Source organism: Herbaspirillum sp. Her4, from assembly GCF_057961335.1.
The window spans coordinates 5,030,394-5,702,389 of the sequence record NZ_CM176330.1 but is presented as its reverse complement, the minus strand read 5'-3'; the positions used below and the strand labels follow the sequence as shown (position 1 = coordinate 5,702,389).

Sequence of the window (671,996 nt, the reverse complement as noted above, 5' to 3'; positions counted from 1 at the left end):
TGTGCGCTCGATTTATGATTACAGCGCGGTCGATGCGAAAGACGGTTCGATGGGAGTAAAAAGTTTCGAACGGTCCGAGGATCGATAATCTGCGTTTCATCCTTGCCGCTGCGTGGTGCCGGGCGCTTCGTCCTGCTGGCATTCAACGTCTATTCTTAGTTTTATTCACAGACGGAAATCACTGCGCTCGGTCTCTGTGCATTTTCTTATACACAGACATTTAGGATCTGAAAGGTCAATTGACTCCAAACACCCGTAATAAGGCACTCCGGGAAATCCAAACCTTAGATTTATACACAGCCTGCGCTAACAACCCCAGTAGCAGTTAATTTATGCACAGGCAAAAATCTAACATTCAGGAGCAGGTCAGTCCCCCCTGATATGCAATAGCAGTCATTCACCACTCGCGACCCTCTCTCAAAACACCAGACAATAAAAAAGCCGGCAAAGCCGGCTTCTTCATTTTCAGCAGTACAAGCTCAGATCATCAGAACTTGTAAGCCACACGTGCCACGGCAAAGTTCACGCCGCCGTTGGGTTGCTTGATGCCACCGTTGGAGAAGTGCTGCAGGCGGATGCCCAGGTCCAGGCCATTGCTGAACACATAGCCGGCACCGATGTGGTCACCGAACTGGAAGGCGGTCGACAACACCTTGTCATTGTTGCGGTAGAGCTTGGAGAACAGGTGCACGCCGATACCGGCTTCACCGTAGAAACCCTTGCCGTCATCGCGCTGGAAACGCAGCACCGGGGTCAGACCCAGGTCGATCAGGTTGCCGCTGTCATTGGTGTTGTTGTAGTGGTTCATGCGCCAGTTGGCCAGCGACAGATCCCAGTAACCACCGACGTGGGTGCCGTTGGACTGCCAGAAATTCCAGTTCGGACCCCAGTTGAACTGGGCACCGATACGGGCCAGCTGGGTGTTGTTGCCAGTACCGTACTCCAGCGACATGCCGTCGATGGCGTAGCTGGGCGACTGGATGGCAATGGCGGCAACGCCAGCAAAAGCGATCTTGGCGACCAGGCTCTTCAATTTAGTCATGGATTCTCTTTCAGCGCGTAAATGGTTTTGAAGGATCTTTGCTTGTATTCGGCGCGGCGCAAGGGCAGCCGCGGGGACGCGATATTCTCTCATAATCATCACAAATGCATACTCGCGTGAAATATTGTGCCGCGTCCTTACCACAGACGGCGCGCAGCCTCATGGGCGATAGCTGTACTCAAGTCTTCCCGCCACCTCCACGCGAATGGCCAGCACATGTCCAGACAGCGGATATTGGGCAAGCTCCGCCTCGCTGCGGCCATTGCGTCCGGTCGTGATGAAGAGCGTGCGCAGATCCTCGCCCCCAAATGCCACCATCGTCGGACAGCGCGCCGGCACGCGGATCTCCTGCAGGATCTCGCCCTGTGGCGACAGCCGCAACACCCGCCCTCCTTCGAACATCGCACACCAGTACGCACCTTCGCTATCGACCGCGGCACCATCCGGACGTCCGCCGTAATCGGGCGCAGTCTTGTCGCTGTCGAACTGGCGCAGCAGGCGGCAATTGCTGGTCTGGCCGGTAGCCAGATCATAGTCATGGACGTTGATGCGGTGCGCCGGCGTATTGGCGTGATACATCAGGCGCTGGTCCGGGCTGAACGCCACGCCATTGGAAGTGACCACGGCATGATGCGCATCACGCAAGGCATTACGTTCGAAGCAATACAAGGTGCCGCCATCCCGATCACGCGGCTCATAGATGGTGCCGCACCAGAAGCGGCCAGAGGCATCGCAGCGCCCGTCATTGAAGCGGATGCGTGCCATATCGTAGGGCGCTTCCAGCAGCGCCGTCAGCGCGCCATTGCCAGTATTGAGATGGAACATGCCCGACCGCAACGCCACCACCAGCCCGCCTTGCGCATGCTTGACGATACTGCCGGGTTCTTCCGGCATGTCCCAGCGCTGGTGCTGCTGCGTGGCCAGTACGCGCTTGTGGACGGCCTTGCCGGGAATGTCGATCCAGTAGAGTGCTGCTTCCTCCGCGTGCCACAGGGGCGATTCGCCCAGCAGCATCGGTTCGGGAGAAACGGTGGTGAAGGTGTCAGCAGTCAATGCGGGAGATGCCTGGGACATGGAGCTTGCCTGTAAGCATGAATGAGTAAGCGCTCATTATGCCGCGCGGATCTGGTTTGATAAACCTGATCCGCAACATCCCTTACACCAGCAGGAGGATCAGCGCGCAGCGCGCCAAAAGAAAAACGGCATGCGCGCAGCATGCCGTCCTGATCTGGCGGACCGTTCGTATCATCCGCATCGTCCTGATGCGAGACCCTCGAACGATCCTCCCATCCCCTGCTTAGTTGGACCACCCACCATCAATCATGTGGATCGATCCGGTAGTGAAGTTCGACTCGTCCGATGCCAGGTACAAGGCCAGTGCCGCCACTTCCTCGGCCTTGCCGATGCGGCCCATGGGCTGGCGTGCCACGAAGGCGGCGCGGACTTCGTCTTCGCTCTTGCCGGTCTCCTTGGCTTGCGTGCTGATGCGCTGGTTCAGCGAAGGCGATTCAATGGTGCCCGGGCAGATCGCATTGCAACGGATGCCCTGCGCCACGAAGTCCGCCGCCACCGACTTGGTCAGCCCCACTACGGCCGCCTTGGAGGCTCCGTAGGCAAAGCGATTGGCCACGCCCTTCACGCTCGATGCGGCCGAGGCGATGTTGACGATGGAGCCGGCCTTCTTGGCCAGCATGCCCGGCAGCACCGCACGGATGGTGTGGAACATGGCCTTGGCATTGAGATTGAAGGAGAAATCCCAGGCCTTGTCATCGCACTCCAGAATGTTGCCGGCTGCCACGTAGCCCGCGCAGTTGAAGAGGACATCGATGGTGCCGACCTTGGCCACCAGTGCCTTGATGGCGTCGTCGTCGGTGACGTCCAGCAGATGTGTCTCCACACCAGCGATGGAGGCGAGCTCCTCCAGATGCGTCTTGCTGATATCGGTAGCGATCACGCGCGCGCCTTCACGCGCAAACAGTTCAGTGGAGGCGCGGCCAATACCTTGGGCCGCAGCAGTGATGAGAACGGTCTTGCCGGCGAGGCGGCCAGTGGATGCGGACATGCTTGTTCCTTTGCGATTAAACGAGTTTGCGATTGGCGAGATTCTTGTACAGCGCGGTGAGCCCGAAAGTCCACGGTGCGGTCTGGTCGCTGAAGTTCACGGTGTTCACCAGCGCACCCAGCTTGGGGGTGGAGATCGTCACGATGTCGGCGACCTGGTGGGTGAAGCCCTGGCCGGGACCAAAACGGTCCTGGGTCGGTGCGAACATGGTCCCCAGGAACAGTACCAGTCCATCCGGATACTGGTGATTGGGACCGATCGCATGCTCCACCAGCTGCAGCGGATCGCGGCTGATCATGGACATCGAGCTGCTGCCCTTGAGCGTGAAGCCTTCCGTACCATCGACCCGCATTGTAAGTTCGGCGCGACGCACATCGTCAATTGAAAAGTTTGCATCGAACAGGCGAATGAAAGGCCCGACTGCGCAGGAAGCATTGTTGTCCTTGGCCTTGCCCAGCAGCAGGGCACTGCGGCCTTCGAAGTCGCGCAGGTTCACATCATTGCCCAGGGTCGCTCCCACCACCTTGCCACGGCTGTTGATGGCCAGCACGATTTCCGGCTCGGGATTGTTCCAGGCCGACTTGGGGTGAATGCCGACTTCATCGCCCAGGCCCACCGACGACATCGGCTGTGCCTTGGTGAAGATTTCCGCATCCGGGCCGATGCCCACTTCCAGGTATTGCGACCACACGCCTTGCTCCAGCAGCACTTCCTTCAGGCGCGCAGCTTCCGGTGAGCCCGGCACCACGCTGGAGAGGTTGTCGCCGATCACCGCCGTGATCGCCTTGCGCACCGATTCCGCCTTGCCGGCGTCACCGCGCGCCTGTTCCTCGATCACGCGCTCCAGCATGCTGGCCACGAAGGTCACGCCGCTGGCCTTGACGGCCTGCAGATCGATGGGGGCCAGCAGCCAGGGGCGCGAGGTATCACGATGGGCGGCGTCGGCATTGTCGAGCAACTCCTGCAAGGTCGCGATGCGGGTCATGTTGGTGGCGGCGCGCACGGCGGCGGCCGGGTTGTCGAGTTCCAGCAATTCGCTGGAGGTGGCGGCGATGAGCGTGAGGTCATACGCACCGTCGGCGTCGATCCGCACCAGCACCGGGCCCACGCCCGGTTGCCAGAGGCGGCCGATCAGCGTGGCCTGCGCGTGGTCTTCAGGCAGGTGGGCCTGAAGCGAATAAGTGTGTGCCATGTTCTTGATTCCTTATGTTGGAGGCGGACCCGGATGACTCGGGAAGCGGGCGTCGCCACGATGTCGTGTTCTGCAAGGGGGAAGACTCACTGCGGGCGAAACATCCTCTTCCCCGTGGATGCCCGAAGGCAAGGATGCTTGGCCGGCAGTCCGTATTACGCGACCCGGGCCGGCGTAATACGGATCACCATGATTCACTGCGGGATAACACTAGCCCGGCCGCAGCCGGGCCTTCATGATCTGCATCAGCATCAGGTATAGACACCGATGTGCCAGGGCACGAATTCATCCTGTCCGTAGCCATGCAGCTCGCTCTTGGTCTTCTTGCCCGATGCCGTATCGAGGATCATCTGGAAGAAGCGTTCACCGACCTCCTGCGGGGTGACATTGCTGTCGGCAATCTCGCCGCAGTTGATGTCCATATCTTCTTCCTGGCGTTGCCACAGCGCAGTGTTGGTGGCCAGCTTGAGCGACGGTGCCGGTGCGCAGCCATAGGCCGAACCGCGGCCCGTGGTGAAGCAGATCATGTTGGCCCCTCCGGCGACCTGGCCGGTGGCCGAGATCGGGTCGTAGCCCGGCGTATCCATGAAGACGAAGCCGCGTGCGGTGACCGTTTCCGCATACTTGTAGACATCCACCAGATTGGTGGTGCCGCCCTTGGCGACCGCGCCCAGCGACTTCTCGAGGATGGTGGTCAAGCCACCGGCCTTGTTGCCCGCTGAGGGATTGTTGTTCATCTCGGCATCGTTCTTGGCGCAATACTCCTCCCACCAGGCGATGCGGGTCAGCAGCTTCTCACCGACTTCCGGCGAGACCGCGCGGCGGGTGAGCAGGTGTTCGGCGCCATAGATTTCCGGCGTCTCCGAAAGAATGGCCGTGCCGCCATGCCGCACCAGCAAGTCCACTGCCGCACCCAGCGCAGGATTGGCCGTGATGCCCGAATAGCCATCCGAACCACCGCACTGCAGGCCCAGCGTCAGGTGCTTGGCCGACACCGGCTCGCGCTTGATGTCATTGGCCTTGGGCAGCATCTTCTTGATCTTCTCGATCCCTAGCGCCACGGTCTTGGCGGTGCCGCCGGTGCCCTGGATGGTGAAGGTGTGGAAGTATTCGCCTTCCTTCAGGTTGTGGCTTTCCATCAGGCCCGAGATCTGGTTGGTCTCGCAGCCCAGGCCCACCACCAGCACCGCAGCGAAGTTGGGATGGGTGGCGTAACCCGCCAGCGTGCGGCGCAGGATCTGCAGCGGCTCGCCTTGCGAATCCGTGGCGCAACCCTGGCCGTGGGTCAGGGCCACCACGCCATCGATGTTGGGATAGTCGGCCAGCACTTCGGGATGGATGTCGCGGCGGAAGTAATCGGCGATGGCGCGTGCCGCGGTGGCCGAGCAGTTCACCGAGGTCAGTACGCCGATGTAGTTGCGCGTGGCGACGCGGCCATCGGGGCGCACGATGCCCATGAAGGTTGCGGGCTCGGCAACGAAGTCGACCGGCTTCACGTCAGCGCCGAAATGGTGTTCACGCGAGAACTCGGCCATGGCCAGGTTGTGCGTGTGCACGTGCTGGCCGGGCGCGATGTCCTGGCTGGCCGTGCCGATGATCTGGCCATAGCGCTTGACCGGCTCGCCCGCAGAGATGGCGCGGGTCGCCATCTTGTGGCCGGCGGGAATGAGGCCCTGGACTTTGAGGCCGCCTTCGTCCTGCAGCACGGTGCCGGAGATGAGCTGCTGGCGGGCGATGACGACATCATCGACCGGGTTCAGGCGGATGACGGGAGAGTTGGCTTTCATGTTGGTCTCGGAGAACGTGGATGCTGCAGGCTGGCCGCTCAGGCGGCGGGCGCATGCCGCGCTTTCTGGCGCGGCATGCCGGAAACGACGGTCTTACTTGGGCGCGAACTGCGCCAGGTCAGGCATGGGGCTGCCTACCCATTGCTGGTAGATGCCGGGCAGCTTGCCATTCTTGAGGTTGGCGGTGATCCATTCGTTGAGCCACTTTTCCAGTGCCGGCTCGCCCTTGCGCAGGCCGATGGCATAGGGAATGTCCTTGATGGCGAACTTGGTTTCCAGGTTCTTGGACGGGTTCTGCTTGGCAATGGCCGAGGCCAGCGAATTGGGCGTGCACAGTGCATCGACCTGGCCCGAGATGATGGCCGCGGTCACGGTGGCATCGTCATCGAAACGCACGATGTTGGTTCCCTTGGGGGCCAGCGGGGTCAGCAGCGAATCCTGCATGTTGCCGCGAACCACGGCCACGCGCTTGCCGACCAGGTCATTGAGGCCCTTGATGTTCTCGCCCTTGGGCGCGGCCACCACGAACTGCGAGGCACCGTAGGGCTGGGTGAAGGCCACCACCTTCTGGCGTTCCGGCGTGATCGAGAAGGACGAGATCACCATGTCGGCCTTGCCGGTCATCAGGAAGGGAATGCGATTGGGGCCGGTGACCTGCACGATCTCCAGTTCCACACCCATGTCCTTGGCCAGCAGGCGCGCGGTTTCCACATCCGAGCCCTGCGGCTCCAGCTTGGCGTTGGTCATGCCGAAAGGCGGCGCGCCGAGGTCGATGGCGATCAGCACCTTCTTGCGCGCCTTGATGTCGGCCAGGGCATCGGCATGCGCGGTCTGGGCAAAACAAGCCAGGCCCAGCACGACGGCGGCGGCCTTCCTGGTGAAGTTGAACAGTTTTTTCATTGATGTCTCCTGGGTGATTGTAGGGATGCTGCTGAAAACAAAATCCATACAAGATGGATAGGCGATCTTTTACAGATCGCTTGATACGAACTTCTGCAACTCGGCGGTTTTCGGATTGCTGAAGAGTTCGTCGGGCGGGCCGATCTCCCACACCTGGCCCTGGTGCATGAACACCAGTACATCGGCGAGCTTGCGGGCAAAGGCCATCTCGTGCGTGACCAGCACCATGGTCATGCCGCCGCGGGCCAGGTCTTCCATGACCTTCAGCACTTCGGCGGTCAGTTCCGGATCCAGCGCCGAGGTCACTTCGTCGAACAGCATCAGTTCCGGCGCCATCGCCAGCGAGCGGGCGATCGCCACGCGCTGCGCCTGGCCGCCCGAGAGCTGCTCGGGGTAGGCTTCCTTCTTGTTCTCCAGGCCCACCAGCTGCAGAACCTTGTGGGCGATCTTCTTCGCTTCCTCGGTGGACATCTTCTTGATGGTGGTCAGCGCCAGCGTGATGTTGCGCTCCACGGTCAGGTGCGGGAACAGGTTGTAGCTCTGGAAGACGATGCCGACCTGCTTGCGCAATTCGCGCAGGTTCAGCTTGTCCGGATGATGGATATCATGTCCGCATACATGGATGTTGCCGCCATCCACTTTCTCCAGACCGTTCAGGCAGCGCAGCAGCGTGCTCTTGCCCGAACCGCTCTTGCCGATGATGGCCACCATCTGGCCCTTCTGCACATCCAGCGAAACACCGTTCAATACCTTGTTGCTGCCGAAGCTCTTGTGCAGATCATTGATCTTAACGATGGCTGACATTCAATTTCCTTTCAAAGTGCTTGGACAGCGCCGACAGCGGGAAGCACAGGCAAAAATAGATGAGTGCGACGCAGCCGAATACGGTGAACGGCTGGAAGGTCGAGTTGTTGATGATCTGGCCGGCGCGCGAGAGATCGACGAAGCCGATCACCGAGGCCAGCGAGGTGTTCTTGACGATCTGCACCATGAAGCCCACGGTGGGTGGCGTGGCGATCTTGACCGCCTGCGGCAGGATCACCTTGGTGAGCTGCTCGAAGCGGTTGAAGCCCAGGCATTCCGAGGCTTCCCACTGGGTCTTGGGGACCGCCTGGATGCAGCCGCGCCAGATCTCGCCGAGGAAGGCAGCGCAGTAGATCGCAAAGGAAATCCCGGCCGCCACCAGCGGGGTGAGCTTGAAGCCGGCGATGGCGAGCCCGAAGTAGGCCACGAACAGGATCACCAGCAGCGGGATGCCCTGCACCACCTGGATGTAGGTACTGGCGATCCCCCGCAGCAGGGCATTGGGCGAGACCCGCCACAGGGCGATCACGAAGCCGGCCACGCCACCGAAGACGAAGGCCACCAGCGACAGCACCACGGTCCAGACGGCGGCTTGCAGCAGGTATTCCACGTGCAGGAAACTGAATGCGTTCATCGCGCCTCCTTACAGGTTGGTGCCAAGCTTGCGCTTGCGCACGAAGGCCATCTGGCTGATTGCCCAGAATGCGCCACGGAACAGGAAGGACAGGGCGAGATACGCCACCGCGATGACCGCATACACCTCGAAGCTGCGGAAGGTTTCCGACTGCACCAGGTTGGCGGTGGCGGTCAGCTCTTCGGCCGAGATCTGCGAGGTGATGCTGGAAGCCAGCATCAGCAGGATGAACTGGCTGGTCAGCGAGGGATAGACGCGCTCCACCGCCGGCAGCAGCACCACGTGCCAGTACACGTGAAAGCGCGACATGCCCAGGCATTCGGCCGCCTCGATCTGGCCCGGATGAATGGAGTTGATGCCGGCGCGCATGATCTCGGTGGTGTAGGCGCCGACGTTGACGGTGAGCGCAATGACGGCAGCGGTCTCGGCGGTGAGCTTCCAGCCGATGCTGGCCAGGCCGAAGAACACCAGGAACACCTGCACCAGCAGCGGCGTATTGCGGATGATCTCGACATACGCCTGTACCAGGCCGCGCACCAGCGCCAGCCGGCTCTTGCCGGCAATCGCACCGAGCGTGCCGACCACGAAGCCCAGTGCGATGGACAGGGCCGAGAGCTGTATCGTCAGCCAGGCACCCATCAAGAGGCGATCCCAGTTGGCGAACACGCTCATGAAATCGAAGGTGTAATTCATCGACGCTCCGTCCGTGCAGCGTCAGGGGAAGGGGGATACAGCAGCATGAGGGTGGTCTCCTTTTTGATTTTCCTGGGGGCGGCCTCTTGTTGGGTGACCTTGAGGTCGGGGCCTTGGCATGATTGCCGGTACTGCTGCGCCTTGCGGCGCGCCTGGGTCCGGGCGGCGCGGCTACAGCTGCCTGACGCCACCCGGTCGCAAGTTCGATTGCACGTGCTGGATGCCATTGACCAGCGGTGCGCCGAAATCGGGAATGCTGATCTCGATGCTGTCACCATCCTCGGTGCGCACGCTGTAGGCGAACGACAGGTTGGCCGCGCCCATGAAGTGCGCATGCACGTCGCCCGCATGCAGCAGGTGCGCGTACTTGAAGGTGTGGTATTCGAGGTTCTCGATGGAGTGGCACATGTTGTCCGGGCCGGTCAGGAATTCCTGTTCCCAGATCACGCGGCCACGGCGACGGATGCGTGTCATGCCGACCAGGTGCGCCGGGGGCAGGCCCACCAGCAGCTCCGGACCGAAAGCGCAGTGGCGCAGCTTGGAGTGGCCTTGATACAGGTAATTGCTGCGCTCCATCACGTGATCCGAAAACTCGTTGCCGATGGCAAAGCCGAGGCGGCGCGGACAGCCTGCGTCATCGATCAGGTAGAGCCCGACGATCTCCGGTTCTTCGCCGCCATCGAGGGCAAAGTCGGGACGCGGCAAGGGCTGGCCGGGCGCGACGATGCAATGGCCATCGCCCTTGTAGAACCATTCGGGCTGCACGCCCACGGTGCCCGGCGCGGGGCGGCCGCCGGCGATGCCCCATTCGATCATCAGTTGCGTATCGGTCTTGTCGAGCTCATCGCCTTCGATGCGGCGATGCATCTTGTCGCGCGTGGTGGCGCTGCCCAGGTGCGTGGTACCGGCACCGGAGACGCGGCAGTGGGCCGGGTCGGGATGGTCCAGCGGGGCCAGGATGCGGCCCTCGGCCAGGATCGCGGCATAGTCTTCGGAGCGGTCGGTATTGAGCAACTGGGCCAGGCGTTCCAGCCCGGTATGGCGTTCGATGGCCAGCAAGCCGAGTTCGCGCATGGTGTCGACCTCGCCCAGCACCTGGATGCTGGCGCCATTGACGATGCCGACGCGGCGTTGGCCATGCAGATCGCGATATTGAATCAGCCTCACCAGGTCTCCTTTGCCGTCGTCATCCATATGGCCGCCGGTCAGGGGCGGTCAGGGTCCAGGGGAGCGACGTGCAGAACAGGGGCTGCGATTCGCACGCGGCAGGAAACTGCCGCCAGGCGAAGCCACCTGTGGATCAATCTGCCCGTCGTCTCCTGAGCTTTTTTCACGCATCGCCGTGGGCAGGGGGCAGATGCGCTAGCATTGTGTTTTTTCCGGGACGACTATAAGAGGCTGAACCAAGGATGTCTAATGAGCTTAATTCATCGGGTGATAACCGACTCGGCGAGGAGGGCGCGGCAGGCGATGCACTGCCTTCGGTCGGTTCCATCGTCAGCCGCCTGCGCTTTCGCCAGGTCGCGCTGCTGACGGCGCTCGACGAGCAGGGCTCCCTGCACAAGGCAGCCGAAGTGATGCACATGACCCAGCCGGCCGCCACCAAGGCCTTGCATGAAATGGAAGATGCGCTGGGCGTGACGCTGTTCGACCGCTCACCGCGCGGCATCGAGGCCACCGAGCTGGGCCGCTGCGTGATCCGCTATGCGCGCCTGATCCAGAGCGATGTCGCCAACCTGCGCGAAGAATTGCAGAACATGATCAGCGGCCGCGGCGGCCGCTTGTCCATCGGCACCATCATGGGGGCGGCCCCCTTCGTCACGCGCGCGCTGTCGCGCCTGCGCGAGATCCAGCCGGACGTCTCCATCGAGATCAGCGAAGACACCAGTGCCCGCCAGCTGCTGCTGCTGGACCAGGGCCGCATCGACCTGATGATCGGCCGTTCCTCGGTCAGCTCGCAGCCCAACCTCTACCATTACGAAATGCTGCGTGGCGAGCCCATGTGCATCGTCAGCGGCATCGACCATCCGCTGGCCACGGCGCAGAAGGTGCGCCTGCAGGAGCTGGCCGATGCCTCGTGGATTCTCTATTCGAGCAACATGCCCATGCGCATCTGGATCGAGCACGAGTTCAAGCTGGAAGGCGTGAAGGTGCCGGGCAACGTGATCGAGACCGCCTCGCCCTTCGTCACCATCACCCTGCTGGCGCAATCGAACATGGTGGCGGTGATGCCGCTGGACATCGCGCATTTCTTTGCTGCGCGCCAGATGCTGGGGATCCTGCCGGTGAACCTCAAGACCCGCATCGAGCATTACGGCATCGTCACGCGCAAGAACAGTACCTTGTCGTCGCTGGCCAAGATGTTCATCCAGATCCTGCGGCAGCAAAATTGAGCCAACCGCCGCGTTGCGTTCCTGACGTTTTTTTTACAGGCTAGGGTTTTTCCGGATGCCGTCAGGCGTGATTTTCCTGTTAGTGTTCGTCTGCGGTCGGGGTGGCCGCAGACTTTCCCTCAGAATCCGCTTTCTCCGGTTGGCCTTCATGAATTTGCGTCTTACGCGTGCGCGCACGCGCCTTGCTGCTCTCGGTCCTGTTTCCCCTCCTGCCTCTGCCGCTCGTGCCGTGCTGGCCGCGCTCTGCGTGACCGGCGCCCTGCTGCTGGCAGGCTGCGCCGCACAGAAGCCCGCACCGCTCGACGAGGCCGCCCGGCAAGCCAAACAGGCCAAGCTGGACCAGGCCCTGGCACTGTTCTCGGCCAACCCGCCGGAAGGCTTGCCGACCGGTTGGGAGCCGCTGGTCTTCACCCGCAAGAAGATTCCTACCGAATACCGTCTGGTGCAGGACAATGGCCGCAGCGTGCTGCACGCCTTTGCCGACCGCGCCTCATCCGGCCTGCGCCATGCGGTCGACATCGACATCAACAAGAAGCCCTGGCTGACCTGGAGCTGGAAAGCCGCCGGTCTGATTCCCACGGCCGATCTCACCCACCGGGAAACCGATGATTCGCCGGTGCGCATCGTGCTGGCCTTCGATGGCGACCACGACAAGCTCTCGCTGATGGATACCATCCTCTTCGATACGGCCAAGCTGCTGACCGGGCATGAGCTGCCTTATGCCACGCTGATGTATGTGTGGGATCCCAAGGTGCCGGTCGGTACGGTGATCGCCAACGGCCGCACCGGCCGCATCCAGATGCTGGCGGTGGAAAGCGGTGCGGAGCATGTGGGGCAGTGGCGCAATTACCAGCGCAACGTCGCGGAAGACTACGAGCGTGCCTTCGGTGAAAAGCCCGGCCGCCTGATCGGCGTGGGCGTGCTTACCGATACCGACAACACCGTGCAGAAGATGGAAGCCTGGTATGGCGACATCCGCCTGATGCGCGATGCGCAGGCGGTGCCGGCTCCCTGAGGATTGACGTGCCGCGGGCTCAGACCCCACGCCACCAGGCGGCAACGTGGCCCCAGAAACCCTTGGGGCCGGTCTCGAAGAGCCAGGGCTTTTCGCGCTTGAGCTTGTCCATCATGTCCTGCTCGGCCTTCTCCGAGACATTTCCATAGGCGCGCCCGAGTTTCAGCAGGGTGCGCAGGGCTCCCAGCTTTTCCCGCGCCACCATGCCCGAGGCATGTTCGATGGCGATATGGGTCTCGCGCAATTCCTGCACCATGGCATGGGCCAGTTGCGAGGCCGGTGTCTTCAGGCGTTCCTGCACTACCGCGATATTCGTGGCGGACGCCTTGATCTGCGAGGCCAGCACGTCGATCTGCGTTTCATCGCCCTTGGCCTGCTTGATGATGGCGCCGGCCCAGGCGCGCGAGGCATTGACCAGTTCCTCGGTGCCCCAGTCGTGGCGCACCGCAATCCAGAACCCGTAATTGGCCGCCTGTTCGATCAGGATCTGCACCACGTCCGGGAATTCCTTGTCCATCGCCCGGCGCGCCCACGCATACTGGCCCGAGAGCATCAGGTGCTGCACCGCCTCTTCGGTGAGGAAGTTGGTGTTCTCGGAGAGCTTGGCCAGCAGGTAGCTGTCGAAGGAAGGTTTGACGAAACCCGAATCGATCTTGGTCGAGAGCCGCACGAAGTTGTGATAATCCCGCTCCAGCGAGTCGTAGATATCGTCCTTGAGGATGAGTTTGATCTGTTTCATGCGGCTTCCCCTCGGACCGTGTCCGATGTTGTTGTTGCGCCGACAAGGCCATGCGGCATGCCGGACTGGTTGTGATGACGCGGTGTCAATGCTGATGCTGCCAGGAAACTTGTTATCGGCAGCTGTCGTGCCAAACTTTACGCCGCCCCTGCGGCGCGGACCTCAATAACTGCGCAAGCCATAGCGCTGCCGGGTTTCCCCGTCCGGCAACAATTGGTCGCGATATAGCGCCCAGGCGGGATCGGCCAGGATGGCGGTGCTGGTCTTGCAGCCCTGGCAGAGCTGGGCATGCACCCCCGCCACCACTGCTTCGAGTCCATTGGGATCGGTCACGTAGAACCAGGATTGCTGCTGGCCCTGGCTGAACGCGGTGCCGGCATAGATGCTGCGGGTCTTCTTGCCGATGGCCGCAGCCATCTGATCGGACAGGGCTTCCAGCCGGTCCTGCTCGGCCAGCGCCGGCAAGCCATCGGGCGTGCCCGGCGCATAACTCACCCGCGTGACCACCACATACGGAAACCCGGACAGCGGGAAGCTGCGCCGCAAGCCCATGTCCAGTTTGACCACCGTGAGGCGATCGCCGCGCTGGGCCTGGTAGTTCCACCACTCGGGCTCAGGATCCTGCGCCAGCCCGTGGCGCGCCAGCAGGAGCAGCAGGGTCAGGAGCAGGGCGCGCTTCATGATCGTCTCGCCGTATCAGCTGGCCAGCAGGGCCAGCAGCGCCAGCAGGGCGGGCAGACCCTGGATGTAGAGGATGGAGCGCTTGGCGGTGAGTCCACCGTAAATGCCGGCCACCAGCACGCAGCTCACGAAGAAGATTTGCACCGCATGGTCGCCCGTGGCCAGGCTCCAGAACAGGCCCGCGGCCAGGAAGCCGTTGTAGAGGCCCTGGTTGGCGGCCAGCACGCGGGTGGCTTCGGCGGCTTCGCGCGACTGGCGGAAGGTCTTCAGGCCCAGCGGCTTGGTCCACAGGAACATTTCCAGGATCAGGATCCAGACATGTTCAAGGGCGACCAGCAGGACCAGGATGGTGGCGAGCGTGTGCAAGGTTTCTCCCTGTTGTCGTTATACGTTCTTGCCGCACCTTCGCAGCGCGTTGCAGAGTGCGCCGGGCGGCGGGCTTTGGCGATCATGCCTGAAATGCGCCCGCGCGCCAATGCCCTGCACGCCGCTGCGGCGCTTACTTCGCCTGCAGGAATTTCTCGGCCAGCCGCACCCAGTAAGTGGCACCGATGGGCAGCAGTTCGTCGTTGAAATCGTAGCTGGGGTTGTGCAGGTTGCACGGACCGAGGCCATGCCCCTGGTCGCGGTGGCCGCCATCGCCATTGCCGAGGAACACGTAGCAGCCTGGCTTGTGCTGCAGCATGAAGGCGAAGTCTTCCGCGCCCATGGTCGGTTCGGTCTTGGCATCCACATGGTCGGCACCGAACTGTTCGGTCAGCACTTCGACGGCGAAGGCAGTTTCCTCGGGATGGTTGATGAGCGGCGGATAGTTGCGGTTGAAGCGGAACTCGACCGTGGCATCGAAGGCGGCGGCGGTGTGCTCGGCGATCTCCTGCATGCGGCGCTCGATGAGGTCCAGCACCGGCAGGCTGAAGGTGCGCACGGTGCCGACCATCATGGCTTCGTCGGGGATGACGTTGGTGGCGCTGCCGGTGTGGATCTGGGTGATCGACACCACCGCCGGATCATTCGGATTGACGTTACGCGCCACGATGCTCTGCCAGGCCTGGGCAATGTGGACCGCCGTCATGACCGGGTCGATGGCCTTGTGCGGCTGCGCCGCGTGCGAACCCTTGCCCTTGACGGTGACGTGGAACTCGTTGCTGGAGGCCATCTGCGGACCCGGCGTCACGCCGAAGTGACCGGCCGGGATGCCGGGCCAGTTGTGCATGCCGAAGACGGCATCCATCGGGTACTTGTCGAACAGGCCATTCTGGATCATGCGCTCGGCGCCACGGCCGCCTTCTTCTGCGGGCTGGAAGATCACGTACACGGTGCCATCGAATTGGCCATGCTGCGCCAGGTAACGGGCCGCGCCCAGCAGCATGGCGGTATGGCCGTCATGGCCGCAGGCGTGCATCTTGCCGGGATGGCGCGAGGCATGGTCGAAGGTATTGATTTCGGACATGGGCAGCGCATCCATATCGGCGCGCAGGCCGATGGCACGCGGGCTGTCGCCCTTCTTGATGATGCCGACCACGCCCGTCACCCCCAGGCCGCGTACGACCGGAATCCCCCACTCGGTCAGCTTTTGCGCCACCACGTCGGCGGTGCGCACTTCTTCGTAACACAGCTCGGGATGGGCGTGGATGTCGCGGCGGATCTTCTGCAGGTCGGCGTGGAACTGGACGATGGGGGCGATGAGTTTCATGGGAGTCTGGTGCGATGGCGTTGGTAACAAGTGTGCCTATCTTACCGCGCCTTGGCGGCGCAGAGCGCCTGTGCAATTTCGTTCAATACAGCGGCCGCGAGCCTGCCTAGCATGCGCATTTTCAACAGGGGGCGCCGGGCAGGCGTCGACACACATGATGCTTTCTTCCGAATTCTTCCTGCTGGCGGGTGCGCATTTGCTGGCGCTGGCCAGTCCCGGTCCGGATTTCCTCTTGCTGCTGAGGGGCAGCCTGCGCCATGGGCGGGGCTATGGGCTGGCTGCAGCCCTGGGGATTGCGCTGGCCAACGGGCTTTACATCGCGCTGGCCATCGGCGGCTTCAGTCTCCTGCAGCGAGCACCACTGCTGCTGGCGGCCATGCAGTGGTTGGCAGCGCTCTACCTGGCCTGGTTGGGATGGGTCTTCTGGCGCGCCGGGCGGTACCCGGCCGTCTTGCCTGCTGCCCCCGTTTCGGCCGCCAGGGTCGCGCCATGGGCCGCACTGGGGACAGGTTTTCTTTCGGCCGCACTCAATCCCAAGAATGGCGTGTTTTACTTTGGCCTGTTCACCGTTATCGTATCGGCGCAAACCGGCGCGTCGACCAAGCTCTTCTATGGCGTCTGGATGTTTGGAGCCGTGCTGGCCTGGGATGCCGGGCTGGTGTATTTCATCGCGCAGCAACGTGTGATGCGGGCGCTCACGCGCGTGCTGCCGCTCATCGAGCGGGGCGCGGGCCTGCTGCTGATGCTCGCTGCCGCCGCACTGGTGGCCAGCCGCAGCTAGGCCCGGCGATATTGCAGCGGTGTGGCCGCCACCCGCGATTTGAAGGCGCGATGGAAGTGGCTCTGGTCGGCAAAGCCGGTATCAAGCGCGGTATGGACGGTGCTGGCACCCTGCTGCAGCAGGGTGCGCGCCTGGCGGATCTTCATGTCCAGCTGCAGGGCATGCGGGGTCAGGCCGAAGCGGCGGCGGAACTGGCGGATCAACTGGTAGCGGCTGGTGCCGGCGAGTTCCGCCAGGGTTGCCAGCGAAACGCGGTCGCGGCAATGCGCCAGCAGGAAATCATGGGCACGCTGCAGGCCGTCGTCTTCGGGCACATCGCTGGCCTGCGCGGGCGGGCAGGCATCGGCGCACGCACGCATCACGTGCTGCAGGCAACGTATTACCTCGCGCTCCAGGTCCGTGTGGCCATGCTCCAGCGTATGCGTCATGCGGTCCAGCCATTGCAGTGCCTCCGGCGAGCGCACCACCTGTGACGGCATACCCGCGAGCAACCCGCATGTGGCCGGGGTTTGCGCCAGCAGGGTGGCCAGCCAGCTGGAGTCCAGATGGAACATGCGATAGCTCCAGCGCTGCAGGTCGGCCGGATTGCAGCTGTGCACATCGCCTGCCCGCACGAGGATCACGTCGCCAGGGAAAATGGGCTCGCTGCGATCGGCCAGCGTAAAGATGCTTTGCCCGCCGTCGACGACGCCGATGGAAAAACTGTCGTGCGTATGCGGCGCATAGCAGGACAGGCTGCCGGTGGCGCGTCGGCCTTCGAAGAAGGGCAGGGCGGGAGGACGCCAGAAGTGCGGTGAAGGAGACATGGCGGCACTACGGAAGAGTCGTGACGCGCCATTTTAAGATAAAGTAGCTGCCTGCCTCGCGTGCGCCGAGGGCTTCCCTGTTTTCTTTCCCCGCTTTCTTCTCTGCCATGACCACCACCATCGTCCGTGCCGCCTGTCCCCATGATTGCCCTGATACCTGCGCCCTGCTGGTGACCGTCAAGGACGGCGTCGCCACGGAAGTGCGCGGCGATCCGGAGCACCCGCCGACGGCCGGCGTGCTCTGCACCAAGGTCTCGCGCTATGCCGAGCGCACCTATCACCAGGACCGCCTGCTGCATCCCATGCGCCGCGTGGGCAAGAAGGGCGAGGGCAAGTTCGAGCGCATCAGCTGGGACGAGGCCATCGCCACCATCGCACAGCGCCTGGGCCAGATCGCCTTGCGCGATCCGCAAGCCATCCTGCCCTACAGCTACGCCGGGACCATGGGTCAGGTGCAGGGCGAATCGATGGCTGGCCGTTTCTTCAATCGTCTCGGTGCCTCGCAGCTGGACCGCACCATCTGTGCCTCCGCCGGTGGCGCAGGCTATCGCTACACCATTGGTGCGCGCATCGGTACCGATCTGGAACAGGTCGATCACGCCAAGCTCATCATCATCTGGGGCGGCAATCCGATTGCCTCCAACCTGCATTTCTGGACCCGCGTGCAAGCGGCCAAGCGCAACGGAGCGCGCCTGATCGCCATCGATCCATATCGCTCGCTGACGGCCGAAAAATGTCATCAACACATTGCGCTGCTGCCTGGCACCGATGCCGCATTTGCGCTCGGCCTGATGCATGTCCTGATCACGGAAGACCTGCTGGATCACGACTACATCGCACGTCATACGCTCGGCTTCGAGCAACTCAAGGAGCGCGTGGCCGAATGGACGCCGGCCCGCACCGCTGAAGTGTGCGGCATCAGTGCGGAGGAAGTGCAGAGCCTGGCGCGCGAATATGCCCGAGTGGCGCTGGCCGGTGAGGGTACCTTCATCCGCGCCAACTACGGCCTGCAGCGCGTGCGCGGCGGCGGCATGGCCGCGCGCAACGTGGCTTGCCTGCCAGCGTTGGTCGGCGCCTGGCGTCATGCTTCCGGGGGCATCCAGCTGTCGGTATCGGACAGCTTCCCCAAGGACACGGCCGCCTTGAGCCGTCCCGACCTGGCCGCGCGTCACGGCAAGCCTAGCCGCATCATCAACATGAGCACCATCGGCGATGACCTGTTGAGGCCGGCCTCGCCCGACTTCGGTCCCCGGGTGGAAGCGCTGATCGTCTACAACTCCAACCCCGTGGCGGTGGCCCCGGAGTCCGGCAAGGTAGCGCAGGGCTTTGCGCGCGAAGATCTGTTCACGGTGGTGCTGGAACATTTCCAGACCGATACCGCCGACTACGCCGATATCCTGCTGCCTGCGACGACCCAGCTGGAGCACATCGACGTGCATGCGTCGTATGGCCACGTCTACATGATGGCCAACAATGCCGCCATTGCGCCGCTGGGCGAGGCCAAGCCCAATACCGAGATCTTCCGCCTGCTGGCGGCCGCGATGGGATTTGAAGAAGACTGTTTCAAGGACAGCGACGATCAATTGGCCGCCGTGGCCTTCAAGCGCGATGATCCGCGCAGCGCCGGCTACGACTGGCAACAGTTGAAGGAGAAGGGCTGGCAGCGTCTTTCGGTGCCGGTCGCGCCCTTTGCCGATGGCGGGTTTGCCACGCCCTCGGGCAAGTGCGAGTTCTATTCCGAACAGATGAAGGCCGCGGGTCTCGATCCCTTGCCGGCCTATATCGCGCCCTATGAATCTGTGGCCAGCAATCCGCAGCTGGGCGCGAAATACCCGCTGGCGATGATCTCGCCGCCGGCACGCAATTTCCTCAATTCTTCCTTCGTCAATGTACAGAGCCTGCGTGATACGGAGGGCGAACCGCACCTCGACATGCATCCGCAGGACGCCGCTGCACGCGGCATTGCGCAGGGAGATACGGTGCGCATCTTCAATGATCGCGGCAGCATGCAGGCACGCGTGCGCGTGACCGACAAGGCGCGCGTGGGGCTGGTGGTGGGCCTGTCGATCTGGTGGAAGAAATTTGCGGCCGATGGCAAGAACGCCAACGAAGTCACCAGCCAGCGCCTGACCGACATGGGCAATGCGCCGACCTTCTATGACGTGCTGGTGCAGGTGGAAAAACTGCAGCCGCCGGTCGTGGCCGCCTGAGGTTTTTCATGCTGCGCCGTGGCTTGCGTCGCTCTGTGCGCTGGGGGCTGACCTTGGCGGTGCTGGCGTCGCTGTGCGGGCTGTCGGCTTGTTCTGCGGTCTCGTATTACGCCCAGGCCGCGCACGGGCAGTTCTCGCTGCTGGCGCAGGCAAAACCGCTGGAGGAGTGGCTCGATGACCCGGCCACCTCGCCCGCGCTCAAGGCCAAGCTGCAGACGGTGCGCGAGATCCGCCGCTATGCCGTCACCGAACTCGATCTGCCCGATAACGGCAGCTATCGCAGTTACGCACAACTGGACCGGCCCTTCGTGCTGTGGAATGTCGTGGCCGCACCCGAGTTGTCGTTGAAGCCCCGGCAGTGGTGTTTCCCCATTGCCGGCTGCGTGGACTATCGCGGCTACTATCACCTCAGCGATGCGCAGACCTATGCCGACACGCTCAAGGCCGAAGGTTATGATGTGCAGGTCGCCGGTGTACCGGCGTATTCCACGCTGGGCTGGTTCGATGATCCGGTGATCTCCACCTTCATCCAGTATCCCGATGGCGAACTGGCGCGACTGATCTTCCATGAGCTGGCGCACCAGACCGTGTATGCGCCCGGTGATACGTCCTTCAATGAAGGGTTTGCGGTAGCGGTGGAAGAGCTGGGTGTGGAACGCTGGCTGGCGGCGCGCCACGATCCGGCGATGGTCCAGGCCTACCAGCGTTTTGCCGCCCGCAAGCGTGAGTTCCTGGCCTTGCTGGACAAGTACCGCGACCGGTTGAAGGAGAACTACGACAGCGACGCCAGCGATGCCGACAAGCGCCAGCGCAAGGCGGCCATCTTCGATGCCCTGCGCGCTGAATATGCGCAGATCAAGGTCACCCGCTGGAATGGCTATGCCGGGTATGACCGCTGGTTCGCGATGCCGCTGTCCAATGCGCATCTCGCACTGGTGGGGGCGTATCACGACCTGGTCCCTGCCTTCCGTCAGTTGTTTGCCCGCAGCAGCGGCTTCCCCGATTTTTATGACAAGGTGCGCGCACTGGCACGCATGGACAAAGCCGCACGCCATGCTGCGCTGGGAGACGCGCCCTTGACCACGGGCAAGGCGGAGGCGGAAATGTTTCCCGCCTGCACCATGGAACGGCCCAAGAGCAACGACCCGGCGTATCATGCCGGATGAATTTCAATGCAATACCGGTTTGCCGAGCCGTGCAATACGCGCTGACTGACCGCCATATCGCAGCCGTTGCCAACCTTTTTGCAAAAAATCTCAAATTTGGGGCGCAAAAAGCTTGCCCCGCAGTCGAATGCTGGATAGCATCTGCGATAAATAAAAAAACACTCGTGCTTTTTTTGCTGTGCGCGCCAACGCGGTGGCCTTGCATCACCGCCCAGCCCCAGCGCACGTTATGACCGGAGACAGAGGACACACTATGGAAAGATTCTGGCTTGCATCGTATCCCGCAGGCGTTCCCGCTGACATCGACCCCAGCCGTTACGGTTCGCTGGTGCAGATGATCGAAGAGGCTTTCGCCAAGCATGCCGATCGCAACGCTTACGTCTGCATGGGCAAGTATCTCCGCTATGGCGAACTCGATGCCATGTCGCGCGCGATGGGGGCCTGGCTGCAAGGCCTGGGCCTGCAGAAGGGCGCGCGTGTGGCGATCATGATGCCCAACGTGCTGCAATACCCGATCGCCATCGCCGCCATCCTGCGTGCGGGCTACACGGTGGTCAACGTCAATCCGCTCTACACGGCCCGCGAGCTGGAACACCAGTTGAAGGATTCCGGCGCCGAAGCCATCTTCGTGCTGGAGAATTTTGCCTGCACGTTGCAGAAGGTGGTGGCGCATACCCAGGTCAAGCACATCGTGGTGGCCAGCATGGGCGAGCTGCTTGGCACCCTCAAGGGCGCCATCGTCAACCTGGTGGTGCGGCACGTCAAGAAGATGGTGCCGTCTTGGTCGCTGCCCAATGCGATCTCCTTCAGCCGCGCGCTGTCGCAGGGCGAGGGCAAGACGTTGCAGAAGGTATCGCTGACGCCCGATGACGTCGCCTTCCTGCAATACACCGGCGGTACCACGGGTGTGGCCAAGGGGGCGGTGCTGACCCATCGCAACCTGATCGCCAACGTGCTGCAGGCCGAAGAATGGCTGACCCCGGCGCTGAAGTCAGGCAAGCCCATCGACCAGCTGGTGTTCGTCTGCGCGCTGCCGCTGTATCACATCTTTGCGCTCACCGTCTGCAACCTGCTGGGCACGCGTGAAGGCGCGCTGAACCTGCTGATCCCGAACCCGCGCGACATTCCCGGTTTCGTCAAGGAGCTGGCCAAGTACAAGGTCAACACTTTCCCGGCGGTCAATACGCTCTACAACGCGCTGCTCAACAATGCCGATTTTGCCAAGCTGGATTTCTCCGGCTATCGCTGCTGTGTGGGTGGCGGCATGGCGGTACAGAAGAGCGTAGCGGACAAGTGGAAGAAGCTGACCGGCTGTCCCATCATCGAAGGTTACGGTTTGTCCGAAACTTCGCCGATTGCCAGCGCGAACCCCTGCACCATCGATGAATACACCGGCACCATCGGCCTGCCGCTGCCATCCACCGAAATCGCCATCCTCGATGATGACGGCCAGCCAGTACCGCTGGGCCAGCCGGGCGAGATCGCCATTCGTGGTCCGCAGGTGATGCCGGGCTACTGGCAGCGTCCGGATGAGACGGCCAAGGTCATGACGCCGGATGGTTTCTTCAAGACCGGTGACATCGGTGTGATGGATGCGCAGGGCTACACCAAGATCGTGGACCGCAAGAAGGACATGATCCTGGTCTCGGGCTTCAACGTTTATCCGAATGAAATCGAAGGCGTGGTGGCGCAGCATCCTGCGGTGCTGGAGTGCGCCTGTGTGGGCGTGCCCGATGAACACACCGGCGAAGCGGTCAAGCTCTTCGTGGTTCGCAAGGACAAGTCGCTGACCAGTGAGCAGCTGATGACTTACTGCAAGGAGCAGTTCACCGGCTACAAGAAGCCCAAGTACATCGAGTTCCGCGATGAGCTGCCCAAGACCAACGTGGGCAAGATCCTGCGCCGCGAGTTGCGGGATGATCCTGCGAAGGCGCCGCAGAAACAGGCAGCATGAAACGAGCGCTGCCGTAATCTGATCTTCTTGCGTTCGTCAGTCAGTTTCTGCATCAAGGCCTGAGTTCGGTATTGCACCGGACTCAGGCCTTTTCAGTTTGGGCTCACATGACATGGCGGGGGGTGAGTCGTCATTTTCCTGGACAGATCGGATTCTCGGGAGGGACAGGCCGGCTCCTTGCCTGAAGAGGTATCGCACCTTGGGGCGAAAATTCATGCAGTCGCCCGCCATCGTCATTCAGGAGTTGTGTGTTTCCATTGGGAAATATTAAAATGCGCGCCGGTGTTACATCAGGGAGGGAAACTTGATGAACACAGGAATCCTGCATGCGCAAAACCCTCCGGGGTCTGGAGCAACTGCTTTCAGACTATCAGCACGCCCGCATTCTGCGGCTCACTTTCCCACACAACGACGCCCCCCTTTCTGAACTGCTCGTCAACAAGCTTGACGCCAGCGAAGGGCTGTCACGCAACTTTGCTCTCAATCGTTGGCGCCGGGCGGATATGCCAATGGACTCTTTTGCACAGTTAACCCTGATGACTATGCAGGTCTCGTCGATGACTGGCTCGCGGACACCGAATTGGAGGGGGTTGACGTCTTCCACGTCATTGCGAGGTCTGCATTTGGCAAACTTTACGTGTGTGGTGAGAAGACAGGCAGAAGCGTTTCGATGAACTGCGTGATCCATAGCGTCTCTGCTTTCGAAAATGAACTGAAGCCCAAATCCAAGGAAGACTTGGATTTTTCGATTCGTTCGCTATTTGCGTGCCTTGAGCCAGCTCAGCTTGACCTGAAAGACGAGGATGGACAGCCCCTCTTCGAACGTGCGCGATCCAAACTAGGTCCGCTTGATCCGCATGAAATATATGGTTTCCAGCCCGCCATCGTCCTGGGCGGGAGTTTCCTGCTCGAAAATCTGGTGAAAGTGAAGGCCAATGTGCACCTGACGCTTCTCCGCATGTTCGGCGAACCGACATTCCCATTCTCGGGGATCGACATTGAAGAGTGGCTTGACGAGGCAGACACGCAGTAGTGATAGCACACCCCAAGTCATCACCCAAGCATGGAATGACTCAGGACAAGACTCCTTGGACTGAACCGCTCTCCCTGCACCCATCGGCAAAAAGCCGCTGTCCGTGCCCCCCTCCGGCAGCGGCTTTCCCCCTGTATGAAGCTTCAATCAGGTACCGGCGTCACAACCGGCTTGCCAGAAAAATGCGCCTGCAAATTGGTGAACGCAAGTTCCGCCATGGCCGTCCTGGTGACCAGCGTGCCGCTGGCCATGTGCGGCGTCAGCACCACGTTCTCCAGCGCGGCCAGCTCGGTCGGAATGTTCGGCTCATTCTCGAACACGTCCAGCCCCGCACCGGCAATCGTCCCAGCCTGCAGCGCCGCGATGAGCGCCTTTTCATCCACCACCGAACCGCGCGCCACATTGATGAGGAAGCCCTTGGGGCCCAGTGCCTCCAGCACCTCGGCATTGACCAGCGCCCGCGTCCCGGCACCACCCGGTGTGATCATCACCAGGAAATCGACTTCGCGCGCCAGCGAGACGATGTCTTCCACATAGGTGTAGGGCACATCCTTGCGCGAACGGTTGTGATACGCAATCTGCATGTCGAACGCCGCCGCCCGCTGCGCAATGGCTTGCCCGATGCGGCCCAGGCCGACGATGCCCAGGCGCGCGCCGCTGACCTTGGTGGTGAAGGGAAAGGGCCCCTTCTTCCATTCGCCGCTGCGGGCAAAGCGATCGGCCCGCACCACGTTGCGCGCCACGGCCAGCATCAGGGCAATGGCCATGTCGGCCACATCCTCGGTGAGCACGTCAGGCGTGTGGGTCACATGGATGCCGCGCTCGCGGGCAGCCGGTACATCCACCCCGTCATAGCCGACCCCGAACACCGAGACAATCTCCAGCGCCGGAAAGCGCGCCATGAACTCGCGCCCGACCTTGGCTTCGCCATTGGCGGCAATGCCGCGCACCTGTGGCGCGATGGCAGCGAGCGCTTCCTCGGTGAGCGGATCGAGGATGAGGTTGTGGCAGGTGAAGTTCTGTTGCAGCAAGTCCAGCAGGTGCTGCGGCAGGCGGGCGACGATGAGGACGACAGGGCGGCTGGAGGAGGTCATGGGCAGTATGAAGAAGAGGAAGAGGAAGACAGTGAGGGAGGCATAACGATACGTCTGCGCTGCACCCTGCGGGCTGAAAAATTTTCAAGCCCGCAGGAGGGGAAGGGCGGCGCTCAGACCGCCGGGCTGGCCCCCGCTTCGCGCACCGGATCCAGCGGCGGCAGCGGGCGCGGCTTGCGGTTTTCATCGGTGGCCACGTAGGTGAGGGTGGCTTCGGTCACCTTGACGATTTCGGTCTGCAGGCGATTGCGCTCGGCATAGACTTCGACGTTGACCGTGATGGAGGTATTGCCGACCTTGACGATATCGGCATAGAAGGACAGCAGGTCTCCCACGAACACCGGATTCTTGAACAGGAAGGAATTGACCGCAATGGTCGCCACTCGCCCGTTGGCGCGGCGCGTGGCCGGCAGCGAGCCGGCGATGTCGACCTGGGCCATGATCCAGCCACCGAAGACGTCGCCATAGACATTGGCATCCGACGGCATGGGCATGACGCGCAGCTGCGGTGCCTTGCCCGGCGGAAGTTGGGAAACGGTGGATGACATGGAAGGCTCCTTTGCAGGTGATGTCCGGCGGCGCGCCGGGATGGCTCTTATAATTCGGTTTTGCGGCTGTGCGCCCGCAGGCGCGGCAACGGCCTAGTGTATCGGATGTTGCCCTCCTGCTGTGTTGCCGTGCCCGACCCCTTTCAACCCGACCCGCCCATGCGCCGCTACCCCAATTCCGCCTCCTCATCGCAAGTCCCCATCAAACGCCAGCGTGGCGACTGGGAAGTCGTCCGCACGCTGCTGCCGTACCTGTGGACCTACAAGTGGCGCGTGATGCTTGCGCTGGCCTTCCTGGTCGGGGCCAAGCTGGCCAACGTGGGCGTGCCGCTGGTGTTGAAGAGACTGGTCGATGCCATGACCATCACGCCCGCGCATCCGCAAGCCCTGCTGGTTTTGCCCCTCGGCCTGCTGGTGGCCTACGGCGCGCTGCGGCTGGCCACGGCGCTCTTCACCGAATTGCGCGAACTGATGTTTGCCCGCGTCACGCAGCGCGCCGTGCGCACCATCGCGCTGCAGGTCTTCCGCCACCTGCATGCGCTGTCGCTGCGCTTCCACCTGAACCGCCAGACCGGAGGCATGACGCGCGATATCGAACGCGGCACGCGCGGGGTCTCCACGCTGGTGTCCTATACGCTGTTCTCGATCCTGCCGACCATCATCGAGATCGTGCTGGTGCTGGCCTACCTGAGCACGCATTACGACATCTGGTTCTCGCTCATCACGGCCGGTGCGCTGGTGCTTTACATCCTCTTCACCATCACGGTGACCGAGTGGCGCACGCATTTCCGCCGCACCATGAACGAGCTGGATTCGCATGCCAATACGCGCGCCATCGATTCGCTGCTCAACTACGAGACGGTGAAGTATTTCGGCAACGAGGAATTCGAAGCGCGCCGCTATGACGAAGGCCTGCAGCGCTATGAACGCGCGGCCGTCAAATCGCAGAGTTCGCTGTCGCTGCTCAACACCGGGCAGTCGGCCATCATCGCCATCGCCGTCACGCTCATCCTGTGGCGCGCCATCGCCGGCGTCATCGATGGCAGCATGACGCTGGGCGACATGGTGCTGGTCAATGCCTTCATGATTCAGCTCTACATTCCGCTCAACTTTTTGGGCGTGCTCTATCGCGAGATCAAGCAGAGCCTGGCCGACATGGAACGCCTGTTCTCTCTGCTGGAAGAAAACCGCGAAGTGGCCGACCGGCCCGGTGCACAGCCCTTGAAGACGCAGGGCGCGGAGCTGCATTTCGAGCATGTCGACTTCAGCTACGAGCGCAATCGCCAGATTCTCTTCGATGTGGATTTCAAGGTGCAGGCCGGTACCACCACGGCAGTGGTCGGTCATAGCGGTTCGGGCAAGTCGACGTTGTCGCGCCTGTTGTATCGCTTCTATGATGTCGACCAAGGGGCCATCCGCATTGATGGCCAGGACCTGCGCAATGTCACGCAAGCCTCGCTGCGCCAGGCCATCGGCATCGTGCCGCAGGACACGGTGCTCTTCAACGACACCATCGAATACAACATCGCCTACGGCAAGCCGGGGGCCACGCGCGAGCAGATCGTGGCGGCGGCCAAGGCGGCCTACATCCATGACTTCATCGAATCGCTCCCCGATGGCTACGCCAGCATGGTCGGCGAGCGCGGACTGAAATTGTCCGGCGGCGAAAAGCAGCGTGTGGCGATCGCCCGCACCCTGCTCAAGGATCCGGCCATCCTCATCTTCGACGAAGCCACCTCGGCCCTCGATTCTCGCGCCGAGCAGGCCATCCAGCAGCAGCTCGAAGAGATCGCGCGCGAGCGCACCACGCTGGTCATTGCGCATCGCCTGTCCACCATCGTCAATGCGCAGCAGATCCTGGTGATGGATCACGGCCGCATCGTCGAACGCGGCACCCACGCCGGGCTGCTGATGGCCGATGGCCTGTATGCGCAGATGTGGCTGCGTCAGCAGGCCGGCGCGGAAGAGGAGGGCGGTTCGGTGGTGCCGCAGCCGGAGGACGTGGCACCGGGGGCCGAGCCCGGTGCCGAACCGACGGTGCTGATGCCGGCCGAGCGTCGCTGAGGCCCTCGCCCGCGCGCGCAGCTTGCGCCGGCGCGGGCACAGCGGCACAATTCGCGCATTCGACCTAGAACGGGAAGTGGGCGGGCAATGGAAAGCAAATGGCTTGAGGATTTCGTCTCCCTGGCGGAAACGCGCAGTTTCAGTCGCTCGGCGGAGCTGCGGCATGTGACGCAACCGGCCTTCTCGCGGCGCATCCAGTCGCTGGAAGCCTGGCTGGGCACCGACCTGATCGACCGCACCTCCTATCCCACGCGCCTGACGGCCGCCGGTGAAGTCTTCTACGAACAGGCCGTGGCCATGCTGGGCCAGATCAACAACACGCGCGCGCTGCTGCGCGGCAAGCGGCCCACGGCGCAGACCACCATCGACTTCGCCGTCCCCCATACGCTGTCGCTGACCTACATGCCCAAGTGGCTCAGCGCCCTGGAGTCGGGCTTCGGCTCCATCAATACGCGCCTGATCGCCCTGAACGTCCACGATGCCGTGATGACCATCGTCGAAGGCGGCTGCGACCTGCTGCTGTGCTATCACCATCCGCGCCAGCCGGTCCAGCTCGATGCCAGCCGCTACGACATGCTGACCATGGGCACCGAAACCCTGCGCCCGTATTCGCGTTGCGACCGCAACGGCAAGCCGGATTACGTTTTCCCGGGCAGCGCCAAGGCTCCCGTGCCCTTCCTCTCCTACACCAGCAATGCCTACCTGGGCCGCATGGTGGAGCTGATGATGGCCGACACCAAGCGTCCGCTGCACCTGATGAAACACTACGAGACCGACATGTCGGAAAGCCTCAAGATGATGGCGCTGGAGGGTCATGGGGTGGCCTTCCTGCCGGAATCCTCGGTGCTGCGCGAAGTGCGCAACCGCCAGCTGGCGCGCACCGACGGGCCCACCGGGGAGTGGGAAGTGGAGATGGAAATCCGCCTCTATCGCGAGCGCCCGACCGCCCAGCGTACCGGCAAGGCGCTGGTGGCGCGGCTGTGGGAATACCTGGTGGAGATGGATGCGCAGCGGCAGGAAAAGGCCGAGCGCGGCGAGCGTGGGGAGCGTCCCAAGGGGGCTGGCGGAAAAAGTCCGCGCACGGCTGAAAAACGCGATTCCTGATCAAAAATTAACAGGTGAAAATGGCGCAATCCCTTGTCCATCAAGGGATTTCAAAGGTTATGCATGCGCTGCATAATTGCATGCTCACAAAGCATTAGCCTTGTGCTGAGCGGCTGGCTACGATGGCGGCGCTGAATCGGACAGGCACGAATTTCCAGCAGGCGCACCCCGCGCCGCGCTGGCGGGCGCGCCTCCGTCGCCGCCTTCTTGCGCGCCTTGTGGTGCGGCTTGCAGGCCGCTGCCGACGGAGTAACATGCCTGGCGGACTTTCGGAATTTGCAGGCCTTTTGTCTTTGAACAGCACGGCTATCCAAAGGAGCGATTGCATCATGTCGAACGTACCTAATCACGAAGTGCCTTCCTATCTCGTCCCGCACGGCATCGGTCCGTGGGGCGTCTATCTCGAACAGATCGACCGCGTCACGCCCCACCTGGGCTCGCTGGCCCGCTGGGTGGAAACCCTGAAGCGTCCCAAGCGCATCCTGGTGGTCGACGTGCCCATCGAGCGCGACGACGGCACCATTGCCCACTTCGAGGGCTATCGCGTGCAGCACAACACCTCGCGCGGTCCCGGCAAGGGCGGTGTGCGTTTCCACCAGGATGTGACGCTGTCCGAAGTGATGGCCCTGTCGGCCTGGATGACCATCAAGAATGCCGCCGTGAACGTGCCCTATGGCGGTGCCAAGGGTGGTATCCGTGTCGATCCCAAGACGCTCTCCCGTGGCGAGTTGCAGCGCATGACGCGCCGCTACACCAGCGAGATCGGCATCATCATCGGCCCCAACAAGGACATCCCGGCTCCGGACGTGAACACTGATTCGCAGATCATGGCCTGGATGATGGATACCTACTCCATGAACCAGGGCAGCACGTCCTCGGGCGTGGTCACCGGCAAGCCCATCTCCCTGGGCGGCAGCCTGGGCCGCCATGAAGCCACCGGTCGTGGCGTCTTCGTGGTCGGTTGCGAAGCCGCTGCCAAGCGCGGCATGGACATCAAGGATGCCAAGGTCGCGGTGCAAGGTTTCGGCAACGTCGGCGGCATCGCTGCGCGCCTGTTCGCTGAAGCCGGTTCCAAGGTGGTGGCGGTGCAGGACCACGTGACCACCGTCTTCAATGCCGGTGGCCTGGATGTGCCGGCACTGCAGGCTTACGTGGCCAGGAATGGCAGCGTCAAGGGCTTCGAAGGTGCGGATGAAATCACCGACCGCGCCCAATTCTGGTCGGTCGACTGCGACATTCTGGTGCCTGCCGCACTGGAACAGCAGATCACCGAAGCCAACGCCAATCACATCAAGGCCAAGATCATCCTGGAAGGCGCCAACGGCCCGACCACCCCGGCCGCCGATGACATCCTGCGCGACAAGGGCGTGCTGATCGTGCCGGACGTGATCGCCAACGCCGGTGGCGTGACGGTGAGCTACTTCGAATGGGTGCAGGACTTCTCCAGCTTCTTCTGGACCGAAGATGAAATCAACCTGCGCCTGACCCGCATCATGCGCGAAGCCTTCGCCGCCGTATGGCAGCTGGCCGAAGAGAAGAACGTGTCGCTGCGTACCGCGGCCTTCATCGTGGCGTGTACCCGCGTGCTGCAGGCGCGTGAAATGCGCGGCCTGTATCCGTGATGCAGTGATGCTGTAAAAAAAACGGTCCGGCGAGCACCGGACCACCACGGCCAAAGACGGCGGCGCACTGCGCCACAGACCGTCGGCCGCATGATTCCAGAGCACTCTGGTTCGGAGGAGACGTGGTTGCTGTGCGCATGCGCACCGCAGGCCAACCAGCCTTGCGGCGCAAGATCTTCAGTGACGGACCCGGCATCAACATGCCGGGCGCTGCCGCATGTGCGGTTGATTCGGCACATGCGGCAGCCTGCCATGCCGATGTCGTGCACGTTATCGGACGGTGTGGTTTTGACCTGTCTCTTCACGTTTGCCGCACTCGCATTCGCCGCACTGGCGCTGGCTTCCATTCTTCCCTGCACGTTCCTGCATATCGCCCCGCAAGCGGCGTCCCCACTGGCTCTGCGCTGGTGCCTCCGGCTTCTGCCCATTCCCCGATCACCACTGTCATGATGCTGCCTGCCGCAGTACGCCCATGCGCTCGCGTGCTGCGTGCGGATGGCGTTTCTGGCATGGATATTGCTGAAAGGAATGGGGTTGCTGCCGTGCTGCCGACGTCCTCTTCAGGGCTTCCTGCGAGGTGCGAAACCCTCCTCATTGCGTCGGATCGTGGTACCGCCGCCATGAGGGTTTCTGCGGATTGCCAGACCGGGCGGCATATGTCGTACAATGCGCCCGCCGACAGTTGCGCTCGGGTAATTTGCCAGTCTGCGCTTCACCGAGGGGGTGGTCATCGCCAGAGATCGCCAGTGGTGGAGCAAACAAAGCTGGCAAAGAACTGTGTTAGCACACAGAATAGGCGACACGGCAGAGAACAATAACAGGCTCGTCAATACGGCCGGCCAGCCCGGTAGGGGCAGCGCGCAAGCGGATTCGCTACCAGGCCATTTGAACCGTTACGTAAAAAATTTTTCCAGGAGGTCACACAATGAAGTTATTGAAGCTAGCAGGGGTTTTGGTTGGGGCAAGCGTACTGATGAGCTCGGTGCATGCTGAGGAATTCACCGGCCGTCTGAAGAAGATCAAGGACTCGGGCACCCTGACGCTGGGCGTGCGCGATTCGTCAATTCCCTTCTCCTATCTGGACGACAAGCAGTCCTACCAGGGCTACTCGATCGACCTGTGCCTGAAGGCCGCGACCGCGATCCAGAAGAAGCTGGGCCTGACCTCGCTGAACATCAAGATGGTGCCGGTGACCTCGGCCACCCGCATCCCGCTGATCGCCAACGGTACCACCGACATCTCCTGCGACTCCGCGACCAACAACCAGGAACGTTGGAACCAGGTGGCCTTCTCGGTGACCGAGTTCGTGACCGCCAACAAGTTCCTGTCCAAGAAGTCGGCCAACCTGAAGACGCTGGATGACCTGAAGGGCAAGACCGTGGTCTCGACCTCCGGTACGTCCAACCTGAAGCAGATCACCGCACTGAACGCCGAACGCAACCTGGGCATGAACATCCTGGCTGCCAAGGACCACGCCGAAGCCTTCCTGATGGTGGAAACCGGCCGTGCCGCGGCCTTCGTGATGGACGACATCCTGCTGTCCTCGCTGGCCGCCAACTCCAAGGCCCCGGCTGACTACCAGGTTTCCTCGGAAGCCCTGTCGGTCGAGCCGTACGGCCTGATCCTGCCGAAGGGCGACAACGACTTCAAGAAGGTCGTCGACGAAGCCCTGACCGTGGTCTACAAGGGTGACGACATCAAGAAGATCTACGCGAAGTGGTTCCAGTCGCCGATCCCGCCCAAGGGTGTCAACCTGAACGTGCCGATGAGCCCGCAGCTGCAAGCCGTTCTGGCCAAGCCGACCGACTCCTACGATCCGGCTGCCTACGCTGTCGTGCCGGAAGCGCAGAAGAACCTGGGCAAGAAGAAGTAAAAGCGCATTGCTTCGTGCAATCGAACGAAACGGGGGCCTGTCCCCCGTTTTGTTTAGCCGGAACTGTCCCGCTTGCCTTGCGGCAATGCCGGGGCGGCCAAGGCGCTGAACCAACAAGAAGCGGCGCGGCATTTGCCTGGTGACCGCGCCCGAGAACACAGACTTCGAACCACAGACGAGGCCATTTATGCATTACAACTGGAATTGGGGAATCTTCTGGGAGATGTCTCCCGATGGCATCCCCTACATTGACACGCTGCTGGCGGGCCTGAAATGGACCCTGGCCACAGCCGCCTGCGCCTGGATCATGGCACTGGTCCTGGGCACCATCTTCGGTACCCTGCGTACCACCACCAAACCTTGGGTGGTGCGCATTGCCAACGGTTATGTGGAACTGTTCCGCAACATTCCGCTGCTGGTCCAGATGTTCCTGTGGTACTTCGTGGTGCCGGAACTGCTGCCCAGCGCCATCGGTGACTGGATCAAGAGCCTGCCGGATGCGTCCTTCGTGACCGCGACCCTGGCCCTGGGTTTCTTCACCTCTTCCCGTGTGGCCGTGCAGGTGACCACCGGCATCCAGGCGCTGCCGCGCGGCCAGCGCATGGCGGGTGCCGCCCTGGGCCTGACCCCGGTGCAGACCTATCGCTACGTGCTGCTGCCGATGGCCTTCCGCATCATCATCCCGGCACTGACCAACGAGTTCGCCGCCATCATCAAGAACAGCTCGGTAGCACTGACCATCGGCCTGGTGGAACTGACTGCCGCAACCTACTCGATGCGCGAATTCACTTTCCAGACCTTCGAGGCGCTCAGCGGTGCCACGATCATCTATCTGATCATTTCCGTGATCGCGCTGTTGATGGCGCGCCTGCTGGAAAAGGTCACCGCCGTTCCGGGCTACATCACCGGCGGCAGCACCAGCGCAGGAGGGCATTGATCCATGTTCAGCAATTTCGATTTCGACGTCATCCAGCGCTCGTGGGTCTACCTCTTCACGACCGGCCTGAAGTTCACGCTCATTCTGACCTTCTCGGCCATGCTGGGCGGGATCATCCTGGGCACGCTGCTGGCCATGATGCGCCTGTCGTCCAACAAGCCGCTGTCGTTCATCGCGACCACCTACGTCAACCTGATCCGCTCCATTCCGCTGGTGCTGGTGATCTTCTGGTTCTACTTCCTGGTGCCCTTCATCGGTGCCTGGATCATTGGTGCCTCCGAACCCATCCAGGTCGGTGCGTTCCAGTCGGCCCTGATCACCTTCATCCTGTTTGAAGCCGCGTATTATTGCGAGATCATGCGTTCGGGCATCCAGTCCATTCCGCGCGGGCAAGTGTTCGCCGGCTATGCGATCGGCATGAACTACTGGCAGATGATGGGCAACGTGGTGCTGCCGCAGGCCTTCCGCAACATGACCCCGATCCTCCTGACTCAGACCATCGTGCTGTTCCAGGACGTCTCGCTGGTCTACGTGCTGGGCTCGGTGCCGGACTTCGTGACCAGCGCTTCCAAGATCGCGCAGCGTGATGGCCGCCTGGTGGAAATGTATCTCTTCGTGGCCGTGGTGTATTTCGTGCTGAGCTTTGGCCTGTCGCAACTGGTCAAGCGCTTCCAGAAGAAGATCGCCATCATCCGCTAAATGTTTTTGACGGCCGCCGCCCGCGCTTTGTGGCGCCAGGCTGGCTGCCAGTGAATCCAGAATTCAGAAATCCAGGAGAATCAAATGATCGAACTCAACAATGTCAGCAAGTGGTACGGCAGCTTCCAGGTCCTGACCGACTGCTCGACCTCCGTCAAGAAGGGCGACGTGGTGGTGGTGTGCGGCCCGTCCGGTTCCGGCAAGTCCACGCTGATCAAGACCGTCAACGGCCTGGAGCCGTTCCAGAAAGGCACCATCACCGTCGATGGCGTCTCCGTCGGCGACCCCAAGACCAACCTGTCCAAGCTGCGCGCGCGCATCGGCATGGTGTTCCAGAACTTCGAACTGTTCCCGCACCTCTCCATCCGCGAGAACCTGACCATCGGCCAGATCAAGGTGCTGGGCCGCTCCAAGGAAGAGGCCACTGAAAAGGGCTTGAAGTACCTGGACCGCGTGGGCCTGCTGGCGCACAAGGACAAGTTCCCCGGCCAGCTCTCCGGCGGCCAGCAGCAGCGTGTGGCGATTGCCCGCGCGCTGTCGATGGACCCGATCGCCATGCTGTTCGATGAACCGACCTCGGCGCTGGATCCGGAAATGATCAATGAAGTGCTCGACGTCATGGTCGGCCTGGCCCAGGAAGGCATGACCATGATGGTCGTGACCCACGAAATGGGCTTCGCCCGCAAGGTCGCCAACCGTGTGGTGTTCATGGACAAGGGCCTGGTCGTGGAAGATTGCGCCAAGGATGAGTTCTTCGCCTCGCCGCGTTCGGAACGCGCACGCGACTTCCTGGCCAAGATCATCACCCACTGATCGCACGCATTCGCATCGCGGCAAGGGCTGCCCCGGCAACGGGGCGGCCCTTGTCGTTTGTGCCAGGTCAAAAGCGGGTCAGGGCTTGCCCTCCGGGGTGCTTGACGGCTACGGTAGAATGTCGCCCTTGAAGACATCGCGGCTGGCTCTCCACAGCCCGCATCGGCCGGGATGCCTTGCCTGATCCGTAATCCTCAGACCGACACCACTCCAAGACCGAAAGATCCGCAATGAGTAACGTACTGACCATCACCCGCCCGGACGACTGGCACCTGCACCTGCGCGACGGCGCCACCATGCAGGACGTGCTGCCGCATACGGCACGCCAGTTCGCACGCGCCATCGTCATGCCCAACCTGAAGCCGCCGGTGACCACCACTGCGCAGGCCGGTGCGTATCGCGATCGCATCCTGGCCGCCTTGCCCGCAGGCATGTCCTTCGAGCCGCTGATGGTGCTCTACCTGACCGACAACACCCCGCCCGAGGAAATCCGCCGTGCCAAGGAAAGCGGTTTCGTCAAGGCCGTGAAGCTCTATCCGGCCGGTGCCACCACCAACTCCGACGCCGGCGTGACCGACCTGTCGAAGTGCTACAAGACCCTGGAGGTGCTGCAGGAAGTGGGCATGCCCTTCCTGGTCCACGGTGAAGTAACCGACCCCGAGATCGACCTGTTCGACCGCGAAGCCGTCTTCATCGACCGCATCATGAAGCCGCTGCGCCAGGCCATGCCGGAACTGAAGGTGGTCTTCGAGCACATCACCACCAAGGAAGCGGCCGACTACGTGCTGGCCGGCGAAGGCCCGACGGCCGCTACCATCACGGCGCACCATTTGCTGTTCAACCGCAACGAGATCTTCAAGGGCGGCATCCGTCCGCACTACTACTGCCTGCCGGTCCTCAAGCGCGAGACTCATCGCAAGGCGCTGGTGGCGGCAGCCACTTCGGGCAATGACAAGTTCTTCCTCGGTACCGATTCGGCCCCGCACGCCAAGGGTGCCAAGGAACACGCCTGTGGCTGCGCCGGTTGCTACACCGCGCTGCATGCACTGGAGCTGTATGCCCAGGCCTTCGACAGCGCCGGTGCGCTGGACAAGTTCGAAGCCTTTGCCAGTTTCAACGGTCCGGACTTCTACAACCTGCCGCGCAATACCGGCACCGTCACCTTGCAGCGCGAGACCTGGGCCATTCCCGCCGAGCTGCCCATGGGCGATGCCACGGTGGTGCCGCTGTCGGCAGGCGAACAGATCCACTGGAAGATGGTCTGATCCGTTTCAGGGATCAGCCGTATTCCTTCGTCCCCGGTCCGCGCGCCCAGGCGGCGCGGCCGGGATGTCCATCACAACGAGAGAAAGGCGAGCTGTATGCAAGTCGTCGATGAACTGATTACCGATTTCGACAAGGCGCTGCGCGTGATCAGCGGCGTGGTGTTCGAGAGCCGTCCCAACCCGGGACGCGGCCTGCCGGACGGTGTCATGAACGAGGCCGAGAAGCGCCACGCGGCCGGGCTGATGCGGGTCAACAACGTGGGCGAGGTCTGTGCTCAGGCGCTCTACGATGCCCAGGGCCGCTTCGCCCAGACGGAAGATATCAAGGCGGCCTTCAAGCGCGCCGGCATCGAGGAAGAGGATCACCTCGCCTGGACCGCCGAACGCCTGCGCGAACTGGGGTCGCATACCAGCCTGCTCAATCCGCTGTGGTATGGCGGCGCCTATGTGCTGGGCAGCATCGCCGCACGGCTGGGCGATGCGCGCAATCTTGGCTTCGTCTCCGAGACCGAGCGCCAGGTCGAGCACCACCTGCTGGGCCACCTGGACAAGCTGCCGGCCCAGGACAACCGCTCGCGCGCCATCGTCGACCAGATGCGCCTGGATGAGATCGAGCACGGCCAGGCCGCACGTGACCTGGGCGCAGCCGAAGTGCCGGCACCGGTCCGTGGGCTGATGAAGGCCATGGCCAAGGTCATGACCACGGTGGCTTACCGGGTCTGAACCCGGACGGCAAGCGGATCGCCGGACATGAAAAAAGCGGCCTCGGCCGCTTTTTTTTCTTGCTGCATCCTGCCCCGAAACTTACTGCTGCTGGGCGGCTGCAGAGGAGATATCGGTGAGGTCGTCGATGATCTCGAAGGAGTGCGTGATCTCGGCCGTCTTCTCCAGCATGATCGAGGCCGAGCAATATTTGTCGTGGGACAGCTTGATGGCGCGCTCGACCACGTTGGTCTTGAGGTTGCGGCCACGCACGACGAAGTGGAAATGAATCTTGGTGAACACCTTGGGATCGGTCTCGGCGCGCTCGGACTTGAGGGTCACGTCGCAGCCGCGCACGTCCTGGCCGCTCTTGCGCAGGATCACCACCACGTCATAGGCGGTGCAGCCACCGGTACCGGCCAGCACCACTTCCATCGGACGCGGGGCCAGGTTGCGGCCGCCGCCATCGGGCGCGCCATCCATCGTCAGCAGGTGGCCCGAACCGGTTTCCGCGGTGAAGGTCATGCCGGACAAGCCGGTCCAACGTACTGTGCATTCCATCTGTCTCGTCCCAATCGGTTCAATGAAGCTGCGTATTGTAGCTTTTGACGCGCATACCTGCAGCCGGTACAGGGGAGGGCATGTGAAGCTCCGTGATTTTTGCGCTGCGGAAAAATTGTCGAATGAATATTCATCTATCGCGTTTCCACTGTGCTTTCAGCAACTTGTAACCCAGCAGTGACGCCGCTTGCAGACAGTTACAAATTTATTCGCCTCGCGTTATTGCGTTGCACAAACCGCTTTGCTATATTGAATTCAACGGAAGTTTTTGCAGCACGTAACGATGTCTCCTCCACCCTCCTCATTGGTGTGGATTAAACCCGGAACCTCAGTGTCCGGGTTTTTTTTGTCCTTTTTTCGCCAAGCTTGGCCAAAGTGCGACGCAAAGTTGTGCCACCGGCAATGAAATGCAGTCTTCCAGCGATAAAACCCCGGCAAATTGCCGGATTGACGCCACAATCCCCCGAAACCTTTTGACGCTAAGTCCTTGAAAAGGCTATACTTGCCGGCTTTCCCATGCGCTCGGGAAGATAAAAGGATGAGTCCGCGAAGCGAAGTACCCAGGACAGCAGGCATCCGCCGGCTGGCCCGCATGAGCGGAACCGCCATTTGAGCGTTTATATATTGATAGAGAAAGTCAAACATGAAGACCTTTTCCGCTAAAGCCCATGAGGTTCAGCGCGAGTGGTTCGTGATTGACGCGACGGACTTGGTCCTCGGACGTGTTGCCAGCGAAGTGGCACTCCGACTGCGCGGCAAGCACAAACCCGAATTCACTCCGCACGTCGATACCGGTGACTTCATCGTCGTCGTCAACGCAGGCAAGCTGCGCGTGACCGGCACCAAGGCCACTGAGAAGACCTATTTCCGCCACAGCGGTTATCCGGGCGGCATCTACGAAACCAACTTCCTGAAGATGCAACAGCGTTTCCCCGGCCGTGCGCTGGAGAAGGCCGTCAAGGGCATGCTGCCCAAGGGTCCGCTGGGCTACGCCATGATCAAGAAGCTGAAGGTTTATGCAGATGGCAACCATCCGCACGCCGCGCAGCAACCGAAACCCCTCGCCCTCTAAGGAACAGACATGATCGGTAACTACAATTACGGAACCGGCCGTCGCAAGAGTGCAGTGGCGCGTGTTTTCATCAAGGCAGGTTCGGGCAACATCATCGTCAATGGCAAGCCCGCCGCTGAGTACTTCTCCCGCGAAACCGGCCTGATGGTGATCCGTCAGCCGCTGGAACTGACCGGCAACGTCGAACGTTTCGACATCAAGGTGAACGTCCACGGTGGCGGCGAATCCGGCCAGGCCGGCGCTGTTCGCCACGGCATCACCCGCGCCCTGATCGACTACGACGCCGGCCTGAAGTCGGCTCTGTCGAACGCAGGCTTCGTCACCCGTGACGCGCGTGAAGTCGAACGTAAGAAGGTTGGTCTGCGCAAGGCACGTCGCGCAAAGCAATTCTCGAAGCGTTAATCGTTTCTTGCATTACGGAAAGCCGTCGGCATCTGTGCCGGCGGCTTTTTGCTTTTATGCGTTGTCGCTGCAGGTGTGGCTTGCTTGCGCAACGTCTCGTAGTGTGACGATAATTTCGGCTATTTGCGGAAATTACTGTCCGAGCGGAAATCAGCGGGAAATATTCTCCTGCTAAAATTGACCGCTTTTCAGCGTGCCATGCACGCGCGTCCGGCGCTCGTCCGCCACGGCGTTTTCTCTTCGCCTTTTCTCGCAAGGAACAGACATGATCAAGGTAGGTATCGTTGGCGGAACCGGTTACACCGGCGTCGAATTGCTGCGTATTTTTGCGACTCACCCGCAAGCCCGGGTGGAGGCCGTGACCTCGCGCAAGGAAGACGGCATGCCGGTATCCGAGATGTATCCCTCCCTGCGCGGCCGCGTCGATGTGGCCTTTTCCTCGCCCGACAAGGCGCGCCTGACCGACTGCGACGTGGTCTTCTTCGCCACCCCGCACGGCGTGGCCATGGCCCAGGCCCCGGAACTGGTGGCCGCCGGCGTGAAGGTGATCGACCTCGCCGCGGACTTCCGCATGCAGGATGTGGCCGCCTTCGAGAAGTGGTACAAGCTGCCGCACAGCTGCACTGACCTGCTCAAGGAAGCCGCCTACGGCCTGCCCGAACTGAACCGTGAGGCCATCCGCAAGGCGCGCGTGGTGGGCAATCCGGGCTGCTATCCGACCACCATGCAGCTTGGCTTCGCACCTCTGCTGAAGGCCGGCGTGATCGATGCCTCGCACCTGATCGCCGACTGCAAGTCCGGTGTCTCCGGTGCCGGCCGCAAGGCGGAACTGAGCCTGTTGTTCTCGGAAGCCTCGGACAACTTCAAGGCTTATGGCGTCTCCGGCCATCGCCACTCGCCCGAAACCATCGAATGCCTGTCGCACCTGACCAGCGACAAGGTCGGCCTGCTGTTCACGCCGCACCTGGTGCCGATGATCCGTGGCATGCATTCCACCCTGTACGCCCGCCTGACCAAGGACATCGACAACGCCGCCCTGCAGGCCCTGTTCGAAGACGCCTACAAGGACGAGCCCTTCGTCGACGTGCTGCCCTTCGGTTCGCATCCCGAGACCCGCACCACGCGCGCTTCCAACATGCTGCGCCTGGCTGTGCATCGTCCGGACAATGGCGACACGGTGGTGGTGCTGGTGGTCCAGGACAACCTGGTCAAGGGCGCTTCCGGCCAGGCCGTGCAGTGCATGAACCTGATGTTCGGTCTGGAAGAAACCAGCGGCCTGCAGCAGGTCCCGGTCCTGCCGTGAAGTACCGCTTGTGGCGTCGGCGCATGACGATTTCTGCGCCGAAGATGACCATCAAGCGCCATCTGCCGCTGCCGCTGCTGATCCTTCTGTGGGCAGCGGTGGTGGCCGTGGGCGCGGCGGCGGCGGTCTGGACTTACCAGCTTGGCCGCAACAACCTGCCCGGTCTGCATGGCGATGCCGGCGAGCAGATCGAGCAGCTGAGCGAACAGGTCAAGAAGCTGACCGCAGAAAATGAGCGCTTGCAATCTGCCTCCAACGCGTCGCAAAATGAACTGAAGATTGCCCAGACGGCGCAAGCCACGCTGGCGACCCAGGTCAAGAACATGGAGGCGGAAATCAACCGCCAGAAGGAAGATCTGGCCTTCTTCGACAGCCTGCTGCCGACCAACCTGGGCGCACCCGGCATCACCATCCAGCGCTTCAAGGCCGAACAGGCCGCGCCCAACCAGCTGCGCTATCGCGTGCTGGTCATGCAAGGTGGTGGGGGAACGCAACAGTTTGCAGGAAACCTGCAGCTTAGTGTCAATATGGTGCAGGGCGGCAAAGGTGTTACCATCAACTTCCCGGAAGGCAATTCCGCTGACCAGGCGCGCTATCGGCTCGCATTCAAGTATTACCAGCGGGTCGAAGGCCTGCTGACCATTCCCGAAGGTGCCATCGTGAAGTCGGTGGCAGTCCGAGTTCTCGACCGCGGCCAGGTGCGTGCCCAGCAGTCGGTAGATCTGTGAGGTGATTCCATGTTTACACGCAAGACCAAAAGCACGATCGACAGCCTGATCGGCATGTCCACCAGCATCACGGGCGATGTCGGCTTCAAGGGCGGCCTGCGCATTGACGGTGCCATCACCGGCAACATCAACGCCGAAACCGGCCAGCCCAGCGTGCTGGTCATCTCGGAGCACGCCAAGGTGGTCGGCGAGGTGCGCGCGGCTCACCTGATCGTCAACGGCGAGATCGTCGGCGATGTCCACTCAACCGAACTGCTGGAGCTGCAGCCCAAGGCTCGCATTACCGGCAATGTCTTCTACAAGGCGCTGGAGATGCATGGCGGGGCACTGGTCTCCGGCAAGCTCAGCCATGACCAGCAGGTCGAGACGCCGGTGCTGAAGCTGGCTGCATCGTCGGAAGCATGAAAATCCGCAAGCGCTTATAATGGCTTTATCGATCTAATGTATTGATCCGCCTCAAGCCCAGCAGGAGCCCGAAATGAATGCCGTAGCCGAACTGCAACAAACCGACATGCCCGCCCCGATCAACTTCAGCGACAGCGCAGCCGCCAAGGTGGCCCAGCTGATCGAGGAAGAAGGCAATCCCGACCTGAAATTGCGCGTCTTCGTGCAGGGCGGCGGTTGCTCGGGTTTCCAGTACGGTTTCACCTTTGATGAAATCGTCAACGAAGACGACACCACGATGAGCAAGAACGGCGTCCAGCTGTTGATCGACTCGATGAGCTACCAGTACCTGGTGGGCGCCGAGATCGACTACAAGGACGACCTGGAAGGCGCGCAATTCGTCATCAAGAACCCGAACGCCACGACCACTTGCGGTTGCGGCTCCTCGTTCTCGGTGTAAGCGCCGCCAGACTCCCCGCCTGGTGCAGCTTTGCGGGGAGATGAAGAAAAAGGACGCCTCGGCGTCCTTTTTTCATGTCCTGAAGCTTCATATCGCCCTGGACCCACCGCGCGGCGGGCGTTTCCGGGAACGGCCAGGCGCCACCGGAAATGCCCGCACCAGCGTCAGCCCAGTTCGGTGAAGGCCTTGGCCGCAGCGGCGATGGTTTCCTCGATGATGGCATCGCTGTGCTGGGCCGAGACAAAGCCGGCTTCGAAGGCCGAAGGCGCGAAGTACACGCCCGCATCCAGCATCTTGTGGAAGAAGCGGTTGAAGCGTTCCTTGTCGCCCTGCATCACCTCGGCATAGCTGGTGGGCACCTTGGCATCGAAGTAGAGGCCGAACATGCCGCCGATGGCATCGGCGGCGAAGTTCACGCCGGCTGCCTTGGCGGCAGCGGCGAGGCCATCGGCCAGCTTGCGGGTCTGGGCCGTCAGATGGGTGTAGAAGTCCGGCTGCTGGATGATCTTCAGGGTCGCCATGCCGGCCGCCACCGTCACGGGGTTGCCCGAGAGGGTACCGGCCTGGTAGACGCCACCCAGCGGTGCCAGATGCTTCATCACCTCGGCGCGGCCACCAAAAGCGGCCACCGGCAGGCCACCGCCGATCACCTTGCCCAGCGCAGTCAGGTCGGGAACGATGCCGTTCAATTCCTGGGCGCCGCCACGTGCCACGCGGAAGCCCGACATCACTTCATCGAAGATCAGGATGGCGCCGTATTCGGTACACAGGCGGCGCATGGTGCGCAGGAATTCATCCGAAGCACGCACCAGGTTCATGTTGCCCGCCACCGGTTCCACGATCACGCAGGCGATCTCGTTGCCGGCATTCTTGAAGGCCTCTTCCAGCTGGGCGGCGTTGTTGTAGTCCAGCACCAGGGTGTGCTTGGCGAAGTCTTCAGGAACCCCGGCCGAGGTCGGATTGCCGAATGTCAGCAAGCCGCTGCCAGCCTTCACCAGCAGGGAATCGGCGTGACCATGGTAGCAGCCTTCGAACTTGATGATCTTGTCGCGGCCGGTGGCGCCACGGGCCAGGCGCAGCGCGCTCATGGTGGCTTCGGTGCCGGAGGAGACCAGGCGGATCTGCTCGATGGAGGGCACCAGCTTGATGATCTCTTCCGCCATCTCGATTTCAGCCTCGGTCGGTGCGCCGAAGGACAGGCCGCATGCAGCTGCCTGCTGTACCGCCTTGACCACTTCCGGATGGGCGTGGCCGACGATGGCGGGGCCCCAGGAGCCGATGTAGTCGATGTAGCGCTTGCCTTCGGCATCCCAGAACCAGGGGCCTTCGGCGCGTTCGATGAAGCGCGGGGTGCCGCCTACCGAGCGGAAGGCGCGTACCGGGGAATTGACGCCGCCCGGCGTGCTTTGCTGGGCGCGGGCGAACAGGGATGCATTGGTCTTGGTCATGAGTGTGCGGACGATACCGTCCGGATGCAGTGAATCAGTTGATGGAAGGCGGCGCGTCCAGATCGGCGGGATCTTCCGATTCGCGCGCCCAGAAATAGCGGTCGGGCAGCAGCTTGCCCATGCCGATGCGCTGCGCATTGGCCAGCGCGGCCAGCGTGAACTCCTGCGCTTCGGACGCCGCCAGCGGCACTTCCAGGTCATTGGCCAGCATCGCTGCCATGGCCGCCGAGAGCGTGCTGCCGGCACCGACGAAGGAGCCCGGCAGGCGCGGCCAGGCATCCTGGCGCACCAGGCCGGATTCGTCGAAGAGCGAATTGGCCACTTCCTGCAGGTCGGTCTGGGTATTGGTCACCAGCAGGTATTCGCAGCCCATTTCGATGATGCGCATCGCATCCAGCTCCAGCGCATCGCCCGGCACTGGCTCGCGCCAGGTTTCGGCCAGGCGGGTCAGTTCGCTGGCCGAGCAGATCAGCACCGTGGCCTGCGGGATCAGCAGTTCGCGGATGGCGATCAGGCGATCATCCTCGTCTTCCTGGTTGGCCAGGGCACTGATGAAGGGATCCAGGATCAGCGGCACGTCGGGATAGTCGGAGACGATCTCGGCAATCACCGAGATGTTCTCGATGCTGCCCAGCGCACCGACCTTGAAGGCGGCTACTGCCATGTCTTCCAGGATCACGCGGGCCTGGTCGGCGACCCAGTCGACGTCGACCACCTGCACGTCTTCGACGCGGGCGGTGTCGCCGATGAGCAAAGCCGTCACCACCGACAAACCGTGGCAGCCCATAGCGGCGAAAGTGGCGAGATCGGCCTGGACGCCCGTGGCGCCGACCGGATCAGCTGCGCCGAAGCTGAGGATGAGGGGAGGAGTTTGGTTTTGCACGTCGAGTAGATTAAGATAGCTGACTTAGCATTTTACTTGATTGATTTTAGGGATAGTCAGCCGTGACGAATAGCAGCCAAACCGAATTCAAAACCTGGATGTGCCTGATCTGTGGTTGGATCTACGACGAAGAAGCAGGCCTGCCCGAAGAAGGCATCGCCCCGGGCACCCGCTGGGACGACGTGCCCATCAACTGGACCTGCCCGGAATGCGGCGCCCGCAAGGAAGATTTCGAGATGGTTGCCATCTGATCGCTTCCTGATCGCCTGCACCGCCGCCGACGGCTTCGGCATTGCGTCCCGCGGCCATCTGCCCGGCAGTACGCTGGCGGCGCTTCCTTAGCCGGGAGTTGCCGCCCACCCTCCTGTTTTCCTGCCTTACGGGATTTGATCTACATCAAACTCTCGCTTTGTCACGGTTTTCGTCGCGTTTTCCCATCATTTTTTTCTGCCTGCTGGTGCCATGTCTTTGCCGGGCGGAAAAGCAGCGAACTTTTCTGGGTAAAATCGTGAACAGTACCAGCTTTGCCCGCATGACCGGATAACAGGACGCACAGACGTCCGCCCGGTCCCTGTGCGGCATCTCCCCCGACGGTCTTGTCCATTGAGCCCAGCCCCGCCAACGCGCCGCTGGCGCGCTTCGGCGTGCGCGCAAGCGTGCGGCGGCATGGCCTTTCTTAACCGTTTCATGAGGGCTGGTATGCCACACACCAAGGATTTCGTCATCAATGCGCCGGCCGCCCGCAGCTCTCCCGGCCTGCCGGAGCGCGAGGGACTGGAGCAGTTCCAGGCTTCGCTGCTGGCGCGCATGGCCGCTTCCGACAACGAAAGCATGCGCTCGCGCCGCCTGGCGGTCGCCATGGGCGAGCACTGCTATCTGGTCCCGCTGGCCCAGGCTGGCGAGATCGTTCCGCTGTCCGGCCTTGCCATCACCCCCGTACCCGCCACCCGCGACTGGTTTCGCGGCCTGCTCAACATCCGCGGCAGCCTGATCGGCCTGGCCGATCTCATGGGCCTGGCCGGTGCCGTCCCCCAGGAAATCGGCCGCAGCAGCCACGTCCTGCTGCTGGCTCACGGCCTGGCACCGCAATGTGGCTTGCTGGTGTCAAGGGTATTGGGACTGCGTGACATCACAGAAATGACAAAAATATCGAAAAATTACGATGCGGAAATTCCCTTGCTGGGCCTTGCCGGACGTTATAAAGACAGCGGTGGTCAGCAATGGGATGAACTGGACCTGTCGCTGCTGAGCCAGGACAGCCGTTTTCTGCAGATCGGCCGCTAGCAGCCGTGTCGCAAGCGACGCCGAGGCGGCCTCTGCAAGCCACTGCAGCTGCAGGCCTGAAAATCAGAAAAACCTGAGAAATCCAGAAGATCTGCGAGATCTGTAAAGAGGGAATAGGAACGCCGGCCATGGAACCGACCTTGCCGTATCTGTCGAAAAAGAAGCTCCCGGCCGCCCCTGGGGCCGGCACCGGGAGCGCTGCCGTGGCCGGAGGCGATCCAGGCCGGTCGGCCGGGCAGGGCGGCACTGGCCTGCGCCTGCCCTGGCTGCACCGTTATTCCCTGCGTACCCAGACCCGGGTGCTGCTGGGCGTGCTGGCGCTGTCGCTGGCGGCCCTGTGCCTGTTCATGTGGCTGGGCGCGCGCCTGTACCTGCTGGCGACCCTGCAGACCAACCTGGCGTCGGACCTGGTGATGCATTCCCAGCGCATCGGCAAGGCCGTGCCCAATGCCATCCAGGGCAATCCCCAAGCCTTCGTGCAGTTGGCGCAAAGCCGGCTCGAATTCAATCGCGGCCTGCTGCTGCTGAGCAGCGGCGGTCCGTATCAAGGGCAGAACATCGGCCTGCCCGATCCTGCGCTCAAGCCGGCGCTGGACAACGTGGCCCGCATGTGGCGTCGTACCGATCTGGCCGCCGAGACCATCCTCGGCATGGAAAAGGAATTGACCGGTTTCGGGACCACGCTCAAGCGCCTCAACCAGCTGCTGCCCGTGATGCTGGACCTGAGCGAGCAGATCGCCATGCTGCAGTCGCAGGGCCGGCCCACCACGCGCGAGATGGCCGCCGCCAGCCAGCTGGTGATGCTGACCCTGCGCCTGGGCCGCAGCTCCAATGAGTTCCTCACCTCCGACGGCGTCAATGCGGAAACTGCCTTCATGCTCGGCAAGGACATCACCGCTTTTGGCGACCTGTTGAAGAGCCTGCTGGAAGGCAATGAGATGCTGCGCCTGCGCGCAGCCACCGATGCCGACCTGCGCAGCAAGCTGCAGGAACTCACGCGGGTCTTCGGCGAGTACCAGCCGCAGATCGCCGGCATCCTCGGCAACCTGCAGAATTTCATCGCGGCCAAGCGCTCCGAGCAACTGGTGTTCATGGAAAACGAAACCTTGAAACGCCACCTCACCGAATTGCAGGAGGCCTACCGCGTCGCCCTGAAGGCGCGCTCCTGGACCTTCTGGGCCATGCTGTGCGCCATGGCAATGGCCCTGCTCAGTGCCATCGGCATCGCCCTGGTGCAATTGCAGAGCAGCCGCAACAATGCCGCCGCCGCCGAAGCCCGCCGCCAGGAAGCCGAACTGCAGCGCCAGCTGGCCCAGCAGGAAGAAGAAAAGGCCATGCGCGCCAATCATCTGACCCAGGCTGCCGTGCTGCGCCTGATGACCGAGCTGCAGCGCGTGGCCGATGGCGATCTGACGGTGCACACCACGGTCTCGGACGACGTCACCGGTGCCATTGCCGATTCCGTGAACTACACCGTGGAAGCCCTGCGCGGGCTGGTCGAACAGGTCACGCAGATGGCCGCCAAGGTGGCCTGGAGTTCCGAACACGTGCGCGGCACCACCACCGAGCTGGGGGCCGCTGCCCGTGCGCAGGCCCGGCGCATCCAGCGCATCGCCCAGGCCATGCTGGAAATGTCCAACCAGATCACCGGCATCTCGGTGTCGGCCGATGAATCCGCTGATGTGGCCCGCCACGCCGTGGTGGTGGCCGAGCGCGGCGCGCGTGCCGTGGAAGATGCAGTCAAGGCCATGGATGGCATCGGCGAGCAGATCCGCGAGACCTCCGAGCGCATCAAGCGTTTGGGTGCGTCCTCGCAGATGATCGGCGAGATCACCGACCTGATTTCGGATATCACTGAACGCACCAATGTGCTGGCCCTCAATGCCGCGATCCAGGCCGCCTCGGCCGGCGAGGCCGGGCGCGGCTTCTCGGTGGTGGCCGAGGAGGTGCAGCACCTGGCCGAGCGCTCCAGCGCCGCCACGCGCGAGATTGGCGCGCTGGTGCGCATGATCCAGGCCGATACCCGCGACGTGGTGGTGGCCATGGAAAAATCCACCAATGGCGTCACCGATGGTGCCGTGCTGTCGGACGCGGCCGGCAGCGCCCTGGCCGATATCCGCAGCGTCTCCAAGCGCCTGGCCGACCTGATCCAGGGCATGGCGGTATCGACCCGCGAACAGGCGGTCTCGGCCAATGGCGTGGCCCAGCAGATCCAGGGCATCCTGAGCGAGAACGACATCATCGAGCAGAGCCGCGAACAGGTCGCCACGCTCTATGAAGAACTGTGGGATGCGGCGCGCCAGCTGGAAAGCTCGGTCTCGCGTTTCCGCGTCAAAGTTTCCTGAGCCGGTGCTGCTGCCATGATCCTCGGTACCGACAACGCAGCAGTCCAGACTCAGGCCGGATCCGGCATCCGGTCCGGCGCGGGCGATGAGCGTCTGCGCGAGACCCTGCGTCCGCTGCTGGCCATCGTGCGCCAGCAAAGCGCCGCCTGGTGTGCCCGCCTCGACCAGCAGCAAGCGCGTCCCGGCCTGCCGGCACTGGTCCTGCGTACGCTGGCAGCGCTGCGTGACTATGCCGGTGCCAGCGGTGCTGCTGCCTTTGCCTCCTCCGCCTCGGCACTGCTGGAGACCTTGCAGCAGCAGGGCAGCGATGGCAGCTCACACGCAGGCACCCGCAGTCTGCTGGAAGCCGGCATCCATTCCCTGACCAGCCAGCTGGAAGGCCCGCTTGCCCCGGCCAGCGAACCGCAGGCACCGGAGCTGATCGATCCACTCCTGCTGCCGGTCTTCCTGGAAGAAGCACAAGAGCTCATCGCCGGTATCGGCGAGACCTTGCTGGTGCTGTCGGAGGGCGGACAGCCTGGTGCGGTCGATGCCAGTCTGCTGGCCGAACTGGCGCGCCCGCTGCATACGCTCAAGGGCAGTGCGCGCATGGTGGGGGCCTTGCACCTGAGCCGCTGCCTGCACGACATGGAAGGAGCCCTGCAGCGTCTCGGCGAGGGCAGCCCGGCCCCCCGGAGCGTGGCGGCGCTGCTGGCCTTGTATGACCAGGCCGTGGAGCATTTCAGTACGCTGGAACAAGGCATGGCCACGTTGTCGGCAACCGGCACACAGGCCGCTCCTTCCACCTTGCCCGGCACCGCAGCGGCAGAGGGGCGGCTGACCGCGCCCCTGGTCCGTATCCGTACCACCGTGCTGGACAAGCTGCTGAATCAGGTAGGTGAAGTTTCCATCAGCCGTGCCCAGCTGGACAACGAAATCGGGGCCCTGCAGGGCGACGCGCGCCTCTTGGGTGAAGAGTTGGACGCCATGGCACAGCAGCTGCAGCGATGGCAGCGCAGTTGGGAGCAGAGCAGCCTGCAGCCCCGGGACGAGGCCGCGACCGGCCTGACCGAACTGGCCAAGGCCATGGAAGCCGCCCTGGGTGCGGCCGTGGCGCGCCAGAAGCGGCTGCTGCAACGGGTGGTGAGAACCCGCGAAGGCCTGCGCCAGCAAGGCCGCACCACGCGCGAGCTGCAGCAGGAGCTGATGCATGCGCGCATGGTCAAGTTCAACAGCATGGAGCCGCGCATGCAGCACCTGGTGCGCCAGGTCGCGGCCGAAACCGGCAAGCCACTGGTACTGGACCTGTCGGACTGTCGGCTGCAAATCGACCGCGCCATCTTGGAACGCCTCATGGGCCCGCTGGAGCACCTGTTGCGCAATGCCGCCGTGCATGGCATCGAAGAAGCGCCGGTGCGCCGCGCGGCCTCCAAGCCGCCCAATGGCTGCCTGCGCATCCAGGCGGGGCACGAGGGCAATGAAGCCGTCATCCGCGTCAGCGACGACGGCCGCGGGCTGGACCTCGCCGCGATTCGCCACAAGGCGATGCAACGCGGATTGCCGGGCGTGGAACTGTGGAGCGAAACGCGCCTGGCCGAGCTGATCTTCGAACCCGGCTTCAGTACGCAATCGCAAGTCTCTGCCCTGGCCGGACGCGGCATCGGCATGGATGTGGTGCGCGCCGAAGTGGCGGCACTGGGCGGGCGCATGACGGTGCATTCGCGGCCCGGCCAGGGCGTGCTCTTCACGCTCTACCTGCCGCTCTCGCTGGCGGTGCAGCAGGTCTGCCTGCTGCATCACGGGCAGCAGCAGTACGCCATTCCTTCCACCCTCATCGACAGCGTCATCCAGTTGCGCAGCGACCAGGCGCGCCAGGCTCTGGCGCGGCGCGCGCTGGAGGTCCATGGCCGCGAGCTGCTGCTGCATCCGCTGCACGTCCTGCTGGACGAGCCGCCGCCGGTGCCGCTGCCGGGCACGAGTGATGCCGGTTCGGCCTTTGCCTTGCTCATCAAGAATGGCGATGAACTGATGGTCATCATGGCCGACCACGTCAGCGGCAACCGCGAAGTGGTGGTCAAGCCGGTCGGGCCGCAGGTGGCGACCTTGGCCGGCATGGTCGGGGCTACCGTACTGGGGGATGGGCAGATCGTGCTCATCATCAACCCGCTGCTGCTGGCCGGCTCGCGCCGCGTCGATGGCAGCGGCCGGGCGGCGGGCGTACAATAGCGGGCTTTGGCTGCGCGGCTGGCACGCCTGCCATTTGCCCCTGCATCGTCTTTCGCCCGAGGTCCGTCATCGACTCCACACTCGTCTCCATCCTGCTGGCCACCACCCTGGCCGGCGTGGTCAGCATTACCGCTGCGGCGGTGTTCTCCTTCGCGCTGCTGTCGAAGGTGGTCGAGCGCATGGTCAGCCTGTCGGTGGGCATCATGCTGTCGACCTCGCTGTTGCATGCGCTGCCGGAAGCCTTTGAATCGCAAGCCGAACCGCATACGCTCTTCGCGGTGCTGCTTGGTGGCCTGCTGGTGTTCTTCCTGCTGGAGAAGACGGCCATCCTGCGCCACTCGCACCACCACGAAGACGATGGCCACGGCCATCACCACGGTCACGACAAGAAGGAAGCCGGCAAGGCCGGCTGGATGATCCTGGTCGGCGACGGCCTGCACAATTTCACCGATGGCATCCTGATTGCGGCGGCTTTCCTGGCGGATCCGCACCTGGGCCTGGTCACCGGACTGGCCATCATCGCGCATGAGATCCCGCAGGAAATCGGTGACTTCATCGTGCTGCTCAATGCCGGTTTTTCGCGCACCCGCGCCTATGTCTACAACCTCATCTGCAGCCTGATGGCGGTGGCCGGCGGCGTGCTGGGCTACTTCATGCTGGAACGCGGCATGGAGTGGATTCCCTTCGTGCTGGTGTTTGCCTCCTCGGGCTTCATCTACATCGCCGTTTCCGATTTGATGCCGCAGATGCAGCGCCGCGCCACGCTGCGCGAGACGATCCCGCAGGTGATCCTGATTGCAGCGGGCGTGCTGATCGTGCTGGCACTGACGCATCAGGCGCACGTTCACTGAGGGCATCCGGCCGCGCGGACGTATCGCGTTGCCGGCGCAATATCCAGCGCATGCCCACGCTGCAGACCAGGCCCAGCAGGCCGAAGAACAACAAGAGATCCTGGAGCACGATCCATCCTTTCATCGCCTGAAGGCGGGGTTGCGGATGGCTTCACTGTAGGGGTGCCGCGCGCGGTACGCCAATATCAAATCAGCCGGCCCGCCATCTCGAAACGAGATGGATGCGCCGGCGAAACCGGGCAGGGGAGAACAGCATGATTTCCATCCGGCAGTTGCGCTACTTCGTCGAGATCGTCGAGGCACGCGGCTATACCCGCGCGTCCGAGCGCCTCTTCATCGCACAATCAGCGTTGAGCCGCCAGATCAAGGAGCTGGAAGCAGACCTCGATGTGCTGCTCATCAAGCGCGAGGCCAAGGCCTTCGAGCTGACCCAGGCGGGCCAGGATTTCTATGAACGCAGCCGCCGCATCCTGCTCGACCTGGACCGCGCCGTAGCGCAGGCACGCACCATCGGCAAGGGCGAGCACGGGGCCTTGCGCCTGCTGCACTCCAGCTCGGTGCCGCTGTCGGCACCGCTGGGTCCGACCCTCAATGCTGCGTTGAAGGATTTCCCCGGCATCTCGCTGGAAATCTCGCAGGCTCCCTCCGAATACCAGGCCCGCGAGATCGTCGAAGGCAGTGCCGATATCGGCCTGGCGCGTTTGCCCATCCTGCGCGCGCATCCGAATCTGGAGAGCACCGTGCTCTACCGTGAGCGTCTGGTGGCGGCCGTACCTGCCACCCATCGACTGGCCGCGCGCAGCGAAGTGGAGATTGCGGAATTGCGGGATGAATTCTTCGTGACGGTGCCGCACCGCGATCGCGGCGGGCTGAGTTATCTGGTGGCCGAGCGCTGTATTGCGCACGGTTTCTATCCGCGTGTGGCGCGTGCCACCTCGCGCAAGAATTCCTTGCTGAGCCTGGTCAATGCGGGCTTCGGCATCGCTGTCGTACCGCAGAGCATGGCCAGTATTTCACTCTCGGCGGGCGTCAGTTTTCCCGCGCTCAAGGATGCCGATTTCCATTCGGAGGTGGCCCTGCTGCGCCGACGCGATGCGCCGGCCATGGTGCAGCAGTTCGTGGAAGCTTTCGTGGCCCGCCTGCAGGAGGCGGGGATCACGGGAATGACAGGTAGCGTGGCACCCGACCTGCCATAGGGTGCCGCACGCCTCCCTGCAAGGATCAGTTGCCGGTGGCTACCGGACGCTGCGGATCGGAACTCCATTCGCTCCAGGAACCCGGATACAGATGCGCCCCCGGCATGCCCGCCACTTCCAGTGCCAGCAGGTTGTGGCAGGCGGTCACGCCGGAGCCGCACTGCATGACCGCAGCCTGCGGATCACCCACTACCGACAGCCATTCCTCGCGCAATTGCGTGGCACTCTTGAAGTGGCCATCGGCCTGCAGGTTGTCCTTGAAGAAGCGGTTCTTCGCGCCCGGAATGTGCCCGCCCACTGCATCGATGGTTTCGTTCTCGCCACGGAAGCGATCCGGTGCGCGCGCGTCGACCACTTGCAGGGTTTGGCTCTTTAGATTGTCGAGCAGGGCTTGCGCATCCACGGTCTTGACCAGCGAGGACAGATCCTGGATGTTGCCCGGCGCAGCCGGTGCCGGCGTCTCGCTGGTCAGCGTTTCACCCAGCGCCTGCCAGGCCGCCATGCCGCCATCGAGCACGGCCACGTCGCTGTGGCCGATCCAGCGCAGCAGCCACCACAGGCGTGCGGCATACATGCCACCGTGGGCGTCATACGCCACCACTTGGGTGTCATTGTTGATGCCCAGGTCGCGCATCGCCTGCACGAACTGCTGGCGGTCCGGCAGCGGATGGCGGCCATGGAAGCGGCCGGCGGCATCGGTCTTGGGACCGGAGAGCAGCTCATCCAGGTGGGCGAAGCGGGCCTGCGGCAGATGGCCGGCCGCGTAAGCTTCACGGCCGTAAGCGGGGTTGGTCAGGTCGTGACGGCAGTCCACGACCACAACGTTCAGATACTGCGCACGCGATTTCAATTCGCTGGCGCTGATGAGGGTCTGGTAGGTCATGCGGCTCTCCTTTTGTTCATAAGCCCTGCAAGCGGGCAGGATTCAGGGATTCATGGATTCCTGGATTCAGACTTCGGTGGCGATCGGGTCCACCTTGGGTACGTTCTTGGCCACGGCCTGGCTCTTGCGCTGGTTGCGATACGTCGCCAGCATGCCGCTGGCCAGGATGATCGCCATGCCCAGCCAGCCGATCCAGCCCGGCGCATCATCCCAGATCAGCACGCCGAAGAGGCTGGAAAAGACGATGCCCGTGTATTGCAGGTTGGCCGTCACCAGGGTATTGCCGAGCCGGTAGGCGCGCGTCATGGCGATCTGCGCCGTGGTGGCCGTCAAGCCTATCATGAGCACCAGCAGCGCACCGATCCACGAATGGCTGTGCCACAGCGGCACGCGTCCCGTTACCACGCTGCCGACCAGGCCGGCCAACACGCCCGTGGCAGAAAAGTAGAACACCACGCGGTACTCCGGTTCCCCCAACAGGCCCAGCTTGCGCACCTGCAGGTAGACCAGTGCCGAGAGCACGCCCGAGGCCAGCGAGATGGCGCCGCCCAGCAACTGCTCGGCATTGAGCGATGGGCGCATCAGCAGTGCCACCCCGAGGAAGCTCAGCGCCACCGTGCCGGCCAGGCCCCATTCGAATTTCTTGTGGCCCTGCCACCAGCCGGCCACGAACAGCATCACCGCAATCCAGATCGAGGACATGTAGTTCAGCGTGGTGGCCGTGGCAATGGGCAGCAGGCTGAAGGAATAGAACCACATCCACAGCGAGACCACGCCCACGCCGCCACGGATGAGGTGGTCACGCGGGAAGGGCGTGCGCAGCGTGCCCCCGCGCAGGCGGATCAGGCAGAGGATGAAGAGCACGCCGATCACGCCGCGGCAGAGCACGATCTCGGAGGTCGTGTAGTACTGGCTGGCGAGCTTGACGCACACGCCCATGACGGCAAAGAGGAATGAGGCGACGAGCATCCAGAGCGATTGCATGGCGGCGGTTCAGTAGTGGGAGGGGAGAGTGGGGAAGGTGCACGCGTCACGAGCACCAAATAAAACGGCAGCCCCGGCGTGAACCGGGGCTGCCGTCGTGCAGCTGGAGCGGGAGGGGCGGATGCGGGAGGGTGGGCGACAATGACGGCGCAGACTACGTCCGTCGTGAGCTTGCCGCATTGCCTGCATCTGCTTTCCCCCTGCGCGGCCTGTTGGCCTGGTTATGGTGTGCTGGTTCCTTGCGGCACGTCCAGCTGCTGGCGATACCACTCGTGGAAGTGCTGCATGCCGTCTTCCATGGGCGACTGGTAGGGACCGACTTCGCTGGTGCCGCGATCCATCAGTATACGACGGCCGGCATCCATGCGCAGGGCGATCTCGTCATCCTCGACGCAGGTCTCCATGTAGGCGGCGCGCTCGGCTTCCACCAGCTCGCGCTCGAACAGGGCGATCTCTTCCGGATAGTAGAACTCCACCACGTTGGTGGTCTTCTGCGGACCGGTCGGCCAGAGCGTGGACACGACCAGCACGTGCGGATACCACTCCACCATGATGTTGGGGTAGAGCGTGAGCCAGATGGCACCGTATTTGGGCGGCTTGCCGTTGGAGAACTGCAGCAGCTTTTCCTGCCACTTGGCATAGGTCGGCGAGCCGGACTTGATCAGGCCGTGGTTCACGCCCACGGTCTGGACGCTGTAGTCGCGGCCGAATTCCCACTTCAGGTCGGAGCAGCTCACGAAGTTGCCCAAGCCAGGATGGAAGGGCTCGACGTGGTAATCCTCCAGGTAGACCTCGATGAAGGTCTTCCAGTTGTAGTCGCACTCGTGTACTTCAGTGTGGTCGTACAGGTAGCCGGAGAAGTCCAGGTCGCGCGTCACGCCCAGATGCTTGAGCTTGTCGGCGATGTTGACGCCGTTGTTCTCGAACAGCAGGCCATTCCAGCTTTGCAGCGGGGTCTTTGACAGGTTCATGCACGGCGTCTCGCCGAAATGCGGCGCGCCGATCAATTCGCCCTTCAGATCATAGGTCCAGCGATGCAGGGGGCAGACGATGTTGCTGGCGTGACCGCGGCCATCGAGCATCTTGGCCTGGCGGTGGCGGCAGACGTTGGACAGCAGTTCAATGCCCTGCGCATTGCGCACCAGCATGCGGCCTTCGTTTTCCCAGGGCAGCGTGGAGTAGTCGCCAGCTTCGGGCACCATCAGCTCATGGCCGACGTAACGAGGTCCCTGCTGGAAGAGTAGTTTCAGTTCCCGCTGATGAAGCGGTTCGTCAAAGTAGACGTGGACTGGAAGTTGCGCGTTTGAACGCGCCAATTTGGCAAAAGTAGCAAGATCGGACATTTCCGCCCCCAAATTAATTTGCACCAACCTAAGGAAGAAAATCCGCAAAAACCTATGTTCAAATAATATGAAGAGGAAATTTTGGACAGAACCGAGGATTATGCCACAAAACCCCCATAAGGGGCCGGGTTTTGTGGCCAAAATGCCAGTAAATTGGCCGAATTTACAAGCTCGGCTCGAAATCCGCTGACATTTCCACGCCCTTGATTGACTTGGGCATCGCCGGTTTGTTCTAAAATACCGGGTTGGAATTTTGAATGGGTCGATATGCCTAGAACCTCTGCCGCTGCTTCCTCTGCTGCCGCCTCTGCGGCCGCCGTCGCCTTGCCTGCTTCTTTCGAGGAAGCGATGGAAGAGCTGGAGCAGCTCGTGGCCCGCATGGAAGCCGGCGAACTGCCGCTGGAAGCCTCGGTGGCTGCCTACAAACGCGGCTCCGAACTGGTGAAGTTCTGCGCCGGCCAGCTCGACAAGGTGGACAGCCAGGTCAAGCTGCTCGAAGGCGACATGCTCAAGCCGTTCAATGCGGCGGACGCTGCTGGCGGGGACGACTGATGAATGCACAGATGCCGGCCGCCAGTGCGCAGGCCCCGCTGACGTTTGCCGACTGGATGCGCCAGGTGCAGGGCGGCATGGAAGACGTGCTGGACCGATTCCTGCCCGCGACCTCGGTGGTGCCGGCGCGCCTGCACGAAGCCATGCTCTATACCGCCATGGATGGCGGCAAGCGCGTGCGTCCGTTGCTGGTCTATGCTGCCGGGGACATCTTCGACACCCCGCGCGCGCTGCTGGACCGGGCTGCGGCGGCCGTGGAGATGATCCACGTGTATTCGCTGGTGCATGACGACATGCCCTGCATGGATGATGATGCCCTGCGCCGTGGCAAGCCCACGGTGCACGTGCAGTATGACGAAGCCACGGCGCTGCTGGTCGGCGATGCCCTGCAGGCGCAGGCCTTCGATACCTTGTCGGCCCCGCTGGAGGCCGAGCTTGGCAAGAGCGATGCCGGCGTGACGGCACGCCAGCTGCGCATGGTGAACCTGCTGGCCCAGGCGGCCGGTTCGGTGGGCATGTGCGGCGGCCAGGCCATCGACCTGGCCAGCGTGGGCATGACCCTGTCGCTGGCCGAGCTGGAACAGATGCATCGCCTGAAAACCGGTGCCCTGCTGCGCGCAGCGGTGCTGCTGGGCGCGCTGGGCGGCAAGGCGCTCAGCGCCGACGAGAGTGCAGCGCTGGACGAGTATGCGCGGGCCATCGGCCTGGCCTTCCAAGTGGTGGACGACATCCTCGATGCCACGGCCGACTCGGCCACGCTGGGCAAGACGGCCGGCAAGGATGCGGCGGACAACAAGCCGACCTATGTTTCGATCCTGGGCCTGGCCGAATCGCAGGCGCTGGCCGAGAAGCTGCGCGGCAATGCCCACGCGGCGCTGGCACCCTTCGGCGAGAAGGCGCGCCGCCTGCGCGAGCTGGCTGACCTGATCGTGCAGAGAAAGACTTAAGCGACGTAACCCGGCATGAAGACGGACCGCGCGGCATGTGCCAGGCGCGGCCTTCAGACCCCAACACGGTAAGAACAGATGCTCCTCAATACCATCAACGACCCGGCCGACCTGCGCCGCCTGTCCCGCCATCAATTGAAGCCGCTGGCCGAAGAGCTGCGCGGTTTCCTGCTGGACTCGGTCTCCAAGACCGGCGGCCACCTGTCCTCCAACCTGGGCACGGTGGAGCTGACCATCGCGCTGCATTACGTCTTCAATACGCCGCAGGACCGCATCGTCTGGGATGTGGGCCATCAGACCTATCCGCACAAGATCCTCACCGGCCGCCGCGAGCGCATGGCCTCGCTGCGCCAGCAGGAGGGCATCTCGGGCTTCCCGCGCCGCATCGAAAGTGAATACGACACCTTCGGCACCGCCCACTCCTCGACCTCGATCTCGGCGGCGCTCGGCATGGCGCTGGCGGCCAAGACCCAGGGCTCGGACCGCCATGCCATCGCCGTCATCGGCGACGGCGCGATGACCGCCGGCATGGCCTTCGAAGCGCTCAACAATGCGGGCGTGCACGAGGACATCAACCTGCTGGTGATCCTCAACGACAACGACATGTCGATCTCGCCGCCGGTGGGAGCGCTCAATCGCTACCTGGCGCGCCTGATGTCGGGCAAGTTCTACGCCAAGGCGCGTGACGTGGGCAAGTCGGTACTGCCCGGCCCGGTGCTGGAACTGGCCAAGCGCCTGGAAGAACATGCCAAGGGCATGGTGGTCCCGGCCACCATGTTCGAGGAATTCGGCTTCAACTACATCGGCCCCATCGATGGTCATGACCTCGACTCGCTGGTCCCCACGCTGCAGAACCTGAAGCACCTGAAGGGACCGCAATTCCTTCACGTGGTCACCAAGAAGGGACAAGGCTACAAGCTGGCCGAGGCCGATCCGGTGCTCTATCACGGTCCCGGCAAGTTCAACCCCAGCGAAGGCATCAAGCCCAGCGCGGGCGGCAAGCTGACCTATACCCAGGTTTTCGGCGACTGGCTGTGCGACATGGCCGCCGCCGACGAGAAGCTGGTCGGCATCACCCCGGCCATGCGCGAAGGCTCGGGCATGGTGGGCTTTGAAAAGAAATTCCCGAACCGTTACTACGACGTCGGCATCGCCGAACAGCACGCCGTCACCTTTGCCGCCGGCATGGCCTGCGAGGGCATGAAGCCGGTGGTGGCGATCTACTCGACCTTCCTGCAGCGCGCCTACGACCAGTTGATCCACGACGTGGCCCTGCAGAACCTGGACGTGACCTTCGCCCTGGACCGTGCCGGTCTGGTCGGTGCCGATGGCGCGACCCACGCCGGCAATTACGACCTGGCGTTCCTGCGCTGTATCCCGAACATGGTGGTGATGGCGGCTTCCGATGAGGATGAGTGCCGCAAGATGCTCTCGACCGCTTATCAGTATCCCGGCCCGGCCTCGGTGCGCTATCCGCGCGGTGCCGGCATCGGTGCAGCGGTCGAGAAGACGCTGGAGACCCTGCCGCTGGGCAAGGGCGAGATCCGCCGCCAGGGCAAGGATGTCGCGATCCTGACCTTCGGCAGCCTGCTGGCACCGGCGCTCGGCGCGGGCGACAAGCTCAACGCCACGGTGGCCAACATGCGCTTCATCAAGCCGCTGGACGTGGAACTGGTCAAGCAGCTGGCCGCCTCGCACGATGCGCTGGTGACGGTGGAAGAGGGCTGCATCATGGGCGGCGCCGGTGCTGCCGTCTCCGAGGCATTGGCCGCCGCCGGCATCAACAAGCCGGTGCTGCACCTGGGCTTGCCGGACCGCTTCATCGATCATGGCGACGCTGCGCAACTGCTGGCGCAGTGCGGCCTGGATGCCGATGGCATCGCCCAGTCCATCGTGCAGCGCTTCGGCAAGGACCAGCCCCGTCTGGTCGTCAACAACGGCTAAGCGCCGTCTTCCCGCACCACGCCTCACCCCGGCGGCCCGCGCTGGCCGGGGGATGCGGCGTGTTTTCTCATCCGTTGAACATCCTGCGGCCGCGCCGGTCCAAGACCTCATCAATTAAAATAATTTCCTTTTGGAAATAATTTGTGGGGTGGCCGGCGGCTTCGCATGGGCGCTCCTGAAATCTTCCTGCAAGAATTCAAACGAGGAGAGACCCATGAGATGGGTGACGGCGATAGTCGGTGGTATGACGGGCTTTGTGCTGGCCTTGGCCAGTGATTGGTCGATCGGTTCTACGGTGGCCATCATGGCGGGGCTGGGCTTCTGGCTCGGCAATGTGCTGTTTGCGGGTAGCCAGCAGGAGGAGCCATCCGCCGCATTCACCGGTACGGCACCTTCCGCGTCCCTGGCCGCCCGCGTGAAGCACCTGGAAGACCGGGTCGCGATGCTCAGTGAAGAAGTGGAGCGGCTGCGACAGGAATCACCGCATTACCTTGCGCCCCCTGAGCCGCCTGTCGAGGTGGAGCTCCCTGCAGAAGTACGCTCCCACGATCAAGTCCGCATCCCCGTCACCGCCACCTTGCCGCCAGCGCCCGTCCCGGCGGCCTCGGCTGAGGCAGAACCACAGACCTCGCACGAACAACCAGCCGCTCCGCTGGCCACTGGCGCTGCAGGGAGCGAGCCTGAATTGCCGCCATCCCTCCCTGCCAAGCCCGCTGCGCCCGCGGCACCGGACCTGCTGGAGCGCGCCTTCAATGCCGCGCGAGACTGGCTGCTGGGCGGCAACACGGTGGTGCGGGTGGGGATCATCGTGCTGTTCTTCGGCGTAGCCTTCCTGCTCAAGTACGCCGCCAGCAACAGCCTGCTGCCGATCGAATTCCGCCTGGCCGGTACTGCCCTCGGTGCTGCCGTCCTGCTGGGAGCCGGCTGGCACCTGCGCGAGCGCCGCACCGTGTACGGACTGGTGCTGCAAGGCGGCGGGGTAGGGGTGCTGTATCTGACGGTGTTTGCTGCCGTCAAACTGTATGCGCTGATTCCTTCGGGCATGGCCCTGCCGCTGATGGTGGTGATCTGCGCCCTGAGCGCTTTCCTGGCGATCCGGCAGGATGCGGCGGTGCTGGCCTTCATGGGCAGTACAGGCGGTTTTCTGGCCCCGGTGCTGGTCAGCGGCGGCGGTGGCAGCCATGTCGCGCTCTTCAGCTATTACGCCTTGCTCAATGCCGGCATCTTTGCCATCGCCTGGTTCAAGGCCTGGCGCGCGCTCAACCTGCTGGGATTTTCCTTCACCTTCGTGATCGGTTCGATCTGGGGCGCGACCGCCTACGCACCGGAACACTTCGCCAGTACCGAAGCCTTCCTGGTGCTGTTCTTCCTCATGTACGTCGGCATCTCGCTCCTGTATGCCTTGCGGCGCGAGTGCGAGGTCCGGCACTACGTGGATGGCTCGCTGGTATTCGGCACGCCCATTGCGGCCACCGCGCTGCAGGCGGCCCTGGTCAAGTCCATGCCCTTCGGCCTGGCGTGGAGTGCGGTTGCCTTGTCGGCCTTCTATCTGCTGGCCTCAGCCGGACTGGTGCGCTGGCGGCAGCGGCTGGGTTTGCTGTTCGATGCCATGCTGGTCCTGGGCGTGATCTTCGCGACGCTGGCCATTCCCTTCGCCTGCTCCGGCCAGACCACGGGAGCCGCATGGGCGATCGAGGGCGCGGCTCTGGTGTGGATGGCAGTGCGCCAGCGTCGGCTGCTGGCACTGCTGTCCGGCTTGCTGATGCAGCTTGTGGCGGCGCTGGCGTTCCTGGCGTCTTGGGGCGAGCCGCCTGGTGCGGTGCTGATGCCGGTCGTCCATACCGGCCTCCTGGCGATGTTGATGATTGCGCTGGCGGGCCTGTTCATCGGCTGGTGGCTGCAGGTGCGCAGCGATGCGGGCCGCTGGCATGCATCGCTGCCCGAAGTGGGCATGGCCGCTGCAGTCTGGGGCCTGTGCTGGTGGGCCGCTGCCGGCCTGCGCGAAATCCAGGCGCACGCCGCCACGCTGGCACCGGACGCGCTGGTCCCGTTCATCCTGCCTGCGCTGGTGCTGTGGGCCATCCTCACCGCCTGGCTGGCCCACGCCGCACGCCGCCTGCTGGCCTGGCCGCTGGCCCGGCGCGTCGAGCAGGCCTTGGCACCGGTGCTGGGTCTGCTGACCCTGGGCTTGTTCATGACGCAAGCTGCGCCGCTGACCGGATGGGGCTGGCTGGCCTGGCCGCTGGCACTGGTCTCGACCTATGCCATCCTGTGGCACCTGGAAGGCGAGCACGAACGCGGCCAGGCCTCACCCTGGCCACCCTATGCCCTGCAGCACCTCCTGAGTTTCTGGATGCTGTGCGCCTTGCTGGCCTTCGAGGGCTACTGGCGCTTGCGTGAGTTCGTCCCCGAAGGCGCGTGGAGCTGGAGCGCCTGGGCCTGTGGAGTGGGACTGTGCCTGCTGGCAGTGTCGACCCTGGGCACTCGCCTGCGCTGGCCGGTCGCCTTGCAGGCCTGGTCCTATCAGGTCTGGGGCGCGGCACCGCTGGCGCTGCTGCTGTGGGTGTGGAGCATCGGCAGTGCGCTGAGCGACGGCGATGCCTCGCCGTTGTTCTGGCTACCCCTGTTGAACCCCCTGGATGTGGCGCAATTATTGGGTTTTTTGGCCGTGGCCGCATGGATAGGGCGTTTGCGCCAGCTGGCGGTGGGCCAGCCGCCGCTGGAAGTGAATTATCTGGCGTTCGCCACGGTCTTCCTGTGGTTCAACGCACTGCTGCTGCGGACCTTGCATCACTATTTCGGCGTGGAATATGAAGTAGCTGCCGTGCTGGCCTCGTTCCGCTGGCAACAGGTCTTCATGCTGGGCTGGGGTGTTTTCGCCTTTGCCGCGCAGTGGCTGGTCCGCAGCGAACGCCTGCAGAAGCTGTGCGTGCTGGCCTCGCTGCCGCTGATGCTGGTACTGTGGCTGTGGACGATCAACATCAACCTTACCGAGGCCGGTGGCGACTGGATGCGGCTGCCCTTGCTCAATCCGCTGGATGCGGTCCTGCTGGCCATCTATGCACTGATCGCTTTCTGGCTCGCGCGCCTGGCCAGCCTGACCAGCTTGCTTGCGCCGTATCGCACGGCGCTGATGAGCGCGGTGGGCGCGACGGCCTTCCTCTGGCTCAACGCCATGCTGCTGCGCACCCTGCATCACTGGACCGGTCTGCCTTACACGCTGGCTGACATCTCGCACTCGACGCTGGCCCAGGCGGCGCTGACGGTGTTCTGGGCCTTGTGTGCCCTCACTACGCAGGTCATTGCCACGCGTCGCGGCCTGCGCATGCTGTGGTTCGTCGGCGGCGCGTTATTGGGCGTGACCGTGATCAAGCTGTTCCTGTTCGACCTGTCGCGCATCCAGGGCCTGGAGCGCATCGTCGCGTTCATCGGGGTCGGTGTGCTGCTGTTGCTGGTGGGGTATTTCTCGCCCTTGCCGCCCAAGCGCGCTGCCGCCGAGGAGGTCACGCCATGAAATCGATGCTGATGAGTTTGTGCGCGGGCTTGCTGACGTTCAGCGCCCACGCCAGGGAAGCCGCGCCGGTGGCGGCTGTGCAATGGTACGAAGTGAATCTCAGCGGCAGCGGCCCGTATTACCGCATGCGCTTGCCGTCCGAGATCTACGCGGCCAGCCAGCGCAGCGATCTGGGCGATGTGCGCATCGTCAACGGTGCCGGAGAACGGGTGCCGTTCTCGCTGGAGGCGGCCACCGTTCCCGCTCCGGTCAAACGCGTGGTGCCGGCACCGGTGACCTGGTTTGCCGTGCCTTCCGCCAACCGAGCCGGCGGCCAGCCTCGCCTGGGTGTCTCGATTGCGCCCGACGGCAGCTTGCGTGCCGAGGTCGGGGCACCGGCCGCGCCGCGCGGCGCTGACGAGTCGGTGCTGGTCGATCTGGGGCGGGAAGCGTCGGTGAGCGGCTTGCGTATCCATTTGGGCGGGACGCATTATCAGGGCCGTGTCCAGGTCGAGAGCAGTGCCGATCTGACGCAATGGCACAGCGTGGCGGAAGCCGACTTGCTGAAGGCGTCCTCGAATGGCAAGCAGTTGCGCCAGGAGCGGGTGCCACTGGACGGATTGCGGCAGCGCTACCTGCGACTGAGTTGGCCGGATGGCGTGCCCGAGATCACGGCGATCGACGCCGAGACCGTTGTGGTGGAAGCGGCCCCCGGGAACGATGCGCCTGCTCTGCGCTGGCAGGCTGCCGCGCAGGTACGCACCGGCAGTCTGGCGGGCGAATATCTGTTCGAGAGCGGCGGAGTCTATCCGGCCGAAAGCGTGCGCATCGATTTGCCGCAGCCCAATACCATCGCCAAGGTCAGCCTGCAAAGCCGCAGCGAGGCCCAGGCACCCTGGCGGGAAGTCGCTACGGGCAACGTATTCCGTCTGCAAGGCAAGTCAGGCGAGGAGCGTTCCGCACCGCTGCAGTTCCAGGTCACGCCCGAGCGCAACTGGCGGATCATGGTGGACATGCGCAATGGCGGTCTGGGCAGCGGCTTGCCGCAAGTGAGCCTGGGCTGGCGGCCGGCGCAGCTGACTTTCGTGGCACGGGGATCTCCGCCCTTCAGAATAGGCGCGGGCGATGCAGCGCTGGCACCGGTGGCGCAGCCGACAGCGGAATTGCTGATGGGGGCAACCCCCGAGATGGGCAACGCCACGCTGGGAGCACGGCTGCCGATGGCACAGGAAAGCGCGGCGGCCGCTTCGGTCAGTACCCGCAACATCGTGCTGTGGGTGGGTTTGATCATTGCCGTGGCGGCTTTGGGTGCCATCGCCTGGCGTCTGGCGCGCAGCAAGCCGGTGGACGGCTCCCGTTAGCTGTCGCAGGCAGAAGGCGGTGTTGCTGCAGCGCTGCCTTCACTGCCCGCAGTGAGAACGCGATCAGCGCTCCCGCCCCTTCTCCCACAACACATCCTGTCCACCCGCCTCCCGGTTGAGCACGCGCGCCAGCACGAAGCACAGGTCGGAGAGGCGATTCAGATACTGCCGCGCCGGCGCATTCACGCCGGCCTCGGCCTTCTCCAGCATCACCACGCTGCGCTCGGCGCGACGGCACACGGTGCGGCATACGTGCGCCAGCGCGGCCGTGCGCGAGCCACCCGGCAGGATGAATTCCTTGAGCGGGGGCAGGGTGGCGTTGTACTTTTCCAGCAGGGCGTCCAGCCGGGCCAGGTGCGCATCGGCCAGCACCGTATAGCCCGGGATGCACAGCTCGCCGCCGAGGTCGAAGAGGTCATGCTGGATCGACACCAGTTCCTCCCGCAGAGCAGCCGGCAGCGTCTCGCACAACAGCAGGCCCAGCTGCGAATTGAGCTCATCCACATCGCCCAGCGCCTGGATGCGCAGGTTGTCCTTGCCCACGCGGCTGCCATCGCCCAGTCCGGTACTGCCATCATCGCCGGTGCGGGTGGCGATCTTCGAAAGTCGGTTGCCCATCATTGCTCCTTGTTGATCCGCCGGGGAGCTTAAGCGCAAGGCCCGTCCAAGGCAAGCGCTTCCCATGCGCTGCGAGCCGTGACGCGTCTGCTGGAAAAAGGCGTAAACAATTCACTTGATTTGTCCGATCACGCAGCATGGAGGGGGACATTTGCGCAAACTAAAGTCGGCAAGAGAGTAAAATTCATCGATTGGATCAGTGGTCAGTCCACTGGAGCGGCAGGGGACGCCGCTTCACCGGCCCTGCATCTTCCCCGCACAACACCATAAGAACACCGAGACACCAGACCCCTGAGAGACATTGCATGAACCACCTAGTTGACGCCCGGAAACTGAAACGCCCCGTGCCCCAGGCCCTGCTCGACGAGCTCAAGGCCCTCTTCGGCGAGCGCTGCTCCACTACCCTGGCCATGCGCGAGCACCACGGCCGCGACGAATCCTCCTACGATCCCATGCTGCCGGACGCAGTGGTCTTCGCCCACAGCACCGAGGAAGTCGCCGCCTTCGTCAAGCTCTGCAGCCAGTATGACACCCCCATCATCCCCTACGGCGCCGGCACCTCGCTGGAAGGCCACGTGCTGGCCCTGCAGGGCGGCGTCACAGTGGATCTGTCGCAGATGAACCAGGTGCTGGCCGTCAACGCTGAAGACCTGACCGCCACCGTCCAGGCCGGCGTCACCCGCAAGCAGCTGAACCAGGAGATCAAGGATACGGGCCTGTTCTTCCCCATCGATCCGGGCGCCGACGCCTCGCTGGGCGGCATGGCCTCGACCCGCGCCTCGGGCACCAATGCCGTGCGCTACGGCACGATGAAGGAAAACACGCTAACCCTGACCGTGGTCACGGCCCAGGGCGAGATCATCAAGACCGGCACCCGCGCCAAGAAATCCTCGGCCGGCTACGACCTGACCCGTGTCTACGTGGGCAGCGAAGGCACCCTGGGCATCATCACCGAAGTGACCGTGCGCCTGTATCCGCAGCCGGAAGCCATTTCGGCCGCGATCTGCTCCTTCCCCAGCGTGGCCGATGCGGTCAACACCGTCATCCAGACCATCCAGATGGGCGTGCCGCTGGCGCGTGTGGAACTGCTCGATGAAAACGGCGTGCGCGCCATCAATGCCCACGACAAGTTGAGCCTGCCGGTCAACCCGCTGCTGCTGTTCGAATTCCATGGCAGCGAGAACGGCGTCAAGGAACAAGCCGAGCTGGTGCAGGACATCGCCAAGGAATTCCATGCGCTCGGTTTCGAATGGGCTACCCGCCCCGAAGACCGTACCCGTCTCTGGACCGCCCGTCACAACGCCTACTTCGCGCTGCTGCAATTGCGCCCCGGCGCCCGTGCGATTTCCACCGACTGCTGCGTGCCGATCTCGCGCCTGGCCGAATGCGTGCTGGCCACCAAGGCCGATTGCGAAGAGCAGGGGCTCATTCACGCCATCATCGGCCACGTCGGCGATGGCAACTTCCACGTGCAGATGATGGTGGACCCCAACGACCCGGCCGACATCGCCCGCGCCGAAGGCGTCAACGCCCGCATGGTGGCGCGGGCCCTCGGCATGGATGGCACCTGCACCGGCGAACACGGCGTCGGCCTGCACAAGATGGATTTCCTGATCCAGGAACACGGTGATGGTGCCATTGCCGTCATGCGCGCCATCAAGCATGCGCTCGATCCGAAGAACATCATGAACCCCGGCAAGATCCTGCGCTGGGAACAGTGAGGTCGATGTATCACGCAGGCCAGGGGAGAAAAACTTAGTTTTGCGCACCTGGCCGTTTAGTTTTTCGGCAACGCAATGTTAGTCATCAGTTTTGCTTGAACCGCAGCAGGAATCCACCATTCATGGCCACCCGCCTTCCCCCCGTTCACGCCCTGTCCGCCTTTGAAGCGGCAGCCCGTCACAACTCGTTTGCGATCGCCGCCGAGGAACTGTGCATCACCCCGTCGGCGCTGTCGCACCGGATCCGCCTGCTGGAAGATTTCGTGGGCGAGCGCCTGTTCTATCGCGATGGCCGTTCCATCGGCCTGTCCGAATTCGGCCGCCGCTATCTCGATGTGGTGCGCAGCGCCTTGCGCACGCTGACCGATTTCCCGATGCCCCACCGCAATGCGGCCGTGCAGCCCAAGATCAAGGTGATGCTGCCGCCGACCTTCGCGCGCCACCTGCTGATGCCGCGCATCGCCGACTTCACCCAGCGCCATCCGGAGATCGTGGTCGAACTGTATCTCTCGGTACCGCTGTATGACCTGTCGCTCTCGGAGAGCGATGTCGAGATCCGCTTCGGTGCCGGCAACTATCCCAACATCATCACCGAGAAGTTGTTCGAGGAACCGGCCTTCGCCGTGGCCAGCCCCGGCTACCTGAAGACCCTGCCGCCGATGAAGTCGCCCACCGACCTGCAGCATGCGACCCTGCTGCGCTCGGCGCTGGAACCCTGGCAGCCCTGGTTCGAAGCGGCTGGCCTGAAGGACTGGGTGGAACCCTCGTCCGGCCTGCGCGTGGACGACCTGGGCCTGCTGCTGGAAGCGGTGCGCCACGGCTACGGGATTGGCCTGACGCGCCAGCACTTTGCCGAAGAACTGCTGGCAAGGGGCGAGATCGTGGAATTGTTCGACGTGCGCCTGCGCACCCCGCCACATGCGTATTACGTGGTCTACGAGCGCGCCGTGCGCGAGCGGCCCGAGGTTGATACCTTCATCAGCTGGATGCAGAACGCCTTCCGCAACATCTGACCCGGCTTTGTATCGCCCATCCCGTCCGGCCGCCCTGAAAATAATTCACGGCGGCCGGAAATTCTTTTCAGTGGGCCGCCAGGCAACACGGCACCGTGCAGGGCGGCAAAATTCGTTACACTTGTCGGACTGAAAAAGCCCGCCCCATGCGGGCTGACAACAAACGAGACAGCGTGAGCCGCAGCACCGGATGCAAGAAGAGGGACATCCAGCGCCGCACGCCTGCCTAGCTTACCGCCGAGGTCCAGCATGAATGCTCCCGCCCAACCGTCCTTCGCGCCGGCCCGCCAGCGCGAAGTCGTCGATGCCCTGCGCCGGGTCGTCCCCGCGCACTGCGTGCTGTTCGACGAGGAAGACACCCGCCCCTACGAATGCGACGGCCTGGCCGCCTACCGGCAGTTGCCCATGGTGGTGGTGCTGCCCGAGAACGAGGCGCAGGTCATCGCCATCATGAAGGCCTGCCACGCGCTGCAGGTGCAGATCGTGCCGCGCGGGGCCGGCACGGGCCTGTCGGGCGGGGCCATGCCGATCGCTGATGGTGTGGTGGTCTCCACCGCCAAGTTCAACCAGATCCTCAAGATGGACAAGTACTCGCGCACCGCGGTGGTCCAGCCCGGCGTGCGCAACCTGGCCATTTCCGAAGCGGCCGCCCCGCACGGGCTGTATTACGCGCCGGACCCGTCCTCGCAGATCGCCTGTTCCATCGGCGGCAACGTGGCCGAGAATTCGGGCGGCGTGCACTGCCTGAAATACGGCCTGACGGTGCACAACGTGCTGCGCGTGCGCATGGTCACCATCGAAGGCGAGGTGGTGGAACTGGGCAGCGGTGCATTGGATGCGCCGGGCCTGGACCTGCTGGCCGTCTTCATCGGTTCCGAAGGCATGCTGGGCGTGGTCACCGAAGTGACCGTCAAGCTGGTGCCCAAGCCCCAGGCCGCGCGCGTGATCATGGCCTCCTTCGACGATGTGGTCAAAGGCGGCAATGCAGTGGCCAACGTGATCGCCGCCGGAATCATCCCGGCCGGGCTGGAGATGATGGACAAGACCAGCTCGCGCATGGTCGAGCCCTTCGTCAAAGCCGGCTATGACATCGATGCCGAAGCCATCCTGCTGTGCGAATCCGATGGCACCGTGGAAGAGGTGGAAGAAGAAATCGGCCGCATGACCGACGTGCTCAACGCCAGCGGCGCGACGGCCATTGCCTGCTCGCAGTCGGAAGCCGAGCGCCTGCGCTTCTGGTCCGGCCGCAAGAACGCCTTCCCGGCAGCCGGCCGCATCTCGCCCGACTATTACTGCATGGATGGCACTATCCCGCGCAAGAAGCTGGCGCAAGTGCTCTTGGGCATCGCCGAGATGGAAAAGAAATACGGCCTGCGCTGCGCCAACGTCTTCCATGCGGGCGATGGCAACCTGCATCCGCTGATCCTCTTCGATGCCAACATCGCTGACGAATTCCATCGCGCCGAACTGTTCGGTGCCGAGATCCTGGAGCTGTGCGTTGAAGTGGGCGGCACCATCACCGGTGAACACGGCGTGGGCATCGAGAAGATCAACTCCATGTGCGTGCAGTTTTCACCCGCCGAGCGCGAGGCCTTCTTCAAGTTGAAGCGCGCTTTCGACCCGGCCTTCCTGCTCAATCCGGACAAAGCCATTCCCACCCTGCATCGCTGTGCCGAGTACGGCAAGATGCACGTGCAGCGCGGCCAGCTGCGCTTTCCCGATCTGCCGAGATTCTGACCATGCAAGCACAACAAGACATGGACGCCGTGCTGGCCTCCTTCCGCGAACGCATCCTCTCCGGCCGCGCCCTGCAGATCCGTGGCGGCGGCACCAAGGACTGGTACGGACAGGAGCCCGCCGGCGACCTGCTCGACACACGCCCCTACAGCGGCATCATCGACTATGAACCGACCGAGCTGGTCATCACCGCCCGCTGCGGCACGCCCCTGGCCGAGATCGATGCGGCCCTGGCCCAGCACAACCAGATGCTGGCCTGGGAGCCGCCGCGTTTCGGCGGTGCGGCCACCGTCGGCGGCATGGTCGCGGCCGGCCTCTCCGGTCCTTCGCGCGCCAGCGCAGGTGCCGTGCGCGATTTCGTACTGGGTGCGGTGCTCATGGATGCACAGGGCGAGCAATTGCACTTCGGCGGACAGGTCATGAAGAACGTTGCCGGCTATGACATCTCGCGCCTGCTGGCCGGTTCGCTGGGCACGCTGGGACTGATCCTGCAGGTCTCGCTGAAGGTCCTGCCGCGTCCCATCGCCAGCAGTACCCGCGTCTTCGAGATCAACCAGGAAGGGGCGCTGCGCCTGCTGAACCAGAGCGCAGGACAACCCCTGCCGCTGGTGGCCAGCGCCTGGGTCAACAATGTGCTCACGATCCGTTTGTCGGGCGCACAGGCGGCCGTGGATTCAGCAATCAAAAAGATGGGTGGCACCGAATTAAGCAATCCGGAAGATTACTGGACCGACCTGCGCGAGCAGACTCACCCCTTCTTCGCCGATCCGCAAGCCCCGCTGTGGCGTCTGTCGGTGCCGTCGGTGGCCCCGCCCGTCGACCTGCCGGGCCGCCAGCTGATCGAGTGGGGTGGGGCGCAGCGCTGGCTGCGGCCTGAGGGAAATGTGGATGCCGTGGCCATCCGTGCCGCTGCACTGGCCGTGGGCGGACACGCCAGCCTGCATCGTGGCGGCGACAAGGCCATCGGTGTCTTCCACCCCTTGCAGCCGGCCGTGGAAACGATCCATCGCCGTCTCAAGCAGCAATTCGACCCGCAGGGCATCTTCAATCCCGGCCGCCTGTACGCCAGCCTGTAAGCGCCTCTTTTCCAAGCGATCATCATGCAGACCAACTTGGCTGATTTCATCCGCAACACCCAGGCCGGCGAGGAAGCCGACAGCATCCTGCGTTCCTGCGTGCATTGCGGTTTCTGTACCGCCACTTGTCCCACCTATCAACTGCTGGGCGATGAACTGGATGGCCCGCGCGGCCGCATCTATCTCATCAAGCAGGTGCTCGAAGGCAAGCCCGCCACGGCCGCCACGCAATCGCACCTGGACCGCTGCCTGACCTGCCGCAACTGCGAATCCACTTGCCCCTCCGGCGTGCAGTACGGACGCCTGGTCGACATCGGCCGCAAGGTGGTGGAAGAGCAGGTACAGCGCCCCTTCGGCGAGCGTGTCTTGCGCACCGCCTTGAAGGAACTGGTACCGCGCAAGTGGATCTTCCGTCCGGCCATGAAGGCGGGGCAGATGATGCGCCCGCTCTTGCCCAAGCTGTTGCAGAACAAGGTGCCGCTGCCGCAGGATGCGGGAAGCTGGCCCACGCGCACGCATGCGCGCCAGATGCTGTTGCTCGAAGGATGCGTGCAACCCTCGATGGCCCCCAACATCAACAGTGCCACCGCGCGCGTGCTTGATGCCCTCGGTGTGCAATTGTTCGCGCCGCCCAAGGCCGGCTGCTGCGGGGCCATCCGCTATCACCTCAATGACCAGGACGGCGGCCTCGACGACATGCGCCGCAACATCGACGCCTGGTGGCCCTACATCGAAGGACGTGACGGCGTGCGTGCCGACACCATCGTCATGAATGCCTCCGGCTGCGGTGCCACCGTCAAGGAATACGGCCACCTGCTGCAGCATGATCCGGATTACGCCGAGAAGGCGCGCCGCATCTCCCGCATGACGCGCGACATCAGCGAGATCCTGCCCGAGTTCGAAGAGCAGCTGCAGCACAAGCTCAAGGATTTCGACGGTAAGCGCGTGGCCTATCACCCGCCCTGCACCCTGCAGCATGGCCAGAAGATCCGCGGCAAGGTCGAAGGCATCCTGCGCGCCGCCGGCGTCGACGTGCAGCTGTGTGCGGACAGCCATCTCTGCTGCGGTTCGGCCGGCACCTATTCGGTATTGCAGCCGGAACTGTCCTATCGTCTGCGCGACAACAAGATCAGCAAGCTGCAGGCTACCGATCCGGACATGATCGTCACCGGCAACATCGGGTGCGTCACGCACCTGCAATCCGGGACCGACACGCCGGTGCGGCACTGGATCGAATTGCTGGACAGCGCCCTGCAACAGGTCTGAGGGCGCGGATAGTCCGGATGACATCGTGATGCGTCTCACGATGTCATTGTCCTGTCAGATCAAAAACTTAGACTTTCGCCTTCACCGATACCAGCGGTGTAGTCAGGCGAAGCCCGCAAGGTCTTGTTGCGCCTGGCTGCCTGCACGAGGACCAGGATCATGGGCGGAACCAGTCGACGCGATTTCCTAAGATTGTCGGCCAGCGTGGCCGGTGCCGCCAGCGCCGCCGCACTGCTGCCGGCCTCGATCAGCAAGGCCCTGGCCATCGCGCCCCAGGTGCGCACGGGCAGCATCGAGGATGTCGAACACATCGTGGTCTTCATGCAGGAGAACCGGTCCTTCGATCACTATCTGGGGCATCTGTCCGGTGTGCGCGGCTACAACGACCGCTTTCCGGTGACGCTGCCCAATGGCCGTCCGGTCTGGTTCCAGCCACGTCAGGAGGATCCCGCCGCCGTCATCGCACCGTTCCGTTACGACACCACCGATCCGGCGATGAATGCGCAATGCGTCGGCAGCCTGCCGCACACCTGGGCCACCACCCAGGGGGCCATCAACGGCGGACGCGCCGATCAATGGGCGCAGCAGAAGGGCAATCTGTGCATGGGTTACCACGTGCGCGAGGACATTCCCTTTCACTATGCCCTGGCCGATGCCTTCACCGTCTGCGACCAGTATTTCTGCTCGATTCCCGGCAACACCCATCCCAACCGCATGTACCTGATGACGGGCATGATCGATCCGCTGGGCAGCGGAGGTGGACCGCTGCTGGACAATACCGACTACATCGACAACCAGTTCAGCAGCACCAAGCTGCCGCCCTTCACCTGGACCACCTATCCGGAACGGCTGGAGCAGGCCGGCATTTCCTGGCAGGTCTACCAGCAGGGCACTGACTTCGACAAGTTCAGTGGCAACTACGGTACCAACATGCTGGCTTCGTTCGAGAACTTCGTGCATGCCCCCATCGGTTCCTCCCTGCACGCGCGCGGCATGAGTACCCGCAGCGTCGCGCAGCTCAGGGCCGATGTGGAGCAGGGCAAGCTGCCGCAGGTGTCGTGGCTGCTGCCGCCGGCGGTGTATTCCGAGCATCCGGATTACACGCCGCTGTATGGCGCGCGCTATCTCTCCGACATCCTCGATGCGCTCACCGCCAATCCCGAGGTGTGGAGCAAGACCGTGCTCTTCATCATGTATGACGAGAACGATGGCTTCTTCGACCACGTGGTCCCGCCGCAGGCCCCCACGGTGCCGGGTTCCGGCAAGAGCACGGTGGACATCGCGCTGGAGCGCCATGCCGTGGTGGCCGCGAGCCAGCAGGGCAAGTTCACTGCCGACCAGCTGCCCTACGGGCTGGGCCCGCGCGTGCCGATGTTCGTGGTCTCGCCATGGTCGCGCGGCGGACGGGTCAATTCGCAGGTGTTCGATCACACGTCCGTACTGCAATTCATCGAGCGCCGCTTCGGCGTCATCGAGCCCAACATTTCTCCCTGGCGGCGTGCGGTGTGCGGCGACCTCACATCGACGCTGGATTTCAGCCGGCGCGATACCTCGGCACCGCGCCTGCCCGATACCACCCACTACCTGGCCGATTCCGACCTGCAATGCAAACGTCCGGTCGCCATCAGCGCGCCCGCACCCGGCGCCGCGCTGTCCGTCGCGCCGCAGGAAGCGGGCGTGCGGACTGCCTGTGTCTTGCCCTATGCGCTGCACGTGCATGGCAGCCGCGAGGGCGACCGTTACATCCTGCGCTTCGACAATGTCGGCCGGCAGGGCGCGCATTTCCAGGTCCACGACGATGTCCTCGGTAGCGCACCGCGCGGCTATACCGTGGAGGCCGGCAAGCAGCTCGGTGACAGTTGGCCGCTTGCTGCCGGAGGCCGTTACCAGTTCAGCGTGTGGGGACCGAACGGCTATTTTCGCCGTTTCGCAGGGCAGGCCGGAAGCACGTCGCAGCCGGAACCGGAACTGCGCAGCCATTACGATGCGGCCCGCGGCGTGCTGAACGTCAGCTTGCTCAATCCCGGCCCGGCACCCTTGATCGCCACGGTCACCGATCTGGCCTACGGCCACCCCCCGCGCGTGCTGCACGTGCCGGCCGGGCAGAGCGTCAGCAGCGCCTGGGATCTGGCGGCCAGCCACCACTGGTACGACCTGCAGTGGCAACTGCAGGACCGGCCGCACTGGCTGCGCCGGCTGGCGGGCCATCTGGAAACCGGTCGCCCCAGCATGAGCGATCCGGCCGCCACGGCACCGGTGACGACCGCACTCTGAAGCCCCTGCAGGCGGGTGTTTCGTGGCTGACAAAGCGCTGACAAGTTGGCCTCAGGCATGTTGGCAAAATCGCCACATTCCGGTTCCTGTGGACGGTTTGCTGCGTTTTGGGGCAGTTTTACCTGCTTAGCCTTGACGGCGGGGGGCATAAGTCAATAAGCTTCGTCCTTTTTTCCGCGCGGCGGGAAAAAACGGTCAGAGTTTCTCATCAGAAACTGACGCTTTCTGACCATCCAAAAGCATGGCGCCCCTGTCACCGCACCGGCCGGCGCCGCCCGCAAGCCTTACATCATCGTCCTCTCACCGGTGCCTGGTGCCGGTGGCGAGCGAGGGCAGGAGAACACATGAAGAAACGCATTCCACAAGCCGCCTACATCTTTGCAGCCATGCTGCTGGGCATCCTGGTCGGCTACCTGATTTTCAATCACTACGACAAGGGCGAGGCCAAGGAGCTGGCGGGCTATATCTCGATTGCCTCGGACCTGTTCCTGCGCCTCATCAAGATGGTCATCGCACCGCTGGTGTTCTCGACCCTGGTGGTGGGCATCGCCCACATGGGCGACGCCAAGTCGGTGGGCCGCATCTTCGGCAAGTCGCTGGCCTGGTTCTTCATCGCTTCGCTGGTGTCGCTGGCGCTGGGCATGATCATGGCCAACCTGCTGCAACCGGGCGCCGGCGTGGCGCTGCCTTCGCCGGATGCTGCCGGTGCGGGCCTGGCCACCAGCAAGTTCACGGTCAAGGAATTCTTCAACCACCTGGTACCCAAGTCGATTGTGGAAGCCATGGCGCAGAACGAGATCCTGCAGGTGGTGGTGTTCTCCATGTTCTTCGGCATCGCCCTGGCGGCGCTGGGTGAACGCGGCAAGCACCTGCTGCTCGTCATCGACGACCTGTCGCACACCATGCTGAAGATCACCGTCTACGTCATGAAGTTCGCGCCGGTGGCGGTGTTTGCCGCCATGGCCGCAACGGTGGCCGTCAACGGTCTGGACATCCTGGTCAGCTTCGCGGTCTTCATGCGTGACTTCTACTTCTCGCTGGTGCTGCTGTGGGTGATCCTGATCGCGGTGGGCTTCGTGTTCCTGAAGAAGCGCATCTTCCACCTGCTGGCGCTGATCAAGGAAGCGTTCCTGCTGGCCTTCGCCACCGCCAGCTCGGAAGCGGCCTATCCGAAGCTGCTGGACGCGCTGGACCGCTTTGGCGTCAAGCGCAAGATCTCCAGCTTCGTCATGCCGATGGGGTATTCCTTCAACCTCGACGGTTCGATGATCTACTGCACCTTCGCTACGCTCTTCATCGCGCAGGCCTATGGCATCCACATGCCCATCTCCACCCAGATCACCATGATGCTGGTGCTGATGCTGACCTCCAAGGGCATCGCCGGCGTGCCGCGCGCCTCGCTGGTGGTGATCGCCGCCACGCTGCACCAGTTCAACATCCCGGAAGCGGGCCTGCTGGTGATCCTGGGCATCGATACCTTCCTCGACATGGGCCGTTCGGCTACCAATGCGGTGGGCAACTCGATCGCTTCGGCCGTGGTGGCCAAGTGGGAAGGCGGCCTGCTGAGCGAAGAAGAAGCCGCGCGCGCCGAAGTCGAGATCGAACAGGAAGCCGAAGCCACGCTGCATACGGAAGCCTGATCCGATAGTTAGTCCAAGAATGAAACAATGCCGCCCGGTGATGAGCCGCGCGGCATTTTTCATGGGTGAAAGGAAAGTGATTCAGGCCGGCAGCGCCTCGGATTGCTTGACCGCAATCCATTCCTGCAAGGTGATCTCGATGGTGATGAAAGAGAGATTGGCCCCGCGCACGAAGCGTCCGGCAAAGATGCGGCCCTCGGTATCGGCCACCACGCCTTGCAGCGGATGGGCGCTGCCCGCGCCATCGGCAAAACCGATTTCACCGAAGACGTTGAGGATTTCCACGCCCGGCCCGTTGATCTCCATCGCACGCACGCCGGACGGGGTGGCGTATTGCAGATGGGCATCGATGAGGCTGCCGATGGCGCCCCGCACGATGGCCTTGTCCATGTCGTGCTGTCGGCACAGCGCTTCCACGCTTTCGGTGAGGTCCTGGTTGGGTTTGAGCCGGGCCATCACCAGCTTGCCGAGCTGGCCCTGTTCTACGTGGATGTGGTCGTCAAGGGAGTCGCTGTCATGGGCGGGGAGCGTCATCATCATTCCATGGGTGTCGGATGCAATAGACTGAAGTGCGTCTCTTCATCGCTGTTGACGACGAAGGCGCTGCGGGAGAACAGGCACAGGCGCAGGATGAGCGGATCGTCGCCCACCTCCACCGTGTCGAGCAGCAGATGGCCGCCATGCAGCGTGCCATCGCCATCGATGAAACCTGAGTGGCAATGCAGTAATACTTTTCCATCGGCGTTCTGGCCGATGGTGATGGCGCCGGTCACGAAGCTGATGACGCCTTCCAATACATGCGGTGGTCCGTAGTCATAAGGCCGGTCGGGATCGCCGGTCTGTTCGATGCGGTGGTAATGCAGGCGCCGCGCGGTACCGCCGCACAGTCGCCCGACGCCGCCGCGCTGGCCGTAGCGTGCCAGCACGCGGCGCAAGGCCGGGCCGACCGGGGTGCCCGGTTGCAGCGTGATACGAAGTTCCTCGGCCGGGTCGGCCTCCAGGTCCAGCGTGCGCGGATAGCTTGGCTGGCCTGCATGAAGGAACTTGCGCACCGCCAGGAAACCGGCGCTGGCCGTGGTCTCGCCTGGTTGGCTGGAGAGTTTCATAGGCGGTAGTCGCCTTGCTCTTCCAGCAGCGCCTTGATCTGTTTCTTGACGATCTTGCCGTAGCCCGACTTGGGCATGCTGTCCCAGTAGACGAAGCGGCGCGGCCACTTGTACTTGCCGATGCGGGTTTCCAGATGCGCCAGCAAGGCCTCGCCATCGACCTGCTGGCCAGCCTTGCAGACGATCACCGCCAGCCCGCTTTCGCCCCACTTGGGATCGGGCACGCCCAGCACCGCCACTTCGGAGACGGCCGGATGCGTCAGCAGGGCTTCCTCGATCTCGCGCGGATAGACGTTGGAGCCGCCCGAGATGTACATGTCAGAGGAACGTCCGGTGATGTAGAGGAAGCCATCCTTGTCCACATGCCCGAGGTCGCCGGTATGGAACCAGTCATGCTTGAAGGCCTTGGCATTGGCCTCCGGATTGTTGTGATAGCCCATGAAGACGGCCGGTCCGCGCACGCAGATTTCGCCGGTCTCGAAGGGCGCCAGTTCTTGTCCATCCTCGTTCAGGATGGCGATCTGCATGCCGGTACGCGGCATGCCGCAGGAACCCACGCGCGCCTGCGGATGGGCGTCATCCTCGAAGTGCAAATAGGACGGCAGGAAGGTGATATTGCCGGTCACTTCACCCAGGCCGTAATACTGCACCAGCACCTTGCCCAGCTTCTTCAATGCATGGACCTGGTCGGCGCGATACATGGGGGCGCCGGCATAGATGACGTGTTTCAGCGAGCTGTGGTCGTAGCGGTCCACCGACTCATCCTCGACCAGGATCTTGACGATGGTGGGCACCGTGAAGAGATTGTCCACCTTGTATTTTTCCACCAGCTGCCAGGCTTCCTCGACCACCAGCCGTTCGGAAGAGAGCAGGATGCTGGCCGCACCTCGCGCGGTATTGACCACGGCATGCACGCCTGCGCCGTGTGACAGCGGTGCCACCACCAGCGAGCGCGATTGATGCGTGAGTCCCGGCATCAGGTCGGCCAGGTGATTGGTCACCACGAAGGCCATCTGGCCGTGCGAGAGCATGCCCGCCTTGGGATGGCCGGTGGTGCCGGAGGTATAGAAGAACCACAGCGGATCGTCGTAATCGACTTCGGCCTCGCGGAAGGTTTCGCCGCTGCCATCGGCCACCAGGGTTTCGTAATCGAGTTCGCCCGGCCGTGCGTCGGCCAGGGCCACCACGTGTTCGAGCGTGGGCGAGGCGGATTTCACCGCGTCGACATACGGTGCGAAACCGCGGTCATACAGCATCACGCAGGCGCCGCTGGACTGGCCGAGATAGGCGGCCTCGGGCGGCGTGATGCGGAAATTGGTCGGCACCCAGACCACGCCCATCTTGAAGGCGGCCCAGGCACTCTCGAAGATCTGCTGGTTGTTGCGCGAGTGGACCAGCATCTTGTCGCCCTTCTTGACGCCGCGCCGGGTGAGGGCGTGGGCCAGCGCATCGACGCGGGCATTGATCTCGCGCCAGGGGATCAGGCGGTCGCTGCCATCGGTTGCGCCTTGCGCCAGGATCAGGCCCGGCTCTTCCGGAAAGCGGCGCGCCACGTCCGAGAGCAGGCGGCCCAGGTTCATCACTTTGCTTAACATCGTCTCACTCGTCCCGATTCTTCTGATGGAATTCTGATGGAAATTGGCGTGCTGCCTTGTTCTGTTTTTTTTGCACATCACTTCATATGGCGCGCCATCCTTCAACGCCAGGATGGCGCGCCGGGGCTGCTACCGCATTTTCAGTTCACACGCTCCAGAATGCTCACATAGTTGGCCACCGCCGCACCGCCCATGTTGAACACGCCGGCATAGCGCGCATTGGCGATCTGCATGTCGCCCGCATCATGGGATGCCTGCATGGCCGCCATCACGTGCATCGAGACACCGGTGGCACCGACAGGATGGCCCTTGGACTTCAGCCCGCCCGAGGGATTGACCGGCAGCTTGCCGTCCTTGGCGGTGATGCCTTCGGCAATCACGCGCGCGCCCTGGCCGTGCGGGGCCAGGCCCATGGCTTCGTATTCCAGCAATTCGGCCACGGTGAAGCAGTCGTGCGTTTCCACCAGCGAGAGATCATCGAGGCTCAGGCTGGCTGCGCCCAGCGCCTTCTTCCAGGCCAGCTCGGCCGCTTCGAAGCGGGTCGGATCGCGGCGCGACAACGGCAGGAAATCATTGACGTGGACCGCCGCACGGAACTGCACTGCGCGCGGCATGGACTTGGCCACATCGGCAGCGCTGATGACGAGGGCAGCTGCACCATCGGAAATGAGCGAGCAGTCGGTGCGCTTGAGCGGACCGGCCACGTACGGGTTCTTGTCGGAGACCGTGCGGCAGAAATCGAAACCGAAATCCTTGCGCATGTGCGCATAGGGATTGACCATGCCGTTCTTGTGATTCTTGGCCGCGATCATCGCCAGCGCATCGGACTGGTCGCCGAAGCGATCGAAGTAGCTCTGCGCGATTTTGCCGAAGACCCCGGCAAAGCCGCCCGGAATGCCCGCCTCTTCCTTGGCGTAGCAGGCCTTGAGCAGCACCTCGCCCACTTGCGCGGTGGCCAGCTCGGTCATCTTCTCGAAGCCGATCACCAGCACGTGTTTCGATTCGCCGGCCTTGATCGCCTGCAGGCCCGAATGGATGGCCGCCGAACCGGTGGCGCAGGCATTCTCCAGGCGCGTGGCGGGTTTGAAGCGCAGCTGCGGCAGCGTGTTCAGGACCAGCGAAGAAGGGAAATCCTGGTACAGGAAACCGGCATTGAAGGTGCCGAAATGCACCGAGTCGATGTCTTCCGGTTGCAGTCCTGCGTGCTCGATGGCGGCCTTGGCGACCTGGCCGATCAGCACTTCCGGATCGATGCCGTCGAGCTTGCCGAACTGCGAATGGTTCCAGCCGGTGATGCAGGGTGAGGATGCAGAAACAGTCATGGGGTTGTCCTTGTGTCCGTAATCACGGGGTCAATGGAGCGGGGTCGCTCCGTTACACACAGGGGCAATATGCAAAATCGGTGCCACGCGCAGGACCGCTTGCGCCACCGCATGCAGCCGGTGTCGAAGGTCCCTTGCCTCGGCATCGCGCAGCCGGTGATGGCGCCATCGCGCCAGGTGCCGGCCTGCATCTTGCCCGTCTCCTGAGAGTGCCGGCGCAAAGCCGCGCCGGGTCTCGCTTTGTTGTTGATGTTGATGCGTGCTGATGTGTTCGGCAGGCGGCCCGCTCATTCCCGATATGCAGGAAAAAATGGAACAGGGCAGGGCCGTGCCCGCCGACCGCATGAAGATAGCACGTACTTTACGTTAACGTAAATCATTGCGCTGCAGCAGCCGGCAGGCATCACTATTGCCGGTGAGCAGCATGAACAGGTGTCGATTCCTGCGACAGTGCAGCGACACTCCTGCGACAGGTGTCGCAGCCCCGCTGCACGTAAATAAATGAGGGCGGCGATGATTGCGTGCTTGTACAGGCCCGCCCTTATCGCAGAGAATACAGGCGCAGTGCCGTTGAGGGAGCGGGGCGAGGCCATGCCGACCAGGGAGGACCGGGGGCTTGGCATCCAATTTGCTCTGTCGAGGCACAGGCAGTGTTGACCACCCGGGACAGGGAGCTGCACGCCCGATCCAGCAAGCCCTGGTAGCGCCGGATTCAGCAAATTTCAAAATTACAAACAGACAGACAGGAGACAAGCAGATGGAACAATCCACTGGCAAGATCACGCGCCGCCATTTTCTGAAGACGGCTTCGGTGGCCTCGGCTGCCGCCGCTACCGGCCTGGTATCGACCTCCGCGCATGCGGCCGAATTCACCTTCAAGTACGCCAACAATCTGCCGGTCACGCACCCGATGAATGCGCGCGCCAAGGAAATGGCCGCGGCCATCGCGGAACAATCCAAGGGCCGCATCGAACTGCAGCTCTACCCCAACAACCAGTTGGGCACCGATACCGACATGCTCTCGCAGGTGCGTGCGGGCGCGATTGATTTCTTCACGCTCTCGCCGCTGATCCTGGGCACGCTGGTGCCGGCTGCGCAGATCTCCGGCATCGGGTTTGCCTTCAAGGATTACAGCCAGGTCTGGCCGGCCATGGATGGCGAGCTGGGTGCGCACGTGCGCAAGCAGATCGAAGCCAAGTCCACACTGTTCGCCTTTGAAAAGATCTGGGACAACGGCTATCGCCAGATCACCAACAGCACCAAGCCCATCAAGGCGGCCGACGACCTCAAGGGCATGAAGCTGCGCGTGCCGCCCAGCCCGCTGTGGACCTCCATGTTCAAGGCCTTCGATGCGGCACCGACCTCGATCAACTTCGCCGAAGTCTATTCGGCCCTGCAGACCAAGATCGTGGAAGGCCAGGAAAACCCCATGGCCATCATCTCCACCGCCAAGCTCTACGAAGTGCAGAAGTACTGCTCCATCACCAACCACATGTGGGATGGCTTCTGGTTCCTGGGCAACAAGAAATCCTTCGAGCGCCTGCCCAAGGACCTGCAAGACCTGATGGCCCGCATCATCAACGAAGCCGCCATGAACCAGCGCGCCGACGTGCGCAAGCTCAACGATTCGCTGGTCGATGAAATGAAGGGCAAGGGTCTGGCCTTCAACAATGCCGATGCCGATTCCTTCCGCGCCAAGCTGCGCAGTGCCGGTTTCTATGCCGAGTGGAAGAAGAAGTTCGGCGACGAGCCCTGGGCCCTGCTGGAAAAGTACACCGGCAAGCTGGCCTGAGCGCTTCGTTTGCCGGGGCTCATGCCTGCATGAGCCCGTGCGCCGGAGTGCTGCCCTCGCCGTGAGGGCAGCGCTCCCGCCCTGAATCCATTTCGCTGGAGCTTGATGATGGAAGCTGCAATGACTTACCGCGCCCCGGTCAACATGAACCCGGCTGCGCGCGCGCTGGTCGCATTCAATCGCATGGTGATGCACGTGGTCGGTGCCGTGGCGGCCGCCCTGGTGGTGGCTGAAACCGTGGTGCTGCTGACCGGCGTGATCTACCGCTATGCGCTGCATGACCCCCTGGTATGGTCGGATGAACTGGCCTCGATTCTGTTCATCTGGCTGTCGATGCTGGGGGCCGTGCTGGCGCTGGATCGTGGCGAGCACATGCGGCTCACCGCCATCATCAACAAGTGTTCCGAGAAAGGCCGCGTGTGGCTCGAAACGGTGGCGGCACTGGTGGTCTGCATCTTCGTGCTGATGGTGATCCATCCGGCCGTGGACCATGCGGTGGAGCAGATGCCGATCACCACGCCGGCGCTGGAAATCCCCGATGGCCTGCGCGCTGCGGCCCTGCCGGTCGGCGCGATCCTGATGCTGCTGGCGGCGGTCTCGCGCATGGCGGCCATGACGACGATGCGACTGCTGCTCTCGGCACTGGCCGTGGTGGCCGTGATTGCGGGCGCGCTGTGGCTGGCCAAGCCCATGCTGCTGGGCATGGGCAATTACAACCTGATCGTGTTCTTCGTGCTGCTCATCGGCGTATGCGTGGCCGGTGGCATTCCCATCGCGTTCGCTTTCGGTACGGCCACCATGGCCTATCTGGCCCTGGCCACCACGGCACCGCTGATGATCGTGGTCAGCCGCATGGACGAGGGCATGTCCAGCCTGATCCTGCTGTCGGTGCCGCTGTTCGTGCTGCTGGGCTCCTTGCTGGAAATGTCGGGCCTGGCCAAGACCCTGATCGACTTCATGGCCGCGCTGCTGGGCCACGTGCGCGGCGGCCTGCAATACGTGCTGCTGGGGGCGATGTTCCTGGTCTCCGGCATCTCCGGTTCCAAGGCAGCCGACATGGCCGCGATTGCCCCGGCGCTGTTCCCCGAGATGAAGAAGCGCGGTTCCAAGCCGGAAGAACTGGTGGCCTTGCTGTCCTCCTCCGGTGCCATGACCGAAACCATTCCGCCGAGCCTGGTGCTCATCACCATCGGTGCGGTCTGCAGCGTGTCGATCACGGCGCTGTTCATTGGCGGACTGATGCCGGCGGCCATTGCCACCATTGCCATTGCGGTCGTGTGCTGGATGCGGGCGCGCCGCGAGCCGATGCCGGATGTGCAGCGCGCGCCGGTCTCGCTGATCGTCAAGACCCTGATCGCGGCCATTCCGGCGCTGGCGCTGCCCATGCTCATCCGCGTGGCCGTCATCGAAGGCGTCGCCACGGCGACCGAAGTGGCCACCATCGGCGTGGCCTATACGGTGGTGGTCGGGCTGATCATGCACCTGTTCCTGAAGCACCTGAACTTCAAGCGGCTCTATCCCATGCTGATCGAATCGGCGGCCTTGTCGGGCGCCATCCTGCTCATCATCGGCATGGCTACCGCGATGGCCTGGGCGCTCACGCAATCGGGATTCTCGGCCAAGCTGGTGGCGCTGATGCAGGGCGTGCCGGGCGGCGGTGCCGGGTTCCTGCTGATCACCATCGTCATCTTCATCGTGCTGGGCAGCCTGCTGGAAGGCATTCCCGCCATCGTGCTGTTCGGGCCGCTGCTGTTCCCGGTGGCGCGTTCGCTGGGCGTGCATGACGTGCACTATGCGATGGTGGTGATCCTGGCCATGGGCATCGGCCTGTTCGCACCGCCTTTCGGGGTCGGCTTCTATGCCGCCTGCGCCATCGGCAAGGTCTCGCCGGATGGCGTGTTCAACCGGGTCTGGGGCTACCTGGCCGCGCTGGTGGTAGCGCTGCTGGTGGTGGCCTTCGTGCCCTGGATTTCCATCGGTTTCCTCTGATCCCCGCATGAGTCTTGCGAGCGATCGGGAAGCTTCCTTGATTGACCTGCCAACGACGAATTAAAAACGGCGGCCCCACCTCCTTGCGGGGCCGCCCACATCCACGGAGACAATATGAATCGCAATGATAGCGGCGCCCGCGTGGCGCTCGTGACGGGCGGAGCCATGGGCATCGGCGCCAGCATTTCTGCACAACTGGCCGCCAAGGGACACACCGTCCTGGTGGCCGACATCAACCTGGAAGCGGCGTCCAAGACCGCCGATGCGCTGGTGGCTGCCGGCCATCGCGCAGCCGCGCTGCAGATGGATCTGGGCAGTCCGGAGGCGATTGCCCAGGCCTTCGCCCACATCGAGAAGGATTACGGACGCTGCGACGTGCTGGTCAACAATGCGGGCGTGGCGCGCACCTATTCCTTCCTGGACTATCCCCTCGACAACTGGCTGCAGACCATGAACGTCAACGTGACCGGCGTGCTGCTGGCGGGCCAACATGCGGCGCGGCTGATGGTCAGCAAAGGCTGGGGGCGCATCGTCAACATCTCTTCCATCTCGGGCATCCGCGCCGGTGCCGGCCGCACGGCCTATGGCACCTCGAAGGCCGCGGTCATCGGGCTCACGCGCCAGATGGCCATCGAGCTGGCGCAGTACGGCATCACCGTCAACAGCGTCGCCCCCGGTCCTGTCGACACGCCCATGACCCAGGCCATGCATTCGGAGCAGACGCGCGAGAGCTATTACCGGCTGGTCCCGATGCGCCGCTATGGCACCACCGATGAAATCGCCTCGGCGGTCTGCTACCTGGCGGCGGAGGAATCGGCCTACATCACCGGTCACGTGATTCCGGTCGATGGCGGCTTCGTTGCCGGTGGCGTGCTGGAAATCTGAGAGGGCATCGATGGACAAGCTCATGCAAGACAAGGCCATCATCGTCACCGGTGCCGGTTCGGTGGGCGAGGGCTGGGGCAACGGCAAGGCCGCTGCCGTGCTGTATGCGCGCGAGGGCGGCCGGGTGCTGGCGGTAGATCGCAGCATCGAAGCCGCATTGGAGACCCAGGAGATCATCCGCCGCGAAGGTGGCGTGTGTGAAGTGCTGGCGGCGGACGTCTCGCGCAGTGCCGATGTGAAAGCCATTGCGGAGGCGGCCATGGCGCATTTCGGGCGGGTCGACGTCTTGCACAACAACGTCGGCATCGCCGAAGTCGGCGGGCCGGTGGAGACCAGCGAAGAAAGCTGGAACCGGCTGGTGGCGGTCAACCAGACCAGCCTGTTCCTGACGCACAAGCATGTGCTGCCGATCATGGAAAAGCAAAGGAAGGGCGCCATCGTCAACATCTCCTCGATGGCGGCTTTGCGCTGGATCGGTTTTCCCTACCTGGGCTATACGGCGACCAAGGCGGCGATCCTGGCCTTCACCAAGAACGTGGCGATGCAGTATGCGCCCATGGGCATCCGCGCCAATTGCGTGCTGCCCGGCATGATGGACACGCCCATGATCCGCGAGCCGCTCAAGGCTTCCTATGGCGGCGACATCGAGGAGATGCGCGCCAAGCGCAATGCGCAATGTCCGATGGGCTTCATGGGGGATGCGTGGGACGTGGCGCATGCCTCGCTGTTCCTCGCTTCCGACAACGCGCGCTACATCACGGGGCTGGACATGATCGTCGATGGCGGGCTGTCGCTGCGCTGTGTCGGCTGAGTGCCGCTTGTTGAACCTTGTTTGTTGACCGCGGCCAGGCGGGCGTGGAAGCCGACCTGCTGCGGTTTGATGCCCGGACGTGCAAGAACGTCCGGGCTTTTTTTCACGAGATGCCCTTTAAATAACGGACGTTGCTTTTGCACTACTTCAACGTTCCCACGCTTACAGTTTTAATAGACCATAGTCACGGCATAGATGTCACCTGTTACGGGCGGATTGATGATTCAGGCTACGCCGTGGATGCTTGTGTTGCACGGTTTTTCATCCGCTTCCGCTTGGTCAGCTCCTGCTATATCCTCTCACCCATCGTGGAAGCCACATCTGTCAATCTATTCATTAAGCGGCTTTTGTCCGCACAAGATCGTCATCTAAAAAGAGTTTTCAATTCATTTTCATGTTTTCTAAAAGACTCTTTCCCTCGCCGATATAAAAGATTGAGCTTGGCGACATCGCGCTCAGTTAAATCAGCAGCCATGTCCAATGTATTATAAGTCTCGTTGATTCGGACAATTGGGACGTCCTTAAATAGGACATCTGAGAGCTGTTCCATTGAATGAGTATTGATGCCCAATGTTTTGCGTAGAAGTCGAACAAGAAAAAATTTCGAAATGAACCAGTTATGCCAATACTTAGCAGGCTCTGGATAGCTGCCAACGCCAATGCTGACAACCCGAAGTTGAGAGTATTTAAAATTTAATGCCCGAACCGCATCTGCGATTGCATATAGCGTCGGATTATTTGCGCAGTACCCTCCGTCCAATAACTCAATATGATCGCCATCCTCAGTTACGACAATTTTGCGATTGAAAATTGGATATGCTGAGCACGAGGCGACTACAGCATCTGCGATAGTGCATCCGAACCCTGGCGAAAATGTAGCCTGCATCGCATGAGCTTGATCTACATTTGTTTTGAATATCATCGGAGTTTGTTCGACCCAACGGGTGGAAACTAGACCGACACGAGTTTTCATCGCGTCAAATTTAAGATCACCATAGACTTCAGTGGCCAACCCTTCTAATGCTTGTGTCCTCTTTTTTGCGGTGTGCGAACCCATAATAGTGGGTACATATTTTTTATATAATTCATGGATGTCTGCGACCGATTTCCCCATTGCGAGCAGTGACGCGATAATTGCGCCTGTGCTGGTTCCATAGATTAAATCAAATTGGGTGCAAAGCAGTTTGCCTTCCAAAAGAGCTTCGAGTTCACTCAATACTCCAATTGTATAAAAGCCTTTTGCTCCCCCGCCATCAAGGGTGAGAATCCGAAACTTCTCATTTTCAAAAGGCTTTTCACCTGACGTCGAATTTTGATTCATCATCAATGAGAGCCTCGAATTATCGCTCTTGGAATTGTTAATCTTGGGATGCCCAAACCGCCCAGTTTATATTTCAAGAAAGCAATCTCCACTTGCGTAAAAAGAAATATGCCCGTCAGAACTTACTTTAATTGCGACCCCTTCTTTACTAGCGCCAATAGCGGCGCGTGTACGAGCACCTTGGGCCGCTCCAGCCGACGCCTTGGTCATGGCACCAAAGGCAAGAATTTCCCCTTTGGCATCGACGATAATTGCGCCGTCCATTGATGCCACATCAGTAAGAACTCGACGATCTAGATTTTGTATCTTTTTACCACGTAGAAAACCGTCGATTGCCCTTTCGGCAGGACCCCGTTTTGTACCATCTATGCGATCTGTCGCACTAACCAGTAAACTTTTCAACGACGACCTGTTCCAAAGGATTATGAGCAATCCTCCTGTTCGTCGAAATGCCAGATCTAAGGCCACCTGATATAGATGGCTTAACGGTAGGCCTTTGCCTGCGACAGCCCCATTTACTGACCAAGCATTACGTAGCCGAGCAATGATCGCGGTGTGATTCCATGTTTTCCAAATTCCTGACTTAAGCGTAAATCTCAGTTCGCCGCCTTGAACAACAATAAGGTCGCCGCTTCGAATCAGAGCAATACCTATTCCATTCAGCTCATCGCTTGCATTTGCAATGCTGGCACACCACCAAGGTCTGCGCATTAGCTTTTTACTCTCTCCCGAAGGGGTTTCTAGCGGCAGATATCCGGCTATTTGGACGTGCTGATCAAGTAGAAGCGCGGTAGAGAACCCATCTGTAAGACACGCTAATCGTTTGCTTTCATACGCTTCTGAAATAGGTACTTCGCCTCTTATTCTAGGAGCGATGATTAACCCATAAGAAATATTCTTACTTTCATAAGTTTTATAGCTCAAAGAGCGAATAAAACGCAGTGCTCCGACTAGCGGTCCAGCTAAGTTGGCGGTTCGTTCAAGCTCTTTAGCAACTGATAGAGTGCCGAAATCGACGAGGGAAAGCGCATCTCCTAATTCGGAGTCAACCATTTGTGTTGCCTCTAAAGCCAAACACAGCAAGAACTCATAATCCGGCTTGCTAACAGCGCCAGAGTATCGCTGGCATTTTGCTTGAATCCTTAAGCCACTTTCAAAATTTATTGATACCTGCACGCTACTTGGAGGTTTCCATAGGACTTCGCCTTCTGTACTCGTTGCTCCATCAACTAACGCTGTCCAGGGTTCGAATTTCAAATGAGGTACCGACTCCTCAAGGCGCGTCAAAACGGAACGGATTTCCTCTGGATCCTTCAATCGCTTACGGATCCTATTTGCCGATTTCGGTGCAAATTTCACTTGGCATCCCAATGAAAAAATTCAGGCGCTTGCTGCGCTACTTTGTGTGGCGTGCATGCTTAACAAAGTCATCAATCACCACAGCGGCGCCCAGCGTGTGTTGATCAATTAATTTTTGAACGTGAATTGCCGAAAGCGAAGAGAAATCTTGAGATTCGAAGGACTTATAAAACGCCTGAACCCGCCTAGTGAATTTCCTTAGCTCAGTGGCTCTCATGACTTCAACTTCCTGCAAAAAGTTGGCTGAGCTTGCGACAACGTTTGAGGGATGAATTAGAACGTTCTTTACATACATGCCCGCATAGTGTTTTTTAAACCAAGCATATGAGCGATTAATTTGTTCTGCTTCTTTTTTATTAATTTCGGCTCGCTCTAGCTCGACTTCGTTTTTGCACTCCCAGAGAATATAGTGAGTGTCATCTAGAGCCCACAAATTATCTGGGCCTTCTTTCCACTCCTTATCAGGCCGCTCCCCTGCAAAGCCAAGGGCCTCGCTCAACTCGTGTAGCGCCTGTTCGAACTTATCGGCTTTAACGCCGAATGACAAGCGGCTACATATATCTGAAAGGGATACATCAAGTTCGTGATAATTGCCGAATCTCTTTACCCATGATATCAGTCGCTCGACTCTGCTGTGACTGACAACAGTAAGCTTAGCTACGCTCACGCCCGCTGGTGGGAGTAGAAGTAAGCGATTTGATTTATGAGCCTCAATTTGAAGGCGCGTAGATTCTATGCGATCCCATCTATATAGATAACGTGCCATGTCTTGAAGGTACCAGCCAGTATCTACTCTGTCTATTACGCCACTATCCAGCGATTTCTGTAGAGTTTCGGCCGCATCTTGATAGTTTCCACGGTTAAACGCCAACTCGGCCTGCAGTTCGGCAAGATATGACTTAAGGACTCGGTCGTTCGGTGGTTTAGAGCTCGTCGAGTCCATTTTTTCGGTATAGAAAGCCTTCCAACTCGGGTCTCTACGCAAGCATTGATTAATCAGTGCACTCAACGCCTCTAAAGGAGCAGTTCCGCCTGAGATATCCTCACTTCCAAACTCTGCTACTTCTAATCCGATCTCTATTTGCTTCGCCATTTGAGACGATAGAAATTTGCTAGATTTTCTCTCCCGAAGTAATCGTATTAGATCGGTGCCGATGACAATTATTACAGAGTAGTCCTTTTCGCCACGCACGCTCCGTCCCATTCCTTGCTCAATAGTTCGGATAGTACGCATTAAGGTTACTTCGCTATCAGGGCGGCAAGATTCCTGATACAAGTCGATTAGGCTCTCTGAATATGGAGTGCCATCGAAGATCAACACTCGACACGCGTCATCTGCCAAATCAATTCCGTCATATCGATTGACCAACACAACACATTGCTCGGCCTTTCCTGCTTTTAGATTTTCTACAATTGCATCAACGGTGTCGGATTTAGCGATGTTGGCACCATAAGATTCCCAGTCTCTAGAGGCATTGAAGCTGGGGGCTAATGCCACAACCCCTATCTTCCTACCTACAGCTGGCTTTGCAAGCCATTGCACCATAGCCCCTCTTCCCAAAGTGGAGTCCATTACGCTAGGAAGTAGAATCATTTTTTCACCAGACCAGCTTTCCAGATCATAAGTCAGCGGGTTGGTAATCGTTTCTGGTGCAAGCTGAAGTCCTTTTACGAGGAACGCATCGTCAGTGACTGTCGCCGACATAAAAATACGGTGCGGTGCCTTCCAATATGTTCCGAATGCGTCGAGAGGAGCTATATAGGGTTCGATCTCAATTGCGCTCCCTGAAATGACGCATTGGCATTTCTATAAAATATTTTTAAGTAAAGGCCAGGAATATTTTACGGTCGCCCTTGAGGATGACGCAGACAGTATTTTCGCCACTTCTGATTCTCGTTCTATCCAAGACCAGTATGGGACGGGAAGGAATGCCTCTCGTTTTTCATTCTCTATATCGGCAAAGGTACCCACTCCCTGATTTTCCAGATCAGTTTCGAATAGTGCTTTAACGCTTTGATAAGCAGGGTCGTCCCGAGGAATTCTGATGCGGCATTGTGAACGGATGGCATCAGCACAAGCGTGCGCGTCATCCATTAATAAGGTGCCTACCTCTGTTGAATCTCGATAGATGCCAAACCGCGTCATGCCATTGAACAGCTTTTGTATTGACGTTACCAAAATTGCTTTGGAATTGGCAAAGTCATCAGGCAGATCGGGATCTGCAACACAGGTCCTAATGCCGAATTGCTTTGCCTGCTCGCAAGTCTGAGCAATCAGGAAATTGTTTGGACACAAATACACGGCGGGCCCCGATCCGCTATTTAGTCGCGACTGAAGCATCAGCAGACCTATTAGCGTTTTTCCTTGACCGGTATGTAGTTTGACAATTACATCTTTTTTGGAACGCCGCTTGTCAAACCATTCGGTGAGAACAGCATTTTGTGCTGGTCGTAACGGCCCTTTGTCTACTGCTCGGTCAAGGGTGTCGTACAACTCAACTGGATTCACCGGATTTGCCGTAGCTGCTCCAGAAAGCCGCTTTCTGAAATCTACCATTCCCCCTCCTCTTCTTATTCTCTAAATTTTCTGTAAGCATATATTTCCGGCTGGAATCTGCTCTCATGTCGGAAATCAGGCTCGACGACATATGCAATTACTTACGTGATCAATTAGATTGCTAGACCTCGCCTTCCTTTGAAAGGCACGTCTTTAAGCCAATATTCACGTAAGTGATATGTACTGTCAACAATAAACTATAGCGTTTTAAGCGGTTGATCAAACATCTCTTTTTGAAGTTATTTTGCGCTCACAAGTAGCGTGGTTTGCTTTCTGGAAATTTCCCCACACCTCCACCGCCGTCTCCGCAAACGTCCGTATGCAGGGATTGGTATTCTCCCGGTTCCAGATCACCGCCACCTCCACCGTCGGCGCACCGATGAGCGGCTTGAAGACCGTGGTGTCCAGATGCATGGCCTGCATCGAGGTCGGCACCAGGGCCACGCCCAGGCCTTCACCGACCAGGTTGACGATGGTCTGCTGCAGGTTGGTCTCCAGCACGATGCGGGGACGGAAACCATGCAACTGGCAATGCTGCTGGATCAGGTCATACACCACCGGCGCAATCGGACGCGGAATGCTGATGAAGGCATCCTCGGCCAGCTCGGCGGCCGAGATGTCGGGCTTGTGCGCCAGCCGGTGCCCGCGCGGCAGCACCGCCAGCAAGGGTTCGGCATAGATGGTGTGGCTGTCGAGCCGGCGGCAATCCTCGGGGCGATACATGATGCCCACGTCGATCTTCTCATCCTCGATGTCGGTGGCCAGCAGGTTGGGCACGTATTCGCTCAGGCGCATGTCCACCTCCGGATAGGCCGCCGAATAATGGCGCGTCACCGCCGGCAGGATGTTGTAGGCCGAGGACATCATGAACCCCACCTTCAGCGCACCGCTCTGCCCGGTGCTGGACGAGGCCGCATTGCGCTTGGCCCGCTCCAGTGCCTTGAAAATTTCTGTGGTGTCGCGATAAAAATATTTGCCCGCTGACGTCAGCTGGATGGCGCGTTTGCTGCGGTCGAACAATTGCGCCCCCAACTCCCTCTCCAGCGCCGCAATCTGCCGTGTCAGCGGCGGTTGCGAGATATGCAGCAACTCTGCCGCGCGTCCGAAATGCAGGGTTTCTGCTACGGTGCGGAAATAGGTGAGGTGTCTCAATTCGATCATTTGATACCTTCAAGGTATTGATTCTGTCTGTACATTGTATTGGAAGTCATGGATCGGACTGGCTATTCTTTGCCGCAGACGTGCCGTTGCGACACGTCTCCGGGCCCGCCCCAGGCGGCTTCCCGCGCATAAAGAACCGGTCCCGAGGGAAGCCGGCTCGATAAAAAAAGCAGTCCAAGACAGGAGACCATCATGCCGACCACCCCGGTAGCGCAGCCCTTGCCTGACAGTGACGTTTGCCTCACCCCCGCATCCCTTTCGGCTTCCCCGCGCCACGCGCCACGCTATCGCGACATCGGCCAGCTCGCCGCCGGCGACGAGCTGATGCGCGACCTGGTCGAGCGCGGCAAGCGCCTGATCGATCGCGGCATTCCCGTGCTGATCCTGGGCGAGACCGGTACCGGCAAGGAATACCTCGCGCGCGCCCTGCATGACTACAGCGCACGCCGCCGCGCCAGCTGGATCGCCATCAACTGCGCCTCCATCCCCGAGAGCCTGGCCGAAAGCGAATTGTTCGGCTACGCCAAGGGGGCCTTCTCCGGTGCGCTGCCCGGCGGCATGAAGGGCAAGGTCCAGCAGGCCGATGGCGGCACGCTCTTCCTCGATGAAATCGGCGACATGCCCTTCGCCCTGCAGACACGCCTCTTGCGCGTGCTCTCCGAGCGCGAAGTGATTCCGCTGGGCGCATTGCGTCCGGTACCGGTGGACGTGCAACTGATCTGCGCCACGCACCAGGACCTCAAGACCCTGGTCGCCGAAGGCCGCTTCCGCGAAGACCTGTATTACCGCATCGCCGGTGGCGTGCTGCGCCTGCCGGCCCTGCGCGACCGCAGCGACCGGCGTGCGCTGGTGATGCAGATGATCGCCGATGAGCTTGGCCATGCGGCCGACGAGGGCATGCTCGATCCCGCCGCCCTGCAGCGCCTGCTGGCCTATCCCTGGCCGGGCAATCTGCGCCAGCTGCATGCGGTGATCCGCTACAGCTGTGCCGTCATGAATGACGGCCGCATCACCCTGCGTGATCTGCCGGAAGAACTGATGCAGTTCCAGCCCGCCACGCTGGCGCAGGTGCTGCCGCTGCACCGTCCGGCATCGCGCATGGCTGCCGGGAGCAGCAGCCAGGCCAACGCCGCCGATCCAGGGCGTGATGAACGCACCCGCGTCATCGAAGCCCTGAACGGCAGCCGCTGGAACATCTCCGCCGCCTCGCGGCAACTGGGCATGTGCCGGGCCTCGCTGTACCGCAAGCTGCGGCAGCTGGATATCCCGCATGTGCGCGATCAGGCCATGCCTGCGCATGCTGCCTATGCGGTTGCCTGAAACGGTCTAAATCATTTATATCCACTCCGGCGGGCCAGGAGCGCTCCCGGTCGCGTTCTTGCCAGCATTAAATTTCTGTTAATGCTCGTGCGTTTGTCATTCACTTGAAATAAATGCCCGCTACCCTCAGCCAGTCAAAAAGGGACAAGCGAAGGTGCCGGTCTCGGCACCATGATCAGGCGGGTGGGGATTGCGTAAGCCGTTATCGTTCGAGCCACAAGGGCTGCTGACCAGACTGCTCGCGGGCAGGGGCGTGTCGGCGGGGATGGTGCTGCTCGCCGCCGGCGCGTTGTCGCTGTTGTGGTATTTCACGCTGATCCGCATCGAGAATGAAAAACAGCTGGCCATCGCCGGCTCGGTGGCCGACAGCCGCAACGTGGCCGCCATCGTCTCGGCCAATCTGGATGAAGTGCTGGGCAAGACCCTGCTGTATTCGCGCATCGGGCAATCCATGCTCAATGGCGAGCAATCATCCTCGGCGTATTTCAATCCGCTCTTCAATGGCGATTCGGCCTACCTGCGTGTGGCCATGTTCGATGCGCGCGGACGGCTGGTCTATTCCTCGGCACGCCAGAAGAGCGAGCCGGAACTGAGCCGTCTCATCAATGCCGGTTTCATGAGTACGCTCACCAGTACCGGCGAACAGAACCAGATGATCATCAAGCCGCCCCTGAACCGCGACGGCTACAGCTGGCGCGTGCCGCTGCTCATTCCCTTGCAGGATGGCAAGGGCACGTTGCAGGGATTCTTCGCCGCCATTCTCGATCTGGGCTATTTCCTCAAGACCTATGAAGAGGTCAGCGTGGATGGTGCCAGCCGTATCGAGATCATCAACACCGCCGGGCTGCAACTGGCCGAGCTGGCCGGGGGCATCCTCTCGGGCGGCTCCAACTACGCCGGGCAGGAGTACGCCACCTTCCTGCTGACCGGCAAGGGCGATGGTCTCATCCATGCACTGCGTCCGGGTGATGCGGCCCAGCATGTGGGCGTGCAGCGCCGGCTGGCGCATTACCCGCTGGCGGTGGTGGTCAGCCGCGACCAGCAGGTATTGCTGGGCAAGCTGTGGCCGGCGCACCGGCAGTATTACCTGCAGGCGATCCTGATTTCGCTGCTGGTGGTGGTGCTCTCGGGCGGCCTGATCGCGATGGCGCACCGTCGCCGTTTCCTGTACGAGCAACTGCTGTATTCCGAGCGCGAGAAGAGCGGCCTGATCCAGCAGCTGGAACAGGAAAAGAGCCGCGCCTACCAGCTCGCCTCGCACGATTACCTGACCGGCATCCCCAACCGCATGCTGTTCTACGAACTGGCCGCCACCGAACTCTCGCGGGCGCGGCGCAGCCGCAACCTGTATGCGTTGTTCTTCCTCGATCTCGACAAGTTCAAGCTCATCAACGACACGCTCGGCCATGCCGTGGGCGATGCCCTGCTGCAGGAAGTGGCACGCCGCCTGCGCGCGGCCGTGCGCGAATACGATCTGGTGGCGCGCCTGGGCGGCGATGAATTCGTGGTGCTGGTGTCCGAGATCTGCAGCGAGGAAGTGGTCGCCGAAATCGCCGACAAGCTGGTCGAAGCCCTGCGCGCACCGTATCCCGACCTGCTGGGCTGCGATGTCGAAACCGCGCCCAGCATCGGCATCGCGCTGTATCCGCGCGATGGCCAGAGCATCACCACGCTGATGACCAATGCCGACTCGGCCATGTACACCGCCAAGAGCGCCGGCAGCGGCCTCTATCGTTTCTATGACGCTTCGCTCAATGCGATTGCGGTGCGCGGGCTGGAGTTGCTGGGACGCTTCCGCCAGGCCCTCAAGGAAAACGAATTCTGCCTGCACTACCAGCCCAAGGTCGCGCTGCAGGATTATCGCGTGGTCGGCATGGAAGCGCTGATCCGCTGGCAGCATCCTGAGCATGGCCTGATCTTTCCCGGCGAGTTCATCGGCCTGGCCGAAACGCATGACCTGGTCCAGCCGCTGGGCCACTGGATCATCGAGGCAGTCTGCCGGCAACTGGCGCAATGGCGTGCCGACGGGCTGCCGCTGGTGCCGGTGGCCATCAATGTCTCGGCCAAGCAACTGAATGACGAGCGCCTCATCGCCACCGTGCGCGAATCCCTGCAGCGCCATCAGCTGAGCGCGCATTGGCTGGAGATCGAGGTCACCGAGAGCTGCTTCATCGCCGACCTGGAACAGGCGCGCCAGACCCTGGAAAAACTGCGCGACGAGGGGCTGCGCATTTACCTGGATGACTACGGCACCGGCTATTCCAGCCTCAGCCACATCAAGGCGCTGCCGGTGTATGCACTCAAGATCGACCGTTCCTTCGTGCGCGACATCCGCAACGACAACAGCGACGGCATGATCGTCGCTTCCACTGTCACGCTGGCCCGCAATCTCGGCTTGAAGGTGGTGGCCGAGGGCGTGGAAACCCGTGAACAACTCATGCACCTGAAGCTGATGGGCTGCGACGAAGTGCAGGGGTTCTATCTGCAACGCCCGGTCGCCGCCGCACAGCTGGTGCCGCTCCTGCAGAAAGGCAGCTTCGATTTCTCATGAAGACCCGCATCGCTTCCCTGTCCCTGGCCGCCGCTGCGCTTTGCGCCCTGCTGATGGCCATGCCGACAATGGCCGCCAACCGCAGCGCCTGTGAACGGCCGCAGCGGCTGCGCTTTTCCTTCGTGCCGCAGGGGCGCGACGTCGACCAGCAATCGGCCCTGGCCCCCCTGGTGGAAGAATTGCGCGAACGGTTGAAGATGCCGGTGGACGTGATCATCCCGACCTCCTACGGCGGTGTCATCGAGGGACTGATCGCCGGTGCCATCGATGTCGCGCGGCTGGGGCCGGCGTCCTACGTGACGGCGCGCAAGGGCGATCCGCAGATTACGCCTTTTGCCTCAATGGAGCAGGTGGAGCCCAATTTTGCAGCGCAGGGAGGCGTGTCGTCGGTGTATTACGCGCTGTTGATCACGCGCCAGCAGGGACCGTATGACAGCGTGGCCTCGCTCAGGGGCAAGGTGCTGGCGCTGGCCGATCCCGACAGCACGTCCGGCGCGCTGATCCCGCGCCACCTCTTTGCGCGCCAGTACAAGCTGCAGTTCGACCAGTATTTCTCGCGCATCGGCTATTCAGGCAATCATGAGAAATCGGTCTTGGCCGTGCTGAACCACAATGCCGATGCGGCATTCGTGGCCAGTACCAATCTCTCGCGCATGATCAGCGACGGCCAACTCAAGAAGAGCGATGTGCGGGTACTATGGCGTTCGGGGCCGATTCCTTTCGACCCCTTCGTCTATCGGGGCCAGCTGTGCGCCGATATTCGCAACAAGATCCGCGAAGTGTTCCTGGACAAGAACGCGCTGCGCGTGAAGCTGGCTCTGGACAACCTGCGTGCCACCCACTTCGTGCCGGTGCACGACGCGGCTTACCAGATCATCCGTGCATTGCCGTAACGGCGGGCTGCACGGCGCTTTGCAGGAGAGAAGCTGTGCCCAAGGTGTTCGTCTATGGTTCGCTCAAGCGCGGGCAATCCAATGCTTTCATGATGGATGGTGCGCAGTTCGTGGCCCCGGCCCGCAGCGTGCAGTGCTGGCGGCTGGTGGCCTTGCCGCATTATCCGGCGCTGGTGTGGCAGCAGGGGCCGTGCCGCATCGCCGGTGAAGTCTGGGAAGTGCCCGAGACGATGATGGCGCAGCTGGACCGCTTCGAGGAAGTGCCGGTGCTCTACACGCGGCAGGAGATCGAGGTGGAGCTTGAAGCGCCGGACCCTGCGCAGCCGGGCCGCTTGCTGATGGCCCATGCGTATTTCATGCCGGCCGCGCTGGCCGCTGCCGGGCGCGAGCTGCACGAGGGCTGCTGGCCGGCATGAAGAGTGGACTGGTTTATTCGGCCAGCAGCGTTTCGATATCGGAAATCATTTCCTCAGGGCGCGTCTGCGGCGCGTAGCGCTTGAAGACGGTGCCGTCACGGCGCACCAGGAACTTGGTGAAATTCCATTTGATGGCCTTGCTGCCCAGGAGGCCCGGTGCTTCCTTCTTCAGGTACTGGTAGAGCGGATCGGCCTGGTCGCCATTGACATCGATCTTGGCGAACAGCGGAAAGCTCACGCCGTAATTCTTTTCGCAGAAGGCACCGATTTCCTCGGCATTGCCCGGCTCCTGCGCCCCGAACTGGTTGCAGGGGAAGCCCATCACTTCCAGCCCGCGTGCGTGGAACTGGCGATGGATGGCTTCCAGGCCGTTGTATTGCGGGGTGAACCCGCACTTGCTGGCGGTATTGACGATGAGCAGCACCTTGCCGCGCAGCTGTTCCAGCGGGAAGGGCGTCTGGTCGGCCAGCTTGGGCTGGAAATCGTAGAGAGTGGTCATGGATCGTTCCTTGAGGCTAGCATCGGTGTGGCCGCCATTCTAAACCGCTGCGGGCGGGCTTGCTCGGGGCCGCCCGTACCGGGGATCAGGCCTGCAGGCCGTGTTCGCGTGCGCTCGCCGCACTGATGCGGCCCTGTTGCACCAGCAGCGACAGGCTCGCCGGCAGTGTCTGCATGCCCTGCGCGGCACCGGCCTGCATGGCCGAAAGCAGTTGCGCGCTGCGTCCCTCGCGGATGAGGTTGCGCACCGCCGCCGTGGCCACCAGCACTTCATGGGCCGCCACCCGTGCGGCACCGTCAGCGGACGGCAGCAGGACCTGCGCGACCACGCCCTGCAGTGCCTCGGCCAGCAGGGCGCGCGCGGTGTCCTTCTCGCCTTCGGGGAAGGCATCGATGATGCGATCCACTGCCCGCGCGGCCGAGGCCGCATGCAGCGTGGCCAGTACCAGATGGCCGGTCTCGGCGGCGGTCAGGGCCAGGCGGATGGTCTCCGTATCACGCAGCTCGCCGACCAGCAAGACATCCGGATCCTCGCGCAGCGCCGCCCGCAGGGCCTGCGCGAAGCTGGCGACGTGGGTGCCGATCTCGCGCTGGCTGACCAGGGCGCGGCTGGGCGCGTGCAGGAATTCGATGGTTTTGCTTTTTTAACGGAAAAAGATAAAAACATATCCATTTCCCAAGAGTGTAGTTGGCACTTTGCAACATTTGAGGTAAATAGAGAGATTTTCACTTTCACTACATGATTGCAACGCTGGTCAGGGTATTTGGTATTGTTTTGACAATTCCTTGCAATATTTTCTACATGGAACATGTTCGGGTCAGTTGCTGTCGCGAGTGATCGTAGTTAGCCCCCTCCGCAAACGTTTAAATTTGTTTTAGCCACCACTTTGTTGATTTGCTCGCGGATTTGACCCTTTCCATTTGACCCACCTTCCATTGCCTGCTGAAGGCAGCTACGCAGTCATACGACCATTCATATCCCAGCTCTTTTAAGTCCAGGAACATCCATTTCAGGGTCCTTCTTTGCTTGCGAGATTTGATCGCCTCTGCGCATAACCAAGTGGAAAGTTTGGGGGGCGATGGGATCAAGAGATCTTGGCGAATGCCTTGGTGGATAAGAGGGTTCGCTTACCTCGACACAAGTGTAGGGACGAACTGTCTTGCGGGAAATTTCGAGCCTGCGGGCGATTTCCCGAATTGAGATGTGGCCTCTGATGTACCAACGTCGAATAATTCCAAGTAGGGCCACGTCTATCACTCCGTTCTCCCGCTCGCTATCATGAGCAGGATTACGGTCTAAACATGGGTCAACTTAGGATGCAAATTTCCTGGAAAATGCAGTGACCCCCTCGCGCTGGACCAAGGCCCGGAGCTGAAGTGATACGCTTGTCGAGCCTTCTCAGGAGGAGCGACATCATGGCATCACGAGGTCCATATCGGCGGCACAGCCCGCAATTCAAGATACAGATATGCAGCGATATTCGCAGCGGCAAGATAGGGCGACGCGAGGCGCTCAAGACTCATAACTTGTCGGCCAATCTCATGCAGATGTGGCTAGTGCAGTTTGATCGCGGTGAGCTGGATGCAGAAGATGCTGCTGCGTCGAAGGTTGCAGAGTACGAGGCACATATTGCCGCGTTGGAACGGAAGGTAGGCCAGATGACGATGGAGTTGGATCGCCTTAAAAAAACGCCACGCCTACGACTCGTCAGCAATAGCGAGAACTCAGCGATCATCAGCGGCCCCAAGCCTGCTCCTCCGACGAGGATGCCAAATGGTCGATCTGCCGCGCAGCACCTACTATTATCAGCCCAGGCCGGCTACTGCCGCATTCGGTGATGCTGAGCTGGCCCATCTGATAGAAGACATCCACGATGTATTCCCGGGCTATGGCTATCGTCGAATCACGAAGGAATTGAGGGCACGCAGGCATATGGTCTATCACAAGCGCGTAGTCAGGATCATGCTTGAGCAAGAGGTATACGGCCATCATCGGCGCAGGTTCAAGCCGGTGGCCGGCTCTGAAACTGACGTCGCCGTCTTTCTTAATCACTATCAGAACATCATTCCAACTGAGCCAGATCGTGTCTGGGTTGCCGATATCACCTACATCCTAATAGCATCCGGCTTTGTCTACCTGGCCGTTGTTTTGGATGCTTGCAGCCGCAAGGTAATCGGCTACGCTCTATCTAAGCGGATCGACACGCCTTTGGCACTGGCCGCGCTGACGGTCGCTTACAGAATTCGCAAGCCGGCGCCCGGCACTTGCATTCACCATACGGATCGTGGGCGCCAATATGCCAGTGCCTTATAACCGGGATTCTTTGGAGGAATTTGGTCTGATAAGATCGATGAGTGCGCCAGCCAATCCATATTACAACGCGCAGGCGGAGAGCTTCATGAAGACGCTTAAGGTCGAAGAGGTTTGTCTGGCCGGATATGAAAAATTCGATGACGTGGCAGCGAGACTGCCGTACTTCATCGAAGAGACTTACAACGCACGGCGTATGCACTCGGCGCTGGGCAATCAATCACCTAACCAGTTCGAAGCACTACTTGCTCGGCAAGCGGCTTCGTTTATCGATAAACCTTGGTCCAGCCCGAGGGGTTCACTCCAAAAGTGATTCAGTTTTTTCAAACAGAGAGGCTGCTTATTCGCAATGACGCCTTGGGATATAGTCAGAACGTGCGCATATCTAGGAATAGTCGCGCATATCATGGAATTTCACACATGAAAAATCCAATCACACGAAAAAAATCTCCTGAAATATCAGTCTGATCGCAGATCGCCTGTTTCTCCGAGAGCTTCCCTAAGATATGAGGTCAATTTTTTCAAATCATCCTTCGTAAGCCTCGCGGCTAATAGGACAAATTCGGCCAATTGTTCATTTGGCTCGAAAAGGTAGCTGAGCGGCACATCCAAGGCCTTCGCTAGGCGGAGGGAGGTTCCCTGATCAGGTATATGAACTCCCCGCTCGTACTGATTGATCCTCGGGCTTGCAGAATATTCATCTATACCAGCCGACACTCCCAAATCAAATTGGGTGAGACCAGCAGCCTGCCTAGCGCTCTTTAGCCGCCGCGGGAAAACGCCAGAAGTGTCTTTTTTCGAAACCATCCTAAGAGTGTCTTAGGATGCTATTGACGTTGTACTAAGACTTCCTTAGTATCCGTTCTTCCCTTCTTCCACGAAGAATACAGAGCTTCATGATTTTCCTGTGACTCTCAGTTAGCCGTATTGTCTGATTACTGTACCCAATGAATGTCTGCGATATTCGGCCACTATCAACTTACATCGGAGTTGGTGGTGCCTCTAAGAAAGTTAAAGCCATCTCCATGAAGGTCGATGGTAGTTTGACGGTGGAGTGGCGTCGAGCCCCTGGAAACCGAAACAATCGCAATATCCCGCTGCGAGGAAGTGAACCCATAGAGCAATTTGCACATTGGGCAAAATTACTAATCGACACATGGTCTCACGACCTGGAGCATTACCTTTTTGAATCTGACATGACTTCTCCGCATCAGATCATTGGCAACGCTGTAACAGGATTCCCAATTCATCCATCCTTGCCGGCGACCGAGCTTTGAGCACTATTGCCATTGACGTTGATGGAGTCCTGCTGAACTATAACGCCGCGTATGCCGTTGTTTGGCAGCGTGCATTCGGTGTGCTGCCAGCTATACGAAATCCTGATGCCTATTGGCCCAGAGAACGGTGGCGAGTCGAACATCTTACGGGTTCCAGATTGGAGTACTTTCGATCCCATTTCGATGAATCATTTTGGAGTTCTCTACCGGCCTATGACGGTGCAATCGAGGCATGTTTGCGATTAGAAAACGCAGGATTCAACCTAGTCTGTATCAGCGCCATAGATCCCTGCTTTAGACAAGCCCGGGAAAGAAACCTACGTGAACTGGGCTTTCCTATTGAGCGGGTATTTTGCACCGAGGGAATTGATGGCCTAGTTAGTCCAAAAGCTCCAGTGCTGTCTGAAATAGCCCCTGTAGCATTCGTTGACGACTATTTGCCCTTCATGCGGGGAATTCCATCGCAAATTCATGCTGCTTTAATTTCACGTGATTCTGCCGGTAGCCCAAACGTCGGTGAGGATTTAGGTTTAGTGGATTCTAAGCATACGTGTTTTGCCGAATTTGCTGATTGGTGGTTAGCACGTCGCATCTATCTGCAGAGATAGCTAATGTGGCTGACATTGATGCCGCCATCGACTCCGGCCTCACTATTTAATATAGACATCAAAATCTCAATCTGGACGCTGCTCTTTCAGGGCCTGATCAGATTCAAATTTCCGGATTCACGTGAATAAGACACTATCGCCTCGCTATCTGGAGATATGGCTTCATAGTGTTCATGTTGGTTGGCTCTGTGAGCTTGAGGGAACTAGCAGATTCATTGCCACCGAGGACTATCTAGATGATAGGCATCGAGCCACCTTATCAGCGTCTATCGTAATGCCTGGTGGTGAAGCACTTTGTCGTAGCTCAGTAGATAGCCATACTGATCCACCCCTATATCGCGAACTTAAGCAGATGCCTCCGTTTTTTGCAGGGTTAATGTCCGAGGGGGCATTGCGCTTAAGGCTGGCAGCAACGCGAAGGGAGGATAAGGACAAAGATGACTTTGGAATATTGGCCGCCGCAGGTCAAGACTTGCCGGGAGCGATAATCGCAGTTCCGGCAGATCTCACCAAGCTCCCGCCATCCCTATCAAAGATGGAAATTGATGGCTACTCCAAAGTATGGGCCCCGATCGCTCCGGAGGGGGCTATTGCCGGAGGAGCCTTGCTTTCTGGGGTTCAAGATAAGCTTGCGCTTCTCTACTCTCACGACGACCAGCTTTACCGAACACCTCAGACAGGAGAACTTTCGAACGTTGTCGCGAAGTTACCAAAGGTTGAAGACGACTCCCAGGTAAGAAACGAGTATCTGTGCATGACATTGGCTCGATTAGCAGAAATAAACGTCGCCCAATGCCGACTAGTTCCCATGAGCGAAATAGTCGGATTGCCTGATTTAGTCCGGCAACTTGGACCGAATACACATTTCCTTGCAGTGGACCGTTTTGACCGTAGCCCGGAAGGACCAGTGCATATCGAAGATGCTTGTCAATTCCTTGGAATGTTGCCTGGTCAGAAGTACGCAGGTGTCAGTAAATTTGTTTTGTTCCTTCAGATGCTAAATCGACTGGGCACAAAAGGTATCTCCGATATTCAGCAGTTTTTTATGCGTCAGGCCGTCAACACGCTCATTGGAAATTCTGACGCGCATTTGAAAAACCACAGCGTTCTATATCGACACGGAATCTTTCCAGAACTCTCTCCGGCCTACGACATTGTTTGCTTATCCGCGCTTCCAAATTTCAGGTTGCTACACAATAACGTTGCGATAGACAAGTTTCAACGCGAGGAAACTTTAGATTTATATTGTGCCGTAGCTCAAGAGGCCGGAATCGCTCAATTGGCTGTGAAGGTGGCGGTAAAGCGCGCAGTGGAATTGGCGCTCGATCGCTGGCCCACTGCACTTCAAACTTCGGATGTTCCAGATAGGATCAGAAATGAGATTCTCGGCCGCTTGCGCACATTGCCTTTGGCCGTCAGCCTCAATTAACCATAGGCGGGACTGACGGGATCTGTGAATTTCGGAGATGAGGTAACTGCATTGTTGATTTGCTCGCGGATTTGACCCTCTCCATTTGACCCACCTTCCACCGTCTACCAAAGGCGGCCACACGGTCGTACGACCCCTCATATCTCAGTTCTCTCAGATCCAGGAACATCTGTTTCAGGGTTCTTCGTTGCTTGCGAAATTTAACGGATTCAGCGCTCAGCCAAGCGGAGAGCCTGGGAGTAAACTCATCAAGAGAACTAGGCGAATGCCTTGCTGGGTATGCTGGTTCGATCGCGGCTGACCGAATATAACGTCGAACCGTATTGCGGGAGATGTCCACACAGCGCTCTGTAGACCCGCTGGCCCGCCAGGCCTCTGATACCTCCCGCTGTACCCGATGAGGGCGTTCCTTGGCATCGCATGATGAGAGCGCTACCTTCATATCGCGCCCCATGCACTGGTGTACGCCTTGATGGGGGGGGGGATAGCATTTTCTCGAACGGATGATGAAAGGGGCTGTCAGGGGCCCCTCTGCGTCCTGAGGATGCTCGAGCCGGGGCGGAGAGGGAGGGGTGAGGATGTTATCGAAAATATAATTTCCTTGTTCTTTTTGGCTCGGCGCGCGCGGTTGCCCCCACCCCGCGCCTGCCCGCTACATAGATCGGTTTTGACTCAAATTTGCGCCACGTGCGAAATCCCGCCCAGCCTGGCCCAGCAAACTATTTCGCGAACATTAAATTTGACGCATTTTGACGCACCCAGTAGTCGGCTTTGATCGACACAATGGAAAATCCGAACCATATAAAAAAAGCTTACTGCCCTGCTAATACCATCCAAAATTTGGCCTTGGCATGGGGCCCTATCGAAAGTGTTCATCATGCTGAGAGAAGAACTTTGGCTCGCAAGAAAAAGCACCCCATCAGTGGTTGACGTTCTGCGAACTGCCGTCCGCTAATGCTTGCAGTATGTTCGTCAAGTCGTCTAAAAGTAGCTGCATATTGTCGACGACGTTGTTGATTTCCTTGGCAGATTGGGCCGACTCGCCTGCAAGTGACCGAACTTCTTGGGCAACGACCGCGAATCCTCTGCCTGCTGACCCTGCTCGCGCGGCTTCAATCGCAGCGTTCAGCGACAGGATATTGGTCTGAAAAGATATTTTGTTAATCATGTAAACAAAATCACGGATACGAGTGCTTGACTGCGCGATCTTCGCCATAAGATCTTGCATTGTTTGTCGGTGGGCAACTTCGATCGTCACGTCTTTAATGAAACCCGTGTAGAAGGTTTCGGAGCCAATCTTTACTCTGGATAGCGAGAGGTTCCCCCATTTTTGGGAACCGTCGGATTGTTCAATGGGAACTTCCCGCGTGGTGCCAACAATCTTATCTTGGCCCGTCGAGCGGTTGGCATTCACGTAGTTGTCATGTTTCGATTGAATGGCTGCGGGAACAAGTTTTTTGACATTCGTTCCTAGGACTTCGCTTCGCTTTATTCCCCATAGAGTTTCAGCGGCCTTATTGAAAAAGGTTACGCAGTTATTGTGGTCAATCGTGACTACCGCATCAATAGTTTGTTCCAGTGTTTGGTTAATGACTTCTCGGGCGTCTCGTTCGGCAGAAATGTCCCGAATAAATGCCGTGTAACCAAGCCCGGCTTGTAGCTCGATCCTTGACAGGGCCAGGCTGACCCAAACTTTTTTGCCGTCTTTTCGTTCAAGCTCAACTTCACGGCTTGAGCCAACAATTTTATTATGACCAGTGTTCCGGTTAGCATTGACGTAGCTATCATGTTTCGACTGGATCATTTGCGGAACCAGCATTTTCACATTTTGGCCTAGTACCTCGGAGCGGTTATAGCCCCATAGTTTTTCCGCAGAGTAATTGAAGAAGATGACGTTGTTTTTTTCATCAATTGACACAACTGCATCAAGGGCTTGTTCCAAGGTTTGATTGATAATATCGCGGTTAGAAACCTCGTCGGAAATGTCACGAACAAAGGCCGCATAGTAATCGCCACCATTTGCAGCGATACGGGACAACGCCAAATTGACCCACAGGACTTTTCCGTCTTTTCTTTCTAGCTGAACCTCGCGGAAGGTGCCAACGATTTTATCGTTGTGCGTTTGACGGTTGCTGTTCACATACTTGTCGTGTATGGACTGAATCATGTGCGGAACCAGCATTTTCACATTCTGGTCCAACACTTCGGCTCGTTCGTAGCCCCATAGCTTCTCTGCGGCGTGGTTGAAAAATATCACTCGGTTTTGACCATCAATAACCACAACGGCATTTAGAGCGAGTTCTAGAACTTCACGCTCAAGCAAAATTGTTTGCTGAGTTACCGCCGTGAAAGCGGCTGAGCGATTGGACTTCGCTCGAAATAGTTTAGGCAGCATCATTTTCTCGTTAGCTTGTGTCGGATTATTGAATTCACTGTCAACCTCGCTTGTGATGCAGGCTACAGAGCTTTAATTAATTCAATTCTCCGAATAGGCGGTCTTTGCGCCCTCATTTTTAACATTTTTTTTCGGAAGAAATGTTAAAAATATGACTTTATCTGAATGAGAAGCATTAATTTAAGCTAGCCAAACCGGTGTTTATGCTGGTAGAAGAGTCAGCCCCCGAGTGGGCATTGGCAGCTGTAGCAAACATTCGCACCTGCGAACCAAAATTCCGCTTCGCAATTTGGAAATGATCGCTGCCCAGAAAGGGCTTGCGCGGTGCTAAATTTCCCAATTGCGAAGCAAAAATTGAGCTAAGTATTTGATACAATTGAGCTTCGCGCCGGACTTGTAATCAGGGGGTGGCGGGTTCAAGTCCTGCAGCCAGCATCAGTATTTAAAAGGCTCTCCGAACGGAGAGCCTTTTTCTTTTGCTTCGCAATTCTGTTTTTGCTTCGCAATTTTTACACTTAGCGGATGTTGTCAAAAAACAATCGCTTAATTTCACACGACATCCTGACGTTTTCGTGAGATTATTTTTGCAAGAAAGTTGAGCGTTTGGCTCACCATTGGTGTCAGGAAATGCAAACTCAAATCTTCGAGCTGAAAAGTTCGACCTCTGAAAATTGCTATCGTGTGACCGTCTCGTGCGCTGAGGACGGTAAATGGCACCCCGAAGAAATTGTGGTCCAACGCGGTGAGGTGACAAAATTGGTCGAGTCGCTTGACGGGATTTATACATCGGCCGAGGGGGCTATTGCGCACGCAATAGCCAAGGGAATTTTGCAAGTCTGGAAATTGGAGAACCTTGATAAAAAGGTGCCTGCCCGAAAAAAGTAAGCCGCCAATCATGGCGGCTTACTTATTTGGTAGGTGAGACTTTTTGACCTCGTCGCTTTCTGATGTACGTTTCTGTCATTGTGACGCTAGAACCCATTTCATAAATAGCGTCGCATGAGGATGATGGAGAAAGCGAGATGAACGAAGCCTGTGTAATGATCGGCCTCCTGGGCATAGGTTAACGTAGAACGAACTCAATCCAAGGGTATTATCGGTTGCTTTGATGTCAATCGAAAGCGTTCAGATCGGCTTACTGTAGCCATCTTGTAATTTCTTGCCATATTGACACTTTTGCACAAACTCTTGGTAAGAAATTACTAATCACCGAGAAATCCTTGGAGCTCACTTCGACGCGAACTCGCTCGTGGGCATCAGCTACCAAATAGCGCGGCCATAAACCTCGCCGAGGGCAATTCTATTACCCACGTAGAGACCTGTTACCCAAATCGGTTTCCGGCATAAGCCGGAAACCCTTATGTGCTGGTGCTGATGGGCTGAATCGAACCGTCGACCTACTGATTACAAATCTGCGAGGAAAACGATAAAAATCAGAGGGTTAAGGTAATTATTGCTCCGCAATTCAAAAATCCGGCGGGTCGCAGGGCCAGTTAGGACGCGGCTCGATTTGCAGTTGCCGAGCGAAATTTTTGCAGCCAATTGCGAATGCCGAGCCGCTTTTAAGAGCCGCTTGCGACAGCCGTAATCTCGGGTAGTGGGCAATCCCGATAACGCTCATCCGCGAATCCATCGACCTCAACGACCGATATCGCTCAATCATCTTGCAATTTTTGCAAGCTCGGACGATTAGGCACCCGGGAAATTCCTGACCTGTCTGAGTGCTTGCTGGGGGAAACCACTACAGCCACCAGGGAGGAAGCTGCCTAAGATGAACTCATTCTAGGAGATCATCATGTTGACTACCTTCCTGCTGACCGTCATTGCCTCTGCCTTGATCGCTGTTCTCATAGCTTCGCTTAGGTTTTAGATGTCTGGAAGTGGTGCCATCAATTAGAGCATCGGATCGGGAGGCATTTGGATAGTCTGACGGTGACCATCCTGTGATGAGTTGCCGAAGCATAGCGATAAGCTTAAGTCCAGTTCTTCTTACTTTTCAGGTTTTTCCTTAACTAAATTTCTAGCGCGGTAGGGAATTCCCGGATGTTAGGTGAGCTCTTTAGAAATTACAGTATCTCCATACCACCGCTGCACGGGGAAGTTCTTGCAAGGGGCGAGGACGGGGCAGCCAGACCAGGAGAAACAAAATGTTCTTCATCAAGAAAAATCGCATCGTCGCTGCTTCCATCGCCGCTGTCGTCCTGGCTTCCAGCGCACCAGCTTCCTTCGGTGCTACCGCCAGCGGCACGCTGACCATCACCGCCTCGGTGGTCGCCGCTTGTACCGTGGTCGGTTCGGCCATTGCCTTCGGTGCCTACACCCAGAGCGTGGTCAACCAGTCCGGCACCATAACCGTGCTCTGTACCAACGGCACGGCCTACAATGTCGGTCTGGACGCCGGTACCGGCACCGGTGCCAGCGTGAACAACCGAAAGATGAGCGCAGCCGGCGGCGGCACCCTGAACTATGCGCTGTACCGCGACTCGGCCCGCAGCAACAACTGGGGTTCGACCATCGGCACCGATACCCTGACCGGCACCGGTTCCGGCCTGACCCAGACCCTGACCGTCTATGGCCAGATCCCGGCGGCTCAGACGCCGCTGGCCGGTGCCTACTCGGATACCGTGACTGTGACACTCACCTACTAAATCGTAAATCGCGGCACCGAGCCGAATGACGCTTTGCCGCGGATTGAACGTCTCACTAATCGCCCGTTGAGCTGTTCCCAAATTATCGGGCACCGGTAGCAGCCGGCATGCAGCAGATGTCAAAAATGCCCGTATTTAACCTAGTGGAAATATATGAATGCGCTCAAGAATATGAAGATCGGGACCAAACTGGCGTCGGCTTTCACAGCATTGGTAACGCTAGCGGTTCTACTGGCGGGAATAGCATTAGGTAGCATCAATTCACTCACCGTATCCATCAGGGCGGCCGATGCGGTACAGGATCAGCGCTTGGTGCCACTCTATCTCGCGAGAGAAGCTTTAGATCAAACGGGTCTCGCCGCTCGCAATGCCTACGTCTTCAGAAGTGATGCAGATGCGCAAAAGGAGCTGGCGATCGTTGATGAACAGAAGCAGATCTATCTCAAGGCGCTCAAAGACATGGAGCCGCATTTCGCCGGCGACAAGGGCTTTGAGAAGGTCCGTGTGGGCCTTTTGCAGATGGCTGAAGAGTTGAAACGTCCACGTATCTATCGTGAAGGCGGAAAGTCGGAGCAGTTTCGCGATTTTCTGGTTAATGAGTGTAGCCCACTGCGCCGCCAGATAGTAATCGATATCAACAAGGTTATCGACGAAGTAGACGCAGAAAATGCTAAGGCACATGACGCCACCATCGACCTCGCAGCGAAGGCCTCTGTGGTAGTAGCCGTGTTGACAGCCATAGTGGCCCTCATTTCTGTACTTGTTGCGTTCGCAATCACACGGGGACTCTTGAGGCAGCTTGGCGGAGAGCCCGCTTACGCTGCAGATATTGCTCAGCAGATCGCAGCTGGCGACCTGACCTCCGAAGTAAACGTGAAAGACGGCGACACGACCAGTTTGCTGTTCGCCATCAAGAAGATGCGCGATAGCTTAGTCGGAATCGTGGGGAGGGTAAGAGAAGGCACACACGCCATCGAACAGGCATCTACCGAAATCGCAACAGGCAACTTGGATTTGTCCTCGCGCACGGAACAGCAGGCAGGGGCATTGGAAGAGACAGCTTCAGCGATGGAAGAACTGATGTCCACCGTGAAGCAAAACGCTGATAACGCCAAGCAGGCGAGTGAGCTGGCGGTCTCCGCTTCTAACGTTGCCACCCAAGGTGGTGAGGTGGTCGGCAAGGTAGTTAGCACAATGGCAGGTATTAATGCTTCCTCACGAAAGATCGTCGATATCATTAGCGTGATTGACGGAATTGCGTTCCAGACAAATATCTTGGCATTGAATGCAGCCGTTGAGGCAGCAAGAGCCGGTGAGCAGGGGCGTGGTTTTGCGGTCGTTGCATCGGAGGTCCGTAGCTTGGCGCAAAGGAGTGCGACGGCGGCAAAAGAAATCACCGAACTGATCAACGATTCCGTGGCGCAGATTGACCAGGGTAGCAGCTTGGTCGAGCAAGCTGGGATGACCATGGAAAATGTGGTCACCAGTGTCAAGCGGGTGACCGATGTGGTGGCGGAAATTTCCCATGCGAGTCAGGAGCAGAGTCACGGAATCACTCAAGTCAATCTCGCAATTACCCACATGGACGAAGCAACTCAACAGAATTCTGCGTTGGTCGAAGAGGCCGCTGCTGCTGCGAATGCGATGATGGAGCAGGCGGGTGAATTGGCTGGCTTGGTCTCTACATTCAAGCTCGATAATGCGCAAAGCTTCGCGACTGTCGCCGGCGTTGGAAGAAACACGGGGATGGGTGCTAGAACCTTGGCACTAGGTTGAAAAGAACAGAATCATGGCAAATAGCCCGCTTCGTGCGGGCGATTTTTTTGGGGAGCTGCTGATTACGAAATAGCGTTACTGGTGGCTTAAAACATATAAAATTCAAAGGATTAGGGCAGGGCGGGCGGGTTATTGGTTCGGTCGATACGTGTCTGTAAGTACTTGATTTCATTAGACCGGCGTCTGTCCGATAACCCACTTTTGCCAGGCGCGGCGGGCGGTGACAGAGTGCCTCGCATCGTGTCCGCAATCGGCCAGCGGACCTCATCTTATATACTGCGCATTTTGGAAGGGAGCTGCCATGGAAAAGGAAGAGCCAGATAGCAACGCCGCCGCTATTCGATACATCATAACGATACTGCTTCAACGATTAGACGCGACTGGCGCTGTTAAACTTGATGAGATGATTGCAGGAATCCAGAGCGATCAACTGGCGTGTGTTAATCCGTCTCCAGCCGTTCAGGAGACTTTTCAGTAAACACTGAAAATTCTTCGGTTCGCAAAGAATTGCGGCAACTGAAAGAACAGACAGCGGCGATCGGCCAGAAGCAGAAATCGCCCATCCAACAAAAACGCCCGCTGATCACGGGCGTTTTTTAGTTGCAGCACCTGATTACAAGTCCGGCGCGATCTTCAATTATATCGAACACTTAGCCCGGTTTTTGCTTCGCAATTACAAATTTCATCGCCTCGCGAACCCTTATTGAGCCTGAGTCGTTTGAGAATTGCGAAGCGGAGTCATCGCTTTCATGTACAAGTAAGGACAAATCAAGAGTTGACACCTCAAGGCAGCGATCTTTCGGGCTTAACCGCCGACTTTCGTAAAGGGAGCTCTGCAATAAGTTGTTGACTTGTCAGGATTTTCCTGATTTCCTGAGATAGCGCTTAGTCAGAAAATTCAAGATACACAATAAAAATGAATAACTCTGATGGTGCTGGCGGGAGGGCGAATATCCAGCACTTCCCTAACCTTTTTAGTGTGAGTACGCACCCGTATCTATGATTCGCCTTGCCCATAGGAATTTTTTCACTTTTAATCGCGCGCCAAACCAGTCGAAAGTTGACCGTGAATAACGCACTTTTCCAAGGGCTTCAACGGCCTATCGACCACGTCGACTATGAAGAGGAGCATTTCTACTGCGCTCATTCAATTCAGAGTCACGGGGCGCTACTGTGTCTAAATGAGGAAGGTGCCTTAGTCTCGCGCAGCGCCAACGCTGAAGCATATCTCGGAGTACTTCCGCAAATTGGGGAAATCCTTACGGAGCAGCATTTAGGAACTCCAATTTGCGCATCTGTTCAACTGGCATTGAGGGACCGCAGCGGTTACGTGGAATCTCTAGTGGTCACACTTCCAACCGGAGTGTTCGATCTCGTCATGCACAAAGCAGGCGGCCTGCTCTTCGCTGAGTTTGAACATCGTCCTGCTGAATCGATATCCCTAGAAACACTTGCGTTAGCGGCGCATAATTCCTTCAAACGCCTTCAACGAAAGCAAAGCATCGACGATCTGATTACATGCGTAGTCACTGAGATGGCACTCATCACCGGTTTTGACCGGGTCGTGGCATATCGCTTCATTGATGATGGCAGTAGCGAAGTAATTGCTGAGTATCGACGAGAGGACCTCCAGCCTCTTTCAGCTACAGGCCATGCAGCGATGAATCCTCCCAGGCAAGCTCTCTACATGCAAGCAGTCAATTCGGTAAGTGTAATTGCCGACATCAATTCTCCGGCAGTTCCGCTAGAGCCCCCCCGCTCTGTGACTGGCGAGATGCCATTGGATCTGAGCGTGAGCTTTCTGCGCTGCGCCTCTCCGAAAGAATTGGATTATCTGGTCAAATTGGGGGTAAATGCCTCAATGAGTTTTCCCATCGTCTGCGGTGAACACCTGTGGGGCCTCATTTCCTGCTATCACATAAAACCCCGCCTGGCTCCTCATCCTATGCGGATGTCATGTCAGTTAATCGCCCAATTTGTGAGTACCATGGTGGAACGCAATCTCAACATTGAGCGAGCACAAGCGACGGAGCGCAATATGGCGATTACGAGCCGAATCGTTGCTCATGCCATGGAGCACGAAGACATCGTATCCGCATTGGGGGCGGAAGGCGAATCTTTACTCTCCCTCGTAAATAGCTCTGGCGGTGCAATTTCATTAGACCGCAAAACGCAAACTCTAGGACGGTCACCAGCGCAAGAAGATATCAATTCTCTTATCAATTGGTTTAACGAAAAGAATCCAGGAGACGTCTTCTATACCTCTGATATTGCGGCCGCCGTGCCCTCGCTCAAGGAACGTTTTGAGAACGTACGCGGCATGCTAGCGGTACGTTTCTATCGCGAACGAAATGGTTTCGTCTTTTGGTTCCGGAATGCTCGGGAGATGGAACAACTTTGGAGCAATGATTCTGAAAAGATTTTTTATAAAAATCGATTGTTACCGCACTCATCACCTAAAAGCTCCTTCGCAATTCCGCAAGAGATAAAGTCGGACAAGAGTTTGCAATGGACGCAGATTCAATTAGAGGCGGCACTAAATCTACGCTTGGCTTTGCAAGAGGTGGCTCTATCCAATGAAAACATGCTGAAGCGCGCACGCGAAAATCTTCTAGCTACTCTCGGGCACGATCTCCGTGATCCGCTGCAAGCTATTATGATGGCGGCTCGTATGATGGAAGTACGTGAAGGCAGTGGCGTTTCTTCCAAGCTGAGCCAGCGAATCTCCGCATCATCCAGTCGAATGCATCGGCTAATTTCACAGATTCTCGATCTAAGTCGGCTACAAAGTGGCTTGGGGTTACAGATTCATCGCGCACCGTTGGATGTACGCAGGATGACAAGCGAGATAGTTAGCGAAGCACGAGTGGCCTATCCTGACAACGAGATCATCCTCGAGGCCGAAGATTGCGGAGACGTCGAAATTGATGGCGACCGGATAAGCCAGGTGATTTCTAACCTCCTCTCCAACAGCCGTCATCATGGTGAGCCAGGTAAGCCATCAACTCTGATGGCATTTCGTCGCGGACCGACGCTTATCATTTCCGTTTCCAATTATGGCGCGCCAATTCCGGAAGCCCTCCGCCGGGATTTATTCAAGCCCTATAAAAAAACTTCTTTAGGAAATCGTCGCAACAGTCGCGGACTAGGTCTTGGACTTTATATTGTTGGCGAGATCGTGAAGGGTCACAAAGGGCAAATCCGCGTTGAATGCGAACACAATATCGTCACTTTCATTGTTGAATTACCTGCAAAGTAACCAAAACGCCCGCATTGCGCGGGTGTTTTCGCGTCAAATCCTAGACAGGATTTGTCCGTGATTTACCGTTCAGAATAAGTTAATCTCATTTTGAACTTTCAACTTCCAATGTCGCATCGACTCGGTGCGCGGCAACTTCTCAGTGGCATGTAAGCTAGTTACAAGAAGATCGAGGGCGGCCGCTGAATCATGACATCTTCACCTAAAATTGCTCCCAGCTACCGCTGTCATGGGAGTCGGCGTGAAGTGTCTTCCTAGCAACTGATTTGATAGTCGACTTGGCCGTCGAATCTACTTTATGCGCAGCCGCCGTCGCGTGAATCTTGTTTGATGCTGGGGCTCGATCGGTCACGATTGCCATCAAGCGAGCTGCGGGTGCTTGTCGTGGCATGGTAGGTGTATCGTCGCGGTTGAGTTTGAACACGCTTACCGTGCCGGTCAACTTCTCTGCCTGCTCTTGAAGCGACTGGGCGGCGGCGGCCGCTTCTTCCACCAGTGCGGCGTTCTGTTGGGTCACTTCGTCCATCTGAGAGATTGCGATGTTGACCTGCTCAATACCTTGACTCTGCTCTTGGCTGGCAGAGCTGATCTCAGCGACAATATCCGTCACGCGGCGCACGCTGTTGACCACTTCGACCATGGTGCTCCCGGCTTCTTCCACCAGCTTGCTCCCCACGTCAACCTGCGCCACCGAACCAATAGCGGAGTAGTATCAGATAAAAAGCCCATATTATCGATCTCCACTGCGTATCGCTTCTAGGTCGCTACATGCGCTGTTCAACAGAGAACTAAACGACTGAATACAATTGTTTAATGTTGATTTGGTCGTAATCTTTTTTAATTCTTCTTGAATCTCGGAAATAGAGCGCAGCACATTCTTTATGACACTTGCTGCCACTAATGTGTCGATCGCGGAGGAATGGTCGCTCGTTCCTTCAAATGCCAAGTGGAGATAGATTTCAAGAGATTGCAGATTGCTATGGCCAGTCCATTCCGCGATCTCTCTTTTCAATTTCTCTCCGTCGAAAAGATAATTACGTAATTCTTCTGTTCTTCCAAAGTTGTGCTGTTCTACGAGCGCTTTGAACAGGCGCGTAATGAATGTGTGCCTGAACATGTGCGGATGAGCGCGGCCTACGAGCCCAGCTGCTTTGCGCAATAGGTAAATCTCTGTTGTTATCGTGTTTGCCGTTAAACGAGATCCGTCTGTTTCACTGACTAGAACTACACCGGGATCATCTCGCGTCTTTCCGAGGCGGCGCATCAGTGGTTTCCGATTTTTTTCAACAAACTCTACAATTTGGTTGAATACGCTCCGTTGAATAGGTACGAATCTTGTTGGTGGTGCGGATGCGCCTTTCTTTTTGGTTGGAAGTTCAAGAAAAGGTTGTTCCATAGAGGCTGCTTTTTGTACGCTTTCAATCGTAAGCGAAGCGATTTCTGAACGACGGCCACCTGTTGCTTCGAGTAACGTAAGCATCAAGTATCGGCGCTTTCTCAGATAGGTTGTTGAGCTAACTTTATAAACGACTTGGTGAAGACTATCGATTGCGTCAGCCGAAATAGGTAGCCTTCGCTTCATCGGGCCTGCTACAGGGAGTGCGCGGTGATGCCAATAAAACCGGCTGCGAATAGCTATCTTGCCTGCAGTGCGTATGTGTGTAACTTTTTTCTCGGCTACTATCTGCCCGCCAGGGCCAATAAAATTTTCTATACGATGGAATTCTCCCACGAACTCCAGGAATTCCAGACAGCGTCGGCCGATATTGATATTCGAATTTGATTGTCGTTTTGCCGCACCGGATTCACTTTTTTTCTCTGCGATTAAAGTTGATATGAAGGTCGAAAAATCATTATCTGTCAATTCATGGAGGCAGATTTTGGTGCCGGAGAAGCTGCTTTCACTCGAAAAATATGGCTTCTTGCTTTTAAGACCGAAACAGAACCGGAGCAGGTGACTAATTTGAGTTGCATAAGTATGTAAAGTGCCACCACGTTCATCTCTGGATAAGCCCGCATCAAAAAGTTTGGCCATATATAAATTAGCCTCCAAGCACCATCTGCCATCCGGCCAGAAAATCATAGGAATGTTATCTGCTGGCGTCGTTAGAATTTTTCCATCATGTGTTAGCGAGGAGTACGCTTTGAACTCCGAGTCGGTCAAAGAATAGAGTTTTGGAAAAGATTTAGTGGACATGATTTCCTATTTTTCCGGGCGAGTCACGAGAGAGAACATTGCCTTCAATTCCTTTTGTTCTTTTAGACAGAGCGCGATGATGGTTTTGTCGCCACTGCTATATGCATACCTACGGCCTTGATTCATGGCTTTATTGAATGCGACCGTTAGTCGCCAACAATCTTGTTGGCTTTGTTGGAGTTTTTCTAAAAGTTTCGATTTCTCTTCAGCTAGTTGTTCTCGTGTATTCCGCCTCTGAATTTTGGTAGTCTCCTTTAATTCACTAATTGCTCGTTTTGCGCTAATTCTTAAAGCATCCAATGTGGAAAATCCGCCCTCGATTTCGCTGTCAGATATCCGTTTTAGTGTGTTGGTCGATGTAGAGAAGATTCCTTCCTCAGCTATACATAATTTAGACAGAGCTCCTTGAGAGGAAAGGGCGCTAATAACTCTGTCGTCGTGCGCATACTTTTGAGGATTCTCAGAAACAGAATCAAGAAATTGTTTTAATTTTTTTATAGACTTGGTATTTTTTAGCAGGCGTGAATCCGTCCTCATTTTTCTATCCTTTTTACGTGTGTTATTACATTAAAGTCAGTGCCTTCGGATGTTCTGAAAAACTGGGGTTCAATGGTAACTGTGCTATCTTCGATGAGATCGTGAATGTATTCCTCAAGCTCTTCAAAATCGAGAACAGAAAAATTTCTTGTGCCAAAATGTTCTTCGATAAGGTCAGCTAGATCTTCGCTGTAAGAAGGATCCTCTTGCAGCATCTGAGCACCGTATTTTGCTTTGCTCCATTTAAGTACGTCCCCTGGCGTGGAATCGAGGACATATCTGTATATCTGCTCAGAATCGCTTTGTCCAAGGAACCAAGTCAATGTGTCGAGCCCCTTATATGAGCGATGCCAGAAGAAGAGCATGGGAAAGCCGCGGCGTAATTGATGTTGCCGAATGTAGTATCTTCGGCCTTCTTCATCAAGGGGTGCTTCGAAGTAGTCGCAGAACAGATCTGTAGCGTCTACATATGTACGTGGGGAGTGGTCAAATTCGAAGTTAAATCGGCTTGGTCGGGCGAAGAGTGGTCGGGTGGATTCATATACGCCATGCTTACGTAACTCTTCCTGGAATCGCTCTAGCATTCCTATCATCGTATCGACGATGGGAGGTGCCGGCCGTGCGGTCATTTCTCGCATTCCATCGGCGCCGGTTTTCATATTGCCAAAAACCAAGTTCTGCCGTGTCTTATCTAACGCCAGCCCAGGTAACAGATTCAAAAGCTCAGAAATTCGCCTCGCACATAGGAGACCGACGCAAATCTCAATACATCCATACAAAACTTGTATCAATTCATACAATCCCTCGTTTTTCCGAACACGCTCAAAATACGCACTTTTTGATCCAGATGGAAAGTCTCCCGCCTTCGAAAACGGTGGACGAATTAGCCCCTCACTACTTCCAACATCCCAGACCTTGACTCCCAATTCCCTGAGCTTGGGTGTTAGGTGCGCTTCAATTCCATGCTGCTGAACAAATTTGAGAAGGCTGAGGCCACTCTTAATTGCGGTAGAGACGAGGTTGACGTAGCTATTCAAGAGATCTTCACCGTAGGCTAGGGTGAATTCAATAGACTCTCGCAAGGAGTCAAGGTACCACTCAGCTGGCAAGGTTCGGAAGCGACCTGGTGACCCGAGGTTCAGATGCTTGATTGCACCTGATTGCCATCCTTCCGAGATAGGCTCGCGAGGCACTTGATGGCCGAGTTCGGAGAGCGGGAGCAGGGAGAAGACAGTATCTCTCCAATAGTCGACAGTTTGCGAGGACGGTAGCTCTCGATCATACGTAGCAACGGGGACTCCAGCATATTCGCGGAAATAGCAATTCGAGGCCAAGAGCCACAGTTCGTCGGGGCGTGAGTTTATCGAGCGGGTGGCCCAAAGTGCGTTCGGATAGAGCTTTTGTATTAGGCGTTTGAAATTCCTGAATGCTATGAACCTCTGTTGGGTATGGGGGTGGTAATGGCCACTTACTTGTAAGTAGCATCGAGCGCTGATCAACTCATTATCGTCCGGAAAGAGAAGCCGGTCGCTGGCTGGAACACAAAGTTCCTCAACTAACGGTTGATCGGAAATCGCTTGATTTATCTGATCGGCGGAAAGTTTTCGACCTTCCTCAAGAAGGTATTTGCGTAGGGTTTCATTGAAGTCATAAATTGACTCTGAGGTTTCGCATGAGGAGGCAAGGGTGACGTAAAGTGTACGGACGTCGGAGCTCGTGACTAGTGAAAGGCCGTGCTGGCCAAGCTGAAAGTACTCTGTCCTAATTAAAAAATAATCTATGATTCGGCCGACACGTCCCACTTTCTTAGCAATAGTGCCCCGAGAATATATGCTTCCGCCAGTCAGAGAGGTGTGACCTTGGATGCACATCCAGAGTTTGAATAGCTCAAGTAGCGAGTGATTTTTTGAATCGGTCAGTCGACTGCCATCTTCTAGGGGGACGTTCCAGTCCAGTGCAATCTTCTTACTGCCTAAGGCAAGTTCCCACAGCGGAGCATCAAACTCCGATGTAAGCCAATATGGTCGCTTATAGTCGATGGTAGTTGTCCCCGATAGCCATTTTTGTAGTTCGTCGTCAACGGGGGATTTGGTGCGCGAGTATTTACTCATGGATGATTTTGCAGAAAGTGTCGGGACTTGCTGCGGCCCTTGCGCGCGAAAGAAAGTCTCTAAGGTCTGAGCGATGGCATTCCTTGCTCTCAATGAAGGCAACAAGCCTTCGAGTGACATTCGCCCAGTATTCAGCAAGCAGATTTGGGGGCCGTACTGCGGCAGAAACTGCGGATTCGAGACTGACTAGGGCGGTAAGAATCGCTGTATTAACGCTGATGATTACTTCATCAGCGGTTGGTGTAGTGATTCGACTTGCTTTGCGCGTGGTGCTGTGTCCGCGCATATTTAGAGCATGGTTGGAAAGGAATTCATTGAGTTCATTCATGTTTGAAAAGCGTGTGGCCTTCAGAACATATTCGCTGTCTTGTAGCGCCTCAACGACCAACGCTTGTTGAAATACTCTGATCCATCGTTCTTGAAAAAAGTCTCGGATAGGGCGAGGAAGATAATGATCGAGCAGGTTGGGGGACAGTTTTTTGTGGCCTAATGCTTCCGCCATCTTCCGCATGTCCCCAGTTCTCAAAAAAACTAACAATCCAGAGCTCGCTCGTACTTTGGCTACAGAGAAGTGCTCTAATAGTTCGTTTGCATATTCGCGACTTGCACCGGTTGATGTCATGAAGCTGTCGAGTAATGGTTCATGGCGCTCAGGCCTGCTAGCGTAGGCACTCAAGGGAGGTACTGAGCATGGCCGTCCAAATCCCTCTCCGCAGCTCAGGAGAAGAAAGCGCCATTCATCTTTTCCCTTTTTCTTTAAATATGTTCTAAGTGGCATGGTCAATTCGATAATTTGTCGGACGACCTCATTGCTCTCTGCAGTAAGTTCTATTCGTTGTTCTTTGAGAGTGTCATCACGAATTCTCGGCTTGACGGAGACTAGATAATGCGTGTCGTTGGTGTGTTCATGACCAATCATTTGTCCTGATGGCGAATACAGCTCGAGCCTCTCCAGAAAGCTCGATGTTATTTTGGGGTGCAAGGCCGTCAAGAGAGCGCAATGCGGGAAAAGCGCTATTGTCGTTGGTAGCGCAAATAGTCGGGCCATTTCGGATGAGCCTAGCGGATAGATGCGATGTAGAGCGGCTATATCGTCGATGTGAAGGTACCCATGCTTCTCAAAAGTGGCGCAAGCATTGGCTAAGTGCATTGGATTCTCCAGCGCAACAAGAGATTCCTCGCTTTCAACTATCTTGTATCGCTTGTCCAGATTGATCGTTCTGGCAGTACCTAACTTGGCAAGTTGGATTCTGTTGGTGTATCTAGCCCATATGTCCGATATTTCGTGCCTTGCCCATTGAATGACAGTGTTGAGGTCCTTTTCGATTCTCTGGAACAGAATCTCCATGGCTTGTGTATCCGTCACATGCAATGGGACCGGGGTTAGTAGCTTTGTTTTAACTTCCGCGCCAGATGGATCTATTTTGATATGTGTATGGGCGGGGACGGGATGTCGCTTTGGGGGGCAGGGAAAATCACCCAAAGTGCGGGCAACAATCCCAGGGGCTTCCAAATAGTTTTTCGCGAATGAAACAAATCGGCGACGCCAGGTGGAAATGGCAACTACGACGCTTTGGCCCTTTTCGGCAACTTCACTGACAAAAAACAGTGCAAATTTCCTCCAAAATTCCGTCATGAAACTAGGAGACTTGAAGTGAGCAGGGGTAAGTTCGCCTTCGTAGGTTGAGATAAAACGAGCGAGTTCCTTAACCAAGAGCGGAGGGCTGTCACGACGTCCGTTGACAAAAAGTCGGTAGGCCGAATGCAACTGATCCGTGAACTCGCGTCCAAGTCTAAGATATATGGGGTGAAATTGAAAAAATGAGAGACGGCCGTTTCCATTCTGCGCCGCCCATCCATGCCAAACATACGCCCTTTCCTCAACCCACTCTATTTCTTCAAATTTCGCAACACACTCGATGAGGGACTGAGTAAGTGGGGCACGATATGTTCTCTTTATTTTCACCGTTGGAATCGTCGGATATTGTTCTCGTAGCGCGCCAACATACCGTTCGAAGATCCGAAAAATAGCCGTACTTCGGCTGATTCGTACGCTTAAGAATCGCTCCGAATAGAGGGCTCCTGCGAACAAAACATAGATGCGCGCGAAATCTGGTGTCTGGAGTCGCGCAAGCGAGAGTTGACCACTTCCTGTCACCTGCAAAAAGCAGTCTAGAAGTCGAAGTACAACCTCGCAGTCTAGATGTCTATTGGGGTCTAGGCGTTCTGCGCAATCGTGGAATGCTGATGCCACTTCGTCATCAATGTTGCATCTTGGCATGTCTTTGGATGCGGGAATGAAACGGATGAGGGGGTGATAATTATTCATATTGTCCATTGTGAAATATCCTTATTTCATAAGGATCTTAAAGCTATGGACAAGTTATATCACAAAGCAAAAAGTATGGATCTTCGAGGGTGAGGATGTGGACCGGGCGCGTCTCATTGATGAGCCTGACCATGGCCGCCAGCGTGCTGCTCTTGCCCGACCCGGTCGGCCCGCTCACCAGCACCAGGCCATGCGGGCGGGTGGCCAGTTCGGCACAGGCGGGCGGTGCGTGCAGTTCGGCCAATGCCGGCGGCTGCTGGCCCAGCGGGCGGATGGCGGCGGCCGGGCCGCGTTGCTGGTGGAAGGCGTGGATGCGGAAGCGGCCCAGTCCCGGCAGCGCCAGGGCGAAGTCGCAATCGGTCCCGGCGCGGTAGTGCGGCTGCAGGGGCGCGGGCATCACCGCCAGCAGGGATTGCTGCAGGTGAGCGCCGTCCAGCGGCTGCAGGTTGATGCGGCGAATGGCCCCGTGGACCCGCAGCAAGGGGGGTAGCCCCGCACAAAGATGCAGATCGGAAGCCTGATTCCTGACGGCAAATGCCAGTAGGGTGGCAATGTCCATTTATAATCCCGGCAAGGTTGGACCAACAATATCGTTATCTCCCTGCAGGCTGCCCCTTCCGGCTCCCGGATTATGTCGTCAATCGCTCAACACTTGCAACACGTGCAACAACAGATCGCCCAGGCTGCCGGCCAGGCCGGGCGGGCTCCATCCTCGGTGCAACTGCTGGCCGTTTCCAAGACCTTTGGACCGGAGGCGGTGGCCGAAGCAGTGGCCGCCGGCCAGCGCGCCTTTGGCGAAAATTATTTGCAGGAAGCGCTCGACAAGATCGCCGCGCTGCCCGCCCTGGTGCCGGATACGCCACTGGAATGGCATTTCATCGGCCCCATCCAGAGCAACAAGACCCGGCCCATCGCCGAGCACTTCGACTGGGTGCATTCGGTGGACCGTCTCAAGATCGCCCAGCGCCTGTCGGAACAACGGCCTGAGGAACTGGGCGCACTCAACATTTGTCTGCAGGTCAACATCAGCGCCGAAGCGAGCAAGAGCGGCCTGACCCCGGAGGAATTGCCCGAGGTCGCGGCCCAGGTGGCGCAATTGCCCCGGCTGCGCCTGCGTGGCCTGATGGCGATCCCGGCCCCCAGCGACGATATGAAGCAACAGCGCGCCGCCTTTGCGGCGGTTCGCGGCCTGTATGAACAATTGCGCACAGTCGGACTGCCGTTGGACACTCTGTCCATGGGCATGTCGGCCGACCTGGAGGCAGCGGTGGCCGAAGGGGCCACCATCGTGCGGGTCGGCAGTGCCATCTTCGGGGCAAGGCATTACGCGTGATGGCCCGTGAGGGGGCTCGCGATTTGGCCCCTGTGAAGTTTTTTACCCAATCATCAAGCCTCAACACAAGACACAAGGAGCGGAAGTGAAGATAGCGTTCATCGGCGGCGGCAACATGGCAGCGGCATTGATCGGCGGACTGGCCGGCAAGGTCGCGGCGGCAGAAGACATCCACGTGGTCGATCTCAATGCCGATGCGCTGCAGGCGCTCAAGGACAAGTTCGGTGTAACGACCGCGCAGTCCATCGATGGCACCCTCGCCAACGCGGACGTGGTGGTGCTGGCGGTCAAGCCGCAGCAGATGCGCGAGGTGGTGGCCAGCTTGAAGCCCTTCATCGGGGCCCAACTGATCGTCTCGATTGCCGCCGGCATCCGCATGGTGGACCTGTCGCGCTGGCTGGATGGCCACCAGGCCATCGTGCGCGCCATGCCCAATACCCCGGCCCTGATCGGCAAGGGTATCTCGGGCGTGGTACCGCATGCGCAGGTCTCGACCCTGCAGCGCGCCCAGGCCGATTCCATCCTCAAGGCCGTGGGCGAGACTCTGTGGCTGGACAGCGAAGAAAAGCTCGACGCCGTCACCGCCGTCTCCGGCAGCGGTCCGGCCTACGTGTTCTACTTCCTCGAAGCGATGGAGCAGGCGGCAGCGCAATTGGGCCTGTCGCCGGAAGACGGCCTGCAACTGGCCAAGGCGACCTTCGCCGGTGCCACCGAACTGGCGCGCCGCTCCGATGAATCCGTGGCCACGCTGCGCGAGCGCGTGACCTCCAAGGGCGGCACCACCTATGCCGCGCTGACCAGCCTGGAGCAATCGGGCGTGAAGGGGGCCATCGTGCAGGCCCTGCAAGCCGCCGCCCATCGCAGCAAAGAGCTGGGCGACGAGTTCGGCAAGGCCTGATGGGACAGGCTGACCGCTTCTTGGGCCTGCTGGCGGCCTTGCCGCTGGCGTCGGTGCTGCTTCTGTCCGGCTGCGCCTCCACGGCCGACAGCGAGGGCTATTACACCGTCAAGCGCGGCGACACGCTCTACAGCATCGGCCGCGATTTCGACCAGAGCCCGGCCAACCTGCGCACCTGGAACCGCCTGCGCAATCCGGATGATCTCGAAGTCGGGCAGCGCATCCTGGTGCGCCCGCCGGCTGGCGTGGTGGCCCGTACCGGTGCCGGGCAGACGCCGCGTGCGTCCGCCTCTTCCGGTGCGGAGAGTACACCGCGCAAGAATGCCGGCAAGCCCGCCGCCAAACCAGCGCCCAAGTCGCAAGATGATGACGATGCCCCGGCCCCGGCCGATGCCAAGCTGGACTGGATGTGGCCGACGCAGGGCAAGTCCGCGCCCAGCGCCGACAGCTACAAGAAGGGCATCGACATCACCGGTACCCAGGGCCAGACGGTGGTGGCCGCTGCAGCGGGCAAGGTGACGTATGCCGGGCATGGCATTCGCGGCTACGGCAACATGGTGATCATCAAGCACACGCCGCAGCTGCTGTCGGTGTATGCGCACAATGCGACGATCACGGTCAAGGAAGGCCAGATGGTCACGCGCGGCCAGCAGATCGCCACCATGGGCAACAGCGATACCAACAAGGTCAAGCTGTATTTCGAAATCCGCCGCAACGGCAAGCCGGTCAACGTGATGGCGCTGCTGCCGGCGCGTTGAGGCAGCGGCACGCGCATCTACGCGTGCCGCCCTTGACGCCATCTCAAGAATCAGGAATTCACATGGCCAAACTGGAAGACATCGTGCGCCGGCAGAAGACCGGCGCCACCTTCGTCATCAGCGCACAGATGCTGCAGATGACTCCGCGCGAATTCGACGCCTTGGCCCAGGTCTGGGACGACGAGGGCGGCCCCGGCTTCAATGTGGCCGGGGTGCCGTTTCGGGTAGTGGTGGAGGGGGAGTTCCTCATCAGCCGGGTGACGGTGGTGAGGACGACGGCTGAGGTCTGAGGGAAGCTCAGCCCTTGCGCTGCAAGCGATACACCACCGTATCCAGCGCCCGCAATCCGCGCTCCATGAACTTGGGTTCCTTCTCCAGGATATCGCGCCGGTCGATGGCCACCGCCTCGCTGTGCGATGCGTAGAGGCGCAACACTTCTTCCTCGGCCACCGAGAACGGCGGGCCTTCCATTTTTTCCTGATCGTATTCCAGCGTGATCAGGAGGCTGCGTGCCTGGGCTGGCAGCCGTCCATAGATCTCTTCCACGTAGCGCGCACGCATGTCCGGGGGCAGGGCGATGAGGGCGGCGCGGTCGTAGGCACCCGCACAACTGGCCAGGGTGGCATCCTCCAGCGCGAAGATGTCGCCGCAGATCAGTTCGATCTGTCCCGCCACGTAATGGCGGCCCTGCGCGCTGTCATGCACCAGCGGGGACAGTTGATGTTCGCTGAAGAACTGGGTAATGGCCAGTTCCGACAACTCCACCCCCAGCACGCGATGGCCCTGTTCGGCCAGCCACAGCATGTCCAGCGACTTGCCGCACAAGGGCACCAGCACCGTGCTGCCGGCCGGCAGCGCCAGTTGCGGCCAGTATTTCTGCAGCAGCGGGGTCACCCGCGACTGGTGAAAGTGCGTCCGTCCGTCGCGCCAGCGTTCGAGCCAAAATTCCGCTTTCATCCCGTTTCCTTTGAATTTTCGCCAAGCAGCCGCAGGGCCTGCCTGGCATCAATGCATCAGCACATCAGCGCATCAGGTAATCGAGCGCCACACCGGCGAAGATCGCCGCACCCAGCCAGTTGTTGTTGTTGAAGGCCGCGAAGCAGCGCATGCGGTCGCGCTCGCGGATCAGGGTGTAGTGATACACGGCAAAACCGCAGGCCACCAGCATGCCCGCCGTGAACCACAGCCCCAGTCCGTATTGCAGGCCGACCACCCAGATCAGCGCCAGCGCCGCCACGTAGCACAGCATGATGGCTGCGACATCGTAGCGGCCAAAGGTGATGGCCGAGGTCTTGATGCCGATCTTCAGGTCGTCGTCCCGGTCCACCATCGCATACTCGGTGTCATAGGCCACTGCCCAGAAGATGTTGGCCACCAGCAGCACCCAGGCCGCCAGCGGCACGCTGCCGGTCACGCTGGCAAATCCCATGGGAATGCCGAAGCCGAAGGCGATGCCCAGGTAAGCCTGGGGGATGGCGAAGAAACGCTTGAAGTACGGATAGCTGCCCGCAATGATCACGGCCGCCACCGACAGTTGCAGCGTCAGCGCATTGAGCGGCAGGATCAGCAGGAAGGACACCAGCGCCAGCACCCCGGCCACCATCAGCGCTTCCCACGATTTGATCTTGCCGGAGGTGAGGGGGCGCTGTTCGGTGCGCTTGACGTGCCGGTCGAAGTCGCGGTCGGCATAGTCGTTGATGGCGCAGCCGGCCGAACGCATCAGCACCGTACCCAGCACGTAGATCACCAGGATGCGCCAGTCGGGAACGCCGCCCGAGGCCAGCCACAGCGCAATGAGCGTGGGCCACAGCAAGAGCAGGATGCCGATGGGTTTGTGGGCGCGCACCAGCAGCGCGTAAAGCCTGAGCCTGTCCATGGAATGTCCGCAAAATCGAAAGTCCGCATTATAATTCGCGTCGCCGTTTCCGCACCGTCGTGCTTTTCAAGGCTTGTTTGCGGATGAGCTGACAAAGTGCTGACAGTGGAGGCTGTGTGCTACACATCAGCAAAACTTATAAAAACGAATTCTTATATTCCGAGACATCCCCGGGTTTCGTGCTGCAAGGCCACATGCATTTCTTTTGCCCAAAGCCGGCAGTACGGCTAATGTAACGCGGCTGTCATGGAGCGTTGTTAGCATCAAAACCCCTTTTTTCGAGAGGTCCCCTCTGATGAACATGATGAAAACGCTGATCGCGACCGGTGTCCTGGCGACGATCACTTCCTCTGCCTTCGCTGCAACCGAGATCACCTGGTGGCATTCCATGACCGGCGCCCTGGGCGAACGCGTCAATGCCCTGGCCGACGACTTCAACAAGACCCAGGGCGATTACAAGATCGTGCCGGTCTACAAGGGGACCTACGACGAATCGATGTCGGCCGCCATCGCCGCCTATCGTGCCGGCAATGCGCCCAGCATTCTGCAGGTGTTCGAAGTGGGCACCGCCACCATGATCTACGCCAAGGGCGCGGTCAAGCCGGTGTATGAAGTGATGCAGCAGGCCGGCGAGAAGTTCGACCAGAACGCCTACGTGCCTGCGGTGGCCGGTTACTACTCGACCCCGAAGGGCATGATGTCCTTCCCCTTCAACAGCTCCACCACCATCATGTTCTACAACAAGGACATGTTCGCCAAGGCCGGTCTGGATCCTGAAAAGCCACCCGTCACCTGGCAGGAATTCGTCGGCATGGCCGCCAAGATCAAGGCCAGCGGTGCCTCGTGTGCTTACACCACGACCTGGCAATCCTGGGTGCATTTGGAATCGTTTTCAACCTGGCACAACGTTGAGCTGGCCACCAAGAACAACGGCTTCGGCGGCCTCGATGCCCGTCTGAAGATGAACAGCCCGCTGCACGTGCGCCACATCGAGAACCTGTCGAACTGGGCCAAGCAGGGCTACTTCACCTACGCCGGCCGCAAGGACGAGGCCAATGCCAAGTTCAATGCGGGCGAGTGCGCCATCATCACCGGTTCGTCCTCGGCCTATGCGGATATCCGCAAGAACGCCAAGTTCAAGTTCGGCGTGGCCACCCTGCCGTATTACAACGACGTGCAGGGCGCACCGCAGAACACCGTCATCGGCGGTGCCTCGCTGTGGGTCATGAACGGCAAGAAGGGCGAAGAGTACAAGGGCGTGGCCAAGTTCTTCAGCTACCTGTCCAAGCCGGAAGTGGCCGCCAAGTGGCACCAGGACACCGGCTACCTGCCGGTCACCAAGGCCGCCTACGAGCTGACCAAGAGCTCCGGTTTCTATGAGCGCAACCCGGGCACCGACGTCGCCGTCAAGCAGATGATCGTCAAGACCACCGAGAAGTCGCGCGGCCTGCGTCTGGGCAATTACGCCCAGGTCCGTACCGTCTTCGACGAGGAACTGGAAAACGTCTGGACCGGCAAGAAGACCGCCAAGGAAGCCCTGGACTCCGCCGTCAAGCGCGGCGACGAACTGCTGGCTCGTTTCGAGAAGGCCAACAAGGGCAACCAGTAAGTCTCATCAACAACACCTCCCGTCCTGCCTGAACGCGGTGACGGGGCAGGAACCGGCGTTGTACTTCGTGATCGCGGAGGGCAGCGCCGGCTTCCGTTTTGAGATGTCGGCAAGCTGACATCCGTTTTCGATTCATTCAACTTCTGCGGCCAGGCGATCCCTGGCTGGAACGATCGTGGAAAAACGCGCGCGATTCACTTCGAAGTGGTTGCCTTATCTGCTGGTGGCACCGCAGATCATCATCACTTTGCTGTTCTTTTTCTGGCCGGCCATCCAGGCCTTGTATCAGTCCATGCTGCTGCAGGATGCCTTCGGCGGCTATTCCGAATTCGTCTGGTTCGACAATTTCAAGACGCTCTTTGGCGATCCGACCTATCTCGAATCCTTCCGCACCACTGCGCTCTTCTCGGCGCTGGTGGCCTTCTTCGGGCTGGCGCTCTCGCTGCTGCTGGCGGTCTTCGCCGACCGCGTGCGCCGGGGCGCTTCGGTCTACAAGACCTTCCTGATCTGGCCTTATGCGGTCTCGCCGGTGGTGGTGGGGGTGCTGTGGATGTTCCTGCTGAGTCCCTCGCTGGGCATCCTGTCGCACGTACTGGCCTGGCTGGGCTTGCCTTGGGACTACATGATCAATGGCACGCACGCCATGATCCTCATTGTCATTGCCGCCATCTGGAAGCAGATCAGCTACAACTTCCTGTTCTTCCTGGCCGGCCTGCAATCGATTCCCAAGTCGCTCATCGAAGCGGCGGCCATCGATGGTGCGGGTCCGGTCAAGCGCTTCTTCACCATCGTCTTCCCGCTGATCTCGCCGACCACCTTCTTCCTCTTCGTGGTCAACGTGGTCTATGCCTTCTTCGATACTTTCGTCATCGTCGATGCCACTACCCACGGCGGTCCCGGCAAGGATACCGAGATCCTGGTCTACAAGGTCTTCACCGATGGCTTCAAGGGCGGCGACCTGGGCGGCTCGGCGGCGCAATCGGTGGTGCTCATGGCACTGGTGATCCTGCTGACCGTGGTGCAGTTCAAGTACGTTGAAAAGAAGGTGCAATACGCATGATGCCCATCCTCAACAACGCTTTCCTGATCTTCCTCACTGCAGAGGTGGCCGCATGATCGAACGCCGTCCCGTCCTCGATTTCCTCAGCCACGTGGTCCTGGTGCTGGGTGTGCTGATCGTGTTCTTCCCGCTGTATGTCGCCTTCGTGGCCAGCACCCAGACCGCCGAGCAGTCGGCCCTGTCGCCGCTGTCGCTGGTGCCGGGCGGGGAATTCATCAACAACTACAGCGCCGTGCTCTTCAAGGGCGCGGCCGGGCAGGTGACCGCACCGCCGGTGCTCAACATGCTGTGGGTGAGCCTGGCCACGGCGCTCATCATCGCCATCGGCAAGATCTCCATCTCCATGCTGTCGGCCTTTGCCATCGTGTATTTCCGTTTTCCGGGGCGCGGGCTGTTCTTCTGGATGATCTTCGTCACGCTGATGCTGCCGGTGGAAGTGCGTATCACGCCGACCTACCAGGTGGTGTCCGATCTCGGCATGCTCAACAGTTACGCGGGCCTGAGCGTACCGCTGATTGCCTCGGCCACGGCCACCTTCCTGTTCCGCCAGTTCTTCCTGACGGTGCCCGATGAGCTGGCCGAAGCCGCGCGCATCGACGGGGCCGGGCCGCTGCGCTTTCTCAAGGATGTGCTGTGGCCGCTGTCGCGCACCAATGTCATCGCGCTGTTCGTGATCATGTTCATCTATGGCTGGAACCAGTACCTGTGGCCGCTCATCATCGCCACCGACACCAGCATGTATCCCATCGGCATCGGCATCAAGACGCTGATCTCCGGCGGTGATTCGGCGGTGGAGTGGAACCTGGTGATGGCCACCATGATTCTGGCCATGCTCCCGCCGGGGCTGGTGGTGGTGGTGATGCAGAAATGGTTCGTCAAGGGCCTGGTTGATTCCGAGAAATAATTTATATCATTCCGAGAGTTAGAGACTGACAATCATGGCAGCAATCCATCTCAAGCAAGTCCGCAAGACCTATGGCGCCGGCGCCAAGGCCGTCGACGTGATCCATGGCATCGATGCCGACATCGCCGATGGCGAATTCATCGTCATGGTCGGGCCCTCGGGCTGCGGCAAATCCACGCTGCTGCGCATGGTCGCCGGGCTGGAAGAGGTCAGCAGCGGGCAGATCGTCATCGGCAAGCGCGTGGTCAATGACCTGGAACCCAAGGAGCGCGACATCGCCATGGTGTTCCAGAACTATGCGCTGTATCCGCACATGACGGTGTACCAGAACATGGCGTATGGCCTGAAGATCCAGGGCCTGTCCAAGACCGAGATCGACGAGCGCGTGCAGCGTGCCGCCGCCATCCTGGAACTGGGTGCGCTGCTGGAACGCACGCCGCGCCAGCTCTCGGGCGGCCAGCGCCAGCGCGTGGCGATGGGGCGCGCCATCGTGCGCAAACCGGCCGTGTTCCTCTTCGACGAACCGCTCTCCAACCTGGACGCCAAGCTGCGCGTGCAGATGCGGCTGGAAATCCAGAAGCTGCATGCCAGCCTGCGTACCACCAGTCTCTATGTGACCCACGACCAGGTCGAGGCCATGACCCTGGGCCAGCGCATGATCGTGATGAATCGCGGCGTGGCCGAACAGATCGGCACCCCGGCTGAAGTCTATGCCCGTCCGGCCACCACCTTCGTGGCCAGCTTCATCGGTTCGCCGCCGATGAACCTGCTGCAGGGCAGCCTGTCAGCTGACGGGGCCAGCTTCGAGGCCAGCAAGGACGAGGCCACCGCTACCGTGCGCCTGCCGCAGCCGGTGGCTGGTGCGGCCGGCCAGGAGCGCATCCTGGGCGTGCGGCCGGAACACCTGCTGCCCATCCTCGATGGCTCGGCTGCGCAGCTGTCACTGGAAGTGGAGCTGGTCGAAGCGCTGGGTGCGGAATTGCTGGTGCATGCGCGCTGCGGCGGACAGTCGCTGGTGCTGCGTTGCCCGGCCAATGTGCCGGTCAGCACCGGTCAGCGCATCGGGGCGTCGTTCGGGGCGGGGGATGTGCATTGGTTTGATGTGACGACGACCAAGCGTTTGGTTTGAGCTGGTGGGGCGTTGTGGCGCAGCGCAGGGCCGGTTGCCTCTGCTCCGGGCTTCACCTATGATGAACGCCTTACCGAGGAAGATCACACCATGAAACCTTCTGAAGCCCTTGCCTCTCATCGCGCTGCCATCCGGCAAGTCGTGGAAGCGCATCACGCGCGCAACGCCAGGATATTTGGTTCGGTCCTGCATGGAGAGGATACCCAGAGCAGTGATCTCGATCTCCTCATCGATCCGACGCCGGAGACGACGCTCATGGACGTCGCCGCCATTCAGGTAGAACTGCAGCGCTTGTTGGGGGTGACGGTCGACGTACTGACGCCCAAGGCACTGCCCGAGGCTGCTCGCAACCGGATTCTGGCGGAGGCTCGGCCGGTATGAACAGGTCCGGGCGTGTGCCCGATTACCTCGACCACATTCTTGAGGCCATTGCGCGCATCGAGCGCTATACGGCCGATATGGTGGAAACGGTCTTCCTCGACAGCGAGCTGGTACAGGATGCCGTCATCCGCAATATCGAAATCATCGGCGAGGCCGCCAACAACGTCATGCGGGTTGATCCGGAGTTCGCCACCCGCAACGACCATATTCCGTGGATGATCATGTACACGATGCGCAACCGTGTCGCGCATGGATATGACAAAGTGGATGTCGGTGTCGTCTGGAAAACCATACAGCGCGATCTACCCCCGCTGTATCGTGACGTCCATGCCTTGAGGACGGCGTTGTCAGCGCCCTGATGGCGCTGACATCTGATGGCGTGTGCGTGACAGCTCCTAGTTGGCCGCCGCCGCTTCGCCCACCAGCATCTCCACGCCATTGAGCTTGCACGCCAGCACCGCCTGATGCACGGCATCGATGGCCGCCTGCCGCGTGAAGCTCTTGCGCCAGGCGATGACCACGCGGCGCGAGGGGGCCGGTGCCACGAAGGGCACATAGCGCACCATGCCTTCGCGCGTATCGGTATCGGGAATGGAGGCGCGCGGCAGCACGGTCACGCCGATGCCGGAGGACACCATGTGACGGATGGTCTCCAGTGACGAGCCTTCGAAGGTGCGGGCGATGCCATCGCCATTGGTGGAGAAGCGCGACATCTCCGGGCAGACTTCCAGCACCTGGTCGCGGAAGCAGTGGCCATTGCCCAGCAACAGCATGGTCTCGCTCTTGAGTTCACGGGCATCGATTTCCTTGCGCTCGGCCCACTTGTGCTGGCGCGGCAATGCCACCATGAATTCTTCATCGTAGAGCGGCAGCACATTCAGTCCGTGCTCGGGGAAGGGCAGGGCCATGATGGCCGCATCGAGTTCGCCCTGGCGCAGCAGTTCGATCAGGCGCGTGGTGAAATTTTCCTGCAGGATCAGCGGCATCTGCGGCACGCGCTCGATCATGGTCTTGACCAGCGAGGGCAGCAGGTAGGGGCCGATCGTGTAGATGATGCCCAGGCGCAAGGGACCGGAAAGCGGGTCCTTGTTCTGGTTGGCGATTTCCTTGATGGCGGCGGTCTGCTCCAGCACCCGTTCGGCCTGGGCCACGATCTGCGCGCCCAGCGGCGTGACCGAGACTTCGGTGCCGCCGCGTTCGAAGATGACCACGCCCAGCTCATCTTCCAGTTTCTTGATGGCCACCGACAGCGTGGGCTGGGCGACGAAACAAGCTTCTGCTGCATGGCCGAAATGCTTTTCCCGCGCGACGGCCACGATGTATTTGAGTTCTGTAAGTGTCATGCTGTTATGCCGGAATCGTTTTCGGGACTATAGCCTATTTTCGCGCCCGCGGTTCTGCACGGCATCATGGCGTTTTCCCGCAGGATGGCGCAGGATGCAAGGGGATCGGCCGGTCCCGGCCACCTTTGACTCCAATGTTATCCGCCTGTCATGTCTTGGTCACAATGGGCAGGTATGTTGTCACGCACTTTTCAGGCGAAGGGGAGTGCAGCGTTCGCCACTTTATCTTGGATACGAGGACATGATGGATAAGGAAGAACTGGTCAAGCGCGTCCACCGCGAACTGGCCGACAGCTACGACGAAGAAATGGAACTGGAGCTGGAAGACCGTACCGTCGATCCGGTCACCGGCGAATTTTCCAGCGCGCACGGCAGCGAGGAAAAGGAATACCGCCGCCTGTATTTCCGCGAACTGTTCCGCCTGCAGGGCGAACTGGTCAAGCTGCAGGACTGGGTGGTGCAGACCGGCCACAAGGTGGTGATCGTCTTCGAGGGACGCGATGCGGCCGGCAAGGGCGGCGTCATCAAGCGCATCACCCAGCGCCTGAACCCGCGCGTGGCCCGCGTGGCCGCGCTGCCGGCACCCAATGACCGCGAACGCACGCAATGGTATTTCCAGCGCTATGTGTCGCACCTGCCGGCCGCCGGCGAGATCGTGCTGTTTGACCGCAGCTGGTACAACCGCGCGGGCGTGGAGCGCGTGATGGGTTTCTGTACCGACGAGCAATACGAGGAATTCTTCCGCTCGGTGCCCGAGTTCGAACGCATGCTCACGCGTGCCGGCATCCAGGTCATCAAGTACTGGTTCTCGATCACCGATGAAGAGCAGCACCTGCGCTTCCTCTCGCGCATCCACGATCCGCTCAAGCAATGGAAGCTGAGCCCCATGGACCTGGAATCGCGCCGCCGCTGGGAGGAATACACCAAGGCCAAGGAAGTGATGCTGGAACGCACCCACATTCCGGAAGCACCATGGTGGATCGTGCAGGCGGTGGACAAGAAGAAGGCCCGCCTGAACTGCATCAGCCATCTGTTGCAGCAGATGCCTTACGCGGAAGTGCCGCATCCGCCCGTGCAGTTGCCCGAGCGTGAACGCCATGAGGATTACGAGCGCCATCCGGTGCCCGATTCCATGATCGTGCCGGAAATCTACTGATCGGCAGAGCAGGGCGCCGCAATGAAAAATGGCCCGAGACAGAGCTCCGGCCATTTTCATTTGGAGAGTGCGGCGGGTTGCGCCGCGACTATCCCGAAGTGCGATCAGTCTCAGTCGAAGTACTTGGAAATGACTTCGCCGAAAGCCTGTTCCGCCGACATGCCATTGAGCATCAGCTTGCTGATCTCATCGGAATGCTGGTTGATTTCATCGGGCAGCATGTGGCGGTTGGCCTTGAAGTAAGCGTACTTCTCGCCATCGACCGCTTCGCGCGCACGGGCGGCGGCGGTGGTCGGGCGGGCGCTGCCGGCGGCGCTGCGGGCCGAGGAGGCACGGGCCGAACGCGGCGTGCTGCGGGTGCCGCTGCCGCCGGTGGCGACGATGCGCTTGATCTGGTCGAGGGTGAAGATGGGCGTCACGTTGCCGGGACCGAATTCGGTCTCCTCGGCGCGGTGCAGGTGATGGTTGCCATCGAAGGCCATCTTCTTGTCGAAGCTGTTGATGACTTCATAGTGCGGCTTCTGCACCGAACCGAACATGCTGAAATGGACGCGGTCGCCGTAGGAGCTCATCTGGGTAATCACGCCGTTGAGGAATTCGGCCTTGATCGCCTCGACATTGCCATGCCAGCGTTTGGTTTTGCTTGAACTCAAAATAACTCTTCCAATGATGCAGGCGCGGCCTGGTGTCGATGCTCTTGCCATCGATGCGGCTGTCGCCGCCAAGGTCGCGCGAATTAAAAACGGGGGGATAGAGGCAATATTATCCTCCTCCGCGCGTCTTCTTGCATGCCTGTGGCGTACTTTTTCTTCATCTGGCCATTTCTGCTGCCTGCCGATGAGCCATTTTGGGCAGGATTTACGAGGTTTTTCGCAGAAATTGCTTGAAAAGCATGTCTCAAGCCTTCATATGCTTGCTTTCCGGCAAGCTTGGTCCGGCCCCCGCAGTCCCGGGCGATGTGTCCTCTTTCAAAGGTTTTCCATGCGCCGTAGCCTCTTTTCGCTGTTGACCGTCCTCGGCCTGCTGGCCGCGCTTCATGCCTGGATAGGCTGGCAGCTGTTGCCTGCCCTGACCACCCACGCGGGCTGGATCACGTTGGGCGCAGCGGTGCTGCTGCTGTCTTTCCTGCTGATGCCGGTAGCGCTGGCCGTGCCCTACCTCAAGCGGCGCGGCCTGTCCGAAATCGCCGCCGACCGCGTGGCCTGGGCCGGCATGCTGGCCATGGGGGCGTTCTCTTCGGCGCTGCTGCTCACGCTCTTGCGCGCGCTGGCGCTGGCCGCGCTTCCGTGGCTGCACCTGCCGCCCATCCAGCAGCACGAGATGGTGGAACTGAGCGCCTGGCTGGTGCTGGCCCTCACCGCAGCGGCCACGGTCATCGGCTATCTCAACGCCCGCCGCACCGCTGCCGTGGTGGAGGTCAGCGTGCCCATCGCCAACCTGCCCGCGGCGCTGGAGGGATTCACCATCGTCCAGATCAGCGACATCCACGTCGGCCCCACCATCAAGGCACCGTATCTGCAAGCCATCGTCGACAAGGTCAACGCCCTGCAGCCCGACGTGGTGGCCATCACCGGCGACCTGGTCGATGGCAGCGTGCGCCAGCTGGCCCCCCACACGGCACCGCTGGCGCAACTGCGGGCGCGGCATGGTGCCTACTTCGTCACCGGCAACCACGAGTACTACTCCAATGCCCACGAATGGATCGATGAAGTCCGTCGCCTGGGCGTGACCGTGCTGATGAATGAACACGTGGTCCTGCGCCATGAAGGGGCGGGTCTGGTGCTGGCCGGGGTGACGGACTACACAGCCCATCATTTCGATGAAGCCCATCGCAGCGATCCGCATGCGGCCATTGCCGATGCGCCCAGCGGCCATCCTCGCGTGCTGCTGGCGCACCAGCCGCGCAGCGCCACGGCGGCCGTCGAGGCCGGTTTCGACCTGCAATTGTCGGGCCATACGCATGGCGGCCAATTCTTTCCGTGGAATTTCTTCGTGCCGCTGCAACAGCCCTATGTCGCCGGTCTCAAGCGCCTGCAGGGTCTGTGGATCTACGTCAGTCGCGGCACCGGCTACTGGGGCCCGCCCAAACGGCTGCTGGCCCCTTCCGAAATCACGCGCGTGCGCCTGATCACCGGCTGAACCGAGTCACTCCTCGTCCAGCCGCGCCAGCCGCCGCATGGCTTGCGGCGGTTGGCCGAACAGCCGCAGGCAGGCGCGCCGCATGCGCTCGGCATCGCCAAAGCCGGTGGCGCGGGCGATGCTCTCCAGGCTGTCCTGTGATTGTTCGATGCGCAGCCGCGCCGCTTCCGCGCGCATCTGTTCGATGGCGCGCGCCGGGGTCTGGCCGGTCTCGGCCGCAAAGCTGCGATCGAACTGGCGGCGACTGAGACAGGCCACTTCGGCCAGCGTGTCGACGGTCACTTCCTGATGCAGATGCGCGCGCGCAAAACTGAGTGCGCGGCGGATGCGCTCCGAGCCCCCATCCATTTCCTGCAAGGCCGAGAATTGTGACTGGCCGCCCGGACGGCGGTGATACACCACCAGTTCGCGCGCCACCGATTTGGCCAGTTCCGCACCGTGGTCTTCCTCGATCAGTGCCAGCGCCAGGTCGATCCCGGCGGAAATGCCGGCCGAGGTCCACACCTTGCCATCGCAGGAATAGATGCGGTCGCTGTCCACCTTTACCTGCGGATGCATCTGTTGCAGCTTGGCCGCCATGCGCCAGTGCGTGGTGGCGCGCTTGCCATCGAGCAGTCCGGCGGCCGCCAGCACGAAGGCCCCGGTGCATACACCGGCGATGCGGCGCGAACGGGTGGCTGCGCGCAGGATGTAGCGACGCAGTGCCTCGGACACCAGCCCCTCGCGCGGCGCACCGCCCCCCGCCACCACCAGCGTATCGAAACTCGCGCGGCCAATGCGCTCGGTCTGGATCATCGCCCCGGCCGAACTGCGGATCAGGCCGCCCGGCTCGGAATGCAGCGTGATCCGGTAGAGCGCGCGTCCGCTCACGCGGTTGGCGGCATCGAAGGCCGACAGCGGGCCGGTGAAGTCGAGCATGCTGCAATCGGCAAAAATGAGGAAGGCGATGTCGCGCGCGGGCATGGTGCAGAAAACGTCAAATGGCTGGAAATGCCGGAATTATGACATTCAAGCCATGCGGCTGCACGCCACACTGCAAGGTCTGATCCCTACCGGAGACTGCCTTGTCCACGCTATCCACCCATCCCGCCACCATACCCGGCAGCCCGTCAGCCCATCGCTGGAAGGTCCTCGCTGCAGGCGTTGCCGCCAATGCCAGCTTCTCGGCCGTGTTCTCCGGCCTCCCTGTGACTTCACTGGTGCTGCGCAGCGACTATCACCTGAGCAATGCGCAATTGGGCCTGGCGCTCGGATTGCTGAGCCTGGGCGTGGCCTTGGGCGAACTGCCCTGGGGCGTGCTGACCGATCGCCTGGGGGACCGCAAGGTGCTGCTGGCCGGACTATTGGGGACCAGCGCCGCGCTGTGCCTGTTGATGGCGATGGCGCGGCCGGGGCAGGGCGGTTCGGCCTTCGTGTGGCTATGCGTTGGTCTCACGCTGGCAGGCTTGCTGGGCGGCAGTGTCAACGGCGCCAGCGGACGCGCCATCATGGCCTGGTTCGCAGAGGGCGAGCGGGGACTCGCCATGAGCATCCGCCAGACGGCAGTGCCGCTCGGCGGCGGTATCGGCGCCTTGCTCTTGCCCACGCTGGCTGCGCGAGCCGGCTTCGGTGCGGTGTATGGCTTCCTGATGGCCCTGTGCCTGGCCAGCGTCACGCTGGTGTTGCTGTGGCTGCGCGAGCCGCACAAGGCATCACCCTCGCACACGGCAATTTCTCCTGCGATGCCGGCCTTGCGCAGTCCGTTGGTCTGGCGGCTGGCGCTGGGCACCGGCCTCTTGTGCGCGCCGCAGGTGGCGCTGATCAGCTTCGGCGGCATCTTCCTGCATGAAGTGGGGCAGGCCGGTCTGCTCCTCATCAGCGTGTTGCTGACGCTGGTGCAAGTGGGCGCGGCGCTGGCGCGCATCGCCAGTGGCCGCTGGACCGACCGGCGCGGCCAGCGCCGTCCTTATCTGCGTGCTTGCGCATTGGGCAGTGCGCTGCTGTTCCTGCTGCTCGGCGTGTCTTCGCTCAGCAGCCTCTCCGTCTCGCTGCAATGGCTGGGCGGCGTGCTGTTGGTGGCGGGCGTGGTGGTCTCCGCATGGCATGGCGTGGCCTATACCGAACTGGCGGTGGCTGCGGGTCCGGCACAGGTTGGCACCGCGCTGGGGCTGGGCAACAGCTGCGTGTTCGGCGTCTTCTTCCTCACCGCCCAGGCCGTCCCGCTGCTGCTGCACTGGCACGGCTGGCCCGCCGTGTGGATAGTCACGGCAGCGGTGGCCTTGCTGGTGTGGCCGCTGTTTCCACCTGCGCGCAAGGCACCGGCATCAAGCTGATCCGGCGAAAAAGACGGGTCTTAGACGACCGGTCTAATTTTCCGTTAGAATGGGCCGCATGCGAGAACACTACGACCACAACAAGCGTCACATCCTGCAAGCCGGCCATGCGCTCATTGCGCAGAAGGGCTACACCGGCGTCGGCCTGGCCGAGATCCTGGCGGCGGCGCAGATTCCCAAGGGTTCCTTCTATCACTACTTCGGATCGAAGGAACAATATGGCCGCGAACTGATCGAGCATTATGTGGCAGGCTATCTGGACCGGCTGGATCACGTCCTGTCCGACCGCAGCCAGGGCGGCAGCGCCCGCGAGCGCCTGCTGACCTACTGGGGATACTGGCTGGAAAGCCAGTGCTGCGAAGAAGCCGAGCAGCGTTGCCTGGTGGTCAAGCTCTCCGCCGAAGTGGCCGATCTCTCCGACGACATGCGCCAGGTATTGCACGGCGGCACGCAGCGTTTCATCGAACGCATCGCCGCCTGCATCGAGGAAGGCATCGCCGAAGGCTCGCTGCACACCGTGCTGCAACCGCTGGCCACGGCCACCATGCTGTACCAGCAGTGGCTGGGTGCCAGCCTGCTGTCCAAGCTGGGCCGTGACCGCGCACCGATGGAAGCGGCCATGCTGGTCACGCGGCACGTGCTGGTCGCACCGCAGTAATCAAGCCAGATCAGGCCAGAAAGATTCGATGGCGCGCCGCGCCTCTCAATGAACCGAATACGGAAAGGATTTCCATGACTCAATTGCCCAAGACCAACCGCCGCATCGTCCTCGCCTCGCGTCCCGCTGCCGCCCCCACCGCCGAGAATTTCCGCCTGGAAGAAGTGGCCATTCCGGAAGTACAGGAAGGCCAGATGCTGCTGCGCGGTGAATGGCTCTCGCTGGACCCCTACATGCGCGGCCGCATGAGTGATGCGCCTTCCTACGCACCGCCGGTGGAAATCGATGGCGTCATGACCGGCGGCGTGGTGTCGCGCGTGGTCAGCTCGCGCCATCCCGATTTCAAGGAAGGCGACCTGGTCATGGCCTATACCGGCTGGCAGGAATACGCCATCTCCGACGGCAGCGGTGCCAACAAGCTGCCCGCCGATTTCGCCCATCCCTCGCATGCGCTGGGCGTGCTGGGCATGCCCGGCTACACCGCCTACGCCGGCCTGATCGACATCGGCCAGCCGCGCGCCGGTGAAACCGTGGTCGTGGCCGCCGCTACCGGTGCGGTCGGTTCGCTGGTCGGCCAGATCGCCAAGCAGCGTGGCTGCCACGTGGTCGGTATTGCGGGTGGCGCACAGAAGTGTGAATCGGCGGTCAAGGAACTGGGCTTCGATGCCTGTATCGACCACCGTGCGCCTGACTTTGCCGAGCAACTGAAAGCGGCTTGCCCGCGCGGCATCGACGTGTATTTCGAAAACGTTGGCGGCGCCGTGCTCGATGCCGTCATCCCGCTGCTCAACATCCATGCCCGCGTGCCGGTGTGCGGCCTGATCGCCCACTACAACGGCGGAGGCTTGGCCACCGAGAGCAGCGCCATCCTGCGCCGCCTGCTGACGCAGCGCATCCGCGTGCAGGGCTTCATCATCTTCGACTACTACGTCAATCGTCCCGACCTGTATGCGGCCTTCCAGAAGGAAGTCGGCACCTGGCTCAAGGAAGGCAAGCTGCACTACCGCGAAGACGTGGTGCAAGGCCTGGAGAAGGCCCCTGAAGCCTTCATGGGCCTGCTGCAAGGCAAGAACTTCGGCAAGCTGGTGGTGAAGCTGGACTGAGTCCGCTCACCGTCCACAGCACGCCTCTTCCGGGGAAGCTACCCGGCCACCGGCACGGCCTGCGAAGGCCGTGCCGACTCGACAAGGATTCCTGCATGATTCCGTTTTCCGTCCTCGATCTGTCGCCGATCAACCAGGGCAGCACCGCCGCCCAGGCCTTCAACAACAGCAAGGAACTGGCACAGCGCGCCGAAGCCTTGGGCTACAAACGCTACTGGCTGGCCGAGCATCACAACATGCCCGGCATCGCCAGCGCGGCCACGTCCCTGGTGATCTCGCATGTGGCGGCCAACACCAAAACCATCCGCGTCGGCTCGGGCGGCATCATGCTGCCCAACCACTCGCCGCTGGTCATCGCCGAGCAGTTCGGCACGCTGGAGTCGCTCTATCCCGGCCGCATCGACCTGGGCCTGGGCCGTGCGCCAGGTTCCGACCAGCGCACCGCGCGCGCCCTGCGCCGCCACATGGGCGGGGATACGGCAGACAACTTCCCGCAGGACGTCATCGAACTGCAGGAATATTTCGACGAGCCCTCGGACTACCAGAACCTGCGCGCCGTTCCGGGCAGTGGCCTCAAAGTGCCAATCTGGCTGCTGGGTTCCAGCATGTTCAGCGCGCAGCTGGCGGCAGAACTGGGTTTGCCGTTTGCCTTCGCGTCGCACTTCGCGCCGGGCTTCATGAAGTCGGCCGTGCAGATCTACCGCGAGCGCTTCAAGCCCTCGGCCACCTTGAAGAAGCCTTACGTGATGCTGGCCCTGAACGTCTTCGCCGCCGATACCCAGCGCGAAGCCGAGCGTCTCTTCACCTCGCTGCAGCAGCAGTTCCTCAATCTCATCCGGGGCACGCCCGGCCAGCTGCGCCCGCCGGTGGATGACATCGATGCGCTGTGGCAGCCGGGAGAACAGGCCCATGTCGAGCGCTCGCTCTCCTGCGCCGTGGTCGGTGACCGCGAGACCGTGGAAGAAGGCCTGCAAGCCTTCATCGATGAACATGCGCCCGATGAGCTCATCATCACCGCGCAGATCTACGATCACGCGGCGCGCCTGCACTCCTTCGAGATTGCAGCGCAAGCGCGCGAGGCGTTGAAGGAATCGGTCACGATCTGATTGACGGTATGCACGTAAAAATGGCGGCAGGGACTTCAGTCCTTGCCGCCATTTTTTCATCCCTGCGAGGTGATGCAGGTGATGCGGGTGATGACCCTATTCCATCCCCAGCATCCGTGCCAGGCTGTTGCCGCTCTTTTCGCTGACCAGGTGAATGTGTTCCTCCAGCGAGACCAGATGCGCTTCCATGGCCGCCACCGCACCCTCGCTGTCGCCGCGCTCGATCAGGTCGACGATATGGGTGTGTTCATCATGCTCGCAGGCCGCATACCCGGCCGGCTCATGCAGCGCCACGATCAGCGAGCAGCGTGACACCAGTTCGCCCAGATAGCGCTGCAGCGTGGCATTGCGCGACAGCTCGGCCACCCGCATGTGGAAAGATGAGGCCAGGCGCGCCCAGTGGGTCTGCGCATAGCTGTGCATGACCTGGTGCTCTTCCTTCAGTTGGCGGCGCAGCTTGGCCAGGTCGGCGCGCGTCGCATTGCGGACGGCCAGCCGCATGATGGCCCCTTCCAGTGCGCGCCGTGCCTCGAAGATCTCGCGGGTCTCTTCCGGTGTCGGCATGGCCACCACCGCACCGCGATTGGGCCGCAACTCCACGATGTGTTCGTGCGCCAGTTTCTGCAGCGCCTTCTGCACCACCGTGCGCCCCACGCCGAACAGTTCGCACAGCGCCGCCTCCGGCAGCTTGGTGCCAGGGGTGAGGCGCTGGCTCATCACGCTGTCGAAGACGGTCTGGTAGATGCGCACGATGATGTCCTCGCCCGCTTCGCCTTCCAGTACCAGGGGCGCGGTATCGGCCAGGTCGTCGTGCCGCACGCGCGGACGGCCGGCGCGGCTCTGGCGGGCCGGTGCCGCTGCCGGTTTGGTGGCGTGCTCCTGGGACTTGCCAGTGCGGGAAGTCGGCTTGGCCGTCTTGCGGGGAGAGAGGTCGCTCATCGTCTAGTCATGGGGTGGATCATGCCCGGTCTTACTGCGCTGCCTGCAGGCTGCGCCACAGGCGCGTCGCCAGCCCGATCAGGGCCAGGTCGCTGCCGGCCGGGCCGAGCAATGATACGCCGATCGGCAGTCCGGCGGGAGTGGTGAAGGGCATGCTCACCTGCGGCAAGCCCGCCAGTCCGGCCACGCAGGTCAGGCGGAAGGTGCGCGCACGCACCTGGTCGATCTCGGCCGCCGTGGCGTCACGCAAGGGCGCCACGCTGGATGCGGACGGCATCACCGCCACTCCGTCGGCGCCCAGCAGGGAGCGTACACGATGCCGCACCAGATCCTGTTTCTCGCGCGCGGCGCGGGCGGTGTCGGCGCTGATGTTCTGCGCCATGTCCCAGCGCGCCTGCACCGCCGGACCGAACAGCGGACGCGCCGAATTGATCCACGCTCCGTGGCATTGCCAGGCATCGAAGGCCGAGGCATGGATGTAGGCCTGACGCCACCTCTCCAGTTCGCCTTCGTCGCCCGACAGCCGCATGTGCTCGCCGGGCAGTTCGCTGCGCAGTGCGTCATAGACCCGCTGCACGACCGGATGGAAGTCGGCCTCGGCCAGTTCCAGCAGATCGAACGGCAGCAAGACCTTGCGCAGTTGCGCGGATCCGGTCTTGGGCAGCAGCACCTGCCCGACCCGTTCGAAGGTCCCCGCATCATGCGCCAGCCAGGTGGCCGTATCGAAGCTGGGGCACAGCGGCGCCATGCTGGCCGTGGAGAGCAAGCCGAAGCTGGTACGCAGGCCCCACACGCCGCAATAGCTGGCCGGTACGCGGGTCGAGCCTCCGGTGTCGGTGCCCAGCGCGAAGTCGCACAGGCGCGCCGCCACCGCTGCGGCCGAGCCGCTGGAGGAGCCGCCCGGCACGCGCTCCGGTGCGGCGCTGTTGACCGGCGTGCCGTAATGATGGTTGTCGCCGTGGATGCTGTAGGCCAGTTCATCCGTCAGGGTCTTGCCGACCAGCGTGGCGCCGGCCTGCAGCAACTGCTCCACCAGCGCATTGCTGCGCGTGGGGATGGGATGGCTGCGCAGCCAGTCCGGGTTGCCGGCGCCGGTCGGGTGGCCGGCCACGTCGAACAAGTCCTTGGCAGCGAAGTGCAACCCGGCCAACGGGCCGCTGGCAGCGCCCGGCAGGGTGAAGCGGCCATGCGGCACGAAGGCGCCCACGTGGTCATTGATCTCGAAAGCGGTGGTGCGGGTGGCCGTGGCCTGGGCAGTGCTCAATTCATTCTCCTGATGCGTCATGCCGGCTCAGAACGGCTGGCGTAATTGTTCGAGGCTGTCCACGTGGTCGCAGATCGCGCCGGGTGTGGTGAACCAGATCTCGCCGCGATCGCGCGCCGCCGCCAGGTGCTGCAGGGCGGTGCGCAGATGGCGCAGGCGATAAGGCTGGCCGACCAGGTAGGGATGCAGGGCAATGCCCATCACCAGTGGCTGGCGCAACGCCTGTTCGCGCATCTCGTCGAAGTTGTCCACGATCATGCGGGCGAAGTCGCGGCCATCCATCTGGCGCGCCACGATCATGGGGATGTCGTTCAATTCCTGCGGATAGGGAATCGACCACAGCGTCTCGCCGGTGCGGGTGCGCATGCGTACCGGCTGGTCGTCATGGGCCCAGTTCAGGTTGTAGCGATAGCCGGTTTCCTGCAGCAGGTCGGGCGTGACCAGACTCTCCGAAATCCAGGGCGAGAGCCAGCCCGTGGGCTGTACTCCGCTCTCGGCCTGGATGCGGGTGCGGCAGTGACGCAGCAGGGCCGCTTCGGCTTCCTCGTCCAGCGTGCCTTGCTGATGTGCATTGGTGTGGCCGTGGCCGATCAGTTCATCGCCGCGCGCAGCGAAGGCTTCCACCAGTTCCGGGCAATGATCGTAGAGCGCGGTGTTGATGAGCACGCCGGCCGGCAGGCCCAGTTGTTCGAACAGTTCCAGGCAGCGCCAGGCGCCGACACGGTTGCCGTATTCACGCCAGGCATAGTTGAGGACGTCGGGCTCCGGACAGACCGGCCCCAGCTTGGCCCCCAGCCCCTCTCCGAAAGCGAAGTGCTCGATGTTGAAGCCCAGGTACACCGCCAGTCTCGCGCCATTGGGCCAGCAATAGTCGGGCCGGCGATGGATGGGCGAATAGCCGAAACGGCCATGCGAGCGCAGCACGCCATAGGCATCCCGTCCATCATCATGGCCCAGCGCTTCGCCCGCATTGGGCGGCAGAATCGTCGCTTGCATGCGGCCTCCTTACAGCTCGGCCAGGCCGGCGCGCACCAGCAGGCGTTCGGCACTGTCGTTCCATACATCCATCTGCACGATCAGCCCGTGGCGGATCACGTAGCGGTCCACGTAGCGATTGCCTTCGAAGGCCTCGCCATCGGGCCACACGCCAAACAGCGTGCCACGGTTGTAGACGATGGCTTGTTCGACCGTGGCACCGGCTACCACTTCGGTGCCCTCGAAACGCTTCTTGACCCAGCCATAGCGCGTGGCGTTGAAGGCTGCGCATTGCGCCGGGTCGATCATTTCCCGGCCGCCGGTAAAGCGGATCTTCAGCTCCGGCGAGACGAAGCGGCGCGCGGCCACCGGGTCGGGAATCATCAGCACGCGCAGGTATTCGTCCACCAGGGCGGCCGGATCATAGGGCAGGGGAGGCAGGGTTGTTCCCTGTCCGGTGATTGATGATGGTGCGGCGTGCATCATTTTCTCCATGGTTTGCACAAGCATTGTGCATTATTGAATGCAAGTTAAATATCCGATCAGCAGCAATATGCCGTATTTAATGCCGTCACTATTAGAGAGATATTGTCGGCAAAAATTAATGCTTCCTGCTGCGCTTGGCATAGCCCTTGCATAAGTCATGCCGGGCAAAGCCACACACTCACTTCTCGGAACCTTATGGAGGCAACACCATGATTCGCCTGACCCGCCGTACCCTCATCGCCGCCGCAGCCGCCACCCTCGCCGCCGCGCTGTCGCCGCTGGCACTGGCCGCCGACCCCATCAAGATCGGCCTGGTCACGGCCCTTTCCGGCCAGTCGGCCCAGGCCGGCGAAGCCTTGACGCGCGGCATGAGCATCGCCATCGACGAGATCAACGCCAAGGGCGGCCTGCTGGGCGGGCGCAAGCTGGAACTGGTGCGCCGCGATGACGAAGGCAATCCGGCCAAGGGCGTGGTGGCCGCGCGCGAACTGATCTTCAAGGAAAAGGTGGCGGTGCTGTTCGGGGGCCTGGATACGCCGGTTTCGATGGCCATCGTGCCCATCATCAACCAGGAGAAAGTGCCTTTCGTCGGCCCCTGGGCAGCCGGCACCGGTGTGACGAAGAATGGTGCCAATCCCAACTACGCCTTCCGCGTCTCGGCAGTGGATGAACTGGTGGACAAGGCCATGCTCAACTACGCGCAAAAGACCTTCAAGAGCAGCAAGGCCGGCCTGATCCTGGTCAACAACCCGTGGGGCGAATCGAATGAAAAAGGCATCGTCGCCGCGCTCGCCGAGAAGGGCCTGAAGCCCGCCGGCATCGAGAAATTCGAAGCCAGCGACGTCGACGTGGTGCCGCAACTGAGCCGCCTGAAGGCGGCCGGTGCCGATACCTTGTATCTGGTCGGCAACGTCGGTCCCTCGGCCCAGGTGGTCAAGTCGCTCGACCGCATGGGCTGGAAGGTGCCGGTGGTCTCGCACTGGGGACCGGCCGGCGGCCGCTTCACCGAACTGGCCGGACCGAACGCGAAGAACGTGCACTTCATCCAGACCTTCAGCTTCTTCGGCAAGCTCTCGCCGGTGGGCGAGAAGGTGGTGGCCGAACTGAAGGCCAAGTACCCCGCCATCAAGGGCCCGGACGACATCACCCCGGCCGTGGGTGTGGCCAATGCCTATGACGGCATGCAGCTGGCCGCACTGGCCATCGCCAAGGCCGGCTCCACCAACGGCGATGCGGTGCGCGAAGGCTTCTACAAGATCGACCGCTATGAAGGCCTGATCAAGACCTACGTCAAGCCCTTCAGCCCGACCGTGCATGACGCCCTGCAAGCCGATGACTACGTCTGGGCGCAATTCATCGACAACCGCATCCTGCCGGTTGGCCTGGCCCAGTAAGGCCGACATGAGGATCCGTGATGTAGTCAACAAAAGGGCTGGCGCATCACTTCCCGTTCGGACTGAGTAGGCCCGCCGGGGCCGTATCGAAGGCGCGACGCCTCTGCGCCTTCGATACGCGGTGCTACCGCTACTCAGTCCGAACGGGCGGAGTTGGATTCAGGTATTTCCTACACGAGAAGTTTGCGCGCACGGCCGAGCCCGGTTGGGGCGCGCATCAGGAGAACGCGATGCTGCTGTTGTCGGCACTGATCAGCGGATTCGGACTGGGCAGCATGTACGGTCTGATGGCGCTGGGTTTTTACATGACGTATGCCGTCTCCGGCACCGTCAATTTTGCGCAGGGCAGCTCCATGATGCTGGGGGCCGTGCTGTGCTTCACCTTCGCCCAGACGCTGGGCTGGCCGATGTGGCTGGCCATCGTGCTGGCGCTGGCTGCCTGCGCGCTCTACGGCATGCTGGTCGAGGTACTGGCCGTGCGTCCCTTTGCGCGCCAGGGTTCCAATGCCTGGCTGATGTCCACCGTGGCCCTGGGCATCGTGCTGGACAACCTGGTCATGCATACCTTCGGCAAGGAACCGCGCAGCCTGCCTTCGCCGCTGGCGCTGTCCTCCATCGAACTGGGCGGCATGGGGCTGGGCGTGTATCCGCTGCACCTTCTCATTCCCGCCATCGGCCTGGCGCTGGCCGCACTGCTGCACACCATCTCGCGCCGCACGCGCTGGGGCACGGCCCTGCTGGCCGTGGTGCAGAACCGTGATGCGGCGCGCCTGATGGGCATCCCGATCACGCGCGCCATCGCGGTCGCCTTCGCGCTCTCGACACTGCTGGCCGGCGTGGCGGGCGTGCTGATTGCGCCGCTGTTCAACGTCAATGCCGACATGGGCACGCTGTTCGGCCTCAAGGCCTTTGCCGTGGCCATCCTCGGCGGCATCACCAGCGCCTGGGGCGTGATGATCGCGGGCCTGCTGTTTGGCATGGCCGAGGCGCTCATCACGGCCACCCTCGGTTCCGGCTATACCCAGATCATCACCTTCGCGCTGGTGATCGCGGTGCTGGCCATTCGTCCCAATGGCCTGTTCGGCCGCGCACAGGTGAAAAAGGTATGAATCGTTTACCCCATTCCATCGCCCGCAGCCTGCAGGCGGCGGCCCATCCGGCAGCGGCTCCTGCGCCAGGCAGGGTCAAGCTCGGGCTGGGCACGCCCGCTGCCCTGGCGTTTTCTGCCGTCGGCCTGATCGCGGCCATCACGCTGGCCTTGTCGATCAACAGCTACTACGTCTTCGTGCTGGCCGGCATCGCCCTGGTGGCCATCGTCGGCATAGGACTCAATGTGCTCATCGGGCTGACCGGCCAGGTTTCCTTCGGCCATGTCGGCTTCTACGCCGTCGGTGCCTATACGGTCGCCATCCTCACCACCAAGGCCGGACTCTCCTTCTGGCTGGCCTGGCCGCTGGCCGCCGTGGTGGCGGGGGCGCTGGGCGTGCTGCTGGCCTTGCCGGCGCTGCGCGTGAAGGGGCCGTACCTGGCGATGATCACGATTGCCTTCAGCTTCATCATCCAGCACGCCATCATCGAACTGCGCGACCTGACCGGCGGACAGAACGGCATCATGGGCCTGGCGGCCCCTGCCTTCCTGGGGTTGCAGGCAGAGCGAGCAATTGCGGTGCTGGGCTTGATCACCGCTGCTGCAGTGCTGGCTGCCTACTGCTGGCTCTCGCGCGGCAGCTGGGGCGCGGCCATGCGCGCGGTGCGCGACAGCGAGACGGCTGCCGAATCCATCGGCCTGAATCCGCTGGTCATCAAGACCGTGGCCTTTGCACTCTCGGCGGCACTGGCCGGTCTGGCCGGCGGTCTCTTCGCGCCGCTCTCCACCTTCGTCACACCGGACACCTTCAGCTTCATGCAGTCCATCCTGTTCGTGCTGGTGGTGGTGCTGGGCGGCTCGGGCTCCATCCTCGGTCCGGTGATCGGTGCCGTCATCGTGGGGGCCTTGCCGGAATTGCTCTCCAGCCTGGAAGACTATCGCCTGCTGTTCTTCGGTGCCTTGCTGCTGCTGGTACTGTGGGTGGCGCCCGATGGCGTGACCGGCCTGCTGGGCAAGCTGGCGGCACGCCTGCGCAAGCCGGTGGAGGCCGTTCCCGCTGCCGCCTTGCAGGAGGATGCGGAAGAGGTCGCGCTGCCGGTACGCGCGCGCCGCACCCTCGCTGCCGACGGCCTGACCATGGTATTCGGCGGTGTGCGGGCCGTCAGCGATCTCGGCTTCGAGGTCCCCGGCGGTGCCGTCACCAGCCTCATCGGTCCGAATGGTGCAGGCAAGACCACGGCGCTGAACATGCTCTCCGGTTTCTATCGTCCCAGCGCCGGACAGTTCACGCTGGGCCAGACGCCGCTGGCAGGGCTGCCCGCCTTCCGCATTGCGCGCCACGGCGTGGCCCGCACTTACCAGACCTCGCAACTGTTCGGCAGCCTCACGGTGGCCGACAACGTGGCCCTGGCCTGTGGCCGCGGGCGTCTGGGCGGACTGCTGTCGGCGCGGGGTTTCGTCTCCGGCGAAGTGCGTGCGCGTTGCCGCCAGCTGCTCGATTTTTGCGGCTATCGCGGTGCGCTCGATATCCCCAGCGCCGATCTGGCCCACGTTGACCGCCGCCTGGTGGAAATCGCGCGCGCGCTCGCGGCCGATCCCGATGTGCTGCTGCTGGACGAACCCGCTGCCGGTCTCTCGCGCGAAGACAAGACCCTGCTGGCGCAATTGCTGACCCGCATCGCCGAGGCCGGCATCAGTGTGGTGGTGGTCGAGCATGACATGGAACTGGTGATGCAGATCTCGCGCCGCATCGTCGTGCTCGATGCCGGCCAGCGCCTGGCCATCGGCACGCCGCAGGAAGTGCAGAACGATCCGGCGGTGCGCAAGGCCTATCTCGGCGAGGGCACGCAACAGGCCGTGGCGGCCGTGCGCAACGCCGTCACTGGCGCGGACGAATTGCTGGGCGTGGGCGAGCTGGTCACCGGCTATGGGGCCGAGCCGGTCCTGCACGGCATCAACCTGCAGGTGCGCCAGGGCGAGATGATTGCGCTGCTGGGCGCCAACGGTGCCGGCAAGTCCACCCTGATGCGCTCGCTGGCCGGGCTGCATCGGCCGGTGCAGGGCGGCATTCACGCCGGTGGCGTGAACCTCATGCACCTGCGCGCCGAACAGATCGTGCGCCACGGCGTAGTGCTGGTGCCGGAGGGACGGCAGGTGTTTCCCGAACTCTCGGTACTGGACAATATCCGCCTCGGTGCCTTCCTCTATCCGCAGGATGTGGAGGCGCGCGTGGAAGACATGCTGGGCCGTTTCCCGCGCTTGCGCGAGCGCCTGCATCACCGTGCCGGGTTGCTCTCCGGTGGCGAGCAGCAGATGCTGGCCATTGCGCGCGGGCTGATGTCGCGTCCGCGCGTGCTGTTGCTGGATGAACCTTCGCTGGGCCTCGCCCCCAAGGTGATCGCCGAATTGTTTGCCGCCCTCGATCAACTGCGCCGCGAGAACATGACCATCGTGCTGGTGGACCAGATGGCGGCACTGGCGCTGTCACTGGCCGACCGCGCCTACGTCATCGAAGGCGGACGCGTGGTGGCGCAAGGTACGGCCGCCGAGATCGCCGCCAATGATGCGCTGGCCAAGGCCTATCTCGGCGCGCACTGACACTGAGTCACAGCAAGGATTGCACATGGAATCGACCCGTCCTTACGCCATCAACCTGCCCGACGTGGTGGCCGAAGTACGCCAGGCGTTTGCACGCTACGAAGTCGCGCTCACCACCAACCAGGTCGAAGTTCTCGATGAACTGTTTCTCGACGGCCCGCACACCGTGCGCTACGGTGCCACCGAGAATCTGGTCGGCACCGAGGCCATCCGCGCCTTCCGTCAGGGACGTTCACCGAAGAACCTGATGCGCAGCCTGCGCGCCACCGTCATCACCACATATGGCCGGGACTATGCGGTGGCCGATACCGAATTCACGCGCGAGGGTGAACCGCGCATCGGCCGCCAGAGCCACACCTGGCTGCGTTGCCCGCAAGGCTGGCGCATCGTGGCCGCGCACGTATCGTGGATGGATGCGCCCAAAGCGCCGGCCGCCTGAAAGCCCGGCCATCCGCAGGTATCATCCTCGCAGCAGTTTTTTCATCTCGACAAGAACATCAGGAGTCAGCCATGTTGTACAGCAAGACCTGTCTGGGCGGAATGGTCACCGCTCCCCATCACCTGGCCGCGCAGGCGGGTGCGCAGATCCTGCGCGAGGGTGGCAATGCGGTCGAAGCGATGGTCGCGGCCGCGGCCGCCATCGCCGTGGTCTATCCGCACATGAACGGCATCGGCGGCGATGGCTTCTGGGTCATCAGCGAACCGGGGCAGGAACCGGTGGCCATTCGTGCCTGCGGTCCCTCGGCGGCGCTGGCGACCAAGGAGTTCTATGCACAGCACGGCCACAGCGCCGTGCCCACGCGCGGGCCGCATGCGGCGCTGACGGTGGCCGGTGCGGTCGGTGGCTGGGCCGCGGCACTGGAGCATGCGCGCCGCTACGGCCGCGCGCTGCCGCTGCCGGTGCTGCTGGCCGATGCCATCCGCCATGCGAAGAACGGTGTGCCCATCACCCGCTCGCAACATGAACTGACCCGCGACAAGTGGGACGAGCTCAAAGACCAGCCCGGCTTTGCCGCCACCTATGCCGCCGACGGCATCCCGGCCCAAGGCAAGGTGCTGAAACAGTCAGCCCTGGCGGACAGCCTGTCGCGCCTGGCCGAGGCCGGTCTGGATGATTTCTATCGCGGCGATCTCGCGCAACGCCTTGCTGCAGGCCTGGAAGCGGCGGGCAGCCCGGTGCGCCGCAGCGACCTGGAAGCCTTCCGCGCGCAAGTGGTCAAGCCGCTGATGGTGCAGTTAACGTCAGGCCGCGTCTACAACCTGCCACCACCGACACAGGGCGTCTCGGCCCTGATGATCATCGGCCTGTTCGATCGTCTCGGCATCACGCAGGCCGAAGGCTTCGACCACATCCACGGTCTGGTGGAAGCCACCAAGCGCGCCTTCATTCTGCGCAACCAGCACGTCACCGATCCGGCCCACATGAGCGTGGATGCCGCGCACTGGCTGCTGGCCGAGGCGCTGGACCGGGAAGCCAAAGAGATCGACATGCAGCGCGCCGCCCCCTGGCCGCATCCGGCCAAGCCGGGCGACACCATCTGGATGGGCGCCGCCGACGCGCAAGGCCGCGTGGTGAGCTACATCCAGAGCATCTTCTGGGAATTCGGCAGCGGCGTGGTGGTGCCCGACACCGGCATCGTGTGGCAGAACCGGGGGGCCAGCTTCACCCTGGATGACGGGGCCAACCAGCTGCAACCGGGCAAGCTGCCCTTCCATACACTGAACCCCTCGCTGGCACGCCTCAACGATGGCCGCACCCTGGCCTACGGCACCATGGGCGGTGAAGGGCAGCCGCAGACCCAGGCAGCGGTCTTCACGCGTCACGTGCTGTTCGGCCAGAACCTGCAGGCGGCCGTGAGCGCACCGCGCTGGCTGCTGGGCCGCACCTGGGGCGATGTCTCCACCAACCTGAAGGTGGAAGGGCGGGTGCCGGCCGCCACCATCGACGCCCTGCGCCAGGCCGGCCATGAAGTGCAGGTGGTGGAGGACTACACCGACATGATGGGTCACGCCGGTGCCGTGTGCGTGCATCCGGACGGGCTGATCGAAGGGGCGACCGATCCGCGTGCCGATGGCGTTTGTGCCGGGGTCTGACGGGCTGCTCGTCCTTTCTGCATTGCCATCCTCTGCGCTGCCGGCACTGCGGGTGTGCGCGCCGCCACTGGCGGAGGGCGAAGATCCTCACCAAGCCTCGCCCTCCGTTGTCTTTTTGCATTTCCCGTTTGACAGGAAATGAGGCTTATTGCGCTCTTTTATCGCTTTTGTCTCCACTTTGAATCGAGAGGATTGATGAGTTTTTTGCCGTAGAAAAAAATTCTCGAAGTTTTTCTGGAAATGCGATGAAAAACCATAGCTGTTCTGGCAAGATGCCGTAAACCTATGCGGTTCACAGGGGAGCCGTCATGCATCAAGCCGCGTCGCAATTTTGTCTGAATTGAACAAGAATAAAGCCCCATCCCCGCCCAATCTGTCGTCGCTGATTACGCTGGGGGTGGTCATTACCGTGCTCATCACGACCGTGTCGGTACTGATCCTGGTGGATCAGTTCACGCGCGGCTATGCGCGTTCCGAAAGTGAAACGCGCATGAAGCAGCTGGCCTGGCAGATGCAGGATGCGCTGGAGCGCGGCATGAAGGAGCGCGAAATCGACCTGCGCCTGCTGGTACAGCGGCCGTCGGTCCGTTCCGGCCGCGATCTGCCGCGCATCCGCCGGGTCTTCAACGAACTGCAGGCCAACGTGCCGCATTACGCCTGGATCGGCCTGGCCAATCCCGAGGGCATCGTGCAGGTGGCCACCAACGGCTTGCTGGAAGGGGCCAGCGTGGCGCAGCGCCCCTGGTTCCAGGAAGGCAGCAAGGGCGAGTACAGCGCCGACTTCCATCCGGCCGTGCTGCTGGCGCAGAAGCTGCCGCCGCAATCCAATCCCTGGCGTTTCGTCGACCTCTCGGCCCCGGTGCATGATCTGAACGGCCATTACCTCGGCGTGGTCGGCCTGCATCTGTCGTGGTCCTGGGCGCGCGACATCGCCGCCAAGCTGCTCGACCCGGCCGGCAACCGCTATGACGTCGACGTCATCATCGTGCGCGACGATGGCACCGTCATCCTCGGCCCCAAGGGCATGGAAGAGACCAAGCTCGATACCGCCAGCGTGCGCGCTGCGCAAGGCAGCGACAATGGCGGCTCGCTGATCGAGACCTGGCCCGATGGCCGCCGTTACGTCAGCGGCTATGCCCGCACGGGCGACAAGGGCGGCATGAAGCTGCACTGGAGCGTGATCGTGCGCCAGCCCGAGACCGTGGCGCTGCAGGCCTTCCGTGATCTGGAAAAGCGGGTGATCGTGGTCGGTGCGCTCTCCGGGGCGATCCTGGTACTGCTGGCCTTCTTCCTCGCGCGTCGTCTGGTGGCCCCCATCAACGCGCTGTCGGCCGCGCTGGAGCAGCGTGCCGCGGGCCGTGGCGACGTGCCCATTCCGCAGGTGAACAGCTACCGCGAGATCCAGCTGCTGTCCTCGACCCTGGTCAACATGGTCGAGCGCGAAGAGACCTACCTGCGCGAAGTGCGCTCCCTCAACGAAAGCCTGGAGCAGCGCGTGGCCGAGCGCACCAGCCGCCTGCACGAGACCGCCAGTGCCTTGCAGGAAGCGCTGGACCAGCAGCAGGCCAACCAGATCCAGCTGGAAGAGAGCGCCGCCGAACTGCGCGCCATCCTGGAAAACGCCCAGGATGCCTTCATCGCCGCTGACGAACAGGGCCGCGTGGTCGAATGGAACCGCCAGGCCGAACTGCTGCTGGGCTGGCCGCGCGACCAGGCCATGGGACGCGACATGGCCGAACTGATCATTCCGCCGGACATGCGTGCGGCCCACAATCGCGGCATGGCGCAATTCCTCAAGGATGGCACCAGCGTCGTCATCAACAACCGCATCGAGCTGCAAGCCCAGCATCACGATGGCCACGAGCTGCCCATCGAGATCACGGTCGGCCACGTCAAGCGCCAGAGCGGCCACCTGTTCATCGCCTTCCTGCACGACATCACCGAGCGCCTGGCCTTCCGCGACCAGATGCGCGAGCTGGCCCTGACCGACGTGCTGACCAGCCTGCCCAACCGCCGCGCCTTCAGCGACCGCCTGCCCGAGGGCATGATGCGGGCGCGCCGGGCCGACCAGTTGCTGGCGCTGTTCTTCATGGACATCGATGGTTTCAAGGGCGTCAATGACCGCTACGGCCACGAGGCCGGCGACGAACTGCTGGTGGAGTTCGCACGCCGCCTGCAACGCTCGGTGCGCGATGTCGATACCGTGGCCCGCCTGGCCGGTGACGAATTCGTGGTGATCCTGGAAAACCTGCAGACCCAGGAAGACGCGCTGATGGTGGCGCAGAAGATCCTCAATACCATCCGCGAACCCTTCCAGCTGACGCACTCCACCGTCAACATCTCCAGCAGTATCGGCGTGGCGGTCTACCAGCCCAACCTGGACGGCGAAGTCGGCCCCGAGGAACTGCTGTCCATGGCCGACAAGGCCATGTACGCCGCCAAGCGCCTGGGCAAGAACCGCGTCGAGCTGGGACGCGCGGGAGACGTCTGATCCGCCGGGCGCGATCGCGCCCGGTTTCCGCTTTCCTTCCTTTCCCTTCTTTCTCTCTCCGGACTCGTCATTGCTGACGAGCCGCTCCGTCTCATTTACGGTTTGTTTACGCTCCTGCGCCAAACATTTACCGGGATTTGATGCTGCTTTCCCTATCGTTCGACTGTCTCGTTTTCCGTCCCTGGAAGCGAACAACAACGTCAACAATGGAGTGGGAAATGTTGCAAACGGATTTTCTCTACATAGGCATGCTGCTCGTCTGCGGCCTCTCGATGTGGGCCTTCATCGCCCTTTGCAGCCGTCTGGAACGGCAGGAAGGGGAGAAGAAATGAACCTCATGTATCTGCTGGGGCTGGTGGTCTCCATCGCCCTCCTGCTGTACCTGGTCTACGCCCTGATCAAGCCGGAGGATTTCTGACATGGACAGCAACAATTATTTCCAGCTCGGCCTCTACCTGGCCGTCCTGCTGGTCCTCTCCCTGCCGCTGGGCTGGTACATGGCCCGCGTGATGGAAGGCAAGTCCCGCGTGAACCGTCTCTTCGGCGGCATCGAGCGCGTCTTCTATCGCCTCTGCGGCATCAGCCGCGAGCACGAGATGGACTGGAAGCAGTACGCCATCGCGGCCGTGCTGTTCAATTTCCTGGGCCTGATCGTGGTCTACCTGCTGCAGCGCGTGCAGCAATGGCTGCCGCTGAACCCGGCCGCGCTGGCCAACGTCAGCCCGGACTCCTCCTTCAACACGGCGCTCAGTTTCGTCACCAACACCAACTGGCAGGGCTACGTGGGTGAAGCCACCATGAGCTACCTGACCCAGATGGCCGCACTGGCCGTGCAGAACTTCCTGTCTGCCGCCACCGGGATCGCCATCGCCTTCGCCCTGATCCGTGGCTTCGCCCGTCACAGCAGCAAGGGCATCGGCAACTTCTGGGTCGACATGACCCGCAGCACGCTGTACGTGCTGCTGCCGCTGTCGGTGGTGTTCGCGCTGGTACTGGTGCAGCAGGGCAGCATCCAGAACTTCCGTGCGTATCAGGACGTGAAGACGCTGGAAGTGACCAACTACACCGTGCCCAAGCTGGATGCCGCAGGCCAGCCCCTGAAAGATGCCAAGGGCGAACCGGTGACCGAAGCGCAGAGCACCGACAAGCAGACCCTGCCCATGGGCCCGGTGGCATCGCAGGAAGCCATCAAGATGATCGGTACCAACGGTGGTGGCTTCTTCAACGCCAACTCGGCGCACCCGTATGAGAACCCGACGCCGCTGACCAACTTCCTGCAGATGCTGGCCATCCTCATCATCCCGGCAGCACTGTGCACCAGCTTCGGTGTGCTGGTCGGCGACCGTCGCCAGGGCTGGGCCATCCTCGCCTCGATGACGATCCTGTTCGTGGTGTTGACGCTGGTGCTGATGTACGCCGAGTCGCAACCCAATCCCATGCTCGCTTCGCTGCACGCTTCCGGCCCCGGCATGATGGAAGGCAAGGAGACCCGCTTCGGCATCCCGGCCTCGGCGCTGTTCGCCTCCATCACCACGGCCGCGTCCTGCGGTGCGGTCAATGCCATGCATGACTCGCTCTCGCCGCTGGGCGGACTGGTGCCGATGCTGCAGATGCAGCTGGGTGAAGTGGTGTTCGGCGGGGTCGGTTCGGGCCTGTACGGCATGCTGATCTTTGCGGTGCTGGCGGTGTTCATCGCGGGCCTGATGATCGGCCGTACGCCTGAATACCTGGGCAAGAAGATCGGCGTGTTCGACATGAAGATGATGTCCATCGCCATCCTCATGACCCCGGCGCTGGTGCTGATCTTCACGGCCCTGTCGGTGATGGTGGAGGCAGGCCTGGCCGGTATCGCCAACCCCGGTGCGCACGGATTCTCGGAAATCCTTTACGCATTCAGCTCGGCCGCCAACAACAACGGCAGCGCCTTCGCCGGGCTCTCGGCCAACACGCCGTACTACAACATCACCACCGGCATCTGCACCTGGCTGGGCCGCTTCGGCATCATCGTGCCGGTGCTGGCCATGGCCGGTTCGCTGGCCGGCAAGAAGCGCCTGGCCGCCACCTCCGGCACCCTGCCCACGCATGGCCCGCTGTTCGTGGCGCTGCTGATCGGCGCGGTGATCCTGGTCGGTGCCCTGACCTATGTGCCGGCGCTGGCGCTGGGACCGGTGGTCGAGCACCTGCAGATGATGGCGATGTAAATGATTGGATGGATTCCGCCGGGCACTGCGCCCGGTGGAGCAACCCGCAACGGATACCCTTATGACTACCCCTTCCAGCAATACTCCGGCCAGCAGCACACAAGCCGTGCCGGCCGATGCCATTCCTTCCGCCGCGCAGACTGCGCGCTGGATGTTCGATCCCAAGATCGTCAAGCCGGCCCTGGCCGATTCCTTCCGCAAGCTGTCGCCGCGCGTGCAATGGCGCAATCCGGTGATGTTCGTGGTCTACCTCGGCAGCATCCTGACCACGCTGCTGTTCATCCAGGCCATCACCGGCAAGGGTGAAGCCCCGGCGGGCTTCATCTTCGCCGTCGCTGCCTGGCTGTGGTTCACGGTGCTCTTCGCCAACTTCGCCGAAGCCCTGGCCGAAGGCCGCAGCAAGGCGCAAGCCGCCGCCCTGCGTGGCGTCAAGAAGAGCGTGATGGCCAAGAAGCTGCGCAGCAGCGACCAGACACGCGGTGGCGTGGCCGCAGCCGCCGCCCAGTGCGAAGTGGTCGAAGGCGGCAGCCTGCGCAAAGGTGACCTGGTGCTCATCGAAGCAGGCGATACGGTACCCGCCGATGGCGACGTCATCGAAGGCGTGGCCACTGTCGACGAGAGCGCCATCACCGGTGAATCGGCCCCGGTGATCCGCGAATCCGGCGGCGACTTCTCGGCCGTCACCGGCGGCACGCGCGTGCTGTCGGACTGGATCGTGGTACGCGTCTCGGTCAATCCGGGTGAAGCTTTCCTGGATCGCATGATCGCCATGGTCGAAGGCGCACGTCGCCAGAAGACCCCCAACGAACTGGCGCTGACCCTGCTGCTGGTGGCACTGACGCTGGTGTTCCTGCTGGTGACGGTGACCCTGCTGCCGTTCTCGATCTTCTCGGTCACTGCCGCCGGTGCTGGCTCGCCGGTCACGGTGACGGCGCTGATCGCCCTGCTGGTGTGCCTGATCCCGACCACCATCGGCGGCCTGCTCTCGGCCATCGGCGTGGCCGGCATGAGCCGCATGATGCAGGCCAACGTGATCGCCACCTCCGGCCGCGCGGTGGAAGCCGCCGGTGACGTCGACGTGCTGCTGCTGGACAAGACCGGCACCATCACGCTCGGCAACCGCCAGGCCGCCGCCTTCATGCCGGCACCGGGCGTGGCCGAGCGAGAACTGGCCGATGTCGCCCAACTGGCCTCGCTGGCCGATGAAACGCCGGAAGGCCGCAGCATCGTGGTGCTGGCCAAGAACCGATTCAACCTGCGCGAACGCGAGATGGCCAACCTGGGCGCGGAATTCATTCCGTTCTCGGCCCAGACCCGTGTCTCCGGCATCGACATCGGCAACCGCCGCATCCGCAAGGGCGCTGCCGACGCCATCCGCAAGCTGGTGCGCTCGGCCGACCAGCGCCTGCCGGCCCAGGTGGAAAGCGATGTGGAAGCCATCGCCCGCCGTGGCGGCACACCGCTGGTGGTGATCGAATGGAACAACGAGGCGGCCGTCATCAACCAGGGCGCACCTATCCGCATCCTCGGTACGGTGGAGCTGAAGGACATCGTCAAGGGCGGCATCAAGGAGCGCTTCGGCGAACTGCGCCGCATGGGCATCAAGACCATCATGATCACCGGCGACAACCGCCTGACCGCCGCGGCCATCGCCGCTGAAGCGGGGGTCGATGACTTCCTGGCCGAAGCCACGCCGGAACAGAAGCTGGCCCTGATCCGCCAGCATCAGGCCGAAGGCAAGCTGGTGGCCATGACCGGCGACGGCACCAACGACGCCCCGGCGCTGGCTCAGGCCGACGTGGCCGTGGCCATGAACAGCGGCACCCAGGCGGCCAAGGAAGCCGGCAACATGGTCGACCTCGATTCCAATCCGACCAAGCTGATCGAGATCGTCGAGATCGGCAAGCAGATGCTGATGACCCGCGGCAGTCTCACCACCTTCAGCATCGCCAATGACGTGGCCAAGTACTTCGCCATCATTCCGGCCATGTTCGTGGCCAACTATCCGCAGCTGGGCGCGCTCAACGTGATGCGCCTGACCAGTCCCGATTCGGCCATCATGTCGGCGGTGATCTTCAATGCGCTGGTGATCGTGGGACTGATCCCGCTGGCCCTGCGTGGCGTGCGCTATCGCGCGCTGGGTGCGGCCGTGCTCCTGCGCCGCAACCTGCTGATCTATGGCGTGGGTGGCTTGCTGGTGCCGTTCGTGGGCATCAAGCTGATCGACCTGCTGCTGACCGCCTTCGGTCTGGTCTGAACCCGATTACGACTCTCAAGGAAAGTCACATGAAAACCTCGACTCCCCATCCGCTGCGTCCGGCCATCACGCTTTTCATCCTGTTGGGCGTGTTGCTGGGCGGCCTGTATCCGTTGCTGGTGACCGGTCTGGCGCAAGCCTTCTTCCCGCAGCAGGCCAATGGCAGCCTGATCGAACGCCAGGGCCAAGTGGTCGGCTCGGAACTGATCGGCCAGAACTTCACCAGTCCGGCTTATTTCTGGGGCCGCCCCTCGGCCGCTGGTACCTTCCCCAACAATGGCATGGCCTCCGGCGGCAGCAACCTGGGTCCGACCAACCCGGCCCTGAAGCAGGCCGCTGAAGACCGCGCCAAGGCCTTGCAGGAAGCCGATCCGGACAACAAGGGTGCGATTCCCATTGACTTGCTGACGGCCTCGGCCAGCGGCCTGGATCCGCACATCAGCCCGGCCGCGGCCGAGTACCAGGCCGGTCGCGTCGCCCGTGCGCGTGGCATCACGGTGGAGCAGGTGCGTGCGCTGGTGCGCGTCAACAGCGAGGCCCCGCAGTGGGGTCTGTTCGGTGAACCGCGCGTCAATGTGCTCAAGCTGAACCTGGCGCTGGATGCGGCCGCACCCATGCCCAAGACGGAAGCGGCCAAGTAAGCCCTTCGCTGTCTGCAGGATGGCCGGTGGCACGCAACCCGCGTGCCACCGGCTTTTTGCCACTACAATGCAGCAACCCTGAACGCCCGATATGAACACCCGCCCCGATCCCGACGACCTGCTGGAACGCGTGATGCGCGACGAAGAGCGCCAGGCGCGCGGCCGCCTGAAGATCTTCTTCGGCTTCTCGGCCGGTGTCGGCAAGACCTTCGCCATGCTGGAAGCCGCCCAGGCGCTGGTCGCGCAAGGCACGGACGTGATCGCCGGCGTGGTCGAGACCCATGGCCGCGCCGAGACCGAGGCCCAGCTTGCCGGCCTCGCGCGCCTGCCCATGCGCATGGTGCCCTACCGTGATCGCCAGCTGCCCGAGTTCGACCTGGATGCCGCACTGGAGCGCAAGCCCGGCGTGATCCTGGTCGACGAACTGGCGCACTCCAACGTGCCCGGCTCGCGCCATGCCAAGCGCTGGCAGGACATCGACGAACTGCTGCGTGCCGGCATCGATGTCTACACCACCCTCAACGTGCAGCACATCGAAAGTCTCAACGACGTGGTCGGCCAGATCACCGGTATCCGCGTCTTCGAGACGGTGCCCGATCATGTCTTCGATGACGCCGACGATGTCATGCTGGTGGATATTCCGCCCGATGAATTGCTGGCCCGCCTGCAGCAGGGCAAGGTCTACCTGCCGCAGCAGGCCGAGAAGGCCGGGCGCAACTTCTTCCGCAAGGGCAACCTGATCGCGCTGCGCGAGATTGCCTTGCGCCGGACGGCCGACCGCGTCGATGCCGACATGCGCCAGTACCGCGCCGACCGCTCCATCGCCCAGCTGTGGCAGGCGCGCGAGCGCATCGTGGTGGCGGTCGGCAGCGGTGCCGGCGAGGAACGCCTGATCCGCGAAGCGGCCCGCCTGGCCGCCAAGCTGCAGGCCGAATGGCTGGCGGTTCACGTCGACCTGTCGGGCCAGCGTCAGGCGATGGAGGCGCGCGAACGCGTGGTCTCCTATCTGAAACTGGCGCAATCCCTGGGCGCGGAAACGGCCAGCATCAGCGGTGAGGAATTGTCCGCCGCGTTGCTGCAATTCGCCCGCAGCCGCAATGCCGGCAAGCTGGTGATCGGCCAGGAGGAGGGCGGCCTGCGCCACTTGCTGCGCTGGCCGCGCGGCACTCTGGCCCAGCGCATCGCGCGTAGCGGTGGCGAGATCGACCTCTACACCATCGCCCGCAGCCGCACCCGCGTGCAGCAGGAACAGGCCCGCACCGACAGTGCGGCCAGCGCCGCCGAAGCCCTGCTCACGCGCCGCCGCCGTACGCGTGGCACGCTGTGGGCCGTGGCCAGTTGCATGGCCACCACGACGCTGGCCTTCGTGCTCGATGGCAAGCTGCATCCGGCCAACGTCATCATGCTGTACCTCGTCGGTGTGATGCTGGTGGCGATGCGCTATGGCCGCGCGGCTTCGGCGCTGGTGTCGGTGCTGTCCGTGTTGTCCTTTGATTTCTTCTTCGTCGATCCGCGTTTTTCCATCACGGTGTCGGACGCGCAGTACCTGCTGACGCTGGCCGTGATGCTGGCGGTGTCGCTGTTCATCAGCTCGCTCACGGCGCGCCTGCGCCGCCAGGCCAGCGTGGCCATGCAGCGCGAAGGACGCGCCGCCAATCTCTACATGCTGGGCAAGGAATTGTCGGCGCTGCTGACGCTGGACCAGATCCTGGAAATCGGCCGCCGCCATCTGGCCGCCGTGTTCGGGGCGCGCATCGCCTTCTTCCTGCCCGACAGCGCCGACCAGTTGCGCCTGGCCGAGCCCGAGCAGGACAGCGGCGGTCCGCACGTCCTCAAAAGCGTGGACGCGGGCGTGGCGCAATGGGTCTACGACAACGGCCAGGCCGCCGGCAAGGGCACGGCCACCTTGCCCTCGGCAGCGGCGCTGTACCTGCCGCTGACGGCCACCATGCGCACGCGTGGCGTGCTGGCCTTTGCCATCGAAGGCGCCAGTGAAGAGGAGCGCCAGCTGGCTGCCGCGCAACTGGCCCTGCCCGAGAACCGCCAGATGCTGGAAATTTTCTGCTCGCAGATCGCCATGGCCATCGAGCGCCTGCACTATGCCGAGGTGGCCCAGGATGCGCTGGTGACCATGGAATCGGAACGCCTGCGCAATTCGCTGCTCTCGGCCATCTCGCATGATCTGCGCACGCCGCTGACCTCGCTGGTGGGCAGTGCCGACGTGCTGGCCGCCAACGAGCGCCTGGATGAGGATGCCCGCGCCATGGCGCGCACCATCAGCGAACAGTCGCAGAAGATGGTCGGGCTGATGAACAACCTGCTGGACATGGCGCGCCTGCAGGCAGGCGTGGTGACCTTGAATCGCCAATGGAATGCATTGGAAGAGTTGACCGGCTCGGCCCTGCGCCTGCTCTCCAAAGCACTGGAAGGACGCCAGGTGGAAACGCGCATCGCACCCGACCTGCCGCTGTTGCGCGTCGATGCGGTATTGCTGGAACGCGTGCTGGCCAACCTGGTGGAAAACGCCATCAAGTATTCGCCCGCCGGCAGCCCCATTGCCATCAGTGCGCATGTGGAAGAAAGCGATGGCCAGCCCCAGGTCAAGGTGTGCGTGAGCGACCATGGGCGCGGCTTCCCGCCGGCCATGACGCAGCACGCCTTTGAAAAATTCACGCGCGGCGACAATGAATCGTCCACCCCCGGCGTCGGCCTGGGCCTGGCGATCTGCCGCGCCATCATCGAGGCGCACCAGGGCCGCATCTGGATCGCGCCGCAGGAAGCCGGGCAGGGCGCGACCGTCTGCTTCATGCTGCCGGTGGAAACGCAACCCGCCCTGCCGGAGGAATAAGGACACCCCATGCAAGAACACGCAGGCAACATCGTCTTCATCGAAGATGATCCGCACATCCGCAAACTGGTCAGGAGTGCGCTCGAACAGGAGGGCTTCATCGTCCACGAAGCCAAGAGCGCACGTGAAGGCGTCACCGAAGCCGGGACCCGCAAGCCCGACCTCATCATCCTCGACCTCGGTCTGCCCGATGGCGACGGCAAGCAGGTCATCAGCGAGATCCGCAACTGGAGCAGCGTGCCCATCGTGATCCTCTCGGCCCGCACGCAGGAGTCCGAGAAGGTGGAAGCCCTCGACGCCGGTGCCGACGACTACCTGGTCAAGCCCTTCGGCATGCCCGAGCTGCTGGCCCGCATGCGCGCGCAATTGCGCCGCCATGCGCGCGCCTCAGGCGCAGGGCAGTCCAGCGGGCGCTATCGGCTTGGGGATGTGGTGGTGGACCTGCCGGCCCGCAGCGTGAGCCGCAACGGCGAGGCGCTGCATCTGACGCAGATCGAATATCGTCTGCTGGCCACCCTGCTGCGCGATGCCGGGCGCGTCATCACGCACCGCCAGTTGCTGGTGGCCGGATGGGGACCTTCGCATGCGGAGGATGGCCACTACCTGCGCATCTACATGCAGCGCCTGCGCCAGAAACTGGAACGCGATGCGGCCCAGCCTGTACACATCCTTACCGAGATCGGCGTGGGCTATCGGGTAGCCGATGTGGTGGCCGAATGAAACTGCAGTGAACCGGCCTCAGGGCCAGTTCAGCAGCGGCAGGGCCAGTACCACCATCACGATGCAGCCCAGATTGAGCAGCAGACGCTGGCGCTTGAGCACGAACGAGAGCAGCCACGCCCCGGCCAGAAAGACGATGAAGTTGGCCAGGTATTGCTTGCCCGCAGCGGCCACCGGCAACTCCGGCGCATCGGCCAGTCCCGAGAATTTCCAGGCGCAGACCAGGGCGGCCAGCACGGCGCAGTTGAAATAGGTATTGACGGTCGGGAAGCTTTCTTCCAGATGATCGGAAACCTCCACGCTCTCGCAGCGGCCTTCGCGATAGAGCGCTTCCAGCCAGTGCCGCTCACCACGCCAGCGATAGAGCAGGGTGCCGTCTTCGCGCGTCTCCTGGGCATGGGGTGTACCGAGCCGCGTGTTCATGAAGTCAGGTGCGGTGTTGCGCCATTCGGCGGTCTGCGCAGCGCGGAAGCGCTGTTCCAGCGCGCGCGCCTTGCGGCGTCGGCCCAGTTGCTTCAGGGCCAGCTGGGCCAGGGAATTGAACAGGTAGATCCACTGCAGGATGGTGGCGTAGTCGGCTTGCATGGGCAGGTCGGTCAGTAGGGGCATCGATAAGGATGCCGCATCTTGCCGTCAGCCCGCCTGATTGTCCAGCCCGGCTGTGCGCTCAGCAAGGGAATGCCCGCCGGACGGCGGTTCTAGCGCGATATGAACCTAAAGATCCCCCCAGATATCAATCTGGCGGCGGATCTGCCCGGTGCGTGCATCGCAGATGAAGAGAACTTCCCGCAGGGCATGGCGCACCACGTAGCGGAAGTATTCGTGGTCGGTGCGAGCCACGAATTCCTCGCTCTCGATCTTGCCGGGCATGAAGGCACTGATCTGCTGTCGGCACTCGTCGCGATGCTGCAGGGCCTGCCGCGAGGGGCCGTAGTCTTCGGGCGCGCGGTAGGGCGCGACGGCCTGTGTGAGCGGCGCGATGCTGGCGCACAGCACGAAGATCAGCAGCGCCACCAGCACGCAGCGATAGCGGCGGCGCTGTGCGGTACGCAGGAACAGATGGCGTGGCGAGAGCGGGTGGAGGCGATCCTCGCCACGTTTCCAGTGCAGACGGCTACGCATGATGATGCACCTCCTTGTGATGTTGTCTTGTCAGAAGACGGACAGGGCTCAGAAGCTCTTGTTGACCGAAGCGATCCACTGGTTGCTGCCGATGTTCTTGCCACGCAGGGTGTAGCCGGCGTCGGGCGCATTGCTGCCGGTCCAGGCCAGCCCCAGCACGTAGCCGGAGAAGTCGCGCGTGAGGCCCAGCTTCCAGTCGGTATAGGAGAGGTTGGAAGCATTGGAGCCGGTATAGCGCTGGCGGCCGATGTGGGCCAGTCCGGTGATGCCGGCGAAGAGTTCATGTGTCACGGACAGGTCGGCATAGGTGCTGCCGCGCGTATCGGCATTGCCGAAGGTATTGCCGGTGCTGTACGAATACTTGAAGGCGATCCACTTGGCATCCACGCCGAGGTAGACCTCGGTGGTATCGGGTTTGGTCATGCCGGCCGGATAGCTGCCGGGATAGGCGTAGTGCAGCACGCCGATGTCGCCGGTGAGCCAGTCGGTGAGTGCCGGTTTCCAGCCGCCGTAGACATCGGCTTCGAGGCTGGCGGAGGCGGCCGGGTTGGTATCCGAGATCCAGCTGATGTTGGACATCCAGACACCGGCATAGAGGCCATTGTCATGGGTCAGGTCGAAGCCGCCTTGCAGGGCCGGTTTCTGGTTGGTCTGGGTAGTGCCACGGAAAACGTACTGGCTGACGATGCCGATGTTGCCGGCCAGGTGCAGCGGGGAGGCGCTGGCCTCCGGGGTGGTGGGTGCGGCTTCCTGCGCCTGGGCCGGAGCGATCACGGCGATGGCCAGCAGCGCGCCGGCGGCGGCCAGGGTGGCGAGACCGGCCAGTTGCGCATTGCGCAGTCGACGCTGGCCCAGCGGTGCCATGTCTTGCTTTGCGGGATCCTGGATGTGTTGTTGGGTGCGGCGATTCATGATGCTGGTGGCTCCGTGGGTTGAAGAGCCGCAAGCTTAGAATCGCCGGCGTTTAATCCTGGTAAAACTTGAACCCGGTCCCGTAAACTTCACATAAAGAAGCGCCAGCTCATTCCCACCGCGGCGGCCGCTTCTCCAGAAACGCCTGTATCCCCTCCATCGCCTCCGCATCCATGATGTTGCAGGCCATCACCTCGGCTGCATGCGCATAGGCATCGGGCAGCGCCATCATCTGCTGGCGGTACGCCATGGCCTTGCCGCGCGCAATCGAGATGGCAGGCTTGCTGCAGATCTCGCGCGCCAGCGCTTCGGTGGCCGCATCGAGTTCATCCGCACGCACCGCCTGGTTGATGAGTCCCCATTGCGCGGCGGTGTCGGCATCGATGAATTTGCCGGTCACCAGCATCTCGAAGGCGCGCTTGATCGGCAGGTTGCGCGTCAAGGCCACCGCCGGGGTGGAACAGAACAAACCGACGTTGATGCCCGAGACCGCAAAGCGCGCGCCCTCGCTGGCCACCGCCAGGTCGCAGGCGGCCACCAGCTGGCAGCCGGCCGCCGTGGCCAGTCCCTGTACCTTGGCGATGACCGGCACCGGCAGCGCGCGCAAGGACTGCATCAGGTGGCTGCAACGATCAAACAATTGCTGGTAATACGCCTGCTCGGGCGTGGCGCGCATCTCGCGCAGGTCATGGCCGGCGCAGAAGGCGCGGCCGTTGGCGGCCAGGATCACGCAGCGTACCTGCGGGTCCTGCGCCAGCGCATCGAGCTGTGCCTGCAAGGCCTCCAGCATCGCTTCGGAGAGCGCATTGAATTGCGCCGGCCGGTTCAGGGTGAGGGTGGTGATGCCCTGGGCGTCATGGCGCAGCAACAGGTCCTGGCTTGCGTCTTGCATGGTGTCTCCTCCATTGGTGATGGGCGCCGTGTGTTGCCTTACACCATGCCCAGCAATGCCTCCAGATCTTCGTCCTCGCCCTGCGGCGCGGACATGTCGAGCACGCTTTCAATGTGGTGCAGGTGCGCCAGCATGGTCGCCACGGCGTCTTCGGTGCGGCCGGCGGAGATGGCGTCGATGATGTCGCCATGGTCGTCGTGGGTGCAGGCCGGCACCGTCGGCGAATCGTACAGCACGATGATGAGACAGGTCAGCGATGCCAGCTCGCGCATCATCTTGCTCATCACCGGGTTGTCCACCATGTCGGCGATACGGATGTGGAATTCGCCCGAGAGCCGGATGATGGCGCGCCGGTCATTGCTGGCGCGGGCCTGCGCTTCTTCGGCCACGTGGGCGCGCAACAGCGCGATGTGCTCGGGCCGCGTGTGCTCGCACAGGTGGCGCAGCAGCGCCGGTTCCAGCAGGCGGCGCGCGGCAAAGATGTTGCGCGCCTCTTCCGGCGTGGGGCTGGCCACGAAGGCGCCGCGATTGGGGATGGTCGTGATCAGGCCCTCATGCGCCAGCCGCGCCAGCACCTCGCGCACCCGCGTACGGTTCACGCTGAAGATGCCGGCCAGCTTCTCCTCGACCAGCTTGGTGCCCGGCGTGAGGCGGTGTTCCATGATGGCCCCGACGATGCGCTCATAGATGGCGTCGCCGGCCAGCGGGCGCACGCTGAAGGCCTGGCCGGGCAGGGGGCTGGTGTCCGGATGCTCGTGCTTGCTGGTTTTCTTGCGGGGGCTGCTGGCGGAAGTCGGGCGCATGGGTCTCTGTGATGACATGGGTTTGCCCGCCATGATAGCGGAAAATTGTGGGAATGGATTGTCACAAAATGGGGTAATGAATGTTGCACTCTTGCGGGGCGGATTTGTGCTCCGGCTTGGCTGGATTGGATTGCTTTGGTGCGTGCGCTCTCGTTTCTCGTCGGCAATTGAAGTCGGAAAATTCTATGGAAAAGCCCGTTGCAAAAGGGATTTGGGACGATTTCCCAAACCGTGCGACGGGCGTTTTTCAAGCTGGCACAGGCTTTGCATAAACGGTGGCAATAGAAAACAGGATTGTCACAAAATAATTCGTTCCGATTGTCCACCTGGGAGAAAACCATGCAACAGCAAGTCCGCAAGTCCCCCTCCGGCCTGTTCTTCAAGGCGCTTGCCCTGGCCAGCCTCGTGGCCTGCAGTACCTTGGGCGCCGGTTCGGCCATGGCCCAGGCCAAGCCCAAGATCAAGCTGGCCTATGCCAAGTGTGCGCATTGCATGTCCATGGCCATGGTGCCGGGGCTGGCGCAGAACGTGGAGATCGAAGGCATCAACTTCACCGCCGGCAGCGATGCGCTGACTGCGCTGGTCTCCAAGAGCGTGGACATCGCCCAGGTCACCTACCTGGCCTACGTCAGCGGTCTGGACAAGGGCTTTGACCTGGTGGCCGTGTCGGGCCAGGTCAACGGCGGTTCGGAGATGCTGGTCGGCAAGGACAGCAAGCTGGCCTCGGATGACTGGGCCGGCCTCAAGAAGCTGATCGCGCAATACAAGGCCGAAGACAAGCCCTTCCGCATCGCCGCCTCGCGCGGCAATGCGCAGGACCTGCACATGCGCGGCGAACTGGCCGGCCACGGCATCGATCCGTCCAAGGACGTGCAGTTCGTCAACATCCCCAATCCCTCGGACCACGCCGCCGCACTCTCGCGCGGCGAGGTGGAACTGATCTGCTCGGTCGAACCCTTCGCGTCGCAGATCCGCATGACCGGGGTTGGCAAGCATTTTGCGTATCCGTATGACCAGGCGGCGGGGCGTCTGACCAACCTGATCGTCACCCGTTCGGATGTCATCAAGGAGCATCCGGCCGAGGTCAAGGAAACCGTGGCCGCCGTGGTCAGGCTGGTGGATGGCCTGCAGAAGGACAAGCAGGGCTGGATCAACAGCATCGTCAAGGGCACCGGCCTCGATCCCAAGATCGCCACCGAAGCCCTCAACAATGCCTATCCCGACTACCGCATGTACCGCACGCAAACCAAGGCCATCGCCGGGATGATGAAGGACCTGAAATACGTTTCTACCGATGTGTCTGCGCTGGCCGAGAAGAACATGGACTACAGCTTCCTGATGAGCGTGACCGGCAAGCCCAAGACCGAACTGGGTTATTGATCCAGCACCCCACAGCATTGAAGGAATCATCATGAGCGGATGGAAACAATCCCTGTCGGAAGCCAAGTGGCGCTTTGCGGTGCCGCTGTTGCTGGTGCTGTTCTGGGAGGCCTTCTCCCGCTCGGGCGTGATTCCGGCGTCGCTGCTGCCGGCACCCTCGCGGGTGTTCGCCACCTGGATGGACTGGATCTTCGGCATCAATGAAGCGGCCCAGGACAGCAGCGGCAAATGGATCTACGACGCCATGGCCAGCTGCCTGCGCGTGACCGCCGGCTACCTCATCGCGGCGCTCTCGGGCATCGCCCTGGGCGTGGCCATCGGCTGGTGGCGCTGGGTCGAGCGCACCATCGAACCGACGGTGCAGATGCTGCGGCCGATTCCGCCGGTGTCGTGGATTCCGCTGGCCATCATCTGGTTCGGCATCGCCAACAAGCCGGCCATCTTCCTGGTGTTCCTGGGGGCCTTCTTCCCGATCCTGATGAATACCGTCCACGGCGTCAAAACCGCCGACCGCAATCTGCTGCGCGCAGCCGCCATGGCCGGTGCAAAGCAGAGCCAGTTGCTGCGTTTCGTGATCCTGCCGGCGGCCATGCCCAGCATCTTTGCGGGCCTGCGCATCGGCATCGGCAGCGCCTGGATGCTCACCGTCACCGCCGAGATGGTGGCCGTCAAGAGCGGGCTCGGCTATGCGCTGTGGGATTCGTATTACTTCCTGCGCTATGACCTGGTGATCGCTGCCATGATCAGCATCGGCCTGCTGGGTTTCCTGGCCGACTGGATCCTCAAGCAGATCATGCATTCCATGCTGCGCTGGCAGCACGTGGCCACCGTGCAGGGCAAGGCCTGAGCACGCATTCAACCATCAAGGACATCGCATCATGGCATTCATCGAATTGAACGATATCGTCAAGGTCTTCAAGGACCGCAAGCGCGGCACCGACATGCTGGCCATCGACCACGTGAGCCTGCGTCTGGAGAAGAAGGAATTCCTCTGCCTGCTCGGCCCCTCCGGTTGCGGCAAGTCCACGCTGCTGAACATGATCGCCGGTTTTGAATTCCCGACCAGCGGCGTGGTCACGGTGGCCGGCAAGCCCATCACCGGCCCCGGCGCGGATCGCGGCATGGTGTTCCAGCAGGCCAACCTCATGCCCTGGCTGCCGGTGTGGGACAACGTCGCCTTCTCGCTCAAGCTGCAGGGCAAGAGTGCGGCCGAGCGGCGCGCGGCGGCCCAGCCCTTCATCGAGACGGTCAAGCTCAAGGGCTTCGAGAACCACTATCCGAGCGAACTCTCGGGCGGCATGGCGCAGCGTGTCGGCATTGCCCGCGCGCTGTTGCAGAACCCCTCGGTGATCCTGATGGACGAACCCTTCGCCGCCCTCGATGCGCAGACCAAGATGGAAATGCAGGAAGAACTGGTGGCCCTGTGGCAGCGCTACGAGGGCACCATCGTCTTCGTCACCCACAGCGTCGACGAAGCCCTGATCCTGGCCACCAAGGTGGCGGTGATGACGCATCGTCCGGGGCGCATGCGCGAGCTGATCGACATCGATCTGCCGCGTCCGCGCGATACCACCACGCCCGAATTCAACCAGTACAAACGCCACGTGCTGAGCCTGATCCGCGAGGAATCGGCGCTGGCCCATGCCGACGCTGCACTGCTGGCAGCCTGAAAGGAAACAAGATGATCCCACGCACCCTGCTCGGCATGCTCACGCCGTCCTCCAACACCACGCTGGAGCCGGTCACCACCGCCATGCTGGCCGATATCCCGGAAGCCAGCGCCCACTTTGGCCGCTTCCGCGTGACCGAGATCGCGCTGTCCAACCAGGCGCTGGCGCAGTTCGATGACAGCGAAATCCTGCGCGCCGCCGAACTGCTCTCGCATGCCAAGGTTGGCAGCATCGCATGGAATGGGACGTCCTCGGGCTGGCTGGGTTTCGATGCCGATGAGCGCCTGTGCCGCCGCATAACCGAAGCCACCGGCATCCCGGCCTGCACCTCGGTACTGGCCCTGAACGAGATCTTCGATCTCACCGGGGTGAAGCGCTTCGGGCTGGTCACGCCTTACCTGGACGACGTGCAGGCCGCCATCATCAAGAACTATGCGGCCTCGGGCCTGGAGTGCGTCTCCGAACGCCACCTGCGCAAGCAGGACAATTTCTCCTTCTCCGAAGTGGGCGCGCAAGAGCTGCGCGCCATGGTGCATGAGGTGGCCAAAGACAAACCGCAGGCCATCACCATCTTCTGCACCAACCTGCGCGGCGCACCGCTGGTGGAAGAACTGGAGCGCGAGGTCGGCATCCCGATCTACGACACCATCTCCACCGTGGTCTGGAAATCGCTGCAGCAGGCCGGTGCCGATCCCTCGCGCATTCGCGGCTGGGGCAGCCTGTTCCGCGACGTGCGCTAACGCTCACGCCGGCGCGGGCACCGGCCGCACCGGCGGCCTCTTCCATTTTCAACTTCAGTCTCACGCCCCGGCGCATGCCGGCGGCGCGGGGTGAACCACGCTTGTTCGAAAGGAATACGGATGGACAGCTTTGACCTGGTGATCCGCAACGGCACTGTTGCAACGGCCTCCGACATCATGCAATGCGACGTCGGCATCAAGGACGGCAAGGTCGCCATGCTGGGACGGGGCCTGCCGCCCGGCCGCGAGGAGATCGATGCCAGCGGCAAGCTGGTGCTGCCCGGCGGCGTGGATGCGCATTGCCACCTGGACCAGCCGATGGAAGAGGGCCTGCGCATGGCCGACGATTTCCGCAGCGGCACCATCTCCGCCGCCTGCGGCGGCACCACCACGGTGATCCCGTTTGCGGCCCAGGCGAAGGGCGGCTCGCTGCGAGCGGCCGTGGAGGATTATCATCGCCGCGCCGAGGGCAAGGCGGTGATCGACTATGCCTTCCACATGATCGTCAGCGACCCCAGCGAGGAGGTCCTCAAGAACGAACTGCCGCAACTGGTGCGCGAGGGCTATACCTCCTTCAAGATCTACATGACCTATGACGATCTCAAGCTCAATGATCGCCAGATCCTCGACCTGCTGGCGCTGGCCCGCAGGGAGGGTGCGCTGGTCATGGTGCATGCGGAAAATGCCGACTGCATCGGCTGGCTCACCGAGCAGCTGGAAGAGGCCGGCCTGACCGCGCCGAAGTATCACGCCCACTCGCGCCCGATGATGGTCGAGCGCGAAGCCACCCATCGCGCCATTGCGCTCTCGGAGCTGGTGGATGTGCCCATCCTGATCGTGCATGTCTCCGGACGCGAGGCCATCGAACAGATCCGCTGGGCGCACGGCCACGGCCTGCGCATCCACGCCGAGACCTGCCCGCAGTACCTGGTGCTGACGGCGGATCACCTCGATGACGGCTACCACGGTGCCAAGTGCGTCTGCAGCCCGCCGCCGCGCGACAAGGCCAACCAGCAATACGTCTGGGATGGCCTGGCCAGCGGGCTGTTCACGGTCTTCTCTTCGGACCATGCGCCTTTCCGCTACGAGGATCCGCAAGGCAAGAAGCCGGGCGGCAAGGAGGTGCCGTTCCGCTACATCCCCAATGGCACGCCGGGACTGGAGACGCGCATGCCCATCCTGTTCTCCGAAGGCGTGGGCAAGGGCCGCATCGATCTCAACCGCTTCGTGGCCCTGACCGCCACCGACCCGGCCAAGATGTATGGCCTCTATCCGCGCAAGGGCACCATTGCCATCGGCAGCGATGCCGACATCGCCGTCTGGGATCCGCATCGCCAGGTCACGGTCAGCAACAGCATGCTGCATCACGACGTCGACTACACCCCCTATGAAGGCATGCAGCTGACGGGCTGGCCGGTGCTCACGCTCTCACGCGGCGAGATTGTCTGGCGCGATGGCGAGGTGCTGGGCACACCGGGGCGCGGGCAATTCCTTCCTTGCGGCTTGCCGGATCCGGCTCGGCCCAAGGTGCAGATTCCTGAATAACAGGAATTTATAAATAATTTATCGATTAATTGTCAGTTTGGCCTTTAGCGCGCGTGTTGCAAGCCGTAATCTGCATGGGGGGAGGATCGCCATGCATTGCCTGGCGGCAAGCTGGGGCCGCATGGTCGTGTCATTCCCGCCAATGACGTTCCGTTCGACATTTCCGACAACGACCACGCCTCCACGCCCATGATGAATCGACTCTCGCTGAAGAAAAAACTCTGGCTACCTTTGGTGTTTTCCTGGATAGCCTTGCTGTTCCTCTCCGTCTGGCACGCCTACCAGACCCGTGATTTGCAGATCGCCGAGCGCCAGCGCGGCCTGGAGGACGTGACCGAAATGGCCTATACCACCGTGGCCGGCTTCGCCAAGCTGGAGGCCGACGGCAAGCTCTCCCGCGCCGAGGCGCAGCAGGGCGCCATCGCCCGCGTGCGCGACCAGCGCTATACCGGTGACGGCTACGCCACCCTGGTGGGTGCGGACTCCACCATCGTCATGCATCCCATCAACACCAAGCTCGATGGCCGCAACATGCTCTCCTTCAAGGATGCCAAGGGCAACGAACTCTACAAGATGATCGCCGCAGCCGGTGCCTCGCCGGCCGGCAAGGGCTTCCTCGAATACTGGTGGCCGCGCCCCGGCAGCGACAAGCCCAGTCCCAAGATGGGCTTCGTCAAGCGTTTCAAGCCCTGGAATTGGGACCTGATCTGCAGCGTCTATTCCGATGACATCGAGGCCGACTTCCGCCGCGCCCTGGTACAGGCCGTCGTGGTACTGGTGGCCTTGGGCGTGCTGCTGTCCATCATCGCCGGACTGGTCTCGCGCAACATCTTCCGCTCCATCGGCGGCGAGCCCGCCGAAGCCGCCGAGATGGCCCGCAAGATCGCCGGCGGCGACCTCACCGGCACCATCCGCACCAGCGGCGGCGACCAGCACAGCCTGGTGGCGGCCGTGGCCTACACGCGTGACCGCCTGGTCGATACCGTGCAGGGTATCCAGGGCGCGACCACCTCCATCAAGACCTCGGTCGATGAAATCGCCAATGGCAACATGGACCTCTCCAACCGCACCGAGCAACAGGCCGGTTCGCTGGAGGAGACTGCCTCCGCAATGGAAGAACTGACCTCCACCGTCAAGCAGAACGCCGCCAATGCCCAGCACGCCAATGAACTGGCCTCGGGCGCCGCCAAGGTGGCGATCCAGGGCGGCGAAGTGGTGGGGCAGGTAGTGCAGACCATGGCCTCCATCAATGCCTCCTCGCGCAAGATCGTGGACATCATCAGCGTCATCGACGGCATCGCCTTCCAGACCAATATCCTGGCCCTGAATGCCGCCGTGGAAGCGGCGCGCGCCGGGGAGCAGGGGCGCGGCTTTGCCGTCGTCGCCTCCGAAGTGCGCTCGCTGGCCCAGCGTTCGGCCGCTGCCGCCAAGGAGATCAAGCAGCTGATCGATGACTCGGTCGGCAAGGTCGATGCCGGTACCCACCTGGTGCAGCAGGCCGGGCAGACCATGCAGGAAGTGGTGGCCAGCATCCAGGGCGTCTCCACGGTCGTCAGCGAAATCGCCACCGCCAGCCACGAGCAGAGCGCCGGCATCGAACAGGTCGGTGAAGCCATCACCCAGATGGATGAAACCACCCAGCAGAATGCCGCCCTGGTGGAACAGGCCGCCGCCGCCGCGCAGTCGCTGCAGGAGCAGGCCGACAAGCTGGTCAATCTGGTCGGGGTCTTCACCCTGGATCGACCGGGGCAGGGGGGCTTGGCCGTGCGTTGAGGCTGGGCGGCCGCCTGGCCGCTTTTTCTTTCATATCGACCAAAAGCGGGGCGGTTGCTGCGGGACGGCAGGCCGCCCCTTTTACATGGGGCGGTCGGCGGCCCGCAGTGGTGCATGCTGCACCAAATGCGTTATCGCGGATAAATAATTTTCAAAAATGCGATTTGGCAGCAGGAAGTGCTGCCAGGACCGTTTCCTGCCATCAAATACGGCAGCACTATTGGCCGCCTCTTCTCTACCATGGGAGCCGTTTGGATGCGCTGCAGCATGCCTGCTGCAACGCGCCGTTTCCCCTCTGGAGCCCCTGATGTCCACCGCCATTGCCGCACCCGCCCGATCCGCCAGCCCCGCTTCCTCCCGGCCGCAGCCGATGAGCCGGCTGTTCCTGGTGTGCGTGGTGGTGGCGATCTGCATCTGGGGCGGCAACTGGCCGGTGATGAAGTTCGGCAGCCAGTTCATCCCGCCGCTGTGGTTTGCGGCCAGCCGTTTCCTGTCGGCGGCCATCCTCAGTTTCATCATCGCCGCCGCCCTCGGCAAGCTGCGCCTGCCCACCCGCCAGGAGTGGCCGGTGGTGGCCGGGGTGGGCGTGCTGCAGATGGGCCTGTTCACGGCGCTGGTGACCGGCGCGCTGCACTTCGTCATGCCGGGCCGCGCTTCGCTGATCGCCTATGCCACCTCGATCTGGGTGGTGCCGGGCGCAGCCCTGGTGTTGAAGCACAAGCTGAGCACGCAGCAATCGCTGGCCACCGTCTGCAGCTATGCGGGCATGGCCGTGATCGTGTTGCCGGCACTGCTGCATGCGGACATGCACAGCATGATCGGCTACCTGATGCTGGGCGCGGCGTCGCTGTCCTGGGCCATGAACATCCTGCAGATCAAGATGACGCCGGGCGTGAAGCTGGACTTCGACCTGCTGCCCTGGCAGACCCTGGTGGCCGCGGTACCGCTGTGCGTGCTGGCGCTGCTGGTGGATGGCGCGCCGACCTTCCTGGCCGATCCGCACTCCTGGGGCGTGATTGCCTACACCGGTCCGCTGGCTACTGCGCTGACCTTCCTGATCGTGCTGCAGATGACCCAGCGCCTCTCGCCGGTGACGGTGTCGGTGTGCATGCTTGGGGTGCCGGTGGTGGGCCTGACGCTGTCCTCGCTGATCTTCGGCGAGACGCTCTCGGCGGACCTGCTGCTGGGCATGGGCCTGCTGTGCCTGGGCCTGGTGTTGCCGGCGCTGCCTTCGCTGGGTTTGCGTCGCGTGCTCAGCAAGGCTTGATGTTTTCTACTAGCGATCGGTGAGATAACGCGCAACGCGCTCACCGAGCAATTCACGCAGGGCACGCACGGTGGGCGAGAGGCTCATGCGATGCGTGCAGACCAGGTTCAGCGGTGACGCCTCGCCCTGGTAATCCTCCATCAGCGCTTCCAGTTTTCCGTTGCGCAGGTCGGCCAGCACGTCCAGCCGCGACTTGTAGGCAATGCCCCGGCCTTCCACGGCCCAGCGATGTACCAGTTCGCCATCGTCGCAGACGCGGTCGCCGCTGACCTGCACTTGTACCGGCGTACCGTCCTTGAAGAAGGTCCATTGCGAATGCAGCATGTCCGACAGCAGATAGCGCAGGCAATTGTGCTGGCGCAGGTCGGCCGGCATGCGCGGGCGGCCGTGGCGAGCGAGGTAGTCGGGCGAGGCGCACAGCACGCGGCGGTTGTCCGGGGCCAGGGGCAGGGCTACCAGGCTGGAATCTTCCGGCGGGCTGTAGCGGATCGCCACCTCTACCGGCTGGCGGAACATGTCAGCCACGCGGTCGCTGATGCGTACCTGCAGGCTCACTGCCGGATGCTGGGCGAGGAATTCATCGAGCCACTGGCACATCAGATTGCGCCCGAGATCGGAGGGCACCGACAGCGAAAGATTGCCGCCGACCACGCGCCGGCCATGGGCCACGGCATCGCGTCCGGCATTGACTTCGGCCAGCACGTTGCGGGCGTATTGCAGGTAGCGTTCGCCGTCGGGTGTCAGGCGCAGGCTGCGGGTGGAGCGCGCCAGCAGGCGGGCACCGAGTTCGCCTTCGAGGCGTTTCATGGCGGCACTGGCCACGGCCGGGGTGACATCGTGTTGACGGGCGGCAGCGGAGAGGCTGCCGTTGTCGGCGGCACAGACGAAGATGGCAAGGTCTTCCAGGCGGATCATGAGCGGGAACGATGAAGAAGACGAATCAAAGCGCTCATTCTACTTTCAATTTATTTTTGAAAATGTTTCTGCCACGCTCCGCTTTTTTGAAACCGCATCCTGCCCGATGATGTCATTCAAGCCGCAGTCGATCATTGATGCGCATTTCAGAGCATTAAGCAAAATTGAATGCTCAACGCCAACACCATTAAACGCAAGGAACCCCCATGAGCCTGCTCCACGCCGCCCGCAAACGCCACTCTACCAAGGCCTTCGATCCCAGCCGCAAGGTCCCCGAGAACATCATCGCCGAACTGCGCGAGCTGCTGCGCCTGGCCCCGTCTTCGGTGAATTCGCAGCCCTGGCATTTCGTGGTGGCTTCCAGCGATGCCGCCAAGGCCCGCATCGGCAAGGCTGCCGAAGCCGGTTATCCCTACAACCTGCCCAAGATCCTGAATGCCTCGCACGTGCTGGTGCTGTGCGCCCGCACCGGCATCAGCGAACCGCACCTGGAAGCCCTGCTGGAAAAGGAAGAAGCCGACGGCCGTTTCGTCAACGCCGAGGCCAAGGCCGGCCAGCGCGGTTCGCGTCTGCTCTACAGCAACCTGCATCGCTATGAACTGAAGGATGCCCAGCACTGGATGGAAAAGCAGGTCTACCTGGCCCTGGGCACGCTGCTGCTGGGCGCGGCCGAACTGGAAGTGGATGCGGTGCCGATGGAAGGTTTCAATGCCAAGGTGCTGGACGAAGAATTGGGCCTGCGCGAAAAGGGCTTCACCAGTGTCGTGCTGGTGAGCCTGGGCTACAGCGGTGCGGAGGACTTCAACGCCAAGCTGCCGAAGTCGCGCCTGGCGGCCGAGACCGTCTTCACCGATCTGTAATCGGCAGCACGCGCTGGTCCCTCACACCTGATGGATCAGCGCATTGGCTGCCTGCTGCAAAGCGGGCAGCACGCGCGCCAGTGTTTGTTCCTGCGATTCCACTGCCAGCGGAAAACTGAGACTGAGTGCGCCCACGACCTTGGCATGCCGATTCTTGAGCGGCACCGCAATGCCGCGCACACCGGTCTGCAATTGCTGCTCCACCAGCGCATAACCCTGCTGGCGCGCCTGTGCGATCAGCTCGTAGAGACGATCCGGATCGGTGATGGTGTGCGGCGTGAAGGGCGTCATGGCACAGGTGGCCAGCCACTCGCGCACCTGCTGCTCGGGCAGCGCGCCCAGCATCACGATGCCCGGGGAGGCCAGTTGCGCCGGCACCCGTGCGCCCAGCACGAAGCCGGTGGTCATTACGCGTGAAGTACCATTGCGCGCGATGAAGACCAGGTCCCAGCCATCGAGCACACTGGCATAGACGGCCTCGCCGGTCTGACCGGTGATCTGCTGCAGGTGCGGCTGCAGGATGCGCGGCAGCGGTGCCGAATCGAAATACGACCAGCCCACTTTCAGCACCCTGGGCGTCAGGGCGAAGGTCTTGCCTTCGCTGTGCAGGTAGCCCAGGTGTTCCAGCGTGAGCAGGTAGCGCCGCGCGGCCGTGCGCGAAAGCCCGGTGCGGGCCGCGACTTGCGCCGAGGTCATGCGCTGGTTGTCGTAGTCGAAGGCTTCCAGGATCAGCAAGCCCTTCTCCAGTCCGGCGATCCAGTCGCGCCGGGCCAGGCCGCCTTCGCCGGCCTCGCTGCCATCTTCCGGCGCGTCGATTTTCTCCACATCGCTCATCGCGGATTCCTCTTGTGCATGGTCCTCATACCCACATCATCAGCGTGTTGGCCGTGGTCTGCAGGGCCGGCACGCCGCGCGCGATGGCGTCCTCGCGCGAGCAGGCGGCGATGTTGGAGGTCACGCTCAGGGCACCGATGACGCGGCCATTGCGGTTCTTGACCGGAATGGCGATGCCGCGCATGCCCATCTCGAACTGGTTCTCGGTAATGCCGTAACCCTGCTTGCGCATGGTGACGATCTCGGCAAAGAGCGCGGCCTTGTCGGTCATGGCCATGTGGGTGTGCGGGATCAGGGTCACGCGGTCGAGATAGGCGGTGATCTCCGCATCCTCGCGCATGCCCAGCAGCACCCGGCCGGCCGTGGTGGTGTAGGCCGGCAGGCGCGTGCCGGGTTCGAAACCGGCATTGACCAGCTGCGCGGCCGTGACGCGGGTGACATAGACGATCTCGTCGCCATCGAGCAGCGAGAAGTTGGTGGACTCCTGCAGCTGCTGCGTCAGTCGCTGCAGGAAGGGCACCACCGCGCGCGGCACCCGCGCCGATTCCAGATAGGACTGGCCCAGGTTCAACAGGCGCGGCATGAGCCAGAATTTCTTGCCGTCCGAGGCCGCCATGCCGGTATGCACCAGCGTCAGCAGATAGCGGCGCGCAGCGCTGCGGGTCAGGCCCACGCGCTCGGCCACTTCGCTGGCGGTCAGCTGCGGCGACTCGCTGGTGAAGGCCGTGATGACGTCAAAACCCTTCATCAATCCTTCGATCAGGTCTCGCTTCTGGATGTCCAGTTCTACCGAGTTTTGGTCGATCATCGTAAAAAAAGTCCAGAAATGAGTGATTGGCGAACAAGTTGCGCGATTATCGCACGCTTTGCTTCATATCGGCCTTTTTGCAGGGGGTGGGCTTGGCTATACTCGGCTCCGAGACAAATCATCGGGATCATGATGAACACCATAGAAAACAATCCTGTCCCCACCAATCCGCTGGGCATCGATGGCATCGAGTTCATCGAATACGCCACCACCGAGCCGCTGGCGCTGGGTGCCGTGCTGGAGCGCATGGGCTTCGAACAGGTCGGCCGCCATCGCTCGCGCGAAGTGGTGCTCTACACGCAAGGCGAGATGAACGTGATCGTCAACGCCGACGTGTCGGCCTGGTCCGGTTTCGACCATGAGGTGCAGGCCACCAACCTGAGCGCCATCGCGCTGCGCGTGCGCGACGCCAACGAGGCCTATCGCCGCGTGACCGAACTGGGGGCCTGGCCCATTCCCACCCGCGCCGGGGCGATGGAACTGAACATCCCGGGCGTGCATGGCTGTGGCGACTCCATCATCTACTTCGTCGACCGCTATCGCGACTTCTCCATCTACGACGTCGACTTCAAGCCCTCCAGCCAGGAGCGGCGCAAGACCACGGCGCTGTCGGGCATGCATTTCTTCGGCCTGGTGCAGGCCGTGGGGCCGGAGCGCACGCGTGAATGGATCGACTTCTATTCGTCATTGATGGGATTTTCGGTGCTGCCCGAGGGGCAGTTCTTCGGCATCCTGCCCAAGGGCAACCTGCTGGCCAGCCCCTGCCGGCAGTTCTACATCCAGCTGGTGGAACCCCCCGAAGGCACCGAAGACATCCAGTGGGAAGAAGAGTGGCTGCGCCTCGGCCTGGGCACGCCCGACGTGCTGCAGGCGGTGCGGCAATTGCAGGAGCGCGGCGTGATCTTCGTCGACCGCGCGCCTACCCAGATCAGCGAGCGCGGTGCGCTCACCCAGCTTTACAAGGGCGGCGTCAGTTTTGAACTGGTCCGCAGCCAGAAAGACAAGAACTGAGACCATGAAGGAAATCACAGGCACCACCCGCATCTTCCCCGTCATCGGCTGGCCGGTGGAACAGGTGAAGGCACCGACTCTGTTCAACGCGTATTTCAAGCGCCACGGGCTGGATGCGCGCGTGATCCCGTTCAAGATCGAACCGGAACGCTACTGCGAAGCCGTGCGCATGTTCATGAAGACGGAAAACGTGGGCGGCATCTTCGTCTCCATTCCGCACAAGCCCATGACCCTGGAGGCGGTCGAACAGGCCACCCTGCGCGCCCGTGTCGCCGGTGCCTGCAATGCGGTCTATCGCGATGCCGAGGGCGTGGTCTGGGGCGACCTGATCGATGGCGAAGGTTTCATCCGCGCACTGGCGCGTACCGCTGCCGACCGTCCGCTGGTGTGGAACAAGACGCGCGCCCTGGTGGTCGGCACCGGCGGCGTCGGTTGCGCCATCGTCGCCTCGCTGGCCGCGCAGGGCATCGCCGAGATCAGCGTCTTCGATACCAATCGCGCCGGGGCCGAAGCCTTGCTGGCGCGCGTGGAAGCCGCCTATCCGGCGACCCGCGTGCGTTTCGCGCAGCCGGATGCCAGCGGTGTCGACCTGCTGGTGAACTGCACGCCGCTGGGCATGCACGTGGGCGACCCGATGCCCTTCGCGCTGGAAGGCGTGAGTACGGAGGCCATCGTCGCCGACTGCGGCATGAAGATCGAGATGAGCCAGTTGCTGGTGGAGGCGCAGGCCAAGGGCTGCCGCATCCAGAAGGGCAAGGAGATGCTCATCGAGCAGGCGCCGCTGTATCTCGAACTGTTCGGCTGGCCGGGCGTGGCCGCGGACGACTTCCGTCATCTGGAGGCATTGTGAACCTCGACAATTTCGGCATGGATACCATCACCCTGCCGGGTGGACTGGAATCCAAACTGGCCGCCTCCAAGGCGGCTGGTTTCTCGCAGCTCATGCTGTGGTCCAAGGACCTGGTCGGCTATCCCGGCGGGCTGGAGGCGGCCGTCAAGCTGGTGCGCGAAAGCGGCGTGCGCGTCACCGGCATCCAGGTCATGCGCGATTACGAAGGCCTGCAGGGCAGCCTGCACGACTACAAGGTGGACGTGGCCCGCAACCTGCTGCAGATCTGCAAGGCGGTCGGTGCGCCGCTGCTGATGGTGTGCTCCTCGACCTCGCAACACGCCAGCGGCGACACCCGCCACATCGCGCGCGACCTGGCCAAGCTGGCCAACCTGGCGGTGCCGCTGGGCATCCGCGTGGGCTTCGAAGCCTTGTCCTGGGGACGTCACATCAATCAATACATGCAGGCCTGGGAAGTGGTGGAGATGGCCGATCACGCCAATCTCGGCGTGGTCATCGATTCCTTCCACATCCTTGCCAATCGCGGCGCGCTGGAAGACCTGGATGCCATTCCCGGCCGCCGCATCGTCATGGTCCAGTTGTCCGATTTCATGTGGCGCGAGATCCGTACGCCCGAAGAACGGCTGGAGACGGCGCGCCATCTGCGCGTCTTCCCCGGTGAGGGCGAGCATTCGCTGGAGCTCTCCGACATGGTGCGCCGCCTGCATCGCGGCGGTTATCGCGGCGACTACAGCTTTGAAGTGTTCAATGACGATTACCTGCAGATGTCGCCGGCCGTGGTGGCCGAGCGGGCGCGGCGATCGGCCAAGTGGGTGACCGACCAGGTGCTGCGGCGCGGCCTGCGGGTGCGTGAAGCGGTGGCGGCGTAGACGCATAAAGCGATCCTTAACCTGCAGTCAACAATCAGAAATCAGCATCAGCATCAGCATCAGCATCAGCATCAGCAGCACCACCGGCTCGCCACAACAAAACCATAGCGAGCGGGTTTGACGATGCGACACCGTCCCTTCAGGGGGCGGGCCGCATGATCACAACAGAGGAGACCCCATGACACCGCAGCGCCCTTCATCCTGATCCACCGGCCCCTTCCCTGAACACGCCAGGGTGCAGCGGGCCCACCGTTTCCTCCCGTTCGGAACATGCCGCGCAGCGCGCCGGCAGGGGACGCATTGCGTGTGCCGGGAGTTACGCTCCACCACCATCATCACAACCATAACCACAAACACAACAGAGATCCGAGACATGACACCACGATCCACCCGCCCAACAAGCGCACTGCGCAGGCCCGTCGCCATGGGCCTGCTGCTGGCCGCCTCCACCACGGCCCTGGCGCAGAGCACCGGCAACGTCACCCTGTATGGCACGGTCGACCAGTACCTGGGCTACATGCACAGCAGCAGCGGCAAGAGCCTGTGGGCGCTCAACGATGGCGCGATCCTGCGCAGCCGCATCGGCCTCAAAGGCTATGAGGATCTGGGCGGTGGCTATGCCGCCACCTTCACGCTGGAAAACGGATTCGCCGGCGACACCGGCGGCCTGGCCGACAGCACGCGCCTGTTCGACCGCCAGTCCTGGGTCGGCATCAAGACCCCGGCCGCCGGTGAATTCCGCGTGGGCCGCCAGAACAGCGTGCCCTTCTTCATCGGCGGTGCCATCGACTATACCGAGCGCACCACCTACGGCTCCATCATCAATACCTTCGGCGTGCCTTCGCGCTTCGACAATGACCTGTCGTGGAAGTCGCCGCGCTGGGCCGGTTTCCAGTTCGATATCCACTACGCCATGCCGGAGACCGCGGGCGAGGGACTGGGCCGCCGTGGTGTCTATCAGTTCGGTCTGGATTACACTAACGGCCCGTATCGCGCAGGCTATGCCGGTCTGGTGGCAAAACCCAATGCCGGCGGCCTGTACAGCAATACGGTGCAATACCATAACGTGTATGCCGACTACGACTATGGCCCGGGCAAGATCTACCTGGCCTACGTACGGAGCAACAACACCACCGCCAACGCCAATGGCAACAATGCCGCGACCATCCTCAACAATGTCAGCAATCCCAACAATTTCTTTGCCGGTAACGATCCGAATATCCAGCGTTTCTACAACGTCTACCAGGTCTCGGCGGACTATCGCCTGACGCCGCAGCTGCGCATCGGCGCGCTGTATGGCGTGATGGTCGACACCTCCCACAAGGATGGTGGTGCACAGGGCGGCAACGTGGGCGCCTACTATGACCTCTCCAAGCGGACCACGCTCTATGGATTCGCCAACTACATGAAGAACCAGGCCAATGCCGGCTGGCGCTTCAGCGGCTCGGCCGGACCGGGCAGCAACCTGGCCGGGGCCGACATCAATGGCAAGAGCCTGATCGGACTGCAGATGGGCATCCTGCATCGCTTCTGAGTTCGCCCCTGAGCCAGCCATTTCTTAATATCGGCAGGCCGTCATCGCATCAGCATGACGGCCTGCCCGGCAACACCACGGAGACACCATGCAATCCTCTCATTCCAGCGATCACTCGCAGCAGAGCAAGAAGGCCGCCGCCAGCGGCTGGATCGGCTCGGCGCTCGAATACTACGACTTCTTCATCTATGCCACGGCCGCCTCGCTGATCTTCCCGCAGCTGTTCTTCCCCAAGGGCGATCCGACCACCGCCATCATCGCCTCGCTGGCCACCTATGGCGTGGGCTATGTGGCGCGTCCCATCGGTGCCTTCGTGCTGGGCCACCTGGGTGACACCCACGGCCGCAAGAAGGTGCTGCTGTGGTGCATGTTCCTGATGGGTTTTTCCACCATCGGGGTCGGGCTGTTGCCGACCTATGACCAGGTCGGCCTGTGGGCACCTGCACTGCTGGTCATCATGCGCCTGGCCCAGGGCTTTGCCGTGGCCGGTGAAATTTCCGGGGCCAGTTCCATGATCCTGGAGCACTCACCCTTCGGGCGGCGTGGCTACTACTCCAGCTTTACCCTGCAAGGGGTGCAGGCCGGACAGATCCTGGCGGCCGCGGTGTTCCTGCCGCTGGCGCATTACATGCCGGCCGAACAGTTCAATGTGTGGGGCTGGCGCATTCCCTTCCTGCTGAGTTTCCTGGTCATCATCGCCGGCTGGATCATCCGCCGCACCGTGGATGAGACCCCGCTGTTCAAGGCCGCCGACAAGAATGAACTCAAGCGTCGCTCGCCGGTGGTGGAAGCCTTCCGCGACAGTTCGCCCAACATGCTGCGCGTGGTCTGCATGGCGCTCATGAACGTGATCCCGGTGGTGGCCACCATCTTCGGCGCGGCCTATGCGGTGCAGCCGGCCTATGGCATCGGATTCGCCAAGGATGTCTACCTGTGGATTCCGGTGGTCGGCAATATCGTGGCGGTGCTGGTGATTCCCTATGTGGGCAAGCTGTCGGACCGCATCGGCCGCCGTCCGCCCATCATCGTCGGTTCGCTGCTGGCCGGCCTGTTCGCCTTCGCCTACCTGTATGCGATCAGCATCCGCAACGTCGAACTGGCTTTCGTGATGTCGATCCTGATGTGGGGCGTGGTCTACCAGGGTTACAACGCGGTCTTTCCCAGCTTCTATCCGGAACTGTTCCCGGCCCGTTCGCGTGTCTCGGCCATGGCCATCGCGCAGAACGTGGGGACCGCCATCACGGCCATGCTGCCGGCACTGTTCACCGCCGTGGCACCTCCGGGCTCCAGCAATATCTGGCTGACCGTGGGCAGCATCGCCTTCGGCATCACCATCGTGTCGGCACTGGCAGCGCTGTCCGCCCGCGAGACCTATCGCATTCCGCTGGAAAAACTGGGTGAGCGTGATGCCCAGCCGATGCCGCTCAACGAGTATGAGCGTCTGCGTGCGCAGGCTGATCTGGAAGGACGTTACGCCAAGTCCTGATCCGGTCTGACTGTAGAAAAGAAGTAAAAAAAGCGCTGTTCCTTGTTGAGAGGAACAGCGCTTTTTTGTATGGCGCGTAAATTATTTCCAGTCGTGCTCGGGATCGATGCGCTTGCGCCGCAACAGCATCAGTGCCCCCAGCAACAGCAGCAATACCACCACCACCGCGCCCACGCCCATGCCGATGCGCGCCACCAGCAGCAGCGGCGAACGCGGGCCGCCCTCGCGGATCACGGCCACGTCCTCGGGTTTTACCTTGAGGTCGGGGTTGCCGTAATACTTCAGCAGGTAATTCGACAGCGCTGCCACATCCTCGTTGGAAAGCTTGTTGAGCGCATTGGGCTGGTCGCCGAAGGGTGGCATGAAGACATGGCCACCGTCTTCGGTCTCGCGCTCCACCCCATAGAGGATGGTGGCGATCAGGTTGTTGGCATTGACGCCCGCCGTGGCCGAGTTGTGGAACAGCGAAGGATAGTAGCCATCGCGCGTACCTTGTCCGTTGTAGCCATGGCAGGAAGCGCAGCTGGCCGAGAACAGGCGCGCACCGCGGATCTCCTCGGAACTGTCGGCGGCCAGCGTGCGGCCACGGAACTGCGCCAGCGCATTGCCGGCCTTGCCCTGTTCGAAGCGCGTGCCCAACGTGGGCGGCGTCGACGAGTCCGGGCCGATGGCCGGGGTCTCCTTGAGGTAGACGGCGATGGCGCGCAGGTCCTCGTCGGTCAGTTTGGAGAAGCTGTGCGTGATCGCCTCGGCCATGCTGCCGGCGGCCTGGGCACGGCCTTCCACGCGGCCGGTCTTGAGATAGGCGACCAGCTCATCCTGGCTCCAGGTGCCGATGCCGGCCGTGGGATGCGGCGTGATGTTGGGCGCATACCAGGGGCCGACCTGGGCACCGGAGAGCGCGAGATTGGTTTTCTCCTGCATCAGGAAGCCGCGCGGTGTATGACAGCTGCTGCAATGCGCCGGGCCTTCGGCCAGGTAGCGTCCGCGCAGCCATTGCGGAGAACGCTGCGGGGCCGGGGCCAGCGGCTGGTCCTTCAGGAACAGCGCATTCCACACCTTCATCGACGCCCGGATATTCATCGGGAAGGGCAGGGCGGTCTCGCGCGTCGGGGTATCGACCGGTGCCACTCCCTTCATGAAATACGCATACAGGGCATGCACGTCTGCATCGTTCAATGCGGCATACGCGGTGTACGGCATGGCCGGATACAGGTTGGCGCCATCGGCGCGCACGCCGCGCCGCAGGGCGGCGGCGAATTGCGCTTCGCTGTAGTTGCCGATGCCGTGCGACTTGGAGGGCGTGATGTTGGTGGCGATGATCTCACCGACCGGCGAGGCGATGGCCAGGCCACCGGCCATGGGTTTGCCGCGCGGCGCGGTGTGGCAGGCGATGCAGTCGGAGGCCACCGCCAGGTAGCGGCCGCGCTCGATCAGTGCCGCTTCGGGCGAGACGGCCGGGGCCGGTGCTGCGGCGGGCACATCAGGTGGCGCGCTCGCCGGCTCGGGTGTCTGCGCCATTGCAGACGTGGCCAGCAGGGCAGCGGCGAGGGCGAGGAGGTTCAATGGTCGCATGCTCGTCCTCAGGCTTTCTGCAGTTGGCGCACGATGGCATCGGCCGCCTTCAGGCCCAGTGCCGCCATGCTCAGGGTGCTGTTGCCGCAGGCGGTGCTGGGCATGGCACCGCCGCCGGGCAGGAACAGGTTGTCGTGATCGTGCGCGCGGCAGTCGGGATCGACCACCGAATTGGCCGCATCCAGTCCCATGATGGTGCCGCCCATGATGTGCTTGCTCTGCGCAAAGGCGGGGCTGACCTTGATGTCGGTGGCACCCATGGCTTGCGCGATCTTGCGGCCGATGGGCAGCGAATACTGTTCGGCCGACTTGCGGGTGTAGTCGCCCACGTCGTAATGGATGGACGGACGCGGCAGGCCCAGCCAGTCCTTCTTGGCCGAGAGCGTGAGGCGGTTGTCGGCATCGGGCAGCACTTCATGCGCCAGCACGACATCGGCGGTGCAGGCGGTCATGCGGCGGATTTCTTCGTCCAGCGCCTGGCCGACCAGTCCCTTCTTCAAGGCGGCGAACGTGACGAAACGATTGCGCGCGAAATTGTTGTAGCGGAAATAGGCCCCCGCATGTTCCGAACGGAAGCTGCCCTGCGAGGTTTCCATGATGCCGCTGTTGACCACCGGACCGACACCGGACCAGTAGGGTTCGGACAGCGTGAGCGTCATGGTCAGTTGCGGATGGTCCATCATGTTGCGCCCGACCTGGTCGGAGCTGTTGGCCAGTCCGTGCGGGCTGCGGCTGTTGGCCGACATCAGCAGCAGCTTGGGCGTTTCGATGCCGTTGCAGGCCAGCACGAAGATCTTGCCGGTGACGCGATGGCTGACCTTGTTGGCATCGAAGTAGTTGACTGCGTTCACGCGGTTGGCCTCATCGGTCTCGACCCGGTACACCACGGCATCGGTGAGGATGGTGGCACCCTTGGATTCGAGGCGCGCCAGTGCGGTGGCGGCGTCGTACTTGGCACCGACCGGACAGACCGGCACGCAGTTGTTGTTGGCGCAGCAGGCCGGGCGCTCATCGTAGGGCATGCCGCTGTTGCGCGCCTGGGCCGTCGGGATGTTGTGGTAACCCAGTTCCCGGACCACGTCGGTGAAGCGCTGCTCGCCCGGGCTGAAGGGCAGGGCCGGCATGGGGTAGGGCGCCGAGCGCTGCGGCGGCCATTGCAGGGCCGGGTCGGACGGACCGCAGATGCCCAGCTTGTGTTCGACGCGGGTGTAATACGGTTCCAGCACGTCGTAGCCGAAGGCCCAGTCGCGGCCCACGCCGTAGAGCGTGTGCAGCTGCATGTCTTCCGGCGTCAGGCGCCAGCAGGTACCGGCCCAGTGCCAGGTGGAGCCGCCGGCATAGCGGATGAAGGTCTGGGCGTATTTGTCGGGACCGGAGAGTTCCAGGTAGTGATCGTCCGGATTCTCGCTGGAGGGCATGGGATGCGGTGCCCACGGACGCGGCGGATAGCAGGAGGACGGATCGCCCTTGAGCGCCAGCGGCAGGTTGCGGAAGTTTTCCACCACTTCGGCGCGCGCCACGCGCGGACCGGCTTCCAGCATCAGTACGGGGATGCCGGCATCCAGCAGTTGTTCGGCGATGAGCACGCCCACCACGCCGGTGCCGACGATGACCACCTCGGCCTTGTTGTTGCTGTTCATACGTTGATTTTCCACAGGTTGCAGGGATCAGAAGCGCGGCATGTCGGCCAGCGGCACCGTGACCTGACGCCAGCGGTTGGGACCGCTGATGCCGTAGGAGGGGATGGCGACCACGTCCAGCGTGGTCTGGTAGGTCAGCGCTTCTTCATAAGTGAAGACCGTGGCATTGCGCTTGGGCGAAGAGCAGCCGGTATACCAGGCGAAGATGATCCAGTAGGCCAGCGTCTGCTGCGGGCCGGCGGGGATATCGGCGAAGAAGTCTTCCACCTTGCGGGCCTGCTTCTGTTCGGCGATGGCCAGCAACTGGCGCATCAGGGTGTCGAGGTCGGCGTGTTCGCGCGCGGCCACTTCCAGCATGCGCGCACCCACCGCCGGATTGAGGCGGTGATTGACCAGCAGCGCGGACAGGCGCATGAAGGGGGCCAGTTGCGGGCTGTCAGGCTGCGGGATGGCCCAGGAGGGCAGGCTGGACAAGGCGACGTAGCTGCCCAGCAGGCTCACGCCGGTCAGCAGCAAGCTGCGCCGGGACATGGTGACTTGACGGGGAAATCGGTTCATTGGCGGCGTTGGCATGTGCCTGGTGCGAGGAGGGCCCGAAGGCGGCGGCCTCGATGGCCAGGACGATGCGGTTTGTGGTGGAGGATGCGTGCAGCTGTCTTTCAGCTGTATTGCTGGTGGTTTGCTACTGTATCGGTGCTGTATTGGTGCTTCGTTGCGACTGTATTGCTCACTGATGCCTGACTATTTGCTGACTGTTTGCTGACGTGATGCTGCAGCATGAACGCTGCGCATGTTAACAGGGTTTGCCCCGGCGTGCAGGAAGGTGTTGCAGCAAGGCATCTGCGCCATAAAAGCGCTTCTCTTCCGGCGATCGGTGCAGGGGAGATTTCATGATAATTCTCGCGGGGAACGGTACGCCACTCAGAAGAACAACAGGCGCGCCGTTGCGACATGGGTGACATTCAATTCGATCAGGGGCGGGTGATGATGGGGTGGTTCAAGAATCTGAAGATTGCCAGGAAACTGCAGCTGGCATTCCTGGCGGTGCTGGTGCTGATGGCCATACTGGGGATCTTTTCGATCAAGCAGCTGGCCAAGGTCAAGAATGCGTCTTCTGAAATCTCGCGCGACTGGATGCCGGCACAGAAGAAGCTGGGCGACATCAAGCTGTATTTCGTGCGCCTGCGCGGCACCGAATCGCAACTGGCGATCTACGACGGCGATGTCGAGGCGATGAATGGCCTGGTCTCGCGCAGCCAGGCCATCCTGACCGGTCTGGACAAGACCATGAAGGATTACGCCGCCACCCTCGATACCCCGCAGGAGCGCGAGATCTATCCCAAGGTCGCGGCGCAGATAGCGGAATTCCTGGCCGAGCACAAGAAGATCGTGGCCGCCTTCCTGGCCAAGGACAATGCGCAGGGGCGAGATCTCTTTCTCGGCTACTCCAACAAGCTCTATCCGCAGATCCTCGCTGATCTGGAAAAGCTCATCAAGATCAACCAGGAGGGCGGCGATGCCGCCACCGCCGGTGCCGATGACACCTTCAGCCAGTCGCGCGTGGGCGTGCTGGGACTGCTGATCGCGGCCCTGGCCATCGGCATGGGCCTGGCGATCACCATGGGGCGCATCATCGCCGCCCCCTTGCAGGATGCCGTGGGCATCGCCCGCCGCGTGGCCGGGGGTGACCTGGGGGCCGAGATCAGCGTGCACAGCAAGGATGAAACCGGCCAGCTGCTGCAAGCCTTGCAGACCATGAACGAGGGCTTGCGCCAGGTGGTGGGCCAGGTGCGCAATGGCACCGACAGCATCGCCACCGCCTCCACCGAGATCGCCACCGGCAACCTGGACCTGTCGCGCCGTACCGAGCAGCAGGCCACTGCCCTCGAAGAAACCGCTTCGGCCCTCGAAGAACTGACCTCCACCGTCAAGCAGAATACCGACAACGCCCGCCAGGCCAACCAGCTGGCCATGGCCGCCTCGGGCGTGGCCGCGCGTGGCGGCGGCGTGGTGGGCGAGGTGGTGCAGACAATGGAAGCCATCAACGATGCCTCCAACCGCATCGTCGAAATCATCAGCGTGATCGATGGCATTGCCTTCCAGACCAACATCCTGGCCCTGAACGCCGCCGTGGAAGCGGCCCGTGCCGGCGAGCAGGGGCGCGGCTTTGCGGTGGTGGCCTCCGAAGTCCGTTCGCTGGCCCAGCGTTCCGCTTCCGCTGCCAAGGAGATCAAGCAGCTCATTGACGATTCGGTCAGCAAGGTCGGGGCTGGTACCACGCTGGTGCGCCAGGCCGGGTCGACCATGTCGGAAGTGGTGGAGAGCGTCAAGCGCGTGACCGATGTGGTCTCCGAGATCTCGGCGGCCAGTACCGAACAGAGCGTGGGGATCGACGAGATCAACCGCGCCGTCTCGCAGATGGACGAAGTCACGCAACAGAACGCGGCCCTGGTGGAGCAGGCCGCCGCCGCCGCGCAATCCATGCAGGAACAGGCGGCCGGCCTGGCCAATACGGTCAGCGTCTTCAAGCTGCGCTGATTGCCCGCAGTCCGTGGCCGGGCCTGGGTGGCCGGCCACGCGTACTGATGAGCTTGCGGCCAGCCCCCCTACCTCCCGCCGCCTTCCCGGCCCCTGCGGCCTTCTTCCCGCGCCTGCGCGCGGCGCAGGTATTTACCTCCCCAAGGTGCAACTTTTGCGGTGTATGACAACCTTAGTCATACCGTGGGGAATCGTATAATGACGAAAAACTCATTAAATCTTTGCACAATAATAAGCACCGAGCCTTCATCCACATGAGCCATCTCCCGCAGTCTCCCTTACCTGCTGCCGCTGCGACGCTGCGGCCCAGCCGCATTTCGTTGATCAGCACGGGCATTGCCGGTTTCGACGAAATCCTGGGCGGCGGCCTGCCGGCGGGCAGCCTCTATCTGATCCAGGGACTGGCCGGGAGCGGCAAGACCACGCTGGCCTCGCAGGTCGGTTTTGCGCAGGCACGCAGCGGCAACAAGGTGATGCTGCTGACGCTGATCGCCGAATCGCACGCCAAGATGCTCAATCATGTGAGCAATTTTGACTTTTTCGATGAGAGCCTGGTCGGCGACCAGATGCAGATGTTGAGCGGCTACGGTGCGCTGGCCAGCGAAGGCCTGCGCGGCCTGCTGCGCCTGATCAGTGCCGAACTGAATCGCCATCGCCCGGCCATGCTGATCATCGACGGTTTCCGCTCGGTGCGGGATTCCGGTCCGTCGGACCTGAACCTGTCCGAATTCATGCATTCCCTGAATGCGCTGGTGTTCACCATGAATTGCACCACCCTCCTGCTGTCGCCGGTGGAAGGCAACATGCCCGAGTCCGAAAACACCCTGGTCGATGGCGTCATCGAACTGAGCCAGCACGAGTCCGGCATGCAGCTGGAGCGCGAGATCAAGGTCTTCAAGCTGCGCGGGGCCAATCACCTGCTGGGCAAGCACGTCTTCGAGATCAACCAGAGCGGGGTCGAGATCTTCCCCCGCTTCGAAGCCACCGCCACTCGCGCCGGCAAGGTGCCGGGTACCTCGGATCGTTATGTCAGCGTCGGTATCCCGTCCTGGGACAAGTGCATCGGCGGCGGCGTGGTCAGCGGTTCGCTGACCTGTCTGCTGGGCAGCCCCGGCGTGGGCAAGACGCTCATGGGGCTGCACTTCATCGAACAAGGCTTGAAGGACTGCCAGCAATGCCTGATCCTGGGCTTCTACGAATCCCCCGAACGCCTGCTGGCCAAGGCCCGCAAGGCCGGCATGCAGCTTGATGAACATATCGACAGCGGCGCGCTGCAGGTGATGTGGCAGCTGCCGCTGGAAATGCTGTGCGACGACCTCGCCAAGCGCATGCTGGACAACATCGCGCGCCGTGGCGTGACGCGCCTGTTGATCGATGGCGTGGATGGCCTGCGCAGCATCGTGGTGCAGCAGCAGCGCATGCGTCCCTTCCTGGTGGCGCTGACCAATGAACTGCGCGCGCGCGGTGTGACGACTTTCATCACCGAGCAACTGCCGTACTTCCGCGAATCGCAGCCCCAGGTCGACCCCAATTCCTCGCAGCTGTACGAAAACATGATGCTGCTGGAATACGTGGTGAAGGACAGCGTCAACCGCCGCCAGATTTCCGTGATGAAACTGCGCGAGAACGGCTACGACGGTGCCAGCCGCCTGATGAACATTTCGGATGCCGGCATCGAGATCGATGGCCTGGTGACCCCACTTGCCGCGCCGGTTGCGGATGGACGTTGACCATGTCCGGAGCGTCACCCCCACAGCAGGCGGCACTGCCCCTGCTCCTGATCGTCGACGATGAGATCGATATCACCGATACCTATGCCATGCTGCTGGAGCTGCACGGCTATCGGGTGGTGACGGCCGTGCACGGGGCCGACGCGCTGGCCAAGGCGCAGCAGGCCTGGCCGGACCTGGTCATCTCGGACTGCATGATGCCGGTGATGAACGGGCTGGAGCTGTGTGCGGCCCTGCGCGCGTTGCCGGGAGGCGCCACGCTGCCCATCATCCTGTGCAGCGGTGCCCCGGAACGTCACGATCTGTCGCAATCCAGTCACAACCTGTTCCTGCGCAAGCCGGTCTTCTTCGAGCAGATGCTGGCCGAAATCCAGCGCCTGCTGACCGCACGCCCCTGATCCTTCCCCCCGCCTGAGTCCGCCTGCAGCCAAGCTCTGCCTTGGCCGGGCGCGGCCTTGCGTCTTGCTTCCCTTCGCTTTTTTCCAGGTGCACATCCGTGCGTGCGCACCCCGCTTGTGCCTTGCGTTTGCGCAATGTTGTCCAAGTTTCAGGAATTTCCTGATATCGCGTTTTGTCGCCAACCATCACCATCAGTCACAACAAGTCACCGTGACATCTGGTGCGGGACAGAAGGCAGGAGGGAGACGCGGTGGCAACTATCAGCAAGGCACCGACCGTGATGGTCGTGGAAGATCATCCCGAGTCGCGCGAGATGCTGTGCGGCATCTTGCAGCAGGGCGGACTGCAGGTGGTGGCGGCGGCCGATGGCGTGGATGCCATCGCGCAGATGCAGGAGCAGGCCCCCAGCCTGGTGCTGACCGACCTGCGCATGCCGCGCATGGATGGCATGGAGCTGGCGCGCTACATCAAGTCGCATGAACGTTTTTCCCCGATTCCGGTGGTCCTGATCAGCGCCCACCTGCCGGCGGCCAGTGCGCGCATTCCCACGATCGCCGCTTTTCTGCTCAAACCCTGTTCGGTCGACCACCTGCTCGGGACGGTCACCGGCCTCTTGCGCCAACATGCGCAAAGCCAGGCCCAGTGGAGTTTTCAGGTGTAAGGCATCTGCGAGTTTTTATGATTTTATCCGCAGATATTTTCTGTATAACGTTGTGATTATGGAAAGCATTTCCACGCCTGCAGCTGGCTCCGGGGTCAGGTTCCGGAGGGGGAGCGGGGATGCTCCGGCAGTCATAAAAACAGGTTTCGTCCGGAACACAAGAGTGATGAAAGTACTTATCGTAGAAAGCGATCTCGACTGGCGTAACACGTTGAGCGCACATGTGGGGGAATTGGGTTACGAGATCTCGGTCTGCTCGGCACTGGGCCAGGCCAGGGACATCCTCAAGAGTCGTCAGCCCGACATCCTGTTATCCGACATCGGCTTGCCAGACGGCAGCCTGCTGCCCGAACTGGCATCGTTGCGGCAGAATTTCCCGTCCATGGGCATCATCATCCTGACCGCTGCTACCCGCAGCGAGGAACGGGTGCGCTGCATGAGCGACGGGGCCGATTATTACCTGGTCAAGCCGGTCAAGCTGGAAGAAGTCTCGGCCACGCTGACCGCCCTGGCGCGCCGCATGAAGACCGCGCCGCACCAGAGTTCGCCGCAGTCGGAGAAATGGGCCTTCAACCGCCGATCGGGACGCCTCTCCAGCAATGGCTCGGTGGCACTGCAATTCACCGACAAGGAAAGCACTGCCCTGGCGGCGTTGCTGCAAAGCCCCAACTATCCGGTCTCGCACGCGCAATTGTTCGACCTGCTGCGTTCCGGCGGCGAGGAATACGATGCGCATCGCATCGATGCCCTGATCTACCGCGTGCGCCAGAAATTGCGCTCGCTGGAGGAAGCGCCCATGCAAATCCGCAACATCTATGGCGAAGGCTTCCTGATGCTGCGCCGGTCCTCGGCAGTCGATATCGTGCTGGAATCCTGAGGCTGCGCTGCCGCTGCCGGCTCGCATGGGCGGGGGCGGGCAGGGCGCTCCCGGATTTTGGTCAGTTGCTTCACATTGTCATGAAGCTCGCTTTGCAGCAGTGGCTGCCTGGCGGGCTTCTTTGCTTTTCCAGGTCAGGAAACTTCATCTCGGCCCGGAACCGGCAGGGATGCTGCCAGCTCCTGCCCGGGCAGCAAGAAATGCTGCGTTGCGGAAGCTTTGCCGGTTTTTGGGGTATCATTAAGCAAGTTTCGACGCTAAATCGTATTTCTTCGCTTTACGTTTTCCGCTGAATCTGTCCTTCGCAGACATGTCCTGATCTTTCCTGGCATGCCCTCTGCGGCCACCCGAACGAACAAGTTGAAGCAGGCCATCCGGCCCGCTGCGGCATTGCCATGGGCGTCATTGTCCCGGGGCGATGTGGCGGCGGACCGGGTCGCCGCTTTGCCGTTAGTGAACCATCATGACCACTTCCGCTGAATCCGCTGAATTTACCGGGGCTCTGAACGAGTCCCAGCACCGACCGCTCACTTCCTCCGACTACCGCACCCTGGGGCTGTCCGCCCTGGGCGGCACGCTGGAGTTCTACGACTTCGTCATCTACGTGTTCTTCGCGGCGGTGGTCGGCAAGCTGTTCTTCCCGGCCGACATGCCGGAATGGCTGCGCATGCTGCAGACCTTCGGCATCTTCGCCGCCGGTTACCTGGCGCGTCCGGTGGGCGGCATCATCATTGCCCACTACGGCGACGTGATCGGCCGCAAGCGCATGTTCACGCTGTCCATCTTCCTGATGGCGGTGCCCACGCTGGTCATCGGCCTCTTGCCGACCTACGCCAGCATCGGCGTGGCTGCGCCCATCCTGCTGCTGTTGATGCGTACCCTGCAAGGCGCTGCCATCGGCGGTGAAATGCCCGGTGCCTGGGTCTTCGTGGCCGAACACGTGCCGGCCAACCGCTACAGCTTCGGCGTCGGTTCGCTGACCGCCGGCATCACCGGCGGCATCCTGCTGGGTTCGCTGATGGGCATCTTCATCAACAGCGTCTACGCACCGGCTGAAGTGGCCGGCTACGCCTGGCGCATTCCCTTCATCCTGGGTGGCGTGTTCGGACTGGTCTCGGTCTACCTGCGCCGCTATCTGGAAGAAACCCCGGTGTTCCGCGAGCTGGCCGCACGCCGCAAGGAATCCAATGAACTGCCGCTCAAGACCGTGCTGCGCGAACACCGCGCCGCCAGCGTCCTGACCGCCGGCATGACCTGGTGTCTGTCGGGCGCGGTGGTGGTGGTGATCCTGATGACGCCGTCCTACCTGCAGACCGTACACCACTTGCCGGCCAAGCTGGTGATGCAGGCCAATTGCGCCGGCACCCTGATGCTGACCATCGGCTGCCTGGCCATCGGCTGGCTGTGCGACCGCATCGGTACCCGCGCCAGCATGATCATCGGCTGGGGTGGCCTGGGCCTGTCGACCTGGTGGTTCTACGGCCAGCTGCCGGGTTCGCCCGAGTCGCTGATCTGGGGCTATGCACTGGTGGGCCTGTTCGTGGGCAGCATCTCGCTGACCCCCATCGTCTCCACCCGCGCCTTCCCGCCGCCGGTGCGCTTTACCGGCCTGTCCTTCGCCTACAACATGGCCTATGCGGTCTTCGGCGGACTGACGCCGGTGCTGATCTCGCTGTGGATCAAGGCCGACCCGCAGGGCCCGGCGCTGTACGTGATCGGCCTGTCCATCCTGGGCGTGCTGCTGGCCTTCGTGCCGATGAGCAGCAAGGGCTACAAGGCCTGATCGCGCCCCGCCTGCAAGGCTGACCAGGCCCGGTGACCGCAAGGTGCCGGGCCTTGGTTTTTTGGGCGTCGGCTCGCGTACAATGCCGCCCAACCGGAACTCCACCTCGCCGACGACCATGCCCCTCGCCTTCCTGCCCGCGCGCTTTGCCAGGCGCAGTTGCCTGTGTCTGACCTGGATGCTGCTGGCTGTATTGCTGGCGGCGTGTTCCCGCCATCCTGTCCCTGCCGAAAAGCTCTCCCAGGACGTCTACATCTGGCAGCGCCAGTGGACCCCCTCCCTGCGCACGGCGCTCTCTGCTTCCAATGCCCAGGTGGCGCGCTGGCACGTGCTGGCGGCCGAACTGGGGGCCTCCGGCCGCTGGATCGACATCACGCCCGACGCCGAGGCGCTGGCCAATACCGGCCGCCCGCTGCTGATGACGGTGCGCATCAACGGCCAGCTGGCGCGCTTCGATGCGGCCGCGATCCAGGATCATCTGCTCGCACTGCTGGCCGCCTGGCGCCAGCGCGGCCTGCAACCGGCTGCGCTGGAAATCGACTACGACTGCGCCACGGCGCGCCTGCCCGAATACACCGCCTTCCTGCGCAGCCTCAAGGCCCGGATTGCACCGACGGATCTGACCGTGACGGCCTTGCCGACCTGGCTGGCCAGCCCGCAGCTGGCGCCACTGCTGGCCGTGGCCGATGCTTCGACACTGCAGGTCCACGCCGTGCTCGATCCGCGCCTGGGCCTCTTCGATGGCGAGCGCGCCCGCGACTGGATGCGCCAGTACGCCGCGCAGACGCGCCGCCCCTGGCACGTGGCGCTGCCGGCCTATGGCTCGCGCGTGAGCTGGGACAGCCAGGGCCGCATCGCCGCAGTCGAAAGCGAACGTCCGCTCCTGACCGGCGGCCTGGGGCGTGAACTGATGGCCGAACCGCAGGTGATGGCGCGTTTCGTGGCCGAGGTGGAAGCGGCGCCTCCGCCGGGACTGGCCGGGCTGATCTGGTTCCGCCTGCCGACCGGCGATGACCGCCGCGCCTGGAGTCTCTCGACCTGGCTGGCCGTGCTGGAACGCAAGCCGCTCAAGGGCGGCCTGGCGGTGCAACTGGTCGCCGGGCAGGGCAACGACGCGCCCGCCGATATCCGCATCGACAATGCCGGCAATGCCGACGCGCCCTTGCCGCTGCGCGTGCGGGTGAACCTCGCGCCACGGGATGCAGCGTCTTCAGGGAACGTCTGCAGTGGTGACGGCATCAATGGCTACACCCTGGAAAGCGATGCCCGGGGACGCTACCTGCGCCTGGGCCAGGCCGGCCTGCTGCGCGCCGGCAGCAGCCGTACCATCGGCTGGCTGCGCTGTGCCGACGGCACGCCGGCCCCCGAACTCACACTGGAAACGGGATCCTGATGACAAATATGAAGTGTTCTGCCGCTGCCCCCCGCGCCACGGGCCAGCGCAGCCTGCCCCGCCTGGGCCGCATGACCAAAATCGCCTGCGCCGCCAGCAGCCTGCTGGTGCTGGGCGCGGCCACGGTGGTGGCCTGCGGGCCGGATTTCCCGCTGCAATTGCTGGATGACCGCGCCGGTACCCTCAGCAATACGCCCGCCAATTCCTTCGCCTGGGAAGCTGCGCACCTGGTGACGCCGGCCGACAAGCTGCAAGCCGATGAACGCAGCGGCTACGAACAGGCCGCCGGCCAGCCTGACGATCCGCGCTCGCTGCGCATGATCGAGAAGGGCCAGCTGGAGGGCTCCCAGTGGGCTGCCCTGCAGGCCATGCGCGCCGCTTCCGATGGCGAGTCCGCCTATGCGGCCGGTGCGGCCTTGCCGCCGGCCATTCGTCTCTACACGGCAGGGGCGCAGGACTTTCGCGCCAATGCCCTGGCAGCGGCGAGCCAACGTTTCGAAGCGGTACTGGCACTGCCGCCGCAGCAGGCCAGCGAACGCGCGGTATGGGCGGCCTTCATGCTGGGTCGTCTGCACGCCATTGAGGGGCGGCGTGCCGAGGCGATTGCCAGTTTCACCAAAGCGCGCACGCTGGCCGTGGGCGGCGCGCCCGATCCGCTGGGACTGGCCGTGGCCAGTTACGGCGAGCAGGCGCGGCTGATGCTGTCGGGGCAGAGCGGTCCCTGCAACTGGTCCGATTTCAATGAAGGGCGGGATTGCGGCGAGACCATCCCGCCGGCCGATTTCAAGCAGGCGATTCGCTTGTATGCAGAGCAGGCGGCACGCGGGTCAACCAACGCGCAGGATTCGCTGACGGCGCTGGCCTCATGGAGCCTGGGGCACGCCGACATCAGCGCGGCGCTGATCGATGATCCGGTCGCACAGCGCCTGCTGGTGGCCTATGCGCTGGCGCGCGTGGGCGACATGGCCGAAGGCAGCGGCAACGGCGACAGTTACTACGATCCGTCCGCGCCCAACAGCGGTTCTTCCGGCTACCCTGATGCGGCGCGCAGTGCCAAGGTCAAGCCCAACAGCGTCCTGGTGACCCTGGTCGATGCCCTCAAGCGGCGCGGCCTGGAAAAGATCGAAGGCGCCGACCGCGTGGCCGCGCTGGCCTATCGCACCGGCCGCTATGACCTCGCCGCCACGCTGGCGAACCGGCAGGAGACCGCCTTGTCCTGGTGGGTGCGTGCCAAGCTGGCGCTGCGCAAGGGGGACACCGCCGCCGCCGTGCAAGCCTACGCGCGCGCTGCGCAGGCATTCCCGCGCAATGACGCCAGCCTGGACCCATCCAATGCCAGCCTGCTCATGGGCGAACAGGGCGTGCTGACGCTCTCGCGCGGGCAGTATGTGGAAGCGCTGGCGCAGTTCCACCAGGCTGCCAGCGACAGCGCGCGCCAGTCACGCGGCGGTTATTACGGCGACTATGCCTACGCCAATGACATGGCTTATGTGGCCGAGCGCGTGCTGACCACCGATGAACTGAAAACCTACGTCGATGCCCATGCCCCAGCCTCGCCCATGCCGGCACCGGAAGCCGTGGCCAAGGCGGTGCAGAAGCAGGGTGGGGGACCGCAGTCGGTGCGCTGGGTGGCCGTGGGCCTGTCGGCCATCACCGTCGAAGACAACCTGCGCCAGCTGCTGGCGCGGCGCCTGGTGCGCGACGGGCGCGTGGAAGAAGCGCTGCCTTACTTCCCGGACGACCGCGACGAGCGCTTCATCCAGAGCACCTACGATGCCGATGGCCACGAAGTCCCGGCCGGCTGGCGGATGCGCGCCAAGGCGCGCGAGTACGGCCAGGCACTGGACCGCGGGCAGCACGCCTGGCGCGCCAGCAGCCGCGCCCAGGGCTGGTACGAGGCCGCCGTCATTGCGCGCCGCCAGGGCATGGAGATCATGGGCTATGAACAGGGACCGGACTATGCCGTCTACGGCGGCAGCTATCCGGGCGGTGCGGGACGCGGCATGGGTATGTATGGCAACGAGGACAAGCCGCTGCCGGACAACCCGCAAGCCAGAGCCCAGGCCGATCTCCCCGGTCCGCTGGTGACCGACGGCGAGCGCCAGCGCTATGCCGCCACTGAAGCCAAGCCCTACAAGCGTTTCCATTATCGGGATATCGCGGCGGACTACGTCATGCAATCCGCCGATGCCTTGCCCGCGCGCTCGCAAGCCTTCGCGGCGGTGCTGTGCCAAGGGGTGAATTTCGTCTATTACGATCAGCCGCGTGCAGAACAACTCTATCTGCGCTACGTGAAGGAAGGGGCGGCCGTGCCGTTCTCGGCCGACTTCGGCCAGAACTGCGTGGAGCCGGATTTTGCTGCCGCCGCCCGCTTCCCGTACGTACAGGCATGGCGCACCACGCGCCGCTGGGTGGTGCAGCATCGCGCGCTCAGCGCGGCGCTGTTGCTGGCGGCCGTGGCGGGCGCAGGCTTGGGCGTGGCGCAATGGCGCCGCCGCCGGCGTGCGGCAAAGACGGTCGCCTGAGTTTCAGTTGACCAGTTCGCGCTTCAATTCGGAAATGAGGGCGGGATGCAGCGAGCCGGCACAGAGAAAAGCCGGCCACTTGCCCTTGACCAGATCCATCTCGCGCTCATCGCGGCACAGCAGGATCACCGGCACGTCGGCCAGCTGCTCCTGCGCCTTGAGGTAATGCGCCAGACGCAGGCCGCTCATGCCTTCCATGGCCAGCTGGGCCAGCACCACGTCAGGGCGGTCCAGGGCAATGTGCTCGATGGCGTCAGTGCCGCTGCTGGCGATCTGGATGTCGATGTCGTTGATGGCCAGCCATTCGGTCAGCGCACGGCTGACTTCCGGCTGGGTGGTGGCGATCAGGGCGGTCTTGTGCATGAGTGGACTCTCGCGAAGTCATGGGGCAAGCTCATCATGCACTGGCAGCAACATGGCTGCCATCGGGGTTTTCCTGAGGCAAGCTGCCGCGCCCGGATGTATGGACAGCGTAATGCAATGCCTGCAGACAAGCTCAGGTATTGACGATCTCCCCGCCATTGGGATGCAGCACCTGCCCCGTCATGTAGGAGGCGCCTTCCGTGGCAAGAAAGACATAGGCCGGCGCCACCTCATCCGGTTGTCCCGGCCGGCCCAGCGGCACGTTCTTGCCGAAGCTGGCCACTTCTTCCTCACTGAAACTGGCGGGAATCAGGGGCGTCCAGATCGGCCCCGGTGCCACTGCATTGACGTGGATGCCGGCCGGGGCCAACTGCTGCGACAGCGAACGCGTGAAGGCCACGATGGCGCCCTTGGTGGCGGCATAGTCCACCAGATGCTTGCTGCCGCGATACGCGGTCACCGAGGTGGTGTTGATGATGCGCGCGCCCCGCGTGAGGAAGGGCATGGCTTCCTTGACCAGATAGAACATCGAGAAGATGTTGGTGCGGAAGGTGTGCTCCAGCTGCTCGGCCGAGATCTGCTCGATGCTCTGGGCCGGATACTGCTGGGCCGCATTGTTGACCAGCACGTCCAGCCTTCCATAGGCATCCATCACGGACCGCACGGCGCTGCGGCAGAACTCCGGCGAACCGACGTCGCCGGGGATCAGCAGGCAGGGTGCATCCAGGGCCTGGATGTCTTTCTGGGTCAGTCGCGCATCCTCTTCCTCATCCAGATAGACGATGGCCAGCTTTGCCCCTTCGCGCGCATACGCCAGCGCCACGGCACGGCCAATGCCGCTGTCGCCGCCCGTGATGAGCGCGACCTTGCCTGCCAGCCGCCGTCCGGGTTGGCCGGCCGGTGCGCTGTGCGGGCGCGGGTGCATCTCTTGTTCGCTGCCGGGTTGATGGGTCTGGTGCTGGGGCGGAAGGCCTTCGGGTTTGTGATCGCTCATGCTGTCCTCCTTGTATGGATCACTTATGTTAGAAAGTCCATACGAGCCGGTCTGTAGTCCCGCACCCTGATGTGGGTGCGGTCGCTCACTGACGGCGGTGACGGAGAGGCTGAAGATGAGGTCAATGCCTATCTTGTGCACAGCGCTTCGTTGACGGAGGGGCGGGGCGGTCACGCACTGTCAGGCCCAGGGAAAGCGCTGCAAATGATTGATGGTTGTGCCTTGAACCGGCGCAGATCGACCGCTGCGGAGCGACAACATCCGTTGTCTGCAGAGAGACGGACATGTCCACACTCCATTCAGTCGCCGTCCCTATGAAGGGGCCGACAATCCGGCCAGCGCCATGCAGGCTTATCTCGATTGGGAATTCGGCTTGTGGAACAATCGGGACGGGATGCATGGGTTCTTCGTGATCCAACAAGACGCATCGTGTCGCGTAATTGGTTGATTGTCGCTCAACAGCGTCACATTGTTGTCACAGGAATGAAATATGATCCGCGGTCTATCCAAAAATCACGACGCGGGCGAGCACGGTGGAAAGTCATTTCAGTCTGACTCCGGCGACAGGGAGCAAGTTGTTCCAACCGACAGCGGGAGCGCTGGCGGTCCAGGTGCCGGTGGTCCAGTTCGATGAGAACAACGCTACCGTCCTGGAGATCTTCGGCCAGCACAAGGAGCTGGTGAGCCTGCCCGTGGTGGAGCGGCAGCGGCCCATCGGGCTCATCAGCCGCCACATCTTCATGTCCCAGATGTCCAAGCCGTATCACCGCGAGCTCTACGAGCGCAAGAGCTGCATCGCGTTCATGGACAAGGACCCCCTCATCGTCGAAGCCGATACCCCCATCGAAACTCTGGGTGCGCTGGCCGTGGCCTCGGGCGACAAGACCCTGGCCGATGGTTTCATCATCGTCGACCAGGGCCAACTGGCCGGGCTCGGTGCGGGCCTGGCCCTGATGCGCGAACTGGTGGCGATGCAGGAAGAGAAGAATCGCCAGGTCATGCAAAGCATCGACTACGCCAGCGTGATCCAGCGCGCCATGCTGAGCGCCTCGCGCGCGGCCATGACCGAGGCGCTGGCCGATGCCTGCCTGGTGTGGGAGCCGCGTGATGTGGTCGGCGGCGACTTCTATCATTTCGAACCGCATCCCGGCGGCTGGTTTGCTGCGGTGGCGGACTGCACCGGCCATGGTGTGCCGGGCGCCTTCCTGACGCTGATCGCTTCGTCGTCGCTGAAGCAGGCGCTGGAACTGCACGGCCCGCACGATCCGGCGCGTCTCATGCGTGAAGTGAACCGCAGCATGAAGCGCGTGCTGGGACAGCACGGCCAGTCCGGCAAGCCCTCCGAATCGGACGACGGCATGGATGCCTGCTTCTTCTGGTTCGACAGCGCCACCCGCACCCTCACCAGCAGCAGCGCCAAGATGCCGCTGTTCCTGCTGGTGGCCGATGGCACCGAGGTGCTGACCATCGAAGGCAAGCGCGTCGGCCTGGGCTACGTCGATACGCCCGACGACATGCAGTGGGACAACCACAGCCAGCACCTGGCACCGGGGTCCATGATCTTCGTCTGCACCGATGGCGTGATCGACCAGATCGGTGGCCCCAAGCACATCGCCTTCGGCAAGCAGCGCCTGCGCCGTACCCTGCTGGAACACGGCAGCTTGGCCATGCCGGCACTGGGCCGCGTGGTGATGGACATCCACGGGCATTACCAGGGCACGCAGCGGCGGCGTGACGACATCTGCTTCTTCGGCGTCCGCCTGGATGCCGCGCAGCCAGGCTCTCAACAAGACTCTCAACACGGAACACACGCATGAACGGTATCCAGCAGGAGTGGGCGGAGTTCCACAGCTATGTCGCACGGCGCGACATCGTCTTCTACTACGTCGGCTATTTTTCCCAGACCATCATCGCCGCCATGGCCGAGGCCGTGAAGCTGCGCGCCGAGCATACCGGCGCGCTGGCGCAGACCCGGCGCAAATTGTTCTCTTCCTTCATCGAGATGGCGCAGAACATCGTGCACTACTCGGCAGATCTGCATGAGAAGGAAGGAAAAGTCACAGAGCCGCCAATGCGCCACGGGGCGGTCTACATCACCCAGACCGATGGCCGCTACTTCCTGCATTGCGCCAATCCGGTCGATGCCGAGATGGCCGACAAGCTGCGCGAGAAGCTGGAACACCTGCGCTCGCTGACCAATGAAGAAATCAAGGCGGCCTACAAGGAAATGCTGCGCGCCGAAACACCGGCCGACAGCAAGGGGGCGGGCCTGGGTTTCCTGACGGTGGCACGCGATGCCAGTGCACCGCTGGATTTCGAATTCTCCCAGCCCGCCGCCGATGGCGCGCAGACCTTCTATCTCCGGGCCACCATCTGAGGGCCCGCTGCCTCTGACACACGACACCATGGACAATTTATTCATCGCCGCCAGCGCCAGCTCTCCCGAAGTGGACTTCCGCTTCGACCAGCGCACGCTTTCGCTGAAGGGCGAATCCTATCCCGAGAATGCCGCCCAGTTCTGGGGCGAGATCATCACCACCTTGCGCCGCTTCCTGGCCGACGATGAGCAGGGCAGCACGATCACCGTCAACGTGGCGCTGGCCTACTTCAACAGCTCCAGCACCAAGATGCTGTTCTCGCTCTTCGATGCTCTGAACGAGAAGGCCGAGAGCGGCACCGAAGTGGTCCTCAACTGGTACCACGACGAGGAAGACGACACCATCTTCGAATTCGGCCAGGAGCTGCAGGAAGATTTCGCCGCGCTGGTCTTCCACGATCACGCGGTCCAGAGCTGATGGACGGCGGCGACCTTTTCGCGGCCGAAGCCGAAGCCCTGCACCGCGCCAATGCGGTGCTGGCCGATCCTGCCAGCGACCCGGCCAGCCATCGTGCAGCGCTGGAAGAGCTGGTGCAGCACTATGGCCAGCTGATGCGCCAGAGCCGCCGCCTGATCTCGCGCAGCGACCGCACCGAGCGCGAACTGAACCTGCTCAATGCGCGCCTGAAGCAACTGAGCGATGAGCTCGATTACAAGGCGCGCCATGACAATCTCACGGGTGCGCTCAATCGCGGCGCTGTGTTCGAGCAGGCGCACCAGATCCTGCAGCAATCTCCGATGTCCCTGATCGTGCTGGACATCGATTTCTTCAAGCGCATCAACGATGAATTCGGCCACCCGGCCGGTGATGCGGTGATCCGCGAGCTGGTCGCGCGCCTGCGCACCACGCTGGCAGGCAATGGCGTCATCGGGCGCGTCGGCGGCGAAGAGTTCACCATCCTGCTGTCCGGCGTGGCGCTGGAGCAGGCCGTGATCCTGGCCGGACGGATCCGCCAGGCGATTGCCGGTGACCGTTTCCAGTGCCTGCCGGCGCGGCCGGTCACCTCCAGCTTCGGCGTGGCCTGGGCCGCCGCCGGCAGCGATTTCGAGGAAGCCTACGCGCGCGCCGACCAGGCCTTGTATCAGGCCAAGCGCGGCGGACGCAATCGGGTGGAGTCAGAGGAATCGGTCACCGGCTGAGCTCCGGTGACCGTGATGGAGCAGGGGCAGGGCAAGTGGGCGGCATCGGCCGCCCCGTCAGTTTTCTTCACTCAGTAGCGCGTCATCGCCGCTACCAGCGCGGCCAGCGAGCCCGCGTTCATCTTGCGCATGACCTGCTGGCGATGGGCCTTCACGGTCCGTTCCGAGGTCCCCAGTTCGGCGGCGATCTGCTTGTTCAGCCGTCCTTTCACCAGACGTTCCAGCACTTCGCGTTCGCGACGGGTGAGGGTCTTGAGGCGCTGGTGATGCTCCTGCCGCTGCTGCATCTGCGGGCCCGATTCATCGAAGGGCATCAGCGCCCCGCGGAAGGCTTCCACCAGCTGCTGGCGCACCATCGGCTGCATGGCGGTATCGATGGCCGGGCCGGTCAACGAGCGCTGGCCGAGGTCATGCGGGCCGTAGCGTTTCTCTTCCGGGGCGTTGGCCGGCGGTGCGCCGGTGATGACGATCAGCGGCCGGCCCAGTTCACGTTCATCCAGCAGCGAGCGCAGACGTGGCGCGTCGAGGTTCTGCATGTGGACTTCCAGAACCAGTCCGCCGCGTGCGGTACCGGTGGTGTGCTGCAGGAACTGGTCGGCCGAGGGGTGATGGGCGACATGGAATCCGGCGGCTTCCAGCAGCCGGACCAGCGGTCCGCCGTGAGAATCTTCACCACCGACGATATGAGCGAGATGTGCAGTTGTCATGTTTTTCTTCCTTGACCGATAGGGACGCATCGAACGGGTTCAATGGGCTTCACCGCTCCCTTGCCGGGGAAACTGTTGCAGTTGACAAGGACATGCGGGAAGAAAAACGCAGTTTTACCGGGATGTCGAAAATAGTCGACGAAGCTTGAAATTCAGGCCGGTAAGTTCAAATTTATTCGGAAATTTCCTCGTTATTTTTCGAGATCGCGTTGCGGCGCAGCGACCGCTGGGGACGGGCGGCCGGCACACCGGTCGGATCGCGATCAGGACGGCGGCCATCTCTCTCCTGCCTTGCGGCTGGATGCGCATCTCCAGCGCCAACGCCGGTAGCCGGCTCAGGGCCGGCTGTGTTGTTCGGACGGTGCTGCAGCGGGGATCAGGACGCTGAGGACTGCAAGGCAGCGTCCTCGACGGGGGTGGCGCAATACACCTGCGCCCGGCCGTGCGCTTTGGCCTGATACAGGTTCTGGTCGGCCAGGGCGATCAGCGCAGCCGGCGTGCTGCTGTGACCGGGTACCTCGACCGAGGCCACGCCGATGCTGAGCGTGACGAATTCGCTGGCTTCGGAGCGGGCATGCGGCAGGTGCAGGCGGGCCACGGCGTCGCAGACGTCGCGGGCCAGTTTCAAGGCCTGCTCGCGGCCTGCCATGGGCAGGATGCAGGCAAATTCCTCGCCGCCGTAGCGCGCCACGCAATCATAGCTGCGGTGGAAGTTGCTGCGGATGGCGTGCGCCACTTCGGCCAGGCAGTGGTCGCCGGCCTGGTGGCCGTAGTGGTCGTTGTATTTCTTGAAGTAGTCGATATCGATCATCAGCAGCGACATGGCCTGGCCGGAGCGCTTGCACAGCTCCCATTTCTCGGCCAGCTCGCTGTCGAACTTGCGGCGGTTGAACAGGCCGGTGAGCGAATCGGTGACGGCGATGTTGCGGTAGAAGTCGGATTGCAGCTTCAGCGTCAGGTGCGTCAGCACGCGCGCCTTGAGCACCGTGCCGTTGATCGGTTTGCTGATGAAATCCACGCCGCCCGCATCGAAGCCCTTGACCTCGTCTTCCTCGCTCTGCAAGCCGGTCAGGAAGATCACCGGAATGCCCAGCGTGGCGGTGTTCTGCTTGAGCCGTTCGCAGGTCTCGTAGCCGTTCAGACCGGGCATGTTCACATCCATCAGGATCAGGTCCGGCACTACCTTCTCGGACAGCTCGATGGCCTGCAGGCCGCTGGTGGCCATGAAGATCTCGTAGTCGCCCTTGAGCAGGGCATTGGCGAGACGGATGTTGATGGGCTGGTCATCGCACAGCAGTACGCGCGGACGGCTGCCGCGCAGGGATGAGAGTTCTTCCAGGATGCGTTTCAACGAGGTTCTCCGAAATGGTCATCGAGATGGGCCAACGCCGCCGGGAAGTCGAGTTTCTCGATCAGTTCCCACAACTGCTGGTAGCGCGTCTGCTGCATCAGCCCATGGCGCTTGCCGATGGCTTCGGCCAGGTCCAGCGCTTCGAGGTTGCTCGACAATAGCAAGGCCCGCAGCGCCTGCCTATCAGGAAAATCGGAAGCCTCTGCTGTCGCTGTCGCCGGCTCCGCGCCGGCCTGCGGCGCAGCCGGTCCCGGTGAGCCGGAAACCCCCTGCAGCGCCTGCATCGCCAGTTGCTGCAAGACCACACCCGCATCGCGCCGCACCGCGACCAGTTCTTCGCGCCAGGCAGTAAAAAGGCGATCGGACGGCACTCCTTCGCCAGCGCGGCACACGCGCTCGATCCCGGCGAAATAAGCAGCCAGGCCGCTGGCCCCGATGGTGGCGCACAAGCCCTTGAACGCATGGGCGGCCTGCTCGATGCCGCCCGGCGAAGCCTGCGCCAGCGCCGCGTCGTAGTCCGCGAAGAGGCGCTCCAGTTCCGGCCCGGCGGCATCCAGTGTGGTGCGATAGACGTCGCTGGCCTGACGGTAGCGGCGCATCAGGTCAGCGTAGACGTCGACCTGCTGGCGGTCGGCGGGCTGTACGTCCACGCGCGTGGCCTCGGCGGGCAGCGTCTCTTGCGCAGCGATGCTGCGGTCATGCTGGAGATGCGACAGCAGTGTCGGCACCAGCGTACTTACGTCGATGGGCTTGGCGATGTGTCCCGCCATGCCGGCATCGATGCAGCGGCGGCGGTCTTCCGGCGAGGCATTGGCGGTCATGGCCAGGATAGGAATGTGGCGCAGGTCCTGCTGGCGGCGGATGCGACGGGTGGCTTCGATACCGTCGATGCCGGGCATCTGCAGATCCATCAGGATCAGGTCGTAGTGGCGCTCGGGATCGCAGGCCATGGCCACGCCGGTGCTGCCATTCTCGGCGCAGCTGATGTGCGCGCCATACAGGGACAGCAGGCCGGTGGCGACCTGGCGATTGACGGCATTGTCTTCCACCAGCAGGATCTGCACCCCTTCCAGTTCGCGCGCGGTCTCGCCGGCGGGCGCATGCTCGGCCTGCGTGTGCTCGTCCGCTGCACGCGCCTGCGACAGCGGCGTGGCGTCCTCGATCTCCATGGGCAGGTCGAACCAGAAGCGGCTGCCGCGTCCCGGTTCGCTGCTCACCTGCAACTGGCCGCCCATGAGCTGCACCAGATGGCGGCTGATGGCCAGCCCCAGCCCGGTACCGCCATAGCGGCGGGTGGTGGAGGCTTCGGCCTGGGTGAAAGCATCGAAGATGTCCTTCAGACGTTCCGGAGCAATGCCGATGCCGGTGTCGCTGACCTCCACCCGCAGCATCACTTGCCGGGTGTTGTCCGCCGCCAGCCGCCGCAGTGCCACGTCGATGCGGCCCAGGTGCGTGAACTTGAGCGCATTGCTGATCAGGTTCACCAGCACTTGCTGCAATCGATAGACATCGCCCACCACGCGCTGCGGCAGGTCGCCATCCAGTTCGATGTGCAGGCTCACGCCCTCCTGCGGCGGGTTGCCGGCCAGGATTGCGGTCAGGTCGTGGCGGAAATGCTCCAGCGAGAACGCCTGCAAGTCCAATTGCACCTGCCGGGCATCCATCTTCGAGAAATCCAGCAGGTCATTGAGCAGGTTGAGCAGGGACTTGGCCGAGATCTCGGCCTTGTTCAGGTAGTCGCGCTGGGCCGGCTGCGGTTGCGTTCTCTGCAGCAGCTGGATCATGCCCAGGACGCCATTCATGGGGGTGCGGATCTCGTGGCTGACGCTGGCCAGGAACAGACTCTTGGCGGAGTTGGCCTGTTCGGCTTTCAGGCGGGCCTCGACCAGGTTGTTTTCGAATTCGATGCGCTGGGTGATGTCCAGGTTGATGCCGATCACGCGCACCGGCGCGCCCATGCCGTTGCGGTCGACGTGGGCACGTGCCTGCACGAAGCGGATGCTGCCGTCGGCGCGCACCACACGAAACACCGGTTCGAACTCCCCGGTACCGGCCAGCGCCGCCTGCAGGGCCGATTCCACATAGCCGACATCGTCGGGATGCACGCGCCTGCGCCAGCCCTCATAGGTGGTCACCTGCCCGCTGCGGCCATCCCCGATGCCGTAGATCTCGGCGATCTGGCGGTTGAATTCAAAGGTGTCGCCGGTGCGGTCCCAGACCCACACGCCCAGCTTGGCCACTTCGGCGGCCAGCATCAGCTGGTCGCGGGCGGCTGCCAGTTCGGCTTCCTGCTGGCGCTGCAGGCTCATGTCCACGGCGATGTAGAGGTCCCCGATGTGGCGCTGGCGGTGATCCAGCATGGAGGTCTGCTGACGCGTGACCGGCAGCGTCACGCCATCCTTGCGGCGGTAGCGCAGGTCACTCACGGCCTTCTCGTCCAGTATCGCCTGGGCGCGGATGGCGGGATTGTTGAGGCGGCCCGAGAAGGCTTCCTCCTTCATCTGCCCGATCACGTCCTCGGCGCGATAGCCCAGCATGCGTTCGGCCCCGCGATTGAAGAGCGTGATCACGCCGTCCGGTGCCGTGGCGATGATGGCTACGCCGGTGGCCGAACTGAGCACGTTGTTGAGCAGGGCGTTGGACTGCTGCACCTGGTCCAGCAGCGACTGGTTCTGGGCCAGTGCCTCGCTGAGCTGGTTGCGGTTGTGGGTGATCTCGGTGACGTCGTGCGCCACGACATAGAAGCCGTTGACTTCGCCTTGTTCGTTGACGTCCGGGATGTAGGTGGTGAGGACATGCTTGTAGCCGTTGACGGCATCGGTGAAGGTGCGCTCGAAGGTTTGCTTCTCTCCGGCCAGCACCGCGTCGATATGGGGCAGTGCGCTTTCATACAGTTCCGTCCCGACCAGATCCAGCATGTACATGCCGGTGATTTCCCCATGCTCACGCCCGAAGACACGCTCGTAGGACGCATTGGCGAAGCGGTTGATGAGATGCTTGTCCCAGTAACCGACCAGCGAGGGCATGACGTTGAGCACGGTCTGCAGCATGGTCTTGGCCTGGTGCAGCGCATGGGTGCGCTGCTGCACGGTCAGTTCCAGTTCCTCGTTGATGCGGTGCAACTGGCGTTCGATGCGCTTCTCGCGGGTGACGTCGCGCAGCATGAAGGCCTTGCCGATCTGCCGGCCTGCACCATCTCGCAGCGGGAACATCAGGGCCGAGGCGTAGCGTATCGACTCGCCCTGCAAGCTGATCACGTGGGGCTCCTCCTGCTGGCCGTTGCCGGGACTGAAGCCTGGGGAAGTGGAGCGTGTACTGCCCTGCTGGTCCAGCTCGCGCAGCGCTGCGTGGGTGGAGAGGGCAGTGCCCAGTGCGCGTCCTTCGGGCAGGTCCAGGGTGTCGCTGGCCCCCCGGTTCCAGGAAGTGATCAGTCCCCGGGCATCGGTGGTGACGATGGCGTCGGGCGAGCTGTCCACCACGGCAGCCAGCAGGGCACGGGCTTCCTGCAGCTTGCGTTCACGGGTGGAGAAAACCTGATAGGCCAGCGCGCTGGCCAGGATCAACATGGCCAGCGTAATGCAGGAAAGCAGCGTGGCACGATCACTGATGAACTGGTGGGCCTGCGCGTATTCGGGGGCGGCGCGGAGGCTCAGTTTCCAGGCCCGGCCATAGAGGGGCACGGCCGTTTCCAGACTGACGGCATCCTCGATCTGGTCAAAGCCGCCGCTGCGGAACAGTTCGACGGCCGTGGTATTGCTGGCGACGTCCTCCACCAGGATTTCCAGCGCATGCATGTTCCAGCGCCGGCTCAGTTCGGAGAGGATGTCGTGCACCGACAGCGGCGCGTAAGCCCAGCCGAGGATTCTTTCCTGACGCTGCTCCATGGTCGGCGGCGTGACCGAGCCGGCATAGATGGGCAGCAGGAACAGATAGGCATTGGCCGTTCGCCCTTCCTTCTGCACCAGCCTGATCGGTGTGGTCAGTTCCGCGCGGCCGGTCAGCATGGCGTGATCGGCGGCCGAGCGGCGTTCCGGCGACGAGGCGATGTCCAGGCCCAGGGCCGGCCGGTTGGGGGCGAGGGGCTCGATGTATTCGATTACGTAGCGGTCGCCGGGGTTGTCGGCGAGCTGGGTGATGCCGGAAAACAGCAGGCGGTCTTCGCGCATCTTCTTCTCGTAGGCGGGCAGCGCCGCGAGCGGAACGTGGCGGATGAAGCCGAATCCGCCGGCCCAGGGAAATTCCTGCGCCAGATCGCGGCTGTCCATGTAGCGCAACAGTTTTTCGCGGCTCAGGTCGTCCGCACCGATGGCCAGGATGGCCCCCCGGGTACCACGCAGGCCGTGTTCGTAACGGCGCAGCAGGGATTCGATGTCGTCGCGGATCCAGCGGCTGTCCAGCGCCAGGCTGTCGCGTACCTCCTTCTGGTTCAGGTGCGACAGGCCGGCCACGCCGGCCAGCAAGAGGCTGAAGGCGATCAGCAGGAACAGGCAGGTATTTCGGGTGATTCTGGTCATGGTGTCATTTTTTATAGTGGAACAGCATCGCGTCCCCCAACGCGAACGGGCGCAACGCGCCCGGTCATGCTGATTGCACCAGCCCTGAGGCGGCCGGGCAATCGGGAAATTCCCGGGTCCGCCTGCCGGCTGACAGGTTTCCCCTCAAGCCTTTTGCGGACCGACAAGCACCGGTTGCATCAGTGCAACACGATCCTGGCCTTCAGCGGCATCTCATCGATCTGCTCAAAGCGCCGCAAGCGTGCCAGGATGGCTTCGTCCAGCACGTGTTCCTTGTTCAGCAGCAGCACGCCGGACTTGGTGCGCAGGTCCTCGGCCAGCTTCATGCCGACCCGCAGCTCGGCCGGGGACAGCAGGCGGGTCTGCTGTTCCAGCGCCATGCGCTGCTCTTCCATCATGGCGATGAAGGTGTTGACCACCACCGGGTCATAGCGATGGCCGGCATGCGTGCGCAGCATGGACAGCGCTTTCTCGGGACTCACGTTGTGGCTGGTGATGCCGCCATTGCACAGACCCTCGAAGTCGCGCACCACGGCCAGGATGCGCGAGCCCAGCGGGATGGCGTCGCCTGACAGGCTTTCCGGCACGCCCCGGCCGTCATAGCGCTCGTGCTGGTGGCGGATGATCTCGCCGGTCTCGGCCAGGGTCGGGATGGGTGTCAGCAGCATCTGGCCCTTGACCGGATGCCACAGGAACCGCTGCAATTCATCGCTGCTCATCTTTTCGATGGGCTTCTTCACCAGTTCATCGGACAGGTCCAGCTTGCCGATGCCGTGCAGCATGCCGGCCATCATCATCTCCTTGGCGTGATGGGCGGTCATCCCCATGCGCAGCCCCAGCTGTTCGCACCAGCGTGCGATGCGGGCGGACTGGCCGTTGGCCAGGCCGGCGCGCAGTTCGCTGATGTCGGAAAACACATGCAGCATGGAGAGGAAGGCTTTCTGTTCTTCTTCCTGGGCGTTCTCCAGGAACAGCACGGTCTGGCGCAATTCTTCCGTACGCGCCTGCACCTGGCGTTCCAGCTGGCGATTGAAATCGGCCAGTTGCAGGTTCTGTTCGCGCACCTTGCGTTCCAGCGCCATCTTCTGCTTGCGCAACTGCTGTTCCTCCAGCGCGTGGGTCACGACCATGAGCAGCTCGCGGTCTTCCCAAGGTTTGGAGAGGTAATGGTGGATGCCGCCATCGTTGATGGCCGAGATGGTGCTGCCGATCTCGGAATAACCGGTCAGCAGGATGCGCATGGTGGCCGGCCATTGCTGCTTGACCTGGGCCAGGAACTGGGCGCCGTTCATGCCGGGCATGCGCATGTCGGAAATGACCAGGTCGACATCGGCGCTGGCCAGGATGTCGAGTCCGGCTTCGGCGCTGGTGGCCGTCAGCAGGCGATAGCCCTGGGGCCGGAAGGTACGTTTCAGGGCCGACAGGATGCTCTGTTCATCATCGACCAGCAGCACGCAGGGCGGCGGCAGGGCGAACGGGTCGGCTTGTTGCAGGGTCTGGAGCTCCTGGCTCTGGATGGCGGTCATGATGCTTCTCCTGGTTCGCCCGAGGCCTTGCTCGGCGGCTGGGCGCTGGCGGGATCGATGGGCAATTCGATCCGGAAGGTGGTGCCTTTGCCCGGTTCACTGCTGACATGAATATCGCCGCCATGCTTCTTGATGATGCCGTAGGACAGCGACAGTCCAAGCCCGGTCCCGCTGCCGACCGGCTTGGTGGTGAAGAAAGGTTCGAAGATGCGGTTGATGTGTTCCGGCGCGATGCCGTGCCCGGTATCGCTGATGCAGACGGCGACGCGCTGGTCGCAGCGTTCGGTGCGGATGGTCACGCTGCCGCGCTCCTGGATGGCCTGGGCGGCATTGACCAGCAGGTTCATGAAGACCTGGTTCAGTTCCGAGGCCAGGCACTTGATCATGGGCAGCTCGCCGTATTGCTTGATGATGGTGACCTTGTATTTCAGCTCGTTGTTGGCGATGTTGAGCGTGCTGTCCAGGCCACGATGCAGGTCGGCCATCTGCCAGTTGCTTTCGCCGGTGCGCGAGAAATCCTTCAGCGACTGCACGATGTTCTTGACGCGTTGCAGACCCTCGTTGGATTCGGCCAGCAGCTCGGTCACGTCTTCGCTGAGGAATTGCAGGTCGGCGCGGTCCTCGAAGGCCTGCACCTCCGACTGCGCCACGCTGGAGGGCAGGCTGCCGTTGGTGACGCACTGGTACAGCTTGATGCCTTCGAGCAGCGTGGCCACGTAGTTGCCCAGGGTGTTGAGGTTGGCGTTGACGAAGCCGATCGGATTGTTGATCTCGTGCGCCACCCCGGCGGCCAGCTGGCCAATGGAGGCCAGCTTCTCGGACTGCATCAGCTGGGCCTGGGCCATCTTGAGCTGTTCGATCAGGGCGCGCTGCTCCTCGGCCTGGCGCTGCAGGGTGTCTTCCATCTGCTTGCGGCCGGTGATGTCGGTCATCAGGCCGATGACTTCCAGCGGCGTGCCCTCGGCATCGCGGATCAGGCGCAGGGTGTCGTGCATCCACAGGTAGCTGCCGTCGTGGGTACGGAAACGGTATTCGTAGATCTTCTGGTCTTCCACGAACAGCATGGCCAGGCTGGAGAAGATCGCGGCCGTGTCGTCGGGGTGGATGTGGTTGAACCAGAAGTTCGGGTCGTCCAGCATTTCCCAAGGCTCGTAGCCCAGCACGCGGGAGGCGTTTTCGCTCACGAAGGTGAGCTGGAAATCGCCCGAGGGCACGCTGCTGTAGATGATGGCGGGGGTGTTGCCGATGATGTGGCGATACCGTGCATTGGCCTTGACCAGCGCCCGGGTGTCGGGCGCGTCATCGGCATGGGTGCGTTGGCTGGCGCACTCGTTGGCCATCAATGCTTCGCTGTGTCCCATGTTCGCCTCCTCAGCGATGGCTCCGGATCAGGGGCTGGAGCCGCGCCCTCCAGGTCAGGCAGCGCGGGGCAGGGCCACACGCTTGTGGTCGTGCGTGGGCAAGGCCGCGGCCGTAGCTGCCATGCCGTCCAGGTTGAACACGCTGATGGCCTGGATCATCTGCTGCGTCGACTCCTCCAGGCTGCCGGCGGCGGCCGCTGCTTCTTCCACCAGCGCTGCATTGCGCTGGGTCACTTCATCCATCAGGACCACGGCTTCGTTGACCTGCTGGATGCCGGTCTGCTGTTCGCCCGAGGCGGCGGTGATCTCGGCCACGGCGGTAGCGGCCTGCGTCACCGAGCGCATGATGCCGCCCATGGTGTCGCGCATGTCACCGGCCAGCTTCACGCCGGTACCAACCCGCTGCGAGGATTCGTCGATGAGCAGTTTGATTTCCTTGGTGGCCTGGGCCGAGCGTTGTGCCAGGTTGCGCACCTCACCGGCGACCACTGCAAAGCCGCGTCCCTGTTCGCCGGCGCGCGCTGCTTCCACCGCCGCATTCAAGGCCAGGATATTGGTCTGGAAGGCAATGCCGTCGATCAGTCCGGTGATCTGCTTGATCTGCTCGGCGCTCTTGTGGATGGCATCCATGGTGTCGTTGATGTGGTGGATGGAGGCTTCGCCATCGCGCGTGGTGGCCAGCGCTTCTTCTACCAGGCGGTTGGCCTGGCGCGCGTTCTCGCTGTTCTGGGTCACGGTGGAGGCCAGCTCTTCCATGCTGGCAGCGGTTTCTTCGAGGCTGCTGGCCTGTGATTCGGTGCGGGAGGACAGGTCCATGTTGCCGCGAGCGATCTCGCCGGTGGCCTGGGCAATGTGCATGCCGCTGCGGCGCACGTCGCCTACCGATGCCACCAGATTGACCCGCATCTGCTCCATGGCCTGCAGCAGGGAACCCATTTCATCGCGGCGCGCCTGCAGGTCGGCGGCCGACAGATCGCCGCCCGCGACCCGGCGCGCCTGCGCCACGGCACGCCGCAAGGGGGTGAAGATGCGCGTCGCCAGGGTCATGCGCAAGAGTGCCAGGCTGCCCAGGGCGACGCCGGTAGCGGCCAGGGTCGGCACACTGCCCGTTGAGGAAGGCCAGCGCACAGATGCCGGCGGCCGCAGTGCCCAGGCCCAGATCCAGCCGTGTCTTCAGCGATACCTGCGAGACCTGGCGCAACTTGCCGCGCAGGCCGGTCGGCACCACTTCTCCGCGATGCACGGCGATGCGGGCGCTTTCCTTCTTGAGTTCCTTGTAGGCCTGCTCGGCGGCGGTGATCTCGGCGCGCGTGGGCTTGGTGCGTACCGACATGTAGCCGGTGCATTTGCCGCGCTCCCAGATCGGCGTGACGTTGGCCTTGACCCAGTAGAAGTCGCCGTTCTTGCAGCGGTTCTTGACCAGTCCGGTCCAGGGCAGGCCGGCCTTGAGGGTGCTCCACAGGTCGGCGAAGGCCAGCTCGGGCATGTCGGGATGGCGCACGATGTTCTGCGGCGCACCGATCAGCTCTTCTTCCGTGAAGCCACTGATGTGGATGAAGGTCGGGTTGACGTAGGTGATGCGCCCCTTGATATCGGTCTTGGAGACGATGGAGGCATAAGCTTCGATCTCACGCTCTTGTTGGGTGACGGGCAGGTTGAGGCGCATGATCGATTCCTGAAAAATTGATTGGTGGAATCATTAAAACATAAATTCATTGAAATCGCTAAAAAAATGATTCTTTTTGGGAATAAACGGTAAATTCGTTGCTTGGACCCCACTGTATTGTCAAGACGAAAAGCCCTTCTGCGCGCCGGTGATTGATGTCTTTTGTCTTTGATTTATAAAGAAAAAGTGAGATCCGTGGCCCCTGTGCGGAGCTCTTTTCTCAAGCATCGCAAAGACGCTTCATCAATTTATAAAATGATTAAATTGATTTAATCGGTTAATCGCGGTCTAATGATGAGCATCAGACAGAAATTCCGGGGCAAATTGGCCGCGAAGCAAGCGGCAGCACAAGGGGGCGATGTGAACAACAAGAGCAAGGTGGTGGTCCTGACCGTCATTGCCACCATCGTGGCGGCTACGGCGCCGGTGATCAGCATGCTGTGGCTGTCGCGCCAGGCGGTGATCGATTCCGAGCACGAGCGCCTGACGCGCTATGCCGAGTCGGTCGTGGATCGCGCCGAAGCCGCTTTCCAGAATACCCAGCGGGCGCTGAAGTCGATGTCGCCGCTGCTGCTGTTTCCCTGCTCCGATGAGCACATCGCGCAGATGCGTCTGATCGCCGTCACTTCCGGTGCCATCGAGGAAATGGGCTACTACGAATACGGCCAGCTCAAGTGCACCTCCTGGGATCGCCGCGCGCAGGCGTTGCGCCGTCCGCAGCCGGAGGCGGTGTTCACCACGGCGGACGGCGTCGGTGTGGCGCTGGAACAGGTTTCCTACATCAGCGATGGGCCCAGCATGATGTCCATCCAGTACGGTGCCCATGCGGCGCTGGTGCATCGCGAACGCTTTGTCGACGTGGTGCTGGAAGATGGCGTGCATGTGGTGCTGGCGCGCAACGGTTTCGGCCTGGTCGCGCAGTACGGCATGCCCATCGCCAGCGGCATGGCCGGTCGCGCCTTGCGCGGCGTCGGCAACCAGGATTTCGATGGGTTCTTTGTCTCCACCATCAGCCGCGACGGCTGGACCGCCGCCGCCATCATTGATGGCCAGCATGTGGTGGAGACCATGACCAGCGAGCAGCGCTGGTTCCTGCCGGTGGGCGTGCTGCTCGCGCTGGGACTGGTGATGCTGGTGCTGCGGATATCGCAGGCGCGCCTGTCGCCGCTGGCGGATTTGCAGCTGGCGGTGCGCAAGAAGGAGTTCATTGTCTTCTACCAGCCCATCATCGAGCTGGCCAGCGGCCGCTGCATCGGTGCCGAGGCGCTGATCCGCTGGCGACGGCCGGATGGCAGCATCGTGCGGCCCGACCTGTTCGTGCCACTGGCCGAGGAGAGCGGACTGATCCTGCCCATGACCGATCAGGTCATCGCGGCCGTGGTGCAAGAACTGGGCGATACCCTGCGCGCCGACCGGGCCCTGCACGTGGCGGTCAACGTCGCTGCCAACGATATCAAGACCGGCCGCATCATCGACGTGGTCAGCCAGACGCTTGCCGGAACCGACATCCGCACCGAGCAGTTGTGGATGGAAGCCACCGAACGCGGCTGCATGGACATTGCCTCGGCCCGCGTGACGCTGGCACGCGCGCGCGAACTGGGGCATTCGATGGCGCTCGATGACTTCGGGACCGGCTATTCCAACCTGCAATACCTGCAGGGCCTGCCCATGGACGCGCTCAAGATCGACAAGTCCTTCGTCAGCACCATCGGCACGGGCGCAGCCACCAGCGCCGTGATCGATCACATCATCGCCATGGCCAAGAGCCTGAATCTGTTCATCGTCGCCGAAGGCGTGGAAACCCTGGAGCAGGCCGCCTATCTGGGCCAGCACGGGGTCGACTTCGCCCAGGGCTGGCTGTTTGCCAAGCCCTTGCCGGCAGGCGAGTTCATTGATTTCTACCGGGCCACGCTGGCCGATTACGGTACCGGGCCGGAGAGCATTCGCTGCGACCGCACGGACCTTGCGTCCACCCCCTTGAATGCCTGAGCGCCACAGGGTGAATTTTCCGGCCTGATCCGTGCCGGGCCGTGCTCAGTTCAGCATGGCCCTGCTGCAGTGGCACGCACGCGCAAGGCCAGCGCCAGTGCCTGATCCATTCCCGCCATATGGCGTACCAGCATGGCCGGGATCATGCCCATGACGATATCGGCCAGCGGCGCGTTGCCATCGTCCAGATAAGGCCGCAGCCGGTGCAGCAGCGCCAGCAGTTCCGCATGGTCGCGGCGATGGGCACGCAGATCGCTGTAGCCCATCTCATCCATCATCTTTTCTTCTTCCCGGAATCCTGCCTCGATCTGCGCCACCAGGGCTGCATAAGCGCTGGCAAAACCGGCCGGCGGCACGATCGCCAGCGCGGCCACGCTCTCCAGTACCTCACGGTGCTCGGCATCCATCTCCGCCAGCAGGGCCGGGATGCGCTGGGCCAGTCCGTTGCTGTCGGCAGACGGGGCGAGGGAAACGACACGATCGGCAGCGGGAATCATGGCCAGCCTCCTGATACAGGGCGCGACCGTACGCGGGTCGGGGCGGAGACATCCGCATCGCCGGCAGGGCGCGGGCGTGCCGGAGGGATGTTCACTGCCGATTCTAGGAGCCTGGCCTCGAAATAATTTGAGATAGCTCAAGCCAGCCCGGATTGGCGGGGTGCTGCACCGCGGCCATATGAAGAAAAGCCCCACGGCACCGTGAGGGTGGCGTGGGGCCGGTCTTGCCGGCCGACGGGGTGTCGGCCGTGCGCTTGTAAAAAGCGCCGTTCCTGGCTCTGCAAGTAGGTGCCGTCAGGGGGGCAGCACCTTGCGCAGCATTGCTGCCAGTTCAGGCGGGGAAAACTTGGCGACATAACCATTGGCGCCCACCGAACGCACATGGTCTTCGTTGGCGGCACCGGTCAGTGAAGAATGGATCACCACCGGCAATTGTTTGTAGAGGTCCGAGGCCTTGATCTTGCGGGTCAGGGTGAAGCCATCCATCTCCGGCATTTCGAGGTCGGTCAGCACCATGGCGACCTTGTCGGTGAGCGGCTTGTGTTCCTGTTCCGCTTCGCGGGCCAGCTCCTGCAGTTTCTTCCAGGCTTGCAGGCCGTCGGTGGTCATCACGTAGGGCAGCTTGAGATCGGTCAGGCACTGCTCGATGAGGGCGCGTGCCATGCGTGAATCGTCGGCGGCCAGTACGACCGATCCGGGCTTGATCTTCAACTCGTTGCTGCCCGGCGTCGGCGGCTGCATCTGTTCCTTGACCGGCGAGACCATGTTGAGGATCTGTTCCACGTCCAGCACCTGCACCAGTCGGCCACCGTCCTGGGCCGAGTCGAGGCGGGCGATGCTGGTGACCACGTTGCCGGAGGCATTGGAGTCGGCCGGCAGGACCTGGCTCCAGTCCAGGCGCACGATCTCTTCCACCGATTCCACCGCGAAAGCCTGGGTGTGCCGGGCGAACTCGGTGATGAGCAGGATGTTCAGTCCATGGCCCGGCTTGCAGCCGGCCACTGCCGGCAGGTCCACCACCGACATCACCTGGCCGCGGATGTTGACCATGCCCAGCATCGGGGAGCGCATGCCGGCGGCGGCGGTGATGTCCATCATCGGGACGATCTCGCGGATCTTGAAGACGTTGATGCCATACAGCTCGCCCGGCTTGTCGGTGGTCCCTTCCGGGTTGCCGAGGCGGAACAGCAGCAGTTCGAACTTGTTGCTGGAGGTCAGGTTGGTGCGTTCGTCGATTTCTTTTTGAAAGGCGTCCATGTCATCCCCGAGGTTCAGAATTGTTCCCAGTCGCCGTTGTCGGCGCTGTCGTGTTGGCTTTTGGCCGGTGTGGCCGGGCGTGCCGCCGGTGCCGTCTGACCCAGGCTTCTGGCACGCGGTGCGGCGACTGCCGGGCGGGCCGGAGTGATGTTGCGCGCTGCGGCGGCGGCCATCGCCGGCTTGGCATGCACCGTGGCCGGAACGTCGCTGGCATCGAGGCGGAACACGCCGACCGTCTGGCTCAGGCGCGTTGCCTGTTCCTGCAGGGCCTTGGCGGCGGCGGCAGCCTGTTCGACCATGGCGGCGTTCTGCTGGGTGTTTTCATCCATCTGCACCACCGCATTGTTGATCTGCTCGATGCCCTGGCTCTGCTCGGCACCGGCGGCGGTGATTTCGGCCACGATGTCGGAGACGCGCTTGACGCTGGCCACCACCTCGTTCATGGTCTGGCCGGCTTCACCGACCAGCTTGGTGCCGGTGTCGACCTTGGCCACCGAGTCGTCGATCAGGGCCTTGATTTCGTGGGCGGCCGAGGCACTGCGCTGGGCCAGCGAACGGACTTCCGATGCGACCACCGCGAAGCCGCGTCCCTGCTCCCCGGCACGGGCCGCTTCCACGGCGGCGTTCAGGGCCAGGATGTTGGTCTGGAAGGCGATCCCGTCAATGACGCTGATGATGTCGGCGATTCTGCGCGACGATTCATTGATGGCATCCATGGTATGAACAACCTTGCCCACTACCTGGCCTCCGGCCTGGGCCACCTCCGACGCGGAGACCGCCAACTGGTTGGCCTGGCGTGCATTGTCGGAGTTCTGGCGCACGGTGGAGGTCAGTTCTTCCATGGCCGAGGCGGTTTCTTCAAGGGCACCGGCCTGTTGTTCGGTACGGGAAGACAAGTCCATGTTGCCGGTGGCGATTTCGGCCGAGGCGGTGCTGATGGTGTCGGTGCCGGTGCGGACTTCCTGCACGATGTTGAGCAGGTTGTCGTTCATCTGCTTCAGGGCGGCCATCAACTGGGCGGTCTCGTCGCGGCCGGTGTTGTCGGGAATGCGGGCGGTCAGGTCGCCTTCAGCCACCTGGCGGGCGATCGAGACGGCGTGGGTCAGCGGACGGGAGACCAGGCGGGCAATCCACCAGGACAAGGTCAGGGCCAACACGACACAGATGGCGATCAGGGCAAAGATGGCCATGCGGGCCTGCTCGTAGACAGTGGTCGCCTGCTGCTCCGAGACGGCTGCGCCTTTGCTGTTGACCTCGCTCAGTTCGTTGATCTGGTCCTGCAGCTTGCGATAGACGGGCGTGGAGTCGGCGGTGAGGACGGCATAGCCGGCTTGCTTCTGGCCATCAATGAACAGCTTTTCCATGCGCTCGTGGGCGGCCTTGTAGGCGGCGATGTTGCGCTGGATTTCCGGGAACAGCTCCTTTTCGCGCGGCTCCGACACCAGGGTGGCGTAATGCGCCACTTCCTTTTCCAGCACGGCCATCTGCTTGTTGCCACGCTCACGTGCAGCCTGCTCTTCCTTCTTGTCTTCAGTCAGCACTTGCTGCATGTCGAAACTGCGCGAGCGCGCCAGTGCCAGGCTGATCTTGGACAGGGTGTCGATGCTGGGCAGCCAGTTTCGCGCGATGTCGGTGGACCTCTGGTTGACCTGCGCCAATTGCGCAATGGAGAAGCCGCCCAGCGCCACGATGAACATCAGCACGACCAGGAAGCCGGCATTGAGTTTGTGGGCGATCTTCAGATCGTAGAACCATTTCATGATGACACTCCTGATCAATGCGCAGTGTTGGAATATTCATGTGCGCTCAGGAACCATCATAAGACGGCTAAACAAATAAATCAAATAAAACGATTTAATCAGTTGTTTTATTTCCGCAAGGATTTTCCTGAATTCAACTCAGGTTTATCGATCTCAGGTTTTTTGCAGCCACTTTTCCACGGCATTCATCAGGCCGACCTGGGTGAAGGGCTTGCTGAGGTAGTCGTCCATGCCGGCATCGAGGCAGCGCTGGCGGTCGCCTTCGATGGCGCTGGCGGTGAGGGCGATGATGGGCGTGCGCGGACGCCCGTTGGCCTGTTCGAAGGCACGGATTTCGGCGGTGGCCTGGTAGCCGTCCATGACCGGCATCATGCAATCCATCAGCACCAGGTCATAGTTGCCGCTGCGCAGGGCATCCAGGGCCAGTTGGCCGTTTTCCACCTCTTCCAGGATGCAGCCGCGGCGCGCCAGCAGAATGCGCAGTAGCTGGCGGTTGATTTCGGTATCTTCGGCCACCAGGATGCGCGCACCGGTGAGGGCGGAAGAGGCAGGCGCAGGCGACGGAGCAGGTGCAGGCGCAGGGGTGAGCGCGGACAGCGGGGGCATCTGCGCGGGAGGTGCTGGCGGGAAGGAGGCCGCACTGGCGGTGGCTTCCGGTGCAAGTGAAGCCTTATTCTTCATTACCGTCTCCGGGGCCGCGTCCGGGCGGGCTTCCGCCACCCCTTCCGGGCAGAGGATGTCGAAACTGAATTTGGTGGACTGGCCCGGCACGCTCTGGCAGGCGATCTTGCCGCCCATCAGTTCCACCAGATTCTTGCTGATGGCCAGGCCCAGCCCGGTGCCGCCGAAGCGGCGCGAAATCGAGGTGTCGGCCTGGGTGAAGGGCTGGAACAGCTGGGCCAGCGCTTCCGGGGCAATGCCGATGCCGCTGTCGGCGATGGCGAAGAAGAGCCGCCAGCGCTCCGGACTTTCTTCTTCACGTTGCGCCGACATGCTCAGCCGCACATAGCCGGCCTGGGTGAATTTGATGGCATTGCTCAGCAGGTTGCCCAGCACCTGTTTCAGGCGCGAGGGGTCGCCGACCAGACAGAGCGCGTCGTCGCAATCGATGCGCACATCCAGCTGCACGTCCTTGTTGTGGATCGAGGGCCGGTACAGTTCGGCCACCTCGCGCACCAGCCGCGCCGGGTGGAAGGCCACGCCCTCCAGATCAAGCTTGCCGGATTCGATCTTGGAAAAATCGAGGATGTCGTTGATGATGCGCACCAGTCCGCCGGTGGCGTTGTGGATGCTGTCGGCATAGTGCTGCTGTTTGCTCGACAGGCCCGATTCCATCAGCAGTTCGGACAGGCCCAGGATGCCGTTCATCGGGGTGCGGATTTCATGGCTGACCATCGCCAGGAAACGCGACTTGGCCTCGTTGGCATGGTCCGCTTCTTCCTTCAGTTCCAGGGCCAGCTGCGCATCCTGTTCGCGCCGCTGGACCTGGCGCAGGGCCACGCCGAAGCCGCCGATGAGGCCGACCAGACTGATGGCAGCCACCAGCATCAAGGGATACATCGATTCCAGCCATTCGCTGAAATAGACCTTGTCGGTCACACCGATTTCCAGATATATCGGCGCATTGCGCACCGGCCGGTGGATGCCCAGCCAGTGGGCTTGCATGAAGTAATAGGGTTGCTTGGCGTCGGTGCCGGGCGGGCGCGGCAGGTGCAGGTCGGCCAGCGGTTTGATGTCGCGCCGCACGGTGTTGTCGTGCACCAGGGCGGTGGCGATCAGGGGTTTCTCGTCCTCGCGCGCGAGCAGGATGGAAAAGGGTTTGTCCTTGGTCACCGCACTGAAGAAATCTTCAAAGAACGCGCAGGGCAGCGCCACCACCACGATGGCCAGCATGCGGCCCTGGCGATCATTGATGCGGCGGGTGAGATAGAAGGTGGGTACGCCCGCCGCGCGCGAATTGACCGTTTCGCTCAGGAAATCCTCGGTCGAGGCATTCTGGCTGTGATGAAAGAAGTAGTCGCGGTCGGTGAGGTCCAGCGGTGGCGGCGGAAATACGCGGGACAGGCTGATGATGCGGCCCTGCGCATTGCTGATGCCGATGCCCGAGATGAAGGGCAGGCCGCGGATCTTTTCGCGCATGGTCCGGGAGTACTCGGGCGTGCTGACGTGTTCGCGCAACTGGGCGTCATCGCTGACGTTGGCGGCTTCGATGTCGGACTGGATGCTATCCAGTACCAGCCGGGCCGAGGAGATGGTCTGGGCGGTGCTTTCGGCCAGCACCGTGGACAGCGTGGCCAGATCGTTGCGCCAGTCGTTGAGGCTGGCGCGGTACAGCAGGCTGCCGGAAATGATGACGGTCGCCGTCAGCAGCCCCAACAGCAGGGCACCGAGCGTGACGGCGGATTTGCGGATGCGCGGCGGTGCGGGCGGCGAGCCGGGAGCGGGCGTGGATGGCGTCATGGGCAGGGCGGGCAGGGAAGATGCGCCCGTGCAGGTCAGGACTGGGGGAGGGAGCGCGCGCAGCGCCCGATTTCATCCAGCACCAGCGCGAAGCTGGCCTGCAATTGCGCCAGTTCTTCCGGACGCGGCGTCTGGCCGTTGCGGGCGGCCTGTTCGGTCTGCTGCAGCAGCATTGTCAGTACCTGGGCCTGAAACATGGCACTCATGCCTTTGAGGCTATGGCTTTCGTGCCGGCTGCGCTCGGCATCGCCATCCCGGGCGGCCTGCTCCAGCCGGGCAAAAATGGCCGGCGCGCTGTCGGCGAAGGTGCGCGCCAGTGAGGCGACGGTGCCGGTGTCCCCGCCCACCGCTTCCAGCAGTTGGCTCGGGTCGATGTGGTGATAATCGGTCAGTGACTGGCCCAGTTGCACGGTAATCCCCTCTGTTCTCATGGCTTGGCGGCCGATTTACTTCGGCTCTTGCAGCGGCAATGTGAAGCTGAACGTCGATCCTTGATGTTGTTTGGACTGTAACATGAGTTGGCCCCCCATGAGCGTCACCAGCCGTTGCGCGATGGTCAGCCCGAGGCCCGCGCCGTCCTTGGCGCGGCGCTCACTGTCATCGGCCTGGGTGAACTTCTCGAAGATGGTATCGACTTGCCCGGCGGGAATGCCGATGCCGGTGTCTTTGATACGGATGTCCAGCTGGTCGCTGCTGCGATCGACTTCGACCAGCACGCGCCCGGTGTCGGTATAGCGCACGGCATTGCCGATCAGGTTTTCCAGCACGCGCAGGACCTTGCGCTGGTCGCATACGATGATCTGCGGGACGTCGTCGCTGATACGGCATTCCAGCTGCAGGCCCTTGGTCTGGGCTGCCTGGTAATGGCGGGCGATGGCATGGCTGACCAGTTCGCGGATGTTCTCCGGTTCCCGATGCACGGCCACGCGGCGGTCTTCCAGGGCGGTCACTTCGAGGATGGACTCGACCAGTTCCAGCAGGCGGTTGCCGCTGTCATGGATGGCGGTGGCGTATTGCGCCAGCGGCGACTCGCCCAGTTCCTCACGCAGCGCATCCGAATAGCCCAGCACGCCGTTGAGCGGGGTACGGAATTCATGCGACATGTTGGACAGGAAGCGCGACTTGGCCTGGCTGGCCTGCATGGCTTCCTGGCGGCTCCGCACCAGCGAGCCGGCCATCCAGATCAGGACGGCATTGAAGATCAGCACGGCCAGGGTGATCAGGGTCGCCAGCGTCAAGGTCCGGTTGCGTTCACGGTAATAGGGGGCCAGGCGCTCTTCGATATCGATGCCCACCGAGGCGTAGAGCGGATAGTCGCGCAGCTTGTGGAAGGCGTAGATGCGCTCGCGCCCGTCGACCCGGCTGAACGCGTCGATCACGCCGCTTCCTTGCGCCAGCATGGCCGCATAGACTTTGCCGCCGTTGACCTGCTCGCCCATGGCGTCCATGTCGCCGGTGCGGCGCACGCGCGCGGTGCCATCGGCCCCGACCAGCGTGATCACGCCATGATGACCGACATCGATCTGGTGGTACAGGCTGGTGAAGTACTGGGGATCGATGGACACCACGATCACGCCGCCAAAGCCGCCGTCAGGACGGTTGATGCGGCGGGTCAGCTGCAGCGACCATTTCTTGGAGACGCGCCCGAGCACCGGCTTGCTGATGAACAGCTTGTCCTCGCCACCCTGCATGTGCACCTGTACGTGCTCGCGGTCGGCCAGGTTCAGCGGCGTGAAGGGCTTGCTGGAGAGCACCACGTCACCCTTGGCATCGACGATGGTGAAGAGGTTGTAGACATTGCGCGCCACCAGGCCGTTGGAGATCTCGGTAGCCAGGTCCAGCGACTGGCCGCGCTCTGCATAGCGATAGCGCAGGTAGAGGGCGGCCTGGTCGGCGGCCTCGATGGTGCGGTAGGCGTGTTCGAGGAACAGCCGCGACAGCGACTGGGCATCGCGGCGGGCATCCTGCAGATGGTTCTCGCGGCTGGCGTTGAGTTCCTTGAACGCCCCCAGCCAGAGACCGCAGATCAGCAACAGCGAAAACAGGCCCAGGGCCAGGCGCAGGTCGATGCGCGCGAACCGGAGGGGGAGAGGGGGGTGTTTCCGGTCATCCATGGCACTGCGGGCCTTTCCTGGTTGATCCCTTAGCGGGTCTCGCGCTCCCTGCGGGCACAGCAGGCCCGCATGTAACCGCGCAATTCATCAAAATTGACCGGTTTGGGGAAGAACACCACCCCGGCCGGAATACCGCCGCGCATGGCCATCTCTTCCGCATCCAGGCTGCTGACGATGGCGATGCTCACATCCTGCAGCTCCGGATCGTGGAGGATGGTCTTGACCACTTCGTAGCCATCCATGCCTTCCATTACGATATCGGCCAGCACCACGTCGGGTTTGCTGCGCGCGATCTCCAGCAGCGCCTTGTAACCGTTGTCGCAATACACCAGATCCAGCGGCAAGCCCCAAGAGCCGAGGGCACCGGCATACAGCTCGCGCTGCAGGCGGTTGTCCTCGATCACCAGCACGGCGGTGCGGCCGTTGCCGGGACGCGCTGCCGGACTGCTGCGTCCGTGCTCGGCCGTATCGCCGGACGACGAGGAGCCCGGCGTGGACTTGTAGGCATGCACCGCCGCCAGCGGAATGCGGCGGTGCCCGCCCTTGGTCTTCCAGGCCTCAATGATGCCGGCCTCCACCAACTGCTGGACGGAGGACACCGAGATGCCCAGGATGTGCGCCGCTTCCTGCGTGGTGCACACCTCGGAGCTGCTTGTCTTTGCGGTTTTCATAAATTCATTATCGGTATTTTACACAAATAAATCAAATTCATTAGATAGAATTTGAATTCGGTATAATCGGTTTTCGACGAAAAGCAACAGTGCTGCCCATGGGCAAGCCTTTGACGGCCCATTATGCAGAGAATTTCGTGAGTTCGTCAGATTTTGTGTATTTTGCCTGCGTTTACCGCAGCCGGCAGCAATTATCGCGCGCCGGGAGCGCCTGCCGGTGCGGGTTCAGAGGGTGTCGAGTTGGCTGCGCAGGTCGGCCGCGCGTTGTTGCAGGGCCTGGACATCGTCGGGCTGCATTTTTTTGATCTGCTGATAGGCCATGCCCATGCGCGGGTTGTTGCCGAAGGTGGATTGATGGCGCAGGAAGAAATCCCAGTACAGGGCATTGAAGGGGCAGGCGTCGGCGCCGGTTTTCTGCTTGGGATCGTAGGCGCAGCCCTGGCAATAATCGCTCATGCGGCCGATGTAGGCGGCGCTGCTGACATACGGTTTGGTGGCGATGATGCCGCCATCGGCCCACTGGCTCATGCCGAGGGTGTTGGGCAGTTCCACCCACTCGAAGGCATCGATGTAGATGCCCAGGTACCAATGGTGCAGTTCCTTGGGATCGAGCCCGGCCAGCAGGGCGAAATTGCCGATCACCATCAGGCGCTGGATGTGATGCGCATGGGCCGTCTCCAGCGACTGGCCGATGGCGTGGCGCAGGCAGTTCATGCGGGTTTGTCCGGTCCAGAACCAGGCCGGTAGCGGCAGGCGGTGCGCCAGTGCGTTGCGCTCGTCATAGCCGGGCATCTGCGACCAGTAGATGCCACGCACATATTCCCGCCAGCCGATGATCTGGCGAATGAAACCTTCCACCGCCGCCAGCGGCGCTTTGCCTTCCCGCCAGGCCTCCTCGGCGCGGCGCACCACTTCCAGCGGATGCAGCATCTTCACATTGAGCGCGAAGGACAGCAGCGAGTGGAACAGGCGCCGGGCCTTGCTGCTCATGGCATCTTCATAGTCGCCGAAGTGCGGCAGCACGGTGGTGATGAAGTGATCCAGGTGCTGCAGGGCTTCGGTACGGTCCAGCGGCCAGCGCAGCTGCGTGGCCTGGGGCTCGCCGAAGCTGCGCACACCTTGTGCCTGCAGCATCTCCCACAGGACGCCATGGTCGTGCGGCTGGCGCCAATCCCGGGGCTCGGGCGGATTGCCGGGCCAGCGCTTGCGATTGTCGTGGTCGAAATTCCATTGGCCGCCTTCGGGCTTGCCATCGGCATCGAGCAGCAGTTCGAAGCGGCGGCGCATCTGGCGATAGAAATGCTCCATCAGCCATTGCTTGCGGCCTTCAAAGAGGCGCGGCAATTCATTGCGCGCAGTGAGGAAGTGTTCACTGTCGACCACGGCGGTCTGGCCCTGATGGGCCTGCGCCCAGGTGTCGCCCCATTGCTGCAGGGCCTGGTCGACGCGCCATTCATCCGGTGCCTGCCATTCAACGCGGGTGGCCTGGTAGTGCGCGGCCAGGGCATCGAGATTGTCCACGAGCGACTGGCGGTTGCTGGGATCATCCAGACGGATATAGCGCACCCGGTGGCCGCCCGCGCGCAACTGCTCGCCGAAGGCCCGCATGGCCGCGAAGATGGCCAAGATCTTTTGCGCGTGATGCAGCACGTAGTCGGTTTCGGAACGCACTTCCATGAGCACGTAGACCACCTCGGGATCGGCGTGGTCGAACCAGGAATGCTGTGCATTCAACTGATCGCCCAGGATCAGGCGCAGGGTGGAGGCGGGAGAGGCTTGCGCATCGGTCTTTTTCTTCATGATCAGCGAACGGGAAATTGCTCAGGCAGCGTGCTGACGGCCATAGCGCCCCAGCGCCAAGAACGCCGCCAGTTTCAGCACGCAAGGCAGGGCCGCGTAGACCAGCGGCAGGCTGCTGCTGGGCCCTTGTCCGGGTTGGTAATCGAGGGCTGACAGCAGTGGCAGGGCGATGCCCGCCAGCGCCAGGGCCAGCTTGCCCAGCATGGTCAGGATGCCGAAGGCGGCGCCCACCGAAGCGCGCTGCGTGACCACGCGCGCCAGCAGGACGGGGGGCAGCAACAGGTCGGCACCCAGTGCAGCACCGGTGGCCAGGCACACCAGCAGAAACGCCCAGCGGTCGCCCGGCCCCAGCAGGACCGCACCGACAAAGCCGGCAATGGAGAGCAGCATGGCCTGACGCCAGCAGGCGATGGTGCCGAAGCGGCGTGCCAGCGCGCTCCAGAGCGGCAGTCCCAATGCGGCGGCACCGAAGTAGGCTGCAAGAAAGCCGCCAGCCAGCGCACGTTCCTGCAATTGATCCTCGATGAAGAATAGCGCCAGCGTAGCCGGGATCGCGGCCGACAGGGCATTGAGCAGATAGGGCGGCAGCAGCGAACGAAACGCCCGGTTGGCCCACAGCCCGCGCAGCGATACGACCCAGCGCTCGCCCTGCGCCATCATCGGCGGAGCCGGCTGGCGCAGCAGCAACAGCAGCGCCACGCCCAGCACTGCGCCGAAGAACAGGCAGTACCAGGTAATGCGCTGGTCGATCAGCGCCGGATCTGCAGCCAGGATGCCGACCGGCACCACACTGGCCAGGATCACGCCGGCCAGCCCCGCACCTTCACGCCAGGGAACGGCGCGCATGCCTTGCTCCGGCAGGCGCGAGCCCCACGACAGATAGGCGATGCTCAGCATGCTGTGCGCGCCATAGGCCAGCACCAGCATCGCCACCAGCCACACCATGGCCGCCTGCGGCGTGGAGGGTGGCTTCCAGAGACAGATGAAGGCAACTGCAAGCACCACCCCGGCAGCCGCCATCCAGCGCTTCTGGCGTTGCGCCGAGCGATCCAGCAAGTGACCAAACAGGGGATCCTGCAGCATGTCCAGCAGGCGCGCGGCGAACAGCACCCAACCCAGCGGTGCCAGGGCCACGCCGACATGGCTGGCGTAGTAAGCCGGGATCTGCACGAACAGCGGCAGCGCGGCCATTGCCAGCGGCGCGCCCAGCAGGCCGTAGGCGGCATTGCTCAGGCGCGCGGAGGGGGGCGTTGCGGGCTGCGGGGCTGTGCTCAAGGCGTTTCCCCGAGCAGGCGTCGGCGCAGGCTTTCATCGCGGCTGGGCTGGCCCAGCCAGATGTTGAAGAAAGAGCGGGCCAGTTCGGGATCGGCGATCTCGGCCAGCATCTTGTCGCGGTCATACAGGCGCATGCCGCGCTGGGGCAGGTAGACACCGACCAGCTCGTCGCCGTCGGCGACGTCGACGAAGGCGCGGTTCAGTTCGCTTTTCCAGCGCGCCAGCTTCGGCCCGGCGATGGGGGCCGGGCTCATGCGCTGGATCTCTTCAATGGAGGTGGAGGCCAGCTTGTCGCGGCTGATCTTGACCTTGTAGTCGAGTTGCAGGGCAAAGGGCTGGCTTTCATCCAGCGGCTTCTGCGCTGCCCACAGCGTGGCCTGATAGATGCGGAAACCCAGCCAGGTCATGGTGCCGCTGCCCACGGTCTGGATCTGCGCGGGCAAGGCTTCGCGCCAGGGTTGTGCAGCGTGTGCGGCGCGGCCGGGCCAGAGGGTCAACAGCGCCATCAGGAACAGCGCGCAGCAGGTCAGACGCAGGTGCTGCTGGCGCAGACCCTGTTGCAGATCAAGGGAGCGAACGGTGGCATCGGGCATCGGGGGTCTCCTCATGGGCAAGAAGCGGCATCACAGTCTTGTCAGCGAGCAATACAGTGCGCTGCATGCCGCCAATACAGTCGGCGGTGTTCTTCAGTACACGCTGAGAGCCTTGGCAATACAGTCTGCAAGGCGATCAGCAATACAGTGACGAGGTGTCAGCAACACCTCGGGCAACAAGATTACTACCAGTATAAGATAAAAGATACTGATCGGTATTTAATATTTACCAATCGGTATTGGCGGTGGGGTGTACGGAAAAAATCGTGCGCAGCGCTGCTCATCGTGTCCACTTGCGCTCATAGTCCATTTCCTCGAAATGCTGCAGCAGGAAGTCGACGAAGACGCGCACTCGGGCCGGCAGATGCTTGCGGCCCTGGTAGGCGATGTTGATGGTCAGGCGCGGCAGGTCCCATTCGTCCAGCACTGGCACCAGGCGGCCCGCGACGACGTCGTCATAGATGATGTAGTTGGGCTGGATCAGGATGCCCAGGCCTTCCAGTGCTGCCGCGCGGATGATCTGGCCATCGTTGGACTGCATCAGGGCAGTGATGTCGAGCTGCCGTTCGCGGCCATCGCGATGGGTGAAGTGCAGCAGGTTGGGATGGTTGGAGTGGCTGTACACCAGCAGGTCGTGCGCGGCCAGGTCATCGAGCGCGCGCGGCACGCCGCGAGCGGCGAGATAGCCGGGCGAAGCCGCCAGGATGCGGCGCGTGGCGGCCAGCCGGCGCACGGCGATATTGGAATCCGGCTCGAACTCGCGGGTGCGGATGGCGACATCGATGCCGCTGTCGAGCAGGTCGACGTAGCGGTTGGCCGCGACCACCTCCAGCGTGATGTCCGGATAGAGACGATGAAAGCGAGGCAGCAGCGGGCTGATGTGCTTCATGCAGAAGGACAGCGAGGAAGTCACCCGCAGCAGGCCGCCGGGGGCGACGCTGTTGGCATTGACCAGGGCTTCGGCTTCCTTCATCTGCGTGAGCGCCGCCTTGCAGTGGCGATAGAAGGCCTCGCCCGCCTGGCTCAGCGCCAGCCGGCGCGTGCTGCGTTCCACCAGGCGCGCGCCCAGGCGCTCCTCCAGCGCGGCCAGGCTGCGGCTGGCGGCAGCATTGGACATCCCCAGCGCCTCGGCGGCGCGCGAGAGGCTGCCCAGCTCGGCCACCTGCACGAAGAGTTCGAATTGATTCCAGCGGTCCATGGGACGGGCTTTCCGGGGAAGGGAGCGGGCCGAAGTGGAAAACAGTTTTCCACTTTCGTCATATATCTGCGAAAAGATAAGACCTATATTACCGCTCAGCGGAAAAATCAGTCCAATCACAACACACACGCACAACACACAACAGCGACGAGGAGACCATGCTCAATCTCAATGAAGACACCATTACCCAGGCCGTGCTGGCGCGCCATGCCGGCATGCCCGATGAACGGCTGCGCCAGATCATGACCAGCCTGGTGCAGCACCTGCACGCCTTCGCGCGCGAGGTACAACTGACCGAGGAGGAATGGTTCGAGGGCATCCGCTTCCTCACCGAGACCGGGCAGCTGTGTTCCGACAAGCGCCAGGAATTCATCCTCCTGTCCGATACCCTGGGACTGTCGGCGCTGGTGATGGCGCAGCAGAATCACAAGCCCGCCGGCTGCACTGAGGCGACCGTATTCGGTCCCTTCCACGTGGAGAATTCGCCGGTCTATCCGCTGGGTGCGGATATCTCCAACGGCGCCAAGGGCCAGCCCTGCTTCGTCAGCGGCAGCGTGCGCGGGCGCGATGGCCAGCCCGTCGCGCATGCCAGGATGGAAGTGTGGCAAGCCGATGAGGATGGTTTCTATGACGTCCAGTATCCCGACCTCGACCAGTTGCAGGCGCGCGGCACGCTGCATACCGATGCGCAGGGACGCTACCACTTCCGTAGCATCCTCGCCAATTCGTATCCGATCCCGCATGACGGACCGGTCGGCAAGATGCTGGAGACGCTGGGTCGTCATCCTTGGCGGCCGGCGCACCTGCATTTCCGCATCCAGGCCGAGGGCTATGAGACGTTGATCACCCATGTCTTCCGCCGCGGGGACGCGTATCTGGAGTCCGATGCCGTTTTCGGCGTGCGCTCCACGCTCATCGCCGACTGGCCGCGCCATGAGGCCGGACGCGCGCCCGATGGCAGCACCTGTGAGCAACCGTTCTACACGCTGGACTATGATTTCATCCTCAATCCTCAGCGCACCTGATCCTGCCATGTCCCTGCCTGCCAACAACAGTTTTACCTATACCAGTTCCGCCGCCCGTGTGATCTTCGGTGCCGGCAGCCTGCAGCACCTGGTGCGCGAAACCGACCTGCTGGGCGCGCGTCGCGCCCTCGTGCTGTGCACGCCCGGCCAGCGCGCCGAGGCCGAGCGCGCCGCCGCCCTGATCGGTGAGCGCTGTGCCGGGATATTCGACCAGGCCGTCATGCACGTGCCCATCGAGACCGCGCGCCATGCCCGTGAAGTCGCACGCGAACTCGGTGCGGACTGCGCCATCGCCATCGGCGGCGGTTCCACCATGGGATTGGGCAAGGCGATCGCACTGGAATCCGAACTGCCCATCCTGGCCATCCCGACCACCTATGCCGGCAGCGAGATGACGCCCATCTATGGCATCACCGAAGCCGGCCTCAAGAAGACCGGGCGCGATGCGCGCGTGCTGCCGCGCACGGTCATCTACGATCCCGAACTGAGCGCGGGTTTGCCGCTGAAGCTGTCGGTGACCAGCGGCATCAATGCCATGGCGCATGCAGCCGAAGGCCTCTATGCGCCGGATGCCAACCCCATCATGTCGCTGCTGGCCGAAGAGGGGTTGCGCGCACTGGCGGAGGGCTTGCCGCAGCTGGTGGCACGCAGCGCTGATCTGGCCGCGCGCAGCCAGTGTCTGTATGGGGCCTGGCTGTGTGGCACGGTGCTGGGCAATGTCGGCATGTCACTGCATCACAAGCTGTGCCACACGCTGGGCGGCAGCTACAACCTGCCGCATGCCGAGACGCATACCGTGATCCTGCCGCACGCGCTGGCCTACAACGCACCGGCGGCACCGGAAGCCATGCAGCGCATCGCGCGCGCCCTGGGGACCGACGATGCCGCGCAAGGTGTGCATGCATTGGCTGCCCGGCTGCAGGCACCGTTGTCCCTGCGCGAGCTGGGCATGCCGCATGAGGAGCTGGATCGCTGCACCGACATCGCCCTGCAGAATGCCTATGCCAATCCGCGCCCGCTTGAGCGGACGGCATTGCGGGCCTTGCTGGAGAATGCCTGGCAGGGGCGTGCGCCTGAGTGACGTATAGTGTGGCGGTGCAAGCGTTACGTAGACAACGTTGAGACCATCAGGAGACCGCCATGCCACGAACCACCCGCAGGCCCATGCTGTATCCGGCCTTGTTGAGTCCTTGCCTCATCGCGCTGCTGGCCGCATGCAGCAGCGCGCCCGAGAAGCCTGTCACCGACACGCCGGCGAGCACGCCACAAAGCTGCGCCGCCTTGCGTACCTTCACCCTTCCGGCCGCAGCCATTGGCCTGCCCACGCGCGGCGCACGCGTGACGGCCGCCGAGAGCGTGGCTGCCAGCGGCGAGGGCGCCAAGGCTGTTGGTGCTTACTGCAAGGTGAGTGGCGAGATCAGCCCGGTCGATCCCGCTGCACCGGCGATCCGCTTCCAGGTGGACCTGCCGGCGCAGTGGAATGGAAAGGCCCTGATGTTCGGTGGCGGCGGCTATGACGGCACCATTCCGGACGTGGCCGCCAACGTCCCTGCCGGCGCGGCCACGCAGCCCGGTCCCTTGGGGCGCGGCTATGCCACCTTTGCCAGCGATTCCGGCCACCAGGCCAATGCCACCACGTCGCGCGATGGTTCGTTTGGCAGCAACGACGAAGCCTTGCGCAATTTCGCGGGCGATGCCTTGAAGAAGACGCGCGACGCGGCGCTGGCCATCGTCACCGCCCATTATGGACAGCGGCCTGCACGGGTGTATTTCGCCGGCGGCTCCACGGGCGGACGTGAAGCCCTGGCCATGGCCAGTCGCTGGCCGTCTGATGTGGATGGCGTGATTGCCTTGTATCCGGCCTGGAATGCCGTCGCACTGAACCTGCAGTTTGGCCGCATGACGCAGGCCATGGCGCAGCCGGGGGCTTATCCCGATGCGGCCAAGCGCAAGCTCCTGTTCGATGCCGCCATGGCGGCGTGTGACCGTCTTGATGGCGTGGCCGATGGCGTCATCAGCAACGTTGATGCCTGCAATGCGCGTTTCGATCCGGCCACGGCCTCGCTCAACGGCAAGCCCTTGCGTTGCGAAGGCGGAGGCGAGGGCGGCGACGGTTGCCTGTCGGACGCACAGATTGCTGCCTTCAAGGTCTTCAGCACGCCGCTGGAGTTGCCTTATCCACTGGCCAGCGGCGAGACGCGCTATCCCGGATTCAACACCTGGGGCACGGATTGGGGCATGGGCACGGGCAGTCCTTTCCAGGCCATCATCCAGACACTGGGGCTGGGCACCGAGCAGCCCGCCAATCCGATGCCGGGCGTGAGCAGCAAAGGCAGTCCGCCGTATCACAGCACCTTCTGGGATCAGTGGGTGCGCTACTTCGTTACGCGCGATGTTAACTTCAATCCGCTGGCGTTGGATCCGCTGCGGCCGGGCGGGTATCAGGCGCGGGTGGTGGCGTTGAACGGCTTGCAGGATGTGAATCAGACCGATCTTTCGGCCTTCCGCAACAAGGGCGGCAAGATCCTGATCGCGCATGGCACGGCCGATGCGCTGGTCAGCACGCAGGCCACGCGGCAGTATCTGGGGCGCTTGCAGAAGGCGATGGGGGAACAGCAGCTTGAAGGCTTCGTGCGTTATTACGAGATCCCCGGCTATGGGCACGTGTTTGGTACGGCTTTCAATGCGTCCTGGGATTCACTGACTGCGCTGGAGCAATGGGTGGAGCAGGGGAAGGCACCGGTGGATCAGATCGTGGTGGATACCACCGTGGTACCGGGCCGCAGCCGGCCGCTGTGCCGGTATCCGGCTTGGCCGCAGTATCGGGGGAGCGGGTCCGTGAATGAGGCGGGGAGTTTTGTTTGTGTGGGGCGGTGAGGCATTGATGTGCGTCTTGCGGGAGCGTCTTCAGGCGCTCAGCAGGCGCGCCGCCAACACGGATTGCATGTCACGGCGACCGTCTGCGATCACGTAAATCAGGACCTGCTGCCCGGCCACGCGGTAGATCACGCGGTAAGGCTTGAAGAGAGTCTGACGATATTCTTTGATGCCAAGACTGACCAGCTCCTTTGGAAAGCTGCCACGTTCAGGGAAGCTCGACAGACTCTCTACAACATGCATCAACTGATCGAGGACATGGTCGGCGTTGGCCACACAGTCGAATTCAGAGATGTAGTCATGGATGGCTTCCAGGTCCCGCTCTGCCCCTTTGGTCAGCAGGACTTCGAATCTGGCAGACTTGCTCTTCTTCATTCAGCCGTACGCTTGGCACGCAGCCTGGCAACGACATCGCCTACCGGTGTGAGCTTGCCGGCAGCCACATCCTGATTGCCAAGCGCCAGGATTTTCAGCAAGGCGAGCGTTTCCTGAGTTTCTTCATAGGAAGCAAGGTCTTGCAGAACGGCCTTGGCTTCGCCATTTTGGGTGATGACCAACGGCTGACGCTGCTCGGCTAAATGTGTCAACACGTCGGCGGCATTGGCCTTGAGATAGCTGATCGGTTTGACTTGGGATGAGTAGCGCATGGACGTGCTCCTGATTGGGGTGGACTTAATATAGTCTTTTTATGGTCCTTGGGCAAGGAGGGGCAATCGTGCCCAAGGATTTCCCGCACCGCGAAAGCAGTTGACCGGCCGCGGCCGGGCGTCCTGCTGCGTTATCGAATCAATGAACCACCTGTGCATCGCCGCCCAGGCCCGCGCTGTATATATGGGAGAACACCGCTTCCGCCTTCATGTTGATTTCGTTGGAATCGTAGGCGCCGACTGGCAAATGCGCGTACAAGTGCTTGATGATCTCAGCCCTCATTTGGGCCTGCACGGTCGCCATACTACGCAATCGCTCCATTGCGAAACGCTGATCGGCCAATTTGGCCAATAAGTGTTGAATTGCACTAAAAACTGACCCACTTTCCCCGGAAATTTGCATCCTAAGTTGACCCATGTTTAGACCACAATCCTGCTCATGACAGCGAGCAGGAGAACGGAGTGATAGACGTGGCCCTACTTGGAATCATTCGACGCTGGTACATCAGAGACCGCATATCGATTAGGGAGATCGCCCGCAGGCTCGACATTTCCCGAAACACTGTTCGTCGCTACATTCGAACGGAGGCGATTGAGCCTTCCTATCCCAGCAGGAAATCATCCAGTTCGCTGGACGAATTCGCGCCCCAACTCACCGCCTGGTTGAGCGCTGAGGCAGTCAAATCTCGCAAGCAAAGACGAACCCTGAAACAGATGTTCCTGGACCTTAAGGAGTTAGGCTATAAGGGGTCGTACGACCGCGTCGCAGCCTTCGGAAGGCGGTGGAAGGTGGGTCAGATGGAGAGGGTCAATTCTGCGAGAAAATCAACAAGATGTCTTTATCAGGTTTGAATCTGATAGCGCTCTAGGCCTGAGATGGTCGAATGAGCTGTATATCGAAGTTCATCATACCAACGCAGTGCATGCAGCCAAACAAGATCAACTACGTCAGGCTGATGTGGCAGTGGTAGAGGTCGATGTCCCCGAAACGTTTAACTATCCCTTCAGCGATGGGGAAACTAACGGCGAACGCGAATTTAACCATGTTGAAAGAATCAAGCGGGTTTTGTCCGGAGGGTACTTGGCCGGACGAGTAATCAGCGATCCAAGTTCTCGCGCTTTTCTGGCGAAGCTAAATAAAGAGCTAATGGCTCGTAACGCTGCGTTGGAAAAGTCTCTCGTTGAGCAGCGCGATACTGCGGACGTACAACGGAAAAGTCTGCAAGATCAAATTGAAGAACAAAGGCAGAAGATCCAGTCGGAGAGCGAACGTGTTAAATCGCTTCGAATTCAATTGGACAATGAGAAAGAAGCTGTTCGTAAAGAAGAGCGAAAACATAAAAATCTCTTGGCTCAACATGAAGTTCTTTTGCAAACAGCTGATTCTCAGAAAGCTTGGATGATCACCCTTGGGATATTGTTCGCAGCGGCAGTCATTACGATAGTCGGCATCATGATAATTATTTTCAGATAATTCGCAGTCTAGTAATGATGGGAAAGCTTTAGTCGAGAATCGGCACACATGGCGCTTCGGATTGCAATATCAGTAAGAGGCATTGGAGGTAGGTTTTTGGGCGCTAATGAGATACCCCGGAACTTACGCCCGCTATATGTCGGATGTCAACGAATGTCGATTGACGTCCTGGAACGAAAAAACCGCCTAGAACGTGGGTTCTAGGCGGTTTTTGTACATCCCAGGATCTCCTGGAACTAGTGTTGGTGGAGCCGGCGGGAATTGAACCCGCGTCCAGAAGCACTCTACAGACAGTTCTACATGCGTAGTGCAGTCAATTGGTTTTGATCCTGGCGACGCGGACGCACACGCTTCGACAGGACGAGTTACCTTGGATTTAATGACGTATGAAGTAACCCCATACGCCACGATTCCCTGTAAATGACTCTACCGCTGTTGCCAGCACACCCCAGGGAAGAAGTGCTGTAGAGCTAGAAGTTTCTTAGGTTTCTAGGTGCGATTTACGCTGCGAGAGCGTAAGATTCGTCGTTTGCATTTAAGCAGTTCCGGATGGATTAACGAGGTAACCAGTCCTCGGCATGCCCTGTTCCGCTTTGCAACCCCTGTCGAAACCAAGTCGGCCCCGTGGTGTTGAAGCTTCGCAAATCCCGCTGGGCGCGTGAACTTGCGTATTACGCTTGCCTCTCTCCGAGTCTCTTCAAGAGGCGCCCGCTTGTTCAGCGGGAGGTGAATTATAACCTACTCCCTACTGTATGGGCAGCGCATGGCTTTTCAAGAGCCGCGCCGCCCGCTGGCGCATCGCCTGCTCACTGGATGGTCAGCTCGACCCGCGCCTTCGGTTCCTTTTCAGGAATGCCCGCGCCATCCAGCTTGGGTGCGATCAGGAAGATGCGCGCCGGATCGATCACGCTCTGTTCCTGCAAATAATTTCGCACCTGGTCGGCCCGGCGCTGGGCCAGGTTGCGCAAGTCATCCTTGGTCACCTCGGTGTGCTCGAGGATCAGCTTTTCCATCTCGGCCTCGGGCAGGCTCTTGCTCAGGCCGATCATGTTGCGCGGCTTGTCGAACTTGGCATCCTTGTAGACGCGCTCCAGGTACTTGGCGCGCTCGGCCGCGCTCACGCGCACCGGCCCGGCCGGCTGGCCTTCCTTGGCGATCAGGTCGGCACGCTTGAGGCTGCGCATGGCACGTTCCAGCGCTTCGCGGCGCAGGCCCTGGTCATCGACCTGGGGATCGACGCGGCCGGTGATGTCGAGCTTGATGCCCGGACGCTCATGCAGCGCGTAACCCAGCGCATCCAGTTTCTTGCGCACCTCGTCGGTGACTTCCGAGGAGCCCGGCGAGAACTCGATGTAGCGCAGCTCGCCAATGTGCTCGTCCGCCCGGAACATCGACCCGATCAGCGCGAAGGGCGAGGTGACGGCCTTGACGATCAGGTTCACGAATACCCGCACGATGATGCCGCCGACCGAAAACTCCGGATCCGACAGCGAGCCGGAGATCGGCAGGTTCAGGTTGATGTTGCCATCGCGGTCCTTCAGCAGCGACACCGCCAGCATCACCGGCAGATTGGTGGCATCCGGGCTGTCCACGCGTTCGCCGAAGCTCAGCTGTTCAATGCGCAAATCGTTTTGGGCCACCAGCTTGTCGTTCTCGATCTTGTATTGCACATCCATCGAGAGCTTGCCCTTGGTGATCGGATAACCGGCGTACTTGGCCGAGTAGGGCGTCAGGCGCGGCAGCTGCACACCGTTGGCGCTGGCCTTGAGATCCAGGTACATGGGCTTGAAGAGCGGATTGAGCGAGCCCGAGATCTGCAGCGGCGCATCGTTGTCGATCTTGCCGCTGATGTTGACCGGGGCCGGTTGCGGTTTCTCCGAAGAGATCTGGCCGATGCTGCCGGACAGTCCCGTCATGTTGGCGGTGTAGTTGGGTTTGACGAAATTGTCGGTGTAGTTGATGTTGCCGCCTGCCAGCACCACCTGGCCGATCCGCACGATGGGCGCATCCGCGGGCGCGGCAGCGGGCGTGACCGGGGTGGCGGAGACGGTCTTGCGCGCGCTTGCCGTGCTGGCAGGCTTGCCGCCCTTCTTGCCATCATCCGTGATCGAGCCCTGTTCCTGCGCATCGGCCACCACGATGTCCTGCAGGTTCAGGCGGCCCTTCTCGGAAAGGATGGCGCGAGCGTAGAAGTTGGACAGCGTCACCTTCTCCAGCGCCACCTGCGCACGTCCGCCCAACTTGGCCTGGATGCCGGCCAGTTGCAGCGTGCGCCAGCGCAGGAAGTCGGTGGAAGTCAGCTTGTCCTGCATGCGCAGGTTGGTGATGGCGGCACTGCCCTTGTAATCCAACGCCAGCTTGCGTTCGTCCAGCGGGGGCGTCAGCTCCAGCTTGCCCTTGGCGCTGGCCAGGCCGCTGCTGATGGTGACATTGAGTACATCGGTGAAATAGTGCTGGAAGGGCGTGATGGGCAAATCCTTCACATCCAGATCCAGCGCCACACTCCTGAAGTGCGCTGCAGCCTGTCCGGCCAGATCGGCGCTGCCGTTCTTGTCGAAGCGCGCCTGCAGCTTGAAGGGAATGGCCTGGTCCAGCGTATCGGTGAGCGTGGGTGCCTGCAGCGAGAGCGATTCCAGCGCCAGTGGCTGTGCGCCCTTGCCCGGGGGCGTCAAGCGCAGGTCGGCCAGTTGTACCTTGCTGTCGTCGAGCTTGAGATGGCCGTCACGCAGCTGCAGTGTGGTCTGCCCGGAGAGTTTGCCGGCTACGCCGCTGATGGGGGCGCGTGACAGGTAATTCTGGTAGCCGGCGAGGTCGATGTTCTCCAGCGTGATCTTGCCTGCCACCCCGGGTTTGAGCGGCTGCAGCTGGCCGTCGAAGGCCAGCTTGCCATGGCCGTTTTCCACCGCCGACAGGGTCAGGTGCGCGGGCTTGGCATCAGCGGCGGTAGAGAGCTGGGTGGCGTTGATGTCGATCTTGCTCAGCTTGATCGATTGGGCAGGCGCCGCATTGGCTTCGTCGCGCCAGTTCACTTCTCCGCCGCGCACGGTCAGTTGTTGCAGCACGATGGGGGGCGCCGGCTGGGGTGCGCTGGCCGCAGGAGCGGGGACATCCTTCTTCGCGGTACCTGCGCTGTTCTTGCCGCCGGCACTGCCGCCACCGGCCAGCGCACGCTGCCAGTTGATCTCGCCACCCGCATTCATGCCGGCCCAGACTTGCGGCTGCTCCAGCGTGAGCTGGTTCAGTTCGCCGCTGGCGGCCAATACGTCAAATTGCTTCACCTGCAGCGCTACCGACTTGGCTTTGAGCAACGGTGCGCGGGTCTTGTCCTGCAGAGCGACGTCATCCAGGCGCACATCGCCTGCCAGGGTGACGGTCGGCTTGTCGTCCTTGCGGGTAAAACCCAGATCCAGCTTGGTGCTCAGCTTGGCACTCTGGATGACGACCGGTAATTCGGCAGGGACGAAGGGCAGGTAGCCCACCAGGTCGAGCTGGGCGATATCGATGGCGAAGGCCGATTCCTGTGTCGAGGCGAAGGGTTTGCTGCGGCCCTTCAGGTGCAGCGGCGTACCGTTGATGGTGGCCGACAGTTGCGGCTGCACGAAGCTGTCGATGTTGCCCGGCAGGTTGGAGATGAAGGGCAGGCCCACCTGCAGCGCGGCGATGTCGATGTTCTTGCCGCTGACCTTGTCCTCGAAGCGGATCTGTCCATCCTGCAGTTGCACGTTGGCCAGCGAGAAGCGCGCCTGACCTTCGCTCTTGGGCTGCGCGGCCAGGCGATCAAGGATGTCGGAGAAGTTGTAATGGCCACTGCCCTCGGCATCTACCCGCACCACGTGCAATTGCGGCGTAGTCAGCCTGATCTCGTCCAGCACCGGTGCCAGGCGCAGCAGCGAGGCGGCCGAGAGGTCGGCCAGCAAGCCCTTGGCGCTGAAGAAGGGCTGCGTGCCATCGGCTTCATAGAGTGTGATGTCGGAGGCGCGCAGGGCCAGCTTGAAGGGGTTGAAGGCGATCTCGCCGATTTCCAGCTTGCGGCCGATCTGGGCCTGGGTCTGATCGACGGCGATCTTGCGCACCAGAGCAGGCAGGGCGGCCCAGCTCAACGCGGCAAGGACCAGCAGGACGGCCAGCGTCCAGCCGGCCCAGCGCAGCGGGCGTCTCATTCGTTGCCAGGCGAGGTGCTGGGTGAGTGAGGCGCGATCCGGCTTGCTCATGACGGTTTCCCTTGTCGGTGCCGGTCCGTCCTGGGGCGATGCCTGCGCAGGTGGCCGGTTCTGGTTGTGATGGTGTGTGGTGCTGCGGCGTGCGCCGGGTTGTCGCCATTCTAATGCGAGGCGACATGGCACTGCTAGGAGGGAAATGGCGCGCTCAAGTTTCCTTGCGCGCGCCAGCAAAGGCGGGAAAGCGGATCAGTCCAGCAGGGTCAGGATGTCCAGCGGTGCATGCAGCAGCGCATCGGCCTGCCACGCAGCCGGTTCGGTGTGGCCGCAATAGCCCCAGGCAGCGGCAATGGTCGGCATGTTGGCGGCGCGCCCGGCCTGGATGTCGCGCAGGTCGTCGCCGACGTACCAGCAATCCTCGGCTGGCAGCCCCAGGCGCTTGGCAGCTTCCAGCAGCGGCGCGGGATGCGGCTTGGGATGCGGGGTGGTGTCGCCGGAGACGATGCATCCGGCATGGCCCAGCCCGATCTGCGGGGCCAGCACGTCGGTGAAGCGTGCCGCCTTGTTGGTGACGATGCCCCAGGCTATGCCGCGCGCTTCCAGTTGCGCCAGCAGTTCCGGGATGCCGTCGAAGAGGCCGCTGTGGGTCGTCATGTTGGCCTGGTAGCGGTCCAGGAAAAGTACGCGCAAGTCTTCATACTCCGCATCGCCCGGATGGATGCCCAGCGCTGCACCGATGAGCCCGCGGGCACCGGCCGAGGCGACCGGACGCAAACTTTCATAGGGGGCATTTTCCAGGCCCCTTTGCTGGCGCAGGTAGTTGGCGGCGGCCGCCAGGTCGGGAGCAGTGTCGGCGAGCGTGCCGTCGAGGTCGAACAGGATCGCGCGGGGAGGGCGGAGTGGCATGGGCTTCAGGATGGCAGGAAGAAAAGCGCCGCAGCGGACAGCTGCGGCGAGGGGAACGAACCGGCGAGGCGCGAGCGAGGCCGCTCAGCCCAGCTTGGTACAGGCCACCAGGTAGTTCACGCTGGTGTCGTCGTTGAGCGAATAGATCTTGGTCAGCGGGTTGTAGCCCATGCCCTTGAAACCATCGATCTGCAAACCGGCTTCGCGCGTGTAGTGCGCCAGTTCGGCCGGGGTGATGAACTTGGCATAGTCATGCGTGCCCTTGGGCAGCAGCCGCAGCACGTATTCGGCACCGATGATGGCCATGACGTAGGACTTCATGTTGCGGTTCAGCGTGGAGAAGAAGAGCTTGCCGCCCGGCTTGGCCAGATTGGACGCAGCGCGCACGATGGCGGCCGGATCGGGGACGTGTTCCAGCATCTCCATGCAGGTCACGACGTCGTACTGGCCGGCTTCACGCGCGGCCATGTCTTCGGCGGCGATCTTTTCGTAGCGCACCTGCACGCCGGATTCCATGCTGTGCAGGTCGGCCACTTTCAGGGCCTTGTCGGAGAGGTCGATGCCGGTGACGTCGGCCCCTTTCTTGGCCATCGATTCCGCCAGGATGCCGCCACCGCAGCCGATGTCGATCACCTTCTTGCCGGCCAGCGGGGCGCGGGCGTTGATCCACTCCAGGCGCAGCGGGTTGATTTCGTGCAGGGGCCGGAATTCGGAACCCGGGTCCCACCAGCGATGGGCCAGTTCACTGAATTTCTGGATCTCTTGGGGATCGGCGTTCATGGTCGCATTGGTCGTATTCATGGGGCCTAATGATAGCCCAATCCGACGCAGCGGGTAGCCTGCGCCAAGTCAAGATGCGGCGCAATGAAGGGGCAAGTGCTTGCAAAAGCCTGCATGACCAGCAAATGAAACAGGAATAAAAAAACCCCGCCGAAGCGGGGTTTTCATAACAGCCTTGTAGCGGCAATCGATTACTTGCGGGTACCCACAACTTCGATTTCCACGCGACGGTTCTTGGCGCGGCCAGCAGCGGTCTTGTTGTCAGCGACCGGTTGCGACTTGCCCTTGCCTTCGGTGTAGACGCGGTTGGCTTCAACGCCCTTCGAGACCAGGTAGGCCTTGACGGACTCAGCACGGCGAACCGACAGCTTCTGGTTGTAGGCGACGGAGCCGATCGAGTCGGTGTGGCCGACGGCGATGATGACTTCCAGGTTGATGGCCTTCAAATTGCCAACCAGTTCGTCCAGCTTGGCCTTGCCAGCCGGCTTCAGGGTTGCCTTGTCGAAATCGAAGAAGGCGTCAGCAGCGTAGGTGACCTTTTCCGAGGTCGGGGCAGCGACAGGAGCAGGAGCCGGAGCAGGAGCAGCAGCGGCAACCGGAGCCGGTGCGGGCGGTTCTTCGCACGGACCGTTCACGTAAGCGGTTTGCCAGCACAGACCGTAACCGCTGCGGGTCACGACGTCACGGCCATCTTGCAGGTACAGGCTGCCGGGACGAACCTTGATGTCCTTGGTTTCCTGAGCGGTGGCAGACAGTGCGATGGCTGCGGACGCAGCAGCGAAGACGAGTTTTGCTAATTTGTTCATGTTTCTCCTCTCGGGTGAGATATCCGCAGATAAACTGCGCTACAAGATTACGACATCAAAAAAATGAATAATATCATGTGTTCAGGTCGTCACAGGCCCTTGTTCCATGGGGCTAGTAATGAACTTAGCCGCCATTCTGCCACACGGATTGACCTTCAGCGATGCTTGCCAATTGGTCCAGACAACGTTTTTGGGACTGTGTTGTTTCTTCGCAACGCGATATTTTCGGGCCGTTTTTGTTCCTTTAAGGCTGAAAAAAGCCGGATTTTTTAAAGAAAATCCTTATATTTCATACAGTTCGCGCATTTTCACTCGGGCAAGTAGTTGCCATTTTCTCCGCAGCATCGCTATTCCCGGGCCCTCCGAATTCTCCTGATGGCGTGCACCGGGAAAGTGAGTTTCGGAAAATTTTCCCCAAATTGATCATTTGACAGCAACCTGCGGCGGAGAAACATTCGATGCCGGGCGGCAATGCCGGTCGCTGAGTTCGGGCGCTCTAATATATATAGGCGTTCGGACCTGGCATTTCGTCGCTCCCAGGCGCTGGGAGGAGCTTTGCGGCGCATGCGGTGCGGGCCTGCGAGGGTCCGGGTGTCCTCGCGAAGCATGCCGTTGCAGGGGCATTGAGGGCGTTTGACGGGCTTTTGACCCTCCTGGCGTGCTAGAATGCGCTGTTCTGATCAGTCCAAGGGCCACGCCCGCCCGGCACGATTTTCTGGCCGGGAAACATCTTTCGACTCTCCAATGGATCAATTCGCTAAAGAAACCATCCCCATTTCCCTCGAAGAAGAGATGCGCAAGAGTTACCTCGATTACGCCATGAGCGTGATCGTGGGTCGGGCACTGCCGGATGTGCGCGATGGCTTGAAGCCGGTGCACCGCCGCGTGCTGTATGCGATGCACGAGATGAACAACGTCTGGAATCGTCCGTTCGTGAAGTGCGCGCGCGTGGTCGGTGAAGTCATGGGTAAATACCACCCGCACGGCGACGCCTCCATCTACGACACCCTGGTGCGCATGGCCCAGGACTTCTCGCTGCGCTACACCTTGGTCGATGGCCAGGGCAACTTCGGTTCCATCGACGGCGACGGCGCTGCGGCGATGCGTTACACCGAGTGCCGCCTGGACAAGATCTCCAACGAATTGCTGGCCGATATCGAGAAGGAAACCGTCGATTTCGTGCCCAACTACGACGGCAAGGAAAAGGAACCCTCGGTCCTGCCGACGCGTATCCCCAACCTGCTGGTCAACGGCTCCTCCGGCATCGCCGTGGGCATGGCCACCAACATCCCGCCGCACAACATCACCGAAGTGATCAACGGCGCGCTGCACCTGCTGGCCAATGAACACTGCACCATCGATGAACTGATCGAACTGGTGCCGGCACCGGACTTCCCGACCGGCGGCATCATCTATGGCGTCTCGGGCGTGCGCGATGGTTACCGCACCGGCCGTGGCCGCGTCGTCATGCGCGCCAAGACCCACTTCGAAGAATATGGCCGCGAAGGCCGCATCGCCATCATCGTCGATGAGCTGCCCTACCAGGTCAACAAGAAGGCGCTGCTGGAACGCATCGCCGAGCTGGTGCGCGACAAGAAGCTCGAAGGCATCTCCGACCTGCGCGACGAATCCGACAAGTCGGGCATGCGCGTGGTCATCGAACTCAAGCGCGGCGAAGTGCCTGAAGTGGTGCTCAACAACCTCTACAAGCAGACCCAGCTGCAAGACACCTTCGGCATGAACATGGTGGCGCTGGTCGATGGCCAGCCGCGCCTCTTGAACCTGAAGCAACTGCTGGAATGCTTCCTGTCGCACCGTCGCGAAGTGGTCACCCGCCGCACCGTGTTCGAACTGCGCAAGGCGCGCGAACGCGGTCACGTGCTCGAAGGCCTGGCCGTTGCATTGGCCAACATCGATGACTTCATCGCCATCATCCGCGCCGCACCGACTCCGCCGATCGCCAAGGCAGAACTGATGACGCGCGCCTGGGATTCGTCCATGGTGCGCGAGATGCTGGCCCGCACCGGCGAAGGCAACCCGGGCGGCATCGAAGCCTTCCGTCCGGAAAGCTTGCCGGCCCATTACGGCATCCAGTCCGACGGCCTCTACAAGCTCTCCGATGAACAGGCCCAGGAAATCCTGCAGATGCGTCTGCAACGCCTGACCGGCCTGGAGCAGGACAAGATCGTCAACGAATACAAGGACGTGATGGCGCAGATCGCCGACCTGCTGGATATCCTCTCCAAGCCGGCCCGCGTCACCGCCATCATCACCGACGAACTCAACGCCGCCCGCAACGACTACGGCATCGGTGCCAAGGACGAGCGCCGCTCCACCATCGAGCACAACGCCACCGACCTGGCCACCGAAGACCTGATCACCCCGCAGGACATGGTGGTGACGCTGTCGCACACCGGCTACATGAAGTCGCAGCCGGTCTCCGAGTATCGCGCGCAGAAACGCGGCGGCCGCGGCAAGCAGGCCATGGCGACCAAGGATGACGACTGGATCGACCAGCTCTTCATCGCCAATACGCACGACTACATCCTGTGCTTCTCCAACCGTGGCCGCCTGTACTGGCTGAAGGTTTGGGAAGTGCCGCAGGGTTCGCGCAGTTCGCGCGGCAAGCCCATCGTCAATATGTTCCCGCTGCAGGATGGCGAGAAGATCACGGTGATCCTGCCGGTGTCGGGTGCCAATCGCAGCTTCCCGGATGACCGCTATGTCTTCATGGCGACCAGCCTGGGCACGGTCAAGAAGACCCCGCTGTCGGACTTCTCCAACCCGCGCAAGGCCGGCATCATCGCCGTGGACCTGGACGAAGGCGACTTCCTGATTGGTGCTGCTCTCACCGATGGCGCGCATGACGTGATGCTGTTCTCCGACGGCGGCAAGGCCGTGCGTTTCGATGAAAACGATGTGCGCCCGATGGGCCGTACCGCCCGTGGCGTGCGCGGCATGAATCTGGAAGAAGCCCAGCAAGTCATCGCCTTGCTGGTGGCCGAGAACGAACAGCAGTCCGTGCTCACCGCCACCGAAAACGGCTTCGGCAAGCGTACCCCGATCACCGAGTACACCCGTCACGGCCGTGGCACCAAGGGCATGATCGCCATCCAGACCAGCGAGCGCAACGGCAAGGTCGTGGCCGCCACGCTGGTCGATTCCAGCGATGAGATCATGCTGATCACTACCGGTGGCGTGCTGATCCGCACCCGTGTCTCGGAGATCCGCGAGATGGGCCGCGCGACCCAGGGCGTGACCCTGATCGCGGTGGAAGACGGCACCAAGCTGTCCGGCCTGCAGCGCGTGGTCGAGTCTGATGTGGAAGACGTGATCGAAGGCGAAGGCGCAGAGGCGGCCGGCGGCGAAGCACCAGCCGCAGGCGAGTAAAGCAAGTCCAGGGCGGCGGGCCGCATGCCTGCCGTCTTTTTTGATGGCGAACGCAGACATGGTTTATAACTTTTCCGCCGGTCCGGCGGTATTGCCCAAGGAAGTGCTGCAACAGGCAGCCGACGAGATGCTGGACTGGCATGGCAGTGGCATGTCGGTCATGGAGATGAGCCACCGCGGCAAGGAATACATGTCCATCATCGAAGCCGCGCTGGCTGATGTGCGCGCGCTGATGAACATTCCTTCCAACTACAAAGTGCTGTTCCTGCAGGGCGGGGCCATCGCCGAGAACGCCATCATCCCGATGAACCTGGCGGCGCTGCGTTCGCCGGCAGGCAAGCATGAAGCCGGTGTGGCCGACTACATCAACACCGGTTCCTGGTCGACCAAGTCGATCAAGGAAGCGGGGCGCTACTGCAGCGTGAACGTGGCCGCCTCCTCGGCTGATCACAAGTTTTCCAGCATCCCGGCACGTGCCGACTGGAAGCTCTCGCGCAATGCCGCCTATGTGCACATCTGCAGCAACGAGACCATCGACGGCGTCGAATACCAATACACGCCGGAAGTCGCGGCTGACACCGATGGCGCACCGCTGGTGGCCGACATGTCCTCGCACATCCTCTCGCGTGAGGTGGATGTCTCGAAATATGGCGTCATCTATGGCGGCGCCCAGAAGAATATCGGCCCGGCCGGCGTGACCATCGTCATCGTGCGCGAAGACCTGCTGGGTCACGCGCTGCCGTTCTGTCCCTCGGCCTTCGACTGGAAGATCGTGGCCGACAACGATTCCATGTACAACACCCCGCCGACCTACGCGATCTACATCGCCGGCCTGGTGTTCCAGTGGATCAAGCGCCAGGGTGGCGTGGCCGCGCTGGAAGCGCGCAACATCGCCAAGGCCGAGCTGCTCTACGGCTACCTGGACAGCACCGATTTCTACAGCAACCGGATCGCAGCGGACTGCCGTTCCCGCATGAACGTGCCGTTCTTCCTGCGCGACGAGGCGCTCAATGACACTTTCCTGGCCGGCGCCAAAGAGCGCGGCCTGCTGCAGCTGAAAGGCCACAAGTCGGTCGGCGGCATGCGTGCATCGATTTACAACGCGATGCCGATCGAGGGCGTACAGGCTCTCGTCGATTATCTGAAAGACTTCGAACAGCAGCACGGCTGAGGCCGCATCTGGCCGGGCGTATCATCGCCCGCGCAGTGCTGGCCGTGGCCGTGCGCCAAGCCAACGCCATGCCCGGTGCGCCGCCGGCCGCTCGTAGCGCCCGTGCGCCGTGCAGAACCTGAAAGAGCAAGATGAGTGACGACAAGTTGCTGCCCCTGCGCCAGAAGATCGATGCCATCGATGCGCAGATCCTCGACCTGCTGAACCAGCGCGCCCGTGTCGCGCAGGAAGTGGGCCACGTCAAGGCCGAGACCAATGCCCCGGTGTTTCGTCCCGAGCGCGAAGCGCAGGTCCTGCGCCGCGCCGCCGACCGCAATCCCGGGCCCTTGCTGGGCACCGATATCCAGACCATTTTCCGTGAAGTGATGTCGGCCTGCCGTGCGCTGGAAAAGCGTGTGGTGGTGGCCTATCTCGGCCCCGAAGGCACCTTCAGCGAACAGGCCGTGTACCAGCAGTTCGGCCATGCCATCGAGGGCTTGCCCTGCGTGTCCATCGATGAAGTGTTCCGCGATGCCGAAGCCGGTACCGCCGATTTCGGCGTGGTGCCCATCGAGAATTCCTCCGAAGGCGTGATCAACCGCACACTCGATCTGTTGCTGCAGACCACGCTGACCATCAGCGGCGAAGTGGCGATCCCTGTGCATCACAGCCTGATGACCGCCAGCGGCAAGATGGAAGGCATCACCCGCATCTGCGCGCATTCGCAGGCCCTCGCCCAGTGCAATGCGTGGCTCAATCAGAACTATCCTGCCATCGAACGCCAGGCGGTGGCCTCCAACGCCGAGGCCGCGCGCATGGCAGGTGAAGACAAGAGCGTGGCGGCCATTGCCGGTGAAATCGCGGGCCAGAAGTACAACCTGCAGACGGTCAACGCCCACATCCAGGACGATCCGCACAACCGCACTCGCTTTGCGGTGATCGGCCGCCTGCGCACGGCACCGTCGGGGCGCGACCAGACTTCCATCGTGCTGTCGGTGCCCAACAAGGCCGGAGCGGTCTACAACCTGCTGGCACCGCTGGCGCGGCATGGCGTGTCGATGACGCGCTTCGAGTCGCGTCCGGCCCGCATGGGCGCGTGGGAATATTATTTCTACGTCGACCTCGAAGGCCACGAGCAGGATGAGAAGGTCGCCAAGGCGCTCGAAGAGCTGCGCCAGAACGCCGCCTTCTTCAAGCTGCTGGGCTCCTATCCGCTGGGCCTGTGAGCGCCTGCCGTCCCGCCATTCTTCAAGGCTGAGTTCAACGTGTTCAAGAAAGTCGTCATCTTCGGTGTGGGTCTGATCGGCGGCTCGTTCGCCCTGGCGCTGCGCCGTGCCGGCCAGGCTGTGCACATCGTCGGCGTGGGCCGCTCGCTGGCCAGCCTGGAGCGTGCGCGCGAGCTGGGCATCATCGATGCCATTGCCACCGATGCGGCCGCCGCCGTTACCGGTGCCGATCTGATCCTGGTGGCCGCGCCAGTGGCGCAGACCGAAGCCATCCTCGCTTCCATCAAGCCGCATCTGGAGGCCCGGGCCATCGTCACCGATGCCGGCAGTACCAAGAGCGATGTGGTGGCCGCCGCCCGCAAGGCGATGGGGGAGCGCATTGCGCAGTTCGTCCCGGCGCATCCGATTGCGGGCCGTGAAAAACATGGTCCGGAAGCCGCGCTGGCCGAATTGTATGAAGGCAAGAAAGTGGTCATCACCGCCTTGCCCGAGAACAGCGAGTCCGATGTCGAAACCGTGGCCGCCGCCTGGCGCGCCTGTGGTGCGATCATCCATCGCCTATCCCCGCAGGAACATGATGCGGTGTTCGCTTCGGTGAGCCATTTGCCGCACGTGCTGGCCTTTGCGCTGGTGGATGACATCGCCGCCAAGCCGCATGCCGGGACCCTGTTTCAGTATGCCGCCAGCGGTTTCCGCGATTTCACCCGCATTGCTGCCTCCTCGCCCGAGATGTGGCGCGACATCACGCTGGCCAACCGTGATGCCTTGCTCACCGAGGTCGATGCCTATCTGGTGCAATTGCAGGGCATACGCGCGATGATTGCCGACAGCGACGGCGCGGGCCTCGAAAAGATCTATGCCAGCGCCCAGCATGCCCGCCAGCAATGGGCGGCCGCCATCGAGGCGGCCGAACGCAAGGCCAACTGAACATTCTTTCCCGGTCACATCGTCAAGGCCGCCTGGGCGGCCCGATTCCATCACCGCATCATCCACAGAAAAGCAAGCAAGATGAAACAGCCTTCCTACCCCCGCCATATCGACCTGAACCCGGTCCCGCACGTGCAAGGCACGGTCAAGCTGCCGGGCTCCAAGAGCATTTCCAACCGCATCCTGCTGTTGGCGGCGCTCTCGGGCGGCACCACCCGCATCTTCGACCTGCTGGCCTCCGACGATACGCTGGTCATGCTCATGGCCCTGCAGACCTTGGGCGTGAAGTGGGAGCAGATCGAAGGCACTCAGGATTACATCGTCCATGGCGTCAACGGCGTGCTGCCGGTGCACCAGGCTGATCTCTTCATGGGCAATGCCGGCACCGCCATCCGTCCGCTGACGGCGGCCCTGGCCGTGCTGGGTGGCGACTACACGCTGCATGGCGTGCCGCGCATGCACGAGCGGCCGATTGGCGACCTGGTGGATGCCTTGAATGCCGTGGGCATGCGCATCGAGTACACCGGCAATCCCGGCTACCCGCCGCTGCATATCCGCCGTGGCCAGCTGACATCGGCGCGCATGAAGGTGCGCGGCAACGTCTCCAGCCAGTTCCTGACGGCCTTGCTGATGGCCGCGCCCCTGATGGCGCGTGAGGAGGCCATGCAGATCGAGGTGGTCGGTGAACTCATCTCCAAGCCTTACATCGAGATCACCCTGAACCTGATGCGCCGCTTCGGCGTCGAGGTCGAGCGCGACGGCTGGCAACAGTTTACCGTCAAACCGGGCCAGCATTACCGCAGCCCAGGCAGCATCCACGTCGAGGGCGATGCGTCGTCGGCCTCCTACTTCCTGGCCGCCGGTGCCATCACCGGCGGCCCGATCCGGGTCGAGGGCGTGGGCCGCGACAGCATCCAGGGCGACGTGCGCTTCGTCGAAGCGCTGGAGCAGATGGGCGCGACCATCACCATGGGCGAGAACTGGATCGAGGCCTCCTCCAATGGCCCGCTCAAGGCCATCGATGCCGACTTCAACCACATTCCGGATGCAGCGATGACCATCGCCGTGGCGGCGCTCTACGCCGACGGCCCCAGCACCCTGCGCAACATCGCCAGCTGGCGCGTCAAGGAAACCGACCGTCTTTCGGCCATGGCGACCGAGTTGCGCAAGCTGGGTGCGCAGGTGGAAGAGGGCGCGGATTACCTCACGGTAACTCCCCCGGCCGAGATCGGTACGGCTGCCATCGACACCTATGACGACCATCGCATGGCCATGTGCTTCTCGCTGGCGGCATTGGATGGTGCATTGCGGCGTGGCAACCGCATCCGCATCAACGACCCCAAGTGCGTGGCCAAGACCTTCCCCGATTACTTCGAGGTCTTCAAAAAGATTGCCGAACAAACCTTGATCTGATAAACCCTTTATTTGACGGAATTACACTAAATTATTCACAGATAAAGGGATCAGGCCATGGAAAAAGCAAAGATACCGGTCATCACCATCGATGGTCCGACCGCCTCCGGCAAGGGCACCGTGGCCCAGAAGGTGGCCCGGGAACTGGGCTTCCATTACCTGGATTCGGGCGCGCTGTACCGCTTGACGGCGCTGTCCGTGCTGCGCCGCGGCGTAGCCCTGGATGACGAACACGCCCTGGCCAAGGCGGCCGAGCACCTGCACTGTCATTTCGATGGCGGCCACATCTTCCTGGCCAACGAAGACGTATCCCAGGCCATCCGCGCCGAAGAGGTCGGCAATACCGCCTCCAAGATCGCCGCCCTGATCACCGTGCGCCAGGCCTTGTATGGCCTGCAGTTGTCATTCAGGAAACCTCCCGGCCTGGTGGCCGACGGCCGCGACATGGGCACCGTCATCTTCCCCGGTGCCCGTCTGAAGGTGTTTTTGACCGCCAGTGTGGAAGCACGCGCTACAAGACGCTATAAGCAATTGATTGACAAGGGTTTTTCTGCTAATATCGAAGACCTCTCCAGAGATTTGAAGGAACGCGACGAACGCGACATGAATCGCTCGTCGGCCCCCTTGAAGGCTGCGGAGGGTGCATATCACCTGGATACATCCGACATGACCGCTGACGAAGCGGTGCAGCAGGTACTCAGCTGGTACGCTGCCCTGGGGCACTGAAATCCGTTGCAATCCGATTGAAACGGCCCGTTCAGCACCCATCATGGGCAAGTCCTTGTTGTACCCGTAGTGCCATTGGTGCCCGGCAGATGCAAAGTCTGACGGGTGTTGATAAACCTAACCCAGTACCCATGTCGTCGGCGGCAACGAAGACGGCAGTGCAAGTCAGCCTGATTGCATCACACGGATACCGGCCAATCTTTCTTACTTTCTTTTATGTCTACCACTACCGTTATCGCTGCAGGTGTTGATACCTCCAGCGAATTTGCTGCTCTGTTCGAAGAATCGCTGTCGCGTCAGGACATGCGTTCGGGTGAAGTCATCTCGGCAGAAGTCGTGCGCCTGGATCACAACTTCGTGATCGTCAACGCCGGCCTGAAGTCCGAAGCATTCATCCCTGTTGAAGAATTCAAGAACGACAACGGCGAAGTCGAAGTCAACGTCGGCGACTTCATCTCCGTTGCGATCGAATCCCTGGAAAACGGTTTCGGCGACACCATCCTGTCGCGCGACAAGGCCAAGCGTCTGGCATCGTGGCTCTCGCTGGAAAAGGCGATGGAGTCCGGCGAGATCGTCACCGGTACCGTCAATGGCAAGGTCAAGGGCGGCCTGACCGTTCTGACCAACGGCATCCGTGCCTTCCTGCCGGGTTCGCTGGTCGACACCCGTCCGGTCAAGGACACCACCCCGTTCGAAGGCAAGACCCTGGAATTCAAGGTCATCAAGCTGGACCGCAAGCGCAACAACGTCGTTCTGTCGCGCCGTGCCGTGATCGAAGCCTCGATGGGCGAAGAGCGCGCCAAGCTGATGGAAACCCTGAAGGAAGGCACCGTCGTCACCGGTATCGTCAAGAACATCACCGACTACGGTGCGTTCGTTGACCTGGGTGGCATCGACGGCCTGCTGCACATCACCGACCTGGCATGGCGTCGTGTGCGTCACCCGTCGGAAGTGCTGTCGGTTGGCCAAGAAATCACCGCCAAGGTCCTCAAGTACGATCAAGAGAAGAACCGCGTCTCCCTGGGCGTCAAGCAGCTGGGCGACGATCCGTGGACCGGTCTGTCGCGTCGCTACCCGCAAGGCACCCGCCTGTTCGGCAAGGTCACCAACCTGACCGACTACGGTGCATTCGTGGAAGTCGAACAAGGCATCGAAGGCCTGGTGCACGTCTCCGAAATGGACTGGACCAACAAGAACGTGGCCCCGAACAAGGTTGTCCAGCTGGGCGACGAAGTCGAAGTCATGGTTCTGGAAATCGACGAAGAGCGTCGTCGTATCTCCCTGGGCATGAAGCAGTGCAAGCCGAACCCGTGGGACGACTTCGCCATGAGCCACAAGAAGGGCGACAAGGTCAAGGGTTCGATCAAGTCGATCACCGACTTCGGCGTGTTCATCGGCCTGCCGGGCAACATCGACGGCCTGGTGCACCTGTCCGACCTGTCCTGGACCGAAGCTGGCGAAGAAGCCGTGCGCAAGTTCAAGAAGGGCGACGAGCTGGAAGCCGTTGTGCTGGCCATCGACGTGGAACGCGAGCGCGTCTCCCTGGGCGTGAAGCAACTGGAAGGCGACCCGTTCAACAACTTCGCCGCCCTGAACGACAAGGGTGCGATCGTGACCGGTACCGTCAAGTCGGTTGAGCCCAAGGGCGCCGTGATCCAGCTGACCGACGAAGTCGAAGGCTACCTGCGCGCTTCCGAAATCTCCCGCGACCGCGTGGAAGATGCCGGTACCCACCTGAAGGTTGGCGACGCCGTCGAAGCCCTGGTCATCAACATCGACCGCAAGGCTCGCAGCATCCAGCTGTCGATCAAGGCCAAGGACAACGCCGAGACCCAGGAAGCCATGCAGAAGATGTCGGCTGACTCCAACGCTGCTTCGGGCACCACCAGCCTGGGCGCGCTGCTGAAGGCCAAGCTCGACAACAAGAACTGATCTTCCGGTCACGATGACAAAGTCGGAGCTGATCGCCCGTCTGGCTGAGCGTTATCCGCAACTTGTTGCCAAGGATGCGGATTACGCGGTCAAAACCATCCTCGATGCCATGGTCGACGCGCTCGCGACCGGCCAGCGCATCGAGATCCGTGGCTTTGGCAGCTTCGCGCTCAACCGCCGTCCGCCGCGTATCGGCCGCAATCCCAAGTCCGGCGACAAGGTGATGGTCCCTGAAAAACGGGTCCCCCACTTCAAGCCGGGCAAGGAATTGCGCGAACGCGTCGATGCGATGGTCGGCCAGCCAATCCGCGAGGATTGACCCGGCTGGGCCTGTGACCAGGCAGTTCTTGCGGTGCGCAGATGAAGTTTTCTGCGCCCGCGAGCAGTAACAATGGTTGAAAGCTGCACACTCGCGCACCGCGAGGTGAACGGGTGTAAAGGCAGATCAACAAAATGAACGGCATCTTTGGATGCCGTTTTTTTTCACGTACAATCCCGATTTACCCTGGATTGACCGGGAATGCGCGCGAAATCGACGCGATTTTTCCGGCCAGCGCAATAATGCCGCGGACCGGCACCGCCCTCGCGCATCGCCTTTATCGTCATGGGTGTTGCGCATTGCTTGCCGGCGAGCTTGGCCTTCGGGCCTCCGGGCTAACCACGACCCGCCAGAAAGGATTACGCCATGAAAATACTGTCCCGATTGATCGCGGCCATCCTGTTCGTGTTCTTCTTTTTCTTCGCCCTGCGCAATACCCAGGAAGTGACCATGCATTTCTTCCTCGGTTATGAACGCACCGACCCGCTGGTACTGGTACTGCTGGCCTTCTTCGTGATCGGCGCGATCCTGGGCGTGCTGGCCATGGTGCCGCTGGTGATGCGCCACCGCCGCGAAGCCTCGCGCTACAGGAAGGCCCTGTCGCAAGTCCAGAAGCAGCAGGAAGAGATCGCCCAGGTGCAGGCCCAGCCGCCGCAGCCTGACAGCGTGATCACCGCGCAGCACATCCTCTAATTGCCCCTCACTGTTTATGGAATTTGAATTTTGGTGGTTGCTCGGCATCCCGGTCTTCTTCGGCCTGGGGTGGATTGCCGCGCGGGTGGATATCAACCAGTTGCTGTCCGAGTCGCGCACCCTGCCGCGCGGCTACTTCAAGGGGCTCAACTTCCTCCTGAACGAGCAGCCCGACAAGGCCATCGACGCCTTCATCGAGATCGTCAAGCTGGACCCCGAGACGGTGGAACTGCACTTCGCCCTGGGCAACCTGTTCCGCCGCCGCGGCGAGACCGAGCGCGCCATCCGCGTGCACCAGAACCTGCTGGCGCGTCCCGACCTGCCAGCCGAGCACCAGGGCCATGCGCTCTATGAACTGGGTCAGGATTACCTGAAGGCGGGCCTCTTGGACCGCGCTGAAGAAACCTTCAACAAGCTCATCGACACCCCCTACAGCGCCCAGGCCGGCCGCGCCCTGCTGGAGATTTACCAGCGCGAGAAGGAATGGGAGCGCGCCATCTCCGCCGCCGAAATCCTGCAAGCCACGGGTGCCGGCGGCCGCCAGCGCGAAATCGCCCAGTTCTACTGCGAATTGGCCGCTGATGAACTGGTGCGTTCCAACACCGATGCTGCCATGGCCCTGCTGGACAAGGCCCTGGCCGCCGACCGCAAGAGCGTACGCGCCACCATGCTGATCGGCGATGCGCTGCGCGCGCGCGGCGACATCGAAGGCGCGCTGGAAACCTGGCGTCGGGTCGAGCACCAGAGCGTGCCGCACACCGCCCTGGTGGCGCAGCGCCTGATGGATGGCTACATCGCCGTCGGTCGCCCGCAGGAGGGCATCAACCTGCTGCGCGCCTACCTGGCGGAAGCCCCGTCGATCGATCTGCTGGAAGTGGTCTTCAAGGCCGTGCTGGACGCCGACGGCATCGATGCCGCCAACGTGCTGGTGAGCGACGAACTGCGCCGTACGCCGACGCTGCTGGGCCTGGACAAGTTCCTGGAAGCGCGCATGATGAGCGCGCCGCAGACCGTGCGTCCCGAGCTGGCCGTGGTCAAGACCCTGGTGCACGGCTATACGCAGAAGCTGGCGCGCTACCAGTGCAGCCATTGCGGCTTCAAGGCGCGCCAGTTCTACTGGCAATGCCCGGGCTGCAGCCAGTGGGAAACTTACCCGCCGCGCCGCACTGAAGAATTGAATGTCATGAATTGAGGCCTTCGCGGGCCGTACTTGAACTCTGGATCTACCATGAAAATCACCATCATCGGCACCGGCTACGTAGGCCTGGTGACCGGGGCCTGCCTGGCCGAACTGGGTAACGACGTGTTCTGCCTGGACGTTGACCAGCGCAAGGTCGACATCCTCAACAATGGCGGCATTCCCATCCACGAACCCGGCCTGGAAGAAGTGGTGGCCCGCAACCGCGCTGCCGGTCGTCTGCACTTCTCTACCGATGTGGCAGCCAGCGTGGCCCATGGTGACATCCAGTTCATCGCCGTCGGCACGCCGCCGGATGAAGATGGTTCGGCCGACCTGCAATACGTGCTGGCGGCGGCCCGCAACATCGGCCGCCATATGGAAGGTTTCAAGGTCGTGGTCGACAAGTCCACCGTGCCGGTCGGAACTGCCGACCGCGTCACGGCAGCAATCAGGGAGGAGCTGGCCGGGCGTGGCAAGACTGAAATGAGCTTCTCGGTCGTCTCCAATCCGGAATTCCTGAAGGAAGGCGCGGCCGTCGAAGACTTCATGCGTCCTGACCGCATCGTCATCGGCCATGACCAGACCGCCGAAGGCCTGCGCGCGCAGGCCCTCATGAAGAAGCTCTACGCACCCTTCAACCGCAATCACGAACGCACCTACTGGATGGACGTCCGCTCGGCCGAGTTCACCAAGTATGCGGCCAATGCCATGCTGGCCACGCGCATTTCCTTCATGAACGAACTGGCCAATCTGGCCGATCGCGTCGGTGCCGACATCGAATCCGTGCGCCACGGCATCGGCTCCGATCCGCGCATCGGCCACAGCTTCCTGTACGCCGGCTGCGGCTATGGCGGCTCCTGCTTCCCCAAGGATGTGCAGGCGCTGGAACGCACCGCGCGTGACTATGACCAGTCGCTGCTGATCCTGCGGGCCGTGGAGCAGGTCAACGACCTGCAGAAACACGTGCTGGGCAAGAAGGTCGTGACGCGCTTCGGCGAAGACCTCTCCGGCAAGCATTTCGCCATCTGGGGCCTGGCCTTCAAGCCCAATACCGACGACATGCGCGAGGCCTCTTCGCGCGTGCTGATCGGCGAATTGGTGCGCCGTGGCGCCAGCGTGGCGGTCTATGATCCGGTCGCCATGAAGGAAGCTGCACGCGTGCTTGAACTGGACTTCGCCGACGAGTCCGACCGTCTGCAGCAGATCCGCTTTGCGGCTTCGCCGATGGATACCCTGCAGGGTGCGGATGCACTGGCCATCGTTACCGAATGGAAGGCTTTCCGCAGCCCCGATTTCGAACGCGTCAAGGCAGCGCTGAACCATCCGGTGATCTTTGACGGCCGCAACCTGTTCGATCCGCAGCTGATGGCCGACAGCGGCATCGAGTACTACGGCATCGGCCGTTCCTTGCAAGCCCGCACGCAGTAAGCTGCTGCGTCCCCTTAACATGAATACGGACAAGATCGTGAACAAGAACATCGCGGCAGCCTGGAATTCGGCACGCATCCTCATCGTTGGCGACGTCATGCTGGACCGCTACTGGTTCGGCGAAGTCAATCGCATCTCGCCGGAAGCTCCGGTGCCGGTGGTGCGCGTGGAGCGCAAGGAAGAGCGCCTGGGCGGTGCCGCCAACGTGGCCCGCAATACCGCCAGCCTGGGTGCGCAGACGGCGCTGCTGGGAGTGACCGGCGACGATGAACCGGCGCGCGTGATGGAGAGCATGCTGGGCGAGATGGGCATTCGCAGCCATCTCAACCGCGATCCTGGCATTTCCACCATCGTCAAGCTGCGCGTGATCGGCCGCCAGCAGCAGCTGGTGCGCATCGATTTTGAAGAAGCGCCTACCGATACGGTGTTGCGCGACAAGCTCACGCAATTCAATTCACTGGTGGCCGGTTACGATGTGATCATCTTTTCCGATTACGCCAAGGGCGGCCTGGTCAACGTTGCCGAGATGATCGCGACGGCCAGCAAGCTCGGCAAGCGTATCCTGGTCGATCCCAAGGGCGACGATTTCGCGCGCTATGCCGGGGCCTCCGTGCTCACGCCCAACAAGTCGGAACTGGTGCGCATCGTCGGCCAGTGGAAGAACGAGGAAGACCTCACCGCCCGCGCCCAGAAGCTGCGCGCCGAGCTCAACCTGGAAGCCCTGCTGCTGACCCGCTCGGAAGAGGGCATGAGCCTGTATCGCGACGGCGAGGTCACGCACTTCCCGACCATGGCGCGTGAAGTCTTTGACGTCTCCGGTGCCGGCGATACCGTCATCGGTACGCTGGCCGTGATGCTGGGTGCAGGGGCCTCGCTGGTCGATGCGGTGACCATGGCCAACCGGGCCGGCGGCATCGTGGTCGGCAAGCTGGGCACCGCCACCGTCACGCGCGAGGAGTTGCTGGCGGTCTGATTTGACGACTGTTTCTAGCGGAATTTCGGTCAACAGGCGGGTTCGGTTTTCGTTGAGCAAGGGCAGTCCATCTTCCGATGGACTGCCTTTTGTTTTTTCCTCCAACCGAACGTTGAAAGTCGAAAGGACACATCATGTTGAAGAAAACCCTGCTGTTCATCCTCAGCTTCTTCGCCGCCACCGCCCTGGCCTGGGCCGAGGTGGACGTCAACAAGGCCGACCAGGCCGCCCTGGATGGGGTGCGCGGCATCGGCCCCTCGATGTCCAAACGCATCCTGGAAGAGCGCCAGAAGGGCGGTGCCTTCAAGGACTGGGCCGATCTGGAGAAGCGCGTCAAGGGCATCAAGGACAAGGCCGCCGTGAAGTTGTCCGCCAATGGCCTGACCGTCAACGGCCAGGCCAAGGCGGGAGCCGCTGCACCGGCCGCCAAGGAAGGCAAAGCCTCACGCGCTGAGAACAAGGGCAAGGAGGGCTCGGCCAAGTCCGCCAAGAGCGACGACAAGCCGGCAGAGAAGGGCGCTGACAAGAGCGCTGACAAGGCCCAGGACAAGGCCGGCGGCAAGTGATGCAAAGGCAGGCCAGGGAACTGGGGAGCCTGTCGTTTCCGGCGGTGCAAGCGTCAACGAAAGTCGGTTCTCACGATTCATATTGGTATATGCAATTGTGAACAACTATTTCTTGTTTCTGCAAAAATTTGGGGTTAAAGTCGTCCGAAGCCTGTCGTTAACGTCGGCAACCACGTCCATTCTGATTCTGCGCTGATGACCATGAGAATCGCCGAGCTACCCGCCAATGAAGCCGCCCGTATCGACGCCCTGCATTCGCTGCGCATCCTCGATACGCCCCGCGAAGAGCGATTCGACCGGCTGACGCGCCTGGCGCGGCGACTGTTCGACGTGCCGATGGCGGTGGTGACCATGATCGACGTCAACCGGCAGTGGTTCAAATCCTGCGTGGGCATGGGCGACGCCTCGGAAACCTCTCGCGACATTTCTTTCTGCGCTCATGCCATCCTGCATGAAGGCATGACCATCGTGCCCGATGCCCGGCTGGATGAGCGTTTTGCCGAAAATCCACAGGTCACCGGCGAACCCTTCATCCGTTTCTACGCGGGCTGCCCCATCAAGAGTGAAAGCGGCTTCACTCTGGGTACCTTGTGCCTGGTCGATCTCAAGCCGCGCGACTTCGATGCGGATGAACAGGCCCTGCTCAAGGATCTGGCCGCCATGGTGGAACAGGAACTGGCCGCGGTGAAACTGGCCACTATCGACGACCTGACCGGTGTCTCCAACCGGCGCGGCTTCGAGGCGCTGGCGCGGCACGCCATGGCCACCAGCAAGCGCACCGGCCGCCCGGCCTGCATGCTCGGATTCGACCTCAATCACTTCAAGCAGATCAACGATCGCTTCGGCCATGCCGCCGGCGACCTGGCGCTGGCCGATTTTGCCGGCCTGCTGCTGACGACCTTGCGCGAGTCCGATGTCGTCGGTCGCCTGGGCGGGGATGAATTCGCGGTGTTCCTGACCAATACCGCCGAGACCGATGTGCCGGTAGTCCTGTCGCATCTGCAGAAGGCCGTACAGGCCTTCAACCAGAACGGTGGGCGCGAGTACCAGCTGGATTACTGCGTCGGTGTGGCCCAGTACGATGCGGCCAGCCATGCCGATCTGTCAGACCTGATGGGCAGCGCTGACCACGCCATGTATCAGCGCAAGAAGGCGCGCAGCGCCCCGGCTTGAAGGGCAGGCAGGGCGGTGGATGCAGGCAAAGGCGTTGGCGGCGGCGAAATAGCTTAAAATGCCCCCCTGAGCCAAAAAGCCCACAGCAGCCACTCCATGTCCTATCAAGTTCTCGCCCGTAAATACCGTCCCCGCAGCTTCGACACCCTGGTCGGCCAAGAACACGTCGTGCGCGCGCTGACGCACGCGCTCGAACAGCAGCGGCTGCACCACGCCTATCTCTTCACCGGGACCCGCGGCGTGGGCAAGACCACGCTCTCGCGCATCCTGGCCAAGTCGCTCAACTGCGTCGGCCCTGATGGCACCGGCGGCATCACCGCTGCACCCTGCGGCGTGTGCGAAGCCTGTGTGGCCATCGATGCCGGCCGCTTCGTCGACTACATCGAAATGGATGCCGCCTCCAACCGTGGCGTGGACGAGATGGCGCAGCTGCTGGAGCAGGCCATCTATGCACCGTCGAATGCACGCTTCAAGGTCTACATGATCGACGAAGTGCACATGCTCACCAACCACGCCTTCAACGCCATGTTGAAGACGCTGGAAGAGCCGCCGGAGCACATCAAGTTCATCCTGGCCACCACCGATCCGCAAAAGATTCCCGTGACCGTGCTGTCGCGCTGCCTGCAGTTCAACCTCAAGCAGATGCCGCCCGGCCACATCATCGGCCACCTCGACAACATCCTGAACCAGGAGGGCATCGAATTCGATCCGCCCGCGCTGCGCCTGCTGGCGCAAGGGGCTTCGGGTTCCATGCGCGATGCGCTGTCGCTGACCGACCAGGCCATCGCCTATGCCGCCGGCAAGGTCACCCTGGAAGCGGTGCAGGGCATGCTGGGTGCGCTGGACCAGTCCTACCTGATCCGCGTCCTCGATGCGCTGGCGGTGCAGGATGGTGCCGCCTTGCTGGGTGTGGCCGATGACATGGCCACCCGCAGCCTGTCGTACAACGCCGCCCTGCAGGACCTGGGCACGCTGCTGCACCAGATTGCACTGGCGCAGGCAGTGCCGGCGGCGCTGGCCGATGACCTGCCCAATCGCGAAGATATCCTGCGCCTGTCCGCTCAGTTCAGTCCGGAACATGTGCAGTTGTTCTACCAGATCGCCGTCCACGGCCGCAATGAACTGGGCCTGGCCCCCGATGAATATGCAGGTTTCAGCATGACGCTCCTGCGCATGCTGGCCTTCCGCCCGGTCAGTGCCAGCGCGAGCGGTCCGGTACCGGCAGCGCCCGCGCCGGGTGGTGCTCGTCCGGCCACGCCGCGCCAGGCTGCCCCGTTGCTGGCGCCGCAGGCGGCCGTGACCAGTGCGCCGGTCAGCCGCGCGCAACCGGCCGCTGTACCCGCTGCTGCGCCGGTCGCACCGGCCTCAGCGCCTGCCGCAAGCCCGACGGCCGCAGCGGCGCCCGCACCAGCAGCACCGATGCCTGCGGCACCTGCAGCACCCGCAGCCCCGACATCCGCCCGTGAAGCTGCACTGATGGCCTTGCGTGGTGGCAAGGGCGGCAAGGGCGCTGCCCGACCCGCCGCGGCTACGCCAGCCCCGGCACCCTCAGCGGTCCCGGCAGCAGCTGCGCCGATGGCCAGCGCGCCGGCCGCCGCTCCAGCTGCCGCAGCGGCACCGGCTCCCAAGGCTGTCCGTGCCGCCTCCGCCATGCCGCCGGACATGCCGGAACCGCCGCCGTTCGATTCCATCCCGCCCTGGGAAGATGACACCGGTGCGTCCGCCATGCCGCCGTCCGCCCCCATGCCGGAGTTCGCGGAGCAACGCATGCAGGCTGCTCCCGCCGCTGCCCCAGCGCCAGCCGCACCGGCCTCCGCAGAACCCCCCGCGCCCCAGCGCCCGGCCGCCACGCCCGCACAGCAGCAGGAAACCGCGCGCATCGCCGCCGAACTGGGCTGGGATGGCCACTGGCCGACGCTGGCTGCCAGCCTCACCACGCTGCGCGGCGTGGCGCACCAGATGGCATTTCAGAGTGAACTGGTACGCTGTGAAGCGCTCAATGGAGGCAATGTGTGCTTCCATCTGCGTATCCCGCTGGAAACCTTGCGCTCCTCGGGCAGTATCGAAAAACTGATCGCCGCCCTGTCCGAGCGTTTCGGCAAGGAAATCCGCGTCGAGACCGAGATTGGTGCCGTCTCCGATACCGCCAACGCGGTGGCCGAGGCCGAACGGGCCGAGCGCCAGCGCAAGGCCGAACAGAAGATGAAGAGCGATCCCTTCGTGATGAGCATGATGCGCGAGTTCGGTGCCACCATCGTGCCGGGGTCGATCCAGGCGTTGTGAGACGTGCACGGCGCTGCTGGCGAGATTGCCGGCCGCCGAGCCAAACGCGATAGAATTCCGTGAATTGAAACAAGGAGCAATGAGCATGATGAAAGGTCAACTGGCAGGTCTGATGAAGCAAGCACAGGCCATGCAGGACAACATGAAGAAGGCCCAGGAACAGCTGGCCAGCATCGAAGTCGAGGGCCAGTCCGGTGCCGGCCTGGTGAAGGTGGTGATGACCTGTAAAAACGACGTCAAGCGCGTCTCCATCGACCCGTCGCTGCTGGCGGACGACAAGGACATGCTGGAAGACCTGGTCGCTGCAGCCTTCAACGACGCCGTCCGCAAGGCCGAAGCCACCGCCCAGGAAAAGATGTCCGGCGTGACCGCCGGCATGCCGCTGCCCCCGGGCTTCAAGATGCCGTTCTGATGCTGTGCCGGCCCGGTGGCTGCGACCGCCGGGCGCAGGCAGCATCGCGCAGGACAGTCTGATTCTGATGGAATGCAGGATTGCTTAGTGGAGGCACCATGTTCATCGTCTCGATCACGTACACCAAGCCGGCAAGCGAAATCGATTCCTTGCTGACCGCGCACAAGAAATTCCTCAACCAGCAATATGCCGAAGGCGTATTCCTGATGTCCGGCCGCAAGGTGCCGCGTACCGGCGGCATCATCATTGCCGACTGTGCCGACCGTGCCGAGATCGAAGCCATCATGGAATCCGATCCCTTCTTCATCGGCGGCGTGGCCGAATACGAGATCATCGAATTCGTCCCCTCCATGACGGCCGAGGCACTCGAAGCCTTCCGCTATTCCGTAGACCGCAATTGAAAACGCCCTCCAGTCTCACCCTCCTGACCGAATCGCTGCGCCGGCTGCCCGGCATCGGCCCCAAGACCGCGCAGCGCATGGCTTTCCACCTGCTGCAGCACGACCGCGACGCCGCCGCCGGCCTGAGCCAGTCGCTCACCAAGGCGCTGGAGACCATCCGTCACTGCGCCCTGTGCAATACCTTCACCGAGCAGGTGGTCTGCGAGACCTGCCAGGACAGCCAGCGCGACCACACCCAGCTGTGCGTAGTGGAGTCGCCCTCGGACCAAGTCATGATCGAGCAGACCCTGACCTTCAAAGGCCTCTATTTCGTGCTCATGGGCCGGCTCTCGCCGCTGGACGGCATCGGCCCGCGCGACATCCATCTCGAAAAACTCATCACCCGTGCCACCGATGGCGTAGTCAGCGAAGTGGTGCTGGCCACCAACTTCACCAACGAAGGCGAAGCCACCGCCCACTACATCAGCGAAACGCTCAAGGCCCGCGGCCTGAAGGTGAGCCGCCTGGCGCGCGGCGTACCGGTCGGGGGCGAACTGGAATACGTGGACGCCGGCACCATCGCCCGCGCCATGCTGGATCGCCGTTCGACCTGAACCCGAGGCGACCGCAAGATCCGCACGAATCGCGGACGAGATCGTTTTCAGATGAAAAACTTGCAGGCATGACGTCGCCGATGCAGGTCAAAATGCGCGACATCGCGCGCATGCTGCAATAGAATGTGGGCTTGCCGGCGTGCACGTACGACGTCAGGCCAGGAGCCGCAAGGGGGTGACCTACCCACATACCGCGCACTGCTCTTCGCCCGCCGCGCAGCATCACCCGAATCCATCGCATTCCAGGACACTGGCCAATACCCCACAAGAGCCCGGTCCGCAGCATCGACCAAGAGGAGAACACCGGAGCGCCCGCGCAGGCCGCGCCTGCCAGGCATCCGGTGCAAGCACGATGAGCACAGCCACATCCAAGCCCGGCCCGCTGGCCGGCATCAAGGTTCTTGAACTGGGCACGCTGATTGCGGGTCCTTTCTGTTCGCGCATGCTGGCCGAGTTCGGTGCGGAGGTCATCAAGATCGAAGCGCCCGGTGATGGCGACCCCCTGCGTCACTGGCGCGTGCTCAAGGACGGCACCTCCCTGTGGTGGTCGGTCCAGGCGCGCAACAAGAAGAGCATCACCCTGAACATGAAGGATGAGCGCGCCCAGCAGATCGCCCGCCAGCTCGCGCTGGACGCCGATGTCATCATCGAGAACTATCGCCCGGGCGTGCTCGAGAAGTGGAAGCTCGGCTATGAGGACCTGAAGCAACTCAATCCCGCCACCATCATGGTGCGCCTGTCCGGCTACGGCCAGACCGGGCCGCTGCGCGACCTGCCGGGCTTCGGTGCCATCGGCGAATCGATGGGCGGGATCCGCTACGTTTCCGGCCATCCGGACCGGCCGCCGGTACGCATCGGCATTTCCATCGGCGATTCCATCGCCGCGCTGCACGGTGTGATCGGGGCCATGATGGCGCTGCGCCATCGCGATGTCAGCGGTGGCCGCTGGAACGGCAAGTCCGGTGCGGACTGCGTGGCAGGGCAGGGCCAGATGGTCGACGTGGCCTTGTACGAAGCGGTCTTCAACATGATGGAATCGATGGTGCCCGAGTTCGATTTCGCCGGCGTGGTGCGTGAACGCACCGGCGGCGCGCTGCCCGGCATCGTCCCCTCCAACACCTACACCACCGGCGAAGGCATGAACATCGTCATCGCCGGCAATGGCGATGCCATCTTCAAACGTCTGATGAGTGCCATCGGCCGCGACGACATGGCCAATGATCCGGGCCTGGCACGCAACGATGGCCGCGTGCCGCGCACCGAAGAAATCGATGCCGCGATCCAGCAGTGGTGCAGCACGCAGACCATCGATTCGGCCCTGGCCACGTTGCAGGCAGCTGACGTCCCGGTCGGCAAGATCTACTCCGTCAAGGACATGATGAACGATGCCCAATTCCTGGCGCGCGACATGTTCGAGCAGCACCAGTTCGCCGATGGCACGCCGGTCAAGCTGCCGGGCATCACGCCCAAGATGTCGGAAACGCCCGGCCAGACCCGATGGCTGGGCCCGGAGCTGGGTGCCCACAGCGATGAAATCCTGCAATCGCTGGGGTATGATGAGGCCCACATCAAGAAGCTGCGGGACGCAGGCGTGGTCTGAAGCAGCATGACAAAGGCAGGCACCGGCACGGGGTCGCCTGCAACAAGCTGGACAACAAGCAGCACCCCCCATCCACACACGGAGGAGACACAATGAAATTGAGCTGGAAGCAATTGCTGATCGCCGCTGGCCTGTTCCTGGCCGGCTATTTTTCATTCAACGGCAGCGCCGGCGCGCAGGCGCTGGAAAAACCCAAGGTCTCCATCGCCGTGGGTGGCAAGAACCTGTTCTACTACCTGCCGCTGACCATTGCCGAGCAGCTCGGCTATTTCAAGGATGAAGGCCTGCAGGTCGAGATCTCCGACTTCGCCGGCGGTGCCAAGGCGCTGCAGGCCATGGTGGGCGGTAGCGCCGACGTGGTCTCGGGCGCTTTTGAACACACCATCAACATGCAGGCCAAGAACCAGCCCATCGTCGCCTTCGTGCTGCAGGGCCGGGCGCCGCAGATCGTGCTGGCGGTCAACAACAAGACCATGCCCAACTACAAGACGGTGGCCGACCTCAAGGGCAAGAAGATCGGCGTCACCGCTCCGGGCTCCTCCACCAGCATCATGGCCAGCTACGTGCTGGCCAAGGCGGGCCTGAAGCCTACCGACGTTTCCTTCATCGGCGTGGGGGCGGCAGCCGGTGCCATCTCGGCGATCCGCTCGGGCCAGATCGACGCGATCGCCAACCTCGATCCGGTCATCTCCATGCTGGAGCAGAACAACGAGATCAAGGTCGTCGCCGACACCCGAACCCTGAAGGACACCAATGATGTCTTCGGTGGCCCGATGCCGGCGGCAACCCTGTATGCACCGGCGGCCTTCGTGCAGAAGTATCCCAACACCACGCAAGCCCTGACCAATGCCATGGTGCGCGCGCTGAAGTGGATCCAGAAGGCCGGTCCCTCCGACATCATCAAGGCCGTCCCGGAAAGCTATCTGCTGGGCGACCGTTCGCTCTACATCGATGCCTTCATGAAGGTGCGCCAGGCCATTTCGCCGGACGGCTACTTCCCGCCGGGCGGTCCGGATACGGCGCTGCGCACGCTGAAGGCCTTCGAGCCCTCGCTGGCGGACAAGCAGATCGATCTGTCCAAGACCTTCACCAATTCCTTCGTACAGAAGGCCAACGCCAAGTACAAGTAAGCACAGGCCCGGCGCTCCCGGCCCGTGCGAACGCACCGCAAATGCCCGGCAACGGGCATTTGCGCATCTTGGGCCGGGAGCGCTGAGCTTCCTTTCAAGTTCTTTCGTCTCCTCCAACCGGGCCGCAGCCGCCCGCACCACCATGACGCCAGCACTCCAGTTCGACAACATCACCTGCACCTTCGTCTCCAAGGACGACCGTTCCCAGCGCTACACCGCCGTGGCCAATACCGACCTCTCGATTGCGCCGGGTGAATTCGTTTCCGTAGTCGGCCCCACCGGCTGCGGCAAGTCCACCTTGCTCAATGTCGGGGCCGGATTGCTGCAACCGTCCTCGGGCAGCGTCAAGGTCTTCGGTGAGGAACTCAAGGGCATCAACCGCCGCGCCGGCTACATGTTCCAGGCCGAGGCGCTGATGCCCTGGCGCAGCGCGCTGCAGAACGTGATCGCCGGCCTGCAGTATCGCGGCCAGGATGAAAAGGCGGCACAAGCACTGGGTGAACAATGGCTGGCGCGCGTGGGCCTGCAAGGCTTCGGCGACCGCTATCCGCACCAGCTCTCCGGCGGCATGCGCAAGCGCGTGGCGCTGGCGCAGACGCTGATCCTGGACCCGGACATCATCCTCATGGACGAACCTTTCTCCGCGCTCGATATCCAGACCCGCCAGCTGATGGAAAACGAAGTGCTGGACCTGTGGAACGCCAAGAAGAAAGCCGTGCTCTTCATCACCCATGATCTGGATGAAGCCATCGCCATGTCCGACCGCGTGATCGTATTGGCGGCCGGCCCCGGCACGCATCCCATCGGTGAATTCAGGATCGACCTGCCGCGCCCGCGCGACGTGGCCGAGATCCGCATGCATCCGCGTTTCGTCGAACTGCACCAGCAGATCTGGGACGTGCTGCGCGATGAAGTGCTCAAGGGCTATCAACAACAGAAGCGCGCAGCGTAAGCCGTACCGAAAAGATCAGGGAAGAGAATCTGCATCATGTGGAAATTATTTAAACCGAATCACAAGAACATCCGTTTCTGGCAGTTGATGGTGTTGGCCATCGTGCTGCTGGTCTGGCACGTGGCGACGCGCAATCCGCAGACCGCCTTCTTCTTCGGCGAACCGCTGAAGGTGGCGCAGCGCATCTGGGAATGGTTCACCGTCGGCAGCGGCTCGCTGGAAGTGGGCATGGGCGACACCACCTTCTTCACGCTCAGCTTCCCGGCAGAAATCTATTCACACCTGTTGATCACGCTGACCGAAACCGTGCTGGCCTTCATCATCGGCACCGTCTTCGGCCTGGCCATCGGCCTGTGGCTGGCACTCTCGCCGACCGCTTCGGCCATCCTCGATCCCTATGTGAAGGCCGCCAACTCCATGCCGCGCGTGATCCTGGCGCCGATCTTCGCGATGTGGTTCGGCCTGGGCATCTGGTCCAAGGTGGCGCTGGCGGTGACGCTGGTGTTCTTCATCGTGTTCTTCAACGTCTACCAGGGCGTCAAGGAAGTCAGCCCGGTGGTACTGGCCAATGCCCGCATGCTGGGGGCCAATGCACGTCAGCTGCTGCGCACGGTCTACCTGCCCTCGGCCACTTCATGGGTGTTTTCCAGTCTGCACACGTCCATCGGCCTTGCCTTCGTCGGGGCGGTGGTCGGTGAATACCTGGGCTCGGCGCGTGGCGTGGGCTACCTGATCCTGCAGGCCGAGGGCAGCTTCGACATCAACACCGTCTTTGCCGGCATCGTCGTGCTGACCATCTTTGCGCTGGTGCTGGACCTGGCCGTGGGGGTGATCGAGAAACGGCTCATGAAATGGCAGCCCAAGAGCGGGGAGACCGAAAAGCTCTGACGAGCATTGATTGAAACAGGCCGGCATCTGCCGGCCTGTTTCATTTGAAGCGATGGCTCGAACTCTGGCGCAGGATCAGTTCGAAACCGACATCGACCACCTTGGTGGCGCCATCGTCACTATCCTCTTCCTGTTCTGGCGCTTCGTCGCGCTGAAGTTGCGCCAGCAGTTCTTGCGCCACGCGCAGACCGATTTCCGCTGCATGCGGTTGTACCGTGGTCAGCGGGGGGACGCAAACCTGCGAATACGGCAGGTTGCCGAAACCGGTGACGGCCAGTTGTCGCGGCACTGCCAGTCCCCGGTGCTGTGCCTCGAACAGTACCCCCAGGGCCAATACATCGTTGGCGCAGGCCACCGCCTGCAGGCCGGGTTGCTGCTTGAGGGCCTGGCGTAGCGCGAGGCCGCCGGCAGCAGGTGACACATCATTGCCGGTATCGATCACCAACGGTTTGATGCCATGCCGTGCCAGTGCCTGGCAAAATCCATCGCGCCGTTGACCGGCGCGCCGGTCGGCGTCCATGCGCGCCCCCACGAAGGCGATACGGGTGGCACCCTGCTGATGCAGGTGCGCCGCCATCACTTCGCCCACCGCCACGTGGGAAAAACCGACCTGCAAATGAAACGGCTCTTCGCCGATCTCCCACATTTCCGCCACGGGGGTATCGGCCATGCGCAGCAAGGTGCGCGTGGCTTCATTGTGATGACATCCGGTTACCACCAGCGCCGTTGGCGACCAGGAGAGGAAAGTGCGCACCAGCTCGGTTTCACGCTCCAGGTCGTATTCGGTCGCACCCAGCAGCAGTTGGTAGTCGTGGCGATCAAATTCCTTTTGCAAGGCCGCCACCGTCTCGGTGAAGAAGGCGTTGCCCAGCGAGGGCACGATCACGCCGATCGCCCGCGTGCGCGCCGCCGCCAGGCTGCCGGCCAGCTTGTTGGGCACATAGCCCAGGGTGTCGATGGCGCGCTTGATGCGCGGCGACAGGCGCGGCGAGACAGCCTCGGGATTGCGCAGGTACAGCGAGACCGAACTGGCCGAGACCTTGGCGCGCGCGGCGACATCTTCCATCGTGACGCGATTGGTGCCGCGTCGGCTGCGCGCGGCGGTCTTGTTGTTCTGGGACATGGGACGGTGAGGGCGGCCGGGCCGCAACAGTGCATCAAGCGGCCATTTTAGACGCAGCAGGTCCCCCAGTCATGCGCTGCTTGTCCGGCCACTCTCCACGGGGGGGCCGGGGAGTTCCCTTGGCCGATTTCCGCTACCCGCATGCCGGTGCCAATTCCAATTGACAAGAACAATTTCGCAGCGCTATTATTTCACAGCGCTGCGAAAGCGTGTTTCTGTGCTCATTCCCCTCACTTTCATGCAGGACACAGGATGTTGAATTCACTCGCTGCCGCAGCCGTCCCCGCTGTACCGCGCCCGCTGCAGGTGCTGCTTGAGGGCGTGCCCGCTTTCGAGCCGGTCTGCGTCCTGCCTGCCGCCGCCGCGCTGGGCGAATGCCCGCGCTGGGATGAGCAGCGTCAGCACCTGGTCTGGGTGGATATCCTGAAGCAGCGACTGCACCGCTATGATCCCGCCACCGGCGAGGACAGCTACGTCACTCTGCCGGAAGCGATTGGCTGCGTATCACTGGGTGAGCACGGCGGCTACATCGCCGGGCTGCGCTCAGGTCTGTGGGAACTGGACGGAGCAGGGCAGCTGCAGCAGCAACTGGCCGTCAATCCTGAAGATCAGACCGGCAGTCGCTTCAATGACGGTCGCTGTGATCCGGCCGGACGCTTCCTCGCCGGCACCATCGACGAACCGAAGTCCGGCGCGCGTGCCCACCTCTATCGCCTGCGCCCCTCCGGCGCTCTGGAGGTCCTGGCCGATGGCCTGCTCACTTCCAACGGATTGGCCTTCAGCCCCGACGGACGCTGGATGTACCATTCCGACACCCCCAATTTCGTCATCTGGCGGCGCAGCTATGATCCGATCACCGGTGACTGCGGGCCGCGCCAGGTCTGGGCCACCACCACTCCCACGGCCACGGACCGGGGCCGCCCCGATGGTGCTGCGGTCGATGCCGAAGGACATTACTGGAGCGCCTTCTACGAAGGCGGTCGACTTGTGCGATTTGCCCCTGACGGAAGCGTCGTGGCGCGCTATCCCTTGCCCGTGCAGTGCCCCACCATGTGCGCCTTTGGCGGTGCCGACCTGCGTACGCTCTTCATCACCAGCGCCCGTGCCGGTCGGCCCGGCGAAGAGTTGGCGCAGCAGCCGCTGGCCGGCGGCTTGTTTGCCATGCGTACCGACGTGCCCGGCTGCATCGAGCCGCGCTGGCGCGGGTGAGCCGGCAACGTCCTCCAGTATCGAACCACTTTCACTCTCCAAGGATCTTCATCACATGCTTTCGCTCCACGATCCCGACCTGTTCCGGATGCAATGCCCCATTGGCGGCCACTGGCAGGATGCCCTGGATGGCACGACCATCGCCGTCACGGATCCTGCCACCGGCCTGATCCTGGGCACGGTGCCGGCCATGGGGACGGCCGAGACCCGCGCCGCCGTGCAGGCTGCGGAAGCGGCCTTGCCCGGCTGGCGCGCGCGTACCGCCAAGGAACGCGCCACGCTGCTGCGTCGCTGGCATGCGCTGCTGATCGAAAACCAGGAAGACCTGGCTTTGCTGATGACCGCCGAGCAGGGCAAGCCGCTGTCCGAGGCCAGTGGCGAGATCGCCTTTGCCGCCAGCTTCATCGAATGGTTTGCCGAAGAGGCGCGCCGTATCAACGGCGATGTCATCGCCAGTCCCTCCAATGACCGTCGTCTGCTCACGCTGCGCCAGCCTGTTGGCGTATGCGCAGCCATCACGCCGTGGAATTTCCCGGCAGCGATGATCACCCGCAAGGCCGCGCCGGCACTGGCTGCGGGATGCACCATGGTGATCCGGCCGGCCAGCCAGACACCGTATTCGGCGCTTGCCATGGTGGCACTGGCCGAGCGCGCCGGCATTCCGCCGGGTGTGCTCAATGTGGTGACCGGCCATCCCGAAGCCATCGGTGCCGAGCTGACCGGCAACCCGGTGGTGCGCAAGCTGTCCTTCACTGGATCGACCGCTGTCGGTGCGCGCTTGATGGCGCAGGGGGCCGGTCACATTCAGAAGCTGTCGCTGGAGCTGGGCGGCAATGCACCCTTCATCGTTTTCGACGACGCCGATCTGGACGCGGCGATCGAGGGCGCCATGATTTCCAAGTACCGCAATGGCGGCCAGACCTGTGTATGCAGCAATCGCATGTACGTGCAGTCCGGTCTCTACGATGCCTTCGTCGAGCGCCTGGCCAGCCGTGCCAGCAAGCTGGTGCTGGGCGATGGCCGCGCACCGCGTACCCAGATCGGGCCGCTCATCGATGCCCGCGCGCTGGAGAAGATCAGCGAACTGGTGGAGGACGCGCGCAGCCAGGGCGCGCGCATCGTCTGCGGCGGCACCCCGGTGGTACTGGAAGGCGATGAACAGGCGCGCTACTTCGCGCCCACCGTGTTGACCGGCGTGAAGCCGTCCATGCGCGTGGCACGCGAAGAGATATTCGGACCGGTGGCACCCGTGCTGCGCTTCGAAAGCGAAGAGGAAGTCATCGGCCAGGCCAACGATACCGAATATGGCCTGGCCAGTTATGTCTACACCCGCGACATGGCCCGAGTCTGGCGCGTCGCCGAGGCGCTGGAGTTCGGCATGGTGGGCGTCAACACCGGTCTCATCTCCACGGCGGAGGCACCGTTCGGTGGCGTCAAGCAGTCGGGCCTGGGTCGCGAAGGATCGAAGTACGGTATCGAGGAGTATCTGGAACTGAAATACCTCTGCCTGCAGGTGGCCTGAATGCCAGCCCTTGCAGCATGACGACAGGGCCAGTCCGTCGAGACGGCCCGAAGAAAGAATGAAGAAACTACAAGGAGACGATCATCATTACCCTACTCAGCTTCATCCTCTTTACGGCACTGGTGGCCTATGTGTCGTACCTGTTCACCCGGCGCGCCAAGGATGTCGGCGCGCGCGGCTACTTCATGGCCAGCGGCGGACTCAATGGCTGGTTCATCGCCGGCTCCATGATGCTCACCAACCTGTCGGTGGAACAGTTGGTGGGCTTGAACGGCGACGCTTACGCCCACAATCTCTCGGCCATGGCCTGGGAGTGCACCGCTGCGGTGGCGACCGTGGCGCTGGCCATGTTCTTCCTGCCGCGCTATCTGCGCGGCGGCTTCTCGACCCTGCCGCAGTTCCTTGAAGAGCGCTTTGACGCCACCACCCGCCGCGTCGTCAGTGCCTTCTTTGTCATCAGCTACATGCTGGTGGTCAATCCCTCAGGCCTGTACCTGGGGGCTATCACCTTCAACCAGGTGTTCGGCGTCCAGCAGGCATTCGGCACCTCCTATCCGGTCACCATTACCGCACTGGTGTGGATCTCCGGGGTCATCGGTGCGCTCTATGCAGTCTTCGGCGGCCTGCGTGCGGTGGCCGTATCCGACACCATCAACGGCGTGGGTCTGCTTATCGCCGGACTGATGGTGCCGGCGCTCGGGCTGCTGGCGCTGGGCCAGGGCGATTTTTTTGCCGGCCTGCACGTGGTCGCCACCGAAGCGCCGGAGAAGTTGTCGGCCATTGGCGGGGCGCATGATTCAGTCCCGTTCGGTACCGTCTTCACCGGCATGATCTTTGCGAACCTGTTCTACTGGTGCACCAACCAGTCCATCATCCAGCGCACCTTCGCGGCCAAGAATCTGGCCGAAGGGCAGAAGGGAGTGCTGCTGTCGGGGCTGCTCAAACTGATGGTGCCCATCATCATGCTGATGCCCGGCGTGATCGCCTATCACCTGTATGCCGGCACCCCCCTGGCGCGTCCCGACCTGGCCTATCCGCAACTGGTGGCCGACCTGCTGCCGTGGTGGGCCAAGGGCTTCTTCGTGGCCGTGCTGTTCGGTACCGTGATGAGCCACTTCAATGCCGTCATCAACAGTACCGCGACCCTGATCGCCTTCGACTTCTATCGCGTCTGGAAACCCGATGCCAGCGACGAGAAGATGATTCGCGTGGGCAAGATGGCCAGCATCGCAGTGGCTGTGATCTCGCTGTTGATCGCCCCGCTGCTGATGTTCGCGCCCGACGGCATCTACACGGTCATGCGCCGCTTCAGCGGCTTCTTCAACATTCCCATCATTGCGGTGGTGCTGATGGGCTTTTTCAATGGCCGCATTGATGCACTGCCCGCCAAGATCGTGTTGTTGCTGCATGTGATCGCCTACACCCTGCTGATCTTCGTCTTCAAGGTCGACAGCACTTATGGCATTCATTTCATCCATATCATGGGCATGCTGTTCGTCACCGAAGTGCTGCTCATGCTGGTGCTGGGCCAGTTCTTCCGCCGCGCACAGCCCTACCAGGCGCATATCCGTCAGCATGGCGATCTCACGCCCTGGCGCTATGCCAGTCGCATGAGCGTGCTGCTGATGGCCCTGCTGGTGAGTGTCTACCTGACCTTCTCGCCGCTGGGCGTGGCGCGCGCCGGCGGCGTGACCCAGCAGTACTACCTGTGGATGGGCCTGACCTGGGCCGTGGCCGTGCTGCTGCTGGTGGTGCTGCGCCGTCGCGTCCATGCCGCCGATGCTGGCCGCGCCCGCGCTGCCGCGGCTATCCGCTGAACCGAACCAAGCAAGGAATGCAATGACACACACAGGAAATACCATGCGCTGGACCCAGCATGAGGATGGCCGGCTCGAACTGGACGTGGCGGGCCGCCTGCTGCTTGCCCATTCGCCACAGGCGCCGGCAGTCTTCATTGGCTATGGCCGGGAGAGCGTGGCCATGTATCGCGGCAATTTCGACATCAGCGATTACGTCGAGGAGCGCATTGCCCTGCGCTGCGCACAGCACACGGTGCAGGCCGATGGCAGCGTGCAGGTCAGCTTTGCCCGCGATGCCCACAGCGAGCCCGAGCTGGTACTGATGGCGACCCGTCAGGCCCATGGCGTGCAGTTCAGCCTGTGCGCACGGTCGGGCAGCACCGCTGGCGCCATCGCCAACCGCCTCTGGTGGCGCGTGCCGGCCCAGACCGAGGAACACGTCTGGGGGTGTGGCGAGCAGATGTCCTACTTCGACCTGCGCGGCCGTCATTTTCCGTTGTGGACCTCCGAGCCAGGCGTCGGACGAGACAAGAGTACCTACCTGACCTGGCAGGCCGACGTCACCGCCAAGGCCGGTGGCGACTACTACCACACCAATTATCCGCAACCGAGCTTCGTGTCGTCGCAGCGCTATTGCCTGCACGCCGACACCACCGCCTATGCCGACTTCGATTTTCGCGCCGGGACGTATCACGAGCTGCAATTCTGGGCCATCCCCGAGCGCATCGAATTCCTGCTGGCCGATGATTTCCCGACCCTGGTGGAACGCATCTCGCAGCGCTTCGGCCGCCAGCCGCGCCTGCCTTCGTGGGTACTCGACGGCGCCATTCTCGGCCTGAAGAATGGCCGCGAACATGCCGCCACCATCCTTGAGCAGAGCCGCAGCGCAGGCCTGGCCGTCAGCGGCCTGTGGTGCGAGGACTGGGTCGGTATCCGTCAGACCTCGTTCGGCAAGCGCCTGTTCTGGGACTGGCGCTGGAACGCGCAGCGCTATCCCGGCCACGCCGACTGGCTGGCGCAATTGAAGCAGGAGGGCGTGCGCTTCCTCGGCTACGTCAATCCCTATCTGTGCGTGGATGGCGCGCTTTATGGCGAAGCACACGCCCAGGGATTCCTGGCGACCCACGCCGATGGCAGCGACTATCTGGTCGACTTCGGTGAATTCGATTGCGGCGTGGTCGATTTCACCCAGCCGGAAGCCGCGCGCTGGTTCGAGCAGCGCGTCATCCGCGACGAGATGCTTGACCAGGGCCTGGATGGCTGGATGGCCGACTTCGGCGAATACCTGCCCACCGATGTCACTCTGGCCAATGGCCAGTCAGCCATGCTGATGCACAATGCCTGGCCCACGCTGTGGGCCGAGGTCAACGCCCGCGCCATCGCCGACGCCGGGCGTACCGGCGACGCGGTGTTCTTCATGCGCGCCGGCTATACCGGTGTACAGGCGCACTGCCCGCTGCTGTGGGCGGGCGACCAATCGGTCGACTTCAGCCGTCATGACGGTTTGCAGACCGTGATCTGCGGCGCGCTCTCATCGGGGCTGCTGGGCAATGCCTACCACCACAGCGATATCGGCGGCTACACCAGCCTGTTCGGCAACCGCCGCACGCCGGAACTGTTCCAGCGCTGGGCCGAGATGGCGGCCTTCACCCCCATGATGCGCACCCACGAAGGCAACCGTCCCGACGAGAACTTCCAGTTCTGGCAGGACCCGGCTGTGCTGGCGCATTTTGCCCGGATGACGCGTCTGTTCGTCGGCCTGAAGCCCTACGTGGAGGAACTGGCCGAACAAGCCGCCACCCGTGGCCTGCCGCTGCAGCGTCCGCTGTTCCTGCATTACGAACAGGACCGCGCCACCTACGCCATACAGGACCAGTATCTCTATGGTCCCGACTTGCTGGTCGCGCCCGTGCATGCGGCGGAGGCCAACTGCTGGAGTGCCTACCTGCCCCTGGGCGATGACTGGCTGCATCTGTGGAGCGCTCAGCGCCACGCTGGCGGCCAGCGTGTGCAAGTGGCTGCACCGCTGGGCCAGCCGCCGGTCTTCGTACGGGCAGGCGCAGCACGCGCCGAGCAATTCCTGGCGCTGGCGCGGAGTCTCTGATGCTGCTCAACGGCATCGGCAGCCATCTGCTCTTCGTCGCTTGCGTGGCGCTGGCGACCTTCGTGCAGAGCCTCACCGGGTTTGCCTTCGGGCTGGTGCTGCTGGGACTGGTGGCGATGCTGCACCTGGCCCCGCTGGCGGTGGCGGCCAATGTCGTGACCGTCATGGTGCTGGCCAATGCGGCGGTGATCGTGCGCACCGCACCGGGCCTGCCGCGTGCGCTGATCGTGCCGGCCTTCGGCAGCAGCCTGATCGGCGTGGGGCTGGGCGCCTGCCTGCTGGCCTGGATGTCGGATCATGCCATCGGCGTGCTGCGGCTGGCGCTGGGCTTGGCCATTCTGGCGTGCAGCTTGTTGCTGGTGTTGCGGACGCAGGTGCGCGAGCAGCTCTCGTCTGCGCCTTCCTTCGCCTTTTTCGGCGTGCTCTCCGGGATCATGGGCGGCGTCTTCGCCAGTGCCGGTCCGCCGATGGTGTTCCACCTGTACCGGCAACCGCTGGACCGCGTCGTCGTGCGCGACACGCTGGTGCTGCTCTTTGCCGTCAACGCCGTACTGCGGCTGGTGATCGTGCTGGCTCAGGGCCGCTTCGACCATGCATCGCTGGCGCTGAGCCTGGAAGCGCTGCCGGTGGTGCTGGGCGTGACCTGGCTGGCACGCCGCCATCCCCCGCAGTGGTCACCGCTGACGGTCCGACGCATCGTGTTCCTGTTATTGCTGGTGGCCGGCGGCAGCCTGGTGGCCCCGGCGCTTTCCCCAACCTGATTTCAACGCTTCTACATCATGCAAGAAAAACGCAAACAACTGGCTGACCTGCGCAGTCAACGCTGGCTCGCTCCGGACGACATGCGCTCCTTCGCCCACCGCCAGCGCCTGCAGCAGATGGGATTGCGCCGGGAAGATTTCATGACCCGGCCGGTCATCGCGGTGATCAACACCTGGAGCGATCTCTCGCCCTGCCACGCCCACCTGCGCGAACGCGCCGAGGTGGTCAAACGCGGCATCCTGATGGCCGGCGGCCTGCCGGTGGAGTTGCCCGCCATGTCGTTGGGCGAAGTGATGGTCAAGCCCACCACCATGATCTACCGCAACATGCTGGCCATGGAAACCGAGGAACTGCTGCGTTCGCTGCCGATCGACGGTGCCATCCTCATGGGCGGTTGCGACAAGACCACGCCCGGCCTCATGATGGGCGCGCTCTCTGCTGATCTGCCTTGCCTCTACGTACCCGCCGGCCCGATGCTCAGCGACCGCTACAACGGACAGGTGGTCGGTGCCGGCACCCACACCCGCAAATTCTGGGATGAGTACGTGGCCGGCAACATCGACAAGGAAGAGTGGATCGCTCTGGAATCGCGCATGACCCGCGCGCCCGGTACCTGCAACACCATGGGCACGGCCAGCACCATGACCTCCATCGTCGAGGCCATGGGTTTCACGCTGCCTGGTGCCACCAGCATCCCGGCCATGGATGCGGCGCATCCGCGCATGTGCGCTGCCAGTGGCGAGCGGATCGTTGCCATGGTGTGGGAGGATCTGAAGCCCAGCTGCATCTTCAGCCGCGCTGCGGTAGACAACGGCATCATCGCTTACATGGCCCTGGGGGGCTCCACCAACGCCGCCATCCACACCATCGCCATTGCCGGACGCGGCGGCGTGGAGCTGACCCTGGACGATTTCGTGAAGGTCGGGGCCGGCATCCCGGTGCTGGCCGACATCTTCCCCTCCGGCACACGCCTGATGGAAGACTTCTACTATGCCGGCGGCCTGCCAGCACTGCTGGACCAGTTGAAGCCGCATCTGGCGCTCGACTGTCTCACCGTCACCGGTCTGAGCCTGGGCGAGAATCTGGCGCGTTGTGCGGCCAGCGCCCGCACTGCCAACGAAACCGCCATCCGTCCGCTGGACCAGCCGGTGACCGAGGGCGCTGCGTTGGCCGTGCTGCGCGGCAACCTGGCCCCCAACGGCGCGGTCATCAAGCCCAGCGCCGCCAGTCCGCACCTGCTCAAGCATCGCGGGCGGGCGCTGGTGTTCGATTCGATTGCCGAGATGAACGCCAGCATCCACGATCCTGACCTCGATGTCGATGCCGATACCGTGCTGGTCTTGCGTGGCGGTGGTCCCATCGGTGCACCAGGCATGCCGGAGTGGGGCAACCTTCCCATTCCCAAGAAGTTGCTGGCCGCCGGTGTGCGCGACATGCTGCGCATCTCCGACGCCCGCATGAGCGGCACCCACTACGGTACCTGTGTCTTGCATGTCTCGCCGGAATCTGCCGTGGGTGGCCCGCTGGCCCTGATCCGCACGGGCGACATCATTGAGCTCGACGTTGCCGCCGGCAGCATCAACGTGCTGCTCTCGGAGCAGGAGCTGGCTCAGCGCCGCGGCCAGTGGCAGGCTCCGCCGCTGCCGCGCCAGCGCGGCTATATCCGCCTCTACGTGGAGCACGTCTCGCAGGCCGACAAGGGCTGCGACTTCGATTTCCTGACCGGTTTCGAAACACCGGTCGAACCTTCCATTTTCTGATCGGACCCGTATGACTACATCCACCGCCTTCACCTCGCAGCGCTGCGATCCGGCTGCCAATCGTTTCGCCGGCATGCTGGCCCGCGCGCGGCAGAGCACCGCGCGCAGCACGCCATTGGGAACCTGGCTGATGTCGGGCGGCAGCGCCAGCGCCGAAGGCCTGTCGCACGCCGGCTTTGACTGGCTGCTCATCGACATGGAACATGTCCCGCTGGAATTCACCGACGTACAGAATCTGCTGCGCGCGGTGGATTGCGGCAGCGCCATGCCCATCGTGCGCCTGGCCAGCAATGATCACACGCTGGCCAAGCGCGCGCTCGATATGGGGGCCACCACTCTGATGTTTCCCTTCGTGCAGACCGTCGAGCAGGCCCGTGCCGCTGCAGCGGCCATGCGGTTTCCACCGCAAGGAACGCGTGGCTTTGCCGCCATGCACCGCGCCAGCCGCTACGGCACATGGAGCGAATTCGGTCGCCGTGCCGATGAAGCGGTGAGCTGCATCGTGCAGCTGGAAACGCCCGAAGCCATTGCGCGCCTTGAAGAGATCGCCGCCGTCCCGGGCGTGGATGCGCTCTTCCTCGGCCCCGGCGATCTGTCGGCGGCCATGGGCAAGATCGGCAATCTGGCCGATGCCGAGGTGCGCGCGGCCATTGCCGATGTAGCCCGCCGTGCGCACGCAGTGGGCAAGCCGGTCGGCATCGTCGGTCCGACGCCGCTGATGGTGCGCGAGTTCGTGGCGATGGGATATGACTACGTCGCCATCGCTTCCGACATGGGCATGATGATGCGCCAGGCCAATGCCTTCATCGCCGAGTTCGACCAGACCGCACCCCAGGCAAATGCCGGAGGACCTTACTGATGCCGGCCCCGTTGCTCGCGGTCGATTTGGTCCGGGGCGACTGGCAGGTGCGCGTGCTGCCTGCATTGGGCGGGGCGCTTGCTTCCGCCAACTGGCGCGGCCAGCCGGTGCTGCGGCCCAGTGCCGAAGAAGCGTTGCAGCAAGGACTGGTGCGGCGCAGCGCCTGCTATCCCTTGCTGCCGTTTTCGAATCGTATTGCCGACGCGACGTTCAGCTTCGAGGGCCGGGCGTATGTGCTCACCGCCAACTTCGACAACGAACCGCACGCCATCCATGGCCTGGGCTTCCAACGACCATGGCAGGTGCGGAGCAGCAGTGCGGAATCGGTCACGATGCAGCTGGAACATGCCTCACCCGCAGCAGGCGAGTGGCCCTTCGCCTTGCGCGCCACGCAGGTCGTCACGCTGGAGGGCGATGATCTGGTGCTGCAACTGGAGGTGAAGAACCTCGACCAGCGCCGGGCTCCCTGCGGCTTGGGCTGGCATCCTTTCTTCCCGCTGATCTCGGCGGCGCAACCCACGCAGTTGCAGACGCACTGGCAGGCCATGCTGCTCAATGGTCCCGACAAGCTGCCCTGCGGCAGCGTCCCACCCCCGGACACCAGACATCTCGACACGCTGACGATCGACAACTGCTTTACCGACTGGAGCGGCCAGGCCATCATGACCGGCCCGCATCACCGCATCACGCTGACCGCCAGTACGGCGTTGCGCTGCGCCGTGTTGTTCCGTCCGTCCGGACAGCCGTTCTATGCCTTCGAGCCGGTCAGCCATCCCAACAATGCACTGCATGGCATCGCCCCCGCCATGCACATCCTAGAACCCGGTCAACGCCTGGCAGGCGAGATGCGCCTGTCACTGAGCGCGGTGCCATCTTCTGATCCCAGGAGCGCAGCATGAACACCTCTCCATCCACCCCCCTTCCTCGCGCCAGCTATCCCTGGCTGGCCGGGCAGGTAGTCTTCATTTCCGGCGGCGCGTCCGGCATTGGCGAAGCACTGGTCAAGGCATTCTGGGAGCAGGGCGCGCAAGTCGCTTTCTGCGACATCGACCCGGCCGCCGGCCAGGCCTTGTGCCAACGCCTGGCCGCTCAGCCTGGCAGCGCTCCCGCGCGCCACACGCCCTGGTTTGCCGTCTGCGACGTACGCGACATTCCGGCCTATCAGGTCGTGCTGGACCACGCCGCTGCAGCACTGGGGGCGATCCGGGTGCTGGTCAACAATGCCGGTCGCGACACCCGCCATGGTCTCGATGAGCTGTCGGTAGAGATGTGGAACGACATGCTCTCGGTCAACCTCAGCCATCACGTCTTCGCGACCCAGCGCGTCGCACCCGGCATGCGCGAGGCGGGCGGTGGCGCGATCATCAATCTCGGTTCGATCTCCTGGCTGCGCGGCCGTCCCAACCTGATCGGCTACACCGCGTCCAAGGCCGCCATCTCGGGCATCACCCGTACCCTAGCGCGTGAGCTGGGCGAGGCCGGCATCCGCGTCAACGCGGTGCTGCCAGGCGCCGTGGTGACCGAACGCCAGACCGCGCTGTGGCGCGACGCCAGCTCGGACCGCCAGTTCCTCGACCTGCAGTGCCTCAAGTTCCGCGTCGAGCCCACGCACATCGCCGACAGCGTGCTGTTCCTGGCCAGCCCCCAGGCCGCCGCCGTTACCGGCCAGAACCTCATCGTCGATGCCGGCCTGGCCCAGGTCTCGGTAGTCGGCTGAGGCAGTGCGGATCACGCAAGCATTCATCCTTTCGCAGCGCTGCACAGACCTCCAAGCATTCATCCACGCATAACAACACCAGGAGACTTCATGCAATACAAAAAAATACCTCTCGCCCAGACCGCATGTTCCAGCCTGCGTCATCGTGCCCGCCTGCTGGCCATGATGGCCGGTGCCTGTCTGCTGGCCGGCGGCGTATCGACGGCACATGCCCAATCCTCCGTGACCTTTTACGGCATCGTAGATGCCGCCTTGCAGGTGGGCAAGTTTGATCGCAACGTTGCGACCACGCCGACGGTGGCCAGCGGCAACCTGCAAGCATCGCGCTTCGGATTTCGTGGAGCCGAAGACCTGGGCGGCGGTAACAGTGCCAACTTCCAGCTTGAAACCGGCTTCTCCACCGATACCGGCGCTGGCGGCGGCACGACCCTGTTCAATCGCGGCGCGTCGGTGGGCTTGTCCAGCCGGTCCTATGGCAGCATCGATGCCGGCCTCCTGTACCTGCCGATTTACTGGGTCTTCCTGAGTTCGGATGTATCGACCTACGGACTGGCCAACCCGGCGGCCATCATGTCGCTGGAACATTCTTCCACGCTGGGCACGTCCGGGACTGGCGGCTTCTATCCCAATGCGTTGCGCTACCGTACCCCGGTGCTCTTCGGCGGACTGACCAGCGAGATCGGCTATTCCTTCGGTGCAGAAAATGTCGGCGTACAAAGTGAAGCAGGCCGCAACATCGGTGCCAATGTGCAATATGCGCGCGACCGCTACACGCTGGGCTATGGCTACAACCGCTATCGCTACTATGCCGCCGCCTCCCCTGCAGTCGCATCCTCGCAGATCACCCAGGTGGTGGCCGCTACCTACAAGATCGGCAGCAACGTCGTGGGGGCCAACTACCTGCACTCGACCCGCTCCGATGCCACCGGCTGGTTCTCCTCGGCTGTCATGCTCAATGCCAGGATTGCGGTTGGGCAAGGCGATGTCGAACTGGGGGCCGCACGCCGTCTGCAGAACGGCGATGCCCATGCCATGGCCTATGACGTGGGTTACGTGTACTTCCTCTCCAAGCGCACCCAGCTCTATACCTACGCCACGACCATCCGCAACAACAGCCGCTCCACGCAAGGGTTTGCGCTGCTGAATTCGGCCTCCGCGACGGTCTCGCCCGGCTTCAGCCCTTGGGCGATCACGGCCGGCCTGCGCACCTCGTTCTGACCGCGCTGTTGTCGACGATCTACTCCTGGCCCGGGCGCACACGCCAGGCCCCGGGCGTCGTTTTTGTACACAAGGAGCAATAAAACGGGGCAATCGTCGCGATCGGGAGTAGCATGACCGCATATTGAAGGTTTCACGCACATAAAGGTCAGCGAAGTGGACGAACAACAGTCGGAATTCAGCTGGCTCTCCGGTGGTGGCGAGATGGGGAAACTGATTCGCGCGATGGACTGGTCGTCCACCCCGCTGGGTCCCCTCGATACCTGGCCACAAAGCCTGCGCACGGCGGTCAGCCTGTGCCTGTCTTCCACCTTCCCCATCCTGATCGCCTGGGGGCCGCACGACATCCAGATCTACAACGACGCTTATCGCCCCATCTGCGGGGCCAAGCATCCCGAGTCGATGGGCCAGGATTTCCGCATCTGCTGGGCCACCGCCTTGCCGGTGGTGGGTGATGCCTTCGACCGCGCGCATCAGGGCGAGGGCACCTACATCCGCGACCAGCGCATGTTCCTGGATCGTTACGGCTATCTGGAAGAAGCCTTCATGACCTTCTCCTTCTCGCCGATCCGGGTCGAGTCAGGCGAGGTGGGGGGCGTGTTCCACCCGATCTCGGAATCCACCGACAAGGTGCTGGGCGCGCGCCGCACCGCCGCCTTGCGCGAACTGGCGACCGCACTCGGCAAATGCCTCTCCATCGATGACCTGTGCCTGGGATTGGAACAGCGCCACGCCGCCATGGAACTGGACCTGCCTTTCACGCTCTTCTACCAGCTCGAAGGCGATGTCCTGCAGCGCCGCGGCTTGGCCGGCATCGCGGCCGATAGTACGCTGGCACCGGCCAGCGTACGTCTGGACGATGCGCAAGCCTGGCCTTTCGCGCAGGCTCTGGCCGAACAGCGCATGGTGCAGGTCGACGATCTGGCCGCGCGCTTCGGCCCCTTCGTGGCCGGGCCGTATGAAGAAGCCCCGGTGCAGGCCGTGATCCTCCCGGTCACCGTGGCCGGGATGGAACAGCCCTTCGGTTTCGTGGTCGCGGGCGTGAGTGCGCGCCGTGCGCTGGACGCCGAGTACCAGGATTTCTATGCCCTGCTGGGCGGAGCACTCAGCACGGCTGTCTCCAACGTGCTGGTCTACCTGCATGAACAGCGCAAGGCCGAGGAGCTGGCCCAGATCGACCGCGCCAAGACCGCCTTCTTCTCCAACATCTCGCACGAATTCCGCACCCCGCTTACGCTGATGGTCGGCCCGCTTGATGATGCCCTGGCCGATCAGGCCGAGCCGCTGGGACCGGCGCAGCGCAAGCGGTTGGAGGTCACGCACCGCAATTCGCTGCGCCTGCTCAAGCTGGTCAATGCGCTGCTGGATTTCTCGCGCATCGAGGCCGGACGCGCCAAGGCCAGCTTCGTCGCCACCGATCTGGCCAGCCTCACGGAAGATCTGGCCAGCGTATTCCGCTCGACCCTGGAAAAGGCCGGACTGCACTACGAGGTCAAGACCCCCCCGCTGCCCGAGCCGGTCTTCGTTGATCGCGACATGTGGGAAAAGATCGTCTTCAACCTGCTCTCCAATGCCTTCAAATTTACCTTCGAGGGCAGCATCACGGTGCTGCTGGAGCCGCTGGCGCACAGCGTGCGCCTGTCGGTTACCGACACCGGCTCCGGCATTGCGCTGGACCAGCAGGCGCGCGTCTTCGAGCGTTTCCATCGCATCGACAACGCGCACGGCCGCACCTATGAAGGCACCGGCATCGGCCTGGCCCTGATCCAGGAACTGGTCAAGCTGCATCACGGCCAGATCGGCGTGCACAGCGTGCCGGGCGCGGGCTCGACCTTCTTCGTCGAGATCCCGTTCGGCACCGCACACTTGCAGGCCGATGACGTGATCCGGGCCGACGCCGTGGCGATCAGCCAGGACCGCCAGCCCGGCCAGGCCTTTGTCGAGGAGGCGCAAGCCTGGCTGCCTGCAGCCACCTCAGCGCTGCTCTCCACGACGGCCGCCGAACCGGTCACCGCGGCGGCCCCGGCCTTGCCTCCGGCAGGCGACGCGGCGCATCCGGTACGCATCGTCATTGCCGACGACAACCGCGACATGCGCGACTACCTGCAGCGCCTGCTCGGTGACTACGCCGACGTGCAAACCTGTTCCGACGGCGAGGCCGCCTGGGAAGCCGTATGCGCCGCGCCACCGGACCTGGTCCTGAGCGACGTGATGATGCCGGTGCTGGATGGCTTCGGCCTGCTGGCCCGAATCAAGCGTGATGCGCGTACGCGCGAGGTGCCAGTGATCTTGCTCTCGGCACGTGCCGGTGAAGAAGCGCGCATCGAGGGCATCGCCGCCGGTGCCGATGATTACCTGGTCAAGCCCTTCGCGGCCACCGAGCTGTTGATACGCGTCAAGAGCCAGGTGGAAGCGGCACGTCGCCGGCAAGCTGCGCGCGAGGCGCTGCAGGCCAGCGAGCGCTATTTCCGCTCGCTGGTCGATGCCTCCACGGCCATCATCTGGACCACCAGCCCGGAGGGCCGCACCAACTATTTCAGCCGTCGCTGGCACGCCTTCACCGGCCTGCCGGCCAGCGCCATCGCCGATGGCGGCCATATCGCCTGCATCCATCCGGAGGACCGCGAGGCCGCCCTCGCCGAGTTCGTCCGCTGCCAGCAGACACGCAGCGCCTTCCACGCCGTCTATCGCTTGCGCCATGCCGATGGCGGCTATCGCTGGGTGATCGATTCAGGTACGCCCTTGCAGGCAGAGGACGACCAGCCCGGTGGTTTCGTCGGTGCCATCGTGGACGTGCATGAGGAACGCCAAGCCAAGCGCAACCTGGAACTGCTGGCGCAGGACCTGACCACCATCAACCGCCGCCAGCGCGAATTCCTGGTGACGCTGGCGCACGAGTTGCGCAATCCGCTGGCCCCGATCCGCAACGGGCTGGAAGTGATGAAGCTGATGGGGGCCGGCAACGAGCGCCAGCACAACATCCACCAGATGATGGATCGCCAGATCCGCCATCTGGCGCACCTGATCGAAGACCTGCTCGACATCTCCCGCATCACCGAGGGCAAGATCAAGTTGAGGAAGCAGCACATGTCGGTCAAGTCGGCGCTGGCCAGCGCGGTCGAGATCAGCATGCCGCTGATCGAGAAGAATCGCCACAAGCTGGAACTGGAAGCTCCGGAAAGCGACCTCTTCCTGCAAGCCGATACCCATCGCGTGGTGCAGGTGGTCAGCAACATCCTCAACAATGCGGCGAAATACACGCCCCCGGGCGGTCTCATCCGCGTGACGGCGCGCATGGATGGCGACGATGTCCTCATCAGCATCAGTGACAATGGCGTGGGACTGGCCGCCGAGGATATCGGCACGGTATTCGACATGTTCACCCAGATCCAGTCCGAGGTGGATCGCGCTCAGGGCGGCCTGGGCATTGGCCTGCACCTGGTCAAGCGGCTGGTGGACCTGCATGAGGGCAGCGTCTCGGTCACCAGCCCCGGCCCCGGCCTGGGAGCCACCTTCGCGGTGCGCCTGCCGCAGACCACGGCGCAGGACCGCAGCGAGGCGACCGGCGAGCTGCCCCAGGCGGAGAGCGGCAAGGGACTGGACATCCTGATCGTGGACGACAACTTCGATAATGCCGACATGCTGGCCATGCTGCTCAACTATCGCGGCCATGCCACCCATGTGGCCGGTAACGGGGCCGAGGCCTTGCGACTGGCGCAGGAGGTCAGGCCTGATGTCGGCTTCATCGACATCGGACTGCCCGACATGTCGGGTTACGCACTGGCCACGCAGCTGCGCGCGACCGAGGCGGGCGCGCGCATGCAGCTCATCGCGCTCACCGGCCGCGGTGCCGAGTCGGATCGCCAGGAAGCGGCCGCCGCCGGCTTCGATCACCACCTGACCAAACCGGCACCGCTGGAGCGGCTGGTGGCACTGCTGGCGGAGACGGGGCAGGGCAGCTGACCTAGGTCCGGAACGCGCTTCATCGAACCGAGCCAGGCAAAAAAAATGCTCCTCATTGAGGAGCATTTTTTCTTGCACGGGCGCTGCAACTTTCAGGTTAACGCCGGCGCAGCGCAGCGACGAACTGATGCGCGGATGCATCGCCTGATCAAACGCCGATGCATCCTTGCATCATCACATCAACGCTTCAATGCAGGTTTCGAGCCCTTGCCCAGGATCAGGTTGGCGATGACGGCCACCACCACGTTCAGGGCCAGCGCAATGAGGCCGGTATAGAGCGTGTAGGTCTCGCCGCCGATCAGGAAGCTGTGGACCGGCTTGATGCCGTCACTGAAGGCCAGCCAGCTGCCGCCGACGATGCCCACGGCCCAGCCGCACAGCAGTGCGCGGGCACCGAACCAGCCGACAAACAGACCGAACACCAGCGCCGGGAAGGTCTGCAGGATCCACACGCCGCCCAGCAATTGCAGGTCCAGCGCGAACTTGGTCGGCAGGAACAGGATGAACACCAGCGCCCCGAACTTGACCACCAGCGACACCACCTTGGCCACCTTGGCTTCGCCTTCATGGCTGATGCCAGGATTGACGTAAGGCTTCCAGAAGTTGCGGGTGAACAGGTTGGAGGCCCCGATGGACATCACTGCCGCCGGCACCAGCGCACCGATGGCAATGGCGGCAAACGCGAAGCCCGCGAACCAGCCAGGGAACAATCCGTTGAACAGCGCCGGCACCACGTCGTTGTTGGCCTGCACCTTGATGCCCGCCGCATACGCCATGTAGCCCAGCAGCGCAATCAGACCCAGCAGCACCGTATAGGCCGGCAGGAACACGGCGTTCTTGCGGATGGTATTGGCATCCTTGGCCGCGAAGATGCCGGTCAGCGTGTGCGGATACATGAAGGCCGCCAGTGCCGAACCCAGTGCCAGTGAAGCGAAGGGCAGGAACTGCGTGGGTTTCAGGGTCAGGCCGGTAGCGCCGCCCTTGATTGCGAACGCCTCGCGCGCCGAGTTGAACACGGCACCATAGCCGCCCAGCTTGGCCGGCACCACCACCACCGCCACCAGCACCACGATGTAGATCATGATGTCCTTGACGAAGGCGATCAGCGCCGGTGCCCGCAGGCCGGCCGAGTAGGTGTACAGGGCCAGGATCACGAAGGCTGCCAGCAGCGGCAGTTCACCGGTCAGACCCAGGGCCTTGATGACCACTTCCATGCCGATCAGCTGCAGGGCGATGTAGGGCATGGTGGCGACCACGCCGGTCAGCGCAATGGCGAACTCCAGCGGACGCGACTGATAGCGTCCCCACACCACATCGGCGGCGGTCACGTGGCCGGCCTTGTGCGCCGCATGCCACAACTTGGGCATGATCACGAACACGATCGGGTAGACCAGGATGGTATAGGGCAGGGCAAAGAAGCCATAGGCCCCGACCGCATACACCAGCGCCGGTACCGCGATGACGGTATAGGCGGTATAGAAATCGCCACCGACCAGGAACCAGGTGATCCAGGTGCCGAAGTTGCGGCCACCCAGGCCCCACTCATCGAGATGGGCGCCCTTGTTGCTGGGACCGGCCATCCATTTGGAGGCCAGGAAGCCCATCACGGTGACCAGGACAAAGAAGAACAGGAAGACCCAGAGCGCGGTCCAGTGGATGTTGGACGTCTCCATCATTCGACTCCCTTCTTCAGGCCATCACGATAGACCAGCCAGATGATGAGCGAGGTCAGCGGTACCCAGGCGAACTGGTACCAGTAGAAGAAGGGGAAGCCAAAGAGGCTGGGCAATTCGGCGTTGTAGAAGGGGACCCAGAGCAGGCCGATGAAAGGCAGCAGAAGTAATAGCCGCATGATTGATGCTCCTCGAACTTTTGGCGGAAGAATTTTTATGTCGGCGCTGTCCCGGCCTTGCGAGCCGGGTGCGCCTTGAAAGTTGCACGGGAATTATAGGGAGAATCGGCAAATCGCGTCCGCCGGCCCCTGGCAGGCGCGGTCCTCGCGGCTGCAGGCTCGGCCGAATTCGCGTAGTCTGCCGTGTGTGATCCTCCCGCCAATCTTTGCCATGAGCCCGAGTCTGTCCGTTCCGCGTGATGCCGCTTTCCCTGGTGCAACTGACGTGATCAGCAATGCCGATACCGACCTGCTGCCCGCATTGGCGCAACTGTTGCAGCGTCATCGCCAGGTGCTGGTCCTGACCGGGGCCGGCATCAGTACCGCGTCCGGCATTCCCGACTACCGCGACGACAGCGGCGTGCGGCGCGGCCGGCTGCCCATCCAGGGCACCGAGTTCCGGCAGTCGGAAGCGGCCCGCAAACGCTACTGGGCGCGCAGCATGCTGGGCTGGCCACGCCTGGCGCAGGCCGCGCCCAATGCGGCGCACCGCGCGCTGGCGCAATTGCAGCAGGCCGGCCATCTCGGCGGCATCCTGACCCAGAACGTCGATGGCCTGCACCAGCAGGCGGGCAGCCGCGACGTGATCGAACTGCATGGCAGCATCCATGCGGTGCGCTGCCTGGCCTGCGACACCGTCTATCCGCGCGCCGAGATCCAGCAGGAGCTGGCACGCTGCAATCCCTCCTTGGTCAACCTGCAGGCCGAGGCCTTGCCCGATGGCGATGCCCGCCTGGAACCGGAGGCCGATGCCGCCTTCCATGTGCCGGCCTGCGTGGCCTGTGGCGGCATGCTGCAACCGGACGTGGTGTTCTTCGGCGATGGCGTGCCGCCCGCGCGCACGGCACAGGCCGAAGCGGCGGCCCAGGCCTGTGATGCCATGCTGGTGATCGGCTCTTCGCTGATGGTGTTGTCGGGCTTCCGCTTCCCGCGCACGGTGGCTGCGGCCGGCAAGCCGGTGGTGGCGATCAACCGCGGCGTGACCCGTGCCGATGACTTGCTGGCCTTCAAGCTGCGCGAGGATGCCGAGTCGGTGCTGCCGCGCCTGGCCACACTGCTGGGTGCGGACGGGCCCTGAGCTACTCCTGCGCTTGCCTCGGCGAGCAACGATCAACTATCGACATGCGGATTGCTTCGTTCAGTTCCGCGCCGCGCATCCCTACACTGGCGGGCGACCCTTCTTCTCCCGGAAAGCGAACCTGCCATGTTGAAGTCCCTGCAGCCGCAGCTGCAGCAGAAGGGCTACAAGATCCGCTACTACGAATTCTCCACCGGACTGGAAGCCACCAGCACGCTCAAACTCGGCAAGAACTGATCCCTGCACCTGAGCCGGACCGCGCCGTAATCAGCAGCGCGGTCCGGCTTTTTTGTTTATGTCTTCACATCGCCGGGCTCATGCTCCCCGCCTGCCGGCGCCAGCGGACGCCGCAGTCGCTGCGTTGGCTTGGGCGGCTGTGACATGCGGATTCCTCGGAGAAGACAAAGCGGGTCGTCGATTGTGGAACGCGCCCGCCGTGACGGCCACGAATGCTTTCGCATGAACTTGTGCGGACAAGGCCGCTACAATGCGGCTGGACCGAACCGAGACAAGTTGAGGATGTTGCCGATGGCTGTTGTGCATGCTGCGATGATGATGGTGCTGGGCCTGCTGGCACTGGGCCTGGCCGTATGGGGCGGGTTTGCGCTGTGGTTCCAGCTGCCGGGCGCCGCCTGGCTGCGCATCGCCGCCATCGTGCTGTGGAGCTTGCCGCCTGCAGCGACGCTGGCGCTGGTGGCCGGGGTGCCGGGCCTGCCCGGCCTGCCTCACTCCTGGCGCTGGGGCCCGGTGGCCCTGGTGCTGGCCGGTATTGCCATGGCCGGCTGGTGGAGCAGCATCCGCCCCAGCCACGCGCGCGACTGGGCCGATGATGTGGCGCGCATGCTGGTGTCGCAGGTGCAAGGCGATACCGTCACGCTGGACAACGTGCGCAACTTCAACTGGCGCACCGAGACTGATGTCGACATCCGTTGGGAATCGCGCCAATATGATCTCGCGCAACTGGTCTCGGCCGACTTGCTGCTGTCCTACTGGATGGGCCCGGCGATTGCGCACACGCTGGTGTCCTTCGGTTTTGCCGATGGACGGCGCCTGGTGTTCTCGCTGGAGATCCGGCGAGAACGCGATGAAGCCTTCTCGGCCGTGGGCGGCTTCTTCCGCAAGTTCGAGACCGTCATCGTTGCCGCCGACGAAGCCGACATCATCCGTACCCGTACCAACGCGCGCGGGGAGGATGTGTATCTGTATCGTCTGCAATTGCGCCCGGATCAATTGCGCCGCGTCTTCCTCGGCTACCTCGAACGCGCGGCGCAATTGCGGGAGAGTCCGCGTTTCTACAACACCCTCACCAGCAACTGCACCACGATCGTCTTCGAACTGGCGCGCCGTCTCTCGCCTTCGCTGCCGCTGGACTATCGCCTGCTGCTCTCCGGCTACTTCGCCGATTACGTGTTTGACCACGGCGTGCTGACACCGGGATATAGCTTCGTGCAATTGCGCGAGGCCGGGCGCATCACCGAACGCGCCCTGCAAAGCGGCCCGGAGCAGGACTACAGCAAGCGCATCCGGCAAGGCGTTCCGGGTGTGTCCATGGGCGAGCTGCGCTGAGGCACTGCTGGCTTGCTCCGACCTGGACGTGCCACCTGTCTTGCCCGAGGCTTCGACCCGTTGGAGGATGCCATCGACTATGGCCGTGAACTGATCCCGCGGACGCGTGAGCTGGTGGCGCAGCGCCTGCAGCAACGGGCAGCCCAAAAGCAGGCCGCCTGATTTATCCACTGCCTGAAACGAAAATGGCTCCGCATGCGGAGCCATTTTTTTTGAGGAAAGATCAGGTCAGGCCGATTGCAAGGCCTGTTCCAGGTCGGCCAGCAGATCGTCGATATGCTCGATGCCGATGGACAGGCGTACGGTATCTTCCGTCACGCCCGCCTTCTCCAGTTCGGCGGGCGACAGCTGGCGGTGGGTGGTGGAAGCGGGATGTGTAGCCAGTGACTTGGCGTCACCGATGTTGACCAGCCGCGTGAACAGTTGCAGCGCATCCTGGAAGCGCGCGCCGCCGTCGCGGCCATTGGCCACGCCGAAGGTCAGCACGCCCGAGGCGCGGCCCTTGAAATACTTCTGCGCCAGCGCATGGTCGGGATGATCTTCCAGCCCCGCATAGTTGACCCAGCGTACCTTCGGGTGGCGCTTCAGGTATTGCGCCACGGCCAGCGCATTGGAGGTGATGCGGTCCAGCCGCAGGGACAAGGTTTCGATGCCCTGCAGGATCTGGAAGGCATTGAAGGGCGAGAGCGCGGCGCCGGTATTGCGCAACGGGACCACGCGCGCACGGCCGATGTAAGCAGCCTCGCCCAGCGCCTCGGTATACACCACGCCGTGATAGCTGACGTCGGGTTCGTTGAGGCGCTTGAAGCGTTCCTTGTGCCTGGCCCAGGGGAACTTGCCCGAATCGACGATGGCCCCGCCCAGCGTAGTGCCATGGCCGCCGAGATACTTGGTCAATGAATGCACCACGATGTCGGCCCCATGCTCGAAGGGACGCAGCAGATAGGGCGTGGCCACGGTGTTGTCCACGATCAGCGGGACGCCATGGCGATGCGCGATCTTGACCACGGCGGCGATGTCGGTGACGTTGCCCAGCGGGTTGCCGATGGATTCGATGAAGATGGCCTTGGTGCGCTCATCGATCAGCGGTGCAAAGGACTCCGGCTGGCGCGGATCGGCGAAGCGCGTCTGGATGCCGAACTGCGGCAGCGTGTGGGCAAAGAGGTTGTAGGTACCGCCATACAGGGTGGAGGCCGAGACGATGTTGTCGCCCGCTTCGGCAATGGTCTGGATCGCGTAAGTCACGGCGGCCTGCCCGGAGGCCAGGGCCAGGGCGGCGATGCCGCCTTCGAGTGCGGCCAGGCGTTTTTCCAGTACGTCCTGGGTCGGGTTCATGATGCGCGAATAGATGTTGCCCTGGACCTTCAGGTCGAACAGGTCGGCACCGTGCTGGGTATCGTCGAAGGCGAAGGCCACGGTCTGGTAGATCGGCACGGCCACGGCGCGCGTGGTCGGGTCAGGATCGTAGCCGCCGTGGACGGAGAGGGTTTCGAATTTCCATTGCGGGTTGTCTGGCATGTTGTCTCTCTTCTTCTCGTGAATGGGATGCGGGAACACTGTCGCACCCCAGACGCTAGCGCGAGCGGGCAGGGCGCGCAAAGAAATGATTTCTCATAAGCATATGCGCCCATGCCGGTGAGATCGCATCGATGTCAGGCCAATCTCCATCCGTGTTCGAACTGCACAGCAATACTGCATCAGTCACGATGGATAGCATGCAGGGCAAGCTTCCCTGCCGGCGCTCCGGCCCCAGCCGGTTACGCACCGGCCGCGCGCCTCATTGCACCTTGACGATCACATAGGCGGTCGCAAACACCCTGCCTGCTGCCACGGCTTGTCCTGGCAGCCGTTGCAGCGTAGCGGTCAGCCGTTTTTCCACCGTGAACTGATACGCGGGGGCAGCAGGTTCCGGCGGCAGGCAGCGTGATGCATTGCTGGCGTCGAGGCGATACCATCCGGCGTTGCGACCCGCTGGCAGCGGTCTGGATAATCCTTGTCCGGCCAGCGGCGAGCTGAGGAATTGCATCGGCTGCTGGCTGTCGCTGTCGCTCAGGCTGATGCCCACACCCTTGGCCAGGGAAGGATCCAGGCCGTAGTAGTCCGAGAGCAGATACCGCACGCCTTGGTCCTGATTGACATACCCCAGCTGCCGCGCTGCCGCCAGTGCGCCCGGTGAGACCTGAATGCCAAAGGCGGTCTGGTTGTCGTCAGTACCGGCGGTGGCTGGCGGTCGGGTATTGACGCCCTCGTCACAGCGAAAGGCCAGCGTGAATTCCACCTGCCGTGTCTCGCCCTGGTTGAGTTCCTCTTCCGAGATCGTCGGAAAAACCACTTCCGGCGTCACGTTCTGCACCACGCACGAGGGCAGCACGCTCAGGGTGGCCGCCTGGCGCATGCCGAATGCGATGCCGTTGGCGGCACCGAAGAAGAGGAAGCGCGTCGCGTGATCTTCACCATCATCATCCATGTCGCCGCTGGCGCGGTTGTACCCCGGACCCCGCAACATCAGGTATCCATTGGGCTGCAGACAGCGGTAGGGAACGGCCGTCTGGAACCGGTTGTTCGGGCGGTCGCCGCACCAGTTGCTGGTGCCGGTGCCGGGACTGAGATCGGAGACACGGGCGATCTCGGCCTTGACCGGACTGAGATGCCTGGCGCGGATCAGGATCTTCTTGCTGGCTTCATCGACGTCGTAGTTCTCAAGACGGGCCGATTGGTAATAGCGCGAAAACACCTTCCCTGAGCGCAGATGCGTGAGCCGGATCGCCACACCGGGAAACCAGGTGCGGTAGAAACCCGGCAAGCCATCCTGCGTGCCGATCTCGGCAAATCCGCCCACGCGGTCATCGCCATTGGTGGAAAACACTTCGGAGATCTGTCCGGCATCGGCCAGGTCACAGGTCCACAGCAGTGTATCGCCGCTGATGCCGGAGGCCTCGGCGGCCGTCGCCACCGCACTGCCCAGCAGTGTGCCGGCCGGCTGCAGGACGGTACTGGCGAGATTGATGCGGCCGAACCAGAACTGGGCCGAGCCGCCATCGCTCAAGGGCGTAAAGGGATAGGCGATGCGATTGTTGCGCTTGCAGATGGCCTCTGCCGGCACCGACAGCAGGCATAGCGCCAGCAAGGCAAGCAGCAGGTGCAAAGGGCAGGGTAGGGCCCAGTGGGAAGGTACGCCGGGCCTGGCGTGATCGGGCGGGCGAGCAGACAAGGGAAAACTCCGGCAAGGATGGGAAGCCCTGCATGTTCGCGCAAGCGCACCTGTGCGCGACATGGGCCGGCTCTGCAATGTGCATGGGCCAAATCCCATTGTGCGGCGATGCCCGCGTTTGGGATTTTGCCTATTGCTGAATCAGCGATTGCCAACGGCTGCTTGGGGGAGCGCCGATTCTGCTGCGCCACCTGCCTGCCTATGATTCGTCTGGTGCCGGACACATCGGTTGGTGTCGGCATTCTTCGTGGATCGACCGAATTCTCCTTGGGGGTAAAAATGAAAAAGCATCTCGCAATTCTGTTGCTGGTCTCGCCGTCGGTGGTACTGGCGGCAGGCAGTACCATCAATTTCCGTGGCCAGGTCAACAGCCAGACCTGCCAGGTGATGGTCGACGGTGCGGCCAATCCAGTGGTGCTGCTGCCCACGGTGGCCACCGGCGACCTCGCGGCGGCAGGCACGTCGGCGGGCGAGACGCCCTTCGTGGTCAGTGTCAGTGGCTGCACGGCATCGGCCACCGACAAACTGAAGATCAAGACGCAATTCCTGGCCAGCGCCGCCACCAGCGGCAACAACATTCCCAACCTGGGCAGCGCCAAGAACGTGGCGCTGCAATTGCGCAAGAGCGTCGGCGGCGATCCGATCAGCCTGGTGGGCGGCAGCGGCGTGTCGGTCGAGGGGCTGGAGATAGCCGCCGGCAGTACCAGTGCTTCCCATACCTTTGCCGTACGCTACGTCGCCGAAGGCGGCGCGGCCGAAGCCGGCTCCGTGATTGGCTCGGTACAGTACGCCCTCGACTACTTCTGATGCGCCTGTCCGGGCGCGGACTTCCGTTTCCCCGTTGGTCTCACCCCTGTCGCTGCCGGGATAGCTCCCGGCGGCGCATCCCCGTTTTTGCCATGAACAGAACAAGCTTGCGCGCAGGTCTCCTCATGTTGCTGGTCTTCCTGCTGAGTGCGCACGCCAGCGCCAGCGTGACCATGCTCGGTACGCGCGTCATCTATCCGGCCGACGCCGGCGAGCAGGTGCTGCGCTTCAGCAACCCTGACGATCATCCCAATCTGGTCCAGCTGTGGCTGGATGATGGACACGCCGGCCGGCCCGATGGGCAGGCCTCGCCCTTCCTGGTGATTCCGCCAGTGTTCCGCATCGAGCCGCATGGCGGCCAGGTGGTGCGGCTCTCCTACATCGGCGCAGCGCTGCCGCGGGACCGCGAGTCGCTGTTCTTTCTGAATTTCCTGCAGGTGCCGGCCCTCAAGGCCGATTCGGTCAACGACAATCAGCTGGTGCTGACCGTGCGCAGCCGCATGAAAGTCTTCTATCGTCCCCCCGCCCTGGCCAGCGAGGCCGATGCGGCGCGCGCACCCGCGGCGCTTTCCTTCGCCATCGACAGCAGCGACGGGATGGCCAGCATGGTGGTGCGCAACGGCAGTGGCTATCACCTGATGGTGCAACAGGCCGATCTGGTCTTGGGTGACCAGGCGCAAGCGCTGGCCAGGACCACGGTGATCCAGCCTTTCCAGGAACTGCGCTGGCCGCTGGACCATGTGCCGGCCGACCGTGCAGGCATGCGCATGCGTCTGCGTCTGCTCAACGATGTGGGTGTGGAAGTGCCGCGCGACTATCCCGTGCAGTGAGGTGATCACGGTGAGTGTGCATCCCTCGCCTCTGCGGCGCGTGGCCCGGTCCGTCCTGTCGCTCGGGGCCGGGCTGCTGGCCTGGCCGGTGGCCGTGGCCGGCCCGGCGGAGAACAGCTATCGATTTCTGGAATCGCTGGAGATGGCCTCGCCCATCAACAAGGGCAGCCTGTCACGTTTCAATCGCGTGGGCAATGTCGAGCCCGGCATCTACAGTGTGGATGTGTTTGTCAATGGCAGCTACAGCCACCGTCGTGCATTGCGCTTCGACCTGGTCGAAGGGATGGGCGCGGCGGCCTGCTTCAAGGCCGAGGACGCCGTCTTGCTCGACCTGCGGCAGGATCTGGTCGCGCAGCTGGGCCAGCGCGAGTGCGCCCGCATCGACGAGCTGGCGCCCGGGGCGCAGGCCGTGTTCGATCTCTCACGCCTGCGGCTGGATGTCAGCCTGCCGCAGGCGCAACGCAACCATGTCGCACGGGGCTACATCGATCCCGCGCTCTACGATGCCGGTGACAGCATGGGTTTCCTCAACTACAGCATCAGCCAGTATTACGCCCATACCGCCCAGGCCAGCAGCAGTTCGGTCTACGGTTTTACCAACAGCGGCGTGAACCTGGGCCTGTGGCGTTTGCGCCAGCAAGGCAGCCTGGGCTATGACAGCCGCAGCGGGCTGCGCTGGAATCCGGTGCGCACCTATGCCCGCCGCGCCTTGCCCGACTGGACCAGCGAACTGACGGTGGGCCAGAGCTATACCTCCGGCAAGCTGCTGTCGGGACTGGCCTACCAGGGACTGGAACTGAGTTCGGACGAGCGCATGCTGCCCGATTCGCAGCGCGGCTATGCACCGGTCATTCGCGGCACTGCGCGCAGCAACGCTCAGGTCATCGTCAGCCAGAAGGGGCGCGATATCTACCGCACCACCGTCGCTCCGGGCAGTTTCGTGATCGACGATCTGTATCCGACCAGCTACAACGGCGATCTGGATGTCACCGTCATCGAGGCCGATGGCACCCGATCCCGCTTCAGCGTGCCTTACTCGGCGCTGCCGGAATCGATGCGGCCTGGCAGTGAGCGTTACAGCGTCACACTGGGCCGGACCCGCGATACCGACAGCAGCTTGCCGTTCGTGGATGCGCTCTACCAGCGCGGGCTGAGCAACAGCATGACCGGCAGCCTCGGACTGCGCCTGGCGCCGGCATACCAGTCGGCGGTGCTGGGCACCACCCTGGCCGGGCCGGCCGGTTCGCTGGGCCTGTCGCTGAACTATTCGCATGCCGACACGGGTGGCGGTGCGCGTGGCGGCTGGATGATGGGCGTGTCTTATTCACGGGCCTTCGATGTCACCGGCACGCAGTTCTCCATCGCCAGCTATCGCTACTCCACGTCCGGTTACCGCGAACTGGCCGACGTGATCAGCGAGCGCCAGGTGCGGCGTACCGGATTCTCTTCGCTGGCCAGTTCCACCAGCTATCAGCAGCACTCGCGCATCGATCTCTCGCTCAGCCAGCAACTGGGGAGCCTGGGCTCGCTCTATCTCTCCGGCCTGACCCAGACCTTCCACCATGACCGCAGCCGCATCACGCAATTGCAGTTCGGGTATTCGACCTTGTGGCGCAACGGCGTGAGCCTGAACCTCGCCTTCCAGCGGCAGCAGGTCAGCAGTGTGGCGCGGACCGCCAATGATCTGGACGGGCGGCTGGCAGCGGTGGCGCAACCGGGCTCCTCGTTGATGCTGTCGTTGTCGATCCCGCTGGGGCGCGAGGGCGGTGAGCGGCCTGTCGCCAGTACGTCGGTGGTCCGGGCGGCGGACCAGGACCTCTATCAGACCCAGGTGTCCGGCATGCTGGCGGGCGAGCGCCAGCTCAGCTACAGCGTGGGGGCCAGCCATGTGCCGGGCGGCCAGCAGGACAGCATCAACGGCAACCTCGGCGCGCGTCTGCCCAAGGCCAACCTCAATCTCAATCTTACGCACGGGCGCGACTACTGGCAGGTGGCCGGCAACGTGCGCGGTGCGCTCGCCGTGCATGCCGGCGGTATCACCCTCGGCCCCTATCTGGGCGATACCTTTGCCCTGATCGAAGCCAAGGGGGCGGAAGGTGCGCGTCTTTTCAACGGCCAGGGAGCGGTGATCGACAGCCACGGCTACGCCTTGCTGCCTTCGCTCTCGCCCTATCATCGCAACGTGGTCGAACTGGCGGCCAGCGGCAAGCGCCACAAGACTGAATTGCTGGAAAGCCAGCGCACCGTCATCCCGTATGCCGGGGCCACGCTCAAGCTCAGTTTCAGGACGCGCACCGGCCACGCCTTGCTGATTCGCCTGCAGCGCGATGGCGCCTCGCCCTTGCCGATGGGAGCCGATGTGCTCGATGCGCAAGGCGGCGTGATCGGCATGGTCGGGCAGGGCAGCCAGGCTTATCTGCGCACCGACCAGCTGCAGGGCGAGCTGCTGGTGCGCTGGGGCGACGGCCAGCAGGAGCGTTGTTCCGCGCGCTACGATCTGCAGGGGCAGGATCTGGCGCAGGAGCTGATCCGGCTGGAAGCGGCCTGTGTGGCTGCACCCCGCCGTGCCGAGTTCCTGCCGGCAGAGGCCGCACAACCGCGCGCAACGGGAGCCCCGCAATGAGCCGCTGCCGGATCGGTTGGCTGGCAGGCTGGCTGCTGCTGTCCATGCTGCTCTGCTGCATGCGTGCCGAGGCCGGGGTCATGCCCGAGCGCACGCGCCTCGTCTTCAGCCAAGGAGCACGCGAACTCAGCCTGCGCCTGGCCAATACCAATCCGCATGCGGTGGTGCTGCAGAGCTGGGTGGACCAGGGCGAGGGCAGCCAGGCACCGGACACGGTCCAGTCTGCGCTGTTCGTCCTGCCTGCCGTGCAGCGGCTGTCGCCGCAGGCCATCGGCCAGGTCCGCGTGCTGACCACCGGCGAGCCGCTGCCGACCGATCGCGAATCGGTGTTCTGGCTCAATCTCTACGAGATCCCCCTGCTGGCGGATGCGCCGCAGGCAAGCGCGCCGCGCTTGCTGCTCGGGCTCAATACCCAGATCAAGGTGTTCCATCGTCCCGCCGGCCTTGCCGATCCTGGGCCGCAGTGGAGCGATGCGCTGCACTTCCGGCTGCAATGGCAAGCCGGGCAATGGGCCCTGGTCTGCCGCAATGACAGCCCTTATTTTGCTTCCCTTGCCAGCCTGCAGGTCAGTGATGGTCGCCGCGAACTGGTGCCGCGCGCCGCCCCCGACCAGATGGCACCGCCCTATGGCGAACAGGTCTTCGTGCTGCCCGTGGACGATGCCACCCTGCCGTGGCAGCAGCCGCGCCTGAGCTTCCAGCTCATCGATGACGACGGGCGATCCAGCGAGCACACAAGGTCCCTGATGCCGCCCAACCTGCCATGAAGGAAATTCCCATGCATGCCGCCGCTCATTGCGCCCACTCTGCCGCCCCCCCGCCCATGGAGCGCAGGCACTTGCTGCTGGCCTTGCGTCGCCGTCAGTTCCAGCCCTTCCTGCAGCCTATCGTCGGTGAGGACGGCGACTGGCAGGGGGCCGAGATCCTGATGCGCTGGCAGCATCCGCACGCCGGTGTGCTGGCACCATCGGTTTTTCTGGAGCGCTTGTCCGAGGAGGGCCTGCTGGCCGCCACCACGCGCCAGATGCTGCAGCAGGTGCGCACGTCGTGGAGCAGCGCACCCGCCTGTCTGCGGCAGCCCTTCGTGCTGTCCTTCAATGCCTGTGGTGAGCAGTTGCAGGGCGAATCGCTGGTGGCCCAGTGCCAGGCCCTGCTGCGCCGCCTGCCGTGGCCGCAGTTGCAGTTGATGATCGAGATGCCCGAGCGCGGTGCCGACCTTGGACCTGAGCGCTGCCGCCGCCTGTTCGCCCAGTGCGAGCGGGCCGATATCGCCATCGCCCTGGATGATTTCGGCATCGGCGACGCGCGCCTGCACCAGCTGGCCTGCGGCCGCGTCAGTTGCCTCAAGCTCGATCGATCGTTTGTTGCTGCCATGCAGGGCAATTCCCTGTACAGTCGCCTCATCGAAACCATCGTCAGCCTGGCCGCCGAGTTCGATGCGACCGTCACCGCCGAAGGCATCGAGACCCGGGGGCAGTGGCAGCGCTTGCGCCGGATGGGGGTGCGACGTTTCCAGGGATATTATTTCGCCAGGCCGCTGGCGATGCCGGAGTTCTTCCGGCAGATGCAGCGCCGCCGGGGCCAGGCGGCCACCAACTGAGCAGCGCGGAAAGGGAATGCCAACATGGCGACCAAGGGGACATTGATACGGGTCGGGATCGCAGATGATTATCCGGTCGTGTTGCGGGGCATCGAAGCCATCCTGGCCACCTGCGCCGACCTGGCGCTGGCCTTCTCGGCCGAGAGCATCGCGCAGCTGATGAGCTGCCTGGAGCGCGATCCGGTGGACGTGCTGCTGTGCGACTATGCCTTTGATGATGACCCCCAGGCCGACGGGCTGGACCTGCTCAAGCGCCTGCGCCGCCAGCATCCGGCGATGAAGGTGATCTTCCTCAGTGCCCATGCCCAGCCGCAGATCATTTCCAGCGCCCTGGAGCTGGGGGCGGCCGGTTTCATCGGCAAGAACCGCAGTGATTTCGTCAACCTGCCGCAAGCCGTCTGCAGCGTCCATCACGGCCAGGTCTATCTGCCGCAGTCGCTGTCGTCGGCCTTGCTGGGCAGTCTGTTCAATGTCAACGCACGCCAGACCGGGCTGGCCCAGTTGTCCGAGCGCGAGCTGGTGGTGGCGCGCATGATCTGCCAGGGCATGTCCATCAGCGACATCGCCGAGCGCCTCAACCGCAGTCCCAAAACCATCAGCAACCAGAAGGTGGCGGCCATGAAGAAGCTGGGGGTGAGCAATGACGTCGAACTGAGCCGGATCTTCCAGAACCTGGGCCACTGAGAGCAGCGATGCCGCGCCAGATCCTTGCCCTGTCGGAGCGCTACTATCGCCGGCTCCTGTATGGCTGCGCCACGCTGCTGTCGGTGGCCATCGTCTGCGCGGTGATGTTTCTGGGCTACAGCGCCTTCACGCAATTCCGCGAACGGCAGATCGGCAGCTTCACCAGCAAGCGCGAGCAGATCAAGTCCGAGGTCGATCGCCTCACCGCGCGGGTGGTCCAGTTCGCCGAGATGTATGCCCGACTGCAGCATCTCTACAAGAAGGAACTGATGGTGCTCGATACCTACAGCGAGCGTGTCGATCCCGGCGATATTACCCGCAGTCCCGAGAGTCTGACGGTGGTGCCTTTTTCGCTCGTGATACGCGGTGACACCGCCGCCGACCGCCTGCGCCTGGCCACGCTGCTGCTCCTGCTGCGGCAGGCCTCGGCCTTGCCGATGTTCAATCCGGCCGAGCCCGGCGTCACGCTGGACGGCTTCATCTATACCGCAGAGGCCGGCTTCCTGGCGGTCTCGCCGCCGCTGTCCGGCGCGGAAGAGCAAGAGGTACGCCGGCTCGGCATCTCGCCCTACATCAGCGCCATCAGCGCGCCGGTCGATGCGGCCTTCGCCGCCGAGCGCGAACGGGCGGCGCGCGCCCAGGGCAGCACCGGGCAGCGCGTGCTGTGGATGAGTCCGGCCTTGAGCGCACCGCTGCAGCGCTCGGCCGTGACCCGGCTGGCCGTGCGCATTGCGCTGGACAAGGGCGATCAGGCAACGGCCGTGTTCTCGGTGCCGGCCAGCCAGTTTCGCCAGTTCTTCATGAAGAACGAAGAGATGCCCGGCCTGATGGTGTTTGAAGGGCAGGGCAGCACACGTTTGCTGAGCAGCCCCGATCCACACGTCAATCCGCTGCTGATGCGCCACATCCAGGAGCATGTGCGGCATGCCACCGATCCGCACGATCACGTCGGCCATTTCCACGATGACGGCAGTTTCTTCATTGCCCAGACCATCGAGGGGCCGGAGTGGGTGGTGGTGCTCACCTTCACCTGGCGCGACGTGCTGGCCGGCTTGCAGGGCGACTTCACGACGGGGGCCGTCTGGGGTTTGTTTGCGTTGCTCTTCGTCTGGGTCGCTACCCTGTATTTCGACCGCTGCGTGATCGGGCCGCTGCAGAAGAAGGCGCTGGCCATGGTGGAGAGCCGTCAGTTCAGCCAGACCATCATCGATACCCTGCCGGTCGGCATCGCCGTCTATGCGCCCGGCTCCGGCGAAGTGGTACTGCGCAATGCGGTGGCCTCGCGCATGCTGGAGCAGTCGGCGCTGCCCTGCGCGGCCTTCTACGCGCAGATCCTCACCGCAGTGCGGGTCGGCGACAATCTGCGCCAGGCCATGATCGAAGCCGAACTGCCGCTGCGCGATGGCGGCATCAGTCATTTGGGCGCGGTCTGGTCGCGCACCCGTTTCTCGGGCCAGGATGTGCTGTTGCTGGGCATGATCGACCTCAACATGCAGAAGGCGCACGAAGCCCTCATGCGCGAAGCCAAAAGCATGGCCGACCGCGCCAACCAGGCCAAGTCCATGTTCCTGGCCCAGGTCAGCCACGAGATCCGCACGCCCCTGCATGGGGCCATCGGGCATATGGAGCTGCTGGCGCGGGAAGAGCTGTCGTTGCCGCAGCGGCAACGCATTGAGCTGATCCGTCATGCCTTCGACATGCTCATGGGGCTGGTCAACGACATCCTCGACATCACCAAGATCGAATCGCAATCCATCACGCTGGCCTCGGAAACGATGCAGCTCAACGACTTGCTGGAAGAGTGCGCGCAGCTGTTCGCACCGCTGGCACTGGACAAGGGACTGAGCTTCTCCTGCCTGCCCGCCGTGGCACTGGAAGCACCGGTGCTGGGCGATCCGCGGCGGCTGATGCAGATCCTGCACAACCTGGTCGGCAATGCCGTCAAGTTCACGGCGCAGGGGCGTATCCGCTTGTCGGTGCGGCTCCTGCGCCGCGAACCGGCGCGCATGGTGGTGCGCTTCGACGTCAGCGATACCGGCATCGGCGTCTCGCCCAGCGCCCGGCAACGCATCTTCAAGTCGCTGCAACAGGCCGATGACAGCATCAGCCAGCGCTTCGGCGGCACTGGCCTCGGTTTGTCGCTGTGCCGCCGCCTGGCCGAGCTGATGGGAGGCGATATCACCCTCGACAGCGAGCCGGGCCGGGGCAGCGTCTTCGGTGCGGAAATCACGCTGGCGCTGGTGGAGGGAGGCGGCACGCTGCCGGTCTCGCGCCCCTTGGCAGGCAAGACCGTGGCATTGCATTGTCACGATGCGGACATGGCAGCTACGCTCCGCGACTATCTCGCCGCGTGGGGTGCAGCGCGGCGTGACAGCGCCAGTGCGCCCGGCGCTGTGATCCATCTGGTCGCACCGGATTGCGTGGATGATTTCATCGCCTGCGCGCAACACCAGTCCGTGCCGGCCGTGCTGATCTGTCCTGACGTGGCCATGCGCGCCAGTCTTGCGCCTGGCTGGCAACAGGTCAGCGCCTTCGACCGGCACGACTGGCTGCGCGCGCTGGCCAGCCAGCCTGCTGCTGTGGAGCCACTACCGGTGGCAGAGCTGGTCAGTGTGGCCGCCGGACTCGACGTACTGGTGGTCGAGGATGACTATGTGAACCTGACCTTGATGCAGCAACAATTGCAGGCGCTGGGCTGCGCCTCTCCGCGGCTGGCCCGCGATGGTCTGGATGCACTGGCGCAATGGCAGGCGCACCCGGCCGATGTGCTCATCACCGATCTCGGCATGCCCGGTCTGGATGGCGTGGCGCTGGCCACGCGCGTGCGCGAGCAGCAGCCGCACGCCCGCATCATCGCCACCACGGCGGCAGGGCCGGGCAGTCTGGGGCAATGGCCGCAGGCGCTCTTCGATGCCCTGCTGACCAAGCCGGCCTCGCTGCAGCAGATGCAGGAGATCCTGGCGCGCCTGGTGCGCACGGTGCCTGCGCCATCGTTGCAGGCAGTGCAGACGGTGCCGGTCGATCCGTTTGAACGGGTAGTGCGGGAGGCATTCCGGCAGAGCTGGCCGGCAGAAAAAGAGAAGCTGCAGCAAGCCATCGATCGCGGTGAGCATGAACGCGTGCTGCGCATCCTGCATCGCCTGCAAGGGGGACTGCAAGCCATGGGGCTGGATGACCTGGCAGCACGCAGCGTCGAACTCCAGCACGCCATCACGGCGGGCGAGCCCTCGGCGCTGGCGGCCTGCAGGGAATGGATGCAGGCCATGGAGTCTGCCAGTTGAGTGCGAACAAGTTCTTCATGTTCATCCCCCATTTGCTGTCGATTGAGTGTTCGGGGCTGTGCACACCACAATGGCCGCTCTGCAGATCCTGAAGCGCGGTGGTAACAAGCACGGATGAATTTCCCGACAGGCAGCGTGCGTGGACATGCGCATGCCCACGCTTGTTGCGGCGATCTTGGTGAAGGAATTGACCAAAAAATATCCGCCGCCTGCGTCATGCAGCCGCGGATTTTCCCGTTTTTTTCACAAGGGAGGCACGCGGTGTGAGCCTTGCTGCGCGCTGGTGCAAGAACGGGCGAGGATGCCGTCGCGTGGTGCAGGGCCAAAAAATCAGCGCGTGACGCTGCGCGTCTGCTTGGGCAATTCGCCAAACCGCTCGCGATAGTAAGCCGAGAACCGTCCCAGATGCCCGAAGCCGAACTCGAAGGCGGTATCGGTGATGTTGGCACCGGGATGCGTGAGCAGGCGCTCGCGCACGGCATCGAGCCGGATGTTGCGCAGCAGGTCCATCGGCGCCACGCCATATTGCTGGTGGCACAGCGCATTGAGCGCGCGCACGCTCACGCCGGCCGCACCGGCCAGGTCGGCCAGCGCCAGCGGCGCGCACAGGCGGCTGCGGATGTAGCGCTCCAGCATGTCCAGGCGCTGCAGCTTGCCGGCACCGACCAGGCTGTCGGCCGATTCGCTGGCCGCACGCTGACCGCTGCTGGAGGCATGCACGGGCTCCACCGTGGACGTCAGTTGCGAGAGCAGGAATTGCGCAGCGCTGCGTTCGAAGTGCTGCACCCATTCTCCCTGTCCGGCCCCTTGGCCGGGCAGGGCCAGCACGCGCAGCAGCGACTGGATCAGCAAGTCCCAATAAGGCGCGGCCTGCTGCGGCAGCAGGAACACCGAGGGGACCTCCATCGGGCCGCGCTGGCCGACGGCACGCAATTCCTCGAACAGGGCCAGCGGCACCTTCAGGATCAGTTGCTCGGAGCCCGCCTGCCACCACAGGCGCAGATTCTTCTTTGGTGCGATCAGCGCCGTATGGCCTTGCGGGATGCACACCTTGCGGCCATCGGATTCGATCTCGGCGCTGCCCGAGAGCGTCATGTGGACCAGCGCAAAACCATTGAACAGGCGCGGCCGCACGACGACCTCGGCACCATACTTGAGCATGAAGATCTGCAACTGCTGGATCGCCGCCTTGAAGAGCACGGTATCGACATCGTCGCCCTTCCAGAACAGGTCATGTTCCGCGAGTTCGTTGGCGACCTGGGCGTGACAGTCGACCTTGCGGGTGGAGTGAAAAACGCGGCGACGATACAAGGGCTCCAGACTGAGCGCATGGACAGTGTTGAGCATGTTAACCTCTTAACGCTGCCCTTCCGCACGGGCCGGTGGCGGAAGAGCGGTGGTACCGGGGTGGGGTGCTGCTGCGTGCAGACGGCGCGGGATCCGGTCTGCCATGCACCTTCATGGACGATGCGAACGGAGTGCGCGCTGTCTGCTTTCCCTCAGCCAGCGGCGGCTGCGTTCAGCGTCATGCAAGTGCAAGTTTCATGCCCGGGATGGAAGCTCGTCGGCGGTGCGCAGAACAAAGCGCGCCAGCATGGGCGGGGTGGATCATGTCGGTCTCCTCTACGGTCTTCTGGTCGGACCCTGCTGCCGTGGACGCGGGCCTCGTTGCTGTGGGGCACGGCTCTGCGGCCGGCTGATCGCCGATTCTATGCGCTTGGCGGGTGAACGTACAATATCAAATCAGCATCATGGTATGCCTCGGAGGTAGTGTGGAACTGCGTCATCTCAAGTATTTCAATGCCGTCGCCAGCACGCTCAGTTTCAGCCGTGCGGCCGAATTGCTGCACATCGCCCAGCCGCCCCTGAGCCGGCAGATCCGCCAGCTCGAGGAAATGCTCGGGGCCGAGCTGATCGACCGCGCCTCGCGTCCGATTGCGCTCACCATGGCGGGCAAGTTTTTCTATGAACAGACCTTGCAGGTATTGTCCCGGCTGGAACAGATCGAGGAAGGAACGCGCGTCATCGCCCACGGACAGCAGCACTGGTTCAACATCGGTTTCGTGCCCTCGGCGCTGTATGGTTTGCTGCCCGAGATGATCAAGCGTTTCCGCGCCGACATGCCGGACATCGAAATCGGATTTTCCGAGATCGTGACCATGGAACAGATCGAGGCGCTCAAGTCCGGACGCATCGATGTAGGCTTCGGACGCCTGCCCATCAGCGACCCCGACATCCTCTGCGAGACCATCGTGGAAGAACCGCTGGTGGCGGTGTTCCCGCTGGGCCATCCGCTGCTGGCGCGCAGCAAGGTGACGCTGGCGCAGCTGGCCGAGGAACGTTTCATTCTCTATCCGGCCAAGCCCCGTCCCAGCTATGCGGACCAGGTGCTGGACATTTTTTCGAGCCGCGCCCTGCGGCCGGCCATCGTCAAGGAAGCCAACGAGATGCAGACCGCCATCGGCCTGGTCGCCGCTGGCGTGGGCGTGACCCTGGTGCCGCGTTCGGTGCAGGGGCTGCATCGTTCGGATGTGGTGTACCGGCCGCTGTCCAACAAGGGCGTGCATTCGCCGGTGATCATGAATTTCCGCGCCAACGACCGCTCGCTGTTGCTGCAAACATTACGGTCGACAGCGGCCTCGATTGCGCGCATGCATGCCGAGGAGTACGCCTGATCGCAGGCCTCCGAAGGGCGAGATGCAATGCACACGGGCCATGCAATCGCATGGCCCGTGGTCGTTCAGTTCAGCGCAGGATCACGCGGCCAGACGCGGACGATTGATATCGGCCTTGGGCAGGTCCTTCTGTTCCGGCAGCAGGTTGAAGTTGAACTCGATGGCATAGAAGGGCGCATCGACTTCATGCTTGCGGATCTCGGCCGGATCGGTGACGTGCTTCAGTTCCGGCACCAGCCCTTCGCGGGTGGCGAAGGCGAAGTCATCCCACAGGTACGGATCGCCGGCGATGTTGATCTGCGTGGTCAGCTTGCGATAGCCCGGTACCGTGACGAAGAAGTGGATGTGCGCAGGACGGCTGCCATGACGGCCCAGCTTGTTGAGCAGGCGGTCGGTCGCGCCACCCGGCGGCACGCTGTAGCCGACCGGCACGCGGCTGCGGAAGCGATAGCGGCCTTGGTCATCGGTACGGATGGAGCAGCGCAGGTTGAACGGGCTCTGGTCCGGATCGAAGAAGGAATAGCGGCCCAGGTGATTGGCGTGCCAGACTTCCACCAGCGCATTGGCCAGCGGCTTGCCGTGCTCGTCGAAAACCTGGCCTTGCATGAAGAGGGTGTCGCCCGGCTGCGGATCCTTGTCCATGCGCGCAAAGCCCTTCTGCTCGGGCGCACCCGAGACGTACAGCGGTCCTTCTATGGTGCGCGGGGTGCCGCCCTGCACGCCACGGCGCGCTTCGGCTTCATCCATGCGCAGGTCGAGGAAGTGCTCGAAGCCCAGGCCGGCGGCGATCAGGCCGAACTCGCCCGACTTGCCCGCCGAGGTCAGATAATCCACGGCAGCCCAAAATTCTTCCGGCTGCACATCCAGCTCTTCAATCGTATAAAACATGTCGCGCACGAGGCGGTTGACGATGGTCTTGACACGCTGGTTGCCCTCCGCGAGTTCGGTGCTTTCGATTTTTTGCAGTACGGCGTCGATGGCTTTCTTGTCCACGTTGTCTCTCCTGTCTCTGGTTGGATATGTGTGGGGGTGAGTGCGGTTGGTCCGGGCCGATGGTTCAGGCCACGGAGACCAGCGGGGTCTTGCGGTCGCGGCGCAGCGCGTTGACGCGATCTTCATCCAGGGTGATGCCGAGGCCGGGGCCGCTCGGCAGTTCCAGGGCGAAGTCGCGGTAACGCAGCGGCGTGGCCAGGATTTCTTCGGTCAGCAGCAGCGGGCCGAACAGTTCAGTGCCCCAGGCCAGCGTGCCAAACGTGGCAAACAACTGGGCCGAGGCCATGGTGCCGATGGCGCCTTCCAGCATGGTGCCGCCATACAGTTCGACCTGGGCGGCAGCGGCGATGGCCGCGACTTGTTGCGCACCGGCCAGTCCGCCGGATTGATTGATCTTCACGGCGAACACATCGGCAGCACCCACGCGGGCCAGTTGATAAGCATCCTGAGGACCATGCAGGCTTTCGTCGGCCATGATGGCGATGCGGTTCTTCTGGCGCAGGCGGCCCAGGCCATCGTGATTGCCGGCGGCGATGGGCTGCTCCACCAGATCCACGCCGGCATCGGCCAGCAGCTGCATGCCCAGCATGGCCTCGGTCTCGGTCCAGGCCTGGTTCACGTCCACCCGCACGCTGCCGCGCTCGCCGAGGGCGCGCTTGATGGCGGCCACGTGGGCGCAATCCTGCTCTACGGTGCGCGCGCCGATCTTGAGCTTGAAGATGTTGTGGCGGCGCTGGGCCAGCATCTTCTCGGCCTCCTCGATGTCGCGCGCCGTGTCGCCGCTGGCCAGGGTCCAGGCAATCGGCAGGCTTTCCCGCACACGGCCACCGAAGAGCGTCGACAGGGGCACGCCCAGGCGGCGCGCCAGCGCATCCGACAGCGCGGTCTCGATGGCGCATTTGGCGAAGCGGTTTCCTTGCACGTGCTCGGCAATGTGATGCATGCGCGCGGCGATCTGGTTGGCATCGGCGCCCAACAGCAGCGGCGTGATGTAGGTGTCGATGTTGACCTTGATGCTTTCCGGACTTTCTTCGCCATAGGCGAGGCCACCGATGGTGGTAGCCTCGCCCCAGCCGGCCACGCCATCGTTGCCGGTGATGCGCACCAGCACCAGGGTCTGGCGGTGCATGGTGGTCATCGACAGACGGTGCGGGCGGATGGTGGGAACGTCCAGCAGCAGGACCTCGACGGTTTCGATGGAGGTGGCGGGCAGGGTGGAATTCAAGATGCAGTCCGTAGAAAAGAAGAAGGCGAATGCTGACGATGTCTGACTTGGAATGGATGATAGGAACAAAGCCGCCCGGGTGTCCAAGACCGATTCGGGCATGCTGCATACCTTTTGGGTATAACGTGGAAGGTATGCAAAAAACGGACAAGACTGCCCCGCAACTATGCAAATGGCGGATATTCGTCCTTGCACACTCTGCCTAAGATGGCTCATCGTCCAGGCCCCGCCTGGCATCCAACGATGAGGACCGTCGCATGAGCACATCCACCGAACTCGAACAGCAAGGCTATGCACCGCTGGTGCAATTCCCCCGCACCGATGGTGCACGCACTCCTTACAAGGTATTCAGCTCCAAAGAGGTCTATGACCTGGAGCAGGAACGCATCTACCGTGGCGAGACCTGGAGCTTCCTGGCACTGGAAGCCGAGATTCCCAATAACGGCGATTACAAAAGTACCTTCGTCGGCGACACCCCGGTGGTAGTCACCCGCACCGAAGATGGCAGCCTGGCCGCCTGGGTCAACAAGTGTTCGCACCGTGGCGCCATCGTCTGCCGCACGCCGCGCGGCAATGCCAGTTCGCACAGCTGTGCTTATCACCAGTGGAGTTTCGACTCGCGCGGCAACCTGCTGGGCGTGCCTTTCCGCCGTGGCCAGAAGGGTGCCACCGGCATGGCCAAGGATTTCGATCCCAAGTGCCACGGCCTGCGCCAGTTGCGCGTGGACAGCTACAAGGGCCTGGTCTTCGCTACCTTCAGCGAGACCGTGGAATCGCTGCCGGACTACATCGGCGCCGAGATGCGCCCGTGGATCGACCGCATCTTCCACAAGCCCATCGTCTACCTCGGCTGCACGCGCCAGTATTCCAAGTCGAACTGGAAGCTCTACCTGGAAAACGTCAAGGACCCGTATCACGCCAGCCTGCTGCACCTGTTCCACACCACCTTCAACATCTTCCGCGTGGGCATGAAGGCGCGCTCGCTGGCCGACAAGCACCACGGCCTGCACAGCATCATCACCGCCACCAAGAATGAAGTGGAGACGGCGGATGCCTACAAGCAGCAGGAGATCCGCTCCTTCGACGAGGGCTTCTCGCTGCAGGATCCGTCGGTGCTGGGCCAGATCAAGGAATTCGAGGAACTGACCACCAACCACATCCAGCCCATCTTCCCGCAGCTGGTGGTGCAGCAGATCCATAACACCCTGGTGGCGCGCCAGTTGCTGCCCAAGGGACCGAGCAACTTCGAACTGGTCTTCCACTTCTTCGGCTACGAGGACGACACCCCCGAGCTGCGCGCGCTGCGCATCAAGCAGGCCAACCTGGTGGGGCCGGCCGGCTACATCTCGATGGAAGACACCGAGGCCACCGAACTGGTACAGCGTGGCACCGCCCGTGACCCGGACCACTGCTCGGTGATCGACATGGCGCGCGACAACCCCGACCAGGAAGACACTTTGATTACCGAAAGCCTGATCCGCAAGTTCTGGATGGGCTACCAGAAACTGATGGGCTTCCCGTCCATCGAGAAGGCATGAGCGAGGCAAAGCAGATGCAAAACATGGAACAGATGAGCTTGTGGTTTGAGCTGCACCAACTGCAGGAGCGCTACGTGCATGCGCTCGACAACGACCGCCTGGAACAGTGGCCGGAGTTTTTTACCGACGACTGCCTGTATGAAATCGTGCCGCGCGAGAACGCCGATGCCGGCCTGCCCATCGGCATCATCTATTGCGACAGCAAGAAGATGCTGCAGGATCGCGTGCTCTCGCTGCGCCACGCCAACATCTACGAGGCGCACACCTATCGCCACATGACTTCGGGGCTGGTGTTCACGCAGAACGCCGACGGTTCGGTGGATGCGCAGTCGAGCTACGTGGTGGTGCAGACCTTGCAGAACGGCGAGTCCTTCGTCTACCAGGCCGGCCGTTATGAGGACCGCGTGGTCAGGACCGAGGCCGGCTGGCGCTATGCCCGCCGCCGCGTGATCTACGACACGCTGCGCGTGGCGACCTTGCTGGCCACCCCGATCTGAGGCGGCCATGAGCGAGTGGTTCGATGTCGGCCATGCCGATGATTTCGCCGAGGGCGAAGTGGCCGCGGCCCGCGCGGGCAGCCAGGCGGTGGCAGTGTTCCGCCTGGGCGAGGAGATTTTTGCGCTCAAGGACTTGTGCACCCACGGCAATGCCAAGCTTTCCGATGGCTATGTGGAAGATGGCTGCGTCGAGTGTCCGCTGCACCAGGGGCTGTTCGACATACGCAGCGGTGCACCGCGCTGTGCGCCGGTGACCGAGGCGGTGCGCAGCTTCCCGGTGCGTGTGGTCGCGGGGCGGGTCGAGATTGGCGTGGGCGGGGAGGGCGATGCAGCCGCCATCGTCAGCACCGAACCGGCATTGCAGTCAGTGCAGGCCACGCTGGAAAGCATCACGCGCGCCGCTCCGGATGTGGCCATCCTGCGCCTGCGCTGTGCAGCGCCGCTGTCCTATCGCGCCGGCCAGTACACCGATCTGCTGCTGGAAGACGGCCAGCGCCGCAGCTATTCCATGGCGACCTATGCCAGGGACGGCAGTGATCTGCTGGAGCTGCACGTGCGCCACCTGCCCGGCGGACTATTCACGGACCGCCTCTTCAATGGCATGCAGCCGGGCCAGCAATTCTCGCTGGAAGGACCTGCCGGCAGCTTCTTCATGCGCGAGGGCACGCAGCCGGTGATCCTGCTGGCCAGTGGCACAGGATTTGCTCCGGTCAAGGCACTGGTGGAAGAGGCCGTCGCCACCGGCAGCACGCGTGCGATGCGCCTGTACTGGGGCGGTCGCCGTGCCGCCGACCTGTATCTCGATGCACTGTGCCGCGACTGGGCGGCGAGCCTGCCCTGGTTTGATTACGTGCCGGTGCTGTCCGAGGCCGATGCCGCCAGCGGCTGGAGCGGACGCACCGGCTTCGTCCACCAGGCCGTGATGCAGGATGTACCGGCGATGCAGTCGTATCAGGTCTATGCCTGTGGCGCGCCGGTCGTGGTAGAGTCAGCGCGGCGCGATTTCACGGCCACCTGCGGCCTGCCGGGGACGGCTTTCTTTGCGGATGCCTTTGTCTCGAAAGCCGACCTGCGTAAATAGTTTTTCCAGGCCGGGCTTGCGGTGAAATCCAGGTTTCACGCGCCGCTACGCTTCCAGCTTCACACCGAATTCAAACCAAAGAATCTAGAGGGGAATCCAGGCATGAATCGACTCACTAAAGTGGCAGGTGCGGTAATGATGGCGATGGCGGCGGGCGCAAGCCTGTCCGCGCAGGCGGCCGATGTGGTGAAGGTGGGCTTCCTGACCACCCTGAGCGGCCCGGCCAGTGCCCCTGGCGTGGATGAACGCGAAGGCTTCATGCTGGCCATGAAGATGCTGGGCAACAAGCTCGGTGGCGTGCCCGCCGAAGTCATCGTGGTCGACGACCAGTTCAGCCCCGATGCCGCCAAGCAGGGCGCGGACCGCCTCATCAAGCGCGAGAAGGTCGATATCCTGAGCGGCTTCGTCTATTCCAACATCCTGCTGGCCGTGGCCCCGGCGGCCTTCGCCAGCAAGACCGTGGTGGTCAGCGCCAATGCCGGTCCGGCGCAACTGGCCGGTGCGGGCTGCAATCCGTATTTCTTCAGCGCCAGCTACCAGAACGACGCCACCCATGAAGCGGCCGGCAAGCTGATGGCCGACAAGGGCTACCAGCGCGTGGCCATCATCGCTCCCAACTATCCGGCGGGCAAGGATGCCTCGGCAGGCTTCAAGCGTTTCCTCAAGAAAGACCCTGCCGTCGAACTTTTCCCCAAGCTGGGCCAGCTCGATTTCGCTACTGAGATCGCGCAGTTGCGTGCCGCCAATATCGATGCCCTGTATTTCTTCCTGCCGGGCGGCATGGGCGTGAACTTCGTCAAGCAATACGCAGCCGCCGGCATGGACCCCAAGATCGTGCGCGTGATGCCCGCCTATGATGCGGACCAGCAGATGCTCTCCAACGGCGACCTGATCGCCGGCGTGGCCAACACCGGCCAGTGGTCGGCCGACCTGCCCAATGAACAGAACCGCGCCTTCGTGGCGGCCTACATCAAGGAATACGGCCATCAGCCCTCGATGTTCGCTTCCCAGGCGTATGACGCGGCCATGCTCATCGACAGCGCCGTCAAAACCATCGGCGGCAAGGTCGAAAATCGCGAGGCCCTTATTGCAGCCATCAAGGCGGCCAACTTCAAGTCGGTGCGCGGGGGCTTCAAGTTCGCGGCCAATCACTTCCCGATCCAGAATCAGTATGCGCGGGTGGTGACCAAGGGCGCGGACGGCAAGTACGTCAACAACATGACCCAGACGCTGCTGCCCGATCACGTCGACGCCTATGTCGGTCAATGCAAGATGCCTTGAGGACGGTGCACCTTGGGTAATCTGATCTTCGAGCAGGTGCTCAACAGCCTGCAGTTCGGCGTCATGCTGTTCCTGATCGCTTCGGGATTGACGCTGATCTTTGGCGTGATGAACTTCGTGAACCTGGCGCACGGCAGCTTCTTCATGATCGGCGCCTACGTGGCGGCGGTGGTGGCCGGGGCCAGCGGTTCCTTCTGGCTGGGCCTGCTGGTGGCCCTGCCGGCCACGGCAGCGCTGGGCTTCCTGCTGGAGTGGCTGGTGTTCCGGCGGCTCTACAAGAAGGATCACATGGTGCATGTGCTGGCCACCTTCGCCTTCATCCTGATCTTCAACGATGGCGTGCGCATGATCTGGGGCCCGCAGCCGCTGCCGCTGAACATGCCGCCGGCCTTCGCCGGGCCGGTCAATCTGTTCGGGCTGCCGTATTCCAGTTATCGCCTGCTGGTCATGGCGGTGGGCGTGGTGGTGGCCGTGGCGCTGTACTTCCTCATCAACCGCACGCGCATCGGCATGTGGGTGCGCGCCGGGGCCAACAACCTGGAGATGGTCACGGCCATGGGCATCAACATCCGCCTGCTGTTCCGGCTGGTGTTCAGCTTCGGGCTGCTGCTGGCGGCGCTGGCGGGCATCATGCTGGGCCCGCTGGTGGCGGTGCAGGCCGGCATGGGCGATGACGTGCTGATCCTGGCCTTCGTGGTGGTGGTCATCGGCGCCATTGGTTCGGTGCCGGGCGCGGCCATCGGCGCGCTCATCGTGGGCGTGGTCGATACGCTGGGGCGCAGTTTGCTGCCGCAGCTCTTCGCGCTCTTCCTCAGTGCCGATGCGGCCGCCTCGGTCGGTCCGGCGCTGGGCTCGATGATGATCTACCTGGTGATGATCGCGGTGCTGTTCTGGCGCCCCAGCGGTCTGTTCCCTGCCCGTACCTGAGGAATCCCATGCAACGTCTGTTCGTTCTCCTGCTGCTCGTCCTGGCGGTGCTGCTGCCGCTGCTGGCGCAGGCCAGCGGGATGGAGTACTACATCGGCGTGGTCACCCGCATCCTGATCTTTGCGATGGTGGCGGCCAGCCTCAATTTCATTCTTGGTTACGGCGGCATGGTCAGTTTTGGTCATGCAGTGTTCTTCGGGCTGGGTGCGTATGTCACGGCCATCGCCAGTTTCCATGGCGTGACCAGCGCCTGGCTGATCTGGCTGCTGGCCGCGCTGGTGACGGGCCTGGTCGGCCTGGTGATCGGGGTGATTGCCCTGCGCACGCGGGCGGTGTATTTCATCATGATCACCATGGCGCTGGCGCAATTGTTCTACTACTTCTTCGTCGGCTTCCGGTATTACGGCGGCGACGATGGCCTGCAGGTGACGGCGCGTCCGCTGCTGGGCTTCGGCCTCGACATGAGCGGCGACAACGCCTTCTACTGGGTCGTGCTGGCCTGGCTGGTGGCCAGCTTCGTGCTGCTGCAGCGGCTGCTGGCCTCGCGCTTCGGGCTGGCCTTGAACGCCATCCGGCAGAACGAGCGGCGCGCCCAGGCCATCGGCTATCCGGCGCTGCGCTACAAGCTGGCGGCCTTCGTGATCGCCGCCGTCATCGCGGGACTGGCCGGCAGCCTCATCGGCATGAGCAATCTCTTTGCCAGCCCCAAGCTGCTGCACTGGTCGCAGTCCGGCATCCTGCTGGTGATGGTGGCGCTGGGCGGGGTCGGCTATTTTTACGGCGGCCTGCTCGGTGCAGCGGCCTTCCTGTTGCTGGAGGAAGTGCTGTCGACCCATTTCGAATACTGGCAGATCTATGTCGGCCTGATCCTCTTGCTGGTGGTCATGGTGGCACCGCGCGGCGTGAGTTCGCTGGCCACCATCGGCAAGACACTCAAGCAGGGAGAGCCGCATGGGGCATGAACAGGCAGCGGTGGCTCTCTCGGTCAAGGGCCTGAAGAAAAACTACGGCGGCCTGGCGGCCACGCGCGATGTCGACCTGGAGATTGCGGCGGGCCACGTGCACGCCATCATCGGTCCCAATGGTGCGGGCAAGACGACCTTGCTCTCATTGCTCTCCGGGGCGCTGGCTGCGGATGCGGGCGAGGTCTACCTGTTCGGCCAGCCCATGCATGGCCACGCGGAACAGGCGCGTGTGGCAGCCGGGCTGGTGCGCTCATTCCAGATCACCAGCGTCTTCGATGAACTGAGCGTGCTGGACAACCTGCAGGTGGCCGTACAGCGCGGGCAGCATCGCAGCTATGGCTTCTTCCATGCCAGCGCGAGTGATCGCGCCGCACGCGAAGCGGCCATGACGGTGGCGCGCCGGGTCGGATTGGAGAAGGTCGTGCATCAGTTGTCGTCGCAGCTCTCGCATGGAGCGCGGCGTCGGCTGGATGTGGGCCTGGCCATCGCCTGCGGTCCGCGCGTGCTGTTGATGGATGAACCGATGGCCGGCATGGGGCATGAGGAGTCCGGCGACATGATTGCGCTGATCCAGTCCCTCAAGGAGGAACTGACGGTGGTGCTGGTGGAACATGACATGGAGGCCGTCTTCGCCCTCGCCGACCGCATGACGGTGCTGGTACAGGGGGCGGTGCTGGCCACCGGCAGCGTGGACGAGATCCGCGCCAATGCCGAGGTCAAGCTGGCCTACCTGGGCGAGGAGGAAACGCAATGAGTGCTTTGCTGGAAGTGGAAGGCCTGACCGGCGGCTATGGTGCGAGCCAGGTGCTGTTCGGGATCGACATGCAGGTCAGGGAAGGCGAAGTGGTAACCCTGCTGGGCCGCAATGGCATGGGCAAGACCACCACGCTGCGCACCATCCTCGGATTGAATCGCCCGACCGGCGGCGTGGTGCGCTTTCGTGGCGAAGCCATCCACAGCGCCAGTGCCGATGCAATTGCCCGGCGCGGCATCGCCATCGTGCCGGAGGGACGGCAGATCTTCAAGAACCTGAGCGTGGAAGAAAATCTGTCCGCCTTCGCGGCGCGGCGCAACGGCCGTGACAATCCGTGGACGCTGGAAAAGATTTATCAGCAGTTCCCGCGCCTGAAGGAGCGCCGCCACAATGGCGGCGGCCAGCTCTCCGGCGGCGAGCAGCAGATGCTGGCCATCGGCCGGGCCCTGATGACCAATCCGCATCTGCTGATCCTGGATGAAGCCACCGAGGGCCTGGCGCCGCTGGTGCGGGAAGAAATCTGGGCTTGCCTGAAAGCCTTGCGCGAATATGGGCTGACCATCATCGTCATCGACAAGTACATCAAGCGTCTGATCGGCTTTGCCGACCAGCACACCATCCTCGAAAAGGGCAAGGTGGTCTGGCAGGGTGATTCGGCGCAGCTGTCGGTGCAGACGGAATTGTGGGATCAGTATCTGAGCGTGTGAGGTGCTTGTTGCGCGGATATTGATCATTAACGCAGGTTTAATGCTGTGGCAAACAGCATTAAGGAAAACTGAATGCTCCCCAATCAAGTCGAGACGGACGCTCGCCGCGTTCTTTGCCCCATCGCCGAGTGCGAAGCGGGCTACAACCTCAAGGCCGCCTTTCCGGATTTCCCGCAGGTGCTGCAGCAGTGGCAGCAGGCGACGGCCGCCATTGCCACTACCTTGCTGACCGAGTCCGACATCGCCTATGGTGATGCACCGCTTCAGCGATTCGATTTCTATCGTGCGCAAGGGGCGCAGCGGCCTTTGCTGGTGTTCATCCACGGTGGTTACTGGCAGGGCGGCGACAAGCGTGACATCGGCTTCATCGCCGCGCCTTACGTCAAGGCGGGCATCAGCGTGGCGGTGATCAATTATTCGCTGGCCCCGCAGGCTCGCATTGAGGACATGGTGGCAGAGGTACAGGCGTTGCTTGCCACCATTGCGCAGCAGGCGGATCGCCTGGGCATCGATGTGAATCGTGTCTCGCTGATGGGGCATTCGGCGGGCGGCCATCTGGCGGCCTTCGTGGCCGCGCAGGCGAGTGCCTTGCCGGTGCAGGCCGTCTTTGCCATCAGTGGCGTGTTCGATCTGGTGCCGTTGATCCCGACTTCGCTCAACAAGGCACTGACGCTGGACGAGCAGCGTGCGGATGCGCTCTCACCGGTGCTGCAGGCCGGGCCCACGGGTACGCGCATGCATACCATCATTGGTGAACTGGAGACCGCGCAATTCCACCTGCAGGCGGCCGTGATGGCCAACTGCTGGCCGCAGGTGGTGGCGCATCACGTGGTGCCGCAGACGCATCACTACACGGTGCTGTTCCCGCTGGCTGATGGAGACACTCCGGTGTGCCGTGCGGTGATTGCGGAGATCGGTGATGCAGGCCGCCCCTGAGGACGACCTGCAGGGAGGCGTGAGGCTCAGGAAGCGTTCGAGGAAGACAGCATGCGCTCCACATAGCGCGCAATCAGGTCAATCTCCAGATTGACCTTGCTGCCCGCCTTCAAATGCTTGAGCGTGGTCACTTCCACCGTATGCGGAATCAGGTTGATGGAGAAGCGGCAGGCATCGGCCAGGTCTTCCACGCGGTTGACCGTCAGCGACACGCCATTGACCACGATCGATCCTTTGTAAGCCAGGTACTTGCCCAGTGCCTTGGGGGCATCGACGATCAGCTCGCGCGATTCACCCACGGGCTCGAAGGAATGCACCTGTCCTAGGCCATCGACGTGGCCGGAGACCAGGTGGCCGCCCAGGCGCTCGGCCAGGGTCAGGGCCTTTTCCAGATTGACTTCGCCAGGGGCGTCCAGCCCGGCCGTCAGGCGCAGGCTTTCCCGCGAGACATCGACGGTAAAGCCGCTGGCGGTCTTCTCCACTACGGTCATGCAGGCACCATTGAGCGCAATCGAATCGCCCAGGCCGACATCGGCCATGGGCAGGCTGCCCGCATCGATGGTCAGGCGCACACCGGCGTCAGGGCCGGCTGCCAGGGGGGTGACGGAGGTGATGGTGCCGACGGCGGCAACGATTCCTGTAAACATGATTCAGTCCTGATACAAAAAATCTGAAAGAAAAAGCAAAAACGCTTACGCGAAACGGGCAAGGATACGCAAATCCGGCCCGACCTGCTTGACCTCGTGGAAGTGGATGCCGATCTTGCCCGACAGGTCTTCCAGCGGCGGCAGTTCGAACATGTTGCGGCCATCGCCGATCAGGGCCGGGGCCAGGTAGACCAGCAGTTCATCCACGCAGCCTGCGCGGATCAGCGCGCCATTGAGCTTGGCGCCGGCTTCCACGTGCAATTCATTGATCTGGCGCTGGCCCAGTTCACGCACCAGGCCCGGCAGGTCCACCTTGCCTTCGGCGTTGTCCAGCAGGATGACTTCGGCCCCCTCGGCTTCCAGCGCGGCGCGCTTTTCGCGGTCATCGGTGGCGGTGAAGACCCAGGTATTGCCGCCCTGGATCACGCGCGCTTCGGGCGAGACGATCAGCTTGCTGTCGACCACGATGCGGCGCGGCTGGCGCGGGGTGTCGATGGCACGCACGGTGAGTTGCGCATCGTCCTTCTGGATGGTGCCGATGCCGGCCATGATGGCGCAGGCGCGGGCGCGCCAGATGTGGCCGTCGTCGCGCGCGGCCTGGCTGGTGATCCACTGGCTCACGCCATTGTGCAGGGCGGTTTTGCCATCCAGGCTGGCGGCGCTCTTCATGCGTACCCACGGACGTCCGGTACGCATGCGATGCAGGAAGCCGATGTTGATCTCGCGCGCTTCTTCTTCCAGCAGTCCGCAGGCGACCTCGATGCCGGCTGCCTGCAGGCGGGCCAGGCCCTGTCCGGCCACCAGCGGGTTGGGGTCGGCGATGGCCGCCACCACTCGTGCTACGCCGGCTCGGACGAGCGCATCGGCACAGGGCGGGGTGCGGCCGAAATGGCTGCAGGGTTCCAGCGTGACGTAGACGGTGGCACCGCGCACCTCGTGTCCGCGCGCGGCGGCATCGGCCATGGCCTGGATTTCGGCGTGGTTGCCGCCGGGCGGCTGGGTGAAGCCGGCACCGATGATGCGCCGGTCCTTGACGATGACGCAGCCCACGCGCGGATTGGGGGTGGTGTCGAGCATGCCGAAGCCGGCTTGCAGCAAGGCCAGGGCCATGGCTTGCTGGTCATTCTCGATGTCGAACAGGTAGAGCGGATCTGCAGTGGAAGTCATGGTGTGCTAACACGAAATAGGCGGCAAGGCCTGCCAGGGGCGAGGCCGGATGCCCGTCAATATACACGGCTTTGCCGGATCGCCCGCAAGGCCGGCGGCACCGGCGATCTACTCGGGCGCGGCCAGGCTGCACTGGTTATCGAGGACGGGATTGCAGATCCGTACCCGCCCCAGGAAGTTGATCACCACCGCACGCGAGTTCACGCCGCTGCTGAAGTACCAGCTGCCGCGCGTGACCGGCTGGCCGTCAGGCTGGTAAGCCACCAGTTCGCCGCCGGTGGTGTAGGCCACGGCGATGCCGACCTCCAGAGCGCGATGATGGGCGACCACTTGTTGTCCGACCCGGATCTCCCAGCCGCTCTGCCAGTCGCGGCCATCGCGCGGACGCATCTCGGCGCGGCGGCCGGCGCGCAGGGCTTCGGAGCGGGTCAGTTGCACGCCGTGGAAGAAATCGCTGCCGGCCGCCGCCAGCTGGTGTTCGGTGGAGAGCTGTTGCAGCGCCGGGATGCCGGCGGCCAGCACCAGGGCCGCGATCAGCAGCACCACCATGAGTTCAATGAGCGAGAATCCGGTTGCGCGCATGAGGTCACCAGCAATCCTTGCCGTCGGCGCGGCGATTGCCCCGGTTGTCGGCTTGCAGCACGCCGCATTGGGCATCTTCATAGGCGGTGTTGACGCCGCTGCCGCCCGGCGTGGCGATGACCAGCACGCAGCTGGCCAGATCCTCATCCTCGCAGGCCCTTGCGGACAGGGCATAGGCGCTGGTTTGCGGCGTGGCCCCGGAATACCACTTGAAACCCTGGGCCGCGCTGCCCGGCTGGAAGGGCCGGTAGCGATGCTGGTAGGCGTAGTGCCGTTCCTGTTGCAGCAGCACGTGGAGGATGGCCGCGCGTCCTTCGGCGCGGCTGGCTTTCTTGACGATGTGAAGGTAACCGTTCCAGCCGAGCCCGGCCAGCAGGATCACGATGGCCAGGCTGACCAGGATTTCCAGCAGTGTGAAGCCATTTGCCGGAGCGGGAGAGGAGCGCAAGGGAGGATGCATGGTCATTCCGTCAAAGGAAGATAGAGAGGACGCCAGGCCTGCAGCGGGCAACTGGCGGGCACGCTGCCGGGCCGGGCGGGCAACTGCACCAGCGCCTGCAGCGCCACGATGGCACCCTGCCGGCCGTAGCCGACGGCGCTGAGGCGATAGAGGGTGGGAGCCTCTTCGTCGCCGGGGAGCTTGCTGGGACTCTTGTCGGACTTCGGCGCCAGACGTTCGATCAGGTAACGCGGCGTCGCCACGCCGGGCAGGGCGCGATAGCGCCGTCCGGTGAACTGGCCGTAGGTGGCCGAGAGGGCGTCGGGCCCATGCAGTTGTGCAGGCTCCCAGCCGGCGCGGTCGTGATGGCCCACGCACAGGCCGGCACCGGCGGCATCGCTGCGGCAGGCGCGCCTGGCAGTGAATTGCCCGGGATCGATCTGGCGGTGGTAGCGCAGGTCGTCGCAGGCATCTTCCAGCGCCGCCTGGGCGGCCAGCCTGGCCTGGGCACGTTCGCGATGGTTGCGCGCGCCGCGTTCCTCCAGCAGGAGCAGTGAGGTGGTGGACGCACCCAGCAACAGGATCACGCTCAGCAGCATGAGCGTGATCATCAGCGTGGCACCGCGCTGGCGCGGGTGACATGGTGGCCTCTTCATTTCCCGGCCTCCGCCATGGACAGGTTGCGCAGCATGACGCTGCCTTGAAAGACCGCACGCCGCCGCTGCTCCTGCCCGGTCTCGGTGACGCGCCACGCCGGATCGCTGCGTCGGCCGGGGAGGAACAGGTCGTAGCTGCGGGTTTCACTGCCCGGCGCGGCCGGCCGTCGCTGTACGCCGCGCACCAGCAGCGCGATGCGCACCAGGATCACCCGGCCCCAGGCCTCGCCCGGCATGGCCGAGGCATCCAGCCAGCGATCTGGACGGCCATCGCCATCGCTGTCGATGGCATAGCGCAATTGCATGGCTTCCACGCCACGGGCGATGGCGTCCGAGGTCCAGTTGCCGTTTTTGCCCTGGTAGCGGCAGCGCAGCTCGGGCTCGTCGCCGGTGCCGGGTGCGATGTAGTAGATGACCCAGTGGCGCGCGGCTTCTTCCGGCTTGCCCACGGGAGCTTGCGCGCCGCTGCAGTGGCTGATTTCGGCATGGCTGCCGCGCGGGGCACCGAAGAAACCGAGCATGAGGAGATCGCTGTGGTTGACGCCGTCACCGGTGCTGCTGCCGAACAGTCCTGCGGCCGGATCGAGGGCGTCGGCCTGGCGGCTGTCATCCAGCCCGCGCAGGCCCGGCAGCAGGGCGGGCGAGCTGCCGTCGGGCAGGCTTTCCAGCGGCAGATGGCCGGCCTGGCGCAACACCTGTTGCAGGTGATCCAGGGCCACGCGGCCGGTTTCCTCGACGCGGCCGGCATCATCCATTTCCTGGTAAGCCGCACGCGCCTGCTGCAGCAGCGTACCGGCCACCAGCACCACCAGGAGGCCGATGGCCAGCGCAATCATCAGTTCGACCAGGGTCAGTCCGGTCTGATGCAGACGCATCGCGCGCGCCGGGAAGGGGGATCGCGCCGGCATCGTCAGCGGCCCAGGTTCAGGCTCACCAGCGGCGCGGCGGCAGCGGCCATCCCCTTGGCCGCGCCGGGGCGATGCCAGGCCATCTTCAGGACGGCAGGGCTGCTTTCGAGGCCGTCGCAGCGCCAGTCTTCGGGGGGCGGGCGCGGGCCGTCACGGCAGACGGTGACGCGCGCTTGCGGGAAATCGCGGACCAGCCGGCCGCTCCAGTCCGCCAGGCTGGCCCGGGCGAAATCGGCCGGGCTGCAGGCACTCTGTTCGCAATCGGCATGGGCCGTGAACGGCTTGCCCGCCGCGAGGGAAAACAACAGGGGATCGGCGACGCCAGCGCTGGCCGGCAAGGCTGCGCGCAATTCGGCCAGTTCCTGCGCCAGCAGGGTGGCACGGGCGTGCAGGCTGCTGTCCTGGCTGCTGCGCAGCGCGTGCAGTTGCAGCATGGCGATGGCCAGCGCACCGGTGCCGATGACCAGCATGGCCACCAGCACCTCCATCATCGAGAAACCTGGGGAGCGACCGCGCATGGGAAATCCTGGAAAGGAAAGCCCGCGAGTCTAGGGAAAAAGAAAATGCCGCTCCAGCAAAACCCCGAATCAGTGCGCTGCTATCGAAAACTTCAGAAGGAAGAACCCGGTTGCTTGAGGAAGTCGACTTCTTCCGGCGTGCTCTCGCGCGCCAGGATGCGGTTGCGGTGGGGGAAGCGTCCGAAGCGCGCGATCACGGCATGGTGTCGTCGCGCATAGTCGGCATAGCCGTCAAAGGTCGCCTTGTCTTCGGCGCTGGCCGCCTTGGCCAGTGCGCCCATGAGTTGCACCACGTACTCCTGGTCGTCGAGGTCTTCGGCGTGTTCCAGCGGCAGGTAGAGGAACACCCGGGCCAGCGGCGGCAAGTCTGCATCCAGGCCCATGGCCAGCGCCAGATGGCTGCACTGGCGTGCCAGTTCATCGTGGGCGAAGGCCTGGGCGGTGTCGCGGTAGATGTTGCGCGGCATCTGGTCCAGCAACAGGATCAGGGCCAGCATGCTGCGCGGGGATTCGGTCCAGTCATCGAGCTGGTTGGCGGCCGCCTGCTGCACCAGGGGGGCGAAGCGGGTGCGGCATTCGGCGTCGATGTCGGGGTTCTTGCTCCACCAGAGTTTCTTCTGGCGTTCGGCCACCTGATGCGCGGGGAGCTGCTCCCAATCGGGGCCGAACCAGAACTCCAGTACCGCGTCGACGCCGGCGTGCGGGCTCATTCGGCCAGCACCGTGATCTGCACGTCGCCCAGGGTGACTTTCTGGCCGACGGTGATCTTGCAGGTCTTGCGGGTTTCCAGCTTGCCGTCGACCTTGACCTGGCCGTCGGCCACCAGTTGCTTGCCGGCACCGCCGCTGTCGCACAGGCCGCAGAGTTTGAGCAGCTGGTTCAGTTCGACGTAGGGATGGCCCTGCAGCGGGAAGGTGATCTTTTGCATGTGCTTTCTTTCGGAAACCCCGGCCGCAACAGGCGGCACGGGGGACCGGTACGGTACGCCCGGCGCGGCCATTTGTCCAGCCGCCCCGACGTTCAGGTGGCGCTTTCCAGCGTCTGCTGCGCCTTGTCCAGCCAGGTGGAGAGGCTGTCGGTCAGGTCCTTCTGGCTGAAGGAACAGCTTTCTTCGGTGAAGAGGCTGCCCGCTTCCAGCCGGCCCAGCAGGTCTTCGGCGACCTGGCGATAGCGCGGCGGCAAGGCGGTCATGACCTCTTCCTGGGCCCGCCACGTACTGCACAGGCCGGCGATAGTGCCTTGGCCGGTGCGCAGGGCATCCAATGATGCACGCATGGCATGCAGTCGGGAAGCGGCAGGGTGACTCATCGAAGCTTCCCGTCTCAGGCGCGCGCAGCGATGACGAACAGCGCAATCACGCTCAGGTAGCCGATGATCCACACCGCCGAACGGGCCGAGGGCTTGTCCGTCAGGTACAGCACCGTGTAGAGGATGCGGGCGGCGATGAAGACCAGCGCGGCGCTATCGATCTGTCCCTGCGCTGCGCCCACTTGCTGCGCCACCAGCACGGCGGCAGCGAAGAAGGGGAAGGCTTCGAAGTGGTTGCGGTGCGCATAGTCGGCGCGGCGGCGCACGCCGGTCTGCTTGTCCAGCCAGGCGCGCGGTTCGGCATTGTCGAAGTCGCGCCGGCCATACTTGGCCACGGCGATGGTGAACACCGGCATCAGGCCGGCAATCAGGATGCACCAGTAGGATAGGGTCATGCAGGAGGTCTCCTCGTTGTGATGTCAGTTGTCAGTGAATCAAAGTTCCTTGGCAGCGAAGGTGTTGCAGGCGCTGACCTTGCCTTCGGAAATGCCGCGCTTGAACCAGGTCACGCGCTGCGCCGAGCTGCCATGGGTGAAGGAATCCGGTACGACCACGCCGCGCGCCTGGCGTTGCAGGGCATCGTCGCCGATGGCCGAGGCGGCATTCAAGGCATCCTCGATGTCGCCTTCTTCCAGGATGTGACGCGCCTGGTTGGCGTGATAGGCCCAGACCCCGGCGAAGCAGTCCGCCTGCAGTTCCAGCCGCACCGACATGGCATTGGCCTGCTTTTCGGTGGCATTGCGGCGGGCAGCATCGACCTTGTCGGAGATGCCCATCAGGTGTTGCACGTGGTGCCCGACTTCATGCGCGATCACGTAAGCCTGAGCGAAATTGCCGGACACCTTGAAGCGCTGCTTCATCAGTTCATAAAACGACAAGTCGATATACACCTTCTGGTCGCCGGGGCAGTAGAAGGGGCCAGTGGCGGTCTGGCCAGTACCGCAGGCGGTCGGGGTGCTGCCGGAAAACAGCACCAGCTTGGGCTGCACGTATTGCTTGCCGTTGTTGGCGAAGATCTGGCCCCAGGTATCTTCGGTATCGGCCAGGACGGTCGAGACGAAGCGCGCCATCTGGTCATTGGGCGAAGGCTTGTGGGCCGGTGCCTGCTGTTGCACCGGCGCAGGCGAGCCGCCGCCGGAGAGCAGGTTGAGCATGGTCAGCGGGTTGATGCCCAGGAAGTAGGAGGCCACCAGGGCCACCGCGACCGTGCCCAGCCCGATGGAGCGCCCGCCGAAGCCAAAGCCGCCGCCCCCGCCGCCATCCTCGCCACGGCGGTCTTCCACGTTGTCGCTTTCGCGATTGCCTTCCCATTTCATGATCTGTTCTCCGGTGCTGCAGTCTGCAATGGCGCGATTGTAATGGATGGCATGGGCCGCGGCATGTCGGGCGTTGTCTGACCGTGTGAGGTTGCTCTGTCCGATTCCGCCGGATGAGCTGGCGGTGTAGGTTCGGGAAGCAGGAGGGTGACAAAGCGGGGAGCGGCTTGGCGCTGTCGGCAATCGATGCCACACTGTTCCCGGCAGCCTGCATTCCTAACGCTCACAACGACAACAGTACAGGAGACGACATGATCATCTGGCTCATTCTTCTCATCGCCGGCGCGCTGGCCCTCATGATGATGCGCGCCAGCGCCTGGGTCTGGCTGGTCGCTGAAGCGGTCCTGATCTGGCTGGGCGCCCGCCTGGCCGAGATCGAGTTGCCGGTGCTGGTGCTGCTGGCCATCCTTTTCTTCACACCCACGCTGCTGGTGGCGATCAAGTCCGTCCGACAGTCGCTGATGACGCGCCCGGCGCTGGACCTGTTCCGCAAGATCGCCCCGCGCATGTCCGCCACCGAACGCGATGCCATCGAGGCCGGCACCGTCTGGTGGGATGCCGAACTGTTCTCCGGCAAGCCGGACTGGAAGCGCCTCTTCGACCTGCCCGCGCCGCGTTTGACGCCGGAAGAGCAGAGCTTCCTCGACAACGAGGTCGAGCAATTGTGCGCCATGGTCAGCGACTGGGACACCAGCGTGAAGACCCAGGACCTGCCGCCCGACGCCTGGCAGTTCATCAAGGACAAGGGTTTCCTGGGCATGATCATTCCGCGTCAATACGGCGGCAAGCAGTTCTCGGCCTACATGCATTCGCAGGTGGTGATGAAACTGGGCTCGCGCAGTTCGGCTGCGGCCATCGCGGTGATGGTGCCCAATTCGCTGGGGCCGGCCGAATTGCTGCTGCATTACGGCACCGACGCCCAGAAAAATCATTACCTGCCGCGCCTGGCGCAGGGGCTGGAGATTCCCTGCTTTGCGCTGACCAGTCCCTATGCGGGTTCGGATGCGGCTGCCATTCCCGATGTGGGCATCGTCTGCAAGGGCGAGCATGAGGGCCGTGAAACGCTGGGCTTCCGCGTCACCTGGAGCAAGCGCTACATCACCCTGGCGCCGATTGCCACCGTGCTGGGCCTGGCCTTCCGCGTGCGCGATCCGGATGGCCTCCTGGGCAGCGACGCCGAACCCGGCATCACCTGCGCCCTGATCCCGACCGACCATCCGGGCGTGATCACCGGACGCCGTCACTGGCCGCTCAATGCCGTCTTCCAGAACGGGCCGACCGAAGGGCGCGATGTCTTCATCCCGATGGAATGGGTGATTGGTGGTGCCGGGCAGGTCGGACGCGGCTGGCGCATGCTCATGGAATGTTTGGCGGCAGGGCGGGCGATTTCGCTGCCGTCCTCCAGCGTCGGCTTTTCCAAGCTGGCCGTGCGTGGCACCAGCGCCTACACGGCCATGCGACGCCAGTTCAAGATCGAGATCGGCAAGTTCGAAGGCGTGCAGGAGGCCCTGGCGCGCATGGGCGGGCATCTCTACATGATGGATGCCACGCGCCGCCTGTCGGCGCTGGCAGTGGATGCGGGCGAGAAGCCCTCGGTCATCTCGGCCATCTCCAAGTACCACGTCACCGAGCGCGGGCGCATGGTGGTCAATGACGGCATGGACGTGATCGGCGGCAAGGGTATCTGCATGGGGCCGGGCAACTTCCTGGCGCGCGCGTATCAGCAGGTGCCCATCGCCATTACCGTGGAAGGGGCCAATATCCTGACGCGCTGTCTCATCATCTTCGGCCAGGGCGCGATCCGCTGCCATCCCTACGTCCTGCAGGAGCTGGCCACCGCCGCCGATGAAGACCGCGAGCGCGCCGTGCAGGAATTCGACCGCCTGCTCTTCGGGCATCTCTCCTTCGTGGCTGCCAATGCCGCGCGCAGCTTCGTGGGCGGCATCAGCCGGGGCTGGCTGCTGCCCTCGTCCAGCCATGCCGCACGTGCCACGCGGGGCTATTTCCGTGCGGTGGTGCATCTGTCGTCGGCCTTTGCGCTGCTCACCGATGTGAGCATGGGCGTGCTGGCCGGAACGCTCAAATTCCGCGAGCGGATTTCGGCGCGGCTGGGTGATGTGGTTTCGCAGCTTTATCTGGTGTCGGCGGTACTGAAGCGGTTCGAGGATGAGGGCCGGCAGGAAGAAGACCTGCCCTATGTGGACTGGTCGGTGCAGGATGCCTTGCATCGCGCCCAGGAAGCCATCATCGATGTCTTGCACAACTTCCCCAATCCGTTCATCGCGGTACTGCTGCGGGTGCTGATCTTCCCGCTGGGCCTGCCGTATCGCAAGCCTTCCGATGTGCTCGGCACGCGCGTGGCCCAGGCCATGCAGACCCCGGGTGAGAGCCGCAACCGCCTGGTGGCCGGTGCCTACCTGCCGCGCGAGGGCGATCCGCTGGCGTGCGGCGAGAAAGCCTTCGTGCTCGCGCCGGTGGTGCAGCAACTTGAGCATCGCCTCAAGTCCGACATCAAGGAAGGCAAGCTGCCGCCGATGCCGCAGAGCCTGCTGGAAGTCCCGGCCTGGAGTGCGCTTGCGCTGGAACGCCAGCTGATCTCGCAGCAGGAGAAGGAAGCGGTCGATGCCTTTGCCCACTATGGCGACCAGAGCGTGCAGGTCGATGACTTCGGCGCCGATTTCGACCGTGCGGAGATCGTGGCGCAGCAGCGTTCATAAGGAGATGAAGGTTTGCGTTATCCTGCCGGTTCCCGCGTATTCCACAGGATGAACCATGACCCCGCAGCCCCGCATCTACATGGCCGGCCCCGACGTCTTCCAGCGCGACTATGCGCAGCACAAACTTCAGATCAAGCAGTGGTGCGCCGACCTCGGGCTGGTCGCCCTGTGCCCGGGTGATGACGAGGTCAGCGGCGACAGCAAGGCCGAGGTGGCGCGCCGCATCTACGAGATCAACGTGGCCCTGATCGACTCCGCCGATTATGTGGTGGCCAATGTGTGCGATTTCCGCGGCCATGAGCCGGACTCGGGCACGGTCTTCGAGATCGGCTATGCCGTCGGGCGCGGCAAGAAGGTGTGGTGCTACAACACGCCTGCGCAAGACTTGCTGCAACAGGTGCCACAGGCCGAACCGGGCGTCTGCCATGCCGGCATGTTCATCGAGGACTTCGGCCTGCCGCGCAACCTCATGCTGGCGCATGCCGCCGAGCTGGTACAAGGCGACGTGCATGACTGCCTGCAAAGGGTGGCGCGCTGGCATGGGGGCCAGCGCTGATCGTCACCGCTTTCCTGCTTCACTGCTGGGGCAGGCGCCCCAGCAGGTAGAACTCTTCATTGGGCCGCATGCCGGTCACATTGGCCAGCCGGTTCGACATGCCGAAGAAGGCCGCGATGGCGGCCATGTCCCACGCATCCTCCTCATTCCAGCCATGCGCCTTGAGCGTGGCGAAATCCTCTTCATTGACAGCCCAGGCGCTGGCCGAGACCTTCATGGCGAAGTCCAGCATGGCCTTCTGCCGCGCGCTGATATCGGCCTTGCGGTAATTGATGGCGACCTGGTCGGCCAGCAGCGGGTCCTTGGCGCGGATGCGCAGGATGGCACCATGCGCCACCACACAGTACTGGCACTGGTTGGCATTGCTGGTGGCCACCACGATCATCTCGCGCTCGGCCTTGGTGAGGCCGCCGGGTTTGTCCATCAGCGCATCGTGATAAGCAAAGAAGGCGCGGAATTCATCCGGACGATGCGCCAGCACCAGGAACACGTTGGGGATGAATCCGGACTTTTCCTGCACAGCCAGGATGCGGCTGCGGATGTCCTCCGGCAGGGTATGAAGATCGGGGATGGGAAAGCGGCCGATGGGCGCATCGGGAGTGGTGGCTGGGGTCATGCTTGTCTCCTTGTTCATTTGTTGTGGATGCTGCATCAAGAACTTAGCACTTCTGGCTCACAGGTAATGTCGCCGAACTGACGGTGAAGCTTTTTGCTTCAGATTTCCTTTTGGAAACCCTTCTGAAATATTATTAAGATATATCTTGAAATGCGGCGAATTAAGATATATCTTGGCTATATCGATCGACCCGCAGCGTGCGTCAGTCGCTGCCTCAGCCACCTGACAATAAGGAAATACCATGTTCAAGCATTTATTCAATCAACCCGGCGAACCCGGCCACGGCCCCAAGCACCAGCGACACGACCGCCCGCATCATGGCGGCGGCCTGTTTGAAGATGACGAGCCGCGCGGTCCGCGTGGCCATCATGGCCCCGGTGGCCGTGAAGGCGGCGGCGGACGCGGCGCGCGCATGTTCGAGCAGGGCGCGTTGCGCATCGTGATGCTGCATCTGCTGCAGGAAAAGCCGCGCCACGGCTACGACATGATCAAGGCCATCGAGCAACTGGTCGGCGGCGGCTACAGCCCCAGCCCCGGCGTGATCTACCCGACCCTGACGCTGCTGGAAGAAATGGGCCATGCCTCGGTGCAGGGCGAGGATGGCGGCAAGAAGCTTTACACCCTCAGCGCCGAGGGCAAGGCCTATCTGGAAGAAAAGGAAAACGCCGAGCTGTTGCAGCAGGTGCTGCGCAAGTTCGAATTGCGCCGCCAGGAGCGTCCCGACGCCGATTCGCCCGAACTGCGCCGCGCCGTGCAGAACTTCCGCATGGCCTTGCATACGCGTCTGGCCAAGGGCAAGCTGGCCAAGGAAGAACTGCACGCCATCATCGACATCATCGATCGCGCCGCCGTGGCGGTGGAACGCGCCTGATCCGGCGATCCGGGATTTTGGAAAGGAACTTCACATGAAAGAACATCGCTACCGCATCACCCTGGAGCATCTGGCCACCGCCTCGGAGGGACAGCCTTTGCATGCGCCCCTGAGTTTCGAGGCCGGCAACCATGACGATATCTTCAGTATCGTCGCCCGCCTGCGTGGCAACGGGCAGTTCGACAGCGACACCAGCGCGCAGCTGGCGCTGGGGTTGAAACTGTTCTCGGAGGTGATGCTCAAGAATCGCAAGCATCCGCTGTTCGAAGATATTCAGCCGGCCTTGCGCGACTTCATCATGAAGCTGAAGTCGCAGGGCAAGGCCGCTGCCGCAGCGCAGGGCGAGGCCGCCGCCGAATAAGATGCGCGCCGGACCTTACTGATTGGCCGGCGCAATCATCTCCGCATAGTCATACAACGCACCGAGGATGTCCTGGGTGCGTTCGTCATCCGCCTCCTCCTGCAACTGGTCGATCTGCTCGAACAGTTGCGCGACGGTACGCGCACCGCCAGCGCCTTCAAACAGGCGCGCGGCGCGGTGTTCTTCCCAGTGCTGTGCTTCCTCGGGGCTCAAGGTCTCGGGGAAGTTGCGTGCGCGATAGCGGAACAGGATTTCATTCAAGCGCCTATCGTCAAAGGCCACGCTGGCCCCGGCCAGCGCCTGTGGCGGCAAGGCACGCAGCTGCGTCAACAGGCGGCGGTCGCCGTTGCCGATGAAGCCGCCGTACAGATCTTCATCCACGTCCGGCGGCGCCTCCTGCTCGCGCTGGTAAACCTCGCGCCACAGCGGGCCCAGGTCGGGCAGGGCGGCGGCCTTTTCCGCGTGGCGCAGGGCCAGGTCGACATCGATGTTCAGCTGCGCGGCGCGCTCGGCAGACAGCGTCTTGAGGCTGCCCACCACCATCGGCGACTTGTTCAGGTGAATGCTCTTGACCGGCAGGCGGACCATGCCTTCCGGCATTTCGTCACGCTTGGTGAACATGCGTTCACGCACGGTGGCCGCATCCATGCCCGCCAGTTCGCTCGGGTCATAGCCGAGATCCCAGGCGATCACTTCATTCTTGTTGGTCGGATGCATGCCCAGCGGCCACATCAGCGCCAGGCAGCCATTGGCTACCGGGAACATGCCGGAGACGTGCAGGAAGGGTTTGGCGGCCGGCAAGCCGATTTCCGCTGCGGCCTTGTCCTTCTTGTGCAAGGCCAGCGCGAAGTCGAACAGGCGCGGATTGTTCTGGCGGATCAGGCGTGCCAGGGCGATGGTGGCGCGCACATCCGACAGCGCATCGTGCGCCGCCTCATGCACCAGGCCATTGGCCTTGGACAGATGCTCCAGCTTGAAGCTGACGCTGCCGTCTTCCTTGGTCGGCCACTGTATGCCCTCGGGGCGCAGCGCATAGGTCAGGCGCACCACGTCGAGCAGGTCCCAGCGGCCGCAGCCGTTGGCCCATTCGCGGGCATAGGGATCGATCAGGTTGCGCCAGAACATGAAGCGCGTGACTTCATCATCGAAGCGGATGGTGTTGTAGCCCACGCCGATGGTGCCGGGCTCGCCCAGCGCCTGCTCGATACGGGCGGCGAACTCATGTTCGGGGACGCCGTGCGCCAGGCAGTGCTGCGGGGTGATGCCGGTGATCAGGCAGGACACCGGGTCGGGCAGGTAGTCCGGCGCCGGCTTGCAGTACAGCATGATGGGCTCGCCGATCTCGTTGAGTTCGGCATCGGTGCGCACGGCGGCGAACTGCGAGGGACGGTCGCGGCGCGGCACGGCGCCAAAGGTTTCGTAGTCGTGCCAGAGGAAGGTGTGATTGGACATCGCGGACGGCTTCTAAGGGAATCGCGCGATTATAGAGCCTTGCGCTGCCCTTGCCGCCACGCAAAGGGGCAGCGGCGTGATGAAGCCGTTCTTTTTTGAAGGCCTGCGGCCCGGGAAGCGGCCGCGACCGGCCTGAACTCACTTCGCCGGCGCAGGCGCAGCGGCGGGGGCCAGCGGCGCCATGGGGGCCGCGTCGCGCTTGAGGACCTTGCGCATCGCATCCTGCAGCGTGCCGCTGCGCATGGGAGCGTTGCCGCCGGCGTACTGGATGTTGTCGATCACCCAGCCGCGCGCATCGCGGGCCAGCGTGACCTTGTCGGTCCATTTGGCGGGCGACTGCAGCTTGGCGTCACTGAAGATCAGTTCCACGGCGCAACTGGCTTCGCGTTCCTGGGCCTCGCACTGGACCACGCGGAAGGTGGAAGCGCCATTCGGGTTGCCGGTGAAGACATCGCCCTGCACCAGCGGCGGCAGGGGATCGGCATCGGGATCGGCTGCCGCTTCGGCGGCAGACTGCGTCGCACGGGCTTCGTCAGCCACCGAGACATCCTTCAACAGATCGAACAGCGGCACCGACAGGAAGCGGCGGAAGGTAATCAGTTCCTTCAGCGTCAGGGCGCCCGAGGGACGGTTCGAGGCATGGGTCTGGTAGAACTCCGTCACCAGTTCCTTGGCCTTGCCCTCTTCATTGGCCGAGCATGCTGCAAGCAACAGGCTGGCGGCGACGACGAGTGTCTTACCGATCCGCTTCAATCCGATTCTCCCTGGTCCAGCCGCGCGTGCGCACTGGCGTGTTGTTTCATGATGCCATTGTCATTTTGATATTTCCTGTCTGCCGGTGCGCAGCGGGACCCGAGGGGCGCAACACGACCAGCCTGACAGAGCGGCATCTTACGCGCTGCGGCTCAGCAGGAAGACCGGGAACACACCGCCAAAAAGCCGCCAATTCCGCAGCGCACCGGCCCCGGCGAGCCGGGCCGGCTCATTCGGCCTGCTGGATGGCGTCGGTGAGGTTGTCGCTGAGGTATTCGCGCTGGGAGGACTGGTCGTTGCCGATGAACTCGATATCGTCGATGCGCCACTGGCGTTCTTCGCGCACCAGCAGGATCTTGTCGTTCCAGGATTCATCCGCGCCATCCTTCTGGTAGCGGAAGCTGACCTGGCAGGAAGCCCGGTCGGCCTCGCTGTCGCAGGATTGCACGGCAAAGGAGGTGGCCCCTTCATACAGCGAGGTGAACAGGTCGCCCTCGATGATGGGGGCGGCCTGCGCACCGGCCACGGTGTGGTAGCGCACATCGGCGGCTTCGGCGCGGGTCAGCAGGGCGTACAGCGCACGGCTGACCAGTGGCTCGAACTGCTTGAGTTCGTCCGCCGATGGCAGGCCGGGAGCGTGGTTCTTGAGATGGATGCGGTAGAAGTTGCCGATCACCTCGGCCTGCTGCTGTTCGTCGCCGCTGAAGTTGTTGCAGCCGGACAGGGCCAGCAGCAGGCCCAGCGCACAGGCGGTGGCGCGCAGAGGGCGAGCGGAGGGGGAGGCTAAACGGAGCAGTGTGGTCATTCTGGTGTTCCTGCGCGCGGTGCGGACCGGCGCTGTTGTCATGGCGGCACATCATCGTCGTGAGGCCGGCAGGGGCGGCCGGTTCGGCCAGCCCCCCGGGCCTGCCCTTTAGTCAGGGGAAGGCCGCAAACGTTCCGCTGCGCCAGGTCGGGTGGCGCGGCGGGTCTCCGTTGTTCGGCGGGCGCGGTCAGCGCACATCGGTCTTACGCGGATTCGGTCAGCAGCGCGAAGTGTTCCACCACCGGCGCACCGGCGAAGAAGGGGCCGACGATGCCGCGCCATTCGGTGAAGGCGGGCGATTCACGGAAATCCACGGTATGGTTTTCCAGGGTGGCCCAGTACACCATGAGCAGGTAGCGCTCGGGCGATTCGATGCCTTTCTGGACCTTGTGGCCGAGATAGCCGCGCGCCTTGCTGATGGTCTGCGCCAGGCCGCGCTGGATGGCTTCGTCGAATTCTGCTTGCTTGCCGGGTTGGATGCGGATGTCCGCCAGTTCCAGGATCATGTAGGTCTCCAGTGCATAGTCGAGGGGTGCCCGGCACACACCGGGCGGCTCGATTATCACATGTTCGTCCGAAGCGGGCGTTCAACGGAATTGAACCCTGCCTGAAAAGCTTTCACTCGACCAGGATGTCGCGCTTCTCCAGTTTCTGCGCCATGTCTTCCAGCGTGATCTCGATGGCGCGCGTACTGATCATGATTTCCCACAGCGACACCAGCAGCGATGCCACCAGCAGCATCAGGCTGATGCCGAAGAACACCTCGGCCCAGCGATTAAAGTCGACGAAGATCAGGTACATCGAGACGGCGCACATGATGAAGCTGGAGACCCCCAGCGCCTGCATGTAGCGGGTCAGCACGATGCGTTTCCTGAGATTGAGGATCTGCCGGATCACCAGCCCGCGTTCATCGTTCTGGCCCTGGTTCTGCAGGTTGCGGATCAGCTGCGCCAGCACCAGGAAGCGGTTGGTATAGGCCAGCAGCAACAGCGAGGTCGCGGGAAACAGCAGGGCAGGGGTGGTGAGGTTGATCATCGACATGGCAAGGAACAATCGGGGACGTGATTCTAACCTCTCCCGAGGCGCAAGAAACATGCCCGGGAACGGTCGCCGGCGTTTGCGCAAACGGGCGGTCCGTTTTGGGGCGCCAGCCTGGTGCGGTCGCGCTTTTTGCACCGCCGGGCAGCAGCGCGCCGGGCGGCCGAAATCTTTTACGGATTTTTTTTGCGGGGCAGCGCCGCAGCAATTGTTATTTGTGCGGTCGCTCAATACACTAGCCCCCGTTCCACATCCACGTACAAATCAAAACAAATCCACAACGAAAGGGATCTCCATGTCGGGTTCGTATTTCCCCCAATGGCGGCTGCGCCAAAGCACCAACGACGGCCAGGGGGCCGTGATCGCCGCCGATGAGCGGCTGCCTGCGCCGCAGACGCTGGCCATGGGCGTGCAGCACGTGGTGGCCATGTTCGGCTCGACCGTGCTGGCCCCGCTGCTCATGGGCTTCGATCCCAACCTGGCGATCCTGATGTCGGGCGTCGGTACCCTGCTGTTCTTCCTGCTGGTGGGCGGGCGCGTGCCGAGCTACCTGGGGTCGAGCTTTTCCTTCATCGGCCTGGTCATTGCCGTGACCGGTTATGCCGGCTCCGGCCCCAACGCCAACCTCGGCGTGGCACTGGGCGGCATCATCGCCTGTGGTGCCGTGTATGCGGTGATCGGCCTGATTGTCTCCGGCGTGGGCACGCGCTGGATCGAATCCCTGATGCCGCCGGTGGTGACCGGCGCGGTGGTGGCGGTGATCGGCCTGAACCTGGCACCGATCGCGGTCAAGGGCGTCTCCGGCAGCAGCTTCGACAGCTGGATGGCGCTGGCCACCATCTTGTGCGTGGGCTTCGTGGCGGTGTTCACGCGCGGCATGCTGCAGCGCCTGCTGATCCTCATCGGCCTGTTGCTGGCCTATGTGCTCTACGCGGTGCTGACCAATGGCATGGGCCTGGGCAAGCCGATCGACTTTTCCACCGTGGCCAATGCCGCCTGGTTCGGCCTGCCGCACTTCGCGGCTCCCGTGTTCCAGGGCAGCGCCATGGCACTGCTGGCTCCGGTAGCCATCATCCTGGTGGCCGAGAACCTGGGCCACATCAAGGCCGTCTCGGCCATGACCGGCCAGAACCTGGACCGCTACATCGGCCGCGCCTTCATCGGCGATGGCCTGGCCACCATGCTCTCGGGCAGCGTCGGCGGCACCGGCGTGACCACCTACGCCGAGAATATCGGCGTGATGGCCGTCACCAAGATCTACTCCACCCTGGTCTTCGTGGTGGCGGCTGTCATTGCCATCCTGCTGGGCTTTTCGCCCAAGTTCGGCGCGGTCATCCTGACCATTCCGGGCGCGGTGCTGGGCGGCGTGTCGATCGTGGTGTTCGGTCTCATCACCGTGTCGGGTGCCCGCATCTGGGTCGAGAACAAGGTCGATTTCTCCAACAATACCAACCTGATCGTGGCTGCCGTCACGCTGGTGCTGGGCGCAGGCGACTTCACCCTCAAGATGGGCGGCTTCGCCCTGGGTGGCATCGGGACCGCCACCTTCGGTGCCATCATCCTGCATGCCCTGCTGAAACGTCGCGGATGATTGCATCCTGGCAAGACGCCGATGCAACAGCGGCAAGGCCGGTCCTGGTGACCGGCCTTTTTTGTTCTACCATTATCTGAGGAGAGTGAAGATTTCCGTTGAGCAATCCTTGGCGGCTGTCTATACTCTGTCGCGTTGCAGCGCAGCGTCGCCGCTACGGCCCCGGGGAAGGGCCGGCCGGAGGCGCATTCCGGCCGCTGCCTGTCGCGGGCCTGGCCCGCCTTTCAGGGGAATCACCGCATGAACTCCGCCCTCCGCCTGCCAGCCCTGCTGTGCATCGCCCTGCCTTTGCTGTCGGCCTGTGACGCCGTGGCCGGCAAGAAGGATTACGCCTATTTCCGCAAGAACATCGAGGAGGCCAAATCGGTCTCCGACCAGTGCCAGCTCAACGGCACTTCGGGCATGAACGAGGAACAGATCCGGGTCTGCGGAGCGGCCCGCGAAGCCTGGGGCAACCGCAACTTCAATTACTGAGCCGGCGCGGCGGCGGGCAGCGGCCGTCACGGCGCTGTCACAAATTTGTCAAAACCGGTGGTTAGAATGCGGGGTCGTCCATTGCCCCTGGCCCATTCCCGACCCGCCCGCCCATGCACAATCCGCCGGACACCCCGCAAGCCCTGCACCTGCTCTATGAGCCGGCCGGATTCATCTGCGCCTTCCGCTTCGAAGACGGCCATGCGCGCCAGATGAACTGGAATGAAGTTGTTGACTATCATCCGAGTGCGCCGGATTTCACCTGGCTGCACGTCAAGACGGCCGATGTGAAGATCCAGCAATGGCTGGCCCATCACAGCGACATTCCCGAGTACATCACTGAATTCTTGTTGAGCAGCGACACCCATCCGGGCCTGCATGCCACCCCCGAGGGGGTCTATGGCACGCTGACCGATATGAAGATGGAGATCGGCGACACCGGCACCGAGAAGGGCGCGCTGCACTTCTACCTGGATCGCACGCGCCTGTTGACGCTGCGCACCCAGCCGCTGATCTCGACCAACATGCTGCGCCAGAAGGTGCTTGACGGCGGCGACTTCGACAATCCCATGGATCTCTTCGCCGAGCTGTTGCGCTGCCTGGCTGATGGCTTCAATGCGCGCCTGGACAAGCTCAACGACAAGGTCGACGACATCGAATTCTCGGTGCTCTCGGACCGCCGTGCCGAAGACCGTGCCGAGCTCTCCGGCATCCGCCGCCAGCTGGCCGAACTGCGCCGCTTCATCGCGCCGGAACGCCGCATCTTGGCCCAGTTCCAGCGGTTGCGCCCGGCCTGGGTGCCGCGCGAGGCGCTGGAAGACCTGACCCATGCGCTGGATGAACTCAACGAACTGCATTCCACCGTGGAAGCCGTCTATGAACGTGCCAAGCTGCTGCAGGAAGAGATCGCCTCGCAGATGTCGGAGCAGATGAACCGCAACCTGATGGCACTCTCTGTCCTGACCGCGCTGCTGATGCCGGCCACGTTGGTGTCAGGGATTTTCGGGATGAACGTGGCAGGTCTGCCGGGCCTGCATGACGAGACCTCGTTCTGGATCGTGATGGGATTGATGGGCGGCCTCGGTGTCGCCACCGTGGCCTTCCTGAAGTGGATGAAGATCTTCTGATGCCCTGATCTTCTGAACCGCAGCCGGGCGGCGGCGGTGGCGGCCCGGCGCGAGGCTGCTCAGTCGCGCGTGGCCATGGCCTCTTCGCTCTCGCGAATGAGCTTGTCGATGTCCAGGTTGTCCACCGGTTCCACCTTCAGCGACAGCGGACGCCACAGGGAATACAGCCACAGGCCGATGCAGCACATGGTGCCCAGGAAGAGGGTGATGAAGGCCGACAGGAACAGGCCGATGAAAGGCGAGGCGATCAGGCCGTCATAGCCGATCAGGTGCTTGCCATCCCAGGTGATGGTTTGTGCGCCGAACAGCGAGAGCACGCCCATCAGCGTCGAAAACGGCACCAGCGAAAACGTGGTCCCCACGGCCAGCAGCTTGTAGATGGATGACATCGACAGGCGCTGGATCTTGATCTGCTCGAACATGCGTTCCCCTTGCTCCGCTTGTGGCCGGTGCCATCAAGCTGCGCCATCCCGTTGGCACGGGCGGCTGGCGCACTGCCGCCCGTGTGGCCTTGCGGCCGTATTCCCCAGCCGGACCCATACGGGGTCCGGTGTTGTCCTGCCTGCGCTGAGGCTTACTTGCCCCAGCTGTCCTTGAGCGTCACGGCCCGGTTGAAGATCGGCTGGCCCTCGGTCGAATCGACGCGGTCGGCCACGAAGTAGCCGTGGCGTTCGAACTGGTAGATCTCGCCGGGCTTGGCGGTCTTCAGGGTCGGCTCCAGGTAGGCGGTGATGACTTCCTTGGAGTTCGGATTCAAGGCGGCCAGGAAGTCCTTGCCGCCGGCGTCCGGATGCGGGTCCGAGAACAGGCGGTCGTACAGGCGCACTTCAGTGGCCAGCGCGTGTTCGGCGCTGACCCAGTGCAGGTTGCCCTTGACCTTGTAGTTGGAGCTGCCTTCGGTGCCGCTCTTGCTGTCTTCGAAGTAGTTGCAGTGCACGGCGATGACGTTGCCGTGTTCATCCTTGTCGCAGCCGGTGCATTCGACCACGTAGCCGTAGCGCAGGCGCACCTTGTTGCCGGGGAAGAGGCGGAAGTAGCCCTTGGTCGGTTCTTCCATGAAGTCCTCCCGCTCGATCCACAGTTCCTTGGTAATCGGGAAGTGGCGGTGCGCGGTGTCGTGTTCCGGATGCGCCGGCGGATAGACCGGGGCGCTGCAATCGATGGACACGCCTTCCGGGAAGTTGTCGATGATCAGCTTCAGGGGACGCAGCACGGCCACCGCACGCGGGGCCTTGGGATCGAGGTCTTCACGCAGCGCGCCTTCGAGCACGCTGAAGTCGATCCAGCTGTTGTTCTTGGAAGCGCCGGTGCGGTCGCACATCAGGCGGATCGCTTCGGGCGTGTAGCCACGGCGGCGCAGGCCGACGATGGTCGGCATGCGGGGGTCATCCCAGCCGGAGACGATCTTTTCGTCCACCAGCTGGCGCAGCTTGCGCTTGCTGGTGATGATGTAGGTCAGATTGAGGCGGGCGAATTCATATTGATGCGGCAGCGGCTTCTTGAAGAAACCTTCTTCGGCCAGGTGCTCCAGCAGCCAGTCGTAGAAGGGGCGCTGATCTTCGAATTCCAGGGTGCAGATGGAGTGCGAAATGTTTTCCAGCGCATCTTCGATGGGATGCGCAAAGGTGTACATCGGGTACACGCGCCACTTGTCGCCGGTGTTGTGGTGGGTGGCGTGGCGGATGCGGTAGATGGCCGGATCGCGCAGGTTCATGTTGGGGCTGGCCATGTCGATCCTGGCGCGCAGGATCATGGAGCCGTCCGGATGCTTGCCGTTGCGCATTTCCTCGAACAGGCGCAGCGACTCCTCTGCCGGACGGTCGCGCCACGGCGAATCCTTGCCGGGTTCGGTCAGGGTGCCGCGGTTTTCGCGCATCTGTTCGGCGTTTTGCTCGTCCACATAGGCCAGGCCCTTGCGGATCAGGGCCTGGGCACAGGCGTACATGACATCGAAATAATTGCTGGCGTAGTACAGGTGCGACTTGCCTTCATGCTCCCAGGAGAAGCCCAGCCACTTGACCGAGTCCAGGATGGTGTCGACGTATTCCTGTTCTTCCTTCTCCGGGTTGGTGTCGTCGAAACGCATGTGGCAGCGGCCGGCGTAGTCAGCGGCCAGGCCGAAGTTCAGGCAGATCGACTTGGCGTGGCCGATGTGCAGGTAGCCGTTCGGCTCGGGCGGAAAACGGGTGACCACCTGCGGCAGGGCCTCGCCATCCTGGCTGTTGCGTTCGGCATAAGTACCCGAGACCAGGTCGGATTCGATGATGCCGCGCAGGAAATTGGTGGAGGGGGCAGGGGTGTGACCGTTTTTCAGTTCGTTGCTCATGGGATGAATCGGGAGGAATGCCTGTTTATTCAGATGGCAAGCATTTTACCGCAGCTGCCCGGTTCCACGGGCGTTGCGGCCGTTCCTGCGGGAATTTTTGCTCGTTGGCAAGGCGGCTGGAGCCGATATGAAGCTTTTTTACCAGGTCTTGTTACAGAAGATACGCCCATGCATTACCTGTCAGGCATTGCGGCTGGCACTCTGCGAGCGTGGCCTGGCATCCCGCCGGGCGCAGTGAACAAAAACGCCAAAACACAAGGAGTGCATCATGAGCCGTTGGATCAAGCTGATCGTCGCCGCTGCGGTGGCCGCCGCCACGCTGTCGGCCTGCGTGGTGGTGCCGGTGGGCCCGCCGCAGCCGCATTACTACCGTCCTTATTACGGACCCGGTTATTACTATGGCCGCTGATGGCTGAGGAGGGATGGCCTACATCTGCCTGAACAGATGGGCGAACAGGCGGCTGACCGCCAGTTTCTCCGGGCGGTCGCGCAGGGTCACGAAGAGCTTGCCGCTCTCTTCCCGCAGCGCCGCCTGGATCTGCCGCACCTGGACCACGGTGCCGCGATGGATCTGCCAGAACTGGCGGCCATCGAGCTGGGGGATCAATTCCCGCAGGCTGGTCCGGATCAGCGCGCTGCCCTCGGCGCTGACCACATTCACATACTTGTCGGTGGCTTCGAAATAGATCACCTCGTCCACCGGAATCAACTTCACCTTGTTGCCGACCGCCGCACGGATGTAGTCCAGCCGGGGCGGCGCGTCTTCCACGGCGGGCGCGGACAGCGCACGCAGCTGCGCCAGCGCGCGTTCCAGATGGCTGTCCTGGTTGCTGGCGGCGCGCTGGGCCAGCAGCGCTTGCAGGCGCGCCACCGTCACCGCCAGGCGGTCCTGGCTGACCGGCTTGAGCAGGTAATCGATGGCTGCCCGCTCGAAGGCTTGCAGGGCGTAGTCGTCATAGGCCGTCACGAAGACGATGAGCGGGAAGGCCCGCCCGGCAGGCCACTCCTCGGCCAGGTCGGCGGCCACCTCCAGCCCGCTGCGGCCGGGCATCTTGATATCCAGGAACAGCACATCCGGCAGCAGGGCCAGCGCCTGCTCCAGCGCTTCATCGCCATTGGCGGCCAGGTGCGGCGCGGGCAGATCAGGCCAGCAGCGCGCCAGGGCCTGGCGCAGGGCATTGGCAAGCAGGGGTTCGTCTTCGGCGATCAGGGCAGTGGGCGCGGCCATGGGGGGACTCCGGGCAAAGCGGCAGGGGACTCAATGATGATCCAGCAGGCGCGTGTTCTTGCTGCTGCGGTGCGCCGCCTTGAGGGCCTTGAGCGGGATGGTGATCTGCGCCATCGCGCCGGCCGGTACGTTGTGGGTGATGATGAGTTCGGCCAGCGGGCCGTAGAGTGTCACCAGGCGCTCGCGGATGTTGTCCAGCCCGAAGTGCATGCCGATCACCGGTTCCTTTTGGGCGGGCGGCTGGTTCAGGCTCACGCTGGTGGGCAGGCCGACGCCGGTATCGAGCACGCTCAAGACCAGCATGTCATTGTGCACCGCGGCCCGCACGGTGCAGTTGCCGCCGGCCACCTTGGGCTCCAGGCCATGCTTGATGGCGTTTTCCACCAGCGGCTGCAGCAGCATCGGGGCCAGGCGCAGCTTGCCCAGGTGTTCCGGCAGTTGCAGGGTGTAGGAAAGGCGCAGCCCCATGCGCAGCGACATCAGTCCCAGGTAGGCCTTGATGAGGTCGAATTCCTTTTGCAGCGAGGTGCTGTCAGCCCGCGAGGCCGACAGAGTCGTGCGCAGGTAGTGCACCAGCTGGTTCAGCATCAGCTCGGCCTGCAGCGGATCGGTGCTGATCAGCGACTGCAGCGTGGCCAGCGTGTTGAAGAGCATGTGCGGTTCGATCTGGGCTTGCAGCATCTGCAGTTGCGCCTGCACCGCCTGCTTCTCGACCTGGCTGGCGTGGGCTTGCAGGGCGGCCATCTTCTGGCGGTTCCAGAAGAAGACGGTAGCGCCGAAGCACACCAGGAAGGTCAGCACGATCACAGCAATGATGTTGTCGCTCTGCTCGGGGACCATGTTGAGGATGGGCTGGTCCATCAGCAGGCTGGCCAGGATGCGCCCCAGCAGCACAGCCAGCGGGGCCATCACGGCGATGATGGCGAGGAAGCCCAGCTTGTTGGGCTCGCCATCGCCCCAGATCGCCAGCCGCGTGCCGTTGATGAGAAGCATGGCCAGCAGGCCGATGCACATCGAGACCTGCAGGTTTTCGTAGAACGTACCGCCGATGCGCATCAGGTAAGTCACGGCCAGCGCGCACAGCAGGTTGATGACCAGCGTGGGCAGCAAGGCCAGCGCCAGCTGGCGCAGCAGGACGATCAGGCGGGGCGGAAGGGCGGTATCGTGTTGGGTCATGCGTTTCCAGGGATGAAGCAAGCAAGCGGCCCGGCGTACCGGGCTCTCTTTAGCGGCGGCGCAGTTCACGGGCGATCAGCGCCTGCTTCCAGCCGGCGGGAAAACGCCCGAATACGCTCAAGGCGTGGAATAGTACCCCGATTCCCCAGCCAAGGAGAGGCCCCAGGCTCCACCAGTGGCGGTGCTGGCCCATCAGGTTCAACAGGATCAGGCCGGTGTTGACCGCCAGGTAAATGCCGAAATGATGGAAAAAGCCGACCTGGCGCGCTACCCGCCGCTCGGCATGGGCCAGCTCCTCGGGCGAGGCAGCGGTCATATGAAGATTCTGGTCAGAAAGGGAGGAGGGGGCAGTGTCGCGCATGATGGCCTCGCAGTGGTGGGGTGAACGATGGCGCAAGCATGCGCCGCCGCGCCGGCTCCGGCGAGCCACTTGCGACGGGCGGCATTCTGGCGGGTGCCAACGGCTTGTGGCGCGGCGTGATCTGCTCTACCTTATGCGCCGATCGCCTTGATCCTTCTGCAAGGCCTACCCTCGGAGAGAACATCATGTGGCCCTATCCCCGCATCCTCGCCCATCGCGGCGGCGGCACCCTGGCACCGGAAAACACCCTGGCCGGCTTTCGCTGCGGCCTGGAACACGGCTATCGCGCCGCCGAATTCGACGTCATGCTCACCCGCGACGAAGTCCCCATCCTGATGCACGACCCGCAGCGCGGACGTACCCTGCCCGGGGCCGGCAAGATCGCCGAGAGCGACTGGGCCGAGCTGCGCGACCTGGAAGCCGGTGCCTGGCTGGATGCGCGCTTCGCCGGGGAACGCCTCTGCACGCTGGAGCAGGGGCTGGATTTCTGCCTGGCCGAAGGGATCTGGATGAACGTCGAGATCAAGCCCGCCGCCGCCGAATTCGCGCGCCGTACCGGTGAGCTGACCGCCCAGGCCGTGGCGCGGCGCTTCGCAGGCAAGAGCGGGGCGGCACTGCCGGTCTTGTCCTCGTTCTCCTTCGAGGCGCTGCTGGCGGCCAAGGAAGCGGCGCCCGCCCTGCCGCGTGGTTACCTGGTGGATGTGATTCCCGAGGACTGGCAGGCGTGCTTGGAAAAGCTGCAGGCCGTGGCCCTGCACACCAATCACAAGCACCTCACTCCGGCCCTGGCGGCTGCCGTGAAGACGGCGGGCTATGGCCTCTTCTGCTACACCGTCAACGACATGGCGCGCGCCGAGGAAATCCGCCAGTGGGGCGTGGATGCCTTCTGCACCGATCGCATCGATCTCATCGCGGCCGACGCCTGGTAAGCCACGACACCCCCACGCTGCCCGCATTGTTCATATCGCGCAGCGTGGAAATGAATGGCAAATTACGCTCTTACCGGCGGACTGAATCCTCACACGCTAGATATGATTTGCATGCGGACAACAATAACTGGAGGGCAGTCGACAGTTGTTGTCAACGCGTCGCGAAAATCTTGCGTTAAGGAAGCACAAGGCCGGCGCCCGTGAGCACGCCGGTGGACTTGTGGAAGCACACAACACTGAGAGATAGAGGAAAACGATGAAGATCAACAAACTGCTGGCTGCCGTACTCGTCGCCGCCTTCGCCATGCCGGTCCTGGCCCAGCCCGCACCGGCTCCGGCTGGCGCTCCCGCCGCTGAAGCCCCGGCTGCCAAGCCTGCTCACAAGAAGCACAAGAAGCATGCGAAGAAGGCCAAGAAGCACAAGCACAAGAAGGCCAAGAAGAACAATCCGGTGCCGGCCAACAAGGGCGCCTGATCGTCCGGTCTTCTGGTGGCGGACCGCACAGCGTGGCCCGCACTTGGTTTTACCGGAAGGTTCGGCTGACGCAGTTAAGGTCCGGCGGCGCAGATTAGCGCGCCATGCCGGGTCAGCCGGGCCTGTAACCCGCGGGGATTTTTCCCGGCGGGTTTTTTTTCGCCTGCAGCGCACTGCTGCCGGCCGGGCTGGCAAGGCGTTGCGGCGGGGCGGGCAAGCCTGCGTATCCGGGCCGGGATCACGTATAATCATCGGTTCGCAATCGTTTTTTGCACCGACTCCCATCCGGGCCGGATCTGCGCGTTAGCGGCGGCATCAGGCCCATTTATCCGTCTTCGAACATGAACTCAGCCGAAATTCGCGACAAGTTTCTGAAATTCTTTGAATCCAAAGAACACACCATCGTCCGTTCCTCCAGCCTGGTGCCGGGCAATGACCCGACCCTGCTGTTCACCAATTCCGGCATGGTTCAGTTCAAGGACGTGTTCCTGGGTACCGACAAGCGCAACTACGTGCGCGCGGCCTCCGTGCAGCGCTGCCTGCGCGCCGGCGGCAAGCACAACGACCTGGAAAACGTCGGCTACACCGCGCGCCACCATACCTTCTTCGAGATGCTGGGCAACTGGTCCTTCGGCGACTACTTCAAGCGTGAATCGCTGAAGTGGGCCTGGGAACTGCTGACCCAGGTCTATGGCCTGCCGGCCGACAAGCTGTGGGCCACCGTCTACCAGACCGACGATGAAGCCTACGACATCTGGACCAAGGAAATCGGCCTGCCGCCGGAGCGCGTGGTGCGCATCGGCGACAACAAGGGCGCACCCTACGCCTCCGACAACTTCTGGCAGATGGCCGAGACCGGCCCTTGCGGTCCTTGCTCGGAAATCTTCTACGACCACGGTCCGGACATCTGGGGCGGCCCCCCGGGCAGTCCCGACGCCGACGGCGACCGCTACATCGAGATCTGGAACAACGTGTTCATGCAGTTCGACCGCCAGCTCGATCCGGCCACCGGCGAATACACCCTGACCCCGCTGCCGGCCCCGTGCGTGGATACCGGCATGGGCCTGGAGCGCCTGGCCGCCATCCTGCAGCACGTGCACAGCAACTACGAGATCGACCTGTTCCAGGCACTGATCAAGGCCGCTGCCCGCGAAACCGGCATCAGCGACCTGTCCAACGCCTCGCTGCGCGTGATCGCCGACCACATTCGTGCGACCTCCTTCCTGATCGTTGACGGCGTCATCCCCGGCAATGAAGGCCGTGGCTACGTCCTGCGCCGCATCATCCGCCGCGCGCTGCGTCATGGCCACAAGCTGGGCCAGACCAAGCCATTCTTCCACAAGCTGGTCAAGGACCTGGTGGTGCAGATGGGCGCAGCCTATCCGGAACTGCCGGAAGCCGCCGAGCGCGTCGAGATGGTCCTGAAGCAGGAAGAAGAACGTTTCGGCGAAACGCTGGAACACGGCATGAAGATCCTGGAAGCCGCGCTGGCTGCCAACAGCAGCAAGCTCGATGGCGAAACCGCCTTCACCCTGTACGACACCTACGGCTTCCCGCTGGACCTGACCGCCGACATCTGCCGCGAACGCAATGTCGAGCTGGATGAAGCCGGCTTCACCGCCGCCATGGAACGCCAGAAGAGCGCCGCCCGCGCCGCCGGCAAGTTCAAGATGGCCGCCGCCATCGAATACACCGGCGACAAGACCCGCTTCGTCGGCTACGAATCGCTGGCGCAGTCGGCCAAGGTGGTAGCCCTGTACGTGGCCGGCAGCCCGGTGCAGAAGATCGAGGCCGGCCAGGATGCCATCGTGGTGCTGGACACCACCCCGTTCTATGCTGAATCCGGTGGCCAGTCCGGCGACGCCGGTGCCCTGGAAGCAGCCAATGGCCTGTTTGCCGTGGCCGATACGCAAAAGATCCAGGCCGAGGTGTTCGGCCATCACGGTCAACTGATCAAGGGCAGCCTGGCCATCGGCGACGCCGTCGAAGCCAAGGTCGATGCCGATCAGCGTGCCCGCACCATGCGCAACCACTCGGCCACCCACCTGATGCACAAGGCCCTGCGCGAAGTGCTGGGTTCGCACGTGTCGCAGAAGGGTTCGCTGGTCGATGCCGACAAGACCCGTTTCGACTTCAGCCACAACGCCCCGATGACCGCCGACGAAATCCGCCGCGTGGAAGACATCGTCAACCGCGAAGTGCTGGCCAACGTCGCCACCGGCGCCCAGCTGATGGGTTACGACGATGCGATTGCAGCAGGTGCCATGGCGCTGTTCGGCGAGAAGTACGGCGACCAGGTGCGCGTGCTCTCCATCGGTACCTCCACCGAACTGTGCGGCGGGACCCACGTCACCCGTACCGGTGACATCGGCCTGTTCAAGATCGTCTCCGAAGGCGGTGTCGCCGCCGGCATTCGCCGTGTCGAAGCCGTCACCGGCGAAGGCGCGCTGGCGCTGGTGCAGTCGCTCTCGACCCGCGTGGCTGAAGCCGCTGCCGCCCTGAAGACCCAGCCGGAAGAACTGCTGCCGCGCATCGGCCAGGTGCAGGACCAGGTCAAGGCGCTGGAAAAGGAACTGGCTTCGCTGAAGTCCAAGCTGGCCTCCAGCCAGGGCGACGAGCTGGTCAACCAGGCGGTCGACATCAACGGCATCAAGGTGCTGGCGGCCACGCTGGAAGGCGCTGACGTCGCCACCCTGCGCGAGACCATGGACAAGTTGAAGGACAAGCTCAAGACCGCCGCCATCGTGCTGGGCAGCGTCAAGGATGGCAAGGTCAGCCTGATCGCGGGCGTCACTGCCGATGCCACCTCCAAGGTCAAGGCCGGTGAACTGGTCAACTTCGTCGCCCAGCAGGTGGGCGGCAAGGGTGGCGGCCGTCCGGACATGGCCCAGGCCGGCGGCACCGAGCCGGCAGCCCTGCCGGGCGCGCTGCAAGGCGTGGCGGGCTGGGTCCAGGCCAAGCTGTAATCCCACAGACCCTGGCCCGGAGCGCCCATGAGCGAATTCAAGTTTTGCCCGGTCTGCGCAGCATCGCTTGTGCTGCGCGCCGATGAAGGCGAAGCCGGCAAGGTCCGGCTGGCCTGTCCCGAGGGTCACTGGACGCATTGGGACAACCCCCTGCCGGTGCTGGCTGCACTGGTGGAGATCGACGGCAAGATGCTCACTGCGCGCAACGCCGCCTGGGCCGAAGGGCGCTTTGCGCTCATCACCGGTTTCATGGAACGCGACGAGACCCCGGAACAGGGGATCGCCCGCGAACTGAAGGAAGAGACCGACCTGGACGCCGAGCAGATCGAACTGATCGGCGTCTATGAATTCATGCGCAAGAACGAGCTGATCATCGCGTATTACGTGAAGGCGAGCGGCACGATCAAGCTGTCGCCGGAGCTGCTGGAATACCGCCTGAGCGAGCCCGCCGACCTGCGCCCCTGGCCGGCGGGTACCGGCCATGCGGTGGCGGACTGGATGCGCCAGCGTGGACTGGCGGTGCAATATGTCGAGTTTGCCGGTTCGTCTACGCCGATTGAAACCCCGCAGGTCCTGAAATAAGCGTGCGGTCAAGACGCAGCGTTCCATCTTGGACCGTGATTTTCTTGCTTGTGCACAAGCCTAGTGCGGTGAAAACAACAGAACTTGTGCAATGCATCAAGTCGGCGCGTTTTGCAGTAAAATCGTTTTCGTCGTGATCCATTTTGAGTCGAAGTAATGGCCATTCAATTTCACCGGGAACTTGATGCGCGCGGTCTGAACTGTCCGCTGCCCATCCTCAAGACCAAGAAAGCCCTGGCCGACATGGCCAGCGGGCAGGTGCTCAGGGTGACCGCCACCGATACCGGTTCGGTGCGCGATTTCCAGGCCTTTGCCAAACAGACCGGCAACGATCTGCTGGAGCAATCGCAGAATGATGAACACGAGTTCATCTTCTTCATGAAGCGCAAATAAGCAGCATCCCTGTCCATCCCGGAAAGATCAGGCTGGCAGCATTGAAAAACCCGCAGCTCGGATGAACTGCGGGTTTTTTGTTGTCTTTCGATTAATGAAGTTGTCGTTACAGCTCCGGATGGAAGCTCTCGGCACGTGCAATCGGCCAGAACTTTTCATAGACCCGATAGCGGTAATTGCCTTCCAGTAAATCGTTGGGCTGCAGATATTTCAGCACGTTGGACATGAGCTGAATCTCGTGGTCGTTGATGCGCCGCACGATGTGATGCGGGCGCAGCGCCGACGTATGCGGCAGCCCGGCCGCCTGTACCAGCTCCTGCAGCGCATGCAGGGTGCTCTGGTGGAAGCGGTAGACGCGCTCGGCCTTGTCCGGTACCACCAGGGCGCGGGCGCGCTGGGCGTTCTGGGTGGCCACGCCCGTGGGGCAGCGGTCGGTATGGCAGCTCTGCGACTGGATGCAGCCCAGCGCAAACATGAAGCCGCGCGCCGAATTGCACCAGTCCGCGCCCAGCGCCAGCGTGCGCGCCACGTCGAAGGCGGTGATGATCTTGCCGCTGGCACCGATCCTGACCTTGTCGCGCAGGCCGATGCCGGTCAGCGTGTTGTGCACCATCACCAGGCCTTCCTGCAGCGGCATGCCCACGTGGTCGACGAATTCCAGCGGGGCAGCGCCGGTACCGCCCTCTGATCCATCCACCGTGATGAAGTCCGGCACGATGCCGGTCTTGAGCATGGCCTTGGCGATGCTGAAGAATTCCCAGGGATGGCCCACGCACAGCTTGATGCCGACCGGCTTGCCGCCGGAGAGGCCGCGCAGCTTCTCGATGAATTCCAGCAGCCCGACCGGTGTGGAGAAGGACGAGTGCACGGCCGGAGAGATGCAATCGACCCCCATCGGGATGCCGCGCGTGGCGGCAATCTCCGGCGTGATCTTGGCCGCCGGAAGCACGCCGCCGTGCCCGGGCTTGGCGCCTTGCGACAACTTCACCTCGATCATCTTGATCTGTGGCGACTGCGCCTGGGCCGTGAATTTTTCTTCATTGAAGCTGCCGTCCGCGTTGCGGCACCCGAAGTAACCGGAGGCGATCTGCCACACCAGGTCGCCGCCGAATTCGCGGTGGTATTCCGAGACCGAACCCTCGCCGGTGTCGTGGGCAAAATTGCCTTTTTTCGCCCCCTGGTTGAGGGCGCGGATGGCATTGGCCGAGAGCGAGCCGAAGCTCATGGCCGAGACGTTGAAGACCGACATCGAATACGGCTGTGCCCGGTCGCCACCGACCATCACGCGGAAATCGTGGCTGGCGATCTTGGTCGGGGAGAGCGAATGGCCTATCCATTCATGGCCGGCCTGCTGCATGTCCAGCTCGGTGCCGAAGGGGCGGCTGTCGACATCGGCCTTGGCACGCTGGTAGACGACGCTGCGCTTCTTGCGGGAGAAGGGGCGGCCATCCATTTCGTCTTCAAAGAAGTACTGGCGCAGTTCCGGCCGGATGGCCTCGAACATGAAGCGGAAGTGGCCGATCAGCGGATAGTTGCGCAACACGGCGTGCCGCCGCTGCACCAGATCGTGGACGCCGACCACGCTCAAGACCAGGGGAATGAGCGGCCACCCCCAGCCGATACCAAGGGTCGCCGCCAGGACCACCAAGGCCAGGGTCAGCGCGATCACCGCCCAGAACACGAAATACCGATTTGCCCACATAGAAGAGTCCGCTAGTTGTCAGGATGGAACCGGCACCGGCCGAAGGCCATGGTCGGGTTTGCAAGGATTCTACCGCCCGGGCTCAACAGTCGTGCGCGACGAAGTGAAGGGTTTTTCCTGCCGATATGGCGGGACTGGCCGCGATACTGCCCGGCAAGCCCGCTGCTTGCGCAGTGGCATCCTTATTGCTTTGACGTATCTTCCTGCCAGGCAGCGTGGGGAACCGCTGCCCTGTGCATCAATGAACTCCACTATCACAGCGCGCCTGCTTGTCTGAGGCCGGAGACACGATGTCGTTATGAAAACAGTTGCTTCACGAGGCGCATCGGCGGCCTCTTCCTCCTCTTCGCGCCCTGCGGCGCGGGCGCTGTGCCGCCAGGATGCCGCGCAGAGCCAGGCGGTGCTGGCCATGGCGCGCCCGCCGCGCCTGCTGGAGACGCTGCTGGCCAATCTCGACGGCATGGTCTACCGCTGCCGCGATGATGCCCACTGGACGCTGGAATTCGTCAGCGAAGGCTGTCATGCCCTGACCGGCTATGTCCCCGAGGACCTGTTGCTCAACAGCCGCATCTCCTTCCTGCAACTGACCCATCCGGAAGACCGCGCGTTGGTGCGCAGCCATATCGACACCTGCATGCGCGAGCGGCGTCGCATCGACATCGAATACCGCATCGTTCACGCCGATGGCAGCCTGCGCTGGGTGTGGGAGCGTGGCGTCGGGCTGTACAACGCGGCCGGCAAGGTGGAGGCGATGGAAGGCTTCCTGCAGGACGTGACCGAGCGCAAGGAAGCGGCCCAGGCGCTGCAGGAGGCCGAGCGCCGTTATCGCAGCATCTTCGAGAACGCCATCGAAGGCGTGTTCCAGACCACGCCCGATGGCACCTACATCGCGGTCAACCCGGCGCTGGCGCGCATCTACGGCTATCACTCGCCGGAAGACCTGATCGTCGGCCTGCGCGACATCAGCCACCAGCTGTATGTCGAACCGGAGCGCCGTACGGAATTCATGCGCCTGATGGAGCAGCATGGCTCGGTCTCCAATTTTGAGTCTCGCGTGTACCGGCGCGACGGCGACATCATCTGGATCTCCGAGAACGCCCGTGCCGTCTATGACGACAGCGGCGCGCTGGTCTGTTACGAGGGTACCGTGGAGGCCATCACCGAGCGCAAGCTTTATGAAGCCGAAATGCGCCATCAGGCGACCCACGATGCACTGACCGGATTGCCCAATCGCAACATGCTGCATGAGCACCTGCAGCGCGCCATTCAGGTGGCGCGGCAGAAGGGTGGACTGACGGCGGTGGTATTCGTGGATCTTGACCAGTTCAAGTTCATCAATGACAGCCTGGGTCACCAGGTCGGCGACGAATTGCTCAAGACCGTGGCGCAGCGTCTGCAAGCCTGCCTGCGGGATACCGACATGGTGGCGCGCCAGGGCGGCGACGAATTCGTGCTGGTGCTGCAGAACCAGACCGGTGGCGAGCTGGGCATCGCCGAGGTGATGCAGCGCATCCTGGCCGCCGTGGCACGGCCCTGGCAGGCGGGCGACCGCGAGTTTCAGGTCACGGCCAGCATCGGCGTGAGCCGCTATCCGGTCGATGGCAAGGATGTCGAGACCTTGCTGAAACAAGCCGATTCGGCCATGTACCGGGCCAAGGAGCAGGGGCGCAACAACTTCCAGTTCTTCGCGCCGTGGATGGACACACAGGTCAGCAATCGCCTGGAGATGCTCATCAATCTGCGCCGCGCGCTGGATCAGGAAGAATTCAAGCTCTATTACCAGCCCAAGCTGAGTTTGAAAGATGGCAGCGTGATCGGTGCCGAGGCGCTGATCCGCTGGCAGTCGCCGGAGCAGGGCATGGTGCCGCCCGACCGCTTCATCCCCTTCGCCGAAGAAGCCGGCCTGATCGTGCCGATCGGAGAATGGGTGCTGCGTACCGCCTGCCACCAGAACAAGCGCTGGCAAGAGGCCGGATTGCCGCCTATCCCTGTGGCGGTGAACCTGTCGCCACGGCAGCTGAACCAGAGCCTGCCGGAATTCGTTTCCGGCGTGCTGGAGCAGAGCGGCCTGGGGGCCTCCTGCCTGGAGCTGGAAATCACCGAGAACGTGGTCATGAAGGATGCCGAGAAGAGCGTGGCTACCCTGCATGCCCTGAAGCGCCTGGGTCTGCAGATTTCTGTCGATGATTTCGGGACCGGCTATTCCAGCCTCTCGTACCTGCGCCGCTTCCCGGTGGATGCCCTGAAGATCGACAAGTCCTTCGTGCGCGACATTGCGCGCGATGCCGACAGTGCAGCTATCGTCAAAGCCGTCATCTCGCTGGCCCATATTCTGAACTTGCGTGTCATTGCCGAGGGCGTGGAGGATGAGCAGCAACATGCTTTCCTGAAGGAAAATGCATGTGACGAAGTGCAGGGTTATTTCTTCGGCAAGCCCATGGCGGTAGAGGATTTCACCGCATGGATGAGCCGGCAGGCGCAAAGCGGTCAGGCATGCAAATAATTGTCCGCAGGCTGCAACAGGCTGCATCCCCGCAAATCTTTGTGCTACACTCCGCGCAGTACTTTTGATGCCTTGCGCCCCGACCGCCGCAGCCTGTGCGGCCAACAAAGGCTCCATGACGCAAGGCCGGTAGTTGAAAAGGTGCAGGTCGGCCGTCCGCAACCCCGCGACATGACGGCTTTGCGAAAGCGCGAGTCCTCCGCGACGCCGATTTGCCCGGGTCTTAGATTCCAGCTCATTCAATCTCCAAACACCGGAAGGCAGCGCCGCCGCATCCAGCACTGCGCAAGACTTGCCGTATCTGGCCCGTTTCAGCTTTCGCTGCAGGCCGGACTGGCTGCAGCCGTAGCGCCGGAGACCAGCTGCAAGCCGAACTTTGTTAACAACAAGACGCACAAGAGTGGTACATGAATATTGCTGAGGCCAAGAAAGTCCTCGAAACTGCATTGCTTTGCACGCATGAGCCCCTGTCGATCAATGATCTGAAGAAGCTGTACGTCGATCCCGAGAGCGAAGAGAGCAGCGACATCAATGCCGAGACGATCCGGCAGATGCTCGATGAACTGCGCACCGAATGGGCCGACAAGGGGGTGGAAGTGGTCAGCCTGTCGACTGGCTGGCGCTTCCAGAGCCGCAAGGAGATGAAGGTCTACCTGGAGCGCCTGAATCCGGAAAAGCCGCCGAAATACACCCGGGCCACGCTGGAAACGCTGGCCATCATCGCCTACCGCCAGCCGGTCACGCGCGGTGACATCGAAGAGATTCGCGGTGTGGCGGTCAATACCCAGACCATCCGCATGCTGGAAGACCGGGGTTGGATCGAATCGATCGGCCATCGCGACGTACCGGGCCGGCCGGCGCTGTTTGCCACGACCCGCAAGTTCCTGGATGACCTGGGCTTGAGTTCGCTGGAAGAATTGCCGCCGCTGCAGCAGGTCAGCGGCGAAGCTGCCGCCCAGGGCGCGTTGCTGGAATTGCAGGCGCTGGAAGGCGGCGTGGCGGCCCTGGCCGAAGCGGAGCAGGAAGAGGGCGAGGACGCAGGCGCGGCCGAAGCGCTTGATTCCGCTGCCACTGTCGAAGCAACTGAAACAAATGAAATAACTGAAGCCGCCGAGGCAGAAGCGCCGGCACAGGATGATCCTGCTGACGACCTTGAAATGCCCGCGGCTGGAGAGCTCGCCGCAGAGGAGCTCCAGCAGACCGATATCGAAGCAGCCGCCGCCGGGGAAGAGCGTGCTGCAGGCAGTGAAGACGCTTCCCCAGAAGCGCAAGAACCTTTTGAACAAGACGTTGCCGTAACTGGCACGGACGCCACCGAAGCCGCCGGCGAAGCGGCAGGCGAGCACAACGACACCACCGAGCGGGCCGATCAGCGGGAAGATGACGCGCGTCCGCCACATCCAGATTCGAAGAATGAAGCCAACTAGTTCCAAAGACGAGACCCAGGTCGACCTGGCCGCGGCCGATCCCGCCGCATCCGACAAGCCGGTGAAAAAGCGCACCCGCAAGCCTGCGGCCAGCGCCGCGCCGGCCGAGGCAGTCGCATCCGCGCCGCAAGCGGCTGCTGACGAGGCTGCGCCGAAGAAGCGTGCGCCGCGAGCCAAGAAGGCTGCCGCCGATGAAGCTGCGCCGGCCCCGGCCGTCGCCGTCGCCGAGTCCGCACCCGCTCCCGAAAAGAAGCCGCGCGCCACCAAGCCGCGTGCCAAGAAGGCTGACGTGGCGGCCGCCGCCCCGGCCGCCGAGGCACCCGCCCAGATGAGCCTGGCCATGGAGCCCGCACCCGCCGCTCCGGCCAAGCCCAAGCGCGCTGCCAAGCCCAAGGCTGCAGCACCCGAGGCGGCTGCGCCTGCACCGGCTGCACCTGAGCTGCCCAAGGTCATTGTCACCGTTGGTGAAGAAGTGGTTGCGCCGCCGGTCCTGCTGGATGCGCCCGTTGATCCGAATCGCGCCAAGCCCGCCCGCCGTGGCGTGCGCGGTCCGCGCGCCCTGCGCAACAACCGCGCTGCCCAGCGCGCTGCGGCCGGAGGCGGTGATGCCGCCCCTGCACATGGCAAGCACGAGGGCGATGCCGCTCCTGTTGCCGCCGTTGAGCGCCAGCCGCGCGGCCAGTTCGGCAAGAACAATGGCCAGCCCGGCCAGCAAGGCAAAAAGAATTTCGAGAAGAACGGCAAGAAGCCCAAGGCCCCGCAACTGGGTCTGCGCTCGGCCGAACCGGTCGATGACATCTTCTCCTACGTGACCTCCGAAGCGTACGACCGCGACGAAGGCGCCAAGGCTGGTGGCCGCCAGCCGCACCAGATGCGCGGCAAGAACGGCCGCCGCGACCTGACCGCCGAGGACGATGCGCCCAAGCTGCACAAGGTGCTGGCTGACGCCGGCCTGGGTTCGCGCCGCGACATGGAAGAGCTGATCGTCGCTGGCCGCGTTTCGGTCAACGGCGAGCCGGCCCACATCGGTCAGCGCATCCTGCCTACCGATGCCGTGCGCATCAACGGCAAGCTGATCCAGCGCAAGGTGAGCAAGCGCCCGCCGCGCGTGCTGGTCTATCACAAGCCTTCGGGCGAGATCGTCAGCCATGCCGACCCGGAAGGCCGCAGCTCGGTGTTCGACCGCCTGCCGACCATGAAGGCCGGCAAGTGGCTGGCCGTGGGCCGCCTGGACTTCAATACCGAAGGCCTGCTGCTGTTCACCACCTCCGGTGACCTGGCCAACCGCCTGATGCACCCGCGCTACAACATCGAGCGTGAATACGCCGTGCGTACCCTGGGCGAGCTGGAAGAAGGCATGCGCCAGAAGCTGCTGTCGGGCGTGGAGCTTGATGACGGTCCGGCGCAGTTCTCGCGCATTGCCGATGGCGGTGGCGAAGGTGTGAACAAGTGGTATCGCGTGACCATCGGCGAAGGCCGCAACCGTGAAGTGCGCCGCATGTTTGAAGCGGTCGGCCTGACCGTGTCGCGCCTGATCCGTACCCGCTACGGTGCCATGACCCTGCCGCAGACCTTGAAGCGTGGTCGCTGGGAAGAGCTGGAAGAAAACGCCGTGCGCAACCTGATGGCCGCCTGTGGTCTGGAAAAGCAGGCCGGGGAAGCCAAGTCCGGCAACGCCGGCCAGGCCAGCCGTGGCCAGGGTAATGGTCCGCGCGGCAACGGCATGCAGAACAAGGGGCCGCAGAAGGGGCGCCAAGGCGGCAACTTCGGCCAGGGCGGCAACGGTGGTAATGGCGGCAACTACGGCAACGGTGGTGGCTATGGCGGTGGCAACAAGGGCGGCCAGCCCAAGAGCCGCCAGCCGGATCCGCTGCAGACCGCACTGGGCTTCCCGGATGCCGGCAACCAGCGGCGCGGCAATCGCCCGCAACGCGGTGGCAACACCGCTGCGAACTACATGCTGGGCGGCCTGCCGAGCATGAATCGCCGTCGCGGCGGTCGCTGACGCTTTTCCTTGCTTGTCAGCAATGCTGCTGATGAGCAAGGTCTCCCTCGCAAGGCCAGCGGCGCGTGAAATGCACCAATGACGTTTTTTATGAACGTTTTTGTCGCTGCGATCACAATTGACATCATTCCGGATTTGCTGTGAATAGCTGAATCGGTTATAATATGTTAGTTAAACGCAACCTGCCGCGAATCGCATATGTGATAAATCATTGATAGATCCGCCTGCGCCATGATGGATGGAAGTGCGGTGGTTCGCGTGATGTGTGATCTCGCGTTGCGTGGGATAACAAAAGATGGGCAGATGCCCATTTTTTTTTTGCTGATCAATTTTAGATGTCCGCCTGCCCTCGCTGGCCAGGCGGCATCCTGATGGAGAAATAGTCTTGCAATTGCTGGAACTGATCGAATCCACCCTCGCGGGCCTGGGCTACGAACTGGTTGAGTTCGAGAAGGCGCCGCGCGGTCTGGTGCGCGTCTTCATCGATTTCCCGTTCGACCCTGAAGCAGAAGAAGCGCGTTCGATCACTGTCGAGGATTGCGAGAAGGCGACGCATCAGTTGCTGCACGTCTTCACCGTGGAAAACGTGCTGTATGAACGCCTGGAAGTCTCCTCGCCCGGGCTGGACCGCCCCCTGAAGAAGTTCACTGACTTCGTGCGTTTCGTGGATTGCGAAGCCGTCGTCAAGTTGCGCGTGCCGCTGCCCGGCACGTCCAACCGCAAGACCTATGAAGGCGTGCTGCGCGAGCCGGAAGGCGAGGAACTGGTATTGGAATTTGAAGCAAACGATGGGTCGGCTGCCGTGTTGAATTTCACGCTGGCCGATGTGGATAAGGCACACCTGGTGCCGCAGGTCGATTTTAGGAGTCGCAAAGGATGAGTCGCGAAATTTTGTTGTTGGTCGATGCGCTGGCGCGCGAAAAGAACGTCGATAAGGAAGTCGTCTTCGGCGCACTGGAGCATGCGCTTGCGCAGGCTACCAAGAAGCGCTATGAAGGCGAGGTCGACATTCGCGTCTCGATCGATCGCGAAAGCGGCGAGTTCGAATCCTTCCGCCGCTGGCACGTGGTGCCCGACGAAGCGGGTCTGCAATTGCCTGACCAGGAAGTGCTGCTGTTCGAAGCCAAGGATCAATTCCCCGATATCGAAGTCGACGAATACATCGAAGATCCGATCGAGTCCGTCGAATTCGGCCGCCGTTTCGCGCAAGACACCAAGCAGGTCGTCCTGCAGCGCATCCGCGACGCCGAGCGCGAACAGATCCTGGCTGACTTCCTGGCCCGTGGCGATGCTCTGGTGACCGGCACCATCAAGCGCATGGAGCGCGGTGATGCCATCATCGAATCCGGCAAGATCGAAGCCCGCCTGCCGCGCGACCAGATGATCCCCAAGGAAAACCTGCGTATCGGCGACCGCGTGCGTGCCTACATCCTGCGCGTGGACCGCGGTGCCCGTGGCCCGCAGGTGATCCTGTCGCGTACCGCGCCGGAATTCATCATGAAGCTGTTCGAGCTGGAAGTGCCGGAAATCGAACAAGGCTCGCTGGAAATCAAGTCGGCTGCCCGTGACCCGGGCGTGCGCGCCAAGATCGCGGTCTACACCGCCGACAAGCGCATCGACCCCATCGGTACCTGCGTGGGCATGCGCGGTTCGCGCGTGCAGGCCGTGACCGGCGAACTGGGCGGCGAGCGCGTGGACATCGTGCTGTGGTCGGAAGACCCGGCGCAGTTCGTCATCGGCGCGCTGGCCCCGGCCAATGTGACCTCCATCGTGGTCGATGAAGAAAAACACGCCATGGATGTGGTGGTGGATGAAGAAAACCTCGCCATCGCCATCGGCCGCGGCGGCCAGAACGTGCGTCTGGCAGCCGAGCTGACCCGCTGGCAGATCAATATCATGACGGCCGAGGAATCGGCCGACAAGTCGGCGGCCGAGACCGCGCTGATCCGTACGCTGTTCATGGAAAAGCTCGATGTTGACCAGGAAGTGGCCGACATCCTGGTCGAGGAAGGTTTCTCGACCCTGGAAGAAATCGCCTACGTGCCGATCACCGAGATGCTCGAGATCGAATCGTTCGACGAAGAGACCGTCAATGAGCTGCGCAACCGCGCCCGCGACGCCCTGGTGACCGAAGCGATCGCCTCCGAAGAAGGCCTGGAAGGCATGGAAGAGGAGCTGATCAACTTCGAAGGCCTGGACCGTGTGCTGGCCGGCAAGCTGGGCCTGGCAGGCGTGAAGACGCTGCCGGCCTTCGCCGGCCTGGCTTATGACGAATTCGGCGCGATCCTGGCCCTGCCTTCCGAGCGCGCGCGCCAACTGATTGAAAATGCATTTGAAGATGTGACCGACGATGAAATGAAGCTCATCGATTCCAAATACGATGAGCGCGCCAAGGCCCTGCAGGCCAAGGCATGGAGCGCAGTCGAAGGCCGCTGAGAAGCGGAGCGTCTCCACATCATCTGCCGAGCCACATAGAAAAGAGGACTGAATGGCGAGTAACAACGTTGCCCAATTTGCCACCGAGCTTAAGATGCCCGCTGACCTGCTGCTGACCCAGCTGCGTTCGGCCGGTGTCGAGAAGAGCTCTGCATCCGACTCCCTGTCGAAAGAAGACAAGGACCGCCTGCTTGAACACCTGCGCCGTTCGCGCGGAGCCGCGCCGGAAGGCGAGAAGAAGAAGATCACGCTGACCCGCAAGGAAACCACCGAGATCAAGCAGGCCGATGCAACCGGCAAATCGCGCACGATCCAGGTGGAAGTGCGCAAGAAGCGCACCTTCATCAAGCGTGACGAGCCCGGTGCCGACGAGTCCGCAGCGCGTGCTGCGGCCCCTCAGCGCGACCCGGCCATCGAAGCGCAGGAACGTGAGCAGGAAGAGGCTCGCCGTCAGGCTGAACTGAAGGCCCAGCAAGAACGTCTGGCCCAGCTGGAGGCCGAACGCGCCGCCCAGGCCAAGGCTGCCGAGCTGGAACAGCAACGTGCCCGCGAAGAAGCCGAAGCCGAAGCCAAGCGCCAGGCTGCTGAAGCCGCCGCTGCGGCGGCCGAAGCCGAGAAGGCCAAGGCTGCTGCTGCGGCCAGCGCGAAGGCGCCCGCTGCGGCTGCCGCACCGGCCCCCGCCGTGGATCCGGCTGCGGAAGAAAAGAAGCGCGCTGCTGCTGAAGAAGCGAAGAAAAAGGCAGAAGCTGCCGCCAAGGAAGCCGCTGACCGTGCCGCCGCCGCTGACCGTGCGCGCAAGGCCGTGGAAGACGAAGTGGCCCAGATCAAGGCCATGATGAATGCGCCGCGTCGCGTCATCAAGGCACCGGAACCTGCACCGGCCCCGGCCAAGACCTCGGAAGGCACGCTGCACAAGCCGGCCACCGCGGCCAAGCCGGGTGAAAAGAAGGATGACAAGAAGCCCGCCGTGGCGGCAGACAAGAAGTCGATCAAGTCGGCCAATGTCTCCTCCACTTGGCAGGATGATGCCAAGAAGCGTGGTGCCGGCGGCATGAAGTCGCGTGGCGCCACCGGTGGCGGCGGCCGTGACGGCTGGCGTGCCGGCCCCAAGGGCCGTCGTCACTCGCATGGCGATGACCAGCGTGAAAGCAACTTCCAGGTGCCCACCGAAGCGGTGGTGCACGATGTCTACGTGCCCGAAACCATCACCGTGGCCGAAGTGGCCCACAAGATGGCGGTCAAGGCCTCCGAAGTCATCAAGCACCTGATGAAGCTGGGCCAGATGGTCACCATCAACCAGGTGCTGGATCAGGAAACCGCGATGATCGTGGTGGAAGAAATGGGCCACCGCGCCCATGCCGCCAAGCTGGACGATCCGGAAGCGCTGCTGGTCGAAGGCGAAGAACACGCCGACGCCGAAGCCACCCCGCGCGCACCGGTGGTCACCGTCATGGGTCACGTCGACCACGGCAAGACCTCGCTGCTGGACTACATCCGCCGCACCAAGGTGGCCTCGGGTGAAGCTGGCGGCATTACCCAGCACATCGGTGCCTACCACGTGGAAACCCCGCGCGGCATGATCACCTTCCTGGATACCCCGGGTCACGAGGCGTTTACCGCCATGCGTGCCCGTGGTGCCAAGGCCACCGACATCGTGATTCTGGTGGTGGCCGCCGACGACGGCGTCATGCCCCAGACCAAGGAAGCGATTGCCCACGCCAAGGCCGGCGGTGTACCGCTGGTGGTGGCCATCAACAAGATCGACAAGCCGGGTGCCAATCCCGACCGCGTCAAGCAGGAACTGATCGCCGAAGAAGTGGTGCCGGAAGAATACGGTGGCGATGCCCCGTTCATCCCCGTCTCCGCCAAGACCGGCGAAGGCATCGACTCGCTGCTGGAAAACGTCCTGCTGCAAGCCGAAGTGCTGGAACTGAAGGCACCGGTCGATGTGCCGGCCCGTGGCCTGGTGATCGAAGCCAAGCTGGACAAGGGCCGCGGCCCGGTGGCAACGATCCTGGTGCAGTCCGGTACCTTGAAGCGCGGCGACGTCGTGCTGGCCGGTTCGGCCTACGGCCGTGTGCGTGCGATGCTGGACGAAAACGGCAAGAACATCGCCGAGGCAGGCCCGTCCCTGCCGGTGGAAATCCAGGGCCTGACCGAAGTGCCCTCCGCCGGTGAAGAAGTGGTGGTCATGACCGACGAGCGCAAGGCGCGCGAAATCGGCCTGTTCCGCCAGGGCAAGTTCCGCGACGTGAAGCTGGCCAAGCAACAGGCCGCCAAGCTGGAAAACATGTTCGACCAGATGACCGAAGGCGAGGTCAAGAACCTGCCGATGATCATCAAGACCGACGTGCAAGGTTCCCAGGAAGCCCTGGTGCAGTCGCTGCAGAAACTGTCGACCGCCGAAGTGCGCGTCCAGGTGGTGCACGCTGCAGTGGGTGGCATCAGCGAAAACGACGTCAACCTGGCCGTCGCTTCGAAGGCTGTCATCATCGGCTTCAACACCCGTGCCGATGCCTCGGCGCGCAAGCTGGCCGAAGCCGCTGGCGTGGACATCCGTTACTACAACATCATCTATGATGCGGTGGACGAGGTGAAGGCCGCGATGTCGGGCATGCTGTCCCCGGAAAAGCGCGAACAGGCGCTGGGCCTGGTGGAAATCCGCCAGGTGTTCGTGGTCAGCAAGGTTGGCTCGATCGCCGGCTGCTACGTGCTCGAAGGCCTGGTCAAGCGTGGCTCGCAAGTACGCCTGCTGCGCAACAACGTGGTGGTGTGGACCGGCGAACTGGACTCGCTCAAGCGCTTCAAGGACGACGTCAAGGAAGTCAAGTCGGGCTTCGAGTGCGGTCTCTCGCTCAAGGGCTACAACGACATCGAAGTGGGCGATCAGCTCGAAATCTTCGAAGTCCAGGAAGTCGCCCGTACCCTGTAATGCAATACGCCGGCGTATCGTTCGCGATGCGCCGGCTTCACTGGCAAGATCCGTCGCAGCAACGCGGGAATCCTCCCGCCACGCCCTCGGCGGATTGTTTTTTTAAAGCATGGCAAAACACAGCAAATCCATTCCCGGACGCGGCTTGCGCGTCGCCGACCAGATCCAGCGGGACCTGTCGGAGTTGATCGCCTTCGAGCTGAAGGATCCGCGGGTGGGCATGATCACCATTACCGAAGTGCAGGTCACCCCGGACTACGCGCACGCCAAGGTCTTCTTCACCACGCTGGTGGACAACCCTGACGCGATCAAGAACACACTGGCCGGCCTGCGCAAGGCGGGCGGTTATCTGCGCACCCAGCTGGGCCGCAGGCTGACCATCCACACCCTGCCGGAACTGCATTTCGTGCACGACAACTCGACCGCACGCGGCATTGAAATGTCGCGCCTGATCGACGAAGCCAACGCCACCCGCGCCAAGGATTCGGACGACGAGGCTTGATGACGGGCGGTTCTTTTCCCGTTGCATTGCAGTTTTCTTCACACTTTTCACGCCGGTCTGCGTTTCCCTTCAGCGGGGCGTGGGCCGGTCTTGCATTTCATGGCTGACGATACGACGGCGGACCTTGGTTCCGCTTCCCCTGAACCGCTGCAGCCGCGCCCCAAGCGCGGCCAGCAGGCCCGCACGCCGCGCCCCCCGCGCGTGCCGGTGCATGGCGTGCTGTTGCTGGACAAGCCGGTCGGCTTGTCCTCCAACGACGCCCTGATCCGCGCCAAGCGCATGCTCAATGCGCCCAAGGCGGGACACACCGGCACCCTGGATCCGTTCGCCACCGGCCTGTTGCCGCTGTGCTTCGGCGAAGCCACCAAGTTTTCGCAGGACTTGCTGGAAGCCGACAAGACTTACGAGGCCCTGGTCCACCTGGGCGTGCGCACCGATACCGGCGACACCGAAGGCCAGGTCATCAGCGAGCGCGCCGTTGAGGCCAGCTTGTCGCAGATCGAAGCGGCGCTGGCGCAGTTCCGTGGCCCCATCAGCCAGGTGCCGCCCATGCACTCGGCCTTGAAGCGCGACGGCAAGCCCTTGTACGAATATGCGCGCGCCGGCATCACGCTGGAGCGCGAAGCCCGTAACGTCACCATCCACGCCCTGGAACTGCTGGACTATCAAGCCCCCATGCTGCGCATCCGCGTCACTTGCAGCAAAGGGACATATATCCGCGTGCTGGGTGAAGATATTGGCGAAGTACTGGGCTGTGGGGCGCACCTCAATGCCCTGAGACGCACTGGGGTCGGCGCTCTCACGCTCGATGGCGCAGTCACGCTGGAGACCTTCGACGCCGCCGCTGAGCTGGAGGCCCGCAAGGCCTTGCTGCTGCCGGTGGACGGCCTCTTGCGCAGCTTCCCGGCGGTGCAGCTCAGCGATGAACTGGCGCGCCGCTTCCTGCACGGCCAGCGCTTGCCGCTGGGCAAGGAAGGCGTGGCGGTGCCGGAGCAGACCGGCCGCGTCCGCGTCTATCGCAGTTCGGACGCCGCCTTGCTGGGCACCGGACTGTTGCAGGAATACGCCATCCTGGCCCCCGAAAGGCTGGTGTCCACCGCCTGAGGACAGATAGCGTCAAACGGCTTGCAGCCGAGCCTTGCGGGGTAGCCCGCGAGGCTCGGCAAGCCGTTGATAACACAGGTTTTTCCAAAGTTCATGCGTCGCAACATGCTATAATGCGCGCCTCCCGAGATTCGGCATTCCCAACCACATTCACCATGTCAAACAATATCCGCGCAATTCGCAACATCGCCATCATCGCCCACGTTGACCACGGCAAGACCACCCTGGTGGACCAGCTGCTGCGTCAGTCCGGCACCTTCCGCGACAACCAGCAAGTGGACAACCGCGTGATGGACTCCAACGACATCGAAAAGGAACGCGGCATCACCATCCTGTCGAAGAACTGCGCGGTGGAATACAAGGGCACCCACATCAACATCGTCGACACCCCGGGCCACGCCGACTTCGGCGGTGAGGTCGAGCGCGTGCTGTCGATGGTGGACTCGGTGCTGCTGCTGGTGGATGCGCAGGAAGGCCCGATGCCGCAGACCCGCTTCGTGACCCGCAAGGCACTGGCCCTGGGCCTGAAGCCCATCGTCGTCCTGAACAAGATCGACCGTCCGGGCGCACGCGCCGAGTGGGCCATCAACGCCACCTTCGAACTGTTCGACAAGCTGGGCGCCACCGAAGAGCAGCTGGACTTCCCCGTGATCTACGCCTCGGGCCTGAACGGCTACGCCAGCCTGGATCCGGAAACGCGCGAAGGCAACATGGAGCCGCTGTTCGACGCCATCCTGAAGTACGTCCCGGCCCGCAAGGATGACCCGGACGCACCGCTGCAACTGCAGATCACCTCGCTGGAATATTCCTCCTACGTCGGCAAGATCGGCGTGGGCCGCATCCTGGCTGGCCGCGTCAAGGGCGGTCAGGACGTGGTGTGGATGAATGGTCCGGAAGATAAGCCCACCAAGGCCCGCATCAACCAGGTGCTGACCTTCAAGGGCCTGGAGCGCGTGCTGGTCGATGAAGCCCTGGCTGGCGACATCGTGCTGATCAACGGTATCGAAGAAATCGGCATCGGCTCCACCATCTGTGCGCCGGATGCCCCCAACGGCCTGCCGATGCTGAAGGTGGATGAACCGACCCTGACCATGAACTTCATGGTCAACACCTCGCCGCTGGCTGGCCGCGAAGGCAAGTTCGTCACCACCCGCCAGATCCGCGACCGCCTGGAAAAGGAACTGAAGTCCAACATGGCGCTGCGCGTGGTGCAGGCCGAGAACGACGACTCGACCTACGAAGTGTCGGGCCGTGGCGAATTGCACCTGACCATCCTGATCGAAAACATGCGCCGTGAAGGCTTCGAGCTGGCCGTCTCGCGTCCGCGCGTGGTGTTCCGCATGGTTGACGGCGTGCGCGAAGAGCCGTACGAAAACCTGACCGTCGACGTCGAAGAAACCCACCAGGGCGGCGTCATGGAAGAACTGGGCCGCCGCCGTGGCGACCTGCAGAACATGGAACCGGACGGCAAGGGCCGTGTGCGCCTGGAATACCACATCCCGGCGCGTGGCCTGATCGGCTTCCAGGGGGAATTCATGACCCTGACCCGCGGCACCGGCCTGATGAGCCACGTCTTCGACGACTACAAGCCGGTCGACACGACCAAGGGTGAACTGGCCGGCCGTCGCAACGGCGTGCTGATCTCCCAGGACGACGGCGCTGCCGTGGCCTACGCACTGTGGAAGCTGCAGGATCGCGGCCGCATGTTCGTCAGCCACAACGACCCGGTGTATGAAGGCATGATCATCGGTATCCACTCGCGTGACAACGACCTGGTCGTGAACCCGATCAAGGGCAAGCAGCTGACCAACGTGCGCGCTTCCGGTACCGATGAAGCGGTGCGCCTGGTGCCGCCGATCGAACTGTCGCTGGAATACGCGGTGGAATTCATCGAAGACGACGAACTGGTCGAAGTGACCCCGAAGAGCATCCGCCTGCGCAAGCGTCACCTGAAGGAACACGAGCGCAAGAAGGCGTCGCGCGAAGAATCCATTTGATTCGTTGGCAGGGAAGGGCAGTCGCTGGATGGGCTGCCTGCAGTGGGGAACGGGAAATGGCAGGCTGGGCTGGTGGTGATATCTGGTTTGTGAATAACTGATATCAGCATAAAAAAGCAGACAGCCATGATGCACTGCCATATAGTTACACCTGTCTCCTCCAATTTCCTCCTAAAGAATTGGATTCAAGCCCGCAACTTCGGTTGTGGGCTTTTTTTTTGCCTTTCGGCGCGAAGGCTTGCTGCTGTGGGTGTCAGGCCTGCCGGGCGGGGGAAAATGAAGCTGTTTGCTTCCGTTCACCGGTGTGTGAGATGAACGTTTGTCCAAGATCGTTTGCGATGCGCTGTTTTTGTGCATTGCGAAATGACGGCTGCCGGATTGTGGTGCAGAATCGTGTCCGTTGTACGAAAAATCCTATCTCGAAGAGGATAGAGGGGACACCAGCCCGCAATGCGCAAGCCTTGCGGGCTTTCTATTTGCCGCTGCGGCTGATCCCGGGCGCCAGGAGGGGGATGTGAACCTTCCTTCGTCTCCTGCGCCGCATAGCCACCTGCCATCCGCTTTCCGGTGCGCATCCCAGAACCTTGAATGAAGCATTTCGTCTTTTTATGAAGAAAGCCCTGCCTCCGCGTACGCTGTCGGTCGCTCCCATGATGGACTGGACCGACCGCCACTGCCGCGTCTTCCATCGCCAGATCACCCGCCACACCTGGCTGTATACCGAGATGGTCACCACCGGTGCGCTGCTGCATGGGGATGTGCCGCGCCATCTGGATTTCGACGAGCAGGAACATCCGGTCGCCCTGCAGCTGGGCGGCAGCGAGCCGTCCGACCTGGCGCACAGCGCCAAACTGGGTGAGCAATGGGGCTATGACGAGATCAACCTGAACTGCGGCTGCCCGTCCGAGCGCGTCCAGAAGGGGGCTTTCGGCGCCTGTCTGATGGGCGAGCCCACGCTGGTGGCCGATTGCGTCAAAGCCATGAAGGATGCGGTCTCCATCGACGTGACCGTGAAGCACCGCATCGGCATCGATGACGTGCAATCCTATGACTTCGTGCGCGATTTCGTCGGCCAGATTGCTGAGGCCGGCTGCAAGACCTTCATCGTGCATGCCCGCAATGCCATCCTCAAGGGCCTGAGTCCCAAGGAAAATCGCGAGATCCCGCCGCTGAAGTATCACTACGCCTATCAGCTGAAGCAGGATTTCCCGGAGCTGGAAATCCTCATCAACGGCGGTATCAAGACCCTGCCCGAGATCGATGAGCATTTGAAGCATGTGGACGGCGTCATGCTGGGCCGCGAGGCGTATCACAACCCCTATCTGATGGCGTCCTTCGATGCCCGCTATTACGGTGATCTGGACGGCGGCCGCCAGCCCAGCCGGGCCGAGGTGATCGAGGCCATGTTGCCCTACATCAAGCGCCAGCTGGAATTGCACGGCGACAATGGCCGCGGCCTGCGCTTGAACAGCATCACCCGTCACATGCTGGGCCTGCTGACCGGCATGCCTGGTGCGCGCGCTTTCCGCCAAACCTTGTCGGATTCCAAGCGCCTGGCCCTGGGCGACCCGGCTCTGTTGCTGGAAGCGCTGCAACGCACGCAGGCGGCCCAGGCGGCACAAATCGCCTGAATGGCCTGAATCGCCGGATTGGCGTAATTGGCCAGCGGAAGAGGCCCGCAATCCTTTAAAATAGCGGGTTCCAATTGGGAAAAGAGCGCGAACATGCCACTTGCTACAACCGAAGAAATCGTCGCCGAACTCCGTGCCGGCCGCATGGTGATTCTGGTCGATGAAGAAGACCGCGAAAACGAAGGGGACCTGGTGCTGGCCACCGACTTCGTCACGCCCGAAGCCATCAATTTCATGGTCACGCATGCGCGTGGCCTGGTCTGCCTGACGCTGACCGAAGAGCACGTGGACCAGCTCGACCTGCCGCTGATGGCCACCCGCAACGGCACGCCCTACGGCACCAATTTCACCGTCTCCATCGAGGCTGCGGAAGGCGTGACTACCGGCATCTCCGCCGCCGACCGCGCGCGCACGATCCAGGTAGCCGCCTCCAAGGGCGCCAAGCCGTCGGATCTGGTGCAGCCGGGCCACATCTTCCCGCTGCGCGCACAAAAGGGCGGGGTGCTGATGCGCGCCGGCCACACCGAAGCCGGTTGCGACCTCACTGCCATGGCCGGCCTGACGCCTGCTTCCGTGATCTGCGAGATCCTGAAGGATGACGGCACCATGGCGCGCCTGCCGGACCTGCTGGAGTTCGCCGAAAAACACAAACTGAAGATCGGTACCATCGCCGACCTGATCCATTACCGCAGCCGCAACGAAAGCATCATCGAGCGCGTGGCCGAGCGCGAGATGCAGACTGCCCACGGCAGCTTCAAGGCCATCGCCTACCGCGACACCCCCTCGGGCGGTGCGCACCTGGCACTGGTGCGTGGCGACATCCAGCCCGGCCGCGAAACCCTGGTGCGCGTGCACCAGCCGGTCTCCATCCTGGACCTGCTCGAAGCCGGCGTGACCACTCACTCGTGGAACCTGGCCGCCGCCATGAAGGCGGTGCAGGAAGCCGAGTCCGGCGTGATCGTGCTGCTCAACTGCGAAGAATCGGCGCAGCAGATGTTCGACCAGTTCGGCGCACTCAACAAGGTCGGCACGCCCGAGGCTGCCAAGCCCAGCCGCGCGGACCGGATGGACCTGCGCACCTATGGTATCGGCGCGCAGATCCTGAGAGATCTCGGCGTGTGCAAGATGAAGCTGCTGGCCAGCCCGCGCAAGATGCCGTCGATGACCGGCTTCCAGCTGGAAGTGACCGGTTACCAGGCACGCGAAGGTGCGTGAGCGCACGGCTCCGGCTATCAAGAATTACGCAAGTCAACCTATCAAGAAGGAACAGCCATGACCATCGGAACCTATGAACCAGACTTCAATGGCGAGAGCTTGCGCATCGGTATCGTCCAGGCGCGCTTCAACGAAGACGTCTGCCACGGCCTGCTGGCCGCCTGCCTGGCTGAGCTGAAGCACCTCGGCGTGGCCGACGAGGACATCCTGCACGTGACCGTGCCAGGTGCCCTGGAAATCCCCCTGGCGCTGCAGAAGATGGCCGAGACCGAACAGTTCGACGCCCTGATCGCCCTGGGTGCCGTCATTCGCGGTGAGACCTATCACTTCGAGCTGGTCTCCAACGAATCCGGTGCCGGCATCACCCGCATCGGACTGGATTTCGGCCTGCCCATCGCCAACGCCGTGCTGACCACCGAGAACGACGAGCAAGCCGAAGTCCGCATGGCCGAGAAGGGCGCTGACGCGGCCCGCGTGGCGGTGGAGATGGCCAACCTGTCCATCGTGCTGGAAGAACTCGGCCAGGCCACCGAAGAAGAATAATTCACGGGCAGTGGCGGGATGCACATCCCGCTGCCGCCCCCGCCGGCCCGCGCCGGCACTCGCATTCATTTGTTTCAGTTATCCAAGGCTCAGGCCGCATTCATCATGTCGAACAAAACTCCACACGCCAATTCGAACAAGAACCGCACCCCGCGCCATCGCGCGCGCGAGTTCGCGTTGCAGGGCTTGTACCAGTGGCTGCTCAACCACGAGGACGCGGGTGCCATCGAAGCCCACATCCGCGAAGCCCACGGTTTCGACAAGGCCGACGCCGAGCACTTCGATACCCTGCTCACCGGCGCCATCCGTGACGCCGAAAAGCTGCGTGCAGCGCTGGAGCCACTGATCGACCGTCCCATCAAGGAGCTGTCGCCGGTGGAACACGCCGCGCTGCTGATCGGTGCTTACGAGCTGCAGAACCACATCGAGATCCCCTACAAGGTGGTCATCAACGAAGCCGTTGAACTGACCAAGTCCTTCGGCGGCATCGATGGTCACAAGTACGTCAACGGCGTGCTGGACCGTTTCGCGGCCCAGGCACGCGCCACCGAAGTGGAAGCGGCCGGTCGCCGCTGACCGGCTCCGTGCCGGCGCTTTGCTCGTTTTTTGGACGGCACAGCAGAGGCGGTCGCCGTCTTGTCTTTTTTTGCCCATGTTGTCTGGAATTAGCGCATGAACCTGAACCAGCTTGCTTCACGTTTGCAGCACATCGCTCCCTTCCATGTGATGGAATTGTCCAAGAAGGCCGATATCCTGGCCCAGCAGGGACGTGACCTGATCCACATGGGCATCGGCGAGCCCGATTTCACCGCGCCGCCCGCCGTGGTCGAGGCCGCTACCCGCGCCATGGCCGAAGGCAAGATGCAGTACACCTCGGCCACCGGCCTGCCGGCCCTGCGTACGGCCATCTCGCAGCACTATCGCAGCGTCTACGGCCTGGAGATCGCGCCGGAACGCATCGTCATCACCGCCGGGGCCTCGGCCGCGCTGTTGCTGGCCTGTGCCGCGCTGGTGGAGCGCGACAGCGAAGTACTGATGCCCGACCCCAGCTATCCCTGCAACCGCCATTTCGTGGCGGCCTTCGAGGGACGCGCCAAGCTCATCGCCAGCGGGCCGGAACATCGCTTCCAGCTGTCGGCGCAGATGGTGCGCGAGCACTGGGGTGACAAGACGCGCGGCGTGCTGCTGGCTTCGCCTTCCAATCCCACCGGCACGTCCATCGAGCCTGACGAGTTGCGCGCGATCCAGGGCGAAGTGCGCCAGCGCGGCGGCTTTACCATCGTCGATGAGATCTATCAGGGCTTGTCCTATGAAGGTGCGCCGTTCTCGGCGCTGTCGCTGGGCGAGGACGTGGTGGTCATCAACAGCTTCTCCAAGTATTTCAACATGACCGGCTGGCGCCTGGGTTGGCTGGTGCTGCCGCCGGCCCTGGTGCCGCAGGTCGAGAAGCTGGCGCAGAACCTGCTGATCTGTGCATCCTCGATTGCCCAGCATGCCGCCGTGGCCTGCTTTACGCCCGAGACCCTGGCCATCTACGAAGAACGCAAGGCCGAGTTCAAGCGCCGCCGCGACTACATCGTGCCGGCGCTGGAAAGCCTGGGCTTCACGGTACCGGTCGTTCCCGACGGTGCCTTCTATGTTTATGCTGATTGCAGCGCGCTGTCCGACGATGCCGACCAGCTCAGCCTGGACATGCTCAACGAGGCCGGCGTGGTGCTGGTGCCAGGGCTGGATTTCGGGCCCTTCACGGCGCGCCGCTACATCCGCCTGTCTTATGCGACGTCGATGGAAAAGCTGCAGGAAGCCGTAGCGCGTCTGCGTGTGTTCTTCGACGGACGTCGCAAGGCGGCCTGAAGCGCGAAACGAGAAGACGCAAAAAAAAGGAGCCCGAGGGCTCCTTTTTTCATGCGTTCTGAATACCGGTAATATTCACATCGCAACACGCCAAACTGCACAAACAATATTACAGGGCAGCGAGTTGTTCTTCCGTCTTGGGCTTGGCCGCCGAGGCTACGTTGTTGGCCGTTGGCTTCGGCTGATCTGCGCTGGCCGACACACCCGAGGCCGGCGGCAGCTTGACGGTGGCCGTGGTGTAGATGGAGACGTTCTTGCCCATCGCCACTTGCTTCAGGTTCTGGTATTCGGACAGCACCTTGATGCCATAGCCGCCATCATTGGCCATGTCAGCCGCACCCACGTAGCTCTTCAGGCCGGCTTCCACCGAACCGCCACGGGTGACATATTCCTTCAGGATCTGCGAACCGACACGGATGTTGGCCACCGGATTGAGGGCCGCCTTGATGCCGCCCAGTTCCTGGAATTTGTCGTGGTGCACCTTGGACATCACCTGCATCAGGCCCTGCGCACCCATCGGGCTTTCGGCGAAGGGATTGAAGCGCGATTCGATGGCGATCACCGACAGGATCAGCAGCGGATCGAGCTTGATGTCGCGCGCCGTCAGGTAAGCCGCCGACACCAGCATGTCAGCAGCATCGCTTGCTACGCGATAGCGCTTGGCCAGCCAGTTGGTCACCAGCTTCTGCTGGCGCGGATTGCCGATCAACTGGCGTTCCTCAGGCGACAGGGCCTGGGCGGGTGCGGATGCCGTAGCCTGCTGCACCGAGCTGGCAGCTGCTGCGCCCGCCAGGGCGCTCACGGTAGCGACCGGTGCGGTGGGTGCCATCAGGTCAGCCAGCGCCGGAGCGGCGGGAGCGTCGGCTTCCGCGACCTCTTCAGCAGCATCCGAGAAGGGCGACATGCTGATCAGCTTGTCGGCCAGGTCGGGGTTGAAGAACATCAGGCCCAGTACGAACAGCGCGGCGATACCCAGAATCGTCAGCAGACGATGGGCGATGCCGAAAAATTGAGCAATGCGCGGGTTCCCGGAGAGATTCCGGAAATCCACGCGGCGAACCATCTGCGAGGTGCCCGCTAAAGGCGCCTCGGAAGCTTGGTTGGACATTGAACCTCCTGCGTTATTGCGGCAAAAACAGGGCGCGCCTGGCCAAGAAGTGAAGACCAAACGGCTGAACTGTCGTCGCTGCAATCTATTACGTTACCGTCGCAAGGCGTTACGGCAAGGCCATCCGCGAGGCCTGCTGGCCCTGCCGTCGGATGGCATGTTTCGGGGGGTAGGGCTGACGCCCTGGACACACTTCTTGAGTTGCTGGGACCCCGGATCCCTGGATACCTTGCTTGGCTCGACTGTTTTCGATCAAGCCTCTACGAGCCCACGGCTCACCTCTTCGGTTTAGAGTGGGCGCATTGTAGAAGCCACTTTATATCGAGTCAATACTATGAAAATAGTTCTTTATAACTTTTGTGTATCATATTGCGCGTGGCCTTCCTTCAAAAATCAATAGAATCAAGCGTTTGCCGGGGTTACTTGAGCCGGCTGTGATGCAAAAAGAAATTTGTTAAAAAGTATGAAATACACTGATTTACGCGATTTTATTTCTCAGTTGCAACAAAAAGGTGAGCTCAAGCGTGTCTCGCACCCGGTGTCGTCGCATCTTGAGATGACCGAAATCGCCGACCGCACCCTCCGTGCGGAAGGTCCGGCGCTCCTTTTTGAGCAGGTCGACAAGAAAAATATCCCGGTGTTAGCGAATCTTTTCGGTACACCGCATCGTGTGGCCCTGGGAATGGGGGCCGACAGCATCAGCGAACTGCGCCGCATCGGCCATCTGCTGGCGCGCCTGAAGGAGCCTGAGCCGCCCAAGGGCATCAAGGATGTGCTGGATCTGGGCGGGCTGGTGAAGTCGCTGTGGGACATGGCCCCCAAGGAGCGCGGCTCGGCCCCCTGCCAGGATGTGGTGTGGGAAGGCAAGGAGGTGGATCTGTCGCGCCTGCCGATCCAGCACTGCTGGCCGGGCGACATCGCGCCGCTCATCACCTGGGGCCTGGTCATCACCAAGGGCCCGAACAAGAAGCGCCAGAACCTGGGCATCTATCGCCAGCAGGTGTTGGGGCCGAACAAGGTCATCATGCGCTGGCTGGCCCATCGCGGCGGTGCGCTGGACTTCCGTGAGCACTGCATTGCCAACCCCGGCAAGCCCTATCCGATCGCCGTGGCCTTGGGTGCCGATCCCGCCACTATATTAGGTGCAGTCACGCCGGTGCCGGACAGCCTCTCCGAATACCAGTTCGCCGGCCTGCTGCGCGGCAGCCGCACCGAGCTGGTCAAGGCCATGGGCAGCGAGTTGCGCGTGCCGGCCTCGGCCGAGATCGTGCTGGAAGGGCATATCTATCCGGATGAAAAACACGCGTCGGGATTCGAGCATGCGCTTGAAGGTCCGTATGGCGATCACACCGGTTACTACAATGAGCAGGACTGGTTCCCGGTCTTCACCATCGACCGCATCACCATGCGGCGCGATGCCATCTATCATTCCACCTATACCGGCAAACCGCCCGATGAGCCGGCCGTGCTGGGTGTGGCGTTGAATGAAGTTTTCGTCCCGCTGCTGCAGAAGCAGTTCGCCGAAATCACCGATTTCTACTTGCCGCCGGAGGGATGCAGCTATCGCATGGCCGTGGTGCAGATGAAGAAATCTTACGCAGGCCACGCCAAGCGGGTCATGTTCGGAGTGTGGAGCTTCCTGCGCCAGTTCATGTACACCAAGTTCATCGTGGTGGTCGATGAGGATGTCGACATCCGCGACTGGAAGGAAGTGATCTGGGCCATCACCACCCGCGTGGACCCGGTGCGCGATACCGTCATGGTGGACAACACCCCCATCGATTACCTGGACTTCGCCTCGCCCATCAGCGGCCTGGGCAGCAAGATGGGCATCGATGCCACCAACAAGTGGCCGGGTGAAACCAGCCGGGAATGGGGTACACCCATCGTGATGAGCGACGATGTGAAGAAACGTGTCGATGCCATCTGGCAGGACCTGGGTATCTGAGCGGGCAGGGTGCACACGCCGTTGGATGCGCCCATCGCCGAAGTGAAGCTTCAGGCAAAAAGCCGCGTAAATTGTTTAATCAATTTGCGCGGCTTTTCACTTTCTGATGCACTGCAATGATTTCTCTGGCAGCAAGTGTGTGATCTGGGATACAATGCACCCCGGCGGGCCCCTGCGCATTGTGGCATGGTCAACCTGGTCAGGTCGGGAACGAAGCAGCCACAGCCATTTCCCGCAAGTGCCGCAGACAAGGCTCGCCTCTTATCTCTCTTCTGTTTCTTCTTCTGTTGTTCCGGCAGGTCCTCCCTCTCGCTTTACCTCTTTCGTTGTCGTCCCTGTAGTGTCGTCATTGCGCGATGCCATGAAAAAAGGCTGACGCGAACTTGCCGCATCAGCCTCCCGCAAAACCTCCCGGCCTTGCCTTTGATTACTCGTGCGGATCCAGCCGGTCAGCCAGGATCGCCGACACACCCGTGAAGGCCGGATATTCCGCCGTGATCACATAGGTCGGAATGGCCTTGGTCAGCACCGACATGCGGCCCTTGTTCTCGAAGCGTGCGCGGAAGGGCGAGCGGGCGAAGTACTCGCCCAGGTGCGGTACCACCCCGCCCCCAATATAGATGCCGCCAAGCGCACCCAGCGTCAGCGCCAGGTCGGCCGCGACGGTACCGAGCATGCTGCAGAACAGGTCCAGCGTTTCCATGCACACTGTATCGCCTTGTTTGAGTGCGCCGTCCACGATCTCGGCGGCCTTCAGTTCGGCGGCGGGATGGCCATCGATGGCCAGCAGGGCGCGATGGATGAATTCGAGGCCGGGGCCCGAGACCAGGCGTTCAGCCGAGACGTGTTCATGGAATTGCCAGGCGTAGTCCAGCACGGCCGCTTCACGCGCATTGGCCGGAGCGAAGGCAACGTGGCCACCTTCGCTGGCCAGCGGCAGCCAGTGGCCATCGCCGCGCACCAGCCCGCCCACGCCCAATCCCGTGCCGGCACCAACCAGGCCGACCGGCTGGCCCGCCCTGGGTGTGCCGCCACCGATCTGCTGCAATTCATCGGCGCGCAATTGCGGCACGGCCATCGACAGCGCCGTGAAGTCATTGACCACCAGCAGCAGGTCAAAGCCCAGCAACTGGCGTGCCGCTTCAATGGAGAAGGCCCAGTCGTGGTTGGTCATCTTGATCTGGTCGCCTTGCACCGGATTGGCGATGGCCACCACCGCGTGTTTCACGGCGGGTTGGCCAGCCAGCTGGAGGTAGGCCTGCACGGCATCGGTGAATTGCGGATAGTCGGCACCGCGCAGGACCTGCACTTGCTCTATATGGCCCGGTGAAGTTTCCAGCGCGAAACGGGCATTGGTGCCGCCGATGTCGGCCAGCAGGCGCGGACCGCCGGCGTGGGGCGGCTTGCTCGAAGAGGGAGTGGGGGCGTGCATCGTCTTGTCCTTGTTTTCTTCATACCAACAGGCGGCAGGGCGCGTGGCCGTGCCGCCTGTCGAATTGCAATGGAGTTCGGGCGGATCCTGGTGCGGATGCGTTACAGGGTATGAGGCGAAGCGGCGCGCCAGGTTCCGGCGGATGAGCTGCTCATCCGCATCGGCGCGCATGGTAACAGCATCAGGCCAACTGTTGTAGCAGCGCGTTGCGCACTTCGGCGACGACCTCGCTCCAGTCGCCGGTCTGCTTCTGGCGGAACAGGTGCATGCCCGGATACCAGGGCGTATCGCTGCGTTCCAGCTGCCAGCGCCAGCAGGTGTTGGCGCGATTGAGCAGCCACACCGGCTTGCCCAGGGCACCGGCCAGATGGCAGACCGAGGTGTCGACGCTGATGAGCAGGTCGAGATTGGCGATCAGCCCGGAGGTGTCGGCAAAGTCCTGCAATTCCGCAGAACAATCACGCACATGGCTGGCCAGCGGATGGTTGCGCAGCTGGGCCACCGCGGCCTCGCCAACCTGGACGGAATAGAATTCCAGTTGTGCATGCTCCTGCGCCAGTTCCACCACGGGAGCCAGCGCCTCGAAGGGCAGGGAGCGCTCGCCGTCGATGCGTACTGCATCCGGATGTGTCTGGGCCGAGCTGCCGGCCCAGACCAGGCCGACGCGCATGGCGCGGTTGCGCGGCAGGCGCTGCAGCCAGGTGGCCCAGGCGTCGGCGTCGGGCAGCAGATAGGGAGAGCGCGGAATGTCGGCTTCGCTGAAGGACTTGCAGGCCAGCGGCAGGCTCATCAGCGGGCAGTGATAGTCGAAACCGGGACGCATGAACTGGTCGCTGCTGATGACCTGGGCCGCTCCCGGCACCTTGGCCAGCAGGCGGACCAGCGCCGGTGGCACTTCCAGAATCACGCGTGCGCCGAGAGCGGCCACCTGGGGCAGGTAGCGCACGAATTGCAGGGTGTCGCCAAAGCCTTGTTCGGCGTGGATCAGGATGGTCTTGTCCTGCAGGGATTGCTGTCCCAGCCAGAGCGGCTGCAGGAATTGGCGGACCTGCGTGCGCATCTGTTCGGTCGCCCAGCGCGACTCGTAGGCGGGCCAGCCATTGGCGAAGTCGCCCTGGCGCAGTTTCAGCAGGGCATCGTTCCAGGCGGCGGAGCTGGCATCGGGCTTGAGCTCGCGGGCGCGGCGGTAGCACTCGGTGGCTTCGCTGAAGCGATACAGCTGTTCCAGCGTCGAGCCGCGGTTGAACCACAGGTCCGGCGAGCTGTCGTCCAGCGCCATGGCGCGGTCGTAGGCTTCCAGCGCTTCCATCGGGCGTTGCATCTTGAATAGCACGAAGCCGCGGTTGGACTGAGCCTCGAAGAAGTCCGGCTGCACCTCCAGCGCGTGGTCGTAGGCGCGCAGGGCCTCGTCGAACTGGTAGCTGTCCTTGCAGGTATTGCCCAGGTTGAACCAGGCTTCGATGAAATCGGGGCGCAGGGCGACGGCGCGCTCATAGCTGGCGCGTGCATCGCGATAGCCGTAGAACTCGTGCTGGAGGTTGCCCAGCTGGAACCAGGCATCGGGGTTGTCCGGCGTCAATGCGGCTGCGCGTTCAATGTCGGCCAGGGCTTCGCGGCTGCGTTTGAGGCGGCGCAGGGCAGTGCCGCGTGCCAGCAGCGCGTCGGCGAAGTCCGGCGTCTGCGCCAGGATCTCGTCGTAGCGCTGTACGGCTTCGGCATCGCGGCCCAGGTGGACCAGCGCACCGGCATGGTCGAAATAGGTGTCGCGGTGATCGGGATTGAGTTCGATGGCATGCGCCAGCTGGGCTTCGGCCGCCTCCCAGTCCTCCTGATGGAGCTTGAGCATGCCGTAGAGATAATTGGCCTCGAAATGATCAGGAAGCTTGACCAGGACCTTCTTGTAGAGCTCTTCGGCGGGGGCCAGATCACCCTTTTGATGCAGGGCCAGGGCTTTTTGCAGCAGGATGAGGGAGGCGTTTGCTTGCTGGTGCATGATCTTGTTCTGGACAGAGAAAGGGGCCGGCGCAATACCAGCCAGTTGACCTGCAAGTGTCCCCAAATCCGCGCAGTTTTATTCAGCAGATTACAGCCCGAAATCTCACCTATATCTCTCGCTGGGGGCCGCAAGCGGAGTCGCGGCTTTTCTTTTACACTAGCCGGACATCAGACAACTGATGCGCAAGCCAAGCCGGCATTGACCGGTTCCTCATCCACCGCATGCAGTTGCATGCACGTCGCCACCACGGAGTCTTCCCGATGAGTTTCGCCATTCCCGCACCCGCCCAGGCCACCGTCCCGGTGGTCGGCGGTGCGCCGTTCCCGGTTCGCCGCATCTATTGCGTGGGCCGCAACTATGCCGCCCACGCCCGCGAAATGGGCCATGATCCCGACCGCGAGCCGCCGTTCTTCTTCATGAAGCCGGCCGACGCCGTGGTACCCACCGATTCCGTGGTGCCGTACCCGGCCGCGACCGCTGACTATCATCACGAAATCGAACTGGTGGTGGCACTTTCCGGCGGTGGCCGCGAGATTCCGGTGGAAAAGGCGCTGGAACTGGTCTACGGCTACGCCGTCGGGCTTGACATGACCCGCCGTGACCTGCAGGCGCAGGCCAAGAAGCTGGGCCGTCCCTGGGACATGGCCAAGGGCTTCGACCAGTCCGCCCCCTGTGCGCCCATCGTCCCCGTGGCCCAGTCCGGACATCCCGACAAGGGGGCCGTCTGGCTCAAGGTCAATGGCGAAGTACGCCAGCAGGGCGACCTGTCGGACCTGATCTGGAACGTGGCCGAAACCATTTCCTATCTGTCCGGCCTGGTGGAGCTGTTCCCCGGCGACCTGATCTATACCGGGACACCCGAAGGCGTGGGCGCGGTGGTCAAGGGAGACCAGTTGCAAGGCCATGTGGACGGCTTGCCGGACATCAACATCACCATCGGCTGAAGCGCTCGCGGGCCGGGTGCAGCCGGGTTCTGGCGGTCCCGGCCCGGCTCCCGCAGCCAGCTTCCTGCACCGGTCCCGGACCGGGCGCAGGGGGGGCGAAACCAAACTGTCATGAAGCCGGCGGCGATGCGGCGTATAATACGGAGTTCCGCAAGGAATGCCGGGCATTGCAAGTCGTCCGTCCGGTCAGCATCGTTGTTAGCGTTTGCATCATCCGAAGCGCCCGGCCGAGCAGGTTTGGCCGGTTCGCCCGTAACACATCAACACAGAAAGCAATCAGAACCCGTGCGCATGCACCCCATGCACCGGAGCCGCCTGGCGGCTGCCGCGGCGCTGTCGCACCGTTCGCAATAAACCATGTCCGACACCACGTCCGCGTCCGCAGCACCGGCTGCCCCTGCCGTCCGTTTTGAAGATTTCGGCCTTTCGCCCGATATCCTGCGAGCCTTGTCCGAACAAGGCTACGTCCATCCGACCCCGATCCAGGCCCAGGCCATTCCTGTGGTGCTGCAAGGCCGTGACGTGATGGGCGCCGCCCAGACCGGCACCGGCAAGACCGCCGGTTTCTCGCTGCCGATCATCCAGCGCCTGCTGGCCCATGCCAGCAACAGTGCCTCGCCCGCCCGCCACCCGGTGCGCGCCCTGATCCTGACCCCGACCCGCGAGCTGGCCGACCAGGTGGCCGACAATGTGAAGGCGTATTCACGCTTCACCCCGCTGCGCTCCACCGTCGTCTTCGGCGGCGTGGACATGGCACCGCAAACGGCCACCCTGCGTGCCGGCGTGGAAATTGTCATCGCCACCCCGGGCCGCCTGCTGGACCACGTGCAGCAAAAGACGGTGAACCTGTCCCAGACCCAGATCCTGGTCATGGACGAAGCCGACCGCATGCTCGACATGGGCTTCCTGCCGGACCTGCAGCGCATCATCAACCTGCTGCCCAAGCAGCGCCAGAACCTGCTGTTCTCGGCCACCTTCTCGCCCGAGATCAAGAAGCTGGCCGCCAGCTTCCAGAACAACCCGGTGACCATCGAAGTCGCGCGCAGCAATGCCACGGCAGAAAACGTCAGCCAGACCATCTACAAGGTGGAGGAAGCTGCCAAGGCGGATGCGGTCAGCTTCATCATTCGCCAGCGCGCACTGAAGCAAGTGATCGTCTTCTCCAACACCAAGATCGGCGCGTCGCGCCTGGCGCGCACTTTGCTGGCCGAAGGTGTGAAGGCTTCTGCCATCCACGGCGACAAGACCCAGTCCGAGCGCATGGCCGCCCTGGAGGCCTTCAAGCAAGGTCAGATTGAAGTGCTGGTGGCCACCGACGTGGCCGCACGCGGGCTGGACATCGCCGAACTGCCCTGCGTCATCAATTACGACCTGCCCTACAACGCCGAAGACTACGTGCACCGCATCGGCCGTACCGGCCGTGCGGGTGCCTCGGGCGACGCCATCTCGCTGTTCTGCGACAAGGATGAGCGCCTGCTGGTCGATATCGAAAAGCTGATCAAGAAGAAATTCGAGCGTGCAGAGCTGACTGGCTTTGCGCCGCGCATGCGCGCTGACCGGGGTGAACGCGGTGAACGTTCGGAACGTGGCGAGCGCAGCGACCGGGGCGAACGCGCCGAGCGTGGCGAACGCAGTGACCGTGGCGAGCGCAGCCGCAGCAGCCGCGACGGCGCAGCCCCGTCGGGACGCCGCGAGAAGGTCGATCCCTGGTTCCTCAAGCCCTATGAGCCCAGCGCCACCGAGACCGTCTCCACCAAGCCGGAACTGCCCAAGAACAACCGTCCCAAGCCCAAGGTCGCCGCCTTGCTGGGCGGCATGCCCAAGCGCTGATCCGGCAAGCGCTGATCCGTTTTCTCAGCGCGGACCGAAACGCGCTCGCCAGCCGGTGAGCGCCAATGTCCAGAATCCTTCCCTGTCGCGGGCCGCGCCCGTGTCCAGTCCAAGAAAGGCCGCCGCCTGCTGCAAGGCTTGCAGCGGCTGGCCCAGGTCCAGTGCCTGGGCGCCGTTCTGCTTGGAAAACTTTTCCCCCGACGCATTCATCAACAGCGGCACGTGCAGGTAGCGCGGCGTCGCATAGCCCAGCAGGCCCTGCAGGTAGATCTGCCGCGCCGTCGAGTCCAGCAGGTCGGCCCCGCGCACGATGTCGGTGACGCCCTGTTCTGCATCATCCACCACCACCGCCAGCTGATAGGCCCAGAAGCCATCGGCCCGCTGCAGCACGAAATCCCCGGCTTCCGAGGCCAGATGCTGCGCCTGCGGACCCAGCCAGCGGTCCGTGAATTGCACCATTTCGCTCGGCTGGCCGGCATCGGGCACGCGCAGCCGCAGCGTGCGTGGCATCTTGCCGGGGGCCAGTCCGTGGCGGCAGGTGCCGGGATAGAGCGCAGCACCATCGCTGGCCGTGCCGACCCTGGAATCGGCGATTTCCTTGCGGCTGCAGCCGCAGGGATAGGCCAGTGCGCCCAGATGCTCGCGTGCAAGCTGGTAGCGTGCCTTGCGCTGGCTCTGCACCAGAATCGGTCCGTCAGAGTGCATATCCAGTGCCGCCAAGGTGGCGATGATGTCGTCTGCTGCGCCGGGCACGGTGCGGGTCTCGTCGATGTCTTCGATGCGTAGTAGCCAGCGGCCATGGTGCACGCGGGCATCCAGATAGCTGGCCAGTGCCGCCACCAGCGAGCCCGCATGCAGCGGACCGGAAGGCGAGGGCGCGAAGCGGCCTACATAAGCTTTGCCGCTCATGCCGGATCCCGCATGGGTATCGGTCCGATCAGCGATTGCCGCACGTGCGGCTGTGCCAGGTGCTGAATGAACCATTTCAGTGACTTGCCCTGCTCGGCCTTGGGCCAGGCCACCATGAAATTGTCGTTGGGTTTGGCGGCCAGCGTCTGTTTTTCCACCAGCGCACCGGTGGCGAGATAGGGCTCGGCCCAGATGCGCGGCAGATGGCCGCAACCGAGGCCTGCCAGCTGGGCTTGCAACTTGTCGGCCACGGTGGCCACTGTCAGCGTTTCCTGGCCGGACAGCAGACCCATGGTCAGTGTGGGCAGGGACTGGCTGTTGTCGCCCACGGCAATGGCCCGGTGGCTGCGCACCAGCTCTGCCGACAGCGGTTCGGTGGCCGAGGCCAGCGGGTGCGTCGGGGCCACTGCAAAGACCCAGTCCACCGCCCCCAGCTCCTGCATCTGGAAGCGCCCGCTGGTGCGCACCACTTCCGGCCCGTCCAGGGTCACCCCGATGACCAGGTTGGCGCGGCCCTCGATGAGCTTTTCCCAGGCCCCGGTCAGTACACCGGGCGTGAAGCGCAGGCGGGTGCCGGACTCTTCGCGGTCAAAGGCTTCGATCACCGGCAGCATCTTGTCGAAAGGAATCAGGCTGTTGAGCACGATGTGCAGTTCCGTTTCGCGTCCGGTGGCGGTGCGCTTGACGCGCTGCTCCAGGTCGCTGGCAGCCAGCAGCAGATGACGGCCTTCCTGCAACAATTGCAGGCCCGCCGGTGTCAACTGGGCCCGGTGGCCACGGCGGTCGAACAGCAGCACATCCAGGTCATCCTCCAGCTTGCGCACGCTGTAGGTCAGGGCCGAGGGCACCCGGTCCAGGGCCACGGCAGCCGCGGCAAAACTGCCCTTGCGGTCGATCATGTCGAGGATCAGCAGGGATTCCAAGGTCAGGTTCACGTCTTGCTCCGCTTGTTTAAATTTTTTGAACGAACACTACGGATTTTAGACCTTATCTGCATAAAAGTTAGCCACTATAGTGACGCCATCGACAAACATTTTGACCAAATCAATTCCGGTTTGGTCCCACTCAAGAAAGAGGTGTTGACATGATGGAACTTCGCAAAGCGAACGATCGTGGCCACGCCAACCACGGTTGGCTGGATTCGTATCACAGCTTTTCCTTCGCGGACTACTATGATCCTAAGCACATGGGCTTCGGTCCGCTGCGGGTGATCAACGAAGACCGCGTGGCAGCAGGCCAGGGCTTTGGTACCCATGGCCACCGTGACATGGAGATCATTTCCTATGTGCTCGAAGGTGAACTTGCGCACAAGGACAGCATGGGTAACGGCAGCGTGATCCGTCCCGGTGACGTGCAGCGCATGAGTGCCGGGACCGGCGTGCGCCACTCGGAGTTCAACCACTCCCAGGATGGCACCACGCACTTCCTGCAGATCTGGATCATGCCGGACCGCGCCGGCGCCGAGCCGGGCTATCAGGAAGCGCACTTTTCAGCCGCCGACAAGGACGGCAAGCTGCGCCTGGTGGCTTCGCGTGATGGCCGTGAAGGTTCGGTCAGCATGAACCAGGATGCCCAGCTCTACGCAGGTCTGTTCGACGGCGCACAAGCGGCCGAGTACACCTTGCCGCAGGGCCGCCTGGGCTATGTGCACGTGGCCCGCGGCAAGATCAGCGTCAATGGCCAGGCCCTGCAGGCGGGCGATGCCGTCAAGCTCAGTGCGGTCGACCGCATCGAGATCAGCGGTGGCGAGAAGGCTGAAGTCCTGTTGTTCGACCTGCCGCGCTGATCTTGAGCGCGCCGTACTCAGTAATGCAGTAGGCAGTTTGCAGTAGCAACCCGCCGGTACCGATCACACCGGCGGTTTTCCCCGCGTCACTTCACTCTCTAGAGAAGGAATTTCGTCATGACCAAAGTTGCCATCGTTTACCACTCCGGCTACGGCCACACCAAGAAGCAGGCCGAAGCCGTGCAGGCTGGCGCGGCCGGCGTTGCCGGTGCCGATGTCGAGCTGATCGCCATCAGCGCCGAAGGCACCATCACCGATGCACAATGGGCCAGCCTGGATGCGGCCGATGCCATCATCTTCGGTTCGCCGACCTACATGGGTACCGTGTCCTGGCAGTTCAAGAAGTTCGCCGACGCCTCCTCCAAGCCCTGGTTCAGCCAGAAGTGGAAGGACAAGGTCGGTGCCGCCTTCACCAACTCTGCCACCATGAACGGCGACAAGCTGTCGACCCTGCACTACCTGTTCACGCTGGGCATGCAGCACAGCATGATCTGGGTCGGTACCGGCCTGATGCCTGCCAACAGCAAGGCGGCCCAGCGCAATGACATCAACTTCGTCGGTTCCTTCTCGGGCCTGATGGCGCAAAGCCCGTCGGACTCCTCGCCGGAAGAAGGCCCGCTGCCGGGTGACCTGGAAACGGCCAAGCTGTTCGGTGCGCGCGTGGTTGAAACGGCTGCCAAGTTCAAGAAATAATCTTCATCTCATCGACGCAAGTCGTGAAGATGTAAAAAAGCCGACCTCGCAAGGGGTCGGCTTTTTCGTTGCCAGAGCGCGCTGCAATCAGGCTGCTGCAGAGCTGGCTTCCTGCGCCGCCCGCTGTTTGGGCGCGCAGTGCGGACAGGACTTGCCCGGCACGTAATCCGGCGAGAGCTGTTCACGCGGGGTGACCACAGCGCGGCAGGCGAAGCATTGGGCGGTCTGGGTTTCCTTCAACTCCGGGCTCAGGGCGGTGCGATAGTCGAAGACGAAGCAGTCGCCGTTGTAATGGGCACCGCCGACATCCTCGAAATACTTCAAGATGCCGCCTTCGAGCTGGTAGACATGGTCATAGCCGATGTTCTGCATATGAATCGCGGCCTTTTCGCAACGAATGCCGCCCGTGCAGAAGGTGACGACCGTCTTGCCCTCGAAATCGGCCTTGTGCTCCTCGATCACCTGCGGGAATTCCGTGAACTTGCTGATGCGATAGTCCACCGTGTTGTCAAACGTACCCACATCGACCTCGAAGCCATTGCGGGTATCCACCATCACCACCGGACGGCCTTCGTCGTCATGACCCTGGTCCAGCCAGCGCTTGAGTTCCTTCGGCTCCACGAAAGGCGCACGGCCCAGCTCCGGCTTGATCAGCGGATGCTTCATGGTGATGATCTCGGCCTTCAGTTTCACCAGCATGCGGGTGAAGGGTTGCTTCTCGGAATAGCTCTCCTTGACCGTGAGATCGGCAAAGCGCGCATCGGCGCGCAGCCAGGCCAGAAAGGCGTCGATTTCATGGCGCAGGCCGGCCAGGAAGAGATTGATGCCTTCCGGGCTCAGGATCACGGTGCCACGAAGGTTGTTCTTCTGGCAAATTTCGAGAAAGGCCGGACGCTTTTCAGCGGTGTCATCGAAGCTGATGAACTTGTAGGCGGCGATGTTGACGTAGGGGGTCTGCGGGGACTGCATGATGGCGTACTCAACTGTAAGTCTTTGAATCGTCAGCATTATAACCGTGCACCCCGGCTCGCCGCAGTTATTTGGCCGGAGCCTGCGGCTTCTCTGATGCAGATCAAGGCACGCCGGGAGGATCTGGCAGAAAGGGCAGGTGTAAAGTCTTCATATTTCTCACAAATCGGTAGCAATCGGAATCGGTCAGGGGCACAAGCTCCGGTAAAATGGCTACCCTATGACTACCCCGCAATTTGTACACCTCCGTATGCACTCGGAGTACTCCATCGTGGATGGCCTGGTGCGTATCGACGACATCGTCAAGGCCGCCGCCAAGGATGGACAGGCCGCCCTGGCGGTGACCGACCTCGCCAACCTGTTCTGCATGGTGCGTTTCTACAAGGAAGCGCGCGGCAAGGGCGTCAAGCCCATCGCCGGCTGCGACCTCTGGATCACCAACGACGCCGACCGCGAAAAACCCTTCCGCCTGCTGGTTTTGATCAAAAGCCGTCATGGCTACCTGCAGTTATGTGAAGTCTTGTCCCAGGCCTGGCTTACCAACCAGTACAAGGGCCGTGCTGAAGTCCGCATGGAATGGCTGGACGCGCTGCGCCACCAGGAAGGCGGCAATGGATTGATCGCCCTGTCGGGTGCCGCCATGGGCGACATCGGCCAGGCCATCGACAACGGCAACCTGGCCCAGGCCGAGGCCTGCGCCCGCCGCTGGGCCGAGATCTTCCCCGGTGCCTTCTATCTGGAACTGCAACGCGCCGGCCAGGCCAACATGGAACTGCAGGTGCGCCAGAGCGTGGCCCTGGGCGCCAAGCTGGGCTTGCCGTGCGTGGCTACGCATCCGATCCAGTTCCAGAGCCCGGAAGAATTCATCGCCCACGAAGCCCGCACCTGCATCGCCGAAGGCGAGATCATGGCCAATGCGCGCCGCGTGCGCCGCTTCAACGAGCAGCAATATTTCAAGTCGCAGGCCGAGATGGCCGAGCTCTTCGCCGACCTGCCCGGTGCGATTGCCAATACCGTGGAAATCGCCAAACGCTGCAACCTGGTGCTGCAGCTGGGCAAGCCGCAACTGCCCGACTTCCCCACGCCGGACGGCATGACCATTGACGACTTCCTGGTGGCCCAGACCAAGGCCGGGCTGGAAGTGCGCCTGAAGGAATTGTTCCCCAACGAAGCCGAACGCGAGAAGCAGCGCCCGCGCTATGAAGCGCGCCTGGAGTTCGAGAACAACACCATCATCAAGATGAAGTTCCCGGGCTACTTCCTGATCGTGGCGGACTTCATTCAGTGGGCCAAGAACAATGGCGTGCCAGTCGGCCCCGGCCGGGGTTCCGGTGCCGGCTCGCTGGTGGCTTACTGCCTGTTGATTACGGACCTGGACCCGCTGCGCTACAACCTGCTGTTCGAACGTTTCCTGAACCCCGAACGCGTCTCGATGCCCGACTTCGACATCGACTTCTGCCAGGAAGGCCGCGACCGCGTCATCCAGTATGTGAAGGATCGTTACGGCAAGGAGGCGGTCTCGCAGATCGCCACCTTCGGTACCATGGCCGCCAAGGGCGCGGTGCGCGACGTGGGCCGCGTACTCGACCTGGGTTACAACTTCTGTGACGGCATCTCCAAGTTGATTCCCTTCAAGCCGGGCAAGCTGGTCACGCTGGCCGACGCCATCGAGGAAGAGCCTCTCCTGAAGGAGCGGCTGGAGAACGAGGAAGAGGTCAAGCAGCTGATGGGCCTGGCCCAGCAGGTCGAAGGCATCGCCCGCAACATCGGCATGCACGCCGGTGGCGTGCTGATCGCACCCGGCAAGCTGACCGATTTCTGCCCGCTCTACACCCAGGGTGGCGACTCCGGCGTGGTCTCGCAATACGACAAGGACGACGTGGAAGCCGTCGGCTTGGTGAAGTTCGACTTTCTGGGCCTGACCACGCTGACCATCCTCGACCGGGCAGTGCGCTACATCCGCATGCTCGATCCGGCCATGGCCGATTTCGACCTGGCCAAGCTGCCGCTGGACGACCGGCCCTCCTACGAACTGCTGACCAAGGCCAAGACGGTCGCCGTGTTCCAGCTGGAAAGCCGCGGCATGCAAGGCATGTTGAAGGATGCGCGTCCTGACCGCTTCGAGGACATCATCGCCCTGGTGGCGCTGTACCGTCCCGGCCCGATGGACCTGATCCCCGACTTCTGCAAGCGCAAGCACGGCGAAGCCTTCGACTATCCTGACCCGCGTACCGAGGGCATCCTCTCCGAGACCTACGGCATCATGGTCTATCAGGAGCAGGTGATGCAGATGGCGCAGGTGATCGGTGGCTACTCGCTGGGCGGCGCCGACTTGCTGCGCCGGGCGATGGGCAAGAAGAAGGCCGAGGAAATGGCCAAGCACCGTGAACTGTTCCGCGAAGGCGCGGCCAAGAACGGGCTGGACCAGGCCAAGGCCGATGAAATCTTCGACTTGATGGAAAAGTTCGCAGGCTACGGCTTCAACAAGTCGCACGCCGCCGCCTATGCGCTGCTGTCCTATTACACCGCCTACCTGAAGGCGCATCACCCCGCCGCGTTCATGGCCGCCAACTTGTCGCTGGCCATGGAAGACACGGACAAGGTCAAGATCCTGATCGAAGACTCGATCGACATCTGCAAGCTGGCCATCCTGCCACCGGACATCAACAAGTCCGACTACCGCTTCATGCCGGTGGGCGAGCCGGGCAAGAAGGCCACCCAGATCCGCTATGGCCTGGGGGCCGTCAAGGGGGCAGGGCAGAACGCCATCGAAGCCATCCTGGAGGCGCGCAAGAATGGTCCCTTCAAGGACTTGTTCGACTTCGCCAAGCGGGTGGACAAGAAGCAGATCAACCGCCGCACCATCGATTCGCTGATCCGCGCCGGTGCCTTCGACTGCTTCAAGGTCGATCGTGCCATCCTGCAGGCCTCGGTCAACCTGGCCTGGGAAAGTGCCGAGCAGGCCGAGAAATCGGCCAACCAGGTCAGCCTCTTCGGTGGCGACGACAGCGACCTCGAAGCGCCGCTGGAATACGTGCAGGTGCCGGCCTGGAGCGACAAGCAGCGCCTGACGGAAGAGAAGGGCGCCTTGGGCTTCTATCTCTCCGGCCACCTGTTCTCGGCTTACGAAAAGGAAGTGCGCCGTTTCGTGCGCACCAAGATCGCCAGCCTCGAACCCTCGTGGGAACCGCGCAGCCTGGCCGGTATCATCACCGGCGTGCGGGTGCAGATGACCCAGCGCGGCAAGCTGGTGATCTGCACGCTGGACGATGGCACGGGCGTGATCGAGGCAACGATTTACAACGAATTGTTCGAGCCCTTCAAGCACCTCATCAAGGAAGATGAATTGCTGGTGGTCTCGGGCAAGGTGTCGGAAGACCGTTTCAACGGCGGCCTGCGGGTGGCCGCCGACAAGGTCATGGATCTGGGCGCGGCGCGTATCCAGTACGGGGTGCGCATGGTGGTGTCGCTCAACAAGGCGATCGACCCGAATCACCTGCGCGACACCCTGGCCGCGCATCGCCAGGAGCAGGGCCTGCCCTTCGTGATGCGCTACCGCCAGGCCGACGCTGCCTGCGAGGTGGTGCTGGGCGATGCCTGGCGCGTCAATCCCAGCGACAGCCTGCAATCGACGCTGGTGGCTTCCTTTGGCAAGGAAGCGGTGGTGGTCGAATATTGATCCCGCAAGCCTGCACATGGGACCGGGGAAGGACCCGGGCGCACTCTCCCGGCCCCGGCCGCAGGGATATTTCCTCATGGACGTAAAAGAATGAAACTAAAAATCTCGCCGTATTTTCTTCGCCTGCTGCGCTTGCACATGCCTTATCGCTGGCGTCTGCTGATGGCCTTCATCGCCATGGCGGTCACGGCCGGCACCGAACCTGTGGTGCCTTATATCTTTCAGGTGTTGCTGGACAAGGGCTTCGTGGGCAAGCCGGCATTCTCGCTGTGGCTGGTGCCGGTGGCCGTGATCGGGATCTTCGTCATCCGCGGCGCCTCCACCTTCGCCAGCAGCTATCTGATGACCTGGGTCACCACCCGCATCCTCAATGAGGTACGCGGCCGCATGTTCGCCCAGATGCTCGATTTTCCGTTGGCCTTCTATGCCAGCAACAGCGTGGGCAAGGTCATCAATTCGATCATGTTCGAGGTGCAGGGCATCACCGACATGGTGACCCGAATCTTCACATCGATGATCCGTTCGGCCTTGACCGTATTGGGATTGCTGGCCTGGCTGCTATATCTGAACTGGTCGCTGACCATCGTCACCCTGATCCTGTTGCCCTTGCTGGCGACGGTAGTGCGCTTCACCAGCCGCAACCTGAAGAAGCTCAACCAGGAATCCCTGAAGGTCAATGCGGAGCTGACCCAAGTCATCGAAGAGTCCACTCGTGCCCAACAGGTCATCAAGATCTTTGGCGGCCAGGAGTTCGAGAAGCAGCGCTTTCATATGAGTTCAGAAAACCTGCGCCGCTACACCATGCGCATGACCAAGACCTTTTCCTCGACCGTGCCCATCACCCAGTTCATGACGGCATCGGCGGTGGCCATCGTGATCGTGATGGCACTCATCCAGTCGGGCAATGGCCAGATCACCGTGGGCGGCTTCGTTTCCTTCATTACCGCGATGCTGATGCTGCTGACGCCCTTGAAGCAGCTGGCAGAAGTCAATGGCCCCCTGCAACGCGGCATGGCGGCTGCCGAGGCGGTCTTCAACCTGATCGACATGCCCACCGAGCGCACCGGCGGACGCGAACTGCCCGGCCGCGCGCAAGGCAAGATCGATCTGGTCGATCTGTGTTTCGCCTATCCCGAGCGCGAGCAACTTGCACTGGATCATCTGAACCTGAGCGTGAAGGCCGGCGAGACCATCGCGTTCGTCGGCATGTCCGGTGGCGGCAAGTCCACTCTGGTCAACATGATTCCGGGTTTCTATTCGGCCACCGGCGGGCAGATCCTGCTGGACGGCGAACCCATCGAGCAGATTTCCCTGCGCAGCCTGCGCAAGCAGATTGCCATGGTCAGCCAGCACGTCGTGCTGTTCAACGGCACCATCATCGACAACGTGGCCTATGGTGATGCCCAGCCTGATCTGGCACGGGTCGAGGCCGCGCTGGAAGCGGCCCATCTGGGCGGGCTGGTCAAGGAGCTGCAGGACGGGATGCATACCGTGGTCGGCGACAACGGCTCACGCCTCTCCGGCGGTCAGCGCCAGCGTCTGGCCATTGCACGCGCCATTTACAAGAATGCCCCCATCCTGATCCTGGATGAAGCCACCTCGGCGCTGGATACCGAATCGGAGCGCGCCGTCCAGGCCGCTCTGGACTGGCTGATGGAAGGCCGCACCACCTTCGTTATCGCCCACCGTCTGTCTACGGTGGAACGTGCCGACCGTATCGTGGTTCTATCGGCCGGCAAGATCGTCGAAGTCGGAACCCACCAGCAGCTGCTGCAACAGAACGGCGCCTACGCCAAGCTGTATCACCTTCAATTTTCCGGCGACGATACTGAACAGGATGAGAGCAAATTGCAGCAACTGAAAAAGCTGGTCTGACAGGCGTACAACAAGAGCGTATATACAACGACATGTCCATGCATAACGAAGAAACGGCGCCCGGGGGGGCGCAAATCGTTCCGCAAGCTTTATTGCAGCGGGCCGACAAGATACTGTTCGTTGCCCATCTGGCACTGGGGGATTTCACTTACATGCAGGCCTGCTTCAAGGCGTTTGCGCAGGCGTACCCGCACATCAAGATGCACTTGTGGGTCGATGAGGTGCGGCGCACCTATGACTTCCGCCAGTGGAAGCATCTGCAAAACTACGTGGTCTTCGACTGGCTCGAGGCTTGCCCCATGTTTGACCGGCTTTATACCAAGACCTACAGTCCCTTCGCACTCCATAGTTCGCTGCGCCAGGCACGTCTGGAGCAGTATCCCATCGTGGTGTCCTTCGGCATCGCGCGGCGTGATTTCTACGCCCAGCTGGTGCGGCGGATCAGCCCCAAGGGTTTCGTGGTGAGCATGTCCAAGCGGGTACGTTTCTATGACCTCCGCAAGCACCTGATCTACCGCGCCCTGGATGGCAGCTATCCCTATTCGCGTCAGAAGACCCAGCACATCAGCGATATCTGCGCGGACTGGTTCCTGCAGTTGTTCGGTCTGGAGGTGCCGCTGCAGGCGCGCGTGCCGGACTTGCCGGTCCCGCCCAGCTGGCGCGGCCAGGCCCAGGCGCAGTTGGCGCAGTGGGGCAGTGCAGCCAAGGGAGAGCGCAGTCATCCCCTCATTTTCGTCAACGCTTTTTCCAAACAGAAGGAGCGTAACTGGCCGCTGGGCAACGCCATTGCGCTGGTGCAGCGCATGCAGAACGATGCCCGCTGGAAGGATGCCCATTTCGTCCTCAACGCCCCGCCCGAAGCCAGTGAGCAGGTCCGCCAGACGGTCAGGGACAGCGCATTGCCCCGCCTGCATGTGTTCAGCGCCCAGGAGCATTTCTTCCAGCTGCCGGCGATGCTGGAGCAGTGCGATCTCATCATCACCGTCGAGACCTCCATCATGCACTTTGCCAATGCCGTGCGGGTGCCCGTGGTGGCGATGATGCGCCAGATCAATCCGGAGTGGGCGCCGATCGATGCGGCGCAGACCAACATCCTCTACACCGAGGGTTTCGAGGACAGCCTCGACCGCATTCCGGTGGACAAGGTGATGCATTTCCTCGATATCCCGATGGGAAGCGCACCGCGCTTCTCCCCCGAACAGCTGAGACGGATGGCCAACTGAATGAGCGCGATACCCGCACCCCGCCTGGCTGGCGCCGACAAGATTCTCTTCATCGCCCACCTGGCCATTGGCGACTTCACCTATCTGCAGAACTTCTTCCGGGCCTTCGCCCAGGCATATCCGCACCTGCAGGTGCATCTGTGGATCGATGAGGTGCGCCGCACCGATGACCAGAGCAAGTGGCCCTATCTGAAAAACTACGCGCTCTATGACTGGGCCGAGCATTGCCCGTTCTTCGCCAAGGTCTATCGCCGCACCTACAGCCCGGCCCTCTTGGAAGAGTCGATCGTAGAAGCGCGCGCCCAGCATTATCCGCTGGTGGTTTCCTTGGCGACTTTGCGACCGGCGCAGTATGCGCGCCTGGCACGCCAGATCGGCCCCGATGCCTGGGTCGTCGGCATGCGCGGCAAGTTGCGCTGGTACGCGCCGCTGCAACAGCTGGCCTATCGCTGCCTGGATGCCGCCTTTGCGCCGCTCAAGCCCTTTGCCGGTTATCACATCACTGATGAGTATGCGCACTGGTTCGGGCAACTCGGCAACGTGTCCGTAGAGGGGGAACAGCGCCTGCCCTTCGTCGAGATTCCGCAGCAGTGGCAAGAGGCTGCCCAGGCGCAACTGCTGGAGTGGGGCGTTGACAGTCCCGTTACCGGCACCGGCAAGCCGGCATTGGTGTTCATCAATCCCTTTGCCAAGACCAGAAAACGCTGCTGGCCCGTGACCCGCGTGGCAGAACTGATCTCGGCGCTGCAGGCCAATCCGGCGTGGGCGCAGACCCGTTTCGTCGTCAACGCCACCCCCCAGGAGATCGAAGCGGCCAAGGCCGAGATCGCCGATCACCTGCCGGCGCGGACATATTGGTTCAGCGCCCAGCAGAATTTCTTCCAGCTGCCGGCCGTGTTGCAGCGCTGCGGCCTGATCATCTCGGTGGAGACGGCCGTCATGCACCTGGCCAATGCCGTGCATGTCCCGGTGGTGGCGCTGATGCGCCGCAAGAATCCGGAGTGGGCACCTATCGACCGCGCCCACAGCACGGTCATCATGGCCGCGCGCCGCAGTGACTGGGTGGATGCCATCTCCACGCAGCAAGTGCTGGAAGTGCTGCAAACACCGGAGCTCAAGCAGTGAACAGCCTGTCTTCCAATCCGGTGCCCAGTGCCGCCCAGCGCGACCAGGACACGGTGCACATCGCCTTCTGCGTCGATGATCGCTATTTCCGCTGCATGGGCGCCACCATTGCCTCCTTGCTGGTCAACAACCCGCGCCGCCGTTTCAGCTTCCACGTGCTGGCCACGCAGGTCAATGAAGACAACCGCCGCCGCTTCGCTGCGCTCGGGCAGCAGCCCGGCGTTGCCACGCAGTTGCACGTGCTGGATGCTGCGCTGTTTTCCCGCTTCGAGCACTACACCAAGTCGACCTATTACTCCTCGGCTATCTTTGCGCGGCTGGTCATTGCCGATGTGCTCAAGTCGGTCACGGATCGCGTCTTGTACCTGGATGCGGACATCCTGTGCGTCGGTAGTCTTGACGCACTGCTGGCGCTGGATCAGCAAGACACGATCGCCGCCGTCGTTCCCGACGCCGAAGCCACCACGCGGCGCCGGGTGGAGGCGCTCAAGCTCAAGCATGGGCGCTACTTCAATTCGGGGATGCTCTACATCAATATCGCCAACTGGATCGCGGAGGGCATCACCCAGCAGATCATTGATGTGCTGCTCAAGGAATGGGAGGATTTCCGTTTCCCGGATCAGGACGCGCTCAACCTGGTGCTGGACGGCCGCGCCCTATACGTCGACATCCGCTGGAATTATCTCTATGGCCTGGTGGGCGATCTGGAGAGCAGGCGCACCGCGCTGGCCATTCCCGAGGGCGCGGCCAGCCTCATCCATTTTGCCGGGTCGGTCAAGCCGTGGGGGGTATGGAGCGGCCACGACGCCGTGGCGCTGTTCCAGCGTTATCACGCCGAATCGGCCTGGTCGGATCTGCCGCTGGACCTGGCACCGGAGAATCACAAGGAATTGCGCATGCATTCCCGCTTCCAATGGGCACGCGGCCAGTACGTCGACAGCTTGCGCTGGTACTGGCGCTATTTGATGGCACGCCGCCGGTTGCATCGTTGACCGCCGCTCGCCCCAGGCAGACCCATACGGCCCCAGGACGTCAGAAAGCACAACATGACACAACAATTGATTCCCGCAGACTTGCTCGGCAAGGCGGACAAGATTCTCTTCGTCGCCCATCTGGCACTGGGCGATTTCACTTACATGCAGAATTGCTTCCGCGCATTCCGGCAAGCCTATCCGCATATCCGCATCCATCTCTGGGTCGATGAGGTCAGGCGCACCCCGGATCCGAGCCAGTGGGAGCACCTGAGCAAGTATTCGCTCTACGACTGGGTGCGCGATTGCGGGATGTTCGAGCGCATCTACGACCGCACCTACAGCCCGGAGCTGTACCGGCAATCCATCGAAGAGGCGCGCCAGGAAAACTATCCCATCGTGGTGTCCTTTGCCGTGCTGCGCCGTCATCTTTATGCCGAACTGGCCCGCAAGCTGTCGCCCCATGGCTTCGTGGTGGGACAGAAGAAACGGGTGCGCCTGCTCGATATCCGCAAGCATCTGGCCTATCGCAAGCTGGATGCGGTCATTCCTGCCTACACCACGGCCGATCTGAATGGCCGGCACATCAGCGAGATCTATGCCGGCTGGTTCTCGCAGCTCTTTGGCATGCCCATCGACCGGGATGCCTTGTTCCCCTACGTGGACATCGCGCCCGTCTGGATCGACCGCGCCCGCGAGCGCTTGCAGGCGGCCGGCGTGGCGCCGGGCAGCAGGCTCATCTTCCTCAATGCCTTCTCGAAATCGCAGGAACGCAGCTGGCCGCTGGAACGCATGATCGAACTGGCGCAGCGCATCCGCCACAGCCCGGGGGCAGGGCAGATGCATTTCATCATCAATGTGGTGCCCGAGAAGATGGCGCAGGCACAGGCCTTGCTGCCACCAGGAAATAATTTCCTTCATCTCTTCAGTGCCCAGGAGAATTTTTTCGAACTTCCTGCTGTCCTCAGTCTGTGCACGCTGATTGTCTCGGTCGAGACCGCCATCATGCATCTGGCCAATGCGGTCCATGTGCCGGTCATCGCGCTGATGCGCCAGACCAGCCCGGAGTGGGTGCCCTTCGATGCGGCCTCGACCACGCTCATTGGCGTGAAGACGCGCAAGGGCTGGATTACCGAGATTTCCGTGGATGAGGTGCTGGAGACCGTCTTGCGCCATGGCGCCATGGCACCGGCGATGGCCCCATCTGATTGAACGAACGCCGCCACTTCTTGCCGCAGGTCACCTACTTCTATTTCTTATAAGAATTCTTTCAAAATGAATCACCCCACCACGCCCCTGTGGCTGCAATGCTCGTTCTTCGGCGTCCTTTCCGTGTTCCTGCTTCTGGGGCTGAGCGTGGACAGAGTGGCGGGCGCCTGCTTTTACCTGCTGATCCTGCTGGGTCTGGCCAGCATTCTGCAGGGCGGCCGGGCCAGCCTGGTGGCGTATGCAGGATCCTGGCGCCGTTACTGGCCACTTTATCTGGCGATGACGTCGGTGCTGCTGTCGCTGGCGTTGAGTCAGTGGTTCTTCCATCAATTCTCTTCCAACGAGCTCAATTTCGGCCTGCGCTTCTTTGGCTTCGTTTTTTTCTTCTGGGGCATCTGCCAGTTGGAAAAGCGCTTCTTCCATTGGATGGGTTGGCTCTTCGCCGGGGGGGCCGTCATCGTCATGCTCAAGACATATTGGCTCACCGGTGGCGGCGTCACCCGCGATCATCCGAACTTCATGCCCATTCTCGCCTTCTCGGAACTGGGCGGCCTGCTGGGTGTGATGGCGGTCTTGTCCATCGCCTGGTCTCAGCGCAGCGAGGACCAGCGCTATCGTTTGCGCAGGTGTCATCTGCCACTGGTGTTGGCGGGCGTGTGCAGTCTCTACACGATTTATCTTTATCAGTCGCGTGGTGCGTGGCTGGCCATTCCCGTTTTTGCCATCGCCATCAGCCTGACCTTCCTGCCCGGCAAGACCGCAGTGAGGAAGATGCTGGTGGCCCTGGTTGCATTGCTGCTCATCGGCGTGATCTATGGCACCACCTCTTCGGTGCAGCAGCGGGTAGCGCAGATACAGGCCGATGTGCATGACATGAAGGTACACGACAAAAGCGATTCTTCCATCGGCACGCGCATGCAGTTGTGGAAGGCCTCGGCGCGCATATTTGCCGAGCATCCGCTGATCGGAGTCGGACTGACGGGGTATTCGCCCGCTTTGAAGGAGATGGCCAGACGCGGTCTTTTGTCCGAGCAGAGCAGCCAGTTTCCCCACTCGCACAATGAAGCACTGTTCTTTGCCGTCATTCTCGGCAGCGCCGGCATCGTCTCGCTGTTGGCCTTGTATGTGGTGCCGTTGATCTACTTCCTCCGCGCGGTGACGCGCGCGCCGCAGACCGGTGCCGCAGCGGCGATGATGGGTGTCACGCTGGTGCTGAGCTACGTCGCCTACGGTCTGGTGGACGTCATGCTGTTGTGGCGCGAATGCGCGCTCTTTTATGTCATCGTACTGGCCGTGCTGATGGGCGCGGTGGAACGGATGTCGCTCAACGGAAATGCGCGATGCGCCTTGAGCAGCGGCATCAATACCGCCAGCACGTCCGCTGCGAAGAAGTGCTGATAACGGCGCCGGCGCACTCTCCAGCCTTCCAGCGTCAGCTTTCTGACCTGTTTCAACTGGATCGTCGCCAGATTGGCTTTCAAGGGCAGGCTGTTCCAGGCCAGTGGTAGGCCCAGGGATTGCTGCACCGGCCGGTAGGTACGCTGGTCGCGGGCCATGTTCGGATAGATCGCCAGTTGCGGCTTGAGCGGGCAGAGCTGTGCAAACAGATGGCTGGGCCCGGTATCGCCGCCGATGAAGGCATCGGCCGCCAGCATCTGCGCCATCATGTCGCGATAGGATCCATTGAACTGACCCTGGGCCGGGTTGAGGATGATTACCTCGCATCCCGCTCCTTGCAGCGCCCGTGCCGTAGCCTGCGCATCGCTGCGCTGCCAGTTGCGCCGGTGATTGTAAGTGGCATCGTCAAGCACGTGCATGAGTACGCGCGGACGCTTCGGTTTGCGCTGCTTGAGCAGTTCCTGGGCGGCCACCATCAAGTCTTCGGGGATATGCTCGAAAAATCCGTTGGCGGGATGAAGGGCAAATTCATTGGTGGCATTGATCCACAGGATGGTCTGGTCCCACTGCGGCAAGGCGGTCGCGGCGATCTCTTCGCGCGAGACGGCCACGAAGGTTTCCGGGAAAAACACATCCATCGGAAACGGTTCAGGAATCAGCAGGTGCTCATCCACCATGCCGAATCGTTCCCCCGTGCGCAGGCGCCGCTGCTGGGCATACCATGCCGAGGCCATGCGGTCGCCCAACCGCAATTTGCTGAAATCGACATACGCGGACAGGGAGGGCGTGGCGGTGGATGCGCTGGAGAAGGAGTTCATGGGCAAAGCGTATAAGAGGGGGCGGACTGGGCGGACTCTGGGCGTTACATCAGAATGATGTCGTATTGTTCTTGCTGGTAATCACTCTGCACTTGCAGCGACACCGGCTTGCCGATGAAATCGCCCAGCATGGCCAGGTGTTGCGATTCTTCTTCCAGGAACATGTCCACCACTACCTGCGACGCCAGGATGCGGAATTCGCGCGGATTGAACTGCTTGGCCTCGCGCATGACCTCGCGCAGGATCTCGTAGCACACCGTGCGCGGCGTCTTGACCTGGCCGCGTCCCTTGCAGGCCGGGCAGGTCTCGCAGAGGATGTGGGCCAGCGATTCGCGGGTACGCTTGCGGGTCATCTCCACCAGCCCCAGCGTGGAGAAGCCCGAGACCGAGATCTTGGTGCGGTCGCGCTGCAGCGCCTTGCCCAGTTCGGCCAGCACGGCGTGGCGGTGCTCCGTGCTCTCCATGTCGATGAAGTCGAGGATGATGATGCCGCCCAGGTTGCGCAGCCGCAGCTGGCGCGCAATCGCGTGCGCCGCTTCCAGGTTGGTCTTGAAGATGGTGTCGTCGAAGTTGCGGCCATTGACGAAGCTGCCGGTGTTGACGTCGATCGTGGTCATCGCTTCGGTCTGGTCGACGATCAGGTAGCCGCCCGACTTCAGGTCCACGCGGCGGCCCAGGGCGCGCTCGATTTCCTCTTCCACGCCATACAGGTCGAACAGCGGACGCTCGCCCCGGTAGTGCATCAGCTTGGGCAGCACCGAGGGCGTATAGATGGCACCGAACTCCTGCAGCATATGGAAGTTCTCGCGCGAATCGACCTGGATGGTGGCGGTCTGGTCCGAGACGAAGTCCCGCAGCACGCGCTGCGCCAGCGACAGGTCCTGGTGCAGCAGAGTAGGCGCCGGCTTGGTCTTGGCTTGCTTGATGATGGTGGCCCAAGTGGTGCGCAGGTATTCCACGTCCATCTGCAGGTCGCTGTCGGAAGCATCCTCGGCCATGGTGCGGATGATGAAGCCGCCTTTTTCTTCGGGCGGCAGCAGCGCCTGCACCTTGCTGCGCAAGAGTTCGCGCTCGGCTTCGTTCTCGATGCGCTGGGAGATGCCGATGTGCTTGTCCTGCGGCAGGTAGACCAGCATGCGCCCGGCAATCGAGATCTGCGTCGACAGCCGCGCGCCCTTGGTGCCGATGGGGTCCTTGATGACCTGCACCGTGATGGTCTGACCATCGTGCAGCAGTTTCTCGATGGGAATGGCCGGCGCGTTCTGGCCGTCGTGCGGACGGGCTTCCCAGATGTCGGCCACGTGCAGGAAAGCGGCGCGCTCCAGGCCGATGTCGATGAAGGCCGATTGCATGCCCGGCAGCACCCGCACCACCTTGCCGAGGTAGATGTTGCCGGCCAGGCCGCGCGAGAGGGTGCGCTCGATGTGCAGTTCCTGCACGGCGCCTTGCAGGATCAGCGCCACGCGCGTCTCCTGCGGCGTGATGTTGATGAGGATGTCTTCGCTCATAGGATGCGAACGCCCGCTTGTTGTAATAGTTGAGCCGTCTCGAAGAGCGGCAGCCCCATGATACCGGAATGGCTGCCCACGATATGGCTGATGAAGACCGAGGCCAGCCCCTGGATGCCATACGCGCCGGCCTTGTCGTAAGGTTCGACGGTATTGCAATAGGCGGCAATGGCCTCTTCGGTCAAGGGCGCAAAGCTGACATCGGACTGCTGCACGATCTGCCAGACCTCGGTTTCGACCCCGTGGGTCACGCCCACCGCCACGCTGGTCAGGACCTGATGGGTGCGGCCGGAGAGCAGGGTGATCATGCGCACGGCTTCATCGTGATCGGCCGGTTTGCCCAAGATCAGGTCGTCCACCACCACGGTGGTATCGGCCGCGAGTAGCGGACGATGCGGCAGCTGGCGCAGGATCATGGTCTGCTGGGCGCTGTCGAGCTTGGCGCGGGTGACGCGGGCGACATAGTCCAGCGGGGCTTCGCCGGGCAGGACACTCTCGTCGACTTCCTTGTCCGAGAGCATGAGTTCGAAATCGATGCCGATCTGGCGCAGCAGTTCGCGGCGGCGCGGGCTTTTCGAGGCGAGGTAGATTTTGTGGTCCGCTTGTTTCATTGAGCCAGGGATGTCAAGAGCCGGTACCGGGAGGCCGGAATCCGGCGGTGGACGCCGTCAGGCGCGGTGATACGGATGGTTCTGCGTGATCGACCAGGCACGATAGAGCTGCTCGGCCAGCATCACCCGCACCATGCCATGCGGCAAGGTCATGCTGGAGATGCGGATGAGCGTATCGGCCCCGGCCTTGAAGCCGGGATCGAGCCCGTCAGCCCCGCCGATGACGAAGGCCACGTCGCGTCCATCCTGCTGCCATTGCTCCAACTGCTGCGACAACTGCACTGAAGTCCAGTCGCGCCCGCGTTCGTCCAGGGCAATCACGCGCGCGCCCTTGGGCAGCGCCGCTTCGATCTTCTCGCGCTCCTGCGCCATCACGGTTTCGGCCGTGCGGCTGCCGGAGCGTTCGACGGGTTTGATTTCCTTCAGGATGATCCGGCATTCCGGTGGCATGCGCTTGGCATACTCCTGGAAGCCGGTTTCTATCCACGCCGGCATCTTGTGGCCGACGGCAGCGATGACCAGCTGCATCAAGCCTTGCTGGTGCGCTTGGCGGCCGGCTTCTTGGCGGTCTCGCTCTTGGCGGGCGCCACGCGCACGGTCTTGCCGGTCGGGGTCTTGGGCGCAGCGGCCTTGCGGGTGGTGCCGGCCTTGGTGGTGGTGGTCTTGCTGCCGGCTGCCGTACCACGGGTGGTGGTGGTCTTGGCCGCCGTGGTCTTGGTGCCGGTAGTACGGGTGGTGCGGGTCGTGCCGGCAGCAGCGCGGGTACCGGTGGTGCTGGTGGTCGTCGCGCGCGGCTTGCGGGCCGGCTTCTTCGGTGCGTCCTCGTCGTCGTCCAGGGCCTGGCTGGCTTCGACGGCTTCCGCCTGGGCGCGGGTGCGGCGGGTCTTGGGGGCCGGGGCTTCGTCGACGGCGGCGCGCTTGGCGGCAGCCGAAGTGCCGGTGCGCTTGGCCGCGCCCAGCTTGACTTCCTTGTCGCCCCAGATTTCTTCCAGACGGTAGTAGGTACGGATGGCCGGCTGCATGATGTGCACGATCATGTCACCCAGATCGACCAGCACCCATTCGCCGGTGTCTTCGCCTTCGACGCTGACGACATTGCCGCCCTTGGCCTTGACCTTGTCGCGCACCGAGGCGGCCAGCGCCTTGGTCTGGCGGTTCGAGGTACCGGAGGCGATGGCCACGCGGTCGAACAGGGAGGTCAGGTGCGAGGTGTCATAGATGCGGATTTCTTGCGCCTTGACGTCTTCCAGAGCGTCCACGACCAGGGTTTGCAGTTTTTTGATGTCCATTATGAATTTCGGTACAGATGTTGTTGTTCGATATAGTCTAGCACCCTGCCCGGGATCAGCGAATCGGGTCGGGTGCCGCGTTGCAGCTGGGCACGGATTTCAGTCGACGAGATATCGACCGCCAGCCCGAGGGCCAGGTAGCCGTATCCGTGCGTGGTGCTGCGGATCTCTTGCGGCGCAGCGCTGCGCCGCTTGAATTCGTCGCGCACGGCCGGCGGCACGTGCGCATCGGCCAGCGCGAAGCCGGGCCGGGAGGCCGCGCACAAATGCGCGTACTCGAATAATTCCTGCCAGTGCTGCCAGGTGTCCAGGTGCTGCAACTGGTCAGCGCCCATCAGGAACACGATGGACACCTCCGGCCCCAGCTCCGCGCGCAGTGCGCGCAGGGTATCGATGGTATAGGTCGCGCTGGAGCGGCGGATTTCCTGCTCATCGATGACCACCGGTACCTGCTGCTGGCCGAAGGCGCGCCTGACCATTTCCACCCGGTCGGCCGCTTCGGCCTGCAGGCCGTGCTTCTGCCACGGATTGCCGGTGGGGATGACGCGCAGCTCATCGGGCTGCAGCAATTGCACGAAATGCTCGGCCAGCAGGACATGGCCATTGTGCACCGGATCGAAGCTGCCGCCGAGCACGGCAATGCAGCGCTGCGCCGCAGGCGGCACCATTACAGCCATTCCTTGTGGACCAGGAAGTCCGAATACAGCGCCGCTTCCGGGCTACCCGGTTCCGGGTGCCAGTCATAGCGCCACTTCACCAGCGGCGGCATGGACATCAGGATGGACTCGGTGCGTCCGCCGGATTGCAGCCCGAACAGCGTGCCCCGGTCGAAGACCAGGTTGAATTCCACATAGCGCCCCCGGCGATAGGCCTGGAAGTCGCGTTCACGTTCGCCATAAGGCGTTTCCCGGCGCGCCGCCAAGATGGGCAGGTAGGCGTCGAGGAAGGCATCGCCCACGCTGCGCTGCAGGGCGAAGGCCTGCTCGAAGGGCAGGGCGTTGAAGTCATCGAAGAAGATGCCGCCGACGCCGCGCGGCTCCTTGCGGTGCTTCAGGTAAAAATAGTCATCGCACCATTTCTTGAAGCGCGGATACAAGTCCTCGCCATAGGGCTGCAGCGCATCGCGGCAGGTGCGGTGGAAGTGCACTGCATCTTCCTTCACGCCGTAGTAGGGCGTGAGGTCCATGCCGCCGCCGAACCACCAGACGGCTTCTTCGCCTTCCGCATGGGTGGTGAAGAAACGCACGTTCATGTGCACCGTCGGCACGTAGGGATTGCGCGGATGCAGCACCAGCGACACGCCCATCGCTTCCCAGGCGCGGCCCGCCAGTTGCGGGCGGTTGGCCGCAGCCGAGGGCGGCAGGTTCTTGCCCATCACGTGAGAGAAGCCGACACCGCCGCGCTCCAGCAGGTTGCCTTCTTCCAGCAAGCGCGAGGTGCCGCCACCGCCTTCAGGGCGTTCCCAGGAATCAGACAGGAAAGTCTTGCCATCAGCGGCTTCCAGCGCGGCGACGATGCGCTGTTGCAGGTCCTGCAGGTAAGCCTTGACGGCAGCGGTGTTGGTGGCGGCGTTGGAATGGGTGGTCACGGCGGGTCGCTCTGGTACACGGTTACTGGACGGAAATGCGTTCCAACCCGCCATTGTACCTTGACCGCCCCCGGCTGGGGCGTCAAAAGCCGGTCCGCAGGCGATGCCGGACCGGCGTTGTGGGGCAAAGGCCTCAGTTTTGCGGCGGCTGAGCCAGAGGCACGGCCACCTGGTAAGTCGCCGGCGCCGGCCAGCCTTCCTTCAGGCAGACCTCGGCGATGGCGTTCTGCACGTCGTTGTAGACCTGCCCGAAATTGGGCGTGGGCGCATGCACGCGCAGGGCGATCAGGGTGCCGGTGGCATTGAATTCCTGGATCACGATGCCCGGTGCCGGCGTCTGCAAGACGTTGGGAATGGCCTTGATGCGTTCGGAAAGCTTGGCGATGGCCTGCTGCGGATCGACGCTGTAGGCAATCTGGCAACGCAGGTCGGTGCGGCGGGTGGCGTTGACGTTGTAGTTGATGATGTTTTCCGAGAACAGCTTGTTGTTGCCGATGATCACGCGCAGGTTGTTGTCGGTAGTGATGATGGTGGTCACCAGGCCAATGTCGGAGACCGTGCCGGTCTGGCCGGCGGCGGTGATGTAGTCGCCCACCTTGAAAGGACGCAACACCACCAGGAAGATGCCGGCCGCAAAATTGGACAGCAGGCCCGACCAGGCCACACCCAGGGCCACGCCGACCGCGCCGATCATGGCCGCAAAGGAGGTGGTCGGGATGCCGCACACTTCCAGGATGCCCATCACCAGCAGGATGCGCAGGATGACGTGCATGGCCGAGCTGGCATAGTTGATGAGCGTGGTCTCGAACTGGCGCGCGGTCAGCACGCGGCGCACGATCTTGGAGAGCGTGTTGATGAACATGCCGCCGACGATCCAGATGACGATGGCGGCAATCACCTTGAGCCCGAAAGGCACCAGGTAGAGGTTGATCAAAGTTTCAAAATTGAGCAGGTGGTCTGGCATCGATATGTCCTTTTCTTCTGGGAATGCGGGTCGTGGCGGGGGCATGCTGCCCGGAAACGCCCGTCGTGCTTAGGCTGCGGAGGCGTCATTTTGTTGCAGTGGCACGGCAAGTGCCACGCATGCCTTCCAAATGAAATCCCCCGCAACACACACGGCGTTGCGGGGGATGGAGACGGCATGCGGCCCGGCTTAGCGCTTGAGGGCGCGCCAGCCGATGTCGCGGCGCATCTGCGAACCGGCGAAGTGGATCAGGTCGGCGGCGTCATAGGCGTGCTTCTGCGCGACCTTCACGCTGTCGCCCAGACCCACCACGCACAGCACGCGGCCACCGTTGGTGGTCAGCTTGTCGCCGTTGAGGGTGGTACCGGCGTGGAAGGTGACGCAATCGGCGGTCTCGGCCGGGATGTCGGTGATGAGGTCACCCTTGCGCGGTTCTTCCGGATAGCCATGGGCAGCCATGACCACGCCCAGCGCGGTACGGCGGTCCCATTCCAGTTCGATCTTGTCCAGGGTGCCGGTGACCGCATGTTCGAACACGGTCAGCAGGTCCGTCTTCAGGCGTGCCATGATGGGCTGGGTTTCGGGGTCGCCCATGCGGCAGTTGAATTCCAGCGTCTTGGGGTTGCCCTCGGCGTCGATCATCAGGCCCGCATACAGGAAGCCGGAGAACGGGATGCCATCCTTGGCCATGCCCTGCACGGTCGGCACGATGATCTCGCGCATGACGCGCGCATGCAGCGCCGGGGTGACGATGGGAGCGGGCGAGTAAGCACCCATGCCGCCGGTGTTGGGGCCCTGGTCGTGATCCTGCAGGCGCTTGTGGTCCTGGCTGGTGGCCAGCGGCAGGATGTTCTTGCCGTCGACCATGACGATGAAGGAAGCTTCTTCACCGGCCAGGAATTCCTCGATCACCACGCGCGCACCGGCGTCGCCCAGCTTGTTGTCGGAGAGCATCATGTCCACGGCCGTATGCGCTTCTTCCAGCGTCATGGCGACCACCACGCCCTTGCCGGCGGCCAGGCCGTCGGCCTTGATGACGATGGGCGCGCCCTTTTTGGCGATGTAGTCATGCGCGGCCGCCACGTCCGAGAAGGTCTGGTACTCGGCGGTCGGGATCGCATGGCGCTGCATGAAGGCCTTGGCGAAGTCCTTGGAGCTTTCCAGCTGCGCCGCTTCCCTGGTGGGACCGAAGATCTTCAGGCCACGGGCGCGGAAGACGTTGACGATGCCGGCCGCCAGCGGGCCTTCCGGGCCGACCACGGTCAGCGCCACGTGTTCCTGCTCGACGAAGTCGGCCAGGGCCACGGGATCGGTGATGGCGATGTTCTGCAGGCGCTCGTCGAGCGCGGTGCCGCCATTGCCGGGAGCAACATAGACCGTCTGGATGCGCGGCGACTTGGCAATGGCCCAGGCCAGCGCATGTTCACGGCCACCGGAGCCAACAACTAGGATTTTCATGGGATAGGAAGATAAAAGTGGCGAATGGGGCGGAAAGGGTCGTCTTGTCCGTATCTTTATAAACCGGCTGGGTGATCGGGTGAATTATTCTTCGATCACGGCGTTGGTATAGAGCTCCTGGGTATCGTCCAGGTTCTCCAGCGCATCCAGCAGCTTCTGCATCCTGACGCCGTCCTCGCCCGCAAACACGGTCTCGGTGGAGGGCTTCATGGTGATCTCGGCGACTTCGGCCTTGAAGCCGGCGGCTTCCATGGCGGACTTCACGGCCGAGAAATCATTGGGAGCGGTCAGCACTTCGATGCCGCCTTCGTCGTCGGTGAGGACGTCTTCGGCACCGGCTTCGAGCGCGGCTTCCATGACGGCATTCTCATCGGTACCGGGCGCGTACATCAGCTGGCCACAGTGCTTGAAGAGGAAGGCCACCGAACCTTCGGTCCCCATGTTGCCGCCGAACTTGGAGAAGGCATGGCGCACTTCGGCCACGGTCCGCACGCGGTTGTCGGTCATGCAATCGACGATGATGGCTGCGCCGTTGATGCCGTAGCCTTCATAGCGCACTTCTTCATAGTTCACGCCGTCCAGGGCACCGGTGCCGCGCTGGATGGCGCGGGTGACGTTGTCCTTGGGCATGTTGGCGTCGGAGGCACGGTCCACGGCCAGGCGCAGGCGCGGGTTGGTGTCCGGATCGCCCCCGCCCATGCGGGCGGCGACGGTGATTTCCTTGATCAGGCGGGTCCAGACGCGACCACGCTTTTCATCCTGACGGCCTTTACGGTGCTGAATATTGGCCCATTTGCTGTGTCCAGCCATGTTGAATCTTTCCTGCGAGAGGGTGAGGCCAGAACCGTCCCGCCTGCGCAAGCCGCTCCTGGAGGCGCCTCGGCAAGACCGGCGGGCGCGGGCAAGGCATCGCTGCAGCAGGGGGACCCGGCGCCCAGGGTTCGATAATGCATTTCCTGACGCCATGTTCTGACTATAATCGGGCGGGCATTTTACCATACCGCCACCCCGTCATTTTTGCCTTGAAGGCCCAGTCGAGATGATTAATCCGCTTCCCATCGCTACCCATTCCGGCGGGCAACTGTGCCTGCTGCCGCAACTGGCCAACCGTCACGGCTGCATCACCGGTGCCACCGGCACCGGCAAGACGGTCACCCTGCAGGTGCTGGCCCAGGCCCTCTCCGATATCGGCGTGCCGGTCTTCATGGCTGACGTCAAGGGCGACCTCTCCGGCCTGGGCAAGGCCGGCAGCGCCTCCCCCAAGACCAGCGCGCGCCTGGCCCAGCTGGGCTTGCCCGAACCGGCCTGGGCCGCGGCACCGGTGGCGTTCTGGGACGTCTACGGCGAACTGGGCCATCCGGTGCGTGCCACCGTCTCCGACATGGGCCCGCTGATGCTGGCCCGCATGCTCAACCTGAACGATACCCAGCAGGGCGTGCTGCAGCTGGTGTTCAAGATTGCCGATGACCACGGCCTGCTGCTGCTCGATACCAAGGACCTGCGCGCCATGCTGCAGCACGTGGGCGAGAATGCGGCGCAGTTCAAGACCGAATACGGCAACATCTCGGCCGCCAGCGTGGGCGCCATCCAGCGCGGGCTGATCGCCATCGACGAGCAGGGCGGCGACCAGTTCTTCGGGGAACCGATGTTGAACATCGAGGACTGGATGCAGACCGATGCCCAGGGACGCGGCATCATCAACATTCTCGCCGCCGACAAGCTCATGAATGCGCCGCGCCTGTATTCCACCTTCCTGCTGTGGATGCTGTCCGAATTGTTCGAGCACCTGCCCGAAGTGGGCGACCTGGACAAGCCCAAGATGGCTTTCTTCTTCGACGAAGCGCACCTGCTCTTCGATGAAGCCCCCAAGCCGCTCCTGCAGAAGATCGAGCAAGTGGTCCGCCTGATCCGCTCCAAGGGCGTGGGCATCTACTTCGTCACGCAAAATCCGCTGGACATCCCCGACACCGTGCTGGGCCAGCTCGGCAACCGCGTCCAGCACGCCCTGCGCGCCTACACCCCGCGCGACCAGAAGGCCGTGCAGGCGGCCGCCGAGACCTTCCGTCCCAATCCCATGCTCAATACCGCCCAGGCCATCACCGAGCTGGGCGTGGGCGAGGCGCTGGTGTCCTTCCTCGATGAGAAGGGGCGGCCCAACATGGTCGAGCGCGGCTACGTGCTGACCCCGGCCTCGCAGATCGGGCCCATCAGCGTGGAGGAACGGCGTGCCTTGATCGCATCTTCGCTGGTGGCCGGCGTCTACGAACAGGCCATCGACCGCGAATCGGCCTATGAGCGCCTGAAGGGACGCGCGGTGCAGCAGCCGCAGGCAGCGCCTGCTCCGGCGCCGCAACCAGCCCCCGCTCCGGCCGATGACAATGCCTGGGGCGCATCGGCAGGCCGTAGCGCACCGGCCCCTGCCAGCACCTCGCGTCCCAGTGGGGGTGCGCGCATGCCGCAGCCGCAACCCGCTCCACAGCCACAGTCACAGTCACAGCAGGATCAGGGCGGTGGTCTGGGCGACCTGCTCAAGGATGCCGCCGGTGGCATCTTCGGCAGCGGCAGCGGCAATCGCCGCAGCGATTCTCCCCTGCAGGCCATGGTCAAGTCGGCCGCACGCAGCATCGGTTCGCAGGTCGGGCGCGAGCTCATTCGCGGCGTGCTTGGCTCGCTGATGAAGAAGCGCTGACACGGTGCTGAGCCCGCCCGCGCGGCGAGTGCGCAGCCCAGGGTTTACAATCGCGGCCATGACTGCCGCTCACACCCCCGTTCATTCCACCCCGCGCCAGGCCTTCCTGGGCGGGCTGCTGCTCGCCATCATTGGTGCCATCTTCTTTTCCGCCAAGGCCATCGTGGCCAAGCTGATGTACCGCTACCAGGTCGATGCGGTCATGGTGATCACGCTGCGCATGCTGTTTTCTTTCCCCATGTTTGCCGCCGTGGCGCTCTGGAAAGCGCGCACCCAGCCGCCCCTGGCGCGCGCCGACGTGCTGCGCATCGTGGTGCTGGGATTGATGGGCTATTACCTGTCGAGCTTCCTCGACTTCCTCGGGCTGCAATACATCTCGGCCGGGCTGGAACGCCTGATCCTGTTCCTTACGCCTTCCTTCGTGATGCTGATCGCCTTTTTCTTCTTCAAGCGCAAGGTCGGCTGGATCGAATGGGCGGCCTTGCTGGTGTCCTACTTCGGTACCGTGCTGGTGCTCCAGCATGACCTGCATACCGGCGGCAGCAACGTCATCCTCGGCAGTGCTCTGGTGCTGGGATCGGCCCTGAGCTATTCGATCTACCTGATCTCTTCCGGCGAACTGGTGCGCCGGGTCGGCGCGGTGCGGCTGGTGGCCTATGCCATGTGCGTGTCCAGCGTGGCCTGCCTGATCCAGTTCTTCATCTTGCGCGCGCCCACCGACCTGGTCACGCAGGTGGCCCCGGTGTACCAGCTTTCACTTTTCAATGCAGTGTTCTGCACGGTGCTGCCGGTGTTCCTGACCATGGTGGCGGTAGCCCGCATCGGCGCCCCCACGGCCGCCCAGGCGGGCCTGGTGGGGCCGGTCTCGACGCTCTTCATGGGCGCCGTGCTGCTGGATGAACCGATCACCGGCATCCAGCTGGCCGGCACCGCCCTGGTGCTGGCGGGCATGTGGCTGCTGTCGCGCAAGAAGCGCTGAGGCGTTCTATACTGCCTCTCGATATATGAATGTTCAGGCTAGAAATCCACTCACTACAAGGAGACCCAGATGGCAAAAGCAATCCGCATGAGCAAGACCGGCGGCCCCGAAGTCATGGAATATGTGGACGTGGAAGTGGGCGAACCGGGTCCCGGTGAAGTCCGCATCCGCCACGCTGCCATCGGCCTGAACTTCATCGATTGCTATTTCCGCTCCGGTCTCTATCCGCAGCCGCTGCCAGCCGGCCTGGGCCAGGAAGCGGCCGGCACTATCGAGGCCGTTGGTGCGGGCGTGGCCGGTTTCCAGGTCGGTGACCGCGTGGCCTATGCCGGTCGTCCCAATGGGGCTTATGCCGAAGCGCGCGTGATGCCGGCCGATATCCTGGTCAAGCTGCCGGATGCCATCAGTTTCGATACCGCAGCGGCCATGATGCTGCAGGGCATGACCGTGCAATACCTGCTGCGCCAGACCTATGCCGTGCAGCCGGGCGAGACCATCCTGTTCCATGCAGCCGCCGGTGGTATCGGCCTGATCGCCTGCCAGTGGGCGCGCGCCCTGGGCGTGAACCTGATCGGCACCGTCAGCAGCGACGAGAAGGCGGCCCTGGCCAAGCAGCATGGCGCGGCCCACGTCATCAACTACACCACCGAAAACTTCGTCGAACGCGTCAAGGAAATCACCGGCGGCAAAGGGGTGCCGGTGGTCTATGACGCCATCGGCAAGGACACCTTCACCGGCTCGCTGGATTGCCTGCGCCCGCGCGGCATGATGGTCAGCTTCGGCAATGCCTCCGGTCCGGTACCGCCGTTCGGCGTGTCCGAACTGGCCTCGCGCGGTTCGCTGTTCCTGACCCGCCCCTCGCTGGGCAACTACATCGCCACCCGCCCCGAACTCGATGCCACCGCCGGCGACCTGCTCGACATGGTCGAGAGCGGCAAGATCAGCATCGAGATCAACCAGCGCTATGCCTTGAAGGATGTCGGCCAGGCCCACGCCGACCTGGAAGGCCGCAAGACCACCGGTTCGACCATCCTGATCCCGTGATGGCCGCGTAATCGCCTGATGACCCTGACACAAGAGGAATGCCTATGGACCAGCCCCCGCGCGACCCCGGCCTCGACAATCCCATGGGCCATCCCCCCGAGCAGGCGGCCGGCGCCGACGGCTCGCCCAAGTTCGGGCGGCTGTTGGCGGTGCTGATCTGTGCGGTGCTCATGATCGTGGTCATCACCTTTGCCAGCGAAGCCTACTTCTCCTGATTTTCCACTGGATATCGAAATTCTTCGGTACGGATCTCGCAAGTTATCGGGGTTTACCCAAGACTATGCGTGGATCACGCATTTTTCTCCGTCTTGATCGTCAAATGCTGCCTTCGGCGTTCGGGTGAATTTCTTCACCTGAACGCCTCCAGGGAGAACATTTTTGGCGGGAGAGGGAGATGGGAAGGAACTGGCAAGCGGTCGTTGTCTGGTGCGGCCGTCTGGCCTTGGGCGTGGCGTGCGGCCTGCACGCTGCGCAGGCGGCCGAGAACGGGGTGAGCCCGCAGGAAATCGTGCTGGGCCAGTCGGCCCCCTTTACCGGCCCGGCCGCCGAGGTCGGGCGCGACTTCCAGGAAGGGGCACGCAGCTATTTCGCCCAGGTCAATGCCCGTGGCGGCGTGCATGGGCGGCGCGTGCGGCTGCTGAGCCTGGATGACGGCTACCAGCCCGAACGCACCCTGGCCAATACCCAGCAACTGATCTGGCGCGACAAGGTATTCGCGCTGTTCGGTTTTTCCGGCACGCCCACGGTGCTGGCGGCGCTGCCGGCCATCCGCGAGGCCGGCATTCCGCTGATCGCCCCGCACACCGGGGCTGCCGCCCTGCGCGAACCCTTCAATCGCCTGATCTTCCACGTGCGCGCCAGCTACGACCAGGAAACCGGTTTCCTGCTGCGTCAGCTGCAGGGCACCGGGCGCAAGCGCGTGGCGGTGTTCTACCAGAACGATGAGCTCGGCAAGGGCCTGCTGGACAACCTGCGCCAGCGCGCAGCGCAATACGGACTGACCCTGGTCGGCAGCATGCCCATCGAGCGCAACAGCGATGCCGTGGGGCCGGCTGCAGAACAGTTCATGAAGATGCGCCCCGATGTGGTGATCCAGGCCGTGTCCTACGAGCCGGCCGCGGCGCTCATCACGCGCATGCGGGCGGCGGGCTACCTCGGCGGCTTTTCCCCATTATTCCTTCGTCGGCAGCCTGTCGCTGGCCGCACGCCTCAAGCAGACCGGGGTCGGTACCGAGATCACCCAGGTGGTGCCATTTCCCAACAAGGCCAGGCTGCCCATCGTCTACGAATACCAGAAGGCCATGGAAAGCAGCCCCCGGCGCGCGCTGCAATTTCATCGGGCTGGAAGGCTACATCGCCGCCCGCGTGCTGGTCGAGGGCCTGCGCCGTGCCGGCCCGCAACTTACGCGTGCCGGCCTGATCCGGGCGCTGGAGAGCATCACCCCGGCCAACTACGATGGCGGCGGCTTCAGCCTGCAGTTCGGGCGCACCGATCACAGCGGGTCCGATTTCGTTGACCTCACCGCCATCGGCACGGGTGGACGCTTCATCAATTGAGGGCAGGGCAGCGGAGCAGCCGCCCGGCGCGGTCCTGTCCTGATCGGCTACACTGTGACGCGGCGCCCGGCGACCGGCCGTACGCCATCGCCTCCCTTGCCACCCTCATCAAGGATCCGCCGTGTCTGGTTCCCGCTCCTCTTCGCTGGCTGCGCCCGCCTACTCCGGCGTGGCCCTGATGGCCGCCTGCAGCGCCGGTTTCCTGTGGGGCACCGGAGCCCTGGTGGTCAACATCCTGATCGCGCAATACGGCTTCGCGCCGGGCGACATCTCCTTCTGGCGCTTTGCGGTCGGTGCGGTGTTCCTGTGTCTGGTATTCGGCGCACGCATCCACCTGCCGACCCTGCGCGCGCTGCTGTTGCCCGTGGTGCTGGCCGGGACCACCATGGCCGGCTACGTGCTGTTCTGGTTCTTGGGAATCGAGCGCATCGGCGCGGCCATTCCCACGCTGATCGCCCTGTGCCTGCCACCCGTGTTTTCCACCGTCATCGCGCTGTTGCGCGGGCACGAGAAGCTGGACTGGACACTGGCAGCGGTGCTGGCCGCCGCACTCGGCGGCACCGTGCTGATCGTGGCGCGGCATGAGGCCAATGGCAGCGCCGCATCAGGCCAGACGGACCTGCTCATCGGACTGGCCTGTTCGGTCGCCTCGGCCTTGCTCTATACCGGATTCACGCTGGTCAGCGGACGGCTCTCGACGGCGCTGGGAGCTGGCCCCTCCGCAACCTGCCTGACCGTGGTGGCGGCGCTGGTGATGGGACTGGCCAGCCTGGCGCGGCCGCTGCACTGGCCCAGCGGCTTGCCGCCGCAAGCCTGGTATCTGTACCTGGGGGTGGTCACGGCGGCGCTGGCGCTGCTGGTGTTCAGCTGGGGCGCCGCACGCCTGACGCCCACGGCGCTGACCGTGGCGACCCTGATCGAACCGCTCACGGCGGTCCTGCTGGCCGCCGTACTGCTGGGCCAGACCCTGAGCGCTACCCAGTGGCTGGGCGGCGCGCTGTTGTTGCTGAGCATCTGGGGCCTGGGCAAGCGGCTCGGGCGGTCGCCGCACGGGTGAGCGGGATCAGTTCTCCGGCTGGCCGTTCTTGTCCACCTTGATGCGGATGTGGCGCGTCACGCCGCTGGGACCGGGGAAATCCTCGAAGGCCGCGCGCACCATGGCCGGCATGGCGGCCGTCAGTCCGGCACGCTGGCCTTCGCTGTCGACCACGACGTCGAACAGCTTCTTGCCGTCGCTGGCCTGGCTGATGCCGATCTGCAGCCGGCGCAGGAAGACCGGATAGCTGGTGGTCTGCATCGGACCGCCATACCAGAAGGGATCATAGAACGGTCCGTAAGGGCCGTAGAAGCCGAACGGGCGCGGACCAAAGCGTCCCCAGCCCGGCCCCGGTCCGTAGAAGAAGGGATCATAGGCCGGCCGGCTCACTACCACCTGCTCGGTATTCATCCCGTAGCCGAAGCTGACCTGCAATTGCGCCGACTTCAGATCGCGCGCCTCGGTGAAGCCGAGGAATTGCAGCTCCTGGCGGATCAGCCCGGCGTAGTTCTGGTATTGCAGGTCATTCTCCTGTTCCTTGGCGGGCGCAAAGGCATAGGCGCGCTGGTTGTAGTCGGGCGACCAGGCGTGGAAAGAGGTGACGTTGCTCTCGATCACCGAGGCGCAACCGGACAGCAGCAGGCTGGCCGCTGCAAGAAGGGGATAAAGCCAGCGTTTCATGAACGAACTCCATCAGAAAAAAGCCGGGCACCGGGCAGAAGGCTGGGATGCCGTGGGAAGGGCGCTTGCGGGGCGATATGAAGCAAAATGCCAAAAACCTTGCCTCGTCAGACCTTGCGCGCGGCCATTTTGATCCCGCGTGGAAAGCGACAGCCGGAACCCCCCGCTGCGCCTGCCTGCTTCGCCCCAATCTGGGGCAAGGGCCGGTTTCGCCATTGTACCGGCCGGAGGCCGATATGAACCATGCTTCCCGCCAACAGTCCCTGATGGAGACGAGCGCGGCAAATCCGGCCGATTCCATTCGCGCAGTGCGGGATGATTGGTAAAATCGGGTTTTTGCTGCACCTGAATTGGCTTCCTGCTGTCTTAGCCTTCACTTTAGCCCTCATTTTCTGACCTCCATTTCCCTTCCCGGACAGGCCTCCATGCGCACCGATACGCCCCAGACGATCTACCGTAAAGACTACGCCGCTCCCAATTACCTGGCTGACACCGTCGAGATGGGTTTCGACCTCGATCCCGCTGACACCCATGTGGCCACCCGCATCACCCTGACCCGCAACCCGGCCGCCAAGGGCCGCGACCTGATCCTCTTCGGCGAAGAGCTGGAACTGGTGGCCCTGCGCCTGAACGGCAAGACGCTCTCGCAGGCCAAGGGCGATTTCCGCATCGCTGGCGGCGTGCTGACCATCCCCGCCGCCCCGGCCAAGGTGACGCTGGAGATCGAGACCCTGGTCCATCCGGATCGCAATACCTCGCTCATGGGCCTGTACGTGTCCAATGGCAATTTCTTCACCCAGTGCGAGGCCGAAGGCTTCCGCAAGATCACCTACTTCCCTGACCGCCCGGACGTGATGGCCAAATTCACCGTCATGCTGCGCGCCGACAAGGCACGCTATCCGGTGCTGCTGTCCAACGGCAACCTGATCGAAGAGGGTGAGCTGCCCGATGGCCGCCACTACGCCAAGTGGGAAGATCCGTTCAAGAAGCCTTCTTACCTGTTCGCCCTGGTGGCCGGCCAGCTGGTCTGCCAGGAAGAAACCGTGCGCCTGCACTCGGGCCGCGATGCGCTGCTGCAGGTGTGGGTGGAAGAGGGCAACCTCGACAAGACCCAGCACGCCATGGAGTCGCTCAAGAACAGCATCACCTGGGACGTGGAACGCTTCGGCCTGGATCTCGACCTGGACCGCTTCATGATCGTGGCGGTGGGCGACTTCAACATGGGCGCCATGGAAAACAAGGGCCTGAACATCTTCAACACCAAGTACGTGCTGGCCAATCCGCGCATCGCCACCGATGTCGACTTCGCCAACATCGAAGCGGTGGTCGGCCACGAATATTTCCACAACTGGACCGGCAACCGCGTCACCTGCCGCGACTGGTTCCAGCTGTCGCTGAAGGAAGGCCTGACCGTCTTCCGCGACCAGGAATTCTCGGCCGACATGATCGGCAGCGACAGCGGCCGTGCCGTCAAGCGCATCGATGACGTGCGCGTGCTGCGCCAGGCGCAGTTCCCGGAAGATGCCGGTCCGATGGCCCACCCGGTGCGTCCCGATTCGTTTGTCGAGATCAACAATTTCTACACCGTCACCGTCTACGAAAAGGGCGCTGAAGTGGTGCGCATGTACCAGACCCTGCTGGGCCGTGACGGCTTCCGCAAGGGCATGGACCTGTACTTCAAGCGCCACGATGGCCAGGCCGTGACCTGCGACGATTTCCGTGCCGCCATGGCCGACGCCAATGGCCGCGACCTGTCGCAATTCGAACGCTGGTACAGCCAGGCCGGCACGCCGCTGGTGCAAGCCAGCGCGGACTACGACGCCAAGCGCAAGACCCTGACCCTGACGCTGGAACAAAGCTGCCCGGCCACGCCCGGCCAGAAGAAGAAACAGCCCTTCCACATCCCGGTGGCCGTGGGCCTGCTGGATGCGCAGGGCCGTGACCTGGCGCTGACCCTGCAAGGCGAGAAGAAGGCCGGTGCCACCACCCGCGTGCTGGAACTGACCAAGGCCCAGCAGAGCTTCACCTTCATCAACGTCGATGAAAAGCCGGTGCCGTCGCTGCTGCGCGGTTTCTCCGCGCCGGTGGTCCTGCAATACGACTACAGCGATGCCGAACTGGCCTTCCTGATGGCCCACGACAGCGATGCCTTCAACCGCTGGGAAGCCGGCCAGCGCCTGGCCACGCGCCGTCTGCTGAACCTGACGGTGGCCGTGCAGGCCGCGCGCCAGTCCGGCCATGTGGTGGCGGTCGATACCGTGCTCAACAACATCGAGCACGACGGTGCCCTGGCCGAAGCGCTGCGCGCCACCCTCAAGGACGAGTCGCTGGATCCTGCCTTCCGCGAACTGGTACTGACCCTGCCGTCGGAAACCATGATCGCCGAACAGATGGAAGTCATCGACCCGCACGCCATCCACGTGGCGCGCCAGTTCCTGCGCCGCTCGCTGGCGCGCGAACTGCGCGATGATCTGCTGGCCGTGTATCGCGCCCACCAGACCCCGGGTGCCTACAGCCCCGACGCCGCTTCGGCCGGTCATCGTGCCTTGAAGAACGTGGCCCTGTCCTACCTGGCCGAACTGGATGATGAAGAAGCCATGGCTCTGGCCCAGCAGCAGGACCAGGACGCCAACAACATGACCGACCGCCTGGCCGCACTCTCGGCGGTCCTCAACAGCGCCGCCCCCGGCAAGAGCGAAGCCCTGCAGCGCTTCTACGCCGAGTTCGAACAGGAAGCCCTGGTCATCGACAAGTGGTTCACCCTGCAGGCCACGGCCCGCAATGCCGACGTGAACACCGTGCGCACCCTGACCGAGCATCCGGCTTTCACGCTCAAGAATCCGAATCGCGCACGCAGCCTGATCTTCAGCTTCTGCAACGGCAACCCCTCGGCCTTCCATGCGCTGGACGGCAATGGCTATGCCTTCTGGGCCGAACAGGTGATCGCCCTGAACGGCAGCAATCCGCAGGTGGCCGCCCGCCTGGCGCGCAGCCTGGACCGCTGGCGCAAGTACACCCCGGCGCTGCAGGAAAAGATGCGCCTGGCCCTGCAACAGGTTGCAGCTTCCCCCAAACTCTCGCGCGATGTGGCCGAAGTCATCACCAAGGCCCTGGCCGATTGATCTGTCAGACAGATAATTGACCCCTCACTCATTCATCCGATTCATTAAATAAAAACCACTGCAAGGAAGACCACCATGAAACGTATCAGCCTCACGCAACACCTGATCGAGCAGCAGCGTCTGCACAACAAGATCCCGTCCGAACTGCGCCTGCTGATCGAAGTCGTCGGCCGTGCCTGCAAGTCGATCTCGCATGCGGTCGGCAAGGGCGCGCTGGGCGAAGTGCTGGGCAGCGCCGGCAGCGAGAACGTGCAGGGCGAAGTGCAGAAGAAGCTGGACGTGATCTCCAACGAGATCCTGCTGGAAGCCAATGAATGGGGCGGCCACCTGGCGGCCATGGCCTCCGAGGAAATGGAGACCATCCACCGCATCCCCAACCGCTATCCCAAGGGCGAATACCTGCTGATGTTCGATCCGCTGGATGGCTCCTCCAACATCGACGTCAACGTCTCCATCGGCACCATCTTCTCGGTGCTGAAGGCCCCGGAAGGCATGACCGAACCCAGCGAGCAGGACTTCATGCAGCCCGGCACCAAGCAGGTCGCCGCCGGCTATGCCGTCTACGGCCCGCAGACCGTGCTGGTGCTGACCACCGGCGACGGCGTGCACTGCTTCACGCTGGACCGCGAAATGGGCGCCTGGGTGCTGACCCAGAAGGACATCAAGATTCCCGAAGACACCAAGGAATTCGCCATCAACGCCTCCAATCAGCGTCACTGGTTCCCGCCGGTCACCCGCTACGTGGATGAAATGCTGGCCGGTTCCACCGGTCCGCGCGGCAAGGATTTCAACATGCGCTGGATCGCCTCCATGGTGGCCGACGTGCATCGCATCCTGAACCGCGGCGGCATCTTCATGTACCCGGCCGATGCGCGTGAGCCGGGCAAGCCGGGCAAGCTGCGCCTGATGTACGAAGCCAACCCGATGGCCTTCATCGTCGAGCAGGCCGGTGGCGCCGCCACCGATGGCCAGCAGCGCATCCTCGACATCCAGCCGGAAAAGCTGCACCAGCGCGTGGCCGTGTTCCTGGGCTCGAAGAATGAAGTGGAGCGCGTGACCTCCTATCACAAGGAGTAAAGGCAGTCACGGCGCGGGCGAGTCCCGCGCGCGTGCAGAAAGAAAAAACGCCCGGTGTGCGCCGGGCGGAAAAAAGCCCGCGATGTGCGGGCTTTCATGTCATTTTCGAAGACGCTCCCACAATTTGTAGATCTCGTCCCCGTTTCGTTTGCCGATCAGTGCAACGTCAATCACGTCGCCAGCCACCGCATAGATAATCCGGTATTCACCAATATCGATGCGGCGATCGCCAGTCTTGCTCCCCTTCAGAATACAGCTATCGTGCGGGGCGGCATTGGACAACAACGACATGACAGCGGATCCGACTTGCTTGTACTGCTTAGCGTCGAGGTCGCTTAGGAACTTCAGCGCCTGCTTGCTTATTTTTAGCTGCATCTTGAGGGTTCCTTAACGAAGCAAGGAACGCATCGACCTCCTTGGCGCTCGCGTAGCCATCCTCGCGAGCAAGCTCGGCTCCAACGACCCAAAGCCGATCTTCAAGCTCTTCAACCTTGCTCACCAGGGCTTCATATTGGCTCTTCGAAACCACGTACGCGGTCAAGCGATCATGTTTCGTGATGCCAACCGGACTCCCCAGTGCAGTATCCAAGACCTCGCCAAACCTGGTCTTTGCGTCCCTCGCGCTGAACAACGTGAGGGTGGTTGCATTCATTGAAATCACTCCGTTAACTCAACCTGAAACTCCAGGTTGGCTCAACCGACCCGGGCGTCATCCCAAGGCGGCTGGATTATCGACATGCGACGTGCAGGCAGCCCCTTCGAAACGCCTGCTGTTATTGCGTCAGTAGTGACGCGCTGAAAAGCATAACCAAAAACGATTTGAACCACAATAACCATTTTGTACCAAAATGATCAAAATGATCAAAATGATCAAAATGATCAAAATGATCAAAATGGTCATTTTGTCTACTTTCCTCATTTTCTCCGCTGTCCCGCTTTTTTGACGTTACGGTCCTTTGTGCTTTCGCCTACGCCTCATCCCTGCGCCGATGGCGCTCCCGCCTGCGCCAGCCGCACCTGATTGCGCCCGCCATGCTTGGCTTCATAGAGGGCCGCATCGGCGCGCCCCAGCAAGTCTTCCACGGTGCGCTCGCCCTCTGGCAGCAATTCCATGGCACACACGCCCGCGCTGGCCGTGACCACGCCGCGCGGATTGCCGCGATGGGGCAGGTCCAGCGCCTGGATGCCGGCGCGGATCTTTTCCGCCACCTGCACCGCACCGTCGGCATCGGTATCGGGCAGCAGCATGAGCATTTCCTCGCCGCCATAGCGCGCGGCCAGATCGCCCGGCCGGCGCTGGCGCTCGCGCAGGACGGCGGCAATGCGGCGCAGACATTCGTCGCCCGCCTGATGGCCGTAGAGGTCGTTGTACTGCTTGAAGAAATCCACATCGATCATGATCAGCGAGAGAGCCGACTTGCTGCGTGCGGCACGCCGGAATTCCGCCGCCAGTACGGTATCGAGATGACGGCGGTTGGCCAGGCCGGTCAGGCCATCCTGATGCGCCAGCTGCTCCAGCCGCTGGTTGGCCTGGTGCAGCTCGCCCATCACCTGCAGCGCGCGATCCTCGGCCACCAGGCGCAGCTCGATCTGCCCGATCAGCCGCCACCCGAACAGCCCGATGATGATCAGCAACAGCAGCACCGCCGCACCATACACGATGGTCTGCTGCCGCCACGGGGCGAGCGCTTCATTGCTCGATGTGGTCACGGTGACGATCAGCGGGAAGCCCTGCACCGGCTGGTACGACACGTAGCGGTCGATGTCGTCCAGCGGCGAATGCAGCAGTACATGGCCGCTGGTTGGACTGGCCAGCGCTTCGCCGATGACCGGGTCCAGGCTCAGGTCGTGATTGATGTAGGCGGGATCGAAAGGCTGCCGCGTCAGGACCTTGCCGGGCCGCAGGAGCAGCAGGATGGAACTGTCGCGGCCGATCTCCACGGTCTGGTACAGGGCGTTGAAGTGATCCAGCCGCAAGGTCGCCAGCAGCAGCCCGGCGAAGCGGCCATCCGAATGATTCAGGCGGCGCGACATCGGAATGATCCACTGGTCGGTACTGCGGCTGAGCAGGGTCGGATGGATGTGCGGTTGGGGATCGTCGTGATCGCGATGATAGATGAAATACGCGCGGTCGCTGTTGTTGGCATCGCTGGGGCGCGGCGGCGAAGAACTGGCCACGCGATTGCCGTGCTCGTCGAAGATGTAGAGCCCGTCGAGCTGCGGCATTTCGCTGGCCAGGCGGCGCAGGACCGGGCTCATGGCGTGCAGTTGCGCATGGGTGGTGCCGGCATCGTCGATACGGTCGCTGATGTTGATCAGCGCGCCGTGGGTGGCCTGGAACACGTCATAGGCATGGCGCGCCAGGGCACGCGCAATGTTGCCGGAATAGGTGCGGGTGTTGTCCAGCTGCACCGTGCGCGCGGCCAGGCTTTGCCAGACGTGGCCAGCCGCGATGGTCACGCAGATCAGCGCGACGAACAGCCGTGCCCGCCGCGCCACGGAATGGCGCGCTACCCGCCCTGCCTTTGCCAGCATTGGCCGCATCGTCCGTGTCTCCCCTCCCGGCCGGTCTGTTCCCTCCCCAGGGTGGACCGTTTGAACCAGTATAAGGAGATGGCTCAGCCGTACTGGCCGCGATCAGTCCGTGAAAAAGCCCTCAATTCGTGGGCTGCACCGCCGGCCGGCGCATCAGCTTGACGCTGTGCAGTGCGGTCAGCAGCACCGACAGCCAGATCGGCACATAGGTGCCCAGTTGCGCCAGCTGCAGGCTTTCGCCCAGTACCGCCATGGCCACCAGCACCAGCAGCACCGGTTCCACATAACCGAGGATGCCGAACAGCCCCATCGGCAGCAGCTTGCCGGCGCGCAGGTAGCTGGTCAGGGCGATCATGCTGAGAATGCCCAGGCCCGGCAGCAACAGCCACATGGCGGGTGTGCGCAGCGTAGGGCCGGTGGCCGGGCTGAGCACCAGGGCCAGCAGCGAGGGCAGCGCCAGCACCATCAGTTCCACCGCGAAGATGAGCATGGAGTCGAGGCGGATGCGCCGGCGCAACATGAAGTAGGGGGGATAGCCCAGCGCCACTGCCAGCGTTGGCCACGAGAAGGCGCGCGTCATCCACAGTTCATGCGCCACGCCGACGCAGGCGCACAGCACCGCCAGGCGCTGCAGCAGGTCCATCTTCTCGCCATAGTGGAAGCGGCCTACCAGTACCATCGACAGCGGCAGCATGAAGTAGCCCAGCGAGACTTCCAGTGCCCGGCCATTGACCGATCCCCACAGGAACAGCCATTGCTGCAGGGCCAGCAGGGCCGCCATCAGCACCAGCAGTGCGATGCGCGCGGGGCTGGCCAGCAGTTCGGCCATGGCCGCGCGCAGCCGGGGCAGTTCGTCGCGCCAGGCCAGCAGGCCGAGCACGCAGAGCAGGGTGATGAGGATGCGCCAGGCAAAGATGTCCGTGCCATCCAGCGGGGCCAGCAGGCGGGTGTATCCGGACAGAAAGGCGAACAGGGAAGAGGCCAGCACGGACAAGCCGATGCCGCGGCCGACAAGTTGAGGATTCATCGCAGGACCAGGTGCGTCCGGCGCGAGGAAGAGGCACCGGCAAAAGCGCGATTCTACGGCAAGCCGGGGCTGCGGGTCGCGCGCATGCAAAAAGCCCCGGCCGGAGCCGGGGCTTTGAGGTCGACGCGAGGGAGGAAATTATGCGCCCGGGGAAGTGCCCAGCGGGCCATCCTTCTGTTCACGCGCATAGTTGTTGGGCTGGCCGTTCGGGACTTCATAGCTCTTGCGGTCCACGTACTGGCCATTCTGGCCACTTTCCTGCATGGCCGCCGGCGAGGCGGTCTGCTGGCCCTGGTAGTTGTAGTACTGCGACTGCGAGGACGAATCGTATTGCTGCTGCTGCGCGCCCTGCATCGAGCTGCCGCCCTGATCATAGGACTGGGCATAGGCACCGGTGGCGAAAGTGGCAGCGGCCAGTACGGCGGCGGTGAGGAAGGTCTTGGTCATGGCTGTTCTCCTTTATCCTTGGTTGTGCATTCGATGGCGCTGAATGCAATCGGGACTTCAGTTGCAGTGGCGGATACGATCATGCATGCATCCACAGGTTGGCCTTCGTTTCCCAAAAGCAGGCACGGCACGATAAGTCTTGAAAAAATGTGTCGGGTGGCCTGCATTGCCTGAAAACTTGGGTTCATCATAGGAAGACCGCAGCGCCGCGACAGTCGGAAAGCCCAGCATGTTCTTGTCGGACATTTCGCGCGCGTCTGACAGCCGGCTTGATCGGCGTCCGAGCGCAAATCCAGGATTTTCGATTGATGCAGAATTGAGTTCAATCCAGCTCATCCATGCACAGGCCGCATCAATCCAGCCTGTGCAAATGATCAAAGTGCGAGTCATCTTCGCGGTGACAGGCGCCGGACGTGTCAGTCTGCAAGCTGACACATCGCCCTGGTTTCGTTACAAAACGTATCACTGCCTCATTCTGGCGCAGTGGCAAAACGCTAAGTAAATGTCCTTTGTAAATGTCCTTTGCGAGCTTGTGTGAGAATGTGGGCAAATGCGTTCAGACGGACAGAGGGTCGGACCAATGTGCGCCCATCCGTCCACATCCGTACCCATTCGACCCCACGCCCGCTTGATCTGCGACAGGGAAGTGCAACTCGCTGTGGCAAAAATGCGTATCTCTCCCAAGCGGCGCGAATTGCGTTTTCGCAGGTGGCACAACCGGGTTATTCTCAGTCGCATGGGGTTGCTCAGGCCGCCTGTCCAAGGGGGCTGAGGAAGCAGAACAAGGGGGACATCATGAACAAGGCAACAAGCACTGCGATGCTGGCCGTGCTGGCAGCAGTGACTGTGCTCAGCGCACCGCTGACGGTCCACGCTGCCGAATGCAGCAAGGTCGTCATCTCGGCCGATTCCGATTACGCGCCCCTGCACTGGTACGACGGCAAGCGCCTGACCGGTGCCAGCATCGAGATCGCCACGCGTGCCCTGAGTGCGCTCAATATCCCTTATGAGGTACGCTACGTCGGTCCTTTCCACCGCGTGCTCAAGGAGGCCGAGAGCGGGCAAGTGGCGATGGTGTCCTCGCTCAAGAACACGCCGGAACGCCAGTCCTACCTGGCTTTTGCCTCGGTGCCGCTGTTTTCCAATCCGATTGCGGTCTTCGTGGCGCGCGACAAGCGCTTCGCCTACGCCGGCTGGAAGGATCTGATCGGCAAGCGCGGTGCCATTACGCTGGGCAACCAGTTCGGGGGCGGCTTCGATGAATTCCTGCGTGACAATCTCACCATCGAGACCGCGCAAAAGTTTTACATGAATTTCTCCAAGCTCGATTCGGGCCGTATCGACTACCTCATCACCGGTTACTACAACGGCGTGATCTACCTGAACCAGAACGGCCTGGCCGATCGCTTCATGCCGCTGCGCCCCTTCGTCAGCGAGAGTGACAACTACATCGCCATGAGCCGCGCCAGTCCCTGCGTGAAGCTGCTGCCCCGTATCAACGCGCAGCTGGAAGCGATGCAGAAGAGTGGTGAGCTGCGGGCGGTGCTGCAGAGTTTTGAAACCGATCTGCGCATCGACACCGCCAACCCCGACCAAAGCGGCCGTGCCAAATGAAATCCGGCCCATTCTCACGAGCCGGCGCTTGCCCCTGCAACAGCGGGAAAGAAGCGTAAAACCCTCGCTGTTCCTCACCAGCCGCATGGCATGCGCAGGATAGAGTGACAGGCTGGGGAGCAGTGCGTCGCCCGGACGCGCTGCCGCATCACACACATCACATCGTGCCGCACGCGACGACCATGCCCATCCGAGAAGGCAGGCGCGCGCGCCTGCCTTCATTCAAAAGACGGAGAGGACAATTTGAAGCTGCGAACCAAGATCATCTGGCTGTGCGCCACCACGCTGGTGGGCATCCTGATCATTGCCATGGTGTCGCTGACCACGCTCAGGCGCACCATGATGGAAGAGCGCGAAGCCCAGCTCTCGCTGCTGGTCACGCTGGCCAAGGCCGCGGCCGAGAAGGCGCAGGCGCTGGAGCAGTCCGGCAAGCTCACGCGCGAACAGGCGCAGGCCCAGGCCAAGCTGGTCATCGGCAGTTTCGTCAAGGAGCAGAATTACTACTTCGTGCGCGGCTATACGGACGACTTCAACTACGTGCATCCCAATCCCAAGCGCGTGGGCATTCAGGACAAGACCGCCAAGGAGGATGGCGACCGCTATCGCGCCGCCCTGCAGGGCAAGGAGATCGGCCTGCTGATCGCCGAAGGCACGCGGCCCAATACCACCGAGAAGGTGCAGAAGCTCTATGCCGTGACGCGCTTCGCCCCGTGGGACTGGACCATCGGTTTCGGCGCCTACATCGACGACATCAATCAGGCCTTCTATCGCAATGCCCTGGTGCTGCTGCTGCTGGGCGGCGTACTGATGGGCGCGATCGCCACCATGGCCGCCTTCATCCTGCGCTCCATCCTGCGCCAGCTGGGTGGCGAGCCGGTACGTGCCGTGCAGATCGTGGAGCAGATCGCGCAAGGCGACCTGTCCACGGCCGTCGCGCTCAAGGCCAATGACCGCCACAGCCTGCTGCATTCCATCGAGACCATGCGCCGCAGCCTCTCTGGCATCGTGCAGGGCGTGCGCCAGGGCACGGACACCATCGCCACCGCCTCCGGCGAAATCGCTGCGGGCAATCTTGATCTGTCATCGCGTACCGAGCAGCAGGCCAGCGCGCTCGAAGAGACCGCGTCTTCGATGGAAGAGCTGACGTCCATCGTGCGCCAGAATGCCGACAACGCCAGCCAGGCCAATCAATTGGCCATCACCGCCTCGGGCGTGGCGACCAATGGCGGCAAGGTGATCGAACAGGTGGTCGGTACCATGGCCGACATCAACAGCGCTTCCACCAAGATCGCCGACATCATCGGCGTGATCGACGGCATCGCCTTCCAGACCAACATCCTGGCCCTCAACGCTGCCGTGGAAGCGGCGCGCGCCGGCGAGCAGGGACGCGGCTTTGCGGTGGTGGCCTCGGAAGTGCGCTCGCTGGCGCAGCGCAGTGCGCAGGCGGCGCGGGAGATCAAGGGACTGATCGAGGATTCGGTCAGCAAGGTGGACAACGGCTCGCAGCTGGTGGAGCAGGCAGGCCGCACCATGCAGGAGATTGTCACCAGCGTGCGCCACGTGACCGACGTGGTGGCCGAGATCAGCGCCGCCAGCCGCGAACAGAGTGCGGGGATCGAAGAGGTCAATCGCGCCATCACGCAGATGGACCAGGTGACGCAGCAGAATGCGGCGCTGGTGGAAGAGGCGGCCGCCGCTGCCGCTTCGATGCAGGACCAGGCCGCGCAACTGGCACAACTGGTGTCCGTGTTCCGGCTGCAGGACGCTGCCCAGGGCCTGCGCTAAGTCCCACGGCTTGCCCGGGCTGCGGCGTTCTCGCTTTCCATTCCTTCATTCTCACATCCGCCGTCTCCGGCGCTGCACATCGCAGCGCGCAGAAGCGGCGGATTTTCTTTTGTCGCGCGCACGGGAAAATCGCGTGAGTTTCAATGAGACGCGGTGAGTTCCGGTGACACATGCAGGTTTGCATGCCAATTTTTCTTTCCGTACGGAACTCTGTCTGCACGGCCATAGTCTAGTCTGCACTCGTATTTGCATCGGGAACAGCGATGTGAGGCGAGACGGTCGGAATTGCACAACAAAACCGGACGCCACTGTTCAAATCCCTAGTGAAAACAGGGTGGCATCCGTAGAATTGCCCGACTGCAAAAAGCCGCAATGACGCGGCTTGATGGCGCAACGGAGCGTCTCGCGCAACAGCGCAAGCGGCCAACGATGGCCCTTCCTACACTCCAACACCAACAACATCATGCGCTCCTGGATCAATCATCTCAATTACTCACGCAAGTTCTTCCTCATCGGCACACTCGCTTTTATGCTGTTCATCGTGCCGACCACCATCCTGGTCCGTACCAACCTCGACGACCTGGCCACAGCCCAGCGCGAAACGCTGGCCCTGGCCCCCGGACGGGAACTGCTGCTGCTGCTCAAGCAGATGCAACAGCATCGCGGCCTGTCGGCCCTGTATCTGGCCGATGGTGATGGCGCAGCCGCCAGCCGCGCAGAGCGCCAGAAGGAAGTCGATGCCACCTTCGACCGTGTGCGCAGCGGCCTCAAGCCGTTGGAGGACAAGGCCCTCACCGATGCGCTCGACGGCCTCAATGCGGACTGGCGCGCACTCACGCAAAGTATCGCCAGCAAGTCCATCAATGGCGCGCAGAGCAATGTGCAACATGCGCAACTGATCAAGCGCGAGCTGGATCTGCTGGACGACGTGGCCAACAGTTCCGGCCTGGCGCTGGAAGCGGAGGCTGCGCTGTTCTACGTGCAGCGCGCGGTCATGTCCGAACTGCCGCAACTGACCGAAGCACTGGGTCAGGCCCGTGCGCGCGGTGCCGTGATGCTGGGACGCGGCCAGGCCGATGCGGAAGAACGTGCCCGCCTGGAAAACCTCTCCGACCGTGCCCGCCGCAGCTATGAAAGCGCCCGCCGTTCGCTGACGCTGGCTGCGGGTCGCCACCCCCTGCCGGCCGAGGTGGAAAGCGCCCGTGCAGCAGCCGTCGCGTCTGCCGACGAAGCCTTCAAACTGGCCGACAGCGCCATCGTGCGCGCAGATCAGCTGACCATGCCGGCCCCGCAATGGGTGTCCACCATGACGCGCATCATCGATACGCAATTCGTGCTGGTGACGACGTCCTTCGACATGATGCGTGACGAGTTGCAAGCCAAGATCCCGCGCCTGCGCAATGAACTGATCGTGCTGTGTGCTTCGCTGGCGGTGCTGGCCATGGCTGCGCTGTGGCTGATGGTCGCCATCACCCGTGCCACCACCAGTTCGCTGTCGGAAGCAGTGCGCCTGACCGAGGCGGTATCGGCCGGGGACCTGACCCAGCATGTCGAGGTCAAGGGCAGTGATGAAGTGGCGCGCCTGCTCATGGCGATGCAGGCCATGACGGCGCAACTGAGCATGGTGGTCGGCAGTGTGCGCAGCAATTCGGAGAGCGTGGCCACCGCCAGCGCCCAGATTGCCCAGGGCAATGCGGACCTGAGCAAGCGCACCGAAGAGCAAGCCAGCGCCCTGCAGCAGACTGCCGCTTCCATGGAAGAACTGGGATCGACCGTGCAGCAGAATGCCGACGGTGCCCGCCAGGCCGGCCAGCTGGCGCGTGATGCCGCCGAGGTGGCCAGCCAGGGTGGCGCGGTGGTGCAGCAGGTGGTGCAGACCATGCAGGCTATCCACGCCGGCTCGGACCGCATCAGCGACATCATCGGCGTGATCGATGGCATTGCTTTCCAGACCAACATCCTGGCGCTCAACGCGGCGGTGGAAGCCGCCCGTGCCGGCGAGCAGGGACGCGGCTTTGCGGTGGTGGCCACCGAAGTGCGCAGCCTGGCCCAGCGTTCGGCCACGGCGGCGCGCGAGATCAAGGAACTGATCACCGCCAGCGTCGACCAGGTCGGGCAGGGTACGCAGCTGGCCGATCAGGCCGGCAAGACGATGGAAGAGATCGTGACCTCGATTCGCCGTGTCAGCGACATCATGGTCGGCATCAACGCCGCCACGGCCGAGCAGAACACCGGCATCGCCCAGGTCGGCCAGGCCGTGACCCAGATGGACAGCACCACCCAGCAGAATGCAGCGCTGGTGGAGGAAAGCGCCGCTGCGGCCATCAGCCTCTCGGGCCAGGCCCGCGAGCTGGTGCAGGCGGTGGCCGTGTTCCGTGTCGGAAGGGCAGCACTGGCGGCATGATCGGTTTGGCTGATGGCAGTACCGGTCTGATATCGGCTGGACGGATCATCTGCCCGATCGATCAATCAAGGCAGATTGAGCGCTGCTGTCGATGAATCCCGACGGGGTGTTGTCCGATCTGCCACGCAAAAAGAAAAGTCCGCAGCATCTTGCTGCGGACTTTTTTGCATGCGGGAAAGAAATGTGATGGCGCTGACTGTGTCGCGCGGCTCAGCGGTAGAACGGTTCAACCCGCCCCTTGAGCTTGGTCAGCATGGGATTGCCCTTGCGGTCGAGTGCACGGCCGGCGGGAATCTTGATCCAGCCTTCGCTGATGCAATACTCGCTGACGTTGTTGAATTCCTTGTCGTTGAGCTTGATGCCGATGTCGTGCTCGAAGATGGCGGCAACGTAATGCGGGCTGCGGGGATCGACGCTGAGGCGGTCGGGGAGGGCGGGGCGTTGTGCGGTATCGTTCATGGGCGCGATTATCGGACATAAAAACCGCCAAGACAATGGGCCTCCGACGCCGCCCTGCTGCATCCTCCTACCGCCCGCCGGGCATTTTCCGACACCAAGGCTGGCCGCCCGCTGATAGCGCTGGCCTGTGCCGGCGCGCATGCTCCACGCATCTGACTTTGCGCGAGGATGTATGCGATCTACCGTCGAGGAAATGCAGGCCGCCCGCTCGGCCGCCCAAGCCTACCGCCACCAGCCCGGCAGCCTGCAGGCCGCGCACGTGTATGCGCAACTGTTCGTCGCAACGCCCGACGAGGCCGCCTTGGCCATGGGCCGTGACTACCTTGTTCAACAGATGCAGGAAGCGCAAGAACTGCCCTGCGACCTGCCGCAGGAGCCCTCCGCATTGGCCAGCTGGATCGAAGCGCGCGCCGCTGAAGTCGGCGTTGCCTACGAAAGCTATCTCAAGGAACGCCAGCAAGGCGCGCCGCGCCGCTACTTCAGTGGCCGCGCCCATGCGCTCAATTTCCTGCGCTGCGTGGGCCCGACCAAGATGGTCGACGGTGCCTGGCTCTACAGTGCCATCCGGCGCTGGCGTGATCCGCTGTTCCGCCCGCTGATCCTCACCTATCTGGAAGAGCTGGGCGATGGCGATGCCGCCATGAATCACGTCACCCTCTATCGCAGCCTGCTGGCCGCCAACGGCTGCGATCACGGACCGGCGCTGTCCGAAGAACATTATGTGCAAGGAGCCATCCAGCTGGGGCTGGCCCATCACGGGGCGGAATTCGAGGCCGAGGTGTTCGGCTTCAACCTCGGCTATGAGCAGTTGCCGCTGCACTTGCTCATCACCGCCTACGAACTCAATGAACTGGGCATCGACCCGTATTACTTCACCCTGCACGTCACCATCGACAATGCCGCCAGTGGACACGCCCGCAAGGCCGCCGAGGCGGTCGCGCAGGCGGCCGCCCAGGCTGCGGATCCGCAAGCCTTCATGCAGGGCGTGCGGCGCGGTTATCTGCTCAATGAGCTGGGCGCGAGCACGCTGGGCGTGATCAACTCCTTTGTCCTGCAGGATGAGGTGGTCAGGGTGCTGGCCGAGAAAGCGCCCTTCGGCCGCATGATGCACTCGGACTATTGCCGCATCGGCGGCAAGACGGTCAACCAGTGGCTGGAACAGCCTGACGACATGGCCAGCTTCCTGGCCGAGATGGAAAAGGCCAAGTGGATCACGCGCGGCAAGCCAGCCGAGGAGAGCCGCTTCTGGCGGCTGATCGATGCCGCCGGCGGCCAGATGTTCGGGGTCTTCGAGGGCTACGAAAAGCAGGTCATCCGTGAGTGGATCGAGGACGGTTGGAACGATGGCCGCCGTCAGCCGAGCTTCCGCGCACTGGCGCGCGGGCGTGAGAACGCCGCTGCCGAAGCCCCTGCCGTGCCGGCCGTGGCCTTGGGCGAGGTCGATCTCGATGCGCTCGTGGCCGAGCTGGCACCGGGGCGGCATCATTTCGTGCCCGGTTTGGAGGCGACGCGGCGCTACAGCGAGCGTTACCGGCGTGCATGTGTGGCGTGAGCGCCGCGCCACACAGCCGGTGAGGGGAGCGCAGCGGCAGTCGGCTATAATGTCGGGCCTTGGCCGCTGGCCGCCCCGCAGGATGCACGCTCGCAGCCGATGTGAAGTTGCAGGCGCGGAGGCGGCGGCCCGACCCGTCAACCCGCCGGCACTCCGCCGGCTGCTGGAGAAACCATGAACATTCGCGCAAGAAAACGCCTGATCTATCGCCGTCACCGCATCGGCATGCTGATCGCCGCCATCGAATCCCTGATCGCCCTGGAAGAGTCGATCCTGGAAGGCAAGCAGGCTGCTTGAGTCCGCTCAGGCGCGCTGCCAGCAGCGTGATCCCTTGAAGAACCGGCCTTGCAGACAGCAGGCCGGTTTTTTCTTGGGTGCAGCGGCTGTCGATGAGCGGTAGACGCTGCGCCCTTGCCATCCGCGCCAGGCCGCAGCAGACCCTCCGCCACCGCGCCCGCGCTGTGGCACAATCGCGGCTCCTTGCTGCGACCGGGATCCGTCCTGCCATGTGCGTCAACTACAAGCCCACTCCCAAATCCATCATCACCGCGCTGACCGGTGCCGACACCTCCGCCACGCCAGACTGGCCAGAGGAAACCTGGCAGGACTATGCCGCCCCCGTGGTACGGGCCGGGCTGCAGGGCGAGCCGGAACTCATCGTCGGCACCTACGGCATGATGCCCCGGCGCAAGCTGCAGGGCGGATTGCAGATCTCCACCATGAATGCCCGCGCCGAGACCATCGGCGAGAAACGCAGCTACGCCGGCCCCTGGCGGGCCTTGCAAACCTGCCTGTTGCCCATGCACTGGTTTTATGAGCCCAATTACGAAGCCGGACGCCCGCAGCGCTGGGCCATCGGCATGGCCGACGACCAGCCTTTTTGCGTGGCCGGCCTGTGGCGCGCCTGGGAGGAGCCTGAAGGAGGGTATGCATTTTCGTTTACCCAGATCACCATCAATGCCGATGCGCATCCCCTGATGAATCGTTTTCACAAGCCGGGCGAGGAAAAACGCAACCTCGTCATCATCCCGCCCGCCGACTATGCGGACTGGCTCAACGTCGGTGATACGGAAAACGCGCGCAGGATGCTGGTCAACTATCCCGCCAGCGCCATGAAGGCCTGGCCTGCGCCCAAGAGCGAAGCGCGGAGCAGCTCAGGGCAGGGGTCGTTGCTCTTTTAAGGGCCGGCCGCTGCCGTTTCGCACGCCAGATGTAAAGAATTGTTGACCTTCCCCATGATTTTCTGTGAAATTGCGCGGTGGCATCATTGCCGCGCTCAGGTGCGGCACAGGCAGGACTCACGTCATCATCACAACATCAGGGGAACGCGGCATGCGGATCAAGAGGGCGGGGACGATGTGGAGGGCGTCCGGGTGGGCTGGCCTGCTGCTGGCCAGCGCTTCGCTGCTGGGCCAGGGCAGTGCAGCTGCGCAGGAAGCCACGGCCAGCCAGGCCGGCATCGTCAAGGTCCTGCAAGGCGACGTGCGCGCCGAGCGCAGCGGCAAGACCCGCCCGCTGGCCACCGGCGAACGGCTTTATGCGGGTGACCGGGTACTGACCGGTGCCGCCAGTGCGGTCGGGTTTACCTTGCGCGACGATACGCTCATTTCGCTCGGCTCCAACAGCCAGTTCCTGCTCGAACAATTTGCCTACAACGACAAGACCGACGAGGGCAGCGTTGCCGTGCGCCTGACCAAGGGCACACTGCGCTACGTGTCGGGACTGATCGGGAAGCACTCGCCGGAGAGCCAGCGGCTGTCGACCCCGACGGCCACCATCGGCATCCGTGGTACCGACTTCATCGTGGAGGTGGCCGGTGAATAAGCCATCGCTCCATTCACTGTACCGGCCGCTGATGCGCTGCGCCTTGCTGGCCGTGGTGGCGCTGCTGGCCGCATGTGCCGGGCCGGCGGAGCGTTTCGTGCTGCTGCCGCAGGCCGACGGCTCGGCCAGCAGCATCGTGGTCAGGACGGCCAGTGGCGAGACGGCACTGACTTCGCCCTATGCAGCGGTCGAGACGCGCGGCGGCAAGCCCGCCCCGACCCAGACCCTGTCCGCTGCCGAGGTGGACCGGCGATATGCCGAGGTCATGCGCAGCCTGCCGGCGAGTCCGCGCAGCTACGATCTGCTGTTCGAGCTGGGCACTGACCGTCTGACGCCGGCCTCGCAGGAATTGCTCAAGAAGGCCATCGCTGAAATCAAGGAATTCCCCGCCGGGGAATTCATCCTCACCGGCCATGCCGACAGCATCGGCAGCGATGCCACCAACGACGCCTTGTCGCTGCGGCGCGCGCGCCTGATCGAGCGTGAACTGCAACGGGCGGAGGTCAAGGCCCTGAGCATTGAGGTCATCGGCAAGGGGGCGCGTGATCCGCGTGTGCCGCAGAAGCGCGGCGTGGCCGAGCCGCGCAATCGTTTCGTCGAAATCAAGATCAGGTGAGCCGGGCGGCCCGCTGCCGATGCAGCGCCGCCTGTCGTCCTGGCATTCTCAGGGGAATCACATGGGCAATCGCGTCTATCTCTACTGCACCGACTTCGAGGGTATGCCCACGGAGGAACAGGCCGACGAATTCTTTACCATGATCGGTACCGAATACGAGGCCACCGCGCGCCTTCCCTTGTTCTGGATGTGCCTGTTTTCCGGGGACGATATTCACGTCTCGTCCGGCCCCGCCACCGAGGGCGAGCACAGTGGCAAGCAAGGCCCTGAAGGTGCGGGGGACGATGATGAGTACGATGATGATGAGTACGAGGAGGTCGATGAGGATGCGCCGCGTCCGTTTGCCTACCTGGGGTGCGAACGTCTGGCGGGCATCGCCCGTCTGCGCCAGCGCTCGGCGATGCTGCGTCCGGTGCTGGGCGAGGAGCGCCACGCCTTGTACGAGGACTGGATCGCGCGCCTGGAAGCCGAACCCCGGCGCAACATCGTGGTGAACACGGAAGAGCTGGACGGCATGTCCGATGAGGGCCAGCTGGAGCAGCAGCTGCGCGCGGCGTATCAGGAACTGGCCGTGATGGACGAGCGGCAGGCATGGCAGATGAGCCCCTTGCTGCATGACCTGACCGGCCTGTACGAAGAGCAGGCAATCAGCGAGGTGGCCAGCTGGACATTGGCCGGTTCGGCCAACGGGGCCACGCGCTGGCCGCCCGCACTGGCGCAGCCACAGCAGCCGGAACAGTCCGCCGGGGCGACTGCTGCGTTGCCCGCGCCATCGCCTTGGTGGATGTTCTGGAAGCGTTGATCTCCGCAGACGGGTGGAGCTGAACGCAGGGATGCGCCGTCTTTCGGACATCGCTTATTGTTGAGTTTGATCGTGGACTATCGAGTAGCTCATCAATGGCGTGTGCGCGACACAACTAGGAAATTTCCTGATATTCGCGAAATGATATAAAACATAAGATCACGCCATTGCATCGACCTTTCCATCTCAAGGAAGCATGGCCATGATCCAGTCCCTTCTGCACTACGGCAGCTATCTCGCTGCGTTCTATGCGGCTTATGTCGTGGTCGGCATGGCGTTGACCGGAGTGTTTCTGTGGCGTGTGCTCTCGCGCAAGCCGGCGATGCAGAGCCTGCCGGCGAGGGTCGAGCCGACAGCGGGCGACGAATCCCACGCTGCCTTGCATTGAAATCGTAATGAAAAAGGCCCGGACGCGCGCTCCATCTCCTGGAGAGCGTGTCCGGGCCTGCCCGGGAAGGCAGCGTGATCAGCGTTGCTGTCAGCTGTTCTTGTGACTCTGCTGTCCCGCCTTCACGTGCTGTTCATGTGAACCGCCGCGGCTCGAATCGCCTTGTTGCTGGCCGGAGCCACTGCTGCTCTGGTTCTGCTGGTCGTTCTTGTGGCTCTGCTGGCCGGCTTGTACGTGTTGTTCATGCGAGCCGCCTCGGGTGTTCCCACCTTGCTGCTGGCCGGAGCCGCTGCTGCTCTGGTTCTGCTGGTCATTCTTGTGGCTTTGCTGGCCTGCCTGGACGTGCTGTTCGTGGGAACCACCGCGGCTGTTGCCTTGATTCTGATTCGACATGATGTCACTCCTTGATGAATGCCCTGCGCTTGTGCGCAGTAACTACATCATCGTCCCCTGGCTCCGCCGCAGACATCGGCCAAGCTCCCTTGATCCTGTCGGCAGTGACTGTCGGACGCGTCTCCAATGCAATACATCAGCTTGGCCGACGGGCGTCTGTCATCGCTCTGCGGGGGCAGAGCATGAGCGTGCTGCACGGACTTACTGTACGGATTCGATGGTGGACAGCAGGTGCTCGAAGGAACAGGGTTTGGTGAGCAGGGCGGAGAACACTTCAAGTGCCTGCCAGGAATTGCTCATGGGAGTGGCACTGAGCAGTACCACCGGAATGGAAGAGAAGCGTTCATCGCCCTTGATGCGGGTCGCCAGTTCCAGGCCATCCATCACTGGCATGCGCAGGTCAGTGAGGACCACGCTCACTGCGGCGTGCTCATGGGCCATCAGTGCCAGCGCCTCTTCCCCGTTGCCGGCTTCGAGCACGTGATAGCCGACGCCTTGAAAGACTTCTGCAAAAATGTTTCTGACATCCTTGTTGTCTTCAACGATCAGCAGGGTGCGAGCGTGACTGCTCGGATTCATGAAGCGATCTCCGGGTGGATGGGCTGCGTCCTGAGATCAGAACGAACGGCTCCGCGATTATGTGACCGAAAGGATCATGGTTGCATCAGTCAATTCCTGTATCGCGGGAAAATCGCGCTGACATCCTCGTAAGAATATGCGCGTCACCTGCGCGTCAGGTGGCGTGCCGCTAGAATAGCGGCTCCGGTGACGCGACGCGTCGCCCTCATCTGCCAAGGAGCCGCGATGTCTCTGGAAAGCCTGCTGCTGTTCATTCCCTCGTGTTTTGCACTGAACATGGCCTTCGGCCCCAATAATCTGCTCTCCATTACCATCGGCGCCCATCACGGTCTGCGCCCGGCCTTGCTGGCGGCGGCCGGCCGGCTGGTGGCATTCGCGCTGATGATAGGGGTGGCAGCGGTGGGCATGGGCGCACTGCTGATGGCCTCGCAGATGGCGTTCACGGTGGTCAAGGTGCTGGGGGCGGCCTATCTGATCTGGCTGGGCTGCAAACTGTTCTTCGCCAGGGTGGAGCTGGGCGGCCAGCCGCTTGAGCCGCAGCAGCGCAGTATTGCCGGTTATGTGCGCAAGGAGTTTCTGGTCGCCATCGGCAATCCCAAGGCCATCCTGGTCTTTACGGCATTCTTCCCGCAGTTCGTGGTACAGGAAAATTATTTATCCAGTTTCCTGACCCTGGGCGCGATTTTCCTGGCGCTGGAGGTGGTCGCCATCGCCGCCTATGCCTACGCCGGCACGCGCCTCTCCGGACTGATGCAGAATGCGCGCGGTCTGCGCTGGATGAACCGCATCAGCGGCGGCATGATGATCTTTTTCGGGACCTTGCTGGCATTGGCCAAGCGGCCGGCAGCCTGAGGAACTGCGGGGCGTCAGGAGAAGCTCAGCTCCAGCCCCATCATCCTGGAGATGAAAAAGGTTGCCACTCCCAGCACCAGCAGCGAGATCACGAACAGCGCTGCCACTTTCCCGCTGGCGCGCAGCACTGCGTTGCGCTCGGCCTGCTTGCCCTTCTTGCCCTGATCGTAATGCCATTTGATGGCGTAGAACATGCCGATGCCGAGCACGGCGACCTTGAAGATGATGAAGACGATTGGGACCCAATCCATGATGTCGACCATTTGAATCGCTGGAAGAAAAATCCGGTGCCAGCTTTGCGAATCTGAAAGTAGCAGAGGCGAGTCACTGTTTCCGTAACAGTGTCCTGTGCATTCTAACCAAGGCGACGCAGGCGGGTCCAGCAGACATGATCCATACAAGCCGCAGTACTGCACAGACGAGCGTGCACCAAAGCTGGCGAGCCGGCGTTAAGGGAGTCCCTTCCTCGTCGCCGACACGCCGCCATATGCCTTTCTATCGCCACAGCCCGGTGGATACCAAATCCGCTGCTTCGCAGGTCAGCCCGCCGCTTCCTGCGCAGCGCCATGCTCGTTGCGTGGCCCTCGCCGTCTCATTGATGCTGAGCATGATGCCGCTGGCCACTCACGCCGAAGCGTCCTGCCAGCCGCCGTCTGCGGCGCAACTCGGCGCGCTGCGCCGCGCTGTCGACAAGAACCTCGCGCCGCAGCCGCGCGCCATTGCGCGCGTCCATACCGAAGGCACCTTGCCCCATCAGGGAATCTGGGATGCCAGTGTCGAGGCCGAGCGTGACTGGCCGCTGATGCGCCAGCTCGCGCAGTTGTGGCAGGCCGGGCGCGCGCCCGAGGATGCGCGGCAACTGTCGCGCCTGATGCGGGCGTGGGCCGAGATCTACCAGCCTGACTTCAATCCCGTGGATGAGACCAGTCTCGATGCCTACATTGATGCCTATGTCATCGCCGGGGAGGCGCTTGATGCCGACACCCGCCAGCTGGCCGCCAGCTTCATTCGCACGCTGGCGGACGGCTATCTGCAGCAGATGGAGAGCGGCTTCCGTCCGCGCGATCCACGCTGGCAGAACAACTGGAACTCGCATCGCGTCAAGCTGGCGGTGCTGGCTGCCGCCGCACTGCAGGATGATCGCCTGTGGGGCCGTGCGCGCCGGGCCTTCGACGCCCAGGTGGCACGCAACATCCGCGCCGATGGCTCCACCCTCGACATGGAGGAACGCGACGCCCTGCACTATGTGGTCTATGACCTGGAGCCGCTGGTGCGGGCGGCGCAGGTGGCGCAGGGCAGGGGAGAACAATGGCTGACGCACAAGAGCAACGGCAGCGGCAGCGTGATGGCAGCGCTGGACTGGCTGCTACCCTATGCCGATGGCAGCAAGGCCCATGAGGAATTCGTCCATTCCCGCGTGCCTTTCGATGCCAAGCGGCGTGATGCAGGCCTGTCCGGCTATTCCGGACCGTGGCAGGCCAAGGGCGCAACCCGTCTGTTTGCGATGGCGGCTACGCTGGACGAACGTTATGCAGGCGTGGCACGGCAGCTCGATCCGGCGGGTGGCACGCTGCTGACTTGCTGGCCGAAGCGCTGAGCCAGTTGTGCGGCCTGCGCATGAGGTGCACAGGCCGCTGCTTTCTTAGCCGCGCGGCGCTTACTTCATCAGGACCTGCAGCTGCGTCACCGCTTCGTTGACCTGCCCGATCTCATTGATCTGGTCGTTCGCGGAGGTGCTGATGGTCTCGATGATGCCGGTGATGTCGTTGATGGAGTTGACCATGGTGCTCATGGTCTTGCCGGCATTCATGACCAGCTCGGTACCTTGTCTTGCTTCATTGACCGAGCCGCTGATGAGCGTCTTGATTTCGCTGGCCGAGGCCGCCGTGCGCTGCGCCAGGCTGCGCACCTCGCCGGCCACCACGGCAAAGCCGCGGCCATGTTCGCCGGCCCGGGCCGCTTCGACGGCCGCGTTCAGGGCCAGCAGGTTGGTGCGGAAGGTGATCTCGTCGATCACGCCGATGATCTCGGTGATCTTGGCGGCACTGGCGTTGATGGCGGCCATCTTGTTGACGACCTCCTGCATGACCACCCCGCCTTGTTCCGCGATGGAGGAGGTGGCCTTGACCAGATCGTTGGCCTGCTGCGCGCTGGCCGAGCCCGTGCTCAGTGCTTCGGACAGCCCGCCCACGGCGGCCTGCAGGGTCTGCGTGGCGTGGGTCTGGATGCTCACGTCGGTGGCGTACTTGACCACCTTGAAGACCCGCCCGTCCATGTCGAAGATAGGGTTGTAGTTGGCCTGCAGCCAGAGCGCATCGCCATTCTTTTTCACGCGGCGATACAAGCCGGCATCGTATTGGCCGGCCGCCAGCCGCTTCCAGAATTCCTGGTACTGCGCCGAGGCGCGCTCGGCGGGCTCGACGAAGATGGCGTGATGCTTGCCCACGATTTCGGACAGCGAATAACCGACCGCGCGCAGGAAGTTGTTGTTGGCGTGCAGGATGTTGCCATTCACATCAAACTCGATCACCGCCCGCACCTTGTTGATGGCGGTGATCTGTCCGGAGAAATCGGCGGCCTGCAGCTGCTGCTGCGTGACGTCGCGCGCGTACTTGACGATCTTGAAGGGGCGTCCAATGGCATCGATGATGGGATTGTAGGTCGCCTGGATCCAGACCTCGTGTCCGGATTTGGTAATGCGGCGATAGAGGCGCTGGTCATATTCACCGCGCCCCAGTTTCTGCCAGAACTGCGCATAGGCAGGCGCGTTGCGCTCTTCCTCGGCGACGAAGATGCGATGGTGCTGGCCTTTGATCTCTTCCAGCGTGTAGCCCATGAGATCGAGGAAATTCTTGTTGGCCTTGATGATCTTGCCATCCAGCGTGAATTCGATGACTGCCAGCGCCTTGTCGATGGCGGCCAGTTGACCCAGCATGTCGGCCTTGCGTTTGCTGAGACGTGAGAAAAACGAGAGCGAGTCGAAGAAAGCCATGATGGGCGCCTGATCCTGAAAATGTTCTTGAAACGCATCTCATCGCCGTCGTCGAGATGCTTCCGGTTTTATTGTTGGGGACGTCAGCAGAGGCAGGAATATCGTTGTCTCATGCCACGCGGGACCTGCCCCGATTCCGCTTCTCATTGTATGAGTCGCGAGGGAGAAATCCATCGGGGATTTCCTGATGAACTGGCAACAATAGTCGACTCGGGTTAACATGCCGCCAGCATGGTAACAAGACAGAAAAAGGCAGCACCCCGCAAGCGGGCCACCTCCAAAAAAAGCCGGCAGAAGGGACTGGGATCATTCAGTCGCTTTCTGATTTCCTTCACCAGCACGACGATCCTTGTCTTCGGCATCGCCAGTTGCGTCCTCAACCCGCACCTGACGGACGGCCTGCGCGAGCGCTTCAGTCTGCCGCACCTCGAATTGCCGGCGGAGAACGCGCCCGCCCCGGTGCGGCAGGCCGAGCCGGCGCACTCGGTTGCGCGTTTTGCGCAATGTCCGCAGTTCTTCCCCGGCGCGCATCCGCCGCAATTGCCTGCGGGTGCGCATTTGCGGGAATTGTGTTTCAGCGCGTTTGCGGTGCTCTACAACAGTCAGACCAAGACGCCCTTCGTGGTAGTCGAGCGGCTGAACCGGACCGCTCTTCTGCATGCGCGCGAGCAGCATCGCTCGGACCGCTTCTACCCGGAGGCGCGACTGCCGCGCGCCGAGCGCGCGGAACTGGACGACTACCGGGGATCGGGGTATGCGCGCGGCCACATGGCGCCGGCCGGCGACATGTCCACACCGGAGGCGATGGCCCAGAGTTTTTCGCTGGCCAACATGGTCCCGCAGAATCCTCGGAACAATTCCGGGCCCTGGTCCAAGATCGAACGGGATACGCGCAAGTACGTGATGCGGGCAAGCGGGGATGTTTTCGTGTTCACCGGGCCGCTCTTCGATGCGACACCGGCCACGATCGGACGGGGCCACATTGCCGTCCCGGCCCGCTTGTTCAAGCTGGTGGTTGACGCCAGCACGGGCAGGTCATGGGCGTATATACAGGCCAATCGCGCTGATACCGAGGTGGGAGCGCCGATCACTTATGAGGATTTCGTGCGGAAGACCGGGTTGCGCTTGCTGGGGCAGGGGGCGGGGCGGGGGTGAGTGGCCGGCTCCATCTCCTGCAGCTGTTCAGGTTTATCTCATATCGCCACATCGTGATCCCCAAGAAAAAGCTCCTCATCGAGGAGCTTTTTTCATGTACTGAAGTATCCGACGGGGCGACTGTCAGTTCTTGTGCAGATCGCTGTTCAGGATGTCTTCGCCATCTTCCAGCTTTTTCGCGAAGTCGATATTGCGGCCGGTACGCAGTACTTCGAGCGCACCGGTGACGTCATTGCGGCGGAACGTCGCTGCATTGATGCCGGCCAGCTCTGCGGCCTTGACTACCTTGCCGTTCAGCGGGTGGCCTTCAATCTGCACCGAGACGCGGGACGACGCCATGACCGCGGTTTCGGCCGCGACGATGACGGCATCACCGACCGGAATGCCCAGGGCGGAATTGACTTCCAGCAGGCAGTTGCGGCCCAGGGAGATGAACACGTTGTTGCCGCCGGAGAGCACACCCAGCGTGGACGCGCCGCCGCCGATATCGGTGCCGGCGCCGACCAGCACGGAGGAGCTGATGCGGCCTTCCACCATGGAAGCGCCTTCGGTCCCTGCGTTGAAGTTGATGTAGCTGGCACCCGGCATCAGCGTGGTGCCCTCACCAAGGTAGGCACCCAGGCGAACCTTGTGCTGATCGGTGATGCGCACGCCCATTTTCAGGGAATTGATGCGGTGGACATACAGGGGGAACTTGTCGACCATGTGCGGTGCGAAGCTGCCATCGCCGAAAGCGGCCGACATCAGGGATTGCTCGACTTCCTCGGCGTCCATCGGGGTATCGCCAATCCAGGCCACATTGGGCAGCTTGGTGAACACCTTGGTCAGGTTCAGCTGGTTGGGCTTGAAGCAGCGATGGCTCAGGCCATACAGCTTGAGGGTACTGTCTTCCACGCCTTGGGGATCGATGTCATCGAAGATGAAGGTGATGACGACGCGATTGGCCGGGCCGGCCTTGGTGGCTTCCAGCGCTTGTTCCAGCGCGATGACGTTGCCGTGATACTTGCCGTCGTTCTTGAACGGGGCAAAATAGGCCAGGATCTCGGTCAATTGGGCGGCGGACACCGAGATATTCTGCACGCCAGCCGGGGTAACCCCCAGCACTTTCATCCAGATCGCTGCGCTTGCCGTATTCTGGCCAGGGCCATTGACGACCGGATAGCGCACGGAGGCCAGGGTGCCATTGCCGGTAAAGACGCGGCTGCCGACGGCGAACAGCAGCGGCTCCTTGTAGCCGGCGCTGGCCTTGAACTCTTCGACGACCTGTTTGAAAGCGTCTACGGTGGCGGGATAGGTGGATTGTGGTTGGTTCATGGGTTTCTGCTGAGAAATGCTTCTTGAGTGTTATAGCGCGTTGGGAGCGCTATTTTAGCGTCGGTTCGGGTTGTGGAGGGCGTTGTTGAAGTAGGGTGGCCCGGTATTGCTTCCCATGGCCACATCCTTGCTGCCCTTTACCCTTTGTATCTGGAGCCAGAACTGCGGTCGGAGCGGGGGAGGGGCGCGCCGTGATGGCCGAGATTGGTTTGAAGTCAGTCCAACAGGAGAAGGCCTCGCATGATACGGCTGCAGAAATTGCCTGCACTAGCGAAGTGGGCCATCGTCAATCTCATTGGTATCGGGTTCTACTTGTACCTGGCTTCGACGCTTTGGCCTGCCAAGGGAGAAGAGAATACACCGGGAGGTCCCGGCGACGCCTTCTTCATTGTTTTTGCCATTTGGCCAATCCTGCTGGTATTTGCGGTGGCGAACTTTGCGACGCTTTATCTGATCATCCGGCATGTCCATGAGAAGCGGACGGCGTTCGCTGTCTGGAGCGTTATCATATTGCTCTGGATTGCCGCGGTATCGATCGACCATGGTCAGAGTGTGCATATGATCGCAATTGAGTACTCCTGATCTGATCCGTCCCAAGACAGTTGGCCTTCATCGATTCGCCCGGAAAATCACAATGTGGCGAAACATCCATTCGACCAACCATGAAGATCATATTCCTCTTTTTAGTTTTTTCGCTGACTACAGCATCTGCACAGGCGGGGTTGGATATCACCGCTTATGAAAACCTGACCATGGTGAAATCTCCCGTACTGAGCGCTGATGGCGTTCCCGTTGCGCAGAATCAAATAATATTGTTTCCGAGCGACTTCCCGGAGCGTTTTGAAGGACTGGAAGCGGGCAAAGTTTATGCATTCAAATCAGACTTCGAATTCCGGGCAAGTACTTACTCGGGGTATAACCATTGGCGCAATGAGTTGGCAAAACTGGCAGGCTACCAACAGAGTTCTCATGTGTTCAACGGGAAAACAGAGCTTCGCTACGATGCGACTGCATGGAATCTGAAGAGCGGACCGTTTTGGGAACTCATCAATTTTTCTGATGCTGAGGGAGTCATTGGTCCGGTCGTCTGCAAGAAGATTTATAAAGATTTCATGCGCTACGCCGATCAAGCCAGGGAACATGCGGAAAATTATTTCCGGGAATCGTATGACAACTGGAAGAAAGCGTTTTCCATGTGTGCGCACGATGGGGCCATTGTTTTCCATTGATGAACACATTCAGACATTACGCGTGAAACGTGCGGGGTGCGGTTTTGGATCTCTCGATCTCGTTTGATGATGGATCAAGGTGGCTGCGTGTCCGTTGAATCGTGCCGGATCCGGTTAGCTGTTGTATTCGGTTGGACCGGATGGTGCTCATTCCCACGTTTCACAAACAGAGCCAGCGAGTATAGACACATCGTCAATGAAATCGGGTTGCTACTCGCTTTATTTTGTGTATCAAACCACAACGCTACTTTCTAAGGAAAATCCCTAAATCTAAGAATTTCGGTCTACTTTATATTTCGAGGCGGTACAGATTAATTCCCATTTGGATTGATCAATTAAAAATGCTCGTATTTAACCCAAGGGGGAAACAATGACCGCGCTCAGAAATATGAAGATTGGAACCAAGCTGGCGTTAGCGTTCGCAGCGCTTTTGATGCTGACGTTTTTGCTCGCTGGAATAGCACTGAGCAGCATCAATTCGCTGACTGTGTCCATCAAGGCGGCGGACGCAGTTCAGGATGAGCGATTGGTGCCGCTGTACCTTGCACGGGAGGCTCTCGATCAGACAGGCCTTGCCGCGCGCAACGCCTATGTCTTCAGAACCGATGCGGATGCGCAGAAGGAGCTGGCCATCGTTGATGAGCAAAAACAGCTCTATCTGAAGGCGCTCAAAGACATGGAGCCGCATTTTGCGGGCAACAAAGGTTTTGAAAAGGTGCGTGCCGGTCTGTTGCAGATGGCCGAGGAGTTGAAGCGCCCGCGTATCTATCGTGAAGGTGGAAAGTCGGAAGAATTTCGTGACTTCCTGGTCAACGAATGTAGTCCGCTGCGCCGCCAGATCGTACTCGATATCAACAAGCTCATCGCTGAGGTGGACGCCGAGAACGACAAGGCACATGAGGACACTATCGCCATGGCGTCCAAGGCGTCTGTAGTGGTTGCGGTCTTGACCATCATCGTGGCACTCATCTCGGCCCTTGTCGCATTCGCGATTACACGCGGCCTGTTGAGGCAGCTGGGGGGAGAGCCTGCCTATGCAGCAGATATTGCACAGCAGATCGCGGCCGGAGATCTGACTTCTGAGGTGAACGTGAAGGCGGGCGACACCACCAGCTTGCTGTTTGCTATCAAGAAGATGCGCGACAGCCTGGTTGGCATCGTGGGCAGGGTGAGAGAGGGCACCCACGCCATCGAGCAGGCATCCACCGAGATCGCGACTGGCAATCTGGATTTGTCTGCGCGTACTGAACAACAGGCAGGTGCCTTGGAAGAGACCGCTTCGGCGATGGAAGAACTGATGTCCACCGTGAAGCAGAATGCTGATAACGCCAAGCAGGCAAGCGAGCTGGCGGTATCCGCTTCGGGCGTTGCCACCCAAGGGGGCGAGGTGGTTGGCAAGGTGGTCAGCACAATGGAAGGTATCAATGCTTCCTCACGAAAGATCGTCGACATCATCAGCGTGATTGACGGGATTGCGTTCCAGACGAATATCCTTGCATTGAATGCTGCCGTCGAGGCAGCAAGGGCCGGTGAGCAGGGGCGCGGCTTTGCTGTCGTTGCATCGGAGGTCCGTAGCCTGGCACAAAGGAGCGCTACGGCGGCAAAAGAGATCACCGAACTGATCAATGATTCCGTAGCGCAGATTGCCCAGGGAAGCAGCCTGGTCGAACAAGCCGGGATGACCATGGAAAATGTGGTCACCAGTGTCAAGCGGGTGACCGATGTGGTGGCGGAAATTTCCCATGCGAGCCAGGAGCAGAGTCACGGAATCACTCAAGTCAATCTCGCCATCACCCACATGGACGAAGCGACTCAACAGAATTCTGCGTTGGTCGAAGAGGCCGCTGCTGCTGCGAATGCGATGATGGAGCAGGCGGGAGAATTGGCTGGATTGGTGTCCACATTCAAGCTCGATGATGCAAAAGGTTTCGCTACGGTCACCGGCATTGGAAGAAACAAGGTAGCGGCTGTCAGAGCCGTGGCACTGCGCTGACAAGACCGAAAACATGGCAGATCGCCCGCTTGGCGCGGGCGAACAAAAGGCGGCCTGCATTACTGCAGGCCGCTTTTTGTTCCGGTGCTGATGGGCGGAATCGAACCGTCGACCTATTGATTTCGAATCCGCGGAGGAAATTATATAAATCAATAGTTTAGGTCGGTCCTTGCTCCGCAATTCAAAAAAAGTGCCGCCAGCAAAGCTAATTTGGCAGCGGTCAATTTAGATTTGCGGAGCGCTATTCTTCGTGCGGAATGCGAATGGCATTCGTCGTTATCCGATTGGCGACATACCCAACGCTTCCATGGCCGAGTGCTGTTGCTGAGGATCTCCATCATCCACACAGTGCAGGTCAGTGCGAGCCATTGCCAGTGGATTTTCAGGGATTTCCTGATGCTGCCAGGAAAACAGCTGTTTTATGCTTGAGCTGAAAATTCTCTTGGAGGCAACTATGAGCATCGCCGCCTTAGCCGTCAGCCATCATATGATTCTCGTCAAGAACGTTGCCTACCTGGCAGTCAGCGGATTGGATTTCACCAACCGGATGCTCCCGGTTCTTTCCAATGCGGTTGCCCATATCAGTTCTTCAGGCATTGTCAAAGAGTCTGACGCAATATTGATATTGCGGAATGCGGTGGAAGAGGAACTAGGTCAGCCTCGCTTAGAGCATCCTCGATACGCGGAGGCCCTGCGGTTCGCCAAGGAAATGTTGGCGGCTGATTTGTTGCCTGCTTAATCTCATCTCGGCTTGCCAGGCTTGGCCTGGCAAGGGGATCTAATGGCCATTTTCGCCCTTTACAGATTTCTGGCACGGCCGATCGCGGACAAGTCCTTGGGGGAAACTCGTAGATCCTCATCCATCACGCCAGGGTCTTGCGGGCTAACTTTGATCCAAATCATGTTTTGCTGCTTTTCTTCAAAGATTTTTTCCGGTTACAGGGAATTTCCTGGTCGTTGAGATAGGGTGATGCTCCTATAACTACAAGCTGCGCTTTTTCAATTCTCGTGGGGGGAGTATGAAGAATCTCAAGATCGGCCAGCGTCTTACCTTAGGACTGGCTGCTGTCATCTTTTTGCTTGTCTGTGTCGCCGGATTCGGTCTTCGGCAAATATCTTCACTGAATGACCGTATAGAATTCCTGACCTCAGTGGACGAGGGAAAACTGAAGGCGCTTGCCAAGACACAGTTTGGCATTACGTTGCGTGCCATTGCTGCGCGCAACCTCACTCTCATCACTGATCCCGCTTTGCAAAAGAACGACGCGCTGCTGGTGGCCAAGACGCAAAAGGACATCAATGACGGGCTCGCGGAATTGAAACGATTGCTGACCGAGTCGTCAGCTTCTGATGCCGAACGTCAGTTGATCGAGCAACTGGCCGATCTCGAAAAGCAGTATTACCCGGTGGCGGTAAAGGTGGTAGCGCTCGCCATGGCCTTGAAGAATGACGAGGCGCGAGTTGCCCTGAACAAGGAATGCATGCCGATTCTTCAGTCGGTCATTACGCACGTTCAGAAAATCAACGATTACCTCTATCAAAACTCTCAGGAAAACGCAGCCGCTGCGGAGCGCGCTTATGAACAGGCGAAATTGACGATGGTGGGTATCAGTGTGCTGGCATTGGTCGTCGGGATGCTGATCGCATGGAAGCTGACCCGATCGATCGCAGCACCCTTGGCGAGTGCGGTAGAGATTGCCCGCAAGGTGCGTGACGGCGACCTTACCAGCCGCATCAAGGTGGAAAGTCGCGATGAAGTGGGTGAGCTGGTCGGCGCGTTGAAGGATATGAATGAAAGTCTCGCCGCCATCGTCACCGATGTTCGCGAGGGGACACACACCATCGGCGCGGCTTCCGGAGAGATTCAACGCGGAACCGTCGACCTGTCGGCGCGGACGGAACAGCAAGCCAGTTCGCTGGAGGAAACTGCGTCCGCCATGGAGCAGCTTACGGCAACCGTCAAACAGAATTCAGAGAACGCGGTTCACGCCAATCGACTGGCCAACGATGCTTCGAACATTGCGGCCGAGGGCGGCGAAGCAGTTGCTCTTGTGGTCGATACGATGAGAGCCATCAGCGGTTCATCCCGCGAAATCGTGGAAATCATCAGCGTCATCGACGGTATCGCGTTCCAGACCAACATACTTGCCTTGAATGCCGCTGTGGAAGCCGCCCGGGCGGGCGAGCAAGGGCGGGGATTCGCTGTCGTGGCAGCAGAGGTGCGGGCGCTTGCCCACCGGTCCGCCAGCGCTGCGAAGGAAATCGAAGCATTGATCAATCAGTCGGTGACCAGGATCGCCACTGGCGAGCAACAGGTCAACCAGGCCGGCGCGACAATGGACAGGGTGGTCGAGAGCATCAAGAACGTCTCGGGCATCGTCCAGGAAATCAGCGTTGCCAGCGCCGAGCAGACCCGAGGACTTGAGCAGATCAACCAGGCCATCGCACAAATCGATGAGGCGACGCAGCGAAACGCCGCACTCGTCGAAGAAGCTTCTGCTGCATCGTCAACGATGAAGCAGGAAGCGGCCTCGCTGACGCAACTGGTCAGTACCTTCAAGCTGTCTTCGACGGCCGGCGCAGTAGTGGCCGAGATCCCGCGGCGTCAGTTCGAAACGCTGCCCGCCTGAGGACAAGCTTAACAACCTTGCCTTCATGCCTATGCTTTAGGCGGCTGTGCGTTGGTACAGCCGTCCGATAGGCATCCCTCATACGCTCATTGTTCTTCAGCAAAAGAACAAGGCATCTCCATCTTCACCAAACGATCATGGACAATTTTCAAAAAGAAATCGATGAGCGCACGAACCTGACTTCCACCAATAAATTCGAACTGCTGCTCTTCCGTGTCGGAACTCCGGATGGCTCCACCGACAGGCCGGGAGAACTTTACGGCATCAATGTTTTCAAGATCCGGGAAATCGTTCCGATGATGCCCATCACTGCGGCAGCGGGCATGACGTCGCCGATGTTGGTGCAGGTGGACGCCGGCACACCTGTCCCCAGCTGTGCTTAGAGTACGACATCAGCTCTGTGCGTGCAGGCAGGGACGCCGTTGCCGGAGACTTCACGGGAGAGATTTTTCAAGAGTAGATGCGGTGCGGCCCAGCATTAACTTGCGGCGAGAGATAGGGTGTGCGTGCGGGCGGGCAATCGGAAGATGCTGACCGTACGAGAGAGTTTTTCCGCTTGATCCTGCATGGATTGCGCTGCAGCCGCGGCTTCCTCGACTAGCGCTGCATTTTGTTGCGTCACTTCATCCATCTGTGTGACCGCAAGGTTGATTTGCTCGATCCCTTCGCTCTGCTCCCGGCTGGCCGAGGAAATCTCGCTCACGATATCGGTAACGCGCGCTACGCTTCCAACGATATTAGTCATCGTTTCCCCTGCTTGTGCCACCAGTTTGCTGCCTTTTTGCACCTGTCCCACCGAATGCTCGATGAGTTGCTTAACCTCCTTTGCGGCGGTAGCAGAACGTTGAGCCAAGGTTCGTACCTCGCTTGCGACCACTGCAAATCCTCGACCTTGCTCACCTGCGCGGGCAGCTTCCACCGCCGCATTCAGAGCGAGGATATTTGTCTGGAAAGCGATTGCATCGATTACGGTGACGATATTTGTAATTTCCTTAGACGATTCATTGATCGCATTCATCGTTTCGACCACTTCCCCCACCACTTTCCCGCCTGAGACGGCAATTTCGGACGCAGCAGAGGCCAGCTCATTTGCCTGTACAGCATTGTCGGCATTCTGTTTGACGGTGGCGGTTAATTCTTCCATTGCAGACGCCGTCTCCTCCAATGAGCTTGCCTGCTCTTCGGTTCGGGACGAAAGATCCAGATTGCCCCTGGCAATCTGATCAGAGGCCGTCGCGATTGTATCTGTCCCCGCGCGCACCTCGCCTACGATATCGGCTAGACGATCACGCATGCTGCCCATTGAGGCCAGTAGACTGCTGCTATCGCCCTCGCGAAGCGAAATTGGGCGATCCAGGTCGCCGCCAGCAATGTCGCTCGCGATATTCATGGCGTAGGCGGGTTCACCACCTAACTGTCCCGTGACGCTGCGCGAAATCACCAAGGTTGCAGCCAAACTCACCAAGACCGATAGCATTCCAACGATCACGAGCATCATCGCCGCTGTGTGGTAAGTCTCTTGACTGGTTGCTACAGTCTGGTCCATCAAAGCACGCTGATAGTCAGAGAACTCTTGTAGCGCGGTGAACATGGCATTCTGCTTGGCACGTACCGAACCAAAGAACATCCTGCGCCCGTTGTCAGTGTCGCCTGAGGCTAGCATGTTGAGCAGCTTCTGCTGCTCCTCATAATAGTCTTGACTAGATGCCTGGACTGCCACGAGGAATTTCTTTCCTGCCTCCGTGGTGATCATGCCATCAAGCTTAGCCTCCCGTTCTGCAATGGCCTTGCGTGCTTTGCTGATTCGTTCCAATTCCGCCGTTCTAACAGCTTCATCCGTGGTCAGCGCGACGTTGCGTACCGCGCGCGCGATGACATTGACATCCTTGCCGATAGCATCTACGAGCAGCGTCTTCGCATAGCGGTCATCCACCAGAAATCTGACGTCCGAGTTGAGCGCTGCCAGCCGAGTGAAGCTGAAAATGGTCATCCATCACGCAGGGCATCGGCAAGATCATAGCCTTTGGGGAGATCACTTCCAGGCTTCGCCAGAAGCTTCAGGTCCATGATGGCCGCTACTTGAGCTCCGACTTCTGAAAGCAAGTCGTTAAGAGACTTGGCATAGGCGATGCCAGCTTCATCGTTGTCCGGAGCGATATAAACGGTGCGCCCTGCAAAAGGCATCAAATCGGTCTTTTCAGGCGACTTTGCTCCATTCAAGGTGGTGACTGCCACGAAGTCGGGGAAAAGGCTCTGGGCGGCATCTGCTGCCTTCTCTCCCTCTGTGAAAAGGACAGGTGCTTCAGGTCTTGTTGCTAGCTGGTCTAATCCGTATGCGGGGCGAGGCTCTGGCGGTGCTTTCAATTGCCAGGAGGGATGTCCGGTCTTATCTTTGCAGTATGTCTGTGGGAGATATGTCTTCCCCTCTGCAGTGTCAAACCGGTTCTGGAGGAACAAGATCTCACCGGCTGCATTACGGTAGGCCCAAGTAGCGGTCGGCTTCCCAAGACGTGCACCGAAGTAAATGGGCCGTCGTGTAAGTGCGTCCTCAGGTACTGGCATGATGGCGATGAATTCAGGCTGGTCTGTACGTTTTTTGAAATCGCCCTTCGCTACCCTAGCCGCAGCGATGGCTTCGGATCCCGATGCAATGTGCTGCAAAATAAGGCGAGCGGCTTCAGTTTGGTTGATGCCTCCCTCCACGTACGCAACTAGGCTGATCAGGTCGGATCCGCTCTCGTTATTGGCCCCCGCAAAATCTTTCCAGACTCCGTTTTCTGTATTGATCGTAAAAGACCCAATGCTTCCGTCATTCCGAGTCGGATTTAATGCGGCGTATTGCTTGCCTCTGATTTCGCCATCGGGGATCCAGCGTTCGAAGATATCGTCCTGACATTCGAAGGCAAGCTCCTTGGTCAAGTCAAAATTAACTCCTCCTTCCATCGATGCGTCGAGGGTCAAAAGCTCCTTGGCACGGATTACGGGGTTTGTTTCTGCCGGTAGGAGATGTGTTTGTGACGGTGCTGCTGCGGGCGTTTTTTCGCCTTCTAATAATTGATTAAAATATGTCATATATAGTTTTTATTGTTATGTACTCCGCCAGAAATTCGTCGTTTCGGGCGGATTTTTTTCGCCGATCTTCACCATGAAGAAACGGCAAGCAGGGCATTTCTCTGTGCTTACTGCTCGAAACGAGGACGAAGCCTCGATACATCGAATCCGCTGGCCTTGGCGACGATCTCTGCCTTATCCAGGTTTGGGATGTGATTGTTGCGGATCCACTTGCCGACTGTGCTTTTTGATACTCCAAGCTTGCGGCTGACCATGGTTGTTCCACCCATGTTGTGTATAGCTTTTGCTGTATCTCCTCTCATTTTTATATTCCTTTTTTGTTATAAATGGGTGTTTTCTGGCTTACCCTATCAGTATGTTAACTTCGGTTTCGGAGGGCGATCGGGAGAAATGAAAAAAATTTCATTGCTGCGATCGCAGTGGTGTACGGAGCTCCACTCGGAAAGGCTTCTTTCGGGAGTATTTCAGGATCTGCGATGTCAGACAGCAGGAAGTTTAAGCAGGCATCCTCCCTATCTTCCCTACGGTCACAGTCCTGGTTCGCAGCTTAAGGTGTATGGCGAACCGTATGTGCGGAATTTCAGATGCGACGTTCTGACCGTAAGGGGCAGGCTAGACGGTTTTGCGCAGACATCTTCCCTATCTTCCCTGCGGCCAGTTGGCATGGTCTAACGAACTGTCCGAGTCGACCCGACCGCTCCCCACTTTTGAGGGTGGGGAGACTGACTGGGATTACATCACCTGAGCTGGCTGGCGATGTGTTGCTGGTAGGCTTGCGATATTGCTCGGGAAGTACGGTCGTCCGGCCTCACTGGGGCTGACCATCCAGACAGTTGAGCCAACCTTCCTAGAGCGGAAGCCCAGGCGACTTAGCTCCCTGCCAAACGAAATCGAGTTTCCTGCCGAGAAGTGGTGTGATCTGCACCAGCTGCTGTATGCTGAGAACAGCTCCTGAGCCTTGATACCGCTGAGACCCTGCGATGGCACAAGGCATTCTTCGGCAAAGCCCCTGGCTGGCGATAGCTCGGTACGATATGCTCGGACCTCTTGTACAGATGAGGACGGAACGGAAAACCTGCCCAAGGCCCGCAGTGCACGTGCTCCATCCACCGCCCAGGAGATAATGCCCGGCGTCTCCTGCTTCAGCTTATCAAGTAGCTTCGGATCCCGTTCGTTTGCAGAAAACTGACGATTGAAGGTCAGTACTATTATGCGACGGAAGTATCCTTCAGTTGTGTCTGCGCTATGCGGCATGCTATTGGTTGCCGTCATAAGCTTGACGTAGGGCTTGAACTTAGAGGACGGCTTGTACTTTGCCGACGCTTCGATGGAATCGCCGCCTATGATTGCCTTGAATTCTCCATCCGCCACGTGACGCAGCTTCGGCAAGTCCGGGGATTGGTTTAACAACTTCTTCTCCAGGGTTGCACGGACGTCAGGGTGATTCAGCCTGTGGAGCATAGCGCTTGTGGTATTTGCCTCACCGACGATGTGGCGTGCGATGTCCATCAGGACAGATTTGCCGTTGGATCCTTCGCCCTTCAGTATGAGCATGCACTGCTGGCTAATGTCTGCGGTTAGTATGTAGCCCATCCACTGCTGGATGAACTGACGTTTCTCCACCACATCGACATCACCAGACCAAATGCTATCCAGGAAGGCCATGAAGTTCGGGCATTGGCTACCCGATACATAGCTGTGAGGAATGCGATTGAAGAGACTGTGGGCGATGTTGTGCTCGCCCAGTCGTCCGGTCGTCACGTCCAATGTCCCGTTCACGAAGCAGATGTGATTAGGGCTTGGGTGCGCTTCAGCATCTGTAAGTTCGATGGCCAGGATCATCTTGCGGATAGCATCAGCCCTCGTGATAGTGGCGTCAGTACCCAGGTGCTTGATGATCAGATTCTGGATCTGCCTGGTATCAATAGGCTGGTATGCACCCTCGTGAGGGGCATACATCTTATCTCCAGGTGCGACAAGTAAGCCGCTGCCAAACTCGCTGGCAACGACCGATCTAGCGAGGGTGACGTCGCCGATATCCTTGTGTGCGCAATTCCACTGCAGAAGATCTTCTGGTGATTCTGCGATGCTGCCACCTGGTAAGGGACAACCACCTGGTGGGCAAGTGGTGGCGCCGTTCTCTCGGATTTCCTCGCACGAAGGCGGTCGAGTAATATCTGCGGCGGCAATGGCCGAGCCGAGCGTATCCAAGCCCTTCGATCTAGCGAGATCTTGGATACCCGCATACCTGCCGAGCTGTTTGGCCGCAGCAGTAACGAGTCCATTATTGGAGCACGCCGCTTCACCTGAGCAGCAATTGCGCAGGGTTCTGCACTTCAGCAGCTGAAGCGGTATAAGGCTGTGGTGATGAATTGCCGCCTGAGGGACGCAAGCATCCTCCATCGTCAGCAGTTCTGTATTACTGTCGAGTGCAGGTATGGTCACATCGCTCGCTGCGCTGATTAGCTCGGTTTTCCTAGTACGTTTCATTTGCTTGCTAGCCTGGTTTTCTTTTGGATTCCGCATGGGACTTGGTCTGTCTGGGCGAACTGTGGCGCAGCCATTCGATACTTTCGAACGGCTGGCGACAGATCTGGTTGATAGCTCAGTTGGCTCGTGTCGTACGCGTGCCTTCAGCCCATGCGAGGACCTCCGACAAGATCCATTGAGATTTCGTCGTGTTCAGGGTGATCGGCTGTGGGAACGTCGTGTCATTTGCCATGATTCGCCACAGGGTCGTGCGAGAGACGTTCAGTATGGACAGGATTTGCTTCCGAACAATAAGTCTGTGCGGCAGGCCGAAACGGTCAGGATTGGAGGGGGCGGCGTTAGATACGGATACAGAATGGTTCATAGCGTCGAATCTGTCTGATAGGGTAGCAATCTCGACCGGACTACTTCGCAGCGTATGGGCGTGACGAAGCCATCTCGGTTGAGCTCTCAAGTCAAAGCACAAATTTGATGACTTGGCTACGCGACGCTTGTCAGGCCGATGCCATGAGACAAGATGCGAACCAACTCTGAACTGGGTAGGGTGCTGCCGGCTCGAGCAACCAGTTAGTGCTTTAATCGAGCCTCGGCCTCGTGCTTTATTGGAGGCAAAGGACCTGACCGTATCTAAGAGGGACGGCACAGATGCAGCTTTCAGTCATCGGGCCTGGGTATCCCTCTGTAGGAAGGATATTACGACATTCGGCGACTGCGTTTCAATGGGGTAGGCCAAGCCTGGATGTTTCATGGTGTTTCATGAGGCCGAAGGTGGGAGGGGGACGGGCTTTGCGGTGCAGAGGGCTCTGGAATGCTACCCAGGATGCTACCCAGAAGGAAAAAGGGGCTAGCGGAAAATCGCTAACCCCTTGATTTTATTGGTGCTGATGAGAAGAATTGAACTTCCGACCTACTGATTACGAATCAGTTGCTCTACCAACTGAGCTACATCAGCAAAAGTCCGCGATTATAACGGGTTCTTTCCGCTTCTTCCACACCCCGGCCAGAAATTTTCGGCTTTCTGCCCCCTCGTGCAGGCCCTCCAGCCCTGCGCTAGTCCGACAACATCGCGCTCAGCCATCAATTTTCTTGTCCTCTTCCTTGGCCTCTTCCATGGCATCCGGTTCCAATTCCTCAGCAGAACGGTTGCAATAAATGAAATATCCCCACGCCGCCAGCAAGACACCGGTCCCGACCAGCAGAGCGGCAGCATAGATCATGTCCGCCGCTTCCTCATGCGCGGCACGGAAGGTCATCACCAGGCCCTCGATAGCCAGTGCCACGATCACCACCACGAAAAACCGTGACAGGAAGCGCCGCACCCGCGTCGGCGCGCTGATGTTGGCGTCGCGCACCACCTCTTCCTCCGTAATGGTCTCGGCAATCTGGAATGCCACCACCGCAGCCGCGAGGATGCCGATGGCCTCGATCAGCGCCTGGGCCTGCGGCAGTCCCAAGCCTTCGCTGACCGCCTCGTAACCCATGCTCGCCGCAATGGCGATCAGCGCCAGGGCACCCAGTGCAAACAACAGCGCGATCACCGCATGCACTACACCAAAGACCGCCGTGATCTGTTTCATTGATTCCTCCCGTCCGTTTTGTGATGAGCGATTGGACTGATGAGCCGCATAAAGGTTGTCGCCACGGATCATCGTTGTTTGTTGCTGCGGGGAATCAATATCGGCTGCGGCCGCGCGCTGCGGGCATCGGCAAGCAGGAAGCTGACCGGGACCTCCATCAGTCTTACAGCGTTTTCAGACGAAGCGGGATGCAAGGGCGGCATAGGCGAGCGCAACATCGATCCATCAGCACTGATCTTATCCCTAGCCAGTCCGTGCAGAATGTCACCGGCTGGCGCAACCGCAGAGGAGGCCATCATGCCGCAGACCGCATGGAGCAAGAAACGTGAACGCCAGTATGAACACATCAAGTCCGGTGCCGTCAAACGCGGCACCAGCACCCGGCGCGCCGAGGAGATCGCGGCCCGGACCGTCAACAAGGAACGGGCCCAGCACGGTGAATCCAAGACGGCCAGCAAGACGTCCACCCAAGATATGTCACCCTCTCGACGGGGCGGCCTGCGCTCTCATGCCGGATCTGGCGGCCGCACATTCAAGCAGTTGTATGCGGAAGCGGCAGCGCGCGGTATCAAGGGGCGTTCGTCGATGAACAAGGCTGCATTGGAAAAGGCGCTTTCCCGATAAATGGAAATGGCAACGCCACGCAAAAACTAAAAAACCGCCCGCATGCCCTGTTCAAAAACTAAGTAAACCGGCGTAAAGCGTAAACAATAAAAAAATATGCGCGAGCAGGCCGCCAAACGACAACGCCCCCGATCTGCATCGGGGGCGCTGCTTTGTTTCATGCCCTGACGTCCAGCCCGCAAGCGGGCCAGCAGGGCAGGGCGACCAAATTTACTTGGTCACCGCCAGCACGGTACGCTGTCCACCCTTGTAGGTGTACAGGGTCAGCGAACCATCCTTGACATCGCCCTTGGCATCGAAGGCGATCACGCCGGTCACGCCCTTGTGGCTGATCTTGGCCAGTTCGGGCAGGTACTTCTTGGGATCGGCGGAGCCGGCCTTGGCCATGGCGTCCGCCACGGTCATGGTGGCATCGTAGGCATAGGCCGCGTTGTAGACCACGTCGATGCCGAACTTCTTCTTGTAAGCTGCGCGGAAGTCATCCATGCCCTTCTTGCCGGAAGCGTCCACGCCACCGGCTTCGGCGCAGATCACCTGGTCTTCGCCCAGGCCATCACCGGCCAGGCCCGGCAGGGAGCCGGTACAGATGCCATCACCGCCCATGAACTTGGCGCCGATGCCCAGCTGCTTCATCTGGCGCAGCATCGGGCCGCCCACGGCGTCCATGCCGCCGAAGAAGATCACATCCGGCTTCTTGCCCTTGAGCGAGGTCAGGATGGCGTTGAAGTCGGTGGCCTTGTCATTGGTGAACTGGGTGCCGACGATGGTACCGCCGGCCGCCTTGGCGCCCTTGGCGAATTCCTCTGCCACGCCTTGACCATAGGCGGTACGGTCATCGATCACGGCGATCTGCTTGGTGCCCAGCTTCTGCACGGCATACTTGCCCAGTGCGGCGCCCAGCTGCGCATCGTTGGCGACCACGCGGAAAGTGGTCTTGAAGCCTTGCTGGGTGTACTTCGCATTGGTGGCCGAGGGGGATACTTGCTGGGTGCCGGCATCGCTGTAGATCTTGTACCTAGAACACTTAAGGAAAACAGAGAAAGAACGGCTTTTCGGCGAGTTTGAAAAGTGGTTTTGATGGACGTAAAAATGCCCGGATCAGCGCGCCAACGCTGCCGGGCTCACACAACCAATCTTTAGGGGAAATTGTGCTTACGACGAGTATAGACAAGGCTGCGGCCAATGCAAATCTTAAGGTGTCTCTTGGTTCCTATTTCCCCGGTACGGATACAAGGCGTTGGAAAACGCTGACAGTACGGAATTCCCCAAGGGCGTAGAAATGTTCCTGGACGAGGGCTACGAAACCCATAGTGATGGTCAGATATTCGACTACGCGTCAGAAGTTGAGGAGCCGACGAAACGCGGCGGAGGCGATCACGAGAAGGCGCGGATTGCTGCGGCTCGTCGCGCAAAGACAAAGGTGCGCAGGCTGGCGAAAATGCTGGAGGCTGATTGCCTGCTTACTCTGACTTACCGAGAATGCATGACCGACTATGCACGAGTCGAGGCCGACTTTAAGGCCTTCAGGGAACGTCTGCGCGGGCTGGGCGAATTTCACTATGTTGCCCCTTTGGAAGTGCAGCAGCGTGGCGCGTTGCACGTCCATATCGCCTGTCAGCAGTTCCCGGCATGGCTCAAGAACGAACACGGCATGCGCGTGAAAAGCTGGCACTTGATTCGCTCGATGTGGCGTCGAGTCGTAGGAAGGGACAATGGCAATGTTGATTTCACTAGACCGCGTGGCCGCAACTCCGCGCACCGCATCGCTAGCTATATCAGCAAGTACGTTTCCAAGAATTTGGAAGGGGCTCGTTTTAACAAGAAAAGCTATTGGGCTTCACGCGGCATCCCGAAGCCGAACCAATACAAAATCTACTTCAAGGCCGAGACTGATAGTTTCGATATTGTGGTACTCGTCGCGCAGGAATTCTCCATGCGTGGCTTCGACGACATCACGCAGTATCACGACCGTCTCAACTCCTTCTACTGGTTCGCGGCTGGCAAGAGCTAGAGTTCCGCTGTTGGGGAATTTTGAGAGTTTCGGACGGGAAATTGCGGTTAGGATTTTCGCACCAAGAAGAGATGTGGAGGGGAAAGGTGGACGGAGGTAAAACTTGGGACGACGCTGTTGAAAGGTGGCTTGCCGATAAAGCAGACAAGCGATCTTTGAAATCCGATCAGTCAAATATTCGATGGCTTGATAAGTTTCTTGTTGGGGTTCCTCTGCAGGATATTGATCGCCAGGTGATTGATTCGCTACGTGCCAAGAAGATCGCCAGCGGTGCCTCGAATGCCACAGTCAATCGCATGTTAGCGTTGCTGAGAGCGATTCTTCGGATGGCTGTGCTCGAATGGCAATGGATGCAGTCTGCTCCTCACGTACGTTTGCTACGTGAGCCCGTGCGGCGCATCCGTTTTTTGTCACAAAACAGGCTGTTCGTTTGCTTTCTGAGCTTCCTCCTCACTTAGCTGCTATGGCGGCATTTTCCCTTGCAACAGGTCTTCGGCGCGCCAACGTCACCGGTTTGCGTTGGGAGCAGATTGATATGCGGCGGCGCATAGCGTGGTTCGATGGTGTCGAGATGAAAAATGGAAATCCTCAAGCGATCCCGCTGAACGAAGATGCTATGCGTGTACTGTTAACCAGACGTGGCGCGCATCCTGTATTTGTTTTTACCTATAAGGGTAAGAAGATTGAACAGGCCAGTACGGCAGCTTGGTACAAAGCTTTAGAGCGTGCTGGAATTCAGGATTTCCGGTGGCACGATCTGCGCCACACTTGGGCCAGTTGGCACGTACAAATGGGTACTCCGCTCTTCGCCTTACAGGAGCTGGGCGGTTGGGAGTCAGTTGAGATGGTTCGGCGGTACGCACATTTTTCTGTAGCTAATCTTTCTTCGTTTGCCACTAACTTGCCCCCTCTGACGCTTTCTTAATATTGCTTAATTCTCTTCGAAAGGAGGCTGGGGGCATCGCTTGGCCTTGTGATAGGGCGTTATCGGTAGTCTGCTTCCTGGGATGGTTTGCTAGTTACTTTTCTCGGGAATTCACTCTCTCCAAAAGTTGAGTTAATATCGTATGACGAGAAAATATATAAAGTTCGGGGAAATAATGGGTGAGAAGAAGAAATCTAAAGTGGAGTTGCCGAAGGTCATTTTTCCTGTGGCAACCATAACTCAATTCAAAATCAGTGGCCTTCACGGCGAGAAAGACGCAACCGTCAATTTTTCGAACGGCGCAAAAATTGTGGTCGCAGATAACGGTAGTGGCAAGACTACCGTCTTAAATGCCCTTTACTGGCTTTTGGAAGCTAATTTCAACCGCTTAGCATGGCTGGAATTCACGAAGATTGAAATCACGTTTGCGGGAGGTGATTTACTTAGCTTTCAGAAGGACGAGCTGCCGGATCCGCTAGCATGGATTAAGGCCGATGATCCGTATATTCGGCGGCTGGGGGACGCTCTTGGTGCTTCGGGCATGCGAGAGTTTGCGGTGGTGATGGAACGTGCATCGGACGAAGATGACTTTCGCGAAATGCTTCCGGTCACATTGAGGCGAAAGATGAACATGTATTTCCCTCAACCAATTTCGAGCATCTTCCGACAGATCAGAGAGATCAAACTTCGCAGTACTGCCTTTACAAGTGGTAAGGACACCATGCGAAGAAAATGGGCGCGGCTTAAAAAGCTCTTCCCTTATTCGATCATTTACATGCCAACTTACCGCCGAGTTGAGGAGGATATTGCTGCTTTAGGGCTAGCGAGTCGCTCGCGTCCCAATTCGAATGATCGTCACATTTACTTTGGGATGAGTGATGTTCGCGAGATTTTTGACCGGGTGACAAACCAGATTCGTAATTCAACATCGGAGACGTTTAGAGCGGTTAGTTCCAATGTGATTGACCAGCTGTTCGAGGGCGGCAACTTCGCGGGGGAGCAGGCTGACTATTCGCGGTTAAAAGATCCTGAGGCTCTGAACCTCGTGTTGAAGCGGCTTGGAAAGGAGCTGTCCCCTGATCGCTTATCTCAGCTCAACAGATACATTCAAAAGCCCAAGGAGGTTGATAGCGACGCTAAGATGCTCCTTTACTTACTGGATAACTTTTTTTCCTTCTACGTTAGTCAAATCGAAAATGACAGGCGAATTAAGAACCTCATCGCTGTTGCAAATCGATACCTGGTTAACAAGGAGCTGCGTTACGACGAGGTAAGCATAAAAATCGACGTTTTTTCAACTCTCTCTGGTCGCGCAATCGATCTGGATCGACTTTCGTCGGGCGAAAAGCAGGTGGTCTCGATGCTCTCGCGTTTGTTCTTAGCGGAAGATGAGACGTTCGCAATTATCATTGATGAACCTGAACTTTCTCTCTCGACCGAATGGCAGAGGATGCTCTTGCCTGACTTGCTCCGTTCGGCGAAATGTCAGTTCCTTTTTGCCGCAACGCATTCGCCGTTTATTTTTGAGAACGAGCTGCAGAAGGTTACTTCGACCATTTTGATGAGGAAGGCATCATGATCGGGGGCATAACTGTTGAAAAGATGGTGCGGTCCCGCAGTTCTACGTCGCACGTTATTCTGAACCTATTGAAGTGCGTGCAGCGTCATGCCGGGAAAATGATCTTCGTATTCGAGGGAAAGGATATTAAGTACTACGCGCCTAGAATCCAGGTCATTTGTGGGTTTCAGGAGGCAATAATTGACGCCGGTGGGAAGAAAAATGTATTGGAGATATTGGAGTACATTCGCCTAAACCCAGACATGCAAGATCTTAGATATGCATGTTTTGTTGATCGAGATTTTGATGTTCATGATGAGCCGGAGGAGGCACTGTATGTCACCCCGACGTATTCAATTGAGAACCTTTATGCAGATCCAAAATGTCTGGCTGCCATAATTCAGTCGCATTTCGACTTTACTTCTTACCACTCCAATAAGGCATTGGCTAAGCTCATCTCTCGATATGAAAGCTGGCTGAAGAAGTTTTTGATCTCCGTTCGAGAATTGAATGCTTGGCTTTATGTCCAAAAGCAAAAGCCGGGCTATAAACTCAAATTAAATTCCGTGAAATTTAGTGACCTCATAAGTTTCTCCTGGGATAAGGGCAAGCTCATAATAAAAAAGAATTACAGCTTAAGCAGACTGCAGGCCCTGTTCCCGCATGCGGCAACCGTTACTCGCGAGGAAATCCGGCGCGTAGAGAGAACGGATTTTCAAGGTGATATTCTGCCTAAGGTTAGGGGCAAGTACCTTGTGGAGTTCCTATATGAAATCGTTCATAAGCTTATTCATGATGCCCGTAGTAAGGTTCCTTTGTTTTTTGACAAAACAAGGTCTGTGACACTAAATGTGTCCAAAGTTAATTTTTTGTCGGATGTTGGAGGGCATGCGGTTACTCCGCCATGTTTGACCGCATTTTTGCAGCGCAGGGTTTCTTGATCCGGCGTTTGAGCAATTCGTGATCCAGTTCGGTAGTCTTTTCGGATGCTGTTCCCGGACCGGCGCGCCGTGGTGATCTCGATAAAAGCAAAAAGCCCGCTTGTGCGGGCATTTTATTGGAACTTATGACGTCGTAATCGCCTTATGCGTCTCCGCACCTCAATGGGCCGAATTGCTTGATTACGAATCAGTTGCTCTACCAACTGAGCTGCATCAGCAAGAGTCCGCCATTGTAATGACCCAGTGAAACCTGCTCAACTCAAGAAGCCAATGCAAACGCCTCAGCTGGCGTCTTTATCCTTAAATAATTAAAACAATTTGCGATATCGCTGCGGCCGACCTTGGACAATATGCACGGCATACAAGCGCCTTCAAACGACAACGCCCCCGACAACCATCGGGGGCGCTGCATTTTTTAACCGACCCTGAAAACCAGCCCGCAAGCCAGCCCGCAGGGCAGGGCGACCGACCTTACTTGGTCACCGCCAGCACGGTACGCTGTCCACCCTTGTACGTGTACAGGGTCAGCGAACCATCCTTGACATCGCCTTTGGCATCAAAGGCGATCACGCCGGTCACGCCCTTGTGGCTGATCTTGGCCAGTTCGGGCAGGTACTTCTTGGGATCGGCGGAGCCAGCCTTGGCCATGGCGTCCGCCACGGTCATGGTGGCATCGTAGGCATAGGCTGCGTTGTAGACCACATCGATGCCGAACTTCTTCTTGTAGGCTGCGCGGAAGTCATCCATGCCCTTCTTGCCCGAGGCGTCCACGCCACCGGCTTCGGCGCAGATCACCTGGTCTTCGCCCAGGCCATCACCGGCCAGGCCCGGCAGGGAGCCGGTACAGATGCCGTCGCCGCCCATGAACTTGGCGCCGATGCCCAGCTGCTTCATCTGGCGCAGCATCGGGCCGCCCACGGCGTCCATGCCGCCGAAGAAGATCACGTCCGGCTTCTTGCCCTTGAGCGAGGTCAGGATGGCGTTGAAGTCGGTCGCCTTGTCATTGGTGAACTGGGTACCGACGATGGTGCCGCCGGCGGCCTTGGCGCCTTTGGCGAATTCTTCTGCCACGCCCTGACCATAGGCGGTACGGTCATCGATCACGGCGATCTGCTTGGTGCCCAGCTTCTGCACGGCATACTTGCCCAGTGCGGCGCCCAGCTGCGCATCGTTGGCGACCACGCGGAAGGTGGTCTTGAAGCCTTGCTGGGTATACTTCGGATTGGTGGCCGAGGGGGACACTTGCGGGATGCCGGCATCGCTGTAGATCTTGGAGGCCGGAATGGTGGTGCCGGAGTTCAGGTGGCCGATCACCGCGGCGACCTTCTGGTCGACCAGCTTGGTAGCGACCGCAGTGGCTTGCTTGGGATCGGAAGCATCGTCTTCACCCAGCAGTTCGAACTTGACCTTCTTGCCGCCAATGGTGAAACCCTTGGCGTTCAGTTCTTCGACGGCCATGCGCGCGCCGTTCTCGTTGTCCTTGCCCATGTGAGCATTGGGACCGGAGAGCGGGCCCACGTGGGCGATCTTGACGACTTCCTGGGCATGCGCGGCGCCTGCGAATGCCAGACCGATGGCGGCAGTTAATGGAATAATGGCGCTCTTGAATTTCATAACACTCCTCTGTAGATTGGATTGACCACTTTTAATGTTTTGTCTCACAACACAGTTATTCAGATCCTTGTTGCGGTGACCAGGCGTGCTACTTTGCTTTCGTCCCCGACTTTCTGAATAATGCGACGGTACAACATAAGAATCGGCCAAGCCAAGCAATTTTTGAATGGCCGGCCTGAACCATCATCCTCGACTCTGTCCCATGGCTGCCAAACTTCACACCCTCGACAAGGTGGATCGCAAACTGCTCAACATGCTGCAGAAGGACAACCAGATCTCCACGCGCGTTCTGGCTGAAAAACTGCACATCTCGCAACCGACCTGCCTGCGCCGCATCCGCGAACTGCGCGAGGCCGGCATCATCAGCGCCGAGGTGGCCATGGTCGATCCCTTCGCACTCGGCTACGGCATGCTGGCCTTCCTGGAGATCTCGCTGAACAACCAGTCCGACCAGCACATGCAGGACTTCGAGCAGCGCATGGCCAAGGAGGCCGAGGTGATGCAGTGCTACTTCGTCTCCGGCGAATACGATTACTTCCTGGCGGTCCATGTCATCGACATGGATGCCTACTACCAGTTCGTCAGACGTGTGATCTCGGGATCAGGCAATGTGCGCCACTTCCAGTCGCGCTTCCCGATGAAGCGGGCCAAGTTCACCACCCGCATCGCCTTCGATGAAAAGGCGGTCGAAGTACAGGTGCGCGTGCCCGGCTGAACGCTTGCCGCCTGCCCGCGCGGGATTGGCGGCCAAGCTCATCCATTGCGTTTTGTTAGATTTCGGTGCGTCCATCCCTCAGGATGTACCCGGATTTACTAACTTTTTCATTTTGCTGGCCTGCGATCCCGTTGTGCAGGAGTGTCCGCGCGGCAGGGCAGGCACGTACTTTGCATTGCAGTGCGGTTGTCAGTTGTGTTATTTTCGGGGGCATCCCGCAGTGTGCGATGAAGAGCTCCTCCCGCCACTGCGTCTTCGCTGAAGCAGTACCGTGGTCATCAGCAACAAGAGCGGACACAGATCAGCACCCAGCGCCGGGCCCGTGTGGCCGGCCCGCCAGCAGTACCCGCAATCCCTATCATCCACCGTCCGCGGCCCATGCCGCAGGGCGCAGCCTTGCCCGGTGCCGCAGGTTCTGCGAAGCCATCCAGCCACTCCTGCAGCACGCTGCAGAACACAGAAAGGAAATCCCGCACGATGCACGAAGTCGAGTTATTCATCCAGGACATGGCCATCATCATGCTCATTGCCGGCATTGTCACCGTCGTCTTCAACAAGCTGAAGCAGCCGGTGGTGCTGGGCTATATCGTGGCCGGCGTGATCATCGGCCCGCATACGCCGCCCTATGACCTGATCCAGGATGAGAAGACCGTGCACATTCTGTCGGAGCTCGGGGTGATCTTCCTGCTGTTCTCGCTGGGGCTGGAATTCAGCCTGAAGAAACTGGCCAAGGTCGGTGCCACCGCCTTCATCGCGGCCGCGGCCGAGATCCTCCTGATGATCTGGATCGGCTACGAGATCGGCCTCTACTTCGGCTGGAAGCGCATGGACGCCATCTTCCTGGGTGCGATGCTGGCCGTGTCCTCCACGACCATCATCGTCAAGGCCTTGAATGAACTGGGCATGAAGAACGAAAAGTTCGCCCAGATCATCTTCGGCATCCTGATCGTGGAAGACATCCTCGCCATCGGCATGATCGCGCTGCTCTCCGGTGTGGCCACCAGCGGCTCGGTGGATTCCACAGAAGTCTTTACGACGGTGGGCAAGCTGGTGCTGTTCATGACGGTCTCGCTGGTGGTCGGTATTCTCGCGGTGCCGCGCCTGCTCAGTTTCATCGCCCGCTTCAAGAGCAACGAGATGCTGCTGGTGGCTGTGCTGGGCGTGCTGTTCGGCTTCTGCCTGCTGGTGATGAAGCTGCAATACAGCGTGGCCCTGGGCGCCTTCCTGGTCGGCGCGGTCATGGCCGAATCGCGCCAGCTGCACCGCATCGAGCGCCTGGTGGAACCGATCCGCGACATGTTCTCGGCCATCTTCTTCGTGGCCATCGGCCTGCTGTTTGATCCCAACGTGCTGGTCAAGTACTGGATGCCGATCACCATCATCACGCTGGCCGTGGTCTTCGGCAAACTCATCAGCTGCAGCCTGGGCACCTTCGTGGCCGGGCAGGGCGGCCGCACGCCGATGCGCGTGGGCATGGGCCTGGCGCAGATCGGCGAGTTCTCCTTCATCATCGCCGCACTTGGCCAGAGTCTGAAGGTCACCAGCGATTTCCTCTATCCCATCGTGGTGGCGGTCTCGGCGGTGACGGCGCTGCTCACCCCTTACCTCATCAAGGCCGCCGACCCGCTCTCGGCCAAGGCGGTCACGCTGGTGCCGGCGCGCGTCTCGGGCCTGCTGGGCATGTACTCGCGCTGGCTGGAAAGCCTGCAGCCGACCGGTGACCGCGCCGAACTCACGCGCATCATCCGCCGCATCCTCATGCAGGTGATGGTGAACCTGGCGCTGGTGATTGCGGTGTTCCTGGCGGGGGCCTTCTTCGTCGATGGCCTCTCGCGTCAGCTCTCGGCGTGGACGCCCGATCCGGAGGTGCAGAAGGCCATCATCTGGGGTTGCGCGCTGGTGATTTCCTTGCCCTTCCTGATCGCCACTTACCGCAAGCTGCAGGCGCTGTCGATGCTGCTGGCAGAGGTCAGTGTCAAGCCCGAGTTCGCGGGAGCGTATACTTCGGGCGTGCGCAAGATCGTCTCGGAGATCTTGCCCATCATGTCCATCGTGGGCATCATGCTGCTGATCTTCGTGCTGAGTGCCAGTATCCTGCCGCCGCTGAACCTGCTGGCCTTCGTGCTGGCCGGGGCCGCCGGGCTGCTATGGTTGCTCTGGAGCAAGCTGGTCAAGCTGCATTCGCGCCTGCAGATCGCGCTCTTCGAGACCCTGGATGAACAGCCGGATGACGTGCATTGAGCATTGCCGATCCTGCAAGGTGAGAATTTTTTGCGTTGCCAAAAAGGGAACGCTCCCGGTTTTATTTACGTTGAACTGAACCATCATGACTCAAGACGAACTCAAGCAAGCCGTCGCCAAGGCCGCCATCGACTACGTGGTCGACGGCGAAATCATCGGCGTGGGCACCGGCTCCACGGCCAATTTCTTCATCGACGAACTGGGCAAGATCAAGCACCGCATCAAGGGCGCCGTGGCGTCCTCCGAAGCGACTGCCGAGCGCCTGCGTTCGCATGGCATCACCGTGTTCGATCTCAACGAGGTCGAGACCATGCCGGTCTATATCGACGGTGCCGATGAAATCAATGGCAGCGGTGCCATGATCAAGGGCGGCGGCGCTGCACTCACGCGCGAGAAGATCGTGGCGTCCGTGGCGCAGAAGTTCGTCTGCATCGCCGATGGTTCCAAGCTGGTGGATGTGCTGGGTACTTTCCCGCTGCCGGTGGAAGTGATCCCGATGTCGCACGCCGTGGTGGCCCGCAAGCTGGCCGCATTGGGCGGCGAACCGCGCCTGCGCCTGAACAAGAATGGCGACGGCAAGCCGCTGGTTACCGACAACGGCTGCTACATCATCGACGTGCTGGGCCTGGCCATCACCGATCCGGCCGACATCGAAGACAAGATCAACAACATCGTCGGCGTGGTCACCAATGGCCTCTTCGCGCGCCAAGGGGCCAATGTCTGCCTGCTGGGGACGGCCGAAGGCGTCAAGAAACTGGAGTTCTGAGAACCTCCATTTTCTTGGTCGCAAACAAAAATGCCCGTGTCGCAGGACACGGGCATTTTTTTCATCTCGATGATTTCAGGCGGATGCCTCACGGCCGGCTGGCCTTGGCCTCATCCCGAGCAATCACCACGGTCATGCGCGCCGGATCGATGTACTTGCGCACGGCCGCATTCAATTGCGCCAGCGTCAGGTCGGCCAGCTTCAGGTCCAGCTGCTGCTGCCACAGGAAGCTGCGGTTCAGGTTCATCAGCGCGCTCCAGCTGGTGGCGATGCCGCCATCACCGGCGCGCTGCTGGTTGCGTTGCTGCAGGATGCCGGACTTGGCGCGCAGCAGTTCCTCCTCGGTGAAGCCATCCTTGATGAGAAGGGCGATTTCTTCGCGCACGGCGGCATCGACCTTGTCCAGGTTCTGCGGGGCAGCGATTGCGCGCACGCTGAAGTAGCCTGCATCGCTGATGGCACCGACCTGCAAGCCGCTGTTGATGCCATAGGACAAACCATCCTTCTGGCGGATGCGATCCGCCAGGCGCGACTTCAGGCTGGAGCCGCCGAGCAGGTAATTGGCCACGGCCAGGGCCGGATAGTCGGGATCATCATCGCGCAGGCGGATGTTCTGGCGGGCCAGGTAGACACCGTTTTCCTTGTCCGGCGTATCGATGAGGATGCGCTTGGGCGGGATGTCGGCCCAGGTCTGCAGCACGCGCGCATAGGGGGCGGCACTGGTCCAGCCGCCGAAGGCTGCATCGATGGCCTTGCGTGCAGCCTCCGCATCGAAGTCTCCGACTACCGCGACTTCACCATGCGAGGCCCCGTAGAAGCGGCGATGGAAGGCCTGCACCTGTTCCAGCGTCACCGCCTGCACGGCAGCGATGCGTTGTTCCAGCGTCTGCGCAGCGCGCCAGTCGCCGTCCGGGTAATGGTTGAAGTGCAGTTGCAGCGCTTCGCCGGCACGCGCGTCCGGCTCCTTGCGCGTGGCTTCCAGCGCCGCCACGGTCTCATTCTTCAACTGCGCGAATTCAGCCGGATCCATGCGCGGATGGCGCAGCACTTCGCCTACCAGCGCAAACGCCGGGACCAGATTCTCGCGTGTGGTCTGGAAGCGATAGACGTTGCCGTTGATCTTCAGGCGCGTGAATTCGTCCGCCAGCTGGCGGCGATCCAGATCGCGCGTGCCGCGCATGAGCATGGCCGCCGTCAGCGAGGCGACCGCACGCTGGCCGAACAGGCTATCGGCATCGCCAAACTCCAGGTTCATGCTCACCGAGACCGTCTGCCCACGCGATTGCTTGGGCAGCAGTGCCAGCTTCAGTGCGGTGTGGGGCGGCTGGCCCGGCGCAATGCGGGTGGTACGCTGCTCGATGTTGCCCGGTGCCGGATCAAAGGCTTCGCCCGAGGCGATGGCCGGGCGCGGCTGGTATTGCGCCAGCAGCGATTCCACGCTCGGTGCGGGCGGGACCTCGGCACGCTGCGGATGATCTTCCGGCAGGTAGAGACCGACCGTACGGTTGTCGCGGCGGAAGTAGCGGCCAGCCGCCGCTGCGATGTCAGCGCTGGTCAGGCGCTGTTCCAGGTCGCGTTCGATGAAGACCAGGCGCCAGTCGCCGCGTGCAATCGCATTGGACATCGCCACTGCCATCTGCTGCGGATTGTTTTGCAGCGTCTCGAAGTTGTTGGCGCTCTCGCGGCGCAGGCGCGCCAGTTCCTCGGCGGTCGGCGGGGTGGTGCTGAAGGATTCGACGGCGCTGATCATGGCCTGCTTGACCGGTTCGATGTCAGCGCCTGCCTTGACCTGCGCCACGATCATCTGCAGCCCCGGCGCGTAGCCGCTCAGCGGCATCGCATAGACCTGCGTGGCCAGTCCCTTTTCCACCAGCAGCTTGTGCAGGCGGCCATTGGGCGTGTCGGTCAGGATGTCGCTGGCAAACGAGAGGGCGGTGGCATCCGGATGCAGCGCGGAGGGCATCTTGTAGCCCAGCGCCACCAGTTGCAGGTCGCCACGGCGGCGAATGGCGAACTGGCGTTCGCCGTCCTGAGTCGGCTCCACGGTCCAGAATTCAGGCAGCTTGCGCTTGGGCTTGGGCAGGCGGCCGAAGCTCTGGTTGACCCATTGCAGTACCTGTGTCGGATCGAACTTGCCGGCAATGAGCAGCACCGCATTGTCGGGCTGGTAGTAGGTGCGGTAGAAGGCTTGCAGGTTCTCGATGCGCACGTTCTCGATGTCGCTGCGCGCGCCGATGGTGTTGCGGCCATAGCTGTGCCAGTCGTAGGCCACGCTCTGCATGCGCTTCAACATCACGCGCGAGGGCGAGGTCTCGCCGGATTCAAACTCGTTGCGCACCACCGTCATCTCGCTGTCGAGATCCTTGCGTGCGATACGGGAATTGACCATGCGGTCGGCTTCCATGGCGATCGCCCATTGCAGGTTGTCCTTGCCGGCCTCGAAAGTCTCGTAGTAGTTGGTGCGGTCCAGCCAGGTGGTGCCGTTGAAGTTCATGCCGCGCTTGCTGAATTCTTGCGGGATCGCCGGGTTGTGCGGCGAGCCCTTGAACATCAGGTGTTCCAGCAGGTGCGCCATGCCGGTCTCGCCATAGTTCTCGTGGCGCGAGCCGACCAGGTAGGTGATGTTGACGGTGACCGTGGGCTTGGAATCGTCCGGCAGCAGGAGCAGCTTGAAGCCATTGGCAAAGCGGTATTCGCTGATGCCCTCGGCGCTGGGGCCTTGCGTGACGCCGGCTGGCAGCGTCGGTGCAGCGCTGGCCGTGGCCGCGTGGGCCCAGGGGGAAACAAAAGTAAAGCCGAGACTGACGGCAAGCACGGCAAGGCGCAGATGACGCAGGGACAAGATGAGCTCCAGCGGGAAGTCGGTAGGGAATCAGGGTTCGGAGTCGGCATTGTAGACGAGCCGGCTGCCGCGATGCGTCAGCCAAAACAAACGCCGCCGTGGCGAACCAGGGCGGCGTTGCGGCCTTGCTCAAGCGATCAGGGCAGCTTATTCGCTCGGCGGCACGTAACCGGCGGCGGCATCGGCACCTTCACCGAAGAAGTGCTTCTCCATCTGCGCGGCCAGATACTTGCGGGCACGGGCGTCGGCCAGCATCAGGCGGTTTTCGTTGACCAGCATGGTCTGGTGCTTGAGCCAGGCGGCCCAGGCTTCCTTGGAGACACTTTCATAAATGCGCTTGCCCAGCTCGCCCGGATAGGGCGGGAAGTCCAGGCCTTCTGCTTCCTTGTTCAGTTTGATGCAATGGACCATGCGTGCCATGTCGATTCCTTGGTTCGTTAAGTTGAAATGCCTGGGACGGGCGGGCCAGCGATGGGGGTCAGCGGTTGAGCCTGCTCACGTCCTGACGGAAAAATGATTAATACAAATTCTTGATCAATACCTGCGACTTGCGCTGCCAGTTGTAGATCTGCTGGCGATCTTGCGGCAGGTCGTTGACACCGGCCAGCACGAAGCCGCGCTTCAGGAACCAGTGCGAGGTACGGGTGGTGAGAACGAAGAGCTTGGTCAGCCCGGCTTCGCGGGCACGGGTTTCGATGTGCTTCAGGATACGGTCGCCGTCGCCCTGGCCTTGCACTTCCGGGTTGACGGTGAGGCAGGCCATCTCGCCCATGCGTTCCTTGGGGAAGGGATACAGCGCAGCACAGCCGAAGATGACGTTGTCGTGCTCGATCACGGAGAAGTAATGGATTTCCCGTTCGATCAGTTCGCGGCCGCGCTTGACCAGGGTGCCATCGGCTTCCAGCGGTTCGATCAGTTTCAGGATGCCGCCGACGTCCTCGATGGTGGCCTGGCGCAGGCTTTCCAGGTTCTCGTAGGTGACCATGGTGCCCACGCCATCGTGGGTGAACAGTTCCAGCAGCGCCGAGCCATCGGTGGAGAAGGGCACGATGTGGGCGCGCGAGACGCCGGCGTTGCAGGCCTTGACTACGCTGGCCAGATAGAAGGCCGCATCTGAAGGCAGGAAGCCGGCCGACAGCACGGCCTCGGCCTGGTGAGAAGACAGCTCGCGGATTTCAGCGCCGCCGGCATCCTTCATCAGCGGGGTTTCAGACAGGAAGATCAGTTTTTCGGCGCGCAGCGCGATGGCGGCGGACACGGCCACGTCTTCCATGGTCAGGTTGAAGGCTTCGCCGGTGGGCGAGAAACCCAGCGGCGAGAGCAGCACGATGCCGCCTGCGTTCATGATGGGCTGGATGACGTCGGCGGCGATCTTGCGCACCACGCCGGTCAGTTGCAGGTCCACGCCATCAATCACGCCCATCGGGCGGGCGGTGACGAAGTTGCCGGAGATCACACGGATGGCCGAATGCGCCATGGGTGTATTCGGCAAGCCCTGGCTGAAGGCAGCCTCGATGTCCAGGCGTAGTTCGCCTGCGGCTTCCTTGGCGCACTCGAGGGCAGCGCTGTCGGTCACGCGCAAGCCGTTCTGGAAGCGCGCCTCGACATTGCGCAGGGCCAGCTGTTCGGCCACCTGCGGGCGCGAGCCATGCACCACCACCACGCGGATGCCCAGCGCATGCAGCAGCGAGAGATCCTGGGCCAGCACCTGCAAGCCGCCGGCCGTGACCAGCTCACCCGGGAAGGCGACCACGAAGGTCTTGCCGCGGAAGGCGTGGACATAGGGCGCGACGGAACGCAGCCAGTTGACGAATTCGGTCTGTTTTTCCATGACGCGCATTATAACCAGCGTCGCGGCGGGCCGTAGGCCTGCGGGCCGCTTCGGGGCAGATTTCTTGTGCGGATGTTGCAAAGCGGAGCCAACCGGCCCGCAAGCCGCCCCCAAACCTGCACCATCGGCCGTCCAGCCGCACGCAGCCTGACCGGGCGGGCGGTGGCAGGTATAATGTCAGCCTCATGTCCGTTACCAAAGCACCCAACACTCCCCCCGGCGGCCAGGCGCAGCAGAACCCGCAACAAGATCGTCCGCGCGGCCCGCGCGAGCAGCGAGGTCCGCGTCGCACCGCCGCCGAGCCTGCCGTCCATGCCGCGCTGCCCGTGCGCAATCCGCTGCCGCCGGTCACTTTCCCCGAAGAGCTGCCGGTTTCCGGCCGCCGCCACGAGATCGCCGAGGCCCTGCGGGCCCATCAGGTCATCATCGTCAGCGGCGAGACCGGTTCCGGCAAGACCACCCAGTTGCCCAAGATCTGCCTGGAGCTGGGTCGTGGCGAGAAGGGCCTGATCGGTCACACCCAGCCGCGCCGTATCGCCGCCTCTTCCACCGCCAAGCGCATCGCCCAGGAACTCAATTCCCCGCCGGGCGAGTTGGTCGGCTACAAGGTCCGCTTCAACGACACGCTGTCCAAGGGCGCGTGGATCAAGCTGATGACCGACGGCATCCTGCTGGCCGAGACGCAGACCGATCCGCTGCTGCGCCAGTACGACACCATCATCATCGACGAGGCGCATGAACGCAGCCTCAACATCGATTTCCTGCTGGGCTACCTGAAGCAGTTGCTGCCCAAGCGCCCCGACCTGAAGATCATCATCACCTCGGCCACCATCGATGCCGACCGCTTCGCCCGCCATTTCGGCCGCGAGGTCAAGGGCGAGCTCGTGCCGGCCCCGGTGATCGAGGTCTCGGGCCGCCTGTACCCGGTGGAGATCCGCTATCGTCCCATCGACAATGCTGACCGCAGCGGCGTTTCCACCGAAGTCGCGCAGGCGCGTGCACGCGCCGAAGGCCGCGCCAGCCAGGCCCAGAAGGACCGCGAACAGCGCGACCTGATGGATGCCGTGGTCGATGCCGTGGACGAACTGGCGCGTATCGGTTCCGGTGATGTGCTGGTGTTCCTGCCGGGTGAGCGCGAGATTCGCGATGCTGCCGAAGCGCTGCGCAAGCATCATCCGCCGCATGTGGAGATCCTGCCGCTGTTTGCGCGCCTCTCCGCCCAGGAGCAGGAGCGCGTCTTCAAGACCAGCAATGCCCGCCGCATCGTGCTGGCGACCAATGTGGCCGAAACTTCACTGACCGTGCCGGGCATCCGCTATGTGGTCGATGCCGGTCTGGCCCGTGTGAAGCGTTACAGCTACCGCAACAAGGTCGAGCAGTTGCAGATCGAACCGGTGGCGCAATCGGCAGCGAACCAGCGTGCCGGCCGTTGCGGCCGGGTGGCGGCGGGTGTGTGCATCCGCCTGTATGACGAGCAGGATTTCCTGCAGCGCCCCAAGTTCACCGACCCCGAGATCCTGCGCTCTTCGCTGGCCTCGGTCATCCTGCGCATGAAGTCGCTGCATCTGACGGATGTGGAGAGCTTCCCCTTCATCGAACCGCCGCTGGGCCGCGCCATTGCCGACGGCTACCAGCTGCTGCAGGAACTGGGCGCGGTGGAAGAGCAGGGCGGCGTCAATCGCCTGACCGCGCTGGGCAAGCAGCTGGCCCGCCTGCCGCTGGATCCGCGCGTGGGGCGCATGATCCTGGCCGGCCGCGACAATGCCTGCCTGACCGAATTGCTCATCATCGCCGCAGCGGTCTCCGTGCAGGACCCGCGTGACCGGCCCATGGATGCGCAGCATGCGGCTGACAACGCGCACAAGAAATTCGCCGACGAGAAGTCGGAATTTGCCAGCTATCTCAAGATCTGGAAGTGGTTCGAAGAGGCCATCGCGCACAAGAAATCGAATCGCCAGTTGCAGGAACATTGCCGCGAGAATTTCCTCTCGCAACTGCGCCTGCGTGAATGGCGCGATGTCCATTCGCAGCTGCTGACCATCGTCAAGGAACAGGGCTGGCGTCTGAACGAAGCACCGGCCACTTACGATCAACTGCACCTGGCCTTGCTGACCGGCTTGCTGGGCAACGTCGGTTTCAAGAGCGAGGACGATGCGCAATACCTGGGCGCGCGCGGCATCAAGTTCAACATCTGGCCCGGTGCGCACCTGACCAAGAAGCCCGGCCGCTGGGTGATGGCGGCCGAGCTGGTCGACACTGCGCGCCTGTACGCGCGCTGCGTGGCCAACATCCAGCCCGAGTGGCTGGAAAAACTCGGCGGCCATCTGCTCAAGAAATCCTGGGGCGAGCCGCGCTGGGAAAAGCGTGCCGCCCAGGTCACCGCCTCCGAGCGCGCCACGCTCTATGGGCTGGTGGTGTACAGCCAGCGCCGCATCAACTACGGCAAGATCAACCCGACTGAAGCGCGTGAGATCTTCATCCGCGACGCGCTGGTCGGTGGCGACTTCGAGACGCGCGCGCCGTTCTTTGCGCATAACCAGAAGCTGGTGCGCGAGATCGAGAACCTGGAACACAAATCGCGCCGCCTCGATGTGCTGGTGGACGATGAACTGATCATCGGTTTCTACGACAAGCTGATCCCGCACGACATCTGCAATGGGGTCGATTTCGAGAAGTGGCACAAGGAGGCGACGGCCGCCGATCCCAAGCTGCTGTACCTGAACCGTGACGACCTGATGCGTCACGAGGCAGCGGGCGTAACCACCGAGCTCTTCCCCAAGACCATGAACGTGGCGGGCATCGCCATGGCCTTGAGTTATCACTTCGAGCCCGGTGCGGCGCGCGATGGCGTGACCCTCACCGTGCCGCTGTATGCGCTCAACCAGGTCTCGTCGGACCGCTGTGACTGGCTGGTGCCGGGCATGTTGAAGGAGAAGGTGCACCTGCTGCTCAAATCCCTGCCGCAGAAGCTGCGCCGCCATTGCGTGCCGCTGCCTGATTACGCCGCGCGTTTCTGCGAGCGCATGGAAGAGCGCAAGATCTTCGGCCGAGGCAACCTGATCGACGCCATCATTGCCGACATCCGCGAGCAGATCACGATTCTGGTCAAGCCCAGCGACTTCAAGCAGGAGACGCTGTCGGCGCACCATGCGATGAACTTCAAGATCGTCGACGAGCATGGACGCCAGCTGGAGATGGGCCGCAATCTCGCTGCCCTGCAGGCCGAATTCGGCGGGCAGGCGCGCCAGCAGTTCCAGAAGCTGGCCGAGCAGGTGGCCATTGCCCCGCGCGAGGATGAGGACAGCGCCGCACCCGCGCCCGCTGCCGCACCCGGCAAGCCCGGTCCGAGCGCAGCCCCGGCGGCTCCCGCTTCGGTGGGCGAGTACAGCAATCTCACCAGCTGGAGTTTCGGTGAATTGCCGGAGCTGCTGGAGATCACGCGTGGCAGCGGCAAGCAGGCGCAGACACTGATTGGATTCCCGGCGCTGGTGGATCGCAAGACGCATTGCGATCTGGAAGTTTTCGATGATCCGGCCGAGGCGGCGCGTTTCCATTACGCCGGCCTGCGTCGGCTGTTTGCCTTGCAGATGAAGGAGCAGCTGAAGTATCTGGAGAAGAACATTCCGGGCCTGCAGCAGATGGGCATGCAATTCATGGCGCTGGGTTCGCAGGAAGAGTTGCGTGAACAGATCCTCAACGCCGGTCTGGAACGGGCTTTCCTGCAGGACCCGCTGCCGCGCAACGCGGATGAATTCAATCGCCGCCGTGATGAGGGCAAGGCGCGGCTGGGTTTGCTGGTCAACGAGATCGCGCGCCTGTGCGGCCAGGTGCTGGCCGAGTATCACGCGCTGCCCAAGAAGCTGCAGGGCATCAAGGCCCATGCGGCTGCGGCGGCTGACATGCAGGCGCAGTTGGCACAACTGGTGGGCAAGCGTTTCGTGGCGGAAACGGATTACGGAAATCTCAGCCACTATCCGCGTTACCTCAAGGCCATCAACGTGCGGCTGGACAAGCTGCGCGCCGATCCGGCCCGCGATACGCGCCTGCTGGCGGAGTGGAATTCGGTGGCCTTGCCCTACCAGCGCGCCCTGAAGGACCGCGCCGGCCGCGTTGATCCCAAGATGACCGAGTTCCGCTGGATGCTGGAGGAACTGCGCGTGTCGCTTTATGCGCAGGAACTGAAGACGCCGATGCCGGTGTCGGTGAAGCGTTTGCAGAAGGTGTGGGAGAGCATGCAGCGGTGAGGATGAGCCAGACGGAGGCTTGCTCTTCGTCCTGCCGGATGTTGTGCGAAAGAAGAAAGTGCAGAATTGATGTGAGCCAAAAAGCCGCTGGTACCCGCAACACTCTCGCTGGCGAAGCAGTGTCAACACAGCGTCACACCAGAAACTTGCATCGGCCCTTCAGTCCATCACCGCTCCATCAACCCGCTCAGCAACGCATCCAACTCCGCATCCCAACCCGGCGACATGATCCGCCGCAGCCTCCGCACCCCATCCCGCTCCTGCATCAACGCGACATGCCAAGGCTGCGGACTGGTCCATCCAGCCTCCGCATTGCCCAGCCACGGTACCAGCGCGGCGCGCAGGCGTTCATCCTGACAGGGCTGACGCTCCCCGAGGCTGTCAATGAAAACGACACAAGCCACCATATCCCAGGGATGGCGCGCACAGAGCGATAGCGCCGCCGTCTGATGTCCATGCTCACGCAGCATGGTGGCGATATCCTCAAAGCGGACGTAAGCACCCTCCCGGCACAGCTGCACCGCCAGCTTGCGCACCGAGCCCGCCGCGTCCAGCAGAGCCCGCGAGGCCACGGCATCGCGTTCTTGCGGCAACACCCTGGCCCACAGGAACAAGGCCTGTCTCCGCACCCGTTCGCGCGCATCGTCCGCATGGTGGCGCAACAAATTCTCCACATCCGGCTGCCGCCACTGCACCAGCAGCGCCAGTGCGGCGCACAGCGGACGCGCGGCCAGTTGTCCATCCTGGATGGCCTGATGCACGTGGCCCTTCACATCCTCTCCCAACGCTGCCAGTTGCGCTGCCGCCGTCTGCCGGATGCGCGGCATCGGATCGAACAGCAGCGTCAGCAGCGCTTCCCGGGACAACGGCGCAGGCGCATGGTCGACCGCGAACTGGCGCACCTGTCCAAACGGCGAGCGCAGGCCCAACGGTGTATGCGCGCGACGCCTCTCGTCATCAAGCCGGGGCAGGGCGAGCAGCGCCCGGTGCGCCTGCATCAGATCGCGCGAGCCCAGGCCGAAGGCCACCAGTTCGTCCAGTCGCTGCGGCAGGTAATCCATTGCCAGCGCATACGCTGCGCGCCGCAGGGGCGCATCGCGTGACGCAAGCGCGGGCTTCAGCCAATCCGCAGTCTCATCCGCATCAAGCTCTTGCACGAATGCGGCGATCCACGCGCGGTCCGAGCGCTGCCCGCGTGCCGCGCCATGCAACGCGGCCAGGGCGGCGACGAAATCGGCCGCAGGATGCGTGCTGCGGTAATGCGCCAGTGCCTGCTGCGCTGCCTGTCGTACCGGAGCGCTCCAATCGTTGAGGCGAGCCGCCAGCAGCGGCAGGTAGCGCGTGTCATTCAACACCATCGCGCGTTCGATGCCGGCTTGGCGCAGATAGCCCGAATGCTGCGTGATGCACTCGCAGACCAGTTCCGGCTTCTCCATGGCGGCGACTCTGGGCAAGGCGCGGCGCAATGCAATGTCTCCGTGGCCCGGCAGGTGAACACGCGGACCCCAGTCGGCAGGCTCGCCACCGTCGGCGTTCGGCAGGTGGTCCCGGCTGCCTTCGCCGGTCGGGCCGGGAATGGGGCGGGTCCAGACCTTCAGCAAACGCGCAATCAGGAAGAACATATTGTTTCCTTTTGGAAATATCGCTTTATTGTCGCCGATATCCCACAAGATGGGAACCTTCGATTTGCAGCCTGCTCAAAAGTGCGCCTTGTGCCGTTCGCCGGAACGGTACGGCATGGACCCCAACAACCAGAAAGAGAGCGCCATGCAAGCCGAATCCTCCCCTGCCGTCACCCCCCTCGAAGAAGCCCTGCGCCGGGCCCACGAAGACCCGGAAGCGCGTCCGGCCTTCTATCGCATGCTGCTCGATACCACCGTGTTCGTGCGCGGCAACCTGCCGCCCGACGGCAACCGCGAGCAGGTCCAGATCATGCGCTGGCCCGGCGAAGACGGCGAGATGATGCTGCCCATGTTCAGTTCCATGGAGGAAATCGGGCAAGCCTTCGAGGAAGGCGCTTCCTGTCTGGGCATGACGGTGCGCGAGCTCTTCCGCATGTGTGGCGATGGCCGGACGATTTTCATCCTCTATCCTGACAGCCCCCTCCCCAAGTACTTCGTCCCCGGCGAAGTGGCCCATGTGCTGCAGCAAGACAACGGCGGCGTGCCGCCCTCGCGCGACATGGGCGGTGCCAATGTGCAGCTGGGTGTGCCGGACCAGCCGCCGCAGGCGATGCTGGACGCGCTGTCGGCGTTCTTTACCCGCCACGACAAGGTCAAGGCCGCCTATCTCGCCCTCATGCACAATCCTGGTCACGATCCACAGCCCACCTTGGTGATAGGCGTCGATCTTCCCGCCAGCCACATGGAACGCCTGATGCGCGAGATCACGCCCGTGATCGCCGAGCACGGACCGGCCAATGCACCGGTGGACATGTTGCGCGTGGAGGCCGGCAACAGCATCGCCGACTTCATGCTGACCGAGACCAAGCCCTTCTATGAACGCCGCCAACCCGAACGCGTGGGTTTCTTCAAGTCCCTGTTCGGCGGGGGACGATAACTGAGGCAAGCAGGCCTGCCGGGCAGCTGCGGCAGGCCCGGGCGTGCCAGGATGGCCCGCGATGGCCCAACTTGGGCCGGTTTTCGCGTAAAATGCCGGATTCTTTGAATACGTTGAATACCATGGCCATCAAGTCAGACAAGTGGATCCGCCGCATGGCGGAGCAGGAAGGAATGATCGAACCCTACGAGCCCGGGCAGGTGCGCCTGGCCGCTGACGGCAGCAAGATCGTTTCCTACGGCACCTCGTCCTATGGCTACGATATCCGCTGTGCCAACGAATTCAAGATCTTCACCAACATCAATTCCACCATCGTCGATCCCAAGAACTTCGACGAAAAATCCTTCGTGGATTTCAAGGGCGATGTCTGCATCATCCCCCCCAACTCCTTCGCCCTGGCGCGTACCGTCGAATACTTCCGCATCCCGCGCAGCGTCCTGACCATCTGCCTGGGCAAGTCCACCTACGCGCGCTGCGGCATCATCGTCAACGTCACCCCCTTCGAACCGGAATGGGAAGGCTACGTGACCCTGGAGTTCTCCAACACCACGCCGCTGCCCGCCAAGATCTATGCCGGTGAAGGCTGCGCCCAGGTGCTCTTCTTCGAAAGCGATGAAGTCTGCGAGACCTCCTACAAGGATCGCGGCGGCAAGTACCAGGGACAGCATGGCGTGACCTTGCCCAAGACCTGAAAACGATATAAACCATATCGGCAGTACAAAAAATGGCTTCCTGCGGGAAGCCATTTTTGTATCGATCAACGGATTGCCATATCTCGGCAATATGCCTGCCGACATCAGCGCCGCTTGCGTCCCGCACTCAGTTTCAGCGCCTCTTCACGCATCAGCCGTGCCGCGCTGCTGATGCTGCCGGTGCGGTAAGCCAGGTGCAGCGGTGCTTTCAGCTCGGCTGCGCCGGTCAATTTGAGGTACACCACCCCCTCCGCATTGACCCGCGTCATCGACGCCGGGATGACGGCCACCCCTACGCCCGCCGCCACCAGCGAGAGCGTGGAGAGATTCTTGCGCGCCTCCTGGATCACCTGTGGCGAGAAGCCTGCCGCATGGCAGGCCGCGATGATGGTGTCGTACAGTCCGGGGCCATTGGGCCGGCGCGTCATGATGAAGGACTCCTCGGCCAGCGCGTGCAGGGCGATGCTCTTGCGCTTGCCTTGCTCGGCCAGCGGATGGTCGATCGGCAACGCGGCCACCATGTCTTCCACCAGCATGGTCTCGATGGTCAGGCCGCCGGAATCCCCCACGGGAGAACGCACGAAGGCCAGGTCCAGGCGCTTGGCGCGCAGTGCTTCGATCAGTTCATTCGTATTGCTTTCTTCCACCGTCATCGCCACGTCCGGCGCATCGGCACGGAAGGCGCGAATGACCGAATGCACGAAGGGATGCAGCGAGGCCGATTCGGTGAAGCCCACGGCGATGCGTCCCATCTTGCCCTGAGCGATGCGGCGCACGCTGGCCACCGTCGTATCGAGTTGCGCCAGCAGGGCGCGGGCATCGTTGAACAGGGCGGTGCCGCTGTCGGTGAGCTCCATGCCGCGCGGCAGGCGGTTGAACAGCGTCACGCCCAGTTCGCGCTCCAGCAGGCGGATCTGTTGCGACAGCGGCGGCTGCTGGATGCCGATGCGCTCGGCCGCCTTGGTCAGGTGGCCCTCTTCAGCCACGGCAATGAAGTAGCGCAACAGGCGCAGGTCGATGGATGGTGACATATCGGTAAAATATGGATAAGGTGTCTGACATATATTAGACAAAAACCCTCCTCAAGCGTAGCCTTTCATGCATGCGGCAATCACGCCGCGCTTGCATGAGATGATGATGAGCACTCCTGACCTCCTGGCCGAGCAACGGCCTATCCCCACTACCAGGGAATTGTTCCTGGGCTTTCTCGGCCTGGGCATGACTGCCTTCGGCGGCGCGCTGCCGCTGGCACACCGCATGATCGTCGAACGCCGAAAATGGCTGACCGATCCTGAATTCGTCGAGCTGCTGGGGCTGTGCCAGTTCCTGCCCGGGGGCAACATCATCAACCTGTCGGTGGCGCTGGGCATGAAGTTCCGGGGCTGGAAGGGGGCCGTGGCGGGCATCACCGGTTTGATCGCCGTGCCCTCCATGGTGGTGATCCTGCTGGGGATGATCTACCAGCATTTCCAGCATGATCCCAACGTCAAGCATCTGTTCGCCGGGCTGGCAGCGGCGGCGGCGGGCCTGCTGATTCAAATGGCCGTGAAGATCGTGCTGCCGCTGCGCAAGAACCTGGTGCTGGCGGCCGTGGCGGTGATCTGCTTCATTGCCATCGCCTTCCTGCGCATTCCCTTGCTGTGGGTGATGCTGGTGATGACACCCATCAGCGTGGTCCTCACCGCACGTTACGGTGATCGCTTTGCCGCCAAGCCGCAGCCTGTGCCGGCACAGCGTGAGGGCAAGCAGGAGGGCGCGCAATGAGCCAGACCCTGATCGCATTGGCCATCATCTTCACGCAGTTGTCGGTGCTGGCCTTCGGTGGCGGCAATACCATCCTGCCGGAGATGCAGCGCCAGGTAGTGGAAGTGCATCACTGGATGAGCGCCGAGGATTTCAGTGCGCTGTTCGCCCTGGGGCAGGCGGCACCCGGTCCCAACCTGATGGTGGTCACGCTGGTGGGCTGGCATGTGGCCGGCTTCTGGGGGATGCTGGTGACCAGCCTGGCCAAGTTCGGGCCGTCCTCCCTCATCACCATCATCATGTTGCACGTCTGGGAGAGGTTCAAGGACAAGCCCTGGCGGCGGCACGTTCAGGCCGGGCTGCTGCCGGTTACGGGCGGGCTGGTCGCGGCGTCGGCGCTGTTGATCACGCAGGCGTCGATCACCCACGGCTTCCTGGCGGCGATCACGGCGGCCACGGCCATCATCGCGCTCAAGACCAAGATCCATCCGCTGTGGTTGTTGTTTGGCGGGGCTTTGGCGGGCTTCTTTTATCTCGGCACGTTCTGACGGCACGTCTGCCGGCGTGAAAACAAAACAGCCGATGCCCTCGCAGGCATCGGCTGTTTTTTTACGTGCAGCGCAGAGGTTTACTGCTTGACGCAATCCACGAAGTAATCGCGGCGGCCGTTGACTTCACGCTTGACCAGGCCATGCACGTCGGTTTCGAAGCCCGGGAATTTCTCGTTGAAATCACGCGCAAACTTCAGGTAATCGACGATGGTCTTGTTGAAGATCTCGCCCGGGATCAGCAGGGGGATGCCCGGCGGATAGGGAGTCAGCAGGATCGAGGTGACGCGGCCTTCGAGTTCGTCCAGGGGGACGCGCTCGATCTCGCGGTGCGCCATCTTGGAGAAGGCGTCCGAAGGCTTCATGGCCGGCTGCATGTCCGAGAGATACATCTCGGTGGTCAGGCGGGCCACGTCGTAGGCGCGGTAGGTCTCGTGGATCTGCTGGCACAGGTCGCGCAGGCCCAGGCGCTCGTAGCGCGGATTGCGCTGCGCGAACTCGGGCAGGATGCGCCAGATCGGCTGGTTCTTGTCGTAGTCGTCCTTGAACTGCTGCAGCGCCGTCACCAGGGTGTTCCAGCGGCCCTTGGTGATGCCGATGGTGAACATGATGAAGAAGGAATACAGGCCGCACTTCTCCACGATCACGCCGTGCTCGGCCAGGTACTTGGTCACGATGGAGGCCGGGATGCCGTTCTCGCCGAACTGGCCGTTCAGGGCCAGGCCGGGGGTGACGATGGTGGCCTTGATCGGGTCCAGCATGTTGAAGCCCGGTGCCAGGTTGCCGAAACCGTGCCAGTCGTCCTCGGCCTTGATGACCCAGTCTTCGCGCTCGCCGATGCCGTCGGCGGCGAAGCTGTTGGGGCCCCAGACCTGGAACCACCATTCATCGCCGAATTCCTGGTCGATCTTCTTCATGGCGCGGCGGAAGTCCAGCGCTTCCAGGATGCTTTCTTCCACCAGCGCCGTGCCGCCCGGCGCTTCCATCATGGCGGCTGCGACGTCGCAGGAGGCGATGATCGAGTATTGCGGCGAGGTCGAGGTGTGCATCAGGAAGGCTTCGTTGAAGGCATCTTCATCGAGCTTCACGGTTTCCGACTCGCGCACCAGGATCTGCGAGGCCTGCGACAGGCCGGCCAGCAGCTTGTGGGTCGACTGGGTCGAGAAGATCAGCGACTTCTTGGCGCGCGGACGGTCCTTGCCGATGGCGTGCATGTCCTTGTAGAAGTCGTGGAAGGTCGCGTGCGGCAGCCAGGCTTCGTCGAAGTGCAGGGTTTCGATCTCGCCGTCGAGCATGTCCTTCAAGGTCTCGACGTTGTAGACCACGCCGTCGTAGGTCGACTGGGTGATGGTCAGGATGCGCGGCTTCTTGTTCTTGGCTTCGCGGGCGAAGGGGTTGGCTTCGATCTTGCGCTGGATGCTTTCGAGGGTGAACTCTTCCAGCGGGATCGGTCCGATGATGCCCAGGTGGTTGCGGGTCGGCATCAGGAACACGGGAATCGCGCCGGTCATGATGATGGAGTGCAGGATGGACTTGTGGCAGTTGCGGTCCACCACGACGATGTCGCCGGGCGCCACCGTCGAGTGCCAGACCATCTTGTTGGAGGTCGAGGTACCGTTGGTGACGAAGTAGCAGTGGTCGGCATTGAAGATGCGCGCCGCATTGCGTTCCGAGTTGGCCACCGGGCCGGTGTGGTCCAGCAGCTGGCCCAGTTCTTCCACGGCATTGCAGACGTCGGCGCGCAGCATGCGTTCGCCGAAGAACTGGTGGAACATCTGGCCCACGGGCGACTTCAGGAACGCCACGCCGCCGGAGTGGCCGGGGCAGTGCCAGGAATAGGAACCATCCTGGGCGTAATCGACCAGGGCGCGGAAAAACGGCGGGGCCAGGCCGTCCAGGTAGGACTTGGCTTCGCGGATGATGTGGCGCGCCACGAACTCCGGCGTATCTTCGAACATGTGAATGAAACCGTGCAGTTCGCGCAGCACATCGTTGGGAATGTGGCGCGAGGTGCGGGTTTCACCGTAGAGGTAGATGGGGATGTCGGCGTTCTTGTGACGAATTTCGCTGACAAACGCACGCAGGGCCTTGAGGGCGTGGTCGGTTTCTTCGTCAGAGCCGGCACCCATTTCTTCATCGTCGATGGACAGGATGAAGGCCGAGGCGCGCGACTGCTGCTGGGCGAACTGGGCCAGGTCGCCGTAGCTGGTCACGCCCAGCACTTCCATGCCTTCGGCTTCGATGGCGTCGGCCAGGGCGCGGATGCCCAGGCCCGAGGTGTTTTCGGAGCGGAAGTCTTCGTCGATGATGACGATGGGGAATCGGAATTTCATGGATTTCTCCAGGCTTTGCGCGCGTGGGACCGGGTAGGCGGGCGCGCGCAGGGGGTGAAAAGAAAAGCGCCTGGGCTGGCAGTGCTTGCGCGCCGGAAAAATGAAAGCGGGATTGTCGCAGATATGCGCGCAATGTGCGCGCCAACTGCGCTAAAGAGGTGCGCAGTTTAAGCAAAAAAGGGAAAAAACAACAGCCTCGCGCCGAGGTGGTTCAACGTCTTTCGTATGTCACAAAAGCGTAGTCCAATCCGGAAGTTTCGGCCCGGTGGTCCTCACGTGCCGTCTCCTGCCACAGCAGCGGGTCCAGGGCCGGGAAGAAGGCGTCGCAATCAAAAGCCTGGTTGATGCGGGTGATGATGAGCCGGTCCACCAGCGGCAGGGCTTCCGCGTAGATCTGCGCACCGCCGATGATGAAGGCCGGTGCACCCTGCGCCAGCGCGGCGGCGTCCTGCAGCGAGGCCGCCGTCTCCACGCCCGCGTGTTGCCATTCGGCATTGCGGGTGATGACGATGTTGCGCCGGTTGGGCAGCGGCCGGCCGATCGATTCAAAGGTCTTGCGGCCCATCAGGATGGCATGCCCCGAGGTGGTGCGCTTGAAATGGGCCAGGTCTTCCGGCAGATGCCAGGGCAGGGTGTTGCGAATGCCGATGCCGTTGTTGAGGTCGGTGGCGACGACGATGGTGAGGGAGCCGGAAGCTGTGGTCATGCGGGAATCTGGGTTCGGACGGAAGGCCTGCAGCCCGGCGCACGGCCGGATGCAAGGGCGACAGAAGCATAATGTTACAGCAGCCATGCTGCGGCACGGAACTTTATGCGCCGCCACCTGCCCTTATACGTGAACCGGCTGGCCGCTTGCGCGCGCCGGGGCCGGGTTTGCAGGCGAATGAAGTTTCATTCAGGAAATACTGTCCCTCAGGGCGATTCCCTCTGCAAGCATGCCATCTTCATATGAACTAGCGAACAATCCCCGCCACATTTGGGTAAACTAGCGCCTGCTTTCCGGTGCGGCGCTGCTTCCAGTGTCTGCCGGGGCAATCAACCAGAAAATTGCATGTCAGACAAAACAATAATGCTGCTTCACACCACCTCCTGGCCGCGCGAGGGACTCGTTTCCCGGCGCAGTGCCGCACGATCGACCTGGTGGCGTCGCCTCGCCGCTCCGGCGACCCTGGCGGGTCTGCTGGCGTTGGCCTTGCCGCAAGCTGCCCTGGCCTTTGATTTCAATACGGTGGCCGCCCGCGCCAAGGCGCTGGCCGGCAAGTCGTACAAGAAGCCCGCCGATGATCTGCCCAAGTCGCTCAAGGACCTGAGCTACGAGCAGGCCAGCCAGATCTACTTCCGCGATGACAAGTCGTACTGGCGCGCCCAGAAGCTGCCTTTCGAACTGTCCTTCATCCATCTGGGCGCGAGCTATACCGAGCCGGTCAAGATCAATGAAGTGGTCGGCGACGCCGTGCGCGAGATCCATTTCAATCCGGCGCTCTTCGATTACAGCGCCAACCGCAGCGTCGATCCGCGCACCCTGCGCAACATCGGCTTTGCCGGGTTCCGCATCCGCTTCCCGCTCAACTCGGCCAAGGTCAAGGATGACGTGCTGACCTTCCACGGTGCCAGCTACTTCCGCGCCATGGGCAAGGGGCAGAGCTATGGCCTCTCCGCGCGCGGGCTGGCCATCGATACCGCACTCTATTCGGGCGAGGAATTCCCGCGCTTCACCGAATTCTGGCTGGAGCGTCCCTCGGGCGATGCCAAGGAACTGGTGATCTATGCGCTGCTGGATTCACCGCGCGCTACCGGGGCCTATCGCTTCGTCCTCAAGCCCGGCGTGGATACCGCCATGGACGTCAAGGCCCAGCTCTACCTGCGCAGCAATGTCACCAAGCTGGGCATCGCCCCGCTGACCAGCATGTTCCTCTTCGGCGAGAACCAGCCGGGTCCCGCCGACGACTTCCGTCCGGAAGTGCATGACTCGGACGGCCTGTCGATGCAGTCGGGTACCGGCGAATGGCTGTGGCGTCCGCTGGTGAACCCCAAGCGCCTGCTGGTGACTTCGTTCTCCTTCGACAATCCGCAGGGCTTTGGCCTGATGCAGCGCGACCGCAATTTCTCGCACTACGAAGACCTGGACTACAACTACCAATCGCGCCCCAGCGCCTGGGTCGAGCCCAAGGGCAAGTGGGGTTCGGGCCGCGTGGAGCTGGTGCAGATTCCCACGCCCGACGAGACCAACGACAACATCGTGGCCTACTGGATTCCCAACACGCTGCCCAAGCCGGGCCAGCCGCTGAACGTGGAATACCGCCTGTCCTGGCAGAAGGACAACGAGAAGCGTCCGCCACTGGCCTTCGTCACGCAGACCCTGTTCGGCCACGGCTACCGTCCCAAGCAGGAAGGCAAGCAGGATGAGGTGCAACAGCTGGCGATCGACTTCGACGGCGGCAACCTCAAGAAGCTGCCCGCCAATGCGCGCGTGGAAGGCGTGGTCGAGGCTGATGCCAATGGCAAGCTGGCCAGCGTCACCACCCGCAAGAATGAAATGACCGGCGGCTGGCGCGTGGAAGTCAAGCTGCGCCGCCTGGAAGAAAACAAGCCCGTCGAGCTGCGCGGTTTCCTGCGCAATGCCAACGGCGGCACAACTTTGTCTGAAACGTGGAGCTACATATTACCCCCCAACTAAGGCAGACTTCGGCAGCCTCGCAGACGCTGGAGGATTACCTCGCGCGTCTGCCGCTGTCGCCTGAGCAACGCCAGGACCTGGCTGCGCGCGCGGGTGCAATCGGCTCCGGCGATCCGGTGGCCGACCTGCACCGCGTGCTGGCCGAGGCCTCCGGGCGCGATGCCAGCCTGGTACCGGCCGCGGCGCAAGCTTCGGTTGATGCGCGCCTGCGTCTCATGTATCCCGCCGCGCAACCGGCGGCCGTCCCTGCTGCGCAAGCGGCACAGGCGGTGCAGGGTGCGCCCGTTCCTCCCATTGGTGAAGAGCGCGGCCAGCCGCGCATTCCGGTCGGCCCGCCGATGCATCGCAAATCGATGGTGCCGCGCCCGTGGGGCGAACTCAATCCTTTCTCGCGCTGGGTGGAAGAGGAAAACCGCCGCCTGGAACGCCGTCCCAGCCGTTGGCGCCGCGCCCGCAAGGGCCGCGCCAAGGTGGCTGAAGCCGCACCGCCGGTGGATGACGAACCGCGCTACATCGAGGATCACCTGGACCAGTCCGAGGCCCCCGATCCCAAGGGGCACTGGCAGCATACGGGCAACATCCGCCGTATTACGCTGCTGGTGCTGATGGCGCTGCAGACCTCCATGGCCACCTATTTCATGAGCGACGTGCTGCCGTATCACGGCACCAAGCCGCTGGAGATGGTGGTGCTGTTCCTGTTCGGACTGCTGTTCCTGTGGGTCTCGGCCGGGTTCTGGACGGCCATGACCGGCTTCCTGCTCCTCATGCGCGGTGATGACAAGTACCTCATCTCGCACGAGAAGGCCGGCCATACCGAGATCGCGCCGGAGGCCCGCACGGCCATCGTCATGCCCATCTGCAACGAAGATGTGGCACGCGTCTTCGCCGGCCTGCGCGCGACTTACGAGTCGCTGGAACGCACCGGGCAGATCCAGCACTTCGATTTCTTCATCCTGAGCGACAGCGGCGAAGCCGACATCTGCGCCGCCGAAACTGCCGCATGGGACCGCCTCTGCCGCGAGACCGGCGGCTTCGGACGCATCTTCTATCGCCACCGCCGTCGTCGCGTCAAACGCAAGAGCGGCAACCTGGACGACTTCTGCCGCCGCTGGGGGGCCGATTATCGCTACATGGTGGTGCTCGACGCCGACAGCGTCATGACCGGCGAATGCCTCACCAAGCTGACCCGCCTGATGGAAGCCCATCCGGGCGCGGGCATCATCCAGACCGCACCGCGCGCAGCCGGACGCGATACGCTGTATGCGCGCATCCAGCAGTTCTCGACCCGCGTGTATGGCCCGCTGTTTACCGCGGGTCTGCATTACTGGCAGCTGGGCGAGTCGCACTTCTGGGGCCACAACGCCATCATCCGCCTGCAGCCCTTCATGAAGTACTGCGCGCTGGCACCGCTGCCGGGCAAGGGCAACCTGTCCGGTCCGATCATGTCGCACGACTTCGTGGAAGCCTCGCTGATGCGTCGCGCCGGCTGGTCGGTGTGGATCGCCTATGACCTGGACGGCAGCTACGAAGAAATGCCGCCCAACCTGCTCGATGAACTCAGTCGGGACCGCCGCTGGTGCCAGGGCAACCTGATGAACTTCCGCCTGTTCCTGGCGCGTGGCATGCACGCGGTGCATCGCGCGGTGTTCGTCACCGGTGTGATGGCTTACGTGTCGGCACCGCTGTGGGGGCTGTTCCTGATCCTCTCCACGGTGCTGCTGGCAGCGCATACGCTGATCGATCCGCAGTATTTCACGGCACCGCGCCAGCTCTTCCCGATCTGGCCGGAATGGCATCCGGAGAAGGCACTGGCGCTGGTCTCGGCCACCGCCACCATCCTGTTCCTCCCCAAGATCCTGGCCGTGCTGCTGTTTGCGGTGAAGGGCGCGCGCGGCTTCGGCGGTGCGCTGGCGCTGTTCGTGAGCATGGTGATCGAGCTGCTGTTCTCGATGGCGCTGGCGCCGGTGCGCATGCTGTTCCACACCCGCTTCGTGCTGGGGGCCTTCCTCGGCTGGAATGCCGGCTGGAAGTCGCCGCCGCGTGCCGACAATGAAACCGGCTGGGGCGAGGCGGTACGCCGCCATGGCTGGCACTCGGTGCTGGGCGTGGCATGGGGTGCGCTGGTGTACTGGCTCAATCCGTCCTTCATCTATTGGCTCATTCCGATTGCCGGTTCGCTGGCGGTGTCGGTGCCGGTATCGGTACTGTCCTCGCGTGTGACGTATGGCCGTGGCTTCCGCCGTGCGGGTCTGTTCAAGATCCCTGAGGAGACCACGCCACCGTTCGAGCTGCGCGAAACCGTGCGCCATCATGAAGAGACCCCGCCGCTGCCGGGCTTCGTCGAGGCCGTGGTCGATCCGTCCTTCAATGCGCTGGTCTGTGCCACGGCGCATGCGCATCCGCACGTGCCGCAACTGACGCAGCACCTGCGCGAGAAGCTGGTGCGCACCGCGCTCAAGGATGGGCCGGACGCGCTCAACGACAAGCAGAAAAACAGCATCCTGGAAGAACCGGGCCTGCTGTCGCAACTGCACCAGGCGGTCTGGAGCGGTGCTGCCGAGGTCCATCCGGACTGGCATGCCGCGCGCCAGCAAGCGGCACCTGCCGCCGCCGTCGCATCACCGGCACTGGCCGCCTGAGGGGGCGGACCACGACCGGAACAGGGGACGGCCGAAGACATTCGGCCGTCATCTTTTGCAGGGATCATCACGCTTTGTTGACCCTGACTTGATTCAACGTTTGCCGCCTGTGACATGACCGAGCCGCACGACCCACTCCCGCACGTAGTCCCGACCACCCATGCGCCTGCCCGGCAGAAAGCCTGGTGGAGTGTCGTCGCGTTGGTGCTGGTGCTGGGCGGCGGCTATGCGCTCTATGCGCGGCAGTCGCCGCCGCCTGCTCCGCCCAAGCCGATTCCGGTGAAGCTGGAAACGGTGGCCGTCGAACGTGCCGACCTGGAGCAGGTCGTCAACGCCACCGGCAATGTGGTGGCCCAGGATTATGTGGACGTCGGCTCCAAGGTGGCCGGCCAGATCTCGGACGTGGAAGTGGTGATCGGCGAGGCAGTCAAGGCCGGACGCCTGCTGGCCACCGTCGCGCCGGCCGTGCAGAACAGCCGCATCGAAAGCAACCGTGCCACGCTGGCACGACTGAAGGCCGAGCTGGCCGGACAGAATGCGCAGCTGGACTTTGCGCAACTGCAGTTCCAGCGCCAGACCCAGCTCAAGGCCGAGAACGCCACTCGCGAAGAATCCTACGAATCCAGCCGCATGAACATGTATGCGGCGGCTTCCCGCGTGGACGCCACCAACGCGCAGATCCAGCAGACCGAAGCGGCCATTCGTGAAGATGAGGCCGTGCAGAAGCAGACCCGCATCGAGGCCCCGGTCAGCGGCACCATCGTCACCCTCAACGCGCGCCCCGGCCAGATGGTCAGCGCCAACCAGGAAGTGCTGATGCGCATCGCCGATCTCTCTCGCATGACGGTGCAGGTGCCGGTATCGGAAGAGGACGTGACGCGCCTGCAAAAGGGCATGACCGCGTATTTCACCACCCCCGGCTATCCCGGCAAGCGCTGGAGCGGCAAGCTGCGCCAGATCATGCTGCTGCCCACCGATGACTCCGGTCGCCAGGGCAAGAAGGCGTATTACACCGTGCTCTTCGATGTGGCCAATCCCAGCCGCGAACTGATGAGCGGCATGAGTGCCGACGTGTATTTCGTGCTGGCGCGGGCGGAACACGTGCCGGCCATTCCGCGCTCGCTCGTGACCAAGCCCGGCATGGATGGCACCCAGACCGTCAAGGTGGTGCTGGCCGATGGCACGCTGGAAACACGCAAGATCAAGATCGGCATTCGCGATGGCGAACGCGCTCAGGTGCTGTCCGGTCTGAAGGAGGGCGAGCAGGTACTGCTGCCGGCCAATCCGCCGGCACCGGCGGGCGATGGCAACGCCGCCGCCAAGTAATCGCGGGACGGGCGCGAGGCTTGCTGTAAAGTAACGGCTTCGCCGGGTGACCCGGTCCTCTCTGTTTTCATCTGTCGATGTTCAAGCCCATGACACTGCGTAATACACCGCTGCTGACGTCTTCTCCATGGCCCCGCATGACGCGGGTGGCGATGGCGGCCGCGCTGGTGCTGGCCATCGGCGGCTGCGTCACGCGTGAGGTGCAGCCCGATCCCATCCTCGAAATGCAGGTGCCCGACAAATGGGGCGGCGGTGCTTCTGCCGACGTGGCGCACGCCGAGCAGTTGTGGCCCGATACCGACTGGTGGAAACAGTTTGGCAGTGGTGAATTGTCTTCCCTGGTGCAGGAAGGCCAGCGCAACAATTACGAAATCGCTGCCGCCTTCTCGCGCATCAAGCAGGCCGAGGCGCAAGCCCGCATCGCCGGTGCACCGCTGCTGCCCAATGTGAGCCTGAATGCCGGTGCCAACCGCGAGATGCCCATCTCCGGCGGCACGCCCACCAACAGCGCCAATGCCAGCCTGCAGGTCAGCTACGAAATCGATTTCTGGGGCAAGAACCGCGCGGGTGTCGAAGCCGCCGAAGCGACCTTGCGCGCCAATCGCTACGACCGGGAAACGGTCGCGTTGACGGTCACCAGCGGCATCGTTTCCACCTATCTGCAGGTGCTGTCGCTGCGTGACCGGCTGGAGATCGCACGCCAGAACGTCAACAATGCCGAGCGCGTGTTGCGTCTGGTGGAGGCGCAAAGCCGCGCCGGTTCGGCCTCGCCGCTGGACCTGGCGCGCCAGCGTTCGGCGCTGGCCAATCAGCGCCAGCTGATCCCCGATCTGCAACAGCAGGAGCAGGACGCGCAGACCGCGCTGGCCATCCTGCTGGGCCGTCCGCCGCAGAATTTCAAGGTCGAGGAAAAGGGTCTGGCGAAGATCCAGATGCCGCGTATTTCGGCGGGCCTGCCGTCGGAACTGCTGACGCGTCGACCCGACATTCGCCGTGCCGAAGCCAATCTGGCGGCGGCCAATGCCAATGTGGCCGTGGCGCGGGCTTCGCTCTTCCCCAGCATCTCGCTGACCGGTTCCACCGGGGCGCAGAGCAATGCCTTGCTGTCTCTCTTCAATGGTCCGAATCTGTTCGCCAATCTCGGTACCAGCCTGATCGCGCCGATCTTCGACGGCGGCAACCTGCGCAACCAGCAGGCGCTGGCCGAGGCGCAGAAGGAAGAACTGGTGCAGGTGTATCGCCAGCGCGTGATTACCTCGCTGTCGGAAGTGGAAAAGGCCCTGGGGGCCATTCGCAGTCTGGAAGAGCGTTATCGCCTGAAGGTCAATGAGGTGGACCAGGCGCGCTTCGCCTTCGAGCTGGCGGAGATCCGCTATCGCGCCGGGGCCGAGGATCTGCTGGTGGTGCTCGATACCCAGCGCACCTTGTCGGAAGCGCAGAACCAGCTGGGCCAGATCAAGCTGCAGCGCCTGCAGGCGACCGTCTCGCTCTACAAGGCCCTGGGTGGCGGCTGGCAGGACAAGCAGGTGCCGGCGGAGCCCGGTGCTGCCAGCACCGACACCGTCTCCTGAATCCAGGCGCGGGTCAGCCCTGCGCCTGCCACTCCTGCACCAGCAGGTGCACCAGTTCCCCGACCGTATAGCCATCCCGGATGAGCGCCGCGCCCTGGCCAGCCCAGTGGGCGCCGAACTCGTGCACCTCCCTGGCGGTGGCCATGGCGTGCAACTGCTTGCCGGCGTCGTAGGCGGCGGGGTACGCAGGGATGGGGGTTGCAGGCGATATGTCGATTTCTTCCATGAAGCGGTTGACGATGCCCCGTGCGCGGCGGCCGGAGATGGCGGCGGTCACGCGCGTGTGCCGGGCACGTGAACCCTTGAGCAGATTTCTGTAGGCGGCGTTGGCACCCGATTCACGCGTGAGCAGGAAGGCCGTGCCCAGTTGCACCGCCTGCGCGCCCAGCCGCAGGGCTGCCGCAATGCCGGCACCATCCATGATGCCGCCGGCGGCGATCACCGGCAGCCGGCACTGCGTGGCCAGCAGGCGTACCAGGGCGAAGGTGCCGATTTCCTCATCCTTGTGTTCATCAAAGATGCCGCGATGGCCGCCGGCTTCAATACCCTGCGCGACGATGGCATCCAGTCCGGCTGCCTCGATCTGGCGTGCTTCGTCCAGATTGGTGGCGGTGGCCATCAGGAAGACACCGGCGTTTTTCAGTGACTGGATGACGCCCGCGTCCGGTAATCCGAAGTGGAAACTGACCACGGCCGGGGGCAATTCCAGCACCAGTTGCTGCATCCCGGTATCGACGATGAAGCTCTGGTAGATCTCTTTCAAGGGCAGGCTGATGCTGCCGCCGAATTCGTCCAGATGGCCTTGCAGGTGCCTGACCCACGCGGCATCGCGGGCGGGATCCAGGACGGCCGGCTGGTGGCAGAAGAAATTGACGTTGAAGGGTTTGTCGGTGAGGGCATGCAATTGCGCCAGCGCCTCGCGCGCCTGCGCCACCGAAGAGGCCCCCAGCGCCAGCGAGCCCAGCGCACCGGCATTGGAGGCAGCCGCTGCCATGGTCACGGTGGAACTGCCCGCCATCGGGGCCTGGATGATGGGATGGGCCAGGCCCAGTCGTTGCAGCAGCGCGTTGGACATGCGAACTCCCGAAGCGCAGGCCGGCCTTCAACGGAGCCAGCTTGCCGAGGTGGATCAGACCGCCATGGGCGCGGTCAGCGGGGCGTGGTGCTGGTAGTTGACCAGCGAGAAGTCGGTCGGCTCGACCAGTTCCAGCCATTGCGGGGCGTACTCGCGGGTCCTGGCGAATTCCGGCACGCGCTCGGCGATGGCCAGTTGCGGCAGCGGATAGGGCTCGCGCGTCAACTGTTCCTTGACCATGTCGATATGGTTTTCGTAGATGTGCGCATCGCCCACGAAGTAGCTGAACCAGCGCGGCTTGTAGCCGGTCAGGCGTGCCACCAGGTGCAGCAGCGCCGCGCCTTCGGCCAGGTTGAAGGGCGTGCCCAGGCCGATGTCGTTGCTGCGCACGTACAGGCAGAGCGAGATCTCGCCGGTGCTCTGGTTGGGCAGGAACTGGTACAGCAGGTGGCAGGCGGGCAGGGCGATTTCGTCCAGCACCGCGCAGTTCCAGCCGTGGAACAGGATGCGGCGGCTGCCGGGATTCTTGACGATGGTATCCAGGCATTCGCGCAACTGGTCCACGGCCTTGTAGAGCAGGACTTTTTCCACACCGTTGTCCTGCAGCGAGGAGACGATGGCAAAGCCCTTGGCACGGGCCGCGTCGATCTGTGCGGTGTGCGCAGCGTCGATCAGCTTGTAGGCCGGCCATTCGCGCCACTGCACGCCATACACCGGGCCAAGGTCATCGGTGCCGGTGCGGAACGGATTGGCCAGCCAGTCGGCGTTTTCGTTGGCGTTCTGGTCCCAGACCTTGCAGCCCAGCGCGCGGAAATCGGCCGCGCTGCGCGCGGCGCGCAGGAAGCCGCACAGTTCGCCCACCACCGACTTGAAGGCCAGGCGCTTGGTGGTCACTGCCGGAAAACCCTTCTGCAGGTCGAAGCGCATCATGGCGCCGGGAATGCTCAGGGTACGGATGCCGGTGCGGTTGTCTTGCCAGGAGCCGTTGGTCAGCACGTCCTGGATGAGGTCTTGGTATTGTTTCATTGCAATGTTCGGGAGGCTGGCCGGGAGGCCAAAGGATGGGGGATTGTAGCCTATCGACGGCCCGAACATCTGTCGCCACAACAGCTTGTCATCGCAGCAATATGAAGAAAAACACCGGAGGCGGTCGCCCGCTCCGCTGTCATCAATGGGGCTGCGCCTGCCTCAGAATCCGACGTTCTGCCCGCCCTTGAGCTGCAGCATCGCGCGCGCCTCGTCGGGCGTCGCCACCTGCAAGGAAAGCGCCTCGATCACGGTGCGGATGCGGCGCACCTGGTCGGCATTGCTTTTGGCCAGCTGGCCGGGGCCATCCCAGAGTGAATCTTCCAGCCCCACGCGGGTATGCCCGCCCATGGCGGCGGCCATGGTGGCAATCGGGATCTGGCCGCGCCCGGCACCCAGCACCGACCAGAAGTAGGCGTCGCCGAAGAGGCGGTCGGCGGTGCGCTTCATGTGCATCACGTCTTCGACATCGTTGCCGATGCCGCCGCGCAGGCCGAAGACCGACTGGATCAGGAAGGGCGGCTTGATCAATCCACGGTCGATGAAGTGCGCGGCCGTGTAGAGATGGCCGATGTCATAGCACTCGATCTCGAAGCGGGTCTGGTTGGCGCTGCAGGATTCAAGGATGTAGGCGATGTCCTTGAAGGTGTTGCGGAAGATGCGGTCATCGGAGCCGGCCAGGTAGGGCTGTTCCCAGTCGTAGTTGAAATCCTTGAAGCGGTTCAGCATTTCATACAGGCCGAAGTTCATCGAGCCCATGTTCAGGGAGGCCACTTCCGGCTTCAACTGCAAGGCCGGTTGCAGCCGCTCTTCCACCCCCATGGTCGGCGCGCCGCCCGTGGTGAGGTTGATGACCACGTTGGAGGCGGCCTTGATCTGCGGCAGGAATTTGCGGAAGGCGTCCGGATCCTGCGTCGGTTTGCCATTCTGCGGATCGCGCGCATGCAGGTGCACGATGGCGGCGCCGGCGTCGGCCGCCGCCAGGGCTTCGTCGCGGATCTGCTCGGGCGTGACCGGCAGGTAGGGCGACATTGAGGGGGTATGAATGGCACCGGTAATGGCGCAGGTGATGATGACTTTGCGAGGCTGGGCCATGGGGCTAGCTCCTGAAAAGATGAAGGAAAAGGAAAGAAGGCCGTTGCGCCGGCTCAGGCCAGCGTTTCCACGTTGCCGCACACCGACAGGCTCTGGCCGCTGATGGCCGCGCCCGCGGGCGAGCAGAGGAAGAGGATCTGGTTGGCAATATCCTGGGCGCTGACCATGCGCCGCAGCGAGACCTTGGAGAGCAGCCGTGCGCGCATTTCTTCATGTTCGATGCCGTAGGCCGCTGCCTTGGCCGCCACGATGCGTTCCTGGCGCGGCCCTTCGACGATGCCGGGCAAGACGGCGTTGACGCGGATGTTGGACGGCCCCAGTTCGATGGCCCAGGTCTCGGTCAGTCCGATGACGCCATACTTGGAAGCCGAATAGGGCGTGCGCAGTGCAAAGCCCAGCCGGCCGGCAACTGAAGAGATGTTGATGATGGCCCCGCCGCCGTTCTGCTTGAGCATCGGCACCGCACGCCGGGTGCAGAGGAAGGGGCCGGTCAGGTTGATGGCGATGGTCTGGTCCCAGTCGGCCGGAGCGATGTCTTCCACCGGCAGGGTGGGTCCGGCGATGCCGGCATTGTTGACCAGCACGTCCAGCCGTCCATCCCAGCGCGAGGCCAGGTCGGCGAACATGGCATCGACCTCCTCGGGCCTGGCCACGTCAGTGCGGCTGAAACTCACCGCCGCGCCTGCCAGGCGGGCACGGGCATCGGCCAGGAAAGCCTCATTGATATCGCAGACATGCACTTGAGCGCCTGCTTTGATGAACGTTTCTGTAATTGCGAGGCCGATGCCCTGGGCACCGGCGGTGACGATGACTTTCTGGTCCTGCAGATTCAGTTCCATGGGTTTGTCTCCTGAGGGGTTCATCCGGCCCGGATGCCAGCGCTGGCTGGTCTTGTCGTGGGGGGCGGTCGGGTGCGGACGACTGTAGTAGAGCCGGACCGGAGCGTCAACGACAGCATCCTGACCAGCGGCTACCGATGAAATCGGCCGATCCCGCCGCCAGAGCGCATGGGAAGCGGGCTGGCGCGCAGCGGCGACGAGGGTGGGACGGGGACAGGTGAACAGATTGCGCCGCAAGGAAAAACTTTCATCAATCGCCGGGGAAGGCAGGTGGGCAGGGCGTCGCTGCCGCGCTGCATCAAAATTCACGGGAGCGTGGCAGGCTGTTGGTACAATGCCCACTTTTCGCCACTTCCCCTCTTTCACACAGGCTTATGGATATCCTTCTGTTCCTGGTCGATTTCATCGTCCACATCGACCGTCACCTGGCCGAACTGGCCGTTTCCTATGGACCCTGGCTGTTCCTGATCCTGTTCCTGATCATCTTCTGCGAAACCGGCCTGGTGGTCACGCCCATCCTGCCGGGTGATTCGCTGCTGTTCGTCACCGGTGCACTGGCTGCTACCGGGGCTTATGACATCCACCTGATGCTGCTGACCCTGATCGTGGCCGCCATCCTGGGCGACAGCACCAACTACCAGATCGGCAAGATGCTGGGGATCAAGGTGTTCGACAAGCCGAATTCGCGCATCTTCAAGAAGGAATACCTGGAGAAGACCCATGCCTTCTTCGAGAAGCACGGCGGCAAGGCCATCATCATTGCCCGCTTCGCGCCCATCGTGCGCACCTTCGCACCCTTCGTGGCAGGCGTGGGTGCGATGACCTATTCGCGCTTCTTCCTCTACAACGTCATCGGCGGCATCGCCTGGGTGACCAGCTTCGGCTATGCCGGCTACTTCTTCGGCAACCTGCCTATCGTCAAGAAGAACCTGAGCCTGTTGATCGTGGCCATCGTGATCCTGTCGGTCCTGCCGGGCATCATCGAGTACTTCCGCCACAAGCGCCGTCCGGGCTGATCGTCCGGCCCGACTTCGAGGCAATAAAAATGCCGGTCAGCGCTGCGCAGCGCTGACCGGCATTTTTCTTTTGTTGAGCTGTCAGGCGTGGTTTAGTCCTGCTTGCCGCCATATTGCACATCCGGCCGCAACGGCGTCTTGCTGGACGCGGCCCGCACGTATTGCGGCGGCCACGCCACGTCTTCGCGCAATTGCTGCGCGGCATGCAGCGGCCAGTAGGGATCGCGCAGCAGTTCGCGCGCCAGCAGCACCAGGTCGGCCTGGCCTGTGCGCAGCACGTGCTCGGCCTGGATCGCTTCGGTAATCATGCCGACCGTGCCGGTGGCGATGCCCGTTTCGCTTTTGACACGCGCGGCAAAGCCGGTCTGGTAGCCGGGGCCGACGGGAATGGCCGCCGAGGGCAGGTTGCCGCCCGTGGAGACATCGACCAGATCGACACCCATGTCACGCAGGCGGGCCGAGAGCGCGACCGTGTCATCGGCATTCCAGCCGCCTTCGGTCCAGTCGGTGGCCGACAGGCGCACCAGCAGCGGCAGTTCGGCCGGCCAGACGGCGCGGGTGGCTTGCACCGTTTCCAGCAGGAAGCGGATACGGTTCTCGAAGCTGCCGCCATATTGGTCGGTACGCTTGTTGCTCAGCGGCGAGAGGAACTGGTGACCCAGGTAGCCGTGCGCACCGTGCAGTTCGATCACCTTGAAGCCGGCAGCCAGCGCGCGACGGGCGGCGTCGGCAAAGGCCTGCACCAGCGAGGCGATCTCGGCCACCGTCAAGGCGTGCGGCTCGGTATAGGTCGTGTCGAAGGGCAGAGCCGAGGGTGCCTGTGGCAGCCAACCACCCTCGGCCACCGGCACGCTGCCGGCCGGGCCATCCCAGGGGCGCAGGGCGCTGGCCTTGCGCCCCGCATGAGCCAGCTGGATGCCGGGGACGGCACCCTGCTGTTCGATGAAACGGGTAATACGGCGCAGCGGCGCGATGTGCTCATCCTTCCAGATGCCGAGGTCGGCGCTGGTGATGCGGCCTTCCGGCACGACCGCGGTGGCCTCCATGATGACCAGGCCGGCCCCGCCCACGGCGCGGCTGCCCAGATGCACCAGGTGCCAGTCGTTGACGAAGCCATCCTCGGCCGAGTACTGGCACATCGGCGAGACCGCGATGCGGTTGGGCAAGGTGACGCCGCGCAGGGTCAGCGGCGAAAACAATTGACTGCTCATGCAAGAACTCCTGTCATGTCGTGGCATCGGGACGATGCCGAGATGCGCAGTCTAGGGGATTTCCAAAAAGTGCGTCGGCGCCCCCCCGCGTGTTGCCTTATTGCGTCTCGAACTGCAATGCCGCCAGGCTGGCGTAAAGCCCATCGCGGGCCACCAGTTCGGCATGAGTGCCGGTCTCGACGATGCGCCCGTGTTCCAGAACGATGATGCGGTCGGCCCGCTGCACGGTGGCCAGGCGGTGCGCGATGACCAGGGTGGTACGACCGACCATGGCGGCTTCCAGGGCGCTTTGCACCAGGCGTTCGGATTCTGCATCCAGCGCGCTGGTGGCTTCATCCAGCAACAGCAGGGGCGGGTTCTTCAGCAATGCGCGGGCAATGGCGATGCGCTGGCGCTGGCCGCCGGAGAGACGCACGCCGCGTTCACCGAGGAAGCACTGATAGCCGTCCGGCAGGCGTTCGATGAACTCATGGGCTGCCGCCATCTGGGCGGCGGCAATCACTTCCGCATCGCTGGCACCGGGGCGGCCGAAGCGGATGTTTTCCATCGCATTGGCCGAGAAGATCACGGTGTCCTGTGGCACGATGCCGATCGCATTGCGCAGGTCCTGCAGGGTCAGGTAGCGGATGTCCACGCCATCGAGCCGGATGCTGCCCTGCTGCGGATCGTAGAAGCGCAGCAGCAGCTGGAACAGCGTGGTCTTGCCGGCCCCCGAAGGGCCGACCACGGCGACCGTTTCTCCTGCACGCACGTCCAGCGAGAAGCCCGACAGCGAGGCGCTGCCGGGGCGCGAGGGATAGTGGAAGTCCACGGCATCGATCTGCAGCGCGGCGCCATTGGCGGTGCGCGGCGGCAATTTCTCCGGCAGCAGCACGGACTGCACCGGCGACTGCGCCGCCAGCAGGTCGAGCAGGCGTTCGGTGGCACCTGCAGCGCGCTGGGTATCGCCCATCACTTCCGACAGCGCCCCCAGCGAACCCGCCACGAGGGATGCGTAAAGGATGAACTGGCCCAGTTCGCCGCCGCTCATGCTGCCTTGCATGACCGCATGCGCGCCCAGCCACAGCACGAAGACGATGGCACCGAACACCAGCAGGATCGCCACCACCGTCAGCAGCGAACGCGCACGGATGCGGTCCATCGCGGTCTGGAAGGCGCGCTCGACCGAGTCGCCGAAGCGGCGCGCTTCGATCTCCTCATGGGTGAAGGCCTGCACGGTCGGCATGGCGTTGAGGATTTCGCCGGCCATGGCGGCGGCGTCGGCCACGCGGTCCTGCGAGGCGCGCGATAGCTTGCGTACGCGGCGGCCATAGAACACGATGGGCAGCACCACGGCGGCCAGCATGACGATGATGATGGAGGTCAGCTTGGCACTGGTGATGAAGAGCATGCTCATGCCGCCGAGGAACAGCAGGGCATTGCGCAGGGCCATCGAAATGCTGGTGCCGACCAGGGTCTGGATGAGCGTGGTGTCGGTGGTCAGGCGCGAAAGGACTTCGCCGGTCTTGGTGGTTTCGAAGAATTCGGGACTCTGCGTCACCACGTGGGCATAGACCGCACTGCGCAGGTCGGCCGTCACCCGTTCACCCAGCCAGGAGACCATGTAGAAGCGCGCCGCCGTGGCCACTCCCAGCACGCAGGCTACGCCGAACAGCGCCACGAAATACAGGTTGATGTGCGTGGCGCTCTTGCTGCCGGCGGCACCAAAGCCGAGGTCGATCATCTGCTTGAACGCATAGGGCACGGCCAGCGTGGCACCGGCTGCCACCAGCAGCGCCAGGCCGGCCAGCAGGAATTGCTTCTTGTAGGGGGCGAGGAAGGGAGCCAGTCCGCGCAAGGCTGCCAGAGCGGATTTGCGGGCAGTGGGGGAGTCGGGGCCGGGCGGCACGTCAGGGGCAGGTGAGTCGGTGCGGAGAGGAGTCGTGGAGGACATGGAAATGGATGAGCTGTTGAGGCCGCCAGGCCAACCGGTCCGTGCATGTTGCCGCACGGTCAGAGACACTGGCCACCGCCGGAAAAATCTTGTTGCCGCGTTGAACCAACGGAGGCTGGCTTACTCGGAAGAGGCATAAGTATAGACAGTCCGCGCATGGATCGCGCGACCGCAAGCGTATCGCAATGTTGTTCGTCAGCCATTGCTTGCCTGCATCACCCTGCTAGAGTATCCGGATTCGGGCGTGGTCGGCCCGACCGGAGCAGCGCAGCAGCAGGCATCAGCATCATCCCAACCCCACACCGGCAAGGAGAGTCGCTTGGCCCAACCCGCACTGATCCCCTCCCCATGGGAGGCCGCGCCGAAAGTACGCGCACCGCACGCCGAACTGCTGGCCGGGCTCACCGCCCGCGAAGCGGTCATCTCGCCCAAGTATTTCTACGATCCGCTGGGCAGCAAGCTCTTCGAGGCCATCTGCGCCTTGCCCGAGTATTACCCTACCCGTACCGAGGCGGCCATTTTCGCCGCGTATCAGGAAGCCATCGCTGCCGCCGTCGGCCAGTCCTGTACGCTGATCGACCTGGGCGCAGGCAACTGCGTCAAGGCCGCTTCGCTGTTCGACGCGTTGCGGCCGCGCCAGTATGTGCCCGTGGATATTTCCACCGATTTCCTGCACCAGTCGGTGGCGAGTTTGCAGAAGCGCTTCCCGGAGTTGCCCATGCTGCCGCTGGCGATGGATTTCTCGGCCACGCTGGCGCTGCCGGAGACGGTGGATGCGCAGCGCCGGCTGTTCTTCTATCCCGGCTCCTCGCTGGGCAATTTCGATCCGGCCCAGGCGCTGGATTTCCTGCGCCGCGTGCGTGCAGCCCTGCCGGCCGGACCGGGTGAGGGCGGCATCCTGATCGGACTGGATCTGGTGAAGGATGCGCGTGTCCTGGAAGCGGCCTACGACGATGCCATCGGCGTGACGGCAGCGTTCAACCTCAACGTGCTCAACCACGTCAACGCCCTGGCCGGGACCGACTTCGCCCCGCGCGACTGGCGCCACGTGGCCTTCTACAACGCGCGCCAGCAGCGCATCGAAATGCATCTGGAAGCACGGCGCGACCTCATCGTGCGCTGGCCGGGCGGGCGTCGCACCTTCCACCAGGGCGAGCGCATCCATACCGAATACAGCCACAAGTTCACCGAGCAGGACATCCTCGGCCTGCTGGAAGAGGCCGGATTCGGCAATTGCCGTATGTGGTTCGATGAGCGGCGCTGGTTCGCGGTGTGCCATGCGCAGGCGCGTTGAGGAAGGTTTGGGACGCTTGCCGATGTTGATTCAATGATTCTTGCAGGAGACCGGATGCCTTCCGTCATTACCCATGATCGCGCCACCACCCACGACGACGAGCTGGCCGAACAACCCATGGCGGTGGTCGCAGCGGCCACTGCCGCCACCATCGATGCGGTCATCGACGCCGCCGTCCAGCAGGTCAACCATCGACCGCGCGAACGGCTGGGCGATCGCTACCGGCGTCTGCGCCGACAGTCGCTGCTGATCGCCGAGCCGCTTTCGGCCGAGGATTGCTGCGTGCAGGCCATGCCCGATGCCAGCCCCATCAAGTGGCATCTGGCGCATACCACCTGGTTCTTCGAGACCTTCCTGTTGGAGCGTTTCCAGAGCGGCTTCACACCTTTCCATCCGCAGTTCCGCGTGCTCTTCAATTCGTATTACGAAGGGGTCGGCGAGAAATTCCCGCGGCCGCAGCGCGGCCTGCTCACGCGCCCCTCGCTGGACGACATACTGGCCTACCGCGAGCAGGTGGACGCACGCATGTTGCTGCTGATCGATGCGCTGGAGGCCGACCCGGCCGAAGCGGAGGAGGCCCACCCGCAACTGGCGGGCTTCCTCTCCTTGCTGGAACTGGGCATGCAGCATGAGCAGCAGCACCAGGAGTTGATGCTCACCGACATCAAGATCCTGCTGTCGATGAACCCGCTGCAGCCTGCGTACCAGCCGCTGCCGATGAACCTGCAACTGGATGATCCGGCCGCGCTGGAGCTGCAGTGGCATCGCATCGAAGCCGGTGTGGTGGAGATCGGCCATGCCGGCAGCGGCTTTTGCTTCGACAACGAGACCCCGCGCCATCGCCAGTTCGTCGAGGCTTACCAGTGTGCGTCGCGGCTGGTGAACAACGCCGAATACCTGGCCTTCGTCGAGGCCGGTGGCTACGAGGACGCGGGGCTGTGGCTGTCTGAAGGCTGGGAATGGAAGAAGCAGGAGGGGCTCTCGCATCCCCTGTATTGGCGCCGTGGCGCTGATGGGCAGTGGCGCGAGTTCACCGAGTATGGCGCGCAGCCTCTGCAGCCGCATGCGGCTGCCGTGCATCTCTCGTATTACGAGGCCGATGCCTATGCCCGCTGGGCTGGTGCGCGCTTGCTGACCGAAGCCGAATGGGAACATGCCGCCGCACGCTTGCAAGGAAGCGGACGTGAATTTTTTGGCGTGGCCTGGCAGTGGACCAGCAGCAGCTATGCGCCTTACCCCGGCTTCAGCGCTGCACCGGGTGCGGTGGGTGAATACAATGGCAAATTCATGGTCAACCAGTACGTGCTGCGTGGCTCATCCTCGGCCACACCACTGAACCATGCGCGGCTGACCTATCGCAACTTTTTCCCGGCGACCGCACGCTGGCAGGTCAGCGGCATACGGCTGGCCCGCCAGGGCTGATCGGTTTTTCCAGCTTCAGTTTGTTGCCAGGGCCGCCTGGCCCTGGTCCGTGCTACGCGCAATATTTCTGAAATACGCTTGAAGTCTCAGAAGGTTTCCCACTCTTCCGATTTCTCTTCCTTGCTGCTGGCGGGTAGTGCACGTGGTGCTGGCGCAGCGGCAGGGGCGCGCACTGCCTGCGGTTTGACGGGTGCGGGCTTGCCTGGCAGGGCCGTGGCCGGTGCAGGTGCCGCGCTGCGCAGCGGTGCGGCTTGCATGACCGGTGCGGGCGCAGCGCCCCGCTCATCCAGACGGAATACGCTCACCAGTTCCAGCAGCCGCTGCGCCTGATCCTGCAAGGCCTGGGCCGCAGCGGCGGCTTCTTCCACCAGCGCGGCGTTCTGCTGGGTGGTGTTGTCCATCTGCATGATGGCCTGGTTGACCTGCTCGATGCCATCGCTCTGCTCACGCGTGGCAGCGGAAATCTCGCCGACGATGTGGCTGACCTGCTCAATGCTCTGCACCACCTCATCCATGGTGCTGCCCGCCTGCGCCACCAGTTCGGTACCGGCCGTCACTTGTCCGACGGAATCATTGATGAGTTCCTTGATCTCCTTGGCGGCAGTGGCCGAGCGTTGCGCCAGTCCGCGCACTTCCGAGGCCACCACGGCGAAGCCGCGGCCCTGCTCACCGGCGCGCGCCGCTTCGACCGCGGCATTCAGGGCCAGGATGTTGGTCTGGAAGGCGATGCCGTCGATCACCGAGATGATGTCCACGATCTTGCGCGAGGAGTCATTGATGGCCCCCATGGTCTGCACCACCTGCTTGACGGCCTGGCCGCCCTGATTGGCCACTTGCGTCGCATTGCCGGCCAGCTCGCTGGACTTGCGGGTGTGGTCGGCATTCTGCTTGACGCTGGAAGTCAGCTGTTCCAGCGAGGAGGCGGTTTCTTCGAGCGCGCTGGCCTGCTCCTCGGTGCGCGAAGAGAGGTCCAGGTTGCCGGTGGCGATCTGGGTCGAGGCGGTGACCATGGAGTCGGTACCGCGCCGCACCTCCAGCACGATGGCCTTGAGCTTCTGGTTCATGGCGGCCAGTGCCTGCAGCAGGCGGCCGGTTTCATCGGTCGAATGTGCATCGATGACCGCAGTGAGATCACCTGCTGCCACGGTCTCGGCCACTTCCACCGCGCGGCTCAGCGGACGGGTGATGCTGCGCGAGATGGTCCAGGCGATGAAGGCGGCGAACAGCGCCGCCAACACACCCGACACCACCATGATGTTGCGCGTGGTGGTGTAGGTGGCCTCGGCATCGGCGACGGACTTGTCCATCAGCTTCTGCTGCATGTCGGACAGGTCATCGAGCTGGCCGAAATACTGCTTTTGCAGCGGCACCATCTTTTCCAGCATCAGCTTGATGGCGGCATCCTTCTCACCAGTGGTGGCGAGCCGGTCGATCTCTTTGCGCAGGGCCGAGTAGCTCTTGCGGGTTTCGGTGACCTTGTCGAACTTGGCGCGTGCCTCGGGATTGGTGATCAGACGACCCAGTTCATCGTAGAGCTTGGTGTTCTCTGCAGAGAGCGTTTCGATGGTCTTCCGCTCATTCTCAATTTGCGCCGGATCGGTCATGAACAACTGGTTGCGCAGCGAGATGGCGACATCATCCACCTTGCCGGATATGGCATTGACGATGTTGATCTTCTTGTAGCGGTCATTGACTACCAGTTCCAGCGACTCGTTGATGTCGCCCAGCCGGGCCATGCTCAGCGTGACGATGGCAGCGATCACGAGGATCAGGGCCGAAAAGCCGATGGTCAGACGCGTGGAAATGTTGAGATTGTTGAAGCGCATGATTTTCCCCCCGAAAAATGTGGATGCGACTTGCATGGTAGAGATGTCACCGTGGCGTGTGTCTTTGACTGGTGTGACAACCAGAAACCTATATTAAGCCAGTTACGCGCAATCAGAACGTTTAACTCAAGTAATTTCTGCAGAGTTGTTGGCATCAAGGAAAGCCGCGGCTGGCGCGGGTTTCCGGGCGTCAACGTGGCAGCCGGACCACAGTGGCAGAAGGACAAGATCAACGGCAGAGCTTGATGCAAAGTGACGCGCCGTTAACGCAACAACGCCGCCCGGTAGGGCGGCGTTGCGTTCAGGAAATGGCCGGGATCGCCGGCCGGATTCCGTTTCAGGCAGCCTTGGCCTGTGCGGAGCCAGCCTGGTTGGCGCTCTCGCTGATGGCGATCTGACGGTTCACGGCAGACAGCACGGCCTTGAAGGAGGCGGTCACGATGTTGGCATCGATGCCGACACCGAAACCGGTCGGCGCTTCATTCAGGCGCAGCTCGATGTAGCTGGCGGCCTTGGCGTCGGCACCGGCACCGATGGCGTGTTCATGGAAGTCCATCAGCTTGATGTCCAGGCCCAGCGCATGCACGAAGGCATCGATGGGACCGTTGCCGCTGCCGCGCACGGTGACCGGCTGGCCATTGCGCACGATGTCGACTTCGATGTTGATGGACTCGGCCTTGGCGGTGTCTTCCGACATGCGGTGCGCGCGGTAGACGTAGGGTTCGACGCGCTCCAGGTATTCACGCTGGAAGATGGCGTGGATGTCGGAGGCAGCGATTTCCTTGCCGGTGGCATCGGCTTCGCGCTGGATGGCGCGCGAGAACTCGATCTGCAGGCGGCGCGGCAGGGCCAGGCCATATTCCTGTTCCAGCAGGTAAGCCATGCCGCCCTTGCCGGACTGGCTGTTGACGCGGATGACGGCATCGTAGCTGCGGCCCAGGTCGGCCGGATCGATCGGCAGGTAGGGCACTTCCCAGATGGCGTCCGGCTGTTGCTTGGCGAAGCCCTTCTTGATCGCATCCTGGTGCGAGCCGGAGAAGGCCGTGAAGACCAGGTCGCCCACATACGGATGGCGCGGATGCACCGGGATCTGGTTGCACTCTTCCACCACCTGGCGCACCACGTCGATGTCGGAGAAGTCCAGGCCCGGGTTCACGCCCTGGGTGTACAGGTTCAGTGCCAGCGTAACCAGGTCGACGTTGCCGGTGCGCTCGCCGTTGCCGAACAGGCAGCCTTCGACGCGATCAGCGCCGGCCATCACGGCCAGCTCGGCCGAGGCGACGGCGGTGCCGCGGTCATTGTGCGGGTGCACCGAGATGATGGCGCTGTCGCGATGCTTCAGGTTGCGGCACATCCATTCGATCTGGTCGGCGTAGACGTTGGGGGTGGCGCACTCGACGGTGGAGGGCAGGTTCAGGATGATCTTGCGCTCTGGAGTGGCACCCCAGGTTTCGCAGACGGCATCGCAGATGTCCTTGGAGAAATCCAGTTCGGTGGTGCTGAAGGATTCCGGCGAGTATTCGAAACGCCATTCGGTACCCGGACGCGCATCGGTCAGTTCCTTGACCAGGCGGGTGCCGGTGACGGCGATGTTCTTGATCTCCTCGCGCGACATGTTGAAGACGATCTTGCGGAAGGCCGGGGCCACCGAGTTGTACAGGTGGACGATGGCCTTCTTGGCACCTTCCAGCGATTCGACGGTGCGGCGGATCAGTTCTTCGCGCGACTGGGTCAGCACGATGATGGTGACGTCATCGGGAATGCGGTTCTCGACGATGAGCTTGCGCACGAAATCGAAATCGGTTTGCGAGGCAGAGGGGAAGCCGACTTCGATTTCCTTCAGGCCGGTCTTCAACAGCAGTTCGAAGAAGCGCAGCTTGCGCTCGGCGTTCATCGGTTCGATCAGGGCCTGGTTGCCATCGCGCAGGTCGGTGCTCATCCAGATCGGCGGCGTGTCGATGACCTTGCTGGGCCAGGTGCGATCGGGCAGGTCGATGGCAGGGAAGGGACGGTATTTGGCGGCGGGGTTGCTTAACATCATGATGGGCCTCTTGGTTTCCGGATGGCGTGGAATGCTTCAGTTCAAGTACTGGAATGCTTCAGTGCGTCAGATGTGGCGGATCGGGTTGCCTGGCTGCCACGAGCGCGTGGCCAGGCAACCCTTCATAGAGCCAGAGGCGGCATCTCCCGCAGCACACGGCCGGCCGGCAAGGGCTGCGTGCGCTGGTTGCAGATTGTGCGGATCATCGAATGCATATGCTTCGCCTGGTGGGCAGCGACGTCGGCTTCATCACGGATGGCGCGTCACTGCCTGGTTGTACTGCGAGTACTGCTGGATTTTTTGAGGTTGCCAGATCGCGTGGAGTCAGCGGAAACGGCAGGAACTACGAATTTTAGCGCGAGGCTAGTAGTAGCGACACCGATAGCAACGCTAGCAGGGCGCTGGCGCTGTTGTGGCGGATGGAGGTGATTGCTGCGGAAGTCATCCGTGCAATGTAGAAGATCGGGCCGGCGTCTGTCAAGGGCTATCTTTTTTACAAGCGTAAAAGAAGAGCGCGCTCCAATAATTTCGTTGCTAGAATCGTCTTGTTAATAACCAGCGGGTCATTTATTTTATTGCTGCTGCATCAATTCCTTGTGAGGATGGAACGCCGCCGGGTGAAAATGCTCAAAAACAAGCACTGCAGTAGTCCTTTTTCCATATAAGGCACGACGCATGTCGCGCTGGTACCGGCGCCCGTGTCTGCCACGAACAACGAACAACAGTAGGGCGAGGCCTCCGCCACCCGGGAGCGCATCGCCAGGAGCCGTCATCATCCATGCAAAAACGCACCGACCTCATCGTTTGCGAAGAATGCGACGCCGTCTACCAGCGCATGGCGCTGGGTGAGCGCGAAATCGCCCGCTGCCTGCGCTGCGGTGCTGAGCTGGAGCGCGATACCGGCCGCCGCCTGCAGCATCTGCTGCCGCTGACCATCGGTGCGCTGATCCTGTTCGTGATCGCCAATACCTTTCCCATCGTCACCATCGAACTGCAGGGCTTGTCCAGCCAGACGACGCTGATCGGTGCGGTAGTGGCACTGACCCGCGATGGCATGTCGGAAGTGGCGCTGCTGGTGCTGGCGACGACCTTGCTGTTCCCGCTGATCCAGCTCGGTGTGCTGCTCTACCTGTTGCTGCCGGGAGCGCGTGATACGCGTCCGCCGGGCTTCGTGCTGCTGCTGCGCCTGATGCAGGCAGCCCGGCCCTGGGGCATGATTGAAGTCTTCATGCTGGGCGTGCTGGTGGCGCTGATCAAACTCTCCAACATGGCCGAGGTGATTCCCGGTCCGGCGCTGTGGTCCTTCGGTGGATTGACGGTGCTGCTGACAGTGGTGGTGTCCTTCAATCCACGCTATCTGTGGCACGTATGGGAACAGCAGCAAGCCGAGCAATATGGCGACAAGGAGGCTGGCGCATGAGTGTCTTCACCCGCCAGGCTGCACCGCACGTGCCCGACCTCACTCAGGAGCCGGACGAAGACCTGCCCGTGCAGGATGCCGCGTCCCTCGGCGTGATCGGCTGCCATCACTGCGGCACCGTATGGGAAGGCGCGCAGCCCCATCAAGCCTGCGGCGTGTGCCATGCACCGCTGCACGTGCGCAAGATCGACAGCCTCACCCGCACCTGGGCGCTCCTGATTGCCGCCTGCATCATGTACATCCCGGCCAACATGATGCCGGTGATGGTCACCAGTACCCTCTTCGATGAGCAGCGCGACACCATCCTTTCCGGCGTCATCTATTTCTGGACTTCCGGCGAATGGGGCCTGGCACTGGTGGTGTTCGTGGCCAGCTTCCTGGTACCGCTGTTCAAGCTGGTGGCGCTGGGCATCCTGGTCTTCTCGGCGCGCCGCCGCAGCCGCTGGCGCCGTCTCCAGCGCGCCAAACTGTATCGCGTGGTCGAGGCCATCGGACGCTGGTCCATGCTGGACGTCTTCGTCGTCTCGGTGCTGACCGGACTGGTCAAGATCCACGGCTTCGCCAACATCCACGCCGGCATTGGCATCGCCGCCTTCGGTGCGGTGGTGGTGCTGACCATGCTGGCCTCGCTGGCCTTCGATCCGCGCCTGATCTGGGATGAGCGCGCGACCGATCCGGCTGCGGACGTCTCAAGTGAGCCTCTCCCCGAACCTGCTTCTCCCCATGACAACGCCAACAAGCCACAGGAAACCGCATGACTCCACCCGACCATTCCGATGACAAACCGGCGCTGCTGCAACCGCGCCGCGCACGCCAGCGCAACTGGCTGCCCTCGCTGGTGTGGCTCATTCCCATCGTCGCCGCCATCGTCGGGCTGACCCTGGTCGCCAAGATCCTGGTCGAACGCGGCCCGATGGTGACCGTCAGTTTCCGTTCTGCAGAAGGACTGGAAGCCGGCAAGACCAAGGTGAAATACAAGGATGTCGAAATCGGCCAGGTGCAGAGCCTGAAGCTGGCCGCCGACCGTTCGCACGTGCTGGTCGGTATTCAGCTGAACCAGGATGCCTCAGGATTCAATGCCGAGGACACGCGTTTCTGGGTGGTCCGTCCGCGCATCGCCGCCTCCGGTATTTCGGGGTTGGGCACCTTGCTTTCCGGGGCCTACATCGGCGCGGATGCCGGTGCTTCCGAAGAAACCAAGAAGAACTTCGTGGGCCTGGAACAGCCCCCCATCGTCACGCGCGATGCCTCGGGCCGCCAGTTCGTGCTGCATACCGATGACCTCGGTTCGCTCGATATCGGTTCTCCCATCTTCTATCGCCGCATCAAGGTCGGGCAGGTGGTGGCGTATGACCTCGACAGTGATGGCCGTGGTGTGACGCTGCGCATCTTCGTCAACGTGCCCTACGACAAGTTCGTCACCCAGGCTTCGCGCTTCTGGCATGCCAGCGGCTTCGACATGGAGCTCAATGCCAGCGGCTTCAAGCTGCATACGCAGGCGCTGTCGACGGTGGTGCTGGGCGGTATTGCCTTCCGCGACCGCGATGAAGAGCGCGTGAGCCCCCCGGCCAAGGAGGGCAGCGAGTATCCGCTGGTGGAAGACGAAAGCACCGCCATGAAGGAACCGGACGGCGTACAACAGACCGCACTGCTGTATTTCGACCAGTCGCTGCGCGGCCTGCAACCGGGTGCCACGGTGGACTTCCGTGGCGTGGTATTGGGTGAGGTCAAGAGCATCGGGGTGGAATACGACAAGACGCGTGGTGAATTCCGCATGCCGGTGCTGGTGCAGATCTATCCGGATCGTTTGGGCCGTCGCTTCCACGAAGAGACCGGCGAGCAGCGCCGTTCCAACGCGCAGGTATTGCGCATGCTGGTCAAGCGCGGCATGCGTGCCCAGCTGCGCAACGGCAACCTGTTGACGGGCCAGCTGTACGTCGCGATCGATTTCTTCCCCAAGGCCAAGCCGGTGCAGATCGATCCGGACAAGGTCCCGCTGGAACTGCCGACCATCCCGGGCAGCCTGGATGAATTGCAGCAGCAGCTCTCCGACATTGCCGGCAAGCTCTCCAAGGTCCCGTTCGACGAGATCGGGCGCGATCTGCAGACCACGCTCAAGACCTTGAACAAGACCCTGACCACGGCCGAGCAGACGGCGGCCCGCATCAACAACGACATCGCACCGGAGATGCAGGCGGCGATGAAGGATGCGCGCAAGACCTTGAATGCGGCCGAGCGCACGCTGTCGGACGACGCGCCGCTGCAGTCGGATATTCGCCAGACCATGCAGGAGCTGAGCAAGGCCGCGGCCTCGATCCGTATCCTCACCGATTACCTGCAACAGCATCCGGAATCGCTGATCCGGGGCAAACAGGAGCCATGATGCAAGACAAGACTTCGTTCTCCCTCAAGACCCTGACGGCCGCCGCACTGGCCGCAGCACTGCTGGCTGCCTGCGGCAGCTCGCCGCCGACGCAGTTCTACACGCTGGCTGTACCGGCCGACGGTGCCGTCGCGCGCACGGCCAGCCAGGGACCGCAGACCTTCATCGAAGTGATGCCGGTGTCGGTGCCGGAACGCCTGGCGCGGCCGCAACTGGTGGTGCGCAGCGATGCCACGCGGGTGGAGGTGCTGGAGCAGGACCGCTGGTCTTCGCCCTTCAACAATGAATTGCGCGATGCGCTGTCTGCGGGCGTGGCGGCAAAGCTGGGGGCCATTGACGTCTCGCGTGGGGGGCGACCGGCGGACCAGGCCAGCTATCGCATCAACGTGGAACTGCGTGATTTCGACGCAGCCCGCAACGGCCAGGTCCAGGCCAGCTTCGGCTGGACCATCACGCGCTCGGATGACCGCCGCGGCGCGGCTTGCCGGCTGACAGTAGTGGAACGAGTGGGCGGCGGTGCCAATTCCGACGTCGTCGCGGCCACGCAGAAGGCGGTGGAGCGGGCGGTGCAGGCGATTGCCGATAACGTGCGAGCTTTGCAGGCGGGGCAGGGTGGGCAGTGCTCCGCTTGAAGTGGTATTAAAGGCTTTCGGAAATCGCTGGCGCATTGCGATGCATGTAGAATCGCCGACGGGAGGAAATAACCCAAATCGGATTGAACCGATTTACCCGAGGGTGGCCCGTGCCGACGATCAGCATGTTTTATGGAATTGTGATCCAGATGTTTTATCGAGATCACTCACCGCCGCATTTTCATGTGCGATATGGTGAATACAAGGCAGTAATTGATGTGAGGAAGCTGGCGCTGATGGATGGCCGATTACCTCGAAGAGCCCTGCAACTGGTGCTTGATTGGGCTGAACTACATCAGGCAGAGTTGATGGAAGACTGGATGCTGTGTCAGGAAATGCAGGCTCCCAAGCCGATAGCGCCACTGGAGTGATGTCATGGAATGGGATGTCGTTGAAGTCAAACTTTCCGGCGAATATGCATTGCAGGTTCGCTTCAGGGATGGCGTGGAAGGGTCGGTCAGGTTCCTGCCGAGTTTCTTTCGCGGTGTGTTTGCTGAGCTGCAGGACCCCGCGCAATTCAGCCGGGTGCGCTTGGTCGATGGTGTGGTGACCTGGCCTGGCGAGCTGGATCTGGCACCAGACGCCATGCATGATGAGATCAAGCGCAATGGCCAATGGCTGCTTGCATGATCAAACCGCGATGAGCGCACCAAAGAAAAAGCCGCTTCCTTGGAAGCGGCTTTTCAACATCAGCACAGCTTGCAGCGATCAGCGATCGCCGTAGGAGCGACGCGGGCCGTCGGCGCGGAAGCCGCCGCCATTGCCCTTGTAGCCACCGCCGCCGCCGCCTTCGCGACGCGGGCCGTTGCCGGCCGGCTTGGCGCCGCCGAAGCTGCGGCCTTCGCGGTTGCCGCCGAAGCCGCCTTCGCGATGGCCGCCTTCACGGTTGCCGCCGAAGCCGCCTTCGCGATGGCCGCCTTCACGGTTGCCACCGAAGCCACCTTCGCGATGACCGCCGCCTTCGCGGTTGCCAGCGCCGAAGCGCGGACCGCTGTTGCTGCGGCCATCACCCGGACGCCAGCCGCCCGGCTTGCGCGGGCTGCGCGGTGCAGCCGACTTCTTCGGCTCGAAACCTTCGACCACATCCACCGGAATGGTCTGCTTGGTGAAGCGCTCGATACGCTTGACCTGCATGCCTTCGGCGTGATTGACCAGCGAGATCGCCACGCCATTGCGGCCGGCACGGCCGGTACGGCCGATACGGTGCACGTAGTCTTCAGCGAACTTGGGCAGGTCGTAGTTGAACACGTGGGTGATGCCCGGCACGTCGATGCCGCGCGCTGCCACGTCGGTAGCCACCAGCATGCGCACCTGGCCGCGGCGCAGGCTGTTCAGGGTACGGTTGCGGGCACCCTGGTGCATGTCGCCATGCAGGGCGGCGGCCGCGAAACCGGCGATGTTCAGGCGATCGGCGATGGTGTCGGCGTCACGCTTGGTGGCGGTGAAGATCACGGCCTGGTCGATGCTGGTGTCGCGCAGCAGGTGGTCCAGCAGGCGGTTCTTGTGCGAAAGGTCATCCACGAAGTGCACCCGCTGCATGATGTTTTCATGACGGGTCGACGAGCTGGCGATCTGGATGGTCAGCGGGTTGTTGGTGATGCGCTTGGCCATGTTGCCGACAACGCCGTCCAGCGTGGCCGAGAACAGCATGGTCTGGCGGGTGGCCGGGGTCGCGGCGACGATCTTTTCGATGTCGTCGATGAAGCCCATGTCCAGCATGCGGTCGGCTTCGTCCAGCACCAGGATCTGCAGCTGCGAGAAGTCGATCTTGCCCGACTCCATGTGGTCGATCAGGCGGCCCGGGGTCGCCACCAGGATTTCCGGGTTGCGCGACAGCAGTTGCATCTGCTTCGGATAAGGCATGCCGCCCAGGATGGACACCACGCGCACACGGCGCATGTAGGCACCGTATTTGTCAGTGGCGGTGGTCACTTGCAGGGCCAGTTCGCGGGTCGGGGTCAGCACCAGCATCTTCGGCTGTGCCGGCTGGTAACGCGGACGCTCGCCACGGGCACGGGTAGCCTGGCGTTCCTGGTTGGGGGTACGGGCTGCTTGCGGCGCCTGCGGCAGGTCTGCCAGCTGGTGCAGCGAAGGCAGCATGAAAGCGGCGGTCTTGCCCGAGCCGGTCTGCGAGGACACCAGCAGATCCTGGCCGCTGATGGCGGCGGGGATGGCCTTTTCCTGGACCGGGGTCGGGGAGGTATAGCCTGCTTCGGTCAGGGCTTTGATGATCGAAGGGTTCAGGCCGAGTGCTTCAAAAGTCATAATCTCTTTCGTGAAAGTGAACGCCAGGCACGAGACGGGCGCACGCAAGCGCGCCTGGCATCGAGTGCCTGAACGAAAAAAAGCAACGCCAACCGACGAAATGACTATGAAAAATACAAAGAAATTTCGGCACAAAAGCTTTGCGCCGGGACGGCATCATCAAGGGATGCCAGGGGCGGGGGGCTTTTACTGGGAACTTGTCGTAATGACAGGTAAGGCTTGCGAAGCTGCTTGGACAAATACGGCTGGAAACGCTGCAGGACAGATTTCACGTCCGATTCGCCTGTGCATTGGTTATTGCAATGCACAAGGCGAATCATACCCTAAAACATCGGAATTAGCACGAGGCTATTTCGAGAAACTGTCTCTTTATTGTGGGGGACGCTTGCTTAATCCGGCAATTACTCTGCCATTCCGCCCACCACGCGGGAGAAGCCACCGTCCACGTAGGTGATTTCGCCGGTGATGCCCGAGGCCAGGTCGGAGAGCAGGAAGGCCGAGGCATTGCCGACGTCTTCGATGGTGACGTTGCGGCGCAGCGGGGCGGTCGCGGCTACGGCGCCCAGGATCTTGCCGAAGCCCTTGATGCCGCTGGCGGCCAGAGTCTTGATCGGACCGGCGGAGACGCCGTTGACGCGCACGCCCTTGGGGCCCAGCGATTCGGCCAGGTAGCGCACCGAGGCTTCCAGCGAGGCCTTGGCCAGGCCCATGGTGTTGTAGTTGGGTACCACGCGCTCCGAACCCAGGTAGGTCAGGGTCAGCAGGGCGGCGTTGGACGACAGCAGCGGCATGGCCGCCTTGGCCATGGCCGGGAAGCTGTAGGCGGAGATATCGTGGGCGATCTTGAAACCTTCGCGCGAGAAACCTTCCAGGAAGTCGCCGGCAATGGCTTCGGAGGGGGCAAAGCCGATGGCGTGCACCAGGCCGTCGAGCTGGGTCCAGGACTTGCCGAGATCGGCGAACAGGGCATTGATCTGCTCATCGCTGCCAACGTCGCAGTCGAAGATCAGCTTGCTGTCGAATTCTTCGGCGAACTTGGTGATGCGGTCCTTGAAGCGTTCACCGACATAGGTGAAGGCCAGTTCAGCGCCTTCGCGCTTGCACGCCTGGGCGATGCCGTAGGCGATGGAACGGTTGGACAGCAAGCCGGTGATCAGGATTTTTTTGCCTTGCAGAAATGCCATGTTGACTCCGTAGGGTCCGCCGCGTGCGGTGCGCCTCTGGCTGGCAGAAGCAGGCGCGGCGCGGCCGGTAAGTAATAGCGGCAGCGCGCGGGGCGGCAGCCGGGATGGGACAGACCCGGATTGTAGGGGCTAGCGGCAGGCGGGGCAACCTTTGCAGCGCTGGCAGGGCAGGGTGTAGCGGGCCGGGCTGCATTTGTTAAGTTGCTTTAATTGCTTCCCTGTAATCGCTGCTCTCTTTACAATGCCCCGACACGGAAATCGTTTCCCGATCCCGTCCTGCAGGCTGCAGGCAGTCGGCCAGAGCCCACAGGCGCGGGACTTGCTTGCCCCCGAGACATCACCGCCCACGAGAGTGCAGACAGACAACCGCATGGTCCCGCCCCTGAAGACAGCCAAGATTTTCCTTTCCTGCCTGCTGGCCGCCGCCCTGGCCCATGGCACCCCGGCCGCCGCCGAGCCCGCCTTTTCCCTGTATGACACCCCCAAGTACGGGCCCGGCTTTACCCATTTCGACTACGTCAATCCGGATGCGCCCCGGCGCGGCACGCTGTACCTTGCCAATCCGGACCGCCGCACCAGTTTCGACAAGTTCAATCCGATGTCGATGAAGGGCGTGGCCGCCGCCAACGTCGACCAGCTGATGTTCGAGACACTGGCCGTTTCCTCGGGAGATGAGGTTGCCACCGTCTATGGCCTCCTGGCCGACGATATGAAGCTGGCTGCAGATCGCATGTCGATGACCTTCCACCTCAATCCCAAGGCGCGCTTCAACAATGGCGACAAGGTCACCGCCGAGGATGTGAAGTATTCCTTCGATACCCTGATCGCCAAGGGCGCGCCGCAATACAAATCGGTCTTTGCCGATGTGAAGGGCTGTGTGGTGGTCGATGCCGCCACGGTGCGCTTCGACTTCGCCAGCAACAACCATGAGTTGCCGCTGATCGTCTCCAGCGTGCCGGTCTTCTCAAAGAAGTGGGCCCAGGGCACACCCTTCGACCAGATCCAGCTGACGCCGCCCATCAGCACCGGTCCCTACCTGATCGAAAGCTATGACACCGGCCGCAGCATCATCTACAAGCGCAATCCGGACTACTGGGGCAAGGATGTCCCGGCCCGGCGCGGCATGTTCAACTTCGAGCGTATCGTCTACCGCTTCTACAAGGATGACCTGGCACGGCTGGAAGCCTTCAAGGCTGGCGAGTTCGACGTGGTGGTGGAATACAGCGCCAAGAACTGGGCACGCAGCTATACCGGCCCGCAGTTCCGCGACGGCCGCATCGTCAAGAAGGAATTCAAGCATTCCAACGGCGCCGGCATGCAGGGCTTCGTGATGAACCTGCGGCGCGACCAGTTCAAGGATGTGCGGGTGCGCCAGGCCATCGGGCTGGCGCTGGATTATGAATGGATGAACCGCCAGTTGTTCTACGGCCAGTACACGCGCATCTACTCCTTCTTCAACAACAGCCAGCTGGCGGCCACCGGTGAACCGCAGGGCGATGAGCTGGCCTTGCTGAAGTCGCTGCAGGCCAAGGGCCTGAAGGTCGATCCGGCCGTCTTCGGACCGGCACCGGTTCCGCCCTCGACCAATCCGCCATCTTCCTTGCGCGCCAACCTGCGCCAGGCGCGCGAACTGCTGGCCCAGGCCGGTTGGGTGTATCGCGACGGGGCCGTGCGCAATGCCCAGGGCGTGCCGCTGTCCTTCGAGATCCTCGATGACCAGAGTTCGATGTCGCGCGTCATCAGCGTCTTTGCGCGCAACCTGCGTACGCTGGGCATCGACGTGGTCCAGCGCAGTGCCGACTACGCGCTGGTGGCCAAGCGCATGGAAGACTTCGATTTCGACATGACCAGCGTGCGCTTCCCCGATACCAGCAGCCCCGGCAACGAACTGTTCGACATGTTTGGTTCGCGCGCGGCGGACGAAAAGGGCTCCAACAATGCCTGGGGCCTGAAGGACCCGGTGGTGGACCAGCTGGTGCAGACGGTGGTGGCCGCCGATACGCGGGTCAAGCTCACCGCTGCGGCCCGCGCCCTGGACCGCGTGCTGCTGCACAAGTACATCGTGGTGCCGCACTGGTATTCCTCCACGCACCGCATCGCCTACCAGAACCGCTTCGGGATTCCGGCAGTGGCCCCGCTGTATTACCAGGCCGATCCCTACGTGATCGGCACCTGGTGGGAGGAGAAGGCGCGATGAGGCAACAGATGAATGAAAAGACCAAGACCCGCGCCGCGCGCGCCGGACAAGAACGAGGATGGTGGCAGGCATGAATATCTGGTCCTACATTTTGAAGCGGGTGCTGTTGATGATCCCCACGCTCTTCGGCGTGGTGGCCATCACCTTTGCGGTCATCCAGTTCGTGCCGGGAGGCCCGGTGGAACAAGCGATGCTGGAGATGAAAGGGCGCGGCGGTGGTGGTGAAGCCTCCGGTGGCGGGGCGGCCAGTGGTGCGTCCGCCTATCGCGGACGGCAGGGCATCGACGAGCAGCGCATCGCCGAGATCAAGCAGCTCTACGGTTTCGACAAGCCACCGGTGGAACGTTTCTGGACCATGCTCAAGGGCTTCCTCACCTTCGACCTCGGCAAGAGCTTCTATCACCATGGCGATGTCTGGACCCTGGTCAAATCCAAGTTCCCGGTCTCCATCAGCATCGGGTTGTGGACCTTCCTGCTGAGCTACCTGATCTCGGTGCCGCTGGGCATTGCCAAGGCGGTGCGCGAAGGCAGCCGCTTCGATACCGCCACCACCGGCCTGGTGCTGATCGGCTATTCCATTCCCGGTTTCGTGCTGGGCGTGTTCCTGCTGGTGCTGTTTGCCGGCGGCAGCTTCGTGCAGTGGTTCCCGCTGCGCGGCCTCACCTCGGACAACTGGGCCAGCCTCTCCTTCACCGGCAAGATCACCGATTACCTGTGGCACATCACCTTGCCGGTCTTCGCCTCGGTGATCGGTGCCTTTGCCGTCATCACCATGCTCACCCGCAATACCTTCCTGGAAGAGATCCGCAAGCAATACGTGCTGACTGCGCGCGCCAAAGGACTCTCCGAGCGCAAGGTGCTGTACAAGCATGTCTTCCGCAATGCCCTGATTCCGCTGGTGACCGGTTTTCCCTCGGCTTTCATCGCTTCCTTCTTCGCCGGCAGCCTGCTCATTGAGACGCTGTTTTCGCTCGATGGCATGGGCCTGCTGGCCTATGAATCGGCGATCCGGCGCGACTATCCGGTGGTGATGGGCACGCTGTATCTCTTTACCCTCATCGGCCTGGTGGTCAAGCTGGTCGGTGATCTTTGCTACGTGTGGGCAGACCCGCGCGTCCAATTCGAAAGCCTGGCGAAATGAGCATGACGACCCCCGCCACTCCCTCCACCCGTTCCATTTCGCCCAGCCGCCGCATCTGGCTGCGGTTCCGTGCGGACCGGACCGGCTACTGGAGCCTGGTGATTTTTTCCATTCTCTTCATCGTGAGCCTGGGCGCTGAACTGGTCTCCAACGACAAGCCGCTTGTGGCCAGCTATCAGGGCAAGCTGATGTTTCCGATGCTGAAGGATTATTCAGACAAGCATTTTGGCGGCGACTTCGACTCGCCCGCCGACTATCTCGATCCCTTCATCGAGCAGCAATTCCGCAAGGACGGCAACTGGGTCATCTATCCGCTCAACCGCTACGGCTACAACACCCTGAACTACTTCGCCAAGGAACCCAATCCGGCGGCGCCTTCCGCCGAAAACTGGCTGGGCACCGATGACCGTGGCCGTGACGTCTTCGCGCGCCTGCTCTACGGCTTCCGCGTGTCGGTGCTGTTCGGGATGGCGCTGACCTTCATCGGCGTGATCCTGGGCGTGGCTGCCGGTGCGGTGCAGGGCTACTTCGCCGGTCGTACCGACCTCATTACCCAGCGTCTGCTGGAGATATGGGGATCAATGCCGGAGCTGTACCTGCTCATCATCTTCTCCTCCATCTTCCAGCCCAGCCTGGGGCTGCTGCTGGTGCTGCTGTCCCTGTTTGGCTGGATGAGCCTGTCGGACTACGTGCGCGCGGATTTCCTGCGCAACCGCAATCTCGAGTACGTGCAGGCTGCGCGCGCCATGGGTTTGCCCGATCGCCTCATCATCTGGCGTCACGTGCTGCCCAACAGCATGACCACGGTGGTGACCTTCCTGCCGTTCCGCATGAGCGCGGCCATCCTGGCGCTGACCAGCCTGGACTTCCTGGGCCTGGGCGTGCCGCCCTCGACCCCGAGCCTGGGCGAGCTGCTGGCCCAGGGCAAGAACAATCTGGATGCCTGGTGGATTGCGGTGGCCACCTTCGTGGTGCTGACCGTGACCCTGCTGCTGCTGACCAATATCGGCAACGGCCTGCGCAACGCCCTGGACGTACGGAGGAAGGCATGAGCGCCCCGCTGCTGGAAGTGAAGGACTTGACGGTGCGCTTCGGCGATACCGTGGTGGTGGACCGCGTGAGCTTCACGATTGCACCCGGTGAAAAATTTGCCCTGGTGGGGGAATCCGGTTCGGGCAAGACGGTGTCCTCGCTGGCGGTGATGCAGCTGAACCAGGATGCGCGCTACGAAGGCAGCATCCTGCTCGACGGCCAGGACGTGCTGAAGAAGAACGAGCGCCAGATGCAGCAAGTGCGCGGCAATGACGTGGCGATGATCTTCCAGGAGCCGATGACGGCCCTGAACCCGCTCTTCACCATCGGCAACCAGATCGCCGAGGTGTTGATGCTGCATGAGGGCCTCAATGCGCGCGATGCCGCTACGCGGGCGGTAGCGCTGCTGGAAAAGACCGGCATTCCGGAGCCCGCGCGCCGGGCGCTGTCGTATCCGCATGAACTCTCGGGTGGCCAGCGCCAGCGCGCCATGATCGCCATGGCCCTGGCCTGCAAGCCCAAGCTGCTCATCGCCGATGAACCGACCACGGCCCTGGATGTGACCATCCAGGTGCAGATCCTGGCGCTGCTGAACCAGTTGCAGCGCGAAGAGAACATGGCCGTGCTCATCATCTCGCACGACCTGAACCTGGTGCGCCACTTCGCTGATCGCGTCGGCGTGATGGAAAAGGGCAAACTGGTCGAAAGCGCGAGCGTTGCCGAGCTCTTCGCCAATCCGCAGCAGCCGTACACCCGCAAGCTGCTGCAGAGCCGTCCGCAGCGCAATGCGGCCGACGTGCCGGCACAAGCGCCCGTGGTCCTGCAGGCGGAAAAAGTGCGCTGCACCTATCACATCAAGCAGGGCTGGTTCGCCAAGCGCGCCTTCCATGCGGTCGATGGCATCGACCTGCAATTGCGGCGCGGCGAGACCATCGGCATTGTTGGTGAATCCGGCTCCGGCAAGTCCACGCTCGGCATGGCCTTGCTGCGGCTGTCGGCGGCCAGCGTGGCGGGCAGCATCCGTTTTGAGGGGACGCCGATTTCCGAGCGCAGCAGCCGTGAACTGCGGCCCTTGCGGGCGCGCATGCAGGTGGTGTTCCAGGATCCTTTCGCCTCGCTCTCGCCGCGCCGTACGGTGGAGCAGATCGTGGGCGAAGGGCTGGCCCTGCATCATCCCGGGAAAACGCCGGAGCAGCAACGCGAGGCCATCGTCTCCGCACTCGAGGAAGTGGGCCTCACGGCAGCCGTGCTGGAACGCTACCCGCATGAATTCTCCGGCGGCCAGCGCCAGCGCATCGCCATCGCCCGTGCGTTGGTGCTGCAGCCGGAACTGCTGTTGCTGGACGAGCCCACTTCCGCTCTGGACGTGACCGTGCAGCAGCAGGTGCTGCAACTGCTGGCCGACCTGCAGCGCCGGCATGGACTGGCCTATCTGTTCATCACCCACGATCTGGCCGTGGTGCAGGCCATGGCGCACCAGGTGATCGTGATGAAGGATGGCAAGGTGGTCGAGAGCGGTCCGGCCGAACAGGTCCTCAAACAGCCGCAGCAGGAATACACACGCCGCCTGGTGGCCGCTGCCACCTACGCTGAAGCCGCACACTGAGCGGCCCGGCAAAAAGAAAACCCGAAGTCCGGATCAGCTCCGGGGCTTCGGGTCCATGCAGACTGCAGTCGTTATTTTTCTTCCGTGCTTGGGGCGCGTCTTCTTGTTGTAGGCGGTCGAGCCGCCCGGGTCTCCTCCGGTTTCCTCCGGATTATTGCTTGCGAGCGCCGTTGCCGGAGGCCAGCGTCAGCGGCTTGCCGGCGACCTTGCGCGCCGGTGCCGGTGCCGCCTTGCGCACCGGGGCCTTGGCCGATGCCACCTGGCGGCGTGCCGGGGCAGCGTGGTGCGTGGCCGCTACGCGCGTCGGTGCGGCGTGGGCGGCGGCATTGGGCACTTGCAGCTGCAGGCTCTGGCCGGCGGCCAGGGTGTCACGCTTCAGGCCATTCCATTCCTTGATCTGCGCCACGCTCACGCGGTAGCGGCTGGCGATGCCGGCCAGGGTGTCGCGCTTGCCGGCCTTGACATAGATGCGGCGGGTTTCCGGCACATCCGGGGCGATGGCCAGACGGGCGTTGTCGGCGATTTCCGGGGTCAGGTCGGTATCGAGCGCGGCGGTCTCTTCATTCTTCGGGACCAGAATGGTCGAGCCGGCCTTCAGGACCATGCGCGGCGGGATCTGGTTGACGCTGCGGATCACTTCAGGGGTGGTGCCGAACTTGCTGGCGATGGTCTCGATGCGCTCACGGGCGCTGGAGACGGTGTGGGCAGTCCAGGTCGAGAAAGCCTGGGTCCACTTGGACATGTTGGACTTGAACTTCTCGGCATTGCTTTCCGGCAGCAGGATCTTGGTATCTTCGCCGCCGATGATGACGGGGCGGTTGAATTGCGGGTTCAGTGCCTTGAACTCGTCCAGCGACAGCTCGGCCAGTTGCGCGGCGACCTTCACGTCGATATTGCGGGTCTTGCCGATGGTGACGAAGTAGGGCTGGTTGTCCACCTTGGGCAGGGCGATGTCGAAGGCAGCCGGGTTGGCGATGATGTTCTTGACCGCCTGCAGCTTGGGCACGTAGTTGCGGGTCTCGTTGGGCATCTGCGCCGACAGCGTATTGAAGTCGATCGGCAGGCCGGCCGCGAGATTACGGTTCACGGCGCGCTGCACCGAACCTTCGCCCCAGTTGTAGGCTGCCAGCGCCAGCTGCCAGTCGCCGAACATGCCGTAGAGCTTCTGCAGATAGGTCAGGGCGGCATCGGTCGAGGCCAGCACGTCGCGGCGCTCGTCGGTGAACATGTTCTGCTTGAGGTTGTAGTCACGCCCGGTGGAGGGGATGAACTGCCACATGCCGGCTGCCTTGGCGGTGGAGAGGGCTTCCGGGTTGAAGGCCGATTCGATGAAGGGCAGCAGCGCCAGCTCGGTGGGCATGCCGCGCTTTTCCAGTTCCTGGACCACGTGGAACAGATAACGCGAGGCGCGCACCGTGGTGCGCTGGATGTAGTCGGGACGGGAGCTGTACCACTGGGTCTGGCTCTCCACCAGCGAATTGTCCAGATCAGGAATCCCGAAGCCCTTGCGAATGCGCGTCCAGATGTCGATGTCATTCATCCCCGGCAGGGCATTGCCGGCCAGTTCGGGATTGATCGCATTGAAGGGAGCGGGGTAGATCGAGATATCGTTGGCGTGGGAGAGCAGCGGGGTACCAGCGCAGAACAGGGCGGCAATGGCGAGTTGTTTCAAAGTACGCTGCATGTGGGCGATATCCTGTGCCAGAGGCAAAAGTTGGGTGCGGCGCTTCCGTTGCAGAGCTGTAATGAAGCTCGACACCTCCTGCCGGCGGAATCCGGATCAGTCCGATCACGGGCGCGTGCAGGTTGACGGTAATGCAAGGTCGGAAGCTGCGAATTTCCCCGGCGTGGTGCAGAGAGGACAGCGTTTCGTAAAAGTTCGTAAAAACACTGGTGCCCAATTTGGGGAATTGGAGGAGTGTACGGAAGACCCTTTTCGCCAGTCAAGCAAAAATTGGCCTCTGTTACAAAGCCAAGTCCTTGATTTCGCTGGTTTTTGCGTCTAACTGGCCCTCAATTTGGCGCTATCTGTAGATATTCTTCCATTCGCGCAGCGCTGCAAAGCTGCTAACTTCATTCAACTCCGTCAATCGGCCCGCCTTTTGCAGCGATTCCTGGATTACTTTTTGATTGGCGCGCAGGAAGGGATTGGTCGCGCGCTCCAGGGCAATGCTGGTCGGCACGGTGGCTTCCCCTTGGTCCCGCTTGACGCGCTCGCGCTGGAGGCGAGCGCTGAGCTCGGCATTGCCGGGCTCGACCTCGGCGGCGAACTTGAGGTTGGAGAGCGTGTACTCGTGGGCGCAATACACCTGGGTCTCACTCGGCAGGCTGCTGAGCTTGGCCAGTGACTCGACCATCTGTCCCGGAGTGCCTTCGAAGAGGCGGCCACAGCCACCGGCAAAGAGGGTATCGCCGCAGAAGACAAAACCCTGTTCTGCCGAGTAATACGCAATATGGCCCAAGGTGTGGCCGGGCACGTCGATGACCTGCAGCGAGAGGCCCAGAGAAGAGATCGTCATTTCGTCATTCCCGTGCAGCGGGACCGTCATCCCCTTGATGCGGGATTGCTCGCGCGCCGGCCCGTAGACCGGGATGGCCGGGAATTCGTCGCTCACGGCGCTGCGCGCCAGCTCGACCACACCGCCGACATGGTCAGCGTGGTGATGAGTCAGTAGAATAGCGGCCAACGTCAGGCCCTCGGCCTGCAATGCGGCCAGGACGGGGACCGCGTCGCCGGGGTCGACCACGGCGGCATGGCGCCCGTCATGGATGATCCACAGGTAGTTGTCGTCGAACGCCGGTACGGCCAGGACGTCCAATGAAGTTTTCTGATCTGCTTGAGCTGGCTTGGCTGGCTGGGTCATGAGGCGCGAAAGAAGAGATGGCTGACAAGGCTGAAACTGCTGTGACTGCGAACAACGCGGAAATTATAGACCTGGCCGCCTGGTTGCAGACGCCCATCGGCGATTACCTGCGCCAGTGGGAGCAGCACCACCTCAATGCGCTGACGGCCGACATCTTCGGCTTCAACGCGGTGCAGATCGGTTCGCCCCAGATCCACGCCCTGCAGGCCAACCGCATGCCCTATCGCTGGCTGGCTGACAACCGCATGCCGGTGGAAGGGCAATCCGAGCTGGAAATCCCCCAGGTGGTGACGCAGAATTTCGGCGAACTGCCCTTTGCCACCCAGAGCCTGGACCTGGTGGTGCTGCCCCACGTATTGGAATTCGCCGCCGAGCCGCACCAGGTCCTGCGCGAGGTGGAGCGGGTGCTGATTCCGGAAGGGCAGGTCATCATCTGCGGCTTCAATCCCAGCAGCCTGTGGGGCATGCGCCAGGTGGCCGGACGCCTGACCGGCGCGCACTTCCTGCCGCAGGATGGCGAATTCATCCGCCTGCCGCGCCTGAAGGACTGGCTGAAGCTGCTGAACATGGAAGTCAACCGCGGCCACTTCGGCTGCTACGCACCGCCCTGCGAGACGGCGCAATGGCTGGACCGTTTCGGCTTCATGGAGAAGGCGGGCGACCGCTGGTGGCCGTATTTCGGTGCGGTCTACATCGTCCAGGCCATCAAGCGGGTGCCCGGCATGCGCCTGATCGGCCCGGCCCTGCAGCGCCAGAAGCTGAAGGCGCCGCGCGGCGTGCCGGTGACCAACCGCATCCACAAAACCGATTGAAACCAGGGCGTGTCGGCGCGATCAGGTATCATCGCGGCCCGCCTGTCATGCGCAAATGCGCATACGCAACCAGATTGAAGTGAAGAGCATGGACAAAGTAGAGATTTATTCGGATGGTGCCTGCAAGGGCAATCCCGGCCGTGGCGGCTGGGGTGCGTTGCTGGTGGCCGGGGGCAAGGAGAAGGAAATCTTCGGTGGCGAGCCCAACACCACCAACAACCGCATGGAGCTGATGGCGGTGATCCAGGCCCTCAACGCCCTCAAGCGTCCCTGCGAGGTGGTGGTGCACACCGACAGCCAGTACGTGCAGAAGGGCATCAGCGAGTGGATCCACGGCTGGAAGGCGCGCGGCTGGAAGACCTCCAGCAAGGAGCCGGTCAAGAACGCCGACCTGTGGCAGGCGCTCGATGCCGCCCAGCAGCAGCACCAGGTGGAATGGCGCTGGGTGCGCGGCCACAATGGCCACGCCGGCAATGAGCGCGCCGACCAGCTGGCCAACCGGGGCGTGGACAGCATAGGCTGACCGGGCCGGCGTTTTCTTTCATATCAGTGTTTTAGCAGCAAACAACATCAGCAGGAGCAAGCATGCGTCAGATCATCCTCGATACCGAAACCACGGGCCTTTCGCCGCGCAACGGCAACCGCATCCTGGAAATCGGCTGTGTGGAGGTGCTCAACCGCCAGCTTTCGGGCAAGAACCTTCACTTCTACATCAATCCCGAGCGTGACTCCGAAGAAGGCGCGCTGGCCGTGCACGGCCTGACCACCGAATTCCTGGCCGACAAGCCGACCTTCAAGCAGATTGCCGCCGAGTTCCTCGACTATGTACGCGGTGCCCAGATCATCATCCACAACGCTCCTTTCGACGTCGGCTTCCTGGATGCGGAACTGGCCTTGCTGGGTCTGCCGCCGTTCAAGGAGCACGTCTCCGACGTGGTGGACTCGCTGCAGATGGCCAAGGAACTGCACCCGGGCCGCCGCAATTCGCTCGATGCCTTGTGCGATCGTTACGGCATCTCCAACGCCCATCGCGTGCTGCACGGCGCGCTGCTGGATGCGGAGCTGCTGGCCGAAGTTTATCTGTCGATGACGCGCGGCCAGAATTCGCTGACCATGGACCTGGGGGCGGAGGAAGAAGTCAGCGAAGGCGAGGGCAAGCTGGAGCTGGCTCCGCTGGCCGAAGTGATCGTGGTGGCGGCCAGCGAGGAAGAACTGGGTTTGCATGAAGACGTGCTCAACCAGCTCGACAAGGAAGCGCGCGGCAGCTGCGTGTGGCGCTTTGAACCGCCGCCGCCGGAAGCGGCTGCAGAGGCGGCGTGAAACGGCGTAATGGTGAGGCCGTTGTCGTTGCCCGGCAGCGTTGTCGATAAAAAATGAAGAATTATTTACGAAGCACTTGCGCAGGTCGAAAAACGTTGGCATAATCTCGCTTCTCGATTGGCGCTGCAGCAAAAAGCCAGTCAGGTACGGAAGGTTAGCTCAGTGGTAGAGCACTGCATTCACACTGCAGGGGTCGCAAGTTCAAACCTTGCACTTTCCACCAAATTCAGAAAAGCCCGCCTTGTGCGGGCTTTTCGCATTTCTGCCTTTTCTTCCGTTTTCTTTCCTCGTTTTCTCTCTCTGCATGACGGGCATGATCCGTTAAGCTAGCGGCCATCCGTCAAGAACAGGACCCGAACAGCCATGCACGACATCATCTGCCCCCATTGCGGCAAAGCCTTCAAGATCGATGAAGCCGGTTACGCCGACATCCTCTCGCAAGTGCGCGACAGCGCCTTCGAGCAGCAATTGCATGAGCGCCTGGAACTGGCCGAGCAGGACAAGCGCAACGCCATCGAACTGGCGCGCGCCAAGTCCGAAGCCGAGTTGCAGAAGGCGGCCGCGGCCCGCGATGCCGAGATCCAGGAATTGAAAGCGCGTCTGGAAGCCGGCGAGATGGCGCAGAAGATGGTGCAGCTTCTCATCGAACCTGGCCTGTAGATCCGGTACCGTCAATTCACTCAGGTCGTTAGTCATTCCCACCGGATCATTGAGCGCGGCAATGTAGCCCTTGTGATGCGGCCCATGCTCCGCCATGATCGCCCTGAAGCGTACAGCCGTGGCGAGCTTGCTTGTCTCGGATTCAGTGGGCGTGTTGCTGAAGGCGTAGGCCTTTTTCATGGCGGCTTCGTCTGCCACAAAATGCGCCACCTTGTCCGCACTCGCATTGAATTCTCCGGTATGGACCGCACTGCCGGCCAGCATCGCCGGGATGACCACATAGGCCTTGAGCCGTCCGCGCTTCTCGTCATAGGTATAGAGATAACCAGGACGCAGCGCCCGCAAGCTGTATTTCGCCGCACCGGCGGACTGCGGGGCGCCCTCGATCCTGAAATTGCCGGACAGCCCCGGTACGCCTGCCGCGCCATAAGGACTGGCCACGGCATAGCGGACCGGATAGATCAGCAAGCCTTTCTTGTCGCAAAAATTGCATCCGTTCATCATGCTGCTCCCATGGGGGCAGGCACCCGATCTGATGCTGCTTCCTTCTGCTGGGAGTCGTCGGGGGCATCGTCATTGACGAAGTGAAGTTGCAGGATGCGGTGATGCTGGCGCTGCCGGGTCAGGCTGTCCCAGCCGGTGGTGCGGGAATGCATGCGTGTCCTTCTGCGGGAAAAATGAATGTCCCGAAGAAGGCAGGGAAGACTTCAGCAAGCCGAATCGGGAAGCGCAGATGTTGCACGATGGCTTGCTTGAAGTCTGTTGAATTGCTTCGATAAATGCCGTGTATTTTTTTGCGTGAGGAGCAGGCCGGACGCCGGTGGTCCGGCCATTTCAGGACTGCGAGAACGCGATGAATTCGTCTGCGAGACTACGATAGAGGCGACGATATTGTGCCAGCCTGCGCTGCAGTTGTGCCTGCCTTGCAGCATCAGGGCGATACCATTCCAGTACCTCGGGTGGGACGCACACGCTGGCCGCATCCTCCTCCGTCCGCGCCAACCTCCCCAGCCTCGCCGCCCCCAGCGCCGCACCCACTTCCGCCCCTGCATGCCGCCGCAGAGGAATCCCCAGGGCGGTAGCACACAGCTCCCCCCAGAACGCACTGCGCGACCCGCCGCCCACAAATGCCGCACTCTCCAGCGTAGTGCCCGCAGCCTGCAAGGCCGCATAGCCATCGGCCATCGCAAAGGCCACGCCTTCCATCACCGCATAGGCCAGATGCGCAGTCTCATGCGCTGGCGTCATGCCGAACAGCACGCCCTTGGCCGTCGCATCATTGTGCGGCGTGCGCTCGCCATTCAGATACGGCAGGAACAAGGGAGCCTGTGCCTGCTGCGTCGCCGTCAATCGCTCCGCCCCTGCCACCAATTCGCCCACCGGCCGCGCCGTCACGCCCGAGAGCCAATGCAGGCTGGCTGCGGCCGACAGGATCACGCTCATCTGATGCCATTGCCCCGGCAGGCAGTGGCAGAACGCATGCACACCTTGCTGTGGATTGGGCGCATGCCGTGCCGTTGCAGCGAACAAGACGCCAGAACTGCCCAGCGACAAGAAAGCATCGCCCGCCTGGATCACGCCGATGCCCACGGCGCTGGCCGCATTGTCCCCGGCGCCGCCGGCCACCACCACCGGGCCGCTGATGCCCCATTCGCGCCGCAACTCCTCGCGCAAATGCCCCGTCACGTCACTACCTTCGACCAGGCGCGGCATGTGGCTGCGATCCAGCCCGGTGGCCGCCAGCATGCGGTCGGACCAGTCGCGCTGCGCCACATCCAGCCAGAGCGTGCCGGCCGCGTCCGACATCTCGGAGACGAATTCTCCCGTCAGTTTCCAGCCCAGGTAATCCTTGGGCAGCAAGACCTTGTCGATGGCGCGGTACACGGCCGGTTCGTATTTCGACAGCCACAGCAGCTTGGGTGCCGTGAAGCCCGGCATGGCGCGATTGCCGGTGATGGCGGGCGCATCCGGTACCAGCGCTTCCAGCTCCACGCATTCCGCATGGGCGCGCATGTCGTTCCACAGGATGGCCGGGCGCAATACATTGCCGTTGCGATCCAGCAGGGTGGCGCCATGCATCTGGCCGGAGATGCCGATGCCGCGCAGGGCCTGGAAGGCTTGCGGGGCCTCGGCGCGCAGCGCGGCGATGGCGTCGAGCGTGGCGTTCCACCAGGCCTGCGGCGCCTGCTCGGACCACAGTGGATGCGGGTTGTCCACCCGCAGGCGAGCACTGCTGGTGGCGATGACGTGGGAGTCGTCGTCGGTGAGGACAAGCTTGACTTCGGAAGTGCCGAGGTCGATGCCGAGATAGCTCAAATCATTTTCCTTTGCGTGCAAGTGGAGAGGCGCTACGCGACCGCCCGGACTTCATCGTTGAGCCGGTGCAGCGCACGGAAGCGCGAGGGCGGCATGCCCTTGTGGGCCAGGAACTGGCGATTGAAATTGGAAAGATTGTTGAACCCGACCCGGTAGCACACCTCGGTCACGCTCAGTTCGGTACACATCAGCAATTCGCAGGCTTCGTTCAGGCGCAATCCGTTCTGGTACTGGATGAAGGTGCAGCCCGTATGCCGCTTGAAGAAGCGCGTAAAGCTGCTTACGCTCATCCCCGCCAGTTCGGCCACATCGCTCTCGCGCAGGTTGCCGCCGAGATTCTGGCGGATGCAGGAAAGCACCTGGTTGATGGTGGACGACATGTGGCGCTGGGCGTCCAGGTCGTAGCCCGGGCCGGCCAGCGGCCTGCGTTCGCGGCAGGATGCCAGCTGTTCCAGCACGCTCATCATCAGCACCACACGGCGCGCACCGCCGGCCTGCGCCAGCTCCTGCATCAGCGGAATGATCGACCTGCCCAGCGCATCAGGAAACTGCAATCCGCGCGCCGCGCCCTCCAGCAGATCCTGCAAGGGCGAGAGCTCCGGGATGGCCCCCAGCATGCGGTCGGCGAAGGGCCGCGAGAATTGCAGCACCAGGTCGCGCGCGCCCACGTGCTCATCCGCGCCCAGGTTGCTGACCCAGTTGTGCGGCAGGTTGGGTCCGGTCAGCACCAGGTTGCCGGGAGCGAAGTCACCGATGAAGTCGCCCACGAAAAACTTGCCGCTGGATGCGGTGATGACGTGGACTTCGTATTCAGGATGAAAATGCCATTTGGCCACCGTGTGCGGGTAGTCATGCACCCACGCCCTGAAGGATTCGTCCTGGCGGGTATGGACCAGCTCCAGATCCGGACTCATGCTTTGTCTCCTTGCCATGCGGGCCGTCGTCTTGTCCGCCGGCCGCGAAGGCGGCGGGCGGCAGCGACAGGTTCTCTCCGCTGTGTACATCGAACACGTGCAACGCGTGCTGATCGAAGGCCAGGTGCAGGCGCTGTCCCGCCTGCGGCAGGTGCTGCGCGCTCACCAGGGCGGTCAGCGTCTGTGCGCCCCAGCGGGTGGTGAGCAGGGCATCGGCCCCCAGGATCTCCACCAGTTCCACATCGACCGCGCAGGTCAGGCTGTGGGCGGCGTCCTGCTCGCCGGCCATGCGGACATAGTCAGGACGCACCGCCAACTTTACCGCCATTCCCGGTGCCAGGCGTGAAAACCTTTCATCCTGCAGGACCCAGCGCTGGTCTTCGCAGCGCACGGCCAGCGTTGCGCCATCACGTTCGACCACGCCATCGAGGAAGTTCATGGCGGGCGTACCGATGAATCCCGCCGCAAAGAGCGTGCGCGGATAACGGTAGAGTTCGGCCGGCGAACCCGCCTGCACGATCTGCCCGCCCTGCATGAGGATGACGCGGTCTGCCAGCGTCATGGCTTCCAGCTGGTCGTGGGTGACGTAGACGGTGGTGGTGCGCAGGCGCTGGTGCAGGCGCTTGATGTCGCCGCGCAATTGCGCGCGCAGCTTGGCATCGAGGTTGGAGAGCGGCTCATCGAACAGGAACACCGACGGCGTCTTGATGATGGCGCGCGCAATCGCCGCGCGCTGCTGCTGGCCGCCGGACATGGCGCGGGGCTTGCGCTCGAGCAGGGCATCAAGATTCAACATGGCCGCCACTTCCCGCACGCGGCGGTCGATCTCGTCGGACGGACGCTTCAGGCGGCGCAGGCCGAAGGCGATATTGTCATACACGTTCATGTGCGGATAGAGCGCGTAGTTCTGGAACACCATGGCCACGTTGCGATCCCGCGCAGGCAGCGCGTTGACCACCTTGCCGCCGATGGAGAGGGTGCCGCCGCTGATCTCTTCGAGCCCGGCGATCATGCGCAGCATGGTCGATTTGCCGCAGCCCGAGGGGCCGAGCAGGACCACGAATTCGCCATCACCGATGGTGAGGTCCAGCGGATGCAATACCGGCGGGCCACCGGCGTAATGCTTGGACAAGCCCTGGCAGCGGATGTCGGCCATGGTCAGCCTTCCATTTCGATCTGGATCTTCACATCCTGCGGACGGCCGCGCGCGGCTTCCTCGAAGGCCTCGATCCCCTGCGAGAAGGGGAAGCTGCGTGAAATGAAAGGCTTCACATCGATCATTCCCGAGCTCAGCAGCGCCAGTGCGCGCGGGAAAATGTTGGCATAACGGAAGACCGATTCCAGCCGCACTTCCTTGGTCTGCATGGTCACCACGTCCAGCGCCACCGGCTCCGGCGGCATGCCCACCAGCACCGCGCAGCCACCGGGACACACCAGGTCCAGCAGGGTCTGGTAGACGCCGGCATGGCCCGACGCCTCAAACACCACATCGGCACCCCAGCCCTCGGTGACCTGCTGCACCACATCGGTCAGGGCCTGCTGTGTCACATCCACCGTGATGACGGCGGGATTGTTGGCGAAGTGGGCCAGCTTCTCGGCCACCACATCGGCCAGGATCACGCGCGCCGCGCCCCCCGCCAGCGCTGCCAGTGCAGTCATGGCACCGATGGTGCCGGCACCGATCACCACGGCCGTATCGCCCGGCTTCATGCGCGCCTTGGTGGCGGCCTGCAGGCCGATGGACAAGGGTTCGACGATGGCCCCTTCGGCAAAGCTGACGTTGTCCGGCAGCCGATAGGTGAAGGCCGCCGGATGCACCACGCTGCCGGTGAGGCAGCCGTGGATGGGCGGCGTGGCCCAGAAGCGTACCGAGGGGTCGAGGTTGTACAGGCCGCGCAGCGTGGCCGGCGAATCCAGGCGCGGGATGCCCGGCTCCATGCAGACGCGGTCGCCGACCTTCAGTTGCGTAACATCGCTGCCGACTTCGATGATGGTGCCCGAGGCCTCGTGCCCCAGCACCATGGGCGCTTCCACCTTGAAGGGGCCGATGCGGCCGTGGGTGTAGTAGTGCAGGTCGCTGCCGCAGATGCCCACGGTGTGGATGCGGATGCGCACATCCTGGGCACCGAGATCCTGCGGCAGGTCGATGTCGCGCAGGGCCAGTTCACGCGTGGCTTCGAGTACGAGGGCTTGCATGGGGTCTCCTTATTTTCCGGTGAGGATGGAATTCAACAGCCGGCTCAACACGCCGACAAAGATCAGGGGCGGCAGCGCCAGCAACACGGTGGAGGCATTGATCACGCCCCACGGCACTTCCTGCCCCATGGAGGTAAAGGCCGAGGCCACCACCGGCAGCGTGGCGCTGTTGGAGGAGGTCAGCGCCAGGGCGATCATCAGTTCGTTCCACACCAGTACGAAGCTGAAGATGATCCCGCCCAGCAAGGTGCCGGCGCAGTTGGGCAGGGCGATCTTCCAGAACACCGCATAGGGGCCGTAGCCATCGAGGGTGGCGGCTTCCTCGATCTCGCGCGGCATGCGCTGGAACACGGGGATCGACAGCCAGGTGATGGTGGAGAGCGTGGTCAGCAGGTAAGTCACGATCATCGAGAAGCGCGTGTCATACAGCCCCAGGTCGACCCAGATCGCAATGAGCGGAATGGCCACCGCCACCGGCGGCAGGAAGCGCAGCGAGAGCAGGAAGAACTGGATGTCGCGCTTGCCCGGCACGTGATAGCGCGCAATCACGTAGGCCGCCGGCACACCCATGAGCGTACCCAGCAGCACGGCGCTGCCGACGATGACGGCACTGTTGGTCACGCCCACCAGTACCTCCGGACTGCCGATGACCTGGCGATAGTTCTCCAGCGTCGGCGTGAAGAGAAAGCGCGGTGTCGGCGTGACGATATCCAGCAAGGTCTTCAGCGAATTGAGCAGCGCCCACAGCAGCGGAAACACTGCCACCAGCACCAGCAGGATGCCCACGCCCCAGACGGCGCAGCGTGCGATCAGTCTTCCCATTTGCTCACCCGTTTCCAGATCAGGGTAAAGATCAGCGTGGTCGCCACCATCATCAGCACCGCCATGGTGGAGGCATACGAGACCTTGCCGGACAGCCCGATGCCTTGGGCATAGGCATACATGTCCAGCGTTTCGGTAGCCACGCCGGGCCCGCCCTTGGTCATCACGTAGATCAGGTCGAAGGAGCGCAGCGACTCCACCATCTTGATGAAGACCAGGCTGATGAGCGGGGCCTTCAACATCGGCAGGGCGATGTAGGCATACACCTGCCAGGTGCGCGCGTGGTCCAGCCGCGCCGCCTCCAGCGGTTCGGGCGGCAGGGTTTCCAGCAGCTTCAGGACGATCACGGCGAAGAACAATCCCCACTGCCAGATATCGACGGCAGCGACTGCATAGAGCGCCAGCAGCGGGTCCGACAGGAAGGCCGTGTCATGGATGCCCACCAATCCCAGCAGCCAGCCCAGGATGCCGGTCAGCGGCGAATACATGAACTTCCAGATGAAGGCGGCCGACACGCGTGGCAGCAGCACCGGCGTGATCAGCAAGACGCACATGGCTTGCCGCCATTTGCCGTGGACGTTTTCAAACAGGTAGATGGCGATGAGGATGCCGGCCACCACCGCACCCAGCACGGTGACCACTTCCCAGATCGCCGAGACTTCGATGGCATTGAGGAAGCGCCGGTCCGACAGCAGCCGCTCGACATTGCGCAGCCAGACATAGTCGCTGTCGGGATAGCGCAGCACGCGGTTCTTCAGTGCCAGGTTGATCGCCGCCACCGTCGGTACCAGCCCCAGCACCAGCATCACCAGGAGCGACGGGCCGAGGAACAGGTAGGGCAGCGAGGTCTTTCCACGATTGAACATGCAGGACTCCGGAGTCCGCCCCGTTCCGGCAAGGGAACAGGGCGGCTACATCGTTTGACGCGGTTGAATGAAGTAAATTATTTACGCGCGTGTTCCATCGCATCCTGCGCATACTGGGCGGCTTCGTTCAGGGCGCGGGGGATGTCCTTCTGGGTACCGGTGAAGACTTCTTCCAGCGCCACGCCCAGGTTGTCGCCGATGTCCGGCCACTGCGGGCTGGGCCAGATGGTCAGCTTGGAGACCGGGGTGGTGTCCTTCAGGCCGGCGAGGATCTGCGGCTTGACGTTCTTCTGGAAGTAATCGCTCTGGATGGTGCTGGTGCGGTTGTAGTCGCTGAAGACCTTGTCGCGCAGGCGCGCCTGTTCCTGTTCCTTGCCGGTGGCAAAGGCGATGAACTTGCCGGCCGCCTGGCGCGTGCATTCGTCCTTGGCACCGATGGCGGAGATGGCCAGCCCGTGGCCGTAAGCGGCCGAGGGCAGCGGTGCCGGCGGACGGGCATAGCCGACCTTGTCGGCCACGCTGGACTTGCTGCTGTCTTCCATCCAGTCGGCGAAGGGCGTGGACTCGATCATGAAGGCCACCTTGCCCGAGCGGAAGGCTTCCAGTGCATTGCTCCAGTCATAGGTGGCCGCACCGGGAGGGCCGTACTTGAACAGTTCCGCATAGAGCTGCGTAGCCTTGACAGCCGCCGGTGAATTGAAGGCCGGCTGGTTGTTCTTGTCGGTCCACTGGCCGCCCTGGGCCAGCATGAAAGGCGCCCAGCGCCACACGTTCATGCCCGAGCCGCGCTGGCCGCGCGCCACCCAGCCATAGACGCCGGGCGGCGAATGCAGTTTCTTGATGTCGGCCACCAGTTCGTCCAGCGTGCGCGGTACCGGCAGGCCGGCCTTCTCCAGCAGGTCGCGGCGATAGAAGAGGAAATCGGAACCGCCGATCAGCGGCGCGAAATACGCCACATCCTTGTAGCTGGCCACCGCCCGGCGACCGGGCAGGAAGTCGTCATAGTCGGCCTCCTTGGGGAAGTACTTCAGCAACGGCACGATCCAGCCAGCCGAGGCGAACTCGGCTACGTTGGCTTCATCGACGTAATACACCTGGTAGGAACCGGCCTTGGTGGAAGCATCCAGGCGCGACTTGGCGCGCCGGTCGTTCTCGCCGAAGTAGCTGATCTCCACACGGGTGCCGGTGCGCTTCTGGTAATCGGCCAGCGATTTCTCCATCACCGTCAGGCCCAAGCTCTTCTGCGCCAGCACCTTCAGCACGGGGACATTGCAGGACTGCGCCGATGCCACCAAGGGCAGGGCAGCGCCAAGGACGGCGCACGCGGCGCCCAAGCAGATCTTGTTCACGGGTTGTCTCCTGGTATTTTTTATCGTTCAGGTCGGGCGCAGATGCGGGGGGATTCGCAAGCACCCTTTGCCTTCACAGGCAGGAGCAAGAGTACGAGGGCAGGGCGCGCCGCTCCACGCCAAAAGCGTGTGGCGGGCTGATACTTTTTGATCGTTTGTTGTGGGGGCTGCGCGGTTTTGTATTGCTCCGTTCCCAGCTTTTGAGATCGCGACCACTCTATCGACCGTTCGACCTGAGTAGGCCCCGTGGGCCGTATCGAAGGCGCGCCGACAGCGGTAGGCGCGCCTTCGATACGCAGCTGCGCTGCTACTCAGGACGAACGGTTCGACGATGTATTCGTCAAGACGATCAGCTCTGCAATGCAGGCAGGCTGACCGTAGCCACCAGCCCGCTACCTTGCGCCGGTGCATCGAGCCGGATCGCGCCCTGCGAAGCCTGCACGATCTCGCGCACGATGGCCAGGCCGAGGCCCGAGCCCGGCTGGTCCGGCGCGGCATTGCGATAGAAGCGCTCGAAGACGCGCTCGCGGACCTCGGCCGGGATGCCGGGCCCGTTGTCGGTCACGGTGATGATGATCTGGCTGCGCTTCTGCTCCAGTCCCACCGTGACCTTGCCGCCCGCCGGCGTATAACGCAGGGCATTGTCGATCAGGTTCATCAGCAAGCCCATCAGCTGCGCTTCATTGCCGTTGACCATGGCGCTCTCCAGGGTAGTCTCCAGCCCCAGGTCGATGCCCTTCTTGAGCGCCAGCCCGGCCAGTTCCTCCAGCACCATGGCGGCCACCGCCAGCAGGTCCAGCGGTGCGCGCGGGAAGGCGCTGCTGTTGGAAGCTTCAGCCTGCGAGAGCAGCAGCAGCTTGTTGGTGAGGTCGGTCATGCTGCGGCTGCCTTCCTGCAAGGAGGCCAGCACCTGTTTCACCCGCGCCGGATCGTCCAGCTGGCGCGCGAACTGGATCTGCGAATCGATCACCGCCAGGGGCGTGCGCAACTGGTGTGCGGCATCGGCCACGAAGCGCTTCTGCACCGTCACCTGGGCATTGAGGCGGAAGATGTACTGGTTGATGGCTTCCACGATGGGCCGCAATTCCTGCTGCAGGCCGCCTGCACGCAGCGGCGTGAGCGAATCCGGTTCGCGCGTGGCCAGTTCGTCCTTGAGCGCCAGCAGCGGCCGCAATTCCATCGTCAGGCCCAGCACCACCAGGCTGATGGCCAGCAGCAGCAGCACGATCTGACGCCGCAGCGAGGCATGCCACTGGTCGTCGATCATTTCCTGCCGTCCCTGCATGGTCTGGCCCACCGAGACCGCCACCATGCGCAGCGTACCTTCATCGAACAGCGCGCGGATATAGCTGACCACGCGCAGCGGCTTGCCCTCGAAGGTGGTCGTGGTATAGACCGGATAGAGCGCCGCAAAGTCAGGCTCGGCGGGGAAGTCGGGGCGTCCGGCCAGCAGCGTCTCGTCATCCATGCGCACCTGGTAATACACCGCATCCTGCGCCGGCGAGGCGAACAGTTCCAGCGCTGCAGGCGGGATCGAGACCACCGGCGCACCATCGTTCCAGCCGACCTGGCCGGCCATCATGCGGGCCGAGGCCAGCAGTGCCCGGTCCTGCACGAGGGTGGCGCTGGAGACGGCATTGTCATACGCGTCGCCCGTAGACAGGCCCACGTAGACCGCCATCGGAATCAGCAGCCACCACAGCAGCCGCAGGCGCAGGCTGTCAATCATCTTTCTGCTTCAGCAGATAGCCCAGGCCGCGCAGGGTCATGATGGCTGCGCTGGAGTGTTCCAGTTTTTTGCGCAGGCGCGAGATGTAGATTTCGATGGCGTCCGCGCTAGGCTCTTCGGACAGGCTGAAGACCCCCTTCATCAACGCGGTCTTGGAAACCGTCTTGCCTTGCTTCAACATCAGCACTTCGAGCACGTCATGTTCGCGCGCCGGGAGCGCCAGCGTCACGCCGGCCACCGCGAACTGGCGCGTATTGCTGTCATACACCAGGTCGCCGCAGTGGATCTCGGCGGCCTTGTCGGGTGTCTGGCGGCGCACCAGCACCTTGATGCGGGCCACCAGTTCGCGGATCTCGAAGGGCTTGACCAGGTAGTCATCGGCCCCGGCACCGAGGCATTCGACCTTTTCATCGATGGAGCCGCTGGCAGTCAGGATCATCACCGGCACGCCGTTGTGGCGCTCGCGCAGGCGGCGCAGCACGTTCTTGCCGTGCAGCTTGGGCAGCATCAGGTCCAGCAGGACGACGTCGTAGTTCTCGTCGCGCAGGACCTGGTCGGCGATCTCGCCATCGGCGGCGATATCGACCTTGAACTTGTGTTCCTTGAGGATCTGCTCCAGCCAGTGGGCGAGCTGGGGATTGTCTTCGATCAGGAGCAATTTCATGCGATGGTCTCGTGTTTCTGGAGGTTCTTTTTTGTTGCGCTGCAAAGCAGAAAGCCGGAATTTGGAAAGCTGGATGAAGGTTTCGGCTTCTTAGAATAGGCCCGCAGTCTACAAGAGATGGCGACAGACCATCCAACCAAAATGTGGAGACAATCATAATGCGTCACGACCTTCGCGTGTTCCCGCCCCTCGGAACGCCTGCCCTGCGCCGCCGCCTGCGGACCCTGGGCGCCACCGCCATCGCTGCCTGCGCCCTGGGCCTGGCGGCCCCGCAAGCCCATGCAGCCGACAAGATCATCATCATGGTCGGCGGCATCAACAAGCTCATCTATCTGCCGCCCAAACTGGCCGAAAGCCTGGGCTACTTCAAGGAAGAAGGCCTGGACGTGGAGCTGCAGTCGCAGCCGGCCGGGGTCGATGCCGAGAATGAACTGCTGGCCGGGGCCGTGCAGGCCGTGGTCGGCTACTACGATCATTCCATCGACCTGCAGAGCAAGGGCAAGGAAGTCACTTCCATCACCCAGCTGCTGCTGGTGCCGGGCGGCATGGAGATGGTGCGCGCCGACCTCGCCGACAGCGTGCGCAGCATGGCCGACCTCAAGGGCAAGACCCTGGGCGTGACCGGGCTGGGCTCGTCCTCCAGCTTCCTGGCGCAATACCTGGCCAGCCGCGCCGGTCTGAAGGCGGGCGACTACTCGATCCTGCCGGTCGGTGCCGGCAATACCCTGATCGCCGCCATGAAGCAGAAGCGCGTGGACGTGGCCTGGACCACCGAGCCGACCACCTCCATCCTGCTGGCCTCCGGTGCGGCCAAGGTGCTGGTCGACATGAGCAGCGTGGAAGGCACCAAGGCCGCGCTGGGCGGACTGTATCCGGCCTCCAGCCTCTACGTGCATCGCTCCTGGATGATGAGCCACAAGGCCGACGCACAGAAGCTGGCGCGCGCCTTCGTCAAGACGCTGAAATACATCCAGACCCATTCGGCTGAAGAAGTGGCCGACAAGATGCCCAAGGACTATTACGGCGGCAACAAGGCCATCTACGTGCAGGCGCTCAAGGCCTCGCTGCCCATGTATTCGCCCGATGGCAAGATGCCTGCCGGCGGGCCGGAACAGGTGTTGAAGGTGATGGCCGGGTTCAATCCCAACATCAAGGGCAAGAACATCGACCTCTCCAAGACCTATACCAACGAGTTTGTCGACGCGGTAAAGTGAATTTTGCCGGTTATATGAAGGCACCGTAGAATCCACGGGCTTTCGCACTGATTTCCTGGAGCTGACGTGAACAAAAATCTCCGCCGTGGCCTGCTGTCGCTGGCCGTTGCCGGCACCATGCTGGCCGCATTGCCGATCCACGCCATGGCTGCCGCCAAGGTCACCATCATGGTGGGCGGCATCAACAAGATGGTCTATCTGCCCGCCAAGCTGGCCGAACAACTGGGCTACTTCAAGGAAGAGGGCCTGGACGTGGAGCTGCAGTCGCAGCCGGCCGGGGTCGATGCCGAGAACGAACTGCTGGCCGGGGCCGTGCAGGCGGTGGTCGGTTTCTATGACCACGCCATCGACCTGCAGACCAAGGGCAAGGAAATCACCGCCATCACCATCCTGGGCCAGGTGCCGGGCGAAGTGGAACTGGTCTCCACCAAGGCTGCGCCGCACTTCCAGAGCATGGCCGATGCCAAGGGCAAGACCCTGGGCGTGACCGGGCTGGGCTCGTCCACCAACTTCCTGACCCAATACCTGGCCTCGCGCCATGGCATCACCTCCAAGCAGTTCTCGGTGCTTCCGGTGGGCGCGGACAATACCTTCATCGCCGCCATGAAGCAGGGCCGCATCGATGCCGGCATGACCACCGAACCGACCGCGTCGCTGCTGCTCAAGACCGGCGATGCCCAGGTGCTGGTGGACATGCGCACCGTGGAAGGCACCATCAAGGCACTCGGCGGGCTGTACCCGGCCTCCAGCGTGTATGTACAGCGCAGCTGGCTCAACAGCCACAAGGAGGAAGCGCAGAAGTTGGCGCGTGCCTTCGTGAAAACGCTCAGGTTCATCAACACGCACACCGCCGAGCAGATCGCCGAGAAGATGCCCAAGGACTACTACGGCAGCAACAAGGCGCTGTATATACAAGCCCTGAACAATTCGCTGCCCATGTATTCGCCGGACGGCAAGATGCCCAAGGGCGGGCCGGAGACCGTGCTGGCGGTGCTGTCGGGCTTCAATCCCAACGTCAAGGGCAAGCATGTGGACTTGTCCAAGACCTACACGGATGAATTCGTCAACGCCGTGAAATGAGGCGGCGACTGGCTGCTGGCCAGTCTTGCTGAAAACTATATAAACGATATACGCCATGATGCGCTCCGGCGCGTCAGGGGCGCGCTCAACCCGAATTCAACCCCAAGCCACGAAAGAGCCCCACGATGAACGCCATCAACCAGCAGGCCTTCACCCCCGCCGGCCAGGCCGCCCAGGCCACGCCGGCCATTGAATTGCGCAACGTGAGCTGCCGCTTCATCACGGCCGACGGCCGGGCGACGGTGGCCCTGCGCGATTTTTCCATGAGCGTGGCGCGCGGCGAATTCGTGGCCGTGGTCGGCCCGACCGGCTGCGGCAAGTCGACCACGCTTTCGCTCATTACCGGCCTGCTCAAGCCGACCCTGGGCGAGGTGCGGGTGATGGGGCAGCCGGTCAACGGCATCGATCCGCGCATCGGTTTCGTGTTCCAGAACGATGCGGTCTTTCCCTGGCGCAACGTGCGCGACAACGTGGCCGCCGGCCCGATGTTCCGTGGCCAGTCCAAGGAGCAGGCCCATGCGCTGGCCGACGAGTGGATCCGCCGCGTGGGCCTCGACAAATTCGGCGACCACTATCCGCACCAGCTCTCGGGCGGCATGCGCAAGCGCGTGGCGCTGGCCCAGACCTTCATCAACAGCCCCGAGATCCTGCTGATGGACGAACCCTTCTCGGCGCTGGATATGCAGACCCGCACCCTGATGCAGGATGAACTGCTGCGCCTGTGGTCGGCCCATTCGGGCTCGGTGGTGTTCGTCACCCATGATCTCGAGGAAGCCATTGCGCTGGCCGACAAGGTCTACGTGCTCACCGCCCGCCCGGCTACCTTGAAGAGCGTCTATCCGATCGACCTGCCGCGTCCGCGCGTGATGGAGGAAGTGCGCTACGAGCAGCGCTTCATCGATATCTCGCGGCGCATCTGGGCCGATCTGCGTGAAGAAGTTCACATCGCTTAAGCGCTTGCATCAGCCGGAGCGCCTTCGATACGCCGCTGCGCGCCTACTCAGGCCGAACGGTCAGCGGATGCATCATTGAACTCCGTTCGCTCTGAGTAGCCGCACAGCGGCGTATCGAAGAGCGCGCACGGAACTCAACTTTTTTCTGAAGAGCAGGGGAGCAACATGACACAAGCACAAGCCAGCCACAGCGCCGCGACGATGGACATCGCCGGCGTCGAAGCCGAGGCCCGGCGCAAGATCCGCGCGCGAAAACAACTGGTCATTGGCCTGCGCATCGCCATCCTGGTGATCGTGCTGGGCGGCTGGGAAGGCGGTGCGCGGCTGGGCTGGATCGATCCCTTCTTCTTCTCGCAGCCGTCGGCCATCGTGGCGCAGATCGTCGAGTGGATGGTCGAGGGCACCTCCCAGGGACCGCTCTGGACCCAGGTCCTGGTCACACTGGAAGAAACCGTGCTGGGATTTTTGATCGGCTCGGTGGCCGGGGTCATCGCCGGCATCATCCTCGGGCGCAACAAGCTGCTCTCGGACGTCTTCAGCCTCTACATCCAGATCGCCAATTCGATTCCGCGCGTGGTGCTGGGCTCCATCTTCGTCATCGCCTTCGGGCTGGGCATGGCTTCCAAGGTGGCGCTGGCGGTGGTGATGGTGTTCTTCGTGGTCTTCGCCAATGCCTTCCAGGGCGTGCGGGAAGCCGACCGCTACATGATCGCCAACGCCCAGATCCTCGGCGCCTCGCCGCGCCAGGTGACCATGGCGGTGGTGATCCCGTCGGCACTGTCGTGGATCCTGGCCAGCCTGCACGTGAGCTTCGGGTTTGCACTGGTCGGTGCGGTGGTCGGGGAGTTCCTCGGTTCCAAGCAGGGCATCGGCCTGCTGATCTCCACCGCCCAAGGGGCCTTCAATGCCAGCGGCGTGTTCGCGGCCATGATCGTGCTGGCCGTGGTGGCACTGGCGGCGGACTGGCTCTTGCATGCGCTGGAACGGCGCTTGCTGAAGTGGCGCCCGCAGGCCTTCTGATGAGAAATGCCTGAGGGCGTAAAATGACGCGGTACTGGTCGGGGACACGCCAACGTGTCCCCGCCGTGTTTTGACCCGCGCGTTTCCACTTCCTTTCCGTCATGTCAGCCAACCAGCCGCCTCGCCCGAGTGACACTGCTGCAACTCCGTCCGCCTCACCCTCCCTCAACGATCCCGTGACCCAGCGCGCGCTGCTGTGGATCGTGGCGTCCGGCTTTTTCATGCAGACGCTGGACACTACCATCGTCAACACCGCCTTGCCCGCCATGGCGCGCAGCCTGGGCGAGCCGGTGCTGAACATGCACCCGGTGGTGGTGGCCTACACCTTGACCATGGCCTCGCTCACGCCTGCCTCGGGCTGGCTGGCCGACCGCTTCGGCACGCGCCGCGTGTATTTCGCGGCGATCCTGCTGTTCGCGCTGGGTTCGGTGCTGTGCGCCATGGCGCCGACCCTGCCGCTGTTGCTGGCCGCTCGCGTGATACAGGGATTGGGCGGCTCCATGCTGCTGCCGGTAGGGCGCCTGGCCGTGCTGCGGGCAGTGCCGGGCGCGCAATACATCGCGGCACTGGCCTCGATCTCGATTGCCGGGCAGCTCGGTCCGGTGGTCGGTCCTGTACTGGGCGGGTGGCTGGTAGAAAGCCTGTCCTGGCACTGGATCTTTCTGATCAACCTTCCGGTAGGTGTACTGGGGATGGGGGCCGTACTGTACTTCCTCCCCGATGACAGCCTTACCGGTACACCTCGCTTTGATTTATACGGCTGTGCCTTGCTGTCCGCCTGCATGGTGGCCTTCTCGCTCGCGCTGGACGTGCCTTTCGATACCCACCGTACTGGCTGGAGTTTGGGACTGTTCGCTCTGGCAGCACTGACTGTACTGGTCTACTGGCGCCATGCGTCCGTTCATCCGCGTCCACTGTTCCGGCTCGGTTTGTTCAGGGAGCCCAACTTCAGCATCGGACTGGCAGGTAACCTGGTCTGCCGTATCGGTTCCTCTGCAGTGCCCTTCCTGTTGCCGCTGCTGTTGCAGGTACGGCTGGGCTATTCACCGCTGCACGCGGGCATGCTGCTGCTGCCGGCTGCCATTGCGGGCACCATTGCCAAGCCGTGGATCGCGCCGCTGGTCAAGCGCTATGGCTATGACCGATTCCTGTTGATCAATACCGCCATCGTCGGGATCTCCATCGTGTCGTTCGCGCTGATTACGCCCGGCTGGCCGCTGGCCGCGTCCATCGTGCAGCTGGCGGTGTTCGGGGCGTCCAACTCGATGCAGTTCGCGGCCATGAACAGCGTGACCCTGAAGGGCTTGCGCAAGGAAGATGCGGGCAGCGGCAACAGTCTTTTTTCGATGGTGCAGATGCTGGCCATCGGCCTGGGCGTGACCATCGGCGGGACCATGGTCAATCTCTTCAAGAGCGAGGCGGGCATCGCCACCAATGCCAGCTTCCAGATCACCTTCGTGATCGTCGGGCTCATCACCCTGGTCTCGGCCTGGGTGTTCCGCAAGATGGATCCGCGTTACTTCAGCTGAGCACGGCTCAGGTCTCGCTCCACTGGCGCAGGAGGTTGTGATAGCAGCCTACCAGCGTGCGCCGTGCGAGCGCATCGGCGTCGGTCTGGTTCAGGCGCTGGATGGCATTGTCCATGTCGAACAGCATCTGGCGCTGGCCATCGTCGCGCACCAGGCTCTGCACCCAGAAGAAGCAGCCTACGCGCACGCCGCGCGTGACCGGGGTGACGGTGTGTAGGCTGGTGGCCGGATAGAGCACCATGTCGCCCGCCGCCAGCTTGACGCTGTGCATGCCGTAACTGTCATCGATCTGCAGTTCACCGCCGTCGTAGTCTTCCGGATCGGCCAGAAACAGCGTGGCCGAGACATCGGTACGCAGCTTGCGTCCGCTGTGCGGATGGATGCGCACGCTGCCATCGACGTGGGCACCGAAGGTCATGCCTTCGCCATAACGATTGAACATGGGCGGGTAGATCAGGTTGGGCAGCGCCGCGCTGATGAAGCGCGGGTGCCGCTCCAGCGCGGACACGATGATGCGCTGGCATTGCAGGGCGACGTCGGACTGCTCGTCGATCTGCTGGTTGTATTTCACGGGCGCGCCCTGGTAGCCCGCTGTCACGCGCCCATCCACCCAGGCCGGTCCTGCGTTGTCCAGCAGGCTGCGAACGGTCTGCAGGGCTTGCGGGTCCAGCAGCTGGGGGATGGTGATGAGCATGGGCGCGTCCTCTTTCCTTACATGCGATAGGTCAGCGACAGCAGGGCGGTACGGCCCGAACCCGGGACCGAACGGCCGCCGTCGGATTGGATCAGCGCATCGTAATACATCTTGTCGGTCAGGTTGTAGAGGTTCAGGCGGATGTCGTAGGCCTTTGTGGTGTAGGCCAGCATCGCGTCGTAACGCGTGTAGCCGCCGACCTGCACCGTGTTGGTGGCATTGGCATAGCGTTGCGACATGTAGGTCGCACCGCCGCCGATCTGCCAGTGCGGCGCGACGTCATACGTGGTCCAGGTGGTGAAGGTGTGCTTGGGCGTGTTGACCGGGATCTTGCCGACCGAGGTATCGGCCACCGCACCGCCGACCACCTTGGCATCCAGGTAGGTGTAGTTGGCGGCGATCTGCCAGTCGCGTGTGATGCGGCCGGTGGCGCCCGCACGCGCGCCGTTCACGCGCACCGTGCCGGCCAGCTCATAGACGCCGGTGGCCACCTGGCTGCGGGCGTTTTCCTTGGTGATCTGGAAGCCGGCGGCGGTCAGCGCCAGGCCTTCGGCCACGTCCCACTTGCCGCCCAGTTCATAGGAGCGGTTCTTTTCCGGGTCGAGGTTCTGCTGGCCGGTGGTGCCGGTCAGCTGCTCCAGCGAGGGATTGAAGGAAGTGCCGTAGGAAACGTAATACGACTGCGCCGCGCTGGGCTGCCAGATCGCCCCCGAACGCACGCTCACGAAGTTCACGCTCTGCTGCGCATAGCCCAGTGCGGTGGAGCCGGCGGTATTGCCCGAGTTGATCGAGTTGCTGATGCTGGCCACGTAGCGGTCATAGCGCAGGCCGCCGACCAGCTTGAAGTGCGGCACCAGCTCGATGGTGTCGCCGACATAGGCGGCGATGGTGTTGGCACTGCCGCCGGCACGGTTGCCTGCGGTATCGGCCACGCTGCTGCCGGCGGCGCTGTAGGAAGGATTGACCAGGCTCACGCAATCCATGTAGCCGGTGGTGGCTCCGCTTGCGTTGAGCGAGCGGCCATTGCAGCTGCCGTTGCGGTAGTAGTTCTGGTTATCGTAACCGTCGTGACCAACTTCCACGCCCACCAGCGCATCGTGCTTGACGCTGCCGGTGCTGAACTTGGCGGCCAGTTCGGTCTGGTTGAAGATGGAGTAGTCGTTGATGTTGCGGTCATGGCTCTGACCGCGCACGAACAGGCTCGACAGGGGCAGGCTGCTGGCCGCATTGGTGAGCGCCGTGAAGCCGCTGGACGAGACCGTGCCGATGGTATTGGGCGCGGCTTCCACCGCATTGGTGTGCACGTAGTTGAACTGGGTCTGGTTGCGCAGGGTGACGTCGGGCGCGATCTTGTGCTTGATGCCGGCATTGAACGCGGCCACGTCCTGGATGGTGCGGTCGCTGTTCAAGCCATAGGCGGTGTTGCGGTCGACGTTGACGGGATGGCCGTTGAGCGGCGGCAGGCCGTAGTCGGGCTGGTCCTGGTTGTGCTGCAGCAGGGCCGAGAGCGTGATTTCAGTGGAGGTGCCGATACCCCAGACATAGGAACCGGCCAGGCCGAAGTCCTGCACATCGGTCTGGTTGCGCGTGCTGGCCGCGCCGTTCTGGGCCATGGCTTCGATGCGCAGGGCCGAAGTGTCCGACAGCGGGCGGTTGACGTCCACCGTGCTGCGCACCAGGCCATTGGTGGTCACCGAACCGGTGATCTCGGTGGCGGCCTTGAGGTTGGCTTTCTTGCTGACCTGATTGATGATGCCGCCGGTCGAGCCGCGGCCGAAGAGCATCGAGGAGGGGCCCATCAGGACTTCCACTTCTTCGATGGCGAAGGTGTCGCGGTAGTACTGGCCACGATCGCGGAAGCCGTCGAGATAGATGTCGGTGCGCGCCGAGAAACCGTTGAGGTTGATGTTGTTGCCGATCTGCCCGCCTTCGGCACCGCCCAGCGTGATGCCGGAAACGTTGCGCAGCGCATCGGCCAGCGAACTGACGCCCTGCGACTGCATCTGCGCCTTGTTGACCACCGTCACCGATTGCGGCACGTCGTGCAGGTCGGCCGGCAGCTTGGTGATGGCCGTGCCGGTGCTGGCGAAATCATCGCGGCGGCCTTCCACCGTCACCGGGGCCAGCTGGCTGCCGGTGGCTGTGGTGGCGGTCGTGCTGGTAGCGGGAGTGGCCTGCTGCGCGTGGGCGGAGAGGGGAGCGGCAAACGTGGCCACCAATGCGGCGGCGATCGGCGTGAGACGGTTCATGTTCTTCTTGTCGGTGAAGTGGAGTAGGAAACGATGAGCCGATCCTGCTCGCGCAGGACCGGCTCGAATGGCTGGCTACTCCGTCCTTCGATGTCGACAAGGAAGTCCGTTTGGCTGGCTGATGACCAGTGTTCTTTTTTTGCATGCTAATGAGTTGGATTCTCATTCGCATGGCTGGCAAGATTAAGGCGGAAGTCTGACAAATCGCTGTCATGAAGCTGACGATGAACTGAGTGTGACGAAAAAGAAACACTCTTTGCATGTCGCCGCCCGCCTGGGGGATCGCCTGATTTGCAGCATTGCCTGGGCTGCAATACGATGCAGCGGTTACGCAGATGTTTTGCGCCGTTTTTCTCTACCGAAGTCCCCTATGAATGTTCTGCTGGTCGAAGATGACCCGGTACTCACCGACGGTCTGTCGCGGGTACTCAACTCGCACGGTTTTACCGTGCATACCGTCAACAACGGCAACGATGCGCTGTCGCAGCGTTTCAACGCGGCCGTGCTGGTGCTCGACATCGGCCTGCCCGGCATCGACGGTTTCGAAGTCCTGCGCCGCATGCGCGCCAATGGCAACAACACCCCGGTGCTGCTGCTGACCGCACGCGACACCATCCCCGACCGCGTGCATGGCCTGGAGCTGGGTGCCGATGACTACCTGGTCAAGCCCTTCGCCACCCCCGAACTGGTGGCGCGCATCAAGGCGCTGATCCGCCGCAGTGCGCCGCAGCCGGCACAGCTGACCGTGGGCGGGCTGTCGCTGGACAACGCCACCAAGCGCGCCGACATCGACGGCCGCAAGATCGAACTGTCTCTGCGTGAATGGACGGTGCTGGAATACCTGATGCAACACGCTTCGCGCGTGGTCTCCAAGCAGCAGATCATCGATGCCGTCCTGCCCTGGGGCGAGGATTTCACGATCAATGCGGTGGAGGTGTATGTCTCGCGCATCCGTCTGAAGATTGCGGATTCGGGCGTGGTCATCCGTACCATCCGCGGCTTCGGCTACATGCTCGAAAAGAGCGAGAACTGAGCCGGCAGGCCGCGTCATGACGGTCATCGACCAGCAGCCGCCCGCCAGTGCGGCCAATGCGAGCAGCGCGGATAACTCGACCAGTGCCTCGCCTGCCACGCCGCCCGCAGCACCTGTCACCCACGCCAGCATCCGGCGCGATCTGCTCAAGTGGCTGATCGCGCCCTTGCTGCTGCTCAATCTGGTCGGTGCCGGCCTGACCTACTGGCTGGCCTGGCTGCCGGCCCAGCATGCGTTCGACCAGAACCTGATGGATTCCACCTGGGGCCTGTATGCCCAGGTGCGCCATCGTCAGGAACGCACCACTGCCGAGCTGACCCAGCAGGCCGAGCAGATCCTGCGCAGCAATCACTCCGACACCACCTTCTTTGCCGTGCGCAATTCGCAGGGCGAGATCCTGGTGGGCGACAAGGGCTTCCCGCAACTGCCGGAGAGCGAGACGTTCGACCGGCCCTTCAACTATGACGGCGAAATGCGCGGTGAACCGGTGCGTATTTCGGCCATGCAGGTGCGGGTCAAGAATGGCGTGATCTCGGTGGCGGTGGCAGAGACCATTCGCAAGCGCGATCGTGCGCACTACACCATCCTGCTGTCCTTCCTGCTGCTGGATGGCGGGCTGACCTTCGGGTCGCTGTCGGTGGTGCTGATCGCCGTGCGGCGCGGGCTGCGTCCCTTGAAGAGCCTGCAGCGCAATCTCGAGCAACGCGGCCACGGCAAGCTGGGGGCCATCGATGGCATTGGTGCGCCGGTGGAATTGCAGCCGCTGATCGTGGCCATGAACGAACTGATGGCCCGCATCAGCAAGGGTGAACAGGCGCAGCAGAATTTCATGGCCGACGTTGCCCATCAATTGCGCACGCCTCTCACGGGCCTGAAGCTGCAACTGGAACTGCTGCATGACAAGCACCAGGACCAGCCCGACACCGCCCGCTCGCTGGCGATGATGAACTCTTCGGTGGAACGCATGATCCGCCAGAGCCGGCAACTGCTGGCACTGGCGCGCTCGGAGCCGGGCCTGTTCGAAAGCCGCAAGCTGGAGGAGCTGTCGCTGCACAAGCTGGTGGAAGAATCGGTGCAGCACTTCATCGAAGAGGCCGACAAGAAACACATCGACCTCGGCTTCGACCTGCAGCCGGCACGCCTGCGCGGCGACCGTTTCCTGCTCGCCGACCTGATCGACAACCTCATCGACAATGCCGTGCGCTATTCCCCCTTGCACGGAACGGTGACGGTGCGCTGCCTGGAAGAAGAGGGAGCCACCGTCCTCTCGGTGGAAGATTCCGGCCCAGGCATTGCTCCCGAGCATCGCGAGCTCATCTTTGACCGCTACTATCGCGCCAATGACAAGATCGCCGGCAGCGGCCTGGGCCTGGCCATCGTGCGCGAGATTGCGCACGACCATGGCGGCGTCATCACGGTCGATTGCAAGGAGCAAGGGCAGGGCACCATCTTCACGGTACGCTTCCCGCTGGCGGGCTGAGCCCGGCGGCGATGGCCGCAGTTGCCGCACGACATCGTTTTCATGCAGAACCTCATGCCTGCCCCTGTGTCAAACGGGCTTCATCGTGAACGACTCAGGAGGCAGCATGACGGACAAGGTCTTGCAAAGTGGCACCCATATCGCCCGCTACGATGCGGTTGAAAAACCGGATGAAGGCTTCGAGGCGCAAGTCTTCGTGCGACTGTCGCGCGAGCCCGAGATCGCTGAAACCTACATTCCGGTAGGCCTCTTCCCGACCGAGGAAGAAGCCCTGGCCAGCGCCCGCGAACGCGCGCAGCGCGCCTTGAAGGAGCACGAATTTTGAGCCGCCTGCCTGCTTCCCCTTGTTTTTCCGCGCGTCGCCGCACTCTGTTGCTGGGTGCCGCCGCCGGTGCCGTCCTTGTGCTGGCGGGCTGTGCCACGGGCGGTGCCTCGGGCAGCGCGGACCATGGTCTCTCTTCATCAACCCTGTTTGAACTGCGCGGTGCGACCACCGTACCGACCCAGGGCTGGATCAAGGCGCGCCTGAGCGAACCACCGGGTGGCGACATCTATCTCGCCCCGCGCGCCGCACTCGATGCCGGCGACGTGCAGCGCGCGTCGGCGCAGAAGGATGCGGCCGGACGTGCGGTGCTGGTACTGCAATTCTCGCCCACCGGGACCGCCAGGCTGGCGGCGGCCTCGCGCGAATTGATGGGGCGCCAGCTCGCCGCCGTGCTGGAAGGCCGCGTGACCAACGTGGCCAGCGTGCAAGGCCCGATGACCATCAACACCATGGCCCTGACCGGATTGTCCAGTTTCGAGGACGCAGTGCGGCTGGCCAACCTGCTGTCCAAGGGTAACTAGGCCGCCTGCCCGCGCATGCTGAGGGAAAGCATGGCTGGCAGGGGCGGGCAGGGCATGCTAATGTCCTGCCCATTCGCGGCACTGCATTGACGCTGCCCTTACAGAAGACTCACAACATCAACAAGAACAATGTCCGTCGCCCGCCACATCGTCCAGGTCCATCCGCGCTTGCTCATCGGCATCGCCATCGGGATCGCCGCCGCCACCGTTCTCCCCGCCAGTACCTGGATCGGCCGCAGCCTCATCGGCTGGAATGCCGGCGTCTGGTTCTATTTGCTCAGCCTGTGGGTGATGATGCTGCGGGCCGATGCCAAGGCCGTCAAGCGCCTGGCCGAGACCGAGGACGAGAGCGCCCACGTGGTACTGGTGATGGTCTGCGTGGCAGCCATTGCGAGTTTGCTCGCCATCTTGCTGGAACTGGGCGGCAGCAGCCATCACGACGAGCGCGGCAGGCTGTTGCGCTATGCCTTCACGGCCTCCACCGTGTTCGGGTCGTGGGCTCTGATCGGGACCATCTTCACGCTGCATTACGCGCGCCTCTTCTATGCCGATGACGACGACCCGGAGGCCTTGCCACTGCGCTTCCCGGACGGCATACGCAATCCCGGCTACTGGGATTTCCTGTATTTCGCCTTCACCATCAGCGTGGCCGTGCAGACCTCGGATGTGGCCGTGGCCTCGCGCGCGTTACGCAAGTCGGTGCTGGCGCATTCGCTGATCTGCTTCGTGTTCAATGCCGCCATCATCGGCTTGTCCATCAATATCGCGGCCGGCCTGGCCGGCACCTGAAAGCGAGTGTCAGTGCCAGGATGACAGCGCTGCGGAACCGAACCGGCAGCGCTTTGTCCTAGCCGGGTTCAGAGGCAGGTGAGTGCGCGATCAAGCGCCGCACCGGCGCTCTGCGCAAACCGGAAGCCGCCCGTATAATCGGCGGCTTTCCCGGACGCAAGACCAAGGGGAGGGGGACACAGCGACACACAGAACCCCCGCAGCTCGACCAACGATTCGAATAACGGAGCGCACCGTGCGGGTTTATTCCAGCCAAGCTGAAGAACGTATTGCCATGTTGAAGCGCCAGGGCAAGGGCGCATTTTCCGGACCGCCGCTGCCGCTGGGGCCGCTGATCGGTTTTTCCGTCGCCATCCTCGCGGTGGTGCTCATTGCCCTGTTTACCTGGGAAGCCTCGGTCAGCCGGGGCCAGGCCGCCAATGCCGTCTCGCACACCATGAAGGTGCGCGAGCAGTTGCAGGTGCTGGTCTCCACGCTCAAGGATGCCGAGACCAGCCAGCGCGGTTTCCTGCTCACGGGCACCGAATCCTATCTGAGCCCCTACAACCAGGCACGCGCCGCGTTGCCTGGGGAGATCGCCAGGCTGCGCGAGCTGCTCTCCGACAATCCGGATCAGTTGCAGCGCCTGTCGCAGATCGAGCGCGTGGTCGCCGACAAACTTGAAGAACTGGCCGAGACCGTCAGCCGCCGTCGCAATGGCGATACGGCCGGCGCATTGGCCGTGGTGCAATCCGATCGCGGCAAGTTGTACATGGACCGCGTGCGGGTACTCACGCGCGACATGGAAGAACAGGAGCGCGACCTGCTGACCAGCCGTCAGGCCGACTGGCGCGATGCCGTGGTGTTTTCCACCGCCGTCGCCTGGGGCGGCTCGGGCTTGCTGCTGGTACTCATCATTGCCGCAGCCATGACCACTTCGCGCGATTATCGCGCCCGCGAAAAACAGACCTGGATCCGCAGCGGCCAGATGGGCCTGGCCGAACGCCTGCAGGGCGAACAACGCCTGGGGGCGCTGGGTGAAAACACGCTGGCCTTCCTGACCGCCTACCTCAATGCTCAGGTCGGCGCGATCTACCTGCGCACCGATAGCGGCGACTTCCAGCGCTTCGCCGCCTATGCGCTGGAAGAAAACGCGAGCGAACAACCGCCGCACCTGCGTGATGGCCAGGGCCTGCTGGGCCAGGCCGCCAAACTCAATCGCGCCATGCACGTCAAGGAAGTGCCGGCGCAATACCTGACAGTCTCCTCTTCCGTGGGGCGCCATGCACCGCGTGAGCTGCTGATCGTGCCCGCAGCGGCCGATGGTGTGGTGCAGGCCGTGTTTGAACTTGGCTTCCTGCGCCAGGTGCGGGCCGAGGAAGAAGAGCTGCTGGCGCGCCTGTCGGACCAGATCGCCATTGCCGTGCGTTCCTCCAAGGACCGCACCCGTCTGGAAGAACTGCTGGAAGAAACCCAGCGCCAGTCCGAGGAATTGCAGGCCCAGCAGGAAGAACTGCGCGTCAACAACGAAGAGCTGGAAGAGCAGGGCCAGGCCTTGAAGGCCTCGCAACTGCGCCTGGAAACCCAGCAGGCCGAACTGGAAGAAACCAATGCCCAGCTGGAAGAGCAGGCACAACTGCTGGAAATGCAGAAGGACGACCTGGCCAAGACTCAGGTGGTGCTGGTGGAAAAAGCCACCGAGCTGGAGCGCGCCAACCAGTACAAGAGCGAGTTCCTGGCCAACATGAGTCACGAGCTGCGCACGCCGCTGAACTCCACCCTGATCCTGGCCAAGCTGCTGGCCGACAACAAGCAGGGCAACCTTTCCGACGAGCAGGTGCGTTTCGCGCAAACCATTTCCTCGGCGGGCAATGATTTGCTGGCCCTGATCAACGACATCCTCGATCTCTCGAAGATGGAAGCGGGCAAGCTGGATATCGTTTCCGAATCCTTCGTGGTCAGCAAGATGGCCGAGGAACTCAAGGCCAGCTTCGCCATGACGGCCCAGCAGAAGGGCCTGGGCTTCAAGGTCGAGGTCGATCCGGGCGTGCCGCAGCGTATGGAAACGGACATGCAGCGCCTGGGCCAGATCCTCAAGAACCTGCTCTCCAACGCCATCAAGTTCACCGAGAAGGGCGAGGTCAGCCTGCGCATCTATGCGGATGCGGGCGGCCGCATCGCCTTTGCCGTGCGCGATACCGGCATCGGCATCGGGGCCGACCAGCATCAGTTCATCTTCGAAGCCTTCCGCCAGGCCGATGGCAGCACCCATCGCAAGTACGGCGGCACCGGGCTGGGCCTGTCGATCTCGCGCGACCTGGCGCATCTGCTGGGGGGCGATATTCAGGTGCAGAGCCGGGTAGGCGAGGGCAGCATCTTCACGCTCTCGCTGCCGCAGGTTTACAGCGGCGAGCAGGCCGTAGTGCGGATGCCGGCGGCCGTTGCCGCACCGTCGGCGGCGGCTGCGACCTTGCAGGCGGCGCAAGTCGCTACGGCGCCTGATATCCGTATCCCCAGCCCGCAGGTGGTGCCCGGCGCGCCGGCGAAACTGCAGGACATCGCCATCGATGATGACCGTCACCGCATTGAATCGTCCTCGCGCCTGATCCTGGTGATCGAGGATGACACCGCCTTCGCCATGATCCTGCGCGACCTGGCGCACGAGATGGGCTTCCAGTGCGTGGTCACGCATTCGGCCAATGAGGGCGTGTCGGCGGCGGAGATGTATCGTCCCAGCGCCATCCTGATGGACATGAACCTGCCTGACTTCTCCGGCCTGGGCGTGCTGGATCAGATCAAGCGCAATCCCAAGACCCGCCACATCCCGGTACACGTGGTCTCGGTGGCCGATTATTCGCACGAGGCACTGGAGCGCGGTGCCATCGGTTACGCATTGAAGCCGGTGCAGCGAGAAGAACTGGTAGGCGCGATCCGCAAGCTGGAGGCCAAGTTCCTGCAGGGCCTGCGCCATGTCCTGGTGGTCGAGGACGATGCGCGCCAGCTCGACAGCATCCGCCAGTTGCTGGCCGGCGAGAACATCAACCTGGTCGGCGTGCGCACGGCCGCCGACGCATTGGCCCGCCTGCGCGAGACCACCTTCGATTGCATGGTGATGGACCTGAACCTGCCCGATCTGTCCGGCTATCAGTTGCTGGAAAAGATGGCCGAGCAGGAACACGTGGCTTTCCCGCCGGTGATCGTCTATACCGGCCGTTCGCTGTCGGCCGAGGAAGAGCAGCACCTGCGCCGTTTCTCGCGCTCCATCATCATCAAGGATGCGCGCTCGCCGGAACGCCTGCTCGATGAAGTCACGCTGTTCCTGCACCAGGTGGAAACCACGCTGCCGCCGGAGAGCCAGCGCATGCTCAAGGTGGCGCGCGACCGCGAGACGGTGTTCGAAGGCCGCCGCATCCTGGTGGTGGAAGACGACGTGCGCAACATCTTTGCGCTATCCTCTGTGCTGGAACCCAAGGGCATGAAGGTCGACATCGCCCGCAACGGCCGCGAAGCCCTGGAGGCCCTGCAGCGCAGCCAGGAACAGCCGGGCGCGCCGATCGACCTGGTGCTGATGGACATCATGATGCCGGAGATGGATGGCCTGACCGCCATGCGCGAGATCCGCAAGCAAGCCGTCTGGAAGCGCCTGCCCATCATCGCCCTGACCGCCAAGGCCATGAAGGATGACCAGGAGAAATGCCTGGCCGCCGGCGCCAACGATTACATCGCCAAGCCTTTGGATGTGGAAAAACTGCTGTCCCTGGTACGCGTATGGATGCCGAAATAAACCAGGCACTGGCCAACCAGCATTTCGATATCGAGATGCAGTTGTTGCTGGATGCCATCTACCTCAAGTATCACTGCGACTTTCGCGGTTATGCCGGTGCGTCACTCAAGCGCCGCCTTGCTACCGCCATGATCCGGTTCGGCTGCGAAACACTGTCGCAATTGCAGGACAAGGTGCTGCATGATGCGACGGTATTCCCCGCGCTCATGGATTACCTCACGGTGCAGGTCAGCGAGATGTTCCGGGATCCCAGCTATTTCCTGTCGTTACGGGAGAAGGTGATCCCGCTGTTGCGTACCTATCCATCCTTGAAGATCTGGGTAGCCGGCTGCAGCAGCGGCGAGGAAGTCTATTCGCTGGCGATCCTGTTGCGCGAGGAAGGCTTGCTCGACCGCAGCATCATCTACGCCACCGACATCAACCAGGCCGCGCTGAAGAAGGCCGAGGCCGGCGTCTACGAGCTCGACCGTATCCCCGGTTTTACCAGCAACCACCAGAAATCCGGGGCGAAGACCTCGCTTTCGGATTACTATACGGCCGCTTATGGTGCCGTCGTCTTCGACAAGTCGCTGCGCAAGAACGTGGTCTTCTCCGATCACAGCCTGGCCACCGACAGTGTCTTTGCCGAGATGCACCTGGTGTCCTGCCGCAATGTGCTGATCTATTTCAATCGCCATTTGCAGGAGCGCGCGCTGGGCCTGTTCCGCGAATCGCTGGTGCGCAAGGGCTTCCTGGGACTGGGTTCGAAGGAATCGATGCGTTTCTCGACGCACGGTCCTGCCTTCGATGAAGTGGTGCGGGAAGATCGCATCTTTCAGAAGAAGGGGGAGCTATGAGCCTCGTCCCGCTGCCGGCCCTGGGTGGCCGTGCGATTGATGCAATCGTCATCGGTGCCTCTGCCGGTGGCGTGGAAGCCTTGTCGGAAATCCTGCCGGCGCTGCGGCGTGGTGCGCAGGTGGCGACCATGGTGGTACTGCACATTCCGCGTGAACGCCCCAGCCTGCTGGCCACCATCTTCGCCGATCGCTGCGGCCAGCCGGTAGTGGAAGCCCAGGACAAGGAGCCGGCGCAGCCGGGCGTGATTTACTTTGCGCCACCGGATTATCATCTGCTGGTGGATCGCAGTGATCAGGGGCCGGTGCTGGCCATGTCCAACGATGAACTGGTGAATTATTCGCGCCCGGCCATCGATGTGCTGTTCGAATCGGCGGCCGATGTTTACCGCGAGCGTTTGCTGGGCATCGTGCTGACCGGCGGCAATCATGACGGTGCGGCCGGATTGCAGGCCATTGCGCGCGCCGGTGGCGTGACCGTGGTACAAAGTCCGCAACAGGCACAGGTACCTTACATGCCGGAGCAGGCATTGGCGCTGGGACAGATTGATTATGTGCTCACGCTCCCGCAGATCGCCGATCTGCTGCGCACCCTGGGCGTATCGGGGAATGACCAGGAAAAGGAACGCAGGTGACAGAAAAATACAAAGACAGAGACCTGCCGCGGGTGAAATTCCTGCTGGTCGATGATCTCGACGAAAACTTGTTGGCCCTCTCGGCCCTGCTGCAGCGGGACGATGTCGAACTGCTGCTGGCCCGCTCGGGCCTGGAGGCGCTCGAACTGCTGCTGCAGCATGACGTGGCACTGGCCTTCCTCGACGTGCAGATGCCGGACATGGATGGCTTCGAGCTGGCCGAGCTGATCCGCGGCAGCGAGCGTACCCGCAACGTGCCGCTGATCTTCGTCACGGCGGGTGTACGTGATGAGCGCCGCCAGTTCAAGGGCTATGAGAGTGGTGCAGTGGACTTCCTCTACAAGCCCATCGAGCCGCATATCCTGCGCAACAAGGCCGATGTGTTCTTCCAGCTGTATCGCCAGAAGCAGTTGCTGGCGCTGGAGTTGAAGCAGCGCACCGAGACCCTGCGCATGAACGAAATGTTCGTGGCCATCCTCGGCCACGACCTGCGCAATCCGCTGAGTGCGGTGGTGATGGCGGCCACGCTGCTGCAGCGGACGTACAAGGAAGAGGTGGCACAGAAGGCCTCGCAACAGATTCTCAACGGTGGCAAGCGCATGGCCAAGCTGATCGACAACATGCTCGATCTGGCCCGCGCGCGCCTGGCCGGCGGCATCCCGCTGGTGCGTGCCAGTGCCTGCCTGGGCGAGATCACCGAACGGGTCGTGCAGGAATACCAGGCCACGTATCCGGGCAGTGTGGTCGAGCGCCGCATCGAGGGCGATGACAATGGCTATTGGGATGGCGACCGCCTGGGCCAGGTAGTGGCCAATCTGCTGGGCAACGCTTTGCAGCACGGCGCGGCGGACAGTCCGATCTGCATCGGCATCGATGGCCGCAGCGAGCAGGAAGTGGTCATGACCATCGCCAATCGCGGCGTCATTCCGGCGGCCTTGTTGCCGGTGATCTTCGATCCCTTCCGCGGTGGCGAGCGTGAGGTCGGCCGCAAGGAAGGTCTCGGACTGGGCCTGTTCATTGCCCAGCAGATCGTCAAGTCGCATGGTGGTAGCATCACCATGAGTTCGGATGACCAGGTGCAGACCATGGTGACGGTGAGGTTGCCTAGGCGCTGAGCGTCATTGCATCCGCAGTGAATGAATTGGGCGATGGCCACGGCGGCAAGCAGAACTACGGAGTCAACCAGATTTCTGAAGGTGAAAAACCTTCCGCTTTTCCATCGGTCTTCCGCCAACAAAGTACGGAAGCATTTCAACTTTTCGATCCGGAGCCATCGACGTCCATGCACAACGCCAATCCCGATAATTCTGCCACCACGCCACATCTGAACAAGGCGCGCTATCTGGTGGTGGCGGGATGGGTGCTGTTCATGATCTCGCTGTTCCTTCCTTTGCAGAACACTGATCTGGGATACGCGGCCCTGATCTATTCGTTCGTCTTCCTGATGTCCATCTTTGATCGACTGGAACCGCAACTGATCTGGATGGGCAGTTACGCCTTGGTCAACGCCGGCATGATCGTTTCCCTTTTCATCGCCTGGAAGGGGCCACTGATCAGCCATCCACGCTGCTCTTTGTTCTTTACGCTGGCGGCCGTGGACACCTTGTTCGCTCCCCTCTTTGCGAAAGAGTTCACCCAGTACCCGGCATTCTGGTGCTGGGCAGCTTCCGTTATATTGGTGGCATCGGGAATGAATCTGGCCCGGCTCCAACAGAACGATCTTGCGTCCTTGAAGGCCAGGCATTAGGGCCTGCTCATACTTGTCTTGTACCCGAAATGCCTGCTCCTCTGAGCAGGTTTTTTTTTAGGTGCTACGAAATCTCCTCGCAATATTCTCCTGGTCTTGCACAGGCTGGATTCAAGCTGTGCCGGCAAGACGACGTCCGTCAAGAAATCGCTTGTCAATCAAAGTTGATCGGTCTATATTGTGTGTACCGAACAGTACATACGGTACTGAAAGGTACACTAATTGGAGAAAGATCATGTCGATTCGCCCGCCGCTTCCCCCTTTCACTCGTGAAACCGCCATCGAAAAAGTCCGTCTTGCCGAAAACGGCTGGAATACCCGTGACGCCGAAAAAGTTGCACTGGCCTATACCGAAGACAGCTGGTGGCGCAATCGCGCCGAATTCGCACAGGGCCGCGAAGCCATCACCGCACTGCTCAAGCGCAAGTGGACGCGTGAGCTGGATTACCGTCTGGTCAAGGAGCTGTGGGCCTTCGACGGTGCGCGCATCGCCGTGCGCTTTGCCTACGAGTACCATGATGATTCCGGCCAGTGGTATCGCGCCTACGGCAACGAGAACTGGGAATTCGATGCGCAGGGCCTGATGCATCACCGTCACGCTTGCATCAACGAGCATCCGATCAAGCCGGAAGAACGCAAATTCCTGTGGGACAATAGTGGCCCGCGCCCGGCGGATCATCCCGGGCTGAGCGATTTCGGTATCTGAGGAAAATGAATGGCTAGAGTCATTGCGGAAAAAGACGATGTGATCCCCCTGCTGGCGGAAGTCTTCCGCACCTATGGCTTCGAAGGGGCGAGCCTGGCGCGCATCAGTGAAGGGACCAGGCTGGGCAAGGGGAGCATCTATCACTTTTTCCCGGGCGGCAAGGAGGAGATGGCGCAAGCCGTGCTGGGCCACGTGGATGCGTGGTTCCGGCAGCATGTGTTCGAGCCGTTGAACGAGCGTGACGATGCCGTGGCAGGCATCAAGGCCATGTTCGACGACGTCAGCCGCTATTTCCTCTCGGGGCAGCGTGTCTGCCTGGTCGGCGTATTTGCGCTGGGCAATGAGCGCGATCGCTTTGCCGTGATGGTGCGTGATTACTTCATCGCCTGGATCGATGCGCTCGCGTCCGCCCTGGTGCGGACCGGGCGCAAGCCCAAGGAAGCCAGAACGCTGGCCGAGGAAGTCGTGGGCGGGATACAGGGCGCGCTGGTGCTGGCGCGCGCCCTGGACAGTACCGATGTGTTTGCCGATGCGTTGAAGCGTTTCCAGAAGCGGCTGTTGGGCTGATCTCCCGTCCAGCAGGGTGAGTGCAACGGCATGGGGTTGCCGTTGTGTTCTGGGCGCTATCCGTCATCTGACAGGCCGTGTACTTGATGTTTGAGTTTCAACGAGGATGACAACTGCGGATACAAGGGGGGTACCTTGAAACACCGATTCATGAGATGGACGGCGATGTTGCTTTGGTCGACATGCCTGTTCGCCTCTGCAGAGGAAAAAACTCAACCGTCTCTGACGATGGAAAACTCCATTGGCATGCAGATGGTGCTGATCCCGGCGGGCGAATTCTGGATGGGAACCGAGGAGTCGCTGGCCGCGCTGAAGCAGGCCTATCCGAATTATGAGGAGCGGCGGCTGCGCGATCTCGACGATGAACGGCCGCGGCACAAGGTGCTGATCACCCATCCGTTCTATCTCGGGAAGCATCTGGTCACGGTGGGCCAGTTCGCGAAATTCCTGGCCGAGTCGGGCTATACCCCGGAATCCATTCGCGATCAGACCGGCGGTTACGGCTACAACCCGCATTACGATCCTGAGAAAACCGAACGCAAAGACGCATTCGAAGGCCGCAGCCCGCAATACAGCTGGAAAAACCCCGGCTTCCCCCAGGCCGATGATCATCCGGTACTCAACGTCACCTGGAATGATGCATCAGCCCTTGCAGCCTAGCTCAGTGAGAAAGAGCACGCGCACTATCGTCTGCCGACCGAAGCCGAATGGGAATACGCTTGCCGCGCGGGGACGACGACGCGCTATCCCAATGGCGATGATCCGGAGGGCCTGAGTCAGATCGCCAACACCTTTGATGCCGACGCTGCTCCCTACTGGCCACGCATGGCCGGTCGCGCGCTGAAGAGTCACGACGGCTTCGCCTTCACCTCGCCGGTGGGCAGTTTTCCGGCGAATGCCTTCGGGCTGTATGACATGGTAGGCAATGCCTGGGAATGGACCGCCGACTGGTATGGCGAAGAGACCTATGCGCGTTCGCCGCTGGCCGACCCGCGCGGGCCAGCCAGCGGTGAAACCAAGGTGCGGCGCGGTGGCTCGTGGCATACCTGGTCACTGTATGCGCGGTGTGCCTTCCGGAACTGGAATACCGTCAGTACGCGCTATACGCTGGTGGGGATCAGGCTGGTGCGGGATGTGGAAGTCCGGCATTGAAAATGGCGTCGGGCGCTGCCAGCGCGTCGGCTTCCGCATCCGGCCAGAATGGCTCAGTAGCGCAGGACGTCAGATCACTTTCACGAACAAGCCAGCGACGATGGTTGGCACGTCCGAGCAGATCAGGTCGAACGCAGAGTGGATGAAGTAGTCCATGTGATTGCTCCGGTGAGGGTGACTGCGAGACTCAGCAGTAAGTGATGTTGGCCAGCGCTTCCAGCATGTGCATGAACCAGTGGCCGTCGTCGGCACGATAGCGGCAGATGGTGGTGGCAGCGGCATTGCCGGCAGCAGCCAGGGACATGAGGGCAGCGACGAGGCAGGTAGCGTGGATGCGCATGGTGTTCTCCGGTTGGGTGAGGATCGGTGCGGCTGGTATGGGTGAAGCTTGATCCTCGGGGGTTTCAACCGGATTGCAGCGGAGCGGAGACGTGTTTCAGTTGAAATGGGGGCGTTCAGCAACGCGCGGAGGGAGTGGGTGGGTTGAGATTCTCAAGCAAGAAAAACTCTCCCTCCGGCGAAGAACGGACGAACGTTTCACCTGCTTGAACGCCGTCTGTTCATCGCACTACAGGAGTGTCATCGTTATACCCCGTCACCGGGGTTCTTCCCCTTTCCCGCTGCGAGGAAACCCAGTTTCTCCATCGCATCCTGGGTTTCCAGCAGCATCGTTGCTACTTCCGCGACAGTCACTCGCAGGCCAGTGGCACGCTCCCTCATGAATTGGTAAGCGCTTTCTTCGCTGTGCTTCTGGTATTCAACCAGCACACGAATCGCCTTCTCGATCTGCCGGCGTGACTTGATGGTCGATTCGAGCTTGTCTATCTTGGCCTGCTGCCGTTGTTGAAAACCCTGTGAAGAGCGCGCCAGCACCAGCGTACTCAGGATGCCTTGCGAGCGGAACGGACGTGTCAGCACACCGTGCGCCTTGGTGTCCAGCAACAGCTTCAAGGTGGTCGGGCTTTCATAGTCGGACAGGGCGACCAGGGCCGCATCCACGGCGCTGGCATTCCATCCGCTGCGTCCTTCGAGCTCCTGCGATATCTGGAAGAAAATGACGTCGGCTCCGGTCGGCGGCTCCGTTGGACTGGGCCAGATCACGCGCAGCCGGCAGCCGATGCGCTGCAACTGCTGGATCACTACGTCCCGGTCTTCTCCGGGCGGATAGACGACGGCTACGCAGATACTGCGCAGGTCCTCGTAAAGTCGGCGAAGGCTTTGTCCCATGACCTTACCTCAACCAGAAACCGGAAAAGCCGAAAGTGGAAAGATAGGGGTCCGGCTTGACGGGCTCCGACGCTTCCCAGGCGATGTCGAACTGTCCGTCGCTACGGCAGATGCCAATGCGCGGGGTAAGGGCGCAATGATTGTTGTCTGCGTCGACACTGATGCGCCCTTCAGGCGAATCGAATGACACCGTATGAGTGGCCTCCACCAGCTTGCGCCGGTCCAGGCTGCCTGCGCGCTGCAGGGCGCGCGCAAACAGGTGGACCTGGGCATAGGCCATCTCCGACCAGGTGCTGGTGGGCCGGTCGCCGAAACGCTTGCGCCAGAGGGCGAGGAAATGCCGGTTGCTCTCATTGTCCAGCGAACCGAAATAGGTCGCGGCTGTGATGTGGCCCGCGCAGTGCCGGGCACCGATCAGGCGGATCTCTTCCTCCGCCATCGAGAGGCTGGCGATCGGTGTGGTCGTCGGATCGAATCCGAACTCGGGATAAAGCTGGTAAAACAGCCGCGCCGATTGTCCCACCAGCGTCGAAAACACCACGTCGGGCTGGGCCGCCTTGATGTCGGTCAGCACCTCTTCCAGTTCGCCCCGGCCGGCTTCCAGCGGCAGGTAGATTTCATCGAGGATCTCGCCACCATGCTGCTCCACCATGTCGCGCATGACGCGATTGGATTCGCGCGGATAGATGTAGTCGGTACCTACCAGGAAGAAGCGGGTGCGCTTGTTCTGCATCAGGTAGGCGGCCAGCTGCACGCTGTTCTGGTTCGGGACGGCACCGGTATAGATCACGTTGGGTGAATACTCGAAACCCTCATAGAAGGAGCAGTACCACAGCAGTGCGTTGTTGCGTTCGATGACCGGCAGCACCGCCTTGCGGCTGGATGAGCGCGAGCAGCCGAATACCACGTTGATCTCGTCCTCCAGCAGCAGGCGCGTGACCAGCTTGCGATATTCCGCGATGTCGCCCTTGGGGTCGTAGGCCACCGGCACCAAGGGCCGGCCGAGCACACCACCGAGCTGGTTGATCTCTTCGATCGCCAGCGCGGTCCCGAAAAAGTGTTCAGATTCCGTGACCCCGGTTGCGCCCGACCGAGAAAACAGCACGCCAATGCGCCAGCCATCTTCCTGTCGCACGCGCGTATCCTGGAATGAAGTGGTATTCATGGTCGGTCCTTATCGGTCGAACAGCGCCTGCAAGCGGTCCGTGTCTTGCGTGGATTGCAGGGCCAGCATCAGCAGGATACGGGCTTTCTGCGGACTCAGGTCATCGGCGAAGACTGCGCCGACAGCCTTGAGGGTAGCACCGCCGCCGTCGAAACCGTAGGACGGCGATACGCGGCCATGGGGCACACGGGTGGAGATCACCACCGGGATGCCCTGTCCGGTGGCGTGCCGGATTGCCTCATACATGTCGGCATTCACGTTGCCGCAGCCGAGCGCCTGGATCACGATCCCGCTTGCGCCCAGCGTCACCGCAGCGCGCAGCAAGTCACCGCTGGCTCCGCCGAACATGGGGATGATCTCGACCCGTGGCAAAGTACCGCCGAGCAAGGGCAGATGCTGGCGGCGCATCGGCCGGCGCGCGAAAACCACGCGATCTTCATCGGCTACCCCCAGCACGCCGAAATCACCGGACTTGAAGCTTTCGACGTCGGCAGTATGGGTCTTGCTGACATCGCGGGCGGCGTTGATCTGGTTGTTCATCGCAATCATCGCGCCCAGGCCGTGCGCTTGCGCGCTGGCGCACACACGCGCTGCGTTGAGCAGATTGCGCGGTCCGTCGAAATCCGGGCTGGAGGCATTGCGCTGCGCACCGATCAGCACTACCGGCTTGTCGCTGGCCAGGGTCAGGTCAAGGAACCACGCGGTTTCTTCCAGCGTATCCGTGCCGTGGGAGACGATCACGCCGTCCACTTCCGGGCGCTCCAGCGCGGCTGCGGCAGCCTGCTGCAGGGCGATCCAGCGTGGCGGATCCATATAGCCGGACGGTACGTTGAAGAGATTGACGACCTCCAGCTGCGCGATGGCGCGGATGCCGGGCACGGTGGCCAGCAGATCATCGCCCGAGAGGGCGGGCACCGGCGCCTTTCGGACAGGGTCGATTTTCATGGCAATGGTGCCACCGGTGGAGATGTAAACGCAGAGGGGCAGGTTGGATTGGGCTGAACTCATCATGGCATCGAATGGTTGGCAAGAAATATGCCCGCGGCCGCAGCGGCCCGGCACGCGGGATGGGGGATCGCACCGATTATCGTCACAGAGCGGGTGCCGGGACAAGCGGCGCAACCCATGCCCACGTCATACGCGCAAGTGCCCGAAGACAAGTTCTGCCGCGCCGTCGCGCTTGGCGGGGCCCTCCTCGACCAGCTCGCCCTGCTTGATGATGAGGTAGCGGTCCGCCACTTGCAGCGCGAAGGGCACGTTCTGTTCAACCAGCAGCAGCGTGGTGCCGTGCTGCCTGCGCTCCTCCTGCAGCGCGTTGGCCAGGCGGTCGATGACCGAGGGCTGCAAGCCTTCGGTGATCTCGTCCAGCAGGATCACCGAGGGCCGCATCATCAGGGCGCGTGCCAGCAACAGCATCTTTTGCTCACCGCCGGAGAGGGTGCCGGCGTATTGCTGCAGCCGGCTGCGAAACACCGGGAACAGGGGTTCGACGGCAGCGAAGCGCTCTTCGAACAACGCCGGCTGCGCGAGCCCCAGGCGCAGGTTGTCGCCGATGCTCAGTTCGGCGAAGAGGGCGTTCTCCTGTGCCGCATAGGCCACCCCCTGGCGCGCGATGCGGTGCGGTGCCAGGTGCGTGATGTTGCGCCCGTGCAGGTGGATCGCACCGCCCTGCTTGCCGAGGTAGCCCATGATGGTCTTGAGCAGCGTGCTCTTGCCCATGCCATTCTTGCCCAGCAGGGCTACGGCCTCGCCTTGCGCGATGTCCAGCGACACGCCGCGCAGCACGACCGACGCACGATAGCCGCTGGTAATGCCGTCCAACACCAGTGCCGATGATCTCATTGCGCCTCCGTTGCGTGGGTACTGCCTGAATAAATGGTGTTGACCAGTTCCGAATTGACCACCTCCTCGAAACTGCCTTCCATGGCGATCGCACCTTGATGCAGCACCACGATGCGGGTGGCGATCTGCTGCACGAAATCAAGATCATGCTCCACCAGCAGGCAGCACAGCCGGTACTTGAGCGCGAGCGAAGACAGTACCCCGCCGATTTGCGTACGCTCGGCCTTGGTGAGCCCGGCGGTAGGTTCATCCAGCAGCACCACACGGGGCTCCAGCGCCAACACCATGGCCAGTTCCAGCGCCTGCTGCTGGCCGTGGGAGAGATCCCCGGCGACGCTGTCGAGTTTCTCATCCAGACCGGTGGCGCGCATCACGTGCAAGGCATAAGGGGGGAGATGCAGCACGTCCGCACGCCGGAACAGGGCCGGCCGTTCAAGCCGCGCACGGGCGATGCGCAGGCATTGCGCCACGGTCAGTGTGTCGAAGATATTGGCGTTCTGGAACTTGCGTCCCAGCCCGAGGCTGACGCAGGCCTCCGGCGGCAATTGGCCGATGTCGCTGCCGCACAGCGCGATGCTGCCGGCGCTGCGCTCGGCACCATCGCTCATGCAGCGCATCAGCGTAGTCTTGCCAGCTCCATTGGGACCGATCAGCCCGACCAGCTCGCCGGCACGGGCGGCGAAGTCGATGCCGCGCAGCACCTTCAGCGGACCGAAGTGGCGGGCCACTCCCTGCATGCGGATCGCCTCCGCCTGCGCATCGCCGCCGGTCACGCCGGCACATTCTTCCAGGCCCGGCTGATGCGCGCTTGCGCGGCCCAGGCCGAGGGGCCGCAACAGCAGCGGCACCAGGCCCTGGGGCAGCAGTACGATTACCAGGATGAACGCTGCGCCCAGGATCAATTGCCAGGCAAAGGGCATGCTGCTGCTGAGATAGGCGGTGGCAACGTTGATCAATACGGCTCCGATCAATGGTCCCCACAGGCTGCCACGCCCGCCCAGCGCGACCCAGATGATGAATTCCGTGCCCAGCGCGAAGCCGGCCAGCTCGGGTGCGACCACGCCACTGAAAGCGCCGTAGCCGAATCCGGCCAGACCGGCCAGTACTGCCATGGCCACCAGCAGCGTAATTTTCACCAGCGAGGTGTTGATGCCCAGATAGCTGCAGCGCTGCTCATTGTCGCGGATGGCGGCGAGCAGGCGGCCGGCATCGGAGCGCACCAGCAAGCAGCCGGCCAGCGCAGCCACTGCCAGCATGCCGCCCGAGATCCAATACCAGGCGTCTAGGGAAAAATCGAAGCTGTCATAACCGGTCAGCCCGGAACTGGAGCCGGTCCAGCTGCCACCCGACAGCAGCAGCTGGGTCAGCACGATGGGCAACACCAGCGAAATCACGGTGGCGAAGAACGGCGACGCACCGCGATAGAACGACAGCCATCCGGCCAGCGCCGCCACCGCTGCTGCTGCAGCGATGGTGGTGCCGATTGCCAGCATGACCGTGACAGGGCTGAAGCCGCCATGCGTGAACACCAGTCCGGCGGCATAGGCACCGATTCCGAAGAAAGCCGACTGGCCGAACGTGAGGTAGCCGGTATAGCCCCACAGAATATCGACGGTCATCGCAACGATGGCCATGAAATAGGCCTTGATGAGGATGTTTTGCAGGTAGGTGTCGAAGATCCACGGCCCGGCAGCCAGCAACAGCAGGCCCACACCGACGAACAGCAAGACGCTGCGCAGAGAATGGCGTACGCGTGCGGCACCCGCCCGTGAGGAAGGTGCGGCGGAAGAAAGAGAGGAGTTACGCACGGGCCAGCCCCTTCGGTCGGATACGCAAGGTCACTGCAGCGAGGACGGCGATGGTGAGACCGCCGAGCACAGGATTGGCGTAGGTGCTGACCAGCACCTGCGCAGCACCGAATACCATGCAGGCCAGCAGCAGGCTCAGGATGGAGTGGCCGGAGATCATTACCAGCATGAAGGCACTGATCAGCCAGGGCAGGCCCATATTGGGATCGACGCTGGAGAGCGGCGTGATCATCGCGCCGGCCAGTGTCCCCAGTCCGGCACCCAGGCTGAAGGTGACGAAACGTACGCGGCCGGAATGGATGCCCAGGCTGCTGGCCAGTTCCTCATTCATGATCACTGCGCGGGTACGCACGCCGAAATCCGTACCGTTGAGCAGCGCCGTGAGCAGCAGGCAGATGCCCAGCGCCAGCGGCACCAGCAACAGGCGGTAGGCGGAGTAGTCGACGCCGAGGATGTTCCAGGTCCCGGTCAGCGGTGCGTTGACGAACTGCACCTCGCGACCGAAGGCCATCACGATCAGCTGGCCAATCACGATGCTCAGTCCCCATGTCGCCAGGATGGCGTCCAGCGGCCGCTTGTAAAGGCGGCGAACGATCACGCCTTCGACCAGCATGCCCACGGCGATACCGGCTACCAGCGCCAGCGGCCATCCCAGCCAGGGATCGAGTTGCAGACGCGTGGTTACGTAACTGGCGTAACCGCCCACGGTCAGCAAGGCCCCGTGGGCGAAATTGACGATCTTCATGACACCGAAGATCATCATCAGTCCGGCGGTGACGACGAACAGCATCGCGGCCGTCGTCAGCATATCCAGCAATAGCGCCATGGCGCTCTCCTCTCGTTTCTCAGGCCGCCGCGGTCATGGCCGCGGCGGCGTTGTTATCGCAAAGCGGTCCTGCCTGCCGCCATCACTTGATGCTCGGGCACTGGTTGCCGGGGTCGACGCTGGCGAAGGTCTCCAGAATACGGATCGATCCGTCGGCCTGCACCTGGCCCAGGCGCATGGAAAGCGGCGCATGATGGCTCTTGTTCATCGCCACCGTGCCACGCGGACCGTTGAACGACACTTCGCCGAGCGCCTTGCTCACCTTGTCGCTGTCAGTCGATCCGGCTTTCTCGACGGCGGCCTTGTACAGATAGAAGGCTTCGTACTGGGGCTCGGACAATTCATTGGGGGTCTTCAGGTCTGCGCCGAATTTTTTCTTCAGCGCGTCCATGAATTTCCTGTTTTCCGCCGTATCGATGCTGGTCAGGTAAGAAGCCGACATGTAGAGCCCGGTGGCGGCATCGCCCATGGTCCTGGCGGTACCCTCGTCAATGGCGAGGTTGCCGTAGGGTAGCGTCAGACCGGCTCCCTTGAGCTGCTTCGCCAGCGACACATTGGGTGCGCCGCCGGCGGTGGCGCTGATCAGGGCGTCCGGCTTGCTGGCACGGATCTTCGAAACTACCGTGGTCCAGTCGCTGCCGTCGATGGGCAGGTATTCTTCGCCGACGACCTTGCCGCCTTTCTGCTCGATGTACTTCTTGGTGAATTCCAGCATGCCTCGGCCAAAGGCGTAGTCGCTGCCGACCAGGAAGAAGGTCTTGGCATTCATGGACTTGCTGAAGTAATCCACTACCGGCGCCACCTGTTGCTCCGGCACCCAGCCGTTGGCGTACATCCATTTATTGCACGAGCGACCCTCGTAGAAGGACGTGTAGATGTAAGGTACCTTGCCGCGGCTGATCACCGGCAGCGCAGCATTGCGTGCGGCGCTGGTTTCCATGGCGATGACGGCGTTGACCCTCTTTTGGAACACCAGCGTATCGAAAGCTTTCTGCGCGCCCACTGCGCCGGAGGCGTCATCGACGATTTCCAGCTCCAGCTTGCGTCCCATGATGCCGCCCGCGGCGTTGATTTCATCGACCGCCAGTTGCGAGGACTGCACTACGGCCGGTGCCACCACGCTGTTGGCACCCGATAGCCCGACCGCCACGCCGATGCGGATGGGCTCGGCGGCGTGGGCCGGCGCAGCTGCGGCAAGCAGGGAAAATGCGACAGCAAATACGCCATGGGGCAGCGCGAAAGTGAATCTGTTCATCATGAACTCCTCAGTCGGTGTGAGTGGATGGATGGAATGGATCCTGAAAGAAAAGCGGTACGGCAAACGGCAAGCGGTTCAGTGCCGCGGCAGCGGCCAACCCGTGCCCAGCATCGGGTCGTAGAGGTCGTCGCGACGGTCGCGCAGCACATGGTTGAAGGGAGTGAGATGGCGTGCCTGGCGCGACTCCTTGAGATTGAGGCTGGCATACAGTATTTGCTCGCCGTTCTCCGGTGCCGGCCCGGCCAGCGGCCAGCCTTGCGCGCCAATGATCACGCTCTGTCCGATGAAGGGCTGGCCGCGCTCGGTGCCGGTACGGTTGGCGCACACGATGGTGAGCGCGTTGCTATGGGCATTGGCCATCGCCAGTGAAGTTGCCATGGCTTGGCGGTTGTCTGGCTGCCCTGGCATCGGTACCCAGTTGGTTGGCATCGCCACGACGTCAGCACCCTGCATGGCAAGCAACCGATACACTTCCGGGAACCAGCCGTCGTAGCAGATCGCCACGCCCAGTCGTCCCCAGCGTGTGTGGAACAGGGGTAATCCCTTGTCGCCAGCTTCAAAGAACAGATGTTCGTCTCCCCACAGATGCAGCTTGCGGTAGACGCCCAGCCAGCCGTCCGGGCCAATCACCACAGCGGAATTGTAGAGCCGGTCGCCCTCGCGTTCGGCGATGCCGGCCACGACATGGATACCGTTGCGGCGCGCGGCGGCCATCCAGGCCTGGGTGGTGGGGCCGTCGGGCAGGACTTCCGCCAAGGCGAAGGCTTCGGCGCGGCTGGCGAAGACATAGCCGCTGTTGACCAGCTCGGGCAAGACCACCAGCTCGGCCCCCTCGGCGGCGGCGCGATCGATGAAGGCAATGGAACGGGCAACATTCTCTTCCTTGCGGCCAATGTGGGGCTCCATCTGGACGCTTGCCACCTTGATCAATGGAAACGAGGGCGGCGAGGTGTTTTCCTGTGACGACATGCGAATCTCCAAAACAAAAAGCCCCTGACTGCGCTTGATGCGCATGTCAGGGGCTTTCATAGCCGGTATGTATGGTCAGCAATATTGCTGGGAGTACTGCCTGGTGGCGTTCCTAGGCAGCGAGGCGATTATTGCATCACTCAAATGAATGCGTCAATACGTGTCATCATTCCTGGTCAGTGAGACATTGCGTCTTGTGAAAACGATGTTGTGGTCAGCGTCGTCCTGAACATCAGCCTAACCGAAGTGGGAAAATGCAAGAACCAGCTGAACTGTTTTTTGCTGACGTGGGTTCACTCGCAGGTCATGCATGGGCAGCGAGGAAGGTAGTTGTAGCGGTCCGGCATCGATGGAATTGAGCGCAAGCGTGTGACATCGCTCGGTGGCCTCCATTACCGGATTCGACAATCGCGGCCCGATAGCAATTGAAGCGGGCAAGCGGCGATCAACAGGCGCAGTTAACTCGGCTCACGCAAAAACGCCTGCTCCATCGAGCAGGCGTTTTCATTTCAACTCTGATCAGTAACGATCGTTACTGATTCATCAGCTCACTGCCACCCATACCGCCGGGCATACCACCCCTTCATCCCCTGGATCAGCACCGAATAGGCGACCAGGATCGCCACCAGCCACGGGAAGTACGACAGCGGCAACGCCGCCAGCTTGAAGTAATGCGCCAGCGGCGTCATCGGGATCGCAATGCCGATGGCCATGATGACCAATGTCATCCCCATCAGCGGCCACGAGGCGCGGCTCTGGAAGAAGGGGATGCGGCGCGTGCGGATCATGTGCACGATCAGCGTCTGCGACAGCAGCCCTTCAATGAACCAGCCGGACTGGAACAGGGTTTGATGTTCCGGCGTGCTGGCGCCGAAGATATACCACATCAGCGCAAAGGTCGTGATATCAAAGATCGAGCTGATCGGACCGAAGAAGACCATGAAGCGGCCGATGTCACCGGCATCCCAGCGCTGCGGCTTTTCCAGGAATTCCTTGTCGACGTTGTCGAAGGGAATCGAGATCTGCGAGACGTCATACAGCAGGTTCTGCACCAGCAGATGCAAGGGCAGCATTGGCAGGAAAGGCAGGAAGGCACTGGCAATCAAGACCGAGAAGACATTGCCGAAGTTGGAGCTGGCCGTCATCTTGATGTATTTCAGCATGTTGGCGAAGGTCTTGCGGCCTTCCAGCACGCCTTCTTCCAGCACCATCAGGCTCTTCTCCAGCAGGATCAGATCCGCCGCTTCCTTGGCAATATCCACCGCCGTATCCACCGAGATACCGATGTCGGCAGCACGCAGGGCCGGCGCATCGTTGATGCCATCACCCATGAAGCCGACCACGTGTCCGCGATCATGCAGCACGCGCACGATGCGTTCCTTGTGCGCCGGCGAGAGCTTGGCGAAGACCGTCACCGTCTCCACCGCCTGCGACAGCTCCGCATCGCTCATCTTCTCGACATACGAACCCAGCAGCATGCCCTTGACCTCCAGCCCCACTTCGCGGCAGATCTTGGCGGTGACCAGTTCGTTGTCGCCGGTCAGGATCTTGACCTTCACGCCATGCGCACGCAATGCGGCCAGCGCCGGGGCGGTCGATTCCTTGGGCGGATCGAGGAAGGCGATGTATCCGATCAACACCAGATCCGATTCGTCAGCCAGGCTGTAGACCTCCTTGGTCGGCGGCAGGTCCTTGGCGGCCACGCCGACCACGCGCAGGCCCTCGGCGTTGAGGCTGCCGGTGGTGGCGCGGATCTCTTCCAGCAAGGCCGGGGTCAGCGGTACCACTTCGCCATTGACGCGGGCGCGCGAGCACACCGAGACGATTTCCTCGACCGCACCCTTGCAGATCAGCTCGTGGTGATCCTCACGCTCGGACACCACCACCGACATGCGGCGGCGCTGGAAGTCGAAAGGAATTTCGTCGACCTTGCGATAGGCCGAGGCGATGGACATTTCACGTTGCAGCTCGGCGTGCTCCAGCACGGCCACGTCCAGCAGATTCTTCAGGCCGGTCTGGTAATAACTGTTCAGGTAGGCGTATTGCAGCACTTCGTCGTCGGGTTCGCCATGAATGTCGGTATGACGTTCCAGGAAAATCTTGTCCTGCGTGAGCGTTCCGGTCTTGTCGGTGCACAGCACGTCCATCGCACCGAAATTCTGGATCGCATCGAGCCGCTTGACGATCACTTTCTTGCGCGACAGCGCCACCGCGCCCTTGGCCAGGGTCGAGGTCACGATCATGGGCAGCATCTCCGGCGTCAGGCCCACGGCCACGGAGAGGCCGAACAGGAAGGCCTCCACCCAGTCGCCCTTGGTGAAACCGTTGATGAAGAACACCACCGGCGTCATCACCAGCATGAAGCGGATCAGCAGCCAGCTGACCTTGTTGACGCCCGCCTGGAAGGCAGTCGGCGTGCGGTCCGTGGCGGTGACGCGTTCGGCCAGCGCACCAAAATACGTGCGCTTGCCGGTGGTCAGCACCACGCCCGTGGCCGAGCCGCTGACTACATTGGTGCCCATGAAGCAGAGGTTGTCCAGCTCCAGCGGGCTGCTGGTATTGAGGTTGCTGGGGGTGACGAATTTTTCTACCGGCAGCGATTCGCCGGTCATCGCGGCCTGGCTCACGAACAGGTCCTTGGCGGCCAGCAGACGCAGGTCAGCGGGGATCATGTCGCCCGCCGAGAGCAGCACGATGTCGCCCGGCACCAGCTTGTGAATCGGTACCTCGACGCGGCGCGCGCCCTTGGGGTGCAGCATCACGTCGAAGTAACGCTGCGCTTCGGCGGCGATCTCTTCGACCTGGTCGTGGCGCATCACGGTCGCGGTGTTGCTGACCATGGCCTTGAGCTTGTCGGCGGCGGTGTTGGAACGTGCTTCCTGCACAAAGCGCAGCAAGGTCGAGACCACCACCATGGTGCCGATGACGATGGCGGCCTTCATGTCCTCGGTGTAGAAGGAGACCGCGGCCAGCAGGGTCAGCAGCAGGTTGAACGGGTTCTTGTAGCAGTGCCACAGGTGGACGTACCAGGTCAGCGGCTTTTCGTGCTCGACTTCATTGGGGCCGCTGTGTTCACGGATGGCATCGGCTTCCGATTCGGTCAGGCCGTCGGGGCGCGATTGCAGGCGCTGCAGCAGGGCCTGGACCTCGCTGCGGGAAGCTTCGCTCAATTGCTCGGCCAGGGTTTGCGGGACTTCCTTGGTGACCGGGGCGCTGCGGAACATGTCCATGCCCAGGCGGCGGAAATGACGGTCCATACCGCGTGCGCGGATGAAGCTGACAAAGGTTTCTTTCAGCAGGTTCAGATTCATGGCGTGCTTCTTTTCTTGTTGGGCCTCGTCCCGTGGACGAAGCGGTTTGCATCGCGTCGGCCTGCAGCAGGGCAGGCCGGCATCGGGGTCAGCGCCGTGGACGGCCCCCGCCAAGACGGGCGGCCGGACGCGGCGCGCTGGGTCTTCGCGTGTTCATGATGAATGTGTCTGTCGCATTGCAGCCTCCGCCTGGTTGAGCGGAGACCCTGTCATCGGCACCTGACGGCGGCAACAGACGGGCAGCCGCATGGCGGCTGGCCATGCGGAAGGCGGTGCGTCATGACGCGCGCGGCATCAGGCGAGCCGGCTGCCGGCTCGATGGAGCGGGCAATGCGGTCGCGATGCAGCTGCGTTCTGACGCCGTGTCTGCGGCGGTCGATCGTCGATCTGTCGTTGTGAGGGAATGTCGTTGTCAGCGGCGCTGCTGAAAACCGGCCTGGAAAGACCGCGCGCTGCCGACATGAATTGCCGTCATCTGCCTGGTGCAAGATGACGACAGGATGAAGTCCTGCTGAAATCCTTGCTGAGGCTTAACCCGGAATTAACCGGCAACAACTGTCACCCGAACAAGTGCCCATGAGAGGGACTCCAAAAAATGAGAACGGGCGAATTCTACGCCCGCGCGGAAAACAGGGTCAAGGCAAATTCGCCCGCGTTGCCGAAAATTTGTGCATCTGCAACAAGACGGAGCGGAAGCTTTCTGCTTCACAGCGAGGATGGTGAAGCGGTATTTCGCTGCTCTGGACGCTGCTGTGCAGCACCGATTCTCGCCGGGTGAGCCTTGTCTTCCATGGTGTACGGCCTATACTCGAAACGAGGCAAGCCCGAACAGAGTACGCGCAGCAACCCCGCGCAAAACCAATAAACTCGACCAGGAGACGCATCATGCCCAACCTCATCATGAACAATCTGATGTTCTTCATTCCCATGGCGCTGGCGGGTTTGTTGCTCTGCGGCGAGGTTCCGGTGGCGTCACGGATGGTCCGAACCAGTTTGAGAGCAGTGGGCGCGGTCTTCGGCGCACTGCTTGCGCTTTTAGTACTGGAAGCACTGCCAGTGCTAATTTAGCGGGCTTTCTGCGGCCCGCTTTGCCGCTCGTTGCGGCAGTGGCCGGGGCATCGGCGCAGGCATTTTTTTAGGGAAGTACGCCTATCATTCCGTCATGCCGATCGCCCCGCCTTGATTTCCCTAGGTCGATGTTTTCACAGTGGTCTCGTGGCGGCCCCGAAAACATCGGCCTTTTTTGCGCCCATCGTTTTCGTGGCTTCTTCACGGCATGCCTATGTGCAGCAGGGAGGCGGCGGCTGATTGGGCATGCGCGGCGCGCGCTCCAGCGCCGGATCCCAGACCACCAGGCGATCGCGCCCGGTTTCCTTGGCGCAGTACATGGCGTGGTCGGCGCGTTGCAGCCAGACGAAATGAGCGTCCATGTCCGCAGAGAAGGGCACCAGTCCGGCACTGACCGTACAACCGTATAAATTGTTTTCATCATTTCTGGTGCGCGCCGCTTCGATCACCCGCTGTGACAGCGCCAGCGCATCGGCTGGCGACACGTCGCGCAGGATCACGCCGAATTCCTCACCGCCGTAACGTCCGATGGCGTCCTGCTCGCGCAGCATGGTCCGCAGCAGGCGTGCGAAGTTGCGCAGCACCTCGTCGCCGATCAGGTGGCCCCAGGTGTCGTTGATGCTCTTGAAGTGGTCCAGGTCCAGCAACAGCAGGAAGGTCTGGTGCTGCGCGGAGCTCTGGCGGTGCAGGCGTTCGAATTCGCCCAGCAGCAGGCTCTCCCAGTAGCGGCGATTGAACAGCAGCGTGAGCCCGTCGAGCTGGCTGACGATCTCGAACTGGCGTGAACGATCGGCCAGCTTCTTCGACATCAGATAGGTCGACTGCCCCAGCGCGAGGGGATAGAGCATCATCATCGGCAGGCAGGCGAGGATGGTGGTCAGGTCCGATTGCGGCTGGAAATGCGCGCCCAGCAGCCACCATCCCAGCACGCCAGCCACCAGGCTGGCATACAGGCCGCGCATGAACAGGCGCAGTCCGCCGGCGGCGATATTGTCCATCGACAGCATCGAGATGATGACCGCACTGGGCACCAGGTTGCCCTGCAGCGCTGCAATCCAGAAGCCGCCAAAGGCGGCGTCGATCACCAGGTTGCGTCGTTCGGCACGATACGGGATCGCCGCCCTGAGGGCCCACTGGCGCGCCAGATGCGGCCACAGGTAGCCATGCACGCCCAGCAACAGCCACAGCGGCCATGGCACGGGATGCTGCAGGAAGCCGGCGGCGACGCAGAAAAATCCCACGCCAAGGCCAATCAGCCGCAGACGGTAGATGCGCTGCACGAAGCGCACGCCCTTGCCGGCCAGCGCCGTCTGGCTCGCCTCGCCGGAACGCGCGGGACGCTGGCGCAGCAGGGCGATCGGATTGAGTACGTCCAGCAGCAAGGCCAGCAGGCGTGCAGCGGGCGGTCGCGGGGTGGGACAATCGGGATTGGAGGGGGAGGACATGTTCATGTTTTTCTTTCGTCTGGTCCGCGGGTGATGTCAGCCGGGCCAGCGGTCGCCGGAGTTTCTGGTACGCACGATTACATGCAAGCGATGATTATCAGTCACGCAGCGTAACGCCATCTGGCGGCTGTTCGCAAGCCCGCTCTGCGCTTGCCTTGACCGGGATCTTGCGCACACGGGGAACCGTTTCCGCCGGGCATTGGTCAGTGTCAGGCCGGGCCGTTCACATCGCATCTTTCATCGCGCCTTTCACGCAGGATGAGAACAGACTCTAGTGTCGCATGGCAAGGTGACGCGCCGATGTCGTCATCCCCGCCTGCTGCACCGACGGCCGGTCATGCATCCCCTTATAATGCCTGCTCCTCATTTCCGTCTTCATCATGTTCCGCTTCCCCCGTCTCGTGAAGTCTCCCCGGCTTGGTCTTTCTTCGTTGTGGCTGGCGCTGCTGGCCAGCAGTGTCGCCCCTGTCGTCAATGCGCAAGGCCTGCCGCCGTCGGTGGTGGGGGCGCTGCGCGTGGCCCATATTCCGCAGCAGAATACCGGCGTCGTGGTGGTCGATGCCGACAACGGCAAGCGCATGCTGGCGGCCAACAATACCGGGCAGCCGTTCAATCCGGCCTCCGTGATGAAGCTGGTGACCACGGATGCCGCGCTCGAAATCCTCGGGCCGACCTATACCTGGAAGACCCAAGCCTACATCGATGGCACGCTTGCCGGTGGCGTGCTCAATGGCGACCTGATCCTCAAGGGCGGGGGCGATCCCAAGCTGGTGCTGGAGAATTTCTGGTTGTTCCTGCGCCAGCTGCGCGCACGCGGCATCAAGGACATTCGCGGCAACCTGGTGCTGGATCGTACGTATTTTGCGGAGTCCAGCTATGACCCCTCGCAGTTCGATGGCGATCCGCAAAAGCCATACAACGCCGGCCCCGATGCCCTGCTGATGAATTACCGCACCCAGGCTTTCCGTTTTGAGCCGGATGCCGCCAGTGGCGTGGTCAGCGTGAGCATGGATCCACCGATGGCCGGCATCACCGTCACGCCGCCGCGCTTGTCGCAGGAGCCCTGCGGCGACTGGCAGGGCAAGCTGAAGATGAACAACGACCCCAACGCCGTCAGTTTCACCGGCAGCTACAGCGCCGACTGCGGGCCGCGCGTATGGTATGTCCATCCGTATCGCATGAACAATGTGCAGTATGTAGGCGCGAGTTTTGTACAAATGTGGGCCGACCTCGGCGGCAGTTTTGCCGGGCGTGTGGTCAACGGTCAGGTCACGCCTTCGGCGCGGCTGATGGTGGAAGTGCAGTCGCCGCCGTTGCCGGAAGTCATCCGCGACATCAACAAGTACAGCAACAACGTGATGGCGCGCCAGGTGCTGCTCACGCTGGGGGCGGAGATGACCGGGCAGCCCGGTGATACCGTCAATGCCGCGCGCGCGGTGCGCGGCTGGCTCAATGACAAGGGCATCGATACCAATGGCCTGGCCATCGAGAACGGCGCCGGTCTTTCGCGCGTGGAGCGCGTCACGCCGGCGCTGCTGGCCAGCGTGCTGGTGCAGGCCTACCGTTCGCCGCTGATGCCGGAATTCGTGTCCTCGCTGCCGCTGGTCGGTTACGACGGCACCATGCGCCGTCGCCTGAAGACGCAGAGCGTGGCGGGGCAGGCCCACATCAAGACCGGCACGCTCAATGACGTGCGTTCGATTGCGGGCTATGTGCAGGCCGCCTCGGGCAAGACCTATGTGGTGGTGTTCCTGATCAATCACGCTGCTGCGCCCAATGGGCAGCAGGCGCAGGATGCCTTGTTGCAGTGGGTCTACGAAAACGGTTGAGATGAAGAACGGGCGGCTTCAATCGCAGCCGCCGCCTCCACCATCACCCCCTCCGCCGCCATCCCCGCCGCCGCAGTCGCCCCCGCTTCCTCCGTCAGAGCCACTGCCGGAGCTGCTGACGTCGCCGGCCCAGCCAGCGCCGTTGCTTGCAGGAACACCCGGTGAGCTATAGCGTGTCTTGCTGTAATAGGAGGGAGCGCGATAATGCACTGGCGGCTGCGGCCGGGGCATCACGCGGCGCATGATCATGCGCAGGAGCAGCAACAGTGCGGCAAGCGCCACCAGCCAGAACAGTATTTTCATGGCATCAAAGTAGCAAGGGTTTGTCCGAGAGTTCGTTGTGCAGCTCGTCGCGGCCCCCAGGGTCGCGCGGCAAGACCTTCGCCAGGATGGCGTGCAGGCTGGCGAGTGCCTGCAGTGTGCTGGCCTCGTATTGGCCGGCGGCATATCCGGCAGTCATCTGCTTGCACACCTGCTGCCATTGCTCCCGCGTGACGCGGGCGTTGATGCCGCGATCAGCCACGATCTCGACCTTGCGGTCGGCCAGGTTGAGATAGACCAGCACGCCGCAGTTTTCTTCGGTATCCCAGATGCGGTAATGCGAAAACAGCTCGTGCGCGCGCTGCCGCGCGCTTTCGCCGCGTCGCACTGCGCCCAGCGTGAGTGCGGCTTCGACGATCACGCGCACTTGCGCGCGATGCTGCCGCTCACCTTCGCCGATGCTGGCCTGGATCGCCTTGAGGGTGGCAGAGGGGAAGATGCGCCGTGCCGCCGCACGCGTCATGCGCAAGTGGCGCAACATGCGCGCAAACAGGGAAGGGGATGCGTTGTTGTACGCCATGTCACCAGTCTCCCGAGGCACCGCCGCCATCGAATGTGCCGCCACCGCCGGAGAAGCCGCCACCGGATGATCCGCCAAATCCGCCGCCACCCGAACGTGAACCGCCCCGTCCGGAACTGGCCTGGCGCAAAGCCTCATCGACCAGGCTGCCGATGATGACGCCGGTGGTCGTGCTGCCGCCGCGTCCCCAGTCATTGCTGTTGAGGACGTTACGGCTGCTGCGGCGGGACTTGAGCAAGACCGTGAAGAACACTACCAGGAACAGGCCGATCACCATCAGCGTGATCCAACCACCGCCATCATCGGTCTGTACCGAGCCGGAGGAACGTTTGGCCGGTGGCAGCTTTTCCTGTTCCAGCAAGGTGGTGATCGCCGTCACGCCCGCCGCCAGCCCGCCATAGAAATCGTTCTGGCGGAAATGCGGGGCGATCACGTCTTCCAGGATGCGTTTGGATTGCGCATCGGTGAGGCTGCCCTGTACCCCACGCCCTGCTTCGATGCGCAGGCGGCGCAGGGATTTGGGATTGTCCTTGGCGACGATCAGGATCACGCCATCATCCACACCCTTGCGGCCCAGCTTCCAGGCCTCGGCCACGCGGATGCTGTATTGCTCGATGGCTTCGGGGGCGGTGGAGGACATCAGCAGCACGCCGATCTGGCTGCCGGTGCGCTGTTCGATCTCGGCCAGAACGCCTTCGAGGGCCTGGCGCTGCTGCGGCTGCAGCAGGTGGACCTGGTCGATCACGTGGGCCGACAGCGGTGGCACCGGCACCAGGCCGTCATCGGCACGGGCCGGGGCGGCCAGCGCGATCCACGCCAGCAGCCAGCAGGTCAGGAGCAGCTTGCGCATGGCCAATCGGGGCTCCCGTGCTTATTTGCCGAAGTTGACCGCGGGCGCGGTCGAGATGGCTTTTTCGTTTTCTACCGTGAACGAGGGTTTGACTTCATAGCTGAACAGCTTGGCCGTGATGTTGGTGGGGAAGCTGCGCGCCAGGATGTTGTAATCCTTCACAGCGGCAATATAGCGCTGGCGGGCTACGGTGATGCGGTTTTCGGTGCCTTCCAGCTGGGATTGCAGGTCGCGGAAGCTGGTGTCGGCCTTCAACTGCGGGTAGTTCTCGGAGACCGCCATCAGGCGCGACAGCGCCGACGACAATTGCCCCTGCACTTCCTGGAATTTGGCGAAGGCCTTGGGATCGTTGAGCACTTCCGGGGTGATCTGGAAGCTGGTGGCCGCTGCACGGGCGCGGGTGACGGCTTCCAGGGTGTCCTTCTCGTGCGAGGCATAGCCCTTGACGGTGTTGACCAGGTTCGGGATCAGATCGGCGCGGCGCTGGTACTGGTTGACCACTTCACCCCAGGCGGCCTTGGTGGCTTCATCCTTGGCCTGGAATTCGTTGTAGCCGCAGCCGGAGAGGGTGAGGGCCGTCATGGCGATGGCCAGCCAGGCGAAGAGTTTTTTCATGTTGTTTTCCTCGTAGCAAAAGTGAAGCAAAGGGAGCGCATGAGACCATGCAAACCTCCTGAAGTGCCCGATGTTCCGCGAAAAACCCTGAACATCAGTCAAAAATCGAGGTCTGGGCAGGCCGGCGCGCTACAATAGCGCATCTTTCAGTTAAAGGCATCACCGTGACATTCATCGAGAAACTCAACGCTGCGTGGACTTCGCGCAATTCCCTGCTGTGCGTCGGCCTGGACCCCGACCTCAAGAAATTCCCCGCCGAGCTGCAGGGCAAGCCGGACGCCATCTTTGAATTTTGCCGCGCCATCATCGATGCCACCGCCGAAGCCGCCTGTGCCTTCAAGCCGCAGATCGCCTATTTCGCCGCGCTGGGCGCGGAAGAGCAGCTGGAGCGCATCTGCGCCTACCTGCGCAGCAACTACCCCGAGATCCCGCTGGTGCTCGATGCCAAGCGCGGCGACATTGGCGCCACCGCCGAGCAGTATGCCCGCGAAGCCTTCGAGCGCTATGACGCCGACGTCGTCACGGTCAGCCCCTACATGGGCTGGGACTCGGTCTCGCCCTATCTGGAATGGAAGGATCGCGGCGTGATCGTGCTGTGCCGCACCTCCAACGCCGGTGGTTCCGACCTGCAATTCCTGGAAGTCGATGGCAAGCCGCTGTACCAGCACGTGGCGCGCCTGGTGGCCGAGAAGTGGAATACCAACGGCCAGTGCGGCCTGGTGGTCGGTGCCACCTTCCCGCACGAACTGGCGCAGGTGCGCGCCATCATCGGCGACATGCCGCTGCTGGTGCCGGGCGTGGGTGCCCAGGGGGGCGACGTGCAAGCGACGGTCACCTCCGGCAAGACGGCCTCGGGTACGGGCATGATGATCAATTCTTCACGTGCCATCCTCTACGCCAAGCCGGAAGCGGGCGAAGATTTCGCCGCTGCGGCGCGCCGGGTGGCCATCCAGACGCGGGACGAGATCAACCGCTTCCGCTGAACCGCGCAAGCAGAGATGAAGAAAAAGGCGGCGACTCCCTGGGAGCGCCGCCTTTTTCTTCATGTTCGCCGCTTCAGTCTGCCAGAAGCTTCAGCAAGCCCTTGAGCGAATGTTCCACGGTCTGGGCCCGCACCTGCTGGCGGTCGCCCTTGAAGACCAGGCGTTCGGTATAGGTCTTGTCGCCCACGCGCCAGCCGAAGCAGACCGTGCCGACCGGCTTGCCCGGTACCGCACCGCCGGGGCCGGCGATGCCGGTGGTGGAGACGGCCACGTCCGAGCTGCTGTTGGCCACTGCCCCTTCGGCCATGGCACCGGCGATTTCCTCGCTGACTGCGCCATGCTGGGCGATCAGGGCTTCGGAAATATCCAGCAATTCGTTCTTGGAAGCATTTGAATAGGTCACGAAACCGCAATCGAACCATTCCGAGGATCCGGCGATTTCAGTGATGGCGTGGGCGATGCCGCCACCGGTACAGGATTCTGCAGTGGCCAGGAGCAGGCCACGGGCTTTGAGGGTGTGGCCGACGCGGGTGGCCAGGTCCAGGGTGCTGTCCATGAGTGTCATCCTCGGCTGTGCCGCAGTCAGCGCCGGGTGGCGCGCGCTGCGGTCGGTTGATCAACGACGTGCGTGAACTAGCATACTCCGATGTCAGGAAATGTTGTATCGGACAAGCTCCGATTGTTCACTTCCGGTTACCAATAAGTGCGCCAGAACGCAAACACCAGCAGCGTATAGAAGGCCGCCACGATGTCATCCCACATCACGCCGAAACCGCCCTTGAAGCGGCGGTCGAACCAGGCGATCGGCGGCGGCTTGACCATGTCGAAAAAGCGGAACACCACAAAAGCAGCAAACTGGGTCTTCAGGCTGGCCGGCATCACCAGCACCAGCACCAGCCAGAAGGCGATGATCTCGTCCCACACCATGCTGCCGTCATCGGGCGAATTGAGCGCCTGCCCGGTGCGATGGCAGGCCCAGATACCGATGATGAACCCGGCCGCAATGATCACCAGCCAGTTCGCCGCCGTGAAGACCTGCGGCCAGCGTGTGGACAGCACCACGTAGGACAGCCATGCGAAGAGCGTTCCGGCCGTGCCCGGCATGATGGGCGAGAGGCCGCTGCCGAAGCCCTGGGCGATCCAGTGCGCCGGATGCGCCAGCATGAAGTGCGGGGTCGGCTTGCGTTTGCGGGGAGAGGCCGAAGGCGGCGGCGGGAAGGGCGAAGAAGCTGGGTTCATGAACGGAAATGATCGAAGGAATCCGGTGTGTCCTGCAGCGGTTCACCAGCGGCATCCAGCAGCCGCAGACCGGCCTGCGCATCGATCTGGCCGATGCGGGTGACGGCGGTGCCGGCGGACTGGGCCGCCTTCAGGACCGCCTCGCGCTGGCGCGCCGGGGCAGTGAAGCAAAGTTCGTAATCGTCGCCACCGGACAAGGTAAAGCGGCGGCGCAGGTGCAGGTCGCGCTGCTGCAAGGCCGGGCCGGGCGGCAGGGCATCCACGTCCAGCGTAGCCCCCACATGGGAACGATCGAGGATGTGGCCGAGGTCGCCCGCCAGGCCATCGGAGATGTCGATGGCGGCATGGGCTATGCCGCGCAGGGCCAGACCCAGCGCCACGCGCGGGGTAGGCGCATGCATGCGCGGGGCAGCCAGCTGCAGCGCTTCGCTGTTGATGTCGAATTCCTGGCGGTAGCCGGCCAGTGCCAGACGGGCATCGCCCAGCGTGCCGGAGACCCAGATGTCATCGCCCGCACGGGCAGCATCGCGGCGCAGCGCCTGTAACGGTGGCACTTCACCGAAGACCGTGATGCTGATGGTCAGCGGGCCCTTGGTGGTGTCGCCGCCGATGAGCTCGCAGCCGTGGACATCGGCCAGTGCCAGCATGCCCTGCGAGAACGGTGCCAGCCAGTCGTCACGGGCTTCCGGCAAGGCCAGGGCCAGCGTGAAGGCGATCGGCTGCGCGCCCATGGCGGCCAGGTCGGAGAGATTGACGGCCAGGCACTTGTGGCCCAGCAGCAGGGGATCGGCATCCGGGAAGAAGTGGCGGCCTGCCACCAGCATGTCGCTGGAAATGGCCAGCTGCATCCCCGGGGCCGGTGTCATCAGCGCGCAGTCGTCACCCACACCCAAGGCCGTGCGGCTGTCAGGAGCGGGCGGGCGGCTGAAATAGCGCGCGATGAGTTCGAATTCGGAAAGCATGGCGCGATTGTAACCAATCCGTCACGGCTTCAGGCGCACAATATCCCGGCGACCAGACATGTTGCGATGCAGCGCAAATTGCCCGGATACGGCGTCACGGCAGGGTGCGCGAGAGGCGGGTGAAGGGATAGGGGTTTTCCCCAATACCGGATATGCAAGGGCAGTGTCAGCCTCTCGTACGGGAAATCAAGCTGCGCGCAACTGCGCACATCAGGCGACAACTGGTCGTCATCTGGCTCCGGAAAGGCCATGTTCGCGGTCATCACGGGTTTGGGGTGACAGGCCGCAAAGCCAGTCCGGAAAAGGCTTTGCGCGGAGCAGCATGAGCCTGGCGGCCTATGATTGAAGGCCGACCTCTGCTAGAATCGACCCCCTTCGCAAGTCAACTAGAGAATACAGAGTATGGATTCGATGATCAGTAAGAAAGAAGAAGTGCGTCAGCAACTTCGTCAGGCAGCGCTGGATTACCACGAGTTTCCGACCCCGGGCAAGATCGCGGTCACGCCCACCAAGCTGCTGACCAACCAGCGTGATCTCTCCCTCGCGTATTCTCCGGGCGTGGCGGCGGCCTGCGAAGAAATCGTCGCCGACCCGCTCAACGCCTTCCGCTACACCGCCCGTGGCAACCTGGTGGCCGTGATCACCAACGGTACCGCCGTGCTGGGCCTGGGCAACATCGGTGCGCTGGCTTCCAAGCCGGTCATGGAAGGCAAGGGCGTGCTGTTCAAGAAGTTCGCCGGCATCGACGTCTTCGACATCGAAATCAATGAAACCGACCCGGACAAGCTGATCGACGTCATCGCGGCCCTGGAGCCGACCTTCGGCGGCATCAACCTGGAAGACATCAAGGCACCGGAGTGCTTCTACATCGAGCGCAAGCTGCGCGAGAAGATGAAGATCCCGGTCTTCCACGATGACCAGCACGGTACCGCCATCATCGTCGGCGCGGCCATCCTGAACGGCCTGAAGGTCGTCAACAAGGACATCAAGAACGTCAAGCTGGTGGTCTCTGGCGCGGGCGCAGCGGCGCTGGCCTGCCTGGACCTGATCGTCGACCTCGGCTTCCCGATCGAAAACATCTTCGTCACCGACCTGGCCGGCGTGGTCTACAAGGGCCGCAAGGAACTGATGGACCCGGACAAGGAACGTTTCGCCCGCGAAACCGACGCCCGCACCCTGGCCGAAGTGATCCCGGAGGCCGACATCTTCCTGGGCCTGTCCGCCGCCGGCGTGTTGAAGCCCGAGATGGTCAAGCAGATGGCGGCCCGTCCGCTGGTGCTGGCACTGGCCAACCCGACCCCGGAAATCCTGCCGGAAGAAGTGATGGCCGTGCGTGACGACGCCATCATCGCCACCGGCCGTTCGGATTATCCGAACCAGGTCAACAACGTGCTGTGCTTCCCCTACATCTTCCGCGGCGCGCTCGATTCGGGTGCCACCACCATTACCCGCGAGATGGAGATCGCCACCGTCCACGCCATCGCCGAACTGGCCCAGGCCGAGCAGTCCGATATCGTGGCCTCGACCTATGGCATCGCCAACCTGTCCTTCGGCCCGGAATACATCATTCCCAAGCCCTTCGACCCGCGCCTGATGATCAAGATCGCGCCGGCCGTGGCGCGTGCAGCCGAAAGCTCCGGCGTGGCGGCCCGTCCGATCCAGGACATGGATGCCTACATCGAGAAGCTGGAACAGTTCGTCTACCACAGCGGTACCTTCATGCGCCCGATCTTCCAGGTCGCCAAGAAGGCCGCCGAGGCCAAGAAGCGCATCGTCTACGCCGAAGGTGAAGAAGAGCGCGTGCTGCGTGCCGTCCAGGTGATCGTCGATGAAAACCTGGCCAAGCCCATCCTGGTGGGCCGTCCGGAAGTGCTGGAACAGCGCATCAAGAAGTTCGGCCTGCGCCTGCGTGCCGGCACCGACTTCGAGGTCATCAACCCCAACTTCGACAACCGCTACCGCGATTACTGGCAGAGCTTCCTGGAGATGTCGCGCCGCAAGGGTGTCACCGAGCAGTACGCCAAGCTGGAAATGCGCCGCCGCCATACCCTGATCGGCTCCATGGCCATCCACAAGGGCGATGCCGACGGCATGATCTGCGGCACCTACGGCACCACCCAGCTGCACCTGCACTACATCGACCAGGTGCTGGGCAAGCGTGAAGGCGTCAACGTTTATGCCGCGATGAATGCGGTGATCCTGCCCAATCGCCAGCTGGTGATGGTGGACACCCACGTCAACGAAAACCCCAACGCCCGCGAGCTGGCCGAGATCACCATGCTGGCCGCTGAAGAAATGCGTCGTTTCGGCCTGCATCCGCGTGCTGCACTGCTGTCGCACTCGAACTTCGGTTCCAGCAACAGCGAATCGGCCCGCAAGATGCGCGAAGCCCTGGCGATCCTGCGCGAGATCGCGCCGGACCTGGAAGTCGATGGCGAAATGCACGGCGATACCGCGCTCGATTCCAAGCTCTTGAATGCGGTGATTCCGGATTCGCCGCTGAAGGGTGACGCCAACCTGCTGGTCATGCCCAATATCGATGCCGCCAACATCGCCTACAACCTGCTCAAGACCGCATCGGGCAACGGTGTGGCCATTGGCCCCATCCTGCTGGGTTGTGCCAAGCCGGTGCATATCCTGACCCCGTCGGCGACGGTGCGCCGCATCATCAACATGACAGCCTTGTGCGTCATGGATGCCTTGTCCGAACGCTGATCGCAGCCTCTGTCGGACCGTAAGACCGTAGACCGCAAGACCTTGAAAGCGGCGCATGTCGAAAGACATGCGCCGCTTTTCATTGTCTGCGTGGCTGGATTCCCGGACATGCCGCGCAGCAGCATTCCGGGAATCCGCACCGGCTTGGCGGGTTCTTTTTGGGTGATTTTGATAAAACCGTTTGCAATCAATGGCTTGCGATCTGCTTGCCCAGCTTTTCGTGCTGGCACGAAGCCTGCAATATGAACATCAAAACAAAAAAGCAAACACGGAGACAGACACCTGATGCGCTCCCTGCATCGTCTTCACGCGCCTGGTCCCGCTGGCCTCTGCGTTATGCCTTGTTCCGGTTCAATCAAAGCAAGATGACCCGCCGCACGTCGCGTCCATCGGACGGGCCTGTGGCCATAACAGGAGATCTCCATGAGTGTCACCCCGCAAAGCAGCGCGCCCAGCACCACCAGCACGCCCTTGAGCGCCACCGAATACCGCAAGCGCATCTTCGCCATCCTTGGCGCCTCCTCCGGCAATCTGGTGGAATGGTTCGACTTCTATGTCTATTCCTTCTGTGCGATCTACTTCGCGCCGGCCTTCTTCCCCAAGGGTGACGCCACCAGCCAGTTGCTGAACACGGCGGGCGTATTTGCCGCCGGTTTCCTGATGCGTCCCATCGGCGGCTGGCTGTTTGGCCGCATTGCTGACAAGCACGGCCGCAAGACCTCCATGCTGATCTCGGTGCTGATGATGTGCGGCGGCTCGCTGGCCGTGGCCGTGCTGCCGACCTACGCCACCATCGGCGCCTGGGCTCCGGCGCTGCTGTTGCTGGCACGCCTCTTCCAGGGCCTGTCGGTGGGCGGTGAATATGGCACCTCGGCCACCTACATGAGCGAAGTGGCGCCCAATGGCCGCCGTGGCTTCTTCGCCTCCTTCCAGTACGTGACCCTGATCGGCGGCCAGTTGCTGGCCGTGCTGGTGCTGTTTGCCATGCAGCAGTGGCTGACCAAGGCCGAGCTGATGGCCTGGGGCTGGCGCATTCCCTTCGTGCTGGGCGCGGTCGGTGCGCTGGTGGCGATGTATCTGCGCAGCTCGCTGGCCGAGACCTCCTCGGCCGGTGCCCGCAAGAAGAAAGAGGCCGGTACCCTCAAGGGCTTGCTGCAGCACAAGCGCGCCTTCCTGAACGTGGTGGGCTTCACCGCCGGCGGCTCGCTGATGTTCTACACCTTCACCACCTACATGCAGAAGTACCTGGTCAACACCGCCGGCATGGACCCCAAGGTCGCCAACGGCGTCATGACCGGCGCGCTGTTCGTCTACATGATCCTGCAACCGATCTTCGGTGCCATCTCCGACAAGATTGGCCGCCGCAACTCCATGCTGTGCTTCGCCTTCTTCGGCATGGTCGGCACCTTCCCGATCCTGCACTTCCTCAAGGACGTTTCCAGCCCCGGCGTGGCCATGGCGCTGGCCATCCTGGCCCTGACCATCGTCAGCTTCTACACCTCCATCAGCGGCCTGATCAAGGCCGAGATGTTCCCGCCTGAAGTGCGTGCGCTGGGCGTGGGCCTGTCGTATGCGGTCGGTAACGCCATCTTCGGTGGTTCGGCTGAATTCGTGGCGCTGTCGCTGAAGTCGGCGGGCGTGGAATCGGCCTTTTACTGGTACGTGAGCGCACTGTGCCTGGTGGCGCTGATCATCAGCCTGCGCATGCCGGATCCGCAACGTGACGGCCACCTCAAGGGCGATGTCGCCATGAACCCGGACGATGAGCACGGCGAGGCCGATGCCGCTGCCGGCAAGCTGCACAAGCCGGCCTGATCGGTCCTTGTCCGCGCGCGGCTGCCTGCGGTGGCGCGCGGCGCGTTATCATGACGCCTCCAACGCGGCGCCCTGCGGGGCGCCGCGCTGCTTTTGACCCTATCCTTCATGCGCGCGCGACGAAACCTGCTGATCCTGACCCTGTTCCTGGCGGCCACCCTGCTGGTCTGCGGGCTGACCTATCGCATCGCGCTGGGGCGCGCCGAGAGCGATCAGCAGAATCAGGCCGCCGCGCAATTGCAGATCGCCGCGCTGGACCTGGAGTCGATCCTGCAGAAATATGAAGCTTTGCCCTTTGCCCTGGGCTTCCAGTCCGATGTGCGGCAGGTCTTGCAGCATCCCGAGGATGCGCTGTCGGTGGATCGGCTCAATCGCGCGTTCAAGACCATCCAGCAGCAGTCGCGTGCGGTCAATATCTTCATGCTCAACCGCCAGGGGGTGACGCTGGCTTCCAGCAACTGGGATGAAGAATTCAGTTACGTCGGCCGTGACTTCGGTTTTCGTCCTTACTTCCGCGAAGCCATCCTGGGCAGGGCGGGGCGCTTCTACGGCATCGGCAACATCTCCAGCGAGCCGGGCTATTTCATCGCCCAGCCCATCTATCGCCGCCAGGACCAGGCCGAGGGTGACCTGCCCATCGGGGTGATGGTGGTCAAGGTGGACCTGGCCGAGTTCGAACATACCTGGCGCAGCAGCAGCGATCCGATCACGCTCACCGATGCCGGCGGCGTGGTGTTCCTCAGCAACCGGCCCGAATGGAAGTACCACAGTCTGCAAGCCCTGAGCGCGCCGGTGCAGCGCGAGCTGGAGGGCACCCATCAGTATGCGGACCTGCCCATCACGCCGGTCTCGACCTTGCCGCCGGCCTTGCAGCGCGGCTTCGGTACCCACGTGTCGCGGCCTGTAGGACGGCTGGGGTGGCAGCTGATGCTGTTTCCTTCTCAGGCGCGCATGCAGCGTTCGGCCATGCTCTCGGCGATGGCGGCCGCGCTCTTCATGGTGGCGCTGGCCATCTCGCTGCTGGCCTGGTACCAGCACCGGCGTCGACTGCAGGAGCGGCTGGCCTCGCGCAACGCCTTGCGCCGCGCCGCCGAGGAACTGGACCAGAAGATCGCCCAGCGCACCCAGGAACTGACTGCGGCCAACCAGGCCATCGCCGCCAAGTACGCCAAGCTGCAGCAGACCGAGAGCCTGTTGCGCACCACCCAGGACGAACTGGTGCAGGCTGGCAAACTGGCCATGCTGGGCCAGATGGCCGCCGGCATGACGCATGAACTGAACCAGCCGCTGGCCGCCATCCGCGCCTTCGCCGACAACTCGGTGAAGTTTCTGGCACGCGGCCAGACCGCGCAGGTGGCCGAGAACCTGGAACACATCAGCCACGCCAGTGCCAGCATGGGCAAGATCATCGGCCAACTGAAGGGGTTTGCACGCAAGAGCGGGCAAGCCGTGGCGGCCGTCGACTTGCGCCACGCGGTGGAGGCATCGCTACGGCTGCTGTCCAGCGACTTCGAGAAGCAAGAGGTCGAGACGCACATCGCCATGCCGCTGGCCGTGCATGTGACCGGCGACGCCGTGCGCACCGAGCAGGTCATCGTCAATCTCTTGCGCAATGCGCTCGATGCGGTGGAAGAAGCGCCTCGCAAGTGCGTCTGCGTGATCCTGGAGGTCGACGCAGAGCGCCAGCAGGCCGTGCTGCGGATCCGCGATTCCGGTGCCGGCATCGCTGATGAGGTAGTGCCGCACCTGTTCGAGCCTTTCTTCACGACCAAGTCGTCGAGCAAGGGGTTGGGACTGGGGCTGGCGATTTCCTCGTCCATCGTCCAGGCCATGAACGGCCAATTGAGCGCACATAATCATGAACAGGGCGGCGCTGAATTCGTGGTGCGCCTGCCGCTGTTGAAGACGGAGAATGAATCTGATGGATAACCCCGCCGCTGCCCCCAGCGCCTTGCTGATCGAAGATGAACAGGCGGTGCGCCGCGCCACGGCCCAGGCCCTGGAGCTGGAAGGTTTTACGGTGACCGCCTGCGCCAGTGCCGAAGAGGCGCTGCCGCTGCTGACCCGGGATTTCCCCGGCGTGCTGGTGACCGACGTGCGCCTGCCGGGCTGGTCGGGTTTGCAGGTGCTGGCCCATGTCATGCACATCGATCCGGATTTGCCGGTGATCGTGGTCACCGGCCATGGCGATGTCAGCATGGCGGTCGAGGCCATGCGCGCCGGGGCCTATGACTTCGTGGAGAAACCGTTCGGCTCGGACAGCCTGTTGGAGATCGCCCTCCGGGCCCAGGAGAAGCGGAGCCTGGTGCTGGAGAACCGTCGCCTGCGCGAAGCCTGGGCACATGATCCCGAACTGCCGCCGCTGGTGGGCCAGTCACCGGCTATCGAGCGGGTGCGCACGCTGATTCGTAGCCTGGGGCCGGCCGATGTGGATGTGCTCATCAATGGCCAGACCGGCAGCGGCAAGGAAGTGGTGGCGCGCCAGCTGCACGCCGCCAGTGGCCGCAAGGGGCCGTTCGTGGCATTGAACTGCGGGGCCTTGCCGGAGACGGTGTTCGAGAGCGAAATCTTCGGCCATGAAGCGGGGGCCTTTACCGGTGCCCAGAAGCGCCGCATCGGCAAGCTGGAATATGCCAACGGCGGCACGCTGTTCCTGGATGAAATCGAAAGCATGCCGCTGGCCCTGCAGGTCAAGCTGTTGCGCGTGCTGCAGGAACGTCGTCTGGAGCGGCTGGGAGGCAATGAATCGGTGGCCATCGACTGCCGGGTGGTAGCGGCCAGCAAGGCCGATCTGCTCAAGCTGTCGGCCGAGGGGCAATTTCGCGAAGACCTGTATTACCGTATCGGTGTGGTTTCCATCGACCTGCCGGCGCTGAACCAGCGCAGCAGTGACATCCCGGTCCTGCTGGCGCATTTCTGCCAGGCCGCAGCGGTGCGCTACCGGCGCGAGGTGCCGCCGTGGACGGCGGCGCAGATGCAGCAGTGGCAGCAGCGCGACTGGCCGGGCAATGTGCGCGAGCTGCGCAATTTCGCCGACCGCTGGGTGTTGGGTGTGGAGCAGATTGCTACCGCTGGTGTACTGCCATCGCCGACGCTATCGTTGCCGGAGCAGGTGGAGCAGTTCGAGGCCGGGCTGATCGCCGCCGCGCTCAAGGACAGCGAGGGCAGCGTGGCGCAGGCGGCCGAGCGGCTGGGCATTCCGAAGAAGACGCTCTACGACAAGATCCGCAAATATCAATTGGCCGGGTCTTGATCGTCCTGTGAGCAGGTAAAAAAACGCCGCTGCGGTGAGGATCCGCAGCGGCGTTGTGCTGTTCAGCAGAGCTTGCGACGCAAGCATTGCGAGCAGGGTCCTGCTCAGTCCTTCTGGTATTGCGGCGAACGCGGGCCATACAGCAAGCCGTTGTTGCCACCGGCACGCAGCAGGCGGTTGCTGGTCACGCTGGCCATCTTGTAGCTGGCGTCGGTGGTGGTGCTGATGATCTGGTTGACCACGGCCGAGAGCAGTACACCCAGCAGACCATTGTTCTGGTTCTGACGACCTTCCGCACTGGAAGCGCTGGCCGACCCCTGCCACAGGGTCTTGCCGGAACGCAGGTCGACCAGTTTGGCCTCAGCCGACACCACCGTATCGCTCTGCACCACCTTGTAGGAGGTGCCATAGTCGGTGATGTTGATGTAGAGCCCGGCGTCGGCGCCGAAGATCTCACGCAGCTTCTTGACCGGCACCTCGTGAATGTCGGCCGCGTTCGCCAGGCCGTTCTGCTTGAAGGTCTCGTTGGCCAGCGACACCGGGATCACGTAGTAGCCCGATTCGGCCAGCGGCTGGGTGGCCTGCGCCAGCATGCCGTAGGGGGCGATGACTTCGGAAGAACTGTTCATCGGCGGCAATACCAGGATCGAGGCCGGACGCGCCGCCTTGAACTCGGCATAGTCATACGGCTTTTGCTTGGTGGCGCAGCCCGAAGCCAGCAATGCCAGCAATACGGCGCCAAGCGCCTTGAATTTGTTCAGCATCATTTGCTCAATCCCTTCTTGTAGTTGCGCATCAGGAAGTCCATGTAAGGCGCCGATTCCGGGAACAGCGTCTTCTCGGTCTGCAGCTCCTGGATCAGCTGGTCTTCCTTGCCGATGGAGGCGTACAGCATGCCCAGGTGGGCGTGGTAGCCGGGGGGCACGGCGTCGTTGTTGGCGCGCATCTTCTGCAGGTTCTCTTCAAGCGCGGCGATTTCGGCGGCATTGCCGTTGCCTTCGGTCTTGAAGTGTTCGTACAGCTGGTCCTGGTAATTGCCCCAGCCATAGAGGGATTTCTGCTGGTGATTGGCGCAGCCGGAGAGGGCCAGCGCCAGGCCGAGGGCGAACCCGGCAGCGAGTTTCTTGTTCATCATGGTCGGTCTCTTGCGTTCGTGGGAGGGGCTCAGGGCTTCCATGCGCCGGAATCGATACCGGTCACCAGGTTCTGCACCGCTTCGCGGATGGCCAGGTCAAGCACCTTGCCATTGAGCGTGGAGTCGTAGCTGGCGGTGCCGCCGAAACCGACGATCTCGCGGTTGTCCAGGCTGTATTCGCCTGCGCCTTGCGCCGAATACACCACCTGCGCGGTGTTCACGTCCACGATGTTCAGGGCGACCTTGGCATAGGCCACCTGCGACTTGCCACGGCCAAGGATGCCGAACAGCTGGCGGTCGCCGGTTTCCTTGCGGCCGAACTCGGTGACGTCACCGGTGACCACATAGTTGGCACCCTTGAGGGTTTGCGTCTGTTTGTTCAGCTTGGCTTCCTGCGCCAGCTCGCCCATGTTGTCACGGTCCATCACGGAGAAGCGGTTGCTCTGCTGCAGATGGGTGATCAGGATGGTCTTGGCCTGGCCGCCCAGACGGTCCACGCCATCCGAGAAGATGCCGCGCAGATAGCTGGAACGGTTGTCGAACTTGCCGACGGCGATCGGGCTGCGCGCTCCCTGGTAGGCCTGTTGCGCGCTGGCCACCTGGGCCACCGGCAGACTGCGTGAATTCTCCGTGGCGCAACCCCCCAGCGCCGTCACCATGGCAACTGCCGCCACGGTCGTGACATACCTGCTAAACATAGTCTTTTCCCCGAATTGTTGATGTCGACAAGGGCAGCCCGACTGCCCTTCGATTCATGTTGATGCTCTCGAAAGTGTCGCACCTTGCGTGCTGGCAAGTTTCGAGACGGCAATTTTATCAGCAGACAAGAGGAAAAGATGTAGAAAAATCGCTATTTCTTGATGAAATTTAACGGAAAAGCAGATCCCTTATCATGCTGATCACGGTCCGTGCGGGCCCGCATGATGGCGGGTGATATCATCCGCCTCACGCGGACGCCTGGCGTCCATCTTCATCAAGAATCAAGGCTATTCCCTACATGCGCGACATCATCAATGGCTTCCTGCGTTTCCAGCAGGATGTCTTCCCTTCCCGCAAAGAACTGTTCAAGAGCCTGGCCAACGGCCAGACGCCCACCACCCTGTTCATTTCCTGTTCCGACAGTCGCATGGTGCCCGAGCTGGTGACCCAGCGCGAACCGGGCGACCTGTTCGTCATCCGCAATGCCGGCAACATCGTGCCGTCCTTCGGTCCGGAGCCGGGCGGCGTGAGCGCCACGGTGGAATACGCGGTGGCCCAGCTGAAGGTGTCGGACATCGTCATCTGCGGCCACTCCGATTGCGGCGCCATGACGGCCGTGGCGACCTGCGCCTGCCTGGACCACATGCCGGCCGTGCGCAACTGGCTGCATCACACCGATGCCGCCCGGATGATCAACGAGTCGCGCCATCACGAAACCGAAAAGGACCGCATCGACGGCATGGTGCGCGAGAACGTGATTGCGCAACTGAACAACATCCGCACCCATCCCTCGGTGGCCGTGGCGCTGGCACAGGGCCGGCTGGGGCTGCATGGCTGGGTCTACGACATCGAGAGCGGGTCCATCCTGGCGCACGATACGGCGACCAATACCTTCGTGCCGCTGGCCCAGCATCCGGCAGCCAGCAGCAACGACTGACCTGCCTTGAGAAAGGCGCTGGTCAGAGGTTGAGCATCTTCATGCTGGCCTCGGTATAGCGCTCCCCGGCGGCTGCTCCGCGCGGGAAGACGGCCTCCAGCGCCATCAGGTCCTGCGCAGAAAGCTTCACCGAGAACGCGCCCGCGTTCTCTTCCAGATAGCGTCGGCGTTTGGTGCCGGGGATCGGCACGATGTGCGGGTCCTGGGCCATCACCCAGGCCAGGGCCAGCTGGCTCGGCGTGCAGCCATGCCGGGCTGCCATTTCCTTCACTTGCTCCACCAGCCGCAGGTTGCGGGCGAAATTCTCGCCTTGGAAGCGCGGATTGGTGCGGCGGAAATCATCCTCGGCCAGATCCTCGAAGCGTTGCAGCGCGCCCGTCAGGAAGCCCCGTCCCAGCGGGCTGTAGGCCACGAAGCCGATGCCCAGTGCGCGGCAGGTGGTCAGCACCTCGGTTTCCGGATCGCGCGTCCACAAGGAATATTCGCTTTGCAGCGCCGTCACCGGATGCACCCGGTGCGCCCGCTCCAGCGTGGCCGACGAGGCTTCGGACAAGCCGATGTAGCGGATCTTGCCGGCCTGCACCAGGTCGGCCAGCACGCCCATGGTGGCCTCGATGGGGGTGTTCGGATCCATGCGGTGCTGGTAGTAGAGATCGATGGTCTCGATACCCAGGCGCTTGAGGCTGCCTTCCACCGCCTGGCGGATATAGGCCGGACTGCCGTCGACGCCGCGCGCGGAGGGATTGGCCGGATCGCGCCGGATGCCGAATTTGGTGGCGATGAAGAACTTGTCGCGCCGGCCCTGGAGGGCGCGGCCGATCAGTTCTTCATTGGTGTAGGGGCCGTACATGTCGGCCGTGTCGAGCAGGTTGATGCCCAGCTCCAGGGCGCGGTCGATGGTGGCCAGCGATTCGGCGTCGTCGCGCTGCGCATAGAAATCGCTCATGCCCATGCAGCCCAGGCCGATGGCCGAGACCAGCGGGCCGTTGCTGCCCAGGCGGCGGGTACCCACGTGGGATTCCGGTTGCAGGTGAGAGGTGAGGGGTTCGGTCATGGTGCCATCCTTTCGGGGGGAGGAGCGTCGGCCTTGCTGCTGGGGAGTGCGCGGGCAGGTTCAGCACGGGCCTCTTGCTCCAGTTCGTCGTACAGGACCAGCTTGCGCTGCAGGACGGCCAGGTTCTCCTGCAGCTCGGCCAGGGTGTGTTGGACGCAAAGCGTATGCGCCTGCAGCATGGCTTTGCGTTCTCTGACGCTTTCCAGGGTATTGCCCTCGCGGCGCAGCTCGGCGTAGCGCAGCATGGCGCGCACCGGCAGACCTGTCGCCTTGAGCTTCTTCAGGAAATCGATCCAGTTCAGGTCTTCCTGGGTGTAGCGACGATGGCGGTTGTCGCGCCGTTCCACCGGATCGAGCAGGCCGATGCGTTCGTAGTAACGCAGGGTATGCACCGACAGGCCGGTGGCGTCGGCCGCTTGGGCAATGGTCAGGGAAGTCGTCATGGCAGCCAGTCTAGAAGTTGGAGTGCGCTCCAAGTCAAGCGCTGCCTGCCATTATCGGCATTCAGGTCGGAGTGCGCTGGTGGCGGCGAGTTCACGGCCGCGCTTGCTGTGGGCGAGCGCCTTGGCAGCCAGTACAATGCGCGCTGCCTTCTTTTCTGTTTCGGAGAATTCCCGCATGCATATCGACGCCGCCACCCAACTCCTGCTCGACGCCCGCCACAGTGGTCTGGCCCTGGACTGGCGCCGCCTGGCCGTCGGCGATGCCGAGATCGCCTACGCCGTGCAGGACGCTCAACTGCAACGCCTGGGGCCGATCGGGGGCTGGAAGGTCGGTAGCAAGGGGGATGGCAGCCTGCCAGCTTGTGCGCCGCTGCCGGCCTCCGGCGTACTGGCCTCGGGAGCGCCATTGCGCGGGCCGCAATGGCGCATGCGCGGTCTGGAAGTGGAGTTGGCCTTGCGGGTCGGGCGTGATTACCATCCCGGCGATCAAGTGCCGGATGAGGCCGAGTTGCGCACGGTCTTTGACGCCATCCTGCCGGCCATCGAAGTGGTGGAGACGCGCCTCGGTCATCCGCCCTGTACCAACCCCTGGGCCGGCATGGCCGACCTGCAAAGCCACGGTGCCCTGATCATCGGTGCCGCCCAGCCGCTGCCGGCCACGCTTTCGTTGCGCCAGATCGCGGCCAGTCTGCACATCGATGGCCAGGAGATCACCCGCACCACCGGGGGCAACCCGGCTGACCTGTGGCCCATGCTGGGCTGGCTGGCGCTGCATTGCGCGCGCCGTGGCCAGCCATGGCGCCAGGGCCAGGTCATCACGACCGGCTCCTGCACCGGGCTGCAGCTTGCACGCGCAGGGCGACAGATCGAGGGTGCGCTGGAGGGGATCGGTGCAGTTTCGTTCAGTTTCGCCAGCTGAACAGCAGCAACTTTTTACGTCATGAGCTGACCGATCAGGCGGCCCACTTCTGCATGCACCGCATCACGCCGGGCATCGGTGGCCGCATTTTCGGTGAGATAGACCGCAAACAGCAGCGGTGCGCCTTTCTCTGTCCACACCACGCCCACATCGTTGGCCGTGCCCAGCCGTCCCGTCCCGGTCTTGTCGCCGACCTTCCAGCCCTTGGGCAGGCCGGCGCGCACGCGCTTGTCGCCAGTCTGGTTGGCCACCAGCCATTGCGCAAGCTGCTGGCGCGAGGCAGGTGTCAGCGCATTGCCCAGCACCAGCTGGCGCAGGTCGGCAGTCATCGCGGCCGGAGTGGTGGTGTCGCGCGGGTCGCCGGGAACGGCTTCGTTGAGCGTGGGCTCATTGCGATCCAGCCGGGTCAGTTCATCGCCCAGCGACCGCACGAAGCGCGTCATGCCGGCGGGACCGTCCATGCTCTCCAGCATGAGATTGGCGGCGGTGTTGTCCGAAAGAGTGATGGCGGCCTCGCACAGCTGTGCCAGCGACATGCCATCCCCGCCGGTGTGCTTGCCGGTGGTGGGCGAGTAGGGCACAAGGTCCTGCTGGCGATAGACGATACGGCGCGCCAGCTGCTCCTTGCCCTCGTCCACGCGACGCAGCACGGCGGCCGCCGCGAGGAACTTGAAGGTACTGCACATGGGGAAGCGCTCATCGGCACGATAGCCCCAGTGGCGGCCGCCGGCGGTATCGACCAGCGACACGCCCAGACGCCCGCCGATATCGGCTTCCAGCCGCGACAGCGTGGTGGTCAGTGCGGATGAGTCCACAGTTTTACTTGCGCCTTGCAGGCTGGCCGCCCAGCTGCGGCTGATCAGGCCGGCACCGGCCAGCGCGGCGACGGACAGAAAATGACGTCGTCCAGACATGGATACTCCTCGATGAATGATGGCAACAGGGCTGCATCATAGGCAGTAGTCGCGGTGCTCACAATTCACGATAATTGGACGCAAGCCCAAGAAAAACTGATGCCTGGAGTGTTCATGTACCTGCCCCTCAATGCCTTGCGCGCCTTCGAAGTCTCGGCCCGCCATCTCTCCTTCACGCGCGCCGCCGAGGAATTGAGCGTGACCCAGACCGCCGTCAGCATGCAGGTCAAGAATCTGGAGCAGCGGCTGGGCGTGACCCTGTTCCGTCGCCTGCCACGCGGCCTGGCCCTCACCGACGAAGGGCTGGCGCTGCTGCCGGTGGTGGCGCAATCCTTCGGGCGCATCGCCGATGTGCTGGCCCAGTTCGAAGATGGCCGGCGCCGCGAGGTGCTCACCGTCGGGGTGGTCGGAACGTTCGCCGTGGGTTGGCTCATGCCGCGCCTGCGCGAATTCCAGCAGCAGCATCCCTTCGTCGACCTGCGCCTGCTCACCAACAACAACCGTGTCGACCTGGCCGGTGAGGGGCTCGATTATGCGATTCGTTTTGGCGATGGTGCATGGCATGGCACCGAGGCTGAACGTCTGTTCGAAGCGCCACTGGCACCCATGTGCGCACCGGAGTTTGCCGCGCGCTTGCGCACGCCCTCCGACCTGGCGGCCGAGACGCTGCTGCGGTCCTATCGCAGTGACGAGTGGCACCGCTGGTTTGCGGCCGCCGCTGCGCCTTGCCCGCCCTTGCGCGGCTTCGTATTCGACTCCTCGCTGGCGCTGGCTGAAGCGGCTGCGCAAGAGGCCGGCGTGGCGCTGTTGCCGGTGATGATGTTCGAGCGCGAATTGCGGCAGGGGCGGCTGGTCTGCCCCTTCGAACAGCGCATCGTGCTCGGTGCCTACTGGCTCACGCGCTTGAAGTCACGCCCGCAAACCGCCGCCATGGCGGCTTTCGGGACATGGCTGAAGGTGCAGGCAGGCTGCGTGTAGGGTTGACTGAAGTGATGATTACGCGCAACAACCACAGCCATGTCAGAGAAATCCTGATAGACGCGCGGCCTGCATGCACCTAGAATAAATGATATAAACAATTTATACGGTTCGTGCCGGCCGTATGAGTCGACACCATGGACAGACCGGCACTGGCAGAAAACCTTCGGGAGCCTGCCATCAGTCAATAGTGAAAGGGGGTAAGTCATGCACTACTTCGCACAACTCTATCGCAAGCTGGTTGATTTTCTCAATGACTCCAGTGAACTCGACACCGGTTCGCACCGCGGTGCGCCGCATTGCTGCAGCCTGTATTCGGGCTTGTCGAGCATGTCGCAGGAAGAGCAGCGTCACTGACATCGCGAGTCATTGACTCGTCACGCCTGCCTCACCTGCCGACCCGGGCCGCGCCAGCGCCCCGGGTTTTTCTTTGTCTGTACGGGCAACACTGCATGTTTTGGAGATTGCGCAGTTTCGCTAATGAGTGTCATCAGGAATTTCCCGCTAATCAATCCGCTCAAGATGTAATACAGTCGGGCCACAAGCCGGGGCGATGTCGCGGCGAAGCAACTTCACTCAGGCTCAGATGACACAACTCAAAAAAATCAGCGTCGACGACTTGGCCGTGGGCATGTATTTTTCCGGTTTCGATGGCCCCTGGATCGACAATCCGTTCTGGCGCAGCAAGTTCCTGATCGAGCAGGCCGCAGACATCAGCCGCGCCCGCAGCGCCGGCTTTGAGTTCTGCTGGATCGACGTCGCGCTGGGCCGGGATGTCATTCCGGGTAGCGCCGTCGAAGCAATGGACGTGGCCGCAGAACCGCGTGTGAAGCCGGTGCCGCTCACGCCAGAGGACGAGTATCGCAACGAACTGAGCGAAGCCCTGCGGCTCTACGAGAGCGCCAAGGTATCGACGCAGCAGATGTTCCGGCAGGCGCGCCTGGGCAAGACCCTGGATGTCGCGCAATGCCAGGACCTGGTGGAAGAAATCGCCGCCTCGGTCACGCGCAATTCGAATGCCCTGCTCAGCATCATCCGCTTGAAGCGCGCCGACGAATACACCTACCTGCATTCCATTGCCGTCTGCACCATGATGGTGGCCCTGGCACGCACCCTGGGCATGGACAATACGGCCTGCAAGGAAGCCGGACTGGCCGGCTACCTGCACGACGTGGGCAAGGCCTTCATTCCGCTCGACGTGCTCAACAAGCCCGGCAAGCTGACCGATCAGGAATTCCGCATCATCCAGCGCCATACCACGCTGGGCTATGAATACCTGAGCGGCTTCGCGGGTGTGCCGGATTATGTGCTCGACGTCTGCCTGCATCATCACGAAAAGATCGATGGCACCGGCTATCCGGGGCGTCAGCAGGGCAACCAGATCGATCTGTATTCGCGCATGGCGGCGGTGTGTGACGTGTATGACGCCATCACCTCCGACCGCACCTACAAATCCGCCTGGGATCCGGCAGAATCGCTGGCTCGCATGGCCAGCTGGAGCGGCCACTTTGATCGCCCCATCTTCCTGACCTTCGTCAAGACGCTGGGGATCTATCCCATCGGATCCATCGTCAAGCTGCGTTCAGGCCGCACAGCACTGGTGATTCGCCAGAATCACAAGGACCTGACCAAGCCGGTGGTCAAGGCGTTTACGACGGCGCTCTCGATCGAATCGCTGGAGAGCGAGATCATCGATCTGTCCTCGCCGGACCAGGATGATGTGATCAGCGAACGCAGCGGCCAGGACTGGATCCGCAGCAATGGACTGGTGCTGGATTCGCTCAAGGCACTGGTGGAAGGAAACGAGCGACCGGGTGAGCCGGGGCATCAGGGGCAATAGTTGTTTGAGGGCGAAACCCCGTTGCGCGCCTGCGCACCGGGGTTTTTTATTGCAGGCAGTACTTGCATTCAGCGGGTGCCGAGGATGTGCGCGATGCGTTCCTCATTGGCCGGATGGCTGGACAGGTAACGTGTTGCCGGACTGTCCTTGCTCTTGCCCATGTCTTCCAGTTTCTCGAACACCAGCGCCAGTTTCTGGCGCGGCAGGCCATTGGCCTTGAACATGGCGATGGCGTAATCATCGGCCTCGCGTTCGATATCGCGCGAATACTTCAGATCCAGCAAGACCGTCGGGATGTTGGCCAGGACCGCCGAGACATCGCCGAACAGCAAGGTGGCCGTGGCCGCGATGGCCGAACTCTGGATCAGCCGCCGCATCAGGTGGCGCCGGTGCACATGCCCCAGTTCATGGGCCAGCACACCCATGAGGGCGTCATCATCATCAAGCAACTGCACGATCTCATCGGTGACCACGATCTGGCCCGAGGGCAGGGCGAAGGCGTTGGGACCGATGCGGCTCTTGCGGAACACGATCTGGTAGTCGGGCGCATCCGCCATCGGCGCGGTCAGGGCACGAAAGCGCGACGTGATGCCCTTGGCCCGCTGGGCGTCGAGCTGGCTGGGGGCCAATACGTGCTGGTCGAGGAAGTCCAGCGTACCTTGACCGACCTGGCGATCCACCGCCACCGGCAGGATGGCCGTGATGCCCTGCGCGGCCAGCGGCAGCAGGTACAGGTAGCTCAGTACCACCACCGCGACCAGCGCCGCGCAGGCCGCCAGCGCATGCCGCCAGCTTTGCTGCAAGCGGACCACCAGTGAATCCCGGTGGCCGGTTTCATGCAGCAAGGCGCTGAAGGCCGCCCCATCGATGATTTCCAGATAGGCACCGTCAGGGAAGCTGACCTTGCGCGCTGCCCGGTTCAGGCGCTCGGAGACGCGCAATTGGGCGATCGGACAGTCCCGCTCCACCTCGCCGCGCACCTGGGCCATGCCATCGCTGACGTCCAGCGTCACCTGGTAACGTTTTGACGTCTTGCCATCGTAGTAGGAAGCGGAGACCGTCATGGCTTACATCGACAGATCGAAGTCGAGCAGGTCGCCCAGGCCTTCGCCGGTGGCCGAGCCGGGTGATTCGCTGGAAGCGATGAAGTCATCCAGGCTGCCCGCCGGCAGCAGCGTCACCGACTCGATGCGGTAGCGCATCATGCGGATTTGCGCGAAGGGGGTGAACAGCCCCAGCGTGAACGCGATGCCGAGCACGTTGGTGAGCAGGATGATGGCGGTGCGGCCCCAGCGCATGCGGCTTTCGAAGCGATGTTCGCCCAGGCGCGTGTTGTTCCACACCAGGTTTTGCAGCAGCGTGATCCACAGCGGAATGATCAGGAAAGACCAGGCATACAGGGCGAACAACATCAGCCCGAACGCGGCGATCGAGCCCGCACCCGACTGCACCGACTGGAACAGTGCCACGCCGCCAAAGCCGACCACGATGAGCACCGAGCCGGCGATCCAGCCGCCGATACCGGCCGCGAAGGCCAGATAGAACGCGCCGACCGAACCGTGGAAGGAAAAGTGGGTGGCACCGAAGCGCGCTTCATTGTGCTGGAAGCGCTTGAAGCGCTGCGCTGCCATCGGCATCAACAGGCCCAGGCTGAAACCCGACATCATGGGCCACAGCAGGAAGTTCTTGAATGCGCCGCCGAAGCTGCCGCGAAAACCGAAGCGGATGCCGCGATAGCTGGTGTTGTAGAGCTTGAACTGCAGACTGCGCCAGATCAGCCAGGGACTGGCCAGCATCAAGGCCAGCGCGGCAATCAGGCCCAGCAGGAGGTTGATGTAGCCGGCGATCTGGTACGCCACGATCAGCACGACGGCCAGGATGCGTCCCTTGAGGATGGCGACGGGGTTGCCGTGATAGTCGAAGCTGGCCCCGGCCACCGAGGTGTTGTCGTAGAAGTAGCGCAGCCGACGCACTTTGGCCCAGGCCGAATAGATGCCCAGCGTGACGATCGACAGCAGCAGGTTGACGATCCAGATCCGGAAATATTCGGAGCCGCGTCCGCTGAAGGTAAAGGCCTGCGGTGCACTGTGGTCGGCCGAGTCACGCAGGGCGGTCGCGAAATTGCCGGGCGCCGCCGGAACGGAAGGCGAGGGAAGGGAAGATTCAGGCAAGTCAGGATGATCGTTCATGGAAGCTCTTGTATTGGTCGTTGTATGGAAGAGGTCTGCCGATGGGGTCGGGCAAGAATCCATTGCTCGCAAGTAAAAGTCAAGTTGTCGCTGATCACCACGCTGCTTGTATGGATGTTGTAGGGACCGGCCTCGCATTTGTTCGTGCTTCACTGGTCTGACCTTCTGCAGAAATGCACTGTTTGTGCGAACATTGCTGCCCGAACACGGTCAAGGCAAGGGCGTGGCTGAGCTGGAAACAGCACGGCCATGCAGCAGCAATTGCCCCTGTGGTTCATCTTCGCGCCAAACAAAAGTTTCCTGAACGCCGCCCGGTCTCCACGCCGGGCGGCGTTTGCCAACCAAAGGAGCCACCATCCATGTCCACGTCCTGGAACACCGCCGCCATCGCCGAGAAGCTCGGCATCCCCGTCACCGACCTCGGCATCGAGACCATCGCCCATAGCGCCGATGGCATCGATTACGAAAGCGTCCTGCTCTACAACAAGGCACAGCCGCCGGTGTCGGGCGTGCTGACCATCCCCAACTATTTCGGCCTGCGCCAGCAGGCGCTGGAAATCGCAGCCACCACCATCGGTGCCGGCCATGCCATCCTGGTGGCCGACGTGTTCGGCAAGAGCCTGCGTCCGACCAATCCGGACGAAGCTCTGGCCGCCATCCTCCCGCTGAAGAAGGATCGCGCCGAACTGCGCAAGCGCATGCACGGCGTGCTGAAGGTCTTGCGCGAGCAGACCTTCGTCAAGCTCGATGCAGGCAAGCTGGGCGCCAGCGGTTTCTGCTTCGGCGGCACCGCTGCGCTGGAACTGGCGCGTGATGGTGCGGACGTGCGCGGCACGGTGTCGCTGCACGGTGCGCTCGATACCCCGGCCCCGGGCGAGAGCAAGGTCAAGGGAGCGGTCCTGGTGCTGCACGGCGTGCAGGACCCGTCGGTGCCGCGCGATCAGGTCAATGGCTTCATCGACGAAATGAGTGCGCTCAAGGTTGACTGGCAACTGGTCAACTATGGCTTGGCCGGCCACTCCTTCACCGATCCGGATGCCAACCATCCCGGCTTCTTCTACCACCGCCAGACGGCAGAACGCGCCGCGGTCGCATTGCAGGCCTTCTTCGGCGAAGTGCTGGCCTGATGTCTTGAAGCAGGGCGGGGCCGATGCCCTGCCGAACTGATTCATCCACCTGTGCAGCGGTGCCCGGAGCCGCTGCACAGGCAGTCTCACGATAACAAGAAGAGAGTGCGTCCGTCCGGTACGCAGGGGAGCGTTCATCCTTGCCGCGCCGCTCGCGCCAGCATCCTGCATTGCCCTCGTCAAATCCCACGTCCAAAGGATACTCATGTCACAAGATAAAGAGCCCAGGCGGCGCTTCCTGCGCCAGGTGTTGGCCATCGTCCCAGCCGCGACCACGCTAGGCGGCGCCACCACCGTTGCGGTCAGCCAGCCGGCAATGGCCGACAGCAGCGAACCCGGCAAGCCCCGCGCCTACACGCCCACCTACTTCACCGCGCCTGAATGGGCCTTCCTCAACGCCGCCGTCGATCACCTCATCCCCTCCGACCAGTACGGTGCCGGTGCGCTCGAAACCGGCGTGCCCGAGTTCATCGACCGCCAGATGGAAACCCCCTACGGCGCCGGCAAGCTCTGGTACATGCAAGGTCCCTTCCACCCGGACAGCGTGCCGGAACTCGGCTACCAGCTCTCGCTGGTGCCGCGCGACATCTACCGCCAGGGCATCGCTGCCTGCAATGACTGGTGCAGCAAGAACCATGGCAAGGTCTTCGCCGAACTCGACAAGGCCAAGCAGCTGGACGTGCTCAAGATGATGGAAAGCGGCAAGATCGCTTTCGATACCGTGCCCGCCAAGACCTTCTTCAGCTTCATGCTGGGCAATACCAAGGAGGGCTATTTTGCCGACCCGATGTACGGCGGCAACCAGAAGATGGGCGGCTGGAAGATGGTCGGCTTCCCCGGTGCGCGCGCCGATTACGCCGACTGGGTCGATCAATACAACGTCAAATATCCATACGGCCCCGTGTCGATTCTGGGAGAGAAGGGCTGATCATGGCTATCAAAAAAGACAAAGTGGATGTAGTGATGGTGGGCCTGGGCTGGACCGGCTCCATCATGGGCATGGAGCTCACCGAAGCCGGCCTGAACGTGCTGGCGCTGGAACGCGGCGACATGCGTGACACCAACACCGACACGCCTTATCCGAAGGCCGTCGATGAACTGAAATACTCCGTGCGCGGCGCGCTGTTCCAGGACCTCTCGCGCGAGACCGTGACGATTCGTCATACGCTCTCGGATGTGGCCGTGCCCTACCGCCAGCATGGTTCCTTCCTGCTGGGCGATGGCGTGGGCGGTGCCGGTTTCCACTGGAACGGCATGATGTACCGCAACCTGCCCGAAGAGCTGGAAATGCGCACGCACCACGAGCAGAAATACGGCAAGAAATTCATCCCCGAGGACATGACCATCCAGGACCATGGCGTGACCTACAAGGAGCTGGAGCCTTTCTACGATTTCTCGGAAAAGGTCATGGCGGTTTCCGGCAAGGCCGGCAATCTCAAGGGCCAGATCGTGGCCGGCGGCAATCCGCTGGAAGGCGAGCGCAGCGATGAATTCCCGACCCCGCCGCTGCAGTACCAGTACAGCGCTTCGCTGGTCGAGAAGGCCATGCGCGACGTCGGCTACCACCCTTATCCGGCCCCCGCGGCCAATGCTTCGCAGCCCTTCACCAATCCGTATGGCGTGCGCATCGGCCCCTGCAATTACTGCGGCTTCTGCGAAAACTACGGCTGCTACATGTATTCCAAGGCATCGCCGCAGACCACCATCCTGCCCGTACTGTTGAAGCGCAAGAACTTCGAGGTACGCACCAAGGCCCAGGTCATCAAGGTCAACCTGGATGCCTCCGGCAAGCGTGCCACCGGCGTCACCTACATCGACGCCCAGGGCCGCGAAGTCGAGCAGCCCGCCGACCTGGTCCTGCTGACCGCCTTCCAGACCCACAACGTGCGCCTGCTGCTGCTCTCGGGCATCGGCAAGCCCTATGACCCGGTCTCCGGCGAAGGCGTGGTCGGCAAGAACTTCGCCTACCAGTACAACGGCGGCATCAACGTGGTCATGCCCAAGGGCACGCAGTTCAATCCGTTCATCGGCACCGGTGCCGGTGGCGTGGGCATGGATGACCTCAACGCCGACCAGTTCGATCACGGTCCGCTGGGCTTCATCGGCGGTGCCTCGATTCGTCACGTGCGCTATGGCGGTCGTCCCATCAAGCAGGCCGGCACCATGCCGGGCGAGAAGGTCCCCAACTGGGGTTCTGAATGGAAGGCCAGCGTGCAGGATGCCTACCAGCGCACGCTCACCATCGGCATGTCCGGTTCGGTGATGGCGTATCGCGATTGCTACCTGTCGCTGGATCCGACCTACAAGGATGCCAATGGCCAGCCGCTCTTGCGCATGACCCTGAACTGGAAGGAGAACGAAGGCAAGATGCTGACCTACATCGCCGGCGAGATGGAGAAGGTCGGCCAGGCCATGAATCCGGAGAAGGTCGTCAAGGCGGTACGCAAGACTGGCTCGTCGTGGGATACGCGGGTCTATCAATCGACCCACCTGACCGGGGGCGCCATCATGGGCACGACGCCCAAGAACAGCGTGGTCAACAAGTACCTGCAAAGCTGGGATGTGCCCAACGTGTTCGTCTACGGCGCTTGCGCCTTCCCGCAGAACATGGGCTACAACCCGACCGGGCTGGTCACGGCGCTGGCGTATCACTCCGCCAAGGCCATCCGTGAGCAGTATCTGAAAAACCCCGGCCCGCTGGTGCAGGCATAAGGATGACGACCATCATGATCAAGCATTATTTCATCGCCGCCTGTGCGGCCGTCATGTCGCTGTCCGCCTTCACCGCAGCAGCGCAGAGCAGTGCCGCCGCTCCCTCGGCCGACCAGCAGCTGGTGCAGCGTGGCGAGTACCTGGCCAAGGCCGGTGACTGCGTGGCCTGCCACACCGCCAAGGGCGGCAAGCCCTTTGCGGGTGGCTTGCCCATAGCCACGCCCATCGGCACGGTGTATTCGTCCAACATCACGCCGGACAAGGACCACGGCATCGGCAACTACAGCGAAGAGGATTTCGACCGTGCGCTGCGTCACGGCATCCGCAAGGATGGCGCGTCGCTCTATCCGGCCATGCCGTATCCCTCCTACGCCAAGGTCAAGCCGGCAGACGTGAAGGCGCTCTATGCCTACTTCATGCAGGGCGTGCAGGCCGATCCCGCACCCAATCGCGGTGTGGACATCACCTGGCCCCTGTCGATGCGCTGGCCGTTGTCGGTGTGGCGCAAGGTGTTCGCGCCGGCAGTGGCGGCCGATGGTCCGGAGGACAACAGTCCTCTGGTCCGCGGCCAATACCTGGTCGAAGGCCTGGGCCACTGTGGCGCCTGCCACACCCCGCGCGGCGTGGGCATGCAGGAGAAGGCGCTGTCCAATGACAGCAGCCAGTTCCTCTCCGGTGGCGTGATCGACGGCTACCTGGCCAACAACCTGCGCGGTGACGCCCGCGACGGTCTGGGCAACTGGAGCGAGGCCGACATCGTGGCCTTCCTCAAGACCGGCCGCAACAGCCATTCCGCTGCCTTTGGCGGCATGGCCGACGTGGTGGCCAACAGTACCCAGTACATGACCGGGGAAGATCTCTCGGCCATGGCCAAGTACCTGAAGTCCTTGAAGGCGGTGAAGGAGGGCACGCCAGCGCTGGCCTATGACGACAAGACCCACCAGGCCTTGCGCAAAGGCAGCGACCAGAGTCCGGGCGCCATGGCGTTCCTGAACAACTGCGCGGCCTGCCACCGCAGCAGCGGGAAGGGATATGAAGAAACCTTCCCGACCCTGGCCTTGTCGCCGACGGTCAATGCCGAGAACCCGGCTTCGCTGATCCGCATCGTGCTGGAGGGGGCCGAAATGCCGTGGACCCACAAGGCACCGACACAGTTCGCCATGCCGGGCTTTGCCAGCCGGCTGTCGGACCAGGAAGTGGCCGATGTGGTCACCTTCATCCGTAGCAGCTGGGGTAACCAGGCGTCTTCGGTGAACGCGTCCGATGTGGCCAAGGTACGCAAGCAGCTGCCGGAGAAGAAAACGGTGGAGGCGGGGAGTGCGCCGCTGGCCAAGCAGTAAGGTCTAGTCGACCCGCTGTGCCGCTTTAAAGAAAAGCCCGGCGTTCTTGCGAACGCCGGGCTTTCTTCTTGCCGCACAGGATGCAGGGTGAAGCTTTATTCCTTCACCGCCCCGGTCATCCCCGACACGTAATACTCCACAAAGAACGAATACACCACCGCCACCGGCAGCGAGCCCAGGAGCGCCCCGGCCATCAGTGCGCCCCAGTGGTAGACGTCGCCTTCCACCAGTTCGGTGACGATGCCCACCGGCACCGTCTTCACCTCGGACGAGGAGATGAAAGTCAGCGCATAGATGAACTCGTTCCAGGACAGCGTGAAGGCAAAGATGCCCGCCGAGATCAAGCCCGGCACCGCCAGCGGCAGGATGATCTTGACCAGGATCTCCCAGCGGGTGGCGCCATCGATGAGCGCGCACTCTTCCAGCTCATAAGGAATCGAGCGGAAGTAGCCCATCAGCAACCAGGTGCAGAACGGGATCAGGAAGGTCGGATAGGTCAGGATCAGCGCCCAGCGCGTATCGAACAGCCCCAGCTTGAACACGATCGCCGCCAGCGGAATGAACAGGATCGAGGGCGGGATCAGGTAGGCCAGGAAGATGCCCAGCCCGACCTGCTTGGAGCCCTGGAAGCGCAGGCGTTCGATCGCATAGGCGGCAAAGACGCTGGCCGCCAGCGAGGCGAAGGTCGACACCACCGACACGATCACCGTGTTGAGCAGCCAGGCCGGATACTGGGTCTGGAACAGCAGTTTCTTGAAGTGCGCCAGCGTCGGGGCAACGACCCAGAAGGGGTTGCCGGTCTGCGAGAGCAATTCATTGTCCGGTTTGAAGGCCGTGATCACCATCCAGTAGAACGGGAACAGCAGCACGAACAGGAAGATCAGCAGCGGAATGTAGATCGTCACCCAGCGGCGCGGTGTCGATTGCAGGAAATCCATGCCTTGGGTTTCCTGCTGGTCGTCTTTTTTCTTGGCCATTATTTGTCACCTCCTTGTTGCCAGCCGCGACGTTGCAGGCCGAAATACGAGAACATGATCGCTGCCAGCAGGAAGGGAATCATGTAGGTTGCCAGTGCCGCGCCTTCACCCAGGGCACCGCCGGGAATGGCGCGCTGGAAGGAGAGCGTGGCCATCAGGTGGGTCGCATTGAGCGGACCGCCACGCGTGAGCACATAGATCAGCTGGAAGTCGGTGAAGGTGAACAGCACCGAGAAGGTCATCACCACCGCAATGATGGGCGTGAGCAAGGGCAGCGTCACATGGCGGAACTGCTGCCAGGGCGTGGCACCGTCGATGGCAGCCGCTTCATAGAGCGAGGGCGAGATCGTCTGCAGACCCGCCAGCAGCGAGATCGCCACGAAGGGAATGCCGCGCCAGACGTTGGCAAAGACGGTGGACCAGCGCGCATTCCACGGGTCGCCCAGGAAGTCGATGTAGCGGTCGATCAGGCCCATTTTGTGCAGGGCCCAGCTGATGACGGAGAACTGTGCGTCATACAGCCACCAGAAGGCCAGGGCCGAGAGCGCAGTCGGCACGATCCAGGGCAACAGCACGATGGCGCGGAAGAAGGTCTTCAGCGGCACGTTCTTGTTGAGCAGGATGGCCAGCCACAGGCCCAGTGCGAATTTCAGGATGCTGGCGCTGACCGTGTAGAACACGGTATTGAACAGCGACAGCTGCGCCAGCGAATCGCCGGCCAGGTAAGTGTAGTTGTCCAGGCCGATGAAGCTGCCTTCGCCGCCGATCTTGGTATCGGTGAAGCCCAGCCAGATGCCCAGGCCCAGCGGGTAGGTCAGGAACACCACCAGCAGGATCACGGCCGGGGCCATGAACAGCATGCCCAGTACGTTACGGTTGTTCAGGAATCGGGATAGCATGATGTGCCTCGATGAAAGGGCCGCAAGCCAGGCCTGCGGCCAATACGGTAGTGACGCGTCGCGATGCGCCAGCGCGGCGGGACCGGGTCGGCAAGCCCTGACAACCTGCCCCTTTGCCCGCTGTCCCGAGGGAACCCGGACCCGCCTTGCTGACGTTCAGGCTGCTGCCATCAGGTCTTGTAATACCGCTTGGCGCGTTCGGCCGCACGGTCGATCGCCTGCTGCACGGTCTTGGCGCCCGAGGCTGCCTCGGCCACCATGTCCACCACCACGTAGTCCGCCATGCAGGCCGCCGAGGCCTGTCCCAGCGGGCCTTCGTGGCCATGGTCCAGCATCAGCGAGGCCGAGTCGCGGTACACCGTGGCCTTCGGGTCGTCGGTCCAGACCGGGTTCTTCTCGTAGGCCTTCAGCGGCTGGCTGACGTAGCCGATGGAGGCCTTCATCCACGGGTTGTACTGGTCCGGCTCAAACATGAATTGCACGAAGGCCTTGGCCGCATTGGGAAACTTGGTGTGCTTGAACACCATCATCTGCGTGATCTGCATCAGCTCGGTGGGCTTGCCGGCCGGGCCGACCGGGAAGTGCGCGTGCTGGGTATCCTTGGCGATGTCCTGCAGCTTGGGATCCTGCGAGTTCTTGGCGGCGTAATACACCGAGATACCGTTGGCCGTGAGGCTGATCTGGCCATCCAGGTAGGCCTTGTTGTTGGACGGATCCTGCCACGACAGGGTGCCGGGCACGAAGGTGGCATAGAGCTGCTTGGCGTATTCCAGCGCGGCGCGGGTCTCGGCCGAGTTGATGGCGACCTGGCCGTTCTTGTTCACCAGCTTGCCGCCATGCGACCACAGCAGCCAGTGCGCCCAGTTGTTGGCGTCACCGACGGCCTTGCCCAGGGCGAAGCCGACCGGAGTGTCCTTGGCCTTCAAGGCCTGGCACAGCTTGAGGAAGCCGGCCGTGTCCTTGGGAATGGCATCGAAGCCGGCCGCCTTGATCTGGCTTTCGCGATAGACCAGGGCATTGCCGATCACGCCCAGCGGCAGGGCGATCCACTTGCCGTCCTTGGTGCCGTACTTGCGGCAGACGTCGTACCAGCCGCCATAACGCTTGCCCAGCGAGTCGGCCAGGTCGGTCATGTCGACCAGCTTGGTCGGGTACTGCTGCGGGTCGTCGAACCAGCCCAGCACGATGTCCGGACCGCTGCCCACGTTGGCGGCCACGGCCGATTTCGGACGCACGTCTTCCCAGCCTTCGCTGTCGGTGCGCACGGCCACGCCGGTCAGTTCGGTGAATTTCTTGACGTTGGCGTTCCACAGGTCTTCATCGCCCTGGACGAAACGCTTCCAGCGCAGGATACGCAAGGTCGCGCCCTGTTCGATGGGGTACTTGATGCTGTCGGCGCCAGCCGCGCCGGGGCCTGCAGCAAAGGCGTTCACGCCCATGCTCGATGCGGCTGCGGCGGCAGCGCTGGTGACCAGGAATTCGCGTCGTGTCAGCTTGCTCATGTCTCCTACTCCTTCGGTTGAAAGTCGAATTGGACCGCTCTCGAACGGCTGTTCTTGCGGATGGACTCTTTTTCTTGTGATGCTGCGCTACGGGTGGTGCTTGGCTTACTGCAGTGATGGTGCGTTGGATCAGCGGGCCGCCAGCGACTTGCCCGATTCGGCGTCAAACAGGTGCGTGCGGCTGTGGTCGGGAACCAGGTGGATCACGTCGCCCGCGCCGAAATCATGGCGCTCGCGGAAGATCGAGGTGAGGCTGGTCTCGCCGAAGCGCGAGAACACTTCGGTATCGGCCCCGGTCGGTTCCACCACGATGACCTTGGTGGCAATGCCTTGCCCGGCCGCACCGATGGCCAGGTGCTCGGGACGCACGCCGTAGGTGACCTTCTGCCCGTCATTGCCCTGCAGGGCGCTGCCATAGGGCGCTGGCACGCGGGTGCCATCGGCGAACTCGACTTCTGCTGCGCCACCGCCACCGTTGCGGCGCAGGGTGGCAGGGATGAAATTCATTGCAGGAGAGCCGATGAAACCGGCCACGAACAGGTTGGCCGGATGGTCGTACAGGTCCAGCGGACGGCCGCGCTGTTCCACCAGGCCATCGCGCATGACCACGATCTGGTCGGCCATGGTCATCGCTTCGATCTGGTCGTGGGTGACATAGATGGAGGTGGTCTTCAAGCGCTGGTGCAGTTCCTTGATCTCGGTGCGCATCTGCACGCGCAGCTTGGCATCGAGGTTGGAGAGCGGTTCGTCGAACAGGAACACCTGCGGATCGCGCACGATGGCGCGGCCCATCGCCACGCGCTGGCGCTGGCCGCCCGAGAGCTGGCGCGGATAGCGGTCCAGCAGCTGGTTCAGGCCGAGGATGTCGGCGGCCTTTTTGACGCGTTCTTCCACGAAGGACTTGTCCTTCTTGGCCAGGGTCAGCGAGAAGGCCATGTTGTCGCGCACCGTCATGTGCGGATAGAGCGCGTAGTTCTGGAACACCATGGCGATGTCGCGGTCCTTGGGCTGGACGTTGTTGACCACGGTGCCGCCGATGAGGATCTCGCCGCCGGTGATTTCCTCCAGTCCCGCCAGCATGCGCAGCAGCGTCGACTTGCCGCAGCCGGACGGACCGACCAGGACGGTGAATTCGCCATCGGCGATATCGATGTCGACGCCCCGGATGATCTGGGTGCTGCCGAACTGTTTCTTGACTGCGCGGATCTGTACTGATGCCATCAAATGCTCCTCGTGTCTATCCTCGTATCGACGCTGCGGAACCGGTTCCAGGCGGAGCCGTTCACAACGCACTTTGTTCAGGCACGTCCTGTGGAGGGACGCGTGGAAGATCCTGCCGGTCTTCCTTTTTTTCGTTGTCTACACTGATGCTGCGCCGGCTGGCGGCCGGCGCGGTGCTGCGTTGGCGCCCCGTTGCCGGGGTGATTGTTTTGACTTATTTGTTCTTGCCCTGAACGACCACGTAGGAGGGCCGTCCGTTGCGGTCCCAGTCGATCAGGTTCTGGGCCGCCTTGCGCCGCAGTTCGCGCGCTGCGACATCCGAGAAGAAGGCCGCGTGCGGCGACAATAGCACACGTGGATGCTGCACGATAGCCGAGGCTGTCTGCGGCGGCTCCACCGGCAGGACGTCCAGCGCGGCACCCTTGAGCTGGCCGTTTTCCAGCGCGGCCAACAGGTCGTCGATCTTGATGAGGCCGCCGCGTGCGGAATTCACCAGGTAGCTCTGCGGCTGCAGCAGATTGAGCAGCGAAGCGTCGATCATGTTGCGTGTCTCGTCGTTCAAGGGCGTATGCAGCGACACCACATGCGCCTGGGCGAACAGTTCTTCGCGGTTCACGCGCTCCACGTAGGCGGGGAAATCGCCATCGATGATGTAGGGATCATAGGCAATGACGCGCTTGAAGAGATTGCGCGAGATATGCGCCATGCGCTTGCCGATGCGGCCCAGGCCGATGATGCCGATGGTGAGATCGGAAGCGCGCGGAATGATGCCGGCCGTGGTGTAGTGCCATTCGCCGGCTTTCACGGCACGGTCATAGACGGTGATGTTGCGGATCAGGTCCAGTGCCATGGCCAGTGCATGGGTGGCCACTTCGCCCACGCCATAGTCGGGCGAGTTGGCGACCCACACGCCGTGGGCTGCGGCATCGGCCGTGTTGATGGTATCGAAGCCCGCGCCATAGCGGCTGGCGATGCGGATTTCAGGACGGGCCGCAAAGACCTTTGCGTTCACCGGTGCGTATTGCACCAGCAGACCCTGGCATCCTGCGGAGGCGGCGATCACCTCCTCTTCCGTGCGGCATTGCGCGGTCACGACTTCCACACCGGCTTCCTTGTAGAGCGCAAGCTCCAGGTCGACGTCGGGGAAATCGTAGTCCGTAATCAGTACTTTCATTGCTCGTCTCCGTGATGGTTGTCTTGGTCCACCTGATGCAACTACTTCCTGGAACACGGCCGCCGCTTGTGTGGCTGTACCGTGGTCCCGGGGTACGACGGATGCTGGTATTAAGCTGAATTTAATGCTGTTTGAATGACCCTTAACTTTTGCTTAATGCTGCTTGTTGAAGCCTGTGAAGCTTGTGATGCCTGATGCGTTGCTGCAGGTGGAATTCGGTCAAGCCAGTTGGCTTTGAAAATTTCTCCTGCCCTTGCCGCCGTTGCTGGAGGCAAGGGCAGGCCAGTTCAGTGATTGTCCTTGGGCACGTAAGGTCCGCTCTTGCCGACCAGGAAATCAAGGTCCGCGCCCTGGTTGGCCTGCTGCACGTGGTCCACATAGAGCTTGACCCAGCCGCGCTGCATCTGCGGCGGCAGCTCAGGCTTTTGCCATTGCGCACGGCGGCGCGCCAGTTCTTCCTCTGACACATCCAGGTGCAGCTTGCGTGCCTCCACATCGAGTTCGATGAAGTCGCCGTTCTGCACCAGCGCCAGCGGCCCACCGGCGGCCGCTTCCGGCGAGACGTGCAGCACCACGGTGCCGTAGGCGGTCCCGCTCATGCGCGCATCCGAGACGCGCACCATATCCGTGATGCCTTTGCGCAGCACCTTCGGCGGCAGCGGCATGTTGCCTGCTTCGGCCATGCCGGGGTAACCCTTGGGGCCGCAATTCTTGAGCACCAGCACGCAGGTTTCATCGACGTCCAGGTTCTCGTCATCGATGCGCGTGTGCAGGTCGTCGCTGTTTTCGAAGACCACGGCACGGCCGCGATGCTTGAGCAGGGCAGGGGTGGCGGCCGATGGCTTGATGACGGCACCGTCCGGGGCCAGGTTGCCCTTGAGGATGGCGATGCCGGCCGCTTCCTTGAAGGGCTGGTCGAAGCTGCGGATGACTTCCGGATTCCAGTTCGGCGCATCCTGGCAGTTCTCCCACAGGGTCTTGCCGTTGGCGGTCAGGGCGGTCTTGTCGATCACGCTTTCCAGTTGGCGGATCACCGCCGGCAGGCCGCCCGCATAGTAAAAATCTTCCATCAGGAATTTGCCCGAGGGCTGCAGGTCCAGCAGGCAGGGCAGTTGCTGGCCGATGTCGTCCCAATCCTTCAGGTCGAGCTGGATGCCGATGCGGCCGGCAATGGCCAGCAGGTGGATCACCGCATTGGTGGAACCACCGATGGCGGCGTTGACGCGAATGGCATTCTCGAAGGCCTGGCGGGTGAGGATCTTGGAGAGCACCAGGTCTTCGTCCACCATCTGCACGATGCGGCGGCCGGCGTTGCGGGCCAGCACGTTGCGGCGCGCATCGACGGCGGGAATGGCGGCATTGTGCGGCAAGCCCACGCCCAATGCCTCGACCATGCTGGCCATGGTGGAGGCCGTGCCCATGGTCATGCAGTGGCCGTGCGAGCGGTGCATGCAGCTCTCGGCTTCGAAGAATTCTTCCTGCGTCATCTTGCCGGCGCGCACATCTTCCGACATCTGCCATACGCCCGTCCCGGAACCCAGTTCACGGCCACGGTATTTGCCCGAGAGCATCGGGCCGCCGGAGACGCCGATGGTCGGCACATCCACTGAAGCCGCGCCCATCAGCAGCGCCGGCGTGGTCTTGTCGCAGCCCATGAGCAGCACCACGCCATCGAGCGGATTGGCGCGGATCGACTCTTCCACATCCATGCTGGCCAGGTTGCGGTAGAGCATGGCGGTGGGGCGCAGCAGCGTCTCGCCCAGCGACATCACGGGGAATTCCAGCGGGAAGCCGCCGGCTTCCCAGATGCCGATCTTGACCTGTTCGGCCAAGGCGCGGAAGTGCGAATTGCAGGGGGTCAGTTCGGAATAGGTATTGCAGATGCCGATCACCGGACGGCCATCGAACTGGTCGTGCGGGATGCCGCGGTTCTTCACCCAGGAGCGGTAGATGAACCCATCGCGGTCCTGGCGGCCAAACCAGGCCTGGCTGCGGCGGGTGGATTTTTTCTTGGTGTCGTCAGTCATTGTCGTTTCCCTGGCAAGGTGCGTGCGCAAGCGCGCACTGCGTCCCTTGCCCTGCTTCATGCGATCCATGTGCTGCCAGCCGGATGAGGCCGGCAGTGCCGTTCAATGCTTGCTGCCTGCGCGAACCTGGTCTTTGTCGAACTCAGGCGAGAGCGCGCAGGGCGACAGGATGACTGTCGCCCTGGTCAAAGAAATAGCGGGAAAAATCAATCAGCAGGAAGGCCAGCAGGGACCCGAAAGCGGAGCAGCGATGCAAGGCGCGGCGCGCACGGACGCTGGCAGCGGTGGCGGCGCGGCGCGTTTGCGCCCGGCCAGCCGACGTCCTGCGGTTCACATGCGATGCTGTGCCTGGATAAGCCAATGGGATGTCTCCGTTGCCTGGAGCCGCCGTAGCGGCTGGGTCTGTGCCGTCCGTTCTGCCCTGCGGCCTGCCCCGTCCCCGACGGTGGCGAAGCACGCTGAAGCGACGTGACTTGTGTAATTGGCTGCGAGTCTATTGCAGCCAGATTTGTTTGGTCAAGTGGTAATACCAGATCGCGAGAAAGCTTTTTGTCAGCATTGTGCGGCCGGCTTTTTGCGTCGCCCCTGCAACATGCAGTAAAACACACTGCCTGTCTGAAAGCCAGAGCTGGCAAGGCTTTGCGGCGGGGTATTAATGCTGCATGGCACCAAGGATGAATTTTTTTGTTCCATTCGATTCATCCTTGACACTGCCTGGGTGATGTGAAATTCTAGCCTCCGCTGGTCAGACCACATGACCTCTGCGCGACTCATCCCAATGCGGGGGCGCGGCCAGCAGCATGATGCAGCCTCACCGGCCCGGTCCGGATTACAAGAACAAGCAGCAAGGCATGAGACCTGCGCAACAGAGACAACACAGGAGACCAGCGGGGGAAAATCTCTTCCGCATGGCCAATCACTCCGGCGCTCCCCGCAGGTCAGAGAAGCGGTAACGAAAGTCCTTTGCCAAAGCGTTAGCCGCACCCCATTGCGCGCAATGAGCGCAGATGACAACGGAGGAGACCATGCAGTTGACCCGCAGAACCTTGTTCAAGACCATCCTGGCCGCCAGCGCGGCCTGCACCGTCCTGGCCGCCCCCGCGGCCTTTGCCGCCTGGCCCGAACGTCCGGTCACGCTGATCGTGCCCTGGGGCGCCGGCGGCGGTACCGATGCCACGGCCCGCATCATCGGTGCCTTGCTGGAAAAGGACCTGGGCCAGCCGGTCAACGTGGTCAATCGGACCGGCGGCAATGGCGCGGTGGGCCACCAGGCCATCGCCAGTGCCGCACCGGACGGCTACACCATCGGCATCGCCACGGTGGAGATTTCGATGATGCACCACCAGGGCCTGACCAAGCTGACCCCGCGTGACCTCACGCCGCTGGCGCTGATGAACTTCGACCCGGCCGCGCTGACCGTGAGCAACGATTCGCCCTACAAGAACTTCGACGACCTGTTGAAGGCCATCAAGGCCAATCCCGGCAAGCTCAAGGCGTCCGGCACCGGGCAGGGTGGCATCTGGCACCTGGGCCTGGCCGGCATGTTGAACGACCTCAAGGTCGCGCCCAATGCGGTGCGCTTCGTGCCCTCCAACGGCGCTGCGCCGGCCATGGTGGACCTGGCTGCGGGCGGGGTGGACATCGTCGCGGCCTCGCTGCCGGAAGCACGTTCGCTGATCGATGCCGGCAAGGCCACGCCACTGGTGATCATGGCCAACGAACCGGCGGCGCTCTATCCCAAGGTGCCCACGCTCAAGAGCCTGACCGGCAGCACCTGGACCAACGGTGCCTGGCGCGGCATCGTCGGGCCCAAGGGCCTGCCGGCCGATGTGCAGGGCAAGCTCTCGGCCAGCCTCAAGAAGATCTACGACAGCAAGGAATACAAGGACTTCATGAGCGGACGCGGCTTCGGTACGCAGTATGCCGATGCGGCCGAGTTCGGCAAGTTCATGGACAAGAGCGACGAGGACATGGGCGCCATCCTCAAGACCCTGGGCATGGCCAGGTAACAGGCATGGAGCAGGCGCATTGACCGCAATCGATGCGCCTGCCTCGCTCTTCTCATCGTGCTCTTCGCTTCGGGACTGTCCCATGAAAATCAATGATGCCTTGTCCGGGCTGCTGATCGCTGTCCTTGCGGTCGTGCTCTGGATCGCTTCTTCCCGCCTGCCCGCGATGGGGCAGGATATCGGGCCCAACGTATTTCCGCAGGCGCTGGCCGGCGGGCTGATGATCTGTGCCGTGCTGCTGGTGCTGCGTGGCCTGCGCGGTTTGCGGCAGGCGCGCACTGCGCGCGGTGGGCCTGCTTCGCGCATTGCCACGGTGGGTGCTGATGAGCAGGACCTGCGCTGGGTCACGCTGCCTGACTGGTTCCGCAGCGGCCATGCGGTGTTTTCCTTCCTGCTGATTCCGCTGTCGCTGGTGTTCTACATCGGGGTCTCGGAACCTTTGGGATTCCTGCCGACGGCCTTCGTGCTGCTGCTGGCGCTGTTCCTGACGTTCCGCACCCGCGTGCTGGTGGCCCTGCCGGTGGCGATGGCCAGTGCGCTGCTGATCCACACCATCTTCTACAAACTGCTCAAGGTGCCTTTGCCCTGGGGCATCCTCACGCCCCTGGCCTGGTAAGGAGACGACATGCTTGCCAACCTCTACGCCGCACTGGCGATGGTGTTTGATCCCTACGTGCTGGCGGTGATTCTCGGTTCCTCCATCTTCGGCCTCTTCATGGGGGCGGTACCCGGCCTGTCCGCTACCATGGCGGTAGCGTTGCTGGTCCCGGTGACCTTCTTCATGCCGCCGGTGCCGGCCATCGCAGCCATGGTCTCGGCCACGGCCATGGCGATCTTCTCGGGCGACATTCCCGGCTGCCTGCTGCGCATTCCCGGCACGCCTTCGTCGGCCGCCTATACCGATGAAGCCTATGCCATGACCATGAAAGGGCAGGGCGAGATTGCGCTGGGCGCCAGCCTGGTGTTCTCGGTCATCGGCGGATTGTTCGGTACCTTCGTGCTGATTTTCTCGGCACCGGCACTGGCCGAGCTGGCGCTGAAATTCTCCTCCTTCGAATATTTCTGGCTGGTGCTGCTGGGCCTGACCTGCGCCATCTTCATCGCCTCCGACAATCCCTTGAAGGGCTTCGTCTCGCTGTTCCTGGGCATGTTCATCGCCTCCGTCGGCATGGGCAATCCGGCCGGTGCACCGCGCTTCACCTTCGATCAGCCCGACCTGCTGGGCGGGGTATCGCTGGTGCCGCTGATGGTCGGGATGTTCGCCATGTCCGAGGTGCTGCGCTTCGCGGTCTCGCGCGACTTCACCATGAAGGTTGCGGAAAGCCGCGTCGGCAACGTCTTCAAGGGCATGTGGGGGCTGATGCTCAAGTATCCGAAGTCGGTCTTGCGCGGCAGCGTCCTCGGGACCCTGGTCGGTGCGCTGCCCGGCGCAGGCGCTGACATCGCGGCCTGGATGTCGTATGCGATGAGCAAGAAGATGTCGAAGGAGCCGGAGAAATTCGGCACCGGCCATCCGGAGGGCATCGTCGAATCGGGCGCGGCCAATAACTCGGCGCTGGCCGGGGCCTGGATTCCGGCGCTGGTGTTCGGTATCCCGGGGGATTCGATCACCGCCATCGTCATCGGCGTGCTCTACATGAAGAACCTCAATCCGGGACCGATGATCTTCGTCGACAACCCGGTGTCGATGTACGCGATCTTCCTGGTCTTCATCCTGGCCAACCTGCTGATGCTGCCGCTGGGCTTCTGGTGCATCAAGATGGCCAAGCGCATCCTCTCCATCCCGCGCGGCATCCTGATGCCGCTGATCCTGCTGTTCTGTATCGTCGGCTCCTATGCGACCAACAACAGTGTCACCGACGTGGGCATCATGCTGGTGTTCGGTCTGCTGGCCTACGTGATGGAAGAGAACGGTTTCCCGGTGGCGCCGGCGGTGCTGGGCGTGGTGCTGGGCGGGATGCTGGAAGAACATTTCGTGACCTCGATGATCAAGTCCGACGGCCAGTTCCTGGCCTTCTTCGAGCGCCCCATTGCCGGCACGCTGGGCGTGATCACGCTGCTGCTGTGGTTGTTGCCGCTGGTGCTCAAGCTGGTGCGCAGGAAGCCGCTGGCCCTGGCCTGAGGTGAAAAGATTTCAATCGATGATTCAAGCAAGGAAAGGTGGTTCCATGGCAATGCCCGAACGTTTCTCCGCTGACGCCCTGCGTCAGTTCGCATCCACTCTGTTGCAGCGCGCAGGCCTGGAGGCCGACAAGGCTGACAGCGTCGCCGCCACGTTGGTCGATGGCGACCTGCTGGGCCACGACACGCACGGGCTGGCGCTGCTGGCCCCCTACGTCAAGGAACTGGAAAAGGGCAGCATGGCCAAAACCGGCCAACCCGAGGTGCTCTCGGAGCGCGCCGCCGCGCTGGCCTGGGATGGCCGCCGCCTGCCGGGCCCGTGGCTGGTGCACCAGGGCATCGATGCCTTGATCCCCAAGGCGCGCGACTATGGCACCGCTTCACTGACCATTCACCACAGCCATCACATCGCCTGCCTGGCCGCCTATCTGCTGCGTGCCACGCAAGAGGGCTTCATGATGATTTTGGCCAGTTCGGACCCGGCGGTGCAGAGCGTGGCCCCCTTCGGTGGTACGCAGGCGGTGTTTACGCCCAATCCGATTGCGGCCGGCATTCCCACTTCCGGCACGCCCTTCCTGGTCGACATCTCGGCCTCCATCACCACCAACGGCATGAGCAATCGCCTGCACAAGGCCGGCAAGCAGTTCGAGGAAGAATGGCTCATCGACGGCGCCGGTCATCCCAGCCGCGATCCGGCCGTGCTCTCGGCCACGCCACCGGGCACCATCCTGCCATTGGGCGGGCTCTCGGCAGGGCACAAGGGCTTCGGGCTGGCCGTGCTGATCGAGGCGTTGACGGGCGGCCTGTCCGGTTTCGGGCGTGCCGATCCGGCAGCGGGCTGGGGGGCGACGGTGTTCATGTCGCTCTATGATCCGTCGGCCTTCGGCGGCGAGCAGGACTTCAAGCGCCAGATGGATCACATCGCGCAGGCCTGCCGCAGCAATCCGCCGCGCCCCGGCGTGGGCCAGGTGCGCATGCCCGGCGACCGTGGCATGCAGCGCCGCGCCGAGCAGCTGGCGCAAGGCGTGACCCTGCATCCGACCATTGCGCCCATGCTGCGTGAAGCCGGTGCCGCCTACGATCTGGAGTTTCCCGCGACCCTCGCCTGAGGACCATCATGCCCATCGAAGCGATCGAACCGCAGCGCTTGTATCGGCAGATCAGCGACCAGCTGCGCAAGCTGATCGTGGACGGAGAATTTGCCGTCGGTTCACGCCTGCCGTCCGAGCGTGAACTGTCGGTGCAGCTGGGCGTGAGCCGTCCATCGTTGCGCGAAGCGCTCATTGCGCTGGAGGTGGAGGGCTACATCGAAGTGCGCATGGGCTCGGGCATTTATGTCTGTACACCGCCCATGCAGCGCGAGTTGCGGCATGACCTGTCCGGCGAGGAAGGACCGCTGGAACTGATCCGTGCGCGCGAGATGATCGAAGGCGAAGTGGCCTATGCCGCCGCCCAGCATGGCAGCAAGCAGCAGATCGCTGCCGTCGAGGAAGCCTATGCGCTCATGATCGCGCATGCCGAAGCGGGCATTGATCCGCTGGAAGCCGATCGCCTCTTTCACATCCGACTGGCCGAGGCCACCGGCAACAGCGTGCTGGTCGGGCTGGTGACGCAGCTCTTCGATGCCCGCCTGGGCCCGCTGTTCGAGCGCCTGCACAGCCACTTCGACGGCACCCGCGTCTGGCAGGAAGCCATCGAGGAGCACGGCCTCATCATGCAGGCCCTGCGCGAGCGCAACCCTGAGCAGGCGCGCGCGGCCATGCGGCGGCACATGGACATCGCCTTCACGCGCTACAGCGCCAATCTGATCCGGGAATACGGCAACCGCCAGCAGCAGGAGAGCGCGCCGCGCAAACGGCCCGCCCGCAAGGCTTCGCTTCAGTTGAAGTAGTTCAGTTGAAGTAGGTGCGCGCCATTTCGAAGCGGCGCGAGAAATAGGGATTGTCCATGCGCGTGATGTGCACCTTGCCATTGGTGGAAGGTGCATGCACGAAGCGGCCATCGCCGAGATAGATGCCCACGTGCGAGAAGGGACGGTTCTGGGTGTTGAAGAACACCAGGTCGCCCGCGCGCAATTGCGAAGGATCGATCTGGCGGCCCTGGCGGGCGATGTCGGCGGCACTGCCGCTGATGCGGTAATTGGCGGCCTGGCCGAAGATGTAGCTGACCATGCCGCTGCAATCGAGACCCGCCGACGGATTCTTGCCACCGAAGCGGTAGCCGGTATCGATCAGCGAGAGCGCATAGAGCGCCACTTCATTGCCATTGTCGGTGGCCGGCAGCGCCGGTACCTGCGATTGCGGGGCACCGGGCAGCCGGGCGATGGGGGGCGCGGTCGGTGCCGTGCCGCAGGCGGCCAGCACCAGTGCCGCACATACTGCAGCCAGTGCCGACCGGGAAGAGGGCGCAGCGGCCCTGTGCGTCCATGCCATCCTTGCGCGCCCCGCCATCGCTTACTTCCCGATCTTGGCCAGGACGTCTTCCAGCATGGAGAACATCTGGTCGATCTCTTCCTTGGTCACGTTCAGGGCCGGCATGAAGCGCAGCAGGTTCGGGCGCGGCGAGTTCAGCAGCAGGCCCACCGGTTCCAGGTTGCGTGCGGCTTCGACGATCTGCGGACCGATGTCGCGGCCCAGTTGCAGGGCACGCAGCAGGCCTTCGCCACGCTCGCCTTCGAAACCATACTTCTCGGAGATTTCCAGCGAACGCTGACGCAGGTACTGGCCGCGCTCGCGCACCGATTCCATGAAGCCGGGCTTGAGCAGTTCCTTGATCACGGCCACGCCCACGGCGGTCATCAGCGGGTTGCCGTTGTAGGTGCCGCCTTGTTCGCCGGCTTCGAAGCAAGCGATTTCTTCACGCGCCAGCAGGGCCGCCAGCGGCACGCCGCCGCCGATACCCTTGGCCAGGGTCATGATGTCCGGTTCGATGCCGGAGTGCTGGTAGGCGAACAGCTGGCCGGTACGGCCCATGCCGGCCTGCACTTCGTCGACGATCAGCAGCAGGTTCTTTTCCTTGGTCAGGCGGCGCAGGCCTTGCATGAATTCCTTGGTCGCCGGGATGACGCCGCCTTCGCCTTGCACCGGCTCCAGCATCACGGCCACGGTGTGGCTGCCGATCAGCGCTTCGACGCTGGCCAGGTCATTCAGGATGGCCTTGGGGAAGCCCGGCACCTGCGGGGCGAACATGGTGTCCCAGCCGTCCTTGCCGCTGGCCGACATGGTGGCCAGGGTACGGCCGTGGAAGCTGTGCTTGAAGGTGATGATCTCGAAGCGCGAGGAGCCATCGGCGGCCGGGTTCTTCTTGCCCCACTTGCGGGCCAGCTTGATGGCGCCTTCGTTGGCTTCGGCACCGCTGTTGGCGAAGAACACGCGGTCGAACACCGAGTTGGCCGTCAGCAGCTCGGCCAGTTCCATGGAGGGCGCATTGTAGAAGGCCGGCGACGGGTTGATCAGCTTCTTGCTCTGCGCGTTGAGGGCATCGGCGATACATTGCGGCGAGTGGCCCAGGGTGTTGACCGCCCAGCCTTGCAGGTAGTCGAGATAGCGCTTGCCGTTGTGGTCGGTCAGCCACATGCCATGGCCTTCGGTGAAGACCAGCTCGGGGCGGTTGGTGACATACATCAGCTTGTTGGTGTCGGACTGGTTCAATTGCATCGAGAGGCTCCTGCAAGAATAGGGTGGTTGGGAGGGTGGTGCAGACCGTTGCTGACACATGAGCACTAAGCGCTAGGCGGCAGGCGCACGACAGACCCAAAATGGCGAATAAAAAAAAGCCACAGGGTTTGCCTGTGGCTTCGCGATTCGTTTCACTTCACGCGCGCAGCAGCAAACCTTTCTCAGGTTGGCTGCGGCGTCGTAAGAATGTGGCGTTGGCGATCATGCGGTGAAGTTTAGGACGTTTTGCGCAGAGCGTCAAAAAGAAATTTCCCGCCGGAGCCGCTTGCAGGCGCATCGGGCGGGCCACCGTTGCAATTTCATCGCATCTCGCCGGGCCGCGCGGCATCAGGCTTGCGCGGCATCTTCGCAAATGTGCGTGACGCCGGCATGACAGCACCGGCGCCCGCACCCGGCCCGTCAGGCGGCCGGGGTGTCCGACACGGCCTTGGCCAGGTCGGCTTCGGAAGTGAAGGAATCGGCATAGAACTCGTCTTCCGGCAGGCCGCATTCGGCGCTGAAATCGCGCTGTGCCGATTCCACCACGACCGGCGCGCCACAGGCGTAGACCTGATGGCCCGACAGGTCGGGGAAGTCTTCCATCACGGCGCGGTGGACGAAGCCGGTGCGGCCGCTCCAGTTGTCCTCGGCCTGGGCATTCGAGACCACCGGCACGTACTTGAAGTTGGGCAGGTCCTGTTCCCACTGCTGGCACAGGGCGCTCATGTACAGGTCCTGCGGGCGGCGGCCACCCCAGTACAGGGTCACCGGGCGCTTCGAGCCCGCATGTTCCAACTGCTCGACGATGGCCTTGATGGGCGCAAAGCCGGTGCCGGAGGCCAGCAGGATGATGGGTTTGTCGGAATCCTCGCGCAGGAAGAAGGTGCCCAGCGGGCCTTCGATGCGCAGGATGTCGCGTTCCTTCAGGGTGGTGAAGACCTGGTCGGTGAAGAGACCGCCCGGCAGGTGGCGGATGTGCAGGCTCATGTGCTCGTCCCGGTGCGGGGCGGTGGCCATGCTGTAGCTGCGGCGCTTGCCGTCGCGCAGCAGGAATTCCACGTACTGGCCGGCCTTGTACTGCAGGCGGTCGTTGGCCGGCAGCTGCAGCGAGAGGATGATGACGTCGTCGGCCACCTTGTCCAGCTTGGCCACGCGTACCGGCAGCTTGCGCACCGGGATCTCGCCCACGCCGGCCACTTCGCGGGCCTCGATGGTGACGTCGCTGTGCGGCTTGGCCACGCAGAACAGGGCATGGCCCAGCTGCTGCTCGTGCTCCGAGAGGGCGCGCACCTGGTGCGGACCGTGCTCGACCTCACCCGAGACCAGCTTGCCCTTGCAGGAGCCGCAAGCGCCGTTCTTGCAGCCGTAGGGCAGGCCGACACCGGCGCGGATGGCGGCCGTGAGGATGGATTCGCTGGCGTCGCAGGAGAATTGGCGACCGCTGGGCTGGACTGTGACTTGGAAACTCATACAATTCTGCTTCTGAATAAATTTGGATTGAACACCGTGAAAAAACTGGGCCTGCCCCGCGTACTGATCCTGGGCTGCGGCGATGTCGGCCTGCGGCTGGTGCCGCTGCTACTGCCGCGCTACCGCGTACTGGCCGTGACCAGCAACCCCCGGCGCCGCGCCGAACTGCGCGCCGCCGGGGCCGTTCCCATCGTGGCCGACCTGGACGCCCCCTTGACGCTGGGCCGCCTGGCGCGCCTGGCACCGACCATCGTGCATCTGGCGCCGCCGCAGTCCGAGGGCCGCATCGACCGCCGCACTCGCAATTTGGCCGCCATTTTACCCGAGGGCGCGCGCCTGGTTTATGTGAGTACTACCGGTGTCTACGGAGATTGCGCTGGCGCAAGTTTCGACGAGACCCGCAGCGTGCGTCCGCAGAACGCCCGCGCCGTGCGCCGGGTGGACGCCGAAACCGTGCTGCGCGCCTGGGCCCGGCGCCGCCACGGCAAGCTCTCCATCCTGCGCGTGCCGGGCATCTACGCCGCCGACCGCCTGCCGCTGGAGCGCCTGCACAAGGGCCTGCCGGCGCTGGTGGCGCAGGAGGACGTGCATACCAACCACATCCACGCTGACGACCTGGCCCGCATCTGCCTGGCGGCGATGTGCCTGGGCGCGCCCAACCGCGTCTATCACGCTGTCGACGATACCGACCTCAAGATGGGCGACTACTTCGACGCCGTGGCCGATGCCGCCGGTCTTTCCCGTCCGCCGCGCCTGCCGCGCAGCGAGTTGGAACGCAGCGTCTCGCCGATGATGCTGTCCTTCATGTCGGAATCGCGCCGCCTCCACAATGCGCGCATCAAGGAGGAGCTGGGCGTGCAGTTGCGCTATCCCGATGTGCAGAGCCTGTTGGCCCAATGGCAGGCGCAAAGGCTGACGAAGGGCTGACGCCTTTATGCGTTTTGCCCACCTTTCTTATTCGAAATACGAATAAGCATACGATTTTTAAGTAGTTGTTTTGCATAGCCGGCCTCAGTACAGTGCATGCCTGACTCAATGGGGGAGGCTGGAGCAGCCTGTGAAGTTTCTGACCGGCGCGTGCGCCAGCACCGGCGCGCCTCTTCCGTTCCATCCATTCCACGCGCGGCCCGTCCGCGGACCACATGAAGCTATCTTTCAACAACGTCGCCAAGCGTTTCGGCGACCTGCACGTGATCGAGGAATTCACCCGCGAGATCGCCTCGGGTGAGCTGGTCGCGCTGGTCGGCCCCTCCGGCTGCGGCAAGTCGACCCTGCTGCACATGGCCGCCGGTCTGGAAAAAGCCAGCAGCGGCACCGTGTCCGCCGACGGCCAGGCCATTCGCGGACCGCATCCCGAGCGCACCCTGATGTTCCAGGAAAACGCGCTCTATCCCTGGCTGACGCTGCAACAGAACGTGGCGCTGGCACTGGAATTCCAGAATGTCGACAAGAAGAAATCCGCCGACCAGGCCCGCGTCTGGCTGGAGAACGTCAAGCTCAAGGGTTTCGAAAACTATTATCCGCACCAGGTCTCCGGCGGCATGCGCCAGCGCGCGGCCCTGGCGCGTGCCTTCATCTCGCAGCCCAAGGCGCTGCTGCTGGACGAACCCTTCGGTGCGCTCGATGCGCTGACCCGCATGACCCTGCAGGATGCCCTGCGCGACCTGATCCGTCAGCAGGGCCCGACCGTGGTGCTGGTGACGCACGATGTCGATGAGGCGCTGTTCCTGGCCGACCGCATCTTCGTGTTCAGCCCGCGTCCGGCCAAGGTCTTGAAGGAATTCAATCTCGTGCATCACGAAAAGACGCACGACCTGTCCGAATTTGCGGCCACCCGCCGCGAAATCCTTTGTCTGCTGGGCATCCACGCCGAGCAGGACGAATTTGCAAAAAACCTGGAAGGGGTAGGAGTATGAAACTCGCACGCATCCTGGCACCGGCCATCACCGCCGCGGCCCTGGCTTTCTCCGGCAACGCCTTTGCCCTGGAAAAATTCAAGATCGGCTACCTGCGCGTCATGGACGATGCCCAGGCCATGGCCGCCTATGAAGCCGGCCTCTACAAGAAGTACGGACTGGATGTGGAACTGATCGAATTCAAGTCCGGCACCGACCTGGTCAAGGCCATCGTCGGCGGCCAGCTCGACAGCGGCGTGTTCGGCTTCTCCAATGCCGTGGCCTGGGCCTCCAAGGGCGCGGACCTGAAGGTGGTCGGCGGTGCGCAGCTGGGCTATCACGCCCTGGTGGCGCGCGAGGATTCCGGTATCAACAAGGTGGCTGACCTGAAGGGCAAGACCCTGGCTTCGCAAGCCGAAGGCAGCACCGCGGACACCGTGCTCAAGGGCGTGGTCCTGCGTGATGCGGGCGTGAAGCCCGATGACGTCAACGTCATGGGCGTCTCGCCCCAGGTGGCGGTGCAGTCGCTGGTGGGCAAGCGCGTCGATGCGGCCTTCCTGTTCGAGCCACAGGCGCGCATTGCGCAACTGATCGCACCGGTCAAGCAGGTCTATGAAATCGGCGAAGTCTGGCCCTTCCCCTGCATGGTCGTCATCACTTCCGGCGAGACCCTGAAGAAGAAACGCGATGCCGTCTGGAAGTCGCTGGATGCGCAACGCGACGCCATCACCCTGCTGCAGAAGAAGCCTGCCGAAGCCTCCAAGCTGATCGCCGGCTACTTCATCGCCGAACCGACCCTGAAGACCCTGAAGCATGGCGAGATGCTGCGCGAAGACGTCATCCGCGACGCCATCAAGAGCCAGACCTTCACCCCCAAGATCAGCAAGAAGGACCAGGACCGCATGCAGGAAATCGCCGATATCCTGCAATCGCAAGGTTCGCTCAAGACCCGCGACGGCAAGCCCTTCGATGTGAATTCCATCACCGACCTGTCGTGGCAGAACGCGCGCAAGCTGTGATGCGGCACTGCGCCTGATCGATTCCCTTTTGTATTCACCCTGGCCGGACCCTGTCCGGCCATTGTCTTTCCTGTCCTTATGAGCTCACAGCGTCGCGTTACCGGACTCCGCAAGAAACTGGCCATGCTGCTGGCCATCGTCTTCATCCTTTTGATGTGGCAGATCGCGGCCTGGTCGCTGCCGTCCTTCCTGATGCCGGGCGTGCCCGAGGTGGCCGCGCGGCTGGTGGAGGAAGTGCAGTCCGGCAGTTTCCGCACGGCCCTCTTCGGCAGTCTCTATCGCCTGGGCCTGGGCTATGGCTCGGCGCTGGTGCTGGGCATCGGGTTCGGCCTGATCGGGGCGGTGCTGTTCTTCTTCCGTGAAGTGCTGAAGTCGGCCATCGTGATCCTGCAATCGATTCCCTCCATTGCCTGGGTCCCGCTGTTCCTGATCCTGATGGGCTTCGGCAACCTGCCCATCGTGGTGGTGGTGGCCATCGCCGCGTTCTTCCCGGCCGCACTCTCGGTCATGAATGCCACCGAGAGCGTGCAGCAGGTGCATGTCTCGGCGGCCCGCGTGATGGGGGCTTCGCGCCTGTCCATGCTGCGCCGGGTGTACCTGCCGGCAGTGATGCCCGAACTCATCACCGGTGCCCAGCTGGCCTTCGGCAATGCCTGGCGCGCGCTCATTTCCGCTGAAATGCTGGTCGGTTTCGGCAAGGGCCTGGGCCGCACGCTGGCCTACTCGGGCGAGACGGCCGACATGATCGGCGTGATGGCCAACATCCTCACCATCGCCATCCTGGCCGCGCTGATCGACCAGGTAATTCTGGAAAACCTCAAGCATCGCCTGCTCAAGTACCAGTACGTCTGAAGCTATGCCCGCCATGCATACCCTCGTTCGCCTCACCTTGTTGGCGTCGGTCTGCCTGACCGTGGGTGCCGCGCAGGCTGGCGTGCTCGATGACGCACGCCGCAGCGACACCGTGCGCATCGGGCTGGACCACGTGCCGCCGCTCTACAAGGGCGGCATGAAATTCCGTACCCCGGAAAACATCGCCATCGTGCCGGCCGAGGATCTCGCTGTGCAATGGAAGCTCAAGGCCGACCTCCAGCCCACTACGCAGGACCGCGCCGCATTGAAGGGCGTGCGTCCTGATGTCGTGCTCACGCGCATCGATGTCGCCCAGGCGGGCGCGGCCGACGTCATCATGGTTCCGACCGGCTACAGCGCCGGTGGCATGGCCATCATGCGCACCGATACCACCCTCCGCAAATGGGAAGACCTGAAAGGCCGCACCGTCTGCGTCTCCGCCGGATCGCCCTATGTCGGCACCCTCAGCGCACGCTATGCCGCCATCGAGAAAGTGATGCCGGCCCCGGCCGATTCGTTGCTGGCCGTGCGCATCGGCCAGTGCGATGCTGCCGTGCATGACGACACGCTCATGAAGGCGCTGTTGAAGCTGCCCGAATGGAAAAAGTTTTCCGCGCAACTGCCGCCGGTGACGCGCCAGGCGCTGGTGCTGCAGGTACGCGGCAATGACCCGGCCGACCTGGCCGCCGCACGGCAACTGGCCGCGCGATGGAACGATGCGTTCTGGGACAAAACCATCAAGAAGTGGGTCAACAACGTGGCCTTCGAGGTCTACCTCGACCAGAACGTACCGGATTGCCACTGAGGCCTCTTGCCGGCGTGGCAAGGAAGTTGCCATGCCGATATCGGGAAATCGGGATTTGTTGACGACCGCGCAAGCCGCTCCGTACCGTCCGCACAAAAATCACCCCTTTTCAGGATTTTCCCTGTGGCAGAGCGCTGCAATGGGCGTAACATAGTCGGCATTCGTTCCACTGGAAGGCACATCCTGTCGCCGCCAGTCATCATTCCTCAGCCTTCGTTTCAAAGGGAGCCCATCATGGCCATGGACATTTCCTCTGCCGTCAACGGCGTCGTCTCCGACCCCAACGGCAATGCACCGACCACTGGCAAGGCCAACGATCCGGTGGCCGTGCGCCGCGCCGAAGAAGCCGCAGCCGCCTTGAAGGCCGAGCAGCGTCGCCTCGAAGAAATCCAGGCCGATGAAACCCGCGCCGAAAACGCCCGCCAGGAACGCAATCGCCGCGAGCAGGCTTCGCGCAATGCGACCGGAGAGATCATCGGCACGACCGTCAATTCGGTAGCCTGATTCCTGCCTTGCCGGTGACGTGAATTGGCCGCGCATTGGCCAATGAGCGGCCAATTCCGGATTCTTAACCTGGATTCAACAAAGCCCGCAACGCCCGGTACAAGGGCGTTGCGGGCTTTGTCGTTGGTGCGGTACGCGGGAGGGATGTCGGGTCAGTGATGCTGCCCCGGCGCATTCAATGATCCCAGCAACCAGGTCTCGGCCATGTCGATCTGGTTGATGAGCATCAGGAAGGTCTCGTCATTGATGCGCTGTTCAGCGCGCAGGTAGTGCACTTCCAGCCGCTCGGCGCGGATTGCCTCCAGCCGCAGTTCACGTTCGAACTGCTTGAAGCGGTTGGCCGCGCGCTGGGTTTCTTCCGAATCACTCTCCGCATTCATGCGCATGCGATAGGTCGCCAACAGACTGCCGCTGACTTCCATCAACAACGCCAGATCGGATTCATCGAGATTGACGCCGATGCGTTCCTGCGCCTCCTCGATGGTGCGCACGGCTGCCTCCGACAGGCGCAGGCGCGCCATCATTTCCTCGGCGCGGCGGCGCTTGACCTCGGCATCGAGCTGCAGATCCTTGAGCATCCAGGGCAGCAGGAAGCTGCCGAACAGCTGCGAGCACAGGATCACGCCGGTGGCGAGAAAGATCAGCAGGTCACGCGCCGGGAAGGGCGTATGTTCCTTCAGCAGCAGCGGGATCGACATCACACCGGCCAGCGTAATGGCCCCGCGCACGCCGGAAAGCGCCGTGATGCTGATGAGCCGCAAATCGAACTTGCGGTTGCGCCCGCTCTGGCCACGCAGGGCGGAGGCGAAGCGGCGCATGCGCAGGTTGATCCAGACCCACACGAAGCGCAGCACGATCAGCGCCACCGTGATGGCCAGGATGTAGACGAACAGATGCCACACCGGCACATTGCCTGCCATCTGCGCATCCACGTGGGCCAGGCTGACGATGCCCGGCAATTGCAGGCCCAGCAGCAGGAAGGACATGCCGTTGAAGACGAATTCCAGCATGGTCATGATGCTGCGTCCCTGCAAGCGCGTGGCCGCCGATTCGCCACCGGCCGTCTCCAGATAGGGCATCAGCATGCCCGCCGCTACCGCCGCCAGAATGCCGGACAAACCAAAGTGTTCGGCAAAGATGTAAGCCGTGAAGGGGATCAGCAACAGCAGCACCACCTGGATGCCCGGCTCGTCACCGGCCCATTCGATGATCTTGCGGCGGATCAGTCCGAAGCCCCAGGCCACGATCAGCCCCACGGCGATGCCGCCGGCGGCGATCAGCACGAAGGAAATGCTGGCGTCCAGCAGCGAGAAGGTGCCGGTGATGACGGCGGCAATCGCGAACTTGAAGGCCACCAGGCCGGACGCATCGTTCATCAGCGCCTCGCCCTCCAGCACGTGCTGCATCGAGGCCGGCAGGCGGCCCTTGCCGACGATGGACGAGACCGCCACGGCATCGGTGGGCGAGAGCACGGCCGCCAGCGCGAAGGCCGAGGGCAGCGAGATGACCGGGATCATCCAGTGGATGAAGTAACCCACGCCCACCACCGTGAACATCACCAGACCCAGGGCCAGCGCCACGATGGGGCGCGCCAGGCGGAAGAATTCGCGCTTGGGCATGCGCCAGCCATCGGTGAAGAGCAGCGGCGGGATGAACAGCAGCAGGAACAGCTCCGGATCGAAGCTGATGCGCAGGCCGAACATGGGCATGGCCAGCACCGCGCCCAGGGCGATCTGGAACAGGGGCAGCGGCAGCTTGAAGGGAGCCAGCCGCGCGACCACGCCGGAGACGGCGACGGCCAGCAGCAGGATCAGGACGGTGAAGACGATTTCCATGAGGCAGCAGGTGATGTTCTTGTGATGAGGCGCGGGTGGGTCAGACCGGCAGGGCTGCAAGGAGTTGCAGGCGCGTTGCAATGACTTGCAACAAGCTTGCAAGTATACGGCACCTGCGCGGTACAAGCTCGGCAGCCATGTGCCACTGCATCAGGAGAAGGCGCGGGCAAAAACGACGATGCCGGCACAAGGCCGGCATCAGGGAACGCGGGGAGAGCAGGGGGGGCTTAGTTGCCGGCCTTGGCCAGATAGCGTGCGCGCCAGGGTTTCAAGACCATCAGCGCCAGACAGGCGGTGAGGATGTCCAGCGTGATGGCGGTCCCGAAGACCGGATGCCAGCTGCCGGTCTTCTCATGCATCATGGCCGCCAGCGGGCCGCCGAAGATCGAGCCGATACCTTGCGAGATGTAGAGCCAGCCATAGTTGGCGGTGGCGTTGCGGGTGCCGAAGGTGTCGGTCAGGGTCGAGGGGAAGAGCGAGAAGATCTCGCCCCAGCCGAAGAAGACGATGCCCGACAGCAGCACGAACAGCACCGCATTCTCGCGCGTGGCCAGCCACAGCGCCATGGCCACGCCTTCCAGCGCGAAGGCGAAGAACATGGTGTTCTCGCGGCCATAGCGATCCGAGATCCAGCCGAAGAAGGGCCGCGTCAGGCCATTGGTGAGACGGTCGATGGTCAGTGCCAGCGGCAGCGCGGCCAGCCCGAACACCATCACGTTGGCCACGCCGAAGTCACGCGCGAAGGTGGCCATCTGCGAGGTCACCATCAGGCCCGAGGTCGACATCATGGTCATCATCACGAACATGAGCCAGAACAGGGGCGTACGCAGCATCTGGCGCGGCGCCAGATCGAGCTTGCTGGCGGCTATGGCCGGGGCCGGCATGGCGGCTGCATGGCTGGCGTCAGGCGAGCGCAGGGCCTGTGCGGCCAGCACGCCGATCACCGCAAACACCAGGCCGAATTGCCAGAGCGTGGTTTCCAGCCCGGCGCTGGCCAGCGAGGCCGAGATCGGGAAGGTGGTCAGGATGGCGCCCATGCCGTAACCGGCCGCCACCATGCCCACCGCAAAGCCGCGGCGATCCGGGAACCAGCGCACCATCTGGCCGACCACGCCGACATAGACGATGCCGGTGCCGAGTCCGCCCACCAGGCCATAGGCCAAATAGAACATGCCGATGGTGGAGGCTTGCGCCGCCAGGATCCAGGACAGGCCGGACATGAAGGTGCCGATGGCGATCAGGCGGCGCGCGCCGAAGCGCTCGATGAGGCTGCCCTGGAAGGGCGAGAAGAAGGTCTGCAGCACGATCAGCATCGAGAAGGTGATCTGCAGCTCCGACAGCGGCACGCCCAGCTTGGCCGTGAGCGGCTTGGTGAACAAGGTCCACACGTATTGCGGACTGGAGATGGCCATCATGCAGATCAGGCCGATCAACAGCTGGAACCAGCGGTTGCGCAGCAGGCCCTGCGCGCTCGCCGGGGCGGTTTGGGTGAGGGTGGTCATGCGTTTCTCCTGTACAGAAAGCCAGAGTGGGACGGTCAGCCTTGCCGGATCGGGCAGGATGCCGCTGGACTGAATTTATGTATGCATAAATCCTGCCAGCCACAAAAGCAGCTTTCGTGCCATTTGCTCCCAGGCAAATCCGGCACAGGAAAATCGGTGCAATTCTTCTTCGGGAGCGTAAAAACCCGCCTGCGACCCGCAGTTCAGGCGCAAAGCTTCACTTTTTCAGCCAAAACGCTTGCGGCGGGTGGGTGTCGTTGCCGGTGCGTTGCCCGGCACCGGTGCAGCCTGCACCGACTCGGCGCGTACCTGTTCGAGGCGGGCGATGGTGAGGCGCTCGACCACGGTGTGGCTGTCTTCGATGTGACGCGCGATCAGCTCGCCAGCCAGAGCGGCATCGCTGCGGGCGATGGCATCGAGGATGGCGCGGTGTTCGGCGTAGGTGTCATCGATGCAGTCGCCATAGGCGAAGTCCAGGCGCCGCATGATGCGCAGCTGGTTGGCCAGCTGGCGGTAGACGGTATCGGCCTCGGGGTTGCCGGCCGCCTGCACCAGCGCGCAGTGGAAGGCTTCGTCCAGGGCCGCGACGGCCAGCCCGTCGGGCAGGCGGTCGCCGGGGGCGCACTGCCAGATCGCGCCTTGCTCGGCCACCAGCTGCTGGCGCACGGCCGGGGCGATGCGCGGGGAGCACAGCTTGCGCACGGCGTGCAGCTCCAGCATCTCGCGCAATTCGTAGAGGGAGGCAAAGCGCGCCAGGTCGATTGGCACCACTTCCCAGCCATTGCGGAAGTGGCCGCGCACCAGGCCTTCGCTTTGCAGGCGCATCAGCGCTTCGCGCACGGGCGTGCGCGAGACCTGCAGCCGCTCGGCCACATCGTTCTCGGCAAAGCGGTCGCCGGGCAGCAGGCGGAAGGCGTAGATGTCATCGCGCAGGCTGGCATAGACCGTGTCGGTGAGCTTGCCGGCACGGCGGGTGGCTAGATCGGCGGGCGCTTGGCTGGACGTCATGAAGGAAGTGGCTGGGCGGGTGGACGGGGTTGGCGGCTATCTTAACGCGGGCGCGGGGGCGGATGGAAGCTGCACCGCGCTGCTAGCGCTTGCCCAACACGGTAATACGCGGCTTGGGCGAAGTTTCAGCCAACTCACGCGCAATGAAATCCACAAAGCTGCGCACCCGCGTCGACAGCTGCTGGCGCTGTGAATACACCGCAAAGATATCGGCATTGGGCGTCTGCCAGCCGGGTAGCACCTGCACCAGCCGCCCCTGTTCCAGATAGCTGCGGATATCCCACTCGGCGCGCATGAGGATGCCGTGCCCATCCAGCGCCCACTTCACCGCGATCTCGCCGTCATTGGTGGTGAGGTTGCCGCGGATCTTGACCGTCTCCGTCTTGCGCGAAGCACCGCTGCCCGAAGACAGCTTCCACACCCCATAAGCCTCATCGCCCTGGCGGATGCCCACGCAATTGTGTTTGGAGAGGTCATGCGGCGTCTGCGGCATGCCCCTGCGCCTGAGATAGTCCGGCGAGGCGCACAGCAGGCGCGCATTGGACGCCAGCCGCCGCGCTACCACCCGGGTATCGGGCGGCTCGCCGAAGCGGATGCAGACATCGAAGCTGTCCTCGGTCAGCGGCGGCGGCATCACCGACAACTGCAACTGCACCGACACCTGCGGATGGCGCGTCACGAATCTGGAAATCACCGGCGCCACATGGCTGCGCCCGAATCCCAGTGTGGCGTTGACCCGCAGCAGGCCTTCCGGGCGGCGCTTGGAGCTGCCCAGCAGTTCGGACAATTCATCGATCTGGTCGAGGATGCGGCGCGCATGTTCCAGATAGAGCTCGCCCTCGGGCGTCAACATCATGCGGCGCGTGGTGCGGTTGACCAGCGGCACGCCGGCCCGCGCTTCCATCAGCGTGAGGTGCTTGCTGACCGCCGCCGTGGTCAGTCCCAGCTCGCGCCCGGCCGCAGAGAGACTGCCGGCCATGGCCAGCACGGAAAAGAAACGCAGGTCGGCGGGAAGAACGGTGTCCTGCATGAAACCTCGCCAGGAAAACAAAAAATGGATTGTTGAATTCAGGTTAAGAATGCTTTAAGTCTAGCACCGGTTCCTGTCCTTTCAGTATGGGTAAAGTAGTCCGCATGCAAAGACGCGGCGCATGCCCTCATTTTGCGAGACCCCACACCGCATCTCATCAAGAAAGGCTGGAGACATGAAGACCTATCGCATCGCAACCATCCCCGGCGACGGCATCGGCAAGGAAGTCATTCCTGCGGGCCGCCAGTTGCTGCAAGCCCTGGCCGCCGCCCGTGCCGACCTCGCCTTCGACTTCGAGGACTTCGGCTGGGGTGGCGACTACTACCGCCAGCACGGCGTGATGATGTCCGCCGATGGCCTCGATGCCCTGCGCGACAAGGACGCCATCCTGTTCGGCTCGGCCGGGGATCCGCACATTCCGGACCACGTGACCCTGTGGGGCCTGCGCCTGAAGATCTGCCAGGGCTTCGACCAGTACGCCAACGTGCGCCCCACGCGCATCCTGCCGGGCATCGACGCGCCCCTCAAGCGCTGTCGTGCGGAGGACCTGAACTGGGTCATCGTGCGCGAGAATTCCGAAGGCGAATACGCCGGTGTCGGTGGTCGCGTGCACCAGGGCCATCCCATCGAAGCGGCCACCGATGTCTCGATGATGACCCGCGCCGGCGTCGAGCGCATCATGCGCTTCGCTTTCAAGCTGGCGCAGTCGCGTCCGCGCAAGCTGCTCACGGTCGTCACCAAGAGCAATGCCCAGCGCCATGCGATGGTGATGTGGGACGAGATCGCGGTGCAGATTGCCAAGGAATTCCCGGACGTGAAGTGGGACAAGGAACTGGTCGACGCCGCCACCGCGCGCATGGTCAACCGTCCCGCCACGCTGGACACCATCGTGGCCACCAATCTGCATGCCGATATCCTCTCCGACCTGGCCGCTGCGCTGGCGGGCAGCCTGGGCATTGCGCCCACCGGCAACATCGATCCGGAGCGTCGCTATCCGTCCATGTTCGAACCCATCCACGGGTCGGCCTTCGACATCATGGGCAAAGGCCTGGCCAATCCGGTCGGTACCTTCTGGTCGGTGGTGATGCTGCTGGAACACCTGGGCGAGCACGATGCAGCGGCGCAGGTGATGCAGGCCATTGAAGCGGTCACGGCCGATCCGGCATTACATACCGGTGACCTGGGCGGCAAGGCGACCACGGTGCAGGTGACCGAAGCGGTCTGCAGTTTCGTGGCCAAGGCGGCGCGGGTGCAGCAAGAGGCTTGAGTGATGCGTCTTGAATGAGGAAGGCCGGCTTGATGCCGGCCTTCTTGGTTGAGGCGCTGAGCGCAGCGGCGTGCTGTCAGCGCGGTGAGAGTTTCGCCACGATGGTAGCCATCACCACCGCCAGCATCGCAATCCCCGCCGCCAGATAGCCCACCTGACCGGTGCCCCACGACGACAGCGCCGCACCGCCCACCGCGGCACCGAGCGCGATCCCGCCATTGGCGGCCGAGACATTGAGCGTACCGGCCAGCGCCTGCGCGCCCGAAGCAGCCTTCATCACGCGGATCTGGCAGATCGGATAGAGCGCCGTATTGGCGATGCCCCATACCGCCAGTGCCAGCGCAAAGGCCCAGCCCGCCTGGCTCAACAGCATGCTGCCCGCCATGCCCAGCGCGAGGATGGCGCAGAAGAGGGCGGTGGTGGCGAGCGGCTTCTGATCCACCCACAACCCGCCCAGCCAGTTGCCGACCAGGCCGACCGCGCCAAAGCCCATCAACGACCAACCGACATGCGCGGGGGCGATGCCGGCGGATTTTTCCAGCATCTCGGCCAGATAGGTATAACCCGTGAACATGGCCGTGAAGACCAGTACCGACAGTGCCACGTTGGCCAGGAAGAAGGGGCTCTTCAGGATGCGTGCCTGCGCCGCCATGCCACCGCTGGGGGCGCTGCGCACGCGCGGCACCACAGCCGCAATCAACACTGCCACCAGCAGCGACAGCAGCGCCAGCAGGCCGAAGGCGGCACGCCAGCCGACGGCCTCCGACACCAGCGTGCCCAGCGGAATACCGAACAGCATGGCCGCCGAGATGCCCAGATAGACCGTCGACACGGCACGTCCGCTTTTTTGCGGTCCGGCGATCTGTGCCGCCGTCTCGCTGGCCGTGCCCCAGAACACTGGCAGTGCCAGCGCCGGCACCAGGCGCGCGACGGCCAGTATCCAGATGTTCCAGGCCAGTGCGGCCAGTGCATTCGAAAGCGCGAAGATCACCAGGATGATGATGAAGAGGCGCTTGCGTTCCAGATGCGCCAGGCTGGCCGTGAGCAGCGGACCGCACAGCATCACCACCACGGCAAAGAGCGTGACCAACTGGCCGGCACTGGCCACGCTGATGCGCAGATCGCGCGCCAGTGCGGGTAGCAGCCCAACGATCAGGAATTCAGTGGTCACGATGACGAAAGCGGCCACCGCGAGAATGGCGATCGAGGCACTGCCGCCCTGCGTATCTTGCGCTGGCTGAGTGCGGGTGCGCGCGGTGGCGCTGGGGGCAGCTGGCATGGGAAAAACTCCGTTTTGAATTTGGGCCCGCCATGGTAGGTGAGAACAAATGTCCACTGTTGGATATAAAATCGTCACTTATCTGGAAAAATATTCCATCTTCGGGAGTGCAAGATGTCGCCACTGGAAAGGCTGAAAGGTCTCGAGACCTTTGTTGCCGTCGTCGAAGCCGGGAGTTTCACAGCGGCGGCGGAGCGTCTGCATCTCACCAATTCAGCGGTGGGCAAGGCCGTGGCGCGGCTGGAGGAGCGGTTGAAGCGCCCGCTGTTGCAGCGGGGCCGGCGGCGCGTTGAGTTGACCGATGCGGGTGATGCGTTTTATCAGGTCTGCGTGCGCGTGCTGGATGAGTTGAAGAGCGCCGAGGACATGCTGGCCTCGGATGAGTTGGCGCCTTCGGGCCGGCTGCGCGTGGACATGCCTGCCACCTTTGGCCGCTTGCGCGGCATGGGGTCGCTGCTGGCCTTTGCGGAGAAACATCCGCAGGTCACGCCGCAGGTGTCCTTCACGGATCGCTTCGTCGATCTGGTGGAAGAAGGGCTCGATGTGGTGGTACGCATCGGGGGCGGCGACGTCTGGCCGGCCACGCTGGGTTATACCTGCCTCGGACATGAAGAACTGGTGTTCTGCGCTGCGCCGTCCTATCTTGCCCGCCGTGGCGAGCCGCGCACCCTGCAGGAATTGCAGGCACATGATGCGGTGCTGTATGCGCGTGCAGATGGCAGCAGCAGTCCGTGGCTCATCAAGGACGGCGATCAGCCGGTGGTACGCCAGCATGCGGAAGGGCGCATCATTCTTGGACAGGCCGAGGCGCAGGTGGCGGCGGTGCAGGCGGGATTGGGCATTGCGCAGCTGGCAACCTGGGTGGTGGAGCAGGCCTTGCGCGAGGGCAGCCTGGTGGCTATCCTGCCTGCGCATGTGACGCAGGGTTTGCCTCTGCATATCGTCTGGCAGCGCAGCCGTGAGCATTCGGCCAAGGTGCGGGCGGTGGTGGGGCATTTTGAGAGGACGCTGGGGATAGGCGCGACGGTGGCGGGCTAACTGTCCTTCAATGTCGTTCTCTGCGGTTGAGGAAACATTTTCTGTTTTATATGGGATCTCTCATCGATCGTTCAGCCGGAGCATCATGACCACCGCGCATCTTTCTCATTTCATCGCATCCATTGAAGACAGTGCGCTTGCGCCGTGGGCTAGCCTTGCTCCCTGGCAGTTGACTGCGCAAAGCGAGGCCATCGTCCGCCAGTTGCTGCAGACGCTCGATGCATTGCAATTCAGGATCGATGGCGAGGTGGCCATACACCGCACGGCGGTGATTGAACAGGGCGTGACGCTGAAGGGACCGCTGATCGTCGGGCCCGGCGTGTTCGTCGGGGCCCATGCCTACTTTCGTGGCGGATGCTGGATCGCTGAGGGATGCAGTATCGGGCCGGGTTGCGAACTGAAATCATCCTTCCTGTGTGCACAAGCACGGCTGGCGCATTTCAATTTTGTCGGGGATACCGTCGTCGGCCGGGATGTCAATCTGGAAGCAGGCAGCATCGTCTGCAATCATCGCAACGAGCGTGATGACAAGACAGTGCGGGTCCGCATCGACGGCAAGCTGGTCAGCACGGGCGTCAACAAATTCGGTGCCGTACTTGGCGATGGCTGCCGAGTGGGTGCCAATGCGGTGATCGCGCCCGGAGCCTTGCTTGCACCCGGGACCATCATTGCACGGACAGCGTTGCGGGATGATGAGTTGGATGCGGCCCGGCTCGCACCGGCTCGCGAGCCTGTCGATATGAGGAACGCATGATGCTCCATCTGCATTTTCTCGATGCGCGTGCAAGCCTGACGCCCTTGCGCGCATGGATAAGCGATGCACTGCTGCAGACGCATGCCAAGGCTGCGCAGCTGTTGCCCTTGCAGCCGCTGGATGTGGTCATACAGTCCGGAAAACAGGTGGTGCCGGAGAAGGGGCTGCTGGGATATGCTCCGCGCCCCGGGCTGATCCACCTCACCATCGATCCCGGTCATCCCGCGCTGCTGGCCAATGCACAGTCTTCGCTGGAACGCATGTTCGCCCACGAATTGCATCATGCCGCGCGCTGGGATGGTCCCGGATACGGGGCGACACTGGGCGAGGCGCTGGTGTCGGAGGGGCTGGCGGGACACTTCGCGCAAGAGCTCCTGGGTGGGGATCCGGAGCCCTGGGAAGCGCTGGATATTCTGAGCATGAGCGAGACCATCGCGCTGGCGCTGCAGATGTGGAGTCGCGACGATCATGATCACGGGGCCTGGTTCTTCGGGACTGGGACGTTGCCGCGATGGGTGGGTTATTCGCTGGGTTATCAGATGGTGGGCAGGTATGTCAGGCAAGGCGAGAGGCGGACCGCTTCCGGCATGGTTGCGCTGGAGGCCGAGGCATTGCGCAACATGCTCGCGGAAATGCTCGCGCTTGCCCAAGGGCGGGATCGGTGAACCGGATTTGAATTGATATGAAGGAGTGCAAGCAAATTGCGCACGGTATCATTCTCCATTTTCACGTATCAACGAGGAGCCGTGATTTGAAACCACGCGCCAATCTGGCCATCGCAGTCATTGCGGTGGCCATCATGGTTGTCTTCGCTTACCGAAGCTTCACACGTCAGCCGGCAAAGATCTCGCCAACGCCCACTGCAGAAAGCTGTACGCCGGAAGCGATTCGAAAAGTCAGCGACGTTTTGGAACGATCGATCTTGTCATCACGTTGCGCCAAGAAAGAATAATCGGGGTGAATGCGGCTCCAGTAGGTGCAAACAGTCTTCTAATTTCAATATGGTCAAGCTCGGTGAGTTGGTAAGCGCCGGGAGTACCACCAATACGCCTCTCTCTTGCTATGCGCCGGCCAGAACAGCTAAATTTGATTTCATTGGATAGCAACTGGGTCCATCGCACGCCCTACCCACCGTTGGGCTTCATCCCTTTCTCTGACTACGCATTGGGTAACGGTGACACCTTCGGTCTGTATTGGCCGATTGGGCGCGAATCACTGGAACCCATCGTCGTTGAGACCTGGCACGATTCCTGGAGGATACAACCGGTCGGTTCTTCTCTTGCTGCGTTTCTGCGCGTGGTTCAGTCCGCTACTGAGGAATACCCGGAGCCACCGACAGTAATGGAGGATCCCGACTCTCCCTTCGCCTGCTTCGTCGCTGCAAAAGAGGCGCAGCAGGTTGAGGGCGCCATCGCACTTCTGGAACGCGCCACAACCGTCTTGCCGGAATATACCGATGCCCTGTCTTTGCTGTGGGCCCAATACGTTCGAGCCGGTCGTATCGAAGATGCCATCGTGACCGCACTGCACGCGATCATTTCTCCTCCCAGTTTTGGTACGCGACCGTTGAAGGCCTTGCGCTGGCTTTGCGGGAGGGAGTCAATATCGCCCTTGTTGGCGGAGGATCCGATCTGGCTTGCCAGAAAGGAGCTCACACTCTCTTTCGGGGGAAAGAAGGAGAATGCAGATTTCCCCGTTCTGCTGAATGCCATTCACCGCTATCTGGATCAATCAGAATTCGTTCGTGCTTCGACCTTGATGCAGACCTACGCCGAGCTTATGTGGCGCGAAACCGTTTCATTCCGGGAGCGCTATGGATTTATTGCTGCTGAGTTCATTGCATGGCAGATTGAGGTTGGCGAAAAATATGCAATGGGATCACGGTCCGTTCAGATGCCAGAGTCGTAGCAGAGATAGACGAGTATCAAAATGCGTGACTGAATCACTGATTCTTGCGGTCATGATTATTATCCCGAGGGCGGAGCGATCTTCACCGATACCCTGCAGAAGCTGAGGCCATTGCGTTGGCGGCGCATGACGGTCAGGACGGTGCGGCCCCGTCGCCTGCTCAAGCGGATGTTCTTCCTTGGCTGGCCAGTGCCATTCTGATACCGTCCGCATAGGAAGTCTTGCTGATCGGCCCGATCAATTGCTGAAGCGCCGAATCATCCATGATCACCGGCTGCGTCTGCAGATAGTGCATCTCCACCAGTTCGCGCATCATCGGATTGAACAATCCGATGATGCGCAGCATGGTCTTTCCCGCCACGCGCTTCTTCAGCTTGCGTCCGGTCTGCCTTTCCATTTCTTCCACCAGTGCCTGTTGCGACGTCACCCCGGCACCGGCCAGGTGCCAGATCCTGCCGAAGGCCGCAGGCGTGTTGATCAGCCTGGCCACGACCGGTCCGACATCGGGCACGAAGACGAACTCGTGCGGGCGATCCAGCGGCCCGATCATGTCTGCCGTGCCGCCCTGTGCCGCCGCCTTGATCGCACCGCGCAGGTAGCTGGCTTCGACGCCGGGGCCGTAGAAATCCGGCAGACGCAGCACCGCTGCACGGATGCGTCCTGTGCTGTCGGCCTGCATCAGCAGGTCTTCCTGCGCCTTGCGCATGCGGCCCTTGAAGGTGTGCGGATTGCGCGGATGGTCTTCCCGTATCGGTGAGGTCTGCGGCAGACCGTAGGGATACACCGTGCCGATCAGCAGAACCTGCCTGACGCCAGCGCTGATCGCGCCGTCCAGCGTCTTGCGCATCAGTGCAGGATGCAGCTCGAACTGCGTGTAGTTGACGCCGACCAGATAGATCAGCGTGTCGATCCCCTGTGCGGCGGCTTCCACGGAGGCCGGCGAGTCGGGGTTCCAGCTGACGATCTCGGCCAGCGGGTCGGCCCCGAAGGCCTTGCGCAAACTGGCTTGACTGCGCCCGACTACGCGATAGAACAGCCCTTGCGCGCTGATGGCAGAGGCGATGCTTTGACCGATGGCACCGGCGGCACCGAAGAGGGCAATCCTGGACATGGGGTTCTCCCGAAAGATGTTGTGAGCAAGAACATGCTCAGTATGCGAAATTGCGGTATAAATGAAAATTGCATAAATTAGCCTAGCGTCTATACATAAATGAATACCCTGGCCGACATCGAACCGAACTGGGAGTGGTACCGCAGTTTTCTCAAGGTGCTGGAGACGGGATCGCTGTCAGCGGCCGGGCGCGAGATGGGGCTCACGCAGCCGACGGTGGGCCGCCACATCGAACAGCTGGAGTCGGCGCTGGGGCTGAAACTGTTCGTACGCTCCTTTGATGGCTTTTCTCCTACGGATGCGGCGCTGGAACTGAGGCCTTATGCGGCCGGTATCGCGGCGACTTCCGCCGCACTGCGCCGGGTCGCCAGCAGCCACGGCAGGGAAGTGCGCGGCACGGTCAGGCTGACCGCCAGTGAAGTCATCAGCGTGGAAGTGCTGCCCCCGATCCTTGCCGAACTCAAGCATCGGCATCCGGGGCTGTGCATCGAGCTGGTCATGTCCAACAGGGCTGATGACTTGTTGCAGCGGGAGGCGGACATTGCCGTGCGCATGTTCAAGCCGGTCCAGGATGCGCTGATCGCCAAGCGGCTGGGCAGCATCGAAGTGGGACTGCACGCGCACCAGCGTTACCTGGCGGCACATGGGGTACCGCACTCGATTGATGCCCTGGCGGGCCATGCGCTGATTGGTTTCGATCAGGAGAGCGCCTTTGTGCGCAAGGTACTGGAGCAATTCCCTTGGCTCGCGCGCGCCAGCCTGGCATTCCGGGCCGACAGTGATCTGGCGCAACTGGCGGCGATTCGCGCGGGCTTCGGCATCGGGATTTGCCAGGTGGGGCTGGCGGCCAGGGATGACGCACTGGTGCATCTGCTGCCCAGGAAATTCTCTCTCAAGATGGAAACCTGGATTGCCATGCATGAGGACTTGCGGGCGAGCCCGCGTTGCGCCGTGACCTTTGCTGCGTTGGTGGCGGGATTGGGGGCGTATATACGGGGGTGAAGCGCGGGGCGGTCTGATTATCCGGATTGGGGACTTGGGTTTTGGGGAGCATCGGCCAATAGCGTTCTAATTTCCATTGACCCATGAGTATTGGCCTTGAAAGCGCCAATCATTGGCAATCCAGATACACCACCTTTTGGTACCTCGGTACCATCTGATGGCCTTTCATCCAACCACTCGTTGTGCCCTAGAGGAGCCGCCTAGACGCTTGTCAAGGCGCCACTAAGTAGCAAACGGTACCAACAGTATGTTCTTCCACCGATATGCAAGTTATTCCATTTCGGGAGGGCTGAATTCGTGCAATGGTGCCAGAAACGGAGGGCCATTCGTCATAACATGAATGCGCGATCCCGAAATACCATCTTGATAAATCTCTCACTAGAAATCGCGAGTAACCCCTGATGGACTACTTACCTATCTTTTTTTTGTCGCTGCTGTTAGCTTTTGCTCAGTTCTGTCTTTGATTATTTTTAGCAAACGCTGGATTCCTTCGTCTATTTCATCGCGTCGAATAGTATGAATTTTTTTTGCTCTACTACTCTCGATAAATCCAAGCGACTTTTCTTCGGGGCTCGATAGCATAGTTATATGCAGTTTGAAGCCTGATTCACCCAAACCACGCTTGCAGGCAATTGCAAATTGACGGGAACACGGAGAAAGATCCCTATGGAGAAGCAGCAAATCAATATCATTATAGGTTTTCGAATCCCTAAAAAAAGATCCGAACCCAAATATTTGAACCTCTTCCCCGATCATTTTCGTCGTTCCAGATCTTTCTTTTGTTGCGGAGATAGGTAAGTCCAGAATTCCTTCAAGTTAAGCGCGGCCATGAATTCTCCAATAGTAAAAATCCCCACGTCACTATTCATACAATCCAGTTTGAAATCCAAAGCGTAGCCGCACCAATTCGAACTAATTACCACGGCGTTGACAGGGCCTATATTTTCGATAACTTCGTCGTACTCCGATGCACCAAAAGAGTAGCACTCGCATATAAATACAACGATATCCGGTCCTGATGAGCGCACCAATCGGTAATGGCCAGTTTCAAGCCTTTCCACTAGAGTGACCTTCGAATGATCCCGCATTCGATCTTCGAAGAACCTGTAATTCCCGTAATAGCTCAGCCAAGGATATTCGCTGTTATGAGCTGCCATTTTATCCCTTAATAATCAGTTCAAAATCAATCGGGAATCTCTCCACCGCTTCGTATGGAATATCGTCTTGTACCCACAGTTCGTAACTTTTAGCGTGCGCCAAAAACTTGCTTATGGTGTCTTGAAGCGAGATATCAAACAGTAATCGATGCTTGTTGAGGATTTCTGCTATAGCTCTATTATTGGGAACGATCGTTGTTAATCTTGCTGATTTCCAATAGCCGATAAACTTGTCGTTATTCGGGTTTTTCCTTGCAAGGTCCGACAGGGGGCCATACTGAATCCATGCTTGGCGATTTTCGGCCAAAAGGGGAGCGACGACGGTTTTCAACCGTTCAAGTGAATTAATTTCGCCTGATGTCAGAGATTCGACTGCCCAAATTTCAAACTTCCGTTTTTGATTCAGAAGCCATTCCACTGAATACTTTTTCTCATTTTCTGGCTTATCAATTAAAGAGTGATGCGTGGGACATAGCAAAATTAGATTTTCATAATTGTCTCTATCTTTTACTGATTGGCTCTCATCGTGCCGGTTTGATCCTATCTTATCGCCTTTGATATGCGCCATTTCACCGTTTGTGTAGTTCCCCCCTTCAGTACCTTGGCCAGTAAGCCTAATACCGCAACCTGGAAACGAACATCGCCCTGCAGCATTTGCCCACAGTAGTTTTATAGATTTCTCGCTAATAGACATCGTCTTCTTCTTTATTTAATTAAGAGCGTCAGACGCGCTCCTGTCATTACGTGTCTCAATACCCATACCGCGACGCGTAGGTCGGAAGCAAAAATTTTAGCCAGAGCTTATTCTTGTTTCCCTTCGCGAGTGCAATTTCCATATTCTTTTAAAGGCCATTCCGCCGAGCAATTAGAGTTGATCGAAAGATTAGTGCTTTGCCCAATTTTATGAATATACTTAACTTACTGTCAATTTCTGGCGGACGGGGCTAGACATTCTAACAATGAGAGAACCATAAAAGAATGGAGTGATATGTCGATTCTTCAGGAAATTCATAAGTGGTCATAGGAGCTTCCGGAGTGGCAGCAACATGCCATCGCTAGACTTTTTGCAGACCGGGCTATAAGTTCGGACGACTTGGACGTGATTCATGCCCTCGCCAAATCTGAGGCTGGAATACTCGACGCGTTTTGATCACAGGCCGATGGTGCTTCAGGATGCGGAAGTGGCATCGTCTGTGGATTCGGAGAGGCTTGTTCAAATAACCGCAATCAAAGATCTCAAGCACGTAAATGCATTGGCAAACGGAGGCAGTCTCCCACTTGCAGCAGATGGCCTAACCGTCATCTATGGCGAAAACGGGACTGGAAAATCTGGATACTCGCGGCTACTTAAGCACGCCTGCCGTGCCAGGGATCGCAGGGAAGCTATTCTTCCCAATGCAGATCTCGATCCGAAGGACGTTGGAATAGCTGAGGCAGTGACCTGAGACGAATTTTGTAGCCACCGGCTAAGTGAGTTCTTTATGCTAACGCCAAGGAGAACTCAATGAAGAAGCGATTTACGGACGAACATATCATCAGCATCTTGCGAGAAGCAGAGAGCAAGGAGATTGCGACGGTAGATCTGTGCAAGCGCCACAACATTACTGAGCAGACCTTTTACCGCAGGAGAAACAAGTTTGGCGGTATGGATGTCTCGGATGCCCGGCGGCTCAGAGAGCTTGAATCCGAGAATGACAAACTCAAACGCATGGTGGCGGAGCAGCTACTGGTGATTGATGGCTTGAAGGAGTTAAGCCGAAAAAAATGATGACCTCCGCGGGCCTGCGCGAAGCGCTGGAAGTCCTTACTCGTCGGGGGCTGTCGCAACGCAAGGCATGTCGTTATCTGGAACTGAGCCGGCGGGTAGTGAGCATTGCGTTGTTCAACCGGACGGTGGTGGATCACGATGCCGCCACCACCGCCTCCAGCTCCTTGCCCCGGGTCTCCGGCAGGATCAGGCAAGCCACGATCACCAGCCCATAACACCCGGCCGCAATCCACCCGATGGTCTGCCCCAGCGGCAGGCTGTTGCTGAGATACCCGACCAGCGCCGGGCAGATCGCCCCGACCGCACGCCCGAAGTTGTAGCAGAATCCTTGTCCCGAACCGCGCACATCGCTGGGAAACAGTTCAGACAGATAGGCCCCCATCCCCGAGAAAATCCCCGACAGGAAAAACCCCAGCACAAAGCCCAGCGCCAGCATCCACGCATCGGTAATGATCAGCTGCGTATAGCTCAGCACCAGCACGATCCCCATGGCCGCAAACAGCATGAAACAGCGGCGGCGGCCGATGGTGTCCGACAGCCAGGCCGAGGTCAGGTAGCCACAGAAAGACCCGCCGATCAACACCAGCAGATAGGTACTGGTGCCCAGCACCGACAGGTGGCGTTCGGTCTTCAGGAAGGTCGGCAGCCAGGTGGTCACCGAGTAATACGCACCCTGCATGCCGGTCGCCAGGAGGCTGGCCAGCAGCGTCGTGCGCAGCAGGTCGCGATGGAAAATGCGCAGGAAGTTGCCGCGCTGGCCGCTCTCGCGCAGCTGGGCCTGGGTCGCCAGGAAGACCTCCGGTTCGCTGATGGCGCGGCGGATGTAGAGCGTCAGCAGGGCCGGCAGCACGCCGATCCAGAACAGCACCTTCCACGCCGTCTCCGGCGGCAGCACCGCATAGACGCCCCAGAACGCCAGCGCCGAAGCCGCCCAGCCCACCGCCCAGCTGCTCTGCACCAGGCCCGAGGCCTTGCCGCGATGGCGGGCCGAGATGGTCTCGGCGATCAGCACCGAGCCGACAGCCCATTCGCCACCCATGCCGAAGCCCTGCATCGCGCGGGTAAAGAACAGTTCGCCGAAGGACGTGGTGAAGCCCGAGAGGAAGGTGAAGAGCGCAAACCACAGCACCGTCCATTGCAGCACGCGCACCCGCCCATAGCGGTCGGCCAGCACGCCTGCTGCCCAGCCGCCGATGGCTGAGGTCAGCAGGGCACCAGTGGCGATATAGCCCGCTTCGGCCTTGCTCATGCTCCACGCGGCCAGCAGCGTGGGGATGAGGAAGGTGTAGATCATGTAATCAAAACCATCCACCGCATAGCCGGTGAAGGTTGCCGTGAGCGTGCGTCGCTCGGATGTCGTTGTCTCTTGCAGCCACATGTTGATCCCCGTAATGAATGTGTAAATCACTGACGTGCGGCATCGCTGGTCGCATGCAGGCAGCATGCGGCCATCGATGAAAAAACGGTAGAGCGGCAGCAGGCGCTAGGCCTGCGCGTCGAGCAGCAGTTCGCTGTTGAGCTTGTCGGTCACCAGCATGTAGCCGGGTGCATGGGTGATGCAGAATTCGGGCCGGGCAGCGACGATGGCGGCTTGCGGCGTGACGCCGCAGGCCCAGAACACCGGCAGCTCATCGGCGTGGATGTCCACCGCTTCGCCATAGTCGGGCTGGTGGAGATCGGCAATGCCGATCAAGCCCGGGTCGCCGATGTGAATGGGTGCGCCATGCACCTGCGGCGTGCGTGCGGTGATCTGGATGGCGCGGATGGCATCGGCGGCCTTGAGCGGCCGCATCGACACCACCGTCGGTCCCTGGAACACGCCCACCGGCTGCGTCGGAATATTGGTGCGGTACATGGCCACGTTGCGGCCTTCGCTGACATGGCGCAGCGGAATACCGGCGGCCAGCAACGCATGCTCGAAAGAGAAGGAACAGCCCAGCGCGAACGTGACCAGATCGTCGCGCCACACTGCGCGCAGGTCGTTCACCTCGGCCACGCGCTCGCCGTCACGCCACAGGTGATAGCGCGGCACGTCGCTGCGCACGTCCAGGTCCAGGCCCAGCGCGGGCAGGGCGGGCGAGCCCGGCTTGGACACGGCCAGCAAGGGACAGGGGATGGGATTGCGTTCGCAGAAGGCGAGAAAATCATCGGCCAACGCCGCCGGCAGGATCGCCAGGTTGACTTGCACATGGGCACTGGCCACCCCGCTGGTGTGGCCGGTGAATGCCCCGCTGCGGGCAGCCAGCCGCACGTCTAGCGCGCTGGAGGAAGCCGACAGCACAGGCGCTGCGGCGGAATGAATCGGTACGGCAGGCGAGGCGGTGGTAGTCTCTGGCATGGCGGTCTCCTTCTTGGAATGGAGCCGATGTTAGGAGCGTGCCGGGACAGCGTCCAACAAAAAATTTATATCTTTTGTTATCGATTTTTTCGATGAGGACAACGGAAATTTCACTGTAGCGATTTCCGTGCCAGTGGCTCATTTTTCGGTGGCGCGGCCTTTGCCTTGGGTGCGGCGTGCATGCTCCAATGCCGAATCGAGGACCAGTTCGGCCAGGCTGGAGCTGGGGTCTTCGCGATAGCTGGCGTGGATCTGCAAGGGCGGGAGCGTGGCTTCGCAGCGCAGGATGCGCAGGGGAAGACGGCGCGTGAGTTCGCGCACCGAGGCGCGCGGCAGGGTGGCTACACCGAAGCCGCCTTCGACCAGCTGCACCATGGCGGAGATGGAAGAGATGGCATGCACGCGCGGTTCGATCACGCCCCATTCCTGGCACAGCTGCAGCACTCCCTGGTGCGGCTGCGAGCCACGCTGGAAGGTGATGAGGTCGTGTGCGGCCAGTTCGTCCAGCGTGTGAGAACGCGTACCGAAGCGTTCGCGGTGGCCCACGAAGACCATCTCCATCGGCGTCATCAGGCGCGAGCGCACGGCCGTGTCGCTGCCTACGGTGGAGGTAAAGACCAGGTCTTGGGCACCGCGCCGGATCTGCTCGGTCAGTACCGGCGAGGTTTCGACGGTGAGTTCCAGCGCGAAATCGGGATAGCGGCTGCGGATTTCCTGCAGCCAGGCCGGCAGCCAGCTGTGCACCACCGATTCGATGCTGCCGATGCGCAGCAGCAGCGGGCCGGCGCTGTTGCCGCCGAGCTCCTGGCGGATCTGGCGCTGCATGTCGAGCAGTTTCACCGCCAGGCGCTGGAAGCGCTGGCCGGCCACGGTGAGGCGAAACTGTTTTTCGCGGCGGTCCAGCAGCACCACGCCCAGTTCCTCTTCCAGCGAGGCGATGCGGCTGGACATGGTCGATTGCGTGATGTGGAGCTTTTCAGCGGCGCGGGTGATGCTCTTGAGCGAGGCGGCCCAGTGGAAGGCCTCGACGAAACGCAGGTTCATGGGTGCTCGGCGGTGGGGTGGGCAGGCCCTAGGCTACCAGATGCGCGCGCCTGCCGGCTAGCGTTGTGCGATCACGTCCAGCGAACGCAACACCCGCGGATGCAGGAAGCGGCTGCGGGTGGCCTCGTCGGTGAGCACATGCATCATGGCCCCGACGAAATCGCTCACGCAGCCATGGATGGGCGCGTTCTTGCGCGTGACGTAGCAGGTGATGCTGGCCGGCAGCCGCTCCTTGAGCGTGAGCGCTTCCAGCGGGTAGTGCTGGCGGCTGGCTTCGATCACCGGCCAGGGGACCACGGTGAGCAGGTCGCTGTTGCAGATCAGTTCCATCATGTGTAGGGAACGGTACTGATGCACCTGGCCGCCGCCAGGCAGCGCACCGTCGCCATAGTGTGTCTGGAAGAAATCGCGCAGGGGCGGTTGGTACTGGCCGATCTCGTGGCTGACCAACCATGATTGTCCGGCCAGTTGCTCCAGATGGCGGGCCTGCTGCAGCGGATGGCCACGGCGGCAGGCGATCGCGTGTTCGTAGGAAAACAGCGGCCGTGCCGCCAGTTCAGCGCTGCCCTCATCGGGCGGTGCCAGGCCGATGGCCAGGTCCATGCTGCCCTCGCGCAGGGCAGCATAGTCGGAACCGAAGACATCGGACAGGCGCAGGCTCACATCCGGCCGCAGTTCGGCAAAGCGCAGCAGCGTGGGGGTGAGCAGGGTCAGCGAAATCCACGGCGTGACACCGACGGTGAAACGGATGCGATTGCTGGCCCGCGCAGCGCCCAGTTCCTGCATGGCCTGTTCGACTTCACACTGGATCAGCCGGGCTCGAGTGAGCAGCTTGCGGCCCGCAGCCGTGAGCTGCAGCCCCTGTGCCTGGCGTTCCAGCAAGCGGGTGCCGGCGGTATTCTCCAACTCCTGCAAGCCCTTGCTGACAGCGGCGGCGGTCACGTTGAGGGCCTGTGCAGCCGAACGCAGGCCGCCATGCTCGGTGATGGCGATCAGATATTGCAGTTGCTGCAGCTTCAGTTCGGGCGGACGCGCCATGGGTTCGCTCCTCGGGGGGCCTCATGAAGGGGTGCGGCGAGGATAAACGCTGCACCGTATTCGCGCATCTGTTTTTCGATTCAACCGGATCTATTCATGTCAACGAGCCGTTGACGCGACGCCGCCGCGCAATGGCTGCACACTTGCCGCACCAGGAGGGGCTGGGTGTTGCGGGCAGAAGTGTAAATGATTTACGCAGCTCCCGGGGCTGTCCCGCCCGGCCTGTTCCGTCTGCCGGAGGCGCACTGGTATGCATGCTGCATGGTGAGACCGGCCATGCCAGCGTGCTTGCCAGTGCGCATCGGCAGGATCGCATTCCACTACCCTGAGACCCGCAATGACCAAGAACCCGTCCTCTTCCGCCCTCGTGCCCGGCATCCTGCACCACCTGCAGGAAAGCGTGGCGCTGCGTCACCACATTCACGCCCATCCCGAACTGGCGTTCGAGGAGCACGCCACCAGCGAGCTGGTCGCCGGCAAGCTGGCCGAATGGGGATACGAGGTCCATCGCGGCCTGGGCGGGACCGGCGTGGTGGGGACCTTGAAGAAGGGCAGCGGTCCGCGCCGCCTTGGCCTGCGTGCCGACATGGACGCCCTGCCCATCCATGAGGAGACCAAGCTGCCTTATGCCAGCCAGCACGGCGGCACCATGCATGCTTGCGGCCATGACGGCCATACCGCCAGCCTGCTGGCGGCCGCGCGCGAGCTCAAGGACACCGACTTCGATGGCACCCTGCACCTGATCTTCCAGCCCGCCGAAGAAGGCCTGGGCGGTGCGCGCAAGATGGTCGAGGATGGCCTGTTCGAGCGATTTCCCTGCGATGGCGTGTTCGCCTTTCACAACATGCCCGGTTATCCGGTGGGCAAGTTCGGTACCCTGCCGGGGGCCTTCATGGCTTCGTCCGATACTGTCATCATCAAGATCATCGGCAATGGGGGGCATGGCTCCATGCCGCACATCACGGTCGATGCAATTCTGGTGGCCTCCTATCTGGTAGTGGCCTTGCAGAGCGTGGTCGCGCGCAATGTCGATCCGCGCCAGATGGCGGTGGTGACAGTCGGTGCGCTGCATGCGGGCAATGCCCCCAACGTGATCGCCGAGACCGCCGAGCTGCGCCTGTCGGTGCGCGCCTATTCGCCCGAGGTGCGGGCGCTGCTGCGCCAGCGCATCACCGAGCTGGCCCAGACCCAGGCGCAGGCCATGGGCGCGCGGGCGGAGGTCGATTACCACTGGCGTTATCCGGCGCTGCAGAACGATGCGGGCATGACCGCCTTTGCCGAAGGCGTGGTGCGTGATTGGCTGGGACAGGACGCCTTCATCGAGAACGTCCAGCAACTGACGGGCAGCGAGGATTTCTCCTTCATGCTGGAGCAATGCCCGGGCTGCTACGTCATCATCGGCAATGGGGAAGGAGAGCAGGGCGGCTGCATGGTGCACAACCCGCGCTATGACTTCAATGACGGCATCCTGCCGATCGCGGCCAGCTACTGGGTCAAGCTGACCCAGCGCTTCCTGTCGGACGCGCCGCTGGTGGCCTGATCCGTCACAGGGGAGAACGGCACCCGGCGGCGCAATCTCGCCGGGCGCTGCCAACGCACAACAGACACGACAGAAGGGCCACCCACACCATGAACAGCAACAGCCACTCAGCCGCCGTCAGCCCCGCTGCTGCCGTACCCGCTCCGGTTTCCAAGGCCAAGAAGATCGCCGCCATCACCATCGGCAATGGCCTGGAGTTTTTCGATTTTTCCATCTACACCTACTTTGCGGCCATCATCGGTCGCCAGTTCTTTCCCAGTACCTCGGAATGGGCTTCGCTGATGATGTCGCTGGCCACCTTCGGGGTGGGTTTCCTGATGCGCCCGCTGGGCGGCATCATCATGGGGCAGTTCGCCGACCGGCGCGGACGCAAGCCGGCCATGACCTTGAGCTTGTGGCTTATGGCGGTGGGCTCGGCCATCTTCATCGTGGCCCCGACCTATGCCCAGATCGGATTGGCCGCGCCGCTGCTGATGATCGCCGGCCGCATGATCCAGGGCTTTGCGGTGGGCGGCGAAGTGGGCGCGTCGACCTCCATGCTGCTGGAATACGCGGACGACAGGACACGTGGTTTCTACAGCAGCTGGCAACTGTTCAGCCAGGCGCTCAGCACGCTGGTCGGCTCCGGCGTGGGACTGTTGCTGACCTATGCGCTGACTGCTGAGCAGCTGGAAAGCTGGGGCTGGCGTCTGCCATTCGTCGTCGGCCTGCTGCTGGTGCCGATCGGCAATTACATCCGCCGTTTCCTCGATGAGACCGCCGAGGTGGAACATGCGCCCGCGTCAGGCCAGCCGGGCAAGCGGGCACCGGGTGCCCTGAGCGAGATCCTGCAGGCGCATCGCAAACCATTGCTGCTGGGCACGGCCATCGTCATCGGCGGGACCTCGGCCAACTACATCGTGATGCACTACATCACCACCTATGCCAAGGCCATCCTGCACATGCCGTTCTCGCTGGCGCTGTGGGCCTCCTGGCTGGCCGGCCTGCTGCAGTTGCTGCTGTGTGCGCCGGCCGGCATCCTGACTGATCGCCTCGGCCGCAAGCCGGTGGCCACCTGGTCGCGCCTGGCGCTGATCGTCCTGGTGTTCCCGGCCTTCATGCTGATGAACCATCTGCGCAGCGGCATGGGCCTGCTGACGGCGGTGACGGTGATGGTCATTCCCATGGTCTTCACTTCGGTCTCCAGCGTGGTCATGATGACCGAACTGTTCCCGCGCCGCGTGCGGGCGACCGGGCTGGCCCTGTGCTATGGACTGGGCGTATCGATCTTTGGCGGCTTCTCGCAGTTCATCGCCACCTGGCTGGTCAAGGCCACCGGTTCCAACCTGGGTCCGGCCTGGTATGTGATCGGTACCGGCCTCATCTCACTGGTGGCCATTGCCATGGTGCGGGAGACGGCGGGGCGGAAGCTGGATTGATGCTGCACTATGGTACGATGGCGAACTATACGCGAGATGCGTATGGTTCGCGGATGGAAGCGATCTTCAAAGAAACGCGAATGTTTGCAGCAGTCCGGGAGAACTACCTCTCGGACGATGACTTTGCAACGCTTCAGCAGATGCTGATGCGGCAGCCGCAAGCGGGAAGCCTCATCAAGGATGCGGGGGGACTTCGAAAGATTCGTTTTCCTGATGCGCGTCGTTGCAAGGGAAAACGTGGTGGCCTGAGAGTGATCTACTATTTTTGGGACGAACAATGCCACTTCTGGCTTTGCTCTATCTACGACAAAGATGAGATGAACGACCTCACTGCTCATCAGAGAAAACTGCTCAGGCGTGCGCTGGAAGATGAACTGTCCTCAAGGAAGACATCATGAAAAAAAGAAATTTATTCGAAGAGTTGATGGCGGGCGTGCAAGACATGGCCAATGAGCGAGAGGGCAAGCTGACCTTGCGCACAAGCAAAGTCAAGCTATCGCCGGAGCCGGTCACGATCACAGCCGAGGAGATTCAACGGGTACGGGGCAAGGCTCGGGTGTCTCAGGCGATCATGGCCCGCAGCCTGCGTGTCAATCCGCGGACGTATCAAAACTGGGAGCAGGGCGTATCACGGCCCAACGCGCAGGCAGCCGTGTTGCTCAAGTTGGTGGACCAAGACCCCACGCTCTTCGCACGGATCAGCGCGCTTGTGTGACGGCACCTGATGGGTGGTGCGATATCGCCTAGTTTCTTGCGCACCGCACCAATTTTCCCGCCGCTTGACACAATCCTCCCCCATACCTATCCTCACCCCCGATTGGTCATACCTTTTGTCGCCCGCACATGCCGGGCTGGCGGGCCAGGCCGACACTGCCGCGACGGCAGCGATTCACCCTACAGGCAGATACCCAGAGAGCATGTCCTTCGACCCCATCGTCCAGAAATCCATTTCCGAGCAGGTAGCCCAGCGGCTGCTGACCATGATACGCAGCGGCCTGCTGAAACCTGACCAGCAACTGCCGCCCGAGCGCGAACTGGCAGCCATGCTGGGCGTGGGCCGTCCTGCCGTGCGGGAAGCCATTCGCGGGCTGGCCCTGCTGGGCCTGCTGCGCATCCGCCAGGGCGAGGGCACCTTCGTCAGTTCGCTGGAAACGCGCGAGCTGCTGGAGCCCCTGGAGATGATCATCGATCTCAACCCCGGCACGCTGGAAGCGCTGTTCGACGCCCGTCTCATCATCGAGACCGGCGTGGCCGCGCTGGCCGCCACCCATATCGACGACGCCGAACTGGCGCGCCTGGCGCGCAACGTCGAGGATGAGGCGCGGTTGCTGTCGGACCCGGCGGCCTTCTCGGCAGCGGATGTGGAATTCCACGAGGCCATCATCGAGGCCTGCAACAATCCCTTCCTGCAAAGCGTCGCCGGCAGTCTCTACATGCTGGGCAAGAAGAGCCGCTCCATCACCTCGCGCATCCCCTCCACGCTGGAACGCAGCCTGCAGGACCACCGCGACATCCTCGATGCGCTGAAGGCGCGCAATCCGCACCAGGCCTCCGAAGCCATGCGCAACCACCTGCTGAGGGTGCGCGATGCCTATCGCAGTGCCGGACGCAGCCAGAACGAATCGGTCCACGACTGAGTCAACAAGTACGATCTGACGCAAGAAGCGTCGCCGTTGCTGCCGGGCTGGTCCCGCAGCATTCCACAACGGCGGCGTGGCAGCACAGCCGCAGCATGGCCGCGGCGCCCCTCACAAGAAGCGATACCGGCAAGGCGCGCAGGGCCGCCTGTTGATGCAGCACTTCTACAAGCCGGACAGGCAGGATCTTTCCTTATCAATCGATTGCAGGAGAACAGCATGCTGGATCTGGCAGGTAAAGTCGTCTTCATCAGCGGTGCAAGCACCGGTATCGGCGCGGCCGCCGCGCGCGCCTTCGCAGCACGTGGTGCCCACGTGGTGGTCCATTACAACAGCTCGAAGGAAGAGGCGGAGGCCGTGGCCGCAGAAGTGCGCGCCGCTGGCAGCAAGGCCGTCACCATCGGCGCGGACGTGCGCGATACGGCAGCCATCAACGCCGCCGTCTCCAAGGCCGTGGAGCAGATGGGCCGCATCGACGTGCTCATCAACAACGCCGGCGCGCTGGTCAAGCGGGCCCCGCTGGAAACGGTCACCGATGAACTCTTCGACGAGATCATCAACATCAACGCCCGCTCGGTGGTGGCCTTCACGCGTGCGGTCATTCCCGTCATGCGCTCCCAGGGCGGCGGCAACATCATCAACGTCACCTCGGTGGCGGCGCGCCATGGGGGCGGTCCCGGTGCGCTGATCTATGCAGCTTCCAAAGGCTTCGTCAGCACCATCACGCGCGGCATGGCCAAGGAATTGCTGGCCGACAAGATCCGCGTCAATGCGGTGGCGCCGGGCGTGATCATGACGCCATTCCAGGAACGCTTCACCACTCCGGAACAATTGGAAGGCTTCCGCAAGACCATCCCCATGGGCCGCATCGGCGAGCCTGATGAATGCAGCGGTGCTTTCCTTTATCTGGCCTCGGACCAGATGTCGGGCTACGTCACCGGCCAGATCATCGACGTCAACGGCGGCCAGTACATGCCGTAAGGTCCGGCGCCACGCCACACCGGTTCTGGCATGGCTCTTGCGGGCAGGGAGGATCATGCGCCACGATCCTTTCCTGCCCGTTTCCGCTTCAGCCGCCCTGGCCCCGCCAGGCGGACTGCTGCGCGACAAGCTGGCCCTGCTGCTGGACTCCACCGGCGAGGGCATCTACGGTATCGACCTGGAGGGGCGCTGCACCTTCATCAACCGCGCCGGTGCGGCCATGCTGGGCTACGCGCCGGCAGACGTGCTGGGCCACAACATGCACGAACTGGTGCATCACAGCCATGAACACGGCGGCCATTACCCCGAGGCCGAGTGTCCGATCCTGAAGGCCTTCCGCAAGGGCGAATCCTGCCGGGTCGACCAGGAAGTGTTCTGGCGCGCTGATGGCAGCTGCTTCGCGACCGAATATTCCTCGTACCAGATCATCGATGGCGGCCAGGTGCGCGGGGCGGTGATCGCCTTCAGCGATATCTCCAAGCGCCGCCAGGCCGAGGAACAGTTGCAGCGGGCCAAGGCCGAACTGGAAGTGCGCGTGGCCGAGCGCACCCGCGAGCTCTCGGCTGCGCTGCGCCAGGTGCGGCAGTTGTCGGCGCATGCGCATTCGGTGCGAGAGGATGAACGCACCCGCATCGCCCGCGAAATCCACGACGAACTGGGCAGCCTGCTGGTGGCACTCAAACTGGATGTGAACTGGATGGCCAAGCGCGTGACCGATCTCGATCCGGTGGCGCGCAAGTGCGAGGCCATGAGCCGCCTGATCGAAACCGCAGTGGATAACGTGGGACGCATCATCACCGACCTGCGCCCCAGCATCCTCGATCACCAGGGCCTGATCGCCGCGCTGGAATGGCAGGTGCAGGAATTCTCGGAAGCCACCGAATTGCCCTGCGAAGTCGAGTTCGATATCGCGCCGGAAGCCTTCGTCCCGGATGGGGCCAAGGCCACGGCGGCGTTTCGCATCTTCCAGGAAATGCTCTCCAACGTGGCGCGCCACGCGCAGGCCACGCAGGTGCGCATCGCGGTCCACCTGACTCCGGCAGAACTGCGCATGGAAGTGGAAGACGATGGCGTGGGCACGCCCCGCGCCGCGCAGGAAGCGGCCACGTCCTATGGCGTGATGGGCATGCGCGAGCGCGCCTTGCACTTCGGTGGCGCACTGAGCATTGCTGGTGCGCGGTATGCACCAGAGCACGGCAGGCCCGGCACGCTGGTCTGCCTGCGCCTGCCCCATCACGCCAGCCGGGAGCTGCCATGAGCCGCCCCGGTGACAACATCCGCATCCTGCTCTGCGACGACCATCGCATCGTGCGCGAGGGCTTGAAGCAGATCCTGGCCGACACGCCCGACATCGAGGTGGCTGCCGAATGCGCCAGCGGGCCGGAGGTGCTGCACAGTGCGCGCGTCGAGGCGATCGACCTGGTGCTGCTGGACATCGCCATCCCCCAGCAGGACGGGCTGGACGTGCTGCGCCAGATCAAGCAGGAGATGCCGCGCCTGCCGGTGCTGATGCTGTCCACCTATCCCGAGAAACAATACGCGGCCCGTTGCTACAAGCTGGGCGCAGCAGGCTATCTCAACAAGAGCACCGACCCCGAGCAACTGGTGGAAGCCATCCGCAAGGCCGCTGGCGGCGGCCTCTACGTAAGCGCACAGATGGCCGAGACCCTGGCATCGGGCCTGGCCCAGCGCGCCACGGCCCCGCAGCGTGCCGCGCATGAGAGCCTGTCGCACCGCGAATACCAGGTCTTCCAGCTGATCGCCGCCGGGCGCAGCGTCAAGGAAATCGCCGACCAGCTGGAATTGAGCCCCAATACGGTGAGCACCTATCGCAGCCGCATCCTGGAGAAGACCGGCGCTTCCAATGATGTGGGGATCGCCATGTATGCCGTGCGGCACCAGTTGCTGCCGGTGTGAGCATTTTTTTCCGAGTGTCGTCATTTTGCAGCGCGTTTTCGTCATTCTGACGATACCATCGACACTGCTTGTAGTGGCAGCACTACAAGATGTCGTGCGCCCATGACGTATTGCAGCGGGCTGGCAAATCCCTTGCAGGTAGTGCAGGTGAACGCAGCAACTCACCTCACATTCACCAAACGGGGGATTTATGCCGGACGCACCAGAGACCAATCTGTTCAACACCTATGACGCCGAACGCGCCGGGCAGGGCTGTTCCTGCGGCCGCCACGGCAGCCAGCAGCAGCACGAGGCCGATGTGCTGGCCGAGCAGCAGCGCCTGCAGCGTGGCCGCGATGTCGAAACCCTGTCCAATGACGTGGTGGAGGAAGCGCTGATGCGTTCGCTCTTCCCGCGCGTGTCCGAACGCCGTGATTTCCTGCGCGCAGTGGGCAAGAATGCGGCGCGCGCGGCCATTGCCAGCGTGCTGCCGCTGGGCTCGCTGCAGGCCATGGCGCAGGAAAAGAATGGTGCGCTGGAAAAGAAAGACCTCAAGATCGGCTTCATCGCCATCACCTGTGCGGCGCCGCTCATCATGGCCGATCCGCTGGGCTTCTATCGCAAGCAGGGCTTGAACGTGTCGCTCAACAAGACGGCCGGCTGGGCGCTGATCCGCGACAAGATGATCAACAAGGAACACGACGCCTCGCACTTCCTTTCGCCCATGCCGATTGCCATGTCCATGGGCGTGGGCAGCAATGCCACACAGATGCGCGTGGCCACCATCCAGAACATCAACGGCCAGGCCATCACGCTGCATACCAAGCACAAGGACAAGCGCGATCCCAAGCAATGGAAGGGCTTCAAGTTCGCCGTCCCCTTCGAATATTCGATGCACAATTTCCTGCTGCGCTACTACCTGGCCGAGCACGGACTGGACCCGGACCGCGACGTGCAGATTCGCGTGACGCCCCCGCCGGAAATGGTGGCCAACCTGCGCGCAGGCAATATCGACGGCTTCCTCGGGCCGGACCCGTTCAACCAGCGTGCGGTGTATGACGAGGTCGGCTTCATTCATATCCTCTCCAAGGAGATCTGGGACGGGCACCCCTGCTGCGCCTTCGGCACCTCCGAAGAGTTCATCAAGCAGAATCCCAACACCTTCGCGGCACTGTTCCGCGCCGTGCTGACTGCGGCGGCCATGGCACGCGATCCGGCCAACCGCTCGCTGGTGGCCAAGGTGATTTCTCCACCGGCCTACCTGAACCAGCCGGAGACGGTGGTGGAGCAGGTGCTGACCGGCCGCTTCGCCGATGGCCTGGGCAACGTCAAGAACGTGCCGGGCCGCGCTGACTTCGATCCGGTACCCTGGGATTCGATGGGGGTGTGGATTCTCACGCAGATGAAGCGCTGGGGCTACATCAAGGGCGATGTCGACTACAAGGCCATCACCGAAAAGGTACTGCTGCTGACCGAGGCCAAGAAGCACATGAAGGAACTGGGCCAGCCGGTACCGGACGGGGCCTACCGCAAGTATTCCATCATGGGCAAGGAGTTCGATGCCAACAAGGCCGACGCCTACGTGAACAGCTTCGCCATCAAGAGGAGCGCGTGATGCAGGGCCGGCATCTAGGCTGGCGCGCTGCGCTCATTTCCCTGCTGCTGCTGGCCGCACTGCTGATGGTGTGGCACCTGGCCACGCTGCCCAAGGAGAGCGCGGCCAGTACCGCCCAGGATGAGTACGCCAGGCTGATGGGCAAGAGCAGCGGCGCGGCCAAGCGCGATGGCTTCCCCGGACTGGCGCAGATGGGCGAGACCATCCGCAAGGAACTGAGCAATCCCTTCTACGACAACGGTCCCAATGACAAGGGCATCGGCATCCAGCTGGCCTATTCGCTGGGCCGGGTCGGGCTGGGGTTTGCGATTGCGGCGGTGGTGGCGGTGCCGCTGGGATTCCTGCTGGGGATGTCGCCGCTGATGCAGCGTGCGCTCAATCCCTTCATCCAGATATTGAAGCCCATTTCCCCGCTGGCCTGGATGCCGCTGGCGCTCTACACCATCAAGGATTCCTCGGTGTCGGGGGTGTTCGTGATCTTCATCTGCTCGGTCTGGCCGATGCTGATGAACACCGCCTTCGGCGTGGCCTCGGTGCGGCGCGACTGGTTGAACGTGGCCAAGACGCTGGAGGTGGCACCGCTGCGGCGCGCCTTCCTGGTGATCCTGCCGGCAGCGGCACCGACCATCCTGACCGGCATGCGCATCTCCATGGGCATTGCCTGGCTGGTGATCGTGGCCGCCGAGATGCTGGTGGGCGGAACCGGCATCGGCTACTTCGTCTGGAATGAATGGAACAACCTGTCTCTGACCAGCGTGATCTTCGCCATCCTGGTCATCGGCGTGACCGGCATGGTGCTGGACCTGATCTTCGCGCGGCTGCAGAAGTGGGTCACCTATGTCGAATGAAGGGAGCAGCAGCATGGATCACAATTTCCTGAGCGTGCAGGGCCTGGCCAAGCGTTATGCAGCAGGCGCGCCGCCGGTGTTCGAGCAGGTGTCCTTCGGTATCGATCGCGGTGAATTCGTCTGCGTGATCGGGCACTCGGGCTGCGGCAAGACCACCATCCTCAACGTGCTGGCCGGGCTGGAAGCGGCCAGCGAGGGTGTCGTCATCATGGACCAGCGCGAAGTCAAGGGACCGAGCCTGGATCGTGGTGTGGTGTTCCAGAGCCACGCCCTCATGCCCTGGTTCAGCGTGCTGGGCAATGTGGTGTTCGCGGTGCGTTCGCGCTGGCCGGACTGGCCACGGGCCAAGGCCGAGGAGCATGCACGGCGTTTCATCGAGATGGTGGGACTGAAGGGCGCTGAACACAAGAAGCCCTCGGAGCTCTCGGGCGGCATGAAGCAGCGCGTGGGCATTGCACGCGCCTTTTCCATCGAGCCCAAGATGTTGCTGATGGACGAGCCCTTCGGTGCGCTCGATGCCCTGACCCGTGGCGTGGTGCAGGACGAGTTGCTGAAGATCTGCGCAGCCACGCACCAGACCGTGTTCATGATTACCCACGACGTCGATGAAGCGATCCTGCTGGCCGACAAGATCTTCCTCATGTCCAACGGCCCGCAGGCCTGCATCGCCGAGGTGGTCATCAACACGCTGCCCAAGAACCGCACACGCGAAGGCATGCACCACGATCCGCAGTTCTATCGCATCCGCAATCACCTGGTCGATTTCCTGGTGCATCGTTCGCGCCAGATCCAGGCAGCGCAGGCCAGCGGCGCAGCGCGCCTGCCGACCCGCATCGTCATGCCGGGGCTGGAGCAGGTTGCGGCATGAAGGCAGGGGCAGGGTGACCTGCCATTTCGTCAGTTTATATCGTCGTTTTGCAGCATCGTTTCGTCAGGATCGATGACGCACACTACAAAGTGTCGTCGGTTTTCATTTTTCGTCCACCACAAGGAGAGAGCGCATGGACCGCAACCAAGTCACCCAGAAGATCGTCACCGCCAAGGTCAGCAAGAAGATGACCTGGGCCCAGATCGCCGAACGCATCGGCCAGAGCAAGGAGTGGACTACCGCCGCCATGCTGGGCCAGATGACCCTGACGGCCAAGCAGGCCGCCGCGGCACAGGAACTGTTCGAACTGACCGATGAAGAAACGCTGTGGCTGCAGATCGTGCCTTACAAGGGATCGCTGCCGACTCCGGTGCCGACCGATCCGCTGATCTATCGCTGGTACGAGATCGTCAGTGTTTATGGCAGCACCATCAAGGAACTGATCCACGAAGAGTTCGGCGACGGCATCATGAGTGCCATCGATTTCAAGATGGATATCCAGCGCCAGGCCGACCCCAATGGCGATCGCGTCAATGTGATGCTGTCAGGCAAGTTCCTGCCTTATAAAACCTATTGAGTCACATCGGGTTACAAGCGCGGCGATGCAAAGGCGGAATGCGCGGCTAGAATAGCGCGCATGCTCAAAGACAAGAAACTCTCCGCCTACGCCCCCTCGGCCACCCGCATCCGGGCGCGCTTCGTGGCCATCTCGTGGCGCGATCTCGCCGTCAGCTTCGGTCCCATCATCCTGCTGATCCTGATCGGCGCATGGCTGGTGATCTGGCTGATCCGGCCGGCGCCGCCGTCGTCCATCACCATTGCCGCCGGTCCCAAGGACAGCAATTTCTGGCGCGTGGCCGAACGCTACAAGGCGCTGCTGGCGCGCGACGGTATCCGGCTGGACATCGTCGAGACCGGGGGCTCGCTGGACAACCTCAAGCGCCTGGCCGACCCCGACCAGAATGTGGACGTCGGTTTCGTGCAGGGTGGCCTGGCCGGCGCAGTACCGGCCGAATCCTTGAGCCCGCTGGTGTCGCTGGGCAGTATTTCCTATGTCCCGGTGTCGGTGTATTACCGCGTGCCGCCGCCGCGTGAGGATGGCCGCCCGGTGCCGCCATTGCGGCAGCTGTCGGAGCTGGCGGGCAAGCGGATTGCCATCGGCGGGGAGGGGAGCGGTTCCAGCGTGCTGGCGGCCACGCTGCTCAAGGCCAATGGCGTCGAGTCGGGCGGCAGCACCCAGCTGTTGAACATCGGCGGCGACGAGGCCGCGCAGGCGCTGACCAGCGGCAAGATCGATGCGGCCTTCCTGATGGGCGATTCGGTCTCGGTGGCGACCATGGGCAAGCTCTTGCGCGCGCCCGGCATCCGGCTGCTGGATTTCTCGCAGGCCGATGCCTACGTGCGGCGCTTCCGCTATCTCAATACCCTCAAAATGCCCATGGGCGTGTTCGACCTGGCGCACAACCTGCCGGCGCGGGATACCCAACTGATTGCGCCCACGGCTGAGCTGGTGGCGCGCGAGGACCTGCATCCGGCGCTCTCGGACCTGCTCATCGCAGCAGCCCGCGAGGTGCACGGCAAGGCCAACGTGATGCAGAAGGCCGGGGAATTCCCGGCCCCGCTGGAGCATGAATACCCGATCAGCGACGATGCGGCGCGCTACTACAAGTCCGGCAAGACCTTCTTCTACCGCACCTTGCCCTTCTGGATGGCCAGCCTGGTGGATCGCGCGGTGGTGATCGTGCTGCCGGTGATCCTGCTGTTGATCCCGGGCATTCGCCTGGTGCCGATGCTCTATGGCTGGCGGGTGCGTTCGCGCATCTATCGCTGGTATGGCGAGCTGATCGCGCTGGAACGCGGGCTCTCGCGCGAGTCGCCGGAGGAGCAGGCCGAGATGCTCAAACGCCTGGATGAGATCGAGATTGCGGTCAATCGCATGAAGATGCCGCTGGCCTTTGCCGACCAGTTCTACGTGTTGCGGGAGCATATCGGCTTCGTCCGGGCCCGGCTGGCGGCCGGTGTGGCCTGAGCGCCACGCCGTAACGGGCTCGGAAGGGCAGGGTGGCGGCGGCTGTTGTATGCTCGCCATGGTGTGTACAGTACTGTATAAAAAGTACTGTGTATTCATACAGTGTTATGCTAAAGTGAAGCCTCCTATCGACAAGAAGAGGAATCGCTGCCATGACCCACTTTGATCTTGCTTCCGACGCTCGCTTCGCTGTTGCATCGTCCACCCCGTCTTCGCTGGCCATCCGCCTGGGTCGCCGCGAAATCTTCATCTGCCGTGATACCTACGTGCGCCGTTACCGGGTCAATCCGGTGATTGAATGCAGCGCGGGCATCGAGCCCGGCCATGTGGAAATCCTGCTGTTCCGCCGTTGGCTGGTGGTGCTGTCGAAGGCGCGCGGCTGATGCGGCGTGCGCTTGACTGGCTGGTGGTGGATGCGCTGGGGAGGGCGGCCGGGGTCGATCAGCCCGGCTTGCCGGTAGCCCCGGGGGCGGTCCCTGCCGGGGCCGAAGGTGCCGCTGCCAATGACGATTCCATGTTCGGAAACGTCACCAGATGCGTCACATCCAGGCTGATCCCTATCCATTCCCCCACCGCATGATCGTGATGCGAGGGCACCAGCGAGAGCAGTTGCTGGCCGTTCTCCAGCGCCAGGGTGTAGAGGAATTCCGCGCCCCGGAATGACTTGCGTACCACCTGCGCCTTGAAGGGGGACGCGTCGTCGTGCATGACGTCGTCGGCCCGCAGCAATACATCGACCTGCGCGGCGCTGGCATCGCGTCCGCTTTCCACCGGCAGTCCGCGCAACAGGCCTGCTGCGGTCTGGACGCTGATCTCGCCTTGTACCCCGGCATCCGCTGCAGCTTGCACCTCGCCGCGCAGCAACACCCCATGTCCGATGAAATCCGCGGCAAAGCGGGTGGCCGGACGATGGTAGAGCGCGTAGGGCGTATCCCACTGTTCTAATCGGCCGTGCCGCATCACCCCCACCACATCGGCCACCGCAAAGGCTTCCAGCTGATCGTGCGTGACCATCAGGGCGGTGGTGCCGGTGCGTTTGAGGATGTCGCGCACGTCGTGTGCCAGGCGTTCGCGCAGTTCCACGTCCAGACTCGAAAACGGTTCATCCAGCAACAGCAGGCGCGGCTGCGGTGCCAGCGCGCGCGCCAGGGCGATGCGCTGCTGCTGGCCGCCGGAGAGCTGGTGCGGGAACTTGCTGCCCGCCTCGGGCAGGCCGACCAGGGCCAGCATCTGCGTGACGATCTGTTCCCGCTGCGCACGCGCCATGCCGCGCAAGCCAAAGCCGATATTGGCGGCCACATCCAGATGCGGGAACAGCGCGAAATCCTGGAACACCATCCCGATGCGCCGCGCCTCGGCCGGCACGCGCACGCCATCACCTTCCAGCAATGTTCCGTCTAGCCGGATACGGCCTGATTGCGCCGGTTCCAGCCCGGCCACGGCGCGCAGCAGGCTGGTCTTGCCGCTGCCGGAGGGGCCGATCAGGGCGCCCAGCTCGCCCGGCTGCAGGCGCAGCGAGACGGCATCGACGGCCGCCTGGGCGCTGCGGGGATAACGGATACTGACGTGATCGACTTCCAGAAACATGGGCAGGCTCGATGAAATGGTTACAATTCGCGTTTGTCTCGGAGTGCGCAGTGTAGCGCATGGACCGCCGACTTCCCCTGGCAATTCTTCATTGGGCCGTTCCTGTTTATGCACATCATCGGTTTGCTCGCTGTCCTGATCGCTTTGCCGCTCTTCGGCATCCTCGCTGCCTGGTTCGGGCTGGATGTGGCCGGCATCGACAACCTGCGCCAGCAGATGCAGACCGTATTGCCCGGCTACCTGGCCACCTCCGGCTGGCTGGCGCTGATGGTGCCGCTGGGCGTGGTCATCGTCGGTGGTGCAGCGGCGGTGACGGTGAGCCTGTTCGAGTTTCGCGGACGGCGCTGGCTGTCCTGGGCGCTGCTGTTGCCGATGGCCATGCCGGCCTACGTCTCGGCCTATGCCTATACCGATTTCCTGCAATACGCGGGGGCCGTGCAGAGCACGCTGCGCGGCTGGTTCCCGGGCTGGCGCATGGATGTGCGCGGCTTGCCGGGGGCGGTGTGCATGTTCGTCTTCACGCTCTATCCCTATGCCTACCTGCTGGCGCGCAATGCGCTCTCCGAGCGCGGCATGCACCTGATGGAGGCTGCCCGCATGCTGGGCACGCCGCTATCCGAACGCATCCGGCGAGTGGCCTTGCCGCTGGCGCGTCCCGCCCTGGCGGCCGGGGCGGCGCTGGCGCTCATGGAAACGCTGGCCGATTACGGTGTCTCGGCCTACTTCGGCCTGACCACTTTCACCACCGGCATCTACAAGGCCTGGGTTGTATTGGATGACCGCATTGCCGCCGCCCAGTACGCGTCGCTGCTGCTGCTCTTCGTGTCGGTGCTGCTGTGGCTGGAGCGGCGCGAGCAGGGCCGCATGCGCTTTGCGGCCACACGCGGTGCGCGCGGCAGCGAGGGGGCCGAAGCGCGCCTGCCGCAATTGTCCGGCGCACAGACGCTGGCGGCCTGGACGGTGTGCGGCTTGCCGGTGGTGCTGGGCTTCGTGCTGCCGGTGGCGATCCTGTTGCAGTTGTGGGCCGGGCAGTGGGGCAGCAGCGACGCCGCCATGCCCGCCTTCGATCTGGCCCGCTACGCCGGCTGGGTGTGGAACAGCTTCCGCTTCGGCGGCATGGCGGCGCTGGCGGCCATCGTGCTGGCGCTGGGCCTTTGCTTCGCGCTGCGCGGCGCGCACCTGCCGCGTCTGCAGGGGCTGGTGCTGCGGCTGACCGCACGCCTGGCCGGTATGGGCTATGCCATTCCCGGCTCGGTCATCGCGGTCGGCATCCTGCTGCCGGTGGCCTGGCTGCAGGCGCTATGGCCTGCCGCGGGGTTGGGCGTGCTGCTCACGGCCAGCTCGCTGGGCGTGATCTATGCGTATCTGGTACGCTTCACGGCGGTTGCGGTGCAGTCGGTGGAGTCCGGCTACACCCGTATTCCGGCCAGTCTCGACGAAGCGGCGCGCACCCTGGGCAGTTCGCGCGCGGTGATTGCCTGGCGCCTGCACATGCCGTTGTTGTGGCGGTCGCTGGCGGTGGCGGCGCTGATGGTCTTCGTCGATGTGGTCAAGGAGTTGCCGGCGACCTTGCTGCTGCGTCCCTTCGATACCGATACCCTGGCCGTGATCGCGCACAACCTGGCGCGCGATGAGCGCTTGGGCGAGGCGGCCTTGCCGGCCTTGTCCATCGTGCTGGTGGGGCTGGCACCGGTGCTGCTGGTGATGCGGGCCCTCGATGGCAAGCGCCGCACGGACTTGCAAAGCGCGCTTCCGCCCGCATAACCCAAGCACGCAAAGACCAACAATGGGCGTGGCCAGGGGGCTGCGGCCACTCTCTGGAGAAACCATGAGCCAATACGATTACGATCTCTTCACCATCGGCGGCGGTTCCGGTGGCGTGCGCGCAGCGCGCTTCGCCGGCCAGGCCGGGGCCCGTGTCGGGCTGGCCGAGAAGGGCGATCTGGGCGGCACCTGCGTCAACGTCGGCTGCATCCCCAAGAAGCTGATGTCCTACAGCGCCCATTTCCACGAGGATTTCGCCGATGCCGCCGGTTACGGCTGGACCTTGCACAGCGAACCCACCTTCGACTGGTCGGCCCTGATCGCCAACAAGGACCGCGAGATCACGCACCTGAACGGCATCTACCAGCGTCTGCTCGATGGCGCCAACGTGAGCCTGCATCGCGGCTTCGCCACGGTGGAAGATGCGCATACGGTGAACGTGGAAGGCAAGCGCTTCACGGCCCGCCACATCCTGGTGGCCACCGGCGGCCATCCCGACAAGCCGCAGATCCCGGGCAGCGAGCTGGGGATCACTTCGGACGATTTCTTCCATCTCAAGGGCCTGCCGAAACGCGCGGTGGTGCTGGGCGGCGGCTACATCGCCGTGGAACTGGCGTCCATCCTCAATGGCCTGGGCAGCGACGTGACGCTGGTCTATCGCCGCGAACGCCTGTTGCGCAACATGGATGCCGACCTGGGCATCCACCTGGCCGATGAAATGGCCAAGAAGGGCATCCGCCTGGTCTTCGATGCCAGCATTGCCGCCATCGAAGCGCCGCATGCGGGCGAAGACAGCGTCAAGCAGGTGCGCCTGACCAATGGCGAGACCGTGGCGGCGGAGTGCGTGCTGTTTGCCACCGGGCGTACGCCCAATACACGCGGCCTGGGGCTGGAGCAGGCCGGTGTCGCCTTGAAGGAAAACGGCGCGGTGGTGGTCAATGAGAATTTCGAGAGCAACGTGCCATCGATTCTCGCCGTGGGGGACGTGATCGACCGCGTGGCCCTGACGCCGGTGGCGCTGGCCGAAGCGATGGTGGTGGTGGCGCGCCTGTTCGGCAAGGGCGAGCGCGTGATGTCCTATCAGAACATTCCGACAGCGGTGTTCAGTCATCCCAATGTGGGCACCGTGGGACTGACCGAGGAACAGGCGCGAAAAGCCCATGGTGAAGTAAAAATCTTCAAGACCGACTTCAAGCCGCTCAAGAACACCCTCTCGCGCAATACCGAACGCACCTTCATGAAGCTTGTGGTCGATGCGCAGACCGACAAAGTGCTCGGCGTGCACATGGTCGGCGGCGATGCCGGCGAAGTCATCCAGGGCTTTGCAGTGGCCCTGCAATGCGGTGCCACCAAGGCGCAGTTCGATGCCACCATCGGCATCCATCCGACCTCCGCCGAAGAGTTCGTGACGATGCGCACGCCGGCGGCCTGAGTCCACCGTCTTCTGCAAGCGGTACCCAAGGAACGGAAAAAAACGGGGATGCCAAGGCATCCCCGTTTTGCTTGCATCATGCCCCGCGAAGCACGCTCACACGATGTTCATCGCCACAGCGCATAACCGATGCGCAGTTGCGGATGATCCTTCTGGTTGTAGGTCAGCAGGCTCTCGCCATAGCCGTAGAAGTAACTGGCCATCAGATAGCCTGCGGTACCGGGCAGCAGGCGCGAGAGCGGGTAGGTGACCTGGGTTTCGGCGCTGTACTTGCCGCCCAGTTTGCCCTTGCGCAGCATGGTCGCCACTTCCAGACCGTCGGGTTTGCCATAGGCCAGCTTCAGGTCCAGGTGGCCGCGATAGTCGGCGATGTCCGGGTTGTCGCGGGTCGGGCCGAGATAGGCATAGACCTTGGGCGCGACCTTGAAGTGATAGTCGTTGAGATTGCCGAAGTTGAAGGTCGGCTCGATGAAGTAGGTATTGATGCTGCGCGAGGCCGTGCCGTCGCGTCCATTGGACTCGTGCTCCAGGCCAGTGGCGATGCCGATGCGGCTGAAGACGCGGTTCTGTATGCCCACGTCCGGCAGGTAGTAATACAGGCTGGGGCGATAGCTGGTATCGCGGAAGGGGGCCGAGGGGGCCGACAGGTCCCACAGCGAGAACTGCGTGTAGCCCAGGTAGAGATTGTCCAGCAGGCCGCGCGAGCGCGGATCGTCCGGCACGAACACGCGGAACTTGAAGCTGAGCTGGAAGCGCGCATTGGTATCACCATTGTTGTGCCCCACCGTGAAATACATCGGCTCATTGAAGGACAGCCGGCGATTGTTGGAGAGGATGTCCTCAGCTGCCGGTGCACTGTCGATGGGCGAGGCATTGGCACCCGGCGTAAATACCGTGGCCGAAGGGGCCACCGGCGCGACCTTGCTGGTCGAATCGGCCAGCGGCGTGTTGATCAGGTCGGGCGACTCCGGCAAGGGGCCCAGCGACGGATCCGGGCGCACCACCGCCACCAGCACCGGCGAAGCATCCATGCCGATCGGTTCGATACGCACCATGCCGCGCAGGCGGCGCGGCAACTCGCCGCGGTAGCGCACCTTGCGGAACTCACCTTGCTTCAGGGTCAGGCTGTCTTCGCCATCGACGCGCTGCAGGGCGATCTGCTGCGGCGGAATCATGTCGGCCGAGGCCGCCACCAGCAGCGTGGCGGGCAACTGATAGGTGCGCTGGGCCTGCTCATCCTCGGACACCAGCAGGGTCAGTTCCAGTGGCTTGGTGGCATCGATGCGCTTGGGCGGCTGCACCATCGAAATGCCGGCATGCGCCGGGGCGGCCAGCCACAGCGGCGCGGCCACGCCGCACAAGGCCAGCGCCACGCGGCGCGACAGACGGCTACGGGCCGGCAGGCCGTCCTGGTGCGGATGCAGACGGGAGTGGGGTAAGTTCAGCATGTTGTCCTTGTTGTCGATTTGTTGTGTTTTGTTGTCGTTTTGCAGCTTGTTCGGTGGCGTGCAGGCGCGAAGGGCGGCCGGGCGCACGTCGGGCGGCGATGCGCGGACTGCCGTGACAAGAGATCAGCGGCGCTCCATAAAGTTGCCATTCCATCGACATCTTCTGACCTCCGTATGCCTTTGGGAGGCGCAATCCTGACCAAATGATCAATTTGGCATCCGGTTGGTCACGAAATGTTGTTTGTTTGCCTCGTTCGGGTAAGGTTTGGTCGACGGAAAATGCCATTTTGATAACGGGTATTTCCTGATTGTGTGACAATGCGCCGCCCCCTAAGCTTGATGACAAGTCCTCCATGTTGCCAAGCTGTTTGCCGGGGCGGGACGTGCCGGTGCGTGCGCGCACCGAATCACCTGCCTTCCAGCGACCTTCGCTCAATCCCGTTTTTCACAGGCATCACTCTTCGCCATGCTCATCGCCAACTACGACAAGCCGCTGGTGGTCGTTTCCCTGCTGGTGGCCATCCTCGCCTCCTATACGGCGCTGGACATGGCCGAGCGCATCAACACCACCAGCCATCTGCATTCGCGTGCCGCACGCTTCTGGCTTGCCGGCGGTGCGGTGGCCATGGGGCTGGGGATCTGGTCGATGCATTTCATCGGCATGCTGGCTTTCCGGCTGCCCATCGCGCTGGGCTACGATGTCTGGATCACTACGCTCTCGCTGCTCATCGCCATCGCCACCTCGGGCTATGCGCTGTGGATCGTTACCCGCAGCGAATTGCCGCTGCGGCGGCTGTTCGGCAGCGCCTTGCTGATGGGGACCGGCATTGCCGGCATGCATTACACCGGCATGGCCGCCATGCGCATGACGCCGGGCATCGATTACGACCTGGTGCTGTTCATCGCTTCTATCCTGATCGCCATAGCGGCATCGGCGGCAGCGCTGTGGATCGCCTTCAGCCTGCGCCGCAATACCCCTTACGTGAAAGCCGCGCGCGCCGGCGCTTCGGTGGTGATGGGCGTGGCCATCGTCGGCATGCATTACACCGGCATGGCGGCTGCCACTTTTCCCAACGGTTCGGTGTGCCTGTCGGCACGCGAGGGCGTGGGGACCGGCTGGCTGGCGATCCTGGTCATCGTGGTCACGCTGGCGGTGCTGAGCATCGCCTTGCTGACCTCGGTGCTGGATGCGCGGCTGGAGTCGCGTACCGCCAAGCTGGCGCGCTCGCTGGCCGAAGCCAATGAAGAATTGACGCAGATGGTGCTGCACGACCATCTCACCAAGCTGCCCAACCGCACCCTGCTGGAAGACCGCCTGAGCCAGGCCATCAACAAGGCCGCACGCAGCCAGGGACATTTCGCGCTGATGTTCATGGATCTGGATGGCTTCAAGGCCATCAACGACTCGCTCGGCCACCATGTGGGCGACCGCATGCTGGTGGAGGTGGCGCAGCGCCTGACTGGTGCCATGCGCGCACACGATACGGTGGCGCGGCTGGGTGGCGACGAATTCGTGATCCTGGTGGAACTGGCGCAGCCGGAAGACGCCATGCCGGTGGCCGAGAAGCTGGTGGAAGTGGTCAACCTGCCGTTCCGCCTGGCCGAGCAGGAGCTGCGCGTGTCGGCCAGCGTGGGCATCGCCATCTACCCGGAGGACGGGGCCACGCGCCACGACCTGGTCATCAACGCCGACGCCGCCATGTATCACACCAAGCGCGCCGGCCGCAACGGCTACAACTTCTTCGAACCGTCGATGAATGCCAATGCGCATCATCAGCTGCAGTGGCTGCAGGACCTGCGGGTGGCGTTGGAGCGCAAGCAATTCCGGCTGGTCTACCAGCCCAAGTTCAGCCTGCTTGATGGTCCGGTGCTGGGGGCCGAGGCGCTGCTGCGCTGGCAGCATCCGCAACGCGGACTGGTGGGGCCGGATGAGTTCATCGGCCTGGCCGAGCGTTCCGGCCTGATCATCCCGATCGGGGCCTGGGTGCTGGATGAAGCCTGTCGCCAGATGCATGAGTGGCTGACCCTGGGCTATGCCGACTGGAAGATTGCGGTGAATCTTTCGCCGGTGCAGTTTGCCGATCCGCATCTGCTGGACGTGGTGCGTGCTGCCCTGGAGAAACACCAGCTGCCGCCGTCCTGCCTGACGCTGGAGGTGACCGAGTCGACTGCCATGAACAATACCGAGCAGAGCCTGCAGACGCTGCAGCAGATCGCCGACCTGGGCGTGGAGATCTCCATCGACGATTTCGGCACCGGCTATTCCAGCCTGCTGTACCTGAAGCGCCTGCCGGCCAACGAACTGAAGATCGATCGCGGCTTCGTGCGCGACTTGAGCGAAGGCACCGAGGATGCCGCCATCGTATCGGCCATCGTGGCCCTGGGGCGGACGCTGAATCTGCGCATCGTCGCCGAAGGCGTGGAGACCGAGCGCCAGCAGGAGTTCCTGCACCAGGTCGGATGCGACGCCATGCAGGGCTATCTGCTGGGACGGCCGATGGCACCGGACCTGTTCCTGCAGACCATGCGCGACCATGCCGCCGAGCACAAGACGGCGGCCTGAATTCACAAATTGGCTGTGGCATCGCCTGCTATTCCTCGAATTGGAGAAGCGCGCTTGATGCAAAGATCACGACATAGGGAAACGCAAGGAATTTGAGCGTTTCAGGCAGGCTCCTGAGGGGGAGGTTGGGGCGGACGGCTCGTACTGGCGTCCGTCCCTTTTTGTTGATACCTGCTTCAAAGTGGCGTCACAGCACCTTGCCCGGATTCATCAATTGCTGCGGATCCAGCGCCTGCTTGATGGCGCGCATCAGACGCAGTTCCACCGGTGACTTGTAGCGCAGGATCTCTTCGCGCTTCAGCGCTCCCAATCCATGCTCGGCCGAGATCGAGCCGCCGAAGCGGTCGACGCTGTCGTGGACCACGTGGTTGATGTCGCCCTGGCGCGCCAGGAAATCGGCATCGGGCACGCCCACCGGCGGCGAGACGTTGTAGTGCAGGTTGCCATCGCCCAGGTGGCCGAAACTGACCATGCGGCAACCCGGTGCGGCCTGCTGCACCAGGGTATCGGTCGCTTCCATGAATTCGGCGATGCGCGAGATCGGCACCGAGATGTCGTGCTTGATGTTCTTGCCCTCGTGCGCCTGTGCCATCGAGATGCTTTCACGCAGTCGCCACAAGGCCCTGGACTGGGCCAGCGAGGCGGCGATCACGGCATCGTCCACCAAACCCTGTTCAAGGGCCTCGCCAATCAGGGTTTCAAAAATCGCCCGGGCGTGGTCTTCGGATTCGTTGTCCGACAGTTCCAGCAGCACGTATTGCGGATGCGGCTGGCTGAAGGGCAGGCGTTGGTCGGGGAAGTGCTTGCAGACCAGCTGCAGGCAGAAGTGCGACATCAGCTCGAAACCGGTCAAGGCCGAACCACAGCTCGCTTGCGCCTGCTGCAGCAGTTGCAGCGCCTGCGCCGGGGATTGCAGCGCTACCAGTGCAGTCAGTTGCGCGCGCGGTTGCGGGAAGAGTTTCACTACCGCAGCGGTGATGATGCCCAGAGTACCTTCCGCGCCGATGAAAAGATCGCGCAGGTCGTAGCCGGTATTGTCCTTGCGCAAGCCCTTGAGGCTGCTCATGATCTCGCCCGCGGCCGTCACCACTTCCAGCCCCAGGCACAGCTCGCGCGTATTGCCATAGCGCAGCACGCCGGTGCCGCCGGCATTGGTGGAGAGATTGCCGCCGATGGTGCAGCTGCCTTCGGCCGCCAGCGACAGCGGGAACAGCCGTTCGACCGCCGCCGCCTGTTCCTGCAGATGCTGCAATACGCAGCCGGCTTCCACCGTCATCGTATTGTTGACCGGGTCCACCGCACGGATGCGGTTCAGGCGACGCAGCGAGAGCACCACGGCATTGCCCTGCTGGTCGGGCACGCTGCCCAGCACCAGGCCGGTGTTGCCCCCTTGCGGCACCAGCGGGATGCCATGGTGCGCGCACAGTTGCACCAGCGCCGCCACTTCGGCCGTATCAGCCGGGCGTAATACGGCCAGGGCACGGCCGGTGTAGCGGCCACGCTGGTCGGTCAGGTAGCCGGCGGTGTCGGCGGCTTCGGTGAGGACATAAGCAGCACCGATGGCGGTACGGCAGGCAGCGAGGAAGTCGGTCATGAAAGCGAAACGCGCCACGTGCAGTGGCGCGCCCTATCGATGTGGGGAAGCGTTGTGTATTACTGGGAGGCCTTCTGGATCGCCTGGCGGGCAATTTCCTTGGCGGCCTTCTTGAACGGGTGCAAATACGCCAGTGCACAGACGAAATACAGCGTGGTCAGTGCCACTTCGGCCCAGGCCAGCAGCACCGAAGCATGGACACTGTCGCTGGTGGCGCGCACCAGTCCTTCCGCCAGGTACACCAGGATCAGCATGGACGACCATTGCAGCGTGTAGACATCGCGCTTCAATACCCCGCGCAGCGGCAGCAGCAAAGGCACGACCTTGAGCACCATCCACGAACCGCCCGGTCGCAGCGGGGCCAGCACCAGTTCCCACGCCAGACAGAGCAGGATCAGGGCGATCAGGCTGGAACTGGCTCCGAGGTGGAAGTAGCGCGCACTGCTGTTCATGATGGTCTCCGTAATTTGATGGCGTTTTCTGCCAGCCGTTTGCCCAGCGCGATGGCCAGGGTGCGCGAGTCGTCCGACAGCGGCTGATTGCCGTTGACGCCCGCCCAGTGGCTGGCACCGTAAGGTGTGCCGCCGCTGGAAGTATTCATCAGCTCGGGATGCGAATAGGGCAGGCCGACAATCAGCATGCCATGGTGCAGCAGGGGCAGCATCATGCTCAACAGCGTCGATTCCTGGCCGCCATGCAGGCTGCCGGTGGAGGTGAAGACGCAGGCCGGCTTGCCCGCCAGTACGCCGGAGAGCCACTGCGGCGAGGTGCCATCCCAGAAATACTTCATGGCCGCTGCCATGTTGCCGAAACGCGTGGGCGAACCCAGGGCCAGGCCATCGCATTCCGCCAGGTCGCTGGCCTCCACGTAGGGCGCGCCGGAGCTTGGCACGTCCGGTTCCACCGCTTCGGTGACGGTGGAAACCGCCGGCACGGTGCGCAGGCGGGCATCGCAGCCGGGCACGCTTTCCACGCCCTGGGCGATCAGCTCGGCCAGCTTGCGGGTGGCACCATGGCGCGAATAGTAGAGCACCAGGATGGTGGCGTTGGAGGAGGTCTGCACGGAAGTAGCGGTCGAAGAGGTCATCATGTGACTTATTATATTTCCGTTTTTTTGCTCCCAGACAGCAGGAAAAGCCTGAGTGTCCCCGCTTTTTCTTCATCTGCATCATGAGGAAGCAGAAACTTTGGGCCTGCTTTGCCTTTTTGCGGGATTTTGCTGCCTGCTTGGGCGATAATCGCCAAACTTGTCGTCTGGCCGGCAGCAAGCCTGCGCGCCGTCATGCGGCCTGATTCAACCCCGATGGGGCGGCGCATCTGCGGGTGCGGCGTCTCCGATGAAGTCGAACGGATGTCTTCTTTGCGTTTTTCCTTGTCCCATATGCGTGGTCTGACCCGTGAGCAGTTCAGCGACCTGTTGCGCTTCGCCGGCCGGCGGCTGCGCGAAGATCGCCTGCCGCAAGTGGCCGGCAGCCTGACCTTCACCACCATCCTGTCGCTGGTGCCGATGCTGACCATCGCGCTGGCACTGTTTACGGCCTTCCCGCTGTTCTCGACCTTCCGCGCCTCGCTGGAAGCCTATTTCGTCGAGAACCTCATGCCCAAGGGCGTGGCCAACACCATCCTTGGCTACCTCAACCAGTTCGCCGCCAAATCGGCGCGCATCTCGGCCGTGGGCGGGGTGTTGCTGATCCTGACCTCGGTGCTGACCATGTCCACCATCGAGAGCGTGTTCAACCAGATCTGGCGCGTCAAGAAGTCGCGCCCGCTGGTGCAGCGGGTGCTGGTGTACTGGGCCATCATCACGCTGGGTCCGCTGCTGATCGGGGTCTCCATCAGCGTGACCTCGTATCTGTCGACCGCCACCGGCGGCGCGGTCAAGAGCCTGCCGTGGCTGGGCGCGAGCTTCTATACGCTGGTCTCGCTGATGCTCTCCACGCTGGCCTATACGCTGCTCTACAGCACCGTGCCCAACCAGACCGTGGACTGGCGCGATGCGGCCGCCGGCGGCCTGCTGGCCGGTATCGGGCTGGAAATTGCCAAGCGGCTCTTCGCCGCCTACATCCTGCAGTTCCCGACCTACACCATGGTCTATGGCACGGTGGCGGTGCTGCCGATCTTCCTGGTGTGGATCTACATGATGTGGATGATCACGCTCTTCGGGGCGCTGCTGACGGCGGCGCTGCCGGTGGTGCGCTATGAACGCTGGTGGCATGTCCCCTCGCCGGGCGCGGAATTCATCGATGCGGTCAAGGTCCTGAAATTCCTGCACGCGGCGCGCGTGGGGGTGGAGTCGGCCGTGGTCAGCATGGAGGAGGTGCGGCGCGCCACCCGGCTGGGCCTGGGCGAATTGCAGCAACTGCTGGCGCGCATGAGCGAAGAGGGTTGGGTGGCCTCGGTCAAGCCGGAGTCGGGCAGCCGCAGCCGTCGCGGCTGGAACCGCCGCATTACCGATGACATGGATCGCTGGACCCTGGTGGCCAATCCCAGCACCATCCAGCTGGCGCGGGTGTATCGCCTGTTCGTGTTCGATCCTGCCGTACTGGCCCAGGCCGGAGAGGAAGAAGCGCTGGTGGCGCGGGTGGAAGACGCCATCAACGCCGAGCTGGCGCAGTCGCTGGAGCAGTATTGTCAGGCCGGGCGGGTGGCCGAGGAAGAAGTCGCCGCCACCGTGGCCGCCATGCCCCACGCTGCGGTGCCGCTGGAGGCGCGCCGGCGTCTGTGGGAGCGCTGACCCGACGCCAAGGCGCCCGGATCAGCCCTTGTCGGCCCTTTTATGAAGGTTTCTAAAAGGACACCTGCCCGGTGAGCATTTGCCAGTACATCACCCAATCGCCCATGAAGGAATAGAACGGATGACGGAAGGTGGCCGGCTGGTTCTTCTCCACCATGAAATGTCCGACCCAGGCAAAACCGTAGCCGCAGAACAGCGCCACCGCCAGCCACCACCACTGGTGCGTGATCAGCAGCAGCAACAGGCTCAACAGCGCCAGCGTCGACCCCAGGAAATGCAGCTGCCGGTTGACCCGGTGCGCATGCTCGCTGAGGTAGGTCGGATAGAACTCGCTGAAACTGGCGTAATGGCGTTCGGGCAGGGTAGCGGCCATGGTCTTCTCCGGAGAGTCCTGACCCTTTCAGAGTAGTCAGCGCCGCGCCCGTTTGCAATCCTTGTGCTGAAGCAAGCTTCAGCTGTAAAACGTAAATTCTGCAGGGAAATACTGCGCAGCAGCGTCTTTGCGGGTTGCCCAAATGTCGCCCTTGCCCGTACCATGTGATTTCCAGCGCGCCAGGAGGGCGTGGAGGAGGCGTCCGCTGCGGTTGCGGGCAGGATCAGTTATCCTGTTGCCCCCATGAATTGGATTTTCCCGGCGTCATCGCCTACAGTCAAAACAGCTTCATATAACCAAACCAGGACGACATCATGAAAGTCTCTGAAATCCTCAAGGTCAAAGGCAACATCCTCTTCACCGTCACGCCGGAAACCCCGATTCAGGAGGCGGTCGCCGCCATGGCCGAGAAAGACATCGGCTCGCTGGTCGTGATGGAATACGGCGACCTGGTCGGCATGCTGACCTTCCGCGAAGTGCTGCTGACGCTGCACAAAAACGGCGGCGAGCTGGGCGGCTCGACCGTGCGCAAGCACATGAACGATGCGCCCATCACCGTCACCCCGGATACCGACCTGAACGAAGTGCGCCGCATCATGCTGGAAAAGCACGCGCGCTATGTGCCGGTGATGGAGGCCCGTACCGTGCTGGGCGTCATGTCCTTCTACGACGTGGCCAAGGCGGTGCTGGATGCGCAGGGCTTCGAGAACAAGATGCTCAAGGCCTACATCCGCGACTGGCCGGCCGAGGAAGAAGAGCGCGAAGGCAACAGCTGAACGCTCTGCGCTTTCGTTTGTTGTTGGCAGCCGCCTGCCCGGTGCAGGCGCTGCCGTCATGACCGTTCCTGCTGGAGCGGTTTTTTATTGCCCGTTACCCCTTGTCCCTTGGTATTGTTGCCAATCCTGACCCGCGCGGCGCAGACTGCGTGCTTCCTCCCTCACCTGATTGCCCATGCAAAAGAACAGCCAGTTCACGCTCTTCTCCCAACGGCGCTTCGCTCCCTTCTTCTGGACCCAGTTCCTGGGGGCCTTGAATGACAACGTGTTCAAGACGGCGCTGCTGACCATCCTCACCTATGACGCGCTGTCCTGGACGGACATGGATCCGGGCTTGCTCAACAACCTCATCCCGGGTTTGTTCATCCTGCCGTTCTTCCTGTTTTCAGCCACCTCCGGCCAGCTCTCCGACAAGCTGGAAAAGGGCCGAGTGGCGCGCTTCGTCAAGCTGCTCGAAATCGCCATCATGTGCGTGGCCGCCTATGGCTGGATGACGCATCACCTGTGGCTGCTGATCGCCGCCGTGATCGGCATGGGTGTTCATTCGACCCTGTTCGGGCCGGTGAAATACGCCTACCTGCCGCAGCAGTTGAAGCGCGAGGAACTGGTCGGGGGCAATGGCCTGATCGAAATGGGCACCTTCGTCGGCATCCTGCTGGGTGAAATCCTGGGTGCGGTGCTGGTCGTGCACAAGCCCTGGGGCCTGCACCTGGTGGCCGGGATCACCATCGGTATCGCCGTGCTGGGCTGGCTGGCCAGCCTGCGCATTCCGCTTTCGCCGGCCCCGGTGCCGGACCTGAAGGTGAACTGGAATCCCTTTACCGAGACCGTGCGCAACCTCGGTTATTCGCGCCGCAACCGGCCGGTGTTCCTGTCGTTGCTGGGCAATTCCTGGTTCTGGTTTTACGGGGCCATCATGCTGGCGCAATTCCCCGTCTATGCGAAGAACTACCTGCATGGCGACCACAGCGTCTTCGTGCTGCTGCTGGCGGTGTTCTCGGTCGGCATCGGTGCCGGTTCGCTGCTGTGCGAGCGGCTTTCCGGGCACAAGGTGGAAATCGGGCTGGTGCCCTTTGGTTCGATCGGCTTGTCGGTGTTCGGACTGGAGCTGTATTTCGCCAGCCAAGCCTATGTCACGCCGTCGGCCATGCTGGACCTGGGCGGCTTCCTGGCGCAGGGCGGCAGTTGGCGCATCCTGTTCGATTGCCTGGGTATCGGCCTGTTTGGCGGCTTGTACATCGTGCCGTTGTTTGCGCTCATCCAGACCCGCTGCGACCCGGCCCACGTCTCCCGCACCATCGCCGGGATGAACATCATGAATGCGCTGTTCATGGTGGTCTCGGCCGTGGTGGCGATGGTGTTGCTCAAGGCAGGGCTGACGATCCCGCAGATCTTCCTGGCCACGGCCATCATGAATGGCGTGGTGGCGGTCTATATTTTCTCGCTGGTGCCGGAATTCCTGATCCGCTTCCTGGCCTGGATCCTGATCCACACCTTTTATCGGGTGCGCATCATCAACGGCCAGGCCATTCCTGATGAAGGACCGGCCGTGCTGGTGTGCAATCACGTGAGCTATGTCGACGCGATTGCCATCATGGCCGCCAGCCCGCGCCCGGTGCGTTTCGTGATGGATCACCAGATATTCAAGATTCCGGTGATGTCCTGGCTGTTCCGCAATGTGCGCGCCATTCCGATCGCACCGGTCAAGGAGGATCCTTGGCTGACCGAAAAGGCCTTCGTCGATATCGCCCAGGCCTTGCACGAGGGTGAACTGGTGTGCATCTTCCCGGAAGGCAAGCTGACCCGCGATGGCGAATTGAATCCCTTCAAGGGCGGCGTGCAGAAGATCATTGACCGCAGCCCGGTACCGGTCTTGCCCATGGCCTTGCGCGGGCTGTGGGGCAGCTTGTTTTCGCGCGACCCCAGCAATCCGGTGGCACGCACCTTCAAGCGCGGGCTGTTCTCGCGGCTGGAACTGGCGGTCGGTGAGCCGATTGGGCCCGACGCCGTGAGCCCGGAAGGGCTGCAGGAGCAGGTCCGGGCGCTGCGCGGCGACTGGAAATAAGCCTGCCTGAGGGGGAGCCTGCCGCCTGGTGCGGCTCGTCGGCATCGGCCGAGGCTGGTAGAATCGCGGCTTCCCCTATTTTTGCGCGAATTCCATCATGTCCGGCAATACCTTCGGCACGCTCTTCACCGTCACCACCTTCGGCGAATCCCACGGCCCGGCCATCGGCTGCGTGATCGATGGCTGCCCCCCGGGCATGACGCTGTCCGAAGCCGACATCCAGCCCGAACTGGACCGCCGCCGTCCCGGCACCTCGCGCCACGTGACCCAGCGCCAGGAGCCGGATACGGTGGAGATCCTCTCCGGCGTCTACGAAGGCAAGACC

588 protein-coding genes, 2 tRNA genes, 2 other RNA genes and 9 pseudogenes (1 of these 601 only partly in view) are annotated in these 671,996 nt (G+C 62.6%); 352 read left to right on the top strand and 249 right to left on the bottom strand.

All coding sequences use genetic code 11. The features are described from left to right. Positions 1 to 487: 487 nt before the first annotated feature. The 10 genes from ACWFUC_RS25770 to araD1 all read right to left on the bottom strand — a co-directional run bounded on the left by ACWFUC_RS25770 (position 488) and on the right by araD1 (position 10,281). Positions 488 to 1,042 (bottom strand): acyloxyacyl hydrolase, encoded by a 555-nt coding sequence (locus ACWFUC_RS25770; protein ID WP_121043921.1) that lies wholly within the window; start codon positions 1,040 to 1,042, stop codon positions 488 to 490. Positions 1,043 to 1,201: 159 nt separating this feature from the next. Beyond that, positions 1,202 to 2,116 (bottom strand): SMP-30/gluconolactonase/LRE family protein, encoded by a 915-nt coding sequence (locus ACWFUC_RS25765; RefSeq protein WP_310837927.1) that lies wholly within the window; start codon positions 2,114 to 2,116, stop codon positions 1,202 to 1,204. A 223-nt stretch (positions 2,117 to 2,339) separates the two neighbouring features. After that, positions 2,340 to 3,104, bottom strand: coding sequence for an SDR family oxidoreductase (locus ACWFUC_RS25760; protein ID WP_034329862.1), 765 nt, complete (start codon positions 3,102 to 3,104; stop codon positions 2,340 to 2,342). A gap of 16 nt (positions 3,105 to 3,120) precedes the next feature. After that, entirely contained in the window at positions 3,121 to 4,296 is a 1,176-nt protein-coding gene (locus tag ACWFUC_RS25755; RefSeq protein WP_121043915.1) for a fumarylacetoacetate hydrolase family protein, read from the bottom strand. 251 nt (positions 4,297 to 4,547) lie between these two features. Then, positions 4,548 to 6,083: a UxaA family hydrolase gene (locus tag ACWFUC_RS25750; protein WP_489623773.1), complete on the bottom strand. Its 1,536-nt coding sequence runs from the start codon at positions 6,081 to 6,083 to the stop codon at positions 4,548 to 4,550. A 93-nt stretch (positions 6,084 to 6,176) separates the two neighbouring features. After that, positions 6,177 to 6,983, bottom strand: a complete 807-nt coding sequence (locus ACWFUC_RS25745) for a transporter substrate-binding domain-containing protein (protein WP_489637417.1) — start codon at positions 6,981 to 6,983, stop codon at positions 6,177 to 6,179. 69 nt (positions 6,984 to 7,052) lie between these two features. After that, entirely contained in the window at positions 7,053 to 7,787 is a 735-nt protein-coding gene (locus ACWFUC_RS25740; protein WP_034333235.1) for an amino acid ABC transporter ATP-binding protein, read from the bottom strand. Next, a complete protein-coding gene (locus ACWFUC_RS25735) occupies positions 7,771 to 8,421 on the bottom strand; it encodes an amino acid ABC transporter permease (protein ID WP_121043912.1) in 651 nt (216 codons plus the stop codon). Before ACWFUC_RS25735 ends, ACWFUC_RS25740 begins: the two co-directional genes overlap by 17 nt. Positions 8,422 to 8,430: 9 nt before the next feature. Beyond that, positions 8,431 to 9,114 carry an amino acid ABC transporter permease gene (locus ACWFUC_RS25730; protein WP_121043909.1) on the bottom strand — a complete coding sequence of 228 codons (684 nt, stop codon included), beginning with the start codon at positions 9,112 to 9,114 and terminating at the stop codon, positions 8,431 to 8,433. Between the two features lie 171 nt (positions 9,115 to 9,285). Then, a complete protein-coding gene (araD1, locus tag ACWFUC_RS25725; RefSeq protein ID WP_489623771.1) occupies positions 9,286 to 10,281 on the bottom strand; it encodes an AraD1 family protein in 996 nt (331 codons plus the stop codon). Positions 10,282 to 10,523: 242 nt separating this feature from the next. Here araD1 and ACWFUC_RS25720 point away from each other — a divergent pair, with 242 nt between their 5' ends. Together ACWFUC_RS25720 and ACWFUC_RS25715 are read left to right on the top strand one after the other, a co-directional pair. Further along, on the top strand, positions 10,524 to 11,507 hold the full coding sequence (locus ACWFUC_RS25720) for a LysR family transcriptional regulator (RefSeq protein ID WP_034333243.1): 984 nt from the start codon (positions 10,524 to 10,526) through the stop codon (positions 11,505 to 11,507). Positions 11,508 to 11,655: 148 nt separating this feature from the next. After that, a complete protein-coding gene (locus ACWFUC_RS25715; RefSeq protein WP_489623770.1) occupies positions 11,656 to 12,522 on the top strand; it encodes a DUF3047 domain-containing protein in 867 nt (288 codons plus the stop codon). 19 nt (positions 12,523 to 12,541) lie between these two features. Here ACWFUC_RS25715 and ACWFUC_RS25710 read toward each other — a convergent pair whose 3' ends face one another. The 4 genes from ACWFUC_RS25710 to ACWFUC_RS25695 form a co-directional block, all read right to left on the bottom strand. Next, complete coding sequence (locus tag ACWFUC_RS25710) at positions 12,542 to 13,261, bottom strand: DUF4088 domain-containing protein (protein WP_121043903.1); 720 nt, start codon at positions 13,259 to 13,261, stop codon at positions 12,542 to 12,544. Positions 13,262 to 13,423: 162 nt separating this feature from the next. Beyond that, positions 13,424 to 13,942 carry a DUF695 domain-containing protein gene (locus ACWFUC_RS25705; protein ID WP_039786873.1) on the bottom strand — a complete coding sequence of 173 codons (519 nt, stop codon included), beginning with the start codon at positions 13,940 to 13,942 and terminating at the stop codon, positions 13,424 to 13,426. Between the two features lie 15 nt (positions 13,943 to 13,957). Continuing rightward, on the bottom strand, positions 13,958 to 14,308 hold the full coding sequence (locus tag ACWFUC_RS25700) for a DUF1304 domain-containing protein (RefSeq protein WP_034333253.1): 351 nt from the start codon (positions 14,306 to 14,308) through the stop codon (positions 13,958 to 13,960). A 133-nt stretch (positions 14,309 to 14,441) separates the two neighbouring features. Then, positions 14,442 to 15,635, bottom strand: a complete 1,194-nt coding sequence (locus ACWFUC_RS25695) for a M20 aminoacylase family protein (RefSeq protein ID WP_489623769.1) — start codon at positions 15,633 to 15,635, stop codon at positions 14,442 to 14,444. A 154-nt stretch (positions 15,636 to 15,789) separates the two neighbouring features. Here ACWFUC_RS25695 and ACWFUC_RS25690 point away from each other — a divergent pair, with 154 nt between their 5' ends. After that, the gene (locus ACWFUC_RS25690; RefSeq protein WP_489623768.1) at positions 15,790 to 16,416 is read left to right on the top strand and encodes a LysE family translocator; all 627 of its coding nucleotides are present in this window, start codon (positions 15,790 to 15,792) and stop codon (positions 16,414 to 16,416) included. Here ACWFUC_RS25690 and ACWFUC_RS25685 read toward each other — a convergent pair. Continuing rightward, positions 16,413 to 17,222, bottom strand: coding sequence for an AraC family ligand binding domain-containing protein (locus tag ACWFUC_RS25685; RefSeq protein ID WP_489623767.1), 810 nt, complete (start codon positions 17,220 to 17,222; stop codon positions 16,413 to 16,415). The genes ACWFUC_RS25690 and ACWFUC_RS25685 overlap by 4 nt on opposite strands. A 107-nt stretch (positions 17,223 to 17,329) precedes the next feature. On the opposite strand from ACWFUC_RS25685, the gene ACWFUC_RS25680 reads away from it, so the two are divergent. The 5 genes and pseudogenes from ACWFUC_RS25680 (at position 17,330) to ACWFUC_RS25660 (ending at position 23,585) form a co-directional block, all read left to right on the top strand. Beyond that, positions 17,330 to 19,432, top strand: a complete 2,103-nt coding sequence (locus ACWFUC_RS25680; protein WP_489623766.1) for a molybdopterin-containing oxidoreductase family protein — start codon at positions 17,330 to 17,332, stop codon at positions 19,430 to 19,432. 8 nt (positions 19,433 to 19,440) lie between these two features. Next, positions 19,441 to 20,598: an aminopeptidase gene (locus ACWFUC_RS25675; RefSeq protein WP_489623765.1), complete on the top strand. Its 1,158-nt coding sequence runs from the start codon at positions 19,441 to 19,443 to the stop codon at positions 20,596 to 20,598. 253 nt (positions 20,599 to 20,851) lie between these two features. Beyond that, entirely contained in the window at positions 20,852 to 22,552 is a 1,701-nt protein-coding gene (locus tag ACWFUC_RS25670; protein WP_121043885.1) for a long-chain fatty acid--CoA ligase, read from the top strand. Between the two features lie 487 nt (positions 22,553 to 23,039). Continuing rightward, positions 23,040 to 23,174, top strand: a pseudogene (locus ACWFUC_RS25665) (GAD-like domain-containing protein); the annotation flags it as partial. 48 nt (positions 23,175 to 23,222) lie between these two features. Beyond that, on the top strand, positions 23,223 to 23,585 hold the full coding sequence (locus ACWFUC_RS25660; RefSeq protein ID WP_489637632.1) for a T6SS immunity protein Tdi1 domain-containing protein: 363 nt from the start codon (positions 23,223 to 23,225) through the stop codon (positions 23,583 to 23,585). A 143-nt stretch (positions 23,586 to 23,728) separates the two neighbouring features. On the opposite strand, the gene ACWFUC_RS25655 is transcribed toward ACWFUC_RS25660, so the two are convergent. Together ACWFUC_RS25655 and ACWFUC_RS25650 are read right to left on the bottom strand one after the other, a co-directional pair. Then, the gene (locus ACWFUC_RS25655) at positions 23,729 to 24,679 is read right to left on the bottom strand and encodes a 2-hydroxyacid dehydrogenase (RefSeq protein ID WP_489623760.1); all 951 of its coding nucleotides are present in this window, start codon (positions 24,677 to 24,679) and stop codon (positions 23,729 to 23,731) included. Positions 24,680 to 24,792: 113 nt separating this feature from the next. Continuing rightward, complete coding sequence (locus tag ACWFUC_RS25650; protein WP_489623759.1) at positions 24,793 to 25,227, bottom strand: acyl-CoA thioesterase; 435 nt, start codon at positions 25,225 to 25,227, stop codon at positions 24,793 to 24,795. Positions 25,228 to 25,386: 159 nt separating this feature from the next. Between ACWFUC_RS25650 and ACWFUC_RS25645 the strand changes: the two genes are divergently transcribed. The 9 genes from ACWFUC_RS25645 (at position 25,387) to coq7 (ending at position 36,327) form a co-directional block, all read left to right on the top strand. After that, positions 25,387 to 27,291: an ABCB family ABC transporter ATP-binding protein/permease gene (locus tag ACWFUC_RS25645; RefSeq protein ID WP_489623758.1), complete on the top strand. Its 1,905-nt coding sequence runs from the start codon at positions 25,387 to 25,389 to the stop codon at positions 27,289 to 27,291. Between the two features lie 87 nt (positions 27,292 to 27,378). Then, positions 27,379 to 28,395 carry a LysR family transcriptional regulator gene (locus tag ACWFUC_RS25640; protein ID WP_489623757.1) on the top strand — a complete coding sequence of 339 codons (1,017 nt, stop codon included), beginning with the start codon at positions 27,379 to 27,381 and terminating at the stop codon, positions 28,393 to 28,395. 329 nt (positions 28,396 to 28,724) lie between these two features. Further along, complete coding sequence (locus tag ACWFUC_RS25635) at positions 28,725 to 30,017, top strand: Glu/Leu/Phe/Val family dehydrogenase (RefSeq protein ID WP_489623756.1); 1,293 nt, start codon at positions 28,725 to 28,727, stop codon at positions 30,015 to 30,017. Between the two features lie 925 nt (positions 30,018 to 30,942). Next, positions 30,943 to 31,890 (top strand): amino acid ABC transporter substrate-binding protein, encoded by a 948-nt coding sequence (locus ACWFUC_RS25630; RefSeq protein ID WP_121043861.1) that lies wholly within the window; start codon positions 30,943 to 30,945, stop codon positions 31,888 to 31,890. A 187-nt stretch (positions 31,891 to 32,077) separates the two neighbouring features. Beyond that, positions 32,078 to 32,827: an amino acid ABC transporter permease gene (locus ACWFUC_RS25625; RefSeq protein WP_134223288.1), complete on the top strand. Its 750-nt coding sequence runs from the start codon at positions 32,078 to 32,080 to the stop codon at positions 32,825 to 32,827. Between the two features lie 3 nt (positions 32,828 to 32,830). After that, complete coding sequence (locus ACWFUC_RS25620; protein WP_039786895.1) at positions 32,831 to 33,526, top strand: amino acid ABC transporter permease; 696 nt, start codon at positions 32,831 to 32,833, stop codon at positions 33,524 to 33,526. 84 nt (positions 33,527 to 33,610) lie between these two features. Then, the gene (locus ACWFUC_RS25615; protein WP_008331909.1) at positions 33,611 to 34,339 is read left to right on the top strand and encodes an amino acid ABC transporter ATP-binding protein; all 729 of its coding nucleotides are present in this window, start codon (positions 33,611 to 33,613) and stop codon (positions 34,337 to 34,339) included. 230 nt (positions 34,340 to 34,569) lie between these two features. Continuing rightward, positions 34,570 to 35,604, top strand: coding sequence for a dihydroorotase (gene pyrC / locus ACWFUC_RS25610; protein ID WP_034329873.1), 1,035 nt, complete (start codon positions 34,570 to 34,572; stop codon positions 35,602 to 35,604). Between the two features lie 96 nt (positions 35,605 to 35,700). Then, positions 35,701 to 36,327, top strand: coding sequence for a 2-polyprenyl-3-methyl-6-methoxy-1,4-benzoquinone monooxygenase (gene coq7 / locus ACWFUC_RS25605; protein ID WP_489623754.1), 627 nt, complete (start codon positions 35,701 to 35,703; stop codon positions 36,325 to 36,327). 81 nt (positions 36,328 to 36,408) lie between these two features. Here the strand turns inward: coq7 and ACWFUC_RS25600 are convergent, their stop codons facing one another. Then, complete coding sequence (locus tag ACWFUC_RS25600) at positions 36,409 to 36,867, bottom strand: OsmC family protein (protein ID WP_489623753.1); 459 nt, start codon at positions 36,865 to 36,867, stop codon at positions 36,409 to 36,411. Positions 36,868 to 37,122: 255 nt separating this feature from the next. Next, complete coding sequence (locus tag ACWFUC_RS25595) at positions 37,123 to 37,512, bottom strand: hypothetical protein (RefSeq protein WP_134136562.1); 390 nt, start codon at positions 37,510 to 37,512, stop codon at positions 37,123 to 37,125. Between ACWFUC_RS25595 and rplM the strand changes: the two genes are divergently transcribed. The 6 genes from rplM (at position 37,511) to erpA (ending at position 41,216) form a co-directional block, all read left to right on the top strand. Next, on the top strand, positions 37,511 to 37,939 hold the full coding sequence (gene rplM / locus ACWFUC_RS25590) for a 50S ribosomal protein L13 (RefSeq protein WP_013235788.1): 429 nt from the start codon (positions 37,511 to 37,513) through the stop codon (positions 37,937 to 37,939). The two genes, ACWFUC_RS25595 and rplM, sit on opposite strands and share 2 nt — an antisense overlap. A gap of 9 nt (positions 37,940 to 37,948) precedes the next feature. Continuing rightward, positions 37,949 to 38,341, top strand: a complete 393-nt coding sequence (rpsI, locus tag ACWFUC_RS25585; RefSeq protein WP_006461968.1) for a 30S ribosomal protein S9 — start codon at positions 37,949 to 37,951, stop codon at positions 38,339 to 38,341. A 265-nt stretch (positions 38,342 to 38,606) separates the two neighbouring features. Then, entirely contained in the window at positions 38,607 to 39,644 is a 1,038-nt protein-coding gene (argC, locus tag ACWFUC_RS25580; RefSeq protein WP_489623752.1) for an N-acetyl-gamma-glutamyl-phosphate reductase, read from the top strand. Between the two features lie 23 nt (positions 39,645 to 39,667). Then, the gene (locus ACWFUC_RS25575) at positions 39,668 to 40,372 is read left to right on the top strand and encodes a DUF6776 family protein (protein WP_121044014.1); all 705 of its coding nucleotides are present in this window, start codon (positions 39,668 to 39,670) and stop codon (positions 40,370 to 40,372) included. Between the two features lie 9 nt (positions 40,373 to 40,381). Next, positions 40,382 to 40,777, top strand: coding sequence for a bactofilin family protein (locus ACWFUC_RS25570; RefSeq protein ID WP_039786903.1), 396 nt, complete (start codon positions 40,382 to 40,384; stop codon positions 40,775 to 40,777). Between the two features lie 73 nt (positions 40,778 to 40,850). Next, positions 40,851 to 41,216: an iron-sulfur cluster insertion protein ErpA gene (gene erpA, locus ACWFUC_RS25565; RefSeq protein WP_008331898.1), complete on the top strand. Its 366-nt coding sequence runs from the start codon at positions 40,851 to 40,853 to the stop codon at positions 41,214 to 41,216. A 164-nt stretch (positions 41,217 to 41,380) separates the two neighbouring features. On the opposite strand, the gene hemL is transcribed toward erpA, so the two are convergent. Together hemL and thiD are read right to left on the bottom strand one after the other, a co-directional pair. Beyond that, positions 41,381 to 42,664 (bottom strand): glutamate-1-semialdehyde 2,1-aminomutase, encoded by a 1,284-nt coding sequence (hemL, locus tag ACWFUC_RS25560; protein ID WP_489623751.1) that lies wholly within the window; start codon positions 42,662 to 42,664, stop codon positions 41,381 to 41,383. A gap of 34 nt (positions 42,665 to 42,698) precedes the next feature. Then, on the bottom strand, positions 42,699 to 43,547 hold the full coding sequence (gene thiD, locus ACWFUC_RS25555) for a bifunctional hydroxymethylpyrimidine kinase/phosphomethylpyrimidine kinase (protein ID WP_489623750.1): 849 nt from the start codon (positions 43,545 to 43,547) through the stop codon (positions 42,699 to 42,701). Between the two features lie 98 nt (positions 43,548 to 43,645). On the opposite strand from thiD, the gene ACWFUC_RS25550 reads away from it, so the two are divergent. Then, positions 43,646 to 43,798 carry a rubredoxin gene (locus ACWFUC_RS25550; protein WP_006461975.1) on the top strand — a complete coding sequence of 51 codons (153 nt, stop codon included), beginning with the start codon at positions 43,646 to 43,648 and terminating at the stop codon, positions 43,796 to 43,798. Between the two features lie 161 nt (positions 43,799 to 43,959). On the opposite strand, the gene ACWFUC_RS25545 is transcribed toward ACWFUC_RS25550, so the two are convergent. Continuing rightward, positions 43,960 to 44,151, bottom strand: a complete 192-nt coding sequence (locus ACWFUC_RS25545; protein WP_489623749.1) for a hypothetical protein — start codon at positions 44,149 to 44,151, stop codon at positions 43,960 to 43,962. A 95-nt stretch (positions 44,152 to 44,246) separates the two neighbouring features. Here ACWFUC_RS25545 and ACWFUC_RS25540 point away from each other — a divergent pair, with 95 nt between their 5' ends. The 5 genes from ACWFUC_RS25540 (at position 44,247) to ACWFUC_RS25520 (ending at position 51,428) form a co-directional block, all read left to right on the top strand. Beyond that, a complete protein-coding gene (locus ACWFUC_RS25540; protein WP_489623748.1) occupies positions 44,247 to 44,831 on the top strand; it encodes a chemotaxis protein CheW in 585 nt (194 codons plus the stop codon). Between the two features lie 128 nt (positions 44,832 to 44,959). After that, positions 44,960 to 47,176, top strand: a complete 2,217-nt coding sequence (locus tag ACWFUC_RS25535) for a methyl-accepting chemotaxis protein (protein WP_489623747.1) — start codon at positions 44,960 to 44,962, stop codon at positions 47,174 to 47,176. 15 nt (positions 47,177 to 47,191) lie between these two features. Further along, entirely contained in the window at positions 47,192 to 49,381 is a 2,190-nt protein-coding gene (locus tag ACWFUC_RS25530) for a chemotaxis protein CheA (RefSeq protein WP_489623746.1), read from the top strand. Between the two features lie 116 nt (positions 49,382 to 49,497). Then, positions 49,498 to 50,232 (top strand): ZIP family metal transporter, encoded by a 735-nt coding sequence (locus ACWFUC_RS25525; RefSeq protein WP_034330510.1) that lies wholly within the window; start codon positions 49,498 to 49,500, stop codon positions 50,230 to 50,232. Positions 50,233 to 50,486: 254 nt separating this feature from the next. After that, complete coding sequence (locus ACWFUC_RS25520) at positions 50,487 to 51,428, top strand: LysR family transcriptional regulator (RefSeq protein ID WP_134136567.1); 942 nt, start codon at positions 50,487 to 50,489, stop codon at positions 51,426 to 51,428. A 25-nt stretch (positions 51,429 to 51,453) separates the two neighbouring features. Here the strand turns inward: ACWFUC_RS25520 and ACWFUC_RS25515 are convergent, their stop codons facing one another. From ACWFUC_RS25515 to ACWFUC_RS25505, 3 genes are all read right to left on the bottom strand, one after another. Beyond that, positions 51,454 to 52,311 carry a sulfurtransferase gene (locus ACWFUC_RS25515; RefSeq protein ID WP_489623745.1) on the bottom strand — a complete coding sequence of 286 codons (858 nt, stop codon included), beginning with the start codon at positions 52,309 to 52,311 and terminating at the stop codon, positions 51,454 to 51,456. A gap of 66 nt (positions 52,312 to 52,377) precedes the next feature. Continuing rightward, a complete protein-coding gene (locus ACWFUC_RS25510; protein ID WP_088755707.1) occupies positions 52,378 to 53,295 on the bottom strand; it encodes a DMT family transporter in 918 nt (305 codons plus the stop codon). Between the two features lie 221 nt (positions 53,296 to 53,516). Then, positions 53,517 to 54,638: an aromatic ring-hydroxylating oxygenase subunit alpha gene (locus ACWFUC_RS25505; protein ID WP_489623744.1), complete on the bottom strand. Its 1,122-nt coding sequence runs from the start codon at positions 54,636 to 54,638 to the stop codon at positions 53,517 to 53,519. 267 nt (positions 54,639 to 54,905) lie between these two features. On the opposite strand from ACWFUC_RS25505, the gene ACWFUC_RS25500 reads away from it, so the two are divergent. From ACWFUC_RS25500 to ACWFUC_RS25480, 5 genes are all read left to right on the top strand, one after another. Then, complete coding sequence (locus ACWFUC_RS25500; RefSeq protein WP_259433170.1) at positions 54,906 to 55,190, top strand: exodeoxyribonuclease VII small subunit; 285 nt, start codon at positions 54,906 to 54,908, stop codon at positions 55,188 to 55,190. After that, positions 55,190 to 56,137, top strand: coding sequence for a polyprenyl synthetase family protein (locus ACWFUC_RS25495; RefSeq protein WP_489637416.1), 948 nt, complete (start codon positions 55,190 to 55,192; stop codon positions 56,135 to 56,137). Before ACWFUC_RS25500 ends, ACWFUC_RS25495 begins: the two co-directional genes overlap by 1 nt. Before the next feature lie 78 nt (positions 56,138 to 56,215). Then, entirely contained in the window at positions 56,216 to 58,081 is a 1,866-nt protein-coding gene (gene dxs / locus ACWFUC_RS25490; RefSeq protein WP_134223277.1) for a 1-deoxy-D-xylulose-5-phosphate synthase, read from the top strand. Positions 58,082 to 58,295: 214 nt separating this feature from the next. Next, complete coding sequence (locus ACWFUC_RS25485; RefSeq protein WP_489623743.1) at positions 58,296 to 61,595, top strand: DUF2339 domain-containing protein; 3,300 nt, start codon at positions 58,296 to 58,298, stop codon at positions 61,593 to 61,595. After that, positions 61,592 to 62,935, top strand: coding sequence for a DUF3999 domain-containing protein (locus ACWFUC_RS25480; protein WP_489623742.1), 1,344 nt, complete (start codon positions 61,592 to 61,594; stop codon positions 62,933 to 62,935). Before ACWFUC_RS25485 ends, ACWFUC_RS25480 begins: the two co-directional genes overlap by 4 nt. Positions 62,936 to 62,998: 63 nt before the next feature. On the opposite strand, the gene ACWFUC_RS25475 is transcribed toward ACWFUC_RS25480, so the two are convergent. Continuing rightward, positions 62,999 to 63,553: a cob(I)yrinic acid a,c-diamide adenosyltransferase gene (locus ACWFUC_RS25475; protein WP_121043821.1), complete on the bottom strand. Its 555-nt coding sequence runs from the start codon at positions 63,551 to 63,553 to the stop codon at positions 62,999 to 63,001. 305 nt (positions 63,554 to 63,858) lie between these two features. Between ACWFUC_RS25475 and ACWFUC_RS25470 the strand changes: the two genes are divergently transcribed. The 7 genes from ACWFUC_RS25470 to ACWFUC_RS25440 all read left to right on the top strand — a co-directional run bounded on the left by ACWFUC_RS25470 (position 63,859) and on the right by ACWFUC_RS25440 (position 74,280). Next, positions 63,859 to 65,274, top strand: a complete 1,416-nt coding sequence (locus ACWFUC_RS25470; protein ID WP_402707405.1) for an FAD-binding oxidoreductase — start codon at positions 63,859 to 63,861, stop codon at positions 65,272 to 65,274. A gap of 122 nt (positions 65,275 to 65,396) precedes the next feature. Further along, positions 65,397 to 66,287, top strand: coding sequence for a LysR substrate-binding domain-containing protein (locus ACWFUC_RS25465; protein WP_039786924.1), 891 nt, complete (start codon positions 65,397 to 65,399; stop codon positions 66,285 to 66,287). Between the two features lie 249 nt (positions 66,288 to 66,536). Continuing rightward, the gene (locus ACWFUC_RS25460; RefSeq protein WP_039786927.1) at positions 66,537 to 68,024 is read left to right on the top strand and encodes an FAD-linked oxidase C-terminal domain-containing protein; all 1,488 of its coding nucleotides are present in this window, start codon (positions 66,537 to 66,539) and stop codon (positions 68,022 to 68,024) included. Between the two features lie 2 nt (positions 68,025 to 68,026). Then, complete coding sequence (glcE, locus tag ACWFUC_RS25455) at positions 68,027 to 69,100, top strand: glycolate oxidase subunit GlcE (protein WP_166675791.1); 1,074 nt, start codon at positions 68,027 to 68,029, stop codon at positions 69,098 to 69,100. A 24-nt stretch (positions 69,101 to 69,124) separates the two neighbouring features. Beyond that, positions 69,125 to 70,366, top strand: a complete 1,242-nt coding sequence (gene glcF / locus ACWFUC_RS25450; RefSeq protein WP_489623741.1) for a glycolate oxidase subunit GlcF — start codon at positions 69,125 to 69,127, stop codon at positions 70,364 to 70,366. A gap of 159 nt (positions 70,367 to 70,525) precedes the next feature. Continuing rightward, positions 70,526 to 72,640: a phosphocholine-specific phospholipase C gene (locus ACWFUC_RS25445; RefSeq protein ID WP_489623740.1), complete on the top strand. Its 2,115-nt coding sequence runs from the start codon at positions 70,526 to 70,528 to the stop codon at positions 72,638 to 72,640. A 344-nt stretch (positions 72,641 to 72,984) separates the two neighbouring features. Continuing rightward, positions 72,985 to 74,280 (top strand): dicarboxylate/amino acid:cation symporter, encoded by a 1,296-nt coding sequence (locus ACWFUC_RS25440; protein WP_121043809.1) that lies wholly within the window; start codon positions 72,985 to 72,987, stop codon positions 74,278 to 74,280. 81 nt (positions 74,281 to 74,361) lie between these two features. On the opposite strand, the gene ACWFUC_RS25435 is transcribed toward ACWFUC_RS25440, so the two are convergent. The 4 genes from ACWFUC_RS25435 to ACWFUC_RS25420 form a co-directional block, all read right to left on the bottom strand. After that, positions 74,362 to 74,814, bottom strand: coding sequence for a PPC domain-containing DNA-binding protein (locus ACWFUC_RS25435; protein WP_489637415.1), 453 nt, complete (start codon positions 74,812 to 74,814; stop codon positions 74,362 to 74,364). A gap of 2 nt (positions 74,815 to 74,816) precedes the next feature. Beyond that, positions 74,817 to 75,386 (bottom strand): PPC domain-containing DNA-binding protein, encoded by a 570-nt coding sequence (locus ACWFUC_RS25430; RefSeq protein WP_134223270.1) that lies wholly within the window; start codon positions 75,384 to 75,386, stop codon positions 74,817 to 74,819. Further along, positions 75,383 to 77,059: an acyl-CoA synthetase gene (locus ACWFUC_RS25425; RefSeq protein WP_489623738.1), complete on the bottom strand. Its 1,677-nt coding sequence runs from the start codon at positions 77,057 to 77,059 to the stop codon at positions 75,383 to 75,385. Before ACWFUC_RS25425 ends, ACWFUC_RS25430 begins: the two co-directional genes overlap by 4 nt. A 62-nt stretch (positions 77,060 to 77,121) precedes the next feature. Beyond that, positions 77,122 to 78,303, bottom strand: a complete 1,182-nt coding sequence (locus tag ACWFUC_RS25420; RefSeq protein WP_134136579.1) for an acetyl-CoA acetyltransferase — start codon at positions 78,301 to 78,303, stop codon at positions 77,122 to 77,124. A gap of 757 nt (positions 78,304 to 79,060) precedes the next feature. On the opposite strand from ACWFUC_RS25420, the gene ACWFUC_RS25415 reads away from it, so the two are divergent. From ACWFUC_RS25415 to ACWFUC_RS25400, 4 genes are all read left to right on the top strand, one after another. After that, entirely contained in the window at positions 79,061 to 80,095 is a 1,035-nt protein-coding gene (locus ACWFUC_RS25415) for a TRAP transporter substrate-binding protein (protein ID WP_204725983.1), read from the top strand. A gap of 105 nt (positions 80,096 to 80,200) precedes the next feature. After that, complete coding sequence (locus tag ACWFUC_RS25410; protein WP_034329143.1) at positions 80,201 to 82,084, top strand: TRAP transporter large permease; 1,884 nt, start codon at positions 80,201 to 80,203, stop codon at positions 82,082 to 82,084. A 114-nt stretch (positions 82,085 to 82,198) separates the two neighbouring features. After that, on the top strand, positions 82,199 to 82,969 hold the full coding sequence (locus ACWFUC_RS25405; RefSeq protein ID WP_121043794.1) for an SDR family NAD(P)-dependent oxidoreductase: 771 nt from the start codon (positions 82,199 to 82,201) through the stop codon (positions 82,967 to 82,969). A gap of 10 nt (positions 82,970 to 82,979) precedes the next feature. After that, on the top strand, positions 82,980 to 83,780 hold the full coding sequence (locus tag ACWFUC_RS25400; RefSeq protein ID WP_121043791.1) for an SDR family NAD(P)-dependent oxidoreductase: 801 nt from the start codon (positions 82,980 to 82,982) through the stop codon (positions 83,778 to 83,780). Between the two features lie 364 nt (positions 83,781 to 84,144). Here the strand turns inward: ACWFUC_RS25400 and ACWFUC_RS25395 are convergent, their stop codons facing one another. The 5 genes from ACWFUC_RS25395 to ACWFUC_RS25375 all read right to left on the bottom strand — a co-directional run bounded on the left by ACWFUC_RS25395 (position 84,145) and on the right by ACWFUC_RS25375 (position 90,178). Beyond that, positions 84,145 to 85,104, bottom strand: a complete 960-nt coding sequence (locus ACWFUC_RS25395) for an anti-phage phospholipase (RefSeq protein ID WP_489623737.1) — start codon at positions 85,102 to 85,104, stop codon at positions 84,145 to 84,147. Positions 85,105 to 85,167: 63 nt separating this feature from the next. Next, a complete protein-coding gene (locus ACWFUC_RS25390) occupies positions 85,168 to 86,460 on the bottom strand; it encodes a diadenylate cyclase (protein ID WP_489623736.1) in 1,293 nt (430 codons plus the stop codon). A gap of 37 nt (positions 86,461 to 86,497) precedes the next feature. Continuing rightward, complete coding sequence (locus ACWFUC_RS25385; protein ID WP_489637414.1) at positions 86,498 to 88,165, bottom strand: helicase C-terminal domain-containing protein; 1,668 nt, start codon at positions 88,163 to 88,165, stop codon at positions 86,498 to 86,500. Between the two features lie 102 nt (positions 88,166 to 88,267). Beyond that, positions 88,268 to 89,017 (bottom strand): DEAD/DEAH box helicase family protein, encoded by a 750-nt coding sequence (locus ACWFUC_RS25380; protein WP_489637413.1) that lies wholly within the window; start codon positions 89,015 to 89,017, stop codon positions 88,268 to 88,270. A gap of 219 nt (positions 89,018 to 89,236) precedes the next feature. Further along, on the bottom strand, positions 89,237 to 90,178 hold the full coding sequence (locus ACWFUC_RS25375; protein WP_489623734.1) for a LysR family transcriptional regulator: 942 nt from the start codon (positions 90,176 to 90,178) through the stop codon (positions 89,237 to 89,239). A gap of 192 nt (positions 90,179 to 90,370) precedes the next feature. On the opposite strand from ACWFUC_RS25375, the gene ACWFUC_RS25370 reads away from it, so the two are divergent. The 4 genes from ACWFUC_RS25370 (at position 90,371) to ACWFUC_RS25355 (ending at position 95,358) form a co-directional block, all read left to right on the top strand. Beyond that, entirely contained in the window at positions 90,371 to 91,498 is a 1,128-nt protein-coding gene (locus ACWFUC_RS25370; RefSeq protein WP_489623733.1) for a sigma-54-dependent Fis family transcriptional regulator, read from the top strand. 265 nt (positions 91,499 to 91,763) lie between these two features. Further along, positions 91,764 to 94,049, top strand: a complete 2,286-nt coding sequence (locus ACWFUC_RS25365; protein ID WP_489623732.1) for a bifunctional diguanylate cyclase/phosphodiesterase — start codon at positions 91,764 to 91,766, stop codon at positions 94,047 to 94,049. Then, the gene (locus tag ACWFUC_RS25360; RefSeq protein WP_489623731.1) at positions 94,046 to 94,942 is read left to right on the top strand and encodes a phosphate/phosphite/phosphonate ABC transporter substrate-binding protein; all 897 of its coding nucleotides are present in this window, start codon (positions 94,046 to 94,048) and stop codon (positions 94,940 to 94,942) included. Before ACWFUC_RS25365 ends, ACWFUC_RS25360 begins: the two co-directional genes overlap by 4 nt. Positions 94,943 to 94,977: 35 nt before the next feature. Further along, positions 94,978 to 95,358: a gamma-glutamylcyclotransferase family protein gene (locus ACWFUC_RS25355; protein WP_209567588.1), complete on the top strand. Its 381-nt coding sequence runs from the start codon at positions 94,978 to 94,980 to the stop codon at positions 95,356 to 95,358. Positions 95,359 to 95,371: 13 nt separating this feature from the next. Here the strand turns inward: ACWFUC_RS25355 and ACWFUC_RS25350 are convergent, their stop codons facing one another. Next, positions 95,372 to 95,857: a glutathione peroxidase gene (locus tag ACWFUC_RS25350; protein ID WP_039786962.1), complete on the bottom strand. Its 486-nt coding sequence runs from the start codon at positions 95,855 to 95,857 to the stop codon at positions 95,372 to 95,374. 85 nt (positions 95,858 to 95,942) lie between these two features. Beyond that, entirely contained in the window at positions 95,943 to 96,440 is a 498-nt protein-coding gene (locus ACWFUC_RS25345; RefSeq protein WP_489637631.1) for a type IV pilus twitching motility protein PilT, read from the bottom strand. Between ACWFUC_RS25345 and ACWFUC_RS25340 the strand changes: the two genes are divergently transcribed. Beyond that, complete coding sequence (locus ACWFUC_RS25340) at positions 96,429 to 96,599, top strand: hypothetical protein (RefSeq protein WP_489637412.1); 171 nt, start codon at positions 96,429 to 96,431, stop codon at positions 96,597 to 96,599. The genes ACWFUC_RS25345 and ACWFUC_RS25340 overlap by 12 nt on opposite strands. A 230-nt stretch (positions 96,600 to 96,829) precedes the next feature. On the opposite strand, the gene ACWFUC_RS25335 is transcribed toward ACWFUC_RS25340, so the two are convergent. Next, positions 96,830 to 97,105, bottom strand: a complete 276-nt coding sequence (locus ACWFUC_RS25335; protein WP_489637630.1) for a helix-turn-helix domain-containing protein — start codon at positions 97,103 to 97,105, stop codon at positions 96,830 to 96,832. Between the two features lie 167 nt (positions 97,106 to 97,272). Between ACWFUC_RS25335 and ACWFUC_RS25330 the strand changes: the two genes are divergently transcribed. From ACWFUC_RS25330 to ACWFUC_RS25320, 3 genes are read left to right on the top strand one after another with little or no spacing between them, the layout of a single operon-like run. After that, positions 97,273 to 97,695, top strand: a complete 423-nt coding sequence (locus tag ACWFUC_RS25330; protein ID WP_489637411.1) for a transposase — start codon at positions 97,273 to 97,275, stop codon at positions 97,693 to 97,695. Then, positions 97,631 to 98,170, top strand: a complete 540-nt coding sequence (locus ACWFUC_RS25325) for a DDE-type integrase/transposase/recombinase (RefSeq protein ID WP_489637410.1) — start codon at positions 97,631 to 97,633, stop codon at positions 98,168 to 98,170. Before ACWFUC_RS25330 ends, ACWFUC_RS25325 begins: the two co-directional genes overlap by 65 nt. Then, a complete protein-coding gene (locus tag ACWFUC_RS25320; RefSeq protein ID WP_489637409.1) occupies positions 98,154 to 98,480 on the top strand; it encodes an integrase core domain-containing protein in 327 nt (108 codons plus the stop codon). The genes ACWFUC_RS25325 and ACWFUC_RS25320 overlap by 17 nt, the downstream gene beginning before the upstream one ends. 146 nt (positions 98,481 to 98,626) lie before the next feature. Here ACWFUC_RS25320 and ACWFUC_RS25315 read toward each other — a convergent pair whose 3' ends face one another. After that, positions 98,627 to 98,974, bottom strand: coding sequence for a helix-turn-helix domain-containing protein (locus ACWFUC_RS25315; protein ID WP_489637408.1), 348 nt, complete (start codon positions 98,972 to 98,974; stop codon positions 98,627 to 98,629). 466 nt (positions 98,975 to 99,440) lie between these two features. Between ACWFUC_RS25315 and ACWFUC_RS25310 the strand changes: the two genes are divergently transcribed. Beyond that, positions 99,441 to 100,052, top strand: coding sequence for an HAD family hydrolase (locus ACWFUC_RS25310; protein WP_489637407.1), 612 nt, complete (start codon positions 99,441 to 99,443; stop codon positions 100,050 to 100,052). Positions 100,053 to 100,173: 121 nt separating this feature from the next. Next, positions 100,174 to 101,481, top strand: coding sequence for a type II toxin-antitoxin system HipA family toxin (locus ACWFUC_RS25305; RefSeq protein WP_489637406.1), 1,308 nt, complete (start codon positions 100,174 to 100,176; stop codon positions 101,479 to 101,481). A 919-nt stretch (positions 101,482 to 102,400) separates the two neighbouring features. Here the strand turns inward: ACWFUC_RS25305 and ACWFUC_RS25300 are convergent. Then, positions 102,401 to 103,879, bottom strand: a complete 1,479-nt coding sequence (locus ACWFUC_RS25300; protein WP_489637405.1) for a PAS domain S-box protein — start codon at positions 103,877 to 103,879, stop codon at positions 102,401 to 102,403. A gap of 624 nt (positions 103,880 to 104,503) precedes the next feature. On the opposite strand from ACWFUC_RS25300, the gene ACWFUC_RS25295 reads away from it, so the two are divergent. From ACWFUC_RS25295 to ACWFUC_RS25275, 5 genes are all read left to right on the top strand, one after another. Beyond that, the gene (locus ACWFUC_RS25295; RefSeq protein WP_489637404.1) at positions 104,504 to 104,761 is read left to right on the top strand and encodes a hypothetical protein; all 258 of its coding nucleotides are present in this window, start codon (positions 104,504 to 104,506) and stop codon (positions 104,759 to 104,761) included. A 1,262-nt stretch (positions 104,762 to 106,023) separates the two neighbouring features. Next, on the top strand, positions 106,024 to 106,524 hold the full coding sequence (locus tag ACWFUC_RS25290; RefSeq protein ID WP_489637403.1) for a Csu type fimbrial protein: 501 nt from the start codon (positions 106,024 to 106,026) through the stop codon (positions 106,522 to 106,524). A 153-nt stretch (positions 106,525 to 106,677) separates the two neighbouring features. Continuing rightward, positions 106,678 to 108,300, top strand: a complete 1,623-nt coding sequence (locus ACWFUC_RS25285) for a methyl-accepting chemotaxis protein (protein ID WP_489637402.1) — start codon at positions 106,678 to 106,680, stop codon at positions 108,298 to 108,300. Positions 108,301 to 108,601: 301 nt separating this feature from the next. Further along, positions 108,602 to 108,778, top strand: coding sequence for a hypothetical protein (locus tag ACWFUC_RS25280; RefSeq protein ID WP_489637401.1), 177 nt, complete (start codon positions 108,602 to 108,604; stop codon positions 108,776 to 108,778). 588 nt (positions 108,779 to 109,366) lie between these two features. Then, complete coding sequence (locus ACWFUC_RS25275) at positions 109,367 to 111,559, top strand: ATP-binding protein (RefSeq protein WP_489637400.1); 2,193 nt, start codon at positions 109,367 to 109,369, stop codon at positions 111,557 to 111,559. Between the two features lie 202 nt (positions 111,560 to 111,761). On the opposite strand, the pseudogene ACWFUC_RS25270 reads toward ACWFUC_RS25275, so the two are convergent. The 6 genes and pseudogenes from ACWFUC_RS25270 to ACWFUC_RS25245 all read right to left on the bottom strand — a co-directional run. Then, positions 111,762 to 112,253: pseudogene (locus ACWFUC_RS25270) on the bottom strand (methyl-accepting chemotaxis protein); the annotation flags it as partial. 36 nt (positions 112,254 to 112,289) lie between these two features. Further along, positions 112,290 to 113,756, bottom strand: a complete 1,467-nt coding sequence (locus ACWFUC_RS25265; protein WP_489637399.1) for a tyrosine-type recombinase/integrase — start codon at positions 113,754 to 113,756, stop codon at positions 112,290 to 112,292. A 6-nt stretch (positions 113,757 to 113,762) separates the two neighbouring features. Then, positions 113,763 to 114,293 (bottom strand): hypothetical protein, encoded by a 531-nt coding sequence (locus tag ACWFUC_RS25260; protein WP_489637398.1) that lies wholly within the window; start codon positions 114,291 to 114,293, stop codon positions 113,763 to 113,765. Beyond that, the gene (locus ACWFUC_RS25255; RefSeq protein ID WP_489637397.1) at positions 114,290 to 116,404 is read right to left on the bottom strand and encodes a hypothetical protein; all 2,115 of its coding nucleotides are present in this window, start codon (positions 116,402 to 116,404) and stop codon (positions 114,290 to 114,292) included. Before ACWFUC_RS25255 ends, ACWFUC_RS25260 begins: the two co-directional genes overlap by 4 nt. Then, positions 116,397 to 118,742 (bottom strand): hypothetical protein, encoded by a 2,346-nt coding sequence (locus ACWFUC_RS25250; protein WP_489637396.1) that lies wholly within the window; start codon positions 118,740 to 118,742, stop codon positions 116,397 to 116,399. Before ACWFUC_RS25250 ends, ACWFUC_RS25255 begins: the two co-directional genes overlap by 8 nt. A 34-nt stretch (positions 118,743 to 118,776) precedes the next feature. Then, the gene (locus ACWFUC_RS25245; RefSeq protein WP_489637395.1) at positions 118,777 to 119,292 is read right to left on the bottom strand and encodes a type IV pilus twitching motility protein PilT; all 516 of its coding nucleotides are present in this window, start codon (positions 119,290 to 119,292) and stop codon (positions 118,777 to 118,779) included. A 72-nt stretch (positions 119,293 to 119,364) separates the two neighbouring features. Between ACWFUC_RS25245 and ACWFUC_RS25240 the strand changes: the two genes are divergently transcribed. The 4 genes from ACWFUC_RS25240 to ACWFUC_RS25225 all read left to right on the top strand — a co-directional run bounded on the left by ACWFUC_RS25240 (position 119,365) and on the right by ACWFUC_RS25225 (position 122,012). After that, the gene (locus ACWFUC_RS25240; protein ID WP_489623729.1) at positions 119,365 to 120,066 is read left to right on the top strand and encodes a YggS family pyridoxal phosphate-dependent enzyme; all 702 of its coding nucleotides are present in this window, start codon (positions 119,365 to 119,367) and stop codon (positions 120,064 to 120,066) included. 85 nt (positions 120,067 to 120,151) lie between these two features. Then, positions 120,152 to 120,964, top strand: coding sequence for a pyrroline-5-carboxylate reductase (gene proC, locus ACWFUC_RS25235; protein WP_121043767.1), 813 nt, complete (start codon positions 120,152 to 120,154; stop codon positions 120,962 to 120,964). Beyond that, positions 120,964 to 121,722 carry a peptidoglycan DD-metalloendopeptidase family protein gene (locus ACWFUC_RS25230; RefSeq protein WP_489623728.1) on the top strand — a complete coding sequence of 253 codons (759 nt, stop codon included), beginning with the start codon at positions 120,964 to 120,966 and terminating at the stop codon, positions 121,720 to 121,722. Before proC ends, ACWFUC_RS25230 begins: the two co-directional genes overlap by 1 nt. Before the next feature lie 62 nt (positions 121,723 to 121,784). Next, entirely contained in the window at positions 121,785 to 122,012 is a 228-nt protein-coding gene (locus ACWFUC_RS25225) for a hypothetical protein (protein WP_134136588.1), read from the top strand. Between the two features lie 7 nt (positions 122,013 to 122,019). Here ACWFUC_RS25225 and ACWFUC_RS25220 read toward each other — a convergent pair whose 3' ends face one another. Next, entirely contained in the window at positions 122,020 to 122,679 is a 660-nt protein-coding gene (locus ACWFUC_RS25220; RefSeq protein WP_121043761.1) for a thiopurine S-methyltransferase, read from the bottom strand. 64 nt (positions 122,680 to 122,743) lie between these two features. Continuing rightward, a complete protein-coding gene (gene ubiA, locus ACWFUC_RS25215; RefSeq protein WP_259433152.1) occupies positions 122,744 to 123,598 on the bottom strand; it encodes a 4-hydroxybenzoate octaprenyltransferase in 855 nt (284 codons plus the stop codon). A 295-nt stretch (positions 123,599 to 123,893) separates the two neighbouring features. On the opposite strand from ubiA, the gene ugpB reads away from it, so the two are divergent. The 6 genes from ugpB to ACWFUC_RS25185 all read left to right on the top strand — a co-directional run bounded on the left by ugpB (position 123,894) and on the right by ACWFUC_RS25185 (position 129,040). Beyond that, the gene (ugpB, locus tag ACWFUC_RS25210; protein WP_252695658.1) at positions 123,894 to 125,207 is read left to right on the top strand and encodes a sn-glycerol-3-phosphate ABC transporter substrate-binding protein UgpB; all 1,314 of its coding nucleotides are present in this window, start codon (positions 123,894 to 123,896) and stop codon (positions 125,205 to 125,207) included. Between the two features lie 175 nt (positions 125,208 to 125,382). After that, complete coding sequence (gene ugpA / locus ACWFUC_RS25205; protein ID WP_489623726.1) at positions 125,383 to 126,267, top strand: sn-glycerol-3-phosphate ABC transporter permease UgpA; 885 nt, start codon at positions 125,383 to 125,385, stop codon at positions 126,265 to 126,267. Between the two features lie 52 nt (positions 126,268 to 126,319). After that, positions 126,320 to 127,171: a sn-glycerol-3-phosphate ABC transporter permease UgpE gene (gene ugpE, locus ACWFUC_RS25200; RefSeq protein WP_034341291.1), complete on the top strand. Its 852-nt coding sequence runs from the start codon at positions 126,320 to 126,322 to the stop codon at positions 127,169 to 127,171. Positions 127,172 to 127,205: 34 nt separating this feature from the next. Continuing rightward, positions 127,206 to 128,300 carry a sn-glycerol-3-phosphate import ATP-binding protein UgpC gene (locus tag ACWFUC_RS25195; RefSeq protein ID WP_489623725.1) on the top strand — a complete coding sequence of 365 codons (1,095 nt, stop codon included), beginning with the start codon at positions 127,206 to 127,208 and terminating at the stop codon, positions 128,298 to 128,300. 90 nt (positions 128,301 to 128,390) lie between these two features. After that, a complete protein-coding gene (locus ACWFUC_RS25190; protein ID WP_343725779.1) occupies positions 128,391 to 128,681 on the top strand; it encodes a nucleotidyltransferase family protein in 291 nt (96 codons plus the stop codon). 14 nt (positions 128,682 to 128,695) lie between these two features. Continuing rightward, on the top strand, positions 128,696 to 129,040 hold the full coding sequence (locus ACWFUC_RS25185) for a HepT-like ribonuclease domain-containing protein (RefSeq protein ID WP_338033861.1): 345 nt from the start codon (positions 128,696 to 128,698) through the stop codon (positions 129,038 to 129,040). A gap of 36 nt (positions 129,041 to 129,076) precedes the next feature. Here the strand turns inward: ACWFUC_RS25185 and ACWFUC_RS25180 are convergent, their stop codons facing one another. Then, a complete protein-coding gene (locus ACWFUC_RS25180; RefSeq protein WP_489623724.1) occupies positions 129,077 to 130,024 on the bottom strand; it encodes a LysR substrate-binding domain-containing protein in 948 nt (315 codons plus the stop codon). A 244-nt stretch (positions 130,025 to 130,268) separates the two neighbouring features. Here ACWFUC_RS25180 and ppk2 point away from each other — a divergent pair, with 244 nt between their 5' ends. Continuing rightward, positions 130,269 to 131,180, top strand: coding sequence for a polyphosphate kinase 2 (ppk2, locus tag ACWFUC_RS25175; RefSeq protein WP_034341306.1), 912 nt, complete (start codon positions 130,269 to 130,271; stop codon positions 131,178 to 131,180). 110 nt (positions 131,181 to 131,290) lie between these two features. Here ppk2 and ACWFUC_RS25170 read toward each other — a convergent pair whose 3' ends face one another. Then, a complete protein-coding gene (locus ACWFUC_RS25170) occupies positions 131,291 to 131,833 on the bottom strand; it encodes a hypothetical protein (RefSeq protein WP_034341298.1) in 543 nt (180 codons plus the stop codon). Between the two features lie 328 nt (positions 131,834 to 132,161). Here ACWFUC_RS25170 and ACWFUC_RS25165 point away from each other — a divergent pair, with 328 nt between their 5' ends. Next, positions 132,162 to 133,319, top strand: a complete 1,158-nt coding sequence (locus ACWFUC_RS25165; protein ID WP_489623723.1) for a metallophosphoesterase — start codon at positions 132,162 to 132,164, stop codon at positions 133,317 to 133,319. Positions 133,320 to 133,325: 6 nt separating this feature from the next. On the opposite strand, the gene ACWFUC_RS25160 is transcribed toward ACWFUC_RS25165, so the two are convergent. Next, positions 133,326 to 134,282 carry a GlxA family transcriptional regulator gene (locus tag ACWFUC_RS25160; RefSeq protein WP_489623722.1) on the bottom strand — a complete coding sequence of 319 codons (957 nt, stop codon included), beginning with the start codon at positions 134,280 to 134,282 and terminating at the stop codon, positions 133,326 to 133,328. A 101-nt stretch (positions 134,283 to 134,383) separates the two neighbouring features. Between ACWFUC_RS25160 and ACWFUC_RS25155 the strand changes: the two genes are divergently transcribed. From ACWFUC_RS25155 to ACWFUC_RS25140, 4 genes are all read left to right on the top strand, one after another. Continuing rightward, positions 134,384 to 135,631 (top strand): MFS transporter, encoded by a 1,248-nt coding sequence (locus tag ACWFUC_RS25155; RefSeq protein WP_489623721.1) that lies wholly within the window; start codon positions 134,384 to 134,386, stop codon positions 135,629 to 135,631. Between the two features lie 58 nt (positions 135,632 to 135,689). Next, positions 135,690 to 136,289 carry a TetR/AcrR family transcriptional regulator gene (locus tag ACWFUC_RS25150; protein ID WP_039787399.1) on the top strand — a complete coding sequence of 200 codons (600 nt, stop codon included), beginning with the start codon at positions 135,690 to 135,692 and terminating at the stop codon, positions 136,287 to 136,289. Between the two features lie 74 nt (positions 136,290 to 136,363). After that, positions 136,364 to 137,392 (top strand): NADP-dependent oxidoreductase, encoded by a 1,029-nt coding sequence (locus ACWFUC_RS25145; protein WP_039786989.1) that lies wholly within the window; start codon positions 136,364 to 136,366, stop codon positions 137,390 to 137,392. A 95-nt stretch (positions 137,393 to 137,487) separates the two neighbouring features. Beyond that, on the top strand, positions 137,488 to 138,498 hold the full coding sequence (locus ACWFUC_RS25140; RefSeq protein ID WP_134136597.1) for an LLM class flavin-dependent oxidoreductase: 1,011 nt from the start codon (positions 137,488 to 137,490) through the stop codon (positions 138,496 to 138,498). A gap of 96 nt (positions 138,499 to 138,594) precedes the next feature. Here ACWFUC_RS25140 and ACWFUC_RS25135 read toward each other — a convergent pair whose 3' ends face one another. The 4 genes from ACWFUC_RS25135 to ACWFUC_RS25120 are packed head-to-tail and all read right to left on the bottom strand — an operon-like array spanning position 138,595 to position 142,159. Further along, complete coding sequence (locus ACWFUC_RS25135) at positions 138,595 to 139,437, bottom strand: GntR family transcriptional regulator (RefSeq protein WP_204725962.1); 843 nt, start codon at positions 139,435 to 139,437, stop codon at positions 138,595 to 138,597. A 31-nt stretch (positions 139,438 to 139,468) separates the two neighbouring features. Beyond that, positions 139,469 to 140,701, bottom strand: coding sequence for an amidase (locus tag ACWFUC_RS25130; protein WP_489623720.1), 1,233 nt, complete (start codon positions 140,699 to 140,701; stop codon positions 139,469 to 139,471). Between the two features lie 27 nt (positions 140,702 to 140,728). Continuing rightward, positions 140,729 to 141,697 carry a polysaccharide deacetylase family protein gene (locus ACWFUC_RS25125; protein ID WP_199725106.1) on the bottom strand — a complete coding sequence of 323 codons (969 nt, stop codon included), beginning with the start codon at positions 141,695 to 141,697 and terminating at the stop codon, positions 140,729 to 140,731. A gap of 9 nt (positions 141,698 to 141,706) precedes the next feature. Next, on the bottom strand, positions 141,707 to 142,159 hold the full coding sequence (locus tag ACWFUC_RS25120; RefSeq protein WP_051156467.1) for a hypothetical protein: 453 nt from the start codon (positions 142,157 to 142,159) through the stop codon (positions 141,707 to 141,709). Between the two features lie 212 nt (positions 142,160 to 142,371). On the opposite strand from ACWFUC_RS25120, the gene ACWFUC_RS25115 reads away from it, so the two are divergent. From ACWFUC_RS25115 to ACWFUC_RS25060, 12 genes are all read left to right on the top strand, one after another. After that, positions 142,372 to 143,556 (top strand): ABC transporter substrate-binding protein, encoded by a 1,185-nt coding sequence (locus ACWFUC_RS25115; protein ID WP_034332429.1) that lies wholly within the window; start codon positions 142,372 to 142,374, stop codon positions 143,554 to 143,556. A 230-nt stretch (positions 143,557 to 143,786) separates the two neighbouring features. Next, a complete protein-coding gene (locus tag ACWFUC_RS25110) occupies positions 143,787 to 144,665 on the top strand; it encodes a branched-chain amino acid ABC transporter permease (RefSeq protein ID WP_034332430.1) in 879 nt (292 codons plus the stop codon). Next, a complete protein-coding gene (locus tag ACWFUC_RS25105; RefSeq protein ID WP_489637394.1) occupies positions 144,662 to 147,241 on the top strand; it encodes a branched-chain amino acid ABC transporter ATP-binding protein/permease in 2,580 nt (859 codons plus the stop codon). The genes ACWFUC_RS25110 and ACWFUC_RS25105 overlap by 4 nt, the downstream gene beginning before the upstream one ends. A 25-nt stretch (positions 147,242 to 147,266) precedes the next feature. Then, positions 147,267 to 147,680, top strand: a complete 414-nt coding sequence (gene hpxZ / locus ACWFUC_RS25100; RefSeq protein ID WP_121043726.1) for an oxalurate catabolism protein HpxZ — start codon at positions 147,267 to 147,269, stop codon at positions 147,678 to 147,680. 71 nt (positions 147,681 to 147,751) lie between these two features. Beyond that, positions 147,752 to 149,335 (top strand): gamma-glutamyltransferase family protein, encoded by a 1,584-nt coding sequence (locus tag ACWFUC_RS25095; protein WP_489623718.1) that lies wholly within the window; start codon positions 147,752 to 147,754, stop codon positions 149,333 to 149,335. 340 nt (positions 149,336 to 149,675) lie between these two features. After that, complete coding sequence (locus ACWFUC_RS25090; RefSeq protein ID WP_489623717.1) at positions 149,676 to 151,826, top strand: diguanylate cyclase domain-containing protein; 2,151 nt, start codon at positions 149,676 to 149,678, stop codon at positions 151,824 to 151,826. Positions 151,827 to 152,154: 328 nt separating this feature from the next. Next, entirely contained in the window at positions 152,155 to 152,244 is a 90-nt protein-coding gene (kdpF, locus tag ACWFUC_RS25085) for a K(+)-transporting ATPase subunit F (protein ID WP_017452361.1), read from the top strand. A gap of 1 nt (position 152,245) precedes the next feature. Beyond that, positions 152,246 to 154,027, top strand: a complete 1,782-nt coding sequence (gene kdpA, locus ACWFUC_RS25080) for a potassium-transporting ATPase subunit KdpA (RefSeq protein ID WP_039787004.1) — start codon at positions 152,246 to 152,248, stop codon at positions 154,025 to 154,027. Between the two features lie 61 nt (positions 154,028 to 154,088). Continuing rightward, the gene (gene kdpB / locus ACWFUC_RS25075) at positions 154,089 to 156,284 is read left to right on the top strand and encodes a potassium-transporting ATPase subunit KdpB (protein WP_121043716.1); all 2,196 of its coding nucleotides are present in this window, start codon (positions 154,089 to 154,091) and stop codon (positions 156,282 to 156,284) included. Between the two features lie 29 nt (positions 156,285 to 156,313). Beyond that, positions 156,314 to 156,925, top strand: a complete 612-nt coding sequence (kdpC, locus tag ACWFUC_RS25070; protein ID WP_121043713.1) for a potassium-transporting ATPase subunit KdpC — start codon at positions 156,314 to 156,316, stop codon at positions 156,923 to 156,925. A 91-nt stretch (positions 156,926 to 157,016) separates the two neighbouring features. Continuing rightward, the gene (locus tag ACWFUC_RS25065; protein ID WP_489623716.1) at positions 157,017 to 159,773 is read left to right on the top strand and encodes a DUF4118 domain-containing protein; all 2,757 of its coding nucleotides are present in this window, start codon (positions 157,017 to 157,019) and stop codon (positions 159,771 to 159,773) included. A 9-nt stretch (positions 159,774 to 159,782) separates the two neighbouring features. Then, positions 159,783 to 160,493 (top strand): response regulator, encoded by a 711-nt coding sequence (locus ACWFUC_RS25060; RefSeq protein WP_039787013.1) that lies wholly within the window; start codon positions 159,783 to 159,785, stop codon positions 160,491 to 160,493. An 18-nt stretch (positions 160,494 to 160,511) separates the two neighbouring features. Here ACWFUC_RS25060 and ACWFUC_RS25055 read toward each other — a convergent pair whose 3' ends face one another. The 5 genes from ACWFUC_RS25055 to ACWFUC_RS25035 form a co-directional block, all read right to left on the bottom strand. After that, positions 160,512 to 161,102, bottom strand: coding sequence for a hypothetical protein (locus ACWFUC_RS25055; RefSeq protein WP_489637393.1), 591 nt, complete (start codon positions 161,100 to 161,102; stop codon positions 160,512 to 160,514). A gap of 105 nt (positions 161,103 to 161,207) precedes the next feature. Beyond that, positions 161,208 to 161,615, bottom strand: a complete 408-nt coding sequence (locus tag ACWFUC_RS25050; RefSeq protein WP_209567561.1) for a hypothetical protein — start codon at positions 161,613 to 161,615, stop codon at positions 161,208 to 161,210. Positions 161,616 to 161,663: 48 nt separating this feature from the next. Next, positions 161,664 to 162,527 (bottom strand): TorF family putative porin, encoded by an 864-nt coding sequence (locus ACWFUC_RS25045; RefSeq protein ID WP_489623715.1) that lies wholly within the window; start codon positions 162,525 to 162,527, stop codon positions 161,664 to 161,666. 109 nt (positions 162,528 to 162,636) lie between these two features. Then, positions 162,637 to 163,419, bottom strand: a complete 783-nt coding sequence (locus tag ACWFUC_RS25040; protein ID WP_489623714.1) for an enoyl-CoA hydratase — start codon at positions 163,417 to 163,419, stop codon at positions 162,637 to 162,639. Between the two features lie 38 nt (positions 163,420 to 163,457). Further along, on the bottom strand, positions 163,458 to 164,222 hold the full coding sequence (locus ACWFUC_RS25035) for a GntR family transcriptional regulator (RefSeq protein WP_085946179.1): 765 nt from the start codon (positions 164,220 to 164,222) through the stop codon (positions 163,458 to 163,460). A gap of 339 nt (positions 164,223 to 164,561) precedes the next feature. Between ACWFUC_RS25035 and ACWFUC_RS25030 the strand changes: the two genes are divergently transcribed. The 7 genes from ACWFUC_RS25030 (at position 164,562) to ACWFUC_RS25000 (ending at position 172,597) form a co-directional block, all read left to right on the top strand. Then, entirely contained in the window at positions 164,562 to 165,602 is a 1,041-nt protein-coding gene (locus tag ACWFUC_RS25030; RefSeq protein ID WP_489623713.1) for an ABC transporter substrate-binding protein, read from the top strand. 31 nt (positions 165,603 to 165,633) lie between these two features. After that, positions 165,634 to 166,449 (top strand): ABC transporter permease, encoded by an 816-nt coding sequence (locus ACWFUC_RS25025; RefSeq protein ID WP_034330553.1) that lies wholly within the window; start codon positions 165,634 to 165,636, stop codon positions 166,447 to 166,449. Positions 166,450 to 166,480: 31 nt separating this feature from the next. Further along, positions 166,481 to 167,272 carry an ABC transporter ATP-binding protein gene (locus ACWFUC_RS25020; RefSeq protein WP_034330555.1) on the top strand — a complete coding sequence of 264 codons (792 nt, stop codon included), beginning with the start codon at positions 166,481 to 166,483 and terminating at the stop codon, positions 167,270 to 167,272. Between the two features lie 11 nt (positions 167,273 to 167,283). After that, positions 167,284 to 168,012: a maleate cis-trans isomerase family protein gene (locus tag ACWFUC_RS25015; protein WP_039787027.1), complete on the top strand. Its 729-nt coding sequence runs from the start codon at positions 167,284 to 167,286 to the stop codon at positions 168,010 to 168,012. A gap of 120 nt (positions 168,013 to 168,132) precedes the next feature. Continuing rightward, the gene (gene hydA / locus ACWFUC_RS25010; protein WP_209567553.1) at positions 168,133 to 169,557 is read left to right on the top strand and encodes a dihydropyrimidinase; all 1,425 of its coding nucleotides are present in this window, start codon (positions 168,133 to 168,135) and stop codon (positions 169,555 to 169,557) included. A 192-nt stretch (positions 169,558 to 169,749) separates the two neighbouring features. Beyond that, positions 169,750 to 171,330, top strand: a complete 1,581-nt coding sequence (locus tag ACWFUC_RS25005) for a methyl-accepting chemotaxis protein (protein ID WP_209534335.1) — start codon at positions 169,750 to 169,752, stop codon at positions 171,328 to 171,330. A gap of 307 nt (positions 171,331 to 171,637) precedes the next feature. Beyond that, positions 171,638 to 172,597, top strand: coding sequence for a DMT family transporter (locus tag ACWFUC_RS25000; RefSeq protein WP_121043695.1), 960 nt, complete (start codon positions 171,638 to 171,640; stop codon positions 172,595 to 172,597). 9 nt (positions 172,598 to 172,606) lie between these two features. Here the strand turns inward: ACWFUC_RS25000 and ACWFUC_RS24995 are convergent, their stop codons facing one another. After that, the gene (locus ACWFUC_RS24995) at positions 172,607 to 173,512 is read right to left on the bottom strand and encodes a LysR family transcriptional regulator (protein WP_489637392.1); all 906 of its coding nucleotides are present in this window, start codon (positions 173,510 to 173,512) and stop codon (positions 172,607 to 172,609) included. Positions 173,513 to 173,718: 206 nt separating this feature from the next. On the opposite strand from ACWFUC_RS24995, the gene nfsB reads away from it, so the two are divergent. Then, on the top strand, positions 173,719 to 174,372 hold the full coding sequence (gene nfsB, locus ACWFUC_RS24990) for an oxygen-insensitive NAD(P)H nitroreductase (protein ID WP_489623712.1): 654 nt from the start codon (positions 173,719 to 173,721) through the stop codon (positions 174,370 to 174,372). A 21-nt stretch (positions 174,373 to 174,393) separates the two neighbouring features. Here the strand turns inward: nfsB and ACWFUC_RS24985 are convergent, their stop codons facing one another. After that, positions 174,394 to 175,206: an IclR family transcriptional regulator domain-containing protein gene (locus ACWFUC_RS24985; RefSeq protein ID WP_051156421.1), complete on the bottom strand. Its 813-nt coding sequence runs from the start codon at positions 175,204 to 175,206 to the stop codon at positions 174,394 to 174,396. Positions 175,207 to 175,231: 25 nt separating this feature from the next. Next, positions 175,232 to 176,014: an IclR family transcriptional regulator domain-containing protein gene (locus ACWFUC_RS24980; RefSeq protein WP_039787035.1), complete on the bottom strand. Its 783-nt coding sequence runs from the start codon at positions 176,012 to 176,014 to the stop codon at positions 175,232 to 175,234. A 129-nt stretch (positions 176,015 to 176,143) separates the two neighbouring features. Between ACWFUC_RS24980 and ACWFUC_RS24975 the strand changes: the two genes are divergently transcribed. The 5 genes from ACWFUC_RS24975 to ACWFUC_RS24955 all read left to right on the top strand — a co-directional run bounded on the left by ACWFUC_RS24975 (position 176,144) and on the right by ACWFUC_RS24955 (position 181,764). Continuing rightward, positions 176,144 to 177,025: a 4-hydroxyphenylpyruvate dioxygenase gene (locus ACWFUC_RS24975; protein ID WP_088755638.1), complete on the top strand. Its 882-nt coding sequence runs from the start codon at positions 176,144 to 176,146 to the stop codon at positions 177,023 to 177,025. A 4-nt stretch (positions 177,026 to 177,029) separates the two neighbouring features. Beyond that, positions 177,030 to 177,875, top strand: a complete 846-nt coding sequence (locus ACWFUC_RS24970) for a shikimate dehydrogenase family protein (RefSeq protein WP_489623711.1) — start codon at positions 177,030 to 177,032, stop codon at positions 177,873 to 177,875. Continuing rightward, positions 177,872 to 178,744 carry a sugar phosphate isomerase/epimerase family protein gene (locus tag ACWFUC_RS24965; protein ID WP_034330567.1) on the top strand — a complete coding sequence of 291 codons (873 nt, stop codon included), beginning with the start codon at positions 177,872 to 177,874 and terminating at the stop codon, positions 178,742 to 178,744. Before ACWFUC_RS24970 ends, ACWFUC_RS24965 begins: the two co-directional genes overlap by 4 nt. Before the next feature lie 373 nt (positions 178,745 to 179,117). Next, positions 179,118 to 180,278: a porin gene (locus ACWFUC_RS24960; protein ID WP_489623710.1), complete on the top strand. Its 1,161-nt coding sequence runs from the start codon at positions 179,118 to 179,120 to the stop codon at positions 180,276 to 180,278. 88 nt (positions 180,279 to 180,366) lie between these two features. Then, the gene (locus ACWFUC_RS24955) at positions 180,367 to 181,764 is read left to right on the top strand and encodes an MFS transporter (protein WP_310837856.1); all 1,398 of its coding nucleotides are present in this window, start codon (positions 180,367 to 180,369) and stop codon (positions 181,762 to 181,764) included. Positions 181,765 to 181,845: 81 nt separating this feature from the next. Here ACWFUC_RS24955 and ACWFUC_RS24950 read toward each other — a convergent pair whose 3' ends face one another. Genes ACWFUC_RS24950 through ACWFUC_RS24940 form a run of 3 tightly spaced genes read right to left on the bottom strand, consistent with a single transcriptional unit; the run spans position 181,846 to position 185,510 of the window. Continuing rightward, entirely contained in the window at positions 181,846 to 183,339 is a 1,494-nt protein-coding gene (locus ACWFUC_RS24950) for a c-type cytochrome (protein WP_489623709.1), read from the bottom strand. Between the two features lie 8 nt (positions 183,340 to 183,347). After that, positions 183,348 to 184,979: a GMC family oxidoreductase gene (locus ACWFUC_RS24945; protein ID WP_489623708.1), complete on the bottom strand. Its 1,632-nt coding sequence runs from the start codon at positions 184,977 to 184,979 to the stop codon at positions 183,348 to 183,350. Between the two features lie 27 nt (positions 184,980 to 185,006). After that, positions 185,007 to 185,510, bottom strand: a complete 504-nt coding sequence (locus ACWFUC_RS24940) for a sorbitol dehydrogenase family protein (protein WP_232729669.1) — start codon at positions 185,508 to 185,510, stop codon at positions 185,007 to 185,009. 456 nt (positions 185,511 to 185,966) lie between these two features. Between ACWFUC_RS24940 and ACWFUC_RS24935 the strand changes: the two genes are divergently transcribed. The 8 genes from ACWFUC_RS24935 to ACWFUC_RS24900 all read left to right on the top strand — a co-directional run bounded on the left by ACWFUC_RS24935 (position 185,967) and on the right by ACWFUC_RS24900 (position 196,885). After that, positions 185,967 to 187,517, top strand: coding sequence for a methyl-accepting chemotaxis protein (locus ACWFUC_RS24935; RefSeq protein ID WP_121043994.1), 1,551 nt, complete (start codon positions 185,967 to 185,969; stop codon positions 187,515 to 187,517). A 254-nt stretch (positions 187,518 to 187,771) separates the two neighbouring features. Beyond that, positions 187,772 to 189,247 carry a DUF7125 family protein gene (locus tag ACWFUC_RS24930; RefSeq protein WP_489623707.1) on the top strand — a complete coding sequence of 492 codons (1,476 nt, stop codon included), beginning with the start codon at positions 187,772 to 187,774 and terminating at the stop codon, positions 189,245 to 189,247. A gap of 2 nt (positions 189,248 to 189,249) precedes the next feature. Beyond that, a complete protein-coding gene (locus tag ACWFUC_RS24925; RefSeq protein ID WP_134136627.1) occupies positions 189,250 to 189,645 on the top strand; it encodes a response regulator in 396 nt (131 codons plus the stop codon). Positions 189,646 to 189,896: 251 nt separating this feature from the next. Beyond that, on the top strand, positions 189,897 to 190,307 hold the full coding sequence (locus ACWFUC_RS24920; protein ID WP_051156474.1) for a response regulator: 411 nt from the start codon (positions 189,897 to 189,899) through the stop codon (positions 190,305 to 190,307). Positions 190,308 to 190,473: 166 nt separating this feature from the next. Further along, positions 190,474 to 191,184, top strand: a complete 711-nt coding sequence (locus ACWFUC_RS24915) for a response regulator transcription factor (RefSeq protein ID WP_034331370.1) — start codon at positions 190,474 to 190,476, stop codon at positions 191,182 to 191,184. Between the two features lie 463 nt (positions 191,185 to 191,647). Next, positions 191,648 to 192,967 carry an MFS transporter gene (locus ACWFUC_RS24910; protein ID WP_121043664.1) on the top strand — a complete coding sequence of 440 codons (1,320 nt, stop codon included), beginning with the start codon at positions 191,648 to 191,650 and terminating at the stop codon, positions 192,965 to 192,967. 118 nt (positions 192,968 to 193,085) lie between these two features. Continuing rightward, complete coding sequence (locus ACWFUC_RS24905) at positions 193,086 to 194,360, top strand: DUF3142 domain-containing protein (protein ID WP_489623706.1); 1,275 nt, start codon at positions 193,086 to 193,088, stop codon at positions 194,358 to 194,360. 8 nt (positions 194,361 to 194,368) lie between these two features. After that, entirely contained in the window at positions 194,369 to 196,885 is a 2,517-nt protein-coding gene (locus tag ACWFUC_RS24900; RefSeq protein ID WP_489623705.1) for a hypothetical protein, read from the top strand. 3 nt (positions 196,886 to 196,888) lie between these two features. On the opposite strand, the gene ACWFUC_RS24895 is transcribed toward ACWFUC_RS24900, so the two are convergent. Together ACWFUC_RS24895 and ACWFUC_RS24890 are read right to left on the bottom strand one after the other, a co-directional pair. Next, complete coding sequence (locus ACWFUC_RS24895; protein ID WP_204725946.1) at positions 196,889 to 197,248, bottom strand: response regulator; 360 nt, start codon at positions 197,246 to 197,248, stop codon at positions 196,889 to 196,891. A 133-nt stretch (positions 197,249 to 197,381) separates the two neighbouring features. Further along, entirely contained in the window at positions 197,382 to 198,242 is an 861-nt protein-coding gene (locus ACWFUC_RS24890; RefSeq protein ID WP_134223221.1) for an SDR family oxidoreductase, read from the bottom strand. A 533-nt stretch (positions 198,243 to 198,775) separates the two neighbouring features. Here ACWFUC_RS24890 and ACWFUC_RS24885 point away from each other — a divergent pair. From ACWFUC_RS24885 to ACWFUC_RS24870, 4 genes are read left to right on the top strand one after another with little or no spacing between them, the layout of a single operon-like run. Further along, positions 198,776 to 200,059 (top strand): PP2C family protein-serine/threonine phosphatase, encoded by a 1,284-nt coding sequence (locus tag ACWFUC_RS24885; protein ID WP_489623704.1) that lies wholly within the window; start codon positions 198,776 to 198,778, stop codon positions 200,057 to 200,059. Next, positions 200,056 to 200,619, top strand: a complete 564-nt coding sequence (locus ACWFUC_RS24880; RefSeq protein WP_034336877.1) for a SiaB family protein kinase — start codon at positions 200,056 to 200,058, stop codon at positions 200,617 to 200,619. The genes ACWFUC_RS24885 and ACWFUC_RS24880 overlap by 4 nt, the downstream gene beginning before the upstream one ends. Positions 200,620 to 200,647: 28 nt before the next feature. Beyond that, on the top strand, positions 200,648 to 201,037 hold the full coding sequence (locus ACWFUC_RS24875; RefSeq protein ID WP_034336874.1) for a DUF1987 domain-containing protein: 390 nt from the start codon (positions 200,648 to 200,650) through the stop codon (positions 201,035 to 201,037). Next, positions 201,037 to 201,759 (top strand): GGDEF domain-containing protein, encoded by a 723-nt coding sequence (locus ACWFUC_RS24870; RefSeq protein ID WP_209582496.1) that lies wholly within the window; start codon positions 201,037 to 201,039, stop codon positions 201,757 to 201,759. The genes ACWFUC_RS24875 and ACWFUC_RS24870 overlap by 1 nt, the downstream gene beginning before the upstream one ends. 71 nt (positions 201,760 to 201,830) lie before the next feature. On the opposite strand, the gene ACWFUC_RS24865 is transcribed toward ACWFUC_RS24870, so the two are convergent. The 7 genes from ACWFUC_RS24865 to ACWFUC_RS24835 all read right to left on the bottom strand — a co-directional run bounded on the left by ACWFUC_RS24865 (position 201,831) and on the right by ACWFUC_RS24835 (position 212,884). After that, positions 201,831 to 202,466 (bottom strand): response regulator transcription factor, encoded by a 636-nt coding sequence (locus ACWFUC_RS24865; RefSeq protein WP_204725939.1) that lies wholly within the window; start codon positions 202,464 to 202,466, stop codon positions 201,831 to 201,833. Between the two features lie 376 nt (positions 202,467 to 202,842). Continuing rightward, complete coding sequence (locus ACWFUC_RS24860; protein ID WP_489623703.1) at positions 202,843 to 203,817, bottom strand: diguanylate cyclase; 975 nt, start codon at positions 203,815 to 203,817, stop codon at positions 202,843 to 202,845. Further along, positions 203,814 to 208,331: a CHASE domain-containing protein gene (locus tag ACWFUC_RS24855; protein ID WP_489623702.1), complete on the bottom strand. Its 4,518-nt coding sequence runs from the start codon at positions 208,329 to 208,331 to the stop codon at positions 203,814 to 203,816. The genes ACWFUC_RS24860 and ACWFUC_RS24855 overlap by 4 nt, the downstream gene beginning before the upstream one ends. Before the next feature lie 179 nt (positions 208,332 to 208,510). Further along, positions 208,511 to 209,857, bottom strand: coding sequence for a response regulator c-di-GMP phosphodiesterase, NosR family (gene nosR, locus ACWFUC_RS24850; RefSeq protein ID WP_489623701.1), 1,347 nt, complete (start codon positions 209,855 to 209,857; stop codon positions 208,511 to 208,513). Next, positions 209,854 to 211,218: an ATP-binding protein gene (locus tag ACWFUC_RS24845; RefSeq protein ID WP_489623700.1), complete on the bottom strand. Its 1,365-nt coding sequence runs from the start codon at positions 211,216 to 211,218 to the stop codon at positions 209,854 to 209,856. Before ACWFUC_RS24845 ends, nosR begins: the two co-directional genes overlap by 4 nt. A gap of 54 nt (positions 211,219 to 211,272) precedes the next feature. Beyond that, a complete protein-coding gene (locus ACWFUC_RS24840; RefSeq protein WP_489637391.1) occupies positions 211,273 to 212,265 on the bottom strand; it encodes a methyl-accepting chemotaxis protein in 993 nt (330 codons plus the stop codon). Then, on the bottom strand, positions 212,156 to 212,884 hold the full coding sequence (locus ACWFUC_RS24835) for a PAS domain-containing protein (protein ID WP_489637390.1): 729 nt from the start codon (positions 212,882 to 212,884) through the stop codon (positions 212,156 to 212,158). The genes ACWFUC_RS24840 and ACWFUC_RS24835 overlap by 110 nt, the downstream gene beginning before the upstream one ends. A gap of 360 nt (positions 212,885 to 213,244) precedes the next feature. On the opposite strand from ACWFUC_RS24835, the gene ACWFUC_RS24830 reads away from it, so the two are divergent. Further along, positions 213,245 to 214,873, top strand: coding sequence for an EAL domain-containing protein (locus ACWFUC_RS24830; RefSeq protein ID WP_489623698.1), 1,629 nt, complete (start codon positions 213,245 to 213,247; stop codon positions 214,871 to 214,873). A gap of 50 nt (positions 214,874 to 214,923) precedes the next feature. On the opposite strand, the gene ACWFUC_RS24825 is transcribed toward ACWFUC_RS24830, so the two are convergent. The 11 genes from ACWFUC_RS24825 to ACWFUC_RS24775 form a co-directional block, all read right to left on the bottom strand. Then, entirely contained in the window at positions 214,924 to 215,370 is a 447-nt protein-coding gene (locus ACWFUC_RS24825) for a hemerythrin family protein (RefSeq protein ID WP_209582510.1), read from the bottom strand. 294 nt (positions 215,371 to 215,664) lie between these two features. Further along, positions 215,665 to 216,627, bottom strand: coding sequence for a chemotaxis protein (locus tag ACWFUC_RS24820; protein WP_121043612.1), 963 nt, complete (start codon positions 216,625 to 216,627; stop codon positions 215,665 to 215,667). A gap of 14 nt (positions 216,628 to 216,641) precedes the next feature. Then, positions 216,642 to 218,387 (bottom strand): methyl-accepting chemotaxis protein, encoded by a 1,746-nt coding sequence (locus ACWFUC_RS24815; protein ID WP_489637389.1) that lies wholly within the window; start codon positions 218,385 to 218,387, stop codon positions 216,642 to 216,644. A gap of 153 nt (positions 218,388 to 218,540) precedes the next feature. Beyond that, positions 218,541 to 220,847, bottom strand: coding sequence for a hybrid sensor histidine kinase/response regulator (locus ACWFUC_RS24810; RefSeq protein WP_489623696.1), 2,307 nt, complete (start codon positions 220,845 to 220,847; stop codon positions 218,541 to 218,543). A 35-nt stretch (positions 220,848 to 220,882) separates the two neighbouring features. Continuing rightward, complete coding sequence (locus tag ACWFUC_RS24805) at positions 220,883 to 221,257, bottom strand: Hpt domain-containing protein (protein ID WP_489623695.1); 375 nt, start codon at positions 221,255 to 221,257, stop codon at positions 220,883 to 220,885. A gap of 36 nt (positions 221,258 to 221,293) precedes the next feature. Next, complete coding sequence (locus ACWFUC_RS24800) at positions 221,294 to 222,961, bottom strand: sensor histidine kinase (protein ID WP_489623694.1); 1,668 nt, start codon at positions 222,959 to 222,961, stop codon at positions 221,294 to 221,296. 29 nt (positions 222,962 to 222,990) lie between these two features. Then, positions 222,991 to 223,632: a response regulator gene (locus ACWFUC_RS24795; protein WP_489623693.1), complete on the bottom strand. Its 642-nt coding sequence runs from the start codon at positions 223,630 to 223,632 to the stop codon at positions 222,991 to 222,993. 225 nt (positions 223,633 to 223,857) lie between these two features. After that, positions 223,858 to 225,432, bottom strand: a complete 1,575-nt coding sequence (locus ACWFUC_RS24790; RefSeq protein ID WP_489623692.1) for a cryptochrome/photolyase family protein — start codon at positions 225,430 to 225,432, stop codon at positions 223,858 to 223,860. 21 nt (positions 225,433 to 225,453) lie between these two features. Beyond that, the gene (locus tag ACWFUC_RS24785; protein ID WP_489623691.1) at positions 225,454 to 226,707 is read right to left on the bottom strand and encodes an MFS transporter; all 1,254 of its coding nucleotides are present in this window, start codon (positions 226,705 to 226,707) and stop codon (positions 225,454 to 225,456) included. Beyond that, complete coding sequence (locus tag ACWFUC_RS24780) at positions 226,704 to 227,300, bottom strand: chalcone isomerase family protein (protein WP_489623690.1); 597 nt, start codon at positions 227,298 to 227,300, stop codon at positions 226,704 to 226,706. Before ACWFUC_RS24780 ends, ACWFUC_RS24785 begins: the two co-directional genes overlap by 4 nt. Before the next feature lie 280 nt (positions 227,301 to 227,580). Beyond that, positions 227,581 to 228,498 carry a LysR family transcriptional regulator gene (locus tag ACWFUC_RS24775; protein WP_489623689.1) on the bottom strand — a complete coding sequence of 306 codons (918 nt, stop codon included), beginning with the start codon at positions 228,496 to 228,498 and terminating at the stop codon, positions 227,581 to 227,583. Positions 228,499 to 228,656: 158 nt separating this feature from the next. Between ACWFUC_RS24775 and ACWFUC_RS24770 the strand changes: the two genes are divergently transcribed. The 3 genes from ACWFUC_RS24770 to ACWFUC_RS24760 are packed head-to-tail and all read left to right on the top strand — an operon-like array spanning position 228,657 to position 232,400. Further along, entirely contained in the window at positions 228,657 to 229,523 is an 867-nt protein-coding gene (locus ACWFUC_RS24770) for an intradiol ring-cleavage dioxygenase (RefSeq protein WP_489623688.1), read from the top strand. 7 nt (positions 229,524 to 229,530) lie between these two features. Then, a complete protein-coding gene (locus tag ACWFUC_RS24765; RefSeq protein ID WP_489637388.1) occupies positions 229,531 to 230,604 on the top strand; it encodes a maleylacetate reductase in 1,074 nt (357 codons plus the stop codon). 59 nt (positions 230,605 to 230,663) lie between these two features. Continuing rightward, complete coding sequence (locus ACWFUC_RS24760) at positions 230,664 to 232,400, top strand: tannase/feruloyl esterase family alpha/beta hydrolase (RefSeq protein WP_489623686.1); 1,737 nt, start codon at positions 230,664 to 230,666, stop codon at positions 232,398 to 232,400. Between the two features lie 30 nt (positions 232,401 to 232,430). On the opposite strand, the gene ACWFUC_RS24755 is transcribed toward ACWFUC_RS24760, so the two are convergent. The 3 genes from ACWFUC_RS24755 to ACWFUC_RS24745 form a co-directional block, all read right to left on the bottom strand. Continuing rightward, positions 232,431 to 232,775, bottom strand: coding sequence for a type II toxin-antitoxin system RelE/ParE family toxin (locus tag ACWFUC_RS24755; RefSeq protein ID WP_489623685.1), 345 nt, complete (start codon positions 232,773 to 232,775; stop codon positions 232,431 to 232,433). Then, on the bottom strand, positions 232,772 to 233,047 hold the full coding sequence (locus ACWFUC_RS24750) for a type II toxin-antitoxin system Phd/YefM family antitoxin (RefSeq protein ID WP_259433091.1): 276 nt from the start codon (positions 233,045 to 233,047) through the stop codon (positions 232,772 to 232,774). The genes ACWFUC_RS24755 and ACWFUC_RS24750 overlap by 4 nt, the downstream gene beginning before the upstream one ends. 139 nt (positions 233,048 to 233,186) lie before the next feature. Then, positions 233,187 to 233,351, bottom strand: coding sequence for a hypothetical protein (locus ACWFUC_RS24745; RefSeq protein ID WP_489623684.1), 165 nt, complete (start codon positions 233,349 to 233,351; stop codon positions 233,187 to 233,189). A 158-nt stretch (positions 233,352 to 233,509) separates the two neighbouring features. Here ACWFUC_RS24745 and ACWFUC_RS24740 point away from each other — a divergent pair. Both ACWFUC_RS24740 and ACWFUC_RS24735 read left to right on the top strand, forming a co-directional pair. Further along, positions 233,510 to 233,836, top strand: a pseudogene (locus ACWFUC_RS24740) (helix-turn-helix domain-containing protein); the annotation flags it as partial. A gap of 130 nt (positions 233,837 to 233,966) precedes the next feature. Continuing rightward, positions 233,967 to 234,521, top strand: a complete 555-nt coding sequence (locus ACWFUC_RS24735) for a hypothetical protein (RefSeq protein ID WP_489623683.1) — start codon at positions 233,967 to 233,969, stop codon at positions 234,519 to 234,521. A gap of 243 nt (positions 234,522 to 234,764) precedes the next feature. On the opposite strand, the gene ssrA is transcribed toward ACWFUC_RS24735, so the two are convergent. From ssrA to ompA, 5 genes are all read right to left on the bottom strand, one after another. Next, positions 234,765 to 235,145, bottom strand: a transfer-messenger RNA (tmRNA) gene (gene ssrA, locus ACWFUC_RS24730). A gap of 182 nt (positions 235,146 to 235,327) precedes the next feature. Beyond that, the gene (locus ACWFUC_RS24725) at positions 235,328 to 238,732 is read right to left on the bottom strand and encodes a DUF748 domain-containing protein (protein ID WP_489623682.1); all 3,405 of its coding nucleotides are present in this window, start codon (positions 238,730 to 238,732) and stop codon (positions 235,328 to 235,330) included. A 195-nt stretch (positions 238,733 to 238,927) separates the two neighbouring features. Then, a complete protein-coding gene (locus ACWFUC_RS24720; RefSeq protein ID WP_034332742.1) occupies positions 238,928 to 239,584 on the bottom strand; it encodes an HAD family hydrolase in 657 nt (218 codons plus the stop codon). A gap of 84 nt (positions 239,585 to 239,668) precedes the next feature. After that, positions 239,669 to 240,385: a bifunctional 2-polyprenyl-6-hydroxyphenol methylase/3-demethylubiquinol 3-O-methyltransferase UbiG gene (gene ubiG, locus ACWFUC_RS24715; RefSeq protein ID WP_252695594.1), complete on the bottom strand. Its 717-nt coding sequence runs from the start codon at positions 240,383 to 240,385 to the stop codon at positions 239,669 to 239,671. 170 nt (positions 240,386 to 240,555) lie between these two features. After that, complete coding sequence (gene ompA, locus ACWFUC_RS24710) at positions 240,556 to 241,170, bottom strand: outer membrane protein OmpA (protein ID WP_006462111.1); 615 nt, start codon at positions 241,168 to 241,170, stop codon at positions 240,556 to 240,558. A 744-nt stretch (positions 241,171 to 241,914) separates the two neighbouring features. On the opposite strand from ompA, the gene gyrA reads away from it, so the two are divergent. The 22 genes from gyrA to ACWFUC_RS24600 all read left to right on the top strand — a co-directional run bounded on the left by gyrA (position 241,915) and on the right by ACWFUC_RS24600 (position 266,525). Next, positions 241,915 to 244,560 carry a DNA gyrase subunit A gene (gene gyrA / locus ACWFUC_RS24705; protein WP_489623681.1) on the top strand — a complete coding sequence of 882 codons (2,646 nt, stop codon included), beginning with the start codon at positions 241,915 to 241,917 and terminating at the stop codon, positions 244,558 to 244,560. 58 nt (positions 244,561 to 244,618) lie between these two features. Beyond that, positions 244,619 to 245,731, top strand: coding sequence for a 3-phosphoserine/phosphohydroxythreonine transaminase (serC, locus tag ACWFUC_RS24700; RefSeq protein ID WP_489623680.1), 1,113 nt, complete (start codon positions 244,619 to 244,621; stop codon positions 245,729 to 245,731). A 131-nt stretch (positions 245,732 to 245,862) separates the two neighbouring features. After that, entirely contained in the window at positions 245,863 to 246,936 is a 1,074-nt protein-coding gene (gene pheA / locus ACWFUC_RS24695; RefSeq protein ID WP_259433076.1) for a prephenate dehydratase, read from the top strand. 39 nt (positions 246,937 to 246,975) lie between these two features. Further along, positions 246,976 to 247,863 (top strand): prephenate dehydrogenase, encoded by an 888-nt coding sequence (locus ACWFUC_RS24690; RefSeq protein WP_489623679.1) that lies wholly within the window; start codon positions 246,976 to 246,978, stop codon positions 247,861 to 247,863. Positions 247,864 to 247,944: 81 nt separating this feature from the next. Further along, on the top strand, positions 247,945 to 249,276 hold the full coding sequence (gene aroA / locus ACWFUC_RS24685) for a 3-phosphoshikimate 1-carboxyvinyltransferase (protein WP_402709873.1): 1,332 nt from the start codon (positions 247,945 to 247,947) through the stop codon (positions 249,274 to 249,276). A gap of 57 nt (positions 249,277 to 249,333) precedes the next feature. Continuing rightward, positions 249,334 to 250,002 carry a (d)CMP kinase gene (gene cmk / locus ACWFUC_RS24680; RefSeq protein ID WP_088756372.1) on the top strand — a complete coding sequence of 223 codons (669 nt, stop codon included), beginning with the start codon at positions 249,334 to 249,336 and terminating at the stop codon, positions 250,000 to 250,002. A gap of 216 nt (positions 250,003 to 250,218) precedes the next feature. Further along, a complete protein-coding gene (gene rpsA / locus ACWFUC_RS24675; protein ID WP_008331552.1) occupies positions 250,219 to 251,934 on the top strand; it encodes a 30S ribosomal protein S1 in 1,716 nt (571 codons plus the stop codon). Positions 251,935 to 251,947: 13 nt separating this feature from the next. Continuing rightward, entirely contained in the window at positions 251,948 to 252,253 is a 306-nt protein-coding gene (locus ACWFUC_RS24670; RefSeq protein WP_006462119.1) for an integration host factor subunit beta, read from the top strand. A 366-nt stretch (positions 252,254 to 252,619) separates the two neighbouring features. Beyond that, positions 252,620 to 252,946: a LapA family protein gene (locus tag ACWFUC_RS24665; protein WP_034332766.1), complete on the top strand. Its 327-nt coding sequence runs from the start codon at positions 252,620 to 252,622 to the stop codon at positions 252,944 to 252,946. Between the two features lie 16 nt (positions 252,947 to 252,962). Continuing rightward, positions 252,963 to 254,138: a lipopolysaccharide assembly protein LapB gene (lapB, locus tag ACWFUC_RS24660; protein ID WP_489623678.1), complete on the top strand. Its 1,176-nt coding sequence runs from the start codon at positions 252,963 to 252,965 to the stop codon at positions 254,136 to 254,138. Between the two features lie 36 nt (positions 254,139 to 254,174). Then, the gene (locus ACWFUC_RS24655) at positions 254,175 to 255,554 is read left to right on the top strand and encodes a UDP-glucose dehydrogenase family protein (protein WP_489623677.1); all 1,380 of its coding nucleotides are present in this window, start codon (positions 254,175 to 254,177) and stop codon (positions 255,552 to 255,554) included. Positions 255,555 to 255,573: 19 nt separating this feature from the next. Beyond that, complete coding sequence (gene rfaE1 / locus ACWFUC_RS24650) at positions 255,574 to 256,527, top strand: D-glycero-beta-D-manno-heptose-7-phosphate kinase (protein ID WP_489623676.1); 954 nt, start codon at positions 255,574 to 255,576, stop codon at positions 256,525 to 256,527. Between the two features lie 134 nt (positions 256,528 to 256,661). Next, positions 256,662 to 257,093 carry a ComEA family DNA-binding protein gene (locus ACWFUC_RS24645; protein ID WP_489623675.1) on the top strand — a complete coding sequence of 144 codons (432 nt, stop codon included), beginning with the start codon at positions 256,662 to 256,664 and terminating at the stop codon, positions 257,091 to 257,093. 201 nt (positions 257,094 to 257,294) lie between these two features. Next, entirely contained in the window at positions 257,295 to 258,266 is a 972-nt protein-coding gene (locus ACWFUC_RS24640; protein WP_209534332.1) for a GGDEF domain-containing protein, read from the top strand. Between the two features lie 96 nt (positions 258,267 to 258,362). After that, positions 258,363 to 260,549, top strand: coding sequence for a DNA polymerase III subunit gamma/tau (locus ACWFUC_RS24635; protein ID WP_489623674.1), 2,187 nt, complete (start codon positions 258,363 to 258,365; stop codon positions 260,547 to 260,549). 85 nt (positions 260,550 to 260,634) lie between these two features. Further along, on the top strand, positions 260,635 to 260,961 hold the full coding sequence (locus tag ACWFUC_RS24630) for a YbaB/EbfC family nucleoid-associated protein (RefSeq protein ID WP_008331542.1): 327 nt from the start codon (positions 260,635 to 260,637) through the stop codon (positions 260,959 to 260,961). 98 nt (positions 260,962 to 261,059) lie between these two features. Continuing rightward, positions 261,060 to 261,362, top strand: a complete 303-nt coding sequence (locus ACWFUC_RS24625; RefSeq protein ID WP_034332759.1) for a YciI family protein — start codon at positions 261,060 to 261,062, stop codon at positions 261,360 to 261,362. Then, entirely contained in the window at positions 261,359 to 261,955 is a 597-nt protein-coding gene (gene recR, locus ACWFUC_RS24620) for a recombination mediator RecR (RefSeq protein ID WP_034332758.1), read from the top strand. The genes ACWFUC_RS24625 and recR overlap by 4 nt, the downstream gene beginning before the upstream one ends. Before the next feature lie 352 nt (positions 261,956 to 262,307). After that, positions 262,308 to 263,555 carry a CaiB/BaiF CoA transferase family protein gene (locus ACWFUC_RS24615; protein WP_489623673.1) on the top strand — a complete coding sequence of 416 codons (1,248 nt, stop codon included), beginning with the start codon at positions 262,308 to 262,310 and terminating at the stop codon, positions 263,553 to 263,555. A gap of 92 nt (positions 263,556 to 263,647) precedes the next feature. After that, positions 263,648 to 264,685 carry an ABC transporter substrate-binding protein gene (locus tag ACWFUC_RS24610; RefSeq protein ID WP_034332751.1) on the top strand — a complete coding sequence of 346 codons (1,038 nt, stop codon included), beginning with the start codon at positions 263,648 to 263,650 and terminating at the stop codon, positions 264,683 to 264,685. A 142-nt stretch (positions 264,686 to 264,827) separates the two neighbouring features. Next, a complete protein-coding gene (locus tag ACWFUC_RS24605) occupies positions 264,828 to 265,637 on the top strand; it encodes an ABC transporter ATP-binding protein (protein ID WP_489623672.1) in 810 nt (269 codons plus the stop codon). Positions 265,638 to 265,673: 36 nt separating this feature from the next. Further along, entirely contained in the window at positions 265,674 to 266,525 is an 852-nt protein-coding gene (locus ACWFUC_RS24600; RefSeq protein WP_039784186.1) for an ABC transporter permease, read from the top strand. 40 nt (positions 266,526 to 266,565) lie between these two features. On the opposite strand, the gene ACWFUC_RS24595 is transcribed toward ACWFUC_RS24600, so the two are convergent. Further along, positions 266,566 to 267,648 (bottom strand): LacI family DNA-binding transcriptional regulator, encoded by a 1,083-nt coding sequence (locus ACWFUC_RS24595; protein ID WP_134223174.1) that lies wholly within the window; start codon positions 267,646 to 267,648, stop codon positions 266,566 to 266,568. A 252-nt stretch (positions 267,649 to 267,900) separates the two neighbouring features. Between ACWFUC_RS24595 and ACWFUC_RS24590 the strand changes: the two genes are divergently transcribed. From ACWFUC_RS24590 to ACWFUC_RS24540, 11 genes are all read left to right on the top strand, one after another. Continuing rightward, the gene (locus tag ACWFUC_RS24590) at positions 267,901 to 268,857 is read left to right on the top strand and encodes an SMP-30/gluconolactonase/LRE family protein (protein ID WP_489623671.1); all 957 of its coding nucleotides are present in this window, start codon (positions 267,901 to 267,903) and stop codon (positions 268,855 to 268,857) included. Between the two features lie 55 nt (positions 268,858 to 268,912). After that, positions 268,913 to 270,379, top strand: coding sequence for an NAD-dependent succinate-semialdehyde dehydrogenase (locus ACWFUC_RS24585; RefSeq protein ID WP_039784195.1), 1,467 nt, complete (start codon positions 268,913 to 268,915; stop codon positions 270,377 to 270,379). Positions 270,380 to 270,459: 80 nt separating this feature from the next. Then, positions 270,460 to 272,196, top strand: a complete 1,737-nt coding sequence (locus tag ACWFUC_RS24580) for a solute:sodium symporter family transporter (protein ID WP_489625582.1) — start codon at positions 270,460 to 270,462, stop codon at positions 272,194 to 272,196. Positions 272,197 to 272,239: 43 nt separating this feature from the next. Next, positions 272,240 to 274,282, top strand: a complete 2,043-nt coding sequence (locus ACWFUC_RS24575; RefSeq protein ID WP_489637387.1) for an alpha-glucosidase — start codon at positions 272,240 to 272,242, stop codon at positions 274,280 to 274,282. Next, a complete protein-coding gene (locus ACWFUC_RS24570) occupies positions 274,282 to 275,043 on the top strand; it encodes a sulfite exporter TauE/SafE family protein (RefSeq protein WP_134223169.1) in 762 nt (253 codons plus the stop codon). The genes ACWFUC_RS24575 and ACWFUC_RS24570 overlap by 1 nt, the downstream gene beginning before the upstream one ends. A gap of 18 nt (positions 275,044 to 275,061) precedes the next feature. After that, entirely contained in the window at positions 275,062 to 276,804 is a 1,743-nt protein-coding gene (araD, locus tag ACWFUC_RS24565; RefSeq protein ID WP_489623668.1) for an L-arabinonate dehydratase, read from the top strand. Positions 276,805 to 276,814: 10 nt separating this feature from the next. Continuing rightward, on the top strand, positions 276,815 to 277,663 hold the full coding sequence (locus tag ACWFUC_RS24560; protein ID WP_240733755.1) for an HpcH/HpaI aldolase family protein: 849 nt from the start codon (positions 276,815 to 276,817) through the stop codon (positions 277,661 to 277,663). Beyond that, positions 277,663 to 278,562: an aldose 1-epimerase gene (locus tag ACWFUC_RS24555; RefSeq protein WP_489637386.1), complete on the top strand. Its 900-nt coding sequence runs from the start codon at positions 277,663 to 277,665 to the stop codon at positions 278,560 to 278,562. Before ACWFUC_RS24560 ends, ACWFUC_RS24555 begins: the two co-directional genes overlap by 1 nt. Further along, positions 278,559 to 279,380: an SDR family NAD(P)-dependent oxidoreductase gene (locus tag ACWFUC_RS24550; RefSeq protein ID WP_420105419.1), complete on the top strand. Its 822-nt coding sequence runs from the start codon at positions 278,559 to 278,561 to the stop codon at positions 279,378 to 279,380. The genes ACWFUC_RS24555 and ACWFUC_RS24550 overlap by 4 nt, the downstream gene beginning before the upstream one ends. Positions 279,381 to 279,470: 90 nt before the next feature. After that, on the top strand, positions 279,471 to 280,598 hold the full coding sequence (locus tag ACWFUC_RS24545) for a porin (protein ID WP_489623666.1): 1,128 nt from the start codon (positions 279,471 to 279,473) through the stop codon (positions 280,596 to 280,598). Positions 280,599 to 280,754: 156 nt separating this feature from the next. Continuing rightward, entirely contained in the window at positions 280,755 to 284,561 is a 3,807-nt protein-coding gene (locus ACWFUC_RS24540) for an ATP-binding protein (protein WP_489623665.1), read from the top strand. 179 nt (positions 284,562 to 284,740) lie between these two features. Here ACWFUC_RS24540 and mctP read toward each other — a convergent pair whose 3' ends face one another. Both mctP and ACWFUC_RS24530 read right to left on the bottom strand, forming a co-directional pair. Further along, positions 284,741 to 286,234: a monocarboxylate uptake permease MctP gene (gene mctP, locus ACWFUC_RS24535; protein WP_489625581.1), complete on the bottom strand. Its 1,494-nt coding sequence runs from the start codon at positions 286,232 to 286,234 to the stop codon at positions 284,741 to 284,743. After that, on the bottom strand, positions 286,234 to 286,413 hold the full coding sequence (locus ACWFUC_RS24530) for a DUF3311 domain-containing protein (protein WP_034332747.1): 180 nt from the start codon (positions 286,411 to 286,413) through the stop codon (positions 286,234 to 286,236). Before ACWFUC_RS24530 ends, mctP begins: the two co-directional genes overlap by 1 nt. Before the next feature lie 211 nt (positions 286,414 to 286,624). On the opposite strand from ACWFUC_RS24530, the gene ACWFUC_RS24525 reads away from it, so the two are divergent. Beyond that, positions 286,625 to 287,530 (top strand): NAD-dependent protein deacetylase, encoded by a 906-nt coding sequence (locus tag ACWFUC_RS24525; RefSeq protein WP_489623664.1) that lies wholly within the window; start codon positions 286,625 to 286,627, stop codon positions 287,528 to 287,530. Between the two features lie 528 nt (positions 287,531 to 288,058). Beyond that, positions 288,059 to 289,096: an Lnb N-terminal periplasmic domain-containing protein gene (locus ACWFUC_RS24520; RefSeq protein ID WP_489623663.1), complete on the top strand. Its 1,038-nt coding sequence runs from the start codon at positions 288,059 to 288,061 to the stop codon at positions 289,094 to 289,096. Positions 289,097 to 289,324: 228 nt separating this feature from the next. Here the strand turns inward: ACWFUC_RS24520 and ACWFUC_RS24515 are convergent, their stop codons facing one another. Together ACWFUC_RS24515 and ACWFUC_RS24510 are read right to left on the bottom strand one after the other, a co-directional pair. Continuing rightward, entirely contained in the window at positions 289,325 to 290,614 is a 1,290-nt protein-coding gene (locus ACWFUC_RS24515) for an O-acetylhomoserine aminocarboxypropyltransferase/cysteine synthase family protein (protein ID WP_489623662.1), read from the bottom strand. 259 nt (positions 290,615 to 290,873) lie between these two features. Next, positions 290,874 to 292,307: a fimbrial protein gene (locus ACWFUC_RS24510; protein ID WP_489637385.1), complete on the bottom strand. Its 1,434-nt coding sequence runs from the start codon at positions 292,305 to 292,307 to the stop codon at positions 290,874 to 290,876. 279 nt (positions 292,308 to 292,586) lie between these two features. Between ACWFUC_RS24510 and ACWFUC_RS24505 the strand changes: the two genes are divergently transcribed. The 7 genes from ACWFUC_RS24505 (at position 292,587) to ACWFUC_RS24475 (ending at position 302,132) form a co-directional block, all read left to right on the top strand. Then, positions 292,587 to 293,114 carry a fimbrial protein gene (locus ACWFUC_RS24505; RefSeq protein ID WP_199725100.1) on the top strand — a complete coding sequence of 176 codons (528 nt, stop codon included), beginning with the start codon at positions 292,587 to 292,589 and terminating at the stop codon, positions 293,112 to 293,114. A gap of 125 nt (positions 293,115 to 293,239) precedes the next feature. Next, entirely contained in the window at positions 293,240 to 293,944 is a 705-nt protein-coding gene (locus tag ACWFUC_RS24500) for a fimbrial biogenesis chaperone (protein ID WP_489623660.1), read from the top strand. Between the two features lie 10 nt (positions 293,945 to 293,954). Next, a complete protein-coding gene (locus ACWFUC_RS24495; protein WP_489637384.1) occupies positions 293,955 to 296,567 on the top strand; it encodes a fimbria/pilus outer membrane usher protein in 2,613 nt (870 codons plus the stop codon). Beyond that, entirely contained in the window at positions 296,564 to 297,334 is a 771-nt protein-coding gene (locus ACWFUC_RS24490) for a fimbrial biogenesis chaperone (protein ID WP_489623658.1), read from the top strand. The genes ACWFUC_RS24495 and ACWFUC_RS24490 overlap by 4 nt, the downstream gene beginning before the upstream one ends. Positions 297,335 to 297,345: 11 nt before the next feature. Then, complete coding sequence (locus ACWFUC_RS24485) at positions 297,346 to 298,167, top strand: EAL domain-containing protein (protein ID WP_489623657.1); 822 nt, start codon at positions 297,346 to 297,348, stop codon at positions 298,165 to 298,167. Positions 298,168 to 298,191: 24 nt separating this feature from the next. Then, positions 298,192 to 298,851, top strand: coding sequence for a response regulator (locus tag ACWFUC_RS24480; RefSeq protein ID WP_039784218.1), 660 nt, complete (start codon positions 298,192 to 298,194; stop codon positions 298,849 to 298,851). A gap of 8 nt (positions 298,852 to 298,859) precedes the next feature. Then, complete coding sequence (locus tag ACWFUC_RS24475) at positions 298,860 to 302,132, top strand: hybrid sensor histidine kinase/response regulator (RefSeq protein WP_489623656.1); 3,273 nt, start codon at positions 298,860 to 298,862, stop codon at positions 302,130 to 302,132. Between the two features lie 330 nt (positions 302,133 to 302,462). Here ACWFUC_RS24475 and ACWFUC_RS24470 read toward each other — a convergent pair whose 3' ends face one another. Beyond that, positions 302,463 to 303,479 carry an AraC-like ligand-binding domain-containing protein gene (locus tag ACWFUC_RS24470; RefSeq protein WP_204725905.1) on the bottom strand — a complete coding sequence of 339 codons (1,017 nt, stop codon included), beginning with the start codon at positions 303,477 to 303,479 and terminating at the stop codon, positions 302,463 to 302,465. 425 nt (positions 303,480 to 303,904) lie between these two features. Here ACWFUC_RS24470 and ACWFUC_RS24465 point away from each other — a divergent pair, with 425 nt between their 5' ends. Further along, positions 303,905 to 304,807 (top strand): LysR family transcriptional regulator, encoded by a 903-nt coding sequence (locus ACWFUC_RS24465; protein ID WP_039784226.1) that lies wholly within the window; start codon positions 303,905 to 303,907, stop codon positions 304,805 to 304,807. 81 nt (positions 304,808 to 304,888) lie between these two features. Here ACWFUC_RS24465 and catA read toward each other — a convergent pair whose 3' ends face one another. Together catA and ACWFUC_RS24455 are read right to left on the bottom strand one after the other, a co-directional pair. Further along, positions 304,889 to 305,800, bottom strand: a complete 912-nt coding sequence (gene catA / locus ACWFUC_RS24460; protein WP_134223157.1) for a catechol 1,2-dioxygenase — start codon at positions 305,798 to 305,800, stop codon at positions 304,889 to 304,891. A 64-nt stretch (positions 305,801 to 305,864) separates the two neighbouring features. Then, positions 305,865 to 307,025: a muconate/chloromuconate family cycloisomerase gene (locus ACWFUC_RS24455; protein ID WP_489623655.1), complete on the bottom strand. Its 1,161-nt coding sequence runs from the start codon at positions 307,023 to 307,025 to the stop codon at positions 305,865 to 305,867. Between the two features lie 257 nt (positions 307,026 to 307,282). Here ACWFUC_RS24455 and andAc point away from each other — a divergent pair, with 257 nt between their 5' ends. The 9 genes from andAc to ACWFUC_RS24410 all read left to right on the top strand — a co-directional run bounded on the left by andAc (position 307,283) and on the right by ACWFUC_RS24410 (position 315,711). After that, positions 307,283 to 308,563 carry an anthranilate 1,2-dioxygenase large subunit AndAc gene (andAc, locus tag ACWFUC_RS24450; protein ID WP_209534194.1) on the top strand — a complete coding sequence of 427 codons (1,281 nt, stop codon included), beginning with the start codon at positions 307,283 to 307,285 and terminating at the stop codon, positions 308,561 to 308,563. Continuing rightward, entirely contained in the window at positions 308,560 to 309,060 is a 501-nt protein-coding gene (gene andAd / locus ACWFUC_RS24445; RefSeq protein WP_209534193.1) for an anthranilate 1,2-dioxygenase small subunit AndAd, read from the top strand. Before andAc ends, andAd begins: the two co-directional genes overlap by 4 nt. A gap of 7 nt (positions 309,061 to 309,067) precedes the next feature. Then, positions 309,068 to 310,141, top strand: coding sequence for an anthranilate 1,2-dioxygenase ferredoxin subunit AndAb (andAb, locus tag ACWFUC_RS24440; RefSeq protein ID WP_489623654.1), 1,074 nt, complete (start codon positions 309,068 to 309,070; stop codon positions 310,139 to 310,141). Between the two features lie 102 nt (positions 310,142 to 310,243). Beyond that, positions 310,244 to 311,422, top strand: a complete 1,179-nt coding sequence (locus ACWFUC_RS24435) for an ABC transporter substrate-binding protein (protein WP_287019793.1) — start codon at positions 310,244 to 310,246, stop codon at positions 311,420 to 311,422. 12 nt (positions 311,423 to 311,434) lie between these two features. Then, complete coding sequence (locus tag ACWFUC_RS24430; protein WP_489637383.1) at positions 311,435 to 312,349, top strand: branched-chain amino acid ABC transporter permease; 915 nt, start codon at positions 311,435 to 311,437, stop codon at positions 312,347 to 312,349. A gap of 8 nt (positions 312,350 to 312,357) precedes the next feature. Further along, complete coding sequence (locus tag ACWFUC_RS24425) at positions 312,358 to 313,311, top strand: branched-chain amino acid ABC transporter permease (RefSeq protein ID WP_489623653.1); 954 nt, start codon at positions 312,358 to 312,360, stop codon at positions 313,309 to 313,311. Next, positions 313,301 to 314,068, top strand: a complete 768-nt coding sequence (locus ACWFUC_RS24420) for an ABC transporter ATP-binding protein (protein ID WP_489623652.1) — start codon at positions 313,301 to 313,303, stop codon at positions 314,066 to 314,068. Before ACWFUC_RS24425 ends, ACWFUC_RS24420 begins: the two co-directional genes overlap by 11 nt. Next, complete coding sequence (locus ACWFUC_RS24415) at positions 314,065 to 314,775, top strand: ABC transporter ATP-binding protein (RefSeq protein WP_039784237.1); 711 nt, start codon at positions 314,065 to 314,067, stop codon at positions 314,773 to 314,775. The genes ACWFUC_RS24420 and ACWFUC_RS24415 overlap by 4 nt, the downstream gene beginning before the upstream one ends. A gap of 72 nt (positions 314,776 to 314,847) precedes the next feature. After that, the gene (locus tag ACWFUC_RS24410) at positions 314,848 to 315,711 is read left to right on the top strand and encodes an alpha/beta hydrolase (RefSeq protein ID WP_489623651.1); all 864 of its coding nucleotides are present in this window, start codon (positions 314,848 to 314,850) and stop codon (positions 315,709 to 315,711) included. A gap of 26 nt (positions 315,712 to 315,737) precedes the next feature. On the opposite strand, the gene ACWFUC_RS24405 is transcribed toward ACWFUC_RS24410, so the two are convergent. The 12 genes from ACWFUC_RS24405 to ypfJ all read right to left on the bottom strand — a co-directional run bounded on the left by ACWFUC_RS24405 (position 315,738) and on the right by ypfJ (position 323,252). Next, on the bottom strand, positions 315,738 to 316,358 hold the full coding sequence (locus tag ACWFUC_RS24405; protein ID WP_489623650.1) for a riboflavin synthase: 621 nt from the start codon (positions 316,356 to 316,358) through the stop codon (positions 315,738 to 315,740). 45 nt (positions 316,359 to 316,403) lie between these two features. Beyond that, the gene (gene ribD / locus ACWFUC_RS24400) at positions 316,404 to 317,525 is read right to left on the bottom strand and encodes a bifunctional diaminohydroxyphosphoribosylaminopyrimidine deaminase/5-amino-6-(5-phosphoribosylamino)uracil reductase RibD (RefSeq protein WP_209534187.1); all 1,122 of its coding nucleotides are present in this window, start codon (positions 317,523 to 317,525) and stop codon (positions 316,404 to 316,406) included. Between the two features lie 108 nt (positions 317,526 to 317,633). Next, positions 317,634 to 318,107 carry a GspH/FimT family pseudopilin gene (locus tag ACWFUC_RS24395; RefSeq protein WP_034335795.1) on the bottom strand — a complete coding sequence of 158 codons (474 nt, stop codon included), beginning with the start codon at positions 318,105 to 318,107 and terminating at the stop codon, positions 317,634 to 317,636. Between the two features lie 4 nt (positions 318,108 to 318,111). After that, positions 318,112 to 318,567 carry a type IV pilin protein gene (locus ACWFUC_RS24390; protein ID WP_489623649.1) on the bottom strand — a complete coding sequence of 152 codons (456 nt, stop codon included), beginning with the start codon at positions 318,565 to 318,567 and terminating at the stop codon, positions 318,112 to 318,114. 2 nt (positions 318,568 to 318,569) lie between these two features. Beyond that, complete coding sequence (locus ACWFUC_RS24385; RefSeq protein ID WP_134223144.1) at positions 318,570 to 319,202, bottom strand: PilX N-terminal domain-containing pilus assembly protein; 633 nt, start codon at positions 319,200 to 319,202, stop codon at positions 318,570 to 318,572. Next, positions 319,199 to 320,077 carry a PilW family protein gene (locus ACWFUC_RS24380; protein ID WP_489637382.1) on the bottom strand — a complete coding sequence of 293 codons (879 nt, stop codon included), beginning with the start codon at positions 320,075 to 320,077 and terminating at the stop codon, positions 319,199 to 319,201. The genes ACWFUC_RS24385 and ACWFUC_RS24380 overlap by 4 nt, the downstream gene beginning before the upstream one ends. 35 nt (positions 320,078 to 320,112) lie before the next feature. Further along, positions 320,113 to 320,628, bottom strand: a complete 516-nt coding sequence (pilV, locus tag ACWFUC_RS24375) for a type IV pilus modification protein PilV (protein WP_489623647.1) — start codon at positions 320,626 to 320,628, stop codon at positions 320,113 to 320,115. A 92-nt stretch (positions 320,629 to 320,720) separates the two neighbouring features. Beyond that, complete coding sequence (locus ACWFUC_RS24370; protein ID WP_489623646.1) at positions 320,721 to 321,338, bottom strand: DUF924 family protein; 618 nt, start codon at positions 321,336 to 321,338, stop codon at positions 320,721 to 320,723. After that, positions 321,335 to 321,556 carry an RNA-binding S4 domain-containing protein gene (locus ACWFUC_RS24365; RefSeq protein ID WP_034335781.1) on the bottom strand — a complete coding sequence of 74 codons (222 nt, stop codon included), beginning with the start codon at positions 321,554 to 321,556 and terminating at the stop codon, positions 321,335 to 321,337. The genes ACWFUC_RS24370 and ACWFUC_RS24365 overlap by 4 nt, the downstream gene beginning before the upstream one ends. Positions 321,557 to 321,648: 92 nt before the next feature. Next, the gene (locus ACWFUC_RS24360; protein WP_489623645.1) at positions 321,649 to 321,936 is read right to left on the bottom strand and encodes a hypothetical protein; all 288 of its coding nucleotides are present in this window, start codon (positions 321,934 to 321,936) and stop codon (positions 321,649 to 321,651) included. Between the two features lie 14 nt (positions 321,937 to 321,950). Continuing rightward, positions 321,951 to 322,331, bottom strand: coding sequence for an MAPEG family protein (locus ACWFUC_RS24355; RefSeq protein ID WP_039784256.1), 381 nt, complete (start codon positions 322,329 to 322,331; stop codon positions 321,951 to 321,953). 39 nt (positions 322,332 to 322,370) lie between these two features. Beyond that, on the bottom strand, positions 322,371 to 323,252 hold the full coding sequence (ypfJ, locus tag ACWFUC_RS24350) for a KPN_02809 family neutral zinc metallopeptidase (RefSeq protein WP_402707759.1): 882 nt from the start codon (positions 323,250 to 323,252) through the stop codon (positions 322,371 to 322,373). A 251-nt stretch (positions 323,253 to 323,503) separates the two neighbouring features. On the opposite strand from ypfJ, the gene ACWFUC_RS24345 reads away from it, so the two are divergent. Beyond that, positions 323,504 to 325,969 carry an acyl-CoA dehydrogenase gene (locus tag ACWFUC_RS24345; RefSeq protein ID WP_489623644.1) on the top strand — a complete coding sequence of 822 codons (2,466 nt, stop codon included), beginning with the start codon at positions 323,504 to 323,506 and terminating at the stop codon, positions 325,967 to 325,969. A gap of 55 nt (positions 325,970 to 326,024) precedes the next feature. Continuing rightward, on the top strand, positions 326,025 to 326,525 hold the full coding sequence (locus ACWFUC_RS24340; protein WP_134223137.1) for a nucleoside 2-deoxyribosyltransferase: 501 nt from the start codon (positions 326,025 to 326,027) through the stop codon (positions 326,523 to 326,525). Positions 326,526 to 326,544: 19 nt separating this feature from the next. Here the strand turns inward: ACWFUC_RS24340 and ACWFUC_RS24335 are convergent, their stop codons facing one another. Next, positions 326,545 to 327,141, bottom strand: a complete 597-nt coding sequence (locus ACWFUC_RS24335) for a peroxidase-related enzyme (RefSeq protein ID WP_489623643.1) — start codon at positions 327,139 to 327,141, stop codon at positions 326,545 to 326,547. 241 nt (positions 327,142 to 327,382) lie between these two features. Here ACWFUC_RS24335 and ACWFUC_RS24330 point away from each other — a divergent pair, with 241 nt between their 5' ends. Together ACWFUC_RS24330 and ACWFUC_RS24325 are read left to right on the top strand one after the other, a co-directional pair. After that, positions 327,383 to 328,012 carry a PadR family transcriptional regulator gene (locus tag ACWFUC_RS24330; RefSeq protein WP_039784268.1) on the top strand — a complete coding sequence of 210 codons (630 nt, stop codon included), beginning with the start codon at positions 327,383 to 327,385 and terminating at the stop codon, positions 328,010 to 328,012. Between the two features lie 34 nt (positions 328,013 to 328,046). Continuing rightward, complete coding sequence (locus ACWFUC_RS24325; protein ID WP_034335703.1) at positions 328,047 to 328,373, top strand: DUF3861 domain-containing protein; 327 nt, start codon at positions 328,047 to 328,049, stop codon at positions 328,371 to 328,373. 15 nt (positions 328,374 to 328,388) lie between these two features. On the opposite strand, the gene sbcB is transcribed toward ACWFUC_RS24325, so the two are convergent. From sbcB to ACWFUC_RS24300, 5 genes are all read right to left on the bottom strand, one after another. Continuing rightward, positions 328,389 to 329,825 carry an exodeoxyribonuclease I gene (sbcB, locus tag ACWFUC_RS24320; RefSeq protein WP_489623642.1) on the bottom strand — a complete coding sequence of 479 codons (1,437 nt, stop codon included), beginning with the start codon at positions 329,823 to 329,825 and terminating at the stop codon, positions 328,389 to 328,391. A 138-nt stretch (positions 329,826 to 329,963) separates the two neighbouring features. After that, positions 329,964 to 330,578, bottom strand: a complete 615-nt coding sequence (locus ACWFUC_RS24315; protein ID WP_134223134.1) for a YqhG/Tai3 family protein — start codon at positions 330,576 to 330,578, stop codon at positions 329,964 to 329,966. Between the two features lie 229 nt (positions 330,579 to 330,807). Continuing rightward, entirely contained in the window at positions 330,808 to 331,383 is a 576-nt protein-coding gene (locus ACWFUC_RS24310; RefSeq protein ID WP_034335713.1) for a DUF3828 domain-containing protein, read from the bottom strand. A gap of 203 nt (positions 331,384 to 331,586) precedes the next feature. Beyond that, positions 331,587 to 331,889 (bottom strand): antibiotic biosynthesis monooxygenase family protein, encoded by a 303-nt coding sequence (locus ACWFUC_RS24305; protein WP_034335716.1) that lies wholly within the window; start codon positions 331,887 to 331,889, stop codon positions 331,587 to 331,589. A gap of 112 nt (positions 331,890 to 332,001) precedes the next feature. Further along, positions 332,002 to 332,418 carry a DUF2721 domain-containing protein gene (locus tag ACWFUC_RS24300; RefSeq protein WP_204726023.1) on the bottom strand — a complete coding sequence of 139 codons (417 nt, stop codon included), beginning with the start codon at positions 332,416 to 332,418 and terminating at the stop codon, positions 332,002 to 332,004. Positions 332,419 to 332,716: 298 nt separating this feature from the next. Between ACWFUC_RS24300 and ACWFUC_RS24295 the strand changes: the two genes are divergently transcribed. The 3 genes from ACWFUC_RS24295 to ACWFUC_RS24285 all read left to right on the top strand — a co-directional run bounded on the left by ACWFUC_RS24295 (position 332,717) and on the right by ACWFUC_RS24285 (position 335,613). Next, complete coding sequence (locus ACWFUC_RS24295; RefSeq protein WP_088756304.1) at positions 332,717 to 334,012, top strand: solute carrier family 23 protein; 1,296 nt, start codon at positions 332,717 to 332,719, stop codon at positions 334,010 to 334,012. A 240-nt stretch (positions 334,013 to 334,252) separates the two neighbouring features. After that, a complete protein-coding gene (locus ACWFUC_RS24290; protein WP_034334477.1) occupies positions 334,253 to 334,486 on the top strand; it encodes a hypothetical protein in 234 nt (77 codons plus the stop codon). Between the two features lie 113 nt (positions 334,487 to 334,599). Next, positions 334,600 to 335,613, top strand: coding sequence for a transporter (locus ACWFUC_RS24285; protein WP_121043372.1), 1,014 nt, complete (start codon positions 334,600 to 334,602; stop codon positions 335,611 to 335,613). A gap of 59 nt (positions 335,614 to 335,672) precedes the next feature. On the opposite strand, the gene ACWFUC_RS24280 is transcribed toward ACWFUC_RS24285, so the two are convergent. Next, the gene (locus ACWFUC_RS24280) at positions 335,673 to 336,035 is read right to left on the bottom strand and encodes a hypothetical protein (RefSeq protein WP_034334469.1); all 363 of its coding nucleotides are present in this window, start codon (positions 336,033 to 336,035) and stop codon (positions 335,673 to 335,675) included. Between the two features lie 152 nt (positions 336,036 to 336,187). Then, on the bottom strand, positions 336,188 to 337,939 hold the full coding sequence (locus ACWFUC_RS24275) for a glutamine--tRNA ligase/YqeY domain fusion protein (RefSeq protein WP_489623641.1): 1,752 nt from the start codon (positions 337,937 to 337,939) through the stop codon (positions 336,188 to 336,190). Positions 337,940 to 338,207: 268 nt separating this feature from the next. On the opposite strand from ACWFUC_RS24275, the gene ACWFUC_RS24270 reads away from it, so the two are divergent. After that, the gene (locus tag ACWFUC_RS24270) at positions 338,208 to 338,348 is read left to right on the top strand and encodes a hypothetical protein (RefSeq protein WP_008331432.1); all 141 of its coding nucleotides are present in this window, start codon (positions 338,208 to 338,210) and stop codon (positions 338,346 to 338,348) included. An 18-nt stretch (positions 338,349 to 338,366) separates the two neighbouring features. Here ACWFUC_RS24270 and ACWFUC_RS24265 read toward each other — a convergent pair whose 3' ends face one another. From ACWFUC_RS24265 to ACWFUC_RS24255, 3 genes are read right to left on the bottom strand one after another with little or no spacing between them, the layout of a single operon-like run. After that, positions 338,367 to 339,167, bottom strand: a complete 801-nt coding sequence (locus ACWFUC_RS24265) for a LytR/AlgR family response regulator transcription factor (protein WP_489623640.1) — start codon at positions 339,165 to 339,167, stop codon at positions 338,367 to 338,369. 30 nt (positions 339,168 to 339,197) lie between these two features. Next, positions 339,198 to 340,343: a sensor histidine kinase gene (locus tag ACWFUC_RS24260; RefSeq protein WP_121043363.1), complete on the bottom strand. Its 1,146-nt coding sequence runs from the start codon at positions 340,341 to 340,343 to the stop codon at positions 339,198 to 339,200. A 49-nt stretch (positions 340,344 to 340,392) separates the two neighbouring features. Then, complete coding sequence (locus ACWFUC_RS24255; RefSeq protein ID WP_121043360.1) at positions 340,393 to 340,704, bottom strand: 2TM domain-containing protein; 312 nt, start codon at positions 340,702 to 340,704, stop codon at positions 340,393 to 340,395. A gap of 185 nt (positions 340,705 to 340,889) precedes the next feature. Here ACWFUC_RS24255 and ugpQ point away from each other — a divergent pair, with 185 nt between their 5' ends. The 5 genes from ugpQ (at position 340,890) to ACWFUC_RS24230 (ending at position 346,049) form a co-directional block, all read left to right on the top strand. Then, positions 340,890 to 341,633, top strand: coding sequence for a glycerophosphodiester phosphodiesterase (gene ugpQ, locus ACWFUC_RS24250; RefSeq protein WP_489623639.1), 744 nt, complete (start codon positions 340,890 to 340,892; stop codon positions 341,631 to 341,633). 256 nt (positions 341,634 to 341,889) lie between these two features. Continuing rightward, positions 341,890 to 342,108 (top strand): hypothetical protein, encoded by a 219-nt coding sequence (locus ACWFUC_RS24245; protein ID WP_039784299.1) that lies wholly within the window; start codon positions 341,890 to 341,892, stop codon positions 342,106 to 342,108. 341 nt (positions 342,109 to 342,449) lie between these two features. Next, positions 342,450 to 345,074, top strand: a complete 2,625-nt coding sequence (gene alaS, locus ACWFUC_RS24240; RefSeq protein ID WP_134136706.1) for an alanine--tRNA ligase — start codon at positions 342,450 to 342,452, stop codon at positions 345,072 to 345,074. A 27-nt stretch (positions 345,075 to 345,101) separates the two neighbouring features. Next, positions 345,102 to 345,656 (top strand): NUDIX domain-containing protein, encoded by a 555-nt coding sequence (locus tag ACWFUC_RS24235; protein WP_489623638.1) that lies wholly within the window; start codon positions 345,102 to 345,104, stop codon positions 345,654 to 345,656. Between the two features lie 156 nt (positions 345,657 to 345,812). Further along, on the top strand, positions 345,813 to 346,049 hold the full coding sequence (locus tag ACWFUC_RS24230; RefSeq protein ID WP_013235553.1) for a sulfurtransferase TusA family protein: 237 nt from the start codon (positions 345,813 to 345,815) through the stop codon (positions 346,047 to 346,049). A gap of 106 nt (positions 346,050 to 346,155) precedes the next feature. Here the strand turns inward: ACWFUC_RS24230 and ACWFUC_RS24225 are convergent, their stop codons facing one another. Beyond that, complete coding sequence (locus ACWFUC_RS24225) at positions 346,156 to 347,751, bottom strand: FMN-binding glutamate synthase family protein (RefSeq protein WP_489623637.1); 1,596 nt, start codon at positions 347,749 to 347,751, stop codon at positions 346,156 to 346,158. A 409-nt stretch (positions 347,752 to 348,160) separates the two neighbouring features. On the opposite strand from ACWFUC_RS24225, the gene ACWFUC_RS24220 reads away from it, so the two are divergent. From ACWFUC_RS24220 to ACWFUC_RS24155, 14 genes are all read left to right on the top strand, one after another. Continuing rightward, complete coding sequence (locus tag ACWFUC_RS24220; protein WP_489625580.1) at positions 348,161 to 350,254, top strand: putative bifunctional diguanylate cyclase/phosphodiesterase; 2,094 nt, start codon at positions 348,161 to 348,163, stop codon at positions 350,252 to 350,254. A 407-nt stretch (positions 350,255 to 350,661) separates the two neighbouring features. Next, positions 350,662 to 351,681 (top strand): SMC-Scp complex subunit ScpB, encoded by a 1,020-nt coding sequence (scpB, locus tag ACWFUC_RS24215; protein ID WP_489623636.1) that lies wholly within the window; start codon positions 350,662 to 350,664, stop codon positions 351,679 to 351,681. Continuing rightward, positions 351,668 to 353,686 (top strand): 23S rRNA pseudouridine(2605) synthase RluB, encoded by a 2,019-nt coding sequence (rluB, locus tag ACWFUC_RS24210; protein ID WP_489623635.1) that lies wholly within the window; start codon positions 351,668 to 351,670, stop codon positions 353,684 to 353,686. Before scpB ends, rluB begins: the two co-directional genes overlap by 14 nt. 385 nt (positions 353,687 to 354,071) lie before the next feature. Then, on the top strand, positions 354,072 to 354,566 hold the full coding sequence (gene rimP / locus ACWFUC_RS24205) for a ribosome maturation factor RimP (protein WP_034334451.1): 495 nt from the start codon (positions 354,072 to 354,074) through the stop codon (positions 354,564 to 354,566). Then, positions 354,563 to 356,122 carry a transcription termination factor NusA gene (gene nusA, locus ACWFUC_RS24200; protein WP_088756291.1) on the top strand — a complete coding sequence of 520 codons (1,560 nt, stop codon included), beginning with the start codon at positions 354,563 to 354,565 and terminating at the stop codon, positions 356,120 to 356,122. Before rimP ends, nusA begins: the two co-directional genes overlap by 4 nt. A gap of 52 nt (positions 356,123 to 356,174) precedes the next feature. After that, positions 356,175 to 359,054: a translation initiation factor IF-2 gene (gene infB / locus ACWFUC_RS24195; RefSeq protein WP_088756290.1), complete on the top strand. Its 2,880-nt coding sequence runs from the start codon at positions 356,175 to 356,177 to the stop codon at positions 359,052 to 359,054. Between the two features lie 109 nt (positions 359,055 to 359,163). Next, positions 359,164 to 359,556 carry a 30S ribosome-binding factor RbfA gene (gene rbfA, locus ACWFUC_RS24190; RefSeq protein ID WP_006464329.1) on the top strand — a complete coding sequence of 131 codons (393 nt, stop codon included), beginning with the start codon at positions 359,164 to 359,166 and terminating at the stop codon, positions 359,554 to 359,556. A gap of 99 nt (positions 359,557 to 359,655) precedes the next feature. Beyond that, entirely contained in the window at positions 359,656 to 360,660 is a 1,005-nt protein-coding gene (gene truB, locus ACWFUC_RS24185) for a tRNA pseudouridine(55) synthase TruB (protein ID WP_489623634.1), read from the top strand. Between the two features lie 155 nt (positions 360,661 to 360,815). Beyond that, positions 360,816 to 362,657: a translational GTPase TypA gene (gene typA / locus ACWFUC_RS24180; protein WP_008331395.1), complete on the top strand. Its 1,842-nt coding sequence runs from the start codon at positions 360,816 to 360,818 to the stop codon at positions 362,655 to 362,657. Positions 362,658 to 363,307: 650 nt separating this feature from the next. Continuing rightward, positions 363,308 to 364,288 carry a tRNA dihydrouridine(20/20a) synthase DusA gene (gene dusA, locus ACWFUC_RS24175; RefSeq protein WP_406851288.1) on the top strand — a complete coding sequence of 327 codons (981 nt, stop codon included), beginning with the start codon at positions 363,308 to 363,310 and terminating at the stop codon, positions 364,286 to 364,288. A gap of 93 nt (positions 364,289 to 364,381) precedes the next feature. Continuing rightward, a complete protein-coding gene (ribBA, locus tag ACWFUC_RS24170; protein ID WP_489623590.1) occupies positions 364,382 to 365,503 on the top strand; it encodes a bifunctional 3,4-dihydroxy-2-butanone-4-phosphate synthase/GTP cyclohydrolase II in 1,122 nt (373 codons plus the stop codon). Positions 365,504 to 365,560: 57 nt separating this feature from the next. Next, a complete protein-coding gene (gene ribH / locus ACWFUC_RS24165; RefSeq protein ID WP_006465461.1) occupies positions 365,561 to 366,046 on the top strand; it encodes a 6,7-dimethyl-8-ribityllumazine synthase in 486 nt (161 codons plus the stop codon). Positions 366,047 to 366,151: 105 nt separating this feature from the next. Continuing rightward, a complete protein-coding gene (gene nusB, locus ACWFUC_RS24160) occupies positions 366,152 to 366,622 on the top strand; it encodes a transcription antitermination factor NusB (protein WP_034337125.1) in 471 nt (156 codons plus the stop codon). A 96-nt stretch (positions 366,623 to 366,718) separates the two neighbouring features. After that, complete coding sequence (locus tag ACWFUC_RS24155) at positions 366,719 to 367,900, top strand: pyridoxal phosphate-dependent aminotransferase (protein ID WP_489623589.1); 1,182 nt, start codon at positions 366,719 to 366,721, stop codon at positions 367,898 to 367,900. 109 nt (positions 367,901 to 368,009) lie between these two features. Here ACWFUC_RS24155 and ACWFUC_RS24150 read toward each other — a convergent pair whose 3' ends face one another. After that, complete coding sequence (locus tag ACWFUC_RS24150; protein WP_489623588.1) at positions 368,010 to 369,008, bottom strand: transglycosylase SLT domain-containing protein; 999 nt, start codon at positions 369,006 to 369,008, stop codon at positions 368,010 to 368,012. A 463-nt stretch (positions 369,009 to 369,471) separates the two neighbouring features. Between ACWFUC_RS24150 and ubiD the strand changes: the two genes are divergently transcribed. Together ubiD and ffs are read left to right on the top strand one after the other, a co-directional pair. Beyond that, a complete protein-coding gene (ubiD, locus tag ACWFUC_RS24145; protein WP_489623587.1) occupies positions 369,472 to 370,956 on the top strand; it encodes a 4-hydroxy-3-polyprenylbenzoate decarboxylase in 1,485 nt (494 codons plus the stop codon). 163 nt (positions 370,957 to 371,119) lie between these two features. Continuing rightward, an RNA gene (gene ffs / locus ACWFUC_RS24140) (signal recognition particle sRNA small type) lies at positions 371,120 to 371,218 on the top strand. A 165-nt stretch (positions 371,219 to 371,383) separates the two neighbouring features. Here ffs and ACWFUC_RS24135 read toward each other — a convergent pair. Both ACWFUC_RS24135 and ACWFUC_RS24130 read right to left on the bottom strand, forming a co-directional pair. Continuing rightward, positions 371,384 to 372,388: a glucokinase gene (locus ACWFUC_RS24135; RefSeq protein ID WP_489637381.1), complete on the bottom strand. Its 1,005-nt coding sequence runs from the start codon at positions 372,386 to 372,388 to the stop codon at positions 371,384 to 371,386. Positions 372,389 to 372,569: 181 nt separating this feature from the next. Beyond that, positions 372,570 to 374,381, bottom strand: coding sequence for a tetratricopeptide repeat protein (locus ACWFUC_RS24130; protein WP_489623585.1), 1,812 nt, complete (start codon positions 374,379 to 374,381; stop codon positions 372,570 to 372,572). A gap of 263 nt (positions 374,382 to 374,644) precedes the next feature. On the opposite strand from ACWFUC_RS24130, the gene ACWFUC_RS24125 reads away from it, so the two are divergent. Beyond that, positions 374,645 to 375,328, top strand: coding sequence for a fumarylacetoacetate hydrolase family protein (locus ACWFUC_RS24125; RefSeq protein ID WP_489623584.1), 684 nt, complete (start codon positions 374,645 to 374,647; stop codon positions 375,326 to 375,328). Positions 375,329 to 375,685: 357 nt separating this feature from the next. Then, entirely contained in the window at positions 375,686 to 377,158 is a 1,473-nt protein-coding gene (locus tag ACWFUC_RS24120) for a DEAD/DEAH box helicase (protein WP_489623583.1), read from the top strand. 24 nt (positions 377,159 to 377,182) lie between these two features. Here ACWFUC_RS24120 and gluQRS read toward each other — a convergent pair whose 3' ends face one another. Both gluQRS and ACWFUC_RS24110 read right to left on the bottom strand, forming a co-directional pair. Further along, positions 377,183 to 378,067: a tRNA glutamyl-Q(34) synthetase GluQRS gene (gene gluQRS, locus ACWFUC_RS24115; RefSeq protein WP_489623582.1), complete on the bottom strand. Its 885-nt coding sequence runs from the start codon at positions 378,065 to 378,067 to the stop codon at positions 377,183 to 377,185. Then, positions 378,064 to 379,002, bottom strand: a complete 939-nt coding sequence (locus tag ACWFUC_RS24110) for a LysR family transcriptional regulator (protein ID WP_121043281.1) — start codon at positions 379,000 to 379,002, stop codon at positions 378,064 to 378,066. Before ACWFUC_RS24110 ends, gluQRS begins: the two co-directional genes overlap by 4 nt. A gap of 149 nt (positions 379,003 to 379,151) precedes the next feature. On the opposite strand from ACWFUC_RS24110, the gene ACWFUC_RS24105 reads away from it, so the two are divergent. Both ACWFUC_RS24105 and ACWFUC_RS24100 read left to right on the top strand, forming a co-directional pair. Further along, positions 379,152 to 379,853, top strand: coding sequence for a pirin family protein (locus ACWFUC_RS24105; protein ID WP_489623581.1), 702 nt, complete (start codon positions 379,152 to 379,154; stop codon positions 379,851 to 379,853). Positions 379,854 to 379,970: 117 nt separating this feature from the next. Beyond that, on the top strand, positions 379,971 to 380,546 hold the full coding sequence (locus tag ACWFUC_RS24100) for a flavodoxin family protein (protein WP_008331321.1): 576 nt from the start codon (positions 379,971 to 379,973) through the stop codon (positions 380,544 to 380,546). An 87-nt stretch (positions 380,547 to 380,633) separates the two neighbouring features. On the opposite strand, the gene ACWFUC_RS24095 is transcribed toward ACWFUC_RS24100, so the two are convergent. Beyond that, positions 380,634 to 381,515, bottom strand: coding sequence for a sulfurtransferase (locus ACWFUC_RS24095; protein ID WP_034336354.1), 882 nt, complete (start codon positions 381,513 to 381,515; stop codon positions 380,634 to 380,636). A gap of 220 nt (positions 381,516 to 381,735) precedes the next feature. Between ACWFUC_RS24095 and dnaE the strand changes: the two genes are divergently transcribed. The 7 genes from dnaE to ACWFUC_RS24060 all read left to right on the top strand — a co-directional run bounded on the left by dnaE (position 381,736) and on the right by ACWFUC_RS24060 (position 392,995). Further along, complete coding sequence (dnaE, locus tag ACWFUC_RS24090; protein WP_489623580.1) at positions 381,736 to 385,194, top strand: DNA polymerase III subunit alpha; 3,459 nt, start codon at positions 381,736 to 381,738, stop codon at positions 385,192 to 385,194. A 90-nt stretch (positions 385,195 to 385,284) separates the two neighbouring features. Further along, complete coding sequence (gene msbA / locus ACWFUC_RS24085; protein ID WP_489623579.1) at positions 385,285 to 387,069, top strand: lipid A export permease/ATP-binding protein MsbA; 1,785 nt, start codon at positions 385,285 to 385,287, stop codon at positions 387,067 to 387,069. A gap of 38 nt (positions 387,070 to 387,107) precedes the next feature. Further along, a complete protein-coding gene (locus tag ACWFUC_RS24080; RefSeq protein ID WP_489623578.1) occupies positions 387,108 to 388,292 on the top strand; it encodes a glycosyltransferase family 9 protein in 1,185 nt (394 codons plus the stop codon). After that, entirely contained in the window at positions 388,293 to 389,417 is a 1,125-nt protein-coding gene (locus tag ACWFUC_RS24075) for a glycosyltransferase family 9 protein (protein ID WP_489623577.1), read from the top strand. Continuing rightward, the gene (locus ACWFUC_RS24070; protein WP_489623576.1) at positions 389,414 to 390,409 is read left to right on the top strand and encodes a glycosyltransferase family 8 protein; all 996 of its coding nucleotides are present in this window, start codon (positions 389,414 to 389,416) and stop codon (positions 390,407 to 390,409) included. Before ACWFUC_RS24075 ends, ACWFUC_RS24070 begins: the two co-directional genes overlap by 4 nt. Before the next feature lie 54 nt (positions 390,410 to 390,463). Then, positions 390,464 to 391,600, top strand: a complete 1,137-nt coding sequence (locus ACWFUC_RS24065) for a glycosyltransferase family 9 protein (RefSeq protein WP_489623575.1) — start codon at positions 390,464 to 390,466, stop codon at positions 391,598 to 391,600. 63 nt (positions 391,601 to 391,663) lie between these two features. Beyond that, entirely contained in the window at positions 391,664 to 392,995 is a 1,332-nt protein-coding gene (locus tag ACWFUC_RS24060) for an O-antigen ligase family protein (protein WP_489623574.1), read from the top strand. An 862-nt stretch (positions 392,996 to 393,857) separates the two neighbouring features. Here the strand turns inward: ACWFUC_RS24060 and rng are convergent. From rng to ACWFUC_RS24015, 9 genes are all read right to left on the bottom strand, one after another. Next, entirely contained in the window at positions 393,858 to 395,321 is a 1,464-nt protein-coding gene (gene rng / locus ACWFUC_RS24055; protein ID WP_034336330.1) for a ribonuclease G, read from the bottom strand. Beyond that, the gene (locus ACWFUC_RS24050; protein WP_121043269.1) at positions 395,318 to 395,932 is read right to left on the bottom strand and encodes a Maf family protein; all 615 of its coding nucleotides are present in this window, start codon (positions 395,930 to 395,932) and stop codon (positions 395,318 to 395,320) included. Before ACWFUC_RS24050 ends, rng begins: the two co-directional genes overlap by 4 nt. Before the next feature lie 57 nt (positions 395,933 to 395,989). Then, positions 395,990 to 396,460 carry a 23S rRNA (pseudouridine(1915)-N(3))-methyltransferase RlmH gene (rlmH, locus tag ACWFUC_RS24045; protein ID WP_039784406.1) on the bottom strand — a complete coding sequence of 157 codons (471 nt, stop codon included), beginning with the start codon at positions 396,458 to 396,460 and terminating at the stop codon, positions 395,990 to 395,992. Further along, positions 396,460 to 397,221, bottom strand: coding sequence for a ribosome silencing factor (gene rsfS / locus ACWFUC_RS24040; RefSeq protein WP_034336324.1), 762 nt, complete (start codon positions 397,219 to 397,221; stop codon positions 396,460 to 396,462). Before rsfS ends, rlmH begins: the two co-directional genes overlap by 1 nt. Beyond that, the gene (locus ACWFUC_RS24035) at positions 397,221 to 397,889 is read right to left on the bottom strand and encodes a nicotinate-nucleotide adenylyltransferase (RefSeq protein ID WP_034336321.1); all 669 of its coding nucleotides are present in this window, start codon (positions 397,887 to 397,889) and stop codon (positions 397,221 to 397,223) included. Before ACWFUC_RS24035 ends, rsfS begins: the two co-directional genes overlap by 1 nt. Beyond that, positions 397,889 to 398,809, bottom strand: coding sequence for an oxygen-dependent coproporphyrinogen oxidase (gene hemF / locus ACWFUC_RS24030; protein WP_489623573.1), 921 nt, complete (start codon positions 398,807 to 398,809; stop codon positions 397,889 to 397,891). Before hemF ends, ACWFUC_RS24035 begins: the two co-directional genes overlap by 1 nt. A 133-nt stretch (positions 398,810 to 398,942) precedes the next feature. Beyond that, positions 398,943 to 399,773, bottom strand: coding sequence for a mechanosensitive ion channel family protein (locus ACWFUC_RS24025; protein ID WP_088757255.1), 831 nt, complete (start codon positions 399,771 to 399,773; stop codon positions 398,943 to 398,945). Between the two features lie 189 nt (positions 399,774 to 399,962). Beyond that, a complete protein-coding gene (purD, locus tag ACWFUC_RS24020; RefSeq protein WP_034336307.1) occupies positions 399,963 to 401,231 on the bottom strand; it encodes a phosphoribosylamine--glycine ligase in 1,269 nt (422 codons plus the stop codon). 84 nt (positions 401,232 to 401,315) lie between these two features. Next, positions 401,316 to 402,041 (bottom strand): YebC/PmpR family DNA-binding transcriptional regulator, encoded by a 726-nt coding sequence (locus ACWFUC_RS24015; protein WP_034336305.1) that lies wholly within the window; start codon positions 402,039 to 402,041, stop codon positions 401,316 to 401,318. Between the two features lie 229 nt (positions 402,042 to 402,270). Here ACWFUC_RS24015 and ACWFUC_RS24010 point away from each other — a divergent pair, with 229 nt between their 5' ends. The 7 genes from ACWFUC_RS24010 (at position 402,271) to ACWFUC_RS23980 (ending at position 408,557) form a co-directional block, all read left to right on the top strand. Further along, on the top strand, positions 402,271 to 403,920 hold the full coding sequence (locus tag ACWFUC_RS24010; RefSeq protein ID WP_489623572.1) for a helicase HerA-like C-terminal domain-containing protein: 1,650 nt from the start codon (positions 402,271 to 402,273) through the stop codon (positions 403,918 to 403,920). 58 nt (positions 403,921 to 403,978) lie between these two features. Continuing rightward, entirely contained in the window at positions 403,979 to 404,899 is a 921-nt protein-coding gene (locus ACWFUC_RS24005) for a DMT family transporter (protein ID WP_209582679.1), read from the top strand. Between the two features lie 69 nt (positions 404,900 to 404,968). Further along, a complete protein-coding gene (locus tag ACWFUC_RS24000) occupies positions 404,969 to 405,943 on the top strand; it encodes a quinone oxidoreductase family protein (RefSeq protein ID WP_489623571.1) in 975 nt (324 codons plus the stop codon). 44 nt (positions 405,944 to 405,987) lie between these two features. Then, positions 405,988 to 406,158, top strand: coding sequence for a hypothetical protein (locus tag ACWFUC_RS23995; protein ID WP_166675083.1), 171 nt, complete (start codon positions 405,988 to 405,990; stop codon positions 406,156 to 406,158). Positions 406,159 to 406,337: 179 nt separating this feature from the next. Further along, complete coding sequence (locus tag ACWFUC_RS23990) at positions 406,338 to 407,363, top strand: ABC transporter substrate-binding protein (protein WP_489637380.1); 1,026 nt, start codon at positions 406,338 to 406,340, stop codon at positions 407,361 to 407,363. After that, a complete protein-coding gene (locus ACWFUC_RS23985) occupies positions 407,279 to 407,500 on the top strand; it encodes an ABC transporter substrate-binding protein (protein WP_489637629.1) in 222 nt (73 codons plus the stop codon). Before ACWFUC_RS23990 ends, ACWFUC_RS23985 begins: the two co-directional genes overlap by 85 nt. A 121-nt stretch (positions 407,501 to 407,621) precedes the next feature. Next, the gene (locus tag ACWFUC_RS23980) at positions 407,622 to 408,557 is read left to right on the top strand and encodes a DMT family transporter (RefSeq protein WP_489623569.1); all 936 of its coding nucleotides are present in this window, start codon (positions 407,622 to 407,624) and stop codon (positions 408,555 to 408,557) included. 6 nt (positions 408,558 to 408,563) lie between these two features. Here ACWFUC_RS23980 and ACWFUC_RS23975 read toward each other — a convergent pair whose 3' ends face one another. After that, positions 408,564 to 409,217, bottom strand: coding sequence for a DUF4136 domain-containing protein (locus ACWFUC_RS23975; RefSeq protein ID WP_034339484.1), 654 nt, complete (start codon positions 409,215 to 409,217; stop codon positions 408,564 to 408,566). Positions 409,218 to 409,642: 425 nt separating this feature from the next. Between ACWFUC_RS23975 and pepN the strand changes: the two genes are divergently transcribed. Then, positions 409,643 to 412,339 carry an aminopeptidase N gene (pepN, locus tag ACWFUC_RS23970; RefSeq protein ID WP_489623568.1) on the top strand — a complete coding sequence of 899 codons (2,697 nt, stop codon included), beginning with the start codon at positions 409,643 to 409,645 and terminating at the stop codon, positions 412,337 to 412,339. 75 nt (positions 412,340 to 412,414) lie between these two features. Next, positions 412,415 to 413,416, top strand: coding sequence for a class 1 fructose-bisphosphatase (locus tag ACWFUC_RS23965; protein WP_039784418.1), 1,002 nt, complete (start codon positions 412,415 to 412,417; stop codon positions 413,414 to 413,416). A 99-nt stretch (positions 413,417 to 413,515) separates the two neighbouring features. On the opposite strand, the gene ACWFUC_RS23960 is transcribed toward ACWFUC_RS23965, so the two are convergent. The 5 genes from ACWFUC_RS23960 to ACWFUC_RS23940 form a co-directional block, all read right to left on the bottom strand. Then, positions 413,516 to 413,791 (bottom strand): type II toxin-antitoxin system RelE family toxin, encoded by a 276-nt coding sequence (locus ACWFUC_RS23960; RefSeq protein ID WP_209582694.1) that lies wholly within the window; start codon positions 413,789 to 413,791, stop codon positions 413,516 to 413,518. Next, on the bottom strand, positions 413,736 to 414,068 hold the full coding sequence (locus tag ACWFUC_RS23955; RefSeq protein ID WP_310838363.1) for a type II toxin-antitoxin system Phd/YefM family antitoxin: 333 nt from the start codon (positions 414,066 to 414,068) through the stop codon (positions 413,736 to 413,738). Before ACWFUC_RS23955 ends, ACWFUC_RS23960 begins: the two co-directional genes overlap by 56 nt. A 323-nt stretch (positions 414,069 to 414,391) precedes the next feature. Continuing rightward, positions 414,392 to 415,951 (bottom strand): sensor domain-containing diguanylate cyclase, encoded by a 1,560-nt coding sequence (locus ACWFUC_RS23950; protein ID WP_489623567.1) that lies wholly within the window; start codon positions 415,949 to 415,951, stop codon positions 414,392 to 414,394. A 121-nt stretch (positions 415,952 to 416,072) separates the two neighbouring features. Next, positions 416,073 to 416,978, bottom strand: coding sequence for an EamA family transporter RarD (rarD, locus tag ACWFUC_RS23945; protein WP_489637379.1), 906 nt, complete (start codon positions 416,976 to 416,978; stop codon positions 416,073 to 416,075). A 138-nt stretch (positions 416,979 to 417,116) separates the two neighbouring features. Beyond that, a complete protein-coding gene (locus ACWFUC_RS23940) occupies positions 417,117 to 417,425 on the bottom strand; it encodes a hypothetical protein (RefSeq protein WP_034334554.1) in 309 nt (102 codons plus the stop codon). 229 nt (positions 417,426 to 417,654) lie between these two features. On the opposite strand from ACWFUC_RS23940, the gene ACWFUC_RS23935 reads away from it, so the two are divergent. The 4 genes from ACWFUC_RS23935 to ACWFUC_RS23920 all read left to right on the top strand — a co-directional run bounded on the left by ACWFUC_RS23935 (position 417,655) and on the right by ACWFUC_RS23920 (position 423,228). Further along, complete coding sequence (locus ACWFUC_RS23935) at positions 417,655 to 417,927, top strand: hypothetical protein (RefSeq protein ID WP_489623566.1); 273 nt, start codon at positions 417,655 to 417,657, stop codon at positions 417,925 to 417,927. Between the two features lie 317 nt (positions 417,928 to 418,244). Continuing rightward, positions 418,245 to 419,039 (top strand): substrate-binding periplasmic protein, encoded by a 795-nt coding sequence (locus ACWFUC_RS23930; protein WP_489625578.1) that lies wholly within the window; start codon positions 418,245 to 418,247, stop codon positions 419,037 to 419,039. Positions 419,040 to 419,282: 243 nt separating this feature from the next. Then, positions 419,283 to 420,824, top strand: a complete 1,542-nt coding sequence (locus ACWFUC_RS23925) for a methyl-accepting chemotaxis protein (protein ID WP_489623565.1) — start codon at positions 419,283 to 419,285, stop codon at positions 420,822 to 420,824. A gap of 463 nt (positions 420,825 to 421,287) precedes the next feature. Next, positions 421,288 to 423,228: a methyl-accepting chemotaxis protein gene (locus tag ACWFUC_RS23920; RefSeq protein WP_489623564.1), complete on the top strand. Its 1,941-nt coding sequence runs from the start codon at positions 421,288 to 421,290 to the stop codon at positions 423,226 to 423,228. A gap of 210 nt (positions 423,229 to 423,438) precedes the next feature. Here ACWFUC_RS23920 and ACWFUC_RS23915 read toward each other — a convergent pair whose 3' ends face one another. After that, positions 423,439 to 423,687, bottom strand: a complete 249-nt coding sequence (locus ACWFUC_RS23915; protein ID WP_034334548.1) for a DUF3297 family protein — start codon at positions 423,685 to 423,687, stop codon at positions 423,439 to 423,441. A gap of 172 nt (positions 423,688 to 423,859) precedes the next feature. Here ACWFUC_RS23915 and ACWFUC_RS23910 point away from each other — a divergent pair, with 172 nt between their 5' ends. The 7 genes from ACWFUC_RS23910 to ACWFUC_RS23880 all read left to right on the top strand — a co-directional run bounded on the left by ACWFUC_RS23910 (position 423,860) and on the right by ACWFUC_RS23880 (position 428,869). Next, entirely contained in the window at positions 423,860 to 425,239 is a 1,380-nt protein-coding gene (locus ACWFUC_RS23910) for an iron-containing redox enzyme family protein (RefSeq protein ID WP_489623563.1), read from the top strand. A gap of 174 nt (positions 425,240 to 425,413) precedes the next feature. After that, positions 425,414 to 425,536, top strand: coding sequence for a hypothetical protein (locus ACWFUC_RS23905; protein WP_255475323.1), 123 nt, complete (start codon positions 425,414 to 425,416; stop codon positions 425,534 to 425,536). A gap of 209 nt (positions 425,537 to 425,745) precedes the next feature. After that, positions 425,746 to 426,420, top strand: coding sequence for an SOS response-associated peptidase (locus tag ACWFUC_RS23900; protein ID WP_286864414.1), 675 nt, complete (start codon positions 425,746 to 425,748; stop codon positions 426,418 to 426,420). 175 nt (positions 426,421 to 426,595) lie between these two features. Then, positions 426,596 to 427,063, top strand: coding sequence for a FecR family protein (locus ACWFUC_RS23895; RefSeq protein ID WP_489623562.1), 468 nt, complete (start codon positions 426,596 to 426,598; stop codon positions 427,061 to 427,063). Further along, positions 427,056 to 427,679 (top strand): OmpA family protein, encoded by a 624-nt coding sequence (locus ACWFUC_RS23890; protein ID WP_489623561.1) that lies wholly within the window; start codon positions 427,056 to 427,058, stop codon positions 427,677 to 427,679. The genes ACWFUC_RS23895 and ACWFUC_RS23890 overlap by 8 nt, the downstream gene beginning before the upstream one ends. Before the next feature lie 61 nt (positions 427,680 to 427,740). Further along, on the top strand, positions 427,741 to 428,481 hold the full coding sequence (locus tag ACWFUC_RS23885) for a hypothetical protein (RefSeq protein ID WP_489623560.1): 741 nt from the start codon (positions 427,741 to 427,743) through the stop codon (positions 428,479 to 428,481). Positions 428,482 to 428,683: 202 nt separating this feature from the next. Continuing rightward, positions 428,684 to 428,869 carry a hypothetical protein gene (locus ACWFUC_RS23880; protein WP_232729560.1) on the top strand — a complete coding sequence of 62 codons (186 nt, stop codon included), beginning with the start codon at positions 428,684 to 428,686 and terminating at the stop codon, positions 428,867 to 428,869. Positions 428,870 to 428,959: 90 nt separating this feature from the next. Here the strand turns inward: ACWFUC_RS23880 and ACWFUC_RS23875 are convergent, their stop codons facing one another. Then, positions 428,960 to 429,262, bottom strand: a complete 303-nt coding sequence (locus ACWFUC_RS23875; protein WP_034333405.1) for a hypothetical protein — start codon at positions 429,260 to 429,262, stop codon at positions 428,960 to 428,962. A gap of 201 nt (positions 429,263 to 429,463) precedes the next feature. After that, the gene (locus tag ACWFUC_RS23870; RefSeq protein WP_489623559.1) at positions 429,464 to 429,841 is read right to left on the bottom strand and encodes a response regulator; all 378 of its coding nucleotides are present in this window, start codon (positions 429,839 to 429,841) and stop codon (positions 429,464 to 429,466) included. Positions 429,842 to 430,066: 225 nt separating this feature from the next. Here ACWFUC_RS23870 and ACWFUC_RS23865 point away from each other — a divergent pair, with 225 nt between their 5' ends. Continuing rightward, positions 430,067 to 430,693 (top strand): LysE family translocator, encoded by a 627-nt coding sequence (locus ACWFUC_RS23865; RefSeq protein WP_489623558.1) that lies wholly within the window; start codon positions 430,067 to 430,069, stop codon positions 430,691 to 430,693. A 14-nt stretch (positions 430,694 to 430,707) separates the two neighbouring features. Here ACWFUC_RS23865 and ACWFUC_RS23860 read toward each other — a convergent pair whose 3' ends face one another. After that, positions 430,708 to 430,944 carry a hypothetical protein gene (locus ACWFUC_RS23860; RefSeq protein WP_039784455.1) on the bottom strand — a complete coding sequence of 79 codons (237 nt, stop codon included), beginning with the start codon at positions 430,942 to 430,944 and terminating at the stop codon, positions 430,708 to 430,710. A 236-nt stretch (positions 430,945 to 431,180) separates the two neighbouring features. Here ACWFUC_RS23860 and ACWFUC_RS23855 point away from each other — a divergent pair, with 236 nt between their 5' ends. Continuing rightward, on the top strand, positions 431,181 to 432,290 hold the full coding sequence (locus tag ACWFUC_RS23855; RefSeq protein ID WP_134223091.1) for an alginate lyase family protein: 1,110 nt from the start codon (positions 431,181 to 431,183) through the stop codon (positions 432,288 to 432,290). A gap of 60 nt (positions 432,291 to 432,350) precedes the next feature. Here the strand turns inward: ACWFUC_RS23855 and ACWFUC_RS23850 are convergent, their stop codons facing one another. Further along, on the bottom strand, positions 432,351 to 433,685 hold the full coding sequence (locus ACWFUC_RS23850; RefSeq protein WP_489623556.1) for a methyl-accepting chemotaxis protein: 1,335 nt from the start codon (positions 433,683 to 433,685) through the stop codon (positions 432,351 to 432,353). Between the two features lie 231 nt (positions 433,686 to 433,916). Between ACWFUC_RS23850 and ACWFUC_RS23845 the strand changes: the two genes are divergently transcribed. Continuing rightward, positions 433,917 to 434,840 carry a DNA/RNA non-specific endonuclease gene (locus ACWFUC_RS23845; RefSeq protein WP_489623555.1) on the top strand — a complete coding sequence of 308 codons (924 nt, stop codon included), beginning with the start codon at positions 433,917 to 433,919 and terminating at the stop codon, positions 434,838 to 434,840. A gap of 123 nt (positions 434,841 to 434,963) precedes the next feature. Here the strand turns inward: ACWFUC_RS23845 and ACWFUC_RS23840 are convergent, their stop codons facing one another. Further along, positions 434,964 to 436,154 (bottom strand): tetrahydrodipicolinate N-succinyltransferase N-terminal domain-containing protein, encoded by a 1,191-nt coding sequence (locus ACWFUC_RS23840; protein ID WP_489623554.1) that lies wholly within the window; start codon positions 436,152 to 436,154, stop codon positions 434,964 to 434,966. Between the two features lie 240 nt (positions 436,155 to 436,394). Between ACWFUC_RS23840 and ACWFUC_RS23835 the strand changes: the two genes are divergently transcribed. The 6 genes and pseudogenes from ACWFUC_RS23835 to ACWFUC_RS23810 all read left to right on the top strand — a co-directional run. After that, entirely contained in the window at positions 436,395 to 436,736 is a 342-nt protein-coding gene (locus ACWFUC_RS23835; protein WP_489623553.1) for a hypothetical protein, read from the top strand. Between the two features lie 80 nt (positions 436,737 to 436,816). Then, positions 436,817 to 437,383, top strand: coding sequence for a hypothetical protein (locus ACWFUC_RS23830; protein ID WP_489623552.1), 567 nt, complete (start codon positions 436,817 to 436,819; stop codon positions 437,381 to 437,383). Between the two features lie 370 nt (positions 437,384 to 437,753). Continuing rightward, complete coding sequence (locus ACWFUC_RS23825) at positions 437,754 to 439,376, top strand: methyl-accepting chemotaxis protein (protein ID WP_489623551.1); 1,623 nt, start codon at positions 437,754 to 437,756, stop codon at positions 439,374 to 439,376. 421 nt (positions 439,377 to 439,797) lie between these two features. Further along, positions 439,798 to 440,115, top strand: coding sequence for a hypothetical protein (locus ACWFUC_RS23820; RefSeq protein WP_489637378.1), 318 nt, complete (start codon positions 439,798 to 439,800; stop codon positions 440,113 to 440,115). Between the two features lie 280 nt (positions 440,116 to 440,395). Further along, positions 440,396 to 442,006 carry a methyl-accepting chemotaxis protein gene (locus ACWFUC_RS23815; protein ID WP_489623549.1) on the top strand — a complete coding sequence of 537 codons (1,611 nt, stop codon included), beginning with the start codon at positions 440,396 to 440,398 and terminating at the stop codon, positions 442,004 to 442,006. 137 nt (positions 442,007 to 442,143) lie between these two features. Then, positions 442,144 to 442,359: pseudogene (locus ACWFUC_RS23810) on the top strand (chemotaxis protein CheW); the annotation flags it as partial. Between the two features lie 125 nt (positions 442,360 to 442,484). On the opposite strand, the gene ACWFUC_RS23805 reads toward ACWFUC_RS23810, so the two are convergent. The 7 genes from ACWFUC_RS23805 to ACWFUC_RS23775 form a co-directional block, all read right to left on the bottom strand. Next, positions 442,485 to 443,996 carry a methyl-accepting chemotaxis protein gene (locus ACWFUC_RS23805; protein WP_489637377.1) on the bottom strand — a complete coding sequence of 504 codons (1,512 nt, stop codon included), beginning with the start codon at positions 443,994 to 443,996 and terminating at the stop codon, positions 442,485 to 442,487. Next, on the bottom strand, positions 443,993 to 445,078 hold the full coding sequence (locus tag ACWFUC_RS23800) for a hypothetical protein (RefSeq protein ID WP_489637376.1): 1,086 nt from the start codon (positions 445,076 to 445,078) through the stop codon (positions 443,993 to 443,995). Before ACWFUC_RS23800 ends, ACWFUC_RS23805 begins: the two co-directional genes overlap by 4 nt. Positions 445,079 to 445,185: 107 nt before the next feature. Further along, on the bottom strand, positions 445,186 to 445,332 hold the full coding sequence (locus ACWFUC_RS23795) for a helix-turn-helix domain-containing protein (RefSeq protein WP_008118160.1): 147 nt from the start codon (positions 445,330 to 445,332) through the stop codon (positions 445,186 to 445,188). Positions 445,333 to 445,810: 478 nt separating this feature from the next. After that, the gene (locus tag ACWFUC_RS23790) at positions 445,811 to 447,568 is read right to left on the bottom strand and encodes a DNA primase family protein (protein ID WP_489637375.1); all 1,758 of its coding nucleotides are present in this window, start codon (positions 447,566 to 447,568) and stop codon (positions 445,811 to 445,813) included. A gap of 115 nt (positions 447,569 to 447,683) precedes the next feature. Further along, positions 447,684 to 447,932, bottom strand: coding sequence for a helix-turn-helix transcriptional regulator (locus ACWFUC_RS23785; protein ID WP_489637374.1), 249 nt, complete (start codon positions 447,930 to 447,932; stop codon positions 447,684 to 447,686). 512 nt (positions 447,933 to 448,444) lie between these two features. Beyond that, positions 448,445 to 448,520: transfer RNA gene (locus ACWFUC_RS23780), tRNA-Thr, on the bottom strand. A gap of 118 nt (positions 448,521 to 448,638) precedes the next feature. Continuing rightward, positions 448,639 to 449,145 carry a hypothetical protein gene (locus ACWFUC_RS23775; RefSeq protein ID WP_134136831.1) on the bottom strand — a complete coding sequence of 169 codons (507 nt, stop codon included), beginning with the start codon at positions 449,143 to 449,145 and terminating at the stop codon, positions 448,639 to 448,641. A 297-nt stretch (positions 449,146 to 449,442) separates the two neighbouring features. On the opposite strand from ACWFUC_RS23775, the gene ACWFUC_RS23770 reads away from it, so the two are divergent. Further along, positions 449,443 to 449,769, top strand: a complete 327-nt coding sequence (locus ACWFUC_RS23770; RefSeq protein WP_134136882.1) for a plasmid stabilization protein — start codon at positions 449,443 to 449,445, stop codon at positions 449,767 to 449,769. Between the two features lie 210 nt (positions 449,770 to 449,979). Here ACWFUC_RS23770 and ACWFUC_RS23765 read toward each other — a convergent pair. Beyond that, positions 449,980 to 450,780 (bottom strand): annotated as a pseudogene (locus ACWFUC_RS23765) (branched-chain amino acid ABC transporter substrate-binding protein); the annotation flags it as partial. A gap of 226 nt (positions 450,781 to 451,006) precedes the next feature. Here ACWFUC_RS23765 and ACWFUC_RS23760 point away from each other — a divergent pair. The 5 genes from ACWFUC_RS23760 (at position 451,007) to ACWFUC_RS23740 (ending at position 455,204) form a co-directional block, all read left to right on the top strand. Further along, positions 451,007 to 451,780 carry a rolling circle replication-associated protein gene (locus ACWFUC_RS23760; RefSeq protein ID WP_489623533.1) on the top strand — a complete coding sequence of 258 codons (774 nt, stop codon included), beginning with the start codon at positions 451,007 to 451,009 and terminating at the stop codon, positions 451,778 to 451,780. An 86-nt stretch (positions 451,781 to 451,866) separates the two neighbouring features. Further along, positions 451,867 to 452,238, top strand: coding sequence for a hypothetical protein (locus tag ACWFUC_RS23755; RefSeq protein ID WP_489623532.1), 372 nt, complete (start codon positions 451,867 to 451,869; stop codon positions 452,236 to 452,238). Positions 452,239 to 452,243: 5 nt separating this feature from the next. Further along, positions 452,244 to 452,705: a site-specific integrase gene (locus ACWFUC_RS23750; RefSeq protein WP_489623531.1), complete on the top strand. Its 462-nt coding sequence runs from the start codon at positions 452,244 to 452,246 to the stop codon at positions 452,703 to 452,705. A 175-nt stretch (positions 452,706 to 452,880) separates the two neighbouring features. Beyond that, positions 452,881 to 454,284 (top strand): AAA family ATPase, encoded by a 1,404-nt coding sequence (locus tag ACWFUC_RS23745; protein ID WP_489623530.1) that lies wholly within the window; start codon positions 452,881 to 452,883, stop codon positions 454,282 to 454,284. Further along, positions 454,281 to 455,204: a DUF4435 domain-containing protein gene (locus ACWFUC_RS23740; protein ID WP_489623529.1), complete on the top strand. Its 924-nt coding sequence runs from the start codon at positions 454,281 to 454,283 to the stop codon at positions 455,202 to 455,204. The genes ACWFUC_RS23745 and ACWFUC_RS23740 overlap by 4 nt, the downstream gene beginning before the upstream one ends. Before the next feature lie 471 nt (positions 455,205 to 455,675). Here ACWFUC_RS23740 and ACWFUC_RS23735 read toward each other — a convergent pair whose 3' ends face one another. Next, a complete protein-coding gene (locus tag ACWFUC_RS23735) occupies positions 455,676 to 456,818 on the bottom strand; it encodes a branched-chain amino acid ABC transporter substrate-binding protein (RefSeq protein ID WP_039784467.1) in 1,143 nt (380 codons plus the stop codon). A gap of 202 nt (positions 456,819 to 457,020) precedes the next feature. On the opposite strand from ACWFUC_RS23735, the gene ACWFUC_RS23730 reads away from it, so the two are divergent. From ACWFUC_RS23730 to rpiA, 3 genes are all read left to right on the top strand, one after another. Then, positions 457,021 to 457,533 (top strand): Lrp/AsnC family transcriptional regulator, encoded by a 513-nt coding sequence (locus tag ACWFUC_RS23730; RefSeq protein WP_008331218.1) that lies wholly within the window; start codon positions 457,021 to 457,023, stop codon positions 457,531 to 457,533. Between the two features lie 477 nt (positions 457,534 to 458,010). After that, positions 458,011 to 459,774 (top strand): cation:proton antiporter, encoded by a 1,764-nt coding sequence (locus ACWFUC_RS23725; RefSeq protein ID WP_489623528.1) that lies wholly within the window; start codon positions 458,011 to 458,013, stop codon positions 459,772 to 459,774. A gap of 85 nt (positions 459,775 to 459,859) precedes the next feature. Then, the gene (gene rpiA / locus ACWFUC_RS23720; protein WP_039784469.1) at positions 459,860 to 460,540 is read left to right on the top strand and encodes a ribose-5-phosphate isomerase RpiA; all 681 of its coding nucleotides are present in this window, start codon (positions 459,860 to 459,862) and stop codon (positions 460,538 to 460,540) included. A gap of 88 nt (positions 460,541 to 460,628) precedes the next feature. On the opposite strand, the gene ACWFUC_RS23715 is transcribed toward rpiA, so the two are convergent. The 3 genes from ACWFUC_RS23715 to argA all read right to left on the bottom strand — a co-directional run bounded on the left by ACWFUC_RS23715 (position 460,629) and on the right by argA (position 465,213). Further along, positions 460,629 to 463,382 carry a M16 family metallopeptidase gene (locus tag ACWFUC_RS23715; RefSeq protein ID WP_489623527.1) on the bottom strand — a complete coding sequence of 918 codons (2,754 nt, stop codon included), beginning with the start codon at positions 463,380 to 463,382 and terminating at the stop codon, positions 460,629 to 460,631. A gap of 147 nt (positions 463,383 to 463,529) precedes the next feature. Further along, the gene (locus tag ACWFUC_RS23710) at positions 463,530 to 463,802 is read right to left on the bottom strand and encodes an oxidative damage protection protein (protein ID WP_008331210.1); all 273 of its coding nucleotides are present in this window, start codon (positions 463,800 to 463,802) and stop codon (positions 463,530 to 463,532) included. A gap of 97 nt (positions 463,803 to 463,899) precedes the next feature. Beyond that, on the bottom strand, positions 463,900 to 465,213 hold the full coding sequence (gene argA / locus ACWFUC_RS23705; RefSeq protein WP_199725134.1) for an amino-acid N-acetyltransferase: 1,314 nt from the start codon (positions 465,211 to 465,213) through the stop codon (positions 463,900 to 463,902). 185 nt (positions 465,214 to 465,398) lie between these two features. Here argA and hrpA point away from each other — a divergent pair, with 185 nt between their 5' ends. Next, positions 465,399 to 469,457 (top strand): ATP-dependent RNA helicase HrpA, encoded by a 4,059-nt coding sequence (hrpA, locus tag ACWFUC_RS23700; RefSeq protein WP_489623526.1) that lies wholly within the window; start codon positions 465,399 to 465,401, stop codon positions 469,455 to 469,457. 167 nt (positions 469,458 to 469,624) lie between these two features. Here hrpA and ACWFUC_RS23695 read toward each other — a convergent pair whose 3' ends face one another. After that, on the bottom strand, positions 469,625 to 471,079 hold the full coding sequence (locus tag ACWFUC_RS23695; RefSeq protein ID WP_489623525.1) for a hypothetical protein: 1,455 nt from the start codon (positions 471,077 to 471,079) through the stop codon (positions 469,625 to 469,627). Between the two features lie 115 nt (positions 471,080 to 471,194). On the opposite strand from ACWFUC_RS23695, the gene ACWFUC_RS23690 reads away from it, so the two are divergent. After that, positions 471,195 to 472,016 carry an enhanced serine sensitivity protein SseB C-terminal domain-containing protein gene (locus ACWFUC_RS23690; RefSeq protein WP_489623524.1) on the top strand — a complete coding sequence of 274 codons (822 nt, stop codon included), beginning with the start codon at positions 471,195 to 471,197 and terminating at the stop codon, positions 472,014 to 472,016. Positions 472,017 to 472,138: 122 nt separating this feature from the next. Beyond that, positions 472,139 to 472,708, top strand: a complete 570-nt coding sequence (dcd, locus tag ACWFUC_RS23685) for a dCTP deaminase (RefSeq protein WP_039784915.1) — start codon at positions 472,139 to 472,141, stop codon at positions 472,706 to 472,708. Between the two features lie 104 nt (positions 472,709 to 472,812). Here the strand turns inward: dcd and ACWFUC_RS23680 are convergent, their stop codons facing one another. Beyond that, positions 472,813 to 473,739, bottom strand: a complete 927-nt coding sequence (locus tag ACWFUC_RS23680) for a LysR family transcriptional regulator (protein WP_134137515.1) — start codon at positions 473,737 to 473,739, stop codon at positions 472,813 to 472,815. Between the two features lie 100 nt (positions 473,740 to 473,839). Between ACWFUC_RS23680 and ACWFUC_RS23675 the strand changes: the two genes are divergently transcribed. Further along, complete coding sequence (locus ACWFUC_RS23675; protein ID WP_489625577.1) at positions 473,840 to 474,472, top strand: chromate transporter; 633 nt, start codon at positions 473,840 to 473,842, stop codon at positions 474,470 to 474,472. Further along, the gene (locus tag ACWFUC_RS23670) at positions 474,469 to 474,999 is read left to right on the top strand and encodes a chromate transporter (protein WP_088754808.1); all 531 of its coding nucleotides are present in this window, start codon (positions 474,469 to 474,471) and stop codon (positions 474,997 to 474,999) included. Before ACWFUC_RS23675 ends, ACWFUC_RS23670 begins: the two co-directional genes overlap by 4 nt. A gap of 80 nt (positions 475,000 to 475,079) precedes the next feature. On the opposite strand, the gene ACWFUC_RS23665 is transcribed toward ACWFUC_RS23670, so the two are convergent. Beyond that, positions 475,080 to 477,332 carry an arginine/lysine/ornithine decarboxylase gene (locus ACWFUC_RS23665; RefSeq protein WP_121045317.1) on the bottom strand — a complete coding sequence of 751 codons (2,253 nt, stop codon included), beginning with the start codon at positions 477,330 to 477,332 and terminating at the stop codon, positions 475,080 to 475,082. Positions 477,333 to 477,543: 211 nt separating this feature from the next. After that, entirely contained in the window at positions 477,544 to 478,038 is a 495-nt protein-coding gene (locus tag ACWFUC_RS23660; RefSeq protein ID WP_489623523.1) for a dihydrofolate reductase, read from the bottom strand. 345 nt (positions 478,039 to 478,383) lie between these two features. Here ACWFUC_RS23660 and ACWFUC_RS23655 point away from each other — a divergent pair, with 345 nt between their 5' ends. From ACWFUC_RS23655 to ACWFUC_RS23640, 4 genes are all read left to right on the top strand, one after another. Next, a complete protein-coding gene (locus ACWFUC_RS23655) occupies positions 478,384 to 480,009 on the top strand; it encodes a glucan biosynthesis protein G (RefSeq protein ID WP_489623522.1) in 1,626 nt (541 codons plus the stop codon). Further along, complete coding sequence (mdoH, locus tag ACWFUC_RS23650; protein ID WP_329802140.1) at positions 479,982 to 482,648, top strand: glucans biosynthesis glucosyltransferase MdoH; 2,667 nt, start codon at positions 479,982 to 479,984, stop codon at positions 482,646 to 482,648. Before ACWFUC_RS23655 ends, mdoH begins: the two co-directional genes overlap by 28 nt. A gap of 114 nt (positions 482,649 to 482,762) precedes the next feature. Further along, complete coding sequence (locus ACWFUC_RS23645; protein WP_121045309.1) at positions 482,763 to 483,974, top strand: efflux RND transporter periplasmic adaptor subunit; 1,212 nt, start codon at positions 482,763 to 482,765, stop codon at positions 483,972 to 483,974. A gap of 89 nt (positions 483,975 to 484,063) precedes the next feature. Continuing rightward, entirely contained in the window at positions 484,064 to 485,545 is a 1,482-nt protein-coding gene (locus ACWFUC_RS23640; RefSeq protein WP_034330232.1) for an efflux transporter outer membrane subunit, read from the top strand. A gap of 13 nt (positions 485,546 to 485,558) precedes the next feature. On the opposite strand, the gene ACWFUC_RS23635 is transcribed toward ACWFUC_RS23640, so the two are convergent. The 4 genes from ACWFUC_RS23635 to ACWFUC_RS23620 form a co-directional block, all read right to left on the bottom strand. Further along, positions 485,559 to 486,620 carry an NAD(P)H-dependent flavin oxidoreductase gene (locus ACWFUC_RS23635; RefSeq protein ID WP_489623521.1) on the bottom strand — a complete coding sequence of 354 codons (1,062 nt, stop codon included), beginning with the start codon at positions 486,618 to 486,620 and terminating at the stop codon, positions 485,559 to 485,561. Positions 486,621 to 486,674: 54 nt separating this feature from the next. Next, positions 486,675 to 487,646 (bottom strand): thymidylate synthase, encoded by a 972-nt coding sequence (locus tag ACWFUC_RS23630; protein ID WP_489623520.1) that lies wholly within the window; start codon positions 487,644 to 487,646, stop codon positions 486,675 to 486,677. Between the two features lie 162 nt (positions 487,647 to 487,808). Next, positions 487,809 to 488,741, bottom strand: coding sequence for a 3,5-dioxohexanoate:acetyl-CoA acetone transferase (kce, locus tag ACWFUC_RS23625; RefSeq protein WP_134223076.1), 933 nt, complete (start codon positions 488,739 to 488,741; stop codon positions 487,809 to 487,811). 53 nt (positions 488,742 to 488,794) lie between these two features. Next, positions 488,795 to 489,580: an SDR family oxidoreductase gene (locus ACWFUC_RS23620; RefSeq protein ID WP_121045303.1), complete on the bottom strand. Its 786-nt coding sequence runs from the start codon at positions 489,578 to 489,580 to the stop codon at positions 488,795 to 488,797. Between the two features lie 374 nt (positions 489,581 to 489,954). Here ACWFUC_RS23620 and ACWFUC_RS23615 point away from each other — a divergent pair, with 374 nt between their 5' ends. Next, entirely contained in the window at positions 489,955 to 490,596 is a 642-nt protein-coding gene (locus ACWFUC_RS23615) for a DedA family protein (RefSeq protein WP_489623519.1), read from the top strand. Between the two features lie 92 nt (positions 490,597 to 490,688). On the opposite strand, the gene ACWFUC_RS23610 is transcribed toward ACWFUC_RS23615, so the two are convergent. Beyond that, complete coding sequence (locus ACWFUC_RS23610) at positions 490,689 to 491,807, bottom strand: NADH:flavin oxidoreductase/NADH oxidase (RefSeq protein WP_134137507.1); 1,119 nt, start codon at positions 491,805 to 491,807, stop codon at positions 490,689 to 490,691. A 97-nt stretch (positions 491,808 to 491,904) separates the two neighbouring features. After that, on the bottom strand, positions 491,905 to 493,740 hold the full coding sequence (locus ACWFUC_RS23605) for an ABC transporter transmembrane domain-containing protein (protein ID WP_489623518.1): 1,836 nt from the start codon (positions 493,738 to 493,740) through the stop codon (positions 491,905 to 491,907). A gap of 319 nt (positions 493,741 to 494,059) precedes the next feature. Between ACWFUC_RS23605 and egtD the strand changes: the two genes are divergently transcribed. After that, the gene (egtD, locus tag ACWFUC_RS23600; protein WP_489623517.1) at positions 494,060 to 495,034 is read left to right on the top strand and encodes an L-histidine N(alpha)-methyltransferase; all 975 of its coding nucleotides are present in this window, start codon (positions 494,060 to 494,062) and stop codon (positions 495,032 to 495,034) included. Between the two features lie 54 nt (positions 495,035 to 495,088). Continuing rightward, positions 495,089 to 496,456: an ergothioneine biosynthesis protein EgtB gene (gene egtB, locus ACWFUC_RS23595; RefSeq protein ID WP_276841929.1), complete on the top strand. Its 1,368-nt coding sequence runs from the start codon at positions 495,089 to 495,091 to the stop codon at positions 496,454 to 496,456. 86 nt (positions 496,457 to 496,542) lie between these two features. Here the strand turns inward: egtB and ACWFUC_RS23590 are convergent, their stop codons facing one another. Together ACWFUC_RS23590 and leuA are read right to left on the bottom strand one after the other, a co-directional pair. Further along, positions 496,543 to 498,282 carry a methyl-accepting chemotaxis protein gene (locus tag ACWFUC_RS23590; protein ID WP_489623516.1) on the bottom strand — a complete coding sequence of 580 codons (1,740 nt, stop codon included), beginning with the start codon at positions 498,280 to 498,282 and terminating at the stop codon, positions 496,543 to 496,545. A gap of 337 nt (positions 498,283 to 498,619) precedes the next feature. Continuing rightward, a complete protein-coding gene (gene leuA, locus ACWFUC_RS23585) occupies positions 498,620 to 500,323 on the bottom strand; it encodes a 2-isopropylmalate synthase (RefSeq protein ID WP_034332326.1) in 1,704 nt (567 codons plus the stop codon). 778 nt (positions 500,324 to 501,101) lie between these two features. On the opposite strand from leuA, the gene ACWFUC_RS23580 reads away from it, so the two are divergent. The 6 genes from ACWFUC_RS23580 to ACWFUC_RS23555 all read left to right on the top strand — a co-directional run bounded on the left by ACWFUC_RS23580 (position 501,102) and on the right by ACWFUC_RS23555 (position 505,388). Beyond that, positions 501,102 to 501,743 carry a paraquat-inducible protein A gene (locus ACWFUC_RS23580; RefSeq protein WP_039784491.1) on the top strand — a complete coding sequence of 214 codons (642 nt, stop codon included), beginning with the start codon at positions 501,102 to 501,104 and terminating at the stop codon, positions 501,741 to 501,743. Then, positions 501,740 to 502,501, top strand: a complete 762-nt coding sequence (locus ACWFUC_RS23575; RefSeq protein ID WP_286866135.1) for a paraquat-inducible protein A — start codon at positions 501,740 to 501,742, stop codon at positions 502,499 to 502,501. The genes ACWFUC_RS23580 and ACWFUC_RS23575 overlap by 4 nt, the downstream gene beginning before the upstream one ends. Further along, on the top strand, positions 502,498 to 504,126 hold the full coding sequence (locus ACWFUC_RS23570) for a PqiB family protein (protein WP_489637373.1): 1,629 nt from the start codon (positions 502,498 to 502,500) through the stop codon (positions 504,124 to 504,126). The genes ACWFUC_RS23575 and ACWFUC_RS23570 overlap by 4 nt, the downstream gene beginning before the upstream one ends. Further along, on the top strand, positions 504,123 to 504,758 hold the full coding sequence (locus ACWFUC_RS23565) for a PqiC family protein (protein WP_489623514.1): 636 nt from the start codon (positions 504,123 to 504,125) through the stop codon (positions 504,756 to 504,758). Before ACWFUC_RS23570 ends, ACWFUC_RS23565 begins: the two co-directional genes overlap by 4 nt. A 110-nt stretch (positions 504,759 to 504,868) precedes the next feature. After that, the gene (locus ACWFUC_RS23560; RefSeq protein ID WP_413457434.1) at positions 504,869 to 505,129 is read left to right on the top strand and encodes a DUF4160 domain-containing protein; all 261 of its coding nucleotides are present in this window, start codon (positions 504,869 to 504,871) and stop codon (positions 505,127 to 505,129) included. Between the two features lie 4 nt (positions 505,130 to 505,133). After that, the gene (locus ACWFUC_RS23555; RefSeq protein WP_489623513.1) at positions 505,134 to 505,388 is read left to right on the top strand and encodes a DUF2442 domain-containing protein; all 255 of its coding nucleotides are present in this window, start codon (positions 505,134 to 505,136) and stop codon (positions 505,386 to 505,388) included. Positions 505,389 to 505,466: 78 nt separating this feature from the next. On the opposite strand, the gene ACWFUC_RS23550 is transcribed toward ACWFUC_RS23555, so the two are convergent. Next, positions 505,467 to 507,023 (bottom strand): DEAD/DEAH box helicase, encoded by a 1,557-nt coding sequence (locus ACWFUC_RS23550; RefSeq protein WP_489623512.1) that lies wholly within the window; start codon positions 507,021 to 507,023, stop codon positions 505,467 to 505,469. Between the two features lie 401 nt (positions 507,024 to 507,424). Then, on the bottom strand, positions 507,425 to 508,207 hold the full coding sequence (gene fabI, locus ACWFUC_RS23545; RefSeq protein ID WP_039784497.1) for an enoyl-ACP reductase FabI: 783 nt from the start codon (positions 508,205 to 508,207) through the stop codon (positions 507,425 to 507,427). 370 nt (positions 508,208 to 508,577) lie between these two features. Here fabI and ACWFUC_RS23540 point away from each other — a divergent pair, with 370 nt between their 5' ends. From ACWFUC_RS23540 to ACWFUC_RS23525, 4 genes are all read left to right on the top strand, one after another. Next, positions 508,578 to 510,404: an extracellular solute-binding protein gene (locus tag ACWFUC_RS23540; protein ID WP_310159827.1), complete on the top strand. Its 1,827-nt coding sequence runs from the start codon at positions 508,578 to 508,580 to the stop codon at positions 510,402 to 510,404. Between the two features lie 70 nt (positions 510,405 to 510,474). Continuing rightward, complete coding sequence (locus ACWFUC_RS23535) at positions 510,475 to 511,545, top strand: microcin C ABC transporter permease YejB (protein ID WP_209584295.1); 1,071 nt, start codon at positions 510,475 to 510,477, stop codon at positions 511,543 to 511,545. Then, positions 511,542 to 512,597, top strand: coding sequence for an ABC transporter permease (locus ACWFUC_RS23530; protein WP_489623511.1), 1,056 nt, complete (start codon positions 511,542 to 511,544; stop codon positions 512,595 to 512,597). Before ACWFUC_RS23535 ends, ACWFUC_RS23530 begins: the two co-directional genes overlap by 4 nt. After that, positions 512,594 to 514,183, top strand: coding sequence for an ABC transporter ATP-binding protein (locus ACWFUC_RS23525; protein ID WP_039784501.1), 1,590 nt, complete (start codon positions 512,594 to 512,596; stop codon positions 514,181 to 514,183). Before ACWFUC_RS23530 ends, ACWFUC_RS23525 begins: the two co-directional genes overlap by 4 nt. A gap of 151 nt (positions 514,184 to 514,334) precedes the next feature. On the opposite strand, the gene ACWFUC_RS23520 is transcribed toward ACWFUC_RS23525, so the two are convergent. Then, positions 514,335 to 515,867, bottom strand: coding sequence for a transglycosylase SLT domain-containing protein (locus ACWFUC_RS23520; protein WP_121045276.1), 1,533 nt, complete (start codon positions 515,865 to 515,867; stop codon positions 514,335 to 514,337). Between the two features lie 61 nt (positions 515,868 to 515,928). Here ACWFUC_RS23520 and ACWFUC_RS23515 point away from each other — a divergent pair, with 61 nt between their 5' ends. Continuing rightward, positions 515,929 to 516,189, top strand: a complete 261-nt coding sequence (locus ACWFUC_RS23515) for a hypothetical protein (protein WP_134040367.1) — start codon at positions 515,929 to 515,931, stop codon at positions 516,187 to 516,189. A gap of 18 nt (positions 516,190 to 516,207) precedes the next feature. Here ACWFUC_RS23515 and gloB read toward each other — a convergent pair whose 3' ends face one another. Beyond that, on the bottom strand, positions 516,208 to 517,002 hold the full coding sequence (gene gloB, locus ACWFUC_RS23510; protein WP_489637628.1) for a hydroxyacylglutathione hydrolase: 795 nt from the start codon (positions 517,000 to 517,002) through the stop codon (positions 516,208 to 516,210). A gap of 62 nt (positions 517,003 to 517,064) precedes the next feature. Between gloB and ACWFUC_RS23505 the strand changes: the two genes are divergently transcribed. From ACWFUC_RS23505 to ACWFUC_RS23485, 5 genes and pseudogenes are all read left to right on the top strand, one after another. Then, on the top strand, positions 517,065 to 517,859 hold the full coding sequence (locus ACWFUC_RS23505; protein WP_034340883.1) for a class I SAM-dependent methyltransferase: 795 nt from the start codon (positions 517,065 to 517,067) through the stop codon (positions 517,857 to 517,859). A gap of 88 nt (positions 517,860 to 517,947) precedes the next feature. Next, a complete protein-coding gene (gene rnhA / locus ACWFUC_RS23500) occupies positions 517,948 to 518,382 on the top strand; it encodes a ribonuclease HI (RefSeq protein ID WP_034340887.1) in 435 nt (144 codons plus the stop codon). 62 nt (positions 518,383 to 518,444) lie between these two features. Continuing rightward, positions 518,445 to 519,179, top strand: a complete 735-nt coding sequence (gene dnaQ, locus ACWFUC_RS23495; RefSeq protein ID WP_039784504.1) for a DNA polymerase III subunit epsilon — start codon at positions 518,445 to 518,447, stop codon at positions 519,177 to 519,179. Positions 519,180 to 519,327: 148 nt separating this feature from the next. Further along, a tRNA-Val gene (locus tag ACWFUC_RS23490) sits at positions 519,328 to 519,402 on the top strand. A 140-nt stretch (positions 519,403 to 519,542) separates the two neighbouring features. Continuing rightward, positions 519,543 to 519,809 (top strand): annotated as a pseudogene (locus ACWFUC_RS23485) (DUF2130 domain-containing protein); the annotation flags it as partial. Positions 519,810 to 520,088: 279 nt separating this feature from the next. Here ACWFUC_RS23485 and ACWFUC_RS23480 read toward each other — a convergent pair. The 11 genes and pseudogenes from ACWFUC_RS23480 to ACWFUC_RS23430 all read right to left on the bottom strand — a co-directional run. Next, positions 520,089 to 520,340 (bottom strand): annotated as a pseudogene (locus ACWFUC_RS23480) (toxin VasX); the annotation flags it as partial. Beyond that, positions 520,340 to 520,495, bottom strand: a complete 156-nt coding sequence (locus ACWFUC_RS23475) for a hypothetical protein (protein ID WP_489623505.1) — start codon at positions 520,493 to 520,495, stop codon at positions 520,340 to 520,342. The gene ACWFUC_RS23475 and the pseudogene ACWFUC_RS23480, both read right to left, overlap by 1 nt. A gap of 178 nt (positions 520,496 to 520,673) precedes the next feature. Further along, positions 520,674 to 522,155, bottom strand: a complete 1,482-nt coding sequence (gene xylB, locus ACWFUC_RS23470) for a xylulokinase (protein WP_489623504.1) — start codon at positions 522,153 to 522,155, stop codon at positions 520,674 to 520,676. Between the two features lie 32 nt (positions 522,156 to 522,187). Further along, positions 522,188 to 523,069, bottom strand: coding sequence for an AraC family transcriptional regulator (locus ACWFUC_RS23465; protein WP_489623502.1), 882 nt, complete (start codon positions 523,067 to 523,069; stop codon positions 522,188 to 522,190). Then, positions 523,005 to 524,225, bottom strand: coding sequence for an ABC transporter ATP-binding protein (locus ACWFUC_RS23460; protein WP_489623501.1), 1,221 nt, complete (start codon positions 524,223 to 524,225; stop codon positions 523,005 to 523,007). The genes ACWFUC_RS23465 and ACWFUC_RS23460 overlap by 65 nt, the downstream gene beginning before the upstream one ends. A gap of 2 nt (positions 524,226 to 524,227) precedes the next feature. Beyond that, positions 524,228 to 525,265 carry an NAD(P)-dependent alcohol dehydrogenase gene (locus ACWFUC_RS23455; RefSeq protein WP_310838247.1) on the bottom strand — a complete coding sequence of 346 codons (1,038 nt, stop codon included), beginning with the start codon at positions 525,263 to 525,265 and terminating at the stop codon, positions 524,228 to 524,230. A 9-nt stretch (positions 525,266 to 525,274) separates the two neighbouring features. Next, positions 525,275 to 526,087 (bottom strand): carbohydrate ABC transporter permease, encoded by an 813-nt coding sequence (locus tag ACWFUC_RS23450; protein WP_489623500.1) that lies wholly within the window; start codon positions 526,085 to 526,087, stop codon positions 525,275 to 525,277. Continuing rightward, positions 526,075 to 526,953 carry a carbohydrate ABC transporter permease gene (locus tag ACWFUC_RS23445; RefSeq protein ID WP_034340932.1) on the bottom strand — a complete coding sequence of 293 codons (879 nt, stop codon included), beginning with the start codon at positions 526,951 to 526,953 and terminating at the stop codon, positions 526,075 to 526,077. The genes ACWFUC_RS23450 and ACWFUC_RS23445 overlap by 13 nt, the downstream gene beginning before the upstream one ends. 77 nt (positions 526,954 to 527,030) lie before the next feature. Then, a complete protein-coding gene (locus ACWFUC_RS23440) occupies positions 527,031 to 528,302 on the bottom strand; it encodes an ABC transporter substrate-binding protein (RefSeq protein WP_204725825.1) in 1,272 nt (423 codons plus the stop codon). A gap of 349 nt (positions 528,303 to 528,651) precedes the next feature. After that, a complete protein-coding gene (locus ACWFUC_RS23435; protein WP_489623499.1) occupies positions 528,652 to 530,031 on the bottom strand; it encodes a sensor histidine kinase N-terminal domain-containing protein in 1,380 nt (459 codons plus the stop codon). Continuing rightward, complete coding sequence (locus ACWFUC_RS23430; protein ID WP_034338420.1) at positions 530,024 to 530,695, bottom strand: response regulator; 672 nt, start codon at positions 530,693 to 530,695, stop codon at positions 530,024 to 530,026. Before ACWFUC_RS23430 ends, ACWFUC_RS23435 begins: the two co-directional genes overlap by 8 nt. 158 nt (positions 530,696 to 530,853) lie before the next feature. Here ACWFUC_RS23430 and ACWFUC_RS23425 point away from each other — a divergent pair, with 158 nt between their 5' ends. The 5 genes from ACWFUC_RS23425 to mdtD all read left to right on the top strand — a co-directional run bounded on the left by ACWFUC_RS23425 (position 530,854) and on the right by mdtD (position 536,491). Then, the gene (locus ACWFUC_RS23425) at positions 530,854 to 531,909 is read left to right on the top strand and encodes an ABC transporter substrate-binding protein (RefSeq protein WP_121045253.1); all 1,056 of its coding nucleotides are present in this window, start codon (positions 530,854 to 530,856) and stop codon (positions 531,907 to 531,909) included. A 66-nt stretch (positions 531,910 to 531,975) separates the two neighbouring features. Continuing rightward, a complete protein-coding gene (locus tag ACWFUC_RS23420) occupies positions 531,976 to 532,989 on the top strand; it encodes an ABC transporter substrate-binding protein (protein WP_489623498.1) in 1,014 nt (337 codons plus the stop codon). Between the two features lie 125 nt (positions 532,990 to 533,114). Further along, the gene (locus tag ACWFUC_RS23415; protein ID WP_489623497.1) at positions 533,115 to 533,942 is read left to right on the top strand and encodes an ABC transporter ATP-binding protein; all 828 of its coding nucleotides are present in this window, start codon (positions 533,115 to 533,117) and stop codon (positions 533,940 to 533,942) included. A 165-nt stretch (positions 533,943 to 534,107) separates the two neighbouring features. Continuing rightward, positions 534,108 to 534,962, top strand: a complete 855-nt coding sequence (locus ACWFUC_RS23410) for an ABC transporter permease (RefSeq protein ID WP_121045247.1) — start codon at positions 534,108 to 534,110, stop codon at positions 534,960 to 534,962. A gap of 101 nt (positions 534,963 to 535,063) precedes the next feature. Then, a complete protein-coding gene (gene mdtD / locus ACWFUC_RS23405; protein WP_489623496.1) occupies positions 535,064 to 536,491 on the top strand; it encodes a multidrug transporter subunit MdtD in 1,428 nt (475 codons plus the stop codon). A gap of 7 nt (positions 536,492 to 536,498) precedes the next feature. Here the strand turns inward: mdtD and ACWFUC_RS23400 are convergent, their stop codons facing one another. Together ACWFUC_RS23400 and ACWFUC_RS23395 are read right to left on the bottom strand one after the other, a co-directional pair. After that, positions 536,499 to 537,185: a Fe2+-dependent dioxygenase gene (locus ACWFUC_RS23400; protein ID WP_034330332.1), complete on the bottom strand. Its 687-nt coding sequence runs from the start codon at positions 537,183 to 537,185 to the stop codon at positions 536,499 to 536,501. 17 nt (positions 537,186 to 537,202) lie between these two features. Next, on the bottom strand, positions 537,203 to 539,434 hold the full coding sequence (locus ACWFUC_RS23395; protein ID WP_489637372.1) for a TonB-dependent receptor: 2,232 nt from the start codon (positions 539,432 to 539,434) through the stop codon (positions 537,203 to 537,205). A 370-nt stretch (positions 539,435 to 539,804) separates the two neighbouring features. Here ACWFUC_RS23395 and ACWFUC_RS23390 point away from each other — a divergent pair, with 370 nt between their 5' ends. The 13 genes and pseudogenes from ACWFUC_RS23390 to ACWFUC_RS23330 all read left to right on the top strand — a co-directional run bounded on the left by ACWFUC_RS23390 (position 539,805) and on the right by ACWFUC_RS23330 (position 552,985). Then, entirely contained in the window at positions 539,805 to 540,467 is a 663-nt protein-coding gene (locus ACWFUC_RS23390; protein WP_008331064.1) for a response regulator transcription factor, read from the top strand. Between the two features lie 16 nt (positions 540,468 to 540,483). Continuing rightward, positions 540,484 to 541,947, top strand: coding sequence for a sensor histidine kinase (locus tag ACWFUC_RS23385; RefSeq protein ID WP_121045241.1), 1,464 nt, complete (start codon positions 540,484 to 540,486; stop codon positions 541,945 to 541,947). Positions 541,948 to 542,053: 106 nt separating this feature from the next. Continuing rightward, positions 542,054 to 542,272 (top strand): hypothetical protein, encoded by a 219-nt coding sequence (locus tag ACWFUC_RS23380; RefSeq protein WP_034330326.1) that lies wholly within the window; start codon positions 542,054 to 542,056, stop codon positions 542,270 to 542,272. After that, a complete protein-coding gene (locus tag ACWFUC_RS23375; RefSeq protein WP_121045239.1) occupies positions 542,269 to 542,793 on the top strand; it encodes a SecDF P1 head subdomain-containing protein in 525 nt (174 codons plus the stop codon). Before ACWFUC_RS23380 ends, ACWFUC_RS23375 begins: the two co-directional genes overlap by 4 nt. A 129-nt stretch (positions 542,794 to 542,922) precedes the next feature. Then, positions 542,923 to 543,582: a DUF1345 domain-containing protein gene (locus ACWFUC_RS23370; protein ID WP_039784524.1), complete on the top strand. Its 660-nt coding sequence runs from the start codon at positions 542,923 to 542,925 to the stop codon at positions 543,580 to 543,582. Between the two features lie 274 nt (positions 543,583 to 543,856). After that, positions 543,857 to 547,345: a response regulator gene (locus ACWFUC_RS23365; protein ID WP_489623494.1), complete on the top strand. Its 3,489-nt coding sequence runs from the start codon at positions 543,857 to 543,859 to the stop codon at positions 547,343 to 547,345. Beyond that, positions 547,330 to 548,181, top strand: a complete 852-nt coding sequence (locus ACWFUC_RS23360) for a CheR family methyltransferase (RefSeq protein ID WP_039784526.1) — start codon at positions 547,330 to 547,332, stop codon at positions 548,179 to 548,181. The genes ACWFUC_RS23365 and ACWFUC_RS23360 overlap by 16 nt, the downstream gene beginning before the upstream one ends. Beyond that, positions 548,178 to 548,813: a chemotaxis protein CheB gene (locus ACWFUC_RS23355; RefSeq protein ID WP_489623493.1), complete on the top strand. Its 636-nt coding sequence runs from the start codon at positions 548,178 to 548,180 to the stop codon at positions 548,811 to 548,813. The genes ACWFUC_RS23360 and ACWFUC_RS23355 overlap by 4 nt, the downstream gene beginning before the upstream one ends. Then, on the top strand, positions 548,810 to 549,928 hold the full coding sequence (locus tag ACWFUC_RS23350) for a hybrid sensor histidine kinase/response regulator (RefSeq protein WP_121045235.1): 1,119 nt from the start codon (positions 548,810 to 548,812) through the stop codon (positions 549,926 to 549,928). Before ACWFUC_RS23355 ends, ACWFUC_RS23350 begins: the two co-directional genes overlap by 4 nt. A 17-nt stretch (positions 549,929 to 549,945) precedes the next feature. Continuing rightward, positions 549,946 to 550,560, top strand: coding sequence for a hypothetical protein (locus ACWFUC_RS23345; protein ID WP_489623492.1), 615 nt, complete (start codon positions 549,946 to 549,948; stop codon positions 550,558 to 550,560). 235 nt (positions 550,561 to 550,795) lie between these two features. Beyond that, positions 550,796 to 551,266, top strand: coding sequence for a nuclear transport factor 2 family protein (locus ACWFUC_RS23340; protein ID WP_121045233.1), 471 nt, complete (start codon positions 550,796 to 550,798; stop codon positions 551,264 to 551,266). Positions 551,267 to 551,275: 9 nt separating this feature from the next. Then, entirely contained in the window at positions 551,276 to 551,833 is a 558-nt protein-coding gene (locus tag ACWFUC_RS23335; RefSeq protein ID WP_121045231.1) for a TetR/AcrR family transcriptional regulator, read from the top strand. Between the two features lie 150 nt (positions 551,834 to 551,983). After that, a pseudogene (locus ACWFUC_RS23330) lies at positions 551,984 to 552,985 on the top strand (formylglycine-generating enzyme family protein). 187 nt (positions 552,986 to 553,172) lie between these two features. On the opposite strand, the gene ACWFUC_RS23325 reads toward ACWFUC_RS23330, so the two are convergent. From ACWFUC_RS23325 to mgtA, 10 genes are all read right to left on the bottom strand, one after another. Beyond that, positions 553,173 to 553,325: a hypothetical protein gene (locus ACWFUC_RS23325; RefSeq protein ID WP_158601286.1), complete on the bottom strand. Its 153-nt coding sequence runs from the start codon at positions 553,323 to 553,325 to the stop codon at positions 553,173 to 553,175. Positions 553,326 to 553,570: 245 nt separating this feature from the next. Next, entirely contained in the window at positions 553,571 to 554,212 is a 642-nt protein-coding gene (locus ACWFUC_RS23320; RefSeq protein ID WP_199725133.1) for an ANTAR domain-containing response regulator, read from the bottom strand. A gap of 4 nt (positions 554,213 to 554,216) precedes the next feature. Continuing rightward, a complete protein-coding gene (locus ACWFUC_RS23315) occupies positions 554,217 to 555,377 on the bottom strand; it encodes a transporter substrate-binding domain-containing protein (protein WP_489623491.1) in 1,161 nt (386 codons plus the stop codon). Positions 555,378 to 555,386: 9 nt separating this feature from the next. Beyond that, on the bottom strand, positions 555,387 to 556,388 hold the full coding sequence (locus ACWFUC_RS23310; protein ID WP_489623490.1) for an asparaginase: 1,002 nt from the start codon (positions 556,386 to 556,388) through the stop codon (positions 555,387 to 555,389). Positions 556,389 to 556,511: 123 nt separating this feature from the next. Continuing rightward, on the bottom strand, positions 556,512 to 557,219 hold the full coding sequence (locus tag ACWFUC_RS23305; protein WP_134223042.1) for a branched-chain amino acid ABC transporter ATP-binding protein: 708 nt from the start codon (positions 557,217 to 557,219) through the stop codon (positions 556,512 to 556,514). Then, a complete protein-coding gene (locus tag ACWFUC_RS23300; protein ID WP_489623489.1) occupies positions 557,216 to 559,027 on the bottom strand; it encodes an ABC transporter permease subunit in 1,812 nt (603 codons plus the stop codon). The genes ACWFUC_RS23305 and ACWFUC_RS23300 overlap by 4 nt, the downstream gene beginning before the upstream one ends. Beyond that, on the bottom strand, positions 559,020 to 559,853 hold the full coding sequence (locus tag ACWFUC_RS23295) for a branched-chain amino acid ABC transporter permease (protein ID WP_489623488.1): 834 nt from the start codon (positions 559,851 to 559,853) through the stop codon (positions 559,020 to 559,022). Before ACWFUC_RS23295 ends, ACWFUC_RS23300 begins: the two co-directional genes overlap by 8 nt. Positions 559,854 to 559,935: 82 nt before the next feature. Then, positions 559,936 to 561,108 carry a substrate-binding protein gene (locus ACWFUC_RS23290; protein WP_121045222.1) on the bottom strand — a complete coding sequence of 391 codons (1,173 nt, stop codon included), beginning with the start codon at positions 561,106 to 561,108 and terminating at the stop codon, positions 559,936 to 559,938. Between the two features lie 78 nt (positions 561,109 to 561,186). Next, the gene (locus ACWFUC_RS23285) at positions 561,187 to 562,080 is read right to left on the bottom strand and encodes a nitrilase family protein (protein ID WP_489623487.1); all 894 of its coding nucleotides are present in this window, start codon (positions 562,078 to 562,080) and stop codon (positions 561,187 to 561,189) included. Between the two features lie 548 nt (positions 562,081 to 562,628). Then, the gene (mgtA, locus tag ACWFUC_RS23280; RefSeq protein WP_489623486.1) at positions 562,629 to 565,391 is read right to left on the bottom strand and encodes a magnesium-translocating P-type ATPase; all 2,763 of its coding nucleotides are present in this window, start codon (positions 565,389 to 565,391) and stop codon (positions 562,629 to 562,631) included. A gap of 885 nt (positions 565,392 to 566,276) precedes the next feature. Between mgtA and ACWFUC_RS23275 the strand changes: the two genes are divergently transcribed. Continuing rightward, positions 566,277 to 566,459 carry a hypothetical protein gene (locus ACWFUC_RS23275; RefSeq protein WP_006462830.1) on the top strand — a complete coding sequence of 61 codons (183 nt, stop codon included), beginning with the start codon at positions 566,277 to 566,279 and terminating at the stop codon, positions 566,457 to 566,459. Positions 566,460 to 566,671: 212 nt separating this feature from the next. On the opposite strand, the gene ACWFUC_RS23270 is transcribed toward ACWFUC_RS23275, so the two are convergent. Continuing rightward, the gene (locus ACWFUC_RS23270; RefSeq protein ID WP_489623485.1) at positions 566,672 to 567,910 is read right to left on the bottom strand and encodes a diguanylate cyclase; all 1,239 of its coding nucleotides are present in this window, start codon (positions 567,908 to 567,910) and stop codon (positions 566,672 to 566,674) included. 374 nt (positions 567,911 to 568,284) lie between these two features. On the opposite strand from ACWFUC_RS23270, the gene dacB reads away from it, so the two are divergent. Beyond that, positions 568,285 to 569,733, top strand: a complete 1,449-nt coding sequence (gene dacB / locus ACWFUC_RS23265) for a D-alanyl-D-alanine carboxypeptidase/D-alanyl-D-alanine endopeptidase (RefSeq protein ID WP_489623484.1) — start codon at positions 568,285 to 568,287, stop codon at positions 569,731 to 569,733. Positions 569,734 to 570,040: 307 nt separating this feature from the next. Here the strand turns inward: dacB and ACWFUC_RS23260 are convergent, their stop codons facing one another. Genes ACWFUC_RS23260 through ACWFUC_RS23250 form a run of 3 tightly spaced genes read right to left on the bottom strand, consistent with a single transcriptional unit; the run spans position 570,041 to position 572,039 of the window. Further along, entirely contained in the window at positions 570,041 to 570,574 is a 534-nt protein-coding gene (locus ACWFUC_RS23260; protein ID WP_489623483.1) for a TPM domain-containing protein, read from the bottom strand. Between the two features lies 1 nt (position 570,575). Next, complete coding sequence (locus ACWFUC_RS23255) at positions 570,576 to 571,424, bottom strand: TPM domain-containing protein (protein ID WP_489623482.1); 849 nt, start codon at positions 571,422 to 571,424, stop codon at positions 570,576 to 570,578. A gap of 21 nt (positions 571,425 to 571,445) precedes the next feature. Further along, the gene (locus ACWFUC_RS23250) at positions 571,446 to 572,039 is read right to left on the bottom strand and encodes a LemA family protein (RefSeq protein ID WP_039784541.1); all 594 of its coding nucleotides are present in this window, start codon (positions 572,037 to 572,039) and stop codon (positions 571,446 to 571,448) included. Between the two features lie 164 nt (positions 572,040 to 572,203). Here ACWFUC_RS23250 and pyrF point away from each other — a divergent pair, with 164 nt between their 5' ends. Continuing rightward, on the top strand, positions 572,204 to 573,022 hold the full coding sequence (gene pyrF, locus ACWFUC_RS23245; RefSeq protein WP_134223034.1) for an orotidine-5'-phosphate decarboxylase: 819 nt from the start codon (positions 572,204 to 572,206) through the stop codon (positions 573,020 to 573,022). 73 nt (positions 573,023 to 573,095) lie between these two features. Here the strand turns inward: pyrF and ACWFUC_RS23240 are convergent, their stop codons facing one another. The 3 genes from ACWFUC_RS23240 to thiL form a co-directional block, all read right to left on the bottom strand. Next, entirely contained in the window at positions 573,096 to 573,578 is a 483-nt protein-coding gene (locus ACWFUC_RS23240) for a CinA family protein (protein ID WP_008331030.1), read from the bottom strand. 137 nt (positions 573,579 to 573,715) lie between these two features. Then, positions 573,716 to 574,261 carry a phosphatidylglycerophosphatase A family protein gene (locus tag ACWFUC_RS23235; RefSeq protein ID WP_489623481.1) on the bottom strand — a complete coding sequence of 182 codons (546 nt, stop codon included), beginning with the start codon at positions 574,259 to 574,261 and terminating at the stop codon, positions 573,716 to 573,718. Beyond that, positions 574,258 to 575,223, bottom strand: a complete 966-nt coding sequence (gene thiL / locus ACWFUC_RS23230) for a thiamine-phosphate kinase (protein WP_489623480.1) — start codon at positions 575,221 to 575,223, stop codon at positions 574,258 to 574,260. Before thiL ends, ACWFUC_RS23235 begins: the two co-directional genes overlap by 4 nt. A 402-nt stretch (positions 575,224 to 575,625) precedes the next feature. On the opposite strand from thiL, the gene ACWFUC_RS23225 reads away from it, so the two are divergent. From ACWFUC_RS23225 to ACWFUC_RS23210, 4 genes are all read left to right on the top strand, one after another. After that, positions 575,626 to 577,938, top strand: coding sequence for an NADP-dependent malic enzyme (locus tag ACWFUC_RS23225; RefSeq protein WP_121045199.1), 2,313 nt, complete (start codon positions 575,626 to 575,628; stop codon positions 577,936 to 577,938). 423 nt (positions 577,939 to 578,361) lie between these two features. Continuing rightward, positions 578,362 to 579,753 (top strand): MFS family transporter, encoded by a 1,392-nt coding sequence (locus tag ACWFUC_RS23220; RefSeq protein WP_154133961.1) that lies wholly within the window; start codon positions 578,362 to 578,364, stop codon positions 579,751 to 579,753. A gap of 108 nt (positions 579,754 to 579,861) precedes the next feature. Continuing rightward, on the top strand, positions 579,862 to 581,682 hold the full coding sequence (locus tag ACWFUC_RS23215; RefSeq protein WP_489623479.1) for a sensor histidine kinase: 1,821 nt from the start codon (positions 579,862 to 579,864) through the stop codon (positions 581,680 to 581,682). Next, positions 581,675 to 583,006 carry a sigma-54-dependent transcriptional regulator gene (locus tag ACWFUC_RS23210; RefSeq protein WP_134223029.1) on the top strand — a complete coding sequence of 444 codons (1,332 nt, stop codon included), beginning with the start codon at positions 581,675 to 581,677 and terminating at the stop codon, positions 583,004 to 583,006. The genes ACWFUC_RS23215 and ACWFUC_RS23210 overlap by 8 nt, the downstream gene beginning before the upstream one ends. A gap of 104 nt (positions 583,007 to 583,110) precedes the next feature. On the opposite strand, the gene ACWFUC_RS23205 is transcribed toward ACWFUC_RS23210, so the two are convergent. The 3 genes from ACWFUC_RS23205 to ACWFUC_RS23195 are packed head-to-tail and all read right to left on the bottom strand — an operon-like array spanning position 583,111 to position 584,839. Further along, positions 583,111 to 583,773 (bottom strand): DUF799 domain-containing protein, encoded by a 663-nt coding sequence (locus ACWFUC_RS23205; RefSeq protein WP_489623478.1) that lies wholly within the window; start codon positions 583,771 to 583,773, stop codon positions 583,111 to 583,113. Then, positions 583,770 to 584,141, bottom strand: coding sequence for a DUF4810 domain-containing protein (locus tag ACWFUC_RS23200; RefSeq protein ID WP_034338340.1), 372 nt, complete (start codon positions 584,139 to 584,141; stop codon positions 583,770 to 583,772). Before ACWFUC_RS23200 ends, ACWFUC_RS23205 begins: the two co-directional genes overlap by 4 nt. A gap of 29 nt (positions 584,142 to 584,170) precedes the next feature. Next, positions 584,171 to 584,839, bottom strand: a complete 669-nt coding sequence (locus ACWFUC_RS23195) for a CsgG/HfaB family protein (protein WP_489623477.1) — start codon at positions 584,837 to 584,839, stop codon at positions 584,171 to 584,173. A gap of 299 nt (positions 584,840 to 585,138) precedes the next feature. Between ACWFUC_RS23195 and ACWFUC_RS23190 the strand changes: the two genes are divergently transcribed. After that, positions 585,139 to 585,777, top strand: coding sequence for a carbonic anhydrase (locus ACWFUC_RS23190; RefSeq protein ID WP_034338314.1), 639 nt, complete (start codon positions 585,139 to 585,141; stop codon positions 585,775 to 585,777). A gap of 22 nt (positions 585,778 to 585,799) precedes the next feature. Here ACWFUC_RS23190 and ACWFUC_RS23185 read toward each other — a convergent pair whose 3' ends face one another. Together ACWFUC_RS23185 and ACWFUC_RS23180 are read right to left on the bottom strand one after the other, a co-directional pair. Further along, a complete protein-coding gene (locus ACWFUC_RS23185) occupies positions 585,800 to 586,831 on the bottom strand; it encodes an aldo/keto reductase (protein WP_489623476.1) in 1,032 nt (343 codons plus the stop codon). Continuing rightward, a complete protein-coding gene (locus ACWFUC_RS23180) occupies positions 586,828 to 587,274 on the bottom strand; it encodes a MerR family transcriptional regulator (protein ID WP_489623475.1) in 447 nt (148 codons plus the stop codon). Before ACWFUC_RS23180 ends, ACWFUC_RS23185 begins: the two co-directional genes overlap by 4 nt. A gap of 175 nt (positions 587,275 to 587,449) precedes the next feature. Between ACWFUC_RS23180 and ACWFUC_RS23175 the strand changes: the two genes are divergently transcribed. Beyond that, the gene (locus ACWFUC_RS23175) at positions 587,450 to 588,193 is read left to right on the top strand and encodes a 2-keto-4-pentenoate hydratase (RefSeq protein WP_489623474.1); all 744 of its coding nucleotides are present in this window, start codon (positions 587,450 to 587,452) and stop codon (positions 588,191 to 588,193) included. Positions 588,194 to 588,207: 14 nt separating this feature from the next. Here the strand turns inward: ACWFUC_RS23175 and bla are convergent, their stop codons facing one another. Further along, on the bottom strand, positions 588,208 to 589,107 hold the full coding sequence (gene bla / locus ACWFUC_RS23170) for a class A beta-lactamase (RefSeq protein ID WP_489623473.1): 900 nt from the start codon (positions 589,105 to 589,107) through the stop codon (positions 588,208 to 588,210). 114 nt (positions 589,108 to 589,221) lie between these two features. Between bla and ACWFUC_RS23165 the strand changes: the two genes are divergently transcribed. The 3 genes from ACWFUC_RS23165 to ACWFUC_RS23155 all read left to right on the top strand — a co-directional run bounded on the left by ACWFUC_RS23165 (position 589,222) and on the right by ACWFUC_RS23155 (position 591,925). Then, positions 589,222 to 590,085, top strand: coding sequence for a LysR family transcriptional regulator (locus tag ACWFUC_RS23165; RefSeq protein WP_489623472.1), 864 nt, complete (start codon positions 589,222 to 589,224; stop codon positions 590,083 to 590,085). 207 nt (positions 590,086 to 590,292) lie between these two features. After that, positions 590,293 to 590,442 carry a hypothetical protein gene (locus ACWFUC_RS23160; protein ID WP_166675078.1) on the top strand — a complete coding sequence of 50 codons (150 nt, stop codon included), beginning with the start codon at positions 590,293 to 590,295 and terminating at the stop codon, positions 590,440 to 590,442. Positions 590,443 to 590,671: 229 nt separating this feature from the next. After that, on the top strand, positions 590,672 to 591,925 hold the full coding sequence (locus ACWFUC_RS23155) for an HD-GYP domain-containing protein (RefSeq protein ID WP_489623471.1): 1,254 nt from the start codon (positions 590,672 to 590,674) through the stop codon (positions 591,923 to 591,925). Between the two features lie 68 nt (positions 591,926 to 591,993). Here the strand turns inward: ACWFUC_RS23155 and ACWFUC_RS23150 are convergent, their stop codons facing one another. After that, positions 591,994 to 592,989 (bottom strand): M48 family metallopeptidase, encoded by a 996-nt coding sequence (locus tag ACWFUC_RS23150; RefSeq protein ID WP_489623470.1) that lies wholly within the window; start codon positions 592,987 to 592,989, stop codon positions 591,994 to 591,996. A 3-nt stretch (positions 592,990 to 592,992) separates the two neighbouring features. Next, a complete protein-coding gene (locus ACWFUC_RS23145) occupies positions 592,993 to 594,114 on the bottom strand; it encodes a YjgN family protein (protein WP_343742058.1) in 1,122 nt (373 codons plus the stop codon). Positions 594,115 to 594,473: 359 nt separating this feature from the next. On the opposite strand from ACWFUC_RS23145, the gene ACWFUC_RS23140 reads away from it, so the two are divergent. The 4 genes from ACWFUC_RS23140 (at position 594,474) to ACWFUC_RS23125 (ending at position 599,293) form a co-directional block, all read left to right on the top strand. Next, complete coding sequence (locus ACWFUC_RS23140; RefSeq protein ID WP_121045169.1) at positions 594,474 to 595,241, top strand: dienelactone hydrolase family protein; 768 nt, start codon at positions 594,474 to 594,476, stop codon at positions 595,239 to 595,241. A gap of 205 nt (positions 595,242 to 595,446) precedes the next feature. After that, positions 595,447 to 596,169, top strand: coding sequence for a gluconate 2-dehydrogenase subunit 3 family protein (locus ACWFUC_RS23135; RefSeq protein ID WP_402704334.1), 723 nt, complete (start codon positions 595,447 to 595,449; stop codon positions 596,167 to 596,169). 2 nt (positions 596,170 to 596,171) lie between these two features. After that, positions 596,172 to 597,953, top strand: a complete 1,782-nt coding sequence (locus ACWFUC_RS23130) for a GMC family oxidoreductase (protein WP_121045165.1) — start codon at positions 596,172 to 596,174, stop codon at positions 597,951 to 597,953. Positions 597,954 to 597,967: 14 nt separating this feature from the next. Further along, complete coding sequence (locus ACWFUC_RS23125) at positions 597,968 to 599,293, top strand: cytochrome c (RefSeq protein ID WP_489625574.1); 1,326 nt, start codon at positions 597,968 to 597,970, stop codon at positions 599,291 to 599,293. A gap of 95 nt (positions 599,294 to 599,388) precedes the next feature. Here the strand turns inward: ACWFUC_RS23125 and ACWFUC_RS23120 are convergent, their stop codons facing one another. The 6 genes from ACWFUC_RS23120 to ACWFUC_RS23095 all read right to left on the bottom strand — a co-directional run bounded on the left by ACWFUC_RS23120 (position 599,389) and on the right by ACWFUC_RS23095 (position 607,093). Continuing rightward, a complete protein-coding gene (locus ACWFUC_RS23120; protein ID WP_039784561.1) occupies positions 599,389 to 600,270 on the bottom strand; it encodes a carbohydrate ABC transporter permease in 882 nt (293 codons plus the stop codon). Next, positions 600,270 to 601,169 (bottom strand): carbohydrate ABC transporter permease, encoded by a 900-nt coding sequence (locus tag ACWFUC_RS23115; protein WP_039784562.1) that lies wholly within the window; start codon positions 601,167 to 601,169, stop codon positions 600,270 to 600,272. The genes ACWFUC_RS23120 and ACWFUC_RS23115 overlap by 1 nt, the downstream gene beginning before the upstream one ends. 170 nt (positions 601,170 to 601,339) lie before the next feature. After that, positions 601,340 to 602,671, bottom strand: coding sequence for an ABC transporter substrate-binding protein (locus ACWFUC_RS23110; protein WP_489623469.1), 1,332 nt, complete (start codon positions 602,669 to 602,671; stop codon positions 601,340 to 601,342). Between the two features lie 129 nt (positions 602,672 to 602,800). Beyond that, positions 602,801 to 603,892, bottom strand: a complete 1,092-nt coding sequence (locus tag ACWFUC_RS23105) for an ABC transporter ATP-binding protein (RefSeq protein ID WP_209567304.1) — start codon at positions 603,890 to 603,892, stop codon at positions 602,801 to 602,803. Between the two features lie 214 nt (positions 603,893 to 604,106). After that, positions 604,107 to 605,066, bottom strand: coding sequence for a C-terminal binding protein (locus ACWFUC_RS23100; RefSeq protein WP_121045157.1), 960 nt, complete (start codon positions 605,064 to 605,066; stop codon positions 604,107 to 604,109). A 287-nt stretch (positions 605,067 to 605,353) separates the two neighbouring features. Then, a complete protein-coding gene (locus tag ACWFUC_RS23095) occupies positions 605,354 to 607,093 on the bottom strand; it encodes an IlvD/Edd family dehydratase (RefSeq protein ID WP_489623468.1) in 1,740 nt (579 codons plus the stop codon). Positions 607,094 to 608,118: 1,025 nt separating this feature from the next. Here ACWFUC_RS23095 and ACWFUC_RS23090 point away from each other — a divergent pair. From ACWFUC_RS23090 to ACWFUC_RS23070, 5 genes are all read left to right on the top strand, one after another. Further along, positions 608,119 to 609,102, top strand: coding sequence for a tripartite tricarboxylate transporter substrate binding protein (locus ACWFUC_RS23090; protein ID WP_145604297.1), 984 nt, complete (start codon positions 608,119 to 608,121; stop codon positions 609,100 to 609,102). Positions 609,103 to 609,184: 82 nt separating this feature from the next. Next, a complete protein-coding gene (locus ACWFUC_RS23085; RefSeq protein ID WP_489623467.1) occupies positions 609,185 to 609,718 on the top strand; it encodes a tripartite tricarboxylate transporter TctB family protein in 534 nt (177 codons plus the stop codon). 9 nt (positions 609,719 to 609,727) lie between these two features. Next, positions 609,728 to 611,224: a tripartite tricarboxylate transporter permease gene (locus ACWFUC_RS23080; RefSeq protein ID WP_134137436.1), complete on the top strand. Its 1,497-nt coding sequence runs from the start codon at positions 609,728 to 609,730 to the stop codon at positions 611,222 to 611,224. Positions 611,225 to 611,270: 46 nt separating this feature from the next. Continuing rightward, a complete protein-coding gene (locus tag ACWFUC_RS23075; RefSeq protein ID WP_204725801.1) occupies positions 611,271 to 612,332 on the top strand; it encodes an Ldh family oxidoreductase in 1,062 nt (353 codons plus the stop codon). An 8-nt stretch (positions 612,333 to 612,340) separates the two neighbouring features. Next, positions 612,341 to 613,114 (top strand): FadR/GntR family transcriptional regulator, encoded by a 774-nt coding sequence (locus ACWFUC_RS23070; RefSeq protein ID WP_489623466.1) that lies wholly within the window; start codon positions 612,341 to 612,343, stop codon positions 613,112 to 613,114. Between the two features lies 1 nt (position 613,115). On the opposite strand, the gene ACWFUC_RS23065 is transcribed toward ACWFUC_RS23070, so the two are convergent. The 3 genes from ACWFUC_RS23065 to ACWFUC_RS23055 form a co-directional block, all read right to left on the bottom strand. Further along, positions 613,116 to 613,673, bottom strand: coding sequence for a C40 family peptidase (locus ACWFUC_RS23065; RefSeq protein WP_259432820.1), 558 nt, complete (start codon positions 613,671 to 613,673; stop codon positions 613,116 to 613,118). A gap of 3 nt (positions 613,674 to 613,676) precedes the next feature. After that, the gene (locus tag ACWFUC_RS23060; RefSeq protein ID WP_034334028.1) at positions 613,677 to 614,879 is read right to left on the bottom strand and encodes an acetylornithine transaminase; all 1,203 of its coding nucleotides are present in this window, start codon (positions 614,877 to 614,879) and stop codon (positions 613,677 to 613,679) included. Between the two features lie 420 nt (positions 614,880 to 615,299). Next, positions 615,300 to 616,349 carry a CDP-6-deoxy-delta-3,4-glucoseen reductase gene (locus tag ACWFUC_RS23055; RefSeq protein ID WP_489623465.1) on the bottom strand — a complete coding sequence of 350 codons (1,050 nt, stop codon included), beginning with the start codon at positions 616,347 to 616,349 and terminating at the stop codon, positions 615,300 to 615,302. A gap of 36 nt (positions 616,350 to 616,385) precedes the next feature. Between ACWFUC_RS23055 and ACWFUC_RS23050 the strand changes: the two genes are divergently transcribed. The 6 genes from ACWFUC_RS23050 (at position 616,386) to ACWFUC_RS23025 (ending at position 621,424) form a co-directional block, all read left to right on the top strand. Beyond that, the gene (locus ACWFUC_RS23050) at positions 616,386 to 617,276 is read left to right on the top strand and encodes an NAD-dependent epimerase/dehydratase family protein (protein ID WP_489623464.1); all 891 of its coding nucleotides are present in this window, start codon (positions 616,386 to 616,388) and stop codon (positions 617,274 to 617,276) included. Positions 617,277 to 617,491: 215 nt separating this feature from the next. Beyond that, on the top strand, positions 617,492 to 618,265 hold the full coding sequence (locus tag ACWFUC_RS23045; protein WP_134223005.1) for an ABC transporter ATP-binding protein: 774 nt from the start codon (positions 617,492 to 617,494) through the stop codon (positions 618,263 to 618,265). Beyond that, a complete protein-coding gene (locus ACWFUC_RS23040; RefSeq protein WP_088754908.1) occupies positions 618,262 to 619,263 on the top strand; it encodes an ABC transporter substrate-binding protein in 1,002 nt (333 codons plus the stop codon). Before ACWFUC_RS23045 ends, ACWFUC_RS23040 begins: the two co-directional genes overlap by 4 nt. A gap of 78 nt (positions 619,264 to 619,341) precedes the next feature. After that, positions 619,342 to 620,115, top strand: coding sequence for an ABC transporter permease (locus ACWFUC_RS23035; protein ID WP_088754909.1), 774 nt, complete (start codon positions 619,342 to 619,344; stop codon positions 620,113 to 620,115). 13 nt (positions 620,116 to 620,128) lie between these two features. Beyond that, positions 620,129 to 620,920 carry a type 2 periplasmic-binding domain-containing protein gene (locus ACWFUC_RS23030; RefSeq protein ID WP_489623463.1) on the top strand — a complete coding sequence of 264 codons (792 nt, stop codon included), beginning with the start codon at positions 620,129 to 620,131 and terminating at the stop codon, positions 620,918 to 620,920. Between the two features lie 234 nt (positions 620,921 to 621,154). Further along, a complete protein-coding gene (locus tag ACWFUC_RS23025) occupies positions 621,155 to 621,424 on the top strand; it encodes a hypothetical protein (RefSeq protein ID WP_034338578.1) in 270 nt (89 codons plus the stop codon). A 152-nt stretch (positions 621,425 to 621,576) separates the two neighbouring features. On the opposite strand, the gene ACWFUC_RS23020 is transcribed toward ACWFUC_RS23025, so the two are convergent. The 4 genes from ACWFUC_RS23020 to ACWFUC_RS23005 form a co-directional block, all read right to left on the bottom strand. After that, on the bottom strand, positions 621,577 to 623,259 hold the full coding sequence (locus ACWFUC_RS23020) for a Na+/H+ antiporter (protein WP_489637371.1): 1,683 nt from the start codon (positions 623,257 to 623,259) through the stop codon (positions 621,577 to 621,579). 227 nt (positions 623,260 to 623,486) lie between these two features. After that, a complete protein-coding gene (gene oxlT / locus ACWFUC_RS23015) occupies positions 623,487 to 624,761 on the bottom strand; it encodes an oxalate/formate MFS antiporter (protein WP_121045131.1) in 1,275 nt (424 codons plus the stop codon). Positions 624,762 to 624,986: 225 nt separating this feature from the next. Next, on the bottom strand, positions 624,987 to 625,769 hold the full coding sequence (locus ACWFUC_RS23010) for a GntR family transcriptional regulator (RefSeq protein WP_039784589.1): 783 nt from the start codon (positions 625,767 to 625,769) through the stop codon (positions 624,987 to 624,989). Positions 625,770 to 625,851: 82 nt separating this feature from the next. After that, entirely contained in the window at positions 625,852 to 626,799 is a 948-nt protein-coding gene (locus ACWFUC_RS23005; RefSeq protein WP_489623461.1) for a LysR family transcriptional regulator, read from the bottom strand. Between the two features lie 175 nt (positions 626,800 to 626,974). Between ACWFUC_RS23005 and ACWFUC_RS23000 the strand changes: the two genes are divergently transcribed. Then, on the top strand, positions 626,975 to 628,066 hold the full coding sequence (locus ACWFUC_RS23000; RefSeq protein WP_489623460.1) for a tartrate dehydrogenase: 1,092 nt from the start codon (positions 626,975 to 626,977) through the stop codon (positions 628,064 to 628,066). A gap of 76 nt (positions 628,067 to 628,142) precedes the next feature. Here the strand turns inward: ACWFUC_RS23000 and ACWFUC_RS22995 are convergent, their stop codons facing one another. Then, entirely contained in the window at positions 628,143 to 629,345 is a 1,203-nt protein-coding gene (locus ACWFUC_RS22995; RefSeq protein ID WP_489637370.1) for an MFS transporter, read from the bottom strand. Positions 629,346 to 629,459: 114 nt separating this feature from the next. Between ACWFUC_RS22995 and ACWFUC_RS22990 the strand changes: the two genes are divergently transcribed. The 5 genes from ACWFUC_RS22990 to ACWFUC_RS22970 all read left to right on the top strand — a co-directional run bounded on the left by ACWFUC_RS22990 (position 629,460) and on the right by ACWFUC_RS22970 (position 633,045). Next, positions 629,460 to 630,383: a LysR family transcriptional regulator gene (locus tag ACWFUC_RS22990; RefSeq protein WP_489623458.1), complete on the top strand. Its 924-nt coding sequence runs from the start codon at positions 629,460 to 629,462 to the stop codon at positions 630,381 to 630,383. 85 nt (positions 630,384 to 630,468) lie between these two features. After that, positions 630,469 to 631,137 carry an LbetaH domain-containing protein gene (locus tag ACWFUC_RS22985; RefSeq protein ID WP_489623457.1) on the top strand — a complete coding sequence of 223 codons (669 nt, stop codon included), beginning with the start codon at positions 630,469 to 630,471 and terminating at the stop codon, positions 631,135 to 631,137. Continuing rightward, positions 631,134 to 631,802 (top strand): DUF2268 domain-containing putative Zn-dependent protease, encoded by a 669-nt coding sequence (locus ACWFUC_RS22980; RefSeq protein WP_489637369.1) that lies wholly within the window; start codon positions 631,134 to 631,136, stop codon positions 631,800 to 631,802. The genes ACWFUC_RS22985 and ACWFUC_RS22980 overlap by 4 nt, the downstream gene beginning before the upstream one ends. Positions 631,803 to 631,888: 86 nt before the next feature. Next, complete coding sequence (trbK, locus tag ACWFUC_RS22975) at positions 631,889 to 632,089, top strand: entry exclusion lipoprotein TrbK (RefSeq protein WP_286868142.1); 201 nt, start codon at positions 631,889 to 631,891, stop codon at positions 632,087 to 632,089. 134 nt (positions 632,090 to 632,223) lie between these two features. Then, positions 632,224 to 633,045 carry a hypothetical protein gene (locus ACWFUC_RS22970; RefSeq protein WP_489623455.1) on the top strand — a complete coding sequence of 274 codons (822 nt, stop codon included), beginning with the start codon at positions 632,224 to 632,226 and terminating at the stop codon, positions 633,043 to 633,045. Between the two features lie 160 nt (positions 633,046 to 633,205). Here ACWFUC_RS22970 and ACWFUC_RS22965 read toward each other — a convergent pair whose 3' ends face one another. Next, complete coding sequence (locus ACWFUC_RS22965; RefSeq protein WP_489623454.1) at positions 633,206 to 634,156, bottom strand: NAD-dependent epimerase/dehydratase family protein; 951 nt, start codon at positions 634,154 to 634,156, stop codon at positions 633,206 to 633,208. Positions 634,157 to 634,264: 108 nt separating this feature from the next. On the opposite strand from ACWFUC_RS22965, the gene ACWFUC_RS22960 reads away from it, so the two are divergent. Next, positions 634,265 to 635,158: a LysR family transcriptional regulator gene (locus tag ACWFUC_RS22960; RefSeq protein WP_489625573.1), complete on the top strand. Its 894-nt coding sequence runs from the start codon at positions 634,265 to 634,267 to the stop codon at positions 635,156 to 635,158. Between the two features lie 414 nt (positions 635,159 to 635,572). Here the strand turns inward: ACWFUC_RS22960 and ACWFUC_RS22955 are convergent, their stop codons facing one another. Genes ACWFUC_RS22955 through ACWFUC_RS22945 form a run of 3 tightly spaced genes read right to left on the bottom strand, consistent with a single transcriptional unit; the run spans position 635,573 to position 637,009 of the window. Next, on the bottom strand, positions 635,573 to 635,914 hold the full coding sequence (locus ACWFUC_RS22955; RefSeq protein ID WP_489623453.1) for a hypothetical protein: 342 nt from the start codon (positions 635,912 to 635,914) through the stop codon (positions 635,573 to 635,575). After that, on the bottom strand, positions 635,911 to 636,315 hold the full coding sequence (locus ACWFUC_RS22950; RefSeq protein ID WP_489623452.1) for a hypothetical protein: 405 nt from the start codon (positions 636,313 to 636,315) through the stop codon (positions 635,911 to 635,913). Before ACWFUC_RS22950 ends, ACWFUC_RS22955 begins: the two co-directional genes overlap by 4 nt. Position 636,316: 1 nt before the next feature. Next, entirely contained in the window at positions 636,317 to 637,009 is a 693-nt protein-coding gene (locus tag ACWFUC_RS22945; protein WP_489623451.1) for an HNH endonuclease signature motif containing protein, read from the bottom strand. A gap of 412 nt (positions 637,010 to 637,421) precedes the next feature. Here ACWFUC_RS22945 and ACWFUC_RS22940 point away from each other — a divergent pair, with 412 nt between their 5' ends. Next, a complete protein-coding gene (locus tag ACWFUC_RS22940; RefSeq protein WP_489623450.1) occupies positions 637,422 to 637,760 on the top strand; it encodes a hypothetical protein in 339 nt (112 codons plus the stop codon). Between the two features lie 59 nt (positions 637,761 to 637,819). Then, positions 637,820 to 638,196, top strand: a pseudogene (locus ACWFUC_RS22935) (transposase); the annotation flags it as partial. Positions 638,197 to 638,216: 20 nt separating this feature from the next. Here ACWFUC_RS22935 and ACWFUC_RS22930 read toward each other — a convergent pair. The 4 genes from ACWFUC_RS22930 to ACWFUC_RS22915 form a co-directional block, all read right to left on the bottom strand. After that, a complete protein-coding gene (locus ACWFUC_RS22930) occupies positions 638,217 to 639,461 on the bottom strand; it encodes an MFS transporter (RefSeq protein ID WP_489623449.1) in 1,245 nt (414 codons plus the stop codon). 105 nt (positions 639,462 to 639,566) lie between these two features. Further along, the gene (locus tag ACWFUC_RS22925) at positions 639,567 to 640,421 is read right to left on the bottom strand and encodes a putative hydro-lyase (protein ID WP_489623448.1); all 855 of its coding nucleotides are present in this window, start codon (positions 640,419 to 640,421) and stop codon (positions 639,567 to 639,569) included. A 138-nt stretch (positions 640,422 to 640,559) separates the two neighbouring features. After that, the gene (locus ACWFUC_RS22920; RefSeq protein ID WP_088754923.1) at positions 640,560 to 641,465 is read right to left on the bottom strand and encodes a LysR family transcriptional regulator; all 906 of its coding nucleotides are present in this window, start codon (positions 641,463 to 641,465) and stop codon (positions 640,560 to 640,562) included. Between the two features lie 57 nt (positions 641,466 to 641,522). Next, positions 641,523 to 642,503: a LysR family transcriptional regulator gene (locus ACWFUC_RS22915; RefSeq protein WP_489623447.1), complete on the bottom strand. Its 981-nt coding sequence runs from the start codon at positions 642,501 to 642,503 to the stop codon at positions 641,523 to 641,525. Positions 642,504 to 642,840: 337 nt separating this feature from the next. On the opposite strand from ACWFUC_RS22915, the gene ACWFUC_RS22910 reads away from it, so the two are divergent. The 14 genes from ACWFUC_RS22910 (at position 642,841) to ACWFUC_RS22845 (ending at position 655,718) form a co-directional block, all read left to right on the top strand. After that, entirely contained in the window at positions 642,841 to 644,043 is a 1,203-nt protein-coding gene (locus tag ACWFUC_RS22910) for a M20 aminoacylase family protein (protein ID WP_121045054.1), read from the top strand. Between the two features lie 89 nt (positions 644,044 to 644,132). Further along, on the top strand, positions 644,133 to 645,461 hold the full coding sequence (locus ACWFUC_RS22905; protein WP_121045052.1) for an MFS transporter: 1,329 nt from the start codon (positions 644,133 to 644,135) through the stop codon (positions 645,459 to 645,461). Next, the gene (locus tag ACWFUC_RS22900) at positions 645,461 to 645,859 is read left to right on the top strand and encodes a toxin (protein WP_243442889.1); all 399 of its coding nucleotides are present in this window, start codon (positions 645,461 to 645,463) and stop codon (positions 645,857 to 645,859) included. Before ACWFUC_RS22905 ends, ACWFUC_RS22900 begins: the two co-directional genes overlap by 1 nt. After that, positions 645,856 to 646,176, top strand: a complete 321-nt coding sequence (locus ACWFUC_RS22895) for a helix-turn-helix domain-containing protein (RefSeq protein WP_121045050.1) — start codon at positions 645,856 to 645,858, stop codon at positions 646,174 to 646,176. The genes ACWFUC_RS22900 and ACWFUC_RS22895 overlap by 4 nt, the downstream gene beginning before the upstream one ends. A 202-nt stretch (positions 646,177 to 646,378) precedes the next feature. Further along, the gene (locus ACWFUC_RS22890; RefSeq protein WP_034329812.1) at positions 646,379 to 647,098 is read left to right on the top strand and encodes a FadR/GntR family transcriptional regulator; all 720 of its coding nucleotides are present in this window, start codon (positions 646,379 to 646,381) and stop codon (positions 647,096 to 647,098) included. A gap of 219 nt (positions 647,099 to 647,317) precedes the next feature. Further along, positions 647,318 to 648,079: an SDR family NAD(P)-dependent oxidoreductase gene (locus ACWFUC_RS22885; protein WP_489623446.1), complete on the top strand. Its 762-nt coding sequence runs from the start codon at positions 647,318 to 647,320 to the stop codon at positions 648,077 to 648,079. A 55-nt stretch (positions 648,080 to 648,134) separates the two neighbouring features. Further along, positions 648,135 to 649,337 (top strand): sensor histidine kinase, encoded by a 1,203-nt coding sequence (locus ACWFUC_RS22880; RefSeq protein WP_134137380.1) that lies wholly within the window; start codon positions 648,135 to 648,137, stop codon positions 649,335 to 649,337. Beyond that, positions 649,334 to 649,996: a response regulator gene (locus ACWFUC_RS22875; protein ID WP_121045044.1), complete on the top strand. Its 663-nt coding sequence runs from the start codon at positions 649,334 to 649,336 to the stop codon at positions 649,994 to 649,996. Before ACWFUC_RS22880 ends, ACWFUC_RS22875 begins: the two co-directional genes overlap by 4 nt. 190 nt (positions 649,997 to 650,186) lie before the next feature. Beyond that, positions 650,187 to 651,590, top strand: coding sequence for a CmpA/NrtA family ABC transporter substrate-binding protein (locus tag ACWFUC_RS22870; RefSeq protein ID WP_489623445.1), 1,404 nt, complete (start codon positions 650,187 to 650,189; stop codon positions 651,588 to 651,590). Continuing rightward, positions 651,590 to 652,438, top strand: a complete 849-nt coding sequence (ntrB, locus tag ACWFUC_RS22865) for a nitrate ABC transporter permease (RefSeq protein ID WP_489623444.1) — start codon at positions 651,590 to 651,592, stop codon at positions 652,436 to 652,438. The genes ACWFUC_RS22870 and ntrB overlap by 1 nt, the downstream gene beginning before the upstream one ends. A gap of 13 nt (positions 652,439 to 652,451) precedes the next feature. Continuing rightward, a complete protein-coding gene (locus tag ACWFUC_RS22860; protein WP_034329820.1) occupies positions 652,452 to 653,306 on the top strand; it encodes an ABC transporter ATP-binding protein in 855 nt (284 codons plus the stop codon). 133 nt (positions 653,307 to 653,439) lie between these two features. Beyond that, positions 653,440 to 653,883: a cyanase gene (gene cynS / locus ACWFUC_RS22855; protein ID WP_039784640.1), complete on the top strand. Its 444-nt coding sequence runs from the start codon at positions 653,440 to 653,442 to the stop codon at positions 653,881 to 653,883. 60 nt (positions 653,884 to 653,943) lie between these two features. Beyond that, on the top strand, positions 653,944 to 655,335 hold the full coding sequence (locus ACWFUC_RS22850) for a TAXI family TRAP transporter solute-binding subunit (RefSeq protein ID WP_121045036.1): 1,392 nt from the start codon (positions 653,944 to 653,946) through the stop codon (positions 655,333 to 655,335). A 152-nt stretch (positions 655,336 to 655,487) separates the two neighbouring features. Then, on the top strand, positions 655,488 to 655,718 hold the full coding sequence (locus ACWFUC_RS22845) for a hypothetical protein (protein ID WP_034329828.1): 231 nt from the start codon (positions 655,488 to 655,490) through the stop codon (positions 655,716 to 655,718). Between the two features lie 58 nt (positions 655,719 to 655,776). Here the strand turns inward: ACWFUC_RS22845 and ACWFUC_RS22840 are convergent, their stop codons facing one another. Further along, positions 655,777 to 656,922, bottom strand: a complete 1,146-nt coding sequence (locus tag ACWFUC_RS22840) for an ABC transporter ATP-binding protein (protein ID WP_343724641.1) — start codon at positions 656,920 to 656,922, stop codon at positions 655,777 to 655,779. Positions 656,923 to 657,030: 108 nt separating this feature from the next. On the opposite strand from ACWFUC_RS22840, the gene ACWFUC_RS22835 reads away from it, so the two are divergent. After that, the gene (locus ACWFUC_RS22835) at positions 657,031 to 658,686 is read left to right on the top strand and encodes an ABC transporter permease (RefSeq protein WP_489623443.1); all 1,656 of its coding nucleotides are present in this window, start codon (positions 657,031 to 657,033) and stop codon (positions 658,684 to 658,686) included. A 64-nt stretch (positions 658,687 to 658,750) separates the two neighbouring features. After that, the gene (gene gorA, locus ACWFUC_RS22830; RefSeq protein WP_489623442.1) at positions 658,751 to 660,118 is read left to right on the top strand and encodes a glutathione-disulfide reductase; all 1,368 of its coding nucleotides are present in this window, start codon (positions 658,751 to 658,753) and stop codon (positions 660,116 to 660,118) included. A 107-nt stretch (positions 660,119 to 660,225) separates the two neighbouring features. Here the strand turns inward: gorA and ACWFUC_RS22825 are convergent, their stop codons facing one another. Further along, a complete protein-coding gene (locus ACWFUC_RS22825; protein ID WP_227022812.1) occupies positions 660,226 to 661,566 on the bottom strand; it encodes a phospholipase A in 1,341 nt (446 codons plus the stop codon). After that, on the bottom strand, positions 661,508 to 662,002 hold the full coding sequence (locus tag ACWFUC_RS22820) for a hypothetical protein (RefSeq protein ID WP_489623441.1): 495 nt from the start codon (positions 662,000 to 662,002) through the stop codon (positions 661,508 to 661,510). Before ACWFUC_RS22820 ends, ACWFUC_RS22825 begins: the two co-directional genes overlap by 59 nt. Before the next feature lie 30 nt (positions 662,003 to 662,032). Here ACWFUC_RS22820 and ACWFUC_RS22815 point away from each other — a divergent pair, with 30 nt between their 5' ends. Continuing rightward, positions 662,033 to 664,129, top strand: a complete 2,097-nt coding sequence (locus tag ACWFUC_RS22815; protein WP_209567677.1) for a putative bifunctional diguanylate cyclase/phosphodiesterase — start codon at positions 662,033 to 662,035, stop codon at positions 664,127 to 664,129. Between the two features lie 187 nt (positions 664,130 to 664,316). On the opposite strand, the gene ACWFUC_RS22810 is transcribed toward ACWFUC_RS22815, so the two are convergent. Genes ACWFUC_RS22810 through ACWFUC_RS22795 form a run of 4 tightly spaced genes read right to left on the bottom strand, consistent with a single transcriptional unit; the run spans position 664,317 to position 667,040 of the window. Continuing rightward, on the bottom strand, positions 664,317 to 665,723 hold the full coding sequence (locus ACWFUC_RS22810) for an FAD-binding oxidoreductase (RefSeq protein WP_489623440.1): 1,407 nt from the start codon (positions 665,721 to 665,723) through the stop codon (positions 664,317 to 664,319). A gap of 59 nt (positions 665,724 to 665,782) precedes the next feature. Next, entirely contained in the window at positions 665,783 to 666,175 is a 393-nt protein-coding gene (locus ACWFUC_RS22805; RefSeq protein WP_489623439.1) for a DUF2069 domain-containing protein, read from the bottom strand. After that, entirely contained in the window at positions 666,172 to 666,813 is a 642-nt protein-coding gene (wrbA, locus tag ACWFUC_RS22800; RefSeq protein WP_034338170.1) for an NAD(P)H:quinone oxidoreductase, read from the bottom strand. Before wrbA ends, ACWFUC_RS22805 begins: the two co-directional genes overlap by 4 nt. Before the next feature lie 8 nt (positions 666,814 to 666,821). Beyond that, the gene (locus ACWFUC_RS22795; RefSeq protein ID WP_489623438.1) at positions 666,822 to 667,040 is read right to left on the bottom strand and encodes a hypothetical protein; all 219 of its coding nucleotides are present in this window, start codon (positions 667,038 to 667,040) and stop codon (positions 666,822 to 666,824) included. A 64-nt stretch (positions 667,041 to 667,104) separates the two neighbouring features. Between ACWFUC_RS22795 and ACWFUC_RS22790 the strand changes: the two genes are divergently transcribed. Beyond that, positions 667,105 to 668,457, top strand: a complete 1,353-nt coding sequence (locus tag ACWFUC_RS22790; RefSeq protein WP_245202196.1) for a YihY family inner membrane protein — start codon at positions 667,105 to 667,107, stop codon at positions 668,455 to 668,457. 52 nt (positions 668,458 to 668,509) lie between these two features. Here the strand turns inward: ACWFUC_RS22790 and ACWFUC_RS22785 are convergent, their stop codons facing one another. Beyond that, positions 668,510 to 668,830 (bottom strand): Mpo1-like protein, encoded by a 321-nt coding sequence (locus ACWFUC_RS22785; protein ID WP_034338162.1) that lies wholly within the window; start codon positions 668,828 to 668,830, stop codon positions 668,510 to 668,512. 314 nt (positions 668,831 to 669,144) lie between these two features. Between ACWFUC_RS22785 and ACWFUC_RS22780 the strand changes: the two genes are divergently transcribed. From ACWFUC_RS22780 to aroC, 3 genes are all read left to right on the top strand, one after another. Then, positions 669,145 to 669,606, top strand: a complete 462-nt coding sequence (locus ACWFUC_RS22780; RefSeq protein ID WP_121045023.1) for a CBS domain-containing protein — start codon at positions 669,145 to 669,147, stop codon at positions 669,604 to 669,606. A 175-nt stretch (positions 669,607 to 669,781) separates the two neighbouring features. Beyond that, entirely contained in the window at positions 669,782 to 671,671 is a 1,890-nt protein-coding gene (locus tag ACWFUC_RS22775; protein WP_489637368.1) for an MFS transporter, read from the top strand. A gap of 97 nt (positions 671,672 to 671,768) precedes the next feature. Continuing rightward, a protein-coding gene (gene aroC / locus ACWFUC_RS22770; RefSeq protein WP_209534444.1) for a chorismate synthase crosses the window boundary here: on the top strand, positions 671,769 to 671,996 show its beginning. 861 nt of this gene lie beyond the right edge of the window; 228 of the gene's 1,089 nt are visible here — the first part of the coding sequence; its start codon is at positions 671,769 to 671,771; its stop codon lies off the right edge, out of view.

Bases quoted from the DNA above. Each gene is read 5' to 3' on its own strand.
- ACWFUC_RS25770 (WP_121043921.1), bottom strand. From the start codon at position 1,042: ATGACTAAATTGAAGAGCCTGGTCGCCAAGATCGCTTTTGCTGGCGTT.
- ACWFUC_RS25765 (WP_310837927.1), bottom strand. From the start codon at position 2,116: ATGTCCCAGGCATCTCCCGCATTGACTGCTGACACCTTCACCACCGTT.
- ACWFUC_RS25760 (WP_034329862.1), bottom strand. From the start codon at position 3,104: ATGTCCGCATCCACTGGCCGCCTCGCCGGCAAGACCGTTCTCATCACT.
- ACWFUC_RS25755 (WP_121043915.1), bottom strand. From the start codon at position 4,296: ATGGCACACACTTATTCGCTTCAGGCCCACCTGCCTGAAGACCACGCG.
- ACWFUC_RS25750 (WP_489623773.1), bottom strand. From the start codon at position 6,083: ATGAAAGCCAACTCTCCCGTCATCCGCCTGAACCCGGTCGATGATGTC.
- ACWFUC_RS25745 (WP_489637417.1), bottom strand. From the start codon at position 6,983: ATGAAAAAACTGTTCAACTTCACCAGGAAGGCCGCCGCCGTCGTGCTG.
- ACWFUC_RS25740 (WP_034333235.1), bottom strand. From the start codon at position 7,787: ATGTCAGCCATCGTTAAGATCAATGATCTGCACAAGAGCTTCGGCAGC.
- ACWFUC_RS25735 (WP_121043912.1), bottom strand. From the start codon at position 8,421: ATGAACGCATTCAGTTTCCTGCACGTGGAATACCTGCTGCAAGCCGCC.
- ACWFUC_RS25730 (WP_121043909.1), bottom strand. From the start codon at position 9,114: ATGAATTACACCTTCGATTTCATGAGCGTGTTCGCCAACTGGGATCGC.
- ACWFUC_RS25720 (WP_034333243.1), top strand. From the start codon at position 10,524: ATGTCTAATGAGCTTAATTCATCGGGTGATAACCGACTCGGCGAGGAG.
- ACWFUC_RS25715 (WP_489623770.1), top strand. From the start codon at position 11,656: ATGAATTTGCGTCTTACGCGTGCGCGCACGCGCCTTGCTGCTCTCGGT.
- ACWFUC_RS25710 (WP_121043903.1), bottom strand. From the start codon at position 13,261: ATGAAACAGATCAAACTCATCCTCAAGGACGATATCTACGACTCGCTG.
- ACWFUC_RS25705 (WP_039786873.1), bottom strand. From the start codon at position 13,942: ATGAAGCGCGCCCTGCTCCTGACCCTGCTGCTCCTGCTGGCGCGCCAC.
- ACWFUC_RS25695 (WP_489623769.1), bottom strand. From the start codon at position 15,635: ATGAAACTCATCGCCCCCATCGTCCAGTTCCACGCCGACCTGCAGAAG.
- ACWFUC_RS25690 (WP_489623768.1), top strand. From the start codon at position 15,790: ATGATGCTTTCTTCCGAATTCTTCCTGCTGGCGGGTGCGCATTTGCTG.
- ACWFUC_RS25685 (WP_489623767.1), bottom strand. From the start codon at position 17,222: ATGTCTCCTTCACCGCACTTCTGGCGTCCTCCCGCCCTGCCCTTCTTC.
- ACWFUC_RS25680 (WP_489623766.1), top strand. From the start codon at position 17,330: ATGACCACCACCATCGTCCGTGCCGCCTGTCCCCATGATTGCCCTGAT.
- ACWFUC_RS25675 (WP_489623765.1), top strand. From the start codon at position 19,441: ATGCTGCGCCGTGGCTTGCGTCGCTCTGTGCGCTGGGGGCTGACCTTG.
- ACWFUC_RS25670 (WP_121043885.1), top strand. From the start codon at position 20,852: ATGGAAAGATTCTGGCTTGCATCGTATCCCGCAGGCGTTCCCGCTGAC.
- ACWFUC_RS25660 (WP_489637632.1), top strand. From the start codon at position 23,223: ATGAACTGCGTGATCCATAGCGTCTCTGCTTTCGAAAATGAACTGAAG.
- ACWFUC_RS25655 (WP_489623760.1), bottom strand. From the start codon at position 24,679: ATGACCTCCTCCAGCCGCCCTGTCGTCCTCATCGTCGCCCGCCTGCCG.
- ACWFUC_RS25650 (WP_489623759.1), bottom strand. From the start codon at position 25,227: ATGTCATCCACCGTTTCCCAACTTCCGCCGGGCAAGGCACCGCAGCTG.
- ACWFUC_RS25645 (WP_489623758.1), top strand. From the start codon at position 25,387: ATGCGCCGCTACCCCAATTCCGCCTCCTCATCGCAAGTCCCCATCAAA.
- ACWFUC_RS25640 (WP_489623757.1), top strand. From the start codon at position 27,379: ATGGAAAGCAAATGGCTTGAGGATTTCGTCTCCCTGGCGGAAACGCGC.
- ACWFUC_RS25635 (WP_489623756.1), top strand. From the start codon at position 28,725: ATGTCGAACGTACCTAATCACGAAGTGCCTTCCTATCTCGTCCCGCAC.
- ACWFUC_RS25630 (WP_121043861.1), top strand. From the start codon at position 30,943: ATGAAGTTATTGAAGCTAGCAGGGGTTTTGGTTGGGGCAAGCGTACTG.
- ACWFUC_RS25625 (WP_134223288.1), top strand. From the start codon at position 32,078: ATGCATTACAACTGGAATTGGGGAATCTTCTGGGAGATGTCTCCCGAT.
- ACWFUC_RS25620 (WP_039786895.1), top strand. From the start codon at position 32,831: ATGTTCAGCAATTTCGATTTCGACGTCATCCAGCGCTCGTGGGTCTAC.
- ACWFUC_RS25615 (WP_008331909.1), top strand. From the start codon at position 33,611: ATGATCGAACTCAACAATGTCAGCAAGTGGTACGGCAGCTTCCAGGTC.
- pyrC (WP_034329873.1), top strand. From the start codon at position 34,570: ATGAGTAACGTACTGACCATCACCCGCCCGGACGACTGGCACCTGCAC.
- coq7 (WP_489623754.1), top strand. From the start codon at position 35,701: ATGCAAGTCGTCGATGAACTGATTACCGATTTCGACAAGGCGCTGCGC.
- ACWFUC_RS25600 (WP_489623753.1), bottom strand. From the start codon at position 36,867: ATGGAATGCACAGTACGTTGGACCGGCTTGTCCGGCATGACCTTCACC.
- rplM (WP_013235788.1), top strand. From the start codon at position 37,511: ATGAAGACCTTTTCCGCTAAAGCCCATGAGGTTCAGCGCGAGTGGTTC.
- ACWFUC_RS25595 (WP_134136562.1), bottom strand. From the start codon at position 37,512: ATGTTTGACTTTCTCTATCAATATATAAACGCTCAAATGGCGGTTCCG.
- rpsI (WP_006461968.1), top strand. From the start codon at position 37,949: ATGATCGGTAACTACAATTACGGAACCGGCCGTCGCAAGAGTGCAGTG.
- argC (WP_489623752.1), top strand. From the start codon at position 38,607: ATGATCAAGGTAGGTATCGTTGGCGGAACCGGTTACACCGGCGTCGAA.
- ACWFUC_RS25575 (WP_121044014.1), top strand. From the start codon at position 39,668: ATGACGATTTCTGCGCCGAAGATGACCATCAAGCGCCATCTGCCGCTG.
- ACWFUC_RS25570 (WP_039786903.1), top strand. From the start codon at position 40,382: ATGTTTACACGCAAGACCAAAAGCACGATCGACAGCCTGATCGGCATG.
- erpA (WP_008331898.1), top strand. From the start codon at position 40,851: ATGAATGCCGTAGCCGAACTGCAACAAACCGACATGCCCGCCCCGATC.
- hemL (WP_489623751.1), bottom strand. From the start codon at position 42,664: ATGACCAAGACCAATGCATCCCTGTTCGCCCGCGCCCAGCAAAGCACG.
- ACWFUC_RS25550 (WP_006461975.1), top strand. From the start codon at position 43,646: ATGTGCCTGATCTGTGGTTGGATCTACGACGAAGAAGCAGGCCTGCCC.
- ACWFUC_RS25545 (WP_489623749.1), bottom strand. From the start codon at position 44,151: ATGGACAAGACCGTCGGGGGAGATGCCGCACAGGGACCGGGCGGACGT.
- ACWFUC_RS25540 (WP_489623748.1), top strand. From the start codon at position 44,247: ATGCCACACACCAAGGATTTCGTCATCAATGCGCCGGCCGCCCGCAGC.
- ACWFUC_RS25535 (WP_489623747.1), top strand. From the start codon at position 44,960: ATGGAACCGACCTTGCCGTATCTGTCGAAAAAGAAGCTCCCGGCCGCC.
- ACWFUC_RS25530 (WP_489623746.1), top strand. From the start codon at position 47,192: ATGATCCTCGGTACCGACAACGCAGCAGTCCAGACTCAGGCCGGATCC.
- ACWFUC_RS25520 (WP_134136567.1), top strand. From the start codon at position 50,487: ATGATTTCCATCCGGCAGTTGCGCTACTTCGTCGAGATCGTCGAGGCA.
- ACWFUC_RS25515 (WP_489623745.1), bottom strand. From the start codon at position 52,311: ATGACCTACCAGACCCTCATCAGCGCCAGCGAATTGAAATCGCGTGCG.
- ACWFUC_RS25510 (WP_088755707.1), bottom strand. From the start codon at position 53,295: ATGCAATCGCTCTGGATGCTCGTCGCCTCATTCCTCTTTGCCGTCATG.
- ACWFUC_RS25505 (WP_489623744.1), bottom strand. From the start codon at position 54,638: ATGTCCGATCTTGCTACTTTTGCCAAATTGGCGCGTTCAAACGCGCAA.
- ACWFUC_RS25500 (WP_259433170.1), top strand. From the start codon at position 54,906: ATGCCTAGAACCTCTGCCGCTGCTTCCTCTGCTGCCGCCTCTGCGGCC.
- ACWFUC_RS25495 (WP_489637416.1), top strand. From the start codon at position 55,190: ATGAATGCACAGATGCCGGCCGCCAGTGCGCAGGCCCCGCTGACGTTT.
- dxs (WP_134223277.1), top strand. From the start codon at position 56,216: ATGCTCCTCAATACCATCAACGACCCGGCCGACCTGCGCCGCCTGTCC.
- ACWFUC_RS25485 (WP_489623743.1), top strand. From the start codon at position 58,296: ATGAGATGGGTGACGGCGATAGTCGGTGGTATGACGGGCTTTGTGCTG.
- ACWFUC_RS25480 (WP_489623742.1), top strand. From the start codon at position 61,592: ATGAAATCGATGCTGATGAGTTTGTGCGCGGGCTTGCTGACGTTCAGC.
- ACWFUC_RS25475 (WP_121043821.1), bottom strand. From the start codon at position 63,553: ATGGGCAACCGACTTTCGAAGATCGCCACCCGCACCGGCGATGATGGC.
- ACWFUC_RS25470 (WP_402707405.1), top strand. From the start codon at position 63,859: ATGAACCACCTAGTTGACGCCCGGAAACTGAAACGCCCCGTGCCCCAG.
- ACWFUC_RS25465 (WP_039786924.1), top strand. From the start codon at position 65,397: ATGGCCACCCGCCTTCCCCCCGTTCACGCCCTGTCCGCCTTTGAAGCG.
- ACWFUC_RS25460 (WP_039786927.1), top strand. From the start codon at position 66,537: ATGAATGCTCCCGCCCAACCGTCCTTCGCGCCGGCCCGCCAGCGCGAA.
- glcE (WP_166675791.1), top strand. From the start codon at position 68,027: ATGCAAGCACAACAAGACATGGACGCCGTGCTGGCCTCCTTCCGCGAA.
- glcF (WP_489623741.1), top strand. From the start codon at position 69,125: ATGCAGACCAACTTGGCTGATTTCATCCGCAACACCCAGGCCGGCGAG.
- ACWFUC_RS25445 (WP_489623740.1), top strand. From the start codon at position 70,526: ATGGGCGGAACCAGTCGACGCGATTTCCTAAGATTGTCGGCCAGCGTG.
- ACWFUC_RS25440 (WP_121043809.1), top strand. From the start codon at position 72,985: ATGAAGAAACGCATTCCACAAGCCGCCTACATCTTTGCAGCCATGCTG.
- ACWFUC_RS25435 (WP_489637415.1), bottom strand. From the start codon at position 74,814: ATGACGCTCCCCGCCCATGACAGCGACTCCCTTGACGACCACATCCAC.
- ACWFUC_RS25430 (WP_134223270.1), bottom strand. From the start codon at position 75,386: ATGAAACTCTCCAGCCAACCAGGCGAGACCACGGCCAGCGCCGGTTTC.
- ACWFUC_RS25425 (WP_489623738.1), bottom strand. From the start codon at position 77,059: ATGTGCAAAAAAAACAGAACAAGGCAGCACGCCAATTTCCATCAGAAT.
- ACWFUC_RS25420 (WP_134136579.1), bottom strand. From the start codon at position 78,303: ATGACTGTTTCTGCATCCTCACCCTGCATCACCGGCTGGAACCATTCG.
- ACWFUC_RS25415 (WP_204725983.1), top strand. From the start codon at position 79,061: ATGGAACAATCCACTGGCAAGATCACGCGCCGCCATTTTCTGAAGACG.
- ACWFUC_RS25410 (WP_034329143.1), top strand. From the start codon at position 80,201: ATGATGGAAGCTGCAATGACTTACCGCGCCCCGGTCAACATGAACCCG.
- ACWFUC_RS25405 (WP_121043794.1), top strand. From the start codon at position 82,199: ATGAATCGCAATGATAGCGGCGCCCGCGTGGCGCTCGTGACGGGCGGA.
- ACWFUC_RS25400 (WP_121043791.1), top strand. From the start codon at position 82,980: ATGGACAAGCTCATGCAAGACAAGGCCATCATCGTCACCGGTGCCGGT.
- ACWFUC_RS25395 (WP_489623737.1), bottom strand. From the start codon at position 85,104: ATGATGAATCAAAATTCGACGTCAGGTGAAAAGCCTTTTGAAAATGAG.
- ACWFUC_RS25385 (WP_489637414.1), bottom strand. From the start codon at position 88,165: ATGTCGGCGACAGTCACTGACGATGCGTTCCTCGTAAAAGGACTTCAG.
- ACWFUC_RS25380 (WP_489637413.1), bottom strand. From the start codon at position 89,017: ATGGTAGATTTCAGAAAGCGGCTTTCTGGAGCAGCTACGGCAAATCCG.
- ACWFUC_RS25375 (WP_489623734.1), bottom strand. From the start codon at position 90,178: ATGATCGAATTGAGACACCTCACCTATTTCCGCACCGTAGCAGAAACC.
- ACWFUC_RS25370 (WP_489623733.1), top strand. From the start codon at position 90,371: ATGCCGACCACCCCGGTAGCGCAGCCCTTGCCTGACAGTGACGTTTGC.
- ACWFUC_RS25365 (WP_489623732.1), top strand. From the start codon at position 91,764: ATGGTGCTGCTCGCCGCCGGCGCGTTGTCGCTGTTGTGGTATTTCACG.
- ACWFUC_RS25360 (WP_489623731.1), top strand. From the start codon at position 94,046: ATGAAGACCCGCATCGCTTCCCTGTCCCTGGCCGCCGCTGCGCTTTGC.
- ACWFUC_RS25350 (WP_039786962.1), bottom strand. From the start codon at position 95,857: ATGACCACTCTCTACGATTTCCAGCCCAAGCTGGCCGACCAGACGCCC.
- ACWFUC_RS25330 (WP_489637411.1), top strand. From the start codon at position 97,273: ATGGCATCACGAGGTCCATATCGGCGGCACAGCCCGCAATTCAAGATA.
- ACWFUC_RS25325 (WP_489637410.1), top strand. From the start codon at position 97,631: ATGGTCGATCTGCCGCGCAGCACCTACTATTATCAGCCCAGGCCGGCT.
- ACWFUC_RS25320 (WP_489637409.1), top strand. From the start codon at position 98,154: ATGCCAGTGCCTTATAACCGGGATTCTTTGGAGGAATTTGGTCTGATA.
- ACWFUC_RS25315 (WP_489637408.1), bottom strand. From the start codon at position 98,974: ATGGTTTCGAAAAAAGACACTTCTGGCGTTTTCCCGCGGCGGCTAAAG.
- ACWFUC_RS25300 (WP_489637405.1), bottom strand. From the start codon at position 103,879: ATGATGCTGCCTAAACTATTTCGAGCGAAGTCCAATCGCTCAGCCGCT.
- ACWFUC_RS25295 (WP_489637404.1), top strand. From the start codon at position 104,504: ATGCAAACTCAAATCTTCGAGCTGAAAAGTTCGACCTCTGAAAATTGC.
- ACWFUC_RS25290 (WP_489637403.1), top strand. From the start codon at position 106,024: ATGTTCTTCATCAAGAAAAATCGCATCGTCGCTGCTTCCATCGCCGCT.
- ACWFUC_RS25285 (WP_489637402.1), top strand. From the start codon at position 106,678: ATGAATGCGCTCAAGAATATGAAGATCGGGACCAAACTGGCGTCGGCT.
- ACWFUC_RS25280 (WP_489637401.1), top strand. From the start codon at position 108,602: ATGGAAAAGGAAGAGCCAGATAGCAACGCCGCCGCTATTCGATACATC.
- ACWFUC_RS25265 (WP_489637399.1), bottom strand. From the start codon at position 113,756: ATGTCCACTAAATCTTTTCCAAAACTCTATTCTTTGACCGACTCGGAG.
- ACWFUC_RS25260 (WP_489637398.1), bottom strand. From the start codon at position 114,293: ATGAGGACGGATTCACGCCTGCTAAAAAATACCAAGTCTATAAAAAAA.
- ACWFUC_RS25255 (WP_489637397.1), bottom strand. From the start codon at position 116,404: ATGAGTAAATACTCGCGCACCAAATCCCCCGTTGACGACGAACTACAA.
- ACWFUC_RS25250 (WP_489637396.1), bottom strand. From the start codon at position 118,742: ATGGACAATATGAATAATTATCACCCCCTCATCCGTTTCATTCCCGCA.
- ACWFUC_RS25245 (WP_489637395.1), bottom strand. From the start codon at position 119,292: ATGGACATTGCCACCCTACTGGCATTTGCCGTCAGGAATCAGGCTTCC.
- ACWFUC_RS25240 (WP_489623729.1), top strand. From the start codon at position 119,365: ATGTCGTCAATCGCTCAACACTTGCAACACGTGCAACAACAGATCGCC.
- ACWFUC_RS25230 (WP_489623728.1), top strand. From the start codon at position 120,964: ATGGGACAGGCTGACCGCTTCTTGGGCCTGCTGGCGGCCTTGCCGCTG.
- ACWFUC_RS25225 (WP_134136588.1), top strand. From the start codon at position 121,785: ATGGCCAAACTGGAAGACATCGTGCGCCGGCAGAAGACCGGCGCCACC.
- ACWFUC_RS25220 (WP_121043761.1), bottom strand. From the start codon at position 122,679: ATGAAAGCGGAATTTTGGCTCGAACGCTGGCGCGACGGACGGACGCAC.
- ubiA (WP_259433152.1), bottom strand. From the start codon at position 123,598: ATGGACAGGCTCAGGCTTTACGCGCTGCTGGTGCGCGCCCACAAACCC.
- ugpB (WP_252695658.1), top strand. From the start codon at position 123,894: ATGAACATGATGAAAACGCTGATCGCGACCGGTGTCCTGGCGACGATC.
- ugpE (WP_034341291.1), top strand. From the start codon at position 126,320: ATGATCGAACGCCGTCCCGTCCTCGATTTCCTCAGCCACGTGGTCCTG.
- ACWFUC_RS25195 (WP_489623725.1), top strand. From the start codon at position 127,206: ATGGCAGCAATCCATCTCAAGCAAGTCCGCAAGACCTATGGCGCCGGC.
- ACWFUC_RS25190 (WP_343725779.1), top strand. From the start codon at position 128,391: ATGAAACCTTCTGAAGCCCTTGCCTCTCATCGCGCTGCCATCCGGCAA.
- ACWFUC_RS25180 (WP_489623724.1), bottom strand. From the start codon at position 130,024: ATGACACTTACAGAACTCAAATACATCGTGGCCGTCGCGCGGGAAAAG.
- ppk2 (WP_034341306.1), top strand. From the start codon at position 130,269: ATGGATAAGGAAGAACTGGTCAAGCGCGTCCACCGCGAACTGGCCGAC.
- ACWFUC_RS25165 (WP_489623723.1), top strand. From the start codon at position 132,162: ATGCGCCGTAGCCTCTTTTCGCTGTTGACCGTCCTCGGCCTGCTGGCC.
- ACWFUC_RS25160 (WP_489623722.1), bottom strand. From the start codon at position 134,282: ATGCCCGCGCGCGACATCGCCTTCCTCATTTTTGCCGATTGCAGCATG.
- ACWFUC_RS25150 (WP_039787399.1), top strand. From the start codon at position 135,690: ATGCGAGAACACTACGACCACAACAAGCGTCACATCCTGCAAGCCGGC.
- ACWFUC_RS25145 (WP_039786989.1), top strand. From the start codon at position 136,364: ATGACTCAATTGCCCAAGACCAACCGCCGCATCGTCCTCGCCTCGCGT.
- ACWFUC_RS25140 (WP_134136597.1), top strand. From the start codon at position 137,488: ATGATTCCGTTTTCCGTCCTCGATCTGTCGCCGATCAACCAGGGCAGC.
- ACWFUC_RS25135 (WP_204725962.1), bottom strand. From the start codon at position 139,437: ATGAGCGACCTCTCTCCCCGCAAGACGGCCAAGCCGACTTCCCGCACT.
- ACWFUC_RS25125 (WP_199725106.1), bottom strand. From the start codon at position 141,697: ATGCAAGCGACGATTCTGCCGCCCAATGCGGGCGAAGCGCTGGGCCAT.
- ACWFUC_RS25120 (WP_051156467.1), bottom strand. From the start codon at position 142,159: ATGCACGCCGCACCATCATCAATCACCGGACAGGGAACAACCCTGCCT.
- ACWFUC_RS25115 (WP_034332429.1), top strand. From the start codon at position 142,372: ATGATTCGCCTGACCCGCCGTACCCTCATCGCCGCCGCAGCCGCCACC.
- ACWFUC_RS25110 (WP_034332430.1), top strand. From the start codon at position 143,787: ATGCTGCTGTTGTCGGCACTGATCAGCGGATTCGGACTGGGCAGCATG.
- ACWFUC_RS25105 (WP_489637394.1), top strand. From the start codon at position 144,662: ATGAATCGTTTACCCCATTCCATCGCCCGCAGCCTGCAGGCGGCGGCC.
- hpxZ (WP_121043726.1), top strand. From the start codon at position 147,267: ATGGAATCGACCCGTCCTTACGCCATCAACCTGCCCGACGTGGTGGCC.
- ACWFUC_RS25095 (WP_489623718.1), top strand. From the start codon at position 147,752: ATGTTGTACAGCAAGACCTGTCTGGGCGGAATGGTCACCGCTCCCCAT.
- kdpF (WP_017452361.1), top strand. From the start codon at position 152,155: ATGAACCTCATGTATCTGCTGGGGCTGGTGGTCTCCATCGCCCTCCTG.
- kdpA (WP_039787004.1), top strand. From the start codon at position 152,246: ATGGACAGCAACAATTATTTCCAGCTCGGCCTCTACCTGGCCGTCCTG.
- kdpB (WP_121043716.1), top strand. From the start codon at position 154,089: ATGACTACCCCTTCCAGCAATACTCCGGCCAGCAGCACACAAGCCGTG.
- kdpC (WP_121043713.1), top strand. From the start codon at position 156,314: ATGAAAACCTCGACTCCCCATCCGCTGCGTCCGGCCATCACGCTTTTC.
- ACWFUC_RS25065 (WP_489623716.1), top strand. From the start codon at position 157,017: ATGAACACCCGCCCCGATCCCGACGACCTGCTGGAACGCGTGATGCGC.
- ACWFUC_RS25060 (WP_039787013.1), top strand. From the start codon at position 159,783: ATGCAAGAACACGCAGGCAACATCGTCTTCATCGAAGATGATCCGCAC.
- ACWFUC_RS25055 (WP_489637393.1), bottom strand. From the start codon at position 161,102: ATGCCCCTACTGACCGACCTGCCCATGCAAGCCGACTACGCCACCATC.
- ACWFUC_RS25050 (WP_209567561.1), bottom strand. From the start codon at position 161,615: ATGCGTAGCCGTCTGCACTGGAAACGTGGCGAGGATCGCCTCCACCCG.
- ACWFUC_RS25045 (WP_489623715.1), bottom strand. From the start codon at position 162,527: ATGAATCGCCGCACCCAACAACACATCCAGGATCCCGCAAAGCAAGAC.
- ACWFUC_RS25040 (WP_489623714.1), bottom strand. From the start codon at position 163,419: ATGCAAGACGCAAGCCAGGACCTGTTGCTGCGCCATGACGCCCAGGGC.
- ACWFUC_RS25035 (WP_085946179.1), bottom strand. From the start codon at position 164,222: ATGCGCCCGACTTCCGCCAGCAGCCCCCGCAAGAAAACCAGCAAGCAC.
- ACWFUC_RS25030 (WP_489623713.1), top strand. From the start codon at position 164,562: ATGCAACAGCAAGTCCGCAAGTCCCCCTCCGGCCTGTTCTTCAAGGCG.
- ACWFUC_RS25025 (WP_034330553.1), top strand. From the start codon at position 165,634: ATGAGCGGATGGAAACAATCCCTGTCGGAAGCCAAGTGGCGCTTTGCG.
- ACWFUC_RS25020 (WP_034330555.1), top strand. From the start codon at position 166,481: ATGGCATTCATCGAATTGAACGATATCGTCAAGGTCTTCAAGGACCGC.
- ACWFUC_RS25015 (WP_039787027.1), top strand. From the start codon at position 167,284: ATGATCCCACGCACCCTGCTCGGCATGCTCACGCCGTCCTCCAACACC.
- hydA (WP_209567553.1), top strand. From the start codon at position 168,133: ATGGACAGCTTTGACCTGGTGATCCGCAACGGCACTGTTGCAACGGCC.
- ACWFUC_RS25005 (WP_209534335.1), top strand. From the start codon at position 169,750: ATGAATCGACTCTCGCTGAAGAAAAAACTCTGGCTACCTTTGGTGTTT.
- ACWFUC_RS25000 (WP_121043695.1), top strand. From the start codon at position 171,638: ATGTCCACCGCCATTGCCGCACCCGCCCGATCCGCCAGCCCCGCTTCC.
- ACWFUC_RS24995 (WP_489637392.1), bottom strand. From the start codon at position 173,512: ATGATCCGCCTGGAAGACCTTGCCATCTTCGTCTGTGCCGCCGACAAC.
- nfsB (WP_489623712.1), top strand. From the start codon at position 173,719: ATGAGCCTGCTCCACGCCGCCCGCAAACGCCACTCTACCAAGGCCTTC.
- ACWFUC_RS24985 (WP_051156421.1), bottom strand. From the start codon at position 175,206: ATGAGCGATGTGGAGAAAATCGACGCGCCGGAAGATGGCAGCGAGGCC.
- ACWFUC_RS24980 (WP_039787035.1), bottom strand. From the start codon at position 176,014: ATGATCGACCAAAACTCGGTAGAACTGGACATCCAGAAGCGAGACCTG.
- ACWFUC_RS24975 (WP_088755638.1), top strand. From the start codon at position 176,144: ATGATGAACACCATAGAAAACAATCCTGTCCCCACCAATCCGCTGGGC.
- ACWFUC_RS24970 (WP_489623711.1), top strand. From the start codon at position 177,030: ATGAAGGAAATCACAGGCACCACCCGCATCTTCCCCGTCATCGGCTGG.
- ACWFUC_RS24960 (WP_489623710.1), top strand. From the start codon at position 179,118: ATGACACCACGATCCACCCGCCCAACAAGCGCACTGCGCAGGCCCGTC.
- ACWFUC_RS24955 (WP_310837856.1), top strand. From the start codon at position 180,367: ATGCAATCCTCTCATTCCAGCGATCACTCGCAGCAGAGCAAGAAGGCC.
- ACWFUC_RS24950 (WP_489623709.1), bottom strand. From the start codon at position 183,339: ATGCGACCATTGAACCTCCTCGCCCTCGCCGCTGCCCTGCTGGCCACG.
- ACWFUC_RS24945 (WP_489623708.1), bottom strand. From the start codon at position 184,979: ATGAACAGCAACAACAAGGCCGAGGTGGTCATCGTCGGCACCGGCGTG.
- ACWFUC_RS24940 (WP_232729669.1), bottom strand. From the start codon at position 185,510: ATGTCCCGGCGCAGCTTGCTGCTGACCGGCGTGAGCCTGCTGGGCAGC.
- ACWFUC_RS24935 (WP_121043994.1), top strand. From the start codon at position 185,967: ATGGGGTGGTTCAAGAATCTGAAGATTGCCAGGAAACTGCAGCTGGCA.
- ACWFUC_RS24930 (WP_489623707.1), top strand. From the start codon at position 187,772: ATGAGCCATCTCCCGCAGTCTCCCTTACCTGCTGCCGCTGCGACGCTG.
- ACWFUC_RS24925 (WP_134136627.1), top strand. From the start codon at position 189,250: ATGTCCGGAGCGTCACCCCCACAGCAGGCGGCACTGCCCCTGCTCCTG.
- ACWFUC_RS24915 (WP_034331370.1), top strand. From the start codon at position 190,474: ATGAAAGTACTTATCGTAGAAAGCGATCTCGACTGGCGTAACACGTTG.
- ACWFUC_RS24910 (WP_121043664.1), top strand. From the start codon at position 191,648: ATGACCACTTCCGCTGAATCCGCTGAATTTACCGGGGCTCTGAACGAG.
- ACWFUC_RS24905 (WP_489623706.1), top strand. From the start codon at position 193,086: ATGCCCCTCGCCTTCCTGCCCGCGCGCTTTGCCAGGCGCAGTTGCCTG.
- ACWFUC_RS24900 (WP_489623705.1), top strand. From the start codon at position 194,369: ATGAAGTGTTCTGCCGCTGCCCCCCGCGCCACGGGCCAGCGCAGCCTG.
- ACWFUC_RS24895 (WP_204725946.1), bottom strand. From the start codon at position 197,248: ATGCACAAGACCGCCCTGATCGCCACCACCCAGCCGGAAGTCAGCCGT.
- ACWFUC_RS24890 (WP_134223221.1), bottom strand. From the start codon at position 198,242: ATGAGCGATCACAAACCCGAAGGCCTTCCGCCCCAGCACCAGACCCAT.
- ACWFUC_RS24880 (WP_034336877.1), top strand. From the start codon at position 200,056: ATGAACGGTATCCAGCAGGAGTGGGCGGAGTTCCACAGCTATGTCGCA.
- ACWFUC_RS24875 (WP_034336874.1), top strand. From the start codon at position 200,648: ATGGACAATTTATTCATCGCCGCCAGCGCCAGCTCTCCCGAAGTGGAC.
- ACWFUC_RS24870 (WP_209582496.1), top strand. From the start codon at position 201,037: ATGGACGGCGGCGACCTTTTCGCGGCCGAAGCCGAAGCCCTGCACCGC.
- ACWFUC_RS24865 (WP_204725939.1), bottom strand. From the start codon at position 202,466: ATGACAACTGCACATCTCGCTCATATCGTCGGTGGTGAAGATTCTCAC.
- ACWFUC_RS24855 (WP_489623702.1), bottom strand. From the start codon at position 208,331: ATGACCAGAATCACCCGAAATACCTGCCTGTTCCTGCTGATCGCCTTC.
- nosR (WP_489623701.1), bottom strand. From the start codon at position 209,857: ATGACCGCCATCCAGAGCCAGGAGCTCCAGACCCTGCAACAAGCCGAC.
- ACWFUC_RS24845 (WP_489623700.1), bottom strand. From the start codon at position 211,218: ATGGGACACAGCGAAGCATTGATGGCCAACGAGTGCGCCAGCCAACGC.
- ACWFUC_RS24840 (WP_489637391.1), bottom strand. From the start codon at position 212,265: ATGACCCTGGCGACGCGCATCTTCACCCCCTTGCGGCGTGCCGTGGCG.
- ACWFUC_RS24835 (WP_489637390.1), bottom strand. From the start codon at position 212,884: ATGCGCCTCAACCTGCCCGTCACCCAACAAGAGCGTGAGATCGAAGCT.
- ACWFUC_RS24825 (WP_209582510.1), bottom strand. From the start codon at position 215,370: ATGATTCCCGCTGCCGATCGTGTCGTTTCCCTCGCCCCGTCTGCCGAC.
- ACWFUC_RS24820 (WP_121043612.1), bottom strand. From the start codon at position 216,627: ATGGACGCCTTTCAAAAAGAAATCGACGAACGCACCAACCTGACCTCC.
- ACWFUC_RS24815 (WP_489637389.1), bottom strand. From the start codon at position 218,387: ATGAAATGGTTCTACGATCTGAAGATCGCCCACAAACTCAATGCCGGC.
- ACWFUC_RS24810 (WP_489623696.1), bottom strand. From the start codon at position 220,847: ATGACGCCATCCACGCCCGCTCCCGGCTCGCCGCCCGCACCGCCGCGC.
- ACWFUC_RS24800 (WP_489623694.1), bottom strand. From the start codon at position 222,961: ATGGATGACCGGAAACACCCCCCTCTCCCCCTCCGGTTCGCGCGCATC.
- ACWFUC_RS24795 (WP_489623693.1), bottom strand. From the start codon at position 223,632: ATGAAAACCGCAAAGACAAGCAGCTCCGAGGTGTGCACCACGCAGGAA.
- ACWFUC_RS24790 (WP_489623692.1), bottom strand. From the start codon at position 225,432: ATGAAGAAAAAGACCGATGCGCAAGCCTCTCCCGCCTCCACCCTGCGC.
- ACWFUC_RS24780 (WP_489623690.1), bottom strand. From the start codon at position 227,300: ATGCCCGATGCCACCGTTCGCTCCCTTGATCTGCAACAGGGTCTGCGC.
- ACWFUC_RS24775 (WP_489623689.1), bottom strand. From the start codon at position 228,498: ATGGACCGCTGGAATCAATTCGAACTCTTCGTGCAGGTGGCCGAGCTG.
- ACWFUC_RS24770 (WP_489623688.1), top strand. From the start codon at position 228,657: ATGCTCAATCTCAATGAAGACACCATTACCCAGGCCGTGCTGGCGCGC.
- ACWFUC_RS24765 (WP_489637388.1), top strand. From the start codon at position 229,531: ATGTCCCTGCCTGCCAACAACAGTTTTACCTATACCAGTTCCGCCGCC.
- ACWFUC_RS24760 (WP_489623686.1), top strand. From the start codon at position 230,664: ATGCCACGAACCACCCGCAGGCCCATGCTGTATCCGGCCTTGTTGAGT.
- ACWFUC_RS24755 (WP_489623685.1), bottom strand. From the start codon at position 232,775: ATGAAGAAGAGCAAGTCTGCCAGATTCGAAGTCCTGCTGACCAAAGGG.
- ACWFUC_RS24750 (WP_259433091.1), bottom strand. From the start codon at position 233,047: ATGCGCTACTCATCCCAAGTCAAACCGATCAGCTATCTCAAGGCCAAT.
- ACWFUC_RS24745 (WP_489623684.1), bottom strand. From the start codon at position 233,351: ATGGCGACCGTGCAGGCCCAAATGAGGGCTGAGATCATCAAGCACTTG.
- ACWFUC_RS24725 (WP_489623682.1), bottom strand. From the start codon at position 238,732: ATGAGCAAGCCGGATCGCGCCTCACTCACCCAGCACCTCGCCTGGCAA.
- ACWFUC_RS24720 (WP_034332742.1), bottom strand. From the start codon at position 239,584: ATGCCACTCCGCCCTCCCCGCGCGATCCTGTTCGACCTCGACGGCACG.
- ubiG (WP_252695594.1), bottom strand. From the start codon at position 240,385: ATGAATACGACCAATGCGACCATGAACGCCGATCCCCAAGAGATCCAG.
- ompA (WP_006462111.1), bottom strand. From the start codon at position 241,170: ATGAACAAATTAGCAAAACTCGTCTTCGCTGCTGCGTCCGCAGCCATC.
- gyrA (WP_489623681.1), top strand. From the start codon at position 241,915: ATGGATCAATTCGCTAAAGAAACCATCCCCATTTCCCTCGAAGAAGAG.
- serC (WP_489623680.1), top strand. From the start codon at position 244,619: ATGGTTTATAACTTTTCCGCCGGTCCGGCGGTATTGCCCAAGGAAGTG.
- pheA (WP_259433076.1), top strand. From the start codon at position 245,863: ATGAGTGACGACAAGTTGCTGCCCCTGCGCCAGAAGATCGATGCCATC.
- aroA (WP_402709873.1), top strand. From the start codon at position 247,945: ATGAAACAGCCTTCCTACCCCCGCCATATCGACCTGAACCCGGTCCCG.
- cmk (WP_088756372.1), top strand. From the start codon at position 249,334: ATGGAAAAAGCAAAGATACCGGTCATCACCATCGATGGTCCGACCGCC.
- rpsA (WP_008331552.1), top strand. From the start codon at position 250,219: ATGTCTACCACTACCGTTATCGCTGCAGGTGTTGATACCTCCAGCGAA.
- ACWFUC_RS24670 (WP_006462119.1), top strand. From the start codon at position 251,948: ATGACAAAGTCGGAGCTGATCGCCCGTCTGGCTGAGCGTTATCCGCAA.
- ACWFUC_RS24665 (WP_034332766.1), top strand. From the start codon at position 252,620: ATGAAAATACTGTCCCGATTGATCGCGGCCATCCTGTTCGTGTTCTTC.
- lapB (WP_489623678.1), top strand. From the start codon at position 252,963: ATGGAATTTGAATTTTGGTGGTTGCTCGGCATCCCGGTCTTCTTCGGC.
- ACWFUC_RS24655 (WP_489623677.1), top strand. From the start codon at position 254,175: ATGAAAATCACCATCATCGGCACCGGCTACGTAGGCCTGGTGACCGGG.
- rfaE1 (WP_489623676.1), top strand. From the start codon at position 255,574: ATGAATACGGACAAGATCGTGAACAAGAACATCGCGGCAGCCTGGAAT.
- ACWFUC_RS24645 (WP_489623675.1), top strand. From the start codon at position 256,662: ATGTTGAAGAAAACCCTGCTGTTCATCCTCAGCTTCTTCGCCGCCACC.
- ACWFUC_RS24640 (WP_209534332.1), top strand. From the start codon at position 257,295: ATGAGAATCGCCGAGCTACCCGCCAATGAAGCCGCCCGTATCGACGCC.
- ACWFUC_RS24635 (WP_489623674.1), top strand. From the start codon at position 258,363: ATGTCCTATCAAGTTCTCGCCCGTAAATACCGTCCCCGCAGCTTCGAC.
- ACWFUC_RS24630 (WP_008331542.1), top strand. From the start codon at position 260,635: ATGATGAAAGGTCAACTGGCAGGTCTGATGAAGCAAGCACAGGCCATG.
- ACWFUC_RS24625 (WP_034332759.1), top strand. From the start codon at position 261,060: ATGTTCATCGTCTCGATCACGTACACCAAGCCGGCAAGCGAAATCGAT.
- ACWFUC_RS24615 (WP_489623673.1), top strand. From the start codon at position 262,308: ATGAGCACAGCCACATCCAAGCCCGGCCCGCTGGCCGGCATCAAGGTT.
- ACWFUC_RS24610 (WP_034332751.1), top strand. From the start codon at position 263,648: ATGAAATTGAGCTGGAAGCAATTGCTGATCGCCGCTGGCCTGTTCCTG.
- ACWFUC_RS24605 (WP_489623672.1), top strand. From the start codon at position 264,828: ATGACGCCAGCACTCCAGTTCGACAACATCACCTGCACCTTCGTCTCC.
- ACWFUC_RS24600 (WP_039784186.1), top strand. From the start codon at position 265,674: ATGTGGAAATTATTTAAACCGAATCACAAGAACATCCGTTTCTGGCAG.
- ACWFUC_RS24595 (WP_134223174.1), bottom strand. From the start codon at position 267,648: ATGTCCCAGAACAACAAGACCGCCGCGCGCAGCCGACGCGGCACCAAT.
- ACWFUC_RS24590 (WP_489623671.1), top strand. From the start codon at position 267,901: ATGTTGAATTCACTCGCTGCCGCAGCCGTCCCCGCTGTACCGCGCCCG.
- ACWFUC_RS24585 (WP_039784195.1), top strand. From the start codon at position 268,913: ATGCTTTCGCTCCACGATCCCGACCTGTTCCGGATGCAATGCCCCATT.
- ACWFUC_RS24575 (WP_489637387.1), top strand. From the start codon at position 272,240: ATGCGCTGGACCCAGCATGAGGATGGCCGGCTCGAACTGGACGTGGCG.
- ACWFUC_RS24570 (WP_134223169.1), top strand. From the start codon at position 274,282: ATGCTGCTCAACGGCATCGGCAGCCATCTGCTCTTCGTCGCTTGCGTG.
- araD (WP_489623668.1), top strand. From the start codon at position 275,062: ATGCAAGAAAAACGCAAACAACTGGCTGACCTGCGCAGTCAACGCTGG.
- ACWFUC_RS24560 (WP_240733755.1), top strand. From the start codon at position 276,815: ATGACTACATCCACCGCCTTCACCTCGCAGCGCTGCGATCCGGCTGCC.
- ACWFUC_RS24555 (WP_489637386.1), top strand. From the start codon at position 277,663: ATGCCGGCCCCGTTGCTCGCGGTCGATTTGGTCCGGGGCGACTGGCAG.
- ACWFUC_RS24550 (WP_420105419.1), top strand. From the start codon at position 278,559: ATGAACACCTCTCCATCCACCCCCCTTCCTCGCGCCAGCTATCCCTGG.
- ACWFUC_RS24545 (WP_489623666.1), top strand. From the start codon at position 279,471: ATGCAATACAAAAAAATACCTCTCGCCCAGACCGCATGTTCCAGCCTG.
- mctP (WP_489625581.1), bottom strand. From the start codon at position 286,234: ATGGAGACGTCCAACATCCACTGGACCGCGCTCTGGGTCTTCCTGTTC.
- ACWFUC_RS24530 (WP_034332747.1), bottom strand. From the start codon at position 286,413: ATGCGGCTATTACTTCTGCTGCCTTTCATCGGCCTGCTCTGGGTCCCC.
- ACWFUC_RS24525 (WP_489623664.1), top strand. From the start codon at position 286,625: ATGAGCCCGAGTCTGTCCGTTCCGCGTGATGCCGCTTTCCCTGGTGCA.
- ACWFUC_RS24520 (WP_489623663.1), top strand. From the start codon at position 288,059: ATGGCTGTTGTGCATGCTGCGATGATGATGGTGCTGGGCCTGCTGGCA.
- ACWFUC_RS24515 (WP_489623662.1), bottom strand. From the start codon at position 290,614: ATGCCAGACAACCCGCAATGGAAATTCGAAACCCTCTCCGTCCACGGC.
- ACWFUC_RS24505 (WP_199725100.1), top strand. From the start codon at position 292,587: ATGAAAAAGCATCTCGCAATTCTGTTGCTGGTCTCGCCGTCGGTGGTA.
- ACWFUC_RS24500 (WP_489623660.1), top strand. From the start codon at position 293,240: ATGTTGCTGGTCTTCCTGCTGAGTGCGCACGCCAGCGCCAGCGTGACC.
- ACWFUC_RS24490 (WP_489623658.1), top strand. From the start codon at position 296,564: ATGAGCCGCTGCCGGATCGGTTGGCTGGCAGGCTGGCTGCTGCTGTCC.
- ACWFUC_RS24485 (WP_489623657.1), top strand. From the start codon at position 297,346: ATGCATGCCGCCGCTCATTGCGCCCACTCTGCCGCCCCCCCGCCCATG.
- ACWFUC_RS24480 (WP_039784218.1), top strand. From the start codon at position 298,192: ATGGCGACCAAGGGGACATTGATACGGGTCGGGATCGCAGATGATTAT.
- ACWFUC_RS24475 (WP_489623656.1), top strand. From the start codon at position 298,860: ATGCCGCGCCAGATCCTTGCCCTGTCGGAGCGCTACTATCGCCGGCTC.
- ACWFUC_RS24470 (WP_204725905.1), bottom strand. From the start codon at position 303,479: ATGCTCAACACTGTCCATGCGCTCAGTCTGGAGCCCTTGTATCGTCGC.
- andAc (WP_209534194.1), top strand. From the start codon at position 307,283: ATGAGCACATCCACCGAACTCGAACAGCAAGGCTATGCACCGCTGGTG.
- andAd (WP_209534193.1), top strand. From the start codon at position 308,560: ATGAGCGAGGCAAAGCAGATGCAAAACATGGAACAGATGAGCTTGTGG.
- andAb (WP_489623654.1), top strand. From the start codon at position 309,068: ATGAGCGAGTGGTTCGATGTCGGCCATGCCGATGATTTCGCCGAGGGC.
- ACWFUC_RS24435 (WP_287019793.1), top strand. From the start codon at position 310,244: ATGAATCGACTCACTAAAGTGGCAGGTGCGGTAATGATGGCGATGGCG.
- ACWFUC_RS24425 (WP_489623653.1), top strand. From the start codon at position 312,358: ATGCAACGTCTGTTCGTTCTCCTGCTGCTCGTCCTGGCGGTGCTGCTG.
- ACWFUC_RS24420 (WP_489623652.1), top strand. From the start codon at position 313,301: ATGGGGCATGAACAGGCAGCGGTGGCTCTCTCGGTCAAGGGCCTGAAG.
- ACWFUC_RS24415 (WP_039784237.1), top strand. From the start codon at position 314,065: ATGAGTGCTTTGCTGGAAGTGGAAGGCCTGACCGGCGGCTATGGTGCG.
- ACWFUC_RS24410 (WP_489623651.1), top strand. From the start codon at position 314,848: ATGCTCCCCAATCAAGTCGAGACGGACGCTCGCCGCGTTCTTTGCCCC.
- ACWFUC_RS24405 (WP_489623650.1), bottom strand. From the start codon at position 316,358: ATGTTTACAGGAATCGTTGCCGCCGTCGGCACCATCACCTCCGTCACC.
- ribD (WP_209534187.1), bottom strand. From the start codon at position 317,525: ATGACTTCCACTGCAGATCCGCTCTACCTGTTCGACATCGAGAATGAC.
- ACWFUC_RS24395 (WP_034335795.1), bottom strand. From the start codon at position 318,107: ATGCGCGCAACCGGATTCTCGCTCATTGAACTCATGGTGGTGCTGCTG.
- ACWFUC_RS24390 (WP_489623649.1), bottom strand. From the start codon at position 318,567: ATGCATCCTCCCTTGCGCTCCTCTCCCGCTCCGGCAAATGGCTTCACA.
- ACWFUC_RS24385 (WP_134223144.1), bottom strand. From the start codon at position 319,202: ATGAAGAGGCCACCATGTCACCCGCGCCAGCGCGGTGCCACGCTGATG.
- ACWFUC_RS24380 (WP_489637382.1), bottom strand. From the start codon at position 320,077: ATGCGTCTGCATCAGACCGGACTGACCCTGGTCGAACTGATGATTGCG.
- pilV (WP_489623647.1), bottom strand. From the start codon at position 320,628: ATGCGCGGTCGCTCCCCAGGTTTCTCGATGATGGAGGTGCTGGTGGCC.
- ACWFUC_RS24370 (WP_489623646.1), bottom strand. From the start codon at position 321,338: ATGAGCCCGCACGCCGGCGTCGACGCGGTACTGGAGTTCTGGTTCGGC.
- ACWFUC_RS24365 (WP_034335781.1), bottom strand. From the start codon at position 321,556: ATGCAAAAGATCACCTTCCCGCTGCAGGGCCATCCCTACGTCGAACTG.
- ACWFUC_RS24360 (WP_489623645.1), bottom strand. From the start codon at position 321,936: ATGAGTCACCCTGCCGCTTCCCGACTGCATGCCATGCGTGCATCATTG.
- ACWFUC_RS24355 (WP_039784256.1), bottom strand. From the start codon at position 322,331: ATGACCCTATCCTACTGGTGCATCCTGATTGCCGGCCTGATGCCGGTG.
- ypfJ (WP_402707759.1), bottom strand. From the start codon at position 323,252: ATGAAATGGGAAGGCAATCGCGAAAGCGACAACGTGGAAGACCGCCGT.
- ACWFUC_RS24345 (WP_489623644.1), top strand. From the start codon at position 323,504: ATGATCATCTGGCTCATTCTTCTCATCGCCGGCGCGCTGGCCCTCATG.
- ACWFUC_RS24340 (WP_134223137.1), top strand. From the start codon at position 326,025: ATGACCCCGCAGCCCCGCATCTACATGGCCGGCCCCGACGTCTTCCAG.
- ACWFUC_RS24335 (WP_489623643.1), bottom strand. From the start codon at position 327,141: ATGACCCCAGCCACCACTCCCGATGCGCCCATCGGCCGCTTTCCCATC.
- ACWFUC_RS24330 (WP_039784268.1), top strand. From the start codon at position 327,383: ATGTTCAAGCATTTATTCAATCAACCCGGCGAACCCGGCCACGGCCCC.
- ACWFUC_RS24325 (WP_034335703.1), top strand. From the start codon at position 328,047: ATGAAAGAACATCGCTACCGCATCACCCTGGAGCATCTGGCCACCGCC.
- sbcB (WP_489623642.1), bottom strand. From the start codon at position 329,825: ATGTCCAATCACACCTTCCTCTGGCACGACTACGAAACCTTTGGCGCC.
- ACWFUC_RS24310 (WP_034335713.1), bottom strand. From the start codon at position 331,383: ATGACCACACTGCTCCGTTTAGCCTCCCCCTCCGCTCGCCCTCTGCGC.
- ACWFUC_RS24305 (WP_034335716.1), bottom strand. From the start codon at position 331,889: ATGATCCTGGAACTGGCGGACATCCGCATCCAACCCGGCAAGCAAGCA.
- ACWFUC_RS24300 (WP_204726023.1), bottom strand. From the start codon at position 332,418: ATGATCAACCTCACCACCCCTGCCCTGCTGTTTCCCGCGACCTCGCTG.
- ACWFUC_RS24295 (WP_088756304.1), top strand. From the start codon at position 332,717: ATGTCGGGTTCGTATTTCCCCCAATGGCGGCTGCGCCAAAGCACCAAC.
- ACWFUC_RS24290 (WP_034334477.1), top strand. From the start codon at position 334,253: ATGAACTCCGCCCTCCGCCTGCCAGCCCTGCTGTGCATCGCCCTGCCT.
- ACWFUC_RS24285 (WP_121043372.1), top strand. From the start codon at position 334,600: ATGCACAATCCGCCGGACACCCCGCAAGCCCTGCACCTGCTCTATGAG.
- ACWFUC_RS24280 (WP_034334469.1), bottom strand. From the start codon at position 336,035: ATGTTCGAGCAGATCAAGATCCAGCGCCTGTCGATGTCATCCATCTAC.
- ACWFUC_RS24275 (WP_489623641.1), bottom strand. From the start codon at position 337,939: ATGAGCAACGAACTGAAAAACGGTCACACCCCTGCCCCCTCCACCAAT.
- ACWFUC_RS24270 (WP_008331432.1), top strand. From the start codon at position 338,208: ATGAGCCGTTGGATCAAGCTGATCGTCGCCGCTGCGGTGGCCGCCGCC.
- ACWFUC_RS24265 (WP_489623640.1), bottom strand. From the start codon at position 339,167: ATGGCCGCGCCCACTGCCCTGATCGCCGAAGACGAACCCCTGCTTGCC.
- ACWFUC_RS24260 (WP_121043363.1), bottom strand. From the start codon at position 340,343: ATGACCCAACACGATACCGCCCTTCCGCCCCGCCTGATCGTCCTGCTG.
- ACWFUC_RS24255 (WP_121043360.1), bottom strand. From the start codon at position 340,704: ATGCGCGACACTGCCCCCTCCTCCCTTTCTGACCAGAATCTTCATATG.
- ugpQ (WP_489623639.1), top strand. From the start codon at position 340,890: ATGTGGCCCTATCCCCGCATCCTCGCCCATCGCGGCGGCGGCACCCTG.
- ACWFUC_RS24245 (WP_039784299.1), top strand. From the start codon at position 341,890: ATGAAGATCAACAAACTGCTGGCTGCCGTACTCGTCGCCGCCTTCGCC.
- alaS (WP_134136706.1), top strand. From the start codon at position 342,450: ATGAACTCAGCCGAAATTCGCGACAAGTTTCTGAAATTCTTTGAATCC.
- ACWFUC_RS24235 (WP_489623638.1), top strand. From the start codon at position 345,102: ATGAGCGAATTCAAGTTTTGCCCGGTCTGCGCAGCATCGCTTGTGCTG.
- ACWFUC_RS24230 (WP_013235553.1), top strand. From the start codon at position 345,813: ATGGCCATTCAATTTCACCGGGAACTTGATGCGCGCGGTCTGAACTGT.
- ACWFUC_RS24225 (WP_489623637.1), bottom strand. From the start codon at position 347,751: ATGTGGGCAAATCGGTATTTCGTGTTCTGGGCGGTGATCGCGCTGACC.
- ACWFUC_RS24220 (WP_489625580.1), top strand. From the start codon at position 348,161: ATGGCGCGCCCGCCGCGCCTGCTGGAGACGCTGCTGGCCAATCTCGAC.
- scpB (WP_489623636.1), top strand. From the start codon at position 350,662: ATGAATATTGCTGAGGCCAAGAAAGTCCTCGAAACTGCATTGCTTTGC.
- rluB (WP_489623635.1), top strand. From the start codon at position 351,668: ATGAAGCCAACTAGTTCCAAAGACGAGACCCAGGTCGACCTGGCCGCG.
- nusA (WP_088756291.1), top strand. From the start codon at position 354,563: ATGAGTCGCGAAATTTTGTTGTTGGTCGATGCGCTGGCGCGCGAAAAG.
- infB (WP_088756290.1), top strand. From the start codon at position 356,175: ATGGCGAGTAACAACGTTGCCCAATTTGCCACCGAGCTTAAGATGCCC.
- rbfA (WP_006464329.1), top strand. From the start codon at position 359,164: ATGGCAAAACACAGCAAATCCATTCCCGGACGCGGCTTGCGCGTCGCC.
- truB (WP_489623634.1), top strand. From the start codon at position 359,656: ATGGCTGACGATACGACGGCGGACCTTGGTTCCGCTTCCCCTGAACCG.
- typA (WP_008331395.1), top strand. From the start codon at position 360,816: ATGTCAAACAATATCCGCGCAATTCGCAACATCGCCATCATCGCCCAC.
- dusA (WP_406851288.1), top strand. From the start codon at position 363,308: ATGATGGACTGGACCGACCGCCACTGCCGCGTCTTCCATCGCCAGATC.
- ribBA (WP_489623590.1), top strand. From the start codon at position 364,382: ATGCCACTTGCTACAACCGAAGAAATCGTCGCCGAACTCCGTGCCGGC.
- ribH (WP_006465461.1), top strand. From the start codon at position 365,561: ATGACCATCGGAACCTATGAACCAGACTTCAATGGCGAGAGCTTGCGC.
- nusB (WP_034337125.1), top strand. From the start codon at position 366,152: ATGTCGAACAAAACTCCACACGCCAATTCGAACAAGAACCGCACCCCG.
- ACWFUC_RS24155 (WP_489623589.1), top strand. From the start codon at position 366,719: ATGAACCTGAACCAGCTTGCTTCACGTTTGCAGCACATCGCTCCCTTC.
- ACWFUC_RS24150 (WP_489623588.1), bottom strand. From the start codon at position 369,008: ATGTCCAACCAAGCTTCCGAGGCGCCTTTAGCGGGCACCTCGCAGATG.
- ubiD (WP_489623587.1), top strand. From the start codon at position 369,472: ATGAAATACACTGATTTACGCGATTTTATTTCTCAGTTGCAACAAAAA.
- ACWFUC_RS24135 (WP_489637381.1), bottom strand. From the start codon at position 372,388: ATGCACGCCCCCACTCCCTCTTCGAGCAAGCCGCCCCACGCCGGCGGT.
- ACWFUC_RS24130 (WP_489623585.1), bottom strand. From the start codon at position 374,381: ATGCACCAGCAAGCAAACGCCTCCCTCATCCTGCTGCAAAAAGCCCTG.
- ACWFUC_RS24125 (WP_489623584.1), top strand. From the start codon at position 374,645: ATGAGTTTCGCCATTCCCGCACCCGCCCAGGCCACCGTCCCGGTGGTC.
- ACWFUC_RS24120 (WP_489623583.1), top strand. From the start codon at position 375,686: ATGTCCGACACCACGTCCGCGTCCGCAGCACCGGCTGCCCCTGCCGTC.
- gluQRS (WP_489623582.1), bottom strand. From the start codon at position 378,067: ATGAGCGGCAAAGCTTATGTAGGCCGCTTCGCGCCCTCGCCTTCCGGT.
- ACWFUC_RS24105 (WP_489623581.1), top strand. From the start codon at position 379,152: ATGATGGAACTTCGCAAAGCGAACGATCGTGGCCACGCCAACCACGGT.
- ACWFUC_RS24100 (WP_008331321.1), top strand. From the start codon at position 379,971: ATGACCAAAGTTGCCATCGTTTACCACTCCGGCTACGGCCACACCAAG.
- ACWFUC_RS24095 (WP_034336354.1), bottom strand. From the start codon at position 381,515: ATGCAGTCCCCGCAGACCCCCTACGTCAACATCGCCGCCTACAAGTTC.
- dnaE (WP_489623580.1), top strand. From the start codon at position 381,736: ATGACTACCCCGCAATTTGTACACCTCCGTATGCACTCGGAGTACTCC.
- msbA (WP_489623579.1), top strand. From the start codon at position 385,285: ATGAAACTAAAAATCTCGCCGTATTTTCTTCGCCTGCTGCGCTTGCAC.
- ACWFUC_RS24080 (WP_489623578.1), top strand. From the start codon at position 387,108: ATGCATAACGAAGAAACGGCGCCCGGGGGGGCGCAAATCGTTCCGCAA.
- ACWFUC_RS24075 (WP_489623577.1), top strand. From the start codon at position 388,293: ATGAGCGCGATACCCGCACCCCGCCTGGCTGGCGCCGACAAGATTCTC.
- ACWFUC_RS24065 (WP_489623575.1), top strand. From the start codon at position 390,464: ATGACACAACAATTGATTCCCGCAGACTTGCTCGGCAAGGCGGACAAG.
- ACWFUC_RS24060 (WP_489623574.1), top strand. From the start codon at position 391,664: ATGAATCACCCCACCACGCCCCTGTGGCTGCAATGCTCGTTCTTCGGC.
- rng (WP_034336330.1), bottom strand. From the start codon at position 395,321: ATGAGCGAAGACATCCTCATCAACATCACGCCGCAGGAGACGCGCGTG.
- ACWFUC_RS24050 (WP_121043269.1), bottom strand. From the start codon at position 395,932: ATGAAACAAGCGGACCACAAAATCTACCTCGCCTCGAAAAGCCCGCGC.
- rlmH (WP_039784406.1), bottom strand. From the start codon at position 396,460: ATGCAGCTGGTCATCGCTGCCGTCGGCCACAAGATGCCGGCGTGGATA.
- rsfS (WP_034336324.1), bottom strand. From the start codon at position 397,221: ATGGACATCAAAAAACTGCAAACCCTGGTCGTGGACGCTCTGGAAGAC.
- ACWFUC_RS24035 (WP_034336321.1), bottom strand. From the start codon at position 397,889: ATGGTGCCGCCTGCGGCGCAGCGCTGCATTGCCGTGCTCGGCGGCAGC.
- ACWFUC_RS24025 (WP_088757255.1), bottom strand. From the start codon at position 399,773: ATGCCAGACCACCTGCTCAATTTTGAAACTTTGATCAACCTCTACCTG.
- purD (WP_034336307.1), bottom strand. From the start codon at position 401,231: ATGAAAATCCTAGTTGTTGGCTCCGGTGGCCGTGAACATGCGCTGGCC.
- ACWFUC_RS24015 (WP_034336305.1), bottom strand. From the start codon at position 402,041: ATGGCTGGACACAGCAAATGGGCCAATATTCAGCACCGTAAAGGCCGT.
- ACWFUC_RS24010 (WP_489623572.1), top strand. From the start codon at position 402,271: ATGATTAATCCGCTTCCCATCGCTACCCATTCCGGCGGGCAACTGTGC.
- ACWFUC_RS24005 (WP_209582679.1), top strand. From the start codon at position 403,979: ATGACTGCCGCTCACACCCCCGTTCATTCCACCCCGCGCCAGGCCTTC.
- ACWFUC_RS24000 (WP_489623571.1), top strand. From the start codon at position 404,969: ATGGCAAAAGCAATCCGCATGAGCAAGACCGGCGGCCCCGAAGTCATG.
- ACWFUC_RS23995 (WP_166675083.1), top strand. From the start codon at position 405,988: ATGGACCAGCCCCCGCGCGACCCCGGCCTCGACAATCCCATGGGCCAT.
- ACWFUC_RS23990 (WP_489637380.1), top strand. From the start codon at position 406,338: ATGGGAAGGAACTGGCAAGCGGTCGTTGTCTGGTGCGGCCGTCTGGCC.
- ACWFUC_RS23975 (WP_034339484.1), bottom strand. From the start codon at position 409,217: ATGAAACGCTGGCTTTATCCCCTTCTTGCAGCGGCCAGCCTGCTGCTG.
- pepN (WP_489623568.1), top strand. From the start codon at position 409,643: ATGCGCACCGATACGCCCCAGACGATCTACCGTAAAGACTACGCCGCT.
- ACWFUC_RS23965 (WP_039784418.1), top strand. From the start codon at position 412,415: ATGAAACGTATCAGCCTCACGCAACACCTGATCGAGCAGCAGCGTCTG.
- ACWFUC_RS23960 (WP_209582694.1), bottom strand. From the start codon at position 413,791: ATGCAGCTAAAAATAAGCAAGCAGGCGCTGAAGTTCCTAAGCGACCTC.
- ACWFUC_RS23955 (WP_310838363.1), bottom strand. From the start codon at position 414,068: ATGAATGCAACCACCCTCACGTTGTTCAGCGCGAGGGACGCAAAGACC.
- ACWFUC_RS23950 (WP_489623567.1), bottom strand. From the start codon at position 415,951: ATGCTGGCAAAGGCAGGGCGGGTAGCGCGCCATTCCGTGGCGCGGCGG.
- rarD (WP_489637379.1), bottom strand. From the start codon at position 416,978: ATGAATCCTCAACTTGTCGGCCGCGGCATCGGCTTGTCCGTGCTGGCC.
- ACWFUC_RS23940 (WP_034334554.1), bottom strand. From the start codon at position 417,425: ATGACCAAGACCTTCCTCACCGCCGCCGTACTGGCCGCTGCCACTTTC.
- ACWFUC_RS23935 (WP_489623566.1), top strand. From the start codon at position 417,655: ATGTTCTTGTCGGACATTTCGCGCGCGTCTGACAGCCGGCTTGATCGG.
- ACWFUC_RS23930 (WP_489625578.1), top strand. From the start codon at position 418,245: ATGCTGGCCGTGCTGGCAGCAGTGACTGTGCTCAGCGCACCGCTGACG.
- ACWFUC_RS23920 (WP_489623564.1), top strand. From the start codon at position 421,288: ATGCGCTCCTGGATCAATCATCTCAATTACTCACGCAAGTTCTTCCTC.
- ACWFUC_RS23915 (WP_034334548.1), bottom strand. From the start codon at position 423,687: ATGAACGATACCGCACAACGCCCCGCCCTCCCCGACCGCCTCAGCGTC.
- ACWFUC_RS23910 (WP_489623563.1), top strand. From the start codon at position 423,860: ATGCGATCTACCGTCGAGGAAATGCAGGCCGCCCGCTCGGCCGCCCAA.
- ACWFUC_RS23905 (WP_255475323.1), top strand. From the start codon at position 425,414: ATGAACATTCGCGCAAGAAAACGCCTGATCTATCGCCGTCACCGCATC.
- ACWFUC_RS23900 (WP_286864414.1), top strand. From the start codon at position 425,746: ATGTGCGTCAACTACAAGCCCACTCCCAAATCCATCATCACCGCGCTG.
- ACWFUC_RS23895 (WP_489623562.1), top strand. From the start codon at position 426,596: ATGTGGAGGGCGTCCGGGTGGGCTGGCCTGCTGCTGGCCAGCGCTTCG.
- ACWFUC_RS23885 (WP_489623560.1), top strand. From the start codon at position 427,741: ATGGGCAATCGCGTCTATCTCTACTGCACCGACTTCGAGGGTATGCCC.
- ACWFUC_RS23880 (WP_232729560.1), top strand. From the start codon at position 428,684: ATGATCCAGTCCCTTCTGCACTACGGCAGCTATCTCGCTGCGTTCTAT.
- ACWFUC_RS23875 (WP_034333405.1), bottom strand. From the start codon at position 429,262: ATGTCGAATCAGAATCAAGGCAACAGCCGCGGTGGTTCCCACGAACAG.
- ACWFUC_RS23870 (WP_489623559.1), bottom strand. From the start codon at position 429,841: ATGAATCCGAGCAGTCACGCTCGCACCCTGCTGATCGTTGAAGACAAC.
- ACWFUC_RS23865 (WP_489623558.1), top strand. From the start codon at position 430,067: ATGTCTCTGGAAAGCCTGCTGCTGTTCATTCCCTCGTGTTTTGCACTG.
- ACWFUC_RS23860 (WP_039784455.1), bottom strand. From the start codon at position 430,944: ATGGATTGGGTCCCAATCGTCTTCATCATCTTCAAGGTCGCCGTGCTC.
- ACWFUC_RS23855 (WP_134223091.1), top strand. From the start codon at position 431,181: ATGCCTTTCTATCGCCACAGCCCGGTGGATACCAAATCCGCTGCTTCG.
- ACWFUC_RS23850 (WP_489623556.1), bottom strand. From the start codon at position 433,685: ATGGCTTTCTTCGACTCGCTCTCGTTTTTCTCACGTCTCAGCAAACGC.
- ACWFUC_RS23845 (WP_489623555.1), top strand. From the start codon at position 433,917: ATGGTAACAAGACAGAAAAAGGCAGCACCCCGCAAGCGGGCCACCTCC.
- ACWFUC_RS23840 (WP_489623554.1), bottom strand. From the start codon at position 436,154: ATGAACCAACCACAATCCACCTATCCCGCCACCGTAGACGCTTTCAAA.
- ACWFUC_RS23835 (WP_489623553.1), top strand. From the start codon at position 436,395: ATGATACGGCTGCAGAAATTGCCTGCACTAGCGAAGTGGGCCATCGTC.
- ACWFUC_RS23830 (WP_489623552.1), top strand. From the start codon at position 436,817: ATGAAGATCATATTCCTCTTTTTAGTTTTTTCGCTGACTACAGCATCT.
- ACWFUC_RS23825 (WP_489623551.1), top strand. From the start codon at position 437,754: ATGACCGCGCTCAGAAATATGAAGATTGGAACCAAGCTGGCGTTAGCG.
- ACWFUC_RS23820 (WP_489637378.1), top strand. From the start codon at position 439,798: ATGCTTGAGCTGAAAATTCTCTTGGAGGCAACTATGAGCATCGCCGCC.
- ACWFUC_RS23815 (WP_489623549.1), top strand. From the start codon at position 440,396: ATGAAGAATCTCAAGATCGGCCAGCGTCTTACCTTAGGACTGGCTGCT.
- ACWFUC_RS23805 (WP_489637377.1), bottom strand. From the start codon at position 443,996: ATGACCATTTTCAGCTTCACTCGGCTGGCAGCGCTCAACTCGGACGTC.
- ACWFUC_RS23800 (WP_489637376.1), bottom strand. From the start codon at position 445,078: ATGACATATTTTAATCAATTATTAGAAGGCGAAAAAACGCCCGCAGCA.
- ACWFUC_RS23795 (WP_008118160.1), bottom strand. From the start codon at position 445,332: ATGGTCAGCCGCAAGCTTGGAGTATCAAAAAGCACAGTCGGCAAGTGG.
- ACWFUC_RS23790 (WP_489637375.1), bottom strand. From the start codon at position 447,568: ATGAAACGTACTAGGAAAACCGAGCTAATCAGCGCAGCGAGCGATGTG.
- ACWFUC_RS23785 (WP_489637374.1), bottom strand. From the start codon at position 447,932: ATGAACCATTCTGTATCCGTATCTAACGCCGCCCCCTCCAATCCTGAC.
- ACWFUC_RS23775 (WP_134136831.1), bottom strand. From the start codon at position 449,145: ATGAAACAGATCACGGCGGTCTTTGGTGTAGTGCATGCGGTGATCGCG.
- ACWFUC_RS23770 (WP_134136882.1), top strand. From the start codon at position 449,443: ATGCCGCAGACCGCATGGAGCAAGAAACGTGAACGCCAGTATGAACAC.
- ACWFUC_RS23750 (WP_489623531.1), top strand. From the start codon at position 452,244: ATGGCGGCATTTTCCCTTGCAACAGGTCTTCGGCGCGCCAACGTCACC.
- ACWFUC_RS23745 (WP_489623530.1), top strand. From the start codon at position 452,881: ATGGGTGAGAAGAAGAAATCTAAAGTGGAGTTGCCGAAGGTCATTTTT.
- ACWFUC_RS23740 (WP_489623529.1), top strand. From the start codon at position 454,281: ATGATCGGGGGCATAACTGTTGAAAAGATGGTGCGGTCCCGCAGTTCT.
- ACWFUC_RS23735 (WP_039784467.1), bottom strand. From the start codon at position 456,818: ATGAAATTCAAGAGCGCCATTATTCCATTAACTGCCGCCATCGGTCTG.
- ACWFUC_RS23730 (WP_008331218.1), top strand. From the start codon at position 457,021: ATGGCTGCCAAACTTCACACCCTCGACAAGGTGGATCGCAAACTGCTC.
- ACWFUC_RS23725 (WP_489623528.1), top strand. From the start codon at position 458,011: ATGCACGAAGTCGAGTTATTCATCCAGGACATGGCCATCATCATGCTC.
- rpiA (WP_039784469.1), top strand. From the start codon at position 459,860: ATGACTCAAGACGAACTCAAGCAAGCCGTCGCCAAGGCCGCCATCGAC.
- ACWFUC_RS23710 (WP_008331210.1), bottom strand. From the start codon at position 463,802: ATGGCACGCATGGTCCATTGCATCAAACTGAACAAGGAAGCAGAAGGC.
- argA (WP_199725134.1), bottom strand. From the start codon at position 465,213: ATGGAAAAACAGACCGAATTCGTCAACTGGCTGCGTTCCGTCGCGCCC.
- hrpA (WP_489623526.1), top strand. From the start codon at position 465,399: ATGTCCGTTACCAAAGCACCCAACACTCCCCCCGGCGGCCAGGCGCAG.
- ACWFUC_RS23695 (WP_489623525.1), bottom strand. From the start codon at position 471,079: ATGTTCTTCCTGATTGCGCGTTTGCTGAAGGTCTGGACCCGCCCCATT.
- ACWFUC_RS23690 (WP_489623524.1), top strand. From the start codon at position 471,195: ATGGACCCCAACAACCAGAAAGAGAGCGCCATGCAAGCCGAATCCTCC.
- dcd (WP_039784915.1), top strand. From the start codon at position 472,139: ATGGCCATCAAGTCAGACAAGTGGATCCGCCGCATGGCGGAGCAGGAA.
- ACWFUC_RS23680 (WP_134137515.1), bottom strand. From the start codon at position 473,739: ATGTCACCATCCATCGACCTGCGCCTGTTGCGCTACTTCATTGCCGTG.
- ACWFUC_RS23675 (WP_489625577.1), top strand. From the start codon at position 473,840: ATGATGATGAGCACTCCTGACCTCCTGGCCGAGCAACGGCCTATCCCC.
- ACWFUC_RS23670 (WP_088754808.1), top strand. From the start codon at position 474,469: ATGAGCCAGACCCTGATCGCATTGGCCATCATCTTCACGCAGTTGTCG.
- ACWFUC_RS23665 (WP_121045317.1), bottom strand. From the start codon at position 477,332: ATGAAATTCCGATTCCCCATCGTCATCATCGACGAAGACTTCCGCTCC.
- ACWFUC_RS23660 (WP_489623523.1), bottom strand. From the start codon at position 478,038: ATGACCACAGCTTCCGGCTCCCTCACCATCGTCGTCGCCACCGACCTC.
- ACWFUC_RS23655 (WP_489623522.1), top strand. From the start codon at position 478,384: ATGTCAGACAAAACAATAATGCTGCTTCACACCACCTCCTGGCCGCGC.
- ACWFUC_RS23645 (WP_121045309.1), top strand. From the start codon at position 482,763: ATGACCGAGCCGCACGACCCACTCCCGCACGTAGTCCCGACCACCCAT.
- ACWFUC_RS23640 (WP_034330232.1), top strand. From the start codon at position 484,064: ATGACACTGCGTAATACACCGCTGCTGACGTCTTCTCCATGGCCCCGC.
- ACWFUC_RS23635 (WP_489623521.1), bottom strand. From the start codon at position 486,620: ATGTCCAACGCGCTGCTGCAACGACTGGGCCTGGCCCATCCCATCATC.
- ACWFUC_RS23630 (WP_489623520.1), bottom strand. From the start codon at position 487,646: ATGAAACAATACCAAGACCTCATCCAGGACGTGCTGACCAACGGCTCC.
- kce (WP_134223076.1), bottom strand. From the start codon at position 488,741: ATGGCCCAGCCTCGCAAAGTCATCATCACCTGCGCCATTACCGGTGCC.
- ACWFUC_RS23620 (WP_121045303.1), bottom strand. From the start codon at position 489,580: ATGGAACTGAATCTGCAGGACCAGAAAGTCATCGTCACCGCCGGTGCC.
- ACWFUC_RS23615 (WP_489623519.1), top strand. From the start codon at position 489,955: ATGGATATCCTTCTGTTCCTGGTCGATTTCATCGTCCACATCGACCGT.
- ACWFUC_RS23610 (WP_134137507.1), bottom strand. From the start codon at position 491,807: ATGAGCAGTCAATTGTTTTCGCCGCTGACCCTGCGCGGCGTCACCTTG.
- ACWFUC_RS23605 (WP_489623518.1), bottom strand. From the start codon at position 493,740: ATGTCCTCCACGACTCCTCTCCGCACCGACTCACCTGCCCCTGACGTG.
- egtB (WP_276841929.1), top strand. From the start codon at position 495,089: ATGCCTTCCGTCATTACCCATGATCGCGCCACCACCCACGACGACGAG.
- ACWFUC_RS23590 (WP_489623516.1), bottom strand. From the start codon at position 498,282: ATGCGCTTCAACAATCTCAACATTTCCACGCGTCTGACCATCGGCTTT.
- leuA (WP_034332326.1), bottom strand. From the start codon at position 500,323: ATGATGTTAAGCAACCCCGCCGCCAAATACCGTCCCTTCCCTGCCATC.
- ACWFUC_RS23580 (WP_039784491.1), top strand. From the start codon at position 501,102: ATGCAAAAACGCACCGACCTCATCGTTTGCGAAGAATGCGACGCCGTC.
- ACWFUC_RS23575 (WP_286866135.1), top strand. From the start codon at position 501,740: ATGAGTGTCTTCACCCGCCAGGCTGCACCGCACGTGCCCGACCTCACT.
- ACWFUC_RS23570 (WP_489637373.1), top strand. From the start codon at position 502,498: ATGACTCCACCCGACCATTCCGATGACAAACCGGCGCTGCTGCAACCG.
- ACWFUC_RS23565 (WP_489623514.1), top strand. From the start codon at position 504,123: ATGATGCAAGACAAGACTTCGTTCTCCCTCAAGACCCTGACGGCCGCC.
- ACWFUC_RS23555 (WP_489623513.1), top strand. From the start codon at position 505,134: ATGGAATGGGATGTCGTTGAAGTCAAACTTTCCGGCGAATATGCATTG.
- ACWFUC_RS23550 (WP_489623512.1), bottom strand. From the start codon at position 507,023: ATGACTTTTGAAGCACTCGGCCTGAACCCTTCGATCATCAAAGCCCTG.
- fabI (WP_039784497.1), bottom strand. From the start codon at position 508,207: ATGGCATTTCTGCAAGGCAAAAAAATCCTGATCACCGGCTTGCTGTCC.
- ACWFUC_RS23540 (WP_310159827.1), top strand. From the start codon at position 508,578: ATGGTCCCGCCCCTGAAGACAGCCAAGATTTTCCTTTCCTGCCTGCTG.
- ACWFUC_RS23535 (WP_209584295.1), top strand. From the start codon at position 510,475: ATGAATATCTGGTCCTACATTTTGAAGCGGGTGCTGTTGATGATCCCC.
- ACWFUC_RS23530 (WP_489623511.1), top strand. From the start codon at position 511,542: ATGAGCATGACGACCCCCGCCACTCCCTCCACCCGTTCCATTTCGCCC.
- ACWFUC_RS23525 (WP_039784501.1), top strand. From the start codon at position 512,594: ATGAGCGCCCCGCTGCTGGAAGTGAAGGACTTGACGGTGCGCTTCGGC.
- ACWFUC_RS23520 (WP_121045276.1), bottom strand. From the start codon at position 515,867: ATGCAGCGTACTTTGAAACAACTCGCCATTGCCGCCCTGTTCTGCGCT.
- ACWFUC_RS23515 (WP_134040367.1), top strand. From the start codon at position 515,929: ATGAAGCTCGACACCTCCTGCCGGCGGAATCCGGATCAGTCCGATCAC.
- ACWFUC_RS23505 (WP_034340883.1), top strand. From the start codon at position 517,065: ATGGCTGACAAGGCTGAAACTGCTGTGACTGCGAACAACGCGGAAATT.
- rnhA (WP_034340887.1), top strand. From the start codon at position 517,948: ATGGACAAAGTAGAGATTTATTCGGATGGTGCCTGCAAGGGCAATCCC.
- dnaQ (WP_039784504.1), top strand. From the start codon at position 518,445: ATGCGTCAGATCATCCTCGATACCGAAACCACGGGCCTTTCGCCGCGC.
- ACWFUC_RS23475 (WP_489623505.1), bottom strand. From the start codon at position 520,495: ATGCATTCCCGCACCACCGGCTGGGACAGCCTGACCCGGCAGCGCCAG.
- ACWFUC_RS23465 (WP_489623502.1), bottom strand. From the start codon at position 523,069: ATGAGTCCGGATCTGGAGCTGGTCCATACCCGCCAGGACGAATCCTTC.
- ACWFUC_RS23460 (WP_489623501.1), bottom strand. From the start codon at position 524,225: ATGGCCGACATCCGCTGCCAGGGCTTGTCCAAGCATTACGCCGGTGGC.
- ACWFUC_RS23455 (WP_310838247.1), bottom strand. From the start codon at position 525,265: ATGCAAGCCCTCGTACTCGAAGCCACGCGTGAACTGGCCCTGCGCGAC.
- ACWFUC_RS23450 (WP_489623500.1), bottom strand. From the start codon at position 526,087: ATGGGAAGACTGATCGCACGCTGCGCCGTCTGGGGCGTGGGCATCCTG.
- ACWFUC_RS23445 (WP_034340932.1), bottom strand. From the start codon at position 526,953: ATGTTCAATCGTGGAAAGACCTCGCTGCCCTACCTGTTCCTCGGCCCG.
- ACWFUC_RS23435 (WP_489623499.1), bottom strand. From the start codon at position 530,031: ATGATTGACAGCCTGCGCCTGCGGCTGCTGTGGTGGCTGCTGATTCCG.
- ACWFUC_RS23430 (WP_034338420.1), bottom strand. From the start codon at position 530,695: ATGAAATTGCTCCTGATCGAAGACAATCCCCAGCTCGCCCACTGGCTG.
- ACWFUC_RS23425 (WP_121045253.1), top strand. From the start codon at position 530,854: ATGCGTCACGACCTTCGCGTGTTCCCGCCCCTCGGAACGCCTGCCCTG.
- ACWFUC_RS23415 (WP_489623497.1), top strand. From the start codon at position 533,115: ATGAACGCCATCAACCAGCAGGCCTTCACCCCCGCCGGCCAGGCCGCC.
- ACWFUC_RS23410 (WP_121045247.1), top strand. From the start codon at position 534,108: ATGACACAAGCACAAGCCAGCCACAGCGCCGCGACGATGGACATCGCC.
- mdtD (WP_489623496.1), top strand. From the start codon at position 535,064: ATGTCAGCCAACCAGCCGCCTCGCCCGAGTGACACTGCTGCAACTCCG.
- ACWFUC_RS23400 (WP_034330332.1), bottom strand. From the start codon at position 537,185: ATGCTCATCACCATCCCCCAGCTGCTGGACCCGCAAGCCCTGCAGACC.
- ACWFUC_RS23395 (WP_489637372.1), bottom strand. From the start codon at position 539,434: ATGAACCGTCTCACGCCGATCGCCGCCGCATTGGTGGCCACGTTTGCC.
- ACWFUC_RS23390 (WP_008331064.1), top strand. From the start codon at position 539,805: ATGAATGTTCTGCTGGTCGAAGATGACCCGGTACTCACCGACGGTCTG.
- ACWFUC_RS23385 (WP_121045241.1), top strand. From the start codon at position 540,484: ATGACGGTCATCGACCAGCAGCCGCCCGCCAGTGCGGCCAATGCGAGC.
- ACWFUC_RS23380 (WP_034330326.1), top strand. From the start codon at position 542,054: ATGACGGACAAGGTCTTGCAAAGTGGCACCCATATCGCCCGCTACGAT.
- ACWFUC_RS23370 (WP_039784524.1), top strand. From the start codon at position 542,923: ATGTCCGTCGCCCGCCACATCGTCCAGGTCCATCCGCGCTTGCTCATC.
- ACWFUC_RS23365 (WP_489623494.1), top strand. From the start codon at position 543,857: ATGTTGAAGCGCCAGGGCAAGGGCGCATTTTCCGGACCGCCGCTGCCG.
- ACWFUC_RS23360 (WP_039784526.1), top strand. From the start codon at position 547,330: ATGGATGCCGAAATAAACCAGGCACTGGCCAACCAGCATTTCGATATC.
- ACWFUC_RS23355 (WP_489623493.1), top strand. From the start codon at position 548,178: ATGAGCCTCGTCCCGCTGCCGGCCCTGGGTGGCCGTGCGATTGATGCA.
- ACWFUC_RS23340 (WP_121045233.1), top strand. From the start codon at position 550,796: ATGTCGATTCGCCCGCCGCTTCCCCCTTTCACTCGTGAAACCGCCATC.
- ACWFUC_RS23335 (WP_121045231.1), top strand. From the start codon at position 551,276: ATGGCTAGAGTCATTGCGGAAAAAGACGATGTGATCCCCCTGCTGGCG.
- ACWFUC_RS23325 (WP_158601286.1), bottom strand. From the start codon at position 553,325: ATGCGCATCCACGCTACCTGCCTCGTCGCTGCCCTCATGTCCCTGGCT.
- ACWFUC_RS23320 (WP_199725133.1), bottom strand. From the start codon at position 554,212: ATGGGACAAAGCCTTCGCCGACTTTACGAGGACCTGCGCAGTATCTGC.
- ACWFUC_RS23315 (WP_489623491.1), bottom strand. From the start codon at position 555,377: ATGAATACCACTTCATTCCAGGATACGCGCGTGCGACAGGAAGATGGC.
- ACWFUC_RS23310 (WP_489623490.1), bottom strand. From the start codon at position 556,388: ATGATGAGTTCAGCCCAATCCAACCTGCCCCTCTGCGTTTACATCTCC.
- ACWFUC_RS23305 (WP_134223042.1), bottom strand. From the start codon at position 557,219: ATGAGATCATCGGCACTGGTGTTGGACGGCATTACCAGCGGCTATCGT.
- ACWFUC_RS23295 (WP_489623488.1), bottom strand. From the start codon at position 559,853: ATGGCGCTATTGCTGGATATGCTGACGACGGCCGCGATGCTGTTCGTC.
- ACWFUC_RS23290 (WP_121045222.1), bottom strand. From the start codon at position 561,108: ATGAACAGATTCACTTTCGCGCTGCCCCATGGCGTATTTGCTGTCGCA.
- ACWFUC_RS23285 (WP_489623487.1), bottom strand. From the start codon at position 562,080: ATGTCGTCACAGGAAAACACCTCGCCGCCCTCGTTTCCATTGATCAAG.
- mgtA (WP_489623486.1), bottom strand. From the start codon at position 565,391: ATGAATCTGAACCTGCTGAAAGAAACCTTTGTCAGCTTCATCCGCGCA.
- ACWFUC_RS23275 (WP_006462830.1), top strand. From the start codon at position 566,277: ATGCCCAACCTCATCATGAACAATCTGATGTTCTTCATTCCCATGGCG.
- ACWFUC_RS23270 (WP_489623485.1), bottom strand. From the start codon at position 567,910: ATGAACATGTCCTCCCCCTCCAATCCCGATTGTCCCACCCCGCGACCG.
- dacB (WP_489623484.1), top strand. From the start codon at position 568,285: ATGTTCCGCTTCCCCCGTCTCGTGAAGTCTCCCCGGCTTGGTCTTTCT.
- ACWFUC_RS23260 (WP_489623483.1), bottom strand. From the start codon at position 570,574: ATGGCGTACAACAACGCATCCCCTTCCCTGTTTGCGCGCATGTTGCGC.
- ACWFUC_RS23255 (WP_489623482.1), bottom strand. From the start codon at position 571,424: ATGCGCAAGCTGCTCCTGACCTGCTGGCTGCTGGCGTGGATCGCGCTG.
- ACWFUC_RS23250 (WP_039784541.1), bottom strand. From the start codon at position 572,039: ATGAAAAAACTCTTCGCCTGGCTGGCCATCGCCATGACGGCCCTCACC.
- ACWFUC_RS23240 (WP_008331030.1), bottom strand. From the start codon at position 573,578: ATGGACAGCACCCTGGACCTGGCCACCCGCGTCGGCCACACCCTCAAA.
- ACWFUC_RS23235 (WP_489623481.1), bottom strand. From the start codon at position 574,261: ATGAACCCAGCTTCTTCGCCCTTCCCGCCGCCGCCTTCGGCCTCTCCC.
- thiL (WP_489623480.1), bottom strand. From the start codon at position 575,223: ATGCTTTCCGAATTCGAACTCATCGCGCGCTATTTCAGCCGCCCGCCC.
- ACWFUC_RS23225 (WP_121045199.1), top strand. From the start codon at position 575,626: ATGGATTCGATGATCAGTAAGAAAGAAGAAGTGCGTCAGCAACTTCGT.
- ACWFUC_RS23220 (WP_154133961.1), top strand. From the start codon at position 578,362: ATGAGTGTCACCCCGCAAAGCAGCGCGCCCAGCACCACCAGCACGCCC.
- ACWFUC_RS23215 (WP_489623479.1), top strand. From the start codon at position 579,862: ATGCGCGCGCGACGAAACCTGCTGATCCTGACCCTGTTCCTGGCGGCC.
- ACWFUC_RS23210 (WP_134223029.1), top strand. From the start codon at position 581,675: ATGGATAACCCCGCCGCTGCCCCCAGCGCCTTGCTGATCGAAGATGAA.
- ACWFUC_RS23205 (WP_489623478.1), bottom strand. From the start codon at position 583,773: ATGATGCTGAACAAATTCAAGGCGCTTGGCGCCGTATTGCTGGCATTG.
- ACWFUC_RS23200 (WP_034338340.1), bottom strand. From the start codon at position 584,141: ATGATGAACAAGAAACTCGCTGCCGGGTTCGCCCTCGGCCTGGCGCTG.
- ACWFUC_RS23195 (WP_489623477.1), bottom strand. From the start codon at position 584,839: ATGTTTAGCAGGTATGTCACGACCGTGGCGGCAGTTGCCATGGTGACG.
- ACWFUC_RS23190 (WP_034338314.1), top strand. From the start codon at position 585,139: ATGCGCGACATCATCAATGGCTTCCTGCGTTTCCAGCAGGATGTCTTC.
- ACWFUC_RS23185 (WP_489623476.1), bottom strand. From the start codon at position 586,831: ATGACCGAACCCCTCACCTCTCACCTGCAACCGGAATCCCACGTGGGT.
- ACWFUC_RS23180 (WP_489623475.1), bottom strand. From the start codon at position 587,274: ATGACGACTTCCCTGACCATTGCCCAAGCGGCCGACGCCACCGGCCTG.
- ACWFUC_RS23175 (WP_489623474.1), top strand. From the start codon at position 587,450: ATGCATATCGACGCCGCCACCCAACTCCTGCTCGACGCCCGCCACAGT.
- bla (WP_489623473.1), bottom strand. From the start codon at position 589,107: ATGTCTGGACGACGTCATTTTCTGTCCGTCGCCGCGCTGGCCGGTGCC.
- ACWFUC_RS23165 (WP_489623472.1), top strand. From the start codon at position 589,222: ATGTACCTGCCCCTCAATGCCTTGCGCGCCTTCGAAGTCTCGGCCCGC.
- ACWFUC_RS23160 (WP_166675078.1), top strand. From the start codon at position 590,293: ATGCACTACTTCGCACAACTCTATCGCAAGCTGGTTGATTTTCTCAAT.
- ACWFUC_RS23155 (WP_489623471.1), top strand. From the start codon at position 590,672: ATGACACAACTCAAAAAAATCAGCGTCGACGACTTGGCCGTGGGCATG.
- ACWFUC_RS23150 (WP_489623470.1), bottom strand. From the start codon at position 592,989: ATGACGGTCTCCGCTTCCTACTACGATGGCAAGACGTCAAAACGTTAC.
- ACWFUC_RS23145 (WP_343742058.1), bottom strand. From the start codon at position 594,114: ATGAACGATCATCCTGACTTGCCTGAATCTTCCCTTCCCTCGCCTTCC.
- ACWFUC_RS23140 (WP_121045169.1), top strand. From the start codon at position 594,474: ATGTCCACGTCCTGGAACACCGCCGCCATCGCCGAGAAGCTCGGCATC.
- ACWFUC_RS23135 (WP_402704334.1), top strand. From the start codon at position 595,447: ATGTCACAAGATAAAGAGCCCAGGCGGCGCTTCCTGCGCCAGGTGTTG.
- ACWFUC_RS23130 (WP_121045165.1), top strand. From the start codon at position 596,172: ATGGCTATCAAAAAAGACAAAGTGGATGTAGTGATGGTGGGCCTGGGC.
- ACWFUC_RS23125 (WP_489625574.1), top strand. From the start codon at position 597,968: ATGATCAAGCATTATTTCATCGCCGCCTGTGCGGCCGTCATGTCGCTG.
- ACWFUC_RS23120 (WP_039784561.1), bottom strand. From the start codon at position 600,270: ATGGCCAAGAAAAAAGACGACCAGCAGGAAACCCAAGGCATGGATTTC.
- ACWFUC_RS23115 (WP_039784562.1), bottom strand. From the start codon at position 601,169: ATGCTATCCCGATTCCTGAACAACCGTAACGTACTGGGCATGCTGTTC.
- ACWFUC_RS23110 (WP_489623469.1), bottom strand. From the start codon at position 602,671: ATGAGCAAGCTGACACGACGCGAATTCCTGGTCACCAGCGCTGCCGCC.
- ACWFUC_RS23105 (WP_209567304.1), bottom strand. From the start codon at position 603,892: ATGGCATCAGTACAGATCCGCGCAGTCAAGAAACAGTTCGGCAGCACC.
- ACWFUC_RS23100 (WP_121045157.1), bottom strand. From the start codon at position 605,066: ATGAAAGTACTGATTACGGACTACGATTTCCCCGACGTCGACCTGGAG.
- ACWFUC_RS23095 (WP_489623468.1), bottom strand. From the start codon at position 607,093: ATGACTGACGACACCAAGAAAAAATCCACCCGCCGCAGCCAGGCCTGG.
- ACWFUC_RS23090 (WP_145604297.1), top strand. From the start codon at position 608,119: ATGCAGTTGACCCGCAGAACCTTGTTCAAGACCATCCTGGCCGCCAGC.
- ACWFUC_RS23085 (WP_489623467.1), top strand. From the start codon at position 609,185: ATGAAAATCAATGATGCCTTGTCCGGGCTGCTGATCGCTGTCCTTGCG.
- ACWFUC_RS23080 (WP_134137436.1), top strand. From the start codon at position 609,728: ATGCTTGCCAACCTCTACGCCGCACTGGCGATGGTGTTTGATCCCTAC.
- ACWFUC_RS23075 (WP_204725801.1), top strand. From the start codon at position 611,271: ATGGCAATGCCCGAACGTTTCTCCGCTGACGCCCTGCGTCAGTTCGCA.
- ACWFUC_RS23070 (WP_489623466.1), top strand. From the start codon at position 612,341: ATGCCCATCGAAGCGATCGAACCGCAGCGCTTGTATCGGCAGATCAGC.
- ACWFUC_RS23065 (WP_259432820.1), bottom strand. From the start codon at position 613,673: ATGGCGGGGCGCGCAAGGATGGCATGGACGCACAGGGCCGCTGCGCCC.
- ACWFUC_RS23060 (WP_034334028.1), bottom strand. From the start codon at position 614,879: ATGCAATTGAACCAGTCCGACACCAACAAGCTGATGTATGTCACCAAC.
- ACWFUC_RS23055 (WP_489623465.1), bottom strand. From the start codon at position 616,349: ATGAGTTTCCAAGTCACAGTCCAGCCCAGCGGTCGCCAATTCTCCTGC.
- ACWFUC_RS23045 (WP_134223005.1), top strand. From the start codon at position 617,492: ATGAAGCTATCTTTCAACAACGTCGCCAAGCGTTTCGGCGACCTGCAC.
- ACWFUC_RS23040 (WP_088754908.1), top strand. From the start codon at position 618,262: ATGAAACTCGCACGCATCCTGGCACCGGCCATCACCGCCGCGGCCCTG.
- ACWFUC_RS23035 (WP_088754909.1), top strand. From the start codon at position 619,342: ATGAGCTCACAGCGTCGCGTTACCGGACTCCGCAAGAAACTGGCCATG.
- ACWFUC_RS23030 (WP_489623463.1), top strand. From the start codon at position 620,129: ATGCATACCCTCGTTCGCCTCACCTTGTTGGCGTCGGTCTGCCTGACC.
- ACWFUC_RS23025 (WP_034338578.1), top strand. From the start codon at position 621,155: ATGGCCATGGACATTTCCTCTGCCGTCAACGGCGTCGTCTCCGACCCC.
- ACWFUC_RS23020 (WP_489637371.1), bottom strand. From the start codon at position 623,259: ATGGAAATCGTCTTCACCGTCCTGATCCTGCTGCTGGCCGTCGCCGTC.
- oxlT (WP_121045131.1), bottom strand. From the start codon at position 624,761: ATGACCACCCTCACCCAAACCGCCCCGGCGAGCGCGCAGGGCCTGCTG.
- ACWFUC_RS23010 (WP_039784589.1), bottom strand. From the start codon at position 625,769: ATGACGTCCAGCCAAGCGCCCGCCGATCTAGCCACCCGCCGTGCCGGC.
- ACWFUC_RS23005 (WP_489623461.1), bottom strand. From the start codon at position 626,799: ATGCAGGACACCGTTCTTCCCGCCGACCTGCGTTTCTTTTCCGTGCTG.
- ACWFUC_RS23000 (WP_489623460.1), top strand. From the start codon at position 626,975: ATGAAGACCTATCGCATCGCAACCATCCCCGGCGACGGCATCGGCAAG.
- ACWFUC_RS22995 (WP_489637370.1), bottom strand. From the start codon at position 629,345: ATGCCAGCTGCCCCCAGCGCCACCGCGCGCACCCGCACTCAGCCAGCG.
- ACWFUC_RS22990 (WP_489623458.1), top strand. From the start codon at position 629,460: ATGTCGCCACTGGAAAGGCTGAAAGGTCTCGAGACCTTTGTTGCCGTC.
- ACWFUC_RS22985 (WP_489623457.1), top strand. From the start codon at position 630,469: ATGACCACCGCGCATCTTTCTCATTTCATCGCATCCATTGAAGACAGT.
- ACWFUC_RS22980 (WP_489637369.1), top strand. From the start codon at position 631,134: ATGATGCTCCATCTGCATTTTCTCGATGCGCGTGCAAGCCTGACGCCC.
- ACWFUC_RS22965 (WP_489623454.1), bottom strand. From the start codon at position 634,156: ATGTCCAGGATTGCCCTCTTCGGTGCCGCCGGTGCCATCGGTCAAAGC.
- ACWFUC_RS22955 (WP_489623453.1), bottom strand. From the start codon at position 635,914: ATGATCGGGGAAGAGGTTCAAATATTTGGGTTCGGATCTTTTTTTAGG.
- ACWFUC_RS22950 (WP_489623452.1), bottom strand. From the start codon at position 636,315: ATGGCAGCTCATAACAGCGAATATCCTTGGCTGAGCTATTACGGGAAT.
- ACWFUC_RS22945 (WP_489623451.1), bottom strand. From the start codon at position 637,009: ATGTCTATTAGCGAGAAATCTATAAAACTACTGTGGGCAAATGCTGCA.
- ACWFUC_RS22940 (WP_489623450.1), top strand. From the start codon at position 637,422: ATGCCCTCGCCAAATCTGAGGCTGGAATACTCGACGCGTTTTGATCAC.
- ACWFUC_RS22930 (WP_489623449.1), bottom strand. From the start codon at position 639,461: ATGTGGCTGCAAGAGACAACGACATCCGAGCGACGCACGCTCACGGCA.
- ACWFUC_RS22925 (WP_489623448.1), bottom strand. From the start codon at position 640,421: ATGCCAGAGACTACCACCGCCTCGCCTGCCGTACCGATTCATTCCGCC.
- ACWFUC_RS22920 (WP_088754923.1), bottom strand. From the start codon at position 641,465: ATGAACCTGCGTTTCGTCGAGGCCTTCCACTGGGCCGCCTCGCTCAAG.
- ACWFUC_RS22915 (WP_489623447.1), bottom strand. From the start codon at position 642,503: ATGGCGCGTCCGCCCGAACTGAAGCTGCAGCAACTGCAATATCTGATC.
- ACWFUC_RS22910 (WP_121045054.1), top strand. From the start codon at position 642,841: ATGACCAAGAACCCGTCCTCTTCCGCCCTCGTGCCCGGCATCCTGCAC.
- ACWFUC_RS22905 (WP_121045052.1), top strand. From the start codon at position 644,133: ATGAACAGCAACAGCCACTCAGCCGCCGTCAGCCCCGCTGCTGCCGTA.
- ACWFUC_RS22900 (WP_243442889.1), top strand. From the start codon at position 645,461: ATGCTGCACTATGGTACGATGGCGAACTATACGCGAGATGCGTATGGT.
- ACWFUC_RS22895 (WP_121045050.1), top strand. From the start codon at position 645,856: ATGAAAAAAAGAAATTTATTCGAAGAGTTGATGGCGGGCGTGCAAGAC.
- ACWFUC_RS22890 (WP_034329812.1), top strand. From the start codon at position 646,379: ATGTCCTTCGACCCCATCGTCCAGAAATCCATTTCCGAGCAGGTAGCC.
- ACWFUC_RS22885 (WP_489623446.1), top strand. From the start codon at position 647,318: ATGCTGGATCTGGCAGGTAAAGTCGTCTTCATCAGCGGTGCAAGCACC.
- ACWFUC_RS22880 (WP_134137380.1), top strand. From the start codon at position 648,135: ATGCGCCACGATCCTTTCCTGCCCGTTTCCGCTTCAGCCGCCCTGGCC.
- ACWFUC_RS22875 (WP_121045044.1), top strand. From the start codon at position 649,334: ATGAGCCGCCCCGGTGACAACATCCGCATCCTGCTCTGCGACGACCAT.
- ACWFUC_RS22870 (WP_489623445.1), top strand. From the start codon at position 650,187: ATGCCGGACGCACCAGAGACCAATCTGTTCAACACCTATGACGCCGAA.
- ntrB (WP_489623444.1), top strand. From the start codon at position 651,590: ATGCAGGGCCGGCATCTAGGCTGGCGCGCTGCGCTCATTTCCCTGCTG.
- ACWFUC_RS22860 (WP_034329820.1), top strand. From the start codon at position 652,452: ATGGATCACAATTTCCTGAGCGTGCAGGGCCTGGCCAAGCGTTATGCA.
- cynS (WP_039784640.1), top strand. From the start codon at position 653,440: ATGGACCGCAACCAAGTCACCCAGAAGATCGTCACCGCCAAGGTCAGC.
- ACWFUC_RS22850 (WP_121045036.1), top strand. From the start codon at position 653,944: ATGCTCAAAGACAAGAAACTCTCCGCCTACGCCCCCTCGGCCACCCGC.
- ACWFUC_RS22845 (WP_034329828.1), top strand. From the start codon at position 655,488: ATGACCCACTTTGATCTTGCTTCCGACGCTCGCTTCGCTGTTGCATCG.
- ACWFUC_RS22840 (WP_343724641.1), bottom strand. From the start codon at position 656,922: ATGTTTCTGGAAGTCGATCACGTCAGTATCCGTTATCCCCGCAGCGCC.
- ACWFUC_RS22835 (WP_489623443.1), top strand. From the start codon at position 657,031: ATGCACATCATCGGTTTGCTCGCTGTCCTGATCGCTTTGCCGCTCTTC.
- gorA (WP_489623442.1), top strand. From the start codon at position 658,751: ATGAGCCAATACGATTACGATCTCTTCACCATCGGCGGCGGTTCCGGT.
- ACWFUC_RS22825 (WP_227022812.1), bottom strand. From the start codon at position 661,566: ATGCTGAACTTACCCCACTCCCGTCTGCATCCGCACCAGGACGGCCTG.
- ACWFUC_RS22815 (WP_209567677.1), top strand. From the start codon at position 662,033: ATGCTCATCGCCAACTACGACAAGCCGCTGGTGGTCGTTTCCCTGCTG.
- ACWFUC_RS22810 (WP_489623440.1), bottom strand. From the start codon at position 665,723: ATGACCGACTTCCTCGCTGCCTGCCGTACCGCCATCGGTGCTGCTTAT.
- ACWFUC_RS22805 (WP_489623439.1), bottom strand. From the start codon at position 666,175: ATGAACAGCAGTGCGCGCTACTTCCACCTCGGAGCCAGTTCCAGCCTG.
- wrbA (WP_034338170.1), bottom strand. From the start codon at position 666,813: ATGATGACCTCTTCGACCGCTACTTCCGTGCAGACCTCCTCCAACGCC.
- ACWFUC_RS22795 (WP_489623438.1), bottom strand. From the start codon at position 667,040: ATGCGCCGCCCCATCGGGGTTGAATCAGGCCGCATGACGGCGCGCAGG.
- ACWFUC_RS22790 (WP_245202196.1), top strand. From the start codon at position 667,105: ATGCGTGGTCTGACCCGTGAGCAGTTCAGCGACCTGTTGCGCTTCGCC.
- ACWFUC_RS22785 (WP_034338162.1), bottom strand. From the start codon at position 668,830: ATGGCCGCTACCCTGCCCGAACGCCATTACGCCAGTTTCAGCGAGTTC.
- ACWFUC_RS22780 (WP_121045023.1), top strand. From the start codon at position 669,145: ATGAAAGTCTCTGAAATCCTCAAGGTCAAAGGCAACATCCTCTTCACC.
- ACWFUC_RS22775 (WP_489637368.1), top strand. From the start codon at position 669,782: ATGCAAAAGAACAGCCAGTTCACGCTCTTCTCCCAACGGCGCTTCGCT.